Annotated in this window: 830 protein-coding genes, 27 tRNA genes, 6 rRNA genes, 1 other RNA gene, 3 pseudogenes and 1 riboswitch (2 of these 868 cut by a window edge); of the genes and pseudogenes, 386 read left to right on the forward strand and 481 right to left on the reverse strand. The window is 32.2% G+C overall.

The window, feature by feature from the left end; genetic code table 11:
* From LNQ49_RS05575 to LNQ49_RS05700, 26 genes are all read left to right on the forward strand, one after another.
* Positions 1 to 699, forward strand: partial view of a serine hydrolase domain-containing protein gene (locus tag LNQ49_RS05575; protein ID WP_229987694.1) — the final stretch only. Its footprint begins 792 nt before the window's first position; 699 of the gene's 1,491 nt are visible here — the last part of the coding sequence; the start codon falls outside the window, past its left edge; it ends in the stop codon at positions 697 to 699.
* Positions 700 to 734: 35 nt separating this feature from the next.
* Complete coding sequence (locus tag LNQ49_RS05580; protein WP_229987695.1) at positions 735 to 932, forward strand: hypothetical protein; 198 nt, start codon at positions 735 to 737, stop codon at positions 930 to 932.
* Positions 933 to 1,256, forward strand: coding sequence for a DUF2085 domain-containing protein (locus tag LNQ49_RS05585; RefSeq protein ID WP_229987696.1), 324 nt, complete (start codon positions 933 to 935; stop codon positions 1,254 to 1,256).
* 2 nt (positions 1,257 to 1,258) lie between these two features.
* Complete coding sequence (locus tag LNQ49_RS05590; RefSeq protein ID WP_229987697.1) at positions 1,259 to 1,771, forward strand: ClbS/DfsB family four-helix bundle protein; 513 nt, start codon at positions 1,259 to 1,261, stop codon at positions 1,769 to 1,771.
* A 249-nt stretch (positions 1,772 to 2,020) separates the two neighbouring features.
* Positions 2,021 to 2,689 (forward strand): 3,4-dihydroxy-2-butanone-4-phosphate synthase, encoded by a 669-nt coding sequence (ribB, locus tag LNQ49_RS05595; protein ID WP_229987698.1) that lies wholly within the window; start codon positions 2,021 to 2,023, stop codon positions 2,687 to 2,689.
* A gap of 3 nt (positions 2,690 to 2,692) precedes the next feature.
* Positions 2,693 to 3,262, forward strand: coding sequence for a Crp/Fnr family transcriptional regulator (locus LNQ49_RS05600; protein ID WP_229987699.1), 570 nt, complete (start codon positions 2,693 to 2,695; stop codon positions 3,260 to 3,262).
* Between the two features lie 126 nt (positions 3,263 to 3,388).
* A complete protein-coding gene (locus LNQ49_RS05605; RefSeq protein WP_229987700.1) occupies positions 3,389 to 3,691 on the forward strand; it encodes a hypothetical protein in 303 nt (100 codons plus the stop codon).
* A 44-nt stretch (positions 3,692 to 3,735) separates the two neighbouring features.
* Positions 3,736 to 4,317, forward strand: coding sequence for an LOG family protein (locus tag LNQ49_RS05610; RefSeq protein WP_229987701.1), 582 nt, complete (start codon positions 3,736 to 3,738; stop codon positions 4,315 to 4,317).
* An 18-nt stretch (positions 4,318 to 4,335) separates the two neighbouring features.
* The gene (locus LNQ49_RS05615; RefSeq protein ID WP_229987702.1) at positions 4,336 to 4,884 is read left to right on the forward strand and encodes a hypothetical protein; all 549 of its coding nucleotides are present in this window, start codon (positions 4,336 to 4,338) and stop codon (positions 4,882 to 4,884) included.
* 22 nt (positions 4,885 to 4,906) lie between these two features.
* On the forward strand, positions 4,907 to 5,287 hold the full coding sequence (locus LNQ49_RS05620) for a VOC family protein (RefSeq protein ID WP_229987703.1): 381 nt from the start codon (positions 4,907 to 4,909) through the stop codon (positions 5,285 to 5,287).
* Positions 5,288 to 5,362: 75 nt separating this feature from the next.
* Complete coding sequence (locus LNQ49_RS05625; protein ID WP_229987704.1) at positions 5,363 to 5,962, forward strand: hypothetical protein; 600 nt, start codon at positions 5,363 to 5,365, stop codon at positions 5,960 to 5,962.
* 24 nt (positions 5,963 to 5,986) lie between these two features.
* On the forward strand, positions 5,987 to 6,379 hold the full coding sequence (locus tag LNQ49_RS05630; protein ID WP_229987705.1) for an ACT domain-containing protein: 393 nt from the start codon (positions 5,987 to 5,989) through the stop codon (positions 6,377 to 6,379).
* Between the two features lie 47 nt (positions 6,380 to 6,426).
* The gene (locus tag LNQ49_RS05635; RefSeq protein ID WP_229987706.1) at positions 6,427 to 7,284 is read left to right on the forward strand and encodes a helix-turn-helix domain-containing protein; all 858 of its coding nucleotides are present in this window, start codon (positions 6,427 to 6,429) and stop codon (positions 7,282 to 7,284) included.
* A gap of 89 nt (positions 7,285 to 7,373) precedes the next feature.
* Entirely contained in the window at positions 7,374 to 7,886 is a 513-nt protein-coding gene (locus tag LNQ49_RS05640) for an anthrone oxygenase family protein (protein WP_229987707.1), read from the forward strand.
* A 26-nt stretch (positions 7,887 to 7,912) separates the two neighbouring features.
* Positions 7,913 to 8,104: a DUF5367 family protein gene (locus tag LNQ49_RS05645; RefSeq protein WP_229987708.1), complete on the forward strand. Its 192-nt coding sequence runs from the start codon at positions 7,913 to 7,915 to the stop codon at positions 8,102 to 8,104.
* Between the two features lie 32 nt (positions 8,105 to 8,136).
* Positions 8,137 to 8,829, forward strand: coding sequence for an aspartate/glutamate racemase family protein (locus LNQ49_RS05650; RefSeq protein ID WP_229987709.1), 693 nt, complete (start codon positions 8,137 to 8,139; stop codon positions 8,827 to 8,829).
* A gap of 55 nt (positions 8,830 to 8,884) precedes the next feature.
* Positions 8,885 to 9,622 carry a DUF3667 domain-containing protein gene (locus tag LNQ49_RS05655; protein ID WP_229987710.1) on the forward strand — a complete coding sequence of 246 codons (738 nt, stop codon included), beginning with the start codon at positions 8,885 to 8,887 and terminating at the stop codon, positions 9,620 to 9,622.
* A gap of 64 nt (positions 9,623 to 9,686) precedes the next feature.
* On the forward strand, positions 9,687 to 11,426 hold the full coding sequence (locus tag LNQ49_RS05660; protein ID WP_229987711.1) for a CocE/NonD family hydrolase: 1,740 nt from the start codon (positions 9,687 to 9,689) through the stop codon (positions 11,424 to 11,426).
* An 81-nt stretch (positions 11,427 to 11,507) separates the two neighbouring features.
* A complete protein-coding gene (locus LNQ49_RS05665; protein WP_229987712.1) occupies positions 11,508 to 12,266 on the forward strand; it encodes a methyltransferase domain-containing protein in 759 nt (252 codons plus the stop codon).
* Between the two features lie 24 nt (positions 12,267 to 12,290).
* Positions 12,291 to 12,755 (forward strand): SRPBCC family protein, encoded by a 465-nt coding sequence (locus LNQ49_RS05670; RefSeq protein WP_229987713.1) that lies wholly within the window; start codon positions 12,291 to 12,293, stop codon positions 12,753 to 12,755.
* A 34-nt stretch (positions 12,756 to 12,789) separates the two neighbouring features.
* A complete protein-coding gene (locus LNQ49_RS05675; RefSeq protein WP_229987714.1) occupies positions 12,790 to 13,590 on the forward strand; it encodes a class I SAM-dependent methyltransferase in 801 nt (266 codons plus the stop codon).
* A 28-nt stretch (positions 13,591 to 13,618) separates the two neighbouring features.
* Positions 13,619 to 14,044, forward strand: coding sequence for a DUF3995 domain-containing protein (locus tag LNQ49_RS05680; protein WP_229987715.1), 426 nt, complete (start codon positions 13,619 to 13,621; stop codon positions 14,042 to 14,044).
* A gap of 50 nt (positions 14,045 to 14,094) precedes the next feature.
* A complete protein-coding gene (locus LNQ49_RS05685; protein ID WP_229987716.1) occupies positions 14,095 to 14,550 on the forward strand; it encodes a GyrI-like domain-containing protein in 456 nt (151 codons plus the stop codon).
* Between the two features lie 23 nt (positions 14,551 to 14,573).
* Positions 14,574 to 15,146, forward strand: a complete 573-nt coding sequence (locus LNQ49_RS05690; RefSeq protein WP_229987717.1) for a Crp/Fnr family transcriptional regulator — start codon at positions 14,574 to 14,576, stop codon at positions 15,144 to 15,146.
* Between the two features lie 81 nt (positions 15,147 to 15,227).
* Positions 15,228 to 15,674: a carboxymuconolactone decarboxylase family protein gene (locus tag LNQ49_RS05695; RefSeq protein ID WP_229987718.1), complete on the forward strand. Its 447-nt coding sequence runs from the start codon at positions 15,228 to 15,230 to the stop codon at positions 15,672 to 15,674.
* A gap of 259 nt (positions 15,675 to 15,933) precedes the next feature.
* A complete protein-coding gene (locus tag LNQ49_RS05700; RefSeq protein ID WP_229987719.1) occupies positions 15,934 to 17,361 on the forward strand; it encodes an L-serine ammonia-lyase in 1,428 nt (475 codons plus the stop codon).
* A gap of 75 nt (positions 17,362 to 17,436) precedes the next feature.
* Here LNQ49_RS05700 and LNQ49_RS05705 read toward each other — a convergent pair whose 3' ends face one another.
* The 9 genes from LNQ49_RS05705 to LNQ49_RS05745 form a co-directional block, all read right to left on the reverse strand.
* The gene (locus tag LNQ49_RS05705; protein ID WP_229987720.1) at positions 17,437 to 19,155 is read right to left on the reverse strand and encodes an ATP-binding protein; all 1,719 of its coding nucleotides are present in this window, start codon (positions 19,153 to 19,155) and stop codon (positions 17,437 to 17,439) included.
* A gap of 101 nt (positions 19,156 to 19,256) precedes the next feature.
* Positions 19,257 to 20,384: a sensor protein KdpD gene (locus LNQ49_RS05710; protein WP_229987721.1), complete on the reverse strand. Its 1,128-nt coding sequence runs from the start codon at positions 20,382 to 20,384 to the stop codon at positions 19,257 to 19,259.
* 85 nt (positions 20,385 to 20,469) lie between these two features.
* Positions 20,470 to 21,546 (reverse strand): porin, encoded by a 1,077-nt coding sequence (locus LNQ49_RS05715; protein WP_229987722.1) that lies wholly within the window; start codon positions 21,544 to 21,546, stop codon positions 20,470 to 20,472.
* A gap of 481 nt (positions 21,547 to 22,027) precedes the next feature.
* Positions 22,028 to 22,582 carry a K(+)-transporting ATPase subunit C gene (locus LNQ49_RS05720; RefSeq protein ID WP_229987723.1) on the reverse strand — a complete coding sequence of 185 codons (555 nt, stop codon included), beginning with the start codon at positions 22,580 to 22,582 and terminating at the stop codon, positions 22,028 to 22,030.
* Positions 22,583 to 22,677: 95 nt separating this feature from the next.
* Positions 22,678 to 24,735, reverse strand: coding sequence for a potassium-transporting ATPase subunit KdpB (gene kdpB / locus LNQ49_RS05725; RefSeq protein ID WP_229987724.1), 2,058 nt, complete (start codon positions 24,733 to 24,735; stop codon positions 22,678 to 22,680).
* A 139-nt stretch (positions 24,736 to 24,874) separates the two neighbouring features.
* Positions 24,875 to 26,596 (reverse strand): potassium-transporting ATPase subunit KdpA, encoded by a 1,722-nt coding sequence (kdpA, locus tag LNQ49_RS05730; RefSeq protein ID WP_229987725.1) that lies wholly within the window; start codon positions 26,594 to 26,596, stop codon positions 24,875 to 24,877.
* A gap of 104 nt (positions 26,597 to 26,700) precedes the next feature.
* Positions 26,701 to 26,778, reverse strand: coding sequence for a K(+)-transporting ATPase subunit F (kdpF, locus tag LNQ49_RS05735; protein ID WP_129541086.1), 78 nt, complete (start codon positions 26,776 to 26,778; stop codon positions 26,701 to 26,703).
* A 179-nt stretch (positions 26,779 to 26,957) separates the two neighbouring features.
* Positions 26,958 to 27,239: a DUF7674 family protein gene (locus LNQ49_RS05740; protein WP_229987726.1), complete on the reverse strand. Its 282-nt coding sequence runs from the start codon at positions 27,237 to 27,239 to the stop codon at positions 26,958 to 26,960.
* Between the two features lie 162 nt (positions 27,240 to 27,401).
* A complete protein-coding gene (locus LNQ49_RS05745; protein WP_229991318.1) occupies positions 27,402 to 28,745 on the reverse strand; it encodes a sigma-54-dependent transcriptional regulator in 1,344 nt (447 codons plus the stop codon).
* A gap of 217 nt (positions 28,746 to 28,962) precedes the next feature.
* On the opposite strand from LNQ49_RS05745, the gene panB reads away from it, so the two are divergent.
* From panB to ypfJ, 7 genes are all read left to right on the forward strand, one after another.
* The gene (gene panB / locus LNQ49_RS05750) at positions 28,963 to 29,781 is read left to right on the forward strand and encodes a 3-methyl-2-oxobutanoate hydroxymethyltransferase (RefSeq protein ID WP_229987727.1); all 819 of its coding nucleotides are present in this window, start codon (positions 28,963 to 28,965) and stop codon (positions 29,779 to 29,781) included.
* Between the two features lie 182 nt (positions 29,782 to 29,963).
* The gene (locus LNQ49_RS05755; RefSeq protein ID WP_229987728.1) at positions 29,964 to 30,314 is read left to right on the forward strand and encodes a four helix bundle protein; all 351 of its coding nucleotides are present in this window, start codon (positions 29,964 to 29,966) and stop codon (positions 30,312 to 30,314) included.
* A gap of 38 nt (positions 30,315 to 30,352) precedes the next feature.
* Positions 30,353 to 31,042 (forward strand): RluA family pseudouridine synthase, encoded by a 690-nt coding sequence (locus tag LNQ49_RS05760; protein WP_229987729.1) that lies wholly within the window; start codon positions 30,353 to 30,355, stop codon positions 31,040 to 31,042.
* A 73-nt stretch (positions 31,043 to 31,115) separates the two neighbouring features.
* Entirely contained in the window at positions 31,116 to 32,444 is a 1,329-nt protein-coding gene (locus tag LNQ49_RS05765) for an aldehyde dehydrogenase (protein WP_229987730.1), read from the forward strand.
* A gap of 190 nt (positions 32,445 to 32,634) precedes the next feature.
* Positions 32,635 to 33,432, forward strand: a complete 798-nt coding sequence (locus tag LNQ49_RS05770) for a DUF2189 domain-containing protein (protein ID WP_229987731.1) — start codon at positions 32,635 to 32,637, stop codon at positions 33,430 to 33,432.
* A gap of 64 nt (positions 33,433 to 33,496) precedes the next feature.
* Entirely contained in the window at positions 33,497 to 37,558 is a 4,062-nt protein-coding gene (locus LNQ49_RS05775) for a PAS domain S-box protein (RefSeq protein WP_229987732.1), read from the forward strand.
* Positions 37,559 to 37,655: 97 nt separating this feature from the next.
* Positions 37,656 to 38,510, forward strand: coding sequence for a KPN_02809 family neutral zinc metallopeptidase (ypfJ, locus tag LNQ49_RS05780; protein ID WP_229987733.1), 855 nt, complete (start codon positions 37,656 to 37,658; stop codon positions 38,508 to 38,510).
* Positions 38,511 to 38,762: 252 nt separating this feature from the next.
* Here ypfJ and LNQ49_RS05785 read toward each other — a convergent pair.
* From LNQ49_RS05785 to LNQ49_RS05800, 4 genes are all read right to left on the reverse strand, one after another.
* A tRNA-His gene (locus LNQ49_RS05785) sits at positions 38,763 to 38,836 on the reverse strand.
* Positions 38,837 to 38,900: 64 nt separating this feature from the next.
* On the reverse strand, positions 38,901 to 39,617 hold the full coding sequence (gene bshB1, locus LNQ49_RS05790; RefSeq protein WP_229987734.1) for a bacillithiol biosynthesis deacetylase BshB1: 717 nt from the start codon (positions 39,615 to 39,617) through the stop codon (positions 38,901 to 38,903).
* Between the two features lie 81 nt (positions 39,618 to 39,698).
* Entirely contained in the window at positions 39,699 to 40,766 is a 1,068-nt protein-coding gene (locus LNQ49_RS05795) for a chorismate-binding protein (protein WP_229987735.1), read from the reverse strand.
* Between the two features lie 7 nt (positions 40,767 to 40,773).
* Entirely contained in the window at positions 40,774 to 41,202 is a 429-nt protein-coding gene (locus LNQ49_RS05800; protein WP_229987736.1) for a PaaI family thioesterase, read from the reverse strand.
* A 125-nt stretch (positions 41,203 to 41,327) separates the two neighbouring features.
* On the opposite strand from LNQ49_RS05800, the gene LNQ49_RS05805 reads away from it, so the two are divergent.
* From LNQ49_RS05805 to LNQ49_RS05830, 6 genes are all read left to right on the forward strand, one after another.
* Positions 41,328 to 42,824: a right-handed parallel beta-helix repeat-containing protein gene (locus LNQ49_RS05805; protein ID WP_229987737.1), complete on the forward strand. Its 1,497-nt coding sequence runs from the start codon at positions 41,328 to 41,330 to the stop codon at positions 42,822 to 42,824.
* 238 nt (positions 42,825 to 43,062) lie between these two features.
* Entirely contained in the window at positions 43,063 to 44,913 is a 1,851-nt protein-coding gene (locus LNQ49_RS05810) for an endonuclease (RefSeq protein WP_229987738.1), read from the forward strand.
* 104 nt (positions 44,914 to 45,017) lie between these two features.
* Positions 45,018 to 48,671: a phosphoribosylformylglycinamidine synthase gene (purL, locus tag LNQ49_RS05815; RefSeq protein WP_229987739.1), complete on the forward strand. Its 3,654-nt coding sequence runs from the start codon at positions 45,018 to 45,020 to the stop codon at positions 48,669 to 48,671.
* A gap of 270 nt (positions 48,672 to 48,941) precedes the next feature.
* A complete protein-coding gene (locus tag LNQ49_RS05820) occupies positions 48,942 to 49,382 on the forward strand; it encodes a hypothetical protein (RefSeq protein ID WP_229987740.1) in 441 nt (146 codons plus the stop codon).
* A gap of 282 nt (positions 49,383 to 49,664) precedes the next feature.
* A complete protein-coding gene (locus tag LNQ49_RS05825) occupies positions 49,665 to 51,440 on the forward strand; it encodes an AMP-dependent synthetase/ligase (protein WP_229987741.1) in 1,776 nt (591 codons plus the stop codon).
* Between the two features lie 172 nt (positions 51,441 to 51,612).
* Complete coding sequence (locus tag LNQ49_RS05830; protein WP_229987742.1) at positions 51,613 to 52,662, forward strand: proline iminopeptidase-family hydrolase; 1,050 nt, start codon at positions 51,613 to 51,615, stop codon at positions 52,660 to 52,662.
* A gap of 58 nt (positions 52,663 to 52,720) precedes the next feature.
* On the opposite strand, the gene LNQ49_RS05835 is transcribed toward LNQ49_RS05830, so the two are convergent.
* On the reverse strand, positions 52,721 to 54,961 hold the full coding sequence (locus LNQ49_RS05835; RefSeq protein ID WP_229987743.1) for an RING finger protein: 2,241 nt from the start codon (positions 54,959 to 54,961) through the stop codon (positions 52,721 to 52,723).
* Positions 54,962 to 55,207: 246 nt separating this feature from the next.
* Positions 55,208 to 55,324, reverse strand: a tRNA-OTHER gene (locus LNQ49_RS05840).
* 859 nt (positions 55,325 to 56,183) lie between these two features.
* Between LNQ49_RS05840 and LNQ49_RS05845 the strand changes: the two genes are divergently transcribed.
* Positions 56,184 to 59,093: a S8 family serine peptidase gene (locus tag LNQ49_RS05845; RefSeq protein ID WP_229987744.1), complete on the forward strand. Its 2,910-nt coding sequence runs from the start codon at positions 56,184 to 56,186 to the stop codon at positions 59,091 to 59,093.
* A gap of 122 nt (positions 59,094 to 59,215) precedes the next feature.
* On the opposite strand, the gene LNQ49_RS05850 is transcribed toward LNQ49_RS05845, so the two are convergent.
* From LNQ49_RS05850 to LNQ49_RS05880, 7 genes are all read right to left on the reverse strand, one after another.
* Positions 59,216 to 59,761: a 3'-5' exonuclease gene (locus LNQ49_RS05850; RefSeq protein ID WP_229987745.1), complete on the reverse strand. Its 546-nt coding sequence runs from the start codon at positions 59,759 to 59,761 to the stop codon at positions 59,216 to 59,218.
* A 43-nt stretch (positions 59,762 to 59,804) separates the two neighbouring features.
* Positions 59,805 to 60,902 carry a slipin family protein gene (locus tag LNQ49_RS05855; protein WP_229987746.1) on the reverse strand — a complete coding sequence of 366 codons (1,098 nt, stop codon included), beginning with the start codon at positions 60,900 to 60,902 and terminating at the stop codon, positions 59,805 to 59,807.
* Between the two features lie 759 nt (positions 60,903 to 61,661).
* Complete coding sequence (locus LNQ49_RS05860; protein ID WP_229987747.1) at positions 61,662 to 61,862, reverse strand: hypothetical protein; 201 nt, start codon at positions 61,860 to 61,862, stop codon at positions 61,662 to 61,664.
* Between the two features lie 60 nt (positions 61,863 to 61,922).
* The gene (locus LNQ49_RS05865) at positions 61,923 to 62,180 is read right to left on the reverse strand and encodes a hypothetical protein (protein ID WP_229987748.1); all 258 of its coding nucleotides are present in this window, start codon (positions 62,178 to 62,180) and stop codon (positions 61,923 to 61,925) included.
* 118 nt (positions 62,181 to 62,298) lie between these two features.
* Positions 62,299 to 62,370 (reverse strand) — tRNA-Pro (locus LNQ49_RS05870).
* 119 nt (positions 62,371 to 62,489) lie between these two features.
* A tRNA-Asp gene (locus LNQ49_RS05875) sits at positions 62,490 to 62,562 on the reverse strand.
* Positions 62,563 to 62,584: 22 nt separating this feature from the next.
* Positions 62,585 to 62,657, reverse strand: a tRNA-Asn gene (locus tag LNQ49_RS05880).
* Positions 62,658 to 63,574: 917 nt separating this feature from the next.
* Here LNQ49_RS05880 and LNQ49_RS05885 point away from each other — a divergent pair.
* Positions 63,575 to 66,643, forward strand: coding sequence for a DUF6493 family protein (locus LNQ49_RS05885; RefSeq protein ID WP_229987749.1), 3,069 nt, complete (start codon positions 63,575 to 63,577; stop codon positions 66,641 to 66,643).
* 5 nt (positions 66,644 to 66,648) lie between these two features.
* Positions 66,649 to 67,977 (forward strand): SWIM zinc finger family protein, encoded by a 1,329-nt coding sequence (locus LNQ49_RS05890; RefSeq protein ID WP_229987750.1) that lies wholly within the window; start codon positions 66,649 to 66,651, stop codon positions 67,975 to 67,977.
* 82 nt (positions 67,978 to 68,059) lie between these two features.
* Here LNQ49_RS05890 and LNQ49_RS05895 read toward each other — a convergent pair whose 3' ends face one another.
* The 7 genes from LNQ49_RS05895 to LNQ49_RS05925 all read right to left on the reverse strand — a co-directional run bounded on the left by LNQ49_RS05895 (position 68,060) and on the right by LNQ49_RS05925 (position 79,761).
* Complete coding sequence (locus tag LNQ49_RS05895) at positions 68,060 to 73,135, reverse strand: DUF4132 domain-containing protein (protein ID WP_229987751.1); 5,076 nt, start codon at positions 73,133 to 73,135, stop codon at positions 68,060 to 68,062.
* Between the two features lie 74 nt (positions 73,136 to 73,209).
* Positions 73,210 to 73,644 carry a hypothetical protein gene (locus tag LNQ49_RS05900; protein WP_229987752.1) on the reverse strand — a complete coding sequence of 145 codons (435 nt, stop codon included), beginning with the start codon at positions 73,642 to 73,644 and terminating at the stop codon, positions 73,210 to 73,212.
* 418 nt (positions 73,645 to 74,062) lie between these two features.
* The gene (locus LNQ49_RS05905; protein WP_229987753.1) at positions 74,063 to 74,563 is read right to left on the reverse strand and encodes a DUF2004 domain-containing protein; all 501 of its coding nucleotides are present in this window, start codon (positions 74,561 to 74,563) and stop codon (positions 74,063 to 74,065) included.
* A 258-nt stretch (positions 74,564 to 74,821) separates the two neighbouring features.
* Entirely contained in the window at positions 74,822 to 75,880 is a 1,059-nt protein-coding gene (locus LNQ49_RS05910; protein ID WP_229987754.1) for a DNA polymerase beta superfamily protein, read from the reverse strand.
* Positions 75,877 to 77,871 (reverse strand): AAA family ATPase, encoded by a 1,995-nt coding sequence (locus LNQ49_RS05915; protein WP_229987755.1) that lies wholly within the window; start codon positions 77,869 to 77,871, stop codon positions 75,877 to 75,879. The genes LNQ49_RS05910 and LNQ49_RS05915 overlap by 4 nt, the downstream gene beginning before the upstream one ends.
* Before the next feature lie 11 nt (positions 77,872 to 77,882).
* Positions 77,883 to 78,629, reverse strand: a complete 747-nt coding sequence (locus LNQ49_RS05920; RefSeq protein ID WP_229987756.1) for a nucleotidyltransferase domain-containing protein — start codon at positions 78,627 to 78,629, stop codon at positions 77,883 to 77,885.
* The gene (locus LNQ49_RS05925) at positions 78,619 to 79,761 is read right to left on the reverse strand and encodes a hypothetical protein (protein ID WP_229987757.1); all 1,143 of its coding nucleotides are present in this window, start codon (positions 79,759 to 79,761) and stop codon (positions 78,619 to 78,621) included. The genes LNQ49_RS05920 and LNQ49_RS05925 overlap by 11 nt, the downstream gene beginning before the upstream one ends.
* 470 nt (positions 79,762 to 80,231) lie before the next feature.
* Here LNQ49_RS05925 and LNQ49_RS05930 point away from each other — a divergent pair, with 470 nt between their 5' ends.
* Entirely contained in the window at positions 80,232 to 81,086 is an 855-nt protein-coding gene (locus LNQ49_RS05930; protein WP_229987758.1) for a hypothetical protein, read from the forward strand.
* 21 nt (positions 81,087 to 81,107) lie between these two features.
* Here LNQ49_RS05930 and LNQ49_RS05935 read toward each other — a convergent pair whose 3' ends face one another.
* The 7 genes from LNQ49_RS05935 to LNQ49_RS05965 all read right to left on the reverse strand — a co-directional run bounded on the left by LNQ49_RS05935 (position 81,108) and on the right by LNQ49_RS05965 (position 87,575).
* A complete protein-coding gene (locus LNQ49_RS05935; protein ID WP_229987759.1) occupies positions 81,108 to 81,908 on the reverse strand; it encodes a TatD family hydrolase in 801 nt (266 codons plus the stop codon).
* Between the two features lie 184 nt (positions 81,909 to 82,092).
* Complete coding sequence (locus tag LNQ49_RS05940; protein WP_229987760.1) at positions 82,093 to 82,416, reverse strand: S24 family peptidase; 324 nt, start codon at positions 82,414 to 82,416, stop codon at positions 82,093 to 82,095.
* Between the two features lie 213 nt (positions 82,417 to 82,629).
* The gene (locus LNQ49_RS05945) at positions 82,630 to 83,529 is read right to left on the reverse strand and encodes a phosphatase domain-containing protein (protein WP_229987761.1); all 900 of its coding nucleotides are present in this window, start codon (positions 83,527 to 83,529) and stop codon (positions 82,630 to 82,632) included.
* Between the two features lie 2 nt (positions 83,530 to 83,531).
* On the reverse strand, positions 83,532 to 84,716 hold the full coding sequence (locus LNQ49_RS05950; protein WP_229987762.1) for a hypothetical protein: 1,185 nt from the start codon (positions 84,714 to 84,716) through the stop codon (positions 83,532 to 83,534).
* Positions 84,717 to 84,719: 3 nt separating this feature from the next.
* Positions 84,720 to 85,997: a class I SAM-dependent methyltransferase gene (locus LNQ49_RS05955; RefSeq protein WP_229987763.1), complete on the reverse strand. Its 1,278-nt coding sequence runs from the start codon at positions 85,995 to 85,997 to the stop codon at positions 84,720 to 84,722.
* Positions 85,998 to 86,067: 70 nt separating this feature from the next.
* Entirely contained in the window at positions 86,068 to 86,982 is a 915-nt protein-coding gene (locus LNQ49_RS05960) for a T4 RnlA family RNA ligase (protein ID WP_229987764.1), read from the reverse strand.
* A gap of 65 nt (positions 86,983 to 87,047) precedes the next feature.
* Entirely contained in the window at positions 87,048 to 87,575 is a 528-nt protein-coding gene (locus LNQ49_RS05965; RefSeq protein WP_229987765.1) for a hypothetical protein, read from the reverse strand.
* A gap of 346 nt (positions 87,576 to 87,921) precedes the next feature.
* Here LNQ49_RS05965 and LNQ49_RS05970 point away from each other — a divergent pair, with 346 nt between their 5' ends.
* Entirely contained in the window at positions 87,922 to 88,539 is a 618-nt protein-coding gene (locus tag LNQ49_RS05970) for an HD domain-containing protein (RefSeq protein WP_229987766.1), read from the forward strand.
* 184 nt (positions 88,540 to 88,723) lie between these two features.
* Here the strand turns inward: LNQ49_RS05970 and LNQ49_RS05975 are convergent, their stop codons facing one another.
* Together LNQ49_RS05975 and LNQ49_RS05980 are read right to left on the reverse strand one after the other, a co-directional pair.
* Positions 88,724 to 89,728, reverse strand: a complete 1,005-nt coding sequence (locus LNQ49_RS05975; RefSeq protein WP_229987767.1) for a PorP/SprF family type IX secretion system membrane protein — start codon at positions 89,726 to 89,728, stop codon at positions 88,724 to 88,726.
* 15 nt (positions 89,729 to 89,743) lie between these two features.
* Positions 89,744 to 94,102, reverse strand: a complete 4,359-nt coding sequence (locus tag LNQ49_RS05980) for a PKD domain-containing protein (RefSeq protein WP_229987768.1) — start codon at positions 94,100 to 94,102, stop codon at positions 89,744 to 89,746.
* A 409-nt stretch (positions 94,103 to 94,511) separates the two neighbouring features.
* On the opposite strand from LNQ49_RS05980, the gene LNQ49_RS05985 reads away from it, so the two are divergent.
* The 6 genes from LNQ49_RS05985 to LNQ49_RS06010 all read left to right on the forward strand — a co-directional run bounded on the left by LNQ49_RS05985 (position 94,512) and on the right by LNQ49_RS06010 (position 102,393).
* A complete protein-coding gene (locus LNQ49_RS05985) occupies positions 94,512 to 95,525 on the forward strand; it encodes a helix-turn-helix transcriptional regulator (protein ID WP_229987769.1) in 1,014 nt (337 codons plus the stop codon).
* 339 nt (positions 95,526 to 95,864) lie between these two features.
* Positions 95,865 to 96,332 (forward strand): MarR family winged helix-turn-helix transcriptional regulator, encoded by a 468-nt coding sequence (locus tag LNQ49_RS05990; protein WP_229987770.1) that lies wholly within the window; start codon positions 95,865 to 95,867, stop codon positions 96,330 to 96,332.
* Complete coding sequence (locus LNQ49_RS05995; RefSeq protein WP_229987771.1) at positions 96,316 to 98,706, forward strand: 3-hydroxyacyl-CoA dehydrogenase/enoyl-CoA hydratase family protein; 2,391 nt, start codon at positions 96,316 to 96,318, stop codon at positions 98,704 to 98,706. Before LNQ49_RS05990 ends, LNQ49_RS05995 begins: the two co-directional genes overlap by 17 nt.
* A 53-nt stretch (positions 98,707 to 98,759) precedes the next feature.
* Positions 98,760 to 99,116, forward strand: coding sequence for a four helix bundle protein (locus LNQ49_RS06000; protein ID WP_229987772.1), 357 nt, complete (start codon positions 98,760 to 98,762; stop codon positions 99,114 to 99,116).
* Positions 99,117 to 99,171: 55 nt separating this feature from the next.
* A complete protein-coding gene (locus LNQ49_RS06005; RefSeq protein ID WP_229987773.1) occupies positions 99,172 to 100,353 on the forward strand; it encodes a thiolase family protein in 1,182 nt (393 codons plus the stop codon).
* Positions 100,354 to 100,602: 249 nt separating this feature from the next.
* A complete protein-coding gene (locus LNQ49_RS06010) occupies positions 100,603 to 102,393 on the forward strand; it encodes an acyl-CoA dehydrogenase family protein (protein WP_229987774.1) in 1,791 nt (596 codons plus the stop codon).
* A 79-nt stretch (positions 102,394 to 102,472) separates the two neighbouring features.
* On the opposite strand, the gene LNQ49_RS06015 is transcribed toward LNQ49_RS06010, so the two are convergent.
* A complete protein-coding gene (locus LNQ49_RS06015) occupies positions 102,473 to 104,482 on the reverse strand; it encodes a BCCT family transporter (protein WP_229987775.1) in 2,010 nt (669 codons plus the stop codon).
* A gap of 268 nt (positions 104,483 to 104,750) precedes the next feature.
* Here LNQ49_RS06015 and LNQ49_RS06020 point away from each other — a divergent pair, with 268 nt between their 5' ends.
* Positions 104,751 to 105,845, forward strand: coding sequence for a glycoside hydrolase family 18 protein (locus LNQ49_RS06020; protein WP_229987776.1), 1,095 nt, complete (start codon positions 104,751 to 104,753; stop codon positions 105,843 to 105,845).
* Positions 105,846 to 105,921: 76 nt separating this feature from the next.
* On the opposite strand, the gene LNQ49_RS06025 is transcribed toward LNQ49_RS06020, so the two are convergent.
* The 3 genes from LNQ49_RS06025 to LNQ49_RS06035 all read right to left on the reverse strand — a co-directional run bounded on the left by LNQ49_RS06025 (position 105,922) and on the right by LNQ49_RS06035 (position 107,531).
* Positions 105,922 to 106,404, reverse strand: coding sequence for a hypothetical protein (locus LNQ49_RS06025; protein ID WP_229987777.1), 483 nt, complete (start codon positions 106,402 to 106,404; stop codon positions 105,922 to 105,924).
* 126 nt (positions 106,405 to 106,530) lie between these two features.
* Complete coding sequence (locus tag LNQ49_RS06030; protein ID WP_229987778.1) at positions 106,531 to 107,055, reverse strand: DUF4251 domain-containing protein; 525 nt, start codon at positions 107,053 to 107,055, stop codon at positions 106,531 to 106,533.
* A 35-nt stretch (positions 107,056 to 107,090) separates the two neighbouring features.
* A complete protein-coding gene (locus LNQ49_RS06035) occupies positions 107,091 to 107,531 on the reverse strand; it encodes an META domain-containing protein (RefSeq protein ID WP_229987779.1) in 441 nt (146 codons plus the stop codon).
* A 213-nt stretch (positions 107,532 to 107,744) separates the two neighbouring features.
* Here LNQ49_RS06035 and LNQ49_RS06040 point away from each other — a divergent pair, with 213 nt between their 5' ends.
* Together LNQ49_RS06040 and LNQ49_RS06045 are read left to right on the forward strand one after the other, a co-directional pair.
* The gene (locus LNQ49_RS06040; protein ID WP_229987780.1) at positions 107,745 to 108,272 is read left to right on the forward strand and encodes a superoxide dismutase family protein; all 528 of its coding nucleotides are present in this window, start codon (positions 107,745 to 107,747) and stop codon (positions 108,270 to 108,272) included.
* Positions 108,273 to 108,382: 110 nt separating this feature from the next.
* The gene (locus LNQ49_RS06045) at positions 108,383 to 109,588 is read left to right on the forward strand and encodes an LETM1-related biofilm-associated protein (protein WP_229987781.1); all 1,206 of its coding nucleotides are present in this window, start codon (positions 108,383 to 108,385) and stop codon (positions 109,586 to 109,588) included.
* 37 nt (positions 109,589 to 109,625) lie between these two features.
* Here the strand turns inward: LNQ49_RS06045 and can are convergent, their stop codons facing one another.
* From can to LNQ49_RS06065, 4 genes are all read right to left on the reverse strand, one after another.
* Complete coding sequence (gene can / locus LNQ49_RS06050; protein ID WP_129539273.1) at positions 109,626 to 110,261, reverse strand: carbonate dehydratase; 636 nt, start codon at positions 110,259 to 110,261, stop codon at positions 109,626 to 109,628.
* Positions 110,262 to 110,384: 123 nt separating this feature from the next.
* Positions 110,385 to 112,031 carry a SulP family inorganic anion transporter gene (locus LNQ49_RS06055; protein ID WP_229987782.1) on the reverse strand — a complete coding sequence of 549 codons (1,647 nt, stop codon included), beginning with the start codon at positions 112,029 to 112,031 and terminating at the stop codon, positions 110,385 to 110,387.
* Positions 112,032 to 112,114: 83 nt separating this feature from the next.
* On the reverse strand, positions 112,115 to 112,399 hold the full coding sequence (locus LNQ49_RS06060) for a hypothetical protein (RefSeq protein ID WP_229987783.1): 285 nt from the start codon (positions 112,397 to 112,399) through the stop codon (positions 112,115 to 112,117).
* Positions 112,400 to 112,535: 136 nt separating this feature from the next.
* A complete protein-coding gene (locus tag LNQ49_RS06065) occupies positions 112,536 to 113,015 on the reverse strand; it encodes a Dps family protein (RefSeq protein WP_229987784.1) in 480 nt (159 codons plus the stop codon).
* A gap of 111 nt (positions 113,016 to 113,126) precedes the next feature.
* On the opposite strand from LNQ49_RS06065, the gene LNQ49_RS06070 reads away from it, so the two are divergent.
* Positions 113,127 to 114,068 carry a LysR substrate-binding domain-containing protein gene (locus tag LNQ49_RS06070; protein ID WP_229987785.1) on the forward strand — a complete coding sequence of 314 codons (942 nt, stop codon included), beginning with the start codon at positions 113,127 to 113,129 and terminating at the stop codon, positions 114,066 to 114,068.
* Positions 114,069 to 114,104: 36 nt separating this feature from the next.
* Here LNQ49_RS06070 and LNQ49_RS06075 read toward each other — a convergent pair whose 3' ends face one another.
* Together LNQ49_RS06075 and mnmC2 are read right to left on the reverse strand one after the other, a co-directional pair.
* Entirely contained in the window at positions 114,105 to 114,302 is a 198-nt protein-coding gene (locus tag LNQ49_RS06075) for a hypothetical protein (RefSeq protein WP_229987786.1), read from the reverse strand.
* A gap of 167 nt (positions 114,303 to 114,469) precedes the next feature.
* The gene (gene mnmC2, locus LNQ49_RS06080; RefSeq protein WP_229987787.1) at positions 114,470 to 115,135 is read right to left on the reverse strand and encodes a tRNA (5-methylaminomethyl-2-thiouridine)(34)-methyltransferase MnmC2; all 666 of its coding nucleotides are present in this window, start codon (positions 115,133 to 115,135) and stop codon (positions 114,470 to 114,472) included.
* Positions 115,136 to 115,440: 305 nt separating this feature from the next.
* Between mnmC2 and LNQ49_RS06085 the strand changes: the two genes are divergently transcribed.
* Entirely contained in the window at positions 115,441 to 116,508 is a 1,068-nt protein-coding gene (locus LNQ49_RS06085) for a branched-chain amino acid aminotransferase (RefSeq protein WP_229987788.1), read from the forward strand.
* A 115-nt stretch (positions 116,509 to 116,623) separates the two neighbouring features.
* Here the strand turns inward: LNQ49_RS06085 and LNQ49_RS06090 are convergent, their stop codons facing one another.
* Positions 116,624 to 117,007: a pyrophosphohydrolase domain-containing protein gene (locus LNQ49_RS06090; RefSeq protein ID WP_129539282.1), complete on the reverse strand. Its 384-nt coding sequence runs from the start codon at positions 117,005 to 117,007 to the stop codon at positions 116,624 to 116,626.
* Between the two features lie 82 nt (positions 117,008 to 117,089).
* On the opposite strand from LNQ49_RS06090, the gene LNQ49_RS06095 reads away from it, so the two are divergent.
* Positions 117,090 to 117,278 carry a hypothetical protein gene (locus tag LNQ49_RS06095; RefSeq protein WP_229987789.1) on the forward strand — a complete coding sequence of 63 codons (189 nt, stop codon included), beginning with the start codon at positions 117,090 to 117,092 and terminating at the stop codon, positions 117,276 to 117,278.
* 60 nt (positions 117,279 to 117,338) lie between these two features.
* Here LNQ49_RS06095 and LNQ49_RS06100 read toward each other — a convergent pair whose 3' ends face one another.
* Positions 117,339 to 119,375: a dipeptidyl-peptidase 3 family protein gene (locus tag LNQ49_RS06100; protein WP_229987790.1), complete on the reverse strand. Its 2,037-nt coding sequence runs from the start codon at positions 119,373 to 119,375 to the stop codon at positions 117,339 to 117,341.
* A 275-nt stretch (positions 119,376 to 119,650) separates the two neighbouring features.
* Here LNQ49_RS06100 and LNQ49_RS06105 point away from each other — a divergent pair, with 275 nt between their 5' ends.
* From LNQ49_RS06105 to LNQ49_RS06120, 4 genes are all read left to right on the forward strand, one after another.
* Positions 119,651 to 120,766, forward strand: a complete 1,116-nt coding sequence (locus LNQ49_RS06105) for an SRPBCC family protein (RefSeq protein WP_229987791.1) — start codon at positions 119,651 to 119,653, stop codon at positions 120,764 to 120,766.
* Between the two features lie 64 nt (positions 120,767 to 120,830).
* Positions 120,831 to 121,373 (forward strand): RNA polymerase sigma factor, encoded by a 543-nt coding sequence (locus tag LNQ49_RS06110; protein ID WP_229987792.1) that lies wholly within the window; start codon positions 120,831 to 120,833, stop codon positions 121,371 to 121,373.
* A 33-nt stretch (positions 121,374 to 121,406) separates the two neighbouring features.
* Positions 121,407 to 121,820, forward strand: coding sequence for a hypothetical protein (locus tag LNQ49_RS06115; protein WP_229987793.1), 414 nt, complete (start codon positions 121,407 to 121,409; stop codon positions 121,818 to 121,820).
* 28 nt (positions 121,821 to 121,848) lie between these two features.
* Positions 121,849 to 122,307, forward strand: a complete 459-nt coding sequence (locus LNQ49_RS06120) for a sensor of ECF-type sigma factor (RefSeq protein WP_229987794.1) — start codon at positions 121,849 to 121,851, stop codon at positions 122,305 to 122,307.
* 63 nt (positions 122,308 to 122,370) lie between these two features.
* On the opposite strand, the gene LNQ49_RS06125 is transcribed toward LNQ49_RS06120, so the two are convergent.
* Positions 122,371 to 123,426: a beta propeller repeat protein gene (locus tag LNQ49_RS06125; RefSeq protein ID WP_229987795.1), complete on the reverse strand. Its 1,056-nt coding sequence runs from the start codon at positions 123,424 to 123,426 to the stop codon at positions 122,371 to 122,373.
* A 117-nt stretch (positions 123,427 to 123,543) separates the two neighbouring features.
* On the opposite strand from LNQ49_RS06125, the gene LNQ49_RS06130 reads away from it, so the two are divergent.
* From LNQ49_RS06130 to LNQ49_RS06140, 3 genes are all read left to right on the forward strand, one after another.
* Positions 123,544 to 124,860 (forward strand): hypothetical protein, encoded by a 1,317-nt coding sequence (locus LNQ49_RS06130; RefSeq protein ID WP_229987796.1) that lies wholly within the window; start codon positions 123,544 to 123,546, stop codon positions 124,858 to 124,860.
* A 136-nt stretch (positions 124,861 to 124,996) separates the two neighbouring features.
* Positions 124,997 to 126,955 (forward strand): KUP/HAK/KT family potassium transporter, encoded by a 1,959-nt coding sequence (locus LNQ49_RS06135; RefSeq protein WP_229987797.1) that lies wholly within the window; start codon positions 124,997 to 124,999, stop codon positions 126,953 to 126,955.
* Positions 126,956 to 127,096: 141 nt separating this feature from the next.
* The gene (locus LNQ49_RS06140) at positions 127,097 to 128,338 is read left to right on the forward strand and encodes an RsmB/NOP family class I SAM-dependent RNA methyltransferase (RefSeq protein WP_229987798.1); all 1,242 of its coding nucleotides are present in this window, start codon (positions 127,097 to 127,099) and stop codon (positions 128,336 to 128,338) included.
* A gap of 57 nt (positions 128,339 to 128,395) precedes the next feature.
* Here the strand turns inward: LNQ49_RS06140 and LNQ49_RS06145 are convergent, their stop codons facing one another.
* The 8 genes and pseudogenes from LNQ49_RS06145 to LNQ49_RS06180 form a co-directional block, all read right to left on the reverse strand.
* Positions 128,396 to 129,931 carry a YifB family Mg chelatase-like AAA ATPase gene (locus LNQ49_RS06145; RefSeq protein WP_229987799.1) on the reverse strand — a complete coding sequence of 512 codons (1,536 nt, stop codon included), beginning with the start codon at positions 129,929 to 129,931 and terminating at the stop codon, positions 128,396 to 128,398.
* 1,229 nt (positions 129,932 to 131,160) lie between these two features.
* Positions 131,161 to 131,733, reverse strand: a complete 573-nt coding sequence (locus LNQ49_RS06150) for a DUF6705 family protein (RefSeq protein ID WP_229987800.1) — start codon at positions 131,731 to 131,733, stop codon at positions 131,161 to 131,163.
* A 17-nt stretch (positions 131,734 to 131,750) separates the two neighbouring features.
* Entirely contained in the window at positions 131,751 to 133,109 is a 1,359-nt protein-coding gene (locus LNQ49_RS06155) for a hypothetical protein (protein ID WP_229987801.1), read from the reverse strand.
* Between the two features lie 397 nt (positions 133,110 to 133,506).
* Positions 133,507 to 133,656 (reverse strand): hypothetical protein, encoded by a 150-nt coding sequence (locus LNQ49_RS06160; RefSeq protein ID WP_229987802.1) that lies wholly within the window; start codon positions 133,654 to 133,656, stop codon positions 133,507 to 133,509.
* A 381-nt stretch (positions 133,657 to 134,037) separates the two neighbouring features.
* Positions 134,038 to 134,325 (reverse strand): hypothetical protein, encoded by a 288-nt coding sequence (locus LNQ49_RS06165; protein WP_229987803.1) that lies wholly within the window; start codon positions 134,323 to 134,325, stop codon positions 134,038 to 134,040.
* Between the two features lie 326 nt (positions 134,326 to 134,651).
* Positions 134,652 to 134,807, reverse strand: a pseudogene (locus tag LNQ49_RS06170) (YifB family Mg chelatase-like AAA ATPase); the annotation flags it as partial.
* A gap of 205 nt (positions 134,808 to 135,012) precedes the next feature.
* On the reverse strand, positions 135,013 to 135,492 hold the full coding sequence (locus LNQ49_RS06175) for a GNAT family N-acetyltransferase (RefSeq protein ID WP_229987804.1): 480 nt from the start codon (positions 135,490 to 135,492) through the stop codon (positions 135,013 to 135,015).
* 368 nt (positions 135,493 to 135,860) lie between these two features.
* Entirely contained in the window at positions 135,861 to 137,042 is a 1,182-nt protein-coding gene (locus tag LNQ49_RS06180; protein WP_229987805.1) for a hypothetical protein, read from the reverse strand.
* Between the two features lie 862 nt (positions 137,043 to 137,904).
* On the opposite strand from LNQ49_RS06180, the gene LNQ49_RS06185 reads away from it, so the two are divergent.
* Together LNQ49_RS06185 and LNQ49_RS06190 are read left to right on the forward strand one after the other, a co-directional pair.
* The gene (locus tag LNQ49_RS06185) at positions 137,905 to 138,339 is read left to right on the forward strand and encodes a GNAT family N-acetyltransferase (protein WP_229987806.1); all 435 of its coding nucleotides are present in this window, start codon (positions 137,905 to 137,907) and stop codon (positions 138,337 to 138,339) included.
* 41 nt (positions 138,340 to 138,380) lie between these two features.
* Entirely contained in the window at positions 138,381 to 139,454 is a 1,074-nt protein-coding gene (locus LNQ49_RS06190; protein ID WP_229987807.1) for an alanine/ornithine racemase family PLP-dependent enzyme, read from the forward strand.
* 58 nt (positions 139,455 to 139,512) lie between these two features.
* On the opposite strand, the gene LNQ49_RS06195 is transcribed toward LNQ49_RS06190, so the two are convergent.
* On the reverse strand, positions 139,513 to 139,920 hold the full coding sequence (locus tag LNQ49_RS06195; RefSeq protein WP_229987808.1) for a RidA family protein: 408 nt from the start codon (positions 139,918 to 139,920) through the stop codon (positions 139,513 to 139,515).
* Between the two features lie 281 nt (positions 139,921 to 140,201).
* On the opposite strand from LNQ49_RS06195, the gene LNQ49_RS06200 reads away from it, so the two are divergent.
* From LNQ49_RS06200 to LNQ49_RS06215, 4 genes are all read left to right on the forward strand, one after another.
* Positions 140,202 to 141,635 (forward strand): S41 family peptidase, encoded by a 1,434-nt coding sequence (locus tag LNQ49_RS06200; protein ID WP_229987809.1) that lies wholly within the window; start codon positions 140,202 to 140,204, stop codon positions 141,633 to 141,635.
* Between the two features lie 116 nt (positions 141,636 to 141,751).
* Positions 141,752 to 144,739 carry an amidohydrolase family protein gene (locus tag LNQ49_RS06205; RefSeq protein WP_229987810.1) on the forward strand — a complete coding sequence of 996 codons (2,988 nt, stop codon included), beginning with the start codon at positions 141,752 to 141,754 and terminating at the stop codon, positions 144,737 to 144,739.
* Between the two features lie 35 nt (positions 144,740 to 144,774).
* The gene (locus tag LNQ49_RS06210; protein ID WP_229987811.1) at positions 144,775 to 146,082 is read left to right on the forward strand and encodes an amidohydrolase family protein; all 1,308 of its coding nucleotides are present in this window, start codon (positions 144,775 to 144,777) and stop codon (positions 146,080 to 146,082) included.
* Positions 146,083 to 146,398: 316 nt separating this feature from the next.
* Positions 146,399 to 147,715 carry an ammonium transporter gene (locus LNQ49_RS06215; RefSeq protein WP_229987812.1) on the forward strand — a complete coding sequence of 439 codons (1,317 nt, stop codon included), beginning with the start codon at positions 146,399 to 146,401 and terminating at the stop codon, positions 147,713 to 147,715.
* Positions 147,716 to 147,854: 139 nt separating this feature from the next.
* On the opposite strand, the gene LNQ49_RS06220 is transcribed toward LNQ49_RS06215, so the two are convergent.
* From LNQ49_RS06220 to LNQ49_RS06230, 3 genes are all read right to left on the reverse strand, one after another.
* Positions 147,855 to 149,945, reverse strand: coding sequence for a protein-disulfide reductase DsbD family protein (locus LNQ49_RS06220; RefSeq protein WP_229987813.1), 2,091 nt, complete (start codon positions 149,943 to 149,945; stop codon positions 147,855 to 147,857).
* Complete coding sequence (gene tilS / locus LNQ49_RS06225) at positions 149,945 to 151,252, reverse strand: tRNA lysidine(34) synthetase TilS (protein ID WP_229987814.1); 1,308 nt, start codon at positions 151,250 to 151,252, stop codon at positions 149,945 to 149,947. The genes LNQ49_RS06220 and tilS overlap by 1 nt, the downstream gene beginning before the upstream one ends.
* Positions 151,253 to 151,326: 74 nt before the next feature.
* Positions 151,327 to 152,613: an anthranilate synthase component I family protein gene (locus LNQ49_RS06230; protein WP_229987815.1), complete on the reverse strand. Its 1,287-nt coding sequence runs from the start codon at positions 152,611 to 152,613 to the stop codon at positions 151,327 to 151,329.
* 209 nt (positions 152,614 to 152,822) lie between these two features.
* On the opposite strand from LNQ49_RS06230, the gene LNQ49_RS06235 reads away from it, so the two are divergent.
* Together LNQ49_RS06235 and LNQ49_RS06240 are read left to right on the forward strand one after the other, a co-directional pair.
* Positions 152,823 to 153,722: a DUF4349 domain-containing protein gene (locus tag LNQ49_RS06235; RefSeq protein WP_229987816.1), complete on the forward strand. Its 900-nt coding sequence runs from the start codon at positions 152,823 to 152,825 to the stop codon at positions 153,720 to 153,722.
* 198 nt (positions 153,723 to 153,920) lie between these two features.
* Positions 153,921 to 154,295: a DoxX family membrane protein gene (locus LNQ49_RS06240; RefSeq protein ID WP_229987817.1), complete on the forward strand. Its 375-nt coding sequence runs from the start codon at positions 153,921 to 153,923 to the stop codon at positions 154,293 to 154,295.
* A 71-nt stretch (positions 154,296 to 154,366) separates the two neighbouring features.
* Here the strand turns inward: LNQ49_RS06240 and lpdA are convergent, their stop codons facing one another.
* Together lpdA and LNQ49_RS06250 are read right to left on the reverse strand one after the other, a co-directional pair.
* Positions 154,367 to 155,770: a dihydrolipoyl dehydrogenase gene (gene lpdA / locus LNQ49_RS06245; protein WP_229987818.1), complete on the reverse strand. Its 1,404-nt coding sequence runs from the start codon at positions 155,768 to 155,770 to the stop codon at positions 154,367 to 154,369.
* A gap of 613 nt (positions 155,771 to 156,383) precedes the next feature.
* On the reverse strand, positions 156,384 to 156,842 hold the full coding sequence (locus tag LNQ49_RS06250) for an Lrp/AsnC family transcriptional regulator (protein ID WP_229987819.1): 459 nt from the start codon (positions 156,840 to 156,842) through the stop codon (positions 156,384 to 156,386).
* Between the two features lie 354 nt (positions 156,843 to 157,196).
* On the opposite strand from LNQ49_RS06250, the gene LNQ49_RS06255 reads away from it, so the two are divergent.
* Complete coding sequence (locus LNQ49_RS06255) at positions 157,197 to 158,399, forward strand: aminotransferase class I/II-fold pyridoxal phosphate-dependent enzyme (RefSeq protein ID WP_229987820.1); 1,203 nt, start codon at positions 157,197 to 157,199, stop codon at positions 158,397 to 158,399.
* A 267-nt stretch (positions 158,400 to 158,666) separates the two neighbouring features.
* Here LNQ49_RS06255 and LNQ49_RS06260 read toward each other — a convergent pair whose 3' ends face one another.
* A complete protein-coding gene (locus LNQ49_RS06260; RefSeq protein WP_229987821.1) occupies positions 158,667 to 160,598 on the reverse strand; it encodes an amino acid permease in 1,932 nt (643 codons plus the stop codon).
* Between the two features lie 535 nt (positions 160,599 to 161,133).
* On the opposite strand from LNQ49_RS06260, the gene LNQ49_RS06265 reads away from it, so the two are divergent.
* Positions 161,134 to 161,661 (forward strand): STM3941 family protein, encoded by a 528-nt coding sequence (locus LNQ49_RS06265; RefSeq protein ID WP_229987822.1) that lies wholly within the window; start codon positions 161,134 to 161,136, stop codon positions 161,659 to 161,661.
* A 240-nt stretch (positions 161,662 to 161,901) separates the two neighbouring features.
* On the opposite strand, the gene LNQ49_RS06270 is transcribed toward LNQ49_RS06265, so the two are convergent.
* The gene (locus LNQ49_RS06270) at positions 161,902 to 162,417 is read right to left on the reverse strand and encodes a hypothetical protein (protein WP_229987823.1); all 516 of its coding nucleotides are present in this window, start codon (positions 162,415 to 162,417) and stop codon (positions 161,902 to 161,904) included.
* A gap of 237 nt (positions 162,418 to 162,654) precedes the next feature.
* Positions 162,655 to 163,590 carry a helix-turn-helix transcriptional regulator gene (locus LNQ49_RS06275; RefSeq protein ID WP_229987824.1) on the reverse strand — a complete coding sequence of 312 codons (936 nt, stop codon included), beginning with the start codon at positions 163,588 to 163,590 and terminating at the stop codon, positions 162,655 to 162,657.
* A gap of 118 nt (positions 163,591 to 163,708) precedes the next feature.
* On the opposite strand from LNQ49_RS06275, the gene LNQ49_RS06280 reads away from it, so the two are divergent.
* Positions 163,709 to 164,962 (forward strand): NAD(P)-binding domain-containing protein, encoded by a 1,254-nt coding sequence (locus tag LNQ49_RS06280; protein ID WP_229987825.1) that lies wholly within the window; start codon positions 163,709 to 163,711, stop codon positions 164,960 to 164,962.
* A gap of 128 nt (positions 164,963 to 165,090) precedes the next feature.
* Here LNQ49_RS06280 and LNQ49_RS06285 read toward each other — a convergent pair whose 3' ends face one another.
* The 22 genes from LNQ49_RS06285 to LNQ49_RS06390 form a co-directional block, all read right to left on the reverse strand.
* Complete coding sequence (locus LNQ49_RS06285; RefSeq protein WP_229987826.1) at positions 165,091 to 166,035, reverse strand: hypothetical protein; 945 nt, start codon at positions 166,033 to 166,035, stop codon at positions 165,091 to 165,093.
* Positions 166,036 to 166,267: 232 nt separating this feature from the next.
* Positions 166,268 to 166,609: a hypothetical protein gene (locus tag LNQ49_RS06290; RefSeq protein ID WP_229987827.1), complete on the reverse strand. Its 342-nt coding sequence runs from the start codon at positions 166,607 to 166,609 to the stop codon at positions 166,268 to 166,270.
* A gap of 19 nt (positions 166,610 to 166,628) precedes the next feature.
* Positions 166,629 to 168,794: an NHL repeat-containing protein gene (locus LNQ49_RS06295; protein WP_229987828.1), complete on the reverse strand. Its 2,166-nt coding sequence runs from the start codon at positions 168,792 to 168,794 to the stop codon at positions 166,629 to 166,631.
* 82 nt (positions 168,795 to 168,876) lie between these two features.
* Positions 168,877 to 170,430, reverse strand: coding sequence for a hypothetical protein (locus tag LNQ49_RS06300; RefSeq protein ID WP_229987829.1), 1,554 nt, complete (start codon positions 170,428 to 170,430; stop codon positions 168,877 to 168,879).
* 219 nt (positions 170,431 to 170,649) lie between these two features.
* Positions 170,650 to 172,536 carry a hypothetical protein gene (locus LNQ49_RS06305; protein WP_229987830.1) on the reverse strand — a complete coding sequence of 629 codons (1,887 nt, stop codon included), beginning with the start codon at positions 172,534 to 172,536 and terminating at the stop codon, positions 170,650 to 170,652.
* Between the two features lie 69 nt (positions 172,537 to 172,605).
* Entirely contained in the window at positions 172,606 to 173,853 is a 1,248-nt protein-coding gene (locus tag LNQ49_RS06310; RefSeq protein WP_229987831.1) for a hypothetical protein, read from the reverse strand.
* 9 nt (positions 173,854 to 173,862) lie between these two features.
* Positions 173,863 to 174,342, reverse strand: coding sequence for a hypothetical protein (locus tag LNQ49_RS06315; RefSeq protein ID WP_229987832.1), 480 nt, complete (start codon positions 174,340 to 174,342; stop codon positions 173,863 to 173,865).
* A gap of 165 nt (positions 174,343 to 174,507) precedes the next feature.
* Positions 174,508 to 175,317 carry a phage baseplate protein gene (locus tag LNQ49_RS06320; RefSeq protein ID WP_229987833.1) on the reverse strand — a complete coding sequence of 270 codons (810 nt, stop codon included), beginning with the start codon at positions 175,315 to 175,317 and terminating at the stop codon, positions 174,508 to 174,510.
* Positions 175,317 to 175,775, reverse strand: coding sequence for a hypothetical protein (locus tag LNQ49_RS06325; RefSeq protein WP_229987834.1), 459 nt, complete (start codon positions 175,773 to 175,775; stop codon positions 175,317 to 175,319). Before LNQ49_RS06325 ends, LNQ49_RS06320 begins: the two co-directional genes overlap by 1 nt.
* Positions 175,776 to 175,791: 16 nt before the next feature.
* Positions 175,792 to 176,661, reverse strand: a complete 870-nt coding sequence (locus tag LNQ49_RS06330) for a nucleotidyltransferase (RefSeq protein ID WP_229987835.1) — start codon at positions 176,659 to 176,661, stop codon at positions 175,792 to 175,794.
* Between the two features lie 4 nt (positions 176,662 to 176,665).
* Positions 176,666 to 176,956, reverse strand: coding sequence for a hypothetical protein (locus tag LNQ49_RS06335; RefSeq protein WP_229987836.1), 291 nt, complete (start codon positions 176,954 to 176,956; stop codon positions 176,666 to 176,668).
* Entirely contained in the window at positions 176,934 to 177,320 is a 387-nt protein-coding gene (locus LNQ49_RS06340; RefSeq protein WP_229987837.1) for a hypothetical protein, read from the reverse strand. Before LNQ49_RS06340 ends, LNQ49_RS06335 begins: the two co-directional genes overlap by 23 nt.
* A 2-nt stretch (positions 177,321 to 177,322) precedes the next feature.
* Positions 177,323 to 177,538 (reverse strand): hypothetical protein, encoded by a 216-nt coding sequence (locus tag LNQ49_RS06345; protein WP_229987838.1) that lies wholly within the window; start codon positions 177,536 to 177,538, stop codon positions 177,323 to 177,325.
* Positions 177,538 to 178,029: a hypothetical protein gene (locus LNQ49_RS06350; protein WP_229987839.1), complete on the reverse strand. Its 492-nt coding sequence runs from the start codon at positions 178,027 to 178,029 to the stop codon at positions 177,538 to 177,540. Before LNQ49_RS06350 ends, LNQ49_RS06345 begins: the two co-directional genes overlap by 1 nt.
* Positions 178,029 to 179,024, reverse strand: a complete 996-nt coding sequence (locus tag LNQ49_RS06355) for a late control protein (protein WP_229987840.1) — start codon at positions 179,022 to 179,024, stop codon at positions 178,029 to 178,031. The genes LNQ49_RS06350 and LNQ49_RS06355 overlap by 1 nt, the downstream gene beginning before the upstream one ends.
* Position 179,025: 1 nt before the next feature.
* Positions 179,026 to 179,658, reverse strand: a complete 633-nt coding sequence (locus LNQ49_RS06360; RefSeq protein WP_229987841.1) for a DUF6046 domain-containing protein — start codon at positions 179,656 to 179,658, stop codon at positions 179,026 to 179,028.
* Positions 179,658 to 181,112, reverse strand: a complete 1,455-nt coding sequence (locus LNQ49_RS06365) for a phage tail tape measure protein (RefSeq protein WP_229987842.1) — start codon at positions 181,110 to 181,112, stop codon at positions 179,658 to 179,660. Before LNQ49_RS06365 ends, LNQ49_RS06360 begins: the two co-directional genes overlap by 1 nt.
* Positions 181,113 to 181,311: 199 nt before the next feature.
* Positions 181,312 to 181,863, reverse strand: a complete 552-nt coding sequence (locus LNQ49_RS06370) for a hypothetical protein (RefSeq protein ID WP_229987843.1) — start codon at positions 181,861 to 181,863, stop codon at positions 181,312 to 181,314.
* Between the two features lie 63 nt (positions 181,864 to 181,926).
* The gene (locus LNQ49_RS06375) at positions 181,927 to 182,343 is read right to left on the reverse strand and encodes a hypothetical protein (protein ID WP_229987844.1); all 417 of its coding nucleotides are present in this window, start codon (positions 182,341 to 182,343) and stop codon (positions 181,927 to 181,929) included.
* 2 nt (positions 182,344 to 182,345) lie between these two features.
* Positions 182,346 to 183,521 (reverse strand): DUF2586 family protein, encoded by a 1,176-nt coding sequence (locus LNQ49_RS06380; RefSeq protein WP_229987845.1) that lies wholly within the window; start codon positions 183,519 to 183,521, stop codon positions 182,346 to 182,348.
* The gene (locus LNQ49_RS06385) at positions 183,518 to 184,009 is read right to left on the reverse strand and encodes a hypothetical protein (protein WP_229987846.1); all 492 of its coding nucleotides are present in this window, start codon (positions 184,007 to 184,009) and stop codon (positions 183,518 to 183,520) included. Before LNQ49_RS06385 ends, LNQ49_RS06380 begins: the two co-directional genes overlap by 4 nt.
* Positions 184,002 to 184,412, reverse strand: a complete 411-nt coding sequence (locus LNQ49_RS06390; protein ID WP_229987847.1) for an N-acetylmuramoyl-L-alanine amidase — start codon at positions 184,410 to 184,412, stop codon at positions 184,002 to 184,004. Before LNQ49_RS06390 ends, LNQ49_RS06385 begins: the two co-directional genes overlap by 8 nt.
* A gap of 233 nt (positions 184,413 to 184,645) precedes the next feature.
* Between LNQ49_RS06390 and LNQ49_RS06395 the strand changes: the two genes are divergently transcribed.
* Both LNQ49_RS06395 and LNQ49_RS06400 read left to right on the forward strand, forming a co-directional pair.
* Positions 184,646 to 184,933: an oxidase gene (locus tag LNQ49_RS06395; RefSeq protein ID WP_229987848.1), complete on the forward strand. Its 288-nt coding sequence runs from the start codon at positions 184,646 to 184,648 to the stop codon at positions 184,931 to 184,933.
* Positions 184,934 to 185,050: 117 nt separating this feature from the next.
* Positions 185,051 to 185,527, forward strand: coding sequence for a hypothetical protein (locus LNQ49_RS06400; RefSeq protein WP_229987849.1), 477 nt, complete (start codon positions 185,051 to 185,053; stop codon positions 185,525 to 185,527).
* An 89-nt stretch (positions 185,528 to 185,616) separates the two neighbouring features.
* On the opposite strand, the gene LNQ49_RS06405 is transcribed toward LNQ49_RS06400, so the two are convergent.
* The 12 genes from LNQ49_RS06405 to LNQ49_RS06460 all read right to left on the reverse strand — a co-directional run bounded on the left by LNQ49_RS06405 (position 185,617) and on the right by LNQ49_RS06460 (position 193,555).
* Positions 185,617 to 185,841, reverse strand: a complete 225-nt coding sequence (locus tag LNQ49_RS06405) for a hypothetical protein (protein ID WP_229987850.1) — start codon at positions 185,839 to 185,841, stop codon at positions 185,617 to 185,619.
* 151 nt (positions 185,842 to 185,992) lie between these two features.
* Positions 185,993 to 186,418, reverse strand: a complete 426-nt coding sequence (locus tag LNQ49_RS06410) for a hypothetical protein (protein WP_229987851.1) — start codon at positions 186,416 to 186,418, stop codon at positions 185,993 to 185,995.
* A 13-nt stretch (positions 186,419 to 186,431) separates the two neighbouring features.
* Positions 186,432 to 186,746, reverse strand: coding sequence for a hypothetical protein (locus LNQ49_RS06415; protein WP_229987852.1), 315 nt, complete (start codon positions 186,744 to 186,746; stop codon positions 186,432 to 186,434).
* Between the two features lie 23 nt (positions 186,747 to 186,769).
* Complete coding sequence (locus tag LNQ49_RS06420; RefSeq protein ID WP_229987853.1) at positions 186,770 to 187,312, reverse strand: hypothetical protein; 543 nt, start codon at positions 187,310 to 187,312, stop codon at positions 186,770 to 186,772.
* A gap of 135 nt (positions 187,313 to 187,447) precedes the next feature.
* Positions 187,448 to 187,651, reverse strand: a complete 204-nt coding sequence (locus LNQ49_RS06425) for a hypothetical protein (RefSeq protein WP_229987854.1) — start codon at positions 187,649 to 187,651, stop codon at positions 187,448 to 187,450.
* 11 nt (positions 187,652 to 187,662) lie between these two features.
* On the reverse strand, positions 187,663 to 187,863 hold the full coding sequence (locus tag LNQ49_RS06430; RefSeq protein ID WP_229987855.1) for a hypothetical protein: 201 nt from the start codon (positions 187,861 to 187,863) through the stop codon (positions 187,663 to 187,665).
* A 129-nt stretch (positions 187,864 to 187,992) separates the two neighbouring features.
* Positions 187,993 to 188,271: a hypothetical protein gene (locus LNQ49_RS06435; RefSeq protein ID WP_229987856.1), complete on the reverse strand. Its 279-nt coding sequence runs from the start codon at positions 188,269 to 188,271 to the stop codon at positions 187,993 to 187,995.
* Positions 188,272 to 188,312: 41 nt separating this feature from the next.
* A complete protein-coding gene (locus tag LNQ49_RS06440; protein ID WP_229987857.1) occupies positions 188,313 to 188,939 on the reverse strand; it encodes an AAA family ATPase in 627 nt (208 codons plus the stop codon).
* Positions 188,940 to 189,818 (reverse strand): AAA family ATPase, encoded by an 879-nt coding sequence (locus LNQ49_RS06445; protein ID WP_229987858.1) that lies wholly within the window; start codon positions 189,816 to 189,818, stop codon positions 188,940 to 188,942.
* A gap of 17 nt (positions 189,819 to 189,835) precedes the next feature.
* On the reverse strand, positions 189,836 to 191,869 hold the full coding sequence (locus LNQ49_RS06450) for a hypothetical protein (protein WP_229987859.1): 2,034 nt from the start codon (positions 191,867 to 191,869) through the stop codon (positions 189,836 to 189,838).
* Positions 191,870 to 191,941: 72 nt separating this feature from the next.
* Entirely contained in the window at positions 191,942 to 192,151 is a 210-nt protein-coding gene (locus LNQ49_RS06455) for a restriction endonuclease subunit S domain-containing protein (RefSeq protein ID WP_229987860.1), read from the reverse strand.
* A gap of 690 nt (positions 192,152 to 192,841) precedes the next feature.
* On the reverse strand, positions 192,842 to 193,555 hold the full coding sequence (locus tag LNQ49_RS06460; protein WP_229987861.1) for a LexA family transcriptional regulator: 714 nt from the start codon (positions 193,553 to 193,555) through the stop codon (positions 192,842 to 192,844).
* Between the two features lie 134 nt (positions 193,556 to 193,689).
* Here LNQ49_RS06460 and LNQ49_RS06465 point away from each other — a divergent pair, with 134 nt between their 5' ends.
* The 10 genes from LNQ49_RS06465 to LNQ49_RS06510 all read left to right on the forward strand — a co-directional run bounded on the left by LNQ49_RS06465 (position 193,690) and on the right by LNQ49_RS06510 (position 199,882).
* Positions 193,690 to 193,884, forward strand: coding sequence for a hypothetical protein (locus tag LNQ49_RS06465; protein WP_229987862.1), 195 nt, complete (start codon positions 193,690 to 193,692; stop codon positions 193,882 to 193,884).
* Positions 193,885 to 194,042: 158 nt separating this feature from the next.
* Positions 194,043 to 194,345 carry a hypothetical protein gene (locus LNQ49_RS06470; RefSeq protein ID WP_229987863.1) on the forward strand — a complete coding sequence of 101 codons (303 nt, stop codon included), beginning with the start codon at positions 194,043 to 194,045 and terminating at the stop codon, positions 194,343 to 194,345.
* Entirely contained in the window at positions 194,333 to 194,515 is a 183-nt protein-coding gene (locus LNQ49_RS06475; protein WP_229987864.1) for a hypothetical protein, read from the forward strand. The genes LNQ49_RS06470 and LNQ49_RS06475 overlap by 13 nt, the downstream gene beginning before the upstream one ends.
* A 2-nt stretch (positions 194,516 to 194,517) precedes the next feature.
* Positions 194,518 to 195,015, forward strand: coding sequence for a LamG domain-containing protein (locus LNQ49_RS06480; protein WP_229987865.1), 498 nt, complete (start codon positions 194,518 to 194,520; stop codon positions 195,013 to 195,015).
* Between the two features lie 11 nt (positions 195,016 to 195,026).
* A complete protein-coding gene (locus tag LNQ49_RS06485) occupies positions 195,027 to 195,242 on the forward strand; it encodes a hypothetical protein (protein ID WP_229987866.1) in 216 nt (71 codons plus the stop codon).
* Between the two features lie 25 nt (positions 195,243 to 195,267).
* Positions 195,268 to 196,458, forward strand: a complete 1,191-nt coding sequence (locus tag LNQ49_RS06490) for an exonuclease family protein (RefSeq protein WP_229987867.1) — start codon at positions 195,268 to 195,270, stop codon at positions 196,456 to 196,458.
* A 12-nt stretch (positions 196,459 to 196,470) separates the two neighbouring features.
* Positions 196,471 to 197,223 carry a hypothetical protein gene (locus LNQ49_RS06495; protein ID WP_229987868.1) on the forward strand — a complete coding sequence of 251 codons (753 nt, stop codon included), beginning with the start codon at positions 196,471 to 196,473 and terminating at the stop codon, positions 197,221 to 197,223.
* A complete protein-coding gene (locus tag LNQ49_RS06500) occupies positions 197,144 to 197,842 on the forward strand; it encodes a hypothetical protein (protein WP_229987869.1) in 699 nt (232 codons plus the stop codon). The genes LNQ49_RS06495 and LNQ49_RS06500 overlap by 80 nt, the downstream gene beginning before the upstream one ends.
* Before the next feature lie 272 nt (positions 197,843 to 198,114).
* Positions 198,115 to 198,552: a MarR family winged helix-turn-helix transcriptional regulator gene (locus LNQ49_RS06505; protein WP_229987870.1), complete on the forward strand. Its 438-nt coding sequence runs from the start codon at positions 198,115 to 198,117 to the stop codon at positions 198,550 to 198,552.
* 1 nt (position 198,553) lies between these two features.
* On the forward strand, positions 198,554 to 199,882 hold the full coding sequence (locus LNQ49_RS06510) for a beta-lactamase family protein (RefSeq protein ID WP_229987871.1): 1,329 nt from the start codon (positions 198,554 to 198,556) through the stop codon (positions 199,880 to 199,882).
* Between the two features lie 97 nt (positions 199,883 to 199,979).
* Here the strand turns inward: LNQ49_RS06510 and LNQ49_RS06515 are convergent, their stop codons facing one another.
* The 5 genes from LNQ49_RS06515 to LNQ49_RS06535 form a co-directional block, all read right to left on the reverse strand.
* Positions 199,980 to 200,324, reverse strand: coding sequence for a hypothetical protein (locus tag LNQ49_RS06515; RefSeq protein WP_229987872.1), 345 nt, complete (start codon positions 200,322 to 200,324; stop codon positions 199,980 to 199,982).
* Positions 200,325 to 200,550: 226 nt separating this feature from the next.
* Positions 200,551 to 201,621 (reverse strand): tryptophan 7-halogenase, encoded by a 1,071-nt coding sequence (locus LNQ49_RS06520; RefSeq protein ID WP_229987873.1) that lies wholly within the window; start codon positions 201,619 to 201,621, stop codon positions 200,551 to 200,553.
* A gap of 23 nt (positions 201,622 to 201,644) precedes the next feature.
* Positions 201,645 to 203,519, reverse strand: a complete 1,875-nt coding sequence (locus LNQ49_RS06525; RefSeq protein WP_229987874.1) for a LodA/GoxA family CTQ-dependent oxidase — start codon at positions 203,517 to 203,519, stop codon at positions 201,645 to 201,647.
* A gap of 9 nt (positions 203,520 to 203,528) precedes the next feature.
* Positions 203,529 to 204,551 carry a catalase family protein gene (locus LNQ49_RS06530; protein ID WP_229987875.1) on the reverse strand — a complete coding sequence of 341 codons (1,023 nt, stop codon included), beginning with the start codon at positions 204,549 to 204,551 and terminating at the stop codon, positions 203,529 to 203,531.
* Between the two features lie 118 nt (positions 204,552 to 204,669).
* Positions 204,670 to 207,384, reverse strand: coding sequence for a S8 family serine peptidase (locus tag LNQ49_RS06535; protein WP_229987876.1), 2,715 nt, complete (start codon positions 207,382 to 207,384; stop codon positions 204,670 to 204,672).
* Between the two features lie 585 nt (positions 207,385 to 207,969).
* Here LNQ49_RS06535 and LNQ49_RS06540 point away from each other — a divergent pair.
* From LNQ49_RS06540 to LNQ49_RS06555, 4 genes are all read left to right on the forward strand, one after another.
* Positions 207,970 to 208,797: a M57 family metalloprotease gene (locus LNQ49_RS06540; RefSeq protein WP_229987877.1), complete on the forward strand. Its 828-nt coding sequence runs from the start codon at positions 207,970 to 207,972 to the stop codon at positions 208,795 to 208,797.
* Positions 208,798 to 209,006: 209 nt separating this feature from the next.
* On the forward strand, positions 209,007 to 210,701 hold the full coding sequence (locus LNQ49_RS06545) for a tetratricopeptide repeat-containing sensor histidine kinase (protein ID WP_229987878.1): 1,695 nt from the start codon (positions 209,007 to 209,009) through the stop codon (positions 210,699 to 210,701).
* Between the two features lie 27 nt (positions 210,702 to 210,728).
* Positions 210,729 to 211,154, forward strand: a complete 426-nt coding sequence (locus LNQ49_RS06550; protein WP_229987879.1) for a response regulator — start codon at positions 210,729 to 210,731, stop codon at positions 211,152 to 211,154.
* Between the two features lie 11 nt (positions 211,155 to 211,165).
* The gene (locus LNQ49_RS06555) at positions 211,166 to 211,360 is read left to right on the forward strand and encodes a response regulator transcription factor (RefSeq protein WP_229987880.1); all 195 of its coding nucleotides are present in this window, start codon (positions 211,166 to 211,168) and stop codon (positions 211,358 to 211,360) included.
* A gap of 420 nt (positions 211,361 to 211,780) precedes the next feature.
* Here the strand turns inward: LNQ49_RS06555 and LNQ49_RS06560 are convergent, their stop codons facing one another.
* The 8 genes from LNQ49_RS06560 to LNQ49_RS06595 all read right to left on the reverse strand — a co-directional run bounded on the left by LNQ49_RS06560 (position 211,781) and on the right by LNQ49_RS06595 (position 223,572).
* Entirely contained in the window at positions 211,781 to 212,512 is a 732-nt protein-coding gene (locus tag LNQ49_RS06560) for a hypothetical protein (RefSeq protein WP_229987881.1), read from the reverse strand.
* Between the two features lie 20 nt (positions 212,513 to 212,532).
* On the reverse strand, positions 212,533 to 214,188 hold the full coding sequence (locus tag LNQ49_RS06565; protein ID WP_229987882.1) for a hypothetical protein: 1,656 nt from the start codon (positions 214,186 to 214,188) through the stop codon (positions 212,533 to 212,535).
* Between the two features lie 961 nt (positions 214,189 to 215,149).
* Positions 215,150 to 217,714, reverse strand: a complete 2,565-nt coding sequence (locus LNQ49_RS06570; protein WP_229987883.1) for a DUF262 domain-containing protein — start codon at positions 217,712 to 217,714, stop codon at positions 215,150 to 215,152.
* Entirely contained in the window at positions 217,704 to 219,689 is a 1,986-nt protein-coding gene (locus LNQ49_RS06575; RefSeq protein WP_229987884.1) for a DUF262 domain-containing protein, read from the reverse strand. The genes LNQ49_RS06570 and LNQ49_RS06575 overlap by 11 nt, the downstream gene beginning before the upstream one ends.
* Before the next feature lie 743 nt (positions 219,690 to 220,432).
* Positions 220,433 to 221,152 carry a DUF6602 domain-containing protein gene (locus LNQ49_RS06580; protein WP_229987885.1) on the reverse strand — a complete coding sequence of 240 codons (720 nt, stop codon included), beginning with the start codon at positions 221,150 to 221,152 and terminating at the stop codon, positions 220,433 to 220,435.
* Between the two features lie 2 nt (positions 221,153 to 221,154).
* Entirely contained in the window at positions 221,155 to 222,090 is a 936-nt protein-coding gene (locus tag LNQ49_RS06585; RefSeq protein WP_229987886.1) for an AAA family ATPase, read from the reverse strand.
* Entirely contained in the window at positions 222,090 to 222,602 is a 513-nt protein-coding gene (locus LNQ49_RS06590) for an HORMA-1 domain-containing protein (RefSeq protein ID WP_229987887.1), read from the reverse strand. The genes LNQ49_RS06585 and LNQ49_RS06590 overlap by 1 nt, the downstream gene beginning before the upstream one ends.
* A 4-nt stretch (positions 222,603 to 222,606) precedes the next feature.
* Positions 222,607 to 223,572 (reverse strand): CBASS oligonucleotide cyclase, encoded by a 966-nt coding sequence (locus LNQ49_RS06595; protein WP_229987888.1) that lies wholly within the window; start codon positions 223,570 to 223,572, stop codon positions 222,607 to 222,609.
* Positions 223,573 to 223,670: 98 nt separating this feature from the next.
* Here LNQ49_RS06595 and LNQ49_RS06600 point away from each other — a divergent pair, with 98 nt between their 5' ends.
* Positions 223,671 to 224,699: a helix-turn-helix transcriptional regulator gene (locus LNQ49_RS06600; protein ID WP_229987889.1), complete on the forward strand. Its 1,029-nt coding sequence runs from the start codon at positions 223,671 to 223,673 to the stop codon at positions 224,697 to 224,699.
* Between the two features lie 35 nt (positions 224,700 to 224,734).
* Here the strand turns inward: LNQ49_RS06600 and LNQ49_RS06605 are convergent, their stop codons facing one another.
* The 9 genes from LNQ49_RS06605 to LNQ49_RS06645 all read right to left on the reverse strand — a co-directional run bounded on the left by LNQ49_RS06605 (position 224,735) and on the right by LNQ49_RS06645 (position 247,014).
* Positions 224,735 to 225,439 carry a hypothetical protein gene (locus tag LNQ49_RS06605; RefSeq protein ID WP_229987890.1) on the reverse strand — a complete coding sequence of 235 codons (705 nt, stop codon included), beginning with the start codon at positions 225,437 to 225,439 and terminating at the stop codon, positions 224,735 to 224,737.
* Between the two features lies 1 nt (position 225,440).
* Complete coding sequence (locus tag LNQ49_RS06610) at positions 225,441 to 229,988, reverse strand: DEAD/DEAH box helicase (protein ID WP_229987891.1); 4,548 nt, start codon at positions 229,986 to 229,988, stop codon at positions 225,441 to 225,443.
* A 14-nt stretch (positions 229,989 to 230,002) separates the two neighbouring features.
* Complete coding sequence (locus tag LNQ49_RS06615; RefSeq protein ID WP_229987892.1) at positions 230,003 to 233,440, reverse strand: type I restriction endonuclease subunit R; 3,438 nt, start codon at positions 233,438 to 233,440, stop codon at positions 230,003 to 230,005.
* 1 nt (position 233,441) lies between these two features.
* Entirely contained in the window at positions 233,442 to 233,975 is a 534-nt protein-coding gene (locus tag LNQ49_RS06620) for a hypothetical protein (protein ID WP_229987893.1), read from the reverse strand.
* Positions 233,972 to 235,105, reverse strand: coding sequence for a restriction endonuclease subunit S (locus tag LNQ49_RS06625; protein WP_229987894.1), 1,134 nt, complete (start codon positions 235,103 to 235,105; stop codon positions 233,972 to 233,974). Before LNQ49_RS06625 ends, LNQ49_RS06620 begins: the two co-directional genes overlap by 4 nt.
* Complete coding sequence (locus LNQ49_RS06630; RefSeq protein ID WP_229987895.1) at positions 235,102 to 236,577, reverse strand: type I restriction-modification system subunit M; 1,476 nt, start codon at positions 236,575 to 236,577, stop codon at positions 235,102 to 235,104. Before LNQ49_RS06630 ends, LNQ49_RS06625 begins: the two co-directional genes overlap by 4 nt.
* A gap of 265 nt (positions 236,578 to 236,842) precedes the next feature.
* Positions 236,843 to 242,749, reverse strand: coding sequence for a DEAD/DEAH box helicase (locus LNQ49_RS06635; protein WP_229987896.1), 5,907 nt, complete (start codon positions 242,747 to 242,749; stop codon positions 236,843 to 236,845).
* A gap of 6 nt (positions 242,750 to 242,755) precedes the next feature.
* Positions 242,756 to 245,776, reverse strand: a complete 3,021-nt coding sequence (locus LNQ49_RS06640) for a hypothetical protein (protein ID WP_229987897.1) — start codon at positions 245,774 to 245,776, stop codon at positions 242,756 to 242,758.
* Between the two features lie 989 nt (positions 245,777 to 246,765).
* Positions 246,766 to 247,014, reverse strand: a complete 249-nt coding sequence (locus tag LNQ49_RS06645; RefSeq protein WP_229987898.1) for a helix-turn-helix domain-containing protein — start codon at positions 247,012 to 247,014, stop codon at positions 246,766 to 246,768.
* 580 nt (positions 247,015 to 247,594) lie between these two features.
* Between LNQ49_RS06645 and LNQ49_RS06650 the strand changes: the two genes are divergently transcribed.
* Together LNQ49_RS06650 and LNQ49_RS06655 are read left to right on the forward strand one after the other, a co-directional pair.
* Positions 247,595 to 248,344, forward strand: coding sequence for a TonB-dependent receptor plug domain-containing protein (locus LNQ49_RS06650; RefSeq protein WP_229987899.1), 750 nt, complete (start codon positions 247,595 to 247,597; stop codon positions 248,342 to 248,344).
* Positions 248,345 to 248,368: 24 nt separating this feature from the next.
* On the forward strand, positions 248,369 to 248,638 hold the full coding sequence (locus tag LNQ49_RS06655; protein WP_229987900.1) for a hypothetical protein: 270 nt from the start codon (positions 248,369 to 248,371) through the stop codon (positions 248,636 to 248,638).
* 703 nt (positions 248,639 to 249,341) lie between these two features.
* Here the strand turns inward: LNQ49_RS06655 and LNQ49_RS06660 are convergent.
* Positions 249,342 to 249,429, reverse strand: a tRNA-Ser gene (locus tag LNQ49_RS06660).
* A gap of 405 nt (positions 249,430 to 249,834) precedes the next feature.
* Between LNQ49_RS06660 and LNQ49_RS06665 the strand changes: the two genes are divergently transcribed.
* The 4 genes from LNQ49_RS06665 (at position 249,835) to LNQ49_RS06680 (ending at position 252,565) form a co-directional block, all read left to right on the forward strand.
* A complete protein-coding gene (locus LNQ49_RS06665; protein ID WP_229987901.1) occupies positions 249,835 to 250,203 on the forward strand; it encodes a winged helix-turn-helix transcriptional regulator in 369 nt (122 codons plus the stop codon).
* Between the two features lie 92 nt (positions 250,204 to 250,295).
* A complete protein-coding gene (locus tag LNQ49_RS06670; RefSeq protein WP_229987902.1) occupies positions 250,296 to 251,300 on the forward strand; it encodes an MsnO8 family LLM class oxidoreductase in 1,005 nt (334 codons plus the stop codon).
* 289 nt (positions 251,301 to 251,589) lie between these two features.
* The gene (locus LNQ49_RS06675) at positions 251,590 to 251,808 is read left to right on the forward strand and encodes a tautomerase family protein (protein WP_229987903.1); all 219 of its coding nucleotides are present in this window, start codon (positions 251,590 to 251,592) and stop codon (positions 251,806 to 251,808) included.
* Between the two features lie 22 nt (positions 251,809 to 251,830).
* Positions 251,831 to 252,565, forward strand: a complete 735-nt coding sequence (locus tag LNQ49_RS06680; protein ID WP_229987904.1) for an SDR family NAD(P)-dependent oxidoreductase — start codon at positions 251,831 to 251,833, stop codon at positions 252,563 to 252,565.
* A 124-nt stretch (positions 252,566 to 252,689) separates the two neighbouring features.
* On the opposite strand, the gene LNQ49_RS06685 is transcribed toward LNQ49_RS06680, so the two are convergent.
* From LNQ49_RS06685 to LNQ49_RS06765, 17 genes are all read right to left on the reverse strand, one after another.
* A tRNA-Ser gene (locus LNQ49_RS06685) sits at positions 252,690 to 252,777 on the reverse strand.
* Positions 252,778 to 252,927: 150 nt separating this feature from the next.
* Entirely contained in the window at positions 252,928 to 253,326 is a 399-nt protein-coding gene (locus LNQ49_RS06690) for an acyl-CoA thioesterase (RefSeq protein WP_229987905.1), read from the reverse strand.
* Between the two features lie 5 nt (positions 253,327 to 253,331).
* A complete protein-coding gene (ribB, locus tag LNQ49_RS06695; protein ID WP_229987906.1) occupies positions 253,332 to 254,465 on the reverse strand; it encodes a 3,4-dihydroxy-2-butanone-4-phosphate synthase in 1,134 nt (377 codons plus the stop codon).
* Between the two features lie 2 nt (positions 254,466 to 254,467).
* Entirely contained in the window at positions 254,468 to 255,919 is a 1,452-nt protein-coding gene (locus LNQ49_RS06700) for an LptF/LptG family permease (RefSeq protein ID WP_229987907.1), read from the reverse strand.
* Between the two features lie 7 nt (positions 255,920 to 255,926).
* Complete coding sequence (gene lolA1, locus LNQ49_RS06705; protein WP_229987908.1) at positions 255,927 to 256,616, reverse strand: outer membrane lipoprotein periplasmic chaperone LolA1; 690 nt, start codon at positions 256,614 to 256,616, stop codon at positions 255,927 to 255,929.
* A 3-nt stretch (positions 256,617 to 256,619) separates the two neighbouring features.
* Complete coding sequence (locus LNQ49_RS06710) at positions 256,620 to 259,067, reverse strand: DNA translocase FtsK (RefSeq protein WP_229987909.1); 2,448 nt, start codon at positions 259,065 to 259,067, stop codon at positions 256,620 to 256,622.
* Between the two features lie 22 nt (positions 259,068 to 259,089).
* On the reverse strand, positions 259,090 to 259,470 hold the full coding sequence (locus LNQ49_RS06715; RefSeq protein WP_229987910.1) for a diacylglycerol kinase: 381 nt from the start codon (positions 259,468 to 259,470) through the stop codon (positions 259,090 to 259,092).
* Positions 259,471 to 259,479: 9 nt separating this feature from the next.
* Positions 259,480 to 259,977, reverse strand: coding sequence for a thiol peroxidase (tpx, locus tag LNQ49_RS06720; RefSeq protein WP_229987911.1), 498 nt, complete (start codon positions 259,975 to 259,977; stop codon positions 259,480 to 259,482).
* A 430-nt stretch (positions 259,978 to 260,407) separates the two neighbouring features.
* Complete coding sequence (locus LNQ49_RS06725) at positions 260,408 to 260,665, reverse strand: DUF6952 family protein (RefSeq protein ID WP_035621165.1); 258 nt, start codon at positions 260,663 to 260,665, stop codon at positions 260,408 to 260,410.
* A gap of 112 nt (positions 260,666 to 260,777) precedes the next feature.
* On the reverse strand, positions 260,778 to 261,086 hold the full coding sequence (locus LNQ49_RS06730; RefSeq protein ID WP_229987912.1) for a thioredoxin family protein: 309 nt from the start codon (positions 261,084 to 261,086) through the stop codon (positions 260,778 to 260,780).
* 186 nt (positions 261,087 to 261,272) lie between these two features.
* A complete protein-coding gene (locus LNQ49_RS06735) occupies positions 261,273 to 261,911 on the reverse strand; it encodes a peroxiredoxin (protein ID WP_041519144.1) in 639 nt (212 codons plus the stop codon).
* Between the two features lie 135 nt (positions 261,912 to 262,046).
* Positions 262,047 to 263,657: a glycoside hydrolase family 3 protein gene (locus LNQ49_RS06740; RefSeq protein ID WP_229987913.1), complete on the reverse strand. Its 1,611-nt coding sequence runs from the start codon at positions 263,655 to 263,657 to the stop codon at positions 262,047 to 262,049.
* Positions 263,658 to 263,660: 3 nt separating this feature from the next.
* Positions 263,661 to 264,110: a GNAT family N-acetyltransferase gene (locus LNQ49_RS06745; protein WP_229987914.1), complete on the reverse strand. Its 450-nt coding sequence runs from the start codon at positions 264,108 to 264,110 to the stop codon at positions 263,661 to 263,663.
* A gap of 27 nt (positions 264,111 to 264,137) precedes the next feature.
* Positions 264,138 to 264,479, reverse strand: a complete 342-nt coding sequence (locus LNQ49_RS06750) for a hypothetical protein (protein WP_229987915.1) — start codon at positions 264,477 to 264,479, stop codon at positions 264,138 to 264,140.
* Positions 264,480 to 264,502: 23 nt separating this feature from the next.
* The gene (locus tag LNQ49_RS06755) at positions 264,503 to 266,041 is read right to left on the reverse strand and encodes an MFS transporter (RefSeq protein ID WP_229987916.1); all 1,539 of its coding nucleotides are present in this window, start codon (positions 266,039 to 266,041) and stop codon (positions 264,503 to 264,505) included.
* Complete coding sequence (locus LNQ49_RS06760) at positions 266,025 to 267,599, reverse strand: glycoside hydrolase family 10-like protein (protein WP_229987917.1); 1,575 nt, start codon at positions 267,597 to 267,599, stop codon at positions 266,025 to 266,027. Before LNQ49_RS06760 ends, LNQ49_RS06755 begins: the two co-directional genes overlap by 17 nt.
* A 180-nt stretch (positions 267,600 to 267,779) precedes the next feature.
* Positions 267,780 to 268,184: a GNAT family N-acetyltransferase gene (locus LNQ49_RS06765; protein ID WP_229987918.1), complete on the reverse strand. Its 405-nt coding sequence runs from the start codon at positions 268,182 to 268,184 to the stop codon at positions 267,780 to 267,782.
* Between the two features lie 314 nt (positions 268,185 to 268,498).
* Here LNQ49_RS06765 and LNQ49_RS06770 point away from each other — a divergent pair, with 314 nt between their 5' ends.
* The 5 genes from LNQ49_RS06770 (at position 268,499) to LNQ49_RS06790 (ending at position 272,071) form a co-directional block, all read left to right on the forward strand.
* Positions 268,499 to 269,059, forward strand: coding sequence for a porin family protein (locus LNQ49_RS06770; protein ID WP_229987919.1), 561 nt, complete (start codon positions 268,499 to 268,501; stop codon positions 269,057 to 269,059).
* Between the two features lie 183 nt (positions 269,060 to 269,242).
* Positions 269,243 to 269,575: a YegP family protein gene (locus LNQ49_RS06775; RefSeq protein ID WP_229987920.1), complete on the forward strand. Its 333-nt coding sequence runs from the start codon at positions 269,243 to 269,245 to the stop codon at positions 269,573 to 269,575.
* Between the two features lie 355 nt (positions 269,576 to 269,930).
* The gene (locus tag LNQ49_RS06780) at positions 269,931 to 270,122 is read left to right on the forward strand and encodes a cold-shock protein (RefSeq protein WP_229987921.1); all 192 of its coding nucleotides are present in this window, start codon (positions 269,931 to 269,933) and stop codon (positions 270,120 to 270,122) included.
* A 310-nt stretch (positions 270,123 to 270,432) separates the two neighbouring features.
* A complete protein-coding gene (locus LNQ49_RS06785) occupies positions 270,433 to 270,633 on the forward strand; it encodes a dodecin family protein (protein ID WP_229987922.1) in 201 nt (66 codons plus the stop codon).
* A gap of 334 nt (positions 270,634 to 270,967) precedes the next feature.
* The gene (locus LNQ49_RS06790; RefSeq protein WP_229987923.1) at positions 270,968 to 272,071 is read left to right on the forward strand and encodes a DUF5700 domain-containing putative Zn-dependent protease; all 1,104 of its coding nucleotides are present in this window, start codon (positions 270,968 to 270,970) and stop codon (positions 272,069 to 272,071) included.
* A 97-nt stretch (positions 272,072 to 272,168) separates the two neighbouring features.
* On the opposite strand, the gene ssrA is transcribed toward LNQ49_RS06790, so the two are convergent.
* Together ssrA and LNQ49_RS06800 are read right to left on the reverse strand one after the other, a co-directional pair.
* Positions 272,169 to 272,565: a transfer-messenger RNA gene (gene ssrA, locus LNQ49_RS06795) on the reverse strand.
* Between the two features lie 110 nt (positions 272,566 to 272,675).
* Entirely contained in the window at positions 272,676 to 273,872 is a 1,197-nt protein-coding gene (locus tag LNQ49_RS06800; protein ID WP_229987924.1) for a serine hydrolase domain-containing protein, read from the reverse strand.
* 245 nt (positions 273,873 to 274,117) lie between these two features.
* Between LNQ49_RS06800 and LNQ49_RS06805 the strand changes: the two genes are divergently transcribed.
* Positions 274,118 to 275,320 (forward strand): NAD(P)-dependent oxidoreductase, encoded by a 1,203-nt coding sequence (locus tag LNQ49_RS06805; RefSeq protein ID WP_229987925.1) that lies wholly within the window; start codon positions 274,118 to 274,120, stop codon positions 275,318 to 275,320.
* Between the two features lie 169 nt (positions 275,321 to 275,489).
* Here LNQ49_RS06805 and fumC read toward each other — a convergent pair whose 3' ends face one another.
* A complete protein-coding gene (gene fumC / locus LNQ49_RS06810; protein ID WP_229987926.1) occupies positions 275,490 to 276,887 on the reverse strand; it encodes a class II fumarate hydratase in 1,398 nt (465 codons plus the stop codon).
* A 292-nt stretch (positions 276,888 to 277,179) separates the two neighbouring features.
* Between fumC and LNQ49_RS06815 the strand changes: the two genes are divergently transcribed.
* Positions 277,180 to 277,344: a hypothetical protein gene (locus LNQ49_RS06815; protein ID WP_035621077.1), complete on the forward strand. Its 165-nt coding sequence runs from the start codon at positions 277,180 to 277,182 to the stop codon at positions 277,342 to 277,344.
* Positions 277,345 to 277,416: 72 nt separating this feature from the next.
* Here the strand turns inward: LNQ49_RS06815 and LNQ49_RS06820 are convergent, their stop codons facing one another.
* Both LNQ49_RS06820 and arsC read right to left on the reverse strand, forming a co-directional pair.
* Positions 277,417 to 279,861 (reverse strand): TonB-dependent receptor, encoded by a 2,445-nt coding sequence (locus tag LNQ49_RS06820; RefSeq protein ID WP_229987927.1) that lies wholly within the window; start codon positions 279,859 to 279,861, stop codon positions 277,417 to 277,419.
* An 87-nt stretch (positions 279,862 to 279,948) separates the two neighbouring features.
* Positions 279,949 to 280,299, reverse strand: a complete 351-nt coding sequence (gene arsC / locus LNQ49_RS06825; protein WP_229987928.1) for an arsenate reductase (glutaredoxin) — start codon at positions 280,297 to 280,299, stop codon at positions 279,949 to 279,951.
* A gap of 109 nt (positions 280,300 to 280,408) precedes the next feature.
* Between arsC and LNQ49_RS06830 the strand changes: the two genes are divergently transcribed.
* A complete protein-coding gene (locus LNQ49_RS06830) occupies positions 280,409 to 281,332 on the forward strand; it encodes a CPBP family intramembrane glutamic endopeptidase (RefSeq protein WP_229987929.1) in 924 nt (307 codons plus the stop codon).
* A 32-nt stretch (positions 281,333 to 281,364) separates the two neighbouring features.
* The gene (locus LNQ49_RS06835; RefSeq protein ID WP_229987930.1) at positions 281,365 to 282,414 is read left to right on the forward strand and encodes an AMP-binding protein; all 1,050 of its coding nucleotides are present in this window, start codon (positions 281,365 to 281,367) and stop codon (positions 282,412 to 282,414) included.
* Positions 282,415 to 282,529: 115 nt separating this feature from the next.
* On the opposite strand, the gene LNQ49_RS06840 is transcribed toward LNQ49_RS06835, so the two are convergent.
* From LNQ49_RS06840 to LNQ49_RS06895, 12 genes are all read right to left on the reverse strand, one after another.
* Positions 282,530 to 284,782, reverse strand: a complete 2,253-nt coding sequence (locus tag LNQ49_RS06840) for a multicopper oxidase domain-containing protein (protein ID WP_229987931.1) — start codon at positions 284,780 to 284,782, stop codon at positions 282,530 to 282,532.
* Positions 284,783 to 284,792: 10 nt separating this feature from the next.
* Positions 284,793 to 287,315 (reverse strand): heavy metal translocating P-type ATPase, encoded by a 2,523-nt coding sequence (locus tag LNQ49_RS06845; RefSeq protein WP_229987932.1) that lies wholly within the window; start codon positions 287,313 to 287,315, stop codon positions 284,793 to 284,795.
* A gap of 89 nt (positions 287,316 to 287,404) precedes the next feature.
* Complete coding sequence (locus LNQ49_RS06850) at positions 287,405 to 287,965, reverse strand: helix-turn-helix domain-containing protein (protein ID WP_229987933.1); 561 nt, start codon at positions 287,963 to 287,965, stop codon at positions 287,405 to 287,407.
* Positions 287,966 to 288,829 (reverse strand): DUF3347 domain-containing protein, encoded by an 864-nt coding sequence (locus LNQ49_RS06855; RefSeq protein ID WP_229987934.1) that lies wholly within the window; start codon positions 288,827 to 288,829, stop codon positions 287,966 to 287,968.
* A 120-nt stretch (positions 288,830 to 288,949) separates the two neighbouring features.
* A complete protein-coding gene (locus tag LNQ49_RS06860) occupies positions 288,950 to 289,318 on the reverse strand; it encodes a hypothetical protein (RefSeq protein WP_229987935.1) in 369 nt (122 codons plus the stop codon).
* Between the two features lie 60 nt (positions 289,319 to 289,378).
* Entirely contained in the window at positions 289,379 to 290,638 is a 1,260-nt protein-coding gene (locus LNQ49_RS06865; RefSeq protein WP_229987936.1) for a Y-family DNA polymerase, read from the reverse strand.
* 83 nt (positions 290,639 to 290,721) lie between these two features.
* Positions 290,722 to 291,174, reverse strand: a complete 453-nt coding sequence (locus tag LNQ49_RS06870; RefSeq protein ID WP_229987937.1) for a LexA family protein — start codon at positions 291,172 to 291,174, stop codon at positions 290,722 to 290,724.
* A gap of 76 nt (positions 291,175 to 291,250) precedes the next feature.
* A complete protein-coding gene (locus LNQ49_RS06875; protein ID WP_229987938.1) occupies positions 291,251 to 291,865 on the reverse strand; it encodes an HPP family protein in 615 nt (204 codons plus the stop codon).
* 7 nt (positions 291,866 to 291,872) lie between these two features.
* The gene (locus LNQ49_RS06880) at positions 291,873 to 293,150 is read right to left on the reverse strand and encodes a chloride channel protein (RefSeq protein WP_229987939.1); all 1,278 of its coding nucleotides are present in this window, start codon (positions 293,148 to 293,150) and stop codon (positions 291,873 to 291,875) included.
* 118 nt (positions 293,151 to 293,268) lie between these two features.
* Positions 293,269 to 293,658, reverse strand: a complete 390-nt coding sequence (locus LNQ49_RS06885; protein WP_229987940.1) for a VOC family protein — start codon at positions 293,656 to 293,658, stop codon at positions 293,269 to 293,271.
* A complete protein-coding gene (locus tag LNQ49_RS06890; protein WP_229987941.1) occupies positions 293,658 to 294,233 on the reverse strand; it encodes a sugar O-acetyltransferase in 576 nt (191 codons plus the stop codon). Before LNQ49_RS06890 ends, LNQ49_RS06885 begins: the two co-directional genes overlap by 1 nt.
* Before the next feature lie 57 nt (positions 294,234 to 294,290).
* On the reverse strand, positions 294,291 to 294,749 hold the full coding sequence (locus tag LNQ49_RS06895) for a DinB family protein (protein ID WP_229987942.1): 459 nt from the start codon (positions 294,747 to 294,749) through the stop codon (positions 294,291 to 294,293).
* A 139-nt stretch (positions 294,750 to 294,888) separates the two neighbouring features.
* Here LNQ49_RS06895 and LNQ49_RS06900 point away from each other — a divergent pair, with 139 nt between their 5' ends.
* From LNQ49_RS06900 to LNQ49_RS06930, 6 genes are all read left to right on the forward strand, one after another.
* Positions 294,889 to 297,096, forward strand: a complete 2,208-nt coding sequence (locus tag LNQ49_RS06900; RefSeq protein ID WP_229987943.1) for a TonB-dependent receptor — start codon at positions 294,889 to 294,891, stop codon at positions 297,094 to 297,096.
* A gap of 810 nt (positions 297,097 to 297,906) precedes the next feature.
* Positions 297,907 to 298,527 (forward strand): hypothetical protein, encoded by a 621-nt coding sequence (locus LNQ49_RS06905; protein ID WP_229987944.1) that lies wholly within the window; start codon positions 297,907 to 297,909, stop codon positions 298,525 to 298,527.
* Positions 298,528 to 298,564: 37 nt separating this feature from the next.
* On the forward strand, positions 298,565 to 299,899 hold the full coding sequence (locus LNQ49_RS06910) for a 2TM domain-containing protein (protein ID WP_229987945.1): 1,335 nt from the start codon (positions 298,565 to 298,567) through the stop codon (positions 299,897 to 299,899).
* A gap of 2 nt (positions 299,900 to 299,901) precedes the next feature.
* Positions 299,902 to 300,534: a 2TM domain-containing protein gene (locus LNQ49_RS23315; RefSeq protein ID WP_346432468.1), complete on the forward strand. Its 633-nt coding sequence runs from the start codon at positions 299,902 to 299,904 to the stop codon at positions 300,532 to 300,534.
* Between the two features lie 18 nt (positions 300,535 to 300,552).
* The gene (locus LNQ49_RS06925; RefSeq protein WP_229987946.1) at positions 300,553 to 300,912 is read left to right on the forward strand and encodes a 2TM domain-containing protein; all 360 of its coding nucleotides are present in this window, start codon (positions 300,553 to 300,555) and stop codon (positions 300,910 to 300,912) included.
* Between the two features lie 97 nt (positions 300,913 to 301,009).
* A complete protein-coding gene (locus LNQ49_RS06930) occupies positions 301,010 to 301,777 on the forward strand; it encodes a LytR/AlgR family response regulator transcription factor (RefSeq protein WP_229987947.1) in 768 nt (255 codons plus the stop codon).
* Positions 301,778 to 301,779: 2 nt separating this feature from the next.
* Here LNQ49_RS06930 and LNQ49_RS06935 read toward each other — a convergent pair whose 3' ends face one another.
* The 3 genes from LNQ49_RS06935 to LNQ49_RS06945 all read right to left on the reverse strand — a co-directional run bounded on the left by LNQ49_RS06935 (position 301,780) and on the right by LNQ49_RS06945 (position 305,205).
* A complete protein-coding gene (locus LNQ49_RS06935; protein WP_229987948.1) occupies positions 301,780 to 302,559 on the reverse strand; it encodes a CDP-alcohol phosphatidyltransferase family protein in 780 nt (259 codons plus the stop codon).
* A gap of 68 nt (positions 302,560 to 302,627) precedes the next feature.
* Entirely contained in the window at positions 302,628 to 303,656 is a 1,029-nt protein-coding gene (locus tag LNQ49_RS06940) for a COX15/CtaA family protein (RefSeq protein WP_229987949.1), read from the reverse strand.
* A gap of 127 nt (positions 303,657 to 303,783) precedes the next feature.
* A complete protein-coding gene (locus LNQ49_RS06945) occupies positions 303,784 to 305,205 on the reverse strand; it encodes a CCA tRNA nucleotidyltransferase (protein ID WP_428978350.1) in 1,422 nt (473 codons plus the stop codon).
* A 328-nt stretch (positions 305,206 to 305,533) separates the two neighbouring features.
* Between LNQ49_RS06945 and yaaA the strand changes: the two genes are divergently transcribed.
* Entirely contained in the window at positions 305,534 to 306,292 is a 759-nt protein-coding gene (yaaA, locus tag LNQ49_RS06950; RefSeq protein WP_229987951.1) for a peroxide stress protein YaaA, read from the forward strand.
* 74 nt (positions 306,293 to 306,366) lie between these two features.
* On the opposite strand, the gene LNQ49_RS06955 is transcribed toward yaaA, so the two are convergent.
* From LNQ49_RS06955 to LNQ49_RS06965, 3 genes are all read right to left on the reverse strand, one after another.
* A complete protein-coding gene (locus tag LNQ49_RS06955) occupies positions 306,367 to 308,250 on the reverse strand; it encodes a M1 family metallopeptidase (RefSeq protein WP_229987952.1) in 1,884 nt (627 codons plus the stop codon).
* A 221-nt stretch (positions 308,251 to 308,471) separates the two neighbouring features.
* The gene (locus tag LNQ49_RS06960) at positions 308,472 to 310,052 is read right to left on the reverse strand and encodes an NADP-dependent glyceraldehyde-3-phosphate dehydrogenase (RefSeq protein WP_229987953.1); all 1,581 of its coding nucleotides are present in this window, start codon (positions 310,050 to 310,052) and stop codon (positions 308,472 to 308,474) included.
* 71 nt (positions 310,053 to 310,123) lie between these two features.
* Positions 310,124 to 310,435 carry a rhodanese-like domain-containing protein gene (locus tag LNQ49_RS06965; RefSeq protein WP_129539409.1) on the reverse strand — a complete coding sequence of 104 codons (312 nt, stop codon included), beginning with the start codon at positions 310,433 to 310,435 and terminating at the stop codon, positions 310,124 to 310,126.
* A gap of 395 nt (positions 310,436 to 310,830) precedes the next feature.
* Here LNQ49_RS06965 and LNQ49_RS06970 point away from each other — a divergent pair, with 395 nt between their 5' ends.
* Together LNQ49_RS06970 and LNQ49_RS06975 are read left to right on the forward strand one after the other, a co-directional pair.
* A complete protein-coding gene (locus LNQ49_RS06970) occupies positions 310,831 to 311,457 on the forward strand; it encodes a Crp/Fnr family transcriptional regulator (protein WP_229987954.1) in 627 nt (208 codons plus the stop codon).
* Between the two features lie 169 nt (positions 311,458 to 311,626).
* Positions 311,627 to 312,412, forward strand: coding sequence for a sulfite exporter TauE/SafE family protein (locus tag LNQ49_RS06975; RefSeq protein WP_229987955.1), 786 nt, complete (start codon positions 311,627 to 311,629; stop codon positions 312,410 to 312,412).
* Between the two features lie 136 nt (positions 312,413 to 312,548).
* Here the strand turns inward: LNQ49_RS06975 and LNQ49_RS06980 are convergent, their stop codons facing one another.
* The 3 genes from LNQ49_RS06980 to LNQ49_RS06990 form a co-directional block, all read right to left on the reverse strand.
* A complete protein-coding gene (locus LNQ49_RS06980) occupies positions 312,549 to 313,019 on the reverse strand; it encodes a barstar family protein (RefSeq protein WP_229987956.1) in 471 nt (156 codons plus the stop codon).
* Positions 313,020 to 313,233: 214 nt separating this feature from the next.
* Positions 313,234 to 314,310, reverse strand: coding sequence for a cytochrome d ubiquinol oxidase subunit II (cydB, locus tag LNQ49_RS06985; protein WP_229987957.1), 1,077 nt, complete (start codon positions 314,308 to 314,310; stop codon positions 313,234 to 313,236).
* A gap of 2 nt (positions 314,311 to 314,312) precedes the next feature.
* Positions 314,313 to 315,644 (reverse strand): cytochrome ubiquinol oxidase subunit I, encoded by a 1,332-nt coding sequence (locus LNQ49_RS06990; protein ID WP_229987958.1) that lies wholly within the window; start codon positions 315,642 to 315,644, stop codon positions 314,313 to 314,315.
* 319 nt (positions 315,645 to 315,963) lie between these two features.
* Between LNQ49_RS06990 and LNQ49_RS06995 the strand changes: the two genes are divergently transcribed.
* From LNQ49_RS06995 to LNQ49_RS07125, 27 genes are all read left to right on the forward strand, one after another.
* Positions 315,964 to 317,379 (forward strand): MBL fold metallo-hydrolase, encoded by a 1,416-nt coding sequence (locus LNQ49_RS06995; RefSeq protein WP_229987959.1) that lies wholly within the window; start codon positions 315,964 to 315,966, stop codon positions 317,377 to 317,379.
* A gap of 88 nt (positions 317,380 to 317,467) precedes the next feature.
* Complete coding sequence (locus LNQ49_RS07000) at positions 317,468 to 318,037, forward strand: YeeE/YedE family protein (RefSeq protein ID WP_229987960.1); 570 nt, start codon at positions 317,468 to 317,470, stop codon at positions 318,035 to 318,037.
* A gap of 10 nt (positions 318,038 to 318,047) precedes the next feature.
* Positions 318,048 to 318,464, forward strand: a complete 417-nt coding sequence (locus LNQ49_RS07005) for a DUF6691 family protein (RefSeq protein ID WP_229987961.1) — start codon at positions 318,048 to 318,050, stop codon at positions 318,462 to 318,464.
* Positions 318,465 to 318,724: 260 nt separating this feature from the next.
* Positions 318,725 to 319,186: a MarR family winged helix-turn-helix transcriptional regulator gene (locus LNQ49_RS07010; RefSeq protein ID WP_229987962.1), complete on the forward strand. Its 462-nt coding sequence runs from the start codon at positions 318,725 to 318,727 to the stop codon at positions 319,184 to 319,186.
* A 14-nt stretch (positions 319,187 to 319,200) separates the two neighbouring features.
* Entirely contained in the window at positions 319,201 to 319,833 is a 633-nt protein-coding gene (locus tag LNQ49_RS07015; RefSeq protein ID WP_229987963.1) for an NAD(P)H-dependent oxidoreductase, read from the forward strand.
* 32 nt (positions 319,834 to 319,865) lie between these two features.
* Positions 319,866 to 320,432: a YceI family protein gene (locus LNQ49_RS07020; protein ID WP_229987964.1), complete on the forward strand. Its 567-nt coding sequence runs from the start codon at positions 319,866 to 319,868 to the stop codon at positions 320,430 to 320,432.
* Between the two features lie 254 nt (positions 320,433 to 320,686).
* On the forward strand, positions 320,687 to 321,964 hold the full coding sequence (locus tag LNQ49_RS07025; protein WP_229987965.1) for a hypothetical protein: 1,278 nt from the start codon (positions 320,687 to 320,689) through the stop codon (positions 321,962 to 321,964).
* 301 nt (positions 321,965 to 322,265) lie between these two features.
* Positions 322,266 to 323,669: an anthranilate synthase component I family protein gene (locus LNQ49_RS07030; RefSeq protein WP_229987966.1), complete on the forward strand. Its 1,404-nt coding sequence runs from the start codon at positions 322,266 to 322,268 to the stop codon at positions 323,667 to 323,669.
* A 20-nt stretch (positions 323,670 to 323,689) separates the two neighbouring features.
* Entirely contained in the window at positions 323,690 to 324,148 is a 459-nt protein-coding gene (locus LNQ49_RS07035; protein ID WP_229987967.1) for a hypothetical protein, read from the forward strand.
* Between the two features lie 247 nt (positions 324,149 to 324,395).
* On the forward strand, positions 324,396 to 324,962 hold the full coding sequence (locus LNQ49_RS07040) for an anthranilate synthase component II (protein WP_229987968.1): 567 nt from the start codon (positions 324,396 to 324,398) through the stop codon (positions 324,960 to 324,962).
* A gap of 60 nt (positions 324,963 to 325,022) precedes the next feature.
* Positions 325,023 to 325,430 carry a GNAT family N-acetyltransferase gene (locus tag LNQ49_RS07045; protein WP_229987969.1) on the forward strand — a complete coding sequence of 136 codons (408 nt, stop codon included), beginning with the start codon at positions 325,023 to 325,025 and terminating at the stop codon, positions 325,428 to 325,430.
* 78 nt (positions 325,431 to 325,508) lie between these two features.
* On the forward strand, positions 325,509 to 326,501 hold the full coding sequence (gene trpD / locus LNQ49_RS07050; RefSeq protein ID WP_229987970.1) for an anthranilate phosphoribosyltransferase: 993 nt from the start codon (positions 325,509 to 325,511) through the stop codon (positions 326,499 to 326,501).
* Positions 326,502 to 326,532: 31 nt separating this feature from the next.
* The gene (locus tag LNQ49_RS07055) at positions 326,533 to 326,697 is read left to right on the forward strand and encodes a four helix bundle protein (RefSeq protein ID WP_346432485.1); all 165 of its coding nucleotides are present in this window, start codon (positions 326,533 to 326,535) and stop codon (positions 326,695 to 326,697) included.
* 59 nt (positions 326,698 to 326,756) lie between these two features.
* Positions 326,757 to 327,536, forward strand: coding sequence for an indole-3-glycerol phosphate synthase TrpC (gene trpC / locus LNQ49_RS07060; protein WP_229987972.1), 780 nt, complete (start codon positions 326,757 to 326,759; stop codon positions 327,534 to 327,536).
* A gap of 103 nt (positions 327,537 to 327,639) precedes the next feature.
* On the forward strand, positions 327,640 to 328,281 hold the full coding sequence (locus LNQ49_RS07065; protein WP_229987973.1) for a phosphoribosylanthranilate isomerase: 642 nt from the start codon (positions 327,640 to 327,642) through the stop codon (positions 328,279 to 328,281).
* A 3-nt stretch (positions 328,282 to 328,284) separates the two neighbouring features.
* A complete protein-coding gene (gene trpB / locus LNQ49_RS07070) occupies positions 328,285 to 329,466 on the forward strand; it encodes a tryptophan synthase subunit beta (protein ID WP_229987974.1) in 1,182 nt (393 codons plus the stop codon).
* Positions 329,467 to 329,590: 124 nt separating this feature from the next.
* Complete coding sequence (locus tag LNQ49_RS07075; RefSeq protein WP_229987975.1) at positions 329,591 to 330,328, forward strand: carbon-nitrogen hydrolase family protein; 738 nt, start codon at positions 329,591 to 329,593, stop codon at positions 330,326 to 330,328.
* Positions 330,329 to 330,393: 65 nt separating this feature from the next.
* Positions 330,394 to 331,155 (forward strand): tryptophan synthase subunit alpha, encoded by a 762-nt coding sequence (gene trpA / locus LNQ49_RS07080; RefSeq protein WP_229987976.1) that lies wholly within the window; start codon positions 330,394 to 330,396, stop codon positions 331,153 to 331,155.
* 38 nt (positions 331,156 to 331,193) lie between these two features.
* Positions 331,194 to 331,877 carry a 2'-5' RNA ligase family protein gene (locus LNQ49_RS07085; protein ID WP_229987977.1) on the forward strand — a complete coding sequence of 228 codons (684 nt, stop codon included), beginning with the start codon at positions 331,194 to 331,196 and terminating at the stop codon, positions 331,875 to 331,877.
* 184 nt (positions 331,878 to 332,061) lie between these two features.
* Entirely contained in the window at positions 332,062 to 332,691 is a 630-nt protein-coding gene (locus LNQ49_RS07090; RefSeq protein WP_229987978.1) for a TetR/AcrR family transcriptional regulator, read from the forward strand.
* On the forward strand, positions 332,681 to 334,006 hold the full coding sequence (locus tag LNQ49_RS07095) for a TolC family protein (RefSeq protein ID WP_229987979.1): 1,326 nt from the start codon (positions 332,681 to 332,683) through the stop codon (positions 334,004 to 334,006). Before LNQ49_RS07090 ends, LNQ49_RS07095 begins: the two co-directional genes overlap by 11 nt.
* A 12-nt stretch (positions 334,007 to 334,018) precedes the next feature.
* Complete coding sequence (locus LNQ49_RS07100) at positions 334,019 to 335,098, forward strand: HlyD family secretion protein (protein WP_229987980.1); 1,080 nt, start codon at positions 334,019 to 334,021, stop codon at positions 335,096 to 335,098.
* Positions 335,099 to 335,177: 79 nt separating this feature from the next.
* The gene (locus LNQ49_RS07105; RefSeq protein WP_229987981.1) at positions 335,178 to 336,758 is read left to right on the forward strand and encodes an MDR family MFS transporter; all 1,581 of its coding nucleotides are present in this window, start codon (positions 335,178 to 335,180) and stop codon (positions 336,756 to 336,758) included.
* 274 nt (positions 336,759 to 337,032) lie between these two features.
* On the forward strand, positions 337,033 to 337,572 hold the full coding sequence (locus LNQ49_RS07110) for an IS1096 element passenger TnpR family protein (protein WP_229987982.1): 540 nt from the start codon (positions 337,033 to 337,035) through the stop codon (positions 337,570 to 337,572).
* Between the two features lie 96 nt (positions 337,573 to 337,668).
* On the forward strand, positions 337,669 to 338,028 hold the full coding sequence (locus LNQ49_RS07115; RefSeq protein WP_229987983.1) for a four helix bundle protein: 360 nt from the start codon (positions 337,669 to 337,671) through the stop codon (positions 338,026 to 338,028).
* 61 nt (positions 338,029 to 338,089) lie between these two features.
* The gene (locus tag LNQ49_RS07120; protein ID WP_229987984.1) at positions 338,090 to 339,148 is read left to right on the forward strand and encodes a nucleoid-associated protein; all 1,059 of its coding nucleotides are present in this window, start codon (positions 338,090 to 338,092) and stop codon (positions 339,146 to 339,148) included.
* Between the two features lie 142 nt (positions 339,149 to 339,290).
* The gene (locus LNQ49_RS07125; protein ID WP_229987985.1) at positions 339,291 to 341,660 is read left to right on the forward strand and encodes a GAF domain-containing protein; all 2,370 of its coding nucleotides are present in this window, start codon (positions 339,291 to 339,293) and stop codon (positions 341,658 to 341,660) included.
* Position 341,661: 1 nt separating this feature from the next.
* Here LNQ49_RS07125 and LNQ49_RS07130 read toward each other — a convergent pair whose 3' ends face one another.
* The gene (locus LNQ49_RS07130; protein WP_229987986.1) at positions 341,662 to 342,843 is read right to left on the reverse strand and encodes a Pycsar system effector family protein; all 1,182 of its coding nucleotides are present in this window, start codon (positions 342,841 to 342,843) and stop codon (positions 341,662 to 341,664) included.
* A gap of 25 nt (positions 342,844 to 342,868) precedes the next feature.
* On the opposite strand from LNQ49_RS07130, the gene LNQ49_RS07135 reads away from it, so the two are divergent.
* On the forward strand, positions 342,869 to 346,603 hold the full coding sequence (locus LNQ49_RS07135) for a metallophosphoesterase (RefSeq protein ID WP_229987987.1): 3,735 nt from the start codon (positions 342,869 to 342,871) through the stop codon (positions 346,601 to 346,603).
* Here the strand turns inward: LNQ49_RS07135 and LNQ49_RS07140 are convergent, their stop codons facing one another.
* Complete coding sequence (locus tag LNQ49_RS07140) at positions 346,604 to 347,464, reverse strand: SdiA-regulated domain-containing protein (RefSeq protein ID WP_229987988.1); 861 nt, start codon at positions 347,462 to 347,464, stop codon at positions 346,604 to 346,606.
* Positions 347,465 to 347,481: 17 nt separating this feature from the next.
* Positions 347,482 to 348,534: a hypothetical protein gene (locus LNQ49_RS07145; RefSeq protein ID WP_229987989.1), complete on the reverse strand. Its 1,053-nt coding sequence runs from the start codon at positions 348,532 to 348,534 to the stop codon at positions 347,482 to 347,484.
* A 98-nt stretch (positions 348,535 to 348,632) separates the two neighbouring features.
* On the opposite strand from LNQ49_RS07145, the gene LNQ49_RS07150 reads away from it, so the two are divergent.
* From LNQ49_RS07150 to LNQ49_RS07160, 3 genes are read left to right on the forward strand one after another with little or no spacing between them, the layout of a single operon-like run.
* Positions 348,633 to 349,544, forward strand: a complete 912-nt coding sequence (locus tag LNQ49_RS07150) for an ABC transporter ATP-binding protein (protein WP_229987990.1) — start codon at positions 348,633 to 348,635, stop codon at positions 349,542 to 349,544.
* Between the two features lie 3 nt (positions 349,545 to 349,547).
* Complete coding sequence (locus LNQ49_RS07155) at positions 349,548 to 350,384, forward strand: ABC transporter permease (protein ID WP_229987991.1); 837 nt, start codon at positions 349,548 to 349,550, stop codon at positions 350,382 to 350,384.
* A gap of 30 nt (positions 350,385 to 350,414) precedes the next feature.
* Positions 350,415 to 352,754: a T9SS type B sorting domain-containing protein gene (locus LNQ49_RS07160; protein WP_229987992.1), complete on the forward strand. Its 2,340-nt coding sequence runs from the start codon at positions 350,415 to 350,417 to the stop codon at positions 352,752 to 352,754.
* A gap of 128 nt (positions 352,755 to 352,882) precedes the next feature.
* On the opposite strand, the gene typA is transcribed toward LNQ49_RS07160, so the two are convergent.
* Positions 352,883 to 354,679: a translational GTPase TypA gene (typA, locus tag LNQ49_RS07165; protein ID WP_229987993.1), complete on the reverse strand. Its 1,797-nt coding sequence runs from the start codon at positions 354,677 to 354,679 to the stop codon at positions 352,883 to 352,885.
* Positions 354,680 to 354,852: 173 nt separating this feature from the next.
* Between typA and LNQ49_RS07170 the strand changes: the two genes are divergently transcribed.
* Together LNQ49_RS07170 and LNQ49_RS07175 are read left to right on the forward strand one after the other, a co-directional pair.
* Positions 354,853 to 356,565, forward strand: coding sequence for a PAS domain-containing sensor histidine kinase (locus LNQ49_RS07170; RefSeq protein ID WP_229987994.1), 1,713 nt, complete (start codon positions 354,853 to 354,855; stop codon positions 356,563 to 356,565).
* Position 356,566: 1 nt separating this feature from the next.
* Positions 356,567 to 356,983, forward strand: coding sequence for a response regulator (locus tag LNQ49_RS07175; protein ID WP_229987995.1), 417 nt, complete (start codon positions 356,567 to 356,569; stop codon positions 356,981 to 356,983).
* A gap of 111 nt (positions 356,984 to 357,094) precedes the next feature.
* Here the strand turns inward: LNQ49_RS07175 and rpsT are convergent, their stop codons facing one another.
* From rpsT to proS, 5 genes are all read right to left on the reverse strand, one after another.
* Positions 357,095 to 357,346: a 30S ribosomal protein S20 gene (rpsT, locus tag LNQ49_RS07180; RefSeq protein WP_229987996.1), complete on the reverse strand. Its 252-nt coding sequence runs from the start codon at positions 357,344 to 357,346 to the stop codon at positions 357,095 to 357,097.
* A gap of 153 nt (positions 357,347 to 357,499) precedes the next feature.
* A tRNA-Glu gene (locus LNQ49_RS07185) sits at positions 357,500 to 357,571 on the reverse strand.
* Between the two features lie 47 nt (positions 357,572 to 357,618).
* Positions 357,619 to 357,690, reverse strand: a tRNA-Glu gene (locus LNQ49_RS07190).
* Positions 357,691 to 357,738: 48 nt separating this feature from the next.
* Positions 357,739 to 357,810 (reverse strand) — tRNA-Glu (locus tag LNQ49_RS07195).
* Between the two features lie 76 nt (positions 357,811 to 357,886).
* Complete coding sequence (proS, locus tag LNQ49_RS07200; RefSeq protein WP_229987997.1) at positions 357,887 to 359,365, reverse strand: proline--tRNA ligase; 1,479 nt, start codon at positions 359,363 to 359,365, stop codon at positions 357,887 to 357,889.
* Between the two features lie 100 nt (positions 359,366 to 359,465).
* Between proS and LNQ49_RS07205 the strand changes: the two genes are divergently transcribed.
* From LNQ49_RS07205 to LNQ49_RS07225, 5 genes are all read left to right on the forward strand, one after another.
* A complete protein-coding gene (locus tag LNQ49_RS07205) occupies positions 359,466 to 360,566 on the forward strand; it encodes a hypothetical protein (RefSeq protein ID WP_229987998.1) in 1,101 nt (366 codons plus the stop codon).
* A gap of 41 nt (positions 360,567 to 360,607) precedes the next feature.
* The gene (locus LNQ49_RS07210) at positions 360,608 to 362,182 is read left to right on the forward strand and encodes an OmpP1/FadL family transporter (RefSeq protein WP_229987999.1); all 1,575 of its coding nucleotides are present in this window, start codon (positions 360,608 to 360,610) and stop codon (positions 362,180 to 362,182) included.
* 246 nt (positions 362,183 to 362,428) lie between these two features.
* Positions 362,429 to 363,742: a 30S ribosomal protein S12 methylthiotransferase RimO gene (gene rimO / locus LNQ49_RS07215; RefSeq protein ID WP_229988000.1), complete on the forward strand. Its 1,314-nt coding sequence runs from the start codon at positions 362,429 to 362,431 to the stop codon at positions 363,740 to 363,742.
* A 45-nt stretch (positions 363,743 to 363,787) separates the two neighbouring features.
* Positions 363,788 to 364,294: a hypothetical protein gene (locus LNQ49_RS07220; protein WP_229988001.1), complete on the forward strand. Its 507-nt coding sequence runs from the start codon at positions 363,788 to 363,790 to the stop codon at positions 364,292 to 364,294.
* Between the two features lie 33 nt (positions 364,295 to 364,327).
* A complete protein-coding gene (locus LNQ49_RS07225) occupies positions 364,328 to 365,227 on the forward strand; it encodes an N-acetylmuramoyl-L-alanine amidase (RefSeq protein ID WP_229988002.1) in 900 nt (299 codons plus the stop codon).
* Between the two features lie 152 nt (positions 365,228 to 365,379).
* Here LNQ49_RS07225 and LNQ49_RS07230 read toward each other — a convergent pair whose 3' ends face one another.
* The 4 genes from LNQ49_RS07230 to LNQ49_RS07245 form a co-directional block, all read right to left on the reverse strand.
* Positions 365,380 to 366,465 (reverse strand): outer membrane beta-barrel protein, encoded by a 1,086-nt coding sequence (locus LNQ49_RS07230; protein WP_229988003.1) that lies wholly within the window; start codon positions 366,463 to 366,465, stop codon positions 365,380 to 365,382.
* Between the two features lie 727 nt (positions 366,466 to 367,192).
* Positions 367,193 to 367,465, reverse strand: a complete 273-nt coding sequence (gene yajC / locus LNQ49_RS07235; RefSeq protein WP_039115484.1) for a preprotein translocase subunit YajC — start codon at positions 367,463 to 367,465, stop codon at positions 367,193 to 367,195.
* Positions 367,466 to 367,495: 30 nt separating this feature from the next.
* Positions 367,496 to 368,407: a transcription antitermination factor NusB gene (gene nusB / locus LNQ49_RS07240; RefSeq protein WP_229991320.1), complete on the reverse strand. Its 912-nt coding sequence runs from the start codon at positions 368,405 to 368,407 to the stop codon at positions 367,496 to 367,498.
* A gap of 234 nt (positions 368,408 to 368,641) precedes the next feature.
* A complete protein-coding gene (locus LNQ49_RS07245; RefSeq protein ID WP_305070219.1) occupies positions 368,642 to 369,748 on the reverse strand; it encodes a Glu/Leu/Phe/Val family dehydrogenase in 1,107 nt (368 codons plus the stop codon).
* 203 nt (positions 369,749 to 369,951) lie between these two features.
* Here LNQ49_RS07245 and LNQ49_RS07250 point away from each other — a divergent pair, with 203 nt between their 5' ends.
* The 3 genes from LNQ49_RS07250 to LNQ49_RS07260 all read left to right on the forward strand — a co-directional run bounded on the left by LNQ49_RS07250 (position 369,952) and on the right by LNQ49_RS07260 (position 372,816).
* On the forward strand, positions 369,952 to 371,730 hold the full coding sequence (locus tag LNQ49_RS07250; RefSeq protein ID WP_229988004.1) for an ABC transporter ATP-binding protein: 1,779 nt from the start codon (positions 369,952 to 369,954) through the stop codon (positions 371,728 to 371,730).
* A gap of 68 nt (positions 371,731 to 371,798) precedes the next feature.
* Positions 371,799 to 372,173 (forward strand): PUR family DNA/RNA-binding protein, encoded by a 375-nt coding sequence (locus LNQ49_RS07255; protein ID WP_229988005.1) that lies wholly within the window; start codon positions 371,799 to 371,801, stop codon positions 372,171 to 372,173.
* A gap of 88 nt (positions 372,174 to 372,261) precedes the next feature.
* Complete coding sequence (locus LNQ49_RS07260; protein ID WP_229988006.1) at positions 372,262 to 372,816, forward strand: RBBP9/YdeN family alpha/beta hydrolase; 555 nt, start codon at positions 372,262 to 372,264, stop codon at positions 372,814 to 372,816.
* 80 nt (positions 372,817 to 372,896) lie between these two features.
* On the opposite strand, the gene LNQ49_RS07265 is transcribed toward LNQ49_RS07260, so the two are convergent.
* Complete coding sequence (locus LNQ49_RS07265) at positions 372,897 to 373,232, reverse strand: tRNA-binding protein (protein ID WP_229988007.1); 336 nt, start codon at positions 373,230 to 373,232, stop codon at positions 372,897 to 372,899.
* Between the two features lie 133 nt (positions 373,233 to 373,365).
* Here LNQ49_RS07265 and LNQ49_RS07270 point away from each other — a divergent pair, with 133 nt between their 5' ends.
* The 3 genes from LNQ49_RS07270 to LNQ49_RS07280 all read left to right on the forward strand — a co-directional run bounded on the left by LNQ49_RS07270 (position 373,366) and on the right by LNQ49_RS07280 (position 375,749).
* Entirely contained in the window at positions 373,366 to 374,259 is an 894-nt protein-coding gene (locus LNQ49_RS07270; protein WP_229988008.1) for an alpha/beta fold hydrolase, read from the forward strand.
* Positions 374,260 to 374,386: 127 nt separating this feature from the next.
* Positions 374,387 to 374,941: a thioredoxin family protein gene (locus tag LNQ49_RS07275; RefSeq protein WP_229988009.1), complete on the forward strand. Its 555-nt coding sequence runs from the start codon at positions 374,387 to 374,389 to the stop codon at positions 374,939 to 374,941.
* A gap of 409 nt (positions 374,942 to 375,350) precedes the next feature.
* On the forward strand, positions 375,351 to 375,749 hold the full coding sequence (locus tag LNQ49_RS07280) for a GreA/GreB family elongation factor (RefSeq protein ID WP_229988010.1): 399 nt from the start codon (positions 375,351 to 375,353) through the stop codon (positions 375,747 to 375,749).
* A 112-nt stretch (positions 375,750 to 375,861) separates the two neighbouring features.
* Here LNQ49_RS07280 and LNQ49_RS07285 read toward each other — a convergent pair whose 3' ends face one another.
* The 10 genes from LNQ49_RS07285 to LNQ49_RS07330 form a co-directional block, all read right to left on the reverse strand.
* Positions 375,862 to 376,164, reverse strand: coding sequence for a cytochrome c (locus LNQ49_RS07285; RefSeq protein ID WP_229988011.1), 303 nt, complete (start codon positions 376,162 to 376,164; stop codon positions 375,862 to 375,864).
* Between the two features lie 93 nt (positions 376,165 to 376,257).
* Positions 376,258 to 377,190, reverse strand: a complete 933-nt coding sequence (locus LNQ49_RS07290; protein WP_229988012.1) for a peptidylprolyl isomerase — start codon at positions 377,188 to 377,190, stop codon at positions 376,258 to 376,260.
* Positions 377,191 to 377,241: 51 nt separating this feature from the next.
* Positions 377,242 to 378,411, reverse strand: coding sequence for an MFS transporter (locus LNQ49_RS07295; protein WP_229988013.1), 1,170 nt, complete (start codon positions 378,409 to 378,411; stop codon positions 377,242 to 377,244).
* Between the two features lie 101 nt (positions 378,412 to 378,512).
* A complete protein-coding gene (locus LNQ49_RS07300; protein WP_229988014.1) occupies positions 378,513 to 379,385 on the reverse strand; it encodes a sugar phosphate isomerase/epimerase family protein in 873 nt (290 codons plus the stop codon).
* A 35-nt stretch (positions 379,386 to 379,420) separates the two neighbouring features.
* Positions 379,421 to 380,119, reverse strand: coding sequence for an aspartate/glutamate racemase family protein (locus LNQ49_RS07305; protein ID WP_229988015.1), 699 nt, complete (start codon positions 380,117 to 380,119; stop codon positions 379,421 to 379,423).
* 114 nt (positions 380,120 to 380,233) lie between these two features.
* Positions 380,234 to 380,626 (reverse strand): inner membrane protein YiaA, encoded by a 393-nt coding sequence (gene yiaA, locus LNQ49_RS07310; RefSeq protein WP_229988016.1) that lies wholly within the window; start codon positions 380,624 to 380,626, stop codon positions 380,234 to 380,236.
* Positions 380,627 to 380,654: 28 nt separating this feature from the next.
* Complete coding sequence (locus LNQ49_RS07315) at positions 380,655 to 381,335, reverse strand: TIGR02117 family protein (RefSeq protein WP_229988017.1); 681 nt, start codon at positions 381,333 to 381,335, stop codon at positions 380,655 to 380,657.
* A 113-nt stretch (positions 381,336 to 381,448) separates the two neighbouring features.
* Positions 381,449 to 382,303, reverse strand: a complete 855-nt coding sequence (gene blaOXA, locus LNQ49_RS07320) for a class D beta-lactamase (protein WP_229988018.1) — start codon at positions 382,301 to 382,303, stop codon at positions 381,449 to 381,451.
* A gap of 52 nt (positions 382,304 to 382,355) precedes the next feature.
* Complete coding sequence (locus LNQ49_RS07325) at positions 382,356 to 383,219, reverse strand: archaemetzincin (protein ID WP_229988019.1); 864 nt, start codon at positions 383,217 to 383,219, stop codon at positions 382,356 to 382,358.
* Positions 383,220 to 383,240: 21 nt separating this feature from the next.
* Positions 383,241 to 384,500, reverse strand: a complete 1,260-nt coding sequence (locus tag LNQ49_RS07330; RefSeq protein ID WP_229988020.1) for an SMI1/KNR4 family protein — start codon at positions 384,498 to 384,500, stop codon at positions 383,241 to 383,243.
* Between the two features lie 256 nt (positions 384,501 to 384,756).
* Here LNQ49_RS07330 and trmD point away from each other — a divergent pair, with 256 nt between their 5' ends.
* The 11 genes from trmD (at position 384,757) to uvrB (ending at position 398,258) form a co-directional block, all read left to right on the forward strand.
* The gene (trmD, locus tag LNQ49_RS07335) at positions 384,757 to 385,437 is read left to right on the forward strand and encodes a tRNA (guanosine(37)-N1)-methyltransferase TrmD (RefSeq protein WP_229988021.1); all 681 of its coding nucleotides are present in this window, start codon (positions 384,757 to 384,759) and stop codon (positions 385,435 to 385,437) included.
* A 293-nt stretch (positions 385,438 to 385,730) separates the two neighbouring features.
* A complete protein-coding gene (rplS, locus tag LNQ49_RS07340) occupies positions 385,731 to 386,081 on the forward strand; it encodes a 50S ribosomal protein L19 (RefSeq protein WP_229988022.1) in 351 nt (116 codons plus the stop codon).
* Positions 386,082 to 386,363: 282 nt separating this feature from the next.
* Positions 386,364 to 388,586 carry an NADP-dependent isocitrate dehydrogenase gene (locus tag LNQ49_RS07345; protein WP_229988023.1) on the forward strand — a complete coding sequence of 741 codons (2,223 nt, stop codon included), beginning with the start codon at positions 386,364 to 386,366 and terminating at the stop codon, positions 388,584 to 388,586.
* A 159-nt stretch (positions 388,587 to 388,745) separates the two neighbouring features.
* Positions 388,746 to 391,127 (forward strand): TonB-dependent receptor, encoded by a 2,382-nt coding sequence (locus LNQ49_RS07350; protein ID WP_229988024.1) that lies wholly within the window; start codon positions 388,746 to 388,748, stop codon positions 391,125 to 391,127.
* 35 nt (positions 391,128 to 391,162) lie between these two features.
* A complete protein-coding gene (locus LNQ49_RS07355) occupies positions 391,163 to 391,984 on the forward strand; it encodes a DUF4249 domain-containing protein (RefSeq protein WP_229988025.1) in 822 nt (273 codons plus the stop codon).
* Positions 391,985 to 391,991: 7 nt separating this feature from the next.
* Positions 391,992 to 392,474 carry a GyrI-like domain-containing protein gene (locus LNQ49_RS07360; RefSeq protein ID WP_229988026.1) on the forward strand — a complete coding sequence of 161 codons (483 nt, stop codon included), beginning with the start codon at positions 391,992 to 391,994 and terminating at the stop codon, positions 392,472 to 392,474.
* A 140-nt stretch (positions 392,475 to 392,614) separates the two neighbouring features.
* The gene (locus LNQ49_RS07365; RefSeq protein WP_229988027.1) at positions 392,615 to 393,073 is read left to right on the forward strand and encodes a RidA family protein; all 459 of its coding nucleotides are present in this window, start codon (positions 392,615 to 392,617) and stop codon (positions 393,071 to 393,073) included.
* Positions 393,074 to 393,326: 253 nt separating this feature from the next.
* On the forward strand, positions 393,327 to 393,989 hold the full coding sequence (locus LNQ49_RS07370; RefSeq protein WP_229988028.1) for a thiamine diphosphokinase: 663 nt from the start codon (positions 393,327 to 393,329) through the stop codon (positions 393,987 to 393,989).
* Between the two features lie 164 nt (positions 393,990 to 394,153).
* Positions 394,154 to 395,116: a 23S rRNA (adenine(1618)-N(6))-methyltransferase RlmF gene (gene rlmF, locus LNQ49_RS07375; protein WP_229988029.1), complete on the forward strand. Its 963-nt coding sequence runs from the start codon at positions 394,154 to 394,156 to the stop codon at positions 395,114 to 395,116.
* A gap of 127 nt (positions 395,117 to 395,243) precedes the next feature.
* Positions 395,244 to 396,185, forward strand: a complete 942-nt coding sequence (locus LNQ49_RS07380; RefSeq protein ID WP_229988030.1) for an alpha/beta fold hydrolase — start codon at positions 395,244 to 395,246, stop codon at positions 396,183 to 396,185.
* A gap of 81 nt (positions 396,186 to 396,266) precedes the next feature.
* Positions 396,267 to 398,258, forward strand: coding sequence for an excinuclease ABC subunit UvrB (gene uvrB, locus LNQ49_RS07385; protein ID WP_229988031.1), 1,992 nt, complete (start codon positions 396,267 to 396,269; stop codon positions 398,256 to 398,258).
* Here the strand turns inward: uvrB and LNQ49_RS07390 are convergent.
* Positions 398,255 to 398,656: an excinuclease ABC subunit B gene (locus LNQ49_RS07390; protein WP_229988032.1), complete on the reverse strand. Its 402-nt coding sequence runs from the start codon at positions 398,654 to 398,656 to the stop codon at positions 398,255 to 398,257. The genes uvrB and LNQ49_RS07390 overlap by 4 nt on opposite strands.
* Before the next feature lie 59 nt (positions 398,657 to 398,715).
* Between LNQ49_RS07390 and LNQ49_RS07395 the strand changes: the two genes are divergently transcribed.
* The 3 genes from LNQ49_RS07395 to pafA all read left to right on the forward strand — a co-directional run bounded on the left by LNQ49_RS07395 (position 398,716) and on the right by pafA (position 402,014).
* A complete protein-coding gene (locus LNQ49_RS07395; protein ID WP_229988033.1) occupies positions 398,716 to 399,726 on the forward strand; it encodes a dipeptide epimerase in 1,011 nt (336 codons plus the stop codon).
* Between the two features lie 70 nt (positions 399,727 to 399,796).
* Positions 399,797 to 400,267, forward strand: a complete 471-nt coding sequence (locus LNQ49_RS07400; protein WP_229988034.1) for a DUF1456 family protein — start codon at positions 399,797 to 399,799, stop codon at positions 400,265 to 400,267.
* Positions 400,268 to 400,394: 127 nt separating this feature from the next.
* The gene (pafA, locus tag LNQ49_RS07405; protein WP_229988035.1) at positions 400,395 to 402,014 is read left to right on the forward strand and encodes an alkaline phosphatase PafA; all 1,620 of its coding nucleotides are present in this window, start codon (positions 400,395 to 400,397) and stop codon (positions 402,012 to 402,014) included.
* 70 nt (positions 402,015 to 402,084) lie between these two features.
* On the opposite strand, the gene LNQ49_RS07410 is transcribed toward pafA, so the two are convergent.
* The 12 genes from LNQ49_RS07410 to gltB form a co-directional block, all read right to left on the reverse strand.
* A complete protein-coding gene (locus tag LNQ49_RS07410; RefSeq protein ID WP_229988036.1) occupies positions 402,085 to 403,272 on the reverse strand; it encodes a hypothetical protein in 1,188 nt (395 codons plus the stop codon).
* A gap of 212 nt (positions 403,273 to 403,484) precedes the next feature.
* Positions 403,485 to 404,153 carry a hypothetical protein gene (locus LNQ49_RS07415; protein ID WP_229988037.1) on the reverse strand — a complete coding sequence of 223 codons (669 nt, stop codon included), beginning with the start codon at positions 404,151 to 404,153 and terminating at the stop codon, positions 403,485 to 403,487.
* Positions 404,154 to 404,320: 167 nt separating this feature from the next.
* On the reverse strand, positions 404,321 to 404,686 hold the full coding sequence (locus LNQ49_RS07420) for a hypothetical protein (RefSeq protein ID WP_229988038.1): 366 nt from the start codon (positions 404,684 to 404,686) through the stop codon (positions 404,321 to 404,323).
* A gap of 166 nt (positions 404,687 to 404,852) precedes the next feature.
* Positions 404,853 to 405,404, reverse strand: a complete 552-nt coding sequence (locus tag LNQ49_RS07425) for a hypothetical protein (protein ID WP_229988039.1) — start codon at positions 405,402 to 405,404, stop codon at positions 404,853 to 404,855.
* 39 nt (positions 405,405 to 405,443) lie between these two features.
* Positions 405,444 to 405,977, reverse strand: coding sequence for a hypothetical protein (locus LNQ49_RS07430; protein WP_229988040.1), 534 nt, complete (start codon positions 405,975 to 405,977; stop codon positions 405,444 to 405,446).
* 375 nt (positions 405,978 to 406,352) lie between these two features.
* Positions 406,353 to 407,531 (reverse strand): hypothetical protein, encoded by a 1,179-nt coding sequence (locus LNQ49_RS07435; RefSeq protein WP_229988041.1) that lies wholly within the window; start codon positions 407,529 to 407,531, stop codon positions 406,353 to 406,355.
* Between the two features lie 64 nt (positions 407,532 to 407,595).
* Entirely contained in the window at positions 407,596 to 408,060 is a 465-nt protein-coding gene (locus LNQ49_RS07440; RefSeq protein WP_229988042.1) for a hypothetical protein, read from the reverse strand.
* 345 nt (positions 408,061 to 408,405) lie between these two features.
* The gene (locus LNQ49_RS07445; protein ID WP_229988043.1) at positions 408,406 to 408,720 is read right to left on the reverse strand and encodes a GIY-YIG nuclease family protein; all 315 of its coding nucleotides are present in this window, start codon (positions 408,718 to 408,720) and stop codon (positions 408,406 to 408,408) included.
* 258 nt (positions 408,721 to 408,978) lie between these two features.
* Complete coding sequence (locus LNQ49_RS07450) at positions 408,979 to 409,488, reverse strand: hypothetical protein (protein ID WP_229988044.1); 510 nt, start codon at positions 409,486 to 409,488, stop codon at positions 408,979 to 408,981.
* A 267-nt stretch (positions 409,489 to 409,755) separates the two neighbouring features.
* Complete coding sequence (gene lysA, locus LNQ49_RS07455) at positions 409,756 to 410,979, reverse strand: diaminopimelate decarboxylase (RefSeq protein ID WP_229988045.1); 1,224 nt, start codon at positions 410,977 to 410,979, stop codon at positions 409,756 to 409,758.
* A 187-nt stretch (positions 410,980 to 411,166) separates the two neighbouring features.
* Positions 411,167 to 412,621: a glutamate synthase subunit beta gene (locus LNQ49_RS07460; protein WP_229988046.1), complete on the reverse strand. Its 1,455-nt coding sequence runs from the start codon at positions 412,619 to 412,621 to the stop codon at positions 411,167 to 411,169.
* Positions 412,622 to 412,801: 180 nt separating this feature from the next.
* Positions 412,802 to 417,319 (reverse strand): glutamate synthase large subunit, encoded by a 4,518-nt coding sequence (gltB, locus tag LNQ49_RS07465; RefSeq protein ID WP_229988047.1) that lies wholly within the window; start codon positions 417,317 to 417,319, stop codon positions 412,802 to 412,804.
* A 415-nt stretch (positions 417,320 to 417,734) separates the two neighbouring features.
* Here gltB and sucC point away from each other — a divergent pair, with 415 nt between their 5' ends.
* Complete coding sequence (sucC, locus tag LNQ49_RS07470; protein WP_129539508.1) at positions 417,735 to 418,928, forward strand: ADP-forming succinate--CoA ligase subunit beta; 1,194 nt, start codon at positions 417,735 to 417,737, stop codon at positions 418,926 to 418,928.
* Positions 418,929 to 419,003: 75 nt separating this feature from the next.
* Here sucC and LNQ49_RS07475 read toward each other — a convergent pair whose 3' ends face one another.
* Entirely contained in the window at positions 419,004 to 419,807 is an 804-nt protein-coding gene (locus tag LNQ49_RS07475; RefSeq protein ID WP_229988048.1) for a DUF5694 domain-containing protein, read from the reverse strand.
* Between the two features lie 221 nt (positions 419,808 to 420,028).
* Here LNQ49_RS07475 and LNQ49_RS07480 point away from each other — a divergent pair, with 221 nt between their 5' ends.
* Together LNQ49_RS07480 and LNQ49_RS07485 are read left to right on the forward strand one after the other, a co-directional pair.
* A complete protein-coding gene (locus LNQ49_RS07480; RefSeq protein WP_229988049.1) occupies positions 420,029 to 421,075 on the forward strand; it encodes a sensor histidine kinase in 1,047 nt (348 codons plus the stop codon).
* Entirely contained in the window at positions 421,072 to 421,779 is a 708-nt protein-coding gene (locus LNQ49_RS07485) for a LytR/AlgR family response regulator transcription factor (RefSeq protein WP_229988050.1), read from the forward strand. The genes LNQ49_RS07480 and LNQ49_RS07485 overlap by 4 nt, the downstream gene beginning before the upstream one ends.
* 722 nt (positions 421,780 to 422,501) lie before the next feature.
* On the opposite strand, the gene rrf (LNQ49_RS07490) is transcribed toward LNQ49_RS07485, so the two are convergent.
* From rrf (LNQ49_RS07490) to LNQ49_RS07510, 5 genes are all read right to left on the reverse strand, one after another.
* Positions 422,502 to 422,611 (reverse strand): 5S ribosomal RNA (gene rrf, locus LNQ49_RS07490).
* Positions 422,612 to 422,757: 146 nt separating this feature from the next.
* Positions 422,758 to 425,641: ribosomal RNA gene (locus LNQ49_RS07495) — 23S ribosomal RNA — on the reverse strand.
* A 130-nt stretch (positions 425,642 to 425,771) separates the two neighbouring features.
* A tRNA-Ala gene (locus LNQ49_RS07500) sits at positions 425,772 to 425,845 on the reverse strand.
* 108 nt (positions 425,846 to 425,953) lie between these two features.
* Positions 425,954 to 426,027, reverse strand: a tRNA-Ile gene (locus tag LNQ49_RS07505).
* Between the two features lie 123 nt (positions 426,028 to 426,150).
* Positions 426,151 to 427,664: ribosomal RNA gene (locus LNQ49_RS07510) — 16S ribosomal RNA — on the reverse strand.
* Together the 16S, 23S and 5S rRNA genes with 2 tRNA genes alongside form the textbook arrangement of a ribosomal RNA operon.
* A 1,335-nt stretch (positions 427,665 to 428,999) precedes the next feature.
* Here LNQ49_RS07510 and LNQ49_RS07515 point away from each other — a divergent pair.
* The 5 genes from LNQ49_RS07515 to rplT all read left to right on the forward strand — a co-directional run bounded on the left by LNQ49_RS07515 (position 429,000) and on the right by rplT (position 433,070).
* Positions 429,000 to 429,620, forward strand: a complete 621-nt coding sequence (locus LNQ49_RS07515; protein WP_229988051.1) for a biopolymer transporter ExbD — start codon at positions 429,000 to 429,002, stop codon at positions 429,618 to 429,620.
* 190 nt (positions 429,621 to 429,810) lie between these two features.
* Positions 429,811 to 431,757, forward strand: coding sequence for a threonine--tRNA ligase (gene thrS / locus LNQ49_RS07520; protein WP_229988052.1), 1,947 nt, complete (start codon positions 429,811 to 429,813; stop codon positions 431,755 to 431,757).
* Positions 431,758 to 431,773: 16 nt separating this feature from the next.
* Positions 431,774 to 432,328 (forward strand): translation initiation factor IF-3, encoded by a 555-nt coding sequence (gene infC / locus LNQ49_RS07525; protein ID WP_379690543.1) that lies wholly within the window; start codon positions 431,774 to 431,776, stop codon positions 432,326 to 432,328.
* A gap of 99 nt (positions 432,329 to 432,427) precedes the next feature.
* On the forward strand, positions 432,428 to 432,625 hold the full coding sequence (gene rpmI, locus LNQ49_RS07530) for a 50S ribosomal protein L35 (RefSeq protein ID WP_007810722.1): 198 nt from the start codon (positions 432,428 to 432,430) through the stop codon (positions 432,623 to 432,625).
* Between the two features lie 100 nt (positions 432,626 to 432,725).
* Complete coding sequence (gene rplT, locus LNQ49_RS07535) at positions 432,726 to 433,070, forward strand: 50S ribosomal protein L20 (RefSeq protein WP_035633036.1); 345 nt, start codon at positions 432,726 to 432,728, stop codon at positions 433,068 to 433,070.
* 105 nt (positions 433,071 to 433,175) lie between these two features.
* On the opposite strand, the gene LNQ49_RS07540 is transcribed toward rplT, so the two are convergent.
* The 3 genes from LNQ49_RS07540 to LNQ49_RS07550 all read right to left on the reverse strand — a co-directional run bounded on the left by LNQ49_RS07540 (position 433,176) and on the right by LNQ49_RS07550 (position 437,118).
* The gene (locus LNQ49_RS07540; RefSeq protein ID WP_229988053.1) at positions 433,176 to 434,210 is read right to left on the reverse strand and encodes a hypothetical protein; all 1,035 of its coding nucleotides are present in this window, start codon (positions 434,208 to 434,210) and stop codon (positions 433,176 to 433,178) included.
* 59 nt (positions 434,211 to 434,269) lie between these two features.
* Positions 434,270 to 435,805, reverse strand: a complete 1,536-nt coding sequence (locus tag LNQ49_RS07545; RefSeq protein ID WP_229988054.1) for a sulfatase family protein — start codon at positions 435,803 to 435,805, stop codon at positions 434,270 to 434,272.
* 407 nt (positions 435,806 to 436,212) lie between these two features.
* Positions 436,213 to 437,118: a hypothetical protein gene (locus LNQ49_RS07550; RefSeq protein WP_229988055.1), complete on the reverse strand. Its 906-nt coding sequence runs from the start codon at positions 437,116 to 437,118 to the stop codon at positions 436,213 to 436,215.
* A 356-nt stretch (positions 437,119 to 437,474) separates the two neighbouring features.
* Between LNQ49_RS07550 and LNQ49_RS07555 the strand changes: the two genes are divergently transcribed.
* From LNQ49_RS07555 to LNQ49_RS07580, 6 genes are all read left to right on the forward strand, one after another.
* Entirely contained in the window at positions 437,475 to 437,651 is a 177-nt protein-coding gene (locus LNQ49_RS07555) for a hypothetical protein (RefSeq protein WP_229988056.1), read from the forward strand.
* 53 nt (positions 437,652 to 437,704) lie between these two features.
* Positions 437,705 to 439,417 (forward strand): tetratricopeptide repeat-containing sensor histidine kinase, encoded by a 1,713-nt coding sequence (locus LNQ49_RS07560; RefSeq protein WP_229988057.1) that lies wholly within the window; start codon positions 437,705 to 437,707, stop codon positions 439,415 to 439,417.
* A 10-nt stretch (positions 439,418 to 439,427) separates the two neighbouring features.
* Complete coding sequence (locus LNQ49_RS07565) at positions 439,428 to 440,096, forward strand: response regulator transcription factor (RefSeq protein ID WP_229988058.1); 669 nt, start codon at positions 439,428 to 439,430, stop codon at positions 440,094 to 440,096.
* Positions 440,097 to 440,534: 438 nt separating this feature from the next.
* Complete coding sequence (locus LNQ49_RS07570; protein ID WP_229988059.1) at positions 440,535 to 440,963, forward strand: hypothetical protein; 429 nt, start codon at positions 440,535 to 440,537, stop codon at positions 440,961 to 440,963.
* Positions 440,964 to 440,989: 26 nt separating this feature from the next.
* Positions 440,990 to 441,199 (forward strand): hypothetical protein, encoded by a 210-nt coding sequence (locus tag LNQ49_RS07575; RefSeq protein ID WP_229988060.1) that lies wholly within the window; start codon positions 440,990 to 440,992, stop codon positions 441,197 to 441,199.
* A gap of 44 nt (positions 441,200 to 441,243) precedes the next feature.
* On the forward strand, positions 441,244 to 442,047 hold the full coding sequence (locus LNQ49_RS07580) for an endonuclease/exonuclease/phosphatase family protein (protein WP_229988061.1): 804 nt from the start codon (positions 441,244 to 441,246) through the stop codon (positions 442,045 to 442,047).
* A 1-nt stretch (position 442,048) separates the two neighbouring features.
* Here the strand turns inward: LNQ49_RS07580 and LNQ49_RS07585 are convergent, their stop codons facing one another.
* The 4 genes from LNQ49_RS07585 to LNQ49_RS07600 all read right to left on the reverse strand — a co-directional run bounded on the left by LNQ49_RS07585 (position 442,049) and on the right by LNQ49_RS07600 (position 446,478).
* Complete coding sequence (locus tag LNQ49_RS07585; protein WP_229988062.1) at positions 442,049 to 443,308, reverse strand: asparagine synthetase B; 1,260 nt, start codon at positions 443,306 to 443,308, stop codon at positions 442,049 to 442,051.
* 298 nt (positions 443,309 to 443,606) lie between these two features.
* On the reverse strand, positions 443,607 to 444,272 hold the full coding sequence (locus tag LNQ49_RS07590) for a response regulator transcription factor (RefSeq protein WP_229988063.1): 666 nt from the start codon (positions 444,270 to 444,272) through the stop codon (positions 443,607 to 443,609).
* Positions 444,273 to 444,395: 123 nt separating this feature from the next.
* Positions 444,396 to 445,187, reverse strand: coding sequence for a sensor histidine kinase (locus tag LNQ49_RS07595; protein ID WP_229988064.1), 792 nt, complete (start codon positions 445,185 to 445,187; stop codon positions 444,396 to 444,398).
* 898 nt (positions 445,188 to 446,085) lie between these two features.
* Positions 446,086 to 446,478 carry a hypothetical protein gene (locus LNQ49_RS07600; RefSeq protein ID WP_229988065.1) on the reverse strand — a complete coding sequence of 131 codons (393 nt, stop codon included), beginning with the start codon at positions 446,476 to 446,478 and terminating at the stop codon, positions 446,086 to 446,088.
* 329 nt (positions 446,479 to 446,807) lie between these two features.
* On the opposite strand from LNQ49_RS07600, the gene LNQ49_RS07605 reads away from it, so the two are divergent.
* From LNQ49_RS07605 to LNQ49_RS07625, 5 genes are all read left to right on the forward strand, one after another.
* On the forward strand, positions 446,808 to 447,365 hold the full coding sequence (locus LNQ49_RS07605; RefSeq protein ID WP_229988066.1) for a phage tail protein: 558 nt from the start codon (positions 446,808 to 446,810) through the stop codon (positions 447,363 to 447,365).
* Positions 447,366 to 447,418: 53 nt separating this feature from the next.
* The gene (locus LNQ49_RS07610) at positions 447,419 to 448,567 is read left to right on the forward strand and encodes an ABC transporter substrate-binding protein (protein WP_229988067.1); all 1,149 of its coding nucleotides are present in this window, start codon (positions 447,419 to 447,421) and stop codon (positions 448,565 to 448,567) included.
* Positions 448,568 to 448,591: 24 nt separating this feature from the next.
* A complete protein-coding gene (locus LNQ49_RS07615) occupies positions 448,592 to 449,497 on the forward strand; it encodes a methionyl-tRNA formyltransferase (RefSeq protein ID WP_229988068.1) in 906 nt (301 codons plus the stop codon).
* A 33-nt stretch (positions 449,498 to 449,530) separates the two neighbouring features.
* Positions 449,531 to 451,924, forward strand: coding sequence for a T9SS type A sorting domain-containing protein (locus LNQ49_RS07620; RefSeq protein WP_229988069.1), 2,394 nt, complete (start codon positions 449,531 to 449,533; stop codon positions 451,922 to 451,924).
* 106 nt (positions 451,925 to 452,030) lie between these two features.
* Entirely contained in the window at positions 452,031 to 452,543 is a 513-nt protein-coding gene (locus tag LNQ49_RS07625; protein WP_229988070.1) for a hypothetical protein, read from the forward strand.
* A 92-nt stretch (positions 452,544 to 452,635) separates the two neighbouring features.
* Here LNQ49_RS07625 and dnaB read toward each other — a convergent pair whose 3' ends face one another.
* From dnaB to tgt, 5 genes are all read right to left on the reverse strand, one after another.
* Positions 452,636 to 454,186 carry a replicative DNA helicase gene (gene dnaB / locus LNQ49_RS07630; protein WP_229988071.1) on the reverse strand — a complete coding sequence of 517 codons (1,551 nt, stop codon included), beginning with the start codon at positions 454,184 to 454,186 and terminating at the stop codon, positions 452,636 to 452,638.
* Positions 454,187 to 454,326: 140 nt separating this feature from the next.
* Complete coding sequence (locus LNQ49_RS07635) at positions 454,327 to 455,280, reverse strand: acetyl-CoA carboxylase carboxyltransferase subunit alpha (protein ID WP_229988072.1); 954 nt, start codon at positions 455,278 to 455,280, stop codon at positions 454,327 to 454,329.
* A gap of 116 nt (positions 455,281 to 455,396) precedes the next feature.
* Positions 455,397 to 456,284, reverse strand: coding sequence for a DMT family transporter (locus tag LNQ49_RS07640; protein WP_229988073.1), 888 nt, complete (start codon positions 456,282 to 456,284; stop codon positions 455,397 to 455,399).
* A complete protein-coding gene (locus LNQ49_RS07645; protein WP_229988074.1) occupies positions 456,271 to 457,359 on the reverse strand; it encodes an LptF/LptG family permease in 1,089 nt (362 codons plus the stop codon). Before LNQ49_RS07645 ends, LNQ49_RS07640 begins: the two co-directional genes overlap by 14 nt.
* A gap of 80 nt (positions 457,360 to 457,439) precedes the next feature.
* Positions 457,440 to 458,570: a tRNA guanosine(34) transglycosylase Tgt gene (gene tgt / locus LNQ49_RS07650; protein ID WP_229988075.1), complete on the reverse strand. Its 1,131-nt coding sequence runs from the start codon at positions 458,568 to 458,570 to the stop codon at positions 457,440 to 457,442.
* A 228-nt stretch (positions 458,571 to 458,798) separates the two neighbouring features.
* Between tgt and LNQ49_RS07655 the strand changes: the two genes are divergently transcribed.
* From LNQ49_RS07655 to LNQ49_RS07670, 4 genes are all read left to right on the forward strand, one after another.
* Positions 458,799 to 459,659 carry a polysaccharide deacetylase family protein gene (locus LNQ49_RS07655; RefSeq protein WP_229988076.1) on the forward strand — a complete coding sequence of 287 codons (861 nt, stop codon included), beginning with the start codon at positions 458,799 to 458,801 and terminating at the stop codon, positions 459,657 to 459,659.
* A 144-nt stretch (positions 459,660 to 459,803) separates the two neighbouring features.
* Entirely contained in the window at positions 459,804 to 460,556 is a 753-nt protein-coding gene (locus tag LNQ49_RS07660; protein WP_229988077.1) for a DUF3667 domain-containing protein, read from the forward strand.
* Positions 460,557 to 460,752: 196 nt separating this feature from the next.
* Positions 460,753 to 461,601 carry a transketolase gene (locus LNQ49_RS07665; protein ID WP_229988078.1) on the forward strand — a complete coding sequence of 283 codons (849 nt, stop codon included), beginning with the start codon at positions 460,753 to 460,755 and terminating at the stop codon, positions 461,599 to 461,601.
* A gap of 74 nt (positions 461,602 to 461,675) precedes the next feature.
* A complete protein-coding gene (locus LNQ49_RS07670) occupies positions 461,676 to 462,629 on the forward strand; it encodes a transketolase family protein (protein WP_229988079.1) in 954 nt (317 codons plus the stop codon).
* Between the two features lie 663 nt (positions 462,630 to 463,292).
* Here the strand turns inward: LNQ49_RS07670 and rrf (LNQ49_RS07675) are convergent.
* The 6 genes from rrf (LNQ49_RS07675) to bamM form a co-directional block, all read right to left on the reverse strand.
* Positions 463,293 to 463,402: ribosomal RNA gene (gene rrf / locus LNQ49_RS07675) — 5S ribosomal RNA — on the reverse strand.
* Between the two features lie 146 nt (positions 463,403 to 463,548).
* Positions 463,549 to 466,432 (reverse strand): 23S ribosomal RNA (locus LNQ49_RS07680).
* Between the two features lie 130 nt (positions 466,433 to 466,562).
* Positions 466,563 to 466,636, reverse strand: a tRNA-Ala gene (locus tag LNQ49_RS07685).
* Between the two features lie 108 nt (positions 466,637 to 466,744).
* Positions 466,745 to 466,818 (reverse strand) — tRNA-Ile (locus LNQ49_RS07690).
* A 123-nt stretch (positions 466,819 to 466,941) separates the two neighbouring features.
* Positions 466,942 to 468,455, reverse strand: a 16S ribosomal RNA gene (locus tag LNQ49_RS07695).
* Between the two features lie 868 nt (positions 468,456 to 469,323).
* A complete protein-coding gene (gene bamM, locus LNQ49_RS07700; protein ID WP_229988080.1) occupies positions 469,324 to 470,442 on the reverse strand; it encodes a BamM family beta-barrel-assembly machinery protein in 1,119 nt (372 codons plus the stop codon).
* A 78-nt stretch (positions 470,443 to 470,520) separates the two neighbouring features.
* Here bamM and LNQ49_RS07705 point away from each other — a divergent pair, with 78 nt between their 5' ends.
* Both LNQ49_RS07705 and LNQ49_RS07710 read left to right on the forward strand, forming a co-directional pair.
* Positions 470,521 to 470,910, forward strand: coding sequence for an RNA-binding S4 domain-containing protein (locus LNQ49_RS07705; protein ID WP_229988081.1), 390 nt, complete (start codon positions 470,521 to 470,523; stop codon positions 470,908 to 470,910).
* Between the two features lie 52 nt (positions 470,911 to 470,962).
* Positions 470,963 to 471,463 carry a phosphoribosyltransferase family protein gene (locus LNQ49_RS07710; RefSeq protein WP_229988082.1) on the forward strand — a complete coding sequence of 167 codons (501 nt, stop codon included), beginning with the start codon at positions 470,963 to 470,965 and terminating at the stop codon, positions 471,461 to 471,463.
* Here LNQ49_RS07710 and LNQ49_RS07715 read toward each other — a convergent pair.
* On the reverse strand, positions 471,455 to 471,973 hold the full coding sequence (locus tag LNQ49_RS07715; protein ID WP_229988083.1) for a shikimate kinase: 519 nt from the start codon (positions 471,971 to 471,973) through the stop codon (positions 471,455 to 471,457). The two genes, LNQ49_RS07710 and LNQ49_RS07715, sit on opposite strands and share 9 nt — an antisense overlap.
* A gap of 127 nt (positions 471,974 to 472,100) precedes the next feature.
* Here LNQ49_RS07715 and LNQ49_RS07720 point away from each other — a divergent pair.
* From LNQ49_RS07720 to LNQ49_RS07790, 15 genes are all read left to right on the forward strand, one after another.
* Positions 472,101 to 472,173: transfer RNA gene (locus LNQ49_RS07720), tRNA-Lys, on the forward strand.
* A 40-nt stretch (positions 472,174 to 472,213) separates the two neighbouring features.
* Positions 472,214 to 472,286 (forward strand) — tRNA-Lys (locus tag LNQ49_RS07725).
* Between the two features lie 39 nt (positions 472,287 to 472,325).
* A tRNA-Leu gene (locus LNQ49_RS07730) sits at positions 472,326 to 472,408 on the forward strand.
* 40 nt (positions 472,409 to 472,448) lie between these two features.
* Positions 472,449 to 472,521 (forward strand) — tRNA-Lys (locus LNQ49_RS07735).
* Positions 472,522 to 472,562: 41 nt separating this feature from the next.
* Positions 472,563 to 472,635 (forward strand) — tRNA-Lys (locus LNQ49_RS07740).
* 42 nt (positions 472,636 to 472,677) lie between these two features.
* Positions 472,678 to 472,750 (forward strand) — tRNA-Lys (locus LNQ49_RS07745).
* A 41-nt stretch (positions 472,751 to 472,791) separates the two neighbouring features.
* Positions 472,792 to 472,864, forward strand: a tRNA-Lys gene (locus LNQ49_RS07750).
* Between the two features lie 209 nt (positions 472,865 to 473,073).
* Positions 473,074 to 473,574 carry a tetratricopeptide repeat protein gene (locus tag LNQ49_RS07755; RefSeq protein ID WP_229988084.1) on the forward strand — a complete coding sequence of 167 codons (501 nt, stop codon included), beginning with the start codon at positions 473,074 to 473,076 and terminating at the stop codon, positions 473,572 to 473,574.
* 140 nt (positions 473,575 to 473,714) lie between these two features.
* Entirely contained in the window at positions 473,715 to 474,677 is a 963-nt protein-coding gene (locus tag LNQ49_RS07760; RefSeq protein ID WP_229988085.1) for an ion channel, read from the forward strand.
* A 75-nt stretch (positions 474,678 to 474,752) separates the two neighbouring features.
* Positions 474,753 to 475,652, forward strand: a complete 900-nt coding sequence (locus LNQ49_RS07765) for a MerR family transcriptional regulator (RefSeq protein ID WP_229988086.1) — start codon at positions 474,753 to 474,755, stop codon at positions 475,650 to 475,652.
* Positions 475,653 to 475,689: 37 nt separating this feature from the next.
* Positions 475,690 to 477,156 carry a phytoene desaturase family protein gene (locus LNQ49_RS07770; protein ID WP_229988087.1) on the forward strand — a complete coding sequence of 489 codons (1,467 nt, stop codon included), beginning with the start codon at positions 475,690 to 475,692 and terminating at the stop codon, positions 477,154 to 477,156.
* Positions 477,157 to 477,160: 4 nt separating this feature from the next.
* Positions 477,161 to 477,997: a phytoene/squalene synthase family protein gene (locus tag LNQ49_RS07775; RefSeq protein ID WP_229988088.1), complete on the forward strand. Its 837-nt coding sequence runs from the start codon at positions 477,161 to 477,163 to the stop codon at positions 477,995 to 477,997.
* A 21-nt stretch (positions 477,998 to 478,018) separates the two neighbouring features.
* On the forward strand, positions 478,019 to 478,459 hold the full coding sequence (locus LNQ49_RS07780) for a sterol desaturase family protein (RefSeq protein ID WP_229988089.1): 441 nt from the start codon (positions 478,019 to 478,021) through the stop codon (positions 478,457 to 478,459).
* 9 nt (positions 478,460 to 478,468) lie between these two features.
* Complete coding sequence (locus tag LNQ49_RS07785) at positions 478,469 to 478,930, forward strand: SRPBCC family protein (RefSeq protein ID WP_229988090.1); 462 nt, start codon at positions 478,469 to 478,471, stop codon at positions 478,928 to 478,930.
* On the forward strand, positions 478,930 to 480,225 hold the full coding sequence (locus tag LNQ49_RS07790) for a cryptochrome/photolyase family protein (RefSeq protein ID WP_229988091.1): 1,296 nt from the start codon (positions 478,930 to 478,932) through the stop codon (positions 480,223 to 480,225). The genes LNQ49_RS07785 and LNQ49_RS07790 overlap by 1 nt, the downstream gene beginning before the upstream one ends.
* Positions 480,226 to 480,347: 122 nt before the next feature.
* Here the strand turns inward: LNQ49_RS07790 and LNQ49_RS07795 are convergent, their stop codons facing one another.
* Positions 480,348 to 481,652 (reverse strand): ABC1 kinase family protein, encoded by a 1,305-nt coding sequence (locus tag LNQ49_RS07795; protein WP_229988092.1) that lies wholly within the window; start codon positions 481,650 to 481,652, stop codon positions 480,348 to 480,350.
* The gene (locus tag LNQ49_RS07800) at positions 481,649 to 482,311 is read right to left on the reverse strand and encodes a TetR family transcriptional regulator C-terminal domain-containing protein (RefSeq protein WP_229988093.1); all 663 of its coding nucleotides are present in this window, start codon (positions 482,309 to 482,311) and stop codon (positions 481,649 to 481,651) included. Before LNQ49_RS07800 ends, LNQ49_RS07795 begins: the two co-directional genes overlap by 4 nt.
* A 98-nt stretch (positions 482,312 to 482,409) precedes the next feature.
* On the opposite strand from LNQ49_RS07800, the gene LNQ49_RS07805 reads away from it, so the two are divergent.
* The gene (locus LNQ49_RS07805; RefSeq protein ID WP_229988094.1) at positions 482,410 to 483,321 is read left to right on the forward strand and encodes a TIGR01777 family oxidoreductase; all 912 of its coding nucleotides are present in this window, start codon (positions 482,410 to 482,412) and stop codon (positions 483,319 to 483,321) included.
* A gap of 3 nt (positions 483,322 to 483,324) precedes the next feature.
* On the opposite strand, the gene LNQ49_RS07810 is transcribed toward LNQ49_RS07805, so the two are convergent.
* The 3 genes from LNQ49_RS07810 to LNQ49_RS07820 form a co-directional block, all read right to left on the reverse strand.
* Complete coding sequence (locus LNQ49_RS07810) at positions 483,325 to 483,864, reverse strand: YceI family protein (protein WP_229988095.1); 540 nt, start codon at positions 483,862 to 483,864, stop codon at positions 483,325 to 483,327.
* Positions 483,865 to 484,083: 219 nt separating this feature from the next.
* The gene (locus LNQ49_RS07815) at positions 484,084 to 484,638 is read right to left on the reverse strand and encodes an acyl-CoA thioesterase (protein ID WP_229988096.1); all 555 of its coding nucleotides are present in this window, start codon (positions 484,636 to 484,638) and stop codon (positions 484,084 to 484,086) included.
* 280 nt (positions 484,639 to 484,918) lie between these two features.
* A complete protein-coding gene (locus tag LNQ49_RS07820) occupies positions 484,919 to 486,277 on the reverse strand; it encodes a DNA recombination protein RmuC (protein ID WP_229988097.1) in 1,359 nt (452 codons plus the stop codon).
* Between the two features lie 204 nt (positions 486,278 to 486,481).
* Between LNQ49_RS07820 and LNQ49_RS07825 the strand changes: the two genes are divergently transcribed.
* The 4 genes from LNQ49_RS07825 to LNQ49_RS07840 are packed head-to-tail and all read left to right on the forward strand — an operon-like array spanning position 486,482 to position 490,017.
* Entirely contained in the window at positions 486,482 to 487,366 is an 885-nt protein-coding gene (locus tag LNQ49_RS07825; protein WP_229988098.1) for a protease complex subunit PrcB family protein, read from the forward strand.
* A 49-nt stretch (positions 487,367 to 487,415) separates the two neighbouring features.
* Positions 487,416 to 487,817 carry a hypothetical protein gene (locus LNQ49_RS07830; RefSeq protein ID WP_229988099.1) on the forward strand — a complete coding sequence of 134 codons (402 nt, stop codon included), beginning with the start codon at positions 487,416 to 487,418 and terminating at the stop codon, positions 487,815 to 487,817.
* Between the two features lie 53 nt (positions 487,818 to 487,870).
* A complete protein-coding gene (locus tag LNQ49_RS07835) occupies positions 487,871 to 488,422 on the forward strand; it encodes an RNA polymerase sigma factor (protein ID WP_229988100.1) in 552 nt (183 codons plus the stop codon).
* Positions 488,419 to 490,017, forward strand: a complete 1,599-nt coding sequence (locus LNQ49_RS07840; RefSeq protein ID WP_229988101.1) for a hypothetical protein — start codon at positions 488,419 to 488,421, stop codon at positions 490,015 to 490,017. Before LNQ49_RS07835 ends, LNQ49_RS07840 begins: the two co-directional genes overlap by 4 nt.
* Positions 490,018 to 490,121: 104 nt before the next feature.
* On the opposite strand, the gene LNQ49_RS07845 is transcribed toward LNQ49_RS07840, so the two are convergent.
* Positions 490,122 to 493,541: a T9SS-dependent choice-of-anchor J family protein gene (locus LNQ49_RS07845; protein WP_229988102.1), complete on the reverse strand. Its 3,420-nt coding sequence runs from the start codon at positions 493,539 to 493,541 to the stop codon at positions 490,122 to 490,124.
* Positions 493,542 to 494,189: 648 nt separating this feature from the next.
* Between LNQ49_RS07845 and LNQ49_RS07850 the strand changes: the two genes are divergently transcribed.
* Positions 494,190 to 494,765, forward strand: a complete 576-nt coding sequence (locus LNQ49_RS07850) for a pseudouridine synthase (RefSeq protein ID WP_229988103.1) — start codon at positions 494,190 to 494,192, stop codon at positions 494,763 to 494,765.
* Between the two features lie 15 nt (positions 494,766 to 494,780).
* Positions 494,781 to 495,239, forward strand: a complete 459-nt coding sequence (locus LNQ49_RS07855; RefSeq protein WP_229988104.1) for a tRNA (cytidine(34)-2'-O)-methyltransferase — start codon at positions 494,781 to 494,783, stop codon at positions 495,237 to 495,239.
* Between the two features lie 23 nt (positions 495,240 to 495,262).
* Here LNQ49_RS07855 and LNQ49_RS07860 read toward each other — a convergent pair whose 3' ends face one another.
* The 3 genes from LNQ49_RS07860 to LNQ49_RS07870 form a co-directional block, all read right to left on the reverse strand.
* Positions 495,263 to 496,039, reverse strand: coding sequence for an ABC transporter ATP-binding protein (locus LNQ49_RS07860; protein WP_229988105.1), 777 nt, complete (start codon positions 496,037 to 496,039; stop codon positions 495,263 to 495,265).
* 80 nt (positions 496,040 to 496,119) lie between these two features.
* Positions 496,120 to 497,148 carry an iron ABC transporter permease gene (locus LNQ49_RS07865; RefSeq protein WP_229988106.1) on the reverse strand — a complete coding sequence of 343 codons (1,029 nt, stop codon included), beginning with the start codon at positions 497,146 to 497,148 and terminating at the stop codon, positions 496,120 to 496,122.
* A 7-nt stretch (positions 497,149 to 497,155) separates the two neighbouring features.
* The gene (locus tag LNQ49_RS07870; protein ID WP_229988107.1) at positions 497,156 to 498,298 is read right to left on the reverse strand and encodes an ABC transporter substrate-binding protein; all 1,143 of its coding nucleotides are present in this window, start codon (positions 498,296 to 498,298) and stop codon (positions 497,156 to 497,158) included.
* Positions 498,299 to 498,476: 178 nt separating this feature from the next.
* Here LNQ49_RS07870 and LNQ49_RS07875 point away from each other — a divergent pair, with 178 nt between their 5' ends.
* From LNQ49_RS07875 to LNQ49_RS07910, 8 genes and pseudogenes are all read left to right on the forward strand, one after another.
* Positions 498,477 to 498,842 (forward strand): C1orf53 family protein, encoded by a 366-nt coding sequence (locus tag LNQ49_RS07875; RefSeq protein ID WP_229988108.1) that lies wholly within the window; start codon positions 498,477 to 498,479, stop codon positions 498,840 to 498,842.
* A gap of 24 nt (positions 498,843 to 498,866) precedes the next feature.
* Positions 498,867 to 499,064 (forward strand): annotated as a pseudogene (locus LNQ49_RS07880) (four helix bundle protein); the annotation flags it as partial.
* Positions 499,065 to 499,084: 20 nt separating this feature from the next.
* Entirely contained in the window at positions 499,085 to 499,594 is a 510-nt protein-coding gene (gene cobU, locus LNQ49_RS07885; RefSeq protein ID WP_229988109.1) for a bifunctional adenosylcobinamide kinase/adenosylcobinamide-phosphate guanylyltransferase, read from the forward strand.
* 77 nt (positions 499,595 to 499,671) lie between these two features.
* Positions 499,672 to 501,351, forward strand: a complete 1,680-nt coding sequence (cobT, locus tag LNQ49_RS07890) for a nicotinate-nucleotide--dimethylbenzimidazole phosphoribosyltransferase (protein ID WP_229988110.1) — start codon at positions 499,672 to 499,674, stop codon at positions 501,349 to 501,351.
* A 32-nt stretch (positions 501,352 to 501,383) separates the two neighbouring features.
* Positions 501,384 to 502,172 carry an adenosylcobinamide-GDP ribazoletransferase gene (locus tag LNQ49_RS07895; protein WP_229988111.1) on the forward strand — a complete coding sequence of 263 codons (789 nt, stop codon included), beginning with the start codon at positions 501,384 to 501,386 and terminating at the stop codon, positions 502,170 to 502,172.
* Entirely contained in the window at positions 502,157 to 502,693 is a 537-nt protein-coding gene (gene cobC / locus LNQ49_RS07900) for an alpha-ribazole phosphatase (protein WP_229988112.1), read from the forward strand. Before LNQ49_RS07895 ends, cobC begins: the two co-directional genes overlap by 16 nt.
* A gap of 78 nt (positions 502,694 to 502,771) precedes the next feature.
* Positions 502,772 to 502,997, forward strand: a riboswitch (cobalamin riboswitch).
* 28 nt (positions 502,998 to 503,025) lie between these two features.
* Complete coding sequence (locus tag LNQ49_RS07905) at positions 503,026 to 504,879, forward strand: TonB-dependent receptor plug domain-containing protein (RefSeq protein WP_229988113.1); 1,854 nt, start codon at positions 503,026 to 503,028, stop codon at positions 504,877 to 504,879.
* A 4-nt stretch (positions 504,880 to 504,883) separates the two neighbouring features.
* Positions 504,884 to 505,948 carry a YncE family protein gene (locus LNQ49_RS07910; RefSeq protein WP_229988114.1) on the forward strand — a complete coding sequence of 355 codons (1,065 nt, stop codon included), beginning with the start codon at positions 504,884 to 504,886 and terminating at the stop codon, positions 505,946 to 505,948.
* Positions 505,949 to 506,016: 68 nt separating this feature from the next.
* On the opposite strand, the gene LNQ49_RS07915 is transcribed toward LNQ49_RS07910, so the two are convergent.
* Positions 506,017 to 507,468 carry a S41 family peptidase gene (locus LNQ49_RS07915; RefSeq protein WP_229988115.1) on the reverse strand — a complete coding sequence of 484 codons (1,452 nt, stop codon included), beginning with the start codon at positions 507,466 to 507,468 and terminating at the stop codon, positions 506,017 to 506,019.
* Positions 507,469 to 507,592: 124 nt separating this feature from the next.
* On the opposite strand from LNQ49_RS07915, the gene LNQ49_RS07920 reads away from it, so the two are divergent.
* The 5 genes from LNQ49_RS07920 (at position 507,593) to LNQ49_RS23395 (ending at position 510,489) form a co-directional block, all read left to right on the forward strand.
* Positions 507,593 to 508,102: an RNA polymerase sigma factor gene (locus tag LNQ49_RS07920; RefSeq protein ID WP_229988116.1), complete on the forward strand. Its 510-nt coding sequence runs from the start codon at positions 507,593 to 507,595 to the stop codon at positions 508,100 to 508,102.
* Entirely contained in the window at positions 508,089 to 508,562 is a 474-nt protein-coding gene (locus LNQ49_RS07925) for a hypothetical protein (protein WP_229988117.1), read from the forward strand. The genes LNQ49_RS07920 and LNQ49_RS07925 overlap by 14 nt, the downstream gene beginning before the upstream one ends.
* A 1-nt stretch (position 508,563) precedes the next feature.
* Complete coding sequence (locus tag LNQ49_RS07930; protein WP_229988118.1) at positions 508,564 to 509,127, forward strand: DUF4252 domain-containing protein; 564 nt, start codon at positions 508,564 to 508,566, stop codon at positions 509,125 to 509,127.
* A gap of 1 nt (position 509,128) precedes the next feature.
* On the forward strand, positions 509,129 to 509,665 hold the full coding sequence (locus tag LNQ49_RS07935; RefSeq protein WP_229988119.1) for a DUF4252 domain-containing protein: 537 nt from the start codon (positions 509,129 to 509,131) through the stop codon (positions 509,663 to 509,665).
* 209 nt (positions 509,666 to 509,874) lie between these two features.
* On the forward strand, positions 509,875 to 510,489 hold the full coding sequence (locus LNQ49_RS23395) for a hypothetical protein (RefSeq protein ID WP_487313311.1): 615 nt from the start codon (positions 509,875 to 509,877) through the stop codon (positions 510,487 to 510,489).
* Between the two features lie 72 nt (positions 510,490 to 510,561).
* Here LNQ49_RS23395 and LNQ49_RS07940 read toward each other — a convergent pair whose 3' ends face one another.
* The 3 genes from LNQ49_RS07940 to rpmH form a co-directional block, all read right to left on the reverse strand.
* Entirely contained in the window at positions 510,562 to 510,936 is a 375-nt protein-coding gene (locus LNQ49_RS07940) for a helix-turn-helix domain-containing protein (RefSeq protein ID WP_229988120.1), read from the reverse strand.
* A 392-nt stretch (positions 510,937 to 511,328) separates the two neighbouring features.
* Entirely contained in the window at positions 511,329 to 514,184 is a 2,856-nt protein-coding gene (gene carB, locus LNQ49_RS07945; RefSeq protein ID WP_229988121.1) for a carbamoyl-phosphate synthase large subunit, read from the reverse strand.
* A 144-nt stretch (positions 514,185 to 514,328) separates the two neighbouring features.
* Entirely contained in the window at positions 514,329 to 514,490 is a 162-nt protein-coding gene (rpmH, locus tag LNQ49_RS07950; protein WP_008464848.1) for a 50S ribosomal protein L34, read from the reverse strand.
* Positions 514,491 to 514,658: 168 nt separating this feature from the next.
* Here rpmH and LNQ49_RS07955 point away from each other — a divergent pair, with 168 nt between their 5' ends.
* Positions 514,659 to 515,174, forward strand: coding sequence for a tetratricopeptide repeat protein (locus LNQ49_RS07955; RefSeq protein WP_229988122.1), 516 nt, complete (start codon positions 514,659 to 514,661; stop codon positions 515,172 to 515,174).
* 77 nt (positions 515,175 to 515,251) lie between these two features.
* Here the strand turns inward: LNQ49_RS07955 and LNQ49_RS07960 are convergent, their stop codons facing one another.
* Positions 515,252 to 515,908: an alpha/beta hydrolase family protein gene (locus LNQ49_RS07960; protein ID WP_229988123.1), complete on the reverse strand. Its 657-nt coding sequence runs from the start codon at positions 515,906 to 515,908 to the stop codon at positions 515,252 to 515,254.
* Positions 515,909 to 516,237: 329 nt separating this feature from the next.
* Here LNQ49_RS07960 and LNQ49_RS07965 point away from each other — a divergent pair, with 329 nt between their 5' ends.
* On the forward strand, positions 516,238 to 516,522 hold the full coding sequence (locus tag LNQ49_RS07965; protein WP_229991324.1) for a GNAT family N-acetyltransferase: 285 nt from the start codon (positions 516,238 to 516,240) through the stop codon (positions 516,520 to 516,522).
* Here LNQ49_RS07965 and LNQ49_RS07970 read toward each other — a convergent pair.
* From LNQ49_RS07970 to LNQ49_RS07980, 3 genes are all read right to left on the reverse strand, one after another.
* Positions 516,519 to 517,949, reverse strand: coding sequence for an anion permease (locus LNQ49_RS07970; protein ID WP_229988124.1), 1,431 nt, complete (start codon positions 517,947 to 517,949; stop codon positions 516,519 to 516,521). The genes LNQ49_RS07965 and LNQ49_RS07970 overlap by 4 nt on opposite strands.
* A 21-nt stretch (positions 517,950 to 517,970) precedes the next feature.
* Complete coding sequence (locus LNQ49_RS07975) at positions 517,971 to 519,122, reverse strand: porin (RefSeq protein ID WP_229988125.1); 1,152 nt, start codon at positions 519,120 to 519,122, stop codon at positions 517,971 to 517,973.
* 70 nt (positions 519,123 to 519,192) lie between these two features.
* Entirely contained in the window at positions 519,193 to 520,404 is a 1,212-nt protein-coding gene (locus LNQ49_RS07980) for a DUF3300 domain-containing protein (protein WP_229988126.1), read from the reverse strand.
* 268 nt (positions 520,405 to 520,672) lie between these two features.
* Here LNQ49_RS07980 and LNQ49_RS07985 point away from each other — a divergent pair, with 268 nt between their 5' ends.
* The 3 genes from LNQ49_RS07985 to LNQ49_RS07995 are packed head-to-tail and all read left to right on the forward strand — an operon-like array spanning position 520,673 to position 524,181.
* Entirely contained in the window at positions 520,673 to 522,055 is a 1,383-nt protein-coding gene (locus tag LNQ49_RS07985; protein ID WP_229988127.1) for a TolC family protein, read from the forward strand.
* 12 nt (positions 522,056 to 522,067) lie between these two features.
* Positions 522,068 to 523,021: an HlyD family secretion protein gene (locus LNQ49_RS07990; protein ID WP_229988128.1), complete on the forward strand. Its 954-nt coding sequence runs from the start codon at positions 522,068 to 522,070 to the stop codon at positions 523,019 to 523,021.
* 2 nt (positions 523,022 to 523,023) lie between these two features.
* Positions 523,024 to 524,181 carry an ABC transporter permease gene (locus LNQ49_RS07995; RefSeq protein WP_229988129.1) on the forward strand — a complete coding sequence of 386 codons (1,158 nt, stop codon included), beginning with the start codon at positions 523,024 to 523,026 and terminating at the stop codon, positions 524,179 to 524,181.
* A gap of 78 nt (positions 524,182 to 524,259) precedes the next feature.
* On the opposite strand, the gene LNQ49_RS08000 is transcribed toward LNQ49_RS07995, so the two are convergent.
* Positions 524,260 to 525,894, reverse strand: coding sequence for an ABC-F family ATP-binding cassette domain-containing protein (locus LNQ49_RS08000; protein ID WP_229988130.1), 1,635 nt, complete (start codon positions 525,892 to 525,894; stop codon positions 524,260 to 524,262).
* Positions 525,895 to 526,088: 194 nt separating this feature from the next.
* Here LNQ49_RS08000 and LNQ49_RS08005 point away from each other — a divergent pair, with 194 nt between their 5' ends.
* Positions 526,089 to 526,535: a PepSY-like domain-containing protein gene (locus tag LNQ49_RS08005; RefSeq protein ID WP_229988131.1), complete on the forward strand. Its 447-nt coding sequence runs from the start codon at positions 526,089 to 526,091 to the stop codon at positions 526,533 to 526,535.
* 53 nt (positions 526,536 to 526,588) lie between these two features.
* Here LNQ49_RS08005 and LNQ49_RS08010 read toward each other — a convergent pair whose 3' ends face one another.
* Positions 526,589 to 527,764 carry a GlmU family protein gene (locus LNQ49_RS08010; protein WP_229988132.1) on the reverse strand — a complete coding sequence of 392 codons (1,176 nt, stop codon included), beginning with the start codon at positions 527,762 to 527,764 and terminating at the stop codon, positions 526,589 to 526,591.
* A 181-nt stretch (positions 527,765 to 527,945) separates the two neighbouring features.
* Positions 527,946 to 528,197: a type B 50S ribosomal protein L31 gene (locus LNQ49_RS08015; RefSeq protein ID WP_129539582.1), complete on the reverse strand. Its 252-nt coding sequence runs from the start codon at positions 528,195 to 528,197 to the stop codon at positions 527,946 to 527,948.
* A 246-nt stretch (positions 528,198 to 528,443) separates the two neighbouring features.
* Here LNQ49_RS08015 and LNQ49_RS08020 point away from each other — a divergent pair, with 246 nt between their 5' ends.
* The 5 genes from LNQ49_RS08020 (at position 528,444) to LNQ49_RS08040 (ending at position 534,598) form a co-directional block, all read left to right on the forward strand.
* On the forward strand, positions 528,444 to 528,977 hold the full coding sequence (locus tag LNQ49_RS08020) for a DUF4199 domain-containing protein (RefSeq protein ID WP_229988133.1): 534 nt from the start codon (positions 528,444 to 528,446) through the stop codon (positions 528,975 to 528,977).
* A 5-nt stretch (positions 528,978 to 528,982) separates the two neighbouring features.
* A complete protein-coding gene (locus LNQ49_RS08025; RefSeq protein WP_229988134.1) occupies positions 528,983 to 529,939 on the forward strand; it encodes a glycosyltransferase family 2 protein in 957 nt (318 codons plus the stop codon).
* Positions 529,940 to 530,091: 152 nt separating this feature from the next.
* The gene (locus LNQ49_RS08030; protein ID WP_229988135.1) at positions 530,092 to 531,819 is read left to right on the forward strand and encodes a phospho-sugar mutase; all 1,728 of its coding nucleotides are present in this window, start codon (positions 530,092 to 530,094) and stop codon (positions 531,817 to 531,819) included.
* Between the two features lie 53 nt (positions 531,820 to 531,872).
* Positions 531,873 to 533,699, forward strand: a complete 1,827-nt coding sequence (locus tag LNQ49_RS08035) for an ABC transporter ATP-binding protein (RefSeq protein ID WP_229988136.1) — start codon at positions 531,873 to 531,875, stop codon at positions 533,697 to 533,699.
* Positions 533,700 to 533,896: 197 nt separating this feature from the next.
* A complete protein-coding gene (locus LNQ49_RS08040) occupies positions 533,897 to 534,598 on the forward strand; it encodes a hypothetical protein (RefSeq protein WP_229988137.1) in 702 nt (233 codons plus the stop codon).
* Positions 534,599 to 534,607: 9 nt separating this feature from the next.
* Here LNQ49_RS08040 and LNQ49_RS08045 read toward each other — a convergent pair whose 3' ends face one another.
* The 3 genes from LNQ49_RS08045 to LNQ49_RS08055 form a co-directional block, all read right to left on the reverse strand.
* Positions 534,608 to 535,330 (reverse strand): hypothetical protein, encoded by a 723-nt coding sequence (locus LNQ49_RS08045; RefSeq protein ID WP_229988138.1) that lies wholly within the window; start codon positions 535,328 to 535,330, stop codon positions 534,608 to 534,610.
* 101 nt (positions 535,331 to 535,431) lie between these two features.
* On the reverse strand, positions 535,432 to 537,888 hold the full coding sequence (locus tag LNQ49_RS08050) for a TonB-dependent receptor (RefSeq protein WP_229988139.1): 2,457 nt from the start codon (positions 537,886 to 537,888) through the stop codon (positions 535,432 to 535,434).
* Between the two features lie 11 nt (positions 537,889 to 537,899).
* The gene (locus LNQ49_RS08055) at positions 537,900 to 539,597 is read right to left on the reverse strand and encodes a M23 family metallopeptidase (protein ID WP_229988140.1); all 1,698 of its coding nucleotides are present in this window, start codon (positions 539,595 to 539,597) and stop codon (positions 537,900 to 537,902) included.
* A 175-nt stretch (positions 539,598 to 539,772) separates the two neighbouring features.
* On the opposite strand from LNQ49_RS08055, the gene LNQ49_RS08060 reads away from it, so the two are divergent.
* From LNQ49_RS08060 to rny, 3 genes are all read left to right on the forward strand, one after another.
* A complete protein-coding gene (locus tag LNQ49_RS08060; RefSeq protein ID WP_229988141.1) occupies positions 539,773 to 540,063 on the forward strand; it encodes a hypothetical protein in 291 nt (96 codons plus the stop codon).
* 7 nt (positions 540,064 to 540,070) lie between these two features.
* Complete coding sequence (locus tag LNQ49_RS08065; protein ID WP_229988142.1) at positions 540,071 to 540,364, forward strand: cell division protein ZapA; 294 nt, start codon at positions 540,071 to 540,073, stop codon at positions 540,362 to 540,364.
* A 208-nt stretch (positions 540,365 to 540,572) separates the two neighbouring features.
* Positions 540,573 to 542,138 (forward strand): ribonuclease Y, encoded by a 1,566-nt coding sequence (gene rny / locus LNQ49_RS08070; RefSeq protein WP_229988143.1) that lies wholly within the window; start codon positions 540,573 to 540,575, stop codon positions 542,136 to 542,138.
* Positions 542,139 to 542,347: 209 nt separating this feature from the next.
* Here rny and LNQ49_RS08075 read toward each other — a convergent pair whose 3' ends face one another.
* From LNQ49_RS08075 to LNQ49_RS08100, 6 genes are all read right to left on the reverse strand, one after another.
* Positions 542,348 to 543,871 (reverse strand): PAS domain-containing sensor histidine kinase, encoded by a 1,524-nt coding sequence (locus LNQ49_RS08075; protein ID WP_229988144.1) that lies wholly within the window; start codon positions 543,869 to 543,871, stop codon positions 542,348 to 542,350.
* 211 nt (positions 543,872 to 544,082) lie between these two features.
* Entirely contained in the window at positions 544,083 to 544,979 is an 897-nt protein-coding gene (xerD, locus tag LNQ49_RS08080; RefSeq protein WP_229988145.1) for a site-specific tyrosine recombinase XerD, read from the reverse strand.
* A gap of 84 nt (positions 544,980 to 545,063) precedes the next feature.
* Positions 545,064 to 545,246, reverse strand: a complete 183-nt coding sequence (locus tag LNQ49_RS08085; RefSeq protein ID WP_229988146.1) for a hypothetical protein — start codon at positions 545,244 to 545,246, stop codon at positions 545,064 to 545,066.
* Positions 545,209 to 545,556, reverse strand: a complete 348-nt coding sequence (locus LNQ49_RS08090; protein ID WP_229988147.1) for a hypothetical protein — start codon at positions 545,554 to 545,556, stop codon at positions 545,209 to 545,211. The genes LNQ49_RS08085 and LNQ49_RS08090 overlap by 38 nt, the downstream gene beginning before the upstream one ends.
* Positions 545,557 to 545,899: 343 nt before the next feature.
* Positions 545,900 to 546,505, reverse strand: coding sequence for a porin family protein (locus LNQ49_RS08095; RefSeq protein WP_229988148.1), 606 nt, complete (start codon positions 546,503 to 546,505; stop codon positions 545,900 to 545,902).
* A gap of 279 nt (positions 546,506 to 546,784) precedes the next feature.
* On the reverse strand, positions 546,785 to 547,306 hold the full coding sequence (locus LNQ49_RS08100; protein ID WP_229988149.1) for a porin family protein: 522 nt from the start codon (positions 547,304 to 547,306) through the stop codon (positions 546,785 to 546,787).
* A 272-nt stretch (positions 547,307 to 547,578) separates the two neighbouring features.
* Here LNQ49_RS08100 and LNQ49_RS08105 point away from each other — a divergent pair, with 272 nt between their 5' ends.
* The 3 genes from LNQ49_RS08105 (at position 547,579) to LNQ49_RS08115 (ending at position 551,252) form a co-directional block, all read left to right on the forward strand.
* A complete protein-coding gene (locus tag LNQ49_RS08105; RefSeq protein WP_229988150.1) occupies positions 547,579 to 548,121 on the forward strand; it encodes a porin family protein in 543 nt (180 codons plus the stop codon).
* Positions 548,122 to 548,260: 139 nt separating this feature from the next.
* Entirely contained in the window at positions 548,261 to 548,674 is a 414-nt protein-coding gene (gene aroQ, locus LNQ49_RS08110; protein WP_229988151.1) for a type II 3-dehydroquinate dehydratase, read from the forward strand.
* 85 nt (positions 548,675 to 548,759) lie between these two features.
* Positions 548,760 to 551,252, forward strand: a complete 2,493-nt coding sequence (locus tag LNQ49_RS08115; protein WP_229988152.1) for a DUF5686 and carboxypeptidase regulatory-like domain-containing protein — start codon at positions 548,760 to 548,762, stop codon at positions 551,250 to 551,252.
* A 115-nt stretch (positions 551,253 to 551,367) separates the two neighbouring features.
* Here the strand turns inward: LNQ49_RS08115 and LNQ49_RS08120 are convergent, their stop codons facing one another.
* The 4 genes from LNQ49_RS08120 to LNQ49_RS08135 all read right to left on the reverse strand — a co-directional run bounded on the left by LNQ49_RS08120 (position 551,368) and on the right by LNQ49_RS08135 (position 554,691).
* The gene (locus tag LNQ49_RS08120) at positions 551,368 to 552,243 is read right to left on the reverse strand and encodes a cation diffusion facilitator family transporter (RefSeq protein WP_229988153.1); all 876 of its coding nucleotides are present in this window, start codon (positions 552,241 to 552,243) and stop codon (positions 551,368 to 551,370) included.
* 13 nt (positions 552,244 to 552,256) lie between these two features.
* Positions 552,257 to 553,567, reverse strand: a complete 1,311-nt coding sequence (murA, locus tag LNQ49_RS08125; protein WP_229988154.1) for a UDP-N-acetylglucosamine 1-carboxyvinyltransferase — start codon at positions 553,565 to 553,567, stop codon at positions 552,257 to 552,259.
* A 96-nt stretch (positions 553,568 to 553,663) separates the two neighbouring features.
* Positions 553,664 to 554,392, reverse strand: coding sequence for a DUF4290 domain-containing protein (locus LNQ49_RS08130; RefSeq protein WP_229988155.1), 729 nt, complete (start codon positions 554,390 to 554,392; stop codon positions 553,664 to 553,666).
* Between the two features lie 2 nt (positions 554,393 to 554,394).
* Entirely contained in the window at positions 554,395 to 554,691 is a 297-nt protein-coding gene (locus LNQ49_RS08135; protein ID WP_229988156.1) for a DUF493 family protein, read from the reverse strand.
* 230 nt (positions 554,692 to 554,921) lie between these two features.
* On the opposite strand from LNQ49_RS08135, the gene LNQ49_RS08140 reads away from it, so the two are divergent.
* The 6 genes from LNQ49_RS08140 to LNQ49_RS08165 all read left to right on the forward strand — a co-directional run bounded on the left by LNQ49_RS08140 (position 554,922) and on the right by LNQ49_RS08165 (position 560,791).
* Positions 554,922 to 555,815: an alpha/beta hydrolase family protein gene (locus tag LNQ49_RS08140; protein WP_229988157.1), complete on the forward strand. Its 894-nt coding sequence runs from the start codon at positions 554,922 to 554,924 to the stop codon at positions 555,813 to 555,815.
* Between the two features lie 397 nt (positions 555,816 to 556,212).
* Complete coding sequence (locus tag LNQ49_RS08145; RefSeq protein ID WP_229988158.1) at positions 556,213 to 556,746, forward strand: AAA family ATPase; 534 nt, start codon at positions 556,213 to 556,215, stop codon at positions 556,744 to 556,746.
* Positions 556,747 to 556,811: 65 nt separating this feature from the next.
* Entirely contained in the window at positions 556,812 to 558,704 is a 1,893-nt protein-coding gene (locus LNQ49_RS08150; protein WP_229988159.1) for a RecQ family ATP-dependent DNA helicase, read from the forward strand.
* On the forward strand, positions 558,704 to 559,651 hold the full coding sequence (gene fmt / locus LNQ49_RS08155; RefSeq protein WP_229988160.1) for a methionyl-tRNA formyltransferase: 948 nt from the start codon (positions 558,704 to 558,706) through the stop codon (positions 559,649 to 559,651). The genes LNQ49_RS08150 and fmt overlap by 1 nt, the downstream gene beginning before the upstream one ends.
* A gap of 180 nt (positions 559,652 to 559,831) precedes the next feature.
* The gene (locus LNQ49_RS08160; protein WP_129539609.1) at positions 559,832 to 560,104 is read left to right on the forward strand and encodes an HU family DNA-binding protein; all 273 of its coding nucleotides are present in this window, start codon (positions 559,832 to 559,834) and stop codon (positions 560,102 to 560,104) included.
* A 126-nt stretch (positions 560,105 to 560,230) separates the two neighbouring features.
* Entirely contained in the window at positions 560,231 to 560,791 is a 561-nt protein-coding gene (locus tag LNQ49_RS08165) for a YqgE/AlgH family protein (protein ID WP_229988161.1), read from the forward strand.
* Between the two features lie 3 nt (positions 560,792 to 560,794).
* Here the strand turns inward: LNQ49_RS08165 and LNQ49_RS08170 are convergent, their stop codons facing one another.
* Both LNQ49_RS08170 and LNQ49_RS08175 read right to left on the reverse strand, forming a co-directional pair.
* Entirely contained in the window at positions 560,795 to 561,628 is an 834-nt protein-coding gene (locus tag LNQ49_RS08170) for an aminotransferase class IV (RefSeq protein ID WP_229988162.1), read from the reverse strand.
* Between the two features lie 55 nt (positions 561,629 to 561,683).
* On the reverse strand, positions 561,684 to 562,076 hold the full coding sequence (locus LNQ49_RS08175) for an START-like domain-containing protein (protein ID WP_035620801.1): 393 nt from the start codon (positions 562,074 to 562,076) through the stop codon (positions 561,684 to 561,686).
* 152 nt (positions 562,077 to 562,228) lie between these two features.
* Here LNQ49_RS08175 and LNQ49_RS08180 point away from each other — a divergent pair.
* From LNQ49_RS08180 to LNQ49_RS08190, 3 genes are all read left to right on the forward strand, one after another.
* Positions 562,229 to 562,305, forward strand: a tRNA-Met gene (locus LNQ49_RS08180).
* 450 nt (positions 562,306 to 562,755) lie between these two features.
* Positions 562,756 to 563,013 (forward strand): hypothetical protein, encoded by a 258-nt coding sequence (locus tag LNQ49_RS08185; protein ID WP_229988163.1) that lies wholly within the window; start codon positions 562,756 to 562,758, stop codon positions 563,011 to 563,013.
* Between the two features lie 223 nt (positions 563,014 to 563,236).
* On the forward strand, positions 563,237 to 564,163 hold the full coding sequence (locus LNQ49_RS08190) for a bestrophin family protein (protein WP_229988164.1): 927 nt from the start codon (positions 563,237 to 563,239) through the stop codon (positions 564,161 to 564,163).
* Positions 564,164 to 564,244: 81 nt separating this feature from the next.
* Here LNQ49_RS08190 and LNQ49_RS08195 read toward each other — a convergent pair whose 3' ends face one another.
* Complete coding sequence (locus tag LNQ49_RS08195; RefSeq protein ID WP_229988165.1) at positions 564,245 to 564,580, reverse strand: SdpI family protein; 336 nt, start codon at positions 564,578 to 564,580, stop codon at positions 564,245 to 564,247.
* Positions 564,581 to 565,027: 447 nt separating this feature from the next.
* On the opposite strand from LNQ49_RS08195, the gene LNQ49_RS08200 reads away from it, so the two are divergent.
* The 19 genes from LNQ49_RS08200 to LNQ49_RS08290 all read left to right on the forward strand — a co-directional run bounded on the left by LNQ49_RS08200 (position 565,028) and on the right by LNQ49_RS08290 (position 581,796).
* Positions 565,028 to 568,696, forward strand: coding sequence for a PKD domain-containing protein (locus LNQ49_RS08200; protein ID WP_229988166.1), 3,669 nt, complete (start codon positions 565,028 to 565,030; stop codon positions 568,694 to 568,696).
* A 64-nt stretch (positions 568,697 to 568,760) separates the two neighbouring features.
* On the forward strand, positions 568,761 to 570,920 hold the full coding sequence (locus tag LNQ49_RS08205) for a S9 family peptidase (RefSeq protein ID WP_229988167.1): 2,160 nt from the start codon (positions 568,761 to 568,763) through the stop codon (positions 570,918 to 570,920).
* A 366-nt stretch (positions 570,921 to 571,286) separates the two neighbouring features.
* Complete coding sequence (locus LNQ49_RS08210) at positions 571,287 to 571,664, forward strand: nuclear transport factor 2-like protein (RefSeq protein ID WP_229988168.1); 378 nt, start codon at positions 571,287 to 571,289, stop codon at positions 571,662 to 571,664.
* Positions 571,665 to 571,670: 6 nt separating this feature from the next.
* Positions 571,671 to 572,207: a GNAT family N-acetyltransferase gene (locus LNQ49_RS08215; RefSeq protein WP_229988169.1), complete on the forward strand. Its 537-nt coding sequence runs from the start codon at positions 571,671 to 571,673 to the stop codon at positions 572,205 to 572,207.
* Between the two features lie 36 nt (positions 572,208 to 572,243).
* Complete coding sequence (locus LNQ49_RS08220; RefSeq protein WP_229988170.1) at positions 572,244 to 572,807, forward strand: hypothetical protein; 564 nt, start codon at positions 572,244 to 572,246, stop codon at positions 572,805 to 572,807.
* Positions 572,808 to 572,869: 62 nt separating this feature from the next.
* Complete coding sequence (locus LNQ49_RS08225; RefSeq protein ID WP_229988171.1) at positions 572,870 to 573,790, forward strand: helix-turn-helix domain-containing protein; 921 nt, start codon at positions 572,870 to 572,872, stop codon at positions 573,788 to 573,790.
* Between the two features lie 70 nt (positions 573,791 to 573,860).
* Positions 573,861 to 574,061 carry a hypothetical protein gene (locus tag LNQ49_RS08230; protein WP_229988172.1) on the forward strand — a complete coding sequence of 67 codons (201 nt, stop codon included), beginning with the start codon at positions 573,861 to 573,863 and terminating at the stop codon, positions 574,059 to 574,061.
* A gap of 43 nt (positions 574,062 to 574,104) precedes the next feature.
* Positions 574,105 to 574,677, forward strand: coding sequence for a pentapeptide repeat-containing protein (locus LNQ49_RS08235; RefSeq protein WP_229988173.1), 573 nt, complete (start codon positions 574,105 to 574,107; stop codon positions 574,675 to 574,677).
* Between the two features lie 83 nt (positions 574,678 to 574,760).
* A complete protein-coding gene (locus LNQ49_RS08240) occupies positions 574,761 to 575,294 on the forward strand; it encodes a hypothetical protein (protein ID WP_229988174.1) in 534 nt (177 codons plus the stop codon).
* Between the two features lie 13 nt (positions 575,295 to 575,307).
* Positions 575,308 to 575,838, forward strand: coding sequence for a hypothetical protein (locus LNQ49_RS08245; RefSeq protein WP_229988175.1), 531 nt, complete (start codon positions 575,308 to 575,310; stop codon positions 575,836 to 575,838).
* A gap of 49 nt (positions 575,839 to 575,887) precedes the next feature.
* On the forward strand, positions 575,888 to 576,814 hold the full coding sequence (locus tag LNQ49_RS08250; RefSeq protein WP_229988176.1) for an alpha/beta hydrolase: 927 nt from the start codon (positions 575,888 to 575,890) through the stop codon (positions 576,812 to 576,814).
* Between the two features lie 10 nt (positions 576,815 to 576,824).
* Positions 576,825 to 577,352, forward strand: coding sequence for a MepB family protein (locus LNQ49_RS08255; protein WP_229988177.1), 528 nt, complete (start codon positions 576,825 to 576,827; stop codon positions 577,350 to 577,352).
* A gap of 69 nt (positions 577,353 to 577,421) precedes the next feature.
* Positions 577,422 to 578,054, forward strand: coding sequence for a LysE family translocator (locus LNQ49_RS08260; RefSeq protein ID WP_229988178.1), 633 nt, complete (start codon positions 577,422 to 577,424; stop codon positions 578,052 to 578,054).
* Between the two features lie 89 nt (positions 578,055 to 578,143).
* The gene (locus tag LNQ49_RS08265) at positions 578,144 to 578,824 is read left to right on the forward strand and encodes a GNAT family N-acetyltransferase (RefSeq protein ID WP_229988179.1); all 681 of its coding nucleotides are present in this window, start codon (positions 578,144 to 578,146) and stop codon (positions 578,822 to 578,824) included.
* A gap of 13 nt (positions 578,825 to 578,837) precedes the next feature.
* Positions 578,838 to 579,332, forward strand: coding sequence for a DinB family protein (locus tag LNQ49_RS08270; protein WP_229988180.1), 495 nt, complete (start codon positions 578,838 to 578,840; stop codon positions 579,330 to 579,332).
* Between the two features lie 44 nt (positions 579,333 to 579,376).
* Positions 579,377 to 580,258 (forward strand): alpha/beta hydrolase, encoded by an 882-nt coding sequence (locus LNQ49_RS08275; protein WP_229988181.1) that lies wholly within the window; start codon positions 579,377 to 579,379, stop codon positions 580,256 to 580,258.
* A 14-nt stretch (positions 580,259 to 580,272) separates the two neighbouring features.
* Complete coding sequence (locus tag LNQ49_RS08280) at positions 580,273 to 580,635, forward strand: hypothetical protein (RefSeq protein ID WP_229988182.1); 363 nt, start codon at positions 580,273 to 580,275, stop codon at positions 580,633 to 580,635.
* A gap of 47 nt (positions 580,636 to 580,682) precedes the next feature.
* Positions 580,683 to 581,324, forward strand: a complete 642-nt coding sequence (locus tag LNQ49_RS08285) for a DUF6891 domain-containing protein (protein ID WP_229988183.1) — start codon at positions 580,683 to 580,685, stop codon at positions 581,322 to 581,324.
* A 259-nt stretch (positions 581,325 to 581,583) separates the two neighbouring features.
* Positions 581,584 to 581,796: a hypothetical protein gene (locus tag LNQ49_RS08290; protein WP_229988184.1), complete on the forward strand. Its 213-nt coding sequence runs from the start codon at positions 581,584 to 581,586 to the stop codon at positions 581,794 to 581,796.
* A gap of 70 nt (positions 581,797 to 581,866) precedes the next feature.
* Here LNQ49_RS08290 and LNQ49_RS08295 read toward each other — a convergent pair whose 3' ends face one another.
* A complete protein-coding gene (locus LNQ49_RS08295) occupies positions 581,867 to 582,319 on the reverse strand; it encodes a DUF4442 domain-containing protein (protein WP_229988185.1) in 453 nt (150 codons plus the stop codon).
* Between the two features lie 231 nt (positions 582,320 to 582,550).
* Between LNQ49_RS08295 and LNQ49_RS08300 the strand changes: the two genes are divergently transcribed.
* From LNQ49_RS08300 to LNQ49_RS08320, 5 genes are all read left to right on the forward strand, one after another.
* Positions 582,551 to 583,030 (forward strand): DUF4870 domain-containing protein, encoded by a 480-nt coding sequence (locus LNQ49_RS08300; protein WP_229988186.1) that lies wholly within the window; start codon positions 582,551 to 582,553, stop codon positions 583,028 to 583,030.
* A 219-nt stretch (positions 583,031 to 583,249) separates the two neighbouring features.
* Complete coding sequence (locus LNQ49_RS08305) at positions 583,250 to 583,582, forward strand: PadR family transcriptional regulator (protein ID WP_039112343.1); 333 nt, start codon at positions 583,250 to 583,252, stop codon at positions 583,580 to 583,582.
* A gap of 2 nt (positions 583,583 to 583,584) precedes the next feature.
* On the forward strand, positions 583,585 to 585,315 hold the full coding sequence (locus tag LNQ49_RS08310) for a PspC domain-containing protein (RefSeq protein ID WP_229988187.1): 1,731 nt from the start codon (positions 583,585 to 583,587) through the stop codon (positions 585,313 to 585,315).
* Positions 585,316 to 585,317: 2 nt separating this feature from the next.
* The gene (locus tag LNQ49_RS08315) at positions 585,318 to 586,058 is read left to right on the forward strand and encodes a head GIN domain-containing protein (protein WP_229988188.1); all 741 of its coding nucleotides are present in this window, start codon (positions 585,318 to 585,320) and stop codon (positions 586,056 to 586,058) included.
* Positions 586,059 to 586,137: 79 nt separating this feature from the next.
* Positions 586,138 to 586,971, forward strand: coding sequence for a GIN domain-containing protein (locus tag LNQ49_RS08320; protein ID WP_229988189.1), 834 nt, complete (start codon positions 586,138 to 586,140; stop codon positions 586,969 to 586,971).
* Positions 586,972 to 587,259: 288 nt separating this feature from the next.
* Here LNQ49_RS08320 and trxB read toward each other — a convergent pair whose 3' ends face one another.
* A complete protein-coding gene (gene trxB / locus LNQ49_RS08325; RefSeq protein ID WP_229988190.1) occupies positions 587,260 to 588,207 on the reverse strand; it encodes a thioredoxin-disulfide reductase in 948 nt (315 codons plus the stop codon).
* Between the two features lie 150 nt (positions 588,208 to 588,357).
* Here trxB and LNQ49_RS08330 point away from each other — a divergent pair.
* Positions 588,358 to 588,432 (forward strand) — tRNA-Pro (locus LNQ49_RS08330).
* 237 nt (positions 588,433 to 588,669) lie between these two features.
* Here LNQ49_RS08330 and LNQ49_RS08335 read toward each other — a convergent pair.
* From LNQ49_RS08335 to LNQ49_RS08355, 5 genes are all read right to left on the reverse strand, one after another.
* Entirely contained in the window at positions 588,670 to 590,604 is a 1,935-nt protein-coding gene (locus LNQ49_RS08335; protein ID WP_229988191.1) for an OmpA family protein, read from the reverse strand.
* A gap of 11 nt (positions 590,605 to 590,615) precedes the next feature.
* Positions 590,616 to 591,533 (reverse strand): PorP/SprF family type IX secretion system membrane protein, encoded by a 918-nt coding sequence (locus LNQ49_RS08340; RefSeq protein WP_229988192.1) that lies wholly within the window; start codon positions 591,531 to 591,533, stop codon positions 590,616 to 590,618.
* A gap of 33 nt (positions 591,534 to 591,566) precedes the next feature.
* Positions 591,567 to 599,057, reverse strand: coding sequence for a T9SS type B sorting domain-containing protein (locus tag LNQ49_RS08345; protein ID WP_229988193.1), 7,491 nt, complete (start codon positions 599,055 to 599,057; stop codon positions 591,567 to 591,569).
* Positions 599,058 to 599,072: 15 nt separating this feature from the next.
* A complete protein-coding gene (locus tag LNQ49_RS08350) occupies positions 599,073 to 599,753 on the reverse strand; it encodes a hypothetical protein (protein WP_229988194.1) in 681 nt (226 codons plus the stop codon).
* 799 nt (positions 599,754 to 600,552) lie between these two features.
* Positions 600,553 to 600,780: a hypothetical protein gene (locus tag LNQ49_RS08355; RefSeq protein WP_229988195.1), complete on the reverse strand. Its 228-nt coding sequence runs from the start codon at positions 600,778 to 600,780 to the stop codon at positions 600,553 to 600,555.
* A gap of 898 nt (positions 600,781 to 601,678) precedes the next feature.
* On the opposite strand from LNQ49_RS08355, the gene LNQ49_RS08360 reads away from it, so the two are divergent.
* The 10 genes from LNQ49_RS08360 to LNQ49_RS08405 all read left to right on the forward strand — a co-directional run bounded on the left by LNQ49_RS08360 (position 601,679) and on the right by LNQ49_RS08405 (position 614,371).
* Positions 601,679 to 603,073, forward strand: coding sequence for a helix-turn-helix domain-containing protein (locus LNQ49_RS08360; protein ID WP_229988196.1), 1,395 nt, complete (start codon positions 601,679 to 601,681; stop codon positions 603,071 to 603,073).
* Between the two features lie 296 nt (positions 603,074 to 603,369).
* Positions 603,370 to 605,883 carry a DUF2339 domain-containing protein gene (locus LNQ49_RS08365; protein WP_229988197.1) on the forward strand — a complete coding sequence of 838 codons (2,514 nt, stop codon included), beginning with the start codon at positions 603,370 to 603,372 and terminating at the stop codon, positions 605,881 to 605,883.
* Positions 605,846 to 607,099: a DUF3999 family protein gene (locus LNQ49_RS08370; RefSeq protein ID WP_229988198.1), complete on the forward strand. Its 1,254-nt coding sequence runs from the start codon at positions 605,846 to 605,848 to the stop codon at positions 607,097 to 607,099. The genes LNQ49_RS08365 and LNQ49_RS08370 overlap by 38 nt, the downstream gene beginning before the upstream one ends.
* Before the next feature lie 304 nt (positions 607,100 to 607,403).
* Entirely contained in the window at positions 607,404 to 608,171 is a 768-nt protein-coding gene (locus tag LNQ49_RS08375) for a ParA family protein (RefSeq protein ID WP_035627818.1), read from the forward strand.
* A 5-nt stretch (positions 608,172 to 608,176) separates the two neighbouring features.
* The gene (locus LNQ49_RS08380) at positions 608,177 to 609,082 is read left to right on the forward strand and encodes a ParB/RepB/Spo0J family partition protein (RefSeq protein WP_229988199.1); all 906 of its coding nucleotides are present in this window, start codon (positions 608,177 to 608,179) and stop codon (positions 609,080 to 609,082) included.
* Entirely contained in the window at positions 609,075 to 609,638 is a 564-nt protein-coding gene (locus tag LNQ49_RS08385; RefSeq protein WP_229988200.1) for a DUF5683 domain-containing protein, read from the forward strand. The genes LNQ49_RS08380 and LNQ49_RS08385 overlap by 8 nt, the downstream gene beginning before the upstream one ends.
* A 46-nt stretch (positions 609,639 to 609,684) precedes the next feature.
* Entirely contained in the window at positions 609,685 to 610,383 is a 699-nt protein-coding gene (dapB, locus tag LNQ49_RS08390) for a 4-hydroxy-tetrahydrodipicolinate reductase (protein WP_229988201.1), read from the forward strand.
* Positions 610,384 to 610,453: 70 nt separating this feature from the next.
* Positions 610,454 to 612,010, forward strand: coding sequence for a signal peptidase I (gene lepB / locus LNQ49_RS08395; protein WP_229988202.1), 1,557 nt, complete (start codon positions 610,454 to 610,456; stop codon positions 612,008 to 612,010).
* Positions 612,011 to 612,054: 44 nt separating this feature from the next.
* Positions 612,055 to 613,659, forward strand: a complete 1,605-nt coding sequence (gene lepB / locus LNQ49_RS08400; protein ID WP_229988203.1) for a signal peptidase I — start codon at positions 612,055 to 612,057, stop codon at positions 613,657 to 613,659.
* A 97-nt stretch (positions 613,660 to 613,756) separates the two neighbouring features.
* A complete protein-coding gene (locus LNQ49_RS08405) occupies positions 613,757 to 614,371 on the forward strand; it encodes a WbqC family protein (RefSeq protein ID WP_229988204.1) in 615 nt (204 codons plus the stop codon).
* Between the two features lie 9 nt (positions 614,372 to 614,380).
* Here LNQ49_RS08405 and LNQ49_RS08410 read toward each other — a convergent pair whose 3' ends face one another.
* The 6 genes from LNQ49_RS08410 to LNQ49_RS08435 all read right to left on the reverse strand — a co-directional run bounded on the left by LNQ49_RS08410 (position 614,381) and on the right by LNQ49_RS08435 (position 620,728).
* A complete protein-coding gene (locus LNQ49_RS08410; protein ID WP_229988205.1) occupies positions 614,381 to 615,427 on the reverse strand; it encodes an endonuclease/exonuclease/phosphatase family protein in 1,047 nt (348 codons plus the stop codon).
* Between the two features lie 20 nt (positions 615,428 to 615,447).
* Complete coding sequence (locus tag LNQ49_RS08415) at positions 615,448 to 616,314, reverse strand: rhomboid family protein (protein WP_229988206.1); 867 nt, start codon at positions 616,312 to 616,314, stop codon at positions 615,448 to 615,450.
* A 42-nt stretch (positions 616,315 to 616,356) separates the two neighbouring features.
* Positions 616,357 to 617,172 (reverse strand): rhomboid family intramembrane serine protease, encoded by an 816-nt coding sequence (locus LNQ49_RS08420; protein ID WP_229988207.1) that lies wholly within the window; start codon positions 617,170 to 617,172, stop codon positions 616,357 to 616,359.
* A complete protein-coding gene (gene mutL, locus LNQ49_RS08425; RefSeq protein ID WP_229988208.1) occupies positions 617,169 to 619,127 on the reverse strand; it encodes a DNA mismatch repair endonuclease MutL in 1,959 nt (652 codons plus the stop codon). Before mutL ends, LNQ49_RS08420 begins: the two co-directional genes overlap by 4 nt.
* Before the next feature lie 163 nt (positions 619,128 to 619,290).
* A complete protein-coding gene (gene ribH / locus LNQ49_RS08430) occupies positions 619,291 to 619,860 on the reverse strand; it encodes a 6,7-dimethyl-8-ribityllumazine synthase (protein ID WP_229988209.1) in 570 nt (189 codons plus the stop codon).
* 82 nt (positions 619,861 to 619,942) lie between these two features.
* On the reverse strand, positions 619,943 to 620,728 hold the full coding sequence (locus LNQ49_RS08435; RefSeq protein WP_229988210.1) for a tetratricopeptide repeat protein: 786 nt from the start codon (positions 620,726 to 620,728) through the stop codon (positions 619,943 to 619,945).
* A 242-nt stretch (positions 620,729 to 620,970) separates the two neighbouring features.
* Here LNQ49_RS08435 and recF point away from each other — a divergent pair, with 242 nt between their 5' ends.
* The 11 genes from recF (at position 620,971) to LNQ49_RS08490 (ending at position 630,093) form a co-directional block, all read left to right on the forward strand.
* The gene (recF, locus tag LNQ49_RS08440; protein ID WP_229988211.1) at positions 620,971 to 622,050 is read left to right on the forward strand and encodes a DNA replication/repair protein RecF; all 1,080 of its coding nucleotides are present in this window, start codon (positions 620,971 to 620,973) and stop codon (positions 622,048 to 622,050) included.
* 63 nt (positions 622,051 to 622,113) lie between these two features.
* Positions 622,114 to 622,815 (forward strand): thioredoxin domain-containing protein, encoded by a 702-nt coding sequence (locus tag LNQ49_RS08445; RefSeq protein WP_229988212.1) that lies wholly within the window; start codon positions 622,114 to 622,116, stop codon positions 622,813 to 622,815.
* A 14-nt stretch (positions 622,816 to 622,829) separates the two neighbouring features.
* Positions 622,830 to 623,507 (forward strand): DUF2461 domain-containing protein, encoded by a 678-nt coding sequence (locus LNQ49_RS08450; RefSeq protein WP_229988213.1) that lies wholly within the window; start codon positions 622,830 to 622,832, stop codon positions 623,505 to 623,507.
* Between the two features lie 9 nt (positions 623,508 to 623,516).
* Positions 623,517 to 624,578, forward strand: a complete 1,062-nt coding sequence (locus tag LNQ49_RS08455) for a glycosyltransferase (RefSeq protein WP_229988214.1) — start codon at positions 623,517 to 623,519, stop codon at positions 624,576 to 624,578.
* 177 nt (positions 624,579 to 624,755) lie between these two features.
* Positions 624,756 to 625,769 carry a UDP-N-acetylmuramate dehydrogenase gene (gene murB, locus LNQ49_RS08460; protein WP_229988215.1) on the forward strand — a complete coding sequence of 338 codons (1,014 nt, stop codon included), beginning with the start codon at positions 624,756 to 624,758 and terminating at the stop codon, positions 625,767 to 625,769.
* Between the two features lie 10 nt (positions 625,770 to 625,779).
* Positions 625,780 to 626,238 (forward strand): GNAT family N-acetyltransferase, encoded by a 459-nt coding sequence (locus LNQ49_RS08465; RefSeq protein WP_229988216.1) that lies wholly within the window; start codon positions 625,780 to 625,782, stop codon positions 626,236 to 626,238.
* A 1-nt stretch (position 626,239) separates the two neighbouring features.
* Complete coding sequence (locus tag LNQ49_RS08470; RefSeq protein ID WP_229988218.1) at positions 626,240 to 626,854, forward strand: FMN-binding negative transcriptional regulator; 615 nt, start codon at positions 626,240 to 626,242, stop codon at positions 626,852 to 626,854.
* 82 nt (positions 626,855 to 626,936) lie between these two features.
* Positions 626,937 to 628,046, forward strand: a complete 1,110-nt coding sequence (locus LNQ49_RS08475) for a glycosyltransferase (RefSeq protein WP_229988220.1) — start codon at positions 626,937 to 626,939, stop codon at positions 628,044 to 628,046.
* Complete coding sequence (locus LNQ49_RS08480) at positions 628,037 to 628,588, forward strand: RNA polymerase sigma factor (protein ID WP_229988221.1); 552 nt, start codon at positions 628,037 to 628,039, stop codon at positions 628,586 to 628,588. The genes LNQ49_RS08475 and LNQ49_RS08480 overlap by 10 nt, the downstream gene beginning before the upstream one ends.
* Positions 628,589 to 628,740: 152 nt before the next feature.
* Positions 628,741 to 629,559, forward strand: coding sequence for an energy transducer TonB (locus LNQ49_RS08485; protein WP_229988223.1), 819 nt, complete (start codon positions 628,741 to 628,743; stop codon positions 629,557 to 629,559).
* A gap of 153 nt (positions 629,560 to 629,712) precedes the next feature.
* The gene (locus LNQ49_RS08490; RefSeq protein ID WP_229988226.1) at positions 629,713 to 630,093 is read left to right on the forward strand and encodes a PH domain-containing protein; all 381 of its coding nucleotides are present in this window, start codon (positions 629,713 to 629,715) and stop codon (positions 630,091 to 630,093) included.
* A gap of 60 nt (positions 630,094 to 630,153) precedes the next feature.
* On the opposite strand, the gene LNQ49_RS08495 is transcribed toward LNQ49_RS08490, so the two are convergent.
* The gene (locus LNQ49_RS08495) at positions 630,154 to 631,020 is read right to left on the reverse strand and encodes a M48 family metalloprotease (protein WP_229988228.1); all 867 of its coding nucleotides are present in this window, start codon (positions 631,018 to 631,020) and stop codon (positions 630,154 to 630,156) included.
* Positions 631,021 to 631,295: 275 nt separating this feature from the next.
* Here LNQ49_RS08495 and lipA point away from each other — a divergent pair, with 275 nt between their 5' ends.
* From lipA to LNQ49_RS08510, 3 genes are read left to right on the forward strand one after another with little or no spacing between them, the layout of a single operon-like run.
* Positions 631,296 to 632,165 carry a lipoyl synthase gene (lipA, locus tag LNQ49_RS08500; protein ID WP_229988231.1) on the forward strand — a complete coding sequence of 290 codons (870 nt, stop codon included), beginning with the start codon at positions 631,296 to 631,298 and terminating at the stop codon, positions 632,163 to 632,165.
* 28 nt (positions 632,166 to 632,193) lie between these two features.
* Positions 632,194 to 633,198: a type I glyceraldehyde-3-phosphate dehydrogenase gene (gene gap / locus LNQ49_RS08505; protein WP_229988233.1), complete on the forward strand. Its 1,005-nt coding sequence runs from the start codon at positions 632,194 to 632,196 to the stop codon at positions 633,196 to 633,198.
* Positions 633,199 to 633,224: 26 nt separating this feature from the next.
* Entirely contained in the window at positions 633,225 to 635,405 is a 2,181-nt protein-coding gene (locus LNQ49_RS08510) for a tetratricopeptide repeat-containing hybrid sensor histidine kinase/response regulator (protein ID WP_229988234.1), read from the forward strand.
* On the opposite strand, the gene LNQ49_RS08515 is transcribed toward LNQ49_RS08510, so the two are convergent.
* On the reverse strand, positions 635,402 to 636,214 hold the full coding sequence (locus LNQ49_RS08515; protein WP_229988236.1) for a purine-nucleoside phosphorylase: 813 nt from the start codon (positions 636,212 to 636,214) through the stop codon (positions 635,402 to 635,404). The two genes, LNQ49_RS08510 and LNQ49_RS08515, sit on opposite strands and share 4 nt — an antisense overlap.
* Positions 636,186 to 637,211 (reverse strand): tetraacyldisaccharide 4'-kinase, encoded by a 1,026-nt coding sequence (gene lpxK, locus LNQ49_RS08520; protein WP_229988239.1) that lies wholly within the window; start codon positions 637,209 to 637,211, stop codon positions 636,186 to 636,188. The genes LNQ49_RS08515 and lpxK overlap by 29 nt, the downstream gene beginning before the upstream one ends.
* A 125-nt stretch (positions 637,212 to 637,336) precedes the next feature.
* On the opposite strand from lpxK, the gene LNQ49_RS08525 reads away from it, so the two are divergent.
* The 3 genes from LNQ49_RS08525 to LNQ49_RS08535 are packed head-to-tail and all read left to right on the forward strand — an operon-like array spanning position 637,337 to position 640,123.
* Positions 637,337 to 638,431, forward strand: a complete 1,095-nt coding sequence (locus LNQ49_RS08525) for a Nif3-like dinuclear metal center hexameric protein (RefSeq protein WP_229988241.1) — start codon at positions 637,337 to 637,339, stop codon at positions 638,429 to 638,431.
* A gap of 3 nt (positions 638,432 to 638,434) precedes the next feature.
* The gene (locus tag LNQ49_RS08530) at positions 638,435 to 639,214 is read left to right on the forward strand and encodes a zinc ribbon domain-containing protein (protein ID WP_229988242.1); all 780 of its coding nucleotides are present in this window, start codon (positions 638,435 to 638,437) and stop codon (positions 639,212 to 639,214) included.
* 54 nt (positions 639,215 to 639,268) lie between these two features.
* Positions 639,269 to 640,123 (forward strand): alpha/beta fold hydrolase, encoded by an 855-nt coding sequence (locus tag LNQ49_RS08535; RefSeq protein ID WP_229988244.1) that lies wholly within the window; start codon positions 639,269 to 639,271, stop codon positions 640,121 to 640,123.
* Between the two features lie 46 nt (positions 640,124 to 640,169).
* On the opposite strand, the gene LNQ49_RS08540 is transcribed toward LNQ49_RS08535, so the two are convergent.
* On the reverse strand, positions 640,170 to 640,850 hold the full coding sequence (locus tag LNQ49_RS08540) for an ArsR/SmtB family transcription factor (RefSeq protein WP_229988245.1): 681 nt from the start codon (positions 640,848 to 640,850) through the stop codon (positions 640,170 to 640,172).
* A 76-nt stretch (positions 640,851 to 640,926) separates the two neighbouring features.
* On the opposite strand from LNQ49_RS08540, the gene LNQ49_RS08545 reads away from it, so the two are divergent.
* From LNQ49_RS08545 to rluF, 3 genes are all read left to right on the forward strand, one after another.
* Positions 640,927 to 642,093: a cytochrome P450 gene (locus tag LNQ49_RS08545; RefSeq protein ID WP_229988247.1), complete on the forward strand. Its 1,167-nt coding sequence runs from the start codon at positions 640,927 to 640,929 to the stop codon at positions 642,091 to 642,093.
* 16 nt (positions 642,094 to 642,109) lie between these two features.
* Positions 642,110 to 642,454 carry an antibiotic biosynthesis monooxygenase family protein gene (locus LNQ49_RS08550; protein ID WP_229988248.1) on the forward strand — a complete coding sequence of 115 codons (345 nt, stop codon included), beginning with the start codon at positions 642,110 to 642,112 and terminating at the stop codon, positions 642,452 to 642,454.
* A 274-nt stretch (positions 642,455 to 642,728) separates the two neighbouring features.
* Positions 642,729 to 643,541: a 23S rRNA pseudouridine(2604) synthase RluF gene (gene rluF, locus LNQ49_RS08555; RefSeq protein ID WP_229988250.1), complete on the forward strand. Its 813-nt coding sequence runs from the start codon at positions 642,729 to 642,731 to the stop codon at positions 643,539 to 643,541.
* 94 nt (positions 643,542 to 643,635) lie between these two features.
* Here the strand turns inward: rluF and LNQ49_RS08560 are convergent, their stop codons facing one another.
* From LNQ49_RS08560 to LNQ49_RS08615, 12 genes are all read right to left on the reverse strand, one after another.
* Entirely contained in the window at positions 643,636 to 644,730 is a 1,095-nt protein-coding gene (locus LNQ49_RS08560; RefSeq protein WP_229988251.1) for a glycosyl hydrolase family 18 protein, read from the reverse strand.
* Positions 644,731 to 644,885: 155 nt separating this feature from the next.
* Complete coding sequence (locus LNQ49_RS08565; protein ID WP_229988254.1) at positions 644,886 to 645,230, reverse strand: mannan-binding lectin; 345 nt, start codon at positions 645,228 to 645,230, stop codon at positions 644,886 to 644,888.
* A gap of 351 nt (positions 645,231 to 645,581) precedes the next feature.
* Complete coding sequence (locus LNQ49_RS08570) at positions 645,582 to 646,328, reverse strand: LytR/AlgR family response regulator transcription factor (protein WP_229988256.1); 747 nt, start codon at positions 646,326 to 646,328, stop codon at positions 645,582 to 645,584.
* Positions 646,321 to 648,063, reverse strand: coding sequence for a tetratricopeptide repeat-containing sensor histidine kinase (locus LNQ49_RS08575; RefSeq protein WP_229988258.1), 1,743 nt, complete (start codon positions 648,061 to 648,063; stop codon positions 646,321 to 646,323). Before LNQ49_RS08575 ends, LNQ49_RS08570 begins: the two co-directional genes overlap by 8 nt.
* A gap of 96 nt (positions 648,064 to 648,159) precedes the next feature.
* A complete protein-coding gene (locus tag LNQ49_RS08580; RefSeq protein WP_229988259.1) occupies positions 648,160 to 648,618 on the reverse strand; it encodes a hypothetical protein in 459 nt (152 codons plus the stop codon).
* Between the two features lie 263 nt (positions 648,619 to 648,881).
* Positions 648,882 to 649,766: a bifunctional 5,10-methylenetetrahydrofolate dehydrogenase/5,10-methenyltetrahydrofolate cyclohydrolase gene (locus LNQ49_RS08585; protein WP_229988260.1), complete on the reverse strand. Its 885-nt coding sequence runs from the start codon at positions 649,764 to 649,766 to the stop codon at positions 648,882 to 648,884.
* 135 nt (positions 649,767 to 649,901) lie between these two features.
* Positions 649,902 to 651,254 (reverse strand): signal recognition particle protein, encoded by a 1,353-nt coding sequence (gene ffh / locus LNQ49_RS08590; protein WP_039112390.1) that lies wholly within the window; start codon positions 651,252 to 651,254, stop codon positions 649,902 to 649,904.
* A 211-nt stretch (positions 651,255 to 651,465) separates the two neighbouring features.
* On the reverse strand, positions 651,466 to 653,151 hold the full coding sequence (locus tag LNQ49_RS08595) for an MBOAT family O-acyltransferase (RefSeq protein ID WP_229988261.1): 1,686 nt from the start codon (positions 653,149 to 653,151) through the stop codon (positions 651,466 to 651,468).
* A gap of 1 nt (position 653,152) precedes the next feature.
* Positions 653,153 to 654,574, reverse strand: a complete 1,422-nt coding sequence (locus LNQ49_RS08600; RefSeq protein ID WP_229988265.1) for a LysM peptidoglycan-binding domain-containing protein — start codon at positions 654,572 to 654,574, stop codon at positions 653,153 to 653,155.
* Positions 654,567 to 656,045: an SGNH/GDSL hydrolase family protein gene (locus LNQ49_RS08605; RefSeq protein WP_229988266.1), complete on the reverse strand. Its 1,479-nt coding sequence runs from the start codon at positions 656,043 to 656,045 to the stop codon at positions 654,567 to 654,569. The genes LNQ49_RS08600 and LNQ49_RS08605 overlap by 8 nt, the downstream gene beginning before the upstream one ends.
* A gap of 361 nt (positions 656,046 to 656,406) precedes the next feature.
* Complete coding sequence (locus tag LNQ49_RS08610) at positions 656,407 to 657,846, reverse strand: HmuY family protein (protein WP_229988268.1); 1,440 nt, start codon at positions 657,844 to 657,846, stop codon at positions 656,407 to 656,409.
* A gap of 17 nt (positions 657,847 to 657,863) precedes the next feature.
* Positions 657,864 to 659,993 (reverse strand): TonB-dependent receptor plug domain-containing protein, encoded by a 2,130-nt coding sequence (locus LNQ49_RS08615; protein WP_229988271.1) that lies wholly within the window; start codon positions 659,991 to 659,993, stop codon positions 657,864 to 657,866.
* Between the two features lie 106 nt (positions 659,994 to 660,099).
* Here LNQ49_RS08615 and LNQ49_RS08620 point away from each other — a divergent pair, with 106 nt between their 5' ends.
* On the forward strand, positions 660,100 to 661,008 hold the full coding sequence (locus LNQ49_RS08620) for a DUF6607 family protein (RefSeq protein ID WP_229988273.1): 909 nt from the start codon (positions 660,100 to 660,102) through the stop codon (positions 661,006 to 661,008).
* A gap of 64 nt (positions 661,009 to 661,072) precedes the next feature.
* Here LNQ49_RS08620 and argS read toward each other — a convergent pair whose 3' ends face one another.
* Entirely contained in the window at positions 661,073 to 662,854 is a 1,782-nt protein-coding gene (gene argS, locus LNQ49_RS08625) for an arginine--tRNA ligase (RefSeq protein WP_229988275.1), read from the reverse strand.
* Between the two features lie 320 nt (positions 662,855 to 663,174).
* Between argS and LNQ49_RS08630 the strand changes: the two genes are divergently transcribed.
* Positions 663,175 to 665,583, forward strand: coding sequence for a TonB-dependent receptor (locus LNQ49_RS08630; protein WP_229988278.1), 2,409 nt, complete (start codon positions 663,175 to 663,177; stop codon positions 665,581 to 665,583).
* A 94-nt stretch (positions 665,584 to 665,677) separates the two neighbouring features.
* On the opposite strand, the gene LNQ49_RS08635 is transcribed toward LNQ49_RS08630, so the two are convergent.
* Positions 665,678 to 666,349: a copper homeostasis protein CutC gene (locus LNQ49_RS08635; RefSeq protein ID WP_229988279.1), complete on the reverse strand. Its 672-nt coding sequence runs from the start codon at positions 666,347 to 666,349 to the stop codon at positions 665,678 to 665,680.
* Between the two features lie 165 nt (positions 666,350 to 666,514).
* Positions 666,515 to 667,522: a 3-oxoacyl-ACP synthase III family protein gene (locus LNQ49_RS08640; RefSeq protein ID WP_229988280.1), complete on the reverse strand. Its 1,008-nt coding sequence runs from the start codon at positions 667,520 to 667,522 to the stop codon at positions 666,515 to 666,517.
* 271 nt (positions 667,523 to 667,793) lie between these two features.
* On the opposite strand from LNQ49_RS08640, the gene LNQ49_RS08645 reads away from it, so the two are divergent.
* The gene (locus LNQ49_RS08645) at positions 667,794 to 670,205 is read left to right on the forward strand and encodes an alpha/beta hydrolase family protein (protein WP_229988281.1); all 2,412 of its coding nucleotides are present in this window, start codon (positions 667,794 to 667,796) and stop codon (positions 670,203 to 670,205) included.
* Between the two features lie 126 nt (positions 670,206 to 670,331).
* Here LNQ49_RS08645 and LNQ49_RS08650 read toward each other — a convergent pair whose 3' ends face one another.
* From LNQ49_RS08650 to LNQ49_RS08660, 3 genes are all read right to left on the reverse strand, one after another.
* A complete protein-coding gene (locus tag LNQ49_RS08650; protein ID WP_229988283.1) occupies positions 670,332 to 671,282 on the reverse strand; it encodes an ABC transporter ATP-binding protein in 951 nt (316 codons plus the stop codon).
* Positions 671,283 to 671,419: 137 nt separating this feature from the next.
* Positions 671,420 to 672,109 carry a YiaD family glycine zipper/OmpA-like lipoprotein gene (locus LNQ49_RS08655; protein ID WP_229988284.1) on the reverse strand — a complete coding sequence of 230 codons (690 nt, stop codon included), beginning with the start codon at positions 672,107 to 672,109 and terminating at the stop codon, positions 671,420 to 671,422.
* Positions 672,110 to 672,125: 16 nt separating this feature from the next.
* Positions 672,126 to 672,629, reverse strand: coding sequence for a lipocalin family protein (locus LNQ49_RS08660; RefSeq protein ID WP_229988285.1), 504 nt, complete (start codon positions 672,627 to 672,629; stop codon positions 672,126 to 672,128).
* 183 nt (positions 672,630 to 672,812) lie between these two features.
* Between LNQ49_RS08660 and htpG the strand changes: the two genes are divergently transcribed.
* The 9 genes from htpG (at position 672,813) to LNQ49_RS08705 (ending at position 681,699) form a co-directional block, all read left to right on the forward strand.
* Positions 672,813 to 674,696 (forward strand): molecular chaperone HtpG, encoded by a 1,884-nt coding sequence (htpG, locus tag LNQ49_RS08665; protein ID WP_229988286.1) that lies wholly within the window; start codon positions 672,813 to 672,815, stop codon positions 674,694 to 674,696.
* Positions 674,697 to 675,077: 381 nt separating this feature from the next.
* A complete protein-coding gene (locus tag LNQ49_RS08670) occupies positions 675,078 to 675,974 on the forward strand; it encodes an EamA family transporter (protein WP_229988287.1) in 897 nt (298 codons plus the stop codon).
* An 84-nt stretch (positions 675,975 to 676,058) separates the two neighbouring features.
* Positions 676,059 to 676,415 (forward strand): DoxX family protein, encoded by a 357-nt coding sequence (locus tag LNQ49_RS08675; RefSeq protein WP_229988292.1) that lies wholly within the window; start codon positions 676,059 to 676,061, stop codon positions 676,413 to 676,415.
* A gap of 18 nt (positions 676,416 to 676,433) precedes the next feature.
* Positions 676,434 to 677,141, forward strand: coding sequence for an aquaporin Z (aqpZ, locus tag LNQ49_RS08680; protein ID WP_229988294.1), 708 nt, complete (start codon positions 676,434 to 676,436; stop codon positions 677,139 to 677,141).
* Positions 677,142 to 677,184: 43 nt separating this feature from the next.
* On the forward strand, positions 677,185 to 677,427 hold the full coding sequence (locus LNQ49_RS08685) for a GlsB/YeaQ/YmgE family stress response membrane protein (protein ID WP_229988296.1): 243 nt from the start codon (positions 677,185 to 677,187) through the stop codon (positions 677,425 to 677,427).
* 233 nt (positions 677,428 to 677,660) lie between these two features.
* Positions 677,661 to 678,488, forward strand: a complete 828-nt coding sequence (locus LNQ49_RS08690; protein WP_229988298.1) for a sterol desaturase family protein — start codon at positions 677,661 to 677,663, stop codon at positions 678,486 to 678,488.
* 122 nt (positions 678,489 to 678,610) lie between these two features.
* Positions 678,611 to 678,889 (forward strand): DUF2805 domain-containing protein, encoded by a 279-nt coding sequence (locus LNQ49_RS08695; RefSeq protein WP_039111648.1) that lies wholly within the window; start codon positions 678,611 to 678,613, stop codon positions 678,887 to 678,889.
* 115 nt (positions 678,890 to 679,004) lie between these two features.
* On the forward strand, positions 679,005 to 680,867 hold the full coding sequence (locus tag LNQ49_RS08700) for a M61 family metallopeptidase (RefSeq protein WP_229988300.1): 1,863 nt from the start codon (positions 679,005 to 679,007) through the stop codon (positions 680,865 to 680,867).
* Between the two features lie 121 nt (positions 680,868 to 680,988).
* On the forward strand, positions 680,989 to 681,699 hold the full coding sequence (locus LNQ49_RS08705) for a DUF4369 domain-containing protein (protein WP_229988302.1): 711 nt from the start codon (positions 680,989 to 680,991) through the stop codon (positions 681,697 to 681,699).
* 465 nt (positions 681,700 to 682,164) lie between these two features.
* Here the strand turns inward: LNQ49_RS08705 and LNQ49_RS08710 are convergent.
* From LNQ49_RS08710 to idi, 7 genes are all read right to left on the reverse strand, one after another.
* Positions 682,165 to 682,238: transfer RNA gene (locus tag LNQ49_RS08710), tRNA-Thr, on the reverse strand.
* Positions 682,239 to 682,344: 106 nt separating this feature from the next.
* Positions 682,345 to 682,418, reverse strand: a tRNA-Thr gene (locus LNQ49_RS08715).
* Between the two features lie 78 nt (positions 682,419 to 682,496).
* Positions 682,497 to 682,763: a hypothetical protein gene (locus LNQ49_RS08720; RefSeq protein WP_229988304.1), complete on the reverse strand. Its 267-nt coding sequence runs from the start codon at positions 682,761 to 682,763 to the stop codon at positions 682,497 to 682,499.
* Positions 682,764 to 682,819: 56 nt separating this feature from the next.
* Positions 682,820 to 683,788, reverse strand: a complete 969-nt coding sequence (locus LNQ49_RS08725; RefSeq protein WP_229988306.1) for a type I phosphomannose isomerase catalytic subunit — start codon at positions 683,786 to 683,788, stop codon at positions 682,820 to 682,822.
* 62 nt (positions 683,789 to 683,850) lie between these two features.
* A complete protein-coding gene (locus LNQ49_RS08730; RefSeq protein ID WP_229988308.1) occupies positions 683,851 to 684,312 on the reverse strand; it encodes a peroxiredoxin in 462 nt (153 codons plus the stop codon).
* A 1-nt stretch (position 684,313) separates the two neighbouring features.
* Positions 684,314 to 684,724 carry a 6-pyruvoyl trahydropterin synthase family protein gene (locus LNQ49_RS08735; protein ID WP_229988310.1) on the reverse strand — a complete coding sequence of 137 codons (411 nt, stop codon included), beginning with the start codon at positions 684,722 to 684,724 and terminating at the stop codon, positions 684,314 to 684,316.
* 12 nt (positions 684,725 to 684,736) lie between these two features.
* Positions 684,737 to 685,264, reverse strand: coding sequence for an isopentenyl-diphosphate Delta-isomerase (gene idi / locus LNQ49_RS08740; protein WP_229988311.1), 528 nt, complete (start codon positions 685,262 to 685,264; stop codon positions 684,737 to 684,739).
* A gap of 288 nt (positions 685,265 to 685,552) precedes the next feature.
* Here idi and msrB point away from each other — a divergent pair, with 288 nt between their 5' ends.
* The 4 genes from msrB (at position 685,553) to LNQ49_RS08760 (ending at position 689,276) form a co-directional block, all read left to right on the forward strand.
* Positions 685,553 to 686,113, forward strand: a complete 561-nt coding sequence (msrB, locus tag LNQ49_RS08745) for a peptide-methionine (R)-S-oxide reductase MsrB (RefSeq protein ID WP_229988314.1) — start codon at positions 685,553 to 685,555, stop codon at positions 686,111 to 686,113.
* A 4-nt stretch (positions 686,114 to 686,117) separates the two neighbouring features.
* Positions 686,118 to 686,726 carry a peptide-methionine (S)-S-oxide reductase MsrA gene (gene msrA / locus LNQ49_RS08750; protein WP_229988319.1) on the forward strand — a complete coding sequence of 203 codons (609 nt, stop codon included), beginning with the start codon at positions 686,118 to 686,120 and terminating at the stop codon, positions 686,724 to 686,726.
* Positions 686,727 to 686,848: 122 nt separating this feature from the next.
* Entirely contained in the window at positions 686,849 to 688,267 is a 1,419-nt protein-coding gene (locus LNQ49_RS08755; protein ID WP_229988324.1) for an aminopeptidase P family protein, read from the forward strand.
* Between the two features lie 49 nt (positions 688,268 to 688,316).
* Positions 688,317 to 689,276, forward strand: a complete 960-nt coding sequence (locus LNQ49_RS08760; RefSeq protein ID WP_229988329.1) for a quinone oxidoreductase family protein — start codon at positions 688,317 to 688,319, stop codon at positions 689,274 to 689,276.
* A 43-nt stretch (positions 689,277 to 689,319) separates the two neighbouring features.
* Here the strand turns inward: LNQ49_RS08760 and LNQ49_RS08765 are convergent, their stop codons facing one another.
* The 3 genes from LNQ49_RS08765 to LNQ49_RS08775 all read right to left on the reverse strand — a co-directional run bounded on the left by LNQ49_RS08765 (position 689,320) and on the right by LNQ49_RS08775 (position 692,809).
* Complete coding sequence (locus LNQ49_RS08765) at positions 689,320 to 690,399, reverse strand: DUF6630 family protein (protein WP_229988331.1); 1,080 nt, start codon at positions 690,397 to 690,399, stop codon at positions 689,320 to 689,322.
* Between the two features lie 40 nt (positions 690,400 to 690,439).
* A complete protein-coding gene (locus tag LNQ49_RS08770) occupies positions 690,440 to 691,138 on the reverse strand; it encodes an SMI1/KNR4 family protein (protein WP_229988333.1) in 699 nt (232 codons plus the stop codon).
* Positions 691,139 to 691,249: 111 nt separating this feature from the next.
* Entirely contained in the window at positions 691,250 to 692,809 is a 1,560-nt protein-coding gene (locus LNQ49_RS08775; RefSeq protein ID WP_229988335.1) for an NAD(P)/FAD-dependent oxidoreductase, read from the reverse strand.
* Positions 692,810 to 692,959: 150 nt separating this feature from the next.
* Between LNQ49_RS08775 and LNQ49_RS08780 the strand changes: the two genes are divergently transcribed.
* A complete protein-coding gene (locus LNQ49_RS08780) occupies positions 692,960 to 693,202 on the forward strand; it encodes a hypothetical protein (RefSeq protein ID WP_229988336.1) in 243 nt (80 codons plus the stop codon).
* 55 nt (positions 693,203 to 693,257) lie between these two features.
* On the opposite strand, the gene recQ is transcribed toward LNQ49_RS08780, so the two are convergent.
* The gene (gene recQ, locus LNQ49_RS08785) at positions 693,258 to 695,453 is read right to left on the reverse strand and encodes a DNA helicase RecQ (RefSeq protein ID WP_229988339.1); all 2,196 of its coding nucleotides are present in this window, start codon (positions 695,451 to 695,453) and stop codon (positions 693,258 to 693,260) included.
* An 84-nt stretch (positions 695,454 to 695,537) separates the two neighbouring features.
* On the opposite strand from recQ, the gene LNQ49_RS08790 reads away from it, so the two are divergent.
* The 4 genes from LNQ49_RS08790 (at position 695,538) to lptB (ending at position 698,492) form a co-directional block, all read left to right on the forward strand.
* Positions 695,538 to 696,503, forward strand: coding sequence for a KpsF/GutQ family sugar-phosphate isomerase (locus tag LNQ49_RS08790; RefSeq protein ID WP_229988341.1), 966 nt, complete (start codon positions 695,538 to 695,540; stop codon positions 696,501 to 696,503).
* A gap of 26 nt (positions 696,504 to 696,529) precedes the next feature.
* Entirely contained in the window at positions 696,530 to 697,324 is a 795-nt protein-coding gene (gene tatC / locus LNQ49_RS08795) for a twin-arginine translocase subunit TatC (RefSeq protein ID WP_428978351.1), read from the forward strand.
* Complete coding sequence (locus LNQ49_RS08800; RefSeq protein WP_035619476.1) at positions 697,317 to 697,664, forward strand: carboxymuconolactone decarboxylase family protein; 348 nt, start codon at positions 697,317 to 697,319, stop codon at positions 697,662 to 697,664. The genes tatC and LNQ49_RS08800 overlap by 8 nt, the downstream gene beginning before the upstream one ends.
* Positions 697,665 to 697,751: 87 nt before the next feature.
* The gene (gene lptB / locus LNQ49_RS08805; RefSeq protein ID WP_229988344.1) at positions 697,752 to 698,492 is read left to right on the forward strand and encodes an LPS export ABC transporter ATP-binding protein; all 741 of its coding nucleotides are present in this window, start codon (positions 697,752 to 697,754) and stop codon (positions 698,490 to 698,492) included.
* A 91-nt stretch (positions 698,493 to 698,583) separates the two neighbouring features.
* Here lptB and LNQ49_RS08810 read toward each other — a convergent pair whose 3' ends face one another.
* Together LNQ49_RS08810 and LNQ49_RS08815 are read right to left on the reverse strand one after the other, a co-directional pair.
* Entirely contained in the window at positions 698,584 to 699,441 is an 858-nt protein-coding gene (locus LNQ49_RS08810; RefSeq protein WP_229988346.1) for a glycoside hydrolase family 25 protein, read from the reverse strand.
* A 12-nt stretch (positions 699,442 to 699,453) separates the two neighbouring features.
* Positions 699,454 to 700,170 carry a CDP-alcohol phosphatidyltransferase family protein gene (locus LNQ49_RS08815; protein WP_229988348.1) on the reverse strand — a complete coding sequence of 239 codons (717 nt, stop codon included), beginning with the start codon at positions 700,168 to 700,170 and terminating at the stop codon, positions 699,454 to 699,456.
* 189 nt (positions 700,171 to 700,359) lie between these two features.
* Here LNQ49_RS08815 and LNQ49_RS08820 point away from each other — a divergent pair, with 189 nt between their 5' ends.
* Positions 700,360 to 701,430, forward strand: a complete 1,071-nt coding sequence (locus tag LNQ49_RS08820) for a putative type IX sorting system protein PorV2 (RefSeq protein WP_487313309.1) — start codon at positions 700,360 to 700,362, stop codon at positions 701,428 to 701,430.
* 34 nt (positions 701,431 to 701,464) lie between these two features.
* Entirely contained in the window at positions 701,465 to 702,604 is a 1,140-nt protein-coding gene (locus LNQ49_RS08825; RefSeq protein ID WP_229988350.1) for a lipoprotein N-acyltransferase Lnb domain-containing protein, read from the forward strand.
* Between the two features lie 2 nt (positions 702,605 to 702,606).
* Here the strand turns inward: LNQ49_RS08825 and LNQ49_RS08830 are convergent, their stop codons facing one another.
* From LNQ49_RS08830 to LNQ49_RS09190, 74 genes and pseudogenes are all read right to left on the reverse strand, one after another.
* Positions 702,607 to 704,001, reverse strand: coding sequence for an exopolysaccharide biosynthesis polyprenyl glycosylphosphotransferase (locus LNQ49_RS08830; protein WP_229988352.1), 1,395 nt, complete (start codon positions 703,999 to 704,001; stop codon positions 702,607 to 702,609).
* Between the two features lie 91 nt (positions 704,002 to 704,092).
* On the reverse strand, positions 704,093 to 705,451 hold the full coding sequence (locus tag LNQ49_RS08835) for an O-antigen ligase family protein (RefSeq protein ID WP_229988354.1): 1,359 nt from the start codon (positions 705,449 to 705,451) through the stop codon (positions 704,093 to 704,095).
* Between the two features lie 2 nt (positions 705,452 to 705,453).
* Positions 705,454 to 706,527: a glycosyltransferase gene (locus LNQ49_RS08840; protein WP_229988355.1), complete on the reverse strand. Its 1,074-nt coding sequence runs from the start codon at positions 706,525 to 706,527 to the stop codon at positions 705,454 to 705,456.
* The gene (locus LNQ49_RS08845; protein WP_229988358.1) at positions 706,524 to 707,642 is read right to left on the reverse strand and encodes a glycosyltransferase family 4 protein; all 1,119 of its coding nucleotides are present in this window, start codon (positions 707,640 to 707,642) and stop codon (positions 706,524 to 706,526) included. The genes LNQ49_RS08840 and LNQ49_RS08845 overlap by 4 nt, the downstream gene beginning before the upstream one ends.
* Positions 707,643 to 708,629, reverse strand: a complete 987-nt coding sequence (locus LNQ49_RS08850; protein WP_229988360.1) for a glycosyltransferase — start codon at positions 708,627 to 708,629, stop codon at positions 707,643 to 707,645.
* Positions 708,626 to 709,627: a glycosyltransferase family 2 protein gene (locus LNQ49_RS08855; RefSeq protein ID WP_229988361.1), complete on the reverse strand. Its 1,002-nt coding sequence runs from the start codon at positions 709,625 to 709,627 to the stop codon at positions 708,626 to 708,628. The genes LNQ49_RS08850 and LNQ49_RS08855 overlap by 4 nt, the downstream gene beginning before the upstream one ends.
* On the reverse strand, positions 709,624 to 711,150 hold the full coding sequence (locus LNQ49_RS08860) for a glycosyltransferase family 2 protein (RefSeq protein WP_229988363.1): 1,527 nt from the start codon (positions 711,148 to 711,150) through the stop codon (positions 709,624 to 709,626). Before LNQ49_RS08860 ends, LNQ49_RS08855 begins: the two co-directional genes overlap by 4 nt.
* Positions 711,147 to 712,298 (reverse strand): glycosyltransferase family 4 protein, encoded by a 1,152-nt coding sequence (locus LNQ49_RS08865; RefSeq protein WP_229988364.1) that lies wholly within the window; start codon positions 712,296 to 712,298, stop codon positions 711,147 to 711,149. The genes LNQ49_RS08860 and LNQ49_RS08865 overlap by 4 nt, the downstream gene beginning before the upstream one ends.
* Before the next feature lie 5 nt (positions 712,299 to 712,303).
* Complete coding sequence (locus LNQ49_RS08870; protein ID WP_229988366.1) at positions 712,304 to 713,185, reverse strand: hypothetical protein; 882 nt, start codon at positions 713,183 to 713,185, stop codon at positions 712,304 to 712,306.
* Entirely contained in the window at positions 713,185 to 714,618 is a 1,434-nt protein-coding gene (locus LNQ49_RS08875; RefSeq protein ID WP_229988368.1) for an MBOAT family O-acyltransferase, read from the reverse strand. Before LNQ49_RS08875 ends, LNQ49_RS08870 begins: the two co-directional genes overlap by 1 nt.
* A 33-nt stretch (positions 714,619 to 714,651) precedes the next feature.
* Positions 714,652 to 715,725, reverse strand: coding sequence for a glycosyltransferase family 4 protein (locus LNQ49_RS08880; RefSeq protein ID WP_229988370.1), 1,074 nt, complete (start codon positions 715,723 to 715,725; stop codon positions 714,652 to 714,654).
* Positions 715,718 to 717,115: a hypothetical protein gene (locus LNQ49_RS08885; RefSeq protein ID WP_229988371.1), complete on the reverse strand. Its 1,398-nt coding sequence runs from the start codon at positions 717,113 to 717,115 to the stop codon at positions 715,718 to 715,720. The genes LNQ49_RS08880 and LNQ49_RS08885 overlap by 8 nt, the downstream gene beginning before the upstream one ends.
* Complete coding sequence (locus tag LNQ49_RS08890; protein WP_229988373.1) at positions 717,112 to 717,915, reverse strand: hypothetical protein; 804 nt, start codon at positions 717,913 to 717,915, stop codon at positions 717,112 to 717,114. The genes LNQ49_RS08885 and LNQ49_RS08890 overlap by 4 nt, the downstream gene beginning before the upstream one ends.
* A gap of 58 nt (positions 717,916 to 717,973) precedes the next feature.
* Entirely contained in the window at positions 717,974 to 718,105 is a 132-nt protein-coding gene (locus tag LNQ49_RS23250) for a hypothetical protein (protein ID WP_255680774.1), read from the reverse strand.
* A 171-nt stretch (positions 718,106 to 718,276) separates the two neighbouring features.
* The gene (asnB, locus tag LNQ49_RS08895) at positions 718,277 to 719,980 is read right to left on the reverse strand and encodes an asparagine synthase (glutamine-hydrolyzing) (RefSeq protein WP_229988377.1); all 1,704 of its coding nucleotides are present in this window, start codon (positions 719,978 to 719,980) and stop codon (positions 718,277 to 718,279) included.
* Positions 719,980 to 720,678, reverse strand: a complete 699-nt coding sequence (locus LNQ49_RS08900) for an acylneuraminate cytidylyltransferase family protein (RefSeq protein ID WP_229988380.1) — start codon at positions 720,676 to 720,678, stop codon at positions 719,980 to 719,982. Before LNQ49_RS08900 ends, asnB begins: the two co-directional genes overlap by 1 nt.
* A gap of 1 nt (position 720,679) precedes the next feature.
* On the reverse strand, positions 720,680 to 721,837 hold the full coding sequence (neuC, locus tag LNQ49_RS08905) for a UDP-N-acetylglucosamine 2-epimerase (protein ID WP_229988384.1): 1,158 nt from the start codon (positions 721,835 to 721,837) through the stop codon (positions 720,680 to 720,682).
* Positions 721,838 to 721,948: 111 nt separating this feature from the next.
* A complete protein-coding gene (locus tag LNQ49_RS08910) occupies positions 721,949 to 722,965 on the reverse strand; it encodes an N-acetylneuraminate synthase family protein (protein WP_229988386.1) in 1,017 nt (338 codons plus the stop codon).
* A gap of 3 nt (positions 722,966 to 722,968) precedes the next feature.
* Positions 722,969 to 723,880 carry a glycosyltransferase family 2 protein gene (locus LNQ49_RS08915; RefSeq protein ID WP_229988388.1) on the reverse strand — a complete coding sequence of 304 codons (912 nt, stop codon included), beginning with the start codon at positions 723,878 to 723,880 and terminating at the stop codon, positions 722,969 to 722,971.
* Positions 723,870 to 725,117 carry a glycosyltransferase family protein gene (locus LNQ49_RS08920; protein ID WP_229988390.1) on the reverse strand — a complete coding sequence of 416 codons (1,248 nt, stop codon included), beginning with the start codon at positions 725,115 to 725,117 and terminating at the stop codon, positions 723,870 to 723,872. Before LNQ49_RS08920 ends, LNQ49_RS08915 begins: the two co-directional genes overlap by 11 nt.
* Position 725,118: 1 nt before the next feature.
* Positions 725,119 to 726,180 (reverse strand): non-hydrolyzing UDP-N-acetylglucosamine 2-epimerase, encoded by a 1,062-nt coding sequence (wecB, locus tag LNQ49_RS08925; RefSeq protein ID WP_428978336.1) that lies wholly within the window; start codon positions 726,178 to 726,180, stop codon positions 725,119 to 725,121.
* A 41-nt stretch (positions 726,181 to 726,221) separates the two neighbouring features.
* The gene (locus LNQ49_RS08930; RefSeq protein WP_229988393.1) at positions 726,222 to 727,148 is read right to left on the reverse strand and encodes a glycosyltransferase family 2 protein; all 927 of its coding nucleotides are present in this window, start codon (positions 727,146 to 727,148) and stop codon (positions 726,222 to 726,224) included.
* Complete coding sequence (locus LNQ49_RS08935) at positions 727,145 to 727,990, reverse strand: glycosyltransferase family 2 protein (RefSeq protein WP_229988395.1); 846 nt, start codon at positions 727,988 to 727,990, stop codon at positions 727,145 to 727,147. Before LNQ49_RS08935 ends, LNQ49_RS08930 begins: the two co-directional genes overlap by 4 nt.
* A 2-nt stretch (positions 727,991 to 727,992) precedes the next feature.
* Positions 727,993 to 728,796, reverse strand: a complete 804-nt coding sequence (locus LNQ49_RS08940) for a glycosyltransferase family 32 protein (protein WP_229988396.1) — start codon at positions 728,794 to 728,796, stop codon at positions 727,993 to 727,995.
* Positions 728,797 to 728,818: 22 nt separating this feature from the next.
* The gene (locus LNQ49_RS08945; protein WP_229988397.1) at positions 728,819 to 729,757 is read right to left on the reverse strand and encodes a glycosyltransferase family 2 protein; all 939 of its coding nucleotides are present in this window, start codon (positions 729,755 to 729,757) and stop codon (positions 728,819 to 728,821) included.
* 11 nt (positions 729,758 to 729,768) lie between these two features.
* Positions 729,769 to 730,725: a glycosyltransferase family 2 protein gene (locus tag LNQ49_RS08950; RefSeq protein WP_229988398.1), complete on the reverse strand. Its 957-nt coding sequence runs from the start codon at positions 730,723 to 730,725 to the stop codon at positions 729,769 to 729,771.
* The gene (locus LNQ49_RS08955; protein WP_229988402.1) at positions 730,715 to 731,995 is read right to left on the reverse strand and encodes a TDP-N-acetylfucosamine:lipid II N-acetylfucosaminyltransferase family protein; all 1,281 of its coding nucleotides are present in this window, start codon (positions 731,993 to 731,995) and stop codon (positions 730,715 to 730,717) included. Before LNQ49_RS08955 ends, LNQ49_RS08950 begins: the two co-directional genes overlap by 11 nt.
* Before the next feature lie 114 nt (positions 731,996 to 732,109).
* Positions 732,110 to 733,393 carry an ABC transporter ATP-binding protein gene (locus tag LNQ49_RS08960; protein ID WP_229988403.1) on the reverse strand — a complete coding sequence of 428 codons (1,284 nt, stop codon included), beginning with the start codon at positions 733,391 to 733,393 and terminating at the stop codon, positions 732,110 to 732,112.
* A 39-nt stretch (positions 733,394 to 733,432) separates the two neighbouring features.
* A complete protein-coding gene (locus tag LNQ49_RS08965; protein WP_229988406.1) occupies positions 733,433 to 734,302 on the reverse strand; it encodes an ABC transporter permease in 870 nt (289 codons plus the stop codon).
* A 211-nt stretch (positions 734,303 to 734,513) separates the two neighbouring features.
* Positions 734,514 to 736,478, reverse strand: a complete 1,965-nt coding sequence (locus LNQ49_RS08970) for a polysaccharide biosynthesis protein (RefSeq protein WP_229988407.1) — start codon at positions 736,476 to 736,478, stop codon at positions 734,514 to 734,516.
* A 68-nt stretch (positions 736,479 to 736,546) separates the two neighbouring features.
* Complete coding sequence (rfbA, locus tag LNQ49_RS08975; RefSeq protein WP_229988410.1) at positions 736,547 to 737,431, reverse strand: glucose-1-phosphate thymidylyltransferase RfbA; 885 nt, start codon at positions 737,429 to 737,431, stop codon at positions 736,547 to 736,549.
* Between the two features lie 41 nt (positions 737,432 to 737,472).
* Positions 737,473 to 738,324 (reverse strand): dTDP-4-dehydrorhamnose reductase, encoded by an 852-nt coding sequence (gene rfbD, locus LNQ49_RS08980; RefSeq protein WP_229988411.1) that lies wholly within the window; start codon positions 738,322 to 738,324, stop codon positions 737,473 to 737,475.
* Entirely contained in the window at positions 738,324 to 738,872 is a 549-nt protein-coding gene (gene rfbC, locus LNQ49_RS08985; protein WP_229988413.1) for a dTDP-4-dehydrorhamnose 3,5-epimerase, read from the reverse strand. Before rfbC ends, rfbD begins: the two co-directional genes overlap by 1 nt.
* 593 nt (positions 738,873 to 739,465) lie before the next feature.
* Positions 739,466 to 739,762, reverse strand: a pseudogene (locus LNQ49_RS08990) (DegT/DnrJ/EryC1/StrS family aminotransferase); the annotation flags it as partial.
* 142 nt (positions 739,763 to 739,904) lie between these two features.
* Entirely contained in the window at positions 739,905 to 740,330 is a 426-nt protein-coding gene (locus tag LNQ49_RS08995; RefSeq protein WP_229988418.1) for a cupin domain-containing protein, read from the reverse strand.
* Positions 740,311 to 741,291 carry an MraY family glycosyltransferase gene (locus LNQ49_RS09000; RefSeq protein WP_229988419.1) on the reverse strand — a complete coding sequence of 327 codons (981 nt, stop codon included), beginning with the start codon at positions 741,289 to 741,291 and terminating at the stop codon, positions 740,311 to 740,313. The genes LNQ49_RS08995 and LNQ49_RS09000 overlap by 20 nt, the downstream gene beginning before the upstream one ends.
* Positions 741,292 to 741,359: 68 nt before the next feature.
* Positions 741,360 to 742,397, reverse strand: coding sequence for an EpsG family protein (locus LNQ49_RS09005; RefSeq protein ID WP_229988421.1), 1,038 nt, complete (start codon positions 742,395 to 742,397; stop codon positions 741,360 to 741,362).
* 154 nt (positions 742,398 to 742,551) lie between these two features.
* Positions 742,552 to 743,451, reverse strand: a complete 900-nt coding sequence (locus LNQ49_RS09010) for an NAD-dependent epimerase/dehydratase family protein (RefSeq protein ID WP_229988422.1) — start codon at positions 743,449 to 743,451, stop codon at positions 742,552 to 742,554.
* Complete coding sequence (locus LNQ49_RS09015) at positions 743,451 to 744,275, reverse strand: glycosyltransferase (protein WP_229988425.1); 825 nt, start codon at positions 744,273 to 744,275, stop codon at positions 743,451 to 743,453. Before LNQ49_RS09015 ends, LNQ49_RS09010 begins: the two co-directional genes overlap by 1 nt.
* Positions 744,276 to 744,289: 14 nt before the next feature.
* On the reverse strand, positions 744,290 to 745,426 hold the full coding sequence (locus LNQ49_RS09020) for a glycosyltransferase family 1 protein (RefSeq protein ID WP_229988427.1): 1,137 nt from the start codon (positions 745,424 to 745,426) through the stop codon (positions 744,290 to 744,292).
* Positions 745,427 to 745,655: 229 nt separating this feature from the next.
* Positions 745,656 to 746,567 carry a glycosyltransferase family 2 protein gene (locus tag LNQ49_RS09025; RefSeq protein WP_229988428.1) on the reverse strand — a complete coding sequence of 304 codons (912 nt, stop codon included), beginning with the start codon at positions 746,565 to 746,567 and terminating at the stop codon, positions 745,656 to 745,658.
* Between the two features lie 13 nt (positions 746,568 to 746,580).
* Entirely contained in the window at positions 746,581 to 747,531 is a 951-nt protein-coding gene (locus tag LNQ49_RS09030; RefSeq protein WP_229988429.1) for an NAD-dependent epimerase/dehydratase family protein, read from the reverse strand.
* Positions 747,525 to 747,968, reverse strand: a complete 444-nt coding sequence (locus LNQ49_RS09035) for a dTDP-4-dehydrorhamnose 3,5-epimerase (protein WP_229988430.1) — start codon at positions 747,966 to 747,968, stop codon at positions 747,525 to 747,527. The genes LNQ49_RS09030 and LNQ49_RS09035 overlap by 7 nt, the downstream gene beginning before the upstream one ends.
* Positions 747,956 to 749,071: a CDP-glucose 4,6-dehydratase gene (gene rfbG / locus LNQ49_RS09040; protein WP_229988432.1), complete on the reverse strand. Its 1,116-nt coding sequence runs from the start codon at positions 749,069 to 749,071 to the stop codon at positions 747,956 to 747,958. Before rfbG ends, LNQ49_RS09035 begins: the two co-directional genes overlap by 13 nt.
* Positions 749,056 to 749,853, reverse strand: a complete 798-nt coding sequence (rfbF, locus tag LNQ49_RS09045) for a glucose-1-phosphate cytidylyltransferase (RefSeq protein WP_229988436.1) — start codon at positions 749,851 to 749,853, stop codon at positions 749,056 to 749,058. Before rfbF ends, rfbG begins: the two co-directional genes overlap by 16 nt.
* Positions 749,854 to 750,257: 404 nt before the next feature.
* On the reverse strand, positions 750,258 to 751,106 hold the full coding sequence (locus LNQ49_RS09050) for a hypothetical protein (RefSeq protein WP_229988438.1): 849 nt from the start codon (positions 751,104 to 751,106) through the stop codon (positions 750,258 to 750,260).
* Positions 751,107 to 751,714: 608 nt separating this feature from the next.
* Complete coding sequence (locus LNQ49_RS09055) at positions 751,715 to 752,923, reverse strand: glycosyltransferase family 4 protein (RefSeq protein ID WP_229988440.1); 1,209 nt, start codon at positions 752,921 to 752,923, stop codon at positions 751,715 to 751,717.
* A 7-nt stretch (positions 752,924 to 752,930) separates the two neighbouring features.
* Positions 752,931 to 754,463: a lipopolysaccharide biosynthesis protein gene (locus LNQ49_RS09060; RefSeq protein WP_229988443.1), complete on the reverse strand. Its 1,533-nt coding sequence runs from the start codon at positions 754,461 to 754,463 to the stop codon at positions 752,931 to 752,933.
* On the reverse strand, positions 754,463 to 755,632 hold the full coding sequence (locus LNQ49_RS09065) for a hypothetical protein (RefSeq protein WP_229988445.1): 1,170 nt from the start codon (positions 755,630 to 755,632) through the stop codon (positions 754,463 to 754,465). The genes LNQ49_RS09060 and LNQ49_RS09065 overlap by 1 nt, the downstream gene beginning before the upstream one ends.
* Entirely contained in the window at positions 755,629 to 756,183 is a 555-nt protein-coding gene (locus LNQ49_RS23275) for an acyltransferase (RefSeq protein WP_305070220.1), read from the reverse strand. Before LNQ49_RS23275 ends, LNQ49_RS09065 begins: the two co-directional genes overlap by 4 nt.
* A complete protein-coding gene (locus LNQ49_RS09075; RefSeq protein ID WP_229988446.1) occupies positions 756,170 to 756,949 on the reverse strand; it encodes a HisA/HisF-related TIM barrel protein in 780 nt (259 codons plus the stop codon). The genes LNQ49_RS23275 and LNQ49_RS09075 overlap by 14 nt, the downstream gene beginning before the upstream one ends.
* The gene (gene hisH, locus LNQ49_RS09080) at positions 756,949 to 757,560 is read right to left on the reverse strand and encodes an imidazole glycerol phosphate synthase subunit HisH (protein WP_229988449.1); all 612 of its coding nucleotides are present in this window, start codon (positions 757,558 to 757,560) and stop codon (positions 756,949 to 756,951) included. Before hisH ends, LNQ49_RS09075 begins: the two co-directional genes overlap by 1 nt.
* Entirely contained in the window at positions 757,557 to 758,702 is a 1,146-nt protein-coding gene (locus tag LNQ49_RS09085) for an N-acetyl sugar amidotransferase (protein WP_229988452.1), read from the reverse strand. Before LNQ49_RS09085 ends, hisH begins: the two co-directional genes overlap by 4 nt.
* A gap of 28 nt (positions 758,703 to 758,730) precedes the next feature.
* The gene (locus LNQ49_RS09090) at positions 758,731 to 759,474 is read right to left on the reverse strand and encodes an oxidoreductase (RefSeq protein ID WP_229988454.1); all 744 of its coding nucleotides are present in this window, start codon (positions 759,472 to 759,474) and stop codon (positions 758,731 to 758,733) included.
* Positions 759,467 to 760,390 carry a Gfo/Idh/MocA family protein gene (locus LNQ49_RS09095; protein ID WP_229988460.1) on the reverse strand — a complete coding sequence of 308 codons (924 nt, stop codon included), beginning with the start codon at positions 760,388 to 760,390 and terminating at the stop codon, positions 759,467 to 759,469. Before LNQ49_RS09095 ends, LNQ49_RS09090 begins: the two co-directional genes overlap by 8 nt.
* A complete protein-coding gene (locus LNQ49_RS09100) occupies positions 760,387 to 761,109 on the reverse strand; it encodes an acylneuraminate cytidylyltransferase family protein (RefSeq protein ID WP_229988461.1) in 723 nt (240 codons plus the stop codon). Before LNQ49_RS09100 ends, LNQ49_RS09095 begins: the two co-directional genes overlap by 4 nt.
* Position 761,110: 1 nt before the next feature.
* Complete coding sequence (locus LNQ49_RS09105; protein WP_229988462.1) at positions 761,111 to 762,157, reverse strand: nucleotidyltransferase family protein; 1,047 nt, start codon at positions 762,155 to 762,157, stop codon at positions 761,111 to 761,113.
* On the reverse strand, positions 762,144 to 763,250 hold the full coding sequence (gene neuC / locus LNQ49_RS09110; protein WP_229988463.1) for a UDP-N-acetylglucosamine 2-epimerase: 1,107 nt from the start codon (positions 763,248 to 763,250) through the stop codon (positions 762,144 to 762,146). The genes LNQ49_RS09105 and neuC (LNQ49_RS09110) overlap by 14 nt, the downstream gene beginning before the upstream one ends.
* Positions 763,247 to 764,269: an N-acetylneuraminate synthase gene (neuB, locus tag LNQ49_RS09115; protein ID WP_229988466.1), complete on the reverse strand. Its 1,023-nt coding sequence runs from the start codon at positions 764,267 to 764,269 to the stop codon at positions 763,247 to 763,249. Before neuB ends, neuC (LNQ49_RS09110) begins: the two co-directional genes overlap by 4 nt.
* 2 nt (positions 764,270 to 764,271) lie before the next feature.
* Entirely contained in the window at positions 764,272 to 764,895 is a 624-nt protein-coding gene (locus LNQ49_RS09120; RefSeq protein WP_229988467.1) for an acetyltransferase, read from the reverse strand.
* Entirely contained in the window at positions 764,885 to 766,027 is a 1,143-nt protein-coding gene (locus tag LNQ49_RS09125) for a LegC family aminotransferase (RefSeq protein ID WP_229988468.1), read from the reverse strand. Before LNQ49_RS09125 ends, LNQ49_RS09120 begins: the two co-directional genes overlap by 11 nt.
* A gap of 2 nt (positions 766,028 to 766,029) precedes the next feature.
* On the reverse strand, positions 766,030 to 767,217 hold the full coding sequence (locus LNQ49_RS09130) for a UDP-N-acetylglucosamine 4,6-dehydratase (RefSeq protein ID WP_229988469.1): 1,188 nt from the start codon (positions 767,215 to 767,217) through the stop codon (positions 766,030 to 766,032).
* 36 nt (positions 767,218 to 767,253) lie between these two features.
* Positions 767,254 to 768,324 carry a Wzz/FepE/Etk N-terminal domain-containing protein gene (locus LNQ49_RS09135; RefSeq protein ID WP_229988470.1) on the reverse strand — a complete coding sequence of 357 codons (1,071 nt, stop codon included), beginning with the start codon at positions 768,322 to 768,324 and terminating at the stop codon, positions 767,254 to 767,256.
* 16 nt (positions 768,325 to 768,340) lie between these two features.
* Entirely contained in the window at positions 768,341 to 770,818 is a 2,478-nt protein-coding gene (locus LNQ49_RS09140) for an SLBB domain-containing protein (RefSeq protein WP_229988471.1), read from the reverse strand.
* A 62-nt stretch (positions 770,819 to 770,880) separates the two neighbouring features.
* Entirely contained in the window at positions 770,881 to 771,927 is a 1,047-nt protein-coding gene (gene rfbB / locus LNQ49_RS09145; RefSeq protein WP_229988472.1) for a dTDP-glucose 4,6-dehydratase, read from the reverse strand.
* A gap of 8 nt (positions 771,928 to 771,935) precedes the next feature.
* Positions 771,936 to 772,943: a mannose-1-phosphate guanylyltransferase gene (locus LNQ49_RS09150; protein ID WP_229988473.1), complete on the reverse strand. Its 1,008-nt coding sequence runs from the start codon at positions 772,941 to 772,943 to the stop codon at positions 771,936 to 771,938.
* Between the two features lie 43 nt (positions 772,944 to 772,986).
* Positions 772,987 to 774,270 (reverse strand): nucleotide sugar dehydrogenase, encoded by a 1,284-nt coding sequence (locus LNQ49_RS09155; RefSeq protein WP_229988474.1) that lies wholly within the window; start codon positions 774,268 to 774,270, stop codon positions 772,987 to 772,989.
* Between the two features lie 308 nt (positions 774,271 to 774,578).
* Positions 774,579 to 775,043 (reverse strand): UpxY family transcription antiterminator, encoded by a 465-nt coding sequence (locus tag LNQ49_RS09160; RefSeq protein ID WP_229988475.1) that lies wholly within the window; start codon positions 775,041 to 775,043, stop codon positions 774,579 to 774,581.
* Positions 775,044 to 775,105: 62 nt separating this feature from the next.
* On the reverse strand, positions 775,106 to 776,497 hold the full coding sequence (locus tag LNQ49_RS09165; protein ID WP_229988476.1) for a UDP-glucose 6-dehydrogenase: 1,392 nt from the start codon (positions 776,495 to 776,497) through the stop codon (positions 775,106 to 775,108).
* A 60-nt stretch (positions 776,498 to 776,557) separates the two neighbouring features.
* Positions 776,558 to 777,535 (reverse strand): SDR family oxidoreductase, encoded by a 978-nt coding sequence (locus tag LNQ49_RS09170; RefSeq protein ID WP_229988477.1) that lies wholly within the window; start codon positions 777,533 to 777,535, stop codon positions 776,558 to 776,560.
* Positions 777,536 to 777,561: 26 nt separating this feature from the next.
* Complete coding sequence (locus LNQ49_RS09175; protein WP_229988478.1) at positions 777,562 to 779,997, reverse strand: exopolysaccharide transport family protein; 2,436 nt, start codon at positions 779,995 to 779,997, stop codon at positions 777,562 to 777,564.
* Between the two features lie 15 nt (positions 779,998 to 780,012).
* Positions 780,013 to 780,810 carry a polysaccharide biosynthesis/export family protein gene (locus LNQ49_RS09180; protein ID WP_229988479.1) on the reverse strand — a complete coding sequence of 266 codons (798 nt, stop codon included), beginning with the start codon at positions 780,808 to 780,810 and terminating at the stop codon, positions 780,013 to 780,015.
* A 73-nt stretch (positions 780,811 to 780,883) separates the two neighbouring features.
* Positions 780,884 to 781,504, reverse strand: coding sequence for a recombination mediator RecR (gene recR, locus LNQ49_RS09185; protein WP_229988481.1), 621 nt, complete (start codon positions 781,502 to 781,504; stop codon positions 780,884 to 780,886).
* 227 nt (positions 781,505 to 781,731) lie between these two features.
* On the reverse strand, positions 781,732 to 782,097 hold the full coding sequence (locus LNQ49_RS09190) for a CoA-binding protein (protein WP_229988482.1): 366 nt from the start codon (positions 782,095 to 782,097) through the stop codon (positions 781,732 to 781,734).
* A gap of 155 nt (positions 782,098 to 782,252) precedes the next feature.
* On the opposite strand from LNQ49_RS09190, the gene LNQ49_RS09195 reads away from it, so the two are divergent.
* Positions 782,253 to 782,888 carry a MarC family NAAT transporter gene (locus LNQ49_RS09195; RefSeq protein WP_229988483.1) on the forward strand — a complete coding sequence of 212 codons (636 nt, stop codon included), beginning with the start codon at positions 782,253 to 782,255 and terminating at the stop codon, positions 782,886 to 782,888.
* 66 nt (positions 782,889 to 782,954) lie between these two features.
* Here LNQ49_RS09195 and ctlX read toward each other — a convergent pair whose 3' ends face one another.
* From ctlX to rpsL, 37 genes are all read right to left on the reverse strand, one after another.
* Positions 782,955 to 783,890 carry a citrulline utilization hydrolase CtlX gene (gene ctlX, locus LNQ49_RS09200; RefSeq protein WP_229988484.1) on the reverse strand — a complete coding sequence of 312 codons (936 nt, stop codon included), beginning with the start codon at positions 783,888 to 783,890 and terminating at the stop codon, positions 782,955 to 782,957.
* Between the two features lie 73 nt (positions 783,891 to 783,963).
* Positions 783,964 to 784,878 (reverse strand): dimethylarginine dimethylaminohydrolase family protein, encoded by a 915-nt coding sequence (locus tag LNQ49_RS09205; RefSeq protein WP_229988485.1) that lies wholly within the window; start codon positions 784,876 to 784,878, stop codon positions 783,964 to 783,966.
* 68 nt (positions 784,879 to 784,946) lie between these two features.
* The gene (locus LNQ49_RS09210; protein ID WP_229988486.1) at positions 784,947 to 786,224 is read right to left on the reverse strand and encodes a citrate synthase; all 1,278 of its coding nucleotides are present in this window, start codon (positions 786,222 to 786,224) and stop codon (positions 784,947 to 784,949) included.
* A gap of 155 nt (positions 786,225 to 786,379) precedes the next feature.
* Positions 786,380 to 787,672: a phosphopyruvate hydratase gene (gene eno / locus LNQ49_RS09215; protein ID WP_229988487.1), complete on the reverse strand. Its 1,293-nt coding sequence runs from the start codon at positions 787,670 to 787,672 to the stop codon at positions 786,380 to 786,382.
* Between the two features lie 116 nt (positions 787,673 to 787,788).
* On the reverse strand, positions 787,789 to 788,892 hold the full coding sequence (gene carA, locus LNQ49_RS09220; RefSeq protein ID WP_229988488.1) for a glutamine-hydrolyzing carbamoyl-phosphate synthase small subunit: 1,104 nt from the start codon (positions 788,890 to 788,892) through the stop codon (positions 787,789 to 787,791).
* A gap of 196 nt (positions 788,893 to 789,088) precedes the next feature.
* The gene (rplQ, locus tag LNQ49_RS09225; protein ID WP_229988489.1) at positions 789,089 to 789,577 is read right to left on the reverse strand and encodes a 50S ribosomal protein L17; all 489 of its coding nucleotides are present in this window, start codon (positions 789,575 to 789,577) and stop codon (positions 789,089 to 789,091) included.
* A 36-nt stretch (positions 789,578 to 789,613) separates the two neighbouring features.
* Positions 789,614 to 790,606 carry a DNA-directed RNA polymerase subunit alpha gene (locus LNQ49_RS09230; RefSeq protein ID WP_026109818.1) on the reverse strand — a complete coding sequence of 331 codons (993 nt, stop codon included), beginning with the start codon at positions 790,604 to 790,606 and terminating at the stop codon, positions 789,614 to 789,616.
* 21 nt (positions 790,607 to 790,627) lie between these two features.
* A complete protein-coding gene (gene rpsD, locus LNQ49_RS09235; RefSeq protein ID WP_035619621.1) occupies positions 790,628 to 791,233 on the reverse strand; it encodes a 30S ribosomal protein S4 in 606 nt (201 codons plus the stop codon).
* Positions 791,234 to 791,322: 89 nt separating this feature from the next.
* On the reverse strand, positions 791,323 to 791,706 hold the full coding sequence (rpsK, locus tag LNQ49_RS09240) for a 30S ribosomal protein S11 (protein WP_007803677.1): 384 nt from the start codon (positions 791,704 to 791,706) through the stop codon (positions 791,323 to 791,325).
* Between the two features lie 8 nt (positions 791,707 to 791,714).
* Positions 791,715 to 792,089: a 30S ribosomal protein S13 gene (gene rpsM / locus LNQ49_RS09245; RefSeq protein ID WP_229988490.1), complete on the reverse strand. Its 375-nt coding sequence runs from the start codon at positions 792,087 to 792,089 to the stop codon at positions 791,715 to 791,717.
* A 2-nt stretch (positions 792,090 to 792,091) separates the two neighbouring features.
* Positions 792,092 to 792,208, reverse strand: coding sequence for a type B 50S ribosomal protein L36 (gene ykgO / locus LNQ49_RS09250; protein ID WP_072945378.1), 117 nt, complete (start codon positions 792,206 to 792,208; stop codon positions 792,092 to 792,094).
* Between the two features lie 12 nt (positions 792,209 to 792,220).
* A complete protein-coding gene (infA, locus tag LNQ49_RS09255; protein ID WP_007136545.1) occupies positions 792,221 to 792,436 on the reverse strand; it encodes a translation initiation factor IF-1 in 216 nt (71 codons plus the stop codon).
* A gap of 7 nt (positions 792,437 to 792,443) precedes the next feature.
* A complete protein-coding gene (gene secY, locus LNQ49_RS09260) occupies positions 792,444 to 793,790 on the reverse strand; it encodes a preprotein translocase subunit SecY (RefSeq protein WP_229988491.1) in 1,347 nt (448 codons plus the stop codon).
* A 12-nt stretch (positions 793,791 to 793,802) separates the two neighbouring features.
* Positions 793,803 to 794,255: a 50S ribosomal protein L15 gene (gene rplO, locus LNQ49_RS09265; RefSeq protein WP_229988492.1), complete on the reverse strand. Its 453-nt coding sequence runs from the start codon at positions 794,253 to 794,255 to the stop codon at positions 793,803 to 793,805.
* A gap of 11 nt (positions 794,256 to 794,266) precedes the next feature.
* The gene (rpmD, locus tag LNQ49_RS09270) at positions 794,267 to 794,449 is read right to left on the reverse strand and encodes a 50S ribosomal protein L30 (protein WP_017495010.1); all 183 of its coding nucleotides are present in this window, start codon (positions 794,447 to 794,449) and stop codon (positions 794,267 to 794,269) included.
* Between the two features lie 12 nt (positions 794,450 to 794,461).
* On the reverse strand, positions 794,462 to 794,986 hold the full coding sequence (gene rpsE / locus LNQ49_RS09275) for a 30S ribosomal protein S5 (protein WP_229991326.1): 525 nt from the start codon (positions 794,984 to 794,986) through the stop codon (positions 794,462 to 794,464).
* Positions 794,987 to 794,989: 3 nt separating this feature from the next.
* A complete protein-coding gene (gene rplR / locus LNQ49_RS09280) occupies positions 794,990 to 795,340 on the reverse strand; it encodes a 50S ribosomal protein L18 (RefSeq protein WP_229988493.1) in 351 nt (116 codons plus the stop codon).
* A gap of 11 nt (positions 795,341 to 795,351) precedes the next feature.
* Positions 795,352 to 795,894, reverse strand: coding sequence for a 50S ribosomal protein L6 (gene rplF, locus LNQ49_RS09285; RefSeq protein WP_229988495.1), 543 nt, complete (start codon positions 795,892 to 795,894; stop codon positions 795,352 to 795,354).
* 18 nt (positions 795,895 to 795,912) lie between these two features.
* A complete protein-coding gene (rpsH, locus tag LNQ49_RS09290; protein ID WP_129539789.1) occupies positions 795,913 to 796,311 on the reverse strand; it encodes a 30S ribosomal protein S8 in 399 nt (132 codons plus the stop codon).
* 76 nt (positions 796,312 to 796,387) lie between these two features.
* On the reverse strand, positions 796,388 to 796,657 hold the full coding sequence (gene rpsN, locus LNQ49_RS09295; protein WP_007803655.1) for a 30S ribosomal protein S14: 270 nt from the start codon (positions 796,655 to 796,657) through the stop codon (positions 796,388 to 796,390).
* A 3-nt stretch (positions 796,658 to 796,660) separates the two neighbouring features.
* On the reverse strand, positions 796,661 to 797,212 hold the full coding sequence (rplE, locus tag LNQ49_RS09300; RefSeq protein WP_035619635.1) for a 50S ribosomal protein L5: 552 nt from the start codon (positions 797,210 to 797,212) through the stop codon (positions 796,661 to 796,663).
* A gap of 2 nt (positions 797,213 to 797,214) precedes the next feature.
* On the reverse strand, positions 797,215 to 797,529 hold the full coding sequence (rplX, locus tag LNQ49_RS09305; RefSeq protein WP_035619636.1) for a 50S ribosomal protein L24: 315 nt from the start codon (positions 797,527 to 797,529) through the stop codon (positions 797,215 to 797,217).
* Between the two features lie 11 nt (positions 797,530 to 797,540).
* Positions 797,541 to 797,909, reverse strand: a complete 369-nt coding sequence (gene rplN / locus LNQ49_RS09310; protein WP_007803649.1) for a 50S ribosomal protein L14 — start codon at positions 797,907 to 797,909, stop codon at positions 797,541 to 797,543.
* A gap of 2 nt (positions 797,910 to 797,911) precedes the next feature.
* Positions 797,912 to 798,172, reverse strand: a complete 261-nt coding sequence (gene rpsQ / locus LNQ49_RS09315; RefSeq protein WP_129539790.1) for a 30S ribosomal protein S17 — start codon at positions 798,170 to 798,172, stop codon at positions 797,912 to 797,914.
* A gap of 17 nt (positions 798,173 to 798,189) precedes the next feature.
* The gene (gene rpmC / locus LNQ49_RS09320) at positions 798,190 to 798,381 is read right to left on the reverse strand and encodes a 50S ribosomal protein L29 (RefSeq protein ID WP_007803639.1); all 192 of its coding nucleotides are present in this window, start codon (positions 798,379 to 798,381) and stop codon (positions 798,190 to 798,192) included.
* Between the two features lie 13 nt (positions 798,382 to 798,394).
* Complete coding sequence (gene rplP, locus LNQ49_RS09325; protein ID WP_007803637.1) at positions 798,395 to 798,820, reverse strand: 50S ribosomal protein L16; 426 nt, start codon at positions 798,818 to 798,820, stop codon at positions 798,395 to 798,397.
* Positions 798,821 to 798,839: 19 nt separating this feature from the next.
* Positions 798,840 to 799,592 (reverse strand): 30S ribosomal protein S3, encoded by a 753-nt coding sequence (rpsC, locus tag LNQ49_RS09330; RefSeq protein ID WP_035619639.1) that lies wholly within the window; start codon positions 799,590 to 799,592, stop codon positions 798,840 to 798,842.
* A 5-nt stretch (positions 799,593 to 799,597) separates the two neighbouring features.
* Positions 799,598 to 800,011, reverse strand: coding sequence for a 50S ribosomal protein L22 (gene rplV, locus LNQ49_RS09335; protein WP_007803631.1), 414 nt, complete (start codon positions 800,009 to 800,011; stop codon positions 799,598 to 799,600).
* Between the two features lie 6 nt (positions 800,012 to 800,017).
* Entirely contained in the window at positions 800,018 to 800,296 is a 279-nt protein-coding gene (gene rpsS / locus LNQ49_RS09340) for a 30S ribosomal protein S19 (RefSeq protein ID WP_031456039.1), read from the reverse strand.
* Between the two features lie 7 nt (positions 800,297 to 800,303).
* A complete protein-coding gene (gene rplB / locus LNQ49_RS09345) occupies positions 800,304 to 801,128 on the reverse strand; it encodes a 50S ribosomal protein L2 (RefSeq protein WP_007136563.1) in 825 nt (274 codons plus the stop codon).
* Between the two features lie 9 nt (positions 801,129 to 801,137).
* The gene (gene rplW, locus LNQ49_RS09350; RefSeq protein ID WP_039111739.1) at positions 801,138 to 801,428 is read right to left on the reverse strand and encodes a 50S ribosomal protein L23; all 291 of its coding nucleotides are present in this window, start codon (positions 801,426 to 801,428) and stop codon (positions 801,138 to 801,140) included.
* Between the two features lie 7 nt (positions 801,429 to 801,435).
* On the reverse strand, positions 801,436 to 802,065 hold the full coding sequence (rplD, locus tag LNQ49_RS09355; RefSeq protein ID WP_035619641.1) for a 50S ribosomal protein L4: 630 nt from the start codon (positions 802,063 to 802,065) through the stop codon (positions 801,436 to 801,438).
* Positions 802,065 to 802,682: a 50S ribosomal protein L3 gene (gene rplC, locus LNQ49_RS09360; protein ID WP_035619642.1), complete on the reverse strand. Its 618-nt coding sequence runs from the start codon at positions 802,680 to 802,682 to the stop codon at positions 802,065 to 802,067. The genes rplD and rplC overlap by 1 nt, the downstream gene beginning before the upstream one ends.
* 154 nt (positions 802,683 to 802,836) lie before the next feature.
* The gene (gene rpsJ, locus LNQ49_RS09365; protein ID WP_011963470.1) at positions 802,837 to 803,142 is read right to left on the reverse strand and encodes a 30S ribosomal protein S10; all 306 of its coding nucleotides are present in this window, start codon (positions 803,140 to 803,142) and stop codon (positions 802,837 to 802,839) included.
* Between the two features lie 11 nt (positions 803,143 to 803,153).
* A complete protein-coding gene (gene fusA / locus LNQ49_RS09370; RefSeq protein ID WP_229988496.1) occupies positions 803,154 to 805,310 on the reverse strand; it encodes an elongation factor G in 2,157 nt (718 codons plus the stop codon).
* Positions 805,311 to 805,320: 10 nt separating this feature from the next.
* A complete protein-coding gene (gene rpsG, locus LNQ49_RS09375; protein WP_007803600.1) occupies positions 805,321 to 805,797 on the reverse strand; it encodes a 30S ribosomal protein S7 in 477 nt (158 codons plus the stop codon).
* 22 nt (positions 805,798 to 805,819) lie between these two features.
* On the reverse strand, positions 805,820 to 806,203 hold the full coding sequence (gene rpsL, locus LNQ49_RS09380; protein WP_022828353.1) for a 30S ribosomal protein S12: 384 nt from the start codon (positions 806,201 to 806,203) through the stop codon (positions 805,820 to 805,822).
* Positions 806,204 to 806,384: 181 nt separating this feature from the next.
* On the opposite strand from rpsL, the gene LNQ49_RS09385 reads away from it, so the two are divergent.
* The 6 genes from LNQ49_RS09385 (at position 806,385) to LNQ49_RS09410 (ending at position 819,528) form a co-directional block, all read left to right on the forward strand.
* The gene (locus tag LNQ49_RS09385; RefSeq protein ID WP_229988497.1) at positions 806,385 to 808,097 is read left to right on the forward strand and encodes a BamA/TamA family outer membrane protein; all 1,713 of its coding nucleotides are present in this window, start codon (positions 806,385 to 806,387) and stop codon (positions 808,095 to 808,097) included.
* Positions 808,098 to 808,302: 205 nt separating this feature from the next.
* The gene (locus tag LNQ49_RS09390) at positions 808,303 to 811,518 is read left to right on the forward strand and encodes a SusC/RagA family TonB-linked outer membrane protein (protein WP_229988498.1); all 3,216 of its coding nucleotides are present in this window, start codon (positions 808,303 to 808,305) and stop codon (positions 811,516 to 811,518) included.
* An 11-nt stretch (positions 811,519 to 811,529) separates the two neighbouring features.
* Positions 811,530 to 813,035, forward strand: a complete 1,506-nt coding sequence (locus tag LNQ49_RS09395) for a SusD/RagB family nutrient-binding outer membrane lipoprotein (protein ID WP_229988499.1) — start codon at positions 811,530 to 811,532, stop codon at positions 813,033 to 813,035.
* An 88-nt stretch (positions 813,036 to 813,123) separates the two neighbouring features.
* Positions 813,124 to 813,858: a 23S rRNA (guanosine(2251)-2'-O)-methyltransferase RlmB gene (rlmB, locus tag LNQ49_RS09400; protein WP_229988500.1), complete on the forward strand. Its 735-nt coding sequence runs from the start codon at positions 813,124 to 813,126 to the stop codon at positions 813,856 to 813,858.
* Between the two features lie 1,183 nt (positions 813,859 to 815,041).
* Positions 815,042 to 818,101 carry a SusC/RagA family TonB-linked outer membrane protein gene (locus LNQ49_RS09405; RefSeq protein ID WP_229988501.1) on the forward strand — a complete coding sequence of 1,020 codons (3,060 nt, stop codon included), beginning with the start codon at positions 815,042 to 815,044 and terminating at the stop codon, positions 818,099 to 818,101.
* Between the two features lie 17 nt (positions 818,102 to 818,118).
* Complete coding sequence (locus LNQ49_RS09410; protein WP_229988503.1) at positions 818,119 to 819,528, forward strand: SusD/RagB family nutrient-binding outer membrane lipoprotein; 1,410 nt, start codon at positions 818,119 to 818,121, stop codon at positions 819,526 to 819,528.
* 161 nt (positions 819,529 to 819,689) lie between these two features.
* Here LNQ49_RS09410 and LNQ49_RS09415 read toward each other — a convergent pair whose 3' ends face one another.
* Positions 819,690 to 820,454 (reverse strand): rhomboid family intramembrane serine protease, encoded by a 765-nt coding sequence (locus LNQ49_RS09415; protein WP_229991327.1) that lies wholly within the window; start codon positions 820,452 to 820,454, stop codon positions 819,690 to 819,692.
* A 263-nt stretch (positions 820,455 to 820,717) separates the two neighbouring features.
* Between LNQ49_RS09415 and LNQ49_RS09420 the strand changes: the two genes are divergently transcribed.
* Complete coding sequence (locus LNQ49_RS09420) at positions 820,718 to 821,995, forward strand: replication-associated recombination protein A (protein ID WP_229988505.1); 1,278 nt, start codon at positions 820,718 to 820,720, stop codon at positions 821,993 to 821,995.
* Between the two features lie 16 nt (positions 821,996 to 822,011).
* Here LNQ49_RS09420 and LNQ49_RS09425 read toward each other — a convergent pair whose 3' ends face one another.
* From LNQ49_RS09425 to LNQ49_RS09450, 6 genes are all read right to left on the reverse strand, one after another.
* Positions 822,012 to 822,758, reverse strand: coding sequence for a hypothetical protein (locus LNQ49_RS09425; protein ID WP_229988506.1), 747 nt, complete (start codon positions 822,756 to 822,758; stop codon positions 822,012 to 822,014).
* 4 nt (positions 822,759 to 822,762) lie between these two features.
* Complete coding sequence (locus tag LNQ49_RS09430) at positions 822,763 to 823,455, reverse strand: YjjG family noncanonical pyrimidine nucleotidase (protein ID WP_229988508.1); 693 nt, start codon at positions 823,453 to 823,455, stop codon at positions 822,763 to 822,765.
* 2 nt (positions 823,456 to 823,457) lie between these two features.
* Positions 823,458 to 824,150, reverse strand: coding sequence for a RadC family protein (gene radC / locus LNQ49_RS09435; protein ID WP_229988509.1), 693 nt, complete (start codon positions 824,148 to 824,150; stop codon positions 823,458 to 823,460).
* A 300-nt stretch (positions 824,151 to 824,450) separates the two neighbouring features.
* Positions 824,451 to 825,071, reverse strand: coding sequence for a hypothetical protein (locus LNQ49_RS09440; RefSeq protein ID WP_229988510.1), 621 nt, complete (start codon positions 825,069 to 825,071; stop codon positions 824,451 to 824,453).
* Positions 825,072 to 825,073: 2 nt separating this feature from the next.
* Complete coding sequence (locus LNQ49_RS09445; protein WP_229988511.1) at positions 825,074 to 826,429, reverse strand: UDP-N-acetylmuramate--L-alanine ligase; 1,356 nt, start codon at positions 826,427 to 826,429, stop codon at positions 825,074 to 825,076.
* 40 nt (positions 826,430 to 826,469) lie between these two features.
* A complete protein-coding gene (locus tag LNQ49_RS09450; RefSeq protein ID WP_229988512.1) occupies positions 826,470 to 827,165 on the reverse strand; it encodes a tetratricopeptide repeat protein in 696 nt (231 codons plus the stop codon).
* Between the two features lie 121 nt (positions 827,166 to 827,286).
* On the opposite strand from LNQ49_RS09450, the gene LNQ49_RS09455 reads away from it, so the two are divergent.
* Entirely contained in the window at positions 827,287 to 833,622 is a 6,336-nt protein-coding gene (locus LNQ49_RS09455; RefSeq protein WP_229988513.1) for an alpha-2-macroglobulin family protein, read from the forward strand.
* Between the two features lie 74 nt (positions 833,623 to 833,696).
* Here the strand turns inward: LNQ49_RS09455 and LNQ49_RS09460 are convergent, their stop codons facing one another.
* On the reverse strand, positions 833,697 to 835,841 hold the full coding sequence (locus LNQ49_RS09460; RefSeq protein ID WP_229988515.1) for a S46 family peptidase: 2,145 nt from the start codon (positions 835,839 to 835,841) through the stop codon (positions 833,697 to 833,699).
* Between the two features lie 258 nt (positions 835,842 to 836,099).
* On the opposite strand from LNQ49_RS09460, the gene LNQ49_RS09465 reads away from it, so the two are divergent.
* Positions 836,100 to 836,627 carry an outer membrane beta-barrel protein gene (locus LNQ49_RS09465; protein ID WP_229988516.1) on the forward strand — a complete coding sequence of 176 codons (528 nt, stop codon included), beginning with the start codon at positions 836,100 to 836,102 and terminating at the stop codon, positions 836,625 to 836,627.
* Between the two features lie 76 nt (positions 836,628 to 836,703).
* On the opposite strand, the gene obgE is transcribed toward LNQ49_RS09465, so the two are convergent.
* From obgE to hpt, 4 genes are all read right to left on the reverse strand, one after another.
* The gene (obgE, locus tag LNQ49_RS09470; RefSeq protein ID WP_229988519.1) at positions 836,704 to 837,705 is read right to left on the reverse strand and encodes a GTPase ObgE; all 1,002 of its coding nucleotides are present in this window, start codon (positions 837,703 to 837,705) and stop codon (positions 836,704 to 836,706) included.
* Positions 837,706 to 837,783: 78 nt separating this feature from the next.
* Positions 837,784 to 839,058 carry a hemolysin family protein gene (locus LNQ49_RS09475; protein ID WP_255680787.1) on the reverse strand — a complete coding sequence of 425 codons (1,275 nt, stop codon included), beginning with the start codon at positions 839,056 to 839,058 and terminating at the stop codon, positions 837,784 to 837,786.
* A gap of 99 nt (positions 839,059 to 839,157) precedes the next feature.
* On the reverse strand, positions 839,158 to 839,730 hold the full coding sequence (locus LNQ49_RS09480; RefSeq protein WP_229988520.1) for an adenylate kinase: 573 nt from the start codon (positions 839,728 to 839,730) through the stop codon (positions 839,158 to 839,160).
* Positions 839,731 to 839,819: 89 nt separating this feature from the next.
* A complete protein-coding gene (hpt, locus tag LNQ49_RS09485) occupies positions 839,820 to 840,350 on the reverse strand; it encodes a hypoxanthine phosphoribosyltransferase (RefSeq protein WP_229988521.1) in 531 nt (176 codons plus the stop codon).
* A gap of 99 nt (positions 840,351 to 840,449) precedes the next feature.
* On the opposite strand from hpt, the gene LNQ49_RS09490 reads away from it, so the two are divergent.
* From LNQ49_RS09490 to LNQ49_RS09505, 4 genes are all read left to right on the forward strand, one after another.
* The gene (locus tag LNQ49_RS09490) at positions 840,450 to 841,001 is read left to right on the forward strand and encodes a hypothetical protein (protein WP_229988522.1); all 552 of its coding nucleotides are present in this window, start codon (positions 840,450 to 840,452) and stop codon (positions 840,999 to 841,001) included.
* A gap of 54 nt (positions 841,002 to 841,055) precedes the next feature.
* Entirely contained in the window at positions 841,056 to 842,204 is a 1,149-nt protein-coding gene (locus tag LNQ49_RS09495) for a 5-(carboxyamino)imidazole ribonucleotide synthase (protein WP_229988523.1), read from the forward strand.
* A 133-nt stretch (positions 842,205 to 842,337) separates the two neighbouring features.
* Positions 842,338 to 842,823, forward strand: coding sequence for a 5-(carboxyamino)imidazole ribonucleotide mutase (gene purE, locus LNQ49_RS09500; protein WP_229988524.1), 486 nt, complete (start codon positions 842,338 to 842,340; stop codon positions 842,821 to 842,823).
* A 210-nt stretch (positions 842,824 to 843,033) separates the two neighbouring features.
* Positions 843,034 to 845,061, forward strand: coding sequence for a M3 family metallopeptidase (locus LNQ49_RS09505; RefSeq protein ID WP_229988525.1), 2,028 nt, complete (start codon positions 843,034 to 843,036; stop codon positions 845,059 to 845,061).
* 57 nt (positions 845,062 to 845,118) lie between these two features.
* Here LNQ49_RS09505 and LNQ49_RS09510 read toward each other — a convergent pair whose 3' ends face one another.
* From LNQ49_RS09510 to LNQ49_RS09565, 12 genes are all read right to left on the reverse strand, one after another.
* Entirely contained in the window at positions 845,119 to 846,942 is a 1,824-nt protein-coding gene (locus LNQ49_RS09510; RefSeq protein ID WP_229988527.1) for a hypothetical protein, read from the reverse strand.
* 120 nt (positions 846,943 to 847,062) lie between these two features.
* Entirely contained in the window at positions 847,063 to 847,296 is a 234-nt protein-coding gene (locus LNQ49_RS09515; RefSeq protein ID WP_229988529.1) for a hypothetical protein, read from the reverse strand.
* Between the two features lie 303 nt (positions 847,297 to 847,599).
* Positions 847,600 to 848,013: a DUF1842 domain-containing protein gene (locus LNQ49_RS09520; protein WP_229988531.1), complete on the reverse strand. Its 414-nt coding sequence runs from the start codon at positions 848,011 to 848,013 to the stop codon at positions 847,600 to 847,602.
* Positions 848,014 to 848,403: 390 nt separating this feature from the next.
* Entirely contained in the window at positions 848,404 to 849,603 is a 1,200-nt protein-coding gene (locus LNQ49_RS09525; RefSeq protein WP_229988532.1) for a phenylacetate--CoA ligase family protein, read from the reverse strand.
* Between the two features lie 11 nt (positions 849,604 to 849,614).
* Positions 849,615 to 850,529: a glycosyltransferase family 2 protein gene (locus tag LNQ49_RS09530; RefSeq protein WP_229988533.1), complete on the reverse strand. Its 915-nt coding sequence runs from the start codon at positions 850,527 to 850,529 to the stop codon at positions 849,615 to 849,617.
* 8 nt (positions 850,530 to 850,537) lie between these two features.
* The gene (locus tag LNQ49_RS09535) at positions 850,538 to 851,806 is read right to left on the reverse strand and encodes a hypothetical protein (RefSeq protein WP_229988534.1); all 1,269 of its coding nucleotides are present in this window, start codon (positions 851,804 to 851,806) and stop codon (positions 850,538 to 850,540) included.
* 12 nt (positions 851,807 to 851,818) lie between these two features.
* Positions 851,819 to 852,631, reverse strand: coding sequence for a hypothetical protein (locus LNQ49_RS09540; protein WP_229988535.1), 813 nt, complete (start codon positions 852,629 to 852,631; stop codon positions 851,819 to 851,821).
* A 122-nt stretch (positions 852,632 to 852,753) separates the two neighbouring features.
* Positions 852,754 to 854,178, reverse strand: coding sequence for a radical SAM/SPASM domain-containing protein (locus LNQ49_RS09545; protein WP_229988536.1), 1,425 nt, complete (start codon positions 854,176 to 854,178; stop codon positions 852,754 to 852,756).
* 76 nt (positions 854,179 to 854,254) lie between these two features.
* Entirely contained in the window at positions 854,255 to 854,428 is a 174-nt protein-coding gene (locus tag LNQ49_RS09550) for a DUF1843 domain-containing protein (protein ID WP_229988537.1), read from the reverse strand.
* A 74-nt stretch (positions 854,429 to 854,502) separates the two neighbouring features.
* Complete coding sequence (locus LNQ49_RS09555; RefSeq protein WP_229988538.1) at positions 854,503 to 854,679, reverse strand: DUF1843 domain-containing protein; 177 nt, start codon at positions 854,677 to 854,679, stop codon at positions 854,503 to 854,505.
* Between the two features lie 91 nt (positions 854,680 to 854,770).
* Positions 854,771 to 855,085: a hypothetical protein gene (locus LNQ49_RS09560; protein ID WP_229988540.1), complete on the reverse strand. Its 315-nt coding sequence runs from the start codon at positions 855,083 to 855,085 to the stop codon at positions 854,771 to 854,773.
* 221 nt (positions 855,086 to 855,306) lie between these two features.
* A complete protein-coding gene (locus LNQ49_RS09565; RefSeq protein WP_229988541.1) occupies positions 855,307 to 855,966 on the reverse strand; it encodes a hypothetical protein in 660 nt (219 codons plus the stop codon).
* Positions 855,967 to 856,344: 378 nt separating this feature from the next.
* Here LNQ49_RS09565 and LNQ49_RS09570 point away from each other — a divergent pair, with 378 nt between their 5' ends.
* The 7 genes from LNQ49_RS09570 to LNQ49_RS09600 all read left to right on the forward strand — a co-directional run bounded on the left by LNQ49_RS09570 (position 856,345) and on the right by LNQ49_RS09600 (position 860,101).
* Entirely contained in the window at positions 856,345 to 856,848 is a 504-nt protein-coding gene (locus tag LNQ49_RS09570; protein WP_229988542.1) for a GbsR/MarR family transcriptional regulator, read from the forward strand.
* Positions 856,849 to 856,903: 55 nt separating this feature from the next.
* A complete protein-coding gene (locus LNQ49_RS09575; protein WP_229988543.1) occupies positions 856,904 to 857,236 on the forward strand; it encodes a hypothetical protein in 333 nt (110 codons plus the stop codon).
* A gap of 2 nt (positions 857,237 to 857,238) precedes the next feature.
* The gene (locus LNQ49_RS09580; protein ID WP_229988544.1) at positions 857,239 to 857,952 is read left to right on the forward strand and encodes a YqjF family protein; all 714 of its coding nucleotides are present in this window, start codon (positions 857,239 to 857,241) and stop codon (positions 857,950 to 857,952) included.
* A gap of 133 nt (positions 857,953 to 858,085) precedes the next feature.
* Positions 858,086 to 858,298: a hypothetical protein gene (locus tag LNQ49_RS09585; protein ID WP_229988545.1), complete on the forward strand. Its 213-nt coding sequence runs from the start codon at positions 858,086 to 858,088 to the stop codon at positions 858,296 to 858,298.
* Between the two features lie 20 nt (positions 858,299 to 858,318).
* Positions 858,319 to 858,690, forward strand: a complete 372-nt coding sequence (locus tag LNQ49_RS09590; protein WP_229988546.1) for a hypothetical protein — start codon at positions 858,319 to 858,321, stop codon at positions 858,688 to 858,690.
* A 40-nt stretch (positions 858,691 to 858,730) separates the two neighbouring features.
* Positions 858,731 to 859,639 (forward strand): TIGR01777 family oxidoreductase, encoded by a 909-nt coding sequence (locus LNQ49_RS09595; RefSeq protein WP_229988548.1) that lies wholly within the window; start codon positions 858,731 to 858,733, stop codon positions 859,637 to 859,639.
* Positions 859,640 to 860,101, forward strand: a complete 462-nt coding sequence (locus LNQ49_RS09600; RefSeq protein ID WP_229988549.1) for an SRPBCC family protein — start codon at positions 859,640 to 859,642, stop codon at positions 860,099 to 860,101. It abuts the gene before it with no gap.
* Positions 860,102 to 860,249: 148 nt separating this feature from the next.
* On the opposite strand, the gene LNQ49_RS09605 is transcribed toward LNQ49_RS09600, so the two are convergent.
* The 3 genes from LNQ49_RS09605 to LNQ49_RS09615 all read right to left on the reverse strand — a co-directional run bounded on the left by LNQ49_RS09605 (position 860,250) and on the right by LNQ49_RS09615 (position 863,563).
* Complete coding sequence (locus LNQ49_RS09605) at positions 860,250 to 861,167, reverse strand: hypothetical protein (RefSeq protein WP_229988550.1); 918 nt, start codon at positions 861,165 to 861,167, stop codon at positions 860,250 to 860,252.
* 141 nt (positions 861,168 to 861,308) lie between these two features.
* Positions 861,309 to 862,328 carry a hypothetical protein gene (locus LNQ49_RS09610; RefSeq protein ID WP_229988551.1) on the reverse strand — a complete coding sequence of 340 codons (1,020 nt, stop codon included), beginning with the start codon at positions 862,326 to 862,328 and terminating at the stop codon, positions 861,309 to 861,311.
* Between the two features lie 422 nt (positions 862,329 to 862,750).
* Entirely contained in the window at positions 862,751 to 863,563 is an 813-nt protein-coding gene (locus LNQ49_RS09615; protein WP_229988552.1) for a hypothetical protein, read from the reverse strand.
* Positions 863,564 to 863,698: 135 nt separating this feature from the next.
* On the opposite strand from LNQ49_RS09615, the gene gcvP reads away from it, so the two are divergent.
* The 7 genes from gcvP to LNQ49_RS09650 all read left to right on the forward strand — a co-directional run bounded on the left by gcvP (position 863,699) and on the right by LNQ49_RS09650 (position 872,604).
* Positions 863,699 to 866,548 (forward strand): aminomethyl-transferring glycine dehydrogenase, encoded by a 2,850-nt coding sequence (gene gcvP / locus LNQ49_RS09620; RefSeq protein ID WP_229988553.1) that lies wholly within the window; start codon positions 863,699 to 863,701, stop codon positions 866,546 to 866,548.
* 170 nt (positions 866,549 to 866,718) lie between these two features.
* On the forward strand, positions 866,719 to 868,062 hold the full coding sequence (locus tag LNQ49_RS09625; protein WP_229988554.1) for a hypothetical protein: 1,344 nt from the start codon (positions 866,719 to 866,721) through the stop codon (positions 868,060 to 868,062).
* Between the two features lie 264 nt (positions 868,063 to 868,326).
* The gene (locus tag LNQ49_RS09630; protein ID WP_229988555.1) at positions 868,327 to 869,385 is read left to right on the forward strand and encodes a 3-oxoacyl-ACP synthase III family protein; all 1,059 of its coding nucleotides are present in this window, start codon (positions 868,327 to 868,329) and stop codon (positions 869,383 to 869,385) included.
* Between the two features lie 242 nt (positions 869,386 to 869,627).
* On the forward strand, positions 869,628 to 870,149 hold the full coding sequence (locus LNQ49_RS09635; protein WP_229988557.1) for a class I SAM-dependent methyltransferase: 522 nt from the start codon (positions 869,628 to 869,630) through the stop codon (positions 870,147 to 870,149).
* A 17-nt stretch (positions 870,150 to 870,166) separates the two neighbouring features.
* Positions 870,167 to 871,015, forward strand: coding sequence for a glycosyltransferase family 2 protein (locus tag LNQ49_RS09640; protein WP_229988559.1), 849 nt, complete (start codon positions 870,167 to 870,169; stop codon positions 871,013 to 871,015).
* 81 nt (positions 871,016 to 871,096) lie between these two features.
* Positions 871,097 to 871,846 carry an MlaE family ABC transporter permease gene (locus LNQ49_RS09645; RefSeq protein WP_035619715.1) on the forward strand — a complete coding sequence of 250 codons (750 nt, stop codon included), beginning with the start codon at positions 871,097 to 871,099 and terminating at the stop codon, positions 871,844 to 871,846.
* Entirely contained in the window at positions 871,843 to 872,604 is a 762-nt protein-coding gene (locus tag LNQ49_RS09650) for an ABC transporter ATP-binding protein (RefSeq protein ID WP_229988561.1), read from the forward strand. Before LNQ49_RS09645 ends, LNQ49_RS09650 begins: the two co-directional genes overlap by 4 nt.
* A 100-nt stretch (positions 872,605 to 872,704) precedes the next feature.
* Here the strand turns inward: LNQ49_RS09650 and LNQ49_RS09655 are convergent, their stop codons facing one another.
* The 12 genes from LNQ49_RS09655 to LNQ49_RS09710 form a co-directional block, all read right to left on the reverse strand.
* Positions 872,705 to 873,310 carry a SprT-like domain-containing protein gene (locus tag LNQ49_RS09655; protein WP_229988562.1) on the reverse strand — a complete coding sequence of 202 codons (606 nt, stop codon included), beginning with the start codon at positions 873,308 to 873,310 and terminating at the stop codon, positions 872,705 to 872,707.
* Positions 873,311 to 873,474: 164 nt separating this feature from the next.
* Entirely contained in the window at positions 873,475 to 874,152 is a 678-nt protein-coding gene (locus LNQ49_RS09660) for an SDR family NAD(P)-dependent oxidoreductase (protein ID WP_229988563.1), read from the reverse strand.
* A gap of 37 nt (positions 874,153 to 874,189) precedes the next feature.
* Positions 874,190 to 875,164, reverse strand: a complete 975-nt coding sequence (locus tag LNQ49_RS09665) for a M20/M25/M40 family metallo-hydrolase (protein ID WP_229991329.1) — start codon at positions 875,162 to 875,164, stop codon at positions 874,190 to 874,192.
* Between the two features lie 24 nt (positions 875,165 to 875,188).
* Positions 875,189 to 875,842 carry a hypothetical protein gene (locus tag LNQ49_RS09670; RefSeq protein WP_229988564.1) on the reverse strand — a complete coding sequence of 218 codons (654 nt, stop codon included), beginning with the start codon at positions 875,840 to 875,842 and terminating at the stop codon, positions 875,189 to 875,191.
* Between the two features lie 4 nt (positions 875,843 to 875,846).
* The gene (locus LNQ49_RS09675; protein WP_229988565.1) at positions 875,847 to 876,881 is read right to left on the reverse strand and encodes a D-alanine--D-alanine ligase; all 1,035 of its coding nucleotides are present in this window, start codon (positions 876,879 to 876,881) and stop codon (positions 875,847 to 875,849) included.
* Between the two features lie 11 nt (positions 876,882 to 876,892).
* The gene (locus LNQ49_RS09680) at positions 876,893 to 877,603 is read right to left on the reverse strand and encodes an NRDE family protein (RefSeq protein ID WP_229988566.1); all 711 of its coding nucleotides are present in this window, start codon (positions 877,601 to 877,603) and stop codon (positions 876,893 to 876,895) included.
* A complete protein-coding gene (locus LNQ49_RS09685; RefSeq protein WP_229988567.1) occupies positions 877,591 to 878,079 on the reverse strand; it encodes a DinB family protein in 489 nt (162 codons plus the stop codon). Before LNQ49_RS09685 ends, LNQ49_RS09680 begins: the two co-directional genes overlap by 13 nt.
* A gap of 2 nt (positions 878,080 to 878,081) precedes the next feature.
* A complete protein-coding gene (locus LNQ49_RS09690; RefSeq protein WP_229988568.1) occupies positions 878,082 to 878,468 on the reverse strand; it encodes a DoxX family protein in 387 nt (128 codons plus the stop codon).
* A 7-nt stretch (positions 878,469 to 878,475) separates the two neighbouring features.
* Positions 878,476 to 878,934: a YHS domain-containing (seleno)protein gene (locus tag LNQ49_RS09695; RefSeq protein WP_229988569.1), complete on the reverse strand. Its 459-nt coding sequence runs from the start codon at positions 878,932 to 878,934 to the stop codon at positions 878,476 to 878,478.
* A gap of 6 nt (positions 878,935 to 878,940) precedes the next feature.
* The gene (locus LNQ49_RS09700) at positions 878,941 to 879,537 is read right to left on the reverse strand and encodes a peroxiredoxin-like family protein (protein WP_229988570.1); all 597 of its coding nucleotides are present in this window, start codon (positions 879,535 to 879,537) and stop codon (positions 878,941 to 878,943) included.
* 80 nt (positions 879,538 to 879,617) lie between these two features.
* Entirely contained in the window at positions 879,618 to 880,295 is a 678-nt protein-coding gene (locus LNQ49_RS09705) for a Crp/Fnr family transcriptional regulator (RefSeq protein ID WP_229988571.1), read from the reverse strand.
* 107 nt (positions 880,296 to 880,402) lie between these two features.
* Positions 880,403 to 881,545: an acyl-CoA dehydrogenase family protein gene (locus LNQ49_RS09710; RefSeq protein WP_229988572.1), complete on the reverse strand. Its 1,143-nt coding sequence runs from the start codon at positions 881,543 to 881,545 to the stop codon at positions 880,403 to 880,405.
* Positions 881,546 to 882,113: 568 nt separating this feature from the next.
* On the opposite strand from LNQ49_RS09710, the gene LNQ49_RS09715 reads away from it, so the two are divergent.
* The 5 genes from LNQ49_RS09715 (at position 882,114) to LNQ49_RS09735 (ending at position 887,386) form a co-directional block, all read left to right on the forward strand.
* Entirely contained in the window at positions 882,114 to 882,689 is a 576-nt protein-coding gene (locus tag LNQ49_RS09715) for a chalcone isomerase family protein (protein WP_229988573.1), read from the forward strand.
* A gap of 663 nt (positions 882,690 to 883,352) precedes the next feature.
* The gene (locus tag LNQ49_RS09720) at positions 883,353 to 883,928 is read left to right on the forward strand and encodes a chalcone isomerase family protein (RefSeq protein ID WP_229988574.1); all 576 of its coding nucleotides are present in this window, start codon (positions 883,353 to 883,355) and stop codon (positions 883,926 to 883,928) included.
* A gap of 382 nt (positions 883,929 to 884,310) precedes the next feature.
* The gene (locus LNQ49_RS09725; RefSeq protein WP_229988575.1) at positions 884,311 to 884,886 is read left to right on the forward strand and encodes a chalcone isomerase family protein; all 576 of its coding nucleotides are present in this window, start codon (positions 884,311 to 884,313) and stop codon (positions 884,884 to 884,886) included.
* A gap of 123 nt (positions 884,887 to 885,009) precedes the next feature.
* Complete coding sequence (locus tag LNQ49_RS09730) at positions 885,010 to 886,236, forward strand: Glu/Leu/Phe/Val dehydrogenase dimerization domain-containing protein (protein ID WP_229988576.1); 1,227 nt, start codon at positions 885,010 to 885,012, stop codon at positions 886,234 to 886,236.
* A gap of 193 nt (positions 886,237 to 886,429) precedes the next feature.
* On the forward strand, positions 886,430 to 887,386 hold the full coding sequence (locus LNQ49_RS09735) for an energy transducer TonB (RefSeq protein WP_229988578.1): 957 nt from the start codon (positions 886,430 to 886,432) through the stop codon (positions 887,384 to 887,386).
* Between the two features lie 103 nt (positions 887,387 to 887,489).
* On the opposite strand, the gene LNQ49_RS09740 is transcribed toward LNQ49_RS09735, so the two are convergent.
* On the reverse strand, positions 887,490 to 887,885 hold the full coding sequence (locus LNQ49_RS09740) for an ExbD/TolR family protein (protein WP_229988580.1): 396 nt from the start codon (positions 887,883 to 887,885) through the stop codon (positions 887,490 to 887,492).
* A 3-nt stretch (positions 887,886 to 887,888) separates the two neighbouring features.
* Entirely contained in the window at positions 887,889 to 888,584 is a 696-nt protein-coding gene (locus LNQ49_RS09745; RefSeq protein WP_229988581.1) for a MotA/TolQ/ExbB proton channel family protein, read from the reverse strand.
* Between the two features lie 131 nt (positions 888,585 to 888,715).
* Between LNQ49_RS09745 and LNQ49_RS09750 the strand changes: the two genes are divergently transcribed.
* The 5 genes from LNQ49_RS09750 (at position 888,716) to LNQ49_RS09770 (ending at position 892,987) form a co-directional block, all read left to right on the forward strand.
* The gene (locus LNQ49_RS09750; RefSeq protein ID WP_229988583.1) at positions 888,716 to 889,954 is read left to right on the forward strand and encodes a bifunctional folylpolyglutamate synthase/dihydrofolate synthase; all 1,239 of its coding nucleotides are present in this window, start codon (positions 888,716 to 888,718) and stop codon (positions 889,952 to 889,954) included.
* A gap of 191 nt (positions 889,955 to 890,145) precedes the next feature.
* Positions 890,146 to 890,223, forward strand: a tRNA-Val gene (locus tag LNQ49_RS09755).
* Positions 890,224 to 890,685: 462 nt separating this feature from the next.
* Positions 890,686 to 891,753, forward strand: coding sequence for a hypothetical protein (locus LNQ49_RS09760; RefSeq protein ID WP_229988584.1), 1,068 nt, complete (start codon positions 890,686 to 890,688; stop codon positions 891,751 to 891,753).
* Between the two features lie 236 nt (positions 891,754 to 891,989).
* Positions 891,990 to 892,067, forward strand: a tRNA-Val gene (locus LNQ49_RS09765).
* Between the two features lie 332 nt (positions 892,068 to 892,399).
* Positions 892,400 to 892,987: an SHOCT domain-containing protein gene (locus LNQ49_RS09770; RefSeq protein WP_229988585.1), complete on the forward strand. Its 588-nt coding sequence runs from the start codon at positions 892,400 to 892,402 to the stop codon at positions 892,985 to 892,987.
* A 96-nt stretch (positions 892,988 to 893,083) separates the two neighbouring features.
* On the opposite strand, the gene LNQ49_RS09775 is transcribed toward LNQ49_RS09770, so the two are convergent.
* The 3 genes from LNQ49_RS09775 to LNQ49_RS09785 are packed head-to-tail and all read right to left on the reverse strand — an operon-like array spanning position 893,084 to position 896,240.
* Positions 893,084 to 893,518: a GNAT family N-acetyltransferase gene (locus LNQ49_RS09775; RefSeq protein ID WP_229988586.1), complete on the reverse strand. Its 435-nt coding sequence runs from the start codon at positions 893,516 to 893,518 to the stop codon at positions 893,084 to 893,086.
* Between the two features lie 36 nt (positions 893,519 to 893,554).
* Positions 893,555 to 894,853: a sensor histidine kinase gene (locus LNQ49_RS09780; protein ID WP_346432469.1), complete on the reverse strand. Its 1,299-nt coding sequence runs from the start codon at positions 894,851 to 894,853 to the stop codon at positions 893,555 to 893,557.
* A gap of 37 nt (positions 894,854 to 894,890) precedes the next feature.
* Positions 894,891 to 896,240, reverse strand: a complete 1,350-nt coding sequence (locus LNQ49_RS09785) for a sigma-54-dependent transcriptional regulator (RefSeq protein WP_229988588.1) — start codon at positions 896,238 to 896,240, stop codon at positions 894,891 to 894,893.
* 276 nt (positions 896,241 to 896,516) lie between these two features.
* Here LNQ49_RS09785 and LNQ49_RS09790 point away from each other — a divergent pair, with 276 nt between their 5' ends.
* Positions 896,517 to 897,242, forward strand: a complete 726-nt coding sequence (locus tag LNQ49_RS09790; protein WP_229988589.1) for an ABC transporter ATP-binding protein — start codon at positions 896,517 to 896,519, stop codon at positions 897,240 to 897,242.
* Complete coding sequence (locus LNQ49_RS09795; protein WP_229988590.1) at positions 897,236 to 899,647, forward strand: ABC transporter permease; 2,412 nt, start codon at positions 897,236 to 897,238, stop codon at positions 899,645 to 899,647. Before LNQ49_RS09790 ends, LNQ49_RS09795 begins: the two co-directional genes overlap by 7 nt.
* Before the next feature lie 159 nt (positions 899,648 to 899,806).
* Here LNQ49_RS09795 and LNQ49_RS09800 read toward each other — a convergent pair whose 3' ends face one another.
* Positions 899,807 to 900,883: a calcium:cation antiporter gene (locus LNQ49_RS09800; protein WP_229988591.1), complete on the reverse strand. Its 1,077-nt coding sequence runs from the start codon at positions 900,881 to 900,883 to the stop codon at positions 899,807 to 899,809.
* A 435-nt stretch (positions 900,884 to 901,318) separates the two neighbouring features.
* On the opposite strand from LNQ49_RS09800, the gene LNQ49_RS09805 reads away from it, so the two are divergent.
* The gene (locus tag LNQ49_RS09805; RefSeq protein ID WP_229988592.1) at positions 901,319 to 901,876 is read left to right on the forward strand and encodes an AAA family ATPase; all 558 of its coding nucleotides are present in this window, start codon (positions 901,319 to 901,321) and stop codon (positions 901,874 to 901,876) included.
* Here the strand turns inward: LNQ49_RS09805 and LNQ49_RS09810 are convergent.
* From LNQ49_RS09810 to rplU, 4 genes are all read right to left on the reverse strand, one after another.
* On the reverse strand, positions 901,873 to 903,243 hold the full coding sequence (locus LNQ49_RS09810; protein WP_229988593.1) for a hypothetical protein: 1,371 nt from the start codon (positions 903,241 to 903,243) through the stop codon (positions 901,873 to 901,875). The two genes, LNQ49_RS09805 and LNQ49_RS09810, sit on opposite strands and share 4 nt — an antisense overlap.
* A gap of 45 nt (positions 903,244 to 903,288) precedes the next feature.
* Positions 903,289 to 904,581, reverse strand: coding sequence for a hypothetical protein (locus LNQ49_RS09815; RefSeq protein ID WP_229988594.1), 1,293 nt, complete (start codon positions 904,579 to 904,581; stop codon positions 903,289 to 903,291).
* A gap of 192 nt (positions 904,582 to 904,773) precedes the next feature.
* A complete protein-coding gene (gene rpmA, locus LNQ49_RS09820; protein ID WP_025539465.1) occupies positions 904,774 to 905,034 on the reverse strand; it encodes a 50S ribosomal protein L27 in 261 nt (86 codons plus the stop codon).
* A gap of 24 nt (positions 905,035 to 905,058) precedes the next feature.
* Positions 905,059 to 905,493, reverse strand: a complete 435-nt coding sequence (gene rplU, locus LNQ49_RS09825; protein WP_229988595.1) for a 50S ribosomal protein L21 — start codon at positions 905,491 to 905,493, stop codon at positions 905,059 to 905,061.
* 270 nt (positions 905,494 to 905,763) lie between these two features.
* Between rplU and LNQ49_RS09830 the strand changes: the two genes are divergently transcribed.
* Together LNQ49_RS09830 and LNQ49_RS09835 are read left to right on the forward strand one after the other, a co-directional pair.
* A complete protein-coding gene (locus LNQ49_RS09830) occupies positions 905,764 to 907,086 on the forward strand; it encodes a M16 family metallopeptidase (protein WP_229988597.1) in 1,323 nt (440 codons plus the stop codon).
* A 13-nt stretch (positions 907,087 to 907,099) separates the two neighbouring features.
* Positions 907,100 to 909,148 carry a M16 family metallopeptidase gene (locus tag LNQ49_RS09835; protein ID WP_428978337.1) on the forward strand — a complete coding sequence of 683 codons (2,049 nt, stop codon included), beginning with the start codon at positions 907,100 to 907,102 and terminating at the stop codon, positions 909,146 to 909,148.
* A gap of 192 nt (positions 909,149 to 909,340) precedes the next feature.
* On the opposite strand, the gene LNQ49_RS09840 is transcribed toward LNQ49_RS09835, so the two are convergent.
* Positions 909,341 to 910,207, reverse strand: coding sequence for a DMT family transporter (locus tag LNQ49_RS09840; protein ID WP_229988598.1), 867 nt, complete (start codon positions 910,205 to 910,207; stop codon positions 909,341 to 909,343).
* A 104-nt stretch (positions 910,208 to 910,311) separates the two neighbouring features.
* Here LNQ49_RS09840 and LNQ49_RS09845 point away from each other — a divergent pair, with 104 nt between their 5' ends.
* A complete protein-coding gene (locus tag LNQ49_RS09845; protein WP_229988599.1) occupies positions 910,312 to 910,692 on the forward strand; it encodes a heavy-metal-associated domain-containing protein in 381 nt (126 codons plus the stop codon).
* Between the two features lie 74 nt (positions 910,693 to 910,766).
* Here the strand turns inward: LNQ49_RS09845 and gldD are convergent, their stop codons facing one another.
* The 3 genes from gldD to LNQ49_RS09860 are packed head-to-tail and all read right to left on the reverse strand — an operon-like array spanning position 910,767 to position 913,095.
* A complete protein-coding gene (gene gldD, locus LNQ49_RS09850) occupies positions 910,767 to 911,330 on the reverse strand; it encodes a gliding motility lipoprotein GldD (protein WP_229988600.1) in 564 nt (187 codons plus the stop codon).
* Between the two features lie 5 nt (positions 911,331 to 911,335).
* Positions 911,336 to 912,631 (reverse strand): gliding motility-associated protein GldE, encoded by a 1,296-nt coding sequence (locus LNQ49_RS09855; protein WP_229988601.1) that lies wholly within the window; start codon positions 912,629 to 912,631, stop codon positions 911,336 to 911,338.
* A 23-nt stretch (positions 912,632 to 912,654) separates the two neighbouring features.
* Positions 912,655 to 913,095 carry a single-stranded DNA-binding protein gene (locus LNQ49_RS09860; protein ID WP_129539872.1) on the reverse strand — a complete coding sequence of 147 codons (441 nt, stop codon included), beginning with the start codon at positions 913,093 to 913,095 and terminating at the stop codon, positions 912,655 to 912,657.
* A 239-nt stretch (positions 913,096 to 913,334) separates the two neighbouring features.
* On the opposite strand from LNQ49_RS09860, the gene LNQ49_RS09865 reads away from it, so the two are divergent.
* Both LNQ49_RS09865 and LNQ49_RS09870 read left to right on the forward strand, forming a co-directional pair.
* The gene (locus tag LNQ49_RS09865; protein WP_229988602.1) at positions 913,335 to 913,682 is read left to right on the forward strand and encodes a DUF2085 domain-containing protein; all 348 of its coding nucleotides are present in this window, start codon (positions 913,335 to 913,337) and stop codon (positions 913,680 to 913,682) included.
* A gap of 12 nt (positions 913,683 to 913,694) precedes the next feature.
* Complete coding sequence (locus tag LNQ49_RS09870) at positions 913,695 to 913,925, forward strand: hypothetical protein (protein WP_229988603.1); 231 nt, start codon at positions 913,695 to 913,697, stop codon at positions 913,923 to 913,925.
* A gap of 37 nt (positions 913,926 to 913,962) precedes the next feature.
* Here LNQ49_RS09870 and mutY read toward each other — a convergent pair whose 3' ends face one another.
* Complete coding sequence (mutY, locus tag LNQ49_RS09875) at positions 913,963 to 914,997, reverse strand: A/G-specific adenine glycosylase (RefSeq protein WP_229991331.1); 1,035 nt, start codon at positions 914,995 to 914,997, stop codon at positions 913,963 to 913,965.
* Positions 914,998 to 915,128: 131 nt separating this feature from the next.
* Here mutY and LNQ49_RS09880 point away from each other — a divergent pair, with 131 nt between their 5' ends.
* From LNQ49_RS09880 to LNQ49_RS09890, 3 genes are all read left to right on the forward strand, one after another.
* Positions 915,129 to 915,419 carry an HU family DNA-binding protein gene (locus tag LNQ49_RS09880; protein ID WP_024981932.1) on the forward strand — a complete coding sequence of 97 codons (291 nt, stop codon included), beginning with the start codon at positions 915,129 to 915,131 and terminating at the stop codon, positions 915,417 to 915,419.
* 387 nt (positions 915,420 to 915,806) lie between these two features.
* The gene (locus tag LNQ49_RS09885) at positions 915,807 to 917,351 is read left to right on the forward strand and encodes an Rne/Rng family ribonuclease (protein ID WP_229988604.1); all 1,545 of its coding nucleotides are present in this window, start codon (positions 915,807 to 915,809) and stop codon (positions 917,349 to 917,351) included.
* 141 nt (positions 917,352 to 917,492) lie between these two features.
* Positions 917,493 to 918,263, forward strand: coding sequence for a hypothetical protein (locus LNQ49_RS09890; RefSeq protein ID WP_229988606.1), 771 nt, complete (start codon positions 917,493 to 917,495; stop codon positions 918,261 to 918,263).
* A gap of 9 nt (positions 918,264 to 918,272) precedes the next feature.
* Here the strand turns inward: LNQ49_RS09890 and pbpC are convergent, their stop codons facing one another.
* Together pbpC and LNQ49_RS09900 are read right to left on the reverse strand one after the other, a co-directional pair.
* Positions 918,273 to 920,648: a penicillin-binding protein 1C gene (gene pbpC, locus LNQ49_RS09895; RefSeq protein WP_229988607.1), complete on the reverse strand. Its 2,376-nt coding sequence runs from the start codon at positions 920,646 to 920,648 to the stop codon at positions 918,273 to 918,275.
* Positions 920,649 to 921,054: 406 nt separating this feature from the next.
* Positions 921,055 to 922,746, reverse strand: the final stretch of a protein-coding gene (locus LNQ49_RS09900; protein WP_229988608.1) for an alpha-2-macroglobulin family protein. Its footprint extends 3,975 nt past the window's final position; 1,692 of the gene's 5,667 nt are visible here — the last part of the coding sequence; the start codon falls outside the window, past its right edge — the gene reads right to left on this strand; its stop codon occupies positions 921,055 to 921,057.

Consider the following 922,746-nt stretch of genomic DNA (forward strand, 5'->3'; position numbering starts at 1 on the left):
GATCCAAAAACAAAAAAAATAACTACAAGATATGTTTTAAGTCATCAAACAGGTTTTCCAAATTGGCGTTGGAACAATCCTGATAAAAAACTAAACTTCCAATTTGAACCTGGAACAAAATACCAATATTCTGGCGAAGGTTTTGAATATTTGCGAAAAGCATTAGAAAAAAAATTCAATAAAAACCTGAATCAATTAGCCAAAGAATTAATTTTTAATCCTTTGCAAATGACAGACACCAATTATATATGGGATACTAAAACTGATGAAACTCGCTTTGCTATTGGATATGACCCAAAAGGGAAAGCATACGAGATAGACAGGCATAAAACAATAAATGCTGCTGATGATTTATTAACAACCATCGAAGATTACGGAAAGTTCTTAGTTAGTTTTATGAACGGTGATGGGCTATCTAAAAAAGTTTTTGAAGATTTAAAAACAAATCAAGTCGAGACAAAAGCAGGGAAACATTTTGGATTAGGTTTTGATATTTATGATTTAGGAAACGGAGAAACGGCATTGTCACATGGTGGTGCAGATCAAGGCGTACAAACTATCTTCTTTATACTTCCAAAAACAAAACAAGGTATTCTAATTTTTACCAATGTAGATGATGGATATAAAATATATGAAAAGTTGCTTACCCACTACTTAGGAGAAAAAGGCAAAAGAATAATCGAAATCGAAACAAAGTAATCGCTTTATAAACCAAAATCAATCAAAGAATAACTATGAATACGATTAACCAAACCGAACCAATTCAATGTCCGAGATGCAAATCGACACAAATATATATAGATAAAAAAGGGTTTAGCGGAAAGAAAGCTTGCTGTGGGGCAATTTTAGCTGGTCCTTTGGGATTGTTATGTGGTACACACAAAGCCAATAAAATCAGAGTAACTTGTCTAAAATGCAAACATACTTGGTAAATGAAACTAAATGAATTTACTTTAGGTTGTCACGGAATTCCCGAAAGGTGTTTTAAAATTAATGAAAAACACATGCCTTTTTGTGCAAGGTGTTTAGGCGCTAGTATTGGCCATATCTTTTGTGCAATTTGTTACTTTTTTTATTTCCTACCACCCTTTTATTTTTCGATTATTGGATTGGCATTCATGCTTGCAGATTGGTATTTTCAAAACACATTAAACAAATACCATAGCAATTTCATGAGACTGGTAACAGGTACAATAGGCGGTTTTTCGATGGGAATAATCATCTGGAAAACATTTGATTTAATATTGAAATTTTAAACATGGCTGTACCTCAAAACAAAACAGAATTATTAAGTGATATCGAAAAAACGTACAAAAAACTCCAAAGTGATTTAAAGACTATTCCTGTTGAGTTCACAAACGAGAAAACACTCGATGGACATGCAAAAGATACAATGATGAGTGTAAACAACTTAATTTCGTACTTAATTGGTTGGGGAGAATTGGTATTAAAATGGCATCATAAAAAGAATAATAACCAAACTGTGGATTTCCCAGAAACGGGTTATAAATGGAATGAACTCGGCAAACTTGCTCAGAAATTTTATTCTGATTATCAAGATTTAGATTTTCTACAATTACAAGAAAAATTAGAAACAACGGTAAATAACCTGCAAACGTTGATTAAAAACTATGATAACGAAACGCTCTATAAACAAGAGTGGTATGAAAAATGGACAATGGGAAGAATGATACAATTTAATACCTCATCTCCATATAAAAATGCCAGAGGTAGAATAAGACAATGGAAAAAAGAAAATAGCTTGAAATAAGTTACTTAAAAACTATTAAATTCCCGAACCTATATGAATTAGTTCGGGAATTTTTTTTGACATACATCAATGTTTTCCCTTTATTATTTAAACAATTTTGTCATATTAAATTTTAATCATGAACAAAAAGTATTCGAATATGGTACCATTTTATTGGTTGCAACCTGCCTAATGATGATCATAACATTTGTGATTTCTACACACAATTATTCTTCATACTAGAAAACTAGTTCAAAAAACAACTTCAAAATGATTACTGCAATAGAAAATGAAAATCCGTTATTATTATTTGGTACAAATAGTCAAGAACGTGTTGAGAATGCAATTAAAGAACTTAAAATAGGTAAAGGAATTTTATTAATAGATGATAAAGACCGTGAAAATGAAGGCGACTTAGTTTTTTCAGCACAACATATGTCTGTTGCTGATATGGCGCTAATGATTCGGGAATGCAGCGGAATCGTATGCCTTTGTCTTACGAATGAGAAAGCTGATGAATTAAAATTACCTTATATGGTCAAAGAAAACACTAGCCTTTTCCAAACTCCATTTACAGTATCAATAGAAGCTAAAGAAGGTGTCACAACCGGTCTTTCGGCATCAGATAGAATTCAAACGATAAGAACAGCCTCTGTTGATTTTGCCAAACCTACAGATCTAGTAAAACCAGGGCATATTTTTCCGCTAAGAGCAAATGACAAGGGTGTCCTACAAAGAAATGGTCATACAGAGGGAAGTATCGATTTAATGAAATTGTCTGACCTAAAACCTCAAGCTGTATTATGTGAATTAATGAATCCTAATGGAACTATGGCAAGGTTACCTGAGATTTTATCATTTGCTAAGAAACATCAAATGGTTGTTTTAACAATAGAGGATATCGTACATTATCGTAAGTTTGTTAGAGATTTTATTTAAAACATGAAAGAGCAATTAGCTAAATATATAAAAGAGGTATCTTCAGTTACAGATGAAGAGCTAGATAAGATTCTTAATTATTTCAATCCTTTGGAGATAGAAAAAAATGAACTCTTAGTTATTCAGGGACAAACTACCCAACGAATGTACTTTATTTGTAATGGTTGCTTGCGTATATTTTTTATAACAGAAGAAGGGCAAGAAGCAACACGATATCTAGGTTTCGAGAATAATTTTGTAACTGCTTTATCTAGCTTTGTATTAAGTGAGCCTTCTTTGGAATTTGTTCAAGCATTAGAGCCTACAGAATTACTTTATATCTCTCGTCAGGATTTTTATCATTTGCTAGAAAGCATCCCAAATTGGGGCAGTTTTTACAGACACTATATGGAAATGGCCTATGTAACCAATACCAAAAGGCTTATGTCATTCTTAACCCAAAATGCCACCGAAAGATACAAACACCTGCTAGATACTAATCCAAAAGTAACACAACGTTTATCAAACAAAATAGTTTCTTCCTACCTCAACATTTCACAAGAAACATTAAGTAGAGTAAAATCTAAACCTTAAATTTAGTTTCATCTCAAAAAAAACAAAAACAGGCAATACTAGTTTCTAGCAATTGCCTGTTTTTGTTTATATACACAGCTATATTTTTCATAACTTCGTTTACTGCCACAAAGGCAATTAAGCGTAATGAATCAATCAAATATCAACATACCAGCCAATAAAGCAATTAGTCTGCAAATGGTCGAAATCCCTCAAGGTGAAATCACATTAAGAGACGATCGTATTAAAAACACATGGACAGTTCGCATAGAATCTTTTTTAATGGCAAAATATGCCGTGACTCAGGACTTGTATTTTGAAATCACTCAGCAATCACCAAGTACTTCTAAAGGAAATCAAAAACCTGTCGAAACGGTGTCTTGGAAAGAGGCTGTATGGCAAAAAACCGTAGAAGAAGTCATCCTATCTCATTTAAAATTGATGACTTAGGATTTCGATTGGCTAGAAACTTATAATACTATATAAAATTAAATATGAACCGAATTACCGTTTTTTGTGGATCAAGTTTTGGAAATAAAAAAGAATATGAAACTCAAGCTTTTCAGCTTGGGCAAATAATGTCCGAAAATAAAATAGACTTAGTTTATGGCGGAGCCAATGTAGGACTTATGGGAGCTGTTGCTGATGGTGTTTTAAATAAAAATGGAAAAGTGATTGGTGTTTTACCAGACTTTTTGAGAAACAAAGAAATTGCACACGATAATTTAACTGAGTTAATTATTGTGAAAAGTATGCATGAAAGAAAAACAAAAATGAACGATTTAAGCGATGGTGTAATTGCTTTACCGGGTGGGTTTGGAACATTAGAAGAGTTTTTTGAAATGCTTACATGGGCACAACTAGGTCTACATAAAAAGCCAATTGGAATTTTGAATATCGATGGTTTCTATGATTTATTATTGGAATTTATTATGAAAATGGTAAACGAAGGTTTCCTAAAAGAGATAAACCAACAAATGATAATCGTAAGCAACAACTCTCAAGAGTTACTTGATAAAATGAAAAATTACGTAGCCCCTGAGGTGGGTAAATGGATTAAAAAAGGAAATGAATAAATCATTAAAATCAAAAATATGCCTACCGATAATTTAAATTTAGAAATCCCAAAATTGATTTTTAATGCAAGTGGAGAATTAATAATCCTCCCTTCCCCTACTTCATCTAAAGATGATTTTGATTTTTTTCAGGGGAAATCAAATATTATAAATAAAAAACTAAAATACCGATTTTCTAATTGCAGGGAATGGATTGAATTTCCATCGACTCAGGAAATGTACAAAGTCCTTAACGGAATTGGTAATATCGATAATTTCCTTGCAGAATTTAACGGAGAACCTTTTGAAGGGATGACAGTTCGGTTATTTAACCCAGAAACAAAACTGTGGAGTATTTATTGGTCAGATTCTAATACAGGAGTTCTCGACAAACCTGTTATAGGTTCATTCGAAAAAAAAGTAGGTCATTTTTTTTCAAGAGATATTTATGAAGGAAAAAAAGTAATTCAACTATTCCGTTGGGATGCAAGAGATAAAAACAATCCTATTTGGAGCCAAGCAATGTCTGCCAATAATGGTGAAACTTGGGAATGGAATTGGTATATGTACATGACCAAAGTAAAATAAAAAAACTCCTTTTAAATTAAATATGAAAAACAAATCAAATCCGGTTGTTTATTTTGAGATTCCTGTAAACGATATGGAAAGAGCCGTGCAATTTTATTCGGCAGTTTTTAATTTTGAGTTTGAAAGAGATGTTATTCATGATAACGAAATGGCATTTTTTCCACTTTCCGAAGACAATAGCGGAATTTCTGGAGCTTTGGCAAAAGGAGAAATATACAAGCCTACAATAAACGGAACACTCATTTATTTTAAAACTGAAGATATTGATGCAACTTTAAACTTAGCATTGAAAAATGGTGCTGAAGTTTTATTTCCAATAACCTCAAATGGAGAATTTGGTTCAGTAGCCGAATTTAAAGATTGCGAAGGAAACAGAATTGCATTACATATGGCTAATAAATAATGTCATTAAAGAAGAAACCCTTGAAATACAAATTCGCCAGATGAAGGCATTACATATACCTACTAAATAAATCATATGAACTCATTAAAAAGCATCAAAGCTGTTTTAAAAACTGGTGAAGAAAAGCTTACTTATAATGAAAAAAACTTAAATTTTTCATTGCTCGATTTTTGGCGCTGGAGTGTTTCTGATATTGTAAGTAATGCTACTCGTGGACGTCTTGCTGAATTCATCGTAGCAACTGCGGTAAACATTGATATAAAAGAAATTAGAGATGAGTGGGGAGCTTTTGATTTAGAAACATCAGAAAACATAAAAATAGAAGTAAAATCTGCTGCTTATATTCAGTCTTGGGAACAAAAAAAGCTATCAACAATTAGTTTCAGTACAAAACCATCACAACCTTGGAGTTCAGAAATTGATAAACGCTCAACAATTGCGATTCGAAGTGCAGATGTGTATGTTTTTTGCCTTTTACATCATTCCGACAAATCAACAATAAATCCTCTAAATCTAAATCATTGGGAATTTTATGTTTTATCAACTGAAAAATTAAATAACTACAAAAGAAGTCAACATTCAATAACAATAAAATCTTTAAGGGATTTAACCGCTCCTGTTGAATATGATAAATTAAAAAGTAAAATAGAGCAAACAACAAAGCATTTAGTATAGTTTAATAGAAACAATCCATTAAAAATGTCAGGAGAAAAAGATTTAGAAAAATTACTCAAAAGCATGAAACCCAAACACAATGTTGGTGATTATGTTTTTTGCACCATAAAAAGCCTTGAAAATATAGCTACCAAAGATGTCGTAATGTCATTTGTAGAAAGTGAAGGCATTACTTTAATCTTAAAAAAAGAAATTGCTGACGAATTAAAACTCAATTATTCTGTTGTGATGTCGTGGATAACGCTTACTGTACATTCTTCTTTGGAAGCTGTAGGTTTAACTGCTGCATTCGCAAAAGCGCTTTCGGATAATGAAATTAGTTGTAATGTTGTTGCGGCATTTTATCACGATCATATCTTTGTAAATAAAAGAGATACGGACCAAGCGATTGCTATTTTAAATAAATTTTCAGAATAAAAACTAGTTATTATTGCATAAAAAATTAAATTTTTAATTATTATTCCATGACAACAGACATCATAGAATTGAACAACTTCATCGTTTTAATCGAGCAATCAAATACCGAAAAAACTATTATTGAAAAATGTGAAATCGATGGTGATGTTATAGGTTTTGCCTTCTATGGCTCAGGAAATGTTGAATTAGAAATTACTTACGAAAATAAAAACATCGTTATAAACAATACCACAGGAATTGCAATTTCCTTTTTTGGTAATAGCAAAGTAGGATTTGCACATAAAATATCTCCTAATAAACCATTGCAATCGATTAGTGTATTTATGAAAATAAAAAATCTAAATACACTACCTGAACGTGAAAGTGAAATTTTCACTGAATATTTACAACAACTTCTTCATCCTGAAGCTAATTTTGTCAAAGGTCCAAGTTTTTATATGTCCCCCGATATGCAAAACGCAGTCCAAAAAATATTCAACACCCAATATAAAGGAGATACTAGATTAATGTTTCTTAAAAGTCAGATAACTGAATTACTAGCACATTTCTTTGCTTTTCTTGCTGCTGATAAAGAAGAAAGCATAAAAGAAACTGACCGAGAAAAGCTATTTCAAGCAAAAGAAATCATAACTCAAAATATTGCTACACCACCCTCATTAAGCGAATTGTCAAAACTAATTGGGCTTAACAATAACAAACTCAAAAAGAATTTTAAAGAGCTCTTTGGTATTCCTGTATTTAAATACCTTCAAGACCAACGACTGAATAAAGCACATGAATTATTAAGCAATACAGATAAAAACATTCAAGAAACTGCTTGGTTTGTGGGCTACGAAAGTTTAAGCTCTTTCTCGAATGCCTTTCATAAAAAATTCGGGCTTCGACCAAGCGAACTGAAAAAATAATTCTTTTCGAACAAATTTTAATACTTCTCAAACAAACATCTGATAATCAATTGTTCTAATTTTACTTTGTTAACTAAAACAATCTAATTATGGAACCATTTATTATCGATACAAAAACTATAGTACTACTACTTACTACATTACTAACAGGTCTTTTGGCTGGAATCTTTTTTACTTGGACAAATGCCGTAACTCCAGGTATCGGACATCTTGATGATATTAATTATCTGAGGGCTTTCCAGAATATGAATCGAAGCATTGTAAACCCACTATTCTTAATTGTTTTTTTAGGGCCTGTATTACTATCGTTTGTTACAGTTTACCTTTATAAATCAAATCATCATTATATTTTATGGCTGCTATTATTAGCTGCAATCATTTATTTAATTGGCGTTTTTTTGATAACAATTATGGGGAACATTCCACTTAATAGCCTTTTAGACAAAACCGATTTAACCAATATAACATTAGAGGATGCTAAAAGTTTAAGAGATCAATTTGAAGTAAAATGGAACTTCCTGCACTTGATACGAACCATAACTGCAACGCTATCTTTTTTATTATTAATTATTGTGTGCTTGTTTAAAAACTGCTCTTTTTAGTAGTAAATCCAAATAAAATTGCAGGTTTGATTATAGTCACGACTGCTTTACTACTTGATGCATTAATAACAGCCCCTTTTGCCATAATTCCAAATCATGGCAGTTACCATCGTTTTTTTACTAGTAAATTACTCTGGATTCTTGTTGCAGAGAATCTTACGATTGTATACTTTTATTGGAAATTAAAAATTAAATCACATACATATCGTTCGTATTAAAATTAAAGTAATCAATAAAATTTTAGATAAAAATGCAAACATTAGGTCTTATTGGAGGAATTAGTTGGGTGTCTACAGTCGATTATTACAAACTAATCAACGAAGGAATAAATGAGAAACTAGGAGGATTAAACTTCTCTCAGTGTATTATTTATTCTTTTAATTATGAAGATATTAAAAAGAATAATGATGCCAATGATTGGGAAAAAACCTTTCAAATGCTTTATACTGCCTGTAATCATCTAAAATCTTCTGGAGCAACAGCAATTGTATTATGCGCCAACACTATGCATCACATTGCCGACCGACTCGAGAAAGAAATAGGAATTCCGCTTATTCATATCGCTACAGTAACCGCATCAGCGATTGAAAAAACAGGATTGAAAAAAGTAGGTTTGCTAGGAACAAAATTTACAATGGAACTTGACTTTTTTAAATCTAAACTTACCGATAAAGGAATAGAAACCCTAATCCCAAATGACGAAGACAGAGATTTTGTACACATGACTGTTTTTGAGGAATTAGGAAGAGGAATAGTGACTGAAGAAACAAAGAAGAGATATCTAATCATAATAGAGGAATTAATAAAAAAAGGAGCCGAAGGAATTATTCTTGGTTGTACAGAAATCCCATTGGTGATAAAACCTGGAGATGTCTCAGTTCCTACATTTGATACCTTATTATTGCATTCAAAAGCGGCAGTAGAGTTTTCATTAAAAGAATAAATCATTACCGTACGAAATCATATTGTGCTCTTTTAAATAACAACAAATAATTAGGATGAATGTAATCTGTAAAAACTGTAAACAACATTTTAAAGGGCATTATTGCAGTAACTGCGGGCAACCTGCAGAAACCCATAAACTCGATTTTCATTTTCTTATGCATGACATCCAACATGGGTTAATGCATTTTGACAAAGGAGTACTATATTCTGCCAGACAATTATTTACACGACCTGGAGACAGCATAAGAGATTTTATAGAAGGAAAACGAATTAAACATTTTAAACCCATCTCATTGGTTGTTATACTAGCTACTCTTTATGGATTTCTTTATCATTATTTTCACATAAACCCAATAATAGATACATCTGGAGACGAAACAGATGCAGTGTTTAACTTTAAAAATGTTAATGAGTGGATGGCTACTCATTTTTCATGGCTAACACTGGCAACTATACCACTCTATACTTTAGGAACCTATATTGCTTTCAAGAAACAAGGATATAATTATATCGAATATTTTATACTCAATACCTTCAAAGCATCGCAACGACTTTTTGCTCATCTGGCATTGTTTCCGCTACTCTATTATTTTAACGGAACCCCACATATAAAAACGGTCATTGGATCTCTTTACGTTTTAGATGTCATATTAATATATTGGACAAACATGCAGTTTTTCAATAAATTGACCAAAACCAAAGCCTTTTTATTATCTGTATTGAGTCACTTCATTTTCCTAATTAGTTTTTTCATAATTTTAGTCATTATTGCATTAATTCTAGACAATTAAAGGCTATTTTTTAGCTCTTCTAATTACTACAAATAATAAAATCATTTAAAGAAAACCACAACCAATGAAAGTATTTCTGAATTTTATTTTTATTTTTCTAATCGTCCACAATACAACTGGACAACAAACAAATAACACAAAAATAGAGAACTCTAAAGCGCTTTATGACATTCAAGATGATGTTCTGATAAAAACCAAAGATGGAGCGTTAATTTCGGCCATTGTAGTTCGCAAGAAAGGAATAACTACACCTCAACCCGTTATTTTGCAATTTACAATTTACGTTCGTAATCGAGATATCAAAAGTTTAAAAGAAGCTGTAGATAATGGTTACATTGGAGTGATGGCCTATTCAAGAGGAAAAAGATTCAGTCCTGATGAAATAGCTCCTTATGAACACGATGGTAAAGATGCTTACGATGTTATCGATTGGATAAGCAAGCAATCATGGTGTAATGGGAAAGTAGGAATGTATGGTGGTAGCTACAATGGACTTACACAATGGGCATCAACAAAAAAACTACATCCTGCACTTAAAACAATTGTCCCCTATGTTGCCAACAGAGCTGGAATGGGGTTACCAATGGAAAATAGCATATTTATAAATCCAAATTACGAATGGACCTTTTATGTAACCAATAATAAAACATTAGATACCATTGTTGGGAATGACAGAAAACGTTTCCGAACAATGCAAGACAAATGGTGGAACTCAGGTGTTGCTTACCGCAAAATTGACAGCATCGATGGGACACCAAATAAATACCTACAAAGATGGTTGTTGCACCCTGGATATGATAAATACTGGCAAGACATGGTTCCATACAAAGAGGAATTTGCTCAAGTAAATATCCCTGTTCTCTCTTTTGATGGATATTATAATGATTCCCAAATATCTAGTTTGTATTATTTAAGAGAACACGTTAAATACAATAAAAATGCGGAACATTATTTAATCATTGGACCATACGGGCACTTTGGTGCTCAAACAGGTGGAGATCCAATTTTAAACGAATACAAAGTCGATTCAATTGCCATAATTAATACTAAAAAAATCACTTACGAATGGTTTAATTATATTCTTAAAGGTGCTCCCAAACCTGCCATTTTAAAAGATAAAATAAATTATGAAGTAATGAGTGCTAATGAATGGAAACACTCCCCTTCATTGGAGAAAATGAGCAATGCTTCTCTAAAATTATATTTGACCGATACAAAATCGAAAGACAAATATTCATTATCAAATAAAAAACCAACCAAATCTGGGTATTTATCTCAAGAAGTGAATTTTGCCGACAGACAAATTAGCAATAACGATTATTATCCCGATCCAATAATCCGCAAAGAATTGGATACTATCAATGGGTATTTTTTTATAAGCGAACCATTTAAAGAGGCTATATCTGTTAACGGTTCTTTTGAAGGAGAAATTAAGGCTAGCATCAATAAAAAAGACATGGATATTGGTGTCGTGTTATATGAAGTTTTGCCTAATGGCGAATACTTCCACTTGTCCTATTTTTTAGGTAGAGCTAGCTATGCAAAAGATATAACAACTCGAAATCTTCTAGTTCCAAATAAAATAGAATCTATACCTTTTACAAATACAAGGTTAGTAAGCAAACAATTAAGTAAAGGAAGCCGCTTGCTAGTTGTCATAAATGTAAATAAAAATGCTTACTCTCAATTAAATTATGGGACTGGCAAAGATGTGAGTGACGAAACCATCAAAGATGCTAAAGAGCCTTTGAAAATAAAATGGTATAATGACAGTTTTGTTAAGATTCCAATCTGGAAAAATTAAGCGATGTAAAAAAATATATTTCTTAACTTCGTTATCTACATAAAAAGCTACTGTAAATTAAGTAACCAACAACTAATTCTTATGGCATGGAATCCTGAAAAATATAACGAATTTAAAACTCTTCGATACAAACCTTTCTTTGATTTGGCTGCCCATATTTTGGACAAACCAAATATCAACGTTATTGATTTAGGTTGTGGAACTGGTGAGTTAACAAATATGCTATCTGAGAGACTTACCAATCCTACTGTAAAAGGTATCGACTCTTCAGAAGAAATGCTGGAAAAAGCCAAAGAATTCTCTTCAATACAGTTTGAACAAAAAACAATCGAAGAACAAATTAATACCGGAGAAAAATGGGATTTAATTTTTGCTAATGCTTCCATTCAATGGGTCGATAATCATGAACTCTTATTCCCTAAAATTATAGCACTATTAAATCCAGACGGACAACTTGCCATTCAGATGCCATGTCAGAATGAAAATTTACTCAACCAAATTGTAATCGACTTAGTGCAAGAAGAACCATATCGAACTGCTCTTAATAATTGGAAACGACTATCTCCTGTGCTTACAATGGATGATTATGCGCAGATTTTATTCGAAAATGGAGGAACAGACATCATTATCTACCAAAAGGTATATCCTATGATAGCCAAATCACATGACGAATTATATGAGTTTATCTCAGGCTCAACATTAGTTCCTTATTTTGAGAGATTCGAAGAGTCAATTAAAAATCAATTCATCAAAGAATTTAAAAATAGAATCGAAAAAAGGTTTAGCAAAACACCTTCATTATATGCATTTAAAAGAATCCTTTTGTATGCACGATTCTAAACTATAACAATAAAAACGTTGATTATGAATAGCAATCCAAAATCTGTTGAAGCTCAAATGCTAATCAGAAAACCCGCAGCAATTGTTTTTAATGCCTTTATAGATCCTAGTATCACCAAGCACTTTTGGTTTACAAAAGGAAGTGACAAACTAGTTGTTGGTAAAAACATAATATGGGAATGGGAGATGTATAATGTATCCTCCACTGTTTTTGTAAAAGAAATTATCGAAAACGAAAAAATTTCTATCGAATGGAATGACCCCAAAACAACTGTCGATTTTGAATTCAAAAAAATAAGTGAGGACACCACTTATGTCGTTATTAAAAACTATGGTTTTAATAAAGAAGGTGACGAACTCTTAAACAGTATAAAAGATTCTACTGGAGGATTTACTACTGTGCTCGATGGATTAAAAGCCTATTTAGAACACAATATCAACCTAAACCTTATAGCAGATAAATTTCCAAAAGAAGCTTTTAACAAATAAAAAAAACAGCATCTAATTATACCTAAAAGAAAAAATGAGTCTAGAAAATAATTATATCGAAGTAAACAAACAATCTTGGAACAGCCGAGTAGAGTCGCATCTTAAATCTGAATTCTATGATATAGAAGGTTTTCTAAAAGGAAATACTTCCCTAAATAGTATCGAATTAGAGCTACTTGGAGATGTAAAAGGAAAATCAATTTTACATTTGCAATGTCATTTTGGTCAAGATACCATATCTCTAGCTAGACTTGGCGCAAATGTTACTGGAGTCGATTTGTCTGATAAAGCAATTGATAGTGCAAATAATCTAGCAAAAGAAGCAAATGTAGAAGCTTCATTTATATGTTGTGATATCTATGATTTACCAAATCATCTAAATAAAAAATATGATATTGTATTTACAAGTTACGGAGCGATTCCATGGCTACCAGACTTAGATAGATGGGCTAAATTAATTTCGACTTTTCTTAATCCAAATGGTAAATTAGTCTTTGCCGAATTTCATCCTGTTGTTTGGATGTTTGATGATAATTTTGAGAAAGTAACCTATAATTATTTCAATTCAGAGGCAATAATAGAAACTCAAGAAGGGACATACGCTGATAGAGATGCTCCAATACAATTAGAATATGTATGTTGGAACCATGGCATGAGCGAAGTTGTGAACAGCTTAATTAAAAACGGGCTTGAACTAAATTCTCTTAATGAATTTGATTACTCCCCTTATGATTGTTTCAATAATACAGTTGAATTTGAGCCAAAGAAATATAGAATAAAACAACTCGATAATAAAATTCCAATGGTTTATTCAATACTGGCTACAAAAAAATAGTAATTCAAAAAATATAACTTTCTACAATATGCAAACAACAATTGGACTTCTTTTATTCTTGATCTTTTTATTTTTGTCTATAATTCATGTCTATTGGGGATTAGGTGGAAAATGGGGAAACGATGCTGCTATTCCAACAAATGAAAACAATGAAAAAGTAATTAATCCAAAACTAAAAGAATGCATGGTTGTTGCCATTGTGCTCCTGTTATTTTGCTTATTGGTCTTAAAGAAATCAGAAATGATACTCTTTAACATACCTAGTTGGTTACAAGAATATGGTCTTTTAAGTATTTCAATACTATTCATCGTCAGAGCTATTGGAGACTTTAAATATGTGGGCTTTTTCAAAAAAATTAAAACAACAAAATTTGCACAAATGGACACAAAATATTTCTCTCCATTGTGTTTACTAATTGCAATTTTAGGAATAACATTAACAACAATAACATAATTTTCGAGTTACTTTTGCATAGAATAACAGTATAAATTGAAATAAAACAAATGGAACAAATTACTATCGATACTTTTTTTATTATAGGATTATCAGTGAGAACTACAAATGAAAACGGACAATCTGGAACTGATATTCCAGCACTTTGGAATAAATTCATGACTGAAAATACAATCGAAAACATTCCTAATAAAATTGATAATTCTATTTATTGTATCTATACCGAATACGAGAAAGATTACACAAAACCATATACCACAATTTTGGGATGTAAAGTTTCAACTTTAGACAATATCCCAAATGGAATGATTGGTAAAACAATCGAGAAAGAAACGTATAACCAATATATTGCGGAAGGGAATTTATCCGAAGGTGTAGTATTTCAGAAATGGACAGAAATATGGAATTCTGACCTCAATAGAAAATATACTGCTGATTTTGAAATATACGGAGAAAATGCATCCAATCCAGAAAATGCAATAGTTCCTATTTTTATAGCTATTTAATAAATCATATCTAAAAACAAATAATGCAACCAAAACTAATTGACCATATAAAAAAGTACGTCAAACTTAATGATGAGCAAACTCAATTAGTTTTGGATAACATAAAACCCATAACTCTAAAAAAGAAAAACTTTTTACTAGAAGAAGGACAAGTATGTTCTTCTATTTATTTTGTAGAAAAAGGGTGTTTGCGTTTCTTTTTTATCAATGATAAAGGAGTCGAACAAATTACACAATTTGCAATCGAAAATTGGTGGATTACCGATTATATGAGTTTTGATACACAATCACCATCACAGTTTTATCTCCAAGCAGTAGAAAACACTACAGTGTATGCTTTTGATCACCAGAAGCAAGAAAAAGTATTTGACCAGTTACCACAACTAGAACGCTACTTCCGACTCGTTTTGCACCGAGCCTATTCGGCATCACAAATACGAATAAAATATTTATACGATTATTCGAAAGAAGAGAGTTACCAACATTTCTCTTCTAAGTTTCCCGAATTTATTCAACGAATTCCACAGTATATGCTGGCTTCTTACTTAAATTTGACCCCTGAATATTTAAGCGAAATCAGAAAAAAGAATTCATAAAAACTCATTTCTTAAACCAGCTTAAGTTTTTTTGATTTTCATCTAAATACCTTTGTCTTATAATATTAAAACAAAGAAATTATGAGCAATCGAATCAAAATCGCACAAACCCAGCCTGCAGCAGTAAAAGCAATAGCAGGTCTAAATGTTTATTTGCAATCAACTTCATTAACAAACACTCATCACGAATTAATAAAGATCAGATCTTCACAAATAAATGGTTGTGCATATTGCATTGACATGCATACAAAAGATGCACGCAAATATGGAGAAACAGAACAACGTATTTATTTATTAAATGCTTGGAGAGAAGTTGATTTTTACACTGAAGAAGAAAAAGCAATTTTAGCTTTAACTGAAGAAATTACATTAATAAGTAATGGAGGTGTTACGAATGAAACCTATCAAAAAGCAGCTAGCTTATTTGATGAAAATTACCTTTCCCAAATTATAATGGCAATTATCACAATAAATGCTTGGAACAGAGTTGCGGTAACAACCGAAATGAAACCACAATTAAGTTACTAATAGCTTTAAAAACCCATATTACTCCTATCATAAACTCATCTAAAACCTTGAAGTTTAGATGAGTTTTTTTATGTAAAAAAATTAAGAGCCTATTTCTATACATAAGCAAAATATTATAAACAATATTTTTTACATTATTATTTTATTGCCAAATTATTAAAATTAAATACAAATTTTAATAAATACGCAACATTAACAATTTATCATTTAAATTCATTGCATTATTCAATTATCTTTGTGTAAATAAAATTATAGTATAATGGAAGAATGTATATCGGTTTTTGATATGCTTAAGATTGGTGTAGGACCTTCAAGTTCGCACACTCTAGGACCTTGGCGTGCAGCAGAACGTTTTCTTGCTGAATTAAAAAGTGAAAATCTGTTTTCTCAAATCACTCGTGTAAAAGTAGATTTGTATGGTTCTCTTTCCTTAACCGGAAAAGGACATGCTACAGATCTAGCAGTTATGTTAGGATTAAGCGGTCAAGATCCCGAATATATCCCAATAAATGATATTGCTGGAATTATCAAATCTATCGAAGAAACCAATACAATTGTACTTGGAAACGAGATTACAATTCCGTTTTTCTTTTTGCAAGACATTGTTTTTAATAAAGAGTTCTTGCCTTTTCATGCTAATGGTTTAAAATTTACAGCTTACGACCAAAATGATTCTGAGTATGAATCTATTTTCTATTCTATTGGAGGAGGCTTTGTAGTAAAAGAAGAGCGTGAAAATGCTAAAATTAAATCGGAGATAAAATGTGCTTTTCCATTTCCTATACAAAACGCTGCAGAACTTTTAAATTATACCGTTACTCAAAACAAATCCATTTCGGAAATTGTTTATGAGAATGAAAAATCAATGCGTTCCGAAGAATTCATTAATAACGAATTAATGCGTATTTGGAATACAATGCTAGAATGCATGTATATTGGTTGTCACTCTGAAGGAATACTTCCGGGTGGATTAAATGTACGTCGTAGAGCATTTGATATGCATCAAAACCTCATCGGTTTATCTAACTACAATTCTCCACAAACATGGTTAGAAGAAATAAGAAAAACCGAAGTTAAATTTCGTCAAATCCTAAAATGGGTAAGCTGCTTTGCACTTGCAGTAAACGAAGTAAACGCTGCATTAGGTCGTGTAGTAACTGCACCAACTAATGGAAGTGCTGGTGTAATTCCTGCCGTTTTAATGTATTATTTAGTAATCGAAAATCATAACGCAGGCGAAAAAGAAATCAAACAATTCTTGATGGTAGCTGGCGAAATAGGAAGTATATTCAAAAAAGGGTCTACAATTTCTGCCGCAATGGGTGGTTGTCAAGCTGAAATTGGTGTTTCATCATCAATGGCTGCAGCAGCACTTTGCGAACTAATGGGCGGAACTCCTGCACAAGTTTTAATGGCTGCCGAAATCGCTATGGAACATCACTTAGGTTTAACCTGCGATCCTATCGGAGGCTTAGTTCAGATTCCGTGTATCGAAAGAAACACAATGGGAGCAATAAAAGCTATCAACGCAGCTGAATTAGCTCTAGAAACTGATTCAAAAAATGCAAAAGTGCCTCTTGATAAAGTTATCGATACTATGTGGCAAACTGCAAAAGATATGAATTCAAAATATAAAGAAACTTCTGAAGGAGGATTAGCAATTGCTGTGAATATGGCGGATTGTTAATATGTGAAACGTTTTCAGTAAAAAGTAATCCGTATTATCGGCTATTCACTTTTTACTGAAAACTTTTTACTTTAATTATGCTTTAACCAATTTAAACCAGAAAGAGCTACCAAGTCCTAATTCGCTTTCTACACCAATTGTTCCATTTTGTGCTTCAATAAATTCTTTACTTATCGATAGACCTAATCCTGTTCCTGATTTATGACTTCCGGGAATTTGAAAAAACTTATCGAATACTTTAGACTTATAGTGACTATCGATTCCTTTTCCGGTATCTACAACCTCAAAAACAATCTGATTTTTTTCTTTTTTTAGTTTAACTGTAATGCTACTTTTTTCATATGAATACCGAATTGCATTCGTCAAGAAATTAATCATCACCCAAGTCGTTTTCTCAGAATCAGCTTTTATATCTACAAGGTTGGGTTCGCTTTCAATAATAAGTTCAATTTGTTTTTGTTCGGCTTGTACTTTCACAGCCTCAATCGCATATTCAATTACTTTATACGGGCTACATTGCCCAATATTAAGCTTGATATTACCTGTTTCTAGTTGTGCCAAGTCTAGCAATTCACCTGTAATTTTAAGCAAGCGTTGACTGTCATCCTTAATACTATCAATTAATTGTTTTTGCTCCTCATTGATGCTACCTGTATTTGGTTTTTCTAATAATTGAAGACTTAATTTAATTGATGAGATAGGTGTTTTTAACTCGTGAGAGACTGTTGCTATAAAATTGGTTTTTGCAAAATCAAGCTCTTTAAACAGTGTTATATTTCGTAAAATAATTACTTCTCCTATATTAATCGATTCGTCCTCTCCCGTTGGAGTAATTGCAATATTAACTTTCTCTTTATCAAAATAACTTTCTTTCCCATCGGCAAAAATCTTCATCGGATGTGCTTTGGTACTTTCCATATCATTGATAATTAAAGATTTCATCAAGTCATTTTTTAAAGCTAAAGTGGTAGCCAATTCACCGATTACCTCTTCAGATTTCATTCCAATAATCTTAAGTGCTTCATCATTTACAAACAAAACTGTCCCTTGATTATCCAGCCCAATTATTGGGTCATGCATATTATTTATCAAAGTCTCTAATCGTTTCTTCTCAAATGATAACTTATATAAATTACTATCATGATATTCCTTGAGCTTCTCTGCCATTGTATTAAACGATTTTGCTAAATCACCAAACTCATTATGATTCAGAAAATGCACGCGTTCCAAATAGTTTTTATTGGCAATTTGTTTAATACTCTCCGTCAATTCTTTAATTGGATTTGCAATATTGTTGGGCAAATTAATCAATAAATTAAATGCAATCAAAAAACAAAGTGTACCAACAATTGCAATAGAAAAATTAGCAGTTTCAGCAGTTTTCTTTGCAATATCACCTTTCAGTTTCATTGCATCCATATTGAGTTTCATAATAGCGAAAATATCTTGGCGCACCTGACTTTTTAATGTCTCGTTATTCCAATTATTTTCTAGCTTGTTAAAACTTTCCTGTAAATTTCTTGTTGCTTTATCTTCACCATTTTCGGTCACATTAGCAATTTGCTTTGTCAAATTATCTTTAAAAAAAACAATTGATTTATTTTCAGTATCATTTGCCACATCAAGTGAAGTCAGCATATTCCTAGAATATTCTAATGTGTTATAATTTGCTTTCAAAATATTTTCAGTGTCCTCTTTTATCAAAAAAATATAAAAGGCGCTTACTAATGAAAGAATAATTATCATTAAAAATAATAATCCAACACCCAGATTTAATTTTGTTTTAATTTTCATGAAATTAATTTTGTGAAAGTTTTTTGTAAATGGTAAAACGAACTTTTAATCCCTATCCTATTTATGGCGGCTATTTTATATTTCTTATAAAACATCTCCCTTTAAGATAAAACAACAAGGTCAACATTCGATAAAGAAAGACGGCTCAATAAACGCCTAAAAATTGATGTTGCCAAAATTACCTTAAATAGATTAAAATGTGGCTTCCCAATGCAAACAGTTGTAATTTGTTTTTCTTCTACAACAGTAAGTATCGTATCCGTAATATTAGTACTTGCTAATTTAATTACTTCGGCACCGAGTTCAGTTGCTAATTTAAAATTATTAATCAAATGGCGTTGTTTATCAAGTGCTATTTTATCACTACTTTCTTTTGGTAATTGTACATATAACACATACCAATCACTATTATAATAACTAGCCAATCGAGCTGTTTTTCTAATAATATTCTTTGCTGTTTTATCATTACTACTGATACATGCCAATAATTTTTCGTGTCGTAACGCCTGAGTCTTTGGAACCTCATTTTCTACTTTTCGAACAACCTGACTCGCTACTTCTTTAAGAGCCAATTCTCGAAGTTGCAAAATTTGATCGGACTTAAAAAAGTTGTTTAATGCAGTCTGAATTTTATCTGCTGTGTAAATTTTTCCTTCTTTCAAGCGATCAATCAAATCTTCTGAGGTCAAATCGATATTTACAACCTCATCTGCCAATCGCAATACATTATCAGGAATGCGCTCTTTAACATCAACATTTGTAATTCGTTTTACGTCTTGGTTTAAACTTTCAATATGCTGAATATTAACTGCCGAAATAACATTTATTCCAGATTCTAAAATCTCCAAAACATCTTGCCAACGTTTTTCATTCTTGCTCCCTTCTATATTCGTATGTGCTAATTCGTCTACAATTACCACCTCTGGTCGCAAATTAATAATGGCTTGCACGTCCATTTCCTCCAATTGCTTCCCTTTATAAAAAATAGAGCGACGAGGAATAACAGGCAAACCATCCAACAATTCATGTGTTTCCTTACGATTATGCGTTTCTATGTATCCAATTTTTACATCAATTCCATTTTTCAATAACGTATGCGCTTCCTGTAGCATACGAAAAGTTTTGCCTACACCAGCACTCATGCCAATGTAGACCTTAAACTTTCCTTTACGGGATTTTTGAATTAAATCAAGGAAGTGCTTGACGTTATTTTCCTTTTCGTTATCCATTATTTTATTGCGTTATGCTATAAGCAGTAAGCTTTAAACAACATGACTTTTAAAAACCTATTGCTTAAAGCTTACTAACCTAAAGTTAAAGAGAAATTGCCAAAGAAGTCGTCAAAAACACGTTACTATTCGTTGGATTATTATTTTTCAAAAAGATATCATCTTTACTATTCAAAGTTCGCGCTTCTAATCTAAACATCACATTATCTGCCGCTAAATAATCAAAATTTGCTGAGAACCCATAAGTTTTAAATCCATTTAGAGTTTCGGTTGCGATAATAACACCTTTTTTATCTTGATAATACTCCCCTCTTGCAGCAATCTGAATTTTATTTGTTGGTTTATACTGAGCCATAACAATTGGAGCATACCAAACATCATAATCAGAACTACCATTAGTCGTTTGCTGTAAACCAATATCAATACCTGCAATTAAATTCACGTTTTCTGAGACTTTAAATTGTCCGAAGAAATCATTAAAATACCTCCATTTTCTATCTACATCAGGTTGTTCATTCCCTACATAAGTACTCCAGTTTAATGTAACTGCCGAAGTTGGCTTGTAAGTAACCTGAGTCCCAAAAGCTGGAGTTTGGTTGCCTTCTACTTTTTGAATACGCTGCCATCCGTTTAAATACATCACAGCCAAATACCATTTTTCACTTTTAGAAGTATAGCCAATCTTGATTCCAGCTTCATAATAAGGAGAATTCTCAGCTAGAATACTTCGTGTCAAAGTCATACAATCTTTTCCAATGGCACTTTCAAAACCAATATGCGAAGGCATGATTCCAGCATCAATCCATAAGTTATGCTCTTTGGAGATTTTCACTCCTACATTAGCCTCGTATACATTTTTTAATAGTCCCTGTTCCGAAGCCAAGTTATATTCAGCATACGTTCCTGCCATTATTGCTAGATTAGCACGAACATTATCTTTAGCATAATTTACTTTCCCTAATCCTAAATTCAAGTTTACCTCATTGTGTTTGTTATAATTATAAAGGAAACCTGGTCGAGTATGATTCTCAGGGTTTCCAAAATCATAACTATAATAAGTATCTATATACCCCGAAAAAGTAAACGGACTTTTAGCTTCTTCTTGGGCATTAACTGTTGTATATCCGATTGCTATTAAAGCAGTAAGTATTATTTTTTTCATTTTATAAGGGGGATCCAAACCCCACAGGTTTTTAAAACCTGTAGAGTATGATTAAATTTAATTTGTTATTAGTTTTTTGGAGCTATTTAATTCATCAGTTCGCTTCCACCTGAGCTAAAACACTTGGGACAACAAGGGCTTTAGTTATCCTAACAGGTTTTGGAAACCTGTTAGGCATTAAAAAGAAATCTCAGATAAAGTCACTACAAGTTTATCTATATTTTAGTCTTGGATTATCCTACTTACAAGGCACTAGAAACCTTGCTAACAGATTCCTGCTTGCCATTTCGACAGAGCAGAAATCATATTAGATATTCGAATATTTTGATTCACAAGTGTATTTTCTCCTTCGTCAAAATGACAAAGAAACTCACGATAATTTTAAAAGAAACTTAGATACTTAGAGCCTCACGTTTATCTATTTTACAATCTTAAAACAAAAAACTTAGATACTTATCCGCTTAGCTACTCAGAACCTCTTTTATTTCAAAGCATCCAAAGCTACATTTAGCTCTAGGACATTGACCATTGCAGTCCCCATAACCTTAGGAGTATTGATATTAGCTTCAACCAAAGCTTTTACTTTATCTTCGGCTAATTTTCTTTCTTTGGCAACACGTTTCACTTGAACCAATGCTCCTTGAGGAGATATATTTGGATCCAATCCACTACCAGAAGCAGTAACCATATCAGCAGGAATGTCTGATTTTTTTAAATACGGGTGAACAATTAAAAAAGTATCAATTCTCTTCTGAACCAAAGCCAAATATTCGGCATTACTTGGTCCTTTATTACTTCCACCACTTCCTGCAGCATTATAATCTACAGCCGAAGGACGCCCCCAGAAATAATTAGGCTTATCAAATTTCTGACCTATTTTTTGATACCCTACTACTTTACCGTTAACCGAAATAGTTTCTCCTTTACCGTGGTTTGGAGCAAACTGTGCAATTCCATAAATTGCCAACGGATAAATAACTGCAAACAGAACCACCATTAGTAGGGTAAATTTTAATATTGAAAATATATTTTTCATTTTATTTTATTTTTGAGTTCCTGAGCAGCTAAGGGCTAAGTTTCCAAGTTTTTTTCCCAGTTTCTTAGCGTCTTAGTACCTCAGAATCTTGTTATTTACATGAATAAAGCTACAACTAAGTCAATTAGTTTAATCCCTATAAAAGGAATAATTAATCCTCCTAAACCATATATCAGCAAGTTTCTTTTTAAGATTGCACTCGCTCCGATTGGTTTATAATCAACTCCTTTCAACGCTAGTGGAATCAAGATTGGAATGATAATCGCATTAAAAATCACCGCCGATAAAATGGCACTTTCTGGGCTATGCAAATGCATAATATTTAAACCTTCAAGAGCTGGGATTGCAGTAATAAAAAGAGCAGGAACAATAGCAAAATACTTCGCTACATCATTCGCAATAGAGAAAGTGGTAAGCGTTCCTCTTGTCATTAACAACTGTTTTCCAATTTCAATAACCTCAATTAACTTAGTTGGATCATTATCAAGATCAACCATATTTCCAGCTTCCTTAGCCGCTTGAGTTCCACTATTCATCGCAACACCAACATCAGCTTGAGCAAGAGCGGGAGCGTCATTCGTACCATCTCCCATCATTGCAACGAGTTTACCCATTTGTTGCTCATTCTTAATGTAATTCATTTTATCCTCAGGTTTCGCTTCGGCAATAAAATCATCAACACCAGCAGCTTCAGCAATAAACTTAGCTGTAAGTGGATTATCTCCAGTAACCATTACCGTTTTTACACCCATTTTTCTCAAACGATCAAAACGTTCTTTCATTCCCGTTTTAATGATATCTTGCAATTCGATAACACCTTGCACTTGACTATTTTTAACAACTATCAACGGTGTTCCCCCTTTAGAAGAGATATCAATTACTCTTTGAGCTGTATCTTCTGGGAAACTATTCCCAGCTTGGAGCGCAATGTTTTTTGCAGCATCCTGAGCCCCTTTTCTAATATTAGTACCATCTTTTAAAACAACACCACTAGTTCTTGTTTCAGCAGTAAACTTAATTGTTTGTGAAATGTTATCGGTAAGAAGTGAGATACCTGCTTCCATTTTACCAGTCACATCTAACATTTTACTTAGCTCAATAATACTTTTTCCCTCTGGAGTATCATCAGCAAGAGAACTTAATACTGCAGATTCAATAAAATCTTTTTCCGAAATACCCTGAGCAGGATAGAAATTAGTCGCTTTTCTATTTCCTATAGTAATTGTTCCTGTTTTATCTAGAAGCAATACATCTATGTCTCCAGCAGTTTCTACTGCTTTTCCAGATTTTGTGATTACGTTAGCACGCAATGCTCTGTCCATACCCGCAATACCAATTGCAGAAAGTAAACCTCCAATTGTTGTTGGAATTAAACACACAAAAAGAGAAATGAAAGCAGCAATTGTTATTGGTGCATTGGCATAATCAGCAAACGGTTTTAAAGTAACACAAACGATTACGAAGATCAGTGTAAATGCTGCTAACAAAATAGTTAATGCAATTTCATTTGGTGTTTTCTGACGACTTGCCCCTTCTACCAAAGCAATCATTTTATCAAGAAAGCTTTCTCCAGGCTCAGATGTTACAATTACTTTAATTTTATCTGACAATACTTTTGTACCTCCAGTTACTGATGATTTATCTCCACCAGCTTCACGAATTACAGGAGCACTTTCTCCAGTAATCGCACTTTCGTCAATAGTAGCCAAACCTTCGATGATTTCACCATCAGTTGCAATTAAATCTCCTGCCTCACAAACAAAAACATCTCCTTTCTTTAATTCCGAAGAGCTAATGTTTTTAATCTCCCCATTTGCTAAGATTTGTCTTGCTGGTGTCTCTTCACGTGTTTTTCTTAAACTATCCGCTTGTGCTTTCCCCCTAGCTTCTGCAATTGCTTCAGCAAAATTGGCAAACAAAAGTGTTACTAGTAAAATTAAAAACACAATTAAATTATAAGCAAAACTACCTTGGTCTTGTGCTCCAAATAAGATGGAAACACAAACAGCAAACATAATGGCAGTTCCTATTTCTACGGTAAACATTACCGGATTTTTAATCATCAATTTGGGATTAAGCTTCACAAAAGATTGCACTAAGGCATCTTTTACTTGCTTACTTTCAAACAATGAATTGGATTTATTGTTAGTCATTTTTTATATTATTTTATTTAGTTGACAGTTCCTTTTAATACATAAAAACATAGAATCTGATTGCAATTTCTTTTTTATCTATTTTTTCCTATGCTACTTTGTCTTTTTAAATTATTGTCAATCATTTAAAAATGAATTATTATTTTAGTGTAAAATATTCTGCCAAAGGACCTAAAGCCAACGCTGGAAAGAATGATAAGGCTGCAATAATTGCGATTACAGCAAAAACCATTACTCCAAAAATAGAAGTATCTGTTTTTAAAGTTCCAGCACTTTCAGGTATATACTTTTTATTAGCAAGTAAACCAGCAATAGCCAATGGTCCAATTATAGGAATAAAACGACTCAATAGTAATACGATTCCTGTAGTAATATTCCAAAACGGATTGTTATCTCCTAGCCCTTCAAAACCAGAACCGTTATTGGCAGCACTAGAAGTATACTCATATAACATTTCAGAGAATCCATGATTTCCAGGATTGTTTAGCCAACCAGTTGCATTTCCGCTAAACCAAAACCCCATAGCAGTATCATTTGCTGCAAAATAAGAAGCCAAAGCCGTTCCTGATAATATTAACAAAGGATGAAGAATAGCTATAAAAGCAGCTATTTTAACTTCTCGAGCTTCAATTTTCTTTCCTAGAAACTCAGGAGTTCTACCAACCATTAATCCAGAAATAAATACAGCTAGAATAATGAAAACATAAAAGTTTAGAATACCAACTCCGCAACCACCATAAAATGCATTGACCATCATGGCAAGCAATTCCATAGCACCAGACATAGGCATAGAACTATCATGCATACTGTTAACAGAACCCGTAGAGATTACTGTTGTAGCAATGCTCCAAAAACCTGAAATAGCGGGTCCAAAACGAACTTCCTTACCTTCCATAGCCCCTGTTGCTTGGGCAATCCCCATTCTTTCGATAGCCGGGTTTCCATTAATTTCACTAATAACTGTTGGAATAACTAGCAGTAAAAATCCTAGCGTCATAACGCCAAAAATCATATATGAAAACTTTCTTTTCTTTAAATAAAAGCCCAAGGCGAAAATCATTCCGAATGGGATAATTAATTGCGCCCACAATTCGACCGCATTCGAAAAATAACTAGGATTTTCTAAAGGATGCGCTGAATTGGACCCGAAAAATCCTCCTCCATTTGTACCGATGTGTTTTATGGCAATAAATGATGCTGCAGGTCCACGAGAAACTTCTACAGTATCTCCTTGTAAAGTCGTAATTGCATCTTTACCCTCAAAAGTCATTGGTGAACCGCTAAATACCAAAGCAGTTGCTACAATAGCCGAAAGTGGTAATAAAATACGAGTACAGCTTTTTATAAAATAATTATAAAAGTTCCCTAATTTATCAGTAGTTCTATCTTTCATGGCAGTAAAAACCATAGCTGCCGCAGCCATTCCAACACCTGCTGAAACAAATTGCAAAAACATTAAGAACATTTGAGATAAATAAGAGACCCCACTTTCTCCCGAATAATGCTGTAAATTACAGTTAACTAAAAACGAAATAGCAGTATTAAATGCTAAATCTGGGCTCATCGATGGGTTGTTGTCAGGGTTTAAAAATAGCGACCCTTGAAATAATAGAATAAAAAAGCAAAGAAAAAACCAAACCATATTTATACTTAAAAGAGCTTTTAAGTGTTGTTTCCAGTTCATTTCTTCAGTAGAATTTATACCACTGATTTTAAAAATAAATTTTTCAATTGGATTGAAAATCGGATCAAGTAGTGTTTTATCCCCCAAATAAACTTTAGCAATATATTTCCCCAAAGGAATGGCTAAAACTATCGTAAGAATAAAAATACTGATGACGCCAAATAATTCTGTGTTCATAGTTTAATTTTTTTATGAGTAAGAAGTAATCTGTGAAAAGTTAAATGATTGTGGCAAAATTATTTTCTTGACATTTTACATTTTACAATCCACATTTTACGCTGTTAAAATTTTTCGGGTTTGATTAATACATAAATCAAATAGCCAAAAACGGCAAGAGCAATGATAAATAGTGCAGTCATGATTTAAATTTTTTCAAAAAATTCGACAGATTTAAAACAAATCGCAAACAGCAAAACAGCCAATGCGAGTAAAAGAATAGTGATTAACATAGGTTATAGATTAAAATGGTGAAATGTTCTTTGTGATGTGTGAAATGTGAATCAGTAAAACCTTTTTACTAAAAAACACATTTCAAGAGTTATACCCCCGAAGAGTTAATTTGCTTTATGTATTCTGCTTTCAACAATTTTGGAAACAGATCTGAAATAGTACAATGACGCAACTCCATAAAAGAAGAAACGGAGAAAACATACACATTCGAAATAGCGCTTTTAGTTTCGTAGCTTCCCGTAATATATAGTCGCTCTGCAAGTGCGAGACATTTTTTTGCTCTAAGAATATTTCCAGTAATGATTGCTGTCTTAGTGATTTCTGCAAAACGTTCTGCTTGTTTATAAATCGTGGTGACTTGATTTTTCATAAGAATGATTTTTATGTTCTCTTCCCTTATGCCAAAATACATTCCAAAAAAAAATAAAAACCACAAAACACTACAAACTAAGACCTTATCTGATTTCCTTTGAAATAGGCCATAAAAAAAGCCTATCAAAATGATAGGCTTTTCTCAAAATAGTATGTTCTATTAATGAATATTATATTCGTCTAATTTTCGATAAAGAGTGGCGACACCTATTTCAAGTAAGCGTGCCGTTTCAGCTTTATTGCCTTTAGTATAATTGAATACTTTCTGAATATGAAGTTTTTCTACGCTCTGCATAGAGAATGCAGAAACTATTTTATTTGTTTTATCTATTTGATGTTGCATTTCATAAGGCAAAACATCTGAGGTTAAAACATCACCATTTACCAAAATAACAGATCGCTCTATGACGTTTTTCAACTCACGAACATTTCCTGGCCATTGGTATGATTCCATTTTTTGCATAAATCCTTCATCAATAGACAATGCTTTCTTATTGGTTTTATCAGAGAATTGCTTTACATAATAATGAGTCAATGGTTCGATATCTTTTGCTCTTTCTCGTAAAGATGGAATTTTAATTTCAAAAATATTCAACCTAAAATATAAATCTGAACGAAAGCGATGTTCTTCACTTTCTGTTTTTAAATCTTTATTGGTTGCTGCAATTAATCTAAAATTAGATTTACGAGGTGTGGTGTCCCCTAACTGTATGTATTCGTTGCTTTCCAAAACGCGCAATAATTTAGCTTGCAATTCTAATGGCATTTCACCTATTTCATCAAGAAATAGAGTACCTCCATTGGCTTCCTCTATAAAACCTTTTTTATCCTTAATTGCCCCTGTAAAAGCACCTTGCTTATGTCCAAACAATTCACTTTCGAGGATTTCTTTACTGAAAGTACTGCAATTTAGTGCCACGAATGATTTTCCAACTCTATTACTATTTTCATGAATAGACTGAGCAAAAACTTCTTTACCAGTTCCAGTCTCTCCAGTTAAAAGTACTGTCGAATCTGTTTTAGAAACTCTTCGAGCCAAATCAATCACTTGCTCCAGTCCTTTTGATTTTCCTATAATATTATCAAATGAATATTTATCAGAGATACGTTTTTCTAATTGTTTAACTTTCTTTTGTAATTGTACTTTTTCTAAAGCTTTATATAGAAGCGGAATAATTTTATCATTATCATCCCCTTTCACAATATAATCGAAGGCACCATTCTTCATGGCTTGAACACCATCAGAAATTTTACCATAAGCAGTTAACAAAATAACTTCTGTAAGAGGAAATGCTGTTTTAATTTTTTGAAGAAAATCAACTCCATTTCCATCAGGAAGCTTAACATCACAAAGCACAACATCAATATCATTCTGTTCCAATTTCTTGTAACCAGATTTTAAATCTGGTGCTTCAAAAACTTCGAAACCTTCCGAACGTATAATTCTAGCGAGAAGATTGCGTAATTTTTCTTCGTCGTCAATAATAAGAGTCTTTTTCAAAATAGAATTTTGTGAATTTATTTTTCAAAATTAGTTATTTTAGTTATTTGTTAATAAAATACTTCTAAATACTTTCCATTAATAGTAATTCTTCAAAACTATTACTTCCCATTTTTATATTCCCAATTAAAATTGGATTTAAAAAAATTCTATTTGTTACCTTTACGGGTTCAAAATATAAATCAATCCCGATAATATCGGACCTAAATCATAGATTACAATGTCTGTAGCAAAAAAAGATTATAAAAGAATTACAACTAAATCATTAATTGAAATGAAAGCCAATGGGCAAAAAATTTCAATGCTTACGGCTTACGATTATACCATGGCCAAAATTGTTGACACTGCTGGAATTGATGTAATTCTTGTAGGAGACTCTGCATCAAATGTGATGGCAGGACATGAAACTACATTACCAATTACCTTAGACCAAATGATTTACCATGCCTCATCTGTAGTAAGAGCTATCGAAAGAGCATTGGTTGTTGTTGATTTACCTTTTGGAAGTTACCAATCGGATCCAAAAGAAGCTTTACGTTCTGCTATCAGAATTATGAAAGAAAGCGGTGGTCACGCAGTAAAACTAGAAGGTGGAAAAGAAATTAAAGAATCTATAAAAAAGATATTAAACGCTGGAATTCCTGTTATGGGACATTTAGGTTTAACACCACAATCAATATACAAATTCGGAACCTATACTGTTCGTGCTAAAGAAGAAGATGAAGCAGAAAAACTAATTGCTGATGCCAAAATGCTAGAGAAAATTGGTTGTTTTGCTTTGGTTCTAGAAAAAATCCCTGCACATTTAGCTCAAAAAGTAGCTGAAAGTATCTCAATCCCAGTAATCGGAATTGGAGCTGGTGGTCAAGTAGACGGTCAGGTTTTAGTAATTCATGATATGCTAGGAATGAACAATGAGTTTAGTCCACGTTTTTTAAGACGATACATGAACTTATACGAAGGAATGACAACTGCAATTAGCCAGTACGTAGACGATGTAAAATCTGGAGATTTCCCTAATTCTAGTGAGCAGTACTAGATTGTTGGATTTTTAGACTAGCTTAGATATTTAGACTAACTTAGACTTCTTAGATTGCGAATGTTTAAATTTATTAAAATTTTATATTGCTTAATTAATCATAAAATTTAAAGATAAATTACAAAAATAATAGAAAATCTAAGAAGTCTAAATCGTTACAAAAAATCTAAGCTAGTCTAAAAATGCATCAATTTAAAGAATTAGGAATATGGAAAAAAAGTAGATTATTTTGCTCTAAAATTTATGAAGCAACATCTACTTTTCCTAATGAAGAAAAATTCGGAATAACAAATCAATTAAGAAGAGCAGCTGTCTCAATTCCTTCTAACATAGCCGAAGGATCTTCTAGAAATTCAAATAAAGATTTTGCTAGGTTCTTAGAAATTGCCATTGGTTCTGCCTATGAAGTCGAAACACAACTTCTAATTTCTTCAGATTTAGGATTCATCAATGAAGAAAAAACAATTGAACTAACAAAATTACTGGAAGAAATTATTAAAATGACATCTAGATTTAGAACCACTTTAATCTAAAAAGTCTAAAATTCTAAGCCAGTCTAAGTAAGTCTAAAATGAAGATACTATCTAACAAAAATAACTTGCAAATTTTGCATGAAGACAACCATATTATTGTGGTTAATAAGCGTGTAGGCGATATTGTACAAGGTGATAAAACAGGCGACAAACCTCTTTCTGATATTGTAAAAGAATATATAAAAGATAAATACAACAAACCTGGTGATGTGTTTTTGGGAGTTATTCATCGTTTGGATCGTCCTACAACTGGAATAGTTGTTTTTGCTAGAACGAGCAAAGCATTAACGCGTATGAACGAATTGTTTAGTAATCGCGAAACTCAAAAAACGTACTGGGCAGTTGTCAAAAATAAGCCTAAAGAAACGACAGCCAAATTGGTTCATTTTTTAAAAAGAAATGAGAAAAACAATACTTCAAAAGCACATTTAAAAGAAGTTCCTGACAGCAAATTAGCTAGTTTAGATTATACCGTTTTTAAAGAACTACAAAATTATGTAGCATTAGAAATCAATTTACATACAGGCAGACATCATCAGATTAGAGCCCAACTTTCGGCAATTGGTTCGCCTATAAAAGGAGATTTAAAATATGGCTTCGACAGAAGTAATCCCGATGGAGGAATTCACCTGCATGCTCGAAAACTCACTTTTATACATCCAGTAACCAAAGAATCACTTACTATTATCGCTCCTACTCCAGATGAAGTCATATGGAATGCACTATGATTTTTAGAGAAAAACTATTTTATTTGATATTTTAAAATTAACTTGCATAGTGCTAAACTAAGCTGATTTAAAAATGGACTATAAAAATGACATCGGTTACAGAAAAGAGACGCTTAAAAAACTATTGTTCAACATACAAAAAAGCGAAGATTTAATTATTAAAGCCCTGTATGATGATTTCAAGAAACCTGCTTTTGAAGCTGTTCTAACCGAAACTAATTATGTCATTTCTGAACTAAAAGACACCATAAAGAATATTCACAGTTGGGCAAAACCTCAGCGTATATTCCCATCAATACTTAACTTCCCTTCTTCTGATTATATCTACAAAGAACCTTACGGAAAAGTATTAATCCTTGCTCCTTGGAACTATCCTTTTCAATTGGCATTATGTCCTTTAATTTCAGCTGTAGCTGCAGGAAATAAGGTTGTTTTAAAACCATCTGAACTGACTCCTAAAACTGCAGAGATAATAAACGAAATTATCCAGAAAACCTTCCACATCAATCATGTCGAAGTAATACAAGGCGCTGCCGATGTTTCACAAAAACTTTTAGAAAAACGTTGGGATTACATATTCTTTACTGGAAGTGTAGCTGTTGGGAAAATTGTTGCAAAAGCTGCAGCCGAGAATCTGACTCCTGTTACGCTAGAGCTTGGAGGAAAAAATCCATGTATTATTGATGAAACTGCTGATTTAAAATTAGCAGCAAAAAGGATTGTATGGGGTAAATTTATAAATGCTGGGCAAACATGCATTGCTCCCGATTATATCTTGATTCATAAAGACATGAAAGCTCATTTTATAGGATATCTAAAAGATGAAATTAATAAAGCTTATGGTCAAAATCCACAAGAGTCCCCTGATTTTGCAAGGATAGTCAATACCAAAAACTGGGTAAGACTGGACAGCATGATTGAGCCTGCTAAAGTGATTTTTGGAGGACAAACTGAGGCAAAAAACCTTTACATCGCTCCAACCCTTATTGATGAACCGACCATAGAAAGTAATATCATGCAAGAAGAAATTTTTGGACCGATATTGCCTATCCTCTCCTACAAAACAGAAGCTGACATAAAAAACGTCATCGATCAATACGAAAAACCGCTTGCACTATATGTATTTAGTGATAATAAAAATTTCACTAAAAAGATAATTGCACGTTACTCATTTGGTGGAGGATGTATTAACGACACAATTGTACATTTTTCAAATAAAAGACTTCCTTTTGGAGGTGTTGGCCATAGCGGTATTGGAGCTTATCATGGAAAATTAAGTTTTGATACTTTTTCTCATCATAAAGGCATTGTCAAAAAAGCCAACTGGCTAGATTTACCAATGCGATACGCACCATATAAAGATAAATTAGCTACCATAAAAAAATTATTAGACTGGATGTAAACACATCCAATTCTAACTATTATTAGCCAAATTAGACGTTCATAGTAAATCAAATAATTGCGCTAAATCCTACGCCAAAATTTTTTTTTTAGCTTGGTCAAGTTAAAAAATATATTATATTTACTACTGATATTTTCAAATAAATGATCTAAAAAAACTAAATATAATCGAATAACTACTCTAAAAAATTATGAATCTTACGCAACAACGAATTGAAGAAATCAAAAAAATTGGTTATGAATTAGATTTTTCAAATGTGTTTAATCATGCATTCGAAAATTATAAGAAAATAGCTCTTTATGCAGGATCGTTTATAATTATCTTTTACTTTTTACTTGGTGTTTTTGGATCTGGTCTTGTAATCTCAATTTTTGGAATCGAAAATTTCACAAGAGAATCTTTAGAAAATGTACAAAACATAAAATTATCTGGACAACCACTTGTAATTTATATGGCAAGTATCCTTTTATTAGCACTAATTATTGCCCCATTTACTGCTGGTTTTTTAAAGATGGCAAATTGCGCAGATAAGGGCGAAGAGTTTAAAGTATCTACAATCTTTTATTACTACAGATTACCATACCTAACAAATATTAGTGTAGCTACATTACTTATATCAATTGTAAATATTCCTGTATCGGTGATAACACAAAACTTGAACTTATCATTTTTAGGAACAGTAATTTCATTGTTAATTTCGCTTTTTACTTATCTAACAATACCATTAATTATTTTTGGTAATTTCAATGCCGTAGATGCAATTAAAACCAGCCTTATGATTGTCTCAAAACAACCATTAATGCTTACTGGATTATTAATTGTTTCTGCATTAGGAGCTATGGTTGGATTTATTGGATGTTGTATTGGAGTAATTTTTACTATTCCTTTTATTTACTCTATGACTTATGCAATCTATTCATCAATTATTGGTACAGATGCATTAGAAGAAATTGAAGAATCTAATTCAGGGCCAAAGACCTTTCTATAAAAGATAGAATTAATATAATATTTCCAAAAATATATTTAATTAAACCTAAATATCTCCAAAATCTATGGTTTTATACTATAGTTTTATAGCAATGATATCTTCATGGCCAAGCCCGTTGGGTTTGGCCATAAAATTATTGTTATTTAACGAGATAGTAAGTAATAAAATATTCATATTCTATAACAGTCCTAAATTTCCTGCTCTAGGGCTAGCCCTATTTGGGTTTATTGTTTTCTTAATCTACCATTTCTTCAATATAAAAAAGCAGTTAGGCAATTTTATTGAAAAGGAAAAAGAGAACAATACTACTGACAAAGAGTACCTACTCTATTTCTTATTTTTAGGAATCACCGTTATATTAATAGAAATCATTAATGAGATATTTAAAGTAAGACCTGAGAGCTTGCTTATCATAAATACCTCAATTGGACTATCTCTTTTATTGTTCTATTTTATAACTACAAAAGTTGACTACTTACGTAAAAATGTGCAATATATCTTTATCACATTATTTTTACTCTTATTTAGTCATATAGTACGCAATGTTATAATTTACCCCAATGATACCATCCCCATAATTAGCTTTATTGTATCTTTTTACTTTTCATATAGCGTTTTAAAACCCATAAAATTATATTGGCTTTTTTCGGCTTTATTGTTCTTGTTTTTAATTGATGTAACAATATCACAGCTAGTTACTTTAAAAACATCCATCATTTTAATCAACTTTTCTCTTATCATATTTGTCGTTAATTATGTAAAATATGCAGTCTTATTAAACGAAAACGATAAATTTCGTTTTTCTAATGCAGTTGTACATAAGGGAAATTCGCTTACTATTGCAAGCAATCGTAAAGGAGAAATTTTATTTTGCAGTGAAACCATAACTAATATTCTTGGATATACCCCAGAAGAAGTCATGGGAATGGGATTTTGGAACCTTACTGAGGATCCTGAGTTTATTCCTGAGGAATACCATTTAAATTATACTGACGACAAACTCTACATTCGGAAATTAAAATGTAAAAACGGAGAATACAAACACATTCAATGGAAAGACAAAAAATTTTCTGAGGACTTAATAATTGGAATTGGACAAGATATTACAGAACAAATCAACACCAAAGATTTGTATAAAAATCTAATTCAATCAGCCACCGATTTAATTTTTGAAACCGACGATGATGGTAATTTTACTTTTATCAATGAATTTGCAATTTCAACGTTAGGATATTCTGAATCAGAAATTATTTCTCATAATTATTTAGAATTCATTCGACTAGACTACATCACTAATACGATGAGCTTTTATGAAAATCTAGAAGACAATCTCAAGAAAAAAGAAAGTGATTTTCCCGCTATAGAAATTCCTTTACTAACAAAAAATAGGGAAGAGTTATGGGTTTCTCTTAAAGTTATTATCCGCAAGAATGATTTAGGAGAAATAATAGGTTATGCTGGTATCGCAAGAGATATCACTAAACTGAAAAATATTGAAATTGAAAACAAAATCAGGCAAGAAAAAATCGAAGATTACAATACGGTATCCAAAAAATTGTCGACTACCAATTTTAGTAATTATAATGACATCGACAGTGTTGTTGAACTAATCATCAAAGAAGCTGCAATAGCTTCAAAAGCCAACCGAGTTAGTTATTGGAAATATACAGAAGACGCAATTACCTGTACAAACCTATACGGCACAGATAACCATAAACTTGACAAAAAAAGAGTCCTAAAAAAAGAAGCCTATCCGATCTATTTTAATTCTATAAAAAGTAAAGCTATAATTAATGCTCCAGACGTATTCAATCAATTAGAAATATCTGAATTTACAAAAGATACTTTCTTAAAGAATAATATTAAGTCAATGCTGGATGTCCCTATTTTTACAAATGGACAACTAACAGGTATTCTTTGTTTTGAATCTACTCCGAACAAAAGAATTTGGGATAATGAAGACATTAGTTTTGGTCGAACAATTTCAGATATTATTTCTCTGGCCGTTTCCTCCCAAATGAGATTAATAGCAGAGAAAAAACTAGAATTCAAGAGTCAGTTATTATCTGCACTGGCATTATGCACCGAAAAGTTTTTACTGAGTAAAAGCACCTCTAAAATGTTTGAAGAAACCTTTGACATAATAGGAAAAGCTACAAAAGTAGATCATATGTTTTATTATGAAAGAGATACCAATACAAATCTTGTAAGTCAAAAATACAAATGGGCAAGAAAAGGAATTATAAAGCAAATCACAAAACTAAGAGGTTTTAGCACCGAAAACTTACATGAAATATTTGCTCAAGCACAAAACAAAAAAATATTAAATACACTAACTTCTAAACTTAAAGATTCTTTTTTTAAGGAATTATTGATCGCTAATGAGATCAAGTCTATTTTGATTCTTCCACTATATATAAATGATGAATTCACAGGATTTATAGGATTTGATGATTGTACTAATGAGAAAAAATGGACCGAAGATGAAATTTATATCCTCCAGTCTCTTGCAAATAACATTTCTTCAACCTTAGAAAGAAATAGAAACGAAACTAGAATTCACGAAAGTGAAGAAAAATTTAAACTAATAGCCAATAACATTCCTGGTACGGTTTATTTATCAAAATTTGATGAGCTATCAACCAAAGTATTCCTAAACGACGAGATAGAAAATTTAACTGGATACCCAAAATCTGAGTTTCTAGAAAACAAATTATCTTTCCTTTCATTAATACATCCAGATGATAAAGAAAACATCATTAAAAGTCAGGTTTCCGATTTAAAAAGAGGGATACCAATACACTATGTTTACAGAATAAAAAGAAAATCTGGTGAATATATTTGGGTAGAAGAATTTGGTGATGTAATCAAAAAGGGAAATACTATTGATTTTGTTGGTGGAATTTATTTTGACATTACAAGCAAAAAAGAAACTGAAGACGCTATAAAAGCGAAACAATTGGCTGAGGCAGCAAATAAATCAAAATCTGATTTCTTAGCTAATATGTCTCATGAAATACGGACTCCTCTAAACGGTATTATTGGTTTTACCAATTTGTTGATGAAAACAAATCTTGAGGAGATTCAACAAAAATATATGATTACTGTTAATCAGTCAGCACAATCATTACTAAATATTATAAATGACATTCTTGATTTCTCTAAAATAGAAGCTGGAAAACTAGAGCTAAATATCGATCAATATAATATTAGAGAAATACTCAACCAAGTGGTCGATTTAATATTATACGAATCCAACCTTAAAAATCTCACATTAGAACTTAACATCAATGAAGACATACCAAGTTGCTTCTGGATAGATGTAGTTCGAATAAAACAGATTCTAATTAATTTACTCGCAAATGCAGTTAAGTTTACCGAAAAAGGTACTATAAAACTCAATGTAACGATACTAGACAGAATAAACGATACCTACACAATACGGTTCTCTGTTTCTGATACTGGCATCGGAATACTCGAAGAAAACAAGAAACGTATTTTTCAAGCTTTTTCACAAGAAGACAGTTCTACCACTAGAAAATTTGGAGGTACAGGACTTGGACTAACTATTTCGAACAAGCTACTCAGCTTAATGGACAGCCATTTAAAATTAGAAAGTAAAGTAAACGTAGGAAGTACCTTTTATTTCGACCTCGACATACAAAGCTGCGACATACATGATCCTGTATTTTTTGAAAACACAATTGAAGACAGCAACAATACAAACTATGTTTTAACAGAAGAGCAACTTGCCAAAGAAATAAAATTCCTGATCGTAGAAGACAATAACGTCAACAGATTATTACTAAGAGCTACTATAAAAAACCTGTTTATAAATGCTATCATATACGATGCTGAGAACGGTAAAGAAGCTGTTGAACTGTACAAAACGGTAGATCCAGATATCATATTCATGGACATACAAATGCCTGTTATGAACGGATATGAAGCTACCGTAGCGATACGTAAATTAAAATCAGGAAAAAAAATACCTATAATTGCTGTAACTGCTGGGGCAGAAAAAGATGAAAAGCAAAATTGTATCAATGCAGGAATGACAGGTTATATATCAAAACCAATCATTAAAGGAAGCATCGAAAAAGCCATAATCAAATCTATTATCTAAATGTTAAAGAAATAGAAGATTGAAACCATTATTTCGAAAAATATATATAAATTCGTGTATAGTAAAACTTGAACTAAAACATTAAAACCATATAATTATGAAATGGCAAGGCAGAAGACAAAGTGATAATGTTGAAGACAGAAGAGGAATGTCATCAGGTGGAAAAACTCTTGTAGGAGGTGGAATCATTGGTATTATAATTTTACTAGTGAATGTTTTTGGTGGTGAAAATGCGCAATTTATAACTCCCGTCTTAGAACAAATGCAAGGCTCTCAGCCGAGCCAAACCGAAGCTGCAGCACCATTAAGCAAAGAAGATGAAGAAATGGGCAACTTTGTTAGAGTGAATTTGGCCGACAATGAAGACATATGGGGTAAAATATTTGCCGAAAACGGAATGACCTATAAAAACCCAAAACTAGTACTTTTTAGAGGTTCTGTAGAAACTGCTTGTGGAGGTGCTACAGCAGCATCAGGTCCTTTTTATTGTCCGGGAGACCAAAAAGTATATATGGATTTAGCCTTCTTTGAGGAACTAAAATCTAGATTCGGTGCCGAGGGTGGGGATTTTGCAATTTCGTACGTTATAGCGCATGAAATTGGCCACCACATACAAACATTATTAGGAACATCGGCTAAAATGCGCAAAGCACAAGAAGGAAAAAGCGAAGCTCAAGCCAATAAACTATCTGTTGCATTAGAACTTCAAGCCGACTTTTACGCAGGAGTTTGGGCACATTACAATGAGAAAAACTTAGATTCAGGTGATATTGAAGAAGCATTGAGTGCTGCAAATGCTGTTGGTGATGACGCAATACAAAGCAAGATGCAAGGACGAGTAGTTCCAGACTCATTTACACATGGTACTTCAGAACAACGAATATATTGGTTCAAAAAAGGATTTAGTACAGGAGATATCAAACAAGGAGATACTTTTGCAGAGATTAGATAACAATGCCTCTTTTCTCCAAAGAAAGAAACAATTTAAAGCAGCTATTCTACAATAGCTGCTTTCTTTTTTTAGAGCTCATTATATAATTTGTATTTTATATAATGCTGCCTATATTGCCTAGCTAATTCATGATGATACTATTTTTAAAAAGTGGTTTTTTTCTTTTACCTCACACTTCTTTTTAAGTAGCATTTTTCAAGAAATATAAACGCACAAAAAAAGCCTCGAATAAATTCGAGGCTTTTGCTTTTGGGTGGATGACCGGGTTCGAACCGGCGACCCTCGGTACCACAAACCGATGCTCTAACCAGCTGAGCTACAACCACCATTTGCTTAGCGGTGGCAAAGATACAACTAAAGTTTAGTTGTGCAAGCAAAAAATAAAAAAATTTACAATAAATTTTCTAAACTATTGACTGCCAAACACCTCTCAACAGTAAATCCTTCAGCAAAATCTACCCCAACTAACCTACCTAGATCTTGTGCACGATAATTTAGGCTTTCAAGGAAGTTTTTACTCGTTATTGGAGTAGCAGGCTCCTTAGAATTTGCATCATAAAACTGCGAACCATACGCCAAAATAGATTCAATCTTCTTTTCAGTGAATCCTGTGATGTCTACAACGAAGTCTGGCTCTATATTTTTCCATTGGATATAATGATAAACTACTTTAGGACGCCATGCTGTTTGCTTCTCTCCATCAAGAGTAGTTCCTATTTTCATTAAACCAGATAAGAAACAAGCATCAGAAACTAATTTACTTCCTTTTCCATGATCAATATGACGGTCATCGATTGCATTACACAATACAATCTCAGGTTTATACTTACGGATCATTTTTATTACTTCTAATTGATGCTTTTCGTCATTAACAAAAAAACCATCACGCATTGCTAAATTCTCTCGCACAGAAACGCCCAATATGTTTGCTGCAGCTGCAGCTTCTAAATCTCTAAGTTCAGCAGATCCACGTGTTCCTAATTCACCACGAGTTAAATCTACAATCCCTACTTTTTTCCCTAGAGAAATCTCTTTTAAAATTGTTCCAGCACAACCTAACTCTACATCATCTGGATGTGCTCCAAAAGCTAATATATCTAATTTCATTCTTCTAATTATTTCAAGTTTTTATTGTTTCGGGTTTCAAGTTGCTGCTACAACTGAAAACTGTCAGTAAAAACTAATTACTTATTTTATATTCAAAACTCTTTTCATCGTCATCGACTTATTCACGCTTTCCTCCCACTCGTTTTCAGGAATACTCTCTTTTGTAATTCCGCACCCCATATATAAAACTGCTTCAGAATTGCGTATTTGCATGCTTCGTAAATTTACAAATAAATCAGAGCTTATCGAGTCAGAAGTAAAGCTACTATTTAATTCACCTAGAAAACCAGTATAAAAAGTCCGATTATAATTTTCATTTTCCAAAATAAAAGTTCGTGATTTCTTTTTAGGATAACCACAAACAGCAGGAGTTGGATGCAATAAATCAATTACTTCTTCTAAACTAGAATCTGTTTTTAAAGCTCCCGAAATATCAGTTTTAATATGCCAAATACTTCCCGCATTAGCACTATAAGGCTCAGTAACCTCAACCGAAGAAGCGACATCCTCTAATCTTTTTACAATAAAATCAGTAACATATTGCTGTTCGTCTTTTTCTTTTTGGTGCCAAACTACTTCTGTTGCCAAAGTAGCTTTTTGAGTTCCTGCTAAGGCAGTGGTTTCAAAAACATTCCCATTTGCTTTAAGCAATTGCTCAGGTGTTGCTCCCATCCAAAAACCAACTTCAGGATGAAAGAAACAATAAGCCAATGTTGTTGGGTATAAATTGGCTAGATTTTGAAAAGTTTCGATAAAATCAAAATCACTCAAAGAAACAATTTCACTACGTGATAAAACTACTTTTTTGAATTCCTCATTCTTAATAGCATTAACACCATTCTCAACTAATGCTTCAAATTGTTTTTTAGCCTCAGTATCAAAGTTCAAATTAACGACATCAACTAAACTTACAGACTTTGCTTCTAACTTGCTAGTACAAATTTCAGATTCATTTTCAGGAATAAGAACAATTTGTTTTTTATCAAAAGAAGCAAATACAAAACCTTTTTCTTTATAATCGACAACTTTATGCAACGTTTTATTTTGTTGCAACAAAGCAATAATTTCATCCGACTTAGGTTTCTTATAAAGCACAAAAGGCATATCCTGCTCTTTGTGTTTTTTAATTTTAGAAAAAAAATGATTCATGTCTGGACTACTTTTTTTGTCTATCTAAAACCATATTCGTCAGTTTACACAATGAAACCAAATTACCTTCTTCATCAGTAATTTTTATCTCCCAAAGGTGCAAGCTTCTTCCTTTATGGATAATTCGCGCAGTTCCATAAACAAAACCTTCACGAATACTTTTTAAATGATTTGCCGAAATTTCGATTCCGCGTACTTCTTGTAATTCAGGATTTATATAAAAAAAGGATGCTGCACTTCCTACACTTTCTGCAAGTGCTACTGATGCTCCACCGTGTAATAATCCCATTGGCTGATGAACAGCTGGATTTACAGGCATTTTGGCTACTAAAAAATCTTCTCCAGCATCTATATATTCAATTTTAAGCGTTTGCATCAAGGTGTTTTTAGAAAACTGATTGCAATGCTCTAATATTTGTTCTTTACTAAAATTCATTTGTTTGGCTTTAAAATGTAAAATTAAATAAAAGATAAGTCACAAAACAGGAAATACAATTCTAAATTAAAAATGATACGTTAATCGAATTACTTTTTTGCTATTTTTACATAAATTCTATTCAAATGCGTACTTTTTTTTTACTATTTACTATCGGAATACTTTTAGCTACAAGTTCATGTCGAAGTGATTTTGAAACCGTTGCCAGTACTGGAGATTTAGTTTTCTCAAAAGACACCGTGTATCTAGATACTGTTTTTACCAATATTGGTTCAAGCACCTACCAACTAAAAGTATACAACAAAAGCAAAAAAGACATTACGATTCCAACAATCAAATTAGGCAAAGGCTTAAGTTCAAAATACAGAATGACTGTTGATGGTATGCATGGAACTGATGGTAAAATCTTTAACAACGTAACATTGTTAGCCAAAGACAGCATGTATGTTTTCATAGAAACAACAGCAGCAATTACAGACGCAAATCCAACTGATTTTTTATATACCGATCAAATCCAATTTGATAGTGGTGCAAATCTTCAAAATGTAGAATTAGTAACACTCATCCAAGATGCAACTTTTTTATATCCAAAACATTTTGCCGATGGAACCACCGAAACGTTACCAATAGATGGCAAAGAAGTAGAAGGCTTTTTTTTAGAGGATAACGAATTACAATTTACAAATCAAAAACCATACGTCATATATGGTTACGCAGCTGTTCCCGAAGGAAAAACCGTTACGTTTGATGCTGGTTCAAGAGTTCATTTTCACTCCAACTCAGGGCTTTTAGTTAGCAAAAAAGCAAGTATTAATGTAAATGGAGCAATATCATCAACAGAAAAATTAGAAAAAGAAGTCATTTTTGAAGGGGATCGTTTAGAGCCTTTATATTCAGATATCCCTGGACAATGGGGAACTATCTGGCTTGCTAATGGAAGTACAAACAACACCATCACTAATCTGACTATTAAAAATGCAACTACTGGTTTGTTTATAGAAAATAGCGACCAAACTACGGTGCGTATTAAAAACACACAAATCTACAATTCTGTAAATCATGGTATTTTAGCACAAAACGGTAAAATAAAAGGCGAAAACATTGTAATAAATCGTGCAGGATTGTCAAGTTTAGCTTGTTTGTATGGTGGTAATTACGAATTTACACATTGTACTTTCAATAACAATTGGCAAAGCTCTCAACAAAGCACAGTTTCTCTTAGCAACACACTTGCAGGTGCGAGTCCAGAAACCAGAGATCTAACACAAGCTACTTTCAATAATTGCATCATTTACGGCTCAAATACCAACGAATTATCATTAGACAAAAAAAGCAATTCCGCTTTTGTGTACCAATTCAATAACTCATTAATTAAGCATAGTAGCACAAGCACAAACCCCGATTATCAATTCAATACAGATACCCAGCATTATAATGGGATTATACTAAATCAAGATCCAAAATTTTACAAAGTATCACAAAACAAATTTAATATCGAGGCAAATTCTAGTGCTTTCGCAAAAGGAAATCAGTCTTATATTATCCCGTTGGATATTATAGGAAACACCAGAACTTCTCCACCCGATTTAGGAGCTTACCAGAGTATGCCTTTCCCTAAATAAAACTCGCGAAGCCACAAAGCCTCAACAAACTAATATCTCATAGATATAGCTTACAAAAAACACAAAGAAACAAGGCAATAATTTAGAATAAGAAAAAAGCTGCAATAAATTAAACATCTCTTAACGCAAGGCATCCTAAAAATATGTAGATTTGTTTTAAAGTAAAACTAACCCATTCAAAATCAGTTTTTTGAAATAGTTTCACAAGCCCCTTTTTTAACCTTAAACCAATTAAATTATGAAGAAAATCTACTCTTCCCTTTTTCTATTGCTCTTTACTATTGCAACTTTTGCTCAAATTCCATCAGGATATTACAACACGGCAACTGGAACAGGTTACACCCTGAAAACTCAATTATACAATATCATTAAAGGACATACCGATAATGGATACGCTGGTTTATATACCACGTATCAAACATCTGATATTGATAATTTTTTCGAAAATGACGGAAGTGTCTTAGACATGTATTCTGAAAATCCATCAGGAACTGATCCGTATAACTATAGCATAGGAACGACACAAAGATGTGGTAATTACGTATCAGAAGGAGATTGTTATAACCGCGAACATATAATTCCACAATCGGTATTTAGCGAAAAAGCTCCGATGGTATCGGATGCACATTTCATCACACCTACAGATGGAAAAGTAAATGGAATACGATCTAATTATCCCCATGGAGTGGTAAATACACCAACATATATTTCTCAAAATGGTGGAAAACTAGGCGCCAATTCTACATCTGGGTATTCAGGAACTGTTTTTGAACCTATCAATGAGTTTAAAGGAGATATTGCTAGAATGTATTTTTATTTTGCAACACGTTATGAAAATACCGTTGCTGGTTATAGTTATCCTATGTTTGATGGTTCAGGAAACAAAGTATTTACTGCTGCTTTCTTGAATATTCTTTTAGCTTGGAATGCACAAGACCCAGTAAGTCCAAGAGAAATTGCAAGAAACAACGCCATTTATGCACGTCAGAATAATCGAAATCCATATATCGACCATCCAGAATATGTAAATCAAATCTGGAACCCATCTGCTGACACACAAGCACCAACAATACCAACAAGTTTAGCGAGTACTTCTAAAACAGCCACTACTATTTCTTTAAGCTGGACTGCATCTACAGACAATGTAGGAGTTACAGGTTATAACGTTTATACAAATGGTGTTTTAAAAACTACCGTAACAGGATTAACTGCTACCATAACAGGGTTGACAGCTGCAACAAGTTACAATATTACTGTCACTGCAAGAGATGCTGCAGGAAATACTTCAGCAGTAAGCAATACTATCACAGTAGTTACAGATACAAGTGGCGGACCTGGACCTGGAACTAACACTGACTTATTATTTACGGAATACATAGAAGGTTCTGGAAACAACAAAGCATTAGAAATCCTGAACTCAACTGGAAGTCCTGTAAATTTATCTAATTACAGCATCAAAAGACAAACTAACGGAACTGGTGCATGGAGCTCAGGACTTACTTTGAGCGGAACCTTAAATACTGGAAGCAAATTCACCATTGTAAATAATTTAATGGCATCAAGCTGTTTCCCGACAAGCTCAGCCAATCTTTCAACAACTGCCCCAGAACTTACCTTTAATGGAAACGATCCTGTAGGTTTATTCAAAAACGGTGTACTTATCGATATTATCGGAACTTTTAATGGTGGATCTGCAAACTTTGCTGTCGATGTAACTTTAAGAAGAAAATCAACTATCACCTCTCCGAGCACAACCTTTAACTTAAGTTCTCAATGGGATTCCTTTAGCGTTGATACTTGCAATAATTTAGGAAATAAAACTTTGGGGGTTACAAAAGAAAAGATCGTTTCAGATTCAAATGAAATCTTACTATATCCAAACCCTTCAAATGGTAATTTCTTTATCAGTTTCGACAATTCAAACGCTCCATATTCAATTGAAATAATTTCGGTAACAGGTCAAAAAGTGTTCGAAAAACAAAGCACAACACAACAATCTATAGCTGTAAGTAATCTTCCAAAAGGATTATACGTAATAAAAGTGATTAAAGAGGAAAAAACTCTCATTAAAAAGATAATAATCAACTAATTAAAAATTAGACAATCAATAATTAAAAAGTAGCAAATTGCTACTTTTTTTTTTGATCTTAATTAACTAAATTTGCAACTAAATACAACAAACTACACAACACAATGATTCATTTCTTTGAAAACCAAAGCAAAACTGTTTTTGCAGTACAAACGCAAAACGAAATTTCGGCTCAAGACATTTCAAAATTAAACTGGCTTTTTGCCAACTCCAATAAAATAGAAAAATCCGTACTAACGGATTTTTTTGTTGGTCCTCGTGCCACTATGATTACCCCTTGGAGTACCAATGCTGTAGAGATTACTCAGAATATGGGGATTTCTGGCATCATCAGAATTGAAGAATTTTATCCGGCAACTTCTGATTTTTCAGATTTTGACCCGATGCTTTCGCAAAAGTATACTGAATTGAATCAAGAAATCTTCACTATCAACGTACAACCAGAAGCAATTTTGGATATCGATGATATTGCTGCTTACAACAAAACCGAGGGGTTAGCTTTAAGCCAAGAAGAAGTAGATTATTTAGACAATCTAGCGATTAAACTAGGACGTAAATTAACTGACTCTGAAATTTTTGCTTTCTCACAAGCGAATTCTGAGCACTGTCGTCACAAAATTTTCAACGGAACTTTTGTAATTGATGGAGAAGAAAAAGAAACGTCTTTATTCAAATTAATCAAAAAAACATCTCAGGAAAACCCTAACGATATCGTTTCGGCTTACAAAGATAACGTAGCTTTTGTAAAAGGACCACGCGTACAACAGTTTGCTCCAAAAACAGCCGACAAACCTGATTTTTATGAACTAAAAGAATTTGATTCTGTTATTTCATTAAAAGCCGAAACACATAATTTCCCTACAACTGTGGAGCCTTTTAACGGTGCTGCAACAGGATCGGGAGGAGAAATTCGTGACCGTCTTGCAGGAGGACAAGGTTCATTGCCACTAGCAGGAACTGCTGTTTATATGACATCTTACTCACGTTTAGCAAAAGACCGTGAATGGGAAAATGCTGTTGACGAAAGAAAATGGTTGTACCAAACTCCAATGGATATCTTGATAAAAGCTTCAAATGGAGCATCAGATTTTGGAAATAAATTTGGTCAGCCATTAATTACAGGTTCCGTTTTAACTTTTGAACATGAAGAGGATAACCGCAAAATTGGTTACGATAAAGTAATCATGCAAGCTGGTGGAATCGGTTACGGAAAATTAGACCAAGCCATAAAAAAGAAACCACAAGAAGGAGATAAAATCGTTATTCTTGGTGGAGAAAATTATAGAATTGGAATGGGTGGAGCTGCAGTTTCATCTGCAGACACAGGAGCTTTTGGTTCAGGAATTGAATTAAATGCAATCCAACGTTCTAACCCAGAAATGCAAAAACGTGCTGCCAATGCCATTCGTGGTTTGGTAGAAAGCGATAACAATCCAATTGTATCTATTCACGATCACGGGGCTGGAGGACACTTAAACTGTCTTTCAGAATTAGTAGAAGAAACTGGAGGTTTAATCGACTTAGACAAATTACCTGTTGGTGACCCAACACTTTCTGCTAAAGAAATAATCGGAAACGAATCTCAAGAAAGAATGGGATTAGTAATTGGTCAAAAAGATATTGATATCCTACAAAGAATCGCTGATAGAGAGCGTTCTCCAATGTATCAAGTTGGGGATGTTACTGCTGATCACCGTTTTACTTTTGAATCTAAATCGACTGGAGTAAAACCAATGGATTATGCTCTTGAAGACTTCTTCGGAAGTTCTCCAAAAACTGTAATGACCGATAAAACTATCGATAGAAATTATGCTGCTGTAGCTTATACTGCAACTGATTTCGAAAATTATTTGCAAAATGTTTTACGTTTAGAAGCTGTAGCATCTAAAGATTGGTTAACAAACAAAGTAGACCGTTGTGTAGGTGGAAAAGTTGCCAAACAACAAAATACAGGACCATTACAATTGCCTTTAAACAATTGTGGTGTAATGGCTTTGGATTATTTAGGAAAAGAAGGAATTGCAACTTCTATTGGGCATGCTCCTATTGCAGCTTTAATTGATCCCGTTGCTGGAAGTCGTAATGCTATTGCAGAGTCATTATCAAATATTGTTTGGGCTCCAATCAAAGGTGGAATGAAAGGAATTTCGTTATCTGCAAACTGGATGTGGGCTTGTAAAAACGAAGGTGAAGATGCTCGTTTATATGCTGCTGTAGAAGGTTGTTCTGAATTTGCTATCGAATTAGGAATCAATATTCCAACAGGAAAAGATTCTCTTTCAATGAAACAAAAATACCCAAATGATGAAGTAATTGCACCGGGAACGGTTATTATTTCAGCAGGTGGAAATTGTACTGACATTAAAAAAGTAGTAGAGCCTGTTTTACAAAGAAATGGTGATTCTATTTATTATATCAATTTATCACAAGATGCGTTCAAATTAGGAGGTTCTTCATTTGCACAAATCAGAAACACAATAGGAAACGAAACATCAACTATAAAAAATGCTTCGTTCTTTAAAAATGCATTTAATACAATTCAGGAATTAATAGAAGACAATCAAATCCTTGCAGGACACGATATCGGAAGTGGTGGATTAATCACTACTTTATTAGAAATGTGTTTTGCTGATGTGAATTTAGGAGCTAAAATTGATTTCTCTGCTTTCGCTGAAAAAGATCTTTTAAAAATTCTTTTCGCAGAAAATATCGGAATTGTTTTCCAAGCAAAATCTGATTCAGCTGTTGAAGCTAAATTAAACACAAACAATATCGAATACTTCAAAATTGGAGCTGTAACAACTACAGAAACTTTAGAAGTTGGAGATTGGTCTTTAAACATTCCAAAATACAGAGACATTTGGTTTGAGACTTCTTATTTATTAGATCAAAAACAATCTAAAAACGGAAGAGCTCAAGCACGTTTCGAAAATTACAAAAACCAAGTTTTAAACTATACATTCCCAGCACATTTTACAGGAAAAAAACCAGTAATCGATGCTTCGAAGCCAAAACCAAAAGCAGCTATTATTCGTGAAAAAGGAAGTAATTCTGAGCGCGAAATGGCAAATGCAATGTACTTGGCTGGTTTTGATGTAAAAGACGTTCACATGACCGATTTAATTTCTGGTCGCGAAACACTTGAAGACATTCAGTTTATTGGTGCAGTTGGGGGATTCTCTAATTCAGATGTTTTAGGTTCTGCAAAAGGTTGGGCTGGAGCTTTCTTATATAATGAAAAAGCAAAAACGGCGCTGGATAACTTCTTCAAGAGAGAAGACACACTTTCAGTAGGAATCTGTAACGGTTGCCAATTGTTTATGGAACTTGAAGTTATTAATCCAGAACATGAAGTACACGGAAAATTGCTTCACAATGAAAGTAACAAACACGAAAGTATCTTTACTTCAGTAAAAGTACAAGAGAACAACTCAGTGATGTTATCATCACTTGCAGGAAGTACACTTGGAGTTTGGGTTTCACATGGAGAAGGAAAATTCAATTTGCCATTGGCTGAAGAAAACTACAATATCGTATCTAAATATGCTTACGAAGGATATCCTGCAAATCCAAACGGATCTGATTATAACACAGCAATGATGTGCGATAAAACAGGTAGACACTTAGTAATGATGCCACATATTGAGCGTTCTACTTTCCAATGGAACTGGGCGCATTATCCAAAAGACAGAAACGATGAAGTTTCTCCTTGGCATGAAGCTTTTGTAAATGCAAGAAAATGGATTGATAAAATCTAATTTTTACACCTATACTAAAAAAACTCATTCGTAACTGAATGAGTTTTTTTTTATTAAGTAAGACAACTCTCATGCACAAAGAGCAATACAAAAAACACAACAAGTTAATTCTCAATACTTCTCATTTCAGGCATAAAAAAGATAAAATTAGTACACTGATTTTATCTTTTTTTTTGAGCTGATTTTATTAGTTTTGGCCCTCTGTATAAAAAATACCCCTATTTATTATGCATCAAAAACGAATAAAATAATACCCTAAATACAATCTTAATGAAAATCAAAAACCTACTTTTTGTAACCCTTACGCTTTGCCTAACTAATGTTTATTCTCAAATAAAAACTAGTAAAATAATTGCCAACAATCAAGAACGTTTCATTACTACAACTATTGCATATCCTATAAATGGTATCTATTTATATGATGGAAAAAAAGAACCAATTACTCAGCTAAATACAAATGGAACTGGCGTTTATCAATATGAAGATTTAACTAAAAAAAACATCACTTGGGGAATTGAATGTTCTGAGGTTGGAATACCTATATTTAAAGAAGGATTTGATAGTGCCTCTTATTCCCTTTGGTACAAAACCAATGACAAAGAAGACAATGAATGGATTCATGCTCAATTCTCGATTCATTTCAATAAAAAGAAAATGTATATTTCGGGAGAAAGAGTAAAAGAATATATCGAAGAAATAAAAAAATCTTAAATAACATAAGATTTAGCCCATTTGTATCTTTATAAGAAAAAAAAACAGCTATAACTAACACATATAAGGCATTTTAACTCAATAATGAAAATTGGTTCTCTAAACAAAAAACAACATTATAACATTACAAATCACCAACATAAACAATATAAAATATACCGCATAAAGAAATCGATTTCGTAATTTAAAATAAATAAAATTAAAGTTTTCATATTTAATTTATTAAAAAGAAAAATTAACGATAAATTTTATTAATTTGCGGTAAAATTCAATCTAAACGCCATGGTTACAATTACGAGACTTTTTGATTTTCCTTATTATCAGAAAGAGAAATACAATAAAAAAGATGCTTTAGTTACCAAACGTAATGGTGTTTGGGAGAAAACCTCTACTGAAGAATATATTGCAAAAGCCAATGCCGTTTCTCGCGCATTATTGCGAATGGGAATTCAAAAAGATGATAAAATTGCCTTAATCACTTCTACAAACAGAACGGAGTGGCATATCATGGATATTGGAGTTTTACAAACTGGAGCACAAACTGTTCCTGTTTATCCAACTATATCTGAAGAAGACTACGAATATGTTTTGAATCATAGTGGTAGTAGTTATTGCTTTGTTTCAGATAAAGAAGTCTTGGACAAAGTATTAGCCATTAAACAAAATGTACCAACGCTAAAAGAAGTTTATACTTTTGATGAAATCGATGGAGCTAAAAACTGGACTATTTTATTGACCGAAGGAGCTGACGAAAGCAACCAAAGTGAAGTTGAAGCTAGAAAAGATAGTATTGTTACCGAAGATTTAGCTACAATAATATATACATCAGGAACTACAGGACGTCCTAAAGGCGTAATGCTTTCGCATAAAAATATTGTTTCAAATGTACTAGATAGTGCACCAAGAATTCCTTTTGAACCAGGTCAAAGTGTAGCCCTAAGCTTCCTTCCTATTTGCCATATTTTCGAGAGAATGATATTATACATTTATCAATATTATGGTATCTCGGTATATTTTGGAGAGTCTATTGATAAGTTAAGTGATAACCTAAAAGAAGTTAGACCAAATGTAATTACTGCTGTTCCTAGACTTCTTGAAAAAGTATATGATAAAATTTATGCTAAAGGAGCTGATTTAACTGGAATCAAAAAGAAATTATTTTTCTGGGCTATCAACTTAGGTCTAATATATGAACCATACGGAGCAAATGGTTTTTGGTATGAGTTTCAATTAAAAATAGCACGTAAATTAATTTTCAGTAAATGGAAAGAAGGTTTAGGTGGTAATATCGATTTAATGGTTTCTGGAAGTGCCGCTTTACAAACAAGATTAACTCGAGTTTTTGCAGCAGCAGGAATTCCAGTTATGGAAGGTTACGGACTATCTGAAACTTCACCTGTAATATCTGTAAATGATACTAGAAACAGAGGATTCAAAATTGGAACTGTTGGAAAACCAATTCAAAATGTAGAAGTTAAAATTGCCGAAGACGGAGAAATTCTTTGTAAAGGTCCTAACGTAATGATGGGCTACTACAAAGATCCTGAAAAAACTGCAGAAGCTTTACAAGATGGATATTTCCATACAGGAGATATTGGTGAAATCGACAGCGAAGGTTTCCTTAAAATTACAGACCGTAAAAAAGAAATGTTCAAAACTTCTGGAGGTAAATATATTGCTCCTCAGATGATTGAAAACATGATGAAGCAATCTCGCTTTATTGAGCAAATTATGGTTATCGGTGAAGGCGAAAAAATGCCAGCAGCTTTTATCCAACCAAACTTTGAATTTGTAAAAGAATGGGCTAAAATTCACAAAATAGCATTAGGAAATTCTAATACAGATATCATTACAAATGTACAGGTTATCAAACGTATCAATGAAGAAGTTGAAGCTGTAAACGAAAAATTTGGTCACTGGGAAAAAATCAAACGTTTTGAGCTTACTCCAGATGTTTGGTCTATCGATGGCGGACAATTAACACCAACTTTAAAACTGAAACGTAAAATAATCAAAGAAATTTACGCACCACTTTATAAGAAAATCTACGGCGAATAAAATACAATCGCCTGTAATTGCACATAATAGATTTAAAAGTTTAGTATTTAGCTAATAGATAGCAAACTGTAAATCTTAATATTGAACACAAATTCCACTTATTAATACCTATTAATTCGTGGAATTTTTTGTAATAACACAATTTGGTATTAGTCTATAAAAACGAAAAATCATGAAAGTAAAAATCATCATTTGTTTCTTAAGTATTCTCTTATTTTCTAATTGTAAAGAAGAAAGTAAAACCGATCCCGTCAAAGCAAATTATTTAGATTTCTCTAAACGAGATGATCAGCTTACTGGCGGTATAAAGATGATTCCCATAACTACACCTGTTGGAAAATTTAAAGTATGGACAAAAACTGTTGGTAACAATCCAACTATAAAAGTTTTACTATTACACGGTGGTCCGGGACTTACCCATGAATTATATGAATGCTTTGATGGCTATTTTCCCAATGAAAGTATCGAGTACATTTATTACGACCAACTAGGCTCTTATTATAGTGACCAACCTACCGATTCTAGTTTATGGACTAATGCCCGCTTTGTTGAAGAAGTGGAACAAGTACGAATTGCATTGGGATTAGACAATTCTAACTTTTATATCCTAGGACAATCTTGGGGCGGAATCCTTGCCATGGAATATGCTTTAAAATATCAGAAAAATTTAAAAGGCCTTATTATCTCCAATATGATGGCGAGTGTTCCTGAATATAATAAATATGCAAAGGATGTTCTCGCGCCACAAATGGATCCTAAAGTGCTAAAAGAATTACAGGATATTGAAGCAAAGAATGATTTTCAAAATCCAAAATACAGTGAACTTCTTTTTAAAAATTATTACACGCAACATATATTAAGAATGCCACTTGAAGAATGGCCAGAATCCATAAACAGATGTTTCAAACACATTAACCCAAACGTATATGTCTATATGCAAGGACCAAGCGAATTTGGGATAACCGGAAATGCTACTTTGAAAGATTGGGATATAAAATCAAGACTAAAGACTATTACAGTTCCTACTCTAGCAATTGGTTCTAAATATGACACTATGGATCCAGAACACATGAAATGGATTGCTAACGAGGTTCAAAATGGACGCTTTTTGTTTTGTCCTAACGGAAGTCACCTTTCTCAATATGATGACCCTAAACATTACTTTCCTGGTGTAATCAAATTCCTGAGAGATGTAGATAATGGAACTTTTAAAAAAGGATAATTTTTTCAATTCTAAAATAAATAAAAAACCACGAATGTATAATTCGTGGTTTTTGTTTTTAATCCATTAATAATTGAGTAACTGCCGCTGAATTAATCGCCCAATTTGTATCGTAAACCTCATCAGCATTCGTTGTTTCTACAATTTCCAAACCTTGCGCTTCGGCTTTAAGAACTAACAAACTACCAATACTTAATTTACTACTCAATTTAGACAATAATGCTTTTACTCCTTTGTAATCTAATCCTTGTACAACTTGACCTCCAAAAGTCATCTCTAACCAAATAATTTCTTTTTTGGCTACATCCAAGACTCCAAAGACCAAACCTTTCGTAACATTTTGTGTCACTCTCACTTGATGATCTACACAAGATGGATCATAAGCAACCCCTGATCTTTCGGATATTTTCATAGGGTGTTTACTATTCATCCAACCAACAATTAAATTTGGAGTGATACTCCCATTACTATAGGCATTGCATGTAAAAGTTACAAACTTAGCATTTGCTTCCGCTAATTCATGAATGTTTATATTGATATATTCAGCAGTACCAATTTTATTCGGAATACTTCTGATATCACCACTATGCTTACATCCTACAGTTTCTAATCGGCTAAAAGAGCAAATATCTGCACTGTTCTCATATGCAATATGACAGCTTAAATCCATATCCAAATGTTGAGCAGGTAAATCTTTTCCCCATTGCATAAACAATCGTACTTCGTTACCTTCAATTGGAAAACGTGTTCCCATTAAAGCAACTGGTAAATCCTGAACACTTTCACTTCTATCTCCTATCGCAACAGGAATATTAAACAATTGTGGATCGATATAAATTGTTTTATTAGCATTCGGAATAACTGCAAATCTTTTCGTCATAGCCAAAATACACATATCCTCAATTTGTTTTTTCATAGCCTCCAATTGCTCCTCATCATACAATGATAACAACTGATTTGGTTCAATTCTTTTATTAGTACCCCCTAGTGGTTTCACACTTCTTTGAATTGTTTTATCAAAATAATTTTGAGCATACATATTCAAGGTAAAAACCAAACGTGCTGGCACTTTATCAATAATTTGATTAAAATGCATAACTGTTTCGTTAGCACCAAACCAAAGCATATTCGAAAATAATGAGCGAGCAAATAATCCTGGTCTTTGTTTTAACAAAGCAAACGTTTTATCTGCATCCAATTTCAACCGAAAATGATTCAGCTTTCCTTGCCAAACTTCATAGGTTTGGTTATAAAAAGTATCCAATAAGACTGCTAATTTTTCAAAACCTTTTCTTTTGCTATATTCTGGCAAACGCAATGCTCGGATAAAACGAACCCACATTCCTCGTTTTGGATGCATGATTTCGCAAGCAACCTCAGCACTCATTTCAAGATTATTTAACCAATCAGCAACCATCAAACATTCTTTTCTAGAATATTTAAGTTTTAAATTCTCTTTAGCAAGCAATTTAGATTTAGCACTCGTATCCAAAAAACTAGCCAAATGTTGATTATTTTTCTCTACTCTTTGTATAATTATCTTTGGATCTATAATCTGCAATAAATTAGTTTTCTTGTACCATAAATATCTCAAAATATCTGTTGGTGATTTAAAATATTGTGATGCTTTTTCAGCTTGACCTTCTTCAATTAATGCATCAATAACAAGCATCAACGTCTCTTTCATCGCAATGGCAACATCTGGCAATGGCAAATAAGCAATCAACCCTTTTAAGCTTTCTATTTGTGTAGCATCCAAAGCAGTTTTTGAGGTTAACAGAGAAATGAAGAAATCATTCAATTCATTTTCAGACCATAATTCCAACACCTTAAGTTTACTTCCTTGACCGTAATTTTCAATTTTTCCAAACTCAAATGGAGTTCCGCAAAAAGGACAACCATTATATCGTTCTAATGGAAAAGTCCCATTAGGAATAATATGCCCACACTGTAAAGTAACTCCCTTACTCGATTTGAAAACATTTGCAAACAAAGTAGCGACATGATCAATAACAGATTCACCAGTAGGAACATCCCAACCTTTCACTAATGGAGTCCAATTTTTATCTGTACCTAATACCGACTGCAACGTTGTTAAAACCGCTGCTTTATAATTTGGATTAACATTGTTTAACTCCTGTAATAATACTTCTGAAAATGTAAACCCTAGTTTTGAAACATTAGCAACCAACATTGATGTTGATCCAGATAAAGTTTTAGAATTACCTACAACCAAATCTTGAGGGATATAAATAGCATTTTGACGTAAACTGATTTGTAATAATGTTTTTGTTTTCATTTTTTAATATTTTAATAATTAGATAATTGTGTTTCTAGTTCTACCCAAAAGATTTTTGAAGTAAGAAACACTTGACCTTAAATTTGAGGATAATAGATTAACTAGTTCAAAGTGACAGTTTGGTGGGTTTCCCCTGAAGTAAGTTAATCTTGACCCTCATTTTAATCAATGATAATTTTAAAACTTGTTCGGATTCGAACCGAAATTAGCCGTGTTCTGAAGTATGTTTTTATTGACCATTAATTGTGGAGCAGGTGGGATTCGAACCCACGACACGGGCGTTAACAATGCGAGAAGTAAGTTAAGATTGACCCATTAAGGATAATTTCAAAACTACCTGCTCTACCACTGAGCTACTGCCCCATATTTTATAAATGCATTAATCGATAATTGTCGAAGTATATCTTATTGGTTATTGAAGTAACTTAGACTTGACCCGATTAACTCATTTATTTTATTTAAAAGAACGTATTTTATTTTCTTAAGCAAATATTCAAATCCAACTACGCAATTATTCTGCGTAGCATTCTTTTATAAACCAAACTAGTTAATAATAGCCACAGACACTTTTGTTTTATGCAGATTAAATCCTTTTAATCTTATTAATCTGTGGTAAAAAACTAGAAGTTAAAAACAGGTAATTGTCAAAGTATATCTTGAAGGTTATTGAAGTAACTTAAACTTGACCTGATTAACTCATTTACTTTATATAAAAGAACTCGTTTTATTTCTTAAGCAAATATTCAAATTATACTACGCAGCTATTTTGCGTAGTTATAAAATTTTCTCAAATAGATATTAATTTCTTTTTCAAAATAAAATACTTCACTTCTGAAATCCGATTTTACTTTACGTATTCCCTTTCTTATTTCTCTAAAAAGCAAGTAAAATCACTTGCCGTGTTATTTCATTATATTTCTTACAAAAAAACACACATATATCTAAAAATCAAGTATTTATACCTGAATTGTTTTTAAATAAATTCAGTAGTTTTATTCGCTTTAAAAAAAACAACTATAAATAAATGATACATTCTAAAAAAAACTGGAAGTTAAATTATTAAAGAAAGCCAATTTAGTAACCTTTTAAATAAAAAATTATGAGAATTAAACCAACTTTATTTTATGAATTTACAGGGATAATTCATGACAAAAGTCCCCCCTTATTCTACTCATAAATGCAATAGAATATAAAAAAGTGATTAACCCCCAAATCAAACTATATGAAAAATTTATACAAAATTATCTTGTTTTGTGTATGCGGAATCACCTACTCGCAAACTCAAAATGACATAGAAAAAATTCGATCTAACTCAAATGTATCTGAATTAGAATTTCTGAGTCAGAAATTTAAATCTGAAGCTGAGCAAAAAAAACAAAGAGCACTCAATGTAGCAAAAACCAATGGCTGGAGTACATCTTTCACCAATAAAGATGGAACAACTAGCGAATTGATGGCTATTAATGCTGATGGAAAATCTCCGATCTATTATACACCCGACAACGTAAATGCAGCTAAATCTACCCGAGCAAATTTTTTGAACACAGGTGGCGGCCTAGGACTCAATCTTAACGGACAAACAATGACTGCTTATGTTTGGGATGGTGGAGCTACACTTCCTACTCACAATGAGTTTGGCGGCAGAGTCTCTATTTCAGATGGAGTTACTATTATTGGTGGAGGTAACAATAGTCAACATGCAAATCATGTTACAGGTACTATTGTCGCAGCAGGTACAGTAGCAGCTGCAAAAGGAATGGCTAATCAGGCAAATGCAAAGACTAATGAATGGACTAATGATGTATCAGAAGCTACAGCAGCAGCAGCAAACGGAATGTTATTATCTAATCATTCATACGGATGGGGATTAAGAGATGGCTCTGGGAATGTTATCATGCCTTCATGGCTATTTGGTGCTTATGAATCAACCGCAAGAGATTGGGATATTGCAATGTATGATGCGCCATATTACTTACAAATAAAATCTGCTGGTAATGATGGGACTGATAATACAGCAAATACAAGTCCATTAGGAGGCCCAAGCTACGATAAACTTACAGGATTTGCGACTGCCAAAAACAATCTAGTTATTGCTAATGCAAATGATGCAGTTATAAGCACAACAGGAGTACTAACGAGTGTAACGATTAATCCATCAAGTAGCCAAGGACCTACAGATGATCTAAGAATAAAACCAGATCTTACAGGAAATGGAACTGCTGTATATTCTACTGCTACACTTACTGCTACACCAACACCATTAACAAACAGTAGTTATGGTAACGCCACAGGAACCTCTATGGCAGCACCAAACGTTACAGGAACTTTACTCTTGTTGCAACAACATTACAAAAACATTACCAATAATTTTATGCGTGCAGCAACATTAAAAGGATTGGCACTACATACCGCAGATGATGCTGGAACTACAGGTCCAGATGCTATTTTTGGCTGGGGTTTATTAAATGCAAAATTTGCTGCCGAAACAATTACCAAAAACGGAACCAACTCTATTATTCAGGAGCATACTTTGGCTACAGGAGCTAGTTATAGTTTTAATGTGGTTTCAGATGGTATAAATCCGCTAATTGCTTCTATATCATGGACAGATCCTGCAGGTGTCGCCTACTTTGGTAGCACACCAAATATTGGTACAGCAAGATTAGTTAATGACTTAGACATACGAGTTACTAATGGATCTGGTACTTTTTTTCCTTACAGACTTACATCTGCTACAACAAATGGATTAGGAGATAACTCCAAAGATCCTTTTGAGCGTATTAGTATTAATGGAGCAGCTGGTATTTATACTGTTACCATTACTCATAAAGGAACATTGGTAAACGCGCTTCAAAGATATTCGGTAATTGTAACCGGAATTGCATTGCCTACTACCGATTTATACATAAAAGACAGACCTTATGATACTGGTGTACAACCAAACCCAGATTCAGGTCCTATGTGGATAAGCGATGATATTTGGGTAAGACAAAACATCGATGCAGGGCTTGTACATGAAAACCCTGAATTTAAATTATCTTCTCCAAACGCTGTTTATATAAGAGTTTATAATAGAAGTACAAATACAAGTGCATCTGCAAAAGTAAGATTGTATTTTGCCAAAGCTTCTTCAGGATTAACCTGGCCTACTAATTTTGTGAACTTTAATATTGGTACTGTTAAGCATGGAGATGAAATAGGAGAAGTAAGTATTCCGTCTATTCCTGCCGGAGGTAATACTATTGTAATGATTCCTTGGTATCCACCAAATCCAGCATTATATTCTACCGACCAACATCATTTCTGTCTGGCTGCAAGAATAGAGTCACCAAATGATCCTATGTTTAGTGAATTAACAGGTGTTGGCATAGGTGTAAATACCAAAAACAACAATAATATCGCTTGGAAAAATTTAAGTGTTTACAACTTAAATACAACAGATATTGTTCCTCCTACAACAGTATTTGTAAGAGGTATAAAATCTAAATCTGTAAATCTAAGATTTGTAGATAAAGGCTTTAATGAGCAATTAAAAAATAATTTCTTTGATTTAGGCGGAGTAATAGAAGCTACTCTAGATGACAAACTATTTGAAAGAGCTCAAGCAAACGGATCTTTAAAAGGTATTGAGGTTATTGGTAAAAATAAAATTCTGATAAAATCCAGAGAGACTGCCATTGCAAATTTACCTATTGATTTAGAAGAAACTTTTGTAATATCATTCGATTTTAGAGTTGCAAAAGTCTTACCTGCTGACGAACAAATCACAATAGATTTTATTCAGGAAGATGCCATAAAAAAAGAACTTGAAGGAGGGGAACGTTTTGCTCTTGTAAGAGAAGGCAAACCTAATACTAAAACAGACATCCCTTTAGCGGCCGAAGCATCCGAATCTAAAATAGTTACAATTTATCCTAATCCTACTAATGGAATATTTAAAATAAGTATCAACAGTGAGGACGAAGGAACTTTAAGAATAACTACTATTCACAACGTTCCTGTTTTCCAAGAAAAAACTAGCAAGAAAAAAGATTTCAGTGTGAATATAGCAAATCAAGATCCTGGAATTTATGTTGTTCAATTTATTTCTAATAATGGAACAGTTACTACCAAGAAAATAATAAAAAACTAATTTCATTTAAATTCATAAACTAGATTAACTCAATTAAGCTGAAAAACCACGAATGTAATATTCGTGGTTTTTCTTATTTAACAAAATGCTCTTGTAATTGACCAATGCCAAGAATAAGTCTTCTAATTATGCAGACACCAATCTAAAATTTTGGCAATATTCTTCGCATCATCAACTCCACGGTGATGGGTACCTTCTAAAGGAATATTCAATAAATGCAAAGCACCATTCATTCCAGTTGGCTTTTGCAGTCCAAATTTCTCTGCAAACCATACTTTTACATTTATATGTTCGTCTCCCATCGGATAAGGAACACCGAACGACCTGCATTGTTTTTTAAGCATATTCAAATCGTATTGACCGTAACTTACCCACGTATATAAATCAGGTTGATATTCATCCGTTAATTGTTCTATCGCTTCTTCAAAACTTACTCCGTTTTTATCCAGTAAATCCTGAGTAATTGTCGTTAGTTCAGTACAAAACGGACTCACCGTTGATCGCTGTGGTTTAACTAAAATACCTTGATTTTTAGTAATAACTCCCGTTTGGGAATCCAAGACTGCTAATCCAATTTCAATAATTTCATTTTGCTGTCCTTTCGGGACATCGCCTTGCCAACAAGTGGCTTCTAAATCTATGATAATAATTTTATCTGTAGTTTTCATTTTTGTTTCTTTAATAATTTAAATTTCTTTCTTGTAGAAATTTCTATTTCACGAAAATCTCTTTCAATTGACCAATGACGTTACCGCCTCCAGAAATTGTGATTTCACCAATCTTATCAGCGATTTTCTCTACATATTCCATTTCTTTCAATTTCCACAACATCTCGTTTTCTTCCATGAGTTTTGCTGTGTTCAACAAACTCCTTGTAGAAGCTGTTTCTTCTCTTCTCATAATACTATTAGCTTGTGCCTTTTTTTCAGCAACCAAAACTTGATTCATGATTTCTTTCATATCTCCTGGCAAGATTACATCTCGAATACCAGCATCAGAAATTACCAATCCCAACTCATTAATCTTAGTTGATACCTCAGCTAAAATAGCTTCGGCTATAGTATCTTTTTTACCTAACAATTCATCTAAAGTTAACCCTCCTACAAATGCTCTCAAAGCAAGTTGCATAGCAATGTATAATTGTTTTTCAAAATCTTTATTATCCACCAAAGCTTTCATAATATCCACAACTTGGTATCTCACAAAGAAATTAATTCTCAATCCTGCTTTATCTTTAGTCAATAATTCTTGACCAGAAATCTCAACATGTTGTTGTCTAGCATCAACTGTTTTGACTTCAATAGTAATGGCATTACTCCAGAAATAATGTGTTCCTGCTCTTAATTCTGTTGTAAAAGCTCCGTTTACAAATAACAAAGCTTTATCATTACTTGCCACAATAAACTTTCTTGTATACATCCTTAATTTTGCATTCTCCAATAAATTCATTGGAATATTTTCGGTGATATAAATCTTAGATAAATCTATTTTAGCAAACTCGTTTTTAATGACTCCTTTCCAGAAAGCATACCTTCCTGCAGTTAAAACTTCTTTAAAATTACCATTTACAAATTGCATTACAATTTCATTATCAGCAACCTCAACTATTTCAAGCATAGAAGCTAATTCTTCATTTTCTAATAATACATTCAACTCATAAGGAACCTGAAATTGAAGATTTTTTTCATAGATAGCAACATCTTTATATCCTAAAACCCAATGCAAACCTTCATTCAATACAGCAATTAATTTTCTATTCTCGAATACCAAACCTACTTGGTACGTATCGATTTTAACTCTTTTAATCATAATTATTTCTTTTGATATTTTATACTTATCTTATTTTACTTTTTACTGTTAACCCTATTCTTTATTCTGCTAACAGCCAATATTTATTTATTTAATAAAAAAACTTCATTGTCTTTCTCCTCCGAGAAAAACGGACAAACAGTTTGTTCTTTGCTTACTCCAATTGTTTAGCGATTCAATTTTGTAAAAGCGATTATGCAATCACCTGAACAATCAAACCGAAAAGAAAACGAGTATTTCAAAATACATTTCTGTTTGCACTGGTTTTATCGTGAGTGTGCAATTTTAGATTTTACAATCCTAATTCCACAGACAAAGACAAATCAGTTTTCTTTGGAAGCATCTTTTTTAGAGTGATGCGCTCTGAAAAACAGATTTTAAAGTCTGTTGACATACCAATCGTCCAACCGAAACAAGTTCGGCGTAGGATTCGAACCTACTATTTTCTATTGTTCTAACCTGACTGAACTATCACATTACTGTGAGTGGGAGTCGAACCCACGACCGATAGATGAGATAATTTTTTGGAAAACTACCAAAACCTCCAAATCAAGTTGCATAGAAAAACATAATACGCTTTCGCGAAAAGTTCCCTACAATGGTGCTATACAGAAACACGCAACAGGACTTGTTTGATATTTTTAATCAAAGCCTAAACTTTGATGTATTTCAGTTTATAAAAGAACCTATTTTATTTCTTGAACAAATATTCAAATTACACTACGCAATTATTCTGCGTAGTATAATTTTCTACCGAAATTAATTGTTCAGCCATTCAATAACAGTTGATAAATAGACTGCTCTTACGGCTTCAAACCGAGTAATGTTAGGAATATGATTTACCTCTAATAAATATTTAGCTCCATCTTTTGCAACGATATAATCATTTCCAATCATGTCCATTTGTAAAACATTTTTAATATGAAGTGTATCAGCAAGCAAATCATCATCAACAGTCATAAATTGAGCTGTTTCAGGATGAATCGATTTTAACCATCCATCGCCTTCTAATTTTATCTGTCAATAGCTATCACCAATCATCATAATACGAACTGCATCCCCTTCAAAATAAGATTCAGTAGTTGCAGTAAATTTACTTTCCCACTCCCCTATAAAACGATATTTATTTTCACCACAATGCCAATTTCCCCATTTTGCAACAGTATCTTCAGATGCAGTTACAGATGCTCCTGCACTTATAAATCCCCTAGGAGCGCTAAACTTTGAAAGTGCTAAAGCCTTTACTAAACAAGGTATCTTAAATCTGCAATCAAGCATAGCTACAGGATTAGGATAACAAGCGCCATTCCTGCTTAATTTGTCCCCGAGATACTAAGTCCAATCCATTATTTACTTTGTAACGCTGTACTTTGCATCTCTGCAACTTAAAAAATTGTCTGAGAAGTAGGATTCGAACCTACGACCTCCCGCGTCCAAGGCGGGTAAACAACCACCGTTATCTTCCCAGTTTATTTCATGGTGACTTTAGAATAAAACATTAAAGTCAATCCATTTGAAAATCGTATTTTTTTACTTAGAGCCTCTGCACCATTGAACCTCTGTCACTTTGCACCTCCAAAAAATTAGCGGCTCATACGGGAGTCGAACCCGTTTCTCCCGAGAGACAGTCGGGAAGGTTAGCCAGTAACCCCAATGAGCCAGTTCCTTCTAGAGAACAATTGCGATTTCGGAAGGAATCGAACCTTCAGCCAATTGATTAACAGTCAATCGCTCTACCAATTGAGCTACGAAATCATTTTATTATAAGACATAAAAAAAGCACCCGATTAAAGGTGCTTCATGAAATTTATTATAAGACATATCTATCCTATTGCCTATGTTCATGCACCTGTATTGTTATACATCCAAGATCAAAACTCGGGTTCAACAGTTGTAGCTTATATGTGTTATTATTGAAATTCATTTTATCTATTCTATTATATATTGAAATCATTATTATTTAGAAATCCGTGTTCCAGATTTTCTTCGGCAAAGATAAAGTCTAAAAAATCAATTATCCAAATCTTTTTTAGACTTATTTTGCTAAAAATCAATTAGTTATACCTTAATTAAACCCATAAAAAGCCCTGTCCGCTTACTTAAGCAGATTCTTAATTGCATCAAATGACTGTCTCTCATCAGATTACTTTTCAAGATTATATTTCGCTATTAGGTTTAATCATTAAACATTTTATCCTTTATTTTTTTAATTATTTTTATTTAAACATCATTTTTAGCCCTATTAGGTCTGATTATTGTCAAAGTGAACAAAATTAAAGTGCCAATAAATCCATCCTAAACAAAAAAAGCGTCCCGATATCAGGACGCTTTTATATTTTTATGTTGAATTGGCAACTACAATTTACTCTTCAATTCTATAAAATACATATCACATCCACAACCATCAGCAGGGAAATTCCCTACTAGACAATCACTATATTGTTTTGTTGACAGATTCATATGTATATTTTTTATTTTCATTTCGAGGGCAAATGTAGGTCTTTTATTAATATAATTAAATAATCCCATCTAATTAATCCTGAAAACTTCATCATTTCACTAATAATTTTAACAAAAATTTTCACTTAAAAGCCCAGTCAATATCTTAATAATTTCTATTTTTGAGAGAATACAAATACAAAATTCTTTAAAAATTCAGTCCCTAAAATAGCATGAAAAAATACCTTAAATACATAGATGGTAATTCCGATAAGTTTTGGCAAATTGAAGTTACAGGATTAGAATATACTGTTACTTATGGAAAAAATGGAACCAGTGGAACAACTCAAACAAAAAGCTTTTCAACAGATGAAGCCTGTTTAAAAACGGCAGAAAAAATACTCGCAGAAAAAGTCAAAAAAGGATATTCTGAAACGGGTAATGTTACCGTAACTGCTTCTACAAAAACAAAAAGTCCTAAAAGCACAAATACTGATACCGTTTTAGAAGAATATGACTCAATAATAAAATCAAAAAACATCGACTTATTATTGCCTTTCCTTCAAGAAAAATCAAAAGGATATATTGAAGCTTTAAAAAAACATATCAAAAAAAGTAAACGATATTGGATGACCTATATCGACTTATCAAAAGAACCTAATTATGTAAAAACTGGTAAACATGATTACGGTTGGGGAACTCGTGCAGATAGAAATCAAAGCAATATTATTACATTAAGTGCTATTGCGTTATTTGATAAAACAGATATTAATTCGTGGGATGAGGCTTTCAGTTTACTCAACGAAATAAATGTAAAAAATCAAGTTTTAGATGTTTTGCTATGGGCAAAACCCAATTGGGTAGAGACTTTTATTTTAGACAAAGTCAAAAAACTAGATTGGGTTAATTTTAATTATCATAACCTTCTCAAACTAGAAGACCATGATTTAATAAAATTTAATCCAGAATTATATGCTTCATGCTTAGCCTCAACTATAAATAGTGAGTGGCGATATAAAATAAAAACAGAATCCTTTAATGATATAGTACTAAATAATAAAACAACCTATCAAAGAGATGTTCCAGAGTTATTTAACTACGAGACAACCCTTCATGATGCTGATAATACTTGGAATGTTATTTACAAATCTTTATTAGACGATAAGAAAATGGATCGCAACTTCTTTATAGAAAATGCCATCCTCATACAAACTAAAGAATGGAATAATAACCTGAAATCTTTTTTCAAAAAAAGATTAGAAGAATTTAATGTAACAGCAGATGAACTTATTATCCATCAGGAAAACATTTTCTCTTACTTACATAATGCGTATCCTCCAATAACGAACTACGGAATTGAGCTTGCAAAGAAAATCTATGAACACCCAAAATTCAAAACAAAGTCTTTCCTCGAATGGCTAGAACCTTTAATGATGCGAAGCGATTGCAAAGCAGCCATAAAAAGCGTGTTACCCGTTTTAGAAAAAATGAACAAGTCAAATCCTAAATTAAGTAAAAATATTACCTTAATTATTGCAGACATTTTTGTAATCTCTGATTTAGCACTCCAAGAACGAGCTAGTAAAATTATTGTAAAAATTGCTACTGAAAAAGATACTGCTCTTAAAGAAAAATTATCTTCTTATGTTACATTAATGCAAGGTAATATCAAATCTGGCTTGAGTAAATTTCTAGACGATGATGCATTAGTTGTAGATAACTCCGCCTTTGAAGAATACAAATTTGCCCCTAAAAAAGAAAGTTTACTTATTGAAGAAGTACAGCTTCTTAATGACTGGAACGACGTTGTATTTCAGTTTGGTAACTTCATAGGCTCTGAAGAGGTTCTGGACACCGAAATTCTATTGAATGTATATATCATGCAAAGAGATTTGTTCCCATCAGATTATTCAACTCAATTACAGCCTTATTTAAAACAGCTTCAAAAAAGTTACTTTGAAAGTGTAAATAAAGATTTTGTAAAAACATTTTTGATGGATAAAATCACAAACATCGAAAATAAATTCAATAGCAAGCATAAACATTATTCAAAAATAAATACGCTGTTATTAGCCCAACCATTGCTGGAAAAAGTACAGCAAAAAATAGATGAGAATTCTGCTTTGCCACTACTCTCTTTTCCAAGTCATAAACCATATTGGGTTGCTCCAAAAGTTTTATTGGAGAGGGTTATTGCCTATCAAAATACAAATGAGGAAATTGACTTACTTGATTTAAGCATTGCCATAGCGCGAATGCCAAGAGAGAATGTAGAAGAAGCAATTCCGCTATTGGATAAGGTAGAAGGAGAAATAAAACAATTATTGTCCTTTTGTTTGGGTGCAACCGAAAAATTAATTTTAGACCCTACATCCCTAGATTCTAAACCATTGGCTACAATGGGAAAAAGAACCAAAGAAACGGGGCTTTTATCTCTTTGGGCAGTTGCCGCTAGAACTTTTTATCCAAAGGATACTTTCACCGAATTTGAAAACACCTATTTAAAAGATGTTCCACTTGTGGTTTCATCATTTGAACCTAAGGTAAAGTTCAAAGAAAAATGGAATGAATGGACCGATTATAAAACTAAGAAAAAAGAAAGAACACCTTCTTGGTATGAATTACAATTTGACTCCCCTCATTACTCAAGAATTCCAAATTATTTATTGTACAGTCTAGATATTTATCTGCGACCAAATAGTTGGGACTACTTAATCAATTCAGCAGGAAATACCAATTATTGGCATAGTCTTACACCACAAAATGATGATGCACTTGCTTTAACTTTATTGCATAATTGTGAAACTGGCGATGGCGCAAAACCTGATGTAAAAGGGTTTCTAGATATTATAAATCGTCCTGAATTTTCATTCTCAAGTACTAGTTTGCTTTTATATGCCTGCAGTTTCTTTCAGGAAAAGAAAGACATCCGATTAATGGCATCTGAAGTTTTAATTAATCTAGTCGAAAAACAAGCTATTGATATAGAATTATTTGCTGAGAAATTAGCTTTTCTAGCAACTGGAAAATATGGAGTATTCTTACGTCTTGTAGATGGATTGATTGCTATTAAAGATGTTTCTCCGCTGCATAACGATGCTTTACTGAAATTATTGAACTCCTTTTTTGAGAATCTTGATTTAAAAGAAAAGTTACCAACGAACTTCAAGAAAATCATTGAAAACTATCTTGATGTTTTAACCAAAACAAATCAAACGCCATCGCCTAAAGCAATTGTATTCTTTGAGCAATGGAAAGACAATGCTTCGCTTAAATCATTGATTAAGCAAATTTTAAAATAAAAAAAATGACTGATTTAGAATATAATTACAAAGGAGTCTCTACTTATAGCAAAACCAAAGGAATCAACAATCTAGTATTGGCACATCAAACCGAAATTGAAGAGGTTAATAATATACCTTGCTTTTTTTGGGGAAGTTTGACCGATCCTTATGTTACTGCAAAATGCTGGAGTACAATTGCTAAAGTAGTTCGCTCAAGTTTTGGTCCTGTTCCTCCAAGCCTCCGTGATCCAATTGTATCGGCGGGAGCAGAAAGATTGCGCTTTGAAGGTTTTTCTTCCTGCAATGGAGTTTATGTAAGACTTGATATGAAACCTGAATCAATTGATGGAGAATTTATTGCCAACGGAACAACCAATGTCGATTTTAATGACCCAATGCTAAACGCATTAAATGCCATTCAGAAAAATGAAAAAGTAACTCTAGCAGTCGGACAACAAGAAGTACAAGTTATAACAACCAAAGCAAAAGTAACCGAAAAGAAAGTAACCTTACCCATGCGATGGATTAAAGGCTTAACTAGTGTACAGTTATACCTTGCCGATATGGATGTTAAATATGAATTGAATAAAATTCAGACTATTCAATTATTTCAAAGTTTGCCAAAAGGAAGTGTGAAAGGAGACTTTTTTATAACCAAAAGAGCAGGCAAATTTATGTTCTCGACTCTTGCCACAAATGATAGTGTACGAATTGGTGGCGTACAACGATTGCGTTTATTAGAAGGCATTCTCGCTATAGTAGATAAAATTTATATCTACGAATCTACAGACAAACAAACCTGTGCTATTGTTTCTGAATTTGGAAAAATGCAATTATTGATGGCGTTTTCTCCTGATTCCTATCGCGGTTTTTCGGGGGAAGGAAATGTATTAGAAACCATGACCGAAAACTTACCCGTAGAATGGGTTTATGGTTTAAACAGTTTATTAAAATCAAATGAAACATTTGATCCAACCATGCTTTCTATCGAAAATGACATTGATTTTGGCACTATGGACAATCTTACTTCCAATTTATCATCTATGGGATTATTGGGCTATGATTTAAGCGAAAAAGCCCATTTTTATAGACGTCTCCCTTTTAAAACTGAACGCATCTTATCCTTAAACCCAAGGCTTAAAAATGCCAAAAAGTTAATCGATAATGAAGACATTGAAATCGTAGAACGCAGAGCCGATTATATCGAAGCCAAAGTAAAAGGTTCAGGTGTTATACACAAAGTAATTATTGAAGGATCAAACCAAAGATGTACCTGCGATTGGTTTACCGCTTATCAAGGTAAAAGAGGAATTTGTAAACATATATTGGGAGTTAAAATGACTATTTCATAAACAATCAAATTCTAATATAACAAAAGCGCCCTGAAATCAGAGCGCTTTTATATTTTTCATTCTAAAGAAAAATGGATTTGTTCTAAGCAAATTTTTTATCAATTTGACTTAAAATCGTAGGGTCTTGCATCTCATTATCTTTAGCTAATAATAGTACTTTAGACATCACCTCAGCCGATTTAGGATCATCGTCAGCAAACGGAAGGAACAAACGCCCTCTGTGTTGCGAATGAACTGGCAAGATTGATAAATACTTTCCTGGTACCTGATGCACTACCGCACTTCCTAAATGAACACTGTAATCTGCCATTTCACCTTTTATCAGTGCATGATTTCCTTTAATTTCAACATTCTTAATTTTAAACAATCGTAACGTTTCCCTAAGTAAAACAGCTCGCATTTCTATAGATGAATGACTTGCTTCTGGATCAACTCCTCCAACATGAGCTACACTTACCACTAAATCAATATCACGCATTATCTCTGAAAAAATACGCGGATTAACATCCTCAAATGCTATGTTTTTATAGTCTTTTAAAGAATGAAATTCAATCGTTTCTAAAGTCGGACTTTCTACATCGGCAGGAGAAAACCAATCTGCCATTGCATACATTTTAACCTGATATCCTTCTTTATGGAAAACTTTTTGTAATCCTTCTTCATAATCTACTTTCCAGCCACGAGATTTCAGTAAAGCCAAAGTTTGCTTCGGCTGTACCTGATGTCCAGCATATCTTCTAGAGATTGATTTCTCATTTAACTCATCAGCTGTTGGTACATACAATTCTCTAAATACCTGCTTAAAAGGTTGCTTTAATTTTTTATCAAAACAATAAACCTGATAATCTGTCCAAACATTGTTTTTATGCAAATCATAACAATGTGCAATTCTAAACGTTTGATTTTCATTCAATGTAATTACTTCTCCCAATGGAGTTACAAGACTCCCTCCTATATAAAAACCAATTTTATCATCATTTGATATAAAAACTAATTTCTCTAGATGTTTCGAAATTATTGGATGTTCAAAAAGGTTCTGTATTTCTGCAAATAAAAATTCGTCACCACGAATCATCCCTTCTTCAAGTCCTTTCTTAGATCGTACCCATTGCTCTCGCATTGTTTTTCTGTAATCTACTAACTCAAGAATTGCTTTTTCTTTTTTAAGTTTCGGCGGAATTGCTTTTAATTCTTTATTCGTTTTTAAACTTAAAACAGCCAAATCTGCTTTTCCATCTTTATTGATCACTAAGCTCACTGTTGTTCCATCGATTGTTACATTAGTGTCTTTAGATAAAATATTCTGAATTTGCTTTGTTTCCATTGCCCAAGTCAATCGCATCGGATCTGAGTAACCTGCATTTCGAGCTAAATTCTCTAAAGCTACTCTAATGGCAAGCGCCTCACTGGCTTGCTTCATGGAACCAAACTCTCTACTTTCTTTTTTAAATTGCTGAATATATTCGTAACGCGATAAGATATCTTTTTCTGGACTTGTTTTACTCAATGGCACTAATCCGTACACTCTTAAGTAATCTTGATCTCTTTTATCTTTTACTTTTGCTGTTACTTCTCTTATTTTAAGATCTCCCGTTAGCGTATTTGCATATAATCTTGCACGTCTGTGGCCATTCCCGTCTGTAATATATTTTGCAGCTTCATATAATAGCTCCCATCTTGCTTTTCCTAATTCTTTGTAAGCAGTTACAAACCAATTTTTATCTACAGCACCATCTTTAAAATCCTGAAGATCTATAGCCGAGAATTTTGCAACTTCACTTTCTAATTCAGAATTCTCTTCTCCGTATGCCGATGTTTTTGTATGGGCATGTAACCACCAAATCCCTTCATCTAAACCTTTCCAATCTAAATATTTACTAACATACTTTTGCCATTGTGGTGCATATATAGCTGCTTGAACAAGACTTTCTTCAGATATTTTTTCATTTTTAACCAATTCATTAAATGCTTCTTGTGGATCTGACGACAACGGAAAACATCTTTTTAGTAAGTAACTAAATAGCTTTTGTTTGTTTAATTCAGTATAGTTCCAAGAGTAGATGTACCCTTTGTACAAACTCGATTTTCCTAAGCCACTAAGTATTTCTACAAACCTATTGGTACCGTATATTTTTTGGAAACTTTGTACCAAATGGGTAACTGATGTATTCGAATCGCCTCTTTTTAATTCTATATCTAAAAACGTTTTCCTGATTTTATCAATCATTAAAATCAAAAATGGGAACTTTTTTGTTAAATCTTCACTTTCAGAATATCTATGATACTTTTTCTTTCCTGTAATATCAGATATTCTATCACTATCCAGAATTCCTTCATACATTTCTTCTTCTGAAATTATATTTTGTTCATAAGCAATACAATACAAATGAATAGGAGGCTTGTTGTATTCTATATTATTTTCAAATCCTCCAAATTGTCTCCATCTGTACAAATTCCAAACCTTTATATTTTGCTCATCAGTTAGGCTATTCAAATCAATAGCATTCAGATAAATATTTAAATACGCCTGATTTTGCCAACCACTATTTATGTTTGCATCATTATAAAAGAATTCATTTTTACTAGGTTTATGCTTGTACTCTAAAATAGATTTTGGCAAATTAGAAAACAAATTACTACAAGCATCAATCAGAAAATCTTGCTTTTCTATAAATGAATATTTTACTTGCAATGCTTCCAAAATCTTCAGAATTGGATTGTTCCAATAAGATCCATTTTTAATCGGATTCGGAAGAAAATCCTGAGAGTAAAACACCTGTTTCTCTAGAAAATCTTTCCATTCCTCTTTATCATGACTATAAACAAGCGTCAGTAAAAACAAATCTCTTTCAACAAGGCCTGAATTAGTAAACCAATCTGACCAAACATTATATAAGGGATAATTAGTCTCCTTTTCTTCCTGACTCGCGTTATCTTCTAATCTTTTTATAGAACTAAAAGTGTTTCCTAGTAGTACATTTTCTTTAGTATTTCCATAATATTCAACCTCGTATTCATAATCTTTATTTTCCTCGAATAACTTATAAAGCTTCTCAATTTCAGTTTTTATATGTGAAATAGGTTTAGAAAAACCATATTGCTCTACTTTTGTTGTTTTTAAATACAACGAATCTTGTTCTAATTTTGGTAATCCATAACTAGAAACTACATTTGGATCATAAAATCCAAATCCATTTTCCTTACTAAGAGTATCTTTCTTTTTTTCTGGCTGCAACTGTTCAATGAACTTTGTTTCTTTTTCTGTTATTTTTGGTCGAGCCAAATAATCACTTATCCATTCATTTACTTTTTTATCAAGCTTATTATTTTTTTGCAACTGAAGCAATAAATCTAAAACAGACATGCGTTGTTCTAAATCACCTTTTTCTAAAATTTTATCTACAAAATAGGCTATCTTTTTATCTTCTTGTTTAAGCAATATCTCAATTAAGGCTTTCTTTAAATTTGAATTTTTACGTTTAAACAATTCAATAAAAATCTCTATTTCAGAATCTTCTAACGCTACTCTATTCAAAACATTAATTGCCGATGCAACAATAGATTCTCCTCTATCTTTTAGGATTCGGAGTGCAAAATTTCTCTGAAAATCAGAAGGTTGCTTTTCATATTTTTCATCGCTTGTGTCCCTTCCATAATAAGAATACCTAAAAAAGTTTTTTAAGATTATGCTTGTAAGTTGCGTTCTTAAATCGATAGACAATGTCTCGAACTGTTTTAATATTAGTTCTAATCGCTCCTCATTATCTCCAATCAAATGAATTACAGCTGCAAAAAGGGAATCTTTTTCAAACTTTACTCTTAACCATGAAAATACTTTTCCTTCAAAAACTTTCTCTTTTTCTGTAGTTGTTTCTGTTAAAGCATATACTTTTTCAAAAAAGTTCGGATAATCTATATTTTCAACATAATATTTTGACTTAAGATTTGCATTTAATAAAGCATTCATTCGTGGCATCGTAAAAGCTAATACCTGTAGATTATCTTCATTCAATGCTTTAAAATACAAAGGCATTTCGATATATGGGTCTTCTGTTTCTCCTGCAAATTTTATAGCTAGACATTTTTTCTCAATTGATCCTTTCTCTAGCAATTCATGTAAGTATGGAACTGTCTTATCGATATCTATAACCCCTTGAGCCCAAAGCGCCATATAAACTTCATTGTTATTTTTGCTCTTAATTCCTGCCGAAATAGATTCTGGATTTGCAAAATAACCTGCTGCTAACTCAATAATACCTCTAACTGTAGTTTCTTTTTCTGATTCCCATCCTAAACCTGTCCAAGTATCGATGGCTCTTACAACTGATGAAAAACGCGTTAATTTATTCTCTATAATGACGTTAATCATATATTGCATCGCACCAGTACTGGTTTCATCTAATGCTTCTAAAATCGTTTGACGTAACCCTTCTTGTCGTTCTGCAGCAAGCAACAGTTTTTCTACAAGTTCCCAAGATTCTTTTTTATTACTATTTAAAAGTGCTTTAATGATATTACGAGATACTTTTCCTCTTGGATCTTTATTAAAAATAATATCTTCAAATAATTGAAACAAAGGACCATTGTCCAAATCAATAGCTGCCGACCAAAGCATAAATTGATTTAATGGGTTTGTTATCTCAGTGTCATATCGTATTTGATCTTCAATACTTAAATCGTAAAAAAGACTATTTTGGTAATTATACAAATGCGGACCACCTAATAAAGAACGCAAAAAATTAATTTGATTTATAAGCAAAAATCGTGGATTATTTGGTGCTCTAAAAGAGCGTCTGGTATACCCGCTTTGATAAATTTTTTGTGGCAACAAATCCCAAGCAACTTTAATATATTTTGCGTTTTCTACTCCAAAGAAATAAACAAGCAAATCATAATAATTCTTATCATCCCAAATAGCTGGCTTTATTAATTTTTCAAATGCTGTAGCTTCTTTAGAACCTAGAGTAATAAAATTTCCATAATAATTATGGGTAAGCTTTGCTATTAAAAGGCCTAGTTCTGCAACCTCTTTTTTTAGCTTATTCCTAGATAGCAATTTAGTTATTAAACCACTAGATTCAACTGCTTCTAGTTCTCTTGTATATCTTTCAATTGGATTCTCAATTATTTTACTTTTAAGAAGATCTTCTATAGACATAATATTTTGTGTTTGTTATGAAAGGTGAAATGTAAATTGTGAAAAGTGAAATTGTTATTGTTATTGGCATTTCTTTACCAATAACTCCCTGCTAAAAAAGTGAGTCTGATAAATGTGATTGTTTTATTATCAGATAAATTCACTTCATCTGATAAAGTTTCTAATTGATCATCTCCATAAAAAACAGCATATAAACCATCCTCAAAAGCTAAAACCGCATTCTCCTGTGCAACTGTAGCATTTACTTTATTGTGATTGTAAATGGCGCCAAAACCTATTTTACCCGTATCTGTTAAGATTGGCAAGTAATTTTCTTTTGGCAAATGAGTTTTATCCTCCTCATCCCATTCAAATGAAGAAGTATTAAATAGTTGTACTTGATAATCGACAACCAATTCTATAAGTTCCCGGGTAGTAACAAAGGGGGTTTTAATAGCTAACTCAATCCTCTTTTCATGAAGAATAGGATGTTTTTTCCCTAATTGCTTTACAGAAATAATAAGATCCATTTTTTATGTACTAATTTGTTATATCCATGCAAAATAGTAAATAAAAAGCTACAAGCAAATTAAGATGCTCATTTTAACAAAAACCGTTCTTATTGCTAGTGTTCTACTCAAATTTATATCAAAAAACGAAGTGTATTTAGCTCTTTTTTAACTTTCTGATAAAAGCGACATACTCAATATTCTTTTCTTAAGCGGAAATGACAATCGCTTAGAGAAATTATTTTATATAAATAACAAAAGCGCTCAGATATCAGAGCGCTTTTATGCTATTCTAAATATACCTCAACTCTCCTAAATGTTCTTAATTAAAATCAAGATTACTGTAGGGAGCTAGGAAACTTTATGCAGCAGAAACTTGAATTTCGCACTTCAACCCAACTAACACAAACCTCTGTTAGTAGAAGTGTTTTTAAACTAGTTAGCTTTCCATTGCCATATAATCCAATTCTCCTTTTTCATCAGTATTAATAACTACTAAATAATTTGTTATTTCTTGTCCAATTGAATAATCAAAAATGGCAAAATTTTCTTTATCATGAGGATACAAACCAACTCTTACCATTTTTAATTTATCTAATAGCTGTTTTTCGGGTTCGCTTGTCGTGTCATCAAAATTAATTAATGTTGAAAGTTCTTCTTTTCCAACTTCATCCAAATGATGCTCTAGATAAAATTTCACAGTATCTCCTTCGTCGTCGTTGTAATCCTCAAGAATATATTTCTTGTTTTGCTCATCAAATTTTTCAATGTTCTCAATAAGTTTTTTTATTTTTTCAAACGTCGATGTGTCAAGAGTTTCACTTTCAAAATTTAAGTCAACTTGAATTTGATTGCCTTTAAAATCAATATCAACAACGTAATATTCTTCTAAATTATCAGTCGGTATTTTTCCAAAATGTGGTAATGTATTTTCTTCCATTTTATCTTTATTTTTTAGTTATTTTTTAGTTATTTTTAAAATTGCTTGTTCAATTTCACAATCAATTTGTTCATCGTATAATTTCGCCTTTTTCGTTCTCATAAATTTCTATCTACTCTATATTCATATTCTCAGGCAAGTTCTTCCTCAACAATTACAGTTAAGTCACAGCTAACTTGTTTTGCTAAATTAATTAAATAAACGTAAGATAAAACTTTAAAATAGGAAAGTAAATACATAGCCAATTAAAAATGCTTTCTAACTATATAATTCTTCCCTAATCTTAATTAAAGTCTTTATTGCTTTTTCTTCATTTGGAGTTTCTTGCAAAGCCGAATTTTTATAATGATTTTCAATAGATAAGATTAAACCATCTGCCATTTCAAGTAAAGCATCATACTCCATATTTCCAGCTTTTATATCAAGCAATTCTTCTCGATTTGAAACTCTAATATTTAATTTCCCAGTGGCAAGAATTTGTTCGGCAGTTTGCAAAAGACGAATGGTATGCATCATGTTTTTACTATCGTAATTTTTACCATGTTGCTGGTTGGTATTATATCTGTCTTCGTTTCGTTTATCAATCCAACTCCAATATTCTGTATATTCTTTACAATACTTAGAATAACCATCTTGATTACAAGATAAATACCCTATTAACTTTTCATTTTTAGGGATTGAAGAAAGTGAAACTTCATTTGAGGTTTCTTTTTGAATAATTCCTTTATATCCTAAAACATTATCTGGATCATAAAACAAGGCAAACATCCCTCTTGAATTAGGTAAACTAATCAAACCACATTGTTCTTGCTTTAAATTATTCTCTGATAAAAAACTAGACAATAAAACTGTTTCATATCCTTTTACCACATAACAAAAATCTAAAAGGCTTTTCTTTTCCTTTGGCATTGGATTTACAATTTTCTTATTTAAACCTCTCGCCTTCCTGATTTGCGTAACGGCATAACCTGCAAAAGAATCTTTACAGAGTTTAGATAAAAAATCTTCTATCTTTAGATTATCCATCAGCGGATGTTTATATAAAATACAATCTTCGGGCGTTGCTAGAATCTCTAATATATTTGGGTTATTCTTTAAAAGTAACTCTACAAATCGACCAATTTCGTAATAAACCTCATCATTGGTCTCATTTGCAATCTGTGGAATATAATTGAGCCCAAAGAATTTTTCTTTAGGCAAATAATAAACTCCTTTTATATCTGTATCTGATGCTGGTGTATTTAACCCAAAGGATTTACTTCCCGAAATAACTTCAAAAAGAATCAGATTTTGGGATTTTAGGTTTTGGATGGTCATGGTTTTTTGGTGATGAAATCGTAAATTTCAATAGTTAAATTTTTAATTTCTTTATTTTTAGAAAAAACAGTCCAAGGAAAATCTGCCTCAAATACTTTTTCACTTAATCCTCTTTTATCTATAATAGTACCATAAGTACCATTTTTTTTAATTTCATAAAATGACTTATTAAGAATATAAACATTTCCTTTTTTAGAAATTTCTTCTCTCAAATCATTTAAAAAATTACCAATGTATTCTTTTTTAAGTTTATTAGCATCAATTTTTCCTAGTGCTAGTTCTATTTTATTTTGAATTTCTGCTTCGTATTGATTCACTAATTTTTCATTACAGAAATTAATCAAAACCTTTTTCCAAATGTCATTGGTAAGCAAATTTTCAATTTCTCTTACATCCCAAATAATTTTAGGCTTAAAATTATCTGATTCCGCATTTTTTAAAGTTTCTAATCTTACAAACTTTTGTTTGTTTTTTGTTTTTGTTACTGCATCAGAATCTGCTAATAAAAATATCCTATTACTAAGTGCTAAAGATTTAATATCTTTTATGAGAAGTTCTTTCTTTTCATCTTCTATTTCATCTTCAAAAATATAATGATCGACATTAGAGCCAGCATACTCAAAAAATGCAAAATCTATATCTTCTTTTGGATAAGATTTTCCAATTGAATCACAATATGATTTTAAAAATGCTTTTATATAGTTTCTATCTGATATTCCTTCAACCCAAATGCTACAATTTGCCATAAAAACTGACGAGTTATTTACACCTAATTCTTTAAGCAATGAATTATTCCCTCTATTTACATTTTTTACAGTAAACTGTTTATCGTTTAATTCATTATTTCTAGGAGAAAATGAATAAATAGAAACATTGTCTTTTTCAATTGTTAGATCTAAAAAATGATTTGAATGCGTAGTAAGTATATAAGTTAGATTTTTCTTTTTTAAATCTTTATTACTCGTTATCTGCTCTAAAAATAATCTTTGCATCCCTGGATGAAGATTTAATTCTGGTTCATCAATATATATAAATGAATTATCTTCAGCCATAAATATTTTATACATTAATATTATTAATGCTTGAATTCCATCTCCTAATTCATATAAAGAACGTGTTTCTTTTTCTCCTTCGACATGAACACTAATGATTTCTAAATTATTATTCCCCTTAAGGCTTTCATCTTTGTCAAATTCAGCAACAATATCGATCTTCTTCCCGTCAAAAAAGTTAAAGCGAATAAAATCTTCAAACTGATCAAACTTATTTCTAATTTCTCTTCTAGAATTTCTCGTATTTAAAATTTCTTTGTAAAGATGAATTCCCGTAAAAATTTCAACTTTTTTTTCTTTTAAATCATAGTAATAATGGAGAGTATCTAAGTAAATATCTTCTTCAATTTTAGAATATCTTTCTTTTTCAAAGTTGAATAACGAATGCGCTGTTCTCAACGTAGGAATAAAATAATTTTTTACTTTATAAACTTTAAAAAAAGATTCGTCAATTTCTCTAAAATGAATTAATGTAACATCTGCCACACCTAAAGAAAAAATATTTTCAAGCTTTTCTTTATTTTCATATATTATTGATAAAAAGTCATTACTTTTATCTTCATCAAGTAAAACTGGTTTGTTTTGACGTAATATTTCTGCATTATCTTTATCTGGAGTACTACCATCTACATATCTAGTTGTTTTAGATCTTTCTTCAAACGAACTAATTTTAGAATTAATTATTTTATTTACATCAATAACTTTTTTATTGTAAGTATTTATAATACCCCTAAAAACATGAAAATCGGGCACTGCATTAAAATTTGTGTAGCACATTAAGTTTCGAACAAATCTACTTTTACCACTATTATTCGCTCCAACAATAATATTTATAGTATTAAATCTTGGAAGAAAAGTTATTGGATAATCTTCATCATTTAGAAAATAATCATTGAAGTCTTCACTTTTAGGAAAAATTAAATCATAACCTTTTCTCATATATCTTAAAATTATTTTATCATCTTTCTAAAAAACAAATCCAACTCCTCATTCAACTTCTTTCCACTTCCCAAGCTACTTGTATTATCCTGATTAAACTTAACCGTTTCCAATAAAAAATCAGTTATTAAAACTTCTTTTTGGTGTAAATATTTTTCATCTTGATTGGCTTTTATTTCTATTAATTCTGCTACTTTTTCTTGTACCTTTTGTGGTGCTATCAGTAACAAATCGGCAAAGGCAACTGGCGGAAACGTATTGTTTTCTATTATCCATTTTCCTGCTAATGCGGTTCTCAAAGCATAGAAATAACTTTTTAGCTTTACTTCTTCTTTCTCGCAAACATCCATGAAATTTTTTGTTGTTCCCAAATAATGATGTAAAACAGCTATTGGCGAAAAACAAGCTGTCGCAAGTGATCTCATTTGAGACAAAAAAACATCATCTCCATCATACACCACAGGCGAAAACAACCACTCCATCAAAGGAGCGTTAGACTTTGATAGTAACTGTAATGCCTTTCGCAAATCCCAACCTGAGCCATCTAAATCATCTTCAGTCATAAACTCGATTACATCTGATTTTTCCCAAAGTGAAAGATAATAATCAGAATCATGCATGTATATAAAACGAATATCATAATCACTGTCTGGTGATGCAAATCCCCAAGCGCGACTTCCTGACTCACAAGCAAAAAGTATTTTTACATTCTTGGTTGTTTCTATTTCTTCTAATTTTTCTAGTATTCTAGTCCTCATATTCCTCTTCTTTTGGTGCTGTTTTTTGGCGTGTAGCAATTTCCCAATTCTCCGCTTGGTACGGATTATCAATTTTATCAATTTGAATTAAAAACCTTAATTCATTCTTGCTTTTAGCATTCTTTTCAATGAAAATTCTAAACCCATATCCCTTTACTTTTTCAATATATTCCTCTGTTATAGGGTTTTCATTGTAGTAATTTGTAACAATATCAATTTCTTTAGAAAATTGAGTATTCTTCGATAAAAAACTTAAAAGTTGTAATGCTGTATTCTTTTTGAATTCGTCATCATTCATTTTACTGTTATCAACTTTATATTTAGTATCAAAACTTAAAGATAAATTATCGCAGCCACCTAAACTTGCAGAAATTAATGTATCCTTATTTACATAATTCTCTTCAATAGTTTCGGTATAATTATGTATCTCAATACTTCTTACTCGTGATGATACCTCAGGAATATCCTTAAAAATGGTTTTTGATTTTAATTTTGACAATTTACAATCAGACAAATATGATTCTTCATATAAATTGCCATTCTTGTAAACAAAAGAAAGCGAAGTCGATTTTAAATCCTCTGCGCCTTTATTATAAGTTCTAAAGTTCTGTGTAACATCCACTTTAAATTTATCTCCTACAAATTTTGCAACATCAATTATATTATAGGAAAAAGGTGCATAGCCCAAAATATAATGATGTTCCTTGACATTAATTTCGTCTTTCATAATGTAATAATCATAGCTTTGGTTAGTATTTGCATTTCCTCCCAACATCCCTTCGGATGAAACATCGACTACATAATCTATAATACCATCATTATTAAAATCGCTTTTCTTTTCAATTGAAAATGAGACTGAATACGGATCTCCATCGTTAGGAAAGTGAACTGAATAAGGAGAATATTCTGTTTCTAATCTGTCATACTTTTGATTGCCAATTTCTTCTTTTATAAGTTTCTTTAGAAAATTACTTTCTACTTCTGTGAGGATTATTTTTTCGACAATAGGCTCTACTACTGAAATTGTATCCTTTTTAATTTTTTTCTTTTCTATTTTCACTTCCTTTTTACATGAAAACAGAAATACTGATACTACTAATAATAGAATTACGTTACTCTTTAGAATGTACATTTTTAGTTACTTGTTTTTAAATTAAAATCGAAATCTGGAAATAAAGATTAAACAAAAGACCTTTTTTTATGTTACTTTTTTGCAATTCTTAAAGCTTTTTATTTTCTATAATTCATTTTCAAATTAACAAATAAAAAACCACAAACTCATAAAAAAAATCACTGATCTGATGCAAAAAAACCAATAAAACATCTATTCTGAATCATAAAAAAAACTTTGTAATTACTCCTATCTCTTCAGACACTCTGTCTAAAGAACTCCATTCAAACTATGCAATTGTTTCTGCTACATCTCACAAAACGATGATTTGTATCAACATTTGTGCTATTTCTTAAAAGACTCTTCGAAACATTTTTAATGAGTATAAATTTTATTTTACTCTATTTAACAAATCCTTCTATTTATTCTAACATAAAAACTGATTCAGTCTATATTTTTAACACTATTTTTACCGCATTAAATTAAAAGCAATGAACGAATTTATCAATACAATTAATTGGTCTGAAACCTGGATTTTTTTAAAGCAATATATTTTGCCAAACATAGGCTGGCTAGTATTCTGGATTGTGTTATTTATTTTAATAGGGCTTGCAATAAGTATTGTCTTAAACATTTATCTCTACAAGAAAAAATATTTTAATCGAGATCGAAAGTATTATAACTGGATTGCTAAACTTTGGATTCCTTATATAATACTAGTTTGTTTATACTTTTTTGGAATGTTTGGCTTCATTTATGGCTGCCATATTATTCTGGATAAAGAAAACACTACGATTACCACAAACATCTATTCTAAAACTATTGGTCCTGCCTTTTCATCTGAAGAAAATAAAAAAGAGTTTTTGGCATCTCTCCAAAAATTAATGAATTCATCAGAAGACGCAAGTAAATCGCTATCTCAATCATTAGCACTATACATTGAAAAAAACAACAGCGGAATTGCTACTGTAGATAATTTCAAAAATTCTTCTTCTAATTATTTACTTCAAAAATACGAATCGGAAATTTTTAGTGCTACTGCCTATGGTTTGATAAAAACTGTTGACAGCAAAGTAGATATTGCAAACATTAAAAATGTTGATTATTCTCAATTTAAATCACTCTTAACGAAACTCGACAAGATCAAATCGGAACAAATTGAGAAGTCTATTCAATTGGAAATGGGGCTTAAAGTAAAAAACATTTCTGATTATTTCTATAAAGGAATCATGAAACATGAAGTTTTGTTCTACTTGCTTTTTATGTCGTTTCCTTTTATAGAATATCTAATTTATTTGAAATTCTATAAAACCAAAAAGAATTCAGAGCCTATTGACTCTCTATAATATTCAAACTTATTTGGTATACTAAATTCCAAAAAAGTCTTTAGAATTGAATGTTGTCTGCTCTGCTACTTTATCTAAAGTTATTCCTTTAAACTGTGCAATTGTTCCTGCTACATACGGTAAAAACGATGGTTCGCATCGGCGCTCGTGGTACTTCTTCAAAAGGCTGTTCGGAACATTTTTTGGTAGCATAAAAGGCGCATCTGTTTCAATCATCATTTTATCAAGCGGCACGTATTGAATTACTTCTTTTAAATGTTCAAAGCGTCGGCTGTCTGAAATTGCTCCCGTAAAACCAAGATATAATCCATTATCGAGATAGGTTTTGGCTTCTTGCAATGTTCCAGTAAAACAATGTACAACAGCTTTGGGCAATTGTGGTAAATACTCGTTTGTAATACTCATAAATCGAGTAAAAGCAGCTCTTTCATGAAGAAATAACGGTTTTTGAACCTCGATAGCCAGTTCTAATTGTGCTTTATAGCAAGTTTCCTGCATGGCTCTTGGCGAGAAATCGCGATCAAAATCAAGTCCACACTCCCCTACTGAAACTACCTGTTTTTGCATTAATAAATTTTTCAGTTTCGAAACACTCTGATTGTCAAAACTTTTCGCATCATGCGGATGGATTCCTGCAGTTGCATACAAAACTCCTGGATATTGCTTTGCCATTCTTGATGATTCTTCACTATTCCTTACACTTGTTCCTGTAAGTATCATTTTTGTTACATCGGCATCTAGTGCGTCTTGTACAACATCGTCTATGTCATTGTGGAATTGTTTATTCGTTAGATTAATTCCTATATCTATATATGTTTTCATTTTTTGTTTTTTATTTTTAAGAAGCAAAGACTAAAAGGTACAGAGATTCAAAGGCTAAAACTTTGTGACTTCAACTCTTTGCATTATTTTTTATTCTGTGAAGATTTTGTTTCACGCAGATTTAAAAAGATTCAAGCAGATAACTGTAGATTATTAATAAATCTATAAAATCTGCGTGAAAAAACTATTTGTTTTCGTAAATCAGTTGGTTCTGATATTCGCCTTGGATTACTTTGCCGTAGACAATCTTTGTCCAACCATTTTCGAATCCTTTATTATTGGCAATTAAAAATCCTTTATTGGTATCGATTTTTATGATTTTGTGGGCATCTATATACCTCCCTTTTACTTTACAAAATACAATATCTCCTATTGCATAATTGTCACTTTTTTCGAAAGTTAAGAGGCTTCCACTTTTTAAAATTGGTCGCATTGAATCTCCAAACGCCTTCATTTTTCCATTTCCGACTGTTTCTAATTCATTTTTCAGTCGTTCATACTTATTCATAATTTTTTAATTTTTATTCTATTTTATTATTTAAATCCAATCGTTTTCCCATACTAAACTACCGCGACTTATGGGTTGCACAGGGAGGATTTGAACCTCCGTCTTTTGGATTATTTTTTCTAGCAAAGGCGCAGAACAACAAAGTACTTTTCACTTTTCACTTTTCACTTCTATATCTTTGCAACTTTGAACCTTTGTACCTACGAAAAAAAGCTAAAAATCCCCATAATACACTTGGAAACAAGGCAATTTTAAATCGTTTCTCCACATATCTACTACTTGATTTCTATCGTCTAGGGCAAACTCTACAAAGTATTTATCTTTGATAAAATCATTATAGATTTCGGTTTTTATGATAGAATCTTTTCGGTTGTCTTGACTTTTACGCATCATTAGCTCATCAAATTCAATTGCATGTTTTTCAAGAAATCTCAAAGTCGGTTCTTTGTATCGATCTTCCCTTCCTGAAACCAATAGTATTTTATAATCCAATTTCTTGTAATTCCTTAATACGTTTGCTACTGGTTCATTTAATAAATCTTCATCACATTTGCTTGCATCAAAAGGATTTCTCCCATTCATTAATGCCAATGTCCCGTCAAGATCACAGATGATTGCTTTTGGCAGTTCTGAATTTTGAATTTCATATTCCAATAATTTATTTACTTTTCTTATTGATTTAAAATCAAATTTAGATTTCATAGTTTGCAATTGATGGAACATATTTTCAATCACTTTTTTTGGAACTTTTCTTTCTCTATTTTCATTTCGAATCAAAAGTTCTTCTAATGGTAAATCAAATAATTTGAATTCTATATGAGCCATTTCCGAAAAATCTTTTATAGGCTGCTTGATGTAATCAAATTTTGTATTACAATTATCCAAAATAACATTCCATCCATTTAAAAGCAATGTTTTTATTTGCTCATAAATAATTTTTGAAATTATACTTTCAGAAGCAGCATCCATTACTTCCTGAAATTGCGAAAATCTGATTTCATCACGGCTAATTCGCATTGTTTTAGATTCGGTTCTCACTTGCCATTCTGCATAAGTACTTTTTCCAGATGCTGGACAACCAATTAATACAGTTAATGTTGGTGTTTTTTTCATTTTTATAATCTTGGATCTAATGTTTTTTCTATTTCTTCGTTATTGATACGCTTTAAAAGCAATAAACGCATCAAATAATTTTCATCATCAAGGTTCTTATAAGGAATCTGAAGCATTTTCTGGTTGATTTCCCAACCGTTTATAGATTGTTCTAACTTCTTTTTTACATTCCTTTTTTCTAAATAATGATTAAAATCCTGATGGAAATTCACTCCGTAAATCATTGTCAAATAATTGTTATTTCTAACTTTAAAACATGGTGGCAAATTTTTAATATAATTCAGAACAGGTTTAATCATTATGCCTTCCTCATTCTCATTGGTCAGTTTTTCGAAAAACGAATAAACTTCCCTTAGCTTTTCTTCTTTATTAGAATTTGTAATTTCTAAATGTAAAAAAGCATCATTATTTACCAATTCATAAGTCAAGTTACTATTTGGTATTACTTCTTCACCAGAAGTATGAACTACTTTTAAAATCGTGAATGGTTTAAAATGCAATTCACCTTCATTTCCAAATGTATTGATTTGATTTTGAAATACTTTTAATGATTCTTCCTGCTTGGTTATATTTGGTATTTTTACAGTTATCAAAGCTTCGTATTGACGTAATATATGTGATTTATGTTTACTACCAAATTCTTTTTTAGTCAGCTGTTTTTTATCTGAAATGTATGTCGTAAACGTTTGAGATTCTCTAACATTTTTCAACTTTTCGAGTAATCCCGAAGATTTCAAATACTCATTGTGCGTTTTTAATGCATTATAATATCCTGTAAATTCTTTCTCAATTAATCCTGCTCCTAAAACTTTCCAAGGCAATAATTCTGAAGCTATCAAAATCGTTTCAAAATCTGGAAAAATAAGAATCATTTTAGCATGCAAATCCTTCAAACTGCCAATTGCTTTTTCTACATCGATATGATCCATTTTAAAACCATTTCTCGAAACAAAATAAGTTTCTTCAAGATTTCTTTTTAAGTAAATTGTACAATATGACCCCATATACTTTTTCTGAACCACAAACTCAGTTACACCTTTTTCTAAATAATAATTTACTGCTTCCTCGATGCTTTCTATTTCATTCTTTGTCTTGCTTTTTGGTGCTGGAGATATGGTTGGTGAAAAATCGTTTATCTTATTTTTGCAAAACCACTCAATTCTATTTCTTACTCTATAGTCTAACATCTTTTACTTTTTTTGAATGATTACGGCACTTGTTGGGTAAACTCCTTTTACACAATCTCCTACTCCATGATAAATTTTAGGATTTGAAAAAATATTATCGATCAATTTTATAAATTCTGTGTTTGAAAGTTCAAAATCGTGATCATCATGCCTAAATTCCTCCGTCAATTCATAATTTACATTAAAATCTTTGTCAGGCGTTGTCACAAATAATTGTGTGAACTTTGTATTATCACGAATCCAGATTAACAATGCTTTTGCATCTTCTAATGAATTATGCTCAATCACTTCACTCAATATAATCTGACCTTCAAACCCTTTTATATCTTCTAAACTTTCAATCCAATGTAAGTTATCAGCATTTTCTATTACTTTGATTTTATCTGCAATATGTTTAAAATCAACTTCGTCATATGCGTGATATTCTTGTGTAAATCCTTTTTTTAACAACAACTTAAAATATTGCATTTCACCACAACCAAAATCTAAAACAGGTACATCAAAATTGATTTTATTGCAAATGAATTCTTTTCTGGATTGGTGTGTATCTGTAAAAACAAATTGAACTTTGTTATCAAAATAGGTTTCTAACTGTGGCTTAAACTTTTCAAACTGTACAGGAGAACGCATGATCCTTTTTATAAAAAGATAAAACACAAAATACGGAATACCAGAAATATTGGTTAACATGGTGATATGCTTTTGAATAAAATAATCATCAATATAAGTATAAACAGCATATTTGTTGGTAAAATGCGAAAACAAGGCTACAAGCGAAAATTTCTGTAATGCTTCTCTAACTGTCTTACCTTCTATCTTTAATTCATAGTTATTCCCTATTTTATGCTGAAGTAAAATTCCGTCAATGTATTTTGACAAAAGATAATTACCATTTTTATACCAACCTGAATCAATGAAAAAAGTAACAACTTCAATAGTACATTTTTCAATATCAACCTCATCGTAGTTTTTCTCTAACCATGAAATTACTGTTTCACCCAAACCTGTATTTTCTTTATACAAATGATTAAAAAATTCACTTCCCATATTTAAGGCTAACAGCGGACTGCAATAACTTTGAAAGTCAATCTGATTTCCTTCTTCTGGCAAATAACTATTTTTACCATCCAGAAAAACACAATGATACTCTGTAGCAGAAATAACATTTCCTATAATAATTCCATTTTTTAATTCTTTCAAATAAAGGCCTTGATCCGTATTTGGATTTTTATAAAGGATATCTAAAAAGTATTTATTATCTGATTTAAGTTTTATAATCATTGTGTTTATTTTTGTTTGACAAATATAGCTTTGCTACTGTGCAGTCATTTTGCGCAGTTAAATTAAAATTTTAATCTTCTTCTTTATTAAATGGTTTTTCGAATGTTGGTCGAATCATTTTCCAAATTATCTCTGAATAGTCTCTGTTTTTTAGCATTGCAAATAACACTCCTGGGTGTTTACATGTCAAGAAATACAATGCCGTTTCTTTGACTGTTCCTAGTACCTTAAAATCTTTTTTACATTGATTTGCTTTTAAATTCTCCCAAATGTTCAAATTAGAAACCTGTGTAATGATTCGATGCAATCGAAGGTATTCTTCAAACTTTATTTTTACTCTGTAATTGTTCGAAAATTTAATAACAAACCCTTCTTTATTCTCTTTATTCATTTCTGCTAAAGAAAGGATATCCTTAATTCCATCATATTTTTCTGCAACAGGAAATCCAATATCCTCAAGTGGAAATTCTTCTCCCGATTGTACATCGATAATGGCCAATAAAACCAATTCTTCAGAAATACCATAATCTAAAACAATTCGGTTTTGAGGGTAAATAATTTCAAATAGATAGGTTTTATTTTTATCTAGAAACCTCCATGAATCTTTATATTTCCCATGTAACATTTCATTCGCCTTATCTGATTGCTCACTTGTAAATGAACCTCTACTTGCCATAAAAGGTACCTCATCAATCCAATATAAAATCCCTAATGAACCATCCATTTTATCATACACTTCAAAACTTGTATTAGGAATCACTTGATTCTCCATTTCTCCTAAATTAAAAAACTTAGGAAATGGTCTTGCTATCACTTTATAATTTTCATCAAGAATTAGTCCTCTACAGCTTAATGTAATTTCGTTCCATATTCTTTCGAATTGTGCACTTTGAGTATAATTATAAATATACAAATCATAATTAGGGTGTTTGTTTACTCTAATATAATTTTTGGACATCATCTCTTTTAAAAGTACTGTATTCATTTCTTCTTTTATTTAAACAAAGATTCAAAACTTACTACGCAGTCATTTTGCGCAATAAAAAAATCTTAAAATTCATTCATTAGGTATTCATTTAAATTATCTCCAAACATGATAACATCCGCTTGCCATACTGAAACAACAGGTGAAAGATATTTATCTTTAAAAACCACTAAAGCCCTATGAGAATGCAACGGAATATAACCAACAATTTTGGAAATGTCGAAGCCTGCTTCATCAAGCACTAACTCTACTTCAGATTTAAACTCATTAATTTCATCTATCAACCATCTTGATTTCTCAAAATCTTCAGGATATTGATAGAAAAAACTATCCTTACTATACTCAATATCCATCTCGTCATCAGGATTAATTGAAATTTGAGATACATCTAAATCACCTAAAATTAAAAGCATTTCTCTATAATTCCAAGGAAAAACAAAGCCAAACAACACTTCCAACTCATCAATTTCTTTATTACTTATTCCTTTTTTAAATTTGGTATTACACTGAATTTGAAGCCCATAAACATCGCTTCTAAGCTTGATTTTTTCAAACTTCTTTTCAATTTTGAATTTTAAATCTATAACTCTCATCACATAAATCTATTTTTCTTTTCAAATATTCAAAAAGATTATTACTTAATTAATAGTTGCTTTTTTGTGACCTTGATGAGATTCGAACTCATATTCCCTTTCGGGCATTGCGGCTCTAAATACGCTTCCCTACTTTCCCTAACGATTTCGGTGCTTCTGTAAATTCTACCCATTAGTCCGCACGGGTCTAACCGGAATATCCGCAAACGCTACAGCTCGTATTTTTCTGTAGGCTTTTCCTTTTAAGCTACAAGGCCTTTCTTTTTGATGGTACAAAGATTTAATCTTAGTGCGCAATTATTTTGCGCAGTGAAAAAAGAATTCTATTTTTGAGTAAATTACTGCTATGGATTTAAAAGAAAAATATACCAAACTACTTATTAACACTGGCTTTGAGGAAAAAGAGATTCAGCAGAATTGGTTGAATTTAGAAAGTGCCTATTCTAAAAAATCAAGACATTATCATAACCTTACTCATATAAATGATATGATTGCTTGTTATGAATCTTACTTAAATGACCTAGAATTTCCTAGTGAAGTTTTGTATGCTATCTTTTATCACGATTATGTATACAATAGTCGCAAAAAAGATAATGAATTAAAAAGTGCTGAATATGCAGTTAAAATTCTACCTAAAGATTCAACGCTGAATAGTAAGATAATTTATGATATGATTTGTGCTACCAAAGATCACAAGTTCGATGGTATTGAGGATGTGAAATGGCTTATTGATTTTGACTTGAAAATCCTTTCAAGAGACTGGGAAGAGTATAAGATTTATTTTGAGCAAATAAGAAAAGAATATAGTATTTATCCCGATTTTCTATATATCCCCGGAAGGATTAAGGCATTGAATCATTTCCTTGAAAATGATTCTATTTTTCTAACGGAAGAATTCAGAAATTTATATGAAGCGAAAGCTAGAAAAAATATAAGAATGGAAATTGATTTTTTAAGTAAATAAATTTTATTCTCTTTTAAAAATCAAAGCTTATTTCATTAGCGAATTTGCGTGAAGGATGGAAACGGCATCCTTTTTTGGGCTTTTTTCAGCCCAAAAAAGATACAGTGAACAGCCTGACCCAGAGGGACACGCCCTTATTATTTACTAAAGCTGTTTTAGATAAACTGTTATTAATTACCCGTTTTTATCTTCCAGTATAATTTGGACAGCCAAAACATTTTACACTTAGGTTGAATTGGTAGGTTAGTAAAACTTCAAAAACACCGCCTGTTCTTCCCATACTAGTAGTATTTAAATCGTAAGAAAGTCCTAGTTTTAAATTTTGATATTGTAATCCTGTGAAAAGATTTACAGAGGTAAGTAGCTCTCTATTCATCCCATTTTTTGAAGGATTTGTAACTGCTGTTGCTCCAAAGTATATCTTTTCAAACTGTATTGATGTTCCTATATCAAATCGATTGTAACGCCCTTGTTGCATATAATTTGAGGTAATAAGCATTTTGGTTTCATACGGAAGGAATAATACATCGACATAATCGGCTAAAAGAAATTCATAACCTGAACTTAGAGAGAAGAACGTGTCTAATGGTACATTCCCATCTGATGCAAAGGAAATATTCGGTCTGTTAAGGTGCTTCATCGACAAACCTATCCAAAGACTTTCGGTATTAAAAACCATCCCTGCCGATACATCAAAGAAACTTACTTTATCATTTTTTAGCATTGGATCCATCGAACTTGAATTTATAACTCCTGTTCGTATATTAATTTGATCTTCGAGCAATAAATTTTGAAATGCAAATGATTTTAATCCAAAGCCTGCTTCGACAGCTGGTCTAAAATACCATGTATCGTTTAGCTTTACTCTGTAGGCATAATTAGCATTTATTTGCGTGTAATTATACTTAGTTAGGTTTTCTCTTTGATTTAAAACACTCACTCCAAAGCCACTATTCATTTTTTCGCTCCAAGTATTTACGAATGCATAATCGGTATCTATTTTTAAATCTAAATCTGGCCATTGCTCACGATGCACTATACCCGCATAGGTGGTTTCCATGAATCCTGAAAACCCTGGATTTAGGGTTTCCGGAACTAAAAAGTATTGAGTGAAAATTGGATCTTGTGCTCTTGTTTCTGAATAAAAGCAACATGCAATTAGTATTGTAATATATAGTTTTAATCTCATTGTAATCTGTTGCTATTATTTAAGTAATGTAAATGCTCCTTTTTCGGTTATCGTATGGTTATAAAAAGTCTTTGCAGTGATTTTGAAAAAGTAGTTTCCATTTTCGGCTGCATGATTTTTTATTTGCCCATCCCATCCTCTGATGTTCTTTCCTGTTTCAGAATATACAATTCCTCCCCAAGTGTCGTAAACATCCAGAGTAATGCTATCGAAGCCTAAGAACACTGGTGCAAACGTGTCATTGTAACCATCATTATTTGGTGTAAAGGCATTTGGCATTATTAGACTATATCCTTTTTCGACTACTATTGTAGAGGTATAACTATATTGACAACCAAAAGGATATGTAACTGTTTGTTTTATTGTATATGTTCCTTCTCTTGTATAAATATGTTTTGGGTTTTCTTCATTTGAAAATTTACCATCACCAAAGTCCCAAGAAATATTTGTAAAATCTCCCGTTGCTAGATTGGTAAATAAAATTGGATCATAAATTGAATACAAATCAAAAACATCTTTACCATACGAACTTGTCGAATAATTAGCGATTCCTAATACTGGTGTATTAACATTGTATGGGAAATCGGCTGTACAACCAAAACTATCGGTTACACTAAATATAATTAAGCCTTTATTTTCAGTATTCATAATCTCGTTGTTTGGACCTGAAACAACTCCATCTGACCAGCTTAATGTATATGGTGGTATTCCTCCTTTAACGTGTCCTACAAATGTTTGATGTACATACTTCGTATCACAATTAAAATCTGTTAACACTTCAATAGTTGGTGTAAGTTGATCGAATCGGGTAATTTTCCATTCTTCCGATTTTTTACAACCATTGGCATCAGTAACTGTGACAGCATACGTTCCTGGAGGAAGTTTAGTCAAATCTTCTGTTTTAGCTCCATTTGACCAAGAGTAACTAAATGGAGGCAGACCTCCTGTTACCACTAAATTAATTTCACCAGTGTTTGCATCTACGCAATCTAATGGGTTTGATACATCAGCTCTTAATTCTAATAATAAAGGCTCAATTATAATAAAAGTTTCTTTTATTACACATGATTTAGCATCAGTAATTGTTACACTATATTTTCCTGGTCCTATATTATTACGTTCTATTCCTGCTGTCGAATTATCGTCCCAGACTAACTTAACTGGTGCTTTTCCTCCTACAAGGTTCAATCGGATGTGACCATCATTTGCACCAAAACAAGAAACATTCATTACATCTGGATTTATAGTAAAAACAGGAGCATTATCTATAACTATAGTAAATACTTTTGGACAACCTAATGAATCTGTAATTGTGATTATATAAGTTCCTGCTGATAAGTTATTTTGAACTAAACCTGTTCCTAAATTACTCCATTCTATAATATAAGGCTCTCCTGTTGTAAAAGGAACTCCTCCTGTAATACTATTGATAGTAATAGATGCATTGGAATAATTATAACATGCAATTTCGGTTTTACTGTAATTTAAACGGATTTCATCATTTTGAAGTAATACTACTCTTAGTTTATCTGTACAACCTGAATTGTCTGTAACAGTTAAATCATAAGTACCTGCTGCAAGATTTTTTGGGTTTTGAAGATTACTTCTAAATCCGTTTGGACCTGTCCAACTGTATCGGTAATTAAAAACTCCTGGAGATAATTCAGTATATCGACCTCCTACTGTACTTACATTAATTTCTCCTGTATAGTATCCATAACATAAAATATTAACTTGACTTTCGAAACTTACCTTTAATAATGGTGGTTCGATAATTATATAGCTTCCTGTTAGTATATCACAGTTATTAGCTTCAGTAATCGTTACTCCATAAACTCCTGATGCTAGATTATTAATGTTTCCAGCTGTTGCAGTGTAAGGATTTCCGTCTTTTGTCCATACATATTTATAAGGTAACGTTCCTCCTGATACTGATAGATTAATGTATCCGTTATTTAACCCAAAACATGTAATGTCATTTTTACCTCCTGAGAATTGAAATTTCCCCGGTTCATTAACATAGTACGTTCTTGAATATGGACAATTACCATTATCATTGATTCTTAAATTATAGCTTCCTGGCTTTAAATTAGAAATATCCTTATCGGTACTTGTAAACCCATTAGGACCTGTCCAAGAGAAAGTATATGGATTTCCTGTTGCAAAAGGAATTCCTCCAGTTACTGTTATAGCAATAGAAGCATCATTTGAACCATAACAAGTACTATTTTTTGTAACATCAACTACATTTATTAATGGGTCTACTATTACAGTTATTGTAAAATTAGGTCCAGGACAAACTGTAGATATAGGCGATACAGTATATGTTACTGTTGCTGGATTGGCTGTATTATTTATTAAAGTTTGACTAATAGTTGTTCTGGGAGATGATTGCCCACTTGCTCCACTCACAGCTCCAGCTGGAGAAACTACTGGTGTTGACCAAACATAGGTCGTTCCTGCAGGTACATTATCTATACCATTAGTAACTGGGGTAACTTGAAAGCCAGTACCACTACATGTTTTTACTGACTTATCTTTTATAATAGGAGATAGAACTAAATCAACAGAAAAAGGTCTTTTGGCTTCAGTTGTACCACAACTATTGGTTACTCTAAAAATTGCTTCATAATTACCACTAGTAGTATAATTTATAGGGCCTGGATTAAGTAAAGTAGATGATGAAGGGGTACCTCCTGGAAAACTCCACTCATACGTTATTTCTGAGCTTGGAGAACAAGTTTCCTCTACTGTTCCGACTGGATTAATTGTTGCCGAATTACAAAAATCTGAAATTGGTTTTAGAGTGATAACTGGTTTCTTTTTTACTGGAATTAATTGAGAAGAATAGTTATAAACTCCACAAGAATTTGTTGTTCTTAATTGAACATTGTATGATCCTGGTTTTGCAAAATTAAAAACTGGATTTTTAGAATATGAATTTGTACCATCTGCAAAATTCCATTGACCAGTTGTTCCTTTACCGCAATATCCTTCGTAGTAATATGTAACTTCCCAATAATAAGACTCCGTACCACAACCTAAACTTGTATCAGTAGTATTTATCATTTGTACATTAGTCGAAGCACAAGCATTACCATAGGTAAATTTTGGTTGTAATATAGGCTCAACGCATATTGTTCTTGTAGTTTCTGTTCCTACTCCACAAGGCGTTGTTGCATTTAACTTAATCGTATAGGTACCTGGGGTTGTATATACATGAACTGGGCTAACTTCTCTAGAAAATGTTCCGTCTCCAAAATCCCAAGTATATACATTATAAGTACTACAATCATTGGTATAACCTGCTCTAGTTGTATTATTGAAATTAACATAGGTATTGGCACATACAATACTATTTACATTAAAACTTATCACTGGCACATCTAATATAATAATAGGGCCTGCTGTAAGATACGTACGCCCACAAGATGTTGATATTGTTAAACTAACCGTATTTCCAGAAGGACAATTGGCACTTGTGAATTTATGTGGTACAGGGAAATTTTGTGAAGCTTGCGGATTTGCAGCATTATAATAAGTAGAGCTTTCTAATTGTCCTTGGGTAAAATTTAGAACCGTTCCGTCACCATAATTAACCAAATAATTGGTATCAGAAGGATTAAGTCCCCATGCACCTATTGCAAAATCCATTGGAGCAACTGGAATACATAAATTAGTTGTATTACCTGGAGCTATAAGTGCTCCTAGTGGATTATTTGAATTTTTAACAACATAGGTTACAGAATTATTGCAACCGTTTCCTACAGCCGTAATAACCATATTAAAAGAGCCTAATTTCTGATACTCATGCGCTTTCGGAAAAGTAACGTTCGTCTCAGAACTACCATCTCCCCAATTTACATTATAAGATGTGATACATCCTATTGAACCTGAATTATTCACTACATTAATTGTGTATTTAGGGCTAGAGTTATTATCTCCACATCTTTCAAAAGAAGTACTTCCGCCATTTACAAACTTTAAATCTGGTTTTTGCTTTACAGAAACAGTCTTAGTTGCTGTATTTACACCGGTAGCATCAGTTACCGTTAGCGTCACAGTAAAAGATTGCAATCCGCAACCTACTGCTGTAAAAGAATGGCTCGGATTATTATCAGTAGACGTGCTTCCGTCTCCAAAATCCCATTTATATGTAAAGGGAGCTGTACCAGTTACAATAGGATTAAATGTAATAGGAGTTCCTGAACAAGTTCCATCATTAGTAAAATTGAAATCGACATTTGGGGCTAAAACTAAATTTTTGTAAGCTTTATTAGTAGTAAAGTCACTTTTATTGACAGTACCAAATCCATAAACCGAAGTAGTAATTATTAAAAGAAAATATAAGTGTAAGAAGTAATGTTTCCCCATGAAGTGTCATTTATTTTAGCTGCCAAAAGTATACGTTTTTTTTAATCAAAAAAATATTATAAAATAATCTTTTTTTGATTTCAATAATTTAGATTAAAAGTGATTTATTAATTTTTATAACGTGCTAAAAATAAAACAATTGAGTTTTTATCTTGAAACTAAAAACTGTCATTTACTTTATTATTACTATTATAAATTCTTTAATTCATCATTTAAAAACACAGTAATTGATGATACAAATAACCTTAACAAGTACGCAATAGTTTTGCGTAGTAATTTTAAAAGTGTATTTTTATCATTGATGTTGTTTGCGTGAAGGAAGGAAGCGGCATCCTTTTTTGGGCTTTTTTGACCAAAAAAGATATAGCAAACTGCCTGACCCGAAGGGACACGCCCAAAAATTTAAATTATGTCACAAAACAAGAATGCATTGATTCGATACAAAACAATTGATAAATGCCTACAGAACCAATACCGAACTTGGACACTCGATGATTTAATCGAGGCTTGTTCGGATGCTTTATTTGAATACGAGGGTCGAGAAAACCCTGTAAGCAAACGTACCATACAAATGGATATTCAACTTATGCGCAGTGAAAAACTCGGATACAATGCTCCTATTGTGGTTTATGACAAGAAATTCTACAAATACGATGATGAGGATTTCTCAATTACCGATATTCCACTAACTGAAACTGACATGAATGTCTTAACTGAAACGGTTTCTATGTTAAAACAATTTAAAGACTTCTCTTTGTTTAGTGATGTCTCTGATATTTTACAGCGCTTAGAAGACAAAATCTATTCGGAGAAATCACATACCAATTCAGTAATTTATCTCGATAAAAATGAGAATCTAAAAGGATTGCACTATTTGGACGAAATTTATCAAGCCATCATTAAAAAAATTGTTCTTGTTATTACCTACAAATCATTTAAATCCAGAGAGGAGCAAAAGTTTAATTTTCATCCTTTTATTTTAAAGGAATTTAATAATCGTTGGTTTCTGATTGGCAAAAAAAAATCGAGAGCACCAATAACCAATTTAGCACTCGATAGAATTATAAAAATCGATTACGATTTTAGTATGCCTTATATAGAAGAGATTTTTGATGCAGAAGCTTTTTATAAAGATGTAGTTGGTGTAACTGTTAATGAAGGATTGGACGCTCGAACTATAAAACTATGGATTGATAAAGAAAATGCTCCTTATGTTCTAACAAAGCCATTCCATAATTCACAAAAACTAGAAAATGAAAATGAAGATGGAAGTATTATCATTTCGTTAAGGCTTAAAATTAATTATGAAATAGAACGTTTACTTTTAGGTTTTGGTGATGGATTGCAAGTTATTAGTCCCAACAGGTTACGATTACGGATAAAAGACAAACTTAAGAATGCTTATCTTAATTATAAAGATTGATAATTCTTATTTTTAAATCGGAGAATTATCTCTCAAGAAACAGCAATCTGAAGTCCTAATTCCCTGAGATGAAGTAATTTTTAGAATATTAGAATAATTATAATTTTAAAAAAATCAGTATATTACATTCAAAAACAAAAAACTTAACCAACTCTATTTCAGAGTAAATTTTTAATTAATTAAAAAATATTTTTTGAAATACTATGCATGCATAATATTTTTTTATTATATTTGAAATCGATATAGTTGCCAATAAAACGAATTCGATTTAAATTAATGCAAAAGATACAATGAAATGTATTTCACATTAAAATTAAATAATCAAATACAATCTACAAAATGAAAGAAAAAACTATAGATTATATTTTACGAGCAACCTGGCAAGCAGTATCAAGGATGTACAATGAAGAGGCTGCAAAATATGATGCAACAATGGCTACTGGTTTTGCACTATTAAGTATCGATAAAGAAGAGGGTACTCCATCGACAGCATTAGGTCCGAGAATGGGAATGGAAGCTACTAGCTTAACCAGAACGCTTAAATCTATGGAAGAAAAAGGTTTGATTGTTCGCAAGAAAAATCCAACTGATGGTCGAGGAGTTTTGATTTATCTAACTGAATTTGGAAAAGAAAAAAGAGATTTATCTAAAAATACAGTCTTGAAATTTAATGAAACAGTTAGAAACCACGTTTCTGAAGAAAAATTAAAACATTTTATGGAGGTCTCAGAAATCATAAATGAATTAATACAAGATAAAAATATATTTAATCAAACAGAAAAAATAGAAAATGAAACGCACAATTAAAAAAGTTGCCGTAATTGGATCCGGAATTATGGGTTCAGGAATAGCTTGTCATTTTGCAAACATTGGTGTGGAAGTTTTACTCCTAGACATCATTCCTCGTGAGTTAACAGAGGCCGAAACTAAAAAAGGCTTAACTCTAGAAAGCAAAGCCGTAAGAAACAGAGTTGTAAACGAACATCTTGCTAACTCATTAAAATCTAAGCCATCACCTATTTACAGTCAAAAATTCGCAAATAGAATCACGACTGGAAATACAACTGATGATATGGCAAAAATTGCCAATGTTGATTGGATTATTGAAGTTGTTGTAGAACGTCTTGATATTAAAAAACTGGTTTTTGAACAAATTGAAAAATTCCGTAAACCAGGAACTTTAGTAACATCAAACACTTCAGGTATTCCAATTCATTTTATGAGTGAAGGAAGAAGCGAAGACTTCCAACAACATTTCTGCGGAACACACTTTTTTAACCCTGCGCGTTACTTAAAATTATTTGAAATTATTCCTGGTCCAAAAACTTCAACTGAAGTATTGGATTTCTTAAATGAATATGGTTCTAAATTTTTAGGAAAAACTTCGGTAGTAGCCAAAGATACTCCTGCTTTTATCGGAAACAGAATAGGTATTTATGGTATTCAGAGTTTATTTCATTTGGTAAAAGAGATGGGATTGACTATCGAAGAAGTTGATAAATTGACTGGTCCAGTAATTGGGCGTCCAAAATCAGCTACTTTCCGTACTGTCGATGTAGTAGGTCTAGATACTTTGGTACATGTTGCCAATGGTATTTACGAAAACTGCCCAACAGATGAACAACACGAATTATTCAAACTTCCAGATTTCATCACAAAAATGATGGAAAATAATTGGTTAGGAAGCAAAACAGGACAAGGTTTCTACAAAAAAGTAGATAAAGACATCCTTACTCTTGATTTGGACACACTAGAATATCGTGCTGCTAAAAAAGCAAATTTTGCTACACTTGAGCTAACAAAAACTATCGATAAACCAATCAATCGTTTTAAAGTTCTTGTAAAAGGAAAAGACAAAGCTGGTGAATTCTACCGTAAAAGTTTTGCTGGTATGTTTGCTTACGTTTCAAATAGAATTCCTGAAATATCAGACGAATTATACAAAATTGACGATGCTATGAAAGCTGGTTTCGGATGGGAAAATGGTCCTTTCGAAATTTGGGATGCAATAGGTGTCGAAAATGGAATCGAAATCATGAAAGCCGAAGGTTTAGCTCCAGCTGCATGGGTAAATGACATGATCGCATCAGGAAGCAAAAGCTTTTATACTGTAAAAGAAGGAGCAACTTACTTCTACAACATTCCAACAAAATCACAAACTAAAGTTCCAGGACAAGATGCATTCATCATTCTAAACAACATTCGCGAAAGCAAAAAAGTTTGGAGTAATAGCGGTGCAATAATCGAGGATTTAGGAGATGGAATCTTGAACTTAGAATTCCAATCAAAAATGAATACAATTGGAGGCGATGTACTTCAAGCAATTAATAAAGCAATTGACTTATCTGAAAAAGAATATCAAGGATTAGTTATTGGTAATCAAGCAGCAAATTTCTCTGTAGGTGCTAATATCGGAATGATTTTCATGATGGCAGTTGAGCAAGAATACGACGAGTTGAATATGGCAATCAAAATGTTCCAAGACACAATGATGCGCGTTCGCTACTCAGGAATCCCTGTTGTAGTAGCTCCTCACGGAATGACTTTTGGTGGTGGATGCGAAATGAGCTTACATGCTGATAAAGTTGTAGCTGCTGCAGAAACTTATATGGGATTAGTTGAATTTGGAGTTGGTGTACTTCCTGGTGGTGGTGGATCAAAAGAAATGGCTTTAAGAGCATCTGATTTATTCCGTAAAAACGATGTAGAATTAAATGTACTTCAAGAATATTTCTTAACAATCGCAATGGCAAAAGTATCTACTTCAGGTTATGAAGCTTTTGATACTGGACTTTTACAACACGGTAAAGATATCATCGTAGTAAACAAAGACCGTCAGATTGCCGAAGCTAAGAAACATGCCTTGTTAATGGCTGAAGCTGGTTACACACAACCAATTAGAAGAACTGATGTAAAAGTATTAGGAAAGCAAGCTCTTGGAATGTTCTTAGTAGGAACTGACCAAATGGAAGCTGGAAAATACATCTCAGAACATGATAAAAAAATCGCTAACAAATTAGCTTACGTTATGGCTGGTGGTGATTTATCAGAAGCAACATTGGTATCTGAACAATATTTATTAGATATCGAACGTGAAGCATTCTTGAGTTTATGTACAGAACGCAAAACTTTGGAAAGAATCCAATACATGCTAACTAAAGGGAAACCATTAAGAAATTAGTATCAAGAACTAAGTATTAAGTATCAAGAATCGTGTATTAAGGATTAAAGGTTATGCATCAATTTGAAAAATTAAAAATTTGGCAAAAAGCAATGAATATTACAGAAGCAGTATATAGAGCTTGTGCATCATTGCCTAAAGACGAAAAATTTAATCTTACGAGTCAAATAAAAAGATGTGCAGTTTCAATTCCTTCAAATATAGCTGAAGGTTCAGGAAGAAATTCTAAAAATGAGTTTGTACACTTTTTAGGAATCGCAAATGGTTCAACTTTTGAATTGATAACACAATTAATGATATCTAAACGTCTTGAATTAATAGATGGAGAAAAAATTTCATCTATAATAAATGAATTAATTGAAGTAAGTAATATGAATTTTACGCTTCAAAAATCTCTTAAAAACCAATAATTATAACGATTGGAAGTCTTAATACTTAATACTCCAATCTTAATACCAATTATAAATGAAAACAGCATATATAGTTAAAGCTTATCGTACTGCGGTAGGAAAAGCACCAAAAGGAGTTTTTAGATTTAAAAGACCTGATGAATTGGCTGCAGAAACCATTCAGTTTATGATGAATGAATTGCCTGATTTTGACAAAAAACGTATTGATGATGTTATGGTAGGAAATGCCATGCCAGAAGCAGAACAAGGTTTAAACGTAGGTCGTTTAATCTCTCTTATGGGATTAAAAGTAGAAGATGTTCCTGGTGTAACCGTAAACCGTTACTGTGCATCTGGATTAGAAACTATCGGTATGGCAACAGCTAAAATCCAATCAGGAATGGCTGATTGTATCATTGCTGGTGGTGCCGAAAGCATGAGTTTTATTCCAATGGGAGGTTACAAACCAACTCCAGATTATAAACTTGCTTCTGAAGGACATGAAGATTATTACTGGGGAATGGGATTAACTGCCGAAGCTGTTGCTAAGCAATATAATGTTTCGAGAGAAGACCAAGACGAATTTGCCTATAACTCACATATGAAAGCCTTAAAAGCACAAGCTGAGGGTAAATTCGACAAACAAATTGTACCAATTACTGTTGAGCAAACTTTTATCAATGAAAACGGTAAAAAAGAAACAAAATCATACATAGTAAACAAAGACGAAGGCCCACGTGCAGGAACCTCTAAAGAAGCTTTAGCTGGATTAAGACCGGTTTTTGCTGCTGATGGAAGTGTAACTGCTGGTAACTCATCTCAAATGAGTGATGGTGCTGCTTTTGTTTTAATCATGAGCGAGGATATGGTAAAAGAATTAAATCTTGAACCAATTGCAAGATTAGTAAACTTTGCTTCTTCTGGTGTTGAGCCAAGAATCATGGGTATAGGTCCTGTAAAAGCTATTCCAAAAGCTTTAAAACAAGCAGGATTACAATTAAAAGATATTGATTTAGTAGAATTAAACGAAGCTTTTGCTTCTCAATCATTAGCAGTAGTTCGTGAGTTAGGAATAAATCCTGACATCGTAAACGTAAATGGTGGAGCTATCGCATTAGGACATCCACTAGGTTGTACAGGTGCAAAACTATCAGTACAATTATTCGATGAAATGAAACGCAGAGGTAGCAAATACGGAATCGTTTCTATGTGTGTAGGAACTGGACAAGGTTCTGCTGGGATTTACGAGGTATTGTAATCTAAAATATTTTCATCCGTTTGTCTTTTCGACGAAGGAGAAATCACACCTACTGATTAATTGAATGCGATTTCTCCTTCGTCGAAATGACAATATTGAGAAGTTCAGATTATAGATAAAAACATAGTCAAATAAAAAAACAAAATAATTGAATTTCAAAAAGATGACAACAGGTTTCATAAGCAAATTAGACAATAATCTTTCTTCTTAAATCTTTCATCTTCATTAAAAAATAAAAAAAATCAAGCCATGTCAGACAAAACAAGAGGAGGTCAATTCCTAGTAAAAGAAACAAAATGCGAAGATATCTTTACACCAGAAGATTTTTCGGAAGAGCAATTAATGATGCGTGACTCTGTAAAAGAGTTTGTAGACAAAGAAATTTGGCCTAATAAAAATCGTTTCGAGAAAAAAGATTACGCTTTTACTGAAGAAAGTATGCGTAAGGCAGGTGAATTGGGACTTTTAGGAGTTGCAGTTCCAGAAGAATACGGTGGATTAGGAATGGGATTCGTATCAACCATGCTAGTTTGTGATTATATCTCAGGAGCTACAGGTTCGTTCTCAACTGCATTTGGAGCACACACAGGAATTGGAACTATGCCAATCACTTTGTATGGTACTGAAGAGCAAAAGAAAAAATACGTTCCTAAATTAGCATCAGGTGAATGGTTTGGAGCTTATTGCTTAACTGAGCCAGGAGCAGGATCTGATGCAAACTCAGGAAAAACAAAAGCTGTTTTATCTGAAGATGGAACACATTACAAAATTACAGGACAAAAAATGTGGATTTCTAACGCAGGTTTCTGTAGCGTATTTATCGTTTTTGCTCGTATTGGAGATGATAAAAACATTACAGGATTTATCGTAGAAAACACTACTGATAATGGAATCTCGATGAATGAAGAAGAGCACAAATTAGGAATTCGTGCTTCATCTACACGTCAGGTTTTCTTTAATGATACCAAAGTTCCTGTTGAAAACATGCTTTCAGAAAGAGGAAATGGTTTCAAAATCGCAATGAATGCATTAAATGTTGGTCGTATTAAACTAGCTGCTGCTTGTCTTGATGCACAAAGAAGAGTAACTTCTGGAGCAGTAAAATATGCTAACGAAAGAATCCAATTTAATACAGCAATTTCTCAATTTGGAGCAATCCGTTCTAAATTAGCAGAAATGGCTACTAACTGTTATGCTGGAGAAAGTGCATCTTACCGTGCTGCAAAAGATATCGAAGATAGAATTATCGCTCGTGAAGCTGAAGGAGCTACACATCAAGAAGCAGAATTAAAAGGTGTTGAAGAATATGCTATTGAGTGTTCAATCCTTAAAGTTGCTGTTTCTGAAGATGTTCAGAATTGTGCTGACGAAGGAATTCAAATTTTTGGAGGTATGGGATTCTCTGAAGATACTCCAATGGAAAGTGCTTGGAGAGATGCAAGAATTGCTCGTATCTACGAAGGTACAAACGAAATTAACAGAATGCTTTCTGTTGGAATGTTAATCAAAAAAGCCATGAAAGGTCATGTTGATTTATTAGGACCAGCAATGAAAGTATCTGAAGAATTAATGGGTATTCCTTCTTTTGACACTCCTGATTTCTCAGAATTGTTTGCAGAAGAAAAAGGAATCATTGCTAACTTGAAAAAAGTTTTCTTAATGGTTGCTGGAAGTGCGGTACAAAAATACGGTCCAGATTTAGATGCTCACCAACAATTATTAATGGCTGCTTCTGACATCTTGATTGAGATCTACATGGCAGAAAGTACTATCCTTAGAACTGAAAAATTAGCCAAAAAAGAAGGAGAAGCTAAAGTACAAGAGCAAATTGCAATGGCAAAATTATACTTATATAAAGCAGTAGATATTGTAAATCAAAAAGGAAAAGAAGGAATTATTTCTTTTGCTGAAGGTGACGAACAACGTATGATGTTAATGGGATTACGTCGTTTTACAAAATATACTAACATGCCAAATGTAGTTGCTTTAAGAGAAACGATAACTTCAAAATTAGTTGCAGAAAACGAATACTGCTTCTAAAATAAAAATAGTTTTTAGTAAATTTAATTTGTTCAAAACCGCAGCTGTCCCGAAAACACTGCGGTTTTATTTTTTTTATTTAATTAGACTTCATAATTAAATCATTATCACGGTTAGAACCCAGATTTAAAAAGCGTTCGTACTCTCTTAAAACATCCGAGATAATACCGTCTTTACTTAAATATTGAATATCATAGCCCATTCGATGATCACCAAAATAAGTAAAAGGGTAAAAAGAAATTTCAGAATCTATATCAGCAGTATTTTTTTCATTAATTAAAGTTTCAGATATAGTGAGTGGCTGGGCCATTACACCATATTTAAAACTCCTCAATTCATCGTGTTTAATCTCTAATTCAATGGCATGTTTAGGAGTATGAAAGAGATTAATATTGGCCTCTACATTATTATTCGCTAATTCAATTTTAAGTTCATCGAATGCTTTTTTTACAGTAGTATCAATAAACTTATGTACATCTTTCTTTTCAGAAAACGTAAGGATTTTTTCGAGATGCTCTTTCCAATTATTATTATTCCAGTTTAAACTACCATGCGAATATTTCTTCGCACTATATTCATTATCTGCAACAAGTGCCTTCCATAAATTATAACACAACAAAATCATTATAATTCCAAAAGGCAATGCAGTTATAAGAGTCATGGTTTGTAATGAAGCCAATCCTCCAGTTCGTAACAAACTTAAAGACAAGACTGACAATAGCACTCCCCAAAAAATACTTTGCCATTTAGGAAAACTAGTCGCTCCTTTCGAAGCAATTCCATTCATTATAAAAATACCCGAATCTGCAGAAGTAATGAAAAAGACACAGATTATAAGTATTGACAACACATTTAAAAGTGTAGTAAAAGGAAAATAATCGAAAAAATTAAATAATAAAGTATCTGGATTGCTTACTAGCAAACTTAAACCTCCATTCGCAACATGCTCATCAATCCATACAGCGCTACTTCCAAAAACGGTCATCCATAAAAAATTAAAAAAAGCAGGAATAAACAAAACGGCTAAAATAAATTCTCTAATAGTTCTTCCTTTTGAGATTTTTGCAATAAATAATCCCACATAAGGTGCCCAAGAAATCCACCATGCCCAATATAAAATAGTCCACTTAGAGAACCATTCTTGACTCCCTTTTTCATAAGCATAAGTATTAAAAGTAAGAGAAATAAAATGACTAATATAGTGCCCTAACCCTTCTGTAAAAGTGCTTAAGATATAAATTGACGGCCCAAAAACTAATATAAATAACATTAGTAAAACAGCCAGTATAATATTCAATTCACTTAGTTTCTTTACTCCTTTTCCTAAACCTGAAATTGCTGAAAAAACTGCAATTACCATAATAACAAGTACAATTGCAATTTGATACTTAAAATCAGAATCAGGAATAATTTTAAGACTTACTAATCCGGCACATAACTGTACAACTCCAAAACCCAAAGTTGTAGTAATTCCGAAAAAAGTACTACACAACCCAAAAACATCAATAATATCACCAAATCTACCATGTATTTTATCCTTTAGCATTGGGTAAAAGCCACTTCTAATCGCAAGTGGTAGATTGTGTCTATATGTGAAATAAGCTAAAGACAATCCAACAACACCATATATAGACCAAGCATGAAAACCCCAGTGAAAAAAGGTATACAATTGTGCCTCTTTAGCTCGAAGATCTACAGCTAAATTAGCATTAGCAGGATTTGCATAATGAGACATCGTTTCACTTACCCCAAAATACATTAACCCAATTCCCATTCCTGCTGCAAAAAGCATCGCCACCCATGAGAAAAAGGAATAATCAGGTACAGAATCGTCATTACCAAGTTTTATTTTTCCCAATTTACTAACTGCTAATCCGATTAAAAAAAGCACAAAAACAGTTACAATTAATACATATAACCAACTCAGATTTTTAAAAACAATTTCCTTAATAAAATTAAAGGCACCTTCAGCTTCACCTGAGAAAAAACCACAGAATAACGATATAGCAATAATTATTGTTAAACTTGGAAATGCAACAGATTTAGTGAAATTTGTTTTAAAGATGCTTGAACTGGATAATCTACTCATAATTAGGTATATATATAAAAGAATAAAATGCAAGATAGGGCTTTAAATTAAAAAGAACAAAAAACAGAGATAACCAATTCATTTACAATGCTTTAAAAAATCAAAAATAAGCACATAAAAATTCAGAAAATAAAGGAAATCAATCTAAATAAAAACCAATCAAATAAAAATCAGTGCTTCAAAACGAAAATTGAAAAATAAAATTCAGTTTAAATATTCTATATTTAACATTCAAAAAACCTATTAAAAACTAAAAACTATTAAAAAAATGAAAAGATTAAAACCAATTGCTTTCTTTCTCTTGTGCTGTTTTGCCACAAATACGTTTGCACAATCAGCAAAAAAAATTGACGTTATTGCCTATTATACAGGAGATGACAAACTTATTAATGAATATGATGTAAGTAAGCTTACACACATAATTTTTAGCTTCTGTCATTTAAAAGATGGAAAATTAAGTGTAGACACACCTAAAGATTCTGTTGCAATCAAACACTTAGTTGGATTAAAAAAAACGCATCCAAAACTTAAAGTTATGCTTTCACTAGGCGGATGGGCAGGATGCGAACCTTGTTCTGAAGTTTTCTCAACTGCACAAGGAAGAAATGTTTTTGCAAAATCAGTAAAAGAAATTAACGACTATTTTAAAACTGATGGATTAGATTTAGATTGGGAATATCCTGCTATCGAAGGACTTCCTGGACATTTATATCAAGCTGCAGATAAGCCAAACTTCACTGAGCTTGTAAAAGCATTACGTACCTCTTTAGGAAAAAAACATGAACTTAGTTTTGCTGCTGGAGGTTTCCAAAAATTCTTAGACGAATCTATTGAATGGAAAATTGCAATGCCATTAGTAGACCGTGTAAATATAATGAGCTACGATTTAGTAAATGGATACTCAACAGTAACAGGTCATCATGCTCCTTTATATGGTGGAACACCTGACGCGCAATCTACTGATAGAGCAGTATCCTATTTATTAAAATTAGGAATTCCAGCTAATAAATTAGTAATTGGTGGAGCTTTTTACACTCGAATCTGGAAAGATGTTGCCAATGTAAATAATGGTTTATATCAATCAGGAGTACACATTGAAGGGGTTGCATTTAAAAATTATGCAACTACTTTTACTGAGGCTAATGGGTGGAAATATTTCTGGGACAATAAAGCAAAAGCAGGCTATTGGTATAATGAAAAAGAACAAAAATTTGCTACTGGGGATGACCTTCCATCGATAAAAGAGAAAACAGCTTATGCTATTTCTAAAAAATTAGGTGGTATTATGTTTTGGGAATTACCACTGGACACTCCAAAAAATGGAATGGTTGATGCTATATATGAACTGAAAACAAAAAAATAAAAATACCATAAAATAAAAATGCGTTAACACTTTCATGAATTGTTAACGCATTTTCAACAAACTAAAATTTCCCTTTTTAGTTCACTTTAGATCTTTCAATCTCCCCAATAAAAGGAATAGAATCCTGTATTTCGCTACTAATTGCTGTTTGTAAATAAAATTCTAATTGTACAAATTTTGCAGCATTAATTGCCCCTATCGCCTTTTTGGCTTTAGTATACGTTTTGCTATATAGTTTTTCATAGCTAAGATTATTTTTCAATAGCCCTTTAGCCAATTCATCTGCTTTGGCATCTGTAAGGGTGGCATAATTCAGAGCATAATCATCTACTAATTTTAATTTTGTCAAACCTAATGATTTGCGTTCAACCTCATACCCATCATATACTTTTTGGAAAGCTGCAGTTTGCTCATCAGACAAATTCATATATTGTTTTACAAGTTCTGATTTAGACCTTCCATATATACTCTGAATAACATCTAGATCTTCTTTCTCCAAAGATTGAGCAAAAGAATTTACAGAAACCACCAGCAATAATGCAATAAGAAACTTTTTCATAATTTTAAATTTAATTTTTATAATACTGATTATATTCTATTAGTTCTGAGAATTGGATATAGACAATTTTAAATCATCATAACTTAATTCCATTATTAATGAATACTTCTACGTAAATTTCTAAACCTAATATTTCTTATCAGCATCTACTTTTGGAGCACTTATCTCTCCATAATAAGTTATTGATGAACGATTATTACTATTTACTGAAAGTGTAGTGCTTCCATTAAAAAAAATAGAAAATATCAAATTATAAATATCATCTTTCCCTTTAACAATAGCCTTAAGATTATAGTACTTCTTCTTTTTTTCAACTTTTACATTCTCGGGTACCCCTTCAAATTTTATACCTCCCTCACTACCATAACCAATATTAAAACCGCGTCCAAAAAATGGCAGATCACAAGTTACTTTTTCAGGATTAAATTTTAAAAAATAAGTATTATAATCCAATATGATAACCCTCCCTCCTTGTGGAGAAATTTTCTGAGCCTCAAACACAAAGTTTTTAGAATCGATTAGAGCTTCAATTTGTTTTTGCTGCTGTAATTCCTTTTCAGCTTTAAGCTCCTTGGATGTTTTTTTTTGCGCAAAAACAGAGACACTTAGAAAACATGACAATACTAATAAAATAGATAATTTAGTTTTCATAAAATTAATATTAGTTGCATTAAAATTAAATAATCCTATTTTTTGGTAAATCGCATCATAGCAATATCACCTGAAATAAAATTCAACGTCTTCCCATTATCAGTAATATCGTAAGAAGTTATTTTTAGCATAGTGTCCATAAAAACTTGTTCACCTTGATTATCCATGCACATCATTTTAGTACTTGCTAATCCATCTCTAAAACTAATTTTATAACCATCAACATTTAATTTACCTGTAAAAGAATTACAACTATTGTTTCCTGAAACTCTGTTCTCTTTAGTATCAAAAGTTATCGTTGGTTTTCTATTAGGATACAAACCGTCAAAAGCGATTCTTGGTCCAGTTATATAATTTAACTCCCAAGTACCATTAAGCTCTGCTGCTGAATTTGTATTTGTAGTTTTATTCTGTGCAGAATTACATGAAAACAAAATAATTCCTAATACCGCGAAAATTGTCATTCTTTTTATCATAATTGAAAGTTTTAAGTTTTATAAATTACTATTAAAGACTATGTTCAGTATTATTTACAATTAAATTTACACACGAATTTAAGCAATATTTCATCTATACTTGTAATTTTAAACTTATTTTTAACTTTACTCAGCAATGTTTTTTGCCTTTCCAATGTTTTTGGTTTGATATTTTTAAGCTAACTTTACTTTTGATTAAAAAAAACACACATTATGAAAAAAATAATTCTATCTCTTGTAGTAATTGCTACGATTATTACTGGATGTAAAACCAAAAATAACTCAGAAGATTCAAAAAAATTAACCATTGCACTTGAGCCAAAAAGTAATAGTTCTGTATCGGGTACAGCAACTTTTGTAGAGAAAAAAGGCGAAGTTACTTTTGTAGCAAAAATTAGCGGCTTAAAGCCTGGAGTTCATGCAATCCACATTCATGAAAAATCAGATTGTACTGCTGCTGACGGAAGTTCTGCAGGAGGTCACTGGAATCCAACATTTAAGAAACATGGAAAATGGGGTGTTGGAGAATATCACAAAGGGGACATCGGAAACTTTACAGCAGATGAAAAAGGTAATGGAACAATTACATTGAAAACAGACGAATGGTGTATTGGTTGTGGTGATCCAACAAAAGATATTTTAGGAAAAGGATTAATCGTACATCAAGATCCAGACGATTTTACTTCACAACCAGCAGGAAATGCAGGTGCAAGAGTAGCTTGTTCAGCAATCATAAAATAATTACACAAATCAAAAGAACCATTTTATTCACAAAGTAAAATGGTTTTTTTATTTTTAATCAATCCTCAAATCATAAAAAAAAGATAGCTTTGTAGCTTCAAATTAAAGCAATGATTAACCCTTCGGCAACAGGTTGGATAGATAAATTTTTTAGTAAACAAAAGTTCCCAGAACATGTAGTTACTGAAACTAATAATTCATTCTATCAAAAAGTAAGAGCAACAGGCTTTATTTATGGTCATATAATTGCCATAGAAACTCCAGTACCGATTAAAACAAAAGGTTGGTTTAAAACCGAAATTTCAAAAGTAGCTTTATTAAATACTTTATTCAGTGTTTTTTCCCTAACCAAAAACGATACTAATTCAGAACATTTCATTACCGAAGCATTGGCTTTTTATAATCAAATGAACCCTGAAGGTTTTAATCTATTCAAAATATTACTCCCAAAAAGTAGTGATTCACTAACTTTAGAAAGTATTATAGACGAACGTGTTCAAACGAACGACAGTATCATTAGTAAAAACTTTTCTCATTTAGTTACAAATGCTTTGCTATTCATTGATGTTTTGGCTTTTCGCCAGTATTTAATTCATGGATCTATTCCAGAAAAATACCTCAAGAAAATAGAAGAAACTGTTATGAGCATTGTAGCACTAGCTTTAAAAACCAAAACCAATAAATCACAGTACGACGATTTATTAATTAAACTTTTTGAGGCATCAATCCGCTATAGCAAATTTTCTAAAGTAACAGTAGCAACTTTAGAAACATTACAATTGCATCATTTTACAAATGAATTAGAAAAATATTATCTAATTGATATGGCCGGAATGGCTTTATGGAGTGATGGTATTGTAGAAAATGAAGAAGCTTATTTTTTACATACTCTAGCTAACATTTTAAACGTATCTGATGATTTCGTGGCAGAAAGTATTAAAAGTACTAATGCTTTTATTACAGAGCATAAAAAGGAGATTCCATATTTTAATTACTCCAATCCTGTAAAGCATTTTTATGATCAGATGACAATGGGTGTAATTACGCTTATAAAACGTAATAAAAACCGATTAATCAAGGAAATCATCCAAAGCAAAGAATTAATGCTTCTCCTAGCCTATTCTACCCGTAGAGACCTAGAACCTAGCGAAAAGAAGAAAGTAAAAAAACAACTATTAGATATCTGTAAAACGATTCCATCATTAACGATATTCTTACTTCCTGGTGGAAGTTTGTTATTACCTATACTAATCAAGTTCATCCCCACTTTATTGCCTTCGGCATTTAATGAGAACTTAGATGATGAAAGTGAATAAAAACAAAAAAAATCGCCTTAAAGGCGATTTTTTTTATTTACAATTTCAATTGATAAACTTCATCAAGTTCATCATTCGAACTAATATTTACATTTAAATCAGTTACAAATCCTGAATTCAAACCATACACCCATCCGTGTAACATTAAGTCTTGACCGTTTTTCCATGCCCCTTGTACAATTGAAGTCTTTGCTAAGTTATAAACTTGTTCTTTAGCATTTACTTCTACAAAAGCATTAAAACGTTCTGTTTCATCTTCAATAGAATTCAAATATTTATCATGTAAACGGTATTCATCTTTAATGTGACGAATCCAGTTATCAATGATTCCTACTGATTGATTTCCCATAGCAGTTTTTACACCACCACAACCGTAATGTCCACAAACAATAACGTGTTTAACTTTTAAAACGTTTACTGCATAATCTAAAACACTTAACATGTTCATATCAGAGTGAACAACCATATTAGCAATATTTCTGTGTACAAAAACCTCACCTGGTTTAGCTCCAATAATTTCATTTGCTGGAACACGGCTATCAGAACAACCAATCCACAATAAAGGTGGTGTTTGTCCTTTTGCTAAATCTGCAAAATAATTAGGATCGCTTGCTAATGATTTTTCAACCCACTTTTTGTTATTATCTAATATTTGTTTATAGAACTCTTTCATCTTTTTATTTTTTTTAAACTGTCAATTTCTTGTATTTAGAGGATTCTAAAAAAGTCTCATGTAAAGTTACCTCTTTTTAATCCTCTATAAACACAACACTACAGCATTATTTAGCTATTAATTTTAAAATTTTTCTTTTTCTGTTTTTTTAACCATTGCTCTTTTTGCAACATCATAATAATGTTCTATAGAAACATGATTGTTTAAATCTGGAGAGTTTTCTAACTCGTATGCCTTTTTAAACCCTTTAAGTTTGACCTTAATATTCTGATCAACAGCTCTAGTATCTTTAAATTCTTTAATTAAATCAAGAATATCATGAGCAATATACACTGTATCTTGTGCATTGATAATCACTTTTGAATTTTCTGGAATAGAATTTAATGTAAGTTTAATAGCCGCTTTATTCAAGAAAGAAACTTCTTGAGCAAGATCGATATGAATTACATCTCCATCTTCATACTCTTCTTTCTTGAAACTGTATGCTCTTTTTAAATTCCCTCTTAACACGAAAATTACACTAATTACAATTCCTAAAGCAACACCTTTAAGTAAATCTGTTGCTACAACAAATACTAAAGTGGCAACAAAAGGGATGAATTGGTATTTTCCTTTTTCCCAGAAGTGAATAAAAGTTGCTGGTTTAGCCAATTTATAACCTACTAATATTAGTATAGTAGCCAAAGTAGCTAATGGAATTTTATTTAAAATTACTGGAATAGCCAATACACTTATCAATAATAAAACACCATGGATAATTGCTGACATTTTTGATTTTGCTCCAGCATTATTATTTGCCGAAGATCTTACAACAACAGATGTCATTGGCAAACCACCTAAAAGAGAACTTACAATATTTCCAATTCCTTGAGCTTTAAGCTCAACATTAGTATTTGTATATCGCTTTTGAACATCCATTCTATCAGCTGCTTCAATACATAATAATGTTTCGATAGAAGCTACAATTGCAATTGTCAAACCTACAACCCAAACCTGTGGATTAGTTATCCCTGCAAAATTAGGAGTTACGATGATTGCTTTAAATTCGTCAAAAGAAGTTGGAATTGGTAACGATACCAAATGTTCTTTCCCAATAGCCAATGGGCTACCAGATGAAACAAAAATTTCATTTACAATTATCCCAGCAACAACTGCAACAAGTGCACCTGGAATTAATTTAAGTTTTCTCAAAAATGGAACTTTATCCCATGAAATTAATATAACAAATGAGATTAAGGTAACGATTACTGCTCCCATATGAATATGGTTGAATATTTCAAACAATGATGAAATTGAGTTGCTTCCATCATGTTGAACAAACGCTTGATCTCCTTCAAAATCAGCATCATATCCAAATGCATGCGGCAATTGTTTCAGAATAATAATAACTCCGATACCTGCCAACATTCCTTCGATTACATTGGTTGGGAAATAATTAGATATACTACCTGCTTTTAAGAAACCTAATCCTAACTGGATTAATCCCGCAATAAAAACAGCTGTTAAAAATACATCAAAGGCTCCTAAATCAGTAATTGCTGTAAGAATGATTGCTGTTAAACCAGCTGCTGGACCTGATACACTAATATGTGATTGACTCAAATAACCTACAACTATCCCTCCGATAATTCCTGAAATAATTCCTGAAAATAATGGAGCTCCAGAGGCCATTGCGATACCTAAACACAACGGAAGAGCCACTAAAAAAACTACTAAACCTGAAGCAAAATCAGATTTAAGATTGGCAAAAAGATTTACTTTTCTTTTCATAATACAATAGTAAAAAATGTTCGTAAAATATCTACTGTACTACTAAAATACAATAAATGTTTAAAAAAATATAACTGGATGTACTATGCCAAATTAGGTGGCGGTGCAAAAATGGTTGCAGAAATCTTATCGTGTTTAGATAATTTTTCTGACAATATAAGATTTGATTTATCAAACATAGGTAAAACGAACTCACCATGAAATACAGGATGATACACATAAACTTTGACTTCTTTATGTGAATGTTCTTCTTCTGAAAAACTATAAAATGCAGACACATCGCATGTTTTCTCTATCATCGTCACAATTGGTGGCGTCGATAAGAAAGCAATAAATATGGTTAATAATATGTATGCAATTTTTTTCATTAGTGCAAAAGTAGAGCTAAACTGATAAAATCAAAACAGTAAGTTGAAAATTTTAAACAAATTTAACATTAACAAAAAAAAACCAGAATAGCTTTTTAATACTATTCTGGTCTTTTAGACATTCTATTTTATGATTTTACAAATCCTCTTCTAACCATGCTTTCATCATCCAAATGGTTTTTTCTTGTTCAGAGATAAAATCACTCATCATAGAGTTGGTTCCCTCGTCATTGATTTCATCTGACTGTGACAAAATTTCTCTTTCAATCTTCAGTAAATCAGTTAATGAATCTACAATTAAGTGTACTGCTTTTTCATCATTAGAGATATTCTTTCCAACTACTATTTTATTATTTTTGATATAGTCATCAAAAGTATGCAACGGAGTACCTCCTAATGTAAGGACTCTCTCAGCAATTAAATCAATTTTTAATTGAGCATCTGTATATAATTCTTCAAACTTTACGTGCAAATCAAAAAAACGTTTTCCGCGAATATTCCAGTGAATTCCTCGCAAGTTTTGATAATAAACTTGGAAATTTGATAGTAAGACATTTAATTCTTTAACAATTAATTCTGACTCTTTTACTGGCAATCCTAAAATATTAGTTTTCATAGTGTATTAATTTTATATTTCTAATAATTGTAAATTTAAAATAACTTTTTCGGAAAAGCCATAAAAAAAAATTATATTTTCTTATTTTTGCATCAGAAAATACTATTAAAAATGACTATAACTCAATTACAATATGTTTTAGCCGTTGCTGAACACAAAAACTTTACACTTGCTGCCGAAAAATGTTTCGTTACTCAACCTACGCTTAGTATGCAAATACAAAAAATAGAAGAAGAGCTTAGCATTTTAATATTTGACAGAAGCAAGAAACCAATTCAACTTACTGAAATTGGGCAAAAAATAGTAAATCAAGCAAAAAACATTGTCAATGAAGCCGACAGAATAAAAGACATCGTCGAACAACAAAAAGGGTTTATAGGTGGTGAGTTCAAATTAGGAATCATCCCAACTGTTATGCCTACTCTTTTGCCTATGTTCTTGAATAATTTTATTAAAAAATATCCAAAAGTTAAGCTATTAATCGAAGAGCTTAATACCGATGAAATTATTACCAAATTAAAAAACGGCCATCTTGATGCTGCAATTGCAGTGACTCCATTAGAAGACGAAAAAATAAAAGAAATCGTTCTTTATTTTGAACCTTTTGTAGCCTATATACCTGAACAACATTCTATTTTTCAAAAAGAAGAAATCGAAGTATCTGATTTAAACATCAACGAAATTCTACTTTTACAAGACGGTCATTGTTTTAGAGATGGTATTTTAAATCTTTGCAAAAACGGCACAGATGTAGAAAATAATGCGTTCCAGATACAAAGCGGAAGTTTTGAGACACTTATAAAATTAGCTGACGAAGGTTTAGGCACAACATTATTGCCTTATTTGCATACAATAGATTTAAAAGAAACAGACAAATTAAAGCTTCGTCACTTTAAGGAACCTAAACCTGCCAGAGAGGTAAGTTTAATCTATCCGAAGAGTGAATTAAAAATCCAAATCATCGATGCCTTACGAAGTACGATTGCTGGTGTTGTAAAAGGAGCTATTGTTTTTCAAAATGTTCAGATAATAAGTCCAATCCAAAAGAAATAAAAAAAAGGAACCTAATTAGGTTCCTTTTTTATTTATCTATACTTTAACTATCAGTAGACATTCTTTTAATTCGGGCTTTCCGATTGTAAAATTTAATAACCACTCTTCCAGTTGTTCCATTTCGTATGGTAATAGTGTTTTGATAGCTTTCTCTAATTCTTTTAAGAAAAGTACCGGGTCGAAACTTACTCTTTCAAGTATTGATTTCGTGTAATCAAACATCATTTTAGACATAATAAATTAAGATTATGGGGTTATCTCATTATTTTTTAACTCGACGTAAAAATAAGCAATTTACAATCAAGTGCTCATGTTTTAACTTATTTTTTTGTTTTATTATTCACGAATTCGTTTGCATAAATGAATATATAGCAATTTAAAATTAATCTAAATAGTGTGATTTACATCACTTTACGAGCTCTAAACATCTCTCTTTTTCCTGGAGGTCCAGCAAGTTTCTCAACTGTAAATCCCACCTCAATCATACTCCTTTTAACAACGCCACGGGCAGCATAAGTTACAAGAACACCATTTGGCTTTAAAGCAGTATACATTCTTCTGAATATATCAGTACTCCATAGCTCAGGTTGCACCTGATATCCAAAAGCATCAAAATAAATTAAATCAAAAACGGCAACATCATCAATTTCTTGAAAAAATTGTTTTCTCTTCGTTAATGCAAACGAATCGGTAAGTTCAATTGTTTCATCCCAATTACTTTCATGCATTCTTTTAAACACACCATCATCTTCATCTGCAGCCAATTCTGCTACATAATTCATCATGAGTACCTCATCGGCTGCAACAGGGTATGCCTCTACTCCAACATAATTTATGCGCTGATTTTTCTTATTTGCTTCTAAAAAAGTAATAAAAGCATTCAGTCCGGTTCCAAAACCAATTTCTAATACCGAAATAGGTTTGTCATCAAATAAAGAAAATCCATTTTTTATAAAGACATGCTTAGCTTCTTGGATTGCTCCATGTTTAGAGTGATAACATTCACCCCATTCCTCCAAATGAATTGTAGTTGAGCCATCTAGAGTTTGAATAATTTCTCTTTTCACAATTTATAAATCAGTTTATTGATGTTTTTGTCCTATTTAGAAGTCAAAATTAATCAAAACAAATGCGTAAAGCCTTAAAAAACTATTGTTTTTTCATAAATTTCATATAAAATTAAGCTGTTTTTTTAACTTTTTTAGAAAATAAATAAATCCCATTCAAACGTTATAATTAACACCATTTTAGCAGTCAAATTATATATATATTACTTAATTTTGCAATTAATAAAAATTTATTTCATTTTCTTCAATGTTTTAGATTACAATCATTAAACAATGAATATAGTTCATAAAAACCACACTTTATCATGAGTACAACTCAAACAAACAAAATTGAAATCATTAAAGCTACTTCGTCAAAAATAAATGATGTAGACTTTGAAAACTTAAGCTTTGGTGCTGTATTTACAGACCATTTATTCGAATGTGATTTTAAAAATGGACAATGGCAAACACCGGTCATTAAGCCTTACGCTCCAATTTTAATGGATCCTTCTTCAAAAGTCTTTCATTATGGACAAGCTATTTTTGAAGGAATGAAAGCTTATAAAGATGATAAAGATGCTATTTGGCTTTTTAGACCTGAAGAAAACCACAAACGTTTTAATGCTTCTGCAGTAAGAATGGCAATGCCAGAAATTCCTGAGTCTATTTTTCTAGATGGATTGAATGAGTTATTAAAATTAGATGCAGAATGGGTTAAAAGAGGAAACGGAAGCAGCATGTATATCCGTCCATTTATGATTGCTACTGGCGCTGGTGTTGTAGCAAATCCATCTGATGAATATAAATTTATGATTTTACTATCACCTGCAAAATCATACTATGCTGGAGAAGTAAAAGTTATTATTGCTGAGCATTACAGTAGAGCTGCTAATGGTGGTATCGGAGCTGCAAAAGCTGCTGGTAACTACGGAGCACAGTTTTACCCAACAAATTTAGCAAACAAAGACGGATTCCAACAAGTAATCTGGACTGATGATGCAACACATACCAAACTTGAAGAAGCTGGTACAATGAATGTATTTTTCAGAATCAACGATACTTTATTAACTGCACCTACAAGCGAAAGAATTCTAGACGGAATTACTCGTAAAAGTTTACTTGCAATTGCAGAAAAAGAAGGGCTAAAAACAGAAGTTCGTTCCGTATTAGCTTCTGAATTAGTTGAAGCTGCAAAAGACGGATCATTAAAAGAAATTTTTGGTGCGGGTACTGCTGCAGTAGTAAGCGTTATTAAAGGATTCTCATATAAAGATGAGTACTATGAATTACCTAAAACAGCTGATTCTTATGCTTCTCTTTTAAAAGAAAAACTAACAGGCATACAAAACAAACTAGCTGAAGATACTTTTGGTTGGACTGTAAAAGTCTAGTTATTCGTTTTCAGTCTCAGTATTGAATATAAAAAAAAATGGTTTTCAAGTTGAAAACCATTTTTTTTATGCCTTATATTTTTTCAATTTAACAACTGCAAACTAAAACTAAGTGCTATTTTAAAATCTTAGAAAAATCAGGTTTAAAATAATTTGGTCCCTTCATTACTTTTCCATCTTCACGATAAATCGGTTGTCCATCTTCACCTAGCTTACTCATATTACTTTGTTGAATTTCATCAAAAACAGCTTCAATTTTACCTTGCAAACCATGTTCGATAATTGTGCCACATAAAATATACATCATGTCTCCAAGTGCATCGGCAATCTCTACCAAATCATTGTTTTTTACTGCCTCAAGATATTCTTCATTTTCTTCTTTCATCAAATTGTAACGAAGTATATTTTTCGTTTCTCCCAAATCGGCAATTGGTGATTCACTATGTCCAATTTTAAAAGCAGTATGGAATTCCTTCACTGCATCAATTTGTTTTTGCATAATTATATTTAATTAAATGATATACTAAATTAACAACTATTCTTAAACTAATGCCTAAATTTGCCACAAAAATTTTAAACTTATGTTTAGTCAAGGACAATTAATATTTGCATTGTGTTTTTTTATCGCTTTTGTTATCGCAATGATATTTGCTTACAGAAAAGATGTAGGCCTTCACAAAATATTCTACAAAGGAAATTATAAGGTTTTGCTTGTCTTCATAGCTTTTATCGTTATTCTATTTCTGATAAAAATATTCTTCAAACGATAATCTATCTCATAAAAAATGCCCGCTAACTTAGCGGGCATTTTCATTATCTATATATACTTATTAGTTCTCTAAAGGCAAGAAACCAAAGTTTTTAGAGTAGTTCAACATTTGTTCTGCAAATGTTTTAGGTTGTTTCACTTCAATAGAAATAATCTTTCCTTTTGCATCTAACTTAGGCTCCAAAACAGGATTCACAAATCCGCTATATGGCGCTGATGGGAATTGCTTGTTACGCTCTAAAACCTCAGCATGTAATTTCTGGTCTACTTTTACACCATAATTTTCTACCAAAGCTTTTCCAGCATTATAATCTCCCTCAGATTTTATACGTTGTACTTCACGCAATAATTGTCCGAATAAATCATGTAATTTATCGTAATCAGTAATATTGAAATAAGTTTTACCATTACGAGTAATTTTCTCAATTACATTATCTTTCTTCCCTTTTTCATAAACCCAAGCACTTACCCATTGACGGTTTCTCATGTGAGCCTCTTCGATGTTAGCACCTAAGTCCAAACGAACCAATTGAGTCATTAAACCATTACGGATATAACTATCATACGATTCCATTCCAACTTTTTTCCAATCATCAACCAATCCAAGTTCTTGTAATTTCGGATTGTATAAATAAAATAAACCTACTAAATCAGCTCTGCCTTCTTCAAGAGTCGAAGCATAACTTTTTAATGTTTCTTTTGGAGTTCCAACGCCTTCATTTATTTGCCCTGAAGCATGACCTACAACTTCGTGTAAAGCAGTATGTAATTTATCTCCAAGTTCTCCATATTTTTTTGCCAATGCAATTTCTTCTTCATCATTAGCAAATTCTTGTAATTTACCACTTCCTGATGATTGCGAGTAAGCATCGATAATATTACCTAATGAAACTGATTTTGAACCATGCTCTGCACGAATCCAATCAGCATTAGGAAGATTTACACCAATTGGTGTACTAGGTGAAGCATCTCCAGACTCTCCTGCTACGATTACAGTTTTGTATGAAACCCCAACAACATTTTTCTTTTTATGATCTGCCATTAATGGTGAATTATCTTCAAACCATTGTGCACTTTTTGAGATCACTTCCATTTTAGCCGACATATCAAAATCTTTGATTTGCACAACTCCTTCATAAGAACCTCTATATCCTAATGGATCATTATATACTTCGATAAAACCACTTATGTAATCAATATTACCTTCTGTAGCATGCAACCAAGCAATATTATAATCATCCCAAGTTTTTAAACTTCCTGTTCTATAATATTCAATTAGTAATCCTATAGCATCACCTTGTTTTTTATTTTCGGCTACTGTTTTAGCTTTTTCTAACCAAAAGATAATTTTATCAATAGCAGCTCCATACATTCCACCGCTTTTCCAAACTTTTTCTTCTAATTGTCCTTTTGAGTTTTTAACCAATTTAGAATTCAATCCATAAGAGATAGGTTTCTTTGGATCTGGGCTTGTTTGCTTTTTATAAAAATTTTCAGCCTCTTCTAATGTTATTCCTTTATCATAAAAATTAATAGCTGAACCTGCTAACAATCCTTTAGATTCATCCAAATTTACTTTTTTGCTATCTATATTATTAAACAAAATAGCTGTAACATCTGCTGCTAATTTAGTTTTAGTAACTTTTAACAAACCTTCAAAGTATGCTTTTGAAAAATCAGGTTTGATCTTCTCATTAGAATAATGATGGTGAATACCATTAGAAAACCAAACACGCTTAAGATAAATTTCAAAATTTTTCCAGTCAGAACTCTTTTTATCCCCTTTATAACTTACATAAATCTGCTCAAGTGCTTTTCTGATTTTTAAATTATTCTTGTAGTTCTGATCCCACATTATATCACGACCAGCAGTTCCTGCCTGCGTAAGATAATATACTAATTCTTGTTCTTTCAGTGTTAAATTTTCCCAACCTGGTATTTGATAACGTAATACTTTAATGTCGGCAAATTGCTCTACTGTAAAATCAAAAGGCTTATCGATGTTTGTTTTCAGTGTAGATGTACTAGCAACCTGAGCGTTACAAATAACCGAAATACCAACAGTCATAAAAATTCCTGCAGCTTTAAGTAATTTCATTATTAATGATATTTAGTTTATAAAATTATTATTATCCATCAAAGATACATTTTCTTTAAAAAATATATAAAAAACATCGTTAATATTACCTTTAGGTTATTTTTAAAAGTCTTTTTTATTTATATTGCTCAATTATTTTTCCTCCAAATATTTTTTTATAAAACTATTCGGAAAGCAAGAAAATTAACAAAAAAGACCTAGTTTTGACTTTTTATTATCCCCCATCGGATATTAATAAAATTTATAACTTTACACCTGAAAATAACCAAGATACTATGAGAATTTTAAAATATATATTTCTTCTATTACTATTAAGTTTAGTCTCATTAACTGTATTTGTAGCTACTCAAAAAGGTGATTTCACAGTTGAGAGAAGCAAGGTTATTAAAACACAACGTGCTCCTTTATTTAATTTTGTAAATGATTACAGAAACTGGGCAGATTTTGGTTCTTGGGTAGTTGAAGATCCTACTATGCAATTCGTCTTTCCACAAAATACTTCTGGATTAAATGCTTCTTTTTCATGGAAAGGAAACGATGGTAGTGGAGACATGAAAACCATTGCTGTTACCGATACACAAAGCATTACACAAAAAATGAATTTCGATGGAAGTTTAGCTGATGTTTCATGGGTTTTTAAAGACACACTTGGAGGAACTAAAGTTACATGGAAATCTAAAGGAACTATGAGTTTTCTTTTCAAAATATATTCGGCACTTAACGGTGGAGCTGATAAAGTTATCGGTACTATGTACGAAAAAAGTTTAGCCAACTTAGATAAAATATTAGTTTACGAAACCAATACATTTGATATCAAAGTAGATGGTGTTGTAAAAAAACCAGAAACATTTTATATCAGTCAATCATTTACTAGCGAGATTGCAAAAATCACTAAAAACGTTAGAGTAGTTGCTCCTAAATTAATTTCGTTTTGTGAAGCGAATGGTATTGAAATCAATGGAAAACCATTTGTACTATATCATACCTATGATACAACAAACGGATTAGCCAAAATATCTATTTGTCTTCCTATCAAAAAAGAAATCTTTACAAGTGCTGGAAGTGATATTTCAACAGGTAAATTAGAACCATTTGAAGCTGTAAAAACAACGTTGAAAGGAGACTATTCACATACCAAACAAGCAATAGAAAAAGCTAAGGCGTATATCAACAATCAGAAATTATTCCCAGATCTTAATTGGTCACATCTTGAAATTTATTCAGTAAGTAAATCTGAAATTCCAAATCCTTCAAAATGGGTTACTGAGATTTATTACCCTGTAAAACCGAAAGTGGTTCCAGTAGAGACACCAGTAGTTCATACCCCTAGAACAGAAACTACTCCAACTCATACTCCTCCTCCCGCAAAAGAAGAGGAATCTGAATTTTAAAAAATCCGAAACGGAGATTAAACCTTTTCGAAAAATTCTATTCTAACTTATATAATTTATAAAGTTGACAGACGAAAAGGTATTTATACAAGAGTTATTGAACCCCAAGACGCAAAATATAGCGTTTCAAAAACTCGTATCCGATTACCAAAAACCGTTATATAGTCATATCCGAAATATTGTTTTGGATCATGATGACGCACACGATGTTTTGCAAAATACTTTTGTAAAAGTATTTCGTTATCTAAGTAAATTTAAAGGAGATAGTAAACTATTTTCATGGATATATCGAATTGCAACTAATGAAGCTATAACTTTTTTAAGTCAGAAAGCTAAGCTAAGTGGAATAACCTCTGAAGCGTTACAGAATAAAACAATTGATAATCTTCAAGCCGACATTTATTTTGACGGAAATGAAATTCAGATAAAATTACAAAAAGCTATTGTTACACTTCCAGAGAAGCAACAATTGGTTTTTAAAATGAAATATTTTGAGGAATTAAAATATGAAGAAATAGCCGAAATATTAGGCACTTCTGTTGGAGCATTAAAAGCATCTTATCACCATGCGGTAAAAAAAATAGAAGCTTATGTTATATCCAATTAAACCTTTTTCAACTAATATAGTCTTACATACATCATGAAAGCATTTAAATTAGAAAACGAGCCAAAAATAGAGACTGGATTTAAAACTCCAGAAAATTACTTTGAAAATTTCACAGTAAATCTACTTGAGGAGCTACCACAAAATGAACCTAAAACAATTTCTTTATTTGCAAGAAATAAAAAAACATTCATTGCAGTTGCCGCAGTACTTGTCATTGCTTTAACTGTACCGATAGTATATAAATATGTAACAAAATCTAAAGAACTTGACGAAGCTACCTTAGAGACTTATTTATCTTATCAATCAAATTTAAATCAGTATGATTTAATTCATGAACTAGACACAAATGATATTAATAATTTAGATCAAAATATTGCCTTAGGTGATGATACCCTAGAAGATGTTCTAGCATCGAATCCTAATATTGAACATCTAATTTTAGAATAAAAATACAATTATATTAAAAATGATGCAGATGAAAATTAAAAACATACTTCCGCTATTTATATTCTTAATTACTCTTCCTTTTTATGCTCAGAATGAGAAAATGGATGAAAAGAGAGAAAAAATAAAAGCATACAAAGTTTCTTTCCTTACAACTGAATTAGACTTAACTTCAGCTGAATCAGAAAAATTTTGGCCAATATACAATACGTATGATGACAAACAATTTGAATTGAGACATCAAAAAATGAAAGCGTATACAAGGAAGCTAACTGATGAGAGTTTAAAAAATATGACTGAAAAAGAAGCTGCTACACTGCTTTCTCAAATAGAAAGTACTGATGAAGAATTGTATCTTTTACGCAAAAAATACGCTACCAACTTGAAGAAAATACTTCCTGCGAAAAAAATCATAATCCTTCGAAAATCAGAAGATGATTTTAATCGCAAACTATTACATCAATATCGAGACAAAGCAGGTAAAAACTAAACCTTCTTAAAAATAACAACAGCGGAGAACCCTTTATAATAATTACTTTATTATTTAGGGTTCTCATTTTTTAAAGTGGATTTGAACCATTTTATTGTGACCCGCAGCAATTGCAGTATTAGAATTCATAAATCGTATTGTAAAAAGACTTGAATCTGTAGACAATTGCTTCCATGTATTTCCGCCATCTGCCGAGTAGTGCAACCCTAAAGCTCCTATCACGACAAGCTCTTTGCCTTTGCTTTTTGGCACATATTGTACGCAAGAAGCATAACCGAAACCAGCATTCTGAGCTATTAAATTCCAAGTTTTACCACCATCGGTAGTAATTGCCTTATTATCTGAATTTTGCTCTGGAAATTCATAATCACCACCTGCAATAAAGCCATTTTTTGAATCATAAAAATCAGCTGTAAAAATTCCTGTCATCGTTTTTCCTTGTACGATAGGAGTTTCTGCAACTTTCCAAGTTTTTCCTTTATCCTTAGAATAAAAAACCCTTGCTCTTTTTCCACCAGAAACCAACCATGTTTCTTTTCCTTTTATAACAATATTAGTATTACTTGCTGCAAATGCTGCTTCCCCTTTTGCCATCGTAGGCAATCGGTCTGACAACAACTTTACCCATGTATTGCCGCCATCGCGTGTTATTAATATCGAAAAAGTATCCTCAGTAGGATCGCCTACCGCAATTCCTTCAGAATCATTCCAAAATTGCATACTATCATAAAACACTTTATCATTAACTTCTTTATAAACCAATCTCGTTTTTTTAGTTTCTTTTGATACTTGATATAACAAAGCTGGATTTGCTACACTTAATAAAAAAATGTTTTTTGATGTTTGTGCTATACTTCTAAATTCTAACTTTAAAGTATCTCTATAAATATGCTCTACATATTTTTCTTTATCTTTTAAATCATAATATCCAAATCGCGAATTATCAGCCCCAAACCACACTTTATTTTTATCAATCACCAGCGCTCTAATACTAATTTGGTCTTTAAACAACGTATCGATTTCTACCGACTTAAATTCTTTATCGTTTACCTTATAATCCACTGTCTGACAATGCATAACCAAACTAAAAAAACTTAAAAAGAGAGCCAATTTCTTCATGATATTTTTAATTATTTTGTGCTAAAATACAATTATTTACAGAAAATCAAAACGCTAAATAATTTTTATGGCACAGTAATTGGATAATTTAAAACAACAATCATAATACGATACGTCATGAAAACGAAACTACTTTTAATAGGTCTACTAACTTTAGGGTTTGCTACTATGCAAGCTCAAGCTGGAGCTACTGTATATGCTAAAAATTCTGATATTAGTGATAATTTAGATTTAAGAGCTGTAGCTTCAATTTTTGGAGAATCTTCAAATCTTCAGGATTTTGAAAGAAGATTAAACGAGCCAAAATACCAAATATCAAATCTTGATTTAAATGGAGATAATCAAGTCGATTATTTACGTGTAATCGAAAGTGTTGAAAACAGAACTCACGTTGTTATCATACAAGCAGTACTTGATCAAGATGTGTATCAAGATGTAGCAACTATAGACTTAGAAAGAGACTCTTTTAACAAAGTACACATTCAGGTTGTTGGTAACGACTTCCTTTATGGTCAAAACTATATCTATGAGCCTGTTTACACAGTTACTCCTGTAATTTACACTTCGTTTTGGGTAACCAATTACCGTCCGTATTATTCAAGCTGGAGATGGAATTACTACCCAACTTACTATACTGCATGGAGACCTTACCCAATTTATAGATATAGAAGCAATATTAATATCTGTATTAACGTAAACAACCATTACAACTATGTAAACCACAGAAGAAGTAGTGCTGCTGTAGTAATATACAATTCAAATCGTTCTTATGGATATGAAAGACGTAACCCTAACAACGGATTTGCACAACGTAATAACAATGTAAGCAACAGATATGAATTAGATCAAAGACGTGTTGCAAGTAGAGAAACAAATACAAGAAACAATTCTTATTCTAACAGAACGGGATCTAATACTAGAGATTACTCTCAAAACAGAACAAGTTCTTCTAGAGAAAATAATACTACTGTAAGACCAACTACTCGTGATTATTCTCAAAATAGAACAACCTCAACCTCGACAGGAAGAACTGAGGGAACTAGAGATTACAGCAACCGTAATACTTCTCAAAGAACAGAGACTGGAAGAGATTATAATCAAGGTAGACCAAGTTCTACTGTAGCAACTACACCAACGCAAAGAACGGAGACTACTAGAGATTATAGTCAAAACAGACCGAGCTCAACTGTAGTAACACCAACACAAAGAACAGAAACTACTAGAGATTACAGTCAAAACAGAGGGAATGCTTCTAGAGATTATTCATCTCAAAGAACGGAGAGTTCAAGAGGGAATTCTGAAAACAGAACTAGTTCTTCTAGACAATCAAGCCCACAAGGCTATGAAAACCAAAGATCAAATTCAGGTTCAAGAGACAACTCAGGCTCAAGAGAAAGTGGCTCTTCTGAAAGAAGCAGCAACCGAAGAGGCTAATTTCAATATAGATAGCGGATTAAAACAAAAACACGATGCAACCATCGTGTTTTTTTTATCTTTATTGTTCATAATTTGGTGTTAATTTGTTTTAAAACAGTAAATTTGACGCGACTTTTATAAAATTAAAAATTAAATGAGCGCATCACACAAGAACTTACATAGTAAGTTAACTTTCGGAGGTTTATTAATCACACTAGGGATAATTTATGGTGATATAGGAACCTCTCCTTTATATGTAATGAAAGCCATACTAGGCAAACATATAATTGATGCTGACATTGTTTTAGGTGGTATTTCATGTGTTTTTTGGACATTAACACTACAAACTACTATAAAATATGTGCTCATCACATTAAGTGCTGATAATCATGGCGAAGGTGGAATTTTTGCCTTATACGCTCTGGTTAAAAAAACAAAAATAAAGTGGTTAATCGTCCCCGCTATTATAGGAGGAAGTGCCTTACTTGCCGATGGTATTATTACACCACCAATATCGGTTTCTTCTGCTATTGAAGGAATTAAGACGTACTATCCGAGTATAAATACTGTTCCTATTGTTATAGCGATTTTATTCGTTTTATTTACAATACAGCAATTCGGAACCAAGTTAGTGGGTAAATTTTTTGCTCCAATGATGCTAATCTGGTTTACCATGCTTGGTGTTTTGGGAGTAATACAAATTGTACACCACCCTGAAGTTTTTAAAGCAATCAATCCTTATTACGCTTATCGTTTGTTATCTATCCATCCTGATGGTTTCTTTGTACTGGGCTTTGTATTCTTATGTACTACAGGAGCCGAGGCTTTGTACTCTGACATGGGACACTGTGGAAGAAAAAACATTCGTATTAGCTGGATATTTGTTAAATCGGCATTGGTTCTAAACTATTTTGGACAAGCTGCTTTTCTTATTCATCATGAAGGTCAAACGTTACAAGGTTTGGGCGGAAATGGAAATCCATTTTATTTAATCATGGCCGATTGGTTCCAACCTATCGGAATTGTTATCGCAACTCTTGCTGCAGTAATTGCTTCTCAAGCTCTTATTAGTGGTTCATTTACATTGATAAATGAAGCAATGCGATTGAATTTCTGGCCTAAAGTGAAGATAAAATATCCTACTGAGGTTAAAGGACAATTATACATTCCTTCTATCAACTGGTTGTTGTTCTTTGGTTGTGTTGGAATCGTATTGCACTTTGAAGAATCTGGAAAAATGGAGCATGCTTATGGTCTTGCAATTGTTTTATGTATGATCATGACAACTATTTTGCTTAATTTCTACTTGATTATGAAACGAGTAAAATTATACTTCATGGTTCCATTAATTACAATATACTTAGCAATCGAAATTAGTTTCTTAATTGCCAATGTAACTAAGTTTGCCGAAGGTGGTTACGTAACATTAATCATTGCTTCTGTTCTTATTTTGATTATGACAATTTGGTTCTTAGCTAAGAAAATCAATAAAAACTACACTAAGGTTATCAAAATTGAAGATTATAAAAAGGTGTTAATGGAATTGAGCGAAGATTTATCTATTCCGAAATATGCAACGCATTTAGTTTATATGACCAATGCTAGTCGTGTAGATGAACTTGAGGAAAAAGTTATTTACTCTATTTTGCAAAAACGCCCTAAAAGAGCCGACATCTATTGGTTTGTACACGTAAATATTTTAACTGAACCTTACAAAACACAGTATAAAGTAACCGAAATTGCTAAAGACGATATCTATAGAGTTGATTTTAATTTAGGATTTAGAGAACCTACCAAAATCAACTTGATGTTTAGAGAAGTTATTCGTGATATGGTAAAAAAAGGGGAAGTGGATATTACGAGCCGATACGAGTCTTTGAATAAAAATAATATTATTGGAGATTTCAAATTTGTACTATCTGAGAAATTCTTATCTAATGACAATGACTTAAGATGGCATGAAAATATTATCATGAACTCGTATTTCTTCATCAAGAAATTAAGTCTTTCTGAAGAACGCGCTTTTGGATTAGACAGTAGTTCTGTGAAAATTGAAAAATTCCCAATGGTGCTTCATGCTCCAGAAAACATAGGTTTAACTAGAGTACATTAAACCAAAATACACCTTACTTAAACACTCTTTTAATTCCTAAAAGAGTGTTTTTTTTTGGATGAAAAATATAAAAAGAACATTCAAAATTAAAAATTTAACTTTCAATCAATTAATAGTACCTTTGCAGCTCAATTATTTAAAATGAGATTACACAGAAATTTAGTTTATACGACCATCGATTCTTTAAATGCTATATTTAATGAAGGAGAATATGCAGATAAAGTGGTTGCAAGAGCATTAAAAAAAGACAAACGTTGGGGAAGTTCTGACAGGAAATTTGTCGCTGAAACGATATACGAAATAGTTCGTTGGAAAAGATTATATGGTGAAATTGCCGAAGTTAAAGAACCATTTGACAGAGATAACCTTTGGAGAATGTTCTCGGTATGGGCTGTATTAAGAGGATACCCAATTCCTGATTGGCGCCAGCTAGAAGGAACTCCTGAAAGAAAAATTAAAGGTCGTTTTGACGAGCTTTCTAAAATTAGAGCAATTAAAGAATCTATTCCTGATTGGATGGATGAATTAGGTGTAAAAGAATTAGGTGAAAAACTTTGGGCTACAGAAATTGCTGCTCAAAACCAGCCAGCTAAAGTTATACTTAGAGTAAATACTCTAAAAACTACCAAAGAGCAATTAAGGGCTACCTTGATGGATCTTAATATTGAAACTGAATTTTTAAAAGAACAACCAGATGCTTTAGTTCTTAAAGAAAGAGCCAATGTATTCTTAACTGATGCTTTTAAACAAGGTTTCTTTGAGGTTCAAGATGCTAACTCACAACGTGTAGCTGCTTTTCTAGATGTAAAACCTGGAATGCGTGTAGTTGATACTTGTGCTGGTGCTGGTGGAAAAACTTTGCATATTGCTTCTTTGATGGAAAACAAAGGGCAGTTAATTGCAATGGATTTATACGAAAGTAAACTGAAGCAATTAAAATTAAGAGCCAAACGTAATGGTGCTTTTAATATTGAGTACCGTATTATCGACACTACTAAGGTTATTAAGAAATTACACGAAAAAGCCGATAGAGTTTTAATCGATGCTCCTTGTAGTGGATTGGGTGTTTTAAAAAGAAACCCTGATGCTAAATGGAAATTGAAGCCTGAATTTATCGATAATATTCGTAAAGTTCAAGCTGAAGTTTTAGAAAGCTATTCTAAGATTGTAAAACCAGGTGGTAAATTAGTTTATGCTACTTGTTCTATTTTACCTTCTGAAAACCAAGAGCAAGTAGAGAAATTCTTAAAAACAGAAATTGGTAAGGAATTTACTTTTGTAAAAGACCACAAGATATTGGCTTCTGAGTCTGGATTTGATGGATTTTATATGGCTTTATTAGAGCGTAAAGAGGCTAAAGAATCGAAAGAAGTAGTTGCATAATTACTCCTTTGTCTGAACATAAAAAAAGAGCAACTTGTATAAGTTGCTCTTTTTTGTTTATCCCAACCAGCCATCACGATCTAAACTGCGATATTGTATTGCTTCGGCAATATGTGATGCTATAATACTTGGAGCTGCATCAAGATCAGCAATAGTTCTTGCTACTTTCAGAATTCGGTCGTAGGCTCTTGCTGAAAGATTCAGTCGCTCCATTGCCGTTTTTAATAATAATTTAGATTGTTCATCAAGTACACAAAACTCTCGAATTTGCTTTGTGTTCATTTGTGCATTGTAATTTATATTCTCTAATTCCTCAAATCGCTTTGCCTGAATTTCTCGTCCTGCTGTCACTCGCTCCCTAATATGCACGCTACTCTCTGCTTTATTATCATCTGCTAATTTTTCAAAAGGAACTGGTGTAACTTCTATATGAATGTCGATTCTATCCAGTAAAGGTCCTGAAACCTTACTTAAATACCGTTGCATCTCATGTGGAGATGATTTTTGTGGCGCATCAGGATCATTAAAAAATCCACTCGGACTAGGATTCATACTTGCTACAAGCATAAACGATGACGGATAGGTAACCGTAAACTTTGCTCTCGAAATTGTTACTTCTCTATCTTCTAGTGGCTGACGCATTACTTCTAATACATCTCTTTTAAACTCAGGTAATTCATCTAGAAACAAAACGCCGTTATGTGCCATCGAAATTTCTCCCGGTTGTGGGTAACTTCCTCCTCCGACTAAGGCTACATTTGAGATTGTATGATGAGGAGATCTAAAAGGCCTTTGGTTCATTAAGCCAACTTCTTTTAGTTTCCCAGCAACACTATGTATTTTGGTTGTTTCAAGTGCCTCTTTTAATGTCATTGGTGGCAAAATACTTGGCAATCGTTTAGCAAGCATTGTTTTCCCTGCTCCTGGTGGTCCAACAAGAATTATATTATGTCCGCCTGCTGCTGCAATCTCCATGCATCTTTTGATACTCTCCTGCCCTCTTACATCCGAGAAATCAAACTCTGGAAAATCCAACGTTTTATAAAATTCTGCTCTAGTATCGATTGTTGTCGCCTCTAAACTCCCTTTTCCTTCAAGAAAATCTATTACTTCTTGTACGTTCTCAACACCATAAACATCTAAGCCTGCTACTATTGCAGCTTCTTTTACATTTTGCTTTGGCAGAAAAAAACCTTTATATCCTTCTTCTTTTGCTTTTATTGCAATGGGCAAAGCACCTCTGATGGGCTGTAAACTTCCGTCAAGCGAAAGTTCTCCCATTATGATATACTTATCTATTTCGTTTGTTTTTATTTGGTCTGAAGCGACTAATATTCCAATTGCTAAAGTTAAATCATAAGCCGAGCCCTCTTTGCGTAAATCAGCTGGAGCCATATTTATAATGATTTTTTTGCCCGGCATCTTATACCCATTATTTTTTAAGGCAGCTGCTATCCTAAAACAACTTTCTTTAATGGCATTATCAGGCAAACCTACTAAATGATACCCAATTCCTGTATCCATATTTACCTCAACAGTTATCGTTGTGGCCTCAACACCAAAAACAGCACTTCCGTATACTTTAACTAACATAAATCTTATTCATTAAATTATTTTTAAAACTAATGAAAATAATTTAAAATTGTAGTTTTTGTATTACAAACTTACCCTCTTCTTTTAAATCCAAAACATTTGAAAGATCCCGAAGTAGTGATAAGATTTCATTTTGGCATTTAATAATAATCCTAAATGTGCAATAATTCTACATTATAGTCCATCTATCTTTAAAACCAAAGTTATCTATTTTGTTCCTGTAATTTAAAATATATTTTTCTAATCTATTAGCTTATATCTAAGTACGAATATTTTGCATATTTAAAATTCACCAAATACTTTCTTTTAATTTAATTATCAAACACTTATAAAATTAAAATTGAATGATATTTAAGTAAAAAAAATAGGACAACCTAACATTGAAGAATTAAATAAAAAAAAATAAAAAAATAAGAAAAAAGATTGAAACATATATTTTCATAAATACAAACGTATGTTTCAATAAAACAAACTCAATTATTGATTTAATGCGGTTTTAAAGCCTTTTGCAAGGTTATTTGTATTGTATGGTATTCCGTAATACATTTTAAAAAAGACGTCTTAAATCAAGTATTTTGAAAGTTTTCCGAATTTGTAATTTAAATATATATATCTTTGTAAGTATAAAAAACAAAAAAAGAGGCTAATCTTCACAGACAGCCTCGTAATTTAATTTTTAAGAAATCTAAAAACAAACAATTTTAAAATTATGACAAAAGACAAGAACTCGCTAAAGACCAGCCTAGGTTACATTAGAAAATTGAATATTAACTTAAATTTAAATACATGAAAACAAAAAAAAAGAATCAAAGTTTTTTAAATCCTAAAAAAAGACTTCGCTTATTCAGATTAACTAGACAAGTGATTGGGATAATACCCATTGTCCTTAGTCTAAAGGATTATTTTCAATTTTAAAAATTTCCCCAATAGTTCCAGCTATTGGGGTTTTTTTTGTTTGAAGCCAAAATTACAAATTTATTTTAAAAAACAATATTTACATCAAGAAATTTAACACCTTATAGAATATAAACTATTGATTTTCATATTAAAACAAAACTTAATAAAGGCAATAATTTATAGTGCCTTTTTAACTTGTAAAGTTAAAACTCTCACAATTCGGAGAACATCTTCAGAAGAAGAAGAAGAAGAAGAAGAACCTTAAACAGAAAAGCAGTACTTTTTGAAATACTGCTTTTGTTTTGATTGCTAAAATTGAGAATTAAAGTTAGCTATTGTTTGGTTAAGGTCATTTTGGTTTTTGGAAATAATTGTGGAGCTGCACCATTAGGGCAATATTGTTCAATTATAAAACCTTGTCTAGGAGTAAGAAACAGTTCCATAGTGGTATTATTTGTGTTTTTTGGTAACATAACAAATAATTCTCCCCCTTGTCCACATTGATATTGACGCCCTCCATAAGTTAAAACAAAATAGCTTTTGTCGAAATAATAACTTTTTGTAGTATAAGGGCTATCATCAGGCTCTGTTCTGGTATCTTCTAAAACAGTGCCATTTACATCTGTAATTAAATAACGCATTATTAATCCGTCTTCAGTTAATCTGTCGTCAGAGGTGGTTTTTTTTTGAAAGACTAATTCATAATTTTTACCATTATAATTTCCTTTCCAAGTACCAACATATTTATCTCGAATACCATTTACATCTTTTAAATAAGTGATACTTTCAGGAACATCTTTTTCTTCCCGCATGTATTCTGCTAACTTTTCTATTGGAACAGTGGATTGTGCTTTGCAGGATAAGTTGCATATAATCAGAATACATATAATAATTATCTTTTTCATCGTATTTGTTTTAAGTGTTATGGACATGGGGTTGTTGTTAGTTTATCTTTAACATCTAGAGTTTTCTGTGCAGAAGTACCATCATTCTCTATTTTAAACAATGAAATACCAGTGATACCATTTTCTTTCATGAATTTCAAAAAGCCAAGCTCTCTAGAGCTTTTATTCTTTCCCATTGTTTTCATATATTTATCATCTAGTGCTTTGTTAAAATTCAATCCTAGATTAAGATCACTATAAACCCCTTTAAATCGAAGGCTATAATTCCCTTTACTAGAAACCATAGTTCCATAAACATCTGATAAAGGAATTCCATTTTTATTGGCATTTACCAAAAGTACCATAAAAGATTGTACATCTGAAGGAGAAAACATTTTAATGGGTTGATTTATTAATGGATTACCGTCTGGATCTACAGTTCCAGAATCATAATCGTCAAGATGGGTATGCATATAACCAACGGTATTAGCATCGTATGGGAGCCTCATCGAATCACTACTTAAATTAGTAAGAGCTGTTAATGGTCCGTTCTTACTTTGCAAATAACCAGTTTCCATCTTTAGATTTGTTTTCTGACTTAATTCATCAATTTTGGATTTAAAATTAGCATTTGTATTTTGTTTTTTTAATTCATCACAAGGGTCAGCCTCATCAGTATTTGGAGGAGTGAAACCATCACCTCCGCCACCACTTCCACTTCCAGAATCCCAACTATAATCGCCAAAACCACCACCCGAATCATCTAAATCATGATATAAATATAGCCAAGGTGTTGCTGCATTAGGTCTGCGATAATTATTATCAATTGTAACTCCAGTTAACTTTTCTCCATTAAAAGGAGTCTCTTCACCTCCTTCTCTTTTAGTGATATTTTTTGTTGTTTTTTGAATTTGATATTGATAGACATAAATCCCATTCTCAACACGAAATCCATTTAAAAAATCACCATTGATGTTGCGAATCATAATTTTTCCAGAAAATTTCTCTGTCAAGATATCTTTATCTGAATACATGCTAAAAACGACCACTCTTAGTACACCACTTACCCTAGACATTAAAATCCTACTATACTCTTCTTTATTATTAGTTGATAGAGGGATAACCGTTAATAATTGGTCACTACCGTTTATTTTTTCCTGTGAGATAGCACTTAAATCAGGTAAGGTTAGTGTTTTTTTACCAGTTTTAGAATTACTATTAATAGAGTTTTGTTTTAGGAAAGAAACTGCCTCATTGACACCCACAGTTTGAATACTGCTTTCTTTCTTATCAAGCTCCTCTTCTACCTGACAATTGCTTAGTGTTAGTGCTAGAAAAAAAAGAATCAAAAACTTAAGAATATAGATTCCTGATTTATATTTTGTGTTTTGTTTCATAGTTTTTTGAATTATTCAATTAGAAAATATTGAACAAATGTAGATTATGAAAGCAATAAATAAAATACCCACTTTTAGTGATATTATAAAAAATATACTACAACTTAATAGGGCTATTTTATTATAGTTGAAAAAATGAAATGTACATTTTCATATACTGGAAATATCCCCAAAAGCCTAGTAAATATTGAGGTTTAACAAGTAATTCTTTGTATTGTACAAAAAAAATGAAATGTACATTTTGAAAAATAAATGACGTGAATATCTACCATAAAACCCTTATAAAGGCTTTTAGTATATGTTATTAAGTCAATGGGGTGCCTAATGGGTATACTCAAAAATTATCTAAACTGTTTATTTTCAATATAAAACTGAAAAGCAAAATGTATATTTCATTTTAGTTTTGTGTACATTTCATTTTTTCGCTCATATTAGTCAGTTTAGCCCCCTCTAAATTACAAGAATGAAAAGTAATATCAACCATAGTATTAAACTTAAACATTTCTTCAGGAGTTAATGAATTATATTTTTCTAGTAGTTTTTCCATACTTATTTAGACATTTCACTTTTGTTCATTTCATAACTATAAAACTTATCCGCTTTTTTAGAAACCCAAACATTTGAGACCTCACAAAACAGTGGTAGGATTTCGTATTGGTATTTAATTTAAAATATCTACTTTCAAAAACAAAATTATTTATTTTGTTACTGTAATATAAAATATATTTTCAAAATCTGTTAGTTTATATCTAAATTCTAGCATTTTGTAAACTTCTAATTTACAAAACCTCCTTAAAGAATGTTAAATTTATTTATGCTTTTTTTTTTAGCTGTTGATTAAAAACAGACATCTCTAAAACTAAATTTCTTTCTCCTACTCTCTCATTACCTCCAAAAGTTAATTTTCATTATCGACATACGATTTATACTATTTTTGAAGTAATTCGTCAATATTAAGCCCATCATTTTCAGTAGTATCAATGATGAATTTATATATAATCTGCTTATCAACTGTCACATAATATCCAAGAGATTTTAAAAAATCAGAAATAAGCTTTGGTTGTTTTGCTTTTCTAGTACCTCTTATAAAAGTTATAACATTATGATAATTTAAGTTATGAACCCGACAATGATTCATGAGCTTATTATCTTTTACAAGATCATTTGATAGTTCTTTTGCAAGTCTAATTGCATCTACATAGTTTAATACTTTCATTTTAAAATAATCTTAATTATACTAATTTATGTTGGCATTCATCTAATGCTTTAATTTTATTTTAAAATCCTCAGTTATGATTGAGAATAATAAAAATTCTTTCTAAAAACTTTCTTTTAATAATAATTTTCGTTTTCACTAAAGATACCATTATTAAAAGCAAAACAATTGTACATATTGTCTTTAATACTACCCAAGGATATTTTTCTTAAATTTCTTCGGAAAGAAAACTTTTCAAAAAATCATTTTTTTTCTTCGCATAATTTTTTATCACTTACTAATATGATATTATTAACAACTTATGTAAATTATCATTTACTAATGTATTTGACAGCAGCTGCTATCCTAAAACAACTTTCTTTAATGGCATTATCAGGCAAACCTACTAAATGATACCCAATTCCCGTATCCATATTTACCTCAACAGTTATCGTTGTGGCCTCAACACTAAAAACAGCACTTCCGTATACTTTAACTAACATATTTGTTTATTTATGATAGGTAAAAATATTCAAATATAAATCAAAAAAGCACTTATTTGTAAATTAAATATTACAAATAAGTGCTTTTATTAAATCCAGAATGCAAAAACTCTCGGGTTACAATTCTATACTAAGCGATAAAATTCTACATAAAATCGTAAAAAACACTGACCTAAAGAGTAATCACTAAAGTACAATCTAATGACTATACTTCCTTTCTCATTTGTACAGAATGTTTTGAGAAACCTACCTTTTCATATGCTTTTATGGCCGATTCATTGGCTTGATATACTTCTAAGCGAAGTTCTGTAATTCCTTTTGAAGTAGTCCATTCAGTCAGTCTTTCAATTATTTTATGAATCACACCCAAACCACGGTATTTGGGATCAACATACATAAACCCTAAATAACCATATTGCGCATATTTAACATATACTTTCGCATGGTCTATTCTTGCATAACCACAACCGATAACTTCTCCGTCTACTTCTGCAACGAGTAATTCTACTTCTGTTGAAGTTATCATTTTATCAATGTCATAATAAGTAACATCTGACGATTTTAATGTCGGGTCAAATGGTCTTTCGGCTTTTATTAATTCTTGCTCAAAAAAAAGAAGCTTCTTCATATCATCAAGGGAAGCAGTGCGTATAATTGTATCATTCAGTTTCATAATATTCTTCATTATTTTAGAAAACAATTGAGCAATGTATCAAAACATTCTGAGAAATACAATATCAAAACAAATACTACAAAAGGTTTAATGCAGTACTCATTTTATACTAACAGTAAATAGACACTTAAAGAAACATATTTTTTGTATCCTTAATCCTCTTCAACAGCTATTATTGTGGCATCAATACCAAAAAGAGTATTTCTGAATACTTTAACTAACCCCTCTACTTTATTTATGATAGTAAAAGTATTTGAAAACTAAAACGCTCTATTCTCTCAATAAAAGGAGAGAATAGAGCGTTTAAAGCCTTTTGAGGCCTATAGCTACTACCAATTGGTATCATAATAAAAGATACTCTCAGAGAGGCAATCTTATTATTATTTTGCAGATCCCAAATAAAAATTAAAAAAGGTGCCACCACCACCCTTACCAATATGAGTAATGATAATTTCATCAAACCAAGACCCTCCAACATTGTAAAGAGCCCCAGCCGTAGTAGAACCACTAGATTTGGTAATTTGTGTTCCCGAAACAGTAAACTGAGTATTACAATTTTGAGAATAAGCTGTGGACAACGCTATAACTCCTGGCACTATAACTCCATTGAGTTTTAAAACATAACTAACTCCCTCACCTAGATCAATAGCATTTTGGTATACTTTTAGATTACTTACAGACCTATTAAATTTAATAGTCATGGAAGAAGAAGAATTGTTATAACCAAGCCACCACAATTTATTACTATCGTTTATAGTGACCCCACAATGAGTATATTGAGCAGAGCTGGTATTAATATTAGTATAACCACTAAATGTAGCGCTAACCTGTTGCTCATTTACTGTCCCACTTATAATGCTACCACTACTTGTAAATGGCAACTTAAGCCCTATAGGATTAGCTGACATATCTGGTGCAGGAGGAAAAGAATCCTTAAAAGTAATACTCTTATTGCAAGTTGATGTATCCATTTTAAGCACAAATGCAAAATCTCCAGATGCATCAGGGGTTCCTGTGGCTGTCAAGGTAATATTCTGTACTCCTGTTGCATTGAATATACCATTCCCGCTAAAAGCAATTCCATTTGCTACATCAGAAAAAGCACTCCATGGGCCTACCTCCGTTACCGTAACTAATAAGGTAAGCGTATTTTGAGCAGTCATTTTTTCACCTTTTTCATAAGCTCCACTCACTATTCCAGCACTGCAATCTTTAAAGACACCGCTTCCTGAATTAGTACATTGTCCGATCCACTTAGTCCCATTCCAGTATTGAAGGCAGTTAAGATCACTGTTATAAATCATCAATCCTGCTGGTTTTGAATCAATCGCATCTCTTTGGATTGTTGTAAGTCTTGGTGGAAGAAATCCTTTAGACGTAGAAAACACCTCAAGAACCGCACCTTCATTTGGTGTCTTAGTATTAATTCCTGTGCTTGATTCCTGAGCAAAGCTCGAAAAACTTATCCCAATTAGGATTAGTAGCACTAATTTAATTCTTACTTTCTTTTTTTTATTACATAACAACTTTGTTATTGTTACAACATTACACTTTCCATTCATAATTGATACATTTTAATTATTTTATCATAGATATATCAATCTACTTAATGTAATTATATACAAACGTTGTTTTAATAATCTTTAAAATTAGATTATCAAAAATAGCACATATATGAATCTACTTAACTTAGAGACATTACATTTAGAAGTCCAAAAAAAATATTTTTCCTTCAAGTAAAAAGGGGGGAGGGAGATATTCAATAATTATAAGTAAAAAGTAAGATCAATAATGCAAAACTATCTCTAATTACTTCAAAATTATTTTGCTCAAAAATAGCATTTTTTTTATTATTAAAGAATTATCTTCTTTAAACATTAAAAACAGTCATTATTTTTCTTTCATTTTATAAATAAAGGAAAACATCTAATAAAAACTTAAAATAATTCATTTCTCTTATTTACAGAATACTTCTACTATTATTTTTTTCGATTACTATATGTACAGGATAAAATCAATTAAAAAGTCAGCTAATGGAAATCTAAAATTATGACTGCATTAATTCCACTTTCCATCATACAGATTTTAGCTACAAATTGCATTCTAGCAATTAAAAATTACTTTTTTATTTATCCATAGAAAGCCCTCATTTTACAATCAAATATCAATAAAACTAGCCTTCTTGATATTTGCTAAAAACAAAATAAACGGCCTTTTTTAGTCATTTTACGGTTATTATTCCTTAAATTGCAAAAATATCTATCACTTTTTTAGTCAAAATTATTATTTGCCATTTATCAAATATTATTTTACCTATCTGGAATCTGACTATAAAAAACGTGTCAATTTGCAATTTGTATTGCATCTTTTGCCCATCGAAAAAATTTCATAATCGGGCTCAAATAATCGAAAAAGAATAACATAATGGAATTCAAAATAATTACTCCTGAACAAGAAGAGGATAAAACTTTTACCAATAAAATTATCGCCAAATTTCTTCATTCGCATCTAGAACAATATGGCGATACAATCGAAGACATCCTTAAATGTATTGCTTATGCAATGAACCCTGCTAAAGGGGGGACAATCGTTCTTGGACTAGATGAAGAAAAAATTGTAGGCGCCTGTATCTTAAACAATACTGGAATGAAAGATTACATTCCTGAAAACATACTTGTATATATTGCCGTTGATCAATCTCAAAGAGGCAAAGGCTACGGAAAAAAATTAATGGAAAAAGTAATTGCTATTTCCGAAGGAAATATCGCTTTGCACGTAGAACCCGATAATCCGGCTAAAATTTTATACGAAAAACTAGGTTTCACAAATAAATACCTCGAAATGCGTTTGAATAAATAAACGGCAAACTATTAATTCAAATAAAAAAGAAAAGGAACGCAATGGCATTCATCAAATTATACCGTAAAAAATTAGAAGAGAATTATACCTTTCTCAACAACATTTTCATTTCCAAAAATATCAAATGGGGAGTTGTTTCTAAACTTTTATGTGGAAACAAAATATACCTTAAGGAAATAATCGCTTTAGGAGTTACCGAAATTCATGATTCACGAGTTAGTAACCTCCGAAAAATTAAATCATTAGATCCAAACATTCAAACTGTTTACATTAAACCTCCTGCAAAACGAAGCATTGCAAGCATTGTAAAATATGCAGATGTTAGTTTTAATACTGAAATTTACACTATACAATTGCTCTCGGCTGAAGCTGTTAAACAGAATAAAATCCATAAAATCATTATCATGATTGAGATGGGTGATTTGCGTGAAGGTGTAATGGGCGAAGATTTAATTGCCTTTTATGGTCAAATCTTAACTTTGCCAAATATCGAAATTCGCGGTATTGGCACTAATCTTAATTGCTTGAGTGGTGTAATGCCTACCCAAGACAAACTAATTCAGTTAAGTTTATACAAGCAACTTATCGAAGCTAAATTTAACATTAGTATTCCGTGGGTTTCTGGTGGAACTTCGGTTGCATTGCCTTTAATAATAAAGAATGCTAGACCAATGGAGGTAAATCATTTCAGAATTGGTGAAGCATTATTCTTCGGAAAGGATTTATTTACTGGCGAAACAATTGAAGGCATGCACAATGATGTATTTAAACTCTATACTGAAATTATTGAAATAACCGAAAAACCTGATACTCCAACGGGGGAATTAGGTGAAAATGTTGCTGGAAATACTTTTTCTATGAATGATACCGAAGATTTCGGAGGAACTTCTTTGCGAGCAATTCTAGATATTGGCTTACTTGATATGCAACCTCAGTACTTAGAACCCGATGATGCAGAAATTAGCATTGTTGATGCCAGCTCGGATATGTTGGTGATTGACATTTCTAAATCAAAAAAAGAATATAAAATTGGTGACTTAGTATCGTTTAATATCAAATATATGGGTGCACTATATCTTTTGAATTCTGATTATATCGAAAAAACTATAGAGTAAAATATAAAAAGCGAGATGAATATCATCTCGCTTTTTATTTACCGCTACCTCAATATCTCTATTTAGCAGCCCATATTTCGATTTCTAATTTAATCTCTGGTAGTCCCAATGCTGAAATATATCCTACAGTCATTGATGGATATACTTCTCCAAAAAATGCATTCCAAACAGCGTAAAAAGCATCCCAATCTATTTCTTCGGTTGCCCAGATATTCACTTTTATAACATCATCGGCTTCCAATTCTTGGCTTTCCAAAACAGCCTTTATATTTTCAAAAGTATTTACTACCTGCTCATTAAAATTTCCTGGCAACTTACCGTCTTTACTAGTCCCTATTTGACCTGAAAAAGTATAAATATCAGCATTACCTGAAATCTTTGTAACATGCGAATAGTTCCCCACTGGTGCTGCTAATGTACTTGGGTTTGATCTTGTTACTGCTTTTATCCTTTTGTTTTCATTCATTTCGTTTTTCTTTTCTTTTTCTAATAATTATTAAATTTTGGTGATCTTAATTTCTTAAAATAATTCCAAGCCTAACAAACTTAAAGAATACAATTATAAAACTAATGGGCGTTTTAAAACTTTTAACTTACCATATTGCTAGGAAAAACAGCCAAAATAGACACATACATTTAATAACCAAGCTCTTATTAAATTTTCCATTTTAATTCATATATTCGTTTAGCAAAATTATTGCAATCAAAAATCAAAAAACTTTATCAATCAATCAAATCTGAGTAATTATGAAAAACACATTACATCCCCCGAAAAACAAGAATTTATTCTTTAATTACAAGTTCATTTTTTTTCTAATTCTGTCTTTTACTTTTACAATAAATGCAAACAGTCAACAAAAGAAAATAACTGAAAAATTTAAAAAAGAAACCGTTTTAAAAATCGATTCTTTATTCCAAAAAAATTATGTATTCCCTGACAAGGCCAAATTAATTGGGGATCATTTAAAAAACTCTTATAAACAAGGTGTCTTTAAAAAATATGATTTATTAGATTCTTTTGCAGCGGCATTAACAAAAGAAGTTCGTTTCATCAATAACGACAAACATCTAAGGGTTAAACCTAAATTCATTCCTGCAGAAGAAAAGAAAGATTTAAGTAAAAATTACTATGAAATTTATCTTCATAATTTTACTGATAATCGCAAACTAGCAAATGGTTTTAGAGAGGCTAAAATTATAGATGGAAATATCGGATATCTTAATTTCAAATTTTTTATAGACGATACTGAAAAAACAATTGATTCTTATATGAATCTACTAGCTAGCACTGATGCTATCATTATAGACTTAAGAACCAATGGTGGTGGTAGCCCAAAAACAGTACAGTATTTATGCAGTTATTTCTTTAATGCTCCCCTATTATTAAATACGTTATATTTTAGAAAAGACAACTTTACTGAGGAATTTTGGGTAAAAGATGTAAACGGAAAAAAGATGCTTGATGTTCCTTTGTTCGTTCTTACTGGTCCAAAAACTTTTTCGGGAGCAGAAGAATTCAGCTATAATATGCAGACACAAAAAAGAGCAACCTTAGTTGGTGAAACAACTGGAGGTGGCGCTAATCCTGGTGACATTTTTGAAGTTAATAATCTGTTAGAAACATTCATTGCTACGGGAACTGGTATAAATCCCATAACAAAAACGAACTGGGAAGGCACGGGTGTAGTCCCTGAATATAAAACGACCGCCGATGCAGCTTATGATAAAGCTGTAGAATTAGCAAAAAAAGCAGCTCAAGATTATAGAGATAAAAAGGCTGCCGAAGCCAAAAAACTATATCAAGAACTACAAACTACTATTGCTCAACAAACAAAACCTCTTAACGAAGCTGATGCAGCTAAAATGGATAAACAACTATTTGATGTTATAAAAAAACTAACTGAATCTGAATTATACAAAGAAGAAGACATCGATTTTTTATCTTCAGAATATAGTAAAACAAAGCCTTTTATAACTGAGTCTATCTTAAAAAGCAATACGGAGTTGTATCCCAACTCTCCAATGGCTTTTTTAAAGTATGGAGATGTTCTTGAAGAAAATGGTAAAAAAAGTAATGCAGCAGCCGTTCTAAAAAAAGCTATAGAAATTGCTACAGTAATCAAAGCGCCCTATATAGAAGGCTTAAAAGCTCGCTATGAAAGCATCTTAAAGGGCAGCTAACAACAGCCCTAATCTATATCAAAATAAATCAATAGCATTTATTAATATTTTATTCTTTTAAAACTTGATTAAGTATTAATATTTGCTATTTTTATGAAAAAATAACCTATATATTTATGAAAAAAGCCTTATTATTGCTCTTTTTGAGCACTATTTTAACAAAAATACACGCCCAAGATTATTTCCCCAATAATGAGAGTATTCACAGTAAAAACAATAATTATACGGTTTTTACCAATGCAACTATTTATGTTACCCCAACACAAAAAATAGAAAAAGGTACTTTACTCATTCAAGATGGAAAAGTAATAGGTGCCGGAAATAATATCGCTATTCCCAAAAACAGCGTTACAATTAATCTAGAAGGAAAAACAATTTATCCTTCGTTCATAGATATTTATACTTCGTTTGGAGTAGAAAAACCAAAAGGTAATTCTGGAGGACGTAACCCTTTATATGACACCAAAAGAGTTGGATATTATTGGAATGAGAGTATTCGCTCAGAAGTAAATGCATACGAAAGCTTTAAATATGACCAACCTAAAGCCGAAGAACTACTAAAAGCAGGTTTTGGAGTAGTTGGAACTCACATTCCTGATGGAGTGGCTCGTGGAACTGGTGTTTTAATAGCATTAAATAATAATGAAAGTAGTACCCGCATACTATCTAATAAAGCAACCAATCATTTTGGATTTACACGAAGTGTAACAACTAATCAAGCGTACCCAAGTTCTTTAATGGGAACTATGGCATTGCTTCGCCAAATGTATTTGGATTTAGATTGGTATAAAAAAGGCAATTCGACTACCAAAGACCTATCATTAGAAGCCTTAGCCAGTAATGATAAATTAACACAAATATTTACTACAGAAGATAAATTGAACAGCTTAAGAGCTGCCAAAATAGCCAAAGAGTTTGGATTAAATTATGTGTTAAAAGGATCAGGAAATGAGTTTGAAAGAATTGAAGAAATCAAGAAAACAAATTCACAATTTATTATTCCAATAAATTTCCCAGAAGCATACGATGTTTCAAATCCATATCAATCAAATCAATTAGAATTAGCCGACTTGCGCTTTTGGAATCAAGCTCCAACAAATCTAAAAGTTCTTTCTGACAACGGAGTTGTTTTTGCTTTGACAACTGATAAATTGAAGAAAACGGAAGATTTTAAAACTAATTTGATAAAAGCAATTAAGTACGGTTTTGATAAAACAAAAGCCTTAGAAGCCTTAACAACTATCCCTGCTGCTATATTAGGTAGAAGCAATGAAATAGGAAGTTTAAAAAATGGCAGCTATGCAAATTTTGTAATTACTTCTGGAGAAATATTTGATGAGAAAACCGTTTTATATGAAAACTGGGTTCAGGGAAGTAGATATGTAGTTACTGATGTTAATACAAAAGACATTCGTGGTAATTATGATTTAACAATCGATGCTACAACTTATAAATGGAAAATCGACGGTACAATTAATGCTCAAAAATCGGAGGTAACAACTGCTGACTCTAAAAAGGCTGAAGCTACATTTTCTGTTTCAAACAATTGGGTTTCCTTATTAATTAGATCTAAAGATTCTACTAAAGCTGATTACACACGATTAACTGGACTTATAGAAGACACTCAAAAACTTTCTGGAAAAGCCATTTTACCTAATGGAAATGAAACGCAGTGGACAGCAATAAAAACGGCTCCATTTACAACTGAGAAAGATTCTGCTAAAACAGAAAAACTAAATCCAATAATGCCAGTTACTTTCCCAAACATTGCTTTTGGTAACTCAAAAAAATTAACTGCACAGACTATATTATTTAAAAACGCCACTGTTTGGACTAACGAAAAAGAAGGAATCCTAGAAGAGACTGATGTCTTAATCAAAAATGGAAAAATAGCTGCTATAGGAAAAAATTTATCCGATGCATCAGCAACTGTTATTGATGCAAAAGGCAAACACATCACTAGTGGTATTATTGATGAACATTCGCACATTGCAATATCAAATGGTGTAAATGAAATGGGACACAACTCTACTGCAGAAGTAACTATTGAAGATGTTGTAAACTCTGAAGACATTAATATTTATAGAGATTTGGCAGGTGGAGTTACAATCTCACAATTATTACATGGATCTGCCAATCCAATTGGTGGCCGCTCAGCAATTGTAAAATGGAAATGGGGACAGCCTGCAGATGAAATGTTATACAAAAATCAACCTAAATTTATCAAATTTGCCTTGGGTGAAAACGTAAAACAATCTAATTGGGGAATCACAAATCCTACTCGTTTTCCACAAACAAGAATGGGTGTTGAACAAGTTTTTACCGATTATTTCCAACGTGCAAAAGAATATGATGCTTCTTGGAAAAAATACAATTCAGGTTCTAAGAAAGGAAAAGCTCCTAGAGTTGATCTAGAATTACAAACCATTGCCGAAATCTTAAACAAAGAGCGTTTTATTACTTGTCACTCTTATATAGAATCGGAGATTTTAATGTTAATGAACGTTACTGAAAAATTTAATTTTAAAGTAAACACTTTTACTCATATTCTTGAAGGGTACAAAGTAGCTGATAAAATGAAAGAACACGGAGTGGGCGCTTCAACTTTCTCTGATTGGTGGGCATACAAATTTGAAGTTAACGATGCAATCCCTTTTAATGGTCCAATTATGCACAATGAAGGAATTGTAGTTGCCTATAACTCAGATGATGCTGAAATGTCTAGAAGATTAAATCAAGAGGCTGCCAAAGCTGTAAAATATGGTAATATATCTGAAGAAGAAGCATGGAAATTTGTTACGCTCAATCCAGCAAAATTATTACACATCGATGATAAAGTGGGTAGTTTAAAAATAGGAAAAGATGCTGATGTTGTATTATGGAGCACTAATCCGTTATCTATTTATGCTAAAGCAGAAAAAACAATTATTGAGGGTGTAGTATATTATGATATTCTAAAAGAAACGGAACAAGAGCTAGCCATAACGAAAGAAAGAAGCGATCTGATAGGGCAATTGCTACAAGAAAAAAACAAAGGAGCAAGTACTCAACAACCAAAAAAGAAAGAGAAAAAAGAATATCACTGTGATACTTTAGAACAATAAAATCAAAAGATTCACAAATAGAAAAACAGAGAACTATGATAAGTAAAAACATATATATTTTACTATTGGCATTTTGCATGCCAATAGTTATAATAGCGCAGCAAACTCCTGCTCCAAAACAAACAAAATCAGTTTTAATCCTAAATGCTACTGCGCATCTAGGCAATGGAACAGTGATAGAGAATAGTGCTATCGGATTTAAAGATGGAAAAATAACATTGGTAGCAGATTCTAAAACAATCAGACTGGCAGCTAATGCATATGATACCACAATTGACGCTAGTGGAAAACATGTGTATCCAGGATTTATTGCTCCAAATTCAACATTAGGACTTGTAGAAATTGATGCTGTAAAATCATCTAATGATGATGAAGAAATTGGAAGTTTCAATCCTAACGTGAGAAGTGTTATTGCCTATAATTCTGAGTCTAAAGTAATAGAAACTGTTCGTCCTAACGGAATTTTAATCGCTCAGGTTACTCCTCGTGGCGGAAGAATTTCTGGTACCTCATCTATAGTACAATTAGATGCATGGAGTTGGCAAGACGCTATACTAAAAGAAAACGACGGAATTCATCTTAATTTCCCTCCTAGCTTTAAAAAAAGTGGCTCTTGGTTTGAGCCTGGTCCTATTGAAGCCAACAAAGATTATGTACCCCAAATTGAAGAAATCAATGCTTTTTTAATTAACTCTAAAGCTTATTTAGGTGCTGAACCTAAAGAAAGGAACTTGATTTTTGAATCAATGAAAGGTCTTTTTGATGGAACTCAAACATTGTTTATTCATGCCAATGGAGAAAAACAAATCATTGATGCTATAAAATTAACTCGTGATAATAAAATACAAAAAGTAGTTATTGTTGGTGGTTATGAAGCATACAAAACTGCCGATTTATTACAAAAAAACAATATCGGAGTATTACTAAGACGTGTTCACGATATGCCACAAAGCGATGATCAAGATGTTAACCTACCGTATAAAATGGCTAAAATATTAACCGATAAAGGTATTTTGGTTGGTTTAGAAAATAGTGGTGACAACGAGCGAATGAATACTCGAAACTTAGCATTCTTAGCAGGTACATGTGCTGCTTATGGCTTAGATAGAGAACAAGCATTACAATTAATAACATCTAATACTGCTAAACTATTAAATATAGATGAACTTTGCGGAACATTAGAAACTGGAAAAGATGCTACTCTATTTATCTCTGAAGGGGATGCATTAGATATGAAAACTAATAAACTAACCAATGCTTTTATACAAGGAAGAATGATTAGCCTAGAAACGCATCAAACTAAACTATATAAGAAATATAAAGAAAAATACAATCAGAAGTAAAACGCTACTGATATATTACGATCAAGTAAAAGGTCCTAAACGAATTGTTCGTTTAGGACCTTTTCATTTAGAATACTTAAATCTTACGGTTGTAAAGTAGTAAAACTGACAATTTTAATTAAAATCCAAACAACAAACCACTTCTTAAATAAAACTCGTATCAAAAAAATCTCAATTTTAAAACAAATTTTAACCAATACCCTAAAAATAATAGGGGTCAAAATGAAAATTTAATAAAAATAAAGCACTAATCGTCATTTTTAAAAGGGGTGTTAAATCATTTTATACTTTTATCAAAATTTAAAACCAACTAACCATGCGAAAAATTATTTTAAGTGTGATTCTTATCACAATTTTGGTATTAACCTTTCTATCTAATTTTATCTTAACCGAAAATCCTGTTCCATCTGAAGCTGTTAAATTTGACACTGGAGATACTGCTTGGATGATTGTTGCAACTGCATTTGTATTGCTAATGACTCCTGGATTAGGATTCTTTTACGGAGGTATGGTAGGCAAAAAAAATGTAATCAGCACCATGCTTCAAAGCTTTATGGCAATGGTAATCGTAACAATTTTATGGGTAGTTATAGCTTTCGGACTAGCATTTGGTCCATCTATAAAAGGTATTATAGGCAACCCAACTTCTAATTTATTTTTTCAAGGTGTAGGAACGAATACTGCATGGGGCCTTGCTCCTACTATCCCGTTTATGTTATTTGCATTGTTTCAGGCTAAATTTGCTATTATAACTCCTGCTTTAATAACTGGTGCATTTGCAGAGCGTGTCCGTTTTTGGGCCTATTTATTATTCATGGTTTTATTTATATTAATCATATACGCTCCTTTGGCACATATGACTTGGCATCCAGAAGGTATTTTCTTTAAAATGGGAGTTCTTGATTTTGCTGGTGGAACAGTTGTTCATATGAGTGCTGGTTGGGCTGCATTAGCAGGAGCAATCTTTTTAGGAAAAAGAAAAGTTCAAAAAGTAAATCCTGCTCGTATTACTTATGTTTTATTAGGAACTGCTCTATTATGGTTCGGATGGTTTGGATTCAATGCAGGTTCTGCATTAGGTGCCAATGGTTTAGCAGTTCAAGCATTAGGAACAACCACAGTTGCTGCCGCAGCTGCTTCAATGGCATGGGTATTCCTTGATAAGATATTAGGTCACAAATTATCTGCACTCGGAGCTTGTATTGGAGCCGTTGTAGGTCTTGTCGCTATCACTCCTGCTGCTGGTTTCGTAAGTATCTCTCATGCAATCTTTATCGGAGCTTTTGCTGCTATTGTAAGTAACCTTGTAGTTAGTAAATTCCCTAAAGGAAAAATCGATGATGCCTTAGATGTTTTTGCTTGCCACGGTGTAGGTGGCATGGTAGGAATGTTGTTAACTGGGGTCTTTGCTTCTAAAGCGATTAATCCTGCTGTTGGAGACAATCAAGGGCTTGTTTTTGGAACTTCGACATTATTTACAAATCAACTAATAGCAATGGTTATCGTGTCTATTTTTGCTTTTGTAGGTTCTTATATTCTTTTTATTATTGTAAATAAAATTACCCCTCTAAGAGTAACAGAAGAAAAAGAAGAATTAGGCTTGGATATTTCTCAACATGGAGAATTCTTGTAGAAAGCAATCACAACCTAACACAAATAAAAAAGCACTCTAAGTATAAACTCAGAGTGCTTTTTGTTTGAATTAACTTCAACCATTTATTTTTTACTTGATACTTAAATCATATAATCTAAAAATCAACAAACTTCATTAATTATTTAAAATTTGAAATTCCTTCTTTTAACCAACTCAAATATTCGTCTGTACCAACGTAACTGATTGTAGGTTTAGATTTATTTAAATTATTACCTTCTAAATCAGTTAAAACATACAGCGGTTGTGTATTGGTTTTATACTTAGAAATCATAAAATCTGTCCATTTATCTCCAACAGTAATGATTTTATCTCCTGATTTCGTAACATATTGCTCATCAACTGGCAACTCTCTTTTATCATCAACATATAAAGAAATAAGAACGATATCATTTTTCAATATTGGCAATATTTTTTCATCCGACCAAACATTGTTTTCCATCTTTCTACAGTTCACACAAGCATAACCTGTAAAATCTAACATTATAGGCTTCTTAATTGATTTAGCAAAAGCTACTCCATCTTCATAATCATGAAAAACCATAATTCCGTGTGGTCCTAATTCTGCTCCATCAGGTAATCCTTTTTCTAATCCAGCATTTGAATTACTTGATCCCCCTACTCCAAACGGGCTTTCACTATATAATGGTGGTGGTGGAAAAGCACTAATTATTTTTAATGGAGCTCCCCAAAGTCCTGGAATTAAATACACAGTAAATACTAAAGTAAGTAATCCTAAATACAATCTACCAACCGAAATATGCGACAGAGGACTATCGTGTGGCAATGTAATTTTGCCGAATAAATATAATGTTAGTGCTCCAAAAATTGCAATCCAAATGGCAATGAAAACTTCTCTTTCTAATAAATGCAATTGTAGAACCAAATCAGCATTTGATAAAAACTTGAATGCTAAAGCCAATTCAAGGAATCCTAAAACAACTTTTACTGTATTTAACCATCCTCCCGATTTTGGTAATGAATTTAGCCATCCTGGGAACATTGCAAATAACATAAATGGTAATGCTAAAGCCAATGAGAAACCAAACATTCCAATAATTGGCCCAATAATACCATTTGTTGCTGCTTCAAACAAAAGTGTTCCAACAATTGGACCTGTGCAAGAAAATGATACAATAGCTAAAGCCAAGGCCATAAACAAAATCCCAATGATTCCACCTCTATCAGCTTGTTGGTCTACTTTATTTGCCCATGAATTTGGCAACATAATTTCAAAAGCCCCCAAGAATGATGATGCAAAAACCACTAATAAAATAAAAAACAGAATGTTAAACCAAACATTAGTTGCCAATGAATTCAAAGCATCAGCTCCAAAAATCCAAGACACTAAAAAGCCTAGTAAAACATAAATTACTATAATCGAAATACCATAAATGATCGCATTTCTAATTCCTGCTGCTTTAGTTTTACTTTGTTTTGTAAAAAAACTAACCGTCATAGGAATCATAGGAAACACACATGGAGTAAGTAAAGCTGCAAAACCAGACAAAAATGCAATGAAGAAAATAGACCATAAACTTCTTTGTGGAGCTGGATCTGGCATATCCTTAACTGGCATATCTGCATCAGCATTATCTTTTGCTACATCAGCAACTACAGTCCCAGCCGTAGCTTTTGCAGTATCAACAACCACCCCATCTTTTGGAGTTTCTTCCGCTTTTACTTCATCTATTTTAGCAACTGGTGCTGTTGCATCCATCTTGAATGAAGCTGGAATTGCAATAGAGAATTTTTTATTTAAATTGATACATACCTCTTTACAAATCTGAAAATCAAATTCGACTTCAATTGTTTTTATATCTGGATTTGTAATTGTTATTTCTTGTTCTATATGGGCTTTCCCTTCAAAGAAAGTCTCATTAACACCAAATATATCATTAAATGCTGTTCTGGTTTTTCCTTCTTTGGCCTTCCCAACCAAATTATAATTTCCTTTTTGGTTTTTAAAAGAAATCTCTAATGGTAGTGGTCCTCCATCTGGGGTAAATTGAGAGTATATATGCCAATCTTTCTCAATAGCTCCATCAAAAATTAATACAAAATTATTTCCTGATTTCTTTTCAATTTTAGAAGTCCATTTTACTGGTTCTAATATTTGTGCATTCCCTTTTGCAAAAGCAAAAAAGAAAAACAACAAAAACACGATCGAATTATTCCAAAATTGTTTTGATAGTAGAGAGGTTGATTTCATTATTGTAATTCTATTTTTAGTATCTTGTTTGTAGTATTTTCTATTTTAAAACGCTCATCTTGTCTGATTCCTACAACCCAAACAATTTGATTTTCCGAACACAAAATCCATGTGTTTTCTTTTTCAATCAACGATAATTTTTCATCTTTAAAAAGCTTACTTACTTTTTTAGATTTTCCATTCATTCCAAACGGATAAAAAACATCGCCTTCTTTCCATTTTCGTAAAAGCAAAGGAAACCGGATTTTTTCGGAATCCACAAATATAGCTTTATTTGAATCTATTGTTATGTGACCTACGTTACAGAGTTTTAATTTTAAGGGAAAATTAACTTCTTTATCGTTAATCTCTATGTAAAATTCTTCTTCTTTTATTTCAGGAATTGGGCTTAAAATTAATGTTGTTCTGTCTTTTATTAATCTGAATTCTGGCGAAAAAACTTGCTTACCCGACTGACTTTCAACCAATTCATAAATATCATCCCAAGCCGAAAATTCATATTCCTTTAGCCATTGATACAGATACGACTTATAATTTGCTAATCGTTTTAATTGATTCAAATCAAAGTGAATTTCATCATCAATTTCTTTAGCAACTTGCTGATATATCATAATCGAAGCATCTTCGACCATAATTTGTGCTTCTTGTAGAAACTCTTGAGTCTTCTGAAAGGCAGTTAAAAAATTAGGATTTATTTCCTTTAAAATTGGAACTAAATCATGACGAATTTTATTTCGTAAATATTTATTTGAAGCATTACTACTATCCTCACGCCATTCAATGCTATTATCCTCAGCATATTGTTTTATTTCTTCTCTCGAAAACAGTAAAAGTGGGCGAATAAGAGTATCGTTTTGCTCTGGAATTCCAAGTAGTCCTTCTAAACCTGTTCCTCGGCTCAAATTAATTATAAATGTTTCTAGGTTATCATCTGCATGATGTGCCGTTAAAATATAGTCATACCCTTTAGTCTCCAAAAGTTCATAAAACCAATTGTATCGTAATTCTCGCGCTGCAACCTGCGTTGAAAGCTTATAATCTTTAGCAAAAGCCTCGGTATCGAATTGTGTAACAAAAAAGGGGCATTTTAAAGTATCCGCAGCGGTGCTAACAAAATCTTGATCACCAAAACTTTCCAATCCTCGCAACTGAAAATTACAATGTGCTATCGCAAAATCATAATCAAGTTGAGCAAATAAATGTGCCATAACCATACTATCCAGACCACCGCTTGTAGCTAGTAGTAATTTCTTTTTTTCTAAAAAAGGAAATGTTTGAGTAACATGATTTTTAAATTTTTGAAGCATATCTTAATTTACGTCTTTTATTGAAATTTGGTTTTACAAATCGACTGGTTAAAAATACAAAATAGATTTGTTAACTATTGCAATACTTGCTGCATCGCTTTTGCCTTGAGCAAACACTCTTCGTATTCTTTTTCGGGAGTCGATTGTGCTGTTATGGCACTACCAACTGAAAACGAAATATATTTTTTTTCTTGATTGTATAAAATACTTCGGATAACTACATTAAAATCAAAATCCCCTTCTGGTGTAAAATAACCTACTGTACCACTATACAAACCTCGCTTGGTTTCCTCTAGTTTGTCAATGATATTCATTGCTGAAATCTTTGGTGCTCCTGTCATACTTCCCATTGGAAAAGTTGTTTTTAAAACATCAATCGCTGAATATTGAGCATCTAACTTTGAAGTAATCGTAGAAATCATTTGATGTACCTGCAAAAAAGAATAAATTTTGCATAATTCCACCACTTTAACTGAGCCTTTTTGAGCCGTATGTGATAAGTCATTCCTAACTAAATCAGTAATCATAATATTCTCAGCACGTTCTTTTGAATCTGCCTCCAATTGCATCTTAGAATTCTCATCTGCTGTGGTATCCACAAAGCGTTTAGAAGTTCCTTTTATAGGCTGTGAGATTATCTGATCTCCTATTTTACGAATATATCTTTCTGGCGAAGCCGATAATAAAAACTGTTTGTGATTTTTAAAGAAAACAGTTAATGGTGCTTGAGATATTTCATTCAGTTTTTCAAATTTTTCTAATGGATTGATAGCAGCTTCTTCTGCGTAAAACTCCATACAAAAATTAGCTTCATAAATATTTCCACGATGAATATGCTCCAAAACTGAATTTACTTTCGAAATATAGTCTTCTTTCGAAATTCGTTGCCTTACCTCTACTTCACTCAGTGTACTATATGGCTGCGACTCAAGTTCGATAATCTCGCTATAATCATCTTCTAGCTCATCATCACACATCGATAAATATTGAATCTCTAGTTGGTTCCCTTTCAACAAAAATATTTTTTTAGGCTGAAAGAAAAATAAATCTGGAAATTCTAAGCCATCAAAATTAGTAGATTGTAATTCTTCGATGTCATTTTTTAAATCATAGGTAAGATAGCCAAAAAGCCAATCTTTAGTTGTTTGTTGGTATTGTTTTAAATCCTCGAATGCGTTATGGAAATCGGTTTTTATTGATGTAAAAGCATCGACAGCCAGCAAACAATCGAAGCTTGAATATTCTTGTGGATATGAATTACTATCCATAAAAACGACTTCTCGGTATTGTTGTGCCCAAACTAAAAGCTGCTGTTTAAAAGCTGCTGGATTTGGTATATGCTTATAAATTGAAACTCTCAAAAATTATTTTTTTTTAATGCTTCAAAATTACGACAAAAAAATTCCTTCAATTAAGTAATCTCAAAAAATATTGGCACGCTTTTTATTACACCACATAATAACCCTTTTTTAAAATTGATACGATTATTGAGACAAAACTACTTATCCCCTATTTTTAAAAAAACTATTTACGTAACCCATTTATTAATTAATAATTATATCAATCACCTATGAAAACAATTGCAAAATTTAGCTTGACTACATTAGTAATCATCGCTGTATTATTTTCCTGCAAAAAAGCAGATACTATGACTGAAGATTCTATTTCTGAATCTTCTAATAGTACAGATAATATTATTTCGTCATCGGCAGCCGTTGAGAAAAAAGATAGCAGCCATAAATTTATTCGAACCGCCGATATAAAATTTAAGGTCAAAAATGTAGCAAAATCTACTTATGCAATTGAAAACGCTACCATGAAATTCGGAGGTTTTGTTACTTACACCAATTTACAAAGTACAATTCATGATGAAATACAAACCAAAATAAGTCAAGACAGTACTTTGCAAACCACAAAATACTCTGTAATAAACGACATAACAATTCGTGTTCCTAACACACAACTAGATACCGTTATAAAAACAATTGCCAAACAAATTGATTTTCTGGATTATCGTATCATCAAAGCCGATGATGTCTCATTAAAACTACTTGCTAACCAATTAGCACAAAACAGAAGTGCAGAAAACCACAAAAGAATTGAAAATGCAATTGATACTAAAGGCAAAAAAATAAATGATGTAATGGAAGCTGAGAATACGCTTGCCGCACAAAAAGAACAAAACGATTCTAGTAAAATTGAAAAATTATCTTTAAAAGACCAAGTTAATTTTAGTACCATTACTTTACAATTATATCAAAATCAATCTTTAAAACAAGAGGTAATTGCCAGTATTAAGGATAACAATACCTACAAACCAAATATTGGTATCGAAATTATAGATGCTTTAAAAAGTGGCTGGTACATGTTACAAGGAATAATTGTATTTTTCTTAAACATTTGGCCTTTTATCTTAATAGGTGCCGGAGGATTTTTTCTTTATAGAAGATATGTTAAAAAACAGTCATAAATATAAGAAATCATGTATTTATTTATAGCGTAAAAATCACTACATTTGATATAGACTTAAACAAATCACAAAACCAAACCAAATAGTTTACATAATTCATAATAAATTAATAATTAAACACGTTTTTCAATTATTAAAATCAAGGTAGTTTTACATCAAAAATTGTATTTTTTTTAACCTATAAAAATCATCTATATCATGAAAATCGCCACTATTATTATCAGAACTTTAATTGGTCTTTTGTTGCTTTTTGCTTCTATAAGTTACTTTTTACACTTAATGCCTGAGCCCGAAGTAACAGGGAATTTTAAAGCATTTAATGTAGGTTTAATTGCCTCGACTTATATAATGCCATTAGCAAAATCAATAGAATTAATTTGTGGTATTGCCTTTGTAACTGGTCGTTATGTAACTCTTGCCAACATTTTAATTCTCCCTATTACCATAAATATTTTATTTATTAATTATTTTATGACTCCTGAGAATTTGCCTATTGCTGGATTGTTGTTTTTAGGGAATCTATTTTTAATTTACAGATATTGGGATAATTATAAAAGCGTATTTACCGCTTAATTTACCTCAATAATTTCCATAAAAAAACCCGACTATGAGTCGGGTTTTTTATTTTATATCAAGATGTACTACTATACGTGTAGTGCTCTATTATCTGTAGCTGCCAAAGCTGCTTCTTTTATTGCTTCTGCAAATGTTGGATGCGCATGGCTCATTCTTGAAATATCTTCAGCTGATGCTTTGAATTCCATAGCTGTAACTGCCTCTGCAATTAAATCAGCAGTACGTGCTCCAATCATATGCACTCCTAAAACCTCATCAGTTTTAGCGTCTGCAATGATTTTTACAAATCCGTCTAAATCTCCACTTGCTCTTGCGCGTCCTAAAGCTTTAAATGGGAAACTTCCAACTTTATATTCAGCTCCTGAAGCTTTTACTTGCTCTTCTGTTTGTCCAACAGCAGCAACTTCTGGCCAAGTGTATACAACACCAGGAATTAAATTATAATCGATATGTGGTTTTTGACCTGCAATGATTTCAGCAACCATTGCTCCTTCTTCTTCAGCTTTGTGTGCCAACATTGCTCCACGAACAACATCTCCAATTGCATAGATATTTGGAACATTTGTTTGTAAATGGTCATTTACTTCAACTTGTCCTCTATCTGAAATTTTCACTCCTGCCTTATCAGCATTCAACCCGTCTGTGTATGGACGACGTCCTACAGAAACTAATGAATAGTCTCCTTCTAAAGTAATTGTTTCTCCTTTTGCATTTTCAGCTTGAACTACAACAGCATCACCGTTTCTTTCTACTGATTTTACTTTATGAGAAACGTAGAATTTCATTCCTTGTTTTTTCAATACTTTAGTTAATTCTTTAGACAAAGCTCCATCCATTCCTGGAATAATTCTGTCCATAAATTCAACTACAGAAACTTGCGCTCCTAAACGTAAATATACTTGTCCTAATTCGATACCAATAACTCCACCACCAATAATAACTAGGTGTTTTGGAACTTCTTTCAATGCTAATGCTTCTGTAGAAGTAATGATTCTTTCTTTATCAATTTTGATAAAAGGTAAAGACGAAGGCTTAGAACCTGTTGCAATAACTGTGTTTTTAGCTTCGATAGTTTCTGATGTTCCATCTTCTTTTGCAATAGCAATGTGTGTCGCATCAACAAATGAACCTAATCCTTTAAAAACAGTAATTTTATTTTTATCCATTAAATAATTAACCCCACCAGCTGTTTGGTCTACAACCGCTTGCTTGCGAGCAATCATTTTCTCTAAATTGATTTTTACATCACCAGAAACTTCAATTCCGTGATCTGCAAAATGCTTAATCTCTGCATAATGGTGCGAAGATGCCAATAATGCTTTTGAAGGGATACATCCTACATTTAAGCATGTTCCTCCAAGTGTATTGTACTTTTCGATTATAGCTGTTTTGAAACCTAATTGTGCGCAACGAATTGCCGAAACATATCCGCCGGGACCTGAACCTATAATGACTACGTCAAATGAACTCATAGTTTTTGATTTTTTATTTTTTAGCGATACAAAATTAAGGAATTAAGTTTTGTTTAAACTTTAAAATTAGAGTTTTTTCTCAGGATTTCTTGATGTATGGAAAACTTATTGTAATAAATGCATAAAAATGTTAAATTTTCTCTCAGATTTAGCAAAAAAAGCAGATTCCTGAAAAATTATCTCTGAGACAAAAAGTAAAACTGCAAAGACACTAAATTTTAAACAATTTAGCTAAAGCCTTTACTCCTAAAAAAACTTAGAACCTCAGCGCCTTCTATAATTACTCACACAGATTAAACAGATTGAGCAGATTTTTTCAATTCTCATAAAAACGCGAAGACACAAAAGATTTAAAACAATTTAGCTAAAGCCTCTACTCCTAAAAAAACTTAGAACCTTAGTAACTCAAAACCTCAGCACCTTTCATAAAAACCTTTGTTGCTTTATCCCTCTGAACCTTTGCTACTAAAAAACTTAGAACCTTAGCAACTCAAAACCTCAGCACCTTTTATAAAAACCTTTGTCGCTTTGTCTCTCTGAGCCTTTGCTACTAAAAAAAACTTAGAGCCTTAGCAACTCAAAACCTCAGCACCTTTTATAAAAACCTTTGCTCCTATAAAGAAATCACTGTTGTATTCTTCACCTCACTAATCATAAAAGTACTTTGTGTACTACCTATATGCTGTAGCGTTGTAAGTTTGGTGACCAAAAACTCTCTATAAGCTTCCATGTCTTTTACAAGCACTTTTAGAATATAATCATAATCGCCACTTACATGATGGCACTCAAGAACTTCTTTTAACTGAGTTACTTCACTTTCGAATCTAGTTAAGAACTCTTTAGTATGCTGAATAAGTTTGAGGTGACAAAAAACTACAAATCCTTTTTCTATTTTAGACTTATCCAGTAAAGCTACATATTTATGTATTATACCTTCTCTCTCCAGTTTTTTTATTCGTTCGTAAACAGCCGTTACGGAAAGGTCTAATTTTAAAGACAATTCTTTGGTTGTTTTCTTACTATCTGTTTGGAGTAATAATAGTAGTTTTTTATCAATTGAATCTAGTGTCATTGTTTAGTTTTTTTTTAGACTGAAAAATAATCTATTTAAATCTTATTTTAAAAGTAAAATTAGACAATAACTCTAAACAAATAACATTATACAGATTAAAAATCTAAATATTAAGATTATAATTGATTATTATTCTAATATTTTATTATTTTGAGTAAGAATTCTAAGCTACTCGAGTTTCATAGCCCCGATAGTAGCGGCATCCTTTTTCTTGCCATCCTGACAAAGGAAGGATTACAAGGAAAAGATATAGCGAATAGCGGGATTAGCTCCTCACTCTTTGGCTTTGCTTTGAATGAAAAATAAATACTAACTAGAGAATGAAATTGCTTCGTTTCTCATAATAACATAACAATGGAAAATTTTAATCCGGCTGATAAGATTCAGGATTTGCAGTATTTTGGGGAATTTGGCGGTGTAAACCCTTCTATTTCGGACTCTTCTACCTATACTTTCCTTTCGGCAAAAACAATGTTTGACACTTTTGAAGGGAATATGGAGGGTTGCTATTTGTATTCACGCCATTCATCGCCGAGTAATTTATACTTAGATCAAGCACTTGCTGCTATGGAAGGAACGGAAACCGCAAATGTTTCGGCTTCAGGAATGGGAGCCATTACGCCTACGCTAATGCAGTTGTGTAGCGCTGGTGATCATATTGTTTCGAGCAGAACTATATATGGTGGAACGTATGCTTTTCTTAAAAATTTCACTCCAAGGTTTGGTGTAAAAACAACTTTTGTAGATATTACAAAACTTGATGTTGTAGAAGCTGCCATTACTCCTGAAACTAAAGTTTTATACTGCGAAACAGTAAGTAATCCTTTATTAGAAGTAGCAGACATAGCAGGCTTATCTCGTCTTGCAAAAAAACACAATTTAAAATTGGTTGTCGATAATACGTTTTCACCTTTATCTGTTTCACCAGCGAAATTAGGTGCCGATATTGTAATTCACAGCTTAACAAAATACATAAACGGTAGCAGTGATACTGTTGGTGGTGTGACTTGTGCCTCTAAAGAATTCATAAATAGTTTAAAGAATGTAAATAGTGGTGCTAGTATGCTTTTAGGGCCTACAATGGACAGTTTGCGTTCGGCTAGCGTGATGAAAAACTTACGTACTTTACATATCCGTATCAAACAACACAGCCATAATGCTCATGTTCTAGCTGATAAATTTGAAAAAGACGGACTTAAAACTGTTTATCCTGGCTTAAAAAGTCATCCTAGCCATGAGTTATACAAAACAATGATTAATCCTGAATATGGTTTTGGTGGAATGCTTACAATAGACGTTGGTTCTCTGGCTAAAGCCAATGAATTGATGGAGTTAATGCAGAAACGAAATCTTGGATATTTAGCGGTAAGTTTAGGTTTTTACAAAACTTTATTTAGCGCTCCTGGAACCTCAACTTCTAGTGAAATTCCACTAGAAGAACAAGCTGAAATGGGTTTAACCGATGGTTTAATTCGTTTCTCGATAGGATTAGATAATGATATCGAAAGAACCTATCAGATGATGAAAGCCTGCATGGTTGAGCTTGGGGTTTTATAAACACGAAACATTTCTTTATAAATAAATTTGCTTAATTTTAATTGGTTTGTTTGGATCCGCTAGAGATATCTCTAAGCGGATTTTTTATTATAAAATTAAACTTCCCTAACCTACTTAGATTTTGAAATGCTGTTGCTTTTTTACTAGAGCTAAAAATAAAAATCCGTTCTGAATTATTCAGAACGGATTTTTATTTTAGACTTCTTAATTTTTCTAATCTAGTTAGCTCTCAACTTTTAAACTGAAAACTGTAACTAAAAACTAAGACTATTGTTTCTCAAAATTAAGTTTACTATTTTTTCGGCTAAAGCTAAAGTAAATACATAGTCCTATCAGTAACCAAACTGTAAAGTAAATCCAGTTCCAAACGCTTAATTCTGCCATCATATACAAACAGCAAATTAACCCTAATAATGGAATTAATGATAAATTTTGTTTGTAAGCCCAAACAGTCAATCCTACCAAAACAATTAAGAAAATCCACATTGGTATTTTGTGTTTAAACAAGCTTAGTCCACTTTCGTACTTAATAGAATCTGCTACTGGTAAACCTGCAATTACGCTTGCATACTTAGCTTCATCTTTTTGATATTGCTTTAAGATTTGTTCTAAATCTGGCTTTTCTGTTGTAGCATTATTAGCATCAACAGTTACTAAATAATCGTATACTTTTTTTGTATGGCTTTTATCCAAAGAAGTGATTATATCTGCTGATTCATTAATTTGAGTTTCATTCATAATAAAACTCATGGTTGCTTTCTTGTTGTATCCAAAAGAAAACACTAATCCAATAATCAATAATATTGGCATTATAAACTTTGAATTTATATAAGGTGTCTTAAATTTTCCTCTTGGAATATTTGGCTTATTCTGTAATACTAAAACTCCTGCACAAACCAATACAAAGGCAAACAAAGTTCCGATACTACATAAATCGGTAACCATTGTAAGATTTAAGAATAAAGCAGGAACAGCAACTACAAAACCTGTAACAATAGTAGCGTATGATGGTGTTTTAAATTTTGGGTGTACTTTAGAAAAACGTTTTGGTAATAATCCATCTCGACTCATGCTCATCCAGATACGAGGTTGTCCCATTTGGAAAACCAATAAAACGCTCGCCATAGCTACTACAGCACTTACTGCTATAATTCCAGACATCCATTTTAGATCTAATTTCTCAAATACAAAAGCAAGTGGATCTCCAACATTAAGTTGATTATAGCTCACCATTCCAGTAAGAACCAATGCGATTGCTATATATAAGATGGTACAAATTATAATAGCCCACATCATTCCTCGTGGTAAATCACGTTGTGGATCTTTACACTCTTCGGCTGTTGTTGAGATAGCATCAAAACCAATATAGGCAAAGAATACTGCTGAAACTCCTTTTAAGACTCCTGTTACTCCATTTGGTGCAAAAGGATCCCAATTGGCAGTATCTACATAGAAAACACCTACTGCAATTACCAAAAGCACAACACATAACTTTACTACAACCATAATATTACTTGCATTACGAGACTCTTTCATCCCACGGTAAATCAATGCTGTAATCAAGATAATAATCAATAAGGCTGGTAAATCGGCAACAAAATGAAATGAACCTATCAAAGGTGATGTTGTCCATGCTGTATATGCTGATTGTAAGGCTGGTTCTAAATTCTCGAATGATTTCCCTCCATGCATTAAAGCTGTAGCATCATTAAACCCATTAGAAGCTGTTAAATAATCCATCTGAACCCATTGGGGTAAATGGATTCCTCCGCTGGCGAGCAATCCTGTAAAATAATCACTCCACGATATGGCGACGGTTATATTACCGACCGAATATTCCATTATCAATGCCCAACCAATGACCCAGGCTATAATTTCACCAAAAGCAACATACGAATATGTATAAGCACTCCCTGAAACAGGAACCATCGAAGCAAATTCCGCATAGGCAAAAGCAGCAAAACTACAAGCAATAGCTGTAAAGAGAAACAAAAAAATAACAGCTGGTCCACCATCGGCACTAGCTTTTCCAATTGTACTAAAAATACCCGCACCTACAATTGCAGCAATACCAAAAGCTGTTAAATCACGCGCTGTTAAATGCTTACCTAATGAATCACTTCCATTGGCGTTGTTCTTCTCAACTTGACTTAAAATATCTTGTACTGTTTTTTTTCGAAATAGACTTGAAAATGACATAGATGTAGTTACTATTAATAATTAATTTATTTCAGGCTTTTTGCTTTTATTTTACAAATAATGCAAAAATTATCCTGAAATCAAATATATAAAACGATTTTGTTTTGAAACACTTTTGATTAACTTTTTATTAATACCTAATATTAAGTAAAAAAAGTGACATTGCGCGAATCCAACCTCAAGTTATACAAAATGAGATCATTATCTCCTTTATTTTTTATTTTATGTCAAGTCTTTTTATCATCAATTTTTGCAAAATATAAAGCTACTATTTTTCTTATCCATCGAAAATCTGTTCTATATTCTTTTTGGAACAGACATATAATAGTCCCATACAATAATCTAAAAAAAGATTTACTTATTAAATTTAATAACTTGAATTAAATTCTAAATACAAAAGTAACATCTAAAAGTCTGAATTACAAAAAATTAATCATTTTTATAAGTAATAACTTATTTTTATAGCATACATTATATTTATTTGTAATAAATTGCATCCTTATTTTTAATTATAAATATATCATACTACACCCCCATGAGAGAAGAAACAAAATTATATCGAAATGCCAAAAAAACCAGAAATTTATTTTTATATGTAAGTGCTATTAGCATTATATTGGCCCTAATCTTTTTATACTGCATAGGATTTTTTGGTGGTGAACTTAAAATTAAACCAGCTGTAATTTCAGGTGCTTTTCTTTTGATTATGCTTTTCCTTACTCTTAAAAACTTAGCAGGAATAAAAGACAAATCTCCATTAATTGAAATTGATGTGACTGGTTTTTCTGGAAAAACTACTCCACTATCTAAAGCTTTTGGAAGAGTTGAATGGTCTGATGTAATATATATTCATTTAGAGGAAATCGGAGGTGATACTTTAGTTATTACTACACTTGGCAATGCGCTAAAATACCGTGACCGTCTTTCAACAATAATGTGGAAAATGGCTTATGACAAACAAAATTCAAATTTGAAATTAATGTACTCCGCCTCTGAAATAGATATTAATGCAGAAGAGTTATACAATTTACTTGTAAGCTACTGGAAAGTTCAAAAAAACTAATTAATTTCTTCTCTTGATAATCAAAGTAGGGTTACAATTAAATAATTGTAACCCTACTTTCTTAGTTATAAAGCTAATTCCCAATCTGTGCTCTAATAATAGAAAACTAAAGCTTATAAATTTCAAGAACATAAAAATACAAATCCACACTATCGAATCCTTTAAACTACACCTAATTATTTCTTAAAATCGTACAGAAAATAAAAATTAATTTATAGTACGAATCTGTAGTTTAGAGTTTTATTTAGTTAAAATATACTTAACTGTAACTATTTTAATAGATTTAAACAATCCAAAGTCTAAAGATTCTTGTTTATCAAAAGTTAGTATACAACTAGAATTTGCATTGATTCCGTAACAAGGTGATGTAGAACCAGAAGTGAAATTTCCTGATGATACAGTGCCATCAACATCCATCGTTATTACAGGAATCCCCACAACATTAGCATCACTATTATTATTAAGTTTGATTTCGTATTGAAGTCTTGAAGTGTTTTTTCCTGTGTCTGGAGTATATTTAAAGTTTATAATTTCATAAGAAAAGTTTTTAAGCTCAACATTGTTTTCTGATATTGGTTCTATTTCAAAATCACAAGCTACTTCCATATTATATGCTGGTCTAGTTGAAGTTCCAATAGGAGTTGTAAATATAGCTTCTGGAATGGTAATTATTTTAGTACAATCATCATTAGAAGCACATCCATAAACAAAAAGAAAAGGCATTAATAAAAAATTAAGTTTTAAAGTTTTAATCATAAATATTGAATTTGAAGTAGATAACATAGATTTATAGTCGATGTAGAAAAGTTTTTTTTTATGCGCAAGATATCGAATTTATATTCAATTTCTCAAGACTTTTATAATCCATGATACTATAGAAAATACTCTGATAGCAAGGATTGAAAACGCAAGTTATTTGATTAAAATAAAAAAACTCGTTTATTTTTATAAAAATTCCGCATAGTACACAATATCAGAAACATAAGAATAATCTCATTCTTTAAGTTTACTTGGTAAAATCCCAAATTTCTTTTTAAATGCTACTGTAAAATGTTGTTGGTTTTTGTAACCAACCATTTCAGAAACTTCGCCTACATATTTTTTTTCATCCAATAATAACTGTTTTGCCTTATTCATTCTTAAATCATTTATGTATTCGAATATGGTTAGTCCAAAAAGTTCTTTGAAACCTTGAGTCAGTTTCCTCTCATTAATACCAATAGAAGAGGCAATCTGCTTAATCGTGTAACTTTCCATATAGTATTTATTCATAAATTCTTGGGCTTCATAAAATTTAATTTTATCAGAATTTTTAAATGAAAATGGTTTTAAAGAATCTACTTGACTAAATAATGTGGCTTGTAACAACAAAAGCTCTGTCATCTTAGCTTCTAAAAACAACATATTTAATTTTCCTAAATAAGGTGAGTTACTTATTTCATTTATTACATTGTACACACTAGGTGTAATCGACAAATGATTTCCTGGCCATACCTTATTACTTCCTGACTCTATTAGATTACTTAATACAGGAATTTCACTTGATAGTAGGCGTTCAAAATGTTTAGCCCCTACACGGATTTCTAGAAAATTACCATTGTTGGTTGGTGACATAATAATTTGTGGATTGTTGTCCTGTTGGTAAAACAATGTATGACTTCCACCACTCATATTAATATTCTCTGGATGAATCATTAGACTTTCTCCACTTAACCTGAAATGCATTTCAAGTACTGCATCTTCTATATTAAGCTGAATTTTTTTAGGATCTTTTATCTGATATTGACATCTGATAAATTGCAATGCATCAAATGAAACTTCGTTGAAATGAAAAAAACCTTCACTTTCTGTTTGCTCGATTATGACATCGTTTTCTCGAAAATTCAAAAAATCATTACTTGTCAAACTATTACGGTCAATGGCTAACATATCCTTAAAATTATAAATTAAAACCCAATTACGTCACTTTTAGTCCTAAGTGCGTTAACAAGGACTTATCCTTTCCCAGCACCTTTGTACAAATATAAACATATAAAAATAGTAGGTAATGGAAGCAAAGAACAAGATATATAATACCATTGTAATAGGTGGTGGACAAGCAGGATTGGCTGTCAGTTTTTATCTAAAACAAGAAGGTCATGAACATTTAGTTTTTGAAAAAGGACAAATTGGAAACTCATGGATTTCACAACGATGGGATTCTTTCACCTTGAACACTCCAAACTGGATGAATACTCTCCCGGGATTAGAAATCAACAATAAAAGAGATTCTTTTATGAATAAAAATGAGTTTATTAATTATCTAAAATCTTATGCTGCTAGGTTTAGTTTACCCATAAAAAACGATTTTGAAGTCGTTTCATTATCCCAAGATAAAAATGAAAACTGTTTTTGCATTGTTACTCTACATCAAGGAGTGTTATCTGAATGGAAATCTAATAACGTAATTGTAGCATCTGGTGCAATGAGCAAAGGCTCATTACCTCCGTTGAATAAAATTATCCCTGATTACATCACACAATTACACGCCTCTGAATATAAAAATTCTATTGATTTACCCGAAGGAGACGTAATTGTTGTTGGTAGCGGGCAATCGGGATGTCAAATTGCAGAAGAGCTTATTTTGTCTGGACGAAATGTTTACCTCGCAACTAGCAAAGTAGGACGTACACCAAGGCGTTATAAAGGAAAAGACCTGATGGAATGGTTAGTATTAACAGGGTTTATGGACATCGCTACCTCAACAGTAGATGCTACTACCATAAACAACCCACAGCCACAGGTTTCAGGTATTGGCCCTTTGGGACATACAATTAGTTTGCAATCGCTACACCGTCAAGGTGTTCTTATTTTAGGAAGACTTAATGGCTTCGAAAATAAAACTTTTACGTTTAATGATGATGCAATAGACAACATACACTTTGCAGATAAATCGTCAGAAAAAATAAAAAAAATGATTGATGATTATATCCTCAAAAATACTATTTCAGTAAAAGACAATGAATTTGATGATGCTGATGCACCTGATCAAGAAAGCATTTCTGCAAGTCATTTGAAATCGTTGCCACTTTCAGAATATAAAATCAATTCAATTATTTGGACTACAGGTTTTTATTCTGATTTTAGTTGGATTAAAATTCCTGCTTTGGACAGCTCAGGAAAACCGATTCATGAAAATGGGATATCCCCTGTTTCTGGTCTCTATTATATTGGTTTCCCTTGGTTGAGTAAACGAAAATCCGGTATTATCTTTGGCATTAAAGAAGATGCGGAACGAATTGTAAGTGGAATAAAAAACTAATATCTCATAGTTATTAAACTATATTAACTAACAAAAGGATAAAAAGACTTTAAAACCTTTTTATCCTTTTGTTTCCATTGGTCAATGAGTCAAAACTTAATTATAATTCCCTTAGAAAGAACTTACTACTACAACTTTTGTTTTTTAACGAATTCGTAGCTCTGTTCTATTGCTTTTTCTATGTTCATTTGTTGTGCTAAAAATTTATTTCTTTCTGATGGTTTTATCTTAAATATATCATCATTTAATTGAAAGTCTTTTATCATATTATGAACTGGTAAATTCACCTGTATTGCCTGATTATCAATTAAACACTCTAGGAAACGTACCGTTTTGTTTTGGCTTTTATTTATATAAGCTTCAAATCCATTTGGTGAAAATTTAATATTTTCGATCGGCAAATTCAAATCAAAAGCTAAAAAACCATAGATATCTTTAATTGTTTCTTGTGTATCAAAATCTAATGGTTCTTTTTGTTCAAGATTATAAAACAATTCTCCTTGTAATACGATATCCTCTAATATTTCTTTTTCTAAGTTTTTATCAGACAATCCCAGCTCTTCGCGACAATAATCTGCGAAACGAAAAATAGTATGTTTATGGCTTATATTTAAGGTTAGTACTTGGGTTTCGGGAACATAATTATTGCTTATATTCTCATATAATGATTTGAACTCTTTTATCGTTTTGTCATTACCAATCATTATCATCTTTGCTAATAAAAATTCGATTTGTGTAATCTTAACATGACTAACCTTTATTTTATTTGCACTATCTAAGTTTTCATAAATAGCTTGCAGATTATCCAGCACCTGATTAAACAACACAATTTTTTGTTCAAAGACTTTTTCATTACGGCTACGCTCCTGCTCCGTTTCGGATTGTTTGTTTAATAAAACCATTGTGATAACAGCTGCGAAGATGGTTCCAAAAATAGCGGCCGCAAACTCCTGAGATGCTTTTTGCCCTAAATTTTCAAATAAAGGTTCAAAGGCAAGAAAAGAAGAAAAAGCAATTATAAAAACAAATAGTGCATTCCTGAAATTTTTATCTTTTTTCAAAAAACTAATCATATTATTTCTCTTTTTTAAATATCTCCTAATATAAGGATAATACTTACAATAAGATAATATTTATAGGTATATTGACTGATTCTTTTTCAAATTCCTAAGTATAAACGCAAAATCGAAATTTCCATATTCAAAAATCAAAATTTCCTTTTTAAAATAAAAAGACCCAAGACTATCAGAAGTTTTATTCTTTCTGATTGTCTTGGGTATATTAATATACTTATTCTTTTAAAAATTATTCTCGTGCTTTATCCTGAATTTTATACATAAAAGCAATTACCTTAGGTAATGTCCAGCCAATTCCGAGTGCATAAAACATCGTGACATCTACGCCAAAATATTCTACTGAAAAGCGTAATGTTAAAAAAATAGCTAGGATTGAGAATACAAGCTCAACTAAATTATCCTGTGTAAAAAAAGATAATGAAAAATAATACGGTGTATTACCAGAAGCTTTATCTCGTTTGGCAATTTTACCTTTATAATAAAAAGCTAAACCAATTAAAGCAAAAAATAGCCCTGCTAAATAAGTGGGTACATCAGTTGTACCAAGTATAAGGTTTAAAAATTTTGTCATGATTTTTTTATTTTTAAGTTTAAGGCACTTGTGTTACTGGAAATTGAACCCATCCTATGGATGTTTTTTCATAAATTAAAGCACCATCACTAATATTCATACAATGCACTCTGAAGCCATTAACTGCGCTAGAATAAGAAGTACTTAATGTGCTCCTAGACAAAGCAGATGTCGTTAGATTATCAATCGCTAAATCGGTAATTAATGTTCCGCTATGATCCGGAAACTGAAAAACTCTACTATCTGTAACTAAATCTGATTTTAAATTAGCAATAGCTAAATTTAATTGATTATTGGTTTTTATTACTAATCCATTATTAGGAGATAACTCAGATCGATAAAAAGTTCCTGTGGTTAAATTTGTATATTGAGTAGAAAGCCCTCCAATATTTATTAGCGTATGTGCTCGAAAATCTCCATCTTTAGAGTAATTAAACATTTGCTTTTCATTCGATATCTCTAAAAAACTCGAATACGCTTCCCTAGAAAGGGCAAATGATATATTATTCCAACTAGGACTAGTGTCAAGTACTTTTTGTAGGGTCAAATCATCGCTAGTTGCAACAACATAACCACCTGAAGGTTTAGTAACTGGTAAATCAAAATATACTTCTCCAGTTGCAGGTTTATCAGCTCTAAAAATAGTTCTGTTGCCCACTCCACCTGTTGATATTGCAAAGGCACTTGGAGTTGTTCCTATAGCCGATTTATTGCTTTCAAAAGCAAAACTATCTGGAGCAATTATATCATCTATGATTAGATAATTATTGTCTTTCATCCAAGTTCTACCATTAGACAAAACTTCTTGCAATGTTGGAATCTCTCCAGTATCCCCTCCAATTACAAGATTTCCGGTACCTAGAATAGATTCTCCATTTATGGTTTTAAAATCAGATTTGGCTGCAAGATTTTTATCACTTAAAATAACATTTCCATTTTCATCTAATGTTAGTAAATGTTGTTCTCCTTGAGGCGCTATTTTTATAAGATTATACGAACCACTATTACTTGCATAGACAATTCCTGAATTGGTAACTGCCATATATCTAGGAGACTTACCTGCAGCACCAAAAAGGGTAACCTGTCCTGTTGGTGAAATTCTGTAAACTAAGCCATTATCATAATTGTTGTTATTTACGTATAAAAACCCATTTTTAATTAAACAAGGAAATGATGGTTTATATGGTAATGATGCTAATACTGTAGTAACGCCTGAATTACTTACCGAATAAATATTTTTATCTTCATAATCACCTGCTAAAACATATAAGGATCCATCTGGTTTTACGCAACCAAAACTAACTTCAAAACTTAAAGTTGCATAAGTGGATATTAATCCATTTGTATCAAATTTATATATTAAATTCTGATTTTCATATGAACTAAAATAGCCATTCGATTCCGGATCAAATCCTAAAGCATTTAAAGATGCAACTCCTGAATAGTACTCAAAAGTGCTTAGTGTTACTGCATTTATCCTAAGCACTTTTTGTGCACCATATTCTACTATATAAAGATTATGGTGATTATCTATGGTTAAATAACGGTAATTTTTAGTAGAAGAATATATTACAGATACTATTCCGCTTTGGTTTAATTTCACTAAACTGTATAATGAAATTCCATCAAAATATTTCACAAATAAACTTCCATCAATTGGATCTACGATTATATCACTTTGGATAAAACATCCTTCAGGAAATGAATAATAATCTGTAATAGTTTTGTCTAAATTTACTTTTTTGACAATATTTCCGAAACTAAAATAAACTGTCTCATCAATTCCTGCAGTTGGTGTAACATCTTGCTCAAACACAACCTCACTTAGTGTTTTGAACTCATTTTTTAATTTGCTAAACTTTAAACCACTTTTCCCTTCAACTTGGCTATCTATTTCAGTAGAAACATTAATACGAATGTTAGAACCATTATCTGAGATATTACTATCCTTAATACCAATACCCGTTTCGTTTATTCTTGGAATATTGTTTGGCGTACCTTTAATAGTTCCTTCACCAAACTCACTCCTGGGAATAAATCTTACTTCATTATTCAAGCTATGAACCAAAACATTGTCTGTTAGTTCACCTTCATTTACTATATCTAACTTTAAAGTTTTATTTATCCCATATGTATCTGTCGATGATTGAATTTCATCCGATTGCATTTTTGTAATCTCTTTCATATCTCAAATTGCTTAGAGCAAAGTTTTTTTCTCTAAGCTCTTAATTAATGGTAGTGATCAATACTTTATTTTTGATTATTAACTATGGATATACTCTTATTTCTACCATAGAATTTACTAATTGCCCATCTGTTGCTACCAATGTATCTAGCTTTTGAGTACTTATAGCAGCTATATTAAGGGTAGTGCCAGATGCTACTGAAGAGTCTGATGTAGTCACTGAAGCACTCATAGTTGTTTTACCTACAATAAAAGTTCCAGCGAGAGTTCCATGATAAACCCCAGCACTACTTCTTGACCAAACAATTGTATCACCCAAAGTATTTTCTAAAACTGTCGCTACTGGAGGATTTGTTCCTGTTTGGGTTAAAAGAGCTACATATGTTTTATAGCGTGTTATAGGTTGAAGCTTATTATCTACATATTCTTTATCAACTATCCATCTCGGATTAGAAGCATTTGATGAACTAAAGTCAGATTTATATTCTAAACCTAAAGAATTAGTATTAAATATCTCAATATCATTAACTCCAAATCGAATAGGTTTGTCATTTAAACTTACAATAATTGGTTGAGCATCTCCGCCCCATCTGATAATTCCTTTATTTACTTTATTATAGCCTAATATAGTGCCTCCCTTTGAGTAATTTACCCCATAATAACTAAAACCGATTGAACTAGGATTTATTTCCCAATCACTTCCTTCTAAATCCATATTAGCCTCATCTACAACTACAGATCCTCTGGCATCTATATTGGCTCCATTGGCTCCCCCATACACATACAACTGAGCTTCTTGAGGAATTCTTCCTTCAAAATTACCAATAGACATCTTTGGTTGACTTGCTGAAGTTGGACCATCAGGATTTTCTATTAGTAGCATACGAGCGCCATTTTTACTTTTTACAAGCAAATTACCACTTCCTAAACTACTATTAGTGATATCCCATCCGTAATTATTAAGAGGTTCTCTAACAGATATACTAGGTCGATTACCATTTATTTCTAATTTACTAGAACCATTATCCCATAACAATCTAGTACTATCAGATAGTGTATTAGCAGAAGATACAAAAGGTATCCTGCCAGAAATTAGTGATGTTATATTAGCTTTTTGTTCTAAATCTGATGTAGTCGATAAAATATAAGTTCCCTCTTCCTTTGCTGGTAAACTCCAAACGGCAGTTCCTTTTGCTATAGGATTAGCAAATTCTAACCTAGTCTCGGCTCCAGTAGATTTATTCCTTTTTGAAATATAAACCTCGCCATTAACTGCACCATTTTTAGAATCATAAATCTCCGTTGTAGAACTCAATAAAGCTTCATTGGTACTACTAAATGCACTCAATAGTAATCCTGAACTACGGGAAAGAGTTGGATCTATTAATTCTGCCTTAGCATAATTTGCTCCACTTACAATAGCACTCTCAGTTACAACTTCTTGTAAAGTAGCAGCCTTTCCTCCATCAAACTCACTTCTAGGAATAAATTTAACTTCATTATTTTCTCCTTGAACCAGCACCTTATCTGTTGATTCTCCTTCGTTTACGATATTTAACTTTAAAGTTTTATTTATTTTATATGTATCAGTTGATGATTGAAGTCCATCCGATTGCCTTTCTGTAATCTCTTTCATATGTTCAAATTGTTTTTTAAATTAATGCGGATAATTATTCCTAGAAATATTATTTTATCATTGCTAACTAATACTTATATCAAAACATTCTACCAAAAAGTAATACCGAATGTTGGTGTATCTTTTAACTTATTATTATTCTATTGCAAGAATTAAAACTCATTGAAAAAAATGACACCAACTATAATTCAGCTTTCTTTTTTGAAATTAAAATCATATTTATATAACTAAAACTGCTGTCTTAATCCAACCGTTAGCTATTTTCTCATAAATTACTTTTTCCGATGGTATATTTAGTGCCATAACTCTAAATCCTACTGTTGCTGCTGGATAAGTTGTATTTAAATCTGCAGATGTTAACAAAATAGTAGTTTGATTTACAACAGTTCTTGAAGCTACATACGCTGCAATATCATTTGTAGTTGCAAGGGTTTGAGTTCCTCCTACCTCTATGTTTCCTGGTAATTGAAATGTATAGTTACTGGTTAAATTATCTGCTTTAATTGTAGCCATCCCACCTATAGGATTAGTCTTTAAACTCAACCCACCGCTTGAAAGAGCATAACCTCCGTATCCAAATGATGAAGATAAATTTCTAACTGGATATATTCCGTCCTCATCAAAAATATATCCTCCACCGTTAAATTCTAATCTTATGGAATTTCTTTTAAAAATCATATCATGATAAGGTCCTCCATCATAAAATTGGCTCCTAAGTTGAAAATGATGATCTTGACCTGTTGTAGTGCTAACTTTTCCTGTATTTAATACTTCTTGAAAAGTAGCAGCTGTTGGAGTCCCTCCAACTACAATATCACCAGTACCTATAATACTTTTTCCATTGATTGTTTTAAAAGATACTGCTGGAGCTTCTCCAACCACAATATCACCAGTACCTATAATACTTTTTCCATTGATTGTTTTAAAAGATACTGCTGGAGCTTCTCCAACCACAATATTACCAGTACCTACAATACTTTTTCCATTGATTGTTTTAAAAGAATCTTCATAAGTAACAGCTCCACCTAATGGATTAAATCTAACTTGAGTTGTCTGATTTATAGGACCATCTACCATGAACGAAACATTATGCCTTCCTTCAGAAAAAGCAAAATAAAAAGGATTTGCAATAAATCCACTATCTCCTTGTTGGGAATAAAAACTCCATTCATCACCATCTAATCCTATAGTATTGGTTCCATAATTTACAATTTCCTCCTCAATAGCAATACTTTTTTTATCAATTAATACTCTAGTTTCAATTTTATCTTGACCTGAAAAACTAGTTTCTAAAAGGCTTATGCGATCTTTATTAATTAATGTTTTATTCTCTATAGGACTAAGTCCTAAAGTACCAAACTCTGAAGTAGTACTAATTCTAGCTAAAGTTGGATCTGGTCCTGAATCTCTAAAACCAGTTTCCGAAAGACTAATACTATTTTTGTTGATGAGCATTTTAGTCTCAGTAACTCCAGAATCAGGAGCTCCAGGTTCTGAAATTGTAATATTCGCTTCAGTAATTGAGGCTTTACTATCATTAACTGTATTATTAAATACAACCTCTTTATCTGTTATGATAGCACCCGCAGCTGCAGCTTTATCTAAAGTAATATCTTGTGTCGTTGCTAAAGTATAATCACCCGCAAGAGCAGGAGCAGGTACATAAATATTTGAAGCCACTGTAGGCTCATTTATTTTTAATTCTGTTCTTATCGTTCCATCTGGATTACATTGCAAGATTTTTATCTTTCCATTTTCTGTAATATAACTTCCAACTGAAGTTGAAGTTAATGAAGCAATGGCAGCGCCCATAAGTACTCCATCTGTTTTTCCTACTATAAGAGTTCCTTTTTTTGATGCATCTACAGAATCTTCTACTGAAGCAACTGCTGCACCATCCATATCAACAGCACTCTTGGTAACTACATCTTGAAAGCTCTGAGAACCGCCTCCAAACTCACTTCTAGGTACAAATTTTACTTCCTTATTTATGCCATGAACCAAAACATTATCTGTTGGTTCACCTTTGTTTACTGTATTTAACTGTAATGTTTTATTTATTTTATATGCATCGAACAAAGATTGCTCTTCTGTAATCTCTTTCATTTATTGAAATTGTTTGTAATTAATTCTGTAGTTATCTTGAAGTTTGTTTCTGTAAATTTTATTTTATATTTAATAAACAATCATTAATACTCCTGTTGATGTTCTATAAATATCTCCGCTGACAAGCCCTCCAGCTAGCGCATTGGAATTGTTGCTAAATTCTCGTGCCTTAATATTTACCACTCCCGAATTCTTAACCACAAAGAGATTTTGACTGTTTTTATCTAAAATCTGTAAACCGTTACCTACACCTAGGTTCTCTATAAGCAAACTACTTTTTGCACTTGAATTATATATCCTTAAAGGAGTAGCTTGCCCATTAGCAGTGATATTTAAACCAATCCCAGCATAAGGCTTGATTATATTAATTGCATTTCCGTAGGTAAACGACGCCGTTGAAGGATTATCTTGTATCTGTAAACCAAATTGATAATTTCCATTATTCTCTACTAAAGCTCCAATATTATTATGATCCAATATTAGAGATGACCCATTATCTCTTTTAATAACAGAGATGCCTGTTTTACCTGCAAAAAACGAATGCTTAACTAAAAAACCAATCTTATTTGTATAGTCTACCATATTTAAACTATCCTTACTAATAACCGTTTTAGTAGAACCATCATTAAGTATAATTGTTTTATTAGCACTATTACCAGAAGTCAGTACTTCATTTAAGGTTGGTATAGTTGTACTAATAACATAAGGACTAGCATTTGCGCCTGTTCCTGTAACAGTAGTATTGGTTCCTGCAGTTACTTTCGTTTCAGAACCACCCATAGTGATATTTCCAGTACCAACAATATTTTCACCATTGATTGTTTTAAAATCACTAGTTGTTGCCAATACATATATTCCAGTAGCTTTGGTATTATCCAAAACAAATCCAATGTTTCTATCACTGACTGTACTCACTTTGGCTTGAAAACTTATAGAATTAGATGTTCCTAATCCCGAATTAAGTCCCCAACCTTGTGGCGTATTTGCAAATTGTTGAGGACCTGAATATATTCCCCAACTATAAGCTCCTAATAAGTCAGGATCATTTATCGAAAACAGAGATAAATTTGGATTAGAAATATCATCAACCCAAGTTCTTCCTTTATCCATTGTTTGTTGTAAAGTCTGAGAACCAGCTCCAAACTTACTTCTAGGAATATATTTTACAATTTTATCAGCACCTCTCACGAGTACGCTATCCGATTTAGTTCCTTCATTAACGGTATTTAACTGCAATGGTTTTTCTATCGAATACGTTTTTTGTGCAGTACTGGTTAATGATACTATTAACAATAAAAACAAAAATATTTTTTTCATCTTTTTAAATTAAATTATTGTGTACACATCAAAACTTTCTATCTGAGTAATATCTCCCCCCAAATAATTTCCAGTTATCCAACTTGCATCAACATATCCAATGACCATATCTTTTGCCTCTAGTAAATAAGCATTTGCAGGATTAGAGTTATCAGGATGCTTAAAAACAAAGAGTTTACCTGTTGGAACGAAACCCATTTTTCCAAATAGATCAGCATGCGCATTGAGGTCCGTTTTATGTTCCTCAAATAAGGACTTATCTAATTTTCCTTTAAACAAATTTTCATGTGCTAGAGCATCTCCTATATGGGTATCAAACTGTGACTTCTCAGCTTTAGCGTTTAGTGTTGTCGACAAGTTTGCAATACTACTTTGTGGTATTTGCTCATCTTTGTGCCAAAATGATTGCCATGATGCCCAAAATTGGGCTTGTGTAGGTTTTAAACCTGTTTTAAACCAGCTTAAAATGGTATTTATATCTGTTGCCATATTGTTTTTATACTATTAAATATTTTTTTTGTGAGTATTATTATCAGATGATATTTGTAATACTGAGGTATTTGTTCTTCTTTATTTCAAAATGATTTCGAAGATGCCTAGAATTGTTCTTATATAAGTTTTAAATCAACTTAAGATGACATCTATAACTATTCATTACCCGATATATTCAATAAATAAGACTACTCTGTATGGATTCATGATTGAGAAAGGAATACCGCTTCCTGCAGTGGATGTATATCTACTCATTTCATGACCTCCATTATCATTATCTGATCGATTTGAACCGTATTTATTAGGTACAGCAACAGTTCCTCCGTTTTCTGAATAAAAAATATCCATATATGGATGGCTGTGCGCTGGCATTTCACTTTCATAAAGTTGCTTGCTTTTAGCACCTCCAATTTTCCCCATAGTATTAAACTCAGTTTGAAAAGCATCAAAACCAATAGGCATACGTCCGCGCCAATTAATTACTTCTGCCCATCCAACGGGTATTTGATTTGCTGGTTTATTCCATAAAACCATCCCACCGCCTGATTGAAAAACAGCATTTTTCTTTTCAAGAATTTCAAGTCGAGATACTAAATCGGTAGGGATTGTTTTTGTCTCGATTGGCTTCTTAAAATTTGCCCACGGCCATGATGTAGCTGCAGTACCAAAAGTTGCGTAGCGGATAGTATATACATTTTTTAAAAAACCATCTTGGAATTCCTTATTGACTGGTTCTTCTATAATAATAACATTTGCTGCAACGTATCCTCCTTTAAAGCTTATAACCTCATTATTAATTACAACAACTCCATCTGATACGCTAGAACCTGTAGTGATACATCCTGAAAGTATAGATAAGTTTCCTGCTATATTACCCAAATGATTAAAAATTTCATAAGCTGTTTGTAACTCTTGAAGTCTTTCTGTTTTTAGTGGAAAACCACCTGTCTGATTAAAATTTGTTTTATTCATTACTTTCTAATTACTTTACTGCGTATACCGCCTGCTTTATAAAATTTTACATGAGCTTCTATGCTCTCTAATCGTGCTTCGTAGATTTCTGATGGGACTGAAACTATAAAGTCTAATCCTGTATCTGCTGTTTCTACTTCTGTTCTGAGCCAAATTGTCTCAGATATATTATCATCTGGGAATACATATTTTTCAAAGCCTTCCCCATTTGTATATACATAAATTGTCTCATACAAACTGCCTGTCCCTATTAGAATTCTCTCGCCTCTTTCATCAAATTTAGCATTCAATGATTTTCTAAGATGACAAACTTGCCCTGTATGATAGAGTCTGAATATATTTTCATTTCGTACTATAATCCAATCATCATAGAGTGTAATTATAGGTTTCATTAATACCTGAACAAAAGCTATAAAAGCTGGCTTTCGTAAGAAAGTGGGTAATAACTGTATTACCAACACATTAAAATTTACTTTATACCACATATTCTACCCCTTTAAAATCAGTAATTTTAAAATAACCACTAAAAGGTATTGTCGAAATAAAAATATTAAGTGGTTTGCCATAATCACCAGTCTCTGGATTAATCCAGGCACTTGTTGCACCGACAACTGTTGCATCTAGAACTCCTTCAACAGATTGTAATTTATCTACCAAAGCAGATAAACGTAAATCACCATCAAATGGAAGCTCTTTCATAAATTCCTGAATTGCAATTATAACAGGGTATTCTCCATCTTTAATTCTCATTCCTGTACTATTCAAGAGCATAGCATCTCGTTTAATTTGGATCGACAAAGTCAAAAGATCTGGTTTATAATTTAATACAGAAACCTTAACACCCGCTACCTTTATTTCGTTTATATAAGTTTCAAAAGCTTCTTTCTCACTTTCACTTATAGGAGCTAAAACACCATCTCCATCTTCTCCTGCAATTTTTATAATCACACGACTACTCTCAGGAGATTCATTTACTGCAGCATATTTTACAATCTTTGATGCTTCAATTTTTGATACTCCAATTTCATTTCCATTCTTATCTCTATTATCAAAATAATCTTCGTCTTTCACTAAATCAAAGCCTTTTTGAAAACGCAAAGCCATAGTACGATACCAAGGCAAAGTCCCAGATTTTTGGTTAGCGAGTTTTTCATCAACCTCTTTTTTATGTTGATCAAAGAAAACTTCCAACATCCATATAGCTGTGGCTACAATAAAAGTGAACAATCTAGCTATAGATGTTTTGCTAGTCGATGTTATTGATGTGAGTTGTCCTGAAAGAATTTGGTTTGCTTTAATGGCCTCAACCATTCTTACTTGTATTTCTGATATACTTCTTGCCATTTTTTTATCTTACTATAAATGTTTCTTCTATTATCATTTCGCCAATACCTTCGTCATTTGCAGAAATTGGTCCAGCATAATTGAAAGCTGGAACATGTTTCTTATTGGTGTAGAAACCAACAATGTCTGAGTCCTTCCTAATATCTACCGGAATCTCCAAAATCTTTTTAGGCTGTAAATCTTGGGTTATACTAGAATCGTTTGCAATAGCCATTGCAACAAGACTTTCGATTGTACCACAGTGATGTAGGGTAAAATCTATTAACGATTGGTTATGTAATACTGTTTCTTGCATTGGTACGTAATGTTCTATTTTCTTTTTTTAATTCGGTAATCTCTTGTTGCTGCAACTTAATTTTCCGATCCTTTAGCTTGAGTTCTTCCTCCAGGAGTAAAACTTTTCTATTCATCATCTCTTCAAACTCTTTGTACCGAGTTTCATATCGGCTTTTTAAGTCATCTAGAATTTCTTTATAATGTCCAGATAGTTTAATATCGTTTTCAATAGCAGTAGTATCAGCATATTGTCTGGCTTGCAAAACCTCAACCTTTAACTTTTCTACTTCTTGTTTATACTTGCTTTTGGCAAATAAAAAAGTAAAATAACCAGTACCTCCAGCAGTTATTAACCCGGTTAATGCAATTGTGAGCTCATTCATTATTAACTTATCGTGTGATTTATTGTTCCTGTAACTGGTCCATTTGGAGCAGCAAGTCCTGCTATATATTCGATTTTTGCATTCTTAATCTCCTCAACAATTGCATTGGCCAACTTTGATGAAATTCTGTCTAAACTAGCATTATGATCTACTTCTTCGTTTTGCTCAGCTTCAAATGCTGCACGAATTTTACTTTTTAATCTATCTGCACTTAACATTATTTATCTTTTAAAAATTGATTAAATCTATCTTCAAGGGCTGTAAAATCGGCTAGATTTATTAAATTTATTGTTGGTCCATTATTCGTTGTGAATTTTAAACTCTTAATTGCTTTTATCAAATCAGCCATCAATTTCTTTAAGTTTTCATTTTCTTTTTTTAATAAAAACCCATCTTTATCAACCTGAAATTGAACCTTATCAATTACAAGACTCAGACTTTCTATTTCTGAATACACTTCAATATACAATCGATGTAAATCTTCATTAATCGGACTTACGATAACTGAACTTTTTTCTTTTGGAAACAAATAAAATTTTTGATTACTCTCATTTATTATCGAAGCCAATTGCACATCTGAATACTCTAGCTTCCCATCCGAAATTTTACATGTCCCTTTTTCTTTATCAACAGAAATAACATGTGCAATGAAGGTATCTACATCCCGTTGTTTTATTTTTCTAAAAGCGTCCTGCAGGTCTTTTTCCATTATAATTTATTTCTTATACTTACTTTTCTTCTTGCTCCGCTCATCCCAAAAGTGGTTACTACTTTATTAATAAAATAGCTTCCTTCTCTATCTGTGTGCTCTTTATCTACTAAAACCGCTTTCATACCTCGTGTAGCATAAGGAATTAAAAAACTAGTTACGTCACCGTTGTAACCATCAAATCGTAATTTTTCAAGCTCTACTTTTACTAGTTCTTTTAATTGTGCTTTATCTGAGACTGTCGAAGTATTGTAGGTTCTTTGTTCACCATCTTTATCTCCGTCTTCAACAATAGTTCGTTCATTAGTTTTGGGATCGATATAGGTATATTTTACCATAATCTTTCGATCCTCTTTGGCTTTATATTCAAGATTATTTTCAACCAAATTGTAGTTTAAATCATAAGCAGCTACTTGACCAATATTGGTTAGCTCTTGTAAGCCGCAATGCAACTTGCCATCATCAGTTATAAAAGAGGTGAAACCAAAGTCTTTTTTTAACTTTTCTAGTGCTTGTGCTCCATTCTCATTGATAATCCATTTCTCTAATTCAAAATCAAGAACAGGTTCATTAAGTACTATATTTGTCCCTTCTATAATTTTATTTAAAACAGCTTCAAGTTTAACTTTCTCTTTCCAACTCGCGCTTATATTCTTTCTTCTTAGCATCCACATGGCATCTTCGCAATGAATTTCGAGAGGTATTTTGGGACTAATTTTTTTTATATATCCTACAAATTCCACGTTAGAAATTTTCCCTTCATAACCTAAAGTGATTGTTACCTTGTCTCCAACTTGCAATGCTTTTTCGGTAAACTTTTGTGTACCATTTTGTTTTATTTTAAATTGAGTTGGCAATTTTATAACTGCAGTATCACTCAGTTCATCAACAGACTTGGTTATTTCGATTTCATGAATAGCATTAAAAGCATAACTAGATTCTTCTGCACCATCCTTAATTCGAGCAAACACAACTTTACTTTCAAGTAGAAACATTTTATGGTGTTTTTATTAGTTCACTTTTTGTCTTATTCTTTTCTTCTAAATCAGCGTAGAAATCTTGATCACTAACTGCTGAAATCGTATATTTTTGCATTCCTCCTTGTCCCATCATATCCTCAAACTGAATGTCTTTGATTACAATTTTTCCAATATCGAACAATGTGAAAAATGGATTACTTTTTATCTCAAGCGCTTCGTTAACATCAACCATATTTCTTAACATGCTTACTTGTTCTGAAGGATATGCGTTTGGATTTTCTTCGTTAAAACAAATTCCTTTTATAGAAATGGTATAATCTTCAGTGCAGATATACTCCTTAACAGTTCCTCTACGATACTTTCCTACTGTAGCTGTTTCAACAATTGTTTTACTTAATCCAAGTGAGATTAAAGGCTCATTTGGCAATTCATAATCAACACCTTTATGAGTAAGTGTAAGAGTTAAAAAATATTTCCCTCCAGAAAAGCTAGAAATATTGATAGAATTAAGATCTATTTTCTTTCCGTTTTTTTTTACCTTGAGATTTCCACCTTTCATACTAACATCGAACAAGAAACCTGGATATCTTGGACCTACATAGTCTAAAAACGCTCTTGCTGTAATCTCTTTTAAATTAAATTCTGCCATTATACTGCTGTTTGCATTTGGTTTACACTATTCACGGCTCTTAAAAGCATTTCTTGTACTTTCTCGCCCAAATTACTTATCCCTTTTTCTGATGATTCTACATAAATTTTAGTATCATCTTGTAATTTTTGTATGTTAATTATAATATTAGTAGCCTTTGGTCCTCCTGAAACAATTGAGTCAGATGAACCTACTGTATTCGTTTTTGCTGTCTTTGCTGTTTTTGCCATTTTAGCATTTACAACTGGTGAATTTGGTTCACCTAAAAGAGCTTTTTGTTGGATTTTAAGTTGACTTGTCGGATTTTTTTTAGCGATTTCGCTTTTTGTTGTTATTTCTGGAGCATTCATTTTTACCCCTTTATTATATCCGGTATTAAAACTTTTTGCAGCTTTTAAACCATCTTCTATAAGTTGTTTTTTTGAATTAACGCCCATTAAATCCCCAGCCGCTTTTTTTCCTATTTCCCATGCCTTTTTAAAATCACCACTAAAAAATGCCGCCAATGCCTGCCCAATACCTGTGACTCCAGATAGTAATTCATGAAAACGATTAATGACATAATTTTTTATCATCATCCCAAAACCTTTCATTACTTCCCAAACTCCCATTATGGTTCCACGAACAGATTCAAATCTATCCCACAAAGACCAAACAATCGCAACTAATGCCGCTATCCCGATAATTACTAATGAAATAGGATTCATAGCCATAACAAAATTCCAAGCTGCAGTAGCACCTTCTACTAACCAGATTACTCCTTCTAATATCCCAAGCGCAGCACTAAAAGCATAAGCTTGAATATTTGCAAGTAAAAAATTGACTCCTAAACCAAGGAGAATCCCCCCTAACGTAATCATAATAGTCCTAGATTCTGTTATTCCGATTATTAAGTCGAGAATTCCCATAGCTAAATCTTGTACCATTTTTACAATTGGTTGTATAAAAATCCATAAGACACTAAATGCTGCCGAAAGATTAGGAAGTTGTTGGGTTAAAAAAGATACCCCTTTGTTTAAAAATGAGATAAATCCTTTAAATGAATCAGTGGTATCTCCACCAAGTGAAACTAAAAATGTATTCCATGCTGTTGCAAATTCACTTTGACTCGTTTTGAGTTTCTCAAATTCGTCACTTATCCCCCCTTTTATTCCATTAAGTTTTTCATAGGCAACACGTGCGTTAAAGACTTCCTTTCCAAAAGCTATAATTGTATCTACAGAAAAAGTATCTTTAATTTTATTTTCAATACTTGCTAAACCCGATTTAAAAAATCCAATCGAAGAGTTGTTTTCTTTTACTGCTTCGCTAAAATTATTTACTATGTTTTCTGTGTTTGCAAAAGAATTATTCATAACATTTATCTGATTAATCGCAATTCCGAGAGATTGTGCAACGTTCAAAATCGGACCGTTTGCATTTTGTATGGCTGTAATGTAGTCGAAGGCGTTCATGATGGTGTTTGTGAGGTTTCTTTCTCTTTAGTTCTAATAAAATGTAAATTCTGAATTTCTTCTGCCCAATCTTCATCACTTAGTTTATGAGGTTTTGGAATGTGCATGTAAAATTTCAAGTACGCATCAAATAATCGAATGTCGATATTCTCTGCAATTGTAAAGGAAGAGGCATCATCGGTATCGATAATGGCCCCTTTTAAAGCTTTTTTAGCGTTGCCACTTTTTTGTTTTGGAGTTTTTCTATTGCTTGGTAAAGCGGAAATCGAATCGAAGCATTTTCTCTATCGCTAAAAACATCATCTTTTTTGATACAAATCATTTCGAATAATTTTTCCTGAGTAACAAATGGTTTCGCTGAAGGATTTTTCTTTTCGGCAGTTTTAATATCCTGACGTGTAATCACTCTCACGGTACATTTTTCTTCTCCAATTAAAATAACTGAGTTATTTCCTTCCGAAATTATTTCGGCATCATCAAAATTGAAAAAATTAGCAAGCTCTTTACGTGCTGCAAAGAAATAATCATCATTTGTCTTGATTTCTTCATCTCCACCAATAAACAATTCGTTTAACATAACCTCTCCAAAGGTTATTTCGCCATCTTTTTGCATAGCACTAAAGGCATGCTTAAAAGTTGTCATTTTCGGTTCGCGTAAATAAGCTACTTTATCCTCTACAGGAAGCTCATAAATTTGACCGTATTTTTCTTTCCACTCATTAATTTGTTCTTGTTTTATTTGCTGTTTCATTGTTTGTTTTATTTAACCAACCAAAGCAGTTTAAGATGCTTTGGTTGGTTTTAATTAAAATTATTATTGTTGTGCTTTTACACCTAAAAAGACAATTGGCAATTCGACTACCATGTTTTTATCTCCTTGTTTCATGCTTTTCTTAGTTTCGGTAAATTCGCAACCAGATAAAACATCAATTACCGTTTTTCCTCCATCAGATGGAACATAAGAAACGATAACATCAAAGTTTAAATCAAGGATATCAAAGTTTGGAGCACTTAAAACCATGGCTTCCAATTCGCTTTGCCAAATAGTAATTTTTCCTTCGTAAGATTTATTACCACGAGTAACTTTATGTGGTTTGTTACCACGTCCTCTTAAAGTTTCCTTTTCCTGCTTAACAGTGTATTCAACTTCAGTAATTCCTTCTATAATTCTGCCTCCAATTGAAATGGAAACATCTGACCAAGCGTATTGCTTGCTGCTAAATGTGCTCATATTTATTCTAAATTTGTTGTAAATCCGATGTTTACAGTTATATAATCGCTATAACCTACTGGTAATAATTGTAAGGCAATATTCAAGTTGTTTGTAACCAATACATTTTGGTTTTCATCGATATATGCTTTTACCCCAGATAATTTTCCGTTTTGAACCATTAAACCATCGATTTGTCTCTCGATAGCATTTTGCCAAGATTTAATAGTAACAGGATGAATTTTTCCAGCATCAGTTACTGGAATTTCGTCTGATAATTCGTCAACCAATGTATCATAAGCAATAAGTACTGCTTCGTCCATCACTAAACCTCTTGATAAGGTGTTGAAATCATCTGTAGATCCAGTTAAAGTTACATCGCTTGTAAAATAATAACCAGAACGGTTAGCAAAGCTGCGTAAAAAGATATAGCCTTTGTTATGAATAGCATCCCAAGATGTATCTAGACTTTCTGCAGTTCCGCCATTAGTAAAATAAGCTGTAAAATTTTCTACTGGGCCATCTTTTACACGAGAGATTTTTCTTTGAGAAGGAATACTTGCGATTCTTCCTAAAGCCAAACCTACAGAAGCTTCTTTAGAACCATCTGTATTTGCCAACAAAATAGATACTTTGTTGAAGCTTGCAGTGGCATAATCTTTTAAATCAGCAACAGTTCCTGAGAATTTGTTACCCGAAATAATTGTACGAACTGGGAAATATCTGCTTGCATAATCTTCGTTTAAAGCTTGTGCTTTTGCAACAGCAAGAGCAACGTCTGCATCTAATCCGTTTGTGATTGTTTCGGTAGTTCCTGATTTTTTAAGAAGTCCTAAAATTCTAATTTTTCCTGATGCATCAGCCAATAGCTTTTTTGCATAAGGTTTTGTCAAATCGGCCATATCTTCCATTGTAATGGTAGATAAAACAAGCATGAACCAAAGCTCTGCTCCTTTTTTGGCTTCGTCGTAAAATGCTTTGATATGCTTGTAAGCAAAAGCATTTGCACCTGTCTCTTCGATACCAAGATTTACTGCTTCATCAAGCGAGAAAATCTGATACGAACCACCTACAGCAACTTTTCCTGTTCCTGCAACTGTAACTCCAGTTAATACCAATCCTGGTACTTTTTGGATGTCTGATTGTAACAACCCTAGACCCTTGCTAGAGATGTTGAATTTTATATTTGGTAAACTCATACTATTTTAAAAAATTTAATTATATAACAAAATGCAAATCCGAGTAAAAAAGCAATCCCGATATTGATAAAAGAATATCCTGTTTTTTGTTTGCTTTCGATGTTGTTGTTTTTAATAACATTTGAACTCTCTTTTTTGAACTCATTTTTTATCTTGGCCACTATTGCAAGGCTATCGCAGGTTGCAGATATTAAAATTGTATCGTGTACAATTTTTAATTTAACCTTTGCCTGGGCGTTTTTCTGAACATAAAAAATGGGCTGTGAATCTGTTTTCAATTGGCTCTTTGCAACCAATTCAGATAAAGGGATTCTTAGTTCCGTTTCTGCTCTCGGAGCATAAACTGTAGTATCTTTATAGATGACTACTTTTTCAGATGTTATCTGAGTCTGATTTTCAATTTTTTGAGTTTCCTGTCGCGTCGTACGACAGGAAATCAACAAACAACTAAAAATAAACACTGATAACAAAAGTGTTTTTTTATACATGTTGATATTCTTTTTTAGCGTCAAAACTCGGGCATGCTTTCTTTACATTCGGAAAATCTCTGTGTCCTTGAATAATAGCTTTTGGGAATTTTTGTCTTAACTCCTTAAGCAATTTTAACAAAGAAGCTTTCTGGGCAAGCGTTCGATTATCCTTCGGAATAACTTTTTCATCAATTCCACCTACATAAGATATGTTGATACTTTCATGGTTAAATCCTTTTACACCATTCGAAACTTGTTCTATTGGCAATAACGAAACTACTTCCCCATCTGGCTTTATAATAAAGTGGTAACCTGGCATTCTCCAACCCAATTGATTTTTCCAGTAGTTCTGTATGCTACTTATTGATGTGTTTTGAGAGGTTGCTGTGCAATGCACGGCTAAGTACTTTATTTGTCTCACTTTGTTTATTTATATTCTCGGTTCACTACTCATTTTTTGGTTTTACTTAAAGAAGTATCTCGTATTAAAAAGTAATTTTCCGATTGATTTCTGAGGCAAAGTTGTGGGCTTTTCTGCTGCAAAAAAAATAGTCTTCCAAGCCTTGTATTGGATCAATACAAAGTTTGGGGACATTTTACACAAGCATTGGAACTTAAATTTTATGATACGTATCTAAAGCCGAATTTTGCTTTATGAATGATATAATAGTAGACACAAACGGGGATTTAGGCTTCCATAATGGAGACCTATTGATTGGTTTTTCAGAAAACCTGCATCAAGAACATATCTTGATTGCCAACAAAGGCGAGTATCGTGAATTTCCTGAACTGGGAGTAGGTATTTTGCAAATGTTAAACGACGACAATTACATGAACGTTTTAATTGAAGCCAAAAAAAATCTGGAATACGATGGTATGAAGATTAATAATATTGAGCTCGATGACGATGGGAATTTAAATGTTGATGGACAATATAAATAGACTTTAAAGAAGAGTCTATTTTTTTAGTAATTAAAAGCTGCCATAAATCAGCTTCAAATTGTTATGCCTATATCTCAAAAGAGTTAGGCAAACTAATCATGTAAAAACAAAATTTAAATGACACCACGCAACGAATTATTTGTAAAAATAAAACAAGCTTTAAAGACAATTCCTGAGTTGGGATTAGTCGATTTACAACGCAAACAAATTTCTAATCCAGCCTCAGGTGATCCTGTTTATTGGACTGCAGCTCTTATTGAAGTAAAAAGTATTGCTTGGCAAAACATGCCAGAAAGTAATCAAGAAGGAGATTGTGTTATAGAAGTACTTTTATATTGCAAAAATGGATGGATTGACCATCTTAATATAACAGTCGGAAATCCAGATGAATTAGCTGAGTTTAACTTAATTCAGAAAATCTCCGAAAAACTCCAACACTTAAAAGGAGATTTATTTGCCCCATTATTACAAGTAAATGAGGAAACAGATAATGCTGTAGATGGTTTTATGAGTTACAAATTATCATTTAACAGTACAATCTGCAGAGAAATCAATCCGTTGTATTTGAACAAAAAGCTAACCATAATTTCTTAGGCATAAAAAAACCTCCTGGATAAGGAGGTTGTTTTATTGTGGACGAAAAATAAAAAAAGCATAGCGTTTAAACACTATTTAAATACTGTTTAAAACATTTTTAATTGGCTATTTTTATTTGAATCTTTTAGGTTGTCATTGTAAATACCTTCGTAGTTTACAATAGCATCCACAGTTCTTGTGGATAAGAAATACTTTTTTGCAACTTCCTCAATTACAGCATCAATCCTCCATTTTGGATTCTTTGCCATTAATGAATAAAAGTGCTTACGTACTAAATTATTTCTTTCGAGAAGTCTTTCTTTGCGAGTCATATTACAAAGATAAACAGACAATTTTAATCCTGCAAGGCGATTTTTTTTGAGTATTGAATCTCCTTTATTTACCTATTTTATTACTTATTTCCGTAATATTGGAGTCTATTACCTATTTCTGTAATTATTTCTAATCATGAAGAAATCAATCCTACTCTAATACAATTATAGAATTTTCCTTAAGTGGTTTTGACATATCTGTAAAATTCATGACTCCTAACATAATCACACCTGTATTAGCTTGAAGAGTTACAGTACTAATAAATGCTCTTAAATATGGATAAACAATAGGAATCGAATTGGTATAAAAATAATTTGGTATTTCGTCAAATTCAATTTTATTAGTAAATTTAAAATCCGCAATTCCACTAATTACAATTATTGGTTTACGTTTTTTACCTTCCTCATAACCAATAAAATTTATTGACAATTCAAACCTACCTTCTTTCGGAAAGTATTTCCCTGTAGGATTAAATTGTAATTTTAGTTCGCTTTCTTTTTCTCGAGTTTCATTATAGGAAAAACTCGGTACTTGAAATTTAATAAATTTAAACTCTGCTTTTTTTGCTTCTAACATATTGCAATAATAGTTAAAAAAAAAGACTCTGTGAAATTACAGAGTCTTTTTTTATTTTTCTTTTTCTATTTGAAATCAATTTTGGTGGATCAGCCAAAAAAGCAAATGTAGTTGCTGTAGCTCTAATATATTCTACTTCTACTTCCGAATTATTACAATCTATCAAAATTGAATTTTCATCTATAGATGTCAAATATTCATAATAAGTAGGACCATCAATATCACTCTTTTTATGCTTATTGATAATTTCTTGTACTTCATCTGGAGCAGAAGCAATAAATTCATTTAATAAATCTAGCGCATTGCTTTGTATCTCTTGTTTTTTCATAATCTTATATATAAAGTATTTAACTAAACAGAATAAATCACATCATATGTCGGCAAAATTAGTTCATTCTTTTCAAATAAACAAATAATATACATTGGTGTCAAAATAGAATAGTTTTTTTTATTATTATCATCAGAAAATTTATATTTAACTTGCTCAAACTTATTCTTTGCTAAATTATCAACAGCTCTAATTGCCTTATAAGGAAAAATTCCTTTCTTTTTGAGTTCCAAATCTTTTAATGCACCAATAATTTTACCTAGTGCTTCCCCTGTCATCTTTAGTTTTTCAACTAAATCTAAAAAATGAATCTGATCTTCCCTACTACCAACTAAATCTAAAAAATCGTTTTTAGGAAGTACAAATTTACTTTCACAAACAATATATTTATTATTACAATGCACTTCTCCCCAAAATTTTGCCAATTCTAAATGATTATCCCAAAAATAACAGCCTTCTCCTAGAAAAGACTCTTTAATATTTTGAACTGAAAATGGACCGTTAGCCTCTACGTATTCATCATTGTTACGATTTTCTAGAGTTTGGTGAGCTACTGTTTTAAACATTCATTGTTATTTATTTTACAATGATAGGAATAAATTTTTATTCAATTATAAAGGTAAGCATATATTATCGCTTTATTATTAAAGTTTATGTAAATAATTCCCCTAATTACAATAACATATAATAAAATATTCTTTTTATTCTTCCTGTAATTGCTTAATCATAAAGAGCAATCCTGCTAGAACCAAATAGGTAAGAATTAAACCAAACGGAACTATAATTGGTGATGAAACCAACCACCAACTCCAACTTATCAGATTGGTTATTTTTAAGATTGTAAAAACTATTGTAACTATTGTTAAAACTCCAATCGTGTCTAATTTTGTTTTTCTGCTGCTCATACTATTTTTATTTAATCGTTATACGTTGCTTTGGTGTGTTTTTTAAATCGAGGATTCTGAATAACAATTTTGGTGTATTGACTAAAAGCTCGCTGTTCTTTTTCGGATAAATCAGATTTGGATATCCAATTATTTAAGGGGTCTTTATAAAGCAAATGTCCGTTTACCTCATAGGCTTCGTGATCAGTTATTGGTTTGATTCTTACGCTCATATTTTCTTTGTTTGTACATTATTTTAAGTTTAAATTTCAGCCATTCAATATAGATTCTAATCGGTTTTAAGTTTGTACCGATGAGTACTACCACTAATAAGATTATTGTATTATTCATAGGCTCAGTTTCTATATTACTCTGGATTGATTATAAGCTTGCCAGTTGGTATCTTTTATCTTTTGAAGTGTAAACTGAATTTTAGTTTCTATCTTAGGTGGGCACTTATAATCTCGAACTTCATTTTCGGATATTTCATCCAATAAGAAAGAAAATTTGCTGTATAAAGCACCTCGCTCCTGGTTGATACAAATACGTTGAAACTTGCTGAAAGTGGCATGTTTTTCGGAACAATACAAAAGAACATTGTATAAAATGTCTAAGCGGTTTGTGATTTCGTTTGCTGTCATATTAATTTTGATTTAAATTTTTGGGTAATTATTATTTGGATTTATTTTTTGATATCACTTCCATGATACAATAGGGCTGTTTTTTCGTTTATCGCTATTATTCCTCCCGGGCATCTTCCGGCAACAAAAGCTGTTAAACCTTCTATTCGTATGTAAATCTTAGCCAGCTTTTTGGCCAGTTTAGCTGTGGCTGTGTAGGGTTCTTTTTTTTCCTCATGTGCCAGAAATATCATTGTCGTATTCTGAAACTCTGAAGTAAATCGCCTGAAGGCTCCATTTTTTAATTCATCATTGTAAATCGTCATATTATCAAACAGTACAATTTTTGGTGCTTGACGTTTTGATAATCTTTCTTTTACCACTTCGATTTCGGTATATTCAGAGAACTTTATTTTTCTCGAGGCTGGATCTATTTTTGCTCGTTGTGCATTGGCTTGGAATTCTTTTCCTGTTCCTTCCTCGGCAGATATGTACCAAACATTTTCATATTTGGTTAGGAATTCAGCTAGTTTAAGTGCAAAGAGCGTTTTTCCGTTTTTTTCGGCTCCATATATAATCCAAACGCCTCCTTTTTCGGGTTTGCCAAATACGTCGCCCCAGATTCCTTCAAAATCAAACTCGTCGAACTTCTTTTCAAATAATGTTTTGGGAGATATTGCTCGTGCCATTTATACGCCTATTTTAATGAGTGTTTCTAAATACCTAAGTGTTGTTTCTTTTCCGATACATTTATTAACCAGCATTTTGGTTCTGGAACGGTCTATTAAATTCGCATTGGCTACGTCACCAATTAATTGAGTATAAAAAATCGTTCTATCTACTTTTCCGTTGGGAACCAACTTGATAAATTCGTCTGAAAACCGACTGAATATTTCGGCAAAACCTACTTTTTTATTACTGATTCCTTTTTGAATTTTGGCTCTCAATCCATCTGCTCCGATCATGTACCAACCACAAGCTCCATCAGTTCCGTTCCATAATTCTTTAAGTTCCAGAAACGCGTTATATTCTAAATCTCCAGCTTCATCAAGAACTATCAATGGTTTTTCGAGCGTTGTGACATAGTATTTTAAATTGGCTTTTACATCTACATATTTTCCTTGATTGTCTATTCCTACTGTTTTAGCAAGAAGCCTTATAAATTGCTGTTTGCTTTTGGCTTGTGAACAATCGACATAAAATGTGTTTTTCATTTTTTTGATAATATGCTTGGTACAAAAAGTTTTACCAATCCCGCAATCATCAACTAAAACCATAGATTTACTTAGTGTTGCACAGAAATTGAGATTATCTTCTATTTCTGTATAAACTGTTGTTCTAGCTACTTTCCAATTGTCTTCAAATACTTTTACCTGAAGCTCTCTTCCTAAAGTAATCCAAGTAGTATCAGATAAGATCCTTTCGATTTCTCCATTCTTTAATCGGGAATAGATGGAAGGTTTTATTCCTTTGGACTTAGAAAAATCGGCATCTGAGCCTCCATAATTTTGACGAGCTTCAATGAGTGCCAGTCTTACTTTTTGTTTAAATTCGTTTGTTAGGTTCATTGTTTTACTTTTTATTATTACATAAAATTTCGTTTCCAACTTGGTATTGCATTTCCTTGTGGGACAAATGCTAGATCATCTTCGGCTTCATCGTCAAATATTTCAACTGGTTGCTCTTCTTTTGCTTCAAAGCGTTTTATATTCGAAAACTTAAAATTGGAATTAATCGTTCTAGGCGTATTATCAATAATGTTGATTCTTTCAATTTTATCTCTTTGGCGTTTTGCAAAAGCTTCTACCGATGCCACATAAGAACTCTGCAAGGCTCTTGCTTCATTATCTACTTCGGTTCTTTCTATCGTTGCTCGATTGTAGCGAGGCATTTCCATTATTTCGCAAATCAATCTATCATTAACATATACAAAGGCTTTAAGAACTTGCCCGTCGTTGGCATCAAGCCAATACACATTGACTTCCTTACTCTCGATAACTTTCATTACATCGATCAAGGCTTCACCAGTTAAAATCTTTCCTTCCTCGGCGATAGCTCTTCTTTTTCCTTGAAGCGTTACATAGCCTAACTTGCATGACGTTTCGGTTTTGTAACCAATAATTGGTAGAATTGCTTCCCAGTTGGTTGGTTTTAAATCTGGATGTTGTTTGCTTAGGAAATAATCAAAACGGCTCATCGTTGTTTCTTCAGGATGTGGCATATTATTCCATTGTTCGATTTCTAGCATTCGCTCATTAATCAATTGGTTGTACGGAATAATTTTATTCTCTCCCGGGCCTGCTTGATTGGACTCTTTCTTAGCACTCGGACGTCCGATCCATCCAAAAGCTTCTTTCTCGACATCGTACCTAACTTTTCCAAACATTCGCTCTATATATTTTCCACTCGCTTTATTGGCAATAATTCTTGTGCTTTGGAACATTGCACCAGGACGAAGCAGCGTATTTCTAAAACTGCTATTTAATGAACTCTCACATTCTAGTTCATTTGGCAAAGGCAAATTCCACTCTGTATAATTTCTAACCATTTGTCGGTAGAAGTCAACGATAATACCTTCTTTCGTTTTCCCGTAAACTACTGTTGTAAAGCACTGAGAAGCAATATCACACCCGATATAAAACCAAGCTCTCTTTCCTTTTTCATACCAAAACGGTGGATTTCTATCATCTATAGATAAAATAGATCCTGAATAAACTGGCAAATCCATTTGATGCGGAGTCGTATATTGACTCATATATTTTTGTCTATCACCACTTCTGGTTAAATGCGTTGCAATTCTATTTTCCCATTTATTGATATAATTAATAATCGTGGTATTTGATAGTTTTTTATATTCTTTTGGATCAAACATTTCTCCGGTTTCTTCATTAAAAACTTCGGCATAACCATTTAAAAAAGCTTCATAATTGCGGGCAATTTCTGTAGGCGTAGGTTTATGCATTTGATTTTTGAATAGCCCATTAAAAATCATTTCGGTTTTGTCGTCCACCTTTCTGGCATTGTTTGTTTTTCCGCCGTTAGGATCTTTTATTATCGGATAATACAAATCCTCTTTACAAGCTTTTAAAAGCTTTTTAAATTGTTTTTCGCTCGCTGGCAAATTGTGATTAACTTCATGTTTTATCTTTAATGTATTATTGAAGTTTTCTACATCCTTAACCAATATTGCTGTAATTCCACGTATTGAACCTCTTAATTTGATTCTTTCTTGTATTCGCGCTTGCTCCAGTTTGATTGCTGCATTCATGACGCTTGCATTAATTATGTATCGCTCTTGTTCATCGGCTTCTAATGCATTTCCTGCCCTTTTGAACTTGGCGTAATACCGAACTGCAGCTGCATCAAAATCAAAAAAAACTTCCAACGGATTATCAATCCTTCTTGGATCACCTAATGCATCCTGAATTGTTGTTCTTAAACTATCAAAGTCTATCAATAATTTTCGGCCATTCCCTCCTACTTGTAAGCGCTTTATACCAAAAGGTTTCTGCTTGTAACGATTAAGTTCAGATTGTAAACTTTTTAAACAATTCCAATATGCTGGAACCAATTCTTCGTGTTCTACTGCAACCTTATTATTCATCCACAGATAGGGCATAATTGCATTTTTTAGAAAATTTTGTTTGTGATTATTTCTAAGAATCAAAACTATAATCGATAACTGAGTCTATCATTTAGTATTGAATTGCTTGATGGTTTCTTTCAGCTCTTTTTCGAGCATTTTATAATCCATTCTTATTTTATCTGCTGTAATACTGTTGCGGTGTCCAGATAAACATTGTCGAATAAAAAAAGGTGTAAATCCATGTTTATCAACCAATGCTTTAATTATTTGCTGATTGTAAGTGTACCTTTTGTTTTTTTTAGTTTCTTTATCCATTGCTCTGTTTGTTTTTTATGATGTAGCAAAGATAAAGTAAAACAAAAGTATTATGCAAGTAATTTGAATAAAATAATTGCATTTTACTTTTAATAATGAAACACATCAAGTAAAACAGGCTATAAACGAGAGAATCATAATTTAAACTCTACAAGACTCCTAAGACTGTAAAGAACATCACAAGCCATAAATAAGAAGAATAGAACACAACTTTTGATAATACCTGAAGAAAACAACCAATCAACAATCTAAAAATCAACCTATTAAACAAATAAAATGAATTTTTAAAGAAGCTATTAACTAGCTTGAGTTGAATCATTTTAAGCAAAAAACTCCCCAAAAGAGCCATTATAACCCCATGAAACAATCTTAAAAAACACTCTTTTGAATACCCAAATGCATACCCAACCCAGAAAACAAGAAAATAAAAACTGAATTACAACTGACTTTATTCCATAAAAAAAGCCGTAAATAAACTCGTATGAGCTTTATTTACGGCTTTTATGCCTTTTTATATTTATATAATCCTAAACAAGACAAGCAGTCATCAAAGAATCAAATGAAAAGAATAATAAGGAAATTTTGTTTTTTATTCAAAAGAACGCTCTATTCTTGTAACTAGCTTGTTTTAAATACCTTTAAACCTTTTTTAGTGTTTTATTAATTGGAAATATTGTTTTATTGAGGATATTAGAAAGTTCTTTTTATAACTTTAAAGATCTGCTTCACGTCATTCAATTCGATAGTAAAATCCTGATATTCTGGGCTTTGATTTCTAGAATGACATGTTATCGTTCCATTTTCTAAATCCTGAGCAATAATATCTTTGCAAACAATTGTATCCTTATGCACAATTATCCAACCGTATTGAGAACCTCTAAATCCATCTTTCCAGTGCTGACGATTTAATTCTCTGCAAAGTGTAATAGATCCTTCTGGATTATCATACAATCCACCATTATCCATACTATCCCCTTTTATTTCAAAAGCGACATAATTACCTCTCGCATATTGATCTACATAAAAATTCACATCATTAAACCCATCCACAAAATCACCTTCACAACATTCACTTATATAAGTAGCATAAGCCTTTACAGGTACTAAGGGTACAGTCATAATAAATTTTCCGTTCTCTAATTCTTTAAATCTGTTACCGTTTTTATTCTCAAGATATTCTTCTTCTTCCATCACAACTTCCTGCTCACTTTCGGGCAAAAAGTAATTTCCTGGAACATTAAAATAATCTGCAAGTATTTTACGGTTTTTAATATTAGGCTTAGAGTCCTTATTTATAATTCTACTTAAAGTCGATTGCGAAATACCCGTATTCTCAGAGAGCTCATAAGGCGTTATACCTTTATTTCTGATAAGGGTTTTTAATCTTGACCCAACTGTATCCATTTCTCTTAATTATTTATAATCGTTATAAATAAAAGTAACTTGCGCTAATTTTAATCAAATTACTTGCGTTTTACTTTCGTTTTACTTTATATTTGCACTGTACAAAAATAACTAATCAAAAGTAGGCAATTAAAATGGAACTAACAAAAGTAGCTAAAGAAAAACTTGGAACCGATGAGGTTAAAATGCAAATAGCATTAGAGTTAGGTAAGTCCTATTTAACCATGAGAAGATGGATAAATAAGAATCACGACAACCTAACCAAAACAAAATCTATTGAAGCAATAACAAAATTTACAGGGCTAAAAGAAAACGAAATCTTCGAGTAGCCAAAACCCAAACAAAACAAACAACATATTAAAAATCAAACAATTAAACACTAAAAAAGTAAAAAAAAGACCAATAAAAAAAAACCGCTCACGGGAATGAGCGGTCTTAAATCCAATTTTTTATAACGCCCGGACAAGGGGCATTAATTCCAAATAGAATGGCAAAGTTAGAAGAAATTTCAGAGAAAATACAAAGCATCAAAAAAAACATTTCTGCACATGAAAAATTAAGAAATACTTGCTTAAAGCTTTCAGTTTACTACTATAGAGAAGGAAATACTGCAATGAATGACTGCATGAAACTACGATTGGCCAAAGTAAAATCGAGAATAAATGATTTGCATAGCGAATTAATTCCGACAGAAAAGGAGAGAATACAACTTCTTAACCAACAACCAAAAATTATAGTCCGTCAAAGTATCACTTTACAAATCAAAAATTACGAATCATGGATGCATTAACCACCAAAGAAAAAAATATTCTGGCAACTGCACTCCGAATACTTTTTGACAAAAAAGAAAGTGATTACGAAACCTGCTTTACAATCTCCGATTTGGCCTTCAAATTACAAATAAGCAACGCCAATGAGATAAAAAATGATTTACTATTTGTAACCCAAAATCCTTTTTGATCATGAATATAGATGCACAGATACGAACCGTTTTTGATACAAGCAAAAAAATGGCACTAAACAAACCTGATTATCTATTTATAACATTTTCAAAAAAGGATAAAAAAACAAACAGTACCATTTTTAAGGTTTATAACAATGATAAAGTTCCGTTTTTCAGTCTTATCACTACAAATAAAAAATTATTAGCACATTCCTTAAAAGAATTTCTATCCACCGAAAAGATTCCGTTTCGATTTGAAACCACAACCGACCCAAAAATTCTAAACATAGAAACCGAGATAAGGAGGCTATTCTTTAAAGACTGGCTAATTAAAACAAAGAATATATACCAACATCATCCCATATGCATGCAAATGGCACTAAAAAAAAATCAAATAACAATGAAACATTTAGAGCAAGAAAAACCAAACAAAGCCTTTCATTTTTACATCATTAGCATACTGATTGCATTTTGGATTGGTCTAGCAGCAGGAGCTGGAATAGCATATTTAATGTAAGTGAAAAAATTATGGCAATAGAAAAAAACCAAACATACAAAACCACCACAGGATTACTACTAAGAGTCAAAACAGTTCGAAGATCTGGAATGCACACACTAGAACTCGTTGACGAAAAAGGCAATGCGCTTCCAGAAAGAAAAAACACTGCCGGACACATAATCAAGAAATCCGAAAGAATGTGCTCCGAAGAAACAATTAAAAGTTATCAAAAAACAAATAACTAAACTATATCATCCCAAAAAAGATATTATGACAAATTTAAACCCAACTATGGCAATCGAAAAAGAAATCCAAACCAATTCAATCGACTTTACTCGACCATTAAGCGAATATCCAACAGCTCAGTTTATTGCTGAATTCATCAAATCTGAAGTAAAACCAAAGCATATTTATACCGAAACATTAAATAACAATGGATTAGTAATCCAGGACGAAAAAGAAAAGTACTTAAAAAACGATGCTTTGAGCCCTTCAATGCTAAAATCAGCTTTAAAAACGCCATTGCATTTTGAATATGCAAAAAGCGAAGACAAAGAAGAACTAAAAAAACTAACCGAAACTGCCGACCACTTTAATCTAAGCACGTTTCTACATCAAGCTATTTTAGAACCAACAAAATTTAGCCGAGTTATAATCGAACCAAGTATCCCCCTAAATACTAATGAAGGAGTTACAAAAGCAATCGAATTCTGGGAGCAATTAATCACCGAAAGAGGATATGGCGTAATCAAACTACAAGAAACACCATTTGATTTTGTTTTGGAATATTGCCAAAGAACCGTTGCAGAAACATTGGGCTTGAGTTTAGACAAAATAGATGGAAAACGAGCTTACATCAAAATTCTAAAAAACTGTTCGGATGTAGAACCCGTTACTGAGGAGAATATGGCTAAAATCAAAATCCTAAAAAAACATTACGACCAATACGGAAACGGAATCTTAAGAAGACTTATACTCCACTCCAAAAGAGAAACATCTGTTTATTATAATGATACAAAAACAGGTTTAAAACTAAAGGTAAGACCCGATGCCATTCAATTTAAAGAAAACATTGGTGTAGATGCTATTATATCAGTCAAAAGTTCAGCAATCGAAGACATCCAAGCCTTTTACAATCAAGCCTCAAGATTGCATTACGATCTACACGAAGCAATGTGCCAAGAAATTGTTTCAAATGCAACAGGACGTGATTTTAATACCACAATAATGGTAATGTTACAAACCGTTGCACCATTTGCAATAGCGATATTCGTTTGGTCAGCCGAAGATATCGAAACAGGAAAACGCAAATACCAACTAGCACTCAATAACGCCAAAGAAATAATCGAAAAACAATCTGTAAAAGGATACGAAATTTTATCGCAAGAAAATAACTTAGGCTTAATACAAATGTCTTTACCCGCTTGGAATAAACAAGAATTCGTGTCAAGAAACCTATAAAATAAAACCAAAATGACCTCAGCAACTCAACCCTATTTTCTGCTATATATTGATGATTGGATGAACAATACACAATTAAAAATGTGCTCACCAGCGGCACACGGAGTTTTAATTTCAATCCTGTGCATCATCCAAAAAGAAATGAGCTCAAATAAACTCATTCTCAAACAAAAGTTCAAGCAAAGCAACAACCAAACAACAAATTTTGCTTTACAAATTGCCAAATTAACAGCTTTTGATTTGCATGAAATAGAAACTCCTCTAATAGAGTTGGTTGCCGAGGGAGTTTTAACAATCCAAGAAGATTTCTTGATTTACAAACCAATGCCACGAGATGAAAATAACACCCGAGAAGAAAACACAAAAGAACTCGTAATTGCACCAAAAAATGAAATTATAATCAAAGAATCAGAAAAAATTGATTTCGAAAAAATAATTTCAATCTTCAATTCCGTCTGTAACAAACTGCCAGTTGTTCAAAAACTAACGCTTCAGCGAAAATCAGCCATTAAAAACCGAATTTCAGAATCTGGTCTTGCAGGTCTAGGTGATGCATTCCAGAAGGTAGCGCAAAGCCGATTCTTAAACGGCGAAAATGAACGCGGCTGGACAGCCGATTTTGATTGGATTTTAAAACCTGCAAACTTTATAAAAATTATCGAAGGAAAGTATAAAAACACCGAAAATGGAACTAATAAATCAAACGAACAAATCTTTACCGCCGCAATGGACAGCGAGGTTGGAAGAGACTTTAAATTTAAGTAAGTCTATTATTTCTGGAAATGCGCAAATGGCACTTATCGAAATGAACCTTTCCGTAGAACAGACCCTTTCTAAACCAAACATAAGAACTGTTTTTAAAAACCAAAACGGAACCATCGGCTTTAGCGTAGTAAATGTACTCGTAAACCGATTCATTAATTCATTTGGTTTTAGCACCAAATTATCCAACGACCAAATCGAAATTCTAACCGTAGATACTCTCGAAAACTTTAAATACGAAAGCCTCGAAGATATTATAGTCTTTTTTAAAATGGCACGCACCGGGAAGTTTGGCAGTACAATGAAAGGAGTCGATTCTAATTTAATCTACGGAACATGGTATCCTGCCTATTTAGACCTAAAAGCCGATTTGAGAGAACAGAAGTACTTGAAAGAAAAAAATGCCTTAAATAGCAAGAAAATCACTTTTGAAGATGTGCAAAAAACATACTCAAAAAATCAAGAAAAAAACTTTGAGAAAAGAGTTATCGCCTTTGTAGAAGAAATAACAAAAGACATTGACCGCCAGATACTCGAAGATTTAATTATCGATTGGGAAAAAGACCCCGCCCGAAAACCCTATCTCAATATCCTAAAAAAGAAAAGAATTACAATTAAGTAATTCCAAAAAACGAGATTCAAAACCCTAAAACATAATTAAAACAAGGAGCTATTTACTTCATCAGTTCACTACCCTTACCTCATCAGGAACTGACAACAAATCTGTGTTACTATTAAAAACAACACCCTCATTTGTATCACTCTTATTAAATCACATCAGAAAGTTTAAAAGCTTGAAAGAAATACTTTTTTTATAAAATTGAAAATTTATTTTTATTTAATTGACACAACAACTATATTTGTATCAATTATAATCATCACAATCAATTTAACATGAAAAAAAACAATCCAACAGGAACTGTTCTCTATACAGTTGAGCAGACAATAAAAGAGTATAGAAAGATTTCACAGAAAAACATAAAAAAAATCGTAAGTGATATAACAGTCGATCAATGTTTGTTACTAATTATGATTAATAAAAATTCTGATTATTCTCAAAAGGAAATAGCCGAATTAATCTTTAAAGACAATACTTCGATTACTAGAATTATAGAGTTAATGGTAAAAAAGGAGTATCTAACAAGAACAATAAACGAATTAGACAGACGAAAATTCAACCTTGAAATTACAGAAAAAGGAAAAAAAACAATTGAATTATTAACTCCCGTGATAAACAAAAACAGACAAATTGCTCTTGAAGGATTGTCTGAAGATGAAATTGAATTACTAGATAAAATGCTAAGCAAAATAATTTCAAACTGCAAAAACTAAAATGGAAAAAATATATCAAACAACTAGATCAGGAGTATTATTAATATTCCTTCTTATTCCAACACTATTTTTTGGACAAAAAGACATAGCAACCAATCTTGCAAAATACATGCAAGCACAAGTTGATATCAATAATTTTAGCGGAACGGTTATAGTCACAAAAAACGGTTCGGTTTTATTAAAAAAGGCTTACGGATTGGCTGATTACGAATGGAATATTAAAAACACTGTAGATACCAAGTTTCAGTTGGCATCGGTAACAAAACAATTTACAGCAACGGCTATTCTTCAATTAGTAGAACAAGGAAAACTATCCCTTGATGATAAACTAAGTAAATTTTTTCCAGATTATCCCAAAGCCGATATTGTTACCATTCACATGCTTTTATCTCATTCTTCAGGACTTGCCTTAGGTTTTAAAGAATTGGCATTAACTACCATTTCGACTGATTCGGCATATAATGAAATAAAGAAAATACCTTATGAGTTTGCACCAGGAACCAAAAGTGAGTATAGCAATGTTGGATATTATCTATTGGGAAAGATTATTGAAAAAGCATCAGGTGAAAAATATGCCGTTTATTTAAAGAAAAACATATTTGAAAAAGTAGGAATGAAGAATACAGGAGTCAGTAATAATGATTCGATAATCCCAAAGAAAGCAAAAGTTTATCATATAACCGAAAACGGATATGTTCATAATCCATATATCAATTGGCAATTTAACCTTGGACATGATGGCGTTTATTCTACCGTTGAGGATTTGGCACTATGGGACCAAGCGCTTTATGGAACAACTATCTTATCTTCAGAAATGAAAAAGAAAATGTTTACTTCTTATAACAACCAAAGTTACGGTTATGGATTTATGGTTAATCCATTTTATAATCATGGTCATCAACTTATTGCACATGATGGTGGTTTCTTTGGAACAATGACTTCCTTTAACCGATTTACTGATGACAAGATTTTTGTTGCCGTACTTTCTAATAATGAATCTCCGTCACATATCATCGGTTATGCATTATCTGCAATTGCTTTACAAAAAGAAGTAGAACTTCCGTACAAACACCATCAAATTAAAGCTGACATTACGCAATATGATAAATATATAGGCAAGTATGGGGAAGTTGAAATAATCAAAAATGGAGAAAAGCTATATTATAACAACTCAGAAATGGAACTCTTACCTGAATCAAAAACAAAGTTTTTTAGAGCTGACAATAACGACAGAACTGTAGAATTTATACAAAATAAATCAGGTATTTACGATTCTATAATTTTGACAAAAGGAGGAGTGAGAGAAATTATAATGAAAAACAAACCATAAATACTATTTGTCTATTTCTTTTGCTTAATCTTATTTATACAAAAATAGCTTATATAAAGAAATCTTTATATAAGCTATTCTAATCAATATAGTTGTCTTACTGCTCCGTAACAGTTTCTTGTACTTTAAGAACATTAGGTCCCATAGCACTTGTAGTTGTCAATTGAATGAAATAAGTATAAGGTCCATTTGGGCTTCTTTCAGCAATGTAAGCACAATTCCATCCTGTGCCCCATTTTTGTCCTGAATCCCAGTTTTGGTTGTGTTCGTTATCCCAAGACCAAGCTTTAGTTTCTTTTGTAGGATCTGAAGGGAAACCCGCATTATATACGTGAATTTGCCCTTGTTGTGCTCTAAACGGTGAATTGGTACTCCATCGTAGCCATAAATTTCCACGAGACTCATAAGCCTCTAAGGACCAAGTAAATGTTGATTGTGACATAATAAAAAGTATTTGGGGATTTCCTACTCGTTTAAGGTTTTTCGGATGCGACCTGTTGTTTCATAATAAAACTATTTTATAGTTAGTTTTACAGGGCATCTAAATTAAACAAATATAACATACTGATTATGAGTGTTTTTACCTGTTTTTAAAAACAAGTAAAACTACTTCAGTAATTACTTACAGACCAAATACTTATACCATATATCAAACCATATATCATTAATTACAACTGTCGTCTTTCCCAAAAAGGATGTTTGTGCCAGCGTTGTTCCGATTGATATTGGTTTTGTAATAATGCAACTGATTTATTAAACAAAGCCATTTGAGAAGTAATATATTCAGACAATGAATCCGTATTACCATTTAAAGAATCCGAGATTGCATTGGCAGCATTATGACCACTTACCAGTGCATTTGTAATTCCAAAAGAAGTTAATGGGTCGTAAGTACATAATGCATCACCTACAGCAATCCATTGCTTACCACCTGGTTTTTCTAATAAAGAAGTTGTGGCGGTTTTAATGCGTACTTCGGTTGTTGAAGAAATTTTTGAAGGAAAATAATTTTTAAGATACTGGGTTGTAGCTACTTTATTGAACAACCAATCTTTTAGCAAAACTGACTTTGTAGTATGTAAATCGCTATCCGACATAAAATTGACAATTACCTTATTATTAGCTAGCGGAGCGGCATACCACCATCCGTCTTCTACTGCCTCTATAAAGGTCATTCCCTTTAAAGATTCCCCTGATTGCTCTGTAATAAAATAATAGGAAGCCAGATTATCGATGGTCTGCTTCTTAATTCCCATTTTTTTAGCCACTATTGAAGCTCTGCCACTACAATCGGCTATAAAATCGGCAGTAATTATTTTTGTACTATTATCAGAATCAGAACAACTTACGATAATTTTATTGTCTTCTTCTATAATGTTGGTAAGTCGGTGGTTTTCTAATAAAACTACACCTCTTTCGATAGCAACATCCTGAAGCTGTTTTTCAAAAAGCGTACGATTCAAATGCCTTCCGTCGCCGTAAGGTTCATTAAAAAAATAACGCTGGCGGAGCGATGAATCGCCCCACACAACGTTATTGCCTACATATAAGCTATGGTGCTCAGAAGCCAACACATCTCCCAAACTTAATTTTCGGAAGACGGTATTGGCACTTGGAGCCAATGATTCCCCAAGTTTAACGGTACTTTCCATATGATTGTTTATTACAACACATGGGATATTATGTTTACGTAATGTTATTGCAGTTGCCAGACCAGCCGGACCTCCACCAATAATCACTACGGGTATAGAAATTGAAGTTGCTATAATTCGTGTCGTTTTAATGGATGACTCTCACGCGGAACTGCTCTTAATAATTTAGCCCCTTCAGTGCTTTCTCTTTCGGCATGTCTTACCTGTTCCAAAGTAGGATCAATTCCTTTAGGTCCTTCCCTATCAGTTTCTACCCATAAAGTATCAGGCAAAAATTTCGATTGAGCATCAAGTTCCTGTTTGGTAATAATACCCAACTGATGCCATTTGGCAACCATATTATTAATACGAGGTACATAATTTGAAGTAAAATCACGCATCCAATCCACACGATAGGAGAAATGTTTCAACTTCTGCCCTTCGTTTGTAGTCGTTGCTTTTAATCGGTTATAACTATCTGTTGATAATACAGTATTTGGAACCCTAACCGACCAGAATGAAGGCAATGGCAAATAGAGAGTAACATCATAACCCGACATACAACTGGCTTCATCCGTTTGCCAAGGCACACCTAACCAACGTGTAAGCGATCCAGGTCCTGTTCCGTCCAATGGTCCGTTTACTGACAAGGCAATTTCGGGAGTAATGATACCTCCATAATCATCTCTGACTTTTTCATTTTCAGATAGCACTTTCAAACGAAAAGGCTCTTCCCACATCATAAGGTGTCGGAAAGGCCATGTAATCTCAATTCCGGGATGAAAAGGACCTCCTAAACATTCTTCTAAAGGGGCTTTTGATAAGGCATCAATCTGTTCGCTTACTGATAATTCTTCAAAAGGAACAACTACTTTTGGTGCTCCAGTAATAAATTTACCTTCAGACCATAGACGTAGCATTTCATATTGAGTAGCAGTTACTGATAAATCAACAGCTGGCAAATCTTCATAATCACCAAATAAATCACCATAATGAGGAGGCAACTTGGTAGGTTCATATTCAGTAGATTGATGATCTCTAAACCATTCAAATACTCGTTTTCTCTCTGATTCAAATTGAACATCTGGATTTTCAAGCTGCTTGATGAACTCAGGGTTATTAAAATCACTTGGAGAATCAGTCCCAAACAATATAAAGAAACCTTCATTAACCCATTGCGTAGTGCTCATTCGGGATAATATAGGATAGATATCTTCATAGAAATTTACTGTTTCTTTTGATGTTATCCAGCCTTCCTTTAAATACAAATCTTGAACCACATCCAACATACTTACCACTGGGAATAATCCCTGTCCAAAATTTGGAGGTGTACAAGCAACAACAGCAGGCTTGGCATCAAATGTTTGTCCACCAATAGTTACCTTGGCTCTTACAACACCATCTGATGTATCATCATGCCAGTCATCATTATTCGCAAAAGTTATGGCACGAATATTAAGTCGGGATTCACTATTTCCGTCCCCACCAAAAAATAACAAGCGTCCTTTGTCATCTGTTTTCAACTCCCCTAAAGAAACTTCCTTATCAAAGAATTTCCCAGTATCCAACTGATATTCTTTTCCAGATATATTCTTACCACTAATTATTCTAGGTCCTGGATCAATAACAAGTTGATCTCTTTCTGTACCTGTAATACCTCCATTACGCTTCAAACTCGGAATACTATATTTTCCTAAATCCAAAGCGTTATTAAACTGATACCATGCCGCTTTTCTATTGGCCACATGCACATTCCATTGAATGGTGACATTAGGTTCAGTATCTAAATTAATTTCATAAAGTGGATTGTCTTCTTCATCCAACGCATAAATACGGAATAAAGGCACTTGTTTTTTAAACAAATTGTCACCGTCTTTAAAACCACCTTCTGCAACTGGCGCTACGCCCGGTAAATCAGAAGCCAGATAATATTCAGGTGAATTTCCAATTCTAGCTATTCCGATTGCTGGATAAATAGCTACTTTTTTTATAATTTTAGTATCCATGATGCTAGCTTATTGGTTATTTAATTGTCTTGGTACAATTGGTTCTACAGCTGGAACACCGTTTTTAAAACGTCTTAACGCTGCTCCTGCCTCATATACAATTTTGCGAGCATCACTAATAGTACCTTGTGGTTTGTGCTCTTCTAAAGTACGCCAAGGATTAAAAGAAAGATTCTCTCCATATTGTGCTTGTCCTTGATTCGTAATATCTTGTTTATGAATAACCAGTGTCGCAATATGAACTGGAACTGATTCCTCCTCATCCCAAGGAGTCATAGCTTTATCCAATGGCATTGTTACAGAATCTTTACTAAACTGAACCATAAATTTAAATTGTGCTTCACCCATATTCAAACGGGCTTGAATATCTGCTTGTAGATAATCTGCTGAATTTTGAGATGGAGGTGCACTAAACGGTGGACCAATTGGTTCTAATTTGTATTTTACAAAACGATTTTCTCCAAAAGAATAAGGAAGTCCACTCCAGTAAGGTGTCGTTAAACAGCTAGAAACATCTTTTTGCATTTCATTCAAAATACGGTCAGTTTCCGGATGGTCTTTTAAATACAGATTATAATCGTGATCGACTACTCCAGCCTTAGTAAACTTGCACATTTCGGTAGCATTATCTACAAAAAACACATTCATATTTTGTAGAATAAAGTCGGCAGTAGTAGCATTTTCACTGGATTCCAATAACTTTTTACCTGCCACCCCAAATAGTTTGATTCCTATTCCCACTGTAGTTTGCATGTCGGGGGCATGAGGAACAGTATCGCTTGAAAAACGTACCCAAGCTTCAAAATGATCATGAGCAAAGATTCCAACTTTGTACTCTGCTGCTAATCCCGGCATTATGATAAAATCTGCCTTGGCAACACCATGAGGTTTTAAAAACACACCTCTACGTACAGGGCATTGTCCAGCAATGATACGATTTCCCATAGTCGTATCGACAAACATTTTCTTGAGAGATAAAGCTGGATTGGCATCGCAATCAATAGCAGCTTTCTTTGATAATTCGTTTTTCATATAGTGTAGGTTATAGATTTGTTCACTGCAATATAAAAAATAAGAAAAAGATGACACTAGGTAATACTACCTGATTTTAACATAATAAACAAAAACCCAAAATGACAATTCTTAGGTTTTAGAAAACTGCAATTTTCCCTATTTGCTCTCCACCTAAGCTTGTTATTATTTTATAAATATAAATTCCTGAGGCAATATTGTTGAGGTTGATAGTATTGATTTTAGAAAGTAATGGAGAAGTAATCGTGTTTTGCCCACTAATACTGTACAAATAAAAAATAGCGTTTTCTTCGTTTTTGGCTTCAATATTTAATTCTTCATTTTTACTTAATAAGGTGGGGTGAACAAAGAATAAATCATTACCTAAATAATTAGCATCCACAATCAGAGAACTCACTACATTATTGTTTTCTAAAATTATATTGATTTTATATTTATTACTGCCTTTTATTGGGCTAGCATCTAAAAAAGAGAATTCTTTTGAATTGATATCATTTATTGCACTAATAACGCTTTCGGTAGTATTAACTATTTTTACTAGCTCTATTCTTTTGATATTATACAAGCTAAAAAGACTAGCACTGACTTTTACTTTATTCTCCTCATAAACTTCTGCCTGAGTCAATTCGAAATAACAATTTGAATTTTGATCATACTGCAATGTAGACTCACTTTTTATTCCTTCACTATCGTCAAATACAGGAATAACAGTGTGAATTTTTCCATCAGTATAGGTATAATTAGCGTTTGTTATTTGTTCTTTAAATTCTAAATGATCCCCTGTCAATTGATAAATATTAAATGAAGCAACATCAGTAGGCTTATCCCAATTAATTTCTGTTGTGCCATCACAAACCAAACTAGTTCTGATATTTAAATCATAAGAAATCGTAAAGCTATCAGAGATATAATCAATAGCATCAATGGTCATTTTTAATTTAGCTTTTGAGAATTTTTGCTCTGTAGGGGTATAAGTAAATTGTTCGCTATCTAAATTTATACCACTTGCTATAATTTCCCAAGTCTGTCCATTATTGTAACTAATAGACAATTGCCCAACGCTTCCCGAAAATGAAGAATTCCATTTGAAAGGAGAAATCGTTTTACCATCGTATGGAAAATTATCATTACTTACAGGATAATTCCATTCAAATTGACTTCCTATTTCGTATTCATAAGCAATGCTGTAATCCTGAGATGCATTTGAGATGTATGTACCAATAACAGTGATATTATAGGATCCTGATGTGGGATTTTCAATAGTCACCTGTTCTATATTATTAAGCTTGTCTTTTCCTCTTGTAGCTTGGTCTTGAGGAGCATCAGGATTAAGAATCCATGGCAAAAAAGCAGTATTGTTATCCGAAATGACTTCTATGTCTAAATCGTTTATCAAACCTATATTACTATTGATTGCAGCTGGTAAATCGTTCCAAACTAATGTGATTTTTAAGTTTTTTGCATTTGCTGGAAGTGTAATCTCATGTGAATTTGTCTTGCCTGATATTAGATTACCCGATATAATTCTATTTTCACTGATTGTTTTTAGGCATTTATCGGCATTGATATTACCATAGCCATAAGTGAAATCTGGGCCAATGTTTCCCAAATCTTTTGCACTATTAATTAAAATTGCTTTTGTTGAGGCATTAGTCAAAGAGGTATTGTTTATAGTCTTATAATGTTGCTTCATAAGAGTAATAATTCCTGTAGCTAATGCAGTAGAATTTGAAGTCCCTTGCGTGCTAAAAGCTACTAGCTCAGGTTTTATTCGACCATCATAAGCTGGACCTTTTGAGGAAAATGGCATAATTACTTCGTTTTGGTCGATACACCCCAATACAATACTATTTTTGGATTGCTTAAAATTACCAGTAATAGATTTATACCCCACAAGTCCTATATTACCAGAAGAAAAACAATGAGTCAAATCAGTATTTGAGAATAGTTGCGAATCATAAGCATTTGCGAGCGAGCCATAAAAATTCTCAATCTCTGTTCCGTAGGAATGATTTTGAATGGTAGCACCTTGTAAAGTCGCTACTTCATCAGGATAGATATTCTTAAAATCAGACGATTGTATCTTAGCCTTTTGAACTACTCCTTTTCCTAGGGCAGAACTATTTCCTAATCCAGAAACGATAGTTGCCATAGCTGTTGCGTGACTTGATACTGTAGCCGATTGTGTTGAAGAAGGAATATGCTTATTTAATAAATCAATATCATTTAGATCAAAAAGGTCGTCTTTGATGGATACAATTTGATTTTCGCCATTTAAAAGAGGGAAATTAGCATTGACCTTATTTATATGATTAATACTGAAATTTTGATCAATTATTTTAGACTCTCCTTTTGGTTGTAACGATTCTTGCGAAATAGAAGATACACTGCTCAATGCTATAATCTCATCCATAATTTTTTTGGAATCACTTTTTACAATTACAAGATTGTTATCTAGTATTTGTATATCAAAAATATTCATTGATTTCAAGTCAGCAATTAACGATTCGATACTATCTGTTGCTAAAATATACTGCTTGTCTTCCCTATGATTCGAAAAATTTGGTGGTAATTTCCATAAATTATTAACAGGGACTACTTTTTTTAGGGACTCGTTAGATCCTAAACTTTCGCTTTCAACAATACAAAAAGCATTATCAAGTTTTTTTACAATCTTGTATTTGTTATAATGTGCATTTTCTAAAGTAGTAAAATAGTATTTCTCAACTTTTCTTTCGTTTTCTTCTTTTATGTATTGCTTCCATTTTTCAGAACTTTGAGAGAGACTGATAGTCGTTATCATAAAAAAGAGAAAAGTAATTTGTGTCTTCATTTACTGTAGTTATTAGGGGCAATTCTAACTGTTTTTATCAATGTTAGACAAAAATTTGACAATTGTAACTGTTTATCACTTCTTAATTTAGATAAATAAAAAGATAAAATTCATTCATAATGATTTCTATTTTAAATATTTATCCCTTCTCGTTAAGTCAAAGTTATTAAATTATTTGTAATAATTTTATGCGTTTTTATTTCATCCTGAAACCTCAAAGTCTGCAAGAGGACTATTCCCTTTTTATAACCCTGTTTGTATTTTATTATGTAACTAAGAATTTCAAAATCATTTTTAAAACTTACTAAACAAAATAGAAAATTTAAAATAGTATACGATATAATTTTTCATAACACACTGGTTTTTACTCAATTATTGATTTTACTGGGCTCACAATGATAATCAGATAATTATTACTAAAAATAAATATAAAATAATTTAACAAAAACTGTTAATTTTGTTAAATCACTATTTTTGTAAGTATTTTTTTGGTTAAAATTATATAAATTTGGTAACAAATAGTACTAATGTTTTGTAAAGCCCTTATAAATCAACCTATTAAAACTAACCCCAAAAAACTATTAAATGAAGAAAATTAAATCAATTTTAGCCTTGTCATTCATAGCACTGACGCTATTATCATGCAACAAAGAAGATGAGTTGAATCAATCAAACGAAGAAGCTCTAAAAGTAACGCCGGAAGTGTTAACTAAACTTAGATCACTTTCACTAAATAGCACAGATGTTAAAGTGATTAAAAATACTAAGCTAGATGGGACCACTGAAGATGCATTCTTGATTGAAGGATGTATTGTCATGACAGAAGATCAATTAAATAAAATGGATCTTCACGGAGGTATTACAACAGAACAATACCGCACTACCAATTTAGTATCTCCACAAACTATTAAAATTGTTGGACTATCAGGAACTGGCACAACAGCTCTGTCTACAAATATGCGTGCTGGATTACAAGCAGCAGTAAATAGATACAACAATTTAGGATTGACTATTAAATTTACTCTAACCTTTAGTTCAAGCACTGCAGGTGCAAACATTGTTGTAAGAAGACAAGTTGGATCTGCTGGAGGTGTAGCTGGATTCCCTTCGGGAGGAGCACCATATAGTTCAGTTACATTATATTCTGGATTAGATACTTATTCTACTGGTGTAAATGCACACGTAGCTGCACACGAAATAGGTCACTGTATTGGTTTACGTCATACTGACTGGTTTAGCCGTCAAAGTTGTGGACAAAATTCAAACGAAGGAACAGCTGGTGTTGGAGCAATTCTAATCCCAGGAACCCCTTCTGGATATGATTCAACTTCATATATGAGAGCTTGTTTTGGTTCAAACGAAACTGGAGCATTCAATTCTAATGATATTATAGCTCTTAATTATTTATATTAAAAGTTGAATTAAAGTTATCTTTACAAAACATAAGAGGCTGCTTCTTGATTTATGGAGCAGCCTCTTTTTTTGTTATGTCTCATTCTGAAATTGGCTCGCACTAATTGATTTTTTTCTATAATAATTACTTTGATTTGGAGCCTTATACCTTATTTTACATAGATATAAGGGTCCCATGCAAAAATGATACACTTTCGTCACAGTCCAAAATGGAGATTTACGCTAAGATAGCTGCGCATTCCTCCTCACCTGACGAAGTATTGTTATTCGCCAATAAATTGTTAGCAATGGCTTCGAATAATAAGCAGTTCACTTATATAATCGAAGCCTATCAATCTAAAGGTGTAGCATACAGGTTAAAAGGCAATTTAAAATTGGCTTTAAAAAATCTTTTTAAAAGTGCTGATCTTGCTATCGAATATAAAAATGACAAACTACTAACGAGTGATTACTTGGAAATTGCCAATACGTACATGTCAAATAATGATTTCAAAAATACAATTGTCTATAACAAGAAAGCCATTGCCATCATACGTCTGCACGGCAATAAAGAACAATTAGCTATCAATCTACTCAATACGGGATTTAGTTATTACAGGCTGAATGAACTCGATTCTGCCTTATCACTTTATAACGAAGCAGCACCCATTTTTGATGACATTGATCTTAAAATTGGAAAGGCATATACCATTGGGAATCGCGCACTAGTTTACTGGAAACAGGGAAAATATGTTATTGCCGAACAAGATCTTCTTAGAGCTATTAAAATGCTTGATGCCCTTGGCGATACATTTGGCATGGCAGATTATCACAACCAGCTGGGACGGATTTATTCTGAACAGAGACAAACCGAAAAAGCGATCAATCATACTCTCACAGCACTCAAGATGGCAAAAGACCTTGACCTGAAAGAGCAAATCAGGGATGCCACTCTACTTTTATCAGAATTATATGAGGTAGTGAAAGACTATCCAAAAGCATTCACTTATCAATCACAATATATAGCTTACAAAGACAGTATAGAAAATACCGAAGCAACAAAACAACTTGCCAACCTTCGTACAGATTTTGAAGTAAGCCAAAAGGAAAAAGAAATCGCATTGTTAGAAAAAAGGCAACTAAGCAACCGGATTTATAGTATCGTTACTGTTTTTCTGTTGCTTTTTGCCATATTATTATTGTTGTATTTTCGGCAACGGTTTAAAAACACTCGGCTCATGGTCCATAATGAACGCAACCAGCATGATGAAAAAATCAAAAAACTGCTAACCACACAGGAAACTAAAACGCTTCAATCTATGGTGCAGGGACAGGAAAATGAGAGAAAACGCATCGCACGGGAGCTGCATAACCATTTTGGAAGCCTGATGGCCACCATAAAAGTGAACTTAAATGCAATCGATGAAAATACTATTTCCAACCACCATACACTGACAATATTAGTAGATCAGGCTTGCACTGATATTCGAAACTTGTCACATGAACTCAATATGGGAATATCGGATAATTTCGGACTTGTACCGGCCTTAAAAGAACTGACATCACATTTACAACAAGCCAACGGCATTGAAGTTGAGTTTACAGCAGCGATGTGTCAGGAGCAAATGAGCTCAGAAAATGAAATAATTGTATACCGCATCGTACAAGAACTCGTAAACAATGTACTGAAACACGCATCAGCCACAAAACTATCCATATTACTGACTTGTTTCGATGATGAAAGCCTGATTAATATAATTGTACAAGACAATGGAAAAGGGTTTAGTACAACCGAAAAATCAAAAGACGTTTCTGGAATGGGTCTCAAAACTCTTAAAGAAATAATATCTGATTTAAACGGCAGTATTAAATTCGACAGCAATCCGGCAAGCGGAACTACTGTAAATATTGATTTGCCTTTTTAATATCACCTAATTAAATAATTGCAGATTATGATAAAAGTATTAATAGTAGAGGATCACCACCTGTTTGCTGAAGGTGTAAAATCGATGTTCAAACCAGAAGATGGTATTGAAATAGTAGAACATACAAAAAACGGAAATGCCATTCCATCTATCTTGGATACTGTAGCAATCGACGTTATTCTTATGGATATTGATATGCCAATATTGGACGGAATACTCTGTATGGAATTACTAAAAAACAAGGGGTATGACGTGCCAATATTAATGCTGACTATGCACCAATCCATGAAGCAAATCAAGAGTGCGCTTGAAAAGGAGCTCTCGGTTATATTCTTAAAGATGCTTCAAAAGCCGAACTCATACAGGGCATTATTGATACCAGTCAACGCAAGAATTATTTTCACAGTAAAATCAACGAGCAATTGTTTAATTATTTCCGAAACAAAAATCTAAATAAGAACAACATGCAGGAGCTTTCTGAACGTGAAAAGGAAATCATAAAATACGTTGCCGACGGAATGAATACTAAAGCAATATCCAATATCCTTTATATCAGCGAGCATACTGTAAAAACGCACCGAAAAAATATCATGCACAAACTACAGGTAAAAACATCGCCAGAACTAATCAAATTTGCTATTGAAAAAGGCATTATCTGATCCATTTCTCTTCAATATTTTTTTTGATTAGAAAAGACAAGTAAAACGGTCTTATAAAACATAAGTCCCTTTTTCTATCTTTTAACCAGCAGGCTTTCATGTAGATTCCTAAAAAATATATGATTTTATAAAATAAGAAAAGTATTTAAATAAAAAAAGCACCTCGATGAGGTGCTTTTCGCGGAGAAAGAGGGATTCGCCACCTGTATCGTAAGCACTAGTAAACACTGGGTGTCATGTTATGTCAAAAAAAGAAGGGCACTAATAGGTCACTCTTAAAATTCTTAGGTTTATTGACCTCTGTAAATGTAGGAAAAAAAATCGAGATATAGTCGGAGAATTTAGAAAAAACAGGAGGTAATTTTACCTTTATCAAATGTGTAGTATTGGTATCTAGCCGAGCTATTAAGAATATATAAGTTAGTGATTTTGATTAAAGTAATAAATGACAAATGCCATAAGTATTAAAAATGTAATAACAGAAAAAACAGCAAAAATTGTTATTATTATTTTTTGTTTTTTTAGAGTTTTAATAAAATGCTCTTCTGATTTTGAATTTATCAATTCTTGAACAAGTGCTATTTTTTTTTCATTTTCAATGTTTTTAGCATTTAGTTGAGTCAAATAATAATCAATTCCTTCAAATTTAGATTGAATTCTTTCTGTTTTAACTTTCTCTTCTTTAATTTTGTTAATATGAGCTAAAATAATACGTTTAATTTGAACAGCTTGCTCTGAGTTACCATTTGAACTTTGTTCTAAATTTACAGCCATTTTCTCCAGCTGAGCTGTTGTTTCGCTGATTTTTTCAAAAGACAAACCAGAGAGCATAGCTAACTTTCCAATCATTTCAGCTAGAAGCTTTGAATTGTCATTGCTATTTTGGATAAGTTTAGAAATTGAAGAGAATGAAGAGTGTGTTATATTTCTACTCTCGATAATAAAATCAAATAATGTTTCTGATTTCCAACCCAAAAATCTTCTAGTAAAACTCTCGTCATTCTTAGCTTTTTGAAGCGAATTTGATGAGTCATTAATATTTCTAATTAGGTTTTCCGCTGTTTGTTTTGATTCTTCTATTTTATGGTTTATTCCTGAAATAGATTCAATAATTTTTTTTGCTTCAATAACGCTTGTGTTTTTTTCCGACATAAATATCTCTTTCGTATTTTTTATAAACTTTCTAATATTTTTAACAAATCATCATTCTCATCAATGTTTATTTTTGTCCGTTCAATATTGTTCGTGATTAATAAACTTGAGTTTTGAATGTTTTTTAAATTTTCATCAATAGCATTTCTAAATGATTGGATTAAGGGTAAAGTATTTTCAAAAATAACTATTGATTTAATTACAACTTCTGTAGTTGTTACATTGTTAATTCCTAATTGAGCTAAATTTACTTTTTCCTTTTTTTCTAATAATGAATTTTCATCTCCTTGAAGTTTTTTTAGTTCAATATTATTCTTATATTTTTGAAATGCTTGAAGTACCAAAACTGAGCCAATTCCAACGATCAGGCCACTTAAAATAAATGAAATAAATCCAGCGAATGGAGTTGTGAAAGGTAATGCACTTATTAATGCTTTTTCAATTATTTCTTCTAAAGCAATTCCTACTAAACCTAAAACGGCTACTCCAAGAATTTTGAGTGCTTCATTAATTCTTTCTTCCCATGAAAGATTTGAGTCAAAAAGTATTTTAATCGAACTTAAAATTGAATTAAATGCGGTTTTAATAAATTTGAAAATATTCTTGGCAATTTTAAATAAACTATTTAACAACGCATCTACCAAAGATGAAATAAAACCGTTAATTGAATGATTTTTAAATGTTTCCAAAACATCTTTAGCTCTTTCTTTAATATTAGAAGTGATGTTTTTTATACTTTCTTTTACATCGTTTTCTTCTTTTTTTTGGTATTCATTAACTATTTCTACTATTGTAATAGTTAATAATTTTCCAACTGCTGCTTTAGCTGCACCTTTAGCAACATTACCCACAACTATTTTACCTTTCGTTTTTAGACTATATTCAACTGTTTTACTTTCTTTTATATCATTTAATTTGTTAACGCTTTTTTCTACTGTAGCGGACATTTTCTCATTATCGACTTCATGATATTCTTTGTTTGTTTTATTATTGTCCTTACTTGATTTTTGTTCTTTCCATTCCTCGATATTTTCAATTTTAGTTTTGCCTAATGATTGATTCAATTCGCCTCCAATTGCAACTAAATTTTCTTTTGAATTTGCAAAATCTCTCCTTTCTTCAATTGTTGTAACATAATTAAGTACTCTATCTTGACTAATTTCATGAGTTGATTTTACATGTTCATAGTGATAATTTTCCCCATGTTTGTAAAATTTTCCAGTATAAGCACAAATAAAACCTTCAGGATTTTCTTTTTTTAATTCATTGATTGTTTTTTTAAAAGAATTACCTGTAATTTTATCTTTTGTAAGTTCATTTCTATTATAACTCAAATTATTAGTTTTGTTTAGAAAATTTTTGAATTCATCAGGATGGATATTTGTAGTTTTATATTCTTTAGATTTCTCATTTGCTGGTCTTTGATCCCACTCTAAGTATTTTTTATACTCATTCTCTAAATCTATTCCATTCTTAGGCGAAAGACCATCTACTAAGTCAGAAATACCTAGAGACAAAGCAATAGAGTTAATTGCTGTGTTTTTTATAGAGTCCAAAAGTTGTATACTTAACTTTTCTGGATCTATCTCTTCCTTTTTTTTTCTTAAATCATCAATTTCATTTAATAATTGATTGTCTTTATTGCTTAATTCTATTTCAATTTTTTCAAAACGCATATTTTATTTTTTATAAATTATTTAAATCAATTTTTATAGACTATAATTCAAATGTAATATTTTTAGTAAAATTTTAAATTTAATAATTCTCAAATCCCTTCCGTAATTCCTCCTTAATCTCCTCTGACAACCATTTTGGTTCAATAACCCTAACCAAACTGCCATATTTAAAAACTTGTTGTCGAAATTTAAAATTGGGAAAAAAGTTTGAGTTTTTAATACTGAAACTTTTTTTATGATACGTAACTATAAAAATGATAATTCTATTGGCGAAAACTAATATGAAATTAATTTATGAATCATTTTGCGCAGTTTGACATCACGTTTTCTTGTAATTCTAAGTCATTCGAGTTGAATTGTAATTTCTTCTGTTGCTTTTTTGTTTTATAATTCGAATTGAGTCATTTTTTTTGTTACAGGATTGATAAACTTTTTTAGAGATTGAATGAATTTTAAATACGATTATTTGGACCTTATTTTATCTTGTAAGTTTTCAATTTGGGATGTACAGTAGGTATGAAAAAAAAATTACTAAATTGATTTTAAGAATATGCATTTAAGATTAAGCTTCATGGGGTTTAAAAAGAAAAGTAATAGAGGTGAAAGTTATAGTATGCTATAAAAAGAATGAAATTGTAAAGGCATATAATTGGAACTATTTTTTGCATTCTATAATTAAGGGGAAGCTGACTTATCCCCTTAACTATATTATGACTATGAGTAAGAAAATCGGAGTTATTTGTAATTGACGTAACGGTTCCTTTGATAAACTTTTACAAACTTAGACAGTCTTCGTAACTTTTCACCATAAAAAGCAATAGTTATAAAGGCAATTTAATAGTCAGTGTGACAATTTAATGTTTCGGATATCAAAGGTTTTTATTCTTAACATCTTAATTCTCATTTTTTTTTTAGTTTAAGTATGATTGAAAATTAATGTTTTTTTTTGATGATCTTTAAGCTAATTCATTAAAATAGATTTTAGCTCCAATATGAATTTAGATATTTCAGATTCAATATAATTTGTGTTTTTTTCTATTTCACAATTATAAATATTGCTCAAATCAGCTAACTCTCGTGCTACCAACCAACCTAAATTTTGTTTTGAGTGATCTTCTAATTCCTTAACTTTATTTGAACTGTATTCCAGGCCATAGTAAATTTTATCTGGTGCAAACTCGATTGTTAACTTTGCATTCTCTATCACATAAATCGCTTCATTTATCTTGAGATTAATATTGCCTATTTTATTTTTTAAATTAATTCTCCATCCCTTGTAAAAGGTTAAACCTGTTTGGTTACACGTAAGTGTATTCCAATGTTCTGATTCATTTTTGTAATCAGTATTATTTGCTAAAAAAGAAGTAATAAGTTCATTTCTATAGTTAGAAAGTAGAAATTGATTGTCATTATTGTTCCAGGTTTCTTTGTTGTACAAGAAAATATTATTCCAATATGACTGAATTTTTTTGGATTGAGAGTGAGTACTATTTAAAAGGTTTTCACACTTTACTAAATAGTATCTCCATAAAACACTCATGTCTTCATAACCTGAGATAATGTTTTTTAGTGTTTCTTGATAATTATCAATATTAATTAATACTGTTATTACATTATTTACAGCTTTTTGAATTTTGTCATTATCCAATAAAGTAAGCCAATTTTCTTGAGTATTTAGAAGTCGAATATTTTCATTTAAATCACTTTTAGCTAAAATTGCTCTGGTTACCAGATAATTTTCTCTATGTTCTTTGTAGAAAATGGCTTTTGCACAATCTTTTCGCAATATAAATTCTTTTAATTTATAATTTTCGGTTAATAGAAAATCTATTTTTCCTTTGAAAAGTGGATGATTTTCGGTATCTAAAAGCACATTTTCCCAATCTTGCTTCTGAGCGGTCTGTGCATAACGTATTATATTTGCTTTTTTAGTTTCTTCTAAGATTTGCTCTTTTTTAAAACCATTAATCTCTCCGCCTTCAGCAATGAAAGCTATGATGTTATTGCAGTTCTTGGATAAATTATCAATACCTCTAATTGCTCTTGAGAATGATGAAATATCTTCTATTGATGAGTTTTGAACTAGATTTCGAATAATTCTCATCCAACTTTTTATTGATGCAGGATTGTATGAACCATTTTGGGATTGAACTAAATAAATCGCCAAACCATAAAACCTTGCCTTATCAGGATAGGTCATTGTACCGCTAATAAATGATTCAAAAAGAGTTTTAGTTTTAGTATTAAAGAACTTAATTGAAGAAAGGTCTTTTTCAATCTTTTTCATACCAATTCCATTGTCGGATAAGATATTAATTATTGAAAAACTGTCATTCCATCTTTTTTTTGTAAAAACAGGAAGTGTTAATGGTTCTTGATTACTATTTTTAGAATTTACGGTAAGTTCTTCAAAATAATTATTTGGTATATATTTATATTCCCCATCAGATCCCTTGTCGGTAAAGAAAACAACAAGATCTCTAATTAATTTTTCCTCATCAGTTTTTCCATCGGGTTTAAAGTCTTCACTTTGAGCACAAAATATTTGTGCCATATTTCTAAAAAAACGAATGTATTCTTCGTCAATAAGCATATTCTGATCATCTTTGTATTCCCAAAAAAGATCTGCCCATTTGGTGTCTAAAAAATCTTTCCACTCTTCCAGTTCAATATATTTATTGTGGAATTCTTTTTCTTTTCTTTCAACTAATTCCATAAGCCAAGCTTTGAAATTTTCAAAAGAAGTTAAAGGTTTTCCTCTGGCATTCATCTTTACATATAATTCATCGGTAAGGTTGTAATCATCCAAATCAAGAAATTCAAAATTGATTTTATTTTGTTGAGTTAAACAATCCCAATAACCGGCTAGATCCTCTTCATTGCCAAATTGCTCGTAAATTTCATCCAGCATAGTCAGCATTCCTTTTACTGTAGGATCATTTTTCCAGTAGGAAAAAAACCAAGGTGCATTTTCTATCTGTTTTGAAATGAGTTTACTTTTATCTATTTCATTTTGATTTTCTGATAGTGCATAGCAAAAATCTTTTGAACTTGATCGAATGCGATAGCTAAAATTCTTTATGGTATTTATATTGTTTTCATTTAAAGGCATGAGATACCAATGCAATAAATAAAGTGTAGTAAGTCTTTGTTGTCCATCCAATGGAATGAAAGAAGTTTGATGTTTACCTTCAGTTAAAAAGTCTTTTTCTTTGATTTCACAGATAACGTCCAAATCCATATTTTTAGAATATGACTGAACTGCATTTAACATTGCTTTGATAGCGGATTTATTGTCAGCTATTTTTTTAGCATTCTTTATCCCGTTTATTTTTCCATAAACAAAATTAAGGTGTAACTCTTCGCAATTATTTGTGAGCGTTTTTTTTACTTGTTCTATGAAACGTGTTCTGATATCCTCAGATTTTGAATTGTCTCTGCCTTGGGCATAATCTCTTTGTATTATTGGAATTTCGATGCGATGTTCATTAATTAATTGCCAGAAAGTAAAATTTTTATTGCTCATTTGTGTTTTGTGTTATAATGAAATATTTTTTTAAAGTCAGACTAATACTCTCGATATAATTTTCCCTATCAAGATAACCCCAAATGTCCATTTGTGTAATGTTCTTTGTGTAATATTTCAAGAAAACATTTTTTGTACATATTGGTATAAAATGTTTTTCATTATCACTTTCCTGCCAATGCACTTTGTCTGTTTTTATTATATATTTTCGTTTTTCAATAAATCTTTTCTTCCCTAGGCCGCTATTTGTATTGCCATCCAAGAGTGCCATATTACTTAATTTGTGAACACCCATAATGTCTTCGATTGATTCTATTATTTCATTTAAATAATCTCGTTGAACGTTATTTATTTCATCTTCATTCTTAAGATCATTCCAGCTTACTTTTAGTTTTTCAATTAATGGAATAGTTTCTACTTTAAAATTTTCAAAGTGTATTGACAATCCATTCAGTTCCTCAATTTCAATTTTAGATTGATTTTCTTTTTTTCTGAGGTATTCAATATGTTTTTTTATTTCAGTATTCCATGACCTCAATTCATTTTCAAATATTTTCAATTCTGCAATGTTTTCAAAATCATCAGCATTTTGAGCATGTATGTGCTCTAAAGTCCATTTTTCATTTTTAAATTTGTTGAAAGGAAAACGAAATTGCGCTTCACTTTTTTGATACGTTTCGATGTTAAACAATAACAATATCTTAAGAGTATCGCCATAAGAATTATAACTCAGGTTTTTTAAATCGTTAAAATGTACATTTGATTCTTTAAGGTCTTCTTTGATCATTGTTATCAGTTTTTCTAAAAAAATGTCTTTTGTTACATTTTCACTAACCTTAATAATATGTTTTAATGATTTTATTTTTCGATCGACGATAAACCCTATCAGATGGTATTTTTCTTGATCATTAAACCATTCTCTTAATTTTAAAAACAGATTTTTAATTTCGCTCCAAATTAATTGATGCTTGCCCTCTGAGTATTGATGGTAGGCATACAGCTTATCATTCTTTGAGTTGGTTCCTACAATAAGCTCAAACAAAAAATCAATCCGAGTTTCATATTTAGTTTTGTCTTTTTCATTATTGATAAAAAACCAAAATACGTCATCTTGCAATGTTTGCTCTATAGTGTCCCATTCTGATGCAAGCGAGGTTTGTTGGAGTTGTTGAATCTCTATGTTTTCATGTTTTAAATTATTTATAAACAGTGCTTTAATAAGCTCGGCATTGGTAAGTTCAATTTTGCCACTATTTAAATTTCGAAATACGGATTTTGAGTTTTCATGTCTTTTATCTTCATACCATATAAAATGGGTGTGATTCAGTAGGTTTTTCAAAAAAACATCAACTTCACCAATAGAATAAAACCAAGCTTTTATTACCAGATAAGCACCAAAAAAATGATAAACATCTATGTTTTTAAATTTATTCTGGTTTTCGATAAAATTTCCCCACTGAAATTTAATTGATGCATCATTTTTTTTTGCATCATTGCTAAATTCAATAGAATATTGTTCTAATTCATTTGTAATTATATTTAAAAAGCGGGCGCTTTCATCTCTTGTTTGGTATTTAATATTATAAATTGAAGAACTGATAGTTTTTAATATAATATGAATAGTAGTTAGACGTTGTTGTCCATCTATTACTTCAAAACTTTTCTCGTAATTTGAATTAAAATGTTCTTTAATTTTATCTTCAGAAAGTAGTTTTACTGCCAAAGGCTGCAGACAATAAAACACTTCATTTTTAGGATTGAAATATTTGATATCATTTAATAAATCAAGTACTTGTTGTGAAGTCCATTTGTAACCCCGTTGGTATTCATCAATGAAAAAATTATACCCTTCCAGATCTTTAATAGGTCGGGTATATAAATTATTGATTTGATCAATTCCCTTTGCGGGATTCGACTTTTCCGGATTTATTATTTTTGGATTTGTATTTTTTACTACTTCTTGAATATTATCCATACTATTTTTTTATCGACAGCCTTAAAAAGGATTTAAGCCGTATTGTTTGTCTTTTTTTATATTAATAAAATGAAATAATTGTTTTGGTTCTTCAAAAGTACATCTTCACAATGCCAAAACGTCAAACTGTAAAAATGTGTCTGTATTATTTTTGAATATGAAATTATATAGCTTTACTTTATCTGTGATCAATGCTTATCGCATTATAAATATGAAGCTGTAAGTTGTGCATTTATCTGGTGTAAAAAACACATTTACTCGTTTGGCTAAAGTAGAGAATTAAAAAATAGAATAAATACGGAAATACGTAAAGGACCTGATCATTGATGTAAAATTAATTCAAAGCAGACTCCGTCATATCTAAAGCTAATTTTTCGTTTTCCTATTTTAAAATTATAAAAGTAATGGCGCTTACAAGGCGCCATCATCTCTTCTAAAGGAGAACAGTTATAAAAGTATTGAAATAGATTTGTAAGTTAGCAAGACAATATGAACTTGAAAAAAATAGAATTTAATATTTAAAAAGTCGTAAGAATCTGTCCTATAAGAGGTAGATGCTACATCTGTATTATACAGATTATTATAAATATGATCTATTTAAAAGATGTAGATAATGTTCTCTAAATTTTTATATTAAGAAAAGCCTGAAAATATAAATACTTTCAGGCTTTTAGTAACTCAGTCGGAAATTTATGATTGATTTTTAGAAAAGTAGAATGCAATTTTTTAGAAATTGATAAAATTCAATTGCCTAACCATTTAGAATACTCGAGAACATCAATCATTGGAACAGTACCACTAAATTGAAGTTGCGAAATTAATTTAAATAGAAATGCTGTGGCTGGCTTGCCTCCCTGTATAAATTTATATTCTTTACTTTCTGCTTCATAATTAAAATATCCATGAGATGCTATACACCCCATATCTATAATACCTTCTTCTTTTTTTAGTAACGCCATTAAAGATTCTCCCATACCTGGTGTCCAATCACTTTCGAATGTAAGTATGCCGCCTATTATCTTAATTGGTGCTTTAGCAGGAAAAGTGCCGCCCGCATGAGGTATTGGAAGACTTGTTCGATACAACTTTCTCACACTTTCAATTTTTTCATGTGCATAATTAACATACGTTGCATTTATAGACTGTTTAGCCTCAAATACTGCATATACACTTTCTGCTGGGATGATATATTCATCTTTGAAGTTAAAAATGAAAGGTGAATATTGTCTATCAAATATTACAATATCAATCTGTTGACTAAAATTTCCCTTACTGTCAACCACATGTGCTTTTTCTGCGCGGTAGCGTTCCGGCAAATATTTTTGAAGTAATTCTAGCCATATTGTTTCACTAACATCTCCTTTGCTTCCAGGATGATTAAAAGATTTGCGGGCAATCTCTAATTGTTGATGAATATCATCATGTAAGCTCTGAAGCAACGTTTCTAAGGACCAATTTGCCATAATTATATTTCTTTAAAGGGTGAGGTTGGTATAATAGTTTTTGTAATATCAATTGATCGCTTAGCTGTAACGGCATGATTTGGATAGGCATCTAATACAATTGCTGGTAGAAGACGCTGTACAATGTCAGAAAAAGTGTAACCAAACGTTCTCCCTTCTTGAGGACCAGTCAAATCAACGATCTGTTGTACCTCTTCATTTGTGAATCCTAGCTCTTTTAATGGAGTATTCAAAACTTTAGTACGGGAATCTTCATTTGGCCTTTGAAAATAAATAATTTCGGCAGCTCTTCTTCTAATGGCTGGATCAAGTGAATTAGGTCGGTTTGTACACATGATTACAGCTGCGGGAAATTTTCCATTTCCTAAACTGTCGATTCCTCGAATAAAAGCATTTACGCCTGCTTTATCTTCATGATGCATTTGGTCATTTTCTCTTGACTGAGCAAGCGCATCTGCTTCATCAACCAATAAAATTACAGCTCCTTTTGATTTACCAGTTTCATTCTTCAATTTTTTGGCTCTTTCAAGAGTGTATTCAAAAGCTGATGAGACAAGCTGTGTCATTTGACCTACGCGACCTTGACCTCTACTAGATAAGCTCAAAGGAAATAATTCGACATCCAACTTTTCTTGTCTTGCTACAGCATCACCAATTGTGTAAGCCAATTCTGATTTACCGGATCCAACATCTCCAGCAAGTATTATAAGAGGAGGACGTCGATTAACGAAATTTAAAATTTGATTTGCTCCCGAGTGGTGCACACCTATCCATTCTTTTACTCCATTAGGATTAATAAGAAGACTTAATATTTTTTTTATCTTTTCTTTCGTTTCATCAAGGCCTATCAATAATTCAAAACGCATCTGCATTTCGTGATCAGGATAAGAAATAGTTGATTCAAATAATTCAGAAAAAGATGGTTTTATATTTTCCATTAGTAATTTTTTAATGTTGAACGATCAAGGGATTTTCCACCTGAAGAATATGTTTTGTCAGAACTCATGTAACCACTAATACCGGGTGTTGGAGCTCCACCTCGCAGAAAAGGAAGCGTTTTATCAAATGATTCTCTATCTGCATTTGCTAAATTGGAGTATTTAGAGTTGGTTATAAGATAAGAATAAAATGACGCTCCACTGATATCCGCATTTGGGCGTATTTGCCCAGGATCATCATCGCCTGACATTCCTGCCAAATCTTTTGCGGTATACTTAATGGTAGGTTCAATCCAGTTATCGCTACGTTTGAAACCATAACTGATTTCAGATAGGTAACCATTTTTTAAAAATTCTATCAATTCTGTTTCATAAGAACTTATTTCTAGGTCAGATGGCGAACCATAAAAACGTTGTATTCTCTTTAAATCTGTCGCCACTTTAGAAGCTAAATATTTAGCATGAGTGACAGTAAAAGTCTGTGTTTCGGAATTAGTATAACTAGTGCTCATAAATTTATATTTGAAATGAATGGCCAAAAACTTTTTGCCAATAATAAACTGTTTTCTCTTTAGTTGTTGCGGACAATGCTGCATCAATAGCATCTCCTGCATCAATTGCGGCTTCAACTATTAAATCTGCTTGCTCATTAGTATAAAGTCTTGCTGCATTATTTGCTGAATTCACAGGATCTATAATTTTAACAGGACTTGTATATTGTGGTATAGAAGATGATGAATAATAGTCGTTAAATACAATAAGATCGCGAAGATTGCTAGTAGCCAGATAAGTAAAAAAGTTTTGCAAAGCTTCTGGATAATCAGAAAAAGATTTCCCTTGATCAAGAAGTTTTGACATTACTAACTCAACCATAAAAGATTTGAATCGGAAGTTTGAATTCTCAAGTTTCATATTCTTAACCCAATATTTAGCTAACCTTATAACTTGTGCAAAATGTTGATCCTGCTTTTGCTTTCTCGTTCTAATGAATTCTAAATGTCTTGGAATACAGGTTTCTAACAAAGAACCATCTTCTTGGCTAACTAAGCAACCGTACCAATCAGGATCTCCATAGTAAAGGATAGGTACTATGTCAACATCTAATCCAGTACCTTTGAATGAAATAGTAACACAATAAGTTTTAGGTTGAACCTGGCTAGGATCTAAATTAGGAAAAGCCTTTCTTAATTTTTCTGCTAAATACGAAATTAGTTCAGCTATATCTTTAGGGGCTTCGGAACCACTAATATAACAGGCCATATCAATATCATTTAGATTCTTTAAAGCGGTTCCTTTTGCTAAACTTCCCGATAAAAGAATTTTTTTTAAGGAAAAATTTGGATGATCATTTAAATAACCTACAACTTTTTCTCTTACTCTTTGAGCTTGAGCTCTGTAATCATCAGCAATTTCCTTAGGTAAATTTACCTTATCTTTAGCAAATTGTAAGATGTCACCATGTGTTACGTGTTCTCTCGACATTTTTATATATTTTTATTATCTAAGTACAAAGCTCGTTTCTAACTATGCAGATTTAGTGCATAGAACTTAAAAAAATAAAAAACGTTATTTCAATAATTATGGCTATCACTAAAACTCCATTGACTCGATATAAAATTCTAGATATTTGTTTTAGGAACAGATTTAAAAATTTTGATATAGATAGTCTTCTTATTAAAGTAAATAATGATTTAATTGAGTTATATGGAGATAGCAGTCACTGTATACAAAAAAGACAACTTCAGCAGGACATTGCATTTATGAAAAGTGAAAAAGGTTGGAATATTGAGTTGCAAGAAGAATACGATGGCAAAAAGAAAATTTATCGATATAGTGACTTAAACTTTTCGATTAATAATGCACCTTTAAATGATGTTGAGATAAGCGAATTTCAATCAGCCTTAAAAACATTGTCTCAATTTGAAGGAATGCCTCAATTTAATGGCATTCAAGAAATTTTAGTGAAATTAAGATCTGATTTAAAATTTGCTGGTTCTGAAGAACCCTTTGTAAGCTTTGAGAATAATCAGGATTTAAAAGGTTTGCAATTCTTTAGAGAATTATATGATGCTTTACAAAATAAAACAACACTTGAAGTTACTTATAAAGATTTTAAAAGCCCAGAACCATATACCTTTATTTTTCATCCACATTATCTTAAACAATATAATAGCCGTTGGTTTATCTTTGGATTGCATCAGCAAACCGGAAGACAAAATTGTAATTTAGCAATTGACAGGATAATCTCAATCAATGCAAGTAATGTTCTATTTACAAAAAGTATTATAAATTGGTCTGATTATTTTTCTGATATGATAGGAGTTTCTAAAAGTGATGGCGCTCATGAAGAAGAAATAGTTTTACAATTTGATGAATTAACGGGAAAATATATGGAGAACAAACCAATTCATGAAACTCAAAAACATAAATGGGCAGGGGATAAATTGGAGTTAAAAATTAAATTAATTATAAATTATGAACTTGAACGCTTGATATTGTCTTATGGTGACTGTGTAAAAGTTATAGCTCCAGATCATCTCAAGGAAAAGATCAAAGAACGCTTAAAAAATGCTCTAGATTTAAATCTAGAAATTACAGATTTTAATTAAAAATAATTTCCAGTTATAGTTCTTAAAAATTATATTTATTTTTTAATCAATGCAATAAATATTACAGTAACAACAAGCAAGGCTATGATAATGAAATTTAGTTTTTTATTCAGAGCGGCTTCTTTTCTTAGTGATTCTGTTGCTGTAATAATTGATGATAATTTGGTTTCAGATTCATTTATTTTATCTAATAATTCATTTTTATTTTTTTCTTGGGTTTCAGTTAGTGAATCGATTTTTAGACAAATTTCTTTTTGATTTTTAGCAAGTGTTTGTTCAATTTCGCCAAAGTTTTTAATAATGTTATTAAAGTTTTGTGATATGGATGTCAAAATGCTATTAATTCCATTTACAGAAATAAAAACTTCTGATAGTTTGCTTTGATGCTTATTAAAGTGATCTTCTAGATCAATTTTTGATAAACGCGTAATTTCAGCTTTAAAATCGTCATTTACCTTTTGAAACTGTGAAATATTACTTTCTATTTGATTTATATTTTTAACCAATAAGTCATTGTTTCCATCAACGAATAATTTTACTGAACTTCCAAGGTTATTATTATATTCCGTTGCATGTTCAATTATTATTTGAAACTTTTTTCGAAACTCTTCGGGTAATTTCTCATTACTATCTTTTAACTCCTGAATTCTTTCTTTTAAATTTTCTATTTGTTGTAACTCTGATTTTAATTTGTCTAATTGCTCGTAATTATCAGATAAAATTTGGTCTATATTATTCATATTATAAATCGTTTAAGCTATTGTTAATTTTTTGTGCAAATTTGGTTGTAATTCTAAGCATTAACCTGTGTTTTGCTCTTTTTATAAATTCTTTTGAATTTTCAAACTTCACTTCTTGGGATAAAATTTGCTCAAAATGATATAACTTCTTTTCAAAATCTATATAATTGTTGCTTTTGTCATATAAATTTTCAAACCCTTCCATAAAATATTTTTCTGCTTCTTCAAAATAATATGAATTATTTAATCCGAAACTTGCATACGCATAAAGTAGTTTTAAAACATATTCATCATTAGTTTCTTCATTTGCAATTGAACGCCAAATCCTTTTGCAAGAACCTCGCATCATTTTACATTCATTTATGAATGATGCCTTATTGTTTAATATGTTGGTATATTTTTCAAAGAGTTTCCATTTTTTAAATTCATTATTTTTAAAATCATCGATTAACGAACGCGGCTCATCATCTTCAATAAATTCACTCTTAGCATATTTTGCATTAAAGTAATAGTACATAAGCTGTTTGAAATGACTATTATATTTTGAATTTATGAATCTCAGATTTGTTTCCTTATTCTGATCAATACTTTCGGTGATGAATTCTTTTATGTCGTCAATTGCTCTTTTTCTTTTCTTAACAATATCTGAATAGGTGAATTCTAGAATAATTTTTATCGATTTTTTAATTGTATTGAACGTGTTCAGATCACTGCAGATCTTTTCTAATTCTTCGATCTTTAATTGTGTTTTTTCTTTGGATAGGTATTTTAATAAATGATTTTTTGTAGCATTAATATAAAAGTTTTTATCGTTTTTATTTATGCTGATAGTAACCAATCCTTTGTTATAATCTATAGTATAATCTGAGATAAATTTAATGCTATATAAGCGGTAAATAATTCGTAGTATATCCTGCCTGTTAATATTTGAATAATATAATTCCTTATATTGTTTTTTATTATTGGCATAGGTACCAGAATTTAAAATTTCAATATTCCAAGTTTCTTCAATTCTTTGAATATAATCTGTAAAATCAGTCGATTGTTTTTCTAAGGCTTCTAAATAGATTTGGACATTGTGAATACTTTGGGTAGTTATTAGATCGAAATCTAAAATTATTTTATTAGATAAACTGTCTTTAGTTAAGTCTAATGGTACAATAAATTTTAAGTTACTACTTTTTGACTCAAAGAAATCTTTTAATGATAGACCATAATTAATTATGTTTTCAACTGGTTTACTTACATATTCGTAAAGGGTTGTATTTGGGCTGTTTCGTTTCCATTTTTTACATATAAAATCAAAAACATCATTTGTAAGAGTTACATCCATGACGCCACCAGTGTTTCCGAAATTAAAATCCACCGACAAATTACCAACTCCATTTGCTCTTATAATTTTACCAAAAACAATATTATCCGCATTTCTTAGCCAAATATTTCCTTGATAAGGACCATCCGGGGTTAAATAAAATTGTATTTTGATATCATTCTCAAGATTAAAAATGTCTGTAATTTGTTTAAATACTGTTTTGTTAATTACTTCTTTTCTAGTAAAAAAACGTTCTAATTGATATAATTCAGTTTCTATTCCTTTAAAACTATTTTTGTGAAAGAAATCATGTATGCTTTCATCTAAACTATACGATAGAATTGTGTTTTCTTCTCGTATTTCATTAGGGGCTATTTTAAAAGTTTCAGTGAGATTCGGAACAATTAACATTAAGTCATTTAGTAGTGATTCTTTATTTGATTGTCGTAATCGGGAGAAGTTTTCTCCGTCAAACATTTCATTTATGTACCTCAATTTTATTCTGGCTTCTTTCGGAAAATGTTTAATATAGTTAGGATTTAAGAAATAAAATTCTTCAGTATTAATTAAATTCACACACAAAGATTTTTTCTTATCTCTGCCTGCTCTACCTGCTTCCTGAATATAACTTTCAGGCGAAGAAGAATAGTTGACATGATAAACAACTCTTACATCTTCCTTGTCGATTCCCATTCCAAATGCTTTAGTGCAAACCATATAACTGGTTTTGCCATCTAAAAAATCATTAAAGTGATTATTTATTTCTTCACTCAAACGTCCTGCATCATCATTACCAATAAAGTAAGATTTGTTGGCATCATTTATTTTTAAATTTTCAAATATTTCTTTTGGGTTTTGGCCATTGTGTACTCTTCCGGTAACTCCTAATATTCCTTTAGTGCTAGGACAAAATATTATTGACGTTGTACGCTCAGATTTTAAGGTTTCTGGAATCGCATTGATAGCTTCTATTTCATTTTCAATTGCAGATTTCAATTCACTTTTTCCAATTTTATCTACCTCAAACTCATGGTAATGTTGATTTAAGGAATTTGAAATAACTTCATAATCAATGGTTTTTAATTTTTGAATACTATTTTGAACATACCCGTTTAATTTATCTCTTTTAATTAAACCGATTTTATTTTTTATGTCTCGATCTGTAATAGTATAATCTGAAATTTTTGCATTACATTCAATAAAATCGAAAAACAATTCTTTTCTAATTGTATTATCAATCAAAATTACTGCGTTTGCGGCATCATCATGGTTAATATTCAACTCTCTTTCAATATCAGCTAAAACGTCATATGAAGCTGTTGCTGTTAGTCCTACCAAGGTGACTTTGCCTTTTCTGGTTTTAATGAATTTTTGAGCATTTTTGCCCAACATTAAATAGGTAGAACGGAAGTCATGTCCCCATTCAGATAAACAGTGAACTTCATCAATAATGCAGAAGGAGAAGGCTAATTTGTATTTTGTATTGTCAATAGTATTTATTATACCTCTAAAATCTTCCATTACAAATCTTTCTGGAGATACAAACAGAAATTGAGTTTGCCCAAACTTAAGATCAATTAACTTACTTTGTTTTTCCTCTCTTTTTAAATTGGAATTTATGTAATCGCAGCAGTCAATCCAATTATTGTTTAAAACCCTAACTTGATCTTCCATTAAGGATTTAATTGGATCGACGATTAAGCACAAGCCAGGTTGTAAAAATACTGGCAACTGGTATGTTAATGATTTTCCGCCACCTGTTGGTAATAATCCTATAACTGGTTTTTGTTGTAGTGATCTTGAAATAATTGGTAATTGACCTGGTCTAAAATTTGATTTCCTGAAAATATTTTTGATAAAGAAATTAATATGTTTTTCATACTCTACAACATTAATAAAAGAGCCGTCTCCTTTTTTATTTACTAATTCTTTATAATGCAGTAAATTAGCGCAGTATACTTTTTTATTACTTTCAATACTATTATCAAAATAATGTGATGAACGAATATCTATAACCTCACGAATAGTATATTTTTTCTCTCTATAGATTTTAGAACGCTTGAGTATGGAATGATCAATTATTATATCGAAATCATTTGATCCGAAATAAATTTCATTTTGAGGTTTGACATTGCAATGTAACTTTTGATTAATTACCCATTTTTCATTTTCAAAGATGGATAATTCTATTTTTGGTAACTGCAACTTTTCTGTTTCTTCTAATAAGGCGTTTAGATTTATAAAAATTTCTTCTAAGCTTTTTAAAGCCAAAGCACCACAAGGTAAATCTCTTTCAATGATTGCTATTTGGATAGATTCTTTCTTAAATAAATCTGGATTTGCAATTAAGTGCTCTAGGAGTGTTTTTTGAATTCTTGCAACAGCAAAAGGTATGAAGATTAAACTGTATGCTTCTAAAAATTCATGAGGTTTTCTAAGGAAGTTTTTTTCAAAAATTTTATATAAATCTTCAGAGAACAATTTCTCATAGGGAATTGAATTTTCATTTATATCCTTTTGTTCAAACCTAAATGTTTCCGCATCAGCTTCTTTTGATGCTAGATCTCGATTTGTATCATAATGTAAATATTCATCCAATAAATGATGAGGACCATCTATTTCAAAAATTCTAGTTTTATATTCCGATCTATTTTTATTATCATTCCAGTATAGATACGGAGATGTAAAGCTGAAATCAACTGTTTTTCCACCAATCATTTCGGGGTTTATGCTGGCAAAATCTCTTTGTGTTTGGAAAAGCTGCTTAATAAACTGATGATTTCCTAAAAATTTATGCTCTAATTTGCTACCTAATTCCCCAACATAATTTTCATCATTAATCTTTAAACTGGGTTCTATGACGTGAAACAATTCAAAGACAGTCTTAAAACTTAATTCTTTAAGCGATACAGGGTATTCTAATGCATATTCATTGCTATTTTTCTTTACCAAGCCAATTTCCACAAATTTTTCTTCTACAATAATTGGAGCTTTTGTTGGTAAACCTCTTGTAATAATATTATTTATAGTGGCTAAAACCGGATGTATATTGTTGTGATCAATTTTATGTTTATATGGAAATTCAACATCAAATGAACTGAGATTTTTAAGCAGTCCTTTTACTTTGTTGATTTCTTCATTTCCATTTTCATTAAAGTAATTAAGTGGCTTGAAATTCTCAGTAATTAAATTACTTACAGCATCTACTATATATCCTGCTTTGAATTGTTTTATCATACTTAATTCAAGATTTAAGCTATAGAAGCATTTTCGTTTATCTTTTCAATAATACTAATCACTCTATGTGCATCACTATCTTCGAAAATACCTAATAAACCGTTGTCATTAATGTCAGTGAAAGGTGACTCGAAAAGCATACTTGGTTCAATCGTGCCGTTTTTCGTTAAATGCGTGATTATATTTTGAATAAAAATCATTTGGTCGGCTCTAAGGTTTCCGGCTTGCAGAAACTCTGAAAATGCATCCTGTGCTGCTTTAACTTCGAGTCCAATAATACTGCGGATAAATTTACCTAAAGGTTCAGTTCCGTATTCTTTAGTAAAGTCTAAATAAGTGCCTCTCTCAGTTCCATCAAACAAAATTTCTTGTAATAAAGCAAGTTCTTGTGAGGTGATAGGTTGGTTAGAAGACAACTTTGAAATGGTAATGTTGTGTTTATTTTCTCTAATAAAACTTTCTACTCTTCTTCTGTAGGCATTACCATAGGTTGATGCCATTTGTGGTTCATTAACAACAGTAATTATATCTTCATCTTGCAAGTCTAAATAGAATATCTCTTTGTTTGCTTTATCTAAATAGTGAATCAACTCGCGAAGTTCTTCTCGTACTTCATTTAATTTTTTTTGTGAAATTGCTTTGAAAAAGTCGGCTCTCTTGATGTCTTCAATTAATCCTTTTGCTCTTAAAACTGCTGGAATAGTATACTTTTGACTTAATCCCTCACATATTTCAACCAGTGCTTCTTGGTATTTTACTTTGTAGTTGTTGGTCATTAAAGTTGCTATTTGAAGCTTTAGCATCATCAAATCAAATCTTCGTGCTGATTCATTTATGGTTTCAGGTGCAGGTAAATCAGACAGGAACTCTTCAATAATATGTACATCACTAGAGTCAAGATTTGACCAACGACTTCTTTCAGCAAATTCAGCAACATGTCTGGATTGCATATTTACCTGAAACCTGTCTTTGTCTAAGTGACTAATAGCATAATGTAAAATATCTCGTAAGTTGTTGGCTAATTCTATATCATCAGGCTCACCAGTTTCAATTAATAATCTGCTTAAATGCAAACGGTCTTCAAATATTTGTTGCGTTATTGGTTTGGCTATTTTATTTTCTTGTCCTTTTTTCTCAATATCAAAAAACTCAAAGTTTTTACAAACATCAAAAATTAAGAAATGATCTTTAGGCATATTTGGTCCATAAACATCCGGACACAAACGAGTACCTCTACCAATCATTTGCCAAAATTTAGCATAAGAACGTACTACTTTAAAAAAGACTAAATTCAGTACTCTAGGAGCATCAATACCAGTGTCCATCATATCTACCGATACAACTATTTGTGGATTATTTTCGATGTAATGGTCACAAAATAGGTCAATTAGACTTTGTGAATGTGACACTTCATTGTGAATCATAGAAATAAAACCGGAAGGCTGTTCTGGATAACGTTCTAAAAAGCAATCAACAATAAATTTTGCATGTGTTTGATTTACGGCAAAAATTAAAGTTCTACCTAGTTTATCGCCACCTTCAATTTTCAAACCTTGTTCCATTAGAGTGTCTAAAACTTTGAAAACAGTGTCTTTGTTAAATAGCCTTTTGTTCATTTCATTGGCTCTTATTTCCTCGGGAAAAATACCTGTGGTTTTGTCTGCAAAAGTCTCTTCGTATTTGGTTTTATCGGTATCAGAAAGTTCACTGTACTTAATTCCCTCTCTAATGAACTTGGTAGAAATATCAATGTTTTTATACGCACTTAGATAAGTAGGTACTGCTTCGTGAAGCTCATACAAGAAAGTAGGATCTTCATTACTACAACCAAAAAGTTCAAATGTATTGTGGTCAATACCATCTTTTGGGGTTGCTGTCAACCCAATTATTGAGGCATCAAAATAATCAAAAATAGCTTTGTATCTATTGTAAATAGAACGATGTGCTTCATCTACTATGATTAAATCAAAATGTCCAACACCATAGAAACGTTCTTCTGCGTTTCGGATATTGTCAATTTTATTCATCATAGTAGGGTAGGTACTAAACACTAATCGTGTAGTGTCGTTCTCTTTTTCCTCAGTTAAATCTATAGAAGTTAGATCGGGTAAATGTTCGCCAAAACTTTTCTTTGCTTGTCTCACTAAAGCATTTCTATCTGCTAAGAATAATACACGTTTTACCCAATTGTTTTTAAACAGTACATCAACCATTGCAGCAATAGTTCTAGTTTTTCCACTGCCAGTAGCCATAACTAATAAGGCTCTTCTTTTATTCCCACAAATTCCATTTTTGTTTTCTGTAACAAAGTCTTCGGCAACATTTTGAATGGCTAGAAATTGATACGGTCTGTTTACAATATTTGTATTAATAATAGCCTTACGAATGTCTTTGATGGTGTTTCTTTTCTGAATCAACCATTGCAATTCTTCTTTAGTGTAAAAGCCATAAATACGTCTGGGCGAACTATAAAAAGTATCTTCCCAAATTTTAGTTTCGTAACCATTGGTGTAAAAAATGATAGGTCTTTGCCCATGTATTTTTTCAATACAATTGGCGTATAAGAATGCTTGGTGTTTTCCCACTTCAATATCTTTGGTAGTACGTTTAGCTTCTATTATAGCCAAAGGCTTTCCGTTATCATCCCACAATACATAATCTATAAAACCATTTCCCTTTGGATTATCGACGCTGATTGGCATACCCGAAACGGGATATTCTAAATCTCTTCCAATGCTTAAATCAAACCAACCGGCTTCTTTTAGTAAAACATCAATTAGATGTTGTCTGGTTTCGGATTCGTTGTATTCTGAAGTAAGGGGTTGTAAACGGGTTTGTTTTTGTTTTTTTAGTTTTACAACTGCTTGAGCAGTTTGCTCTTTAAAGTCAATTAATGAGGCTTCACTTTCTTCTGCTTTCGCTAGAATTTCTTCTTTTTCCTTTTCTAGTGTGGCAATTTGCTCTTGAAGTAATAAAAAGGCTTTCTCTTGTTCTTTCTGTACTTCTTTTAACTGTCTTTGTTTTTCGCCTAATTTAGGAACGAAACCGGCATCAAAATGTTGTGGTAACTCAGGAATGTGTTTGCTGTAGTTTAAAGCAAACCACTTGACGAAATCATAAGTATAACGAATACTAATATTGGCTTCTTTACTTGAAATACGTTGTCCAAAATGAACGGCATTGTTTCCCGTTTTTCGAACAATATGTAATCCCTCAGTTAGATGAAATGGAATAATGTTTTTAATTTCTTCGGAAGTCATTAAGTTAACCAGTTCCGTATTAAAAGGTTTTTCGATATGTTCTATATTATACATAAGGTACATACATTCCTCTAATGCTAAACGGCAATAAGTGGCAGTAGAAACAGGTTCTGTACTTACCCGTTCTTCTGCTGTTTTTAACTTTTGATAAAGTGATAACCACTCTTCTTGAAGAAATTTAAAGTTGCTCATACTAAAATTCAATTATATATTGTGATTCAATAGATTTTACAAGTTTTCTTTTCTCTAAATTATCTAATGACCCATTTGTATTTATTTTATAATGATTTTCGTAAATTAAGTTAAATGACTGATTGAAAAAAGGCTGGTTTTCATAAAGATGCCTACTTGAAACATCTTGTTCCGCTTGTTGTAAATTATAGGTATATTCCGCAATTTCTGTAATGTAATTCGTAGAAATATTATCTACAATTATATTATTGTGCAAAGGCCAAGTCCAATCTGTGTCAGTTAAAATATCGGGTTCATAGGTATAAATAGGTAATGCATTTACAGGAATTTTAATTGTAACTAAAATAAAAATGTCACCATCTTTTATCTCATGTAGCTGAGAGTTTATGACTACATTAATAATTCCTTGGTCATTAGTCCTTAAAACACAGATTCCTTTTTGAGAACGTTTTATACCATGAGTTTCTATACTAGCTCTATTTTTAACGGGACTTATATGGTAAAAAACACCCGTATTTTCTAAATAATTTCTCATGCCAACTCTCCTTTAAATGCCTTTTGCAATAGACTATTAAACAACTCCTCTGATTTTTCTAAACTCTTTTGCGCAATAGCTTTTTGTTCTTCTATTAAAGTAACTCGCTCTTCAAATTGGTTTTGTAATTCAATTGGTGGAATAACTAATTTAAAAGAATTGATTTTAGTTAATGTATACCTTTGAATAGCTGCGCCAGACATAAATTCAGATAAAAGTTTGCTTTTGATTTTTGGATTATTTAACCAATTACAAAGAAAATAACTGTTGATAATCTTCTTATTTGGTTTAATTAATGCTAAACTTGACAACATACTAAATGGTTCATTAAATGTATTAATACAAGCAATTCCAGTTGTAGCACCATCCTTTATATAAAGTACATCACCATATTCAGGAGTACATCTTTTGTAAATCTCATTATGAGCTTCTTCGCTTATATAAGTGGGTTTTGAATAAAAATCAAGTCCATGCTTTTTAACATGTTTTGCAGTAATATATGGAAAACCTTTATCTTGTGGTTCAGGTGAGAAATGTGTTCCATCCGTAATTTTAGTACTAACAGACTTCAAAGATGCCTTTTTCCACCCCTTAGGATTACTCACAGGATCCCCAAACATATCCAAGAAAAGTGCCTGTGTTAGGTCATCATACTTTGCTATCAGTGCTTTGTTATTCTTTCTTAATTCATCTGTGGCATCGAGAATGTTTGCTATTTTTTGTTGTTGGGGTAATGGGGGTAATGGTATTTGTAGGCCTTCAAGAATTGGTCTTGAAAGGTGAGGTATTGTTGCACCTGTACAATTTTCTTGCAAATAAGTAAATTTTGATTGTAAAAATCTTCCAACAAATGCACTGTTAACTTCTTTTATTTTTGGAGTGAGTTTTGCCAGGGTACTTCCAATAACTCCTTCTAAATTATAACCAACAGTTCCTGCATTTGCTCCATCCCATGCAATTAGAACGTCATCTTTTGTACACAAAATATTTGAAGTAGAATTAGATGCAAACTTAATAACATCATCATTCCTAAGATCACCAATTTGTATGTACCTTAGTCCAGTATCTATGGAAGTTTCAGTTGCTTTTTTACCCTTTGAAATTTTAAAAACATCACCTAATTTTTTCATCCCAACAATTCTTCTAAAATTAATAATTTGGTTTTATTTTCTTCTTGAAGATTTTTGATGTCTCGAATAATATTAGCTGGTTTGCCATAAGCTACTTCTTCATAGACTACTTCCTTATATCTGTTAATTGACAAATCCCAATCATTGGCTTGAAGGTCAGCAACAGGTACTAAGAAACTTTTATCGGTACGTTTTCTGTCGACTTCAGCACTTAGATTAAGATATCTTGAAACAATATCAGGAATGTCATTGTCTTTGGTTTCACTACGTTTATCATCTAAAGTATACCCATCAGCTTGCATGTCATAAAACCAAACGTTATCAGTACCACCAGTTCCAGTTTTGGTAAAAAACAATACAGCAGTACTAACTCCTGCATAAGGTTTAAAAACGCCACTTGGCATAGAGATTACGGCATCTAATTTGTGATTTTGTACAATTTCGCTTCGTATTTGTTTGTGTGCGTTCGATGAGCCAAATAAAACACCATCGGGTACAATTACGGCACATCTTCCGCCAGTTTTCATCATACGTAGCATTAATCCTAAAAACAGCAATTCTGTTTTCTTAGATTTTACCACTTTTAGAATAGAACTTTCTACACCATCATAATCCAAACTTCCTTTAAAAGGAGGGTTGGCTAGTATCAATGAGAATTGATCTCTTACATCAGCATTACTTTCGCTTAAAGCATCTTTACCAATTAAGTTGGGGTTTTCTATACCGTGTAATTGCAAGTTCATAGCGCCAATACGCAACATGGTATTGTCAAACTCTACACCTGTAAACATTTTACTATTGTAGTGGTCTCTAAATCCTTTTTCGTGAAACCAATCCGGATGATTTTGGTGTAGGTATTCTCCGGCTGTAATTAAAAATCCGGCCGTTCCTGCTGATGGATCACAAATAGTATCTTCTTTAGTAGGTTGTACCATGTCCACCATCATTCTGATAATATGTCTTGGTGTACGGAATTGTCCGTTAGTTCCTGAAGAAGCAATTTTGGATAGCAAGTATTCGTAAACATCACCTTTGGTGTCACGGTCTTCCATTTTGATTTTGTCCACCATTTGCACTACTTGGTCTAGTACTCTCGGTGTGGGAATCATAAAGGTAGCGCCAGACATGTACTTTGCAAAAACACCATTTTCAGTACCTACCTGTTTCATGTGTTCAAACACAGAAAGTCCATCTACCACTGGTTTGGTAAATAAATCAAACATAGTTTGAGGATCATTATTTTTGAATGAACTCCATCGTAATGCATGTTGTACTTCTGTATAAATTACATTGGTAACAGGCTGTTTTATCATTGCTGCTTTACGTTCTTCCAGCAACTGTGTTTCGTCTAATCTGCGTATAAAAAGTAAGTAGGTAAATTGCTCAATTACTGTTAGTGGGTTTGAAACACCACCAGTCCAAAAGGACTCCCATATTTTATCTACCTGTGATTTAATTTCTCCTGTTATCATTATTCATTTATTAAAGTCATTTTGTTACTCAGCTATTATACCTCCCAATTTCTTCAGCAAATGCTAGTCATACTAATCTTAGGAAGCGATTTTACAGCTAAGAAGTGCCTAAATTAGCTTTTTTTTCTCTAATATCATTTTTGAATTTTTCAATTCAGCAGTATAGAAAACTTTGGTGCTTTTACCATGTATAATTAATAAAATCACAATTGTTTGATTCTTCAGTGTTTACTTATTCAATGATTTCAGAATGAAGATTATGGAGCTAATAATTATCAATACTTATATTATAAATTATGTCATGTGTTACATCTTTTCTGATTTCAAAAATTTGATTTTCCAAAGTCATCTCCTGCGAAGAAAGTCTTTCTAAAGGTTTCAATCCGTGAGCGATACCTCCATCTATTCTAATAGTAAAAGACATATCATCTGAAGTAAACTGAAAAATTCTATAATGTGGTAATCTTGCTTCATCATTTGCAGTAATTTTAAAACTAAAATTACTAGAGAGTTCATCCAAATCATAGATATAATCTTCGTACTCTTTATAATTATGAACAATAAATTCAGGGTAATTAAAATTTTTAAATCCTGTTTTTTCTAGATGAACAGTGAGTTCTGAAATAGTTATAGAACATAAATCTTTTAATTGATCAATAAATTGAAGCATTAAACGCATTGAAAATTCTGATTGATTAAATTTATCAAAATAGGAAACATTGAAATTTCTATCTTTAATTTTAGATATAAAATCACTTGAATTACCTAAATTGTCTAATACAATTTTGGCTAAATTATTACTTTGAGTTCCTCTCTGAATTGACTGTATTTTTAATTCGTACAAGTTACTAGAATCAAAATTTGGCATTATGAAAGAAGAATATTCAGGAATAATCATTTCTTCAATTTTGTATTGTTTATTGTCAAAATTATCTACCCAAACGGAATCTAAGTTTACATAATTTGATTTAGATATAAATCCAATTTTTTTATGATTTTCCAGAACTAAAGATAGATGTAAAGAGTAGTCTAAAATTCTATAATTATTCCCCTTTTTTAAGTTGTAATTATGGGAAAGAAGATATATTGATAATTTTTCCTGATTGTTTACATATTTTATTTCTCCTTCGATAATTAGATTTATTTTTATCCTATCTCTTTTTAAGTTTTCTAGCCAATCTAAGTTATCTATTTCCCAATCAGATATTTTGTCACTGACATGGATGTTTATTTCTTTGATTCCATAATGGTAATTTAAACTTTTTATTTCATCATTTAAGGATCCAAAAATAGAATTGATGTTGTGGTTTGCAGATACAAGTTCAACGGGTAATTGATTTGTAATTGCAGAACTTAACCAATCAACAGCAATTAATCGATCTAAATTTTCAATGTGCCATTGGGTGGACCTATCTATCAAACATCTGGTACATGCATTTTGACATTCACAATTGCTTAAAACTTTTAATGCCTGCTCAAGTATTTCTTTCGTATACATGCTAAATTGCGAAGCATAACCGGCACCACCTTTAGCAGTATCATAAATGAAAATAGTCCTGTAACTATTATATTTTTTAATACCAAACCCTAGTTCAGATTCTTCAATAGCTAAATGTTCCGCTAAAGCTTTAGTAAAGATTACACCTAATGAATAAGCTAGTTTTTTATCATTAACAAAAGAGTTATCTGCTTTTTTAAGCCTTATTTCTGTAAAATCAGTTTTAAATTTACTTCCTAAAATTATATGATCTCGAATATTTGTAGCAGTACACGCACGTTCACCTTCACCGTTTTTACCACCTCTTAATCTTGAATGCCCATTTAATTTTTCGTTGGTTGTTTCTACCTTACCACAATCTAGACATAAGCTATAACCTTCACCATCTCCGGTATTATAAAAAAGGATTTCGGTATCTTCCTCCGAATTAGATCTGAAATCGATGAAACTATTTTGTTCTGCTTTCCATGGTTCAATGTTTAACAATAAAGGCTCTAAATATTGAGGTTTGCTTTTTTCTGATATTACCCTCGTAGGAGTGCTGTAAAGATCGATTGAAAAACCCGCAGGTTCGACCAGTTCTGTATAATTTCCTTTGTGATCTCCTAAGTCTATTCCAATAAAGGAATCAGCATTATCGCATTTTGGGCAATTACCTTTTATCTTTCCAAATTCAATTGTTCTTTGGTAGCCACAATTTTTACAAGCTTGTAAAGTAGTACGCTCTGCAGTATTTCCCCAATTATTCTTCATTATTATCCCAGAAGATTTATAATTTAAACCATCAATAAGGATATTATTTCCAGGAGCGAATTCAGTAAGAGCTCTCGCAATAGGATAGCTAGGATTAGATTTTAGTTTATCATTATTTTTAGCAGTTATATCAGAGATTGTTAATTTCTCGAAATCAACAATACCTGTTGGTAAACCAGCATTTGGTAAGAAATTTTCTTCAGAAAGATAGCCTAAAACAAATTTTTGGAAAAATTGTCCTTTTCTATAATTTACAGCCTTATAAGCTGGACTATTATCTCCAAAATCTTTTGCTAATTCTTTTAAGTTATTTTCATATCCTTCTTTCTGTTTTTTAATTCCTAAAATTATTTTCTTAAAGTTCTTTGTAACTATTATTTTTAATTGTTTTGGACTACAATTACTTAAAGGAGTCCCTTTTACTAAATAAATTAGTTGATTGTCATATTCCGTAATATTTTTATTTTCTAAAAAGTTTAAAAAGTTTTCCGCAATTGTAGGATTTCCATTAAAGAAAAATTTATCTATATTTTCTTTAATATTAAGTCCTTTATTTTCGTTGTCTTGCTGTCTTATAAAAACACCGAACATAAATGAGTTTACGTGTCTAGTGATTATAGTTTTACTATCAAAGGCTAAAATTGGCGGTGCTATTTTATGTTCTAATGCCCATTTTGGATTGTTCATGGTTCTTAACCCAATTGGATTTGGAGAACAGAAAGTGAGTGCTAATGACTTATTTTCAGCTCTACGACCAGCCCGACCTGTTCTTTGTAAATAGTTTGCCGGCATAGGGGGAACGTTACTCATTACTACTGCAGAAATTCCACCAATATCGACACCCATTTCCATTGTAGTTGAACAACTAAGAATGTTAATTTCACCTGTTTCAAATTGTTGTTCTAGTTCTTTAAGTCTTTTTTTGCTCTGTTGGGCAGAATGTTCACCGGCTAAATATAATTTTCCGAAATCAAATATACGTTCATGTAGATCATTCCAAAGACCTTTATTTCGAGCCTCTTGACTATTTTCTTTCAGCCATGTATCGACTTGGTTTTTATTAATAAGTTCATTCTCATTGCTTAAGTGATAGGGATCCGAATAGGTTGGAAATTGATAATTTTTATTATTGTCTATTTTATAGTTTTTTACATTTTCCTGAGTAAGGTTTCCTTTAATTGAAGGGGAATAACCTCTAAAAACCTTGTCTACTAAACGATTTGTAACAGGACAAAGGAATTCTTCACCAGCAATTTCAAATTGTGTTTTTTCTAAAAAATTTAATTTATACCCGGTACTATCAGCAGTAAGGATTTTTTCTTGGAGAGTGCGCCATATTTTTTCTAATAATTCATTAAGTTGATCCTCTCTTTCTGTTGTTATTTCATCTTTATCACACCAGCCTAATCCCGCACATATCAATAGAACTAATCTTGATTGAACAATTGAATTTGGGTTATAAGGCGCCCATTTTGCACCAACAGCATCAGAATTAGATGGGTGAATTAATTGCGAGCGATAAAATTTTGAGGTGAAAGACCACATTCCGTCGTCAAAGAAAAAATGAAATTTATACCTCAAGATATAGTCAGCTGCAATTTTTAGTAAACTTTGCCATTCATTTGTTGTAATATTTAAAGTGCTTGCTATTTGTGGTAAAATAATATTTTCCAGATCAGGATAAACAATATTAACTAAACCAAGATTTTCAAGAGATCGCTCTCTTGGAATTCTTCTGGCAAACTGATCATAAAGTAAAGATTTTGCATAAGTTTCATTTTCAGTTCTTATATTGTTACCTTTTGCACTCTTAAAAAAAAGTGTTTTGAAATCCTCTTTTTCCTTGATATAATCAATAATTTCTCTCCAAGTTGTTCGACTGTTTTGCAGTGTTTGTGAACCGCCATTATTTATGTCATTATTAATTTTATTAATTCTTTCTTGAGTATCTTTTTTCAAAAATATAGGTACTTTCTCTAATTGATCGACAAGATATGCTCTTTCCTCAATAAGTTCTTGTTGAGTTCTATCTGTTTGGTTACTTTTTAATTTTTTTAATAAAAAGTGATAAGTTTGATACCTAATCCAATCACTTTCACTGTCAATATTTATTAACGCAGATATTTTAGCAGTTCCTTGTCTGCTATCTGTGAAGGATATATATTTTCTACCTTTATATAAAGTTTTTGAAGTAATGTTTTTAGCATCTTGAGTTTGATCTAAAACAATATCCGATAAGATTCTATTTGTAAAAGCAGACGAAATTCTGAAATGTATAGGATATTCATTTTGATTTCTGCATTGAGGACAATGACTATCATCAGTCATTAGAAAATCGTCACCAGTTATTAGGTCATTATTTTCTGAAATTGAAAAAGGGAAAAGGTTTTGATTTCTAATATTGTCAATATTTTTATTTGCAATGAATCTCACTATGTTTCCAACCCTAGGAGTTTGTTCATTCTCATCTTTTTCTTCGGTTTCTTCATTTTCGATATTAAAAGCATCATAGCCGTTACTAACTTTTTGATTTATTTTGTCTTTACCATACTTTCCTTTTGTCCTTTCACCTTCTAGCATCATAGTTCCACAGCTTCTACAAGCTATTAACTCTAATAGTGGATACTTACAGCTACATTTATTAGCAGTAATTGTAAACATTGTTCCCAGTGCTTTTTCAGGTTTATTTTCTTTGTGTTTGTTACATTTTAAATTAGTACAAACATATACTCCGCCAATTCCTCGGGTGAAAAAATGCCCCCTTGTAGGTAATAAATTTTCAGATTTGATTTTTTGATCTGCAAGGAGATCTATAGCTTCTAGTTGTTTATATTTATCTTTAATATTTAGTTTTTTACCTATTTCTTCTAAACCTAATCCTGGAGAGTTTAGAAATTCATTTCTCAAAAGTTTAATATTGTTTTGAGAAAGATGAGTAGATAAATTAGGAATATCATTATCCGCAATTTGATTATTTACTCTTTTTCCTTGTATGATTTCTATTTGATCTATAGATATACCACATAGATCAGACATGAATTTTTTAAGAATGTCAGTATTTCCATTACCAACTGTTGCAGAGGTAATCGCAAATCTAATATTTGATATATCTACCTCAAATGCAGAAATAACTCGACGAATCAACAAGGCCATTTCTACGGCTTTAGATCCGGTTAAAGTGTGCGCTTCGTCAAGTAATATCCACCTTAGTTTTCCTTTTGATTTTTCAAGAATTGGTACATCCGCATTTCTTACCAACATATATTCTAACATAGTTGGATTAGTAAATAAAATTTGTGGAGGAGTATCTCTTATTTGTTCCCTTGAAATGAGTTCAGGAATTTTCTTTTTCTTTTTTTCACTGTTATTTTCTTTATTAGGAGTATCTCCAGTTAAAAGAGCGTATTTAATACCATCGAGAGAAGAACACCAAGCATGCATTCTTTTTCGTTGACTTGTAATTAATGCATTTAGTGGATATAGAAAAATAGCGTTAATTCCAATCTGGTCTTTACAATTTTCGTAAATATCATGTAACACAGGCAACATGAAACATTCTGTTTTACCTGATCCTGTGCCTGTTGTTACTGCTATGGATTTTTTTTGTTTTAGTAATGTATTCCAACTTTTTACTTGATGTTTATAAGGATGTCTTTCTTTTGGAAATTGAAAATCTTTGTCTTTAATAGAATCCAATGCCTGAATAAATTTTTGCTGAAATACAATATTGGTTTCTCCAAATTTTAGTTTGTCTTGTTCCCAGGGAAATGTGCCTTGAAATATAGGATCGGCCATTATTGGCTCTTCAAAAAGTAAATGCTTAAAATAATCTTGCATTTCCTTATCTCCGGTTGCCCAAAGAGAAAGAATGGCATCAGTTAATCTATTCTCTGTTTTAGTATAAAATTCTTGAAAGTTCATAATTTTTTAAGTGTTTTTCAATACGTGTAGTATTGTCTTAGTGTAAAACTCGGGATTCAAATACTGACTATATTGTATATTTCGACGGATATTTTCTCTGAAATCATTTCCACCCCATAAAGAAAGTTCGTTTTGTATATTGCTAATCGATTCTGCAACAGCAATAGGGGATTTTAGTAACAATTTTACAGGTATATGATCGTCGATAGTTATGTTATAATCATTTGTGATTTTTGGAGTCAATTGAGGAAGCTCTTTAAGAACTCTTTCTCCAAGTTGAGCTCTTAATTCACGAATATCACTATACATAATGTTTGGGTTTTGAATATTTTCTCCCATTATGAATTTTAATATATCATTAAATTCATTCTCTTGCATATATTTTGATAATATTCCAAGAATATTATCAAAATATTGACCATTGTATGATTCATTCAATTTATTTAATGCCGTTTCCCAATCATTCTTTTTTACCCAATGAAAGCATATACCTAGATCTTGTTCCATCTCTGTAATTTGTCTTTGGATGAAATCATTAATATCATATTGATTAATGCCCAAATAGAAAAAAGCTTTAGAAGCAACTTCTGAACTTCTCGAAATTGATCTTAATTGGTCAAATGTTGAAAAAGGTAAATCGTGTTTTACACATATATTAAAATAGGCAAGTAATCGATTCCATATATCATCATCGAAGTTTCGTTCAGAAAATTCAGCATGATAATTTTTAATTCTTTCATTTTTATCTGTACCAACGAAGGTTTGATCTGTATTAACGAAACGCGGCATTAATTGAGATTCTTTTTTCTTTGATGAAATTATGATAAATTGATTAAGAATATCGTTTTTAGGAATTTTATAACCTTCTTCATTTTTTGATAGTGGTATTAACTCAATAAGTTCAGATGAACAATTTAGCGGAACAGCGTATATTTCAAGTTCATCATCAGAATTAAATAATGACAGATTTCTTTCAAACTGATTTTCGACATTTAGAGTATGACTAAAACCCGAAATTTCATAAACAATTGACTTTTTACCTTCTATAAGTTCAATTTGAACTTTGTTTTTGTAATCCATTGCATCGGCTAAATAATACAAACGAACTATTTCATTTTTTAAATCTATAATTGGATACGAAACTTCTTTTATCTCTTTAGTGATTTTTACATCAGATTTTAATCTGTTTTTTATACTTATAACTGTTCCAGAATTTTGAGAACTTAAAATTCTGAGACCATACAAATTTGAAATAGACAACTTCTGACCTTCTGGAACTATATTGCCATTCCTATCTATAATAGTCATTCCTTGAAAAGGAGATTCTAACTCAAAATATAATTTTTTTTGATTTACTTCTCCTATATTTCCTTTTAATCCCGTAGGTATTTTTAAAGAATGGTTGTTTATTTTTAGGAAATAATTATTGTTTTTCTTTTCAAGATCAAAAATAGTTGATTGGTACAGAGTGAAAATTAAGGAATCAATATTTTTTACTTCGAGCTTCGAAAATTCAATAGATTTGGTGATATATTTGATTTGAAAATCTCCAATATTAAAAAACATATCATAAGCTACAAGATTGTCTTTTTCTATTTTAATATCAATACAACCGAGAGGTATATATTTAAGATTTAACAGTTCTTCCCAAATTGTATTTGAATTGTGTTTTTTTATCCAAATTTTAAATTTATTTTCAGGGAGTCTGTGGTTGTTTTCATCATAAATTATAATAATCGGTTTTCTTTGTACGATAACCATACTTCCTTTTATTATCCATTTTGGTTTTTGACTTACGATAGTCCAGTCAAAAGAGTTTACATCACTAAGATATTTTAGTTTTTTCTCCTCATTGTTAATCTCTACTTCGCCTTCAAATTCTAACCAGGATAATATAATATTATGAAGGGAGATTTTCAAAGATGGTAAGTTACTATTCCAATATTCTGGAAAAAGTATAGATGCTTCTTTATTAGACGCACTATTTCCTTTTATTAGTCGCCATTCGTTGTCTGAGTGTTTTGACCATAAAGTTGGCTCATATAAGTTGGGAAGAGTTTGGATGAAATCAAGTACTTCTGCTTTTTCACCATCACGAATGACATAAACATAAGGGAACGCATTTTCCCCATCCCATTCTTGATTTTGTAATTGATATCTGTCAGTTTTATAAATTCCGTTTGTCATTTTTCGAAACTTGCATATCAATTCATCGTTTAGATAAAATTGATACTCTTTTTCTGTAGCATCAAATCCTAAAATATTGGATAGTGACTCTGAAGTATATTTGTCAGCAAACCCAAGTCGTAGATGTATAGAAATAGTATCATTTTTAAAACTTAAAATCCAGTAATTTTTTGGTTTAGATAGCCGTTCTTTTTGATTAAGAGTACTTTTTCTTAATTTTAATTTACTAGTAATATTGGTTAAAACTTCATCAGAATTTAACAGGTCATCGTAAATGTTTTCGTCATTAAGAATTGATTTTACTATTTCAAAGCAATTTTCATAAATAATATCATTTTGACCTAATTTTGGAAGAAGATTGGTAATCTGTGGTTTAAACATAAAATCTTCCATAATTTCCGGCTGTTCTTCTAAAACAGCAAGCAAGAAATTTTGATAATTACCTTGATTCTCTACAATATGTGCTAATGGAAGTCCACCTTGTAGAAGTAAGGTTCTGAAAAATAGAGTGTTTTGTTTAGTTATCCATTTGATACCTAACATTTGTGCACCCTTAATTCCAAGTTTATAGTATTGCTCGCTTGTTAAATCAAAAGAGGTATTTATTGCTATTGAATTTAAAACTTCTTGTTTGCTTAGTTTGCCTCCATTATAATTATTCTTCCACCACTGTGCATAATAGAGCGTAACATCTCTAGGGTCAATGCGAGATGGTCTCGCTGTTCTAAGCTCTATTACAAGCTTCTCATAATCATTATTGCTCAACATGTATTTCCAAAGAGGCCTTCCGTCGTGCTTCGGTAAATTATTTTTTAGAAGTAAAGTAGAAAAGAAGCTCATGAATAATTTATTTTAATTTATTCGACAAAGTTTAAAAGCCTTTGTGCATTTTAAGTACATAGCAATAATCATGTTTCTATTTGTAATTTATTTGGTGCTTTCAACTTTCATATTATTTTGTGAATCAGAGTAGATTTGTAACTATAACATATTATGCAATTCTTTTAATTACGAAACTAATGGTTAAAATATAATGTATTTTACGGTTTTCCATATTTGAATTAAATCAGTTATATTTTAAAGAAGAATATTGGGATGTAATTAAATCATTTTTTTATTAAGAATTATCAACATGTTTATAACATGGTAAAATCAGGTAATTCTACGTAGCCTAAATTGTACAGTTAATTAATATTTAGATTGTACATATGAAAAAGTATAGATATAGTTAATTTTCCACTCTCAAAGAAATATCAGCTAAATCTCTTTAAGTTTTTGAATAATTCTAAATTTTTACTGTTTTCTAAAACTTTAGATTGTATAAAAGTTTTACTAATGAGAAAATTAAAATACAAGTTTATAAAAATGTTGCTACGAACGCAGATTGGGATTTTTAAGGAGAGAGTATAAAAAGTAACTTATCAAATATGAGAGTAGAAAGAAATTACATTTGGAGTCCTAGTAAAATTACAGAATAATACAGCTTTTAACTTTGAGTTAAAAAAAGATTTTAATGATGGAATAATTAAAGAATTGTTAGATAGACTTTTCAATCTATTCAATGTGAAGAAGACCAATGACAATTCAGCATTCTATAATATTTGAATTATTTAACAAATATAATCCTGCGTGGCTATCTATGTTTTGGGAGAGATCTAAAAAAAAGAAAATAACGTAGTTGTCCATTTATAATCTATTTTGATTTACCTTATACAATAATAATGCTTATAAGATAACTTCTATTTCGTTTTTGCAAAACGTTCTTATTTAGTAAAATTTCTGCACTAGATTATTTTTGTAGAAAATGATAACAGAATCTTGGAAACAACTTATTCTTTATCTAAAAGAAACTCGAAATTAAATAATTCTGAAGGATGTATATTTAAGCCTTTTGAAAGTTGTAGTACTGATGAGAGTTGAATGTTGGTTTCTCCTTTTTCAATTTTACTAATATCACTATGATCTAGGTCACATCTTTGGGATAATTGCCTATAACTTAATTTTTTTGCTGTTCGAAATTTTCCCAATTGCTTTCCAAATAATATTTGAAAATCTTTTTTGTCATGACTGTTACTCATTGTTAGTAGTTGAATAAGCAATTTCCGTAGTTTTATGAAAAATATTATGGGTTTTTAAACCCACAATACTTTTTAATATATTTGTTTTTAATTATTAAATTTGCGATTCTTCATATAAAAACATTTGAAGCATTCGCTTTGAATCTCGCTCTTGAAAACTGGTAATTTTTGCAACGAGATGATAAGTAAGATGCTCACACTTTATGGCGTGGGCTCACTTATTGTTGCGTGGGTATACCAGTACCTCAAGAGCAGTAAGCTGAGTTCCATGCCATTTTTTTTGGTACTAATTCTCCGCTTATATTCTTAGCGTTCCCCCTTCATTTTTCCTAGTCTCGCATTTAGTTAAATATCTAACCAAAACTATCTGCTTATGAATTAACTTTTAAAGTCATTTTTACTGCCTGCATTGTCATGATCTTATTTTGAATTAGTTACTTGTATAGTTGTAGGCTTTTAAAAAGGAAGAATTACTCAGGGCTTTATTAGAGCCAAAAAAAGCTCTCTAACCGGTCGCCAAACTAGCATAGAGAGCTGAATTAATAAAAACTTTCGTTTCAAATTAACTAATCCCAAAATTATGAAAACTATTTCATTGAACAAAGGGTTGGCGGCACTATGGTATCCGTTTATTTTCGGGTTCTACCTCTTTTGCACACCAGCCTTAGCGCGGAATACCTTATTCTCTAATTCACAACAGCAAACACAGGTGAGCGGTATTGTAACTGATGGTACAAACCCTCTTCCAGGTGTGAGTATTTCGGTTAAAAACCAGAGAAACACTGTCGTCACAGACTTTGATGGTAAATTTACCATAACAGTATCACCTGATGCGAATCTAATTTTTACGTATATCGGTTTTAAAAACATTGAAATTCCAGTTGCCCGACGTTTACTAATCAATGTGCAGATGGAGCAAGATCAGACTACTCTTCAGGAAGTCAAAATTAATGCAGGCTATTATTCTGTCAGGGAAAGTGAACGTACTGGTAGTATAGTGAAAATTAAAGCCGGAGATTTCGATAAACAACCCGTCAACAATCCTTTAGCTGTAATGCAGGGACGTATGGCGGGAGTAAACATCACTCAAAACACAGGAGTGCCGGGCGGCGGCTTTAATATTCAGATTCGCGGTCTTAATAGTATTCGCGGTGACGGAAATGATCCATTGTACATTGTAAACGGGGTTCCATATTCATCACAGTCGTTGGGAGATCCGACCGTTTCGGCATCTGCTATTTCCGGTGTTACAAATCCGCTGAACAATTTAAATGTATCGGACATAGAAAGTATTGAGGTATTGAAAGATGCAGATGCAACAGCAATCTAAGGCTCTCGCGGGGCAAATGGTGTGGTGCTGATCACAACAAAAAAAGGAAGATCAGGAGAAACTCGTTTTAATTTCAATGCATTTACTACAGTCGGCAAAGTGGCAAGAAAAATGGATTTAATGCAGACCAACCAGTATTTGGCGATGCGTGCAGAAGCTTTTGCTAATGATGACATCACTGAATATCCTGAAGGTGCTTACGATATTAACGGGACTTGGGATCAAAGAAACTGTTCGAGTTTAAAAACAAATGAGCTTGATAGTTCAGATGTGGGCATATCTTCCTTTTTGTAGGTATTGGTGATGAAATCCAAAAGTAAATCCTTCGCTCTTTTTTACTTCTGCAGTGAAGCCGGTGTGCGCTCTCCCGAATTGACTCTTTTGGTGAAGAATAAGTTGTAATTATCCATAATCTCAATTATGGTTGGGCCTTCAGGCTGGTTGATTTTTACTTTTCCTGTGAGTTCAGCTTTTAATAATTCTAAGTCACCTTCAGGGTCAATCCTGAAGAGTTCAGTAAACTTTTTTTAGGCATTAAGCTGCGTAAGATCAAGAGAGCTTTTAATTACCTTCTCTTTTTCCGCCTTCAATGTATTTTTCAAGTGATTTGTCTGAATCCATCTTTCTTTCGAGATGAATTTTCTCGAGGCGATTGTAATTTTTTTGTTTTTATAAGAAAGTCTTAGAATAATAGATGATTCTCCGTCTCGATTAACCCTCTCAGATTTTAGCAAGAAAATTACTTTTAACATGTTATTTAGTTTTAAAATCAGTAATAAAATTGAATTAAAAATTTTAAGAGAACCCATTGATAGTAGGGAATTCTTTTATTTTAGTACACAATTCTGGAAAAGTGAATCAAAAAAACTGAGGACACATTGGGTAACTATTCTTGGATAAAACATGTACTTTTTGAAAAGTATACAAAAACAAAAAAGCCTTTAAACACTAGTGTTTAAAGGCTTTTGACTTTTAAAGTTTCTTTTGAAACTTCTACTGGCGGAGAAAGAGGGATTCGAACCCCCGGACCTGTTACAGTCAACAGTTTTCAAGACTGCCGCATTCGACCGCTCTGCCATTTCTCCAGTATGTCGCTTTCATTATCTGATTGCGAGTGCAAATATAAGATGCTTTTTTCGATTATAAAAACTTTTTTTTAACCTATTTACAAAGAAAATAATATGCTAAAAAAAAGCCCCATTTAACATCAGTTAAAGAGCTAGATTACAGCAGAGAAAGAAAAACGGCAAGTAGCCGTTAAATTCTGAAAAGGAAGATAATGCATAAGCATTCTTTGAATAGTAATTGTTGAGCTCTTTTTAAGAGGTAATAATTATCTTTGTAATAGTTTTTTATATAATTACTCCCTTTTGAAATATACAATGTCCAAGTTATAAATACTAAAAGAATACGTTTACATCTATTTAAATGCAACAAATAAGTTTTTGAGTCAACTTAGGCCAGCTGAAAACTAAAATAAATATTGATTTATGTACGAAAGAAAGATAGAAAAGGATTATTCCTGTGGTTTAGAGATTACAAGTGAAATTATTGGTGGGAAATGGAAACCTACTTTAATAAATCTTATTCATGAAGGTATCATTAGACCCAGTGAACTACAACGAGCAATGCCAGCTGCGTCAAGACGTGCACTTAATATTCAATTAAACGAACTTCAGGAACATGGTATTATAGAAAAAAAAATATATGCTGTTTTACCTCCTAAGGTCGAATACTCATTAACAGATTTTGGTAGATGTCTGCTTCCAATAACCCTTGCTATGGAAGAATGGGGAAATAAGTATCGTAATGAATTTAAAAAACTCCTTGAATTAAAAAAAGAAACAGTCAATAAATAAAGTTGTTATAGGGAATAAGTATGCCCTATCTGAATCGTTATGCCGTTATTGTGGTAACTTTTTTTTGGTCTTAAATTTGTAAAAAAAAAGTTATGATTAATTTAAGCATATTAGATTACTCTCCGATTGATGAGATGAGTAATTCGAGAGAGGCATTAATTGCAACCACAAACTTAGCTCAACTAGCTGATAAATTAAACTTTAAGCGATTTTGGGTTTCTGAGCACCATGGAATGCAAACTTTAGCTGGAAGCAACCCAGAAATGTTAATGATGCACCTTGCAGCCAACACTAAAAACATACGCATTGGTTCTGGAGGAGTAATGCTACAACATTACAGTGCATACAAAGTAGCAGAAGGCATTAAGCTTATAGAGGCTTTGTATCCTGGTAGGATTGACCTTGGTATTGGAAGAGCTCCCGGAGGAGATAAAATTACGCACTCAGCACTAAATATCGGAAAAAGTAGAATTTCATCATATGGACAACAGCTCAAAGATTTAAAGGCCTATTTGAGTGGTCAGGAAGAAATAACTTCTTCATTTCCAGGTTTAGTTCCAACACCGGTTATAGATACATTGCCACAACTATGGTCTTTAGGAGCAGGTGGCAATGGAGGTTTACTTGCTGCCCAAGAAGGTACATCTTACATCTTTGCACATTTTATCAATCCTAGCGGAACGGGATTGCACGCAACAGACGATTATTTGTCTAATTTCAACCCCTCTGTAATAACTCCTAAACCACAAAACATGGTTGCTATTTTTGTAGCAGTTGCTGAAACAGAAGAGGCAGCCGAAATACTTGCTAAAGGATTTGATCACTGGATGCTAATGATAGAATCTGGGCGTGAAACTCCCTATTATATGAATTTTGAAAGCATTAAAGATTACCCTTATACATCAGAGGAAAAAGAAATCATCAAGAACAACAGAAGAAGGATTGTTGTTGGAAATGCTGATAGTGCAAAACAACAAATTGAGCAACTTGCTACCGCATACCAAACCAATGAAGTGATGGTATTGCCACAAGTTTTTGGTAAAGAAAACAGAATGAAAACCATCGAATTATTATCAGAGGCTTTTAAACAGAATTAGTTACTTCACTTATATAGAAGCAACAAAAATCTGCATGCTTCTTACTTTATAAATCGAAACAATAAATTTTAAAATTTCCCCCCAGTAGTATTATATACTAAGATTGAGGTAAACAATTAGCGCACTACAAATATGCATACAAAATGCGTAGCTGTATTAAGTAATTCTTTAATAATCGATGAGAAACTAAACATGAAACGGGATTCCGTTCTGAAGTTCCCTTTCCGCCAATAAGGCACTTTAATTAATAAAATTTGAATAACCGCGATAAGCATAAAACAAAACAATCATGCCGTACATAAAAATTGAAATTACGCGAGAAGGCGTTACAAGAGAACAAAAACAAATCCTTATAAAAGGTGTAACCGATTTAATTACACAAACATTAAACAAAGATCCACATTTAACCCATGTAGTAATTCAGGAAATAGATCTTGATGATTGGGGATATGCTGGACAACAAGGGTCAGTAATAAGAGAAAAGGCTTTACAAACGATAAAAAAATAATAAATCAATAAATAATAAAACAATGAAAAAACAGACAATAGTAGTTACTGGTGCAGCATCAGGGATTGGAAAAGGAATTGCAAAATATTTTTTAGACAGAGGTGATAATGTAGTTATTAACTCATTACTATCAAGTACGCTTGAAGACACATTCAAAGAACTTGGTGCAGGTGATAACCTTGCAATGGTTGCTGGAGATGTAAGCAACAAACAAACCGGAGAACAATTGGTAAACGTAGCTCTTGAAAAATTTGGCTCTGTAGATGTGTTGGTCAACAATGCTGGAATCTTTGACAGCAAACCTTTTTTAGAAGTAGATGAAACCTATTTGGATAAATTTTTGAAAACAAATTTCAAAGGAACTTATTTCACCACACAGGCTGTAATTCCTCAAATGCTACAGCAACAGGATGGAGTTGTAATTAATATAGGGACACCATTGGTTAATCACGGTTTTGGAGGGCTGCCTGCTACAGCATCAATTTCAAGTAAGGGTGCAATTCATGCTTTAACAATTCAATTAGCAGCCGAATTTGGTAAACAAAACATTCGTGTCAACACTATCGCACCGGGCATAATTCGTACACCAATGCACGGAGACAAGGCAGATCAAAGCGCTGGTTTACACTTGCTAAACCGTGTAGGAGAGATTGATGATATTGCAGAAATGGTGTACACTGTTGCAAAAAGTAATTTCATCACGGGTTCAATTATCAATGTTGACGGTGGTAAAGGTGCTGGACGCAACTTAAACTAAGAATAAAATGGATTCATCATACTTTAAGAATATAGATGTTCTCTGATAGTCCAAAAAGAAAAAAGCCTTTAAATACTTGTATTTAAAGGCTTTTTATTTTTAAAGTTTCTCTTGAAACTTATACTGGCGGAGAAAGAGGGATTCGAACCCCCGGACCTGTTACAGTCAACAGTTTTCAAGACTGCCGCATTCGACCGCTCTGCCATTTCTCCAGTATGTCGCTTTCATTATCTGATTGCGAGTGCAAATATAGTGTGCTTTTTCGATTATAAAAACTTTTTCAATGCTTTTTTTACTGTTTTTTTTACTCGATTTTCAAGTATCTAATTATCAGTATTTACGAATGAAACTTTTTGCTTTTATTATTCTGGATTATCCAAAATTGCCACTGGTTTCTTATGCTCGTCAACAGCAACAAACGAAAAAGTCCCTGAAACTACCGTTTCACGAATTTCAGAATACATTTGTTCCATGAAAATATCAACATGAATTTTACAGCTTGTTCTTCCAACACTAATAACTTTCGCTACTAATTCGATTAAAGTCCCCGCAGGAATTGCTTTTCTAAAGTCAATTTGACCTGTAGATATCGTCACAACTTTCTTTCTGCTAAATCTGGTAGCACATATAAATGAAACTTCATCCATAAGTTGTAATGCTGTTCCTCCGAATAAAGTATCATAATGATTCGTCGTATTTGGAAAAACAGCTTTAAATATATGCGTTTCAGATTTTGCAATTCTTTCTTCTAACGTCCCCATATTCATTAATAGTTTACGTATTCTGTTATTTCAAGACCGTAACCTATCATTCCAACACGTTTTGTTTGCTCTGTATTAGATACCAATCTAATTTTAGAAATATCAATATCATGTAAAATCTGAGCTCCAATACCATAATCTTTACTATCAATGATTACTTTTGGTGCTTTCATTACTCCTTGAGATTGTAACAACTTAAGTTCAGTAATACGGCTCAATAAGTTTACAGCTTGCATATCTTGATTAATAAACAACACTGCTCCTTTTCCATTCTCATTAATAACCTTAAACATATCATCTAGCTGTTGTTCTGGGTTATTGGTTAGTGTCCCTAATAAATCATTATTTACTTGTGAAGAATTAATTCTTGTAAGTATTGATTCTCCTAGACTCCAATTCCCTTTTGTCAATGCAATATGAATTTGCTTATTGGTAGTTTGCTCATAAGCTCTTAAACGGAAAGTTCCGAAACGAGTCTCAATGTCAAAATCTTCTTTTTTAACAATCAAACTATCGTGTTGCATTCTATAAGCAACTAAATCTTCGATAGAAACTAATTTTAAATTGAATCTCTTTGCTACCTCTACAAGTTGAGGTAAACGAGACATAGTTCCATCTTCATTTAAAATTTCACAAATAACTCCTGCTGGTTTAAACCCTGCTAATCTTGCAAAATCTATAGCAGCTTCAGTATGTCCTGTTCTTCTCAATACTCCACCTTGTTTAGCAACCAATGGAAAAATATGTCCCGGTCTTGCTAATTCATGTGGTTTTGTATTTGAATCTGTCAATGCCAATACAGTTTGTGATCTATCAGCGGCAGAAATTCCTGTAGTTACTCCATTTCCTTTCAAATCAACTGAAACTGTAAAAGCAGTTTCCATATGATCTGTATTATTAGTAACCATTGGTTTTAAATCCAACTCCTTACAACGGCTTTCTGTTAATGGTGCACAAATTAATCCACGACCATGTGTTGCCATGAAATTAATCATTTCTGGAGTTACTTTTTCTGCTGCAGCAAGAAAATCACCTTCATTTTCACGATCTTCATCATCTACTACAATAATTACTTCACCTTGACGAATAGCTTCAATAGCCTCTTCAATAGTATTAAGTTGTATTTTATTTGTTGACATAGTTAGGTTTTGTTTTGAGAAGAAATGAATCTCTCAGAGAATTTTTTAAATAACTTATTTAATGGCGCCAAGACAGCATCCATGCTTATTAATCCAATATCGTTTGTAGCGCGATACGTTAATAAAACAGCTAATGGCGTAAGTATAAAGGTAGACATCCATGCTCCCATAAAAGGAGTCAATCCGTCTTCTTGTGAAATTCTTTTTCCGAAGGTATTGATAAAATGAAAAGTAATAAATATCAATACTGCAAAAACTATTGGTAATCCAAGCCCCCCTTTACGGATAATTGCTCCAAGTGGTGCACCAATAAAAAACATTAAAAAACAAGCAAAAGCAATTACAAATTTCTCGTAAAGTGCCGTAAGGTGTCGGTTAATATTTCGTTGTTTTTCTTTTAATTCATTTTTTGTAGCATCGATAGAATACATTGTACTTGTAAGATTGCTACTTGCCACCTTAAGTACTTCTGCTTTTTTATCATTGGTATAAAGCGATAAAAGATCGTTTGGTAATGGTTTCTTCTTTTTATCCAGCTTAATTACCGGCAAGCCTTTGGCAATACCTACTTTTTGATTGATATTTTCTGAAAAGGAAAGAATTTCAGTATCTAGATTTTTAGTTAATGAATCTAAAGTATAGCGCAATTCACTAGCATTTAGCATTCCGTTAGTATTACCAATATCTTGATTATCCTCCACTTTATTTAGTTCTGACAAATCGATATTAATGATTTGCTTTTTAAATGCTCCTTTTATAAAAGGCATCTTGCTTCTATCTTCGTATTTCTTAGGCGTTACATCTTGGTAATAATAACCATCATTAAGCACAAGTTGAAGAATACTAGATTTATCATTACTGATTAATTCACCTGTTTTAGACTTAATAACCGTTTTGTTTTCACCGCTATTATTTGCTTTCTCATGAATTGTCACTCCAGTAAGAATATTTCCGTTTGTACCTGATTTTTTATTTACTTTAATATTATAAAAACCTACATCACTAAATTGCCCTTCGGCTATAGCCATTGCAGGCTTAGCTTGCGCGATACTTTTTCTAAAATTAATGAATTTATATTCAGCATAAGGAATTACATTATTTGCAAAAAAGAAGGCAACTATACTTAAAAAGCATATAAACACAATTAAACCTCTCATGGCTCGCTGTAGCGAAATCCCTGAAGCTTTCATTGCTGCAAATTCGTAGTTTTCGGCTAGATTTCCAAACGTCATAATCGAAGCCAACAAAACCGATAACGGTAACACCAACGGAATAATTCGAGGCATCGAAAATAATAAGAATTTAACAACTAAAATTAAATCCAAGTCTTTACCCGCCAACTCTGCTATAAATAGCCAAACGGTTTGAAGAATGAATATAAAAAATAGAATTACAAATACCGTAGCAAATGTAAGAAGGAAAGTTTTTAATAAGTATTTGTCTAAAATTTTCAACCCGTAATTAGTCTAGTTTATTGATATAGTAGTTTGGATATTTACTTTGCACAAAGGTAAACTGATTTTTTGATAATGGTTGATTGGTTTTAAAAGAATTAACGGTTAATGTAGTTTTTGTTCCGTTTTTCCCCATTTCAATTAAATTATAAATATGCTTTGTTTGTACGTCAATCCCTAAAAGAATTTCTTTACGTTGATCTTTAGCACTTGTTGGATTCAATTTAATATATTGGATTTTTCTTCCTTTTACGTTCTGAACAATATCCATTGCGTATTTATAACCTGAATTAAAAAAAGTCAACATTTTTGAAGGTGTAATCGCATTATCATCTTTTTCATTAACTCTAGAAATAGTAATTTCTTCGTCTTCTGGAACTATAGTATATGTTTTCTGACCGTCAAAAATCTTTGTAACTCCCATAAAATTCAACACAAACTGATTTCCTTTTATGGTAACATTTCCTTTACTATCTTGATTAATATTTTCTTTAGCATTATTCAAAGAATACTTAAAATCAATTACAATATTATCGTAGCTCTTTACTTTTGCTGTTACTTGATCCAATAATTCTTTGGCTTTTTTATCTTGAGCCTGAGTAGAAAAAGTGACAAGGAATAAAAAAACAATTTGAAAAACCCTTTTAGTCAGGCTGTTTGCGTTATTTTTTTTGAAGTTTTGAATCGTTGGTTTCATGATTTAATTATTTTGTTCATTGTTAAAAAATTGATCAAGAGAACTTAAATCTAAAATATTCACGCTTCTAGCCTTACTACCTTCAAAAGGGCCAACAATTCCTGCAGCTTCTAATTGATCTATCAATCGACCTGCACGGTTATAACCTAATTTTAATTTTCTTTGTAATAATGAAGCTGAACCTTGTTGAGCGTTTACAATAATCTCAGCAGCCTCTCTAAATAAAGTATCTCTTTCAGAAATATCCACATCAAGATTAATGCCACTTTCTTCACCAACAACCTCTGGAAGCAAATAAGCTGTTGCATATGCTTTTTGTGAACCTATAAAATCAGTAATTTTTTCTACTTCTGGTGTATCAATAAAAGCACATTGCACACGCACCACATCATTACCATTCGAATACAATAAATCTCCACGTCCTATTAGCTGGTCAGCTCCTTGCGTATCCAAAATAGTACGCGAATCAATTTTAGAAGTTACTCTAAAGGCAATTCTCGCAGGGAAATTCGCTTTAATCAAACCTGTAATTACGTTTACCGAAGGCCTTTGAGTTGCAATTATTAAATGTATACCAATTGCACGCGCTAGTTGCGCTAAACGAGCAATAGGAACTTCAACTTCTTTTCCAGCAGTCATAATTAAATCGGCAAACTCATCGACTACCAAAATAATATATGGTAAAAATCGGTGTCCTGCTTCTGGATTTAATTTTCTTCCTTTAAATTTATCATTGTACTCCTTGATATTTCTAACCATTGCATCTTTTAATAAAGAATAACGGTTATCCATTTCAACACATAGTGAATTCAGTGTATTTACAACTTTGGCATTATCGGTGATAATAGCATCGTCGATATCTGGAAGTTTAGCTAAATAGTGTCTTTCTATTTTATTAAATAATGTTAACTCCACTTTTTTAGGATCCACCAAAACAAATTTTACTTCGGCTGGATGTTTCTTATATAACAATGAAGTTAAGACAGCATTTAATCCCACAGATTTTCCTTGTCCTGTAGCCCCTGCCATCAATAAGTGAGGCATTTTCGCTAAGTCGACAACAAATGTTTCGTTTGAAATTGTTTTACCCAAAGCAATTGGCAATTCCATTTCGGCTTCTTGAAACTTAGCCGACCCGATAACACTTTTCATTGATACCATCGTTGGATTCTTATTTGGAACCTCAATACCAATAGTTCCTTTTCCAGGAATTGGAGCAATAATACGAATTCCTAATGCTGATAATGACAAAGCAATATCATCTTCAAGACTTTTAATTTTCGAAATACGAATTCCAGCTTCTGGTACAATCTCATACAATGTTACCGATGGACCTACAGTAGCTTTAATCTGTGCGATTTCGATTTTATAATTTCGAAGTGTATCTACAATTTTATTTTTATTCTCTTCTAATTCTTCCTGATTAATTGTAATTCCACCAGTAGAATATTCTTTTAATAAGTCGATTGTTGGAAACTTGTAATTAGATAAATCCAAAGTAGGATCAAATAATCCAAAATCAGCAACTAATCGTGATGCCAAATTCTCTTCGATTATATCTTCTTCTGGAGCTTGTTCTATCACAAAAGACTCTGTATGCGGCACTACTTCCTTTAAAGCAGGAGCAATATCCATTTTTATCGGCTTTAAAGCTGGATCTAAATTAATCTCAGATGAATGAGCAATCGTTGGTTTTAAAGCTTCTTTATTAATTTCAAACTGAGAATCTGATGTTTTCAAGTGAATATCATCTAACTCCTCATTTTCTTTAATTGCAAATTCTTCTAAATTATAAGCGCCTTTCTCTGTATTTAAAGAGGTCGCTGAATTTAAGTCAGAACGAATTTCCTTTTTAGTATTATCAAAAAATGACTGTATCTTATCTGGTGATATTTTGATTTTAAAAATCAAATAAATTATCAATCCAAAAAGCAAACTCAATAAAGTTCCTGTTTTACCTATATAATCTTGTAAAAACAAATTTAGCTCATACCCTATCGTTCCTCCTAATTCTGGAGCCGATGTAGCAAAAAAACCAAACAATACCGATATAATAATAATTACAAACAGGTCCCAAAACCAGATATTCTTAAGTTTTTTTAGCGAAAGCTCCAATACCAAAAACATTCCTGTTAAGAAAAACAAACGAACAAATATAAATGCTGCTAAACCAAATCCTTGGTATACCAACAAATCTGCTAGATAGGCTCCAAATTTCCCAAGCCAATTTTGCACAGGTTCACTTCGATCTGTAAGTGCTGATAATGCACTCTGATCTGATTGTCCGTAGATATAAAAGGAAATAAAAGCAACTAATAATGCAACTGAAAATAACACCAAAAGGCATCCCAAAACAATGTTATGCTGTCTGGTCATTTTCCAAGACGTAATAGTCCCAGATTTTGATTTATTTTTATTGTCTACTGTTTCTTTTTTTGTTGTTTTTGCCATTCTTATTTTGGGTGCTAATCGCTTAAATATTTTGTATATATGGTATATATATTGTTAATCCGATTGCTATTGCGGTCATTGCAGCAAAAAATACTGCGCCCGCAGCAATATCTTTGATAAAACCGATTCTCTCATGATAATTTGGATGAATAAAATCGGCTACTTTCTCCACAGCCGTATTTAATCCTTCCACACTTAATACTAATCCTATTGCTAAAATTTGAAAAAGCCATTCGGTACTTGTTATATGAAAATAAAAACCTGCAATAGTCATTATAATCCCTAACGAAAATTGTACCATAACGCTATGCTCGGTGCTTATTAACTTTAAAGCACCTTTATAAGCATAGGTAACGCTTTTTAATCTTCCTTTTAAAAAAGTATTATCTTTTTGAAACTCCATTCCTTGGATTTATAGTGCAGCAAGTGCAGCTTCGTAATTAGGTTCGTTTGCAATTTCTGCAACTTGCTCAGTATGGGTAACTTTTCCGTTTTCATCAACAACAATAATTACTCTTGAGTGCAATCCTGTTAATGGTCCGTCAACGATTTCTAATCCATTAGCTTTACCAAAATCTCCTGCTTGGAAATCTGATAAGTTAACTACATTTTCTAACCCTTCAGCACCACAAAAACGTTTTTGAGCAAAAGGTAAATCTCTTGAAATACATAATACTGTAGTATTCTCAAGATTACTTGCATTTTCGTTAAATTTTCTAACTGAAGTTGCGCAAGTTCCTGTATCGATACTTGGGAAAATATTTAAAACTAATTTTTTACCAGCAAAATTACTCAATGAAGCAACCGATAGGTCGTTCTGTACTAATTTAAAATCAGCTAGTTGTGAACCAACTTTTGGTAATTCGCCTGAAGTATGAATTGGATTTCCTCCTAATGTTATTGATGCCATGATGTTTGTTTTTTTTATGAGGTTCAAAAGTAATGATTAAAATTTGAATCTAAAAGAATTTATTGGGGTTGTGGGAAGAATTAGTCGAGTCTAAAGAGAACTAATTATTAGGGATTTTATTATCTCAAAATGCATATTTCTCTAGATTTTTAGCTACTTTTTATCATTTCAACGAAGAAGAAATCACATTCGTAGATTAACATCTAATTTGTTTTAATCATAAAATTTAAGGCAATTTTTTTATTTTTATTTTTGATTGTAGAGTTTCTTGTGTAATCTCTCCTTTGTCGAGATGACAAGATTGGGTTGAAACTCATAAATCTCTGATAAGACAGCGCTGAATACTGAAAACCCGAAACTGAATAGAAGACATAAAAAAAACGCACCCCGTAAAGAATGCGTTTCTAGATAACTTTTTAAGTTAAATCAACTATTTATCGATTGATCCTAAAACACGTTTCATGAACGTATTCAAAGCTTCTTTTTTATCAGTTCCTTGAACTACCATTTTATGTACTTCTAATGCACCGTACATATTAGAAATTAATTCACCAATTACATCTAATTCTTCATCTTTTAATGATGGAATTTCGGTCATTGCTTCCAAAACCTCAATAGTTTCAATGATGTAATCCTGATCATTTTCTTCTATAAACTGCGTTAATTGTTTTATTACTGGTAATTTCATATTTTAGACTTCTTAGATTTTTAGACATTCATTAAACTTCTTAGACATTTTTGAAAATTTTAGACATCTTCTAAGAGGTCTAAAAAGCCTAAGCTGTTCTAACGAATCTTATTTAAGCAATTTCGTTTACTAACTCGATTAAAACTTCTTGTTTATTAGTTTGCGTTTCGTTAACCAGTTTACCATTTACAAAAGTGGCAAATGTTGGCAAATTACTAACGTTTGCTAATTTTCTTGATTCTGGAGAATTTTCAGCATCAACTAAAACAAAAGTCAACCCTTCTTTTTCTGTCGCTAATTTTTTGAATTTCGGTTTCATTATACGACAATTTCCACACCATGAAGCCGAATATTGCACAACAACTTTCTCATTTTTAGCAACTAAATCTGCTAAAGTATCTTCATTTAATTCGATTAACATATCTTTTATTTTTAAGGTTCTTAGGGACTGAGATACTAAGGTTCTAAGTTTTAAAACTTAATATACTTTTCTCAATCTCTGTTATTTTTTTTAAAACTCTAAGGCACTAAGATTTTAAGTGACTAAGGCTTTAAGAATAAATCTTAGAACCTTAGCCTCTCTATATCTTAGAAACTTATTTTTAAATTAGTTTGCGCTTAAATACTCAGCTGTACTTAATCTATCTGCGCTCATTGCTTCTTTTCCAGCTTCCCAGTTTGCAGGACAAACTTCACCTTTTTCTTGAATATGAGTGTAAGCATCAACCATACGTAAGTATTCGTTTACGTTACGACCTAATGGCATATCGTTTACACTTTCGTGGAAAATTTTTCCTGTTTCATCAATTAGGTAAGTAGCTCTGTAAGTTACGTTTGAACCTTCGATGATAACTGAATCAGTTTCTTCACTGTACTCTGTAGAATCAATATCTAAAATCCCTAAGATGTTAGATAAATTACGGTTAGTATCAGCAAGGATTGGGTAAGTTACACCTTCGATTCCACCATTGTTTTTTGGAGTGTTTAACCAAGCAAAGTGTACTTCGTTTGTATCACATGAAGCTCCAATTACGATTGTATTTCTTTTTTCGAATTCTGGTAATGCAGCTTGAAAAGCATGTAATTCTGTTGGACATACAAAAGTAAAGTCTTTTGGATACCAAAACAAAAGTACTTTTTTGTTATTGTTTACTGCTTCTTCAAAAATATTGATTTTCAAATTATCTCCCATTTCTGAGATAGCATCTACTGCAATACTTGGGAATTTTTTTCCTACTAAAGACATATCTTTCGTTTTTAAGTTAATTATTTATTTAGTGCAAAAATAGTGCATAAATCAACCTAGAAACAATAGGATGTGATTATAAAAACTTATCGATCAATAACCTTTACTTATATCAAATGCTTTTAACCACGTAACTTATTGTAAGTCAATATTTACAGGTAGTTTTCCAACACTATTTTTATTTTCAATAATTTGAATTGCCGCATTTTTTTGGAACTCTACAAAATCCTGATATACTTCAACAAGTCCTAAAGCTTGTTTTCCGTTTGGAATAATTGGTAAAGCGTATGGATTACCAAAAACATAAAGAATACATTTTTTTGACTTTAATAATCTCCCTAATAATTCTAAAACTGATTCTTCGATATCAAAATTATTAAGTGGTTTTGCCTTTGGTACAAATAAAGAAATGATGATTGTGTCAAAACGGTCTAAATCTTTTTCAACAGAAGCAATTGTAGTATCTCCTGCATTAATTGCAAACTCAGGACTTGATAAGTGTGAGTTTAGTGTTTTAAAGAAATCATTATCTACACTTTTATACAAACTTAATTTTGCAAGTGTATTTCTTTTATGCGCTTCAAAAACCACCTCAGAATTTGAGTTATCAATTATTTTAGTGATGCTGCTTTGTGCTATTTTATCATTTAATAAAGCTGTTTTCTCAAAATCTAAAATCCCTGAACCTATTTCTGCTTGGTTAAGAATTCCAGCTTTTTCTTTGCATTTCAATATTCTATTAAAACTTTCTTCAATGCGCTCTGGTGATGCTTTTTCAAGAATTGCTTGAATTCCCTCTGGTACATTTTCAGCAAAACACAAAACATCATTCCCTGCATTAAAAGCTTCCCATTCTAATTGCCCTTTTACATCATACAACTTAGAGACACTATGCATATTTAATGCATCAGAAATAACCAATCCATCGTAACCTAATTGTTCTCTCAATAAGTTTTGAATGATCGATTTTGATAACGTTGCTGAGGTATCTTTTCCTGAATTTAAAGCTGGAACTGCTAGGTGACCAATCATAATCGAATCGACATTATCTTCGATTCCTTTTATAAATGGGTATAATTCGTTTTCTAATAATTCTTCTAAAGTTTCTTTTAAAACCGGTAATCCTAAATGCGAATCAACATTGGTATTTCCATGTCCAGGAAAATGTTTTAGGCAACCTAAAACTCCAACATCCGACATTCCTCTTAAATATTCTAGAGCAAAATGAGCTACTTTTTCTTTGTCTTCTCCAAAAGAGCGGTAACCAATAACTGGATTATTTGGATTGTTATTTACATCTGCTAATGGTGAAAGGTTATATTGAATTCCAACCGATTTTAGATCCAAACCAATTTGCTTTCCTACTTCATGAATCAAATGTGATTCACTCTCTGGCAAAGCTCCAAGTGTAATTGCATAAGGGTACTGTGGTGTTTTTTCTACACGCATTGCCAAACCCCACTCCGCATCAATACTTATTAAAAGTGGTGTCGTTGCACATTTCTGAAATCGCTCGATACGCTCTTTTAATTGCTTATAGCTATCATCATTGAAGACAATTTTTTTATTGCCTTCATAATTTGTTGCTGCACTGGCACGACTATGAAAAAAAGTAAGTCCACCAATATTATATTCACGAATCAGACGTTCAGTTTCCTGAATATTTTCTTCTGTATCATTTATAAAAACTGCAGGAAAGAAAAACTGTCCTACTTTTTGTTGTAATGTTTGTGGTATTTTATTCATTGGTTATAAAGTTTTTTTCATGCATACACTATTATCCATAACATCATAAGGTGGATAATTGGGAATTATAGAATACTCTTGTTTTTGATATAAAGCAATTGCTTCAGGTTGGTTTACGCCTGTTTCCAGAATAGTATATTTATAATCTACTTCGGCTGCCCATATTTCTAACTCCTTTAAAACAGTAGATGCGATTCCCCTTTTTCGGTAATCTGGATGCACAAACATACGTTTGATTTCGGCAGTATCCTTTTCTTTTTCTCTAAAAGCGCCACAACCTATAGCTACTTCACCTTCATAAAATACTATTGCATGTTTTATTGTATCGATACCATTAAACTGATTGTAAAAATCATGATCCTCTCCATCTCTAATTTTTAAATCCTGATTTAACAAAACCACCAAATTTATAAAGTCGATATCTTCTGAATTTGTTCTCTTTAATGTAATCATGATACTAAATATTATAAAGTTTTATTTTTACTTAAGCTTGCTTTTCTTTTGTTTGGCAAGCTGACTTTTAGTATGCAACGCTTTCTCTAATCGATTTTTAAATCGAAAGAGTTTTGGCATACCTTCAATCCTATCTTCGAGTGTTATTACTTCGTAAATCAGAATTGCTTTTTCTAATATCCGAATTTCATTATCGACATCATTTTGATTTTTATAAATGGTTGCCAATCTATCGTAAGAATGATTTCCTTTAAACCCTTCATTACTATTTTCTTCGTATAACGCAATTGCTTTCTCAATCTCTCCTGCTTTTTCAAATTCAATTGCTTTCAGGTTTCGTTCAACCTGGATGTTTTCATTGATTATCATGGGCGTTATATTCTAATTAAATCTTATTCTATCTTCTTACCGAAATCTTTTGGAAAAATTAAAAATCGAGAAAGAATTACTCCTGGAATTGTTGCCAAAAATACCCAAATAAAGAAATTTCCATATCCTAAATATTCTTGAATGTAGCCACTTACCATTCCTGGTAGCATCATTCCCATAGCCATAAATCCAGTCGCAATAGCATAATGCGACGTTTTTGATTCTCCCTCAGCGACATAAATTAAATACATCATAAAAGCTGCAAAACCAAAACCATAGCCAAATTGCTCCACAATAACCACTGCATAGATATAATAAATCGATGAGGGGTGAAAATAGGACAGTAAGATAAATCCAATAATTGGTAAGTGCATTGTTAAAATCATCGGAAGCATCCATTTGGTAAGACCATGTCTTGAGATTGCAATTCCTCCTAGAACTCCTCCAAGCATTAATGCAATTAAGCCAAAAGTTCCATAAATCAATCCGATATCTTCTGTATCAAGCCCCATCCCTCCTTTTAAAACCACTTTCTGAGTTCCCTTATTTGAAACCAGTTGATCCACAAAGTTCATTCTTGATTTATTTAAGTTTTTATATTCTTTTGAATCTTTATTTTCTACCTCTAACAAAGGTTTTTTAGCATTTGCCATTTCTGCTGATATTGGCAATTTTGAATAAAGCAATTGTAGCTCAGCATCTGATAATTTCTCTCCCTTGGTAACTTTTGAATTATAAACAGCCAAAGCTTTTGCCTGACTTTCATCAGAATCTGATTCAACTAATTCATATCTAATCGGATCCACTAAAAATGGAGTTAGCATTTTCATTAATTGCGATTCTCCTAATCGAAACAACAAGATAAAAGCAAGTACTAAAACGATTTGCTTCTTTCTAAAGAAACTTGCAAAAACTGAAGCAAAACTTTGGTCTGCAGTTTCTTTAGCAGTCCCTACAATAGTCTTTTCTGTTTTTGGTGTAGAAAAATAATTATAAGCTGTAATAAATGCCATTAGCAAACCAACAAAGATCATAGTATACGACCATGCTTTGCGGTTATCTCCATATTTATGTTCTAGATAACCTGCCAACAAAACTATTAATCCATTTCCAGCAAGCATTGAGATTCTGTAAAATGTACTTCTAATCCCTAAGAAAAAAGATTGTTGCTCTTTTGGTAAAACCAACAAATAGAATCCATCACTGGCAATATCATTAGAGGCTGAGGCAAAAGCAGCAACCCAAAATATGGCTAATGTTAATATGAAAAAATTATTGAGTGGGATAGTAAGTCCAACGATTAGAAAGGCAATTGAAATAACAAATTGCATTGCCAGAAACCATTTTCGCTTCGTACCGTGTAAATCGATAAAAGGGCTCCACAAAGGCTTTATAACCCAAGGCAGATATAATAAACTAGTATAGAGACCAATGTCTTCGTTCGTAATTCCTAGATTTTTGTACATCAGTACTGAAACTGATATAATTACTATATAAGGAAATCCTGACGCGAAATTCAATAATGGAATCCATAACCAAGGTTTATTATTTTCTGTTTTCATCTGTAATTTCAGCTACGTTTACTTTAAATCCTTTTTTTAAATCGATAATAGTTGGAGTACTTTCGTTTGCATAATAATCGATAAAAGTGATTGCACATGCTTTGTACCTTTTCATTGTTTTTTCTGAAAGAACAAAATAAATAGAACCATCTATTTCGTGAACAGTCAATTTATCAATAATCTGAGAAGGATCATTAATATCTATTTTAGCTTCACTCTCTGCTCCATAAACAACCATATAACGTACCTTGGTATTCAACGGATATTTAACATTGAACGAATAATTAACACTATCCTTTGCAAATTCATTTACAACAGGAACATCAACAACTATCTTTTTAAGATTAGGAACTGCTAATGGAAGCGCTGGATATTTATATTGGTTTTCTGCCAAAAGACGTACTACATCTTGATTTTTATTAATTAGTAATTTGGCACTAAAATAAGCACTTCCTGTTACGTTCTTAAATCCTCTAGCAAAATCAACCTGATTTGGAATTTCTGTTGCCAAGTTCCAGCTTTTATCACTGTCGGCTCTAATTTTATATGGACTATGTCCGATATAAATAGTAGTATTATTTGAGTTTTCTGACCACCATTTTACCAGTTTCGAATAATTAGCTCTGGGATTATTCATACTCCAATACAGTTGAGGTATAATGTAATCAATCCATTTCTGATCCATCCACAAAATAGGATCAGCATATAAATCATCATAATTAGATGTTGATTGTGTATCTGAACCTTTTGGATCTTTGGATTTATTACGCCAAACTCCAAAAGGGCTAATCCCAAATTGTACCCAAGGTTTACAACTTTTTATTGTAGTAGAGATAGTTTGGACAAAATTGCTCACGTTCGCCCTGCGCCAATCCGGTAGACTTAGACCGCTACCATATTTTTTATAAGAAGCTGTATCGTTAAATTGTTTTCCTGGTATGGTGTAAGGATAAAAATAATCATCAAAATGAATCGCATCAATATCATAATTCTCAACAACTTCTTCTACAATTGTTGTTAAATGTTCCTGTACTTCAGGCAAAGCAGGATCATAATATATTTTTCCACCGTATTCAATCATCCATTCTGGATGTTTAATTGCATCGTGATTAGAACTCAAACTATCTTTTTTCAAATCAAATGTTGCTCTGTATGGATTCATCCAAGCATGAAACTCGAATCCTCTCCTATGTGCTTGTTCAATCATCCAAGCTAGAACATCATAATATGGCTTTGGTTCTTGTCCCTCTTTCCCTGTCAAATAACGCGACCAAGGAGCTAATTTTGTAGGGTAAATAGCGTCACCTACACTTCGTATCTGTACAATTACAGCATTAAAATTTAATCTCTTATAAGTCTCTAAAATTTCAAGATAATCAGCTTTTTGTTTTTCAACATTATCTACTTTACTTTTCGGCCAGTCAATATTAACAACGGTAGCAATCCAAACTCCTCTAAATTCGTTTTTAGGATATTGTGATTTTTCTTGAGCACTTCCACTCCAACCTAAAAAAATAAAAAATAAAAAAAATAGTATTATGTGCTGATTTTTATGCATTTCAATCTTAATTTATACAGAATCCAAAAATAGTTTTTTTAGTGAAGTATAAATGATAATTTATTAATAAAAATTTATAACTCACAGAAATTTAAGCTTTAATACACACAAATAGCATTCCAACATTTTCAAACAACTATATATGAACCAGATATAATATTCTTAACTTGGAAATTTAATTTAAAAATGAAGCTCCATTATGGTAAACTCCTGCCCTGATTTAAAAAAAGTAATCTCAGTATCTATTAATCCAAATTTCTCATAAAAAGATTTTTTGCTTACTCTAGCATTACACCAAATTCGTTTTACTCCCTTGTTTCTAGCCTGTTGTAATATATATTCTAGAAGCTGTGTTGCAAAACCTTTTCCTTGCTCTTCAGTCAAAGTCGCCAATTTTCTAAATTGCATTTCCCCATTAACTTCGAAACAAGAAACAATAGCGACAAGTTTAGATTCATCATACGCCCCAAAATGAATACCTAAATCATCTTCTTTTAATTGTACAAATTCAAAAGGCATATCTGGCCACATCACTTTGTGCCGAATTTCCCATGTTGCCGAAGCTGGAATTTCCTTAATTACCATAATTACTTTTTAGATTGACTAAGAATCCAAATTTAGAATTAATTATTATATTCATCTTACACCAATACAATGTTTAACTAATAGGTCTCTTTTGCATATTTTTTTTTACAGAATTAACCTATGTAAAAACGTAAACTTCAAAATTATCTTGTGTTTATTAACTCATATAAAAAAATCACATTACATTATTTTTCAACTAAATACTGGCGATAGAAGTAAAATTGCCAAAAAAAATAAACGAAATATACCTTTCCTGTTCGACATATAATAATTAATTTTAATAGCTAAATAACATATCCCCTAAATCAACAAGTATGAAAAAGCTTTTTTTAATCGCACTATTATGTATCAGTGCAAATTCATTTGCTCAATTGCTCCAATTCGGTCCTATCGTTTCTTCAAATATAACTTCAATTTCTACAAATGATTATAACTCTGATAGCTCAGGTAGCTCTATAGGTTTTGGTGGATTTGCAAGAGTAAATCTATTGATGCTTTATGGTCAAGCTGAATTTGGATACGCACAATCTAAATTTACCATATCTGAAACTGGAATTGTGGATACCGATTACAAATTATCTGGAACCGAAGCAACATTAATAGTAGGTTACAAGCTAGTTCCTTTAGGCAAACTTGGAAACATTAGAATATTTGGAGGTTATAACTGGAAAAATTACTCCAATATAGATAGAAGTAACAATTTAAACAACATCGACATTGTAAGAAACAACAATAGCTTCCTTGGTGGTGTTGGGGTTGATTTATGGAAATTCACACTTGATTATCGATACTTAGGTGGAATTACAGATATTGATGCCTCTAATTTAAAAGCCAAAACTGCTGTTTCAAATATTAGCTTAGGTTTTAAATTCTAAAAAACGTTTTCACTATATAGCAACGAGAGCCTGATTTTAAAGATTATGCTCTCGTTTTTTTTATGTATCAGTTTAAAAATTTAATATTTTACTGTTTCCCATTATCTTTAAATTATTTTCTTTTGTATTTTTATGAAATAAAACAACTATTAAAACTATTTTTAACCTTAATCAATATTTAGAATGGGAAAATTTGTCATCACAAAAAGAACTAACGGAGAGTTTCAATTTAACCTAAAAGCCAACAACGGACAAACAATTCTTGCAAGCGAAGGATATTCAGCAAAAGCGGGTTGCTTAAACGGAATCGAATCAGTGAAAACCAACTCACAAGACGATTCAAAATTTGCTAGAGAAACTGCTAAAAATGGAAAACCTTATTTCAATCTAAAAGCTACTAATGGTCAAATCATTGGAACTAGCGAAATGTACGAAAGCGTTGCTGCAAGAGATAACGGAATCGAATCGGTAAAAAACAACGCGCCTACCGCAACTACAGATGACCAAACTGTTTAATAAATAGTTTAAAAACATATTCTATAAAATACCAAAACCACTCTTATCGGGTGGTTTTATTTTTAGGAGCATTTTCCAGCTCTTCACTATATCTTTTTACCTCCCAAAAAAGGAGATAAAAAGGATGCCGCTACGATCTGGGCTAAAAATTCCTTTTCGATTATAAAACCTCCAACTAAACAGTAAACTGATATAGAATTAAATTTTAATCCTCATCTAACAAAATCAAGGGGAAATTTAAAAAATCCTTAACGAAACGTTAAAAGATATAAAATTATTTTTTAAAATAAAAACTAATAATCAGTAAGTTAAATTTATTTTTCTCCTACATTTACTAATAAATTTAATATAAATTATGAAAACAGGAGTAGTAAAATTTTACAATGAAGCAAAAGGATTTGGATTCATTACAGAAGAAGGTACAGGACAAGACGTATTTGTTCATGCATCAGGCTTAAAAGAGCAAATTAGTGAAAATGACTCTGTTCAATTTGAAATAGTTGACGGAAAGAAAGGCAAAAATGCAGTTGAAGTTAAAGTAGTTTAATACTAATTAACATTAAGAATTGCATAGATTATGATTGCCTATTGGTTTAATATGAAGATAAAGAATACTAGTTCGATACACTCTCAATAATAAAACCCTACAAATCACTCACGACATTAGCAAAACAAAAAAATCCTGTAAACATCCGTTTACAGGATTTTTTTTGTGGAGTTACTAGAATCATTTGTTCATATAGCACCAAAACCCAATAAACAACTGACAATCTTTACTTTAAATAAAAATAAAACCGTTTAAGTACTAAATTTTAAAAGAAATTCGGTAAATTTATTCTTCTTAAAAAACAGAAATTATGAAAATATTAAAAGTAATCGAAGTTCTTTCTAGTTCAAAAACTAGTTGGGAAGATGCAACTCAAAAGGCAGTTAGCAAAGCATCTGAATCTTTAAAAAATATTCGCTCTGCGTACGTTCAAGATCAAAGCGTAACTGTCTCAGATGGGAAAGTCACTGAGTTTAGAGTAAATCTAAAAATAACATTTGAGCTCGAATAAATAATTAGCTGAAAAAGTCAACTAAATTGTCAAGTAAAACAAAAAATCCTGTAAACAATGTTTACAGGATTTTTTTTGGCTAGATGGGATTACAATCAAGAACTTTTATTCATATTAATGTTCATAGATAAGCTAAAAAAAACTTGAATGCTTTTATTTTTAGTCAAATTTTATTCTTAAGATTACTTCGAAATTTAATCATAACTTTTAGATAACTATCATTGCCTATTAAATGGATTAGTACACAAAACAAAAACATATTCATTTATAAAAATCAAAACACTAACATAACCATATATTTCAAAAACAAATAAAACCATAATCCCATTTAACGATGAAAAAGCTTTCCCTTAATTTTTTATTACTAATCATTCTAGTAACTATTACAACTAAAAGTAATGCTCAAACCTTTCACATGAATGCATTAGATGCCTATTGGGAAATGATTGAACCTCTAAAAAAAGGAGATTCTCTCTCACAGGAAACTTGGAAAAAATTCCTGAGCTTAGAACCCAATGAAATTTATATAAAGAATCAAGGTTTTGATAAAGATTATCTTGAAAGATTGAGAAAAAGCATCGAGGTAGTCTATATGCCTCAAAAAGCTGAAATATTAAAGAAAAGAGTTCTTGCCATTGAAAAAGACCCATCCTCAAGCTGGCTAACCTACAAGGTATATGTATACAAAACCCATGAAAAAGAACTAAAAGACTTCCAACAGAAATTAGTTTCATCTGATTACTTATCTCAAATTTATAAAAACAGTTTTAGCTGGCTTCCTACATACCTTCAGAAAAAAGACGACAATGTTAATATTTACTTACTCGGTATAGAAAATGACGCCATTGCAGGAAGCGGAACTGTAATTGCTACTTTATGGAATTTATATAACGCTGATAAAATTCAAACAGGAGCATTATTAGGTCATGAAATGCATCATGTTTTAAGAAAACCTTTTCATTTTAAAGTAGAGAAGCAAGATGAAGGTCTTATGTATTTCTTGAATGTTGTTCTAAACGAAGGTTCTGCAGACATGATTGATAAACCTTCCAATATCGCTAATCAAAACACCTTACCTTATGGTTTAGGATTAACAGATTTTTTAATTCCGCAAGCAGATAGTATCGTAAAGCAAGCCAACAAAAACATAGAGGAAATGCAAAAATCCAATGGAGAACTTTTTAAAACCGAAAAAGATTATAGAAATCTCGTAAAATGGTCAAGTGGACATAATCCGGGATACTTCATGGCTGACATTATTGTAAGAAATGGATACAGAAATCAGTTACTTAAAAATATTCAAAACCCTTTTGAATTCATATATCTTTATAATAAAGCAGCTCATAAAGACTCTAAAAACCCTCCTGCATTCACTGATGAGTCTATAAAATATATTAAGATGATGGAGAAAAAATATTGGCTAACAAAGTCGATCTGATTAATTATTTAATACTCCTTTTAGTTAATTTCTAAAAACTCACCTTATAGCCTTATACTCAATAAAAAAGGGAAGATATCTAAATATCTTCCCTTTTTTGTGGAGTCGCCGAGAATCGAACTCGGGTCCAAACAAGCAACTAAAGAGCTTTCTACACGCTTATTTCCTGATTGGGTTTTCGATATTGTGCTCGGCCAGGAACAGCCACACAATACTTATCTTCTTAATTTCGAAATCCACTCGAAGCTAATGGAAATCTAGGTTTATTTTTACGGTTCCCCTATATTGACCGCCACAAACCAAGGCTTTCAAGGAGAATCCAGCTTTCCTATCTGATAGGAACGTGGCTAATCGTACTATAATTCGGATTATGCAGCTAAAGCGTAGTTATTTTCGCCGTGTAAAAGTGTTGAGATCTTATATTTACGAGCAAGGTCTCAATGCTCGACGTGCTTACTGTTCAATTCGACTTGCTGTCAAAACCAGTCGACCCCATTTCAATAAAAAAATTGAGATTGCAAAATTACGCTTTTTAAACCATCAATTGAAATTAATTTCAAAAAAAATAAATTCAATTTTAACACCTCAATCTGTAGCTTAAATATTATTCGATATCCTTAAAAACAAAAGGATAATCTCCAAAAATTGGTGCCAATTTACGAACTGCGTATGTCTTACGAGTAAATTTATTTGACAAGGCTATAATAGTAACGTTCTCTTTTTGAAGTGTTATATACGATGAGGTATTTCCATGCCACCAACCGTTATGAAAATAAAAATGCTGACCAGAATACCAATTAATCATTCGGATACCTAATCCGTAGTTCTTTTCTCCTTTGCGTTCATTACTATATCCTTCGTAAACTTGCTTCAATAAAGCTGGCTTTAAAAAATCAGGAGCATTTCTAGCTCTATCAAATTTTAATAAATCGCGAGGAGTAGAATAAATGTTCTTATCACCATAAACTGCATCTAGATAATCTATTCCAATTTCTACATTATTCCCTTTATATGATGGAACTGCCGTTTTTCTGTCTTTGTCAATATCAAAAACATATGTATGTGTCATTCCCAATGGCTTAAAAATCATTTGAGTCATCGCATCCTTATAAGTAAGACCTGTAATTTTCTCAATAATTAGAGCCAACATAGCATAGTTAGTATTACAATAAGTAAAACGAGTATCGGTTTTATATTCCAAACCAATATCTTTTGTAGCCATGATATTTAAAATATCCTGGTTTGTTAATTGGTTGTGCCTGTCCCAAATAGTTTTGTCTTTATCTGTAAAATAAGCATAATTACGCATACCACTTCTGTGGTTTAATAACATTCTCACTGTAATATCTGGATAAGGAAATGTTTTTAAAATTGTATTTACTTTTTGATCTAAATCAATTTTTCCAGCATTAACCAATTTTAAAACCGCTGTTGCAGTAAGTACTTTACTAACCGATGCAATGTGCAACGGCGTATTCATGTCTATTTCTGTTTTTTCGTTTTTATTTGCGTAACCTTCATATTTTTCATAGATAATCTCACCGTTTCTTGCTACCAAAAAACTTCCGTTCATGGTATTGTTAGGCCAGTTTTTATTATAAAAATAGTCGACTTTACTTTTTATTGCTGCTACATAATTTGCAGGAAGTTTTTTTTCTTGAAGCAATGGCTTCATTTTAGGGAGTGTATCTTCTACAGTTCCGGCAACAGTTGCATTTGTATTTTTATCTTTTCCACAAGAGCTTAAAACTAAAATAAGGAAAAGGAATTGTGGTATATTTGCTTTTTTAATGAAATTCATGAGTTGGATTCTAGGGAAACAAATATATAGAATTGAATACTTTTGTTTATTTGTCTTTTTAAGATAAATTCACTGATTTTAACACAGTTTTAAGCTTAATTTTTGCCAGCCTATTGAACATCAGCTTTTAATAAAATGAGCTTCAATATTTTTTAAAAAAAACAACAAAACTTTAACTATATTTGTTATATTTAAAACAAAATTAACCAATAATGTTATATTTATACGAACCTAAACACCAATAAATGAAATTTGGAATTATAAAAGAAAGAAAAAACCCACCAGATAGAAGGGTTGTATTTGCTCCTAACGAACTGGCTCGATTGAAACAACTTTATCATGAAGCTACTGTAGCTGTAGAAAGTTCTGATATTCGAATTTTCACTGACATTCAATACAAAAGCTTAGGAATAACTGTTACCGATGATGTTTCGGATTGTGATGTATTATTTGGAGTAAAAGAAGTTCCTATCGAAAATTTAATTTCTGATAAGACCTATTTCTTCTTTTCGCATACTATAAAACAGCAACCATATAATCGTAAATTATTACAAGCTATTTTAGCAAAAAACATCGATTTATATGATCATGAAACTATTGTAAATTCTCATAACCAAAGACTAATCGGTTTTGGAAAATATGCTGGTATCGTTGGAGTATATAACGGTATTCGTGCATTCGGAATTAAATTTGAATTATTTAAATTGCCTAAAGCTGAAACTTTATCTGACAAAGAAGCTTTAATCGCACATTTAAAACGTGTTACTCTTCCTCCATTAAAATTTGTGGTTACTGGAACTGGAAAAGTAGGTACTGGTGCTAAAGAAATTCTTGATGCCATTAAAATAAAAGAGGTAACAATTGACAACTACCTAACTAAAAATTACACTCAAGCAGTTTATGTGCAACTTGATGTATTGGATTATAACAAACGTAAAGATGGTCAACTTTTAGATTATACCGATTTTTACGAACATCCTCAGGAATATGTTTCTGATTTTGAAAAATTCACTAAAGTAACTGATGTTTATTTTACAGGACATTTTCATGCTAATGCTGCACCTGTGATTTTGACTAGAGAAATGCTTCAATCTAAAGACTGCAAAATAAAAGTCGTTGCCGACATTTCATGTGATGTAAATGGCCCTATTGCCTGCACGCTTCGCTCATCGACAATCGAAGAACCTTTATATGGTTATTTTCCTGGAGAAAATAAAGAAGTAGATGTTTTTCATCCTGCTGCAATTGTAGTAATGGCTGTAGATAATTTGCCTTGCGAAATTCCTAAAGATGCCAGCGAAGGTTTTGGAGAACTTTTTATGGAACACGTAATTCCTGCCTTCTTTAATGGAGACAAAGACGGAATCTTACATAGAGCCAAAATAACAGAAAAAGGCAAGCTTACTCCTCGTTTTAACTACCTACAGGATTATGTGGACGGGAAATAAATTATAAGAAATGTAAATTGTGAAATGTAAGAGGCAAAATGTGAGTTGAGAAATATTTGATGCGAATTGGAACCTCTTATCACTCTTTTTGAATTATAGAAAAAACAAAAGCCTGCAATGTAAACATTGCAGGCTTTTTTATTTATAACTTATTACAATTAACTTCTAATTATTTTAAGCTTCCAACCATATCTTCTGGTTTTACCCAAGCATCAAAATCTTCTGGTGTTACATACCCTAGACGAACTGCTTCTTCTTTTAGCGTTGTCCCGTTTTTGTGTGCTGTTTGAGCTATTTCTGCTGATTTGTAATAACCAATTTTAGTATTTAAAGCTGTTACTAGCATTAATGAATTGTCTACTAATTCTTTAATACGTTTGTAGTTTGGCTCAATACCTTGTGCACAATGCTCATCAAATGAGATACAAGCATCTCCTAATAAACGTGCAGATTGCAAGAAGTTTGCTGCCATTACTGGTTTGAAAACGTTCAATTCGTAATGTCCTTGCATTCCTCCTACCGAAATTGCTACATCGTTACCCATTACCTGAGCACAAACCATTGTTAATGCTTCACATTGTGTTGGATTTACTTTTCCTGGCATAATAGATGAACCTGGCTCATTTTCTGGAATGATGATTTCACCAATTCCTGAACGTGGCCCTGAAGCTAACATACGAACATCATTTGCAATTTTGTTTAATGAAACTGCTAATTGTTTTAATGCTCCATGTGATTCAACGATTGCATCGTGAGCGGCAAGTGCCTCAAATTTATTCTCAGCTGTTACAAATGGATGCCCTGTAAACTCTGCAATATATCCTGCAACCTTTACATCGTATCCTTCTGGTGTGTTTAAACCTGTACCTACTGCTGTACCTCCTAAAGCAACTTCTGATAAGTGTGCCAAAGTGTTTTTAAGCGCTTTTAAGCCATATGTTAATTGTGCAGCATATCCTGAAAGTTCCTGTCCTAAAGTAAGTGGAGTTGCATCCATAAGGTGCGTACGTCCAATTTTTACAACATTTTTATATTCTACTGCTTTTGCGTGAAGTGTATCTCTTAATTTTTCAACTCCTGGAATTGTAACTTCTACAACTGCTTTGTAAGCTGCAATGTGCATTCCTGTTGGGAATGTATCATTTGATGATTGTGATTTGTTTACATCATCATTAGCCTTGATGAATTGCTCTCCTTCTCCAATTTCAAATCCTTTAAGAACTTGTGCGCGATTAGCAATTACTTCATTCACGTTCATGTTACTTTGTGTACCTGAACCTGTCTGCCAGATTACCAATGGGAATTGATCATCAAGTTTACCTGCTAATATTTCGTCGCAAACTGCAGCAATTGCATCTCTTTTTTCTACTGGTAAAACACCTAAATCATGATTCGCATAAGCAGCTGCTTTTTTTAAGTAAGCAAATCCTTCAACGATTTCTTTTGGCATTGATGCTGATGCTCCAATTTTAAAATTATTACGAGAACGTTCTGTTTGTGCACCCCAATATTTTTCTGCTGGAACTTGCACCTCTCCCATGGTGTCTTTTTCTATTCTAAATTTCATTTTAGTGTATTTATGTGTGTTATTATATAAAAATCTAATTCTTGATAATGATGTTGTCCAGTCCAGATGGAAGCGACATCCTTTTTTTAGGGCTTTTTAGTCCAAAAAAATGATGAATTTCCGGTCCCGACAGCTATCGGGATGCTCCAGAAGTAAATTCTAGGCATATTCATTTTAAATTGACCTCAAAAATACGGATAATTACTATTTTATAAAAATTGATTTGGTTTTTTATTGGTAAGAAAAAATATTAGGCATACATTTGTGCCTACATTCAAAAATTCCGGAAAACATGTTTGAATTTTCACAGTATTTAGGCTTTTTACTTTTCTTAACCATTCTAACTATAGGGTTTTGGTTAATGTTTTTTCTTGTAGGTTTCGTTCAATATTGGATTGGTGGAGCTTTATGGGAAATGTACAAAGAAAGAAAAGCAAAGAAAGAGCAATCAATTTAAAATTAATTTGATTACTACATAAAAAAAGGACCCGTTTTCACGAGTCCTTTTTTTTTTTATCTACTGATTTCCTTATCCAGGAAATTCTCCTCCACCTTCACCATCATTCTTAGGCCCTTTTTCTTTTTCATTTTTAGGCTTATTGAATCTATAAGTAAATGATAAATTAAACTGTCTCTTACGGAATTGCATTTCTCCATACGAAGTTTGATTCTCTAAATAAGTATATGATTTCATTATTCTAGAATTGAAGATATCACTTATGTTAAATGCTACTGTTGCTTTATCTTTAAGAATGTCTTTGCTAAAAGCTGTATTCATACCAAACATAGCTAAGTTTTTACCTTGAGCTGTTTTTTGCTCTCCATTATACATCGCTGTTAACTGCCAATCGATTTTGTATGGTAAAGTCAATTTTGAGTTGATTCTTGCATACCATGAATTTGCTTTATTGTCAAGGTTTTGCACAACAACAACATTGTTTGCATCAATATAACTATGCTCACCTGTAGTTTTTACGTTATAAAGATTAAAGTTACTGTTTACTCTCCACCATTTAAATGGCGTATAATTCAGTGTGAACTCGAAACCGAATTTTTGTTCTTTTCCTAAATTAATTGGTTTGCTCAAAATAACTGGAATTCCATCTTCGAATCTACCTGTAGGAGATCGTACAAAACTAAATACATCTTTTGTATCTTCGAAATAAGCTGAAGTATTAAAAGTTACTTTATCCCAACGCTTGATATATCCGATATCATATTTATCAGTTAGTGATGGATCTAAGTCTGGGTTTCCTTGAAAAATATTAATATTACTTGAGTAATTTGCTGCTGGATTCATAAAACGTCCTCTTGGTCTTGATAAACGTTTGCTATAACTAGCTGTAAAATTACTTTGATCTGATATTTCATAACTAAGAAATGCACTTGGGAACAAGTTGTTGTATTTCTTAGTATTGAATTCTTTAGTATCTAATAAATTAACTTCAATATTAGTATCCTCCCAACGCAATCCTAAAAGATATGAAAACTTAGTATCTTTTATTTTAGATCCAAATTGCGTGTAAAGTGCATTTATGTTTTCTTTATACTCTAAAGTGTTTGATAAAGCATCTATTCTTGCTTCTTGATCATCTAAAACAAAATATTTATTATTCAAATCCCCAAAACTTCCTTTATATCCTGCTTCAAACCTGCTTCCCTCACTTATAGGAAGTACATAATCTGCTTGTAATTGTACTTGCTTTTGAACCTGATCATTTAATGTATTATTAAACCCTTGAGTTCCTGTGATTATACTATTGTTATCATCTGTATTTCGAGAAATCGATGCATCTACAGTAAGCTTATGTCCTTTGTCGTTGAAGTTTTTTATCAAATTTGATGTGTACTCTACATTTTCACTAGCTGAAACACCATCATTCAAACGGTAGGTTGCTTTTGTAAAATTACGTCCTGCATCAAAATTATTATAGTTAATCAAGTCTGTGTCGTCTCCTGAATTCTTTTGATAATTTATCGCATTTGTCCAAAAAGTAGTTGGAGTAATTACCCATTCTACTCCTGCTCTTCCGTTAAAACCATTTCTGATTCTTTTAGTATCTCTATCTTCATCTAGAAAACGATTGGTTGTTCCGTCAGGATTAAAATACTCTGAATTAGTTAAACCTCCACCTTCATTTGTTCTGTGGTTATATCCTGCTGTAGTGAAATAGTTTAATTTTTCGGTTTTATAGTTTGCATTTGCACTAACTCCATACGCTTCTGGAATTCCTCCTGAGGCAATAAAAGTTCCATTAAAACCTTGGTTTTTTCCTTTTTTAAGGATGATGTTTATTAACCCTGAACCTCCTTCGGCATCATAACGTGCAGAAGGATTTGTGATTACCTCAACTTTATCAATTGCATCCGCTGGAATCTGACGCAATGCTTCGGCAACATTTATAGCGTTTGACGGTCTTCCATCAATTAAAATACGAATGTTATCACTTCCTCTTAAACTTACATTTCCCTCTGTATCAACAGAAACAGATGGTACATTGTCAAGAACATCACTTACCGTTCCGCCCTTTACAATCATATCCTGACCTACATTATATACTTTCTTGTCTAGTTTTATTTCGACTGTAGATTTCTCAGCACGAACTACAACTTCATTAAGTTGATTTGCATCTTCTGATAAAGCAAATTGCCCTAAATCGATATTATCTGTAATCTTCTTTTGATTGATTTCAATTACCTTAAATGAAATAAACTCAATTTTAATATCGTAAACACCTGGGGCAGCGTCTACACTAAATTCTCCTTTATTATTGGTAATTCCTCCTGCAAGTGCTTTGGGATTTTTGGCATTTACCAAAGTAATTGTGGCATATTCAAGTGGTTGGTTTGTTGTTTTCTCAACAACCTTTCCAGTAACTTTAACTTTTGGTCTTTGCGCACCTGGCTGCTGAGCAAAACTTAGCATGCTTGTAAAAAGGAATACAAGCATGAGGATTAATTGATTTTTTTTCATTTTTGGTAGTTTCTATTTGGCTTTTAGACTGCAAATGTAACTGTAGGTTTAAAATGAAAAATCATAATAATATGTTAACGGGCTTCTTTATAATGTTTCTAAAAAAGGCTTTACCAATTCTAAATCTCTTCCTATGATAGCTTTTCCCTCTTTAACCACAATTGGTCTTTCGATTAGAATCGGATTATCAACCATTGCCTGTATAATTTCGGTATCTGTTAAGGGCTTATTTTTGAAATTATCTGTCCAAATTTTTTCTTTAGTTCTAACTAATTCTATCGGTTTCAGACTTAATTTTTGAAGCAATTCTTTTAATGCATCAAATGAAGGTGTCTCGGTAAGATAAGGGATTATCTCAAAATCTTGTTTTGTGTTTTCGATAAAAGCCAGGCAATTTCTTGATTTCCCGCAACGTGGATTGTGATATATTTGTATCATTTTTATTTTTTTAAAGAAGTAAACATATTTAAAATAAAAAAAGGTAAATTAGTGCAAGCAAAAATAAGATTTATGCAATAAATCGAAGTACTATTTTAAATTTAAATACATGTTTTTAGAACAAGGAGTTAAAAAAGAAAACAAATTTTGGAAATACTTACTAGGATCTGCCTTTATAATATCGGCCTCTTTTATTGGTCAAATTCCACTTACACTTGCTATTCTATATCAAACTCTTGTTAATAAAATTCCGTATCCAACTAGCGAAGCTGGTATAATGAAAATTTTCGAGTCTAATGTAACGTTATTTCTCATCTTGATTTCGTTTGTATTTGCTTTAGCTGGAGTATATTTTGTTGTACGCTATATCCATCATCAAACCCTTTTATCAGTAACTACCTCTAGACCAAAAGTAGATTGGAGTCGCATCTTGTTTTCATTTGTACTTTGGGGAGTTTTTACAGCTATACTAACCGTTTTACTTTATTACCTAAGTCCTGAAGACTTTGTAATTAATTTCAAACCTGTTCCCTTTGCCATTTTATTCATAATTGCTACTATTTTAATCCCTATTCAAACCAGTACCGAAGAATATGTTTTTCGTGGTTATTTAATGCAGGGATTTGCAAATTTGGCTAGAAATAAATGGTTTCCGTTAATAATGACTTCCTCTATATTTGGGGTAATGCATATTTTTAACCCTGAGGTTTCTAAGATGGGCTACATCATTATGGTATATTACATTGGTACTGGCTTATTTTTAGGAATTATAACTTTAATGGATGAAGGTATGGAACTGGCACTCGGTTTTCATGCTGCCAATAATTTAGTGGGTGCACTATTGGTTACTGCCGATTGGTCCGTATTCCAAACACATTCTGTTTTTAAAGACATCTCCGACCCTTCTGCTGGCATCGATGTTATTTTACCAGTAATTATCATTTATCCTATCATGCTATTTATTTTTAGCAAAAAATACAACTGGACGAATTGGAAAGAAAAATTAACGGGTAAAATCGTTATCAAAGATTAAGTCTGAAACAATTAAACTATAACCAAATTCAAATGTCAAAAATAACATATAAAAACGTTCACAATTTCTTCAAACTAAATGGAGACCATTTTAATGGAGAAGACTTGTCTCAGATAGCGTATAGCTTCGTAAAAGAAGGCGAAGCATACGAAAGAGCCATTGGAGAATTCATTCTAGATTGGTTTGATAATAAATCATACATCAAGATAACAACTTCTGGTACAACAGGAGCTCCAAAGGTAATAAAGCTAGAAAAGCAAGCCATGATTGAATCGGCTCTTGCAACGGGAGATTTCTTTGATTTACATCCAGGAAACAAAGCATTACATTGCTTACCTACCCAGTATATTGCTGGAAAAATGATGATTGTAAGAAGTTTGATTCTAGGATTGGATGTAGATTTTGTTGCACCTAGCCTTCATCCTCTCACAAACAACAACACTAAATACGATTTTGTAGCAATGGTTCCTTTACAGGTTCAAAATTCCTTAGCTGCACTTAAAAATGTAAAGAAACTTATTGTAGGTGGCGCTGCAATGGATGCCACTCTTATAAAAAGTGTGTCCAAACTAAAAACAAAGGTGTATGAAACTTACGGCATGACCGAAACCATTACACATATTGCGGCTAAACAAGTTGGCGAAAAAGCATTTACTGTTTTACCTCATGCAAAAATATCTCAAGACGATAGAAATTGCCTTGTTATTAATGCCCCAACAATTTCTAGCGAGACAATCGTTACCAATGATATAGTAGAATTGGTAAACGATCATCAGTTTATCTTTTTAGGAAGAATTGACAATGTTATCAATAGTGGCGGAATAAAATTGATTCCTGAGCAAATTGAAGAAAAACTTTCTGGAAAAATAGATGCTCGTTATTTTGTAATCGGTGTTCCAGATACTGCTCTTGGAGAAAAATTAGTTTTGGTTATCGAAGGCGAAAAACATCCTGTTGACAATGCAATCTTTGATAGTCTCGATAAGTATCAAAAACCGAAAGAAATTATTTTTGTTCCTAAATTTAAAGAAACTGAGAACGGAAAAATCATTCGTAAAAAAAGTTATCTATATAATTTATAGCACTTAAAGCTACTAAAGTAAAAAACGACATTCGGAAATAATTTCTGAATGTCGTTTTTTTTATTCTTATCAGATGATTCACATCTAACATTTTACCTCTCACATTTCACAATAATCAATAATTAAGCGTTAAGCCAAATCCCCAACCCATATCACTATCATAATGTGTTGAAATTCCAGAATTCTTAGTTAGGATATACTTTAAACCTCCCATATATTCTTTATCTGTATTGACCATAAAAGCCATTCGTAATCTTGGCGAAATCGGAATATCTTCTCTGGATAACTGGAATCGTACATTCCCATCTGTAAAGACTTCGGCTTGAGCTATTATCAACCAAGGCAATGTATAATCGGCACCAATACTTAATACCGAACGATTGTCTTTAGTGTTTTTTTGTCCAAAGGCATTTTTTTCGACCTCATCATGTCCAAATTTTCTATAACGCCAATCAAATCCTATAAACGGCATGAACCATTGATTTTTACCAATATACCGCCCAATGTGGGTTTCAGTTTCATAACCGTGTTTGTCATTATACCCTAATCTCCATTCTGTACCAAAACTCCAACGTGCATTTTGCACCATTGCTCTACCGTCATTCCCATTGGTTGCAAAATCATTTTCAGCCATCAGATGACTCATATTACTTTCTTTCTGCAACTCTCTATACGCCCATTCTTTATCTGGTAATAACGGATTTGGTGCTGAGTTTTCATAACTAAAAACACGATTCATTCCCGCCATCATGTGATATAAAATGTGGCAATGAAAAAACCAATCTCCATCGGCATTTGCACTGAACTCAATTGTATCAGTTTCCATTGGCATAATGTCCAAAACATTTTTTAATGGTGAATATTCACCCTGACCATTTAACACTCTAAAATCATGACCATGCAAGTGCATTGGGTGTCGCATCATCGAATTATTATATAATACAATTCGTAAAGTCTCTCCTTTTTTTATTAAAATCTTATCTGACTCTGACAATACTTTATTGTCCATACTCCACATATACCGATTCATGTTTCCAGTTAATTCGAAACGTAATTCTCTAACTGGAGCATCTTTTGGTAATGTAGTTACAGTTGGTGATTTGAGCATACTGTAATTTAATGTTACAATATCTGCAGAACTATCCATTTGATGCTTTGAATGATCCATTTTCTCATCAGCATCCATTTTCATAGGTTCTTCTGAAGTATGTTTCATTTCTTTAGATGCACTTCCAGTTATTTCAGGATACATTACTGCATTCATATCCATCTTTTGCAAACTCATGCCCATTCCCATCTCATTCATGGTTCCATCCATGTTCATCATGCCATTCATCATTTTCATTCCTTCGAAATAATCAAGTTTTGGCAATGGACTTGTTAATTGTTTTATCCCTTTTCCTAAATAAATAGAAGTTGATTTTGTTCGGTCTTCAGGCGTTGCTAAAAACTCAAAAGCAGTATCATCAACTGGAATCGTTACAACAACATCATAGGTTTCTGATACTCCAATAATTAATCGGTCTACTTCTACAGGAACCACATCGTTTCCATCATTGGCTACAACAGTTATTTTTCCTCCTGCATAGGTCAACCAAAAATAAGAAGATGCTCCTCCATTAGAAATCCTCAAACGAACTTTATCTCCTGCTTTGAAAGGCCCAGGAAATTCACTTTCTTTTTTTCCATTAATTAAAAATGCATCGTAATATACATCACTTACGTCCATTGCCAACATACGTTTCCATTCGTTATTGACTTTGGTTTTAAAATGACCCGCTTTTATAGCTTCAGTATAACTTTGAGTTGTCCCTTTTTTAATTGCAAACCAATCCGAAGCATTATGCAACATTCGATGTACATTATCTGGATTATAGTCTGTCCATTCGCTCAAAATAACTGGAAAGGTTGGCAAATCGTCAATTCCTTTTCTGAAATCAGGATCATCCGTTTTTTTCTTCATTACCAATGAACCATACATCCCAATTTGTTCTTGCATACCGCTATGGCTATGATACCAATGTGTTCCGTTTTGAATAACAGGAAATTTATACACATGTGTTTCTCCTGGTTTTATTGGCATTTGGGTAAGAAAAGGAACTCCGTCTTCTTGATTTGGTAAGAATATCCCATGCCAATGCAGGGAAGTTGCTTCTTTTAATTGATTATGCACATGAATTTCGGCAATATCTCCTTCTGTAAAAGTGAGCGTTGGCATAGGAATTTGTCCATTAACTGCAATTGCTCTTTTTGATTTACCTGTGAAATTTACCAACGTATCTTTTACATATAAATCATATCTCACTATTTTTTGTGCCGTCGTACTTATCGCAAAAAGCAACAATATAAGTATTGAATAATTTTTCATCTCTTAGCGTTTAAAGTTTTAGACTTCTTAATCGCAATGCATTCACAATAACTGACACTGAACTAAAACTCATTGCCAAAGCAGCAATCATAGGAGAAAGTAATATTCCAAAAAACGGATATAAAACTCCCGCTGCAACTGGCACTCCCAATACGTTGTATATAAAAGCAAAGAATAGGTTTTGCTTGATGTTGTCCATTACAGCATGACTCAAGTTTTTGGCTTTTACAATTCCTTGTAAATCTCCTTTTACCAAAGTGATCTTAGCACTTTCTATCGCAACATCTGTTCCTGTTCCCATTGCAATTCCGATATCTGATTGTGCCAAAGCTGGTGCATCATTTATACCATCTCCTGCCATAGCTACAACTTTTCCTTCAGCTTGTAATTTCTCGATTACTTTTAATTTATCTTCTGGTAAACAACCTGCTTGAAAAGAAGTCAAATGCAATTCGTCTGCAACTGCTTTGGCGGTATTTATATTATCTCCTGTAAGCATTATTACTTCAACTCCTTGACGCATTAATTCTTTTATAGCAGCTGCACTAGTTGCTTTTATAGCATCGGTTATCGTTACAAACCCTACTACACTTTTATCTACTGCGATATAAGAAACTGTTTTTCCAAATTTTTGCTCAGTAACTATCCTTTCTTCAATAGTATCAGAAATAGCTGCTCCTACTTGTTCCATTAGTTTTTTATTCCCTAATGCAATCTTCTTATCGACAACAGTTCCGATAACCCCTTTACCTGCGATATTTTCAAAATCATCAACTTTTATCAAAGAGATATTTTTAGCTTTTGCAAATTTCACTACTGCCTCTGCCAAAGGATGTTCACTATACTGATTTAAAGATGCAATATGTTGTAGTAACTCGTCCTCTGAATATTGTAGTGCAACAATTTTTTCTACCGAAGGCTTTCCCTCTGTAATTGTTCCAGTTTTATCAGTAATCAGAACATTCACTTTATTCATATTCTCTAAAGCTTCTGCATTTTTTATCAGAATTCCTGATTGAGCACCTTTACCTACTCCTACCATTACAGACATTGGTGTTGCCAGTCCTAATGCACATGGACAAGCAATTATTAATACTGCAATAGCATTAATAAATCCGTAAACCATTGCTGGCTCTGGACCAAATTTAGCCCAGATAAAAAAGGTAAGTATCGAAATAACAACAACAATTGGAACAAAATATTTTGCTATACTATCTGCTAATTTCTGAATCGGAGCTCTTGAACGGCTCGCATTATTAACCATTTGTATGATTTGCGAAAGCAAGGTTTCTGAGCCTACTTTTTCTGCAATCATAATAAATGATTTGTTTCCGTTTATAGTACCTGAAGATACTGCATCACCTAGCTTTTTATCTACAGGAATCGGTTCACCTGTAATCATAGATTCATCTATCGTACTTTCTCCATCTGTAATTTTTCCGTCTACCGGAATTTTATCTCCTGGTTTAACACGTAGTAAATCCCCTTTTTTAATATCATGAATAGCAATTACTTTATCAACTCCATCAATAACCAAAGTTGCCTCTGTGGGAGCTAATTTTAATAATTCTTTTATGGCACCACTTGTTTGACTGTGTCCTCTAGCTTCTAACAATTGTCCTAATAAAACCAGCGTAATAATTACTGTTGCTGCTTCAAAATAAAGATGAATTGTTCCGTGTTCTGATTTAAATTCATCTGGAAAAACATCTGGAAAAAACATTCCTACAATGCTAAACAAAAATGCTACCCCTGTACCAATTCCAATAAGGGTAAACATATTTAAATTCCAAGTTACTATTGATTTCCATGCACGAACAAAAAACATCCAGCCTGCATAAAACATCACGGGAAGCGAGAAGAGCAATTGTACTAAATTCCATTTCCCAACATCCATTATTTTAAGTAACGGATTATCGTGCATCATCTCAATCATGGCAATAAAAAAGATAGGAACAGTAAAGAGTATTGCTATTTTCATTTTAAACAACAACTCTTTATATACTTTATTTTCTTCTGTATCCGTTGGCTCCATGGGTACTAAATCCATGCCACAAATTGGGCATGAACCTGGTCCATTAGTTATCACTTCTGGATGCATCGGACATGTATATTGCTGAACCTGAATAGCGGCTGGCTCTTGTACTAAATCCATTCCGCATACAGGGCAGTCTCCAGCTTTATCATACATTTTTTCACCTTCACAATGCATCGGACAATAATATTTCCCTCCTGCATGATTATGTGGCACAACTACTTTTTTATGATCATGACCTGCAGTTGTACTGCAACATGATTTGACTGCAGGTTTCTCGTGTTCATGATTCATTGCCATTTCAATAGTATACTTTCCAACAGCTGTTAAAGCTTCTTGTAGTTGTTCTGTTGGAATATGCTTTTCCATTGTAATAGTCGCTAATGGAGGATTTAAAGTAACATTTGCCTCAATTCCTTCAATAGCATTTAATGCTTTTTCTACTTTAGAACGGCATCCATCGCAAGTCATTCCAGTGATTGTATACGTATGAGTCATAACTTTATTTTTTTATGATTTTTAACATAGCAAAGCTCTAAAATAATGCTTCTATAAGTTTGCACAATTCTGGTTATGATTTATAAAATTTACAAATCTTCTATTTGTTTCCGTTTTTTACCTTTAAGCTGTTTATAATAACTTGGAGAAAACCCAGTTACTTTTTTGAATTGATTACTCAAATGTGCCACACTGCTATATTGAAGCTGATAAGCAATTTCGCTTAAATTTAGCTCATCATATATAAGTAACTCTTTTACCTTTTCAATTTTTTGAGAGATAAAATATTTTTCAATAGTTGTCCCTTCTACTTCTGTAAAAAGATTACTCAACGAATTATAATCGTGTTGCAGTTCATTTGCCAAATAATGGGATAAATTGGAATTAAGATCATTATTTTTATGATGTACCAAATCGATAATCAATGTTTTGGCTTTCTCAATAATCTTACTTTTTTTATCATCAATAAGTTCAAAACCTAAAGAGTGTAAGACATTCACTAAGTCCTCTTTTAAAGAGTCAATTGTTGCTTCTTGTATTTCGACTTCTCCTAGTTCAACAGTAATCGGATGAAGCCCGAGTTTTTCCAACTCAGACTTCACGACCATATTACAGCGGCTGCAAACCATGTTTTTAATGTATAGCTTCATTTATTTGATAGTTTCTACAGTACTACCACAGCTCAACATTTTTGAACCATAATATGGATTTTTAATTGTGTTTTCTTTACTCAACCAATTGGCACCTTTCCCATTATTTGCCATTGGGCAAAATTGATAGTAGGTCGTTTCTCCCGTTTTTGAAGCTTTTAATAAAGCGTATACACTTTTAGACAATGTATTAAAATGATCTCTTTGGTGTGCAGCATCTTTAGTATCTGCAATATGTTCTGCATCTTCTTTTAAGTCTTTTAAAACTTTCATCCAAACCATATGAACGTCCATTGGCAAACTTTCCATTTTCACTCCATTTATAGCAGCTACTAATATTTTAGCTTTTGCCGAAGCTGTAGCTCCATCAGTTTTTACCAATGCATCTTTGATTCCGAAATAAGCTTCAAAAACTGGATTTAAAACAAACTCTTTTAGATCAACATCTGAAGAAGTCATTTTGTGGTTTGAATGCGCATCATGATCCATTTTCTCTACAGGAGTAACCATTGCCATTTTTTTATTATTTCGTTCGTACTGGCAACATTCAGGAAGTTTTGCATAAACATCGTTTGGAGCTAGAAACTCATTGCTATCATATCCTGCTAATGCAATACGTTTTAAAATTTCATCTTTATTTGTTTTAATAGCATCATAAGTAAGCGTTGCCATTTTAGTTTTTTCATTCCAATCTACTTCAGCAATGTTTTTTAAGTTTCCTGCTTTTTCAATTACTTTTTTACACATTCCGCAGTTACCAAATATTTTTACTGTTTCGGTTTTTGCATTTTTTATTTTTGCATCACAAGATGTGAATGATAGCAATGCAACGACTGCTATCAATACTGTTTTTATTGATTTCATTTTTTTATAAATTATGTATCAAGGATTCATAAACCCCTGAACGTTAATAATGTTGTTTATTAAAATACCTAAAGTTACCATTTTTCTATTAGACGCACTTATGGCTGTCACAGAAAACTTTTAGCTTATTTTTGGTGGAGACCAAATAGTATAAAAGCCGGAAGATAAATCGGCTGTATGAAGATAATAAGACTCTTCTTTATTCGAAAAATTAAAACAATTCAATGTGTTTTCATTCCACTTTTCGAAAGTCAGTACTGAAATAATGCTAACACAACGGCAGTTAGAATGATTGCATTTATCATTACAACCCTCTTTTCCTTTGTTATTCGTACTAGAATTGCAACAATCATCAGTCGTTTTTGTTTGCACTTTTTCAGTGGTATGCTTCTTTTTTTCAGATTTCATTCCACATGCCTCTGCTTGAATTGGCAAGAAAAAAAAGCCAATCAAGAGAATAAAAAGTAGTATGTGCGTTTTTGAAATCATCTAATTTTTTGAAATCCAAAGATACAATATATTTTTTTTAATGATATAAAATATACTCAATTACACTTCTATCGTAATAACATCTTTTAGTTTAGTTGAAAATTTTGGGGATAATCTATCCTGTTTCATTTTCCATTGTCGTCCTAATGATTGCATTCCAAATTTAACTTTGTTATCCCCGTAGCTTAAATTCATTTTATCGATAACACTCATTAAGGGCTGATGTTTGGGATTGGAAGTACTAAATAAATTAAGCTGTGTTTCGTCATTTGGCGTTAAGCCCATAACAATAACTCCTGCTCTTTTATATGAATATCCTGTTTTATAAATTTCCTTTAATCCTTTTTGTGCTGCTTGATTCAACTCAATTGTTGAATTAGTGGGAAAATCTGTATTTATGGTAATACTACGTGAATATTGTGATTGGTCGTTTGCCAAATAGTTAGTTTGAATAAAAACCGTTACCATATTGCAATGACAATTCTGACGTCTTAATTTCTCGGCACACGAAGCTGTAAAAGTGCTTACTCTTTCCGAAATTTCATCATAAGTAGTATATTTAGTTTCGAATGAACGGGTGGTTGCAATCATTTTTTTGCTTCGAGGCCCTTCTAAATCAAGTGTTGGCTTGCCCTCTAAATCATGTTTTAATCTCAGCCCAACTACTGCCATTTCTTTACGAACCCAAGCATCCGATAATTGTGTAAATTGATATGCTGTTAAGACATTTTTCTGTTTCAGGCGCTTAGCATGCTTTCTCCCTATTCCCCAGACATCTTCAATTTTTGTCCACTTTAACGCTTTAATTCTTTTTTCTTCAGTGTCAATTGTATAGACATTCTGAGTTCTTTCGGCAAATTTTCTAGCAATTTTATTAGCTACTTTTGCTAAAGCTTTTGTTGGTGCAAAACCGATACTGATAGGAATTCCAGTACCTCTTGTAACCTTTTTTTGCATACTGATTCCCATCTCATTCAAATCAAACAATTCAAAACCAGTAAATTTTAAAAAGGCTTCATCTATACTATACAATTCTATGTCGGGAGTATAAGCTCTAAGCAAATTCATTACGCGATTACTCATATCTCCGTATAGAGCATAATTAGATGAATACACGAAAATATTTTTTTCTTTAAATAATGCTTCAAATTTAAATGCTGGTGCTCCCATTGGAACTCCTGCTAATTTGGCTTCGTCAGAGCGCGCAATAACACAACCATCATTATTAGAAAGGATAACAACTGGTTTTCCTATCAAATGTGGTTCGAATACCCTTTGGCAAGAGGCATAAAAATTATTACAATCGACTAAAGCAAACATTTTATAGTATCTGAAATTAAAACTACACCTCTAAATTGTATGTTGATTAAATGGATTTACTCCGCGTTCTATTCTATTAATAACTAAAAAGATTTTATCGAATGAATTACGATTCCCCAAATCAGAAATTCATTTTCTGAGGTTACTTTTATGGGTTCATAATCTTCGTTTTCAGCAATAAGCCAAACACTATCTTTCTCTATTTTAATACGTTTTACAGTAAATTTTCCATCAACTTGACAAACTGCAATTTTATTATTTTGAGGTTCTAAACTTTTGTCTATAATCAACAAATCACCATCGTTTATTCCAACATCTTTCATAGAATGCCCTTTTACTTTGGCAAAAAAAGTAGTGTCTTTATTTTTAACAAATTCTCTGTTAAGGTCTATTGTTAACTCGATAAAATCATCTGCAGGTGATGGAAATCCAGCACTAATTCCAACATCAAAAAAAGGAATTTCTAATTTTGATGAATAATCCGGAATGTAAAATTCTAGGGTTGTGCCGTCGTTATTTAAACTTCGTAATTTCATAGTTTTACAAAATTACGGAAGTTATATTTTCGCTGTTATTATTTAACACAAAATAATTATTAACGATGTCAATTATTTAAGTATTGGGAGTAACTTTTTTTTGCAACCTTCTTCGGAATTTATGATATGTATTATGGTATTTATTATGACTTGGATATTTTCTATACGAAGTAAGATTGTTAAATATCAAAGCTATAATAAGTAATATCGTAACTCCTGTTAATACTGGAGAAAAAACATACCAATATCCTAAATCTTTAATCTGGCTAGAACCTGTAACTGCTATAAGTGCGGTTGCTCCCCCTGGTGGATGCAAAGTTCTCGTTATTTGCATACAAACAATAGAAAACGATACTGCCAAAGGAGCAGTAATCCAGATAATATCTGGTGCGAGTTGTTGCACTGTAACCCCTACGAATGCAGAAATAACATGTCCGCCAACGAGATTACGGGGTTGTGAAAATGGACTTCTAACTTCTCCATAAACCAAAACACTCGAAGCTCCAAAGGATCCAATTAAGTACACTAAATCTGAACCTGAGAAATGTTGAGTTTGTACAAAGGCAATTAATCCGATACCTACAAATGAGCCTAAAAATGACCAAAATATCTCTTTAGAATTGATTAAAGTTTCTTTGTAAAGAATATATCTCGTTTTGCGGTAACTTCTTTTTATCTTGTCAACACCCATAAATTATTTATTTTGATATGCTTGGTAAAAATGTATAAACGGTATGTGGATAAATCATTTTTGCGGTATATTTAGAAATCAAGCAAACAACTAATATTGGCAAAAATAAAGTGTAATCATTTGTTAGTCCACAAACTAAAAAGATTGCGGTAAATGGAGCATGAATACTAGCACTTAAAACAGCTGCCATTCCAATTACCATAAAATTTAAAGGAATTACCTGTGCATTAAAAAAGGTATTTAAAACGGATGCCAGTAGTAACCCTAAAAATGCTCCTATAAAAAGACTCGGTGCAAAAACACCTCCGTCACCACCTGAAGCCAAGGTTATAGAAGTAACTATAGGCTTTAAAAATAAAATACCAATAAAGCTCAAAGTTAAGGTAAGCGTTAACGGAACTGCCGAATTACTAAAGATTCCTTTTATAGCATGATATCCTTCTCCATAAAGTTGTGGAAATACAAACAATGAGACACTCAAAACAATTGAGCCTATAATAATTTTATAATAATGCTTTTCTATTTTAGAGAACTGCCCTTTAAAGAACAAAACACAACGCGTTAAATAAACAGAATTGATTCCTGCTAAAATTCCTAAAAGAATGAAATATGGAATTGCTTTTAAATGCCAAGTCGTAATCGTTACAGCAAATAATGGTCCTTCATTTAAAATTGTAATTAATCCAAAAGCTATAGAGACTGCAATTAAATTAGAGATTATAAATGCTCGTGTTACTTTTCTCGAAATAACTTCAATTGCAAATAAAATTCCTGCAATTGGGCTACTAAATAATGCTGTAACTCCTGCAGCAACTCCTGCACAAATTAATTCGGTTTTATACTGACGGAAAACATTCTCTTTTTGGTGGGCTACTGAACCGATAGCTGCAGTTGCCACTACTGTAGAAACCTCAATTCCGGTTGACCCTCCAAAAATAACTGTCAACAAACCATTAATAAAGTGGGAAGGAATTTTATAAATGGGTAGATTTTTAGACTTTGATTGCGTACTCTCAAAAACTTCTTTAATTCCTTTATTTTCTTTTTTCTTAAATAAATACTGACGTAAAAAATAAATTATCGAAAGCCCAAAGACTGGAAAAATGACATAATAAATTGGATTTATTGTAGCTTGATGAAAGAATATCTCTTCGTAATATTCTGTTATTTTCTTGAGAGAAATTCCTAAAAATGCTGAGAGAAAACCAATTAAAACAGAAACAATAACTAATTTTCGAAATTTAATAAACTGATAATTTTCTTTAATTTTCGCTGTTTTGTTCATCAGAAGTTTGAAGTTTTAAACTCACTTTTTATAAGTGGTTTGCAAATTTAGAGAAACATAGTTGTATTTATACTTAAATATCACAATATTACATTTTTTTAACAGTAAAGTAAGAAAATTAACACTCGTAGAATTCAATTGGTAAATCGTCTGGATCAGCAATAAAAGTAAATCGTTTATCAGTAAATTCATCTACTCGGATTGCCTCACATGTTACATCTTTTGAAACTAAAAATGCAACAGTTTGATCTAAATCAGTTACCTCAAAAGCCAAATGCCGCAAACCTGCAGCTTCTGGTCTAGAGGTTCTTTCTGGCGGATTTGGAAAAGAAAACAACTCGATAATATAATTCCCATTTAAAGCCAAATCAAGTTTATATGACTGACGTTCTTCGCGATAAACTTCTCTAATTATCGTTAAACCTAGAATCTCAGTATAAAACAATTTAGACTTATCATAATCACTACAAATAATAGCGATATGGTGAACTTTATTTAATGATAACATTATTTATTATTTTCTGATTCTTGATTTAATTTTCTGATTACTTTGGCTGGATTTCCAACTGCTAGCGAATTATCTGGAATGTCTTTTGTAACAACCGACCCCGCTCCTATTACACAACCTTTTCCTATGGTTACTCCAGGACATATTACAGAATTACCACCAATCCAACAATCATCTCCTATAGAAACTGGTAATGTACTTTGAGTTGTTTTTCTTAATTCTGCGTCAAGCGGATGTGTAGCAGTATAAATTTGAACATTAGGAGCAAAAAACACATTCGATCCAATAGTAACGGGACCACAATCTAGAACAACACAGTTTACGTTAAAATATACATTATCGCCACAATAAATATTATATCCGTAATCACAATGAAATGGTGGCTCTATATAAAACCCCTTACCTACATTTGGAATTAATTCTTCTAAAATTAGCTTTGCTTTTTTAGTCATGCAGTATTCTGTAACATTTAAACGATGCAATAGATTTTTAGCTCTTCTACGCTCTTTTGCTAAAATTGAACTACCTGCTATGTAGTTATCTCCTGCAATCATTTTTTCTTTTTCAGTTTTCATATAAGGTAACTATATTTTTTTCTTGACGCTGTTTTTCATGTAACGTGTTTTTAAATTTTAAAGTAGCTTTTTGAGAATAACAATTTGACCCAGATGATAAATATCGTGTTGGATAATTCCATGAATATGCTCATAATAGGTATGACCATTATTGACGTATATTTTATCTAGATTGGAATCATCAAAATTCTCAAAAAATGAATTCCATAATTCTTGTGATTTGGCTAGATTTTGAAGAGATTGTTCCCAAGCTGCTTCAGATGAATCTAAAACTGGAACAAAATAATTATGGTCAGGAGTCGTGATAGTTTCTCCCTGAACACGTCTTAAAATATTTCTTCTCCACTGTATAAGATGATTGGTAATTTCCCAAATCGTATTTAAATGAGGATTTATCTTCCTATAAGCCTGATTTGCACTTACATCTTTTAAAGTATTTGCCAAAGTGACTTCTAGCCACGGATTACCATTATAAATGGATTGGTATAGATTCGAAATTCTTCTATTTTCTGACATAATAAATCATTTTTAAAACCCAGAAGCTAAGATACAAATAAGTATTTTACAACTCATCCTTGAATTTCTACAATTGGGTTATTTAATATTTTTTAACTAAAACTGTTAAAATATATTTGTTCTATCAAAATCAAAAAACATGAAAACCAAGTTCCAAAAATTAAATAAAAACGAACTAACATCAAAAACCCAATCGTTTTTTACAATCGCATTTTTGCTAATCAGTTCAGTCATTTTTGCTCAAAATACACTTTCTGGAAAAGTAGTAGATACAAAGGGAAAACCAATTGCAGGTGCCAACATCTATATAGACGGTACTTATGATGGAGCTACAAGTGCAGAAAATGGCGAATTCTCTTTTACAACCGAAACTAAGGGAAATCAGATATTAATAGTAAGTTTTTTAATTTATGAAACTTCAACCACATCAATAGATGTTGCCAATTATAAAAACCAGATTATCAAACTCAAAGAAAATATAAATTCATTAGATGCCGTTGTTATCACTGCTGGAACTATGGAATCTGGAGATAAAGCTAGAGTTTCTGTTTTAAAACCTTTAGATATTGTTACTACTGCTGGAACTGCCGGAAACATTATTGCTGCATTACAAACTTTGCCTGGAACTCAAAACGTAGGTGAAGACGGACGTTTATTTGTGCGTGGTGGTGAAGCAAGCGAAACACAAACATTTGTTGATGGTATTAGAGTTTCTCAACCTTATGGAGCATCAGTACAAAATTTACCAACACGTGGGCGTTTCTCTCCTTTCTTATTTAGCGGTATTGCTTTTTCAACAGGAGGTTATTCAGCTGAATATGGAGAAGCTTTATCAAGTGTATTATTATTAAACACCCAAGATGAACCTGACCAAAACAAAACAGATATTGCTATGATGACTGTAGGATTGGGAATTGGAAATACTCAAAAATGGAAGAAAAGCTCTTTGAGTGTAAATGTAAGCTACATTAATCTAGCACCTTATCAGGCTGTTATAAAACAAGATGTTGATTGGAATCGTCCATATCAATCGCTATCTGGAGAAAGTGTCTATCGCTATCATTTTAATAATGGGATTCTAAAATTATATGCCGCTTTTGACACTTCAAAAATTGATCTTAATCAAAAAAATATAAATTTTGAGAACCCAATTCGAGTGAATTTAGTTAATAATAATTTTTACTTAAATACAGTTTACAATGGTACTTTTGGTAGCAACTGGCAAATTACTTCGGGATTGAGTTATGGGTATAGCAACAATAAAAAAGACATTGATGTAGCTCATATAAATGATGATGAAAATGCTGCTCATCTTAAACTTAAACTAAGAAAGAGTCTTTCGAACAGAGTAAAATTATCATTTGGAACTGATTATTTTATTACAAAGTATAATGAAGATTTTCAAGATAATTTAACCCCAACAGTTACTAATGGTTACGATTCAAGTATTGCCGCTGTTTATGCTGAAACTGAAATTTCTTTTTCTAGTAAACTAGCTGCAAAAGTAGGACTTAGAGGTTCGTATAACGATTTATTAGATGAAACAGCATTAGCACCAAGAGCTTCGTTAGCATACAAAGTGGCAAAAAACAGTCAGTTTTCACTTGCTTATGGAGACTTTGCACAAACTCCCGTTGTTGATTACATCAAATATTCTAAATACCACCAGTTTGAAAGTGAAAAAGCATCACATTACATCTTAAACTTTCAGTACAATAAAACTGGACGTACTTTTAGAGCCGAAGCCTATTACAAAGATTATAGTAATCTAGTAAAATATGACACTCAAAACATTCAATACAATTCGGTTTTCAATAACAATGGTTCTGGTTATGCCAAAGGATTAGATATCTTTTGGAGAGATAGCAAATTATATAAAAATTTAGAATATTGGATTTCATACTCTTATATTGACACTAAAAGAGATTATAAAAATTTCCCAACAAGTGCAACTCCCGATTTTGTTGCTGACCAAACCTTATCTGTTGTGACCAAATATTTTGTTACTGATTGGAAATCTCAAATTAGTTTAACAAACAGTTTTAGCACAGGAAGACCATACAACAATCCAAATGAGACAAAATTCATGAACGGAAAAACAAAATCATACAATAGTTTAAGCCTTAGTTGGGCCTATCTATTAACTACTCAAAAGATTTTATACTTCTCTGTTTCAAATATTTTAGGAACTCAAAATGTATTCGGATACGATTATGCCAGAACTCCCGACGCAACTGGAGTGTACAACAGACAAGCTGTAACACCTACTGCCGATCGCTTTTTCTTTGTTGGTTTCTTCTGGACTATTAGCCAAAATAAAAATGAAAATCAATTAAAGAATTTGTAGGGGAAGATGCTGAGAGTCTGAGGTACTGAGCGCCTAAGGTTCAAAGTAGCAAAGGGGCAAAGGTTTTTACTTAGATTATTTGAAAAAAGGTGCTGAGGTACTAAGCGCCTAAGGTTCTGAGTTGCCTAGATTACTTGAAAAAGGTGCTGAGGTACTAAGTGTCTAAGGTTCAAAGTTGCAAAGAGACAAAGGGGCAAAGGTTTTTACTTAGATTACTGAAAAAAGGTGCTAAGGTACTGAGGGTCTGAGGTACTGAGTTGCCTAGATTACTTGAAAAAGGCACTGAGTATATGAGGGGCAAAGAGACAAAGGGGCAAAGGTTTTTACTTAGATTATTTGAAAAAAGATGCTGAGGTACTGAGCGCCTAAGGTTCTAAGGTCTTGCCTAGATTACTTGAAAAAGGCACTGAGTATATGAGGCGCAAAGTGGCAAAGAGACAAAGTGGCAAAGGTTTTTACTTAGATTACTGAAAAAAGATGCTGAGGTACTTAGCAACTAATCCTAAAAAAACCTTTGCGCCTTTGGACCTTTCCAAAAAAACCTTAGCAACTCAGAACCTTAGACACTTAGTAACTTATCTCAAAAACCTTTGCGCCTTTGGACCTCTGAGCCTTTGAACCTTTCCCAAAAAACCTTAGCAACTCAGAACCTCAAACACTTAGAACCTCAAAAAAGAAAACAATTCATCCCTAAAAATCAACAACTCAGTAACATTAAATTTAAAGAGATTAAAATCTATAATACTTTTGAAGTATAAATTAACAAACGTTTCAATCATCAAAAAATAACTAACCTTTAAACAAGAAATCATGACAAAATTAATTACAGCAATCACATTATTTATCTGCAGTCTTTTATCTGCACAAACACAATTCGAACAAGGAATGGGAAAAGCTTTTGGACTTTGGAAAGAAGGAAAAAATACGGAAGCATCTGATTTATTTGAAAGAATAGCTGCAGCAGAAAAAACAAGCTGGTTACCTAATTATTACGTTGCATTAGTAAACACTACATCAGCTTTTAAAACTCAAGATAAAACACAAATAGACTTGTTACTTAATAAAGCGCAAAATGCATTAAACGTTGAAATGGCAAAAGACGAAAATAATGCCGAACTTTATGTAATGCAAGCTTTAATCTATACGGCTTGGGTTGTAGCTGATCCTATGACTAACGGAATGAAATACTCATCGAAGACTATGGAAATGTACAATAAAGCCGAAGCATTGGCACCAGAGAATCCTAGAGTTGTTTTTGGCAAAGCTGATTTTCAGTTAGGTGGTGCTAAATGGACAGGAATTGACACCAAACCTTTGTGTGCTCAAGTTAACAAAGCTATTGGTCTTTTTGCTACTTTTAAACCTGAAACTCCTTTTTCTCCAAAATGGGGTCTAGAAAGAGCACTTGAAGTTCAAAAGACTTGCAAATAAATAATAGTTAAAACAAATAATCTCTAAAAGACAAATAATGCATCTAAAACCACATATAATTAAAGCTTTATTTATTGGGGTAATAATTTTTATAGTATCCTTCTTAATCAAATTCATTTCATTTGGAACTGAAGTATTTACTCCATATTTATTTACAGCTTTTTTTTACTGCATGTTATATAGTACTTTACTGTATATCGTTAATGCTTCGTTATTTGCCTTTTTAGATAAAGTATTCAAAGCCAATCCTTATTCATTAAAACGCATAATTATTGGCTTTATCAGTTCTTTTTTCTGTTCGTTATTTGCCATATTTGTACTCCGTATTTTCTTGAAAGTTATCATAGATAAACATTCAATAACTGAATTTTTAGCTAATGAAGATGCTGAAAATTATATAGAGTCATCTATTATTACTTTTATCGTATTAGCGGTTTTTCATGCCTTACATTTTTATAAAGTATATAATGAGAACCGAGTTAAGGAACAAAAAATAATTGCTGGAACTGCTTCCGCAAAATTTGAAACTTTAAAAAACCAGATTGATCCACATTTTCTCTTTAATAGTTTAAATGTATTAAGTTCACTGATAGAAGAAAATCCAGATAATGCCCAACGTTTTACAACTTCATTATCTAAAATTTATCGCTACGTTTTAGAACAAAAAGACAAAGAACTCGTATTTGTAGAAGATGAACTAGCCTTTGCAAAAACGTATATGAATTTATTAAAAATGCGTTTCGAAAATAGTTTATTCTACGAATTGCCAACTGAAGGTATTAATCCAGATGCAAAAGTAGTTCCCCTATCATTACAACTTTTACTTGAAAATACAGTAAAGCATAATGTGGTAAGTGAGCAAAGACCGCTTCATATCCGAATATTTATTAAAGGAGATTATCTAGCAGTTCAAAACGATTTTCAAAAGAAAGAAGTCTTGCAAGACCGCCAAGGTGTAGGCTTGCAAAATATAGTAAACCGTTATGGTATTATTACCAACAGAAAAGTGTTGATTGAGCAAAATGCAGCAACATTTACTGTTAAAATACCTATTCTAACAAAACAAATTGCTGTCATGGAAACAACAACCGATTATAACGAAAACAATGCTTATTATAGAGCAAAAAAAAGAGTTGAAGAACTTAAAGGCTTTTATGGAAATTTAATTTCTTATTGTTGTGTAGTACCATTTCTAGTCTTTATCAACTTAAAATTCTCACCTGGATTCCAATGGTTTTGGTTCTCGGCTCTAGGATGGGGATTCGGATTAGCAATGCATGCTTTTAAAGTATTTGGGTATAGCACAAATTGGGAGGAAAGAAAAATTCAGGAAATCCTAAGAAAAGAAGAAAACAAACAAAACTGGAAATAATCATGGAGACAAATCGAAATGAACTTGACAGAAATGAATTACGGGAACTGGCACGTAAAAAAGTAATCAAAATAAAAGGATTTTATATTCATTTATTCTTTTACACTCTTGCTATTACAATTTACATATTAAAAGTATATGCGGGAATACGATTTGATTTTCTTCCCTTCAAATTCATCAATGGCTTTGTAATGACGATATGGACAATTGTTTTTTTGTCAATGGCAGTTGACCTATTTATTTCTTATCGAATGTTTGGAATAAAATGGGAAGAGCAGAAACTGAACAGTATTCTAGAAAAAAAACAACATTTAAAAAAAATGGAAATAACAGAAACATATAATAAATATGATGACCGTTATCTTGAAGCAAAAAAGAAAGTAGAAAATATTAAAGGTTTTTACGGCAACCTCATCTCGTTTATAGTCGTTAACCTCTTTTTGCTCGTTATAAACTTAGTTTATTCTCCAGAGCATTTGTGGTTTTTCTGGCCTTTAATGTGGTGGGGATTAGGAGTAGTCATTCATGGTTTAAAAGTATTCAATGCTTTTCCAGTTTTTGCAAAAGATTGGCAGGAAAAAAAGATAAAGGAATTAATGGATAAGGAAAAATCCAGAAATGAAAAATGGCAATAATTTTTAAATTAAATCAAAATGGGACGATTAAGAAGACATATGTTCGAAGATTATACTGGTTATAATGAAACCCCAACAAACGATGAACGTTATAACCTAGCCTATAGAAGAGTAAAAAGAATAAAAGGGTTCTACTCTCACTTAATGATATATATCTTGGTAAATATATTCATTCTTATTCCTAGTACAAACCAAGGCATTTTCGGGAATGAGGAATTCTGGAGATGGGATAATTTCTCTACAACATTGTTTTGGGGAATTGGTCTGGCAATACATGCAATATCAGTATTTGGAAGAGATCTGTTTTTTAGTGTGAACTGGGAAGAAAGAAAAATAAAAGAATACATGGAAAAAGAAGCCAATCAAAAATGGGAATAAATTATATTATTCTCTACTAAATAAAAAGATTGAAAATCATTTCCAATTAATTTTTAACTACTACTTTTAACCAACCAAAACCTTTGCTAAACCAAAAATGAGAACAATAATTATAGAAGACGAAAAACCAGCCGCACGGTTATTGCAACGTAAACTTGATAAAATAAACGTTCCTGTAACTATAATGCTTCACTCAGTTGTAGAGGCAATTGATTGGTTTTCTAAAAATGAACATCCTGATTTAATATTTCTTGATATTCAATTATCTGACGGATTATCGTTTGAAATTTTTGAAAAAATAGATATCAAAAGTGCTGTAATTTTTACAACTGCCTATGATGAATATGCCTTAAAAGCTTTTAAACTCAATAGCATCGATTATCTATTAAAACCAATAGACGAAGATGATCTGGATGTAGCGGTAACTAAATTCAAATCTCGTTTGCCAAAAACAGAGAACCCGACACAAAATATTGAAATTGATTTTGAACAGATTAAAAAAATGCTTTCAAATCCGTTTGAGAAAATTTATAAAAAAAGATTCACTGTTAAAGTCGGGCAACATTTAAAAGTTATTGTAACCGATGAGATAGAATGTTTTTTTAGCGAAAACAAAGGAACTTATTTACACACTACTGATAATCGAAATTACTTAATTGATACAACTCTAGAAATTTTAGAACAAGAGCTTGACCCAAAAGATTTTTATCGTGTGAGCCGAAAATTTATTGTTCCTCTTCCTGCTATCAAAGAAATTGTATTGTACAGTAATTCTCGTTTAAAAATAATCTTGCCTACGTATAAAGAAGAGGAAGTAATTGTAAGTCGTGAGAAAGTTTCTGATTTTAAAAACTGGATAGGATAATATTATTTTTGAATGGGATAAAAATATTTTCTAATTCCTATCATCACAAAGATTAAGACAGAGTAACCAATAAAAAAAGGAGCGATATACTCAATGCCGTCCATTGCCAACATTAATGCAATTAGCAATAACTGAAAACCTAAACCATACAAAGAAACAAAGGTCATAAACCAATTCGGAAACGTTTTCACCTTATAAGCATCGCTATCGAGTGTGTGAATTATTTTATCAAAAAGTCCATAAACTACTATATAAACCTGATGCAGAAGAATGACTGTTTTTTGTTTTTCGCCCGGTAAAGCTTTTGGAATTTTATCTTCAAAGATCTTACTTGTTCTATCTCCTCCCACCGATTTATTTCGTAAAATCACATAGTAGTAATTATACAAAGTGCCTTGTAGCTGAATACAAAAAAAGGCAAGTACAGTAATTGGAAAAGTTGTTTTAGAAACATAACATATACTTATTAAAAACAAAAAATTCAAGACAATATCAAATATACTATCTAGATATCTTCCTGTATATGAAGGGGTCTTTTTTATACGCGCCAATTCTCCATCGGCTGCATCGATAACTGACTTTAGTATTATAAATAAACCAGCTAAATAAAAATAGTTTTCTAGAATACAATAAATCGCAACTAACCCCGAAATTCCAAAAAGCAAGGTTACATCAATAGGTGTAAATCGTGTATTTTGTAACTTTTTCGCAAAAAACCTTCCAAAAGGTCTTCCATAATCTGATAAATCATAAAATTTATCCTGTGCTGCAAGTTTAGACATCTATGTTTTTATAAACAAAAGAGTTTCGACAATATAGTCAGTCTAATTTACGAATAAAAATTAGTTATTTATTTACTTAATCTATGTAATGTATAAGTCATTGCACTTAAAAGGAAAAATGCCATTATTTGGTGAATTAAACCTAATGCAATAGGTACATGATACAAAAGTGTAAAAACACCTAGAATAAACTGCAAAAACACAAAAACAACTAATACTTTAATCCCTGTAGATTGTGTCTTGTTAAGAGCAAATTGTGTGCTTTTAAAGTATAAGAAAAGTATAATAGCAACAACTACATAAGCAAATGTTCTGTGTACAAACTGCACACCACTTTTACCTTCTATCAAATTTTGGATAAGTGTAGGCTGTTCAATAAAAACCGAATCATGAATAAATTCTCCATCACTCATTAATGGCCAATGATTGTGTATTAATCCGGCATTTAAACCAGCTACAAATCCTCCATAAATTATTTGTATCAAAAGAAAAGCCAAAGCAATCCTAGCAATATTACGGAGTGTAATATTAATGGTTATTTTATTTCTCTCTGGATATATTAAATCCAACGCTACCCATAATGTATAAGCAAAGGTCACAAAAGCAAAAGTTAAATGTAGTGAAAGTCTAAAATGGCTTACATCTGGATTGTCAATTAAACCGCTTCGTACCATAAACCATCCTAAGAAACCTTGGAAACCACCCATTGCCAAAAGAACGATGCATTTTTTTATTGTAGAGCTGTCTAGTTTCTTCTTGATTAAAAAATAAACAAAAGGAATAAAGAAAACCATTCCAATGATTCGCCCGATAAAACGGTGAAACCATTCCCAGAAATAAATCATTTTATAATCTGAAAGCTGAAAATCATTATGAATATTTATCTTTTGATATTCTGGAAACTTTTTATATTGTTCAAAAGCCTCATTCCATTTTGCCTCGCTCATAGGAGGAAAAGTATCTGTTACCAAATGCCAATCGGTCATTGATAATCCTGAGTTTGTTAAGCGGGTAATCCCCCCTACTACAACCATTAAAAACAATAAAAAACATCCTGACAAAAGCCAAATGATTACTGATTTATTTTCTCTTTTCATTTTATTTCTTTGAGATGCAAAATTGCAAAGATGCAAACTTACAGAGTCTCTATTTTTGGGTTTATAATGAATTTATTTTTAAAGTCATAGCTTCTCAGTAACTTAGAACCTTAGCCACTTTTAAAAACTACTTTCCAACTTTAACTAGTCCTAACTTTTCTCCTTTTTTCAGCATAAATTCATACGCTGCATCGTATTCATTTGGAATTTCACCTTCAAGAATAGCTTCTTTAATGGCTTCTTTTAGCATTCCGATTTCTTTAGAAGGTTTTAGATTATAAATTTCCATAATCTCTTCTCCCGAAATTGGTGGTTGAAAATTACGAACATGATCGCGCTCTTCTACCTCAACGATTTTCCTTCGTACGATTTCAAAGTTTTTATGGTATTTCTTAAATTTATTAGGGTTTTTGGTTGTGATATCAGCCTCACACAGAATCATTAAATTCTCTACATCTTCACCTGCATCAAAAACCAAACGACGCACAGCGCTATCAGTCACAATATCTTGTGATAATACAATTGGTCGTGAGCTCATGATAACCATCTTTTGCACAAACTTCATTTTGTTGTTCAATGGCATATGCAAACGCTCAAATATCTTTTTGACCATTTTACCACCTAAAAACTCATGTCCGTGAAATGTCCAACCTTGTTTTTTGCTAAAACGCTTTGTTGGTGCTTTTCCAATATCATGCAATAAAGCTGACCAACGCAACCAAACATCATCCGTATTTGGACAAATATTATCGACCACTTCTAGTGTATGGTAAAAATTATTTTTATGAGTATGCCCTTCTATTTCTTCAACTTGATTCAATGCCGTTAACTCTGGCAAAATAATATCAAGAAGTCCTGTTTGAAACAACAATAAAAACCCAATTGAAGGTTTATCTGTAGAAAGGATTTTATTTAATTCATCAACAATTCGCTCACCTGAGATAATATTGATTCGCTCCGCATTTTTAGTAATTGACTTCAAAGAGTTTTCTTCAATTTCAAATCCTAGTTGGTTTGCAAATCGAATTGCACGTAACATACGCAATGGATCATCAGAAAAAGTAATATCTGGATCAAGAGGAGTTTTGACAATTTTATTTTCTAAATCGGTTAATCCATCAAAAGGATCTGATAAATCTCCGAAAGTAGCTTTGTTTAAAGATAATGCTAATGCATTTATAGTCAAATCACGACGGTTTTGGTCGTCCTGAAGTGTCCCGTCTTCTACAACAGGATTTCGACTTTCAAAATGGTAGGATTCTTTTCGTGCGCCAACAAATTCAATTTCAGTATCTTCAAAACGTAACATTGCTGTTCCGTATGTTTTAAAAACCTGTACTTTAGGTTGTTTTGGTAGTAATTCTGAAACTTTTAATGCCAATTCAATCCCACTTCCTACAGCAACTATATCAATGTCTTTTTTGGAATCTCGATTTAAAAGCAAATCTCTTACAAACCCACCAATTACATAACTATCTACATTGAGTTCTTGAGAAGCTTGCGAGATAATTTCGAAAATTTTATTTTGCAGAGCACCTTTATAATTTATTTTTTTAGCCACGAATTCTCTAATTTTTATAAAATAACAGTAAAATAATATCTAGATAATTTTACCACGCGCAAATTTACAACATACTATACGCCTTTTATAATCTAAAGCATACTTTTTTTGTTTTTTAGCATTTCAGACTGCATAATTTCATCAAAAAACTACTTTTCTAAAAAATTTAGATTCTTCAAAACTGTTTTTGTGCTTATTCGTCTCTTTTTACATTCATTAATATAGTAGCTCTATATGACTATCAAACAAATCAATCTATATCCGTTATTCTTTTAATTTCTATTTGTACTTTTGAAACTGTACAAAAAAGTAGAAAATGAAAATTGTTATATCGCCTGCAAAATCTTTAAATTTCGAAAAAGAATTACCAACTTCTCAATATACTGAAGCTAGTTTATTAAAAGAAGCTAGACAAGTTCATAAAATTTTAAAACAAAAGAAACCTTCAGAATTATCTGAATTAATGCATATTTCGGATAAATTGGCTCAATTAAACTGGGAACGCAATCAGGAATGGAAAACTCCTTTTACTCCCGAAAATGCTCGTCCTGCAATATTTACTTTTGATGGTGATGTATATACTGGCTTAGATGCTTATACGATTCCTGTAGAGAAACTAGATGTTTTACAAGATAAACTACGCATACTATCTGGTTTGTATGGTATTTTAAAACCATTGGATTTAATTCAAGCTTACCGATTAGAAATGGGAACTAAATTACCTATTGGCGAAGCAAAAAACCTATATGAATTCTGGAAAGAAACTGTTACAAAAACACTAAACAAAGAGCTTAAAAAAGACGAGCTGTTTGTAAATCTTGCAAGTAATGAATATTTCTCAGCTGTAGACGTTAAAACTTTGAAAGTTCCTGTAATTACTCCTGACTTTAAAGATTATAAAGACGGAAAACTTAAAATAATTAGCTTCTTTGCTAAGAAAGCAAGAGGAATGATGGTGCGTTACATTATAGATACCAATGCAGAAACCATTGATGACTTAAAAGGTTTTAATTATGAAGGTTATCAATTTGATGCTAACCTTTCTAAAGGAAATCATTTGGTTTTTACACGATAAAAAAACTTAATACCAAAACAAAACCCGACAGTTTTCAGGAACATGTCGGGTTTTGTTTTTTAAATCTAAAACTATTACTTAGCGATCCAAGTATTATTCTTTGGTGTAGCATCTACAAAAATTCCACCATCGACTGTTATTGATTTGATTTTTTTGGTAGCATTAAGAGTAATTCTAGCATTTTTCTGGTTGGCTTCCCATATTGCAGGAGTTTGATGTAGCGTTTCTTTTGTATCATCAGCATAAACAACATTTACATCAAAAGGAATCGCAAAACCACCTTTATTCTTAATAGTTACAATAGTTTTCTTCGCTTTAGTATCTACTTTATCTACAGCAATATCTATATAATTATTAGTAAAGAACCAATTATTAAAAAACCAATTCAAGTTTTTCCCAGAAGCGCTATTAAATGAATTAAAGTAATCCCAAGGAATAGGATGTTTACCGTTCCAATTATCCATATAAGCATGTAATGATTTTTTGAAAAGATCATCCCCAAGTAAATCTTTTAAAGCCAAATAAGACAATGACGATTTACCGTATGCATTATTGCTATATCCAGCACCAGAAAGCTGTGTTGACATTGATATTATTGGCTGATCTTGTTCTGCAGATGGATCATTGATATATTTATTAACTCTAAACTTTTTATAAAATTCATCTGCCTCTTCTTTTCCACGTTGTGATATACCTATTAAATATTCGAATGTAGTCGCCCAACCTTCATCCATAAACGCATAACGAGTTTCGTTTGTCCCCATATAGAAAGGGAAGTAAGTATGTGCTACTTCATGATCTTGAACAAGTTGTGCAAAAATAGGATCCCCCATCTGAGAATCATTACACATCATTGGGTATTCCATATCAGCAAAACCTTGGAAAGCAGTCATCTTAGAAAACGGATAAGGGATACCTGGCCAATTATTCGAAAACCAATCCAAAGCATATCTATTATTTTTTACAGAAACAACAAAGTCAGTTCCTTTTATATCATAAGCAGCCTGAACACTTGCACGACGATTTGTTTTTTTATCTACAACAACACTACTTGCATCCCATAAATAATGATCACTTAAACCAAAACAAACATCTAAAATATTTTTAGCTTCAAACTTCCAAACATTCCAATCGTTCTGTTTGGTAACAAGTCCACTTTTCATTTCTTGCTCGTTAGCTATATGCAAAATGGCATCTGTAGTATAGGATTGTTTTAATCGTGCCGAAAATTCTGGTTGTAAAACCTCATCTGGATTTAATAAATCACCTGTTCCATAAACCACATAATTTTTAGGCGCTTTTACAGAATACACATAATCATTAAAATCATTATAGAACTCTTGGCGGTCTGTATGTGGCAACATATCCCAGCCGTAATAATCATCAAAAACTGTAACACGAGGATAACTATACGCCGCAAAAAATGTTGTGTTATCTATTTGCCCTTCTCTTCCACTTTCTTTAGACAATGGATAATACCAATCAATATTGATTGTAATTTTAGAATGAGGAAGCATTGGTTTATTCATTTTCACTCTTCCTATTGTTCCCCAACTTCTTCCATCTTCTTTATATGTCTCACCTTCAATTTTTAAAGATGTAATTGTCAGACCATCACTCAAAAAATCATCACTAACAGCTCCACCTCTTGGTGAAGATGGCTTATGAAGATTATTTACAAACCGAATCGGCAAATTCCTTAACGTATCATTACTATTATTTTCATAAATAATAGTTTCAGTTCCGCTTACAATTCTAGTATCAGGATTTACTGTTAGATCTATTGTGTATTTACCATGATTCTGCCAATAGTTTTTTCCGGGTTTTCCGTCCATAGAACGGGTTCCTTTTGCATATGCTTCTTTTATATTTCTTGGCATATACAGTTCTTGTGCAAAACTATATTGTGCCACACATACAAATGCAAATAATAGCAATTGAGATATTTTTCTTTTCATAATTAGTAATTAGGTTTTGGTAATTATAAATCGCATTCCTCCTATTAGTTCTGAATAGCGTTATATTGTTACAATTATTCTCCAAATTTATCCTATTCTCTTATACTTCCATCAAAATAAACATCTTGAATTCTACAACTAGTACTATTTCCTAGAGTAAACAAAAAAAACCGTCTTATTCCCAAAAGATTAAGACGGCTTTAAACATTAAAAAATAGCTACTACAAGATATAATCGGTATTTATAAAATTCGATTCTTTACTATTTAATAATTCTTGCAAAATGGCATTATTGTAATCATTATCTTTTGATGCTACAAAGGTTCTAATAGAGAACGAACGCAATGCATCGTGAATACTTAAAGTTCCTACAGCCGAATCTTTACGACCAGTAAACGGGAAAACATCTGGCCCTCTTTGGCAAGAACTATTCAAGTTTACTCTGCACACTAAATTTACCAATGTATCGATAAGTGGTGCAATCGTTTTGATGTCTTTACCAAACAGACTCACTTGTTGTCCATAATTAGACTCAGCCATATCATTTAAAGGTTCTTGAATATCCTTAAAAGTTAAGATTGGTACAACTGGTCCAAATTGTTCTTCGTGATATACACGCATTTTTTTATTTATAGGAAATAAAACTGCAGGGAATATATAATTCTCCGTATGTAATCCTCCTTTTTCATTAATTATTTTTGCCCCCTTATGCGTTGCATCATGAATTAACTCCTGTATATAATGTGGTTTTTCTGGCTCTGGAAGAGGTGTTAATGAAACCGATTTATCCCAAGGATTTCCAAAAACCAAGGCATCTACTTTTGCTGAAAAGCGTTTATTAAATTCTTCGGCTATAGATTCGTGCACATATAAAATCTTCAATGCTGTACAACGTTGCCCGTTAAATGATAGTGTCCCTGTTATGCATTCCTGAATTGCCAAATCTAAATCGGCATCAGGCAAAATTATGGCAGGATTTTTTGCTTCCAGTCCCAATACTAAACGCAATCTATTTTTATTCGGATGCTGATCTTGTAAAGCAATAGCCGATTTACTATTTCCAATTAAAGCTAGAATATCAACTTTTCCAGATTTCATTATTGGCGATGCTACTTCTCTACCTCTACCATATACAATATTAATGACTCCTTTTGGGAAACTACTTCTAAAAGCTTCTAATAAAGGAGTTAATAATAAAACACCATGTTTTGCTGGTTTAAAGATTACAGGATTCCCCATAATTAATGCTGGAATAAGCAAAGAGAATGTTTCATTTAATGGGTAATTATAAGGTCCAAGGCACAATACTACCCCAAGCGGTCCTCTTCGAACCATGGCGTTTATTCCTTGTACTTTAGTGAAACTAGCTCCACGAGTATTCAGCTCCTTATAACTTTCGATTGTATCATAGATATACTCTACCGTTCTATCAAATTCTTTCTCTGAATCTCCTAATGATTTTCCGATTTCCCACATCAATAGTTTTACAACTTCTGCACGAGTGGTTTTCATCTGAGAAACAAAATTCTCCATACATTTTATACGATCTACAACTTTCATTGTAGGCCATAAACCTTGTCCTTTATTGTAAGCCGCAGTTGCAGATTCAACAACTTCCATAGCCTCATGCTCACCCATAAAAGGAATAGATCCCAACAAAGTTGGAGTATATTTTTCAGTAGAAGAAATTGTAGAAAATACAGGTGTGGTTTGCCCTGTCCATTTTTTTAATTCTCCATTTACAAGATACGTATCCTGTACCAATGGAGTATTTATTTGGTATTCCTCTGGTATAAAATTCATTATTTGGTTCTTTTAGTTTTTTGGTTATTAGCTTTTATAAAATAAAAAAGAGGCGCGCGCCTCTTTTTTATTTATGGTGTAACAGTATCTCCTTCCCAGGCCAGTATTCCTCCTAACAAATTATAGGCGTTATCAAACCCCATTTCATTCATTATTTGGCACGCTTTAGCACTTCTGGCTCCAGAACGACAATACACATAATAGTTTTTATTTTTATCTAATTCTTCTAGCTCATATATAAAAGCCTGTCCTTTATTGATATCAATATTAAGAGCATTTTCTATATAGCCATCATTATATTCGTCTTCAGTTCTTACATCAAGTATAACTGCATTTTCGTCAGCTTCAAATTGAGCTACCCAATCTTCTTGTGATAAATTCATGATATCGTATTTTTAGGTAAAATTACAACGTTTTTGGCAAACAATAAACCCCGTATTTGTAAATTATATTATAATTCGTAGAAAACGTTTTAGCAAACATATAATAATCAATGAATTCGAACTTCTACAAATTATTTTCAAAAATATAGTCTATAAAACCCATAGAAAATAGGTTTTTATTATTTACACAAATATGCTGTTAAACATAAACCCTACCTAATTAATACCACAATAATCGGCTATATTTGTAATAAATTATAATTTAAAAAATCAATTTGATAAAAAAATATAATTTCAAAATTTGCTCCTATTTAAGAAATTAAGTTTCAAATTATAAGATTTCTTAATTCCAAAATGGTTCAATTATTATTCCCCTTAGTATAAAAAAATAGCTCATGCAAAATCCTTTAAAAAATATTTTTCCAAATTTCTCTAATGAATTAATTTCTGCTATCGAAGAAAATGCAAGTCTACAAGATTACGAATCTGGAACAATCTTAATGCGCACTGGGCAATACATCAAAAACACAGTTTTAATAACAAAAGGAAAGATAAAAATATATCGTGAGGGCGAAGATGGCGGTGAGTTTTTCATGTATTACTTACAACCAGGACAAGCCTGTGCTATATCAATGATTTGCGCTACCAAGAGCGAGAAAAGTCAAATTATGGCTAAGGTAGTCGAGGATGTTTCAGTAGTTATGATCCCATTAAATTTAATGGATAAATGGATGATGGAGCACCGCAGCTGGTATGAATTTGTAATAGAAACATACCGAAACCGTTTTGAAGAAGTCTTGGAGGTTGTAGATAGTATCGCTTTCCGTTCTATGGATGAACGATTGGAGTTTTACCTCAAACGTCATAAAGATGCTTGTGGGTGCAATGAACTAAAAGCATCACATCAGGAAATTGCTACTGAACTCAATACATCAAGAGAAGTAATTTCAAGATTACTAAAAAAAATGGAACAACGCGGTTTAGTAAAATTAAACAGAAACCAAATTGAACTTTTGAAATAAATTTATTTGCTAAACCTAGATTAATACAATCAAAGGTTGAAGTAGGTTCAAATAATAAGAAATTTTTCGACTTTGCTCCTTCCCTTGCAAAATCATAAAATTTCTTATGTGATAAATGTTACTGTGCCTTACGAATTAAGAAACAACCTTTGTATCAAAACAAACATCAATGGAATATTTAGGTTATTTTGCTTCAATCATCATAGGAATCTCATTAGGTTTAATTGGCGGTGGCGGATCGATATTAACTATTCCAATTCTAGTTTATCTATTTAAAATAAATCCAGGACAAGCAACCACCTATTCATTATTTATAGTAGGTATTACAGCTTTATTCGGAAGTTATAGCCATTACAAAATGGGGAATCTTAAACTAAAATCAGCATTGTATTTTGCTGTTCCATCAGTTGTTTCGATTCTAATCATACGAGAAGTAATCTTCCCTCAAATAGCTTCAACACTATTTTCTATTGCTTCCTATACCGTTTCCAAAGATTTTCTAATCATGCTGATTTTTTCAGTGCTGATGATAACAGCAGCAATCTCGATGATTCGAAAAAACAAACCAGAACTAAAAACAACCACAACAAATTACACTCAACTTAGTATAATTGGGTTTATCGTTGGAATCGTAACTGGTTTTCTTGGTGCTGGTGGAGGTTTTTTAATCATTCCAGCCTTAATATTCTTCGCTAATCTACCTATGAAGCAAGCTGTAGGAACTTCATTGCTTATTATTTTCATCAATTCGTCGATAGGGTTCGGAGGTGATTTATACATTGGAACACCTGTAGATTATACCTTTTTAATAGAAATTTCTGGTATTGCTCTTTTGGGAATGCTAATAGGAACCCAACTTTCAAAGAAAATTGATGGCACAAAACTAAAACCAATATTCGGTTGGTTTGTACTAATAATGGGATTTTATATCATTACCAAAGAAGTTTTCTTTTAGATTTTTGGACTCACGCAGATAAAGCTGATTTACATTCAATAGTTATATTATAGCTCTTTATTACCCAATCCTCAACTGGCTTAATTAAGTTAATTGCATCTTTTCTGAATTCGGTATATGTCATTTTTTTTCATTTTTAATACCAGCGAAAATAAAAACCTCCAAAATCATTTAATCTAAAATTTCTACTTTCAACTTTAATCAATATTAAAAGTCTTTGAGAAAAGATTAAATGCCTTTGCGCGCTAGAAACAAAAATATCAATCAGCATATGAGCATTTTTTATATTTATAGTATCCAAACTATCAAATACAACAACTAAACCGTTATCCTGAATTTCAATTTCATTCAAACATTCCTGCAGTGCATCCCAATTATGGCCGTAATAAACTGGAAAATCAAATTTACTATGTAACGAGTTATGAAGCATTTCGTTATTTACCCATTCAGAACAATCAAATGTGATAATTTTATAACCTTCTGAATGTAGCCATTCTGTATCATTTCCTAAAACCGAATAATCATTATAGGGTTTTAAAAAACCACTTGCTATAATTTCATAATCTAGTCTTTTCCAACTTTCAGGCTCATTTGTAAATTTTATCATTTTTTCTACTACTCCCTATTTATCGCAATTAATCCTTAATCTAATTAGTTAACAAAACTTGATACTCCTTTGTTCTTTTAAATTGTCATCAGCTTTAGCTGAAAGTTAACAAATCTACACAAAAAAGGCTTTAGCCAAAATTGTAGTTTTTGCTAAAGCCTTAAATTAAAATCTTTATTTTTTTCTCCAACTGAATCAAGAGGAGATTTACCTATTAATGCTCTCCATATCCAATATCATCCATTTTACCACTAAAGACTTTATATTGAATAACAAAATATACAATTACCAAAGCTAGAGCAATAAAAAACCAACTCATTCCTACAGACAATCCGTATTCATGTGCAGCAGTATTATAGATGGTTAATGAAGGATTCACCTTATTAGTTGATGGCAATACATTTGGAAAAATAGAAACTGCCGTTGAAGCAAAACCTCCAACAAGAAATAAAGTCGAAAAGATAAATGCAGAACCGTCTTTTTTATACGAACGCACTTTAAACAATCCAACAATCCCGATAAATGTAATCAGAGGAAATATCCATAATATTGGCGTTTCAATAAAATTATGAAATGGTTTTGGTTCAATAAAATGCCAGATTTGCAAAGAAATAAACACCAAAATCAGCAATACTATATTCAATCTAAAAACTACATTTTTAAGCTTTTCATTTAATGAAGAATTGGTTTTAAAGATAATCCAGTTAGCTCCATGAATCGTTAAAGCAACTACACTCACTATTCCAAGAAACAAAGTAAACCAATCGATAATCCCTAATTCATTAGCTTGTGGGCTAAAAGTAGAATTCCACAAAGGCAAAAAGAAAAAATGTGCTTCTTGAGTAGAAACTCCATTTACAACCATTCCTAAATTTACGCCACGAACAATATTCCCTAAAGCAATTCCGAAGAATAAAGCCAGTAGCAAACTTGCAATCCCAAATGCTTTATCCCAAATTACTTCCCACATAGGGTGGTGAATTTGCCCACGCATTTCTAATCCGATTGCTCTAAAAATAAGCAACCACAAAATCATGATTAATGGCAAATAAAACCCACTGAACGAAGAGGCATATAAAATTGGAAAGGCAAAAAACAAAACACCTCCCGCTGCAATAATCCACACCTCATTGGCATCCCAAAAAGGACCAATTGCACTGGTTATTGCTTTTTTATCTTTTTCTGTTTTAGCAAAAAATAAATGAATAATTCCTGCACCAAAATCATAACCATCTAATACAATGTACACGGCTAGGATTCCCATTAAAACTACGTACCAAAAAAATTCCATAATTATATATTTTCTGTGTGAGGTCCTTTATTGATGATTTTCCCAACCAGTAGCAAAAACAACATGCCCAATAAAAGATATAATCCTATAAATCCAAGTAATGTAAACAACGTATTCCCTGAAGAAACCGTTGGTGAAGCACCTTCGGCAGTGCGCAATAAGTTATAAACTAACCATGGCTGACGTCCTAACTCGGCAGTATACCATCCGGCAGTATTAGCGATATATGGAAACGGAAGCATGAAAAGCAACGACCATAAAATCCATTTGGTTTCGAATAATTTTTTCCTGCAAAGCTGAAAAACTGCAAAAGCCATTAATCCTATAAATATAGTACCCAATCCTACCATAACATGGTATGCATAATACAGTCCCGAAATATTAGTAGGATGAACACTTTCATCAAACTGATCGAGTCCTTTTATTTCTTCATGCCAACTTCCGTAGGTTAAGAAACTCAAGATATTAGGAACTGCTATTTTATTATCTAACTTTTTATCTTTTACATCGGGTTGCCCAATAAGAACAATTTCTGCCCCTTTTTTCTCAGTATGAAAAATTCCTTCCATAGCTGCAAAAGTTACAGGTTGGTATTTCACCACATTTTTAGCAAGCAAATCACCTGTTGGAACAGCTACAATTACACAAGAAATTAATCCGAAGATAACTCCCGTTTTAACGAATAGTTTCCCGTAAGCAAGATTCTTTTTGCTTAAAAGGTAAAAAGCTCCAATTCCAGCAACAACAAATGAACTTGTTACCATAGATGCGGCTTGATTATGCAAGTAAGAAGGCCACAACCAAGGATTCAGAAACAAAGCACTAAAATTGGTTAGTACAAATCTTCCGTTTTCAAGAATTTCATATCCTACAGGATTCTGCATCCAAGAATGGGTTGCAATTATTAAATATCCGCTAGCCCACGACCCGATACATATCAGTAATCCTGTGACAAAATGCCATTTATGCCCGAGCAGTTTTTCGCCAAATAAAAATATTCCCAGAAATGAGGATTCTAAGAAGAAAGAAAACATTCCTTCCATGGCAAGTGTTTGTCCTATAATTCCGCCGGTTAATTCTGAAAACTTAGCCCAATTGGTTCCAAACTGAAACTCCATCGGAATCCCCGTAACAACCCCCATTGCAAAGTTTAGAGCGAAGATTCTCATCCAAAAATGAGTCGCATGATTGTATTGTTCGATTTTAGTTCTTAGATATTTCCATTTAAAATATACAATGATTAAGGAAAGTCCCATTGTAAGTTGAGGAAAGAGATAGTGAAAGGTAATTGTAAATGCAAATTGCATTCGATCATAAAAAAGCATTTCTTCCATACTAGTCGTATATTATTTAATTATGAAGTCTCGCAAATTTACCTATTAAAACTAACATAAACTACCTATAAAAATACTTTATCACTCCACAATTGTAAAAACTTTTAATTCTCTAAAAACACTCAAATAGTTAATTATTTACAAACTATACAAACATATAAGCTCTTTAATTCATATATAAAATAAACTCAGACTTATACCTCTCACATAATGAATTTTATAACAAATTTTGGCTCAAAAAAAAATCTGTAACATTAGTCACTTATTTTCCAAAAAAACAAAGTTACCTTTGCTAAACATTATTTAAGATTACACAACAATGAAAATTGAACAAATTTATACTGGATGTTTAGCACAAGGCGCTTACTACATTACTTCAAATGGAGAAGCTGCTATTATTGATCCGCTTAGAGAAATACAACCCTACTTAGACCGTTTAAATCGTGATCAAGTAAAACTAAAATACATCTTTGAAACTCATTTTCACGCCGATTTCGTTTCGGGACATGTCGATTTAAGCAAAGAAACAGGTGCACCTATTATATATGGTCCAAATGCTGAATGTGGATATGATTGTGTTTCGGCAACTGACGAACAAGAATTTAAGTTAGGAAACATAACTATAAAAGCGTTGCATACTCCGGGTCATACTATGGAAAGCACCTCTTATTTATTAATAGATGAAAACGGAAAAGATTATGCTGTTTTCTCTGGAGATACTTTATTCATAGGAGATGTAGGACGTCCTGACTTAGCTCAAAAAGCTGCTGGAATGACACAAGATCAATTGGCAGCAATATTATTTAATTCGCTACGAACAAAAATAATGACTTTGGCAGATGATGTTATTGTATATCCAGCTCATGGTGCAGGAAGTGCTTGTGGTAAAAACATGAGTAAAGAAACAGTATCGACAATTGGAAATCAAAAAGCAACCAATTATGCTTTGCGTGCTAATATGACTGAAGCTGAATTTATCACTGAAGTAACTGATGGATTATTACCTCCTCCCGCTTATTTTAGTATGAATGTGGCTATGAACAAAGCTGGATATGAAAGTTTCGAGTCTGTTTTACACAATGGAATGAAAGCTATAAAAGTTGATGAATTTGAAGCTGTAGTTGAAGAAACTGGTGCTTTAATTTTAGACACTAGAAACAATAGTAATTTTAGCAAAGGATTTATTCCACAATCAGTAAATATTGGTATCAATGGGGATTTTGCTCCTTGGGTTGGGACTTTAATTGCCGATGTAAAACAACCTATTGTATTAGTAACTGAAACAGGATTAGAAGAAGAAACAGTAACTCGATTAAGCCGCGTAGGTTTCGATTCAATTATCGGACATCTTGAAGGTGGATTTGATGCTTGGAAAGATGCTAATTATGAAACTGATACAGTAAACAGAATTACTCCTGACCAATTTGCAAACGAATTCAAACCAGAAGAAAACAAAGTAATCGATATTCGTAAAGAAACCGAATACAGTGCAGAACATATTGAAGATGCATATAACAAACCATTAGCGTATATTAATGACTGGGTAAAAGATATCGACCCAAAAGAGCATTTTTATTTACATTGCGCAGGTGGATATAGAAGTATGATAGCAGCATCAATATTACAAGCAAGAGGATTTAGAAACTTCACTGAAATTGAAGGAGGCTTTAATGCTATCGCAAAAACTACAATTCCAAAGTCTGATTTTGTATGTCAAAGTAAAGTTTTAAAATAAATTAAGTAACAAAGGTACAGCGTTTCAAAGCGACAAAGGTTTTAGCCTTTGAACCTCTGAATCTTTGCCTCTCAAAACCTAAAAAAAAATGAATTTAATTGAAATTATAAAAGAACCGTGGCCGTGGTATGTTTCAGGTCCGTTAATTGGTTTAACCGTTCCTATTTTATTAATTTTTGGAAACAAAGCATTTGGAATTAGTTCCTCATTACGTCACATTTGTGCAATGTGTATTCCTGCAAACATTTCATTCTTTAAATACGATTGGAAAAAAGAAAGCTGGAATTTATTTTTTGTCTTCGGAATATTTTTGGGCGGAGTTATAGCAACTGCTTTCTTGTCAAATCCAAATCCTATCGAAATTAACTCAAACCTAACTACCGAATTAGCTACTTATGGTATTACTGATAATTCAGGACTAATGCCTGCTCAGCTTTTTTCATGGGAAAGCCTATTAACGCTACGTGGATTTATAATGATTGTAGTTGGTGGTTTTCTTGTAGGTTTCGGAACGCGTTATGCTGGCGGATGTACAAGCGGACACTCTATCATGGGAATTTCTAATTTACAATGGCCTTCACTAGTAGCAACTATTTGCTTCATGGTTGGTGGTTTTGTAATGGCAAACCTAATTCTTCCTTTTATACTTTCACTGTAAATCTTTAAAAATGAAAATTTCAAACTTAAAATATATGCTAGTCGGAATTGTATTCGGCATAGTATTCGTAAAAGCCGAAATCATAAGCTGGTACCGTATTCAAGAAATGTTTCGTTTACAATCATTCTTTATGTATGGCGTAATCGGAAGTGCAGTTATGGTAGGAATGGTATCTGTTTTTTTGATAAAAAAATTCAATGTAAAAACAATCCAAGGAGAACAAATCAAAATTGAGCCTAAAACTTTTAGCAAAGGACAAATTTATGGTGGACTATTATTTGGTTTTGGTTGGGCAATAACTGGGGCATGCCCTGGTCCTCTTTTTGCACAAATAGGAACTGGAGTTACTGTAGTTGCTGTTACATTAGTAAGTGCAATACTAGGAACTTGGGTTTATGGTTACTTTAAAGATAACCTCCCTCACTAATAAAAGCGATACCTTTTATATTATATAGAGCCTCATATGTTATTCATATGAGGCTTTTTCATTTAAACAAATTCAATATTAAATTAAGTTTAAACATATAAAAATCAGAAAATTATAAAATAATTTTACTTAATTTTAAACTTAATTTCCGACTACAAAAAACCTCCATAAATAATATTAACGAAATTTTAACGATACATTTGTATATACAAATATAAAACATGAGTACATTTGTATATACAAATTAGACACTGACGACTATGACTATTGAAGATGTAATAAAAAGTACCGTTAAGATGGATAATTCAAAAAGAGTTATTCTAAATATAATGTACACACAAAATGTGCTTCAAGATAAATTCAACGAGGTATTAAAACCTTATGATTTATCTGGGGAACAATATAATGTGTTACGCATATTAAGAGGACAAAAAGGGAATCCTGCTAATATGTGTGTTATTCAAGATCGCATGCTAGCAAAGACAAGTAATACAACTCGACTGGTTGATAAGTTATTACTAAAAGAATTTGTTACCAGAAATGTATGCCCAGCAAACCGAAGAAAAATAGAAGTATTAATTACTGAAAAAGGACTAGATGTTTTAACTGAATTAGATCCAAAAGTAACTGATCATGAAAATGTTTTTTCTGAAAACCTGACTACAGATGAATTAGAATTACTAAATGAATTATTAGAAAAATTTAGAAATCAAAAAAATTAATACAAATAAATAAAATGAATAAATTCCTAGAAAATCAAAATTGGAGATACGCAACCAAAAAATTTGATGCGACCAAAAAAATATCTGCTGAAGATATAAATATATTAAAAGAAGCAATACGATTAAGTTCTTCTTCATATGGATTACAACCATACAAAGTAATTTTTGTTGAATCTCCAGAATTAAGAGCTAAATTGCAAGGAGTAGCTTGGGGACAATCACAAATTGTAGATGCTTCACATTTAATAGTTTTTGCAAATGACACTAACTTAGATGACTCTAAAATTGAAGATTACATCAAAAACGTAAGCGAAACAAGAGGAATCCCTGCTGAATCATTAGTAGGTTATAGCAACCTTATGAAAGCTAAAGTTTCATCACTTCCTACAGATTTAAAAAGCACATGGTCAGCTAAACAAACTTACTTAGCTTTAGGTAATTTATTGAATGCTGCAGCAGAATTAAAAATTGACGTTACACCAATGGAAGGTTTCGAGCCAGCTGCATTTAATGAAATCTTAGGCTTAGATGCTTTACATTTAAATGCTGCTGTAATTGCAACAGTAGGATACAGACATGATGACGATGCAACGCAACATCATAAAAAAGTAAGAAAATCTCAAGAAGAATTATTTATCACACTATAATTATTAATCCAAATTTATTAAAATCAAACAAAATGAAAAATTTAAAAACAATTGCTTTAGCCCTAGTGGTAGCTTTATCTTCAGTTTCAATCAACGCACAAACTAAAAAAGTTGACGTTAAAACAAGTACTGTTAAATGGGTAGGTAAAAAAGTAACTGGAGAACACTCAGGAACTGTAAACCTAAAAGATGGTGCTTTAGTATTTAAAGGAAAAAAACTAGCTGGTGGAACTTTCACTGTAGATATGACATCAATCAACGCAACTGACCTTTCTGGTGAATACCAAGGAAAATTAAACGGTCACTTGAAAGCTGATGATTTCTTCGGAACTGAAAAATTCCCAACTGCAAAATTAGTTTTCAAAACTATTGGAGCAAAAGCAACTGATGTATATACTGTAACTGCAGATTTAACTATCAAAGGAATTACTAAACCAGTAACTTTTGATATTACTGTAAACGGAAACACAGCTACAACTGCATTTAAAGTTGATAGAACTAAATATGACATCAAATATAACTCAGGAAACTTCTTTGAGAACTTAGGAGACAAAACTATCAATGACGATTTTGAATTGGCTGTAGCTTTGAAATTCTAATAGTACCACTTACTAATTCAGAAAATCCCAACAATTAAATTGTTGGGATTTTTTTATGCACTAATTTTACTTTAAAAACTCTACTAGCCTAGGAACAAATAAAATAACGTTCGTAAAGTTATAATAACACTTTCATAATATCTTACCATTCTTTGATTAACAAACCTCTTCTAATTTTGGACTAGTTAAAAAAAAGCTCTTTTTTAAACAAAAGACTTTTATCCAAAAAATCAAATTTTGCAAAAGACACCACTATGAAAAAAAATTTACACCTTGTAATTATTTGCTTAGTAAGTAGTATTATAGTCAATGCTCAACAACAAAAAGGAATTGTTGGCGCATCAAACTGGATGAATAAATGGACCAATTTTAAACCTGCTTCTACAGAATATAATGAAGCTACAAATATTCTGGCAGGAACTATCGATAAGGACACCAAACTATACAAACGAAATACATATCAATTGGTTGGTGTCGTTTACGTAACAAAAAATGCCGTTTTAACAATCGAACCTGGAACTGTAATTAGAGGAGATGATAAAACTTGTGGCACGCTGGTAATAACAAATGGTTCTAAAATAATTGCCGAAGGACAAGAAACAGATCCAATTATATTTACATCCAATAACAATGTTGCCGAAAGAAAACCAGGTGATTGGGGCGGAATAATCCTCCTTGGGAAAGCGCCTATTAATAAAATGGGAGGAATAAGTTTCTTAGACTTTAACCTAGATCCTGGTGTAAATCTTTATGGAGGACAAGATGCTGATGATAACTCTGGTATTATAAAATACGTTCGTATCGAATATTCAGGTAGAAAATTAAATGCACTAAAAGAAATTAACGGACTATCACTAGCTGGAGTAGGTCGTAAAACCAAACTTGAATACATACAAATAAGCTATTCAAACGACGACTCATTTGAAGCTTATGGAGGGGATGTCATTATGAACAACTTAGTATCGTATCGAGCCACCGATGATGATTTTGACTTTACTCAAGGGGTACAATGCACCATAAATAATAGTATTGCCATTCGTCACCCCTACTCATCAGATATCTCAGGTTCACGATGCTTTGAAATAGATTCTTACGATAAAATTGAAAATAGTGACACGAGTAAAAAACTAACTAAGATAACGGCAAATAATGTCACTTTAGTAAATCTAGAAGAAAGCAATCAAGGGCTTGTTCGTGAAGCAGCTCATATTGGAGAGAATAGTTATTTTACATTAAACAATAGTATTATTTCGGGCTTTACACCATTTATGGTACTTCAAAGTAAAATTGGAGATGGAATTGTCAATCTTGAAAAAATAAATTTAAATGGAGTAGTAATTAATAATTGCAAAGGGGGAGTTTTAAGTGAGAATTCAAACTTTGACTTGGGGATTAAAAACTGGTATCAAAACCCAGCTTTTGGTTTAGATTACACCAATAAAAAAAATATCGAACTATTTACTGAGCCCAATCTTAAAGGAAATCCAGATTTTAGAGTAAATGTAAATAACACTTTAGTAAGTGGAAATTAGACTATTAAAAAGGACGTTCTAAATAAATTTAACAAAAAATCAAAAAAAAAATATTTTTTTTTTAAAACAATGTATGCGAATACTCAAATTACATTTATATATTTGTACCAATCAAAACAGTTATGAAAACAATTACAAATAATACTTGGTGGTGGAATAATTTACGTCAGTCGTCGTGAACTAAGCTTCCTATGGTATTATTCAAACTATAAAAATGAAAGGCTTGTCATCACGACAGGCCTTTTTTTTGTACCTATTTTTTTTAAAGAAACAATATACTAAACCTTAAAAAACAAACACTTTGAAACCTTTTATACTCAACACACACTACAAACAAATCCTTGCAGACACTGTAACACCTGTAAGCATCTATTTCAAAATTAGAGATAAATTCCCTAATAGCTTACTTCTGGAAAGTAGCGATTATCACGGAAACGACAATAGTTTCTCGTATATCTGCTGTAATCCTATTGCAAGTATTAAAATAGAGAACGAAACTATTTCTAAAACCTACCCTGATGGAACATCAGAAAAAATAGCTATAGATGATTCTACTAATATTCCAGAGATTATTCAGGAATTTTCAGGACAGTTCAAATCGGAGAAAAACAACTTTAAATTCATCAACAACGGATTATTCGGATATATTTCATACGATGCTGTTCGCTATTTTGAAAAAGTAACTATTGCAAAAAAAGACAATAGCATTTCTATTCCAGATGTATATTATGCAGTATATCAAAATATAATTGCAATAAATCATTTCAAAAATGAAGCATACATCTTTTGCCATAGTGTAGATGGAAGAAATAATATCTCAGAAATAGAACAATTATTACAGTCTAGAAATATAGCATCTTACCAATTCTCAAAAGAAGGTGAAGGATTTTCTAACTTAACCGATGAGGAGTTCAAGCATAATGTGGCTTTGGCAAAAAAACATTGTTTCCGCGGTGATGTATTCCAATTGGTTTTATCACGCAGATTTACACAAGGATTTAAAGGAGATGAATTTAATGTGTACAGAGCATTAAGAAGTATCAACCCTTCACCTTATTTATTCTTTTTTGATTATGGAGATTTTAAAATATTTGGTTCTTCGCCCGAAGCACAAATTATTGTAAAAAATCGTAAAGCCGAAATTCATCCTATTGCTGGAACTTTCAAAAGAACTGGTAATGACGAACAAGATGCTGTTTTAGCAAAACAATTATCAGAAGATAAAAAAGAAAATAGCGAGCACGTAATGTTAGTTGATTTGGCTAGAAATGATTTAAGCCGTAACGGACATGATGTAAACGTAGAGAAATATCGCGAAGTTCAGTTTTTCTCTCATGTTATTCACTTAGTATCAAAAGTTACAGGGCATCTACATGAAAAAGCAACTACTATGCAAGTTGTTGCTGACACATTTCCAGCAGGAACATTAAGCGGAGCACCTAAACACAGAGCCATGCAGCTTATTGAAGAATACGAAAAAACCAATCGTAATTTTTATGGTGGTGCAATTGGATTTATGGACTTTGAAGGCAATTTTAATCACGCTATTATGATTCGAACCTTCTTAAGCAAAAATCACCAATTACATTGTCAGGCTGGAGCAGGAATTGTAGCAAATTCTGATGAAGAAAGCGAAATGCAAGAAGTTTACAATAAATTAAGAGCATTAAATACTGCCTTAGAAATGGCAGAAAACATTAAATAAAAACTAACAACCTAAAAACTATGAAAAACACTATTGCATTATTATTGGTTATGACATTTTTAAGTTCTTGTAATGATAAAAAACAGCCAGAAACTACAACTGCTAAAAAAGACATTGAAGGAACCTGGCGACTAATTTCGGCAGAGACAACTGAAAAAGATTCCACTTTTTCAACATTCAATCCAAAAACCAAAATGATAAAAATTATAAATGACTCTCACTTTGCATTCTTTAACCATGACTTAAATAATGGAAAAAAAGAAGATGCTTTATTCTTCGGAGGTGGAGGAAAATATACTTTAAAAGATAGTACATACACAGAGAATTTAGAATATTTCAATAATAGAGATTGGGAAAACAACAAATTTGAATTTACAGTAAAAGTTAAAAACGATACTTTAACTCAAAAAGGAGTTGAAAAAATTGAAAAACTTGGAATCAATAGAATAATTATCGAAAAATACGTTCGAGAAAAATAAACAAAAATTAGTTTTAAGTTATTGGATTATGCATTTAATCGCAAAGAACGCTAAACTATAGACCTCTTTGATTTTATAAAAACACAAAGTTCGCAAAGCTTTGAATTGATTTTAACTTTGCGTTTTTCAACAGCTTTTAAATAAAACACTTTGCGCCCTTTGCGGTTAAATACCCAAAGCTAAGCAACTTGAAACCTGACACGAGGCTTTAGCCGAATTGGCGAAGCAAACAAAAATAAAAAAAAAAATGAAAAAAATATTAGTAATAGATAACTACGATAGCTTCACTTATAATCTTGTACATTATTTAGAAGATTTAGATTGCGAAGTAACTGTATATAGAAATGATGAATTTGATATTGATGAAATTGCTGGTTTCGATAAAATATTGCTTTCACCAGGGCCAGGAATTCCAGACGAAGCAGGATTACTAAAAGCTGTTATTCAAAAATATGCACCTACTAAAAGTATTCTTGGTGTATGTTTAGGACAACAAGCAATTGGTGAAGTTTTTGGAGGAACACTTTCAAATCTTGATAAAGTATATCATGGTGTTGCAACAAATGTAAAAACGGTTGTTGACGATGAGTCATTATTCGAAGGTTTAGGAAAAGAATTTGAAGTTGGTCGTTATCATTCATGGGTTGTCGACGCAAGTTTACCTGATGTTCTTGAAGCTACATCTTATGACGAAAATGGTCAAGTAATGTCACTAAGACACAGAACCTTTGATGTACGTGGGGTACAGTTTCATCCAGAAAGTGTATTAACACCAAACGGAAAGAAAATGTTAGAGAATTGGATTAAGAGTTAGTTATTAGTAAGCCGTTCACATCTCACCTTTAACATTTTACATTTCACAATCTAAAAACAAATGGAAATATCAATTTTAGCAACCAAAGAAATTAATCTCGAAGACATACTACCATTGTATGAAGCAAACGAATGGAGTTCAGCTAAAAAGCCTGATTTATTATACAAAGGACTTTTAAATTCTGAAACTTTAATTTCAGCTTGGGAAGGAAAAAAGTTAATCGGACTTGGCAATGCAATTTCTGATGGTTATTTAACAGTTTATTATCCGCACTTATTGGTACTTCCTGAATATCAAGGAAAGGGAATTGGAAAATTAATTTTAGATAAATTACAAGAAAAGTACGCTCACTTTCATATGCAAATGCTAACAGCAGATGGAAGGTCAGTTGATTTTTATAAAAAGAATGGTTTTGAACGTGCAGGAAAAACGGAACCAATGTGGATTTATCAAGGAAATGAACATTAAAAAATATTCAGTCGCGCTTTGTAGTAAAAAAACTTAGAACCTTAGTCACTCAGTACCTAAGAACCTTAAAAATAAAAAATGAAAAATATATTAAACAAATTAATCAATCATGAAGTCCTTACGAAAGAAGAGGCAAAAAATGTATTGATTAACATATCAAATGGAGATTATAATCCAAGTCAGATATCGGCATTCCTTACTATATTTATGATGCGAAGTATTAGCATCGAAGAATTGTCAGGTTTTCGTGAAGCCCTATTGGATTTATGCATTCGTATCGATTTATCAGCTTACAATACTATTGATTTGTGCGGAACTGGTGGTGATGGAAAAGACACTTTCAACATCTCAACTTTAGCTTCTTTTGTAGCTGCTGGAGCAGGGATAAAAGTTGCCAAACATGGTAACTACGGTGTTTCTTCTATCTCAGGATCTAGCAACGTAATGGAAAAGATGGGAATCAAATTCACCAATGATGCCGATTTTCTTGAAAAATGTATTGATAAAGCAGGGATATGTGTACTTCACGCTCCATTGTTTCACCCTGCTATGAAAAATGTGGGACCAATAAGAAAAGAACTAGCAGTAAAAACATTCTTTAATATGTTAGGACCAATGGTAAATCCTTCATTTCCTAATAACCAATTAGTTGGAGTATTTAATCTGGAATTAGCTAGAATGTACGCCTATTTATATCAAAATACTAATGTGAATTTTACGATTTTACATTCGCTTGACGGTTATGATGAGGTTTCATTAACTGGTCCAACAAAGATTATCACAAGCACAATGGAAGGAATGTTGAATCCAAGTGACTTCGGTATTCGTCTATTAGCGCAAAGCGAAATAGAAGGTGGAAAAACAATCGAAGAATCAGCAGAAATATTTACAAATATCATTTCAGGAAAAGGAACTGAGGCACAAAACAATGTAGTTTGCGCTAATGCAGCAATGGCAATTGCAACAGTTACAAAATGCACACCTCAGGATGGTTTTGAATTAGCAAAAGAAAGTCTATTTTCTGGGAAAGCACATGGTGTGATTAAAAAATTGAAAGATTTAATGAATTAAAAAAACACTGAAATGACAAAATCTTTTAAAAATTTCGAAAGGAAGTTGCGCAGAAGTTAGAAGTATGTTAATACAAGCACGTGAACTTAACTTCTGTGACCAAAAAGAAATTCAAGAAAGTTATCAGATAAGTATTGAGATTTCTCAAAACCTGTCCAATTTCATAAAATACTTAAGTACTAAAATTAAAAATTAATTGATATACGGAATTTTAAAATTTTTCAATCTTTTAATTTTTAAATAATAATAAAAAACATGAATATACTCGATAAAATAATAGTAGATAAAAAAAGAGAAGTAGTTCTTAAGAAATCAATAATTCCAGTTTCTCAGCTAGAAGCGTCGGTATTCTTTGAGAGAAAAACAATCTCATTACGTCAGAGATTAAGTGAAAGCAGTACTGGAATCATAGCAGAACATAAACGTCGCTCCCCTTCTAAATCGATAATAAATCAAAATTTCACAGTTGAAGAAGTAGTAAAAGGATATGAAAATGCAGGTGCTTGTGGAATTTCTGTATTAACTGATGGAAAATATTTTGGTGGTTCACTTGACGATTTACTTTTAGCCAGAGCTTCGGTAAATATTCCGCTATTGCGAAAAGAATTCATAGTTGATGAATATCAGATATTAGAAGCCAAAGCACATGGAGCTGATTTAATTTTGCTTATTGCTGCTGTTTTAACAAGAGAAGAAATCAAATCACTATCTTCATTTGCAAAGCAATTAGGATTAGAAGTTTTACTAGAAGTACACAATCAAGAAGAGCTAGAAAAATCAATCATGCCAACATTGGATATGATAGGTGTTAATAACAGAAACCTAAAAACATTCGAAGTAAGCTTGGATTTCAGCAAACAACTGGCAGCCCAAATTCCTGATGAATTTGTGAAAGTTTCAGAAAGCGGAATCTCATCTATCGAAGCTATTACTGAATTAAAACCTTACGGTTACAAAGGATTCTTGATTGGTGAGAATTTCATGAAAACTGATAATGCTGGACAAGCAGCTACCGATTTTATCAAACAGCTTTAGACTATTAGCAAAAAATAATCAGCACAAAACTTTGTGACCTTTGCGATTTTAATGATTTAGAATATAAGAAACCTTGCGCCCTTTGCGGTTAAACTTTAAAAATATGAAACTAAAAATCTGTGGTATGAAATATCCCGAAAATATAATTGAAGTGGGCTCACTCCTACCCGATTATATGGGATTTATCTTCTGGGAAAAATCAGCTCGGTATTTTAACGGAATCATACCTGATTTACCAAAATCGATAAAAAAAGTCGGAGTATTTGTAAATCAAAGTCAGGAAGAAATTAGCAGCAAAATTTTGAAATACGATTTGCAAGCCATACAATTACATGGTCACGAATCGGTTGAATTCTGTAAAGAGCTAAAAAATAAAATAGATCCCAAAATTGAACTCATCAAAGTATTTTCTGCCGATGAAGATTTTGATTTTGAAGTATTAAAACCATACGAATCGGTTTGTGATTACTTCCTTTTTGACACCAAAGGAAAATTACCCGGTGGAAATGGAACCACGTTTGATTGGAGAATATTAAATAAATACAATTCGACAAAACCGTTCTTCCTTAGTGGCGGAATTGGAATTGAAGAATTAGAAACAATAAAGGAAATTTCGAAAACCAATTTACCTATTTATGCCATCGATGTAAATAGCAAATTCGAAATCGAACCCGGATTAAAAAACACACAACAATGCAAAGATGCAACACAATACATCGCTGCAAATAACAAAACAAAAGAGTAAATTATGTCATACAATGTTAATAAAAAAGGCTATTACGGCGAATTTGGAGGAGCTTACATTCCCGAAATGTTATATCCAAATGTAGAAGAATTACGTCAGAATTATTTAAAAATAACAGAAGAACCAAGCTTTAAAGCAGAGTTTGATGCTTTACTAAAAGATTATGTAGGTCGTCCTACTCCACTGTATTTTGCAAAAAGACTTTCGGAAAAATACAACACCAAAATCTATTTAAAGCGAGAAGATTTGTGTCATACAGGAGCACATAAAGTTAACAATACCATTGGGCAAATTTTACTAGCAAAACGTTTAGGTAAAAACCGAATCATTGCCGAAACTGGAGCGGGACAACACGGCGTTGCAACTGCTACTGTTTGTGCATTAATGGGTTTACAATGTATTGTTTATATGGGTGAAATCGACATTAAACGTCAAGCTCCCAATGTAGCTCGTATGAAAATGTTAGGCGCCGAAGTTCGCCCAGCACTTTCAGGTTCAAAAACCTTAAAAGATGCTACAAACGAAGCTATTCGTGATTGGATTAATAATCCTGTCGATACTTATTACATCATTGGTTCCGTAGTCGGTCCACATCCATATCCTGATATGGTGGCTCGTTTCCAAAGTGTAATTTCTGCCGAAATAAAAGCACAATTATTAGAAAAAGAAGGTCGCGAAAATCCAGATCATGTTATCGCTTGCGTAGGTGGAGGAAGTAATGCTGCCGGAGCATTTTACCATTTCCTTGACGAAAAAGAGGTAAATATAATTGCTGTTGAGGCAGCTGGTTTAGGTGTTGACTCTGGCGAAAGTGCAGCAACATCAGCATTAGGAAAAATAGGAATCATCCACGGAAGTAAAACATTATTAATGCAAACTCCTGATGGACAAATTACCGAGCCTTACTCAATATCAGCAGGATTAGATTACCCAGGAGTTGGTCCAATGCACGCACATTTATTTGCTTCAGGCAGAGCCGAATTTATTTCGATTACAGATGATGAAGCTATGCAATTTGGTTTACAATTATCTAAAACAGAAGGGATCATTCCAGCAATCGAAAGTGCGCATGCATTTGCAGTTCTAGAGCAAAAGAAATTTGGACCCGACGAAATTGTAGTAATCAATTTATCTGGTCGAGGCGATAAAGATTTAAACACATATATCGATTATTTCAAATTATAGTTGGGCGTTCCCACCTAAAAAAGGTGGTCGGGCTATCCGCTATATCTTTTTTAAGACTGAAAAAGCCTAAAAAAGGATGTCGCTTTTATCCCTAACGCAATAACAAATAAAACAACAAGACAAAATGATTTTAGCTGCAGCACAGACAAAACCAAAACGAGGAGATATAAATTCAAATTTATTGGATCATTATCGTCTTATAGAATTGGCTGCAACAAACGGAGCGAATTTAATTGTATTTCCAGAGCTATCAATTACGGGTTACGAAAGAGAAAATGCACAAAAACTCATTTTCATAGAAAATGATATTCGTTTAGATACTTTAAAGAAATTAGCTGTAGAAAACAAAATTGTCATCGTTGCTGGCGCACCAATAAAAATCAAAGACCAATTATTCATTGGTGAATTTATTATATCACCAGATAATTCTGTTTCAATTTACACCAAACAATTTCTTCATGAAGGCGAAGATGTTTACTATCAATCATCCTTTGATTACAATCCGACTATTGAAATAGAAAACAAAAAAATATCCTTTGCTATTTGTGCAGACATAGATAATCCCTTGCATCCTAAAAATGCAAGCAAAAACGGAACTGCAATTTATATCGCAAGTATTTTCTTTTCACCAAACGGAATACCTGTAGCTTATAAAGCATTACAAAACTATGCTAGTATTCATAATATGAATGTGCTAATGTCTAATTTTAGTGGAGAATCATGGGGACAACCTTCTGGTGGTAAAAGTGCATTTTGGAACAACCAAGGAGAATTAATAGCACAAATGAATGACTCCGATTCTGGATTGTTACTGATTAAAAATCAAAATGATTCTTGGACAAGTCAGCTTATAATTGATTAATTACAAATTAAATAAAAACACCTAGAGAGTTTTAAAAACCCAATAGGAATAAAATACAAATAGCAATGAACAGAATAAATCAAAAATTACAGGAAGACAAAAAGATACTTTCTATCTATTTTTCTGCAGGATATCCTAATCTTAATGATACTGTACAAATCATACAGGATTTAGAAAAAAATGGAATAGACATGATTGAAATCGGATTACCATTTAGTGATCCTTTGGCCGATGGGCCAACCATACAAGCCAGTTCAACTCAAGCCTTACATAATGGAATGACAACACAGGTTTTATTTAATCAACTAGAAAACATTCGCGAAAGCGTAAAAATTCCGTTGATTATAATGGGTTATTTTAATCCTATATTACAATATGGTGTAGAAGAATTTTGCAAAAAGTGTGCTGCAATTGGTATCGATGGATTAATCATTCCAGATCTTCCAGTAGATGTTTATGCAGAACAATACAAAGCTACTTTCGAAAAATATGGAATCATAAATGTATTCTTGATTACACCGCAAACATCTGATGAGCGTATCAAATTTATCGACAGTGTTTCAAACGGATTCATATATATGGTAAGTTCTGCTAGTGTTACTGGCTCACAATCTGGTTTTGGCGCTACCGAAGAAAGTTACTTTGAAAGAATTGCAAACATGAATCTTAAAAGCCCACAGGTAATTGGATTTGGAATTTCGAATAAAGAAACATTCAATCAAGCAACTAAATTTGCAAAAGGAGCAATTATCGGAAGTGCTTTTATCAAACATTTATCTGAAAAAGGAACACAACATATTGCCGAATTTGTAAAAGCAATAAAATAATACCATTATTCTATTGTCGTTTTTTAATCTAATTTAAAATGGACTTAGCTACTCATTATACTAATTTGTTCACAGAATCATGTGAGAAGATATCAAATGACAATTATGTTATCGATACACAGATAGATAATTTGAGCGACAACCGTTTTGGAATTACATTATTAATTCGGCCTACAGAAGAGATTAAAAATAGCATTCAACTTTTTTTAAATGAATTAAAAGAAGTTGATGCTTCTCAATATTATTATCCCAATTCGGATATACACATTACAGTAATGTCTATTATATCTTGTTATGATGGGTTTAATATAAACCACATTACACTACAAGATTATATTGCTGTAATAAATACATGCATTGCTGGCCTAAATAAATCTATTATTAATCTACAAGGAATTACTGCTTCTCCTTCGGCAGTTATGATTCAAGGATTTCCCAGCGATACAAGTATAAATGAACTACGTGATACGCTCCGTACTGCATTTAAACAAACCACACTCGAACAAAGTATCGACAAACGTTATTCTTTATTCACGACACATTTAACAGTTACACGGTTCAGAAAACCAATAAATAACAAGGATTTATTTTTAAAAACACTCCATAAATACCGTGATTATAACTTTGGGAAATTTGAAATAAAAAATATAGAATTAGTTCATAATGATTGGTACCAAAGAGCCGATTTTGTAAAACATTTATTTGACTTTAATCTCAAATAATTCCTTAACGTAAAAGTAAGCTACATCGTTATAATTAAATCAAGCAACTGTAAATCAATAAACTATAACAAAACGAACATTCACTTACAGAGCGTATTTTTAGTTAATATTATGTTAAATAAAAACTAAACAGCTGTTTAATTTAAACACTTGTTTAATTTTGTGCTCGATTAGAAACACACTCATGTTAAACATTGAATTAAACGAGAAAAAAATTCAAATTCTCGAAGTAGCAGAAAAGCTTTTTTCTGATAAAGGATTTGAAGGAACTTCGATACGGAATATTGCCAAAGAAGCAAAAATTAATATTGCCATGGTATCGTATTATTTTGGATCTAAAGAACGATTACTCGAATCGTTAATTATATACCGAACATCAGATCTGAAGCTTCAAATAGAAAATTTACTACAAGAAGATTTAGAGCCAATTGACAAGATTAACAAGTTAATAGAACTTTATATTAATAAAATTAACTGCAACGGAGGGATTTTTAGAATCATGCATTTCGAATTAACTTCTAAGAAGAGAGAAAAGGCCTTAAATCACTTTACCGAATTAAAGAAAGACAATCTTAAATCATTAGAAAGTATTATCAAAGAAGGGCAGGAAAAAGGAATTTTCAGAAAAGATGTAGTTATTCCATTAATAACTCCTACCATTCTCGGAACCTTTTTTCATTTCCATATGAACAAAATCTTCTTTCAGAATATTTTGAACTTAAATACTGAAGCTTTATATACAGATTACATAAAAACACATTTAACAAAACACATTCAACAAACTATAAAAGCCTTACTTGTTTATGAAAATTAATCCAATTATGCTCTTTGGGGTTTTCCTAATCGGACTATCCTCGTTAGAAGCTCAAGAAAAAACGAGTCTTACCCTAGATGATGCTGTAAAGATGGCATGGGAGAAGAGTGACGAAGTCACGTTGGCAAACACAAAAGTCAACACTAAAAAGTACGAACTTAAATCTACTAAGAACAATCAATACCCAGATTTAAAAGCCTCAGGGCAATATCAAAGATTGGCTGGTGCAGATGTAAATTTAAAAATGAATCAAGAAAGCGGTTCTGGATCAGCTCCAAATGTTGATCAATTAATGTTAGGACAGCTTACTGCAAGCCTACCTATATTTGCAGGTTTTAAAATTCAGAATAGTATTAAACTATCTGAAAATTTATACCAAGCCGAACTTGCAACTTCATTAAAAACGAAAGAAGATATTGCATTGAGAGTTGTAAATAATTATGCTAATTTATACAAGGCTCAAAAAACAATTGAACTTTTAAATGAAAATCAAAAACAAGCAAAACAGCGTGTAGCAGATTTTATCGAATTAGAGAAAAACGGAATCATTCCAAGAAATGATTTATTGAAATCACAATTATTAGTTTCTAAAATACAACTATCAATAGATGAAGCTAATAAAAACCTGAACATTCTGAATTTTCATTTGATAACATTACTTAAATTAGATTCTTCTACTAAAATAGCTGTTGGAGAAAACGATTTTATCAATTACAAGACAGATAATATCCCAACAAATGAGCAACCAGCTTTAGAGAATCGTAAAGATTTAGAAGCATTACGTTATCAAGAAAAAGCTAGTGAATCTAGTATCAAAATGGCTAAAAGTGCTTACTACCCTACAGTTTCTTTATTAGGTGGTTATGCAGCTGTTGATGTTAGAAACATACTTACAGTACAAAATGCAATGAATTTTGGAGTTGGAGTTTCATACGACCTTAGCGGAATATTAAAAAAAGGAGCTGATATAAAACAAGCTCAAAGCAAAGCTGATGAGGTAAAAAGCTCAGAAGAAATTTTAACAAATTACATTAAAGTTGAAGTACAGCAAGCAATAGAGAACTATAATTTAGCTTTAAAACAAAGCTCGGTTTATGACTTAGCATTAGAGCAAGCATCTGAAAATTATAGAATCTTAAAAGATAAATTCGACAACGGTCTAGCTGATACCAATGATTTACTTGAAGCAGATGTTGAACAACTTAGCGCTAAAGTAAATACAGCTACATCTAAAGCCGATATAATTCAAAGATATTACGAAATGCTTTCAGCAACAGGACAATTATCACAATCATTCAATCTTACAAAAATATAATCGATAGCCCACATGGAAAAGAAAAAAACAAATACCAAATTTACAATTATACTAGTTATTTTGGTTCTAGTTGGTGGATCTTACGGAATCTACAAATACATGCACTCTCTTGCTCACGAACAAACGGATGATGCACAAATAGAGAAAAAAATGAACCCAATTATTCCAAGAGTATCAGGATATGTTAGTAAGGTTTATGTAAAAGATAATGACTTTGTAAAAAAAGGAGATACTTTATTCACAATAGATAAAAGAGATTATCAATTAAAAATCGACGAAGCTAATGCTGCGTTATTAGGTGCTGAAAGTTCATTTGAAGCTGCAAAAGCAGATATTGGAAGTGCTATTGCAAATATCTCAGTATCAGATGCAAACATAAAATCAGCAAGCGGAAATATAGAAAGTGCAAAAATTAGATTAGTACAAATAACAAACGACTATAACCGTTACAACAACTTGTACAAAAGCCATACTATTACAAAACAACAATACGAGAAAGCACTAACTGCAAAAGAAGAAGCAGAAAGTCAAGTACGTGTTTTGCAACAACAAGAAAAAGCAAGTTCATACCAAAAATCAGTTATTCAGGCAAAATCTAAAGCTACAGACAAACAAACAGAAGTAGCAGCGGCAAACATCAAAAAAGCAAAAACATTATTAGATGTTGCTAATTTAAATCTGTCTTATACTGTAATCACTGCTGCAATTGATGGTCAAGTTTCTAAAGTAGATATTCAACCAGGACAATTGGTACAACCAGGACAATCTTTATTTTATATCATCAATAACTCAGAAGCTTGGGTTGTTGCTAACTTTAAAGAAACACAGCTTAACAAAATGGTAATTGGTCAAAAAGTAACTCTAAAAGTAGATGCTTATCCTAATTATGATTTTCAAGGAACTATAACTTCATTTTCACCTGCAACAGGAGCACGTTTTTCATTACTTCCTCCTGATAATGCAACTGGAAACTTTGTTAAAACAATTCAAAGATTACCTGTAAAGATCAACTTGGACGCAAGTAATGATGTCGAAAAAATAAAATTATTGAGACCAGGAATGAACGTGGATGTAGATGTGCATTTAAAATAAAAATTAGACTTATCAGGAAATCATTTTCCTATAACAAGAATTATACATTCATTTTTGAAAAGCATTCTAATAGAACAAAATGGTACAAGCACAAGATGATTTAGTAGAATATGGCTACAGACGAGTTTTAATTACAATAACCGCAGTACTTTGTGCATTGCTGGAAATTGTAGATACAACCATCGTAAACGTAGCATTGACAGACATGAGAGGAAGCCTTGGTGCTACATTAACAGATGTTGCATGGGTAATTACTGCTTATGCTATTGCAAATGTGATAGTAATACCAATGACAAGCTGGTTGTCACAACAATTTGGAAGACGAAATTATTTTGTAACATCAATTATAATTTTCACCATATCTTCTTTCCTGTGTGGTAACGCAACAAATATTTGGGAACTTATTGCATTTCGATTTATTCAAGGACTTGGTGGTGGTGCTTTATTAGTTACAGCACAAACTATTATAACCGAGAGTTATCCTATTGCAAAGCGAGGAATGGCACAGGCTATTTACGGAATGGGAGTTATTGTAGGTCCAACGTTAGGTCCACCTTTAGGAGGATATTTAGTAGATAACTATTCTTGGCCTTACATTTTTTACATAAATATTCCACTTGGTATTATCGCTACAATTTTGGCAATCTCTTTTGTTAGAAGTCCAAAATACGGTGAGAAACTAAAAGCCAATCAAGTCGATTGGTGGGGAATTTTTTTCCTAGCCTCATTTATCGGATCATTGCAATTTGTCCTAGAACACGGACAGCAAGACGATTGGTTTAATGATTCATTAATTACAACACTAAGTGTCGTAACAGTACTTGGATTAATATTATTTATATGGCGAGAACTCACCTATAAACATCCAATTGTTAACTTAAGTGTACTTAAAGATGGAAATTTACGTATAGGAACAATAATGTGTTTTATACTTGGTTTTGGACTTTATGGATCAACATTGATTATTCCGATTTATACACAATCAATCTTAGGATGGACAGCCACCGATGCAGGATTGTTGCTTATTCCGGGATCGATAACAACCGCTTTTATGATGCCAATTATTGGTAAATTAATTCAGCGAGGAGTGCCACAAGGATATATGGTAGGAGTTGGATTCTTAATCTTCTTTTTCTTTACCTTGATGATGTATAACAATATGACTCCTGATACTGGAGTAGAGCATTTATACTGGCCATTGATATTAAGAGGTATTGGTTTAGGATTACTTTTTGTACCAATAACAACATTATCGCTTTCTACCTTACAAGGGAAAAATATTGGAGAGGGAGCTGCTTTTACAGGTATGATGCGACAATTAGGAGGTTCATTTGGTATTGCAATTATTACCACTTTCATCACGAGATTCAGTCAGAAACATCGTGTTGACTTGGTAGCACATCTAGATACAACTAAAGTCGAAGTACAACAAAGAGTTGAAATACTTCAAAGAGGATTCATGTCAAAAGGATTTAGTAGCAATGAAGCATTAAACAAAGCCCATCAAGTACTAGATTATTCGATAATGAAACAAAGTACCGTTTTAGCATATATGGATATATTTTTATACCTAGGTATGATGTTTTTATTGTGCATTCCAATCATATTTTTAATCAAAAAAGGAAAGAACAAAATAAACCCTGCTGATGCAATGCATTAATATCGCAAGCATCAAATAAACAGGCTTAGTTTATATAGTAAACCATTGTAAAAGTTTTTTTTTACAATGGTTTTTTATTTTCAGATACAAGATTAAAGGATAAAAAACTATCTTTATTATTGAAAACTAACCATATAATATTCAACTCCCATAATGAAAAATTATGCGGTATTCTGAAACACAATAAAGATTTATTTCATTGTGAAATAATATTTATCGAGTATATTTGCACTTGCTTTTCAGCAGCAATAAAAAACAAAAAAATAGTTAAGTTATGGTTTATAAATTTAGAGTAATTCTAGATGCAGAAGAAGATATTTTTAGAGATATAGCAATTCTTGAAGAAGATACTTTAGAAGATTTACACAACGCCATCTTCAATTCTTTTGGTTTTGATGGAATGGAAGTAGCTTCGTTTTATACCTGCGATGAAACTTGGAATCAAGAAGAAGAAATTCCTCTTTTTGATACTGGAGATGTTCTTGGTGAACAAAAAACAATGAGCGATTATACTTTATCAGATCTATTAGATAAAGAGAATACTAAAATTATATACGTCTACGATTTTATTCATATGTGGACATTTTTGGTTGAATTAGCTGCAATAGAAGATCAAGCTATTGGAAACACTTACCCAGAAACACTTTTCTCACATGGAGAAATGCCTGATGATTCAGGAGAGAAAAATTTTGAAGCAGATATGCATGACGATATCTATGGCGAATTTGAAGATGATCTAGACGAAGATGATTTAGATATGTTCGAAGGAGACGATAGTTTCGAAGATTATGGATTTGAAGAGAATTGGAATTAGTTTTCTTTTTGAGGTACTAAGTTTTTGAGTTGCTAAGGTTCTAAGTTTTACAAATTAAAGATTTTTCTTATATTTATTGAATTAAATTCTTTAAATATGAGTGATTTCAGAAAACTTCTAATTTGGCAAAAATCAATGTCTTTAATTACCAAAATCTATATCTCAACAAATAATTTTCCAAAAGAAGAAATCTTCGGATTAACTTCACAAATAAGACGAAGTTCAATTTCAATTCCAAGTAATATTGCAGAAGGACTTGGTCGAGAAAGTAATAAAGAATTTTTACGCTTTTTAAATATTTCAATAGGTTCCCTATTCGAAATGCAAACTCAATTAGAAATAGCAAAAAATATTGCATATCTAAACGAAAACGAATTTAATATTTTATACGAGGATAGTCGAGAAGTCGAAAGAATGTTAGTTTCATTTATCAAAAAACTGAAACAAAGAGACTAAATCTTAAAACCTTTAAAACTTAGAACCTCAGAACCTTTGCCACTTAGCACCTTATAATTATATGATAAACCTGTTTAACACCCACATCGAAACCCTTGCTATACACCGTGTAGGGAATAAAAGTAGAAATGAAGCGCTATTTTTATCTGAACAATCTTTCAATCTAAATGATGAAATTGTTCCTTTGATAAAAGAATACTTCTTTAAACCTTTTAGAGAAAAAGAAGAGAACTATTACCAGTTTGCTCACGAAGTCGATTTGGACTATAACGATATGTACAAATTTGCTACAGAAGTTTTCGATAATCCGGGGAACATACAAGAAATTTCTAAAAAAATCACAAAACATTTATACGAACAATCAAACCATCCACACATTAAAAACGGAGAAGTTTATGTAACGTATTTAACAAATCTTAGTATCGACAATAATGTTGTTGATGCAATTGGAATTTTTAAAAGTGAACTACAAGCAGACTTTTTACAATTTGAAGAAAAAGACAGCAACCTTGAAATGATTTTGCAACAAGGAATCAACCTAAGCAAATTAGATAAAGGATGTTTAATCTTTAACTATAAAAAAGAAGAAGGTTACAAAATCTTAACTGTAGATAGCAACCGCTATGATGCACGTTACTGGTTAGAGCATTTTCTATCAGTTGATGCATTTGAAGATGAAAACTTCATCACTAAAAAATACTTGAAATTCTGTCAAAGCTTTGCAAAAGATGTAGTCTTACCAGCAGAAGACAAAAAAGAAGAAGTAATGTTCATGAACCGTTCTGTAAATTATTTTGCAAAGAACGATCAGTTTGAAGAAACTAACTTCTTAAACGAAGTATTAGATAACCCAGATTTAATCCCTGAATTCAAAAACTACAAAGTTGACAAAGGTGAAAAATATAGCATCGAAGATGTTACAACCTTCCCTATCGCTAACTCAGCAGTTTCTGATGCAAGAAAATCAATCAAAAATGTTATCAATCTAGATACTCATATACAAATCAAGATGGATTTCATTAATCCAGAAAGTGCAGAAAAATTTGTAGAAAAAGGTTGGGATGAAGAAAAACAAATGTATTACTATTTGGTTTACTTCAACAAAGAAGAGAAAAGCTAGTATTTATTCTTTTCAATTTCACTTTTACTTAAAATCAAGGCCTCAACTACTACAGTTGAGGCTTTTTTTATAAAATAAACCCAAAAAACACGACTTAAATTACGTATATTAGTAATTTTGCATACCAATAAATAATAGTGCCATGAAATATCATTTATTCAAAGAAAGTCCTTTTAAAACTCTAATATCTTTTCATAAACTTATTGAAGCTTTAGAGAAAATTGCACAATCAGATATTGATTACCGATCTAATTATGCCAAAGCACTTTTGAAGGAAGTAGAGGACGTTCCTGAATTTCAAACAGGGATTGGAGATTTCACAATGATTAAAAAAAATGAAACTCTAATCAATCATTTATTAGCCGATTTATTCCCTACAGCATTAACAAATAACGAAATTAAAGCCGTTACAGTTCCGTTTCAAAACTTTACATTCAATTATACCGAAAGATTTAAAAAAATACTAAAAGATGCAGGTACAAATTTTGATGTAACTATTCGTGACTTTGATGACCAACAATTCTACATTGCTAATTGCTGCTTAATACTTGGTGTTTACTACAAACAAAATATAGATTTCAATAAACCTTTCTTTTATGATATTCCAGATTCTAATGGAATCATAAATCACTACCGTATTTTATATAATGCAGATTTCTTAGAAATAATCCCTTCAGATAATGCACCAAAACTAACACAAGAGGATATCGATTTATTAATCGACAACTATGATGATATCGATTTATGGAAAGAAAAATTTCCTATTGGAAGCTGGACACTAAAAGGATTTGGTATTATTATTTTATTTGATGCCACTACAGAGAATGCTATTTCTAATTTAAAAACTAATTTGTTAAAATCAGATGCACAAAAAGCAACTTCTACTAAAATTATCGAAAACATATTTAGATCTATCTTTAAAATACCCAATCTTAGAGTAGGTTTCTTAATTTACAACTCAGAACAGGGAAAATTTATAAAACCTCCTCAGTTAGATGAAAATGCTGAAATATCAAGCTTCTTACTTCCTTATAATCAAGAAATGGACTGTAAAAATGCAATATTTGGATGTTCCTTTGAAAACTTGTTAGAGCATAAAGAGCCTTTGGTAATTTCGAATCTAGAGAATTTTATAGAACAAAATGAAAATATAAAACTTGGAGAACTTTTACGCAACCAAAACATTAGCAGCTGTGTTTTTGCACCAATTATAAAAGACAATAAATTATTAGGCGTTGTCGAATTAGTTTCGGCTACCCCAAGAGCACTTAACACCATAAATGCACAAAAATTAGATCTTGTACTGCCTTATCTAGTCGATACCATAGAAAGATACAATACTGATATGCAACATCAGATTGAGGCAGTAATACAAAGAGAATACACTACAATTCACCCAAGTGTATATTGGAAATTTAGAGAAGAATCAGAAAAATATTTTCAGAATAGCAATCATACGAAAGATTATATTTTTAAAGAAATTGTCTTCAAGGAAGTTTTCCCTTTATATGGACAAATTGATATTAAAGGTTCATCAGAACATCGAAATGAAACAGTCAAAACTGATTTAAAAAATCAGCTAAAAATGTTATTACAAATTTTTGCAACTCAAAAAGAAAACTCAAATTTAATTCTCTTAGAACAGCGTAAATTCGAATTAGAATCACTTCTTGAAGAACTCAATGCGCCATTAAAAGCAGACTCAGAACAGCATATACAACGCTATATAGAAGATGAAATTCATCCTATCTTAAAAAACACTAAAAGCAATTCTAAAGCAGAAAAACTTGAACAAAAATACTTTGAAGGGTTAGACGAAAAAACAGGTTTATTTTATCAGGAGAGAAAGAAATTTGATAATGCAATGTCTATTATCAATAAAAAACTTGCGGTTATACTTGACAAGAAACAAATTGAGGCGCAACAAATATATCCTCATTATTACGAACGATTTAAAACCGATGGTGTTGAACATAATCTATACATAGGAGCCTCGATTGCTCCTACGAAACCATTTGATGTAATGTACCTCCATAATTTAAGATTATGGCAATTGCAAACATTATGCGAAATGGAATTAGAACATCATCAGCTTAAAGCTTCATTACCATATAAACTTGATGTTACATCTTTAATTTTGGTGTTTAGCTCCCCTATTTCTATCCGTTTCCGAATGGACGAAAAGCGTTTTGATGTAGACGGAACCTACAATGCCCGATATGAAGTTGTAAAAAAACGTATCGACAAGGCACATATCAAAAATACTAAAGAGCGCATAACCGAAAAAGAAAAAATCACAATTGTATATTCACATGCAAGTGAAGAAGCAGAATATTTAAAATATGTAAAGTATTTACAGTTTAAGAAAATACTAGAACCTCAAATAGAACAATTTGAGGTAGAAGATTTACAAGGTGTATCGGGATTAAAAGCTATTCGAGTAAAAGTAACAAACAACACACTTTCAACTGAGAAAATTACCTATCAAGACTTATTAGATGAATTAAACTAACTTAAAGAGCTCTAAAGGCAAGTATAAATGCTATAACTGTGATGATAATACCAACCATAAAAAGATTGTAAGCAACCCTTAACAAACGGTATTTTCTTTCAAGAACGACACCCAGAAAGTATAAATCTTTAATCATAGTACCGTATAAGTATTCTTTGTCTTTCATCATCTCGTTCATAGCCCACTCATATTCATGCAAAGGCATTTTATAAAAATTCCCGAAGAATAATAAATTAATTTTTTTTGCTTCGATGTCTTCACGTGTAAACACACCAGTAGTGACCTTTGGTCTAGTTGAAAGTATCGCAAAAACTATAGTAATAACACTAGATATCAACATTATGAAAGTAGGAATAACCAAATGGGCATTCTTTGGACTATCAAGTTTAGGAATAATTGTAGAAAGTGCTATCGAAATAATAATAGCATTTACAGATAAAAGAATATTGGCTTTGCTATCAGCAATTCCGCTTAATCGAGTGTGATTTCCTAGTGTCACTCTAAAAAGAGTATCAATTCCTCGATCAGGTTTTTCAACCTTATCTTTCTTTTTCTTGATTACTTCACCAAATTCATTGGTGATTTTTGATTCTTTCTTCTCCATTATTTTATGAATCCTTTTTAAATTCTTTTCTTTTAAAGGCTGCCATTTTTCTATAGCATAATCAGTATAAAATCGATGGGCATTTTCTAAAAAGTTTACGTTTTCTATTGCCCATTCTTGATCTGAAAATACTTTATTATCTGTATATTTTAGCTCAGTTCTTAAAAGTTCACAACTAATAACATACTCGCTGCTAGCAATATGTATAAAATCGGCATCTTTAATTATTTTTTCTAAATGATTTTGAGGCTCATAACATTTTGCAGTAGCAGCAATTAAACTAGAAACTGTTTCTATAAATTCAATTGACTTATCCTTATCACTTAAAAATTCAGTTACAATTTTTATACTCTCTTTTTCATGGTCTTTATAACCTTTAATATAGCCAGTATCATGAAACCATGCAGCTACCAAAAGCTTCTCATTGTCATCACTTCCTATATTCTCATTGGCACATAACTCTTTAACCGCATTTACAACACTGGTTGTATGAAAAAAATTATGGTACGAATATAAAATAGAAAGTTTATCTTTGAGTAAGTTATAAACAAAATCTTCGGACTGCTCTAATAGGCTCATAAACTTATTTTTATACGACTAAATTATGAAATTGTTTTCGGATAATCATTTTACAAATAGGATTAACACTTATTTAATTGGAATTTCTGGTTTCTTTTTAATTCAATCATGCGCAACACACCATGTACAAGTTGGAAAAGATGTCCAAAATCCTATTTCACAAAACGCGTTAGATACCACAAAAATTGCACATACTTTATATTTAATTGGAGATGCTGGAAATGCCGATGAGGAACAAGCACAACAAACTCTTGAACTTTTACACAAAAGACTACAAAGTTCTGATAAAAACTCGACACTTTTATTTTTAGGAGACAATATTTACCCTTATGGGTTTCCTAGTCAAAAAGATCCAGATGCTGTGGCTCTAGCCGAAAAAAAACTAACAAATCAGTTAGAATTGACAAAAGGCTACAACGGGAAAACAATTTTTATCCCTGGTAATCACGATTGGTATAGTGGGATTGAAGGAATAGAACGTCAATCTAAATTTGTAACAACATACCTAAACAACAAAAAAGCCTTTTTACCACAGAAAAGCTGTGCTATCGAGCAATTAAAGATCAATAAACAAACTGTTTTAATTGCCATAGATAGCCAATGGTATTTAGAAGATTGGGACGACACTCCTACTATGAATGACAATTGTGACATTAAAACCCGTGAAGGGTTCTTTGAAGAATTGGAAAGCATTTTAAACAAAAACAGAGAAAAAACTGTTCTTATAGCAATACACCATCCATTAATGAGCAATGGTACTCATGGAGGTCAATTTTCATTAAAAAAACAATTATTCCCTTTAGAACAAAACATTCCTCTTCCTGTTATTGGCTCTGTTATAAATTTAATTAGAAAAACATCTGGAGTAAGTCCACAAGACATACAAAATAAAGTCTATACACAATTTGTAAAAAGAATAAAAACGCTCTTGCAAAGTCAAGATAATGTTATTGTTATTTCTGGTCATGATCATAACTTACAATACATTAACAACGAAAACATTAAACAGATTATAAGTGGTGCAGGCTCAAAATCAGAAGCTGCAAAAGCGGTATATCCGAATGATTTTTCATATGGTGGTAATGGATATGCATCATTAACTCTTTACAAAAATGGAGATGCTAGACTTGCTTTTTATGGCAATGAAGACAAAAAAGAAAAAGTACTATTCGATCAAAATATCATTTCTGTAAAAGATACTGTCTATCATGAAAACTTACCTTCTAAGTTTAATGCAACAACACAGGCTTCTATTTATACAAGTGAAATGACTAAGAAAAGTTTTTTTCATAGTTTTTTATTTGGGAAGCATTACAGAAAATATTATAGCATGCCAATTGAAGCTAGAACAGTTTCTTTAGACACCCTTTTTGGAGGTATAACTCCAAAACGAGAAGGTGGAGGTCATCAATCAAAATCACTACGAATTGTAGATAAAAACGGAAAAGAATATGTTATGCGTGCTTTGAAAAAAAGTGCATCCCGTTTTCTTCAATCCGTAGCATTTAAAGATCAATTTGTTCAAGATCAATTTGACGATACCTATGCTGAAAACTTTTTATTTGACTTTTATACCACTTCTCACCCATACACACCCTTTGCAGTAGGTAATTTGGCAGATAAAATTGGGCTATCACACACGAATCCAGTTTTATATTATATTCCTAAGCAAGAAACTCTTAAAGGTTATAATTATAATTTTGGGGATGAATTATATATGGTTGAAGAGCGTCCGTCTAGTAGTCAAATAAGTTTAAAAACTTTTGGAAAACCACTGGATATAATCAGCACTGATGATGTCATGAAAAACCTTCATAAAGATGAAAAATATACCATTGACGAGAAAGAATACATAAAAGCTAGACTATTTGACATGCTTATCGGTGATTGGGACCGACACAGTGACCAATGGCGTTGGGGTGAATATCACGAGGGAGATAAAATAATTTACAAACCAATTCCTAGAGATCGAGATCAAGCTTTTACAAAATACGATGGCGCATTACTTTCGCTTTTAATGCAGATGCCAGCATTACGCCATATGCAATCTTTTAAAGATGATATTAGAAATGTAAAATGGTTCAATCGTGAACCTTATCCACAAGATATAGCTTTCTTAAAAACAGCTCACGAAAATGACTGGATTAATCAAGCCAAATACATACAGGAGAATCTTACTGATGCAGATATTGATGCTTCCTTCAATAATTTGCCAAAAGAAGTGCAAGATGAGACGATTGCAGATATCAAACACAAATTAAAACTACGAAAAAAAGAACTCCAAAAATATGCTATCGAATATTATAGAGTGCTCCAAAAAACAGTTTTAATAGTTGGAACGGATAAAAAAGATAAATTTATAATTACACATAAAGCAAAAAACAAACTTGATGTAGAAGTATATCGTATCAAAAAAAATGGTGAAGAATTAATTTACACAAAAAATTTCACCGCTGGTAAAACAAAAAATGTTTGGGTTTACGGATTAGATGATGATGATGTTTTTGAAGTAAAAGGTGATTTTAATTCTCGAATAAACATTCGCTTAATTGGTGGTCAAAACAATGATTCATACATAGTAACCAACGGAAGAAGAGTAAAAATTCATGATTTCAAATCAAAAAATAATACTTACGAATTAGATTCTAAAACCAAGACAGTACTCACTGATGATTATCAAACGAATCTTTATGATTATGAAAAACCAAAATACAATTCTTTCTCAGGTCTACCCTATGGTGGTTACAATCCTGATGACGGAGTAAAATTAGGTATTATTGCCAATTACACAGTAAACAAATTTAACCAGAACCCATATACTCAAAAACACATCTTAAAAGCCAACTACTTTTTTGCAACAGATGGATATGAGCTTATTTATGATGGTCATTTTCCAAAAGTCTTAGGTAAATGGGATTTTGATGTACAATCAATTTTAACGAGTCCAAATTTCACTATAAACTATTTTGGTTATGGTAATGAAACTGTAAACAATGATGAAGATTTAGGGATGAATTACAACCGTGTTCGTATGCGTGCTATAAAAGTAGCTCCATCTATTAAGAAAATAGGCAAATACGGAAGTGAAATTAATTTTACAACATCATTTGAGAAAATCAGAATCGAAGAAACCTCAGGTAGATTTATAAATGCTCCTGGAGTAACTAATCCTGATGTTTTTAAAAGCCAACAATATGCTGGTGCAACAGTAAAATACAGCTTTGAGAACTACGACCTACAATCATTCCCTTCAATGGGATTTGGATTTTCGATAGCTGGAAGCTGGAAAGTAAACCTAGATGACAACAAACAAAACTTTCCAACATTAGAAAGCAAAATCAATTTCAATCATAAAATTGATTCAAATGGCAAGCTAATTTTTGCAACTATAATCAAGTCAAAAATACTCTTTAATAATAATTTCGATTTTTTCCAAGGGGCAACTTTGGGAGGTGACTATGATTTAAGAGGATACCGAAATCAACGTTTTCTAGGAAATCAATCTTTTTATCAAAGTAGCGATATCCGTTGGAGTTTAGGAAAAATAAGAAAAGCCATCTTACCAATGTCTTACGGAATTCTTGGCGGATTTGATTATGGTCGTGTTTGGGTTACAGGAGAAAACTCCGATAAATGGCACCAATCCGTTGGTGGAGGTTTATGGCTCAACGGATTGGATGTAATTACTGCTAGACTTACTTATTTTAAAAGTATTGACGAAAAAGCAAGAATTGCCTTTGGTATAGGATTTGGGTTTTAATTATTTTTTAAAACTATACTCATATACATTACCACCAATCTTTTTAGTTTTTTCATCAGCAATTAATAATGTTGTATTGTCTTTAAAGACAACAGCTTCCTTTTGAGAAAAGTGACCTAAATCAATTTCAGTTTGAGTTCCTTTATGAAAATTATCACCTTTGAAACCTTGAAAAAGTATTAATTTATCGTGACACAAAACAACTACTTTTTTCATATCAGGGCTAATTGCAACACTAGTAATTGCACAATGATTGTAATTACTACAGGTCTTAAAGGAACCAATTAAAGTTGCTTTTTGTTTTCCTGCTGCATTTGGTATTTTATAAATAGAAGCTGTACCGTCAAAATTTTTGCTTCGATTTTTGGTAAATAAATAGAAATTATTTTTGAACTCAAAGAAGCCTTCAACATCATAAAACAGTTGAGTTTTCTTAGGAGGAAAATCTTTTTGCTCAGGATATGCGAACGAAATTTTATAGCTAGAAACAGCATTTTCTTTTCCTAAAGCCGATTTATCTATTTTATAAATACATAAATCTTTACGCATATTATCGTTATTCCCAAAATCACCAATATATAAATTTCCTGCTTTATCTTTGGTAATATCTTCCCAATCAACATTAGTAGCATTTGTAATTGTAATTGTTTTGGCAATTTCACCTTGCGCATTTAATCCATAGATTTTATTAGCATTACCACTATCCTCTAAAGCCCAAAGCATACTTGTTTCAGGGAAATAAGTAATTCCTGAAACTTCTTTTAACTTTTTAGGCAAAGGATATAATGTTTTCAACACACTAGAATCTTGCTGACAAGCCAACAAAATAAATGCAACAATAAGAGAGATATAATTTTTCATATAATAATTTTAAGATTCTAAATCAGATTAGTGTTTTTGAAATTCCTAGTAATAAAACCAAATGCAGCCGACATAATATGCCCCATTGATTTTGCATTTTTAAAATTCAAATCATTAGTATAACGGTATAATTCCATTTTTAGTTGATTTAAATTTGCTTCTGGCGAAATAGTATCTTCGCTCATGATATGCAATAATTTTTTTATTCTGTTATCTGCTGAGTGGATGCGCTTTGCAAGAATAGCTCGCTCTTCATCTTTGTATTGTACAATCGATCTATCTTCTAGTTTATCCTTAACCAATTCAATCATTGGATAATTTTCTTTAAAAAACTGGGGTCGATACACTTTAAAATTCCCTTCATAACATTGTTGATCAAAATCAATAGGGCGAATTTTATATACTACTTGATCAAAATCATGAATAGGAACGATTACATAATTATATGCCCGCATATCACCCAAAAGCCTAATCATGCAACGCTCATTAAATTTCACAAATTCTTTGGCAATTTGGGATTTCTCCGTTTCTGTACAATTTTTAAGTAGTGTACTCATAAAAATATCTCCAGGAATACCAATTATATGCTCTTCAATTAAAGTATCCTTATATACCAAAAAGTTAATCTTATCAGGGGATAATATTTCCTCTAATTCAAGACCATAAATCCTAGAGGCATCAGCCTTTTTAATATAAAAATGCACGTAATTATCATTTAGAATATTTCGAACTTTAATTCTAAAAGGCTTGGAGTTCCCAAACGTACAATAATCAATTGCATCAATATTCAAAAATTGGATAATATCGGTATTACCATCAGAATGTAAAAGAGAGTAGATTTTTTTTAAATTCAAATCAATTTCATTTCTTTCAAACTCATTATAATAAACCCGAATCCATAAGGTATCCTTATCGTATTTATCATATACATTTATAGCTCCTGAAAAACGCAATAAATCATCATAAAAAACGGACACTTTCGAGATCCGTTCATAACGTTCCAGATAATCCAAAAGTGAATTTGTTAATGGGTACGATGGTTTTTTAAAAAACATTAAAGGTTCACTCATTTTGAATATATTTGATACAAATTTATATTAAATATAAATCATTCGGTAACAAAAACCAAAGTGACACGTCTTACTAAAAACTAAAACTGTAAATAAATTTGGAAACAATACTCACAATACAGAACCTACATAAAAGATATGGGCGAGTTCAAGCTCTGAAAGATATTTCTTTCGAAATACAAAAAGGCCGTGTTTATGGAATTCTAGGTCCTAACGGAAGTGGAAAGTCAACAACATTGGGAATCGTTTTAAATGTAGTAAACGAAACTTCTGGGCGATACAGCTGGTTTGGTGGAAAAATACAAACCCATGATGCATTAAAAAAAGTAGGCGCAATTATCGAAAGACCAAACTTTTATCCTTACATGAGCGCTGAAGAAAACCTGAAACTGGTTTGTAAAATCAAGAACATTGATTATTCTAAGATAAACGAAAAATTAGAATTAGTAGGTCTAAACGAGCGAAGAAAAAGCAAGTTTAGTACTTTTTCATTAGGAATGAAACAGCGTCTAGCTATAGCGTCAGCCTTACTGAACGATCCCGAAATATTAATTCTTGACGAACCTACAAACGGATTGGATCCTCAAGGAATTCATCAAATTCGTGATATCATAAAAAAAATAGCCTCACATGGTACAACAATATTACTTGCTTCCCATTTATTAGATGAAGTTGAAAAAGTATGTACTGATGTAGTGGTTTTAAGAAAAGGAGAAATTTTATATTCTGGTCCGGTTGGTGGCATGTCCTCAAACGAAGGTTTCTTTGAAATACAAGCAGATGATACTGAAAAATTAATTTCTGTAACAGAAACACATCCTGCTGTAGATAGCGTTATAAAAGAAAAAGAAGTGGTTTTAGTTTATTTAAAAAGTGACTTAAGCGCTGCAGAATTAAACCAATTTTTATTCTCACAAAACATCTTCTTAAATCATTTAGTAAAACGTAAAAACAGTTTAGAAGAACAATTTCTAGAACTAACCAATAACGCTTCTATAAAAAACAAATAAGCTATGAACAGACTTCTCTCTATAGAACTACAAAAAATTTGGAAAAATAACGCCAGTCGTATATTAACCTTAGCCTATTTTATCCTCCTTACGTTTATTGCATTAATTGCTTCTATAAAATTTGACTTAGGTACTTTTAAATTTCATTTAGCCGAAATGGGAATTTTTAATTTCCCTTTCATTTGGCATTTCAACACCTACATTGCAGCTTGGTTAAAGTTTTTCTTAGCAATTGTAATTGTCTCTATGATGGCAAATGAATATAGTTATGGTACCTTAAAACAAAATCTTATCGATGGCTTAAGTAAAAAAGAATTTATTTTATCGAAGTTCTATACCGTAATTTTATTTGCTTTTTGCTCTACAGTCTTTGTATTCATAATGAGCTTAATTTTAGGATTATCTTTTTCTTCTTATACCGAAATTGGAATTATTTTTTCAGGAATGGAATATCTTTTTGCCTTTTTTATAAAACTAACTGGATTCTTTTCATTCTGTTTATTTTTAGGAATATTGGTAAAACGCTCTGCATTCGCATTGGGTTTTCTACTGGTTTGGAGTATTCTTGAAGGTATTATAAAAACTGTTCTTATGTTTGTTATTTTTCCTGATAGCAAAATTGCAGATTATTTTATCCGATTACTTCCTCTTGAGGCCATGTCTAACTTAATCGTTGAACCTTTTACAAGGCTATCAGTTATAAAAAATATCGGTATACAAATGGGAGTTGAAAACACAAAAAATTATAATGTTGATTACATTTCTGTAGCAATTGTTTTAATTTGGACGTTCCTTTTCATTTTCTTTTCTTATAAATTACTAAAGAGCCGAGATCTATAGTATATTTGTTTATACTCTTTTTAGTTAGTAATGAAATCAGCAAAAATATTCATATCAACACTTTTCATCTTTTGTTTTGGGATAAAAACCAATGCACAATCTATAATCATTGATGATACAAAAAGTCCTCAAGAATTAATAGAAAAAGTATTGGTAAATAGTTCTTGCGCCTCAGTAATGAACCCTCTCACAAAAGGAGACGAACATACTCCAGGGCGCAATAGTTTTGCTTATTTTAATGCGGGTACAAGCAATTTCCCATTTAAAGAAGGTGTAGTACTTAGCACTTGGACTAGTGAGAACTCCATTGGGCCTTTAATTAAAGATGATGGTGGTGGTGGAAACAGCTTATGGCTGGGAGATTCTGATTTGGATCAAATATTAGGCATTAAATCTATAAATGCTACAGTTTTAGAATTTGATTTTTCACCATTAACCAATTTTATAAGCTTCAATTATATTTTTGCGTCTAATGAATACCAAAATGTGTATCCATGTTATTATTCTGATGGCTTTGCCTTCCTAATAAAAGAAAAAGGCAGCAGTGAACCTTATAAAAATTTAGCAGTATTACCAAACACTACTATACCAGTTTCATCTATGACTGTTCGCCCAAAAGTTGAACCAGTTACAGATAATAAAGGCAATGTCATTCCTGGATGCCCTGCTGTAAATGAGACTTATTTTAATGGTTTAAACACTATAGGTACAGGCGCTACAAATTACGCAGGACAAACTATTGTAATGAAATCCGAAACCAATGTAGTTGCTGGAAAAACGTATCATATAAAATTGGTTATTGCCGATGATAGAAACGTATATTATGATTCAGCTATTTTCCTTGAAGCCGGAAGCTTTACTTCAAAAATAGATTTAGGAGAAGACCGAGAATCTAGTACAAATAATCCGTTATGTTATGGAGACGAATTAGTACTAGATACAAAACTTTTTTCTCCTCCTGGTTCAAAATACGTTTACGAATGGTACAAAGACGGTGTCAAAAACAACACAGCTACAGATCCAACATATACTGTTAAAGAAGCTGGAACATACAGAGTAAATGTTTTAATGGCTCCTTCTACATGTACCGCATCTGATGAAATAAAAATTGAATATGCACCAGAAATCACTGTTACAAATACCACATTAATTCAATGTGATATTGACTCTGATAATAGTACTACGTTTAATCTAACCAAAGTTGACGCAATAATAAAAAACAACAATCCAGATCTAAGCATTGTCTATTATAAATCGTTAGCAGATGCTCAAGCAAAATTAAATCCAATTGTAGATCCTAAAAACTATATCAATAGCTCCCCTACAGAAACTATTCATGCAAGAGTTGAAAATAAAAATGGCTGTCCTAAGTATGCAGAGCTCCAATTAAAAATATCAGATAACATCATTCTTCCACAAAATCCTATTGCAGTTTGCGATCAAGATACTGATGGACTGTATGAATTTAATTTGAATACTGAAGTTACACCACAAATCTTAAATGGCTTACCTTCTGGTTTATTGGTCAATTATTACTTAAGCGAAAGCAATGCAATTACTGAAACTAACGCTGTATCCAATAATTTCAAAAATACAATTGCTTTTAACCAAACCATATATGCGCGCATTATTAATGGTCCAGATTGTTACGCTGTAATTCCAATTGAATTAATAGTCAATGTATTTAACCCTCCTAATTTTGATTCTGAAACTGCCTACCTATGTAAAGACTCAGTAATTGATTTATCTGTTGCAACTGGATTTGAAAGCTATAATTGGAGCACAGGATCTGCTTCCAACACAATTGCTGTAAATACTGTTGGAACATATTCCGTTACAGTAACAGATATAAATGGTTGTGAAAAAACTAAGAAATTTAATGTTGTTGCCTCAGATGTGGCTACAATTACTGGAACTCAAATTAAAGATTTTTCAGCAAATGAAAATTCAGTTTTAGTAGAATATACTGGAATTGGAAATTATGAATTCTCTTTAGATGGTTCAAATTACCAAGACGATCCTTTATTCAGAGGAGTTCTTGCTGGAATTTACAAAGCATACGCAAGAGATAAAAATGGTTGCGGAGCAACTATATCATCAATCTTTTATGTTCTTGATTACCCTCGATTCTTAACTCCTAACGGAGACGGACACAATGATACTTGGAAAATTAAAAACCTAGATCAAATGCCTGATTATTCCATCTCTATTTTTGATCGTTATGGAAAATTATTAAAACAGATGAACGCTACTAACATAGGATGGGATGGAACTTATGCTGGCCGTGATCTTCCTTCTGATGATTATTGGTTTACTTTAAAATTTGAAGACGGGAAAGAAGTCAAAGGTCATTTTAGTTTAAAAAGATAACAATCAAATAATTTGGGCTTATTCCTTACTTTCTAAGTTCCATAAAAACAATATTCATTCAAAAATACAAGTCATAAAAAAAGCCATTCACTGTGTGAATGGCTTTTTTAAAACTATATAAGATCTTATTAGATTTTAAATCTTTTTCTATCAGTTTCAGTCAAATAGATTTTTCTCAAACGAATAGATTTTGGTGTAACCTCTACATATTCATCTTTTTGAATGTACTCTAAAGCTTCCTCTAATGAGAAAATAATTGGAGGAATGATTCTTGCTTTATCATCATTTCCAGATGAACGAACGTTAGATTGTTTTTTCTCTTTAGTTACGTTTACACACATATCATCACCACGAGAATTTTCTCCAATAACTTGTCCTTCGTAAATTTCAGCATTTGGCTCAACAAAAAACTTACCACGATCTTGTAATTTATCAATAGAATAAGGAATAGCTTTTCCTTTTTCCATAGAGATCAAAGAACCTTTGTTACGTCCTGAAATTTCTCCTTTGTAAGGCTCGTATCCTATAAAACGGTGTGACATGATAGCTTCACCTGCAGTAGCAGTAAGTAATTGATTACGCAATCCAATAATTCCACGAGATGGAATATTAAATTTAATAATCATACGCTCACCTTTAGTTTCCATACTCAACATTTCTCCTTTACGAAGTGTAACGAATTCAACCGCTCTACCTGAAAGATTTTCTGGTAAGTCGATTGTTAATTCCTCAATTGGCTCACACTTTTTACCATCAACTTCTTTGATGATAACTTGTGGTTGACCAATTTGTAATTCATATCCTTCTCTTCTCATTGTTTCAATAAGAACAGATAAGTGAAGTACACCACGACCAAAAACCATGAATTTATCAGCAGAATCAGTTTCACCTAACTTCATAGCTAAGTTTTTCTCTAATTCTTTTGTCAATCTTTCTCTGATATGACGAGAAGTTACAAATTTACCCTCTTTACCAAAGAAAGGAGAGTCATTAATTGTAAACAACATACTCATAGTAGGCTCATCAATAGCAATAGAAGCTAACCCTTCTGGTTTTTCGTGATCTGCAATAGTGTCACCAATTTCAAAACCTTCAACACCAACTATAGCACAGATATCACCTGCAATAACTTGTTCTACTTTTTTACGTCCAAGACCTTCAAAAGTATGTAATTCTTTGATTCTTGATTTTATTACAGTACCATCTCTTTTTACTAAAGAGATTGGCATACCTTCTTTTAGAATACCTCTTTCAAGACGACCAATAGCGATACGACCTGTAAATGCAGAGAAATCTAAAGATGTAATCAACATTTGTGGAGTTCCTTCTGAAACTTTAGGAGCAGGAACATTAGCAATTACCATATCTAGTAAAGGCTCTATGTTTTCTGTTTGATTTCTGAAATCATCAGACATCCAGTTATTTTTAGCTGATCCATAAACAGTTGGGAAATCCAATTGTTCTTCTGAAGCACCTAATTCAAACATTAAGTCAAAAACTTTTTCATGTACTTCTTCTGGAGTACAGTTTTCTTTATCAACTTTATTGATAACAACGCATGGCTTCAAACCTAAGTCGATTGCCTTTTGTAATACAAAACGAGTTTGTGGCATTGGCCCTTCAAAAGCATCTACTAGCAAACATACACCATCGGCCATGTTTAGTACACGTTCTACTTCACCACCAAAATCGGCGTGACCAGGGGTGTCAATAATATTGATTTTTGTTCCTTTGTATTGAACTGAAACGTTTTTAGAAGTAATAGTAATACCTCTCTCGCGTTCTAAATCATTATTATCAAGAATTAAATCACCTGTGTTTTCGTTGTCACGAAATAACTGACAGTGATACATAATTTTATCAACCAAAGTGGTTTTACCGTGATCGACGTGGGCAATAATTGCAATATTTCTAATAGATTCCATCTGAGATTTTTAATGGGTGCAAAGGTACACTTTATTTTGATAAAAAAATATATTTAAGCAATAGTTTACATATTCTTAACTGATTACACCTAAAAACTACATTAAAATCAAGCGTTTTAAATATCTTATAATTGATGTTTAATAATTTGGTAATTATTAATTATATTTGAGTAATGAAAAACAAAACCAATCAAATTACATTAATTTACTTTGTCATTTCTCTATTTTTGGCAATCATTTGTCATAAATATCTACTTAACAATATCTCAAATACTCAATATTACTATTTCAGTTTTATAAAAGATCTTGTTTTCATTATTTTAACTGGCCTACTCTACCGATATATCCTATCAAAAAATGACGCCAGAAACATTACTGTATTCGAAAAACTAAAAAAATCGAATGACGAAATTAAAGAATCAAACGAAAAATATAACATAGTTGCCAAAGCAACTAGTGACACAATTTGGGACTGGAAAATCCAAGAAGACAGCATCACTTGGAACAAAGGAATCGAAAACATTTTTGGATATAAACAAGAAGAAGTTGGCGACAGCTCGAGATGGTGGTTTGACAAAATTCATCCCGAAGACAGCATCAGAATGTCAGTAAAACTATATTCATTTATAGAACAAAAAACTGAAAAATGGCAAGATCAATATCGTTTTAGATGTGCAGATGCTACTTATAAATATGTTCTCCACCGAAGTTTTCTCTTAAAAGACGAAAATGGGAGAGCCATCAGAATGATTGGAGCAATACAAGATATAACAAAACAAAAAGAAGAAGAACAACGACTAAAACTACTTGAAACTGTAATCACTCAATCTCGAGATTCAATACTAATTACCGAAGCCGATTCGCATGACGGTAAGATTCCTCAAATTGTATATGTAAATCCATCTTTTTCAAAAATGTCTGGATACCAATCTGAAGAAATCGTTGGTAAATCTCCTAATATCTTTAAAGGCCCTAAATCCGATTCTAGTGAACTCCGAAAACTCATAAAAGCAATAAAAAACAAAGAAGAGTGCTTAATAGAAACTATTAGCTATACCAAAAGCAAAGATGAATATTGGGTACGCTACTCCATGATACCTATCTTTAATTCCGAAAATGAGGTTTCTCACTGGATATCAATACAAAGAGATATAACAGAAGAGAAAAAACTTGAAAAAGAAAAAGAACACCTTATTAGAGAACTAACTCAAAACAACAAAGATTTAAAACAATTCTCTTATATAACATCACACAATCTTAGATCCCCCCTATCAAACCTAACCGGATTATTAAATCTTATAGAAGATATTCCGATTGAAAACGAAGAACTAAAAGAAATACTAAACGGATTCAATAAGTCCACCCACTTATTAAACGAAACCATCAATGATTTAGTAAAAGTTATCATAATCAAAGACAACCCATCAATTCAAAAAGAAGAGGTTTTACTAAATGAAGTTTTCGAAAATGTATTCAACCAACTAAGCTTTCAAATCGAATTACACAAACCTATAATAAAATTAAATTTTGAAAAAGTAGCCGTTTTAAACATCAACAAAGCCTACATAGAAAGCATATTATTAAACCTACTTACCAATTCCATTAAATACAGATCTGAAGATCGCAAATTAAAAATCACTATTTCAGCCAATCAAATCGAAGACAGGATAATACTAACTTTTAAAGACAACGGAATTGGAATTGATCTTGAAAGAAACAGAGATAAAGTTTTTGGACTTTATCAAAGATTCCACAATTACCCCGACAGCAAAGGACTTGGATTATACCTAGTAAAATCTCAAGTAGAAACAATGGGAGGAACAATTAGTATAGACAGCGAGGTTAACAAAGGAACCTCATTTACTCTAATATTTAAAAACAAATAAAATGTTTGACCAGATTTTATGCATAGACGACGACCCCATAGCACTAATGTTATGTAAAAAAGTAATCACAAAAGCTGAGTTTTCCAAAGAAATAACAACAGCTCAAAACGGAGAAGAAGCTTTATTATACTTCAATACTCTTAAATACAACACCAAACCCACTGATCTTAACGATAAGAAACCACGACTTATTTTCCTAGATCTAAACATGCCTGTAATGGGAGGCTGGGAATTTTTAGACCACTTTTCCACATCAAACTACTCAGACTTCAACAACACCAACGTAATCATACTATCTTCCACAATTGACCCTGAAGACCTAGAAAAGGCAAAAAACTATCCAATGATACTTGATTTCCTTTCAAAACCCATCACACTACAAATGCTAGAATACATAAAAAACAAGATGAGCGTTTAAACAAAAAACCTCTTAATAATTATCAATTAATCATTAAGAGGTTTTTTTATAGAGCACAAAAAAAGCCCTCAAAAAGAGGGCTTTTTATATATTTTAGGCAAATTGTTTTAATTACAATTTAGCTACTAGCTTAGTTAATTTAGATTTTAAATTAGAAGCTTTGTTATCATGAATGATATTTTTCTTAGCTAATTTATCAATCATAGAAATTACAGTTGATAATTTTGAAGTAGCATCTTGCTTATCAGTAGCTATTCTTAACGCTTTTATAGCATTACGAGTAGTCTTATGTTGGTATCTGTTAAGAACTCTTCTTTTTTCGTTACTTCTTATTCTTTTTAATGCTGACTTATGATTTGCCATTTTTTTTTAAATTTTAGAGATAATAATTATAAATACTAGTTAAAAAAGAAAAGCCTCCCACAATTGTAAAACAATCACTTTAGCTTTAACTAATAAAACAAAAACCGAGACACCAGTTTTTATTTTACAAAACTTATTCACAACTAATTCTTGTAGTCCGTAAGGGAATCGAACCCCTGTTACCAGGACGAAATCCTGAAGTCCTAACCCCTAGACGAACGGACCAGTATTCTTCTAAGTTTTTTTTCAATCTTAAATGAGAATTGAATTAGTAGCCCGTAGCGGAATCGAACCGCTCTTACATGGATGAAAACCATGCGTCCTAACCGATAGACGAACGGGCCATTTTATTATTCAATCTTCAAATAACTTTTAACACGCAAAAAAAGTAGTAGCCCGTAGCGGAATCGAACCGCTCTTACATGGATGAAAACCATGCGTCCTAACCGATAGACGAACGGGCCTGCTTCCCTAATGCGGATGCAAAGATACATCTATTTTTGAGTTCTACAATAGCTAAAGCAAAAAAAATAAAAAAATTTAATATGCCTTAGCAAACAGCACTCTTCTAGAAGAAGAATTACCAGTAAACACACAGCTTCCCGCCTCTTCTACTCCATCCAAAGGAACGCATCTAATCGTTGCCTTTGTCAAGTCTTTGATCTTCTCTTCTGTAGCCATAGTTCCGTCCCAATGTGCTGATACAAAACCACCTTTATTCTCTAAAACCTCTTTAAATTCTTCAAAACTATTTACTTCGGTAATATGCGAATTACGATAATCCAATGCTTTATTATACAAATCAGCTTGAATTTGAGTCAATAAATCATTTACATAAGTAACAATTCCATCTTTCGAAACTATTTCTTTTGTCAACGTATCTCTTCTTGCAATTTCAAAAGTTCCGTTTTCTAAATCCTTAGGACCTACCGCAATTCTAATCGGCACTCCTTTTAATTCATATTCATTAAACTTAAACCCTGGCTTTTGTGTCGTTCTATCGTCATATTTCACAGCAATATTCAACTTTCTCAATTGAGAAACCAATTCATTAACCACAATCGAAATTTCTGCCAATTGCTCATCTGTTTTATGAATAGGAACTATCACCACTTGTATTGGAGCTAAATTTGGAGGCAAGACCAATCCTTTATCATCTGAATGTGTCATTACCAAAGCACCCATTAATCGAGTAGATACTCCCCAAGAAGTCCCCCAAACATATTCTTGCTTTCCTTCAGCATTAGCAAACTTCACATCAAATGCCTTTGCAAAATTCTGACCTAAGAAATGTGATGTCCCAGCTTGTAACGCTTTTCCATCCTGCATTAATGCTTCAATACAATAAGTCTCTTCAGCACCTGCAAATCGTTCTGATTCTGTCTTAAGTCCTTTTACAACTGGAATCGCCATAAAGCCTTCAACAAACTCCGCATATACATTCATCATTTTCTCTGACTCTTCAATAGCTTCATCTTTTGTAGCATGAGCCGTATGCCCTTCTTGCCATAAAAATTCAGCCGTTCTTAAAAACAGTCGAGTTCTCATCTCCCAACGAACTACATTTGCCCATTGATTGATTAATAAAGGTAAATCACGATAAGATTGTACCCATCCTTTATATGTAGACCATATAATAGCTTCACTTGTTGGACGAACGATTAACTCTTCCTCTAACTTAGCATTAGGATCAACCATTAATTTTCCAGGTTTATCCGGATCATTCTTTAATCTATAATGTGTTACAATAGCACACTCTTTTGCAAATCCTTCGGCATTTTTCTCTTCTGCCTCAAACATGCTCTTAGGAACAAATAATGGAAAATAGGCATTCTGATGCCCTGTTTCTTTAAATTTTCGATCTAACTCAGCCTGCATTTTTTCCCAAATAGCATATCCGTACGGCTTAATAACCATACATCCTCTAACTCCTGAATTCTCGGCTAAATCCGCTTTTACAACCAGCTCGTTATACCATTTTGAATAATCTTCTGATCTTGTAGTAAGGTTCTTACTCATATTGAATAGTTTGGCACAAATTTTGTTTAACTTATTTTAACTAAATAGTTTCACAAAACTAACTATTTTTGTATTGTCCAACAATAAAAAACCCACAGATATGAAAACTAATATTTTTTCCCAAAAAAACACAGTACTTTTTTCAACAATAGCGCTACTGTGTTTGCTAGTAACTTCATGTGGTTCTTATCAAAATAGCTCTTATTATGACAACGATGGAATATATGGAGCATCATCTAATAATTACACTGAAAGAATTACTACAACTGGCACCAATAATCAATATAAAGATTATTTCAGATCCCTACAAAGCAATGACGAACCTACTGAAATCTTCACAAATGTTGACAATTACGGTTCTTACAATGAATCTGATGACAATGTAGCTAGTTCAAGCATTAGCTATCCTGCTTGGGGAAGCAATGTTCAAGACGTTTCTGTAAATATATACCCAAATACTTGGGGATTATCTTTTGGCCTAGGATGGGGTTACCCATATTATGGTGGTTTCGGATATGGATACGGCGGATACGGTGGATATTATGGTTCAGGATGGGGTTATCCTTATTATGGTGGCGGACTTGGATGGGGCTACCCTTCTTACTATCCATATTACGGATACAGACCTTATTACGGATACCGCAACAACTATAATTACTCATACAACGCTGGTCGCAGAGGTGCTATGTACAACAACGGTGTAAATCGCAACAATTACTACTCTAATAGAAGTTACTCTAGAAACTCTGACTACTCTGTAAACAGAAGAGGAAGCAGTAATATGAACTATACTGACAGAAGAAGTAGTACTCAAAACTCAAATTTCACAAACAGAAGAGGAAGCAGTAACACCAACTATACAGATTACAGAAGAAACGATTCATATAATAATACAACAAGAAGCAACAACGGTAATTATAACTACACCAGAAGAGATCAATCTTCAAACAGTACTTATAACCCGACACGTAGAAACCCAGCATCTGGTTCACAAAACAACACTTATACACCAACACGTAGAGATAACAGCAACAATAATAGCTATGCACCTAGCAGAAGCTACAACCCTAGCAACTCTTCAAGTGCCCCAACAAGATCCTATACCCCTAGCTCATCAGGTCGTTCATATGATGCCAGTGGTGGAGGCAGATCTTCTGGCGGTGGTGGCGGAGGAAGATCTTCTGGCGGTGGAAGAAGATAACCTACATCTTCTTTAAAATGAACTAAAAATTTATCTGAATTATGAAAAAGTACATATTCCTAATCCTTACTGGACTAACTATTAATGCAGCACATTCTCAGGATATTTCTGACGCAATGCGCTATTCTCAAGACAACTTAAACGGAACAGCTCGTTTCCGCGCTATGGGAGGTGCATTTGGAGCACTTGGTGGTGATTTATCTTCATTAAACGTTAACCCAGCTGGTTCTGCAGTATTTGCAAATAACCAATTTGGAGTAACATTAAGCAATTACAACACTAAGAATAATTCCAATTATTTCGGAACAAAAACTAAGGAAAAAGAAAATTCTTTTATACTGAATCAAGCCGGTGGAGTTATGGTTTTCAAGGATTCATACTCAAGCAGTAACTGGAAAAAATTGTCTGTAGGAGTTAATTACGAAAACACTAACAACTACAATAACGATATATTCTCTTCCGGAGTAAACCCAACGAATTCTATAGATAAATATTTTTTAAGCTATGCTAATACTAGCAACGGTGGTGCGCCAGTACCACAAGAATATGTCAATACACAAAGTGGAGAATCCATAAGTCGTTTGTATCGCTATCTAGGTAGCAATTTCCCAAATTCTCAATATCCTGGGTTAAGTGGCTACGCTGCTCAACAAGCAATGATAGGATATCAAGGATTCATAATTAATCCAACTGATATAAATAACCCAAACAGTCCTTACTATTCACTTGTTCCAGCTGGAGGAAATTATTATCAAGAAAATGAAGTTCATACTAACGGGTACAATGGAAAACTATCTTTTAATGCTGCAACCTCATATAAAGACAAATTATTCATAGGAATAAACTTAAACTCTCATTTTGCAGATTACACGAGAAACACTAGTTTTTACGAAGACAACACTAACAATAACAGCGCAGTAGACCAAATAAATAGATTACGATTTGACAATCAGTTATACACTTACGGAAATGGATTTTCTTTTCAAGTAGGTGCCATTGCAAAAGTAACAGATCAAGTACGACTAGGTCTTGCCTATGAATCAAACACTTGGTATAAACTCTACGATGAAACCACACAGAAATTAGTATCTGTAACCAGCAATAACACTGGAGAACTACCTCCTACTATCGTTGACCCGCAAATTATTAATGTGTATGAATCATATAAACTGCAAACTCCTGGGAAATGGACTGCCAGTTTCGCATATATTTTTGGAAAAACTGGATTATTAAGTGTAGATTATGCCATTAAAGATTATGGTAATACCAAGTTCAAACCTACAAACGAATTTAGAGGTGCAAATACCACAATGAGCGACCAATTAACTAACAGCAGTGAAGTACGAGTTGGTGCCGAATACAAAATCAAACTACTAAGCCTAAGAGCTGGTTATAGATACGAACAAAGCCCATACAAGAACAGCTCTACTATGGGCGATTTAAATGGGTATTCTGGTGGTTTAGGATATAATTTTGGAGCAACTAAAGTAGACTTAGCTTACTCTTATGCAAAAAGAAACTCTCAACAAGCTTTCTTTAATCAAGGATTCACAGATGGCGCTAATATCAATACAAAGTTTAGCAATGTTTCATTAACTATGTTATTTGAATTATAATCAAACACTAACTAACACACAAATTAAATCCGTCTGATTCTTATCAAGACGGATTTTTTTTAGCCCTGCTAGAAGCGTCATCCTTTTTCCCTTCGCCATAGCAAACAGAAAAGATATAGCATACAGCAAGGTTCCGATAACTATCGGAAAGCTCCTAAATCCAACAATAACAACTTCAGAAAAAAGAAGGAATCATGGTGTTTCTAGGAATAAAAAATGTAATTTTGCACTCCAATTTATAAAAGTATGAGAACCAAGTCTTTAAAAAAGAATAAAATCAACGTAATCACTCTTGGGTGTTCGAAAAATGTATATGATAGTGAAGTACTTATGGGCCAACTTCGCGCTAACGGAAAAGAAGTAACACATGAAGCTCCTGCTGCAGAGGAAGGTAATATTATTGTTATAAACACTTGTGGTTTTATTGATAATGCTAAAGCAGAGTCGGTAAACATGATTTTAGAGTATGCTGACAAAAAAGAAAAAGGAATAGTAGACAAAGTTTTTGTGACAGGATGTCTATCTGAACGTTACAGACCTGATTTAGAAAAAGAAATCCCAAATGTGGATCAATTCTTTGGTACAACTGAGTTGCCTCAATTACTAAAAGCATTGGGTGCTGATTACAAGCATGAATTATTAGGAGAGCGTTTAACAACTACTCCAAAAAATTACGCTTATTTAAAAATTGCTGAAGGTTGCGATAGACCTTGTAGTTTTTGTGCGATTCCTCTTATGCGTGGAAAACACGTATCACAAACCATTGAAAAACTGGTTAAAGAATCAGAAGGATTAGCCAAAAATGGTGTAAAAGAATTGATTTTGATTGCTCAAGATTTGACTTATTATGGTCTTGATATATATAAGAAAAGAAATTTAGCTGAGCTACTTGAAGCTTTAGTAAAAGTAGAAGGTATTGAATGGATTCGTTTACATTACGCCTTCCCTACTGGTTTCCCTATGGATGTTCTAGAGGTTATGAAACGCGAACCTAAGATTTGTAACTATATTGATATTCCATTGCAACACATTTCTAATTCGGTTTTAAAATCGATGCGTCGTGGAACAACTCAAGAAAAAACAACTCAATTACTAAAAGATTTCCGTAAAGCTGTTCCAGGAATGGCAATCAGAACTACTTTGATTGTGGGGTATCCAGGAGAAACTCAAGAGGACTTTAACATCCTTAAAGACTTTGTTCAGGAAATGAAATTTGACAGAATGGGTTGCTTTGCTTATTCACATGAAGAAAACACTCATGCTTACTTATTAGAAGATGACGTTCCTGATAATGTCAAACAAGATCGTGCTAACGAAATCATGGAATTACAATCTCAAATTTCATGGGATTTAAATCAAGAGAAAGTAGGACAAACTTTTAAATGTATCATTGACAGAAAAGAAGGTGCTCATTTTGTTGGAAGAACTGAATTTGATAGTCCTGATGTAGACAACGAAGTATTGATTGACGCATCTAAACATTATGTAAAAACTGGAGAATTTGTTAATATTAAAATAATAGAAGCTACAGAATTTGATTTATACGGAGAACCTGTTTAAATTTACATTACATTTTTTTGAATTTTTTATTTTAAAACATAAAACATGAAAACAATTCAAGCAGCAATAGTATTTGCATTTATCTTATTTTTTGCCAACCCCGTTTTTGCACAGTACGGAAATGGTTATGGAAACGGTTACGGTAACGGATATGGTGGCGGTGGCTACGGAGGAGGTAGAATGAATGGCGGGATGAGTCAAGGAATGGGTATGGGCCCAACTGCTAACACATCTAAACCAAAGGAAATCCCTGTAGAGGAAACTGTTGCCAAAATAATGGAAAACATGAAGCCTGAACTTAATCTTGATGCTCTTCAGGAAATTGCAGTATCAAATGTTTTAGTTGAAAGCTTAAAAGAGCAAGGAATACTTTTGAAAAACGAAAGTAGTAGCCAAGACGAAAAAATAAAACAAATCCAAGCTCTTTCTGAGGTAACAAATAAAAAAGTATCTGATTTTTTAAACCCAGATCAAAAGGAGAAGTATACTCTTTATATGGAGCAAATGAGAAATCAAAGCGGATCTAAAAAATCAAAGAAAAAGAAAAAGTAATTGTTTTCAAGAAACACAAAACAATTTTAAGACATGAAAAAGTATTTTTACTGTTTGACTATAGCAATTGCGATTACTTCTTGCTCAACTAATCCATATAAATCGAGCGAAAAAGTATACGACCAGCAGCTTAAGTCCCTTGAAGATAAGATTACAAGCAAGGAGGCACAACCTATACCACCCACTAGTACAACTATAAGTATAGACACTTCATACGCAAATCAGTTACATATTTACAAGGACTCACTTTCGCAAACTGGATCGACCTCGCTACAAAATGGAATTAATACACAATGGATAGGTACTGTAAATTTTAATTTACGTAAACCTAACTTTATAATTATTCACCATACAGCACAGGATTCTTTACAACAAACTGTAAATACGTTTACTAAAACAAAAACACAAGTAAGCGCTCATTATATTATCTCTCGAGATGGTAAAGTAGTTCAAATGCTAAATGATTATTTACGCGCTTGGCATGCTGGTAATTCTACTTGGGGAAAAAATACTGATCTTAATTCATCTTCATTAGGTATTGAACTTGACAACAACGGAGTAGAACCATTCTCTGAGACACAAATGAACAGTTTAATTGCTCTTTTGACGAGATTAAAAAAAGAATACAATGTTCCAACCCAAAATATTTTAGGTCATGCTGATATTGCACCTGGAAGAAAACAAGATCCAAGCAAGTTGTTCCCATGGAAAACCCTTGCTGGACTAGGATTTGGGATTTGGCAAGATGAGATATTAGAAGAAGCTCCGTTTGATTTTAGAATTGAGCCTGCATTGCGAGTTATTGGATACAATACTAAAAATCTAACAGCAGCAATTACAGCCTTTAAATTACATTATATCCAAACAGAAGTTGATGCTGTGTTAGATAGAAAAACAATAAATACTATTTATTCTATTTACAAAAAACAATAAGAAGCATTCCTCTTTATATTATATAAAAAAACACGTTTTAGAAAATTCTAAAACGTGTTTTTTTTGTTACAGAAATAAGTAAATAAAAAACTGCCAAAACAATAGTATGTTTTGACAGTTCAAAAAAAAAAAAAAATATCAATCTTAATATCTTAAAAAGAATAGGTAGCGGCGACTAATGCGAAGACCATCTTGCCAGTTGGGGCAGAATTACTATCAAGAAAAACATCTTCTGAAGCACTATCTAATCTTATCTCTGGAATTATCGTCATATTTCCAACTTTGTAATTAAGTGATACGGTATTAGCAAAAATACTTGAACCCGCAACTACACCTAAGCCTGCAGCAGCATTTTTTGCATCAAAATATTCCATTCTATAAGCCAATCCAAGATTAGCTTTAAACTTATAATAAAGATATCCTACTAATGAGAACCACTCTCCATCAAGATTGTTATCAAAATCATTTGTTGTTTTTGCATAAGTTCCATTAAATCCCAAAGAAAACATATCATTAATTGTCTTCGTCCCAACAAAATCAAATTGTGTTTTATTATCACCTGTTGGCACCACTGTCGTGCCAGGAGTGGGATTTGTACTTCCAGATGTAAAATTCAAATAAGCACTTCCAGTGTCAGCAATATAAGCCAATTGCCCAACATAAGTCTTTTGGCTGGAACCGGCTTCCATCGCCGATTTGAAATCAGTGGGATTTGTAATACCCAACATAGCACTAAAATTACCATTTACGTATTGTGCCTTAACACCTGTATTAAAAAAAGGTCCATAAGAAAACGCATAGGACATACTGTAATTTTTATTATCAACAGCATCCAATAATTCATATCCAATATGGGTACCAAAACTACCTGCTGTTACAGAAAAACTATCTGATAAATCATACTTAAGAAATAATTGTTTTATTAAAAAAGAAGGCTCATTATTATTATACTCATTATAAGAGAACTCTGTAGCCCGTGTTCCAAATCCTAAATCTACAAAAGCGGAAGCTTTTCCAAACTTGTGTGAAGCCTCAAGAGAAACCATTCCTAGTTCAAATGAATCTTGAGAATTAGTAAAACTGGTTAAACCGTTTTGTTGTTTAGAAAAATCATATTTGTAATAAATATCTGCCGACCCTCCAAAAATTGTCACTGGAGCAGTCGTTTCTTTATCTTCTTGGGCAAAAGCAAAAGAACTAGTCAACATCAAAGCTAAAATATGTATTACTCTTTTCATGTTTTAAATGGTTTGATTAATAATTGGTTTGGTTATTTTTTATGAATGCCATTTATATTCTATATAATATCAAAGAACTGCAGTACTGATTTATACCAATAAATAGCCTTGGTAAAACATGTTTCTGAAGCGAATTTATTAACTTTTATATTAGATAATCTTATAAAACTTATTTTTTTAGCTTCATTTAGAAAGAATTATGGATTACAAAAATTACCATAGCCAATTATCATTATTTTACATTTTAGACGTCCATTTTTAAAAAAATCAACAACCATTAAAATTGCAAAAATCAAATTAAAAACAAAAACAAAACAAAACACCCTAAAAAAAATAGGGTTGCAAAAATAAAAAACAAACAAAAAATAAATTATACCCCATAAAAAATACAGTTAATGATTATTTTAAAATAAAAACAGAAACAAACCATAAAAACAAGTAGCTACTAAACAAGAAAAAACATTTGCTTAACAATTCTTACAAAAATAAAAAACACATCTCCCTTCTATAACCCGACAAAACAAACGAAATGGAACACTCTAAAAAGTAAAAAATAGCACCATAGACACAACACAGTAACACAACTACAAAACACTTCATTTAAGCCGTTAAAAAAGTAGAAGAATCCCAAAAGAAAAGATTTTACTTTCAAAATAATCTAAAAGCACAAAAAAAAGTCCCAATCCGAAATTCGGATTGGGACTTTAGTAAATTTATTTAAAGCTAACTATTTCTTAGCTAAAGCAGCACTCATTTCCATTGAAATTGCAGAACGCTCCATCTTCAATTTTCCAGACATTGTTTCGATAACTACAGTTGTTTCTGCTAGCTCTGAAACTTTTCCATGAAGACCACTTTTTGTTATAATTTTATCACCTACTTTTAGGCTACTTTCAAATTCTTTTTCATTTTTTGCACGTTTTTGCTGTGGTCTAATCATAAAGAAATAGATCACCACAAACATTAATAGAAACGGTGCAAATTGAGTTAATTGTTCCATAATTTAAATTCTGTTTTTATTTAATAATTATTACATTAAACCACGACCAGCTTTAATCATTTTTTTGCTAGCCTCTAGTTCTTTCACAAGATTATCTAAAATCCCGTTGATAAAAATACTACTTTTTGGAGTAGAATACTCTTTTGCAATTTCTAAATATTCGTTAAGAGTTACTTTTACAGGAATTGAAGGGAATTTTAAAAACTCACAAATTGCCATTTTTAAAATAATTGTATCTATTTCTGCAATACGATCACTATCCCAATTTGGCGTTTTATCTACATATTCTTTAGCAAATTCAGATTCGTTTAATACTGTTTTTCTAAACAAGTCTTTTACAAAATCTCTATCCTCGTTGTCTTTATACAATTTCGGAACTCTAAAATTATCATCTTCACCATCTGTAATCGCTTTTAACTGCTTGATAATATGCGTGTTTACCACAGGAATATCATCTACCCAAGTAAGCTTATCATCTTCAAGATACTCGTATAATTTTTCATTAGGAACGATTACTTCCGTGAATAAATCAACAATAAACTGTTTGTCTTCTTCAAATGTATTAACAGCATTACTCATGTATTTCGCATACTGCTTACTTGCTTTAATATCATTAAGTAATAGTAAAATATAATCGTCATTTAATGTCCAATTATTGATTTTACGGTTTTCTAATGCTATACTAAGTGAATTATTCTCAGCGAGAATTTGAAAAATAGCATTCTTAATAAATTTTTCGTTTGGATTACGCTCTTGAGGAGTTGCAAGATGTTTTTTGCTTGATAAGTGTAAATAGATTGTCTCTTTTTTACAAATTTCGATTAACGAAGAAACCATCACAAGATATAAATCCTGAATATTATCAATACTATAAAAAAGAAATTTTTCTTCTTTTTCAAGATTATCAGAACCGTTTTGATGCATCGCATAAATGGACTGCATTACTTTAACGCGTATGTGTCTTCTATTTACCACCTTGTAAGAACATTTTAAAAATTAGTTTGCAAAAATAAGAATTTCATGCCTGATAATAAAATTTATACCCAATTTATTTAAGAATAATATTAGAGTAACTATCAGCCTTTACTGGTGTAAAAAAAATCTCAGTTTTCAATTTCAGTATGCACTTAAGAACTGAAACCAAAAACTGAGACTCAAACTAAACCTGACAGGGTTTTATTTTTTACTATTCTCGATTTTTCTTAAATCTATACGATTTTGAGCAATCGTTAATGCAGCATGATGTGTAGTCATACCGTTTTTGATAGCATAATCAAAAATTTCAAGTGTTGTATTGTAGATATTTTCTGTTTTACGCATGATTTCAGCTTTATCATAATGCTCTAATTCTGCATAAACATTAATAATTCCACCTGCATTAATCAAGAAATCTGGAGCATATAAAATTCCTCTTTCTTTTAATATTGCACCATGAACATTTTCGTTTGCTAATTGGTTATTAGCTGCACCAGCAATAACTTTAGCTTTTATTTTATTTACAGTTGCATCATTCAATACTGCTCCCATTGCACATGGCGCATAAACATCAACATCTGCACTATACAAATCATCTCCAGCAAAAATAGTCGCTCCATATTTTGCAGCTACTTCGTATAATTTTTCTTCGTTGATATCTGTGATAGTAACTATAGCTCCTTCTTTAGTTAAATACTCAACCAAAGCCTCACCTACGTGACCAATTCCTTGTACCAATACTTTTTTACCAGCCAAATTATCAGAACCAAACTGTTGTTTTACAGCAGCTTTCATTCCTAAAAACACACCGTAAGCAGTAACTGGCGATGGGTTACCTGAACCACCTCTTTCTTCAGAAATTCCAGTAACATAAGGAGTAACATCTCTTACGATGTCCATATCCCTAGTTTCCATTCCAACATCTTCGGCAGTAATATATCTTCCGCTTAAAGAATGTACAAACTCACCAAACTTACGCATCAATTCAGGTGTTTTTTGAGTTTTAGCATCACCAATAATAACGGCTTTACCTCCACCAATATTCAATCCTGTAATAGCTGATTTGTATGTCATACCTCTAGAAAGACGCAAAACATCGTTTAATGCTTCCCATTCGTTTGCATAATTAAACATTCTTGTTCCTCCTAAAGCTGGTCCCATAACTGAATTATGAATACCAATAATTGCTTTTAAACCTGTATCTTTGTCATTACAAAATACAATTTGTTCGTGATCATCAAATGATAGTTGACCAAAAACGGGATCCATTTTTTGAAGTTCCTTTCCAGTTGCAAAAGCTGCATTCATAGCAAATAATTTTTGTTAGTTAAAATTACGAATTTGTCAAAAAGACATTTCAAATTTATACAAAAAATATACATACAGCATTTTTTTAATTAAAAAATAACAATCTAACAATTGAATATTTTTTAATAAACATATTGAAAATCGTCCAAAAACGACAATAATCAACAAAACAAGCTCATTTCAACACAGAATATCTTAAAAAAATGAAAGAATTACGTTATTTAAACAAATATTTTATTAAATATAAATATAGTTTTTCCTTAGGAATTTTTATCACAATAATCGCACAAATATTTTCTCTATTTACTCCTAAGCTGATAAGCAAATCATTAAGTGCTATTGAAAAGTTTGACAAACTCCCTGAATCCGAAAAAGCATCAGAAGCTGTATTGTCTTTTTACAGAGAAGGACTCATACACAATGTCTTACTAATTATCGCTACAACAATTGTCGCCGGCTTCCTTACTTTTTTAATGCGTCAAACCTTGATTGTAATGTCTCGTCATATCGAATTTGACTTGAAAAATGAGGTTTTTCAGCAATACGAAAAACTATCTCAAAACTTTTACAAACAAAATCGTACTGGAGATTTAATGAACCGTATTAGTGAAGACGTTTCTAAGGTACGTATGTATGTAGGTCCTGCGGTAATGTACACTATCAATACCTTCATTCGTTTTACAATCGTAATCATATACATGTATAGCGTTTCGCCGCTTTTAACACTGTATACTATATTACCATTACCGATATTATCGTATTGCATTTTTAAATTAAGCACCGAAATAAACAAACGAAGTACTGTTTTTCAGCAATATCTATCAAAAGTTTCAAGCTTTACACAAGAAATATTTTCAGGAATCCGAGTTATTAAGGCTTATTCTTTAGAAAATCAACATCAAAATAATATGATTGACTTAGCAAACGAAAGCAAAAGCAAAAGCTTAAACCTTGCCAAAGTACAGTCTTTATTCGGTCCGTTGATGATTGCTTTAATAGGGATTAGTAATCTTGTAGTAATTTATTTTGGAGGTGTAATGTATATTAACGGAAGTATAAAAAGTCTTGGAACAATCGCTGAGTTTATTCTGTATGTAAATATGCTTACATGGCCCGTAGCTTCTCTAGGCTGGGTTTCGTCAATGGTACAAGAAGCCGAAGCATCTCAAAAAAGATTAAATGAGTTCTTAAAAATTGAACCTGAAATTAAAAACAACAATCCAAACCATTCAACTATCGACGGAACAATTTCTTTCGAAAATGTAACTTATACTTACGAAGACACCAATATTACTGCTCTTAATGATGTAACTTTTACAGTAAAAAAAGGAGAAACTTTGGCTATCTTAGGAAAAACTGGTTCAGGAAAATCGACTATACTGTCTTTAATTTCTCGCTTGTATGATGTTCCACAAGGGCAAATTACTATTGACGGCAATGAAATAAACCAATTAAACCTCAATGACTTACGCAACAATATAGGTATTGTACCACAAGATGCTTTCTTATTCTCTGACAGTATTAAGAACAACATTAAATTTGGTAACCAAAATGCAACTGACGAAGAAGTTATTGAAGCTGCAAAAAATGCAGTTGTTCATGACAACATTATTGGTTTCAACAAACAGTACGACACTATATTAGGAGAAAGAGGAATTACGCTTTCAGGTGGACAAAAACAGCGTGTTTCTATTGCCAGAGCAATCATAAAAAATCCAGCTATTTTACTTTTTGATGACTGTCTATCCGCTGTAGATACTGAAACTGAAGAAACAATTTTAAATAACTTATTTGAAATTTGTAAAGACAAAACTACCATAATTGTGAGTCATCGTGTGTCATCAGCCAAAAACGCAGATCGAATTATTATACTTGAGGAAGGAAAAATCATCCAACAAGGTTCTCATAATCAATTGATAAATCAAGAAGGGTATTATTCAGCGTTATATTTAAAACAACTTTCCGAAAAAGAATTACTTTAATTGTTGTATAATAGATAAATTTTTAAGATTTTTGATTGCTATTAAATAAAAAATCGATAGAACGGATTATGAGAGAAAATGACATGTTAGAAAAAGAAGAGATTTTTTCTAAAGTACTACGAGCAGGAAGAAGGACCTATTTCTTTGATGTAAGAGCTACAAAAGCAGACGATTACTATATCACAATTACCGAAAGCAAAAAATTCACAGAAGAAGATGGATCATTCCATTTTAAGAAACATAAAATTTACTTGTACAAAGAAGATTTTAGTGCCTTCGCAGAAATTTTAGGAGAAATGACTTCTTATGTTTTAAACCACAAAGGAGAAGAAGTAATCTCTGAAAGACATCAGAAAGATTTCAAAAAAGAATACGGTTCTGATAAAGAAGAGCCAGTATCTCACAGGTCGAGTTTTACAGATATTGATTTTGATGACATCTAATCGATTCTCTGTCAAGAAGTAGAAAGTCCAAAATCTAGTCAATTTTTGGACTTTTTTTATATCTTTTAAATTTCAAAAAACACCAACAATGGAAGCAAATTTATTAATACTACCTGGTTTAGGAAATTCAGGCGATAAACACTGGCAAACGTATTGGCATGAGAAATTTAAAAACTCAATTCGATTAGTTCATGACAATTGGGACGAACCTATCCGTGAAGAATGGATCAAAAAACTAGATGAAGAAATTTCGAAACTAGACAAACCAACTATTTTAATAGCCCATAGTTTAGCTGTTTCTTTAGTTTTACATTGGACAACATTTAGCACCAACAAATATATCATTGGAGCTTTACTTGTAGCCCCTGCCGATGTAGACTCTCCCCAACACACTCCTGATTGCATCAGAAACTTTTCCCCTATGCCAATTATCGAATTGCCATTTCCATCAATAGTTGTAGCTAGTGAAAATGATCCCTACGCATCCTTTGAAAGAAAAGAATATTTTGCTAAAATGTGGGGAAGTGACTTTGTTAATGTTGGTCAACAAGGACACATCAACTCCGATTCAGATTTAAAATACTGGGAAGAAGGACAAGAAATATTAAATCAGTTGATTACTAAGATTGATTTGAGTATTTAGTCGCAGCTGTCAGTTTCAGTCACGGTCTCAGTCTCAGTCACAGTTACTGGGGAAAATGCAAACTAAAAACTGCAAACTAGTTACCCGATTCGCAATCCGTTTTCGATTTTAAAATCTGGTGCTAATAAAATAACATCACCATCTTCTCCTACTGCTCCAATTACTAGACATTCACTCATAAATTTGCCTATTTGTTTTCTAGGAAAATTGACTACACCAACAATCTGCCTGTCTTTTAGTTCTTCTTTTGTATATCGTTTGGTAATTTGTGCCGATGATTTACGTATTCCGATTTCATTTCCAAAATCAATTGTAAGCTGATATGCTGGTTTACGAGCCTCTGGAAAATCATCTACTTGAATAATTGTTCCCACTCTCATTTCGACTCTTTCAAATTCCGACCAAGTTAAATCCATATATTTTCTCTGATTTATTATTCCTACAATCTATTAATATTGTAAGTATTACAACAAATTCTATAACATTTTTTTTTTCACGGCTCCTACTTTTACAAACGTAACCGAACAAGCTCTAATTAAAAATATAAAAATGGAAAGTACTCAAACTAACACCTGCCTATCTCTTAGAGATTCTAAATTTGACCTAACACAACCATCTACAGACAAATATATAGAAACTGCACCAAATGTAAAACTCTATGTAAAAGATTATGGACAAGGAAAACCCATTATTTTAATTCATGGTTGGCCACTTTCTAATGAAATGTGGGAATACCAGATAGACTATTTGGTTCAAAATAATTATAGAGTAATTGCCTATGATCGTCGCGGATTTGGAAAATCTTCTCAACCTTGGGACGGATATGACTATGACAGCCTAACTGATGATTTAAAAGAAATTATCGAACAACTGGAATTAGAAGATGTAACTCTAGTAGGTTTTTCTATGGGTGGTGGTGAAGTAGTACGCTATTTTAGCCGTCACGGCGGAAGAGGAGTTACTAAAGTTGCATTAATTTCTTCAATCATTCCTTTTTTACTAAAAACCGATGATAATCCTGAAGGCCTTCCAAAAGAAAAAAATGATGCTACAGCTAATGCTCTCAAAGAAGACAGAATAGAGTTTATAAATACTTTCGGGAAAACATTATTTGGGGTAACAATCATCAACAGACCATTAAGCACTTCATTATTGGAATATTATAGTGCTTTGTGCACAGTAGCTTCTCCTAGAGCTACATTAAAATGCGCAGAATCGTTTTCGACAACTGACTTTAGAGATGAGCTCAATACCTTAAATGTGCCAACACTAATTATTCATGGAGATGCTGACAGAATAGTTCCTATTGAACTTACATCAAAAAAAGCGGCTCAATTAATTCATGACAATACCTATATTGTTTATGAAGGGGAACCACATGGGATATTTTACACAGAAAGAGACAGATTAAATCTAGATTTACTGAATTTTTTAAATTCATAAATCACTTATAAATATCCAAAGAGCCATGTACTTTTAAATAAAAGCTTCTTTGGATATTTTTTTTGCACTTATACCCTCTTATGCAGATTTTTAAAGTTAAATTTGAATAATTAATTTTTCTACAAAAATGGCAAAGACTCTTTCAAACATGTTACCTCTTGGTACTTTGGCTCCGGAATTTAAACTAAAAGACACTAATTCTAATTTTGAATATTCTTACAGTGATTTAAAAGGCACAAAAGGAACTCTTGTTATGTTTATATGTAATCATTGTCCATACGTACTACATGTAATTGAAGAAATTGTCATGATTGCCAATGATTATCGTGTACAAGGAATAGGAATTATAGCCATTTCTAGTAACGATGCAACTAAATACCCTCAGGATGGTCCTGAATTAATGACGGAGTTTGCTTTTACTCATAAAATGAACTTTCCTTACCTATATGATGAGAGTCAAGAAGTAGCCAAAGCTTATGACGCGGCATGCACACCAGATTTTTACTTATTCGATAATCAAGATAAATTATTTTACCGTGGACAGCTTGATGACTCAAGACCTGGAAACGGAATTACTCTTAGCGGAAGCGACTTAAGAAACGCTATAGACTCCCTAATTTACAATCGAAATATCAAAAATCCACAGAAACCAAGCATGGGTTGTAATATTAAATGGAAATAAAGCCCATTCATTAAAAAAGTTTGATTAACTTTGATTAACTTTGCAAATCATAATAAATCATCCTCATGTTGAGCATTATACAATTGACGGTTATTACGTTGTTGTTTTCTTTTACAAGAAAACCACGTGTCGTTGTATTAAATTCGCACACCAAGGCCTTCGTTAATTAGGCCTCCGTCTATTTCAATTTCTTCTTTCAGGCGGAGGATTACATTTTAAAATTTAGTTATTTATTTTATTTACAAAGATTTTTCTCTTTGCAATAAAAGCTACCGTTTCTAAGCATTTTTACATTTCAAATTTCGCATTTACAAATAAATATTAATCTGTATTTTAATTCAAAAAGAAATACAAGGTTTTTGAGATTGCCTAAAACAAAATCTCATTCAAATAAAAAAACACAATAGATATGAAACCAACACCCACTTTCTGTACAACAGATTATCAACTCTTGAGGGAATTAATACTAAAGAGTAAAAACGCGACAAACTCTAAAGAAGTTGGACAGCTTGCTCAAGAATTAGATCGCGCTATAATTAGCAAAGGTGATACACTAGACAATTCAATTATAAGAATCAATTCACACGTTACCATTGAAGATGTTAAGGCAAAAAAACAAATGAAAATTCAAATTGTTTTACCTTCAAATGCTGATGTAAAAGAAGGAAGAATCTCTATTCTAGCCCCTTTAAGTGTTGCGATAATTGGCTTTAAAGAAAATGACGAAGTTGATTGGGAATTACCTGCTGGAATAAAAACTTTAAAAATAATTGCTGTATCTAACGTACTACCTGTAAGCAATCAATAATTTTTTAAACACCTCACTCGTGAAGGTGTTTTTTTATGTCTTATTTAAAACAAAAAAACTATCCAGTTCTCACCGAATAGTTCACAATACTAATTATATAATAGTTACTTTTTTATAATTGAGAAGAAATATAATCTGAAATCGAAGCCATTTCCGTATCGTCAAGCTGTGCTTTCTTTTGCATACGTATCAAAATAGGTTTCCAATCTTCTTTAGAGAATGCAGCAGGTTTGTATAACTTATGACAACCCCCACAATTATTGCCATAAAGATCCTGTCCTGAGACTACTACTGGAGTTAACTCTACCGCTTTTACTGGTTCTGCAACAGCTACAACTTTAGGAGCTTCTTTTTTTGTAGCACACGAAAATATAATCACGGCCAAAGCTGCTACGGTTAAAATTCTTGATTTCATTTTTGGTTATTTTTTTGAGTAAATATAAAAAAAATCCCAAAACTCTCGCTTTGGGATTCAAATATTACAAAATATAATATTCTGTATTTATTATTACTTAACGTCCATTAATTCAACGTCAAAAATTAAATTTGCGTTTGGTGGAATCACTCCTCCTGCTCCAGATGGACCGTATCCTAAATGAGATGGAATTACGAAACGTGCTTTGTCTCCCACTTTCAATAAAGCAATTCCTTCATCCCAACCTTCGATAACTTGTCCTTGACCTAATCTAAATTCGATTGGTTTTTTTCTTGGGTAAGAAGAATCAAATACTTTACCGTTATCTAATGAACCTTCATAATGAACTGCAACAGTTTTTCCGTTTTCAGCTTTTTTACCATCACCTCTTTGGATAAATTGGTAACGTAAACCACTTTCTGTTTTTTCGAAACCAGCAGCCAATTTTTCAATTGCAGCTTCAGCCTCAGCTTTCATTGCAGCATCACGTTTGTTACGTTCTCCTTTAAAAGTGATAAAAGCTTCTATAGCATTCCATTTTTCAGCTTCTTCACCTACTCTTACGATTTCAACGTTAGTTAAATCATCTCCTTGAGCAATTGAATCAACAATATCTTGACCTTCTACAACGTGACCAAAAACAGTATGTTTTCCATCTAACCAACTTGTTGGAACGTGTGTAATGTAAAATTGTGAACCATTACTTGCAGGTCCTGAATTTGCCATTGCCAAAACTCCTGGTCTATCATGTTTTAAACTTGGGTGAAATTCATCATCAAAGCTATAACCAGGACCACCTGTTCCTGTTCCTTGTGGACATCCACCTTGAATCATGAAATCAGGAATTACACGATGAAATTTCAATCCGTCGTAATACTTATTCCCTTGTGGTTTAATTTTATTCTCTAGATTTCCCTCAGCTAGTCCAACGAAGTTACCAACTGTTCCAGGTGTTAAATCGTGAGCTAACTTTACTAAAATCGAACCTTTGCTCGTATTGAATTTAGCGTATATTCCGTTTTCCATTGTATATGTTTTTTATTGATGTGCAAATTTACGAATTAATTTGATATCCGTTTATCCTTTATTTTTTTTAGATTTATATGTTAACCCATAAACGGTTAATGCTGATAATGCCAAAACAGCACATCCTATAGTTACTGCATGCCAACCTCCTAATTTCCATAAAAACAACCCGTAAGCTGAACCTGCTGCTGTTCCTAAAAAGCTAAATGACATAAATACTGTATTTAATCTATTTCTAGCTTCTGGCAACAATGAATAAACTCTGGTTTGATTAGAAATATGAACTCCTTGAATTCCTATATCAATACAAACTATTCCGATAATGATTCCTACGATGCTAGTTCCTGAGAAGTAGAAAATAATAAAACTAATTAGCATCATTAAACAACCATACCCTACTGCTATTCTTGAATTTCCTTTATCTCCTAGCCTACCTACTAATGGAGCTGCCAAAGCTCCTGTAGCTCCAACTATACCAAAAAGACCAATTGTTGAACTAGTAAAATGAAAAGGGGCATCTGATAACAACAACACCATTGTTGTCCAAAATGCACCAAACTGTGCAAAGCAAAATGCATTGATTAAAGTTGCTTCTCTTAATAAAGGTTGTGTTTTTATAAGTGTAAAAAGCGATTGTAACAATTGTCCGTATGAGCCATGAAATACTGGTTTGTTGTACGGAAACTGTTTTTGCATAACAAAAAAGATTAGCAAACATATCCCAGCTGCAATCCAAAACATGGATCTCCAACCCCAAATATCTCCTATGATTCCGCTTAAAGTTCTTGATAACAAGATACCAACTAGCAAACCACTCATTATTGTTCCTACTACTTTACCTCGTTCACTAGGATCACTCAAAGAAGCCGCCAAAGGCAAAATTAACTGAGGAACTATTGAGGTGATACCGATAAGGAGTGATGCAATTTCTAAAACAAAAAAGCTTTGAGCTGTGGCCGCAATAACCAATGCTATTACAGTTGCAAGCGTAGTAACCAAAATTTGTTTTTTACGCTCTATTTTATCTCCAAGTGGCACCATAAAGAAAAGTCCGATGGCATAACCTGCTTGAGTAAGATATGTTATTGTTCCTGCATCAGCTTCAGGAATCTTAAATTCATTGGCAATTAAAACAATTAAAGGCTGACAATAATAAAGGTTTGCAACTATAAGTCCAGTGCAAACTGCCATAAACATGACACTAGTTTTGGATAAATTCATTTTGCAAAAATACTACTCTAATTTTTAACAAAACTTTAAAAAAAGCATAAAATTCCTCGATAGCAATTCCTCAGCAACTTAATGCTCTATAATCCAAAAGGCTAAATTAATTCTTTTGCTATAAATTGACAACTTGTTTTTATTGACTCAATTTCATTTGGTTTATAGTTTGTTTCTTGTTCCACAAAGAAATATTTCATCCCAGAAAGTCGGGCTTCTTCAAAAATAGATTTGAAATCAATACTACCTGAACCAATCTCTGTATTTAAAGTTGCGTTATTTTTATCCATGTCTTTTACATGCCACATTGTAAAGCGACCCGAATTTTGTTTGAACAATTCTATTGGATTAATTTTAGAATACACAATCCAATATAAATCCATTTCAAAATAGACTAGATTTTTATCTGTTTCTTTTAGCAGAATTTCATAACCTGTTATTCCATTATACTTTTTAAACTCGAAATCATGATTATGATAGGCTAGTTTCAAACCAGCTTCTTTACACATTTTTCCTGCTTTGTTTAACAACAAGGCTATTTTTTTATAATCATTGGCACTTGTTCTTAAGCTTTCATCCAGCCAAGGAACTGTTATATACTCACTCTTTAAAACTTTAGCTGCCTTTATAGCTGCTTCTAGTTCTGAAGTGTCTCCATTAGACAAATATGTACCTAATCCATAATGACCGCTTACTGCTTTTAATCCGTTTGTATCTAATACCTTTTTCAATTCCTTAGGTGACAATCCCCAAAATTGATCTTTAATTGAAAAACCATACAATTCAACTTCAGTATAGCCAGCTTGTGCTACTTTCTCTAAAGTGCCTTTTACATCTTTTGGCAATTCATTCCTTAAAGTGTACAACTGTAATCCAATTGCCTTTTTATTTGATGCAAATGCAAACGAAGGAATTAAACAGACTGTGGCTGTAGCCATGCCCGTATTGATTATAAAGTTTCTTCTTGATACCATATTTAGACAACTCTTTTTTTTTCTACCTCAACTATTTAGTCTAACGACAAAGCGAATTTCACTGCTGCATCTGAATGAATTTTTGTTGTGTCAAAAACAGGAACTGAAATATCATCTTGGTTTATAATCATTGGTATTTCAGTACAACCAAGGATAATCCCTTCGGCACCATTTTCAATTAGTTTATTAATTACCATAATATAAGCTCTTTTGGTCTGCTCATTGATTATCCCTCTTCCTAATTCTTCTTTTAGTGTTTTCTGAATATAATCACGCTCATCCTGAAGAAAAGGAACAATCGTCTCAATATTATGTTGTGCAAGTTTGTCTTTATAAAAGTCCATTTCCATGGTAAATTTCGTTCCCAACAAACCCACTTTTTTCAGTCCTTTCTTATTTATCTCAGTAGCAGTTGCTGTAGCAATATGAATAATAGGCAGTGAAATTTCTTTTTCGATTCTTTCTACAACTGCATGTGCTGTATTAGCACACAAAACAATTGCTTCGGCACCACTTTTCTCTAGACTTTTACACGCATTGTTTATTAGTTCGAATGTTACATCCCAATTATTGGCTGTATTATTTCTTTGAAAATCATCAAAATTTAAAGAGTAAATAATACACTCCGCAAAATTAAGTCCTCCTAATTTTTCGTTTATTCCTTCGTTTATAAAACGGTAATAATCTATTGTCGAAACCCAACTAATACCTCCAACAAGCCCAATTTTTTTCATAACTACGTTTTTTTACTGATTTTAAGCTTATGGCTAAAGTAAAACGGTTTCAAACGATTATAAAATAAGTCTATGACTCAAATCGTTTGAAACCGTTATTGTAAAAGTATTTTTTTATTCTTTAATAGCTAAATTATCTCTGGTATTTTTTTGAACTGCAATTGCTCCAAAAATCCCTAATAAAAATGCAAAAGCATAAAATCCTTTTTCGCTAGGTAAAATCGTAGCATTCCAAAGTCCGATCGTTAATAAAACAATTGACAGAATTGTTCCAAACCAGCAGATTCCATAATAAATATCTGTTACAGGAAATCCTTCTAATCTATCTCGTACACTTTTTTGTAATGAGATTACTGCAAACAATCCGAACATTAAAACTGTAAAGTAATATCCCTTTTCATTTAATAACATTTCTGCTCTAGCAAGTCCTACTAAGTAACCGACAATTCCTGCTCCCATAGCAATCCAAGATGCTGCAATAAATGCATTCGACGTTTTTTGTACCATTTTTTAATTCAATTTTAGTTTAGGTTAATTAATTTGTTTCGTATTTTGAAAAGATTGCAGAATCTATTGGTGTCCAGAAACAACACTTTTGCCCACTTGCTTTTAGTGCATTATTTGCCCAGGTATTGCAGGTATGAAGTAAACTGTAACTTCCTGTTCCTTCATAAAAAGCATCTCTTTTACCGTAGTTCTGATCTGTTTTGATGTGCATGAATTGCCCCTTTTCATCTTTCTTGAAACTATTTTTTATATAATCTGCTAAGCGAACATATTGCTCCTTACTGATTATAATTTTTTTACAACTTTCATTTTCTTTTATGTTTGAAAAATAGGTTGCGTGTATTGCAGTATTACTTAATCCTGAAGCTGCTTTAAGTGCTGTCGAGACTTTAAGATCTGACCAATTAGGAGTTTCTAGATAAAATCCTTTATCTCCCCATCCCATAGCCAGATATTGATACGTTGTATCTTTTGAGATTGTATTTTCATACTTTACCTCTTTACTCCAGTCCATAAATTCGTTACGAGTAGGAACCACAATGTCGGTGTGAACTCCATTAGTCATGATGTAAATCGTAACTTCTTCTTTTGTATTTGGCTCTCTCTCAACTGTTATTTTTGAAATGGAATAAGCAAGAATAACATACAACAAGATAAAGGCAACAAATCCAATTAAAATTTTACCAATAATTTTAAATATTTTTTTCAATGCTAGTTTGTGGATTAGTTAGGGTTTGTTTGTTTTTGCTAAAATAGTAGTATTTTATTTAATAAAACAAATTATTTTTCAACCATCATCCTTCTGTAGAATTTTTATGCCAATTATAATTTTTGAAGATTCTTCAATGCTTCTTTAGTCGCATTCAATCGGATTGCTATAAAATCATCTTTATTGGTTTCTTTTGTTGGTTCTATATTTGTTGCAAAAAAGTAAACTCCATTTTTATTTTCTAGATATCCCACAAACCAACCATTACGTTTTTCATTTTCTACAGACAAACCTGTTTTTCCTCTTAGCACATAATCTTCCTTTCTTTCAACTTCCATAATATCTTTCATTATCAATTCCGTTCTTTTGGAAATAGGCAATTCTGAGAAATACAATCTTTTTAAGAAATCGACTTGTTGCATTTGTGATATCCTTGATTTTCCTTCTAACCAAAAATTATCTATTGTTAATGTATCAAAAACCATTGTATTGTAATTGAGTTTTTTCAAATAAGCTTTCATTCGCTTCACTCCCACTTTTCTCGCAATTTCCTGATAACAAGGGACACATGAAACTCGAAACGCTTGTTTCAGTGTTAAATCTTGCTCCCAAGCTTTCATCCATCGCTTCTCTCCATTCCATTTAAAAATAGTCGAATCACTTTTTACAACTCCTGTCTCTAATCCAATAATAGAATTAGGAATTTTAAATGTTGATGCTGGTAGGTTTCCTTTTTTAGCCCAAGCAAAATCATTAGAATAATAGGTCTTTTTATTGATGTCATAAATCAGTATTGAGCCTTTTACTTTTAAACTATCTAGGATTTTTCCAAATTGAGAAACTACTACTTCTGTGTCTTTTATAGCTTCTTTTTTGGGTCCTGTTTTTGTGTCTTTATTTTTTGATTGACAACTTACGTTTAAACTTATCAGCATAAATAAGAAAAAAGATAGTGCTTGATTTTTCATTTTGATTGTTTTACTTTTTGTAAGCAAGTTAATAATTAAGCTATATTTTCTATTAAATCTTTTTTAAATCATTCTGCATTAATTCAAATTCATCGGTTAGATTATTCCTTTTAAAAAAATTTCCTAATTCGATTACTCTTTTTTTATTATCATATTTTATACTCGAATTGAGTTTTCTTTGACAAAATGAACATAGTCTAATTGAGCTTTCATCTGTTTCCTGCAAACTAATTGTCCCATTCATCACACAATCGGCTTGGATACAATGATACAGTCCAAACATATGTCCAATTTCATGTGAACATGTTTTTAACAGCCGAGACAAACATAAATTAAAATTAGCTGCTGTTAATTTTTCATCTTGTAACCTATAAATTGAACTCACTCCTACTCTGTCTCTATAAGATGCTAATCCAAAAACATAGTTCCATTCTGGCTTAGGGAATAAATCTTTTTCTGTTAATCCCATTAAAGCGATTCTATTTAATGGCTTTTCATTTTTTAAAACACTATCTAAAATATATCCTGCCAAAAGCTGCTCGTTATCTTCGAATCCAATCCTTCTGGCTGAACTAGGTATTATATTATCAGAAACATTTTCTAAGGTTTTAGTTTTTAATTGAAAGAAAATCTCCAAATATCCTCTAACTAACTCTATTTGCTTCTTTTGTAATGAATCAAAAGTTCCAATAGGTCTTATGTAAATAATATTAGAATTATTCGTTGGAACTATGTGTTTTGAGTTTGTAAATTGTTCAAAACTTTGTCCTTTTTCTTTATGACTAAATAGCCATTCTCCTTCAATTGGCTTAGAAAGTTTAATATCATTGTCTGCTATATTTTTGAAATATTTATTTTCTACATTCTCATTACATGAATAAAGAAACAGAAGCATTAAAAGCAATATTTTTTTCATAATAATCTATCTAACATTACTTTACCCATTATAATACATCGCTGTTATTGTATTTTCTGTTATTTCAATCTCCAATAAATGGTCTCGATACAAATCATCTCCTCCTGAAATTGCTGTAAAAACTGCTCCCGATTCTCCTATTATAATTTGAGCACTATAGACCTCCAAAGTATCAAACCAATCTTCATTTGCTTTTTCTTCATTATCCTCTTTATTATAAAAGTCAATTAGCTCCGTTTTACAATTAGCCAGCCATATAATATGATTGTAAATTTTGTTTAAATAAATTTCAATATTTTCATCAGGAAGATAGATTGAAAGTGTGTCATTTTTAATTATTTTATTAAACACTACAATATCTTTATTAACGATTTCAAATTGCCTTTCTCCATCCTTTAATTCAACAAAATCACTTAATTCAAGCTTGGGTTGTTCTTTCTTCCCTCGGTATTTCCGAATATCTTTTATAATGAAATTATTTTTATGCGATTTGGCTTTTTCTTCCATTACATACATTTTAGTTGCATCTTTTCTATTGGTCAAATCTGCAACTGTCTTGAAAACTTCATAAGCTGATTTATGAAAACCTAACAAACTATAAACATTTGAAAGAACTAAATCCTCGTCTTCCATCCTGTATGTTTTTTCTAAATCATAAAGGAAATCATAAAGTTTTTCTACACTTTCTTTTGAAGCATTCGATTTCCTAAATTCATTAGACAACTCAATATAATCTATTTTGTAAAATCTCAATTCATTTTCATCTATTAAACTATAAAAATCATTGTATTTATCTTCTATCTCATCAGGTCTTTCATGATCCCATAATACAATTGGATAATTATTATTTTCTTTGTTTCTATTGGTATCAAAACAAAGCAATCCCCAATCACTCCAATTTGCAAAAGGAATATATCCACTCTCTAATATATCTTTATAACCTTCGTGAAGAATGATTTCCGCTAAACTTGTTTCTAAACTATTAATTGGATGTTTAAAAAAATTTATTTCTGAAATCTGAAGTTCATAAAAGTGCTTGTGTTTTAAAAATATTTTATAATCTTCGGGGTATTTATAACCTATTCGACTTTCAAATTTTTCAATATCTTCATTTGTTATTTTGCTTGCAATAGGAAACCAAGTTCTCCATTCTTCTTCTTTATCTTGATTTGGATCTGCCATTTCTTCATCGATATTTCCAGGCAAAAGATTAGCACCTACATCAACCCATTTTTTAAGCCAACCGTCAATTTTTTTTTCTATTCTCTCTTTATTCATCATACATCTCTTCAAAAACATTAACTAATAAAAAACATTTCGTTTATAAAAACTATAGTCTTTTTCATTCGCTAATTTATTAAAAAATACCTTACCTCATCTTCTACTCCTAATGGCTGTGAGATGTAAAATGTGAGAAGGGATTGATTAATCTAAAAATCTTTTATCTCACAATCTCTTCCACTCTAAAATCTTTGATTCTCCGCTTCGCGAAAAAAACTTTGTATCTTTGCAGCCTAGAACCTTTTGAATAAAAAAAATGCGCATAGATATTATTACTGTTTTACCTGAGTTATTGCGAAGTCCGTTTGAAGCTTCGATTATGAAACGTGCTATTGACAAGGGTATTGTCGAAGTTCATTTTCATAATTTACGCGACTATACAACCAATAAACAGAAGAGTGTTGATGACTACCCTTTTGGAGGTGGTGCTGGAATGGTGATGACGGTTCAGCCAATTGATGCTTGTATTACGCATTTAAAAAACGAAAGATCTTACGATGAGATTATATATATGTCTCCTGATGGTGAAACGCTAAACCAAAAAATGGCTAACACAATGTCGATGTATGAAAACATTATTATTTTGTGTGGACATTATAAAGGTGTTGACCAAAGGGTTCGTGATCATTTTATTACGAAAGAAATTTCGATTGGTGATTATGTTTTATCTGGTGGTGAATTAGGCGCTTTGGTTTTATCGGATGCTTTGATTCGATTGATTCCTGGTGTTTTGAGCGACGAAACTTCAGCTTTAACGGATAGTTTTCAAGATAATTTATTATCTGGACCTATATATACTCGCCCTGCTGATTATAAAGGTTGGAAAGTTCCTGACGTTTTAACTAGTGGCCATTTTGCAAAAATTGACAAATGGAGAGAAGATATGGCTTACGAACATACTAAAAACAGACGCCCTGATTTACTTGAAGGGAATTAAGTATTTTTATTCTAGTTTACAGTTTCTAGTCGCAGTACTCAGTAACCTAAAAATTCTTGACATATTAAAAATTGAGAGTATATACTATAAACATGAAACAAATACTGTAAAGTAGTAAGATCTGAAATGCAAACTAAAATCTGTTAACTGACACTGAATACGCTACTCAAAAGCGCTACTAATAAAAAAAGTTGTAAATTAAAACTAAAGTTGTACTTTTGCATCCAAATTAGACCAACCTCTGGCGAAATCCGTGTATGTTGCTCTATTACAAAACCATAATTAAAGATATCATGGCAGATTTAATGAAATTCGTTCAAAACGAATTTGTTGCAAAAAAAGATTTCCCAGTTTTCGGAGCTGGAGATACTATCACAGTTTTCTACGAAATTAGAGAGGGTGAAAAAACAAGAACTCAGTTTTTTAAAGGAGTTGTTATTCAAAGAAGAGGTTCTGGTAACACAGAGACTTTTACAATTCGTAAAATGTCTGGTGCTATCGGTGTAGAGCGTATCTTCCCAGTTAACTTGCCAGCTTTACAAAAAGTTGAAGTTAACAAAAGAGGAGCTGTACGTAGAGCTAGAATTTTCTACTTCAGAGAACTTACTGGTAAAAAAGCTAAGATTAGAGACAAAAGAAGATAATTTTTTATCTCTTTACCATAAAGATCCCGATTCATTCTATATGAATCGGGATTTTTTTTGTTCTAAACAAAATATCGAAACGGTAATTCTTTGGCTTGAAAACCATCGATTTGTCATTTATAGCTACTTAAAATAGCAATCTGTTAATTTAAGGAATTCTATAAAAAACGCAACCGTTTTCGGACTGTTTTTCTTATATTTGCTTCGCTCGTTTTGAGCCAACCTATACCTTTTACATCGTCATTTTTTTGACGATACGATTATATTAAAAAAGAAAAAAAAATGACACAGAATTCAAAAATTGTTTACACCTTAACTGATGAGGCGCCATTATTAGCGACTTATTCTTTCTTGCCTATTGTACAAGAATTTACTGCTACAGCGGGTATTGCTATTGAAACTAGAGACATTTCGTTAGTGTCTCGAATTTTATCTAATTTTCCAGAGTACTTGACCGATTCTCAAAAAACAGGGGACGCCTTGGCTGAGTTAGGACAACTTGCTACTAAACCGGAGGCAAACATCATTAAGTTACCAAACATCTCAGCTTCGGTTCCGCAATTAAAAGCTGCCATTGCTGAATTACAATCTCACGGATATAAAATTCCTAATTTCCCTGAAGATCCACAAAACGATACTGAAAAAGAAATTAAAGCTAAATATGCTAAAGTATTAGGTTCTGCAGTAAACCCAGTTTTACGTGAAGGTAACTCTGATCGTAGAGCACCTAGAGCAGTGAAGAATTTTGCAAAAGCAAATCCACACTCAATGGGAGCTTGGTCATCAGACTCAAAAACTCATGTTGCATCTATGCCAAATGGTGACTTTTACGGAAGTGAAAAATCACTTACTGTTCCTAATGCTACTGATGTGAAAATTGAATTTATTGCTAAAGACGGAACTTCTACTATTTTAAAAGCAAGTACTCCTCTAAAAGCAGGAGAGATTATCGATAGTGCTGTATTAAACTTAAATGCCTTAAAAAGCTTTGTTGCTACAGCTATCGAAGAAGCAAGAAAAGAAAACATATTACTTTCAGTTCACCTGAAAGCTACAATGATGAAAGTTTCTGATCCAATTATTTTTGGTGCTATTGTAGAAGTTTACTTTAAAGATGTATTCGAAAAATATGCTACTTTATTTAGCGAGTTAAATATTGATACAAGAAATGGATTGGGTGATGTTTATGCTAAAATTGCAGGAACTCCTCAACAAGCTGAAGTTGAAGCTGCTTTAGACGCAGCTATTGCTAAAGGTCCAGCACTTGCAATGGTAAACTCTGATAAAGGAATTACTAACTTACACGTTCCTTCTGATGTAATTGTTGATGCTTCTATGCCTGCAATGATCCGTACTTCTGGACAGATGTACAATAAAGAAGGAAAACAACAAGATACTCTTGCAATTATTCCAGACCGTTCTTATGCTGGTGTTTATACTGCAACAATTGATTTCTGTAAAAAACATGGTGCTTTTGACCCAACTACAATGGGAAGCGTACCAAACGTAGGTTTGATGGCTCAAAAAGCAGAAGAATATGGTTCTCATGACAAAACTTTCCAAATAAAAGGTGATGGTGTTGTTCGTGTTGTTGATGCTAACGGAACCGTATTAATGGAACAAGCTGTTGAAGATAAAGACATCTTTAGAATGTGTCAGGCAAAAGACGCTCCTATTCAAGACTGGGTAAAACTAGCTGTAAATAGAGCTCGCTTATCTAATACTCCTGCAGTTTTCTGGTTAGACGAAAACAGAGCACACGATAGAGAGTTAATCGAAAAAGTAAAAACTTACCTTAAAGATTATGATACTTCAGCTTTAGATATTCGTATTTTAAACCCAATTGAAGCTACAAACTTTACTCTTGACAGAATAATTAAAGGATTAGATACTATTTCTGTAACTGGAAACGTATTACGTGATTACCTTACAGATTTATTCCCAATTCTTGAAGTTGGAACTTCTGCAAAAATGTTATCTATCGTTCCTTTAATGAATGGTGGTGGATTGTTTGAAACTGGTGCTGGTGGTTCTGCGCCTAAACACGTTGAGCAATTTGCACAAGAAGGATACTTACGTTGGGATTCTCTAGGAGAATTTTTAGCTCTTGGTGCTTCATTAGAGCACTTAGGTCAAACTTTAAACAACTCTAAAGCAATTGTTCTTGCTGAAACTCTTGATGAGGCAAATGACAAATTCCTTGCTAACGATAAATCTCCAGCTCGTAAGATTGGACAAATCGATAACCGTGGTTCACACTTTTATTTAGCTTTCTATTGGGCTCAAGCTTTGGCTGCTCAAGATAAAGATGCAGAATTAAAAGCTATCTTCACTCCTATCGCTGCTGAATTTGCTGAAAATGAGGCTAAAATAAACAGTGAGTTAATTGCTGCTCAAGGAAAACCTCAAGATCTCGGTGGATATTACCAACCAAATCCTGAGTTAACTAGCAAAGCAATGCGTCCAAGTGCAACATTTAATTCAATCTTGGCTAAAATAGCTTAATCTATCTAAACATTAAAGATACATTGCGATGTATCTTTTCAGATAAATACTTAAAAGACAACCATTTTGGTTGTCTTTTTTTTAACGCTTATTTAACATAGCTTTTTGTAATAAAAAACAACTAATACCGTCTTATTTAGGTAATTCTAAATCTAAAAAATGATACCCAAAAAAGTTAGCTCATTACTTATTGTAATCCTCGTTTCTTTTTCTTCATTCTCCCAAGAAAAATTTACCTTAAGTGGCACCATTTCTGACTCCAAAAATAATGAAACCCTCATCGGAGTTAATATTTACATCCCTTCATTAAAAACCGGCACTACAACGAACGAATATGGTTTTTACTCAATTACAGCTCCAAAAGGAGAATATCAGATAGAGATAAGTTATGTCGGATACCAATCATTTGAACAAACGATTTCTTTAACAAAAAATACAAAAAACAATTTCTCTCTAAAAGAAGGAGGCGAAGAACTTCAAGAAGTGATCATTACTGATAACAGAGGAAGAGCTAATACTCGTACTCCCGAAATGAGTGTAAATAAACTTTCTATTTCGTCCATAAAAAAAATGCCTGTTGTTATGGGTGAAGTCGATGTTTTAAAATCGATTTTATTACTTCCGGGTGTTACCAATGCTGGAGAAGGAGCATCAGGTTTTAATGTACGTGGTGGTGGTGCAGATCAAAATTTAATACTTCTCGATGAAGCTACTATTTTTAATTCTTCACACGTTTTTGGGTTCTTCTCAGTATTCAACCCAGATGCCATTAAAGATTTAAAACTATACAAAGGAGGAATCCCTGCTCGTTATGGTGGTAGAGCATCTTCTGTTTTGGATATTTATCAAAAAGATGGAAATAGTAAAGATTTCCATATGAATGGTGGAATTGGATTAATTTCTAGCCGTCTTCTAGCCGAAGGACCATTAGTAAAAGATAAAGGATCATTCTTAATTGGAGGAAGAGCTTCATACGGGCATTTATTCTTAAAACTAACTGATGATATGAAAGACAACTCTGTTTATTTTTATGACTTAAATGCTAAATTCAGTTATAAATTAAACGACAACAACAGTTTGTATCTATCTGGTTACTTTGGGCGTGATGTATTTAGCATAGCAAATAGCTTCGCCAATACTTACGGAAACACAACTTTAAACCTGCGTTGGAATCATTTATTCTCAGATAAACTTTTCAGTAATCTATCTTTGATTTACAGTGATTATTACTACGGGCTTGATTTAGATATGGTAGGATTCAAATGGGATTCTGGTATCAAGAATTACAATATCAAATATGATTTCAAAAATTATATTTCAGACAAATTCAAACTAAATTATGGTATAAATGCTATTTACTATGAATTCAACCCTGGAACTATTAAACCAAAAGGTGACGAAATTAGAATCAACGCAGAGCAATTAGACAAAAAATACGCATTTGAGCCTGCCGTTTACATTGAAGCAGAAAATCAAATCGCTAAAAAGTTAACCCTTTCATACGGACTTCGTTTTAGTATGTTTTCTCGTTTAGGTTCTTCGACAGTAAACCTATATGAAAATAACAATCCTGTTGTTTTTGACCCAGTTCGACAAATTTACGAAAAGGCTACGCCTATAGGAACGAAACAATATGGCAAGAACAAATCTATCTATGATTATAACAATATAGAACCTCGCTTTTCTATCGGATATCAAATTGACGAAAACCAAGCTGTTAAGGCTAGTTATAACAGAATGGCACAGTACTTACAATTAATCTCAAACACCTCATCCCCTACACCTCTTGATGTATGGATGCCAAGCGATCAGTTTATCAAACCTCAACTTGCAGATCAGGTAGCTTTAGGTTATTTCAGAAACTTCCAAGATGGCGATTACTCATTAGAAGCTGAAACCTACTATAAAAAAATCAAAAACAGACTTGACTATATTGATGGTGCTGACTTAATAGCAAATGATGCTATCGAGCAAGTACTTTTAAATGGACGCATGCGTTCTTATGGTATTGAATTAATGCTTAAAAAGAACACAGGAAAATTAACTGGATGGGTTTCTTATACGTTATCAAAATCTGAACAACAAACTCCAGGAAGAACTCCTGAAGAAACAGGAATTAATAACGGACAATGGTATAATTCAGTTTATGATAAACTACATAATTTAGCTGTAACAGCTGCGTATGCACTAAACGAAAAATGGTCATTTGGTGCTAACTTTGCATTACAATCAGGACAACCGGTAACCTACCCAAATAGTTATTACGAATATCTTGGTGTTAAAGTTCCTAATTATGGTTTACGAAATGAAAACAGATTACCAGCTTATCACCACTTAGATATTTCGGCAACATTAACTCCAAGATCAAACAAAAACAGAAATTGGAAAGGAGAATGGGTTTTTAGTATCTATAATCTTTACAACAGACAAAATGCTGCATCGATCAATTTTAGACAAAACGAAGATACAGGATACAATGAAGCTGTAAAAACATCTATTTTTGGAATGGTACCAGCGGTTAGCTATAATTTTAAATTTTAATTCACTTCTCTCAAGAGAAATAAAAATATATTCAAATGAAAAAAATAAATATATTAATCTTATTTATGTCAGCATTGTTTGCTACTAGTTGCGAAGAAGTTGTTGAAGTTGACTTAAAAACGGACCCACCTAAATTAGTAGTAGAAGCTGTTATTAATTGGGCCAAAGGAACAACAGGAAACCAACAAATGATAAAATTAACGACAACAACTGATTATTACAATCACGTAATTCCAGTTGTTTCAGGAGCTACAGTGTCTATAAAAAACAGTACTAACAAAGAATTTACTTTTATAGAAGTTCCTAAAACGGGACAATACGTTTGTACCAATTTTGAACCTGTAATTAACGAAACCTATGTCTTAACCATTATCACTGGAGGAAATACCTATACGGCGACCGAAACCTTAAAATCTGTGGCGCCAATTACAAGAATAGAACAAAAAAATGATGGTGGTATTACAAAAGACGAAGTTGAAGTAAAAGCATATTATAACGATCCTGCTAACGAAACAAATTATTACTTATATCATTATACTTACTCTAATAAAGTACTGTCAAGCTATTCAGCTGTTGAAGATCGATTCTTTAACGGAAATGAGTTTTTCAGCTCTTCAAATAACGATGATTTAAAACCCGGCGACAAAGTTGAAATAAGTCATATTGGTATCTCTAAGAGTTATTATAATTATATGAATATCTTAATAAGTATTGCTGGTGATAATAGTGGTGGACCATTTCAATCTCCTCCAGCTACAGTAAGAGGTAATGTTATAAATACGACAAATGTAAATGACTATCCTTTAGGATATTTCTCTCTGGGAGAAATAGAAACTAAAAAATACACTATCGAATAATATCTATATGATCCCAAGAATAGAAAATTTAGTCGAAAAAAAAATTATTGGAAAACGAATCACGACCTCATTTACTAACAATAGAACAAAAGAACTTTGGCAAGGTTTTATGCCAAACCGAAAAGAAATAAAAAACAATATCGGTTCAGAGCTATATTCTATAGAAGTATATCCAGAGTCTCATTTTGCCAATTTCAACCTAAATAATGAATTCGAAAAATGGGCAGGCATAGAAGTAAACGATTTTCTTTCCGTTCCTACAGATATGGAAACTATAGTAATCCCGACTGGACAGTATGCCGTTTTTATTCATAAAGGTCCTGCAAGCAACGGAAATAAAACATATCAGTATATTTTTACTGATTGGTTGCCTAAGTCAGAATACTTATTAGAAAATAGACCCCATTTTGCTGTAATGGGCGAAAAGTACAAACATGAAGATCCAACCTCTGAAGAAGAAATTTGGATTCCGATAAAACAAAAAAATTAATATTCTGAAAATGCTCTCGTAATTGAGAGCATTTTTTTTTATATCAAATCTTAAAAAACGACCAACTCTCAACATATGTACATGTATAAAGATTAGAATTAGATAAACTTTGCAAATAATTAATTCAAAATTTTAAAGACATGAAACATTTACTTCTCACCTTATTCTCCCTATTTGCATTTAATGCAAAAGCACAAACTTTTAAAAATCCAGAACCTCTATTCGATCCTACTCCTTATGGTTTTAGTCATGCATCCTCAGTCAAAACACCAGGCGAACTTGTTTTCATATCAGGACAAAGTGGTGGATTGGGTAAAGAACATACACTAAGTTCAAATTTTAGAGAACAAACACAAACAGCATTAAAAAATATAGTTACGGTGTTAGACAGCTATAAGCTGAAACCAGAGAATATCATGAAAATCACCATTCTAATTGTAGACCATAATCAAGAAAAACTAAAAATTTGGAATGAAGAAATTAGCAAAATATGGAAAAACAAACCATTCCCTGCTAGCACACTAATTCCAGTTCCAAGATTAGCCATTGACGGAATGTTAATAGAAGTAGACGCAACAGCATTCAAAACAACCAAATAAATTAAAATATAAAATTAGCATTCAGATTCTGTTGCATAAAAATCCACCATATAAGTTATAGAAGCCAAGCACTTAAAAAACGTATATTTCCTTTTATGACTTATATGGAAAACCTCATCTCTAAATCTTTATAATCTAAGAGAAAACAAACACTTTACTTCTCTTAATCTCTTAATGATATTAAAAACGATTCCTATTTACCCAAAGAATATACTTTCGTACATTTACGGCACATTTTAAATCTAGAATATAAATGTCCTCACACCATATCGTACGCGACGACCAAGAACCTGCATTAATCATAGCCAACGGAGCTGCCTGTAATTCTGAATTATTAGGACAATTATTAGAATGGTCCCCTTTGGTAATTGTATTAGATTCTGCTATTGAACGTGTAGTCGATTTAGGTATAAAAGTCGATGTGTTACTAGGTGATTTTGATCATGGATTCGACCCCGAAATATACAAAACCACACAATACCCAATCGAAATTGTACATACTCCAGATCAAGACAAAACCGATTTAGAAAAAGCATTTGATTATTTAATCGAACGAAAAATACCAGCTGTAAATGTAATTTGGGCAACCGGAAAAAGAGCCGATCACACCATTACAAATCTAACCAACATTGTTCGCTACCGAAATTTGTTAAAGATTGTAATTCTCGACGACCATTCCAAAATATTTTTATTACCCAAAAAATTCGAAAAATGGTATACTGCCAACACCCCAATTTCACTTATTCCAATTGGAGTTGTAAACGGTATTTTTTCAGATAATTTAGTATACCCTTTGCATGATGATACGCTTACAATAGGCTACAGAACCAGTAGTAGCAATGCTGTGTCCAAAGATGGGCTCATTACAATTACTCATACAGATGGTGATTTATTAATGATGGAATGCTTTGATTAGTCCCTTTTTCAGGAGCTAATTCCCGCTTTCGCCTCAATCTTTTTTGGCAAAAAAAGCCCAAAAAGGATACCAGCTCAATCGGGGCTAAACCAAATAATTTCATAATACTAATATAACTTATTTCCAAATTAGGAATGTGTACCTTTGCACGGAAATTAAGAATAATGAAAGCTATAAATAACTCCGAGAAAACAAGTCTACATTCTAGAAACCCGCATCGTTCGCGTTATGATTTTGAACAACTAATCGCTGATTGTTCCGAATTAAAAAAACACGTGGCAATAAACGAGCATGGAATCGAAACAATTGATTTTAGTAATCCCGACGCAGTAAAAGCTCTTAATAAAGCTTTATTAGTTCATTATTACGACATACAAAATTGGGACATCCCCAAAAATTATCTTTGCCCTCCAATTCCTGGAAGAGCCGATTACATTCATTACCTAGCCGATTTATTGGCAACAACAAATAATGGAGTTATTCCACAAGGCGAAGGAGTTTTAGGTTTAGATATTGGAGTTGGTGCCAATTGTATTTATCCTATTTTAGGAAATGCATCCTATGGATGGAGTTTCGTAGGAACAGATATCGATGAAAAAGCAATCGAAAATTGCAGTAAGATTATCGAAGCCAATCCGAGATTAATTGACGCTATCAGTTTACAACAGCAAACAGAGTCACGTTTTATATTCAAAAATATAATTACGCCAGAAGATAGATTTGCATTCACAATTTGCAATCCTCCATTTCATTCTTCTCCAGAAGAAGCAAATAAAAGTGCTGTTCGAAAAGTAACAAACCTAGACCCTAAAGCAAATAAAAAAGCAACACCCGTTTTAAACTTCGGAGGTCACAATGCCGAATTATGGTGCGATGGGGGAGAAATTGGATTTATAACACAAATGATTTACGAGAGTGTCAAATATCCAATGCAATGTTTATGGTTTACTACACTAGTCTCTAAAAAAGAAAATCTATCAAGTATCTACAAAACATTAAACAAAGTTAATGCTTCAGTTGTAAAAACTATCGACATGGCACAAGGTCAAAAAACAAGTCGTATCGTAGCTTGGTCATTTCTTACCGAAGCACAGCAAGCAAAATGGAGTTTTAAAAGTGATCTTTAAATTGCATTAGCAATCCAATCACTGAAACACCACTTAAAACATTGTAATTATGTTAGATATAACTAAAAAACTGATACTTTAGTTAGTCTCTTTTTAGTACTTTTAAAAGTAATTGAACTTAGCTCCTATGCAGAAATTATTTTTAAAAGTTATCACCGTTATTTTGCTCGTAGGTTGTAGTGCCACAAAAGAAAAAAAGATTGACGATTATGTTTTTAAAACTAAAAGCGAAAAAACAAAATACATCAATTCTTATAATGCTGCATTAAAACTTTGGAACATTCCTTATCAAGAAGAAAACATAACCACTTCTTATGGTACAGCACATATAATTATTGCAGGTCCAAAAGAGGGTGCCGACTTGGTATTACTTCACGGAATGGATGCCAGCTCAACCATGTGGTTTCCTAATATAAAAGCATTAACAAAGAACCATCGCGTTTATGCAATAGATTTTTTAATGGAAGCTGGAAAATCGCAATCTCCAAAAAAATCGCTTACAAGTGAGGAAATAGTTATTTGGTACAATGAAATTTTCAATCATTATAATCTAAAAAACTTCAGTGTAATTGGTGCATCCCGAGGTGGTTGGATAGCGACATTAATGGCAATCCAAAAAGAAAGTAAAATCAATAAATTGGTATTACTAAGCCCTGCACAAACATTTAAGAATATTGATAAAATGAGAAAAGCGTCATCCGCATTCTTTTTAAAGATTTTTCCAAATGAAAACAAATTCAAAAAGACCTTAGAAACCTTTTCTTATTATCCCGAAAAAATAAATCCTATTTATAAAAAGCAATTCTATTTAGCCAACAAATATTCGAAATCAAATACCAGTTTTTTGCAGATGCAACCTTTTTCAGATGAAGATTTAAAAAAAATAACCATTCCTGTTATGGTTCTCATTGGCGATCATGATGTCATTAACTCTGATGAAAGCATAAAACGAGCTGAAACACTTTTAAAGAATAATAAAACAGAAACTATAAAAAATGCAGGCCATTTTTTAAGTATTGATCAATCCGAAAAAGTAAATAAACTGATTGTCGATTTTTTAAAACAATAAAAATCAGAAGTTCAAAACAAGAATCAAAATTTTAGATTTTTACTTTGTAACTTTACATCCCAACAATTCTAATATATATAAATGAATTTTCAAGTAGCCTCAGATTACAGTCCAAAAGGAGATCAACCGCAAGCAATTGAAAAATTAACCCAAGGTATAATTGATGGTGAAAAATACCAAACCTTACTTGGGGTAACCGGTTCTGGAAAAACATTTACAGTTGCTAACGTTATTCAAGAAGTGCAAAGACCAACTTTGGTATTGGCACACAATAAAACATTAGCAGCACAATTATATTCAGAATTCAAACAGTTTTTCCCAAACAATGCAGTAGAGTATTTCGTTTCATACTATGATTACTATCAGCCAGAAGCTTTTATGCCAGTAACTGGAGTTTTTATTGAAAAGGATTTATCTATTAATGAAGAGTTGGAAAAAATGCGTTTGAGTACAACCTCATCCCTACTCTCTGGACGACGTGATATATTAGTCGTAGCTTCCGTTTCTTGTTTATATGGTATTGGAAATCCTGTAGAATTTCAGAAGAATGTTATCGCAATAGAGCGAGATCAGGTTATTTCGAGAACCAAACTATTACATAGTCTGGTACAAAGTTTATATTCTAGAACCGAAGCCGATTTTATTCCTGGAAGCTTTAGAATAAAAGGAGATACTGTTGAGGTTTACCCTAGCTATGCAGATGATGGATATCGAATTCATTTTTTTGGAGATGAAATTGAAGAAATTGAATCCTTTGATATAAAGACCTCTCAGGTAATCGAGAAATTTAATAAACTTACTATTTACCCAGCTAATATGTTTGTGACATCACCAGATGTACTACAAGGAGCGATATGGCAAATACAGCAAGACTTGGTAAAACAAGTAGACTATTTTAAAGAAATAGGAAAACATCTAGAAGCCAAACGACTAGAAGAACGTACCAATTTTGATTTAGAGATGATTCGTGAACTAGGTTATTGCTCTGGTATCGAAAATTATTCTCGCTATCTTGATGGAAGAGAAGCAGGAACAAGACCGTTCTGTTTGCTTGATTATTTCCCAGATGATTATCTTATGGTGGTTGACGAAAGTCACGTAACATTATCTCAAGTACATGCTATGTACGGAGGAGATCGAAGCCGTAAAGAAAACCTTGTTGAATATGGTTTCCGTTTACCTGCTGCAATGGATAATAGACCTTTAAAGTTTGAAGAATTTGAAGCCATGCAAAACCAAGTAATTTATGTTTCGGCTACTCCGGCAGATTATGAATTACAAAAAACAGATGGTGTATATGTAGAACAAGTAATTCGTCCAACTGGATTATTAGATCCAATTATCGAAGTACGTCCGAGTTTAAATCAAATTGATGATTTAATTGAAGAAATTCAGATACGATGTGAATTAGACGAACGTGTTCTAGTTACCACTTTAACTAAAAGAATGGCTGAAGAATTAGCCAAATATCTAACAAAAGTTAGTATTCGTTGTCGTTATATTCACTCTGATGTAGATACGCTGGAACGTATCGAAATTATGCAAGATTTACGAAAAGGGATTTTTGATGTCCTAATTGGAGTAAACTTACTTCGTGAAGGTTTGGATTTACCCGAAGTTTCACTAGTAGCTATTCTTGATGCAGACAAAGAAGGTTTTTTACGTAGTCATAGATCATTAACACAAACGATTGGTCGTGCAGCGAGAAACATCAACGGAAAAGCAATTATGTATGCTGATAAAATTACAGCAAGTATGCAAAAAACCATTGACGAGACCGATTATCGCCGTACAAAACAAATGAATTTTAACCTAGAACACAACCAAGTTCCGCAAGCATTAAATAAGAAGATTGACAGTGCTTTTACCAAAAATCCATTGGTAGAATATGAATTGGGTCATACGTTAAGCGAAGCAGCCGAGCCAGAAACAGCCTACCACTCTAAAGCAGAATTAGAGAAACTGATTCGAGAAAAACGAAAATCAATGGAAAAAGCTGCCAAAGAACTAGACTTTCTTCAAGCTGCAAAATTGCGTGACGACATTAAAAAACTCCAAGAACAATTACCTTAATTGTGTTGTTCCTGAAAAATTTTCAATAATACCTCAGGGTCAATCATTGCGTTTGGTGCATTCTTCATTAAGTTAAGAATACGTTTAGTTGCTATAGGATTTAATCCCATATCAATAGCTATTTGTTGTATTGCAGTTGCTTCTTTAGTATGCAATACACCGTCGCAATGCATAATTAAAGCCAATCTATAAAATTGCTGAATGCGCTGAAATTCCGATTTGATAACTAATGGAGGGACTTCTTGATGAAACAAATCTTGAAAAGTTGCTCTATCTATATTCAATTCGTGAGCAACCATTGACAAAAAATCCAACTCTCTCTTATGCAATTCTCCATCGACAGTTGAGAAAGATATTAGCTCTAAAAGTAAACTTATTTTTTCTGCATTAGTATTCATCAAATTCATATTTTTAGCTAAAATATTGCTTTTAAATTTAAAATACAAAAACGGCAGCTATGCAATTAATTATCAGAGCATACAATTTAAAATTAAAACACACCTTTAGGATTTCAAGAAAAACAATAGATTTTCAACCTACAGTAATTGTCGAATTAAAAAAAGATGGCTATTCCGGTTTTGGTGAAGCAACATCCAATCCGTATTATAATATTACTATCCCAATACTAGAAAATGATATTGAAAAAATTCGCCCAATAGTAGAAGCGGTCGAAAATGAAACACCTGAAGAATTTTGGGCAAAAATAAATCCATTATTACAAGAGAATAAATTTGCATTATGTGCCTTAGATAATGCCTACAATGACTGGTATGCTAGAAAAAAAGGTGTCAAATTATATCAGTTGTGGAATTATTCTATTCAAAATAATCCATTGACCAATTACACTATTGGAATTGATTCTATTGAAAAAATGGCTTCAAAAGTAAAAGAATTGCCATGGCCAATTTATAAAATAAAATTAGGAACCCCCGAAGACATTGCCATTGTAACTGAATTAAGAAAACACAGTGATGCCATTTTTAGAATTGATGCCAATTGCGGATGGAGCGTTGATGAGACAATCAAAAATGCTATCGAATTAAAAAAACTTGGAGTCGAATTTCTAGAACAACCACTCAAAGCAGATGACTGGGAAGGACATCGAGAAGTTTTTAAACATTCCGTTTTGCCTATCGTAGCCGATGAAAGCTGTATCATCGAAAGTGATATCGCCAAATGTCATAATCATTTTCACGGTGTAAATATAAAATTAATGAAATGTGGCGGTACTACTCCTGGGCGCCGAATGCTTCATGAGGCAAAACAATTGGGACTAAAAACAATGATAGGTTGTATGACCGAATCTACCGTAGGAATTTCGGCTATTGCACATTTATTACCAGAACTCGATTATGTCGATATGGATGGTCCCTTGCTATTAGAAAAAGACATTGCTAGTGGCGTTATTATACAAAATGGAGTAATAAAATATGCCGAAGGCAATGGAACTGGAGTTATCTTGTATTAATCACAATTTCAGTACAAGGAAAGTGACTATTCAATTACTTTTAAAACGTACCTTTGTAAAAAATTAAACGATGACAAATAACGATATCCTAAAAAAACTACGCGTAGCCTTAATGCTCCGTGACGACCAAATAGTTGAAATATTAGAATTGGTAGATTTTAGAATTTCAAAATCAGAGTTGGGTGCTTTTTTTAGAGCCGAAGACCATGAAAACTATATGGAGTGTGGGGATCAGGTATTGCGTAACTTCTTAAACGGATTAGTAATTCATTTAAGAGGAACAAAAGAAAATCCTAAAAACCCTAATGATGTTTTAGCAAAACACAAAGCAGAAATACCTGCTAAAGGTAGTACAAAGGAAAGACCAGAGTTTAAAGCCAAATCAAAAGATGAGGAAAGATCAAGAGGAGATCAAGCACCATCTAATAAATCTGGAGCTGCTGCAAAAAAACCTTTCAAAAAGAACAACAGTAAATCTACTCCAAAAATACAAGTAGTCGAAAAAGTAAAATTCAATTTCGGTAAAAACAAAAAATCCTAAGCTCACACTTAGGATTTTTTTTTATGTAGTTATGTTAAAGTAAAATGATTTTTGCGCATTCAATCTCAATTCTGAATTCTTTTTGAATTTGAATCAGTATTTTTGTTTAAAATTAGATATTAAAACAATGAAAAAACTTATTTTATTTTTAGCATTCGTATTCGTTACCCAAATAAATGCACAAGAACGCCCAAAACTAGTAGTTGGAATTGTTGTGGATCAAATGAAGATGGAATACCTCTATCGTTTTTCAGATGACTTTACTGCAAATGGTTTCAAAAGGCTTATTAATAATGGATACACGTTTCAAAACATGCATTACAATTATATGCCTACTTACACTGCACCAGGTCATGCCTCTATTTACACAGGGACAACTCCTGCTACACATGGAATTGTAAGTAACGAATGGTTTAGCCGAAAATTAGGAAAGCAAATGTATTGCACTGATGATGCTGGAGTAGCAACTGTAGGTGATGGTACAAAAGAAGAAGGCGCAATGTCTCCAAAGAACTTATTAAGCACAACCATTACTGATGAGCTAAGAATGTCAACCAATTTTCAAGGAAAAGTAATTGGAGTAAGTCTTAAAGATCGTGGAGCAATTTTACCAGCAGGACACTTTGCAAATTGGGCATTTTGGTATAGTAAAACAGGAGCTTTTATTTCTAGTACTTTTTACGGAGATAAATTACCAGAATGGGTTACACAATTTAATAGCGAAAAACATTATTTACCATACATAAACAAAGGTTGGGATTTATACAAACCTCTTGCTACTTACAACGAGAGCTTACCAGACAACAACCCATACGAAGGAAAATTATACAATAGTACAGCACCAGTTTTCCCATACAACTTAAAAGATATGTATGATAAAAATGACGCTGGAGTTATTCGCTCTACTCCTTTTGGAAATGACTTATTAGCTGAATTTGCTAAAAAAGCAATCGAAAAAGAAGAGTTAGGAAAGGATAACATTACTGACTTCTTAACAGTTAGTTTTTCTTCTACAGATTACGTTGGACATTTATTAGGCCCACGATCTATGGAACTACAAGATACTTATTTACGTTTAGACCAAACTATTGCAGACTTTCTAGCTTACCTAGATAAAACTGTTGGTAAAGACAACTACCTACTTTTCTTAACAGCAGATCATGCTGGAGCAGAAAATGTAAATTATCTTAAAGACAATAAATACAACGTAAATAATGTTAGTCCTAAAGACACTCGTAAAAACCTAACCGATTTTTCAGTAAAAACTTTTGGTGAAGATTTAGTTTTAAACTATTCAAGCTTTAACTTGTTCTTTAATAAAGAAAGAATCAAAAAGAAAGGATTGGATTTAGTAAAAGTAAAACAAGCCTTCAAAGACTACTTAATGGCTCAAGATCATGTGAAAAGAGTATATACTGAAGAAGAAATCTTAAATGCTACAGGTAATGATTACTATTTAAACTTTATTGTAAAAGGATATGATGTAACTCAAAACGGAGATTTAATTATATTAGATAAACCAGGTTATATCGAATATCAAGGAACAGGAACTTCTCATGGAACACCTTATTCTTATGACACTCATGTACCAGCTATTTTTTACGGTTGGAATATTAAAAAAGGTGAGTCGTATAATAAAAAGGTGATTACACAAATTGCTCCAACTATTGCTCAAAAAATAAAAGTAACATTCCCGAATGGAACTGAAGCAAATGTTCTTGAAGAAGTTTTGGATACTAAAAAGTAATTCATTTCATGAAATAAAAAACGGCTGTATTATTAAATACAGCCGTTTTTGTTTATAGTTGGTTTTTATATTATCCTCTAAATCTATTTCGGATAATGATATCTTTAAGCTTGGCTTTTAAATCTTCACCAGTATCATAAACCATTTGCTCATTGTTAGGAAATGGCACAGCGCGTTTATTAAAGTAAGACATATAACTATCCTCACAAGCACTTTTATCTCCTTTGTAGGTTGCATAAACATAATCAAAAATAAACTCGCTCGTTACAGGAAATGATTGCATTAGCTGATTTGTTTTTAAGTCAACATAATCCACTTTTGCTGTTACCTGACAAGATTTGAATTGTTTAAACTCATATATATTTGCTCGAAGCGTTCTAAAATTATCTACTTTTATTTCTCGACCTAAACTATCTTTAACTGGCTTACCTCTACTATCCAAAAGTGTTCTTACACCGTCTTTAACCTGTTTTTCTTTAATAAACTCTTTTTCTTTAATTTGCTCTGGCGAAATAAGTATCTCTCTAAAATTTAAGATTAAACTATAATCGTAAGCAACATTTTTTTGCTTGTTGCTATGATAAACAGTCCATTTATCGTTCAATCCGTAAGTACTAAAATCTAATAAATCATCTTGAAGTCGCTTCGGAATAACCATATTGGTTTCATTCTTAGCATATACATTTACAAAATCAGTTCCTTTAAACAAGGCTTCATCCATAAGCTTTTTTACATTCTTATAACCTGGATTAATACTTTCCAAGTAAGCGAAATCATCATATGCTTTTCTAAAATCTAATTTGTTTTTAGATTTTAAAAGAGCCGAAGCATTTTCATATAAATATTTTGATAGTGCATTTCTGCTGCTCACAATCTGCTCAGAATAATTATCAAATGGGAAATAAGCATTCTTTCCTTGTTTTAATAATTGCAGTGGCAACAAAGGTCTTATTTTTTCCTGACGGTTGTTTAACTGTATATAAGTATTATAAACACGTTCAATATTAGCCGGATTTGATTCTCTTGACATCATATCAAGACTTCGTAAGTCTCTATCTTTTGCCTTTGCAAAAGCTTCTTCAAGCAAGTAAACATAGTCTTGCCTACCCTTAGAATCTTTTTTGGTTCTTAATCCTTCGACCGCACGATCTATTGCTCCATCATAATTTCCATCACTCAACATCGATTGAGTGTTTTTTACACCACATGAAGAAAGTGCTAAAAAAAGTATTGTAAAGAGTATTGTAATTTTTTGCATCAGTATTAATTTAAAGATGCAAAGATATCTGTTTTAGATTAATTCAGATAAGTAGTTACTTTATTTTAAATTTAAGAAGCAGAAACTTTCAATTTCAGAATAACCTCCTCCGCGATAGCTATAAGAACTTGGTTAGATTAGAGCATTTACTATTTATAAAAAGTTTTAACCAAATTTATTACTAACACTAGAACTTCAGGAGCCATAAGTCATCACTTTAAATTCGATTTTATCTTTTCTATTTTTTCATTTTGCAATTTTAAAATTTGTTTCAATTCGTCAATAGTTTCATTCTGTTTTTCCAATTCTATAATTTTCTTATTCTGATCGATTGTGTACAATGTCAATTCTTCAATTTTTTGTAGTAACTTAGAAGTTAGTACTCCCAAATCTGTTCCGTTTTCCTCCATTTCATTTGCAGATTGTATTTCAGGCAAATGCTTTTTATTTTTAACAAATTTCTCTAACTCACTTAATGGCATTAATTTATAAGTTTCTTCAAAAACAAAATCAGCGCCATTAAGATCTACTTTAATTTCTCTTGCTCGTATTGTTCCTACAACATCAAGTTTATAACTTGGAGAAATTGTCCCTATACCGATATTACCTTGATTATTTATTACTAGCCTATATAGCATGTCATCGCCAATAGAAAATTCACCATTACCTAATCGCCCCGGATGCAAGTACCAAGAAGATGTAACTCCATCAGTTTTACTTAGATGTATACCTGCGTTCATTCCTGCCCCCTGAATATCAAGTTTATATGTAGGGGATGCTGTACCAATTCCTACTTTATCGCCTGTATCAACAATTTGAGCATTTATTGTAAATATTGAACTTATTAATAATACTAAATTAATTAAAATTTGCTTCTTCATTATTTGTTTATTTTTTTTAGTATAAAAAGTTTGTTTTAAAAACGTTAGATTTCCATTTCACCTATTATTTGAATAAATTTAAAGTTTCTTATCTGATCCAAAGTAAATACTAAGTCCTGAGAATCATTTGAACTAGGAAAACTTCATAATTACTATTGTGATAACAATTAGGACTGTTTCTTCATCTTTATTTGGTAAGCAATTTCCCAAAAAAGAACCGACAAAATAGCGTTAGTCATTAATGCTGTTTTAATGCCTTGTGCATCAAATTTTCGAAAAAAGTGTAAATCGCCAATCTGCAATGCTAAGTATAAAGCCAAAGAAGCAATAATAGCAGAGCATACTATATTAAACAAAGGAGTCCACTTTAGTACCAAAAAAGAAAAAATCAGGTTGATTAGAAGAAAACCACAACCCAAAGTTATAAACCTATGATCTTTTAATTTCTCACCCAATTCTAGAAAAAGTGAAGTTGATAAACTGTAAGTAAAAAATAGTAAGGAGTAAACCAGAATTCGTATTTGCAATTTCATTTTAATGTTTTATTTTAATTTGTCGAAATTACGAATTAAAAATGAAGGTTAGATTAGGTTAGAAGTGATAAATGATTGTTAAAAACTTGCTTTGTTTTACAAAATCTCTTGCCAAGCCCCTTCCTTTCTTGGAAAGATATGTTTGTAAAAAATAGAAGTTGCTAATTTATTCTTGTTGAATCCATTCATATTTTCCATTCTTTAAATAAATTACCCCACCACCGCAACTTTCTTCTGCGTGAATAAATATTCCATCATTTACTAATTTTATTTTGTCGGCTTCATTTACTTCTTCGTCAGTCATTATTTCACCATCCTCATTTACATTGTTCCAGTATATTTCATTTTTAGGTGCTTTTTCAAATATTCCAGCCCAATCAATCTCATCAAAACCTTGTTCTAGAACATTGTTTCCCAATCCCAGATAATCTGTTCTATTTCCGTTCCCGAATGTGATTCTTAAACCACTTTTATCGCTTTTGATACTTCTTACAATTTCAACCGTTTCATTCAATCCATCTCCATCTAAATCGCAAGTAATCTTATTTGTTTTATGCTTTTTAGAAACTACAATTGTATCAGAATTATTGGTTTCTTTCTTTTCTACCTTATGGATTGTATCCGTTTTTTCAATTGCAACTTTTACATTTTGTTTTTTTTCTTCGTTTTTACAAGAAATAAAAGCGATTGCAATAATTATTAAAATTCTAATCTTCATGTTTCTAAATCCAGTGTTTTTATTATGATTTATTAAGTCTTATCTTTTTCCTTCATTCCAAAGTTTGTCAATTTTTTCAGCATTAGTAAACCAAAACACTTTTTTATTCTTGTCTTTTTGTTGCCCAAATATTCTTTTGTAATCGTAAGTCTTAAAATTTATTTTTAAAAACTCATGATAATACTGATCCATGTAAAAACGAAACTGTTCATTAAAACTCTGCCCTTCAATGTCATTTTTTAATTTACATTCTTTATTGCATTCAATTCGATTGCGAACAATTTCTGAAAGTTCCTCTTTGGTAACATTATCTACTCTTATAGGATTAGGCAATGCAATTCTGAATGCTAAGACCTCAGCTCCTTCTTCTTCCCACCATTCCCAAAGATTAAATTTAGAAATATCTTTTCTAGTCAATTTATGAAGTCTATTTTCAAGTTTTTCATACTCAATATTCCCTTCATCTCCATTTTCATCACAAAATTCAGCATAATCTATAATAGATTTTAATATTTCTGGATACCGTTTTTCGGCAATGTCAAATTGTGCTTCTATTTCTTTTCTTAATTCCATATTCACTTATTACTAAAGGCTAATTTTATGAAACTGTTCTAAATTAATATTGTTTTTGGCAATTCTATCTGATAAATATTGAGCCTATACTTGTGCTAAAATATAAAATAACACCTATAATTATTGAATATTTTTTAGGTTTAACTAAGCGTAAAAAACAGAAGTGACGTGCTTTCGCACAAAAAAACAAGTATAAAACAAAGCAAAAATTCTGATTCAGAAGAGCTAAAACAGTCCAATTTATTCACAATCTTGCCATTTCAACATAAGTTAGATTATCCACGTATTGCGATGGAATCGAATAAAAAACTTAGATAAAATACTTTTTCATTGATGCGATTATTTATATTCTTTTTAATGACTACTTATCCCTATTTATTTTGAATCATTAATACTAGCATATTCTTTTAATAATTCTTCGCTTTTGGTATCTCCGAGATTGATAAAATATTTTAATATACCGTTAATTAATTCTCGAGATCCTAGATCGACAATTCCATACTTTTCTTGTAAATCATATTCCTCCATGAATTGATTATACGTTTCTATCCCTTTTTTCTCAAAATCTAATGTAATCCAAAATAAAAATACAGCATCATTTTCGTAAGCAGGGTAATTGAAAGTGTACAATTCGGCAATATCACTAATATCGATATTCGAATTATTGTCTAAGATAGTCCTAAACGCTTCGTTACTTTTACTGCCTTGGTACGCTTTTGAATCAGCTTTGTAATTATTTAAAGCTTCTTTAATTTGTATGTCACTCAAATTAAAAATAGGATTGCGATGTGTTCGTAAGTGTATAACGTAATTTAATATTTCTTCATCAGACATTTTTGCGTTGATATGATCACTGATTATTTTTAATAAAACATTATCCGAAACAGAAGTAAATCCTAAGATGTCTTTTTTATTTAAACTTGCTAAATGAGACTCTTCAATATAATTTCTGCCTCGATGAGACAAACAAACAGGGTCACATAATTCTGTTGCATTGTGTTTAACTAAAATTCGTTCAAAATAGATTATCGCTAAATATTTTACACAATTTACATTCCCTAATTTTGCCCCTTTTTTAAAATGATTTATAGGGTGTCCGTCGGCAATACTAAAATATCCATACGATTCCATTAATCCTGCAGTATAAAAACTTTCAGGCATTTTTAAATCATTTTTCGCTTCGATAAAACTGACCAACTTGTCGTTTATATCTACAAAATCTGAATCTTTAAGAGCATTATGATTAGCATATATTTCCATTGCACCCTCTACTCTGTTATTTAAGGTATCAATGGATTGTTTAGATGCATTTTGATTTAAGAAATCAGTTAAAAAAGCTATATATTTTTTTCTCTCAGCAATTTCATCTTCACTACTATGATCTGTTGAATCATCACTTTGCGATGCTATGGTATCTGCTGTAGTAGTATTATATTTTTTTTGAATATTACTCTCTTTTGTTTTGCAATTAAAAAACAGCAAGAAGAATAATAAACAAAATACGTGTGAATATTTTTTGTTGCTGTGATAAAAATTGTTGAATTCAAATTTCATTTTTTAGGTTTTGGTTTAAGGTTTAATAATTATAATGATGTATGTTTTTAATCTGTACTAACTATTATCCTTTCCATTTGGAATAAACAGTTATTCCATTTTTATCCCAATCTATTTTTAAGGTATCTCTTGTCACATCTTGAATGATTCCAACACTTACAAAATCATCATAGTATACTTTAATTGAATCCTCATTTATAAAGTAAAGCATGTCTCCATCTCCATCGTAATCTACAACATAAAAGGATTTTTTGCTTAAATCAAAATCAGCATGTGGACCTTCAGGGTCGCTAGTCCAAATACCAAAAAGTAATTTTGTATCAAATTTAGATTTGATTATTCTACTCTCTTTAGGTACTCCTATATTTTGTTTATCTTCTAGATCTGTATTCTCCTCAGAAATTGTTTTATTGGTTGTATTCTCTTCTTTTTGTGGAATTGCATATCCTGTATTATTATTTTTACCATTTTCCATCTTCTTGCAAGAAACTAGAATTAGGATACTAATCAGTAATAAATATTTTTTCATTGATCTTTTTATTGAGTCTTTAGATTATTAGTTCTAATATATTTAGTCCTACAAACGCTAAATGTCTCGCGAAAATATCAAAATAAAACTTACAAATTTTTAATTGTTTTATTTTTTTATTACGTAAAAGGGGCTACGTGAGGGATAGCAGCAGTATCCTTTTTGAAGTGTCCCGATAGCTATCGGGACGGAATAAAAGATATAGCAAATAGCCCAACCCAGAGGGGCACGCCCAAAATATTAAGATTCAATTTATATGTAATCTTGTCATTTCGACGAAAGGAGAAATCTTCGCAAGAAACTCTACAAAGAGAGGAAATGTTACCCTGAGATCTGCTTATGAAATCATGCAAATAAATAATTCAAAAAATCCAAATTTGGGTTAATCGTTTTTATCAATTCGATTTTCTTTTCCCTACGCCAGTCTTTTACTTCTTTTTCACGAGCAATTGCTTCTTGAATCCAAGCAAACTTTTCATAATATAGTAAAAAAGTAACATTATACCTTGATGCAAAAGTTTTGTTTCCATTTGCATTGTTTTCTGTATGTTGACTTAAACGAATTTTCAAATTATTTGTAACTCCAGTATAAAAGACTGTTTTAGATTTATTTGTTATTATGTATATGTAATAAGTATGATAACCTCCTTGTAATTGCATCTAATTTATTTTTCGATAAAGTTAAAACATATTAATTAAAGATTTTTCTTATGTATTTTTTATTTTAATGCGATATACTTTATGGAGTTTCTCGCGAAGATTTCTCCTTTCGTCGAAATGACAAGATTGTGGATAATTGGAATTTTAAATTCAATATTTTTGAGTATTTGCTCTGCGAAGTCTCCCAACTTCATACCCATTCTTATATTCTTATTATTCTTGTTATGAGGTAGACAGCCTCCGAGCAGATTATTTTTTTTACTTTCTTATTTCTAATTTCAGAATTAGATTTATTTTTTTTTCTTTAATATAATTTATCCTTACATATTTAGTTTCGTCTATTGCTCCTCCATGTGACTTTGCATTATTGTATCCAAATCCAGATATTTCAAAATCTGAATATTCAAATTCTACTCCGTTAACAATAAATCTTTCACTATCATGACCGCCAGATGGCATAGGATGAAAATTTGTAACAAATCCTTCTGTTTGTAATTTAGTACTTGAGTATAAATTATTTGTTTTACAATATGCAAGACCTAGTAATATCGAGAATACGAAAAAAGAAAATATTGATGCATATTGAATTATTAACACTACAAATTTTTGTCGTGAAGGTTCTTTGAACAAATCTTCTTCTATATCATTTTTAATTAAGAATAAAAAAAATCGTGCTATTAAGAAAACAATAATTGGTATAAATAATATCTGAAATTTTTTAATTCCATCTAGAGATGAAAAATCATAAATTATCTCAAAGGAATTCATAGTTTTAGAATTTAAAATTTACACTAAATTATATATAAGAAAAATTTTCGTTTGAGTATAACATAGAAGATTAACTAAAATTGATCTCTTTATTTTCAAATATAGATTTTTTTTACTGTTGAATAAATTTATTTCTAAATAAAACGATTTACTTCATCTATTCGCAAATGCTCGAGCCTCATTATACGGAATGACATCATTGGCTAAACAAAAAAATCCCATTTCAGAAGAAACGGGATTTTAAAAAGTAATATTCTCTTTTTTATTTTAAACTGCTGCAGCAACTTCTTGTGGCAACGGAATTTGATTTTTAAGAAGATCTTCGAATGTTTCGGCTTGGCGAATTAAAATTCCTTGACCGTTCATCCATAAAACTTCGGCTGGTTTGTATCTTGAATTGTAGTTTGATGCCATTGAAAAACAATATGCCCCTGCATTTCTGAAAGATAAAATATCACCTTCGGTAATTTGTGCAATTCTACGGTTGTTAGCAAATGTATCTGTTTCGCAAATATATCCTACTACTGAGTAAAAACGCTCTTTCCCTTTTGGATTTGAAATGTTTTCGATATGGTGCGAAGAACCATATAACATTGGACGAATTAAGTGATTGAAACCACTATCAATTCCAGCAAAAACAGTTGAAGTTGTTTGTTTTACTACGTTTACTTTTGCTAAAAAGAATCCTGCTTCGCTCACTAAAAATTTACCTGGTTCGAAAATCAGGGTTAAATCTTTACCATATTCTGCACAGAATGAATTGAATCTTTTTGATAATTTTTTACCTAATTCTTCAATATCAGTTTCTATATCGTCTTTTTTGTAAGGTACTTTGAAACCACTTCCAAAATCTAAAAACTCTAAGTTTTTGAAATTTTTAGCTGTATCAAACAAGATTTCAGCAGCATACAAGAATACTTCGATATCTAAAATATCAGATCCTGTGTGCATGTGAATACCTACGATATGCATTTTTGTATTTTCTACAATTCGTAATATATGTGGTATTTGATGTACCGAAATTCCAAATTTACTATCAATATGCCCTACAGAAATATTTGCATTTCCTCCAGCCATTACGTGTGGATTAATACGAATACAAACTGGTGTATTAGGATATTTGGTTCCGAATTGCTCCAGAATAGATAAATTGTCGATATTTATTTGCACACCCATTGCAGCAACTTCTTCAATTTCTTCTAAAGAAACTCCATTTGGTGTATAAAAAATTCTTTCAGGCTCATATCCGGCGTGAAGTCCTAGTAATACTTCTTGAATAGATACTGTGTCTAACCCAGACCCCATATCCTTTAACAACTGAAGTATTGCAACATTGGACAAAGCTTTCATGGCATAGTTAATTCTAAGATTCTCTACTTTAGAGAACGCTTTAGTTAACCTATTGTATTGCGATTGGATTTTTTCAGCATCATACACATATAATGGACTTCCAAACTGGTCTGCTAATTGCAGTAAATCTTTTGATTGCATTGTTAAACTATTTTTGACAAATTTATTACTCTTTTGAATACCCACCAATAAAATGTAAAATAATAACAAATTATAACAAATTGTTTAAAATCAAACATTTTACATGTTAATTTAAATTTATATAAAAATAATAAAAACCCTTGAATAAATAGCATTCAAGGGTTTCTTTGTTGTGTTGTTTGTTGGTTTATAGACTTGGTAAGTCCCCGCTTCCTTTTGTTGGTAAATTTGTAGATCCCATTAAATATAAATCTACTTCTCTTGCTGCCTCACGGCCTTCAGAGATTGCCCAAACAATTAAGGATTGTCCTCTTCTCATATCACCAGCTGTAAAAATATGTGGAACATTTGTTTGATAATTTGTCGCTTTGTAATTACTTCTCATATCTAACTGTAATCCTAATTGATCACTTAATGTTTTTTCTGGCCCAGTAAATCCAAGTGCCAATAATGCTAAATCACATGGCCATATTTTCTCTGAACCTTCTTTTTCTATTAGTTCTGGTCGTTGTCCTGGAGTCATTTTCCAAGCTACTTCAACGGTTTTCAAACCTACTAATTGACCACTTTCGTTTGCAATAAACTCTTTAGTATTAATTAACCAGTTTCTATCACAACCTTCTTCGTGTGAAGATGATGTTTTAAGTTGTAATGGCCAAAACGGCCAAGGTGTAGTTTCGCTTCTTCCAACTGGTGGCTTTGGTAAAATCTCAAAATTAGTAACCGATTTTGCCCCATGTCGGTTTGATGTTCCGATACAATCTGATCCTGTATCTCCACCTCCAATAACAATTACATCCTTACCAGTTGCTTTTATTTGATTCGGAATTTCTTCTCCAAATAAAACTTTTGTTTGCTGTGTTAAGAAATCCATTGCTTGAACAACTCCTTTACTTTCAATCCCTTTAGTTGGCAAGCTTCTTCTTTCGGTAGCTCCCCCACATAAAACAATTGAATCAAATGCGTTTAGTTCTTCTATGCTGTAATTAACTCCTACATTTACATTTGTTTTAAAAACAATTCCTTCAGCTTCTAATATTACAACGCGTCTGTCGATAATCCCTTTTTCTAATTTAAAATTTGGAATTCCATAACGCAATAATCCACCAATTGCATTGTCTCTTTCAAAAACAGTAACTGTATGACCCGCTCTGTTTAATTGCTGTGCTGCTGCCAAACCTGCAGGTCCTGAGCCAATAACTGCTACTGTTTTTCCAGTTCTCTTTTTTGGTGGTTGTGGTTTAATCCAACCTTCTGCAAAACCTCTTTCGATAATATTCTTTTCGATATTTTCAATCGCAACAGGCTCTTTGATTATTCCTAACACACATGATTTCTCACATGGCGCTGGACATAAACGACCTGTAAATTCGGGAAAGTTATTTGTTGATTGCAAAATTTTTAATGCACTCTCCCATTCTTCTTGATGTACCATGTCGTTAAAATCTGGAATTAAATTCCCTAACGGACAAGCACTGTGGCAAAACGGAATACCACAATCCATACATCTTGAGCCTTGTTCTTTAATCTTATCTTTTTCTAAGGTAATCGTAAACTCATTATAGTTTGATACACGTTCCTTAACAGCAATATTACTTTCGTCTGCTCTATTATATTCTTTAAATCCACCTATCTTACCCATGACTTTTCTATTAAATTTCAAATGATAAATTATGATTTTTTAAGTTCCAATTTCTAAATTTTTAACCGCAAAGTGCGCAAGGCTTTTTTATTTTATTTCCTTGAAAAACGCAAAGTCCACAAAGCTTTTAGGCTAAATTTTTAATAATCTAAAATCTGAACTCTAAAATCTATAAATCATTTAATCTGCTATTAGTTCTTCGATTTGCTTTTCTTCTGCTATTCTTTGTAATGCCTTTTTGTAATCAGTTGGCATTACTTTGATGAAATGTTCCTGTTCGTTTTCCCAGTCTGTCAAAAGTCTTTTTGCTAATGGACTGTTGGTGTACAACGAGTGGTTTTTTATTAAACGTCTCAACTTGATAAAATCATCTTCTTCTAATGGATCGAATGCTACCATCTCCATATTACATAAGGTTGAATCGAATTTTTTATCCTTGTCATAAACATAAGCAACACCACCGCTCATTCCCGCAGCAAAATTTCTTCCTGTTTTACCCAAAATAACAACAGTTCCTCCGGTCATATATTCGCAACCGTGATCTCCAATTCCTTCTACAACTGCTGTTGCTCCAGAATTTCTCACACAGAAACGTTCTCCGGCCATACCATTAATGTATGCTTCACCTGTAATAGCTCCATAAAGAGCAACGTTACCAATAATAATATTCTCCTCAGGTTTAAAGGTAGCCGTAGGTGGAACTTTGATAATTAGTTTCCCTCCCGAAAGTCCTTTACCTAAATAGTCATTACAGTTTCCGTGGATTTTAAATGACAATCCATTAGTAGCAAATGCTCCAAAACTTTGTCCTGCAGAACCTTCAAAATCAACTAATATAGTATCTTCTGGTAATCCTTGCGCCCCATATATTTTTGAAATTTCGTTACTTAAAATTGCACCTACAGAACGGTCTGTGTTCTTAATTTTAAAATTAACTCTTGTTTTCTCTTTTCTATAAATAGAAGGAATTGCCTCTTTAATAATTGCAAAATCCAATACGTTTTCTAATGCGTGATCTTGTGTTGTTGTATTGTGATTCGGAACTGTTTTTGCTTTCTCTGGTTTATAAAGAATCGAAGACAAATCCAATCCGTTTGCTTTATAATGCTTGATAGCTTTGTTCACATTTAATTTTTGTGATTGTCCTACCATTTCTTTTAAAGTTCTGAATCCTAATTGTGCCATAATCTCTCTTAGCTCTTCTGCAATAAAATACATGAAGTTAATTACATGCTCTGGAGTTCCTTTGAAATTTTTTCTTAATTCTGGATCCTGTGTAGCAATACCAACTGGACATGTATTTAAGTGACAAGCTCTCATCATAATACAGCCTGAAGCTACAAGTGGTGCAGTTGCAAAACCAAATTCTTCTGCTCCTAATAAAGCTGCTATAGCAACATCTCGACCTGTTTTTAATTGACCATCACACTCTAAAACAACACGACTTCTTAAATCATTTAAGATTAAAGTTTGCTGTGCTTCTGCCAAACCAAGCTCCCAAGGAATACCTGTATGTTGTAAAGATGTTAATGGTGCAGCTCCTGTTCCTCCATCATAACCTGAAATTAAAATCACATCTGCTTTTGCCTTAGCAACACCAGCAGCGATTGTTCCAACTCCAACTTCTGAAACTAATTTTACATTTACACGCGCATCACGATTGGCATTTTTTAAATCAAAGATCAATTGAGATAAATCTTCAATAGAATAAATATCATGGTGAGGTGGTGGAGAAATAAGTCCCACGTATGGAGTTGAGTTTCTTGTCTCTGCAATCCAAGGCACTACTTTTTCACCTGGTAATTGTCCTCCCTCTCCAGGTTTTGCACCTTGAGCCATTTTAATTTGAATCTCTTTGGCATTTGTCAAATAATTGATAGAAACACCAAATCTTCCTGAAGCAACTTGTTTGATAGCACTATTTCTAGAATCTCCGTTAATTTCTTTCTGGAATCGTTTTGGATCTTCTCCTCCTTCTCCTGAATTACTTTTCCCTCCAATTCTATTCATAGCAATTGCTAGGTTCTCATGTGCTTCTCTACTGATTGATCCATAAGACATTGCTCCTGTTTTGAATTTTTTCACAATCTCTGTCCAAGGTTCTACTTCATCAATAGAAATTGGATCTAGATTATTGAACTCAAACAAACCTCTAATTGTCATTAGGTTTGAGCTTTGCTCATTAACCATAGTAGAATATTCTTTATAACTTTCTGGACTGTTTAAACGAACTGCCTGTTGTAATTTAGCAATAGTCGTTGGGTTAAACATATGCTTTTCACCTGATCTTCTCCATCTGTAAATCCCTCCAATTTCTAATGGCAATAAATTGGCAATTTTTGAATTTGGAAATGCTTTTTGATATCTTTTCTTAACTTCTTTTTCTATTTCCATCAAACCAATTCCTTCTATTCGAGATGGTGTGTATGGGAAATATTTAGTAGAGAATGTTTTATTTAAACCTAAGATTTCAAAAATTTGAGCAGCTCTATAAGAATGTAATGTAGAGATACCTATTTTATTCATAATCTTAAGAATACCTTTTGCAATCGCTTTATTGTAATTAGCAATAGCATAATCTGCTTTTACTCCTGTAATAAAACCTTGTTCTACCTGATTATGAATAATTTCATTTACCATATAAGGGTTAATAGCACTAGCGCCATAACCAAATAGTAAGGCAAAATGATGTGGCTCACGAGGTTCTGCCGATTCGATTATAATTCCGAATTTTGAACGAACCTGCAAAATATTCAATGAATGGTGAACATAAGAACAAGCCAACAACATTGGTATTGGTGCTAATTCTTTGCTTACTCCTCTATCTGAAAGAATAATGATATTGTGTCCTTCATTTACTGCTTTGTAAGTTGCTTGAACACATTTTTCTAAAGCACGCTCTAAACCATTTACTCCTTTTTCTATTTTATATAAAGTAGAAATAGTCGCTGTTTTAAAATCGGCATGGTCTATATTTTTAATTTTATCTAAATCCTCTTTAGAGATAACTGGATTTTGGATTTTTAATTTTTTGCATTGTTTTGATTCAATTTCAAAAATATTAAAATCTCCTCCTACTGCTAAACTAATATCTGTGATAATCTCTTCACGAATACCATCTAAAGGCGGGTTAGTTACCTGCGCAAATAATTGTTTGAAATAATTATACAATAATTGTGGTTGCTCTGACAAAACGGCCAATGGCGTATCATTACCCATTGAGCTAATTGCTTCAGCCCCCTGAGCTCCCATTGGGTTAATTATTGTTTTTAAATCTTCGATTGTATAACCAAATAATCGTTGTCTTGTTTCAAAATCAATCTTTTCTACAGGAGTCGGATTATTAGTATATGGTACCTTTGCTAATGGCAATAAATTTTCATTTAACCATTTTTTATAAGGACGTTTAGTTACAATAGCATTTTTGATTTCGTCATCTTCAATAATACGACCTTCGTTCATATCAACCAAGAACATTTTCCCTGGCTCTAAACGACCGTGTTGTATTACATCTTCCGGATTAACATCAAGAACACCAATCTCTGATGACATGATTACAAAACCACTTTTTGTTAACGTATAACGAGAAGGACGCAATCCATTTCTATCAAGTAGAGCACCAATTACATTTCCATCTGTAAACGGAATTGAAGCTGGGCCATCCCAAGGCTCCATGATGCAAGCATTATATTCATAAAATGCTTTTTTATCTTCTGACATTGTTTGGTGTTTCTCCCAAGCTTCTGGAACAACCATCATCATTGCTTCTGGTAATGATCTTCCAGTCATTAACAGTAATTCAACCACCATATCCATAGAAGCAGAATCAGATTTTCCTTCTAAGATGATAGGAAATAATCTTTTTATATCGTCTCCGAAAATATCACTTTGCATCAATTCTTCACGAGCTCTCATTCTGCTAATGTTACCGCGTAGTGTATTGATTTCTCCATTGTGACACATATATCTAAAAGGCTGAGCCAACTCCCAAGATGGAAATGTATTGGTAGAGAAACGCTGGTGTACTAATGCCAAACGCGTCACTAAATCAGTATCTTTTAAATCGGTAAAATAACCGCTGATATCCTCTGGCATCAACAACCCTTTATATATAATAGTTGTTGTAGATAAACTAGAGAAATAAAACATATGACTTTCAGAAGTCTTAGAATTTCTGACAGCATGTTCTGCTATTTTTCTTGCTGCAAATAACTTAGCGTTAAATTGTTGTTCTGTTAGATCTTGCCCATTTTTTCCAACAAAAACCTGTTTAACGGTTGGTTCTTTTTCTGCCGCAATCTCACCTAAACTATTTACATCAACTGGGACGTCTCTCCAGCCAAGAATAGTTAGGTTTTGCTCTTTAATGTTTGTTTCGAATGCATTCATACAAAATGCAACTTGGTTTTTACTTTTAGGTAAAAAAACCATTCCTACTCCATACTCTCGTGTTTCAGGGATTTCAAAATCACAAACTTTCTTAAAAAAATCATGTGGGATATCAAATAAAATTCCAGCACCGTCTCCAGTTCTTCCATCAGAACTAACTGCACCACGATGTTCCAATTTTATTAAGATATCCAATGCTTTATGAATGATGTCGTTAGACTTAATACCATTCAAATTACAAATAAATCCTGCACCACAATTGTCGTGTTCAAATTCGGGCAGATATAGCCCTTGTTCTTTAACTTTCATTCTTGATATTTTTTTTACAAAAATAAAGATTCCATTAAACATAATTTACCAAATAAACCGTATCACTTACATTTTTATAGTAATAATAGAAAAACAATCCTAAATTATCAAAAACATTATTTAACCCACCCCGAATTGACAAAATCATAATGCGGATTTCATTTTTATAGACAAAACAGCCATTATACCTTAAAATCAGCACTATTTTATGTTAAATCTCAAACGATATAGTGTCTTTGATTTAACATTCTTTACACAATTATTTAACTCAAATTTTCAATTAATTTTAAAGAAATCGTGGAGCAAAATAAGTCTTGCTTTTTATTCCAAAAAGATTTCTTTTTAAAGTTGATTTTTGCTATTTTTGTCCCACTTTTATTCTGAAATTAATTCAGAACCAGACAAATTCTATATTATGAACATACACGAATATCAAGGAAAAGAAATTTTAGCTAGTTACGGAGTACGCATTCAACGCGGAATTGTAGCTAATAATGCGGTTGAAGCTGTAGCTGCTGCAAAACAATTAACTGCTGAGACTGGAACAGGATGGCACGTTATTAAAGCACAAATTCACGCAGGTGGACGTGGAAAAGGTGGTGGAGTTAAGTTAGCTAAAAACTTACAACAAGTTGAAGAAATAGCTGAACAAATCATCGGAATGCAATTGATTACACCTCAAACTTCTGCTGAGGGTAAAAAAGTAAATAAAATTTTAGTTGCCGAAGATGTTTACTATCCTGGTGAAAGCGAAACTTCTGAATTTTACGTTTCTGTTTTATTGAATAGAGGTACAGGTCGTAACATGATTATGTATTCTACTGAAGGTGGAATGGATATTGAAGAAGTTGCTGAGCACACACCACACTTAATCTTTACTGAAGAAGTAGATCCATCTGTAGGATTACAAGGTTTTCAAGCAAGAAGAATTGCCTTTAACTTAGGTCTTTCTGGAAATGCTTTTAAAGAAATGGTTAAATTTATTGACTCATTATACAATGCATATATTGGTTCTGATGCTTCTATGTTTGAAATCAACCCAGTATTAAAAACTTCAGATAATAAAATTTTAGCTGTTGATGCTAAAGTTAATATCGATGATAATGCACTATACAGACAACCAAAGTATGCTGAAATGCGTGATATCCGTGAGGAGAATCCAATTGAAGTTGAAGCTAAAGAAGTTGGCTTAAACTATGTAGATCTTGACGGTACTGTAGGATGCATGGTAAACGGAGCTGGATTAGCAATGGCTACTATGGATTTAATTAAGTATGCTGGTTTTGAGCCTGCAAACTTCCTTGACGTAGGTGGTACTGCTGATGCAAAACGTGTTGAGACTGCTTTCCGTATTATTTTAAAAGATCCTAATGTAAAAGCTATATTAATCAACATCTTTGGAGGAATCGTTCGTTGTGACCGTGTTGCTCAAGGAGTTGTAGATGCTTACAAAAACATGGGAGACGCTATTAAAGTGCCAATCATTGTTCGTTTACAAGGTACAAATGCTGCTATTGCAAAAGAATTAATTGATAACTCTGGAATGCCAATTTTATCAGCTGTAGAATTTCAAGAAGCTGCTGACCAAGTTAAAGCTGCACTTTCTTAATTATTTAAGAAACCAATTTTATATAAAAAATCCTAAGCATATGCTTAGGATTTTTTTTTTGCTTTAGATTCACAACTATTTCAAAATTGTCTCCAACTCTATTATTTCAAAATTAGGGTCATATTTTATAAATTCTCTTATCATTGCCGCATGACTAGCTCCTAATAAAACCACTACCTTATTATCCTTAGCATCTGTAAGCTTTTGAACTAAAGAATACATATAAAGATTTCTTCGATACCATTCTGAAACCAAATAGGAACCTACAAAATTATCATTTTTACCAGCTCTATTAGCCGTTCCAATATACCATTCGAGATCTTCTGCAATTGATTTTTTTGAATTCAAATCCAAAAGAAGCTTAGTTAAAGTATATTTAGAAATTTTTTCATTTTGTGATTTTTCATAATCCGCCATTAGCACTTCATTTCTTTTTAATAAATCCAATTGATTCGCTTCTTTCATACCAGTCAATAAACTATCATAAGGAAAATTAGTTTGATTATAATCAATCGCAAAAAGCTGTTTATGTCCTAATTTCTTAGCAGCTCTTAATGCCAATTGCACTATTTCATTGGCTTTTTCACGAAGTAAACTATCCGTGTTTTTAGCATAAAATTTATCTAGCTTATCTTGTTTCTTATAATCCCATTCTACAAAAATTTTATCTGGACCAAATTTTTTGATTTTGTCTGTAATACTCTCAAGTTCCTTCTGACTTTTATCTGTCATAACATTAAAAGTATTCACTTTAGCCACATCTAGTCCTGGGTTTTCAAAATGGAAACTTCCAATTAATAAAATTTGTTTTTTCTTAGTTTGAGCAAAAGCATTGCTGAATACAATAATAAAGGCAAATAATAAAGCGATTTTTTTCATGATGATTTGTTTTAAATTCACAACAAAAATATAAGAGCATTTCTAATGATTTTTTCTTTTTTGACAAACACCAAATTTCAGATTACAAACATTCAGAAACTGTACTTAAAAGATATTCATATACCATTTCTAACCGTTCATCCCAAAAAATAAAGGTTTTATATAAATATGATTTTCAATCAAAGTCATAGTTGTATTTTTGAAATAATAAAGCCCTCACCATGAAGCTAAAAATTCCTTTCTATTACCATATCTATCTTTTTATAGGATTATTTATAATCTTTACCTTATGGGAAATTGGCATAACCAACCAAAAATTGGAATTCGTCTTCAATAAAAACAGCTTCATGTTCAACATAGGCTATATATTAGCCATTTTCATAGTTTATCTTATTAATTTTTATACCTTTTGCAATTGGTTTTTAAATAAGCAAAAAATACTTCTCTATTTTTTAAGTATACCAATTTCATTATTGATCTTTTCTGGATTTCGCTATCTCCTACAAGAAATCATTATTTTTGAAATAATAGGAATTCATAATTACGCCGAAACAACAAGGGAAATAACATACTATATCAGAGATAATTTTTTCTTCGGATTACCAGCGGTAGTTTTAAGCACATTGAGCTTCTTATTTTGGCAATTTCAAGAAACTCAAAAACAGAATCAACAATTGCTTTTAGAAAACAAAAAAGCCGAATTTCAAATGTTAAAATCACAAGTAAGTCCACATTTCTTATTTAATACTTTAAACTCTTTTTACAGTCAATTAATAGGTAAAGATGATGAAATTGCTTCTGACATATTAATACTATCTGATTTGCTTCGTTATGTGATTACTGAAACCGATAAAGACGAGGCTTTGCTTTCAAAAGAAATTCAATTTATTAAAAACTACATTCATTTACAGCAAAAAAGATTTGAAGATCAGCTTCATTTGGATTTCTCTATAGAGGGAGATTGCAACATTGAGAAGATACTTCCATCTGTATTAATTCATTTTATAGAGAATGTATTCAAACATGGAAAACTAAACAATGCAGATGAGAAAGCTATTATTTCAATAACTATCAATAAGGAATTCCTAGAGATTACTACCTTTAATTACTTCACTGAGAGCGAAAACTATTCTTCAACTGGAATAGGTTTTAAGAACCTAACCAAGCGATTAGAATACACCTACAGTAATAAATATACTTTAAATAAAATATCAAAAAACAATACCTTTAAGACTTACTTAAAAGTACCTTTAAAAAATAGTCTATGAAATTCAAATGTATAATTGTTGATGATGAACCACCTGCAACTCGTATTTTAAAAAACTATGTTGAAAAAGTATCTTTTCTTGAAGAAATTGGAATTTTTAATGATTCATTAAAAGCTTTAGAATTTATAAATTCAAATAAAGTTGATGTGGTTTTTCTAGATATCCAAATGCCACAATTAACAGGATTACAACTTTCCAAGATTCTTTCTAAAGAAGTCAAAATTATTTTTACAACTGCTTACCCTGATTTTGCACTAGAAGGCTATGAACTAAATGCTGTTGACTATTTATTAAAACCGATTGCCTTTGAACGCTTTTATCAAGCTGTATCAAAATTAAACCCTGATTCTAAAATAGAAACCACAAACACTAATACTACATCTGAATTTGTATTTATAAAAACTGATGGTAAGAATAAATTTCAGAAATTACTTTTAAGAGATATATTATATTTAGAAAGTCTTCAAAATTACGTTTGCATCCATACTTCTAAACAACAAATTATCACACATTCTTCTTTAAAAAACATAATCGAGTCTTTACCTGAAAATGATTTTATTCAAATTCACAAATCATACGTAGTCGCTTTTAAACAAATTGAATCTACAGATAACTTTTCGGTTTTTATTAATTCTAAAGAATTACCTATTGGAGCTACGTACAAGGATGCTTTTTTTATCCAAATTGATAAAAATAAAATATAGCTTTAACATACTTTCTGTTTACTACTTTATGTAATTCCTCCTTCGTTGGAATGACAAGTTTGGGGAGAAAACTTTGTCACTATGCTTATAAAACTTAGCACCTTAGAGCCTCAGTACCTCAGAGCCTTAAAAAAACCTTTACCACTTTTTAAAAATGTGATTCCTCCTTTGTCAGAATGACAAGTTTGCGACTAAAAAAGCTCTACAACCCAGAACCCTTTGCTCCTTTGCTACTCTGAACCTTTGCCACTTTTTAAAAATGCGATTCCTCCTTCGTCGGAATGACAAGTTTGGGGAGAGAACTTTGTCACTATTCTTATAAAACTTAGCACCTTAGAGCCTCAAGAGCCTTAAAAGAACCTATACTACTCTGAACCTTTGTCACTTTTTAAAAATGCGATTCCTCCTACGTTGGAATAACAAGTTTGGGGAGAGAACTTTGTCACTATCCTTATAAAACTTAGCACCTTAGAGCCTCAGTATCTCAGAGCCTTAAAAGAACCTTTGTCTCTTTTAAAATTAACTTACTTTGTGTTAGCTTCTTTGTGCGATTCCTCCTTTGTCGGAATGACAAGTTTGGGGAGAGAACTTTGTCACTATGCTTATAAAACTTAGCACCTTAGAGCCTCAGTACCTCAGAGGCTTAAAAGAACCTTTGTCCCTTTCTAAAAAAAGTTTAAAACAAAAAAAATCCCCATCAAATTCATGATGAGGATTCTAAAGAAAGGCGACGACATACTCTCCCACATAACTGCAGTACCATCTGCGCAGGCGGGCTTAACTACTCTGTTCGGGATGGGAAGAGGTGAGCCCCGCCGCAATAACCACCTTAAGGTCGTTAGTTGCTTTGGACAACTTTTCAATCGTTTGTTATCATCTAGGATAACAACCAATCAAACAATATCTTAACATACTGAGATAAAGAAACATAAATACTATTAGAAAGTTTCTCCCCCACACCGAAGTGTGGGGAAAAGCGTACATAAGCTTACGGATTATTAGTACTACTCGACTATGACATTACTGCCTTTACATCTATAGCCTATCAACGTGGTCATCTCCCACGATCCTTAAAAGAAATCTCATCTTGTGGTGGGTTTCGCGCTTATATGCTTTCAGCGCTTATCCCTTCCAAACGTAGCTACTCTGCGGTGCTCCTGGCGGAACAACAGATACACTAGAGGTTTGTCCAATTCGGTCCTCTCGTACTAGAATCAGATCCACTCAAATTTCTTGCGCCCACAGTAGATAGAGACCGAACTGTCTCACGACGTTCTGAACCCAGCTCGCGTGCCACTTTAATGGGCGAACAGCCCAACCCTTGGGACCTTCTCCAGCCCCAGGATGTGACGAGCCGACATCGAGGTGCCAAACCCCCCCGTCGATATGAGCTCTTGGGGGAGATCAGCCTGTTATCCCCGGCGTACCTTTTATCCTTTGAGCGATGGCCCTTCCATGCGGAACCACCGGATCACTATGCTCTACTTTCGTACCTGATCGACCTGTATGTCTCTCAGTCAAGCTCCCTTATGCCATTGCACTCTACGCACGGTTACCAAGCGTACTGAGGGAACCTTTAGAAGCCTCCGTTACTCTTTTGGAGGCGACCACCCCAGTCAAACTACCCACCAAGCAATGTCCCCCGCAACGCGGGGTTAGGCCTCAGATAAACAAAGGGTTGTATTTCAACAATGACTCCACAACGCCTAGCGACGCCACTTCACAGTCTCCAACCTATCCTACACATCATTTATCCAAGGTCAATACTAAGCTATAGTAAAGGTGCACAGGGTCTTTTCGTCCCACTGCGGGTAAGCGGCATCTTCACCGCTACTACAATTTCACCGAGCTCATGGCTGAGACAGTGTCCAGATCGTTACACCATTCGTGCAGGTCGGAACTTACCCGACAAGGAATTTCGCTACCTTAGGACCGTTATAGTTACGGCCGCCGTTTACTGGGGCTTCAATTCAATGCTTCTCCGAAGATAACATCTCCTCTTAACCTTCCAGCACCGGGCAGGTGTCAGGCCCTATACTTCATCTTACGATTTTGCAGAGCCCTGTGTTTTTGATAAACAGTCGCCTGGACCTCTTCACTGCGGCCAGCATTGCTGCTGGCGACCTTTCTCCCGAAGTTACAGGTCTATTTTGCCTAATTCCTTAGCCATGAATCTCTCGAGCACCTTAGGATTCTCTCCTCGACTACCTGTGTCGGTTTGCGGTACGGGTACTTATTACCTGAAGTTTAGAGGTTTTTCTTGGAAGCCCTTAGGCGCACTATCTCTTTGACCGAAGTCTCCGAGTACTATCGTATTTCCCCAAGCCGTGTGGATTTGCCTGCACAGCTTATAGGTAGGTACTTCAACGAACTATTCCGTCAGTTCGCGGCGCTTTCATCACTCCGTCACCCCATCACAGTAATAAGTAGTACGGGAATATTAACCCGTGGTCCATCGACTGTCCCTTTCGGGTTCGCCTTAGGTCCCGACTAACCCACAGCTGATTAGCATAGCTGTGGAAACCTTAGTCTTTCGGTGTGCGGGTTTCTCGCCCGCATTATCGTTACTTATGCCTACATTTTCTTTTCTAACCAGTCCAGCATACCTTACGATACACCTTCAACCCTGTTAGAATGCTCCCCTACCACTTTGACCTAAGTCAAAATCCATAGCTTCGGTAATATGTTTATGCCCGATTATTATCCATGCTCGTCCGCTCGACTAGTGAGCTGTTACGCACTCTTTAAATGAATGGCTGCTTCCAAGCCAACATCCTAGCTGTCTGGGCAGACAAACCTCGTTCTTTCAACTTAACATATATTTGGGGACCTTAGCTGATGGTCTGGGTTCTTTCCCTCTCGGACTTGGACCTTAGCACCCAAGCCCTCACTGCTGAGAAACATTATATAGCATTCGGAGTTTGTCAGGAATTGGTAGGCGGTGAAGCCCCCGCATCCAATCAGTAGCTCTACCTCTATATAACTTTAAATTCAGCGCTGCACCTAAATGCATTTCGGGGAGTACGAGCTATTTCCGAGTTTGATTGGCCTTTCACCCCTACCCACAGGTCATCCGAAGACTTTTCAACGTCAACCGGTTCGGTCCTCCACTGTGTGTTACCACAGCTTCAACCTGCCCATGGGTAGATCACACGGTTTCGCGTCTAACACTACTGACTAAAGCGCCCTATTCAGACTCGCTTTCGCTACGGATCCGTGGCTTAACCACTTATCCTTGCCAGCAACGTTAACTCGTAGGCTCATTATGCAAAAGGCACGCCGTCACCCCACGAAAGGGCTCCGACCGCTTGTAAGCGTATGGTTTCAGGATCTATTTCACTCCGTTATTCACGGTTCTTTTCACCTTTCCCTCACGGTACTGGTTCACTATCGGTCTCTCAGGAGTATTTAGCCTTAGCGGATGGTCCCGCCAAATTCAGACAGGGTTTCACGTGCCCCGCCCTACTCAGGATACCACTATCCTTTACACTCATTACCTATACGGGACTATCACCCTCTATGGTTCTACTTTCCAGTAGATTCTAATTCTTTGTGCAAGAAATGTCGTGGTCCTACAACCCCAACATTGCCGTAACAACATTGGTTTGGGCTAATCCGCGTTCGCTCGCCACTACTTACGGAATCACTTTTGTTTTCTTCTCCTCCGCCTACTTAGATGTTTCAGTTCAGCGGGTTTGCCCACCTATCGGTGTACTATGTCTTCAACATAGTGGGTTGCCCCATTCAGGTATTTACGGATCAATTCGTGTGTGCCGATCCCCGTAACTTTTCGCAGCTTATCACGCCTTTCATCGCCTCTGAGAGCCAAGGCATCCCCCATACGCCCTTATTTTGCTTATTGTACCAGCCTTAAAATTAATTAAGACCGTTTTCTTTATTTACAGTATTACTACCGTCAATAAAAAATGCTTTCTACTTTTTATTATTTTCTTATCTCAATATGTCAATGAACTTTTTTCCTTTCGGAATAGTGGAGAATAACGGAGTCGAACCGTTGACCTCCTGCGTGCAAGGCAGGCGCTCTAGCCAGCTGAGCTAATCCCCCAATTTCAATTTTAGAATTTTGAATTCAGATTTTAAACCCTATTTCAGATTCAATTTCTTTTGGTGAATTCCAACTTCTAGAATTTCCTTTTTTTTAAGTTTAAAATAGTAGTCCCGGGCAGACTCGAACTGCCGACCCCTACATTATCAGTGTAGTACTCTAACCAGCTGAGCTACGAGACTCTGTTTTTACTTAAATTGTATTATTTGAACTAACAGCAGAGTAATATAATCTTTAGAGATGTAACAAATAGACATTTCGTCTTCTTTCCCTAGCGTGCATAAATGCTAACACTAAGGCTCTAGAAAGGAGGTGTTCCAGCCGCACCTTCCGGTACGGCTACCTTGTTACGACTTAGCCCTAGTTACCAGTTTTACCCTAGGCAGCTCCTTGCGGTCACCGACTTCAGGCACCCCCAGCTTCCATGGCTTGACGGGCGGTGTGTACAAGGCCCGGGAACGTATTCACCGGATCATGGCTGATATCCGATTACTAGCGATTCCAGCTTCACGGAGTCGAGTTGCAGACTCCGATCCGAACTGTGACCGGTTTTATAGATTCGCTCCTGGTCGCCCAGTGGCTGCTCTCTGTACCGGCCATTGTAGCACGTGTGTAGCCCAAGGCGTAAGGGCCGTGATGATTTGACGTCATCCCCACCTTCCTCACAGTTTGCACTGGCAGTCTTGTTAGAGTTCCCGACATGACTCGCTGGCAACTAACAACAGGGGTTGCGCTCGTTATAGGACTTAACCTGACACCTCACGGCACGAGCTGACGACAACCATGCAGCACCTTGTAATTTGTCTTGCGAAAAATCTGTTTCCAAATCGGTCAAACTACATTTAAGCCTTGGTAAGGTTCCTCGCGTATCATCGAATTAAACCACATGCTCCACCGCTTGTGCGGGCCCCCGTCAATTCCTTTGAGTTTCATTCTTGCGAACGTACTCCCCAGGTGGGATACTTATCACTTTCGCTTAGCCACTGAGATTGCTCCCAACAGCTAGTATCCATCGTTTACGGCGTGGACTACCAGGGTATCTAATCCTGTTCGCTACCCACGCTTTCGTCCATCAGCGTCAATCAATTAGTAGTAACCTGCCTTCGCAATTGGTATTCCATGTAATCTCTAAGCATTTCACCGCTACACTACATATTCTAGTTACTTCCTAATAATTCAAGTTTAGCAGTATCAATGGCCGTTCCACCGTTGAGCGATGGGCTTTCACCACTGACTTACTAAACCGCCTACGGACCCTTTAAACCCAATGATTCCGGATAACGCTTGGATCCTCCGTATTACCGCGGCTGCTGGCACGGAGTTAGCCGATCCTTATTCTTACAGTACCGTCAAGCTGGTTCACGAACCAGGGTTTCTTCCTGTATAAAAGCAGTTTACAATCCATAGGACCGTCATCCTGCACGCGGCATGGCTGGATCAGGCTTGCGCCCATTGTCCAATATTCCTCACTGCTGCCTCCCGTAGGAGTCTGGTCCGTGTCTCAGTACCAGTGTGGGGGATCTCCCTCTCAGGACCCCTACCCATCGTAGCCTTGGTAAGCCGTTACCTTACCAACTAGCTAATGGGACGCATGCTCATCTTTTACCGTTGTGACTTTAATAGTGACTTCATGCGAAGTTGCTATGCTATGAGGTATTAATCCAAATTTCTCTGGGCTATCCCTCTGTAAAAGGTAGATTGCATACGCGTTACGCACCCGTGCGCCGGTCTCTGCTTCCGAAGAAGCATACCCCTCGACTTGCATGTGTTAAGCCTGCCGCTAGCGTTCATCCTGAGCCAGGATCAAACTCTTCATCGTATATTTTTTATATTATATTGCGACTAATGATTCTATCGGTTATATTCAAATCTTGCGATTCTATTACTCTTTATTCTGTGTTTCGAAATCTCTTTCGAAACGGCTGTCAATTCAATATGTCTAGGAACGTGTTCTTTTTATTTGTGTCGCTTGTTTCTCAAAGCGGGTGCAAAAGTAGTGAACTTGTTTTTAACTGGCAAGACTTTTTTGAAGTTTTTTTTAAGAAATTTTTCTCTTAAAAATCATTCGTAAATCTTAGCAGTATTTCAAAGAACTCCGTGTTTTGCGGGGTGCAAATGTAACTTTCGTTTTCCAAACTCACAAGCTTTTTTTAATCTTTTTTCAGGAAAAATTTTCCGTTTGATTAAAGTCTCTTGTCAGTATTTCAGATGAACGTTTTTGTTTGTTGCGGGTGCAAAACTACCACCTTTATCTAGATAAACAATACTTTTCAATCACTATTTTTAGTTTATTTTAGCTTTAAGTCTTAACCATCTGATAACACCAACTTTACAAACTCTTTGTTTTTGTGTTTTGTGGGGTTTTTCTGTATATCGATATGATTTTAGCAAAAAAGAACCAACACTAAGCATCATTATTAAGTAGTTTTCATCAAAAAGAGCAATTTCCCAACAACAACCTACAACAAAACCTGTTTTAAACAATCTCTAAACCCAAACAGAAATAATCTCCTCCTTATATATAAGGTACAATCAGTAATCCCGATTTACTTACTAAACTCGCATAGTCTATAACAAATACCCATCCTTATAACACTACTCACTAACAACTAGACACACATATCCTCCTCCTCCCTACCACATCCTCTACAAAAGCCACTACGTTAGCCTCAATAGAAGTGAAAATCCTTTTATACTGGAGTTCGGCATAAAAGATTTGAAAGTATGATAGTAAATCTAGACAACCCCATTTTTAATATACATAGAAAAATAACCATATAGACACCTTCACAAACCACACAACCAACAAAACTATATAATCTCACCACTACAAATCAATACAGCAGAAAAAAAACTAACTCCTCTTCTATCATAATACCATAATACTTCTAGACACAACTTGCTTTATAGACATATGTCCAATAGAAAAAAAGTTAATCAATATACTTTTGTCTTTAATATAATACAATCAAAAATATTACTCCTGAACAATTACTCCTAACACAAGCAACCTAATATTTCTTAATAACGAAAATATATAGAAACAAAGAACATCCAAACCCATTTAATAGCCTAAATAAAACATTCATACCTATAATAAAACCTGCAAACATTAACATTCAAAGAAATATCATAATAAATTAAATAAAAACAAATGAAAAAGAAAAAATTCCAAAACAAAAAAAGTCTCGATATTGACATGACTGCAATGGTAGACATAGCTTTTCTATTGTTAACTTTTTTAATACTTACAGCTCAACCAAAAAAACCAGAAATCCTACCCATCGATTTACCACTAGCCAAATCCATTACCGAACTACCAAAAGAAACTGCCATTATATCTATTGGACAAGGAAAAATATTCTTCCAAATCAACAATCAAAACATAAAGAAAAGAACCCTAGAGAGAATGTCTGAAAAATACGGCGTTATACTTTCAGAAAACGAAAAGTCAAATTTTATTGAAATGGAAGAACATGGGATTCCACTTTCTCAGTTAAAACAAGTTCTAAACTTAAAACCAAGCAACAGACTGGAATTATCTCAACATAGCGGAATACCTAGTGATTCTATTAATTCCAAACCATCAGAACTCTATGACTGGATAAAAGAAGCTCATATTGCCGCAAACGAAGTAAATAATGGAAAATTAGAATTTGCAATTAAAGGTGATGCTAACGAATATTACCCAATAGCTAAAAAAGTAATGGACATATTACAAAGTCAAGACATCAATAGTTTCAACTTAATTACCAATCTAAGAAGCTCAATGTAACCTCCCCCTATCAACAATCAATCTAACACTAACCAACTTTCATAGACACAATCTTATTAGTAACTTATAATCATAAAAAACAAAAATCATTTCTTTGACAAAATACCTACAGAAATAATCACACATTATAAACTTTGACCATACATTTTATTAGATTAATATTATATTTGCATTCATAAAATTATAAACAATGATTAAGATTACTTTACCCGATGGGTCAGTTAGAGAGTTCGCTTCTGGCGTAACTCCTATGGAGGTTGCGAAAAGCATTAGTGAAGGATTTGCCCGAAATGTGATTTCGGCTTCTTTTAATGGTACAACTATTGAAACCGAAACTCCACTGACGACCGATGGTAGTCTTATCCTATATACTTGGAATGATGCAGAAGGCAAAAAAGCTTTTTGGCATTCGACTTCTCACGTAATGGCTCAAGCCCTTGAAGAGCTTTTCCCTGGAATTAAACTAACTCTAGGACCTGCAATTTCAAATGGTTTTTATTATGATGTTGATTTTGGAGACCAAAAGATAACTGATGCTGATTTTAAAAAGATCGAAGATCGCGTTCTTGAAATTTCTAGAGGGAAACACGAATTTAAAATGCGTCCTGTAAGTAAAGCTGAAGCTTTGGAACTATACAAGGACAATGTTTACAAAACGGAATTAATCTCTAATCTTGAAGACGGAACTATCACTTTCTGTGATCATGCTACTTTTACTGATTTATGTCGTGGTGGTCATATTCCTAATACTGGAATTATCAAAGCGATGAAAGTCATGAGTGTTGCTGGTGCTTATTGGAGAGGTGATGAAAAGAACAAACAATTAACTCGTGTTTACGGAACTTCTTTCCCTAAACAAAAAGACTTAACTGAATATCTTGAACTTCTTGAAGAGGCTAAACGTCGTGATCACCGTAAACTTGGTAAAGAACTTGAATTATTTGCTTTCTCTCAGAAAGTTGGTCAAGGATTACCTTTATGGCTACCTAAGGGTGCCGCTTTGCGTGATAGACTAGAACAATTCTTGAAAAAAGCTCAAAAGAAAGCAGGTTACGAACAAGTTGTAACTCCTCATATTGGTCAAAAAGAACTATATGTAACTTCTGGCCACTATGCTAAATATGGTGCTGACAGTTTTCAACCTATTCATACTCCTGCTGAAGGAGAAGAGTTTCTATTGAAACCTATGAACTGCCCTCATCACTGTGAAATTTACAATGTAAGACCTTGGTCATATAAAGATTTACCTAAGCGCTATGCTGAATTTGGTACTGTTTACAGATACGAACAAAGTGGTGAACTACATGGTTTGACTCGTGTACGTGGCTTTACTCAGGATGATGCTCATATTTTCTGTACTCCAGAACAATTAGACGAAGAATTCAAAAAAGTAATTGACTTGGTTCTTTACGTATTTGGTTCTTTAGGCTTTGAAAACTTTACTGCTCAAATTTCTTTACGTGATAAAGAAAATAGAGATAAGTATATTGGTAGTGATGAAAACTGGGAAAAAGCAGAAAATGCTATTATCAATGCAGCAGCTGATAAAGGCTTAAATACTGTGGTTGAATATGGTGAAGCGGCTTTTTATGGTCCAAAACTTGATTTCATGGTAAAAGACGCCTTAGGAAGACAATGGCAATTAGGAACCATCCAAGTTGATTACAACTTACCTGAGCGTTTTGAACTTACTTACAAAGGAGCTGACAATGAATTACATAGACCTGTAATGATTCACCGTGCCCCTTTTGGTTCAATGGAACGCTTCATTGCAATTCTACTAGAACATACTGCAGGAAATTTCCCACTCTGGTTAATGCCTGAACAGGCTATAATCTTGTCTTTGAGCGAGAAATATGAAATATATGCTAAAAAAGTTTTAGATTTGCTAGAAAATCACGAAATTCGCGCCCTAATTGACAACAGAAGTGAGACCATAGGTAAGAAAATTAGAGATGCAGAAATGCAAAAACTACCGTTTATGCTGATTGTAGGTGAGGAAGAGGAGAAAAATGGTACAATTTCTATTCGCCGTCATGGTCAAGAAGGTAAAGGAAACATCACAGTTACAATTGAAGAATTTGTCGCAATTGTAGACGAAGAAATAAAAAAGACATTAAAAGTATTTACAGTTTAACTTAAATTATAAAGTCATAGCAATAAGAAGCAACAGAGGTTACCAACCTCGCGTAGAAAAAAAAGATGCACACAGAATAAACAACCTTATTCGTGTTCCTGAAGTACGCCTTGTAGGCGAAAACATTGAGCCAGGCGTTTATAAAATAGCCGAAGCTCTAAGATTAGCTGATCAATTTGAATTAGATCTAGTTGAGATTTCGCCAAACGCAGAGCCACCGGTTTGTAAAATCATGGATTACAAGAAATTTGTTTACGAACAAAAGAAACGTGATAAAGTCCTGAAAGCAAAATCGACTCAAGTTGTAGTGAAAGAAATTCGCTTTGGTCCTCAGACTGATGAGCATGATTATGAGTTTAAGAGAAAGAACGCTGAAAAATTCCTTAAAGAGGGTGCTAAATTAAAAGCATTTGTATTCTTTAAAGGACGTTCTATCATCTATAAAGATCAAGGTCAAATTTTACTATTGAGATTAGCTACTGATCTTGAAGAATATGGTAAAGTAGAAGCAATGCCTGTTCTTGAAGGAAAGAGAATGATTATGTTCATTGCTCCGAAGAAGAAGAAATAGTTTTCAGTCACAGAGTAGCAAGTCTCGGTTATGAACTTGAAGCTTAAAATTTGGAACAAAAAAATAAGTAAGTAAGAATAAATTAAAACACTAGGAAAAATGCCTAAAATGAAAACAAAATCTAGCGCCAAGAAACGTTTCAAAGTTACTGGTTCTGGAAAGATTAAAAGAAAGCATGCTTTTAAAAGTCACATCTTGACTAAAAAATCTAAAAAACGTAAATTAGCTTTGACACACTCAGCGTTAGTTCACTCAACAGATATGAAAAGCATCAAACAACAATTAAGAATTATCTAATAATTCTTTAGGTTAAAACATTTAAAAATAACCTTGGAGTTTGGCCAATAAGTTCCCTTGATTAAATTCGGGACGCCAGCTACAAAAACACATAAAAATTATGCCAAGATCAGTAAATTCAGTTGCTAAAAGAGCAAGAAGAAAAAAGATAATGAAGCAAGCCAAAGGTTTCTTTGGTAGACGTAAAAACGTTTGGACAGTTGCTAAAAATGCGGTAGAGAAAGCAATGTGCTACGCTTACCGTGATAGAAAAGTGAATAAAAGAAATTTCCGTGCATTATGGATTCAACGTATCAACGCTGGAGCTAGATTGGAAGGAATGTCTTATTCTCAATTCATGGGGAAAGTAAAAGCTAACGGAATCGAATTGAACCGTAAAGTTCTTGCAGATTTAGCTATGAATCACCCTGAAGCTTTCAAAGCAGTACTTAATAAAGTAAAATAAACGTTTTATAAACTCAATTTATATTACTTACTTATATAAAAACCCAATCTTTCGATTGGGTTTTTTGTTTTAAATATGTGAACAGAAAAACTTCTTCTATCCTAACTATTTATCCTTAGCAATTTTGGCAACAAAAGAAGAGATTTCTTTTGTACCTGTATCTTCTTTAACCACATAAATCCCTAATACATTATTTTTGTATACCGTATTAGCACTTGTTACGCTTGAACCTGGGAACTCTATATCGATCCAATTCGCTTCTCCAAATGTCCCATCTGAATTTCGACTAACAGAAACAAATGACGCACCATTTCCATCTCCTTTCAAAGTTATCCAATCGGCAGGCATATTATATCCATTATCTTTGGAAACTGTAATTCCTTCAAAATGCGTAATTATTGACAAAGCTGTTTCATTTTTATAACTAAATGATTTTAAATTACTGATACTTTTATTTTTAGCATTATAATCTACAAGAAAAGCTTGGCTTATCTTACCTAATTTAAGACTTGAATAACCTCCTGCTAATGTATAACTATCTCCTCCATTATGCCAGATACCATACAAAGTATTGGTTACTGAATCTGGTAACTTAAAATCTGTATACTCTTTGGTTGCAATATTATATAAAAATGCATATCCATTTTTGTCATTCTCTATATCATAATTTCCAACCGCAATTCCTCCCATAATACTATGAACAAAAACATTATTTGTATTTCCATTATTAGGCGATACTCGTATCCAGGTTCCTGAACCATCTAAAGGACCTTCGTAATAAAATCCAAGATTTCCACTTGGCAATCCTCCTGTACTTGACGATATTTTATATGAACCAACAATTTGTATGGCTCCATTTGGCCCATTATTAGGCCCATAACATGAAGTATTAGTAACAACCTCTGATGCTGTACTCGGGAAATTGACAACATGCCATTTTCCGCTACTACCATTTCCAATTAACTTTCCTTCATAAACTAATCCTTGAACAATATTGTTTTGCCCAAGTAAACTAGCTGTGATGTATACATTCTCGGAATCTGAAACTTCTCTAATTCCTTGTATAGTAGTTTGACCTGCTGGATTATTAAAATCCATATAACTGACTGTATTAACTTCGAGATTTAAATTCTGTGACATAATGTGTAGGTTTATAATATTAGAATTTGTGCTTTATGATTTACTCTTTTAAAATTTGCTTAGTTAAACTTTATAGTACTAAAAACATCTGTTGGTGTATTTACCCATAGTTTTTCGACTTCTAATTGATGCAATTGTTCTTCTAAATCCCTTCTAATCTCATTATATGCTGGATCGTAAGCTAGATTAGTGATTTCTAATGGATCATTCACCAAATCATACAATTCGTATTGTCTGAAATAAGCAGTAGATGCATCGAAATAGTAATCATATTTCCACTTTTCAGTTCTAATACAACGAATACGATTGGCTGCTCTTACAATTGTCCAATTACTATTAGAACCTGCTTTTATATCATCATAAGTAAACAGTATACTATGCTGAACAGCTGTACCATTATCCATTATAGGTAACAAACTAGTTCCTGCTAGTCCAATAGGTGGATTTGACACATTAGCAATATCTAAAAACGTAGGCATAATATCTACTAATGTCGCCAATGCCATTGATTGTTTGATACTATGGTCTTTAAACAGAATAGGGTTTGAAATCACAAGCGGAACTCTTATCGCTTCTTCATATGCAACAAAAGTTTTTTGACGTAATCCTCCATGGGCTAATCCCATTTCTCCATGATCTGATGTCAAGGTAACAATTGCTGAATCTGCCAGCTTCTTTCCATTTTCATCTTCCTTATATAATTCTTTTATTAGATACCCAATTTCTGTATCAACATGACTCAACAAATGACCATAAAAATTAATATAGTTCAGCTTTTCTTCTGGTGTGGCTATTTCTCCTAAGCTTAAAGCCATATTAATTAAAATTTGTTCTTGTGCCATTGGTTTCTTATTCTCAAGTAAATTTTCATTAACTGTAGTTGGAAGCCCAATTTCTCTGCCCAACCAACTATCTGGATGATATCCTGAAGTAGCTGCCGATTTAGGATATGCCAAAACATCATGCGGATTAACAAGTGAAAGGACTAAGCAATATGGTTTATACTTACCAGCAGCTCTTTTTGCTTTTACTTCTCTCAAATACTGTATCGCTTCTGCTGTATATCTAGCATCATGATTTGCATAACCTCCACCAAAATTAAGTGGATTCACATCTTCACCGGCATCAGGAGCAATCCAGCCCATTGCGCCAAATAATGAGATATCGGCTGCTGTTAAACTTTCATAATTTGTCTTAGTACCATTTGGAGCGACTCCTTTGCTCATATGCCATTTCCCTCTGTATTGCACATCATATCCATCTGCCCAAAGTACATTCATAATATTTGGCAAAGTAGTATTCAATGTTGGCTCTTGTGGAGATAAAAGCCCACCCTCCGTTAGCGTTTGACTTACTCCATGTTTTGCGGGATAAGTCCCTGTAAATAATGTTGCCCTACTTGGAGAACACATACATGTATTACAAAATGCTCTATCAAAGCTAAATCCATTTTCTTTTAGAAACGTAAGGGTTGGGAGATTTTTCTCTTCCCAGCCTGGTGGAAAATGTTGGGTTGCACGTTGTTCATCTGTAATGATAAGGATGATGTCTGGCTGTCTGCCAATTTTTTGGTTAAGTTTTTCTTTTAAGTCCATTGCTTCTTGTTTAAATTATTAAATAATAAAATGCAATTACCTATGTGCCTGTATCAGCACATATCTATTTATCAATTTGGGATGATCTAAAAAATAGTGGTTTTGGAACTTTCTTAAAATTTAAGTAGATGTAGTTATATTATTGTGGTATTCATTTAGAAACTAAGTCAATTTAAAAAACTAATAGATGAGCAAATAAAACAATCATCTAATTGACTTTTTAAATCAATTTATTGGATGTAATTAAGAATAAAGTAACGATAATAAAGCAAACCCACACAACGTATAAACACCTGTTTTACAAATAAGTACATCTTTTAATATTCAACAATCATAATTTATTTACACAAAAAAACCAATCGTTCGATTGGTTTTTTTATTAGATCATTATTTAAATAGACTTATACTTAATTCTCATTCTTTTTTAAAATATGCTTGTCAATAATATACTGTGTTATAGGCTTTAGTGTTTTTTCTGTTTCTGGATGTAAGCCTGGCGCTGTAAAACATTCATAAGTACCATCAAAAGATTTACCATACCAAACACAAGGTTTACCCATTTTGAAAAAACTTGTAGTATCACAAACTTTAATCTTTTTGAAATTAGAAATTAGCCCTTTCTCCTTTTTAACTACAATAGGCCCCAATAATGACATAGCATTTGAAACCTTCTCACAAGGTACTTCTTCATAATGGTCCTTATTCCAAACCATACAATCGCTCTTATCGTAAAAATTCCAAACAATTAAACCCATCATCAGAACAAATAAACAAAAAGCCGAAACTAAATAAACAATCTTAGTCTTAGGTTTACCTCTAACTGTATCATTAGTTGAATTCACAACAAAAGATCGTGGTTGCAGCTTTTCAACAACATCAACCAATGATTCTTCATCTATCATGTCTTGACTAGGTCCTTCCGGGATAATATTAGTTTCCTTAATGGCTAACTCATTTCTTAAAAATTTGTTATACGGCCTCTTCTCAAAGTTGACTAAAATTGCTGCCAACTCAATTCTTCCACTATTATCAGAATCTTTCTCTCCAATCAAAAAAGAAATAATAGGTCGAAACTTAGCAATTTCAAATTTCTCAATAGCTCTTCTTAAATCCTCTCCCTCTTTAACATTTAAAAATACTCTAAGTGTATTTTCATCATTTACAGATAATGAATTATCAAAAAGAATCAAGCATAAATTACGCAATTGTGCTGGTGAAGGATTTAACAAAATACCTGTAGGTTCCTCCAATTTATAAGATTGGTATTTTGATTTTACAGCACTTTTATATCCTTCAAAAGTAATTTTACTCATAAGCATTTATCGGAATTATTAAACATTTTAAAGCACTCAACAGAATTACCAGCATTACTGGAATTCCACCTCAATGCCCCGCCAAAACTGACATTTCTTTGCCTCAGAATTAGTTACCGGTTTAATCTGCAGGTTAAAACAAATGTACAAAACTACTTCTTTAAAAAAGTGCGTGAATCCGTAAGACCGAGTTTATCCGGGAAGTATAAATAAAATCATACTGCTCTGTGCACTTCACTTCCCAAGAAAAAAATCTAACAAAGCAATCCACAAAATGTGGCTTGCAAATCAGCTAAAAAAATTTCGATTTCAAATCGAACAAGCTGGTCTATGTCTAAAATTTAAACCTAAAGAAGATGAAAAGAATTTTTATAGTAGCGTGTTTTATAGCAGCCAATTTGGCTTTCGTATCTTGTACAAATGATGATATCGAAGATACAATAAGTAAAAACAAAGTATCCGCAACCGATACTACTCCAGGCGATTCTGGAGGTGGTTCTAATGGTCAAACACCAATTCCTCCACCAAAATAATTCAATTACAAATCAACTAGAATATTGTAATTAATTTTCAGTATTTTCGGGAAATGAAACTTCAAAAAGTCCATTTCCCGATTTTTATTTTAGTCTTGATTCTAACAATCTCTTCTTGCAAAAAAGAATCTGATCTAATTGAGCCAAAAAAAAATAACACTGCATACAGCAATTATTTATCCATAGCTGACAAACATTTTGAAAATCAAATATATGACAGTGCATTTTATTATTACAACAAATCTAAACTGGCTTGTAATGCAAATGAAAATGAGAAAATAATCTACTCATTATTAAAAATGACCGTTATTCAGCAAATACAAGGTGACTATTTTGGTAGTGAAACTAGCGTAACGGAAGCCATCCCTTTTTTTACAAAAACAACAAATCATTATTACAAATGTGCTGTCTACAACAATCTAGGGATAAATTATGAAAGATTAAATGAATATGATGATGCTATTTACAATTACAATCAAGCCATTAAATTTGCTGAAGTAGAATTGCAAAAAGATATATTAAATAATAATATCGCTGTCGTTTACCAAGGAAAAAACAATCATAAAGAAGCTGAGAATATACTCTCCAATCTAAGTAAAAAGAAAAACATCTTAGATAATCCTGAAAATCATGCACGAATACTGGATAATTTAGGTTATTCTTATTTCAAAACTGGTAACCCAAAAGCACTAGAATGCATAAACAAATCAATAGAAATAAGAAAGAAGTTAAATGATGACTTCGGATTAACCACAAGTTATTTACATCTTGCTGAATTATATGCGGACTTAAATAATAATCTCGCAAATAAATATGCAAATTTAGCCTATCAAAAAGCAACCAAAGTCAATAATATTGATGACCGACTACATTCATTACAACTATTAATAAAAAAATCTGATGGTGAAAAATTAAAAAAAACAACTCTCCTTTATTTAAAAATAAACGATAGTATTATTAAAGCCAGACAGAAAGCTAAAAATCAATTTGCAAAAATAAAATACGATTCTAAACTGGATCGTGAAGAAAATTTAAAACTGAAAACACAAAAAGCAGAGAATGCATTGCAATTGGAAAAGGTTAAAAACAGAAACTTAACCTTATATATTATAATTGGACTGGTTTTAGGATCTATTTACTTTCTTTATTACTATTTAACAACAAAAGGGAGACGAGAAAAAACCGCAGCAATATATGAGTCTGAAACTAGAATTTCTAAAAAACTACATGATGAACTTGCCAATGATGTATATCACACCATTGTTTTAGCAGAGACTAAAGATCTATCCACATCTGAAAACAAAGAAATTCTCCTTTCAAATTTAGATACTATATACACTGGAACCAGAAACATTTCAAGACAGAACAGTACTATCGATACTGGAGAAAACTTCGAAAATGAATTAAAAGAAATACTATCTAGTTATAATGGCGATAAAACTAACGTAATTATAAAAAATAATAATGACATTAATTGGTCAAAAATTCAATCTGAAAAGAAAATTGCAATTTACCGTGTCTTACAAGAATTACTTGTCAATATGAAAAAACACAGCCAATGTACTTTTGTTGTTATTGGTTTTGACGAAAATGAGAAACAAATACAAATACAATATTCTGACAATGGAATTGGTTTTAGTAAGAAAATGAATTTAAAAAATGGTCTCAAAAATGTGGAAAACCGTATTCACAACATAAAAGGAACTATTACTTTTGAGTCAGAGCCTAATAAAGGATTAAAAGTAAAAATTTCATTTCCAAAATAATTCAAGTAATATGTTTACAAAAGTTTTAATAGCAGAAGATATAGATTTTAATGATATAGCAGTTGTACAAGTCCTTCGAGAACTAAGTGTACCCGAAATAGATTATGCTAAATATTGTGATGATGCCTTACTTAAAATGAAAAAAGCTCACTTTGATAATAATCCTTATCAATTATTAATTACTGATTTGTCTTTTAAACCAGACCACAGAGTAAATAACTTAAAATCTGGCGAAGAACTTATCGCTGCTGTAAAAGAATTATTTCCAGAAATAAAAATAATTGCATTTTCTATTGAAGATAAATCCTACCGTATAAAATCTTTGTTTGACAAATTTAATATCAATGGCTTTGTAATGAAAGGACGCAATAGCATTTCTGAATTAAAAAAAGCCGTACAAAATGCTTTTAATTCTGACGAAAAATACCTTTCACAGGAATTAAACTATATTCTACGTGACAAAACTGCAAATGAAATAGACAATTATGACATTCAACTTATCAAATATCTGTCTATAGGTATATCTCAGGAAAATATGGAGAGTAAGTTTAAAGAAATGGGAATCACTCCTAACAGCAAAAGCACAATCGAAAAACGCCTTAACAAGCTTAAGATTTACTTCAAAGCCAATAATCCAACTCATCTTGTAGCAATTGCTAAAGACTTAGGTTTAGTATAACCCCTTTTAAATAGTATGTTTTACGCCTTACGGATTTCCGTAAGGATACTTTATTGCATAGTTATAAGTTTGACAAACCAAATCTTATCGCATGAAAAGTAATTATTTTATACTATTATTAAAAAAATACTTCGCAAAGGGCATCTCTCCAAAAAACAAAATTGTACTTAAAACAATAATACTTTGTTTCCTTCTCTCTTATGGAATAACTATGTTAGGTACTATATCAGGATGTATTGAACTAGACTGGAAATTACTGTTTATTCCAGCAATAACAATTTTTCAAATTGTATTACTAATTCTTGCTGTTAAAGATAGATACAAAAAAGCATAACCAGCTCAAACAGACTATCAGCATCCATAGAATTGTTTTAAAATACTTATTCAATCCTAGATTACTACCAAATATTTTTTCTCTACTATAATATTATCAATAAAATGAAAAATATCTCTACTAAATTTAAAGTTCTAATCTGTAGTCTTTCTTTTGGATTCTTAGGATGCAAAAACGAACAACCTAAGGTAGAAATAAATAAACCTCAACCATTTTATAAAGCAGCTATTACTCCAGATGATGTAAAATCTATCACTCCAGAGGAAGCAAAAACCTACCATAAAGACATAAATTACCAATATGAATATCGTACTGGTATATCTGGAAGTTATGAGTACACCTATGATGTAAGCGGTTATGATCAAGATGGAAATCTAGTTTCTGGGATTATAAACATTGAGAAAAAATATGGCGCAGGAGTAATTATAAATAATAATGATGAGGAAATTAATATAAAAGCTGAATGGATTAATTATGGAAGATTAAAAGCTATAGATGAAAACGGAAATGAATACAATCTTGTAGTAGATTAATTTGAATTAACGCTAAATCAAAAAATATGAAATTTATTATATCTATTTTTTTCATTACACTAACGTCATTTAATTTCGTAGAAACCAACGTTTATATTTGTGGTTTACGTGGTGCAAAAAAATATCATTATAACGAATCTTGTCGAGGCTTAGTCGCTTGCAAAAGTCAAACCACAAAAGTTAGTTTAAAACAAGCACAAGGATATGGCTTAACACTTTGTGGCTGGGAAGACTAAATAACTCTAGGATAATCTTTATATTTGAAAATTAATGCTTACAAATGAAAATCCAGTTTACTGCCCTATTTCTTCTACTAACAACATTCCTATACGCACAAACTAAAATCCTTTCTTGGAATATTGAAAATTTTGGCAAATCTAAATCAGACCAAGAAATTAGCACTATTGCCAACACAGTCAAAAATCATGATATTATTGCAATTCAAGAAGTTGTAGCAGGCCATGGAGGCTCACAAGCAGTAGCTAGACTAGCAGATGAACTAAATCGAAAAGGGGCTAAATGGGATTATTCTATCAGTAATCCCACAAGTAGTAGTGCATACAAAACGGAACGATATGCTTTTATCTGGAAAACTAATAAGGTAAAACTAAAAGGAAAGCCTTGGCTTGAAAAGCAATATGAGAAACAAATAGATCGTGAACCTTACTTTGCTACTTTCGAGAAGGATGGCAAAAACTTCACGATTGTAAGCTTCCATGCCATTACAAAAAGTAAACAACCTGAAACTGAAATTAAACATTTCAAATTTTTACCTCAACAATATCCTAATCTAAATTTGATTTTTGTAGGCGACTTTAACTGTCCTCAATCACATACTGTTTTTAATCCATTGAAGAAGATTGGATATGTACCCATTTTAGAAAATCAAAAAACTTCTTTGAAACAAAAATGCGTTAATAACCAATGTTTAGCCTCAGAATTTGATAATATTTTTTATCATTCATCAAAACTGGAAATAATAAACAAAGGAATAATTCATTTCTACAAAGATTTTGATTCTTTGAAAGAAGCAAGAAAAGTATCTGATCACATTCCGATATGGATGGAGTTTTCTTTAAACTAAATTAAGTCTTAAGTTTTTTCTTTTTTGCAGCAGGAAATAAAACATTATTAAGAATTAAGCGGTATCCAGGTGAATTTGGATGTAAATCTAAAACTGTTGGTGGATCTCCTACTTTATGCTGATAATCTTCGGGATCATGACCTCCAAAAAAAGTAAACATTCCTTTCCCTTTTTCTCCATGAATATATCGTACCTCGCCATTAATCTCACATGTTCCCATAACTAAAGCACTCGATTTGACAAAAGCAGCATCAAATGATGTTGTTTGCCCCATAAATCCTTTTACTAACTGTGTATGATTTTGACACAACATACTAGGAATTGGATCCCATTTTGCCGAAAATTCCATTAAAGTAAAATAATCTTTTTCCATTGAAACACGTCTTTTGGGAGTCATGTCTATATCTGAGAATTCATATACTTCAGGTTTACGCTCTAAAGTAAAATCTCTAAAAGCAAATGAATTAGCATAATTAAGTTTCGATTGGTAGTTTGGTTCACTCGCATCTCCATCAAACATTGCTTCACAAATATCGACACCATCCGCAGCTAAGGCTATATCAAAGCTATCTGTTGCTGAACACATTGCAAACATAAACCCTCCTCCAATAACAAAATCTCTAATTTTTTTAGCAACAGCTCCTTTTTCTTTTGATACTTTATCATATCCTAATTTCGCAGCTAATTCCTCTGTATTTTTCTTTTGCTCTATATACCACGGTGTATTTTTATAAGCAGCATAAAATTTGCCATATTGTCCAGTAAAATCTTCGTGGTGCAAATGCAGCCAATCATATAATAACAATTGGTCACTTAATACTTCTTCATCATAAATAGGTGTAAAAGGTATTTCTGCATATGTCAAAACCAGTGTTACCGCATCATCCCATGGTTGCTTCCCTTTTGGTGTATAAACTGCTATCTTGGGAGCTTTCTCCAGAATAACAGTTTCCATATTCTGAGAAGGACTTGAAATTTCATTCAAAATAGAATTTTCTTCGCTATCTGACAGTACTTCAAAACTAACGCCACGGATTTTACATTCTTTTCGAATCTCTTCAGCATCTGGTAATAAGAATGAACCTCCTCTATAATTAAGTAGCCAACTAGCTTTGTAGTTTTTACTTAAACACCAATACGTTATCCCATAAGCTTTTAAATGATTTTGCTGCGTTGTTTCATCCATAGGAAGTAAAATATACGAAGCCCTGCCATTGAACGATAATAAAAAGAAGAAAACACAAGCAATATAATATTTCATTTTAAATCTATTTTATTTTAATCTTACCTAATACTAGATTGTACTAATTATCTTCTTTTTTATAAAAAACACGTAAAAACACGCATAAATGTATGATTAAGTCTACCTAAATTTGTTTTTCTATAAAAACTATTTACAAATTAACTATGAAAAATCAAATAATGGAACTTAATGATAATAAATCTAAACATACAAATTTATTTCGAAAGATAGGCATCTGTTTACTAGTACTAACTGTTATACTATACTATGTTTTATCTATTCAATTTTTAGCAAGTAGCGAAATTAATTAAGATTATCAATTAGCAAGAGCTGCGATTTTATTTTGAATTGCATAAACAACCAAACCTGCTGTATTTCTAGATTCCGTTTTTAATAATAAATTATTACGATGTCCTTCTACAGTTCTAGGACTAATAAAAAGTTCTTCTGCTATTTCAGCTGTACTTTTTTGCAAGCAGATTAATCGTAGTACTTCGATTTCACGAGCTGAAAGAAAATTAGTATCTAAATTGCACCTAGTATTTTTACCAGCTTTTGCTATTTCTTGAATAATTTTAAGCACGTTTTCATTATAATAATACCCTTTGGTACTCACTTCATTAATTGTAAAGATTAAATCTCTTGGTGTTGCATTCTTTATTAGATAAGAAACAGCACCTACTTGTAACATATTTGCAACAAAAGATTTGGTATCATAACTTGTCAAAGCAATAATTTTTATCTCAGGGAATTTTTTATGAATAATTTTGGTAGCTTCTACTCCATTTAAAATTGGCATCTTTAAATCGATAATAATAATATCTGGTTGACTAGATGACTTATTGAGATAAGTTATCAATTCGCTCCCATTTGATGCCTCATAAACAACCTCCAAATTTTCTTCTCGTTCCAATAAAAAGATAATTCCTTTGCGGAATAAAACTTCATCATCAACTAAAATTATTTTTATGGGGGTTTTCATTTTGTCAAAGTTTCACTAGTTAACTTGCTTATTTTTAATAAATTAGATATATAAAAACAAAAAAAAAGCTATTTATCCTACGAAAATACAAAAAATGTAAACTTAAACAATAACTTTTTAGTTCTAAAAAGTAAAAACAATTGAAACGCCTTTATTTATAGCTGAATTTACGTACAAAGTTCCGTTTAAAAAAGAGATTCTACTTTCTATGTTCTTCATTCCAAGCCCTTTTAGATTATCAGCATTATCGTTATCAAAACCAATTCCGTTATCAGAATATGCCCCTGTATTTATTCCATTTTTATCTTCAAAAGAAATTGAAATCTGCGTGGCCTTTCCGTGCCGCAATGAATTATTCATCAATTCTTGTAAAATTCTAAAAACATGTAAATGTTTGTCTTTATATTTTTCATCAAATTGAATTGTATTTTGATAATCTACCTTTACAGATTTACTGCTTTCAAACTCTAAACATAACTCTTCTATACCTGCATGCAAGCCAAATTTTTCTAAAACTGGAGGAAATAAACCATGAGCAATTTTTCTAGAATTATCCAGAGCTTTAGCAGTTAAATCTATAATATTCCCTGTAATCTCTATTACTTCTTTTTCTGTTAGATTTGAAGCTCTTAATAGATAACTATTTAATGAAACAACATTAAGCTTAGAACTAATATCATCATGTAAATCTTGTGCAATCCGCTTACGTTCTTCTTCTTGTGTTATAATAACTGCTTGAACCTGTTCCTTTTGATATTGAATTTCTAAATCTTTTTTTTCTAATTGTTCTTTTATAATTTTCTTTCTTGAGAAATAAAAAAATAATACAAAAACAACTCCCATTAGTATGAATGACAAACATCCAAATATAATTGCAGCCACAATCTCACTTTCTGGAATTAGATTGAAATTCATAAACATCGTGGTTTTCTCTTATTAGTATATGCAAATTTACGAATAAATACATCGCATTTAATCTGAAACTTGATAGTAGTAAAATAAAAAAATCTCTGCCGAAATTGTTATTTTGACAAAGATTTTTTATTTGTATACCTAATTTACAAAATATAGAGTTATACCTTGTTTATATTATCTTAGATAATTTCTAGCATTACTCTAATTTGAAAAACATCATCTTATGCTATTATCATATTATGAATAGAATAAATTAATTCAGAGAATTAGTCTCCTTCTTTTTAAAGAAACTTTTTCTCCATTCAATTAAGATAAATAATTGAAAGACTATATATAAAATATAATTTATGCGAGAAGGTACTTTGTAATATTTTGAACTTAACATTACTGATAAATTACCTACCAAAAATAAAATTGTGCTTCCAAACAAATACAATATAACGCCTATGTTAATATAATAAAAGACTTTTTTACCATTCAACATATTATAAAAATGGAATGTAGCGTAAATTATTAATAAAAAAGAAGTAATGAATATTTCATATAAATTGAATTCAAAAAATAAATCTGGTCTAATACTATATTGAATTACTAAACTCAATAATGCCAAAACAAGTGTGATTTTAATTACCTTTTTTTGAAATTTATCTGCTATCAAATTAAAATAAAAAAGACCAAGCATAAGAAACTGCCCAATAAAATAAAAATGTGACAAAAACAGGTTGTTAACACCTAGCTTCCTTAAAACAAGCGTAATTATCTGGATGCATACAATTAAAAAAAGATACACTGTAAATATCACATAACATTTTTGTTTCTTAGAAAGACCAATTGCAAATACAATAAAATTAATTAGCAAAAGGAAATATCCAAAATTAACAAGAAATGAATACATAAATTACAGATCATTAAGTGGACTAGCTGGATCTCCTTGAGGAGGACATGGCTGACTAAAGTCATATATAGCTGGTGATCCCTCTTCGCCGTATGCCCCTTTAAGATTAGTCCCTTTAGGTAACATATCTTCGTAAATACCTGTTTTTTCGTTATATTTAGTTCCAACAATCATTAATGTTTGTTCCCCAGCATCATTTATTCCGATGTAAGCTCGTGCAGCATCAATTCCTTGCTTTAAAACCAATTCTAAATTTACTTTAGGAATTAAATAAGCGCGTACTTTATTCTTCGAATCAGCTTCATTTTTTGGGTCTCTCCATTTTTTTGTCCATTTTTCAGCTGTTTCTAATGAGATCTCTGTGTCTCTCTCTCTTAATTTGTTGTTCTCTGACATAATTTAATTTTTAAAAAAATTTAGTTAAAATTTAACTCTAGGGTTGTTAATATTTTATGCTAAACTACTGTTTTTTTATTCTTTTAACAAAATAATAAACTTTAAAAAAGCTTAAATCCCAAAAAGTTAAAAAAAACATATTTTTAACTTTTTATTAACAATATTAATGTTATTAAAAACATAATTTTATGATACTAAACTTATAATCTATTACATACCTGATTGACAAATAACAAGTTACTACGTTTACTATAAAACACGTATTTATACGTGTATCCATATTTTCATTATAATCTAATTTTGAATTTAACTAATTAAACTAAAAAACTATGTCTACAGAACCATTTGTCGGAGAAATTAAGATTTTAGCATTCAATTTTGCTCCTAGAGGCTACATGACCTGCCAAGGTCAGATTATTGGTATCCAACAAAACACAGCACTATTCTCTCTCATAGGCACTTACTATGGTGGAAATGGTCAAACAACATTTGCACTTCCTAATTTACAAGGCCGCATGCCCATTGGACAAGGACAAAGCTCTTTAGGAGCAAGTTTCGTAATGGGTCAAGCCTTAGGAACAACGTCTGTTTCAATATTAACAGCAAACATGCCAGCACACGTTCACACTTTAAATGGTGTATCTGTAAAAATTAAGGCTTCAACAGCCAATGCAGATGAAACGTCGCCAAATGGTAATTTTCCAGCAGTTTCTCAAAACCCAAGTTATTCTGGAAATGGAGCCACTAATAATATTTATAGTGGCGGAACTGCAATTACAGGAACTACAGATATAACAGGATCAGGTATACCAATTGATGTGTCCAATCCTTATTTAACAATAAATTTCTCAATTGCTACACAAGGAATTTTCCCAAGTAGAAACTAATATAAAGAGGAAATTTTCTATATGAAGATTTCCTCTTTTACTATTTAAGATATATGCAAACTATAGGAATTTTGCTAGCACGATCTAACTACTATCAAACCATAGGTTTTGATTTATATGAGGGTCTTCGCTCTGGATTAAAACATTTAGGGCAAAATGAAATTAAAATCGTCACTGAGAATATAGGGTTTGGAACTGATAAACAACAATGTTATCGTAGTGCCGAAAAGCTTTTACTAGAAGAAAATGCATCAATTATAATTGCATACATAGGGCATCGCACGGCACAACTATTACGTCCTCTTTTTCTTGCTGCTAATAAAATATTGATTGTTTTAGATGCAGGAGCAAATATGCCAAATGAATGGCCAGCCTGTCCAAATATTTTTTATCATTCCCTGCATAATGCTTTAGGAACGTCGCTTGCTGCTAAAGAAGCAACAAATGATGGTTATAAAAATGCTGGTATGGTAACAGGCTATTATGATGGTGGATATTTACATACCTGTAGTATTAAAACATTTCAAGATACTGGGGGAGCAATCTTGTTTAATCATGCAACGGGTTACCAAACTGATGATTTTACGATGGAACCCTTAAAAGAACATTTAAGTAATTACCCTGATAGTGCATTATTAAGCATCTTTAGTGGAGACTATATTGAATGGTATTTTGAACATATCAAAAAGATTTTTGAGGGAGAAAATTTGCCCGTTTATTTACCTCCATTTGGTTTAGAAGAAACGATGTTAAGCAATTCAATTTATCCTGGTAAAAATGTAAAAGGGATTGCAGCTTGGTCAAAAAAAATAAAAACGCCAGAAAATCAACTATTTGTTGAAACAATAAGTGAATTAGGCAGAACACCTAATCTCTTCTCCTTGCTAAGTTGGGAAAGTGCAACTATTGTCTTAAAAACATTAGAGCTAATTAAAAAACATAAAAACAATATAACAAATATTGCTAAAGACCTTCACTCGTTCACATTTACGAGTCCAAGAGGTCTAATTTATTTTGATTCAAATACTAATACATCTATCTCCCCTTTATATAAAGTAACTGTTATTTCAAATGCTGATGGCAAATGTGAATTACAACTAGAAGGAGAAGTAATAGAGGTAAACGAATATTATAAAAAGCTAACAAACCAAGACTTGAATCAGGCTACTTCTGCTTGGCACAACAGTTATGTCTGTATCTAATTTATGGAAACACAGAAAAAAATAATGGTCTTATGTGGCGGAAAGTTCGCCTTTAAAACATTGCAATTACTAGCATATGAAAACTTCATATGTGCAATCGGCATCGGAAAAAGTAATAACACAATAATAGATGCTATAGAACGAGAATCAGAAGAGAATAATTTAGCCTTTAAATCATTTCCTAATAAAAAAAGTATCGATGAGATGAGGGGGTGGATTGACATGATTAAACCTGACTATATATTCTCCATCACATTTCCTTATCTTATACCTGAATCTGTTTTATCATATGGAGATAACAAATTCATAAATTTCCACCCTGGTCCTTTACCACAATATCGTGGTTCAATGCCAATTTTTGAAGTGTTAAAAAATCAAGAAACTGAGACAGCAATCTGTGCTCATTTCATGAATGAAAAATTTGACGAAGGGAACATCATCTTCAATGACTCAATAAAAATTGAAGAAAATGACACATACGGAAGTCTCGCATTAAGGCTAAGCGATTACATGCCGCAAATTGCATTAAACATGGCAAATATGCTACAATTTGCCAGTAATATTCCCAATCAGTCTCAAGATGTATCACTTGCTTATTATCATGAAAAACCGGAACTAACTGATACTTATATTAATTGGAAGCGCATGACTGCTGAAGAGATTATCAGCTTAATAAATGCATGCAATCCATGGAATTCAGGTGCTGACGCTACTTTAATGGATGAACAAGTTAAAATAATTGTAGCAACATTATTAGATAGACCTCATGAATACCAGCCTGGAACAATTATTTCTATAAAAAAAACTGTCAATATAGCATGTCAAGACAATAAACAAATTGCAATAGAAATACTTAGTACTGACGAAGGTATCATGACAGCTAAGCAATATAAATTATCAAAACCTTTAATAATAAATCAATTTAACTAATTACCCCCTCTATTAATTTAAAACTACAAAATTATGAAAAAGAACTTTACTTTTATTTTTGCGATAATGCTTTGCCTTTTTTATACAAAGGGCAATGCTCAGACGCAATTTTGGTCCGATACTTTTGAAGATACGGGCGCTCCAAGTGCTGGACTAAGAGTCCCATCTGTTGCAGAGTTTTCTAATGGATCACCAGCATTTAGCTATTTTTTTAGAACATTACCAGGAAATATAATACTCCAGGCTGGTCCATACAGTAATATTCAAGGGTCTAAAATATGGGCAGCAGAAGATATTGACAAAGGCTCTACAGGTGTAAATAATTCAATAAGTCCAAATCAACAAGTTACATGGACTGCAATTAATATTGCAGGGAAAAGTGGGCTATCCTTTAAAGGAATTTTTGCTGCAAACAATCTAAATGCAGGCTGGAACGGTACTAGCTTTGCACCAAATCAAGATTTTCTTGCTATTGAATATCGAATCGATGGAGGTTTATGGACAAAAATTATTGCATTCTATGCTGGTTCAACTACAACAACAAATGCTTTGTCTCTAGACACCAATGGAGATTTAATAGGGGATGGAGCTTCTTTAGGATATGCCTTTAGTGAATTTTCTGCAAACATTACTGGTACAGGAACTCTATTAGAAATTAGATTAAATTGTTCTGCTAATGGTTCCGATTCACAAGAATTTGCCGTGGATGACTTTCGTTTATTTGAAACACCTGCTTGTACTGCACCTGTAGTTACAACTAACCCGCCAAATAGATCAATCTGTAACAACAGCAATACAACTTTTACTGTAGCAGCAACTGGAGCAACAGCTTATAAATGGCAGGTTGATCAAACTGGACTAGGAACTTATAGTGATATTGCAAATGGAGGAATTTATTCAGGAGCAACTACAACTACATTAACTATAACTGGAGCAACAGGAACAATGACAGGATACAGATATAGAGCTGTAGCAATTAATGGAGTTCCTACTTGTTTTACAAATTCAAATTATGGTACATTAAATGTTTCTAATATAACTATTTTAGGCACTCAAGACAATATTATTTGTGCTGGTAGCCTTACAGGTAGTGCTTCTGTCATTGCTAGTGGAGGGATTGGCACCTACACTTACAGCTGGTCACCTTCTGGCGGAACAGGGGCAATTGCATCAAATCTAGGCGTAGGAACATACACAGTTACTGTGACGGATGGCATAGCATGTACCGCTACAAAAGTTTTCAATATTATTGAAACTGGAACACCAATTACAATTACTCCATCACATACAAATGTATCTTGCTTTAATGGAGCTAATGGAACCGCAACGGCAACTGTTACTGGAGGAACTGGCGTGGGCACATATAGCTATTCTTGGGCACCTTCAGGAGGAACAGCAGCTACAGCAGCTGGTCTTACAGTTGGACCTTATACTGTAACTGTAACCGATGGAAATGGTTGCTCTAAACAACAAGTATTTAATATTACTGCTCCATCTGCTATTATAACATCAATTGTTGGACAAACAAACGTATCATGTAATGGTGGTTCTAATGGATCAGCTACTGTAGGTGCAACTGGTGGTACCGGACCTGGTACATATACCTATTCTTGGGCACCTTCAGGTGGAACGGCTGCAACAGCATCGGGACTTACAGAAGGAACTTATACCGTAACTGTAACCGATGCAAATATTTGTTCCACAACTCAAGAATTCATTATTACCCAACCAAATGCTATTGTAGCATCAATTGCCGGACAAACAAACGTATCTTGTAATGGTGGTTCTAATGGATCTGCTACTGTAAGTGCAACTGGTGGTGCAGGTGGATATACCTATTCTTGGTCACCTTCAGGTGGAAATGCTGCAACAGCATCAGGACTTACAGAAGGAACTTATACCGTAACTGTAACCGATGCAAATACTTGTTCCACAACTCAAGAATTCATTATTACCGAACCAATTGCAAGTATCTTAAGTATTACTCGTTCAAACAATACATTAACAGCCGATCAAGCTGGTGCAACTTACCAATGGTTTACTTGTCCTGGTACTGATATTGCTGGAGAAATTAGTCAATCATTTACACCTACGGCTAATGGTTCTTATGGTGTTGCTATAACATTAAATGGCTGTACTGTTCTTGCTCCATGCGTTAATGTAACTAACTTAGCAACAAAGGATTTTGAAGAAAAATCTAAATTCATGATTTATCCAAATCCAAGTCAAGGCATCATAAACATAAAATCAGAACTTGATACTGATTTAAATATTATCAATCAATCAGGGCAAATTGTGAAAACAGTTAAAGTTACTGCTGATAATATTAACACAATTCATATTGAAAACTTAAGTGACGGTATATACTTTATTCGAGATACGAAAGGTAATAAACCATTTACCCACAAATTAGTACTTAAAAAATAATCTACTTATGGGGGATATTAAATATCCCCCATATATTTATTACCCCTTACTATAAGAGGGTACAAATCATTGTGAATCAATCTCGTTAACAAAAAAAACAAACCACATGGAAAGAAGATTATTTGTAAAAAAAACAGGTCTATTAACTACTGGCATTTTAGTTTTATCAACTGATTCTATCTTAGCGACAACTACTCAAAAAGATGTTACTAATCTGGATTTGACACCAGTACTAACCACAGGTAAAAACATAATAATTAAAGGTTTAGTTTTAGATGCAAGAACAAATCTTCCAATAAATACAGATATAAATATCAGTACAAAAAGGAATCGTTTCTACTCTAAAAATCATTTACTAACTGCATTAAATGGAATTTATTCGATTCATACAGGCTTTTCAAATTCTGAAAAAGTATCCGAAAAAATGAATTTTAAAATAAATGTAGATGGTTACAAACCCTATAATGGAAACCTTTATATAACAAAAAGCGGATGTAATATTCATAGTGATCAATGGCAATACAATCCTGATTTTAAATCAGAAAATCGTCCCATTAATAATGAACAAACAAATACTTTTGTTTCTACATTTAATTTTTACTTAGTAAAAGCATCTTAAAATAGTTTTATTAATTCACATAAAAAAAGGAGAAATTATCAATTGATAGTTTCTCCTTTTAATTTTATATGATTCGGTTACTCTTAGCTACATTAAAAAGGAACATCACTGTCATCATCGTCATCGTCATTAAAATTGCTTCCGAAGGCTTCATTAGCTGAAGGAAGATTTTTAGTAACAAATGGATTATTATCATCTACATTCATTTTTGAAGGCAAATCATCATAATTACCAGAAAAATCATCAAGGTTATCAAATTTTCCAAGGTGTCCGATAAATTTCAATCTAACGTTTTCAATACCACCATTACGGTGTTTTGCAATCATTATCTCTGCCTGACCAGTGGTAGACGAAGCTTCATCATCATCCCATTCTTCAATTTTATAATATTCTGGTCGGTATAAAAACGAAACAATATCGGCATCCTGCTCAATTGCTCCAGATTCACGAAGATCCGATAGTAAAGGACGTTTACTAGATCCACGCGTCTCTACCGCACGGGATAGCTGAGAAAGTGCAATCACTGGAACGTTAAGTTCCTTAGCTAAAGCTTTTAAGTTACGAGAAATTGTTGAGATCTCCTGCTCACGATTTCCTCCTCCTTTACTATTTCCTCCAGCAGTCATCAACTGCAAATAATCAACAATGATGATTTTGATACCGTGTTGAGAAACCAAACGACGGCATTTTGCTCTTAAATCAAAAATAGAAAGTGATGGAGTATCATCAATAAACAAAGGTGCTTTTTCTAAGTTCTTTACTTTGGTACTCAACATGGTCCATTCATGAGGCTCTAATTTACCTGTACGTAATTTCTCTGATGACAATCCTGTTTCAGACGAAATTAACCTTGTTATCAACTGAACTGAAGCCATCTCCAGAGAGAATAATGCTACTGCATGTCCAAAATCGATGGCTATATTTCTTGCCATTGAAAGTACAAATGCAGTTTTCCCCATCGCTGGTCTAGCTGCAATAATAATTAAATCACTTGGTTGCCATCCAGAAGTCAGTTTATCTAAATTAGTAAAACCAGTTTCAACACCACTTAATCCTTCTTGCTTAGAAATCTCTTCAATACGTTTCTTTGCTTGTAAAACTAAACTCTGAGCAGTTTCAGAACTACGTTTAATATTTCCTTGTGTAACCTCGTATAATTTTGACTCGGCTTGATCTAATAAATTAAAAACGTCTGTAGTTTCATCATACGATGCTTCAATAATTTCTGAAGAGATTCGAATCAAACTACGCTGAATAAATTTTTGAAGTATAATTCGCGAGTGAAATTCAATGTGGGCCGAAGATGCAACTTTTTGTGTAAGTTGAATTAAGTAAAAATCTCCTCCAGCTAAATCTAACTTACCATTTTTCTTAAGTTGCGACGAAACGGTTAATAAGTCAATCGGTTGTGTTTCGGTAAAAAGCTGAATAATTGCTTCAAAAATATATTTATGAGCATCCTTATAAAAAGCATCTGCTTGCAAAATATCAATTACATCATCAACACCTTTTTTATCAATCATCATTGCCCCAAGCACGGCCTCTTCTAAGTCCAGCACCTGTGGGGGAAGTTTCCCTTTTTCTAAATTAATAATTGCGGTTTTATCGACCTTAATTGGGTTTATATTTTTGAAGTTTTCCATATAGCGAATGTAACAAAATTTAGAAAAGAAAAGTCATCTACTTGTTACGAATAATTGTTTATAAGTTAATGTATATTGTTTAAAACCAAAAAAAAATCCGAAACAATAAGGCTTCGGATTTTTTATAAATTTGTAAGAATTTACTCTTTGAATTCGCCCATTTTACTGTATTTGTCCATTCTTTGGGCAATTAAGTCAGCTGTTGATAAGTCTTTCAATTCATTGTATCCTTTAGTGATATATTGTACAACAGTTGCAAATGTAGTTTCTCTGTCATAATGAGCTCCACCTAATGGTTCTGGAATAACATCATCAACTAATTTTTGCTTTTTCATATCTGAAGAAGTCAATTTTAATGCTTCTGCAGCTTTCTCTTTATATTCCCAGCTTTTCCATAAGATAGAAGAACATGATTCTGGAGAAATTACTGAATACCAAGTATTCTCAAGCATATATACTCTATCTCCTACTCCTATTCCTAAAGCTCCTCCTGAAGCTCCTTCTCCCACTATGATAGTGATAATAGGCACTTTTAAACGTACCATCTCAAAGATATTTCTAGCAATTGCTTCTCCTTGTCCTCTTTCTTCTGCTTCTAACCCTGGGTAAGCACCTGGAGTATCTACTAAGGTTAAAACAGGAATACCAAATTTTTCTGCCATTTTCATTAATCGCAAAGCTTTACGGTATCCTTCTGGATTTGCCATACCAAAATTACGGTATTGACGTGTTTTAGTGTTGTATCCTTTTTGCTGACCAACAATCATAAATGATTGTCCATCTATTTTTCCTAAACCACCAACCATTGCTTTGTCATCTTTAAAACCTCTGTCTCCATGAAGTTCTAAGAAAGTATCACCACACATAGCCTTAATATAATCTAATGTATAAGGTCTATTTGGATGTCTCGACAATTGCACACGCTGCCAAGCCGTTAGGTTTTTATATATACTCCTTTTAGTTTCTTCTAATTTCTTATTAATTTGTTTGCACGTTGGCGTTACATCAACATCTGATTCTTTCCCAATGATAACACACTTTTCTAACTGCTCTTCTAATTCTTTGATTGGAAGTTCAAAATCTAAATATTCCATAGGATTTTTTGAATTTTTGTTTTTAAATCGAACCGCAAATATAAAAATATTATATTGTTTGGCGTGTTTATTTAGTATTAAAGTATAAAAAAATAAAGAGTAAAAAAGTTAAAAAATTATACTTTATCATCTTTTTTATAGTGTTTAAAAACACCATTTAATATAACTGTGATTACAATTATTATTGCACCAATATAAAACTCAGTGCTCATTTTCTCTTTTCCACCAAGAATAAAATAAGCTAAAATAATTCCGTAAACTGGCTCTAAATTAGTTGTGAGCATAACTGTATATGGTGTGAGCTTCCTCATTACTTTCACCGATGCAGTAAATGCATATGCAGTACACACTGAAGCTAAAAGCAGTATCAACAGCCAGTTATTAACTGATAAAGTAAAAAAATCTGCAGTAAATTTACCTTGAAATAAAAAGTAAATAGATATAAAAAAAACACCTGCTCCAAATTCATAAAAGGTAATAACTGATGGTTCATGATCTGCAATTAACTTCCCATTCATTAATGTAAATAAAACTCCTAAAATTATAGAAGCTAGAGCATAATACATTCCACTTAAGTAGTGAACTTCAACTTGCATTATCAAGGCTAAGCCTGCAATAATAATCAACCCAAAGAAAACTTCATACCATAACACTTTTCTTCCAAAAAAAATTGGCTCCAATAAAGATGCAAAAAAAGCACCTAATGAAAATATAGAAAGTGTTATCGAAACATTGGAAACATGAATTGCCCTGAAAAAAAATATCCAATGCAAAGCAATTAACAATCCAACAAAAATTAACTTAAAAAAAGCTTTTACTGGTACCTTAAAAGATTCTTTTTTATATACAATAAATGCACCTAAAAAAATCCCTGCTAAAAGCATTCGATACCAAACTAAAGCTTCTGCATTTATAGTAATTAATGCTCCTAAAATAGCCGTAAATCCCCATATAAAAACTATAAAATGAAGACTTAAATAACTTTTTAATTTATCGTTTTGCATTACGTAATAAGTAAATTGCTAGAATTCCAAAAGCTATATTCGGGAACCAAACAGCAAATAATGGTGAGAAAGTCGATTTTTCGGCTAGTGTACCGAATATTTTATCAAAAAACACAAAAGCAAAAGCAAGTGCGATTCCTATTGCTAAATTTGTTCCCATTCCACCACGACGTTTCATCGAGGAAACAGCAACTGCTATAATTGTTAAAATAAATGCTGAAACAGGTACACTTATTTTTTTATACAAGACAACTAGATATACATTAATGTCTCCTGAACCTCGTTTCTTTTCTTTTTCAATAAAATCGTATAATTTACCAATACTTAAAGTTTCTGCAATATAAACAACAGGAGTTAAGTCTTCTAAATCGAATGTAAATACCGCTTTTTTCTCTGGTGCTTTTTCAATTTTATCATCTAGCTCCCCTAGGGTTCTTTTTGTATAATCATACATCGTATAAGTACTATCCTTAGGATTCCACTGAATACGACTTGCAGTAATTTTAGAAACTAACTTTTCTCCTTTAAATTTTTCTAATGTAAAATTAAAAGCAGTCTTAGAAACATCATTAAAACTATTTACATAAATAAATTCATTGTCATTTATCTGTCTGTATACATTGGTATTATTACCATGCATAGCTTCCTTCCCTCCTCCTTTGAGATAGGTATACCGAAAATTATTAAAGCCCTCACTTGCTGCTGGAACAATATAAAATCCCATCAATAAAACAAATATCGAGACAATCGAAGCACCTATGACATAAGGCCGTAAAAATCGTGAAAAAGATATCCCTGAACTAAGTATAGCAATAACCTCTGTATTATTAGCTAATTTTGAAGTAAACCAAATTACCGATAAAAACAAAAATATCGGAAACAAAGAGTTCGCAAAGTAAATGGTAAAATTATAATAGTAGACAACAATATCCAAAAATGGAATTTTGTTCTCTAGCATTTTATTAATCTTCTCCGAAACATCAATTACAATCCCAATTGGAATAAATAACAACAACATCACTGTAAAAGTTGCTAAATATCTCTTTAAGATGTATTTGTCTATTATTGTCAGCATATATCTTTTATGTTTCATATTTCAAATTTCATGTTACCTCCGTAACCTTGAAACTTAAAACCAAAAAAACTTTAAACTTTTTATAGTCTTTGACTCATATTCTTAACCATCATTTCTTTCCATGGTCTAAAATCTCCTGCTAAGATATGTTTTCTTGCTTCACGAACCAACCACATATAAAAACCAAGATTATGAATAGTAGCGATTTGTTTTCCCAAATACTCATTGGCAGCAAACAAATGACGCAAATAAGCTTTTGTATATTCTGTATCTACAAATGTAATCCCCATTTCATCAATTGGAGAAAAATCTGCTTCCCACTTTTTATTCTTGATATTTATTGTCCCATTTGCAGTAAACAACATTCCGTTTCTTGCGTTACGTGTTGGCATAACACAATCAAACATATCAATACCCAAAGCAATATTTTCTAAGATATTAATTGGTGTTCCAACACCCATTAAATAACGAGGTTTATCTTCTGGCAATATTTCACAAACCACTTCTGTCATCGCATACATTTCTTCTGCTGGCTCTCCTACCGATAATCCACCGATAGCATTTCCTTGTTGCCCAGCATTAGCAATATATTCTGCCGACTGGCGACGTAAATCTTTATATGTACTTCCTTGAACTATAGGAAAAAAAGTTTGCTCATAACCATATTTAAAAGGCACTTTATCCAAATGATTAATACAACGATCTAACCAACGGTGTGTCATATGCATAGAACGTTGTGCATAACGGTAATCACAAGGATATGGTGTACATTCATCAAAAGCCATAATAATATCAGCACCAATGGTACGCTGAATTTCCATTACATTCTCTGGAGTAAAGAAATGGTAAGAACCATCAATATGTGATTTAAATTTCACACCTTCTTCTTTAATTTTTCTATTTGCAGATAATGAATACACTTGGTACCCACCAGAATCTGTCAATATATTTCTATCCCAGTTCATAAACTTATGCAAACCACCAGCTTTTTCAAGAATTTCTGTTTGTGGACGCAAATACAAATGGTATGTATTTCCAAGAATAATATCTGGATTTATATCATTTTTTAACTCCCTTTGGTGCACCCCTTTAACCGAAGCAACAGTACCAACAGGCATAAAAATAGGAGTTTCAATAACTCCGTGATCAGTAGTAATACTTCCCGCTCTAGCTTTAGATTGCGGATCTTTCTGTAATAAATCAAACTTCATATACACGTTTTTCAGTCGGCAAAGATAGTCTAATTTGAAAATTAGATAATTACATAAATCAAAAAATTAAAGATGTTTTATGAATTAATTTGGGCATATCCCTTCGGGTCGGGCTATTCGCTATATCTTTTGCTTAATTTTATTACGCAAAAGGATGTCGCACCTATCCCTTATGCAAAAAAAATCACCTAAATTTGAATTGCAATCATTGAATACAAATCGACCAGAATGAATTTATCACAAAAATTAGGATTCCCCGAAGACAGCAAACTATTAATCATTCATGCCGATGATGCTGGATTATCACATTCTGAAAATAGAGCAACAATTCAATCACTTCAAAACGGAATGGTGAATTCTTATAGCATTATGGTGCCTTGTCCATGGTTTTACGAAATGGCAAACTTTGCCATAGACAATCCACATTTTGACAATGGAATCCATTTAACACTTACTTGCGAATGGGAAAATTATAAATTTGGTCCAATATTACCCATTGCCGAAGTTTCATCATTAGTAGACAAAAATGGTTATTTTCATAAGAATAGAGCTGCCTTTGTAAATAATGCAAAACCAAATGAAATAGAAAAAGAGCTTCATGCTCAAATTCATAAAGCTCTTCATTTCGGATTAAATCCGACTCATCTCGATTCACATATGTGTAGCGTTGGAGTAACACCCGAAATTTTAGAAATCTACAAAAAATTAGGCAAGACATATAACTTACCTGTTTTCATTAATAAACAATTCATAGAATCAGTAAGCTTATCTGACGAAAAATACAATTATGAAAACACACTACTAGCCGACAATCTTCTTATTGGAAATTTTACTGACTTTGAAAAAGGAGAGCTTAAAAAATCTTATGAAAAAGCTTTAGAAAATACAAAACCAGGATTTAATGTCTTCTTGCTTCATCCTGCATTTGATGATAGTGAAATGCAGGGAATCGCAAAAAATCATCCCAATTTCGGTTCAGAATGGAGACAAATAGACCTCGATTATTTCACAAGTGAAGAATGTAAATCCAAAATCAAAGAAAACAACATACAATTAATCACTTGGAGAGAGATACAAAAAATCATCTAATCAAAATTACCTTTAAACTAAAACAAACGCTTTTTTTAGATATTATTTATGTTTTTTATCATAAAAACATACCAAGTTCATATATTTACTTTAAATAAAAAGAGAATAGAAACTAAACCAAATAAACACTATAATCTAAACAAAATGAATTTACCTTGCAAAAACTGCGACCAAGACTTTACAGGTAATTACTGCAATAACTGCGGACAATCAACCGAAACCCACAGATTGAATTTTCATTTCTTATGGCATGACATACAGCATGGGCTTTTTCATTTTGATAAAGGCGTATTGTACACTGCAAAGCAATTACTAACAAGACCAGGCGCCTCTATCAGAGAGTTTCTGGAAGGCAAAAGAGTAAAGCATTTTAAGCCTCTATCTCTCGTGATTATCTTGGCAACTATTTATGGTCTTTTATATCATTCCTTTCATATTAACATATTCAACGAAGTCGACCTTGGCAATTCACCAAATGAAAAAGTAATCTTTGAAAAAATTAATGAATGGATGTCCTCCCATTTTGCTTGGGCAACACTAATTACCATTCCTTTTTATGCCTTGGCAACTCTTATAACTTTTAGAAAACAAGGATATAATTTCATAGAACATTTAGTTCTCAATTCCTTTCTAGCTGCACAAAGACTTATTGTACATATCACAACATTTCCTCTTATTTATATTTATAATGGCACCCCATCTATAAGCAAAATAATGGCAATTATTACTTTTATAGACTTCGCATTAATGATTTGGGGATACACCCAATTTTTCAACAAAATAACAAAAGTAAAATCCTTTTTATTATCCATATTAAGCTATATCATTTTTTTCATCAGTATTTTCATATCAAGTATGATTATTGGAATCCTTGTGAAGTTAATTCTAAAACCATAACAATAATAAATATTTTCAAATATTACAAAGCCTGCCCAGTTTCTCTAAGCAGGCTTTTTTATAAATTCTACACTCAAAATTATAAACCCTGATAATCAACAACTGCACTTAATTAGAATCTTAAATATTCAAAAAATCATTTGTCTTAACCCCAAATAAAAATTACATTTGCAATAGTTTAACTTTTACACATAAAATGAAGCCTAACACACAACAATTAAGCGATTTAACTATCCAAGTAAGAAGAGATATTCTTCGAATGGTACATGCTGTCAACTCAGGACACCCAGGTGGGTCATTAGGTTGTACTGAATTTTTGGTGTCTTTATACCAAAATATCATGGACCGCAAAGAAGGTTTTGATATGGACGGGATTGGAGAAGATCTTTTCTTCCTTTCAAATGGCCATATTTCTCCAGTATTTTATAGCGTTTTAGCAAGAAGCGGTTATTTTCCAATTTCAGAATTAGCAACTTTTAGATTGCTTAACTCTCGTTTACAAGGGCATCCTACAACTCACGAAGGATTACCAGGAGTTCGTATTGCTTCAGGTTCATTAGGACAAGGATTATCTGTAGGAATTGGAGCTGCACAAGCTAAAAAACTAAATGGTGACAATCACATTGTATACACATTACATGGTGATGGAGAATTACAAGAAGGACAAAACTGGGAAGCTATCATGTATGCTTCTGCAAAAAAAGTAGACAACCTTATTTCGACTATCGATCTAAACGGAAAACAAATTGATGGAACTACAGATGAAGTTTTAGCAATGGGAAGCATTCGTGCTAAATTTGAAGCTTTTGATTGGGATGTTATCGACATTAAAGAAGGAAACAATATCGATGCTATATTAGCTGGTATGGCAGATGCCAAATCAAGAACTGGAAAAGGAAAACCTGTTTGTGTTTTATTACATACTGAAATGGGGAATGGTGTTGATTTTATGATGCATACACATGCTTGGCATGGTAAAGCTCCAAATAATGAGCAATTAGAAAATGCTTTAAATCAAAACACATCAACTTTAGCAGATTATTAAAAAAGCATTCAGTCTTTATACAATAAGCTATTATCTTATTATCTATAAAGTCTATTGCTTATAGCAACAAAAAAATGAAAAAATACACAAATACAGGAAGTAAAGATACTCGTTCAGGTTTTGGAGCGGGAATGACTGAATTAGGTCAAAAAAACGAGAATGTTGTTGCATTATGTGCTGATTTAATTGGTTCATTAAAATTTGATGACTTCAAGAAAAATCACCCAGAGCGTTTTTTCCAAATCGGAATTGCAGAAGCAAACATGATTGGAATTGCAGCAGGTTTAACTATCGGGGGTAAAATTCCATTTACAGGAACTTTCGCTAACTTTTCTACAGGAAGAGTTTACGACCAAATCCGTCAATCTGTAGCTTATTCAGATAAAAATGTAAAAATATGCGCCTCTCACGCTGGTTTAACACTAGGAGAAGACGGTGCAACACACCAAATCTTAGAAGATATTGGTTTAATGAAAATGTTGCCAGGAATGACTGTTATCAATACTTGTGATTACAATCAAACTAAAGCTGCAACACTTGCTTTAGCAGATCACCATGGTCCTGCATATTTACGTTTTGGACGTCCAGTTGTACCAAACTTTACTCCTGCTGACGAGCCTTTCGTAATCGGAAAAGCAATTTTATTAAATGAAGGTACTAATGTAACGATTGTTGCTACTGGGCATTTAGTTTGGGAAGCTCTTATTGCTGCAGAAGCATTAGAAGCAAAAGGAATCTCTGCTGAAGTAATCAATATTCACACAATCAAACCTCTTGATGAAGAAGCAATATTAAAATCTTTAGCAAAAACAAAATGTATTGTTACTGCAGAAGAGCACAACATACTTGGAGGTCTTGGAGAAAGCGTTTCTAGAGTATTAGCTTTAAACAATCCAGCACCACAAGAATTTGTAGCTGTTAATGATAGTTTTGGAGAATCAGGTACTCCTGAGCAATTAATGGAAAAATACAAATTAAACAATCAAGCTATTGTTGAAGCTGTAGAAAGAGTTATCAAAAGAAAATAATTTTCTTTTATACATTTTTATACATAAAACTAAAAACCTGCTCAATCGAGCAGGTTTTTTTATGCCTATATATTAAATGAACAGTAATTAATTAAAACTACTTACAAGACATATTATTTTATTTTTGAATAGTTGCTTACAAAGACAGAAATACTCTTTACAAAGCTCTTATTTCGCAAAATCATATAATAAGAACAGAAGAAACTTTATCATACTTTGTGTTAGCTTCTTTATGTGATTCTTCCTCCGTCGGAATGACAAGTTTGCGCATAAAGTAGCCCTACAATCCAGATTCCTTTGCAGCTTTGCAGCTCTGAACCTTTGCGTCTTTAAAATTAACATACTTTGTGTTAGCTTCTTTATGTGATTCCTCCTTCGTCGGAAGAACAAGTTTAGGGAGAGAACTTTGTCACTATGCTTAAAACTTAGCTCCTTAGAGCCTCGGTAGCTCAGAGCCTTAAAAGAACCTTTGTCACTTTTTAAAAATGCGATTCCTCCTTCGTCGGAATGACAAGTTTGGGGAGAGAACTTTGTCACTATGCTTATAAAACTTAGCACCTTAGAGCCTCAGTACCTCAGAGCCTTAAAAGAACCTCTGTCCCTTCCCTAAAAAAAGTTTAAAACAAAAAAAATCCCCATCAAATTCATGATGAGGATTCTAAAGAAAGGCGACGACATACTCTCCCACATAACTGCAGTACCATCTGCGCAGGCGGGCTTAACTACTCTGTTCGGGATGGGAAGAGGTGAGCCCCGCCGCAATAACCACCTTAAGGTCGTTAGTTGCTTTGGACAACTTTTCAATCGTTTGTTATCATCTAGGATAACAACCAATCAAACAATATCTTAACATACTGAGATAAAGAAACATAAATACTTTTAGAAAGTTTCTCCCCCACACCGAAGTGTGGGGAAAAGCGTACATAAGCTTACGGATTATTAGTACTACTCGACTATGACATTACTGCCTTTACATCTATAGCCTATCAACGTGGTCATCTCCCACGATCCTTAAAAGAAATCTCATCTTGTGGTGGGTTTCGCGCTTATATGCTTTCAGCGCTTATCCCTTCCAAACGTAGCTACTCTGCGGTGCTCCTGGCGGAACAACAGATACACTAGAGGTTTGTCCAATTCGGTCCTCTCGTACTAGAATCAGATCCACTCAAATTTCTTGCGCCCACAGTAGATAGAGACCGAACTGTCTCACGACGTTCTGAACCCAGCTCGCGTGCCACTTTAATGGGCGAACAGCCCAACCCTTGGGACCTTCTCCAGCCCCAGGATGTGACGAGCCGACATCGAGGTGCCAAACCCCCCCGTCGATATGAGCTCTTGGGGGAGATCAGCCTGTTATCCCCGGCGTACCTTTTATCCTTTGAGCGATGGCCCTTCCATGCGGAACCACCGGATCACTATGCTCTACTTTCGTACCTGATCGACCTGTATGTCTCTCAGTCAAGCTCCCTTATGCCATTGCACTCTACGCACGGTTACCAAGCGTACTGAGGGAACCTTTAGAAGCCTCCGTTACTCTTTTGGAGGCGACCACCCCAGTCAAACTACCCACCAAGCAATGTCCCCCGCAACGCGGGGTTAGGCCTCAGATAAACAAAGGGTTGTATTTCAACAATGACTCCACAACGCCTAGCGACGCCACTTCACAGTCTCCAACCTATCCTACACATCATTTATCCAAGGTCAATACTAAGCTATAGTAAAGGTGCACAGGGTCTTTTCGTCCCACTGCGGGTAAGCGGCATCTTCACCGCTACTACAATTTCACCGAGCTCATGGCTGAGACAGTGTCCAGATCGTTACACCATTCGTGCAGGTCGGAACTTACCCGACAAGGAATTTCGCTACCTTAGGACCGTTATAGTTACGGCCGCCGTTTACTGGGGCTTCAATTCAATGCTTCTCCGAAGATAACATCTCCTCTTAACCTTCCAGCACCGGGCAGGTGTCAGGCCCTATACTTCATCTTACGATTTTGCAGAGCCCTGTGTTTTTGATAAACAGTCGCCTGGACCTCTTCACTGCGGCCAGCATTGCTGCTGGCGACCTTTCTCCCGAAGTTACAGGTCTATTTTGCCTAATTCCTTAGCCATGAATCTCTCGAGCACCTTAGGATTCTCTCCTCGACTACCTGTGTCGGTTTGCGGTACGGGTACTTATTACCTGAAGTTTAGAGGTTTTTCTTGGAAGCCCTTAGGCGCACTATCTCTTTGACCGAAGTCTCCGAGTACTATCGTATTTCCCCAAGCCGTGTGGATTTGCCTGCACAGCTTATAGGTAGGTACTTCAACGAACTATTCCGTCAGTTCGCGGCGCTTTCATCACTCCGTCACCCCATCACAGTAATAAGTAGTACGGGAATATTAACCCGTGGTCCATCGACTGTCCCTTTCGGGTTCGCCTTAGGTCCCGACTAACCCACAGCTGATTAGCATAGCTGTGGAAACCTTAGTCTTTCGGTGTGCGGGTTTCTCGCCCGCATTATCGTTACTTATGCCTACATTTTCTTTTCTAACCAGTCCAGCATACCTTACGATACACCTTCAACCCTGTTAGAATGCTCCCCTACCACTTTGACCTAAGTCAAAATCCATAGCTTCGGTAATATGTTTATGCCCGATTATTATCCATGCTCGTCCGCTCGACTAGTGAGCTGTTACGCACTCTTTAAATGAATGGCTGCTTCCAAGCCAACATCCTAGCTGTCTGGGCAGACAAACCTCGTTCTTTCAACTTAACATATATTTGGGGACCTTAGCTGATGGTCTGGGTTCTTTCCCTCTCGGACTTGGACCTTAGCACCCAAGCCCTCACTGCTGAGAAACATTATATAGCATTCGGAGTTTGTCAGGAATTGGTAGGCGGTGAAGCCCCCGCATCCAATCAGTAGCTCTACCTCTATATAACTTTAAATTCAGCGCTGCACCTAAATGCATTTCGGGGAGTACGAGCTATTTCCGAGTTTGATTGGCCTTTCACCCCTACCCACAGGTCATCCGAAGACTTTTCAACGTCAACCGGTTCGGTCCTCCACTGTGTGTTACCACAGCTTCAACCTGCCCATGGGTAGATCACACGGTTTCGCGTCTAACACTACTGACTAAAGCGCCCTATTCAGACTCGCTTTCGCTACGGATCCGTGGCTTAACCACTTATCCTTGCCAGCAACGTTAACTCGTAGGCTCATTATGCAAAAGGCACGCCGTCACCCCACGAAAGGGCTCCGACCGCTTGTAAGCGTATGGTTTCAGGATCTATTTCACTCCGTTATTCACGGTTCTTTTCACCTTTCCCTCACGGTACTGGTTCACTATCGGTCTCTCAGGAGTATTTAGCCTTAGCGGATGGTCCCGCCAAATTCAGACAGGGTTTCACGTGCCCCGCCCTACTCAGGATACCACTATCCTTTACACTCATTACCTATACGGGACTATCACCCTCTATGGTTCTACTTTCCAGTAGATTCTAATTCTTTGTGCAAGAAATGTCGTGGTCCTACAACCCCAACATTGCCGTAACAACATTGGTTTGGGCTAATCCGCGTTCGCTCGCCACTACTTACGGAATCACTTTTGTTTTCTTCTCCTCCGCCTACTTAGATGTTTCAGTTCAGCGGGTTTGCCCACCTATCGGTGTACTATGTCTTCAACATAGTGGGTTGCCCCATTCAGGTATTTACGGATCAATTCGTGTGTGCCGATCCCCGTAACTTTTCGCAGCTTATCACGCCTTTCATCGCCTCTGAGAGCCAAGGCATCCCCCATACGCCCTTATTTTGCTTATTGTACCAGCCTTAAAATTAATTAAGACCGTTTTCTTTATTTACAGTATTACTACCGTCAATAAAAAATGCTTTCTACTTTTTATTATTTTCTTATCTCAATATGTCAATGAACTTTTTTCCTTTCGGAATAGTGGAGAATAACGGAGTCGAACCGTTGACCTCCTGCGTGCAAGGCAGGCGCTCTAGCCAGCTGAGCTAATCCCCCAATTTCAATTTTAGAATTTTGAATTCAGATTTTAAACCCTATTTCAGATTCAATTTCTTTTGGTGAATTCCAACTTCTAGAATTTCCTTTTTTTTAAGTTTAAAATAGTAGTCCCGGGCAGACTCGAACTGCCGACCCCTACATTATCAGTGTAGTACTCTAACCAGCTGAGCTACGAGACTCTGTTTTTACTTAAATTGTATTATTTGAACTAACAGCAGAGTAATATAATCTTTAGAGATGTAACAAATAGACATTTCGTCTTCTTTCCCTAGCGTGCATAAATGCTAACACTAAGGCTCTAGAAAGGAGGTGTTCCAGCCGCACCTTCCGGTACGGCTACCTTGTTACGACTTAGCCCTAGTTACCAGTTTTACCCTAGGCAGCTCCTTGCGGTCACCGACTTCAGGCACCCCCAGCTTCCATGGCTTGACGGGCGGTGTGTACAAGGCCCGGGAACGTATTCACCGGATCATGGCTGATATCCGATTACTAGCGATTCCAGCTTCACGGAGTCGAGTTGCAGACTCCGATCCGAACTGTGACCGGTTTTATAGATTCGCTCCTGGTCGCCCAGTGGCTGCTCTCTGTACCGGCCATTGTAGCACGTGTGTAGCCCAAGGCGTAAGGGCCGTGATGATTTGACGTCATCCCCACCTTCCTCACAGTTTGCACTGGCAGTCTTGTTAGAGTTCCCGACATGACTCGCTGGCAACTAACAACAGGGGTTGCGCTCGTTATAGGACTTAACCTGACACCTCACGGCACGAGCTGACGACAACCATGCAGCACCTTGTAATTTGTCTTGCGAAAAATCTGTTTCCAAATCGGTCAAACTACATTTAAGCCTTGGTAAGGTTCCTCGCGTATCATCGAATTAAACCACATGCTCCACCGCTTGTGCGGGCCCCCGTCAATTCCTTTGAGTTTCATTCTTGCGAACGTACTCCCCAGGTGGGATACTTATCACTTTCGCTTAGCCACTGAGATTGCTCCCAACAGCTAGTATCCATCGTTTACGGCGTGGACTACCAGGGTATCTAATCCTGTTCGCTACCCACGCTTTCGTCCATCAGCGTCAATCAATTAGTAGTAACCTGCCTTCGCAATTGGTATTCCATGTAATCTCTAAGCATTTCACCGCTACACTACATATTCTAGTTACTTCCTAATAATTCAAGTTTAGCAGTATCAATGGCCGTTCCACCGTTGAGCGATGGGCTTTCACCACTGACTTACTAAACCGCCTACGGACCCTTTAAACCCAATGATTCCGGATAACGCTTGGATCCTCCGTATTACCGCGGCTGCTGGCACGGAGTTAGCCGATCCTTATTCTTACAGTACCGTCAAGCTGGTTCACGAACCAGGGTTTCTTCCTGTATAAAAGCAGTTTACAATCCATAGGACCGTCATCCTGCACGCGGCATGGCTGGATCAGGCTTGCGCCCATTGTCCAATATTCCTCACTGCTGCCTCCCGTAGGAGTCTGGTCCGTGTCTCAGTACCAGTGTGGGGGATCTCCCTCTCAGGACCCCTACCCATCGTAGCCTTGGTAAGCCGTTACCTTACCAACTAGCTAATGGGACGCATGCTCATCTTTTACCGTTGTGACTTTAATAGTGACTTCATGCGAAGTTGCTATGCTATGAGGTATTAATCCAAATTTCTCTGGGCTATCCCTCTGTAAAAGGTAGATTGCATACGCGTTACGCACCCGTGCGCCGGTCTCTGCTTCCGAAGAAGCATACCCCTCGACTTGCATGTGTTAAGCCTGCCGCTAGCGTTCATCCTGAGCCAGGATCAAACTCTTCATCGTATATTTTTTATATTATATTGCGACTAATGATTCTATCGGTTATATTCAAATCTTGCGATTCTATTACTCTTTATTCTGTGTTTCGAAATCTCTTTCGAAACGGCTGTCAATTCAATATGTCTAGGAACGTGTTCTTTTTATTTGTGTCGCTTGTTTCTCAAAGCGGGTGCAAAAGTAGTGAACTTGTTTTTAACTGGCAAGACTTTTTTGAAGTTTTTTTTAAGAAATTTTTCTCTTAAAAATCATTCGTAAATCTTAGCAGTATTTCAAAGAACTCCGTGTTTTGCGGGGTGCAAATGTAACTTTCGTTTTCCAAACTCACAAGCTTTTTTTAATCTTTTTTCAGGAAAAATTTTCCGTTTGATTAAAGTCTCTTGTCAGTATTTCAGATGAACGTTTTTGTTTGTTGCGGGTGCAAAACTACCACCTTTATCTAGATAAACAATACTTTTCAATCACTATTTTTAGTTTATTTTAGCTTTAAGTCTTAACCATCTGATAACACCAACTTTACAAACTCTTTGTTTTTGTGTTTTGTGGGGGTTTTCCTCTATGGTGTTTAGATTGTCTTTGGTTTTGCTGGGGTTTCGAAGGTTTGGTTGTTTCTGTTTTGCTCCCCTAGCCCTGATAGCAGCGCAAATCCTTTCTCTTTTTCCTTTAAAAAGGGAAAGATTGAAGCGAATAGCAGGTTAAAGCTCCCGAAAATTGTACTGCTTACTTCTTTTTGCCTCTTCTCTCCTATTATATATAGCAAAAACACGCTCCTATATATAGTATCATAAAAAAAGCGACTCCTATATATTGCTCCATAAAAAAAGCGGCTACTATAATATATAGTAGCCGCTTTTATTTATCTAAACATTCAAACCTATGGTTTCTTTGCAGGAACAACAGGCTTAGCTGTATGATGTGCTTTATCAACATGTATTCTAAGTCTTCCTGGCGAAGTATAATCTGGCTCACCAGTTTCAGCATACTGTGGAATCCCATGAGGCTCTCTTTCATCAACTGGAGTAAGAGGATTATCTATCAAAATAGGATCATACGGATAATACTTACTTGCCCCTGGACTACCAACAGGCTTTGTAATTTCCAATTTAGTACTATAACCATCTCCATCGTCATCAACATCTAAGAAATCAGGAACTCCATCTCCATCTGTATCATCTGGATTAGCTAATTGTTTTGGATACTCTGTCGTATTACGCATATCACGCACATACCCATCTTTATTAATATCTTCTTGATATGAGAAAACTCCATCTCCATCATGATCCAAACGCTGTAATGCATATAGTTTAAAACTAAAAACTAAAGGCGCATAAGAAGGTATTGAACCTCCACCTCCAGCATAGTATGCTAACCCCGAAGGCAAGAACATAACACCAGCTCCAAAATCATTGTATTTTATTGAACCATTTCCTCCACCTACAGCCGTACCAACCTTAAAGTTTGGAAAAGTCTCCCCCCAACCCTTAATTGTTTGAAACAAATTTAAAAAATTCTGTGGAAATACTACTTCTTCAAATTGAGTAGCCGTAATAACAGAAGGATCTGTTGTTGTTGCAGCTTTTCTAGTTAGATAAGTCCCATTATATGACGTTAAAACTCCATCAACATTAATTGGCGACTCTCCTACTCCTTCACGCAACACCATAAAATACAATTTATACTCAATACCATGCAAATCTACAATCTTAGATTTTAAAGTTGGAAATGTAGGACTATCCAAATACGACATTATCGATTTCTGGTTAGCTGCATCTGTAATTTTCTCAATTTTCACATTTTGATCCTCAGCTTCACCTGGTTTATTAGTAATCGTTATAAAATTATTTTTTAAATAATCTTCAATATCAGCAATATCTGTATTATACTGCTCTTTATAATCCCTTAAAGGCTCTACAGACGCAGAATCGCTTTTCGAACAAGAAAATAAAGAGAGAGTTGTAATTGTTAAAATAAAATAAAATTTAATTTTGTTCATTATTGTTGATTTTTAGGTGCGCAAGATACAATATTGATTTATTTTTGTAAAGAATTTAACTCCGATTTTTGAAAATTTATGAGAATAGATAAATACTTATGGTGCGTGCGCTATTACAAGACTCGAAATTTGGTTACTGAGGCATGCAAAAAAAACCATGTCACAGTGAATGGCCAAGTTGCAAAACCTTCAAAAGAAGTTTTTCCAACTGATAAAATTACATTTCGAAAAGATCAAATCACTCAAATCATAACCGTCCTCGACATCCCAGAAAATAGAGTTGGCGCAAAACTTGTCGATATATACAGAAAGAACGAAACTCCAGCTGAGGCATATGCTCATTTGGAACTACTAAAACTTTCCAAAGAACATTACCGAAAAAACGGCACTGGTAGACCAACTAAAAAAGATCGCAGGGACATTGATGAATTTGGAAATGACATCCCTGATGACGAAGACGAATCTTAATAAGATTCAAATTAGATCAACACAACTTTTATTATTTTAAAAAAAAACTATAATGAGCAAGAACATCATCTTAACAAATCAAGAAATCGAACATAAAATTAAACGAATCGCTTATCAAATATACGAGACCTTTGTAGAGGATGATGAAATCGTAATTGCCGGCATAGCTGCTAACGGATATATCTTTGCCGAAAAACTAGCAACAGCATTAGAATCTATTTCTTCTATTAAAGTATCTCTTTGCGAAGTACAGATAAACAAACAGAAACCAGAATCTCCAATAAATACGTCCCTAACCAAAGATCAATACGCAAACAAAGGATTGGTTCTTGTAGATGATGTATTAAACTCTGGTACAACTTTAATATATGCTGTTCGTCATTTTCTTGATGTACCTCTAAAAAAATTCAAAACTGCTGTCCTTGTAGACAGAAACCACAAGAAATATCCCGTAAAAGCAGACTTTAAAGGAATATCTCTTTCAACATCATTATTAGAACACGTACAAGTTGTATTTGATGAAAACAACAACAATTACGCCTTCTTAAGCTAAAAGCTCAAGAATATCAGAAACCGTTTCGTCTATTGTCTTCTCGTCAACACTCACCTTATACTTGGCTTGATTGTAATAGTAACTTCTCTCAAAAAGATGTGTAGCTATAAACTCTCTCATCTCTTCCTCATTTTTATCAGCAATAAGTGGGCGTTTACTCTTATTATAAAGTAAGCGTCCATATAATGTATCAATAGATGCTTTTAAATAAATAGAAATCACACCTTCATTATTCAATAATTCATGATTATTAGCATAACAAGGTGTCCCCCCTCCTAAACCTATAATGATTTTTTCAGGCGATTGAAGCAATTCTAAGAATGTTTCATGCTCTAATTTCCTAAAATATATCTCTCCATGCTTATCGAAAATCTCATTTATGGTTAAATTAACCTTATTTTCGATGCATTGATCCAAATCTAAAAATGGAATTTCTGTAATTTTTGATAAATTTTGGGCAATTGTTGACTTACCGCAACCCATATACCCCAATAACACAATTTTTTTCATACTAATAAAACCTTATAAACTAAGACATTGGATTTTTTTCCAAAAAAAAGACAAATTTATAACAAAAATGCTTGGAAACTTCGAAAATAACTCCTTATATTTGCACCCGCATTCAAGGAAAGAATATGACTCGATAGCTCAGTTGGTAGAGCACATCACTTTTAATGATGGGGTCCTGGGTTCGAGCCCCAGTCGGGTCACAAAATTTGTGATTAAACAAAATACTTTCTTTGATAGCAAGACTCGATAGCTCAGTTGGTAGAGCACATCACTTTTAATGATGGGGTCCTGGGTTCGAGCCCCAGTCGGGTCACAAGAAGGTCGAGTATTCACTTACTTGACCTTTTTTTTTGGCCACGTGGAGAAACGGTAGACTTGCCATCTTGAGGGGGTGGTGCTCGTAAGGGCGTGTGGGTTCAAATCCCACCGTGGTCACAAATTTGTGATCAAACATAATATTTCATTGATAATTAATGACTCGATAGCTCAGTTGGTAGAGCACATCACTTTTAATGATGGGGTCCTGGGTTCGAGCCCCAGTCGGGTCACAAATTTTGTGGCAAAACAAAAAGATTACATTAACAACAATGACTCGATAGCTCAGTTGGTAGAGCACATCACTTTTAATGATGGGGTCCTGGGTTCGAGCCCCAGTCGGGTCACAAATTTTGTGGCAAAACAAAAAAGATTACATTAATAACAATGACTCGATAGCTCAGTTGGTAGAGCACATCACTTTTAATGATGGGGTCCTGGGTTCGAGCCCCAGTCGGGTCACAAATTTTGTGACAAAATAAAAATACTTCATTGACAACAATGACTCGATAGCTCAGTTGGTAGAGCACATCACTTTTAATGATGGGGTCCTGGGTTCGAGCCCCAGTCGGGTCACAAAAGGTCAAGTAATTAATTTACTTGACCTTTTTTTTTGAGCCATACAGAAATAAAAGTCTAACCATCTTATAGAAACAAACCCCATTATAATCACAGTTTCAGCAAATAGCCAAAAATAAAGCTCCAATGCTAATATTTCATTTTTTAGCTATAATAAACAATCCCAAAACCCGTTAAACAATCTAAACCTACTAATTAATTTTTATATGAAACAATCATTACTTATTCTATTATTCTTAGCAACAAGCGTTAGCTGGAGCCAATCTGGATCTGATTATTTTGATCAAGCCCTAAGAAAAGCTGAAAACGGAAACACCAAAGGTGCTATAGCAGATTACACCAAAGCCATTAAATTAAAAGCAAACTTTACCGAAGCCTACCAAAACAGAGGTGTTGCCAAACTAAAGCTAAATGACACTAAAGGAGCTCTTGCCGACTTTAACAAAACAATTGAATTAGACCCAATGAACGCTGATGCCTTCACTGGAAGAGCAAATGTAAATTACAAATTAAAAGACTTTCAAGCGGCTATTAAGGATTGTACTTCATCAATTGCATTAAATCCTAAAGACTATATTGCCTATAACCTAAGAGGTACTTGTTACACTCAAGTTCAAGACAAGAAAAACGCCTGTAAAGATTTCACTAAAGCAATAGAATTAGGTAGTCAAAGCGCTAGCAAAAACAAAGCTACTTTCTGTAAATAAAAATCATAAAAAAAGCACCCAACCTTTCTTTTCACAAAGCAAGAGTTGGGTGCTTTTTTGTATTCTAACTTATGCTTATATTTGATAGGATATTCAACCAATCAAACTGACTTAGTCTAAAACTTATTCGATATACATATATGTCAATCCTAAAAAAGATAAACACCAAAGCCGAAACCGATAAGAACTCTGGTTTTGGAACTAACTCTAATAGTTACGGAGGACGTTTTGTAAATAAGGATGGTACTCCAAATATTGAAAAAAGAGGAATGCATTTGTTACGCCGCATTAGCTGGTACCATACCATGATTGATATGCCAACATGGAAATTCATGCTTATTTTATTCTCTTTTTACATTGCTCTCAATTTCATTTTTGCAGTTGCTTATTATATAATTGGCATCGAACATCTAGACGGAATTGTTTCCTCTCAAAGCGAATGGGCAAAATTTGGACAGGCTTACTTTTTTAGCGCACAAACCTTCACAACTGTAGGTTACGGACACATTAGCCCAACTGGATTCATAACAAGCTCTCTATCGGCAGCTGAAGCTTTAATAGGTCTATTGAGCTTTGCAATCGCAACCGGACTATTTTTCGGAAGATTCAGCAAACCAACTGCATTTCTTAAATTCTCACATAATGCTTTAATTAGTCCTTACGGGGAAGGTAAAGCTTTGATGATTCGTCTTGTTCCTTTTAAAAATACCAATTTCACTGATGCGGAAGCAAAAATCACCTTAGGAATGAGTATTGAAGAAAACGGTATAATGACTAATAAATTCTATTCTTTAGAATTAGAATTAAGTAGAATAAACGCACTCACCCTAAGCTGGACATTAGTACACCCTATAACAGAAAAAAGTCCGCTGTATAAATTCACAAAGGAAGACTTCGCCTCTACACACGGAGAAATTCTGGTATTCATTAAAACTTTTGATGATATGTATAGTAATACTGTAGCAGCAAGAACTTCATATACCTTTAAAGAAGTGTTACACGGAGCTAAATTCGACACCATGTACAATCGAAATAATGACAACACCAAAACAGTATTACATCTAGATAAACTCAACTCCTATCAGGTTGTCAATCTTGAATAAACCAAAATTGATAAATCTCTTATTTTAAGTATATCTATAGAAATTAAGTTACATTTGTTTATCAAATATCAATTAATGATAAACAATATAAAAAGTGTTTTTAGCATAAAAGACCTTGAAAACCTTTCAGGGATTAAAGCTCATACTATTCGTATTTGGGAAAAGAGATACAATATCCTTGAACCTATGCGTACAGACACTAACATTCGCCTGTATGATTTAGCTAGCTTACAAAAACTATTAAATATTACATTACTGCATGAATATGGATATAAAATCTCGAAGATAGCAACCTATTCACAAGAAAAAATCCCACAATTAGTAAGAGAAATTATCTCTAACAAAAATGCAAAAAATCATGCCATTAGCTCTTTCAAAATGGCAATGATGAATTTTGACCAAGAATCATTCTCTCATACATTCAATTGGCTCTCTTCTGAAAAATCATTTAAAGAAGTTTTCCAACAAGTATTTATTCCGCTCTTAAATGAACTAGGCCTATTATGGCAATCTGAAACCATATCTCCAGCTCATGAACATTTTATGAGCAACCTCATAAAACAAAAACTACACATAAATACCGAAAAGCTCCAAGTTCAAAAACCAACAAAAACCGATAGAATATATGTACTTGCATTACCAATGAATGAAATTCATGAACTTGGGTTAATGTACATACAATACGAAATACTTCTTCAGGGCTATAAAACGATTTATTTAGGAGAAAGTATGCCTATAGAAAATCTAAAAGAACTTAACAATCATTTTGACAATATCACTTTTGTTTCTTATCTCACTATCCAACCAGACCGTAGTACCGTCAACCAATATGTAAGCTGTATGTGCTCCGAACTACTAAATAACTCCAACGAAATATGGCTGATTGGTAAAATGGTCGAACACATTCAAACAGATAATTTAAATCAAAGAGTACACATTTTTAACTCCATCGAAGAATTAGTGATGCAGATATAATTATTTTGTTTAATATTTTTGTAGATTTGTTAAACAAATGAAAAAAACAATCTCAATTATTGGCTCTGGTTTTTCGGCTTTATCCGCTTCGTGCTATCTAGCCAAGCATGGCTATGACGTAACTATTTACGAAAAAAATGCATCTATAGGCGGTAGAGCCAGACAATTAAAAAGTAATGGCTTCACATTTGATATGGGACCAAGCTGGTATTGGATGCCCGATGTATTCGAAAATTTCTTTAATGATTTTGACAAAAAAACGAGTGATTACTATGAGTTAATAAAACTCAATCCTGCATATCGTGTGTATTTTGGGGTTAATGAATTTATTACCATCACTGATAATTTAAAAGAGATTGCCTCAACTTTTGAATCTATCGAGAAAGGGAGTGGCAAAAAACTTGTTGCCTATATATCGAAAGCGAAAAGTAATTATGATATTGCCATAAAAAAGTTAGTATATCGCCCAGGCATTTCTGCATTAGAATTGATAACTCTTGAGACCACACAAAAATTAAATCAGTTTTTTGGAACGGTCAGTAAAGATATTCGCAAAAAATTTAAAGATAAGAGACTGATTCAAATTCTTGAATTTCCCGTTTTATTCCTTGGCGCAAAACCAACCAATACTCCTTCTTTCTATAATTTCATGAATTATGCCGATTTCGGATTAGGAACTTGGCATCCTAAAACTGGAATGTATGATGTAGTCCTTGGTATTGAAAGTCTAGCAAAAGAACTCGGAGTAACTTTTAAAACCAACTCTAACATTGATAAAATCATAGTCAAGAATAATACTGCAACTGCATTAATTGTTAATGACGAAATTATTACTTCGGATATAATCCTAAGTGGTGCTGATTACCAACATACTGAAACTTTATTAGACAAAGAGCATAGAGCCTATTCTGATTCTTATTGGGAAAGTCGCATTTTTGCTCCATCTTCTCTCCTATTTTATATAGGGTTCAACAAAAAAATACAAACCATTTCTCATCATACTTTATTCTTTGATGTTGATTTTAATCAACATGCTATAGATATATATGATGACCCTAAATGGCCCGAAGCCCCTTTATTTTATGCAAATTTCCCATCAGTAACAGATAGAACAGCTGCACCTGAGGGAATGGAAAGTGGTTTTTTTCTTATTCCACTTGCTCTAGGAATTGAAGATACAGAAGCACTTCGAGAAGAATATTTCGATAAAATAATTACTCGCTTTGAAACTGTAACGCAACAATCTATTAAAAATAATATTATATTTAAGAAGTCTTTTTGCAAAAATGACTTTATCGAAGATTACAATGCCTATAAAGGAAATGCATACGGAATGGCTAATACCTTATTACAAACTGCATTTTTAAGACCTAAACTAAAAAGCAAAAAAGTAAAAAACTTATACTTTACTGGACAACTAACTGTTCCTGGACCTGGCGTCCCTCCTGCTTTAATATCAGGAAAACTAGTATCTGAATTAATATACAAATCCTTTTCATCATAAAAATATGAAACAGTTATTTGATAATGTCTCGTTTAAATGTAGTAAACTAGTAACCAAAAGTTATAGTACATCTTTTTCTATGGCAGTATATATGCTTGCCCCAAGCATAAGAGATGCAATTTATAGTATCTATGGTTTTGTACGTTTTGCAGATGAAATTGTAGATTCCTTTCATGGATTTGATAAAAAAAATCTAATAGATGATTTTGAAAAAGAATACTATAAAGCAACTGCTACTGGTATAAGCCTTAATCCTATTTTAAATTCTTTTCAGCAAACCGTAAAACAATATAATATCACTGATGATTTAATTCAGTCTTTTTTAAAAAGCATGAAATTAGATTTAATCAAATCAGACTATAATAAGGAAGAAATAGAAGATTATATATATGGCTCAGCCGATGTTGTAGGCTTAATGTGTCTTAAAGTTTTTGTTTCTGGTAATGATTCAAAATACGAAAAGCTTAAAATGGAGGCTATGCGATTAGGTTCAGCATTCCAAAAAGTAAATTTTTTACGAGACTTAAAAGATGATAATCTCATTTTAAATAGAAATTATTTTCCGGGGATTGATTTGAACTCATTCGATGAAATTGCCAAAAACAAAATTATAAAAGAGATTGAAGAAGATTTTAAAATAGCCTATCAAGGAATTATAAAACTTCCCGTCGAAGCTAAGTTTGGAGTATATACAGCTTACATATATTATAAAAAGCTTTTAAAGAAACTAGAAAACACTCCTTGCCATGAGATAGGTAATGAAAGAATTCGAGTTTCAAATTATTCTAAAGCTGGATTACTAGCCAAATCTTTTGTTTCTTACAAACTAAGAATGGTATAATTACAAACAAAAAACACAACAATGATTTCTTTTTTAATTTTTATAGGCGTGTTTCTCTTTATGGAATGTGTCACTTGGTGTACTCATAAATTTGTCATGCATGGTTTTATGTGGTATTTTCATTCTGATCATCATCAACCCAAATACACAAATGTATTTGAGCGAAACGATATTTTCTTTGTGATTTTTGCAATCCCAAGTATTTTACTGTTTTATTTTGGAACTATAGATGGCATCAATTATTTATTTTTTATTGGTTTGGGATTAACCTTTTATGGGTTTTGTTATTTTATGATTCATGACGTATTGATACATCAACGCTTTAAATGGTTCAAAAACACCAAAAACAAATACCTTATCGGATTAAGAAAAGCACATAAAGCGCATCATAAACATTTAGGTAAGGAACATGGAGAGTGCTTTGGAATGTTGTTTGTGCCATTCAAATACTATAAAATATAATAGAAAGTCATGAAAGTATATAAAAAAGAATCAGTTCAACATATCAATGCTAGCTTAGAAGAATGCTGGACTTTTTTTTCTAACCCGAAGAACTTACAAGTAATAACTCCTAAGTCTATGGGTTTTGAGGTTACTGATTATGATAATAAATTAATGTATCCAGGACAAATCATTCAATATAAAATTACTCCTCTTTTAGGAATTAAGTTAAACTGGATGACTGAAATAACAATAGTAAAAGAAAACAATTACTTTATAGATGAGCAACGTTTTGGGCCTTACACCTTATGGCATCATAAACATTTCTTTGAGGCTACTGCCAATGGAACCAAAATGACTGATGTAGTACATTATGCACTACCGTTAGGTTTTATAGGTCGAATCATGAATGCTCTTATTGTAAAAAATGAATTGAAAATGATTTTCGGATACCGTCATAAAAAGATAGAAGAACTTTTTAATACTAAATAATGAACAAACAAAAAGTTAGTTTTTTTTGGTTCAGACGTGATTTACGTTTAGACGACAATCGCGGTTTATTTCACGCACTTGAATCTCCATTTCCTGTCATTCCTTTATTTATTTTTGATGATGCAATTCTTGAAAGTCTTCCTAAAGATGATGCTCGAGTTAGTTTTATATATGATTCTCTAGAGAAAATCAATATTGAATTGAATTCAAGCGGAAGTTCTCTTTTAATTAAAAAGGGGAAAACCACTGAAATTTGGAAATCTCTTATCGAAGAATTCAATATCCAAAACGTTTTTTTCAATAAAGATTATGAACCTTATGCAATAAAAAGAGATTTATTCATCTCTGATTTACTAAAACAAAATGGCATTCCTGCCTTTTCATACAAAGACCATGTTGTATTTGAAGAAAAAGAAATCACAAAATCAGATGGACTACCTTATACTATATATACTCCGTATAAAAATAAATGGTTGGAGAAATATAAAATGGATGGAGAAGCTATAGCATATACTACTGTTGGTCTTTTTTCTAATTTTTATAAAAGTCAATTTCCTTTTCCATCGATAAATCAAATCGGATTTAAAAAAAGTACAATTGTTGTACTGCCACATAATCTGAAAAATATTTCGAATTACCACGAAACACGTGATTTTCCAGCTTTAGATTCAACTTCATATCTATCTCCTCATTTACGATTTGGTACTGTTAGTATCCGAAAATTAGTAAATTGGGCTGCTCATAAAAATCAAGTTTTTTTGAGTGAATTAATATGGAGAGAGTTTTTTATTCAAATTTTATTTAGTTTTCCGAATGTCGTTGACCGCAATTTTAAATCAGCTTACGATGGAATTCAATGGATAAACAACGAAAATGATTTTAAACGTTGGTGTTCCGGTACTACTGGCTACCCAATGGTTGATGCTGGAATGCGTCAGCTTAACGAAACTGGATATATGCACAATCGCGTTCGAATGGTTGTTGCTAGTTTTTTATGTAAGCATTTATTAATAAGCTGGCAATGGGGTGAAGCATATTTTGCAGAGAAATTACTTGATTATGAATTAGCGTCAAATGTGGGCAACTGGCAATGGGCAGCAGGAACTGGTTGCGATGCAGCTCCTTATTTTAGAGTTTTTAATCCCGAAATCCAGCTTAAAAAATTTGATGAGAAAGGAATTTATATCCGAAAATGGATTCCTGAATTTGATTTAGGCTATAACGAACCAATGATTGAACATGCTTTTGCAAGAGATCGAGCTATTGCAACTTATAAAAAGGGAATCTTGAGGTAAGTATTACCCGTTTGTGAGTAAAAAATATTCTTATGAAACGCTTATTCTAGCCCAGATAGCAACGGCATCCTCTTGTGGTGGGGTTCACCACAAGAGATACAGTGCAGAGCTGGATTGTGCTCCTAATATTTTTGATAATTATTTACTTGAATTTTTGCTTTTAAATCGAACATTAGATTATATAACCCGAAGAAAGTACGGTTCATGTATATAAAATGTTTCGAGCCACGGTTGCCATTCATTTTTTTGAGATTGGTGTCTTTAGAAAAACGTTCTCCTAATTGGGCAATATTATCAAAAAACTCTTCATCTGAAAAATCGAATGTATCGGATTGGAATGGTTTTGTGAATAATGATAATAAATCATGAAACATTCCTGTAAAATAGGTTATCTCTTCTTTAGTATCATCTGTTCGTAGAATTTCTAATTCGAATAGTTTCTCATTAAAAAGCTTTTCATCAGTTATCACTTCCTTATTGATTAACTCAAAATAAGGGATATAAAAATCATTTGGAATTTGTTTCATGCATCCAAAATCTAAAGCTACCAACTGATTTTTATCGTTTACCAAGAAATTTCCAGGATGAGGATCTGCATGTACCTTACGCAAAACATGAATTTGATACATATAAAAATCCCAAAGTGCCTGACCAATTGTATCTGATTCTTCTTGGCTTCTACTCTTGGCAGTATATTCTGAAAGATGAATTCCTGTCATCCAATCCATTGTGATGATTTTCTCTGAAGAAAACTCTGGATAGTAATTTGGGAACTCTAAATTTTCTATCTTTTTACAAGCATTTACTACTTCCTGACTCTGTTCTAATTCTAATAAATAGTTAGTTTCTTCTATTAACTTATCCTCTACTTCCTTAAAATATTTATCTGAATCTTTTCCCTGTAGATTAAACATTCGTATCGCCATTGGTTTTACCAAAGCCAAATCTGATGAAATACTATTGGCAACTCCTGGATATTGAATTTTAACTGCTAACTGCTTGCCCTCTTTTACAGCTAAATGCACCTGACCAATACTTGCTGCATTTACTGAATTAGGGTTAAACTCATCAAAAATTTCATAAGGTGTTTTACCAAAATTAGTTTTAAATGTTTTTAAGACTAATGGTGCTGAAAGTGGCGGAACTGAAAATTGTGACAAGGAAAATTTTTCAACATAGGCTTGTGGCAAGAAATTCTTATCCATGCTTAACATCTGTGCTACTTTAAGCGCACTTCCTTTTAAGCTTTTAAGCCCATCATAAATATCTTCGGCATTATTTTCGTTTAATTTATCACGAGTTACATCAGGGTTTACAATTTTTTCACCGTAATATTTCAAATAATTCACTCCAACTTTTGCTCCAGTTTGAACCAATTTGCTCGCCCTTTCTATTTTGGAAGTTGGGATATAGTCGATAGTTTTCATTGTTTACTATATATTTTTTCTTTAAAAATAAATTTACCAAAATCAAGCAAATGATTCATCGGTGCTACATTCATCAATTCAAAAGATACATTTACCGATTTTTCGATAAAAATATCTGTTTTTTCAAAAGCTGGAGATGCATCGTCTACCCAAAACTTAAGCGTAAGCAAAAGTTGCATCCATGCCGTTTCTTGAATTGCTTTTTCTTGAAAGTTTTGAAGCTTTTCTTGCTGAACTCGAAAATCATCCGTTATAATTAAACTAATATATTTTTTAAAACTATCACGAAGTGTAGTTAGTTTTACCAAGTTTTTTATTGGGTTTGAATTATTTTTTAAAGCTTGAACAGCATAGCTACGGTTTGCTGTTAATAATTCAAAAAAAGTAAAGTAAAAACTGAGCATCTTATTTTTCATATCATACTCTTGATACTCTGGATTTTTATCTAATAATTCAAGTGTGTTTTCAAAAAACAGATTAAAAATTTCTTTCTCTAGTCCTTCGAATGTCCCAAAAAAAGTATAAAATTCAGTTTCTTCAAAATCATTTGCTTTTGCAAAATGAAAAACAGTTTTAGGATTTTGTCCATGTTCCAGAACGTAATTCATATACAGAGAAACAATTTTATCTTTTGTCAATATTTCTTTTTTAGCTCCCATACCTCTTACTTTTTTATTTGCGTATAAAGGTAAGCAACGTTTAACTATATTTACGTAATGCTAATGAAAACAAGGTGTTAAATATATTATAAACTATTATGTCCAAAAACATTTTATTAACTGGTGGCTCTGGTTTTATAGGAAAGAAACTTTCAAATTTATTAATTAGTCAAGGCTATTCAGTCTCAATATTAACTCGCACTGAAAGAAAGGCTAGTGAAAATATTACTTATTATAAATGGAATATAGAAAATAATTATATAGATGAAGTTTCTGTTTTAAAAGCAGATTACATTATTCATCTCGCAGGCGAAGGTATTGCCGAAAAAAAATGGTCTAATAAGCGTAAGAAAGAAATTATTGATAGTAGAGACAAACCTATTAATCTCATTTATTCCGTTTTAAAAAAGAACAATAAATCCTTAGATGCTTTTATATCTGCATCTGCCGTTGGAATTTACGGTGCCTTTACAAGTGAAAACATCTGTACTGAAGAATCACCTGCAGCAAATGATTTTCTTGGAGAAACTTGTCAGAAATGGGAAACTGCTACTGAATGTATTAAATTACTAGGAATTCGTACTGTTATAATACGAACTGGTTTGGTTTTAGGTAAAGGTGATGGTTTCTTAAAAAAATTAGTTCCTCTTTTCAAATATCGCTTAGGATCAATTATAGGAACTGGAAAGCAATACATGCCTTGGATTCATATCGATGACTTATGCAACATCTACCTACTTGCTATTACAAATACCAATATGAATGGTCCATACAATGCTGCCGTTGCTGATGATACAAATAATGCTATTTTTTCTAAAGCTTTAGCAAATATATACGGGTATTCTATATGGTTACCTAAAGTTCCTTCTTTTGTAATTAAATTAGTGATGGGCGAAATGAGCAAAATTGTATTAACTGGTCAACGGGTTTCTGCTCAAAAAATAAAAAATGCAGGTTTTAAATTTAAATATTCAAATTTAAAACCTGCACTTATAAGTTGTTTGAAATAACAATTATTTCATCACTCCCTCCAAACTTGTATTTACTCTTTTGGATATTTTGCTTTCTATCATTGATGGTATCTTAATATTAAAATCATCTGTATTAAGCGGAAAATCTGAAATAATTTCTATACCTCCGGCTACTTTTTTAAGTAGTGCACTTACTTCAATTTCTTTTGTCTTCCCATGAATCTGAAGTTTCCCTTTAATAGTATATGCCTTAGGTATCTCATTAATATCTTTCATGTCGAATTTTCCAATTTTGCCTTTAAATATTGCTTTCGGATATCGATCACTTTCGATATAATTTTCATTAAAATGGGTTTCCATTAAATCCATTTTAAATCGAAAATCCCTCATTACAGCCACGCAAACAAAACTACTTGTTCCTGGCTCCATAACCATAATTACCGCTTTATTGACTGCATTTACCTCTTCAAAAAAAGGTACAGAAGCTTCAAAATTAATAACACCTATTGAAGTTCTCATTTTATCTTGTGCTACAATAAAATTAACGGTAAGTAATAAAAATAAAAAAGTACTTTTTTTCATGACCTTCAGCAATTAAAATTAAACTCATTGCATGATATTTTTTGAAAAAAGTCTATCGAAAAAGGCAAACAAACAACAGACAGAAATCAAAAATAGAGCTATCCTTAAAAGAGATTAAACTACTAACAATGTTAAATACTCTCTCTCTCTCTCTTAAAGTTACGAATTTTAATCTACTTTGGTTCTTAAAACAACGCTAAAAGTTATCTTAAAGCTTCCTTAATTTAATTCTAATAAAACATTGTATTTATTTAAAGTTGCCAATGTTTCGATAGAGCTATAATTAGATTCTACTGCATGATTTTCTATTTCTTTTTTTACCTCAATTTGCTTCAAACATTTACAAAAACGTCTTACTTCTTCTAGGCTAGACAAAATAAGTCCCGGAACAGGAACACTTTTCCCTTCTTTATCTTTTGCGACCATAGTAAAGTAAGAAGAATTACAATGTTTTACAGCACCTGTTTGAATATTTTCGGCCTCAACTCGAATCCCTACAATCATTGAGCTTTTACCAACATAATTAACCGAAGCTTTCATAGTAACCAATTCCCCTACTTCAATAGGTTTTAAAAAATTAACTGTATCTACTGAAGCAGTTACACAATAATGACCTGAGAATTTAGATGCACTAGCAAAAGCAATCTGATCTAACAATGATAATATATAACCTCCGTGTATCTTACCACTAAAATTAGCATGCGATGGAAGCATTAATTCTGAGATGCTTATTCTAGAACTAGCAACTGTTTTAAAGTTTGTATCTGAACTCATTTTTATATTTATTTTACACCTAATGGTGAATCATTTTTTATTACTTGTATTATGAAATCACTTGTTTTTTTCCTCCAAGGGACTATTTTGTATCTTATCTATCCAATCTTACAAACTGATTTAAAGCCTTTAAAAACTTCTATAAATCTCTATCTATACGTTTGTACTCCTGAAATACTTTACCTGAATTAGACCGAATAAATCCCTTTATTAAAGTAAGAGTCATAAGTATGAAGACTATACAAAGGAATCATTACCATTCTGCTATTCGTTTAACAATTTAGTTTTCATTATTATTTGCTCTTGTCAATATACTTTCTGGAAGTGATTTCTTAGCCTTTGCTCCCATTTTCTTTAATTTCTCAACACTTGTAATTAAATTTCCTCTGCCTTCTACTAGCTTGCTCATAGCACTTTCATACTCCGTTTTTGAGTCATTTATCTTATTTCCAATTTTAATTAAATCGCCTATAAATCCCTCAAACTTATCATATAATGCCCCTGCTTGACGAGCAATTTCAAAAGCATTTTCTTGTTGTTTCTGATTTGTCCACATACTGTCAATAGTTCGCAGAGTTGCTAATAATGTAGTTGGTGTAACAATTACAATGTTTTTTTCGAAAGCTCTATTATATAAGGTAGCTTCTTCATTTAATGCTATTGCAAAAGCGGGTTCTATCGGTATAAAAAGCAAAACAAAATCTGGGCTTTCTATTTGATATAAATCATGATAATTTTTATTCCCAAGTTGCTCAACATGACGTTTTATAGATTGTACATGCTCCTTTAAGTAATCGGCTTTTAGGTTATCATCTTCTTCGTTGATCCATTTTTCATACGCCGTTAATGATACTTTTGAATCTACAATCATTTTTTTGCCATCGGGCAAATGAATCACCACATCAGGTAGAACACGAAGACCAACCTCATTAGTAAAACTTTGCTGTACTTCGTATTCCCTTCCTTTTTCTAATCCTGATTTTTCAAGAACTCGTTCTAAAACCAATTCTCCCCAATTCCCTTGCATTTTACTATCTCCTTTCAAGGCTTTTGTCAAGTTCAGTGTTTCTTTACTCATTTGAGCGTTCATTTCACTTAACCCAATTATTTGTTGACGTAAGGCAGCATGGTAATCAATACTTTCTTTATGTGTATCCTCTACTTTTTTTTCAAAACCCAAAATTTTATCTTGTAAGGGCAACAAGATATTTTTCATGTTTTCATTATTCTGTGCAGTAAATTTTGTCGATTTTTCTTCAAGTATTTTATTCGCAAGATTTTCAAATTCTCTGGTGAATTTTTCCTGAAGTTGTTCTACTTCATTTTTTTGTTCTTTATGACGTTCCCACAAATTCTCAAAATCAACTTCTTTTTTTGATAACTGAATTGCAAGACTATCTTTTTCGGTTCGGATAATTTCTTTATCCGAATTTGTTACTTGAAATTGTTTTTCAAAGTTATTTTTTTCTGATTGAAAATGTTCTTTTTGCTGTTGAAACTGATTTGTCAAAGCAATTAACTTTTCGTTCAAGCTTACCTTTTCTGATTGAAATCGTGCAGAAAAAATAAGCTTACCTATAAAAGCTCCAATAATTAAAGCAATAATAAAAACGAATAAGAAAGGAAACAGATTTGACATAAAGGGACTTTTAAAAGAGTAAAAGTACACAATAATATGTACTCCTAAAGAAGAGATTGTTTTTTTGAGTTTTAAAAATTTCCCTTTTCAATGAGCAGCCTCCAAACACAAAAAATAATTTTTTTTGAAAAAAAAATAATTTTAGACGCAACCTTTTTGACATTAGATCATCTATCTAGGTATAATCTTTTAAAAAATGAAAAAATGAAAAAAATTATTTTAGGTCTATTTGTTGCTTTTGGTATCAGCTCTTGTTCTTTGAACTCTGATAATGATTATCAAAGCTGCGGTGATTATAGTAATGTTGCTTTTTCTGGTTTTCCTTTAGAATGCAACTATACTATAAAAGACATGCCTGCTAAACCTACTGCGATAGCAATAAAAACACAAGAAAAAATGGATTCTTTTTTTGTCAAAAACACGAATCCTTGTACTACACCAACTCCTGTAAATCCCAACATTGATTTTACCAAAAATTACTTAGTAGGTATTCTTGCTGGACCAAAACCTACAGGTGGATATGAAATAAAAATTAGCTCTATTGTAGAAAACTCTTGTGAAGTAATAGTTCAATATTATGAAAAAGAGCCTTTACCTAATGAGTCTGTTACTCCTGCCGTAACAAACCCTTATGATTTTGTTTTAATACCTAAAACAGACAAACCTATTTATTTAAATAAGGTAAGTCAAAATAAAAACTTTGTTGTTCTAGGAAGCTACAGTAGCAAATGTACTGGTCCTGATTGCCAATTATTTTTTAACATCAATAATCTAAACATACGTCAATATTTTAATGTAGTAGTTGGTCAATATGATTTTAGCAAATACAACTATAAAACATTGACCAAAAAAGGAGATTATTCTGACTTTATAAAGCTAGTTCCTACAGAAATTTTAAACCTAAATGTTGAAAATAAAACCTACGGGAACCCAGATTCTGGTGATCAAGGAGGAATTTATTTTGAATTAAGCCAAGGCACAAAAGTCACTAAAGTACTGATAGACAACAACAACACACCTGACCAAAGCCCAGAAATCATCACGTTTAAAAAAGCAATTAAAGATAAAATTGCAGTATTAAGAAACTAAACTAACTTTGCGTGTTAAACAATTAACATAATTTTATTAATTTCTTAAAATGAAAAAAACAATTTTAGCTCTTCTAATTATCATTTCGGTCTCAACTTATTCAGCAAATGTAGTTTTAAAGTACAATAAAGCAACTAAGCTTTACGGAAGCTGGACTTGGCAAAAATCTACAGGCGGTCAAAACGGTAATTACACCTCAACTCCTAAAAGTATTGGGAGCACTAAAAAACTTGTTTTTACAACTGAGGGTAAAGTAATTACATATAAAAATAATGTAGAAATAAGAAATAGTAAATATCAGATTACTAAAGGCATCAGCGTATTAGATAATCAAGAGCGTGATTTAATTACTTTTGAAGGAATAACTTATATTATCGAAAAATTAGATTCTAGTAGTCTAGTTATTGTAAACAATTCAGTTGAAGGATACACTTCTACTTATAAAAAGTAGAATATTAAATATACAAATACCTATTGCAATCTAATTTACTTTAAAATTATTTTTTGGAAGACAATTTAGACTTACTTATAAAAAAGTGCATTGACAATGACAGAGGAGGGCAATTGAGAATTTATCAATTGTTCTCTCCTGTATTGTATGGAATTTGTCTAAAATACATGAAGAATGAAGATGATGCAAAAGATGTCTTTCAAGAAGCTTTTATAATCGTTTTTCAAAAGATTAAGCAATATAAATTCGAAGGGAGTTTTGAGGGATGGATGAAACGAATTTTCATCAATAAACTTATAGAAACTCTAAAAAAGAAAAAAAGAGATTACCATTTTTTGGATGTTTTTGACTCAGAAACAGAAATTATCGAGGAAGAAGAACTAGAAACTATTCCGATAACGCAAGAGAAACTAATCGAATATATTCAGGATTTACCCGACCAATACAGAATGGTTTTTAATCTATTTGTTTTCGAAAAAATGAAACACAAAGAGATTGCCGAAATGCTCCAAATTACCGAAGGGACTTCTAAATCAAACTTAAATAGGGCGAAAAAAATATTACAAACAAAAATTTTGGCCGTATTAAATTTTAAAACAGCATGAAAAAGAAAAAAATAGAAGATATTTTTTCTTCAATAGAAAATTTTTCTAGTGTACCTCCACCAGAATTATGGGCTAAGATTGAAGAAAAATTAGATGAACCTAAAAAGAAAAGGGTAACAGCCATTTGGTGGTCGTTAGCAGCTAGTCTTTTAATAGGTTTAGCAATCACGTCTGGTCTATATTTTAACTCAAATGAAAATGACACTTTAAATAATAATAATAATAATAATGTTGTTCTAGATAATCAAGAGAACAACTCAAAATCAAATACAACGCCTGCTACTATTAATGATACCACTTTAGATAGTACAACTACAATATCAGTTGCCGAATCAGTTAGTTCGACAACTAATAAAATTTCAAACAACAATCAAGAATCAACCAAAACCACAACAACTTCAATCAACAAAAAAGAAAAACCATCATTAAACAACAATGCTAATACCTCATTATCTGAGCAAGATAGTATTGAAATTAGCAATAACATAAACAACAAAAAAAGTAAAAGTATTGCTTCAAGCAAAAATAATAATGAAGCTAGATTGGCTAAAGAAGATACAAACACATCTTTAACAAAGCAAAACGAGACTAAAGTTAGTGATCATTTGAACATAAATAAAAAAGAAGAAATTGCTTTAAATAGTAATGGAAAATCTTCATCTCAAAATGACATTAATAGTTCTTCAAATAGACTAAGTACAACTAGAGTTGATAACGATTTAAAAACAAATCAAAATAAAGAAATAGCTCTAAACACTAGTTCTGAAAAAAATATTACCTCTTTTAATGATTCATTGAATAAAGCACAAATTGCACTCGAATTGCAGCAGTTAGAAAATAGATTAAATAATAAAGAAGATAAAGACGAACCAAAAACTGAAAAAGATCTTTTAAAAGAAAAATGGTCAGTAGGCCTTTATGCAGGTGTTGCAAGTTCTCAGAGTTACGGTAATAAAAAATCACTGGGTAATGAGATCGAATCAAAACAAAATACAGGGTATGGTATTAAAACGAATTATAAACTCAATAAAAAATGGGCTGTAAGTTCTGGTTTAAAAGTCAATGAACTAGGACAATCTGTAGCTAATGTTTCTTATTACAATAAGCAACAAAACACATTAAGCGCTGGAATTACAAATGATTTTTTCATTTCAAGCCCAAGTACAGAATATATTTCTACTAATAAAAACTATGTCTTTTCATCGGACAACAGCAATCAAAAAATTCAGGGTAATGGCTCAAATAATCTAACAGGTAATATCGATCAACAATTACAATACCTTGAAATGCCCTTGGAAATTTCTTATTCCGTTTTAAGCACAAAAAAAGCAGCTATTATGCTTAATACTGGTGGTTTCATAGGAAAGTTGATTTCCAATGAAATTTTTCTAGATGGTAATTCTATAGGAGGAAATCTAGATGTGAACAATTTCGTATATGGATCTAAACTAAGCAGTACTTTACAATATGAAGTCCTTAAACAAACTCGTTTATTTGTTGAACCTGGACTAAATTATTATATCAATCCCCTAAAAACCCAATCTTTTAACCAATTTCAGTGGGGTCTGAATTTTGGGGTTAATTTTGGGTTTTAATTCTCTCTTTTGTTGTAATAACAATTGCAGACCAAATTATATCCTATAAAAAAAGCTAGATTCTAAAAATAGAATCTAGCTTTTTTAATTTATAACATTAGTGTTTATTTTTTTATAATCTTATCTCTAAAAACAACTTTATTATTTTCTGTTAAAGTGTAAATATAGATACCCGATTTTAAATCACTTACCTGAATTACTGAAGTACTCTTATCCTGTCCTCCACTTACGTCAACAGGATCACCTATCATACGCCCTGTAATATCATAAAGCCTCAATTTTAATTTCTTATCATCATTTGTTTTCACAAAAATGTTAACGACATCTGTTGCAGGATTAGGATATGCTTTTACTGCAAATTCATTATTTGTTTCAAAATCTATTGCACCTAAATTGGTTGCTTTTAATTCAAAACGAGCAATTACTGGTCCGTGATCCGATGTTGTATTTACATAATTAGAAATGTCATTACGAGGATCATAAACTGCAATAGAGTTAGCAATGTATTCGCTATTCAACTCATTAGATATCATGATATGATCCAAAAATCCACCCGAGCTCAAGAAGCTAAAAGCTCCAGCTTTACTAATTTCTAAAGTAAGTGCATTATAATTAGAAGTATCATCTACGAAAGCCTTATATGATGATGGATTTGGTGTAATAACTGATGCTTTGACATCATCATTATAATCTCCTAAAATGATTAAATTAGACTTTGAATAATAACGATCTAAACTATCCTTTAATACTTGAGCATCATATTTACGCATGTTGTATTTACTTATATCTGATCCACTATTGGCACGTGCATGAAGATCGACCAAATTAATTAGTTTTTTCACTCCTCCAATATTTGTTTCTATTTGTACCATATATGGTAAACGCCCAGATGAAAAAAAGTTGGCATTGGTACCTGGATAATTTACTAAAGTTTCGGTTCCATTACGAAGTCCATCGTAAAAATCCTTAAACATTACGCGTTCACTTGTAACCGTTGCTGTTTCAGTATTATAAATCACAACTAATTTTTGTGGAGGGAAATTAGGATCAGCTGGATTAAATGAATAAGACCAACTAGGTGAAGTTACTTTACTAAATGTTTTACCACCTACACTTATTTGTTTAATTAATTCATCCATAGCAGCATCATTTGACACTTCTTGTACAGCGTAAACATCGGCATCTAACTTAATCATTGCTTTAGCAACATTAGCAATTTGCAATACATTATCTGTAGGACCAAATTCTTTGCCAGAAGCATCCTTAACATCTGTACCAAAAAACTCAAGATTATACGTTACAACATCAAAAGTATCCACTTTTGGTAAAGAAGAACCAGTTAGTGTGCCAATCTCTTTATTTAATGCTGTTCCCGTTACAGTTAAAGGGCCTGCAATTTTTAAAGCTTTTGTTGATGGTGTAAATTTCGCATAAATCGTCTTTCCTGATAATGCATCAGCCTCAAGAACATTAATACTAGATTGAAAGTTAGAATTATCAAGAGATAGTTGGTAATCTGTAGGTGCAGTAATAGTGATATCACCATAGCCACCCGCTTTAAAAGCAAAAGATTTACTAATAGAAACTCCATTCGGACTAACATCACCAAAATCCAAATTAGGATTTGAATCGACATAACCTAATTCATTAGTTATGGCTACATCATCGATTGTCCACTCAGCAGCATTACCGCTACCTCCACCGATTGTCGTTTCGTAAACCCAAGCCAAATAAGTATGATTCGTTTTATAAGCTCCTAAACTAATATATTGTGATTGTACATAAGTAGCTGTTACAGCAGGAAAACTTCCATCTAATTCTGTCCAAGTAGCAGTTTCAGGGCTACTTACACCATCATAATCTACAGAAACCATCAATTTTAAACTCGGTCCTGCAAAATATTTACGAGAGTAAAATGACAATAAGGGAAATTTATCAAAAGTATCTAACTGTAATTTAGGAGAAATCAACCAATCTTTACTTGGACCATTATCTGAATATCCATTCATTACTACGGCTCTAGGAGCACTTTTCGCATTAGTCGTCGTACTTATCCATTTATTACTAGTCCCAGCTACATTATAAGCTGTCCAACCACTATTGGTTAAAACATTTGCATCATTAAAGTCTTGAATATATGGATTGATTCCAATACCAGATAAAGCAACTATTTTATTTGTCGCTCCAGTAGATTCATGAGTAATTTGTCCTGAAAAATCGCCAGTTGCATTTGGTGCAAAACGAACATATACGGTTGGTGTCGCATTTCCAGCAAAATCGGCTACATTATATTGTACCGAAGATAGAAAATTGATATTATCTTTTGAAACTGTAAAATTAGCAGGTGCAGTAACTGTTACTTCACTAGTAAGATTAGTTGCGCCTATTTGGTAATTTAAAACAGCCGAATTAAAATTTTGCTCAACTGGTACTTCAAAATTAATTGCTGCGGTACTAGTTGTTAATTTTGGTAATACAACACTTGAAGTCGTAACGTCTAATTTGTTTGCACTTGTTTGTATATTGCCATATGGGTCTTCAGAAATAGAGTAAACACTATATGATGTATTCAATGTTAAACCTGTAAACGTTTTTGAATAAACCTGAGTCTTATCAGTAATATCTAATAGCCCTGATTGCAAAGCTGCAGTTCCACTAGCATTTAATCCATTTTTTATTTGTGAAGTAGTTGGTGCAGCATCAGTAGAAGGTACTAATACATAATATGTTTTACCAATTTCATCTATTTGATTAGAAAAATGAAACTCGTCTGATAATACATTATCTATTTTTGGATAACCTACACTATTTATTGGAGCAACATTATCGCTTTTAATAGTTATATTGTCAATTGCAAAAGATTGACGAGAACCAGTTGTACCTGATACTAACCTAGCAATCCATCTTATTTGCACTACAGGTTGATTATCACAATCTGAAGGCAATGTCACAGAGATTCTTGTAGTTAACATATCTAAAGGCGTAGTAACAGCTCCGGTTTGTTGAGTTATACTATTATTTAAATAAGCTGTAGATGGTAAAGTAATGAAAGCTCCTGTTGTACCAACACGATATTGCAAAGCCATCTCTTGAAGACGATTAACAGATGCTCCATCGTATAGATTACGAATTATCATAGCATCATATTGAACTATTATTGCAGTATTATTAAGACTTGAAAAAGCAAAACCTAATGCAAAATCAGCAGAAGTTGTATTCAAGAACCCTATTTTACCATTATAGTTATGAACATTACCGCTAGTTGTAGAAGCAGTACTTCCCCCTACTAACGCTTTATCACCAGTCAAACCAGTACCATAAGTAGCATTATTCTGAGTCGCACTAACTTGCCATCCTTGAAATCCAGCTGGATAAACTGTAGCTGTTGCAGGCAATGCATCAAAATTTTGTGTATAAGGCAATGCCTGAGGCAGTGGTTGAGTCTGCGCAAAAAGATTCCCTGAAAAGCAATAAAAAAAACTAAAAAAAGCCATTAAATGGCGCAAAGAGTAAATGTTTTTCATACGATTAAAAATAGAGTTTTTAGAATTCAAATTTATAGCCTTTAAAGTTAAGCGAATATTACAAAACCTTAAAGTTATTGTTTATAAATTTATCAAATATTCAATACCAAACAACATAATATTGATTATTTGAATTCGATATATTTAACATTTTAATAAATTAAACATATAATTCACACTTTTTCCTTTTTTAAATCTGAGTCAAAACACCTCAACAATCCGAGCAATAGTAAGGCTTTTCAAACAAAAAAACACATAATAATCCCTCATTAATCATCCTAATAATTAACCTATTTAATATTCATTAAATGAGAACTATCTCGGAGTTACTTGCAAAAATTGTACTTTTATTTAATTATCCACTAATACTAAAAATCACATATTATGGACTTCTTCAAAATCAAAACTAGTTGGTCAAATGCTGAGTTTATTATATTGAAACTTTGTATTGCTTCGGCATACATTTTAATTGGTTCCTATTTCCATGATTTTTTTAGCAACTACTACCCTCCTTTAATTATCTTATTTGGTATTACAGTAATTTGGTCTGTTTATTTATGGTTGAATAAAATGAGAAACAGCAAGTAGTGATAAGGATAAATTGGAATTAGTCCTCAAACAAAACTATCTTTGCACAAAAATTTCAGCATGTCGCATCAACATTTTATTCTTTTTAAACCATATGGTTATTTGAGCCAGTTTATATATGAGCTAAAGAGAAAGAAAAAACTTTTAGGGGAATTACATAACTTCCCAGAGGGTACAATGGCTATTGGTAGACTTGATGAGGATTCGGAAGGATTACTTTTACTCACTACTGATGGAAAAGTGAGTGAACAAGTAAGGAGTAAAAAAGTTGATAAAGAATACTATGTTCAAGTTGATGGAATTATTACTCCTGAGGCTATTGAAGAATTACAAAAAGGAGTTGAGATTGGCTTTGATGGTGGAAAATATAAAACGAAACCTTGTACTGCTTTTATAGTTACCGAAATACCTGATTTTGGACCAAGAGGAAAAAAAATAAGAGATGAACGACATGGACCAACTTCATGGGCATCGATAACAGTAAATGAAGGAAAGTTTCGCCAAGTACGAAAAATGACAGCCGCAGTTGGTTTTCCTACTTTACGGTTAGTACGTGTTCGCATAGGAAATGTATATTTGCAAGGCTTAAAAGCTGGCGAAGTTTTGGAAGTTGATGATTTTCAGATTAACAATTAAACAAATTAAACAATAATGCTAAATATAGTTCTCGTAGAACCCGAAATACCTAATAACACTGGAAACATTGGTCGTTTATGTGTAGGTACTCAAAGCCGATTACATTTAATTCATCCTTTTGGTTTTGTTATAAATGATAAAAACCTAAAACGCTCAGGATTGGATTACTGGGTTCATCTTGATGTAACTGAATATCAAAATGTAGCAGAATGGAAAGCTCAAATCCCTGACCTATCTCGCGTTTTCTTGATGAGTTCTCATGCTGAAAATTCATACCTTGAAGCTGACTTTCAAGATGGTGATTGGCTAGTATTTGGCAAAGAAAGTGTTGGACTAAGTCAAGAAGTTTTAGCTCAGTTTGAAAATCATCTTACAATACCAATGTCTTCATTAATCCGAAGTTTTAATATTGCAAACTCTGTTGCTTTTGTAGTAGGAGAAGCCAAGAGACAGATCGGTGTAAAACTTCGTTAGATTGTTTATTCCTTTATAAAGTTTTAAGTAATTACAAATTTACCTTTTTCAGCATCAAAAGTTATATGGTCATCTTTGAATAAATTTGCAAAACTTCCAGTTGCAATTAAATTACAAGGTTCATCCTGTATAACTTTTTCAGGTGTCATTATAATCATTTCATCACTTAATTGAATTGCTAAATCAATATCATGCGTAGAAAACAAAATGCATTTCCCTGTTTCATGTGTTAACTTCTTAAGCAATTTAAATAAGGCTACTTTGTGTAATAAATCGAGGTGTGTTGTAGGTTCATCAAGAATAATAAGTGGTGTATCTTGTGCCAAAGCTCGTGCAATTAATACTTTTTGTAATTGTCCATCACTTATTTCATAATGCTTTTTATGCGACAAATGACTTATTTGTGTGAGTTCTAGCGCCTGATTTACTTTCTTAATATCGTATTGCGTTAAAGTCCCAATCCAGTTTGTATAAGGTTGACGTCCTAAAGCTACTAATTCAAAAACAGAAAGATTACTTGATGGGAGCTTTTCGGTTAAAACTATACTCAAATTTTGAGCTAAATCAAGTGGTTTATATGCAAATACACTCTTATTATTTAGCAAAACTGTTCCTGATAATGGATTCTGAATACCTGTTATTGTTCGTAGTAAAGTTGATTTACCTATCCCGTTTGCACCAATTAAAGCAATGAGCTTTCCTGGCTCAAAGTTTAAATTTAAGTTTTGAGCAATAGTCACAGTAGCTTTCTTGGTCTTATAACCAATACTTAAGTCTGAAGTAGTTAGGATGCTTTCCATTTTTTAAAATTTTATTCTAGCCACAGATTAACAAGATTCTCATAGATTATTCAAATTTCTTTTTAATCTATGCAAAAAAATCATTCAAAATTCCTTTTTCGCACTAATAACCAAATCACCACCGGTGCTCCTATTATAGATGTTATTGCATTAATAGGTAATGTAGTTTCTAATCCGGGCAATTGTGATGCAATATCACAAAACAACATAATTATCCCTCCATAAAAAAGGGTACTCCAATATAAAACTACATGATTACTGGTTCTAAATGTAAGCTTGGCAATATGTGGAACTGCTAATCCTATAAAAGCAATTGGTCCTGCAAAAGCAGTAACACTTCCTGCAAGAATACTTGTAGCAAGTATAATTATTAATCTTGTTTTTTTAAAATTAAGCCCCATACTTTTTGCATAGTTCTCTCCCAATAACAATGCGTTTAATGGTTTTATGCTACTAGCACTTAAAAGCAATCCAATACTAACGCTAATTGCTAAAACAACAATCGATGACCAAGAAAGATTTCCAAGGCTTCCTAATGACCAAAAGGTAAATTTTTGCAATTGCTCTGCAGAACTAAAATAAGTTAGAACTCCCACTATAGCACTAGTAAAACTACCAAACATAAGTCCGACAATTAAAATAGCCATTGTATTTCGTAATCGCTGTGAGACCAATAAAACTAAGAATAGAACAGAAATACTTCCTAATGTTGAAGCTAATACAATCCCGTAACTTGACAATACTATTGTATTTAAAAATGGAGGCAATAAACCTGCTCCTAAAATCACAATGGCCACTGCCAATATTGCTCCTGAACTTAACCCTAGAACATCAGGACCTGCTAATGGGTTTCTGAATAATGTTTGCATCATTAATCCGCTTGTAGATAATCCTACACCAACTAATACTGCCGTTATAGCTTTAGGTAAACGATAATTAATTATAATATATTCCCAAGTCGACTTACTCGCTTCTCCTCCTGTTAAACTAGTATAAACTTCTTTAAAAGGGATTGTAATCGACCCGAAACTAATATCTAAAAAGAATAGTACCAAAAGTGCTAAACCGAGTATGAAAAACAAGATAGTATTTCGCTTTTGATTCGCCAACTTGAAATTAATTTAATTTAGATGCAAAAGTAAATTCATAGCTTCGCAATAACTCTGGATGAAATATCTTAATATAATCTTTAAGAACTAAATCTGGTCGGCTTGGTGCTAATTCGTAATAAATTGTACCTCCTGTTGCCCCAAATTTACTCTCGAAAGTATATACATTTTTTGTTTTGAAAGCGTCAAACTGACTGTAATGCGGATTGCTTTTTTCTAATTCTGCCAATGACTTAAAAGAACCTGTTGCAATCCAAACCGAAGCTGTTTTGGCTTTATCTAATATTTTTTCAAAGGACAATCCTTGGCTTCCTGTACCCTCTAAATTTGCCCATAAATAATTAGCCTTAGCATCGTCCATAAATTGCGCTACCCAACTATTCCCTTTGGCAACATACCACTGATCCATATACATCGAACCATATAAAACTGTCGAAGTAACTTCCTTAGAAGCAACTAATTTTTTTGCTTCCTTGTAGCTAGTTACAATTTTATCAAAAAGTTCTTTGGCTTGTGCTCCTTTTCCAAATAATGCTCCGTATAATTTAATCCATTCCGCTTTTCCTAGTGGAGATTGTTCCATCCAATCTGCTTGAATAAGAACTTTCAGACCGCTCTTTTGCAAATTATCCTGCATTGAATTATTATTATCAACTCCGAAAGTAACAATTAAGTCTGGTGCCAATTCGATAAGCTGTTCGATATTTAATTTTTCATTTTGCCCAACATTTTTAACAGCTCCTTCATCAATTAATTTTCTAGTTTTCTCTGAAGAAATATAATCGGTATGTGGAAACCCTACCAAATTATTCTCAACATCTAACATTTCTAAAAACGGAATATTAGTTGTTGATGTTACTACAATTGTTTGTAATGGGACCTGAATTGTAGTGTAGTTTTTTAAACTATCTGGCACTACTCCATCTTTTTCCTTTAAAACATAAGTATAATCCTTATTCGCTTCTGGCCAAGGATTTGTAACTTTTACAACCGAATAACCTGTAAATTTATTAATAGAGAGCCCTGAAGCATATTCAATACTATTTTGCCCAGTTTCGGCTTTTATTTCTGTAGTACTTTCACTTTTCTTACAACTAATTAATACTAAAAAAGAAAAAAGAAAAACAACTTTATGTAATAACGATTTCATATATAGCTCCTATTTATTTTTTAAAAGAATTATAGCATCACTATTTAACCTCATATCTGATTTTAAATTATAGCAATCCCATATTTTACAATGTTGGATAGCAACAAAGGTAGCGCAATTTCTAAATTTCTTGTTTACTTTTAAACTTAAAAAATTAAACAAATAGTATCTTTACAGCATGAATGGTCTTAAAGTAAAAAACTGCTCAAGCTGTGGAACCGCATTTAATTGTGGTGATTCTCCCGATGGAAACAAATGCTGGTGTAATGACTTCCCTCCAATTTTTGTACCTTCAGAAGTTGTGGATTGCCTTTGTCCAAATTGTTTTAAAAATGCCTGTACAGTAAAAATAGATGATTTTGTAAATAGAATTACTCCCGATATTGCGGTTGATAACAAAGCTTCCACTTTACCCAAAAACAATACCCTTATTGAGGGAATTGATTATTATCTAGAAAATGGGAATTATGTTTTTAAAGAATGGTTTCACTTAAAAAGAGGAAATTGTTGTGGAAATAAATGCAGACATTGCCCATATAAATAATTGTTTAGTTGTTAATTATAAATGATGAAAAATAATATTGTAAAAGATAAAAAATTTGATTTTCCCATTCGTATAGTTAGACTATACCAATACTTATGTACCGTCAAAATGGAATTCATACTTTCTAAACAACTTCTTAGGTCAGGAACAAGTATTGGCGCAATGATTAGAGAAGCAGAGCATGCTGAAAGCAAAAATGACTTTATTCATAAATTTACAATCAACAACTAATAATTAAAACGATGATATACCTAATTACTGGTGGTGAACGTTCAGGAAAAAGTGGTTATGCACAAGAACTTGCATTACAACTTACAGATACGCCAATGTATGTGGCAACTGCCCGAAAATGGGATGAAGATTTCCAAAATCGGATTGGTAGACACCAACAAGAACGTGATGAACGCTGGACGAATATTGAAAAAGAGAAACATTTAAGCGAAATTAATTTTTCTGGTAAAGTAGCCTTAATTGACTGTGTAACGCTTTGGTTAACCAACTTTTTTGTGGATACCAAAAATGATGTTGCATTATCACTAGAAGAAGCTAAAGCTGAATTTTTAAAAATTGCCAATCAACCCGACGCAACTTTAATAATTGTGACCAACGAAATCGGAATGGGACTTCATGCAGACACACATGTGGGAAGAAAATTTACAGAATTACAAGGCTGGATGAATCAGTTTCTGGCTAAAAATGCCGATATTGTTGTGCTAATGGTTTCTGGAATTCCAGTTAGAATAAAAGGGTAAATTGAATCGGGTCTTTAAATTAACTTTTCAATCTTATAAGTTCCACTTTTAACCCCTCACTTTTTAAACAAAAAAACATGAGTTATTTAGATGACATATTAAAATCACGCCGTGACACACGCCATTTTACAAATGATGAAGTTCCTGATGAAGTTATTCAGAAAGCTTTACAGGCAGGACATTGGGCTCCTTCGGTTGGTTTAACTGATGCTACTAAATATTACATCATAAAATCTAATGAAGTAAAAAAGGCTATCAAAGATTTATTTTTAGATTATAATAAAAAAGCTGAATCCCTAACTGATGATGAAGAGCAAAAACAACATTATAAATCCTTGAAATTAGAAGCTATAGAAGAAGCTCCAATAGGGTTAATAATTGCTTATGATCGCTCGGTATTAAACAGTTTTACCATAGGAACTGTCGGTAGTAATGAAGCTGTCAAATTCAGTTCTGTTTGTGCTGCACAAAATATATGGCTATCTCTTACGGAACAAGGATATGGCATGGGTTGGGTTTCTATTTTAAATTATTACCAATTCAAAAAAATAATTGACTTGCCCGAAAACATAGAACCTCTAGGTTATTTTTGTATCGGTAAACCAGCAACGAACTATGATAACCAACCGATGCTGCAACAATTAAACTGGAAACAAAAATCGGAAACTTTTAATTGTACAGAAATCAAAACCATAAATGAGAACTTTATCCCTAAGACAGATTTTGAAAACAATTCAAAACCTGAACTTTCAAGCTCATTTAGTGAAACACTACAATTTAAAATCGACTCTAAAACAAAACCAACTGGTTCTCTTGGAGCTCTAGAGAAATTAGCATTTCAGATTGGAACTATCTTTCAGACTTTAACTCCTGAAATTATAAAACCAAACATTGTTGTTTTTGCAGCAGACCACGGTATTGCTAATCATGGAGTGAGCGCATATCCACAAGATGTGACCCGACAAATGGTTGGTAATTTCCTTGAAGAAGGAGCAGCAATCAATGTATTTTGTAAACAAAACAAAATTAAACTATCAATTGTAGATGCTGGTGTAAATTATGATTTCCCAACAAATGCAAATTTGATTAATGCTAAAATTGCCAAAGGAACACAGTCATTTTTACACGCTCCTGCAATGAGCGAAAACGAATTACAATTGTGTTTATCTAAAGGAGGTGAAATCATTGATGCTATTGCAAAAACAGGAAGTAACTGCATTGGTTTTGGTGAAATGGGTATAGGAAATACATCTACAGCCTCGGTTTTAATGAGTGTTTTAACCGGAATCTCCATCGAAGAGTGTGTAGGTAAAGGAACTGGTGTTGACGCAGATAAATTAATTCAGAAACAGAATATCCTAAAAAAAGCCATTCAAAATTATTCTGGTCAAGCCAAATTACATGAGCAACTTGCCTTTTTTGGTGGCTTTGAAATTATGCAAATGGCAGGTGGAATGCTAACTGCTTATAAAAACAACATGCTAATTCTTGTTGATGGTTTCATTTGCACAGTTGCTTTTTTAATTGCTCATAAAATAAATCCCGAAATCAAAAAGAATGCTATTTTCTGTCATTCTTCTGCCGAACAAGCACATCAAAAATTATTGAATTACTTAGAGGTTCAACCCGTCTTACAACTAGATTTACGCTTAGGCGAAGGAACAGGCTGTGCAATTGCTTTGCCTATAATACAATCGGCTGTTGCTTTCTTGAACGAAATGGCTACTTTTGAAAATGCAGGGATTAGCAATAAGTAATTAATACCAATTAAAAAAAACATCTCTTTTTAATGAAAAAGCAACTCCATATTTTTTTCACAGCTTTAATGTTTTACACTCGAATCCCATGTCCGAAAAACATTGACCACAATCCTGATTATTTAAATAAAGCCAGTCGTTATTTCCCATTGATTGGATGGATTGTTGGAACCCTTTCTTTTTTAGCTTTTTATGGTGCTTCCTTTTTGGTTTCTACTGCAGCATCAGTAATTATAGGAATGATTACTGGAATCTTAACAACTGGAGCTTTTCATGAAGACGGTTTTGCCGATGTTTGTGATGGTTTTGGTGGTGGTTGGACCAAAGAAAAAATCTTATTAATCATGAAAGATAGTGCCATTGGTGCTTATGGAGCCATTGGTGTTGTGTTGCTATTATTATTAAAATTCCAATTACTTACTGAGTTAATAACCACTGCAAGTCAACAATCAATCTTTACTATTCTTCTATTGTTTATTGCAGGACATTCGCTTAGTCGCTTGGCAGCAATAAGTATTGTGTTCACACATGAGTATTCACGAGAAGATGCTTCAAGCAAAAGCAAACCTATTGCAAAGAGTTTTAGTTGGAAAGAAGTTTTAGGAGCATTCGTTTTTGGGTTATTACCTCTTTTAGTTCTTTCCTATTTTCAGTACCAATTAATATTGGTTGTAATTCCAGTATTCTTAACGCGTTACTTTCTGGCACGTTATTTTCAAAAATGGATTGATGGTTATACTGGTGATTGTTTAGGTGCGACCCAGCAAGTTTGCGAAGTTATCTTTTACTTAAGTGTTATAGCGATATGGAGATTTATTTAGTTCGTCATACTGAAACGGTTTGTGAAAAAGGAATCTGTTACGGTCAAACCGATGTAGACATAGCCACTCCTTATAATTTAATTTTTGAAAATATTGCACAACAATTACCTCAAGATGCTTTATTATATTCGAGTCCACTGAAACGCTGTGTATTACTTGCCAAACATATTCAAAAGCAAAATGACATCACAAATTACAAAGAAGACAATCGCTTAATGGAAATGAATTTTGGCGATTGGGAAATGAAAAATTGGAACGAAATCTCTCAAGAAGATCTAAATCCTTGGATGGAAGATTTTGTAAATGTTCGTGTTCCAGATGGAGAATCTTTTGTTGACCTACACAAAAGAGTTAGTGATTTTATAGAAAATGAAATACATACTAAGACGCCTCAAAAAGTAATCATTGTTGCCCATGCAGGAGTTGTAAGAAGCATATTGTGTCTCTTAAACTCTCTTCCTTTAAAAGATGCTTTCCAAAACAAAGTCGATTTTGGTCAGGTTATAAAAATCATAATTTAAAACGACGAATAACCTCTTTTATTTAGGCTTATAGGTTAAAAACCAAACAAAATTGATTTTTAAGTATTTTTAACTTTATATTTGCATTCACATTAAGGTTGTGTTATTTTTTGAGACACATTAAAAGGGAATCAAGTAAATGAAGATTGAAAATATCAACATTCAAAAATCTTGAGCTGTACCCGCAACTGTAAACTTAGTTCCGTAAGGAATGTTTGTTGTTAACTACAAAACCACTGTTTTAGAACGGGAAGGAAAACAACAAGACGTAAGCCAGGAGACCTGCCTTTGTTAACTAATATCGAACTCTCGGGAAGAAGAGTTTAGAAATTATGACATTACAAAAGTTCTACATCTGTTTTTCGCTCTTAGTTTGCCAATTCATTTCGGCACAAAATGATTCTATAACAAAACTAAAAGAAGTTATCGTTTCGGATGCTAATCTCAAAAAATATTCTGATTCACAATCGGTATTAAAACTCAATGACTCCATTATTAATAAAAATGAAGCATTACTTACTGATTTGTTAAACTTCAATTCTACTATATACTTTAAAGAATACGGTCGTGGAATGCTTTCAACAGTTGCGTTTAGAGGAACAACAGCCTCTCAAACAGCAGTTATTTGGAACGGTATTAATATCAATTCCCAGATGAATGGAAGTACCGATTTCAATACCATTTCTTCCAATGATTATAATTCGATAAGTGTAAAAGCTGGTGGTGGAAGTGTTATTTACGGAAGTGGTGCTGTTGGAGGAACTGTACATTTAAACAATGACTTAATCTTCAACGATCAATTTAGCAATAGTTTAAGACTTGATTACGGTAGTTTTAATACTGCTGGAATCAACTACAAAACAAACATTTCGAACAAAAAGTGGAGTGCACAAATTGGTTTTTCTAAAAACAGTTCAACGAATGATTATCCTTATGTAAATACATACAATTGGAAAGGCGAACAACGCTATAATACTAATGGACAATATGATGTGATTGGCGTAAATGCCAATTTTGGATATAAAATAAACAAAAACAACACCATAAAATTATACAGTCAAACTTCAAATACTGACAGAAACACATCATTGATTTCAGAATCAGAAACCAAGTCAAAATACATCAATGGTTTTAGCCGCAACTTAATAGAATACAATGGTGACTTTAATAAATTAACTGCCAATTTTAAGACTGCATATATTCTAGAAAATTATCAATATTTTGCCGACATAGACCGTGATTATTATAGTTATGGAAAAACACAAAACTTAATAACTAAACTTGATTTAGGATATCAAATATTAAAATCTATTCAAGTAAATGGGGTTATAGATTATAGCAGGACCAAAGGATATGGGACTAGTTTTGGAAATAATGTTCGTGAAATAAGTTCTGTATCATTATTAGCAAAACAGCAAGTAACAACCAAATGGCTGAATGAATTTGGTATTCGGAAAGAATTTACAAATAATTATAAGTCACCTGTATTATTTTCATTAGGTTCTTCTTATGAGTTTAGTAAATTCTATAATCTAAAATTAAATCTATCCCGAAATTATCGAATCCCAACTTACAATGATCTCTATTGGGATGAAGGGGGAAATCCTAACTTAAAACCTGAAAGCTCTTATCAAGCTGAAATTGGAAATGTTTTTTCATATAAAAAAATAACACTTTCTCAAACTGTTTACTATATCAAAATTAAAGATTTACTACAATGGGTACCTGGAAACAAAGGAATATGGTCGCCACAAAACACCGACAAAGTAAACTCTTATGGAACAGAAACTATGCTAAGCTGGAAAAACAATTATGGTAAAAACTATTTTAGTCTAAATGCGACATATGCTTATACTGTTTCTAAAAATGAAGAAACCAATAAACAAATATTTTTTGTCCCATTTAATAAAGCAACTGGAGCTATAGCTTATGCCCGTGGTAAAATATCTGCCAACTATCAAATTTTATACAATGGCTTTGTATATACAAGAGCCGATAATAACCCAAAAGAGATTGTCAATGATTATTTAATATCAAATATTGGTATCGATTATGATTTTCACTTCCTGTCTTCTTTCAAACTTGGTTTTCAAGTTCGTAATTTATTCAATGAAGAATATGAAAGCTTAGAAGACCGAATTATGCCTGGAAGAAATTTTAATATGTATTTAACCCTTAAATTTTAATATAATGAAGTTCAGTAAATTATTTTTAATAGTACTCAGCGTCTCATTGTTCGTTTCTTGTTCGAATGATGATAACAACGATTCAGATGACCAGAAAGGAGCATATGACAATGGCATCCTGATTTTGAATGAAGGATCTGCAGGTCAAGGATCTGTTTCATTTATTGACAATAATCTTAATAATTTCGTACAAGATATTTACACTGCTGCAAACCCTAAAGATTTAATGGGTAAATATGCTCAAAACATCTTCTTTGATGGCGATAGAGCTTATATCATTGCTGGTGGCTCTAATGTAATTAATGTTGTAAACCGATATACTTTCAAGTTAATTGCAAAGATAGAAACTGGACTTAAAAACCCAAGATATGGTGTTGTAAAAGACGGAAAAGCTTATGTCACTAACGCAAATACATATTATTCTTATGAAAAGCCAGAGGAAAATCCTAATGGAAACACTGATGATTATGTTGCAGTAATTAATTTAGCGACAAATGCTGTTGAGTCTAAAATTGAATTAAATGCAACTGCTAATAGAATCCTATTAGAAGACGGTAAATTATATATTACTGAGCCCCTAAACAATGATAAATTATTAATTGTAAATATAGCTGACAAAAAACTAGAAACACCTATAATTATTGGTTTAAGCTCTGATACTATGGAAGAAGAAAATGGGATTATATATATCTTAAGAGGACCATATGATGGCACTAGAAGTGAAATTACAAAGGTGAAAATTTCAGACAAAACAACTTCAAAAATTGAATTTCCAGCATCTTTAGATGGAGCAGGGAATTTAGATATTTATGAAAATAAAATTTATTATACTGCAGGAAGTTCGGTTTATGCTATGAACTTAAACGACACTACAGCCTCTACAACAACTATTTTAACTTCTAGTGCCGGGTATTTATATGGCTTTGCAGTTAAAAACAATCATATTTTTGTAGCTGATGGTGGAAACTTTAAATCAGACAGTAAAGCATACATCTATTCTCTTACAGGAACTCTACAAAAAGAATTAGTTGTTGGTATAGGTCCAAACGGTTTTTACTTTAATGATTAATTAAAATCATCCTTTTTACATTTTACTTTATAAAAAAGGCTTTCATAATGAAAGCCTTTTTTAATTCTTTATCTATCTTGTAATGCTCTCAAAAGTCCTTCTGGAGCTTTATCTAAATACATCTGATTTCGTATACCATCTATCGCTTTTGAATCCGTAAAGTATTCCAACTCTTTTCCTTCTTTACGCTTAATCATTTTAGCAGTTACTGAAATTTTCGATATAGCAGCATTTAACAACGGTTCTGATTCATCACCTAAAACCCCTAATGAATTTATATATTCTGGCACACTATAAGTAGGAGTCAATCCATTAGTATATTCTCCAAAATCAAGTGAGTTCACAATCTTCAAAACAATGGGTTGCATTGCATATTTATGATTTGGATTACGATTAGTTTTCCCAAAAGTAGGCGAATCATATAAGGTAACCGAACCTACATTTTTACCTATAGTAACATCTCCTATTTGTACTACATCAATATATGGTTTTAAACCATTAATAATTAATTCACTTGCAGATGCAGTACTTTTAGTCGTTAATATATATATCTTACCTAAATTCAAACTATTTATAGCAACTCCATTAAATTTATCTACAAAATTATTATTAAGTGATTCTGGATCTTCACTTTCAAAATATTTATTGATTTTGGCATTCCATTTTTGTTTAGAGAAAACCTTATCTGTAAACTGTCCAGTAATCATACTTGCTAATCTGGTTGCAGTTTGTACAGAGCCTCCCCCATTATAACGTAAATCAAGAACTAAATCAGTAATTCCTTGATTTTTTAAATCTCCAAATGCTGCATTTAATTGATCATCATAGTTACCATAAAAGCCATTATACATCAAGTAACCAATTTTATGCCCTCCTGAATTTATTACTTTATTAATAAAAATTGGATTTTCATCCAAAACTGTTTTCGTTAATGTAAACGATTTGCCATTTGGTGTGAATGTCGTTCCATTATAATCAGTTAGATTTATCGTATAACTATCTGGAGCAAGCAATGCTTTATAATTACCATAATTAATTTGCGTGCCGTTAATACCATAAAATAAGTCTCCGCGCTTCACTCCTTTACTAGCAGCATCAGAATTAGGCAAAACATAACGAACAAAACCAATTAAATCGTTAGATCCTTTAGATACTGGGCTCAATTTAAAATCAATTCCATTATTTTTAGATGTACCCTGAAGCTCTTGTTCCAACACAGTGTAGTCGTCCACGATCCAACTAAATCGATCTATCGAAGGGTCTACACGTAAAGAATTAAATAATGTTTCAGGATCAGGATAGCCTTTTAAAAAAGAATTCAATTGTTCTTGAGTTCCAAAACGATCATCTGCTAAATTAGGGACATCACTTTGCCATAAATAGTACTGATTCAATCCTTTCCAGATAAAATCCTGTACCTGTAAATTCCTAGGGGCAGCCACATCATCTTGATCTTGGCAAGCTTGAAAGCAGAATATAGCTAAAAATAATAATATTGCAGTTCTAAATATTGTCTTCATAGTATAGTATCAATATAGTATTAACGTAAAAATACTACCTTTAGTTTTATTTAACACACATTTGTAACAAAAATAATTCTGTTTCGTCTTGATATTATAAGCGAACCTATAATTTGTCATTTTTATGAATCAAATCGTTTTCATTCAGTTAGTAAATCCTTTCAAAGACAAAGTATTTCGTCTGGCAAAACGATTGCTCACAAGTACAGAAGAAGCTGAAGATGCTTCGCAAGAGATTTTAGTAAAATTATGGAATAAGAAAGAAACTTTAAATACCTATAATAATGTTGAAGCTCTTGCCATGACAATGACCAAAAATTATTGTTTGGATCAACTAAAATCTAAACGAGCCAGTAATATTACTCTTGTACATACGAATTACAAAGACAGGGAGCCACAATTAGATCAAAAAATTGAAGATAATAATAGTTTAGAATGGGTAGAAAAAATAATGAATCAGTTGCCTGAACAGCAACAAATTTTAATTCAGTTACGAGATGTCGAACAATATGAATTTGACGAAATCTCCAAAATAGTTAATATGAATGAAACTGCTATACGAGTAGCACTTTCAAGAGCTAGAAAAAAAATAAGAGAATCTATGCTTAACACACACGAATATGGAATCAAATAAAATAGAAATAATATTAGAAAAATACTTTCAGGGAGAAAGTACTATTGCTGAAGAAAATGAATTAAAAAACTATTTTTCTTCTTCGAATGTTGCGCAGCATTTGGAACAATACAAACCACTTTTTGGTTATTTCTCTCAAGTAAAAGAACAACGTTTAACGCAAGAAATTCCACTACAAACTAAAAAACGTAATGTTGCGTGGTTATCAATTGCTGCTTCGGCTGTTATTTTACTAGGAATAAGTTCTTATTTATACTTCAACAGTACCAATAACACGGTTCCTGTTGTTACAAATTCAGATTTAGGAACTTATGACACTCCAGAAGAAGCTTTAGCAGCAACACAAAAAGCTTTGGCTATGGTGTCACACAATGTAAATACTGGTATAGAAAGTATCCAGTACATCAAAGAATACGAACAATCAAAAAACTTAATTTTCAAACAAAATAAAATTCGATAAAATGAAATCAACTATTCACGAAAACAGTAAAAACTTGAGTAAAAAATTCATAATAACACTAGTATTTATATTTGTTAGCCATGCTTTTTATGCCCAAGGAACTTTTGATAAATATGACGGACAAGATGATGTAACATCTGTAATTGTAAATAAAAAGATGTTTGATTTAATGAGCAAAGTAAAAGTTGACGCTTCAGACAAGGAAACGCAGCAATATTTAAGTCTTATTAAAAAATTAGACAATCTAAAAGTGTTTACCACAAAAAGCAGCCGAGTTGAAGCCGACATGAAACTTACAGCAGATAAATATATAAAAACTGCTGCATTAGAAGAATTAATGCGAGTAAATGACAATGGAAGAAACGTGAAAATCTACGTAAGATCTGGATCTAGCGATACTCAAATAAAAGAATTATTCATGTTTATTGATTCAGGCAAAAACGAAGACACCGTTTTACTATCACTAACTGGTAATTTTGATTTAAATGAAATTTCAGTACTTACTGATAAAATGAAATTGCCAGGAGGATCTGATTTGAAAAAAGCATCTAAAGGAAAAAAATAACATGAAACGAATAACCACTATTTTCGCCTTTTTAGGATTATTACTTTTAATAAGCTGTAATTCTGAGCCTTCATTGCAAAAATATTTTGTCGAAAACACTGAAAACAAAAATTTCATTGCACTGGATGTTTCACCTACTATTCTTAACATAGATAAAACAAAACTATCTACAGAACAAAGTGAAGCACTAAAATCTTTCGACAAAATGAATATTTTAGCTTTCAAACGAAATGACAAAAACCAAGCTGATTACGAAACAGAAAGAACTAAGGTAAATACTATTTTAAAAAATCCTAAATACCAGCAATTAATGAAGTTCGGTTCTGGTAAAGATGGTGCTTCTGTGAGCTATGTTGGAACTGACGAAAATATTGAAGAATTCGTGATTTATGCCAATAGAAACGAAAATGGCTTTGCCGTAGTTCGTGTTTTAGGAAAAAATATGAATCCAAACAACATTATGACATTAATGAGCGTTCTTAAAGAATCTAATATCGATATGGAACAACTCAAACCGTTACAACAACTGATTAAATAATTCTTACTTTAGAATCTGAAAAAAGCTCCAATTATGGAGCTTTTTTTATTTCAGATATAATTTCATCTAACCTATTTTTTTTACTTCTACAATAAAGAAAGAATTTTCTTTATTTTTATTTCATTAAATTGTAACTTAATCAGAAAAAGACATACTAATTAAGTAAAAATGCCATGAAAAATAAAAATCAATCAAGTATTTTAAAAACAATGTGGAGAAATTTAGACTTTACAAATATAAATATTGAACGTTCAGAATTATTTAGTATAATACACTTACGCTCCTATTCTATTGTAAAAAAGATTCTAATAATAAGTATTTTAGAGTTTTCAGTTTCTTTATTGATGTCTTATATTGCAAATCAACTAGAATACACAAAAGAAATATTAGCAGTAGAACAGAATACTATAATTATATTTCTAGACTATTTATATTATTTTATATTTTTATATTTTTTTGTGCAATTTTTTATTAATTACAAAAGAATTGATATAAGTTCAAACTTAAACGAATTATCTAAAAGCATCATAAGAACTAGAAAATCAGTATATTACTATATACTTTCAAGCTTAATATTGTTTAATCTAAATGCAATTGTTTTTTCCTATATATATCTTAAAAACAATAATTCACAACTAATTTTCTTAAACCCAAATCAATCAAGTAACAACTTATTTATTTCTCAAATTTCTTTTTATTTCATACTCACACTGTTATTAATAATTCTCTCCTCATTTATTTGGTCCATTTATAAAATCCTTTATTTAAAACTGATAAAAAAATTAAATCAAAATTTTAAAGAATTAAACTGCATAGATTTTTAAAAACAATTTAAAAATCAACTATCTACTTTTAGGAATAAAATATTGACTAGTCCTAAAATAGGTTGACAAGTTTTACATATTTTCATTCTTTTTTAACTGCTCTATTATTTCATCTTTATCTTTCAACCGTTCTTCAAATAAAATTTCTATTTTTTTTACTTTTTCCTTATATTCTGCAAAAAAAAAATCAAAAGAAGTACAATCTCCGAGAGAATCTTTTTTGCGTCTAATATTATTCTTCACACCTATTCCTTTAAAAAAACATTCAGGTGAAAGATTAAAAATTATCAAAATATCTTCCAAATATTTTCCCCAAGTGAATGTTGTTCCTGACTCCAAACGAGAATATGCAGAAAGATCAATATTTAACTTTTCCGCCATTTCATTTGGAGAAAACCCTTTTTCAATACGAATTTTCTTAATTTTAACTACAATTTCAGTTTGCATAAAATGTATTATTTTAAACAAATATAGCATATAAAACTAAATCCCAAGACAAACACAGGGTTTTAACTTACAATAAAAGCTTTATTTTATGCGTTTTTTACTACAATAAAGTACAAATATCTTATCAATTTTACTAACAAGCAAAAAGGTATTTAACGACTTTTTGAAATTTATTATAAATGATAAAATACTTATATCATGAACCACGGAATCGCACAATTTGTAATTTGGTTATTAAAACAACTATAAATTTAGATGTTAACCAAACTAACAATCACTACTTTTTTTAATTAAATAACATTGATTGTAGTCAACTTTTTCAGAACGAGATAGTTATAAAAAAAGCCTCAAAATTTAAACTTTGAGGCTTTTTTTTATAACTAGACTTGAGTTTATTTACTCAAATACATTTTTCTTCTTGAATACAATTCGTAGAATTGATCATCTTTTAAGTCATCGATAAACAAGATGCTCTCTCCAGTTGATTTCATTTCTGGTCCTAATGCTTTGTTTACATTATGAAACTTACTAAATGAGAATACAGGTTGTTTAATTGCAAATCCTTTTAATTGTGGATTGAAATCAAAATCAGTTACTTTATTATGTCCTAACATTACTTTTGTAGCGTAGTTCACATAAGGCTCACCGTATGCTTTTGCAATAAACGGTACCGTTCTAGATGCTCTTGGGTTTGCTTCGATGATATAAACTGTATCGTCTTTTATTGCAAACTGAATATTAATCAAACCTACAGTTTTTAAAGCTCTCGCAATTTTAACCGTATGATCTTTTATTTGTTGCATCACAAATTCACCTAGGTTAAAAGGAGGCAATGTTGCATTACTATCTCCCGAGTGAACTCCACAAGGCTCGATATGCTCCATAATTCCTATGATATAAACATTACCGTCAGCATCACAAATCGCATCAGCCTCTGCCTCGATTGCTCCAGCAAGATAATGATCTAAAAGCAATTTATTACCTGGAATCGTTTTCAATAAATTGATAACGTGCTCTTCTAACTCTTTTTTATTGATTACAATTTTCATTCCCTGACCTCCTAATACATAAGAAGGACGAATCAATAATGGAAAATCTAGAGTATCTGCTAAAGTTGAAGCTTCATCAGCTGTTTCAGCAATTCCAAATTGAGGGAAAGGAATATGTAATTCTGTCAATAATTCTGAAAAACGCCCTCTATCTTCAGCTAAATCTAAGGCATCAAAACTAGTTCCTATGATTTTCACTCCGTATTTAGATAATTTTTCAGCTAATTTCAATGCTGTTTGTCCACCAAGCTGTACAATTACACCTTCTGGTTTTTCATGTTGAATGATATCGTAGATATGCTCCCAGAAAACTGGCTCAAAATATAATTTATCAGCCGTATCGAAATCTGTCGAAACTGTTTCAGGGTTACAGTTAATCATGATAGTTTCGTAACCACATTCTTTAGCAGCCAATACACCGTGAACACAAGAGTAATCAAATTCAATTCCTTGTCCAATACGGTTTGGTCCTGATCCCAAAACTATTATTTTCTTTTTATCTGTAACAACACTTTCATTATCTACATAACGTTCTCCGTTTGCTTTTTCAATTACTGCTTCAAAAGTTGAATAGTAATAAGGAGTCTTTGCTTTAAATTCGGCGGCACAAGTATCAACCAATTTAAACACACGGTTGATATCCATTGTCATTCTTAAAGCGTGAACTTCACTCTCTAAACAATTCACCATGTGAGCAATCTGTCTGTCTGCAAAACCTTTTTGTTTCGCTTCAAGTAAAAGTTCCTTAGGTAGATTAGTTACTTTATAATTTGAAATTTCTTTTTCTAAAGTATAAAGCTCTTCATATTGTTTCAAGAACCACATATCTATTTTTGTAATTTCATGGATACGGCTCAATGGAATTCCCATTGCAATTGCATCATAAATTACGAAAACACGATCCCAACTTGCAAAAGTTAGTTTCTCAATAATTTGTTCGTAGTTTTTATATCCTTTTCCATCAGCACCTAAACCATTACGTTTGATTTCTAATGATTGAGTTGCCTTGTGTAAAGCCTCTTGGAATGAACGTCCGATTCCCATAACCTCACCTACAGATTTCATTTGTAGACCAAGAGTTCTGTCTGCTCCTTCGAATTTATCAAAGTTCCAACGAGGTATTTTTACAATTACATAATCCAAAGTTGGTTCAAAAAGAGCCGAAGTAGATTTTGTAATTTGATTTTGTAATTCATCTAGATTATATCCTAGCGCCAATTTAGAAGCTATTTTAGCAATTGGATATCCTGTCGCTTTTGATGCTAATGCTGATGAACGAGATACACGTGGATTAATTTCAATCGCAACGATATCTTCTTTTTCATCTGGTGAAACTGCGAATTGTACGTTACAACCTCCTGCAAAATTTCCAATACTACGCATCATTAAGATTGCATAGTCACGTAATTTTTGGAATGTTGTATCAGATAATGTCATTGCTGGCGCAACTGTAATCGAATCTCCAGTATGAATTCCCATTGGATCCATATTTTCGATAGAACAAATGATTACTACATTATCATTTTTATCTCTCAAAAGTTCTAATTCGTATTCTTTCCATCCCATTAAAGCTTTATCAATTAAAACTTCATGTATTGGAGAAGCTTCTAGTCCTCTTGTTAAAAGCTCATCGAAGTCTTCTTTTTTGTAAACCACTGCTGCTCCAGTTCCTCCTAGAGTAAATGAAGGACGAATTACTAATGGAAAACCAAATTCCTGAGCAATTTCTTTTCCTTCTAAATATGAAGTAGCTGTTTTTGCAGGTGCAGTTGGCACATTAATTTTCTCAAGAAGTTGTTTAAACTGCTCTCTATCTTCAGTAATATTGATAGCGTTTACGTCAACACCAATTAATTTCACTCCAAAATCTGCCCAAATTCCTTTTTCATCAGCTTCTAAACATAAATTCAAAGCCGTTTGTCCTCCCATTGTAGGTAAAACAGCATCAATTTGTGGATGTGCTTTTAAAATTTCAATAATCGATTTTGTAGTTAATGGCTTCAAATATATATGATCGGCCATACTTGGATCGGTCATAATAGTCGCTGGATTTGAGTTTATCAAGATAACTTCAATTCCTTCCTCACGAATAGAACGTGCTGATTGTGATCCTGCATAATCAAATTCGCAAGCTTGACCAATAACAATAGGTCCTGAACCTATTATTAAAACTGATTTTATTGATGTGTCTTTAGGCATTTTAATTGTATTGTGTAGTTATATTTTGGCTTAATGTTCAACTCTACTTATTTAGAAATTAAAACATTACTTATTTTTTAATGACAAGGTATAAAAAAAGGCGATACTAAAAAAAGTAACGCCTTATTTATGTTTATAGAAACATTATTTTTTGTGTCTAGGTTCGCTAGAAACAGTTAACTTATGTCTTCCTTTAGCTCTTCTACGTGCAAGAACTTTTCTTCCATTCGCAGAAGCCATTCTGTCCATAAATCCGTGCTTATTTCTTCTTTTTCTTTTCGATGGTTGAAACGTTCTTTTACTCATTGCTTTGTATCTTTAAATATGGTGTCTAATATCTTCTTTTTGATTTTAGAATTGTCTTCCCCTAAAACCGAGTGCAAATATACAAAGACTTTTTTTTCTGGCAAGTAGTTTTATAAAAATATTTTTAATTCATTTTACTATCTTTGCAATCACAAAAATACACCTATTATGTTTCACAGAAATATTAAACTTATTTTAGCCGGACTATTAGTAGTTGCTGGCATTTGGCAATTCACAGAAAGTAATATTGGAAACGGAATCTTCCTTATATTATTAGCTGGAATCCCTATTTTCCTTTATTTTAAAAATGAATTCATCTTATTAGCCTTCTTAAAACTAAGAAAACAAGATTTTGAAGGTGCTAAAAAATGGCTAGCATACATCAAAAACCCAGAAACTGCTTTAGTAAGAAAACAACAAGGTTACTTTAACTACCTACATGGTATTATGGTTTCTCAAACCAATATCAATCAAGCTGAAAAATATTTCAAAAAAGCAATTGAGCTTGGTTTATCTATGGATATGGATTTAGCTGTAGCTAAATTAAACCTAGCTGGTGTTGCTATGTCACGCCGAAGAAAGCTTGAAGCTACAAATTTATTGAATGAGGCTAAAAAGCTTGACAAACAAGGTATGCTAAAAGAGCAAATTACAATGATGAAAGATCAAATGAAAAAAATATAATTTCAAGATTACCTTTTACAAAAAAAACCATCCGCAAAACGGATGTTTTTTTTTATGTCCAAAACTAATCGAAGGACTTATTCCAAAATGATTTTTGGCAAGTTTTCATTTAACCATTTGTACTTATTCAAAATCATAATATGTGTACCTCCTTTTACCACTTTACAATTGGCAATATATTTTATAGGGAAAACCTCATCTTGATCTCCATGAATATGAATTACATTATCATCAATTTTAGTTCTATCCCAAAGAATCACTTGTTCAACTGCCCAATCTAAATAACGGATATCGCGCACAGACAAAAACTTCTCATACAGCTTTAACCGCTTATTTATCTTTTCTCCAAAAGAAAACTTAGCTAGACTTTCTACATTTAATATCAATCGCATCGGGATTAACTTATATGCTTTGGTCGTTTTAGCAATTTTCATCCTTCTCGGAAACTCGGCATTACTCTTCACACTTGAGATAATAATTACTTTTCTAGCCTCTATATGCTTTGCCATTTCCTGAACTAAGATACCTCCAAAAGACACCCCTATCAAAACAGGATTTTCATGTTTTATGTTTCGGGTAATCCTTTTTGCATAATCAGGTAACGATTCACCATCAAGTGGTATTTCCCATTCTAATAAATACACTTCAAAAGCATCTTCAGGCAATGCAATTCTTTCAAAAATAGCAGTACTTGCTGCAAGACCAGGCATAAAATAAACAGGAACTTTACTCATAATCATATTTCAAATATTAATAACAACAAAAAAACTATTATTGATATAAAATTATTGCTTTTTAATGAGTACTGCTCTATTTTTCTAATAATATTATTACTTAAAATCATAGCAAACTCGCCTGCTAGCATGAATTTCAAAAATGTAAAACATTTCCCATTCACTAAATCTTTTGTTATTGAATATCAAATGATTATATTTGTAGTAGAAATAATTTGTTTCTGACAATATATTATAAGAAGTCCACCTGAACTTATTACAAGATTCATTTCTTCTATTTTTTTTAAAATACCACGTAAAAAACAAATAATATGGAACCCATTTCAGTAATGGAAATCAAAGACAATGCCTTTGCAAGACAATTTGAAATCTCAACACCTACAGGATTACTTACAATCGAATACTCTTTTCAAGAAAAAAAGATATTTCTAACAAAAGTGAACACACCCGAATCATTTGATGACCAAGAGCTTCTTTTCAACATGCTTAAAAGCATAATGGAAATTTCGATTGAACGAAAATTAAGAGTAGTTCCTATTCATCCTAAAATTGCAGATTTCTTTAAGAAAAATCCAGTTTACAAAGAACTACTCCCACCTGGAATTAGAATTTAATAATATCCAATTATATTCATCCATAGACCTCCTATCACCATATATATGAGTAATAGGACAAGACCTGTTACAAGACCTTTTACCCACCAACTCTTTAAATCAACATAACCACTACCGAAAAACACAGGAGCTGGTCCATGACCGTAATGCGTTAATGTACCATAAAGTGATCCTACAAACCCAAGCATAAAAGCCAACAGCAATCCCGGAATCCCCAAAGAAACCCCAACTCCTAATAAAGCAGCATACATTGCCGCTACGTGAGCTGTTGCACTTGCAAAAAGATAATGACTAAAAAAGTACACAAGAATTATAATTGGAAAAGCCATTTGCCAGCTTAACCCTCCTATTTGCGCTTTTACTAAATCACTAAACCAACCAATAAAACCTAATTCATTTAGCGAGCTTGCCATCATTACTAAAACCGAAAACCAAACAATAGTATCCCATGCTCCTTTTTCAGATTTTACATCTTCCCAAGTTAACACAGAAGTAAGTAGCAAAATCACCAAACCTATAAAAGCTGTTGTTGTAGCATCGATAGAAAATAAATCGCCTGTCATCCAAAGAAACAATAGAATAAAAAACGTTAACAACATCAACCATTCATTCCTAGAAATCGGCCCCATATCTTTTAGCTTTTGCTTAGCAATTCCCGGAGCATCTTTTGTTGATTTTAATTCTGGTGGATAAATTTTATATAAAACCAAAGGAATCACAAAAAAAGCAACTAATCCAGGTACAATAGCTGCAAGCGCCCAAGACATCCAAGTTATTTTGATTCCTAAATTCAATGCAAACTTTTGGCACATCGGATTACTTGCTGTTCCTGTCAAAAACATTGAAGATGCAATAAGATTCATATTATAACTATTCAATGTCAAAAATGAACCTAATTTCCTATGTGTTTCAGGCTTATCTGGTTCTGAGCCAAAACTTATTGCCATTGATTTCATAATAGGATAAATAATCCCTCCTCCTCTTGCTGTATTACTAGGAACCGCAGGAGCGAGACACAAGTCAGCAAGCCCCAATCCGTAAGCAAGTCCTAATGAACTTTTTCCAAATATTCGTATAAAAATAAAAGCAATTCTATTTCCTAGTCCTGTCTTAATAAAACCACGTGCAATAAAAAATGATATCCCAATTAGCCATATTACTTTATCTCCAAAACCTCTTAAGGCAAGTGTTATTGATTTTCCAGCATCTCCTGGAGCCAATACCTGTGAGAATGCCGTTACTGCTATTGCAATCATACACATCGTTCCCATTGGAGCTGCCTTTAAAATAATTCCAACAATAGTAGCTACAAAAATGGCAAACAAATGCCAAGCTTCTTCTTTGACTCCTTCTGGAGCCGGAATAACCCAAAGACCAATAGCGATTGCAACTGTTATTAATGTCTGGGGAATTTTTACTTCTTTCATAATATGGGAATTAAGTTATTTTTAAAGTCTTGTTTGAAATTGAACAATAAATAAATTGTTACTATACATAGATGTATTGGGTATATCCTTATCAAACCTATCAATTTGAAATCCTAATCCAATCCTTCCTGTATATGCCTTTCCAAATTCAAGACTAAACATTGGTGTATATGTTTTGCGAACATTTGAATTTAATTTAAAATTGGTATCAAAAGACTCATAGCGACATGAAAATTCTAAAGAAGTCAATTTTTTATAATCTATGCGATATCGTAAATTAGGCATAACATAATAACCTCGCATCTGATAATCATCAGCATTTAAAGTTCTTTCATCTACAGGTAATGAAAAATATAAATTATGGTTTGTTCCTTGTTTATACTCAACTTGCAAATCAAAAGTAAGCTCGTCAGTAAACTTAAAATCACTTGCAAAATCAACGCCCAAAGCAAAAACATCCTGATCGAATACTTTTCCTATCCCACCATTCAATCCTAAATTAATTTTATACCGTTTAGACAATCCAAAAAGCCATCTTGTCGAATATTGTTTTCCGCTGTCTTTATCTTTTTCCTGATTCCTTCCTGTTCCATTTAAAATAGAAATAGCATAACTTACTGGAATAATTCCAACATCAAAAGAACCTGTTGCCGAAGCTCCAATTTGAAAACTCGTCCATCCATTTTTTCCAAATTCATAATATTGATTCGAAAAGTCAAAAGATTTAATCACATCAACAGGAACAAGCTCCTCTATACCAAAGGCTGGTCGAAACTGACCTCCAGTTACTGCAAAATATTTACTAAAAGTATATTTTGCATACGCATTTTCGAGGACTTTATTTTTAGGATCTGATTTAAAATCTGCTAGATTAACTAGAATCACCACCTCTGTTTGCTCACTCAATTTTGTATTTAACCCAACACGCATTCTTTTAACATCAAATGAAGTTTGTGTAGCATCTCCTGTTGAGTTATGAACTCCAAGAACATCTACATCCTCTGAAAGTGCACCTAAAAATCGAGCTTGAAAAAGTCCTTTAAACTGAAACTGTGGGTATTTTACAACCTCTTCAGAATTTGTTGTAGCCTGATTTACATCAGATTGAGCATTCATAAAGCAAGGCACCATTAAAATGGCAAAAACAATTTTAATCAGCTCAAGTTTCTTCATATATATTAAATAAAAAATTTAGACTAGTAACTAGTCAATATTATAAATCTGTTTCTTTTTATCTGTAATCTTATCTTCTTTCAGAACGACCATTTGCTGGTCTTGGCGTTGCTGGTCTAGATGTCGCTGGCCTAGTCGTAGGACGCGTTACTGGTTGCGCTGGTCTAACAGCTGGACGTGTTGTGGGATTCGTTGGAGTAACCGGACGTGTCGTTGGTCTTGTTGTTGGCTGCGTAGGCCTTGTAACTGGACGCGTTGACGGATTAGTTGGAGTAACAGGACGTGTTGTTGGTCTAGTAGTACCCCCTCCTGGTCTGGTTGATGGATTTGTTGGTCGAGTCACCGGCCTAGTAGTATTCCCTCCTGGATTTGTTGGACGTGTTGTACCTGGTCGAGTAGTATTACCTGGTCTAGACGGCCTTGTAGAAGTAACTGGTGCAGGTCTTTTATAATCCCGACCATTATAAGTCGAATTATAGCGTCCATTAACTCGGTTGTCTCTAACTACCACCGATGTATTTCTTCTACTAACATAATTATTATAATATCTAGGATGTCTAATAACTGCTGTTCTTCGGTAATAAGGACTTCTATAATAATGCCCATGGTATCCCCAATAATCATGGTAATAAACCGGACGCCAAGGGCGCCAGTAAGGAGGATAATACCCCCAATGCCAAGGTGATCTATATACTACATATACTGGTGAAAACAAAAACAGAACCACTGGCCACGCACTCACACTAGCACTTACATAACTTGGACTAGTTGTAGTATTATAATTATTGACTGTATTATTATTTACAATTACAGTCGCATCTCCTTTGTACCCTGGATTAGGTGTTCCCGACACATTATCCGCAGGCTCTACAACATAATTCTTACCATATAAATCTTCATCTCCTATAGCCTGAACATGAACATTGTTCTTTTTATCTTTAACGACCTCAATAACAGCAACATCTTGAGTTTCTTTGTTATTTACAGCAACTTGAAGTACAATTACATGAGTATCACCTTCCTTATGTCCTTCGACCTCAATATAATCGATTTCTCCATCATTATTTAAGTCTAAATTATTGACCTTACTATCTGGATCATTTAATGCTTTTTCAAAATCTTCTAATGTTTTCGATTTCTGAAAAACATCCAACACTGCGTATAAATTAAGATTATCTCCTGGCAAGCCTAAAGCAACAGGCTCATCATTTGTTTGAGAAAATACAGGAAGACTAAACAAACTAGTCAACATAATAGCTAAAAATAATATATTTTTTTTCATGTTAATAAGTAGTTAATTTACAAATACGAATACTAAGGTATAAAAAAACAAATAAAGTCCAACATCATCAGAAAACTTTCTGTTTTCCCAATGAACATCGCATTAAAAAAAAATCCTGTTCTCCATTTACTTCTTAATAAAACAAGGATTGTAAGACTAATATTCTTAACTTTGTAAATAACCGCATTCCACACAAACTCATTTCATTTGTAACATCTTACAAAAATCTGTTTACGATTTATCATATAATAGAAATAAAAAAAATACAATGAGAAAACTTTCACCTATTTTCTTTTTCCTTCTTTCCATAACTTATGGACATGCCCAAATTGAAGTCTCACCAACTTTAGAAGGAGCCATCTATAAAGCCATAGAAAAAAGTACTTCATTAAAAAACAAAGACTTAGATATTGAAAAATTAAATCTTCAAGAGAAAGGAGTTTGGAACAAATACATCCCTACTGTCGAAGCAAGTGCGTTATATTCGTATTTTGACAATAAATTAACTGTAGACCTTCCTACTGCAACTATTCCCATTGTAAATTATCCTTTATTTGATGGGAAAACTGCCTTTAAAAATTACGGAAACATTTTTAACGCAAGCGTAATGGCAAAAACGGTCTTGTTTAGCGGTATGCAAATTCCAAATGGAGCTAAGGCGATACAAGAAAAGACTAAAGGAACTGCATTTTTAAAAGAATCTGAGAAAGACGCAATCATAAAAGATGTCATTAATACATTTGACCAATTAGAACTATTAAAGGAAATAGATAGACTAATAAGAGAAAGCGAAAAAAGATTGGACACCGAAACCAAACGTGTCACAAAAGCAATAGAACAAGGTCTTGCAATTCCATATGATAGAGATAAAATAAAATTAGCTTCACTTGAACTAGCTTCTAAAAAAATTGAACTAGATGGAAAACGAAAGTTAGTTTATAAAAAAATCCAGTACTTAACAGGATATACTCTTGCCGAAATAGAGAGCGTACATTATGACTTGGTTCCTTATTTAATTACTGATGGAAAATTAAGCACTCAAAACAAACAAGAAATAAAAGCTTTGGAATCTTTTAAAACTGCATATGAATATTTGCTAAAAAAAGAAAAAGGAACCTATTTACCAACTTTGGGCGCATTTGGAGGAGTTTCTTATTCAAGCCTATTTAATGCTAACGCTACAACACCAATAGTCACTGGAATAAACCAAGCACTATATTTAGGACTAAATGAAGCAACCATAAGCAATAACTGGGTGGTAGGAGCAGCAATGAAATGGGAAGTATTCTCTGGTTTTGAAAGGAAACACAAGGTACACGAAGCCAAAATCAATATCGAACAAATGCAAAACCAAATTGATGACACCAAAGAAAAACTAGAGTTACTACTTGAAAAAAATTTGGTTGACTATAGTGTTTTAACACAAAAGATTGATATTACCCAACAACAAGAGAAAGTAGCAGACAACAACTTAAATCTTGCCATTAAACAATATAAAGAAGGCCTTATCAACATTTCAGAACGTCTTGATGCCGAAAATGATTCATACAAAGCATCAGTAAACAAAACAACTACTTTAATTGATCAGCGATTATCAGCAATTGAAACAATAATTGCCACTGGCGATTTATCAAAAAAACTATCTAAATAAAAGTTCTATTTTATGAAAAAAGCAATTATTATAATCAATTTAATTTTCATTTTTACAAGTTGTGGAAAAGAAAAAAAAGAGAATTTGATTCAGGGGAAAATAGAAAAAGAACAGATTGCCGTAGTTAGCAAGGTTCCTGGCAAAATTTTAAAAATATTTGTCAAAGAAGGAGATATTGTCCAAAAAGGAGACACACTTGCAATTCTTGATATCCCAGAAGTAGATGCTAAAAAAAATCAGGCTGAAGGTGCCGTTACATCTGCAAAAGCTCAATATAAAATGGCTGTAAAGGGAGCTACTGAAAATCAGATTAAGCAGCTTGAAGCAAAAAAAATGGGATTAAAGGAACAATATGAATTTGCTCAAAAATCGATTAGACGATTAACAAACATGCTCAAAGATTCTTTAATATCACAACAAACTTATGATGAAACTTTTGCTAAATATCAAGGAGCGCAAGCACAATATAATGCTGTTATTGCTGAGCTCGATGATGCAAAAAAGGGAGCTCGTATTGAACAACAAACAATGGCTTTAGGTCAACAAGACAGAGCTCTTGGCGCATTACAAGAAGTAGAAACTGCCGACAAAGAACGTTATATCGTAGCTCCTCAAAACATGAGCATCGAAACCATAACTTTAACTGTTGGTGAACTTGCATTGCCTGGCTATACTTTATTTAATGGCTATATTGCTAATAGCGCTTACTTCCGCTTCACAATACCTGAAAATCAATTAGCAAATTTTAAAAAAGGACAAGAAATAACCGTACACGTTCCATATAAAAAAGCAGACATCAAAGGAACCATTAGTACAATAAAACAACTGGGAGCTTACGGAAATATTGCAACTGCATACCCAGATTACGAAATGCAGGAAAGTTTATTTGAAATAAAAATAACTCCTTCCAACAGCAATGAAACAAAAGATTTAATTACAAAAACAACTGTTACCTTATCTCTTTAACTATGCAAAACTTCTTTTCATTGCTTAAACGGGAATTCAAATTATTCTGGAAAAACAAAGTGCTCCGATTACTTTTTATTGGTGCACCAATACTTTACGGCGTTTTATTAGGTTACGTTTATGGCAAAGGTAAAGTTACCGACTTACCTATAATTGTTGTAGATCAAGACCGTACTGAATTAAGCTCAAAAGCAATTCAAATGTTTGAAGACAACGAAGTTGTACACATAGCTTCAATTCTATACGATCAAAACAATCTTTCTGAGATTGCCATCCAAAAAGAAGCTGCTTGTGTTGTTATCATTCCTAAGGATTTCGAAAAAATGACACTCACAAAAAAGTATCCTGAGATTACAACTATCGTAAATACATCCAATGTTCTAACCGCCAATTATGCATCAACAGCGATACAGGTTTGCCTTGGAACATTAAAAGCAGGAGTTCAAATTGAAACTTTAAGAAAACAAGGTGTTCCCGAAAACTTACTTGCTTCACAATACGAACCTTTTAAAACCACATTTATAAAAAAATACAACCGTAGTACCAACTATATGTATTTTCTTTGGCCGGGTGTTTTAGCAACTGTTTTACAACAAGTTCTTCTATTAGGACTAGCACTTTCTTTTGCCTCTGAATTTGAAAATGGAACTTTTAAAGACTTAGTAAAAAGATGCCCCTCAATTCTAAATCTCTTTGCAGTAAAAATTATTCCTTATATGATAATGAGTTTTGGTGTTTGGCTTATTTATTGGCTCTTTACGCTATGGTTTAGACTTCCCTTTTACGAAAACTTACTCCCACTTACATTCATAGCTGGGATATTTGTACTCTCCGTTTCTTTCATTGGAATCCTAGTAAGTATTGTAGTACCAAATCAATTAAAAGCAACAGAAATCTTAATGGTTATTGCAACCCCAAGTTTTATCCTAAGCGGATTTACTTGGCCTTTAAGTCAAATGCCTCAGGCTGTGCAAGCAATTGCCAATGTGATTCCATTAACACATTTCTTAAAAGCTTTTAGAATCTTGATTATAGAAAACGGAACTTTTTCGCAAACAACAAGACCTATCTGGAACATGATTATTATAGGCTTAGTTTGTTCTATTGCAGCATACATCGCTTTATACTACAAGAAGAAAAGCGTTTTAAAAGAAGCATAACGTTTTTAATTAATAGACATAAAAAAACGGCATAAGTTAATTAAACCTTATGCCGTTTTTCATTATATACGATATAGACTATTTTTCTATTTCTCTCATTGAATCCATTTTTTTGTGCGCTAAGAAACCAGCAACATCTTCAAAATGTTCTTTAACACGTTTGTTTCCAAATTCAAAAACCTTAGTCGCTAATCCATCAAGGAAATCACGATCGTGAGAAACTAAGATTAGAGTACCATCAAAATCACGTAAAGCATCTTTAATAATATCTTTGGTTTTCATATCCAAGTGATTCGAAGGCTCATCAAGAATCAACAAGTTAACTGGCTCTAACAATAATTTTATCATTGCCAAACGTGTTTTCTCTCCTCCCGAAAGCACTTTTACTTTCTTTGTAATATCATCTCCCTGAAACATAAAAGCTCCAAGAATGTTCTTAATTTGTGTTCTAACATCTCCAACAGCAATCGCATCGATAGTCTCAAAAATAGTAGCATTTTCATCTAACAAAGAAGCTTGGTTTTGAGCAAAATATCCAATTTGTGAATTATGTCCAATATCAACACTTCCTTCATCAATGCCTATTTCTTTCATGATGGCTTTAATCATAGTTGATTTTCCTTCACCATTTTTACCCACGAAAGCTACTTTCTGACCTCTCTCAATAACTACATTAGCATCTTTAAATACTACATGATCTCCGTAAGACTTTGATAAGTCCTTTACCACAACAGGATATTGCCCTGAACGTGCTGCTGGTGGGAATTTTAATTTAAGTGCCGAATTATCTACTTCATCAACTTGTACAATAACTAGTTTTTCTAGCATCTTAACACGAGACTGAACTGCATCTGTCTTAGAAAAAGTACCTTTAAAACGATCTATAAATGCTCTATTATCAGCAATCATTTTTTGTTGCTCATCGTATGCCTTTTGTTGGTGTATACGACGATCTTTTCTTAACTCTAAATAATGAGAATATTTGGCTTTGTAATCATAAATTCTTCCCATTGTAACTTCGATAGTACGATTGGTAATATTATCTACAAATGCTCTATCGTGTGAGATTACAACAACTGCTTTTGCCGAATTTATTAAGAACTCTTCTAACCATTGAATACTCTCGATATCCATATGATTGGTTGGCTCATCTAACAAAATTAAGTCTGGCTTACGCAAAAGGATTTTAGCTAATTCGATTCGCATTCTCCATCCTCCAGAGAACTCAGAAGTTTGACGTGCAAAATCTTCACGCTCAAAACCTAATCCAACTAAGATTTTCTCAACTTCAGCTTCATAATTAACTTCTTCAATCGCATAATACTTTTCGCTTAAGTCCGAAACTCTTTCAATTAATTTCATATACCCATCACTTTCATAATCGGTACGAACAGTTAATTGCTCGTTTATTTCATCAATTTCAGCTTTCATTTGGAAAATTTCACCAAAAGCTTTTGAAGCTTCCTCCATTACAGTTGATCCATCTTTGGTCAATAAATGCTGAGGCAAATAAGCTACTACTGCATCTTTTGGAGCCGAGATACTTCCAGTAGAAGGTTTGCTTTGACCAGCAATTATTTTTAAAAGTGTCGATTTTCCCGCACCATTCTTACCCATAAGGGCAATTTTATCATTTTCATTTATAGCAAAAGAAACATCGCTAAAAAGTGTAGTTCCACCAAACTGAACTGAAATATCATTAACTGTAATCATTAGACTGTGAATTTGTTTATTCGGTTAATCGTTAATTTGTCAACCCAAATTTTCGAGGTGCAAAGATAGATTAATTAGAGTATTAGACAATATAATTACTTCTTAGACATCTCCTTTTTTATGTTTTATAATTTCTCCTACATATTTCATTGTATTTTATCATACCTTGTATAAGAATTTAAAAATCAGAAAATATGAGAACGAAATTAAACTTGGTAGTTTGCCTTATCGCAGGATTAATATTTGGACTTTCTGCTAATGCACAAAAAACTGTAATTAAAAAATCTGCATTACCAGTAAATGCACAAACTTTTTTGAAAAAACACTTCGCTGGACAAGAACCTACATACATCCTAGAAGACAAAGAAATCCTCTCTAAAGAGTACAAGGTTCAATTTGCAAATAATACTCAAATCGAATTTGACGGAAAAGGGAACTGGAAGGAAGCTGACGGAAAAAACGCTGCAATTCCAGCAACCATAGTCCCTATTAAAATTACTACTTATATAAAAGTCAATTTCCCTAAAACTAAAGTAACAAAAATAGAAAAAGAGTCTTTAGGTGGCTACGAGGTAAAATTAAATAATGACCTAGAACTAAAATTTAATTCTAAAGGAGAATTTATTAAGATTTCTAAATAAAATTAATCCAAAAATAAAAAACCTCGATTTCTAGAAATCGAGGTTTTTTATTTTTAATCTTTACGCCATTTTTTTGTTTCTTCAAAAATGTGCTCCAAAATTGCAGCTTCTTTTTCGTCAAAATCAATATTTCTGCGCCCCATAACTAATCGAGCTGTTTCAAAAGCTTTTTTAGTAACATAGGTTGTAAAGCCAGCTGCTCCTCCCCAAGAAAAACTTGGCACAAAGTTGCGAGGAAATCCTGTACCAAAAATATTAGCACTTACTCCTATTACTGTTCCTGTATTAAACATCGTATTGATTCCACATTTACTATGATCTCCCATCATTAAACCACAAAACTGAAGTCCGGTTTTAGCGAATCCTTCTGTTTCATAACTCCACAATTTCACCTCCTCATAGTTATTTTTAAGATTCGAATTATTAGTATCTGCTCCAATATTACACCATTCTCCTAAAACTGAATCTCCCAGAAATCCATCATGTCCTTTATTTGAATTTGCAAAAAGAACCGAATTCTTAACTTCCCCTCCTATTCTAGAACCTACCCCTACCGTTGTAGCTCCGTAAACTTTGGCATTCATTTTAACCTGCCCACTTTCGCATAAAGCAAAAGGACCACGGATAACTGAACCTTCCATAATTTCGGCATTCTTACCTATATAGATTGGTCCTGTAGACGCATTCAAAGTAACAAACTCAAGTTTTGCACCCTCTTCTATAAATATATTTTCGGGAGCGATAGTATTGACACTTTTAGGAATTGGTTGCGACTTTCTGTCTTCTGTCAAAAACTCAAAATCCTCGCGAATTGCAGCATCATTCTTTGAGAAAATATCCCAAGTTTTCTCTACCGTTATACAATTACCATTGTACTGAATAATTTCATAGGTATCAAAATCAACTTCTTCTTGATTTTCGCTTGTATAAAAAGCAATGACTTCATCTCCTTTAAAGATAGCCTGATTTTCCTTTAAATCCGAAACTAGCTCTGCTAGTTCATAATTTGGCAAAAACGAAGCATTTATCATTACGTTTTCCTCAAGCTCTACCATTGGATATTTCTCTGATAGATACTCCTCAGTTATTGTAGTTGTAGTTGATCCTAAATGCATTTCCCATTTTTGACGTATCGTCATTATTCCGATTAAAATATCGGCAACAGGTCGGGTAAACGTAAAAGGCAACAAGGCATTCCGGACGGGCCCGTCGAATAGAATGTAATTCATATATTAATTTAATTTGGCAATATTTTAAAATCTTGATTTGGTTATCGAGTCCAAAGTTACAAATATTTTATTTGTTTCATTAAATGATAAGGCTTCTTAATCAAGCATTAAGGCTATATAATATACAAAAAAAGCCTTCCAAAATAGGAAGGCTTTTATTTTATTCAAAAACAAACTAAAATTATTTAGCGTGTTTAGCGTATTTAGTTTTGAATTTATCAATACGTCCTGCAGTATCGATAAGTTTAGATTTACCTGTGTAAAAAGGGTGAGATGTTCTAGAGATCTCCATTTTTACAAGTGGGTATTCAACTCCATCAACTGTTATTGTTTCTTTTGTATCTGCAGTAGATTTAGTAACAAAAACTTCTTCATTTGACATGTCTTTGAAAGCAACTAATCTGTAATTTTCTGGGTGAATTCCTTTTTTCATCTTTTCTTTTTATTTATTGTTTAGAGCGTTTTAATTTTGAAGCTTCTTCGTGGTTAGAAAAAGGTGTAAATGCAACTACTCTTTTTGTTTAAAATCTTTTAATTATTTCAGGTTGCAAATTTACAATTATTTTTCAATAAACAAACGTTTGCCCTATTTTTTTTATCTAAAATCGAAAAGCATTTTTTATCTACGAATATATTGGGAATTGTTATATTTGTGGATTAATTTTAAAACATACAAATTATGATTAATGAAGTTATAAAAAAGAATGGAATTACTTATGGTATAATAATAGGTGTTGTTTTATCCCTGATTACTGCAATTATGTATTCAATAGACCTAAAACTATTCGTTTCTGGTTGGATTGGAGGTATAACATTTGTTATTTTTCTAGCAATAACTATTACTTTATTATCAAAAACTAAAAAAGATTTAAAGGGCATTTTTACTTTTAAAGATGCATTTACAACATATTTCGTTGCCATCCTTGTTGGGATTCTAATTTCTACTTTTTTCAACATCCTTTTATTTAACGTTATTGACCCTAGTGCAAAAGACACTTTAGGTGAGTTAATCAGAAAATATATGGCTGAAACATTACAGAAATTTGGAACACCAGCAGCGACAATAAATGAAACAATGGTAAAAATGAAAGAAAGCAATCCTTATGCTACTGCTGAATTATTAAAAGCATTAGTTTTTAGTATTGTTGGTTATTCAATATTAGGATTAATTATGGCCGCCTTTTTTAAAAGCAAAACTACATATCAAGAATAAAATAAATGAATTTATCTATACTTATACCGCTTCTTAACGAAGAGGAGTCACTTACGGAACTATACACATGGATCATTAAAGTGATGAAATCTAACAATTACTCATATGAAATCATTTTTGTAGATGATGGTAGTACAGATAATTCTTGGAACATTATTGAAGGTTTTTCTAACGAAAACCCAAATGTAAAAGGCATTCGATTCATGAAGAACTTTGGTAAATCGCAAGCTTTACATGCTGGTTTTGCCAAAGCTAATGGTGATGTTATTATCACCATGGATGCCGATTTACAAGATAGTCCAGAAGAGATTCCTGGATTATTTGAAATGATTACTAACCAGAAATTTGATTTGGTTTCGGGTTGGAAAAAGAAACGTTACGACTCTGTTGTAGCAAAAAACCTACCATCAAAATTATTCAATTGGGCTGCCAGAAAAACTTCGGGTGTTGAATTAAATGATTTTAATTGCGGATTAAAAGCTTATAAAAATACTGTTGTTAAAAACATTGAAGTTTCCGGCGAAATGCACCGATACATCCCTGTTTTAGCAAAAAATGCTGGTTTTAATAAAATCGGTGAAAAAGTAGTACAACATCAGGCACGTAAGTATGGCGAAACTAAATTTGGTATGGAACGTTTTATTAACGGATTCCTTGACCTTATTACAATTTGGTTCCTTTCAAGATTTGGAAAAAGACCTATGCACTTATTTGGCGCCATTGGCTCACTTATGTTCATAATTGGTTTTTTACTGGCTGGTTATATCGGAGTATCTAAATTATACCATATGTATATGGGAATGCGCTATAACTTGGTAACGAGTAACCCTTGGTTCTTTATCGCATTAACAACTATGATATTAGGAACTCAATTATTTCTTGCTGGTTTCTTGGGCGAAATTATTTTACGCACTAAAAACAACGAGGAACGCTATAAAATAGCCAATCAAGTTAATCTATAACATAAACCCTAGCCCTGATAACAGCGGCATCCTTTATGTTTTTTCTTTAAAAACATAAAGATATAGCGAATAGCAGGAGATTGCTTCAAGAGATTGTAACAACTCCTCAAATCGCACCATTTTTTTGACTTACAATTTAAAATAATATACAAATGAATATAGCACCAAACATTTTAACTGCTGTAAACGAATGGCTGACGCCAGCATTTGACAATGAAACACAAGAGGCGATTAAAGAGATGATGACAACATCACCTAAAGATCTTGAAGAAAGTTTTTATAAAAATTTAGAATTCGGTACTGGTGGAATGCGCGGTATTATGGGTGTTGGTAGCAACCGAATCAACAAATACACACTTGGAAGAAATACACAGGGACTTTCTGATTACATGCATAAGGTTTTCCCTAACCAAACTCTAAAAGTAGCAATCGCTTACGATTGCCGTCACAATAGCAACACTCTTGCTAAAATCGTTGCTGATGTTTTCTCTGCAAATGGAATTCATGTTTATTTATTTTCAGACATGCGTCCGACTCCAGAATTATCTTTTGCTCTTAAATATTTAGGTTGCCAATGTGGTATTGTACTTACTGCATCACACAATCCACCTGAATATAATGGATATAAAGTATATTGGGAAGACGGCGGGCAAATTGTTCCTCCTCAAGATGCAGAAATTATTGCCATGATTGAGAGCTTAGATTATGCTAAAATCAAATTTCATGCTAATGAGAAATTAATTGAATATATAGACAAAGAAATCGACAACGCTTTCATCAAGTCGTCTATTGAAAACGCTAGTTTTAATACTCCGGCTAAAGCTAAAGAAGATTTACAAATCGTTTTTACATCTTTACATGGAACTTCTATAAAATCAATCCCTCCTACTTTATCACAAGCGGGTTACACTAGTGTACATATTGTACCTGAGCAAGCTGTTCCAAATGGTGATTTCCCTACTGTAAAATCCCCTAATCCAGAAGAGCCTGAAGCACTAACAATGGCATTGGTATTGGCTGATAAAACAAATTCAGATATTGTTGTTGGTACTGACCCTGACTGTGATCGTCTAGGAGTTGCTGTTCGTAATAATGAAGGGAAAATGATTTTGCTAAACGGAAATCAAACCATGATATTAATGACTTCCTTCTTATTACAAGAATGGAAAAAAGCTGGCAAAATTAACGGAAAACAATTTATAGGATCAACTATTGTTTCGACTCCTATGATGATGGAACTTGCAACAAGCTATGATGTTGAATGCAAAATAGGCTTGACAGGATTTAAATGGATTGCCAAAATGATTAAAGATTTCCCTGAACTTGAATTTATAGGTGGTGGAGAAGAAAGTTTTGGTTTTATGGTTGGTGATGCTGTTCGTGATAAAGATGCCGTTGCTGCTACTTTATTAATTTGCGAAATGGCTGCTCAAGCAAAAGCAAACGGAAGTTCTGTTTACAAAGAACTCTTGAAGCTTTATGTTGAACACGGATTTTACAAAGAACATTTGGTTGCCTTAACAAAAAAAGGAATAGAAGGATTAGAAGAAATTAATCAAATGATGATTAATCTACGTGAAAACCCTGTAAAAGAAATAGACGGTCAAAGAGTAATAATGGTAGAAGATTACCAATCTTCTACAGCATTAAACTTATTGAGTGGTGAAGTATCTGAAATGACTATCCCTAAATCAAATGTGTTAATCTATTATACTGAAGATGGCTCTAAAATTTGCGCTAGACCAAGTGGAACAGAGCCAAAAATCAAATTTTACATTAGCGTAAATACTGAGTTGCATGCTGTAGAAGATTTTGATGCAACTGAAGCAATTTTAGATAAAAAGATAAAAAACATTATCACTGCAATGCAATTGAATTAATTTTTTTTATTTCTAACCTCTTAAAGTTGATTTAAAAAATAAAAACATCTTGAATGAATAATTTCAAAAGAATATTTCCTTTTATATTTCCTTATAAAAGATACGCATACATGAATATTTTATTTAATATTCTTTATGCCTTATTTAGCACGCTTTCGTTTATGGCATTAATTCCTATGATTCAGGTTTTATTTGACCAAACAAAAAGAAACACCACTATACCTGTTTACAAAGGGCTTTGGGAGTTGAAAGATTATGCTGAAAATTACTTAAGCTACTTCATCACACAAGCAACTGACAATTATGGTGTAGGATACACCCTATCTATAATGGTAGCTGTGATTATTTCGATATTTTTATTGAAAAACTTATGTGATTACCTCGCTATGTTTTTTATTACTTTCCTAAGAAATGGTGTTTTAAGAGATATGCGAAATGCGATGTACAAAAAAACACTTGAATTGCCTTTATCATTTTTCTCAGAAAAAAGAAAAGGTGATGTTATCTCTCGTATTGCAGGTGATGTTAACGAAGTACAAACTTCATTTCTTGCCATTCTAGAGCTTATCGTAAAAGAGCCTCTTACTATTGTATTTACAATTATTGCAATGCTTGCAATAAGCCCACAATTAACTCTTTTTGTTTTTATTTTCATTCCTGTTTCTGGGTATATAATATCATTGATAGGAAAACAATTAAAGAAACAATCAACAAAGGCTCAGCAAGAACAAGGAACATTTTTATCTACTATTGAAGAAACTTTAGGGGGATTAAAAGTGGTAAAAGGATACAACTCTGAAAATTATTTCAATAGTGTTTTCCAAAACTCTACTCAGCGTTTCTTTAAATTATCAAACAGCATTGGTAATCGCCAAAACCTAGCTTCTCCTGCGAGTGAATTTATGGGAATCATGGTAATCGCAATTTTACTTTGGTATGGTGGTCAAATGGTTCTAATTGAAAAGACATTAAACGGTGCTTCATTCATCGCTTATATGGGATTAGCTTACAATATCCTTACACCTGCAAAAGCGATCTCTAAAGCTTCTTACGGCGTAAAAAGAGGAAATGCAGCAGCAGAGCGTGTATTAGAAATTCTTGATCAAGAAAACCCTATTACAAGCAAAGTTGATGCTATCGAAAAAGCCACTTTTGACTCTGATATAACAATCAAGAATATCAACTTTAAATATGAAAAAGAGAATGTACTAAAAGACTTTTCTCTTCAAATAAAAAAAGGACAAACTGTTGCTCTAGTTGGACAATCTGGAAGTGGAAAAAGTACCATTGCCAATCTCCTTACTCGTTTTTATGATGTAAACGAAGGCTCTATTTCAATTGACAATATTAATATAAAAGACATTTCTTTACACTCACTTCGTGATTTAACGGGATTAGTAACTCAAGATAGCATCTTGTTTAACGACACCATTAAAGCGAATATTTCATTAGGAAAACTTGATGCTAGCGATGAGGAGATTATTGAAGCCCTAAAAATTGCTAATGCTTTTGAATTTGTAAGCGAGTTACCTCTTGGTATTTACACCAACATTGGAGACAGTGGAAACAAACTTTCAGGTGGACAAAAACAACGTTTATCTATTGCTCGCGCTGTTTTAAAGAATCCTCCTATTATGATTCTTGACGAAGCAACATCTGCATTGGATACTGAAAGCGAAAAATTTGTACAAGTAGCCCTTGATAACATGATGCAAAATCGCACTTCAGTTGTTATCGCACACCGTTTATCTACTATCCAAAAAGCAGATCTGATTGTGGTTATGCAAAAAGGCAAAATTGTTGAGCAAGGAACTCATGAAAACCTAATAGCTTTAAACGGAACATATAATAAATTGGTTACTATGCAGTCGTTTGAATAATTTTTCATAAATTAGGTATACGTAAGATGTAAACCTGTTGAAAGTAAAGACAATTAACACATAGAAATATAATTCAAGGTGTTTCATTTTTCAAATAGTCTTATTGACTAACTTAAAATGAAACACCTTTTTTTGGCTTTATAAACTATGAATTAAAAACTCCTACAGCCCCAACGGATTAATATATACAAATACCTATGTATCGCCACAATTCAAACATTAACCTTCCTGAAGACCCTAATACAATAGTCTGGAAATACTTGGATTTATCCAAATTCCTAGACTTATTGATGTCTAAAAAGCTTTTTATGTCCCGTTCTGATAAATTTGAAGATCAGTATGAAGGCACCTTTAGCGAACCCACTTACGAAGAGATTAAAAAACTTGCTATAGACAATCCTGAATTTATAGATTACTACAAAATACACCGCGAGAAAGTAGCTATAAGCAGTTGGCATATCAATGAATACGAATCGTTTGCCATGTGGCAGATATTTACCCAAAATAACGAAGGATTAGCTATTCAATCTACTATTGGGAGGCTACAAAAAGCATTGAAACCTGAGGATAATTTTGATCAATATATAGGCGAAGTAAACTATATTGACTACAAGAAAGAATACATTCCTTTTGATGATTTATTCTTTCCGTTTTTATTTAAAAGAAAAAGTTTTCAGTACGAGCGTGAAGTACGCATAATTACAGATTCCTCCAAAAGCGACATTAAAATTAATGATGGATTAAGAGTTAATGTCAATCTTAAATATCTTATCGAAAAAATATACATTCACCCTAAATCAGAGAACTGGTACAAAAAATTGGTAACTGATTTAGTTCATAAACTAGGCTATGACTTTGATATAGAAAAGTCAGACCTTGAAAGCGATATTTTGATATAATTACATGTATTAAATTGGCTTATAACTAACCACTTTCCAATCTTTAGCCCCTAGGTTAATATAGTTATAATGCAAAACATCATTTTTATCAAACTGCCCATTTTTGTTAGTATCTTCAATGGTTCTGAAATACAAACGGTTTTTTGAATCTATAACATTCCAATCTATTAGCTCTTGAAAATCTTCAGAAACTTTAACAAATCGCTCTCCACTAATATCACTTAAATACAATGCTTTTATATCGCTAGTATCTAATTTCCCATCTTTATTAGTATCCATATCCACCATCGTATATACCATAACATGGTTATGAGTTTTATTGGCAATTGTTTTTAAATAGGTTGCGGTTTGAATTAAAACTGCTTTATCTGTCAATGGTCTTATGGAATCAGAATCTATCTTCTGGAATTTTAAATTTTGCAAATAACCCGTAATTTCATATTCACCGATATTTGAAATTGTAAAACTAATGTCATTTACACTCGATGAACCATAGCGTGCCTTAACACCTCTTTCATATACGCGTACATCTCCAACTGGATGAATCAAATAATCTGTTCCTTCCATCTGAATTGGCAAATCGGCAATTGCAACTTGTGTCGAATCGACTTTAGCAATTACTTTTGAAGCTGTTGAAGCGTCATAAGTAACCTTTGGTTTTTCGACTTCATTTTTGCAACTCACTAAAAGTAAAACAGAAAGGCTTATGATAGATATATGTAATTTTCTCATGTTCTTTTATTAAAAAATAATTTCAAATGTAATGAATTTTAAAAATGGTTCACCAGTTTGCAGTCAATTTATACATTCTAAACTAGCTTTTTCATTGGTTATTATAACCTAGCAGTTAATTTTATATTAAAAACTCTCGAAGTCATATAATTAGGAATTGCATATTGATTTTTAGAATACACATCACGAACCCAAGTATTTGTAATCGCATTTTTATTATCAAAAAGATTAAAAATCTCAAATCCTAATGACAATTCTTTAAACTCTTTAAAAAGTTTACTTTTTGCAACTCTATTATTATCAATAAAAACTTTAGAGAAACCAACATCGGCTCGACGGTAATCTTTTAATCTATTTTGATACAAATACGGATCTGAATACGAAGGTGAACCTCCAGGTAATCCTGTATTATAAACTAAATTCAAATACAATTTGACACTTGGTATATTAGGCATATAATCCTGAAACAAAAGTGCAAATTTTAATCGTTGATCAGTTGGTCTTGCTATATATCCTTTATTAGCATAATTCTCTTCGGTCTTTAAATATCCAAAGCTAAACCAAGATTCAGTTCCTGGTACAAACTCCCCATTTAATCTAAAATCCAATCCTTGTGCATAAGCTGTTGCATTATTATCAGCAGCATATCGAATTCTAACATTGTCTATTGTATAAACGTTTACATCTGATAATGTTTTATAATACAGCTCTGAAACAAGTTTAAATGGTCTATTCCACATTTTAAAACCATAATCATTACTTAAAACCACATGTACCGATTGCTGTGCTTTAGTATTTGGTAATACTTCGCCACTGGCATCACGCAATTCCCTATAAAAAGGCGGTTGATGATACAATCCCCCCGAAAGCCTAAAAACCATATCCATATCCCAATCTGGCTTTATAGCAAATTGCGCCCGCGGACTAATTACAAACTGGTTTTTACCCTCAACTATTCCTCCTGACACTTTCCAATCCTGAAAACGAACTCCAGCATTGTACCAAACCTCGCTAGATCCTAAATTTCCTTTTCGGCTCCATTGTGCATAACCTGAAAATCGGTTTATAGTATTAAAATTTATCGCTCTTACATTTTGATAAGGAAAAAGCGGACCAGTATAAGGTTCGTATGGTTGATTATTTTTAGGCAAATTTACAATTGGTGGATTTACCGAAAAACCTGCTGAATCAATTACCTCCCACTCTGCTACGCGGTCACGGATAGATTCGCGAGTATACTTCACTCCCCATTCTAAAAGATTTTCTTTCCAATTATAAATCCCTTTTAATTCGGCATTTACAATTAAAGCATCTAAATCATTTCGTGCATGATTTAATTGCGAACCAATTCCTTTAGTATAATTCACCTCTTGCAATACTACCGAACCATCACTATCTACCTCTCCTAAACGATATTGTGCCAAAATATCATAATGCTCTTGTTCTTGTGTATGAAATATAGAACCTATGAACTTTAAAGTAAAATCTGGAGAAATAGTGTATGTTGATTTTATCGCACCAAAATAAGTATCATACTTATCTCTTTCTTGCCCTTCATAATACACTGCAAGCGCCATTGGCTTATCGATTGTACCAAATTTAGTTTCTCGAGTTAATGGCTCATACAAATATTTATTTTGAGAAATAGCCCCTAGAAAACTCCATTGCCATTTTGCTGAAGCGAAATAATTGATGTTCGTTTGAATATCTGTATATGAAGGTCTATAATTCGTTTGTGTATCTTGACTGTTTACAAGCATGCTATTGTTTCGATAACGAACTCCTGTAATTGCCGACCATTTTTTGTTTTTAGAAACAGCATCAACAGCAACACTTCCTCCTAGTAAACTAGCCTCGAAAGATGCTCCAAACTGAGTTGGTTTTCGGTATGTAATATCTAATACTGACGATAATTTATCTCCAAATTTTGCTTGAAATCCTCCTGCTGAAAAATCAACATTCTGAACCAAATCGGTATTTGTAAAACTCAATCCCTCTTGTTGCCCCGAACGAATTAAAAACGGGCGATACACTTCGATCTCGTTTACATAAACAAGATTCTCATCATAATTCCCGCCACGAACTGCGTATTGCGTACTCAATTCGTTATTAGAATTTACTCCGGGTAAAGTTTTTAAAATATTTTCGATTCCAGCATTAGCACCTGGAATTTTCTTTATAGTGGTTTGATCTACGGTAGTGATTCCTTGTATCCTTTTTTTATTTGCCATGACAACAATCTCTCCCATTTGTTCGGCATAACTATTCATAACAGGATTAAAAACGAATATTTCATTCGGTTTTAAAGTCACTGTAATCGTCATCATTTTCTGCGAAACGTGAGTAAAAACAAGAATCACTTTTTTATTAGATGGAATCGAAATATCAAAAAAACCATCCGAATTAGACTGTGTTACATTTCCTGAGTGAGAAACATTTACATCAGTAACTGGAAAATTGCTTTCATTAAGAATTATTCCTTTTACTCGGGCATTTTGAGCAAGTGAAACAAAGCCAACACACAATAAAAGGGCAACAAATAGTAGGTTCTTCTTCAAACGTTATATTTTTATTTTATTTGACTTCTAAAAAAACGTGTCTCAAAGATAGCAGAATTCCCCACATTATCAACAACTTCTATTTTTAAATCATTCGCTCCTTCAGCAACAATACCGTCATCAAAGTCATGTGTTATTTTTTTTGTTTTATTATCATACTCAAACAAAATCCATTTTCCGTTCAAATACCCATTGTAGGATTTAATCCCCGACATACTATCACTAATTGTAAATTGAATTTTCTTTACATCACTTATCCACTTTCCTTCAATTGGTTTTGCAATACTAATTGTTGGCTTAATAGTATCCATCACCAATCCGAATTGTCCCAAAATTCTTGACTTTGCTGTATACACTGCTCCTTTACGCGATGTAGCGTTATAACTACTATTCTTTCCTGTAATTCTACCTATGTATACTTTGTCTTTAAGATTTTCAGGATATTTATCATCTTCAATAGTTATAGTAAAATTAGAATGCACGGGAACTGTATCGTCATGAATATAAATACGATCATTTTTTACATCAAAATTCAAATTAAAATCATCATAAAATGTTCCTGCTGGAAAAAATACTGACATATTGTTCTTAGAAAAATTAGCGTCTTTATTGTATTTCACCAAATAATCAGAAACTACAGGTGTTGGATTTACAACTACTGGTAATGAATTATACTGAACTGGAATATTAATTGTATTGGTATTTCCATAATAATCTGAAACCTCTACACGATATGCCGAAGCGAGATTTGGTACTATTGGAAGCACTCCATTAAGTGAATCTGTTTTAATAATACTCAAAGCAAAAGGTGTTTTCATAAACAGCTTTTGTACTCTTTGACCTGTTTTTTTATACCTAGGATAATCAATCAAAGCGTTTATATAACGCATTTCATCAAATGAGTAGGTATTAAACTGATATCCATAATTAGATTTTCCGTTGTAAAATGATTCTACTTTATAAACTCCATTCTTATTAAAAGACACATCATCGTAATCTACAGCAGTAATTCCAAAACCAATCTTACCATTTGCTGCAACACGATCTGATAGATAGGTGCCATCTTTTTGCAATGACATATTAAGCATTAACGGCACTTTCGATTGATTAACTGTTGTATTATCGTCAAGCGGATAAACATATAAATTTGAAACTACAGGCTTTCTAGTATCTTTTATATTTTTGTCAAAACCAAAAAACATTGGATTTATAACAAATTCTGTTTTTGAATCACGGAATTCAAAATGCAAATGCGGCCCTTCTGAAGATCCAGTATTCCCCGACAGTCCTATCAATTGCCCTTTGGTAACTGCCATTTCTCCTGGTTTCAAAAACATTTCAATTTCAAAAGATTTCTCTTTATAATGCGTCTGCTTGATATATTCCTGAATCGAACCAACCATACTTTGCAAATGGCCATATACAGATGTATATCCATTGGGATGGGTTATGTACAATGTTTTCCCATTGCCAAAAGTCGAAATTTTAATTCTTGAGATATACCCATCTGCCACAGCATACACTTTCAAACCTTCTCTTTGGTTTGTTTTTAAATCAAACCCAGCATGAAAATGATTCGGTCTTAACTCTCCAAAGTTCCCTGAAAGTTGCATCGGAATATCAAGAGGTGGTCTAAAGTAGTCTTTTGGATATTCTGTCTGAGCAGAAATAAAATTACAAAACAGCAAAAAAAGTACAGAATATTTCATGATTTACATTTTTGCTAAGATAAAAAAAACTTGGCAAAATATTTAGTAAAACTGCGAAATACAATACCTTGAATTCCATTAATTTGCTATTTTTAATGCAAAAAAATCGATAAAATATTGCATTAATAAAAAGGAATACTAACTTTGTATGATTAAGTAATGAATAGGATTTATAATGAGTGTAATTGCCGAAATAATTGATACTCTTGAATATAAAGTAGAAAAACTTTTTGCGAAGCTAAAAGGTTTAGAAAAGAACAATCAAGAACTAAAGTCAGAATTAATAGAGGCTAAACAGACTATACAAAGACAATCCGAGGAGATTGAGGGCTTGAAAAAGCAGTATGAAACACTCAAAATCGCCAATTCTTTACTTGGCAGTAACGATAATAAAAGAGATACAAAGCTTAAAATAAATTCATTAATTCGTGAAATTGATCACTGTATAGCACAACTATCAGACTAGTAATAACATGGACGAAAAGCTTAAAATTAAAATATCAATCGCTGACAGAGTTTACCCATTAACGGTAGATCTCTCACAGGAAGAAGGCCTTAGAAGTGCTTCTAAAAAAATTGATGTGATGATAAAGCAATTTGAAGAAAACTATGCTGTTCGTGACAAACAGGACGTTTTAGCCATGTGTGCATTGCAATTTGCCTCGCAAGTAGAACAAAAACAAATTGATAAAGCAACTGATAGTGATGAAACTATCGAAAGAATTAAAAGATTAAATACCCTTTTAGATCAATATCTCGAAAATTAAACGTTCTTTACAGAAACTAAGATACTGCCTACATTAGTTCATATTTGGTAAACTCAACACTAACAATTTAGAATGAGCAAATCATCACTACTAAAGCATGCCACGCTTCGGCGAGGAAACTTGAACAGTGAGTTAGCTCAAAACTTGTCTTTTCGAGTTTATACAAGCAACCTAATGTAGGCTTTTTTATATATAAATTTTAATAACCATGGACAGTATAATAACGATCATTATTTCAGGAATCATAGGTATTGCAGCAGGTTTTGGAATAGCCAAAATCATTGAAAAAAGCAATATTTCTAATTTAATCAAAAATTCAAAAAAAGAAGCAGCATCAATTTTAAAAGATGCTAATCTAGAAGCCGAAAACATTAAGAAAGACAAAATACTTCAAGCTAAAGAGCGTTTTATTGAATTAAAATCAGAGCACGAACAAGTAATTCTTTCAAGAGATAAAAAAGTAGCAGAAGTAGAAAAAAGAGTTCGAGACAAAGAATCTCAAGTTTCTAATGAATTATCAAAAGCTAAAAAGACTAATGATGATTACGAAGCTAAAACACAAGAATACAATACTAAAATTGAAGTTTTAGACAAAAAACAAGCCGAAGTAGATAAATTACACAAAAGTCAATTACAGCAATTAGAAGTAATTTCAGGACTTTCTGCTGAAGAAGCTAAGAACCAATTAATGGAAGGTTTAAAAGCTGAAGCAAAAAGTAATGCTATGTCGCATATTCAAGATACTATTGAAGAGGCTAAACTTACTGCTCAACAAGAAGCTAAAAAAATCATCATCAATACAATTCAAAGAGTTGGAACAGAAGAAGCAGTTGAAAACTGTGTATCTGTGTTTAACATAGAATCTGATGATGTAAAAGGAAGAATTATTGGACGTGAAGGTAGAAACATTCGTGCGCTTGAAGCTGCAACTGGTGTTGAAATCATTGTAGATGATACCCCTGAAGCAATTATCCTTTCTTGTTTTGACCCTGTACGTAGAGAAATTGCTCGTTTGGCATTACACAAATTAGTTACAGATGGTCGTATTCACCCAGCACGTATTGAAGAAGTAGTAGCTAAAACTGCTAAACAAATTGATGATGAAATCATTGAAGTAGGTAAACGTACAGTTATCGACTTAGGAATTCACGGTTTACACCCTGAATTAATAAAAGTTGTTGGACGTATGAAATACCGTTCTTCTTACGGTCAAAACTTATTACAACACTCTAGAGAAGTATCTAAATTGTGTGGTATTATGGCTGCCGAATTAGGATTAAACGTAAAACTAGCAAAAAGAGCTGGTTTACTACATGATATTGGTAAAGTTCCAGATACTGAAAGTGATTTACCTCACGCATTATTAGGAATGCAATGGGCTGAGAAATACGGTGAGAAAGAAGAAGTTTGTAATGCAATTGGTGCGCATCACGACGAAATCGAAATGAAATCACTATTATCACCAATCGTTCAGGTTTGTGATGCTATTTCTGGTGCAAGACCTGGTGCAAGAAGACAAGTATTAGATTCTTACATCCAACGTTTAAAAGATCTTGAAGAAGTTGCTTACGGATTTAATGGAGTAAAAAACGCCTATGCTATTCAAGCTGGTAGAGAACTTCGTGTAATTGTAGAAAGCGAAAAAGTATCTGATGATAATGCTGCAAGTTTATCATTTGATATCTCTCAAAAAATACAAACTGAAATGACTTATCCTGGTCAAGTTAAAGTAACAGTGATTAGAGAAACTAGAGCAGTAAATATTGCTAAATAATTCTCTTCTTATATATAAAAAAAGCTCATCTATCGATGAGCTTTTTTTATGCCTTTTTTTAAAGTTGAACCTTGAAAACTCTTTCTAAAATTTTTTGGAGTGTTTTATCTATAAAATAGAGTACATACTCAATGTGTTTTAAGCTTACCTAGCAATCTTTGTCCCTTTGAACCTTTGTTACTCTGAACCTTTGAACCTTTATCAGCCCACTATAAATCATCATTAAAAACAATTTTAAAAACAGTTCCCTCTCCAACAACACTTTCTACAGAAACCTCTCCTTTCATTGATTCTATCTGATTCTTGGTAATATACAAACCAATTCCACGCGCTTCTTTATGTTTATGAAACGTTTTATACATTCCGAATATCAAGTCACCATATAGCTCTAAATCAATTCCGATACCGTTATCTTTAATTTTTAAAGCTTTCCGACCATCAGGTTCAATCGCAAAAATAAATTCAATTACAGGGTCTCTATCAGGATGTGCATATTTAATTGCATTAGTTGTAAAATTCAACAATACACTTTCTAGATAAGCTGGATTAAAACTAATCGTTACATAATCAGGCACACTATTGAGTATTGTAATTTTTGTTTTACTACTAAAGGCCTTTATTATAGAAACCGTTTTATCTATACTATAACTTAGCTTAAGTGGTTTTATAACAATATTCAAATTACTCTGAATCTGCACAATCTGCGTTAAATTAGAAATTGTATCATTTAAATCATTAGAAACAGTTCGTAAATGAACCAACATTTCATCAATAGTTTCTCTACTGTGATCGTCATCTATAAAATCAAGAATACTTTTAATATTCCCTGCTTGTGTATTTAAATTATGCGAAACAATATGTGAGAAATTAAGCAATCGACTGTTTTGATCACTAAACAACTTCATCGTTTTTATGAGCTCCAATTCTTTCTCTTTCTGATAAGAAATGTCTGTGTGCGTACCTAAGACACGCAGTGGTTTTCCGTTTATATCTCTTTCAATAACCTTACCTCTATCTAATATCCATTTGTACTTACCGCTAGACGTTAGTACACGATGGTAATTTTCATAAAACGGCACCTTATTATCAAAATGCTCTTGAATATCTGAGTAATATTTTGGCAAATCATCTGGATGGACAATTTTATCCCAACGTTCTGGATCATCAAAAATATCATTGGATTCCAATTCTAAAATCTTCAAAGACAAAGATGAATAAAAAACCCTATTAGTCACCATATCCCAATCCCAGACCCCTACAGTAGAAGCATCTAAAGCAAATTGAAAACGCTCTTCTGATAATTTAAGTTTCAGTTCTTGATCTTTCAAATCTGTTACATCCGAAATACGCCCATAAAAACTAACCTGCCCCTCTGGAGAACCTTCAGATTTTGAACAAACTCTCAACCAACGAATTCCTTTCTTAGGCAAAACTACTCGAAATTCTAATTCCCAAGGCGTTAAGCTTTTTCTAGCTATAGAAAGCGAACTAATAAATGTATGTTGATCTTCGGGATGCACTCTTCCGTAAATAAAAAATTTACTTCGATTAGAAAATTCAGTTGTAGACAACTCAAATATTTCTTCCATAGACTTACTTACCAAAGGAAAGGTATAGGTATTATCGATATCGACAACAAATTGAAAAATTAAGTCAGGGATCTCAGCAAATAATTTTTTGTAAAAATTATTCAACTTCTGACAATTCTCATCTTCATATAAATCAAAAACCATAATCATGTTTGTGTAAGTTGTCTATTTTATTTAAAACAGAACAAAATTGATACTATTATTTAAGGCTTAAAAAAACACAACAAAAATTCGTTTTTTATTTCTTATTATAAGTATGAGAGTAAATTCTCTTTATTACAAACAATATAGCTCCAAGATATTATTTTTTTTTAAGACAAAAACAAAATCTTATAAAAATTTTTAACAAAAACAGCTATCTTCTAGGATGAAAAGCATGAATTACTTGCGTTAAATACGTTCTGTCCAGATGAACATATATTTCGGTTGTGGTAATTGATTCATGCCCTAACATTAATTGTATCGATCGTAAATCGGCACCATTTTCAAGCAAATGTGTAGCAAAAGAATGCCTTAAAGTATGTGGACTTATATTTTTATTTAACCCTATTTTAAATGCCAAATCCTTAATGATAGTAAAAATCATCGCTCTGGTTAACTGACTCCCTCTTCTATTAAGAAATAAAGTGTCTTCATGACCTTTTTTAATATTTAAATGAAGCCGAACCGAATTGACATAAATTAAAATATATTTTTGAGTCGATTCTCCAATAGGCACAAAACGTTCTTTGTTTCCTTTTCCAGTTATTTTTATGAATCCTTCTTCAAAAAACAAATCAGATATTTTTAAAGCTACCAATTCCGAAACTCGAAGTCCACAGCCATATAAAGTTTCTAGCATGGCACGATTTCGCTCTCCTTCATTCGAACTCAAATCGATTGCTGCAATAAGTGAATCAATATCATCAACAGATAAGGTATCGGGTAATTTCCTTCCTGTCTTTGGAGACTCTATAAGTTCCAAAGGATTGCTATTACGATAATCTTCAAAAATTAAATAATTAAAAAAACTTTTCAAACCTGAAATGATACGAGCTTGAGAACGTGCATTCACTTCTTTGGAAACGGAATAAATAAATTGCTGAATCGTTTCTTCACTAATTTTTAAGGGAGAAATTTCTATTTGGTTCTGAGCCAAAAAAAGACACAAACGCTCTATATCAAAAGCATAATTTTCGATTGTGTTTTTAGATAAACCACGTTCTATCCTAAGATAGGATTGATAATCTTTTATATATCTATTCCAGTTCATACCTACAAAGTAAAACATTTTCCGCATAAAAAAAACCTTCTACTGTGGTAGAAGGCTTTTAAATTATATTTTTAATTTTAAAAATTACAGTTTATAACTGAATCCAACATTGATTGAAGAAACTGTTCCTCCATCAGCAGAAATTCCTTTATAAGCAGCATAAACTTCAAACTTTTCTGTTTGGTAACCAAATTTTGGCTGATAGATAACTCCACCGTCTCCATCTCCACTACCTGCATAAATTGCATATCCTAAATTTATCAGCAATAGAATATTGTGCTGTAGCTGCAACTGGAATAAAACCAGCCGCATCTCCTTTAATCTTATACGAATTAAAACCATCTGAAAAAGTATAAGATTTAGCCAAATAAGTAGTATAACCTGTAGTTGCTCCTGCACTGAATTTATCAGCTATGTTCCATAAGTAAGCAACATCAGCACCTAAATTTACAGAAAACGAGTCTTTAAAATCTCCCATAGGCAAACCAACGTGTGCTCCTACTTTGAAATGACCATCTTGTGCATTTGCAAATCCAAATGCTAAAACCGCAATAATTGATAAAGTAATTTTTTTCATTTTTTATATTTAGTTAAAATTTAGGAGGCAAACGTAAAAAACAAGCTTTTAAATACCAAAAAACTATATTAAAAAATCAAAAAACAAAGCACAAAACCTTTTCCTTTTAAACCTGTACAATAACACCTTACGCCATATTATTACTGCTTTTCTCACTAAATCAAATAAATAAAATTGAATTATTTTGTGTAAAAAAATTAACATAAAAAAACCTATAAATTAATTCCAGATAATAGTTTTAGGTATCTTCCACACATAAAAAAAGCCCTTAAATAATAATTATTTAAGGGCTTTAAAATTGTAAAAAGTAAAACTAAGAATACTTAACGTATCCGATTAGTTATTAGAATTTGTATCCTACTGATAAAGAGAAAACACTGTTTTTAAGTTTAGAATTATCACCTTCTTCATTTTTAGCGATATTAGATAAACCTAAGTTATATCTAGCTCCAACAGAAAGATTTTCAGTAAAGTCATAACCAGCTCCAAAGTTTACACCAAAATCAATTGATTTATAGAAATCTTTTATGTCTTCATTAGAACCACCAGACATTTTACCTTTAGCACTTACAAGAAAACCAATTTGTGGTCCAGCTTCTAAGCTAAATTTTTCAGCAACATAATATTTTGCCATAACTGGCACATTGATGTAAGCCAATTTAACTGTAAAATCAGTAGAAATAACTTCCATAGTATCAAAGTCAAAGTCACTTGTTTTTTCTTTAGCACCTTGAGTAGAGTACAAAAGCTCAGGTTGGATAGAAAACTTGTCAGATAATTTAATTTCAGCGAAACCACCTACGTGGAAACCTACTTTTGAAGAAACATCTTCAACATCTCCTGTTAAAGTAGAAACGTTTAATCCTGCTTTTGCACCAAATTTAACTTCTTGTGCATTTGCAAATCCAAATGCTAAAACCGCAACAATTGATAAAGTAATTTTTTTCATTTTTTTGTTTATGTTAAAATTTATGCGGCAAACGTAGATAAGTGGCACCAAAATTCCAATAATAAGGATAAAAAAAACCAAATTATGTTAAAACCCACCAAGCAAATAAGTCACACACATACAGTTCACAATCACACGATTAATAGTTTTTCTCTCACTAAATTTAGTGAGGGTATTTTTATTTTTTTAACACTAAAAATTAACCTTAAAAAACTTATAAAATAAAAAAAGCCCCTCATGATTAACATGAAAGGCTTACTAAAACTTACTTATAATTTTCTAGAAATGTAGTGCGAAACCAATTTGAAATTGCAACGCATCTTTTCCAGTACCATAATCATCATTTAAGGTAACATTATAACGAACACCTGGCTCCACTGAAATGTTATTCCCTACAAACCAAGCATATCCTCCTTGAAATCCGATGTATGATGGATTTTCATCAGCATCTTTAATACTAGCTCCTGTATAAGAAACTTCTAAAGGGAATTTGTTTAGTAAATAATATTTTGCTCCAACTTTATAAGAGAAAATTTCACTTCCAAAATCACCACCATTATCTCCATAACCTAATCCTCCTTTAACAGCAAGGTTATCCATTACAAAATATCCTCCTTCTGCACCAATGTTCCAAGCAGTATCACCGTCTTCATTCCATAATCCAAATGAGGTGCTACCGTTTCCAAGTGAACCAAAACCAGTGTTTGCTTCAATAAGCCACTTCCCTTTTGCTGTTTGCTCTTGTGCATTAGCAAAAGTAAATCCTAAAACTGTTAATACAGTTAAAATAATTTTTTTCATGTTTGTGTTATTATAATATTATTATTACAAACATACACAAACTTTAATATAAAATACTACAAAAGTAAAATAACATGCAAATCCTATAAAAAAAATGCCAATAAATATAAATTAGAACTAATAATAGCATGTATTTTTGCTCATGAACAAACAAATTTGCTGATGATAATTTAATACGAAAGACCTGAGTCTTTTAAATTATTTAAGCAATATTTGTAATTTATAAACGTTTTATCTACAGAAAAATCAATCAAATCGTTAAAAGAAAATTTATGAAAAAATTAATTTTAGTAGCTGTACTGTTCATAGCAACATCAGCAACAATGAATGCTCAATTTTTACAAATTGGAGCAAAAGCGGGGGTAAACTTTGCAAATCTAAATGGAACAGACATTCAAACTGATGCGATAACAAGCTATCATGCTGGTTTAGTAGCCGAAATTAAATTATTGGATAGATTCTCAATTCAACCTGAGCTTTTGTACTCTACACAAGGAGCAACTTATAAAAATGCCTTTGGTGAATTTAAAGATGAATTAGGTTATTTATCTATCCCAGTAATGGCAAAAATTTATTTGAGTGATGCATTCAGTCTTGAGGTAGGTCCACAAGCTTCTTTTCTTTTAAGTCAAAAGAATGATTTTGATGTAAAAGATGCTAAAACATTTGACTTTGCTCTTGCTGCTGGATTAGGTTTTAAAATCACAAAAAACATTTTTGTTCAAGGTCGTTATGGCTTAGGATTAACAGAAATATCAAAAGAAGCGAAAGCTAAAAACTCTGTTTTCCAACTTTCTGCTGGATTCATGTTCTAAAAAATAATATCACATACTTTTATCAAAACCGTTCTATTTATTGGAACGGTTTTTTTATTTTTACACAGTTAGTATAATGTTTTCTCTGAGATATAAAATGAATTCAAATACTAATCAATAATACATTAAATTACACTAAATGAAAATCATCATTATAAACGGACCTAATTTGAATCTTTTAGGAAAAAGAGAACCTGAAGTTTACGGATCTCAAACTTTTGAAGACTACTTTGCGACATTACAAAATTCTTTCCCAAATATCGAGCTAAGCTATTATCAAAGTAATATTGAAGGAGAATTAATAGGCAAAATACAAGAGTTTGGCTTTACTTATGATGCAATAATTTTAAATGCTGGTGCATATACACATACTTCTATTGGTATTGGTGATGCTATAAAAGCGATTACAACTCCTGTTATAGAAGTTCATATATCTAATACTTATGCACGCGAAAGTTTCCGTCACCAATCATATATATCTGGAAATGCCAAAGGTGTAATTCTTGGTTTTGGCCTAAAAAGTTATGAGCTTGCCATACGCTCTTTTTTATAGTTAAAAGACTATAAATAGTTTAACATAGTTTTAATATGTTCATTATTAAGTTCTTCTATTTTTGGAACAAGAAATGAACTTATTTATGAAAAACTCTATTTTATTTACTTTTTTATTATTTTCTATTTCAAATTTCGCCCAGATAAAAGGCACAGTTTCGGATGAAAACGGAAATCCTCTACCGTTTGTTTCTATCTTTGAGGAAAACACATACAATAGTACTACCTCTAACGAACAAGGAAAATACCAACTCCATGTAAAAGAAATTGGTAAGAATAAAATCGTATTTCAGTATTTAGGATTTAAATCTCAAAAACTAACTATCTCAAATACTTCTTTGACCTCTTATACCTTAGATGTTAAATTACAACAAGAAAATTTTACGCTTAATGAAGTAATCATTAATCCTAAAGACAATCCTGCAAATGACATTATAAAAAATGCTATTGCTAATAAAAAAGAAAATGCAGAAAAAACAGGGCGTTATACTGCTGACTTCTACTCTAAGGGTTTATTTAAAATAAAGGATTTGCCTAAAAAAATAATGGGTATGAAGGTAGATATCGGAGAAGAAATGGCATCTAATCTTGACTCTACCGGGACTGGGATTTTATACCTATCTGAAACTATTTCTAAAATTACATTTGAGAAACCTAATAATTTAAAAGAGAAAATTATTGCCTCTAAGATATCTGGAAACAACAAAGGTTTTAGTTATAATACTGCCAGTTTATCTACTTATGATTTTTACAACAATACTTTAAAATTTGGTGTAAATATGATCTCGCCTATTGCAGACAATGCCTTCAATTATTACAAATACAAACTTGAAGGAACATTCTTTGACGAAAACAATAAGGAAATCAATAAAATAAAAGTTATCCCAAAACGTGATAAAGAACCTGTTTTTGAAGGCTATATTTATATTATAGATGATAGTTTTGCTATTTATGCTGTTGATCTTGACATCAAAGGATATAGAATTAAAAATGAGTTTACACAAATAATGAATCTAAAACAAAGTTTTAGCTATAACTCCAAAAATAAATTATGGGCTAAAAATGCTCAAAGCTTATCTTTTACAGCAGGAGCTTTTGGCATACAATTTACTGGTAATTTTAATTATGTATATACTAATTATGAGTTTCCAACATCTTTTGAAAAGAAAACGTTCTCTAATGAAATAGTAAGTTTTGAAACTAATGCAAATAAAAAAGACGACTCCTATTGGAATACTATTCGTCCAATTCCTTTAACAATCGAGGAAAGTACCGATTACACCAAGAAAGACAGCTTACAAACCATACGAACTTCTAGAAAATACACCGACTCTATCGATGCTAAAAACAACAAGTTTAAAGTTTCTGATGCAATACTCGGATACCAGCACAAGAATACTTTCGAGAAGCATACTTTTAATTATAATGGTTTGTTAGATTTGAGTGCACTTAGTTTTAATACCGTACAAGGTTTTAATGTCGGCACTGGTTTTTCATATAAAAAATGGAATGATGAAAAAGGCAAAGAAACTTTAATAAGTACAGGAATCAACTACGGATTTTCGGATCAAAGATTACGTGTAACGGGAGAATTCAAGCATACTTTTAATCGTCAAAATTACGCAACTATTTCGGCTTCAGGAGGAACTAAGGTAAAACAGTTTAATAGCAGTGAACCAATTAGTAAGTTCATTAATTCAGTTAGTTCTTTATTCTTCAAGGACAACTACATGAAAGTTTACAATCTTGAATTTGCCCAACTATCCTATTCCCAAAATATTGCTAATGGCATAGCCTTGAATGCAAAAATTGCCTACGAACAACGTAAACCGCTCTTTAACACAACTGATTATTCTTTCTTTAATAAAGACGATTTATACTCTTCTAACAATCCACTTGCGCCAAATGATTTTGAAAATTCTCCATTTGAGAAGCATCATTTAATAAAAACCAATCTAACTACAAGAATCAATTTTGGTAATAAATACATTTCAAGACCTGACGGAAAATACAATGTTAGAAATGATAAATACCCTACATTGTACTTAGGTTACGAAAAAGGATTGGCTGCCAGTGAGAAAAAATATGAATTTGACCACCTAAATGCTGCCGTTCGATATGATTTAGCGCTAGGAAACAAAGGGCTTTTAGGAATCAACATTAAAGCGGGTAAATTTTTCAATGCAGAGAATATTGCCTTTATGGATTACAAACACTTTAATGGTAATCAAACTCACATTGGCCAAGCCAGTCGCTATTTAAATGTTTTTAACCTGCTACCCTATTATAGCAACAGCACAAATGACAGCTATTTTGAGGTTCATATGGAGCATAATGACAATGGTTATATCATGAATAAAATTCCGTTATTAAATAAGCTTAAATCAACTTTAAATATCGGCTTCCACTCTCTTGAAATTCCGAATGCAAAACCATATTCTGAATTTACAATTGGATTAGATAATCTTGGTTTTGGAAAATTTAGAATGCTTCGTGTAGATTATGTGCATTCTTACCAAAACGGAATAGAACAGAATGGTGTTGTTTTTGGATTAAAATTTCTTAATATTTTAGAGTAATTTCACTAAAGCTACTTATAAAAAATCCGTTTATTCTCTTAAAGAATAAACGGATTTTTATATTAAGTAATAAAACTTAGCTCCTCAAAACCTTTACAACTTATAAACTTAAATACTAATTATAATCATCTGGCTCTATATGAATTAAAACATTTCCTAATTGAGGAATTCTCTCTTTTAGAGTATCTTGCAATTTATGTGATAAATCATGTCCTTCTTTTACCGAAATTTTGGCCGATACTATAGCGTGAAGATCTACATGATATTTCATTCCTGCTTTACGGATAAAACATTTTTCGGTTCCTAATATACCCACAACGGTCAATGATTCAATTCGGATTTCTTCTACTAAATCATCATTAAGACTTTCGTCCATTATTTCGCCAAGTGCTGGTCTAAAAATTTTATAGCTATTGTACAAAATAAAGAATGCAGCAAAAAGCGCTGCCCAATCATCTGCTGCTTCATATCCTTTTCCCATAAACAGTGCTATCGAAATCCCGATAAATGCAGCTACTGATGTAATTGCATCACTACGATGATGCCAAGCATCTGCAGCTAATGAGGAACTATTGGTTTGTTTGCTACGTTTCATTACCAATCGAAAAGAATATTCTTTCCATACGATAATTGCTCCCAAAACATATAATGTCCACGATTTTGGTAAATCATGTGGGTTTTGGATGTTAGCAATACTTTCGTACCCAATAATTGTTGCCGATGTAATTAAGAACCCAACAACCAAAAAGGTTATTAATGGTTCTGCACGTCCATGACCATAAGGATGATTTTCATCAGCAGGTCTGCTTGAATATTTGATTCCGAATAAAACCAAAAAAGATGAAAATATATCTGTAGTTGACTCTATTGCATCAGCTATTAGAGCATAAGAATTGCCAAAAAAACCTGCCAAGCCTTTTATAATGGCCAAGCAGGTGTTTCCGACTATACTAAAGTATGTAGCTTTTATAGCTTTTTCTTCATTCGTCATTTGAGAATTTTATCTACGCTCTCACGATTTTTGCTCCAATTGCTCTCAATCGCTCATCGATACGTTCGTATCCACGGTCGATTTGTTCTATATTTTGAATTGTACTTGTTCCCTTTGCTGATAAAGCTGCAATTAACAATGAAATTCCAGCACGAATATCAGGAGAAGACATTGTAGTTGCTTTTAATTGTGATTCGAAGTTATGTCCCATAACAACAGCTCTATGCGGATCGCACAACATTATTTTTGCTCCCATGTCGATTAGTTTGTCTACAAAGAACAAACGGCTTTCGAACATTTTTTGGTGAATTAAAACATCTCCTTTTGCTTGTGTTGCTACAACCAAAACGATACTTAATAAATCTGGTGTGAATCCTGGCCATGGCGCATCGGCAATAGTTAAGATAGATCCATCAATATCTGTTTTTACTTCATATCCATTTACGTGAGCAGGGATATAAATATCATCACCACGTTTTTCTATTGTAATTCCTAATTTTCTAAATGTATTTGGAATCAATCCTAAATTTTCCCAGCTTACATTTTTGATAGTGATTTCACTTTTAGTCATTGCTGCTAATCCAATCCAAGATCCAATTTCGATCATATCTGGAAGAATTCTGTGCTCGCAACCTCCTAGGCTTTCAACACCTTCGATAGTTAATAAGTTTGAACCTACTCCTGAAATGTTAGCTCCCATTGAGTTTAACATTTTACACAATTGTTGTAAGTAAGGCTCACAAGCTGCGTTATAAACTGTTGTTTTTCCTTTTGCTAAAACTGCTGCCATTACGATATTAGCAGTTCCCGTTACTGATGCTTCATCAAGTAACATATCTGTACCTGTTAATCCTTCTGGAGCTTCAACACCGTAAAAGTGATCTTCTCTGTTGTATCTAAACTTAGCTCCTAGATTAATAAACCCTTCAAAGTGTGTATCTAATCTACGACGTCCAATTTTATCTCCTCCTGGCTTAGGAATATATCCTTTTCCAAAACGTGCCAAAAGCGGTCCTACAATCATAATTGAACCACGAAGTGCTCCACCTTCTTTCTTGAAAGCTTCTGTTTCAAGGTAATTTACATTTACCTCATCGGCTTGGAATGTAATTGAACCTGGTTCGTTTTTTTGAATTTTCACTCCTAGATTTCCTAGAAGCGTAATTAATTTATTGATATCTATAATATCAGGAATGTTATTAATCTTTACTTTTTCTGAGGTTAAAAGTACTGCGCACAAGATTTGTAACGCTTCGTTTTTTGCTCCTTGTGGAGTGATTTCTCCTTTTAAAGGAATTCCACCTTCGATTTTAAAAATTCCCATATTCTTTGTTAAGTTTCTGAGGTTCTAGAGTCCTGAGATTCTAAGTTTTCTGAGATCAATCTCAGCACCTTAGCTTCTTAGTAACTTAGTACCTTTTTATACATTCTTTTGATTATTATTCTTTTGAAACGGTTTTGGCTTTCCTTGACCTTTTGTATTCTTATTGTTCTGAATTTTAGGTTGTCCAGCTGGTGTGATTTTATTTGATATACGTTTATTTGTACGCAATAAATCAGTTGTATTTAGTAGTTCTTCTGAACTTTGTAAAAGGTTTATTTTTCCATCTGACAGTTCGTACAAATGCTCAAAAATAACATCATCTTTTACAGTGTCTTTATTCCAGCTCAAGTATGATTTTTTCATATGATTGGCAATTACCAATACTAATGCATTCTTCATCTCACCATCTTCCCATTTGTTAGCAACATCAATCATGTACTTGATGTTGTTACCATAATACCTGTATTTTGGGTAATTTTGCGGATATTTTAATACATCTGGTTTTAGTTGTAATACTTCACGAGATGGTATTGGATATGGTGATTCTACATCTAATTTAAAATCAGACATAATAAAAAGCTGGTCCCAAAGTTTGTGTTGAAAATCGGGCACGTCGCGCAAATGCGGATTCAAGCTTCCCATTACCTGAATAATATATTTGGCCGCTTTGTTACGTTGTTCGACGTCTTCAATAGCAGTAGCCTGGTCTATCAATTTTTGCAAATGACGACCGTATTCTGGAATGATTAAATGTTGTCTTTCAGAATTATATTCTAAATTAAAAACAACATCATTCGCATTTTCTTTTTTATATTTTTCGTTCATAATTATAGTGAAACTATACCTTCAATTATTGAAACTTCTTGGTATTTACTGATTACTTCATCTGAGCTTTTCATAGTAACATCTATCGAAACACTAGTAAATTTACCTGTTTTAGATTTTGTAGTTTTAATTACTGCTCCCATGCTATCAAAAGCTTTCTCTACGCGCTCAACATTATCACCTACTGAAGGCATAATAAATTTATACAAATACTCTGCTGGCCAAGTGTTAGTATTATCTAACTCAACCTTTAATCTTGCGTAAAATTCGGCGGTGGTTTTTTCTTTATCTTCGTCCATTATCTCATTAAAATAGACGCAAATATACGGTTTTGATTTGAGATTTTATATTTAGCTTTTGCGATTTTTTCACAATGCGAAACATTACCTAGAATTAGCTTTATTTTCCTCTTTTGCAAGGCTAATTACTATTGGCTAAAATTGTTAAAATAACAGAATTTAGCCTATCCTGTTTTATTATTTTATCTTTGATAAATTGAATTTGCCTTATAATAAAAAATACCATTACAATGAGAATGCCCTTTTTCTATTTATTACTTATCCTTGCTTTTACCTCCAATTCTATTACCGCACAAGAAATCAAGACGTTAACTTATTTCCAAAACGACTCGATTAAATTGGAACTTGATTTGTATTTACCTCTAATAAAATCTGATAAAAAAACACCTCTTGTCATTTTTGCTCATGGTGGCGGTTTTTCTGGTGGAGATCGTTTTGGCGAAAAAAACTTCGCAATTAGCCTTGCTCAAAAAGGAATTGCTGTTGCAAATATTTCATACACTTTATACATGAAAGGTAAAGATTTTGGTTGCAACTCAACATTGTCTGAAAAAATTAAAACCATACAAATTGCCGTTAGCGATACTTGGCAAGCAACTTCATTTTTAATTAAAAACAAAAACACCTACAACATCGACGACTCCAAAATATTCATTGCAGGAATTAGTGCTGGTGGCGAAATTGCTTTCCATGCTTCTTTTTGGGATTACAAATCAATGAATTTATATTCTAACAATCTACCCAAAAACTTCAAATACAAAGGTTTAATTGGAGGCTCTGGAGCTATCATGAATGTAGATTTAATTACATCCAAAAATGCTATTCCAATGTTGCTTTCACACGGAAGTAAAGACTCAACTGTTCCTTATGGCACAGGTTCGCACCGCTCCTGCCCTACAGATTCTATGGGATTTATGACTCTTTCAGGCTCTTACGCTGTTTACAATCGTATGACTTCGTTAAAAAAGGACATTCAACTCATTACTTCTTATGGTGCTGAACATGAATTTTGCAATTACCTATTCAGTAAAGAACCAAATCACGTTCTTAACTTTATAGATGATGTTATTGCAAAAAGAAAATTTGAATCGCATAGTATCATTCCTTCTGAGAAGAAGATTTAGAATATTTAACTAAAGCCAATTCATAAACATAACAAATGACCTGTTGGTCAAAACCAACCGCAATTCACAAAAAAAATAATAGCACTAGATTATGTTTAGTGCAAACTTTCCAAAACCTTGTCAATATCCATGACTATTTTGGCAAAACTTAAAAGTTATACTCTTTAAATATTTCTTCCAACAGTCTAAAAATCTAATGCATCCAAAAAAAACAAATTCTAACCTCCATAGCCCTGATGGAAGCGAAAAATCCTTTTTCTTTCTTCTTTAAAAAGGAAAAGATTGAAGCGAACAGCAGGAAGTTTACTTACTAAAACAAACAAATCACTCGCTTCAAGAAAAAAAACCTTGTATAATACCAATAAGTTTAGGTAAATTTGCACTTTATTTTTAGAAAGTGCAAAAAGAAATTATTGTTATTATTGGTGGCCCAGGTACGGGAAAGTCTACAATTATTGATGGTTTAGTAGCCGATGGATATTGCTGTTATCCCGAAATTTCTAGACAAGTAACCCTTGAGGCTCAAAAAGAAGGAATCGAACAACTGTTTCTTGAAAAGCCCTTGTTATTTAGTCAAAAACTATTAGAAGGACGGATAAAACAATTCGAAAACGCTCAAAAAGAGCCTGCTGAAGTAGTATTTATTGACCGAGGAATTCCTGATGTTGTAGCTTATATGGACTATATAGGAGACAATTACCCTGAGCACTTTAAAGAAGCTTGTGAGGTTTGCAAATATTCTAAAATTTTTCTGCTTCCACCTTGGGAAGAAATCTACAAGAGTGACGGTGAACGTTACGAAAATTTTGAGCAAGCAGAAACCATATACAACCATTTAGTAGAAACGTATAAAAAATACGACTATGAACTAATTGAAGTTCCAAAAGACACTGTGACTAACCGAATTCTTTATATCTTAGATAAAATTTAGTCGGAGTTTTTAAGGTTGGTAAAACTAGAAACTGTTTTCTAAATTGTTAACTTTAATCCTGACAAATGCAAGAAGCATTAGCCATTCTTCAAAAATACTGGAAACACGATAGTTTCCGACCTTTACAAAACGAAATCATTGATTCGGTTTTAAATGGTCAAGATACTTTTGCTTTATTGCCAACTGGTGGTGGGAAATCGATTTGTTTTCAAGTACCATCAATGATGAAGGAGGGAATTTGCCTTGTAATTTCTCCTTTGGTTGCCTTAATGAAAGATCAGGTTGCCAATTTGCAAAAACGCGATATTAAAGCAATTGCCCTTACTGGTGGAATTCATACTGAAGAAATCATAAATCTTCTAGACAATTGCCAGTTTGGAAATTATAAATTTTTATACCTATCTCCTGAACGACTTCAATCGGACTGGATTCTTGACCGCGTAAAAAACTTACCTATAAATTTTATTGCCATAGATGAGGCGCATTGTGTATCGCAATGGGGACATGACTTTCGTCCTGCTTATCTTAAAATTTCAGAACTAAAGAAATTTTTTCCTAAGATTCCTTTTCTTGCATTGACTGCTACAGCAACTCCAAGAGTTATTGAAGACATCAAAACCGAATTGGGATTAAAAGACACTAAATTTTTCCAACAATCATTTGCCCGAGAAAACATTGCTTACATGGTCTTTGAAGTCGAAGACAAACTATACAGAACTGAACAGATTTTGAGAAAAAATCCGCAACCTTCTATTATATATGTACGCAATCGAAAATCTTGTTTAACAATTTCAGCTCAATTAGAATCTTTAGGTTTTAAAGCTACCTATTATCACGGTGGTCTTTCGACTAAAGAAAAAGATAAAAACATGCAATTGTGGATGAGTGAAAACGCTCAAGTTATTGTTGCTACAAATGCGTTTGGAATGGGAATTGACAAACCGAACGTAAAAACTGTAATTCACACTCAATTACCTGAGAATATAGAAAATTACTATCAGGAATCTGGTCGCGCAGGACGTAATGGTGAAAAATCTTTTTCTATTCTGCTCACTAGCGCATCTGATACTGCTAATGCTGAAAATCAGTTTATACAAACTTTGGCCGACAAAAATTTTTTGAAGACCATGTATGTCAAACTTTGCAATTATTTCCAGATTGCCTACGGCGAAGGAATCGATGAGGAGTTCTCTTTTAACCTGAATCGCTTTTGTCATAAATACGACTTCCCTACTTTAAAAACATACAACGCATTACAATTTTTAGACAGGCAAGCCATCATTACTTTATCTCAAGGCTTTTCGGAAAAAATCACCATGCAATTCCTGATTGAAACTAAAGAAGTTATTCGATATGTAAGTCTAAATCCAAATGATGAGGAAATCATTCTTGCTATTTTACGTACTTATCCAGGAATTTACGAGATGAAGACCCCATTCAACCTTCAACTCATTGCAAAAAAATCAAGTAGTACAGAAGCACAAGTTCATGCTGTTTTACAAAAACTAAAAGAAAAAGAGATTATTGAGTATAATAGTAAGAACAATGATGCCTCAATATTATTTAACGAAATTCGTGAAGACGACCTCACAATTAATAGAGTTTCAAAGTATCTAGAAAAACAAAACAATCTAAAGAAAGACCAATTGAAATCGGTTTTGGATTATGTAAATGAAAAGGGCACATGCAAAAGCAAGCTGATTCTAGATTATTTTGGAGAAAAAATAACTACTGACTGTGGTATTTGTTCGTATTGTATTACCAAGAAAGTCAAAAAACCGAACAACTCTATCGCACAAGACATTCTAGATTTATTAAAAACTGAAGAACTAAGCTCTAGAGATATTCAGACACGAACTAATAATACTGCTGATGATGTCGTTCATGCACTACAGGAGTTACTAGAAGATAATTACATTATAATAAAACCGAATAATAAATACACTTTAAAATCATAATGGAAAAATTAAGAATCATATTTATGGGGACTCCCGAATTTGCAGTTGGAATTCTGGATACTATAATAAAGAACAATTATAATGTTGTAGGTGTTATTACTGCAGCAGACAAACCCGCTGGTCGTGGTCAAAAAATAAAATATTCGGCTGTAAAGGAATATGCATTGGCTAATAGTCTTCCTTTATTACAACCAACCAATTTAAAAGACGAAGCTTTTTTAGCTGAATTGAAAACCTTGAATGCCAATTTACAAATTGTAGTGGCTTTTAGAATGCTACCTAAAGTGGTATGGGAAATGCCATCCCTAGGAACTTTTAATCTTCATGCTTCTCTACTTCCTAATTACCGTGGTGCAGCACCAATTAACTGGGCTATAATAAATGGAGAAACCAAAACGGGTGTTACTACCTTTTTTATAGATGACAAGATCGATACTGGAGCAATGATCCTTAGTTCTGAAATAGAAATAGAGCCTACTGAAAACGCTGGACAGCTACACGACCGATTAATGCATTTAGGAAGCGAAACCGTTATTGAAACTTTACAAGCAATTGAAGCTGGAAATGTAACTACAATAATTCAGGAAGAATCTGCTGAAATCAAAACTGCATACAAGTTAAATAAAGAGAATTGCAAAATAGATTGGACAAAACCAGCATCAACAATTAATGATTTGATAAGAGGCTTGAGCCCTTATCCTGCTGCTTGGAGTTTCTTAAAAGATCAAAGTGATGAATTAAGCATCAAAATATACGAAGCAAAACCAATTTTGGAAGCACACAACCTCCCTATTGGCAGCTTAATTAGCACCAAAAAAGAGATTAAAATTGCGGTTAATGATGGTTATATTCAATTATTGAGTTTGCAATTGCCAGGTAAAAAAAGAATGACTGTTGCAGAATTGCTAAATGGAATCACTTTTTCTGACAACGCAAAAGTCTACTAACATCAACAAAATAAGGCTACTCACTAAATTTAGTGATGTTTTTAGGTAGCTTTATGAACAAAAAAAGCAAGTTATTAACAATTCAACCTAAAATTAAACAAAACGCTTGCAAGGAACGTATTTCCTACTAAATTTGTGTATTGACAATTTTTTTTAACCAACAATTAATAACTAATTATTATGAACAAATCAGAATTAATCGATGCTATTGCTGCTGATGCAGGAATTACAAAAGCTGCGGCAAAATTAGCTTTAGAATCATTTTTAGGAAACGTAGGTGCAACTTTGAAAAAAGGTGGAAGAGTATCATTGGTAGGTTTTGGATCATGGTCAGTTTCAGCTAGAGCGGCTAGAGATGGTAGAAACCCTCAAACTGGAAAAACTATTCAAATCGCTGCTAAGAATGTTGTGAAATTTAAAGCAGGTGCTGAATTAGAAAGTGCAGTTAACTAAGAACAAGTTACATACGCTTTTAATATAATTAAAACCTTCCATATGGAGGGTTTTTTTTTGCTGTTTGACGATTTTATTTACGATTTTAGAAATTTTATTCTTAAATTTAATAAAAATTGTAACGATATGATTTCAGAAAAATTAAAAAAAGGACATCTACTTATTGCTGAGCCTTCTATAATTGGAGACTTATCATTTAATAGATCCGTGATCTTATTAGCAGATCACAACGAAGAAGGCTCGATAGGTTTCATCATAAATAAGCCACTAAAATATACCATTAATGACTTAATTCCAGAAATCCACGCTACATTCAGAATCTATAATGGTGGACCAGTAGAACAGGATAATCTTTACTTTATCCATAATATACCCGATTTGATCCCAAATAGCATTGAGATTTCAAATGGTATATATTGGGGAGGTGATTTTGAATCCACAAAAGACCTAATTAACAGCGGCGCAATCAACAAGAACAACATACGTTTCTTCTTAGGTTACACCGGCTGGGACGAACATCAGTTAGAAACAGAAATGCAGAATAACTCTTGGATTATTGCAGATAATAATTATAAAAATAAAATTATCGGAAAATCACCAACTCATTTTTGGAAACAACAAATTATTGAACTGGGAGGAGATTATCTTATTTGGTCTAATGCACCTGAGAATCCGTACCTCAACTAATACCTAAGCAAGACTTTCATTAAGTTTTTGCGTCAATATACCTGATAATTTAGTTGTAAACTCTTTTTTACGGTATTTGGTTATTGGCTGAATCCCTTTTATCACATTAGTAAGAAACAATTCGTCGGCTTTTTGTAAATCAAACGGCGATATTGCTTCTTCTACAACTACTATGTCTGTTAGTTTTTTTGCCAAAGCCAATATTTGTTTACGCATTACTCCATTTAAACATCCTTCAGAAACTGGTGGTGTAATTAACTTATTGCCCAATAACATAAACAAATTTCCTTGTAATGCTTCGACAACATTCTTACTGTCGTTTAACAAGATACAATTATCCAGTCCGTTTTCGTTTGCAAAAATACTTCCTGTAATGTTTATTATCTTATTAGTTGTTTTTATTGATGATAACAATTGTTTGGTAACATAAAAATCCTTGTACAAATCAACTTCATACTGATTTTCATTTATCTCATACGCTTTATTATCTAAAGCTATTGCGTGAATTAAAAATGAAACTGTATTGTTTTGTGGCAAATAATATCCACCATCGTTACGATATACAGTAATTCTTGCTCTAGCCGAATCGGAAATTGAGTTATAATTAAGTAACGAAAGAATTTGTTCTTCTAAATATTCCATTGTAAAGTTCATTGGAATTTCCATTCGAACTACTCGCATTGAGGACATTAGTCTAAAATAATGATCCTCTAGAAAAAGGATTTTATTATCTACTACTTTAAATGTTTCAAAAACACCGTCTCCATATAAGAAAGCGCGATTTTGAATTAATAAATTATCGTCCTGTGCTACTATATTCCCGTTAAAATTAATCATAAAAAAAACCCTGAATTTTGTTCAGGGCAAATATAAGTTATAAAATAGACTTTTACTAAACTGATCCAATAAGATGTTTAAGGTCTGAGATTTGATTTTCCCATAATTGTTTCGCTTCTCCAAGCTCATCTTTTTCGGCAAAATCGACTACCATAAGCGAAACATCTTTCGTTATTTCGTCTACAAGAATATGCAGTTCAAAGAAATACTCGGTGTCTTTGCTGCTCTCGTCAACCCATTTAAACTTAACTTTTTCGCCCGTTTTTTTGGATGCTAAACGTGCTTTTTCCTGAGAATCATTCCAGATGAAAGTAAAAAACTCTCCACGTGAATTCACATTATCTGCAAACCATTCAGATAGTCCTGATGGTGTAGATATATACTGATATAATAACTGCGGAGATGAATTTATAGGAAACTCAATTTCGTAACGTACTTTTAGATCCATGTGCCAGATTTAATTTTTCGGAAATATAAGAATATATCCGCGTAAAAAAGAGTTTTTTAAAAATATTTTTTTTTCTTTCATTTCTGCTTGCCAACTATAAAATTATTTCTATATTTGCACCCGCAATGAGAGACATACTCTTACTGCCAAATGGCGAGATAGCTCAGTTGGTTAGAGCGCAGGATTCATAACCCTGAGGTCCCGAGTTCAAATCTCGGTCTCGCTACCAAGACAAACCCTTAAACAACAATTGTTTAAGGGTTTTTTATTGAAATTATATTTCGAAAATGATTCCTTTAAACACTGAAAACGAAGAATCAGACTGTAAACTTTACAAAACTTAGAGCCTAAAAACGATTCCATTATTCAGTACTCCAAGACATAATTTGACGTGTTGTTCAAGAAAAATTCAAAAATTAAAGCTCCGACTCCCTACATTAACCATTAAAAAAGGTATTTCTTCTATTCTATACTACTTTATGAAATTTGATTACTCCATATATACCAACAACAGGATTATGAATACAAAAAACTTTGGGCGCATTTATAACGCATATAAAGCCGAGTGAATTTGCGTAGCAGATATCCACTCAAATTCTAAATTTTAAAGGGAGCTATTTTATATAATTAATTATAATTACAATAACTTTGCAACATCATAAAGCAATACATAAATAACATGGACATAGTTAAATTTAAAATCACATCAAAAACGATAAAAGTAGAAGTACGCAATTCGAATAATTATGTTTTTAATTTTAATACTGCTTTAGAAATTGAAAAAGAAGACAAAGAGGTTTTATTAAGACTATACAATGCACTAGACCTTCTTTTTAAGAAAGAAAACGCCAGCGAAATCAAAAACTACGTTTCACCTAATCAAACGAACATACTTGATCAGATTTCTGCTATTGACAATTTAGAGCAAGAGAAATAAATTAAAGATTAAAATATAGCAGCAAGAATACTTAGTCTTGGCTACTTAAATAAACAAACCCTTAAGCAAAATTGTTTAAGGGTTTGTTTTTTAGATTAGATTTCAAAACAATTGATTCCACCCGCTCTCATCATATCATGCTACAGTAAATCTAGGAAAACTCGATTGACTCATTCCATTATATAATTATTACTTTTGTAATACAGTATATAGATTACACACAATGATTATAAAGAAAAAAAGCAATTGGTTTAAAATGTTGTTCGAATGGAATGGTTCTGTTTTGCCACAACTTATGCCCAGATTACTATTGTTATTAGTATTTTCGATAGTGGTGGTGTATTTAAAACCATTTTTATTAGAGCATAATCTACATATCAATCCCACTATATTTACTTTATTTGGGATAGCCCTTGCTATATTCTTAGGTTTTCGCAATAGTGTTAGCTACGACCGATTTTGGGAAGGCAGAAAACTTTGGGGAGCATTACTCAATGACACCAGATCGTTAGCCCGGCAAAGTCATTCATTAATAAATAGCACTGACTACAATAAAGAACGCGATGAATTCATCAACTTGCTTATTGCTTTTGTTTATTCTTTAAAACACCAACTCAGACATACCGATGCTAGCGACGATATCGCTCGTCTTGTTTCTAAAGATTTTGCAAATAGTCTAAAAGAAGTTCATTTTAAACCTATCATTATTTTAAGAGCATTGGGTAATTGGGTTAAGAACGCAAAAAAAGAGGGGAAACTAGATAGTATGTCTCAATTGGCTTTTGAAGAAAATCTAAATAAACTTTCGGATATTGTGGGAGGTTGCGAGCGAATTGCCAGTACTCCGATTCCGTATACCTATAGTGTATTATTACATCGAACGGTTTATATCTACTGTTTTATGCTTCCTTTTGGTTTTGTGGAAACATTGGGTTGGATTACTCCCTTTGCCATTGTATTTATTGCCTATACCTATGTAGCCATAGAAGCAATAGCAGATGAATTAGAAGATCCTTTTGGAATACAGCCTAACGATCTTGCGCTTGACACCATGTCGCAAATGATAGAGAATACACTATTAGAATTAAACGACAAAAAGACAACACCTCAAAACAATTATTATAATTCTAACAATTATTATATTACCTAGTAAAACGGGGTCTAGGAAACTTTAAGAATTTCATATCCCAACACTATTTTGTGAGCAACTCAAGAATGAGAATAAAAAACCCTACATGGGTTGATTATTTTTCTTCTCATTTTCAGATGTCTTTTTTTCTGTAACATAAAATAGAACTCCAAATTCAACTAATAAGATTACTGCAATTACATTTTTATTTATTTCATCTATAAACAATGATGTTATATAAAGCCCGATAATGTTACATGCTGAGAACAACAGCATACCAATTGCTGCAAAACGATTTGAAAATTTCCAGTTTTCAATATTCTTCTTTGATCTCCTCGTTCGATACCCATAAAAATGATTTATCCTTTTTGGCGGAAAAAGAAGTAGTGCTATTGAAACTAGTAACAAAAGTATTGAAACAAAATAAGCTGTATTCATAATTATTGTTTTTAGGAAATAAAACATACTACAAAAAATCTATCAGACAAAATACAACAAAAGCCACATCAGATAGAATAATATAAAGATAAGATGAGTCAAATTACCACCTTATTACATCCAAAAAAAACGAAACACCAATAAAGACTGGTTGGCTAATCCTCTGTATTGGCTCATATTCTCTGCATCCTCGTTTAAAATCATCAGAAAATCCACCTTCAAACTGCCTATATATTATTATAAAATCATGTTTATCAGCATCAAAACAGATAACATAACATCATTTAATATTAATATAATATAAACACTCCACAATTCACTACTGTACTTTTATCAAAAAAAATCATCTAGCTTAAAATCAAAACCACGTATTCTATCAATTTTAAAATTTCAAAAAAAAATTGATAATACTGATTCTAAGCTAGCTACAAATTAATCCAAAATTTTATGAAAAAAAATTACTTAGTTTTTATGTTTTTCTTGCTCTTTGCAATAAACTCATCCGCTCAAACCATGATGGGTTGCGGAACTAAATTATCTCAAACAGAGCAAGATTTATTTAGACAAGCCTTACCTAAAATTGAAACTGCAAAAAAAGCAAGGTTAAGCAAAAAAATAGATGCTGCACCTTATATTATCCCTGTAGTCTTCCATATTTTAAGTGATGGATCTAACATTGGGAAAACATTTACCAAAGCTCAAATGAAAAGTAGAATCGATGATGTAATAGCCATTTGCAACAAAGATTTTAATGGTTTATTTCCTGCATACAACACGGTAGCTCCACGTTTTAATGCTGTAAAAAGCAAAATGAACATTCAATTTGTTTTGGCCACTGTTGATCCTGATGGCAATCTATTAGAAACTCCCGGAATGAATTGGCATCCAAATGCCCATATTTCTGATGGATATGATTCTAAAATATATGATTATATGTATTATGGAAAAAACGGAAAATATTACCTAGATATAGTTGTTGTAGACGAACCGAATCCTTCCGATGGCGTTTACGGTTCTGGACATGCTTTTTTACCTGTTCAGAATGTTGTGCCTCATGTTACTTTTAATCACAGATATATAGGTACTACTGGTGGATCAGATGCAAATTTTCAATTTGCTAAAGAAATGTCACATGAGTTCGGACATTATTTTGGTCTACAGCATACTTTTCAAAATGGTTGCGATCCTATTAATGATGGTATGGCCGATACACCACCAACGACTCAAGGTTTTGGTTGTAACCTGTCTGCAGTAAATAGTTGCGGAGTTGTTGCGAATTATGAAAATCTAATGGATTATAATGTTGATTGTCAATCTATGTTTACCAAGGATCAAACCAATGCAATGACTTTTTGGTTGGATGATATGGCAACTGCCAAATACCCAAGAGGTTTTTTATGGCAAAATTCTAATCTTGCTTCAACAGGAGTTATAGCAACTATTCCAACAGCCAATTTTACTGTTAGCACAACTGCTATTTGTTCTAATAAAAGCGTAACATTTAATGACTCTTCGTTAGGATTACCTACTTCTAGAACATGGGCTTTTTCAGGAGGTACACCTGCAAGCTCAACAGCAACAAATCCAACTGTTACCTATACTACATCCGGAACGTACGCTGTAACGCTAACTTCGACTAATGGATTGGGAAGTGACACTAAAACTATCACTAATTATATAAAAGTTGACCAAAAATCTATTGCTAATATGGTTGAGAATTTTTCGGGAGCTTTTCCTCCTGACGGATGGACTATTACAAACCCTGATGCTGGCTTGGCATGGGAAAAACGCAAAGATGCTGGAAACGGAGATTCAACTTGTATGATAATGAATAATGCAGACAACGCCATTATAAATGAACTAGATTACATACAACTGCCTTATTATAATTTTACAAATGGAGTAAATAGTCAATTGTACTTTGATATCGCCTACACAAAATTTGATGACCAAAGTCCCGATGTTTTAGATGTAGAAGTTTCTACTGATTGTGGTACTAGTTGGACGTCGGTATATTCTAAAACCCATACCGATCTTGAAACAACTACTACTCCTATCGCTCTTCCTAATAATTGGATTCCGAAAACTGCTGAAAATTGGAGAAAAGAAGTTATTGATCTCCGTGCCTACATTGGAAACCCGAATGTTACATTTCGTTTTAAAAACAAATCTGGTTATGGAACTCGCATTTGGATAGACAATGTGGCTGTAGCAATTACACAAAGCGCTACTCCAATATCTGATTTCTCGGCGGCTGTTACCAAAACAAATTGCACCAGCATGACAGTTCCTTTTAAAGATGCTTCAACAGGAAATCCGACAACTTGGGCATGGTCATTTCCGGGAGGAACTCCATCGACCTCAACAGCTCAAAATCCTACAGTGACATATAATACTAATGGTTCTTACTCTGTTACGTTAACAACTACAAATGCAACGGGTCCGGGTACTATAGCTACAAAATCGAATTTTATTACTTTAACTACTCCAATAGGAACTTCATTTACTGAAGGCTTTGAAGGAACTTTTCCTCCTGCAGGATGGGAGATTACTAATTTAAGTAATAATATAACATGGGAGAAAAGTACCGCTACAGGTAGAAATTCATCTTCTTGTATGATTATTAATAATGCTGATAATGCAGCAGATGATGTAGACGAAATTACATTACAACCTTTAAACTTAGCTGTTGGAGTAACTGATTTTTCTTTTGATGTTGCTTATGCAAAATTTGATGCTAACAGTCCTGATGTGTTGAGTGTTTTCATTTCTAAAGACTGTGGAGCTACTTGGACAAGTTTATATTCAAAAACACATACCGTATTAGAAACTGCTGTAAGTGCTGATGCTAATAATTGGATACCAACAGCCGATTCTGATTGGAGAACCGAAAAAGTTTCATTAACTGCTTTTAAAGGAAATTCTAACGTTCTAATAAAATTTGTAAATAAATCTGGTTATGGTGCGAGAATTTGGATTGACAATTTAAAATTTACTTTTGATAGTAAAGAAAAGCCATATTCTGATTTTAAAATTACAAGCGAAATGGTTTGTAGTGATTTGCCTGTTCAATTTGAAGATACTTCTTTTGGCGAACCAACCTCATGGTTGTGGTCATTTCCTGGAGGAACACCAGCAACTTCTACAAGCAAGACTCCAGCTGTAATATATAACACTCCCGGAATTTACGATGTTACATTGATAGCAACCAATACTTATGGACAAGGAACAACTATGCTAAAAACAAATGCAGTAACGATAAAAGGCAAAAACACGATACCAGTTACTGAAAACTTTAATAGTACATTCCCACAACAAGATTGGCAAATATTAAATCTAGATCGAGATCCTATCACATGGGAGCAACGTACTGATGTTGGAAAAGGAGATTTATCTTGTTTGGTAATTAACAATGCCGATGCACCAACGGGAATGATTGATGAATTAATTTTAAAATCTATGGATTTTACAACTGCCGACAAACCTCATTTGCATTTTGATCTTGGATATACTCAATATTTAAATGCTTACGACCCTACGCCTGCTCCAGATAAAATTGATATTTTGGTTTCTTCAGATTGCGGTGTTAGCTGGACAAATGTATATTCTAAAAACCAATTGCAATTACAAACTGTATTCCCTCCTATTCAAGATGATCCTATTACCACTCAAGCAAATGAAACAAATGATTGGAAACCTACTCAGGATTCTGATTGGAGAAGCGAAACGGTAGATTTGAGTGTTGTAAAAAACCAAGCAAGTGTTTTAATCAAAATCCGAAACACATCTGGTTATGGCACTCGAGTATGGTTTGATAATTTTAAAATCAACAACAGTGCAACGTTAAGGATCAAAGAGAATAAAATTGAAGGAATCGTTGTATCTCCAAATCCATCCAAAGATTTGTTTACCATATCTATTCCTTCCTCAGATCAAGAAGAATACGAAACAACTGTTTATAGTATTACAGGACAAGTAATACTAAACACAACCTCATCTAAGATAAAATCAAATAACATGACAATAGATCTATCTGGAAAAGTAAATGGTATTTATATTTTAAAAATTAAATCCTCTAGTGGAAAAATATCAGTTAGTAAACTAATAAAGAAATAGTAATCATTAATTTTATAGCGCTACAACCATAGCGCTATAATTAATCTAAAATTACATAAGCATAATGAAAAAGTATTTTTTACTATTATTATTAATCTCTTCGGGTGTTTTTGCTCAGGAAAGTATTGATATTAATCAATTAAATTGGTTACCAAACTCACATTCTTTTTGGGTTAATACTCAAGGAAATGTAGTTGTTTATGATGTGGATAAACTAAACCAAAACACCACAATTTTAACCCAAGCGCAGTTAAGCCAATCTGGTTTTACTGGAGAAATAGAACAATTAGTTTGGAACGAAAACAAAACAAAAGTACTGGTTTACACCAATTCTAAAAAAGTTTGGAGAGCCAATACCAAAGGTGATTATTGGTATTTTGATCTAGCAACTGGTAAGGGAAAGCAACTGGGTGCAAGTTTAGAGAAATCATCGTTAATGTTTGCTAAGTTTTCTAATGATAATGAAAACGTAGCCTATGTTTCACAACATAACATTTACCTTGAAAGTTTAGTTACAGGAAAAATAACCCCATTAACTACTGATGGAACTGACAAAATTATTAACGGTACTTTTGATTGGGTTTATGAAGAAGAGCTAGCAGCTCGAGATGGTTTTAGATGGAGTCCTGACGGAAAAAGCATTTCGTTTTGGCGCGTAGATGCATCCGAAACAAAATTCCATTTAATGATAAATAATACAGATGCGCTTTATCCATTTACAGTTCCTGTAGAATATCCTAAAGCTGGCGAAAAGCCATCATCTGTAAAAATTGGGGTAATCGATATAACGTCATTAAAAACAAATTGGTTGGATATTCCTGGTGAGCCTGATAATAATTATTTGGTTAGAATGGAATGGATCAACAATCAAAACGTAATGATTGTACAATTAAACAGACTTCAAAATCAAGCTTCTATTTATAAATGTGATACAAAATCTGGAGTAGCCAATTTAATCTACCAAGAAAAATCAGATTCATGGATTGATGTTTTTGATATCTCTTCAGGTGAATATGATGTTTTTCCTTGTCAGTTTGTAGATAACGGAAAAGCTTTTTTATGGAGCTCAGATGCTGATGGTTGGATGCATGTTTATAAAATTAGTGTCGATGGTAAAAAGAAAGAATTAGTTACTACCGAAAAATTCGACGCCTATTATAAAGCATTTAATCTGGAAACAAATTCTATCTATTATATTGCCAGCCCTACAGATGCAACACAACGTTATTTGTATGAAACCAACTTAAGCACTAAGAAAACAAAGCGCATTACTCCTAAAGAATTTGAAGGAACAAATGAATATCGTTTTTCTACAGATGCTAAATATGCCAAACATACTAATTCGAACATTAATCGTGAGTACAACACTCGCTTGGTAGCATTACCAAGTCATAAAAAAATACTACCTCAAACTCCCGATGCATTTTCGGCTCCACAACGTAATTATTCATTAGAGAAATTTAAAGTTACTACTGTTGATGGTGTTGAAATAGACGGAATAATGGCTAAACCATTAAATTTTGATCCTAATAAAAAGTACCCTGTATTCTTTTATGTTTATGGTGAACCAATGGCATCTGTGGCAAATGACGAACCGTATTTTTATCCGTATATCGCCTATTTAATTCCTGAAGGCTATATAGGAATTGCAATGGATAACCGAGGAACGCCCGTAATGAAAGGTACAAAATGGAGAAAATCTATTTATAAAAACATCGGAATCATTAATACTCGCGACCAAGCTATGGCTGCAAAAGAGGTGTTAAAATGGAAATTTATTGATAACGATAGAGTTGCCATTCACGGATGGAGCGGTGGAGGTGCTGTAACCTTAAACTTAATGTTTCAGCATCCTGAAATTTACAAAACTGGAATTGCTATTGCAGCTGTTACCGATCAACATTTTTATGACAATATTTATACCGAAAGATATATGGGATTGCCAAGCGAAAACGAAGCTACTTATATTAAAGCCTCGCCAGTAACTCATGCCAAAAACCTACAAGGAAACTTATTATACGTACATGGTACTGGTGATGATAATGTACATTATAAAAATGCCGAAGTTTTAATTAACGAGTTAGTTAAATACGACAAAATGTTTGACTTGATGATATACCCAAATCGTTCTCACAGCATACGTGAAGGAGAAGGAACAGGAAAACATCTCGCAGATACCTTTATGAAATACATAAGAGAAAATTGTCCTCCGGGAGCAAAATAAAAAGTATTTAAAATTGTCAACTTTCTCAGTCTTATTATTCTTCGGAATGGTAGGGCTGAGTTTTTTTTTAAAAGATACTGAGGTGTTGAGTCACTAAGGTTCTAAGTTTTGTTGAAGGCTTATTTTTTATTTGGCAAAAACAAATTTGCATGTAACCGTTAAAAACAACCCTTAATTTATCACAAACCTATCTTTCTTAGAAATGGGTACTCGTCAATTTTTACTGAATTATTAATGAGGGTATTCCTTATTAAAAAGGAAATTCTTCAAGTAAAAAATATTGATAATTAATCCTATATTAGCTGAAGAATTCAATTTCAGCAGCTTGAATATCACTAATCTATTTCATCATAAAAGAACTTAACCATGTCTACAAGAGAAAAAATAATTCAAAGCTATATCGATGGTTATAACCAATTTGATATCGACAAGATGACTACAGATTTTGATGAAACCATTGTTTTTGAAAATATTCAAGGAGGTGAAACAAATATGACTCTTACAGGGTTAACAGCATTTAAAGAGCAAGCTGAACAAGCTAAAACCTATTTCTCTACCCGAACACAAACCATAACCTCTTTTAAACATTTGAAGGACGAAACCGAAATAGAAATTGACTACTTTGCTATTTTAGGAATGGACTTCCCGAATGGATTTAAAAAAGGACAAGAACTAAATTTAAAAGGAAAATCAATCTTTGAATTTACTGCTGATAAAATTTCTAAACTAACCGATATAAGCTAATCCAAAATGACTATAAACATTGACCAAAACATAAAACTGGAATTAATAAACGAGAATCATGCACAACCAATCTTTGACCTTGTTGACGCTAACAGAATGCATTTAAGAGAATGGTTGCCTTTTGTTGACAGAATGCAAACTGTGGAATTTGCTGAGAATTTTGTAAAAGGAACTATGCAACGAAATCAAGATGGAAACGAGTTTGCTTTTGTAATCATTGCCAACGGAAAAGCGGTGGGAAGAATTGGTATTTATAAAATTGATGGTCAAAACAAAATTGGAGAAATTGGCTATTGGCTAGCTGAAAATTTACAAGGAAAAGGAATTATTACTCAATCTTGTAAAGCAATTATCGACTTTGGTTTTTCTAATTTACAATTGAACCGAATTGAAATAAAATGCGGAACCGAAAACTTAAAGAGTAAAACAATCCCAGAAAAACTTAACTTTACCCACGAAGGCGTTCTTCGTCAAGGAGAATTACTTTATGACAAGTTTATCGACTTGCACTTATATTCTCTTGTCAAAAATGATGTCAAGTAAAATACCTGAGTACTTCTAAAAAAATAAAAGCATAAAATGAAAAACCTAAAATTCACAAAACTCATCTTCCTATTTGGTCTCATCTCATTAGTTTCTTGTAACAACGGAGCTGAAACGATTGATGAATTTGCTGAAGAAATTACAAATAGCATTAAGAATAAAGATTCAGAAGAATTGTATTCTTTATTTATATCACCTAAAGAAAATGCTTCGTATGGTTTTGCAAGTGCTACAATTACACCCGAAGAATCTTCGAAACTAAAATCAAATCAGGATTTAATGAAGTTGATTATACGAAAAGGAACTCTGAAAAAACCAGATGATATTAAACGTATAAATAATTTTATATCAGAAGCGCATGCTTTATTTGATTGGAGTCAAATCAAATCTATAAAAACAGAATCAGCCTTATTAGCAACCAAAAAAGTAAATACTATAAGAAACAAAGTCATGATCGATTCTGATACTTATGACTTAAAGATTATAATCGAATTAAATGACAATAAAGTATATCGCCTAAAAGTAAACAAAGCAATGAAAGTAAATCATCGCTGGGTAATATTCCCTACGGATAGCTTTGGACTTGAAATCGAGAAATAAAACACCTTTTTAATCTCTGTTCTCACTCCATAAATTTTACTAAGAATACCAAACACGAGCAGATGAAGGCGGAAAAAGATGAAACTATAAGAACCTACAATGGAAAAGACTTTCGGGATAAATTCCTAGAATCTGAAAACACGGTAGAGCATCTTTTTAAATCAAACTCAGAACATTTTTTTTGCTTGAGAATTGAAGATGTCAATCAACTAAAATTCCCAGTACCGCCATCTAAACACATTTGTCATACGTTACTTTTTATTACTTCTGGAACTCACAAACTAAAAGTTGGTTCTGAAGAATATACCACCAAGACAAACGAAATGATTCTTGTTCCTGCTGGGCAGATTTACTCTATAGATTTTATGAGTAAAAAAATAACAGGCATTATTTGTCAGTTTCACCAAGATATTTTAATTGGGAAATATGGCAATCGAGAAATGATTAATGAATTTGATTTTTTAAAAATTTGGGGGAATCCTGCCATAGCTTTTCAAAAGCGAGAAGCTGGATTTATTTCAAATCTACTAAGTCGGCTTCTTATTGAATATACAGAAACTGGCAGTACCAATCTAGAAATCATACAATCTTACCTTATTACTTTACTTTTTGAGATAAACAAAAATGCTGTAAAAACGAATAAAGTTCTCACAGCAGCTACCACACTTACAACTAAGTTTAAAGAGCTTATTTATTTACACATAAAAACGCAGCATAAAGTAAGTTATTATGCTTCAATGCTTAATGTAACTCCAAATCATTTAAACAAATCTATAAAATCGGTTACAGGCAAATCTCCTACCAAATGGATTGATGAAACAACCCTCCTAGAAGCCAAATACTTATTGTACCAAACCAATCTTACCATTAATGAAATTGCCATACAGGTAGGTCATTATGATCAATCTTACTTTAGCCGTATCTTTAAAAAGCAGGAAGGCATCACTCCTATTGAGTATCGCAAAATGATTGAAAAATCCTAACTCTTGCTTATTGAATCCTAATAGGATTGCTTCTTTATTATTGACATTTGCAAACTAAAAAAAGCAAATAATGATTTACGTTTTCAAAACTTCGGTAGACTCAGAATTGAAATTAAAATCGGCTACAGCCTACCTTAACGATATATTATCTGATGCCAAATGGAATTTTGACCTTGAAGATTGTGACAACATTTTAAGGATTGATAGCCAAAATGAAATAGTCGAAATGCTACTAAACAACACCATTTTTGACTGTATCGAATTGGAATAAACACCGCATTAGCAACAATTAATTTTTCACCACCAAATTTATTATGGACACACAACTTCATCAAGGCAAAACATTTGAAAATATTGATTACTCTGAAAAGAGAGTAACTGATTTCGAATTTTTTAATTGCGATTTCATAAACTGTAACTTTTCAAAAAGCGACTTAAGCAATACTGATTTTATAGATTGCAATTTTAAAAACTGCAATTTTTCACTGGCAACATTACGAAACACAGGATTAAAAAACATAAAGTTTACCGATTGCAAGTTAATGGGATTAGACTTTAGCGCCAGCAATGCTTTTTTATTCTCCATGAATTTTCAAGGTTGTATTCTAGATTATTCCACCTTTTTACAAAGAAAATTGAAGAAAACAAATTTCTTTGATTGCACGTTAAAAGACGTAGATTTCTCAGAAGCCGATTTAACACTATCCGTTTTTAAAAACTGTGATCTTACCAATGCTACTTTTGTACGAAGCATTCTTGAAAAAGTAGATTTTCGTACTGCAAAGAATTATTCTTTTGATCCTGAAGAGAACAGAGTTAAAGGTGCAAAATTCTCCCGATTAGAACTTGCTGGACTTTTAGAGAAATTTAATCTTGAGATTGAGTAGGGTTGAATTGAAGAAGATTTCCGTTTCGGTAAAATTTCTTTTTTATTTGTACTTTCGTTTAATAGGAATAATAAAATGCTAGTATGAAAAAATACTTCTTGTTACTAATCTTAACTATTATTAGCTGTAATCATTCAAAAGAAAAAAGAACTCCAAAAAAAGAACTTGAAAAATTCTTTGAATCTGATAAAATTGATCATTATTATTTAGACATTTCAGAAGACAAAATCATTAACATTCTATGCATCAAAAACAAAACTAAAGATGAAAAAGAACTAGGAGGACTATTAGCAAGCCATTATCCAGATTCTATTTCAGAACCTGATTTTGAATTGAAATTAAAAAAATTTCATTTTATAAAGAAAGAACTTAGCGAAAAAAAGAAAAAAGAAGTTGAAACCGTTTTTAGCCAAAAGGATTCATTACAAAATGAATACTCTAGTTGTCTCCCTAATTATCGTGATATTTTTATTTTTAAAAGAAAGAATTCTATAATTGGAATAGCAAAGGTTTGTTTTGGATGCGGAGTTACCCAATTCCTAGGAACTAAAGTCGATACAGATGGTTTCGGATTACCTACTGAATTAGATAAACTTGAAAAAATCATCCGAGAATAGAAACAAATAAAAAATGATATTTAGAATTGAAGCTCACAGAACAAGTCTTATAACCCGAGAGGAATTTTCTGCTACTGAATGGGCTGAAAAGTTTGATGAATTCATTAGCTGCACTTCTTTTATTAATGATAAGGAACTTGTAATGGAACTTACTCATGAATTTAATCTTAATCAAACTCAGATTGAAGAAATTGAAAAATGTCTAACAAACGAAACAATACTTTCGCATAGATATTCGTGTACTAAATACGAGCATTTTAAAATTGAGCCTGTTTATTTGAATATTAAAAAGGGAACAGGAAAACTTATTTATTGGCGAGATTGGGATTACATTTTTGAGAAAAGAGAAAACGATTATTTCCTTTGGTGCTTTTTGGGAGGTTTTGCCGATTTGCAAAGAGAGATAAAGCTAAGTGAAGAACACGTAAAAAAATATAAAGAAATAGGTCTTGCCCAAATAGATTATTTAATTGAGAATCTCAAAAAACTACACCAGTCCGAAGAATATGAACTAGCATTAACAGAGAATAGACGAGTAATGTAAGCGCTACTTTTTATATTTTTCTTATATTTCAACTTCCATTTACAATTTTATGAAACGATTACTTCTAACGCTTTATTTACTTATCGGAATGTCTAGTTCTCCATACGCTCAAAAAATTATTCCTTTATATAATAGCAAAGTGCCCAACTCCAAAGAAATTACAGGAGTAAAAGACACTGCTATTGTTTATAATGCTGGAAATAAAAAAATCACTGTAATTACAAGAGTTGCTTCTCCTGACCTTACTGTTTTTCTTCCCGAAAAAAACAAAGCTACTGGTATAGCTGTAATTATTTGCCCCGGTGGTGGCTATTCGGGAGTAGCAATTGATCATGAAGGGTATGCTATTGCAAAAAGGCTAAACGAAAGCGGCATCGCAGGATTTGTTTTAAAATACCGTTTACCTGATACAGAATATGTCGAAAACAAATCAATCGTTCCTCTACAAGATGCTCAACGTGCAATAGAGTTGGTGAGAGAAAATGCCAAGCAATGGGGGATTAATCCCAACAAAATAGGAATTCAAGGAAGTTCAGCAGGAGGGCATTTGGCCTCAACTGCAGGTACGCATTATTCAAAATCCTATATAGACAATCCAAACAAAACCAATCTACGTCCCGATTTTATGATACTTACCTATCCTGTTATTAGCATGACAGATAGTTTAACTCATCTAGGTTCACGAAATAATTTGTTAGGCGAAAATACATCTGCTGAAGAAATCAAAGAATACTCAAACGAATTGCATATTACACCAAACACGCCTCCTACATTTATTACACATGCTGTAGATGACGATGCAGTGAAGGTACAAAATTCACTTGTATTTATTGCTGGATTGCAACAAAACAAAGTTCCAGTTGAATCTTTCTTTTATACCAATGGTGGTCACGGTTTCGGGATGGACAATCCTACCAGCACTATTCAGTGGATAGATAGTTGTATCGATTGGATTTTGAAAATTAATAAAAAATAAAACTATAATAATGACAACCTCAACTTGGGAAATTTCAAGTTCTATTCCTAAAGATTTACTTGAAGCAAAAGAACACCTATACGATGCATGCAACCTTGCATGTACCCAACCAATAGCTGAAGCTGAAAGTGCCGATTATGCTGCTTATACTTTTCAGATAAATAATCAATCGGCTGTATATCGCATAGCGAAAATCACTCCAACAAAAGTGGGACAATTTGTTACGCTCTGGAAAAGAAGCGAGAAAGGTCCTATTGCCCCTTTTGAAATTACAGACAACATCGATTACTTTATTGTAAGTACTAGAAATGGTTCTCATTTTGGACAGTTCATTTTTCCAAAATCAATATTACATCAAAAAGGAATTTTGTCTGATGACAAGAAAGAAGGCAAACGTGCCATACGTGTATATCCGCCTTGGGATACAACAACTAGCAAGCAAGCGCAAAAGACGCAACAATGGCAATTAGCCTATTTTGTGACTATTCTCAATGACAAACCCGTTGATACTGATTTAATAAAAAAATTGATTCCTTAATAAATAAATTATATTTTAGCTAATGCTTACAATGTAAGCAACCAATTATTAACACTAAAAACAATAGCCATGACAGGAATAGACAGTTTGGGAACATTTATAATAGCCGCAACAATTGTTATTATTACTCCAGGAATCGACACCATCATGGTATTAACAAGAAGTATTTCTTTGGGTAAAAAAGCTGGATTATATTCGGCTATAGGTGTTAGTTTAGGACTTATCATCCATACGCTTGGAGCAACATTTGGACTTTCGCTAATATTAGCGAAATCTGCTTTTGCTTTTAGTCTCGTAAAGTATTTAGGAGCTGCCTATTTATTTTATCTTGGTTATAAATCGCTTACTGCAAAAACTAACCAAACAGAAATAAAATCTATTGAAGTTAAAAATACAGCAAACAAAAAGTTGTTTCTTACTGCACTTTTAAGTGACGTTCTAAATCCTAAAATTGCTATTTTCTTCTTGGCATTTTTACCTCAGTTTATAAAAACCTCTGAGATAAACAATCCCGTTCCTTACTTAGTACTAGGATTCATTATCTTTATTATTGCCTTAATATGGTGTTCGTTCTTGGCATTAATGGGAAGTAGTGTTGCAACTCTTTTTAATAAAAATAAGAATGCCGAAAGCAGATTAAACAAAATGACTGGAATTGTTTTTATTTTGCTTGGTTTAAAAATCGCTTTTACAAAAAGGTAAATCAACTCCTAAGCGTCATTAATTACATTTCTTATACAAGCAACTCATAATAATAAATGCCCGAAAATGATTCTGGCACTATCTAACATATGAATCCTGATTATACAAAATTAGACAATCCAGTTTGGTATTCTCTATCCGAAACGCATCATGAATTTGCAGTAGATTATAATACTATCAAATTTTATCATCCCGATTATTGTCCTTTTGGAGGTTTTACAACACAAGAGAATATCACTAAATCTATTGATGTTTATTCTGAATTAACTGATAACTTTTTTATTGTTGGCGAGAAACCTCAACTTTCAAATCAGCTAGAGTTGAAAAAAGAATTGATATGCCTGCAAATGATTATCAATAACCGACTAGATATTGAAATTAAAGAAAATATTGTTGCACTAACTACTAGTGAACATATTGATGCTTTATTTGAATTGGTTAGTCTGGTACAGCCGGGTTATTTTAAAAGAAAAACGGCTCTATTGGGCAATTATTTCGGAATATTTAAAGACAACAAACTTATTGCAGTTACAGGCGAACGCATGAAAATGAATGATTTTACCGAAGTAAGTGCAATTGTTACACATCCTGATTATACAGGACAGGGATATGCAAAACAACTAATTGCTCATGCGGTAAACACTATTTTTGACCAAAATAAAACACCTTATTTACATGTAGTCGAAAGTAATATTAGCGCAATTAAGCTATACGAAAAACTAGGATTCACAACCAGACGAAAAATGAGCCTTTGGCATATTTCAAAATAAAGAACCAACAATTATGACAAATATGTTTAGACAAGGAGCCTCTGGTGCATTACTTGATGTATATGAGCGCACAATTACTGAGTTACAACAAACCATTTCGGATATTTCAGATACTGAACTGATAAAGATTGTAGACCATCAAACAACTGATGATAGTTGCAGATCAATCCAGACTATTTTATCACATGTTATTTGCTCAGGTTATGCTTATGGAACTTATGTCCGACGTTTTAAAGGAGAGCAAATAGAATTTGATGATGATGATATCTTTTACCCTACTATAAATGATTACAATAATCATTTAAACGATTCTTTTATTTTTATGGTTGATTCTTTTAGAAACATAAATGACAATGAACTCGAAGAATCTGATAACGCAAAAAAACTAACCACTTCTTGGGGTCAAGTATACGATATCGAACAAATAGTAGAACATGCCATTGTACATGTTTTAAGGCATCGTCGTCAAATCGAGAAATATAAAATAATAATCCGCAATATGGAGTAATACAGTTCTACAGTAACAGTTTACAATTTACAAACCCACTTTTCATGAAAAAAACATTCTACCTCTTTATCTTCCTTATGTTTGCTAGTTCAAATTTTGCACAAACAAAAAGCAAGCAAACTGCAACTGAAAATCAACCAATCGTTCTTGGGATTACTGATAAATTAAAATCGGCTGAACTTGGTGAAACTAGAACAATAAACATCTACTTACCTCAAGGTTACAATAAAAAAGATACCTTAAAATACCCTGTTATATATATCCTTGATGGTGGTGTTGAAGAAGATTTTATCCATATTACAGGAATCGTTCGTTTTAATACTGAAGAGTGGATTGCTCGATTCCCAAAATCGATTGTAGTCGGGATAGAGAATACTAATCGAAGACGTGATTTTACTTTTAGCGTTCCTAATCTAGATTTTGTTGAAAAAATAGGATTCAAAAAAGAAAGCTTCTCTAAACATGGTGGCTCTGATAAATACATTGCTTTTCTCGAAAAAGAATTACAACCTTATATTGATAAAAAATTCAATACAAGTAATCACAAAACTGTTATTGGTGAATCGCTTGCTGGGCTTTTAGCAACCGAAATTTTATTAAAACATCGTAATTTATTTGACAACTATATAATCATTGCTCCTAGCTTATGGTGGGGAGATCAATCGTTACTAACCGAAGCTCCTAGCTTACTTAAAGCAAAAAACAATAAACCTGTACAAGTATATATAGCCGCTTGCAACAAAGAGGAAGATAAAACCATGTATGATGTTGCTGTATCTTTAAGTGAAACGCTTAAGCAAAATGACGAAAAGAACACCAAAGTTTATTATGATTATATTCAGAACGAAATACACTCGACTGTAATTCATCAAGCAGTTTACAATGGATTTAAAGCTTTTTATCCAAAAAGCATTTATCAGAAATAAAAAAGCAACTATATATGAATACTACTAAAAAAAGCACCCTAAGTAAAAAGAACCTATTTCGTATTGTTCTGTTTACATTCATTGCTGCTTTATTATTCACCCCTATTTTTGGAAATCTGTATTCTCTTCTTATTGAGAAAGAATACTTTATTCCGAAACAATCTTCTATCTTTACTTTTAGCGAAACTGTACATAATGATGGTTCTAGTGACGTATGGAGATATGGGAAAGATTTTAATAATTACTACTACAATTTAAGCAATGAAAATAATGATGTGCTTGTTTTGCCTAAAAGTAATATTGATAATTGTCCAGAATTTGATCCTGAGGATATAAGTACTTGGTGCGGATTAAAAACACCAATAACTGAACCTTAAATTATATTGAATACACTAAAAAAGTAGTAACACATAAATAAAAAATCATGACCGAAGATCAACAATACATCTATGATTCATTAGTGAACCAAATAAAAATGGGATTTTTTCCTGTTGATGAGATTAAAGAAATGACATGGGAACAAGTCGAAGATGAAGAATTTGAAGATGAAATTTCAGAAAAATGGGTTAATACAACTGTTGATACCGAATTTAAAAAACACACAGAAGCAAGCAAAAACTGGAAGACTCCAACGGATACCCAAAAGCTTGTAAAGGCTTTTAATGAGTTAAGTGAAGCAAAAATAATAGCGCTTCATAATGCAGGCTACACTACTAGCGAGGGCGAATACGAAGTTGTTGAGGTTGAAATAGAATTAAGAAAACACCAAATACAATCTGACGGATATTGTTTTTACCACCAGCAGGATTTAGAAAGAGCTATTGATCCTGATAGTAGAAACCTGATGATAGCATTCCAGAAAATTGACAATTCAGATGATGCTGTTACAATTAGTGTTGGTCAAAAAGTAGCAGAAAAGCTAAAGGAAAATGGCTTTGAAGTAATTTGGGATGGAACTGCTCAAACCAAAATTGAGATTCCAAATTTTAATTGGGAGAAAGTTTATAGTGAGTCTGATGAAGATTTACTAAATCACAACAGAGTACTACAGTTTATGAAGTCATAATAATTTCACTTGCAATCTTGTCATTCTTCGTTCTTCTGAATGACAAGATTGTGATTGTTTTTTAGGTTGAATCCTAATCTTTACATTATAGAGTCTCAACATCTTCATCTAAGAGAACCAACTGTTTACTACTTAGTTGAATTTTTACAAAAAGATTAACATTACACTTATTCTTACAAGCATTAATTCCTATTATATTTGACTCATCATTTTAGAAATATCTAAAAATGAAATCATCACCATTCAAAAAAAAAATAAAATGACAAAGGTAATTACTGTTCTAACTATTGCTTTATTTACTATGGGTGTAAATGCTCAAGAAGCTAATCCAACTGCAAAAAAAGAAGCTACTTCTAAAACAATGAGCAAAGCTGATATTGAAAAATGTAAAGCTAAATGCAAAGCAGATGGAAAAAAATGTGACAAAGACATGGCTAAAAAAGATGCCAAAAAATGTTGTTCTAAAAAGTAATCCTTTTTAAAATCCATAAAAAAAGCTTCAGGAAACTGAAGCTTTTTTTTATACTATATAATTTGTTGTTTTATTTTACGCGAATACTCCACTCAAAATCCATCTCGGATACTTGAACTCCCTCTTCGTTGGTACCTATAGATTTCATCCAGAAGGTTTGCCCCTCACCTGTTTCAATTGTTTTTTGAATGGCTTCGGCTATTAAATGACCGTCGTTGCATACAAATGTAATACGTCCAGTTGCTTTCTTGGTAAAGTTTCCTTTATTATTGGCTACAAGCATTGAAATCTTACGTCCGCTTTTTTGAATTGCAGCTATTACCAATGCTCCTGTTGTAAGCTCGGCTGCCATAGCTTGTACTGCAAAATACATAGAATTGAAAGGATTCTGATTTATCCAACGGTGCTTTACTGTTACAACGCATTTATTCTCGTTGATTTCTTTTACACGTACCCCACAAATAAAGGCCGATGGTAATTTGAATAATACAAATTTGTTGAGTTTAGAAACTGAAATTGCCATTAGATTTATTTTTTTATGTAAAAATACAAAAAAACTATGCACGCACAATAAATTGTTTTTACTTTCACAAAACACCAATGAAAACGGCTACTCCCACTGATTTTCAATGCTTATTTGAATGAATTTAAATTTTAAACTTGTTAAAATTTTGTTAATAATTAGTACTATGCAAAACAAGATACTGTCTTTTAGCCATATATTTGTATAAGAAATTACTATATACTTTTAATCATGGAAACAACAACACCACTAATCATGGAAACACCTTCAGAAAGAAACACAGCTACGTTCACACATTTGAGTACATTGACTCAATATTTTATTCCGTTTGGGAATTACATCTTCCCGATTTTAATTTGGTCGAGTAAGAAAGACAAATCCGAATTTATAAATCATCACGGTAAACAAGCTTTAAATTTTCAATTGAGCTTATTGTTATACACTTTGATTCTTGCCTTAATTGCTATTCCGATTTTTGTTTTTGTAATCTTCAAAAACATTCCGATGGATGTAATTATAAATGACAATGATTTCACAATGAATAATTTTAACCTTAGTGACAATATTGGAATATTAAGCATTGGAGTCTTAGCTATACTAATTTTTGGAATGCTAAAAGTAGTTGAGTTCTTCTTGGTTATTTACGCTTCTATAAAAGCTTCAAACGGGGAATTATACAAATATCCGCTTACAATACCTTTTATTAAGTAATGCCTTTCTTCAAGTCTATTTTAGGACAAGAAGAGAAAAAGTTAAAAGTTATATACAATAATATGAGCCTAGCCCTGATAGAAGTGGCATCCTTTATCTGACTTCTTTAGTCAGGTAAAGATAAAACGGAGAGCAGGTATTAGCTTCAAAAAAAATCATCAATCATCAATCATCAATCAAAAAACGAATTGCTCAATCTAAACAAAACAAAATGAAATTATGAACATTGAAAACACAAAAGCACAGATGCGCAAAGGTGTTCTTGAGTTTTGTATCTTATCTGTACTGAAAGAAAAAGATGCTTATACATCGGAAATATTAGACACTTTGAAAAACGCAAAATTACTGGTAGTAGAAGGAACTATTTATCCATTATTAACCAGATTGAAAAATGACGGTTTACTTAATTATCGCTGGGAAGAATCAACTTCAGGACCACCACGAAAATATTATGGATTAACCGAAATAGGTCAAACATTTTTAAACGAACTAAATGGCACCTGGAATGAACTTTCGGATGCTGTCACACTAATCACCAATCAAAAACAATAGTCATGAACAAAACTGTAAATATTAACTTAGGAGGCATGTTCTTTCATATAGATGAAGATGCATACTTGAAACTGACGCGCTATTTTGACGCAATAAAACGTTCTTTGGGTAACTCTTCTGGTAAAGATGAAATCATTAAAGACATTGAAATGCGTGTTTCGGAATTATTAACCGAAAAACAAAAAAGTGAAAAACACGTTGTGGGAATAAAAGATGTGGATGAGGTTATTGCAGTAATGGGGCAACCTGAAGACTACATTCTAGAAGAAGAAGCTAATTCATCTAATCAATCATTTAGCGACTCTGGAACTAGAAGAACCAAAAAATTATACCGTGATAAAGAAAAAGGTATGATTGGTGGTGTAGCAACTGGTTTGGGACATTATTTTGGAATTGACCCAGTTTGGTTAAAAATCATGTTCTTGATATTTGTTTTTGCTGGATTTGGAACTGGAATCATCGCTTATCTTGTTTTATGGATTGTAACTCCCGAAGCTGTAACAACTTCGGAAAAACTAGAAATGACTGGTGAGCCTGTTACGATTTCTAATATCGAAAAAAAGGTACGTGAAGAGATTGAATCTTTTTCAGAAAAATTTAAAAATGCCGATTATGACAAAATGGGAAACCAAGTAAAGTCGGGTGCTGAAAGAATAGGAAGCGGATTTAGTGACTTTATCATGACTATTTTTAAAATCTTTGCTAAGTTTTTAGGAATTATTTTAATCATCTCTGGAATAACTGTATTGATATTTTTGCTAATCGGAGTTTTTACTCTAGGCACGAATCTTTTTGTTGAATTTCCTTGGCAAAACTTTGTAGATGCCGGAAACTTTACTGACTACCCTATCTGGATGTTTGGCTTATTGATGTTCTTTGCTGTTGGAATTCCGTTTTTCTTTATGACCCTTTTAGGTTTTAAATTATTGGCTCCAAACATGAAATCTATAGGTAATATTGCAAAATACACTCTGCTTGCTATTTGGATTATTGCAATGGCATTAGCAATAAGTGTTGGAATTAAACAAGCTACTGAGGTTTCGTATGAAAACAAAACAGTACAAAAACAACCTATAGACATTAAAACGACTGATACGCTTTTTGTAAAGTTTAAATACAATGATTATTACTCTAAAGATCTTAATCACCGTAATGAATTTGAATTTGTACAAGACTCTGCAAACAACCAATTGATATATTCTACCAATATAAGTTTACATGTATTACATACTGATTCAAAAACAGCATACATTCAAATTGAAAAAAATGCTAGAGGAAAATCTTTTATGGATGCGAAACAAAGAGCTGAGAAAATAAACTATAAATACGAAATAAAAGGAAATCAATTAATACTTGACAATTATCTTTTAACTGATGTTAAAAACAAATACAGAGATCAAGAAGTAAAAGTATATTTATACTTACCTGAAGGTCAAATATTAAAACCAGATGCTTCAGTAGAAGATTATGATGATTCTGATGATAATTTCTTTAATTTGCATTTTAGTTCTGATGATTACGTCTATAAAGTAGGAAGTTCTAAAGTTAAATGTTTGAACTGCCCAATATCTGAAAATGATTTTGATGATGTTGAATCAGATCAAGATACCAATATAGACGATACTATAAATGAAGTTTCGGTTAAAATAAATGGAAAAGAAGTTCTGAACGGGAAAAAAACCTCAGGGCACTTGACTACAGATAAAAACGGAGTTATAATTAAAATTAACTAGTCATGATCAAGATTATTATTTGTGTTACCAAGTTTATAGTTGTTGCTTTAACAGCTTTATTATTTGCTTCTTGCAACTTTTCGAATAATTTCAAATCGATAGAAGGAAGCGGAAACGTGATTACTGAAAAAAGAAATGTTCAGGGAAGTTTTGAAAATGTAACCGTTAGCAATGCTATCGATCTAGTAATCGAACAATCAGACAAAGCAGAAATTACTGTAGAAGCTGACGATAATTTGATAAACAAAATAACTACTAAGATTGAAGGAAATACTTTGGTTATTAAATGTGACTACACCTCTTTTAGAAATATAAAATCTAAAAAGGTTATTGTAAAAATGCCAGTAATTAATAACATAAAAGCTTCAAGTGCATCAACTGTAAGAAGTGCAAGTGTTTTAAGAGGTGAAGACATTAGCTTAGATGCATCAAGCGCAGCTGAGATGAATGTAAATATAGAATCAGATGCTGTAACTTGCGAAACAAGTAGCGCTAGTAATATAATTATTGAAGGAAAAGCACTAAAATTAAATGCATCTGCTTCTAGCGGAAGTGATATCGATGCCAAAAGAATGTTGGCAAATGAGATTGACGCACAAGTTTCAAGCGGAGCTTCAATACATGTACATCCTATCGTAAGTTTAAAAGCAGAAGCTAGTAGCGGAGGAAATATCTATTACAACTCAGTACCAAAATCTATCGATAAAAAATCGAGTTCAGGAGGAAGTATTAATCAGGAGTAATCCTAAATAGTCCTTAAAATTACATTAATCATCCACCGAAAGTGGATGATTTTTTTATATTTGTAAAAAACTAAATTTAATGAAAAAATACACGCTAGTGCTTCTACTTTTAGTTGCCTCAATGACAACTTTCGCACAAAAAAAGGAAAAGATAAAAGGATCCAAAACGGTAACCATCGCATCCAAAGAAATAGGTGAATTCAGTAGTCTTGAAGTTAATGACAATCTTGAAGTTTACTTGGAACGTGGAGAGAAAAATGAAATAAAAATCGAAGCCGACGATAATCTTCATGAGATTATTGGAATGGATTTAAACGGGAACGCACTTCGTATTTATACATCCAAAGACGCAAGCATCTTTAAAAAACTAATTGTAAGAGTAACTTACACTAAGGATTTAACTAAAGTTATTGCAAAAAATACTACTGTAGTAAACGCTATTCAAGAACTGCAACTTGATGATATCACTTTTAATTCTGTAGATTATTCAAAATTATTTTTGAATGTAAACGCTAAGAAATTTGCTTTGATAGCTGATGATAAATCAAAAACTGAATTGAATTTAAAATCCGAAAATGGAAGTGTACAATTAAGCAAAAATGCAGGTCTAAAAGCATTGGTTGTTGCAACAGATTTTAAATGTGATTTGTATCAAAAATCAAATGCAGCTATTGAAGGTTCTGCTACAAATGGAACTTTTAGACTAGATAACAACTCTACTTTTACAGGAAACAAATTCACAGTAAAGAATGCTAATCTTACTGCCGAAAGCTATTCTACTTGTAGCTTACTTGCTGAAACTACAATTACTATTGCTGCTGGTGACAAAGCCGAAGTACAACTTTTAGGTACACCAAAAATTGATCTTACCCGTTTTACTGGAGAAGCAAAATTGATTAAAAGATCGAAATAAAAAAATTACCGCAGGGTTCGCAAAGGTTTTACTGAAAACTGTTACTAAAAACTGAGTACTAACCGCAAGGTTCGCAAAGGTTTTACTGGAAACTGTTACTGAAAACTGAGTATTAACCGCAAGGTACGCAAAAGTTTTTTTACTGGAAACTGTTACTGAAAACTGGGTATTAACCGCAAGGTTCGCAAAGGTTTTACTGAAAAATATTTAAAACAAAAAAGTCCCTTTCAAACGAAAGGGACTTTTTATTTATATCAAAAGTAACAAGGAGAACTTGAAACTTTATGTTTAGTCTTTTGAAGCCAAATATCTTTCAGCATCCAAAGCAGCCATACATCCTGTACCTGCAGCAGTAATTGCTTGACGGTATACATGATCTGCAGCATCTCCTGCTACAAAAACACCAGCTACATTAGTATTTGATGTTCCTGGAGTATTGATTATATATCCTGTTTCATCAAGTGTTAAATAGTCTTTAAAGATATCTGTATTTGGTTTGTGACCAATTGCAACGAAGAATCCTGTTGCTGGAATATCAAAAATTTCACCTGTAGTTTTGTTTTTAGCTTTTACAGCAGTAACTACTTGTTCGTCTCCAATTACTTCTACAGTATCGTGGTTCATTAAGATCTCGATATTTTCGGTTTTACGAACACGATCTTCCATAATTTTTGAAGCTCTAAATTTCTCACTTCTTACTAACATCGTTACTTTTTTACAAAGTTTAGATAAGTAATGTGCTTCTTCACAAGCTGAATCCCCTGCTCCAACGATTACAACTTCTTGGTTTCTATAAAAGAATCCGTCGCAAACAGCACAAGCAGAAACTCCACCTCCCATTTTTAAATAATGTTGCTCTGAAGGCAATCCAAGATATTTAGCAGATGCTCCAGTAGAAATAATTACTGTTTCGCAATGTAATTCGATAGTATCATTAATCCATACTTTATGTATATCTCCAGAAAAATCAACTTTGGTAGCCCATCCATCACGGATATCAGCTCCAAAACGTTCTGCTTGCTTTTGTAATTGTATCATCATTTCTGGACCTGTAACTCCATCAACGTATCCTGGGAAGTTTTCAACTTCGTTTGTAGTTGTTAATTGTCCTCCAGGTTGCATTCCTTGATATAAAACTGGATTCATATTAGCTCTGGCGGCATATATAGCTGCAGTATAACCTGCAGGTCCAGAACCTATAATTAGGCATTTAATTTTTTCGATTGTGTCTGACATAATTTTATTTTTTCTGAAATACAAATGTATACTTTATTCTAAAAATTAGCGACTTAAATAAATCCTAAATAACTATACCAAAATAAATTTTATTTATTTTACAAAAACGCTTGGATAAGGAAATAATTTGTCTATCTTTGCACCCGCTTTCGGGGTGTAGCGTAGCCCGGTTATCGCGCCTGCTTTGGGAGCAGGAGGCCGCAGGTTCGAATCCTGCCACCCCGACAAAAGTCTTTTTATAGACAGAATGTCAAATCCCCTTAAATCATAAGATTTAAGGGGATTTTTTTATTTAACCCAAATTGTAACAAATAAAATGGAACCCATTCGACTACCCATTTTGTTTTCATAAAAATTAAGGACACCATCTACTTTAAAAAAAGAATCCTTTAATGTATTAAACAAAAGTTCAGAAAAACAGTTGTTAATGCCTTTCTGAACTTATTCTAAAATAAACTGAGCTTACATATTCAAAATAATAAACTCACTGCGTCTGTTTAACTGATGCTCTTCTTCTGAACAATCCACTCCATCTGCACAACCATTTACCAATTGTGTTTCACCATATCCTTTTCCTGAAAGTCTTTCTTTTGCAATTCCATTTTTGACAAGCCAAGCAATTGTTGATTTTGCTCTTGCATTTGACAATCTATCATTATATGCATTGGTTTGACGACTATCTGTATGTGATCTTACATCTACTCTCATCGTTGGATACTCTTTCATGATTTCAACAATTTTTGCCAAATCAGCCTGTGCATCTTTACGAATATTGAACTTATCAAGATCAAAATAAATCATCTTAATATTGAGTGTTTTTGCCAAATCTGTTCCGACCTTAATTTCTTTAATTTTCTTAGTGATAGCCAAAGGAACATCCTTCTTAGCACCTGATTCAGGAATTACAACACTTTGCTCATTTGTATCATAATCCGTTTTCTCTGCTCTAACATAATATTTCTGACCACAATTAGCCATAAATTTATAAGCAGCCTTATCATCAGCAGTCATTTTAGAAATCAAATTAAACTTTTCATCAAATAGAGAAACTAAAGATCCCGGCAAAATATTTCCTGTTTCCTTGTCAGTTACAATACCTGTAAGTTCACTTGTACAATCCAAAGCCAAAGGTTTATCCTCAATGAAACTATAAATATCATCTCTTCCTTTACCACCTGTTCTATTAGAAGAGAAATACCCTTTTCTTGTTGCATTATCAATTATAAAAGCAAAGTCATCCATCGGTCCATTAAGAGGTGCTCCTAAATTTACAATTTTGCCAATCGTGCCATCAGGTTTAATTTTAGTTACAAAAACATCTAACCCTCCTAATCCCTGATGTCCATCAGAAGCAAAATACAATTCGTTGTCTTTAGTAATAAAAGGAAATGTTTCTCTAGCTTCTGTATTAATACCCCCTGAAAGATTCTCTGGTTCACTATATTGATTATCTCCTAAGATACTTACTCTAAAAATATCCGATTGCCCTTTTGTACCAGGCATGTTCGAAGCAAAATATAAAGTCTTTTCATCAGGACTTAAAGCTGGATGGGCAACACTATAAGAATCATTATTAAATGGTAATTCCACAACATCTTCCCATTTTCCATCTTGTAAAATTGCCTTATAAAGTTTCAGATTAATTACTTGTTTTTCATCCTTTCCAACTTTCCCATCAGTAAAGTTATTTCTTGTAAAATATACCGTTTTCAAATCTTTAGTAAATACTGGAGTATCTTCATGGAATTTTGAATTAATCACTTTTGAAAAACGTTTCGGATTAGCTAAATCATTATCATCTGTTCTGTTTGAAATGTAAAAATTAGTAAAAGATTGATTCGTCCATTTGGTCTGTATCTTTGCAAACCCAGTGGAATCACGCGAAGTAGAAAACACTACTTTGTCCCCAAAAAAAGCAGTCCCATAATCCGATTGCGAGGTGTTTATCCCTGTTGTTTTAATCTGATATCTACCAGAATTTGCATCTATAACTTTCTTATAGTCTCTCTGCTGATTATACAAATTCCCACGAATATCACTAACAGAAAGTTTATGAAACGCATCCAAAATCTGATCTGATTTCTTATAATCCTCTATAGCTTTTAATGTTTGTGAATAACGATAATAATATTCGTTCTCAACTGGTTCATTAAAATTAAATAGTTCCGTATACCATTTATTAGCTTCCTTTAAATTGGCATTAAAATAGTACGAATCTCCCAGTTTCTGAAATAATTCTTTTGACTTATATCCTTTATTAGCCACTTTAAGATAAGTTTGAGTTGCATCAACATAGGCTAAATCATTATATTGGGTTTCCCCTTTTGCCATTTTTGCTTCTTGTGCCTGCATATGCAATCCAAAGGACAAAGCACATATCAAATAAATTTTTTTCATACTGATTATTTTTAGAAGAATCTAGGAGAGACTACTTTATCATATTTTTTAAACAATTCATAACGAAGGAAAACTTCATGCGACCCAGAGTTAAAATTCCCTAAACGCGTTGTTTCTTTATCATAAGCATAACCGATCATCAATGAATTAGATATTTGAAAACCTGCCATTGCACTAACAGCAGCGCTCCATCTGTATGCTGCACCAAGGGTCAGCTTGTCGAAGAATAAAAAATTAGCCGAAAGATCTACCTGCAGAGGAGCCCCTTTGACTACCTTACTTAAAATAGACGGTTTGAATTTAGTATCTCCTCCCAAATCAAAAACATGTCCTGCCATCACATAGTAGTGCATGCGTTCACTGGCAACATATTGAATGTCATTATCATAATAGTTATTCTCCAAAAAGTACGGTACTGAAACCCCTACATAGGTTTTATCCGAATACAAAAAAACACCTGCTCCTATATTACCTGAAAACCTGTTGTCAATATCTTTACGATTGAGATTATCATTAGGGTTGAATAATTTTACCTTGTTAAAATCAACATTAAACATATCAGCAGTTCCCTTAACCCCGAAAGCCAATTTAAAGCTTTCAGAGGTTGGAACATAGTAACTTAAGTCAAGTGAGATAATATTATTGTCTGAAGGTCCCAATCTGTCATTGACAAAACTCACTCCTAAGCCTAGTTTTTTTGAAGCACTTAGCGGTGTATGAATTGCTGCTGTATTGGTAACAGGAGCTCCATCTAATCCTACCCATTGTGTCCTATGCATTATCAAGGCGCTCAAACAACCTCTTGAACCAGCATAGGCAGGATTAATGTTTGCCGTATTATACATATATTGAGTGTACTGCGCGTCTTGTTGGGCGTTGACAACAAATCCATTGAGTACTAATCCTAATATAATTAATTTTAATTTCATAATCATTTTTTTAAAATTGTATAGACCTAACATCTATCTGTTCAGATATAAGTATCCAGCTTTTTCTTTTGTATTCCCATCCGTTTTCACATATCTGACGATATAATAGTAAGTCCCTTCAGGTAGATTATCGTTTGCATTTACTGTTGTTCTTCCACTGGATTTTCCATTAAAAGCAACAGTTTCATTGTCATATCCTTTGGCCTGATACACCAGAACTCCCCATCTGTTATAAATTTCAACAGTATTATTAGGAAACTTAGTTATTCCATCTATATAGAATACATCATTATCACCATCACCGTTTGGCGTGACATGAGTATAGATATCAATATCTTCAATGGTATTAACAATAACTGTTACCACAGCAGTTGAACAATTCACAGGATTTAATTTCTCACAAATAGTATATGTTATCTGATAAGTTCCCGCTGGTGTTCCTGGTGCCAAATCAACTTTGCCATCTGCATTTAATACAATATGTCCTGTTGCGTCTGGAGTATCAACTGTAAGTGTAACTTCACTTAATCCTGTTGGACTTCCATTTAATGTATCATTTTCAAAGATGTTGATGATTCCAGTTGTCCCAGTAGATCCTGATATTATAGTAGCTGAATCATCGTTTGCATCTACATGTGCTCCCACAACATGAACAACACTTGTTATCGTAGCACAATTTCCTGGATTACTTACTTCACAAATTGTATATTGAACATCATAAAAACCTGCTGGTGTATTCAATCCTACAGTTACTGTACCGTCAGGATTTAGTGTTAATCCTGCAGGAATACTTACTAGAGTAAGTACTACATGACCTGAATTAACTCCAATTACTACCGTTCTACCATCTAAAGTATCATTATCTATTAATGATCGAGTTGTTCCACCTGCACTACCATTGATAGGCCCCTCTGTTTCTGTTACCGCATTAATAATACTTATGGGTTTAGGAACTATTGTAGATATATTATCACCTAATATTGGATCTGCTTCGGTACCTGTTATAATTGCCGTATTGGAATACGAACCTGTTGCGTTTACGGTAGCAACTATGACTAAAGTCGCACTTCCTCCATTGGCTAAGTTGCCTATTGTCCAGTTTGGTGCTGACCAAGTTCCTGTTGATGGTGTTGCACTAACAAAGGTATACCCCGCTGGAAGTACATCACTAACTGATACTCCTGTTGCATCACTTGGTCCTGCGTTTGAGGCAGTAATAGTGAAAGTTACATTACTACCCACATTTGGAGTAGCATTATTTACGGTTTTCACCACAGCAAGATTGCTTTGTGGTTTTGGTGTAGGAACGGTTGTCGATGTATTGTCTCCTGGTGTTGGATCTGGTTCGGTACCTGTTATGGTTGCCGTATTGGAATACGAACCTGTTGCGTTTACTGTAGCTACAATAGCTAAAGTAGCACTTCCTCCATTGGCTAGATTGCCTATTGTCCAATTTGGTGCTGACCAAGTTCCTGTTGATGGTGTAGCACTAACAAAGGTATACCCTGCTGGAAGTACATCACTAACGGATACTCCTGTTGCATCACTTGGTCCTGCGTTTGATGCAGTGATGGTAAAAGTTACATTACTACCCACATTTGGAGTCGCGTTATTTACAGTTTTTACCACAGCAAGATTGCTTTGTGGTTTTGGTGTAGGAACGGTTGTCGATGTATTGTCTCCTGGTGTTGGATCTGGTTCTGTTCCTGTTATCGTTGCCGTATTGGAATACGAACCTGTTGCGTTTACGGTAGCAACTATAGCTAAAGTCACACTTCCTCCATTGGCTAGATTGCCTATTGTCCAGTTTGGTGCTGACCAAGTTCCTGTTGATGGTGTAGCACTAACAAAGGTATACCCTGCTGGAAGTACATCACTAACTGACACTCCTGTTGCATCACTTGGTCCTGCGTTTGAGGCAGTAATAGTGAAAGTTACATTACTACCCACATTTGGAGTAGCATTATTTACGGTTTTCACCACAGCAAGATTGCTTTGTGGTTTTGGTGTAGGAACGGTTGTCGATGTATTGTCTCCTGGTGTTGGATCTGGTTCGGTACCTGTTATGGTTGCCGTATTGGAATACGAACCTGTTGCGTTTACTGTAGCTACAATAGCTAAAGTAGCACTTCCTCCATTGGCTAGATTGCCTATTGTCCAATTTGGTGCTGACCAAGTTCCTGTTGATGGTGTAGCACTAACAAAGGTATACCCTGCTGGAAGTACATCACTAACGGATACTCCTGTTGCATCACTTGGTCCTGCGTTTGATGCAGTGATGGTAAAAGTTACATTACTACCCACATTTGGAGTCGCGTTATTTACAGTTTTTACCACAGCAAGATTGCTTTGTGGTTTTGGTGTAGGAACGGTTGTCGATGTATTGTCTCCTGGTGTTGGATCTGGTTCGGTACCTGTTATGGTTGCCGTATTGGAATACGAACCTGTTGCGTTTACTGTAGCTACAATAGCTAAAGTAGCACTTCCTCCATTGGCTAGGTTGCCTATTGTCCAATTTGGTGCTGACCAAGTTCCTGTTGATGGTGTAGCACTAACAAAGGTATACCCTGCTGGAAGTACATCACTAACGGATACTCCTGTTGCATCACTTGGTCCTGCGTTTGATGCAGTGATGGTAAAAGTTACATTACTACCCACATTTGGAGTCGCGTTGTTTACAGTTTTCACCACGGCAAGATTGCTTTGTGGTTTTGGCGTAGGAACGGTTGTCGATGTATTGTCTCCTGGTGTTGGATCTGGTTCGGTTCCTGTTATCGTTGCTGTATTGGAATACGAACCTGTTGCATTTACGGTAGCAACTATCGCTAAAGTAGCACTTCCTCCATTGGCTAGGTTGCCTATTGTCCAATTTGGTGCTGACCAAGTTCCTGTTGATGGTGTTGCACTAACAAAGGTATACCCTGCTGGAAGTACATCACTAACGGATACTCCTGTTGCATCACTTGGTCCTGCGTTTGATGCAGTGATGGTAAAAGTTACATTACTACCCACATTTGGAGTCGCGTTGTTTACAGTTTTCACCACGGCAAGATTGCTTTGTGGTTTTGGCGTAGGAACGGTTGTCGATGTATTGTCTCCTGGTGTTGGATCTGGTTCGGTTCCTGTTATCGTTGCTGTATTGGAATACGAACCTGTTGCATTTACGGTAGCAACTATCGCTAAAGTAGCACTTCCTCCATTGGCTAGGTTGCCTATTGTCCAATTTGGTGCTGACCAAGTTCCTGTTGATGGTGTAGCACTAACAAAGGTATACCCTGCTGGAAGTACATCACTAACGGATACTCCTGTTGCATCACTTGGTCCTGCGTTTGATGCAGTGATGGTAAAAGTTACATTACTACCCACATTTGGAGTCGCGTTATTTACAGTTTTTACCACAGCAAGATTGCTTTGTGGTTTTGGTGTAGGAACGGTTGTCGATGTATTGTCTCCTGGTGTTGGATCTGGTTCTGTTCCTGTTATCGTTGCCGTATTGGAATACGAACCTGTTGCGTTTACGGTAGCAACTATAGCTAAAGTCACACTTCCTCCATTGGCTAGATTGCCTATTGTCCAGTTTGGTGCTGACCAAGTTCCTGTTGATGGTGTAGCACTAACAAAGGTATACCCTGCTGGAAGTACATCACTAACTGACACTCCTGTTGCATCACTTGGTCCTGCGTTTGAGGCAGTAATAGTGAAAGTTACATTACTACCCACATTTGGAGTAGCATTATTTACGGTTTTCACCACAGCAAGATTGCTTTGTGGTTTTGGTGTAGGAACGGTTGTCGATGTATTGTCTCCTGGTGTTGGATCTGGTTCGGTACCTGTTATGGTTGCCGTATTGGAATACGAACCTGTTGCGTTTACTGTAGCTACAATAGCTAAAGTAGCACTTCCTCCATTGGCTAGATTGCCTATTGTCCAGTTTGGTGCTGACCAAGTTCCTGTTGATGGTGTTGCACTAACAAAGGTATACCCTGCTGGAAGTACATCACTAACTGATACTCCTGTTGCATCACTTGGTCCTGCGTTTGATGCAGTGATGGTAAAAGTTACATTACTACCCACGTTTGGAGTAGCGTTGTTTACAGTTTTCACCACGGCAAGATTGCTTTGTGGTTTTGGCGTAGGAACGGTTGTTGATGTATTATCTCCTGGTGTTGGATCTGGTTCTGTTCCTGTTATCGTTGCCGTATTGGAATACGAACCTGTTGCGTTTACTGTAGCTACAATAGCTAAAGTCACACTTCCTCCATTGGTTAGATTGCCTATTGTCCAATTTGGTGCCGACCAAGTTCCTGTTGATGGTGTTGCACTAACAAAGGTATACCCTGCTGGAAGTACATCACTAACTGACACTCCTGTTGCATCACTTGGTCCTGCATTTGATGCCGTAATAGTAAAAGTTACATTACTACCTACGTTTGGAGTAGCGTTGTTTACAGTTTTCACCACGGCAAGATTGCTCTGTGGTTTTGGCGTAGGAACGGTTGTCGATGTATTGTCTCCTGGCGTTGGATCTGGTTCGGTACCAGTTATTGTTGCTGTATTGGAATACGAACCTGTTGCGTTTACTGTAGCTACAATAGCTAAAGTAGCACTTCCTCCATTGGCTAGATTGCCTATTGTCCAGTTTGGTGCTGACCAAGTTCCTGTTGATGGTGTAGCACTAACAAAGGTATACCCTGCTGGAAGTACATCACTAACGGATACTCCTGTTGCATCACTTGGTCCTGCGTTTGATGCAGTGATGGTAAAAGTTACATTACTACCCACATTTGGAGTCGCGTTATTTACAGTTTTTACCACAGCAAGATTGCTTTGTGGTTTTGGTGTAGGAACGGTTGTCGATGTATTGTCTCCTGGTGTTGGATCTGGTTCGGTACCTGTTATGGTTGCCGTATTGGAATACGAACCTGTTGCGTTTACTGTAGCTACAATAGCTAAAGTAGCACTTCCTCCATTGGCTAGGTTGCCTATTGTCCAATTTGGTGCTGACCAAGTTCCTGTTGATGGTGTAGCACTAACAAAGGTATACCCTGCTGGAAGTACATCACTAACGGATACTCCTGTTGCATCACTTGGTCCTGCGTTTGATGCAGTGATGGTAAAAGTTACATTACTACCCACATTTGGAGTCGCGTTGTTTACAGTTTTCACCACGGCAAGATTGCTTTGTGGTTTTGGCGTAGGAACGGTTGTCGATGTATTGTCTCCTGGTGTTGGATCTGGTTCGGTTCCTGTTATCGTTGCTGTATTGGAATACGAACCTGTTGCATTTACGGTAGCAACTATCGCTAAAGTAGCACTTCCTCCATTGGCTAGATTGCCTATTGTCCAATTTGGTGCTGACCAAGTTCCTGTTGATGGTGTTGCACTAACAAAGGTATACCCTGCTGGAAGTACATCACTAACGGATACTCCTGTTGCATCACTTGGTCCTGCGTTTGATGCAGTGATGGTAAAAGTTACATTACTACCCACATTTGGAGTCGCGTTGTTTACAGTTTTCACCACGGCAAGATTGCTTTGTGGTTTTGGCGTAGGAACGGTTGTCGATGTATTGTCTCCTGGTGTTGGATCTGGTTCGGTTCCTGTTATCGTTGCTGTATTGGAATACGAACCTGTTGCATTTACGGTAGCAACTATCGCTAAAGTAGCACTTCCTCCATTGGCTAGGTTGCCTATTGTCCAATTTGGTGCTGACCAAGTTCCTGTTGATGGTGTTGCACTAACAAAGGTATACCCTGCTGGAAGTACATCACTAACTGATACTCCTGTTGCATCACTTGGTCCTGCGTTTGATGCAGTGATGGTAAAAGTTACATTACTACCCACATTTGGAGTAGCATTGCTTGACACTTTTATGATTTTTAAATCAGCGTTACAACTTTCTGTTTGAAAATCTTTAGTGGTAACTGATGTACCACCACAATCTGTAGCTACCGAATACTGAACTTTAACGACACCTACTCCTGTAAAATTTAAAGTATTTGCCACCAAATTACCTGGTCCACTTAAAACTGTCAATGTACCTCCAGCCGGAGATGGTTCCAATAGTACTGAAGATCCAGTACAATAATTAGAATTAGGTCCCCCTCCTGTTGTGACGGGTTGTATAACTGGTAAAGATTCTACTCCACAAATTTGCACGGCAGCTGTAGCAAAATTATAACTAGCTTCTGTAGTACTAGCATTAGTACCATCTCCCATACTTCCTCTAATTCTGTGTCCTGCATAACCAAACTTAAGATCACATTTTCTCACAATCATAGAGGTATGTCCACCGGTTTCAACAGCTAAAATATTGTCCGTAATAGAAATTCCATTAGGCATAACAGGATTAGCAGGATCTGCTACTGTCCCTAATAAAGAATTATTATTATCACCAAAAGCATAAAGATTTTTCGCACTATTGATAATATTTACACTAGCATATTGTCTATCATGTTCTTGTGAACTAAACCATTTGACATTATTCATAACTGGACCTGCAGCCGACGTATAACGTGGTTGTACCCAGCTTAATCTGTCAGTTGTTGTCCAATCTCCTAATTGTCTTGATGAATTCTTTCCTAATGCATATAAATTTTCATCAGTTGACAAAATATAGTATGATCTACTAGTAACACTTCCAGTAGATCCAATCATTTTTGGTATTACTCCTGAAGGCAAAGTCATTTGGGTTGCTCTGTTTTGAATTGGAATGATTGCTGAATTATTTCCTAACAATACATTTTCCCCCCAAACATATACTGTACCATCAGATTTTAATGCCATTAAGCCATTAACGTTTCCTCTACAGGCAACCACATTATCTAAAAATGGATTTCCCGCTGTAGCAGTAGTGACTTTATACCAAGTTAAGGCATCCCCGACACCTCCATTACCTCTTGTATTAGCATTTTGAGAAATCACCCAAACATCCCCACTACAAGTTGTAATAGCAAGTGTTTGATAAGTAGCGAATATCATTTTAACATCACCTGGATTCACTCCTGTCGGCAATCCGTTTGCATTTCCTTGAATTGCTATTTTCTGAAATGTTGTACTCGAAGTAATAGATGCATCCAAAACAATTCCTTCTTTGGACCATGCATATAATCCATCGGTTGCCAAAATAATTCCCTGAACATTATTTGCAGAATTACTTCCCAAACCTGCCTTTAGAGGAATCGCTGTTCCCAATGCAGGAAAATTTGTAACGTTAATTGTCAATGGTGCCAATACATTAGCAACTCCATCATTTGCTACATTCTCACCCCAAGTCTGTAAAGACCCATCTGAAGTTCTTACAATCGTGGTATGAAAAGAAGAGATAAAATTATCATATTCTATTGTCGTTGCATTATTATCCGAATCAACTCCGAAGTTTGACAAATCTGTATTTGGACATCCTACTGGCGGTGAAGAACACTGTGAATTTGCCGTATGGATAAACAGGAACAACATGAAAAATAAACATATTAAATATTTGAAATTCCGCATTGGTTTAGTTGCTGAGTAGTCTTTTATCATAACTAACACTATTAATTAATTTATTAATTGACGAAGATTATAGGTTTGAACCTGACTATTGAAGTCATAGAAATCGAACATTAGGTATGTTTCCTTAGATATACCTCCCGATACTTTGTACTTGAACAATTGGACTCCATTTTTAATCTCAATTGTTTCATTTAGTGCTTTGGCTGTTAGCGAAGTCCCTATTCCTGTTATTGATAAAGCTGGTGCTGTTAAATTTGCAATCGAATTATCTTTTGTTGAAATTTTTACTGGGATACTGATTATAAAATCTTCATAATTCCGTCCTCTTTCTAGCTTTTCTGCAAATTTTATTTTCGAAAAATCGAATGATAATTTCACAGGGCTCACCTTTACAATCATTTTATCCTTAAACAGAGGATGGTTGCATTCTTCATTATTGTTTTTGATTTCAATGAATTTTATTTCATATTCACCAGGCTCTTGAAATACATAATCATTAATCTGACTTCCCGTTAAAGTCACAGCAATTCTCTCTTTCGAATTTATGATTGTCCATCTAACCGAAGAATCGAGATTTCCAAAATCGATCTTCTCTCCAAATGAAATTATCTTATAGAATTGCCTATTCGCTCCCCCATTAAAATAATTATCATTACTCCTCTCATTTTGTGCTCCAACCTGAAAACTTATTATAAGAAAGTTGAAAAACAAAAAATACTTCATCATAGTTTGCATAGTTTAAACTTTACATTTTGAATTAATAATTTTTATCATTTTACTGCATTTTTATTCAACATTATAGTTGTTCGTAATATGCGTACAAAGCTTATGATTTGTAGAACAAGAAAACATTGGAACTCTTTATCAATTACGTAAAAAAGAAATTATTTACTCCAATGAGCAAAATTCAAACAACTAACAACCAGTGTTTTAACAAAATTTACTAAGATTTTTTTTCCCAACATATTAAGGCTTTAGACCACTTTTAAGACAATAAAAGGGCTTTTTTTGCTATAGTTAGCACATGGATTTATTGAAAAATGGCGATGGGATTTCAAAAATCATCATTAATAGAAATTTGTAATTCCTTGTTATATGCTTAGGATGGAAACTTTAATTTTAAACTATCAATGCTTAAAATTTAAAAGAGAGTTAGAGAAAATTGATACGAATTCAAGCTAAAAGAATTATCAGAAGCTTAGTACTGTTACAATCATTAATTCAAAAAAAATCTGGCTGCATTAAATGAACCAGATACTTTCACTTCAAAAAAATTTCAATTCTTCTTAAGACATAATTTTAGTATTTCTATCTCAAAGAAAATAGCAATAAAAAGATCTTCTAATGACATTACAAATAATACGCTGCTTGAAAGACCAACAAAACTACATTTCGGTACCCTAAGGCTGGTATTTCCGTTTTAAATATTCTTTGACACAATAGTAATTCCCAACTATCTACATCATTAAACCATTCTCTTCTTCTATTGAATTGAAACTTTTATAGAAAAAATCTTTTTTGAAGGTTATCGAGTATTAGAAATTTTAGACCCAATAATTTTAGATTTGGCAATTTTAGATAATGCTATTAATTTTTCCCAATTGGCTAAACTAAGAGAGATCTCACATCCATTATGACAAATGTTCATCCAAATTCCACAATGGTCGTCTACACTAATAAAAATTTCTTGTTCCCCTAAATCATCTTGATCACAAAACAATTTTACTTTTTGAGCTACTGTTATTCCTTTCATATGAAAAGTTTTTTATTAAACTTCATTACAACTTTCTATTAGTTGAGTAATTTCTTTTGATGATCTAGAATCACTCCCCATTAGACTATTTCTACTTTTCATTACCACTCCATTTTGAGCTTTACAATTTTTAGAATTCTATTTTAACGAAGAAAATAAATCGCATTCCATTTTACAAAACTTACTGTTTTTTTATTGCGTAATTTGAAAAAAAGCAAACTCTTAATAGTTAATTTACATCATGTAAAATGCTGTTTTGTCCTAGAAAACAAAGAAATTTTATAAAAATATATTCCCATAAACATCAAACCGCACTAACCACCTTTTGTTTTAACACGAATTTTACATTAAAAAGTAAAATTTTCTTAAAATTTCACCTTAATATTGTTTGTTTTGCGCAATACGTAAAAAAATAAAGCATTTTAAACGTTTTCATTAGGTAGCTTTGTGAAGTATTTTCCGTAAAAGAGCTAAGTAAAATAACGCCCCTATTTATTAAACTTTTCTTCCACAAAATACGCTGAAAGAAAGCATTCAAAAATCAAACTTCTAAGATGAAAATATTCATAACGTCTATTTGTATCAACTTAAAAGAATCATTAAATTGTCCCTTTCTTAAATAAAAACAACATTCACAAAACACCCCACCATTTGACACATATATAATATCTAAAACTCGTTTAATCTATCCCTCCCCCGTATGCGCCTAAAATTACTATTCTACTGTATAATTGTTAATTTATTACATTTTCAATGCTACGCACTGGACTCCGAATACGATAAAATTTATTCAGAAACTGCCCAAGTATTAGTGAGTACAAATCCCAAAAAAGCACTCACCAACACGAATTTATTATACAGAATTTCCAAAAATAATTCCCAACGCATCAATGCCTGCATGCTCAGAGCTACGGTTCTGCGACAATATGACATTAACAATGAAGCCATACGCTCACTAATGAAAGCTGATAGCTTAGCAACAATTGACAAAAATTATGCAATGTTATCACGTATCAATGGATTCTTATCTACACTCCATCGCGAGATTGGTGTTCCAAGTTTGGGCAAAACATTTTTAGAAAAAGCACTTAATTCAAGTAAAAAAATAAAAGACAAGGATGAAATGTATCGGTTTCAGGGAAACCTATATCAAGAACTATCCTATTATGAAATAGATGATCATAATTATAACAAAGCCAATACATATCTTAAAAAGGGAAACAAACTATTTGAAAAAATAAGTCTCAACATAGATAAACCTTTTCATTTGGCTGTAAACAACGAAGTCATAGCCAAAAACTATCTTGCAATGCATCAAATAGATTCAGCACTAATTATCTATGAAAAAGCTCAAAAACTACTTAGTGAATCTCAATCGCCAGAGAGCCCTTTAAAAGGATTCATCTATAATGGCTTGGGAAATGTTTATACTGCATATAAAGAATACCCAAAGGCTAAGGAAAACTATATCAAAGCTGAGGAAATAGCAGAAACCTCTAAGTTTTACACTTTACGACATGAGGTCTACAATTCTCTTTTAGAATACTATAAACAAACAAAAAACAACCAAAAATATGTCTTTTACAGTGAAAAGTACAATGAATTAAAGGATAATGAAGAAGGCAACCGCAAGCTCATTGCAGATAATCTAATTTCTACACTACACGCCAAAGAAAAGACCAACGTCTCAAAACATCAAAAAATCAATTTCATTATTCTTACTATTTGCATTTTAGCAATTCTAGTTACATTAGGAATTTATTCTTATAAAAGAAAACAGGACTATAGAAAATTCAAGGATTATATCACAAAGAAAGATATACCACTCCAGACCACATCAGTAGTCACTCAAATTGACTGTGAACCTAAAAAAGATACAGCCAAAGAATACATGTCTCAAGAAACGGAAGAAAGTATTTTAAAAAAGATACAAGAATTAGAACAGCAAGAATATTATTTAGGAAAAGAGACCTCATTGAATGTAATGGCAGCTGAACTAGGTATCAATCACCGCTATTTATCCTATGTAATCAACAAACACAAAGAAAAAGATTTTGCTGGTTATATCAATGAACTAAGGATTAATTATATTGTAGACCGCCTACAAGCTGATCCTAATTTTCTTAAATACAAAATCAGCTACCTAGGTGAAAAATGTGGTTTTTCATCTCATAGCCGTTTTACCATTACTTTCAAAAAAATTACAGGTTTGTCACCCCTAGCTTTCATTACATATCTTAAAGAAGAAACTAAAACAGATTCTAATAAAATAAGTTATCAAAATCAATTATAACAAATAACATAGTATTAGTTATAATTCACAAAATATATTACCCTTGTCAAGATTTTACAAAAATTGCTCCGTAACAATCAAAGGGTCAAATAGATTATAAAAAACTTGTCTGCTTTTGCTTTTAAAGCCTAAATAGCGATTAACCCCATCATATCGACAAAAGTCTTTTCAAATTCATGAAAAGACTTTTTTTATGTTCCAGCATTCTCTTTTATACAGATAAAAACTACCAAAACACTTTAACACTATCAAAATGTTATTATATTTACCGCGCACAACATTTTATTTATTTGTTTATGGAATATTTTCACTTAATACTAATATTAGGCTACTTAGCCTACACACACAAAGATCTCACTAAAAGATTTAATCAAATCGAAGATAATATTTCGTCTCTTAGTAAAAAACTAGACCTTCTAAAAACGATAGATAAACAAACAGAAACAATCCCTGTTGCTCCTATTCCTATTATAAAGGAAGAAGAGAAACCTACTATAATTGCTGAGGAGATAAAACCTCCTTCTCTTGAAACCATAAAAGAAGAAATTATTGAAGAACCAGTTCTTGAAAAACAACTGGCCGATATCACTCTCTCTCATCCTGCCGAAGATTCACCTAAACCAGCTGAACCTAAAATAGAACCTAAACCTTACGTTCCGCTTCCTCCAAGAAAATCTTTCTGGGAGAAATTTAAAGAACAAAATCCTGATTTAGAAAAATTTATTGGTGAAAACTTAATCAACAAAATTGGAATCCTAATTCTTGTTCTAGGAATTAGTTATTTTGTTAAATATGCCATTGACAAAGATTGGATAAACGAACCTGCACGAGTAGGAATAGGCGTTTTATGTGGTGTATTGGTAATGGGAGTTGCTCATAAATTACGCAAGAACTATGCTGCTTTTAGCTCCGTTATTGTAGCTGGTGCAATTGCTATATTCTATTTTACAATTGGCATTGCTTTTCATAGTTACCATTTATTCAGCCAAAGCGTAGCATTTAGTATAATGGTAGCAATTACAGCCTTTAGTGCTCTTATATCATTATCTTATAACCGAATTGAACTCGCAGTTCTTTCTTTAATAGGTGGATTTGCTGTACCATTTATGGTTAGCACTGGAGAAGGAAATTATATTGTCTTGTTTACTTATATTATTATCTTAAATATTGGAATTCTTGCTTTAGCTTATCATAAAAAATGGAATCTAGTAAACATACTTGCTTATGTATTTACTGTGATACTCTATGCAGGCTGGCTTGTTAAGGACTTAACCAGTGAGAATCCCCATTACTTAGGAGCATTTTTATTTGGCTTTGCTTTCTATTTCATTTTTATTTTAATGAATATTATCAATAACATAAGAACAAAAGGCGAATTCTCTCCAGCTCAACTAACCATTTTAGCGAGTAATACATTCTTATTCTATGCAGCAGGAATGGCAATTTTGAATGATTTCCACCCTGAATTAAAAGGTTTATTTACAACCACAATTGCATTGCTAAACTTGATCTATGCTTGGCTTTTATACAAAAAATTTGGCTTAGACAAAAAAGCAGTTTACCTACTAATTGGTCTAACCCTTACGTTTACAACACTAGCAATACCAATTCAGTTTAAAGGAAACTATATTACTTTATTTTGGGCTGCCGAAGCTGTCTTGTTATTATGGCTGTCGCAAAAATCAAAAGTTATAAGCTACCGATTTGGCTCTGTAATTGTTCACACTTTAATGGTAGTAAGTTTGGTAATGGATTGGGGCAAATATTATGAAAGCAACATCGCTTTAAATATCATCATCAATCCTATATTTCTCACAGGGTTATTTGCGATGGCATCTTTATTTGCAATCTACTATTTATTAAAATCAGAAACTGAAAACACTGAGATGCTAAGCTTTGTTTTCAATCCAGAAAAATACAGAAAATTCGCTTTAGGCGTAGGTCTTGTAATTGCCTATTTTGTTGGAATGCTTGAAGTAATACACCAATCTAATTACAATTTCGAAAGTTTAAATACAGCTGCTACATTTACAGTAGTATATCATCTATTGTTCTTTGCAATAGTAGCTGGTTATTTAGCAAAAAAGAAAACTTATTCTAACTATCAAGGTGCAACATTAATTGCTGTTATCAATATTATTCTATTTACATTTTGGTTCTCTAACTATGCCTTTAACGAACATGAAGAAATCATAAGTACTGGAACTGGGACCCCTTTTGCTTTTTACCTGCATTATGTTTCTTTGCTATTAATTATTTATTTTGGATATCTTTTGTACCAAATAAACACTGCAAAACACACTTCAAAATTATTCAGCAATAAAATATACACTTGGGTAGCTGCCTTTATTTTAATTTATATTGCAAGTACTGAACTAATGCTTCATGGATTGTTATTCATGGACGCACCAATAACAACAAATCAAATTCAGGCAAGTAATTTGTATGCGACATACAAAACAGATCTAGGATATATTAGACAAACTCTTGCCGAAGACACAATAGATTTAAGTAGAACTAAAATAATTAAAACTGGCTTTCCAATTCTTTGGGGAATTCTAGCGTTTGTTTTTCTTATTGTAGGAATAAAAAAACAAGCCAAGACAATTCGAATAATCGCTTTGACACTGCTTGGACTAACAATTGTAAAACTGTTTGTATACGACATTAGCAACATTTCTGAAACTGGAAAAATCATATCGTTTATATTATTAGGTATATTGATTCTGGTTATTTCTTTTGTTTATCAAAAGATAAAAGTGCTTGTTATAGATGAAAACAAACCCAATGAAACTGATGAAACCAACTAAATTTTTATTTCTATTATTCTTAGTAAACTTTTCGTTTGCACAGTACAATACTACTGCAAAAGTAAAAGCAGTAACAACAACTGGCTTAACCAAAATCGTTTTGCCTTCCGCTATACGTTCAGCATCCAAAGAAGATTTAAGCGATTTCAGAATATTTGATTCTAAAGGAATAGAAGTTCCTTATTTCATTGTTCAAAATAAAAAAGAAACGCTTTCTAATTCATTTGAAGAATATGAACTTGTATCTAAAACTGTTGTCCCAAATAAAAACACTTCTATTGTCATTGCCAACCCTTCAACAGAAAGCATCAATCAGATTTCATTATTTATTACCAACTCTGATGTGACAAAAACATACAGCGTTTCAGGAAGTGATAACCAAAAAGAATGGTTCGGATTAACCAGTTCTCAAAAACTATATGATTTAAATAGTACAGATAAGACATCTGTAATCAAAACCATATCATTTCCGCTTTCAGCCTATCGTTTTTTAAAAATAGATTTTGATGATAAAAAAACATTGCCAATAAACATTCTGAAAGTTGGGAATTTCAGTCAACAAATTAAAAGCAATTCTCTACAGGAGATCATTCCACAAAGTAGTTCAATAACTCAACTTGCTTCTGAAAAGAAAACAAGAATTCACGTTGTTTTTGATGCACCGCAAATAATAAACCAAATTGCTTTTGACATTTCAAAGCCTACGTTTTACAAACGAGAAGCAACGATTTATAAAATTGCAACTCGAAAAAACAAACGTAAAACAGAAACTTACAACGATAACATTACTTATTTTGAATTAAATTCAGACACAAACAACATCTTTAGTGTTCCACAAATATTCGAGAAGGAATTGTATATCTCTATCGACAATCAGGACAACCCATCATTGAAAATTGCAGAAATAAGATTCTATCAAATACCTGTTTCTATTATTACAAGCTTAAATGCAAATGAAGCATACACCATCAAAACTGGAAATGCAAAATTGAGCGAACCACAATATGATCTTTCCAATTTTCAAAACAACATTTCAACCAATTTGCCTGAAACTTCAGTTTCTGAAATAACTCATACAGCAGCAACCAATGCAACAATTCAAAGTAAATCACTCTGGCAACAATCTTGGTTTATGTGGATGTGCATTATTATTGGCGGAATTGCTATTTTATATTTTACTACAAGTTTGGTAAAAGACATGAAAAAGAACAACTAACCAACCACAATCTTTGTTTAAATCGTAATACAAAGTTTGTATCATAAAGACTAATTCCCAAATAATTAGACAACAATCAATTGATATTCAACTCCCTCTAAAAAGTTATTATTTCAAACAAAGTACAAATAGAAAAAAGGAAATCTTAAAGAAATAAATTGAAATCGTCTTTTAAGAATAATGTCTATTTTAAAAATAGTACGCTGTCAAACGACGATTAATCAAGGTTTAACAAATGTTAACAAAATAGATTTTCAAAAACCATAAATAATCGTATTTTTACGGTTCAAAATTCAGAAAATAAATGGGCAAAATCATTGCGATTGCTAATCAAAAAGGAGGCGTTGGAAAGACTACAACATCTGTAAATCTTGCAGCCTCATTAGGTGTTTTAGAAAAAAAAGTATTACTAATTGATGCTGACCCTCAAGCAAATGCTACATCAGGACTTGGTATTGACGTAGAAGTTGTTGAGATTGGAACCTATCAAATACTGGAACACAGTCATACGCCAAAAGAAGCTATTATTCAATGTACAGCTCCAAACGTTGATGTGATTCCGGCTCACATTGACCTTGTTGCTATCGAAATCGAATTGGTCGATAAGGAAAACAGAGAATACATGCTAAAAAAAGCATTAGAAAGTGTTAAAGATGAGTACGATTATATTATTATTGATTGTGCACCTTCATTAGGGCTTTTAACATTAAATGCTTTAACTGCGGCTGACTCAGTAGTTATTCCAATTCAATGCGAATATTTTGCACTTGAAGGTTTAGGAAAATTACTAAACACGATTAAAAGCATCCAAAAGATTCACAACCCAGATTTAGATATTGAAGGATTATTACTAACCATGTATGATTCAAGATTACGTTTATCAAATCAAGTAGTTGAAGAGGTTCAAAAACACTTTAACGATATGGTTTTTGACACCGTTATTCAACGAAATGTAAAATTAAGTGAAGCGCCTAGTTTTGGTGAAAGCATTATAAACTACGACGCTACGAGTAAAGGAGCTGTTAATTACATCAACTTGGCTCAAGAAATTATAAAGAAAAACAGTAAATAGTTTTTATGACAAAAGCGATTAAAAAACAAGCCTTAGGAAGAGGATTGTCTGCATTATTAAAAGACCCGGAAAACGATATAAAATCCGTAGATGATAAAAATGCTGATAAGGTTGTAGGAAATATCATAGAGCTTGAAATCAGTGCTATCGAAATAAATCCGTTTCAACCCCGAAGCAATTTTAATGAAGAATCGTTACGCGAGTTAGCCACTTCTATCAAAGAACTTGGTGTGATTCAACCTATAACTGTTCGAAAATTAGACTTTAATAAATATCAACTAATTTCTGGAGAGCGTCGTTTACGTGCTTCAACATTAGTTGGCTTAAATACTGTACCTGCATACATTCGAATTGCAAATGACAACGAATCATTAGTAATGGCATTGGTTGAAAACATTCAACGTCATGACTTAGATCCGATAGAGATTGCACTTTCTTACCAACGTTTAATCGATGAGATTCAGTTAACTCAAGAACAAATGAGTGACCGTGTTGGTAAAAAACGTTCTACAATTGCAAACTACTTACGCCTTTTAAAACTAGACCCGATTATTCAAACTGGTATTCGTGATGGTTTTATTAGTATGGGACATGGACGTGCAATTATAAACATCGAAGATTTAGATGTTCAAACCGACATTTATCAAAAGATCGTTAGTCGTAATTTGTCTGTACGTGAAACAGAAGCTTTGGTAAAAAATTACCATGAGAGCTTAAAACCAAAACCTGCTGGAAAACCAAATACTTCTTCATTTGATATTGAAGAAGAGCAAAAAAGTACATTTACAAATTATTTTGGCGCAAAAGTTGATATAAAGGTAGCTGGAAATGGAAAGGGAAAAATTACAATTCCGTTCCACTCAGAAGAAGACTTTGCCAGAATCATTAAATTAATAAACAGCAGTGAATAAAATAGTTCCCATAGGTCTATTATTTTTTCTAATAGGAAATACAACTATTTTTGCTCAGTCAAAAAAAGAAGATGCTGCCTTGGTAGCTAAAGATACCCTAAAATCAAATGATATAGACCCACTTACTCCTGCAAAAGCAGCTTTTTATTCAGCTATTTTACCAGGTTTAGGACAAGCATACAATAAAAAATATTGGAAAATCCCCCTTGTTTATGGAGCCATCGGAACAAGTTTATATTTCTATATTGATAACAATAAAAAATACCATCAATATAGAGATGCTTACAAACGAAGATTGGAAGGCTACAATGATGACGACTTTCAATATCTAGATGATAGCAGACTTATTGCAGGTCAAAAATTCTATCAACGTAATCGAGATTTATCTGCCCTAGTAACCTTGGGCTTTTATGTTTTAAATATAATAGATGCAAATGTCGACGCAGCATTAATTCAATTTAATGTTAACGAAAGACTATCGTTACGTCCAGAAATTTACCCCGACGATGTAACATTAAGACCAAACGTTGGACTAACTTTTAATTACCACTTTTAAAAACATAGCATACACTGCATTTTTTTAAAACATAACACATACACAAATGAAAATTGCGCTTTTAGGATACGGAAAAATGGGGCAAGTAATCGAAAGAATTGCTTTAGAAAGAGGTCATCAAATTGTCTTGAAAAAAGATGAATTTAATACTTATGATGGACTTGAAACCGCCAACGTAGCTATCGATTTTAGCGTTCCATCTGCTGCAGTTGCAAACATCTCAAATTGTTTTAACAACAATGTTCCTGTAGTTTCAGGAACAACAGGCTGGCTAGAACATTATGACGAAATGGTTGCTCTTTGCCATGAAAAAAAGGGAGGTTTTATCTCTAGTTCAAATTTTAGCTTAGGAGTAAACATCTTCTTTGAACTAAACGAGCACTTAGCTAGGATTATGGCTAAATTCGATAGTTACAAAGTAGACATGGAAGAAATCCATCATACACAAAAACTAGATGCTCCAAGCGGAACAGCTATCTCATTAGCCAAAGGGGTAATCGAAAACAGCACTTATACTAATTGGACTCTAGACGAAGCTAAACCTACGGAGATTCATATCGAAGCTAAAAGAATCGGTACTGTACCTGGTACACATACTGTAACTTACAACTCAGGAATAGACAGTATAGAAATAAAACATACAGCACACAATCGCGAAGGTTTTGCTCTTGGAGCAGTAATGGCAGCAGAATGGTTGGCTGGAAAACAAGGTATCTTTACGATGAAAGATGTTTTGGAATTTTAAATAAAACAATATTAAAAATATAAAATTCATCAGTCGAAAATTTATATTTTAAACTTTAAAACAAATTAGTATGACACTATATTTATGGTTTGTATTCTTCTTAGCAGTGCAAGTTATTCACTTTATAGGAACTTGGAAATTATATCAAGCTGCAGGTAGAAAAAGTTGGGAAGCAGCAATTCCTGTATATAATGCTATCGTACTAATGAAAATTATTGGTCGACCTACTTGGTGGACAATATTGCTTTTTATCCCGATCATTAACCTGATTATGTTTCCTGTAATATGGATTGAAACCTTAAGAACATTTGGAAAAAAATCAACTTTAGATACAATCCTAGGTCTTGTAACTTTCGGTTTTTACATCTATTATGTAAATTATACTCAAAAATTAGTTTATAATTCAAACAGAAGCTTAGTTCCAGAAACTAAAACTGCTGATACCGTTAGCTCTTTACTTTTTGCTATAATTGTAGCTACTTTAGTTCACACCTATATCGTACAGCCTTACACAATTCCAACTTCATCATTAGAGAAATCATTACTTATTGGTGACTTCTTGTTTGTAAGTAAGCTAAACTATGGTCCTAGAGTTCCAATGACTACTGTTGCTTTGCCAATGGTTCATGACTCTATACCAATGACTAAACAAAAATCATATCTAAAATGGCCACAATTGCCTTATTTTAGACTTCCTGCTTTTGAACAAATAAAACGAACAGACATTGTTGTTTTCAACTGGCCAATGGACACCGTTTACAGGTTTTTTGATACTTCAGGAAGAAGAGCAGACAAACCGATTGACAAAAAATCAAATTACGTAAAAAGATGTGTTGGTATTCCTGGAGATAGCTTAGCTATAAAAGACGGAATCGTTTACATCAACGGAAAAGTATTGGTTTTACCAGAAAGAGCAAAACCACAATACTCATATGCAGTAGCTTTAGACGGAAAAACTCCTATCGATTTTGAATCTTTATTAAGAGAATTAGACATTACAGATGGTGCTGGTTTCAAAGATGATGTAAAAAAAGACACTCTTTATTTCAGAGCATTAACAGAAGCTAGTGCAGCAAGATTAAGAAATGTTCCTGGAATTACTGATGTAAAAAGAGAAATTTCAAAAGGTGTAGATCCAGGTATTTTTCCACAATTAGATAATTGGAATGCAGACAATTTTGGTCCGATATACATCCCACAAAAAGGAAAAACAGTTGCTCTAACAACTAAATCTTTACCATTTTACAAAGCGATTATAAAAGAGTACGAAGGAAACGATTTAGAAGTAAACGGTTCTCAAATACTTATTAATGGTAAAGTTGCAACAACATATACTTTCAAACAAGATTATTACTGGATGATGGGAGACAACCGTCATAACTCAGAAGATAGCCGTTATTGGGGTTATGTTCCAGAAAATCATATTGTTGGAAAACCAGTATTCATTTGGATGAGTTGGGACACTAATGGTAAGGGAATAAATAAAGTTCGCTGGGATAGAGTTTTCACCACTGTAAATGGTGATGGTCAACCACAATCTTACTTTAAATATTTCTTATTTGCCCTAGCTGCCTTTTTCATTGGTGAGTACTTCTGGAAAAAAAGAAAAGAAAAAAAGAACCTATAACATTAAGTTCTTAAATAAATAATCTTGACCTAAAAAAAATAAATATGACGCTTTATACGTGGTTTGTATACTTCTTAATTATCCAAGTAATTCATTTTATAGGAACATGGAAATTATATGAGGCAGCTGGAAGAAAAAGCTGGGAAGCAGCAATTCCTGTTTACAACGCCATTGTATTAATGAAAATCATAGGTCGTCCAACTTGGTGGACCATATTGCTTTTTATCCCGATTATCAACCTGATTATGTTTCCCATAGTTTGGATTGAAACGCTTCGAACTTTTGGTAAAAAATCTACCTTAGATACCGTTTTAGGACTTGTTACTTTTGGTTTCTATATCTATTATGTAAACTATACACAAAAACTAGAATACAATGCCAATAGAAATCTAAAAGCCGAAAATAAAACTGCAGATACATTTAGCTCGCTTCTTTTTGCTATAATAGTTGCGACTTTAGTACATACGTATATTATTCAACCGTTTACAATACCAAGTTCATCATTAGAAAAATCATTACTTGTTGGTGACTTTCTATTCGTAAGCAAAGTAAACTATGGCGCAAGAATACCAATGACAACGGTAGCATTGCCAATGGTACACGATACCATTCCTTTCTTTAAAAAGAAATCGTATTTATTTAATGATGACATCACACAAAAGGAAACTTCATTTTTAAACAAATTTCAGTTACCTTATTTAAGATTACCTGGTTTTCAAGAAATAAAACGCAATGATATTGTCGTTTTTAATCAACCAGCCGACACCCTATTGGACATGAATAATTTTTCGCCAGATAGAAATTATTACAAACCAATTGACAAAAAAACCAACCTAGTAAAAAGATGTGTTGGCGTTCCTGGAGACTCTTTAGAAATCAGAAATGGACTTGTTTTTATTAATGGAAAAGAAACCAAATCAACAGAAAGAGTCAAACTACAATTCTCTTACAATGTCAAGTTTAAGGTTAAGTTCTCTACATACGAAGAGGTTACCAATCTTTTAAGACAATATGATATTACAGATGATCTAGGATACGATTCTAAAACTGATACTTACTATGTACAGGCAACTCCAGAAGCTGTAGCCATAGCAAAGAACAATCCATACATAGAAAGTCTTGAATTAAGAAAAGAAAACAAAGGCGAAAGAGACCCTAAGATATTCCCACACAATAAAAACTACAATTGGAACAATGATTTTTTTGGTCCAATATACATTCCTCAACAAGGAAAGACAATCAACATCAATTTGAATGTTTTGCCACTGTATAAACGTCTGATTACAGAATATGAAGGAAATGATTTAGTAGTTAAAGGAAACCAAATTTTAATTAATGGTAAACCAGCTACAACCTATACTTTCAAACAAAATTATTATTGGATGATGGGTGACAATAGAGACAACTCTATCGATGCAAGATATTGGGGCTTTGTACCTTTTGATCATGTAATAGGAAAACCAGTATTCATATGGATGAGCTGGGATACTCATGGCAAAGGACTTAATAAAGTTCGTTGGGATAGAGTCTTTACTACTGTAGATGGTGAAGGACAACCGCAATCATACTTTAAACATTTCTTATTCCTCTTGGCAGCTTACTTTGTTGGCGAGTATTTCTGGAGAAAAAGAAAAGAGAAGAAAGCATAATTAAAACACCTATCATTAAACAGTTAATTGCTTTTTTAATACTAAAACAAATAAGCGATTAACTGGTTAAACCATAATTCAATAAACAAATAAGCAAATGGAATCATTACTACTTCCGACCTACTTCCCTTCAATTAGCCATTTTTCAGTAATGGCACAATCTGAAAGCATTACGTTTGAAATAGAAGATAATTTCCAAAAACAAACCAATAGAAATCGTACTTACATTTATAGTCCAAACGGAATACAGCTATTAAACATCCCTGTAAAGCATTCTAAAAATGCACATCAAAAAACCAAAGAGATTCAAATAGAAAATGAATTTGATTGGCAAAAGCAACATTTTAAATCATTAGAAGCTGCTTACAGAAGCTCACCCTTTTTTGAATTTTTTGAAGACGACATCCGTCCATTTTTTGAAAAAAAGCACCAATTCTTAATGGATTTAAATTTTGAAGCATTAGATATTCTTTCGAAATGTTTACGAATGAAATTAGAGTACGCTAAGACCTCAGAATATTTTCACGACACAGATAGTACTATTTCAGACTTTAGAGCCTTAGCGAATGGAAAAAAGGACAACAACACATTCGAAACCTACACTCAGGTTTTTGATGACAAGCATGGGTTTATAAATAACCTAAGCGTATTAGACTTACTTTTTAATGAAGGGAAGTACGCAATGGAATATTTGAAGAATCAGAAAATATAATTTTCAGGATTACTCCATAGAAAGAGTTGCCATAACTGGGAAGTGGTCAGAATTTTCGAAGTCTGAAAAACTCTCAAATTTCTTTACTTTCATCATATTGTCAGCAAAAATATAATCGATCCTAGCAGGATAATAACGAAATTTATAAGTAGCTCCAAATCCTTCTCCAGCCTCTTCAAAGCTATCTTTTAGTTTTCCTTTAATATTGCGGTATACGTATGAAAAAGGGCTATTATTCATATCCCCACATATTATCAGAGGGTAAGTACATTCTTTTTTGTTCTCTCTAAAAATTTCTGCTTGTTCTTGCTGCTGCTTAAATGCTTTACTGATTCTAGAAAGAATTAGCTGTGATTTTTCTTGATTCATCACATCAATATTCTCGGATATTTCATTTACATCAGGCGAAATTTTTATCGACTGCAAATGCATATTATAAACTCTAATAATATCCTTACCACGCTTTATATCAGCATAGATTACATTATTATTTGATTTAGGAAAAACAATATTTCCTTGATACAATATAGGAAACTTAGAAAAAATTGCCTGACCCGTTTTAATCTTATTCCCTTCCATAAAGATGTAACGATGTGGATAAGCTTTTAAATCAATATTTGCAGAATTGGAGAATTCCTGAATACATAAAATATCTGGATTTTTTTCGTCTATAAAAGCCTTTATATCAAGAGCAACATCCTCTCTATCAATCCATTTAAAAACGTTAAACAGTCTCACATTATAACTCATCACTGTAAAATCCTTTTCATTTTTGACATACTCTTTAGTCGAAAATTTATAGAACTTATTTATAAAAGTAATTCCCATCAAGAGAACTAACCCCGATAGAATCATGCGTTTTTTAAACTGAATTGCCCAATAGAAAAAGAATAGCCCATTGAATACAAAAAACAATGGCATAAACAACGTTAATACCGATAGAAGAGGGAAAATCTTGGGAGCCAAAAAGGGTAAAATATAAGCACTAAATGTCAATACAGTAAGCACTATATTCAAAAAGAACATTATTTTATTAAACCATGAAAGATTCTTCATTCCCCTTTAATTAATGATTTTTATTTCCCAGCTTTAAATAAAAATTCTTTTTCTTCTTTTGTTAAACAATCATAACCTGACTGACTAATTTTATCTAAAATTTCATCAATTTGCTGTTGCGTCTTGTCTTTAGTGACGATTTTTGAAGTGGTTCTTTGATTAGGCACATTATTGTAATTTTTATGCACCTTCTTAAAAGGAGTCGATGGTGATTTCTTAAATAAATTAATAAAGAAATCTAAAACACGAGTTACAATCTTACTTAAATCTAAACCGTTTTGTAATAACTTAATAAAAACAAAACCGAAAATTGCACCTGCAAGATGAGAAATATGACCTCCCATATTCCCTAAACGAAACTGCATAAGATCCAATACTAAAATAACGACTGTAATATGCCATAATTTTACATTCCCAATAAGCAACAAGCGCACGGTCATTAATGGCTGATACGTTGTTGTAGCCACTAAAATTGCCATAATAGCAGCCGAAGCACCGACAACAGAAGAATTAAGGCTTAAAAAATAAAAGCTAAGTGCAAATACTACTCCTGCAAAGATTGCACTTAAAATATACAATCCCAAATATTGCTTTTCTGTAAAAAAAGTCAAAAACAAAGAACTTGCAAAGTTCAATACTAACATATTAAATAACAAATGCAAAAATCCGTCATGAAAAAAGGCATACGTAAGGAATGTCCAAGGTTTGAATAAAAAATCTGACGGATCAGATGATAAAGCCAACCAACTTGGAAAAGCAAATTGCCCTACCGTGAACTGATAAAAAAACACCAATGAAATTAAAAAACAAGCAATATTCCAATAGATTACTCGCTGAGCAATTCCGCCTAATTTGTATTGCAACTTTAAATCGTCTATAATATTCATATGTGTTTTATGTTTTAAAATTTAAGTAATAAAGCTAAAAAATTAATTCCAACGATTATTATTAAACTGAGTCTTTTTCCAATACCACATCATCAAATATCCAACGAGTGCACCACCAACGTGAGCAAAATGAGCTATACCTGTTCCTCCACTTCCAAACAATGAATTTCCTTTAAATCCTAAAAACAAATCAATTGCAATAATTCCTGGAACAAAATATTTAGCTTTAATAGGCACAGGAATAAACATAAGTGCTAACTCCGCATTAGGGAACATAAAAGCAAAAGCAACTAAAAGTCCATAAATTGCACCTGAAGCTCCAACCATAGGAGTCTGGTTAATTACTGAAGCATCAAACAAACTTTTAAAATTAATCTCATTTAACAGATTCGTTTTTCCTGCTTTATCTAAAATAGGTCTGATACCATCCATAAATAAATCTCCACGATAGATCGTACCATCTGTAAAATTCACATTTAATATTTGGTGCAATGAACTATCTGATAAACCTAAACTAGACGCTCCTTCTAAAGTATTTTGTATTTGAAGATAATTAAACCCTAATTGCAACAAGGCCGCTCCTAGTCCACATGAGATATAAAAGAATATGAATTTTTTCCCTCCCCAAAAATGTTCCAATGCTGATCCAAAAGAAACCAGAGCAAACATATTAAATGCAATATGCATAAATCCTCCATGCATAAACATATGCGTAATTGGCTGCCAAAGTTTAAATTGATAGTTCTCTGGAAAATACAACGAGAAGTACTCATAAGAAACTGGCACTAATTGTGAGCCAAGGAAAAAGATAATATTAATTATCAATAGTTGTTTTACAACAGGAGTCATGTTCATCATAATGCAAATTTTTTATCTATATCTTCCACACGCATGGTAATGAAAGTTGGTTTTTGAAATGGAGAAATATTTGGATCTTTACAAGCAAAGAGCCCATTTACTAAATTATCTTGTTCTTTTTCTGTCAAGTACGAGCCTGTTTTTACAGCCATACTTTTTGCCATCGATTTGGCAATTGTATCATTTTGAGAAAAACTACTTTCTGGAATTCCACCTTGTAAATCACTCAACAATTGTTCTATAACCAGTGACACTTCGCTCTCTGTACTGTTAACTGGTATTCCTGAAATCACAATATGGTCCTCGGATGTAGGCTCAAAAACAAAACCAGTATTCACAAGTGATAATTGCAATTCCTTAATAATTTCTAAATCTGTAGATGAGTAAAACAAATTCAAAGGAAACAACAATTGCTGACTTGAAGCTTGATTAACTGTCATGTTATGCAAAAACTGTTCGTATAAAATACGTTGGTGAGCACGTTGCTGATCAACAATCACCATTCCAGATTTTATAGGCGAAACAATATATTTTTTATGTATTTGATACGTCTTATGAACCGTTTGTTCAATCTCATCATCATTAAACAAAGACGAAGTTACTTCTTCATTCTCAAAAGACATCATCCCTATTTCTTCAATATCCTGTTCTAAGCCAACGTATAAACTTTCCCAACTAGCAGTTGATTCTGGTTTTTTATAACTAGAATAAGAATTAGAACCAGAGCTACCTCCTGAACCAGAGCTACCTCCTGAACCAGAGCTGCCTGAACCTGAACTATAACTAGAACCAGAGCTAAAGCTAGATTCTGAACCTAAATTAGCATAGTGTTTATTTGTTTTATCATCAGTAAAAGGATTGAAAGTACCATCAACTTGAATTGTAGGCGTTTCTCCTTCTAAATCTTTATAATGGTAAGGCGTATCTAAATTAGCATCACGATCAAAATCCAAAACAGGAGCAACGTTAAATTGTCCTAAACTGTGTTTAATTGACGCTCTTAAAATAGCATATAAAGCTTTTTCATCATCAAACTTAATTTCAGTTTTAGTTGGATGAATATTAATATCAATAGTATTAGGTGGTACAGACAAATACAAGAAATAACTTGGTTGTGCGCCATCTTTTAAGATTCCATCATAAGCAGCCATAACTGCATGATGCAAATAGCTACTTTTAATAAATCGGTCGTTAACAAAGAAAAACTGCTCTCCCCTACTTTTTTTAGCAAATTCAGGTTTGCTTACAAATCCTTTTATTGCTACAATTTCAGTTTCTTCATTTACAGGAACTAATTTTTCATTTGTTTTACCTGCAAAAATTCCAACAACACGCTGTCTAAAACTTGAAGGAGGCAAATTATACATTTCACTTCCATTATGATAAAAAGTAAAATGAATATTAGCATGTGCCAAAGCTACACGCTGAAACTCATCCATAACATGACGAAATTCAACTGTATCTGACTTTAGAAAGTTTCTTCGGGCAGGAATATTAAAAAATAAGTTTTTAACCGCAAATGAAGTTCCTACAGGCAAGACAGCAGCTTCCTGAGAAACAAACTTACTGCCTTCAATAACAATATGCGTTCCAAGTTCTTCCTGATCTTGCTTGGTTTTCATTTCCATATGAGCAATCGCAGCAATAGACGCTAACGCTTCTCCACGAAATCCTTTGGTATGCAATGAAAACAAATCTTCAGCTTGACGTATTTTAGAAGTTGCGTGACGTTCAAAACACAAACGTGCATCGGTAACGCTCATTCCCGAACCATTGTCAATTACTTGTACCAATGACTTTCCTGCATCTTTGATGATTAATTTAATATCTGTTGCCTTAGCATCCACTGCATTTTCTAAAAGTTCCTTCACCACCGAAGCAGGTCTTTGAACCACTTCTCCAGCAGCAATTTGGTTGGCAACATGATCAGGAAGTAATTGTATAATACTCGACATTAAAAAAAATTTGGGTTTATGGTTTAGGCTTTTGGTTTAAAACCAAAGTTTACAAATTTAATGAATTTATACTGTCTTTTATGACTTAATAAATCATAAAAAAAACAAAAAACCTATACTATTTTTACACAGTATAGGTTTCAAAATTCTTACAAATGTATTTTTATTTTTCTAGTTCCAAAGGCTTGTCTTCTATTTGAAGCGCCCCTGCTGACAACAATTGTTGGTCTTGAAACTGATTTAAAGATGCTTGCTGACGAATGTATGCCATTTTTATTGCTGCAATAGCAGCCTCGGTACCTTTGTTACCGTGAATACCACCACTTCTGTCAATAGATTGTTGCATGTTATTATCTGTTAATACACAAAAAATAACTGGAATATCAGTTTGAACATTCAAGTCTTTAATTCCTTGAGTTACACCTTCACATACAAAATCAAAATGCTTCGTTTGCCCTTGGATTACACATCCAATAACAATTACAGCATCAACGTTTTGAGTTTGCAACATTTTTTTCGCTCCATATATCAACTCAAAACTCCCAGGAACATTCCATCGAATAATTTGTTGTGCAGGAACTTGGTTCTCAATGAATGTTTCAAAAGCGCCATTATAAAGGCCTTCTGTTATAGTGTCGTTCCACTCAGAAACAACAATCCCAAATCGAAAATCTTTCGCATTTGGGACTGTGTTTTTATCGTAATCGGATAAATTTTTATTTTCGGTAGCCATCTTTACTATTTAAGATTTTAGAATTTAATTTCAGATTGCTAAAATACAAATCTTAAATCTAAATTTCTAACTCTACAATTATTTATTGTGCTAAACCAATCAAAACATCTACAGAAGCTGCTTCTGGAGTCGCTTCATAATTCTCCTTAATATCTGTAAAATATTTAAGAGCATCTGATTTTTGACCTAAAGCTAAAGCAGTTTTACCAGCTTTTAACAAGAAACGTGGCGTAGTAAAATCATTTTTATTTAATTCAGCAGCTTTAACGTAATAGTCTAAAGCTTCTTTTGGTTGATTTTTTTGAGAATGAGCATCACCTATAGCACCTTTTGCCAAAGCACCTAAAATTAAATCTTTAGACTTAAATTTATCTAGATAAGAAATTGCCTCATCATATTTACCAGTATTTAAATATGCAATACCAGCATAATAGTTTGCTAAATTTCCAGCATCAGTTCCAGAATATTCATCTGCGATTTTTAAAAATCCGAATTTACCTTCTGAACCGTTTAATGCTAATTTATACAAAGAATCACTAGCTACACCGTTAGTTGCTTTTTCAAAGTTTTGTTGAGCAACAAACATTTCATTAGCAGCCTCTTCTTGTTTAGGAGAAGCAATAAATTTTTGGTAAGCTAAATAACCTATAGTCCCTACTGCAATTGCAGCAACTAATCCAATAATAATTTTTTGGTTTCTAGCAACCCAATCCTCAGTTCTAGAAGCAGTCTCATCTAATTTAGAAAAAACTTCAGCAGTTTTACTGTTTTTCCCATCAAGAATTACTTGTTGTTCTTCATTAACAACTTCATCTTTAACTTCTTTTTCTTTTGGTGCTTTATATCCTCTTTTATTGTAAGTAGCCATTTAAAATTAATTTAGTGAACGGCAAAAATAAAATTTTTATTGAAACTTACATGAAAAAAATCAATTTTAAATTAATTTTAAAAAAATATCCTTCAAAATAGCGCTTTTTTATGTAGCAAAATCAAAATAATTCACACACAAGCCTCCAAAAAACGGTTTATATCGATATTTTTCAATAATTTGCACACGCTTAAAAATTGTTACATTAAAACAACAACAAGCTTTATTTCAGCAGTTTAAAAATGTATTTAAAAAAGATTTCTTTATTCAACTATAAAAATTTTTCAGAAGCCAATTTCGAATTTGACAAAAAGATAAATTGTTTCGTTGGAAAAAATGGTATTGGAAAAACCAATGTACTCGATGCTATCTACCATCTAGCCTATGGAAAAAGCTATTTCAATCCCTTGGCAGTGCAAAATATCAAGCATGGAGAAGAGTTTTTTGTAATAGATGCTGAGATAGAAAAAAACGAACGAAATGAACAAATCGTCTGCAGTTTAAAAAAAGGACAGAAAAAAATCCTAAAAAGAAACGGCAAGGCCTATGATAAATTCTCAGACCATATAGGTTTTATTCCTTTGGTAATAATTTCGCCAGCCGACAGAGATTTAATTGTTGAAGGAAGTGAAACTCGCCGTAAATTTATGGATACTGTGATTTCACAATTAGACCCACAGTACCTACAACAACTTATCCAATACCAAAAAGTAATTAGTCAACGCAACGCACTACTTAAATACTTTGCATTAAATCATGTTTTTGACAATGTCACCTTGTCTATATATAATGAGCAATTGGATGGCTACGGAAAATCTATTTTTGAAAAAAGAAAACAATTCATCGAAGCTTTCATTCCAATTTTCAATGCACACCATCATGCAATAACAGGTTCAGAAGAAACCGTTCAATTAGTCTATGAAAGTCATTTATTCGAAAAAGACTTACTCATTCTACTACAAGAAAACATCAATAAGGACCGCGCTTTACAATATACTAGTGTCGGAATCCACAAAGATGATTTATCATTTGAAATCGATAACCATCCTATTAAAAAATTCGGTTCACAAGGACAGCAAAAATCTTTTTTGATAGCTTTGAAATTGGCACAGTTTGAATTCTTAAAAAAACAGAGCGGCGTGAAACCAATTTTACTTTTTGATGATATTTTCGACAAACTAGATGAAACTCGAGTAGCCAAAATTATCGAGATGGTAAACAATGATACTTTTGGACAACTTTTTATTTCGGACACGCACCCAGATCGCACTGAATCTATTGTAAAATCAACGCATCAGAGCTATAAAATATTTAATTTATGATTTTGTAAAGATTTGTAAATTAAAAAAAAACTTAAATTAGCCTACACATTAAAATTAAAGATTATGAAATCCCCAAAAGTACTCCTTATTATAATTGCATTTGTACTCGCATCTTGCAACGGACAATCATCTAAAAATATCGAAATTATTGAACCAAGCGTTTTCGCAGAAAAATTAAGCGCTACTCAAAAGCCTCTAATTTTAGATGTAAGAACTCCTGAAGAATATACAGCAGAACACATTGAAAATGCCGTAAATGTAGACTGGAAAGGTAAAGACTTTGCTACAAAGGCAGCAACCTTTGATAAATCAAAACCTGTTTTTGTATATTGCTTAAGCGGTGGCAGAAGTAAAAAAGCAGCTCAAAAACTACAAGAATTAGGATTCACAACCATATATGAGCTTGATGGCGGGATTATAAAATGGAACGCAGAAGGCTTTACAAATGCAAATCCTAACAACAAAACAATAGGAATGACAAGCCAAGAATATGAGACTTTATTAAATTCTGATAAAAAGGTTTTGGTAGATTTTTACGCAGAATGGTGTGGTCCTTGTAAACAAATGACTCCCTATCTTACTAAAATGCAAAAAGAACTTGCTGATAAAGTAGTTATCATTCGCATAGATGTTGACAAAAACAAAACCTTGGTAAAAAACATGAAAATTGACCAGCTTCCAACTCTAATACTTTATGAGAACAAGGAAGTAAAATGGAAAAACACAGGATTTATTAGCGAGACTGATTTAAAAAAACAACTATAATAAAAACTAAAAATATGCTCACCAAAGAAAGTTTACAGTTTTTAGATGACTTAAAAGCCAACAATAACAGAGATTGGTTTTTAGAAAATAAAAAGCGATATGAAATCTTCAAAAAAGATTACCATCAGCTAGTTGCCAATTTTTTAGATGCAATGAAACCTATGGATCCTTCATTGGAGTTATTAGAAGTAAAAAATTGCACATTCAGAATCAACCGAGATATTCGCTTCTCTAAAGACAAATCGCCATACAAAGCACATCTTGGAATTTGGCTTTCTACTGGAGTAAAAGGACAAAACCGTTCTGGATATTATGTACACATTGAGAAAGGTGCTAGTTTTATAGCTGGTGGCTTATACTCACCTGAAGCCGAAGACTTAAAAAAAGTACGTAAAGAAATAGCTTTTTTTCATGAAGACTTAGAAGCCATTGTAGCCGATAAAAATTTCAATAAAGAATTTGGAAGCTTAGATGTAACCGAGACCAATTCGCTAAAAAATCCACCACGTGGATACGAAAAAGACCATCCTGCAATTGATTTTTTGAAACTAAAAAGTTTTACTGCAATGCAGAAATACGACATAAAAGAAGTAACTCAGAAAGATTTTGTCTCAAAAATGAGTCAAAAACTTATCGCCTTAAAACCATTAAATGAATTTATCAATCGTGCGTTGACCACTGATGAATTCTAATTAATAAGAATGAAAAAAAGAAAAATACTTTTTCTTGGAGAATCATATCGAGCCGATGCCATTACATGGATGAAAGGCTTAAAGGAGTTTGGCGATTTTGAAATTTGCACTTGGGAACTCAAAACGCCAAACAATACCAAATTAAATCGTTTCAAGCGAATAGCTGAATACGCTTTTGCTCCTTTTACAATTAAAAAAATCATTCGATTAGAAAAACCCGACATGGTTATTGCTGAAAGAACAACTAGTTATGGTTTTCTAGCTGCATTATCAGGCGTAAATACAATTGCAATTGCACAACAAGGGCGAACTGATTTATGGCCTGAAAAATCTATATTGTTACCCTTAAAAAAGATAATTCAGAAATATGCATTCAAAAAAGCACATTTAATACATGCTTGGGGACCTGTAATGACAATTTCCATGAAAGCCATTGGAGTTGATATGAATAAAGTTTTGGTCTTACCAAAAGGAATTGACTTATCTCTTTTTTCTGCTACAATCAACAATTCTGATAAAATCGAAGCAATTGTCACTCGTTCACTACAACCCGAATACAGACACGATTGTATTTTAAAAGCATTTGCCATTTTAGATAAAGAAAATATTGATTTCAGTCTAACAATTGTTGGTGACGGAACTAGATTAGAATATCTAAAAAAACTAGCATTAGAATTAAATATTCAAAACAAAGTAATTTTTACTGGTCGAATTGCAAATACAATTTTACCCCAATTATTACAACAAGCCAACTTTTACATCAGCATGCCAAGTACTGAAGGGGTTTCCGCCTCATTATTTGAAGCTATGGCTTGCAATTGCTACCCCGTTGTATCTGATATCCCAGGAAATCAAAGCTGGATACAACATCGCTACAGTGGACAATTAATACCAATTGACAATGACAGCAAACTTGCGGAAGAACTTATTTGGTCATTTAAAAACACGCTATCTCGAAATCAAGCAGTTATTGAGAATAGAAAATTTGTTGAAGAAAAAGCAAATTATTCTACCAACATGAAGATTATTGCTGATAAATACCATGAGTTATTGAATTCACGGTCTGCATAAAAATTGTTTTAACCGCAAGACAAGCAAAACTCACAGAACTTTATTAAAAAACTTTGCTTGCCCTGCCGTTAAACATTCAAAATTTTCAACTCGATATTTATCTCAAAGACAACTCAAAATAGATTAAAATCCTTACTTTTGAGCTCTCGATTAATTCTACAAAAAAGTTTCGCATTTATGGAAATTCTATCTCAATTTTCTTTAAAAAATCACAATACATTTGGCATTGAAGCAAAAGCAAAACAATTCGTTGCTGTACATTCAATTGCCGAATTAAAAAAGGTATTGGAAGAAAATAAAAATCAAGAAAAATTCATTCTCGGAGGAGGAAGCAATATGCTTTTGACCAAAGACATCGATGCCTTGGTAATTCATATTGACCTAAAAGGAAAAAAGACAATCAAAGAAAACGACGATTACGTTTGGGTCGAAAGTCAAGCCGGAGAGACTTGGCATGATTTTGTACTTTGGACAATCGAACAAGACTTTGGCGGATTAGAGAATATGTCTCTTATTCCGGGTAATGTAGGGACTACTCCTGTTCAAAACATAGGTGCTTACGGAACGGAGATAAAAGACACGTTTGTTTCATGCGATGCGATGAATATCGAAACTCAAGAAATAAAAACGTTTACCCATAGTGAATGTAATTTTGGATATCGAGAAAGCATTTTCAAAAACGAAGTAAAGGACCAATATATTATAACATCAGTAATTTACAAACTAACAAAACGCAATCATAAGATCAATACATCTTATGGGGACATTACTGCTGAATTGGCCAAAAACAACATTACAAATCCGAACTTAAAAGACGTTAGCAATGCTGTAATTGCAATAAGACAAAGTAAATTACCAGACCCTAAAGAATTAGGAAACAGTGGTAGTTTTTTTAAGAACCCAATTTTATTGAAATCAGATTTCGAAAAAATCCATCAGAAATTTCCAGAAATGAAATATTATGATGTTTCTGAAACTGAAGTAAAAGTTCCTGCAGGCTGGCTTATCGAACAAGCTGGGTTTAAAGGAAAACGTTTTGGCAATGCTGGGATTCATAAAAACCAAGCACTGGTACTCGTTAATTACGGGAATGCAACAGGTCAAGAAATTTTGGCAATCTCAAAAGAAATTCAAAAAACAGTATTTGAAAAATTCGGAATACACATAGAAGCAGAAGTTAATGTGATTTAAATCTAAACAAATGAGTGAAACTCTTTCTATCAGAACAGCAAATCCCGATGACGAAAATGTAACTTCAATACTAAATGAATTATGTTTAAACCTTCAGGAACGTTTTGGCAGCAATGGTAAAAACTCATTTATCGATTGGAAAAACAACAACTCAAAATATGTATTTATTATAGCCAAACTCGATAATGAAATTGTAGGATGTGGTGCAATAAGACCCCTCTCGGAAACTACTGCAGAAGTAAAAAGAATGTACGCTAAATATCCTCGAAAAAAAATCGGCCAAACTATTTTATCTTTTCTAGAGGCCAAAGCCAAAGAAATTGGTTACTCCAAATTAGTTTTGGAAACCCGGATTAAAAATTTAGAAGCAACTCAATTTTATCTAAAATCTGATTACACAATCATTCCAAACTATGGCAAGTATGCGAATAACACAGAAGCCATTTGTTTTGAAAAAAAATTAATATAAAATGCACATACCAAGTATATTTAAAAACGAGGATCCAGAAGCAATTAGATCTTTCCTTAAAGAAAACAGTTTCGGAATATTGATAAATCAAACAAATGGAAAATTATGGGCAACGCATATTCCATTAGAAATAGAAACAAGAGAAGGCAACAAGGAAGTACTATGTGGTCATATTTCCAAATTAAACCCACAAGGTGAAGGGTTCGTTCAAAACGATCAAATCTTAGCTGTTTTTTCTGGAGCACACAGTTACATCTCATCTTCATGGTATGACCATGAAAATGTACCTACTTGGAATTATAGTGCTGTACATATATATGGTCGAGTAAAAATCCTAGATCACGAAGCTGCAATTGAATCGCTAAAAAAATTAGTAGATAAATATGAAGCTAGCTCTGAAAAACCTACCCGTATAGAAGAGTTATCTGAAAAAACAATGCGACAAGCACATGGGATTATTGCTTTTGAAATTGAAATAGATGAAATTCAGGCAACTAAAAAAATGTCACAAAATCGAGATGACGTTAACTACAAAAACATAATCACAGCCTTAGAAAAAACAGAAAACCCTCAGTCTATTGCGGTTGCAAAAGAAATGTCAAAATGCCGAAAGTAATTACACTTTAAAGGTTGAAAATCGAGAATTGATAATTACATTTGCACTCGCAAGATTCAAAATCAAAAGACATTAAAATCAGATGCTTACAATTATTTTATACTTTTTTATTGCTATCGTTGTAGTACAGCTTTCTTATTATTTGGGTGTATTTAGTAAATTTTCTTTTGCTAAAACACAGAATATCACTACAAAGAGAATTCCAATTTCAGTTATTGTCTGTGCAAAAAATGAAGCTGAAAATGCAATTAAATACATTCCATTATTAATTGAACAAGATTATCCAGATTTCGAAATTGTTTTAATAGATGACGCTTCAAGTGATGAAACGTTAGAAATTTTTGAACTTTTCGAAAGTCAACACCCAAACCTTATCCGTTTAGTTAAAGTAAAAAACAACGAAGCTTTTTGGGGAAATAAAAAATACGCCTTAACATTAGGTATCAAAGCAGCCAAAAAAGAGTATTTATTATTTACAGATGCCGATTGTTATCCTACTTCTAAAAATTGGATTACAGCCATGAGCTCTCAATTTACAATGAACAAAACTATTGTTCTAGGATATGGCGCTTATGACAGAATAGAGAAGTCATTCTTAAATAAAATCATTCGTTTTGAGACTTTACTTACTGCAATCCAGTATTTCTCTTGGGCAAAAGTAGGCAAACCCTATATGGGAGTTGGTCGTAATTTAGCATACAAAAAAGAAGAATTCTTTAATGTAAACGGTTTTATCAGTCACATTCAAGTTCGCTCAGGTGATGATGATTTGTTTATCAATCAAGCTGCCAATAGCAACAATACAACTATAGCTTACTCTCCAGAGAGTTTCACATATTCAAAACCAAAAGAAAAATACAAAGACTGGTTTATTCAAAAAAGAAGACACGTAGCTACTGCTAATTACTATAAAACTTTTGACAAAATACAATTAGGGATTTTTTACAGTTCACAATTGTTGTTCTTTATATTAGCAATTATTCTATTGTCTTTCCAGTTTCAATGGATTATCGTTTTAAGCTTATTTGTAGTGCGATACATAGCGGCTTGGCTGGTTGTAGGATTTTCTGCCGGAAAATTAAAAGAAAATGATTTAAAATTTTGGTTTCCTATTGTAGAAATTGTGCTTATATTCACTCAAATTAATATCTTTATAACTAATATCTTTTCAAAACCGGTACATTGGAAATAAATTCTAAAATAGAGAAAGCAAAAAATGGAGACCAAATCGCCTTCACTTTTTTGTTGGACCATTATTGGAATGAAGTTTATAGCTTCATGCTTAAACGCACAGAAAACGAAACAATTGCCGAAGATATTACTATCGAAACTTTCTCTAAAGCTTTTGATAAAATAAAGACTTACAATCCCGAATTTCAATTCAATACTTGGCTCATTGCAATCGCAAAGAATGTCCACATTGATTTATTACGTAAAAAGAGAGCCAATCTTTTTATCGAAATTACCGATCAAGAAAACCAACAAGCTTATAATATTGCCGACACTACTCCGTCTGCAGAGGATGAATTAATCACTGAACAAAATTTATCCCGATTGTTACATTGCATCAAAGAATTAAAGCCCCATTATCAGGAAGTAATTCAGCTACGCTATTTTCAAGAAATGAGTTATCAAGAAATTGCACTCAAAATAAATGAGCCATTAAGCAATGTAAAAATAAAATTACTTCGTGCTAAAAAATTATTAGCAGAAGTAATTAAAAACAAAAGATAATTTACTATCTTTAGTCAAAGGATAAAATATCTACACGTTTATTCTTAAATAAATAAAAATCCCGCACAACAAAGTTCTTATTATTAACATTAACTAAGTAAACCATTTTGCTTATGATTTAAACTGCTACTTAACCTTTAAAACCATGAATTATGTTAACATCAAACATCTACGAAAACAAATGGATTGACCTTGTATTCGAAAACAGAAACAAAGAGTATGGCGCGTATCAGTTACGACATGAAAGTTCAAAAAACTCAATTAAAGCTCTTTTCATGGGATTATTACTTATTACGGCTATTGTGTCAATTACAATGTTAATTAGCAACCTAAACCACATCAATGTGCAACCAACTCTACCCGATATTCCGGCTGTAGAAATTAAATTAACGGACATTCCGTATGTAACTGAGAAATCAGCAGCAATGCCTGCGGTAAAATCACAACCTACTGAAACGGTTATTGAACAAAGCCAACTTGTTAACCCTACCATTGTAGAAGCAAGTCAAGCAACTCCAGAAATTGCCAAAAACACAGAGAATACTGTGGTAAAAACTCCTACTGAAGGAGGTAACGGAACAATAACTAATGTTTTGGCAACTGAAGGAAATGGAACTGGAACTGAAATTGTAAAAACGCCAAGTACAGGTAACGAACTTATGACACCTGGTTCTCTTGACAAACTACCAGAATTTCCAGGAGGAATAAATAAGTTCTATACTTATGTTGGGAATAATTTTAATCGTCCAGAATTAGACAGCGACAAAACAGTTCGTATTTATGTTTCGTTTGTAATAGAAAAAGATGGAAGTATGACTGACATCCTTGTAAGAAACGATCCTGGTTACGGATTAGGAAAAGAAGCTGTTAGAGTTTTAAAATCTTTAAGAACCAAATGGAGCCCAGGAATGGTTGATTCAAAACCTGTACGCACCGCATATAATCTGCCAATTACAATAAAGGCAGAATAACAATAAAAAGCAGAATTTAGGTTCTGCTTTTTTTATGTTTTTTTGTTTCAAAAAAATGATTCTTACCTAATAATCCAAAGCAAGTCTTTTATAAAAAGATGTATCTTTACTGATTAAAATCGCTTTTTGAATCATCAAAACAAACAATAAATTATGGGAATATTTTCAGCAATACTAGGTAATGCAGGATCAGTAAGTCAAGAAGATTTAGTTAAAAGTTATGGTCTACTTTTAACTGACAATGAAGAAATCGAAATGGGTTTCAAACTTATTCGTGACACCTTTATCTTCACTACCAAACGATTAATTCTAGTTGATAAACAAGGATTAACTGGCAGCAAAACCGAATACAAATCGATTTCATACAAAAGCATCACACGATTTAGTGTTGAAACAGCTGGAACTTTTGACCTTGATGCCGAATTAAAAATTTGGGTTTCTAGCGAATTGAATCCAAGCATCGTAAAACAATTTAACAAATCGGTAAATGTTTATGAAGTTCAAAAAGTATTAGCTCATCACGTTTTAAAATAAAATAAAAAAGCAGAACCTAGGTTCTGCTTTTTTATGCTTTAATCTAAAAAATAAATTTAATTATTTCTTAGTGCTTTTCTTAACTGGTTTTTTAGCAGTCGTTTTCTTTGCTGCTGTTACAGTATTCACTATTTTTTGTTGAACATACGGTTTGTACAATCCGTCTTTTTCTGCTCTTTGTTTAGCATCATCAGCTCTTTGTTTAGGATCTGGATGTGAACTCATCATTTTATCCAAGAAAGAACCTTCTGCTCCCTCACTCATCTTTGCAAGGATTCTAAATGCAGATTCCTCAGCATTAACATTATAACCATTCTTTTTCAAGAAATCATACGAAAACGAATCTGCTTCTGATTCTTGTGTTCTACTATGTTTACTATCAATCATAGCACTTCCAATTTTCCCTAATTGAGTTTCAGTCAGCGCTGCAATTTTTCCTGATTGTGAAGATACTGCATCAATTAAAGCTTCTTTTTTATAAGCTGCTTTCATTCCATCTCTTGAATCGTGATTAGCTACGTGACCAATTTCATGTCCAATAACTGCAAGCAATTCATTATCATCCATGATATCCATTAAACCTGAATACACACGAACGCTACCATCAGCAGTTGCAAAAGCATTTACTTCCTTCAGCATATAAACTTTATAATTTAAAGTATATCCATTACCTGAAGTATGCTTTCCAAACAATCTATTTAATCGTATTGCATACCCATTTGTTGCTGGCGCAATTTGATTTTTGGTATCCATTTCAGTAACTGCTGCTTTTGATAAAGCAGCTGCATCAGCATCACTAAATGTGAATCCTGCATACCCTTTTTGAACAGCTCCTAAAGCTTTTTCTCCTAAATTTATTTGCGCATTAGCTTTTGTTAAACCAAAAGTTGCTAGCAACACAATTAATGCTATTGATTTTCTTTTCATCTTTTTAATGTTAAATTACCCATAACAAATATAATACATCTTTAAAACACTCATCAATGGGAAACCAATTAATTTTAGAAGAAAAATATAGTCCCTAATTTTACAAATCAGTGCTAATTATCCCCGTTTTATCAGGATAAAATTCTTCCATATCAATTTACTACCATTGCTTAAAATAGATTTCAACACCCTTTTTGTTATCAGTTTACAAATTAAAGCATAAAGAAATCTACAAATAAACAACATTGCTTATCTTTGTACTTTGAATATTGAATATGGAAACTGTTATAGATAATAATTTACCTGTCGGAAAACCAAAATGGTTGAAGGTAAAACTCCCAATTGGACAAAAATATACTGAACTACGTGGTTTAGTTGATAAATATAGTTTAAACACGATTTGCACCTCTGGTAGCTGCCCAAACATGGGTGAATGCTGGGGAGAAGGAACTGCTACTTTTATGATTCTTGGTAACGTTTGTACACGTTCTTGTGGTTTTTGTGGTGTAAAAACCGGAAGACCTGAGACTGTAGATTGGGACGAACCAGAAAAAGTAGCGCGCTCTATTAAAATCATGAATATCAAACATGCCGTTATAACAAGTGTTGATAGAGATGATTTAAAAGATGGTGGTTCGATAATTTGGATTGAAACTGTGAAGGCAATACGCCGTATGAATCCAAATACGACTTTAGAGACATTAATTCCTGATTTTCAAGGAATAGAAAGAAACATTGATCGAATTGTAGAAGCTAATCCTGAAGTTGTTTCTCATAACGTAGAAACTGTTCGTAGATTAACTCGTGAAGTACGTATACAAGCCAAATATGACCGTAGCCTAGAAGTATTACGCTACTTGAAAGAAAAAGGAATCAACAGAACTAAGTCTGGAATCATGCTTGGACTTGGAGAAACTGAAGAAGAAGTATTTCAAACTATGACTGATTTGCGTAATGCAAACGTAGATGTAGTAACAATTGGACAATATTTACAACCTAGTAAAAAACATTTACCTGTAAAAGAATTCATCACTCCAGATCAATTCGCTAAGTATGAAAAATTCGGACTAGAATTAGGCTTTCGCCATGTCGAAAGTGGTCCGTTGGTACGTTCTTCTTACAAAGCGCAAAAACACATTCTATAGTTCCTAAATGTTGAAGATTTTATTTTAAATGAATAAAAAAATACGAATTGCTATTAATGGTTTCGGAAGAATCGGTCGAAACTTATTTCGATTACTTTTAAACCATCCCGAAATTGAAGTTGTTGCTATAAACGATATTGCCGACACTAAGACGATGGCACACCTAATTAAATACGATAGTATTCATGGGGTGTTACCATTTGTAGTAAGCAGCGACGAAAATGGAATAATCGTTGACGGAAAACATTATTTGTTTTTCCACGAAAAGTCCATTTCAAACTTAAATTGGAAAGACTGTGACATAGATTACGTCATAGAATCAACTGGAAAATATAAAACGCATGAAGAAATAAATGCGCATATTATTGCTGGAGCAAAAAAAGTCATTCTATCAGCTCCTTCTGAAGTAGATACTATTAAAACTGTAGTTTTGGGTGTAAACGAAGAAATACTAGATGGAACTGAAACAATAATTTCAAATGCGAGTTGCACGACAAATAATGCTGCTCCCATGATAAAAATAATAGATGATCTTTGTGGTATCGAGCAGGCCTACATTACTACGATACACTCATTCACAACAGATCAGAGTCTGCACGATCAACCCCATAAAGATTTGCGCAGAGCTAGAGGTGCGAGCCAATCAATTGTTCCTACAACAACGGGCGCAGCTAAAGCATTAACAAAGATATTCCCCAAATTGCAAAATAAAATCGGTGGTTGCGGTATTCGTGTTCCTGTTCCTGATGGTTCATTAACCGACATTACATTTAATGTAAAGCGTGCCGTTTCAATTGAAGAAATAAATGAGGCATTTCAAAATGCAGCTAAAACTAGTTTAAAAGGAATTTTAGATTATACTGAGGATCCTATTGTATCTGTTGATATTATTGGAAATCAGAATTCCTGTTTATTTGATGCGCAACTTACTTCTGTAATCGACAAAATGGTTAAAGTTGTAGGCTGGTACGACAATGAAATTGGCTATTCGTCTAGATTAATCGATTTAATATTGCTGACAAAGAGAAAATAAACTAATTATAAAAAGTATTACAACCCATGAAATATCTTTTTATTATAATCGGTTTTTTCAGTTCATTTTTGTATTCTCAATTTATCCGGAATACGGATAGTGTTGTGTATTATAATCTACTAGCTAACTCTAGCCTTAAGGAAAATAAATACAGTCAGGCACTTGCATATACCGAAAAATCAATTCTTTTTTGCGAAGTCAATCACAAAACAGAAAACCAAGCCAACCAAACTTTTAAACTTGGTAAAATTTACTACAACCAAAAAAAGTACAATGAAGCTTTAACCAACTTCAATAAAAGTCTTACCCTACTTAAGAACAAGCCTGCAACAATCACCAAAGCGCTTGCTCTTCACTATATTGGTATAACAAACACAGAGAAAGGAAATCACAATCTTGCAAGGATCTATTTTAAAAAATCAGAATCTATTTTTGATCAGCTAAACATTGTTGACTCTACTCAAGCGCTAAATCTTCAAAAAGGAATCGCTTTAAAAGCCAACAAAGAATACGACTTAGCTATCACTACTTTTAAAGAAATAATAGCAAAACCTGATAGCAAATCTCTATTAAGAACAAAAACTGATGCTTATTATCAACTTGGGCTTATAGAAAAAAACTTAAAAAGAAATAAAACGGCTATATATTATCTGGACAAAGCACTAGAACTAACGTCTAAAAGCAATGACCTCAACCAAAAAGCTACTATCCTACTCGCACTTAGTCAGTTTTACAAAACACATCAAGACTACGATAGAGCTTACGCTTATCTAGATGAACATTACCAATTAAAAAACTACATCTACAAACTAAAAAACTCAAAACTTGATTTTGATGATTTTAAAAAATTTAAAGATAAAGAGGTCATAAACACGGCTATTCAAAAAGAGAAGAAAGATCTTGAAGACAAAAAAACATACAAGTATTCTAAATTGATAAGCATTCTTGCAATTGCATTAATCTCTATATTATCTCTTTTAAGTTTATCTCTTTATAAAAATAATATTATCCGAAATCAGAACAACATTCTTTTAAGAGAGAAAAACAACGAATTGATTGTTGCAAAGAATAAGGCCGAAAAAGCATCAAAAGCAAGATCTGAATTTTTATCGACTGTTAGTCATGAATTACGAACTCCACTTAATGCAATTAATGGAATCACTCATTTATTAATAGAAGATAATCCTAGAAAATCACAGAAGAAATACCTAGAATCATTAAAATTCTCAGGAAATTACTTAACTACATTTATCAATGAAATCCTTGAAATCAACAAAATCGACTCTAATAAACTTGAAACTGAATCGATAAGTTTTAATCTAAAAGAATTATTAATAAATATACAAAGCTCTTTAAAGGAATTGGCTACTGCCAATAAAAATTACTTTAATCTAGACATCGACAAAAGCATTCCTGACAATTTAATTGGTGACCCAACCAAATTGTCTCAGATTATAATGAACCTGATTAATAACGCTCTAAAATTCACTGAAAATGGACGCGTGAATGTGATTGTAAAACTGCATTCATTAAAAGACGAAGAAGCAACTGTTTATTTTGAAATAGTTGATACTGGAATAGGAATTCCAGAAGACAAACTACAAACTGTTTTCGAAAGTTTTTCACAAGGCTCTATAGAAGTCAACCGAAAATACGGAGGAACTGGTTTAGGTCTTACAATTGTAAAAAAATTAACCGAAATGCTAGGTGGGGAAATTAATCTTAAAAGTGAAGTTGGCAAAGGTTCTACTTTTACTTTTAAACTAAAATTCCAAATAGACAACGAACCATTAGCTATAAAAGAAGAAACCAAATTGTATAACAACTACGAACTAAAAGGCAAAAACATTCTGTTGATAGAAGACAATAGAATTAATCAAATGATTACTCGAAAAATGCTTGAAAACAAAGGCATAACCTGCGAGGTAATCGACAATGGAGAAGAAGCAATTGAGTTATTAAAAATCAAACGATTTGATATGATTTTAATGGACGTTCATTTACCAGGAATAAATGGAACAACTGCCACAAAATACATTCGTGAGTTTGACAAAATAACACCAATCATTGCATTAACTGCGATTTCATTAGATGAGAACAGGGAAATGTTATTGTCTTTCGGAATGAATGACGTAATAACAAAACCCTTTGTCCCTGATGAATTTTACAGCATTATTGCTAGATGTTTCAATACAAATATCAATTAATACTCTAAAATCAAGTTTTTTATCAAAGCTCTTACTTTAGGTTCGGCCATTTTTGCTGCCTCAAGAACTTCATCGTGTGAGATGGTATCAATACTTTCTTCATTACCCATATCAGTAATTACTGAGATACCAAAAGTTTCTACATCCATATGACGGGCTACGATAACTTCTGGTACAGTAGACATTCCTACGCAATCAGCTCCAAGAATTTTTACCATATTATATTCAGCCAAAGTTTCAAAAGTTGGCCCTTGTAGACCAAAGTAAATTCCATCATGAATTTCTATATTCAATCTTGATGCGATTTCTTTGGTTTTGATAATCATTTTTCTCGAATAAGGCTCACTCATATTTACAAATCGAGGTCCAAAACGCTCATCATTTTTACCACGTAAAGGATGCTCTGGTGTAAAATTGATATGATCTTTAATGATAACAATCGATCCCACTTTGTAAGCTGCATTTACTCCTCCTGAAGCATTTGAAACTAATAATTTATTAACTCCCAAAAACTTCATAACACGAACTGGAAAAGTAACCTCTTCCATTGAATATCCTTCATAAAAATGAAAACGACCTTGCATCGCAACCACTTTTTTATCTCCAATAGTTCCAAAAACCAAAGCTCCTTTGTGTCCTTGAACTGTAGATACTGGAAAATTAGGAATTTCATTGTAAGGCAATGTAAATTCTATTTCGATATCATTTGTAAAACCACCTAAACCTGAACCCAAAATCACACCGTATTCTGGAGTGAACTGTGTTTTTGATTTTATATAACTAACTGTTTCTTGAACTTTTTCCCACATAATTTAAAATTGTTGTATCAAAATTGTTTTGATAATTAATAAAAGAACTTTTTATCGGCAAATAATACAATTGCGGCGCAATATTAGTGTCTTTTAAGCGAACATAATCCTTTTCTGTTGTAATAATTTTATATTCTTTTGCTTTATTCGCAATCGTTGTAATATCTGCCTCTGTAAAATGATGATGATCAGGGAATGTAAGACATTCGTCATCATTGGATTTTAAAAACTTAAAAAATGGAGCCGGTTTCGCAATCCCTGCCAAAATTAACTTTTGTTCGTTTTTAATTTCTTCGATTGCTATTTTCTCTGTTTGAGAATAGACACAATCGTCATAATCAATATAAGTAAAATAGAGCTGCTGTGAAGCTTCTAATTTTAATTTTCTACGAATGTTTTCTTGTTCAGATTCCTCAAGACTTGCGGGACATTTAGTTACAATAATAATGTTAGCACGTTTTGCTCCTCCTCTACTCTCTCGCAAATTACCTGTTGGCAACATCCAATCGTCTGCATACAAATCACCATACGAAGTTAGCAAAATATAAAATCCTGCTTTTACTTTTCGATGTTGAAAGGCATCGTCAAGCAAAATAATTTCTGGCTTTTGAGGTTGCGAAAGTAATTGTTGAATTCCATTTGTTCGATTTGCATCTACTGCAACCTGAATGTTCTTAAACTTTTGAAAAAACTGAAAAGGTTCATCACCTAAAATAACCGCATTTGAAGTTTCATCGGCAAGAACAAAACCTTCTGATTGCCGCTTGTAACCACGACTAAGAGTTGCAACCTGATATTTATTTGACAATAATCGGATTAAATATTCAATTTGAGGCGTTTTCCCTGTTCCTCCTACACTTAGATTACCAACTGCAATAATCGGAATATCAAACGAAGTAGATTTTAAAACTCCTTTGTCAAAAAGAAAATTCCGAATACTAGTGATGATTCCATATAAAACGGCAAAAGGGAAAAGTATTTTTCGAAGTAAATTCATAATACGAAAGTAAATTTTTTATTTCAAAGTTGATTTGTTTATTCGTTAATTTGTTGTTCAGAAATTTGATTGAATTATTTCATAATCCTAAAATTATAACGATTCAATCATCTAAAAATCTAAAAATGAAAATACAAGAAATACTTTCTGTACTTGAAGAAATGGCTCCTTTAGGCTATGCAGAAGATTTTGACAATGTTGGATTGCTAGTAGGAAATGCGTCAACAGAAGCTACAGGAGTTTTGGTTTGTCATGATGCACTCGAGAATGTAATAGACGAAGCAATTAGTAAAAATTGCAACCTAGTGGTTTGTTTTCACCCTATTTTATTTTCTGGCATAAAAAAAATAACAGGCAAAAATTATGTTGAACGTGCTATTCTTAAAGCTATCAAAAATGATATTGCTATTTATGCTGTTCATACTGCACTAGACAATCATTCACAAGGTGTAAATAAAATATTCTGTGATGCTTTAGGTTTAGTAAACACTAAAGTCTTGATCCCAAAACAAAAATATATTCAAAAACTAATAACCTATACTGTCCCTGACAATTCTGAAGAAGTTCGCAATGCTTTATTTGAGGCTGGAGCTGGAAAAATTGGCAATTACGACAATTGTAGTTTTAATACTGAAGGTTTTTTTACTTTTAAAGGAAATGAAAATAGCAACCCTGTTATTGGAGAAAAAGAAAAGTTACACACTGGAAACGAAATAAAGATCGAGGTTGTCTTTGAAAAACATTTGCAATCAAAAATTTTAAAAGCTCTTTTTAACACTCATATTTATGAAGAAGTAGCCTATGAAATTTACGATTTGCAAAATGCTCATCAGAATATAGGCTTAGGCATGATTGGAGAATTTGAAACTCCGATGAATGAAACTGACTTTCTGCCTTTTGTAAAAGAAAAAATGGTAGCTGATGGCATTAGACATTCTGCTTATATTGGAAAAAAAATCCATAAAGTTGCCGTTCTTGGTGGATCAGGAAGTTTTGCTATAAAAAATGCAATTCAGGCTGGTGCTGATGCTTTTTTAACTGCTGATTTAAAATACCATCAGTTTTATGAAGCCGAAAATCGATTGCTATTAGCCGATATTGGACATTTTGAAAGCGAACGCTATACAAAAAATTATATTGTTGATTATCTTCGGAAAAAAATCCTTAATTTTGCAATCATTTTATCAGAAGAAAATACAAATCCAGTTAAGTACTTATAGAATATGGCGAATACGAAAGAATTAAGTGTTGAGGACAAGTTAAGAGCAATTTACGATTTACAGTTAATTGACTCTAGAATTGACGAAATCAGAAACGTAAGGGGAGAACTTCCATTAGAAGTGGAAGATTTAGAAGATGAAGTTGCAGGTTTAGGCACACGTTCAGAAAAATTGAAAAGCGAACTAGAAATAGTTGAAGAGCAAATCAAAACTAGAAAAAATGCTATTGATGATCATAAAGAAGCCATCAAAAAGTATACAAAACAACAAGAATCTGTTCGCAACAATAGAGAATTTAACTCTTTGACTAAAGAAGTTGAATTTCAAGAATTAGAAATTCAATTGGCTGAAAAGCAAATCAAAGAAATGAAAGTTTCTATTGAGCATAAAAAAGAAGTTATCTCTGGTTTAAAAGAAAAACTTGAGTCTAAAAGCTCACATCTAAAACATAAAAAATCTGAATTAGATGCGATTATGGCTGAAACTCAAAAAGAAGAAATCTTCTTATCTGAAAAATCAGCTGAATACGAAGGTTTAATTGAAGAGCGTTTATTAGCTGCTTACAAAAGAATCAGAAGTAGTGTTCGTAACGGTTTGGCAGTAGTATCTATCGAAAGAGGTGCATCAGCAGGTTCTTTCTTTACTATTCCACCACAAACTCAAGTTGAGATTGCATCTAGAAAAAAAATCATCACTGATGAGCATTCTGGAAGAATCTTAGTTGACAGTACATTAGCAGATGAAGAAAGAGAAAAAATGGAACAATTATTCTCTAAATTCTAAATAATATAAAGCCTCGAAGTTCGGGGCTTTTTTTTTATATTAAAAATTACAATTTTGGGACTTAAAGAAGGGATTCGTTTCATTACACTAAAATCTGTTGGGAAGTATATTAACTTTTTGAGTTATGTTCGCCCACAAAAAGCAGCACAGATTTCATACGCTCTGTTTAGCCAACCTAGAGTAGGGAGATTAAACAAAGACAGCTTACCGGAAATATTACAAAACACAAAAACAGAGACTTTTCATCATAACGAGCATCATTTTCAAACTTACACTTGGGAAGGAAATGAAACTAAAATTCTACTCGTTCATGGCTGGGAAAGTAATGCTGCACGCTGGCAAAAAACACTTCCCCACTTACAAAAATCCGGAAGTACCATTATTGCTATTGACGCACCTGCTCACGGACAAAGTAGTGGCAAAGAATTTAACATCCCACTTTATGCTGAATTTATTAACAAAGCAGTCGAAAAGTACCAACCTTCTATAATAATTGGTCATTCTATTGGCGGAGCAGCTTGTGTCTATCATCAGCACTTATTTCCTGAAACTAGTATTCAAAAAATGGTTATTTTAGGAGCTCCATCCGATTTACAAACTCTTATCGATAATTACATCGCTATGTTAAGTCTAAACGAAAAAATGATGCCTCTTTTAGAAAATCGTTTTATCAATCGTTTCAACTTTAAACTAGATGATTTCTCTGGGAAAAAATTCGCTTCAAATTTCACTGTGAAAGGATTAATCGCACATGATACTGCCGATAATGTAGTAGCATTTGAAGAAGGAGAAAAAATAGCTAGTACTTGGAAAAACAGCCAATTTATTGTCACAAATGGTCTCGGTCATGGCATGCATGATGATGACTTATACCAAAAAGTAGTTGATTTTTTATTTCTTGAAGAGTAGTACAAAGACTCAAAGCTCTAGATATTCTTAAGTAAAAGGCATTTTACTAAACAACTATCTTAAAATACCTCAATAACTCTTTCTCTCCTTTACCTGTAATAATTATTGCTCTAGAATTTGTAGTTTTTCGTAACCAATCATTAGCTATCATTTTATTCAATAACGAAGCAGCAAGCGAACCTGCCATATGATTTTTCCTTTCACTCCAATCAAGACACGGCTTTAGAAATAAACGTCTTTGTTTCTTGAGTTCTTCTATATTTATACCAAAATCTGAAAACCACTTTTCGCCTTCTAAACTAATTTCAAAATTAGTATTAGCATCAATAATTATATTTTGCTCTAATAAACTATTCGTTAACGCCACACCTATTTTCCCTGCTAAATGGTCATAACAGGTTCTACAATATTTTATTGGTGGAAGCTTTCCAACAATTTTCTTATCAGAAGCTACAGGTCGTGAAATAAGGTTTGCCATTCCTTCAATAGCATAAGCAATCTCTTTGTTTGAAAAGCGATAATATTTATGACGCCCTTGTTTTTCTACACAAAGCAAATCAGCATCCAAGAGCTTTCCCAAATGCATACTTATATTTTGCGGTGATGTATTGGCAACAATTGCCAGTTCTGTAGCTGTAAATGCTTTTCCATCGAGCAATGCCCACATTATTGATGCTCGGGTTGGGTCTCCGATTAATGTTGCAATTTTTATAAACTGTTCTTCCATTTTATACAATCATAGTTAAATCTAAACTGAAGTATCTATGTGTAAAGTTAAATAACTTTGCTAAAAATCACCGTTTATGCCATCTACTTTATTTTTACAATCAGACATTAAAAATCCTTATTCTATATATGAGACTATGCTTAATAGTCATCCTATCTTCTGGGATGAAGCGAATCAAATCTGGGCAATTTATTCTCACAAACACTGTATTGAAATTTTAAACAGCCCACACGTCCACATCCCTGTCAGTAACCAGAATAACGAACAGCAACTTAACAAATATGCTTTAAAAATTGTCAATCATTTATCTCGATTATCAAATGGAATTCAACATGAAATAGCAAAAGAAAGTGCAATACTATTATTCTCTAACATGAAATTAGTTGACACAACCGCAATTATAGCAAAACTAGTAAGCGACGACTTAATTGATAACAAAATCGATTGGGTAAGTTCTGTCTGCAAAAAGTTCCCTCTACTGATTGTTTTAAAAAGCTTTGGTTTTGAACAGAATGATTGCAATTTCATTTTAGAAAAAATGGAGCAGCTTGTAAAAATAATGATACCAAACAAAACTACCGAGCAAATTAAATCAATTAATGAGATATCAGAACATCTCTTTTTAATAACAGAAAAACAGTTATCTAATCTTAATTTTTATCAGTCTTTATTAAATAAAATTTCAGAGCCACATACCATTTCTTTAAAAGAAACCTCAACCTTATGTGTGAGTAATTTAATTGGACTATTTATTCAAAGCTATGACGCTGGCAGAGGTCTTTTAAGCAATTCGTTATTACAAATAACTAACACAATAAACCTTATATCAAAAAACAACATCAACAAAAACTTAATTCAAAAGTCAGTTATCGAAACACTACGCTTTGACCCACCAATTCACAATACCAGAAGGGTTGCCATTGCCCCCATTACATTAGGCAAAACCACAATTAAGAAAAATGACACGATACTATTGGTTCTTGCAGCTGCAAATCGTGATTTTGAAAAATTCGATAACCCGATGAATTTTGATACAGAAAGAGTTAACAATAACGAGAATATAACCTTTGGAATTGGTGGTCACATGTGTCTAGCCAAACATTTTTCGATTCAAATCACAACCGAAGTTTTATTCTATTTATTTGAGAATTATAAAACAATCTCAATCCTAGAAGACAACATTCAATACGAACCCATGATAAATGCACGATTACCCAAAAGCATATGGATTTCAATTCAATAATTTAAAACAAACAATTATGATAGCAGTAATTTTTGAAGTAATTCCAAACGAGGGAAAAAGACAAGAATACCTTGACATTGCAGCCAATTTACGACCTGAGCTTGACAAAATCCCAGGCTTTATATCTATAGAACGATTTCAAAGTTTTAATGATCCTGAAAAAGTCTTGTCTTTATCTTTTTGGAAAGATGAAAAAAGCATCCAACAATGGAGAAATCTCGAAATGCATCGCATAGCTCAATCTAAAGGTCGCCAAGAAATATTTAAAGATTATCATTTAAGAATTGCCGATGTAAAAAGAGATTACGGAATGTTTGATAGAAAAGAAACGCCAAAAGATAGTGCTAGTTATCTCAAATAGTCTGAGGTTCTGAGGTTCTGAGGTTCTGAGGTTCTGAGGTTCTGAGGTTCTGAGGTTCTGAGGTTCTGAGGTTCTGAGGTTCTGAGGTTCTGAGGTTCTGAGGTTCTGAGGTTCTGAGGTTCTGAGGTTCTGAGGTTCTGAGGTTCTGAGGTTCTGAGGTTCTGAGGTTCTGAGGTTCTGAGGTTCTGAGGTTAAAAAAAGCATTCTGCTTTTTTTTGAAAAATCTAAAGAGCCCATCAATCTAAAGAGTCTAAATTTTGACTACTTTTGCATTATGGAAGAAAATCTAAAACGCCTCAACAAATTTATTGGAGAAACTGGATATTGCTCTCGTCGTGAAGCTGATAAACTTATCGAAGAAGGTCGTGTAACCATAAACGGTGTTGTACCCGAAATGGGGACAAAAGTTTCGCCTGATGATGAAGTACGCATAGATGGAAAGTTAATCGTGGAGAAGCACGAAAAACCTGTTTATTTAGCTTTTAATAAACCTGCCGGAATAGAATGCACTACTAATCTAGAAGTTCGCAATAACATTGTAGATTATATTAACTATCCTAAGCGTATTTTCCCAATTGGAAGATTGGATAAAGCTAGTGAAGGTTTAATATTTATGACCAATGATGGTGATATTGTAAACAAAATTCTACGCGCAAGAAACAACCACGAAAAAGAATATACAGTAACTGTAAACAAACCCATAACGGATCGCTTTATTGAGCGTATGGGAAATGGTGTCCCTATTCTAGACACAGTAACTAAAAAATGTAAAGTAGAGCAAATAAGCAAATACATTTTTAAGATTATTCTAACTCAAGGTTTAAATCGTCAGATTCGTAGAATGGCCGAATATCTAGGATATGAAGTTACTGCCTTAAAACGTATTCGTATTATTAATATTTCTCTTGACGTTCCTGTAGGTCGCTATCGCGATTTAACTGATGCTGAAATTAAGGAGTTAAATGAACTAATCGAACCTTCAAGTAAAACTGAAGAAGCTAGCTTACCTAAAATTGAAGCTCCAAGAAAGAGAACTGAATTTATAAAAAGAGATGATCCTCGATTTAAAAAAAGAGGTGATTATTAATCTAATCTTTTTTAAAAAATATTCAAAAAATCCTCAAGTTGCTTGAGGATTTTTTTTTGACTACATTATTATTCTAACCAACAAATAATAAATGTTATGGGCAATTTGGTGTTTTGTTCCAGTTGCCATTTCCATACCAATCATTAACAAGATTTCCTAATAAATCCACATTAGGTTGGTCTTGAAATGCATAAACCATAACTCCTTCATAATCATTATTTTTCAACCATGTAACAGCTGTTGTTGTTGGTTCAGGAGAAGTACCTGAAACAAAACCACATACTAGTGCATTTTTAGCCATTCCTAGTTCATAATAAACTGGAAGTCTATCCTCCGGCATCCCCCAATACGACATTTCCCAACCATAAGTAAGATTTTCAGCCAAAGTCCTATTTTCATATCTAGGACTAAAATACTGAGTATCTTGAAATAAAGCTTTAGAAATAATAATATTAGGCATAAGTTGTTTCATAATTGTAGTGACCATTACTAATGAAGACAAATTCTTTTTGGGATTTTTACTATACTCATCATCTATGTCAATTCCATCTAAACCGAATTTATCTACTACCTCTTTTAATTGTTCTGCAAAATTTGTTGCAGTTGCTATATCTAGAAACTCAGACCATCCTGAGTCATCCCAATTATTCAAAAAAGTAAGCAATACGGTTATTCCCTTACTCTGTAGCTTTTTAACTACTGCTGCAGTAAGATTAGTATATTCAGCATTTCCAACCGCATATGGATATCCACTGGGCACTTTTGTATTGGGAGCCAATTCTATCATCCCTGAAGGAAAAGGTTTCAGATTAATATTAGCTGCAAAAATGCAGACTACATCTACAGCTGCACTTCCATCTGCCATTGCATAACAGCCAGCTGTTTCTAATTTACTTAAATTCACATAAGCGACTGACATTCCTGCTTTTTGATATGAATCACATTGTGGGGCACTTCCATACCAAGGTTCACCGCTAAAAAACACTGCATCTCCAGGATTAAAAACCCCTTTATCTCCCAAATTTTCAAGAACCATACCTTCTCTACAAAAGAAAAAGAAACTGATCTTTGGATTTTTAATTGCAATACGTTTTGCTATTTCTGGAGTACAATTTGGAACTTTTTTAATTAAAGTATTCCAGTCTGCCCCTTTAAACATTGCTGAATTAGCTTTTTTTATCCAGGCCATTTTTTATTTTTTTAAATTATTTTTTTTCACCTATTTCATTTAAAGTACGCATCTCCCCTTTTAAATAAATTTCAGTACTTTAAAAAAATAAAAAAACTAGAAACACATGTAAGAGCATTTCTAGTTTTAGAATTAAGAATAAACTAATTAAAAAATTAAAAAGTATATTTAATCTCTATTACGCTCATCTGTCCTTGCACGATTGTTGACCATTGTCCTGTGAATTCTGCTCCATACGAAGCAGCAATTACTGAACCTACTTTTTGAGCCTCATCATTGCTCCATAATGGTCCTGCCAAAACATTCGTTTTATATTCGTTTTTTCCGCTGCTTTTAACGTTTAATTCTAGTTCAACTACACTCATTTGGTTTTCTACAACGGTATTCCATTGTCCTGTCCATTTACCTTGATGTGCAGCTGCAACTAATGGGGCTTTTTCATTTGCATCTTGTTGGTTCCAAATTGGACCTGCTGGGATATTAACTTTAAATGTTGCCATGATAAATTTTATTTATTCTTACTCTTTAGGCTTTTCAGATACGCCTCGTTTTTTTGAGTGGTTCCTGAACTCCACTTTTAACCGCTCTTATTCAAATAATTAACAAGTAACTTTTTAATAGATTACAAATAACGGTAGGTTACTACTTATCAACTACTTAAATCAAAATCAAAAGATGCTAGCCTTCCTTTTGACTTTCTATAATAAAGCTACATCAGAACATTACTTCTTACCAAAAAAATGTCATAAGACAAGAAATCATTGTTATAAGAATAAGAAAAAGTGGTATGGCATTTCAAATCAAAAAAATGCAAAAAAAAATCCTCCATATAGATGAAGGATATATTAGATTTATTTCAATATGCGAAAATTTCGAACAAAGTCTTTATACTTATCACTTAATGTAACTCTATAGTTCCCTTTTAAAACAACCAAATTATCACTAACGATTATCTCTTCTATTTTACTCGAATTCACAATATAGTTACGATGTGTTTGACTAAATTTATTTGGATCCAAAAATTGGCTAATTTTAGTTAACGACATCAAAACCACAAACTTTTCGATATCTGTAATTATATTACAATAGCGATCTTCTACTTCTATGTAAACAATATCTTCAATTCGTACTTTTTTTAAGGCTTTATTTTTTTTAATAAAAAGGTAATCTTCACTTATAACTGTATTTTGATCTTCATTAAGAAAAACGTTTGTTTGTCCATAAAATTTCTCAACAGCCATTTCTAGCGCGTATAAAATTTCTAATTCATTGAATGGTTTTAACAAAAAACTAAAAGGTCTAGTAAGTTTAGCTCTTTCAAAAATCTGACGATCTTTTGAACTTGTTAAAAAAACAAATGGTTTTATCCCATTAGGCGCTATTGTCATAGTCTCTGCGAAAGCAACCCCTTCGGGTTTTCCATCTAAAAAAACATCTATAATTACAACGTCAATAGTATTTTTATAAAATAGATTTAAGGCTTCCGCATACGTTCTTGCTACACCTACAATATTATAATTGTTTGCAATGAGCACTTTTGAAAGAGCATCACTTTCTGTAGGAGTATCTTCAATAATAAGAACATTTATATTATCCATTTTTTTTTACCTTTGGTAGTATTATTATTATTTTCGTCCCAATATTTTCTTCACTTTCAATTTCAAATCTTCCTCCGTTTTTAAGAATCATACTTTTACATAATTGCATTCCTAATCCCGTTCCTATTCCATCATCATTTTTCTTTTTAGACAACAAAACAGTCTTCCTTAAAAGTGCTTCCTTAGTTTCTAGATTCATTCCAACTCCAGTATCTTCTATTACTAAATAACAGAAGTCTTCGTCTGAAGGTCTTGAATAAATTGAAATTCTTCCATTCTCTTTTGAAAATTTAATTGCGTTATCAAGTACGTTTCGGATAATTATTTTAAGTGAGTCCATATCTGCAAACACAAAATCTGAGGTCGCAACTTTGTTTTCAAAATGAATATTTTTATTAAGCATTAATGGCTTATAATTATATTCTACATGTTGTACGATAATAAACAGCTGTAATGCCTCCTGATGAAAATAAGCTTGTTTTGTTTGTAGCAAAGCCCAATTAAGTAGGTTGTCTAATAGATTATAAGCGCCATTGGCAATCGTACTGTTGTTATGAAGCAATATATCAAGTTCTGCAAAATTCTTACTTTCCAGAGTCTCAATTAATTTTTTGTTGCTTATTTTCAAAGCGTTTACCGAAGACCTCAAATCATGACTTACTATCGAAAACAATTTATCTTTCGTTGCATTTAATTCATCTAACTCATTTTTTTGAGCTAGTATAATTTTATTTTTTCTTATTTTTTGTCTGTAAAAATAAACACCCGTTCCAAACAAGACCAACAATAATATGGATGAAAAAAGCAGACCGTTTCTTTCTGCTATTTTTACCTTATTCTCTGCTTCAAGAACGTTTACCTCCTTTTGCTTTTCCTTTATTGCAAATTTCTTTTCCAAATCGGCAATAGCCCATATTTTATTCTGATCGTTTAAAGAATCCTTCCAAGCTTCATATTCTTTTCGATATGCCAAAGCCAATGGGAAATTTTTTCTATTTTCCTCAACCACAGCCATATTTAAAGTTGCAGTTTGCTTCAATTCAAATGATTTCACTTTTTTGGACAAATGATATCCTTTTTCAAAATAAGGAATTGCTTGCTTGTCTTTATATTGTTCATAATACAAAGTAGCTATGTCCATATAAGATCCAATCAACAATAAAGTATCTTTTTCTGCTTCTTGCAAATTGGCACTTTTAAACAGATATTTTTCTGCTTCAGCAAATTCCTTGAGATGTAAATAACACAACCCTATGTTATGTAAAACGGTGCTATTTTTAAAATCATAAACAACTGCATTAGAAAGCTTTTCAATTTCCTGAAAATAGCGCAAGGCATTTTTAAATTCATTTTGTTCTAATGCAATTTCACCTAACTTCATCTTCACTTTATAAAAGAACTGAAAGTCTTTGGAAATTTTACTAAACTCTTCTTTAGATTCTTTAAGTAGTTTTTTTTCTTTAAAACTAATTCCTCTAAAATAATGACAGAAATCTTTTAGTTCTTTATTTTTAGCACTACTAATTTCTTTCATGGAATATACCAAAGTAGAATCCCAATTATTTTGTCTAAAGAACATCTGAGCTTTATTAAAGTTGGTCCTTTCTTTAAACTTTTGAGCTTTAGCTTCAATTACAAAAGCCATTAAATTACCAACAGGCTGTTGTCCTTGAGAAAAAAGAGAGAAAGAGAGAAAAAATAATACTGAAGTAGTTAGTAATCTAATTTTAGCCATTACACTCTTGTACTTTATATTTTACAAATTAAAGAATAAAAGTGTTATAGAATTTTACGCCTATTGCACTTTTATCCTGCATTTATAAGGCTCTATCTACCCAGCCTGAACTGTTGTTACTGTTCCTCTTGAGGCTACCGGATCTACATCCCAAAGGAAAGTTTCTATTGTTTTTATTTGTGAAAAACCTTCAAATGGTATTGGCTCCGCATCAAAAGAAACTTCATAAACATTAAACTCTTTTGCTACTGTCTCTATCATATCATAACATATAAAAAACTGTAACTGAGGAATTCCTTCAATGTTAACATAACAATTTTGAAAAATACTTAAAGATAATTCGCTTTGCTCGTCTTGAGCTATAAAAACGATTGCTTGAATAACAAGCCTTTCCTTATGATCTTTAAAACTTGCTTGGACAATTGGAGGCAAAAGTGCTTTCGATTTATTTTCAGGAAATGTAACCGAACCAATTGGTTCAACAGTACTATTTTCAATACATATTCCAGGGGGGAATTTTACTAAAATTTCTGAATTTAAGTTTGTTGTGCTCATAATTTTAAGTTAGTTAGATTATAGGTTTGGGGACCTAGTAAAAGTTAATAAAATATTTAAAAACTACGAAATAACCTATTTCACCAGTATCAACATGAAAACAGCGTTAATTCTACCTCAAATATAACAAAGAATTTCCTAATAACTTTTAAACATTTAAAAAATAATGAACTGATAACAAGGTTTTTAAAACATTTAAATAGTTTGCATAAAAAAACCTTAAACATTAGTTTAAGGTTTTTGCTCTATTTAAGATGTACCGTTTAGTTCTTTGCACTTCTCATTTTTCTTGCCAGTAATGTGTTTTTAAGCAACATTGCAATAGTCATTGGACCTACTCCACCAGGAACCGGTGTTATAAATGATGACTTCTTACTTACTTCATTAAAATCAACATCACCTGTAATTACATATCCTTTTGGGTGTGTAGCATCTTCAACTCTTGTAATTCCAACGTCGATAACTACAACTCCATCTTTAACCATATCCGCTTTTAGGTAATTTGGAACTCCTAAAGCTGTAATGATAATATCTGCGTTTTTAGTAAACTCTTCAATATTCTTAGTTCTACTATGTGTTAGCGTTACTGTTGAATCTCCTGGATTTCCTTTGCGACTCATCAAAATACTCATTGGTCGACCTACAATATGGCTACGTCCGATAACTACAGTATGTTTTCCTGCTGTTTCTACTTTATAACGCTCTAATAATTGCATGATTCCAAATGGTGTAGCTGGAATAAAAGTATCCATCTCTAAAGCCATTTTTCCAAAGTTTGTAGGATGAAAACCATCTACGTCTTTATCTGGATCTATAGCCATTAAAATCTTTTGTTCGCTGATATGTTTTGGCAAAGGCAACTGTACGATATATCCATCTAGATTATCATCTTCGTTTAATTCTTTAATTTTAGCCAACAATTCATCTTCTGTAATTGTTTCTGGTAAACTTACCAAGGTTGAATCGAAACCTATTTGCTGACATGATCTTACTTTACTACCCACATAGGTCAAACTAGCTCCATCGTTACCAACGATCACAGCTGCCAAATGAGGTACTTTCCCTCCTGCATCTTTAATCGCTTGCACTTCTATTGCAATTTCGTTTTTAATATCCTCAGCTGTTTTTTTACCGTCTAGTAGTTGCATTGTTTTAAGTTAAATGTTTTTTAGTTAGAAGTGAGAAGTTAAAATACTTCTCGATTTATTATCAATTATAGTTATAAAATTTAAGGTCTAAAATTCCAAGCAACTTGAAACTTTAAACCTTAATTATTTTTTTATTTATCTCGGCATTCCGCCTGGCATTCCTTTCATGCCTCCCATCATTTTCATTAAATTCTTTCCGCCTGGGCCTTGCATCATCTTCATCATTTTGCTCATTTGGTCAAACTGCTTCATCAGTTGATTTACTTGCTCGATTTTAGTTCCAGAACCTTTTGCAATTCTAGCTTTCCTTTTTACATCTATTACAGCCGGCTTACTTCTTTCTAACGGTGTCATCGAGTGTATGATTGCTTCAATATGCTTGAAGGCATCATCTTCAATCTCTACATCTTTCATGGCCTTAGAAGCTCCTGGTATCATTCCTACCAAGTCTTTCATATTACCCATCTTCTTTACTTGCTGAATTTGTGACAAGAAATCATCAAAACCAAATTCGTTCTTAGCGATTTTCTTTTGAATCTTTCTAGCTTCTTCTTCATCAAATTGCTCTTGCGCTCTTTCTACCAATGACACAACATCACCCATACCAAGTATACGCTCTGCCATACGAATAGGATAGAACACATCAATCGCGTCCATTTTCTCTCCAGTACCTACAAACTTAATTGGCTTGTTTACTACTGATTTAATTGAAATGGCAGCTCCTCCACGTGTATCTCCATCTAATTTAGTAAGGATAACTCCGTCGAAGTTTAATATATCATTGAATGCTTTTGCAGTATTTACAGCATCCTGACCTGTCATGGCATCCACAACAAATAAAGTCTCTTGCGGTTGAATTGCTTTGTGTACACGTGCAATTTCATCCATCATCTCCTGATCTACTGCTAAACGTCCTGCTGTATCGACAATTACAACATTGAATCCATTAGCTTTAGCATGCTTAATTGCATTTTGTGCAATTTCTACAGGATTTTTATTTTCTGGTTCTGAGTATACCTCAACCCCTATTTGATCTCCTACAACATGTAATTGGTTTATCGCCGCTGGACGGTAAATATCACACGCTACTAAAAGTGGTTTCTTATTCTTTTTAGTTTTTAAATAATTAGCCAGTTTTCCAGAGAAAGTAGTTTTCCCTGAACCTTGCAATCCTGACATTAAGATAACGCTTGGTGTTCCTGACAAGTTTATTCCTGCTACATCTCCTCCCATTAACTCGGTAAGTTCATCTTTTACCAACTTCACCAATAATTGTCCTGGTTGAAGTGTAGTCAAAACGTCTTGACCTATTGCTTTTTCTTTTACTTTGGTAGTAAAATCTTTAGCAATTTTAAAGTTAACATCGGCATCAAGTAAGGCACGACGAACTTCTTTTAAGGTTTCGGCAACGTTTACTTCTGTAATTTTACCGTGTCCTTTTAATATATGGAAGGCTTTATCTAACTTATCACTTAAATTATCAAACATACTATTTTCTTTATTTGAAGTGCAAAGATAATCTAATTAGACATTTCAGGCAATTTTTATTTAACTGCAAAGTGCGCAATTTTTTTTTGTTTCACGTTCCAAGTTTCAGGTTAAAATTGGTAATGTAAACTACCATTCCTTTTTTCTCTTTACACTAAAAAAAAACGCAAAGAATAAAACCTTTGCGTCTTTGTAACTTTGTAACCATATCTTAAAATTGGAAATAGATAAATGGTTGTGAACCTGCAACTGCTGTTGCATAAACGATCCAATACACAAATCCTAAAACAATTGCTTTTCCTATTAATGGCGTTTTATCAAAAACCAACTTCATTTTGGCTGTAATAACTTCTGGTAGAAAGTGCCATACATAACCGAAGAGCATTAATAAGAACACATTTTTATATCCTAATATAATTGTTTGCCAATGGTCTGGCTCAAATGTTAACTGCCCAATATTATTAATTACTTGTATTGCTGTATCGAAATCTTTTGCACGGAAGAATATCCAACAGAAAACTACAAAATGAAAGGTAAGTACTATTGAAAAGAATTTCCAGATAGAACTCAATCCATTGCTTTCTTTCTTAGAAGGAAAAAGCTCTACAACTATTTTATGAACCGCTAAAGCAAGTCCGTGTAATGCTCCCCAAATTATAAACTGCGCTCCTGCTCCATGCCACAATCCTCCTAAAAGCATTGTTGTAAACAGGTTAAAATTGGTTACCATTGTTTGCTTCAATTTACTTGAAAGTAAAAATGATAAACAAAAAACAACAATTCCTCCTCCTGCAATTATTAATGGGATAATACTCTCAGCTGAATTTGTAATTCCCCAAAGCAACAATCCAAAAAAGAATAAACTAGGAAATAAAAAACCAGCAAATGTTCCTTCTCTGTTTCCTCCAATTGAGATATACAAAAAGTCTTTTAACCAAGTTGATAATGAGATATGCCATCTTCTCCAGAAATCAGTAATCGATACTGATTTATATGGTGTTCTAAAGTTAGCGGGTAATTTGAATCCAAGTAACAATGCAATTCCAATTGCCATATCTGAATATCCTGAGAAATCACAATAAATTTGGATTGCATATCCATAAGATGCCATTAGATTCTCAAATGAAGTATAACTCATAGGCGTATCAAAAACACGATCTACAAAGTTTACTGAGATATAATTTGAGATTACAGTTTTCTTAATTAAACCTCCAATGATTAAAAACAATGCATTATTTACATCCGCTTTAGTAAGGTTTAATTTTTGGTATATCTGTGGTAAAAAATCTTTTGCTCTTACGATTGGACCCGCTACTAATTGTGGGAAGAAAGAAACGAAGAATAAATACTCAATATAATTTTTCGTTGGCTTAATCTCTTCACGATAAATCTCGATAATATAACTCATCGATTGGAAAGTATAGAATGAAATTCCGACTGGAAGAAAAATATCATGCAGCTCAAAATTACCTTGAAACATATCATTGTACGTGACAATCATAAAGTTCATATACTTAAAATACCCAAGTAATCCTAAGTTTAGGATTACACTGATTATTAAGTATATTTTCTTTCGAGTCTTTACACTTTCATTATAAATTACCTGACTCAATCCATAATCTACGACCGAGGAGACCAGTAATAACAAGAAATATATTCCGCTTGATTTATAATAAAAGAAAAGCGAGAATAGAATAACGTACGTTAATCTTAAATAAAATGTTTTGCGTAAAAATGCATACACAAAATAAAAAACTAAAAACAACCCTAAAAATAAGCCTGTATTAAATAATAGTTTTTCTTCTGGATTATATATAAACCAACCTTTAACCTGTTCTAATGTAAGCGCACCAAAATTTTGAACGAACCAATCATTAATGCTATCAACTGTTATCAACTTATTTTTTTAATTTAAAATTATCGTATTCGTTTAATAATGCTTTCGAGAACAAGCTTCCCTGTTTTTCGTATCCATTTTTGGAATAATGTACCCAATCTGGACCTATTAATCCTTCGGCTTTTAATCTTCCAATTCCTTTCATTCCTCCAAACTCGTTATACAAATCCCAAACTGCAAATCCATCTGACTGAGCTGTTTCAAATATATATTTTGTATAATCAGCAATAAATGTATTTGGCTTTCTTCCTTTTAATAACGATGGCGGTGGCGTCATAACAATTATAGGAACATGAATGTTCTGTGCTTTCAGATTACTTACAAACTCTCTTAATTGTTTTATATAACCTGATGCCTCTAATTTATCATAACTTTCGTTTGTTCCCAATGATAAAACAATCATATCTGGATGTAACGATTTTAATTGCTCAAAGAATACTGGATATTTATTATAATCTGAAAACTTTGCTCCATTTACTCCAATACCACTATAAATTACTCCTGATGAATTTTTCTCAAGAATCAATCCGTTCAGCTCATATTTCTTAGCGTCCTTATTTGGAATAAGATAAATTTTATCTAGCGCTTTTTCAGTATTATAATAATGTGAGAATGAATCTGCCTCTATATCTAAAGGAACATACTGCGATTGTGAAATTGTTTTAGGACGTGTTTCATTTGTTACAATTTTTAATGTCCTACCTGCTCTAATCGCATTCGATTTTAAATGATTAGCTCTCCTAATTTCTGCAATCGAAACGTTGTATTTATCTGCAATAACCGAGATTGCCTCTCCTCTTTTTATTTTATGTGTAATTACTTTTCGCTCAGAAGATTGAATCATATTCGTCTGAATGCGAGTTGCCAAGTCAAACATATGTTGATTTTGTGGTGTAATTATCTTGATTGTATTAAACTTATACACCGGATCTTTTACATTTACCTCAATCACAAACCCATCCGTATTTCTCCAAAGTGCAATTCCACTTAAACCCATCGGGCAATCTTTTACAGGAAGAATATTTCGGTAACTTTCCCAAGCTTTGTTCGAACGAAAACGCTCATTATACGAACCATTAGTTTTTGCTAATGAATATGGAAAAATTAAACCTCTACCTCCATTTCCTAACTCTTTCTGAAGATCTTTCCGAATTTCATTTGTCATCAAGTCACTCTGAACATGCGAATCTCCAATATGAACAATGTTTATTTTATGATTACTATGACTTTCATTGTCTTTTAATTTGCTAAAAAAATTATCTAACACTTTCGCATTATAAATTTGACTCCCTGACAAAGGTTCTACAGTTGTTGTATCTACGTTGCTAATCATCTTTTTAGTCATTAAAATTGGCTCTGCCTTTTGCGCTTTATTATTAGACGCAAAAAGAAGACAACAAAAGAAAATAATAAGTTTATTCATCTACACTATCTTTTATTACAGATATGGAATCTGCATTTGTTTTCTTGACTGTCTTGCCCTTTTTTATATCCGCTTCTCTTCTTTCACGCAAAACTTTATATTGTTCGTATCCTTTATTCAATTGATCATAAAGTAATCCGCCAATTGCTTTTGCTCCACGTTGATTAAAATGCGTATAATCTTTATTGGCTCTTGCAGGTGCCTCATCTACCCATTTTACCATTGAACCATCGCCACCCATCAGGGTATACAAATTGACAAATCCAGATTCTGTTTCTAAAGCATAGCGTTTTTGTGCTTTTACTAATGGAACAACAGCTGAATCAGTTTTCATTTGCAAATCATATTTGGTCGATTTATCAGCAGTAGAAATAATCAAAATAGAAACTCCTGGAAAAGATGCTTTTATTTTATTAACTGCTTTGGTCATTCCTTTTCCATACCAAGAGTAGTTTTTTGTACCATAATTCAAAACGTTAGTTCCGTAATGAAGTATAATCAAATCATATTTTAAATTAGCATTAAAGCTTTGCATTACATTAGCATCAAAAATAGATATTGGCATCCCCGAATTTCCTCTTTGCGAGAAGTTATCTACGTGAACTCCGCTTCCATTATCAAAATTAAATCCATAAATAGGAATTGAATCTGCATGAATAAAGTTAGCTTTAAATCCTTTAATGCTTTTTGAAGTTACCTTAATGGTGTTGACCAAATTATTTGGAGCAAGATTTTTAGATATAGTATCTTTTCCTATTATGAAATTTACCTTTCCTGCTTTTGATGATTTCCCATAATATAAAGTTGGATTATCCAAGCTAGTAGCAAATTTGCTTAAACCTGCCTCATAAGAAACCCATGTTGAATTTGATCTGTCGTTTGCAAAAAAGACATGTCCATTTACTCCAAAAGGGCTTATTGGTTTCTTTACATTAAGATATGATTGCGCTTTCCAGTTTTTAGAAGATGATGATTTTACCGAAGATCGTGATGCTGATGACTCTGAACTGATAGAAACAAATCCAACTCCAGTACCTCCAAATCTTTCTTGGTAATTATTTCGAACATCTTGTACAATTAAATCACCATCGGTCATAGAATCGCCATAATATGCAATTCTGACTTTTGCATCTGGGTGCTTTTCTAATTGGTATAATTTATCATAAAAAGAAATCAAGTATTGATATCCTTTATAATTATCGAAAGTTTCTGAAGGAAACTCTATTCCTTCATTTGAATTAAAAATGATATTCTCTTTCGCTTGTTGATCAGCATCAGTACTATCCCCTTTTTTAGATATGGATTCTTTTTCAAAAGACTCTAATAGCATACTATCCACAAGTACGTTTTTGGAATCCACTTTGCTTTCAGGAAAAATTTTATCTGGCAATATTTGCTTAAAACCAATGAAAGCTACAAATGCTAAAGCTACAATTGCAAAAGACTGAAAAAAATAAGATTTTGTATTCACTTTTAATTATAAATTTTGAAGAATAAAATCAATAAGAACCCTACTGTTCAAATTTCCTATTAATTTAAATAAAACGTTTGCAAAGATAGAATAAACAATAATCTATCTTTCTTTTTTTTCGATTAAATGAAAAATAAAAAAGAGGCTAGATAAATCTAACCTCTTTCCAAAAAAAAAATAAAAAAAAACCAAGTTACTATCTAATTGAATTTAACCATAGCCTGTCATAAATTTTGATCTACAAAGTTTACAATCAAACTAGATTAAGAGACAATAATCTGAGCATTTGAACAGCTCAGCAATCTTATTTTATTCCAAAAAATGGAATGTTTTTTTATATAATATTGATTTTGTTATATGCTTATTTTAAAAGTGCATACTCAAAAGACACATTTCCTCTTTGACCTGCCGCATTCATCATCGCAGTGAATTTCAATTTATAAATGTTCCCCTCTACATCTTTTATCACATAAAAACGATCTGTTTTAAATGCCAAAGGATATGTTGCTCTCCAGTTTCCTCCAATTACTCTTTGATCTTTTGCTAAATCAGTATCAAAATTAGATTGAGTTACATTAGCTAAAGTAAATTTATCATAAGCTACTTCAGTTGTTAGCACTTGGAATGCTTTTGTTCCAACTTTTGTATTGGTAATTGCATAATCAGGGAAATAATATGCTCCAGCTGATGCACCGTCAGTATAGAATGTTTCTCCAGTGAAAGTAGTAATATTCAAATCCCATTTGTTCTTTGTAGGCTCAACTTTAACTACTGATTTAGTATTTAAACTGAAGAAAGAAAAATTATAAGCAGCATCTTTAGTAATAGTAACTTCACTGTGAGTTGTAGCATTAAGATCTGCATATTGTAATTTATAATTATTACCATCTCTTAGAACTCTAATTTTTTTCCACCCTCTTGAAGCTCCAGTAAGCGCAACACCAGTTCCAGTTCCAGGAACTGTTGAAACCTCTTGTCCCATATTTACTAAATATACTTTATTGTCCGCATTATTAGCAGAAACCTCAGCAATAGCAGTACCTTTACTTCCTACAACTCCAGCAATTGGAGCTAAATTACCATAAGGATTATCTATATAATTAATTGTAGAAGCTTCATAATTACCAGTTGTAACATTTAAATCCTCAACTTGTACTTCATCAATATTGGTTGTATTAAGCTGCTTTACTGCAAATTTATTAATTGCTCCATTCGAAACTACACGAAATTCATTTCCTCCAGAAAAACCTAAATCCCAACTAGTTCTTAAAACTTTAGTCATTGCTCCAGAACTCAAATCAATAAATACTTGATTTGGAACCGTGTTTCCACCATTCTCAGGTGCTAATGTTTTACTTACAACTGCAGTTTCATTGAAATTAAGTTGAACAGAAGCTGTCGCTTGTGCAACTTTAACATTCTGATCTGAAACAGAAGCAATTGTGAATTTCACATTTTTAACCTCTCCTTCAATAGCGTCAATAATCTTTTTAAATTTAAAAGAAACTGAATTAACATTCGCTCCAAATGACAACACTATTTTTGTATTTTCTACTTGTGGAGTCGTTGTAAAATCTGTACCATAAACCAAAGCTGTAGGAACAACATTTAATGTTACTGTTCCGGCTGAAGAAGTTGGCTTAGAAAAAACAACTTTCACTTCGGTTTCCGCTTCTATAATATTTGTAGCCGAATTTACAAATGCAACTTCATTTGAATTCTCTACAGCATTATCATCATTATTACATGCTGTAATACCAACAAGTAAAAATGCAATAATTAAAAGGACACTTTTTTTCATTTTGATTATTTATTAAATTAAAAATTAAGGTTATATGTTAGTTTTAAATAATAAGATCTTCCATATCCTAGAAAGATATTATTTGAAGTTGTATGTGCATCCCCACCAGAGGCAATACTTTGCTGAATATTAGTTACATCTAAAAGATTTCTAGCCCCAAGAGTCACATCGAAAGACTTCTTATAAAAAGACTTTCTAACAGAAGCCTCTAAAAAACTATATGAATCTAGTGTTGATAATTTATAGACATTTTCTCCATTCTCGACAACTTGTCTAAATTGACGTTGTTCTCCATTAAATTTGTAGTAAACAGCAAACAAAGTGTTGTATTTAGATAAATTATATGTTACACTACTATTGACTTGTAGAGCATATAAAAACTTATCATCTGAAACTACTTTACCATTATCGATTTTTTGTGAAATCCCAACCAAGGAAGCCCCTAAATTAAAGGACAAGCTTTTAAAATTAACCTGATTTGTAGTGGCAACATTCCACATTTTATAAGAACTAATATTAATATTTTGATAAATAGGATCAGTAGTTCCAACTTCAAACCCTACAAAAGCCATATCAATTTTATCATTTACGTTTAAAAAAGAAGCAGATAGATTATTAGAAAACAATAATCCAGACTCAAAAGATGTCATCTTTTTTACACTAAAATTATATGACATACTTGTTTCAGGCACTAAAGCATCATTCCCATAAAACTGATGTCCCGAAAATTTAATTTTAGAATATAGCTCTTCAAAGTCAGGAATACGGAATCCTCTCCCTACTGATGTACGCAATTCGATTCCTTTATCAAATAAATAAAAAAGTCCTAAAGAAGCAGCATATTGATTATTAAATTGATTTTGGAATGAGAATCTTCCTCCTGGTCTAATCGAGAATTTTTTTGTAGCTTTAATTTCTGAAGAAAGAAAAACATCAAAATTTTGAAATCTTTTTTCAATCGGTACAAATGATTGATTTTCTCCATTAACTACTGAATAACCTAAATTATTCACATATTCGTATCCCAATTGGAAATCAAAAGATTTCTTAGGAAAAAAATTTCCTAATGTCCCAGTAGAATACAACAATTCTGTAGATTGATTTTTATTTTTTTTGTTATTTGACTCTTGATCTGTCTTAATATTATATTCAAATAATTCCGTCGAACGTGTTTGCTTCTGATGAGAAAATGAAACATTATAATTATACTGAGACGCTAATTTTCCATAAAAATTTAGATGATTAATCATTCTTTCAGTTAAATATCGTCTATCATACGAGTAACGAATATCATCAAAAGGAGGATTTGTTACAACTATAACCGTTGGATCATAGTAATCTATATTTTCATTTAGATAGTCGAATTTATAAAAAGCTCTAAAATCATTCTTTCTATAACTTAGCATTCCGTTAGCTATATGTTGCAATTTTGGAAGTAACCTATACCCTCTTTGTAAATCAGTTTCGCTGTATTTTTTACCTTTTTTTCCATCTAAATACCCATCTAAATCATTTCTATCAAAACCTACAGATGCAAACCAATTATCACTAATACTATGAGCTACTTTTAATGATTGTATATGTCTACCTTTATTAAAAGCTGAATATTCTTCACCTACAGTTTCTTCTTGTGCTGTAGCACCAATTTCCCATTTATAACGAGATGACTTTTTTGTAATAATATTAAGAACACCTGTTACAGCATTTGCTCCACTAGTCACTCCCATTGAGCCTTCTATAATTTCAATTTGCTCAATATCATCAAGATTAATCTGTGTTAAATCCACATTATTTCCTAAACTAGCATCGCTTACCATAGGAATATTATCTATTAAAATTTTAAAGTATCCTCCATCTAAACCGAACATAGACACTGTTGATCTCCCAGTTCCCGAATCTGGCATTATGGTTATATTTAAATATTGATTAAGCAAATCTGACAGATTATTAGCAGCTTGTTGATCAATATCTTTTTTAGAAATTACTGTAACATTAAAAATCGATTTCTTTATAGATTGTGGCTCAAACTGTCCTGTAACTACAACTTCGGATAATTCATTGGCACGAATACTGTCTTTTTGCTTTTCCTGCGCAGAAAGCGTTTTACAAAATACTAGTGCAATAAATAGGATAATTTTGATTTTCATTGTTTTTAATTAGTCTTAATAACTTTGGCAAATATATAATTATTTTAATTCATTCTAAATAAAATTTATATATTTGCTGAAAATTTAAAATAAAAAAACACAAGCTATGATTACAAAAGGTCTCTGTTTATCAGCCGTTATGGCGTTATCTGTAAATTTTGGATTTAGTCAGGAATCTAAAAAACAACAAGATATTAAATCGATAAAATCGATGTGTGGTTGTTATGAAGTAAAATTTAATTTTGTTGAAACTTTTAAGTACCCTAAAGACACTCTTACTTACAAACCTTCAGAAACAAAACATGAATCTGCTTTAGAGTGGGTAGAGTTATTAGAAGACACTCCTAACAAGATTGTAATGCAGCACTTATTAATCGTAAGTGATGACATGATTATCAAACACTGGAGACAAGACTGGTTATATGAAAACACTGACTTGTATTTATTTGATAAAGGAACTTCTTGGAAATATAAAAAATTAGACAAAAAAGACGTAAAAGGGCAATGGTCTCAAAAAGTATATCAAGTAGATGATAGCCCTAGATATGAAGGTTCTTCTTCATGGGTACATGTAGATGGACAAGATTACTGGGTAAATACTACCGATGCTCCACTACCTCGAAGAGAACAGACTAAACGTAATGATTATAATGTTTTAAAAAGAAGAAACATTCATGAAATTACTGCTACAGGATGGAATCATGAGCAAGATAATGACAAATTGATTCGCGATGATAGCGGAAAAGATGTTTTATTAGCACAAGAAAAAGGAATGGATGTGTACACTAAAGTGGCAGACATTAAATGTATCGCTGGGCAAAAATGGTGGAAAGAAAACAATATGCTTTGGAAAAACGTTCGTGATAAATGGCAAACTCTTTTTGACAGACATCAAGACTTAAACCTAGAAGCTAAAGTAGAAAGAAAAGCACTTTACTCTCTTTTGTTTGATTTAAAACCAACCGCTACAAAAGCAGAAACAGATGCAATCATCAATAAATTTGTAAAAAAATAAAATGTTTTGTGTTAGTTGTTAAAATAAAAAAGCCGTTAGTTTAAAACTAACGGCTTTTTTATTTTTACATTCTTTCTGGAACTTCAATTCCTAATAAACTGAAACTTGATTTTATAATCTCTCCTACTTTTTGAGAGAACTGTACTCTGAATATTTTTTTTGTCAAATCTTCTTCTCCTAAAATATGTACCGATTGATAAAATGAATTGTATTCTTTTACCAAATCATACGTATAATTAGCAATTAAAGCAGGACTGTGATTGTGTGCCGCATTTTGGATTACCTCTGGGAAAAGTTCGATTTGTTTTACTAATTCTTTTTCTTTTTCATGAAGCTCTTCGATTCCGCTTAATGTTACACCAAAATCAAAATCGGCTTTACGAATGATAGATTGAATTCTTGCATAAGTATATTGAATAAACGGTCCTGTATTTCCAGCAAAGTCAACAGATTCTTCTGGATTAAACAAAATACGTTTCTTTGGATCTACTTTTAAAATGTAATATTTTAAAGCACCAAGTCCGATTGTGCTATACAGTTTAGCTTTTTCATCTGCTGAAAAACTATCTAACTTACCTAATCCCTCAGAGATCTCTTGAGCTGTGTCGGTCATTTCTTGCATCAAATCATCGGCATCAACTACTGTTCCCTCACGGCTTTTCATTTTCCCTGAAGGTAAATCTACCATCCCGTATGATAAGTGGTATAAACTCGAAGCCCAATCAAAACCTAGTTTTTGAAGTATTAAAAACAAGACTTTAAAATGGTAATCTTGCTCGTTTCCTACTGTATAAACCATTCCTCCAACATCTGAATGATCTTTTACACGCTGAATTGCTGTTCCAATATCTTGGGTCATATAAACTGCTGTCCCATCAGAACGTAATACAATTTTACGATCCAGACCTTCATCAGTCAAATCAATCCAAACTGAACCATCTGGATCTTTCTCAAAGATTCCTTTATCCAAACCTATCTGAACAACATCTTTCCCTAATAAGTATGTATTACTTTCATAGTAATAACTATCAAAATTTACTCCTAGATTTTTATAAGTAATAGCAAAACCATCATAAACCCATTGGTTCATTTTTGCCCAAAGCTCTTTTACTGCTTTATCTCCAGCTTCCCATTTTAAAAGCATTTCTTGTGCTTCAAGAATAATTGGAGCTTGTTTTTTAGCCTCTTCTTCGGTTTTACCAGCTTGAATTAATTCATTGATTTGTTCTTTATAAACCTTATCAAATTTTACATAATAATTCCCAACCAATTTGTCTCCTTTTAAACCTGTACTTTGAGGAGTTTCTCCATTTCCAAATTTTTCCCAAGCCAACATTGATTTACAAATATGAATTCCTCTGTCGTTTATGATTTGAGTTTTATATACTTTTTTTCCTGAAGCTTTGATAATCTCAGCAACTGAATATCCTAACAAATTGTTACGAACGTGACCTAAGTGTAATGGCTTGTTTGTGTTTGGTGAAGAATACTCTACAATGATTGCTTTATCCGAAGGGTTAGGTTCTACAAAACCATAATTTTTCCCATCTTTTATACCATTAAAGAAATTCACATAGTAAGTATCCGCAATAACAATGTTCAAGAAACCTGAAACCACATTAAAACGTGCTACCTCTGGCAGGTTTTCTACAAGATAATTTCCTATTTTATTTCCTAACTCAACAGGATTACTTTTAATCACTTTTAGTAAAGGAAAAATAACCATAGTAATATCTCCTTCAAACTCTTTTCTAGTAGTTTGAAATTCGATTTTATCTACTGTTACTTCAAATAAGGCTTGTATTGCTTTTTGTATAGAAGGCGTAAGAATTTGTGATAATGACATGTAAACTTAGTTTTAAAGTGTGCAAATATACTGCTTATTCATCAATTACAGAAAATGTAAAAGATATAAAATCTATGAATATCAAGTGCAAATAATTCCAAAATAATTAAAATTTAAATAAATTTTACAACCATAAACTCCTGAAAAACAAAGCACACTTTATAAATCCTCTGTTTTTTTTCATTAATTCTGTAACATATAATCAAAATAATAGTCTTAATAGAAGCTTTAAATAAATTTTAAACGAGAGTAATCAACTTGTATTTAAAGATAATCATCAATCAAAAATCAATTAATCTATTCTAACTAAATCAAATCCTATGAAACTTAAAATTATCATGTTATTGCTTATCGGAGTAATAACATCGGTACAAGCTCAAAATTCTGGAAGTATTTCTGGAAAAGTACTTGAGAAAACCACTAATTCCCCAATATCTTATGCTACCATTGCTGTAAAAGGTGAAGGAAAAACAATTGCTAGTGGAGTAACTGATGACAAAGGAGATTTTACTTTAAAAAACATCCCCTTAAAAAACTACATTTTAGAAATACAATACATCGGCTTTAAATCATACAAAGCCAATCTTTTCTTTAGTGAATCAAAAAAAGAATACACTTTTAAAGTTGCTCTTGAAGAAGAAGCTACGCAACTTAAAGGCGTAAACATTGTTAGCGAACGTTCTACTATTGAACAAAAAATCGATCGAAAAGTTATTACTGTTGGTAAAGATCTTACTACTGCTGGTGCTTCGGCTTCAGATATTATGAACAATATTCCTTCGGTAAATGTAGATCAGGATGGTAAATTATCATTGCGTGGTAACTCAAATGTACGTGTATTAATTGACGGAAGACCATCAAATATTGACCCTGCTCAATTGCTTAAACAAATTCCATCAACATCAATCAAAAAAATTGAATTAATCACTAATCCAAGTGCTAAATACAACCCAGAAGGAATGTCTGGAATTATTAATATCGTTTTGCATAAAAATGCGAATAATGGTTTTAATGGAAACTTCAATGCTGGAATAACTTTTGGAGAAACTGCAAAATACAATAATTCATTAGACTTGAATTACAAGGTTGGAAAAGTAAATTTCTTTGGAACTGCTGGACGTAATTTTGGGCTTTATGCTAATGACGGTCTAATTAACAGATTAGACACCCCTTTAACTCAAAATATCGATGTCAAAAGCGATAATGATTCTCACCTTTATAAAATTGGTATGGATTATTACATCAATGACAACAATACTATTTCGGTGTACACCAATCAAAATGCATTTGATGGTTTTACAAAAATAAATACTGATATTAATTACGGCATCGATACTAAAAACATTTATGAAAAATCAAAGTATGATTCTGAAAATACTAATAACACGTATAATATAGCATACAAGCATCTTTTCAAAAAAGAAGGCCATACTCTTGATGTTGAAGGAAATTACAATGATTTCAAACAACCTCAAACTACTTATTTTGACAGAAAAGCTACTGATAATACCGGAAATTCAACTACATCAATTTACAACGATTACATAAAAGATGTTAGAAAAAATAGCACATTAAATATTGATTATGTCAATCCATTAGACAAAAAAACAACGCTTGAAGCTGGTGCCGAAGCAAGAATTACAAGAACTACAAATGATTACGCTACCGAAAATCCTCTAATTGCACCTACAGAGCGACTTTCAAATTATACGTATGATATTGATATTTATTCTGCTTATGTAACTTTTGGTCAGAAATTCAAAAAATTCAGCTACCAATTAGGAGCACGCTTTGAGAGTTATAAAGTTGAAGCTAATTTAAATCATGGACAATCTACATTTAAAGATGATTATATTACACTATACCCATCTGCTTATTTCACCTATAACCTAAATGATAACAATACATTTCAATTTAGCTATAGCCGCCGTGTAGACCGCCCAAGTTTAGAACAAACAAAACCAATCCGTGAGTTTTCGACTCCATTGGTAACTTCATTAGGGAATCCAGAATTAAGACCACAATTCACTAATTCTGTTGAAATAAACTATACCAAAATTTTTGGCAAAAGCACTTTTACAGCTGGAGTTTACGTAAGAAGCATTAATGACCAAATTAGCCGTACGCTAAAACCTGATGATAGTGATCCTACAAATCAGAAACAAATTATGAGTTATGCAAATTTCGACCGCAATACCGCATATGGTTTCGAAATGTCTGCAAATTACAAAGCTACCAAATGGTTGGACGTTCAACCCTCTATCGATTTTTCAAGCATAAAACAACGAGGAATTATTTTTATCACTGACCCGATAACTAATATCCCAACTACAGAAAACAAAGAAATTAGCGCTAACTCTTTTAATGCTAGACTTAATGCAAACTTTAAAGCCAACAAGCGTTTGAGTTTCTTATTATTTGGTTTTTACAGAGGTGCTGTTGACGGAATACAAAACAACAGTCATGACATGTACAAAATGGATGCTGGTACTCGTTACACTTTGCTAGACAATAAAATGACTTTAAGCTTACGTTTTAACGATATCTTTGATACTATGAAATACGCTTTCGATTCAACAAACCCTTATCCTCAAACAGGAAAATTTACATGGGAAAGTCAAACTGTTTATTTTGGTCTTAGCTACAACTTTGGTGGTGGTAAAAACAAAAGTTTGCAACGCAAGCAAAGAGAAGACAACACGAATAAAGGTGGTGGAGGAATGTTTTAATCTATCACACTAATTCGAACTTTAAATTTTTGAATTATTTTAGTAGTAAAGGCCCAGAGAATTGCCACTCTGGGCTTTTTTTATTTAAAAGGTTTTATAACTGTGCTTTTAAAGCATTAATTTCTATTGCACTTGCTGTTTCTCCAGAGTCAGTAATCGCTGATGAATGAAAAAAAGTATTTCCAAGTTTTTCTTTTAGCAGTCCTATATTCGAAGACCGAAGCCCTCCCCCTGGCATAATTACAATTCTATTATTCGCTTTTTGAACTACATCAACAAGAACGTCAATCCCTTCTACAACATCTTTACCTTGTCCTGACGTTAAGATTGTTTTAAACCCACAATTAATTACATCTTCAAGAGATTTAACCACATTTGAAACAACATCAAAAGCACGATGAAATGTACAAGGAAGCGGAGCTGCCAAATTAATTAACTCAGTATTTTGCTCTATATTGACACTCCCATCACTTTTAAGATTTCCGAATACAAACCCATCAACCTTGCAGTTTTTATATTCGATTATACTTTCTTTCATTTCCTGAAATTCGATATCGCTATAAACAAAATCTCCACCACGTGGTCTGATAATAACATTTAAATCAATCGTTGCTTTTTCTCTTGCAGCCTGAACTAAACTTAAACTTGGGGTCGTCCCCCCTTCTTTCATATTAACACATAACTCAATTCTGTTTACTCCATTTGCTTGAGCAATTTCTACAGAATCAAGATTAAAACACGCAATCTCTAATTGGCTTTTTTTCATTTTTAAATTATACTTAAACAATTACAGTAGACTGTGATTTAAATTCACACTGAACAAAATCAAATAGGCACTACCTAACAATAAAATTATGTAGAACCGAAATTAAACAAAAAAACCTATTCAGTACTGAATAGGTTTTCTTTTTAAAAACAAAAATATTTTAAATTACCATTTGATAATTACGCTTCCCCATGTAAATCCACTACCAAATGCAGCAAGAACCACAGTATCTCCAGATTTAATTTTTCCTTGTTCCCAAGCTTCTGTCAATGCAATTGGAATAGATGCCGCTGTTGTATTACCATATTTTTGGATATTGTTATATACCTGATCATCATTCAAGCCGAATTTCTTTTGAATAAATTGAGAAATTCTCAAGTTTGCCTGATGTGGAATCAACATATCAATATCCGAAACCTGTAAATTATTAGCTGCCAAACCTTCATTAATTACTTCTGCAAAACGAACTACTGCATTTTTAAATACAAATTGTCCATTCATATAAGGAAAATAACTTTCATCATTTGGATCATTATCTGCTATGATATCTGTTACCCAACGTGCTCCCATTCCTGGCGCTGTTAAAGATAGTTCTTCCGCATGTTGTCCTTCTGAATGTAAATGTGTAGATAATATTCCTTTTGTAGAATCTTCTTCTCTACTTAAAACTGCTGCTCCTGCTCCATCTCCAAAAATCACAGAAACTCCTCTTCCTCTAGTTGTCATATCCAAACCAGTTGAATGTACTTCTGAACCAATTACTAGAACATTTTTGTACATCCCTGTTTTAATATATTGATCGGCTACTGAAATAGCATATACAAAACCTGAACATTGATTTCTTACATCTAATGCTCCAACAGTTTTTAATCCTAAATCACGTTGCACCAAGACTCCTGGACCTGGAAAATAATAGTCTGGACTTAATGTTGCAAAAACAACAAAATCGATATCTTCTTTTGCTACTCCTGAACGTTGAATAGCTATTTCCGCAGCTTTTACTCCCATTGAAGTTGTAGTATCTTCTCCACGAATAATATGTCTACGCTCTTCAATTCCTGTTCTTTCTTGTATCCACTCGTCGTTAGTATCCATTATTTTTGACAAATCGTCGTTGGTCACTACATTTGAAGGGACATAATATCCTAATCCCGCTATTTTTGAATGATACATATTTATTTATTATTCGTTAAAAATTTGGATTGCAAATCTAAACATCTTTTAAAAATCATGTACACAATTTAGTCATTTTTTCGTAATTAACAATTCTATATATTATTCCTATTGGCTTCGCTTTATTACCACAATTACAATTGTAAGAAAATAACTCTAAATTTGAGAAAAATTCTATTACATTACTTTTTCATTACCAAAATGTAACAAGTTTGAACTACTTTAGACAAATTATAACAATCCTTAACCATTAATTATAAAAGTTTCAACTATGAAATTAAAAATTATCTTATTTCTATTTTTAAATCTTGGCTTAGTCGCTTCTGCTCAAGAAAATTTAACGTATCAAAAGCCATCAAAATCAATTTTGGATTTGGCTGATTACGAAAGAGCTCCTTCTGTATCAATGGATACAAAAAAAGAATACATGTTGTTAAGTTATAGAAATACTTATAAAACCTTAGACGATTTAAATCAAGAAGAACTTCGCTTAGCTGGTTTAAGAATTAATCCAGTAACTAACATTTCAAGCACAGTTACTTATGTGAAAAATCTTAAGTTGAGAAAAATTAGCGATACTAAAGAAATTGAAATAGCTAATTTGCCAACCAATCCACAGATTAGCTATACTTCATGGTCACCAAACAACAAAAAAATCTTGTTTGCTAATACTACAAAAACAGGAGTAGAACTTTGGATTATAGATGTACCTACTGCAAAAGCAACTAAACTTACTGATGCAACATTGAATGCTAATATTGGAACTCCATTTAGCTGGTTCAACGACAACGAAACTATTTTAGTAAAAATGCTGCCTAAAAACAGACCAGCGTTATTAGACTCTAAAAAAGATTTACCAACTGGTCCAATCGTTTCTAATGCTGATGGTTCAAAATCACAAAACAGAACCTATGCTGATATGTTGAAAAACAAAAATGATGAAGCTAATTTTGAAAACATCATTACTTCAGAAATCTATAAAGTAAACATTAATGGTACTGCTACTTTATTTAAAAATGCAGCGATGTATGCTTCTGAAAGAATTTCTCCTGATGGAAATTTTGTAATGTTAACAACAATCCAAAAACCGTTTTCTTACATTGTTCCATTAAGCAGATTTCCATCAAAATCTGTAGTTTACGAAAGCAATGGTACTGAAGTAAAAACCGTAAATGAAGTTCCGCTTTATGAAATTATGCCAAAAGGTTTTATGGCTGTTCGTAAAGGAAAAAGAGAAATGTCATGGAGAAATGACAAACCTGCAACGCTTTCTTATGTAGAAGCTTTAGATGAAGGAAATCCAGCTAATAAAGTTGATTTTAGAGACGAAGTGTTTCTTTGGAATGCTCCATTTAACACTGAAGCTACTTCATTGGCAAAAACACCACAACGTTATAGCGATATTATTTGGGGGAATGACAATACAGCAATCCTTACAGATGAGTGGTATGACACACGTAACACTAAAACGTACTTAATCAATCCAGCTGATCCAGCACAAAAACCAAGATTGATTTTTGACAGAAACTCACAAGATATCTACTCTAATCCTGGTAATTTTGAATATAAGAAAAACCAATACAATAGATATGTCCTTGCTATAGAAAACGACAATGCTTTTTTACTTGGGGAAGGTTTTACTAAAGATGGTCAATTCCCTTTTATTAGCGAACTTAATCTTAAAACATTAAAAACAAAACGTCTGTACACATCTTCATTTAAAGATAAAAAAGAAGACATATTAAGTATTGAAGATTTTAAAACTGGAAAAGTTCTAGTACAAATTCAATCTAAAAACGATTATCCTAATTACTATTTCAGAAATATTAAAAAACAAAATAGTTTAACTCAAGTTACTTTTTTCAAAAACCCATTTGAAAGCATTAAAGATGTAAGTAAAGAGGTTATTAAATACAAACGAAAAGATGGTGTTCAATTATCAGGTACTTTATACTTACCTGCTGGATACGACAAAGTAAAAAAAGAAAAACTACCATTATTAATCTGGGCATATCCTGCAGAGTACAAGGATAAAAACAGTGCAGGGCAAAGTAGCCAAAACCCAAATGAGTTTACATTTCCTTATTATGGATCATTTATCTATTGGGTAACTAAAGGATATATTGTTCTTGACGATGCTTCTTTCCCTATTATTGGAGAAGGAACTACTGAGCCTAATGATAATTTCATAACACAACTTGTTGATGATGCTGAAGCAGCAATAAATGCAGTAGACGCTTTAGGATACATAAACAAAAAGAAAGTTGCTATTGGAGGACATTCTTATGGAGCGTTTATGACTGCAAATTTACTAACGCATTCTAATCTTTTTGCTTGCGGAATTGCAAGAAGTGGTGCTTACAATAGAACTTTAACTCCTTTTGGTTTCCAAACGGAACAACGTAATTATTGGGAAGTTCCAGATGTTTACAATACAATGTCACCTTTTATGCATGCTGACAAAATGAAAACTCCACTACTTTTAGTACATGGTGAAGCGGATAATAATCCTGGAACTTTTACTTTGCAAACAGAACGTTATTTCCAAGCTATAAAAGGATTAGGTGGACCAGCAAGAATGGTAATTTTACCAAAAGAATCTCATGGCTATGTAGCTAGAGAAAACATCTTACACTTGCTTTGGGAACAAGACCAATTCTTAGAAAAATACTTGAAAAACTAATTTTCATTTCTTTTATAAATAACAAACCCGATTGATTTAAAATCAATCGGGTTTTATTTTTTTTATTAATCTCTTAAATATGTACGTTGAATGATATATCCCTGTATTAAATCCTTGAATTACTTTTTATAAATAATTCAGGCCTAAAAATATTTCCTGCTCAAGAGGCAAGTCTATTTCACTTTCAAAAAAGATCAATTGTCTTTTATAAACTGTTTCAATTAAATAATGATTCCCTCTAAAATAAGTTCTTCTTATTTTAACCGGCAAGTCTGATTCTGCAACCATTTTAAATTGATGTGGATAGACTAGTGTTTTATGCATTTCATCCTCATAAGGAACCAACAAATGGGTAGGAACTTCATTAACCTCCCCAAAAAGTGATGCTACATAACGAGTTTCAGGATCTTCATATATTTTTGTTGGATTATCTTTAATGATAACTTCTCCATTTCGCATAACAATCGCCTCATCTGCAAATGACAAAGCATCTGTACTATCGTGCGTTGCTATAATGCAAGTAATCCCTTTTTGCTTTAAGTATCGGAACAAATTTCGGCGTAAAGCATTTTTTCGAAAAGCGTCAATTTGACTGAAAGGCTCATCTAATAAAATTACTTCAGGCTCTAAAGCCAAAACTCGTACTAAAGCCACTCTTTGTTTTTGTCCCCCACTTAAGAGATTCGCTTTCACATTAGAGAATTGCTCCATTTCGACCATTTCTAATAATTCCTGAACGCGTAGTTTTTTCATATTGGCAAAACCATTCGAAAGAAACTTCCCAACATTTTCAGCAACAGTTTCAAAAGGAGACAAATCAAAATCCTGAGCCAAATATTTCATATAAGGCATTCCGGGAACCAGATTATATTTAGGACCTAAAATTGGCTTTTCATTATAAAAAATCTTCCCTTCATTTAAATCATATAATCCGTATATTAATTTAAGAAGTGTACTTTTTCCGCAACCACTTTCGCCAATAATAGCAATGTTTTCACCTTTATTTATGGTAAAAGAAACGTTTTTTATAACAGGTTTTTCGGTATACGAAAAAGAAATATCTTGAACTTGAAGCATTGGTTGGCATTGAAAAATTGAGGCTACAAAGATAGCTTCTTTACCAAAACTAATTTAGAGAAAGTTATTAAATTATATACAAAAAAAAGCCGCTTCAAAAGAAGCGGCTTTTAATTTATTTATGTAAGAAGCAATGCTTATTTACCAGCTTTTGCGTCATTTACCATTTTATCATTTGCAGTAATAGCAAACTCTACACGACGGTTTTGAGTTCTTCCTTCTGGAGTGTCATTTGTTGCAATTGGATCAACAATTCCCATACCTGAAGTTTTGAATCTGTTTGCATTTAATCCTTTTGAAATTAAATATGCTTTTACAGATGCAGCTCTCTGTCCTGAAAGTGTCAAGTTGTATTCAGCTCTACCTGTATTATCAGTGTATCCAAAAATTTCGATATTAGTATCAGCATACTCATTAAATACTGGAACCAATTTATCTAAATTAGCTTTTGCTTGCGTAGTTAAAGTAGATTTGTTAGTATCAAAACGCACAGCGTTTTCATTCAAAACTAAGTGAATTCCTTCTCCAACACGCTCTACATCAGCACCTGGTAAAGCTTGATCAATTTCTCTAGCTTGCTTATCCATTTTGTTTCCAATAAGAGCCCCAGTTCCACCACCTACAGCAGCTCCAATAGCAGCTCCTAAAGCAGCATTACCACCTTTTCCTAAATTATTTCCTAGAATACCACCTATAAGGGCACCTGCAGCAACACCTATTCCTGCACCTTTTTGAGTATTATTGGCGTTTTTCACTGAATCACAGCTTACAAAAAGACTGCTCAATACCAATAAACTGCTTATACTTAAAACTACTATTTTTCTCATATTGATTTAGATTTTATTAATTACTTCTTTGAAATTGGTATGTAACTTCTTTTGATTGACCACCTACATTGATATTGTCAATTAACTGAAATGAAGTTTCTGTTTGGTTAGCTACTTTTAATAAATATCCTTGAGTAACTGTTTTTGATTTTACTCCAGCTTCAACAATTTTAAGAACAAAAAGCCCTTGTTTATTAACACTCCAAACAATTGGAGAGCTAAATTCTGGACAGCTTGCATTAGTTAATGCCATACTACCTTTATTATTATTTGAGATAAAATTCCAAGTACTTCCTACAAAACACTTAGAATCTGCAATTTGAAAAGAATTCACTTTAATATAATCTGACCCTGGATAAGTAACATTTGTAATAACCCAGTTACCTTTAATTGCAACTTGAGAAGGTCTATCAAGTTTTGTCGAAAGTGGCTCAGCTCCATTAGATGCCACTGGTGTTGAAGCTGATTTACATGCAAAAACCGTTACGGCTAATATGCATATTAAAATAATTTTTCTCATCGTTTTAGCAAATTTAAAATTAATACTCCTACAAAGATACAATGCAAAAAAATTAAATATGTTTAAAAATTTGTTTTTTTTATTTCAGAATTAACACCTGCGACAATTTGTCACCCTCTCTGCAATTGGTATTCTATTTGAAGAATCTGAAAAGCATAATGTTAAACTTAAATTTAAAAAAATATGACAACAGGTAAAATTAATGTTTCAGTAGAAAACATATTTCCCTTAATCAAAAAATTCTTATACAGCGATCACGAAATTTTCTTGCGTGAGCTGATATCTAATGGAACCGATGCTACTTTAAAATTAAAACATTTAATAAGTATTGGTGAAGCCAAAGTAGAATATGGCAATCCAACTATTGAAGTTAAAATTGACAAAGAAGGAAAAAAAATCCACATCATTGACCAAGGTCTTGGAATGACAGCTGACGAAGTTGAAAAATACATCAACCAAGTTGCTTTTTCTGGAGCTGAAGAGTTTTTGGATAAATATAAAGACTCAGCAAAAGATTCGGGAATCATAGGTCATTTTGGTCTTGGATTTTATTCTGCTTTTATGGTTGCTGAAAAAGTAGAAATTTTCACTAAATCATACAAAGACGAGCCAGCTGCACATTGGACATGTGACGGTAGTCCAGAATTTACTTTGGAACCAGCTGACAAAACTACACGTGGAACTGAAATTGTTTTACATATTGCTGAAGATTCTCTAGAGTTTTTGGAAGATTCTAAAATTCATGAATTATTGAATAAGTATAATAAATTTATGCCTATTCCAATTAAATTCGGAACAAGAACAGAAACACTTCCTAAACCAGAAGATGCTCCAGAAGATTATGTAAACGAAACGATAGAAATTGATAACATCATCAATAATCCAAATCCAGCTTGGACTAAACAACCAACTGAATTATCTGATGAGGATTACAAAAGTTTCTACCGCGAGTTGTATCCAATGCAATTCGAAGATCCATTATTCAACATTCATTTAAATGTTGATTATCCGTTTAACCTAACAGGAATTTTGTATTTCCCAAAATTAGGTTCGGATATGCAAATTCAGAAAGATAAAATTCAATTATACCAAAATCAAGTTTATGTAACTGATAACGTAGAAGGAATTGTTCCTGAATTTTTGACAATGTTAAAAGGTGTTATTGATTCACCAGATATCCCATTAAACGTTTCTCGTTCTGGTTTACAGGCTGATGGTGCTGTTAAGAAAATATCAAACTACATTACTCGTAAAGTAGCTGATAAATTAAAAGCATTATTCAATGAGAACCGTGCCGATTTTGAAGAAAAATGGAATGACATTAAAATTGTTTTGGAATACGGAATGCTTTCTGAAGACAAATTTTATGAAAAAGCTGGAGCTTTCTTTTTATATCCAACAGTAGATAACACTTATTTTACTTTAGAAGAATTAAAAGAGAAAACAAAAGAGAATCAAACTGATAAAGACGGAAAATTAGTTATTTTATATGCTGGAAATAAAGATGCACAGCACTCTTACATAGAAACAGCAAAAGAAAAAGGATACGAAGTATTACTTTTAGACTCTCCAATCATCTCGCATTTGATTCAAAAAATTGAAGGAGACAATAAAGATCTAACTTTCGTTCGTGTCGATTCAGACCATATTGATAACTTAATCAAGAAAGACGAAAACACGATTTCTAAATTATCAGATGAAGAAAAAGAAGCTTTAAAAACTTCATTAGAAGCTTACATTCCTAAAGCATACAGCGTACAATTGGAAGCTATGGACAGTCAAGCTGCTCCGTTTATCATCACGCAACCTGAATTTATGCGTAGAATGAAAGAAATGAGTCAATCTGGTGGTTCTGGAATGTTCGGAATGGGCAATATGCCTGAGATGTACAACTTGGTAGTAAACACAAACTCTGAGTTAGCTACTAACATCTTGAACACTGAAGACAAATCGCACCAAGAACATTTGGTAAAACAAGCTTTAGATTTAGCTAAATTATCTCAAAACCTTTTAAAAGGAGAAGCATTAACAGCTTTCGTTAAAAGAAGTTTTGAAATGATCAAATAAGATTACAATTGGCTTATTAAGCCAATCTATTAAAAAGCCCCGCAAATATACTTGCGGGGCTTTTTTTTAAAAAGAACTAAAATAGCTGCATCTATTTTCACTCAACCAATTCATATAACTTCAACACAATTTACTAACACCTTTCAAACAAGAGAAACAAAACATTAACCAATCTCAAGTTATACCATACTCAAAAAACTGCTTCATCAAATAATTATGAATAAGTCAAAATAACTTCATTTTGAAGTGTTTTTAATAAAATAACCAACCAGAACAATACTCCAAATGCAATATCCAAATTAAAAGTGTTTTTTAAATCAATTACTAAAGACTATCTTTGCAGGCTTTATTTTTAAAAACAGAAGCAATAAATTACATAAAATGATAAAAAATAACGTATTAAAAGGAGTTTTTCTAGTAGCATTTGGCGCAACAAGTTATGGCATGTTAGCCACTTTTGTAAAAATGGCGTATGACGAAGGATTCACTACAGCAGAAGTAACCACATCTCAATTCATATTAGGAATAATTGGAATCCTAATCATTAACGCTTTTCAAAAAGCAAAACACAAAAATGAAGTTGTAAATGCAACTCCAAAAAACATTGCTCAATTAATGACAGCTGGAACTTCACTAGGAATGACGAGCTTATTCTATTATTTAGCAGTAAAATACATTCCAGTTTCTATCGGAATTGTATTATTGATGCAAACGGTATGGATGGGTGTTTTACTAGAAATGATTCTAGAAAAAAAATTACCTTCTAAACAAAAGGTAGTTGCTGTAATAATTGTTTTAGCAGGAACTGTTTTAGCAACTAATATTACTCAAAACGAAATCCAATTAGATTGGCGTGGTCTTGCATGGGGATGTTTAGCCGCTGCATCATTTACCACTACGATGTTTACCGCAAACCGAGTTGCTACCGAAATTTCATCGGCACAACGAAGCTTATACATGCTTTTAGGTGGGGCTGTTATTGTATTTTCATTTGCAATAGCAACACAAACAACTCCATTTAACTTTACTATTTTTGCAAAATGGGGAATTATCCTTGCTCTTTTTGGTACAATTATTCCTCCAATGCTTATGAATATAGGTTTCCCACTTACAGGAATTGGACTAGGTAGTATTGTTTCGGCTTTAGAATTGCCTGTATCTGTAATGATGGCCTATGTATTGCTAAATGAAAAAGTAATATTTCTTCAATGGGTTGGAATAATTTTAATCATACTTGCGATTATTATTATGAACTTAAATTTTCAAAAGCAAAAATAAGCAATCGATAATACTTGTTAAAAATAATTAAGATATTGTATTAAATTCCTAATTATTTCATAAATTCGTAATAAATAACTATTTATGAATTTACCTTGGCACCTATATCTAATGGCTTCGCTGTATATTATTGCTGGGATAAATCATTTTAGAAACCCTAGAATGTATCTAAAGATCATTCCTTCTTATTTTTCAAATCCAAAATTATTAAATATTTTAAGCGGTGTAGCTGAGATTATACTAGGATCACTCCTATTAGTCTCAGCTACATCTCATTTTGCAGCATGGGGGATTATAGCGTTATTAGCTGCTGTTTTCCCAACACATCTATATATGTATCAAAATGAAAAAGCTAGTTTTGGTTTGCCTCGATGGGTTCTATTATTACGCATGCCTTTTCAGTTAGTTTTGATTTTTTGGGCTTATCAATATACTTTTTAACATTTAAAAACTTTTATTATGAAAAAACTTTTTGCAGAATTTTTCGGAACATTCTGGCTTGTATTCGGAGGTTGCGGAAGCGCTATTTTCGCAGCTGGAATTCCAGATCTAGGAATTGGATTTGCTGGAGTTGCTCTAGCTTTTGGATTAACCGTTTTAACAATGGCTTATGCTGTAGGACATATTTCTGGTGGTCATTTTAATCCAGCAGTATCTTTTGGACTTTGGGCTGGCGGAAGATTCCCCGTAAAAGACTTAGTACCATACATTATTGCACAATGTGTTGGAGCAATTGCTGCAGCAGGAACATTATATACAATTGCAGCTGGTAAAGCTGGTTTTATGATCGACAATACCAAAGCTGGAGCATTTGCATCAAATGGTTTTGGGGCTTTTTCGCCAGAAGGATATTCTTTGCAGTCTGCATTTATTGCTGAGTTTGTACTAACTTTATTTTTCTTATTAATCATTCTTGGTGCTACAGATAAATTTGCAAATGGAAAATTTGCAGGAGTTGCGATTGGTCTAGGACTAACATTAATACACTTAATAAGTATTCCAATCACAAATACATCTGTGAACCCAGCTAGATCTTTATCACAAGCAATATTTGTTGGTGGTGAGCCATTATCTCAAGTTTGGTTGTTTTGGGTTGCCCCAATCTTAGGAGCAGTTGTAGCAGGGATCATATATAAAACATTGCTACAAAACCATGACGCTGCATAATTATTTTTTTAAATCGATTATTAATCCCTTAAACTTTTAAAATATGGAATTTTTATATTTCTTACTTATTGGAGCAATTTCTGGTTGGCTAGCAGGTCAAATATGGAAAGGATCAGGTTTTGGAATCCTAGGCAATATTGTCGTTGGAATAATTGGCGGTCTTATTGGAGGCTGGATTGCAGGAAGACTAGGCATCGGTGGAGGCGGTTTGCTTTGGCAAATTATTATTGCTGTTGGCGGCGCTTGGGTCTTATTATTTATTATTAGTTTAATAAAAAAAGCATAATTACCCTCCTATTTACTTGTTGCAATAACAAAATAGTAAACAAGTAATACCATTTTATATTTTAAAGAGAAGAAAAGAAGTTTCACCACTTATTTCTTCTCTTTTTTCTTTAATACCAGTACAAAATGTAATTCTTAAAAATGAGTTTGATTACAGCATTGGAGATAAAAAAAATAAGTACATTTTTAATTTCATATTAACAAAATCATTAATTTTGAGTAAAGACTTTAGTAATGGATGAAATTATTTCTTATTTCAGTACTATCCCTCCTTCACACAGAAGTTTAATTCTCGTTAGCGGAATAACCTTCTTTTGGCTCATAGAAAACACTTTCCCACTTTTTAAATTCAACTATAAAAAATGGAATCATGCTGGAATCAATTTCTTCTTGACATTAACCACAATTATCATCAATTTCGTTTTGGCTTTTATACTACTCAGAACTGCCAATTGGACCATTAAAAATAATTTTGGCGTTTTACAATGGTTGCCAGAAATCCCATTATGGATCTACACAATTACCGGACTGTTATTATTAGATTTAATAGGAGCTTATCTCGCTCATTTCACCCAGCATAAGATTAAATTCTTATGGCGTTTTCATTTGATTCATCACACTGACACTTGGGTCGACACTACAAGTGGAAATCGTCACCATCCAGGAGAAAGCATCATTCGGTTTATTTTCACAACTTTAGGCGTATTAATTGTAGGGAGTCCGATGTGGATGGTTTTTCTATACCAAACACTATCTGTTGTATCTACTCAATTTACCCATGCGAATATTTCTTTACCCGATAAAGTAGACTCTTTTCTAAGTTATTTTATCGTTTCTCCAAATATGCACAAAATACATCATCATTATGTATTACCCTATACTGATAGCAATTACGGAAATATATTTTCTATTTGGGACCGTCTTTTCGGAACATTTACAACCCTCCCAAAAGAGAAGATTATCTATGGAGTTGACACTCATATGAACCCTGAAGAACACAATAATTTGAAAAATCTATTACAAATTCCGTTTCAAAAACAACGTTCGCTAAAAAACGATTAAAATCCACAAAAAAAATCAACCATAAGCGATGAAGTAATTATTTTTTTCATTAATATTGATATCTAAATTGAAAATCAATCTATTATTAATCATTAACCCCTATTTGAATTAATTTTCACGTGATGAAAAAGAGTAACCGTAAAGAATTGAACTGGGAACAAACAGAAAAACTTGTTACATTAGCCCTAGAAGAAAAGAATCCTTTTGAAATTATCAAAAAAGAATTTGGATTGGCTGAAAAAGAGGTTTTAGAAATAATGAAAAAGAAAATGCCCGCAGAGAAATTTGAAATGTGGAAAAAGAAAGCTATTGCTAACAAACCTAAACCAAAGCCCGTTAAAATAGATGATTTTGATGAAGATTTGGATGGTAAATATTACATAAAGAACAAATTGGACTAACCATAAAACTCCTGACAAACAGGAGTTTTTTTTTACACATATAAATAAAACTAGACCGTTTTTTGTAACTTTTTTCAGTCTATAAAGACCTATAGTAAAAATAAACTCATAAGTAATGAAAAAAATAATAGTCACATTAGCATTAGTAGCTGCACTTATAGGCTGTAAAACAGCTAGTTCAACTAGCAGTATACCTACAAAACAAGAAGTTGGAGTTAACATCAACCTTACCGATGTAAAAAACGACAAAGTCCTCGTTACAGTTACAGCACCAAAAATCACTACAGATGAAGTAACTTACAGCATCCCTAAAACAGTTCCCGGAACATATTCGGAGGACAATTACGGTAGGTTCATTGAGGATTTAAAAGCTTACGATTCAAAAGGAGCTCTACTTACAGTAAATAAAACTGACGAGAATACTTGGTCAATTACTAATGCAAAGGCATTAAAAACAATTACCTATTTAGTTAACGATACTTTTGATACTGAAAAAGGAACAGGTTTTGGCAATGATGATGTTTTTTCTCCAGCAGGTACCAATATCGACGCTGATGTTAATTTCATGATAAATACACATGGTTTTGTTGGTTATTTCCAAGACAAACTAGACGTTCCATATAAAGTTACTATTGCTCATCCAACAACACTTTGGGGAGCGACTTCAATGACTGATGAAGACGCTAGCAACACTAGTGATGTTTTTACAACATCACACTATGCTCTTCTGGTAGAAAATCCAATTATGTATTCTAAACCTGACTACACCTCTTTTGATGTAAATGGAATGGAAATACAAATAGCTGTTTATTCTCCAACAGGAAAATTTACTGCCGAGAGTATCACTCCAGAGATGAAAACAATAATGACAGCTCAGAAAAACTTTTTAGGAAAAATAAATTCAACTAAAAAATATACTGTTTTATTGTATTTATCAACGATGAAACCAGATGACGCACATGGATTTGGAGCATTAGAACATCCTACTGTAACAACTGTTGTTTTACCTGAAATGATGCCTAAGGATGAATTAATAAAATCAATGAAAGACGTAGTTTCACATGAATTCTTTCATATTGTAACTCCTCTAACCATTCACTCAAAAGAAATTCAATATTTTGATTATAATGCGCCAAAGATGTCTGAACATTTATGGATGTATGAAGGTGTTACCGAATATTTTGCAAATCTTTTTCAAATCAACCAAGGTTTAATTGACGAAACTGAATTTTACACTCGCATTGCAGAGAAAGTTGAACATGCAAAAGCAATGAACGACACCATGTCATTTACTAAAATGAGTGCCAACGTGTTAAAACAACCTTACAAGGATCAGTACTTAAATGTTTATGAAAAAGGAGCGCTTATTGGTATGTGTATCGACATTATTATTAGAGAAAAAAGCAATGGTCAAAGAGGAATTTTAGACCTAATGCATAAATTATCTGATGAATACGGTATCACAAAGCCATTTAATGACAGTGAGCTTTTTGCCAAAATCACTCAATTAACATATCCTGAAGTTGGAGCATTTCTAGACACTTACGTCGCAGGAACAACACCAATACCTTATGACACTTACTTAGCCAAAGTTGGCGTAACTAAAGCTGTAGAAAAAGTTCCTGGAACAATTTTCTTAAAAGGACAGGTTCCATACATCACTATAAATCCTGAGACTAAAGAAATCATGGTTATACCAGAAATTGAATTAAATCCTTTTTTCAAAGCTCTTGATCTAAGAGGAGGTGACTACATTTTGTCTATTAACGAAAAGCCATATTCATTAGTAAACATATACGATATGATTACCGAAAGTCAATCATGGAAAGAAAATGACCCGATAACAGTTAAGATAAAACGCAATGGCAAGGATTTAACTTTAAAGGGAGTAGTTAAATTTCCTTACGAAGAAAAAAACACTTTTAAAGCAACCGACAACTCCAAACAAGCCCTTAGAAATGCTTGGTTAAAAGGATAATAAGAAATAAAAACAAGAAAATCCCAATTTAGAAATAGATTGGGATTTTTTTATAAATTAAAAGTTTAGCAATGTTTTTTTTAAAACTATTTTCTTTATTTTGCACCAAAATCTATAAACAATGAAAAAAACTATTCTTGCATTCGTTACCCTTGTTCTTTTAGCTTCATGCAGCAAAAACGAATCAAAAACCAATTTGCATATTACAGGAAATATTAAAGGATTAAAAAACGGAATCCTATACATACAAAGAGTTGTCGATACATCACTAGTTGCAATTGACAGCATTAAAATCGATGGTAATTCTGCTTTCGAAACTAACATCGAATTAAAATCACCAGAAATGCTTTACCTATCTCTAGATCGAGGAGTAAGTAATTCATTAGATAACAACATATTATTTTTTGCTGAACCAGGTAACATCAACATAGACACAAATTTAGATACTTATCTTGCTAGTGCTAAAATTACTGGATCAAAAAATCAAGAATTATACGAAGATTACCGAAAAATAAACTCTCGTTTTAATGATTCAAATCTTGATCTTGTTGCATTAAGATTTAAAGCAATAAAAGACAATAACCAAAAAACATTAGACAGTATAAACGAAAAACAAGAGTCTAATATCAAACGAAAATACCTATACGCTACAAACTTTGCCATTAACCACAAAGATTACGAAATAGCACCTTATATCGCCTTATCTGAGATATATGACATCAACATTAAATACTTGGACACAATTCAGAAATCAATGACTCCAAAAGTAGCCCAATCTCTTTATGGTAAAAAACTGACTGAGTATGTTACTAAAATGAAAAAGCAACAATAAACATACCCACACTATTACAATTATATTAATCCTGTTTTTATTAAAACAGGATTTTTTTTTGCTTTTCAAATTGGACTCTACAAACGATACAGCTTAAAAAGACATTTTAAGAAATGCATGAAATCAAAAACATCACCACATTTCGATTTACCAATAAAAATTAAAGCTTAAACAGTACCACATATCCTACCGACGCATTCTCTACTTATTTAATCAACAAAACAAGCGCATCCAATAGTTTTTCCTCCATATCCTAAATAAAAGCTTTTAAGGCTTATTTTAGAACTACAAGAAACCCAAATTCATCTTGGTATAGATTAGCTCTCAATTTCTCATATAAATGCACAATTTTAGATCTTGAGCTCAATCACGTCAGCTGAACAAAAAAACAGAAGATAATAATAACGACTAATTGAGTATAGCACAAAAAAAAACCATCATATTTCTATGATGGTTTTAACTCTGAGCCGGCGGAGGGACTCGAACCCACGACCTGCTGATTACAAATCAGCTGCTCTAGCCAACTGAGCTACGCTGGCGACTCATTACGGGTGCAAATATATAACTGTTTTTTTGATTTTCCAAAACAAATTTACACTTTTTTTAAAATAAAAAAACCACCCTAAAAAGGATGGTTTTATGTTGAGCCGGCGGAGGGACTCGAACCCACGACCTGCTGATTACAAATCAGCTGCTCTAGCCAACTGAGCTACGCTGGCGACTCATTACGGGTGCAAATATAAAGCTGTTTTTCGTTTTACCAAAATAAATTTGCACTTTTTTATCGTTTTTTCTGACTACAATTCGTTGATTTTAGCAATCAATTGATTAGCAGTTTCTTCCAATTCAACATTAATTTGTTTGAAGTGTGCTTTTTTATTTTCTACGTTCTTTGTGTTCACTTTTGTGATCAAAGTATCAAAAGCAGCAATAGCTTCATCGATTAAAGCATTAGTTTCTGTAGTTGGTTTTCCTGTAGTAGAAATTTCAAATAAGTAAACTGCTTCAATAATATCTCCTAAAACGTAGTTGATGTCTTTCTTTAAATTCTTAACGTTTGCCATTTTATTTTAATTTTAATTTGCGTTTGCAAAAGTACACATAATCTTTCTATTACTTGCTATGAAATGTAAATTTCTAAAATAGAAGCTTTTCCATTGAGAATGAACTCATTCATAGCTGCTGGAATCAATACTGTATCTCCTTTTATATATGTTGATTTATTTCCATTGTATTCTATTTCAAAAGCCCCCTCAATACACATATATACAGTAAAGGTTTCTCCATTTTTACTTACCTCAACCTGACCATCTAACGGAATAAAATTTGTGGTAAAATAAGAACAATCAACCACAACATTAGATTCGTTTGGTTTTTTATCATATTTCTTATAAGTATCTACCTTATTATAATTAATTGCGTCCAATGCCAAATCTACATGCAATTCTCTTTTATTTCCTTGTGCATCTACTCTATCAAAATCATACAAACGATACGTAATATCTGATGTTTGTTGAATTTCTGCAACTACTAACCCTGCTCCTATAGCATGAACTGTTCCTGTTTCCAGAAAAAAAACATCTCCTGACTTAACTTTTACATCATCAAGAATAGAGACTAATGAATTATTATTTAGATTTTCCAGATATTCTTCTTTACTTGAATCTTCTTTAAAACCAACAATTATCCTTGCATCAGTATCTGCTTGCATAACATACCACATTTCAGTCTTACCGAAAGAACCATGACGTTTCTTTGCTAATTCATCATTAGGATGTACCTGTATCGAAAGATCTTCTCGAGCATCAAGGTATTTAAAAAGCAATGGAAATTGTTTTCCAAATCGTTCATAAACTTTTGTTCCCAAAATTTCATTTGGCAACTCCTCTATTATAGCTGTAAGCGCTTTTCCTTTCAGACTTCCGTTTGCAACAACACTAACATCCCCTTCAACGGTGGACAATTCCCAACTTTCGCCAGTAATTTTAGAAGTGATTGGCTTATTAAGAACTGTTTTTAATTTTTCTCCACCCCAAATTCTATCTTTTAAGATTGGCTCAAACTGTAGAGGATATAACTGTAGACTCATCTATATTATTTGTTTTTTATACAAACTCACTTATCTAATGAAGCTTGTACAATACTATACTTTTAAATTGATACTAATTCTTTAATTGCTTCAAGTGCCTTAGGAATATGTTTGGCAGCAACCATACTATCATAAATCAGAATTATAACTCCATTTTTATCAACAACATAAGTCACTCTTCCTGGTAGTAATCCAAGCAATCCTGAAGGCACCCCAAAAAGGGTTCTTATTCTTTTATCGGCATCTGAAAGAAGCACAAAAGGCAAATGGTGTTTATTAGAAAATTTCTGATGAGAATCAACACTATCACTACTTACACCAATTACTTCGGCTCCCAAAGCCACAAAATCTTCGTATTGATCTCTAAAACTACAGGCCTCTGTTGTACAACCTGGTGTATTATCTTTAGGATAAAAATAAATAACCAAAGGTTTACGACCAAGCACATCTTTACTTTCAAACACCTCTCCATTAGCATCTTTAGCTATAAAATTCGGGATAATATCTCCTACTTTTAATGACATTTTATTCTCCTTTATAGGTTACAAAATTACGAGCAGTTTCATATAACACGATTTCTAAATCAAAATCGGGATTTATTTTTTTTCTAATTTTATTCCAAATCACCACTGCAATATGCTCTGCAGTTGGATTTAAATCTTGAAATTCAAGTACATCAAGATTAAGATTCTTATGATCAAATGGTAATTCGACTTCTTGATATATAATATCTGCCAATATTTTCACATCTATCACAAAACCTGTTTCAGGGTCTACTTCTCCAGTAACACTAACTGTTAAGTCATAATTATGACCATGAAAATTGGGATTATTACATTTCCCAAAAACGGCATCATTTTTCTCAGCAGTCCAATCTTTTCTATACAGTCGATGGGCAGCATTAAAATGTGCCTTTCTTGATATTGTTACTCTCATGTAGGTTTTGGTTTAAATTTTATGGTCTTCTAGAAAATGATAGAACTCGTCAAAAATTATCTTGAACCAAACGGTGTAAATTTCTGGATGTAATTGCATATCTGTCTTTACATCTTCGATTTTCATCCACTTCCAAGCTTCTACTTCTTCTGGATTTATTGTAGGCACTTCATTATAACGTCCAATCATAACGTGATCCAGTTCATGCTCTGTCAACCCGTTATCAAAAGGAGCCTTATATATAAAGTGGAAAAGCTCTTTAAGTGGGGTTTTAAATCCCATTTCCTCAAACAATCTTCGACTTCCTGCTTCGATATTAGTTTCTCCTTCACGCTGATGACTACAACATGTATTGGTCCAAAGTAATGGAGAATGATATTTATGATGTGCTCGTTGCTGCAACATAATTTCATTATTATCATTTAAAACAAAAACTGAAAATGCACGATGTAAAACCGCTTTTTCATGAGCTTCCATTTTAGGCATCAAACCTATTTGCTCATCATTTTGATTAACTAATATTACGTTTTCTTCTATCATAATTGGTATTAAACACACAAAAATACGAAAAAAGAAATTGCTTTAAAGCCTAGAAAAAGTTTGTGAAAAGTTTAACGAGCCTTACATTCACTAAAATTCTAACTTTATATCATGATTATGAACACATTAAAGACCTGCAAGCAGTAGTCTTTCATTTTAAAACTAAAATTACATTTTATACGTAAATAACAATAGTTAAAACTTACTTAAATACACATTCATTTGTAAAGTACACGACAATTTAACTATTAGATACATCTTACTTTTACAGTACAAAATCAATTAATTATGAAAACAAGAGCCCAATACTTAAGCTTACTATTTTTGCTGCCATTATTTGTCTTTCAAGCCTGTGGACAGAACAAAAAAGAGCAATATACATCAGTAAAAACAAATCCTATGGAAAATAAAATCAGTAAACCTGATAATCCGTACTACTCAAATACTGACACTACAAAACTAAACCTTACGGATGCACAATGGAAAAAAGTACTTCCTGATGATGTTTATGCTGTAATGAGAAAAGCCGATACTGAAAGACCTTTTACAGGAAAATATTGGAAGACCGATGAAAAAGGAACTTATTATTGCGCTTCATGTGGAAACAAACTTTTTCGATCAGGCGCTAAATTCGCAAGTAGCTGTGGTTGGCCAAGTTTTTTTGAGCAAGAAAACAAAAAAAGTGTAACATACAAACAAGACAACTCTATAGGGATGGAAAGAACTGAGGTACTTTGCGGGAGATGCGGTGGACATTTAGGACATCTATTTGATGATGGACCACCACCAACTGGAAAAAGATATTGCATGAACTCTATTGCCCTTGATTTTATACCTGATAATAAATAATACTATGAAAAATACAATTTTAATTAGTCTTTTAATCCTATCATTTAATGGATTTGGGCAAGCAAAAAAACAACCCAATTACGACACTATCACACTTGGTGGAGGATGTTATTGGTGCGTAGAAGCAGTTTACGAAAATTTGAATGGAGTAAAATCTGTCGTGTCAGGTTTTTCGGGAGGAAAAACAACGAATCCAAGCTATGAAGAAGTATCGACTGGAAGAACTGGATTTGCTGAAGTGGTCCAAATTACATACGATAAAAACATAACAAATCTTGATGAAATATTTAAAGTCTTTTTTACTGTACATGATCCCACAACCTTAAACAGACAAGGTGCTGATGTAGGCAGCCAATATCGTTCCGTAATTTTTTACAAAAATGAAGAACAAAAAAATGCAGCAAAAAACATTATAAACGCATTAACAAAAGCAAACATATACAACACTCCCATAGTAACCGCTGTAGAACCATTTACTAAATTCTATAAAGCCGAGGACTATCATCAAAATTATTATGACAATAATAAAAATCAACCCTATTGCAAAATGGTAATCCAACCAAAAATAGAAAAGTTTGAAAAAGTCTTTAAAGACAAATTAAAAAAGAAATAATTATTAATTCACTAGGCCACTTGTTTTATAAGTGGCTTTTTTATTTTAAAAATCAAAGGCATTTTTTTTGTAATTTGCATCAATCTACAAGGGCCTTAACCTTTTAACTAAACCAAGAAGAAATGAAGCATACACTCCTATCTCTTTTATTCTTATTGTTTTTTAACCAAAATAATGCTCAGGAAAATTTACCTACTGATTACCTTTCAAAAGAATTCCACAAAGACAGAAGAGATACTTTTAGAAATTTAATGCCTATAAATTCTGTAGCCATAATCTTTTCCTATCCCGAGAGGAAGTTTTCTAGAGATATTAATTATAATTTTCATCAAAATCCTGATTTATATTACTTAAGCGGTTATAAAGAGCCTGATGCTGTTTTATTACTCTTTAAAGAAACACAAGGAAGTGGCGAAACTATTTATAATGAATTGCTTTTTGTTAGAGAAAGAAATGCAGCTCATGAAATGTGGACTGGAAGACGCTTAGGCATTGATGGAGCAAAATCTAAATTAGGATTCCCGACTGTTTATAACGGAAAAGACTTTAAAGATTTTGATATCGACTTTAAAAAATTTGACAAACTAATTTATGATAAAATTCCAACCGACATTGAAAAAGACGCAAGTGGCTTTGATCTTTTTGGGTTGCTACAAGCTTTTAAAACAAAAGCATCAATTATTAATGAAGATATAACCTCTTTACTATTATTTGAAAATATCACGGCAACACTTCGAGAAATAAAAACTCCTGAAGAAATTAATTTAATGCGTAAATCTGTTAAACTTTCCTGCATTGCACACAATGAAGTCATGAAAGCTATTACTCCTGACATGAGCGAAAATGAAGCTGAAGGAATTCACGCTTATATTCACCGAAAATACGGAGCCGAAGGTGAAGGATACCCTCCAATTGTGGGAGCAGGAGCAAATGGATGCATTTTACACTATAACGAAAATAATAGCATCAAAATCGACAATCAATTGTTATTAATGGATGTAGGATCTGAGTATCATGGATACTCTGCTGATGTTACCCGAACTATTCCTGCTAACGGGAAATTTACTGAAGAACAAAAAGCCATTTATCAATTGGTTTATGATGCCCAAGAAGAAGTTTTTAAAATTTGCAAAGAGGGAACTCCCCTAGCCGATTTAAACAAAAAAGCTACAGAAGTTCTAGCAAAAGGTTTACTACAACTAGGAATTATCAAAGAACTGAAGGAAGTAAAAACTTATTACCCACACGGATGTTCTCATTTCTTAGGCCTAGATGTCCACGACAAAGGCAATTACAGTGGATCTACAAGTCTCCTTAAAGAAAATATGATTATTACAGTTGAACCAGGAATTTACATTCCTGCAAATAGTAAGTGTGACAAAAAATGGTGGAATATTGGTGTGCGCATAGAAGATGACATTCTTATAAAAAAAGACTCTTACGAAAACCTATCTATAGATTCCCCTAGAAAATGGCAAGATATTGAAAGACTAGCTTCTCAAAAAAGCAAATTCAACGAAATCAACTTACAAAAACTATAACCAAAAACATCTTCCCTCATTAGCATTTTACAGCTACAATTAAATAAAAATGAAAGCATTAACTTTTTCTACTTTTGGCAATTCTGATGTACTTGAATACATTGATATTCCTAATCCACAATTAAAAAACGATGAGATCTTAGTCGAAATGAAAGCAATTGGGCTAAACTTTGCCGATGTATATCGCCGAAAAGGAAATTATCACCTTAAAGGAAACCCTCCTTTTATAGCGGGTTACGAAGGTTCTGGAGTTGTCGTAAACACAAATAATCATTCCGAATTCAAAATTGGAGACAGAGTTGCTTTTGCTGACGTTCCTTTTGCAAATGCAGAACTTGTTGCTGTCAATATAAATCATGTAATTCCGTTACCTGAAGCAATTGATTTTAAAACCGGTGCTTCTATTCTACTACAAGGACTAACAGCACATTACCTAGCCACTGATAGTCACAAAACATTAAAAGGTGAAACTGTAATCATTCATGCTGTAGCTGGTGGAGTTGGACAATTCTTAACTCAAATAAGCAAACTTTTGGGTGCAGCTGTAATTGGTTTGACCTCATCTATCGATAAAGCAAAAGTTGCTATTGAACAAGGAGCAGACCATGTCTTTTTATACAACGACGACTGGAAGACTTCAATACTTAATATTATACCAACTGGTGCAGATGTCGTTTACGACAGCATCGGAAGCACTTTAAATGAGAGTTTCGAAGTAACCAAAAACTGTGGTCAAGTAGTATTTTTTGGAATGGCTGGTGGAGATCCAGAGTTTGTAGATCCAAGAATGCTCATGGATACTTCTAAAACTCTAACTGGCGGAGATTTATGGAGCTACCTAACCACTAGAGAAGAAAGAATAAAAAGAGCCAATCAGCTATTCACATGGATTACTGAAGGTAAAATTTCACTTTCAGAACCAACTTCTTTTAGACTATCTGACGGAAAACAAGCACATGACTACCTTGAGAGCCGAAAAAGTACTGGAAAAATAATTCTGGTTCCATAATTACACCTCAATAAAAAACCGCTTTATAAAGCGGTTTTTTATTTTATAATTTATCAATTCCCATTTCAACAATTTCCGATAACTCTAAAATCCTTGAGACTTCGTTTTTGTTAGCAATAAAAAACAAATAACTATCTCCTTTTGTATCATAACTCATAAGCTCTAAATTTTGTTTAGCCAATTCTGTTTGGATATAAGGAAACAAATCATGACTATACGTCTCTTCTGGATATTCAAAACTGAAATCCTCACCAAGCATTTCAGACACAAACCATTTGGCATCTTCAGGATCAAATTTCCAATCACTATGCCAACAATTTACTCCTTCAAAAAAATCAAATTCATCTTCACAATCATACTCATCTTCTTCATTTCCAAAATTATCAAAAAGAATCTGAGACTGATTTTCAAGCAGTTCTTCATCAATATCCCCCCTAGAAATTAACATCAAGAATTCTTTAAAATCCCCAACAGCAACCTCGTCAAGCATCAAGTTTTCTGAAGATGGCAAAACAACACTTTTAGGCAATTCAATATTCATATATTGACAAATCCCCTGTAAAATGGTTTCAAAGTTTTTAAATCCTATTCTTTGAATTTCATTTTTAGGATTTGCCATATCAACACTCTCAGAATCCAATAACCCTCTTGTATAATCAAAAAAATAATTATTTGTATACAACATTTTAAAATCATTTGTTTCAAGACTATTGGTACAACAAAAGAAAATAATAAAATTATGCAGTATATGCTTCAGATGTTTTTTCATTTCTGGCGTTGGCTCAGAATAAAATTGAATATGAATATAATCGTACTCTAATTCAGCCTGCATACTTTCCTCAGAAAGCACTCCAATATCAACTTTTTTGTACAATTCATTTAAAACTTCGTATGCATTATTAAAACCGCTTTTCTTAATTTCACCCCTCCCTTCTTCATGATCGAATGAACTTGGAAACGAATAAAACTTAACAGAAACAGTATCATGAACTCCTTTCATTTTAAAATCAACACTACTTACCTCATTATATAAATAAGAGTAAATTGAATTTATAACATCAAAAGAGACTATTGATTTTGGGTCGTTATTTCTATTAAAAAAATTAGAAAAAAAATCTTTCATCGAATTTATTATATATTTTAATTATTAAAGCTTGCAGTTATTATTCCTTCGAATATTCAAAACTAAGATCCATTTTATCAAATGGGATAACTTCATTTAATAACTGTTTTAATTCAATATCCGTTAATAATCCTCTTTTAGCTTCTTTGGCTCTTGGTAATACAATTTCATAGTCAATGATTTCTCGACTGAATACATTTTGCAAAACATCATTTTGCTTATTTGTCAGGTATTTTTTATGAGTTTTAAGAACCCTTTCTAGATTATCCCTAAATGCTTCATCAGTTACATTGTTATAAACATCTTGATCAGACATATCAACTAGAAGCATTCTAAAAATAAAATCCTGTAAGTTCTTTGCAAGATAATTTACCTCATTTGCATCATGCCAAACGAAAACAATAGGCATATCACCATTACTTTCTTCACTCAAAAAGAAACAATAATGATCTCCTGCACCACTCTGACCGAAAGGTATAAATTTGAATTCTTCTTTTATTTGACGATAATCTTCTGGATCCAAAAGCTCTTCTATCGCCTCATTGACATCTTTTGTATTGAGCAATTCAAAATCATAAGAATGCAATAACAAAGGAGGATTTTCTTTTAATTTTGGATAAACTGTAGTGTACCAATTGGGGCCATACTCTCCAACATTAAGCATTTCTCCCAAAGAGAGTTCTTTATAGATAGCTGGATATACGAATCCATATTTTGTTTCAACATCTAATAGTGTCATGATATATATTTAATAAATTGCTAGTGATTAAGCTGTATTCTAGAATTACAACCACTCACTTAAAGCAACTAAAATAACACTATTTTTACTGCAATAAAAAGTCTAAATAAATTATTTTAATGCTTCAGCAATCATTAAAGCACATTTTTCACCATCTATAGCTGCTGAAATAATCCCACCTGCGTAACCTGCTCCTTCACCGCAAGGATAAAGTCCTTTTATTTGCAAATGCTCATAAGTTACTGAGTCTCTAGGAATACGTACTGGAGATGAAGTTCTACTTTCTGGAGCATGAAGAATTGCTTCGTTGGTTAAATAACCACGCATAGATTTACCAAATTCAGAAAAACCTTCGCGTAATATTTGAGATAAAAATCCAGGAAACACCTGTCCCATTTCTACAGAAGTAGTTCCTGGAACATAGGATGTTTTAGGAATATCTGATGAAACTTTATTTTGAGTAAAATCGACCATTCTTTGTGCAGGAACTTTTTGAGTTTCCCCTGCTAAATGCCACGCTTTTTGCTCAATACTTTTCTGAAATTCCATTCCCGCTAAAGCTCCAAATTTAGCAAACGGTTTAAAATCTTCTAATTTTAATTCGATTACAATTCCAGAATTTGCTGTAGCTTGATCCCTTTTAGATGGCGACCAACCATTAGTAACTACTTCTCCTGGACTTGTTGCACATGGCGCTATCACACCTCCCGGACACATACAAAAAGAATACATTCCTCTTCCTCCCACTTGCTTCACAATAGAATATGGTGCTGGAGGCAAATGTTCGCCACGATAATCACAGCTATACTGAATACTATCTATTAAAGATTGTGGATGTTCTGCTCTTACCCCTAATGCAAAAGGTTTGGCTTCGATAAAAATTTTCTTTTTATCTAATAACTCAAAAATGTCACGGGCAGAATGTCCTGTTGCCAATATCAATTTATTAGCATTAATAGTATCTCCCTTTTGAGTTACGACTCCTTGAACTTCATTATTTTTTACAAGAATATCAGTCACTCTAGTTTCAAATAAAACCTGACCACCGCATTCGATAATTTTCTCTCTAATATCCTGAATAATCTTTGGCAACTTATTAGTTCCAATATGTGGATGTGCTTCTATCAAAATATCATCTGAAGCACCAAAGGCAACCAACAACTCTAAAATTCTAGTTACATCGCCACGTTTTTTTGAACGAGTATATAATTTCCCGTCAGAGTAAGTACCTGCTCCTCCTTCTCCAAAACAATAATTAGAATCTTCATTTACAAAATGCTCCGTATTTATTGCTTTCAAATCTCTTCGACGGCCTCGAACATCTTTTCCTCTTTCGAGAACTATTGGTTTTAAACCTAACTCTATTAATTGCAAAGCTGCAAAAAGACCTGCAGGACCTGCCCCTACAACAATTACTTCCTGTGTTCCTGATACATTTTTATAATCTGGAATTTGAAATTTAGCTGGTTGAAAAACCTCATTTTGCAAATAAATTGCTACTTTCAAATTGATTTTTATTGCTTTCTGACGGGCATCAATAGAACGCTTTAAAATAGATACATGTTGAATTTCCTTTGGAGAAACCTTAATTTGTTTCGACAAATGTTCTTTTAGCAACAACTCATTTGCGGCTATTTCGGGCGATACTTGAAGTAAAAGTTCTCTTGGCATTATATATTTCTGATTGAATATGTTAATCATTTATACGAAAAACAGAATGCAAAAATAGTATTTTGAAGTGGAATTTGTTCTGTTATCAAGCATCCATTTTTTAAAATAGACTTTGTACCTTTGTTACTTTCAACTCTGATCTAAAAATAAATGTCAAGAAAAATAAAATTAATTTGGGATTTTCGTGGTCCAGCATCCGCAAAAACAGCTGAACACCATGAAATTCATTTAAAAGAATTCATTGCTATAGAAAAGCTTCCTTTAAATATAACTGGTTTTACAATCCTTAACGATATGTATGCTATTGCTTACATGGTTGTAACCGATGAAAATATGATTCAGGTTCGTGATGCTTTAAAACCACACCGCGGAGAAGTATTTCCTGAAAATTAGTTTTCAATCACAGTTTTCAGCAATATTAAAAACTGAAAACTGTGACTATAAACTTTTAATTAGCTACTTCGCTAATAAATTTTATTCGCATTAAGCGTAATTCATCTATATCATACTCTCCATCAAATTCTTTGAGAGCATCTTCTATTTTATCTGATTCTGATTCCATGAAGTATTCGTGAATTTCTTCTTGCTGATCATCATCCAGCATATCATCAACCCAATATTTAATATTAAGTTTAGTTCCTGAATAAACGATTTGCTCCATTTCCTTAATCAAAGCATCCATCGAAAGTCCTTTTGCTGAAGCAATATCATTAAGTGATAATTTACGATCAATGTTCTGGATAATGTATAATTTATTTACTGAATTAACTCCAGTAGATTTTACAACCAAATCATCTGGACGTATAATATCATTTTCTTCAACATACCTATTTATTAAGGCTACAAAATCTCCTCCGTATTTTTTCGCTTTTCCTTCTCCTACTCCATGTATATTATACAATTCAGCAATAGAAATTGGATATTTTAAAGCCATATCCTCAAGTGATGGATCCTGAAATACCACAAATGGAGGAACGCCTAATTTCTTAGCTACTTTTTTTCGTAGTTCACGTAACATCCCCATCAAAACCTCATCGGCAGTACCTCCCGATTTTGATGCTGTTACTATTGCTTCATCTTCATTTTCGTTATATTCATGATCCTCAGACATCATAAACGAAACTGGTTTTTTAATAAAATCTAATCCCGCTTTGGTGATTTTTATAACTCCGTATGTTTCTATATCTTTTGATAAATATCCGGCTACTAATACTTGACGAAGTAAGGCCATCCAATATTTTTCATCCTGATCCGAACCTGACCCGAAGTAAGACTGCGAATCTGTTCTATGTGCTTTTATAACAGCATTTACACGTCCTATTAAAGTAAATACTATTTCTTTGGATTTGTAGATATGTTTTGTATCTCTTACAATCTCCAACAATTTCACTACTTGATCTTTCGCTTCAATTTTAGTTTTTGGATTACGAACATTGTCATCCATATCTGCACCTTCACCTGTTTCGCTATCAAATTCCTCTCCGAAATAATGAAGTAAGAACTTTCTACGCGACATTGATGTTTCAGCATAAGCCACTACTTCTTGTAATAAAGCAAAACCAATTTCTTGTTCAGCAACTGGTTTCCCTGACATAAACTTTTCTAATTTCTCTACATCTTTATACGAGTAATATGCCAAACAATGTCCTTCTCCACCGTCACGACCTGCACGACCAGTTTCTTGGTAATAACTTTCAAGTGATTTTGGAATATCATGATGTATTACGAAACGAACATCAGGTTTATCTATCCCCATCCCAAAGGCAATAGTCGCCACAACAACATCTACATCTTCCATAAGGAACATATCCTGATGTTTTGCTCTTGTTTTAGCATCTAATCCTGCATGATAAGGAACAGCACTGATACCATTTACTTGTAAAACTTCGGCAATTGCTTCTACTTTTTTACGGCTTAAACAATATATAATTCCCGATTTTCCTTTATGTTGCTTTATAAAACGAATAATATCCGATTCTATATTTTTGGTTTTCGTACGAACTTCGTAGTATAAATTTGGTCTATTAAACGACGCTTTGAAAGTATTAGCGTCAGACATGTCAAGATTTTTTAAAATATCTTCTTGAACTTTTGGGGTAGCAGTTGCGGTAAGTCCAATAATCGGCACATCACCCAACTGTTTAATAATATGTTTTAAATTTCTATATTCAGGTCTAAAATCATGTCCCCATTCTGAAATACAATGGGCTTCATCTATAGCTACAAATGAAATAGGTACATTTTGAAGAAATTGCACATATTCTTCTTTAGTTAATGATTCTGGTGCAACATATAATAATTTTGTCAAACCAGAAGTAATGTCCTTTTTTACTTGGGCAATTTCTGTTTTGGTAAGTGAAGAATTCAGAACGTGAGCAATTCCGTTTTCTGAAGAAAGACTCCGAATCGCGTCAACCTGATTTTTCATCAAAGCAATCAAAGGAGATACAACTATTGCTGTTCCTTCCTGAATTAAAGCGGGCAATTGATAACAGAGTGATTTTCCTCCTCCGGTAGGCATTATAACAAAAGTATTTTTTTTATCGAGTATACTTTTTATAACCTCCTCCTGCAATCCCTTAAATTGGCTAAAGCCGAAATACTTCTTTAATTCTTTATGTATTTCAATTTCGTTTGAATTCATTCTTTATTTTATGGTATTTTGTATAAATTTGCATCAATAAAGATACAACTTTCTTTTACACTTACAAATTTTAACTATTCTGTTTTGATAACAAAAGAAAATATATTAGCTATCGCTAAAAAAACAATACTATCTGAAAGTGAGGCAGTTGCAAAGCTAGTTAATTTTTTAGATGAAAATTTCACTCAAGCCGTTCAACAGATATACGAAACAAAAGGTCGATTAGTAGTCACCGGAATAGGAAAAAGCGCAATTATTGCACAAAAAATGGTTGCTACTTTTAATTCTACTGGAACACCTTCTTTATTCCTTCACGCGTCTGAAGCAATTCACGGAGATTTAGGAATGATTCAAAATGAAGATGTTATTATTTGCATCTCTAAAAGTGGTAATAGTCCAGAAATCAAAGTTTTAGTTCCTCTTTTAAAACGTTTTGGCAATATACTAATTGCCATAACAGGAAATACGACTTCTTTTTTAGCAAAAGGAAGTGATCATGTCCTGAACACCACCGTTGACATGGAAGCTTGCCCAATAAACCTAGCCCCAACTAATAGCACTACTGCCCAACTAGTAATGGGAGATGCTCTTGCGGTTTGTTTAATGGAAATGCGTGATTTCAAACCAGAAGACTTCGCTGTATACCACCCAGGAGGAGCATTAGGAAAAAAACTTTTACTTCGCGTAAAAGACATGATTGAACATTCGTTAAAACCAACTGTAGCCCCCGATTCTTCAATCAAAAAAGTTATATTTGAAATATCAGAAAAGCGACTAGGGGTAACCGCAGTTGTAGAGAACGACAAAATAATCGGAATCATTACTGATGGTGATATTCGACGAATGCTAAACGACAGAGATTCTTTTGCCGATTTAACTGCAATAGACATTATGACCAAAAACCCAAAGATGGTATCATCAGACACGATGGCTGTCGACGCCTTAAACATTTTAGAAGATTTTTCGATAACACAATTAATCGTTTCTGACAATGGAGAATACAAAGGCGTACTACACTTACATGACATTTTAAAAGAAGGAATCGTATAATGACAAAAAAGAAAAACCTAGGCGAAATGTCGTTTTTAGACCATCTTGAAGAGCTAAGATGGTTATTAGTTAGAAGTACAGTTGCCATAATAGTAATGGCTTTTATAACTTATTTTATAAGTGATTACTTATTCGATGTTATAATTTTCGGACCGACAAGACCAACGTTCTTTACCTATCAATTTTTTTGTGAATTATCACACAAACTAGGATTTGCAGAGAACATTTGTATTACCGAAATGCCTTTCATCATTCAGAATACACAAATGGAAGGACAGGTAAACGTTTTTGTATGGATGTGTATCTTAGCAGGATTCATCTTAAGTTTCCCCTACATCTTATGGGAAATATGGAAATTCATTAGCCCTGCATTGTATGAAAAAGAGCGCAAGAACGCCAAAGTATTTATTTTTATTTCCTCATTACTTTTCTTTCTAGGTGTAATTTTCGGCTATTATGTAGTAATACCAATGTCGGTAAATTTCGTAGCTACTTTTACAGTAAGTGATATTGTAAAAAATCAATTTACACTAGAGTCTTATATTGGAATGGTAAAAACAAGTATTCTTGCCGGTGGACTTTTCTTTGAACTACCAATTATCATTTATTTCCTTACCAAATTAGGACTTGTTACTCCTCGTTTTTTAAGAAAATACTGGAAATATGCCGTAATCATAATTTTAATTGTAGCAGCAATTGTAACTCCACCAGATGTTGTGAGTCAGACAATTGTAGCAGTACCAATGTTATTAATATATGAATTGAGTATCTTTATTTCGGTACTTGTATACAGAAACAAAAACAAAGAAGAAAATGTCTGATATCATTCAAGAATTTAACGACTATCGTTCTAAAATGAACGAGAAATTATTAGCTGATAATAACAAAATTGTAAAACGAATTTTCAACTTAGACACAAATGCATACGCAGCTGGAGCGCTTGATGTTAAAACAAAAGAACTTTTAGGCTTAGTCGCATCAGCAGTTTTACGTTGTGATGATTGTGTAAAATACCATCTTGAAACTAGCTTTAAAGAAGGTGTTACCAAAGAGGAAATGATGGAAGCAATGGGAATTGCAACCTTAGTTGGCGGTACAATTGTTGTCCCTCACTTACGTAGAGCTTATGAATTCTGGGAAGCACTAGAAGAAACTAAATAATTGTTAATAGATTTATTTGTTGATTCGTTTATTCGTTAATTTGTAGCGATTAAACGAATCAATCGTTTAAACGATTAAAGTAAAAAAATGAAATTAAGAGCCGATAATTTAATCAAAACTTACAAAGGCCGTAGTGTAGTAAAAGGTATTTCTGTTGAAGTAAATCAAGGAGAAATAGTTGGTCTTTTAGGTCCGAATGGTGCTGGAAAAACCACTTCATTTTACATGATTGTAGGACTGGTAAAGCCTAACTCGGGAAATATTTATCTTGATGATTTAAATATTACCGATTTTCCTATGTACAAAAGAGCACAACACGGAATAGGTTATTTGGCTCAAGAAGCATCTGTTTTTAGAAAATTAAGCATTGAAGATAACATATTAAGCGTATTACAATTAACCAAGTTATCAAAAGCGGAACAAGTAGCTAAAATGGAAAGCTTAATTGAAGAATTTAGCCTAGAACACATTCGTACCAACCGAGGAGATTTACTTTCGGGAGGAGAACGTCGCCGTACCGAAATTGCACGAGCTCTAGCTACTGACCCTAAATTCATCTTATTAGATGAGCCTTTTGCAGGAGTTGACCCTGTCGCAGTAGAGGACATTCAGCGAATTGTAGCTCAATTAAAAAATAAGAATATCGGAATATTAATTACCGACCACAACGTACAAGAAACTCTTGCTATTACTGACAAAACTTACCTAATGTTTGAAGGAGGAATTCTAAAAGCCGGAGTACCTGAAGAATTAGTAGAAGATGAAATGGTACGTCGTGTATATCTAGGACAAAATTTTGAACTTCGTAAGAAGAAGTTGGAATTCTAATAAAAGTAAAATATGAATGGTAAAAAGTAAAATGTTAGTTTATTTTTTACCATTTTCCTTTTGCATTCCCCTTTTTTCATCTCACAAAAAATCAATCAACCGTTATAAATTGCAATTGCTGTAGATCTCCGTTATAGATATTTACATCAACAGTATGCTTTATACCTGGCACCGTTGCTTTTTCTGTAAATTGCCAAAACAACCATTCGTCTTCCATTTTTTCTCGATAAAAATTATAATTGGCTATCCAAAAAAGATAATCACTAAATTCATCTTTTAAGAAATCATCATAATATCTTTCTCCTGTATAAATTATTGGTCGCACTTTATAATGGGCTTCCACCTTATTCAGCCATCTTTTTAATCCCTTTTTTAAACTATCAAGTGATTGATTTTTTGGCAACCTTTCGATATCCAAAACAGGAGGTAAATCACCTTTTTCTAGTATTACAGTTTTAATAAAGAGGTCAGCCTGTTCTATTGAGTTTTCATTTGGACGATAATAATGATACGCACCACGAATTGTCTTATTCTCTTTGGCTCCTATCCAGTTGCGTTTAAACTGAAAATCTTTTCTGTCTTTCCCTACAGTAGCTCTAATAAACACAAAATCTATAGGGTATTTTTTCTCTAAAGTATCTACATAAGACCAACTGATTTTTCCTTGGTATTCAGACACGTCCAAACCAATCGATTTGCCTTTATGATTTGCCAAAACCTGAAAATTCCTAACATCTGAAAGACGTTTATCTTCTGTTTCTTTTTCAAGAACTTTATCCGTTTTAAAACTAAAATAATAAGCCAATCCATTACGATAATGGTAGACGGCTCCTAAAAAAAGACCAATAAAAATTGATGTTATAAGAAACCTAAAAACTTTACCAAATGAACTGCTTGATTTGGATTTCCGATTTGAAGCTGGCCTTCTTTTAGTAACTTTTCTTTTCATTCAATAAAAAAACTACTTTTTAGAGAAGTTATTGTTTATTACAGATAATAATACATAAGTGATAATTACTAATGGGATCCCTAGATATTTAAAGAAAATCAATAGTAATAGTGAGAATACTAAGAACCCAACTTGCAAGAGATTGTCTTTTAAATTGAATTTCTTAATTTTTAATGCAAACAAAGGTATTTCTGCATTTAATATATAAGCACTAAATAATGCTATCGCTAATAAAATCCATTGATTTGTTAGAATTTCAAGAATCATTAATGAATCTGAAAATTTTAAAACCAAAGGTAAACTTAAGATAAACAATGCATTTGCAGGAGTTGGTAAACCAATAAATGAATCTGTTTGGCGGGTATCAATATTAAAATTGGCTAATCGATAACAAGAACCTAATGTAACGATAAACCCTAAAAATGGAGTAAATTCTGAACCTATTATATCATGAGAACTTGAACTACTAACAAACAAGCTATACATTACATAACCTGGTACAACTCCACTAGTCACCATATCAGCCAACGAGTCTAATTGCAACCCCAATGGGCTAGACACTTTAAATAATCGAGCAAAAAAACCATCAAAAAAATCAAAAAATATCCCTAAACAAACAAAATAAAAGGCCATTTCATAATCTAATTTAGAAACAAAAATAACAGCTATGCATCCACAGAAAAGATTAATTAATGTAATAGCATTAGGAACATGTTTTTTAATATTCATTGCAAATATATTTTAAGTATGATAAACGACAAATTTACTATAATAACTGAATGGAATGCACGTTTTCATTAGAGTTTTTTGCACAAAAGTAAGACTTTAGCATTATTTACAGAAAGGAATAAATAAGCTCAGTAAAAAATTATATTTTTGATAAAAATTAAACAGACTTCGGTTTATAAAAATTAGCTCTTGAGGAAAATTTTATTGTTTTTACTACTCTGTGTTTACACAGCCAATTACAGCCAATCTGTTAGAAAATACTCTAATGAGTTTATGAACATTGGTGTTGATGCCGCAGCTCTTGCTATGTCGAGTGCAGTCGTAGCATCTACTAAAGATGTAAATTCAGTTTACTGGAACCCAGCTGGTTTAACCAATCTCGAGGATCACCAAGTCGCTTTAATGCATGCTAATTATTTTGCCAATATCGCACAATATGATTATATTGGCTACGCCAGTCCAATAGATGACCAAAGTGCATGGGGAATTTCACTAATACGTTTCGGTGTAGATGATATTTTAAATACTACTGAATTGATCGATAGTCAAGGAAATATTGACTACAATCGAATTAGTCTTTTTTCGACTGCTGATTATGGTTTTACCTTTTCGTACGCAAGAAAATTACCTGTTCCTGGATTTCAATATGGAGTAAATGCAAAAGTCATACGCCGTATTATTGGTAAGTTTGCTAATTCTTGGGGATTTGGATTTGACCTAGGGTTACAATTTGAAAAAAATGATTGGCATTTTGGTTTAATGCTACGTGACATTACAACCACTTACAATGTTTGGAATATTGACGAGAAAGAATACAAAAAAATTTCGAATGCTATTCCGGGAGAAAATCAAGATTTACCCGAAAGCACCGAAATCACATTGCCAAAAGCACAATTAGGTATTGCGAAGAAATTTATAATCAGATACGATTATAGTGTTTTGGTAGCTACAAATATGAATATGCGCTTTGAGAGAACAAAAGACATTGTTTCTAGTAACTTTGTAAGCATTGATCCAGCATTAGGATTAGAGTTTGGTTATACTGATCTTGTTTTTTTAAGAGCTGGAGTAGGAAATTTTCAAAATGTAACACAATTAGACAATTCTGAAAAAGTAGGTTTCCAGCCTAACATAGGACTAGGTTTTAAATATAAAGGTATTCAGGTTGATTACGCTTTGACTGATTTAGGAAATCAAAGTGTTGCTTTATATTCTAACATATTCTCGCTTAAAGTAGATTTAGGCGTCTTTAGAAGATAAAAAAGAGTATTGATAATTCATTAAAAAAACATTTATGAAAACGTATTCATCAAAAAAAACATTCTTACTGCTTTTATTTTTTGTGCTTATCAACAATAGTTTTGGACAAAATATTTTATTATCCAAAGATTCTAAAGTTAGCGTTTTAACTTGTGGAACTGGTAATGAATCCTACTCTCTTTTTGGTCACACAGCTATTCGAATCAAAGATTCTATAAATGCTATTGACTTGGTGTATAATTATGGCGCCTTTGATTTTAACACGCCTAATTTTGTTGCAAAATTCACAAAAGGAGATTTACAATATTTTGCAACTGTACATCCTTACTCAGATTTTATTAATGAATACAACAGCGAGAAACGCAGTGTTTATGAGCAGGAATTAAATATCCCAGAAAGCCTGAAGCAAAAATTATTTGATAATTTAAATACAACAATACTATCAGAAGACAGATATTATACTTATAAATTTATCGATAAAAACTGTACTTCGATGGTCGTTGATATCCTTAACAAATCTTTAAATAGCACAGTAATCACAAAGAAAGGAGATACCGACAAAACTTATCGAACAATTCTCTATCCTTATTTTGATGGACATTTTTATGAGAAACTAGGTATCAGTATTATTTTTGGAAAAAAAGTAGATGAGTTGGGTACAAAAATATTTTTACCTTTTGAACTAAAAACCAGTTTAAACAAGACATCTTTTCAAAATCACCCCTTAGTTAAACAAACAAAAACTATCTTATCTTTTGATAAAGTACCAAACCATTCTTGGTGGAATAATTGGTATTCATATATCATTATATTGGCATTTATCATCTTCATAAATAAAAGAAGTGTTGATAAAGTTTACCTTTTAATAATGGGGTTATTAGGTTTATTCTTTGTCTTTATCGGATTTTACTCCTTACACAAAGAATTAGAATTCAATTACAACATTTTACTATTCAGTCCTCTTTTATTACTTCTTTTGATTTTTAATCTTATAAAGAATAAGAAATGGACTTATAGATTATCCCTAATTCATATAATCCTACTAATTACTTATGGATTGTTTATGATTAATAAAGCTTCTTTCTTTATCGTTTTACCTTTGATAATAACTAGTGGAGTTGTTTTGGTACGCATAGCTATCAAGAATAAGAAGCCAATTCCTATTATCATATAAATTTATTGTCCTCTGTAAAATAAAACAGTAGTAATAGTTTTAAAAGTGATACTCATATCAAGAAAAATACTTCTGTGTTTAATATAATACAAATCATATTGTAATTTTATTAAACTTTCTTCTATTGATTCTCCATAGGAATAGTTAACCTGTGCCCAACCAGTAAGCCCCGGCTTTATGACATGCCTTGTTTCATAAAACGGCATAACCTGAGCAATCTCTTTTACAAAAAAAGGACGTTCTGGGCGTGGTCCTATAACAGCCATATCTCCTTTTATAACATTAATAAATTGAGGCAATTCATCAATTCTAGACTTACGCATCATTTTTCCAAAAGGTGTTACACGAACATCATTTGCAGCAGCAAAAGCAACTCCTTTTGATTCGGAATTTTTCACCATTGTTCGAAACTTATATATTTTAAAAACTGCCCCATCCTTTCCTATCCTTTCTTGAGTATAAAAAAGTTTACCTCTATTTCCTATACAATTCCCTATAAGAATAAATGGTATTAAGAACAGCCCGATTAAGAGTCCTAACAAAGAAAAAGTAAATTCAAAAAAGCGTACAACCACTAAATATAATTTATTGCTATTGCTACGGCTAAAAGGGAAAAAACGATAAAAATCTCTCGCTATATATTGCACTGGAATACGTTGTGTCTTGCTTTCATAAACTTGGGTATATTCCCTGATTATCTTACCTGATTCAAGTAAATGCAATAATTGCTGGTATAAGTCAGCAGTAAGACCGTCTGTCTTTTGCGATGCTATAACAATTTCTGAAACTCCTTTTTCGAGAACAAACTCTTCCAGATCTTCTTTTTTAACCTCTTTTACATATTGATATCCTATCGGATTCTTATTTGAAGTATCTAGATTTACAAATCCAATAATTTTATAATTTGGATCTACATTCTCCAATCCCAAAACTAATTCTTCTAACTGATCTTGATCACAAATTAAAACTACATTTTGAAAGAAACGGTGCGAAGCGAGAAAATACACATAGAAGAAACGCCAAAATAGAACTACAAAAAGTATAGTGAAGTAAAATATAATAATCGAAATTCTTTGCTTGGGTAATTCTGGCGATAAAACAGGGGTTAACAAATAAACCAAAACCGTAGTCGAAACAGCAATAACAGTACTTTTGAGAATTTGAAATTGATTACTCGCTACTTGTAAATTATACATTTCGAAAATGGATCCGAAAAGATTGAGATAAATTACCAATACTATTACTCCATGATAATTAGCACTTGATATATTAAAATAACGGTAATCAAACACCTGACTCAAAATATATAAAGCACCTAAGACAAAAAGAGAATCAAAAAATCTAAGAATGACTTTCCGTTCTGATATTTCAAAATGAATTTTATTTTTTTGAGGCATTTAAATTAAATCAGTTAAGTTGTATAGTTAAATTTGGGGAAATTTAAAATTACAGGAGCAAATGTATTATAAAATTAATAGTTAGGCATTATTAATCCGAAATAGTATTTATTTTTATGTAATTATCGGTTTTATTCCTAATTACGCTAACCAAAGTTAATGCATATATAAATGCTGGTGCTGCAATTCGCATAGCGGCATGATTAATAGTTAAAAACCAGAAAGCATAAAATGATAAAAAGTATAGATTACTTCGGTCATTGTAATACAATACAAAAGGCATAAAAAAAAGTATTAACAGTCCTGATATACCAAATATACCATGCTCACTTAACATACGTGTTATTTCATTATGTGAAGCTACATCTACTCCAAAAATTTTTTTCCTATACTCTTTTCCCAACCCTGCTCCAATTCCTACTATTGGATTATCAAAAAAAGTTTTAAGTTCAATATCCATAATCACCTCCCTTCCTCCTAATCTATCCTTTTTTACTCTTCCAGCAGCATCTTGATTAGCATAGCGTTTCTCTATTAATCCAAAAGTTTGTATAGAAGTATATGTCCAAATTCCTGCTCCCATAATCGCAGTAATAACAAATACCATAGCTAACTTTCCTCTGACTTTTGCACTCGAATAATAATACAACAACAATAGTAATATAGCAATCATAACTACTCCAGTAATTACACCTCCTCTAGAGAAGGTTACAATGGCTCGATAACTAACAACTAAAAGTAATATTCCGTTTAAAACCAGCATTTTTTTTGATTTCGAGAAAAGAATTAATTGAGTAAAAAATACAAACATCCCTAACCCTAATATAGTAGAGACCTGATTAGGTCCGAATCCCCCAGAAGTTTCAAAATTAGACTGAGTCCCTGTAATAACACTTTGTACACTAGGATTATATAAAAACAAATAAGCAGTAGTTGTAAGAATAGGTAATCCCATTGCTAAAACTATATCCTGCAATTCCGAAAAGGTTATTTTTCGATTAAATGTATATATCGCACAAACTCCTAGACATAAAGGTCCCGAAAGATTAAAAAACAAAGCTTTCTTTACATCTACTGATAAAATATCAGTAGTAGCAGTGATCAAGCCACCTGGAATTAGTAATACCAAGAAGAGCCAATACACAAATGAATTAATTGTAAAGCTGCTATAAATCATCCCAACCAACATGAAGAAAATAACACTAATCTTAATGTACTCATTATTAAAATTACCTCCTGTCATTCTCAAAAACACTTCAACTCCTACCATATAAGCAGCAACTACAAGAACTTCATTATGTCTATTTTTAGTTTTAAAAACAATGTAAAACCCTAATATAGGTAGTAAAAGAGCATAAATTTTTGACAAAAAAGGCAACACAAAAACTGCTAAAGCAATTAATAAATGAATTAAAATCAATCCATAATAAGAGAAAAATTTGTTCTTCATAATTATAAAATTTTATAAGCAAAAATTATTTTTTGTATTACAACATCTTCTGTATAATTTTTTAATATAATTTTATTCAGAGACACTCCCAATTGATTTCTAAATTCTATATCTGAAATCAATTTTGTAATTTGATTTTCAATCTCTGTATTATTTAAAGGATTAAACAATAAACCTGTATTATTATTTTTAATTACCGAAGCACAATATCCTACATTTGTAGAAACTACAGGTAAAGCAGCAAGTCCATATTCTAACAATGTCACAGGAAAACCTTCATCCGTAGAAGCCAAAATCCCTATTGTTGCTTGAGATAAGATATGAGCAATATCATTCCTTGAATTATATAAATGAATATCATTATTCATATTATATTTTTCTATAAATGCCTTTATTGAATTTGAATAATCATCCAAATAATCTTTCCCAATTAAATGTAAACTCCATCCCAAGTCATTTAATTTTAAACTCTCAAAAGCATTTAATACCGTAATATGATTTTTAGGGTCTTTTAAGTTTGCTAAAAAAACAATCCGTTTACCAGTGACGCCATTTAAAAATGTTGCTTTCATGACCTCATTTGTAAATGTTGCAAAATTTGGAATAAAATATATGTTTGTACATAACATGTTTTTCTTATTCCATTCTTCTAATAGCGGATTAACAACAAAGATAGATGAGAAAAAAAAGGATAACAAGATTAAACTTCTATTCCCATTTTTAGTTTCATTTATTCGTTTACCATAATGGTCATGCCAAATTATTTTAATTTTTGGTAATGTAAATTTTAATAATACTGCAATAAAAAAAGAAGAACTATGTGCATGGACAATAGTAACTCTATTCTTTCTGACAAAATTCCTGAGCTTAAAAATTGCCTTAAAATCTATTACTGATTTTCTATTTATAAATAAATAAGAAACATTCGAATTTATTTGCCTTTTAAGACTACCTTCTTTACGTGTTGTTACTAATCCCGAAAATTCAATTGTTTTCCCTAGTGCATTTGCAAAGTTTACTGCCATACGCTCTGCTCCACCAGCTTCCAATGAATCTATCATTTGTAGAACCCTCATGATTGCAGCATTTTTTTTATTTCAGTTTCAAAAATATCTGTCGTAAATTTTCGTGACCATTCAGATGCTTTCATACTTTTATCAGTTATGCCTGCCTTATCTTTCAAGATTGATTCTAGCTGAAGAATATCATTTGATAAATTCATATCAAGCAAAACTCCCCTATTACCATAATCTAGCATAAAAGGAATACATGAAACTGATGTCGCTACTGGAATACACCCCCAAAACATTCCTTCGGCTATAGCCTTTGGCCAACCTTCACTTTTAGAAGGTAAGATAACAAAATGACTTTTTTGGTAGGCTCTTTTTAATATTTCATCGTTTTTATTTCCATGTAAAAAAATATAGTTTCCTAATTGATTGTTTTGAACATATTGTTCTAAAACATGCCTTTCAACTCCCTCACCGTATAAATTTAGAATTACATTTCTTCCTTTTCTAACAAATTGCTCAACTAACTTTATAGCATACAACGGGTTTTTACCAACAACTAAACTACCAACAAAAATGAACTCTATTCTTTCATTAAAATCAGATTTTTGAATAATTTCTTTTTCCCTTTCGGAATAGGTCGCGGTAAAAAATGATCTTATATTTTTAGATTGGTTTTCCCAATCTCCATAAACCAAAACTTGCATATTCTTAGTTAGAAAAGTATTATTCAAAATGCGTTTTTGTAATCTGTATGCCCATGGTTGTTTGCTTTTTTGATCCCAATTACCAGCATATTTAGCTGTTTTAATTTTATTTGGAAATAAAACCTGAACGAAGCATCCAATTAAACCCATATTACCTGGACATCGCAAATGAATATGATCTGCTTTTTTCATGGCCAAAAATATTCTCCAAAAAATTATTGGCAATTTAAAAATTGACAATACAGCATTATTTAAATTAATAAAACTAAAATCAGGTACTTTCCTAAAATCAATCTTATCGTGCTTATAAGAAATATCAATTTCTGTTGGTTCAATGTTTTTTAATGGAGCAACAATAATAACTTCATCAATATATTTTAACCAAATATTCATTTCACGAGTATAGGGTGCATAGGCAAAATATTTATCAGTATTTTGAAAGTGATTAACATGTGTGATTATTGCAAATTTCATTTATAAATTTTCTACTAATCTTGTTATAATTTTTTTGGGAGACAAGTATTCATCAAAATATTTCCTGCTCTCGGCTTCCAATTCTCTTTTAAAATCAATATCCGTTATTAACTTTTCTATTACTTCTTGAATATCTCTTCTACCATTTGTATTTACATAAACTACATGTTTATTATCCAACAAATCTACAGGTAATTTATTATAATGTGAAGTTGAAATAATTGCTTTCCCTAACGCTAAAAATTCAGCCAATTTCCAACCATGACATGAGAGAACAGCTGGCGTATTGAATACAAATGCTGAGTTTTTAATTTTTCTAAGATAAATACTTAAAGGAATTTTTTTAGAATATACTAAATTATCATACCCTAAATTATCACCATTACTTCTTGCTGCAAATCCACCTTCAAAATTCACATTTGGATTACTCTTGCAGATATCTATAAATAAAGCTCGATTTTTATTTGTTTGACTTTCCTGTTTCCAAATACTATTTATAAAAAAAACCTCATTAACAGATGATTGAGTTGAGTTGTATTCCTTCAAATACATCCTTTTATATTGCCTCCAATAATTGGCTATAAATTCTCTTTTATTTAAAATAGATTTTCTGAATCTAATAAAATTGAATCCCAAATAATATGATGTTTCTAACAAATTCCAAATTTTAATTCCAAAACTCGGTCCAATAGCAACAATTTTATTCTGATTTTCAATAAATAAATTATCTAAATTATAATTTACTTTTCCATATACGTCACACCATTCTAACTCGTTTATATTAATTCGAGTAGAGTCTTTTGAATCAATTATTACTCTCTTATAGGAATTATTACTTTCTATGATAAATGCAAAAGTCCCATTATCAAATTTTGGAAATTTCAAAAGATTAAACTCAAAATGATTATAATATTCCTTTAATCCCTGAATATAATAACCATCATAAAAAACGTCACAAAGCCCATAAACATAAACTTTTGTTCTCATTTCATTTCTCTTGGCTTATTAATAAATAAACTCCACCAACCAACTGTTCTTCCAATTGCTTCTGTAAAAGCTGCTTTTTTATTGTTATCCGTAATAGCATTACTAAATCGTATTAATGTGAGTAAAATGGTTATTGCGTTCCATTTAAAACGGTCTTTGAATTTTGGACTTGGGTTTTTAACATGCCAAACATACCAACCATTTCTCACTACCATTTTTCCATATTTATACAGATTTGGCCTTCCTGAAGCAGCATGAAAATGATACAATTTGGCAGCTGTATTTAAATATAATTTTCCAGATTTCGAAACTCTTATAGTAAAATCGGCATCTTCGTACAGACCATATCCCTCAAAATAAGTAGAAAAACTAAACACATCAAATACACTCTTTCGAAAAGAAGAAACACCTCCCATAAGCTGTTCTACCTCATACACTTTATTACTTGGCGGCAAAAAACCAACACTTCTTCCGTGTGAAAAAGAAGAAGAAAAACCAGGAGGACAATCACTATCCAATTTTAGTTTTTTTCTTAAAACAAAACGACTCCCATCTTTACGCTTCCATCCATCAAAATAAAATTCATTTATTTTAGGCACATAATAATCCGTTACCATCTCCCATTTTACTTCATTACAAATATAACCTCCTACTCCTAAAGCATCTGGAAAAGACTCATAAGTCTTTAATAAAATTTCAAAATAACCTGATTCTAAAACGGTATCATCATCAAGAAAGCAAACTATCTCTATCGGTTCACTTATTTTACTAATTCCAAAATTTCTCTGTTTAGTAAGTCCTCTATTTTCTTCAGAAACTAGAAAATAGTTTAGATTTTCAAAGTGGGTTTTATTTAAAACACGCTCTGTTTCATTATTTGTAGATCCATCAATAATTATAATTTCATCTGGATACAAACCTTGTTTCTTAACCGATTGCAACAATTTCAACAAAGGGTCAGGGCGCATATAAGTGCAAATAATTAAGGAAAACTTCATGATTTATTTATTAATTCATTAGCCCAATATAAACTCTGTTTCCATTCTTTTTGAAAATTAAAAAAATATTTTATTGGATTTTTAATTGATTGCTTACCATAGTATTTAAAAAACAAAACTATACGATATCCATTTATTTGCTCTTTCGTATCATGTAATATTTTATACAACATAACTGTTGGAGATGGCTTCGGTTTTATTTCATCATTACCCCAAGCTAACACTGTCTTTGTTCTAAACCCGCCAATTGGTGCCTTTAAATGCAGAATTTGTGGATTAGGAAAAAATAAAACATCAAATCCTTTATTTCTAATTTGCATTCCAAAATCAGAATCTTCTCCAAACCCATACTCATATCTTATATCAAAAAAAACATTTTTAACAACATCCCTTTTAACAATACTACATCCTGATCCAAAAGTAGTCCATTGAAATATTTTTTTATTAATAGTTTCTTCACCTTCTCTCAGACAACTAAAAGTAGCGACTTTGTTTTTATATTGTGAAATAATTCCAAATGCAGTTTCAATAAAAGAATTATTAATTCTAATATCGTCATCTGCAAAAAATATCCATTCACTCTCTAATTGATTAAATCCTATATTTCTTGCATTACATGCCCCAGTTTGATTTGTAAAAGTATGCTTAATAACAAATGGCCAGTCCTCTGAAGTTAAATAATCCAACTCTGATACACTTCCACATAAAGGGTTTTGTTCTATAATTATTACATTTTTAGGTAAATGTATTTGTTGAGACAAATCTTTTAGAATATCATATAAATATTGCTTCCTTCCAATAGTTGGAATAATAACATCAATAGTCTTTATTGAAGAGCTAACTTTAATAAAATCTAAATTGATATCTCCATTATTTTTATTCTTATAAAAAAAACTATTCAACATAGCCAAAACTGGAAATCTAAACTCCGAAATCATTAAGTTCAGAAATAATATAAATATCCATCGTGTTCTATAATGTTCCTTCACAAATTTAAAAAGAATGAAATCTGAAGTCTTCACAACATTCCTAAAGTCCCTAGACAACAACAGATTTGGCTCAGAATAACATAATAATCCTAATGGCATACATACTTTTGCTATCGAGTTTAAATAATAGTCAAAGTTCCGATTGAGTTTTATCTTACTGTTGATAGCTACTAATACGCTTGCATGTATAACGCCTACCAAACTACTCATTTGCCAAGTTGAATAAGAAACCTCCTTATTGATTTTAACGAAAAGAGATTCATCAACATAACCTATTTTTCTTCCTAAGAAATTTATATCACTTGGATTATACGATAACATCATTTTATCATGATGTAGAATATCATTTATAGCTTCGAAATCAATGAAGTTTTGATAATTTTGATTACACCAAACAATTTTTGATTTCGGATATTTTACAGCTAAATCTATAAATACTGATGCAATAGTAGCTTTTTTATTAAATTCTAAAACTTCATTATTCTTAGAAATAACCTTTACCACCCTACTCTGATTATGATATAATACTATCAAGGCTTAGATATTAATGATTTATAAAACTCAATATTTCGTTTCGCTAAAACTTCTGTATCAAAACATTCTTCTACTTTTTTTCTAGCTACTTTTCCTATTGATGAACATAATTTTTCATTCTCTAACAAATTATTAATATTTTTAGCAAAAGAACTGTGATCTGTTGGATGCCCTAAGAACCCATTAACTCCATCATCAATCATCTCATTAGCCCAACCAATATTTGAAGCTACGATTGGCTTTTCCATAGCCATAGCTTCTAACCAAGATACTGGGAATGCCTCAGCAAAAGAAGGAAACACACAAACTGTTGCTTGCTGAATTTTCTTTTTCATTTCATTATAAGGAACACTTCCCAAATATGCTACTTTTTTTAATGCTTCATCAGAAAAGAGAGTTTGCATCATTTGCCAAGTCGAAGAATTTCCTGAAATAATATCTGGAACATCTTTACCAATTAAAATCAATTTTACATCATGATTATTCTCTATAATTTTATTAAAGATTAAAGGCAGCTCTAGAAGTCCTTTTTTACGAATTAAACTTCCAAAATACAATATGTTTTTTTCTTTCTCAGAAGTTTCATTATCTACCTGAAATAAAGTTGTATCGATAGGATTTGAGATAATTGTAAATTTTCTATTTAAACTAAAAACTGTATTTGTAATATTAGCAGTGAACTGGCTTACAGACAATAATCCATCTGCTCTCTGTAGTGCTTTTTTTTCATGGAACTTATTAATCCATTTTACAGGGCGCTTATCCAAATGACAAAAATAAGTATCAGAACCGTGTAATCGTATTATAATCGGGCATTTTGTGGGGCTTATAAATGAAGTAATACCTGTCCAATCTGGTGCTTCTACAAGATCAATTTCTTTATTAGAATGTAATTCATTAATTATACTCTCAATTTTTTTTCTTGTCAACCACCATGATAAGCCTTTGAATTTTATATTTTTTATCTGTTGTATAAGAATTCCATCATCATAAAAAGTAGCGTCTTCTTTCTGTCCATATACTAAAACCCTAACAAAAACACCTTCTGCTAAAAGTCCTATCGCCAAATTCTTTATACTTGTCCCTATCCCGCCTGAGTTCCCTGTTTTCAGATGTGGATATTCAGGCGTCAAAAAAGCTACTTTCATGTCGCTTACTTATTAAAAAAATCATTTAAAATCCTAGCTGTAAAAATCCTAGCTCCAGCATCATTCATGTGCCCACATGAAGAGAAATATTTATCTTCTTTTACTACGTTTTCATAATTATGAATTTCTGGATACGCTTTTTTCACTTTATCAAAATAATTCATGCCTATGACATTCTCGCACATTGGTGTCATTACAGATATGAAATTGATATTGTTAATCTCACAAATATTTTTAATTTCTTCATAATATTTATTGCGAGGTAAAGGATTTAGATTAACAATATTGTTTTTCATATTGCCGTTTTTATGTTTCACTAACGGATAGTATCCTAAATTGTCTAAAACATTTGTTTTTTCGCCAGTTACAACTTTATAGATTTCTCTAAATCCAATCTTACCATCATACTTAACATATCTATAAAATGGGATATAATACAACTCATTAAAATTTTCTTCTGATAAAAATTGTTTTTTTATAACAGTAGAATTATGAATATATGGCAAAAATTTGGTAGAAACTCCTTCTGCTTCCTGATCATTTGAAAGATTTAAATCTGCTTCTAAAATCACATTCTTAATAACATATTTTCTTTCAATCATTAATTTTAAAAGTAAAGAGGCTTCAAATAAATGTCCACCACTCATTCCGTAATTAAATGCTTTTAGCCCTTTGTCCTCAAACATTTGTGTTACAAAATGATTATTAGCTCGAGAAGAACCTAAAATAACAACATCATATTTTTCAGCTTTAGAGTTAAAAACTGTTTCTATTTTTCCTCTATTCTTTGATTGCAAAAAGGCATAAGTATAGAGACTATCTAAAACTACAGCAACTAAAACAATTAAAATTAAAACTTTGACTATATAAATTAAAAAATGCTTCATTAAAATTGAAAATAAATAAATTCTTTATAATCTGAAAAAGTTCCAAAAGCAATAATAGCTGCTATTGCCAACGTCAATTTCAGCATACTCCTTTTTCCTGAAAGGGGCTCTATTTTATGGCGATTATACCATTCTACCAAAACAAATAAACCAATCATAAGTAACAATTCATAATTATATCGCTCATTATCTAAATATTGAAAATTAAAATCTCTATTAGTAATAATGCGCTTTAAATACTGAACTGCATCTGAAATAGTTTTTGCTCTAAAAAAGACCCAAGCTACGCAAGTCAATAAAAAAGTATATAGAATACTCATGATTACTCTTACCGAATCAAAATTAAATTTCAACTCAATTGTACCCATGTTATTTCTGTTACTACTTGATAAAAGCAAAGGCAGAAAATAAATGGCATTAATCAAGCCCCAAGCAACATAAGTCCAATTAGCACCATGCCAAAATCCACTTACAATAAAAATGATAAATGTATTTCTAATTTTCATCCAAATCCCTCCCTTGCTTCCACCTAAAGGAATATATAAGTAATCGCGAAACCAAGATGAAAGCGAGATGTGCCAACGACGCCAAAACTCCGCGATATCTCTCGAAAAGTAAGGGTAATTAAAATTTCGCAATAAATCTAAACCAAATAATTTTGAAACCCCCAATGCGATATCTGAGTATCCTGAAAAATCACCATAAATTTGAAATGCAAAATACACTGCTCCCAAAATTAAAGAGAAAGAATTCATAGAAGTATAATTATCAAAAATGGCATTCGCATATGTTGCACAAGTATCTGCAATAACTACTTTTTTGACTAATCCCCATATGATTTGATAAATCCCTTCTTTAGCTTTTTCAAAATCAAATTCTCGTTTTACTTTAACTTGTGGTAATAAATGGGTAGCTCTCTCGATTGGCCCAGCCACCAAAAGAGGAAAATAACTGACGAATAACGAATAATCTATAAAATTATATTCGGCTTTTATTCTTTTATAATAAATATCAATTACATAAGATAATCCATGAAAAGTGTAGAATGAAATTCCAACTGGAAGAATTACATCCAATAAAATTGGACTTGCTTGAATTCCGACATTACTTAGTAACTCCGAAAAAGATGCTGAAAAGAAATTATAGTATTTGAAAATCCCTAAAAAACCTAGATTGACTAAAATACTAAGCCAAAACCAAAATTTTCGACTTCTTTCAGTTTTCCCTTTCTCAATTTGAATTCCTGTATAATAATCCAGAAATGTAGAAAAAACCAATAAAAAAAGGAATCTCCAATCCCAACAAGAATAAAAATAATAACTAGCAATAATCAATAAAGCATTTTGACTACTTTTTGTTTTATTAAAGACAAACCAATACAAGAAAAAAACGATTGGTAAAAAAATAGCAAAAGCTAATGAGTTAAAAAACATCTGCGGTATTTATGTTTATATTTAATATATCTTTTAAAGTAGCTTGAAATGATCCTCTACCATTTTCGGCAAAGAAAAGGAATTGGCAATTAATTCTCTTGTATTCATAGATATCTTTTTGTTTCCAAAATAAATATCTTCTAGAATTATAGCCAATGCTTTTACATTTTTTGCTTCAAAAATATACCCATTTTCAGCATCTGAGACGACTTCTGTATTGCCTCCCACATTTGTTGTAATTACAGGAACATTTGCAGCTAGACTCTCTAGAATGGATAAGCTAAAACATTCCATATGTGTAGGCTGTAGCATATAATCATATTTAAAGAAAACTTCATTAAGATTTGATCTACTTCCAACAAAAACAAAACATTTTTCTAGAAAATATTCTTCTGTTTTTTCTATTAATTGTTTCTTATACGGACCATCCCCATAAACAGTTATTTTAATTTCATTTTTAATTTCCAATGGGAGAGAATTTACCGCTTCAATTAAATCCTGAATGCCTTTGGATTCTCTGAGATGGGAAGCTACCAAAAAACTGGGGTTTACTTCATTCCGCATATCTCTCATCAAAATTGCATCTAAAATAACTCCATTATAAATTGTCTTTGTTTTATATTTTAAATGAGAACCAAAATCTGCTAAAATTTCATTTACAGTATAATTAGACACGCCAACAAAAATGTCAATATATCTAGAAAACAAAATTCCTTTTAACCTTTTGTTTATTTTCTTTTTTAAAGAATACCCGTTTAGAGGTCTCGGATTATGATCTATAGCAATAATTTTAGCACTAGATATTTTTTTTATTTTATAAAAAAATGGAGTGCATAATTCTACAAAATGAGTAATAATATGGGAGTATTCTTTTTTGTTTTGACTACAAAAAACCAAAAAATCATTTTCTATGTTTTTAGTTTTACTACTATGAATAGTTAATTTTGAATAACCCAAATGATGAGATATATTTGGAAAAAACCACTCAATTTCAATACCGTTTTCTTTACATTTTTTATCAAAATCCCAGAAAAAATAATCCATACCTCCTACACGTTCGGGAAGTAATTCATAATTACAAATTACTGCTATTTTGCTCTTAATCATTGAATTCTAATAAAGTTTCAGCAATACGCTTACTAGTTCCTAATAAAGATTTACTTATTTGTAATTCAATCATTTCTTTTCTTTCTACTACTTTTTCATTTGAATATTTTAATGCCTGATTTATTTGAGCAATCAATTCCTCTTTGTTTTTTGCTATATCGACAGATTTACTATCGACTACTTTCTTATAATGGTCATATTTCAAAAATCTTTGATCATTATAAAGACCATTTTCTAAATTACCAAATACAGTATTTATTACTGGTTTATTAAAAAGCATAAAATCCAAACTCATTGTAGAGCACATATTTATATTCAAATCTACATTTTCTAATAATGATCGCAAATCTATAATATCTTCCTCACTTGGGATTCGTTGCGACCAACTTTCCTGATGATTCTCTCTCGTTAAAATCCATTTTGGAACATTCCATATAATCTCAGGGAACTCTTCTCGAATCATTTTAAACCTACTATCATCTTCAGCAGGAGAAGTTCTTACCAGAAGCTGTACAGATAATTTGATTTCATCATTTTTCATAGCTTCTGCAATTGCTTTAATTACTACAGGATCATTCTGTCCAATTGATACATCTGCACAGCTATAACAAATTGTTTTTTTATTGCTATCTAAATCAAATTTTGCGAAGAAACCAGCTTTTGTCGATTCGTATTTATTAAGAACATAAGGTTCGAATTGTGGTGTTCCAACAATTTGAACATCTTCATTTTTTACATTCGGATAAAAATACAACAACTCCTCTTTCATCAACTGACTCCATACCAAAAACTTATCAAAAGTACCCAACATTCTACCTTTCGACGCCAAATTATCCCAACTAAAGATAAAAGTACTCGTTGGAATCTTTAATTGAATCGCAGCATATAGAAATGGAGCTAAATATGGAGGTCGTTGATGTGTAAAAAACAAATGTGTTGGATTGTCTTCCTTTAGTATTTCAATATATTCTTTTGTGATTTTATTTCCAGAAAAAGATAAAAACTGTAGCTTTTCAACAAATAAAATACTTGAGTTTGAATTTATATGTTTCGTTAAAGAGTAAAGACCTTTTACAAATATTGACCGGACTGAATTGTTTTTAGGATAACCCGAAACCAAATTATCTTTCATTCCATAAAAAGAATTGAACTTTTGTAAATGTGCTAACTCTTTCCATTTTCTAGAAGCCCAAGTTGCTTTACCTTCTTTAAAAACACTAAGTTCTTTTATTTCAAGCCTTGAATTATTAAAATCTTTATAACAACTTTTGGGTAACCCCGAATAAATGACAACTTTATCAAATTGTTGCAAAGCCTCAGTTATGAAATCACTCATAACAAAATTTCTAAATCCAACACCGTCAGTTATTACTACTCCTAATTTTTTCATTTTATTCTAATATTGAACTTTCTGATTGTTCTCTTATAATTTTTCTTAATTTTTTTAATCCAAAAAAATGTATAATCTTTAAAGATTATAGGATCCAAAATTTTATTTTCTTCAAAACTCAACAAATTAAATATATCATCTATCCGTTTAGTATGCTTTGCACTATTTCCATATGCCCTTGCGAACCATGTATGATATAAAATTATTTTATCATTATACATTACCGAATTTGTAATCTGATCATTACTCATCTCAGTATTTAAAAAAATAAATTTTTTATTTTTTCTTCTTAGCCAGAGGTAAAAGCAATAATATGGTTCATAAAGACTATTACAATTATATTCAGCTTGAAGGCTAGTCAAATCATCATTAAATTCATTATTTAAAATATAACCATTTTTAATTACTTCATTTTTATCCCATATTTTTTCAAGTTCTTGAAAATTTATAATTGAGAAAAATGTATTGATTACATAAGGATTATAAATTCTATGGGCAATCATTCCTCCATCCCGAATTCCACAAACAGTATAGTTTTCAGATTGCATCTTATTTATAATATCAAAAACAATTTTAGCATCATAAAAAAGTACATCTTCATCTGCCATTATCAGCCACTCTATATTCTTATTTTTTAGCTTTTTCATCGTATAGAAAAGACTATCTATACCATACATCCCATTCCTACCATCAATCACATATTTTCGAATATTTTCAGGAAAAAGCCTAGAGCTTTTAGCGTATAAATCAAAATTTATAACTGTAGAGAGTATTGCTATTTTAGATTTTTCAACTACCATATTCTAAAATTGTATTTTTCTATATAACTTATTAACTCTTTCTTTTTAATATTGAAAATTAAAATTCTATCAATTTTTCTAATAGCTGTAAAGCATTTATAATATTATCAGCATAACCACCATCGAACGTAATGAGAATTCTTCTTTTTTTTAATGAAGTCCAATTTCCATCTAGCACAAAATATGACATTACATTTCTCTTTAAAATAGCCTAATTAATTCTCAAAATCATCAATACTACCGGCAAGATGGGTTAATTCATTTCCTATTATATTACTAGCTCTATGATACATAGTCACAAGAACTAACCAACCTGTTAAAAGTCTATTTTAAACTTTTGATAGGTTAAAAATATAAATCCTTAATTTTTTAGCATTCCATAAAAACTAATACACTGCCAAATATGAAAGCTAGACTGGATATTACCTTTAAAATAGTTTTCTAATTCATTTTGTAAAGATTCTTTATCAAACCAATGAGAATAAGTTGATTTTTGTAATTCTGCAAAACATTGAGTTACCCATTTCTTTAAATCTTCTGCCAACCATTCACGTTGTGGTGTTTGTAGTGGTCTTTTGGGTGCATAAACTAAATCATTTACAAAATATTCTGAGGCAATTTCACGCAAAATAAATTTAGAAATGCCATTTTTAATTTTATAGTCTAACGGTAGTGAAAAGGCAAATTCAACCAAACGATGATCTAAAAAAGGCTCTCTCAATTCTGTCGAATGTGCCATAGAAATACGATCATTGAACCGTAATGCCCGAGGAATTTTTGTGTAAAATAAATCCCTATATTGCTTATTTAATACTTCATCATTAAAAGGTCTTGGGTATAAAGGCTTTTCCGCTTGCGCTAAAAAAGAATTAGAAAGCATATTAACTTTATATGGAGAATCCTGAACACCTTGTATCGTAGAATCATTATTTTGAGTATAATAATCATATCCTGCCCACTGCTCATCCATTCCTTGCCCATCTAAAAGAACCAAAACTTCATCTTTTTGCGCTTGCTCAAAAATTTTAGCATATGCCAATGTAGGGATACCTCCAAAAGGCTCGTCTTGTTGCCACTGCATTTCTTGCGTCAAAGCTGGAACTTCATCAGATTCTAAAAGCACTTTTGTCAATGAATTTTGAGATTGGTTAATTATTTTTTCGACCCAAGGTAATTCATCATAATCGGAATTGTTAGTATAAAAAGTATAAGCATTTATTTTTGAATTATCTTCTTGGAGATTTACTAAAGCCAATAATAAGGAACTATCTACCCCTCCACTAACATTAAAACCTACTGAAACATCTGCTCTAAAACGTAGATTTATACTATCTTTTAAAAGTGCAACATATTCTTTTTTTACTTCTTCAAGAGTTCGTTTCTTAGATTGCTTAGCTATTTCTTCTTCAAAATTATACCATTTTTTTATAATTAAATTTTTATTTTCAAGCTCTAAAAAATATCCTCCAGGTAATTGATCAATATTTGTCCAAAAAGTTTCATCTGGCATTCCATAAGAACCAAATGCAAAATAGGAAGCCCATACTTTTTCGTTAGGTTCTTTTTTTATTCCAGCAACATGCAGTCCCTTTATTTCAGATGAAAAATAAAAACTATTATTAAAGAAACTATAATAGAAGGGTTTTACCCCAAATCTATCTCTAGCTGCAAATAATTTTTTCTTATGATTATCCCAAATGGCAAAAGCAAACATACCATTAAACATTTGCAAACATTCTTTTCCATAAACAATAAATGCTGCCAACAAAACTTCTGTATCCGAGCTTGTTTTGAAATCATATTGCTTTTTTAAAGCTGCTCTAATTTCTATATAATTATAAATTTCACCATTAAAAACTACAACATAGCGTCCTGAATTATCTTTAAATGGCTGATTAGAATCAGCTGATAAATCAATAATTGCTAATCGGTTATGCCCTAATGCCGAAAAATTAGAATCAAAATATTTCGCTGTCGCATCAGGCCCTCTATGCTTTTGGATAGCAAGCATTGCATCCAATTGAGTTTCTTTAAATTCACCAATTATCCCTGCAATACCGCACATTATTTCAACTTAGTTTGAATCATTTCTTCTGCTTTTTTCCAATCATCCATAGTATCAATATTAATATAAAATTTAGGATCCGATTCAATAAAAGCAGTACTTTTTCCATATAAGGAATATTCTTCTAAAAGTACTTTTGTCTTAGTAATATAAAAACTTCCATCTCTATGATAAGCAATAGGTAACTCTTGTCTACGGCTAATAATTTCAGTTTCTCCCGTAGCAATTTTTAAATTCCCTTCTTCATTCAATTCGAATGCCCAATGCGGATTATATTCATGTGGTACTCTTTGAACAGAAACCAAAGAATCTGATTCTTTTTCTATAAATTTCTCAATAGCTTTATCTAAAAATTCAAGTGTCCTAAATGGACTTGTTACCTGTAAAAGACAAACAGCATCAAAAAAAACATTTTGATTTTGGTACCATTGTAACGCATGGATAATTACATCGATAGTTCGTGTATTATCTTCTGCTAATTCAATAGGTCTCATGAATGGTACTTTTATTCCAAGATTATTCGCTACTACTTTTATTTGTTCATCTTCAGTAGAAACAATAACTTCCGTTAAATATTTAGATTGTAACGCCATTTCAGAGGTATACGCTAATAATGGTTTCCCATTTAATAACTTAATGTTTTTACCTGGAATTCCTTTGGACCCACCACGAACTGGTATGATAGCTAAAATTTTCATTTTAATACATTATGGTTTTATGAAAGTTCAAAGGTAATTTAGCTAATAACTCAGCTATTCGTATACCAGACTTTCCATCTCCATAAATAGATGATGAAATAGTCTTTCCATTTCTTATTGAAGCTGTAATTGCAACTTCTATTTGATCTTGTGAATAATCTACATCAACACTATTTCCTCCTCGATCTCTTCTGTTTTGACGGGAACCAATATTAATAACTGGAACTCCTAAAAAAGCACATTCTCGTATTCCTACACTAGAATTACCTATCAAACAATCACTATATTTCAGCAACTGCAAAAAGTCAATTCCTTCCATATTCTTGAAAAAATGAACATTCGGCAACTCATGCTGTTCTCTAAAAGCTCGGATCCCTGTTGATGTTCCATCTGCTCCAGCATCAACATTTGGCCAAAACCAAAGTGTAGGCTTGTCTAATTTATAAATTGCTTCTAGTGTAGCTTCTATATGCTTTCTTGAATTTTGATATTCTGTTGTAACTGGATGCTGCATAACTACTAAGTAGCCTTGTGACAAATCAGGTTTTGCCCCCACACCACCATATTTTTCATATGGATTAAATAAAAGTTCCTCACTTATAATCACCTCTTTAGCTAGATCAATAGAAGGACAACCAGTATTAAATACCATCTCTGGATCTTCTCCTAATTTAATAACTCTTTCTTTAGCACTCTCTGAAGCAACAAAATGATAATCAGATAACTTTGTAATAGCATGTCGCACTTTTTCATCAATATTCCCAGTAACTTCTCCTCCTTGAATATGTGCCAAAGGAATGTTCATATACGAAGCTGCAATGGCAGTTGCCATAGTTTCAAATCTATCGGCAACAGTAACAACAATATCTGGTTTTAGATTATCAAAAACAGTTGACAATTCCAAAATACCTATTCCTGTAGTCTTTGCTGCAGCAGTTAAATTTTCCCCTTCCAATACATTAAAAACCTTTGCAGCAATTGTAAAACCATCTCTTTCGATATAATTCACAGCAGAACCATATCGATCCAACAAAGCAGAGGCTGCCACCACCAATAACAATTCTAACTCAGAATGTTTTTGAATAGCTGCTAATACTGTTTTTACACGACTGTAGGAAGGACGCGCCGTGATAACCACAGCTATTTTTCTTTTAGGCATTTTATTTTTATTATACTGGGCTAAAGTAGGTAAATAACACGAAAGACAAAATGATATTTTTTCAATATTTCTATCTTAATTTAAAACTTTAGACAGAAATTAAAACTAGATTTAAGACAAATCTTTCTCATTCAAAAAATCCCATTTTTTTAAATCTCTACTCAGAGCTTTCCCAATTATTTCTTCAAAACGAAAAGCGTCGATTCCCAGTCCTTTCGGTTTTTTAGATTCTAAATCATCAAAAGTCAGAATATGATTTTTAGGTAAATCTTTATTAACTGCCAATGATTTTTCGAAAATTTGCTTCAGCGGAGAAAAAACTTCGTTATTATTTTTGTTAATATTATTTGATAATGCAGTTGCTATATTCCGAACTGCAACTACCAAATCTTTAGTTTCTGAAATAGTTAGAGAAGACTTTGAATCTGGTCCAAAAATTCGTCTATCAAAAACGACATGGAACTCGAGAATACTCGCTCCCAAAGCAATTGCAGCAATACCCGTTTCTATTTTTGCAGAATGATCTGAAAAACCAATAGCTACGTTATAGCGATTTCTTAATTCCTGAATCACATTCAAACCATACTCTTCTGGTTTCGTAGGATATGCAGTAGTACATTGTAAAATAGAAAAATCGACATTCCTCTCTTTCAAAAATAAGACAGTTGCATCTAATTCTTCATAAGAACTCATTCCTGAAGACAAAATAACAGGTTTCATTGTTTTACTAATCTTTTCTAAAAGCAAAAAATTATTTACTTCTCCTGATCCAATTTTATATTGCTCCACTCCTATTTCTTCAAGCCAATCAACTGCTAAATTACTAAAGGGAGAACAAATGAAATCTAACCCCGCTTCATCACAATGTTTTTTAATTCCTTTCCATTGCTCCAAAGAAAATCCCATACGTTTCCAATAATCAAACCTTGTCTTATCCTCTAATGAAAACTTTATACGAAAAGGTTCTTCTTCGCTACTTTCAGCTTCTGCAATATGCATTTGAAACTTCACAGCATTAACTCCAGTTTGAGCTAGAGCATCTATATAAGAATATAAAATTCCTAAACTACCTTCGTGTGCCTGACCTATTTCAGCAATAATATAAGGTGATAATTTTTCAGATAACATAATCTAATTTTTTTTTGGTTCCCAATAAAGTTTTGTCTCTCCTAATTTTTGATAAGCTTTAAATTCTTCAACTGATAATCTATTAGAGTTTATCATTATTCTTGGGATTGAAAATAATAAATCACACAAAGCCAACATAATTGCTTTTAATGCCCTCAAATCCCCTTTAAAAACTTTTGATTTAAATTGCATCCAGATTGTATAAATCATTTTTTTTGGAATAATACCAAAAGGATAAAATAAAAAATATAAGTACCAACCTGATCGCAATGATCTCTGCAAACGCAATGAATAATCTGAATTTTTTTTTCGATTTTTTACATCGACTCTATGATTAACCAAAACTTCTGGCAAATAATATACTTCCCATTTTTTTTTGAATAACTGATAGGAAGCAAAATCTTCTTCGCCATAAAACACAAACCATGACGGATAATCTGGAATATCTCGCCAAGCTTCCATTCTCCATACATGTCCACATCCGACAAAGCTTCTCATACGATATGAAGTTTCATCAGAATCAATCCTTTTGGGTTCTTCCAAATCCCAAAAGATTCTAAAACTTAACACAGCAATTTTTGGATTTTTACTGAAAAAATTCTGAATAATTTCTAAAGGGTTCTCTGTAATAAAATGTAAATCATCATCTAGAGAAATAGCAAATTCAGTAGTTGTTAAATTCAATAATCTGTTTCTGCTATAAATTAATCCTTCACTCTTAATATTTCGAATCAACTGGATATTAGGAAAATTATCCTGAATAAATACAGAAGTCCCATCTGTTGAGCCATCATCGCAAACGATACAATTCACATCATCACGATTTAATAAATATTGAATTTTACTCAAAGTAAAAGCTAAATCATCTTTTCGATTTTTAGTCGTTATTAAAATGGAAAAACTATTACTCTGCATAATTCAAATTACTTATTACTTCTTTCAAATACTCTACTGACACATACTTTTCCAAATCAATTCTATTCAAAATTAATTTTTCGGGATTTTCTTTCCATACTTCATATAACTCTTCAATAAGAAATGCAATTTTCTCTACCTCATCAGTCTCTGCCCAAAACTTATAATCACTTCCTAATAACCTTCTTGTTTCACTATAATAAGGGGCTAGAGAGAGAATAGGTTTATTTGCCTCAATACAATGAGGAAATTTTGCTGGAAGAAAAGGGCTAATTTCTGATTTTGATTCTAAAATAATATTTACTGAAACATTTTTTTGTAAATGATACACTTCGTTAAAAGGTTTATTTCCATTATAGAGATACATTTCAGGAGTATTTTCTTCGTAAAGCTCAAGCATTTTGAGATGATCAGAAGCATTTCCTAATAAAAGTAGTCTCGCTTCCTTTTTTGCTTCATGATTCTTCTCTAAAAACAGTTTAAACCCTTTTATTAAACCTTCAGGTGAACGTTGTTTCATTAAATTCCCAGCATGTAACAAATTAAATTTTGAAATATCAAAATAGGATGGAAAATCAACATCTTGAGCATCAAATTTTGCATTTTGGTGTGGAATGATAACTCCTGTCTTAGAAAAATTGGGAAAATAACTACTCATCCATTCCTTTAACAACTGACTTGGAAAAGCACTATATTTTGCCTTTTCTGAAAGTTCTCTAAAAAAAAGTTCTTTTTTATCATAGCCTGGCTCTACCCAATTATAAGGTCTTGGATAATAATGAAATGGAAATGGATCATGCACATACGCCATCCATTTGCCATGCAACTGAGGCATTTTAAGAACCGCATAATGAGGTCTAAAACTAGCTCCTTTACTTAATGTAAGTACTAAATCAGGTTTAAATAATTCTTTTTTTAAAGCTTTTCGAATACTTCTTGTATCATTAAAAAAAGTAAATGAAAACCCAATTGTCTTTTCTATGAAAGGTCCAAAGTTTATTTTTAATTTCCTGTTTACTACTCTAAAAAATCTACTTAAATAATAATAATAAGCTCCTAATTTTATTTCTGATATAACAAATGTCCTTATATTTTTTAACTGAATATCTTTTAATGTATAGTGGTAAACTAAAATTTCAAAACCAGCTTCAGATAGATTATTAATCAAAGCTACATTAGCTTTAGATCCGCTACTATCCTCTATATTTATGGAATCTACTACAATGAGTATTTTCATTTTATTCTTTATTTAATAAATAATCAACAATTTTTTCAGAAGCATTTCCACTTCCATAAGGATTTGTTACATTTTCAAAACCCTCAAAATTTTCTAAAATATCCTGAATCTTATTTATAATTTTATTTTTGTCTGTTCCTACCAAAATTGAGAATCCAGCAATGACTCCCTCTGGCCTTTCTGAAACCTCTCTTGTTACCAAAACGGGTTTTTTTAATGAAGGGGCCTCTTCTTGAATACCCCCAGAATCAGTTACAATTAAAAAAGATTGCTGCATCAGCCAAATAAACACTGGATAAGAAACAGGTGGAATTAAATAAATATTTTCTTTTCCTGATAATAACCCATAAACCGTTTTCTTAACATTCGGATTTAGATGTACCGGATATATAATCATAACATCTTCTCTCTGAGAAATTTCCAAAAGTGCTTCACAAAGATTCTTTAACCCAGACTCAAAATTCTCTCTTCGATGTCCTGTTACTAAAACTATCTTTTTATTCTTTATAATTTTACCTTTTAACACATCAATATCAACATGACAATAATCTGTTTTCGATATCTTATTTATTGTCCATAATAATGCATCAATAACCGTGTTACCAGTTTGTATAATATTTTTTTTAAGAATCCCTTCCCTTAATAAATTTTGCGTTGTTTCTGTTGTTGGTGTAAAATGAAAATCTACTAATCTACTCGTAAGTTGCCTATTGAGTTCTTCAGGAAAAGGTGCTTTTTTATTATAAGTTCTTAACCCAGCTTCAATATGACCAATTTTTATTCCTAAATGAAATGCTGCCAAAGCTACCATTGAAGAAGTTGTAGTATCTCCATGCACTAAAACTAAATCTGGATTTACATCTAAAATCACTTGATCCACCTTAGATAAAATAAGAGCACTTAAACTATTTAAAGATTGATTAGATTGCATTAAATCTAAATCGTAATCGACCTTGATATTAAAAAATTCTAATACCTGATCTAACATTTCCCGATGCTGCGCTGTAACACATACAAAAACCTCAAAATTATTATTCTTTAATTCGTGATATATTGGTGCCATTTTAATGGCTTCCGGACGGGTTCCAAAACAAAGAAGAATTCTCATTTATTAATACTTTTTTTCATTTTATAGATTGCCAAACGCAAAACATAAGATTTGTAATAAAACTGCCATTTTAGTTTTTGTAATAATGATAATTCTAAAATTTTTATAATTTGATTAAATAGATTGTATTCTTTAAAGCCTAAAGAAACTGTAATAAAATAGCGGATTAATGAATTTGTTAATAGTTGTTTTTGTTTAAGGTTTTTTAGAACTAAAATTATTGCTTCATTTTTAGATGCTTTACGAACTGGATTGATATTATTATAAAATTCTCCTGTATTTGAGGAAGCATGTTTCCTATTATAATATAGAATAGAATCAATAATTATCCCATTAAAATTCTCAGAAATTATTCGAATATAACATTCCCATTCTTCTGCATAAAGAAGATTTTCATTAAACCTAGATTTGTTAAAACAATAACTCTTCCACATTACTGTACAAGAAGCCAGTCCTATTTCTTGTGTAACTACTCTCTCGATACTATTTTTAGTAAGCCTTATTTGCTCTGTTACTTCACTCTTTACAATTAAAGGAATTCTACTTTCATAAGACTTTTTTTGATAGTGGCAAAAATCCAAACTTTTACCATCGAGTATCTCCAAACAAATTTTTAAATTATCTGGATGCACTATATCATCATCGTCAAAGAATATAACATAATCTCCTTGTACCAAATCCAAACCATAATTCCTACAACCAGGCAATCCTTTTTTATAGCGATCCGTTCGTTTAAAAAACTTAAATCGTGAATCTTTATCTAAAATTGGAGTAATAACTTCTAAAGTATTATCAGTTCCTCCATCATCTATAATTAAGCATTCCCAGTTTAAATAAGATTGCTTTTGTATTGAATTTAAAGTTTCTAAAATAAAATGGCTCCTATTATAAGTAGCCATTATTATCGTTACTATAGGTATCATTCTTTAAAAATTGATTTTAAAGTTCGGAGTGGTCGTAATAAAGTATTTCCTAATTTATAATCTATTTTATTTCTTATTTTTAAATTATCTGCTTTTAACGATTCAATGTCTCCTAAAAATTGTTCAATATAACTTTCATAATATTCAATATATAAATCCTTGTGTTTAATGAAAATATATTTTTTGATATCTTTATTATGTTTATTTATAGCAATAGTCCTCATCGAGAATTGATGTTGCCGATAAAAAAACAAAACCTCTTCAAGTATATGCACATCCCAACCTAAACGGCAGACTCTAATATAAAATTCCCAATCCTCATAACCTAACTTCATATTCTCATCATACCCTTTAACCTTTTCCCAACATTCTTTTCTAAATAATGAAGTTCCTATTGCGGCATTATAAAACAAAAAATCTTTTATTGTCTTGCCAGTCGGTTTAAATATCCCAAATTGTTCATTACCACTAAACCTAATCCCCCAACTACTTACAATTCCAATAGTCGCATTTTTTAATAATATGTCAACTCCTTTCTCTACAAAAGTATGATGATAAAAATCGTCTGCATCAAGTGTCAAAATATAGCTCCCCCTTGATTTTTTAATGCCATAATTTCTGGCACTAGAAAGCCCTCCGTTTTCTTTATAAAAATAAATAAATCTATGGTCAATATTTACCCATTTTTGAGCTATCTCTTCAGTATTATCTATACTCCCATCATTTATAATTATGCATTCCCAATCAAAATAACTTTGCTCTAATATAGATTGAATTGCTTCATCTAAAAATTGTCCATGATTATAACATGGAATAATTACAGATACTAACGGTTTTATCATATCTATTTAGTTAATGATTCTTTTATACAAGAAGCAATTTTCCTTAAATAACTAATTTTTATTTTTCTTACCGAAAAATCTTTAATATATATTTGAAATCCTCTAAAATATTTTCCACTTCTTAAATAATGGAATTCACTGTATTGTATCCATGAGCTGCTCCATAGATGAATAGCATATGTATCTTTATTTATATAGTTTTTATAATTATTAATATCCGCTTTTTTTTCAAATGGAAGTGGATAAAAAAAGAAGGCTGGATAAATTGTTAATTTATCGACAACAACAATTTTGTCAAAATCAAATTCATAATTAAATAAAGTTCTATACTTTTTTGTTATCAACTTTGGAATAGTAATTTCTCCAAAGTTCATATTTTCTTCTATTATAAGAGAATCATAAATTTCTTTACACTCTTTTATAAATTCATTTTTTCTATTTGCGACAATTACTCCAACACTAATAAAGTCAGAATTTTCGGCTCCTAAAAAACAATCATTGTTTAGAAGTACTTCAAATCCTTTGATTATCAGCATATCGGTATCAAGATAGATTCCTCCAAATTCATAAATTTTTTGCAGTCTAATATAATCTGATACAAAAGCCCATTTTTTTTGTTTATAAACTTTAGCAACGAAAGGGTGCGTCAGGTCTGAGTTCTTTTCATTCCATTCGATTATCTGATAATCTGGAAAATGTTTTTTCCATGATAAAATACAGTCTTTTACTAGTTTTGGTTTTCTATTTCCTCCAAACCAACAATAATGTATAATTTTCGGAATCGACCTTGTGTTTACTAATTCCATATTGAATAAATACAATTAAAAATCATTTAATTAAAATATATCCTTTATTGAAAAAATAATAGACAGGAAACCCAATGCAGGTTTTAGCCAATCCTTTAAAATCTTTAAATCGTAATTGCGTTAAAAATAATATTTTAAAAAAGTAAAAACTACTCTTATTTCTATCAATTAATATATCTCTCATAATTACTTTATACCTACTTAAGACAAAATGCTCAATTTTACTATTTTTAATATTATGTTTCAAAAGTAGATTTAAATGTTTATTTCTAGCTATACATTCAGATTTAAGCTCTTCTATATTTAGATATCCTACTTGTTTAGATAATGAAAATGGGTGAGATCTATATCTAAAAGAGGTTCCTTCTAAAAACTTAATTTTCGGATTTTGATAAATCATCCTTAAATTAAAATCCCAATCATCAAGATATCTTATTTTTTCATCAAACAATTCTATTTGCTTTTCAAGAAATGTTCTTCTCCACATTGGACCAGAAACGTAATATGTAATCTTCCCAGTAAAATAATCTTCTATTATATTATTTGATAAAATTTTATTTTCAAAAATTTTATCTCCTGTATCTGTGTCAAAAAAATCAGCCCTAGCAACAACAGCATCAAACTCTTCTTCAAAGTTTTCTACTCTATTTGCAATAGAATTTTCAAAAAGCAAATCGTCACTATCAAACCAATAGATGTAATATCCTTTGCTTTTTTCAAAACCAAAATTCCTGCATGCATTTGGGCCTTTTGTTAAATATTGAGGCCGATTGTATAACTTAAAACGGTTATCTGTACTTATATATGCAGAAACTATTTCAGTAGTACTATCATTTGAACCATCGTCAACAATTATGCATTCCCAGTTTGTGTAAGACTGTGCAGTAATGCTAGCAAGCGTTTCAATTATTAAACCTGCTCGATTATAGGTTGGAATGATTATGGAGATTAGGTGTGTCATTATTCTAAATTCTAAACAAATTTTTTTCCTTTATAAAATAAACCTCCTTTTTTAAAAATCATAAATGCCAATAAAGCCATTAGTAGTTTTAATTTATAATACATGCTTATAGTTCTATTTTTAAGAATGTTTTTAAGAAAAATACTAATTGCATCTCTATAATGTTTTGCAAACAGTGCGTTTTTATAGGCAATTAAAATATAATCTGACAAATATTCTTTTAGATTCTTTTTATCCTTCTTGTCTTGAATTAAAGTATAAATTTTAGTCCTTGCTAATGCATAACTTAAGTTTCGAATATTTACTTTAGATCCATATGATATACTTTCTGAATGTTTCCTAACATAAACTAATTTTTCTTGGATTATAGCATAATTTGGATAATCTAATAAAATTCTTGAATGAAATTCCCATTCTTGAGCTGCTCGTAATTCTTCATCAAATGAAAAATTATTGTCCTCTAAGAATTTCCTTTCCCATAATGGAATTGAAGTAAGAAATTTGATGTTTTCATAAACATAATCTTCAAATGGGCTTTTGGAATCTATATTATCATAAGCAAATAATTCGTTCTCAAAAGTATCCTCAAATGCTAAAATCCTACATACAGAAAAGAAATAATTTGAATTTTCTAAACTGTTTAATTGAACAGTAATTTTATCAGAACGCATGATATCATCGCTATCAAACCAATTAACAAATTCTCCACTTGATATTTCAAAACCATAGTTCCTTGCAGCATTTCCTCCTTTATGGCGGTTTTTTGGGCGATGATGAAATTGAAAACGATTGTCCTTCTTTACATACTCATTCACAACTTTTTCAGTATCATCTATAGAGCCATCATCTACAATAATACACTCCCAGTTTCCATAAGTCTGCCCTAGAATACTATCAAGTGTTTCTCTTATAAGAGTTGCTCTATTATAAGTGGGTATTATAATAGAAACAAGCGGATTACTTTGCATTAATCTTAAAAATTTGTTCTTGTAATTTGAATGCTAATTTTTCATTTTTTACTTTCAAAGCAGTATCAAATAATTCTACTATTTTCTTTTTAACTACTTCTTCAGAATATAAATTGAATAATATTTTTTTATTTAGTTCATGTTCTTTATTATTTAATGGAACCAAATCTGTTGCTTTAAGGCTTTTAAAATCAAAAATTTTAATTCCATAATCTTTAAACGATTTATAAACTGGGCTTTTAGAATTTACAAAAATTCTTGCGCCAAAATATCCCATAATAACAATATTACCAACTCCTTGCTGACGAATATGATTAAAAACAACTACTCCACAACTTAATAAAATTTTATTATATTCCTGCAAAGTCATGAAATCAATTAGCGGAACAAAATTTTCTCCAAGTAGTTCCTTTCCTTTTCGAATTATAAATTCTTTATAATCTTTACTTCCTCCATAACTTAGAGGAACATAAACCTTTTTACTACCCAAATTTATTTGTGATAGTTTAAGAAAAATATCCAAATGATTATTCGAAGGATCTGCGGAATTACCAACTAAAATATTGTTACTTCGTAAAACAGTATCTGATATTTTATCCCCTAACGAATCTTGTATACATCCATAAGCAAATGGTGCATAAATCGCTTTAACGCCGATTTTTCTTATAATTTTAAGCTCATCAAAAACAACTGGAACAACAATATCAATTCTTGTAGCAGCATTATAAAAAACCGTATTAAAATTCTTGTTTAATATATTTTCTATCTTTGATGGCAAAACGTATTTGAAAAATCTTAAATTTTTAAATACCCAAAAACTAGAATTACTAAAAATTAATTTATTTTTTATTTTTTGCTTTTCAGCCTGGTCAATGTATGATTTAGTATATTTTTCAAATATTGTATTCTTTAATAATGGCCAGTTACCGTATAAATCATATCCCCAAATAAACCAAACTTTAACAACCTTGCAAGAAAGTTCAAGTACAATATTTTGTTTTGTTTGATCTAAAGCATGGAGAAAAATGATTGGACATGAATCTTCAATTGTATTTATTCTTCTAATAAATTTTTTAAAACTCTCTTTATCAGAAGCATCAAAAGCATTAACTATTGTAGAAGTAATATATTGAAACGCTTCACCTTGTTTCTTAATAATCCAATATTCTGAAATACCTGGATATACTGATTCAAATAATTTTATTGCTGGATCAATAAATTTATCATCATCAAAAACATGAATTATTTTATTGTTATTCTTCAATTTCATTTAAAATTAATCATCTTAATTATTTTCACTAAATAATTCTCCCTGATTTGTAAGTCTTTGATTATTTCAAGATATTTATGATACTCCCAGTAGGCAAAAAAAGTTTTTGCCATATTAATCATCGTTTCTAATGTTATTCTTCCAATCAAAAACGGGTTTAATATTACCAGGCTCTCTGCCCATATAAACCCCCAACTCTCGACCTCCATCAATTATTGTGAAATGAATAATATCACTCTCTTTAAATATTGATTGTCTTTTATCTTCAACAATAAAAAGGGTTAAACTAAAACTACCTGATTGAAAGAAATTTGCAGGAAAAGTACAGGTCAAAATATTTTCACCCTTCCTTAATATCTCACCAGAATTAGCATTAGAAAAAGAGAATAAAGGTTCCCCTATGTCATTATAAAGATGATATGTTATATGATATCTTTGAGCATCATTGCCTTTTAGAAATATGTTAGTTACTAACTCAATTTCTTTATTTTCTATTAATGGATTATCGGGGTTTTCATCAAGATTTTGAAGACCAATTTCATTTAACCTAAATATTTCATTATCAAAATTATCAAATTTTTTGCTATTTGACCTTTCTGAATCAGAGCCTCCTAAATAATAAGAAACTGCTATATCAATATCTTCATCCAAAACTAATCTTCCGTGTTCCATAACTATCCCTCGTGAACATAAACTCTTTACCGCTGCCATATTATGGCTAACAAATAAAACTGTACGTCCTTGACCACTAGAAATATCTTGCATTTTACCAATAGCTTTTTTCTGAAACTCGGCATCACCTACTGCCAAGACCTCATCAATAACTAAAATTTCGGGTTCTAAAAAAGCTGCAACTGCAAATGCCAATCGTACTGTCATACCACTACTATACCGTTTTACTGGGGTATCAATGTAACGTTCACAACCCGAAAAATCAATAATTTCATCTAGTTTTGTGGCAATTTCCTTTTTAGTCATTCCTAAAATTGCACCGTTCAAAAATATATTTTCACGACCTGTCATTTCACCATTAAATCCTGTACCTACTTCTAACAAAGAAGCTATACGTCCTCGAGACTTAATACTCCCAGTAGTTGGTGCTGTAACCTTTGATAATATTTTTAATAACGTAGATTTTCCAGCACCATTTTTGCCAATGATACCTAAAACCTCACCACGCCCCAGCTCAAAGTTAATATCTTGTAGGGCCCAAACATAATCACTAGTTCCTTTAGTGCTACGATCATTAGTGTCTCCAATTTTCAAATATGGATTTTCTTTCCCACGTATACGATGCCACCAACGATTTAAATCATGACTTAATGTTCCAGTACCAACCTGTCCCAAACGATATTGTTTTGAGATGTTTTCAGCTTTTAATATAATATCTTTTTTCAATTATAAATTGTGTGTGATGAATATCTAAAATATTTTAAATTAAACTGTATCAATAAAACTTTTTTCAGTTTTATTAAAGACCAATAATCCGGAAAATAATATAATCAGTGTTACCGTGAGAGTATAAAATAGTCCATAAAAAGAAACATCTCCAACACTCAAAAGCATATATCTAGATGTTTCAATTATATAAGCTAAAGGATTGTATTGTACCAACCACCCATAGTTTGGTATTTTATCTTTAATTAGTGCCATTGGATATACAACTGCAGAAAGATACATTAGTAATTGTATACCAAAACCAATTAAATTACTAAAGTCTCTATACTTAGTAACCAATGACGATATAAACATTCCCAACCCGAGCCCAAGAATACCCATTAGGACTATAAGTATAGGGAAAAAAAATGTTACTGCATTTAAGCTAATAGCAGCACCTTGAAAGTAATAATAAATGTAAAAAATAATAAAAATCAAAAACTGAATTCCAAATTTTATCAAGTTAGAAATTACAATAGATAAGGGGGTAATTATTCTTGGAAAATATACTTTCCCAAATATACCAGCATTAGCCCTAAAAGTATCAGAAGTTCCAGTAAGACAAGCTGTAAAATAATTCCAAACCGTTATCCCTGCAAGATTAAACAAAAAAGGTGGTACAGAACCTGTGTCAATTCCAGCTACATTATTGAATATTATAGTAAATGTTATTGAAGTAAATAAAGGTTGAATTAAGTACCAAAGCGGGCCCAAAACTGTTTGTTTATAAACCGTTACAATATCTCTTTTTACAAAGAGTAGTATTAAATCACGATATTGCCAAATTTCTTTTAGATTAATTGATAAAAATTTATTCTTAGGTGTTATTTCAAACAACCAAGGAGTCGAAACATCTTTTGATTTATTCATGAATACTTTTAAAATTCTGTCTAAAAAACAACTAGCTACTGTTCTTTTGAGCCTGTAATTATGTACAATTTTCACAGCAAATATAATAATTAGATCTAATCATTATTATTTGCTACACTTCTTAATTTTAAAATTTATGAAAATAAAAAAGGTGTTTTTATAAAAAAAACACCTTAGCTAATTTTAAAGAAAAAATAATCTTACATAAATATCATTTATCAAGAATTTCAAAACTAGAGTTCATACTCTTAAACTCTGGTACTATCTTTTTCATTTTGGCAACAATATCATCGTTGTCAAAAAATTTAGATATACCTATTAACTCATCAATTTCAATATGAAGGGTTTCATATTCATCCTGAATTTCTTCGGCAATCATAATTTTATTATGATATGTAGGAAGAGTTTTTGAAGTATCATTTAATAACTCTTCAAAAAGCTTTTCTCCTGGTCTAAGTCCAACTATCTGGATCTTAATTTCTTTTTCAGGAATAAATCCAGCTAATTTTATCATTTTCCGAGCCAAATCGATAATCTTAACAGGTTTTCCCATATCAAATATATAAATTTCGCCTCCATTCCCCATTGCGCCAGCTTCAAGAACTAATTGACATGCCTCAGGAATGGTCATAAAATACCTAATGATATCAGGATGTGTTATAGTAAGTGGTCCTCCCTCTGCAATTTGTTTAGTAAATAAGGGAACTACTGATCCATTAGAACCTAATACATTACCGAAACGAGTTGTAATAAATTTCGTAGTATCATTCCCTTTTTCTTTTTGATTTTTTAAGTGTAATGACTGTACGTATTTTTCAGCAATACGCTTACTAGCCCCCATTACATTACTAGGATTTACTGCTTTATCTGTAGAAACCATTACGAATTTCTTTACCTTATACTTACAGGCTAAATCGGCTAGATTTTTAGTTCCTTCTATATTTGTTAATATAGCTTGTGACGGATTTTCTTCCATCAAAGGGACATGCTTATAAGCAGCGGCATGAAAAACAACCTGAGGTCCATATACTTTAAAAACTCTCTCCATTGCCTCTTTACTTTTCACATCTGCTATTACAGCATGAATTCGAGAATCCGAAATTATATTTTGAGTTTCTAAACAAAGGCTATGTAGTGGTGTTTCAGCTTGATCTAATAAAATTATTTTTCTAGGATTAAATCCTATTACTTGCCTTACTATTTCACTACCAATTGACCCTGCAGCTCCAGTAATTAAAATGGTTTTATCTTTTAGCTGTTTAGATATAGATTTACTATCCAATACAATTGGTTTTCTTTCAAGTAAATCTTCAATCTGAATATTCTTTACCTTTTGAGAGATTTCTTTCTGGTTTTCCCAATCTGAAATTAGAGGTACTGTGTAGACCCTATAATTAAATTCTAGACATTGATCTACAATAATCAACTGTTCATCCTTAGACAGACTTTTATCTGCAATGATAATACCCTCTGCAGCCACTGAACGCATTAATGCAGGCAATCTTTTCTTTTGAATTAAGATTGGTAAATCCAACATCCTCTTTGAAGCATTTTGATTGTTTTTATCTACGAAACCTACAATTTTAAACCGAGAAGGTGTTTCAAATTTTAATGCATTTGCGACCGATATTGCATTCGCATCAGTCCCATAAATGATAGTTCTAATTAATTTAGTGTTGTTTTTTTCAGCAAAATAAAGTTCAAATGTTTGTTTGACAACAACTCTATATAAAAACAAGCCACAGAATGAAAGTACTATATTTATGAAAAATGCAGTATTCAAAAATGCTTTATCTCCGTGATATAATTCATATACAAAATTGAAAAACAAGAAAACAACTAACACTGACATTTGTGAGAACAACAGCTTAATAGCATCAATGTAAGATGAATGTCTAATTATCCCTGAATAGGTCCTAAATAACCAAAAGAAAAAAATATTAACTCCTAAAAGCGAGCCAACAAAATAAAACTCATGATGTGTTATAATATAACCTAAACCAGTACCTTTAAATAATAAATAAGTAAAAGTAAAAGAAAAAATTAAGACCATGACATCCATCAAAACTATAATCCATCTAGGTAAGTAACTCAAGTTATGAATATTAAGCCTTAGATTAGCTATAGAAAAATACTTAGCAAATAAAATTGCAAGATTGGTTGGTTTATTATTCAAATTAGTTAGTCTTAAAATTATTGAGCCTGATAATAATTACAAAAATACGAAATAATGGATTTAAAAAATTAAATTTTAACACCAGCTCTCTTTTGCTTTAAAAAGTCCATTAAATATGCTCCATATCCTGATTTAACAAGTGGCAATGCTAACTCCTCAAGTTGAACATCATTAATAAAACCTTGTCTCCAAGCAATCTCCTCAATACAACCAACTTTTAAGCCTTGTCGCTCTTCTAATACTTGTACAAACTGTCCTGCTTGCATTAAACTATTAAAAGTTCCTGTATCGAGCCATGCTGTACCTCTGCTTAAAATTCCAACTTTTAAAGCTTCTTTCGAAAGATATACTTTATTCACATCAGTAATTTCATATTCTCCACGTGCACTAGGCAGAATGCTTTTTGCTATCTCAACAACTGAATTATCATAAAAATATAATCCTGGAACAGCATAATTAGATTTAGGATTATTTGGTTTTTCTTCTATCGAAATAGCTTTTAAATCTTCGTCAAATTCTACTACTCCATAACGTTCTGGGTCTGAAACATGATATGCAAAAACCACTCCTCCATTTGGTTTTGTATTTGATCGCAAGAGTTCTTGCATATTAGCTCCAAAGAAAATATTATCTCCTAAAATTAAAGCGACATCATCATTTCCAATAAATTCTTCTCCAATTACAAAGGCTTGAGCTAATCCGTTTGGAATAGCTTGTTCAGCATAACTAAATTTACAACCCAAGCTCTCTCCATCTCCTAATAACTTTTTAAAATTTGGCAAATCATGAGGAGTTGAAATAATTAAAATTTCATTTATTCCTGCCATCATCAAAGTTGATAATGGATAATAAATCATCGGCTTATCGTACACAGGCATCATTTGCTTACTCATCGCTAGTGTCAATGGATGCAATCTGGTACCAGAACCTCCTGCTAAAATAATTCCTTTCATTTTTATAAATTAAATCTATTTGTATTAACCAAAATCAACACCTATAATTGTTTCAACATTTTTTTTAAACTCTCTTTATAATTTGGAACATCCACTGCATAGATTTGCTTTATTTTACTTTTATCTAACAAAGAAAAAAAGGGTCGTTTCGCAGGAGTAGGATATGCAGAAGAAGGAATACCTTCAACTTTACAGCTATATCCTCCAAGAGCTTTTATATCCAATGCAAATTCATACCAGCTGATTTCTCCTTCATTCGAATAATTATAAATTCCAGGAATCCATTTTTCAAATGAAATAATTTTAATCACTGCTCGTGCTAAATCAACGGCATAGGTTGGTGACCCAATTTGATCATTAACTACACTTATTGAATCTCTTTCTTGCATCAATCGTTGCATCGTTTTTACGAAATTATTCCCAAATTTACTATAAACCCATGATGTTCTAATGATAATTGAATTTGTGTTTTCTTTTAAACAAGCTAATTCTCCCAATCTTTTAGTTTCTCCATATGCATTAATAGGATTTGTTAAAGCTTCTTCATCCAGAGCTACTGATGACGTCCCGTCAAAAACATAATCTGTTGATAAATGAATTAATTTTACTTCATTCCTAGTTGAATAATTTGCTAGTACTCCTACTGCTAAATTATTAATAATATTAGCTAAATCTTTTTCTGATTCTGCTTTATCAACAGCAGTATAAGCACCACAATTTAAGATAATTGTAGGTTTTATATCACGCAATTGAACTTTAAGCAAATCTAAATCATCCAACGTAATTATATTTCTATCAGCAAAAATCCATTCATATTGCAAATAGTCTGATGATAATATTGAGAACTCCGTCCCTAGTTGTCCATTTGCTCCAGTTACTAGAATCCTTTCCATTAAAACAAACTATTACAATTTTCAATAAAGGGAAGGCTTTGATCCTTTTCAGAAACAATAGCCTTTTTTAAATCTATCCCCCAATCAATATTTAATAAAGGATCGTTAAATCTTATTCCTCCTTCTGATTCTTTGTTATAAAATTCATCACACTTATACATCACTGAAGCCGTTTTACTAATAACAGAAAAACCATGAGCAAAACCTTTTGGCACTAACAATTGCTTTTTATTTTCAGCTGAGAGCAAAACACTAAATGATTTCCCATAAGTAGAAGAATCTCTTCTCAAATCTAATACAACATCCATAACTTCACCTTCTAGCGCCCTTATTAATTTACTTTGCGTAAAAGGAGGATTTTGATAATGCAGCCCCCGTAAAGTTCCTTTTTTAGAAAAAGACTGATTATCTTGAACAAAATCAATATCAATTCCTAAATCTTTAAACTTAGTCTTATTATACGATTCAAAGAAATACCCCCTTTCATCGCCAAAAACTGTTGGCTCAATAATTATTAAATCTTTTATAAATGTTTCTACAATTTTCATATTAAAATATAATTTTTCTTTTTAATTAAAGAAAATCTTGATTACTTCCTCAATTCTACTTTTATCTTCATTAGTAAAGTTAGCCACTAATGTAAAACATAATACTTTTTCGAATAAAATTTTAGCGTTTTTTCCCCACAATATAAATATTAAAAAATATAAACTGTAGCTGTAATCACCTTATAAAAGTCTAGATTCGATATCTTCTTTCTCAAAAACCAATCTTAAGATTTCCCTATTAATCTTCTTATTACAATCATCTTCAATCAAAATTGTACTCAACCAATAATTAGAAAAATAATCTTAATTTGGTTCATCGAGAACTTTCACACCATCTATTTCTATAAATACATATTTTTATAAAAATCATCTATCTCCAACGCAAAATAATATTTTAATCCAAAACTTCTATTTAACCACACCCTATACCTGTACAGATATTTCTTACTCTATAGTTATAATCTATTCCGTTATGCTTATAATGTACTGCATTATCTCTAGATTAAATAGCATAAAAAATAGCCTTTTCCATATTTTCATCCAAATCACTAATTAATACACTTTCACCAGAAGTAGTAATTATCTTATTCCCATTAAATACTAGTATACCAGAATACCCAACCATATAAATGAACAATAATGACTTTGAGCTTCTTCCCAATTGCAATTCTATCTTTAATCACAACTTCAAGAAATTCTGGACAAATATTCCAAGTATCAAACACACTATCTACAAAATCAGGAATAGTTCCTTTATATATAATAGAGTTTGCTAGTACCGAAAATATCATACTCTGACAAATTACCTGATCTTTCAACTTAATTCCTAAAATAGGATTAATACCAAATAGAGTTATGCAATCCACTGAATTTAAAACAACTATAGAAGCTTCATTATCAAAATAGCTTTATAACTTATTCTCAAAGTTATAAATATTTTAGTCTTCCAAAAGCAATCCAAGAATGATTTAATGTTTTTTTTTAAATATATTTTACTTTAATCTACTTTGTTTTGATACTAATATTTTTTCGTTACTCATCAATTTTCCAATAATCTAAATCATAACGAACATCATCTTCTTCAACATTTGCTAATGGCAAAGTAGAAAATGAAATCAATTTAGAGTTTATTTCTAAAGACTGAATCGCATTAGCATATCCTGCTGGTATATGGACAATTTTACTATCAGAAAAAGTAATAATAACTGTCTCAATTGCCAATTCTTTAGATGGATTCTCCCAATTATCAATTTTTACAAAATGTATTTTGAAAGATCCACTAATACAGTAAAAATTTTTAACATCAAATTTATGTCCTTGCCAAGCACGAATAGGATTCTTTTCAGAATTACTAATAATGTAAAATCTTTCGATATCATTAAAACTAAAATCATTTACATATGAAATAGTTCCTCGATGATCTGAAAATCTCCCTCCTTTAATTATTCTCGGAATCATCTATAAATTTTAAATTGTTTTTATTCAATAAATAAAATTTCAATGAATAAATCAATAGTAAAGGTATAATTACAATTATGAATAATATTACATCATTAACTCTTTGATATAAAAAAACTACCAAAACTGAAATTATTATTTGGATAATTGCATAATATAAAGCAACTACTCGGTGTTGTATTTTATATTCATTGCTTAAAACTTGATATAAATGCAAACGATGAGCTTCAAAAATATTTTGCTTCAAAAACAAACGATGTATGATTGTACAAATAGCATCAACTCCATAAACAGCTAAAAACAACAACCAGATAATCGAATTGGTTGCCAAAATTAATTTTAGAACTAGATAAATCACCCAAAAAGCAATTGCAATACTTCCAATATCTCCAGCAAAACATTTTGCTTTTTTTCTATAATTAAAAAACAAAAAAACCAAACTAGCTATTATCACATAATTTATAAAAACAGCATCGATGAATAATTGAATTTTTGTGTTTACATATAGTAATGCTCCCATAACAACTAAAGTATATAAACCTGTAATACCATTTATCCCATCCATAAAATTATAAGCATTGATTAATCCTATGGATAAAATATAAGTAATAACAACTCCATATACAGGCATCAAATCAAAGACGTTTAAATCATAGAAAATTAATGTAATAGCAAAAAAGTGAGCAGATATTCTTATTTTATTTGATAGACTTTGGATATCATCCCAAAAACTAACCAAACTAACCAAAGTTATTCCAGTAAAGAAAAAATAGTTACTCTGTATATGCTGAGTAAAGTATAACAAAGCAGAAAACCAAAAAATGATTCCACCCCCTCTTAAAGTAATTTCAGTATGTGAGCTTCTTTCATTGGGTTTGTCGATGATATTTAAACGGTTTGCTACTTTAAAATAAAGTAACATTATGATCATTAAGATGATTCCTAGTATTGTGTATTGCATTTATAAAATTTTAATTATTTTTCATCATTAACATAATTATTTAAAACGATATAATTTCTGTAAATAAATCACTTATGTTCTTTAAGTAATAACGTTTTATAGGGAATTAATTTAAATTCATCTTTTTGCGTACTCTCACTATCAAGTTTTATAGTTCTGTAATAAGGTAAAAAATAAAAACAGCACATAAAACTAATAACCCAAAAGCGTTTGTTTTGCACGGCATACCATATGATATCAGCAATAAGGATAATTTCAAATATCCTAAAATAGATATAAATCCGAGTCAATTCAATAGATTCTGAAAAAACATTTAAAAATAAGATTGAACAGATGTAGAGCAATAGTAAATATCTTTGATAATCATTTTTATAGCCCTTTTTTTCAAAATAACTTATCACTAAAACACCCATAGTATTAATAACCAATAGCTTTAATAAAGGTACAGCAACAGCAAATTTATTTGAAACATAAAATAAATAATGAGAATCTTCAAGAAATAAACTTAACCAATGAATAATTCCAATTCTCGATACAACAAATGAAACTCCCATTAAGATGAACAAATGGTAATTTGTTATAAAACTCCCCCATTTGTAAACTATAAAAAAAATCAAAAAAGGGATCAAACAACTGTAATGAAATGAAATCCCCACTAACATCCAAAAAAAATAAATAAAATACTTTTTTTCTAACAAAAAAGTAAAAGCATAAAAAGCTATCGTAACAGACAGATACTGTCTCATAAAAGTAAATGAATACAAAAACATTACTGGAATCAAAAAATAAAGAACCATAGGAAGACTACTTTTTTTAGTATATTTCCTAATTGCCAGATAAGCAAAAAGATAAGTAAAAAAGGAAAAAAAGAAAAAAAGAAACTTGTAATCTAAATTCAGATATCTAAAGACTTTCATAATAGCTAAAAAACCAAATTCAAAACCATCATCTCTAGTTCCTTTATTGTACCATCCCACATAATTACTATAATCCAAACCTATTCTGTCTCTAAGGCCTCCAATTAGAACCAAAATACCAAAAATCACTAAACTAATATTCTTTTCTGTTCCTTGATACCTATAACTAATAAATAATAGTGATAACATTATTAACAATAATAAACTATAAAACCCCATAATACTATTTATTTTTTCTAACTGATTCTATTACAATTTTTCACTTAAAAAATAATAAACTGAAAATAAGTCGCTTATAATTCTATTGTTTTGAAATAGAAAATAAAACAACAATTAATTATTTTTATTTTCTGAAACTTTCAATTGTCTTTTCTAATCCTTCTTTTACTGTATAAGGAAGCTTTTCTATTCCTAAAACTCCCTTAATTTTTTTATTAGATACTATATAATTTTCCGTCAGCTTTTGGAGTACTTGAGAATTTAAAGGTAATTTTATAAAATCTCCAGTTTTTACTAATGCATTTATAATTTTTTTAGGTATTGCAATCGTTAAGTTTTTTTTCTTAGAAATAGAAGATATAATACAAACTAATTCATTTGTAGATAAAACCTCATCGTCCGCAAAATTATAAACTCCTGATGGAATTTCTTTATTTATAAGAATTTCTTTAATCATAAAATTGAGATTATCTATCCCTAAAAATGATCTTTGATTATCAAACGCTGCCAAAGGATATGGAATTCTTTTTTTTACAACACTATAAAGAAGATTCAAATTTCCTTTATTCCCAGGTCCATGAATCATACAAGGCCGTATAATAAAAACTCTTTTCCCATATGGAATTTTTTTCGATAGTAGATATTCTTCTGCTTTTAATTTAGATTGCCCATAAGGAGTTTTGGGATTAGGTTGAATATCTTCATATAAAATATCCAAAACATTATCTGCAACAGCTTTTACACTACTAAAATAAACAAAATCTTTAATTTCACTTTCTAAAAAAACATCAAACAATTCTTTGGTTAAATCTGTGTTTATTTTGAAATACTCAGATGCATCAGATATATTTTTCGTATCATGCGCTTTTCCTGCCAAATGAATAATTGCATCCCCATTAAAATTAAATTTCCAATTTGAATTTCTTAATGAAATTGACTTTATTGAAAAACATAAACTTGATAAATAATTAGACAAATTCTGACCTACAAAACCTGAACAACCTGTTATGATTATTTTTTTCATTATCTGGCAAATTTAAAATAGATAAACCTATATATTTTAAATGGCATAACCCTTAATGGTATTTTAAATAAAAAAACCTTTGTAAAATCTTTATAACCAAAAAAACCTAATTTAAGGAATCTTCTATAAAGTTTTATTTCGTTAATTGCATACTTCATTCCCCATCTTCTTTTAATTGCTTCAGAAAGATCCTCTCCAAGCCTAAAATACAATACTTTTTCTTTTACATTCCCAAATTTTAACCCTAATAAATAAGCTCTGACAAAAAGGTCATAATCTTCTGGAAATACTCTTTTATCATATCCTCCAAGCAATTCAAAAGATTTCCTCTTAAAAATAATAGTAGGATGTGAAAAAGGGCTTCTAAATTTCATAAATTTAACTATTTCATCATGTAAAAGAGGAACTTCCCTAATAGAAACAATGTTGTCAATATCTTTTGAAAATTCAATTATTTGCCCCCCAACAATATCCAAATTATTATTTATTAAATAATTAACTTGTATTTCAAATCTATTAAATATACAAATATCATCCGAATCCATTCTAGCAACAATATCATGTTTAACATGTTTCATACCTTCATTCAACGCATACGCTAAACCTTTATTTATAGGCAATTCAATAACTACAAATAAGTACGAAAATCTACTAACATATTCATTAACGACATCATCTAACCCAATATTAAGAGGGCCATCTTTAACTATTATAATCTCATTTGGAATTAAAGTCTGATTACAGATAGATTCCAAAGATTGTCTCAAACAATTTGGATTCTCTTTATCATAAACTGACATTAAAACTGAAAAATTTTTCAACATATATTATTTAAATATTAAGAATATATTTTTATCAATTCGTTAAAATATATTGATTTTGAAAATAAATTGCGTATTTGGCTTTCTAATTCTGGCTTTTCATTAATCAATGTTTCATAATTTTCCGTAGCATTAATAATTTGATTAACTAAACTTTCACAATCTTCACTTTCAAAAAGTAACCCAAAATTCAATTTTAGAGCCATTTCTCTCATTCCTCCGTGATTTGCAACTATTGGTATTATATCATAATTAAATGATTCGATTATCATCATAGGAGCATTTTCAAAGCACTTAGATGTCATAATTGAAATTTTTGAAATCTCTAAATATTTTTTAAGTTTCTCATGACTCATAAAAGGCAAAAATAATATTCTTTCAGCCATATTTTCTTTTAAAACGTACTCTTGAAGTTTTTCCTTTTCTAAACCATCACCTATAATCAAAAGTTTATAATCAGCTTTTGTTTTATTTACAAACAAAACAAAGGCATTAATCAATAATTTTATATTTTTTTCCTCAGATAGCCTACCAAAATAAACTATATTATTTTCTTTTTTTAATTTATTATTTTTTTCAAACTTGCTAAAAATCGGATTATTAATTACAAGTATTTCCTTATCCTTGTAAAAACTATTTAAAAGGATAGTTTCCTTTATAAAATTAGAAGGTACAATTATAGTGTCAATTAATCCTTTTTTATAATAATAATGAGTTATTAAACTATTAAATCCTTTAGCTACAGAATGGATAAAACCACCTCTACTACATTTTCTATAGAAAATTTTAGTTTTAAAATGTACACTTGCACAATCTAAACACCTTTTGGTTTTATTATAATCATATGCTGCCTGATGTGAACAAGAATATTGAAAAGTATGTACCGTTTGTATTATTTTTATTTTTGGATTTCTTTTTTTATAATTAAATAGAGAATGCAAAATAGAAGGAGAAAGATTCCCGTAGTGATGTAAGTGTATTATTTCTGGATTAATTTCTTTCAAGATTAAATCCATCTTTTTTTTATTTGAAATAGAGTAGATAAAATCTAATAAATTCTCTTTATCTTGAAAATCAAAATCTAATTTGAACGACAATCCATCTGATTTTTTACAAGCAGTATAATGTGAATTTGATAAATCAAGTTCTTGCAACAAAATAACTGTCTCTCTAAAAACCGACTCTCCACCTCCACCTTCACCTTTTTCAGAAATGTGTAAAATTTTCTTTGACATTAAATTTTTACTTTTACAGTTAACTGACCGTTTAACCATTTAAACATATATATTTTTACAGCGAAAACCAAAATGAAATATTAATTTGGCAAGAGTATGTTTTAGTTAACTAAATCTTGCTCCTAACCAATTAAAGTAAATGGTTCTATTATGACTTAGTTACTCTATTAAGTGTAAGACTAACAATTCTAATCAAAGCTCTTATCTTTATATAGATAACACCATATTTTAATGCTATTACAAAATTTTCAAAACTTATCCTTTTATCATTATCTCCTAATAATAAAAATCCTTTTTGATAACTAAAAGCTGCCAATGATTTTTTTTGTTGCCTCAAAGATAACAAATGCCTATATGCAGAATAAACCTCATTCAATCTGGCAACTTGACGCTCATCAACATACGACAAGCTATCTGCTCCTTCTTTATTGTAAAAACCAAGATTTTTATTAATTAACTTGAATTTAGCACCAATAATCCCCATTCTAATCCATAAATCAAAATCTTCTACACCAATAATTTTTTTTTCTTCTGAAAATGATAAATTGTTCTTAGAAAAAACACTTTTTCTGATACAAGTGGATGAAGTAAGTATCGGATTAAAGCGTGTCAACAAATCTATCACCGGTGTCTTATTATTTATTTGCCTTGTAAACATTTCTCCTTGACTACCACTTTTATCTACTGACAAAAGCCTATGGTAAACAAAATCTATATTATCTAAACTTAGATTAGAAATATATGCTAATTTATCAGCTGTATACCAATCATCAGAATCTAAAAAACAAATCCATTCTCCTTTTGCTTGTGATATCCCTGTATTTCTAGGTCTCGCAGGTCCTCCAGAATTCTCTGGTAAGCGGATGTAATTCAAATTTAAAAGGTTAGTATATTTTTCAACTAACTCTATAGTTTGATCTGTTGATGCATTATCACAAATTACTACTTCAAAATTTTTAAACGTCTGTTCTACCAATGAATTTAAACATCTTTCTAAATCTATCCTTCTATTATAAGTAGGTATAATAATAGAAAATAAATAATTGTCCTCTTTTAACATATTCTAATAACGTTTATTTTACTTTTTTTTGCAAATATTCAAAAAGATCATTAATACCATCTTCTAAAGACAATTTTGGTTCAAACCCAATACTACAAATAAGACTGTTGTCTAATTTATAAATCATAGTTTTTGAATTTTTATTTTGTTCCGTCACCTTTATCGGTAATTCTATATTATATCGCTCTGCAAAAACCTTTTTTATTTTTTCAGCAATTTCTAATATCGAAAGAGTAATTCCAGAACTCAAATTGTATATTAGATGCTTTTCTTTTGTTTCAATTATAGCTTCAACTCCTCTACAAACATCCCACCCGTGTATAAAATCGCGTAAAGGCGAGCCGTCTGATTGTAATACAATTAATTTTTGGGTATAAGCCATCCGACACAAATCATTAATTACCAACCACCAACAATTATTCTCTTCAAAAATTGGAGCACCATAACTATTCGACAATCGAACCACATGACAATCAACATCTGAAGTTCTATTATAATATTCACAAATCACCTCTCCAATTTGATGTGTCAATCCATAAGGGTTTTGACTTAACAACATTTTACTTTCAGTGACTATTTCATCCTGTAACATCCCATAAACCTGAGCAGTAGAAAAGTAAATAAATTTTTTTAATCCTTTTTTTGAAAAAGTATCCAACAAAAACCAAACTGGCGTAATATTAACTGAGCTAACTAAGATTGGATTTCCATCTGATTGACGGTGGTCTAGTGAAATTAAGTGCACTAAAACATCGTACCCATGCTCAGCCACCTTCAGCACAAACTGCTCATCTCTTACATCACCAATCAATACTTTATCCATTTTTGCAACCCAATTTTCATCGGAAGGAATCTTTGAATGACATAGAGCCGTTACTGAATAACCTGCATTAGCTAAATACAAGCAAATTCGAGCTCCAATATAACCACTACCGCCAGTAACAAGAACTTTTTTTTTTACCATGAATAAGGTATTTCAGATAATTCAAGTTTACGTTCTATCTCATTTGGATCATGTTCTATACTAGCCAGATTCAAAAGCAAATTATAATCTTTTCCTATGCCACAAAATGCGACCCAAACTCCAGGAGGTATAGTAATTCTTTGATAATTGCCCTCGCCCAATGTTACATCAAAAAAGGTGTTTTTAGATGTACTATTTTCTCTATCATCATAAATAACAAAACGAATATTTCCTAATGGAACTACGAAATTCAATGTCATTTCAAAATGTTTTTTCCACGGCTTTATATCTTCAAAATGAATTGTAGAAAAATACGCTTCTCCAAAACCGGAATAACCGATATCAGATTTTTTCATTCCATGAAATACATCACCTTTTGGATTATGAATTCGTTTTAATGGAGTTAATAAAACATCTTGCATTGTTATTTTGTCCATGATATTTTTCCTAGTTGGGCTAAATTTTCATATCCCTCAATCTGTGATTGGGTGTACAAAAACATATTTCCATTATTCTTATAAAACTCATAATACCAATCACTAGTATATTCAATTAAAGTTGTATAATCGAGTGTTGGTTTCCATTGAAAATGAAATAAGGCTTTATCACAATTCAATTTTAGTAATCCAGCTTCATAAAATTTAATATCACCAGTAACTTTATAAGCATCTTTAGAATTTTCAAAATGCCAACGTACACTCATATCTTCTAAAATTTCTTGAACTGTATGATTGTATTCTGGCTTAGGACCAAAATTAAAGCTTTCTCCATTTAAAGAGTGATCTTTAAATAAACGCTCACCCAATTGTAAATAACCACTAAGTGGTTCTAAGACATGTTGCCAAGGACGAGTAGCTTTAGGACTTCTAATTTCTACGACTTTACCTAAGCTCCAAGATCTCATGCAATCAGGTATGATACGATCTAAAGCCCAATCTCCTCCACCTATAACATTTCCTGCGCGAGCTGAAGCTACTTTTACCACTCCCCCCTCTTTTTTAAAAAAAGAATGATAATAAGATTTAAAAATTAACTCAGCTGCCCCTTTACTTCCGCTGTAAATATCTTTACCTCCAACTGCATCAGTTTCTTTATAACCAAATATCCATTCAACGTTATCATAACATTTATCACTGGTGATGATAATTGCAGTACATGGTTTATTGTAAGTACGCAAAACTTCCAGAACATTAGCTGTTCCCATTACATTTGTAGAAATAGTATCTATGGGTTCACTATAAGATAATGAAACAATAGGTTGTGCCGCTAAATGAAAAACAAAATCAGGTTCGATTTCTTTTACTATTTCTCTAATAGTTTCCAAATCTCGTATGTCTGCAAAAAAATGTTTCATTTTACTCTCTAAGCCTAACTCCACAAACATAGAAGGATCAGTAGGGATTTCATTCGAAATTCCGTACACATTAGCTCCCAACGAAAGCAACCAAGTACATAACCACGAACCCTTAAATCCAGTATTACCCGTAACTAAAACTTTTTTGTCACGATAAACATTTCCAAAAACTATTTTTTCTCCCATTTCACCCATGGTGCTTGATTGTTATTATAAAGTTCGTTTAATAAAGAATACTCTCTTGAAGTATCCATTGGTTGCCAAAAACCATCATGCTCAAAAACTTTCAATTCTCCTAGTTCAACCAATTTTTTCATTGGTTCCTGTTCTAAAACCAAGTCTTCAGCATCACTAAGGATATCCAAAAACTCCCTATTGCATACGAAATATCCTCCATTTATACGTCCACCACTCGCTTGAGGTTTCTCATTAAACCCAGTAATAGTAGATCCATCTTCAGCTATTCCTAATTCTCCAAAACGACCAGGAGGTCTTACTCCTGTAAGTGTAACCATTTTTCCATGTGATTTATGAAAAGCCACTAGTGCATCGATGTCAATATCTCCAACTCCATCTCCATAAGTAAGCATAAACATAGGGTCTTCACCAATATATTTTTTAATTCTTCTAACACGAGCACCAGTCATTGCCTTAATTCCTGTTTCAGCTAGAGTTATTTCCCAGCCATCTTCATCATGGCTTATCTCTGAAATAATTTGTTCCGCTTTTTCTCCTAATTTTATGCTAATATCAGCACTTCGCAGTTCATAATTAACAAAAAAATCTTTTATTACTTCACTTTTATATCCCATACACAATACAAAATCCTGATAACCATAGGAAGCATACGTTTTCATAATATGCCAAATTATTGGCTTCCCTCCAATAGGAATCATTGGTTTCGGTATATCGTCAGCGACATCACGAATTCTCGTTCCATACCCTCCACAAAGTATTACTGCTTTCATTTTATATTATTATTTAGAATTTAATATTTTATCAAAGATGAATTATAGTTCATACAATAGAATTTTAAAACTTCAAAGTTATTTTCCTTTTACAAAAAATAACATAAACATATTACTATCACTTGTTCTCTTTATTAAATTTCAAGAATAGTTTTCATATCTTTTATGGTTAATAAAAAGATTATAGATACAATATTTTAAAATAATTCGTGCTCGCATATAAGCTGAATTTGATTAATTTTTTCACAATCATATCTCAACTAAAACACTTCAAAAGAAACAACACATTAAACAAATAAAAGTAAAATATTATTTTCTTAATAAATACAATTCTTTATTTGCAAAAATCACAATTAAGAAACATTTATCTTTGGACAAACAATGCCATATTAAGCAGTGCCTTGTCAAATACTGCTACTGATTAAATCGCCCCCTCTTTTTTCATTATTTTTAAAATTAGCAGAGATAAAATATCCAAATATTAACTGACCTGGCAAAGTATAAATCGCTCCATAGTGCATCGCTCCAAGCAAAAAAACCAAAACTGGGATATAATTATATCTATTTATTTTAAAAACAAAAATTATGATTGTAATACACAAACCAATATACCCAGTACTTTCAAATAAATTTAACCAAGCAAAATCTCCCCAAACGATTAAATCTTTTACGTTTTCAAAATGTCTTCCAATCAATAATTGAAACTTTTCAGACTTTAACTCAAAAATTACATCGTCAATTTGCATAATTTTAAAATCATACAAAAAATCAAAATATAATGACGACACTCGTTCCAAACCTTGTATAGAACCAACATCCAGAACAAAAATAAGGTACCAAAATAATAAAACAACAAGAAATGAGACTATTCCAGATAACCAGTTTTTAAAAGGACCTATCTTATATACTGCAAAGAGCATCAAAAGCATATAACCTGTTCCTGACCCTACAATAATCACCGTAAAAACACTAATAAAAAGTAGCTTATTAGATTTTTTCATATTCTTAACTTTTGAAAAACCAAAAACATAAAAAACCAAAACCATAATAAGTGTGCTCGTAATCGTAGAATTAGAACCTATACTATATGGTCTTTGATAAAAACCTAAAATTTTTGTTTCTCCTAACAAATCACCAGACAAACTCACAGTATAATTAGGTAGCATAGAAGGAGAAATAATTGTATTAATTAAAAACGCTTCAAGTATAACTACGATACAAATCAACCATAATAACTTATCTAGTCTTAACATTACTTTAGTATTGTTAAAATATAAATAAAACAAATAAAAACCAAAATAGTACCTAAACAAAACAGAGCAACTGGTAAATTCTGATTGTTGAATCTTTAAAAAAAAGAAAAAAACAATAACTCCTAAAAAAAATAAATCTTGAACTTTAAATTTAACTTCCTTGTTTATATATAAAAGATGTAAGATTACAAAAATATAAGCAGGAACACTTGTTCCAATCAACGGAAGTAAGAATAATGAATATAAAAATAATTCTTTTAAATTACTTTTTGCAAAAACAGCATTTTTCAAATTAATTTTAATTAGGTATCCCAAATATGGTTTTCATATATTATTTGTGTAATTAAGTTAAAGTACAGAACCAATCACCAGTTTTTTATACTCATTATCTTCATTACCTTTTTTTGCATTTTGTTATACAAAATACAGTTATCCTCATTGAGATGTCAAATTCATTATTTATTACCCTGCAGACTTTTATTTTTTTTCTAAAAATTCCACGTGTCAATTTTAATTTTACAAATCAAAAAGACTGATTATCAAATATTTTAATTTGAGGCTTTCATCCTGTGATGTAAATTTCAAATTAATATTTTTAAACCAGAAATCTATTCTAGAACTAACAATTCCCAATACTTCTGTGCCATTACACTGGCATGGAATAGTTCATTAAATCTTTTATATCCTAGTTCCCCTTGTTCTATACATAAAGACTCATTATTAAGTAACTCTATTATTTTTTTTGCAAAGCCATCATTGTCACCGTAATCATATAAAAACCCTCCCTCTCCATCTTTTATCACTTCTTTTAAGCCGCCAGTATTTGTACTAATTACGGGTATTTTATATTTCATACCTTCAATTGCGGTAAGTCCAAAAGATTCAAATTCTTTAGAAGAAATTACTAATAAATCTGAAACAGATAAAATCCCAATCCCATCTTCCCTATAATTATACATGAAAATTTTACTTGACAGATTTTTTTCTTTTATATAGTCTTCGACATTCTTAAATTCTTCATCACTACCATATCCACAACATACTAAAAAAACATCAGATTTACTTTCAAATACTTTTTGAAATGAATCTATCAAAAATTTATGACCTTTCCTTTCCTCATAAGTTGCCAAAATTAGGCAAATTTTTGAATTGGCATTCAAACTTAATTCACCTCTAATATCGACTGGTAAAACGTTATTATTTATGTTAATACCATTATATATAAATCTTAGTCCTTCATGATTCTTAATGCTTTTTCTTTTACTTAATGAATTTTCACAAGTTTTAGAAACTGTTACAAAATATTTTGTGTGCTTTTGAACAAAATAATCAATGTAATTCTCAATAAATCTTACAATTACTCGGGGGGAAGTAGCAAAATTATGAAAATTATGAATTGATTTTTTCTTTTTGAAAATCCCCCAAAAAATAGACATAGCCCTACAGGAATAACCACCTGGGTAACCTCCATTAATAACTAATAGTTCATCATAGTCATCTACTTTTACAACTTTTCTTAAGTTAAGAATATGCCATAAAAACAGAATGTATCTAAAAATAAAAAAGAATATTTTAAAAAAAACATTAAACACATTTTTTAATTCGAATTCTATATCTTTCGACATCAGTAAATCATGTGATTTAACGGTAACATTTAAACGAGTTATTCTATTTTTAAGAATATTCAATCCTGGGTGGGATTTATTACAAATAATAGTAATCTCATCTTTTTCATTTGGCCAATGATTAACCAAGTTTATTATAAAAGTGTCCAGCCCTCCAATGTAGTAATTTTCTGTAAAAAAACAAATTCTCATACTATTCCTATTTTTTAAAAACCTTCATAATTTTATAAATTTGCTGCCTCCAATTCATCGACATAAAATATTGTATTATAAAAGAAATCAATATCAAACCTCCAACTACCATAGCTACAATCAATAAATTCAACTTAGACTTTTCCTGCGGCAAATAGTCACTAATTAATGATGAGGCTATACTTAAAAATAAAATCGGAAAAAGCATAGGAAAAAAGATTAATTTTAAAGAATATAAAATATTCATCTTGAAATAATCAATCATCAGTTTGTATAAAACAAATGCTGAAAAAACAAATGCTGTTAATTTAAAAATAGCAAATGCTTGAATACCTAAAACACCAATCGTAAGAATAACACCTACCCAAAAAATAAATGGAAGCAACGCATTAATAAAATACAATGTTTTTTGGCGTTCTTTGGATACTAGCATAAAATTAGTAGGATAGGTAATAAATGCAAAAAAATTACAAAAAACTAAAAATCGCATTACAGGAAGCGAAGCGGAATAATCTACACCAACCCATGTAAGCACTATTGGCTTTGCTAAAATTGCTATTGTTATTATAGGAAAAACTACTACTGGTGCCAAAACAGTAACAATCTGCAAATAAAAAGATTTTAAACCTAATTCATCCCCACTACCTACAAAATGATTAAATCGAACATTGAAGGGTGAAAAAAGTATTCCTAATATACTTCTGAAAAAAGAAAGAACCGTCAAACCTATGGCATAAATTGCCACCTGATTTGCACCTAAAAACTTACCAATAACCACCGAATCGAGTTCATAATACAATATCCAGGAAATCGTAGCAAACAAACTTGTAAACGCTAATCCTTTAGTCTTATCAAACACTTCTTTATTAAATCGTACAAAATAGAACAAAGTCTTAAAATTATATCTATATCGTTTTCTAGCTATCAATAATGTAGCTATTGACGTTATAAAATTTACAATCTGAGTGAAAAGAAAATAACCTACTATATCATAATTTCCTACTCTAAAAAACCATAAAACAGATAGGATTTTAAATACACTTCCTATTATATTGCATCGTTGAACAATAAAATCTTCCATTCGAACACCAAATATCATTTGTAACAATCTTTGTAACAAAGTAGTCGGAGTAAAAACTGCTAATATTAATAATAAAGAAGATGCTATATAATGTTGATTACCTGTTTCGATACCTTCCACCAATAATTCAGGTTGACGACTCAAAATAAAAAAGCCCAAGGAAAACAATAACAGAAAAACAAATAATATAAAATTGGTAAAACCTATCACTTTTATTTCTTCTTCTCTGTTTCCCTTTGCAAAATACTCTGCAGCATATTTTTGCCCTGCTCCCATAAATCCCAAATCGGCGTAAGCTAAAAAGATTGAAAAAGAAATACAAACAGAATAAATCCCATACACTGTTGGTTCAGATGTAAGATAGGGAATCACCACAAACATTGAGAGAAAATTCAATACTAACGAAACACCTTGCCAAATATAAATTTTGATATAATTTTTTGTGTAGGATTGTTGCATTACAATTTCAATATTGTTTTAATAAAAATCTCAGAAGAAAGCTGATTTTCACTCTCGACGGATGATAAATATTTATACTTGTAATCATTAAACTTTTCAATATCGACATACAAATCAAGTTCTTTGTTTATATCAAATCTATCAAAGTTAACCACCTCAGCGCTGAGACAATCTCCAATAAAATTAGTCAAGTCATACAAATCAGGCATCGCCTTCTTTAACTCATCACTATTTAGTAAAACAATAGGCTTTTTGAATAATATCGGAAAACTAATTGCCGTACTATGATGGGTTAATGCAAATTTTGAATCTTTAACCAATTCGCTGGTTTTATCAAAAACTATTTTTCTATTTTCAAAAGGGTTATTTGTTTTATAACCGATCGCTTTAGGATGTGCGGCTATAACAACACTTGTGTTGTATTTCTTTTCAATAACATTGAAGAAATTATTCAATTCTGTATAATACACATCTGCGTCCACATATTTTAAACCACAAATGGCTACATCTGGGTGGTATGCTAAATATTGATCCATGAAAACGACATAATCTTCTTTTACTACTTCATTATCATTAATAAGGTTTAAATATTTATCATAATCAAAATAATTAATTTCGATAACCTTACCTTTTTTTAAATCAAAAGTATTTCCGTAAAAAGTATTTCCTCCTTCAGAACCTGCTCTAAAAACAAAATCGTAAGTTTTAATAATATTATATTTCTTTAAAATTATTGAAAGTTTATTTTTTAATCCGTTTAAAATCCTTTTAAACTCAAAATTTGAAAGTAATTTAATAACTTTTGATGAAACTTTTACTTTGGGAGTTGGATACATTCCTCTAGCAAAAAAAGCTAATTTACAATTGAAAGAAGTCAAAATTCTATACAATCTCCATACACGAAACTCATAATTAATATTAGTAATAAAAAATGTCGAACTAATATCCATAGTCGACAGTCTCTTATTCAATTCTTTCAGGGAAGACATTTTAATCACAGTCGTTTCAAAATAGTTTGACTCTACAAAGTTAATTTCAGAAAAAAAAAGATTTGTAACATCCCAATATTCAACATTTAACCCATTTTCAATACACTCCCCAAGATAATAATCCGAAAAATATTTCGGAGTTATTGGTTGATAATTTATATAAACTACTTTTTTAATCATCCATCAATTTTTTTAATTAGTTTAGCAGGACTCCCTGCTACAACCACTCCATCTGCAACAGATTTTGTAACAACAGAACCCGCACCTACTACAGCGTTTTCACCTACTGTAACACCAGGTAATAAAATAGAATTAGCTCCAATCCAACAACCTTTTTTCAAGATTATCATTTCATCAGGATAATAACCTTGATCAATTAATGGTATATCCAATCTATCAAACTTATGATTATTGATATAAAAGTGAACTCCGCATCCCATCATCACATCATCTTCAATAATAATAGATGTTTGCAAACTTTCAGACTCTCCAAATAGCATAACACCAGGCCGTATTACAACTCTATTTCCTATCTCTATTTTAGAACAACCAACTGCATATGCTCCAGGTCTAAAATCAGCAGTGTCAGAAAAATGTTTAAATTTTTTTTTACAAAGTGCTAACATTTGTTTTTTATAAAACAACCTCCAATGTGTAAATGGGTGATCAGGACCAATTCTATCAGCACCAATATTATACTTTACTTTTTTTATTATCTCAATTATCAACATTCCAATTAGCTATATTTTCCCCTAATTCAATTAAATTTTTTCTAGCTTTTGGCAAACCATCTCCTATAAAATTAAATAAGTTTGCAGTAGCAACAGCACTTACATTTTTGTATTTCAACCCATCTTTAAAATGGGATTCATTTCCTGCTCCACCTGCTATTATTAATGGTATTTTTATTTTTGATTCAAATTTTTCAATTGTATCGAAATCATATCCAAATCCAGTACCATCTTTGTCTATAGAATTTAGATATATCTCTCCAACTTCAAGTTTATCAAGATATATCAAGTAATCTTCTAGATTCATATCAATTTTCACAGCGCCATTATTAAGATAAACATCAAACGAATCATCATTTTTCTTATAATCTATTGACGCTACAATACTCTGTGAACCATATCTTTTTATTAACAACTGAACTAAATCTGGATTTTCATACAATAAAGTATTTAGTACTATTTTATCAGCACCGCTTTTGAATAGTAATTCAGCATCTTCCATCGTTCTGATTCCCCCGCCAGCAGCAATTGGAATAAAAACATCATTTACTAATTTTTCAACTGTATTAGCAAAATCAATAATAGACTTATTTACTCGAGTAGCATTCAAAACTACAAGCTCGTCCAAAGAAAATGCAATGTTTTGAAATTTATAGTTCTTTTCAAGCCAATTTAAATTACCTACTTTTTGCAATCTAAAATTACGACTTTGCATAAAAAAGCCATCACTATAAATTAATGTAAATATTATCCTTTTTCTTAACATTAAAATTTTTCAATAAAATTTTTCAATAATCTTAATCCGTTATTTTGACTAAGTTCTGGATGAAACTGCACTCCTACAATATTATTACATTCAAAACTTGCTATAAAGTCTGAACCATAATTACAATAAGATTGATTTATCTCATCTTCACTTACCATTTTATAACTGTGAGTAAAGTAAAAATCAGCTTCACTAGGAAGTCCATCGTATATTTTAAGTTTATTATCAATTTTTAATTGATTAAACCCTACATGTGGCACTTTTAAGTCTGTATTATCAAACTTTATACAATGCGCATTGACAAAACCTAATCCTTCAGTAAAACCATCTTCAGTACTTGAGTTTCCTAAAAGTTGCATTCCAAGACAAATTCCAATTAAAGGCTTTCCCTTTTCTACAACTATTTCTTTAAGATATTTATCTAGACTATTTTCTTTTATCTGTGCCATTGCTTTCCCAAATGAACCAACACCAGGAAGAATTATTTTATCTGCACTATTTAAAACATTAAAATCAGCAGAAATAACAATATCCCCAACTCCTAAATAATTTAATGTGCTGACAATAGACTTTATATTGCCCATACCATAATCGGCTATAACAATTTTCATATACTAAAATCTTCTCCTGGAGTAAATTTAGGAGACCAAATACCATCAATTTTTTCGAACAAATCTTTATTTGCATACTTATCTAAAACAGAATCAAATTCTTCTTTAGTCATTTTATAATATTCTAAGAAAGTATCGATCAAATCATAAGGATATGCATTGTCATACATTTTTACTAAATTTAGTGCTTGGTCTCTTGTCATTGAGCCTCTTCTAATCTCAATTCCAGCATCCTGAGTTGCTCGCCCAAATCCAAATTTCAAATACATCAAATAAGCATGTAAAGTATAAAGAGCTTGGTCATTTTGTGAAAAATTCGTAAAAGTATCTACACTTCCTTCTTCTTTTTCAATTAATCCGCAGTTCTCTTTTGCAACAACGTAATTTCTATAAGAATCCCAAGCTTCAAAATATGACCAATGTGTAAATGAAAGTCCTATTTGCGAAACTTCTTCATCTGTAGGGAATTTAAAAAATGCCAAATCAGCTTCAGAAATATCTCCATCTTCTCTAATTCTATCAAAAACAATTTGATGACCACCTTCCAAATATATTTTCTTCATATACTCAATATCATACAAAGGATTGTTTTTACTTTCACTAGAACCTCCATATTCAACCTCACCATCTTCACCATAAAACATCAATGGTATCTTAAAATTTGCAGCCGTTTTAATGCACGCAGTCATAATAGCAATTAACCATCCATAGTAAGGAAAACCTTTTTCAATAAAACCATACTTATTCAGCCTGTCTAATACTACAGGATTAGGAGATATATGAATATGATCATAACCTGATTGAATAAAATTAAAGAGATTCTGATCTCCAATTGGTAAAGATAAAGCAGGACGTACAGTAACCGCCAATGGATTCATACCATATTTATGTTTTAACATATAAGCTACATAAGAGCCGTCTTTACCACCACTAACAGGAACAATGCAATCAAAATTCCCTGTTTTAGATTTATATTTTGTTATTAACTCCTCAAGTTGTTTTTGTCTGTGTGACCAATCAATTTGTTTCTTTTCTTCCATCCATTGACAAGCATTACACCAACCTCTATCATCAAATGTAATTCGAGGTCTTGTAGACATATTTAAACAATTCTTACACCAAGTTATTTTCTTTTCACTCATTACTATTATTTTATTACTTTGATTTATATTAAATGGCTGTCCAGCCTCCATCGACAATTAAATTCTGTCCCGTGATATATTTTGCATCATCTGACAATAAAAAAGCAACTGTTGGTGCAATATCCTCAGGCGTTCCTAACCTTCTCATGGGAACCTTTTTAGTATAGTTGCTTACAAAAACCTCATTTTGATTATCAAAAATTCCACCAGGAGAAACAGTATTCACTCTAACCTGTTGCGGTCCAAAATAAGATGCCACATATCTTGTAAAATTGACTAACGCCCCTTTTATTGCAGAATAAGCTGCAGGCATTGTCATTGTTGTCCCTTCATAAACATTAAAATCGGCACCTACAACTCCATAAATAGAAGCCATGTTTATTATACTTCCTGTTTTTTGTATAGCCATTTCTGAAGCAACTTTTTGCGTTAAATAAAAATAACTATTCATTTGCCAATCTACATTTTGTCTCCAAGAATCGAGAGCTATATCTTCAAACTTATTTCCCCAATCTTTTGTTCTTGGATAAGCATTATTTACAAGTCCATCAATTTTTTTATATTTTGCAAAAACTATTTCTAAAGCTCTATCAATTGAGGTACTATCTGTTATATCACAATAAACATTAGATAAATCTTCATTCGTATCGTGATTAATTTCAAAATTAATACAAAAGGCACCTTCAGAAATCAATCTAGTAATGATTGCTTTACCTAGAAGACCATTTCCTCCTGTAATTATAATTATTTTATTTTTTAATCTATTATTCATCTTTCAGGACAATTTTTAATATTTCTATCGATTCTCTAAGGCCATTCATTGGAAGTATGTTTTCTTTTAAACAATTAATAAAATAATTTAATTGATAACTATACGTATTTTTTACATCAAAATTAGTAGCCTCGAAAATAATCTCTTTAGAATCATTAGTAATACAACTATTAATCAAATCAACTTCTAAAATTTCATTATCACAAACAAGTTCAATTACTCTTTTAGATTTTTTTCTGTAATAATTTAATACAACATTTGCTGTAAATGTATCATACTCTAAAATATAATTAGCATAATCTATAGCATCAATATTTAAGCTTGATACATTTCTTAAAGTAGAACTACTTTTATTAGGCATTCCAAACAACCAACTAACATAATCTAATTCATGAAATAAATCTAAATGGACTCCACCACCCATTGACACATTGGCACTATATACTTTTTTAAAATCTACATTAGGACGCCAATCTGGTAAATATGAACCGCAATAAACATTGACTTCGTTAATTTTTAGACTTTCTTTATTTAATTTATTTTTCAAAAATTCAATACATGGATGAAATCTTAAGTTACAAGCTACGTAAGTAACTACTTGTTTCATTTCTACAAAATCAATTAATTTATCTATATTTTGCAATCTATGTACAGCTGGTTTTTCAATAAATAAAGGAATATATAGTTTTGCAAGTTTTTCGATAAAATCAAAATGCAAATGAGTTGGATTCGAAATAATTGCAAAGTCGAAAGAAAAATCTAAATTTTCAATATCATAAACATTTTCAATTCCTTCTTCAGTTTGTGAATTTGGATTTGATCTTAATGCGTAAATTGCTATATTAATATTCATGCTTTTTAAAGCCGAAACATGCTTTTTAGCTATTGATCCTAAACCAATAATCAGTATTTTCATAGTTCAAAATCAAGTTTATTGTTTTGAAGCAGGTATTCCATAAATAAAAAATCTATTGGATGGTCTAAATCAAAACATACGTGATCCATCTCATAAATTAATGATTTATCTGTAATAGCACTTTTTGATCCAGATTCAAAAAAAGATCTTCTATACCAATAAAATGATGCATTCAAATCATAGACCTTTGGTGCAGACTGCCTCGTCATAACACTCCCATCTGGATTCATTTTAACTAGTGAGTAAAAACCATCTGCATTCTTTTCAACCATATTAAAATAAGGACTTCTCGCCGCTGGATTTACAGAAAATAAATTTAATGCTTCAGGATTAGCATTTATTAAATTTAATGCTTCTTCAATATCCTCTAAAGTTCGCAATGGAGAAGTAACATCTAAATCTAAAACAAAATCATATTTATCGTTTATTATAGATTCTTCATAAAGTAACAAATCTTTAATTGTATCTATTTTGCCCGCTCCATCAGTAGCCAAATAATCTGGCCTTACATAACCCGTAAAAACACCAAATGATTCTGCAGTATTTTTTATAGCCTCATCATCTGTAGACAAAGCAACTTTTGCATCAAATTTTCCTTTTATTTTTTGGGTTAATTCAATTGAATAACCGATTAAGGATTTACCATTAATATTTTTTATGTTTTTGCCTGGTATCCCTTTCGACCCCCCTCTAGCACAAATAGTTATTAATATTTTCATTTTAAAATTTTATATTATTAATATCTATATGGGCTTTCTCAAAATCTTCATGTTTTCCCACATCTAACCAATAACCAGAAAATGGGAAAGAAATTACTTTTAGTTTTTTATTAATCAATTCTTCCATTAAATCTGTTGCATTAAAAAAAGTGTCTTTCGGTATAAAACTTAACATTTTCTTTTTTATTAAATAAATTCCTCCATTTGAATAATAAGTATAAGTCGGCTTTTCTTTAAAACTTTTTACTGATCCATTATTTGTCTCCAAAACAGCATAAGGTATATTCACTTGATACGGAATAGTTAACACAGCTAAATCTGCATCTTGTCTTATAAATTCAAGAAAAAACTGTTCATAATCAATATTTGTTAACAAGTCTGAATTTGTTACAAGAATATAGTCATGTTCAAAATTTTTTATTTTCGAAACTGCACCAATAGTTCCTAATGGTTCATTCTCCCAAACATATTCGATTTTTACATTCTTGTCTTCACCTTTTCCAAAATGGCTTTCTATTTGTTCTCCTAAATATTTTACTGAAACCCAAAAATCATCTATTCCAAATAAAGCCAAACGATCCAAATTATGTTCCATAATTGCCTTGTCCCCAACTTTTAGAAGTGGTTTAGGAACAGTATCCGTTAACGGCTGTAATCTCTGACCTCTACCTCCGGCCATAATAACAGCATCAATTGGTAGATAAGATCTAATTTTTCTAAAGTTAATAACATTAACTACTTTGTGATTTTCATCAACAACTGGAACTATTCGAAAATCACCTTCTCGATATTCAATAATTTTTTTTAGATTATTTTCACCTTTAATTATATATCGTGGATTGTCTTGAATAATCTCATCAACATTGCAATCTATGGTAAATCCTTTAAGTAATCCTCGTCTAACATCTCCGTCTGTTAATGCACCAATTAGTTTGTCGTCACTATCAACGACAAAAAGTATCGCATCTTGTGATAACTCATTAAATTGAAGTAAAGCTTGTTTAATTTTACTTCCTGAAAGAATTAAATGGTCTTTATAAATTCTCATAAAAATTCTTAGTAATTTTAATTATATTATCTGCTGCATTAGATTCAAAATAAACATTATGACCATTATAAGTTTTTAAACTAATAGCTTTAAAAACCGAAGAGACAATTGCCTCTTCTTTAAACTCACAATTTATAATATTATCACTTTGCAATCGGCCTTTTTGCCTATCCCCAACATTCACAACAAATTTTCCAAATGAAGCGGCTTCTAAAATTCCGCTTGAAGTATTCCCTAATAATATTTTAGCATAATACATTGCTGAAAAATAGTTGATTTTTCCAAAATTCTCAATTAGCAAAATTCTATTAGGTAATTCTATTTTTTCAATAACTTCTCGATAAATTGAACCTTGAGTATCTGCATTGGGCATTGTAATCACAATAAATATATCTTTTGCGATTTTTTTCAATGCGCTCCCCATCTCTTGAGCATATAACACATTATCTTTTAGCGACATTGTTTCAGGATGAAAAGTAACTAAGATAAAATCTTCATCAAGTATATCAAACTTTTCAAAAAAACTTTTTCTTTCAATAGGAACAAAGTTTTCAATTCCGTTTAAACTCAAAGATCCTGTAGTAAAAATATTTTCATTAGAATCTAACAAGCTTTGAACTTTCTTATTAAAAACATCGGTGGCTGTAAGATGGAGAATTGAAGCTAAAGAAATCTGATGACGATAAACATTGTCTATTGCTCCCAATGTAGTTTCACCTCCATGTATGTGAGCAAATTTTATTCCAAAAGGGATACCCGCCTGTACAGCAGCACTCATTTCAAAGCGATCTCCTAAACAAAATACTAAATCATATTTATAATTTTGCCAAAAGTCCGCAAACTTTAAAACAGTCAAACCATATGAAGAAGTTATTGATTGCTCATCATCATTTGAAATCAATGAAGAAATCATGTGAATACAATTATAGCCATCCTTTGTTATCTCATTTAATGTATAGCCATGACTTTTTGACAAATGTGTACCAAACGCAATAATCTCCATTTTAAAAAAAGAATCATTTTTCATTTTTTGAAGTAATGGTAGATATATTCCGTAATCTGCTCTTGAGCTAGTTAATACTCCTACTCTCATTGAATGTCCGAAAATAAAAGTTTATCAAACTCATTTTTATCAGTTGTCAGAATTTTACCAACTATATTTTCCCATTCCATTGGAGAAATTCCATCTCCTGGCCTCAATGAAATAATATCATCATCCGTAATAATATGTCCTTTTGATAAATTCCTATTAATAAAAATACTTTTTCTGGCAATTATAATATTCTTAGTTTCGCTTTCGCTTGGCACTTTTTCACCATCACCTCCTATCGCTAACTCTATATTACGAATTGCTCTTACCATCTCTTTTAATTCCTTTGGTTCAAGAGAAGCTACATGATCTGGCCCGGGTAAAGTTCTGTCCAAAGTAAAATGCTTCTCAATTATTCTCGCCCCCATAGCAACTGCTGCTATAGGCACTTCAATACCAAGTGTATGATCTGAATATCCTATTTGCACATCAAAGTTTTTTTGTATTGCCAACATAGCCTTAAGATTAACATCTTTCATAGGTGTTGGATATTCTGTATTACAATGCAATATAGAAATCAATTCTTTTTTCAATCCAAACTTAATTAACACATCTAATGCATTTTTGATTTCTATTTCAGTGCACATGCCTGTTGACATAACAACAGGTTTTCTACATAAAGCAATAGCTCTTAAATAAGGATAATTTGTAATTTCTCCACTTGGAATTTTAAAAAAAGTAAGCCCTAAACTATTTAAGTATTTCACTCCTTCAATATCAAATGCAGTGGAAAAAAAATTAATATTTCTTTCAGAACAATAAGACAATAATTCTAAATGATTTTCATGGCTTAGTTCTAATTTTTTTAGCATTGCATATTGAGAATCATCACCATCGTTAATATTAACACTTTGATAATTGGCTTTCTTAGCTGATTTACTGACTAAGTTATCTGCTTTAAAAGTTTGAAATTTGACATAGTCAACACCCGCATCTACAGCAGCATCAATTAATTTTTTTGCTATTTGTATATCCCCATTATGATTTACGCCAGCTTCCGCAATAATAATTACTTTACTCATACTTATATTATTCTACCTGGATTTCCTACCACTTTTTTTCCATCCGGAATATTAGAAATAATAACGGATCCAGCTCCAATTATAACATCCTTACCAATAATTACTCCTTGCTTTATTACTGAATTAGCTCCCACAAATGTTCTTTCACCAATAGTAACATTACCAGCAAGAACTGCACCTGGTGCAACATGAACAGCATCCTGTAAAACACATTCATGTTCAATAATACAACCCGTATTCAAAATTACATTTTTACCAATTCTTACAAGTGAATTAACAGATACATTTTTATTTATAAAACTACCTGTACCTATTATAGCATTTATTGAAATATGAGCAGTCTTATGTATAGTCGTTTGAATTTCTTTTCCTTTACCTTCAATCAAATTTGCGATATTTTGTCTCAACTTATTATCTCCAATTCCAAGTACAAAAGGAATTTCTTTCAACCACCCAATAAAATCATTTTCTCTTTCAAATCCTAAGTAAACTAGATTATAAGGATCAGAACCAGCTTCCTCTTTATCAGAATATCCGATAATTTCAAAACCATTCTCTAAAACTGTTTCAGCAACTACATAAGCATGTCCTGAATACCCAATAAGAATAACTGATTTATCTGACACTACTAGGTATATTTACAATTCGTTCTTCTAAAAATTCGGCATTAATCTGTTCGTCTCTTTGACAATTTGCATACATAGGTAAACGATACATTAATTGCCATATAGGTCGGGTCATTACTCCATTAGCATTAGTTCCTTCTAAAAACAAATCTCTATCAACTTTGCTATCTAACTCCACACACATCAGCCAATAATTTGCTTTGGTTTCTGGTGTTTCTGTTCTAAATTTCACACCGTTAGTAGCAAAAAAAGATTCGTACTCTTTTGCTAATACCCTTTTATTTTCTAAAAAACTATTCAACTGTTCCAATTGTGCACAAGCTAAAGCTGCGTTTAGATTTGGCATTCGAAAATTATACCCCATTTCATCATGAACATATTCATAAGGGTGCGGAATTTTTGCAGTAGTAGTTAAATACTTGGCTCTTTCTCCTAATTTAAGATCATTAGAAACAATAACACCTCCACCTCCACTAGTTACTATTTTGTTTCCATTAAATGAAAAAGTTCCTAATTTCCCAAAACTACCAGTTGGTTTCCCTTTATATTCACTCCCTAATGATTCAGCAGCATCTTCAATCACTGGAATTTTCCAAGTATCACAAATTGCGATTAACTCATCTACATGTACTGGGAATCCAAATGTATGCATTGGCAAACAAGCACTTATTCTTTTTCCAGTTTTTTTATTATAACAACCATCTTCCCTTAAGTCTCCATTCTCTTCAAGAAATAAAGAAACTGCTTTAGGAGACAACCCCATTGTATCTAAATCAACATCCAGAAAAATTGGAGTTGCATTTAGATACGCAATTGCATTAGCTGTTGCGACAAATGTCAAAGCTTGCGTAAGTACTTCATCTCCCGCTTTCACGCCTATTAACCGCAGAGCTACTTGAATTGCAGCTGTACCATTTACAACAGCCACAGCTTTTTCAGTCTGAGTGATGCTTTGCATCATTATTTCAAATTTATCAACATAAGCACCAACAGAAGATACAAATGTAGAATCAATAGTTTCTATTAAATATTTTTTTTCGTTTCCACCAAAATGAGGAACATGCAACGGAATAAAATTATCAGTTTTATATTGTGCTTTAATAAACGAAATAACTGAATTAAAATCTGACATAATTACATTTTTGAATCTAAATATTTTCCTGTTTCTTTATGTCCGAAATTAGGTATCATATCATGAAATAAGCTAACAATTTCATCCTTACTCCAAAATAAATTTATTTTCATTTCATTTATCCGTTTAGTGAAATTTTCTAGCTTTATATTATTAAAATTAACATCGTTTTTAATAATTCCTAGATTATCAAATCGATCCATATCTAAAACTTCCTTATCTGTGAAAAATTCTTCAAAATCTTTCTCTCCAGTTGTATCACTTCCGGTAAATAAGCATGGCCATTTTTTTTGCTTAATCAATTCTTCTACATTTTTTCTAGCTTCTTCTTCAGACTCACATAAATAAGGTTCATATCCAATTTCAGCTAAATACTTTACTGCAATATCTGCAAAAGAAATCAAATGCAAATTCTCATTTAATTTAGGAAAAAAAATATCCCTGTTATCTCCAAAAATACAAGACATTAAACAAAGTTCTCCTGATTCTTTAGGAGTGACAAAATAACGTTTAATATCATTTGGTGCCACAATTGGCTGTCTTTTTATAATTCGCTGATTAAAACCATGTAATAAAGAACCATCAGAAAAAGCTACATTAGCGAATCGAGCTGTGGAAATTTTAATTTGTTGACTTTTACGCATTAAATACATTTCCATAATCCTTTTAGAAGCGCCCATCATATTTACTGGATTAGCTGCTTTATCTGTAGAAACACAAAAATATTTTTTTGTTCCCTTATCAATAGATTGCCGCAATGTTTTCTCTGTATTAAAAATATTAACATCAATCATCCGCATTAAAGTGAAAGAATCCTTTTCACTTCTCACATGTTTTAAAGCAGATAAATTTAACACGTAATCATATTTACCATCTGATTTTATAAAAGCATCATATTCAATTGACCCAATATCCAATGCAAATGTCTGAAAATCACCATCAATATAACCGTATGAACTTCTCAAATCTCTTACTAGCTCTACCATGTTATTCTCACTAATATCTACAACATGCAACTTTAGTGGATTGCGTTTAAAAATCTCTTTAGTGACAGCCTGCCCAATAGAGCCAGCTCCACCAATAACCAAAAAACTAGATCCTTGAACCTCATCTTTTAATGCATTTTCATAAACTAAAATATCATTATTAAATATTTCTTTGTCTCTACCAATTAATTTAAGAATGTTCATTATTAATATGCTTAAAATATTATTATTTAGAAATAATTAAACCGACAATTCTTTCCCTACTTTACGAACTATTAAACCAATAATCATTAATAGTACAGCTAAAAAACCACCGAGTACAACCCCTTTTGCTTTACCAAAACGATCCTTAAATAAAGGCAAAATAGGCTTATCAATAACTTGTATCAATGGTGTTTCTTTACGTAATGTTACTTTTGCTAATTCGCTTTGCTTTACTAATTCTGTTAAAATAGCAGTATTAGCTTGTACATCTACTTGTCTCCTTGCCGAAGGGGCTCTACGGACGTTCATAGCTGGATTTAAATTAAAAGTATTATCATTTGCAACTGCAACACCAGTAATAGATCCATTTAGTTCTCCACGAATAGAATCAGTTTGCCTTTGCAAGATAGCCATATTCATTCTTGCCTTTTTACTCTTAGTGTCTACATAAAAATTAGATACTTCTTTCGCCAACGCTTCACAAAAATATTTGGCAAATAATTCATTAGTAGAGGACATATCAATTGAAATAATTGATATTTTTTTATCTTTTTGACCAACAACCAATCCTCCCTTAGATACGCCTTGATAAATTGAACCTAAAATACTGTCATGAACTCGTGTAAATTTATCACGATTCCTATTAGGCAAAAAAATAATATTAGCGAACTTAGGATTAGTCTTCCAGCTATCTCTTAACTCATTAATTTCTATATACATTTCTGCCAAAGAAATTCTTTTACCGTTGTAATCAACAGGAGTCAATAATGTCTGTTCAACCATTCTACGAGATTTAAATAACTCTGTCAAATTTGACCCCGTAAAAATACTTCCACCACTACCACCTAAATCTAACCCCAATGAACCTGCTAAACCTAATGCACTTCCCAAACCACCACCAGATTTTTCATCCTCTAAAGCAAACGATAAAGTAGCAGTATAGACTGGTTTTTTTATAAATGAATAGGTTAATCCCAAAGTGGCTCCTAGTATTCCTGCCAATACGATAATTTTCCATTTCGACAATAAATAGTTATACCATTCCTTTACTTTTTCTAATAACTCTTTTAACGAAATCTCATCGTTTTCAATAGGTCTATTATCCATTCTTAGAAATTATTTTTTATTTAAAAGCAGTTATAACCAACAATGCCAAACTCGAAATTACGCTACCAATACCAACCCATTCCCCAGCAGTCATCTTTTTAACTACTGGTTTTTCAGGAACCACAATTTGAGAATCTGGAGTTACCTTAGGATATGATCTAAAGAATAAGAAAGAACTTGCTACTGCAGCTTTCCCATTTGGATATATTATATAAGCCTTTTTCTTCCATCCCATATTGTCAACACCTCCAACTGCATTTAAATAATACTTGAAACTTTTACCACTTCTATATGGAATTTCAGATGTTAGTAATACATTTCCTGTTACTTTTACACCTTCATTATAAGTAGCAACTTCTATTTCATCACCAGGAAATAAAGTAACATTTGAGTAATGATTTTTGTCTTTTACAATTCTTTCCCAATCCACAGGAATAGTAGCATATTTTAGTTCGTCTTTTAATTTTTTAACTAATTGTTTTTCCTTTAAAGAATCCCCTTTTATTAGATTCAAGTCAATACTTTGTAATTTTTCTATTTGCTCTTCTTTGATAGGTCTTTTAATTTTCATCCCATCCAAATTCGCAATAGATGTTAGTCCCCCAGCACGCATTACAACATTATAAACAGTTTCTTTTTTGTTAGCCAATACATATTTACCAGGATAAGAAATTGCTCCGCTAATCTTAACCATTTCAGGTTTTTCATAAACAGCCATTCTTCGTACATTAATCACATCAAATGGCATTAACTCAAAGTTTTTTATCTGTTCATTATTACCTTCATTAATTTCAAGTTCAAATACGTCTACCCGTTTAGGGTCTGCATCATCAATTGCATCTGATTTTTTCATTCTTGCAACCTCTACACGTTTTGATGCTGATCCTGTTAATCCTCCAACCTGAACAACCAAATCATTTAAAGTTAAATTTTCATAAAATTCATACTCTCCTGGATTTTTAATTTCACCATCAATCGTAACTTTATATTCTTCTCTAAAATCTAAAATAGAATATACTGTAACAATATCCTCCCTTTTCAAAAGTACATCAGAGTTTAAATCTCCAGACAAAGCACTTGCTAAATCAACATTTACAATCTCTGTTGTTAAATCCGATTTTAAACGGATAATTCTTGCTCTTTTAGTATATGCATCTTCTTTCAAGCCTTCTGCACGTGTTATTAATTCAGATATACGCATTCCTTCCATAAAAGAATAGAAATCGGGTCTAAAAACAGCTCCTTCAATTTGAATACGATTTTCAAATCGATTCAAAATTTTCGCTACTTTAACAACATCTCCAGATTGTGGTTGATATATTTTAAATTCACTTTCATTTACATCATGTACTTTAAACTCTTTTCCCGTTTTTTGTAAAATATTTACAGAGGTTGTATAAGCAAATTCATTAAACCCTGAAGCAAAGGACAATAAATCAAAAAAAGTCTCTCCTTTTTTCATCTCAAAAACTCCAGGACGTTTTACTTCACCTTCTACTGTTACTCTCTGACTATAGGCTGGAATTCGAATTACATCATTTTCTTTTAAATTCACATTATCTGACTGATCTCCTTTTACTAAAAATTTATAGATATCAATATTTCTATAAACCTTATTATTACGAAGCAGTTCAATATTTCTATAGCTTCCATTTTTCCCTGGCCCTCCTGCTAAATGCAAAGCATTGTAAACTGTTGCCAAAGAGGACACCGAATAATTGCCTGGTTGTTTACCACCTACAATAGTAACTTTAATTGTTCTAATCTGTGCTAAACTAACACTTACCTGTGATTGACCTGATCTAACTGTACTATATACTTTTGCTATGGCTGCCCTGATTTTTTGTGTAGCTGCTTCAATCGTCATTCCTGAAATAGCAATTTGACCAACATATTGTATTGTAATCTTTCCTTCAACGCTTACAGGAATATTATCTTCAAATTCCTGAACACCATAAACACTAATTTGTAACTCATCACCAGGGCCTAAAATATAATTCATTGGTGTTGCCAATTTCAAATCGGGCTCAAAATTTAATGTCGGATTATCAAACAACTCTGAACCAAAGATTAAAGCATTTACTGAATCTTTTATTTTATTATTAATAATCTCTTGTTGTTTCCTTCCAAACTCAGTCTTTTTCTTTTTACTATCCTTACCATCAGAATCCTTGCCATCAGAATCCTTACCATCAGAATTCTTATCTTTAGAATCCTTCTTTTTTGGATCTTTCCTAGAAGCTTCTTCCAATCTGGCTTTTAATTTTGAAAATTCAGATTTACTCATTCCTTTTGATAAAATTGCTTCCTCTGCATCATCTATAGTAAGATCTTTCGCTTCTAATTGATTTTTAATTTTACTAATATCACTACCCGACAAATAATCGACCTTAACAGTACTTAGATCTTTAGACTTTAGAATATCCTGAGCTGACATATTTAATGACACCAAAAGAGTAAAAAATAATATTAGTACTGCCGTTATCTTTTTCATAATTAATTTTAAAATAAAATTCATTTAGTTAATCGCTGATTTTGGATTAGAAATTACAATCTTTAAGAATATTGTTTTTTATAATAATCTTTATAAGTTCCTGAAGTTACGTTTTTTAACCACTGTTCATTACTTAAATACCAATTTATGGTTTTCTCAAGCCCTTCTTCAAAAGTTACAGAAGGCTTCCACCCTAATTCTTTATTTATTTTGGAAGCATCAATTGCATAACGCAAATCATGTCCTGGTCTATCTTTTACGTAAGTAATTAATTTTTGTGAAGCTCCTTTATCTCTTCCTAATTTCTCATCCATGATTTGGCACAACAATTTAACCAAATCAATATTCTTCCATTCATTAAAACCTCCAATATTATAGGTTTCATGATTTTTACCTTCATGAAATACTAAATCAATTGCTATAGCATGGTCCTCTACAAATAACCAATCACGCGTATAATTACCATCTCCATATACCGGCAATGGCTTATTATTGATAATATTATTAATAAAAAGTGGAATTAATTTTTCTGGAAAGTGATAAGAACCATAATTATTGGAGCAATTTGTTAAAACATAAGGCAAACCGTATGTTTCTCCGTATGCCCGTACAAAATGATCTGAACTAGCTTTTGAAGCTGAATAAGGTGAATTGGGATCATAAGATGTTTTTTCTGTAAACAATCCTTCAGCGCCAAGCGATCCATAAACCTCATCAGTACTAATATGATAAAACCTTTTCCCTACTTGATTATTTTTCCATTGATTTTTTGCTGCATTCAATAAATTCATTGTACCAATAACATTTGTCTTTACAAATGAAAGAGGATCTTCTATTGAACGATCGACATGAGATTCAGCTGCTAAGTGCAGTACTCCTTCAAATTCATTTTCAGAAAAAAGTTTATTTATAAAAAACTCATCAACTATATCTCCTTTAACAAAGGTATAATTTGGTTCATCTTCAATATCTTTTATATTTTCAAGATTACCTGCGTAAGTTAGTACATCTAAATTAAAAATATGATATTGTGGATATTTCGTCACAAAACGTCTCACTACGTGCGAACCAATAAATCCAGCACCTCCAGTTATAAGTAGTTTTTTCATTTTAATCACTAATTCAATAATTCAGAGTTTTGGCTTTCTAATTCACCATATAAATCTTTCACATCTTGTGAATTTTCTTTTTGCAATATCAAATTCGCTGTATCTGTACATACAAAAATAGTGTTTTTCAATCCTAAAAATGTTGTATATTTATCAGAACCTATTACCATATTCCCATATTTATCAACAAAGTGCCCTTTAGAAATTAAATAATCGTACACTGACTCAAAAGATCCTAAATCTGACCAAGCAAAAGATGCTGGTACTACTTTAATCTTTTTACTACGCTCCATAACAGCATAATCAATACTTATAGAAGGAATATCTAGTGACAAATCTAAATCTAGATTACCATTTATATTTTTCTCCCAAGTTCTTTTAGCCTTTTCATATACTTCAGGCTGATATGCTTTTAATTCATCTAATAGAACACTCGCCTTGAAGCAAAACATTCCACTATTCCATAAAAAATTACCTCTAGCTATAAAATCCTTTGCAGTAACACTATTAGGTTTTTCACGAAAAGAAATTACATCATCTCCTTTTGATTCTATATATCCATAACCAGTTTCTGGTTTTGTAGGTACAATTCCAAAAGTTACAATATAACCTTCTTCTGCTCTAGCAATTGCTTTTTTTATAGCTTCATTATATTGATCCATTTCGTCAATAATATGATCCGAAGGAGTTACAATCAATATATCATTAGGTTGAGAAGCAAATGCAGCAAAAGCAATAGCCGCCGCTGTATTTCTGGGAGTTGATTCAACAATATTAATATAATCCTTTCCTAGCTTATTCATTACCTTTTCACTCAAGTGGCAGTTATCTACATTTCCGACAACCATAACTTTATCTGCCAAATTAGCATTTCGTTCTACCGTCATTTCAAACAACGATTTATCTTCGAATATCTCTAAATATTGCTTAGGCATACTTTTACGAGAAAGCGGCCATAATCTACTTCCTATTCCCCCCGTCAAAACAACATGTGTAATAGAATTCATTGTATTCATAATTTATTTTTTACTAATAAAAAAAGGTAATAATCACTTATTTTTATAGCCTATTATCAGCAATATTTCCTAACACTCCTTTTACATCATACAACAAGCTATTCTCTTTTTGTAATTCTGAAAAGTTTAAATTCAAAAATTCAGCATGGGCTACTCCTAAAACAACCGCATCAAATTTTTGATTAGGAATTATATTGGTTATATCTAATCTATATTCTTTATCTACCTCTTCTAAACTAGCTAATGGATCGAATATTGTAATTGTGATGCCATATTCTTTCAAAGCTTTTATTAAATCAACAATTTTGGTATTACGGACATCTGGGCAATTTTCTTTAAATGTAATTCCAAGCATTAAAAGGTTAGCTCCATTTACATAAATCCCTTTCTTTAACATTAACTTCACTACTTGTGAAGCGATATATTCTCCCATACTATCATTTAAACGTCGTCCTGCTAAAATAATTTCAGGATGATAACCAAATTCCTGAGCTCTTTGTGCCAAATAATAAGGATCGACACCTATACAATGGCCTCCAACCAATCCTGGTTTAAATGGTAGAAAATTCCATTTAGTTCCTGCAGCTTCTAAAACAGCCTGAGTATCAATATCCATTAAATTGAATATTTTAGCTAGTTCATTTACAAACGCAATATTAATATCTCTTTGTGAATTTTCAATAACCTTAGCAGCCTCAGCTACTTTTATAGTTGGTGCTAAATGGGTTCCCGCTATAATAACAGTATTATATAGTTCATCGACTTTTTTCCCTATTTCTGGAGTGGAGCCCGATGTAACTTTTAAAATCTTCTCAACTGTATGTTCTTTATCACCTGGATTAATACGCTCTGGCGAATACCCTGCATAAAAATCAATATTATATCTTAATCCTGATATTTTCTCCAAAACAGGAACACATTCTTCTTCGGTTACTCCTGGATAAACAGTAGATTCATAAATAACTATGTCTCCTTTTTTTAAAACTGAACCAACAGTTTCACTTGATTTATATAAAGGCGTTAAATCTGGTCTATTATTCTTATCTACTGGAGTAGGAACTGTTACTATATAATAATTGCAATCTATTATATTTTCTATTTTTGAGGTACAATACAAACCAATACTATCTCCTACTTTATCAAGTAAAACTTTTTGCAAAGTTTCATCATCAACTTCTAGTGTTGTATCAGTACCCAACTGTAACGAATTAATTCTTGATTGATTAATGTCGAAACCAACAACCGAATATTTTGTAGCAAATAACCTAGCCAATGGCAAGCCAACATAACCTAAGCCTATAACTGCTATTTTTACGTTTTCCTCCATTACTACTAGTTTTTTATAGTTATTTTAATCATTTATTTACACAGCTTCGCTTATCCAAGTCACATTTTTGACTCAGATAAGCGAACATACATTTTTGGCAAATATACCATAATAAGCCTATTAATTCAACAGTAAAGATTACCGAAACATTAAAAAAAACAGGCTATTCAACACAAAAAAAATACAATCAACTAAAAGTCAATATGAAAATTCATCCGTTATAAAAATAAAGCATAAAAAAATCACTAAAATTAGTGACTCTTTATTTGTATGGCTTCTTACAAATCACTAACACTTACCTTGTTAATTTATTTGTGTTTTATCTTTAGAACACAACCTAATGTTTCTAAAACCAATATATAATGAGTATTGGAAATCTCTTGAACTACTGCATCCTGATCACTAAAAGCTCCTGAATCTAGCTTTATTTTATCTCCTATTTTAAATGGAACAACTGAAATTTCGCTAATAATTGGAGATTCTATACTACTTTTAATAATTTTAATCTCTTCATCACGCACAATAGCCGGTTTACCTAACCAAAACAAATAGCGAATTACCCCTGGAGTTTGAAACACTAAATTTCTATCCAAATCTTCTAATTGAACAAAAACATAAGAATTAAACAACGGCACTTCTACTTTTTTCTTTCTATCTGACCACTGTCTTATTTGAGTAATTAACGGACAATAACAGCTTATCCCTATCTTATTTAATTGATCCGCAACTTTCTTTTCCCATTTGGGTTTTGTATAAACTACATACCAATTCATTATTATCTACTTTGTTATGAAAACATTAATACTGCAACTCTTAATCAATTACAATCTTGATTTCATGACCCAATTCCGAGATATACAAATCCAATTTTATTTAACTCTTCTTTGTTTAATATATTTCTTCCATCAAAAACAAAAGCCGGCTTTTGCATTGAATCATAAATTCTTTTCCAATCATATACCACAAATTCATCCCACTCAGTTAAGACTGCAATTGCATGAGCACCATTACAAGCATCATAAGCATTTTCAAAAGTAGCAACTGCTTTTATATTCTCATCTAAGTTTCTAGTTTCCAAATAACTTAAATCATTCAACATTTTTTCTCTAGAAACTTTAGGATCATAAACAGCAATCTTAGCTTGTTCATTAATCAAATCATCTGCCACATAAATAGCCGCTGACTCACGCGTATCATTTGTATCCTTTTTAAAAGCCCATCCCAAAAATGTTATCTTTTTACCTGAAACAGTATTATATAACGTCTGAACTATTTTATTCGAAAACCTTTTCTTCTGATGATCATTCATAATAATTACCTGCTCCCAATAATCAGCTACTTCATCTAATCCATAGGTTTTAGCAATATATACTAAATTTAAAATATCTTTTTGAAAGCACGATCCTCCAAATCCAACTGAAGCTTTAAGAAATTTCGAACCAATTCTAGTATCCATTCCAATTGCTCTAGCCACTTCATTTACATCAGCTCCTGTCTTCTCACATAATTCAGACATAGCATTAATCGAAGAAATTCTTTGAGCTAAAAATGCATTTGCAGTCAACTTTGACAACTCTGATGACCAAACATTTGTAGTCAGTATTTTATCTAATGTTACCCAATTTGAATACACTTCTACTAAAGCTTCTATTGCATCTTTACCTTCTGGTGTAGAATCTCCACCAATCAGTATTCTATCTGGATTTAGTAAATCTGTAACCGCAGTGCCTTCTGCTAGAAATTCGGGATTTGACAAGATTTGGAACTGAACTCCATTTCCTGTATTGTCCAAAATACTCTTAATAGCCTCGGCTGTTCGTACTGGTAATGTCGATTTTTCGACTACAATCTTATTATCTTTTGCAATTTTTGCAATTTGCCTTGCACATAATTCAATATATTTCAAATCTGCTGCCATACCTTTTCCTTTTCCATAGGTTTTAGTAGGTGTATTTACAGATATAAAAATAATCTGAGCCTCATCTATGGCTTTCTCTACATCTGTAGAGAAAAATAAATTTCGTCCCCTAGCTTCCGCTACAATTTTATCAAGACCTGGTTCATAAATAGGTATATTATTAGTATCCTCGTCATTCCATGCTTTGATTCTTTCCTCATTTAAATCAACTACTGTAACTTGTATATGCGGGCATTTTTGCGCTATAACTGCCATAGTGGGCCCTCCAACATAACCTGCACCAATACAACAAATCTTTGTGATTTTCATTTAATTAAATTTACAACTGTTTTTATTTTATATTTTGCCATTCTATAATGAAGAATGCTATTATTTTAAATTGTTCCAATACCATCCTACAGCTTCTTTTAAACCATCTTGAAGTGAATATTTTGGATTATATTCTAGTAACCTTTTCGCTTTATCAATACTGGCCAAGGAATGCGGAATATCTCCTGCTCTATTAGGCCCATATATCACTTCTATTGAAGCAATTTTAGAATTGTATTCAGATAAATATTTTTTCAAATAACCAACTAAGTCATTTAAGGTATTCCTATCTCCATATGCAGTATTATAAACCGTATTAACTGCTTCTGGATTCTGAGTAGCAATAGCCAATGCATTCATCTGTATAACATTATCAATGTAAGTAAAATCACGCGAGAAATTCCCATCACCATTAATCAAAGGACTTTCTAATGCTATTAATTGCTTTACAAACTTTGGTATAACAGCTGCATAAGCCCCCTGCGGATCTTGTTTTCTTCCAAAAACATTAAAATAACGCAATCCTATTGTTTCTAAACCATAAGTTCTACTGAAAATTTCAGCATATAATTCATTTACATATTTGGTAATAGCGTATGGCGATAATGGTTTTCCTATCACATCTTCCACTTTTGGTAACCCTTCTGAATCTCCATAAGTAGAAGAACTTGCCGCATAAATAAATCGCTTTACTTTAGCATCTCTTGAAGCCACTAGCATATTTAGAAACCCAGAGACATTAACATCATTCGTTGTAATCGGATCATTTATTGACCTTGGAACTGAACCTAAAGCTGCTTCATGTAAAACATAATCAACTCCTTGAACTGCTGCAATACAATCTGCAATATTTCGAATATCTCCTTCTATCAATTTAAAGTCAACATTAGAGATAAAATCTTTTATATTATGTCGATGGCCTGTTGAAAAATTATCTAAACAAATAACTTTATGACCTTTTTCTAAAAAATATTCACAGAGATTAGATCCAATAAACCCAGCTCCTCCAGTAATTAATATCGTGCTTTGTATTTCCATAATTAATGCTTTTAAATTACTCGATATTATTTTTTATTCAATTTATTGAAAATCGTTTTCAATAAACTTTCTTTTTTTAATTCTTCATGATATCCGTTAGAATAATTTCCATAACCATAAGTTGCACCATATTTAGCTTTATTCTCAAATCCGTTTAGAACAATACTTGTATTTGTCAACTCTCCTCTCTTTATCCTATTATTTAACAACGTGATCATATCCTTTTTGGTATAATTTTGTCTTACAATATACAGTGTAACATCACTGTATTGCACCAATTCTAAAGAATCTGAAACAAGTCCAACCGGGGGTGTATCCAAAATTATATAATCATACTTCATTTTCAACTCATCAATAAATTCTTTCATTGTTTCTCCTAAAATCAACTCAGAAGGATTTGGAGGAATTGGCCCTGAGAGAATAACATCTAAAAATGGAATTTTAGTCTTATTTGTAATTTCTGCTAAGCTTTTTTTCTTAATCAAATAATTAACAACCCCTACATCATTAGTCAATTGAAACTCTTCTGTCAATCTTGGCTTTCTTAAATCTAAACCAACTATAACCGTTCTTTTTTCACTCAAGGCAAAAACAGTCGCTATATTAATAGAACAAAATGTTTTTCCTTCACCACTAACAGATGAAGTTATCATTAAGGTCTTTGCCCCATCAACTTGTTGCTTTTTATACAAAAACTGTAAAGAAGAACGAATCGATCTAAACGACTCTGACAATGCGGATTTAGGTCTGTCAAATACTGCTAAATTTGAAACTTCATTATTTACACCCACTACTCCAATTAAAGGAATCTGTGTTTGCTTACTAACATCCTCTATATTTTGAATTGAATTATTAATAAAGAAAATAACCAAAATGAGCAGCAAAGGAATTAACAACCCCAAGAACAATGCTAAAACATAATTAACTGATGTTTTAGGCCCTATCAATCCTCCTCCTACATCTTTAGCTGGATCTATAAAATGAATATCAGATAAGTTAGCTGCTTTCACAATATCAGCTTCACTTCTTTTTTGAAGAAATGTACTGTAAATATTATCACTTAAATCGTATTTCCTTTTAATCTTCAATAATTCTTGTTGCTCTTCTGGTAATTTCTTTATTGTACTTTCAGTCTGTCCAATTTTACTATTTACCATTGCCAAATCATATTGTAGAGAAGATTTTGCTGAAGCAATATTTTCTAACAAAACATTTTTGACTGCTATCATTTGATTGTCAAAATCTTTAAAAATCTTATCGCTTTTTACTGCATAAGCCATTTCCGATCTTTGCGTAGAGAGAGATATTAATTTAGAAACATTTACAACAATGTTAGGATCTTCAATTCCTGCTACTGATGGTGCTGGCAATTTAGAATAATCAACACTATTTTTTAAATATGCTTTTAACGAATTGTAATATGCTATTTTACGAGTAATCTCATCTCTTTCAATATCAAAATCCATAATTTTGTTTGAAAACTTACCCCCGCCTTCTTCTATATCATAAACATTCTTACCTTTCCTAAAGGTCTTTAACTCATCTCCTGTCTGCTTTAACTGAGATTCCATTGCTACAAGTGTGCTATCTATAAAATTTATAGTGTTTGTTGCAAATTGATTTTTACTATCAAGTTGAATTTTTATCAGCATCTTCACAGTCGAATTCAAATATTCAACCATTCTTGCTTTATTAGTCCCTTGCATCCCTAACGTAAGTATCGAGCCTCCTCTTTCATCAGACTGTACACTAACCCCTCGGTATCTTCCAACCGTACCATCGAAATCATTAAATTTTACAAAATATTCTTTGTCTTTATAAAAACCAGGATTATCATTTATTTGTAACTTCCAATTTAAAAATGGCAATGAAACTTGTTCTCCAACTTTATATTTTTTTACAAACTCCCCTATTTCCACAGCTGTATTACTATATGAATTATTAGCATAAGTAATTAACGAAACCGAATTGTTCTCAAAAGGAATTCTAATTTCATATTCATTTGCGCTTAAAAACTTAATACTAATTAAAGCTCCAGCTAGCTGTCCTTTCGATTTGTCTATAGCCACATAAAATGGAACCGCTCCATAAGAATCTACCAAATTGTATTTTCCTTGTTCTAAATAATCGATATAATATTGTAATTTATCTACAACAAGCTCATTATGTGACCTAGATTGCAAAACTGTAGTTGTACTACTTATTTGGTCAGAAGTTCCACCCCAATTAAAGACTAAACTTGTATTTGAAGTAAAAAATGGGTTGTTTTCTTCTTTTATGGAAATCAGAGTTTCCATTCCATATATTTTTTCTTTGCGTATATTTACTTGATAAGCTATAGTAAAAGCAATAATTAAACTCAATAAAAACCATTTCCAGTATCCTCCAATTTTCAACAAGAATCCTTTAAAATCAAAATTTGATTGATTGTCAAAAATCGAAAAATCTTTTATATCTAACATTTTCTAAGTAGGTTTTTAAAGTTTCAAAAGTAAAAATGTAGTTGTTGCCAAAGAAATTATCGTAATTATCGTTCCCATAGATTCTATTCCTGTTTTACCTGTTCCCCAAGTTTTTTGCTTAAGTGGCTTTACATATATATAATCATTTGGTTGCAAATAATAGTAAGGAGATTTCATCGCATTAAGATCAGTAAGATCTATATCGTGCATTTCGACTCCTGTAGGCAACTGACGGATAATAGTGACAGCTTTTCTATTTCCTGTAATTGTAATATCACCAGAATTAGCAAGCGCCTCCATTACATTTACATGTTGCTGAAAAAGTGTTTTAGTACCCGGAGAGCCCACTTCTCCATTTATTGTATACCTAAATCCTGCAAGTTTTACTGTTACGAATATGTTTGCTTCAGATTTAAAATGTTCATCCAATAATTGTTTCTCAATTTTAATACGCACTTCTTCTAGTGTGTACCCCATAACATTAATTTCTCCTAGAACTGGCATTCTTATATTACCATGATCATCAACAGTAAAACCATCAAAATACAGACCTGCTTCAGAGTTAGAAGAACTTTGTCCAGTAGATTTATCAGTAGTATTAAAAATCGCTACTAATTTTGGGTCAATAGCTTTTATATTAATACTTAAAACATCATTAGTTTGTAAACGATATGGTTTTGATTCTACAGCTGCAATATTACTTTCTGTCCCTGTCGCTCCTTTATCTTGTAAATAGACCAAATCATTTAGCGGAATACAAGATGTAAAAAGAATGCCAATAAGTAGCAACAGATAAAACGAGGTTTTGTTCATTTGTAGAATTTTAACAGCAAATATAGCTTTTCATTTATTATTTAGAAAATATCGATTTTTATTATAGATTCCGTTAATTATTTTTAAACGTTTTCTCAAATGGAACCCTATGCAAAATACTTCGTCCAAGAGTAACTTCATCCGCATATTCCAACTCATCACCTACTGCAATTCCACGGGCTATTGTTGAGATTATAATTTCAACATCAGCTATTTGTTTGTAGATATAAAAATTGGTAGTATCCCCTTCCATTGTAGAGCTTAAAGCAAAAATAATTTCATTTACTCCACCAAGTTTTACCTTTTCGACTAAACTAGTTATATTCAATTGACTTGGACCAACTCCTTCTATAGGAGAAATTTTCCCTCCTAAAACATGATAAATCCCTTTATATTGTCCTGTGTTTTCTATAGCCATTACATCACGAATATCCTCGACTACACAAATAGTCTGATGATTCCTTGATGCATTTGCACAAATTTCACAAACTGCTATGTCAGAAATATTGTGACAGCTTTCACAAAATTTAATATCTGCACGCATTGTTGTTAATGCTTCGGCTAAAAATCCAGTTTGCTCTTTGGGTTGTTTTAATAAATGTAAAACCAATCGCAAGGCTGTGCGCTTACCAATACCTGGTAATTGCGACATTTCATTGACTGCTTTTTCTATTAATTTTGAAGAAAATTCCATGAAGGCAAAAATACTAAATTTGTGGGTTTACTCGACTTTTGTTTTATGGAAAATAGAAGTTTCAAATACTGAATCTTTACATTACAAAAGCTTCTTATTTTGATTGCCCTTTTTTTGAACTAGCCCAGATAAAAGCGACATCCTTTTTCTGGCTTTTTCTGCCAGAAAAAGATATAGCGGATAGCTGGAAATAGCTACTAAAAAAAATAATTAATTATTTTATGAAACTAATATTGGTTTGTAGTAAGCAAAACCAACGTACAAGCTACTTGAGCTTTGATATTATTAAGTTCTAATAATTGATATAATTCTGGATTTTCGGTTCCTGGGTTAAAAATCACTCGCTTAGGTTTAGCCTCTACAATGTAATTATAGTAATCACGTTGTCGCGCAGGATTTAAATATAAAGTAACCGTATCGATGTTTTTAAGCGGAATAGCCTTTGTATGAATTTTTACTCCTGCAACCTCTCCTGCATTTTGACCTATCGCTAAAACTGTATGCCCTTTTTCAACTAATTTATTTATGGCTAGAAAAGCATATCTATCTGGCTTAGTAGTAGCCCCAAGCACTACTGTTTTTTTATTTTTCATCGTCTTTATTGTATTCTACAAAAGTAATCAAAAAGCTTTAGCTCTTGGATGATTTAAAAAGTTTAGTTATTTTTCAATAAAATTAACATCCTACTGATAAAACTGTAATCATATCTTTTAAAAAAGACTATTTTTACAAGACTAAACAAGACTTTATGGATCTATTTATTTACTTATTTGCCGCTCTATTTTCGGTATTAAATCCCATTGGAACGGTTCCTATCTTTGTAGGATTAACACAACATGACTCTAAAAAAGAACGTTCCCGAATCTCTTTGTGGACTGCAATAAACGTTTTTCTCATCTTAATTGTTTCCTTTTTTATAGGACAATATATGCTGACTTTTTTCGGAATAAGTATAGATGCTCTTCGTATTGCTGGAGGAATTATAATTGTAAATTCGGGATTCTCGTTACTTTCTGGTAAATTCAATAAAAAGAGAGGTATAAACAAAAAAATAGAAACTGATGCTCAACAAAGAAACGACATTGCTCTTACACCATTGGCAATCCCAATGCTTGCTGGGCCTGGATCAATCTCTTTATTGATTGCTTTTTATCAGGAACATCATCAACCTACTGAGATTATAATCGCCTCTTCAGCAATTTTAGCAATTGCTGTTGTAATTTTTATTATTCTTAGAAGCGCCCATTACCTAGCTAAGATACTTGGTGCATCAGGAATTGTTGCCATTTCAAGAATTGTTGGCTTTATCGTAATTGCTATCGGAATACAATATATTGTGAGCGCCATAATTAATATAATCAAAAGCAATTTAATGCATGTTTAAATTTGCCAAAAACTAAAAAAGGGATAAACAATGTTTATCCCTTTTTTAGTTTCATTTTATTTTGTTTTATGCTCTTGGTAAAAACACTTCTGCCATCATACATCTTGCACTTCCTCCTCCGCAAGCTTCGATTGTATCTAAACTTGAGCTTAAAATTTCAGCATGGTTTTCTAGTTGCGAAATTTGTTTAAGCGTTAAGCTTTGATGTGCCGAAGCGCTCATTACAATATATTTTTTATCATTTGCACCACGAACTTCAAGCATATTTCCTGCAAAATTATTCACCTGAGCTTCTGTAATTAAGATAACTTCTTTTTTATCCGCTTTTAGGTTTTCAAGAACCATTTTACGCTCTTTTTTATCATCAATACAATCTGCACAAATCACCGTAAAGGTCTCCCCTAAACACATCATAACATTTGTATGATAAATTAGTTTACGCTCTCCATCTACAGTCTGAAATGCTTCAAAAATAACTGGTGCATAATCAAAATCTTCGCAGAATTCTATAAACAATTCTTCATCTGCTCTAGGTGACAAAGCGCAATATGCTTTAGCATTTGCTCTATCCAAAAGCAAACTTCCAGTTCCTTCTAAGAAAAAACCATCTTCTTCTGCTGATGTATAATCTACAATATTATTTATTTCGAATCCCTTTTCCTCTAGAATATCTAAAATATCCTCACGACGCTCCTGACGACGATTCTCTGCAAACATAGGATACAATGCCACATCTCCATTTTCATGAAAGGAAACCCAGTTGTTTGGAAATATACTATCTGGTGTATCTGGCGTTAGTGTATCTTCTATTACAGTTACATCTACTCCAACAGCACGTAATTTCTCTACAAAAACATCAAACTCTTGTTGTGCTTTTGCATTAACAGTTGCTGGCAAAAGCCCATCTAATACTTTTTGATAATAATTATTTACTGCCGTTTGTTCATTCATACGAAATGCCACTGGGCGAATCATTACTATTGCGTTTGTAGTTTGTTTCATATTTTATATTTTTTTGCTTCATGTTTTAAACTTCAAGTTTATTACAACTTGGAACCAAAACTTAAAGCTACTTTTAATCTCTTATTAATGGTAATGTTGAACATCTCAACAATCCTTCTTGTTTAGCTATTTCAGCATAAGGAATTTCTTCCACAACAAACCCATTACTTCTTAACCAATTATTTAATCTAGTGAAGTTTTTCTCAGATACTACAACATTTGTATCTATTGAAAAAACATTCGAATTCATATAATACATTTCCTCTCTCTCGATATGAAATAAATTTTCCTTACCAAAAAGATTTACCAAATACATATAATCTGCTTCTTCACGAAATCCTCTTTTATAAATAATCCCTTTATCTTTTCCTACTGGTTGAAAACAGCAATCAAGGTGCAAAGCATTATCACGAGCTTCAATTTTAGATTTAACCAAATCAAACTCTTTAACTATTTTATTCGGAAACAAATTTCTAATAAATTCGACTCCCTCCATATTTGTTCTTGCAGTAATGTAATCTTTATAGTCACTTCCTTTATAAGTTCCTATAAAAACATAATCATTCCATAGCATAACATCTCCTCCTTCAATATGTACTTCTTCGGGTGGTCGAACTACTTTTTGAGGATTCATTTGATCTATTATATATTGAATCGCATTAAGCTCTAATTCTCTTTCTGGTAAAATATTCGATTTTATAAAAACATCATCTATTACAAAACCAATATCTCTAGCAAAAATCTGATTGTAATTTTCAATCATTTCTGGACGAAAAACTGTCACATTGTATTTTTGAAGCACTGCATTAAAAGCATCCATTTCGGCAACCATATCAGATTCCACAGGATAAGTTCCTGCTTTAATATGCTCCAATGATTTCGGATCATACGCTTCCTCAACAGTTGGCGTAGGTCCGTTATGAACAGCAGTTCCCAAAACTACAGCCCGTAATCTTGATGTTTCGTTCTTTACATTTAATTGTAACATATTCTATTATTTGATTTCAACAAAGATAAAAAAAAGCTTCACAGTTAAGTGAAGCTTTAAATTGAATTTTATTTATTCGATTTGAATTCTCTTAAAGGGTGACCAGTATATATTTGTCGAGGTCTACCAATTGGTTCTTTATTTTCACGCATTTCTTTCCATTGCGCAATCCATCCTGGTAATCTTCCTATAGCAAACATTACTGTAAACATATCTGTAGGAATCCCTAATGCTCTGTAAATAATTCCAGAGTAGAAATCTACGTTAGGATATAAACTTCTTGATTTAAAGTATTCATCTTCAAGAGCTGCTTCCTCCAGTTTTTTAGCAATAGCCAAAATTGGATCATCAACTCCTAATGTATTCAAAACTTCATCTGCTGCTTTCTTAATAATTCTAGCTCTTGGATCAAAGTTCTTATAAACTCTATGACCAAATCCCATTAAACGGAAAGGATCATTTTTATCTTTGGCTTTCGCCATGAATTTATCTGTATCTCCACCATCTTTATTAATCTCTTCTAGCATTTCAAGAACTGCTTGATTTGCACCTCCATGAAGTGGTCCCCAAAGTGCAGAAACTCCAGCTGAGATTGAAGCAAATAAACCAGCATGAGAAGAACCTACCATTCTTACTGTAGACGTAGAACAATTTTGCTCATGATCTCCATGTAAAATAAATAATTTATCTAATGCATTAACAACAATAGGATTTGCTGCGTAAGGTCCTGTAGGCAATTTAAACATTAATTGCATAAAGTTCTCTACATATCCTTTTGTGTTGTCATAATAATTCAATGGATAACCCATTGTTTTTCTATAAGTCCATGTAGCAATAACAAGAAACTTAGCTATTGTTTTACAAATAGCCTCATACATTTCTTTTTCATTTTCTACATTAACTGCTTTTGGATTAAAAGCTGTCAAAGCACTTGTCAATGCAGACAATACGCCCATCGGGTGTGCTGTTTTTGGAAAACCATCAATGATATTTTTCATTTCTTCGTTTACCAAAGTATGCTTTTTAATATCAGCATCAAATTGTGCTAATTGTTGAGCAGTTGGCAACTCTCCAAAAATTAATAGATAAGACACTTCAGGAAAACTTGCTTGCTCAGCTAAATCCTCAATTGAGTATCCTCTGTAACGTAAAATTCCTAATTCTCCATCTAAAAAGGTAATTTCACTTGTACAAGAACCTGAATTTTTATATCCTGGATCAAGAGTAATGAAACCAGTTAAATCACGTAATTTGTTAATATCGACAGCAGATTCATTTTCGCTTCCAGTTATAACAGGAAGTTCAATCTTCTTACCATCTACTTCTAGGGTAGCTATTTTTGACATAATATAATCGGAAATAAATCTTTTAAATAATAATTTATCAAATCTAAGGAATTTAAGACTAACTAAAAAAGGAATCTTGCTATGAATTTGTTAAAACTCCAAAAAAAAACCATTCGTTTTCACGAATGGTTTTTTTAAATATATAACTCTTACAATTATTTAATCTTAAAAGCGTTTAATCCAGGAAAATAAGCAGTACTTCCTAACTCTTCTTCAATTCTTAATAATTGATTGTATTTTGCCATACGATCTGAACGTGAAGCTGAACCAGTCTTAATCTGCCCACAGTTTAATGCAACTGCTAAATCTGCAATTGTATTATCCTCTGTTTCTCCCGAACGGTGAGACATTACTGAAGTATAACCTGCATTTTTTGCCATATTCACTGCTGCGATAGTCTCAGTTAAAGTACCAATTTGGTTTACTTTTATAAGAATAGAATTTGCAATTCCTTTCTCAATTCCTGTAGACAAACGTTCAACATTAGTTACAAACAAATCATCACCTACTAATTGCACTTTATGTCCAATTTTTTCAGTAAGTAATTTCCATCCATCCCAATCATTTTCATCCATTCCATCTTCGATAGATATAATTGGATATTTAGCTACTAATTCAGCCAAATAATCAACTTGCTCTGCAGAAGTTCTAACTTTACCAGTTTCACCTTCAAACTTCGAGTAATCATATTTACCGTTTACATAAAATTCAGCAGCAGCACAATCAAGAGCAATCATGATTTCATCTCCGAAAGTATATCCAGCATTTTCAACTGCTTTTTTAATAGTATCCAAAGCATCTTCAGTACCACCTGGTAAATTTGGAGCAAAACCTCCTTCATCACCAACAGCTGTACTTAAACCTCTGTCATGTAATACTTTTTTCAAGCTATGAAAAATCTCAGTTCCCATTTGCATAGAGTGAGAAAAAGAAGTTGCTTTTACAGGGAAAATCATGAATTCTTGAAAAGCAATCGGAGCATCAGAGTGTGAACCTCCATTGATAATGTTCATCATTGGAACTGGCAATGTATTTGCTGAAACGCCACCTACATATCTATACAAAGGTAAACCTAATTCATTAGCTGCAGCTTTGGCAACAGCAAGAGAAACACCTAAAATCGCGTTTGCTCCTAATTTAGATTTATTTGGAGTTCCATCTAAATCAATCATAGCTTGATCGATTACATTTTGTTCAAATACTGAAACACCAACTAATTCTTCTGCAATAATAGTATTTACATTTTTCACTGCATTTAAAACTCCTTTACCTAGGAAAGCTTTTCCTCCATCACGTAATTCTACCGCTTCATGCTCTCCTGTAGAAGCTCCAGATGGAACTGCTGCTCTTCCTAAAACTCCGTTGTCTGTAACTACATCAACCTCAATAGTAGGATTACCTCTAGAATCAAAAATCTGTCTTGCGTGAATTTTTATTATAATACTCATTATTTTTATTTTTTATTATTAAATTATAAATATTTTTCGAAATTATAAAAATATTTGACACTAAATAAGTTCCTTAGCAATAAAACACTTTTATTTATTAACTCAATCGTTTTAGTTTAATTCCCTTTTATGTTCTCAATAAATTGATCAAACAAATATGAAGAATCATGTGGTCCAGGACTTGCTTCCGGGTGGTACTGTACTGAAAAACAATTTTTATTTTTCATACGCATACCAGCAACAGTTTCATCGTTAAGATGTAAATGTGTAATCTCTAGATCTGGATGATTATCTAATTCCTCTTTATTAACTGCAAAACCATGATTTTGAGAGGTAATCTCTCCTTTTCCTGTAATGATGTTTTTAACAGGGTGATTTATTCCACGATGCCCGTTAAACATCTTATAGGTAGAAACTCCATTTGCCAAAGCAATAACTTGATGTCCTAAACAAATCCCGAATAATGGTTTATTATTTGCTAAAATTTCTTTAGCCACTTCAATTGCACCAAATAATGGATCTGGATCACCAGGTCCATTTGACAAGAAATATCCATCTGGATTAAAAGCCGATAAATCTTTAAAAGTTGAATCGTATGGAAACACTTTAATATAACAATCTCTTTTTGCCAGATTGCGTAAAATGTTCTTCTTTATCCCTAAATCTAATGCTGAGATTTTATAAGTTGCATTTTCATCTCCATAAAAATATGGTTCAGTTGTTGAAACCTTTGAAGCAAGTTCCAACCCTTCCATATTCGGAACATTTGCCAAGGCAATTTTTAAATCTTCTATAGAAGTACCATCTGTACATATTACAGCATTCATTGCTCCGTTATCTCTTATATAACTTACTAATGCTCTTGTATCAACATCAGAGATACAAATAAGATTTTCTTTTATAAAATAAGACTCTAAACTCTCTGAAGCACCTTCTCTAGAATAGTTGAAGCTAAAGTTTTTACAAACCAATCCTGATATCTTGATGCTATCCGATTCTATTTCTGAATCATTTACACCATAATTCCCAATATGTGCATTGGTAGCAACCATAATTTGACCAAAATAAGAAGGATCAGTAAAGATTTCTTGATATCCTGTCATTCCAGTATTAAAGCAAACTTCGCCAAAAGTTGTACCACTAATTCCGATTGATTTTCCGTGAAAAATTGTTCCGTCACTTAATAAAAGAATGGCGCTTTGTCGTGTTGTATATTTCATTTGTAATTAGATATTTTGCAAATTTAATTTTTTAAAAGAGCGAGTGCAAGGTTTTTTAAAAAATTCATCTCTAAAAATAAAACCCTAAGAAGGGAAAGTGTTAGATTATTGTATTTTTAGTTTCAAAAAAACAAAAAAAAAGGATAAACTAGTAACTAGTTTATCCTTAATTCTTATTGAATGATTATTTTCATAATTATTCAGAAGCTTCAGTTGTCGTTTCTGTATCAGCAGCAGGAGCTTCAGAAGTCTCATCAGCTTTCTTTGCTTTTCCACCACGACGGCTTTTTGCTTTTTTAACTTCTTTTTTACCTCCGTTGTAAAGTTCATTGAAATCAACAAGTTCGATCATCGCCATGTCAGCGTTATCTCCTAAACGATTTCCAACTTTAATGATACGAGTGTATCCACCTGGACGGTCTCCTACTTTAGCAGCTACGTCTCTGAACAAGTCAGTTACAGCATATTTGCTACGTAAGTATGCAAAAACAATACGACGATTGTGAGTCGTATCTTCTTTTGATTTTGTGATTAAAGGCTCAACGAATTGTTTAAGCGCTTTAGCTTTAGCAACAGTAGTGTTAATACGTTTGTGCTCAATAAGAGAACAAGCCATATTAGCCAACATAGCTTTTCTATGTCCAGTCTGTCTGCTTAAGTGATTGAATTTTTTTCCGTGTCTCATTGCTATGTTAAATTTAACTCGCCTAAGCGAATTAGATTATTCTTTATCTAGTTTGTATTTAGCTAAATCCATTCCGAAAGTCAAATTCTTAACTGCAACAAGTTCATCAAGTTCAGTTAAAGATTTTTTACCAAAATTACGGAATTTCATTAGGTCATTTTTATTGAACGATACTAAATCACCAAGTGTATCAACTTCAGCCGCTTTCAAGCAATTTAATGCTCTCACAGATAAATCCATATCAACAAGCTTAGTTTTAAGCAATTGTCTCATATGTAATGACTCTTCATCATACGATTCTGTTTGTGCAATTTCGTCAGCCTCGAGTGTAATTCTTTCGTCAGAGAATAACATGAAGTGGTGAATTAAAACTTTAGCAGCTTCAGTAAGGGCATCTTTAGGATTAATAGATCCATCAGTTTTTATTTCAAAAACCAATTTCTCGTAATCTGTCTTTTGCTCAACACGGAAGTTTTCAATTGCATATTTTACATTTTTTACCGGAGTAAAAATTGAATCTGTAAAAATCGTTCCAATTGCAGCATTCTGTTTTTTGTTCTCCTCAGCAGGTACGTATCCTCTACCTTTTTCGATTGTTAAATCGAAATTCAGTTTAATTTTACTATCTAAATTACAGATAACAAGGTCTGGATTCAGTACTTGGAAACCTGAAATAAATTTTTGAAAATCACCTGCTGTTAATTGATCTTTACCAGAAACAGAAATAGTAACTGCTTCATTATCGATATCTTCAATTTGACGTTTGAAACGAACTTGTTTAAGATTAAGGATAATTTCGGTAACATCTTCAACAACACCTGAGATAGTAGAAAACTCATGATCTACACCTTCTATGCGAACAGATGTAATTGCATAACCTTCTAATGCTGAAAGCAAAACTCTTCTAAGTGCATTACCAACAGTCAATCCATAACCAGGTTCTAAAGGTCTAAATTCGAATTTACCTTCAAAATCGGTTGAATCGATCATGATAACTTTATCGGGCTTTTGAAAATTAAATATTGCCATAAATTTCGACTAAGTCAATTATTATTTGTTGTACAACTCTACGATTAATTGTTCTTTAATGTTTTCTGGAATTTGAAGTCTCGCAGGTACAGAAACGAAAGTTCCTTCTTTAAGATCATTGTTCCAAGTAATCCATTCATAAACATGACTTGAATTAGATAAAGAACGTTCGATAGCCTCTAAAGATTTAGATTTTTCACGAACAGCAACTTTATCACCAGGTTTAAGGTGGTAAGAAGGAATATTAACCACTTCACCGTTTACAGTAACGTGTCTGTGAGATACGATTTGACGTGCACCTCTTCTAGAAGGAGCGATACCCATTCTGAAAACTACATTATCTAATCTTGCTTCACATAATTGTAATAAAACCTCACCAGTAACTCCTTTAGTAGCTGATGCTTTTTCGAATAAATTTCTGAATTGTTTTTCTAAAATTCCGTAAGAATATTTAGCTTTTTGCTTTTCCATTAACTGAACAGCATACTCAGATTTTTTTCCTCTTTTTTTAGCCATCCCGTGTTGTCCAGGTGGGTAATTTCTTTTTTCGAAAGATTTGTCATCTCCGAAGATTGCTTCGCCAAATTTACGAGCGATTCTTGTGCTTGGACCAGTATATCTTGCCATTTTAAATTGTTTAAGATTGAGATTATGAATTCAGGTCTTATCCTTCGATAATCTATTTTCAATCTAGGTTATACTATAATTTTTGAGTATTAAACTCTACGTCTTTTAGGAGGACGACATCCGTTGTGAGGCATTGGAGTAACATCGATAATCTCTGTAACTTCAATTCCACCGTTATGAATAGAACGGATAGCAGACTCACGTCCGTTTCCTGGTCCTTTTACATAAACTTTAACTTTTTTAAGTCCTGCCTCAAGAGCTACTTTACTACAATCTTCTGCTGCCATTTGAGCTGCGTACGGAGTATTCTTTTTAGAACCTCTGAAACCCATCTTACCAGCTGAAGACCAAGAAATAACTTCACCTTTCTTATTTGTCAAAGAAATGATAATGTTGTTGAAAGTGGCAGAAATATGAGCTTCACCCGTTGATTCAACGATAACTTTACGTTTTTTTGCAGTTGCTTTAGCCATATTACTTATTATTTAGTTGCTTTTTTCTTGTTAGCAACAGTTTTTCTTTTACCTTTTCTTGTTCTAGAGTTGTTTTTAGTTCTTTGTCCTCTTAACGGAAGACCAGATCTATGACGGATACCTCTGTAACAACCAATATCCATTAAACGTTTGATGTTTAAAGAAACCTCAGAACGTAATTCTCCTTCAATCTTGAAAGTTGATACTGCCTCACGAATTGCTCCGATCTCATCATCATTCCACTCTTGAACTTTTTTATCTTGGCTAACTTGAGCTTTTTCTAAAATCTCAATAGCTCTACTTCTTCCTAATCCAAAGATATAGGTAAGTGCTATAACACCTCTCTTATTTTTTGGGATATCTACCCCTGCTATTCTTGCCATAATTATCCTTGTCTTTGTTTAAATCTAGGATTCTTTTTGTTTATTACGTACAATCTCCCTTTTCTACGCACAATGATGCACTCGGGACTTCTCTTTTTTACTGATGCTCTAACTTTCATAGTGAATATCCTTTAATATCTATAAGTAATTCTTGCTTTTGACAAGTCGTAAGGGCTCATTTCTAGTTTCACTTTATCACCAGGTAATAATTTGATGTAATGCATACGCATCTTACCAGAAATATGAGCAATTACAATATGTCCATTTTCTAATTCTACACGGAACATCGCATTTGATAATGCTTCAATGATTGATCCGTCTTGTTCTATTGCTGATTGTTTTGCCATATAAAAATTAAGCTACTGCTTTTCTATTTTTACCAGTCTTCATTAAACCATCATAATGTTTGTTTAACAAGTATGAGTTGATTTGTTGAATAGTATCTATTGCAACTCCAACCATAATTATTAATGAGGTACCTCCAAAAAACATTGCCCAAGATTGTTGTACATCCATAAAACTTACAACAATGGCTGGGAACACAGCAATCAAAGCAAGGAATAAAGATCCTGGGAAAGTTATTAAAGACATCACTTTATCAAGAAAATCTGAAGTCTCAACTCCTGGTCTAACACCTGGAATAAAACCACCGCTTCTCTTTAAATCGTCAGACATCTTGTTAGTAGGTACTGTAATCGCAGTATAGAAGAAAGTAAATACAACAATTAAAGTTGCAAATACAAAATTATACCAGAATCCAAACATATTACTAAAAGCTCCAACAATTGATTGTGATGTATCTGATTTTGACAATCCAGCTACAGCTGCAGGAATAAACATAATTGCTTGTGCAAAAATGATTGGCATAACCCCAGAAGCATTAAGCTTAAGTGGAATCCATTGTCTATTTCCTCCCATCAAATCTTGCTCATAATCACCTGAAGTTGTACGACGAGCGTATTGAACTGGGATTTTACGAACTGCCATAATTAACAGCACACAAGAAATAATAACTAATAACCAAATAATAATTTCAATAACTAATAACATTGGTCCTCCATTGTTATTGGTAACTCTGGTTGTAAATTCTTGAATAAAAGCTTGTGGAAAACGAGCTAATATACCAACCATAATCAACAATGAGATTCCATTTCCAATACCTTTATCTGTAATTTTTTCTCCTAACCACATGGCAAAAATTGTACCTGTAACCAAAATTATCACAGAAGAAAATAAAAACTCAAAAGAATTAAAACCTAGTAAGAATGCACTACTAGGTAATGTTCTATATAAATTATAGATGTAAGTTGGTCCTTGAACTAGTGTAATAACAATAGTTAACCAACGTGTTATCTGATTAATTTTTTTTCTACCGCTCTCTCCATCATTTTGAAGTTTTTGTAAATACGGAATCGCAATTCCCATTAACTGTACAACAATAGACGCTGAAATATAAGGCATAATACCTAAAGCAAAAACTGAAGCTTTAGAGAATGCACCTCCGGTGAACATGTCTAGAATAGATCCTAAACCATTTTTTGTTTGTCCCGCTAATCCAGTTAATTGCGTTGCATCAATTCCAGGAAGCGTAACGTGTGCTCCAAAACGATATACTAAAAGAAGTCCTAAAGTAATTAAGATTCTATTTTTCAGTTCTTCGATTTTCCAAACATTACTTATTGATTCAATAAATTTCTTCATACAATAGAAAAATTATATTGTTACAGCCTCTCCACCAGCAGCTTCAATAGCAGCTTTTGCAGTAGCAGTAAATTTGTGAGCAGTTACTTTTAATTTTGCTTTCAATTCTCCTCTACCTAAAATCTTAACGATTTCATTTTTGGTAGCTAGACGATTAGCTACATAAACTGTCATATCAACAGAATCTGTAATAATACCATTGTCTACTAATAATTGAAGCGTATCTAAATTTACACCTTCGTATTCTTTACGGTTGATGTTTGTGAAACCGAACTTAGGTACACGTCTTTGAAGTGGCATTTGCCCTCCTTCAAAACCAATCTTTTTAGAATAACCAGAACGAGATTTTGCTCCTTTGTGACCTCTTGCAGCAGTGCCACCTTTTCCAGAACCTTCTCCTCTACCTAATCTTTTATTTTGATTGTGCGTTGATCCTTCAGCTGGTTGTAAGTTACTTAAATTCATAACAGTATTTGTTATTTAGCTTCTTCAACAGAAACTAAGTGTTTAACTTTGTTTATCATCCCAAGGATAGCAGGATTTGAATCATGCTCTACAACTTGTCCCATTTTACGTAGACCTAAAGCTTCCAAACCTCTTTTTTGAGAAAGAGGACAGTTGATTTTGCTTCTTACTTGTTTTACTAATAATTTAGCCATAATTTCCTTGAATTAACCTTTAAAAACTTTTTCTAAAGAAACACCTCTTTGTTTTGCAACAGTATAAGCGCTTCTCATTTGTAATAAAGCATCAAAAGTTGCTTTAACTACGTTATGAGGATTTGATGATCCTTGAGATTTAGATAATACATCGTGAATACCTACTGATTCAAGAACTGAACGAACAGCTCCACCAGCAATAACTCCTGTACCATGAGAAGCAGGAATTAAGAATACACGTGCACCACCAAATTTACCTTTTTGTTCGTGAGGAACTGAATGTCCATTCAAAGGAATTTTTACTAAATTTTTCTTAGCATCTTCTACTGCTTTCGCAATTGCTTCAGAAACATCTTTAGATTTTCCTAATCCATGTCCAACAACTCCATTTTCATCACCTACAACTACAATAGCAGAAAAACCGAAAGCTCTACCACCTTTTGTAACTTTAGTAACACGATTAACACTTACCAGACGATCTTTAAGTTCAAGACCACTTGGTTTTACTAATTCTACATTTTTGTATTTAGACATAATATATTAGAATTTAAGTCCAGCCGCTCTTGCGCCTTCTGCTAATGATTTAATACGACCGTGATATAAGTATCCTCCTCTATCGAAAGTTACTGCATCAATTCCAGCTTTTAACGCTTTTTCTGCAACTAGTTTTCCAACTGCGTTAGCAATTTCTACGTTCGTACCTTTACCTATTTCTTTTTCTCTTGAAGAGGCAGCCAATAAAGTAACTCCATTTACATCATCAATAAGTTGTGCGTAAATTTCTTTGTTACTTCTAAATACAGATAGTCTTGGTTTAGTAGCATAACCACTAATCGTTTTTCTAATTCTGAATTTAATTCTCTGTCTTCTATCAGATTTTGTTAATGACATAATCTTATTTTTTAAGCTGATTTACCTGCTTTTCTTCTTAATACTTCACCTACAAATTTAACACCTTTTCCTTTATATGGTTCTGGCTTACGGAAACCTCTAATTTTTGCCGCAACCTGACCTAAAAGTTGTTTATCAATTGATGTTAATTTTACGATAGGGTTCTTACCTTTTTCAGATATTGTCTCTAAAACTACTTCAGGAGCAATTTCTAAAACAATATTGTGAGAATATCCAAGAGCTAAATCTAACTTTTGTCCTTGATTTGAAGCTCTATAACCAACTCCTACCAACTCTAAAGATTTAGTAAACCCTTCATTTACACCAACAATCATATTATTGATTAATGATCTGTAAAGTCCGTGTTTTGCTCTGTGATCTTTGTGATCAGACGATCTTTCTACTTGAACTTGATCGCCTTCAACCTTTACAGTTACATCCGAAAACTCCTGTGTAAGTTGACCATTCTTTCCTTTTACTGTAATAATACCGTCTTTAACTTCTACAGTTGTACCAGCAGGGATTACAATTGGATTTTTACCTATTCTTGACATCTTATATAGTCTTTATAATTAGTATACGTAACAGATTACTTCACCACCTACATTTAATTGCTTAGCTTGTTTTCCTGTCATTAAACCTTTTGACGTAGAAACAATAGCAATTCCTAATCCGTTAAGGATTCTAGGTAAGTTAGCAGCACCTGCATATTTACGCAAACCTGGTTTACTAATTCTTTGGATATCTTTAATTACCGACTCTTTAGTATCTTTATCATACTTCAAAGCGATTTTGATTGAACCCTGAACAGCGTTGTCCTCAAATTTGTAACTCAAGATATAACCTTGATCAAATAAGATCTTAGTTATTTCTTTTTTTAGATTAGATGCTGGAATTTCAACAACTTTGTGGTTTGCAGCCACAGCGTTACGAACTCTAGTCAAATAATCTGCAATAGGATCTGTATACATATGTATTTGATTGCGATTATGGTTTTCAGGAAGCACTCGCTTCCTGAACCTTTAATCAATTTATAAACTTTTTAAATTACCAGCTGGCTTTTTTTACACCTGGAATTAATCCATTGTTAGCCATTTCACGGAAAGTTACACGTGAAATACCGAATTGACGGATATACCCTCTTGGTCTACCTGTTAATTTACAACGATTGTGCAAACGAACTGGTGAAGCATTTTTAGGTAATTTTTGTAATCCTTCAAAATCTCCAGCTTCCTTCAAAGCTTTTCTTTTCTCAGCATACTTCGCTACCGTTTTTTCTCTCTTAACCTCGCGGGCTTTCATTGATTCTTTAGCCATGTCTTAATTCTTTTTAAAAGGTAAACCTAATTCAGCCAATAATGACTTTGCTTCTTTGTCCGTTTGAGCAGTAGTAACAAAAGTAATATCCATTCCTGAAATTTTGTTTACTTTATCAATATCAATTTCTGGGAAAATGATTTGCTCTAAAACTCCAAGGTTATAATTACCTCTACCATCAAATCCAGTAGCTTTAATACCACTAAAGTCTCTTACACGTGGTAAAGCTGAAGTAATAAGTCTATCTAAAAACTCATACATTCTTTCTCCACGTAAAGTAACTTTTGCTCCAATAGGCATCCCTTTTCTCAATTTGAATGACGCAACGTCTTTCTTTGAAATAGTAGATACTGCTTTTTGTCCAGTGATCTTTGTTAACTCATCAACTGCATAGTCAATAAGTTTTTTATCAGATACAGCTGCACCAACTCCACGGCTCAAAACGATTTTTTCCAATTTTGGAACTTGCATTACGTTTGTATATCCGAATTCCTCTTTAAGAGCAGAGATTACTCTACTCTTATATTCTTCTTTTAGTCTAGGTGTATATGCCATTACTATAGTACTTGATTAGATTTTTTTGAAAATCTTACTTTCTTATCTCCTTCTACTCTAATACCAACTCTAGTTGCTTCCTTAGTTTTAGGATCAATTAGTGAAATGTTAGATATTTGTATAGAAGCTTCTTTCTTAACGATACCACCTTGAGGGTTTTTAGCACTTGGTTTTGTATGTTTCGAAACCATGTTTACACCTTCAACTATCGCTTTATTTTTCTCACGGTAAACACGTAAAACTTTACCTTCTGAACCTTTATGGTCTCCAGCAATTACTCTTACGATATCTCCTGATTTTATTTTTAGCTTTATCATCTTAAAACGAATTAAAGCACTTCTGGTGCTAATGATACAATTTTCATGAATTGTTTTTCACGAAGTTCTCTTGCTACCGGACCAAAAACACGAGTTCCTCTCATTTCTCCTGCAGCATTCAAAAGAACACATGCATTGTCATCGAAACGGATATAAGAACCATCAGCTCTTCTCACTTCTTTTTTGGTACGTACAACAACTGCAGTTGAAACAGCTCCTTTTTTAACGTTTCCGTTTGGAGTTGCATCTTTGATAGAAACTACAATCTTGTCACCAACAGAGGCATACCTTCTTTTGGTACCTCCTAAAACACGGATAGTTAAAACTTCTTTTGCTCCCGTGTTATCTGCTACTTTTAGTCTTGATTCTTGTTGTACCATAATTATTTAGCTCTTTCTAAGATTTCAACTAATCTCCAACATTTTGATTTACTTAAAGGACGCGTTTCGCTAATTCTTACAGTATCTCCAATGTTACAGTCGTTTGTTTCGTCGTGTGCAACATATTTCTTTGTTTTCAACACGAACTTACCGTATAATGGGTGTTTTACTTTTCTTACTTCAGCAATAACAATAGACTTGTCCATTTTATTTGAAGTAACAACACCAATTCTTTCTTTTCTTAAATTTCTTTTTTCTTCCATCTTTCAGCAGAATACAATTATTGTAACTCTCTTTTAGTTAACTCTGTAGCCAATCTTGCAACTGTTCTTCTTACACTTCTAATTTGAAGTGGGTTCTCAATTGGAGAAATAGCGTGGGCCATTTTTAGGTCAGCATATATCTTCTTAGTTTGACTAAGTTTTTCTTGCAACTCCGCTGCAGAAAGATCTTTTATTTCTGATTGTTTCATAATATATTATAAATTATGCTTCGAAATCTCTAGCAACAACGAACTTAGTTTTTACTGGAAGTTTTTGTGCTGCAAGACGTAAAGCCTCTTTTGCAACTGACAATGGAACTCCTCCAACTTCAAACATTATTCTTCCGGGTTTAACAACTGCAGCCCAATATTCTACTGCACCTTTACCTTTACCCATACGTACTTCAAGAGGTTTCTTAGTGATTGGTTTGTCTGGAAATATTTTGATCCATAATTGTCCTTCTCTCTTCATGAAACGAGTTGCAGCAATACGCGCAGCTTCGATTTGACGAGAAGTTAAGAACATTCCATCTTCATGTACAGATTTAATACCAAACATTCCATTAGAAAGTTCATGCCCTCTTTGAGAGTTACCTTTCATTTTACCTTTTTGTACCTTACGGTATTTTGTTCTTTTAGGCTGTAACATTTTTCTTTAGTTTAAAAATTTACTTTCTTTTACGAGCGTCTGGTTTTGAACCTTTATTAAAGTTAGATTTGCCACGAGGAGCATCTCCACCTTTTCCACCACCAGCTTGTTTTTTATCCATTCCAGCAAGCGGAGAAAGATCTCTCTTTCCATAAACTTCACCTTTCATGATCCACACTTTGATTCCCATTCTACCGTAAGTAGTATGAGCTTCTGCAAGTGCATAATCAATATCAGCTCTGAAAGTTGATAGAGGAATTCTACCTTCTTTGAAACCTTCTGAACGTGCCATTTCAGCTCCATTCAAACGTCCTGAAATCAAAACTTTGATACCTTCAGCGTTCATACGCATAGAAGCAGCAATAGCCATTTTGATTGCACGTCTGTAAGAAATACGACTTTCTATTTGACGTGCGATGCTTGTCGCCACAAGATAAGCATCTAATTCAGGTCTTTTAATTTCAAATATGTTAATTTGAACCTCTTTGTCTGTAATTTTCTTAAGTTCTTCTTTTAACTTGTCTACCTCTTGTCCACCTTTTCCGATAATGATACCAGGTCTAGCAGTAGTGATAGTAACGGTTACAAGTTTTAAAGTTCTCTCGATGATTACTTTTGATACACTAGCTTTTGATAAACGAGCGTGGATATACTTTCTGATTTTGTGATCTTCGGCAAGTTTATCACCGTAATCATTTCCACCATACCAGTTTGAGTCCCACCCTCTGATGATACCAAGTCTATTTCCAATTGGATTTGTCTTTTGTCCCATGCTGTTTAAGAATTGCTTTGTGTGTTATTGATAGCCCCAAGCACGATTGTTACGTGATTAGAACGTTTTCTTATTCTGTGTGCGCGACCTTGAGGTGCTGGACGAAGTCTTTTCAACATCATTCCACCATCTACTCTGATCTCTTTAACAAATAATCCAGCTTCTTCTAAATTACCTTCACTATTTTTTTGCTCCCAGTTGTTGATTGCAGATAATAATAGTTTTTCTAATTTTCTTGAAGCTTCTTTAGAACTGAATCTTAAGATGTTAAGTGCTCTTTCTACCTTCTGACCTCTTACCAAGTCCGCTACTAAGCGCATTTTTCTAGGTGAAGTAGGGCAGTTATTCAATTTTGCGAAAGCAATAGACTTATTAGCCTCTTTTCTCGCATCTGCTGTTTCTCTTTTACGAACTCCCATTGCTTCTTATTTTTTACCTTTATTTTTTGCTCCAGCATGACCTCTAAAAGATCTAGTTGGTGAAAATTCTCCTAATTTGTGACCTACCATGTTTTCTGTTACGTAAACTGGTACAAATTGACGACCGTTATGAACTGCGATAGTCTGTCCAACAAAGTCTGGAGTAATCATAGAAGCTCTAGACCAAGTCTTTACTACTCCATTTTTACCGCTTTCAATGTTTTCTTGAACTTTCTTGTCTAACTTATAATGAACGAAAGGTCCTTTTTTTAATGAACGTGCCATATCTTAATTATTTCTTTCTACGTTCTACGATATACTTATTACTCGGGTTTTTCTTAGAACGAGTTCTATAACCTTTAGCTGGTATTCCATTTCTTGAACGTGGATGTCCACCAGAAGAACGACCTTCACCACCACCCATTGGGTGATCGACAGGGTTCATTGCAACAGGTCTTGTTCTAGGTCTTCTTCCTAACCATCTTGTTCTACCTGCTTTACCAGATACAACTAATTGGTGGTCTGAATTAGATACTGCTCCAATTGTAGCTGCACAAGTTAACAAAATTAATCTTGTTTCACCTGATGGCATTTTGATTGTAGCATATTTTCCATCTCTTGCCATTAATTGAGCAAATGTTCCAGCTGAACGAGCGATTACTGCTCCTTGACCTGGTCTCAATTCGATACAAGAAATAACAGTTCCTAAAGGAATTCTGCTTAAAGGCAATGTATTACCGATTTCTGGTTGAGATTCTGGACCAGAAACTAATTTCTGACCAACTTTCAATCCATTTTGAGCGATAATATAAGTTTTCTCTCCATCAGCATAAGCTAACAAAGCGATGAATGCAGTACGATTTGGATCATACTCGATTGATTTCACTGTAGCCGGAATTCCTTCTTTTGTACGTTTGAAATCAATAATACGATATCTCTGCTTGTGACCACCACCCGTATAACGCATGGTCATCTTTCCTTGACTATTTCTACCTCCAGAGTTTTTTATCGGCGCTATCAAAGAGCGTTCCGGCTTATCAGTTGTAATGGCGTCATAACCATTCACAACTCTAAATCGCTGACCTGGGGTAATAGGTTTTAATTTTCTTACTGACATTTTTCTATCTTAGATATTGTTGTAAAAATCAATTGTTTCTCCTTCTTGTACTTGAACAATTGCTTTTTTGATTGCATTTGTCTTTCCGCTGATCAAACCACTTTTTGTGTATTTTGTAGTTCTATCCGGTCTTACATTCATTGTGTTAACACTCAAAATAGTTACTCCATAAGCAGCCTCAACAGCTTTCTTAATCTGAACTTTATTTGCTTTTTTGTCAACAACAAAACCGAAGCGATTCAAAACTTCACTTTCTTTGGTTACTTTTTCAGTTACTATAGGTCTAATTATGATGCTCATATTCCTATTATTTACTTAAATTTTCTTCAATTACCTCTAAAGAACTCTCCAAAAGCACTAAATTATTAGCGTTAAGAATAGCGTAAGTGCTTAATTCATAGCTACTTACAACATTAGAAGCCTTCAAATTGCGTGAGGACAAATATACATTTTTATTCGACTCTCCCAACACAAATAGAGATTTTTTATTTTCTAACCCTAAAGCTTTCAAAACATTAATGAAATTTTTAGTGTTTGGTGTTTCAAAATTAAAGTCTTCTAAAACAACAATACTTGCTTCTTTTGCTTTAATTGAGAAAGCTGATTTTCTTGCCAATCTCTTTAAGTTTTTATTCAATTTAAATGAATAACTTCTTGGTCTTGGTCCGAAAACTGTTCCACCACCTTTAAACAAAGGGTTTTTAATACTACCCGCACGAGCAGTACCAGTTCCTTTTTGTTTTTTAATCTTACGTGTACTTCCCGCTACTTCAGCTCTTTCTTTAGCCTTATGAGTACCTTGTCTTTGATTTGCTAAATATTGCTTAACATCAAGATATACAGCGTGATTATTTGGTTCAATTGCGAATACTGAATCAGAAAGTTGAACTTTTCTTCCAGTATCTTTTCCGTTGAAATCTAATACTTTTACTTCCATTACTTCTGAATGATTACATAAGAGTTGTTATGTCCAGGAACACATCCTTTGATAACTAGTAGGTTCTTTTCAGCAACTACTTTTAAAACTCTAAGGTTTTGAACTTTTACATTGTCTCCTCCCATTCTTCCAGCCATACGCATTCCTTTGAATACTCTAGATGGATAAGAAGAAGCTCCCACAGAACCTGGCGCTCTTAAACGGTTGTGTTGACCGTGAGTTGCTTGACCAACACCACCAAAACCGTGACGTTTTACAACCCCTTGAAAACCTTTACCTTTAGACACACCTTGTACATCTACAAATTCTCCTTCAGAAAAAATAGAAACATCAATAAGATCTCCTAATTTTTGCTCTGTTGCGAAATCTTGGAATTCAACGACTTTTTTCTTAGCTACAGTTCCAGCTTTTTTAAAGTGACCTAAAGCCGCTTTTGTGGAATGTTTCTCGTTTTTGTCATCGAAACCAAGTTGCAACGCTTCGTACCCGTCAACACCTTTGGTTCTGACTTGGGTAACAACGCATGGACCAGCTTCGATTACTGTACAAGGAATATTTTTCCCGTTTTCATCAAAAATACTAGTCATGCCGATTTTTCTACCAATTAACCCAGACATAAATATTAATTATTAATTATTAAATATAAATATAGAACGCAGCTTTTAACCGAATCCTATTTTTTAAGAGGTGCAAAAGTATAACTTATTTACACACAAACCAAAAAAAATATTTTTCGCTTAAAAACAGCGTCCTTTTTTACTCTTGAACTACTTAAACTTTGATTTCAACTTCTACTCCACTTGGCAATTCAAGTTTCATTAGAGCATCAATAGTTTTAGATGAAGATGAATAAATATCAATTAATCTCTTATATGACATTACTTCAAATTGCTCTCTCGCTTTTTTGTTAACGTGCGGAGAACGTAGTACAGTGAAAAGTTTTTTATGTGTTGGCAACGGAATTGGACCTGTTACAACAGCACCGGTACTCTTAACTGTTTTTACAATCTTTTCAGCAGATTTATCTACCAACATGTGATCGTAAGATTTTAGTTTTATTCTGATTTTTTGACTCATTTTCTTAAAGATTAAGCGTTTCCTTTTGCTTTTTTGATAACTGCTTCTGAAATATTAGAAGGCGTTTCAGCGTAGTGTGAAAATTCCATTGTAGATGTTGCTCTACCAGACGAAAGTGTTCTTAATGTTGTTACATAACCAAACATCTCCGACAAAGGCACATCAGCTTTGATAGTTTTAGCACCATTTCTATCACCCATGTCATTAACCTGACCTCTACGACGGTTAATATCACCTACGATATCTCCCATGTTTTCTTCTGGTGTAATAACCTCCATTTTCATGATTGGCTCAAGAATGATTGCTCCAGCAGCTTTAGCTACTTCTCTATACCCCATTCTAGCTGCTAACTCAAAAGAAAGCGCATCTGAATCGACAGGGTGGAAAGATCCGTCAGTTAAAGTTACTTTTAAACTATCAACTTGGTATCCTGCTAAAGGACCAGTTTTCATAGCCTCACGGAAACCTTTTTCTACAGATGGAATATATTCCTTAGGAACGTTACCACCTTTTACAGCATTAATAAACTGCAATCCTACAGGAACTTTACCATCAACTTCGTCAGCTGGCCCAAGTGTAAATACGATATCTCCGAATTTACCACGACCTCCTGATTGTTTCTTATATGTTTCTCTATGTGTAGCAGTTTTTGTAAATGCTTCTTTGTATTCAACTTGAGGCTCACCTTGGTTCACTTCAACTTTAAATTCACGTTTCATACGATCAATCAAGATATCCAAGTGAAGCTCACCCATACCTGATATAATAGTCTGCCCTGAAGCCTCATCTGTTCTAACTGTAAACGTAGGATCCTCCTCAGCTAATTTAGCCAAAGCCATACCCATTTTATCTACGTCAGCCTTAGTTTTAGGCTCAATTGCAATACCAATTACCGGCGCAGGGAATTTCATTGACTCAAGAATAATTGGATGTTTTTCATCACACATTGTATCTCCAGTCTTAATATCTTTAAATCCAACTGCCGCACCAATATCTCCAGCCTCGATATAATCGATAGGATTTTGCTTATTAGCGTGCATTTGATAAATACGAGAAATTCTTTCTTTGTTTCCAGAACGAGTGTTCAAAATATATGAACCCGCATCCAAACGACCTGAATAAGCACGGAAGAAAGCTAAACGACCAACATAAGGGTCAGTAGCGATTTTAAATGCTAAAGCAGCGAATGGCTCTTTTACATCTGGACGACGAATAATTTTTGTTTGATCTTCTTCTAACAATTCAGCATCATCAGGATGAATTCCTTCGATACCTTCTTTGTCCATTGGAGATGGTAAATACTTACATACAGCATCTAACATAAACTGAACTCCTTTATTTTTAAAAGAAGAACCAGCAAGCATTGGAATGATTGCCATATCTATAGTAGCAGCTCTTAAAGCATTATTAATCTCTTCTTCAGTAATAGAACTCTCATCTTCCATGTACTTATCAAGAAGATTCTCATCGTAATCAGCAACTGCTTCAATAAGTATAGATCTATATTCTTTTACCTCTGCAAGCATATCCTCAGGGATAGGCACAATATCAAAAGTAGCTCCTTGAGTTTCATCATGCCAGATAATAGCTTGATTTTTAACCAAATCAACCACACCTTTGAAATCATTCTCCTCACCAATTGGTAAAGTGATTGCAACTGCATTAGACTTCAACATGTCTCTAACTTGCTGACATACATTCAAAAAGTTAGAACCTTGTCTATCCATTTTATTAACAAATCCCATACGAGGAACTCTGTATTGATCAGCAAGTCTCCAGTTAGTTTCTGATTGAGGCTCAACACCATCAACAGCACTAAACAAGAAAACCAACCCATCAAGTACACGTAAAGAACGATTTACCTCTACAGTAAAATCAACGTGTCCTGGAGTATCAATAATATTAAAATGATATGGTTTTGATTCTGGCAAAGCTTTACCTTGCTCTGTTGGGAAACTCCATTCACAAGTTGTAGCAGCTGAAGTAATTGTAATACCTCTTTCTGCTTCTTGCTCCATCCAGTCCATTGTAGAAGCACCATTATGTACTTCACCAATTTTATGTGTTTTCCCTGTATAAAAAAGAATACGCTCAGTTGTTGTTGTTTTACCAGCATCAATATGAGCAGCAATCCCAATATTTCTTGTATATTTTAAATCTCTAGCCATTTCTTATGAATTAAAATCTAAAGTGAGAGAATGCTTTATTAGCTTCAGCCATCTTATGAGTATCCATTCTCTTTTTAACAGCAGCACCTTCTTCTTTAGCCGCAGCTAAACATTCTGAAGCTAACCTTTGAGCCATAGATTTTTCATTTCTTCTTCTAGAATAAAGTATTAACCACTTCATTGCCATAGAAATTTTACGATCTGGTCTGATTTGCATTGGAATTTGGAATGTAGCTCCACCAACTCTACGACTACGTACTTCTACGTGAGGCATAACATTAGTTAAAGCATCTTTCCAGATTTCTAATGATGATTTTTCTGAATCTTGCTTTTTAGATTCAATGATGTCAATTGCATCATAAAATACTTTAAAAGCTGTAGATTTCTTACCGTCCCACATTAAGTTATTCACAAAACGCGTTACCAATTGGTCGTTAAACCTCGGATCTGGTAAAAGTGGTCTTTTCTTTGCCGCTCTTTTTCTCATGTCTTTTTCTTAAAAGTTTAAATTACTTTTTTGCTTCTTTTGGGCGTTTAGCACCGTACTTAGATCTTCTTTGCGTTCTTCCTGCAACTCCTGACGTGTCAAGCGCTCCACGAACGATATGATATCTAACACCTGGTAAATCTTTTACCCTTCCGCCTCTAACTAATACTATCGAGTGCTCTTGTAAATTGTGTCCTTCTCCAGGGATGTAAGCATTTACTTCGTTACCATTTGTCAAACGTACACGCGCTACTTTACGCATTGCAGAGTTTGGTTTTTTTGGTGTAGTAGTGTAAACACGCGTACAAACCCCTCTTCTTTGAGGACAAGAATCTAAAGCAACCGATTTACTCTTCTTAGTCATCTGAGTTCTTCCTGTTCTTACTAATTGTTGAATTGTTGGCATAATTAATACTAAAAATTTATTATGTATATTAAATTCCCGCTTTTTACGGGGTTGCAAATGTATAAAATATTTTTCACTATACAAACGTTAATACATTAATTTTCAATAAGATTATTTAACCTTATGTTTTTATTCTCAAAGATTAGATATTTGCATTACATTTAATAAAACACTTTTAAACTTGAAAACACTTCTTTCTTTTTTCCTGATAATCTTTCTTAGCCTACAATGTTATGCGCAGCATTTTGAATTAAAGATTACTGGAAAAAACACTGTTGAAGACAAAATCATAGATTCAATATCCTATTTAAAAAAACACAAAACAACAAAATCCATCAATGATGAAATACAATTATTCTCAGAAAAGCTATCTACTAAAGGATACATTGACAACAAAATAATCGCCAATAACCGCATAAACGACAGCACATTTACTATAACATTCAGTTTAAAAGAAAAAACCAACTCCATACATATATATATAGGTAAAGAAAACCCAATTCTCAAAACTGTATTCCCAAACACAATAAACGACACCATAATAGCCCCATACGAGGAAATTGAATCACTCTTAAACAAAAAACTAAACCAGCTCGAACATTTAGGATACGCCTTCACAAAACTAAAACTCATAAATATCCATCGAAAGAAAAACACCCTTTATGCTGACTTAGAATTTAAAAACGAAAAGAAAAGAGAAATCAATTCAATCATCCTGAACTACACACAGAACAACCAATCAAATATTTTTCCAAAAGGTCACTTAAAACAATTTGAAAAAAAATACACCGGAAAAATATTCAATCAGGAAACTGCCACAGAAATCTACAACGATTTTGAAAAGCTCTCTTTTGTAAAACAAAGCAAATTCCCTGAGCTCCTATTCACAAAAGATTCAACAAAAATCTATATCTACCTCGAAAAAAGAAAAGCCAACACATTCGACGGTTACATAGGTTTCTCTAATGATGAAAATAAAAAAATCACCCTAAACGGTTATCTCGACATCAACTTAGAAAACACCCTTCGCAGCGGAGAACAATTTTCTTTATATTGGAAAAGTGACGGAAACAAACAAACCACATTCAGAACCAAACTAGAAATTCCTTATCTATTCAAAACCCCCACAAGCTTAAAAGCTGAATTAGAAATTTTCAAACAAGACAGTATTTTTCAAAATACAAAAACCGCAATAGCCCTAGGTTATTACATAAAATACAACTCACATATATATCTTGGCTACCAATCTACTGAATCAAGCGACATACAAAACACCAATAGCAGCTTAATTCAAGATTATAAAAACCATTTCACAACAAGCACTTTCGAATACAAAAAAATAACTCCTGAGAATTTCGCATCTCCAGAGAAGACTAACATAACTATAACTGCCGGCCTTGGGAAAAGAACAAATACAAACAGCACAACAGACGAATCAAACGAAAACAAACAATACTACGCCAACATTGACTTAATCAACATTTTTTACTTAAACACAAAAAATAGCCTATTCATAAGAAGCAAAAGCTATTACTTATTTAGCGATAATTATTTAACAAATGAATTATATCGATTTGGAGGTATAAATTCAATACGTGGATTTGCAGAAAATAGCCTCCAAGGAAATAATACAAATTTACTTATAACTGAATATCGATATCTAACATCTTCAAACCTCTACTTACACACCATTCTAGATTACGGCATATATCAAGACAAAACTTCTCCAGAAAACAATAAAAAAACAACCAACCTAATAAGCATTGGTCTTGGATTAGGAATGATAACAAGAAACGGATTACTAAAAATCACACTTGCAAATGGCAGCACAACAGAAAACAAGATAAAATTCAACAACAGCATCCTTAACATTTCATACAATGTTAAATTCTAACATTTATAATAAAAATAATAAGAAAAAAATTCAAATAAACTCAATAAAATAGCCATTTGACAAGAAAAAAACCAACATGATTAGCCTTTCGTTAAAATATATTTAAATGTTAAATTTAAAGGGTAATGAAAAATTCATTAACATAATATTAGGATAGATAATAAATTATTGTGAATATTGTATTACTAATTCAAAATAATTAAAAATGAAACTAAATTTCAACGGATCTTTAGTAGTACTATTACTACTAATAGCGCAGCTAACCTTTGCGCAAGAAAGAGTTGTTTCGGGTGTTGTTTCTGACAACGCAGGAATGCCTTTACCAGGCGTGAGCGTGTTAGTCAAAGGAACAAAAAGCGGAACACAAACAGATTTTGATGGTAAATATTCCATCAAAGCATCACCAAGTCAAATCTTGGTTTTTAGCTATATTGGAATGAAAACCCAAGAAATAGCAGCTAGTACATCTACGATAAACACAAAATTATCAGGAGACGCATTAGAACTAGAAGGCGTTGTAGTAACAACAGCAATGGGTATTAAAAGAGAAAAAAAATCTCTTGGATATGCAGCCCAACAAATTTCAGGCAAGGATTTAAGTGGAGGTGCAGGCAACACAAACGTCGCTAATTTATTATCTGGAAAAGCTGCCGGTGTAGAAGTTTCAAGAAACAACAACTTCGGAGGATCTACAAATGTTGTAATAAGAGGAAGTAAATCACTTACCGGAAACAATCAAGCTCTTTGGGTTATTGACGGGGTACCAATTGACAACTCTAATTCAAATGCAACTTCACAACAAGTTGGAGGAGGTGGATATGATTATGGTAATAATGCATCAGATATCAACCAAGAAGACATTGAAAGCATCAATATCCTTAAAGGAGCAGCTGCAACAGCATTATATGGATCAAGAGCCGCAAATGGAGTTGTAATGGTTACTACTAAAAAAGGAAAAACAAATGATAACAAAATTGGTTTCACTTTTTCAAGCGGATATACTAACGGAACAATTGACAAATCAACATTCCCAACATATCAAAATAGATACGGATCTGGATATGGCTTTGGTTCTTCGTTTTTAGGAACTGGAACACCTGACACAGTAGACACTTCAAATGATGCCTCTGACGGAGACATCTTCGACAACCAATTAGTTTACCAATGGGATGCTTTCACACCTTTTTCTCCAAATTTCGGAAAAGCAACTCCATGGACTGCTGCTAAAAACGGACCAGTAACTTTCTTTAACAACGCTAATACATTCGTAAACAGTATCTCTCTTGAGAAATCAACTGACAGATCTAGCCTTTCTATGTCTTACGTTAATACTAATCAAACTGGTATTTTACCAAACAGTGAATTAAAAAAGAATCAATTAAGCGCAAGATTCAGTCAAAAAGTAACTGATAAGTTAACTGCAAATGCTTATGCTTCGGTTACACTACAAAGCACAACAGGTAGAAACTCTACTGGTTACAATGACAACATAATGGGTAATTTCAGACAATGGTGGCAAACCAACACTGATGTTCAAGCTCAAAAAGACGTATACTTTGCATCAGGAGGTCAAAACGTAACATGGAACTGGGCTGATCCAACAGATCCAGCAGGTCTAAAACCAGCTTACTGGGACAACCCATACTTTACCCGCTATCAAAACTACTCATCAGATGACAGAACCCGTTTATTTGGTTATGCATCTCTTAACTATGAAATTACTCCTTGGCTGAGTGCTTTAGGAAGAGTTTCATTAGACACTTACAAACAACTTCAAGAAGAAAGAAGAGCAGTAGGATCAATTGCATCAGGATTTGGCCTTTCTCCAGTTGACGAAGCATCAGGATACCAAAGAAACGATATCAACTTCCAAGAAGTGAATTATGACCTAATGTTAAATTTCAATAAAAAAATTGGATCTGATATAAGCTTAAACGGAGTACTTGGTATGAACGTAAGAAGAAACGACAGAGACAATGTTCTTTCCTCTACAATAGGAGGCTTGGTTACACCAGGAATTTATGCTCTATCTAATTCTCGTTTAGATTTACCTTTCCCAAAAGAAGCTAAAATATCATCCGGTGTTAATGGTCTTTACGCACAAGGTTCTATTGGCTATTTAGACACCTATTTTGTTGATGCCTCTATAAGAAGAGATGTCTCATCTACATTACCATCAGATAACAATTCATACGTTTATCCAGCTGTTTCAGGATCATTTTTATTCTCCAACCTAGTAAAAGCAAATTGGTTAAACTTAGGAAAATTCAGAGTCAACTATGCAGAAGTAGGAAATGATGCTGATGCATTACAATTAAACAATACCTACACCAGAGTTTCAAACTTCCAAGGTCAACCTTTATACACGAATGCATTACTAACTCCATTTCGCAGCATCAACAAAAACCCAAACCTTAAACCAGAGAGAACAAAATCTTTCGAAGTTGGTCTAGAAGCAAGTTTACTAGACAGACGTTTAGGATTTGATGTTACATACTACAAAACAAACTCAGTTGATCAAATTGTTTCAGCAGCAGTTTCTTCTGCATCTCAATACACTAACGGAGTCGTTAATGGAGGAGACATAGAAAACAAAGGTTTTGAAATCCAATTATACGGAACTCCAATAAGAACAAAAGATTTTAGCTGGGAAGTAATTATAAACTGGTCAAACAACAAAAGTAAAGTTATTTCATTACCAAACGGTCTAGACAACCTTCAATTAGGTTCTTTCCAAAGTGGTGTTACAATTAACGCTGCACCAGGAGAAGCTTATGGAGCACTTAAAGGTACTGATTACGTTTACACAAACGGACAACGTACTATAGACCAATCTAATGGAAAGTACATGATAACAACCTCTTCAGCTAATACAATTGGAAACGTTACTCCAGACTGGATTGGTGGTATTCGAAATAAATTCAATTACAAAAACCTTTCATTTGGATTTTTAATTGACACTCAAAAAGGAGGAGATATCTTCTCACTTGATATGTCTTATGGTCTCGCATCAGGACTATACAAAGAAACTGCTATAGGTGATATGAGAGAAAACGGAGTACTAAATCAAGGTGTAGCACCTGATGGATCTCCAAACACAGTAAAAACCAAAGGCGGATCAGTTGCAAATAGTGTAGGATATCAAGCTGCTCCAAATAAAGCTTTTATCTATGACGCTTCATTTGTAAAACTAAGAGAAGTATCTATTACCTATAACTTCCCTAAAAGCATGTTCGAAAATACATTTATCAACGCTGCTTCTTTAAGTCTTTTAGGTTCTAATCTATGGATAATCAGTAAAAATCTACCTTATGCAGATCCAGAAAGTGGATTATCTTCAGGAAATAGCTCAAGAGGTTATTCTGTAGGATCTCTTCCAACTACAAGAGATATTGGATTTAACTTAACATTCAAATTTTAATACCAAGAAAAATGAAAAAATTAATATATGCTTTAGGAATCTTAATCCTCACAATTTCTTGTGATGATAATGGCCTAACAGATTTAAATGTCGACGAAAAAAACCCTTCTGTTGTACCCGCAAGCACTCTTTTCACAAATGCAGAAAAAGCACTTACAGAACAACTTGTTAATACGAATGTAAACAGAAACATATTTAGGTTGGTTAACCAACAATGGACAGAAACAACTTATCTGGATGAATCAATTTACAACTGGGTTACCCGTAAAATCTCCGATAATCACTGGGACAGACTTTATGCCGGATCTTTAGCCGACTTAGCTCAAGCAAAAGCATTTCTTGAAAAAGATGTAATCTCCCCTACCGATTTAGAATTCACACAAAAAACAATCACTAAGAAAAATCAATTGATATTAATTGATATTTTAATGGTTTATACTTATCAAATACTTGTTGACACTTATGGTGATGTACCTTATACTGAATCATTGCAAGGATCTGCAAATTACCTGCCAAAATATGATAAAGCTGTAGACATCTACAAAGACCTTATAGTTCGCCTAAACAAAGATATTGCAAACCTAGACACAACATATCCTGCATTTGGCGATGCTGAAGTAATCTATAAAGATGACTTAGATGCTTGGATTAAATTTGCGAATAGCATTAAATTAAAATTAGGAATTAATCTTAAAGCATCAGGTTTAGAAGCTGCAATTGCAGACGCTACAATTATATCAGGTGCCGCAGGCGGATTCACTTCCAATGCTGATAATGCCAAACTACCTTATATGCTAAACCTTCCTAACACCAATCCACTTTATGTTGATATGGTATTCTCAGGAAGAAATGATTTTGTTGTTGCAAAACCATTTGTTGATGCATTAGTAACATTAAACGACCCAAGAAAAACTGCATATTTTAGACCAACTTACAAAGACACAGACCCAGTTACTGGAGACTTAATAACAGTAACAGGCTACAGAGGTGGTATCGTTGGAACAAAAAACTCACAATCTAAATACACTCATGCTAGCAACAAAATCAAAGCACCAGATTTCAGCGGTACATTGTTAGATTATGCTGAAGTAGAATTCTTATTGGCTGAAGCTGCAGGAAGAGGAGTAGCCGTAGGAGGTGATGTAGCCTCTCATTATGAAGCTGCAATTAGAGCATCTATGGATGACTGGGGCATATCTCCAGCAGATGCTAATGCCTATTTAGCTCAACCAGCTGTTGCTTATGCTACAGCAACAGGAACATGGCAACAAAGAGTAGGTGAACAAGCATGGTATGCTTTATTCAACAGAGGCTTTGAAGGATGGACTTCTACAAGAAGACTAAACTTCCCTGTTCTTACACCTCCTTCAAACGCAGACGCTGCTGCTGAAGGAAAAGTACCATCAAGAATGGCATACCCTATCAGAGAACAAACCTTAAATGCAACAAATTATAATGCAGCTGCAACTGCAATTGGAGGAGACAAATTATCTACAAAAATATTCTGGGATAAATAAAAATAATCTACAAATCCAATACCATTTTAAAAACCACCCTTTTTATGGGTGGTTTTTTTTTTATAAACATTATATCTATATTTGTCGCATGGAAAAAGAACATCAAATATTCGGAATAAGAGCTATCATAGAAGCGATACAATCAGGCAAAGAAGTAGATAAAGTCTTTATACAAAAAGAGATCTCTGGAGAATTAATGAAAGATTTGATGAAAGTGATGAAAAGAGCCAACATCAACTTTTCTTATGTTCCTGTCGAAAAGCTAAACAGACTTACCCCAAATAATCATCAAGGCGCCGTTGCAACAATATCGCCAATTGGATTTATCGAACTAGAACACCTAGTAGATTCAACAGTTGCATCTGGAAACACTCCCCTATTTTTAATATTAGATCAAATATCTGATGCAAGAAACTTTGGAGCTATTATTAGAACTGCGGAATGCACCGGTGTAAATGGAATTATTGTTCAAAAGTCTGGCTCAGCTCCTGTAAATGGAGACACAGTTAAAACATCAGCTGGCGCGGTATTCAATGTACCAATCTGTAAAGTAGAACACATAAAAGATGCTATTTTTTACCTTCAGGCTTCAGGAATAAAAACTGTTGCTGCTACAGAAAAAACAGATCAAAATATTTATGATATTACTCTAAATGAACCTGTAGCAATCATCATGGGTTCTGAAGACAGAGGAATCAATCCCTCAGTTTTAAAAATTGTTGACGAAAAAGCAAAACTACCAATGTTCGGAACAATTGGTTCGCTAAATGTGTCCGTTGCTTGTGGGGCTTTTTTATATGAAGCTGTACGCCAACGAAATTAATCCCCTAAATACATTGCAAGATTAGAAAAGGTGAGTTCTTTTAAAAAAAATTAATTTCATTTTTCCTCTCTTACATAATAACACAAAGTCTATACTTGCAATTTCTTCAATTGCAAGTATAGACTTTTTTTAATGAAGCCCTATTTTTAAACTTGGCTCTTTCTATAAAACGACTATTCAACACATAGTCAACCCAAGCTTAATACCTACTCCATTCTTTCCCTTAAAGAAAAAGAAAAAAAACTCCAAAGACACATTTGAGCATACAGGAATATTACCTCTCAACCCTACACTAGAAGTTCTATCATTTACAGCATTTTAATCACACTTCGTATGTTTGAAACAAGTTCAAATCTCACTTCCTGACATTTGTTATTAAAACTGCCCTTGCTCTCATAAAAAAAATTTCTTCAACAATATGAATTAGCTACAAATTTAAATTCATAAGAAACAAATACAACATCTTCTTGATGTTGAAATTCCAGGAATCAACAAAGAAGAATTCCAAAAAGATAGTCTTGAAATTTCATTAAACAATCTATCTTAAAATCACACACCACGGAATGAGTACATCTTTTTTTTTATCAATTAAAAACATTAAAAAACCACCCAACATACACTTGTTCTTTAAAAAGACTCACAAATACTACTTCAAAATTAACAAAAAAAATCTCTCTAAAATAAACACAATGATTACGAATATTGTTTTTCTTTAACAAAAATAACAGTAAATATTAAATCTTCAACTTTAAGAACCGAAAACCGGCAAAACCTTAAATTAACTAAAATATAAAAACTTTAAACAAGTCTAGCATAGAATACCAATGCTATTTAACATATAAAAAACATATAGCATAAAAAAAACACAAGCTAAAAATACCTTGATTTAGCTAAAACAGCACTTAAAAACAAAGTGTTTTGCTTTTTTTAACACTAATGAAAACAAATCATTTTAAATAAACAAAACTTAATTATAATCAACAAAAAACACAAATAAAACAAAATTACATATATATTTAACTTAATTATAGCTAATAAAGCAAATAATAACCTACAAAAAAAATACAATTTTAACAAGAAATATAAACTAATTAAGAAATATTTAAATAAATTTCGAGCTAATCATTAGGTAGATTAACAAATTATTAAGATTTTTGTGAAACTAATTCAAAATATTTAAATAATGAAACTAAAGTTCAATGGATTCTTAGTACTACTATTAGTACTAGTTGCGCAACTAACTTTTGCGCAGGAAAGAGCTGTTTCGGGTATTGTTTCCGACAATTCTGGCATGCCTTTACCAGGCGTAAGCGTATTAGTTAAAGGGACAAAAACTGGAACACAAACTGATTTTGATGGAAAGTTCTCTATCAAAGCTACTTCAAGTCAAGTATTAGTTTTTAGCTACATTGGGATGAAAACCCAAGAGATTACAGCTACTAGTACAAATGTTAACATCAAACTAAAAGATGACTCAGTAGAACTTGAAGGTGTGGTTGTAACCGCATTAGGTATCAAAAAAGACGAAAAAAAACTTGGATACGCAGTATCTAAAGTATCAGCAGATGAAATCACCAAATCTGGAGAACAAAACGTTCTTCAAGCATTAGCTGGTAAAGCTGCTGGGGTACAAATCATTGGATCTGGAGGAACTCCTGGTGCTTCTAGTAAAATTATTATTAGAGGTGCTAATACTATTACTGGTACAACCGACCCATTAATAGTAGTTGACGGTATACCAATCGACAATACTACAACTCAAACTACAGCTGGTGACAACCCTTTCAATTCAAACTTATCAGGGATTAACAACTCAAACAGAGCATTAGACATCAACCCTAACGATATCGAAAGTGTTACTGTTCTTAAAGGGCCTGCTGCTGCAGCATTATACGGAGCAAGAGCTGGTAATGGTGTAATCATTTATACTACAAAAAAAGGTAAAAATGGAAAAGGTATAGGAATTGATTTTAATACTTCATTAGCAATAGATAGAGTAAGTCAATTACCTTCAAGACAAAACAAATACATACAAGGTACTGTTAATACTGGAACTGCTCCAGACCCAAGAACACCTCAAAGTTGGGGACCTTCAGCAGCATCATTAGGATTACCTACTTATGATAACGTTGGTAACTTCTTCAAAGATGGATTAACACATACAAATAACATTTCTTTTTACGGTGGAGATGAAAAAGCAACTTTTAGAGCTTCTTATGGTAACGTAACTCAAACAGGGATGATTCCAGAGAGTGGTCTAAAAAGAAATACAATCAGACTTTCAGGAGATTTAAAACTAAACGAAAGCTGGAAAGCTGGAGCTAGTATGCAATACACTCATACTACTAACACTCTAGTTCAAAATGGTAGTAATACTTCTGGAGTAATGTTGAGTTTATTACGTTCTCCTATTAATTATGACTTAAGAAATTATAAAGACGAATTCGGAAATAACACAAATTATTTCGCAAGTTATGACAACCCATACTTTACTGTAAACGAAAACCCTGCTACAAGTGATGTTAATCGTGCATTAGGAAACATCTTCTTAACTTACAGCCATGCTGAATGGTTGTCTTTAACTGCAAAAGCAGGTATCGATGCCTATTCTGATACTCGTAAACAGATATATGCAATTTCATCAAATGGAGATAACCTAGGAGGAATTGGAGAAGTAGCCTTTAACACCATCACAAACAAAGACTATTATGGTGATTTAATTGCTACAGGTTTATTACCAATAAAATCAGAATGGTTAAAAATCAACTATACTGCTGGACTTAACTTACGCTCTACACAATATTTAGATATATTCGCAAGAGGTAAAGATCTTTCAGTAAGAGGATTATACAACCTAAGTAATGCTACAGAATTGTATGCTTCAAACGTAGAAGAAAACACAATTTCAAGAGCAATATTTGCACAAGTAGATTTCGACATTAAAGATCAACTTTTCATATCTGGTACGGTTCGTAAAGAATGGTCATCAACTTATGGAGACAATGTTAGAAGCGCTGTATTCCCTTCTGGAACCGCATCATGGATTCTATCAAACACTTTTGGTCTAACTAATTTTGTAAAATTAAGTTATGGATACGGAGAAGTAGGTATTGCACCAATTGCTTACCGTACAAAAAGTGTTTACAGTCAACCTAGCCTTACAGATGGCTTCACTGACGGTTTAAGCTTCCCTTACAATGGAGTAAATGGTATGGCTGTACAAGGTCGTTTAGGTAACCCTGATCTAAAACCAGAAAGAGTACTAGGTCACGATTTAGGATTAAGTGCTAAGTTCTTAGATAATCGTTTATCAGTAGACTTAAACCTATACTACAAGACATCTAAAGATCTATTAATTGACGTACCATTGGCGCAATCTTCTGGTTATGCTTTTCAATATAAAAACGCTGCAGAACTAAGAAACAAAGGTATTGAACTTGAACTAGGTTATGATATTTTCAAAAAAAGTAACCCATTTCAATGGAACATTAACTTAAACTGGGCTAAAAACGAAAATGAAGTTACAGATATCGCAGGTGGTTTACCAGAAATATCTATAGAACCAGCATTTACTTCAATTGGATATTATGCAGTTAAAGGTCAACCACTAGGAAGTTTTTACGGAACAAAATGGTTACGTGATGCAAATGGTCAAATAGTTATTGGTACTAATGGTTTAGCCAAATTAGACCCCGTAAAAGGAAACTTAGGAAACTCTGCTCCAAACTGGACAGGTGGAATTAGAAATACTTTCTCTTTCAAAAGAGTAACATTATCTGCATTATTAGACTTTAGACAAGGTGGTGTAGTTTACAATGGAACTGGAGCTAGATTAAATACAATTGGTGTGTCTGAAGCATCAGCTGATAGAGAACATACTTACATTATACCTGGTGTAAAAGAAGATGGAACTCAAAATACACAAGAAATCTCTGCTAAAAGTTATTTTCAAAACTTTAAAGGTGACTCTAGTTTAGCTGCAGCTGAAGAAGCAGTAACAGATGTAAACTGGATTAGATTACGTGATGTAAATATTGCTTACGATTTCAATGTAAAACAATTCCCTTTCTTAAGCGCTGCACAAATATCTCTTACTGGAAGAAACTTATGGCTTAACACAAACTATAAAGGAGTAGATCCAGAAACTAGTTTAACAGGAGCTGGTTCTAGAATTAATGGATTAGATTATTTCAATAATCCTGGTAGCAAATCATTTATAATGAGTCTACGTGTAAGCTTCTAATTTTAAATAAAATAAAAATGAAAAAATATATAAAAAAAATAATTCTCGTAGCTTTTAGCGTTAGCTTACTTGTGAGCTGTCAAACAGAATTAGATGAATTTAATATCAACCCAAACGACCCAAACACAAGTAATCCGAAATTATTGCTATCAGCGATGGAGCTTGGAACTTTCCAAACTCACAGCAGTGGAGTAATGAGATATTCAGGAGTTTTCACACAACATCTACAAGGAACTAGTATAGGTCAATTTGGAGCAGCTGGTTTATATGTTGTAAACGAAGGTGACGTTAACAACGAATGGAATCTTATCTACGGAACTACCTTAATGAATGGGCATATCTTGAACCGAGATTTTGCAGCAAACTATCCATACTATAATGGTATTGGACAAATCTTGTCAGCTATAAATTTAGGATACGCTACAGACATGTGGGGTGATGTACCTTATGATGAAGCTTTTCTTGCTGAAGAAACTGGAAATAAAACTCCAAAATACAATACGCAACAAGAAATTTATGACAGAATTCAGGGGCTTCTAGACAAAGCTCTTGCAAATTTCCAAAAACCTGCAGCAAGCAACGAAGAATTACCTTCAAAAGCTGACTTCGTCTTTGCGGGAGACATAAAAAAATGGACTAAAGTTGCTTATGTATTAAAAGCAAGATATGCTTTAAGATTAACGGCAGTTAATGCTAGCAATGCTCAAAAAGCTCTTGATTATATAACGCTCGCTGGAATGACATCAAATGGTGATGACGCTAATACATTATTCCTTGACAAACCAAACTCATGGAACCAATGGTTTGCATTTGAAAACGGCCGTGAGAATTATATCAAAATGGGTAAATATTTTGTAGATAATTTAGTTAATAACAATGACCCTAGATTACCTTTCATGGTAGGTGAAGATGTAAATGGTGGCTATACTGGGAATGCTGTTGATGATATCGATTCTGTTAAAACATCTTACATAGCAGGTTTTGGTTATCCAGATGATAATACCCAAAATGGTTTCGCTAGTTCTGCTTGGCAAATTGGAATAGTAACTTACGCTGAAGCTAAATTTATCGAAGCTGAAGCCAAAACTATATTAGGACAATCTGGTCAAACTGCATTACAAGATGCTGTAACTGCTTCTGTAACAAAAATTACTGGTACAGCTCCAACAGCACCTTTCTTAGCAGCAGCGACTGCTGATTTTACAGTTGCTGGTATAATCCAACAAAAATACATTGCTCTATTCTTAACTATGGAGCCTTACAATGATTACAGAAGAACAGGATTCCCGGCTTTAACTCCAAATCCTAATTCAGATACAAAAGTTATCCCAGTAAGACTACCTACTCCATCTGATGAAAGACAATACAACCCTAACGCAACTGTGGTTAGTAATGTTACAACTAAAGTTTGGTGGGATAAAAACTAATTATAGCGTTTAAACACTATTATTTTAACAACCACTCTGTTCAATCAGAGTGGTTGTTTTTTTTATATAAACATCCTAAAATAAATCATATAGAAATAATTTCAACGATACTTAACAAACATTAAGAGTACATCAAAACAAGAAAGAGTTTTAATTTTCTTTTATACTTTTATAGAGCTTTTCTCTTCAACAAAATCATAAACAACGTTTGTATTAGAGGTAAAGAAAGACTCATTTTGAACAATAATTTCCTCTGGTTCTGGCAAATTAATAAAATTCCCATTTTCATCAAAATGCTTCATAAAGGCATCTTCTTCTGGATTAAAATCAGGATGCTGCCAATCATATAGAATAGGCTTTTGATATTCGGGTGTCTTATATTTTAAGGACATTAAAAAGCCTGTTATCAATCCTGCTAAATGCCCCTCCCAAGAAATCGAAGTATCTACTTCTGGAAAGACATACCAAATCATTCCACCATAAAGCAAAACAACTGATAAGGACAAAGCTACCAATCGATAGTATCGAGTTTGAATTCCTTTGAAGAAAATAAAACTTACCAAAACATATATCAAACCACTTGCTCCAATATGGTAATTAGGTCTTGCTATAATCCAAGTGATCAATCCCGAAAACAATATTCCGTAGAGAATTACAGCAACTGTCTGCTTCGGATAAAAGAACTGAAGTGCCGCCAACAGAACCAATAACGGTATTGAGTTATTATACAAATGACTGATATCGGCATGAATAAAAGGACTAAAAATTATTCCTTGCAATCCCGAAAAAGTTCTTGGGTAAATACCATTTTCATAAAAATCAAAATCATAACGAATTTGCAACCAATACACAATCCATAAAAATAGTACGGAAAATAATGGCAGTACAATAACCGAATTGGTAAATTTAAAATGATTTTCCACTATTATTTATAATTATGATTAGCAACTAAATTTATGTCAAAAATTTATCCAAAATAAATATAATGCTATTTTGTCAGATGCTAATACAACGATAAAGCAGTATTTTAGCTCACATTGTAACAATACCCTTTATTGCTTGCTTTTATAGTTAAAATAAAGATATAGTGAAAAGCTTGACATGAGTGTATCAAACTGATGAAGCAAACAGCTCCTAAAAAAAGCTAAATGTGGTAACAAATCAAAATTGAAAATAGTAATTTTACAAAATGGAAGCACCATTAGCAGAACGCATAAGACCTCAGAAATTAGAAGACTACATTAGCCAGAGTCATTTGGTTGGCCCAAATGGTTCATTAACGCAACAAATAGCAAAAGGAATTATTCCATCATTACTGTTTTGGGGACCTCCTGGAACTGGAAAAACAACTTTGGCACAAATCATTGCACAAGAATCTAAACGTCCTTTTTATATATTAAGCGCTATCAATTCGGGTGTAAAAGACATTCGTGACGTTATAGAAAAAGCGAAGCAAAGCGGTGGTTTATTTACAGCCAAAAACCCTATTCTGTTTATTGATGAGATTCATCGTTTTAGCAAATCACAGCAAGATTCTCTTTTGGCTGCCGTAGAAAAAGGTTGGATTACCCTTATTGGTGCTACAACCGAAAATCCAAGTTTTGAAGTAATCCCTGCATTATTATCAAGATGCCAAGTCTATATCTTAAATGCTTTTACTAAAAACGATTTAGAATTATTATTACATCGTGCCATGAAAACCGATGTTGTCTTAGCTTCTAAAAAAATTGATTTAAAAGAAACTGAAGCACTATTGAGGCTCTCTGGAGGTGACGGAAGGAAGTTATTAAATATTTTTGAATTGGTCATAAACGCATCGCCAGACGACGAAATAACCATAACTAATGATCGTGTATTTGAGCTAGTGCAACAAAACACTGTTTTATATGACAAAAGTGGTGAACAACATTATGATATTGTTTCGGCATTCATAAAGTCTATTCGTGGAAGTGATCCTAACGGTGCCGTATATTGGTTGGCTAGAATGATAGAAGGTGGTGAAGATGTAAAATTTATTGCTAGAAGAATGCTTATTCTATCAAGTGAGGATATCGGAAATGCAAATCCTACTGCATTTATAATGGCCAATAATACTTTTCAAGCCGTTACAACAATTGGTTATCCAGAAAGTAGAATAATATTAAGTCAATGTGCTATTTATCTAGCAACTTCTCCCAAAAGCAATGCCTCTTATATGGCTATTGGCAATGCACAACAACTAGTAAAACAAACTGGTGACTTACCTGTTCCTATACATTTGCGCAATGCTCCAACTAAATTAATGAAAGAACTGGGCTATGGAGATGATTATAAATATTCGCATGATTATGCAAATAACTTTGCCGAGCAGGAGTTTTTGCCCGATGCCTTATCTGAAACTGTATTATATAATCCCGGCAACAACTCTAGAGAGAATAGCAACCGGGAATTTTTAAAAAATCGTTGGAAAGATAAATACGGATATTAAGTCCGCATGAATCAAATTAAAACTTAACGACTACTTTTTCTGAAACTAATTTATCATTTTGGTAGTATTCAAAATACCATTCGTTGTCTTTTGCATTTAAAGATCCCTGAATATCTCCTTTTATAGCTATAAATGAATCAGGACGAGAAGTTTTCATCAATTTCATAACTACTTTCGGAGTTTTATCAATTAACTGATAACCTGTTTCTGTAGGCTGTGCATACAATAAATTAGGATCATTATTATTCACAACTGCCTTCACAACAGCTTCTGAAGTTACTGCAACAGGTGTTACAGCCGCTACAACAGCTGATGATTGGTTATTTTTAACTGTTGCTACTTTACCATTGTATTTATAATTCAAAGCGTTAATAGACACAAAAGCTTGATTTAAAGCTTCAGAATATGCTAGATCATATTCTTTTGTTTTACTTTTTCCTATTCCCGATGTAAAAACTATTTTACCATAACAGTCTTTAAATGTTACGTACAGTTTTGTTACTAAAAACGCATTGTCTTTTACTACATCTACATACAACAAATCACATCTATTATAATCTTGTGTAACAGTTTCATTCACATAAAAAGCCTCAAAACCGGCCTTATTTAAATTGAACTTCGTAAGCGTAGCTAATCTGTATTGATTATCTGTTTTCATGAAATCATATTTCAATGGAACAACAACCGCTTTGTAATCGTTTACAGATTGTGAGAAACCATAGCTTGAAATGAATATAAGCAATAATAAGATTCTTGTTTTCATAGTTTTATAAGTATTTTTTAAGTTCTAATAAATGATTAATTTGTTTTATATTTTGTTGTGCTTCTATTTTTTTCTCATTAAAGAAAATTGCATCTAGCCCAGCGTTCAAAGCTCCTTGTACATCTGCATCTAGGCAATCTCCAATCATAATACTATTTTCTTTTTTAGAATTAGCAGCGTTTAAAGCATATTCAAAAATAACAGGATTAGGTTTCTTTACTCCTGCCATCTCAGAATTTGTTACTGTTTGAAAATACGCTCCTATATTTGAGTTTGTTATTTTTCTATATTGAACATCTGCAAACCCATTAGTAATGATGTGCAATCTGTATTTATCTTTTAGATATTCTAAAATTTCAATCGCCCCATCAAAAAGATAATTATTATCCGGTAGCAGTCTAATATATTCATCTGCCATTTCATCAATTAACGCATCTGAAACCACATAACTTAAAGCATCAAAAGTGTGCTTCAATCTATTATAACGCAGTTCTACATGCGAAATTTTATCGTTTTGATATAATTTCCAACATGCTTGATTTATCGGAATATACTTTTCTATAAAGGTATCAATTCCTACGGTTGGATGACTCTCATTTAATATCGTTTCAAATGCTAATTCTGAATTTTTATCAAAATCCCAAAGCGTATGATCTAAATCAAAAAAAATGTCAGTAATCATGGTAATGTTTTTCATTCTTAAAAAATTCCTTCATCTACAAAACTATAATATTTTGTCTCAGTAATAATCAAATGATCTAAAACTTTAACATCTAAACTATCACCAGCCAATTTTATTTTTTTGGTAATCTGTTTATCGGCTTCACTTGGCATCAAAACTCCTGAAGGATGATTATGACACAAAATCAAGCCAGTTGCCCCACTCTCTAGTGCTAATTTAAAAACCAAACGCACATCTACAATAGTACCAGAAATTCCTCCTTTACTTAGTTGAGACTTTGAAATAATTTTATTCGAATTATTTAAAAACACAACCCAAAATTCTTCATGTGGCAGCTCGCCAAGGATAGGTTGCATGATTTCAAAAACTTTTTTACTAGATGTAATCTTAGTTAATTCTACAACATCTTCGGCTCGCCTACGTCTTCCAAGTTCCGTTGCTGCAATTATCGAAATAGCTTTCGCTCCACCTATACCTTTAAAAGTAGTTAATTGTGCAATAGACAATTTACCTAACGAATTCAAATTATTATCAACACTAGATAAGACTCTTTTACTTAAATCAACTGCCGATTCATTTCTACTCCCTGAGCCAATCAAGATAGCAATTAATTCTGCATCGCTCAAAGTATCTTTACCTTTAAGCATCAATTTTTCACGGGGTTTATCATCATCGGACCAATCTGTAATAGGGAGATATGTTAATTCCATAAATACGTATCAAAAGTTTTTATTAAAAATATAAGATCAGGATTCATGTTAGTTCTTTTCATAACTTCACTCTTAGCGTCCATACAAAATATCTTATTTGGCTAATCTACATAAAAAATAAGAAAATTCGGTCAAATAAATTTAAAGAAAAAAGATGAAATATATCTCAATACTATTGATTGCAATGTCGGCGGAGGTCAAGTTCTAGAAGATTGTTTGTTTGAATATAAAATTGTTGGTCATTATAAATATATAAAATAAAAAAGCCAACTAGTATAATACTAATTGGCTAATTGTCATTTATTCTATTTTGTAATCAATAATTTTATAATAGTTCCAAAATCCTTCTTTACATTTAAAAATAATTTTTCTTTTTTCACGCGAAGTTTTTACTTCATTAACTCTAACATCAAATCCTTTTATTTTATTTTCATCATCAAAATAATATACTGTCGAAAATAAATTAACTCCTCTTCCTCTATTATTTCTATAAGTTGACTCAATCGAATAAGTTTTACTTATTTCAGGCTTGTTGTTAATTGAAAAATCCATTCCAATTTTGAATATTGCATTAGCAAGAGTTACTGAAGAAATATAGGCAAAAAATACCCCTATTAACAATAAAAACACCGATGACAAAATAATATCTTTCAGTCCACTTGGTTTAGTATTTTGCAAATCTTTAATGAAAATTTTGTTAGTCTTCCAATAAAGAAAAACACCTAATCCAATAGGAATTATAACAAATATCAATTTGTAATTAAAATCTAATCCCAGAAATTGATCATGCCAAAAAACCCCATTTAAAATACTAACAATCATAAAGAAAACAAAAACTTTAGCTGAATATTCCTGTTCTCTATTTAATATATATTTTTCTTTTCTTTTTCTTTCTTTATTCTGGAATTGTCTTTTATCCATTTTTATTCAATCAAACTCTTCACTTCATCAAAGTTCAATCCTCCGTAATTTCCAGAACTCATTAATAACAATGCTGTGTTTTCTAAATTTAAATTGAATAAATACTCTTTAAAATCATTTGGATTCGTGTAAATAATCAAATCTTTGCGATTGAAAGCTGTAGCAATTTGTTCGTAGGTGACTTCTTCTAGTTGCTTAATTTTTACAGCATCTGGCGAATAGAAAACAACTGCAACATCAGCATATTCTAATGCTCCTTCATATTCTTTCAGAAATGCAGCATTTAGACTACTATAGGTATGCAATTCTAAACAAGCAACTAAAGTGCGGTTAGGATATTGCTCTTTTACAGCTTTTGTCGTTGCAGCTACTTTACTAGGAGAATGTGCAAAATCTTTATAAGCTACTTTTCCTTTTCCTTCTGCAATTTTCTCAAGTCGTTTTGAAGCTCCTTTAAAACTAGCAATCGCTTCATAAAAATCAGCCTCGTCTACCCCCATATTCTGACAAATCCATTTTGCCCCAGCAAGATTGTTCAAGTTATGTGCTCCAAAAACTTCAATCGGCATGTTCCCTTCTGGAGTTTCTAATAGTGTTACTCCATCACTTACTGTATAATTTGGCGTATGATAAGCCAATTTTCGAATTGGATTTGTCGCAGCTTCTGCCACACGTTTTACTTCTGGGTCGTTTTCATTGTAAACCAATATACCTCCATTTGTAATTTTTTCGATAAAAACTTCAAACTGTTCTACATAATTTTCATAAGTAGGAAAAACATTAATATGATCCCAAGCTATCCCTGAGATTAAAGCAATGTTAGGTTGATATAAATGAAACTTTGGTCTTCTATCTATAGGTGAAGATAAATATTCATCTCCTTCTAGCACCATAAAATCATTCTCTTCTGTAAGGTGTACCATAGTATCAAATCCCTCTAATTGGGCTCCAACCATATAGTCAACTTCAATATTGTGATAATGCATTACATGCAAAATCATCGAAGTAATTGTCGTTTTCCCGTGAGAACCTCCAATAACAACTCTAGTTTTATTTTTTGATTGTTCGTATAAAAACTCTGGATAAGAATAGATTTTCAATCCTAATTCTTGGGCTTTTAACAATTCTGGATTATCTGCCTTTGCATGCATCCCCAAAATCACCGCTTCAATATCTGAAGTAATTTTTTCTGGAAACCAACCCATTTCTAAAGGCAATATTCCTTTTTTCTCTAATCTTGATTTCGAAGGTTCAAAAATAGCATCATCACTTCCTGTAACTTGGTATCCTTTATTATGCAATGCTAGTGCTAGATTGTGCATGGCGCTCCCGCCTATGGCTATAAAATGTGTTTTCATTTTAGTTTGCTCGGTTATTCGTTTATTTGTATTGATTAAATCAATTTTGGTTCTTTTTATACTCATCCAAAACTGCCTTCGCCTTCGTCGGTTCATTCATTTTTTTCTGGTACAAGTTAGCAAGCATTTGATAACTCACTTTAGATTTACTTACTATAATTGCATGTTTGTATTGTCTTTCTGCATCAGAGTATCTTTTAAAATACTCGTCAATATGCCCTCGGGACAAATATCCGTCTATTGGTGATAAATTCAACAATTCATTTGAATATTTTATGGCCTTGCTCTGACTACCACCAGCAATACCTGGTAGTTGTAAATTTAATTCTATAAGAGCCCATCGTGCTTCTATATGTTTTGGATTGAGTACAATTGCTTGTTCAAAAGAACCTCTTACTTCATCAATCATTCCAAAGGCTTTGAACTTACTCACTTGTAAAGCTTTCATTCCTAAAGCTGCTCCATATTTATAAAAATAATTAGCTCCTGACGGCTTTAATTGCTTTAACTTTTCATAATAGCCAACGGCATCATCCCACTTTTTATTATGAGTGGCAATATCTCCTAAATATTCAATCGTTTTTAAATCTGAAGGAGTTTCTTTTAAAACCGTTTTAAAAAGGATTTCAGCTTTATCAAAATTCTGAGTATCAAATAATTTTTGAGCCTTCTCAAAACTAGTTTGCGACCAGAATAAGGTCGGAAATAAAAGAAAGACAATTATTATTTGTTTCATTCTTCAAAAATAGTGGAAATATAAAATGTATCATTTCTTTTTAAGTATAAATTAGTAATTTGTACGGAAATTATCTTTCAATACTACATCAATCATTTAAAATAATACTAAACCTCCTTTTATGAAGAATATCTATTTTGTCTTATTTCTAATTTCGACTTCTATATTTGGACAGCAAAATGACAAAAAATGGGATAAAGTTATTAGAAACGAAAGTCTCGGCAAAATAAAGACCGCTAATGAAATTGTTTCAAAAATTCACAAAAAGGCTGTTGCTACTAAAGACGAAGTACAAATTATAAAATGCTTTTTTTTTCAATCTAAGTATCTGCAAATCGTTGATGAAAATGCTCAGTCAAAGATTCTAAACAACTTAAAATTTGAAATTAATCGAGCATCAATCCCAACAAAAGCAATTCTTAATTTAGTTTATGCTAAATGTTTGGATGATTATTATGATAACAATTATCCGTATACAGTTGTAGATACTGTAGTCGAAGCAGCTGCGTCAGTAGTTACACCGCTAGATACTATAGCAGTAAATGATACACCTGAATTAATTAATTCAAATATCATTTTTACTTCTGAAAAAGAAATCATTGCATTTTATGAAAAAACTCTAGAAAATGAAGCAATTCTAAAAATTACTCCTTTAAAAAATTATCAAGCTATTTTTAATTTTTTGACTTTAAAAAAACTAGAAACAGAAAACCTATACGATTATCTACTTAAAGAAAATATCTCATTTTTTACTCAAAAAATGAACCTTTGGGAAATTGAAAAGGATGAAATTAGCAAATACAAAAAAGAACTTTTAGGAAATTCAGAAGCTTTTTTAAAACTTGATTTAAACTTTATAAAAGATGAAGAAATCAGAAAAATTATCTCTTTATATCAGAAACTAGAATTAAACACCCCATCTCTAGAAAATCAATTTGACCGCATTGTGTATTTCAGTGATTTCTTGCCAGAATCTGACGATGATATATTAAGTTCATTAAATAAACTTAAACAACGTTCCGACGACATAATTCTTATTCAAAAAATTTCATTAAAAAAAGGTGAAATTCTAATTCGTCAAGCCTCAAAAGAATTACATCCAGATAACAACATACAAGCGATAAAAATATTTGACGAGATAATAAAAATCAATAACCAAACTAATACGGCAGAAGAAGCTTTGCATCTAAAACAAACCGTTTCTTTGAAATCACTAACTATTGAACTTCAGAAATATAGTTACAAAAATGAGAATACTAGGGCTTTTATTACTTATAAAAACATTGATAATTTAAATGTGTCCTTTTATAAAATAGATCAAAAAAAACTAGAAGAACTTACCGATCCAAATTTACAACAAGATAGTTTAGCTAATTCAATCATAAAAAAACAAAATAAAATTGTATCAAAGAACTATCAACTTCAAAATAAACATGATTATTTTGAATACACAACCGAAGTACTTTTACCAAAATTAGAAATAGGAAATTATTTAGTCCATTTTGAGAGTGACTCTGATTTAAAAGATAAGAAAGCTTTTGCATTTGAAACCATAACAGTTTCAAATCTTAGTATTCTGGCAAATCAAGAAAACGATAAAGAAACTTTTCAGGTTTTTGATAGAAAAACCGGTAAACCTCTAAAAGATGTCACTATAAAATCCTCTCGTTATACCATTAAAACGGACTCTGCCGGATTAGCTTTTTATAGTGGAGCAAATAGCAACAATTATAACGAGAACATTGAATTTTCATTAGACAATGACACTATTATTCCTTATAAAAATTACATCCACTATATACAACAATACTCTGAAAACAGAGATAATAACCTCAAAGGTAAAGTTGAGTTTTACTTAGACAGAGCTATTTATCGCCCAGGGCAAATTGCTTATTATAAAGGAATCGCAATTAAAAAACAAGACGACAAAATAAGTGTAGTAGCTAATACTTCCTTCAATATCATTATTAAAGATTCTAATTATCAAACTTATAAAGAATTTCAAATAACGACTAATGAATTTGGTTCATTTTCCGGAGAATTTACTGTACCTAAAAATGGTTTAACAGGTAATTTTAATATTTATGCTGGTAAACCTGAAGATTATACGAAAAGTGACATTTATTTCAAAAACAAACCGAATGCTACATTTTGGGACAATGTAAAATTCGAAAATTCAAGAGCCAATTTTAGTGTTGAAGAATACAAACGCCCAAAATTTAAAGTAGATTTCGAACCTAAGAAAGAAAGCTTTCAAGTCAATCAGTCCATCAAAATAAATGGAAATGCCAAGGCATTTGCTGGAAGTACCATTTCTGACGCAAAAGTAACCTATACTGTTAATCGACTCACAAGTTATTTTAGAAATTATCATGAACAAGAACAAAACGAAACTATCACTAGCGGTGAAACTAAAACTGATGCTTCGGGAAAATTTATAATTGAATTTATTGCACAGCCTTCTAAAAATGTAATAAAAGAACAACTACCTATTTTTGATTACAAAATAACTGCTAATGTTACAGATATTAATGGAGAGACACATACATCTGAAACAACTGTTAAAGTAGGTTATCATGATTTAATAATTGATGCAATTATTGCTAGTCAAATTGAAACAAAAAATAAAAACAAAATTACACTTACAAGCACAAACTTAAATGGAGAGTTTTTAGCCGCTAAAGGAGAAATTAAAATATACTTCGTAAGTCCGCTTTTAAACAAATTCAAAACAGCAGTTTGGCCAAAACCAGAAATTGAGACCATTTCAACATTAGATTTTGAAAAGTTATTCCCTTTTGAAATCCGCGAAATTAAGACAACCAACAAACCAAATGAAGCTCTACTATTTTCAAAAAAAATAGATACACAAAAAGACAAAGAAGTAGCACTTGATTTTATTTCAAATTACAAATCAGGAAACTACAAAATTATTTTTTCTGCTAAGGATACTTTTAATAATCCAATAGAATCTATTTCAACTTTTGAAATCAAACAAAGCAAAGACAAATTCAATCCGAGTAAATTATTTACGACTGAACAAATTAATACAGACCCCAAAAAAGATGGTTTTGTACAAGTCAAACTCAATACTGTAATTCCTGATTTATATATCACTACAAGCGGAAACTATGAAAATCAAAAATATTTTGAAAACACTTATCATTTACAAAACAACGAAGTAATAATTAGAATTCCATTAAAAAAAGAATTCGAAAAATCGATTCGTTTAAGTTTTGAAAGTATTTTTGACAATGAAATTTTTAACGATGAGATAGATGTAGCATTAAAAACAGATGAATCTAAATTAGAATGGATTATCGAAAGTTTTAGAAACAAAATCGAACCTGGAAGCAATGAAAAATGGTCTTTTAATCTAAAATCAATTAATACTAAAAACGAAGCAGAAGTATTGGCTTCGATGTACGACAGTTCATTAGATCAATTTACTAAAAGAGATTGGAATACTTTAAATTTAAACAAATATTATTATAACAGATCTAATTTTAAATCTAGTTTAGGTTTTGAAAAAATATATTCTTCGCTAGAAGATTTGAATCCCTCTTCATACTTTGGAGGCTTTCAAAAAGAAGAAACGAAATTAGACTGGTTTGGATTTAATATTAATAATAGTAGCTATTACGATTCTATTGACGGGATTGTTATTATTAACATTAAAGATAAAAAAGTTGGTAGCGAAAACATAAAAGGAGACCCAGATGCTGTACTAGCTATTGAGTCTGATAACAATATATCATTCGTAAAATCTCCTCCTCCCCCTAAAGTAGATCAAGTAAAATTTATAAAACCTGTTCTTGCAAAAGCAGATGAATCTGTTAACGAAGAATCCTATTACCAAACTAATAAAGTAAGGTTTATTCCTGGAAAAAAAATTATAAGTGGTCTAACTTCTATGGTAGTAAATACATCCACATTATATATAATTGATGGGGAAATATCATCTGAAGATAATTTTAAAAAAATAAATCCTGAAAATCTTCTTGACATAGATTATTTAACTGCAGACAAAGCAAAAGTGCTTTACGGAAGCAAAGGTGCAAATGGAGCAATAATTATTACAACAAAAAAAGCATTAGAAGCTTTAACACAAGTAAAAGCAAGAAAAAATTTATCGGAAACTGCTTTCTTTTACCCTAATTTAAAAACCGATGCAAACGGAAAAGTAAGTTTCAATTTTACTTCTCCAGAAGCTTTAACTGCTTGGAAACTTCGTTTATTGGCGCATAATAAAGATGCAGTTTCAGGCTATTTAGAGAAAAGTGTTGTAACTCAAAAAGAGTTAATGGTTTTACCGAATTTTCCACGTTTCTTTAGAGAGAAAGATACGATTGTTATCAGCACTAAAATTTCGAATATTACGGATAAAGCCAAAACTGGAATAGCTATTTTACAGTTTTTTGACGCTACAACTATGCAACCAATTGATGCTAAAATGTTGAATTCTAAAAACGTTAAAAACTTTACTGTTGGTGCTTTTGGAAATACAACTGCAACATGGACAATTACAATTCCTGAAGGCTTACAAGCCGTTCAATATAAAATCCTTGCCAAATCAGGCAACTTCTCTGATGGTGAAGAAAACATTCTTCCAGTTCTCACCAATACTATGTTGGTTACAGAGAGTATTCCGATTTGGGTTCGTGAAAACGCTAAGAAAGAATATACTTTTGAGAATCTAAAAAACAACAATTCAACAACTTTAAGAAATCATCAGTTTACTCTAGAATACACTTCTAATCCTTCTTGGATCGCAATTCAGTCTCTTCCTTATTTAATGGAATATGAACATGAATGTGCCGAACAGACTTTTGCTCGTTTTTATGCAAATGCTTTAGCATCTGAGATTATTTCGAGCAATCCAAAAATAGCAACTGTATTTGAAGATTGGAGAAAAAATGGAAAACTAAAATCTAAATTGGAAGAAAATGAAGAATTAAAATCAATAATTCTTGCTGAAACACCTTGGTTAAATGATGCACAAAGTGAAGATGAAAAGAAAAAAAACCTTGCTCTTTTATTCGACTTAGAAAAAATGAAAGCCTCACAAGAAAATACTTTTCAAAAACTAAAACAAAAACAAAAAGCCTCAGGAGGGTTTTCTTGGTTTGACGGAAGTGATGAAAACGATTATATCACAAGACATATTTTGGCTGGCCTGGGTCATTTATCTAAATTGAATAAAACGGAAGACAACCTTTCGAAAATCGATGAAATTTCAAAAACAGGAATTCCATATCTAGATCAAAAGTTTTTAAATTATTATAAAACGAGACCCAAAGACTTAAAAACTACAGATAAATTAATATGGATTAATCCAAACTCTGATTTGCATTATCTATATACTAGAAGTTTTTATTTAGATAAATATCCCCTTTCGGATACTTTGAAAAAAGCTACTCAATTATATCTTGAAACCGCAAAAAAAGACTGGTTAACGTATTCGCTATACGAAAAAGGATTAGCTGCTCTAACCCTTAGTCGTTTTGGAGAAAAAGATGCCGCAAAAACAATTCTTATAAGCTTAAAAGAAACTTCTTCGAATAATGAAGACTGGGGAATGTATTGGATTGCTAATAAATCGGGGTGGTATTGGTATCAAGCTCCAATAGAAACACAAGCTTTATTGATCGAAGCTTTCGCTGAAATAAATAACGATACCAAATCTGTCGACGCAATGAAAGTTTGGCTCTTAAAAAACAAACAGACTAAAAACTGGCCAACGACAAAATCTACTACCGAAGCTGTTTATGCGCTATTAATGCAAGGAACAGATTGGTTGAGCGTAAAAGACAATACTGTTATCAAATTGGGTAATGAAAAAATCTTAACCAAAAAACTATCTGATAGTGAAAAAGAAGCTGAAACTGGTTATATCAAACTAAACTGGAAAGCTGATGAAGTTAAAAAAGAAATGAGTTCTATTGTAATAGAAAACAAATCAAAGGTTCCTGGTTTCGGTGGTGTATACTGGCAATATTTTGAAGATTTAGATAAAATCAAAAATAATTCTGAGGCTGTTCTGTCTGTTTCAAAAGAATTATACCTTAAAAGAAGCACTTTGAAAGGAAATGAATTAGAGAAAATAACTTCAAATAATCCATTGAAAATTGAAGATCTAGTAACTGTACGTCTAATTATTACTTCTAAAGAAGACTCCGAATTTGTACATTTAAAAGATATGCGAGCTTCTTGTTTTGAACCTGTAAATGTTCTTTCTGAATACCAATACAAAGACCGATTAGGTTATTATATGAGTACAAAAGATGCTGCAACACATTTCTTCTTTGATGAAATAAGCAAAGGAACTTATGTTATAGAATATGATATTCGTGTAAATAACAGTGGTGAATTCTCAAACGGAATTTCAACCATCCAAAGTATGTATGCTCCAGAATACTCAAGTCACACTAAAGGAATTCGAGTAAAAGTTAAATAACACAAACTCTATTAAACAAAAAACCCAACAAGTTTTTTTAACTTGTCGGGTTTAATTTTATAATAAAAACCGAATTACTTCACGATTGTCATTTCATCAACAATGTGTTTTGCTCCAGCATATTTATCGATAATCCAAAGTACATAACGAATATCAACATTGATAGTTCTTTGTAATTTAGGATCAAAAATAACATCTCCTGCCATTGCTTCAATATTTCCATCAAAAGCAACACCGATTAATTCACCTTTTCCATTAATTACTGGTGAACCTGAGTTTCCACCTGTGATATCATTATCTGTTAAGAAATTCACTGGCATGTATCCTGCTTTATCAGCATATTGACCAAAGTCTTTTGCTCTATTTAATTCTAATAATCTAGCTGGTAAGTCAAATTCTTGATCTCCTGCTTTATACTTTTTAACCATTCCAGTCATTGTAGTATAGTTATTAGTTTTAGCATCATTTCTTTTGTCTTCTGGCAAAGCACGAACTTTACCATAAGTCAATCTCAAAGTTGAATTTGCATCTGGATATTTAATAGAATTTAATTTAGATACTCTTAAACCTTCTACCAATTCGCGGTAAGCAATTGCAAAACTGTCATCCGCTCTTAATTGTCCTTCACTTTTTGTACGGTATTTAGTTAGCAAATCATTAGAGATAATATACAATGGATCGTGTACAATTGCTAATGGTTTTGGATCAGCCATAAATGCTAATACTTTTTCTTTAGATGTAAAATAACTTATTTCAGTTGCTTTTGCAACATCTGCAGTAAAGTCTCCATTATTCTCTGATTTCATTTTAGCTATTTGTGGAGCTAAACCATACTCAGCAGCTTTAGAAGCGTATAAATTCAATTGAGCAGTTAACACATCTTTCTCAAGTGGCGCATAAAATTCACCATAAATACTTTCGATTAAAGCGTTAATCTTAGGTAACATTTCTGTTTTCTTAGCATCATTCGCATTATAGTAAGCAATTAAAGCATTTCCTAAATTTGCAGGTCCTGTTGCATAACTTGAAGTACGCAAAAGTTGTGTTAAGTAATTATCGTGAGTCGCTTTTAAATTCGTTTCTCTGTAATACCCATTAATAGTTGGAATTACATTTTCATACTTCTCTTTATTCTCAGGTTTAGTTGCCCATTCGTAGAACTTATCTTCTTGTTCTGCTTTGGTAGCTACTGTTCCTGCTTTAGTTAAAGCATCAATCATACCTTGACGGTTTTTCCAGTAATTTGCTGTAGAAGCATATTTAGACGCATATTGCAAACGAACTGTTGCATCTTTATCCATATACTTTTTCATTTGGTCCATTCCAGTTTTTGCACCTTCAACCCAAGCAGGATAAGCATATTTTATATTTTGCTCAATTCCACCTGCTGGCATCCAACGGTTTGTTCTTCCTGGATATCCCAAGATCATAGCAAAATCATTCTCTTTAACTCCTTTTAAGCTTACTGGCAAATAGTGCTTTGGCTGTAAAGGCACGTTGTCTTTAGAATATTCAGCTGGATTTCCATTTTTATCAGCATATACTCTGAACATTGAGAAATCTCCAGTATGACGTGGCCATTCCCAGTTGTCAGTATCTCCTCCAAATTTACCAACACTTTCTGGTGGTGTACCCACTAAACGCACATCTGTATAATCTTGATATACGAAATAGTAGTATTCATTTCCTTGAAAGAAAGGACGAACTGAAACTGTATATTTTCCACCTTCGTTATTTTCTTTCTCAATCAAAGCCATTTCTTGCTGAATCGCTTTGTTTCTTTCAGCTTCAGTCATTTTATCATTTACTTTTGATAAAATTCTTTTAGAAACATCATCCATGCGTACGAAGAAACGAACATATAACGATTTTGGTTTCATTTCGGCACTTTTATCTTTTGCCCAAAAACCATTTTTTAAATAATTCTGCTCTTCACTAGAAAGTTCTGCGATAGCATCGTAACCACAGTGATGATTTGTTAAAACTAAACCACTTTTAGAAACCATTTCAGCAGTACATCCTCCGTTAAACTGAACTATAGCATCTTTCAAACTATGATTATTGATACTATAGATCTCTTCAGCAGTAAGTTGTAAGCCCATCTTCTGCATATCTCTATGGTTCAATCTCTCGATAAACATCAAGAACCACATTCCTTCATCTGCTCTCACAGGAAAAGCCATAAGGCACATTGTCAAAAATAAAATTATTTTTTTCATAGGTATTAAATATTTTTAGTTCTGCGAATATAGTGCATTTTCACAATTAAACGTCTAAGTAGAATCCCCTAATTAAACATATCGGCAAAATTTCACCTAATATTTATGAATTTCTCACATTCAAAAACAAATCTATCTAAGAGAATATAATTTATTTCATAAATAAATATGTAATAAATAATTTACTAAATATTTACAATACATAATTAATTTCTTATGAAAAAAATTATACTTTTGCATAAATTAAATTACACTCACATGAAAAAATTATTACTATGTATCGCTTTAGTTGTTTCTACAATGGCTACTGCACAAAAAGGCTCAATTCTTGTAGGAGGAAATGTTGAATATTCTTCAGACAAAATTGGTGATGTTAAAAACGAATCATTTGATTTCTCACCAACATTCGGTTACCAGTTTTCAGAAAACTGGACTGCAGGGGTAAATGCTACTGTTGGTAGTTTACATAAAGAAGACTCTAATTCTAATAATCAAAAAATAGGTGGATTTGTTCGTTACTCTAGACCTCTTAGCGAAACATTTGCTGTTTTTGCAGATATGGGATCAGGTTACCAACAAAACTCTATAAATGACGCAAAAGGTATGTATGCTTACATCACACCAGCTTTATTTATAAACATGAAAAAAGGTTTTGGCTTAAACTTTTCTATCGGTGGAATCAACTACGATAACATAGATGGTAAAAATGATTTAAGACAAGAACGTATTAGATTCAATTTTGGAAAAACATTAAACATTGGTATTTCTAAAAACTTTAGTTTGTAAGAATCCATTCTTTATTGAAACAAAAAAACCACCAATTGGTGGTTTTTTTGTTTATGTATAATAGTCAATTCAGACATTAATCATTCAACATTTTCCACAATTTATCTTTTAGCTCTGATAAGCCTTGTTGAGCTACAGATGAAATAAACATATAAGGAGTATCTTTAAAAGCAACATCAAGCTCTACTTTAAGCTCTGCTTTAAGCTCATCATCTAGCATATCACATTTAGATATCACTAATAGACGTTCTTTATCTAACATTTCAGGATTGTACTTAGTCAATTCATTTACCAAAATATCATATTCTCCTTTGATGTCTGGCGTATCTACTGGAACAAGAAATAACAAAGTTGAGTTACGTTCTATATGACGCAAGAAATAATGACCTAATCCCTTCCCTTCAGCTGCTCCTTCAATAATACCCGGAATATCAGCAATTACAAAAGATTGAAAATCTCTATAAGCAACAATCCCTAAATTCGGTTTTAATGTTGTAAACGGATAATCTGCAATTTTAGGCTTAGCCGATGTCAAAACTGACAATAACGTAGACTTACCTGCATTTGGAAAACCAACTAAACCAACATCAGCAAGGACTTTTAACTCTAAGATCACGTCCATTTCTACTCCTGGCAAACCTGGTTGTGCGTATCTTGGTGTTTGATTTGTTGAACTTCTAAAATGCCAGTTCCCTAAACCTCCTTTTCCTCCTCTAGAAAGAATTTGTTTTTCACCGTCTTCTGTAATTTCAAATAGAACTTCTCCAGTTTCTTTATCTTTTACAACTGTTCCTAATGGTACTTCAATATACTTATCATCACCATCAGCTCCTGTACTTCTATCTCCACCACCGTCTCCACCGTGTCCTGCTTTAATGTGACGAGCAAATTTTAAATGAAATAAAGTCCAAAGTCCTTTATTCCCAACCAAGAAAACATGACCTCCACGTCCACCATCTCCACCATCTGGACCACCTTTTTCAATAAATTTTTCTCTATGTAAATGCGTAGAACCTTTCCCTCCTTTACCGGAAGAAACAAATATTTTAACGTAATCTACAAAATTTCCCTCTGTCATAATTCTCTGTATTCAGTCGAAATCTCATTTTTCAGTGCAAACTGCCTCCAAAAAACAAGACTAGGAACTATTTTATTTTTAATCTTTTAATGCTTTTATTAATACTTTATCAATCTTAACGCCATCCATATCGATGACTTCCAACTCAAATTTTTGCCAAATTAACTTTTCTCCTTCTTTAGGAATTCGTGATAATTCAGTCATAATCAAACCGCTTACCGTTGTAACCTCATAATCATTGATTAACTCATCTAACTCAAAGTAAGTTAAAAAATCATGCAATGAATAATGTCCATCTACCAACCAGCTTCCATCTTCTCTTTCTATTAACTGAAATTCATCTTTATAAAAATCAGCTGCATCTCCTACAAGAGCCTCCAAAATATCATTTAATGTTATAATCCCTTGAAAGACTCCATATTCATCAGAAACGAAAGCATAGTGTATACCTGTTTTCTTAAAGTTTTCTAATGCTTTGTATGCTGTAGTTTGCTCCATTATAAAAGGCGCATCTGTCATGATTGAAGCCAAACTAAAATCATCCTTTTCTATATTAGCAAAGATTGTTTTCAAATTAACAACTCCTGAAATATCATCATAATTCTCTTTATAGACAGGATAAATGGAGTGTAAATCTTCTAATATCAATTCTTTTACACGCTGTTTATCTGAATCTAATGGCAAGAAAACTACTGATTTTCTATGTGTCATTAACGAATTCACCTTTCTATCTCCAATATGAAAAACACGCTCTACAATATCTTGTTCTATCTCTTGTACTTCACCACCCTCAGTACCTTCTTTTATGATAGCCTTAATTTCTTCCTCGGTTACCTTACCATCAGCAGTGGGTTTAATTTGCAAAACATTCAATAAAAAATCTGTCGAATTAGTCAACAACCAAATAAATGGAGCTGTAATAATCGAAATAATCTTCATAGGCAACGCCACAGCTTTAGCTATAGACTCTGGATGATTCAAACCAATTCTTTTAGGCAACAATTCACCTAAAACAAGAGAAAAGAAAGTCAAAACTACAACTACAATCCCAACAGCAACAGAGTGCGCATAAGGTTGTAAAGCTGCAAACTTGCTCACAAAACTCTCAACATCCATCGTGATTTTATCACCACTATAAATACCTGTTAAAATCCCGATTAAAGTAATTCCGATTTGAACTGTCGATAAAAACTTATTCGGTGAGTTTGCCAAATCAAGAGCGATTCTAGCGCTTTTATTCCCTTTTTTGGCGGCGGTTTCTAATCTATTCTTCCTAGCCGAAATCAATGCGATTTCCGACATAGAGAAAACCCCATTTAAAATTATTAGAAAAAATATTATTAGTATTTCCATTTTTAGATTTAAACATTTAAAGTTTAAGGCCTAAAAATTAGCCTAAATAATGAATACTTAGGCACATTTTAAACCTTAAACTTTAAACAATTTTTTGTATTACAAATTATCAATTACATTAGTTAAACGCTCGGTTATCTCTTGTATAGTTCCGATTCCGTTTACTGCGTAAAATTTATTTTGCTCCTTATAATATCCAATTAATGGAGCTGTTTTTTCATTGTATTCTTGATATCTAACACGAATTTTTTCTTCGTCCTGATCATCAGCTCTACCGCTTGTTTTCCCTCTTTCTAATAAACGCGCTACTAGAATTTCATCATCAGCCTCTAAAGCAATTGTTGCTGTAACACTTGTACCAATAGTTGGCAAAAACTTATCTAATGCTGCTGCCTGATCTAATGTTCTTGGATAACCATCAAACAAGAATCCTGCTGTATCTGGGTGTTTTTTCACTTCATCAATTAACATAGCTGTAGTTACTTCACATGGCACTAATTCTCCATTATCCATAAAAACTCTAGCTTTCTTACCTAAATCTGTATCGTTTTTCAAATTAAAACGAAAGATATCTCCAGTTGAAAGATGCGTTAATTTATACTTTTCTTTTAAAAATTCTGCCTGAGTTCCTTTTCCTGCACCAGGTTTTCCAAATAAAACAATATTAATCATAGTTTGTGTGTTGTGTCGTACTTCCTTAATATATCAAAGAAGTTTAAAGTGAATAGCTAATTTATAATTCTTTGGTTTTGGTTCTAAATTTATTCTGCCAATTTGTATACCTCACACAAATTTCTTCCTAAACCATCGTAGTCTAAACCGTAACCAACAATAAATTTATTTGGAATTCGAATTCCGATATAATCAATTTTAACGTCTTTTTTATACGCCTCAGGCTTAAAGAACAAAGTAGCTATTTTTAAATGCTTAACATTTTGTTTTTTAAACATTTCTTTAAGTTCAACTACAGTATTCCCTGTGTCAACAATATCTTCAATAATAACCACTGATCTTCCAGTTAAATCTTGATTTAACCCTATCAGTTCCTTAACATCATTAGATGTTTCTGTCCCTTCGTATGAAGCCATTTTTATAAATGAAACCTCGCAGTGTTTTTTATATTTTTTTAAAAAATCCGCAACAACCATAAAAGAGCCATTAAGCACACCGATAAAAATTGGAATTTCATCTCCAAAATCATCTTGTACCTGAGCCACCATTTTAGTAATTGCAAAATCGATTTCTTTAGCCGAAATAAACGGAACAAATTGTTTATCGTGAAGTTGTATCATTATTTTTTACATTTAAAATAATGCGCAAAGATACAGAATTCGAGTTTTAGAATCGAAAATTGACTCTAAATTTGTATTTTTAAATCAAAAAAAAAATCAATGCCCTCTGAATTACAAAAAAACCTTGATTATGTAAGTGCTTACAGGGAAAACAGACTTAAAGGCGCGCAAAATGTTTTGGAAAATCCTGATTGTTTTCCGGAATTAATTACAATTTGTTTTAATATTTCTGACAAAAACACTCACAAAGCCTGTTGGATTTTAGAATTTGTATCTTATGAAAAGCTAGAATGGCTACAACCTCATCTTGATTTTTTTTGTTCAAATCTTAAACATTTAAAAGACGAAAGCGCTATAAGACCCATTGCAAAAATCTGCCAACTTCTAGTCACAGCCCATTATAAAAAATCAGAAACAAACATCATTCTTTCGGAAACTCAGCTTCAAGATATTATAGAAACTAGTTTTGATTGGTTAATTACCGATACCAAAGTTGCAGCAAAAGCCTACTCCATTCGTACCTTATATATATTGGGCAAACATTACGACTGGATTCATCCCGAGTTACAAATCATACTAACTAAGGATTATGCAAATCATACTGCTGCTTATAAAGCAGTTGCCCGAGAAATTCTCAAGAAAATAAAATAGCATTTTCCTATTCAATCATTATAAAGTATCTTTGCGCATAACAAACACACAACAATGAATTATTTTTCTTCTGATTTTAAATTAGGAATATTAGGCGGTGGACAATTAGGCAAAATGCTTCTTTTTGACACGCGAAAATTTGACATACAAACCTATGTTTTAGACCCAAGCGATGAAGCACCAAGCAAAATTGCCTGCAATAAATTCTTTCAAGGGGATTTAATGGACTTTGAAACTGTTTACAATTTCGGAAAACAAGTAGATGTTTTAACTTTCGAAATCGAACTTGTAAACCTCGAAGCACTTGAAAAATTAGAAAACGAAGGTGTAAAAGTATACCCTTCACCAAAAACCTTAAGAGGAATTCAGAATAAAGGAATCCAAAAAGATTTTTACACTAAAAATAATATCCCAACAGCACCTTTTGAAAGATATGAAAATCTAGAAAGCCTAAAATCTAATACTCAAAATCTTAAGTTCCCATTTGTTTGGAAATGTACCGAATTTGGATACGATGGAAATGGTGTAAAAGTAATTCGTCAAATTTCAGATTTAGATAATTTACCTAATGTAGAATGTATTGCAGAGACAATGGTTCCATTCAAAAATGAACTAGCAGTTATTGTTTGTCGCAATCCATCAGGAGAAATAAAAACATATCCGGTTGTTGAAATGGAATTTCATCCTGAAGCAAACCAAGTTGAGTATGTAATTTGTCCAGCTAGAATAGATGAGAAAGTAGCACAAAAAGCAAGAGCAATTGCGCTTAATGTTTCGGAGAAATTCAATCACGTAGGATTATTAGCCGTTGAAATGTTCCAAACTCAAGATGATGAAATCTTGGTAAACGAGGTTGCTCCTCGCCCACACAATTCAGGACATTATTCTATCGAAGCAAGTTATACTTCACAATTCGAAAACCATTTACGTGCTATATTGAATCTTCCTTTAGGAAATACAGATAGCAAAGTTGCAGGAGTTATGGTTAACTTAGTTGGAGCCGAAGGGTTTTCTGGCGATGTAGTTTACCAAAATATCCAAACTGTTTTAGGATGGAATGGTGTTACGCCACATATATATGGTAAAAAACAAACTCGTCCGTTTCGCAAAATGGGTCACGTTACAATTGTAAACGAAGACATGAACGAAGCAAGACGAATTGCTGAGGATGTAAAGAATACTCTTAAAGTGATTAGCATTTAAGTAACAGTTTTCAGTCGCAGTTTTCAACTTCAATGTGAAGCTTGAAACATTAAACTTGAAACAAAATATAACAGTCGTAGTTTTAAGTCGTGACAATACAACTTGAAACATTAAACTTGAAACAAAATAAAACATGAGCAAAGTAGCCGTAATAATGGGAAGCATCTCAGACATGCCAGTAATGCAAGATGCCATCGATATATTAAAAGGATTTGATATCGCTGTAGAAGTAGATATTGTTTCTGCACACCGAACACCAGAGAAACTAGTTGATTTTAGTAAAAACGCTCACCTAAATGGTATTTCAGTAATTATCGCTGGGGCTGGTGGAGCTGCGCATTTACCAGGAATGGTTGCATCTATGTCACCTTTACCAGTAATTGGAGTTCCTGTAAAATCAAGTAATTCAATCGATGGTTGGGATAGTGTTTTATCTATTCTACAAATGCCAGGTGGAGTTCCTGTTGCAACAGTAGCTTTAAATGGAGCTAAAAATGCTGGAATTCTTGCTGCACAAATCATCGGAAGTCATGACAAAGTGGTTTTAGACAAAATTATTGCCTATAAAGAAAGCCTAAAAGAAGCTGTTTACAAATCTTCTGAAGGGTTAAAAAAATAAAAAACTATCTCGCCAAGTCATACTCTTATGCACTTGGCGAAATGTTTTATTAAGGAGCTAATCCCACTGTACACTCTATCTTTTACGGCGAACCCCGCCATAAAAGGATGCCGTTTCCATTGGGGCTAAATTCCCATAATATGTTGAAAATCCGAAAAACACAACAAGTGATTTTTCAATCTCTAATTTTTTCAATCTTTAAATTACATTATGAGCATCTTAACACACTATTTCAATACGAAACACAATACTGCTCCTTTTTCGCAAATTAAAATCGAAGAGTATGTTCCTGCATTTCAAGAAGGAATTACTTTAGCAAAAACTGAAATTGACGCAATTGTAAACAATACCGAAGCACCTACATTCGAGAATACAATCGAAGCAATGGATTATACTGGAGATATTCTAGACCGCGTTTCGAGTATTTTTTTTAACTTAAATTCAGCAGAAACTAGCGACGAGATGCAAAAAATCGCTCAGGAAGTTTCGCCTTTATTATCTGAATTTGGAAATGACATCACATTAAACGCAGCTTTATTTGCTAAAATAAAATCCGTTTATGACCAAAAAGAAAGTTTAAATCTGAATCCAGAACAAACTACACTTTTGGATAAAAAATATAAAAGTTTTTCAAGAAATGGGGCTAATTTACCTGAAGAAAAGAAAAACCAATTACGTGAAATCGACAAAGAGTTATCTAAATTAAGCCTGCAATTTGGCGAAAATGTTTTGGCTGAAACAAATGCTTTCGAATTGCATTTAACCAACGAAAGTGACTTAGCTGGACTACCAGAAGGAACTATCGAAGCCGCTCGTTCATTGGCTAAAAGCCAAGAAAAAGAAGGTTGGATTTTTACCTTAGACCATCCAAGCTACGTTCCATTTATGACCTATGCTGATAATCGTGAATTACGTAAAAAACTAGCAATCGCTTTTGGAGCAAAAGCATTTCAGAATAATGAATTTGACAATCAAGAAATTGTTCTTAAAATCGTAAAACTACGCTTTGAGAGAGCCAATTTATTAGGATATAAAACGCATGCCCATTTTGTTCTTGAAGAACGCATGGCAGAAAACCCAGAAAAAGTATTCTCTTTCTCTAATGATTTATTGGCAAAAGCCAAACCTGCTGCCCAAAAAGAATTCGCACAGCTTACTGCTTTCGCAAAAGAATTAGACGGAATCGAGCAATTGGAGAAATGGGATGGCGCTTATTACTCAGAAAAATTAAAACAACAGCTTTTTAATTTAGATGACGAAAAACTAAAACCATATTTTCAATTAGAAAAAGTACTAAACGGTGCTTTTACAATCGCAGGAAAACTGTACGGACTTACTTTTACTGAAGTATTTGACATTGACAAATACCACGAAGAAGTGATGACTTACGAAGTTACTAACGATAAAAATGAATTAGTTTCAATTTTCTACGCTGATTTTTTCCCACGAAAAGGAAAACGAAATGGAGCTTGGATGACATCGTTTAAGTCTCAATACAGAAAAGACGGAGTTAACGAAAGACCACATATCTCTAACGTATGTAACTTTACAAAACCAACAGAAACAAAACCTTCCTTACTAACATTTAATGAGGTTACGACTTTGTTTCATGAATTTGGACATGGATTACACGGAATGTTAGCCGATACAATCTACCCTAGTTTATCTGGAACATCTGTTTATTGGGATTTTGTAGAATTACCAAGTCAGATTATGGAAAACTGGTGTTACGAGCCAGAAGCTTTGGCATTGTTTGCGAATCATTATGAAACTGGTGAAATCATTCCAATGGAGTATGTAAACAAAATCAAAGAAAGTGCTAGTTTCCAAGAAGGATTAGCCACATTACGCCAATTGAGCTTTGGATTATTGGATATGGCTTGGCACGGACAAGATCCTACATCAATTACCAATTTAAAAGCTTTCGAAACGGAACAATTTAAGGACACTCAATTATATCCAGACGTGAAAGAAAATGCAATGAGTACTGCCTTTTCACATATTTTCCAAGGCGGATATTCTTCTGGATACTACAGCTACAAATGGGCTGAAGTTCTAGATGCTGATGCATTTGAATACTTTCAAGAAAAAGGAATCTTCAATAAAGAGGTTGCTACTAAATTTAAAGACAATGTACTTTCAAAAGGAGGAACTGAGCATCCTATGATTTTATACAAACGCTTTAGAGGTCAAGAACCAAAACCTGAAGCTTTATTAAAAAGAGCAGGATTGATATAAAATTTTAAAAGCCAGTAACTAAAGATTTAGTACTGGCTTTTTTCTTGAATTAGTAACTTATTTTATTTTCAGTAAGTTTCTCTTATTTATCGCTAATGGCATTATAGAATCGAATACATGGCTCAAATCACCTGGTAGTAGCCCATTATTACGATGATGACATGAGAAACAAGATATTGCAGTCGAGTCATTTGTAACGGTACTTCCCGACTGAACAAATGTTTCCATTGTACTATTTGATAACTGTCCAGTTCCAATAGCTTCTCCATTAGGAACTCCCTTAGTAGGTGCCCCATAAGGATATGTTTTTCCATTTGGCGCAGTACCTCCTGAAGTCCAAGTAGCTCCTATGAGCAAATAATTCTTCCTAATATCTTTACCAACTAACATTTTACGTACAGCATTATTAATAGAAATAATTTCGCTATTGGAACCTGCAGGCGTTTTATCTTCTGCATTTGGTTGCGTATTAGAAGCAACACCCCAAGCCATAATTCTTCTTACGTCTGGCTTATATATAGATTCAGGATGCAAAGAATCAGTAATTATAATTGTATTGTTTTTAACTGTCATATTTTGAGTATTATTTATAGTATCATCGGCATTAACATTAAAAAGCCAACCTTTACCTTTATCAGCTTTTACCTGTTTTATTTTATCCTCTTTATCTATATAGGAATACTCCGAATTAGGTGAATTTTTCTCATGCTCAAAAGTTGCCCAAATCATTTCAGGATGTCCAGCAGTACTTCCTACCACATGCATCCCAACTAATGCTAATGTTGTAGTTGTCTCTCCATTAACAACCCATGCCAAAGGATTAGATTTATTATATGTTGGAATCTTAGCTTTAATCGTAACATAACTTTCTGGATTTGGTAAATCCTTAGCTTCAACCCAAGATGTCTTTAATTCTATTGCCAAAGCATTAGGATCTGGTGGTGGTGCTAAACCTTTCATTTTTGCATAAGCAAGAATACTGTCAAGTGCACTAGCAGTTGTTGGAAATTGATTGCCATTTAATTTGCGTTCGTTAACTCCAGTTAAAAAATAAGCATAAACATCATTAACCATTGTTATGTAATAAACTAATGATTTATTTGTTGCAATTAATGCTCCATGAGAACCTGCCTGTCCCTGCTCTGTATCAATTTCATGCCCTTTTGAATCAAGAAAAATAGTTTTATTCTCTTTTGTTTTAAACTCTTGTAAAACATTTCCAGGATTAATTTTACTATCAATTATTGCTTTAGGACTAGAGATTACTTTGCCTTTTATATCAATAAAAGAATGCAAACCTTTAGCATCTGTAACAATACTACTTACAACAACTGATTTATTATCAGCATTTTTAACAGCTTCATTACTTTTTAGACTTTCTACCTCAAACATTTTCCTGTTTTTATCAAACACAATTGGTAATCTATTTGGTCCTGTTTGAACAATATTACTTACTGCACTCATTATAGTATTAGGTCCGTGAGGTATCAATACGCGTGCACCTTTTGAATCAGCAGCCGAAACATTATAAAACACAGGAGATTCCATTACAGTTCCTCCGCTTTTATATACTCCACTAGAAGTTGGCGACGTGATCCATAAGAACATCTGCTCAGACCATTTGTAGAAGTCACAGTTATTATTATGAGGAAACGTGACACTATTTGCAGGTTCAACTAATCCATTTTCGGTTACAGTTCCGCCCTTAAACCAAGTTTTAAATTCGGCATCAGTAACAATGCAAGATTGTTTTACATCTTGTGGCAAATATTCATAGTCTTTATCCGAATTGGATAATAAATCTGTTTTCTTACATCCTATAAATAGAATCATTGCAATAGTAAATAATCCTATAGCAATTTTTGTGGCTGGTTTTTTCATTTTTTTATTTTTAAAATTGGTTTTCTTTGGTATGATTTTGTTCTTTGATTCTACAACTCCACTCTTTTGTTTGTGGAATAGAAATATTCATAACCTCTGGTTAAAAAAATTCCTGATTCATTAGATTAAAGTACTAACTGTTACTGTATTTTCAAACCTGAGTATAGCATATTTACTAAACGGAAGTGATTCTTTTAAACCAAGTTCCTTACTTGAATTGCACAATAAAGTTTCTAATTGTAAATTCTCTTTTCTAAATTCAAGAGGATCCCAATTAATTGATTGATCTGAATAATAGTGAAGACTCTGGTAAGTCCATATCCCAGATACTAAATTTGGAGGAATGTGTGACATATCTAAATCATTTATAGGTTAAGTAGTATCGATTTTGGGAATCTCTTTAATCAAAGCTTTTTGTTATTCTACAATAAAGAAACAATAATCTGATAAATCTTAACAACGTATAAATACCTGATTTTCAAATGCAGTCCCTCACTTTAAATGAAGATAAAACGGAGTTTTATGTTCAAATTTTTAAAATGTCATTCCGAATTACTTGGCAGATTCGGAAATAACAAACACATTCTGTTTAACAAAAAAGGTTGCCCTAACTAGACAACCCTTTGAATCAAACGTTAATTGAGTTTAATGAAGATTTTAATTCAATTCCTCTTTTAAACTTTTTATTGACGCAACTGGTACATTTTCAACATGGTTTTGCCAATATGAAAAACCTCCAGTTCCGTTCCACTCATTATCTACCGCGAAATGAGCATCAAATTCAGCTAAAAAAGCGCCAACTGCTGGAGGAGCAGAAGACTGAACATATTGACCACGTAAACCCACTACTTTTGTATATTTTCCAAAACCAGTTGCATATATTTTTCCATTTACCTGCACTACAATATGGCTATCAGGACCATTTACAGCCTGTGTAATTACAACTGTACCCGATACACTATTTTGTGTTGGTACAACTACTAAACTAAATGTGGCAATAGGAGCACCTGGTGTTCCAACGTTACCGATTGTTCCTTTAGCAAAATAAGCACTATCTAATAGACCTGACATAATTTCTTAATTTATATTTTTTTCTTACTCATAAGGCTTTTCAGGGACCGCCTCGTTTTTTTAAGTGGGATCTGCTCCACTCTTACTTTAAATTTTAACGAATATAATATTGGGGCAAAAATTATAATACTCATATCAAACCAAGAATAAACAGGATTGCACCTGCTTTTTTATTAGATTCTGCTTCAAAAAATTTCTCACATTCTTGATTTAGTTTGAAATAACCTTTCTGAGCAATTTCTTTTTATTTTCTATGTTAAATTTACAATCCATCTGAAGGCATAAATAAAAAAATGTTATGAGAACGGTATTTTTATCCATGAAGCAAATAATAAGCGTGATGAAGCGATTTTAGAAACGAATAAGAAGAATCTTCGTTCCTAAAAAACATTATCTCAAATCCAACAAGATTGGGATTTTAGTAGTATTGGGATCTATATACAACTCAGAAACTGTAACTAGTAAAACTTCTACCTCAATACGATCATCTTCATTATAGTCTAATAGTTTTTTTAATTCTTCGCATTTCTCATGAATAAAATCTAGGCTATGATTTTCGAAACTATTTTGTACAATTAGCAACCTAACAATATCTTTAAAAGAATCACTACTAGACAGTTGAATTTGAAAAGCATCTGCTCCATTCGTAAGAGAAATGAATTCATCTAAATCATAGTGTTGCTCACAAACTATAAAAGATTTAGCTTCTCTAGATTTTAACTCTAGAAAAGATTTTCCATCTAAATCAACCCACCTCCCTATATCTCCTATGGCATATCGAAAAACGGGAAATCTTTTACGGAAAGTATTGGTAACGGCAATTATACCATATCCGTCTTTATCTGGATTAATAATTTCTACTATAATCCCTTTAATGACTAGAAACAATGATGGATTTTTAGTCCTATCAGACCAAGCCCAAATACCCGTTTCGGCTGAACCATACATAGAATAAATTTGTTGGTAGCCGAATTTTTTCTGTAAAAACCGTTGTACGTTAGGTCTTAAAAATTCACCTGCATAAAACAAATTTTCTATCTCTATTTTTCTATTATTCTCTTCTAAATACTGTGCGAAACACAATAGCTTAGAAGGAGTTCCTAATATAAAATCCGGTTTAAAATAATTAACTGCCTGTTCTATGTCTTTATAATTGGCATGTGCACTCAATGCTAATGTTGTAGCTTGACATTTTTCTAAAATATCATCCATAATGGCTGCTGTACGGTACATATCTGAATAACCAAAAATATTTAAGGCAATTGTTTTAGAAGTAAAAAAATTGTTTTCCGTTAACTCTTTTGCCAATGCAAGACGCTGATTTTGGTTTTCTTGTATATCAACTGGAAAAACCAAAGGGTTTTGAGTACTACCGCCTGACCTTACTAAATACACACCTGTTTTTTCTTCCTGAAGTTTGAATTTTGTATTTAGAATCGGTACTAATTCTTTTTTGCTTAGCATAGGCGCATCAGCAGCTAAATCATTTCCTCTATAAAATTCGATGTATAATGGGTTTTCTTTAGCTAATTCAAAATAATCTTGCAATACTGAGTTCTCTATTTTTGGAGGAATACAAGTTGAATGCATAGTTTGTAGTTTTATTTATTTCTCATTTTGAAATAACATCTATTTTTAATCAAGCCTCTAGAGTGATTTAAGATAAATAATGTTTTTTGTTGCCAAGATGGTAATCGTTCCATTGCATGTTCAAACCACCTTTGTGACAACATTCCCATTAGCTGTTGATCGTATTGATTGGAGCTTTCCTTATATCGTTTTAATATAACTGGAACTTCTAATTCTTTCCAATTAGCATAACTACTCCGAGATAAACTTCCTTCAATCTCTCTTACTTCAATACAGGTTTTATTCAGTAATCCAACTCGTACCTGTTTAGCCAGGCTTTTTAAAATACGATACCAAAAATCAATTCCTTCATTTAAGGAAACATCTGTTTGGTAACGAATGTCTTCTAGGTATTTTTTTTGGATAACAACATTACTACCAACACCCATAATAAAATCTGGCGAACTAATACTATGCAACGCATTAGGTATTAAAAACAATTCATTTGAAAGAGAAGTCAACTCTGATTCAAACGACTTAATATTTGGCAAATAATAATCTGACGGAATCAATAAAATTCCAAGTACCAAAACACCTATATTTTCCTGTTCCATGATTAAATTAACATCACTTAAACAAGAAGGAGTATAACAATCGTCAGCATCCAAAAAACTTATAAGATCTCCAGTTGCTAGTTCTATACCAATATTCCTTGCATTACTAGGGCCTTTATTTTCCTTTAATTCAATGATTTTAATATCTGTTTTCAAAAATTGTGGAGCAAAAAACGATATGGAATCTTTTAAACAAACCAGACTTCGATCTGTACTAAAATCATCAATAATAATAATTTGCGATGCTTTGCTATCTTGAAAAGCAAGCGAACGAATCGTATCATCTATATACTTTTCTTTGTTGTAAAGAGGTATGACAACTGTATGTTTCACGCTTTTTATTATTCTAATATTGGATAAATCAAAGCTCGACCTTGATGTACATTCACAATCAATTCATCTGAACCACGAAACAAACCAGATCCGTATGTTTTATCATCTTTACACAATAGCATTCCTACTAAATGAATCTGCCGATTATTTTCAATGTCATTAAACTCTTTCTGGTCAATAAAATGTTGAATCACATATTTATCCCAATTTTCTCTAATAATGGCGCTCCAATCTTCTGTTGTGCAATCACTTTTAACATAAGCCCCTATTCCTCTTCCTCCACTATTTAATTTTAAGATTAAATTCTGTTCGCAGTTAATAAAGGCATCACAACCTATAGGCTCAACAATAACATAACTCGGAATAAGGTAATCTCGTAGAAAGCTATAATCCTCAACGTCTAAATAATCGTTCATTATTTGAGCATCATACATTACTGCCAAAACCCTTTTATCATGAATCAAAATAAGACTACGGATATCATTAAAATAAGAGTTTTGCTCAATCAATTTGTCTATCACATCAGGTCTTATTTTTTTTAGCTCCTCCCGATCCATTTCTAAAATAAATTGTGAAGCGGGTTCTCCATTTACACAAATCAAATCATTTGATACTATTAGATCCTGAGGTCTTGCAGAAATTAATTCGATGTCTAGTTTTGCTAATTCCTTTTGAAGAAAAAAAATCTCAGTCCCTTTTTCATTATCATGAATAAGAACTACTTTTTTATTAGGTACAAATTGATTGTATAAATCATCAACGAGAGCATTCAAATCTGCCTCTTTAGTATTTACCTCAACTTCATAACCGTTTAGTTGATTGTTTATCAAACCTATATAATAACTAATCATCCAACCGTTTAAAGGATATCGTGCTCCTATTTCACAAATTTTTGCCTGATTGTTTTTAGTATATACAAAATCAGGGCGATAGAAACCCTGATTATATAATTTGTCATTACTTTTTTTCAATAAAGCTTCTAAGTCTTCATCAAGTTGATAATACTTTCGTATTCTATCATCTTCAAAATAATTTAAAACAATCGCTTTGCAAGCTTTATTCAAAATACCACACAAATGATCCATTTGTTTATTGTATTCTGAAGATAATGTTATTGATGAATTAGCAAAAAAATGACTGCTCACCTCTTTATTATTCCCAAAATATTCAACGAACAATTGCTTCCATTTTTCTTGCTTATCAGCTTGAATTGGCTCCAACTTAATTTTAGGCACAACGAGTTGGGCTTCAATCTCTTTTTTTGTACTAATCATCATCAAAATATCAATTTAAAAACTCAGCTGTTCAATTTCCAAAAGCTCTTCCATCACTGCAGCTTTTTTATGTAAATATTCCTTAACAATCCCTTCTAAATCATAGGATTCAAGATCTACATTCATTGCCTTAGCGTAATGAAAAATAGAGCTAACAGCAAAAAAGAAATGATTTTTTTCTGTAGGTCCACAATGAACGCTTATCCATGCCAAGGTTTTTTCGCATTCCTCTTCAGAGAAACCATAATCATTAAGCAGCCAATTTTTAAATCTTGGAAGTATATACTCTACTTCGCCATGTGTATAAATTTCGTGTATCAAAGTTGTCAATAAGGCAATCATTATGTCCTTATTTCGCAATGAATTTTGATCTTTCCATGCTTTAAAGTCAGAAGCGCTTTGATTTAAATATTTGCGTGAAAGCCAATCATCATCAGTACAAATAGTAGTTGCCATTGTATAAAACAACTGGGAGTGTAAAACTCTACCAACAACTGCCAAATCTTCGTCTACAATTCGATTTAAACTTGTAATCGAATCTAATAGTGCTTTTTCATCTACAATGGGTTGCTTTTTATGTACCAACATCGTCATTCGGTTACTAATTCCAGCAACAGTCATTGCGCTATTATTAGTTTGACTCCAACTATGAAAAAAACGTTGCAATCTTTCTTTCTCTTGTACTTTAGATGTCAATTGATTAAAACTTTCTTCAATTTTTGAAAATGATTTTTCTTGATTTGGCAAAAACTTTAATAATTGATCCTTTAAATGGGATTCTTCCATTCCTTCAATGACTGGAAGAATAATTGAACTTAAATTGGTCATAATCATTTAATTTATAGGTTAATTGCAATCTTAAATTTGGGGTTTTGACTTTAATACCCTTTTAAATATAGATTCAGGGCACTATATTGTTATGTTGAGGATTATTTTAATCCCTTCCATAACTACTTCATCATTAATAATTCTAATTTTATTAACGAGTCTTTTGCTCTTTCCATTTTAACGGCGTATTCATCATTCACTTCTTGGACGTCAGCATTACAAAAACTGCAAACTGCTTCTTCTTCATAAACATAATTATCACATCCGTGGCATAACTTAAGTGCTTTGGGTATTCTTGGAACTCTATCTGTATTATCTGAAACCAAAATTGGAGTGACATCATTAGGTGATTGTATTTCTACTATTACGCCATTTTCATCTTCAACAATAATCTCAAAAAGTCCCATATCAAAAGACATTCCTGGTGCTTCTTGCGTTTTTCTTATTCGTTCCTTAAGACCTTTCTTTTTTAATTCTAGAGCGCGATGATGACAAAAAGGATTATTACCTCTCTTACCAAACAACACATGACTAGTCCATGTACAGCCCGCTAAGCAAGAAGATTCGTAATAGCAACCTTTACAACCGCCCCATAATTCTTCTTTATTTCTATATCTGGAAAAAACCATTTCTTCGCTATATTTCCAAATATCTTCAAGCTCCATATCTTTTACATTACCTCCAGTATATGCACTTGTTGGTAATGACGGACATCCTTTAATTTTACCATCTGCCTCAATCCCTAATCCTGTATGTCCTGCGGAACATCCTGTATAATATTTTTCATTACCCTGTCTCCAAATATGTTCATATGGTCCAAAATAACCAATGTTATTTCCTGCCTGTATTAAAATATTATGTGCTAAGGCTTTTCTGTATATCACGATAAGGTCGTCATAAAAATCAATTAATTCATAAGGTTGAACTATCAATTCTTCTGAGTTATCTACGGCATTTCCCATAGCAACAGCTAGTTGTATTTGCCAGTTCTTTACATCATTTTCAATAAGAATATCCAACAGTTCATTCAGCTCATTTTTACTTCTTTTTGTAATTACTGTATTTACGCTAGAAGTTATATTGTGCTTTTTTAATAGTTGCAAGCAATTAACTGCATGTTCAAAAGAATCTCTTCTTCCCCTTATTTTATTATGTGTATCAGGCATCCCATCAATGGAAACTCCAATATTATTTATTCCTGCTTTTTTTGCATCAATGATTCGCTCTTCATTTAAATTATATGCACCAGACTGCATAGAACATTCAATCCCACTTTGATGTATTCTTTCGATAATTTCAATCCAATCTTTTCTTAGAAAAGCCTCTCCACCAATAATGGAAATTTCTCTTGTACCAAGACGTTTAAGACTTTCGATAACACCAAAACATTGTTCAGTAGTTAATTCGCCAGGCCTTACTTTTCCAGCTCTAGATCCGCAATGTGAGCATTTCAAATTACATGCTAAAGTAATTTCCCACACTACATGAACAGGAGTGGCTGTTTCATAATCGTCTCTTACTCTGTATCGTGTCGAAGTCTTGTCCATCTTAATTTTTATTTATGGTTAATTGATTAAAAAAACGGTTTAAAAAGTAATACTTAATAAACCGTTTTTTTTTAGATTACTTTTTCTTTCTCAAAGTATCAATTGCATCAAGCAATTCAACCAATGCTACATGCAAATCTTTTTGTTCTCTTATGGTTTTCTTAGCTTGTTCAGCTACTGCAACCATTTTTTCTAAATCATTTGATGCTATCGCTTCTCTGATTCCTACTCCGTAAAGTACTGTTGCCATAATATCTTGTGTTTATAGTTATTCCTACTCTTTAGGTTTTTCAGATACCCCCTTGCTTTTCTGTACAAGTCAGTTTATTTTTTCTTCTTTAGTGAATCTATCGCGTCTAGTAAGTCTAGCAAAGCTCCAGTTAGGTCTCCTTGGTCTTTTATGGTTTGCTTCGCCTGTTTAGCAACAGCCTCCATCTTAGCCAAATCATTTGATACCAAAGCTTCTCTAATAGCGACACCGTATGGCATAATTATTCCCATATTTGTAGTTTTTAATACTAATTATTGTTTTACGTCAAGACTAATAACTTTAGTACGTTATCAATCATATGAAAAGAATCATTGTAGTAACTTACTCACCACCCAATGTTATCGTTCTTCCAAATTGTGGATCATTACTAACATTTGTGCAAAACATCCATTCTGTAGTGAAACGAGTACCATCTTCTTTCTCTCCCGTTGCTACATATTTATGATGGATATTAAGTTTTGGTTTTTGAGTTTCTAAATTAAGGTTATAGAATAAAGATCTCCCAAGTGTACCAAAACCATAGGTTCCACTAGCTCCTTCAATTACAGGAAGAATAACAGGCCCAACGCCTCCACCATTCCATTCAACATAAGGATACACATTTACATTTTTAACTTTTGTAGGTATAGCTTGCATAATAATAGATTTTGTCCTACTCATAAGGCTTTTCAGATCCGCCTCCGCTTTGTACTGTGCGAAACAGTCCGTTTTTTTTAGTGGGTTCTGCTCCACTTATTGAATTCATTAAAAAAACCATTACTCTAAACCATTAACAATTTACCATAGCAATATCATACGGCATTGTTACTGCCATATCTGCTAGTTGTCATTAATTTAAAAATTGATTGTTTAAAGAATTAACCTCCGAATTGGTGTAAAAAAACAGCTGGCTCATTGTGACTCAAACCAGTTAAATTACTCACTGTAACTGTTTTACCTTCTTTGTTTTTTCCAGTAATAATGATGTCTTTCATCCCAGGTATTAATACTCCTAGTTTCTTACCTTTCACTACTTCCACTCCCATTTCATGCGGTGTACCAGTTCTAGTAGCAATCACATTTCCTGATCCGTTTTCAATTAGTAGTTTCTCTCCGATAGCTGGCGCTGGAAATAACTGAGAAACTGTAATATCTGTTAACGGTCCTAGCGTAATGTAAGTAGGCACAATAGAATCTCCCAAAGTAGTAGATTCAGATTCTTGTTTACCCATTGTAATGGTTCTTCCAAACTCAGGATTGTTACTTGCATTTGTGCAAAACATCCACGGAGTAGTAAAAGGAGTACCATCTTCATACTCTCCCGTTGCTACATATTTTTGATGAATACCAAGTTTAGATTTTTGGGTTTTTAAATCAAGATCTAGATTATAAAACACTGATCTTCTTAGTGTACCAACACCATAGGTTCCAATTGCTCCTTCAATAACAGGAAGAATAACTGGCCCGATGCCTCCACCATTCCACTCAAAATAAGGATACACATTCACATTTTTAACTTTTGTAGGTATAGCTTGCATGATAATAAATTTTGTCCTACTCATAAGGCTTTTCAGATTCGCCTTCGCTTTGTACTGTGCGAAACAGTTCGTTTTTTTTCAGTGGGTTCTGCTCCACTCTTTTGATGAGTTAGCTGAATCATTTAAATATTAAAAAAAACTATTATAAATGATAGATTTGGGGCTAACTTCTATTTCAAAGCTATTATAAATAAATAGGCATTTGTAACAAAATGGTATCAAACGGGAAATTTTGGTCATGAAACAAACAAAAACTGGCACAGAACATAAAAACGCACAAACATCTAATTTTAAACAACTTAAACTTACAAACAAAATCAATCAATTAAAGTTTCATTTATTTTTGAAAGTTTAAAAACTTTTAATTACATTTGTATCATGGAATTCAAAGAAGCAAAAAATAAATTCGTTCAAACTTGGGGAGCATTAGGTTCTCAATGGGGAATTAATAAAACCATGGCGCAAATCCATGCTTTATTAATGGTTTCCAACGAACCTGTTTCTATGGAAGATGTTATGGAAGAATTACAAATTTCCCGTGGAAATGCTAGTATGAATTTACGTGCCTTGATGGATTGGGGAATTGTCTATAAAGAATATAAAACGGGGGAAAGAAGAGAATTTTTTACTGCCGAAAAAGATTTAGATGAGCTTGCTGTAAAAATTGCACGCGAAAGAAGTAAACGTGAAATTAAACCAGCACTTAAAATCTTAAAAGAGGTTTCATCGATCGAAGCGAAAAATTCAGCAGAAGAAAAACACTTTGTAGATCAAACTGCTAAATTGTATGACTTTGTATTAAAAGCCGATAATATGCTAGACAAAATGACCGAATTTAATGAAAACTGGTTGGGACGTTTGGTTCTTAAAATAATGAAATAAAAAAATTTAATCAAAACTTTCATTTTTTTCTGAAAGTTTAAAACACTCAATAACTATGAAAGCTTTACAAAAAATGAACACACTAGCGCTTGCAATTCCGCTTATCATTGCAATAACATATCCAGTTTTCAAAGAAGGCGCTATAATATTTGCCTTATTATCTACGATGCTTACAGGATTAATTCAATTTTCGATAGGAGTAAAAATGCTGGTTGATAATCCAAAAGACAGATATATTCAGATATACATTTCAGCGGTTATATTGTTCTTTGCCCTTTGGTTATTTAATGGTCTTATTGGCTACAATAATTTCATGAGCTATGTACTCGTTCCAGTTCCACTTATTCTGGCCATTTATCTTTCTATCCTAATTTATAAAGAACAATAATCATGAGCTTTTTAACTGCAGAATGGAAAAATTTAGCATTATTTAATTACGAGATCAATCCTAAAATACTAGAGAAATATGTACCGCCTGGAACTGAGATTGATTTATGGGATAACAAATGTTATGTGAGTTTAGTTGGTTTTATGTTTAAAAACACCAAAGTATTAGGCATAAAAGTCCCTTTTCATATAGACTTTGAAGAAGTAAACCTTCGTTTTTATGTCAAACGGTTTGAAAATGGAGCATGGAAACGTGGTGTGGTTTTTATAAAAGAAATAGTTCCTAAACCAGCCATTACTTTTATTGCAAACACTCTATATAAGGAACACTACCAAACTAATAAGATGAAGCATGCTATTATTGAGAGTATAAACTCAAAAACTTTTGTTTATCAATGGAAGAATCAAAATAAGTGGAATACTATTGAGGTGGAAACCGAAACAACTCAAAAAGAAATAGCAATAAACTCAGAAGCCGAGTTCATCACCGAGCATTACTTTGGATATACCAAATACGATAAAGATACCACCTATGAATATGAGGTAACACATCCTAGATGGAAACAACTTCGCTTAATTGATTATAAAATAGAGGTTGATTTTGAAGACAACTACGGGCAAGATTTTGCTTTCCTGAATGAGTCAAAACCACTTTCGGCATTTTTAGCAATAGGCTCTACCATTACAGTTGAAAACAAGAAAAAAATAAAGTCATGAATGCAAATCTTAATATTATAGGATATTTCATTTATTTGATGATAACAATCTTTATAATAGTTCGGGTTGGAAAAAGCTGTTACAAAAATGGCAATGTCTTCGTTTCAGAGCTTATTCCTAATCACAAAGAGTTATGTCAAAGAATAAATCAACTATTACTACTGGGCTATTACTTGCTGAATATTGGGTATTGTGCAATGACTTTAATTTCATGGGAAACAATACTATCTACCCATCAACTCATAGAAATGATAGCAATAAAAACAGCGATTATTATATTTATAATCTCAGGATTGCATTACATAAACATCATCATAATAACCAAATACATTCAAAAATTAATTAACAACTAATAAATCAAACGTCATGGAAACTACAAAAATTTTAATCGGTTATGCCATTTATTTACCAATAGCTCTTTTCCTAACCTATTATGTTTCAAAAACTTTATTCAGAAACGGAAAAGTATACATGCTTGATATCTTTAAAGGAAGAGAAGAAATTGCCAATGCAACCAATAAACTATTCGAAACTGGATTTTACCTTCTGAATCTTGGTTTTGCATTAATGATCTTAACGATAGTAGAAGATATCAATAATTACCAAACCTTAATAGAAGCTTTAAGCTATAAAATAGGTGGATTCTCAATTTACCTAGGAATAATGTTATTTATTAATTTGTATTTCTTTTTTAGAGGAAAAAGAAAAGCTAATGAAAGAAATACTGTAGCAGCATAATTAAGATAGTAAAGTAAGTTTAAAAGTAAAAAAACACATCATGCAAAATAAACTCGTCATTGCAGCCGGAACAGGATTTTTAGGTCAGGTAGTAGTCAATCATTTTAAAGATAAATTTGAAGAAATAGTAATTCTTACCCGAGGAAAATCTAAAATAGTTGACACCATTAAATACGTTAACTGGAATGCTAAAACTTTTTCTGGCTGGGAAAACGAGTTGGAAAACGCAACCGTTTTAATAAACCTTGCAGGGAAATCTGTAGATTGTCGTTATACCAAAGAAAATAAAAGAGAAATTCTACTATCTCGAATTGAAAGTACCCGAATCCTAAACGAAGCTGTTTTAAATTGTAAAACTCCACCTAAACACTGGCTAAACTCATCAACAGCTACAATTTATAGATTTTCATTAGATAAGGAAATGGATGAAATTGACGGAGAAATTGGAAATGACTTTTCTATTAATGTTGCTTTATCTTGGGAAAAGGCATTTTTTAAAACCGAAACTCCAAATACATTAAAGACTGCTTTGCGAACATCTATCGTTTTAGGAAAAAATGGAGGTGCTTTGGTTCCGCTAAAAACATTGGCAAAATTTGGTTTAGGCGGAAAACAAGGAAAAGGGAATCAATTTGTAAGCTGGATTCACGAAACTGATTTTGTACAAGCTGTAGATTTTATAATCCAAAAAGAAATGACTGGAGTTGTAAATATTGTATCTCCAAAACCAATTCGCAATGTTGATTTTATGAATGAACTCCAAAAAACTGTTGGTTCACCATTTGGGATTCCGATAAGCGAACCGTTATTAAAATTCGGAGCAGTATTAATTAGAACTGAAGCTGAATTAATCTTAAAAAGCCGAAATGTAATTCCGAAACGATTACAAGAAAATGGCTTTCAATTTGAATTTGATACAATAGAAAAAGCATTAAAAAACTTAATATAAATGACAACAATAAATCTAGTCACAAAAATAAAATCAACAAAAGAAATTGTTTTTGATTATTCAAGAGATATAGATATACATCAGAAATCTGCCTCAAAATCAAATGAGAAAGCAATAGCTGGCGTAATGACTGGACTAATCAATTATAATGAAACAGTAACTTGGCAAGGCAAACACTTCGGTTTTTATTTAACTCATAAAAGCCGAATAACAGCGATGAATCTTCACGATTATTTTGTTGACGAAATGGAACAAGGGAGATTCAAATCATTTAAACATGAACATTTTTTTGAAGAAGTAAACGAGGAAACAATCATGACAGATAAACTGCAATATGAAACTCCGTATGGCGTATTTGGAAAATTGTTTGACTTCTTAATTCTTGAAAAACATTTGACAAACTTTCTCTTGGAAAGAAATAAAATTTTAAAAACTATTGCTGAAAACAATAACATAAAATAAAGAAACTCTCCAAAATTACATTAGAACAGTTTCTTTATTTGAATACTATATAGTAGTGAACTTCACTAATTATCTTTTTGATACGAAGTTCTTTTTATTTAATCACTTTTATAAAACAATTACTCTTTTGGTAAATTAAATATACCGTCTACGACCCAGAAACAGAAGAATCTACTAACATTGCTTCCATCGCTAATAATAGATTTTTTGATTTTGAAGTAGTAACTTTAATCGTAATACTACCATCAGTCCCAATATCAAAACTGCACCTAGCATCTTCTGGATTTAAATAAAATGGCCAGACAGATGTCAATAAATTACTCTTTAAAAGTAATAAAGTCTTTAAATCATATTTTGCAAAACTTTGAATTTCCAAAGTCATGCCTGATGCAACTAATAAGCCGTTTGTAAATAAAGTCAAAACTCCATTTGCACCAAATAGTTCATCCCACGTCACCAAATTAGGACCAGTCATCCAGTTACCTTTATCTGTAAAAGCTTTTACAAAAACGCCTTGATTAAACCAACTTCCAAAACGTATAGGTACATGAACAATCTTATCAAAATGTAGTTTAAAAACAAATCTTTCCTCACGTGCCATTTCATTAAAATCTAAGAAAGGCTGAAAGATTATTAAATTAGGATAAGAGGGAAATAATTCTATCTTCGGTGGCGGATAATTCTTAGAATCAAAAGTAAAATCAAATGAAGCCCCATCCGATAATGCAGTAAGGATTCCTGCAGAATCTGGCTTAAATATGGGTGTTTTAACAGTATTACACTTTAACCAAAAATCTTCTTTAGCATAGTTTTTTCTTGCTATATCGATTGCAAAAGAATCTTTTTGGGCATCAAGCAATTGTCCATAAGCCTTACTAAACAAGGTACTTTGATCATCTACATTGGCAATAAATCCTTTTTTAGGAATAATATCAAGTAAATTAAACAATTCACAATCGCTCTTAGGAAACAATGGAACTATAGGAAACCATCTCAAATTTGCCAAATCTAAAGTAAGACTAGATGAAATTTCTTTAATAATTAATTCTTCATAACTATTTATCATAACCATTTTTATTAAATTACCGTAAAACCACCTGCATACCAACTCCTTTTAAAAAGTCAAGTAATTAAGAATTGATATTCAATTAAAAAAAGAGAACACAGAATGAACCGTGTTCTCCTTATTTTACTTAATTAGAATTAATTAAATCAATCTAAAAGCTGAAGGACCTTCTATAGCAAGCTTAGTAGGAATAACCCCCATACCAAATATTTGTAGACTTCCTGGTTTGCAGGTAATCGTGGTAGTAATATAACCTTCAGAATCATGTGTATGTGTCTGCGTTACTGATGAACCAGAATGCGACGTATAGAAAGGCCATACGTTAGTGTCTTTACTAGTCGTAATTTGTTTATACTCAGAATCAGAATACTTAGCAAAAGAAGTCGTAGTAATCGTATAACCGTTTATCAACAATACCTGATTTGCAATATTCTGACACGAACCTTTAGGTCCAAAAACTCTATCCCAATCTGCTTGACCTTGATTCCATTTTCCTGGGTCTTTATATTGATTGGTAAAAAATCCTTGTGTAAACCAACCTCCTGCACGCACTTGTAAGAAGGCAAATTTATCAATCGAGATTGTCACCGTAATTCTAGAAGAAGAAGCTTTTTTATTTACCTCAGTAGAAACGGAACTAGAAGAAGTTCCCCAAAAACCTACCCCTGCAGATCCTGTGCTTTTTGCCCAAGAAGAGTCAAGGTTACTATCGGCTGTCGCAGAATCAAAAGATATAAAAGCTGATGAACCATTATTCACTTGATTATATAAATCAGCAAAACCTGGAGCATAAATAGGGTCTACAGCAACATTTCCATCAACCCAATATTTTGGATTAACATAATTGTCTTGTGCTAATTTACTTAAAAAACTTGGTTTTGCATCGCTAATAACGATCTGCATATTACCATTTAAACCATTAATTGGATTGCTCGTATACAATGTTGAAACGGATACTGGTGGAATTCCATCAACAAAATTATAAACTCCAGCAGCATCAGTTTGAACAGGTAAAACTCCCTGAATCATTTGAAATTGCTTGTCACTCAAATTTAAACCTTTACAAAGCGTGTTGTACAAACCTGCAGTAGAATTTGGAAGAGATACATCTCCTGTTCCTTGTTGGACAGAAGACAATACTTGACTATGATTATTATCCATGATATTGTAAATTTGGGTTTCTTACTCATAAGGCTTTTCAGAGTCCGCCTCGTTTATTAATGTGGTGTCTGCTCCACTTTTTTAATCGTAGTATTTATCTAGAGCATTCCAATAAAAGGTATTTACAAATCACATAAAAAACTTGACATAAGCCCTTTAAAAAACAATCTGAAACAAATATTGAAAATGAATTTAGCTAGCGTTTATTTTCTACCTCAAAAGTAAATCAGACACTTCTACTTAATAAAAAAAATGATACAAGAAGAACATTCTATGTCATGAAACAAGAGAAAACAAGTCATGTAATTATTTTAATAAAATCGATCAACAAAAAATCGTAATCAATTAATAATAAATACTTTACATTAAAAAAACCCAATTAAGAAAAATTAGAATAGAATACTTTTTATAATTTAATAAAATTAAAAAAACACAACCATCAGCCACCAAAAAATCGGAATACTTTCGACCCAAAAAGAAGTGTAGTATTTAGACCGCTTTTCATTCGCAAAAAGAATAAAAAGTGACAAAATAAAAACCATAACTAAATTAATTCCCAATTGATTTTTATCAAAATTAGATTTAAGGAATTCTAAAAAGTAAAAAGGCAACAACAATGATACCCCTAAAATCTTGGTACGTTTTACTCCTATTTGCTGTGGAACTGTTTGCAAATGTGGATCATCATTTGCTAGATCAATAATTTCAAAAATTAATATCAGTACAAAAACCAAAATAAAACGTTGTACACATTTTAAATAAAAATCAGAAGTAAAAGTAATTTCAGCATTAATTAAAGGCAAGACCAAGGTAGCTCCAACCCAACAAAGCGCAACTATATAGATTTTGACTCCTGCCCAATTACGAGCATTTTTTCTATTTGGAAAAAATGGAAGTGTATAAAGTGCCGTAATTGCAAGTATCCCAACCGAAACAATTTGAGTTATTCGTTTTAATTGAAAAAAATAATAACCAACCAATAAAAGAGAACAAAAGCTAAAAACAGCAATAATTTTTAGTTGATTGCCTATTGGCACTTTGTTTACACGAACCAATGCATCGTATTTCACAAAATTATATCCCACAATTGTTCCAAAAAAAACAAACAATGAGATTGATTCATCATACTCAATACCAAACATATGGAATGTTAAACGTACCAATGCATAACATGATAAAGCTACATGAATGCTACTAATGATATAAAAATTAAATAGCTGCGTAATTACCTTCATATAACAAAAATAATCAATTATTAAGAAATCAACCCTTTAGTTGTAAATTTCACAAAAAATGCATTAAAAAATAGCAATTAGATTATTATTAATACTTAATTTTGCACCACAAAAAAACAACACTTTTACTACTATATGAAAACAGATGCTTTTGCTTTAAGACACATTGGTCCAAGAGAAACAGACCATCAACAAATGTTGAAAACAATCGGAGTTGAATCTATTGAACAACTCGTTTATGAAACGCTTCCAGATGACATTCGTTTAAAAGCACCATTAAACTTAGATCCTGCAATGACAGAATATGAGTTTTCAAATCACATACACCAATTAGGAAATAAAAATAAGGTTTTTAAATCATATATTGGTTTAGGATACAACCAAGCTATCGTTCCAGCGGTTGTTCAAAGAAATGTTTTTGAAAATCCAGGATGGTACACCGCATATACGCCTTACCAAGCAGAAATTGCTCAAGGTCGTTTAGAGGCAATCCTTAATTTCCAAACTACAGTTATAGAATTAACTGGAATGGAGATTGCCAATGCATCTTTATTAGATGAAGCAACTGCTGCTGCTGAAGCAATGGCACTTTTATTTGATGTAAGATCAAGAGATCAGAAGAAAAACGAAATCAATAAGTTTTTTGTTTCTGAAGAAATTTTACCACAAACATTATCAGTTTTACAAACTCGTGCAACACCAATCGGAGTTGAATTAGTTATAGGAAATCACGAAACATTTGATTTCTCATCAGCATATTTTGGAGCAATCCTTCAATATCCTGGAAAATACGGACAAGTTCATGATTATGCTGCTTTTATTTCTAAAGCAAAAGAGAATGAAATAAAAGTAGCTGTTGCTGCTGATATTTTGAGCTTAGCAAAATTAACTCCTCCAGGAGAAATTGGAGCTGCTGTTGTTGTTGGAACAACACAACGTTTTGGTATTCCGTTAGGATACGGTGGACCTCACGCTGCTTACTTTGCAACAAAAGACGAATACAAAAGAAGTATGCCAGGACGTATCATTGGAGTTACAATCGATACCAATGGAAACCGTGCTTTGCGTATGGCATTACAAACACGTGAGCAACATATAAAACGTGATAAAGCAACTTCAAACATCTGTACAGCTCAGGTATTGTTATCTGTAATGGCAGGAATGTATGCAGTATATCACGGACCAAAAGGATTGCAATACATCGCTGATAAAGTTCACGCTGCAACTGCAACACTTGCAAACGAATTAAAAAAATTAGGTGTAGAACAAACTAATACTGCATTCTTTGATACAATCGTAGTAAAAGCTGATTCTAAAAAAGTACGCACCGTTGCAGAACAAAACGAAATCAACTTTTATTATATCGACGAAAACACTATCTCTATTTCATTAAATGAAACAGTAAGTGTTGCTGAGGTAAACGAAATTATTTCTGTTTTTGCTACCGCTACAAATCAAAAAGCTACAACAATTGATAGCTTAACAAATACAAACCATTTCCCAGAGAATTTAAAAAGAACATCTTCTTTCTTAGAACATGATGTTTTCAATAAATACCATTCAGAAACGGCTTTGATGCGTTACATCAAAATGTTAGAACGTAAAGATTTAGCATTAAATCACTCAATGATTTCGCTAGGTTCATGTACAATGAAATTGAATGCTGCTGCCGAAATGTTACCATTAAGTAACCCACAATGGAACAACATTCACCCTTTTGCTCCGCTTGATCAAGCACAAGGATACCAAGAAATGTTGAAAAAATTAGAACAACAATTAAACGTTATCACAGGATTTGCTGGAACAACTTTGCAACCAAACTCAGGTGCACAAGGAGAATATGCAGGACTTATGGTAATTCGTGCGTACCACCAATCAAAAGGAGATCACCACAGAAATATTGCTTTAATTCCATCATCAGCACACGGAACAAATCCAGCTTCTGCTGCAATGGCAGGAATGAAAGTTATTGTTACAAAAACGCTAGAAAACGGAAACATCGACGTAGAAGATTTACGTGAAAAAGCAATACTTCATAAAGACAACCTATCTTGTTTAATGGTAACGTATCCATCTACACATGGAGTTTACGAAAGTGCTATTAAAGAAATTACACAATTGATCCACGATAATGGAGGTCAAGTATATATGGATGGTGCAAATATGAATGCTCAAGTAGGATTAACAAATCCTGCTACAATTGGAGCTGACGTTTGTCACTTAAACCTACACAAAACATTTGCAATCCCTCACGGTGGTGGTGGACCAGGAGTTGGGCCAATTTGCGTTGCGCCACAATTAGTTCCATTTTTACCAGGAAACCCTGTTATTGCAACAGGAGGAGATAACGCAATTACAGCTATTTCTGCAGCTCCATGGGGTTCAGCATTAGTTTGCTTAATCTCTTACGGATACATTTCGATGTTAGGAGCCGACGGTTTAAAAAGCGCAACAGAACACGCTATTTTAAATGCTAACTACATCAAAGAAAAATTAAGCGGACATTACGACACTCTATATTCAGGAGAAATGGGTCGTGCTGCTCACGAGATGATTCTAGAATGTCGTCCATTTAAACAAAAAGGAATTGAAGTTACTGATATTGCAAAACGTTTAATGGATTATGGTTTCCATGCTCCAACAGTATCTTTCCCAGTTGCAGGAACTTTAATGATTGAACCTACTGAAAGTGAAAACTTAGAAGAATTAGATCGTTTTTGTGATGCGATGATTTCAATTCGTAAAGAAATTGAAGCTTCAACATTAGAAGATAAAAACAATGTATTAAAAAATTCACCACATACACTAGCAATGCTTACTACAGATGTTTGGGATTTCCCATACACAAGAGAGCAAGCAGCTTTCCCATTAGAGTATATTGCTGAAAACAAATTCTGGCCAACTGTACGCAGAGCCGATGATGCTTTTGGAGATAGAAATTTAGTATGTAGCTGTGCTCCTATTGAAGCTTATATGGAAGAATAAGAACAAGCTTTTACAATTATACAATCTACCCCGATCAAGAATTCTTGAATCGGGGTATTTTTTTCCAACATACAAACCTTTAATGAAATAAGATGCTATTAACAAATTGAAAAGCCTATATTTTTTATTACTTTAGCTACAAAATAACCCTTTAACTTAAAAAAACGTATATGAAAAAAACACTACACCTATTATGTTCTCTTTTTGTTTTATTATCTATTAGCTGCTCAAGCGATAAAGAAAATGAAATTAATAACGGAGACCAAATCACCAATCAACCAAAAAATCAAAAAACGATATTAAATATTACAGATGCAAAAAGTCTAGTTATGCTAGAAAAATCTCCATCTGGCAAAAACCTCGCAACCGAAACCAATTTATTTAAAATTACTGCAGACGGTAAATACTTACCAGTAAATTTCACAAATATTGATGGCTCTTCAAACGCAACTACTGTCCCTACAGTATACAGTATAAAAAATTTAAATTCAACTTACGTTTTACTTACAGGAAATTTTAATTATACAGACGAAAAAGGAACTCCACAAAGCTACACTAGTATACTGGTAAGAAAAACTGACGGAGCAATTTACAATTCCTCCTCTTTAAACTTTTCGCATGGTAGCAAAAAATTAGGAGAAATTTTACCTAAAACTGATTCTGAAGGAAACATATACTATTACAAAGGATATAACTCAGTTGGAAAATTATCATTAAACAACCCTGATAATATCAATGTTATAGATTATTTACCGAGTGGACAAACTCCTTCATATTTTGAAGTTGACCCAAAAGGAAATTGTATGTATCAATATGGAGAAAGTAAAGGAGTCACAAAGTCTAACGGCACAAAAGATATCCGTATAAAAAAAGCAAACGGCGGAATTTTCGAAGTTAAAATAGAAGGAAGAGATAACAAGGAATTTTGGCTAGGCAATAATGGCAACTTTTATTTTATTACTTATACATGGGATAATAACTACTTCCCACAAATTCATAAAGTAAACATCGATGGTGACAATATCACCACTCCTGTTGTATGGCCTCGTAATGGTACCCCAGTTCCAGATGGCGTTGGACATATGTTTAGAACATCTGGTCAAGGGTCATTTATGATAAAGAAAAAAAATTCAGTTGTATTTATAGATACCTATTATAGTTGGGGAGATATGAATTGGGAATTTTTTGAAAGTGACAATGGAGTTGAAACCATAGACTTACCAAATATAGAAGATGATGCAAAATTTGTCTACTCAAAAGAAAATTATTATATCGCAACAAAAACTGACCTATATAAGGTTAATTTAGATACCCATGCTTACACTAATTTACTTGTATCAGGCGAATATCAAATTTACACTTTAGATGTAGACAATGATGATAAAGTTCAATTTAGTGGTTTAAGATTAAAAGATGGTAAAAAGATTTTTGCAGAAATTAGCAAAGAGGGAGTCCTTAAAATTGTAAATGAAGAAATCAATAAAAAAGCAACTGCACTTGAAAGAATAAATTAATAAAAACAAAAATAAATCTTACAAATGCCTCGATTAATCGGGGCATTTTTTTTGTTCTATAAAATAGTTTTAAAAATAAAATTTCAAGTAGTCGCAATTTACGCTGTAAAAAACCCAAAAAATAACCCCAATAATTAAACTATAACCAAATATTTAAACAAATTACAAACTATTCTATAATTATATGCATGCATAGTAAATATTATGGTTGTAATTATTATTTTATTTCTAAATTAGCCTAAATTATTTAGGAAAAACTGCGTAATGAAAATAAAAATAACTGGAATAGGAAGCTATATTCCACAAAAAGAAGTAAGGAATACAGATTTTGATAAACATGTATTTTTAAATGAAGACGGAACTCCTTTTGGCTACCCAAATGAAGTTGTTATCAATAAGTTCAAAGGAATAACAGGTATTGAAAACAGACGTTATGCAGAAGATCAATATACATCTTCAGATTTAGCATATTTTGCTGCGCAAAGAGCAATCGAAAATGCTAAGATCGACCCAGAAACTCTTGATTACATTATTTTCGCTCACAATTTTGGTGATGTAAAATACGGAACAACGCAATCAGATATACTACCGAGTTTAGCAACACGTGTAAAAAATAAATTAGGCATTAAGAACCCAAAATGCGTTGCATACGATATCCTTTTTGGATGTCCAGGATGGATTGAAGGTGTATTACAAGCAAATGCCTTCATCAAGTCGGGCATGGCAAAACGTTGTTTGGTAATTGGAGCCGAAACACTTTCTAGAGTTGTAGATGATCATGACAGAGACTCTATGATTTATTCAGACGGAGCAGGAGCATCGGTTATAGAAGCTTCAGATGACGAAACTGGCTTATTATCATACGAGAGTGCTACTTTTGCAACAGATGAGGCGGGTTACTTATTCTTCGGAAAATCATACAATCCAGACTTAGATCCAGACACCAAATACATTAAAATGTATGGTCGAAAAATATATGAATTTGCTTTAAGCCAAGTTCCTGCAGCTATGAAAAGCTGTTTAGACAAAAGCGGTATTGCAATCGATGATGTCAAAAAAATATTGATTCACCAGGCAAATGAAAAAATGGACGAAGCCATAATTCATCGTTTTTACAAACTACATGGTAAAACTCCTCCAGAAAACATCATGCCTATGTGTATTCACGATTTAGGAAATAGTAGTGTAGCTACAGTGCCAACACTTTACGACCTAATATTACAAGGAAAAATACAAAATCATGAAATCAACAAAGGCGACGTAATCATATTTGCATCAGTTGGAGCAGGAATGAACGTAAATGCATTTGTATACAGACATTAGTTCCTTATTTAAGAGCTAATCCAGTTATCCACTACAAGTCCACACTTAAAAAACGTGTTTTTTTAAACCTTAAAAAGAGCTTCATAAAGTCGCTTTTTTAAGCTCATAAAAACTACATTTTTTAAGTCGTGGGCTTTTCATTTCTATCTGGGCTAAAAAACTATAAAAAAAGAAGATATTTTGTACCTTTGCACCCTAATTAAAACTAAGAACGAGAGATTGTATCGTTCCTCGAAATAACTATGTACGAAAAAACATTTCCGAATAAACGATTCAAACATACTTTAGAATTTCTAAAAAAGCACATTACAACATCAGAAACCATTTTGGATTTAGGAGTTGAAAATCCGTTTTCAAAAATCATGAAAGCAGAAGGTTTTAAAGTAAAAAATACTACAGGAGAAGATTTAGATATTGACCAAAAAGTATTCGCTACCGAAAAACAAGATGTAGTTACTGCTTTCGAAATCTTCGAACATTTACTAAACCCATTTACTATTTTAAACGAAATAAAATCAGATAAACTATTTATCTCGATTCCAATGCGCTTGTGGTTCTCACCTGCTTACCGTAGTAAAACAGATATGTGGGATAGACACTATCATGAATTTGAAGATTGGCAATTAGACTGGCTTCTCGAAAAAACAGGTTGGAAAATCATCGACAGACAAAAATGGACCAATCCAGTAAAAAAATTCGGTATCCGTCCGTTATTACGAAGTTTTACTAACAGATACTATATTGTTTACGCAGAGAGAAAATAGTTTTCAGCTTATTAAATATGAAATATTACATTGTTATACCGGCACATAACGAACAAGAATTTATTGGTTTAACCTTGCAGTCTTTGATTTCGCAAACCGTTTTACCTAAAAAAATTGTTGTTGTCAATGATAATTCTACCGATAAAACGGAAGAAATTGTATTGGATTATGCCAAAGAAAACCCATATATCTCCTTAGTTAACAAAACCTCAAGTGCTATACATTTACCCGGAAGTAAAGTAATTCAAGCATTTCACAAAGGATTTGAAACACTAGATGAAGATTATGACATCATCGTAAAATTAGATGGAGATTTAATTCTGCCAAACAATTACTTTGAAACAATTCTCAACATTTTTAAAAAGGATCCAAAAGTTGGAATGGCTGGAGGATTTGCTTACATAGAAAAAAATGGGGAATGGATTCTAGAAAACCTAACCGACAAAGATCACATTCGAGGAGCGTTTAAAGCTTATCGCAAAGAGTGCTTCTTACAAATTGGAAATCTAAAGCCTGCAATGGGCTGGGATACTGTAGATGAGTTACTATCTAAATTTTACAATTGGAAAGTTGTTACCGATAGCTCATTAATTGTAAAACACCTAAAACCGACTGGAGCTAATTATAGCAAAACAGCTCGCTACAAACAAGGTGAAGCTTTTTACACTCTTGGTTATGGTTTTTTAATCACAACCGTTTCTTCAGCCAAACTAGCATTAATGAAGAAAAAACCTTTGTTATTCTTTGATTACATCAAAGGATTTTGGAAAGCAAAAAAAGCAAAAACACCTTTATTGGTAACCGAAGCGCAAGCTAAATTTATCAGAAAATATCGTTTGAAAAAAATGAAAGAAAAGCTGTTTTAGTCCAAACAATCAAAAAAACTATAAAATCTAAACCGTAAACTGGCAACTATTTTCGTAATTTAGCCCATATTCGTAAAAACTATGATGCTCATTCGTTATTTATCCCAAATAGGAAGATACTTCTTGATGCTTAAAGAAATTTTCAACAAACAAACCAAATGGTCTGTTATGAAAAAGCTAATCTTTAAAGAAATTGATGACTTAATTATTGATTCCCTTGGTATTGTTTGTTTCATTTCATTCTTCGTAGGTGGAGTTGTTGCAATACAAACAGCATTAAACCTAACAAATCCATTAATTCCTAAATACTTAATTGGTTTCGCAACCAGACAATCTGTAATTTTAGAATTTGCTCCAACCTTCATTTCAGTTATTATGGCTGGAAAAATGGGCTCTTTCATTACGTCTAGTATAGGAACTATGCGTGTTACTGAACAAATCGATGCGCTAGAAGTTATGGGTGTAAACTCATTAAACTATCTGGTTTTCCCAAAAATAATCGCCTTACTATTATACCCTTTCGTAATTGGAATTAGTATGTTCTTAGGTATTTTTGGTGGTTGGTTAGCTGGAGTTTATGGAGGATTCACAACCAGTGATGATTTCATAATGGGAGCACAAATGGAGTTTATTCCATTTCATATCACTTATGCTTTTATCAAAACGATAATTTTCGCCATGTTATTAGCAACCATTCCATCATTTCACGGGTATTACATGAAAGGTGGTGCACTAGAAGTAGGAAAGGCAAGTACAGTAGCTTTCGTTTGGACATCTGTATCTATTATCCTTTTTAATTATATACTAACACAATTGTTATTAGGCTCATGATAGAAGTAAAAAACATAGAAAAATCATTTGGCGACAGCAAAGTACTTAAAGGAGTTTCAACTGTATTCGAAACTGGAAAAACAAACCTAATTATTGGGCAAAGTGGATCTGGGAAAACAGTTTTATTAAAAAGCTTATTGGGTATTCATGCTCCAGATTCTGGAACAATTGAGTTTGACGGTAGAGTTTACTCAGAACTAGATCCAGATGAAAAAAGGGAATTACGTACCGAAATTGGAATGGTATTTCAAGGAAGCGCATTGTTCGATTCCATGACTGTTGCAGAAAACGTTGCTTTCCCTCTTAAAATGTTTACCAATGATCCAGCTTCAAAAATTGAAGACCGTGTAGATTTCGTTTTAAAAAGAGTAAATCTAATTGATGCGCATAAAAAATTACCCTCAGAAATTTCTGGAGGTATGCAAAAACGTGTCGCTATTGCTCGTGCCATTGTAAACAATCCAAAATACTTATTTTGTGATGAACCTAACTCAGGTTTAGATCCAAATACATCAACTTTAATTGATAATTTAATTAAAGAAATCACCGAAGAATACAATATCACAACTGTAATTAATACACACGATATGAACTCTGTAATGGAGATTGGTGAAAATATTTTATTCTTAAAAAATGGAGTAAAAGAATGGCAAGGAACAAAAGAGGAGATTTTTATAACTGACAATAAAGCGATTGTCGAGTTTGTTTATTCATCTAATTTATTCAAAAAAGTAAGAGAAGCTTATTTAAAAGGATAACCTTTCAATAAAATTCCATAAAATAATATAAGCCATTTAGAAATTAAGAAGATTTAGTTCTTCATTATAATTTCTAAATGGCTTTTTTTTGTGGTAAAAACTAGTTTTTTACTGGCAGCAACTCAACCTCTGCATTTGGATTAAAGAGATACGTCTTTCCAGAGCTTATTTCGAGACATTCAAAACGCTTGGTCCTTACGGCCATTTTCTTAAAAATTTTACCGTTATGTATTCTAAAAACGCTTCCAAACGGTATTTCAAAAATATAATTCTTATCGTTTTCTTTGTCATATTGCTTTAAAGCCAATGACAATGTTGTATCAGTATCACTACTTGCTGTTGGATTCTTAAAATGCCTAGCCAGTAATGGCAATAAATGACTTGGAAAAATTTCAGGACGTATAAAAGGAACCATCAATCGCTGGAAAGAATATTTCCATTCGTTTCCGTGAGGCTTTATATTTCTTCCAAATTTTTCGAACGCTACCAAATGTGAAATTTCGTGAATTAACGTAATCAAAAACTTGTATTTATTTAAACTAGAATTTACTGTTATTTCATGTTTGCCACCTGGTCCTTTTCTATAATCTCCATGACGTGTTTGTCTTTCGTTTACAATCTTAAGATGCACACGATTATCAACAATAAGATCAAAAACTGGTCTTACAGCATGTTCAGGAATATATTTTGCTAAGGTTTGGCTCAAGACAATAAATAAATTATGAGTTATGAATTAAGAGTTATGAATTGTGAATTGTGAAATTTATAAGAATGATCTAATTAAATCGAAGGAATCTAAATTAACCCCTCTAATAGCGAACTTAAAACTTTTGATTTTTACAATACTTTCATTCATAACTTATAATTATTTTACGGATTTGTCGAAGAAACTTCTAACACTTTACCATTAAAATATTTATTACCGTTAAGCGTAAAATCATAAATATAAGTAGCCATTCCTTCAGCCGAAATCGGTGCTTGATATCCTGGAAAAGCTTCCTGTAACATTTCTGTTTGAACAGAACCTAAAGCCAAAACATTAAATGAGATACCTTTTTCTTTGTATTCTTCTGCTAATAATTCCGACAATGTAATTACTGCACCTTTACTAGAACTATAAGCAGCAAGACCTGCAAACTTAAGACTTCCGCGAACACCACCAATAGAACTAATAGTCACAACATGACTTCCTTTTTGAAGGTAAGGCAAGCAAACTCTAGTAAGATTAGCTACGGCAAAAACATTTACTTTATAAATGCTTTCAAAATCTTCTTGGGTCGTTTCTGCAAAAGGCTTTAAAAGCAAAGCTCCTGCATTGTGCACCAAAGCATCAACTTTTTTCCAAGTCGAAGAAAGAAATTCATCTACTTTGTATAATTCAGATTCATTAGATAAATCAATAGAAAGACAAGTCACATTAGAATGTTCCAAAAGCAATTGAGGAATTTTTCTTGAAATAGCCAATACTTGATGTCCTGCATTTGCAAATTGCAAAGCCAGCTCATAACCTATCCCTCTACTCGTTCCTGTGATAATAATATTTTTCATGTAGCAAAAATAAGGAAAACCGATAAAAAAGCATAGTTTATTTGGTCATCAAAATCTCTTTCGTTGGAGAACCAGCCATATGAGTTACTGCAGGCAGTAATTCCTGAATAAATGAAGCCATATGTGGCACATCCATTAATTTAAATTCATCTGAAACATGATGATAAAACTCAAAATTCTCAAAATCGAATGTACTTATTGACTGGCAAGGAACTTTGAATGCCTCGTAGAAAGGAAAATTATCTGATCTAAAAAACAATTGATATTCGGCTTCTTTTGGCAAAAACCCAATCGTCTTATCTCCTGTATATTCATTGATTTTTGTTGCCATATTCGATTTATCGAAACCTGTGATATATGCCAAAAATTCACGTTTCATTGGTACACCAATCATTTCTATATTCAGTTGAGTATATAGATTAAAGTTTTTACCTTTTAGTTTTTGAGCTAAATGTTTTGAGCCTAAAAGTCCTTTTTCTTCACCTGCAAAAAATACAAAAAGCACACTTCTTTTATTCGATTTAGTTTGACTAAAGTACTTTGCCATTTCTGCAACTGCTACCACTCCAGACGCATCATCGTTTGCTCCATTATTTATAAAATCACCATTAAGTCCTTTTTTATCAATCCCAATATGGTCATAATGTGCACTCAAAATCACAAATTCTTTTTTCAGAGCAGCATCAGTTCCTTCTAAATATCCAACTATATTATATGCTGGGGCACTAAACGTAGATAAAGTATCTCGATAAGAAGAAAAATAAGGTTTTACTTTATTACTTTTAAAAAAATCTTCCAGAAAAACAGCTGCTTTTTCAATTCCTTTAGTTCCTGTTTCCCTGCCTTCTAACTCATCCGAAGAAAGGTATTTTAAAGTTGAAGCCACATCACTCTCTTTTACTTTATAATTGATTTCTAACTTAGAATCTGGGTGAGTTGTATCGTTATTAACTGTCATATTCGTATTACAGCCAAAAAAAATAAACGGAAATAAATAAAGTACATTTTTCATCATGAAGATTTTGTTTTGGTTAAGCTAAGTTTTAAGCTTTACATTAAAATATTTGTTATACACTTTAAAAGATTGAATACCAGCCAAAACAACAAAAAACAACGGAATAAGAATTGACATCAGATAATTAAAAACAAATGATGTATTCTTAAAAATGAGTTGCAATATTAAAATAAGGCTAAGCATTCCTAAAAAAACTCCAATTAAAGTTCCTGCAATATAATAATATTTATAATTCTTTTCTGTAGAAATATAATTCTCATTTATTAAATACAAATTCCAACCAGTCCAGAAAGGCAACTGCAAAAAATTAAAGCAATTAAGCAATACTCCAATAACAAAAGGGGAATACATTATATACTTCTCTACATAACTATCGCTATTTATGTTTGAATCTGCATGCATATAAAATGAATAAGACAGAATCAGCATGAAAACAATTGCAAAAAAATCAATCCCTTTCATCAACTTTCTATTATTCACCAATTGTTTTGCAAATAATAATGTAAAATAAATAACAAATGATTCAACAAAAACAATTCCTAACAAAAACAGAAACAGATTATTCAATCCTGATTTATTATAGATTTCAAATCCAACCAAATTTAAATATCCAAGCGGAATTGAGCCTAAAAAGCTAACCAAAAAACCTACTGAAATATTTTTAACCCGTTTCATCGTTTCAAAAATTTACGATTTTATTACTTTGTGCCAAGTGCAATCGATATTCATTTATTCCTACTTTATAAGCCAAATATGGCACTCCTTTTTGGTGATTTGCAATGCTTATTTCATACATATAAGTAATATGTCTTGCGAGTTCTTTCCACGCAAACCATAAAGAATGCTTTGGATCATAAATATGTGTCGGCTCACTCGCAGCCCCATTCAATTCGACAATAGAAAAATTTTCTCCTCGTTCTAATTCATCTAAATTATTGTACATGATATCAAACCTCCCAAAATAAAACTCTGGGATTTGTACACAAATAGCATTAATTGTTTGAGTAAGTTCAGGAGTTATCCAATGACTCCCATCTAAAAACTTTGCTCCACGAGCATGATTCCCAAAAGGCACTAAATTAAGCTGCTCACCAGTAGGTAAAACGCGTTGTAATGTTTCACCATACTCTTTCTTTAAAGCATCTAGTTGTAGTTTATACCTAGGGACTTCGTTTATTAACTCTTCGATAGTTGCAATACCATTACCAACAACTATCAGAAATTCTTTAGAAACAATTCCAGTAATTTTACCTGATTTTTCGTTTGGATGACGAACATAGAATATTCCAATCTCATTCTCAAATGGAATAATATCCTGCAATAAGAAATCAAAATTTGCTTTCGTTGCATATTCCTTCAATTCCTCAACACATTTAATTTTTTTTACACCTGAACCTCGCAATCCTATATCTGGTTTTGCGATTAATGGAAACCGAATTCCTTTATCTACAATTGCAGCTACAATATCCAACAAAGCAGATTTCTCTTTAATTAAAACAGTTTTAGGATAATATTTTTGTGGAATCAAATCATAAATTGCTTTTTTACTTTCCATCATAAATCCACCATTTTTAATTCTGGGGTTAGATGCATTGAAGAAAAATATTGACTTTGCTTTAATCGCATAAAAACCCCAAAGAAAATAAATAGGTATATACAAGACTTGAAATGGCCAGTATTCCCAATTGCTGATTTTATGAAAAAATAGTTTCACCTTTTTTAGTTTTAAATTGTAATAAATGATGTTAGGTAATCAAGATTTAGAATCAAATCATAATACCCGAGCATTACTTTATTTTTTTCGATTACAGTTTGAGTAATACTCAATGTTTTTAATTCGTTATCGCGATTAATAACCAATCCGTTTTCTGTGTTATCTTTTTCAGTATATCTATGAAAATCTAGCATTTCTGATGAAGAGATTTCACTTTTACCTGTCAAAAAAGAGCGAAACCAATTGGCTCTTTTTTCTCTAATTTCTTCTGAATATAAAGTAACCGAAGACCATATATGGCTTTCATCAGGACTCAACTCTATAGTTTCTTTTAGGATGCCATCCCAACGCAATTGGAAAAGTCTATTTTTCTGGTATAAAACCAGCGTAAAAGGCTCAATATTTTCTAAATTGATTACATCCCAAAAATCTTTAGGTGATTCCTGTTCTATAATATCCAAAACAATTAATCCACGGCTTTTTCTGTATGGCAATATAACTTCATGTTTTATCGAAGCTCCATTTAACAACACCAAAACAGTTCCTTTATCGTCCAATGCATACCAAGTCCCTCCTGCTTTTGAATCTTTTGGAAAAGTAATATGCCTTCCCTTTCTAATATAGTTTTTAGGCGGAATTGCGCTAGGACGTATTACTTTTTCATCCCGATTGGAAGTCAAAATAATTTTTCCGTTACTATTTACAAAAGTTACTGTACACATTGATTCCTATATTCAATTGTAGAACGAGCTACTCCAAAATTCTTATCCAGCACAATATGATCATACTGCAAAACAGCTACTTTAATCAACGCTTGATGATGAGTGCAATGTTCTAAGTTATACAATAGCTCTCTATAATAATTACTCTGAATTCTAAACGTAAGTCCATTCGCCGTATGCTCCAAGTAAATGATTTTATTATCTCTCTTCAAACCTGATTTTACATCTAGAATGAATTGTTTTGCAAATTGTACTTTGGTTTCGATTCGTTTATCACGCTCTCTATTATCATAATTTAAAATTTCAGAATCATAACTTTTTTCAAGACATTGAAACATTTCAAGAATATGTCTAACATGCTCACCAATACTTGAGTCACTTAAAACTCCGCAAGGTTTTGAATATTCTTTATCAGACAATTGATCTAACAAATTTGTCAACTCGTCTAAACTGTGATTGATTGATTTTAACAACATGACTATTTCGTTTTTAGAAGATTAAATATTTTATTTCTATTTAGATAAAGCAATCCCAAACAACAAATTAATGTCGTTAAGGCAAGTCCAAAAAGGAATCCTCCATCGCCTTTAACTTCAATTCCTAAAACAAATAAATGCGAAAGAATAGCACCACTCATAACACCACTTCCGCATAAAGCTCCAAGCCACGTTGTTCTAGGAATTAAAATTAGAATTGCAACAATTAATTCAGCAATTCCAGTTCCAATTCTTCCATAAGGTTCAACTCCTAAAGTCGAAAAAATATAAATACTCTCAGGAGCACCAGTAAATTTAAAATACAAGGTCTGTAGCAGAATTGCTGAAGCAATTACTCTCAGAATCCAAGCTATATATTCTCTTTTCATGACCTAATTATTTGTATGTCTTTTTCCAATTATTCTCAGCTTTAGCTTTCAAATTTGCTTCGTCTTTATTCCAACTTTTTAAAGTGTTATTAAAAAAGGCATTGTAGAATAAATAAAGCTTCCCATCAATAATTTTAAAAGTTTCAGGGTTAATTTTTACTTTATCTCCTGAATCTCCCATTGCAAAAGCGCACCAGCCACCAAATTGCGGTTCATATACTGTAGGATTCTTGATAAAAGCATCTTTATTTGAAGCTGATGAGAATTTATAAGTAACTCCCATATAAGAAGCCGTAAAATCATCTTTACCTTTTATAGCTTTGTTTTGTTTAAAATAAGCAACAGGATCGTAACCTTGAATAGCAACTTTATTCTCTAAATTAAACTGAGCAATTCTTTTTGCATCATTTTGCGAAAACATATTAATTGATGCTAAAACAAACAGTATTATAACTAGCTTTTTCATCTTACTTTATTTTAAAGTTTTTGCAACTGCAACCAATAATTCGTTAGAAATACGATGTTTAAAGTCTGGGGCTATATATTCAAATCGAATCTCTCCATCGCCATTTAAAATAAATACAGAAGGGACTGGTAAGAATAACTTATTGTCTCCATTTGAATGTACGTTTAAAATTGGCTTATAGTTTTCTGGAGCTTCAAAAACAATTCCCATTGCCTTTGCTAACTCCCCTTTGCTATCTGATAGCAATAAATAATTTACCTTATCTTTCTCTTCGGTAGTTTTTAAATTATTTGGTGAGTCAGGACTTATTGCGATAATTTGATATCCTAAATCTACTAATTGTTGTTCCGCTTCCGCCAAGGCAGATAAATGTGCGTTGCAGTAAGGACACCACCCACCACGGTAAAAAACTAAAATTGTTTTCTTCTTTTTATATAAATCAGAAAGAGTAATATCTTTATTCTCTGATGATTTTAAAGTGGTATTTGGGATTTTTTCACCTATTAATAAAGGTGAAATATCTGTTGCCAATTTTGGCATCATGCTTTGAGCATGTAGCATTGAACTTATTGCTACTAAAGCAATACAAATTATTTTTTTCATAGTCTTACATTTTGATAATGTAAAGCTACTTCGGTATCCCGAACCAAAATGTCGGCTATATTACAGTTCCGATAAAATAATTATAATTTAGTAATATCTTGTATTACAATTTCTTTTCGATTGTAAATTAAAACCTTATTTGTTTCTAATTCATTAATCAAATGTGTTGCCGTTTGTCTTGAAGTGCAGATAATTTGGGCAATATCATTTTGAGTTAAATAGTTTTCGATTGTTACTGAGTTTCCAGACTTCACTCCTTCTTTCTCTGCCCAATCTTTTAAAAACTGAAGCAATCTTGTTTTGGCATCTTTAGAGATTAAATTAGAATAGCTGTTCTTAATGCGTTTCATCTTCAATCCCACGAATTTAGTATAAGATAATGCCAAGCTAGGATTTCGTAATAATAAATCTTCAAAATCCGACATTAAAAAGCTACAAATAGAAACATCTTCTGAGAGAACTTTTGCATATTCATTTGTTTCTTTATCAGTCTCCAAAGTTAATTCTCCAAACAAATCTCCTTTCTGAATAATGTCCTTTATCGTTTCATTTCCATCCTCATCAACTGCAACAATTTTAATGTTTCCTTTTTTCAATAAGAAAATACGAGGCAAATCAGAAGAAGAGAAATAAATAATCTCTCCTTTCTCTGCTTTTTTAAAACCTGTAATGATACACAATTGCTTTATTTGCCCATAACTTAATGTTCGGAACAATTTGTGGTCTCGCAAATACCAATATTTTAAATCTTCGTACATAATATCGAATCTAGGATTGTAAATGTAATTAAATTTTAATTTTAAAAACAAAACCCTTTCGAAGTTAAAATCTCGAAAGGGTTTTTTATATCAATTAATTTAAAAGATTATCCTGCTATAACAGCTCTTGAAATTACTATTTTTTGGATTTCTGAAGTTCCTTCATAAATCTGAGTAATTTTTGCATCACGCATAAAACGTTCTACATGATATTCTTTTACATATCCGTTTCCACCATGAATTTGTACAGCCTCTACAGCAGTGTCCATTGCTACTTGCGAAGCAAATAATTTAGCCATAGCACCACTTACATCATAATTATTGTGTTGGTCTTTATCCCAAGCTGCTTTCATACAAAGATGACGAGCTGCTTCGATGTTTACAGCCATATCTGCCAATTTAAAGGCAATAGCTTGATGATTGCAAATTTCAGTTCCAAAAGCTTTACGCTCTTTCGAATATTTAACTGCTAATTCATAAGCTCCAGAAGCAATTCCTAAAGCTTGAGATGCAATACCAATTCTACCACCAGCTAAAGTTTTCATCGCGAATTTAAATCCAAATCCATCTTCACCAATTCGGTTTTCTTTTGGCACTTTTACATCACTAAACATTAATGAATGTGTGTCTGAACCACGAATCCCCATCTTTTGTTCCTTAGGACCAATAGAAAAACCTGGCATATCTTTAGTCATGATTAAAGCATTAATTCCTTTATGCTTCATTTCTGCATGAGTTTGTACAATTACAATATATACAGAAGCAGTATTACCATTAGTAATCCAGTTTTTAGTTCCGTTTACCAAGTAATGGTCACCCATATCAATTCCTGTAGTCTTTTGCGATGTAGCATCACTACCCGCTTCTGGCTCGCTCAAACAAAAAGCACCATGAATTTCTCCTGAAGCTAATCCCGGTAAATATTTTTGTTTTTGTTCTTCGGTACCAAAAGCTTGAAGTCCCCAACAAACTAATGAATTATTTACCGACATAACTACAGAAGCTGAAGCGTCAACTTTTGAAATTTCTTCCATTGCAATTACGTATGAAGTCGTATCTAAACCACTTCCTCCGTATTTAGGATCAACCATCATTCCCATGAATCCTAGTTGTCCCATTTTTTTTATTTGTTCCGTAGGGAAAATTTGCTTTTCGTCTCTTTCTATCACACCAGGTAACAATTCGTTTTGAGCAAAATCTCTAGCGGCTTTTTGTATCATCAAGTGCTCTTCGGTAAGATTAAAATCCATAGTATTATAAAATAAAAGTTGCTTTTTGTTAAATAAATATATCCAAAGGTAATTTTTTATACTGAAATTTTCAATATTGCTAAGCATTTTTGCCTAAGGAAAATAGACCACTATATCGTTATCGTAATAATATCAAGGACTTCGCCTGATAACGCCGATTTAGTAATAATTAAATTTACATTAATGCGTCCAGAAATACCACTCTAATCTCTCAAAAAAAGAACCTTTTTTGCATAAAAATTTATTTGGTTCATTATAAAAATGCCCTAAAATTGAAATACAAGAAATAGCTATTCTTGATAATTTAATTTTCATCAAAAAAACACAAATTCAAGAATCATGACACCATTTATTCTCATCTCTACAACATTTTAAACAAGCATCGCAAGCATCTAAAATGATAACTATCACAAAACATGCTCAATCCATAAGCCACTAACAACCAAATAAGTAATTTTCAAATGGAAGTTTTCTTACACGAGTGGTTTTCGTAACAAAAACACCTTTTTTATCTGAAAAATATAAAAATTAAAAGTATTTTTGCTAAAACCATATAAATAACAGGAATATGAGAAAAATTCTACAATTGCTTATAGTAATTATGACTTTGCAATTTTCGACCGTTACGGCGCAAAAAGCTTTCAATATCGATGGTGTTATAGTACCTAGAACGATTCAATTTCAAAATAAGACTTTATCCTTAAATGGTGCGGGTGGTAGATCAAAAATGTGGTTAGAAGTTTATGTACAAGCATTGTACTTATCTCAATTAAGTCAAGATCCAAAATTCATTATTGATAGTGATACCGAAATGGCAATTAGAATTGAAATCACTTCTTCAATGGTATCTTCAAACAAATTAACAAAAGCAATGAACAATGGTTTCGAAAAATCGGCTGGAGACAATCTAGAAACATTGCGACCAAGAATCGAAGAATTTAAAACTTTCTTAAGTGATGAAATCACACAAAAGGATGTTTTTAACCTTATATATTCTCCCACTGATACTTCTGTATGGGTGTATAAAAATGATGTTTTGAAAGGAAAAATACAAGGATTCGATTTCAAAAAAGCACTGTTCGGAATTTGGCTATCAGATAAACCAGCTGATGAAAAATTGAAAAATCAATTGTTAGGCAAATAATTATTTTGACATTTTTTAGTCTAAAAACATTGGATAAACTAGTTTTTTAAACAAAATAGCAATAGCCGTTGTGGCAATTAAAATAATTCCCTCTAAACAATTAAGTAGTAAGAGGATATTAACGAGTTGGAATCTTTGTTTTTTTATCTAAATAAATCCTCTAAAATCATCAATTTTAATATTTGTAAGATAAATATCCTTATTATTAATTTAATATTGTAATACTTAAGCTACAAAATAATTGTTAATCTTTATAAATTTTAAAGTTTTTAAAACTGATCTGACTCTACCTCATAAAACGAAACGCATTTTTAAACTTAAAAACTATATTAAAATAATTATTAGATTATAAACAATCTGTTTAAAGAAATTAATCATATTATCTGAAAATTAGACTATTATACTTTAATAAGTTCCTTTTTTATTCTCTCTTAAATACTAAATTTAAGAGAGAATAAAAATGCTATAAGTAGCCTAAAAACACTTCAAAAATAGGCACCTAGTCAACACTTCAAATACTACACAACAAACTGATTATCTGAATAATGACTAAAATCTAAAAGCAATCCTAAATAAGGTACATTCACAAAGAAGAGGGCTTTTTCACTCAAAAAATATAGAAAATAGAAGTATTTTTGTAAAAATCAAATAAATTACAAAAAAATGAAAAATTTTTTAGCCCTACTTACAGTAATTTTAACTTTGCAATTCACAAATGTTACAGCACAAAAAACATTTACTGTAGATGGTGTTGTCTTACCAAGAACAATTCAATTTCAAAATAAAACTTTATCATTAAATGGTGCTGGTGGGAAATCTAAAATGTGGTTAGGATCGTGTGTTCAATCATTATACTTATCTCAGTTAACTCAAGACGCAGAATTTATTATCGATAGTGATACAGAAATGGCTATACGTATTAATATAACTGCTCCAATAGCCCCTTCGAGTAAATTAACAAAACTTATATATAGTCGTTTCGAAAATTCGGCTGGGAATGACATCGAAGCTTTGAGATCAAGAATAGATGAATTTAAGAATTTACTAAGCGGAGAAATGAAGCCTAAAGATGTTTTCAAAATTATTTATTCTCCTATTGATCCAACTATATGGGTTTATAAAAATAATGTTCTAAAAGGAAAAATTAAAGGAATTGATTTCAAAAAAGCACTTTTCAGAGTCTGGTTAGATGACAAACCTGCAGATCCAAAATTGAAAAATCAGTTACTAGGTAAATAATTATTTCAAAGTTCAGTAGCTTTAAAAATAACAACCATTTATTTTCACAAAAAAACTGTTACTATAATATAAAGAAACGATTTCACAGATGCTAAAAAGCAAGTGGAACAACAAAACTGATATTATAACCAATTGAAAACATGGTCAGTAATCATAAAATTGAAGTAATTCATGCAATTTGCCTAAGCTAATCAATCACAATTTCTAAAAATTAAGATTACAGAATTTAAACAAATTTAAAAATCACAAACAACTAAATACCAACAAACTAGACCTAAAACAAAACTTTCTTAGATAAAGTCCTTACTGAAAAAGTGAATTAGAACACCCAAAAAATAAGGAAATTAGAAGTATTTTAGCCAAAATTATAAAATACAATAAAATGAAAAATTTTTTACTTTCACTTACAGTAATTATGACTTTGCAATTTTCAACCGTTTCTGCTCAGAAGGTTTTTGACATTGAAGGGGTAATGGTTCCGAGAACAATAGAGTTTCAAAACAAAACTCTATCGTTAAATGGTGCAGGTGGCAGATCTGCAATGTGGACTGATGTATATGTACAAGCATTATATTTGTCTCAATTAAGTCAGGATGCAAAATTTATTATTGATAGCGATACTGAAATGGCAATCCGAATTGAAATTACCTCTTCTATGGTATCTTCAAAAAAATTAACAAAAGCGATGGATGACAGTTTCCGAAAAACTGCAGGAGACAATCTTGAAGCTTTACAAACCCGCATCGAAGAATTCAAAAGCTACCTAAGTGATGATATCACCAAAAGAGATGTCTTTAAACTTATTTATTCACCTAACGACTCATCTGTTTGGGTTTATAAAAACAATAAACTAAAGGGAAAAGTTCAAGGATTTGATTTCAAAAAAGCACTATTCGGAATTTGGTTAGCAGATAAACCAGCTGATGAAAAATTAAAAAATCAATTATTAGGCAAATAACTATTCTCACCTAATTTGGTTAAAAAAACAGCATTAAGTGAACTATTTGAAATATTTACCATAATACACATTTCGCATTAACCTATTTTTTATATTTGTCTAAATTAAACTAATCGCAGTAAAATGAAAGATTTATTAAAGAAATTTGAAAATAAAGAACCTGAGATCGTATTCAACTGGAAAGATTCTGAAACTGAAGCCGAAGGATGGACAGTAATTAATTCCCTTCGAGGTGGAGCTGCAGGCGGTGGAACCCGAATGCGAAAGGGCTTAGATGTAAACGAAGTTTTATCATTGGCAAAAACAATGGAAGTAAAATTTTCAGTTTCTGGACCTGCGATTGGTGGTGCTAAATCTGGTATTAATTTTGATCCAAACGATCCAAGAAAAAAAGGAGTTTTACAACGTTGGTACAAAGCAGTTTCTCCATTACTAAAAAGTTATTATGGAACTGGTGGTGATTTAAATGTTGATGAAATTCACGAAGTAATCCCAATGACCGAAGAATGTGGTGTTTGGCATCCACAAGAAGGAGTTTTCAACGGTCACTTTAGACCTACTGAAGCTGATAAAATTAACCGAATCGGACAATTGCGTCAAGGGGTTATTAAAGTAATCGAAAATCCAAAATTCTCACCTGATGTAACAAGAAAATATACTGTTGCCGATATGATTACAGGTTTTGGTGTTGCTGAAGCTGTACGTCATTTTTATGCTACTTATGGTGGTGATGTAAAAGGTAAGAAAGCAATCGTACAAGGATTCGGAAATGTAGGATCTGCGGCTGCTTTTTATTTAGCAGATATGGGAGCCAAAGTAATCGGAATTATCGATAGAGATGGTGGATTAATCAAAGAAGAAGGATTTTCTTTTGATGAGATTAAAGCATTATTTTTAGCAAAAGATGGTAATAAACTTGTTGCTGATAACATGATTCCATTTGAAGAAATCAACGAGAAAATATGGACAATTGGAGCCGAAATTTTCACTCCTTGTGCTGCTTCTAGATTGGTAACTCAAAATCAAATCGATGCTTTAATTACCAATGGTCTTGAAGTAATTTCTTGTGGGGCAAATGTACCTTTTGCTGATAAAGAAATTTTCTTCGGTTCTATCATGGAACAAGTAGATAATAAAGTGAGTTTAATTCCTGACTTTATTTCAAACTGTGGAATGGCACGTGTTTTTGCTTATTTCATGGAAAAGAAAGTACAAATGACTGATGAAGCTATTTTTAACGATACTTCAGATACTATAAAAAATGCAATCCAAAAAGCACACGCTTTAAGTGCATCAAAAACAAACATCAGCGCAACTGCATTTGAAATTGCACTGAAACAACTAGTATAATTTTTTTATACCGCATTCTAAACGAATCAAATTAGGCTTTTAAAACCTGTTTGATTCGTTTTTTTATTTATACATCAGTATAAAAGAATCATATAGATTTCAGAACTTAATGCTTAAATCCCTTAGCCCCTTTGATTGTAAACAATTTTTAGTACTTTTAAACGTTTAAATTTAAAACTAATTTTATAAAAATATGGTAATCCCTATTGGCCTAATATCAAGACTACTAGGCAAAGCTAGCGACACGTTTGTAAATGCTCCTGGTTCTGATAAAAAGAAATCAATCATCGTTTCTGTGCTTTTGTATGGATTAATCATACTTCTTTTATTCTTCATTCGTTTTTGGCCACCTGCAAATGGTCTGAACGAATTAGCTGGAGGCGGAGGAGGCGGAGGCGTCACTGTAAACTTTGGAGATAGCGATTTAGGTTCTGGTGCAAATTACAAAAGTGAAGTATTGGAAGTAAAAAACCATGCTAAACAAACTCCTGTAAAATCAACACCGGAAGAGGCCATATTATCACAAGAAAATTCTACTGAAGAAAGTGTTGTTATACCCCAAAAAGAGAAAACTAAAAAGCCTATAACTGTTACAAAACCAGACCCAAAACCTGTAGTTGAGAAACCTAAAGTTTCCAATACTACAAATGATGCTTTATCGAGTATTTTAAAAGGTTCTAACAAAGGGGGTGATGGAGATGATAAAGTTGCAGGAAACAAAGGGAAATCAAACGGAAGCCTAAGCTCTAATGGGTATTATGGAACTGGTGGCTCTGGAGGAGGAACTGGTGGCGGAAACGGCACTGGAACTGGTATAGGAACAGGAAGTGGATATGGCTCTGGAAGTGGCGGCGGATCTGGAAGCGGTTCTGGCGGTGGAACAGGATACTCTCTTGGAAACAGAAAAGCATTATCCAAACCAGCTCCAAACTATACTTGCAATGAAGTTGGAAAAGTAGTTGTTGAAGTTTCTGTAGATAGAAACGGAAGAACAATAAGTGCAATTGCAGGAATTAAAGGAACTACAAACACTGCAAGATGCCTATTAGATCAAGCTAAAATAGCCGCAATGAATACAAAATGGGATGCAAGCAGTGATGCTCCTGAGAAACAAGTTGGTAAGATTATTTACAATTTCAATTTGAATTAAAAAATATAAGAACAATAAAAAAAGGCTTTCAGATTTTAAACTGAAAGCCTTTTTTTATTGCTATCAACTGAATCTCAAATTCAGCTGTTTATAAAACTTTTTATTACTTAGGACTTGTTGCAATAACAAACTTAAGATTATTCCTCACTCCTATTTGAAGCACATCTACCAAATCTTGTACCTGTAGATTAAACGGAATCCTTACAATTACTGTTTGTTCTTTATCTGTACCTAATTTTGACATTAAAGTCGTTTCTAACTCTTCAAAATCTACTGGCTGTTTATCGATGTAGAATTTTTTATCTTCTGTAACCGATAAGCTTATAAATTGTTTGTTTGTTTTTTCATTTGCTTTGGCTTTCGGTAATGTCATTTTTATAACATTAGGATTCGCCAATGTCGATATAATCAAGAAAAACAAAAGCAAGAAAAACATAATGTCACTTAGCGATGAAGTTGCCACCTCGGCATGAAATCTTCTTTTTCTTTTAATAGACATATCTTATGATCTTTGAATGATATTTACAAATTCAAGTATTTGCTTCTGAATTTTCAATGCAAAATCATCGATTTTACCATTCAAAAGGTGGTAAGCACTATAAGCAATAATACCTACAATTAATCCCGAACCACTACTAATCATTTTTTCATACAATCCTCCTGAAATATTACCGATACTAATATTCTCCGTAACCGAAATACTATAAAATATTTTAATAACTCCAGAAATAGTTCCAATAAAACCTAAGGTTGGTGCTATACCAGCAATAAGACCTAGGTGTCCAAGACGTCTTTCCATCTCACCAATTTCTATATCGGCAGCACGATCCATATTCGATTCAATTTCTGCAATTGGCCTACCTATAACAAGTACTCCTTCTTTAAGAATATTTCCTGCAGCTGTTTCACTTCTTTCTACAAGACTTCTAGCCATATCCAAATTACCTGAATTTAGATTCACGCTAACATCCATCATCAATCGATTATCGATTTTAGAAGCTTTACTTATGTATAAATAACGTTCGATGATTATGTAAAAAGTATAAAATAATAAGATGGCAATTGGAATTAGAAAAACCCCTCCTTTTAAAATAAATCCTAAAACAGAAATCTCTGTATTTGGTGCAATTTTTTCGATAACTACGTTAGATGCGGCGTTTGCAATAGTATCCGCTTGTAATTGAATGAAGCTAAACATATATTAATTCTTGTTTTTGATAATTAATTCTAAAAAATATTCCAATTTTGCAATAAAGATACTTTTCGTTGTTATATTAAACTAAAAAAAACGAAAATTATTTCAATCAGCAACCATTTTACTCAAAATAAATGAACTATCAAGAAACTACAAACTGGATGTTTAATCAACTCCCAATGTACCAATTACAGGGAGCTTCCGCTTACAAAGAAGATTTAACCAACATTAAGCTACTGGCTTCCCATCTTGATAATCCTGAAAATCAATTAAAATGCATTCATGTTGCTGGAACAAATGGTAAGGGTTCAACCTCGCATATGCTTGCTTCAATATTGCAAGAAGCAGGATACAAAGTTGGATTGTATACTTCACCACATTTAAAAGACTTTCGTGAACGTATTAAAATTAATGGTGAAGAAATTTCAGAAGATTTTGTATGCGAATTTATAAGTAAGCACAAAGCTTTTTTTGAGGCCAACGACATGAGTTTTTTCGAAATGTCAGTGGGCTTAGCCTTTGATTATTTTGCCAATCAAAAAGTAGATATTGCCATCATAGAAGTTGGCTTAGGCGGAAGATTAGACGCTACCAACATTATTACTCCGTTAATTTCAGTAATTACCAATATAGATTTAGATCATACTCAATTTTTAGGAACAACTCCTACAGCAATTGCTGGTGAAAAAGCAGGAATAATAAAACCAAACACGCCTGTTGTAATTGGAGAATATACTCCCGAAACACAGGCTGTCTTTTTAGCAAAAGCAAAAGAAAACTATGCCCCTATTTATTTCGCTTCTGATTTAATTACCGAAGTTTTTCCTTCTGACTTATTAGGAGATTACCAACAACATAATAAAAAAACAGTACAGCAAACCATTCATATTTTGAATTCTCTAAACGAGTTTAAAGTAACTGATGAAAACCTTAAAGCTGGTTTATTAAAAGTGACAACCAATACTGGTCTACAAGGAAGATGGCAACAACTTGGTGAAAACCCAAAAACAATTTGTGATACGGCCCACAACAAACACGGCTTGGCAATTGTCATGAATCAGATTAAAAAAGAAACTTTTGACAATTTGCACATAGTTCTAGGTGTCGTAAATGACAAAGATCTAAATGCCATCTTACCATTATTTCCTAAAGAAGCACACTACTATTTCTGTAGCCCTAACTCTACTCGTGGTTTAGCCACTTCTATTTTACAAGAGAATGCAAAAAAATACGATTTAATAGGCGAAACATACAGCTCAGTTTCTGATGCTTTCGTAGCGGCAAAGCAAAAAGCAACTAAAAACGACTTCATTTATGTAGGTGGAAGCACGTTTGTAGTAGCAGAACTGCCATTGTCTGGTGAATCAAAATAAAAAAATTAGGTTCAAAAGGCAATAAACCCTGAAGTGATTGATTCTTTTATTAAAAATTAAGAATTACAAATAACTAAATATCAAGAAGCTAAAAATTAATATTACATTTTATTAAAAAAAGCTTTGGAGATACAGAAAACAGTCTTATATTTGCACTCGCAATCAGAAAACGATAGCAACCTAGTAAAATAGGGCGATTAGCTCAGCTGGTTCAGAGCACCTCGTTTACACCGAGGGGGTCGGGGGTTCGAACCCCTCATCGCCCACCAAGAAACTCCTTAAGAAATTAAGGAGTTTTTTTATGCTTTGTTTTCAAGGAATTTTAGATCAATACAAAAACCTGTAAATCACTAAAAATTTAAGCTCCTATATTTGTTTAGCCTACTCTGTCCGCTGTTTATACTTTAAACTTAGTAGATTCTCAAAAATCACAATACCTTTTAAGCTCCTTAAGTACATACTTGTAATCACAAAAAGCACCCAACAAATAAAAGCAAAACAAATCTTCTCCAATCTATCTTTATTTAACAGTATATTCGTTATTTTACGATGTCCACACAAACCAATAACAATTCAACCTGAAGATTACACAAAAACATACTACCCTATAAATTAAAAGAAATTACATTTATAGAAACGTAAAATGAAATAATCCTTTTTAACAAAAATGATTATGATTAAACAGCCGTTTGGAGATATTGAGTTTTAGACTAAATTTAAAGTTTATTAATATGAAAAGAATTACCTACTTTTTAATACTTCTATATTTAGGGATAAGCCTGTCAGCTTGTTCTCAAAAAAAAGAAAGTATAATAAATCAAAACCAAAATATTACTGCGGATGATTTAGTAGAAGAGATTGCTAAACAAGTAAAACATTATTCCTCAGAAAAAATTTATGGAATTAATTATAATGTTTCACTATGCAGATTCGATATTTATGTTAATGGTATCATGATTCACAAAAGTTTTGGTGACGGAATGGGGAGCACTGGCGTACAAATAAATGAAGCAATTTTCAAAAGCGGGAATCAACATTTTACATTTAAGTTATACCCTTTATTTCATTATCAAAAATCTGAATATGATCCAAAATTATTCTATAAAACGCTTACAAAAGATACAGATTTTGAAGTTGATATTAACTCATACGACAAAAAAAGAGAGAATGAAAGCGAGATAACCTACAAAGAATACGAACTCCCTAAAGTTGAAAAAGAAGTAACGGAAACTGAAGCTGAAAACAAAGAATGGGGAAGCCACCATAGTACTACCAAGTATAAAGAAAAGAGATTTATAGGAGAAGGCAAAACATATTATGAAATTAATTTTGATGTTAATTTAGAAGTACCCTACACAATAAGTCCTCCATTTAAGAATGCTCAAGATTTAACGAAATTAGATTCTAAAAAGTTAGAAAAAATGATAGTTAAAAAATACAATCAGATTAAAATAATGCATGAAAATAGAGACCTAGATAATCTCGCAAGAATATATTATGACAGAGCAAAAGTTAAATCCATATCTAATTTTATAGAAAAAAAAGACATAGAAGAAGAATGGAATTCATTTAAAACATTTATTAATAAAAATGATCTAAATATAGAATTATTAGAAAATTATGAAATTAGATATTTAGCAGATGGAAAGCTTGTTACTCTTGTAAAAAAAGCTAAAGATATTTCTGAAAGAAACAAAAGCGCTTTTTTAGGAATTAAGAACAACAGTGAAAAAACCGAAATAGAACTCCAATATTTTTTCTACATTCCTCAAGGTGAAACAGAATTTAAAGTTTATTAATACGAAAAGAATAGTTTACTTTTTAAATTAGGAAAGCATATAAAATGCATCCATTAGAAAAAGTAGCAGAATATCATGAAACATCCACTACTTTAATAGAGAAACCACACTATGTATCACGTTGTTGCGAATACAAATTAAAAATTTACAGTATGTAAACAAAAAAAACTAGGAAATACAAAAAACAATCCTATCTTTGCACACGCAATCAGAAATGATAGCAACCTAGTAAAATAGGGCGATTAGCTCAGCTGGTTCAGAGCACCTCGTTTACACCGAGGGGGTCGGGGGTTCGAACCCCTCATCGCCCACCAAGAAACTCCTTAAGAAATTAAGGAGTTTTTTTTATGCCTTATTTTATCTATCGCATAAATATTCATCTAAGCCTTAATTGCTTTCTAACCTTCTACAAGTATTTACAGGTATGCAATTAGAACAAACACTCGTCCACTCATGAATATCCACAGATACATAAAAACACATCAGAATATTATGTAAGTTTTCCTATATTTGTTAATCCGAATTCCATCTTACTAAGACATCAGTTATTAATGTATTAAACAACAAAATACATAAATCACAAATCGCATTGAGAAAGTTAATCGGAAAATTGTGCTAAAAACTAACAACTAAATTTTAAACAAAAATGGGATTTTTAAATGCATTAAAAGATTCTCTCTCGCATCCAAGATTTGTAGAAAAATATGAAATGGGATTTCCTACTATTAGCGGAGAAAAACAAGTTATAATTCAATTTAGAGAAAACGAAGTTGAATTTAAAATACTGAATGGCTTTTCTTCAATAAAAAAAACAATTAAACCTGACGATATAGTAGAAATCGGACTTAATGAAGAAACCTTTAGATCAGCTGGAAAAGCAGCAACTGGAGCTATTATTGGTGGTGTTTTAACTGGCGGAATTGGTTTATTGGCTGGCGCTGCAATTGGTGGAAAAAGAAGAAAAGAAGGACAGCTAAAATTAATCATCCTAGATGAGGGCATTGAACGCGATATTTCTCTACAACAAAGTAAAAACATACCAAAAGTATATTTAGAATTTAAACGATTACTGAGCCAACAAACAATCAAACCAGACTCAAAAGAGTCAGAAACTTTAAATAGCACAGCTAAATCAAATATGGTTGAAGATTTAGAAAAATTACATAATTTACTTGAAAAAGGAATTTTAACTCAAGAAGAATTCAATGACCAAAAAAGAAAAATGCTACAATAAAACAAAAGCATTTCACTCTTTACAGTTAAAGACACCGTTACATAAATCCCAAATACTCCTTAAGAAATTAAGGAGTATTTTTTATCTTGACTTTATTTACTTCGACCAATCTTTATAGGTCATTTCAAACTTGATTTCGTTCTTCCCATGTTTACCAATTTCAGTCCAACCCATTTTTCTATAAAACAACTCAGCTCTAGTATTAGGAGAAGTTCCCAACCAAACATTAATTTTTGTTTGCTCAAAATACCAGCCAAGCATAATGTCATGAAGTTGCTTTCCAATTCCCTTTTTTTCAAATTCTGGCTTTAAAAATAATGCCCAAATATTATTGTCTTTCATATCTACAATCGAGAAACCAACAACTTCATTATTAACTTCACAAACCCAACCTTTTCCTCTTGTTATTATAAAATCCTTGCAGTCTTCATCTGTTACCAATCCTGGATCAGACAAAGTATTTTCTGTCACTGAGTTTCTTACTATCTGAATTTCTTTTATATCCTCGACTTTTGCTTCCCTAATAATCATATTCAATCAATTATAATTTCACCTAATCTTTTAATTTTAACCCTCTAGTAAACAAATCACAAAAGTAGTTTTATCATCTTGATTCTTAAAATCTAGATAACCGCCATGAGCCTCAATAATACTTTTGGAAAGTGTCAGCCCAATTCCTGCTCCTTCATTTCGTGTAGTGAAAAATGGTAAAAATACTTTGTTCGCTATTTCTTCATCAATTCCGCTTCCATTATCGGTAATCTTTATAAAGATTCTATTTTCTCTAATTTCAGCAGCAATTGAAATTTGCTTATTTGAAGTATTTTCCAAAGCATGCATACTATTGGTCAAAAGATTAATCAACACTTGCTCCATTTGTTGCTGATCCACAAACAACCAATAATTAAATACTATTGTGTTTACAACTTCAACTTCTCTTTCTTTGAATAATGGGTTCATGATTTGAAGACAATAATCAATAAGTTGCTTCAAGTCAATTTTCTCTTTTTGAGGAGAAGGCAACATTGCTAGTTTTCGATATCCTTCTACAAACTTCTGCAATAGATCACTTCGCCTTAGCATTGTTCCAACACCGTTTTTAATATCTTCTATATCATCTGATGAAATCGAATCCTGCTCAACCAATTCCTGTAAATTTTGTGAAATAGAACGAATAGGCGTTATTGAATTTAACAACTCATGAGAGATCACTTTCATTAAGTTCACCCAAGCTTCTTTCTCTTTTTTCTCAACCACATTTTGAATTGAATCTAGCAAAACAATAAAATAATCTAAACCACAAATCTCCGTTCTAGATGTTTGCATGACAAATGTTTGCACATTTTCTTGATTTACACGTATTTCTATCGATGTTTTAATTTCCTGAAAATCTTGCTCTTCAATAACACCACATAAAGCGGGTAGGTGGTTTTTTAAATACTTCCATTTGGAAATTTTTGGAACATCAAAATATTCAGAAAAATAATCATTCATTAAAAAAATATCCCAATCATCACCTTCCTTTTGCAAAATGAAAATTCCTGTTTCAATATTATTCAATATAGAACGATAAACAATATCCCTGGAAACTTCTTCTTTCTGCTTAATCTTTAGCGTATCGTATAAATTAAATAAATCATCATAATTTCTATTAAATCTATGCTTCGAAAAATCCGAAGAAAAATCATCTTGCAATATCGAAGCTATGGTTTTATTATAAAGCAAAACGAAATTCTTAACATAGAAATACATTTCGCGAATAAGCAAGAAAACAATAAACAGACTAAATATAGCAGTAAAAATCAAATCCTTTTTAAAAACTAAAATGGTAATTTCAATACCTACCAATATAAAAATCAATCTCAAAAAAAGGAGATTATATATTTTCAATGATTTAAACATATTAATTAATGCTAATATTATATTTCTCTAAACGTCGATACAACGAGCCTCTTGACAATCCAAGCTCTTCAGCTGTCTTACTGATATTATTATTGTTTTTAAGCAATGCTTTCTCTACCGTAGCCTTCTCTACTGTCGAAAGCTGAATATCATCTGGATTCTCATCATATACAGTTATCTTATCAAGATCTAAATCCGAAACGGTAATGCGATTATTTTCACAAAGGATAACTGCACGTTCTATCTTATTCTCCATTTCTCGGATATTACCTTTCCAGGCATGTCTTTCAATTTGTTCAAATACTTTTTTATCAAAAGCAATAGCCTCTCTTCCGTATTTTGTGCTTATTTTTTCTAGTAAATATTCAGCTAGTGGAATCTTATCTTCGTTTCGTTCACGCAATGGCGGCAAAACAATCTCCATTGTATTGATACGATAATATAAATCTTCTCTAAAATTTTTATCTTCAACTTCTAGCTTCAGGTTTAAATTGGTCGCAGTAATGATTCGCACATTAAGAGGTCTCGCTTTTGTTTCTCCCAATCTCGTTATCGTTTTTGTCTGAATGACTTGCAAGAGTTTGGACTGCAAATGCAAAGGCACATTTCCTATTTCATCCAAAAAAATTGTTCCATTTTGAGCCATTTCAAAACGGCCTGGAGTATCTGTTTTGGCATCAGTGAAAGCTCCTTGCGCATAACCAAATAACTCACTTTCAAAAATATTGGAATTTAACGATCCTAAGTCAACCGCAATGAAAGGATTATTTTTTCTTTCTGATTGAGAATAAATATGATGTGCTAAGACAAACTTTCCTGTACCGTTTTCACCAAGTATCAGAACATTAGCATCGGTTTTAGCCACTTTATCAGCTAAAGAATAAGCCTTTTTTATAATCTCTGAGTTGCCTACAAAAAAATCATCTTCAATAACAACATCTTTAATTCTTCTTTGCTCTTTTCGGCTTTTATCAACGGCTTGTTTTACAGATTCTAGCAATTTTTTATTCTCCCACGGTTTTAAAATATAATCAAAAGCCCCAGATTTCAATCCTTCAACAGCAGTTTCCACTTTACCAAAAGCAGTCATTAAAATAACCACCGTTTTTGGCGAAAGCGTTTTTATTTCTTTTAGCAAATACAACCCTTCTCTTCCATCCTCAAAACCTATCCGATAATTCATATCAAGCAAAACAACATCAATACTATTTTTTGCTAATAATTCGACAATATTTTTTGGATTATTGAGCGTATAAATGTTCTCGAAATACTTTTTCAGGTACAATTTTGACGCAAAAAGGATATCTTCTTGATCGTCTATGATTAATATTGAAGCATTTGTCTTTTTCATTTTTGTTCGGTTTTGGACGAAAGCTGTCCAATTATGGACAGTATAAATTATTTCAAAAAAATAAAAACTTAAAAATAAGGCATTTACAATGTTTAAATTTTTGGCACAAAAATCACATTATAGCTTGTAAATCATTAATTACTAACCTCTTTCGAAAGTAAAAATAACAAAATAAATAGCTATAAATTACATTGTGAAATATCTTAATTTACAGACGCGTTTCTTTTGCTTTAATGACAAAAAATGAAAAAACCTTAATCACTAAAAAAATCAACCATGATTATTATTAAAAAGCTTTCAAAAATATTTAGAACCGAAGAATTAGAAACCAACGCATTAAGTGAAATATCATTAACCATCAACCAAGGTGATTTTGTCTCAATCATGGGACCATCCGGAAGTGGAAAATCGACTTTATTAAACATTGTTGGATTACTAGACAGCGCTTCTAGCGGAAGTTATCTACTACTTGATCAAGAAATGGTTGGTCTAAAAGAAAAACTAAGATCAAAAGCAAGAAAAGAGAACATTGGTTTCATTTTTCAAAACTTTAATTTAATCGATGAAATATCAGTTTATGACAATATCGAATTACCATTAATTTACAACAACGTTCCTGCAGCCGAAAGAAAAACAAAAGTGAATGAAATTGCCAATAAATTAAATATCACACATCGCCTAAAACATTACCCTCAACAACTATCTGGCGGCCAGCAACAACGTGTTGCTGTTGCAAGAGCCTTAATTAACAATCCCAAAATAATCCTTGCCGACGAACCTACAGGAAATCTAGATAGCAAAAATGGAAATGAGGTAATGGAACTACTTACCGATTTACATGCCAATGGTGCAACAATCTTAATGGTAACTCACTCTGATTATGACGCTTCTTATTCTCAAAAAACAATTTTGATGAGAGACGGAATTATACTTTCAGAAAAAATAAACAATAGGAATGTTGATGTATTTGTAGCAAACTCTAAAAAACTAACATCATGCTAAAAAACTGGATCAACATATTTATCTACCACATCAAAGACAACAAGTTCTTTACTGCTTTGAATGTTTTAGGATTGAGCATTGGGATTGCTGGGCTAATTTTTGCCATATTATATTGGAATAACGAGCATTCTTACGACCAATGGAATCCCAACAAGGATAAGATATATTCGGTTATGAATGATATTGGAGAAGGAAACATCTGGTCAGTAAATCCAGCAACCAGCGCACCAATACTAAAAATGATTTCTCCAGCTTTAGAAAGTTATTGCTACACTCAAGTTGAATATTATAAAGAAACCATTACTTATAAAGAGAAACGGGAATTAATCGACAACATTTACACTGCACAAAGCACCTTTTTTACTTTCTTCCCTTACGAATTTATTCATGGCAATGGAAAAACAGCTCTTAAGGATCGCAACAGCATTGCGCTATCTAAAGAAACTGCTTCTCGATTATTTGGGAATGAAAACCCCATGAACAAACAAGTAAAGTATTTAGACAAAATATTTATCGTAAGAGGTGTATATCGATTAAACCAAAAATCTTCTGTAATGCCTGCTCTAGTAACCACTATAATCGAGGAGGATTTAGAAAAGAATAAAGATAAATGGAGTTATAATTTTGGATTAATTCTTAAGCTAAAGAAGCAAAGTGACACCACGTCTATCATCAAAGACTTAAATACCATCTTTATAGATAAGTGTTTAAAAGTACAAGCAAATCAAGAAGGCTTATCTGTTGAAAATTATATCAAAAAGTATGGCGATCCGGTTAAATCAAGTTTACTTTCGTTACCCAACACCAGACTACACAGAGGAAACGACCCTTTTCCTGAGGGGAGTGGAAATTTACAATTCTTAAGAATATTGATGGGATTATCCATTCTGATCTTATTACTATCAATCGTAAATTATATCAATTTAGCCACAGCCAATGCAGTAAAGAGAGCTAAGGAAGTAGGAATAAGAAAGATTGTTGGCGCAGGAAAATTACAAATCATAACTCAATTTGTATTTGAAACAGCATTAATCACTCTATTTTCTCTTTTATTAGCATTAGTGATCGTAGAACTCTCCTTACCTTATTATAATTCTTTCTTAAGCAAAGACCTTATACTCGAAGGGTCACAATTTTATATTCAGCTCGTACTAATCTTTATAATTGTAATTATTGTTGCTGGAGTTTTACCTGCAATATATGTATCTAATTTTGAACCTTTAAAAGTTTTAAAAGGAAATTTCTCCCGCAGTAAAAACGGAATATGGCTACGAAATGGCATGCTAGTCTTACAATTTACCATTGCTACATTTTTTATTATTGGTTCATTTATAGTTTATCAACAAGTAAAATTTATGACCGAGAAGGATTTAGGTTTTAATGGTGCACAAGTTATAGATGTAATCTTTAAAGTCAAAGAAGGCAGAAACCAATATGATAGATACAAAGTTATAAAACAACAGGCATTAAAAATTAAGGGCGTGGAAGCTGTTTCAGCAGGGTTGTTTTCTATTGGCAGTGATGAAAATTCTTGGGATAATTTTTCTTATAAAAACAGCAAAGGAATTTTAATTCAGCGCATGGGAATTGATTTTGGAATACTAGATATTCTAGGAATCAAAATAGTAAAAGGAAGAGATTTAAGTAATCAATTTTCTTCGGATACAATTTCAAATGTTTTATTAAATGAAACTGCTGCTAAAATAATACAAGAAAACAACCCAATAGATAAAGTAATTAATTGGAGAGGAAAAAACTACAAAGTGGTAGGTATCGTAAAGGATTTCAATTATTTTGGACTCGAGAATAGAATAAGCCCAATGATTTTTATGCATTTAACAACAAGTGTTGTAAGAAAAGAAAACTTACATAATATTTCCTTTAAAATTGCTCCACAAAACATGTCCAAAACCATTGCCGATCTTGATAAATTTTGGAGAACAAAAGTAGACGGGGAATATCCATTTGAATATAATTTTGTAGATAAGAATTTTGCCAGAAAGTACACCATCTATAAAAACCAAAGTCTTTTATTCTCTTTGCTAAATATCATTGTTATTCTTATCGCTGTGTTTGGATTATTTGCTTTGGCTTCTTTCTCCATGGAACGAAGATTGCGTGAAATTGCAATTAGAAAAACACTCGGTGCAGAAACCTCTCTCTTGTTAAAAGAATTATCCAAACAATATGTTCTTTTTTGCGTAATCGGTTTTCTAATTGGAATTATTCCTGCCTATTTTTTATTGAAAAAATGGCTTGAAAATTTTGCTTTCCGCATTGACATTCCGATTCTGCCATTTATAATTGCCTTTATCTCATTATTACTTTTGACACTAACAATAGTTCTTGCCAAAGCCTATCAAGTAACAAAAGTTGATATTTTAAAATATTTAAAGTACGAATAACACAACCCCATTATTAACCACAAAAAAACTCCTTAATTTCTTAAGGAGTTTTCATTTTTATAAAAATCTTATTGAATTTTAATTTTATTATAATCCATCGTTTTAAATTACCAGTAAATCTTTTCAAATAATCCTCATTCAAAAAGATTTTTTTTATCATCAAGGATATATCATAAGAAATACAAAGGCAAACAAATTGACTAGAAGCACCACTCCGTAAACAATGTTAGACTTACCTTTACTCAATGACAGCATCACAGTAAACACCGATAACGCTAACAGAACAATCGATTTAATATCAAGACCTAAAATAATAGGCATATCCATCATAATACAAACTGCTGCAACACTAGGAATTGTTAATCCGATACTTGCCAAAGCTGAACCCAAAGCCAAATTTATACTAGTTTGAAGTCTATTCTTTCTTGCTGCTATGATAGCCGCAATTGCTTCTGGTAATAATATTATTGCTGCAATTACAACCCCGACTAAACTTTTTGGCAAACTATAACTAACAATAATACCCTCGATTGTAGGAGAAAGAGTTTTTGCCAACAACACTACAATACCCAAACTCACAATAAGAAAAATAAGACTAGTAAAAAAGACCTTGTTATTAATTGCAATAGGCTCTGCTACCTCTTCATCTTCATCAGCACCAATTGTAAGAAAGTATTGTCGGTATCTTCTAGTCTGTGCAAACAGAAAAGAAGAATAAATAACAAGACAAGCTCCTGATGCAAAAACAAGTTGTGGTATTGAATAATAAGATCCCGAAACACTTTCAGTAAAAGTAGGGAACACTAATGTAAACACTATAATCGAAACTAGCGAAACTAAACCGATAGTCACAGAAGAAGGCGAAAAATTCTGCTCGTAATGTTTTAAACCACCTATTAGAAGACACAAACCAATAATACCATTAAGAATAAGCATCGTTGCAGCATAAACCGTATCTCTAGCTAACGAAGCGGCTTCTGCCCCTTCTGACATCATTAAAGATACAATAATCGAAACCTCTATAACCGTTATCGATATAGCCAAAATTATGGTCCCGTATGGCTCTCCCACTCTTTCTGCAATTATTTCTGAATGATGTACTGCCGACATTACACTAAGGATAAGTAGTACACTTGCAACTATTTGAAAGATGCTACTATTGTCAACAAGTCCGCTAAAAAAAAGAACCCAGGATAGTGCTGGAATAATGATTGTCCACTGAAGTAATTGTTTCATTTTTTTGATATATAAATACTCGTAAATTATTTTTTACCAATATATTTTATCATAAATTGGCTTTTATTTCCCAATATAAAACTTTTTTCACTTAAATTAGTAAAAAACTGCATTATATTTAATATACTACACTACTCGAATCTCTCTTTTACAACTGTTTCTTTTAAGCGCATCTCTTTAAATAGCAAACAAAATAGTTCATAAACAAGTCCTTAAGAATCTCAAAAACTATTTTAAAATTCAAGTAGCTTTTTTTTAATATTTATATTCAAACCCTTACTTAAATAAAATTTTATTTAAATATTAACACGTATCAAAGTACATTGATAAAAATAAAATTTCACTCTACACAATGGCAATTCTCTCGTATTGCAAAAATAAAGCTAGATTTTACACCAACTAACAATTCATTTAACAACAATCAAATAAATAAAAATGACAGAATCAATTAATCTATTTACTATTACTGGAGGCCCAGGCGCTGGCAAAACAACCATTATCGAAGAATTAAGAAGAAGAAATTATAATTGCATAGACGAAGTTGCTCGGGACATAATCAAAGAGCAGGTAGCTTCAAATGGAGACGCATTACCTTGGGCAGACAAAGAAAAATTCACATTATTAATGCTAAAGCATTCCATTAAAACCTTTATAGAAAACAAAAATAATTCTTACATCACCTTTTTTGACCGAGGAATCCCAGACACTCTTGCATACTCAAACTTAATCGGATTAAAACCTCCTACAGAACTCATAGAAGCTACCAAAAAATACCGCTATAACCCAATTGTATTCATTCTTCCTCCTTGGGAAAACATATACCAAACAGATTCTGAACGTAAGCAAACTTTTCAAGAAGCAATAGACACTTACAAAGAAATGACAAACACCTATATTAACTGTAACTACCAATTAATAGAAGTACCTAAATTAACTCCAAAAGAAAGAGTAGATTTTATCCTGTCCATAATCGAAAACAAAACACAAAATTAGTCTCCTCCACATCCTCCGCATCCTCCGCAAGAACTTCCACATGAACTCCCACAAGCGCTTCCTCCAGAATTCACCTTACTTAAATCACGACTTAAAGAAGCATCATTTATATTGTTTACCAAAGGACCAAATGCACTAGTTAACAGCACATTCCCGTAGATAAAATAATTCCATTCCCAATTACTCTCAAATCCTTCACTCTTCTTCTCTTCCTTAATTTTTAAAGGTATTATATTACCAAACAAAAGTTTTAAAACTCTATCTAAGTAAGAAACTGAGACCAAAACCAAAATAACAACAACAATCACCAAGAATGTTACTGGTTTACCTCTTGAAATTCCTGCAAAAATCCTACAAACACCTACGCTCAAAGCTCCCCCTAAAGTTATCATTGTTACAATTACAACAAACATGAATTCTTTTGAATTAATAATTCTTTCCTTAATTCTATCAGCTGCATTTTGCAACTGCTCAAATACCGGCTTCTTTATCAATAACTGGCATAAATGGACATAAGGCATTGATTCGAAACCACTCATAATTATGATAATACAATTTTCATAATCATTATCTGTAAACTTTTTATCAATTAAATTCAGTCTATTATTTGCTAAAATTTCAATTTTCCCATTCTTAATTAAATTATTTACAGCCCCATGAATAACAGCTTCTAATTTACTCTCTTTAAGAAAAACCAATTCAAAAGGACTCAAGTTTGATAAAATTAAATTCGATTTAATTTTATCAAAAATTGATTTAAAATTAATTCTAGCAAACAACTCCAAAGACAAAATCACTAAAGCAAAAAACAGAACATAATAGGTTAAAAAATCAGGATTATCTATCTTAATTAAAATGGGATAAATCATAAAATAAATTGGTATACAAACAAGTACAAAAAATCTCGGGAATATTTTTTTAAGCCTTGCGACCCTAAATTTACTATTGCTCAGATTCAAAGTATCAAGTTCATTTTCATAATCCCAAAATTCTAATGGCTGAACTCCAAAGGCAATTTCATACAACTCTTTTGTTCTTTCTTTTGCTTTTTTAAATTTCTCAACTTCAGATATATTATGCGTTGATGGAATATGTTCTATTCTTTTTGACAACAAACTACATAAATCAGAATACGATTTTGTAAAAATAAGATGTTGATGCCAAACAATATCAACAATTTCAGAAGGCGAAACCATTTCATTATTAGTTGCTGCCAAAAACATAAATTTCTTATATTCAAGTATTGCCTTTTGTGTAAAATATATTGTCCAATTATTTTTTAATGCAAGTCTTATCGAAAATCCATACGATTCATTTGGATGATCAAAACTGAATTTTAGAATTTCTTCCCAAAGTTTTGTATTCATAAAGATTCTCTTTTCTTTAATTAATCAAAGTTCTACATGACTAAATCATATATAATATTGGTGTAAAATATACAGAATACCTTTAGCTAGTAACCATAACAATACTGCCATTCCTAGAAAACCCCATGCCCATTTACGATTTCTCCTATCCCAGTTAAAATAAAACATCACAATTTCCCAGTATTTAATAATTATAAAAATACACACCCCAATTAATGATATCCATATCATTTCTGCTGATTGAGTATAAAAACTATAGATTAGAATAAAAAACAAGAATGGAACAGTGACTAATTGCAAGTAAATATAATTCTTATAACTATTCTTATAATTAATTTTTAGTGACAGAATCAGAAATGACGTTATCAATAAAGATGTCAATGCAGTTACAAAATAAGACAAGACAACGCTCGATTGATACAAGAACACTCCATCAACTAATAAGGCCAAAACTGTACCTGTTGCTAATGAGTAAATACTTCTTTCAACACGAGCATCTTTATAAGGAATCAAGACTGGATATATATATTTTTCAAGTGGACGCCAAATTGGCAAAGCATAAATAGCAACAAGACTTACTACAACAACCTCATAATAATACAACTTATCTTCAGGCACTTTATAGAGCACATACAAAATAGCAGCTGCTATAATAATTGCAGGAAAACAAATTGTCTTTACTACTTTCCATTTATTATTCTCCCAAAAATTATTTTTTATCTCATAAATATACCTCCTAACAAGATATTCTTTTGTAAACAAAGCTGTTGATTGACTCCACAACAAAAACAACCCAAGATGTATGAGTACCGTACGCAGAACCATATCTGTGACATTGCTCCCTAAAAAAACAAGACCACCACCAATCAGCAGTAACTCATAAGTTAACAAAACTTCCGAAAACAACACCTTAAACAATGGTTCAAATTGCTTTATGAGTATCTTAATTATCAAACTCCAATAATTACGTAACAACCCCATTACTGCACATATAGCAATGAATGTTGCCAAATACAACATCCAATTTGTAAGCGATTGTGCTTGCATCCATAATTCGATAGAAGAATTTTTTTCTGGGGTATACACCACATGAGAATTCAGAAAGATTTCCTTGGCTATTACATCTCGTACATGATTATTGAAAGCAGGAAATTGGTCTTTATGTTTCAGCCAATACAACTCACTATCAGAGCCACTTTTCTGCAGAATAGCAAACTCATAAAGTACATTTTTTTGGGCGTCATTTAATAATACAATTTGGCTAGCCGTATTTTCAGGAGTAGTTCTCGCATACAGGCTAGTACAGAAAAACAACAGAAGTAATATTATTCTTTTCAAAACTAAAACAGATTTATCAAGTCAAAAATACTAATAATAAATTCATACGAATCAGGAGCTGAACAACATTTAACACAAAAAGATTACAAAAACAAGTACAGACTCTTAATCAACCAACATAATTAATATCCTAAAAACAAAAAACCCGTTCGCTAAGCGAACGGGTTTTGTAATAATATATAATCTTAGTTATTATGCTTCGAATGGAAGTATAGAAACGTATGATTTATTATCTCTTTTCTTTTGGAACTTTACAACTCCATCAACCTTTGCATGTAAAGTATGATCTTTACTGATGTAAACGTTTTCACCTGGATTATGTTTTGAACCTCTTTGTCTAACGATGATGTTCCCAGCAATAGCAGCTTGTCCTCCAAAAATCTTAACGCCTAAACGTTTTGATTCTGATTCTCTACCATTCTTCGAACTACCGACACCTTTCTTGTGAGCCATGACGTATGAGTTTAAATATTGTTATTATTCTTTAGTAGCTTCTTTTTTTGCTTTTGGAGCTGCTTTTTTCGCTTTAGGAGCTTCTACTTCAGTAGCTACTTCTTCTGCTACAACTGCTTTTTTAGCCGCTGCTTTTTTAGTTCCTCCTGCTGCAGTAATACCTTCAATTACAATTTGAGTAAGATATTGTCTGTGACCATTTCTCTTTTTGTAACCTTTTCTTCTTTTCTTTTTGAAGATGATTACTTTGTCTCCTTTTAAGTGTTGTAACACTTTAGCTTCTACAGAAGCACCTTCTATAGCTGGGGCGCCTAAAGTAACATTCCCATTATCATCTAATAAAAGAACTTTGTCAAAAGAAACTTTTGAACCTTCTTCATTAGCTAATCTGTGAACATAAACCTTTAAGTCTTTGCTTACTTTGAATTGTTGCCCTGCTATCTCTACGATTGCATACATACCAAATTGATTTATTGATTTTTAAGGTTGCAAATATACAATTAATAATTTACTGTGCAATTTCTTAAAGTAAAAATATTCAATACTCTTTAATCCCTCTATTTCAATAGTTTTCGATTGACTCAAAATTATCAATGTAGTAAAATACTGTTAAAAAAGAATCAAAAAAGGTACCATTTTACTATTCTTAATCAAAAAAAGTTATTTTTGGTGTAACTATTTCTAATTAATCATACTTATTTAAGTGTAATAAAAAAATTATTAACCTTTATGAAAAATCCAATAATTATGCTAACTGCAGCACTTATGTTAGGTGGAGTAGCTTCAGCTCAAAAAGTAGCTTTTGAAGAATACGATTTAGATAACGGCATGCACGTTATTCTGCACAACGATTCTTCGGCACCTGTAGTCGTAACCTCAGTAATGTACCATGTCGGGTCAAAAGACGAAACTCCAGACAGAACTGGATTTGCGCATTTTTTCGAACATTTATTATTTGAAGGAACAGAAAACATAAAACGTGGTGAATGGATGAAAATTGTGACTGCCAATGGCGGAACCAATAACGCCAACACATCTGACGACCGAACGTATTACTATGAAGTTTTCCCTTCTAACAATTTAGAATTGGCATTATGGATGGAATCTGAGAGATTAATGCACCCTGTAATAAACAAAATCGGAGTTGACACTCAGAACGAAGTTGTGAAAGAGGAAAAAAGAACCCGTTATGACAACCAACCTTACGGAAACATTCTTCCTGAGGTAAAGAAAAACATGTTCAAGAATCACCCATATCGTTGGACTACAATTGGATCTATGAAAGATCTAGATGCAGCAACTCTTGACGAATTTAAAGCTTTTAATAAAAAATTCTACACACCAAACAATTCCGTTTTAGTAATTGCTGGAGATTTTGACAAAGCAAAAACAAAAGAATGGATTCAAAAATACTTTGGACCTATTAAAAGAGGTGAGAAACTGCAAAAACAAACTTTTACAGAAGAACCTATTACTCAACCTATCAAAGCTAAATACGAAGATCCAAACATTCAAATCCCAATGCTTGTAGCTTCTTACCGTACTCCATCTATGAAAACTAGAGATGCAAGAGTTTTAGATTTAATCTCTTCTTATTTAAGTGATGGTAAAAGTTCTAAACTTTATAAAAAAATAGTTGACGATAAAAAAATGGCTTTACAAATTGGAGCTGTTGGTTTCAGTCAAGAAGATTACGGTATGTACATTTTATATGGCTTACCAATGAAACCATTTACATCTGACGATTTATTAAAAGAAATCGATGAAGAGATTATAAAACTTCAAACCAACTTAATCTCTGAGAAAGATTACGAAAAACTACAAAATAAGTTTGATAACAATTATGTTAACTCTAACTCAACTGTAGAGGGAATTGCCGAAAATCTAGCTAGCTTCTACCTACTTTATGGCGATGTAAACCTTATAAATACTGAAATTGACCTCTATCACTCTATCACTAGAGAAGAAATTAGAGATGTTGCAAAAAAATATCTAAATCCTAATCAACGTTTAATTTTAGACTACGTTCCTACTACAAAGGCACAAAATTAAGACTCTTAGAATCATGAAAAAAAGAAAAATTATTTTAATCCTATTATTCGTAACAGGAATTATGCAAGCACAAGATCGTCCGCAGCCTAAACCAGGTACTTCGCCCGTAGTAAACATCAAAAAACCTCAAACCTTTGTTTTACCAAATGGAATGAAAGTTTTAGTTGTAGAAAACCACAAACTACCTAGAGTAAGCTTCAACTTAACTCTAGACAACGCTCCGTTTGTAGAAGGAAACAAAAAAGGTGTTGATCAGCTAACAAGCAGCATGATTGGGGATGGAACAAAAAAAACGAACAAAGAAGCCTTTAATGAAGAAATAGATTTTTACGGAGCTCGTATCAATTTTAGTTCTCAAGGTGCTTTCGGAACTTCACTTTCTAAATACTCAGGGCGAATCCTTGAACTTTTAGCTGAAGGTGCTTTACAACCGAATTTTACACAAGCTGAATTTGACAAAGAAAAAGCAAAACTACAAGAAGGTCTTAAAGCCGACGAGAAAAGTGTTCCTGCAATCGAAAATAGAGTTGTTGATGCATTAGCTTTTGGAAAAAATCATCCTTCAGGAGAATTTATCACAGAAGAGACTCTTAAAAATGTAACTCTAGCTGACGTAGAAAACAACTACAAGAGTCATTTCGTTCCTGAAAATGCGTATTTAGTAATTATTGGAGATATTAAATTCAAAGAAACTAAAGCTGCTGTAGAAAAACTTTTTGGAAAGTGGGAAAAAAGAACACAGCCAAAAGAAACCTACCCTAATCCAGCAAACGTAGCTCAACTACAAATTAATTTTGTTGATGTTCCAAATGCTGTACAATCAGAAATTGCATTGGTAAACACAGTAAATTTAAAAATGAGTGATCCTGATTTTTTCCCTGCTGTAATAGCTAATCAAATTTTAGGAGGTGACTTCAACAGCTATTTAAACATGAACTTACGTGAAGCTCACGCATGGACATACGGAGCTGGTTCTAATCTAGGAAGCGGAAAATACACATCTAAATTTAAAGCAGCTTCAGCGGTAAGAAATGCCGTAACTGATAGCGCTGTAACTGAATTTGTAAAAGAAATAAAAAGAATCAGAACTGAAAAAGTTTCAGAGGAAATTTTAAAAACAGTTAAAGCTGGATATATTGGTAGATTTGTTATGCAGGTAGAAAAACCTCAAACAGTAGCTAGATATGCATTGAATATAGAAACTGAAAATCTTCCAAAAGACTTTTATGAAAAATACATTCAAAACATCAATAACGTAACTGCTGATGAAATACTTCGCGTAGCTAACAAATATTTCCTTATTGACAACATGAGAATTGTTATCACTGGAAAAGGATCTGAAGTGATTCCTGGCTTAGAAAAACTAAACATTCCAATTAGTTATTTTGACAAATATGCCAATCCAACAGAAAAACCATCATTAAAGAAAGAAGTTCCTAAAGGAATAACTGCTAAAAGTGTTTTTGACAACTACATAAAAGCTATTGGTGGAGAAAAAGCCGTTACTTCTGTGAAAACAATTTCAATGCTAGGATCAACAACTATCCCTCAAGCTCCATCTCCATTAACGTTCACTTCTAAAATGGATGCTAAAGGAAAAATGATGGTTTCACTAGCTATGGGACCTATGAACTTAATGAAGCAGGTTGTTAACGAAAAAGAAGCTTATATCGAACAACAAGGACAAAGAAAAAACCTTGAAGGTAAAGACCTAGCTGATATGAAAGCAAGTGCAGTTCCTTTTGAAGAACTACAACTTTCTAAAAAAGACGGGTTAATAATTGACCGTATTGAACCAATCAATAACAATGATGCTTATGCTATCAAGGACGGTAAAACAACTTATTTTTTCGATACAAAATCTGGATTAAAAGTTGCTGAATCTAAAATAGCTGAACAAGCAGGAAAATCAATAACACAGACTACAAATTTTGGTGATTACAAAGAAGTAAAAGGAGTTAAAATTCCTTTTAACATTGTTCAAAATGTAGGTTTTGAATTGAACATCAAAATGTCAGAAGTAAAAATTAACGAAGGAGTTACTGATAAAGATTTCCTATAATCTCTCTTTTAAGATTCAAAGCTGAAAAGACTAAAAAAATAACTTTTCAACTTCGTTCAGAATAACTACCAATAAGGTTTGTCAAAGTTTTGAATTTTGGCAAACCTTATTTTTTTTGAAAAAAAACTCAAAATCTACAACCCCCTTTTTACCTCTCCGATCTTACAGCTGACATTTCACAAAAGAAAGATCTTATTTTTTCGCCGAGAGATAAACTCCTATCAAAACAATAAAAGCTCCCAAAAGCTGTATTGGCGTAAGCATTTCATTATCCAGAAATCCCCAAAAGAAAGCTATTATCGGAATCAAATAAGTCACCGAAGTTGCAAATACTGGAGATGACATTTGTATCAATTTAAAGAACAAAACATTTGCGATACCCGTTCCCACTACTCCTAGGATGATTATAAATAAAATAGAGTGCTGTACTTTTTCATCATACATTACATCATGAAAACCCGTGAAGCTCAAAATTACAATCGCCGGAACCAATAGCACCATAAAATTCCCTGTAGTGATACTTAACGAACTTAAATCTGACAAGTATCTTTTTATCAAGTTTACGTTTATCGCATAACAAAGAGAGGCTACCACTACCAAAATAGCATAATAATAATTCTGTTCTGGATGACTTATCGCGCCATTAAAAACCAAAAGCAAACATCCAATCAAACCAATAAAAACGCCAATAACTTGTCTTCTCTGAAATTGTATTCCAAAAATGACAGCTCCTATTATTAATGTGTTTAATGGGGTTAATGAATTAAGGATTGCCGTAATCGAACTATCGATTTCAGTTTCGGCAATAGCAAAAAGATAAGCAGGTGTAAACGTCCCAAAAAATGAGGTTAGTGCAATAAATTTCCATTGATGTTTCGGGATTTTAGCTAAACTTTTAAAACCTACCAATAACAAAAACAAAGCTGCAAAAATAATTCGCAAAGACCCCAATTGAATAGCAGTTAAACCTATTAGCCCTTTTTTTATCAAAATAAAAGAACTCCCCCAAACCAAGGCCAATACTGTTAAGTAAACCCACTTTAATTGTTTTGATCCCATAATACCTGTTTTACAGCAAAATTGTAATAAATTTATGAATTCCCCATTCGTTTTTTATTAATTTTGCAAACAAATCCTGTTCTAAACTATTAAAACAAAACAATATGAAAATCGTAAAATCAATCGCAGCTTTGGCAATTGCTAGCCTTTTGTTCATAAGCTGTAAAAAGAATGAAACGGAAAACGCAACAGCAGCAACAACTACTGAAGCAGCTACTCCAAAAGTACACAAAGAGATTGCAGCTCAAAATGTTCAAACTGCAAGTTTTAATATCGAAGGAATGACTTGTGCAATGGGATGTGCAAAAACTATCGAAAGCGAATTATCTGACCTTGATGGCGTGCAAGATGCGAAAGTAGATTTTGAAACAAAAACAGCTACCGTAACTTTTGATAAAACTGTACAGAATCCAGACAACTTAACTAAAATAGTTCAAGCAACTGGTGACGGAAAAACATATAAAGTTTTAAACATGAAATCGTAATTAAACGATTTTTAATGACATAAAAAAAGAGCATTCGTTATGAATGCTCTTTTTTTATATGTTTATTTTTCTAATTATTTCCACTTAATGGTTTCCATTAAATGCTGCATATCATTCTTAATATAACTTGCTGCTGGCATAATTGAATCAAAATTTGGCTTAGCATAAAAGTAAACTGAACCTGTCACAAAATGCTTTACACTATCTGTGATATAAAATTGAGAGTTTGTAGCTGCATTTCCATCAACTTGATAAAACATACCGTATGCTTTTTTATTAGGGTTTAAATACGGCTGTTCTAATATATCATCTGCTTTTATAACATGCTCGTAAGTTAATTTTTGAGCATCTTTCAATAATTTATTAATATCCTTATTCACTGGCTTATAAGTAAGATAAATAGTTGCTTTCATCTTTGGGTATGAAATCATAAACCCACAATCTTTCTCTCCCTTTATAACCGCATCTGCATTTATCTCAAAGGCGTAAGGACATTGATTTTCAAAATTCACATATTTAGCTTCTGCATAATCTAGTCTTAAATAACTAGCAGGCTTAGGCACAACATCATCCTTGCAACTTACTACAGTCAACGTTATGATAAAAAACGTAATAATGGCAATTGATTTTTTAAGCATTTTTATTATTCTATTGTTACTTTTATTTGTTTAATCCTTTTACTGTCAACGGATTCTATTGTGAAAACACAATTTTGGAAAGCAATTTTTTGATTTTTCTTTGGAAAATTTCCAATAATTTCTAAAATAAAACCACCCAATGTTTCCGCTTCTCCTTTTTGTATCTCAAATAAATCTTCGTCTACATCTATAATTCTATAAAAGTCTTTAAGATTTATCTTTCCTTCAAATAGGTAATTCTTTTCATCGATTTGAGAAAAATTAATGTGTTCGTCATCAAACTCATCACTAATATCTCCAACAATTTCTTCAATCACATCTTCTAAAGAGACCAATCCCGAAGTTCCTCCATATTCATCAACAACGATTGCTAAATGGCTTTTCATACTCTGAAAATCTTTTAACAAGTTATCTAACTTCTTATTCTCTGGCACAAAAAACGGCTCTCTAATAAGCGTAGCCCAATCAAAATCTTTCTTATCTATATACGGAAGTAAGTCTTTTACAAACAAAACTCCTTCTATCTGATCAATATTATCTCTGTAAACTGGAATCCTAGAATAGCCCTTCTCAATAATTTTAGGATAGATAGCTTCAAAAGGCTCCGAAATCTCTAATGCGAAAATATCAATTCTCGGACTCATTACCTGCTTTGTATCTGTATTTCCGAAAGAAACAATTCCTTCTAATATTTTTTGTTCTTCTGTAGAAGTGTCTTCAGAATCAGTAAGCTCTAAAGCTTGAGATAGCTGACCTACCGAAAAACTAGTTTTTTGTTTCCCCAATTTATTATGTAAATAAATAGTTGCTGAACGCATTGGCAGACTGATAGGAGAAAGTAATTTATCCAACAAAGCTAGTGGATATGCTACACGTTGCGCAAATTTAAGATTATTACGACTTGCATAAACCTTTGGCAAAACTTCACCAAACAACAATATTAAAGAAGTAACTAGAATTACTTCCAAAACAAATTTCAATACTGGTGAAATCACTGCTCCAAAAATATCTCTACCCACAAAGGAGAATAAAATAACAACTCCAATATTAATAAAATTATTGGCTACAAGAAGTGTTGCTAAAAGTTTTTTGGGTTTATCCAAAAGATTAGAAATAATTCTTCCTTTGGATACGTTTTGTTGTAATGCCTCATCAATATCTTTTTGAGACAACGAAAAAAGTGCTACTTCGGCACCTGAAACTATGGCCGAACAAAAAAGTAAAATAAAAATTCCAAGAAATCCAACAATCAGGTTGGTATCTAAGAGGTTCGTAACGTATAAACTGGGCTCTGGGTCCAAATTAAATAGAATTAGTTAAACAATCAGAATGGCAAATCATTTATAGGTAAGCCATCATTCGAAGCGTCAAAGTTAGTGTTTTTTGAGGATTCTGAAGAAGGATTCTGCTTCTGTCCTTCAGTCTCTTTTTTAGTTGTCAAGAAAGTGAACTCAGTTACCTGAATCTCGGTCGTATGTTTCGTTGAGCCATCTTCGGCTTGCCATTGGCGCGACTTTATCCGACCTTCGATATATATCTTATCTCCTTTAGACAAATATTTTTCACAAATCTCTGCCGCTTTATTACGCACTACCAAATTATGCCACTCAGTAGAAGTAATCTTCTCGTTGGTAGTTTTATTTATATAAACCTCATTAGTTGCCAATTGAAATCGCCCTATGCAATTTCCACCATCAAAATAATGCATTTTTACATCGTCACCTAAATGACCTATCAACATCACTTTATTTAATGTTCCGTTCATGACTTACTATTGTATTTCTATCAAAGATACATTTTTTTAGAAACTTATTTTATTCTCTTTCGATAAAATTTATGAATTGAAAAAGGACCTATTTTCAAACAACTTAAACTTAACTTGTTTTAAATTTTATTCCATTACTTACAGCCTTCAAATAAATGCATTTAAAAATGCTGTCATAAAAGTTTTAATAATTTTTTGTGAAGATAAAATAAAAAAACTATGTTTGTCATAAAATTCTCATGTCCAAAATAGAGTTTGTTAGTTGCCATAGATTACCTAATAGGTCCTTTTTTTACAAAGGAAGACAATTCCCGATATGCGCAAGATGCACTGGCATATATGTAGGCTATTTTATTTTCATACCTCTTTTGTGGTTTATGAAAATCAATATCTACTGGGCACTTTTATCTATTTTACCTACAATAATTGACGGTCTTACACAAGCATATTACAATAGAGAAAGCAATAATTTTCTACGCTTTTCTACAGGTATTCTAGCAGGATATGGCGTAGCAGGCATTTCTGATTTTATCGCTTATTGGACAGTAAAGCTATCCAAATACATCATTTTTTTTATCAATAACTAAAAACAAATAATTATGTCAGAAGAGAATTCTAAATTCAATGAATTTAACAACAAATCAGAAGAAGATTTAAGTACAGGTTTAAAAGTATTATCATTCTGTATTCCTCTTGCAGGAGCTATCATTTATTTCACAAAAAAAGATAGCGAACCTAAAGCCGCTAAATCAGCTTGCAACTTAGCCTTAATTGGTTTTGCCGTAGGAATTGTCGCAAGAATAATTCAATATGCAACAACTGGTTCATAATAATAAAAATGACTTCTCTAGAGAAGTCATTTTTATTTTACATCTTTTCGATAAAATTATGAATCACAATCGGAAACGGATAGGTCTTTACATCCTGTTGATTAATCCCATTTAAAACTGTCTCTTTTATTTTTATTTTCCAGAATTTAATATACAAATGCTGATGTGACAATTTATGAATGATACTTTTTGGATTACATTCTTCTACTCCTATAATAGAATACGCTGCAAAAAAGTCTTCCTTAATATATGTCGAAACAAAATCAAAGTCTTTTTCGGCATCCGTTTCTAATAATGGAAACTCATATAAGTTATACCAGATTCCTTTGGCGGTTCGTTTTTGTAAAACTGTATTCCCTATTTCGTCTTCTACTACTAGATAATTAAAATACCGAGTAGTCACTTTTAGCTTTTTTGATTTTACTGGTAACAATTCAACTTTCTTCTTCTGTAATGCTGCACAACTCTCATTAAATACACAAATCAAACAATTCGGACTTTTAGGCACACATTGCAGCGCTCCAAACTCCATTATTGCCTGATTAAAAATCGCAGGATTATCTTTAGGCATTAATTCATAGGCCAAAGCAGCAAATTCTTTTTTTGTCGAAGCCAAAGCAATATCTGTTTCAACATCAAAGTAACGTGATAAAACACGAAATACATTTCCATCAACAACTGGAACAGCTTCGTTATAAGAAAATGATGCAATCGCTGCTGCTGTATATTCCCCTACTCCTTTTAGTTTTAATAGATCAACATAAGTTCCAGGAAAAACCCCATTTAATTCATTGGCGACGAATTTTGCGGTTTGATGCAAGTTTCTAGCTCGCGAATAATACCCTAATCCTTGCCAAAGTTTCAAAACTTGCTCTTCATCAGCGTTAGCCAAATCAAAAACTGTAGGAAATTCTTTCGTAAAAGATAAAAAATAAGGCATTCCTTGCGCTACTCTTGTCTGTTGTAGCATTATTTCTGATAGCCAAATAGGGTAAGAATCGACAGTATTTCGCCATGGCAAATCGCGTTTATTTTGTAAATACCATTTTATCAATTGTTTAGAAAAACTCATCATTAAATATTAGACAACAAAAGTAAAAGTTTATGTAATTAAAATTTAACGAATTAGCTTGAATATTTGTTTTTTTAATTCCTATATTTGCAAACTCAAAAAATAGTATACCATTATAAATAGGAAAGAAAATGACGAAAGCAGATATCGTAGCGAAAATTTCAGAAAAATTAGGTCTTGAAAAAGGTGATGTTCAAGCAACTGTAGAGACTTTTATGAATGAAGTAAAAACTTCATTAGAAACTGGAGACAATGTTTATTTAAGAGGTTTTGGTAGTTTTATTGTAAAAACCAGAGCTGAAAAGACTGGAAGAAACATTTCTAAAAATACCACTATTAAAATTCCGGCACATAACATTCCTGCGTTTAAACCTGCAAAAGTTTTTGTAGAAGGAGTAAAAACAAATAACGAAGCAAAATAATACTATTAATTAATCATAAAATCGATAAGATATGCCAAGTGGTAAAAAAAGAAAGAGACATAAGGTAGCAACTCACAAACGTAAAAAAAGAGCGAGAGCTAACCGTCACAAAAAGAAAAAGTAGTTTTAAACTACTTTTTTCTTTTTAAACGTTCATTGAAATTGAAAATTAGTACTCAGTCATCAATACACAGTATTCAGTCTACTGATTACATAGAAATGCTTGCTGCCAGCTAATTTTCCCCGGGTTCAATACCTGTTAAAAATATTGTTTAATCCATCCTTACAATTCAGTTATGAGTTATATGTTATGAGTTTAAGAGTTGCAAAAGCTATGAACTGAAAACTGTGAACTGAAAACTAAAAAGTTCGGATAAAAATTTACAAATGAATAAAGAATTAATCATTAGATCAAGTTCTGATTTCGTAGATTTTGCCTTATTAAAAGATGGAAAACTAATTGAATTACACAAAGAAGAAGAGAAAAGCAATTTTCAAGTTGGTGATATTTTTATAGCCAAGATAAGAAAACCAGTTGCTGGACTTAATGCTGCTTTTGTAAATGTAGGCTTCGAAAAAGATGCCTTTTTACATTATCACGACTTAGGACCTAACTTAGCTTCTCAATTGAAATTCATAAAACTTGTAAGCGCAGGTAAATTAAAAGATTTCTCCCTAAAAACCTTTCAGTTTGAAAAAGAGATTGATAAAGACGGCACCATTACTGATATTTTAAGTGCTAATCAATCTGTTTTAGTACAAGTCGTAAAAGAACCAATATCTACTAAAGGTCCAAGAATTAGTGCAGAACTATCTTTGGCTGGACGTTTTATTGTTCTTGTTCCTTTTTCTGATCGCGTCTCTATTTCACAAAAAATAGAAGACAAAAAAGAAAAGGATCGTTTAAAAAAACTTGTATTATCGATCAAACCTAAAGGATTTGGTGTTATTGTTCGCACAGTAGCCGAAGGCAAAAACGTAGCCGAATTAGAAAAAGATTTGCAGAACCTGCTTAGCAGATGGACTGCAATGTGTAAAAAATTACCAACTGCTCATCATCCATCCAAAGTATTAGGAGAACTCAATAGAGCTTCTTCAATATTGAGAGATGTATTTAATGATACCTTTAGTGGTATTCAAATTGATGATGAAGAGTTGTACCATCAAACGAAGGATTATCTGCAAGAAATTGCACCTTCAAAACAATCGATTGTTAAGTTTTATCAATCAAATGATACTCCCATTTTTGAGAAATACAACATTGAGAGACAAATCAAAACTTCTTTTGGGAGAACTGTTTCGATGAGCAAAGGGGCTTATCTTATTATCGAACACACTGAAGCTTTACACGTTATAGACGTAAATAGCGGAAACCGTTCTAATAAGGCCACTAATCAAGAAGATACAGCCATGGAAGTTAATATGATTGCTGCTGCCGAAATCGCTAGACAATTGCGTTTACGTGATATGGGTGGAATAATCGTAGTTGATTTTATTGATATGTCTAATCCTGAAAACAGGAAGATTTTGTTCGACTTCTTGCGAGAAGAAATGAGCGACGATAAAGCAAAACATAAAATCTTACCACCTAGCAAATTTGGATTAGTTCAAATTACAAGACAAAGAGTAAGACCCGAAGTAAACATTAAAACTAGAGAAGAAAATCCTAACAATGAAAATGGCGAAATTGAAGCGCCAATTTTAATCATTGACAGAATCACTGCTGATTTAGAAAGACATTTAAAAACCCACAAAAAAGTTGTGCTTAATACACACCCATTTGTGGCTGCATACCTCAGTAAAGGTTTTCCATCAATACGTTCAAAATGGTTTTTTGAATATAAAAAATGGGTGAAAATCATACCTCGTGACGCTTACACGTATTTAGAATATCATTTCTATGATAAAGACGGAAATGTTATTAAAGAATAAAACAAGAAACCGCCTCTCGAAAGATTGGCGGTTTTTTTGTACCTATAAATTAAAAACACCTATAAGTATCACAAATAAGTACAAGAAGTCAAAGCCTTTTTCTTACATTTGAATCAGATTTAAATAGTCAAATTACCAAAAATGCATTTATCAAAATACTTCTATTATTTCATAATCTCTTTTATTTTACTCTCACCTAAAGCGGTAGCACAAAATGATACCATTTATTTTGACATAAATTGGAAAAACACTAACAAAGAATCAGCCCTTTATTACAGAGTCAAACCCGTAAAGATAAAGACCAAAAATGCCATTGGTTATAAAATAAACAATATCGATTCTGTTTATGCAATTAATGATTATTACTTAAAAAGTGATAAAATACAATTTCAAGGTTACTCTGAAGACAAAGAAGGGAAATACCTTGTTGGCAAAGCAAAATGGTATAATGAAAATGAAATCCTTGTAGCTTCTAAAGATTATAATTACAAAGAGAGCAACAATTCCAGATTTAGAGTTCCTGAATGGCCAATTATTTATCTCGGTTATTCAATTGCAACCAAAAGCCAATTTACTGGCGGTTTAGAATTTTGCTTAGACTGTAAAAACAAAAACAAACTCTTTTTAGGCTTAGGATACGGAATCACTAGCTATGATGGTAAATACTACGGCTTGCCTGACTTACATTTATCTTATAACATTGAGGAATTCTTATTTATAAAAACTGGTGGTTCTGATAAAAATGCCTACGCATTGGCTGGCCTAACATTCTTAAACATGATTGATTTAGGCTTTGGTTATTCAGCATCATTCAATAAAGAAAAAACACCCGTAATTAAAGGATTTACCTTCGGCATAACTTTTAGAATTACAAACAACAAGGATGTATATGGAAAGTTAAAAATAATGTAAACTCATATATTATTCCCTCACAACCTCAACTTTCCGTCTAATTTCATTTCCAAATTCATCTACTACTGTAATGTAATGAAATCCAGCTGTCATAACAATTGGTTTTTCATGAAAGACTTTAGTCTCTCCTTTATAGACATTATCTACATACCAAAACAACTGACTTTCTCTTTGTGAATAGGCTACTTTTAAAATTACTGGCTGTACTTCGCTATTAAAGTTTTTAGTCAAATATATTTTGCTATTATTTTTAGGGTAAATAAAATCCATAGAAGCAGTTTGTGTCCCTACACAATTTTCTCTAAATGGTGGTAACGGCATATATTCAATATGTTTGCTTTTATAGTACCATGCCATAACAGGAGGTAAAACAAACCAATTCTTCACAACCATATTTTCAATACTTTCACAACTACTATTAACTTGAAATTTTTCGGTTTGATCTAAATGTACTGTTTTATGATATGGACAAATTGAAGTTGTCTTTCCTTTTAGTGTAACCCATTGTTTAATTTTTGGACAACCTTCTTTGGCCAAATGCCCACTTAAACGGCATACCTCAACCTCGTCTAAATCCTTGTGGGGAGTTGTAAACCATTTTTGTCTAGGCAACAAATTAAACACATCAAATAAAATTGGTGCTGCACTTGTAACACCTGTCAATGTTGGCCTTCCCTCACCTGTAGCATTTCCTACCCAAATTCCAACTACATATCTGGAATTTGTTCCAATCGCCCAAGCATCCCGATTCCCAAAACTTGTACCTGTTTTCCATGCTATCTTAAGCGAACTGTCATAAAACTTCCAAGCCTCATCTCCTTCAGGTCTATTTACCTCTTCCATGGCGTTATACGTCAACCAAATCGAACCAGCGCCTAATATGTTCTTCTGAGTGCTTTCATCTCCAAAATCGACCTCTAAATCGTTTTCATAATTCAACTCTGTAAATTCATTTGTTCGGTACTTACCATTGCTTTTATTAAAATAATTTACTGTGGATGACATACCCGCATAACTACGACACAAATCCCATAAATTACTTTCAGCTCCACCAAGAATAAGCGACAAGCCATAATGATCTGGTGGTTTTGAAATATTTTTTAATTTGAATTTTTGCAATTCTTCGTAGAATTTATTTACTCCAAAATCCTGCAGCATTAAAACGGAAGGAATATTAAGAGAACGAGCTAGCGCACGATGGGCAGGCACTGCGCCATCAAATGTTAAATTGAAATTTTGAGGTGTATATCCAGCAATTTGAGTTGGTACATCGGCAACCAAAGCATTAGGTAATAATTCGCCATCATCAAGCATTGCTGCATACAGCAAAGGCTTTAAGATACTCCCTGTACTTCTTGGTGCATCTATAATATCAACATCTTTTTGATGGTCTCTATCGGTTGGAGAATTACCAACATAACTTATCACATTCCTATTAGAAACATCAATTACCAAAATAGCCAGATTACTAACTTCATTCTGCTTATATTGATTGTAATAATATTTTGCAATTTGATTTACCCTATTCTGCAAAGCATAACCTACCGTAGTTTTCACCCTTGCTCCTTCTTGGTTTTTAGCGACACGCTGTAATAAATGCGGAGCTATTTGTGGTAAGTCATACGGTTTTCCCGGCAAAGGTTCTTCTACAGAAAGTTCATATGTTTGCTTATCAATAATTCCTTGCTCATTAAGCTTACGCAAAAGACGGTTGCGCTTCTCTAATAACTTTATTTGATTCTTTCCTGGGTAAATTAAGCTTGGAGCATTTGGCAAAACTGCTAACGTAGCATTCTCTGCCCATGACAATTGATTTGATTTGACTCCAAAATACCTCCACGAAGCCATTTCCAGACCTACAACATTACCTCCAAAAGGGGCGTGCGCCGCATATAATTCTAAGATTTCATCTTTTGAATACCCCAACTCCAATCTTGTTGCAAGAACTACTTCGACAAGTTTTTCTAAATAAGTTCTTCCTTTTCCTTTTCTTGATAATCGAATTACTTGCTGTGTAAGTGTACTACCTCCACGAACAACTTTTCCTGCTTTTCTATTTTGCTTGATTGCATTAACCATAGCAATTGGATTAAAACCCGGATGCTTATAGAAATATTCATCTTCAAAATAAACGATACATTTCTTGAATTTATCTGGAACACTATCCTGTGCAGGAAATCGCCACTGACCGTCGCGAGCAATTTTTGCTCCCAGTAACTCTCCTTCCTTACTTTCTATAACTGTAGAATATGGCTCTTGAAATAAAGTACGTGGCAATGAAAAATAATAAATCACCACTAACAAAAATGCTAGTAGTGATTTTATCTTATTCTGTTTTATCCAATTTATAATGCGTTGAAAGAACGCTTTTAATTTATTTTTCAAAGTTTAATTATTTAACCACAAAGAGCACAAAGTAATTCGCAAAGTTCACAAAGAATATTCTTTTAAAAGTTTTAACGTTGTGACATTTGGTTAAGTTAGGAATGTCGCAACAGCGTATTTTCTACTTAACGAAAATATGAAATAAACATTAGTTCCGCTGAACTCCAATATCACCAAACTCCTGCTAACGGTTACGCTTTTAAGTTTAGTATTAACTTATCTTTTGCTCACATTATAATTCAACAGTTGCTTTTTTTGCCAACAATCAATACATAATGTTATCCCACTTTTCCCTAATCGTTTCATTTTTCAACATAACCACTAACACTCAGATTAAGAAGATTTTTTACAGGTCAGAATTAAAAAAAATCAGCCAAAATCAGCTTAATCTGCGTGCTATTTAATTTTACTTCACAACCTCAACCCAGAATCCTTTTGTTCTTGCTAAGAACGTATTATCATACATTGCTTCACATTGCAATCCTGGTAAATAATAATTACCTAAATAAGACGCATTCAATAAAATTTTAAACACTTTGCTTTCTCCAGCTTTTAATCCAAAATAGAAATTAGTTCTATCATCACGGATATCAATATAATCCGCAATATTATTGGTTGCATCTCCATAATCTGTGAAACGAGTATTTACAATTTCGAATCCTGAAGGCAGAATCTGCGTTAATGCCACATTCTCTACACGCTCATTTGTTTGATTTCTAACCGTTACCTCAGCCACAAATTCTGTTCCTTGTGTGATTCTTGACACATTAATAACTCCGCCTTTTCTGTTTTTGAAAACTATAGCAGCCGAAACATTGCTCTGAATTACATTCTCCTGACCAATTGGCAAGATACCTGTATTTAGTACACGAACATAAATCGTATTCTTTTTATTATTTTTTAAAGTAACACTATTCGAACCTGTTTTAACTACTAAGCTTCTATCGGCAACTGTTTTATTTGTTTTTATGCTTTGCGTTTTACCTGCTGAGCTAAACTGCACATCAATTCCTTTAACTCCATTATTCAAAGAGAACTTAGACATTGCATATAAAGAATAAGCTGTTGTTTGTGTACTCATCCATTGATCACTTGCCATATTCTTAGCCAATTTTGTAGCCATCGCAAATGCTTTTTGTTTTTGATTTAATAACAACATAGTTTCCAAAGCCATCGCACGATTTCTATCACTTGAACCATAATAGTAATAATTATAATTTGTAGACTCATCATCGATTTTACTACTCAATAGTAATGCTGAAGCAGCACTTTTTTGTCCTGCTAAAACATAAGCTGCAGCTAGTCTTAATTTCGTTTCGTTAGAAATTCCCTTTGTTTCACGCAATCTATTCATTGAAGACAAATCTGAAGAACCTGCCAAAGCCAATGTATATAAACGATAGGCTTGTGCCAAATCATTGCCATAGCGAACCTCAAATCTCCATTGTTTGGCTTCTTTTTGTTGATACGAAAGCCATTTTGATTTAAAATTAATTGGCAAAATATATCCTTTTTTCTCTGCCTCTATCATAAAATGCCCTGCATAAGAACTTCCCCAATCATCGGCAATTGCATTTCCTTGCCAGTATGGAAGCCCTCCATTTGATAATTGAAAACTACCTAATCTTACAATTCCAGCTGTAACATTCTTTTGAATAAGTTGTTGTCTAGTCACATCAATATCTGCCACATCATTTAGGAATAATTGCGGAAATACCGATGAAGTAGTTTGCTCTACACATCCATGTGGATACTGAATAAGAAATTGCAGTCTTCCATTTAAATTAATCGTCGGCATTGACGATACTTCTAGTTTAGCTTTATTACTTCCTGACACTCCAAATGTTTTCCAAACAATAGTTTTAGAGCTATTTGGCTCCAAAATCACATCTGTATAGGTATTTGTCACAGGATTTGGATTCGTCATATCTATCTCAACATCATAAACGGATTTTTCTTTCCCTGATGTAGCAATAACTTGCACTTTGGCAATCCCAGTTAAACTACCTACTTCTAAATTAAAGTAAGCCATTTTTTCGTCTGGCTGTGCAAATGTTAATCCCTGAGTTGAACTTCCTATTACTCTTAATCCACTACT

The organism is Flavobacterium pisciphilum (assembly GCF_020905345.1).
In the GTDB taxonomy this organism is placed as follows: Bacteria; Bacteroidota; Bacteroidia; order Flavobacteriales; family Flavobacteriaceae; genus Flavobacterium; species Flavobacterium pisciphilum.

Excerpts from the sequence above, each read along its gene's own strand:
- LNQ49_RS09155 (WP_229988474.1), bottom strand. The coding sequence starts at position 774,270 with ATGGAGGAAAACGTAAAAATAGCAGTTATAGGCTTAGGTTATGTTGGC.
- LNQ49_RS09455 (WP_229988513.1), top strand. The coding sequence starts at position 827,287 with ATGAAGAATATCTATTTTGTCTTATTTCTAATTTCGACTTCTATATTT.
- LNQ49_RS08075 (WP_229988144.1), bottom strand. The coding sequence starts at position 543,871 with ATGGTTTTTGATTTATATGAAGATGAGAATTGTCAGAAGTTGAATAAT.
- LNQ49_RS08495 (WP_229988228.1), bottom strand. The coding sequence starts at position 631,020 with ATGAAAAGAAAATCAATAGCATTAATTGTGTTGCTAGCAACTTTTGGT.
- LNQ49_RS09025 (WP_229988428.1), bottom strand. The coding sequence starts at position 746,567 with ATGTTAAAAGAGGACAATTATTTATTTTCTATTATTATACCTACTTAT.
- LNQ49_RS07120 (WP_229987984.1), top strand. The coding sequence starts at position 338,090 with ATGATAAACCTGTTTAACACCCACATCGAAACCCTTGCTATACACCGT.
- LNQ49_RS08445 (WP_229988212.1), top strand. The coding sequence starts at position 622,114 with ATGAAATCCCCAAAAGTACTCCTTATTATAATTGCATTTGTACTCGCA.
- ribB (WP_229987906.1), bottom strand. The coding sequence starts at position 254,465 with ATGTCAACAAATAAAATACAACTTAATACTATTGAAGAGGCTATTGAA.
- LNQ49_RS09515 (WP_229988529.1), bottom strand. The coding sequence starts at position 847,296 with ATGTCACACATTCCTCCAAATTTAGTATCTGGGATATGGACTTACCAG.
- LNQ49_RS05660 (WP_229987711.1), top strand. The coding sequence starts at position 9,687 with ATGAAAGTATTTCTGAATTTTATTTTTATTTTTCTAATCGTCCACAAT.
- LNQ49_RS06815 (WP_035621077.1), top strand. The coding sequence starts at position 277,180 with ATGTTTGAATTTTCACAGTATTTAGGCTTTTTACTTTTCTTAACCATT.
- LNQ49_RS05665 (WP_229987712.1), top strand. The coding sequence starts at position 11,508 with ATGGCATGGAATCCTGAAAAATATAACGAATTTAAAACTCTTCGATAC.
- aqpZ (WP_229988294.1), top strand. The coding sequence starts at position 676,434 with ATGAAAAAACTTTTTGCAGAATTTTTCGGAACATTCTGGCTTGTATTC.
- tatC (WP_428978351.1), top strand. The coding sequence starts at position 696,530 with ATGTCGTTTTTAGACCATCTTGAAGAGCTAAGATGGTTATTAGTTAGA.
- LNQ49_RS07360 (WP_229988026.1), top strand. The coding sequence starts at position 391,992 with ATGATCCCAAGAATAGAAAATTTAGTCGAAAAAAAAATTATTGGAAAA.
- rfbC (WP_229988413.1), bottom strand. The coding sequence starts at position 738,872 with ATGAAAATTGTAGAAACATTTATAAAAGATTTAATAATTATTGAGCCA.
- murB (WP_229988215.1), top strand. The coding sequence starts at position 624,756 with ATGGAAATTCTATCTCAATTTTCTTTAAAAAATCACAATACATTTGGC.
- LNQ49_RS05890 (WP_229987750.1), top strand. The coding sequence starts at position 66,649 with ATGACTGATTTAGAATATAATTACAAAGGAGTCTCTACTTATAGCAAA.
- LNQ49_RS08900 (WP_229988380.1), bottom strand. The coding sequence starts at position 720,678 with ATGAAAATTTTAGCTATCATACCAGTTCGTGGTGGGTCCAAAGGAATT.
- LNQ49_RS06580 (WP_229987885.1), bottom strand. The coding sequence starts at position 221,152 with ATGGCAAATTGGTCCTTAGAAACGTTGCTTCAGAGCTTACATGATGAT.
- LNQ49_RS09150 (WP_229988473.1), bottom strand. The coding sequence starts at position 772,943 with ATGAATACAATGAATTCTATTACACATGTTGTTTTGACGGGGGGAATA.
- rplT (WP_035633036.1), top strand. The coding sequence starts at position 432,726 with ATGCCAAGATCAGTAAATTCAGTTGCTAAAAGAGCAAGAAGAAAAAAG.
- LNQ49_RS06785 (WP_229987922.1), top strand. The coding sequence starts at position 270,433 with ATGAAAATATTAAAAGTAATCGAAGTTCTTTCTAGTTCAAAAACTAGT.
- LNQ49_RS05845 (WP_229987744.1), top strand. The coding sequence starts at position 56,184 with ATGAAAAATTTATACAAAATTATCTTGTTTTGTGTATGCGGAATCACC.
- LNQ49_RS07610 (WP_229988067.1), top strand. The coding sequence starts at position 447,419 with ATGCAAACTATAGGAATTTTGCTAGCACGATCTAACTACTATCAAACC.
- LNQ49_RS08635 (WP_229988279.1), bottom strand. The coding sequence starts at position 666,349 with ATGAAAAAAAGCCAATTAGAGATTGCGTGTTTTAATCTTGATTCTGTA.
- LNQ49_RS08245 (WP_229988175.1), top strand. The coding sequence starts at position 575,308 with ATGATATTTAGAATTGAAGCTCACAGAACAAGTCTTATAACCCGAGAG.
- neuB (WP_229988466.1), bottom strand. The coding sequence starts at position 764,269 with ATGAGTAAAGTAATTATTATTGCGGAAGCTGGCGTAAATCATAATGGG.
- LNQ49_RS08545 (WP_229988247.1), top strand. The coding sequence starts at position 640,927 with ATGCCATCTACTTTATTTTTACAATCAGACATTAAAAATCCTTATTCT.
- LNQ49_RS07270 (WP_229988008.1), top strand. The coding sequence starts at position 373,366 with ATGGAAAGTACTCAAACTAACACCTGCCTATCTCTTAGAGATTCTAAA.
- LNQ49_RS09670 (WP_229988564.1), bottom strand. The coding sequence starts at position 875,842 with ATGAAACGGGTTAAAAATATTTCAGTAGGTTTTTTGGTTAGCTTTTTA.
- LNQ49_RS07815 (WP_229988096.1), bottom strand. The coding sequence starts at position 484,638 with ATGAGTTCAGATACAAACTTTAAAACAGTTGCTAGTTCTAGAATAAGC.
- eno (WP_229988487.1), bottom strand. The coding sequence starts at position 787,672 with ATGAGTATTATAATAAAAATTCACGCAAGACAGATTTTTGATTCTAGA.
- LNQ49_RS08270 (WP_229988180.1), top strand. The coding sequence starts at position 578,838 with ATGACAAATATGTTTAGACAAGGAGCCTCTGGTGCATTACTTGATGTA.
- asnB (WP_229988377.1), bottom strand. The coding sequence starts at position 719,980 with ATGTGCGGTATTGCAGGGATAATTGGTGAATTTAAAGAAACTCAATTG.
- LNQ49_RS06575 (WP_229987884.1), bottom strand. The coding sequence starts at position 219,689 with ATGGATAATATTCAAGAAGTAGTAAAAAATACAAATCCAAAAATAATA.
- LNQ49_RS06180 (WP_229987805.1), bottom strand. The coding sequence starts at position 137,042 with ATGAATGGAAAGTGTAATGTTGTAACAATAACAAAGTTGTTATGTAAT.
- LNQ49_RS08105 (WP_229988150.1), top strand. The coding sequence starts at position 547,579 with ATGAAAAAATTAATTTTAGTAGCTGTACTGTTCATAGCAACATCAGCA.
- LNQ49_RS09170 (WP_229988477.1), bottom strand. The coding sequence starts at position 777,535 with ATGGAAATACAAAGCACGATATTAATTACTGGAGGAGCTGGGTTTATT.
- LNQ49_RS09125 (WP_229988468.1), bottom strand. The coding sequence starts at position 766,027 with ATGTCAGATTTTAATTCAGTTATTTCGTTTATTAAAGCACAATATAAA.
- LNQ49_RS08515 (WP_229988236.1), bottom strand. The coding sequence starts at position 636,214 with ATGTGGGAAAAAGTTCAAGAAACAGTTAGTTATATAAAATCAAAAACA.
- gap (WP_229988233.1), top strand. The coding sequence starts at position 632,194 with ATGAATAAAAAAATACGAATTGCTATTAATGGTTTCGGAAGAATCGGT.
- ribH (WP_229988209.1), bottom strand. The coding sequence starts at position 619,860 with ATGGCTACCGAAAATAAAAATTTATCCGATTACGATAAAAACACAGTC.
- LNQ49_RS07170 (WP_229987994.1), top strand. The coding sequence starts at position 354,853 with ATGAAAAACAAAACCAATCAAATTACATTAATTTACTTTGTCATTTCT.
- LNQ49_RS06830 (WP_229987929.1), top strand. The coding sequence starts at position 280,409 with ATGTTTTTAGAACAAGGAGTTAAAAAAGAAAACAAATTTTGGAAATAC.
- sucC (WP_129539508.1), top strand. The coding sequence starts at position 417,735 with ATGAACATACACGAATATCAAGGAAAAGAAATTTTAGCTAGTTACGGA.
- LNQ49_RS07975 (WP_229988125.1), bottom strand. The coding sequence starts at position 519,122 with ATGAAGAAACTTGAGCTGATTAAAATTGTTTTTGCCATTTTAATGGTG.
- LNQ49_RS08300 (WP_229988186.1), top strand. The coding sequence starts at position 582,551 with ATGGAAACAACAACACCACTAATCATGGAAACACCTTCAGAAAGAAAC.
- LNQ49_RS09095 (WP_229988460.1), bottom strand. The coding sequence starts at position 760,390 with ATGAAAATACTGATTATTGGTTTAGGATCAATAGCTAAAAAGCATGTT.
- LNQ49_RS06670 (WP_229987902.1), top strand. The coding sequence starts at position 250,296 with ATGATTAATTTAAGCATATTAGATTACTCTCCGATTGATGAGATGAGT.
- LNQ49_RS09800 (WP_229988591.1), bottom strand. The coding sequence starts at position 900,883 with ATGAAACAATTACTTCAGTGGACAATCATTATTCCAGCACTATCCTGG.
- xerD (WP_229988145.1), bottom strand. The coding sequence starts at position 544,979 with ATGAACTGGAATAGATATATAAAAGATTATCAATCCTATCTTAGGATA.
- LNQ49_RS07595 (WP_229988064.1), bottom strand. The coding sequence starts at position 445,187 with ATGAATTTCAATCTAATTCCAGAAAGTGAGATTGTGGCTGCAATTATA.
- LNQ49_RS09550 (WP_229988537.1), bottom strand. The coding sequence starts at position 854,428 with ATGGCAACAGTACTTTACGGAGTAGGAATCAGAGAAGCGATAGCATCA.
- LNQ49_RS05950 (WP_229987762.1), bottom strand. The coding sequence starts at position 84,716 with ATGTTAGACTATAGAGTAAGAAATAGAATTGAGTGGTTTTGCAAAAAT.
- LNQ49_RS08010 (WP_229988132.1), bottom strand. The coding sequence starts at position 527,764 with ATGAATTACATTCTATTCGACGGGCCCGTCCGGAATGCCTTGTTGCCT.
- LNQ49_RS08585 (WP_229988260.1), bottom strand. The coding sequence starts at position 649,766 with ATGCAACTACTAGACGGTAAAAAAACAGCTGAGGATATTAAAAACGAA.
- LNQ49_RS06255 (WP_229987820.1), top strand. The coding sequence starts at position 157,197 with ATGGAAAATTTTAATCCGGCTGATAAGATTCAGGATTTGCAGTATTTT.
- LNQ49_RS07800 (WP_229988093.1), bottom strand. The coding sequence starts at position 482,311 with ATGGGAGCTAAAAAAGAAATATTGACAAAAGATAAAATTGTTTCTCTG.
- LNQ49_RS06070 (WP_229987785.1), top strand. The coding sequence starts at position 113,127 with ATGACTATAACTCAATTACAATATGTTTTAGCCGTTGCTGAACACAAA.
- LNQ49_RS06235 (WP_229987816.1), top strand. The coding sequence starts at position 152,823 with ATGAAAACAATTGCAAAATTTAGCTTGACTACATTAGTAATCATCGCT.
- LNQ49_RS06975 (WP_229987955.1), top strand. The coding sequence starts at position 311,627 with ATGGAATATTTAGGTTATTTTGCTTCAATCATCATAGGAATCTCATTA.
- LNQ49_RS07570 (WP_229988059.1), top strand. The coding sequence starts at position 440,535 with ATGAAAAATATCTCTACTAAATTTAAAGTTCTAATCTGTAGTCTTTCT.
- LNQ49_RS08260 (WP_229988178.1), top strand. The coding sequence starts at position 577,422 with ATGACAGGAATAGACAGTTTGGGAACATTTATAATAGCCGCAACAATT.
- LNQ49_RS05770 (WP_229987731.1), top strand. The coding sequence starts at position 32,635 with ATGAATCTTACGCAACAACGAATTGAAGAAATCAAAAAAATTGGTTAT.
- LNQ49_RS08210 (WP_229988168.1), top strand. The coding sequence starts at position 571,287 with ATGTCTACAAGAGAAAAAATAATTCAAAGCTATATCGATGGTTATAAC.
- can (WP_129539273.1), bottom strand. The coding sequence starts at position 110,261 with ATGAAAGAGTTCTATAAACAAATATTAGATAATAACAAAAAGTGGGTT.
- LNQ49_RS08720 (WP_229988304.1), bottom strand. The coding sequence starts at position 682,763 with ATGGCAAACGTTAAGAATTTAAAGAAAGACATCAACTACGTTTTAGGA.
- LNQ49_RS05920 (WP_229987756.1), bottom strand. The coding sequence starts at position 78,629 with ATGAGGACTAGAATACTAGAAAAATTAGAAGAAATAGAAACAACCAAG.
- LNQ49_RS06630 (WP_229987895.1), bottom strand. The coding sequence starts at position 236,577 with ATGATAACAGGAGAAATTAAATCACAGGTAGATAAAATATGGGAGTCC.
- LNQ49_RS08940 (WP_229988396.1), bottom strand. The coding sequence starts at position 728,796 with ATGGAATTAGTAAACACAAGGTCGATTCCGAAAATTATACATTATTGT.
- LNQ49_RS06375 (WP_229987844.1), bottom strand. The coding sequence starts at position 182,343 with ATGAGCACATTTAGCAGCAAGCAATACGCTTGGTCAGATGTTTCCATT.
- gldD (WP_229988600.1), bottom strand. The coding sequence starts at position 911,330 with ATGCTTAAAAAATCAATTGCCATTATTACGTTTTTTATCATAACGTTG.
- LNQ49_RS08530 (WP_229988242.1), top strand. The coding sequence starts at position 638,435 with ATGGCGAATACGAAAGAATTAAGTGTTGAGGACAAGTTAAGAGCAATT.
- LNQ49_RS08310 (WP_229988187.1), top strand. The coding sequence starts at position 583,585 with ATGAACAAAACTGTAAATATTAACTTAGGAGGCATGTTCTTTCATATA.
- LNQ49_RS09885 (WP_229988604.1), top strand. The coding sequence starts at position 915,807 with ATGAATAAAGAATTAATCATTAGATCAAGTTCTGATTTCGTAGATTTT.
- LNQ49_RS06535 (WP_229987876.1), bottom strand. The coding sequence starts at position 207,384 with ATGAAGACACAAATTACTTTTCTCTTTTTTATGATAACGACTATCAGT.
- LNQ49_RS05795 (WP_229987735.1), bottom strand. The coding sequence starts at position 40,766 with ATGAATCATTTTTTTTCTAAAATTAAAAAACACAAAGAGCAGGATATG.
- LNQ49_RS06130 (WP_229987796.1), top strand. The coding sequence starts at position 123,544 with ATGAAAACGAAACTACTTTTAATAGGTCTACTAACTTTAGGGTTTGCT.
- gcvP (WP_229988553.1), top strand. The coding sequence starts at position 863,699 with ATGAAAACAGATGCTTTTGCTTTAAGACACATTGGTCCAAGAGAAACA.
- LNQ49_RS08855 (WP_229988361.1), bottom strand. The coding sequence starts at position 709,627 with ATGAAGTTTTCCTTAATTATTTGCACTTATATGCGCCCTGACCCTTTG.
- rfbD (WP_229988411.1), bottom strand. The coding sequence starts at position 738,324 with ATGGAAAGGATTCTAGTAACTGGAGCAAATGGACAACTAGGGACGGAG.
- LNQ49_RS08600 (WP_229988265.1), bottom strand. The coding sequence starts at position 654,574 with ATGAATAAACTTATTATTTTCTTTTGTTGTCTTCTTTTTGCGTCTAAT.
- LNQ49_RS06140 (WP_229987798.1), top strand. The coding sequence starts at position 127,097 with ATGAGATTACACAGAAATTTAGTTTATACGACCATCGATTCTTTAAAT.
- LNQ49_RS06805 (WP_229987925.1), top strand. The coding sequence starts at position 274,118 with ATGAAATTTGGAATTATAAAAGAAAGAAAAAACCCACCAGATAGAAGG.
- LNQ49_RS06195 (WP_229987808.1), bottom strand. The coding sequence starts at position 139,920 with ATGAATGAAAACAAAAGGATAAAAGCAGTAACAAGATCAAACCCAAGT.
- LNQ49_RS08065 (WP_229988142.1), top strand. The coding sequence starts at position 540,071 with ATGGACGAAAAGCTTAAAATTAAAATATCAATCGCTGACAGAGTTTAC.
- LNQ49_RS07790 (WP_229988091.1), top strand. The coding sequence starts at position 478,930 with ATGAACAAACAAAAAGTTAGTTTTTTTTGGTTCAGACGTGATTTACGT.
- LNQ49_RS08890 (WP_229988373.1), bottom strand. The coding sequence starts at position 717,915 with ATGGTAGTTGAAAAATCTAAAATAGCAATACTCTCTACAGTTATAAAT.
- LNQ49_RS05805 (WP_229987737.1), top strand. The coding sequence starts at position 41,328 with ATGCGTACTTTTTTTTTACTATTTACTATCGGAATACTTTTAGCTACA.
- rlmB (WP_229988500.1), top strand. The coding sequence starts at position 813,124 with ATGGAAAAAGAACATCAAATATTCGGAATAAGAGCTATCATAGAAGCG.
- LNQ49_RS08560 (WP_229988251.1), bottom strand. The coding sequence starts at position 644,730 with ATGGCCTGGATAAAAAAAGCTAATTCAGCAATGTTTAAAGGGGCAGAC.
- LNQ49_RS06625 (WP_229987894.1), bottom strand. The coding sequence starts at position 235,105 with ATGAAAAAATTAGGTGATGTTTTTAAAATTTCAAAGGGTAAAAAAGCA.
- LNQ49_RS06870 (WP_229987937.1), bottom strand. The coding sequence starts at position 291,174 with ATGAAATTACGAAGTTTAAATAACGACGGCACAACCCTAGAATTTTAC.
- LNQ49_RS06100 (WP_229987790.1), bottom strand. The coding sequence starts at position 119,375 with ATGAAATTACTTAAAGCTGCAGGAATTTTTATGACTGTTGGTATTTCG.
- LNQ49_RS07635 (WP_229988072.1), bottom strand. The coding sequence starts at position 455,280 with ATGGAATATTTAGATTTTGAACTTCCAATCAAAGAATTAGAAGAGCAG.
- LNQ49_RS08475 (WP_229988220.1), top strand. The coding sequence starts at position 626,937 with ATGCTTACAATTATTTTATACTTTTTTATTGCTATCGTTGTAGTACAG.
- LNQ49_RS06525 (WP_229987874.1), bottom strand. The coding sequence starts at position 203,519 with ATGGATACTAAAATTATAAAAAAAGTAGCTATTTATCCAGCAATCGGA.
- LNQ49_RS08100 (WP_229988149.1), bottom strand. The coding sequence starts at position 547,306 with ATGAAAAAAATTATTTTAACTGTATTAACAGTTTTAGGATTTACTTTT.
- LNQ49_RS07905 (WP_229988113.1), top strand. The coding sequence starts at position 503,026 with ATGACATTACAAAAGTTCTACATCTGTTTTTCGCTCTTAGTTTGCCAA.
- LNQ49_RS09630 (WP_229988555.1), top strand. The coding sequence starts at position 868,327 with ATGAAAATAAAAATAACTGGAATAGGAAGCTATATTCCACAAAAAGAA.
- LNQ49_RS06315 (WP_229987832.1), bottom strand. The coding sequence starts at position 174,342 with ATGGCAACAGATATAAATACCATTTTAAGCTGGTTTAAAACAGGTTTA.
- LNQ49_RS07760 (WP_229988085.1), top strand. The coding sequence starts at position 473,715 with ATGTCAATCCTAAAAAAGATAAACACCAAAGCCGAAACCGATAAGAAC.
- LNQ49_RS09730 (WP_229988576.1), top strand. The coding sequence starts at position 885,010 with ATGAAAGATTTATTAAAGAAATTTGAAAATAAAGAACCTGAGATCGTA.
- LNQ49_RS06530 (WP_229987875.1), bottom strand. The coding sequence starts at position 204,551 with ATGAAAAACGAATTATCAAAGAAAGCTGCTATTGATTGCGATGCCAAT.
- LNQ49_RS08945 (WP_229988397.1), bottom strand. The coding sequence starts at position 729,757 with ATGACACACCTAATCTCCATAATCATTCCAACCTATAATCGAGCAGGT.
- LNQ49_RS06485 (WP_229987866.1), top strand. The coding sequence starts at position 195,027 with ATGGCAATAGAAAAAAACCAAACATACAAAACCACCACAGGATTACTA.
- LNQ49_RS09450 (WP_229988512.1), bottom strand. The coding sequence starts at position 827,165 with ATGAAACAAATAATAATTGTCTTTCTTTTATTTCCGACCTTATTCTGG.
- LNQ49_RS09440 (WP_229988510.1), bottom strand. The coding sequence starts at position 825,071 with ATGGATAAAAGACAATTCCAGAATAAAGAAAGAAAAAGAAAAGAAAAA.
- LNQ49_RS06540 (WP_229987877.1), top strand. The coding sequence starts at position 207,970 with ATGAAGAAAATTAAATCAATTTTAGCCTTGTCATTCATAGCACTGACG.
- LNQ49_RS06320 (WP_229987833.1), bottom strand. The coding sequence starts at position 175,317 with ATGAATAAAACAAATTTTAATCAGACAGGTGGTTTTCCACTAAAAACA.
- tpx (WP_229987911.1), bottom strand. The coding sequence starts at position 259,977 with ATGGCATCAATAACATTAGGAGGAAATCCAATTCATACTTCAGGCGAA.
- LNQ49_RS05655 (WP_229987710.1), top strand. The coding sequence starts at position 8,885 with ATGAATGTAATCTGTAAAAACTGTAAACAACATTTTAAAGGGCATTAT.
- rplQ (WP_229988489.1), bottom strand. The coding sequence starts at position 789,577 with ATGAGACACGGAAAAAAATTCAATCACTTAAGCAGACAGACTGGACAT.
- LNQ49_RS07245 (WP_305070219.1), bottom strand. The coding sequence starts at position 369,748 with ATGAATGCAGCTTTTGCAACTGGAAAGGAACTTCAAAAAATGGATCCC.
- LNQ49_RS06715 (WP_229987910.1), bottom strand. The coding sequence starts at position 259,470 with ATGGAGTTTCAAAAAGATAATACTTTTTTAAAAGGAAGATTAAAAAGC.
- rpmA (WP_025539465.1), bottom strand. The coding sequence starts at position 905,034 with ATGGCTCACAAGAAAGGTGTCGGTAGTTCGAAGAATGGTAGAGAATCA.
- ypfJ (WP_229987733.1), top strand. The coding sequence starts at position 37,656 with ATGAAATGGCAAGGCAGAAGACAAAGTGATAATGTTGAAGACAGAAGA.
- LNQ49_RS06200 (WP_229987809.1), top strand. The coding sequence starts at position 140,202 with ATGAAAAACACATTACATCCCCCGAAAAACAAGAATTTATTCTTTAAT.
- LNQ49_RS05855 (WP_229987746.1), bottom strand. The coding sequence starts at position 60,902 with ATGATTAAAAGAGTTAAAATCGATACGTACCAAGTAGGTTTGGTATTC.
- fumC (WP_229987926.1), bottom strand. The coding sequence starts at position 276,887 with ATGAAATTTAGAATAGAAAAAGACACCATGGGAGAGGTGCAAGTTCCA.
- LNQ49_RS06270 (WP_229987823.1), bottom strand. The coding sequence starts at position 162,417 with ATGATTAAAACTTTAAAACTTAATTTTTTATTAATGCCTTTTCTTTTT.
- yajC (WP_039115484.1), bottom strand. The coding sequence starts at position 367,465 with ATGGAACAATTAACTCAATTTGCACCGTTTCTATTAATGTTTGTGGTG.
- LNQ49_RS09665 (WP_229991329.1), bottom strand. The coding sequence starts at position 875,164 with ATGAAAAATGTACTTTATTTATTTCCGTTTATTTTTTTTGGCTGTAAT.
- LNQ49_RS07415 (WP_229988037.1), bottom strand. The coding sequence starts at position 404,153 with ATGAAGAAGCAAATTTTAATTAATTTAGTATTATTAATAAGTTCAATA.
- LNQ49_RS09605 (WP_229988550.1), bottom strand. The coding sequence starts at position 861,167 with ATGATAAATAGTTATGAAGAATTAATTATTAAAGAAATTTCATCTAGT.
- LNQ49_RS08435 (WP_229988210.1), bottom strand. The coding sequence starts at position 620,728 with ATGGCTACTTACAATAAAAGAGGATATAAAGCACCAAAAGAAAAAGAA.
- mutL (WP_229988208.1), bottom strand. The coding sequence starts at position 619,127 with ATGTCGAGTATTATACAATTACTTCCTGATCATGTTGCCAACCAAATT.
- lolA1 (WP_229987908.1), bottom strand. The coding sequence starts at position 256,616 with ATGAAACCAACGATTCAAAACTTCAAAAAAAATAACGCAAACAGCCTG.
- LNQ49_RS06890 (WP_229987941.1), bottom strand. The coding sequence starts at position 294,233 with ATGAAAACTGAAAAAGAAAAAATGATTGCAGGAGATAACTACATAGCA.
- LNQ49_RS07290 (WP_229988012.1), bottom strand. The coding sequence starts at position 377,190 with ATGGAAAACGGAATATACGCTAAATTCAATACGAGCAAAGGTTCGATT.
- LNQ49_RS07955 (WP_229988122.1), top strand. The coding sequence starts at position 514,659 with ATGTTTCACAGAAATATTAAACTTATTTTAGCCGGACTATTAGTAGTT.
- LNQ49_RS09870 (WP_229988603.1), top strand. The coding sequence starts at position 913,695 with ATGTCAGAAGAGAATTCTAAATTCAATGAATTTAACAACAAATCAGAA.
- LNQ49_RS08020 (WP_229988133.1), top strand. The coding sequence starts at position 528,444 with ATGATTAATGAAGTTATAAAAAAGAATGGAATTACTTATGGTATAATA.
- LNQ49_RS06650 (WP_229987899.1), top strand. The coding sequence starts at position 247,595 with ATGAAAACTATTTCATTGAACAAAGGGTTGGCGGCACTATGGTATCCG.
- LNQ49_RS08465 (WP_229988216.1), top strand. The coding sequence starts at position 625,780 with ATGAGTGAAACTCTTTCTATCAGAACAGCAAATCCCGATGACGAAAAT.
- rpsL (WP_022828353.1), bottom strand. The coding sequence starts at position 806,203 with ATGCCAACAATTCAACAATTAGTAAGAACAGGAAGAACTCAGATGACT.
- LNQ49_RS06450 (WP_229987859.1), bottom strand. The coding sequence starts at position 191,869 with ATGCCCTATCTGTGGATGAATAATAAGGTTGCAGTAGAACACGAAGAA.
- LNQ49_RS06425 (WP_229987854.1), bottom strand. The coding sequence starts at position 187,651 with ATGAGCAGCAGAAAAACAAAATTAGACACGATTGGAGTTTTAACAATA.
- LNQ49_RS08695 (WP_039111648.1), top strand. The coding sequence starts at position 678,611 with ATGAAAAAGAGTAACCGTAAAGAATTGAACTGGGAACAAACAGAAAAA.
- LNQ49_RS05895 (WP_229987751.1), bottom strand. The coding sequence starts at position 73,135 with ATGTCTATAGAAGATCTTCTTAAAAGTAAAATAATTGAGAATCCAATT.
- LNQ49_RS07485 (WP_229988050.1), top strand. The coding sequence starts at position 421,072 with ATGAAATTCAAATGTATAATTGTTGATGATGAACCACCTGCAACTCGT.
- LNQ49_RS05640 (WP_229987707.1), top strand. The coding sequence starts at position 7,374 with ATGGAACCATTTATTATCGATACAAAAACTATAGTACTACTACTTACT.
- LNQ49_RS06885 (WP_229987940.1), bottom strand. The coding sequence starts at position 293,658 with ATGTTATCATTAAATAAAGTTCACCATATCGCTATTATTTGTAGTGAT.
- LNQ49_RS07980 (WP_229988126.1), bottom strand. The coding sequence starts at position 520,404 with ATGAAAAAAAATATATTATTTTTAGCTATTATGTTGACTAGTTTGTTT.
- LNQ49_RS07115 (WP_229987983.1), top strand. The coding sequence starts at position 337,669 with ATGAGTGATTTCAGAAAACTTCTAATTTGGCAAAAATCAATGTCTTTA.
- LNQ49_RS07575 (WP_229988060.1), top strand. The coding sequence starts at position 440,990 with ATGAAATTTATTATATCTATTTTTTTCATTACACTAACGTCATTTAAT.
- LNQ49_RS06120 (WP_229987794.1), top strand. The coding sequence starts at position 121,849 with ATGAAAATTAAAAACATACTTCCGCTATTTATATTCTTAATTACTCTT.
- LNQ49_RS09760 (WP_229988584.1), top strand. The coding sequence starts at position 890,686 with ATGAAAAGAATTACCTACTTTTTAATACTTCTATATTTAGGGATAAGC.
- LNQ49_RS09860 (WP_129539872.1), bottom strand. The coding sequence starts at position 913,095 with ATGAACGGAACATTAAATAAAGTGATGTTGATAGGTCATTTAGGTGAC.
- LNQ49_RS06845 (WP_229987932.1), bottom strand. The coding sequence starts at position 287,315 with ATGACTCATACGTATACAATCACTGGAATGACTTGCGATGGATGCCGT.
- LNQ49_RS09720 (WP_229988574.1), top strand. The coding sequence starts at position 883,353 with ATGAAAAATTTTTTAGCCCTACTTACAGTAATTTTAACTTTGCAATTC.
- LNQ49_RS06460 (WP_229987861.1), bottom strand. The coding sequence starts at position 193,555 with ATGGATACAGTTGGGTCAAGATTAAAAACCCTTATCAGAAATAAAGGT.
- LNQ49_RS06935 (WP_229987948.1), bottom strand. The coding sequence starts at position 302,559 with ATGTCTAAACTTGCAGCACAGGATAAATTTTATGATTTATCAGATTAT.
- LNQ49_RS09495 (WP_229988523.1), top strand. The coding sequence starts at position 841,056 with ATGAATTATTTTTCTTCTGATTTTAAATTAGGAATATTAGGCGGTGGA.
- LNQ49_RS06675 (WP_229987903.1), top strand. The coding sequence starts at position 251,590 with ATGCCGTACATAAAAATTGAAATTACGCGAGAAGGCGTTACAAGAGAA.
- LNQ49_RS06840 (WP_229987931.1), bottom strand. The coding sequence starts at position 284,782 with ATGAAAAATTATTCAATACTTATATTGTTGCTTTTTGCGATAAGTACG.
- LNQ49_RS09475 (WP_255680787.1), bottom strand. The coding sequence starts at position 839,058 with ATGGAAATACTAATAATATTTTTTCTAATAATTTTAAATGGGGTTTTC.
- LNQ49_RS07125 (WP_229987985.1), top strand. The coding sequence starts at position 339,291 with ATGAAATATCATTTATTCAAAGAAAGTCCTTTTAAAACTCTAATATCT.
- rpmI (WP_007810722.1), top strand. The coding sequence starts at position 432,428 with ATGCCTAAAATGAAAACAAAATCTAGCGCCAAGAAACGTTTCAAAGTT.
- LNQ49_RS07615 (WP_229988068.1), top strand. The coding sequence starts at position 448,592 with ATGGTCTTATGTGGCGGAAAGTTCGCCTTTAAAACATTGCAATTACTA.
- lipA (WP_229988231.1), top strand. The coding sequence starts at position 631,296 with ATGGAAACTGTTATAGATAATAATTTACCTGTCGGAAAACCAAAATGG.
- yaaA (WP_229987951.1), top strand. The coding sequence starts at position 305,534 with ATGAAAATTGTTATATCGCCTGCAAAATCTTTAAATTTCGAAAAAGAA.
- LNQ49_RS06305 (WP_229987830.1), bottom strand. The coding sequence starts at position 172,536 with ATGAAAGAGATTACAGAAGAGCAATCTTTGTTCGATGCATATAAAATA.
- LNQ49_RS06995 (WP_229987959.1), top strand. The coding sequence starts at position 315,964 with ATGAAAATTGAACAAATTTATACTGGATGTTTAGCACAAGGCGCTTAC.
- LNQ49_RS06000 (WP_229987772.1), top strand. The coding sequence starts at position 98,760 with ATGCATCAATTTGAAAAATTAAAAATTTGGCAAAAAGCAATGAATATT.
- LNQ49_RS07805 (WP_229988094.1), top strand. The coding sequence starts at position 482,410 with ATGTCCAAAAACATTTTATTAACTGGTGGCTCTGGTTTTATAGGAAAG.
- LNQ49_RS09880 (WP_024981932.1), top strand. The coding sequence starts at position 915,129 with ATGACGAAAGCAGATATCGTAGCGAAAATTTCAGAAAAATTAGGTCTT.
- LNQ49_RS09795 (WP_229988590.1), top strand. The coding sequence starts at position 897,236 with ATGCTAAAAAACTGGATCAACATATTTATCTACCACATCAAAGACAAC.
- LNQ49_RS06405 (WP_229987850.1), bottom strand. The coding sequence starts at position 185,841 with ATGACTCGCAAAGAAAGACTTCTCGAAAGAAATAATTTAGTACGTAAG.
- LNQ49_RS06435 (WP_229987856.1), bottom strand. The coding sequence starts at position 188,271 with ATGACAGCAAACGAAATCACAAACCGCTTAGACATTTTATACAATGTT.
- LNQ49_RS05800 (WP_229987736.1), bottom strand. The coding sequence starts at position 41,202 with ATGAATTTTAGTAAAGAACAAATATTAGAGCATTGCAATCAGTTTTCT.
- LNQ49_RS09490 (WP_229988522.1), top strand. The coding sequence starts at position 840,450 with ATGCCCTCTGAATTACAAAAAAACCTTGATTATGTAAGTGCTTACAGG.
- rpmD (WP_017495010.1), bottom strand. The coding sequence starts at position 794,449 with ATGGCTAAATTATTAGTAAAACAAGTAAGAAGCAAAATCAACTGTCCT.
- LNQ49_RS06980 (WP_229987956.1), bottom strand. The coding sequence starts at position 313,019 with ATGATAAAATTTACAAATGAGCCTGAAAGTTGGAAAAGACTAGATTAT.
- LNQ49_RS06605 (WP_229987890.1), bottom strand. The coding sequence starts at position 225,439 with ATGAATAATATAGACCAAATTTTATCTGATAATTACGAGCAATTAGAC.
- LNQ49_RS07555 (WP_229988056.1), top strand. The coding sequence starts at position 437,475 with ATGAAAAGAATTTTTATAGTAGCGTGTTTTATAGCAGCCAATTTGGCT.
- LNQ49_RS09805 (WP_229988592.1), top strand. The coding sequence starts at position 901,319 with ATGACAGAATCAATTAATCTATTTACTATTACTGGAGGCCCAGGCGCT.
- LNQ49_RS09710 (WP_229988572.1), bottom strand. The coding sequence starts at position 881,545 with ATGGATTTTAATCTTACCGAAGAGCACTTGATGATACAAAAAGCCGCT.
- rpsC (WP_035619639.1), bottom strand. The coding sequence starts at position 799,592 with ATGGGACAAAAGACAAATCCAATTGGAAATAGACTTGGTATCATCAGA.
- LNQ49_RS09090 (WP_229988454.1), bottom strand. The coding sequence starts at position 759,474 with ATGAATAATAGATTAAAAAATAAAATAATTATAATTACAGGAGGAAAT.
- LNQ49_RS07845 (WP_229988102.1), bottom strand. The coding sequence starts at position 493,541 with ATGAAAAACATTTACTCTTTGCGCCATTTAATGGCTTTTTTTAGTTTT.
- LNQ49_RS07300 (WP_229988014.1), bottom strand. The coding sequence starts at position 379,385 with ATGGTATCAAGAAGAAACTTTATAATCAATACGGGCATGGCTACAGCC.
- LNQ49_RS07715 (WP_229988083.1), bottom strand. The coding sequence starts at position 471,973 with ATGAAAAAAATTGTGTTATTGGGGTATATGGGTTGCGGTAAGTCAACA.
- rplS (WP_229988022.1), top strand. The coding sequence starts at position 385,731 with ATGGCAGATTTAATGAAATTCGTTCAAAACGAATTTGTTGCAAAAAAA.
- LNQ49_RS05675 (WP_229987714.1), top strand. The coding sequence starts at position 12,790 with ATGAGTCTAGAAAATAATTATATCGAAGTAAACAAACAATCTTGGAAC.
- LNQ49_RS08380 (WP_229988199.1), top strand. The coding sequence starts at position 608,177 with ATGACAAAAGCGATTAAAAAACAAGCCTTAGGAAGAGGATTGTCTGCA.
- LNQ49_RS06565 (WP_229987882.1), bottom strand. The coding sequence starts at position 214,188 with ATGCGTTTTGAAAAAATTGAAATAGAATTAAGCAATAAAGACAATCAA.
- LNQ49_RS07105 (WP_229987981.1), top strand. The coding sequence starts at position 335,178 with ATGGTACAAGCACAAGATGATTTAGTAGAATATGGCTACAGACGAGTT.
- yiaA (WP_229988016.1), bottom strand. The coding sequence starts at position 380,626 with ATGGTACAAAAAACGTCGAATGCATTTATTGCAGCATCTTGGATTGCT.
- LNQ49_RS05590 (WP_229987697.1), top strand. The coding sequence starts at position 1,259 with ATGGCTGTACCTCAAAACAAAACAGAATTATTAAGTGATATCGAAAAA.
- LNQ49_RS05620 (WP_229987703.1), top strand. The coding sequence starts at position 4,907 with ATGAAAAACAAATCAAATCCGGTTGTTTATTTTGAGATTCCTGTAAAC.
- LNQ49_RS09560 (WP_229988540.1), bottom strand. The coding sequence starts at position 855,085 with ATGCAAGCTATACCTACAAAAGTTAAAAATGTAAATGTGTATCCTTAT.
- blaOXA (WP_229988018.1), bottom strand. The coding sequence starts at position 382,303 with ATGAAAAATCAAGCACTATCTTTTTTCTTATTTATGCTGATAAGTTTA.
- msrA (WP_229988319.1), top strand. The coding sequence starts at position 686,118 with ATGAAAAATACAATTTTAATTAGTCTTTTAATCCTATCATTTAATGGA.
- LNQ49_RS08225 (WP_229988171.1), top strand. The coding sequence starts at position 572,870 with ATGAAGGCGGAAAAAGATGAAACTATAAGAACCTACAATGGAAAAGAC.
- LNQ49_RS08345 (WP_229988193.1), bottom strand. The coding sequence starts at position 599,057 with ATGATAAAAGACTACTCAGCAACTAAACCAATGCGGAATTTCAAATAT.
- LNQ49_RS06310 (WP_229987831.1), bottom strand. The coding sequence starts at position 173,853 with ATGAAAAAAATATTTTTGTTTTTATTGTTAATAGTATCATTAACCAGT.
- LNQ49_RS07145 (WP_229987989.1), bottom strand. The coding sequence starts at position 348,534 with ATGAGTGAACCTTTAATGTTTTTTAAAAAACCATCGTACCCATTAACA.
- LNQ49_RS08375 (WP_035627818.1), top strand. The coding sequence starts at position 607,404 with ATGGGCAAAATCATTGCGATTGCTAATCAAAAAGGAGGCGTTGGAAAG.
- rpsJ (WP_011963470.1), bottom strand. The coding sequence starts at position 803,142 with ATGAGTCAAAAAATCAGAATAAAACTAAAATCTTACGATCACATGTTG.
- LNQ49_RS05820 (WP_229987740.1), top strand. The coding sequence starts at position 48,942 with ATGAAAATCAAAAACCTACTTTTTGTAACCCTTACGCTTTGCCTAACT.
- LNQ49_RS09130 (WP_229988469.1), bottom strand. The coding sequence starts at position 767,217 with ATGAACATTCTTAAATTAATTGGTAGAGACAAAGAAATATTTAATAAT.
- LNQ49_RS05715 (WP_229987722.1), bottom strand. The coding sequence starts at position 21,546 with ATGAAAAAAATAATACTTACTGCTTTAATAGCAATCGGATATACAACA.
- LNQ49_RS09565 (WP_229988541.1), bottom strand. The coding sequence starts at position 855,966 with ATGCAAGCTATACCTACAAAAGTTAAAAATGTGAATGTGTATCCTTAT.
- LNQ49_RS06850 (WP_229987933.1), bottom strand. The coding sequence starts at position 287,965 with ATGAAGCTATACATTAAAAACATGGTTTGCAGCCGCTGTAATATGGTC.
- LNQ49_RS07410 (WP_229988036.1), bottom strand. The coding sequence starts at position 403,272 with ATGCAAAAAATTACAATACTCTTTACAATACTTTTTTTAGCACTTTCT.
- rfbA (WP_229988410.1), bottom strand. The coding sequence starts at position 737,431 with ATGAAAGGAATTATTTTAGCAGGAGGTTCTGGTACCAGATTGCATCCA.
- LNQ49_RS07430 (WP_229988040.1), bottom strand. The coding sequence starts at position 405,977 with ATGGAATTAAGAAAAGAAATAGAAGCACAATTTGACATTGCCGAAAAA.
- LNQ49_RS08815 (WP_229988348.1), bottom strand. The coding sequence starts at position 700,170 with ATGAATATTAAAAAACATGTTCCTAATGCTATTACATTAATTAATCTT.
- LNQ49_RS07135 (WP_229987987.1), top strand. The coding sequence starts at position 342,869 with ATGAAATTGTTTTCGGATAATCATTTTACAAATAGGATTAACACTTAT.
- LNQ49_RS07205 (WP_229987998.1), top strand. The coding sequence starts at position 359,466 with ATGAAAACTAATATTTTTTCCCAAAAAAACACAGTACTTTTTTCAACA.
- LNQ49_RS08840 (WP_229988355.1), bottom strand. The coding sequence starts at position 706,527 with ATGAGGGTTCTACAAATGATAGATTCATTGGAAGCTGGTGGAGCAGAG.
- hpt (WP_229988521.1), bottom strand. The coding sequence starts at position 840,350 with ATGATACAACTTCACGATAAACAATTTGTTCCGTTTATTTCGGCTAAA.
- LNQ49_RS07480 (WP_229988049.1), top strand. The coding sequence starts at position 420,029 with ATGAAGCTAAAAATTCCTTTCTATTACCATATCTATCTTTTTATAGGA.
- LNQ49_RS06185 (WP_229987806.1), top strand. The coding sequence starts at position 137,905 with ATGGAATTCAAAATAATTACTCCTGAACAAGAAGAGGATAAAACTTTT.
- rpsT (WP_229987996.1), bottom strand. The coding sequence starts at position 357,346 with ATGGCAAATCATAAGTCAGCATTAAAAAGAATAAGAAGTAACGAAAAA.
- LNQ49_RS07425 (WP_229988039.1), bottom strand. The coding sequence starts at position 405,404 with ATGAAGATTAGAATTTTAATAATTATTGCAATCGCTTTTATTTCTTGT.
- LNQ49_RS06275 (WP_229987824.1), bottom strand. The coding sequence starts at position 163,590 with ATGTTAGCCATTGACCGTAATAGTTTGACAAGTAATGATTTTTTGAAT.
- LNQ49_RS07020 (WP_229987964.1), top strand. The coding sequence starts at position 319,866 with ATGAAAAATTTAAAAACAATTGCTTTAGCCCTAGTGGTAGCTTTATCT.
- LNQ49_RS06075 (WP_229987786.1), bottom strand. The coding sequence starts at position 114,302 with ATGTCTAAAATGATGTTTGATTACACGAAATCAATACTTGAAAGAGTA.
- LNQ49_RS06380 (WP_229987845.1), bottom strand. The coding sequence starts at position 183,521 with ATGAGTTTACCAAATATAAAATTCAACATCTCTAGCAAGGGTCTAGGG.
- LNQ49_RS07000 (WP_229987960.1), top strand. The coding sequence starts at position 317,468 with ATGAATTTAATTGAAATTATAAAAGAACCGTGGCCGTGGTATGTTTCA.
- LNQ49_RS05585 (WP_229987696.1), top strand. The coding sequence starts at position 933 with ATGAAACTAAATGAATTTACTTTAGGTTGTCACGGAATTCCCGAAAGG.
- LNQ49_RS07155 (WP_229987991.1), top strand. The coding sequence starts at position 349,548 with ATGAACAGACTTCTCTCTATAGAACTACAAAAAATTTGGAAAAATAAC.
- LNQ49_RS08455 (WP_229988214.1), top strand. The coding sequence starts at position 623,517 with ATGAAAAAAAGAAAAATACTTTTTCTTGGAGAATCATATCGAGCCGAT.
- LNQ49_RS06755 (WP_229987916.1), bottom strand. The coding sequence starts at position 266,041 with ATGAAAACAGAAAATAATAAACCTTGGTTATGGATTCCATTATTGAAT.
- LNQ49_RS09205 (WP_229988485.1), bottom strand. The coding sequence starts at position 784,878 with ATGTTACAATTAAATGTAAAGAACGAAACATCAAGATTACGGGCTGTA.
- LNQ49_RS08000 (WP_229988130.1), bottom strand. The coding sequence starts at position 525,894 with ATGATTACAGTTAATGATATTTCAGTTCAGTTTGGTGGAACTACACTT.
- rpmC (WP_007803639.1), bottom strand. The coding sequence starts at position 798,381 with ATGAAACAATCAGAAATAAAAGATCTTTCTGCAGCGGAGTTGCAAGAA.
- LNQ49_RS05775 (WP_229987732.1), top strand. The coding sequence starts at position 33,497 with ATGGTTTTATACTATAGTTTTATAGCAATGATATCTTCATGGCCAAGC.
- lpxK (WP_229988239.1), bottom strand. The coding sequence starts at position 637,211 with ATGAATTTACTTCGAAAAATACTTTTCCCTTTTGCCGTTTTATATGGA.
- dapB (WP_229988201.1), top strand. The coding sequence starts at position 609,685 with ATGAAAATTGCGCTTTTAGGATACGGAAAAATGGGGCAAGTAATCGAA.
- LNQ49_RS08930 (WP_229988393.1), bottom strand. The coding sequence starts at position 727,148 with ATGATACCTATAGTAACGATAATAATGGCTACTTATAATAGGAGCCAT.
- LNQ49_RS09695 (WP_229988569.1), bottom strand. The coding sequence starts at position 878,934 with ATGAAAAAGCTAGTTATAATACTGTTTGTTTTAGCATCAATTAATATG.
- rplP (WP_007803637.1), bottom strand. The coding sequence starts at position 798,820 with ATGTTACAGCCTAAAAGAACAAAATACCGTAAGGTACAAAAAGGTAAA.
- LNQ49_RS09865 (WP_229988602.1), top strand. The coding sequence starts at position 913,335 with ATGTCCAAAATAGAGTTTGTTAGTTGCCATAGATTACCTAATAGGTCC.
- LNQ49_RS05960 (WP_229987764.1), bottom strand. The coding sequence starts at position 86,982 with ATGAATACAGTACTTTTAAAAGAGATGATGTCCAAAAATTATATTAGA.
- LNQ49_RS06735 (WP_041519144.1), bottom strand. The coding sequence starts at position 261,911 with ATGTCTTTAGTAGGAAAAAAATTCCCAAGTATTGCAGTAGATGCTATC.
- LNQ49_RS07025 (WP_229987965.1), top strand. The coding sequence starts at position 320,687 with ATGAAAAAAAATTTACACCTTGTAATTATTTGCTTAGTAAGTAGTATT.
- thrS (WP_229988052.1), top strand. The coding sequence starts at position 429,811 with ATGATTAAGATTACTTTACCCGATGGGTCAGTTAGAGAGTTCGCTTCT.
- rplN (WP_007803649.1), bottom strand. The coding sequence starts at position 797,909 with ATGGTACAACAAGAATCAAGACTAAAAGTAGCAGATAACACGGGAGCA.
- LNQ49_RS06490 (WP_229987867.1), top strand. The coding sequence starts at position 195,268 with ATGACAAATTTAAACCCAACTATGGCAATCGAAAAAGAAATCCAAACC.
- LNQ49_RS09420 (WP_229988505.1), top strand. The coding sequence starts at position 820,718 with ATGGAAGCACCATTAGCAGAACGCATAAGACCTCAGAAATTAGAAGAC.
- LNQ49_RS08615 (WP_229988271.1), bottom strand. The coding sequence starts at position 659,993 with ATGAAAATCAAAATTATCCTATTTATTGCACTAGTATTTTGTAAAACG.
- bamM (WP_229988080.1), bottom strand. The coding sequence starts at position 470,442 with ATGAACAAAATTAAATTTTATTTTATTTTAACAATTACAACTCTCTCT.
- LNQ49_RS08995 (WP_229988418.1), bottom strand. The coding sequence starts at position 740,330 with ATGATTCCGAGAATAATTAAAGGAGGGAGATTTTCAGATCATCGAGGA.
- LNQ49_RS05850 (WP_229987745.1), bottom strand. The coding sequence starts at position 59,761 with ATGAAAACTACAGATAAAATTATTATCATAGATTTAGAAGCCACTTGT.
- LNQ49_RS08610 (WP_229988268.1), bottom strand. The coding sequence starts at position 657,846 with ATGAAAAAAAGTGTCCTTTTAATTATTGCATTTTTACTTGTTGGTATT.
- LNQ49_RS08675 (WP_229988292.1), top strand. The coding sequence starts at position 676,059 with ATGAATTTACCTTGGCACCTATATCTAATGGCTTCGCTGTATATTATT.
- LNQ49_RS07140 (WP_229987988.1), bottom strand. The coding sequence starts at position 347,464 with ATGAAAAATTATATCTCTCTTATTGTTGCATTTATTTTGTTGGCTTGT.
- rplF (WP_229988495.1), bottom strand. The coding sequence starts at position 795,894 with ATGTCAAGAATAGGTAAAAATCCAATTGTAATCCCTGCTGGTACAACT.
- LNQ49_RS08935 (WP_229988395.1), bottom strand. The coding sequence starts at position 727,990 with ATGATAAAACCGTTAGTATCTGTAATTATTCCATGTTATAATCATGGA.
- LNQ49_RS09135 (WP_229988470.1), bottom strand. The coding sequence starts at position 768,324 with ATGGATAATAGACCTATTGAAAACGATGAGATTTCGTTAAAAGAGTTA.
- rplC (WP_035619642.1), bottom strand. The coding sequence starts at position 802,682 with ATGTCTGGGTTAATTGGTAGAAAAATCGGCATGACTAGTATTTTTGAT.
- LNQ49_RS05930 (WP_229987758.1), top strand. The coding sequence starts at position 80,232 with ATGAACGAATTTATCAATACAATTAATTGGTCTGAAACCTGGATTTTT.
- neuC (WP_229988463.1), bottom strand. The coding sequence starts at position 763,250 with ATGAGAGTAGGAGTATTAACTAGCTCAAGAGCAGATTACGGAATATAT.
- LNQ49_RS07085 (WP_229987977.1), top strand. The coding sequence starts at position 331,194 with ATGGACTTAGCTACTCATTATACTAATTTGTTCACAGAATCATGTGAG.
- LNQ49_RS08315 (WP_229988188.1), top strand. The coding sequence starts at position 585,318 with ATGATCAAGATTATTATTTGTGTTACCAAGTTTATAGTTGTTGCTTTA.
- LNQ49_RS09705 (WP_229988571.1), bottom strand. The coding sequence starts at position 880,295 with ATGTACGAAGATTTAAAATATTGGTATTTGCGAGACCACAAATTGTTC.
- LNQ49_RS08450 (WP_229988213.1), top strand. The coding sequence starts at position 622,830 with ATGCTCACCAAAGAAAGTTTACAGTTTTTAGATGACTTAAAAGCCAAC.
- LNQ49_RS23275 (WP_305070220.1), bottom strand. The coding sequence starts at position 756,183 with ATGTTGATAATTGAGATAATAAAAAAAGTAAAGTATAATATTGGTGCT.
- LNQ49_RS06055 (WP_229987782.1), bottom strand. The coding sequence starts at position 112,031 with ATGAAAAGAAAAGTAAATCTTTTTGCCAATCTTAAATCTGATTTTGCT.
- rplD (WP_035619641.1), bottom strand. The coding sequence starts at position 802,065 with ATGGAAGTAAAAGTATTAGATTTCAACGGAAAAGATACTGGAAGAAAA.
- LNQ49_RS07075 (WP_229987975.1), top strand. The coding sequence starts at position 329,591 with ATGATTTTAGCTGCAGCACAGACAAAACCAAAACGAGGAGATATAAAT.
- LNQ49_RS09555 (WP_229988538.1), bottom strand. The coding sequence starts at position 854,679 with ATGGGAATAATTATGCCATACGGTGTCGCTATTAGAGAAGCTTTGGTA.
- LNQ49_RS08200 (WP_229988166.1), top strand. The coding sequence starts at position 565,028 with ATGAAAAAAAATTACTTAGTTTTTATGTTTTTCTTGCTCTTTGCAATA.
- LNQ49_RS07390 (WP_229988032.1), bottom strand. The coding sequence starts at position 398,656 with ATGAATACTAATGCAGAAAAAATAAGTTTACTTTTAGAGCTAATATCT.
- LNQ49_RS06880 (WP_229987939.1), bottom strand. The coding sequence starts at position 293,150 with ATGAACAAAACAGCGAAAATTAAAGAAAATTATCAGTTTATTAAATTT.
- LNQ49_RS08510 (WP_229988234.1), top strand. The coding sequence starts at position 633,225 with ATGAAATATCTTTTTATTATAATCGGTTTTTTCAGTTCATTTTTGTAT.
- LNQ49_RS09635 (WP_229988557.1), top strand. The coding sequence starts at position 869,628 with ATGTACGAAAAAACATTTCCGAATAAACGATTCAAACATACTTTAGAA.
- LNQ49_RS08800 (WP_035619476.1), top strand. The coding sequence starts at position 697,317 with ATGTCTGATATCATTCAAGAATTTAACGACTATCGTTCTAAAATGAAC.
- LNQ49_RS06555 (WP_229987880.1), top strand. The coding sequence starts at position 211,166 with ATGCAGGAGCTTTCTGAACGTGAAAAGGAAATCATAAAATACGTTGCC.
- LNQ49_RS06480 (WP_229987865.1), top strand. The coding sequence starts at position 194,518 with ATGAATATAGATGCACAGATACGAACCGTTTTTGATACAAGCAAAAAA.
- LNQ49_RS06475 (WP_229987864.1), top strand. The coding sequence starts at position 194,333 with ATGGATGCATTAACCACCAAAGAAAAAAATATTCTGGCAACTGCACTC.
- LNQ49_RS07665 (WP_229988078.1), top strand. The coding sequence starts at position 460,753 with ATGAAGCCTAACACACAACAATTAAGCGATTTAACTATCCAAGTAAGA.
- LNQ49_RS06330 (WP_229987835.1), bottom strand. The coding sequence starts at position 176,661 with ATGGCAAGAAGTATATCAGAAATACAAGTAAGAATGGTTGAGGCCATT.
- LNQ49_RS08215 (WP_229988169.1), top strand. The coding sequence starts at position 571,671 with ATGACTATAAACATTGACCAAAACATAAAACTGGAATTAATAAACGAG.
- LNQ49_RS09405 (WP_229988501.1), top strand. The coding sequence starts at position 815,042 with ATGAAACTAAAGTTCAATGGATTCTTAGTACTACTATTAGTACTAGTT.
- LNQ49_RS06165 (WP_229987803.1), bottom strand. The coding sequence starts at position 134,325 with ATGAAAGTATTAAACTATGTAGATGCAATTAGACTTGCAAAAGAACTA.
- LNQ49_RS06965 (WP_129539409.1), bottom strand. The coding sequence starts at position 310,435 with ATGAATTTATCACAAGAAGATTGGGTAGCTCAATTTGAAGCTGACGAA.
- LNQ49_RS08190 (WP_229988164.1), top strand. The coding sequence starts at position 563,237 with ATGATTATAAAGAAAAAAAGCAATTGGTTTAAAATGTTGTTCGAATGG.
- LNQ49_RS09590 (WP_229988546.1), top strand. The coding sequence starts at position 858,319 with ATGGAAACTACAAAAATTTTAATCGGTTATGCCATTTATTTACCAATA.
- LNQ49_RS07600 (WP_229988065.1), bottom strand. The coding sequence starts at position 446,478 with ATGTCAGAGAACAACAAATTAAGAGAGAGAGACACAGAGATCTCATTA.
- cobT (WP_229988110.1), top strand. The coding sequence starts at position 499,672 with ATGAGTTATTTAGATGACATATTAAAATCACGCCGTGACACACGCCAT.
- LNQ49_RS06385 (WP_229987846.1), bottom strand. The coding sequence starts at position 184,009 with ATGTATAAAAAAACACTTTTGTTATCAGTGTTTATTTTTAGTTGTTTG.
- LNQ49_RS09690 (WP_229988568.1), bottom strand. The coding sequence starts at position 878,468 with ATGAAAAGAGAATATATAGCTTGGATTCTGAGAGTAATTGCTTCAGCA.
- LNQ49_RS07010 (WP_229987962.1), top strand. The coding sequence starts at position 318,725 with ATGACTATTGAAGATGTAATAAAAAGTACCGTTAAGATGGATAATTCA.
- LNQ49_RS06900 (WP_229987943.1), top strand. The coding sequence starts at position 294,889 with ATGAAAACCAAGTTCCAAAAATTAAATAAAAACGAACTAACATCAAAA.
- ykgO (WP_072945378.1), bottom strand. The coding sequence starts at position 792,208 with ATGAAAGTTAGAGCATCAGTAAAAAAGAGAAGTCCCGAGTGCATCATT.
- LNQ49_RS08355 (WP_229988195.1), bottom strand. The coding sequence starts at position 600,780 with ATGAAAGGAATAACAGTAGCTCAAAAAGTAAAATTGTTTTGTGATCAA.
- LNQ49_RS07380 (WP_229988030.1), top strand. The coding sequence starts at position 395,244 with ATGCAGAAATTATTTTTAAAAGTTATCACCGTTATTTTGCTCGTAGGT.
- LNQ49_RS07230 (WP_229988003.1), bottom strand. The coding sequence starts at position 366,465 with ATGAAAAGAGTAATACATATTTTAGCTTTGATGTTGACTAGTTCTTTT.
- trpC (WP_229987972.1), top strand. The coding sequence starts at position 326,757 with ATGAATATACTCGATAAAATAATAGTAGATAAAAAAAGAGAAGTAGTT.
- LNQ49_RS05600 (WP_229987699.1), top strand. The coding sequence starts at position 2,693 with ATGAAAGAGCAATTAGCTAAATATATAAAAGAGGTATCTTCAGTTACA.
- trpB (WP_229987974.1), top strand. The coding sequence starts at position 328,285 with ATGTCATACAATGTTAATAAAAAAGGCTATTACGGCGAATTTGGAGGA.
- LNQ49_RS07540 (WP_229988053.1), bottom strand. The coding sequence starts at position 434,210 with ATGTCACAGAATTTAAATCTCGAAGTTAATACAGTCAGTTATATGGAT.
- LNQ49_RS08415 (WP_229988206.1), bottom strand. The coding sequence starts at position 616,314 with ATGAATATTATAGACGATTTAAAGTTGCAATACAAATTAGGCGGAATT.
- rpsN (WP_007803655.1), bottom strand. The coding sequence starts at position 796,657 with ATGGCTAAAGAATCAATGAAAGCCCGCGAGGTTAAGAGAGAAAAAACG.
- LNQ49_RS06925 (WP_229987946.1), top strand. The coding sequence starts at position 300,553 with ATGGGACGATTAAGAAGACATATGTTCGAAGATTATACTGGTTATAAT.
- LNQ49_RS06300 (WP_229987829.1), bottom strand. The coding sequence starts at position 170,430 with ATGAAAGAGATTACAGAAAGGCAATCGGATGGACTTCAATCATCAACT.
- LNQ49_RS06210 (WP_229987811.1), top strand. The coding sequence starts at position 144,775 with ATGATAAGTAAAAACATATATATTTTACTATTGGCATTTTGCATGCCA.
- LNQ49_RS09750 (WP_229988583.1), top strand. The coding sequence starts at position 888,716 with ATGAACTATCAAGAAACTACAAACTGGATGTTTAATCAACTCCCAATG.
- LNQ49_RS09680 (WP_229988566.1), bottom strand. The coding sequence starts at position 877,603 with ATGTGTACAGTAACTTTTGTAAATAGTAACGGAAAAATTATTTTGACT.
- LNQ49_RS07645 (WP_229988074.1), bottom strand. The coding sequence starts at position 457,359 with ATGCTGACAATAATAGACAAATACATCTTAAAGAGATATTTAGCAACT.
- LNQ49_RS06770 (WP_229987919.1), top strand. The coding sequence starts at position 268,499 with ATGAAAAAGCTTTTTTTAATCGCACTATTATGTATCAGTGCAAATTCA.
- rpsQ (WP_129539790.1), bottom strand. The coding sequence starts at position 798,172 with ATGGAAGAAAAAAGAAATTTAAGAAAAGAAAGAATTGGTGTTGTTACT.
- LNQ49_RS06745 (WP_229987914.1), bottom strand. The coding sequence starts at position 264,110 with ATGATTACATTAAAGAGAACAAATTCAGAAGATATCGACTTTATAAAT.
- LNQ49_RS05710 (WP_229987721.1), bottom strand. The coding sequence starts at position 20,384 with ATGGATAACGAAAAGGAAAATAACGTCAAGCACTTCCTTGATTTAATT.
- trmD (WP_229988021.1), top strand. The coding sequence starts at position 384,757 with ATGCGCATAGATATTATTACTGTTTTACCTGAGTTATTGCGAAGTCCG.
- LNQ49_RS08360 (WP_229988196.1), top strand. The coding sequence starts at position 601,679 with ATGCTCAGAGCTACGGTTCTGCGACAATATGACATTAACAATGAAGCC.
- LNQ49_RS06690 (WP_229987905.1), bottom strand. The coding sequence starts at position 253,326 with ATGGGGACGTTAGAAGAAAGAATTGCAAAATCTGAAACGCATATATTT.
- LNQ49_RS07620 (WP_229988069.1), top strand. The coding sequence starts at position 449,531 with ATGAAAAAGAACTTTACTTTTATTTTTGCGATAATGCTTTGCCTTTTT.
- LNQ49_RS07450 (WP_229988044.1), bottom strand. The coding sequence starts at position 409,488 with ATGAATTCCTTTGAGATAATTTATGATTTTTCATCTCTAGATGGAATT.
- pafA (WP_229988035.1), top strand. The coding sequence starts at position 400,395 with ATGAAAAAACTTATTTTATTTTTAGCATTCGTATTCGTTACCCAAATA.
- LNQ49_RS08685 (WP_229988296.1), top strand. The coding sequence starts at position 677,185 with ATGGAATTTTTATATTTCTTACTTATTGGAGCAATTTCTGGTTGGCTA.
- LNQ49_RS08920 (WP_229988390.1), bottom strand. The coding sequence starts at position 725,117 with ATGAAAATACTCATTGTAGTAGATTCCATAAATATAGAGGATAGTAGC.
- LNQ49_RS07565 (WP_229988058.1), top strand. The coding sequence starts at position 439,428 with ATGTTTACAAAAGTTTTAATAGCAGAAGATATAGATTTTAATGATATA.
- LNQ49_RS06105 (WP_229987791.1), top strand. The coding sequence starts at position 119,651 with ATGAGAATTTTAAAATATATATTTCTTCTATTACTATTAAGTTTAGTC.
- LNQ49_RS07285 (WP_229988011.1), bottom strand. The coding sequence starts at position 376,164 with ATGAAATCAAGAATTTTAACCGTAGCAGCTTTGGCCGTGATTATATTT.
- LNQ49_RS06750 (WP_229987915.1), bottom strand. The coding sequence starts at position 264,479 with ATGATAATCAATGAAAACATCCAGGTTGAACGAAACCTGAAAGCAATT.
- LNQ49_RS06615 (WP_229987892.1), bottom strand. The coding sequence starts at position 233,440 with ATGAGCAACTTTAAATTTCTTCAAGAAGAGTGGTTATCACTTTATCAA.
- LNQ49_RS09650 (WP_229988561.1), top strand. The coding sequence starts at position 871,843 with ATGATAGAAGTAAAAAACATAGAAAAATCATTTGGCGACAGCAAAGTA.
- rpsH (WP_129539789.1), bottom strand. The coding sequence starts at position 796,311 with ATGTATACAGATCCTATTGCAGATTATTTGACTAGAGTTCGTAACGCT.
- LNQ49_RS09785 (WP_229988588.1), bottom strand. The coding sequence starts at position 896,240 with ATGAAAAAGACAAATGCTTCAATATTAATCATAGACGATCAAGAAGAT.
- LNQ49_RS09735 (WP_229988578.1), top strand. The coding sequence starts at position 886,430 with ATGGTAATCCCTATTGGCCTAATATCAAGACTACTAGGCAAAGCTAGC.
- LNQ49_RS06545 (WP_229987878.1), top strand. The coding sequence starts at position 209,007 with ATGGAGATTTACGCTAAGATAGCTGCGCATTCCTCCTCACCTGACGAA.
- rpsS (WP_031456039.1), bottom strand. The coding sequence starts at position 800,296 with ATGGCACGTTCATTAAAAAAAGGACCTTTCGTTCATTATAAGTTAGAC.
- LNQ49_RS09660 (WP_229988563.1), bottom strand. The coding sequence starts at position 874,152 with ATGAAAAATATTATTATCACAGGAACGAGTAGAGGGATAGGTTATGAG.
- LNQ49_RS05955 (WP_229987763.1), bottom strand. The coding sequence starts at position 85,997 with ATGATTATAAAACTTAAATCAGATAATAAATACTTTTTAGATATCCTT.
- LNQ49_RS08470 (WP_229988218.1), top strand. The coding sequence starts at position 626,240 with ATGCACATACCAAGTATATTTAAAAACGAGGATCCAGAAGCAATTAGA.
- LNQ49_RS05975 (WP_229987767.1), bottom strand. The coding sequence starts at position 89,728 with ATGAGATTAAAACTATATATTACAATACTAATTGCATGTTGCTTTTAT.
- secY (WP_229988491.1), bottom strand. The coding sequence starts at position 793,790 with ATGAAGAAATTTATTGAATCAATAAGTAATGTTTGGAAAATCGAAGAA.
- LNQ49_RS09085 (WP_229988452.1), bottom strand. The coding sequence starts at position 758,702 with ATGAGTGAAAAGAAAATAACTTGGTGTAAGAATTGTTTAAATATGTCT.
- LNQ49_RS06855 (WP_229987934.1), bottom strand. The coding sequence starts at position 288,829 with ATGAAATCAATAAAAACAGTATTGATAGCAGTCGTTGCATTGCTATCA.
- fusA (WP_229988496.1), bottom strand. The coding sequence starts at position 805,310 with ATGGCTAGAGATTTAAAATATACAAGAAATATTGGGATTGCTGCTCAT.
- LNQ49_RS09230 (WP_026109818.1), bottom strand. The coding sequence starts at position 790,606 with ATGGCAATATTTAATTTTCAAAAGCCCGATAAAGTTATCATGATCGAT.
- LNQ49_RS09180 (WP_229988479.1), bottom strand. The coding sequence starts at position 780,810 with ATGAACAAAACCTCGTTTTATCTGTTGCTACTTATTGGCATTCTTTTT.
- LNQ49_RS07810 (WP_229988095.1), bottom strand. The coding sequence starts at position 483,864 with ATGAAAAAAAGTACTTTTTTATTTTTATTACTTACCGTTAATTTTATT.
- argS (WP_229988275.1), bottom strand. The coding sequence starts at position 662,854 with ATGTCATTATCACAAATTCTTACGCCTTCTATACAAAAAGCAATACAA.
- kdpB (WP_229987724.1), bottom strand. The coding sequence starts at position 24,735 with ATGACTAACAATAAATCCAATTCATTGTTTGAAAGTAAGCAAGTAAAA.
- LNQ49_RS08420 (WP_229988207.1), bottom strand. The coding sequence starts at position 617,172 with ATGATGAACATGACTCCTGTTGTAAAACAACTATTGATAATTAATATT.
- LNQ49_RS06085 (WP_229987788.1), top strand. The coding sequence starts at position 115,441 with ATGAGTACAACTCAAACAAACAAAATTGAAATCATTAAAGCTACTTCG.
- LNQ49_RS06470 (WP_229987863.1), top strand. The coding sequence starts at position 194,043 with ATGGCAAAGTTAGAAGAAATTTCAGAGAAAATACAAAGCATCAAAAAA.
- LNQ49_RS07065 (WP_229987973.1), top strand. The coding sequence starts at position 327,640 with ATGAAACTAAAAATCTGTGGTATGAAATATCCCGAAAATATAATTGAA.
- LNQ49_RS07915 (WP_229988115.1), bottom strand. The coding sequence starts at position 507,468 with ATGAAGACAATATTTAGAACTGCAATATTATTATTTTTAGCTATATTC.
- LNQ49_RS09745 (WP_229988581.1), bottom strand. The coding sequence starts at position 888,584 with ATGTTTAGCTTCATTCAATTACAAGCGGATACTATTGCAAACGCCGCA.
- LNQ49_RS09775 (WP_229988586.1), bottom strand. The coding sequence starts at position 893,518 with ATGATTATTAGGGAAGCAAAAGTCGAGGATATAAAAGAAATTCAGATA.
- LNQ49_RS09640 (WP_229988559.1), top strand. The coding sequence starts at position 870,167 with ATGAAATATTACATTGTTATACCGGCACATAACGAACAAGAATTTATT.
- LNQ49_RS09740 (WP_229988580.1), bottom strand. The coding sequence starts at position 887,885 with ATGTCTATTAAAAGAAAAAGAAGATTTCATGCCGAGGTGGCAACTTCA.
- LNQ49_RS06355 (WP_229987840.1), bottom strand. The coding sequence starts at position 179,024 with ATGTTTCTACTTGAAAGTAAAGTTGTGTTTGCTCGAATTAAGGATGGT.
- rpsG (WP_007803600.1), bottom strand. The coding sequence starts at position 805,797 with ATGAGAAAAAGAGCGGCAAAGAAAAGACCACTTTTACCAGATCCGAGG.
- trxB (WP_229988190.1), bottom strand. The coding sequence starts at position 588,207 with ATGTCAGACACAATCGAAAAAATTAAATGCCTAATTATAGGTTCTGGA.
- LNQ49_RS07710 (WP_229988082.1), top strand. The coding sequence starts at position 470,963 with ATGAGCAAGAACATCATCTTAACAAATCAAGAAATCGAACATAAAATT.
- LNQ49_RS09505 (WP_229988525.1), top strand. The coding sequence starts at position 843,034 with ATGAGCATCTTAACACACTATTTCAATACGAAACACAATACTGCTCCT.
- LNQ49_RS08760 (WP_229988329.1), top strand. The coding sequence starts at position 688,317 with ATGAAAGCATTAACTTTTTCTACTTTTGGCAATTCTGATGTACTTGAA.
- LNQ49_RS08275 (WP_229988181.1), top strand. The coding sequence starts at position 579,377 with ATGAAAAAAACATTCTACCTCTTTATCTTCCTTATGTTTGCTAGTTCA.
- LNQ49_RS09065 (WP_229988445.1), bottom strand. The coding sequence starts at position 755,632 with ATGATTAAAAAAGTAGTTTATATAAATTATCAACCAATAACTCCGAAA.
- ribB (WP_229987698.1), top strand. The coding sequence starts at position 2,021 with ATGATTACTGCAATAGAAAATGAAAATCCGTTATTATTATTTGGTACA.
- LNQ49_RS06790 (WP_229987923.1), top strand. The coding sequence starts at position 270,968 with ATGAAAAAGCTTTCCCTTAATTTTTTATTACTAATCATTCTAGTAACT.
- LNQ49_RS08565 (WP_229988254.1), bottom strand. The coding sequence starts at position 645,230 with ATGGCAACATTTAAAGTTAATATCCCAGCAGGTCCAATTTGGAACCAA.
- LNQ49_RS06280 (WP_229987825.1), top strand. The coding sequence starts at position 163,709 with ATGGAAGCAAAGAACAAGATATATAATACCATTGTAATAGGTGGTGGA.
- LNQ49_RS08865 (WP_229988364.1), bottom strand. The coding sequence starts at position 712,298 with ATGAAAGTAGCTTTTTTGACGCCTGAATATCCACATCTGAAAACAGGG.
- trpA (WP_229987976.1), top strand. The coding sequence starts at position 330,394 with ATGAACAGAATAAATCAAAAATTACAGGAAGACAAAAAGATACTTTCT.
- LNQ49_RS08340 (WP_229988192.1), bottom strand. The coding sequence starts at position 591,533 with ATGAAATTAAAATTAATTATATTAGGATTAGTACTCAATGGATTTGTT.
- LNQ49_RS06800 (WP_229987924.1), bottom strand. The coding sequence starts at position 273,872 with ATGAATTTCATTAAAAAAGCAAATATACCACAATTCCTTTTCCTTATT.
- LNQ49_RS06875 (WP_229987938.1), bottom strand. The coding sequence starts at position 291,865 with ATGGGTGTTGACAAGATAAAAAGAAGTTACCGCAAAACGAGATATATT.
- LNQ49_RS08540 (WP_229988245.1), bottom strand. The coding sequence starts at position 640,850 with ATGGAAGAACAGTTTATAAAAATTGCAACATTAATCGGAGACCCAACC.
- LNQ49_RS07260 (WP_229988006.1), top strand. The coding sequence starts at position 372,262 with ATGGAAGCAAATTTATTAATACTACCTGGTTTAGGAAATTCAGGCGAT.
- LNQ49_RS09010 (WP_229988422.1), bottom strand. The coding sequence starts at position 743,451 with ATGAAAAAAATAATCATAACAGGTTGTTCAGGTTTTGTAGGTCAGAAT.
- rpmH (WP_008464848.1), bottom strand. The coding sequence starts at position 514,490 with ATGAGTAAAAGAACGTTTCAACCATCGAAAAGAAAAAGAAGAAATAAG.
- kdpF (WP_129541086.1), bottom strand. The coding sequence starts at position 26,778 with ATGACTGCACTATTTATCATTGCTCTTGCCGTTTTTGGCTATTTGATT.
- ffh (WP_039112390.1), bottom strand. The coding sequence starts at position 651,254 with ATGTTTGATAATTTAAGTGATAAGTTAGATAAAGCCTTCCATATATTA.
- LNQ49_RS07925 (WP_229988117.1), top strand. The coding sequence starts at position 508,089 with ATGGAATCAAATAAAATAGAAATAATATTAGAAAAATACTTTCAGGGA.
- lptB (WP_229988344.1), top strand. The coding sequence starts at position 697,752 with ATGAAATTAAGAGCCGATAATTTAATCAAAACTTACAAAGGCCGTAGT.
- LNQ49_RS05910 (WP_229987754.1), bottom strand. The coding sequence starts at position 75,880 with ATGACCATCCAAAACCTAAAATCCCAAAATCTGATTCTTTTTGAAGTT.
- LNQ49_RS08240 (WP_229988174.1), top strand. The coding sequence starts at position 574,761 with ATGAAAAAATACTTCTTGTTACTAATCTTAACTATTATTAGCTGTAAT.
- LNQ49_RS06260 (WP_229987821.1), bottom strand. The coding sequence starts at position 160,598 with ATGTCATTTTCAAGTCTATTTCGAAAAAAAACAGTACAAGATATTTTA.
- LNQ49_RS07825 (WP_229988098.1), top strand. The coding sequence starts at position 486,482 with ATGAAAAAAATTATTTTAGGTCTATTTGTTGCTTTTGGTATCAGCTCT.
- LNQ49_RS08030 (WP_229988135.1), top strand. The coding sequence starts at position 530,092 with ATGAATATAGCACCAAACATTTTAACTGCTGTAAACGAATGGCTGACG.
- LNQ49_RS08755 (WP_229988324.1), top strand. The coding sequence starts at position 686,849 with ATGAAGCATACACTCCTATCTCTTTTATTCTTATTGTTTTTTAACCAA.
- LNQ49_RS05945 (WP_229987761.1), bottom strand. The coding sequence starts at position 83,529 with ATGAAAAAAACACCAACATTAACTGTATTAATTGGTTGTCCAGCATCT.
- rpsM (WP_229988490.1), bottom strand. The coding sequence starts at position 792,089 with ATGGCAAGAATAGCAGGGGTAGATATCCCAAAAAATAAGAGAGGTGTT.
- LNQ49_RS09430 (WP_229988508.1), bottom strand. The coding sequence starts at position 823,455 with ATGAAAAACATTACCATGATTACTGACATTTTTTTTGATTTAGATCAT.
- proS (WP_229987997.1), bottom strand. The coding sequence starts at position 359,365 with ATGAGTAAGAACCTTACTACAAGATCAGAAGATTATTCAAAATGGTAT.
- LNQ49_RS08775 (WP_229988335.1), bottom strand. The coding sequence starts at position 692,809 with ATGCCAAGAGAACTTTTACTTCAAGTATCGCCCGAAATAGCCGCAAAT.
- LNQ49_RS08120 (WP_229988153.1), bottom strand. The coding sequence starts at position 552,243 with ATGACGAATGAAGAAAAAGCTATAAAAGCTACATACTTTAGTATAGTC.
- LNQ49_RS08575 (WP_229988258.1), bottom strand. The coding sequence starts at position 648,063 with ATGGCTAAAATTAGATTACTAACTACTTCAGTATTATTTTTTCTCTCT.
- LNQ49_RS06410 (WP_229987851.1), bottom strand. The coding sequence starts at position 186,418 with ATGTTAGAAGCAAAAAAAGCAGAGTTTAAATTTATTAAATTTCAAGTA.
- LNQ49_RS07625 (WP_229988070.1), top strand. The coding sequence starts at position 452,031 with ATGGAAAGAAGATTATTTGTAAAAAAAACAGGTCTATTAACTACTGGC.
- LNQ49_RS05615 (WP_229987702.1), top strand. The coding sequence starts at position 4,336 with ATGCCTACCGATAATTTAAATTTAGAAATCCCAAAATTGATTTTTAAT.
- LNQ49_RS07225 (WP_229988002.1), top strand. The coding sequence starts at position 364,328 with ATGAAAAAGTATTTTTACTGTTTGACTATAGCAATTGCGATTACTTCT.
- LNQ49_RS07160 (WP_229987992.1), top strand. The coding sequence starts at position 350,415 with ATGAAATCAGCAAAAATATTCATATCAACACTTTTCATCTTTTGTTTT.
- LNQ49_RS06905 (WP_229987944.1), top strand. The coding sequence starts at position 297,907 with ATGACAAAATTAATTACAGCAATCACATTATTTATCTGCAGTCTTTTA.
- LNQ49_RS06150 (WP_229987800.1), bottom strand. The coding sequence starts at position 131,733 with ATGAAAAAGATAATTATTATATGTATTCTGATTATATGCAACTTATCC.
- LNQ49_RS08550 (WP_229988248.1), top strand. The coding sequence starts at position 642,110 with ATGATAGCAGTAATTTTTGAAGTAATTCCAAACGAGGGAAAAAGACAA.
- kdpA (WP_229987725.1), bottom strand. The coding sequence starts at position 26,596 with ATGAACACAGAATTATTTGGCGTCATCAGTATTTTTATTCTTACGATA.
- LNQ49_RS08235 (WP_229988173.1), top strand. The coding sequence starts at position 574,105 with ATGGACACACAACTTCATCAAGGCAAAACATTTGAAAATATTGATTAC.
- LNQ49_RS07940 (WP_229988120.1), bottom strand. The coding sequence starts at position 510,936 with ATGCAAACTGAAATTGTAGTTAAAATTAAGAAAATTCGTATTGAAAAA.
- LNQ49_RS06095 (WP_229987789.1), top strand. The coding sequence starts at position 117,090 with ATGTTTAGTCAAGGACAATTAATATTTGCATTGTGTTTTTTTATCGCT.
- LNQ49_RS09525 (WP_229988532.1), bottom strand. The coding sequence starts at position 849,603 with ATGCATTCAACTTGTATTCCTCCAAAAATAGAGAACTCAGTATTGCAA.
- LNQ49_RS07400 (WP_229988034.1), top strand. The coding sequence starts at position 399,797 with ATGACAAATAACGATATCCTAAAAAAACTACGCGTAGCCTTAATGCTC.
- LNQ49_RS06775 (WP_229987920.1), top strand. The coding sequence starts at position 269,243 with ATGGGAAAATTTGTCATCACAAAAAGAACTAACGGAGAGTTTCAATTT.
- LNQ49_RS05885 (WP_229987749.1), top strand. The coding sequence starts at position 63,575 with ATGAAAAAATACCTTAAATACATAGATGGTAATTCCGATAAGTTTTGG.
- LNQ49_RS07475 (WP_229988048.1), bottom strand. The coding sequence starts at position 419,807 with ATGAAAAAAATCGCTTTATTATTTGCCTTTATTATTGTATTCAGCAAT.
- LNQ49_RS07795 (WP_229988092.1), bottom strand. The coding sequence starts at position 481,652 with ATGAAAACTATCGACTATATCCCAACTTCCAAAATAGAAAGGGCGAGC.
- LNQ49_RS07840 (WP_229988101.1), top strand. The coding sequence starts at position 488,419 with ATGAAAAAGAAAAAAATAGAAGATATTTTTTCTTCAATAGAAAATTTT.
- LNQ49_RS07930 (WP_229988118.1), top strand. The coding sequence starts at position 508,564 with ATGAAATCAACTATTCACGAAAACAGTAAAAACTTGAGTAAAAAATTC.
- LNQ49_RS07355 (WP_229988025.1), top strand. The coding sequence starts at position 391,163 with ATGAAAAAAATAAATATATTAATCTTATTTATGTCAGCATTGTTTGCT.
- LNQ49_RS07280 (WP_229988010.1), top strand. The coding sequence starts at position 375,351 with ATGAAACCAACACCCACTTTCTGTACAACAGATTATCAACTCTTGAGG.
- LNQ49_RS06215 (WP_229987812.1), top strand. The coding sequence starts at position 146,399 with ATGCGAAAAATTATTTTAAGTGTGATTCTTATCACAATTTTGGTATTA.
- LNQ49_RS09580 (WP_229988544.1), top strand. The coding sequence starts at position 857,239 with ATGAGCTTTTTAACTGCAGAATGGAAAAATTTAGCATTATTTAATTAC.
- LNQ49_RS06940 (WP_229987949.1), bottom strand. The coding sequence starts at position 303,656 with ATGAAAAGAGAAAATAAATCAGTAATCATTTGGCTTTTGTCAGGATGT.
- LNQ49_RS06620 (WP_229987893.1), bottom strand. The coding sequence starts at position 233,975 with ATGAGAAATTATTTAGAAAATACGGGTGTTTTTTACCATATAAGTCCC.
- LNQ49_RS07895 (WP_229988111.1), top strand. The coding sequence starts at position 501,384 with ATGAAAAAGCAACTCCATATTTTTTTCACAGCTTTAATGTTTTACACT.
- LNQ49_RS08880 (WP_229988370.1), bottom strand. The coding sequence starts at position 715,725 with ATGATTAAGAGCAAAATAGCAGTAATTTGTAATTATGAATTACTTCCC.
- LNQ49_RS09140 (WP_229988471.1), bottom strand. The coding sequence starts at position 770,818 with ATGAAAAAGATAACGGCAGTACTAATATTATTTTTTACTCTTTTGGTG.
- LNQ49_RS05995 (WP_229987771.1), top strand. The coding sequence starts at position 96,316 with ATGAAACGCACAATTAAAAAAGTTGCCGTAATTGGATCCGGAATTATG.
- LNQ49_RS08580 (WP_229988259.1), bottom strand. The coding sequence starts at position 648,618 with ATGAGCACAACAAACTTAAATTCAGAAATTTTAGTAAAATTCCCCCCT.
- LNQ49_RS06010 (WP_229987774.1), top strand. The coding sequence starts at position 100,603 with ATGTCAGACAAAACAAGAGGAGGTCAATTCCTAGTAAAAGAAACAAAA.
- LNQ49_RS06190 (WP_229987807.1), top strand. The coding sequence starts at position 138,381 with ATGGCATTCATCAAATTATACCGTAAAAAATTAGAAGAGAATTATACC.
- rplB (WP_007136563.1), bottom strand. The coding sequence starts at position 801,128 with ATGTCAGTAAGAAAATTAAAACCTATTACCCCAGGTCAGCGATTTAGA.
- rny (WP_229988143.1), top strand. The coding sequence starts at position 540,573 with ATGGACAGTATAATAACGATCATTATTTCAGGAATCATAGGTATTGCA.
- rimO (WP_229988000.1), top strand. The coding sequence starts at position 362,429 with ATGAGAACCAAGTCTTTAAAAAAGAATAAAATCAACGTAATCACTCTT.
- LNQ49_RS06395 (WP_229987848.1), top strand. The coding sequence starts at position 184,646 with ATGAATGATATAATAGTAGACACAAACGGGGATTTAGGCTTCCATAAT.
- LNQ49_RS05685 (WP_229987716.1), top strand. The coding sequence starts at position 14,095 with ATGGAACAAATTACTATCGATACTTTTTTTATTATAGGATTATCAGTG.
- carB (WP_229988121.1), bottom strand. The coding sequence starts at position 514,184 with ATGCCTAAAGACACATCAATAAAATCAGTTTTAATAATAGGTTCAGGA.
- LNQ49_RS09395 (WP_229988499.1), top strand. The coding sequence starts at position 811,530 with ATGAAAAAATTAATATATGCTTTAGGAATCTTAATCCTCACAATTTCT.
- LNQ49_RS07990 (WP_229988128.1), top strand. The coding sequence starts at position 522,068 with ATGAAAAAAGCAATTATTATAATCAATTTAATTTTCATTTTTACAAGT.
- purL (WP_229987739.1), top strand. The coding sequence starts at position 45,018 with ATGATTCATTTCTTTGAAAACCAAAGCAAAACTGTTTTTGCAGTACAA.
- LNQ49_RS06895 (WP_229987942.1), bottom strand. The coding sequence starts at position 294,749 with ATGTCAGAAAATAGAAGAATTTCGAATCTATACCAATCCATTTATAAT.
- LNQ49_RS06400 (WP_229987849.1), top strand. The coding sequence starts at position 185,051 with ATGACACCACGCAACGAATTATTTGTAAAAATAAAACAAGCTTTAAAG.
- LNQ49_RS08285 (WP_229988183.1), top strand. The coding sequence starts at position 580,683 with ATGACCGAAGATCAACAATACATCTATGATTCATTAGTGAACCAAATA.
- LNQ49_RS09390 (WP_229988498.1), top strand. The coding sequence starts at position 808,303 with ATGAAACTAAATTTCAACGGATCTTTAGTAGTACTATTACTACTAATA.
- LNQ49_RS07590 (WP_229988063.1), bottom strand. The coding sequence starts at position 444,272 with ATGAAAACCCCCATAAAAATAATTTTAGTTGATGATGAAGTTTTATTC.
- LNQ49_RS09480 (WP_229988520.1), bottom strand. The coding sequence starts at position 839,730 with ATGATTAATATTGTTTTATTTGGAAAACCTGGTGCAGGAAAAGGAACT.
- LNQ49_RS08250 (WP_229988176.1), top strand. The coding sequence starts at position 575,888 with ATGAAACGATTACTTCTAACGCTTTATTTACTTATCGGAATGTCTAGT.
- LNQ49_RS06600 (WP_229987889.1), top strand. The coding sequence starts at position 223,671 with ATGGCTATCACTAAAACTCCATTGACTCGATATAAAATTCTAGATATT.
- LNQ49_RS07275 (WP_229988009.1), top strand. The coding sequence starts at position 374,387 with ATGGCAAAGACTCTTTCAAACATGTTACCTCTTGGTACTTTGGCTCCG.
- LNQ49_RS08205 (WP_229988167.1), top strand. The coding sequence starts at position 568,761 with ATGAAAAAGTATTTTTTACTATTATTATTAATCTCTTCGGGTGTTTTT.
- LNQ49_RS09700 (WP_229988570.1), bottom strand. The coding sequence starts at position 879,537 with ATGAAAAAAATAATTTGTATTGCTTTAGTAGCAATAAGTTCAATGCTA.
- LNQ49_RS08265 (WP_229988179.1), top strand. The coding sequence starts at position 578,144 with ATGAATCCTGATTATACAAAATTAGACAATCCAGTTTGGTATTCTCTA.
- LNQ49_RS06430 (WP_229987855.1), bottom strand. The coding sequence starts at position 187,863 with ATGAGCGTAAGAATCAAACCAATAACTGATCACGAAGCCTATGAGGTA.
- rplR (WP_229988493.1), bottom strand. The coding sequence starts at position 795,340 with ATGTCATTAACAAAATCTGATAGAAGACAGAGAATTAAATTCAGAATT.
- LNQ49_RS08705 (WP_229988302.1), top strand. The coding sequence starts at position 680,989 with ATGAAAAAAACTATTCTTGCATTCGTTACCCTTGTTCTTTTAGCTTCA.
- LNQ49_RS08735 (WP_229988310.1), bottom strand. The coding sequence starts at position 684,724 with ATGAGAGTAACAATATCAAGAAAGGCACATTTTAATGCTGCCCATCGA.
- LNQ49_RS07040 (WP_229987968.1), top strand. The coding sequence starts at position 324,396 with ATGAAAAAAATATTAGTAATAGATAACTACGATAGCTTCACTTATAAT.
- LNQ49_RS05980 (WP_229987768.1), bottom strand. The coding sequence starts at position 94,102 with ATGGGGAAACATTACTTCTTACACTTATATTTTCTTTTAATAATTACT.
- typA (WP_229987993.1), bottom strand. The coding sequence starts at position 354,679 with ATGGAATCTATTAGAAATATTGCAATTATTGCCCACGTCGATCACGGT.
- LNQ49_RS06145 (WP_229987799.1), bottom strand. The coding sequence starts at position 129,931 with ATGTTAGTTAAAGTATACGGAAGTGCTGTTTTTGGTGTTGAGGCCACA.
- LNQ49_RS06370 (WP_229987843.1), bottom strand. The coding sequence starts at position 181,863 with ATGAAACAGCAAATAAAACAAGAACAAATTAATGAGTGGAAAGAAAAA.
- LNQ49_RS07095 (WP_229987979.1), top strand. The coding sequence starts at position 332,681 with ATGAAAATTAATCCAATTATGCTCTTTGGGGTTTTCCTAATCGGACTA.
- LNQ49_RS08670 (WP_229988287.1), top strand. The coding sequence starts at position 675,078 with ATGATAAAAAATAACGTATTAAAAGGAGTTTTTCTAGTAGCATTTGGC.
- LNQ49_RS06005 (WP_229987773.1), top strand. The coding sequence starts at position 99,172 with ATGAAAACAGCATATATAGTTAAAGCTTATCGTACTGCGGTAGGAAAA.
- LNQ49_RS08655 (WP_229988284.1), bottom strand. The coding sequence starts at position 672,109 with ATGAGAAAAATAGTAGTTTTAAGTATAAGCAGTTTATTGGTATTGAGC.
- LNQ49_RS06365 (WP_229987842.1), bottom strand. The coding sequence starts at position 181,112 with ATGAACGCCTTCGACTACATTACAGCCATACAAAATGCAAACGGTCCG.
- recR (WP_229988481.1), bottom strand. The coding sequence starts at position 781,504 with ATGGAATTTTCTTCAAAATTAATAGAAAAAGCAGTCAATGAAATGTCG.
- LNQ49_RS08365 (WP_229988197.1), top strand. The coding sequence starts at position 603,370 with ATGGAATATTTTCACTTAATACTAATATTAGGCTACTTAGCCTACACA.
- LNQ49_RS08025 (WP_229988134.1), top strand. The coding sequence starts at position 528,983 with ATGAATTTATCTATACTTATACCGCTTCTTAACGAAGAGGAGTCACTT.
- LNQ49_RS08350 (WP_229988194.1), bottom strand. The coding sequence starts at position 599,753 with ATGATGAAGTATTTTTTGTTTTTCAACTTTCTTATAATAAGTTTTCAG.
- LNQ49_RS07440 (WP_229988042.1), bottom strand. The coding sequence starts at position 408,060 with ATGAAAAAATATTTATTACTGATTAGTATCCTAATTCTAGTTTCTTGC.
- rfbB (WP_229988472.1), bottom strand. The coding sequence starts at position 771,927 with ATGAAAAAACTACTTATAACTGGAGGTGCTGGATTTATTGGTTCGCAC.
- LNQ49_RS08160 (WP_129539609.1), top strand. The coding sequence starts at position 559,832 with ATGAACAAATCAGAATTAATCGATGCTATTGCTGCTGATGCAGGAATT.
- LNQ49_RS07015 (WP_229987963.1), top strand. The coding sequence starts at position 319,201 with ATGAATAAATTCCTAGAAAATCAAAATTGGAGATACGCAACCAAAAAA.
- LNQ49_RS08405 (WP_229988204.1), top strand. The coding sequence starts at position 613,757 with ATGGAATCATTACTACTTCCGACCTACTTCCCTTCAATTAGCCATTTT.
- LNQ49_RS09890 (WP_229988606.1), top strand. The coding sequence starts at position 917,493 with ATGCATTTATCAAAATACTTCTATTATTTCATAATCTCTTTTATTTTA.
- rfbG (WP_229988432.1), bottom strand. The coding sequence starts at position 749,071 with ATGGGAGAAAAAATAGTTTTTGGAAATGTTTATCGTGACAAAAAAGTT.
- LNQ49_RS09545 (WP_229988536.1), bottom strand. The coding sequence starts at position 854,178 with ATGGACAAGACTTCGACACGATACAGAGTAAGAGACGATTATGAAACA.
- LNQ49_RS09060 (WP_229988443.1), bottom strand. The coding sequence starts at position 754,463 with ATGCAACAATCCTACACAAAAAATTATATCAAAATTTATATTTGGCAA.
- LNQ49_RS07250 (WP_229988004.1), top strand. The coding sequence starts at position 369,952 with ATGAAAGAATTACGTTATTTAAACAAATATTTTATTAAATATAAATAT.
- LNQ49_RS08045 (WP_229988138.1), bottom strand. The coding sequence starts at position 535,330 with ATGAGAAAATTACATATATCTATCATAAGCCTTTCTGTTTTACTTTTA.
- LNQ49_RS08950 (WP_229988398.1), bottom strand. The coding sequence starts at position 730,725 with ATGCAAAGTAATCCGCTTGTTTCTATTATAATACCCACTTATAATAGA.
- LNQ49_RS05605 (WP_229987700.1), top strand. The coding sequence starts at position 3,389 with ATGAATCAATCAAATATCAACATACCAGCCAATAAAGCAATTAGTCTG.
- LNQ49_RS06990 (WP_229987958.1), bottom strand. The coding sequence starts at position 315,644 with ATGGAAGAAATGCTTTTTTATGATCGAATGCAATTTGCATTTACAATT.
- LNQ49_RS09715 (WP_229988573.1), top strand. The coding sequence starts at position 882,114 with ATGAGAAAAATTCTACAATTGCTTATAGTAATTATGACTTTGCAATTT.
- LNQ49_RS05720 (WP_229987723.1), bottom strand. The coding sequence starts at position 22,582 with ATGAAAAATATATTTTCAATATTAAAATTTACCCTACTAATGGTGGTT.
- LNQ49_RS06445 (WP_229987858.1), bottom strand. The coding sequence starts at position 189,818 with ATGAACCTAACAAACGAATTTAAACAAAAAGTAAGACTGGCACTCATT.
- LNQ49_RS05835 (WP_229987743.1), bottom strand. The coding sequence starts at position 54,961 with ATGAAAACAAAAACATTATTACAAATCAGTTTACGTCAAAATGCTATT.
- LNQ49_RS06510 (WP_229987871.1), top strand. The coding sequence starts at position 198,554 with ATGGAAAAAATATATCAAACAACTAGATCAGGAGTATTATTAATATTC.
- LNQ49_RS06570 (WP_229987883.1), bottom strand. The coding sequence starts at position 217,714 with ATGAGCAATAAAAATTTTACTTTCTGGCAATTAATTAATGAACATCGC.
- LNQ49_RS07090 (WP_229987978.1), top strand. The coding sequence starts at position 332,062 with ATGTTAAACATTGAATTAAACGAGAAAAAAATTCAAATTCTCGAAGTA.
- LNQ49_RS08220 (WP_229988170.1), top strand. The coding sequence starts at position 572,244 with ATGAAAAACCTAAAATTCACAAAACTCATCTTCCTATTTGGTCTCATC.
- LNQ49_RS06495 (WP_229987868.1), top strand. The coding sequence starts at position 196,471 with ATGACCTCAGCAACTCAACCCTATTTTCTGCTATATATTGATGATTGG.
- LNQ49_RS07345 (WP_229988023.1), top strand. The coding sequence starts at position 386,364 with ATGACACAGAATTCAAAAATTGTTTACACCTTAACTGATGAGGCGCCA.
- LNQ49_RS07640 (WP_229988073.1), bottom strand. The coding sequence starts at position 456,284 with ATGCAAAACGATAAATTAAAAAGTTATTTAAGTCTTCATTTTATAGTT.
- LNQ49_RS08730 (WP_229988308.1), bottom strand. The coding sequence starts at position 684,312 with ATGTCATTAAAAGTAGGAGATATTATCCCGAATTTTATAGCTAAAGAT.
- LNQ49_RS23315 (WP_346432468.1), top strand. The coding sequence starts at position 299,902 with ATGGAGACAAATCGAAATGAACTTGACAGAAATGAATTACGGGAACTG.
- LNQ49_RS05905 (WP_229987753.1), bottom strand. The coding sequence starts at position 74,563 with ATGGAAGAAAATACATTACCACATTTTGGAAAAATACCGACTGATAAT.
- LNQ49_RS05985 (WP_229987769.1), top strand. The coding sequence starts at position 94,512 with ATGTCACAAAACAAGAATGCATTGATTCGATACAAAACAATTGATAAA.
- LNQ49_RS08885 (WP_229988371.1), bottom strand. The coding sequence starts at position 717,115 with ATGAAAAAATTAGGAGTAGTAATAACTGACGGTGTTGGATTTAGAAAT.
- LNQ49_RS07130 (WP_229987986.1), bottom strand. The coding sequence starts at position 342,843 with ATGAGCCTATTAGAGCAGTCCGAAGATTTTGTTTATAACTTACTCAAA.
- LNQ49_RS06725 (WP_035621165.1), bottom strand. The coding sequence starts at position 260,665 with ATGAAATTACCAGTAATAAAACAATTAACGCAGTTTATAGAAGAAAAT.
- LNQ49_RS07045 (WP_229987969.1), top strand. The coding sequence starts at position 325,023 with ATGGAAATATCAATTTTAGCAACCAAAGAAATTAATCTCGAAGACATA.
- LNQ49_RS08645 (WP_229988281.1), top strand. The coding sequence starts at position 667,794 with ATGAAATTAAAAATTATCTTATTTCTATTTTTAAATCTTGGCTTAGTC.
- LNQ49_RS05830 (WP_229987742.1), top strand. The coding sequence starts at position 51,613 with ATGAAAGTAAAAATCATCATTTGTTTCTTAAGTATTCTCTTATTTTCT.
- LNQ49_RS06635 (WP_229987896.1), bottom strand. The coding sequence starts at position 242,749 with ATGAACTTTCAAGAATTTTATACTAAAACAGAGAATAGATTAACTGAT.
- LNQ49_RS08175 (WP_035620801.1), bottom strand. The coding sequence starts at position 562,076 with ATGGATCTAAAAGTACGTTACGAAATTGAGTTTCCTATAAATTCATCT.
- LNQ49_RS06240 (WP_229987817.1), top strand. The coding sequence starts at position 153,921 with ATGAAAATCGCCACTATTATTATCAGAACTTTAATTGGTCTTTTGTTG.
- LNQ49_RS05760 (WP_229987729.1), top strand. The coding sequence starts at position 30,353 with ATGAAGATACTATCTAACAAAAATAACTTGCAAATTTTGCATGAAGAC.
- LNQ49_RS09035 (WP_229988430.1), bottom strand. The coding sequence starts at position 747,968 with ATGGACAAAATAACAATGCAAGATGTTTTATTAACTCCATTAAAACGA.
- rlmF (WP_229988029.1), top strand. The coding sequence starts at position 394,154 with ATGAAAGCTATAAATAACTCCGAGAAAACAAGTCTACATTCTAGAAAC.
- LNQ49_RS06060 (WP_229987783.1), bottom strand. The coding sequence starts at position 112,399 with ATGAAAAAAATTGCATACATATTATTAACCATATTTATTGCTTTCTTA.
- LNQ49_RS07175 (WP_229987995.1), top strand. The coding sequence starts at position 356,567 with ATGTTTGACCAGATTTTATGCATAGACGACGACCCCATAGCACTAATG.
- LNQ49_RS06025 (WP_229987777.1), bottom strand. The coding sequence starts at position 106,404 with ATGAAAAAGTTTCTTATTGCATTATTGCTGGTGGTTTCTGTAAATTCT.
- LNQ49_RS05690 (WP_229987717.1), top strand. The coding sequence starts at position 14,574 with ATGCAACCAAAACTAATTGACCATATAAAAAAGTACGTCAAACTTAAT.
- LNQ49_RS07445 (WP_229988043.1), bottom strand. The coding sequence starts at position 408,720 with ATGCAATTACAAGGAGGTTATCATACTTATTACATATACATAATAACA.
- LNQ49_RS06220 (WP_229987813.1), bottom strand. The coding sequence starts at position 149,945 with ATGAAATCAACCTCTCTACTATCAAAACAATTTTGGAATAATTCGATC.
- murA (WP_229988154.1), bottom strand. The coding sequence starts at position 553,567 with ATGGGAATTTTTAAAATCGAAGGTGGAATTCCTTTAAAAGGAGAAATC.
- LNQ49_RS08870 (WP_229988366.1), bottom strand. The coding sequence starts at position 713,185 with ATGAAGCATTTTTTAATTTATATAGTCAAAGTTTTAATTTTAATTGTT.
- LNQ49_RS07325 (WP_229988019.1), bottom strand. The coding sequence starts at position 383,219 with ATGAAAAAAATATTGCTTTTAATGCTTCTGTTTCTTTATTCATGTAAT.
- LNQ49_RS08320 (WP_229988189.1), top strand. The coding sequence starts at position 586,138 with ATGAAAAAATACACGCTAGTGCTTCTACTTTTAGTTGCCTCAATGACA.
- LNQ49_RS06590 (WP_229987887.1), bottom strand. The coding sequence starts at position 222,602 with ATGAGCACTAGTTATACTAATTCCGAAACACAGACTTTTACTGTCACT.
- LNQ49_RS09570 (WP_229988542.1), top strand. The coding sequence starts at position 856,345 with ATGGAATTCAAAGAAGCAAAAAATAAATTCGTTCAAACTTGGGGAGCA.
- LNQ49_RS06250 (WP_229987819.1), bottom strand. The coding sequence starts at position 156,842 with ATGACACTAGATTCAATTGATAAAAAACTACTATTATTACTCCAAACA.
- LNQ49_RS06760 (WP_229987917.1), bottom strand. The coding sequence starts at position 267,599 with ATGCATAAAAATCAGCACATAATACTATTTTTTTTATTTTTTATTTTT.
- LNQ49_RS07545 (WP_229988054.1), bottom strand. The coding sequence starts at position 435,805 with ATGGACTTAAAAGAAAAACTTAACCAAAAAATTGGCAGACAGCCAGAC.
- LNQ49_RS06645 (WP_229987898.1), bottom strand. The coding sequence starts at position 247,014 with ATGAGTAACAGTCATGACAAAAAAGATTTTCAAATATTATTTGGAAAG.
- LNQ49_RS06960 (WP_229987953.1), bottom strand. The coding sequence starts at position 310,052 with ATGAATTTTATACCAGAGGAATACCAAATAAATACTCCATTGGTACAG.
- LNQ49_RS08370 (WP_229988198.1), top strand. The coding sequence starts at position 605,846 with ATGAAAACAAACCCAATGAAACTGATGAAACCAACTAAATTTTTATTT.
- LNQ49_RS08725 (WP_229988306.1), bottom strand. The coding sequence starts at position 683,788 with ATGAGTCTACAGTTATATCCTCTACAGTTTGAGCCAATCTTAAAAGAT.
- LNQ49_RS07970 (WP_229988124.1), bottom strand. The coding sequence starts at position 517,949 with ATGAAAGAAGTAAAAATTCCCCAGACATTAATAACAGTTGCAATCGCT.
- LNQ49_RS07550 (WP_229988055.1), bottom strand. The coding sequence starts at position 437,118 with ATGAGTAAAATTACTTTTGAAGGATATAAAAGTGCTGTAAAATCAAAA.
- LNQ49_RS08570 (WP_229988256.1), bottom strand. The coding sequence starts at position 646,328 with ATGGATAATATAAATGTTCTTATTATTGAAGATACTCCTACAGAAAGT.
- nusB (WP_229991320.1), bottom strand. The coding sequence starts at position 368,407 with ATGCAGTCCATTTATGCGATGCATCAAAACGGTTCTGATAATCTTGAA.
- LNQ49_RS07960 (WP_229988123.1), bottom strand. The coding sequence starts at position 515,908 with ATGAGTAAAGTTCCTGTTTATTTTATGCCTGGTCTTGCAGCAAGTACT.
- LNQ49_RS08015 (WP_129539582.1), bottom strand. The coding sequence starts at position 528,197 with ATGAAAAAAGGAATTCACCCAGAAAATTACAGATTAGTTGCTTTCAAA.
- dnaB (WP_229988071.1), bottom strand. The coding sequence starts at position 454,186 with ATGGAAAACTTCAAAAATATAAACCCAATTAAGGTCGATAAAACCGCA.
- LNQ49_RS06045 (WP_229987781.1), top strand. The coding sequence starts at position 108,383 with ATGATTAACCCTTCGGCAACAGGTTGGATAGATAAATTTTTTAGTAAA.
- LNQ49_RS09595 (WP_229988548.1), top strand. The coding sequence starts at position 858,731 with ATGCAAAATAAACTCGTCATTGCAGCCGGAACAGGATTTTTAGGTCAG.
- LNQ49_RS06345 (WP_229987838.1), bottom strand. The coding sequence starts at position 177,538 with ATGTTAAGTGCAGATAGATTAAAAAGTAAAATTCGTGCAGCATTTGAA.
- cydB (WP_229987957.1), bottom strand. The coding sequence starts at position 314,310 with ATGGAATTTTTTTGGTACGTAGTTTTAATGGGAATCCTAGCCGTGTAC.
- LNQ49_RS05935 (WP_229987759.1), bottom strand. The coding sequence starts at position 81,908 with ATGAAAACATATATAGATATAGGAATTAATCTAACGAATAAACAATTC.
- LNQ49_RS06550 (WP_229987879.1), top strand. The coding sequence starts at position 210,729 with ATGATAAAAGTATTAATAGTAGAGGATCACCACCTGTTTGCTGAAGGT.
- LNQ49_RS07705 (WP_229988081.1), top strand. The coding sequence starts at position 470,521 with ATGAGAATAGATAAATACTTATGGTGCGTGCGCTATTACAAGACTCGA.
- LNQ49_RS05810 (WP_229987738.1), top strand. The coding sequence starts at position 43,063 with ATGAAGAAAATCTACTCTTCCCTTTTTCTATTGCTCTTTACTATTGCA.
- LNQ49_RS23250 (WP_255680774.1), bottom strand. The coding sequence starts at position 718,105 with ATGTCATATTTTGTGCTAGATGGAAATTGGACTTCATTAAAAAAAAGA.
- LNQ49_RS05755 (WP_229987728.1), top strand. The coding sequence starts at position 29,964 with ATGCATCAATTTAAAGAATTAGGAATATGGAAAAAAAGTAGATTATTT.
- LNQ49_RS08525 (WP_229988241.1), top strand. The coding sequence starts at position 637,337 with ATGAAAATACAAGAAATACTTTCTGTACTTGAAGAAATGGCTCCTTTA.
- LNQ49_RS06175 (WP_229987804.1), bottom strand. The coding sequence starts at position 135,492 with ATGAAGAATATTATGAAACTGAATGATACAATTATACGCACTGCTTCC.
- purE (WP_229988524.1), top strand. The coding sequence starts at position 842,338 with ATGAGCAAAGTAGCCGTAATAATGGGAAGCATCTCAGACATGCCAGTA.
- LNQ49_RS08835 (WP_229988354.1), bottom strand. The coding sequence starts at position 705,451 with ATGAAGAACAAATTTTTCTCTTATTATGGATTGATTTTAATTCATTTA.
- LNQ49_RS09845 (WP_229988599.1), top strand. The coding sequence starts at position 910,312 with ATGAAAATCGTAAAATCAATCGCAGCTTTGGCAATTGCTAGCCTTTTG.
- LNQ49_RS09645 (WP_035619715.1), top strand. The coding sequence starts at position 871,097 with ATGATGCTCATTCGTTATTTATCCCAAATAGGAAGATACTTCTTGATG.
- LNQ49_RS05635 (WP_229987706.1), top strand. The coding sequence starts at position 6,427 with ATGACAACAGACATCATAGAATTGAACAACTTCATCGTTTTAATCGAG.
- LNQ49_RS07605 (WP_229988066.1), top strand. The coding sequence starts at position 446,808 with ATGTCTACAGAACCATTTGTCGGAGAAATTAAGATTTTAGCATTCAAT.
- LNQ49_RS06835 (WP_229987930.1), top strand. The coding sequence starts at position 281,365 with ATGTCAAAAATAACATATAAAAACGTTCACAATTTCTTCAAACTAAAT.
- LNQ49_RS09790 (WP_229988589.1), top strand. The coding sequence starts at position 896,517 with ATGATTATTATTAAAAAGCTTTCAAAAATATTTAGAACCGAAGAATTA.
- LNQ49_RS06595 (WP_229987888.1), bottom strand. The coding sequence starts at position 223,572 with ATGTCGAGAGAACACGTAACACATGGTGACATCTTACAATTTGCTAAA.
- bshB1 (WP_229987734.1), bottom strand. The coding sequence starts at position 39,617 with ATGAAATTAGATATATTAGCTTTTGGAGCACATCCAGATGATGTAGAG.
- LNQ49_RS06665 (WP_229987901.1), top strand. The coding sequence starts at position 249,835 with ATGTACGAAAGAAAGATAGAAAAGGATTATTCCTGTGGTTTAGAGATT.
- lepB (WP_229988202.1), top strand. The coding sequence starts at position 610,454 with ATGACACTATATTTATGGTTTGTATTCTTCTTAGCAGTGCAAGTTATT.
- LNQ49_RS07255 (WP_229988005.1), top strand. The coding sequence starts at position 371,799 with ATGAGAGAAAATGACATGTTAGAAAAAGAAGAGATTTTTTCTAAAGTA.
- LNQ49_RS08040 (WP_229988137.1), top strand. The coding sequence starts at position 533,897 with ATGTATCGCCACAATTCAAACATTAACCTTCCTGAAGACCCTAATACA.
- LNQ49_RS08485 (WP_229988223.1), top strand. The coding sequence starts at position 628,741 with ATGTTAACATCAAACATCTACGAAAACAAATGGATTGACCTTGTATTC.
- LNQ49_RS07755 (WP_229988084.1), top strand. The coding sequence starts at position 473,074 with ATGAAACAATCATTACTTATTCTATTATTCTTAGCAACAAGCGTTAGC.
- idi (WP_229988311.1), bottom strand. The coding sequence starts at position 685,264 with ATGATAGAAGAAAACGTAATATTAGTTAATCAAAATGATGAGCAAATA.
- LNQ49_RS09535 (WP_229988534.1), bottom strand. The coding sequence starts at position 851,806 with ATGATGATTAGTACAAAAAAAGAGATTGAAGCCCAACTCGTTGTGCCT.
- LNQ49_RS05925 (WP_229987757.1), bottom strand. The coding sequence starts at position 79,761 with ATGTACATTCTAAAGAGTAACGTAATTCTATTATTAGTAGTATCAGTA.
- LNQ49_RS06155 (WP_229987801.1), bottom strand. The coding sequence starts at position 133,109 with ATGAAACAAAACACAAAATATAAATCAGGAATCTATATTCTTAAGTTT.
- LNQ49_RS07660 (WP_229988077.1), top strand. The coding sequence starts at position 459,804 with ATGAATTTACCTTGCAAAAACTGCGACCAAGACTTTACAGGTAATTAC.
- LNQ49_RS06865 (WP_229987936.1), bottom strand. The coding sequence starts at position 290,638 with ATGTTTGCTTTAGTCGATTGTAATAATTTTTATGCCTCTTGCCAAAGG.
- LNQ49_RS07395 (WP_229988033.1), top strand. The coding sequence starts at position 398,716 with ATGCAATTAATTATCAGAGCATACAATTTAAAATTAAAACACACCTTT.
- LNQ49_RS09625 (WP_229988554.1), top strand. The coding sequence starts at position 866,719 with ATGAAAAAAACACTACACCTATTATGTTCTCTTTTTGTTTTATTATCT.
- LNQ49_RS09075 (WP_229988446.1), bottom strand. The coding sequence starts at position 756,949 with ATGTTAAGAAAAAGGATAATATTTACATTAATTTATAGTGATGGCTTT.
- LNQ49_RS07820 (WP_229988097.1), bottom strand. The coding sequence starts at position 486,277 with ATGTCAAATCTGTTTCCTTTCTTATTCGTTTTTATTATTGCTTTAATT.
- LNQ49_RS06955 (WP_229987952.1), bottom strand. The coding sequence starts at position 308,250 with ATGAAAAGAAAAATATCTCAATTGCTATTATTTGCATTTGTATGTGTG.
- LNQ49_RS06265 (WP_229987822.1), top strand. The coding sequence starts at position 161,134 with ATGAGAGAAGAAACAAAATTATATCGAAATGCCAAAAAAACCAGAAAT.
- LNQ49_RS07220 (WP_229988001.1), top strand. The coding sequence starts at position 363,788 with ATGAAAACAATTCAAGCAGCAATAGTATTTGCATTTATCTTATTTTTT.
- LNQ49_RS09685 (WP_229988567.1), bottom strand. The coding sequence starts at position 878,079 with ATGTTGTTAAAATCAATCAATCACAGTTTAGACGAGTTGACAAATTTG.
- LNQ49_RS06910 (WP_229987945.1), top strand. The coding sequence starts at position 298,565 with ATGCATCTAAAACCACATATAATTAAAGCTTTATTTATTGGGGTAATA.
- LNQ49_RS07770 (WP_229988087.1), top strand. The coding sequence starts at position 475,690 with ATGAAAAAAACAATCTCAATTATTGGCTCTGGTTTTTCGGCTTTATCC.
- LNQ49_RS06160 (WP_229987802.1), bottom strand. The coding sequence starts at position 133,656 with ATGGAAAAACTACTAGAAAAATATAATTCATTAACTCCTGAAGAAATG.
- LNQ49_RS05940 (WP_229987760.1), bottom strand. The coding sequence starts at position 82,416 with ATGAATAAGTATGAACGACTGAAAAATGAATTAGAAACAGTCGGAAAT.
- LNQ49_RS05860 (WP_229987747.1), bottom strand. The coding sequence starts at position 61,862 with ATGACTGTTGATGATGATTTGCTTGCTGATACACTTCATATTAAAAAT.
- rplO (WP_229988492.1), bottom strand. The coding sequence starts at position 794,255 with ATGAATTTAAGTAACTTACAACCAGCTGAAGGATCAACGCACAATCAA.
- rplU (WP_229988595.1), bottom strand. The coding sequence starts at position 905,493 with ATGTATGCAATCGTAGAGATAGCAGGGCAACAATTCAAAGTAAGCAAA.
- LNQ49_RS07585 (WP_229988062.1), bottom strand. The coding sequence starts at position 443,308 with ATGAAATATTATATTGCTTGTGTTTTCTTCTTTTTATTATCGTTCAAT.
- LNQ49_RS07655 (WP_229988076.1), top strand. The coding sequence starts at position 458,799 with ATGAATTTATCACAAAAATTAGGATTCCCCGAAGACAGCAAACTATTA.
- LNQ49_RS08700 (WP_229988300.1), top strand. The coding sequence starts at position 679,005 with ATGAAAAAAATAATAGTCACATTAGCATTAGTAGCTGCACTTATAGGC.
- LNQ49_RS08230 (WP_229988172.1), top strand. The coding sequence starts at position 573,861 with ATGATTTACGTTTTCAAAACTTCGGTAGACTCAGAATTGAAATTAAAA.
- LNQ49_RS06030 (WP_229987778.1), bottom strand. The coding sequence starts at position 107,055 with ATGAAAACTAAATTATCTATTTTATTAGTATTGTCATGTTTTCTAAGT.
- LNQ49_RS07005 (WP_229987961.1), top strand. The coding sequence starts at position 318,048 with ATGAAAATTTCAAACTTAAAATATATGCTAGTCGGAATTGTATTCGGC.
- LNQ49_RS06505 (WP_229987870.1), top strand. The coding sequence starts at position 198,115 with ATGAAAAAAAACAATCCAACAGGAACTGTTCTCTATACAGTTGAGCAG.
- LNQ49_RS09425 (WP_229988506.1), bottom strand. The coding sequence starts at position 822,758 with ATGAAAACAAGAATCTTATTATTGCTTATATTCATTTCAAGCTATGGT.
- LNQ49_RS08130 (WP_229988155.1), bottom strand. The coding sequence starts at position 554,392 with ATGAACGAAAAATATAAAAAAGAAAATGCGAATGATGTTGTTTTTAAT.
- aroQ (WP_229988151.1), top strand. The coding sequence starts at position 548,261 with ATGAAAATCATCATTATAAACGGACCTAATTTGAATCTTTTAGGAAAA.
- msrB (WP_229988314.1), top strand. The coding sequence starts at position 685,553 with ATGAAAACAAGAGCCCAATACTTAAGCTTACTATTTTTGCTGCCATTA.
- LNQ49_RS09540 (WP_229988535.1), bottom strand. The coding sequence starts at position 852,631 with ATGACCAATTTAAGTTCAATTATTCTTCCAGTCATTGAAGGAATGGAA.
- LNQ49_RS06285 (WP_229987826.1), bottom strand. The coding sequence starts at position 166,035 with ATGATTAGTTTTTTGAAAAAAGATAAAAATTTCAGGAATGCACTATTT.
- rplW (WP_039111739.1), bottom strand. The coding sequence starts at position 801,428 with ATGAGCATCATAATTAGACCTATAGTAACTGAAAAAGTAACCAAAGAA.
- LNQ49_RS06710 (WP_229987909.1), bottom strand. The coding sequence starts at position 259,067 with ATGGCAAAAACAACAAAAAAAGAAACAGTAGACAATAAAAATAAATCA.
- LNQ49_RS07850 (WP_229988103.1), top strand. The coding sequence starts at position 494,190 with ATGTCGCATCAACATTTTATTCTTTTTAAACCATATGGTTATTTGAGC.
- LNQ49_RS05965 (WP_229987765.1), bottom strand. The coding sequence starts at position 87,575 with ATGAGAGTTATAGATTTAAAATTCAAAATTGAAAAGAAGTTTGAAAAA.
- LNQ49_RS09575 (WP_229988543.1), top strand. The coding sequence starts at position 856,904 with ATGAAAGCTTTACAAAAAATGAACACACTAGCGCTTGCAATTCCGCTT.
- LNQ49_RS05610 (WP_229987701.1), top strand. The coding sequence starts at position 3,736 with ATGAACCGAATTACCGTTTTTTGTGGATCAAGTTTTGGAAATAAAAAA.
- LNQ49_RS06040 (WP_229987780.1), top strand. The coding sequence starts at position 107,745 with ATGAAAAAAATAATTCTATCTCTTGTAGTAATTGCTACGATTATTACT.
- LNQ49_RS09175 (WP_229988478.1), bottom strand. The coding sequence starts at position 779,997 with ATGTTAGATATAAAAGATTTTTCGATTTTTGACAATCAATCAAATTTT.
- LNQ49_RS08825 (WP_229988350.1), top strand. The coding sequence starts at position 701,465 with ATGAAAACGTATTCATCAAAAAAAACATTCTTACTGCTTTTATTTTTT.
- LNQ49_RS08850 (WP_229988360.1), bottom strand. The coding sequence starts at position 708,629 with ATGAGAACAAAAGTTTATGTTTATGGGCTTTGTGACGTTTTTTATGAT.
- LNQ49_RS08660 (WP_229988285.1), bottom strand. The coding sequence starts at position 672,629 with ATGAGAAAAATTATTTTAATATGCATATTAGCCGTAACGGTTTTTGCA.
- lysA (WP_229988045.1), bottom strand. The coding sequence starts at position 410,979 with ATGCAATCAAAAGATTTACTGCAATTAGCAGACCAGTTTGGAAGTCCA.
- neuC (WP_229988384.1), bottom strand. The coding sequence starts at position 721,837 with ATGCCTAAAAGAAAAATAGCTGTGGTTATCACGGCGCGTCCTTCCTAC.
- LNQ49_RS08090 (WP_229988147.1), bottom strand. The coding sequence starts at position 545,556 with ATGAAAAAAATTACTTTATCAATTATTGCGGTTTTAGCATTTGGATTT.
- LNQ49_RS07920 (WP_229988116.1), top strand. The coding sequence starts at position 507,593 with ATGAATCAAATCGTTTTCATTCAGTTAGTAAATCCTTTCAAAGACAAA.
- LNQ49_RS06290 (WP_229987827.1), bottom strand. The coding sequence starts at position 166,609 with ATGACAAAATTTTTAAACCTTATACTTGGTACAACTGATGTACCCACT.
- LNQ49_RS07985 (WP_229988127.1), top strand. The coding sequence starts at position 520,673 with ATGAGAAAACTTTCACCTATTTTCTTTTTCCTTCTTTCCATAACTTAT.
- LNQ49_RS07935 (WP_229988119.1), top strand. The coding sequence starts at position 509,129 with ATGAAACGAATAACCACTATTTTCGCCTTTTTAGGATTATTACTTTTA.
- LNQ49_RS08095 (WP_229988148.1), bottom strand. The coding sequence starts at position 546,505 with ATGAAAAAAATTACTTTATCAATTGTTGCGGTTTTAGCATTTGGATTT.
- rpsK (WP_007803677.1), bottom strand. The coding sequence starts at position 791,706 with ATGGCTAAAGCAACTGCAAAAAAACGTAAAGTTATCGTTGAATCAACG.
- LNQ49_RS07785 (WP_229988090.1), top strand. The coding sequence starts at position 478,469 with ATGAAAGTATATAAAAAAGAATCAGTTCAACATATCAATGCTAGCTTA.
- LNQ49_RS06740 (WP_229987913.1), bottom strand. The coding sequence starts at position 263,657 with ATGAATAAAATACCACAAACATTACAACAAAAAGTAGGACAGTTTTTC.
- tgt (WP_229988075.1), bottom strand. The coding sequence starts at position 458,570 with ATGAAGTTTGATTTATTACAGAAAGATCCGCAATCTAAAGCTAGAGCG.
- LNQ49_RS06295 (WP_229987828.1), bottom strand. The coding sequence starts at position 168,794 with ATGAAAGAGATTACAAAAATGCAATCGGATGAAATTCAATCATCGACA.
- LNQ49_RS08035 (WP_229988136.1), top strand. The coding sequence starts at position 531,873 with ATGAATAATTTCAAAAGAATATTTCCTTTTATATTTCCTTATAAAAGA.
- LNQ49_RS06415 (WP_229987852.1), bottom strand. The coding sequence starts at position 186,746 with ATGAAAAAACAAGAGATACAAAGCAATGCGCTAGATTTATTAAATGAA.
- LNQ49_RS05990 (WP_229987770.1), top strand. The coding sequence starts at position 95,865 with ATGAAAGAAAAAACTATAGATTATATTTTACGAGCAACCTGGCAAGCA.
- LNQ49_RS07460 (WP_229988046.1), bottom strand. The coding sequence starts at position 412,621 with ATGGGTAAGATAGGTGGATTTAAAGAATATAATAGAGCAGACGAAAGT.
- LNQ49_RS06610 (WP_229987891.1), bottom strand. The coding sequence starts at position 229,988 with ATGATAAAACAATTCAAAGCAGGATATATAGTAGATGCTGTAAGTAAT.
- LNQ49_RS09510 (WP_229988527.1), bottom strand. The coding sequence starts at position 846,942 with ATGAAAAAACCAGCCACAAAAATTGCTATAGGATTATTTACTATTGCA.
- LNQ49_RS06930 (WP_229987947.1), top strand. The coding sequence starts at position 301,010 with ATGAGAACAATAATTATAGAAGACGAAAAACCAGCCGCACGGTTATTG.
- LNQ49_RS09190 (WP_229988482.1), bottom strand. The coding sequence starts at position 782,097 with ATGAAAAATAAAAAAACAGTAGTGCTTGGGGCTACTACTAAGCCAGAT.
- LNQ49_RS06465 (WP_229987862.1), top strand. The coding sequence starts at position 193,690 with ATGGAACTAACAAAAGTAGCTAAAGAAAAACTTGGAACCGATGAGGTT.
- LNQ49_RS08005 (WP_229988131.1), top strand. The coding sequence starts at position 526,089 with ATGAGAACGAAATTAAACTTGGTAGTTTGCCTTATCGCAGGATTAATA.
- arsC (WP_229987928.1), bottom strand. The coding sequence starts at position 280,299 with ATGATACAAATATATCACAATCCACGTTGCGGGAAATCAAGAAATTGC.
- LNQ49_RS08165 (WP_229988161.1), top strand. The coding sequence starts at position 560,231 with ATGATTTCAGAAAAATTAAAAAAAGGACATCTACTTATTGCTGAGCCT.
- LNQ49_RS09725 (WP_229988575.1), top strand. The coding sequence starts at position 884,311 with ATGAAAAATTTTTTACTTTCACTTACAGTAATTATGACTTTGCAATTT.
- recQ (WP_229988339.1), bottom strand. The coding sequence starts at position 695,453 with ATGAATTCAAACGAAATTGAAATACATAAAGAATTAAAGAAGTATTTC.
- LNQ49_RS08630 (WP_229988278.1), top strand. The coding sequence starts at position 663,175 with ATGAAACTTAAAATTATCATGTTATTGCTTATCGGAGTAATAACATCG.
- LNQ49_RS09520 (WP_229988531.1), bottom strand. The coding sequence starts at position 848,013 with ATGTCAGGTCTATTAGATAGTGCTTATTTTGCTAAAGGAACAATCGGT.
- LNQ49_RS07265 (WP_229988007.1), bottom strand. The coding sequence starts at position 373,232 with ATGGATTTAACTTGGTCGGAATTTGAAAGAGTCGAAATGAGAGTGGGA.
- LNQ49_RS08810 (WP_229988346.1), bottom strand. The coding sequence starts at position 699,441 with ATGAAAAGAAAAGTTACTAAAAGAAGGCCAGCTTCAAATCGGAAATCC.
- LNQ49_RS06020 (WP_229987776.1), top strand. The coding sequence starts at position 104,751 with ATGAAAAGATTAAAACCAATTGCTTTCTTTCTCTTGTGCTGTTTTGCC.
- LNQ49_RS09600 (WP_229988549.1), top strand. The coding sequence starts at position 859,640 with ATGACAACAATAAATCTAGTCACAAAAATAAAATCAACAAAAGAAATT.
- LNQ49_RS08965 (WP_229988406.1), bottom strand. The coding sequence starts at position 734,302 with ATGAATAAATCAAAAGATGTTTCGACTCCTTGGTTGTTTGAAATAACA.
- LNQ49_RS09105 (WP_229988462.1), bottom strand. The coding sequence starts at position 762,157 with ATGAGAATTTATAAAGACCATTTAATTCTTTCAGGAAGTAAAATTAAA.
- LNQ49_RS06765 (WP_229987918.1), bottom strand. The coding sequence starts at position 268,184 with ATGGTAATTAAGGAAATTCCAGCTTCGGCAACATGGGAAATTCGGCAC.
- LNQ49_RS08875 (WP_229988368.1), bottom strand. The coding sequence starts at position 714,618 with ATGTTTTTTAACTCATTAGCTTTTGCTATTTTTTTACCAATCGTTTTT.
- LNQ49_RS05740 (WP_229987726.1), bottom strand. The coding sequence starts at position 27,239 with ATGAAAAATCAAGTCACCACGATTTATAAACAAGCAGAACGTTTTGCA.
- LNQ49_RS09055 (WP_229988440.1), bottom strand. The coding sequence starts at position 752,923 with ATGAGAATTTGTTTTTTTACAGAAAATTACTACATTGGAGGGCTGGAC.
- LNQ49_RS08305 (WP_039112343.1), top strand. The coding sequence starts at position 583,250 with ATGAACATTGAAAACACAAAAGCACAGATGCGCAAAGGTGTTCTTGAG.
- LNQ49_RS08185 (WP_229988163.1), top strand. The coding sequence starts at position 562,756 with ATGGACATAGTTAAATTTAAAATCACATCAAAAACGATAAAAGTAGAA.
- LNQ49_RS06115 (WP_229987793.1), top strand. The coding sequence starts at position 121,407 with ATGAAAGCATTTAAATTAGAAAACGAGCCAAAAATAGAGACTGGATTT.
- tilS (WP_229987814.1), bottom strand. The coding sequence starts at position 151,252 with ATGCTTCAAAAATTTAAAAATCATGTTACTCAAACATTTCCTTTTTTA.
- LNQ49_RS09445 (WP_229988511.1), bottom strand. The coding sequence starts at position 826,429 with ATGAAAACACATTTTATAGCCATAGGCGGGAGCGCCATGCACAATCTA.
- LNQ49_RS06820 (WP_229987927.1), bottom strand. The coding sequence starts at position 279,861 with ATGAAAAAAAATCAATTAATCCTCATGCTTGTATTCCTTTTTACAAGC.
- LNQ49_RS08115 (WP_229988152.1), top strand. The coding sequence starts at position 548,760 with ATGAAAAACTCTATTTTATTTACTTTTTTATTATTTTCTATTTCAAAT.
- LNQ49_RS09195 (WP_229988483.1), top strand. The coding sequence starts at position 782,253 with ATGGATCTATTTATTTACTTATTTGCCGCTCTATTTTCGGTATTAAAT.
- LNQ49_RS09830 (WP_229988597.1), top strand. The coding sequence starts at position 905,764 with ATGAAAAATCCAATAATTATGCTAACTGCAGCACTTATGTTAGGTGGA.
- LNQ49_RS05670 (WP_229987713.1), top strand. The coding sequence starts at position 12,291 with ATGAATAGCAATCCAAAATCTGTTGAAGCTCAAATGCTAATCAGAAAA.
- LNQ49_RS08690 (WP_229988298.1), top strand. The coding sequence starts at position 677,661 with ATGGATGAAATTATTTCTTATTTCAGTACTATCCCTCCTTCACACAGA.
- ctlX (WP_229988484.1), bottom strand. The coding sequence starts at position 783,890 with ATGAAACAAACTACAAACGCAATAGTAATGATTCGCCCAGTGGCATTT.
- LNQ49_RS08780 (WP_229988336.1), top strand. The coding sequence starts at position 692,960 with ATGTCAAGAAAAATAAAATTAATTTGGGATTTTCGTGGTCCAGCATCC.
- LNQ49_RS06205 (WP_229987810.1), top strand. The coding sequence starts at position 141,752 with ATGAAAAAAGCCTTATTATTGCTCTTTTTGAGCACTATTTTAACAAAA.
- LNQ49_RS09030 (WP_229988429.1), bottom strand. The coding sequence starts at position 747,531 with ATGGTAAAAAAAAAAGTTCTTGTTACTGGCGGTAGTGGTTATATTGGA.
- LNQ49_RS05630 (WP_229987705.1), top strand. The coding sequence starts at position 5,987 with ATGTCAGGAGAAAAAGATTTAGAAAAATTACTCAAAAGCATGAAACCC.
- LNQ49_RS09615 (WP_229988552.1), bottom strand. The coding sequence starts at position 863,563 with ATGAAGGTAATTACGCAGCTATTTAATTTTTATATCATTAGTAGCATT.
- LNQ49_RS06340 (WP_229987837.1), bottom strand. The coding sequence starts at position 177,320 with ATGAATGAGCTCACAATTGCATTAACCGGGTTAATAACTGCTGGAGGT.
- LNQ49_RS05900 (WP_229987752.1), bottom strand. The coding sequence starts at position 73,644 with ATGGATCTTATTATTTCTGTAAAGCAATTAGGGAAAAAACATCCTATT.
- LNQ49_RS06455 (WP_229987860.1), bottom strand. The coding sequence starts at position 192,151 with ATGGATAAAGAAACTAAAAAAAACAAAAGGTACACTTACAATCAGCAA.
- LNQ49_RS09005 (WP_229988421.1), bottom strand. The coding sequence starts at position 742,397 with ATGTTATCACTATTATTTATTAGTTATAGGTATCAAGGAACAGAAAAG.
- LNQ49_RS09165 (WP_229988476.1), bottom strand. The coding sequence starts at position 776,497 with ATGAAAATCACAAAGATTTGTTGTATTGGTGCAGGTTATGTTGGAGGG.
- LNQ49_RS08830 (WP_229988352.1), bottom strand. The coding sequence starts at position 704,001 with ATGCCTCAAAAAAATAAAATTCATTTTGAAATATCAGAACGGAAAGTC.
- LNQ49_RS09160 (WP_229988475.1), bottom strand. The coding sequence starts at position 775,043 with ATGAATTGGTATGTAGTTTATACAAAACCCAAATGGGAAAAGAAAGTT.
- LNQ49_RS08295 (WP_229988185.1), bottom strand. The coding sequence starts at position 582,319 with ATGGCAATTTCAGTTTCTAAACTCAACAAATTTGTATTATTCAAATTA.
- LNQ49_RS07830 (WP_229988099.1), top strand. The coding sequence starts at position 487,416 with ATGAAAAAAACAATTTTAGCTCTTCTAATTATCATTTCGGTCTCAACT.
- LNQ49_RS07580 (WP_229988061.1), top strand. The coding sequence starts at position 441,244 with ATGAAAATCCAGTTTACTGCCCTATTTCTTCTACTAACAACATTCCTA.
- obgE (WP_229988519.1), bottom strand. The coding sequence starts at position 837,705 with ATGACAGAGGGAAATTTTGTAGATTACGTTAAAATATTTGTTTCTTCC.
- LNQ49_RS09465 (WP_229988516.1), top strand. The coding sequence starts at position 836,100 with ATGAAAAAATTATTACTATGTATCGCTTTAGTTGTTTCTACAATGGCT.
- rpsD (WP_035619621.1), bottom strand. The coding sequence starts at position 791,233 with ATGGCAAGATATACTGGTCCAAGCACAAGAATCGCTCGTAAATTTGGC.
- LNQ49_RS06640 (WP_229987897.1), bottom strand. The coding sequence starts at position 245,776 with ATGAGCTTCTTTTCTACTTTACTTCTAAAAAATAATTTACCGAAGCAC.
- LNQ49_RS05695 (WP_229987718.1), top strand. The coding sequence starts at position 15,228 with ATGAGCAATCGAATCAAAATCGCACAAACCCAGCCTGCAGCAGTAAAA.
- LNQ49_RS08620 (WP_229988273.1), top strand. The coding sequence starts at position 660,100 with ATGATTACAAAAGGTCTCTGTTTATCAGCCGTTATGGCGTTATCTGTA.
- LNQ49_RS07100 (WP_229987980.1), top strand. The coding sequence starts at position 334,019 with ATGGAAAAGAAAAAAACAAATACCAAATTTACAATTATACTAGTTATT.
- LNQ49_RS06135 (WP_229987797.1), top strand. The coding sequence starts at position 124,997 with ATGAGCGCATCACACAAGAACTTACATAGTAAGTTAACTTTCGGAGGT.
- carA (WP_229988488.1), bottom strand. The coding sequence starts at position 788,892 with ATGAAATATACAACACGACAAAGCGCCATTCTTTTATTAAGTGACGGA.
- LNQ49_RS07210 (WP_229987999.1), top strand. The coding sequence starts at position 360,608 with ATGAAAAAGTACATATTCCTAATCCTTACTGGACTAACTATTAATGCA.
- LNQ49_RS06680 (WP_229987904.1), top strand. The coding sequence starts at position 251,831 with ATGAAAAAACAGACAATAGTAGTTACTGGTGCAGCATCAGGGATTGGA.
- lepB (WP_229988203.1), top strand. The coding sequence starts at position 612,055 with ATGACGCTTTATACGTGGTTTGTATACTTCTTAATTATCCAAGTAATT.
- LNQ49_RS07420 (WP_229988038.1), bottom strand. The coding sequence starts at position 404,686 with ATGAAATTGCAAATACGAATTCTGGTTTACTCCTTACTATTTTTTACT.
- LNQ49_RS08140 (WP_229988157.1), top strand. The coding sequence starts at position 554,922 with ATGAGAATGCCCTTTTTCTATTTATTACTTATCCTTGCTTTTACCTCC.
- LNQ49_RS07855 (WP_229988104.1), top strand. The coding sequence starts at position 494,781 with ATGCTAAATATAGTTCTCGTAGAACCCGAAATACCTAATAACACTGGA.
- LNQ49_RS06035 (WP_229987779.1), bottom strand. The coding sequence starts at position 107,531 with ATGATAAAAAGAATGACAATTTTCGCGGTATTAGGAATTATTTTGTTT.
- LNQ49_RS06360 (WP_229987841.1), bottom strand. The coding sequence starts at position 179,658 with ATGGCAGAATTTAATTTAAAAGAGATTACAGCAAGAGCGTTTTTAGAC.
- LNQ49_RS08060 (WP_229988141.1), top strand. The coding sequence starts at position 539,773 with ATGAGTGTAATTGCCGAAATAATTGATACTCTTGAATATAAAGTAGAA.
- LNQ49_RS09460 (WP_229988515.1), bottom strand. The coding sequence starts at position 835,841 with ATGAAAAAAATAATTTTATTTTTGACAATGTGCCTTATGGCTTTTCCT.
- LNQ49_RS07560 (WP_229988057.1), top strand. The coding sequence starts at position 437,705 with ATGAAACTTCAAAAAGTCCATTTCCCGATTTTTATTTTAGTCTTGATT.
- LNQ49_RS07765 (WP_229988086.1), top strand. The coding sequence starts at position 474,753 with ATGATAAACAATATAAAAAGTGTTTTTAGCATAAAAGACCTTGAAAAC.
- LNQ49_RS06970 (WP_229987954.1), top strand. The coding sequence starts at position 310,831 with ATGCAAAATCCTTTAAAAAATATTTTTCCAAATTTCTCTAATGAATTA.
- LNQ49_RS08640 (WP_229988280.1), bottom strand. The coding sequence starts at position 667,522 with ATGTATCATTCAAAAATAGCGGGATTAGGATATTATGTCCCTTCAAAT.
- LNQ49_RS05705 (WP_229987720.1), bottom strand. The coding sequence starts at position 19,155 with ATGAAAATTAAAACAAAATTAAATCTGGGTGTTGGATTATTATTTTTA.
- LNQ49_RS05650 (WP_229987709.1), top strand. The coding sequence starts at position 8,137 with ATGCAAACATTAGGTCTTATTGGAGGAATTAGTTGGGTGTCTACAGTC.
- panB (WP_229987727.1), top strand. The coding sequence starts at position 28,963 with ATGTCTGTAGCAAAAAAAGATTATAAAAGAATTACAACTAAATCATTA.
- LNQ49_RS05765 (WP_229987730.1), top strand. The coding sequence starts at position 31,116 with ATGGACTATAAAAATGACATCGGTTACAGAAAAGAGACGCTTAAAAAA.
- LNQ49_RS07305 (WP_229988015.1), bottom strand. The coding sequence starts at position 380,119 with ATGAAAAAAATTGGGCTTGTTGGAGGTATTAGTTGGGTTTCGACAATA.
- LNQ49_RS07775 (WP_229988088.1), top strand. The coding sequence starts at position 477,161 with ATGAAACAGTTATTTGATAATGTCTCGTTTAAATGTAGTAAACTAGTA.
- LNQ49_RS08955 (WP_229988402.1), bottom strand. The coding sequence starts at position 731,995 with ATGAAATTGAAGAATAACAATAAAATAATTCATGTTTTTGATGATGAT.
- LNQ49_RS09835 (WP_428978337.1), top strand. The coding sequence starts at position 907,100 with ATGAAAAAAAGAAAAATTATTTTAATCCTATTATTCGTAACAGGAATT.
- LNQ49_RS07875 (WP_229988108.1), top strand. The coding sequence starts at position 498,477 with ATGAATGGTCTTAAAGTAAAAAACTGCTCAAGCTGTGGAACCGCATTT.
- LNQ49_RS09410 (WP_229988503.1), top strand. The coding sequence starts at position 818,119 with ATGAAAAAATATATAAAAAAAATAATTCTCGTAGCTTTTAGCGTTAGC.
- LNQ49_RS05580 (WP_229987695.1), top strand. The coding sequence starts at position 735 with ATGAATACGATTAACCAAACCGAACCAATTCAATGTCCGAGATGCAAA.
- cobU (WP_229988109.1), top strand. The coding sequence starts at position 499,085 with ATGATATACCTAATTACTGGTGGTGAACGTTCAGGAAAAAGTGGTTAT.
- LNQ49_RS08055 (WP_229988140.1), bottom strand. The coding sequence starts at position 539,597 with ATGAAATATTCTGTACTTTTTTTGCTGTTTTGTAATTTTATTTCTGCT.
- LNQ49_RS09000 (WP_229988419.1), bottom strand. The coding sequence starts at position 741,291 with ATGCAATACACAATACTAGGAATCATCTTAATGATCATAATGTTACTT.
- LNQ49_RS08650 (WP_229988283.1), bottom strand. The coding sequence starts at position 671,282 with ATGCTTCAAGTTCAAGATATTTCTTTTTCGTATACCGAAAAACCTGTT.
- LNQ49_RS09100 (WP_229988461.1), bottom strand. The coding sequence starts at position 761,109 with ATGAAAATATTAATAACTATTTGTGCTAGAGGGGGGTCGAAAGGGATA.
- rfbF (WP_229988436.1), bottom strand. The coding sequence starts at position 749,853 with ATGAAAGCAGTAATACTTTGTGGAGGGTATGGAACGAGAATTCGTGAT.
- LNQ49_RS07435 (WP_229988041.1), bottom strand. The coding sequence starts at position 407,531 with ATGAAATTTGAATTCAACAATTTTTATCACAGCAACAAAAAATATTCA.
- fmt (WP_229988160.1), top strand. The coding sequence starts at position 558,704 with ATGGAAAAATTAAGAATCATATTTATGGGGACTCCCGAATTTGCAGTT.
- LNQ49_RS07670 (WP_229988079.1), top strand. The coding sequence starts at position 461,676 with ATGAAAAAATACACAAATACAGGAAGTAAAGATACTCGTTCAGGTTTT.
- LNQ49_RS05680 (WP_229987715.1), top strand. The coding sequence starts at position 13,619 with ATGCAAACAACAATTGGACTTCTTTTATTCTTGATCTTTTTATTTTTG.
- htpG (WP_229988286.1), top strand. The coding sequence starts at position 672,813 with ATGACAACAGGTAAAATTAATGTTTCAGTAGAAAACATATTTCCCTTA.
- LNQ49_RS07995 (WP_229988129.1), top strand. The coding sequence starts at position 523,024 with ATGCAAAACTTCTTTTCATTGCTTAAACGGGAATTCAAATTATTCTGG.
- LNQ49_RS06015 (WP_229987775.1), bottom strand. The coding sequence starts at position 104,482 with ATGAGTAGATTATCCAGTTCAAGCATCTTTAAAACAAATTTCACTAAA.
- LNQ49_RS05625 (WP_229987704.1), top strand. The coding sequence starts at position 5,363 with ATGAACTCATTAAAAAGCATCAAAGCTGTTTTAAAAACTGGTGAAGAA.
- radC (WP_229988509.1), bottom strand. The coding sequence starts at position 824,150 with ATGGAATTAACATATCTCCCTATTACAGATTGGTCCGATGATGATAAA.
- LNQ49_RS06560 (WP_229987881.1), bottom strand. The coding sequence starts at position 212,512 with ATGTCGGAAAAAAACACAAGCGTTATTGAAGCAAAAAAAATTATTGAA.
- LNQ49_RS06420 (WP_229987853.1), bottom strand. The coding sequence starts at position 187,312 with ATGTTTAAAACAGTAGCTCACCAAACTCTAGAAAATCGTAACAATGAT.
- LNQ49_RS07365 (WP_229988027.1), top strand. The coding sequence starts at position 392,615 with ATGAAACATTTACTTCTCACCTTATTCTCCCTATTTGCATTTAATGCA.
- LNQ49_RS08135 (WP_229988156.1), bottom strand. The coding sequence starts at position 554,691 with ATGGACGAAGATAAAGAAAAAACCACCGCCGAATTTTACGCAAGATTA.
- LNQ49_RS09810 (WP_229988593.1), bottom strand. The coding sequence starts at position 903,243 with ATGAATACAAAACTTTGGGAAGAAATTCTAAAATTCAGTTTTGATCAT.
- LNQ49_RS07330 (WP_229988020.1), bottom strand. The coding sequence starts at position 384,500 with ATGATGAATAAAGAGAGAATAGAAAAAAAAATTGACGGTTGGCTTAAA.
- LNQ49_RS07910 (WP_229988114.1), top strand. The coding sequence starts at position 504,884 with ATGAAGTTCAGTAAATTATTTTTAATAGTACTCAGCGTCTCATTGTTC.
- wecB (WP_428978336.1), bottom strand. The coding sequence starts at position 726,180 with ATGGCACCAATATATCACGAATTAAAGAATAATAATTTTGAGGTTTTT.
- uvrB (WP_229988031.1), top strand. The coding sequence starts at position 396,267 with ATGAATTTTCAAGTAGCCTCAGATTACAGTCCAAAAGGAGATCAACCG.
- LNQ49_RS06335 (WP_229987836.1), bottom strand. The coding sequence starts at position 176,956 with ATGCAAGAAACAGTATTACATAACCAATCGTTAATAGATTTTACCCTA.
- LNQ49_RS05915 (WP_229987755.1), bottom strand. The coding sequence starts at position 77,871 with ATGAGAAAAGGTTATGATTTAATTTTTCCTAAAAGTGAAGACTTCAAT.
- LNQ49_RS08490 (WP_229988226.1), top strand. The coding sequence starts at position 629,713 with ATGGGAATATTTTCAGCAATACTAGGTAATGCAGGATCAGTAAGTCAA.
- LNQ49_RS08195 (WP_229988165.1), bottom strand. The coding sequence starts at position 564,580 with ATGAATACAGCTTATTTTGTTTCAATACTTTTGTTACTAGTTTCAATA.
- LNQ49_RS06780 (WP_229987921.1), top strand. The coding sequence starts at position 269,931 with ATGAAAACAGGAGTAGTAAAATTTTACAATGAAGCAAAAGGATTTGGA.
- LNQ49_RS08770 (WP_229988333.1), bottom strand. The coding sequence starts at position 691,138 with ATGACACTATTAGATGTTGAAACAAAATATGGATTCGTATATCCAGCT.
- LNQ49_RS06860 (WP_229987935.1), bottom strand. The coding sequence starts at position 289,318 with ATGATTTCAAAAACGCACATACTACTTTTTATTCTCTTGATTGGCTTT.
- LNQ49_RS08255 (WP_229988177.1), top strand. The coding sequence starts at position 576,825 with ATGACAACCTCAACTTGGGAAATTTCAAGTTCTATTCCTAAAGATTTA.
- trpD (WP_229987970.1), top strand. The coding sequence starts at position 325,509 with ATGAAAAATATATTAAACAAATTAATCAATCATGAAGTCCTTACGAAA.
- LNQ49_RS08170 (WP_229988162.1), bottom strand. The coding sequence starts at position 561,628 with ATGATTAATTTTAACGGGAATATAGTAGCACAGGACGATAATTTATTA.
- rplX (WP_035619636.1), bottom strand. The coding sequence starts at position 797,529 with ATGATAAAGCTAAAAATAAAATCAGGAGATATCGTAAGAGTAATTGCT.
- infA (WP_007136545.1), bottom strand. The coding sequence starts at position 792,436 with ATGGCAAAACAATCAGCAATAGAACAAGACGGATCAATCATTGAAGCA.
- LNQ49_RS08915 (WP_229988388.1), bottom strand. The coding sequence starts at position 723,880 with ATGCAGAGTAATAGTTTTTCCATTTTAATAACGACTAAAAATCGAAAA.
- LNQ49_RS07295 (WP_229988013.1), bottom strand. The coding sequence starts at position 378,411 with ATGAATTTATCCAAAACTAGTGTCATGTTTATGGCAGTTTGCACTGGA.
- LNQ49_RS07350 (WP_229988024.1), top strand. The coding sequence starts at position 388,746 with ATGATACCCAAAAAAGTTAGCTCATTACTTATTGTAATCCTCGTTTCT.
- LNQ49_RS07965 (WP_229991324.1), top strand. The coding sequence starts at position 516,238 with ATGGAAATCAAAGACAATGCCTTTGCAAGACAATTTGAAATCTCAACA.
- LNQ49_RS05825 (WP_229987741.1), top strand. The coding sequence starts at position 49,665 with ATGGTTACAATTACGAGACTTTTTGATTTTCCTTATTATCAGAAAGAG.
- LNQ49_RS09610 (WP_229988551.1), bottom strand. The coding sequence starts at position 862,328 with ATGGATAATAATCATAGTCAAGTATTGTCTTCTGTCCAACAAGGAACA.
- LNQ49_RS09210 (WP_229988486.1), bottom strand. The coding sequence starts at position 786,224 with ATGTCAAAAATAGCTACCCTAGAAGTAGATGGTAAGAAGATTGAACTT.
- LNQ49_RS06350 (WP_229987839.1), bottom strand. The coding sequence starts at position 178,029 with ATGGAAAAAGACCTGCAGGACGCTTTTAGAAAAATAAAACAACGGGAT.
- LNQ49_RS09015 (WP_229988425.1), bottom strand. The coding sequence starts at position 744,275 with ATGTTGAAAAATTTTTCAGTTTTAATGTCAGTTTATGATAAAGAGAAT.
- LNQ49_RS07870 (WP_229988107.1), bottom strand. The coding sequence starts at position 498,298 with ATGAAATCGTTATTACATAAAGTTGTTTTTCTTTTTTCTTTTTTAGTA.
- LNQ49_RS09585 (WP_229988545.1), top strand. The coding sequence starts at position 858,086 with ATGTCAAAGAATAAATCAACTATTACTACTGGGCTATTACTTGCTGAA.
- rplV (WP_007803631.1), bottom strand. The coding sequence starts at position 800,011 with ATGGGAGTTCGTAAAAGAGAAACAGCAGATGCGAGAAAAGAGGCTAAT.
- LNQ49_RS23395 (WP_487313311.1), top strand. The coding sequence starts at position 509,875 with ATGTGGAGAAATTTAGACTTTACAAATATAAATATTGAACGTTCAGAA.
- LNQ49_RS08335 (WP_229988191.1), bottom strand. The coding sequence starts at position 590,604 with ATGAAAAAAATTTATTTGATATGTGCTTTGTCCTTTGGATTGCATATG.
- LNQ49_RS06440 (WP_229987857.1), bottom strand. The coding sequence starts at position 188,939 with ATGGCACGAGCAATATCTCCCAAAACATTATTTGAAAAGAAGTTCGAC.
- mutY (WP_229991331.1), bottom strand. The coding sequence starts at position 914,997 with ATGAGTTTTTCTAAACAATTGATAAAATGGTATTTACAAAATAAACGC.
- LNQ49_RS08765 (WP_229988331.1), bottom strand. The coding sequence starts at position 690,399 with ATGAAAGATTTTTTTTCTAATTTTTTTAATAGAAATAACGACCCAAAA.
- LNQ49_RS08150 (WP_229988159.1), top strand. The coding sequence starts at position 556,812 with ATGCAAGAAGCATTAGCCATTCTTCAAAAATACTGGAAACACGATAGT.
- LNQ49_RS06515 (WP_229987872.1), bottom strand. The coding sequence starts at position 200,324 with ATGTCACAATCAACATTTACTTGGTCCTTAGAGGCTTATGAGTCTCGT.
- LNQ49_RS07370 (WP_229988028.1), top strand. The coding sequence starts at position 393,327 with ATGTCCTCACACCATATCGTACGCGACGACCAAGAACCTGCATTAATC.
- lpdA (WP_229987818.1), bottom strand. The coding sequence starts at position 155,770 with ATGAGTTCATTTGACGTAGTCATTATAGGTTCAGGTCCCGGCGGATAT.
- LNQ49_RS06125 (WP_229987795.1), bottom strand. The coding sequence starts at position 123,426 with ATGAAGAAATTGGCTCTCTTTTTAAGTTTTTTTAGTTTGGTTATGCAT.
- LNQ49_RS07035 (WP_229987967.1), top strand. The coding sequence starts at position 323,690 with ATGAAAAACACTATTGCATTATTATTGGTTATGACATTTTTAAGTTCT.
- LNQ49_RS07110 (WP_229987982.1), top strand. The coding sequence starts at position 337,033 with ATGGTTTATAAATTTAGAGTAATTCTAGATGCAGAAGAAGATATTTTT.
- LNQ49_RS08290 (WP_229988184.1), top strand. The coding sequence starts at position 581,584 with ATGACAAAGGTAATTACTGTTCTAACTATTGCTTTATTTACTATGGGT.
- LNQ49_RS08280 (WP_229988182.1), top strand. The coding sequence starts at position 580,273 with ATGAATACTACTAAAAAAAGCACCCTAAGTAAAAAGAACCTATTTCGT.
- gltB (WP_229988047.1), bottom strand. The coding sequence starts at position 417,319 with ATGAAAGTTAAAGAACAAGGGCTATATCTGCCCGAATTTGAACACGAC.
- LNQ49_RS09840 (WP_229988598.1), bottom strand. The coding sequence starts at position 910,207 with ATGGGATCAAAACAATTAAAGTGGGTTTACTTAACAGTATTGGCCTTG.
- LNQ49_RS08910 (WP_229988386.1), bottom strand. The coding sequence starts at position 722,965 with ATGTTATCTGAAAAATTATCACCTTATATTATTGCTGAAATAGGTCAG.
- rluF (WP_229988250.1), top strand. The coding sequence starts at position 642,729 with ATGGAAGAAAATCTAAAACGCCTCAACAAATTTATTGGAGAAACTGGA.
- LNQ49_RS06065 (WP_229987784.1), bottom strand. The coding sequence starts at position 113,015 with ATGAAAACTAATATTTTAGGATTGCCAGTAAAAGAGTCAGAATTAATT.
- LNQ49_RS06585 (WP_229987886.1), bottom strand. The coding sequence starts at position 222,090 with ATGGAAAATATAAAACCATCTTTTTCTGAATTATTTGAATCAACTATT.
- LNQ49_RS07515 (WP_229988051.1), top strand. The coding sequence starts at position 429,000 with ATGAAAAAGAAAAAATTCCAAAACAAAAAAAGTCTCGATATTGACATG.
- LNQ49_RS05700 (WP_229987719.1), top strand. The coding sequence starts at position 15,934 with ATGGAAGAATGTATATCGGTTTTTGATATGCTTAAGATTGGTGTAGGA.
- LNQ49_RS09050 (WP_229988438.1), bottom strand. The coding sequence starts at position 751,106 with ATGTTAAGACTAGATAAGTTATTATGGTTGATTTGTATCGTAGTTATA.
- LNQ49_RS09770 (WP_229988585.1), top strand. The coding sequence starts at position 892,400 with ATGGGATTTTTAAATGCATTAAAAGATTCTCTCTCGCATCCAAGATTT.
- LNQ49_RS08845 (WP_229988358.1), bottom strand. The coding sequence starts at position 707,642 with ATGAAATTTGCAATAATCACACATGTTAATCACTTTCAAAATACTGAT.
- LNQ49_RS06090 (WP_129539282.1), bottom strand. The coding sequence starts at position 117,007 with ATGCAAAAACAAATTGATGCAGTGAAGGAATTCCATACTGCTTTTAAA.
- LNQ49_RS06500 (WP_229987869.1), top strand. The coding sequence starts at position 197,144 with ATGGAACTAATAAATCAAACGAACAAATCTTTACCGCCGCAATGGACA.
- cobC (WP_229988112.1), top strand. The coding sequence starts at position 502,157 with ATGGAGATTTATTTAGTTCGTCATACTGAAACGGTTTGTGAAAAAGGA.
- LNQ49_RS07780 (WP_229988089.1), top strand. The coding sequence starts at position 478,019 with ATGATTTCTTTTTTAATTTTTATAGGCGTGTTTCTCTTTATGGAATGT.
- LNQ49_RS06730 (WP_229987912.1), bottom strand. The coding sequence starts at position 261,086 with ATGTTAATCGAATTAAATGAAGATACTTTAGCAGATTTAGTTGCTAAA.
- LNQ49_RS07860 (WP_229988105.1), bottom strand. The coding sequence starts at position 496,039 with ATGGAAAGCATCCTAACTACTTCAGACTTAAGTATTGGTTATAAGACC.
- rplE (WP_035619635.1), bottom strand. The coding sequence starts at position 797,212 with ATGGCATATACACCTAGACTAAAAGAAGAATATAAGAGTAGAGTAATC.
- recF (WP_229988211.1), top strand. The coding sequence starts at position 620,971 with ATGTATTTAAAAAAGATTTCTTTATTCAACTATAAAAATTTTTCAGAA.
- hisH (WP_229988449.1), bottom strand. The coding sequence starts at position 757,560 with ATGAAAATTGTTATAGCCGATTATGGTATGGGCAATATAAAGTCTATT.
- LNQ49_RS05970 (WP_229987766.1), top strand. The coding sequence starts at position 87,922 with ATGGATTTAAAAGAAAAATATACCAAACTACTTATTAACACTGGCTTT.
- LNQ49_RS05865 (WP_229987748.1), bottom strand. The coding sequence starts at position 62,180 with ATGCTTGATTGCAGATTTAAGATACCTTGTTTAGTAAAGGCTTTAGCA.
- LNQ49_RS08410 (WP_229988205.1), bottom strand. The coding sequence starts at position 615,427 with ATGAAGAATCTTTCATGGTTTAATAAAATAATGTTCTTTTTGAATATA.